This is a genomic window from Streptomyces fradiae (assembly GCF_041270065.1).
In the GTDB taxonomy this organism is placed as follows: Bacteria; Actinomycetota; Actinomycetes; order Streptomycetales; family Streptomycetaceae; genus Streptomyces.
Genome location: NZ_CP065958.1, coordinates 57,136 through 974,745, shown reverse-complemented (window position 1 = coordinate 974,745; position 917,610 = coordinate 57,136). Strand labels below are relative to the sequence as shown.

Annotated in this window: 793 protein-coding genes, 2 tRNA genes, 19 pseudogenes and 2 riboswitches (1 of these 816 only partly in view); of the genes and pseudogenes, 404 read left to right on the top strand and 410 right to left on the bottom strand. The window is 73.4% G+C overall.

What is annotated here, in order from left to right; translation table 11 throughout:
• Positions 1–790, bottom strand: the 5' portion of a protein-coding gene (locus JAO84_RS04315) for an MFS transporter (protein WP_370410556.1). It extends 710 nt beyond the left edge of the window; 790 of the gene's 1,500 nt are visible here — the first part of the coding sequence; it begins with the start codon at positions 788–790; the stop codon falls past the left edge of the window.
• Between the two features lie 180 nt (positions 791–970).
• Positions 971–1,822: a LysR family transcriptional regulator gene (locus tag JAO84_RS04310; protein ID WP_370410554.1), complete on the bottom strand. Its 852-nt coding sequence runs from the start codon at positions 1,820–1,822 to the stop codon at positions 971–973.
• A gap of 81 nt (positions 1,823–1,903) precedes the next feature.
• On the opposite strand from JAO84_RS04310, the gene JAO84_RS04305 reads away from it, so the two are divergent.
• The gene (locus JAO84_RS04305; protein WP_370410552.1) at positions 1,904–2,398 is read left to right on the top strand and encodes a cupin domain-containing protein; all 495 of its coding nucleotides are present in this window, start codon (positions 1,904–1,906) and stop codon (positions 2,396–2,398) included.
• A gap of 95 nt (positions 2,399–2,493) precedes the next feature.
• Positions 2,494–2,853, top strand: a complete 360-nt coding sequence (locus JAO84_RS04300; protein ID WP_370410550.1) for a DoxX family protein — start codon at positions 2,494–2,496, stop codon at positions 2,851–2,853.
• A gap of 49 nt (positions 2,854–2,902) precedes the next feature.
• On the opposite strand, the gene JAO84_RS04295 is transcribed toward JAO84_RS04300, so the two are convergent.
• A complete protein-coding gene (locus JAO84_RS04295; protein ID WP_370410548.1) occupies positions 2,903–4,147 on the bottom strand; it encodes a PucR family transcriptional regulator in 1,245 nt (414 codons plus the stop codon).
• Positions 4,148–4,258: 111 nt separating this feature from the next.
• Between JAO84_RS04295 and lysA the strand changes: the two genes are divergently transcribed.
• Together lysA and JAO84_RS04285 are read left to right on the top strand one after the other, a co-directional pair.
• Entirely contained in the window at positions 4,259–5,584 is a 1,326-nt protein-coding gene (lysA, locus tag JAO84_RS04290) for a diaminopimelate decarboxylase (protein WP_370410546.1), read from the top strand.
• Positions 5,585–5,661: 77 nt separating this feature from the next.
• Positions 5,662–7,107, top strand: a complete 1,446-nt coding sequence (locus JAO84_RS04285; RefSeq protein WP_370410544.1) for an APC family permease — start codon at positions 5,662–5,664, stop codon at positions 7,105–7,107.
• Between the two features lie 123 nt (positions 7,108–7,230).
• On the opposite strand, the gene JAO84_RS04280 is transcribed toward JAO84_RS04285, so the two are convergent.
• Complete coding sequence (locus JAO84_RS04280) at positions 7,231–8,010, bottom strand: SGNH/GDSL hydrolase family protein (RefSeq protein ID WP_370410542.1); 780 nt, start codon at positions 8,008–8,010, stop codon at positions 7,231–7,233.
• 64 nt (positions 8,011–8,074) lie between these two features.
• Between JAO84_RS04280 and JAO84_RS04275 the strand changes: the two genes are divergently transcribed.
• A complete protein-coding gene (locus JAO84_RS04275) occupies positions 8,075–9,097 on the top strand; it encodes a maleylpyruvate isomerase family mycothiol-dependent enzyme (RefSeq protein ID WP_370410541.1) in 1,023 nt (340 codons plus the stop codon).
• A gap of 65 nt (positions 9,098–9,162) precedes the next feature.
• Here the strand turns inward: JAO84_RS04275 and JAO84_RS04270 are convergent, their stop codons facing one another.
• The 8 genes and pseudogenes from JAO84_RS04270 to bioB form a co-directional block, all read right to left on the bottom strand.
• Positions 9,163–10,182, bottom strand: coding sequence for a hemolysin family protein (locus tag JAO84_RS04270; protein ID WP_370410539.1), 1,020 nt, complete (start codon positions 10,180–10,182; stop codon positions 9,163–9,165).
• A complete protein-coding gene (locus JAO84_RS04265; protein ID WP_370410537.1) occupies positions 10,179–11,519 on the bottom strand; it encodes a hemolysin family protein in 1,341 nt (446 codons plus the stop codon). Before JAO84_RS04265 ends, JAO84_RS04270 begins: the two co-directional genes overlap by 4 nt.
• Before the next feature lie 230 nt (positions 11,520–11,749).
• Positions 11,750–12,238 (bottom strand): annotated as a pseudogene (locus JAO84_RS04260) (GNAT family N-acetyltransferase); the annotation flags it as partial.
• A gap of 18 nt (positions 12,239–12,256) precedes the next feature.
• Positions 12,257–13,129 carry a TIGR03621 family F420-dependent LLM class oxidoreductase gene (locus JAO84_RS04255; RefSeq protein ID WP_370410535.1) on the bottom strand — a complete coding sequence of 291 codons (873 nt, stop codon included), beginning with the start codon at positions 13,127–13,129 and terminating at the stop codon, positions 12,257–12,259.
• A 61-nt stretch (positions 13,130–13,190) separates the two neighbouring features.
• Positions 13,191–13,538, bottom strand: a complete 348-nt coding sequence (locus JAO84_RS04250) for a VOC family protein (protein ID WP_370410533.1) — start codon at positions 13,536–13,538, stop codon at positions 13,191–13,193.
• A gap of 19 nt (positions 13,539–13,557) precedes the next feature.
• Positions 13,558–14,274 (bottom strand): dethiobiotin synthase, encoded by a 717-nt coding sequence (bioD, locus tag JAO84_RS04245; RefSeq protein ID WP_370410531.1) that lies wholly within the window; start codon positions 14,272–14,274, stop codon positions 13,558–13,560.
• A gap of 48 nt (positions 14,275–14,322) precedes the next feature.
• Positions 14,323–15,612, bottom strand: coding sequence for an adenosylmethionine--8-amino-7-oxononanoate transaminase (locus JAO84_RS04240; RefSeq protein WP_370410529.1), 1,290 nt, complete (start codon positions 15,610–15,612; stop codon positions 14,323–14,325).
• Positions 15,605–16,852, bottom strand: coding sequence for a biotin synthase BioB (gene bioB / locus JAO84_RS04235; protein WP_370410527.1), 1,248 nt, complete (start codon positions 16,850–16,852; stop codon positions 15,605–15,607). The genes JAO84_RS04240 and bioB overlap by 8 nt, the downstream gene beginning before the upstream one ends.
• 142 nt (positions 16,853–16,994) lie before the next feature.
• On the opposite strand from bioB, the gene JAO84_RS04230 reads away from it, so the two are divergent.
• Both JAO84_RS04230 and JAO84_RS04225 read left to right on the top strand, forming a co-directional pair.
• Positions 16,995–18,194, top strand: a complete 1,200-nt coding sequence (locus tag JAO84_RS04230) for an 8-amino-7-oxononanoate synthase (RefSeq protein WP_370410525.1) — start codon at positions 16,995–16,997, stop codon at positions 18,192–18,194.
• Between the two features lie 158 nt (positions 18,195–18,352).
• Positions 18,353–18,787, top strand: coding sequence for an ATP-binding protein (locus tag JAO84_RS04225; protein WP_370410523.1), 435 nt, complete (start codon positions 18,353–18,355; stop codon positions 18,785–18,787).
• 45 nt (positions 18,788–18,832) lie between these two features.
• On the opposite strand, the gene JAO84_RS04220 is transcribed toward JAO84_RS04225, so the two are convergent.
• The 3 genes from JAO84_RS04220 to JAO84_RS04210 form a co-directional block, all read right to left on the bottom strand.
• Positions 18,833–19,309, bottom strand: coding sequence for a C40 family peptidase (locus JAO84_RS04220; RefSeq protein WP_370410521.1), 477 nt, complete (start codon positions 19,307–19,309; stop codon positions 18,833–18,835).
• 3 nt (positions 19,310–19,312) lie between these two features.
• Positions 19,313–19,510: riboswitch (cyclic di-AMP (ydaO/yuaA leader) on the bottom strand.
• A 315-nt stretch (positions 19,511–19,825) separates the two neighbouring features.
• Positions 19,826–20,131 (bottom strand): hypothetical protein, encoded by a 306-nt coding sequence (locus tag JAO84_RS04215; protein WP_370410519.1) that lies wholly within the window; start codon positions 20,129–20,131, stop codon positions 19,826–19,828.
• Positions 20,132–20,138: 7 nt separating this feature from the next.
• A complete protein-coding gene (locus JAO84_RS04210; RefSeq protein ID WP_370410517.1) occupies positions 20,139–20,786 on the bottom strand; it encodes an ATP-dependent Clp protease proteolytic subunit in 648 nt (215 codons plus the stop codon).
• A gap of 56 nt (positions 20,787–20,842) precedes the next feature.
• Between JAO84_RS04210 and JAO84_RS04205 the strand changes: the two genes are divergently transcribed.
• From JAO84_RS04205 to JAO84_RS04170, 8 genes are all read left to right on the top strand, one after another.
• A complete protein-coding gene (locus tag JAO84_RS04205; protein WP_370410515.1) occupies positions 20,843–21,127 on the top strand; it encodes a type II toxin-antitoxin system Phd/YefM family antitoxin in 285 nt (94 codons plus the stop codon).
• 177 nt (positions 21,128–21,304) lie between these two features.
• A complete protein-coding gene (locus tag JAO84_RS04200; RefSeq protein WP_370410513.1) occupies positions 21,305–21,607 on the top strand; it encodes an urease subunit gamma in 303 nt (100 codons plus the stop codon).
• A gap of 17 nt (positions 21,608–21,624) precedes the next feature.
• On the top strand, positions 21,625–21,984 hold the full coding sequence (locus JAO84_RS04195) for an urease subunit beta (protein WP_370410512.1): 360 nt from the start codon (positions 21,625–21,627) through the stop codon (positions 21,982–21,984).
• A complete protein-coding gene (locus tag JAO84_RS04190) occupies positions 21,977–23,698 on the top strand; it encodes an urease subunit alpha (protein ID WP_370410510.1) in 1,722 nt (573 codons plus the stop codon). The genes JAO84_RS04195 and JAO84_RS04190 overlap by 8 nt, the downstream gene beginning before the upstream one ends.
• Positions 23,698–24,372 carry an urease accessory protein UreF gene (locus JAO84_RS04185; RefSeq protein WP_370410508.1) on the top strand — a complete coding sequence of 225 codons (675 nt, stop codon included), beginning with the start codon at positions 23,698–23,700 and terminating at the stop codon, positions 24,370–24,372. Before JAO84_RS04190 ends, JAO84_RS04185 begins: the two co-directional genes overlap by 1 nt.
• A gap of 20 nt (positions 24,373–24,392) precedes the next feature.
• On the top strand, positions 24,393–25,070 hold the full coding sequence (ureG, locus tag JAO84_RS04180; protein WP_370410506.1) for an urease accessory protein UreG: 678 nt from the start codon (positions 24,393–24,395) through the stop codon (positions 25,068–25,070).
• Positions 25,058–25,840: an urease accessory protein UreD gene (locus tag JAO84_RS04175; RefSeq protein ID WP_370410504.1), complete on the top strand. Its 783-nt coding sequence runs from the start codon at positions 25,058–25,060 to the stop codon at positions 25,838–25,840. Before ureG ends, JAO84_RS04175 begins: the two co-directional genes overlap by 13 nt.
• A 179-nt stretch (positions 25,841–26,019) precedes the next feature.
• Entirely contained in the window at positions 26,020–27,597 is a 1,578-nt protein-coding gene (locus tag JAO84_RS04170) for an alpha/beta hydrolase (protein WP_370410502.1), read from the top strand.
• A gap of 66 nt (positions 27,598–27,663) precedes the next feature.
• Here the strand turns inward: JAO84_RS04170 and JAO84_RS04165 are convergent, their stop codons facing one another.
• The gene (locus tag JAO84_RS04165) at positions 27,664–28,704 is read right to left on the bottom strand and encodes an NAD-dependent epimerase/dehydratase family protein (RefSeq protein WP_370410500.1); all 1,041 of its coding nucleotides are present in this window, start codon (positions 28,702–28,704) and stop codon (positions 27,664–27,666) included.
• Between the two features lie 136 nt (positions 28,705–28,840).
• Positions 28,841–29,521 (bottom strand): lysophospholipid acyltransferase family protein, encoded by a 681-nt coding sequence (locus JAO84_RS04160; RefSeq protein ID WP_370410498.1) that lies wholly within the window; start codon positions 29,519–29,521, stop codon positions 28,841–28,843.
• 72 nt (positions 29,522–29,593) lie between these two features.
• Here JAO84_RS04160 and JAO84_RS04155 point away from each other — a divergent pair, with 72 nt between their 5' ends.
• Entirely contained in the window at positions 29,594–30,589 is a 996-nt protein-coding gene (locus JAO84_RS04155; protein WP_370410496.1) for a DUF3048 domain-containing protein, read from the top strand.
• A 22-nt stretch (positions 30,590–30,611) separates the two neighbouring features.
• Here the strand turns inward: JAO84_RS04155 and JAO84_RS04150 are convergent, their stop codons facing one another.
• The 5 genes from JAO84_RS04150 to JAO84_RS04130 all read right to left on the bottom strand — a co-directional run bounded on the left by JAO84_RS04150 (position 30,612) and on the right by JAO84_RS04130 (position 35,253).
• Positions 30,612–30,821 (bottom strand): hypothetical protein, encoded by a 210-nt coding sequence (locus JAO84_RS04150; RefSeq protein ID WP_265866894.1) that lies wholly within the window; start codon positions 30,819–30,821, stop codon positions 30,612–30,614.
• Between the two features lie 134 nt (positions 30,822–30,955).
• Positions 30,956–31,906, bottom strand: coding sequence for a cytochrome c oxidase assembly protein (locus JAO84_RS04145; protein ID WP_370410494.1), 951 nt, complete (start codon positions 31,904–31,906; stop codon positions 30,956–30,958).
• A gap of 127 nt (positions 31,907–32,033) precedes the next feature.
• On the bottom strand, positions 32,034–33,062 hold the full coding sequence (locus JAO84_RS04140; RefSeq protein ID WP_370410493.1) for a 6-phosphofructokinase: 1,029 nt from the start codon (positions 33,060–33,062) through the stop codon (positions 32,034–32,036).
• 177 nt (positions 33,063–33,239) lie between these two features.
• A complete protein-coding gene (locus JAO84_RS04135; protein WP_265866769.1) occupies positions 33,240–33,968 on the bottom strand; it encodes a type 1 glutamine amidotransferase in 729 nt (242 codons plus the stop codon).
• Between the two features lie 37 nt (positions 33,969–34,005).
• The gene (locus JAO84_RS04130) at positions 34,006–35,253 is read right to left on the bottom strand and encodes a Mur ligase family protein (RefSeq protein ID WP_265866768.1); all 1,248 of its coding nucleotides are present in this window, start codon (positions 35,251–35,253) and stop codon (positions 34,006–34,008) included.
• 114 nt (positions 35,254–35,367) lie between these two features.
• Here JAO84_RS04130 and def point away from each other — a divergent pair, with 114 nt between their 5' ends.
• Positions 35,368–35,940 carry a peptide deformylase gene (gene def, locus JAO84_RS04125; RefSeq protein ID WP_370410490.1) on the top strand — a complete coding sequence of 191 codons (573 nt, stop codon included), beginning with the start codon at positions 35,368–35,370 and terminating at the stop codon, positions 35,938–35,940.
• Here def and JAO84_RS04120 read toward each other — a convergent pair.
• Positions 35,937–36,587, bottom strand: coding sequence for a TetR family transcriptional regulator (locus tag JAO84_RS04120; RefSeq protein WP_370410488.1), 651 nt, complete (start codon positions 36,585–36,587; stop codon positions 35,937–35,939). The genes def and JAO84_RS04120 overlap by 4 nt on opposite strands.
• Before the next feature lie 185 nt (positions 36,588–36,772).
• On the opposite strand from JAO84_RS04120, the gene JAO84_RS04115 reads away from it, so the two are divergent.
• Entirely contained in the window at positions 36,773–38,005 is a 1,233-nt protein-coding gene (locus JAO84_RS04115; protein ID WP_265866764.1) for an acyl-CoA dehydrogenase family protein, read from the top strand.
• Positions 38,006–38,077: 72 nt separating this feature from the next.
• On the opposite strand, the gene JAO84_RS04110 is transcribed toward JAO84_RS04115, so the two are convergent.
• Positions 38,078–38,590, bottom strand: a complete 513-nt coding sequence (locus JAO84_RS04110; RefSeq protein ID WP_370410486.1) for a VOC family protein — start codon at positions 38,588–38,590, stop codon at positions 38,078–38,080.
• 101 nt (positions 38,591–38,691) lie between these two features.
• Here JAO84_RS04110 and JAO84_RS04105 point away from each other — a divergent pair, with 101 nt between their 5' ends.
• Entirely contained in the window at positions 38,692–40,080 is a 1,389-nt protein-coding gene (locus JAO84_RS04105; RefSeq protein ID WP_370410484.1) for a cytochrome P450, read from the top strand.
• 39 nt (positions 40,081–40,119) lie between these two features.
• Here the strand turns inward: JAO84_RS04105 and JAO84_RS04100 are convergent, their stop codons facing one another.
• Together JAO84_RS04100 and JAO84_RS04095 are read right to left on the bottom strand one after the other, a co-directional pair.
• Positions 40,120–40,887, bottom strand: coding sequence for a putative protein N(5)-glutamine methyltransferase (locus tag JAO84_RS04100; RefSeq protein WP_370410482.1), 768 nt, complete (start codon positions 40,885–40,887; stop codon positions 40,120–40,122).
• Positions 40,880–41,362, bottom strand: coding sequence for a glutathione peroxidase (locus JAO84_RS04095; protein WP_370410480.1), 483 nt, complete (start codon positions 41,360–41,362; stop codon positions 40,880–40,882). Before JAO84_RS04095 ends, JAO84_RS04100 begins: the two co-directional genes overlap by 8 nt.
• A gap of 38 nt (positions 41,363–41,400) precedes the next feature.
• Between JAO84_RS04095 and JAO84_RS04090 the strand changes: the two genes are divergently transcribed.
• The 9 genes from JAO84_RS04090 (at position 41,401) to JAO84_RS04050 (ending at position 51,098) form a co-directional block, all read left to right on the top strand.
• Positions 41,401–41,610, top strand: a complete 210-nt coding sequence (locus tag JAO84_RS04090; RefSeq protein ID WP_370410478.1) for a DUF6011 domain-containing protein — start codon at positions 41,401–41,403, stop codon at positions 41,608–41,610.
• Positions 41,611–41,874: 264 nt separating this feature from the next.
• Entirely contained in the window at positions 41,875–43,194 is a 1,320-nt protein-coding gene (locus JAO84_RS04085) for an MFS transporter (RefSeq protein WP_370410476.1), read from the top strand.
• 127 nt (positions 43,195–43,321) lie between these two features.
• The gene (locus JAO84_RS04080) at positions 43,322–44,251 is read left to right on the top strand and encodes a LuxR C-terminal-related transcriptional regulator (protein WP_370410474.1); all 930 of its coding nucleotides are present in this window, start codon (positions 43,322–43,324) and stop codon (positions 44,249–44,251) included.
• Between the two features lie 297 nt (positions 44,252–44,548).
• Positions 44,549–45,349, top strand: a complete 801-nt coding sequence (locus tag JAO84_RS04075; RefSeq protein WP_370410472.1) for a hypothetical protein — start codon at positions 44,549–44,551, stop codon at positions 45,347–45,349.
• On the top strand, positions 45,349–47,190 hold the full coding sequence (asnB, locus tag JAO84_RS04070) for an asparagine synthase (glutamine-hydrolyzing) (protein ID WP_370410470.1): 1,842 nt from the start codon (positions 45,349–45,351) through the stop codon (positions 47,188–47,190). Before JAO84_RS04075 ends, asnB begins: the two co-directional genes overlap by 1 nt.
• Positions 47,187–47,771, top strand: coding sequence for a flavin reductase family protein (locus JAO84_RS04065; RefSeq protein ID WP_370410468.1), 585 nt, complete (start codon positions 47,187–47,189; stop codon positions 47,769–47,771). Before asnB ends, JAO84_RS04065 begins: the two co-directional genes overlap by 4 nt.
• Positions 47,768–49,276 (top strand): 4-hydroxyphenylacetate 3-hydroxylase family protein, encoded by a 1,509-nt coding sequence (locus JAO84_RS04060; protein WP_370410466.1) that lies wholly within the window; start codon positions 47,768–47,770, stop codon positions 49,274–49,276. Before JAO84_RS04065 ends, JAO84_RS04060 begins: the two co-directional genes overlap by 4 nt.
• The gene (locus tag JAO84_RS04055; protein ID WP_370410464.1) at positions 49,273–50,118 is read left to right on the top strand and encodes a class I SAM-dependent methyltransferase; all 846 of its coding nucleotides are present in this window, start codon (positions 49,273–49,275) and stop codon (positions 50,116–50,118) included. Before JAO84_RS04060 ends, JAO84_RS04055 begins: the two co-directional genes overlap by 4 nt.
• A gap of 116 nt (positions 50,119–50,234) precedes the next feature.
• Positions 50,235–51,098 (top strand): helix-turn-helix domain-containing protein, encoded by an 864-nt coding sequence (locus JAO84_RS04050; RefSeq protein ID WP_370410462.1) that lies wholly within the window; start codon positions 50,235–50,237, stop codon positions 51,096–51,098.
• Between the two features lie 93 nt (positions 51,099–51,191).
• On the opposite strand, the gene JAO84_RS04045 is transcribed toward JAO84_RS04050, so the two are convergent.
• Complete coding sequence (locus JAO84_RS04045) at positions 51,192–52,448, bottom strand: MFS transporter (protein ID WP_370410460.1); 1,257 nt, start codon at positions 52,446–52,448, stop codon at positions 51,192–51,194.
• Positions 52,449–52,686: 238 nt separating this feature from the next.
• On the opposite strand from JAO84_RS04045, the gene JAO84_RS04040 reads away from it, so the two are divergent.
• The 4 genes from JAO84_RS04040 (at position 52,687) to JAO84_RS04025 (ending at position 57,403) form a co-directional block, all read left to right on the top strand.
• Positions 52,687–53,700 carry an LLM class F420-dependent oxidoreductase gene (locus tag JAO84_RS04040; protein ID WP_370410458.1) on the top strand — a complete coding sequence of 338 codons (1,014 nt, stop codon included), beginning with the start codon at positions 52,687–52,689 and terminating at the stop codon, positions 53,698–53,700.
• Positions 53,701–53,796: 96 nt separating this feature from the next.
• Entirely contained in the window at positions 53,797–55,176 is a 1,380-nt protein-coding gene (locus JAO84_RS04035) for a class II 3-deoxy-7-phosphoheptulonate synthase (RefSeq protein WP_370416653.1), read from the top strand.
• The gene (gene aroC, locus JAO84_RS04030) at positions 55,173–56,372 is read left to right on the top strand and encodes a chorismate synthase (RefSeq protein WP_370410456.1); all 1,200 of its coding nucleotides are present in this window, start codon (positions 55,173–55,175) and stop codon (positions 56,370–56,372) included. Before JAO84_RS04035 ends, aroC begins: the two co-directional genes overlap by 4 nt.
• Positions 56,363–57,403 carry a carbohydrate kinase family protein gene (locus JAO84_RS04025; RefSeq protein WP_370410454.1) on the top strand — a complete coding sequence of 347 codons (1,041 nt, stop codon included), beginning with the start codon at positions 56,363–56,365 and terminating at the stop codon, positions 57,401–57,403. The genes aroC and JAO84_RS04025 overlap by 10 nt, the downstream gene beginning before the upstream one ends.
• Here JAO84_RS04025 and JAO84_RS04020 read toward each other — a convergent pair.
• Both JAO84_RS04020 and JAO84_RS04015 read right to left on the bottom strand, forming a co-directional pair.
• On the bottom strand, positions 57,340–58,203 hold the full coding sequence (locus JAO84_RS04020; RefSeq protein ID WP_370410452.1) for an acyl-CoA thioesterase: 864 nt from the start codon (positions 58,201–58,203) through the stop codon (positions 57,340–57,342). The two genes, JAO84_RS04025 and JAO84_RS04020, sit on opposite strands and share 64 nt — an antisense overlap.
• Before the next feature lie 31 nt (positions 58,204–58,234).
• Positions 58,235–60,808, bottom strand: a complete 2,574-nt coding sequence (locus JAO84_RS04015; protein WP_370410450.1) for a DEAD/DEAH box helicase — start codon at positions 60,806–60,808, stop codon at positions 58,235–58,237.
• A gap of 116 nt (positions 60,809–60,924) precedes the next feature.
• Here JAO84_RS04015 and JAO84_RS04010 point away from each other — a divergent pair, with 116 nt between their 5' ends.
• Positions 60,925–61,716: a metal-dependent hydrolase gene (locus JAO84_RS04010; RefSeq protein ID WP_370410448.1), complete on the top strand. Its 792-nt coding sequence runs from the start codon at positions 60,925–60,927 to the stop codon at positions 61,714–61,716.
• A gap of 103 nt (positions 61,717–61,819) precedes the next feature.
• Here the strand turns inward: JAO84_RS04010 and JAO84_RS04005 are convergent, their stop codons facing one another.
• Positions 61,820–63,601: an ABC transporter ATP-binding protein gene (locus JAO84_RS04005; protein ID WP_370410446.1), complete on the bottom strand. Its 1,782-nt coding sequence runs from the start codon at positions 63,599–63,601 to the stop codon at positions 61,820–61,822.
• Positions 63,598–65,430, bottom strand: a complete 1,833-nt coding sequence (locus tag JAO84_RS04000; RefSeq protein WP_370410444.1) for an ABC transporter transmembrane domain-containing protein — start codon at positions 65,428–65,430, stop codon at positions 63,598–63,600. The genes JAO84_RS04005 and JAO84_RS04000 overlap by 4 nt, the downstream gene beginning before the upstream one ends.
• Before the next feature lie 167 nt (positions 65,431–65,597).
• Here JAO84_RS04000 and JAO84_RS03995 point away from each other — a divergent pair, with 167 nt between their 5' ends.
• A complete protein-coding gene (locus JAO84_RS03995; protein WP_370410442.1) occupies positions 65,598–67,199 on the top strand; it encodes a peptide-N4-asparagine amidase in 1,602 nt (533 codons plus the stop codon).
• Between the two features lie 107 nt (positions 67,200–67,306).
• Here JAO84_RS03995 and JAO84_RS03990 read toward each other — a convergent pair whose 3' ends face one another.
• From JAO84_RS03990 to JAO84_RS03970, 5 genes are all read right to left on the bottom strand, one after another.
• A complete protein-coding gene (locus tag JAO84_RS03990; RefSeq protein WP_370410440.1) occupies positions 67,307–68,173 on the bottom strand; it encodes a pectate lyase in 867 nt (288 codons plus the stop codon).
• A gap of 107 nt (positions 68,174–68,280) precedes the next feature.
• The gene (locus JAO84_RS03985; RefSeq protein ID WP_370410438.1) at positions 68,281–69,168 is read right to left on the bottom strand and encodes a hypothetical protein; all 888 of its coding nucleotides are present in this window, start codon (positions 69,166–69,168) and stop codon (positions 68,281–68,283) included.
• Positions 69,165–69,731 (bottom strand): SigE family RNA polymerase sigma factor, encoded by a 567-nt coding sequence (locus JAO84_RS03980; protein ID WP_370410436.1) that lies wholly within the window; start codon positions 69,729–69,731, stop codon positions 69,165–69,167. The genes JAO84_RS03985 and JAO84_RS03980 overlap by 4 nt, the downstream gene beginning before the upstream one ends.
• 137 nt (positions 69,732–69,868) lie before the next feature.
• On the bottom strand, positions 69,869–72,793 hold the full coding sequence (locus JAO84_RS03975; protein WP_370410434.1) for an FAD-binding and (Fe-S)-binding domain-containing protein: 2,925 nt from the start codon (positions 72,791–72,793) through the stop codon (positions 69,869–69,871).
• A 40-nt stretch (positions 72,794–72,833) separates the two neighbouring features.
• Positions 72,834–73,295 (bottom strand): MarR family winged helix-turn-helix transcriptional regulator, encoded by a 462-nt coding sequence (locus JAO84_RS03970; protein ID WP_370410432.1) that lies wholly within the window; start codon positions 73,293–73,295, stop codon positions 72,834–72,836.
• 92 nt (positions 73,296–73,387) lie between these two features.
• Here JAO84_RS03970 and JAO84_RS03965 point away from each other — a divergent pair, with 92 nt between their 5' ends.
• Positions 73,388–75,223 (top strand): ABC transporter ATP-binding protein, encoded by a 1,836-nt coding sequence (locus tag JAO84_RS03965; protein WP_370410430.1) that lies wholly within the window; start codon positions 73,388–73,390, stop codon positions 75,221–75,223.
• A 298-nt stretch (positions 75,224–75,521) separates the two neighbouring features.
• Positions 75,522–76,397, top strand: a complete 876-nt coding sequence (gene mltG / locus JAO84_RS03960; protein ID WP_370410428.1) for an endolytic transglycosylase MltG — start codon at positions 75,522–75,524, stop codon at positions 76,395–76,397.
• Here the strand turns inward: mltG and JAO84_RS03955 are convergent.
• From JAO84_RS03955 to JAO84_RS03930, 6 genes are all read right to left on the bottom strand, one after another.
• A complete protein-coding gene (locus JAO84_RS03955) occupies positions 76,363–77,439 on the bottom strand; it encodes an NAD(P)-binding domain-containing protein (protein ID WP_370416652.1) in 1,077 nt (358 codons plus the stop codon). The two genes, mltG and JAO84_RS03955, sit on opposite strands and share 35 nt — an antisense overlap.
• Positions 77,440–77,573: 134 nt before the next feature.
• On the bottom strand, positions 77,574–78,794 hold the full coding sequence (locus tag JAO84_RS03950) for an LLM class flavin-dependent oxidoreductase (protein WP_370410426.1): 1,221 nt from the start codon (positions 78,792–78,794) through the stop codon (positions 77,574–77,576).
• The gene (locus JAO84_RS03945) at positions 78,791–79,699 is read right to left on the bottom strand and encodes an ABC transporter substrate-binding protein (RefSeq protein WP_370410424.1); all 909 of its coding nucleotides are present in this window, start codon (positions 79,697–79,699) and stop codon (positions 78,791–78,793) included. Before JAO84_RS03945 ends, JAO84_RS03950 begins: the two co-directional genes overlap by 4 nt.
• A 152-nt stretch (positions 79,700–79,851) precedes the next feature.
• Positions 79,852–80,628 carry an ABC transporter ATP-binding protein gene (locus JAO84_RS03940; RefSeq protein WP_370410422.1) on the bottom strand — a complete coding sequence of 259 codons (777 nt, stop codon included), beginning with the start codon at positions 80,626–80,628 and terminating at the stop codon, positions 79,852–79,854.
• Entirely contained in the window at positions 80,601–81,461 is an 861-nt protein-coding gene (locus JAO84_RS03935; RefSeq protein ID WP_370410420.1) for an ABC transporter permease, read from the bottom strand. Before JAO84_RS03935 ends, JAO84_RS03940 begins: the two co-directional genes overlap by 28 nt.
• A gap of 143 nt (positions 81,462–81,604) precedes the next feature.
• Entirely contained in the window at positions 81,605–81,691 is an 87-nt protein-coding gene (locus JAO84_RS03930) for a putative leader peptide (protein ID WP_370416651.1), read from the bottom strand.
• Positions 81,692–81,782: 91 nt separating this feature from the next.
• Here JAO84_RS03930 and JAO84_RS03925 point away from each other — a divergent pair, with 91 nt between their 5' ends.
• The 3 genes from JAO84_RS03925 to JAO84_RS03915 all read left to right on the top strand — a co-directional run bounded on the left by JAO84_RS03925 (position 81,783) and on the right by JAO84_RS03915 (position 83,870).
• On the top strand, positions 81,783–82,199 hold the full coding sequence (locus JAO84_RS03925) for a secondary thiamine-phosphate synthase enzyme YjbQ (RefSeq protein ID WP_370410418.1): 417 nt from the start codon (positions 81,783–81,785) through the stop codon (positions 82,197–82,199).
• Positions 82,200–82,283: 84 nt separating this feature from the next.
• A complete protein-coding gene (locus JAO84_RS03920) occupies positions 82,284–83,429 on the top strand; it encodes a Chromate resistance protein ChrB (protein WP_370410416.1) in 1,146 nt (381 codons plus the stop codon).
• Between the two features lie 15 nt (positions 83,430–83,444).
• Entirely contained in the window at positions 83,445–83,870 is a 426-nt protein-coding gene (locus tag JAO84_RS03915; protein WP_370410414.1) for a YkvA family protein, read from the top strand.
• Positions 83,871–84,011: 141 nt separating this feature from the next.
• Here the strand turns inward: JAO84_RS03915 and JAO84_RS03910 are convergent.
• Positions 84,012–84,122: pseudogene (locus JAO84_RS03910) on the bottom strand (SGNH/GDSL hydrolase family protein); the annotation flags it as partial.
• A gap of 942 nt (positions 84,123–85,064) precedes the next feature.
• On the bottom strand, positions 85,065–85,751 hold the full coding sequence (locus tag JAO84_RS03905; RefSeq protein WP_370410413.1) for a TetR/AcrR family transcriptional regulator: 687 nt from the start codon (positions 85,749–85,751) through the stop codon (positions 85,065–85,067).
• A 53-nt stretch (positions 85,752–85,804) separates the two neighbouring features.
• Between JAO84_RS03905 and JAO84_RS03900 the strand changes: the two genes are divergently transcribed.
• A complete protein-coding gene (locus tag JAO84_RS03900; protein ID WP_370410412.1) occupies positions 85,805–86,923 on the top strand; it encodes an FAD-dependent oxidoreductase in 1,119 nt (372 codons plus the stop codon).
• Positions 86,924–87,109: 186 nt separating this feature from the next.
• Here JAO84_RS03900 and JAO84_RS03895 read toward each other — a convergent pair.
• Positions 87,110–87,268: pseudogene (locus tag JAO84_RS03895) on the bottom strand (Tn3 family transposase); the annotation flags it as partial.
• A gap of 110 nt (positions 87,269–87,378) precedes the next feature.
• Here JAO84_RS03895 and JAO84_RS03890 point away from each other — a divergent pair.
• A complete protein-coding gene (locus JAO84_RS03890; RefSeq protein ID WP_370410410.1) occupies positions 87,379–88,548 on the top strand; it encodes an MFS transporter in 1,170 nt (389 codons plus the stop codon).
• 14 nt (positions 88,549–88,562) lie between these two features.
• Here JAO84_RS03890 and JAO84_RS03885 read toward each other — a convergent pair whose 3' ends face one another.
• The 3 genes from JAO84_RS03885 to JAO84_RS03875 are packed head-to-tail and all read right to left on the bottom strand — an operon-like array spanning position 88,563 to position 91,562.
• A complete protein-coding gene (locus tag JAO84_RS03885; RefSeq protein WP_370410409.1) occupies positions 88,563–89,399 on the bottom strand; it encodes an ABC transporter ATP-binding protein in 837 nt (278 codons plus the stop codon).
• Position 89,400: 1 nt separating this feature from the next.
• The gene (locus JAO84_RS03880; protein WP_370410407.1) at positions 89,401–90,489 is read right to left on the bottom strand and encodes a FecCD family ABC transporter permease; all 1,089 of its coding nucleotides are present in this window, start codon (positions 90,487–90,489) and stop codon (positions 89,401–89,403) included.
• A complete protein-coding gene (locus JAO84_RS03875; protein WP_370410405.1) occupies positions 90,486–91,562 on the bottom strand; it encodes a FecCD family ABC transporter permease in 1,077 nt (358 codons plus the stop codon). The genes JAO84_RS03880 and JAO84_RS03875 overlap by 4 nt, the downstream gene beginning before the upstream one ends.
• 131 nt (positions 91,563–91,693) lie before the next feature.
• On the opposite strand from JAO84_RS03875, the gene JAO84_RS03870 reads away from it, so the two are divergent.
• Positions 91,694–92,692, top strand: a complete 999-nt coding sequence (locus JAO84_RS03870) for an ABC transporter substrate-binding protein (RefSeq protein WP_370410403.1) — start codon at positions 91,694–91,696, stop codon at positions 92,690–92,692.
• Positions 92,693–92,791: 99 nt separating this feature from the next.
• On the opposite strand, the gene JAO84_RS03865 is transcribed toward JAO84_RS03870, so the two are convergent.
• Positions 92,792–93,676: a (2Fe-2S)-binding protein gene (locus JAO84_RS03865; RefSeq protein ID WP_370410401.1), complete on the bottom strand. Its 885-nt coding sequence runs from the start codon at positions 93,674–93,676 to the stop codon at positions 92,792–92,794.
• 225 nt (positions 93,677–93,901) lie between these two features.
• Here JAO84_RS03865 and JAO84_RS03860 point away from each other — a divergent pair, with 225 nt between their 5' ends.
• From JAO84_RS03860 to JAO84_RS03840, 5 genes are read left to right on the top strand one after another with little or no spacing between them, the layout of a single operon-like run.
• Entirely contained in the window at positions 93,902–95,092 is a 1,191-nt protein-coding gene (locus JAO84_RS03860) for an acetyl-CoA carboxylase biotin carboxylase subunit family protein (RefSeq protein WP_370410400.1), read from the top strand.
• Between the two features lie 32 nt (positions 95,093–95,124).
• On the top strand, positions 95,125–96,906 hold the full coding sequence (locus JAO84_RS03855) for an IucA/IucC family protein (RefSeq protein ID WP_370416650.1): 1,782 nt from the start codon (positions 95,125–95,127) through the stop codon (positions 96,904–96,906).
• A complete protein-coding gene (locus JAO84_RS03850; RefSeq protein WP_370410398.1) occupies positions 96,903–98,168 on the top strand; it encodes an MFS transporter in 1,266 nt (421 codons plus the stop codon). Before JAO84_RS03855 ends, JAO84_RS03850 begins: the two co-directional genes overlap by 4 nt.
• Positions 98,165–99,940 (top strand): IucA/IucC family siderophore biosynthesis protein, encoded by a 1,776-nt coding sequence (locus JAO84_RS03845; protein WP_370410396.1) that lies wholly within the window; start codon positions 98,165–98,167, stop codon positions 99,938–99,940. The genes JAO84_RS03850 and JAO84_RS03845 overlap by 4 nt, the downstream gene beginning before the upstream one ends.
• The gene (locus JAO84_RS03840) at positions 99,937–101,139 is read left to right on the top strand and encodes a type III PLP-dependent enzyme (RefSeq protein WP_370410394.1); all 1,203 of its coding nucleotides are present in this window, start codon (positions 99,937–99,939) and stop codon (positions 101,137–101,139) included. Before JAO84_RS03845 ends, JAO84_RS03840 begins: the two co-directional genes overlap by 4 nt.
• A gap of 4 nt (positions 101,140–101,143) precedes the next feature.
• Here JAO84_RS03840 and merB read toward each other — a convergent pair whose 3' ends face one another.
• From merB to JAO84_RS03800, 8 genes are all read right to left on the bottom strand, one after another.
• Positions 101,144–101,476 (bottom strand): organomercurial lyase, encoded by a 333-nt coding sequence (merB, locus tag JAO84_RS03835; RefSeq protein WP_370416649.1) that lies wholly within the window; start codon positions 101,474–101,476, stop codon positions 101,144–101,146.
• A gap of 6 nt (positions 101,477–101,482) precedes the next feature.
• The gene (locus JAO84_RS03830; protein ID WP_370410392.1) at positions 101,483–102,520 is read right to left on the bottom strand and encodes a PP2C family protein-serine/threonine phosphatase; all 1,038 of its coding nucleotides are present in this window, start codon (positions 102,518–102,520) and stop codon (positions 101,483–101,485) included.
• A 275-nt stretch (positions 102,521–102,795) separates the two neighbouring features.
• Entirely contained in the window at positions 102,796–104,280 is a 1,485-nt protein-coding gene (locus tag JAO84_RS03825; protein ID WP_370410390.1) for a long-chain fatty acid--CoA ligase, read from the bottom strand.
• Between the two features lie 29 nt (positions 104,281–104,309).
• Entirely contained in the window at positions 104,310–106,073 is a 1,764-nt protein-coding gene (locus tag JAO84_RS03820; protein ID WP_370410388.1) for an aldehyde dehydrogenase family protein, read from the bottom strand.
• Positions 106,074–106,114: 41 nt separating this feature from the next.
• Positions 106,115–107,431 carry an MFS transporter gene (locus JAO84_RS03815; protein ID WP_370410387.1) on the bottom strand — a complete coding sequence of 439 codons (1,317 nt, stop codon included), beginning with the start codon at positions 107,429–107,431 and terminating at the stop codon, positions 106,115–106,117.
• A gap of 89 nt (positions 107,432–107,520) precedes the next feature.
• Positions 107,521–108,444: a TauD/TfdA dioxygenase family protein gene (locus tag JAO84_RS03810; RefSeq protein WP_370410385.1), complete on the bottom strand. Its 924-nt coding sequence runs from the start codon at positions 108,442–108,444 to the stop codon at positions 107,521–107,523.
• Positions 108,445–108,562: 118 nt separating this feature from the next.
• A complete protein-coding gene (locus JAO84_RS03805) occupies positions 108,563–109,165 on the bottom strand; it encodes a TetR/AcrR family transcriptional regulator (RefSeq protein ID WP_370410384.1) in 603 nt (200 codons plus the stop codon).
• A 302-nt stretch (positions 109,166–109,467) separates the two neighbouring features.
• A complete protein-coding gene (locus JAO84_RS03800) occupies positions 109,468–112,578 on the bottom strand; it encodes a TIM-barrel domain-containing protein (protein ID WP_370410382.1) in 3,111 nt (1,036 codons plus the stop codon).
• Between the two features lie 342 nt (positions 112,579–112,920).
• Here JAO84_RS03800 and JAO84_RS03795 point away from each other — a divergent pair, with 342 nt between their 5' ends.
• From JAO84_RS03795 to JAO84_RS03785, 3 genes are read left to right on the top strand one after another with little or no spacing between them, the layout of a single operon-like run.
• Positions 112,921–114,177, top strand: coding sequence for an extracellular solute-binding protein (locus JAO84_RS03795; protein ID WP_370410380.1), 1,257 nt, complete (start codon positions 112,921–112,923; stop codon positions 114,175–114,177).
• A gap of 47 nt (positions 114,178–114,224) precedes the next feature.
• Entirely contained in the window at positions 114,225–115,109 is an 885-nt protein-coding gene (locus JAO84_RS03790; protein WP_370410377.1) for a carbohydrate ABC transporter permease, read from the top strand.
• A complete protein-coding gene (locus JAO84_RS03785; protein ID WP_370410376.1) occupies positions 115,106–115,981 on the top strand; it encodes a carbohydrate ABC transporter permease in 876 nt (291 codons plus the stop codon). The genes JAO84_RS03790 and JAO84_RS03785 overlap by 4 nt, the downstream gene beginning before the upstream one ends.
• A gap of 22 nt (positions 115,982–116,003) precedes the next feature.
• Here JAO84_RS03785 and JAO84_RS03780 read toward each other — a convergent pair whose 3' ends face one another.
• Positions 116,004–116,789 (bottom strand): DeoR/GlpR family DNA-binding transcription regulator, encoded by a 786-nt coding sequence (locus JAO84_RS03780; RefSeq protein WP_265866995.1) that lies wholly within the window; start codon positions 116,787–116,789, stop codon positions 116,004–116,006.
• A gap of 188 nt (positions 116,790–116,977) precedes the next feature.
• Between JAO84_RS03780 and JAO84_RS03775 the strand changes: the two genes are divergently transcribed.
• The 4 genes from JAO84_RS03775 to JAO84_RS03760 are packed head-to-tail and all read left to right on the top strand — an operon-like array spanning position 116,978 to position 120,641.
• Entirely contained in the window at positions 116,978–117,850 is an 873-nt protein-coding gene (locus JAO84_RS03775; protein ID WP_370410374.1) for an SIS domain-containing protein, read from the top strand.
• On the top strand, positions 117,847–118,830 hold the full coding sequence (locus tag JAO84_RS03770; protein WP_370410372.1) for an ROK family protein: 984 nt from the start codon (positions 117,847–117,849) through the stop codon (positions 118,828–118,830). Before JAO84_RS03775 ends, JAO84_RS03770 begins: the two co-directional genes overlap by 4 nt.
• Entirely contained in the window at positions 118,827–119,771 is a 945-nt protein-coding gene (locus JAO84_RS03765) for a 1-phosphofructokinase family hexose kinase (protein WP_370410370.1), read from the top strand. The genes JAO84_RS03770 and JAO84_RS03765 overlap by 4 nt, the downstream gene beginning before the upstream one ends.
• A gap of 9 nt (positions 119,772–119,780) precedes the next feature.
• Positions 119,781–120,641, top strand: a complete 861-nt coding sequence (locus JAO84_RS03760; RefSeq protein WP_370410368.1) for a ketose-bisphosphate aldolase — start codon at positions 119,781–119,783, stop codon at positions 120,639–120,641.
• On the opposite strand, the gene JAO84_RS03755 is transcribed toward JAO84_RS03760, so the two are convergent.
• Positions 120,604–121,425 (bottom strand): phosphatase PAP2 family protein, encoded by an 822-nt coding sequence (locus JAO84_RS03755; protein ID WP_370410367.1) that lies wholly within the window; start codon positions 121,423–121,425, stop codon positions 120,604–120,606. The two genes, JAO84_RS03760 and JAO84_RS03755, sit on opposite strands and share 38 nt — an antisense overlap.
• Positions 121,426–121,519: 94 nt before the next feature.
• Complete coding sequence (locus tag JAO84_RS03750; RefSeq protein WP_370410365.1) at positions 121,520–122,476, bottom strand: alpha/beta hydrolase fold domain-containing protein; 957 nt, start codon at positions 122,474–122,476, stop codon at positions 121,520–121,522.
• A 158-nt stretch (positions 122,477–122,634) separates the two neighbouring features.
• On the opposite strand from JAO84_RS03750, the gene JAO84_RS03745 reads away from it, so the two are divergent.
• From JAO84_RS03745 to JAO84_RS03705, 9 genes and pseudogenes are all read left to right on the top strand, one after another.
• Entirely contained in the window at positions 122,635–123,090 is a 456-nt protein-coding gene (locus tag JAO84_RS03745; RefSeq protein WP_370410363.1) for an ATP-binding protein, read from the top strand.
• A gap of 158 nt (positions 123,091–123,248) precedes the next feature.
• A pseudogene (locus tag JAO84_RS03740) lies at positions 123,249–124,847 on the top strand (AMP-binding protein); the annotation flags it as partial.
• A 60-nt stretch (positions 124,848–124,907) separates the two neighbouring features.
• On the top strand, positions 124,908–125,309 hold the full coding sequence (locus tag JAO84_RS03735) for an acyl-CoA thioesterase (protein WP_370416648.1): 402 nt from the start codon (positions 124,908–124,910) through the stop codon (positions 125,307–125,309).
• A gap of 125 nt (positions 125,310–125,434) precedes the next feature.
• On the top strand, positions 125,435–127,813 hold the full coding sequence (locus JAO84_RS03730) for an FAD-dependent monooxygenase (RefSeq protein ID WP_370410361.1): 2,379 nt from the start codon (positions 125,435–125,437) through the stop codon (positions 127,811–127,813).
• Between the two features lie 51 nt (positions 127,814–127,864).
• Complete coding sequence (locus tag JAO84_RS03725) at positions 127,865–128,890, top strand: carbon-nitrogen hydrolase family protein (RefSeq protein ID WP_370410359.1); 1,026 nt, start codon at positions 127,865–127,867, stop codon at positions 128,888–128,890.
• The gene (locus JAO84_RS03720) at positions 128,887–130,008 is read left to right on the top strand and encodes a cupin domain-containing protein (protein ID WP_370410357.1); all 1,122 of its coding nucleotides are present in this window, start codon (positions 128,887–128,889) and stop codon (positions 130,006–130,008) included. The genes JAO84_RS03725 and JAO84_RS03720 overlap by 4 nt, the downstream gene beginning before the upstream one ends.
• 77 nt (positions 130,009–130,085) lie before the next feature.
• A complete protein-coding gene (locus JAO84_RS03715) occupies positions 130,086–131,003 on the top strand; it encodes a fumarylacetoacetate hydrolase family protein (RefSeq protein ID WP_370410355.1) in 918 nt (305 codons plus the stop codon).
• 133 nt (positions 131,004–131,136) lie between these two features.
• Positions 131,137–131,841 (top strand): Asp/Glu racemase, encoded by a 705-nt coding sequence (locus JAO84_RS03710; RefSeq protein ID WP_370416647.1) that lies wholly within the window; start codon positions 131,137–131,139, stop codon positions 131,839–131,841.
• Positions 131,842–131,930: 89 nt separating this feature from the next.
• Positions 131,931–132,764, top strand: coding sequence for a PaaX family transcriptional regulator C-terminal domain-containing protein (locus JAO84_RS03705; RefSeq protein WP_370410353.1), 834 nt, complete (start codon positions 131,931–131,933; stop codon positions 132,762–132,764).
• Between the two features lie 64 nt (positions 132,765–132,828).
• Here JAO84_RS03705 and JAO84_RS03700 read toward each other — a convergent pair whose 3' ends face one another.
• The gene (locus tag JAO84_RS03700; protein ID WP_370410351.1) at positions 132,829–133,836 is read right to left on the bottom strand and encodes a LacI family DNA-binding transcriptional regulator; all 1,008 of its coding nucleotides are present in this window, start codon (positions 133,834–133,836) and stop codon (positions 132,829–132,831) included.
• A gap of 239 nt (positions 133,837–134,075) precedes the next feature.
• Between JAO84_RS03700 and JAO84_RS03695 the strand changes: the two genes are divergently transcribed.
• The 3 genes from JAO84_RS03695 (at position 134,076) to JAO84_RS03685 (ending at position 138,748) form a co-directional block, all read left to right on the top strand.
• Positions 134,076–135,323, top strand: a complete 1,248-nt coding sequence (locus JAO84_RS03695; protein WP_370410349.1) for an MFS transporter — start codon at positions 134,076–134,078, stop codon at positions 135,321–135,323.
• Between the two features lie 100 nt (positions 135,324–135,423).
• Positions 135,424–137,052, top strand: coding sequence for an amidohydrolase (locus JAO84_RS03690; RefSeq protein ID WP_370410347.1), 1,629 nt, complete (start codon positions 135,424–135,426; stop codon positions 137,050–137,052).
• Positions 137,053–137,152: 100 nt separating this feature from the next.
• Positions 137,153–138,748 (top strand): carboxylesterase/lipase family protein, encoded by a 1,596-nt coding sequence (locus JAO84_RS03685; protein ID WP_370410345.1) that lies wholly within the window; start codon positions 137,153–137,155, stop codon positions 138,746–138,748.
• A 23-nt stretch (positions 138,749–138,771) separates the two neighbouring features.
• Here JAO84_RS03685 and JAO84_RS03680 read toward each other — a convergent pair whose 3' ends face one another.
• Together JAO84_RS03680 and surE are read right to left on the bottom strand one after the other, a co-directional pair.
• A complete protein-coding gene (locus JAO84_RS03680) occupies positions 138,772–140,385 on the bottom strand; it encodes a carboxylesterase/lipase family protein (protein WP_370410343.1) in 1,614 nt (537 codons plus the stop codon).
• A 135-nt stretch (positions 140,386–140,520) separates the two neighbouring features.
• Positions 140,521–141,441 carry a 5'/3'-nucleotidase SurE gene (gene surE, locus JAO84_RS03675; protein WP_370410342.1) on the bottom strand — a complete coding sequence of 307 codons (921 nt, stop codon included), beginning with the start codon at positions 141,439–141,441 and terminating at the stop codon, positions 140,521–140,523.
• Positions 141,442–141,768: 327 nt separating this feature from the next.
• Here surE and JAO84_RS03670 point away from each other — a divergent pair, with 327 nt between their 5' ends.
• Positions 141,769–142,461 carry a phosphatase PAP2 family protein gene (locus JAO84_RS03670; protein ID WP_370410340.1) on the top strand — a complete coding sequence of 231 codons (693 nt, stop codon included), beginning with the start codon at positions 141,769–141,771 and terminating at the stop codon, positions 142,459–142,461.
• Positions 142,462–142,628: 167 nt separating this feature from the next.
• Here JAO84_RS03670 and JAO84_RS03665 read toward each other — a convergent pair whose 3' ends face one another.
• A complete protein-coding gene (locus JAO84_RS03665) occupies positions 142,629–144,812 on the bottom strand; it encodes a glycoside hydrolase family 9 protein (protein ID WP_370410338.1) in 2,184 nt (727 codons plus the stop codon).
• Positions 144,813–144,963: 151 nt separating this feature from the next.
• On the opposite strand from JAO84_RS03665, the gene JAO84_RS03660 reads away from it, so the two are divergent.
• Positions 144,964–146,265 (top strand): SLC13 family permease, encoded by a 1,302-nt coding sequence (locus tag JAO84_RS03660; RefSeq protein WP_370410336.1) that lies wholly within the window; start codon positions 144,964–144,966, stop codon positions 146,263–146,265.
• 5 nt (positions 146,266–146,270) lie between these two features.
• A complete protein-coding gene (locus JAO84_RS03655) occupies positions 146,271–146,789 on the top strand; it encodes a universal stress protein (RefSeq protein ID WP_370410334.1) in 519 nt (172 codons plus the stop codon).
• Between the two features lie 14 nt (positions 146,790–146,803).
• Here JAO84_RS03655 and JAO84_RS03650 read toward each other — a convergent pair whose 3' ends face one another.
• Complete coding sequence (locus JAO84_RS03650) at positions 146,804–148,150, bottom strand: aspartate aminotransferase family protein (protein ID WP_370410332.1); 1,347 nt, start codon at positions 148,148–148,150, stop codon at positions 146,804–146,806.
• Positions 148,151–148,421: 271 nt separating this feature from the next.
• Here JAO84_RS03650 and JAO84_RS03645 point away from each other — a divergent pair, with 271 nt between their 5' ends.
• Both JAO84_RS03645 and JAO84_RS03640 read left to right on the top strand, forming a co-directional pair.
• On the top strand, positions 148,422–149,165 hold the full coding sequence (locus tag JAO84_RS03645) for an aspartate/glutamate racemase family protein (protein ID WP_370410330.1): 744 nt from the start codon (positions 148,422–148,424) through the stop codon (positions 149,163–149,165).
• Positions 149,166–149,234: 69 nt separating this feature from the next.
• Positions 149,235–150,857, top strand: coding sequence for a PucR family transcriptional regulator (locus JAO84_RS03640; protein ID WP_370410329.1), 1,623 nt, complete (start codon positions 149,235–149,237; stop codon positions 150,855–150,857).
• A 67-nt stretch (positions 150,858–150,924) separates the two neighbouring features.
• On the opposite strand, the gene JAO84_RS03635 is transcribed toward JAO84_RS03640, so the two are convergent.
• Complete coding sequence (locus JAO84_RS03635; protein WP_370410327.1) at positions 150,925–151,512, bottom strand: isochorismatase family protein; 588 nt, start codon at positions 151,510–151,512, stop codon at positions 150,925–150,927.
• A gap of 198 nt (positions 151,513–151,710) precedes the next feature.
• On the opposite strand from JAO84_RS03635, the gene JAO84_RS03630 reads away from it, so the two are divergent.
• The 12 genes from JAO84_RS03630 to JAO84_RS03575 all read left to right on the top strand — a co-directional run bounded on the left by JAO84_RS03630 (position 151,711) and on the right by JAO84_RS03575 (position 166,527).
• A complete protein-coding gene (locus JAO84_RS03630; RefSeq protein WP_370410325.1) occupies positions 151,711–153,120 on the top strand; it encodes a serine hydrolase domain-containing protein in 1,410 nt (469 codons plus the stop codon).
• A gap of 22 nt (positions 153,121–153,142) precedes the next feature.
• Entirely contained in the window at positions 153,143–154,090 is a 948-nt protein-coding gene (locus JAO84_RS03625) for a serine hydrolase (RefSeq protein ID WP_370410324.1), read from the top strand.
• Positions 154,087–155,007, top strand: coding sequence for a serine hydrolase (locus tag JAO84_RS03620; RefSeq protein ID WP_370410322.1), 921 nt, complete (start codon positions 154,087–154,089; stop codon positions 155,005–155,007). Before JAO84_RS03625 ends, JAO84_RS03620 begins: the two co-directional genes overlap by 4 nt.
• 253 nt (positions 155,008–155,260) lie before the next feature.
• Positions 155,261–156,838, top strand: a complete 1,578-nt coding sequence (locus JAO84_RS03615) for an ABC transporter substrate-binding protein (protein ID WP_370410320.1) — start codon at positions 155,261–155,263, stop codon at positions 156,836–156,838.
• The gene (locus tag JAO84_RS03610) at positions 156,835–157,875 is read left to right on the top strand and encodes an ABC transporter permease (RefSeq protein ID WP_370410317.1); all 1,041 of its coding nucleotides are present in this window, start codon (positions 156,835–156,837) and stop codon (positions 157,873–157,875) included. Before JAO84_RS03615 ends, JAO84_RS03610 begins: the two co-directional genes overlap by 4 nt.
• On the top strand, positions 157,875–159,692 hold the full coding sequence (locus JAO84_RS03605; RefSeq protein ID WP_370410315.1) for a dipeptide/oligopeptide/nickel ABC transporter permease/ATP-binding protein: 1,818 nt from the start codon (positions 157,875–157,877) through the stop codon (positions 159,690–159,692). Before JAO84_RS03610 ends, JAO84_RS03605 begins: the two co-directional genes overlap by 1 nt.
• A gap of 26 nt (positions 159,693–159,718) precedes the next feature.
• Positions 159,719–160,411 (top strand): ABC transporter ATP-binding protein, encoded by a 693-nt coding sequence (locus JAO84_RS03600; RefSeq protein WP_370410313.1) that lies wholly within the window; start codon positions 159,719–159,721, stop codon positions 160,409–160,411.
• A gap of 76 nt (positions 160,412–160,487) precedes the next feature.
• Positions 160,488–161,510 carry a dipeptidase gene (locus tag JAO84_RS03595; RefSeq protein WP_370410311.1) on the top strand — a complete coding sequence of 341 codons (1,023 nt, stop codon included), beginning with the start codon at positions 160,488–160,490 and terminating at the stop codon, positions 161,508–161,510.
• A 227-nt stretch (positions 161,511–161,737) separates the two neighbouring features.
• Positions 161,738–162,820: a M20 family metallopeptidase gene (locus tag JAO84_RS03590; protein WP_370416646.1), complete on the top strand. Its 1,083-nt coding sequence runs from the start codon at positions 161,738–161,740 to the stop codon at positions 162,818–162,820.
• Between the two features lie 41 nt (positions 162,821–162,861).
• The gene (locus JAO84_RS03585) at positions 162,862–163,590 is read left to right on the top strand and encodes a GNAT family N-acetyltransferase (protein WP_370416645.1); all 729 of its coding nucleotides are present in this window, start codon (positions 162,862–162,864) and stop codon (positions 163,588–163,590) included.
• A 23-nt stretch (positions 163,591–163,613) separates the two neighbouring features.
• Positions 163,614–164,726, top strand: coding sequence for an o-succinylbenzoate synthase (menC, locus tag JAO84_RS03580; RefSeq protein WP_370410309.1), 1,113 nt, complete (start codon positions 163,614–163,616; stop codon positions 164,724–164,726).
• Positions 164,727–164,889: 163 nt separating this feature from the next.
• On the top strand, positions 164,890–166,527 hold the full coding sequence (locus JAO84_RS03575) for a polysaccharide lyase family 1 protein (RefSeq protein WP_370410307.1): 1,638 nt from the start codon (positions 164,890–164,892) through the stop codon (positions 166,525–166,527).
• A 51-nt stretch (positions 166,528–166,578) separates the two neighbouring features.
• Here the strand turns inward: JAO84_RS03575 and JAO84_RS03570 are convergent, their stop codons facing one another.
• Positions 166,579–167,001, bottom strand: coding sequence for a MerR family transcriptional regulator (locus tag JAO84_RS03570; RefSeq protein ID WP_370416644.1), 423 nt, complete (start codon positions 166,999–167,001; stop codon positions 166,579–166,581).
• Between the two features lie 281 nt (positions 167,002–167,282).
• On the opposite strand from JAO84_RS03570, the gene JAO84_RS03565 reads away from it, so the two are divergent.
• The 4 genes from JAO84_RS03565 to JAO84_RS03550 all read left to right on the top strand — a co-directional run bounded on the left by JAO84_RS03565 (position 167,283) and on the right by JAO84_RS03550 (position 171,512).
• On the top strand, positions 167,283–168,743 hold the full coding sequence (locus JAO84_RS03565) for a SulP family inorganic anion transporter (RefSeq protein ID WP_370416643.1): 1,461 nt from the start codon (positions 167,283–167,285) through the stop codon (positions 168,741–168,743).
• An 82-nt stretch (positions 168,744–168,825) separates the two neighbouring features.
• On the top strand, positions 168,826–169,695 hold the full coding sequence (locus JAO84_RS03560; protein WP_370410306.1) for a hypothetical protein: 870 nt from the start codon (positions 168,826–168,828) through the stop codon (positions 169,693–169,695).
• A 184-nt stretch (positions 169,696–169,879) separates the two neighbouring features.
• The gene (locus JAO84_RS03555; protein WP_370416642.1) at positions 169,880–170,806 is read left to right on the top strand and encodes a MurR/RpiR family transcriptional regulator; all 927 of its coding nucleotides are present in this window, start codon (positions 169,880–169,882) and stop codon (positions 170,804–170,806) included.
• 274 nt (positions 170,807–171,080) lie between these two features.
• Positions 171,081–171,512 carry a hypothetical protein gene (locus JAO84_RS03550; RefSeq protein ID WP_370410304.1) on the top strand — a complete coding sequence of 144 codons (432 nt, stop codon included), beginning with the start codon at positions 171,081–171,083 and terminating at the stop codon, positions 171,510–171,512.
• On the opposite strand, the gene JAO84_RS03545 is transcribed toward JAO84_RS03550, so the two are convergent.
• From JAO84_RS03545 to JAO84_RS03535, 3 genes are all read right to left on the bottom strand, one after another.
• The gene (locus JAO84_RS03545; RefSeq protein WP_370410302.1) at positions 171,487–173,142 is read right to left on the bottom strand and encodes a DEAD/DEAH box helicase; all 1,656 of its coding nucleotides are present in this window, start codon (positions 173,140–173,142) and stop codon (positions 171,487–171,489) included. The genes JAO84_RS03550 and JAO84_RS03545 overlap by 26 nt on opposite strands.
• 87 nt (positions 173,143–173,229) lie before the next feature.
• Positions 173,230–173,433, bottom strand: coding sequence for a cold-shock protein (locus JAO84_RS03540; RefSeq protein ID WP_007502648.1), 204 nt, complete (start codon positions 173,431–173,433; stop codon positions 173,230–173,232).
• A gap of 202 nt (positions 173,434–173,635) precedes the next feature.
• On the bottom strand, positions 173,636–174,016 hold the full coding sequence (locus JAO84_RS03535) for a hypothetical protein (RefSeq protein ID WP_370410300.1): 381 nt from the start codon (positions 174,014–174,016) through the stop codon (positions 173,636–173,638).
• Here JAO84_RS03535 and JAO84_RS03530 point away from each other — a divergent pair.
• Genes JAO84_RS03530 through JAO84_RS03520 form a run of 3 tightly spaced genes read left to right on the top strand, consistent with a single transcriptional unit; the run spans position 174,003 to position 175,740 of the window.
• Positions 174,003–174,422: a hypothetical protein gene (locus JAO84_RS03530; protein ID WP_370410298.1), complete on the top strand. Its 420-nt coding sequence runs from the start codon at positions 174,003–174,005 to the stop codon at positions 174,420–174,422. The genes JAO84_RS03535 and JAO84_RS03530 overlap by 14 nt on opposite strands.
• 48 nt (positions 174,423–174,470) lie before the next feature.
• Positions 174,471–175,115: a GntR family transcriptional regulator gene (locus JAO84_RS03525; protein WP_370410296.1), complete on the top strand. Its 645-nt coding sequence runs from the start codon at positions 174,471–174,473 to the stop codon at positions 175,113–175,115.
• A 34-nt stretch (positions 175,116–175,149) separates the two neighbouring features.
• Entirely contained in the window at positions 175,150–175,740 is a 591-nt protein-coding gene (locus JAO84_RS03520; RefSeq protein WP_370410294.1) for a HutD family protein, read from the top strand.
• 4 nt (positions 175,741–175,744) lie between these two features.
• On the opposite strand, the gene JAO84_RS03515 is transcribed toward JAO84_RS03520, so the two are convergent.
• The 3 genes from JAO84_RS03515 to JAO84_RS03505 form a co-directional block, all read right to left on the bottom strand.
• Positions 175,745–176,929 (bottom strand): hypothetical protein, encoded by a 1,185-nt coding sequence (locus JAO84_RS03515; RefSeq protein ID WP_370410292.1) that lies wholly within the window; start codon positions 176,927–176,929, stop codon positions 175,745–175,747.
• A 154-nt stretch (positions 176,930–177,083) separates the two neighbouring features.
• Complete coding sequence (locus JAO84_RS03510) at positions 177,084–178,112, bottom strand: TolB-like translocation protein (protein WP_370416641.1); 1,029 nt, start codon at positions 178,110–178,112, stop codon at positions 177,084–177,086.
• Between the two features lie 5 nt (positions 178,113–178,117).
• A complete protein-coding gene (locus JAO84_RS03505; protein ID WP_370410290.1) occupies positions 178,118–179,410 on the bottom strand; it encodes an MFS transporter in 1,293 nt (430 codons plus the stop codon).
• 471 nt (positions 179,411–179,881) lie between these two features.
• Here JAO84_RS03505 and JAO84_RS03500 point away from each other — a divergent pair, with 471 nt between their 5' ends.
• The 9 genes from JAO84_RS03500 to JAO84_RS03460 all read left to right on the top strand — a co-directional run bounded on the left by JAO84_RS03500 (position 179,882) and on the right by JAO84_RS03460 (position 189,414).
• Complete coding sequence (locus JAO84_RS03500; protein ID WP_370410288.1) at positions 179,882–181,090, top strand: hypothetical protein; 1,209 nt, start codon at positions 179,882–179,884, stop codon at positions 181,088–181,090.
• A complete protein-coding gene (locus JAO84_RS03495; RefSeq protein WP_370410287.1) occupies positions 181,087–181,899 on the top strand; it encodes a WecB/TagA/CpsF family glycosyltransferase in 813 nt (270 codons plus the stop codon). Before JAO84_RS03500 ends, JAO84_RS03495 begins: the two co-directional genes overlap by 4 nt.
• Positions 181,899–183,158 (top strand): nucleotide sugar dehydrogenase, encoded by a 1,260-nt coding sequence (locus JAO84_RS03490; protein ID WP_370416640.1) that lies wholly within the window; start codon positions 181,899–181,901, stop codon positions 183,156–183,158. The genes JAO84_RS03495 and JAO84_RS03490 overlap by 1 nt, the downstream gene beginning before the upstream one ends.
• A gap of 5 nt (positions 183,159–183,163) precedes the next feature.
• Positions 183,164–184,279, top strand: coding sequence for a non-hydrolyzing UDP-N-acetylglucosamine 2-epimerase (gene wecB, locus JAO84_RS03485; protein ID WP_370410285.1), 1,116 nt, complete (start codon positions 183,164–183,166; stop codon positions 184,277–184,279).
• Positions 184,280–184,396: 117 nt separating this feature from the next.
• Positions 184,397–185,221, top strand: coding sequence for a chain length determinant protein (locus JAO84_RS03480; RefSeq protein WP_370410283.1), 825 nt, complete (start codon positions 184,397–184,399; stop codon positions 185,219–185,221).
• Positions 185,222–185,238: 17 nt separating this feature from the next.
• Complete coding sequence (locus tag JAO84_RS03475) at positions 185,239–186,786, top strand: oligosaccharide flippase family protein (RefSeq protein ID WP_370410281.1); 1,548 nt, start codon at positions 185,239–185,241, stop codon at positions 186,784–186,786.
• A 1-nt stretch (position 186,787) separates the two neighbouring features.
• Complete coding sequence (locus JAO84_RS03470) at positions 186,788–187,828, top strand: hypothetical protein (protein ID WP_370410279.1); 1,041 nt, start codon at positions 186,788–186,790, stop codon at positions 187,826–187,828.
• A 129-nt stretch (positions 187,829–187,957) separates the two neighbouring features.
• Positions 187,958–188,620 carry a class I SAM-dependent methyltransferase gene (locus JAO84_RS03465; RefSeq protein ID WP_370410277.1) on the top strand — a complete coding sequence of 221 codons (663 nt, stop codon included), beginning with the start codon at positions 187,958–187,960 and terminating at the stop codon, positions 188,618–188,620.
• The gene (locus JAO84_RS03460) at positions 188,620–189,414 is read left to right on the top strand and encodes a glycosyltransferase family 2 protein (RefSeq protein ID WP_370410276.1); all 795 of its coding nucleotides are present in this window, start codon (positions 188,620–188,622) and stop codon (positions 189,412–189,414) included. Before JAO84_RS03465 ends, JAO84_RS03460 begins: the two co-directional genes overlap by 1 nt.
• On the opposite strand, the gene JAO84_RS03455 is transcribed toward JAO84_RS03460, so the two are convergent.
• Positions 189,393–190,337, bottom strand: coding sequence for a glycosyltransferase family 2 protein (locus tag JAO84_RS03455; RefSeq protein WP_370410274.1), 945 nt, complete (start codon positions 190,335–190,337; stop codon positions 189,393–189,395). The two genes, JAO84_RS03460 and JAO84_RS03455, sit on opposite strands and share 22 nt — an antisense overlap.
• The gene (locus JAO84_RS03450) at positions 190,337–192,406 is read right to left on the bottom strand and encodes an O-antigen ligase family protein (RefSeq protein WP_370410272.1); all 2,070 of its coding nucleotides are present in this window, start codon (positions 192,404–192,406) and stop codon (positions 190,337–190,339) included. Before JAO84_RS03450 ends, JAO84_RS03455 begins: the two co-directional genes overlap by 1 nt.
• A 44-nt stretch (positions 192,407–192,450) precedes the next feature.
• On the opposite strand from JAO84_RS03450, the gene JAO84_RS03445 reads away from it, so the two are divergent.
• Positions 192,451–193,113, top strand: coding sequence for a hypothetical protein (locus JAO84_RS03445; RefSeq protein WP_370410270.1), 663 nt, complete (start codon positions 192,451–192,453; stop codon positions 193,111–193,113).
• 37 nt (positions 193,114–193,150) lie between these two features.
• On the opposite strand, the gene JAO84_RS03440 is transcribed toward JAO84_RS03445, so the two are convergent.
• The 8 genes from JAO84_RS03440 to JAO84_RS03405 form a co-directional block, all read right to left on the bottom strand.
• The gene (locus JAO84_RS03440) at positions 193,151–193,759 is read right to left on the bottom strand and encodes an acyltransferase (RefSeq protein WP_370410268.1); all 609 of its coding nucleotides are present in this window, start codon (positions 193,757–193,759) and stop codon (positions 193,151–193,153) included.
• Between the two features lie 51 nt (positions 193,760–193,810).
• Entirely contained in the window at positions 193,811–194,857 is a 1,047-nt protein-coding gene (locus JAO84_RS03435; protein ID WP_370410266.1) for a glycosyltransferase family 2 protein, read from the bottom strand.
• Between the two features lie 34 nt (positions 194,858–194,891).
• Positions 194,892–198,146: a DUF4082 domain-containing protein gene (locus JAO84_RS03430; RefSeq protein WP_370410264.1), complete on the bottom strand. Its 3,255-nt coding sequence runs from the start codon at positions 198,144–198,146 to the stop codon at positions 194,892–194,894.
• Between the two features lie 131 nt (positions 198,147–198,277).
• Positions 198,278–199,393, bottom strand: coding sequence for a DegT/DnrJ/EryC1/StrS family aminotransferase (locus tag JAO84_RS03425; protein ID WP_370410262.1), 1,116 nt, complete (start codon positions 199,391–199,393; stop codon positions 198,278–198,280).
• On the bottom strand, positions 199,393–200,109 hold the full coding sequence (locus JAO84_RS03420) for an acetyltransferase (protein ID WP_370410260.1): 717 nt from the start codon (positions 200,107–200,109) through the stop codon (positions 199,393–199,395). The genes JAO84_RS03425 and JAO84_RS03420 overlap by 1 nt, the downstream gene beginning before the upstream one ends.
• Positions 200,106–202,238, bottom strand: a complete 2,133-nt coding sequence (locus JAO84_RS03415; protein WP_370410258.1) for an aminotransferase class I/II-fold pyridoxal phosphate-dependent enzyme — start codon at positions 202,236–202,238, stop codon at positions 200,106–200,108. Before JAO84_RS03415 ends, JAO84_RS03420 begins: the two co-directional genes overlap by 4 nt.
• Positions 202,235–203,377: a Gfo/Idh/MocA family protein gene (locus JAO84_RS03410; RefSeq protein WP_370410256.1), complete on the bottom strand. Its 1,143-nt coding sequence runs from the start codon at positions 203,375–203,377 to the stop codon at positions 202,235–202,237. The genes JAO84_RS03415 and JAO84_RS03410 overlap by 4 nt, the downstream gene beginning before the upstream one ends.
• Positions 203,378–203,509: 132 nt before the next feature.
• The gene (locus JAO84_RS03405) at positions 203,510–204,985 is read right to left on the bottom strand and encodes a sugar transferase (protein WP_370410254.1); all 1,476 of its coding nucleotides are present in this window, start codon (positions 204,983–204,985) and stop codon (positions 203,510–203,512) included.
• 358 nt (positions 204,986–205,343) lie between these two features.
• Here JAO84_RS03405 and JAO84_RS03400 point away from each other — a divergent pair, with 358 nt between their 5' ends.
• The 3 genes from JAO84_RS03400 to JAO84_RS03390 all read left to right on the top strand — a co-directional run bounded on the left by JAO84_RS03400 (position 205,344) and on the right by JAO84_RS03390 (position 208,834).
• Positions 205,344–206,243 carry a glycosyltransferase gene (locus tag JAO84_RS03400; protein ID WP_370410252.1) on the top strand — a complete coding sequence of 300 codons (900 nt, stop codon included), beginning with the start codon at positions 205,344–205,346 and terminating at the stop codon, positions 206,241–206,243.
• A 109-nt stretch (positions 206,244–206,352) separates the two neighbouring features.
• Positions 206,353–207,660: a glycoside hydrolase family 6 protein gene (locus JAO84_RS03395; protein ID WP_370410250.1), complete on the top strand. Its 1,308-nt coding sequence runs from the start codon at positions 206,353–206,355 to the stop codon at positions 207,658–207,660.
• A 121-nt stretch (positions 207,661–207,781) separates the two neighbouring features.
• Positions 207,782–208,834, top strand: coding sequence for a M4 family metallopeptidase (locus JAO84_RS03390; protein ID WP_370410248.1), 1,053 nt, complete (start codon positions 207,782–207,784; stop codon positions 208,832–208,834).
• 1 nt (position 208,835) lies between these two features.
• Here the strand turns inward: JAO84_RS03390 and JAO84_RS03385 are convergent, their stop codons facing one another.
• The 3 genes from JAO84_RS03385 to JAO84_RS03375 form a co-directional block, all read right to left on the bottom strand.
• A complete protein-coding gene (locus JAO84_RS03385; RefSeq protein ID WP_370410246.1) occupies positions 208,836–210,050 on the bottom strand; it encodes an exo-alpha-sialidase in 1,215 nt (404 codons plus the stop codon).
• Between the two features lie 107 nt (positions 210,051–210,157).
• Entirely contained in the window at positions 210,158–211,555 is a 1,398-nt protein-coding gene (locus JAO84_RS03380) for an NAD(P)/FAD-dependent oxidoreductase (protein ID WP_370410244.1), read from the bottom strand.
• 158 nt (positions 211,556–211,713) lie between these two features.
• Positions 211,714–212,424, bottom strand: a complete 711-nt coding sequence (locus JAO84_RS03375) for a TetR/AcrR family transcriptional regulator (protein ID WP_370410242.1) — start codon at positions 212,422–212,424, stop codon at positions 211,714–211,716.
• Positions 212,425–212,550: 126 nt separating this feature from the next.
• Here JAO84_RS03375 and JAO84_RS03370 point away from each other — a divergent pair, with 126 nt between their 5' ends.
• On the top strand, positions 212,551–214,185 hold the full coding sequence (locus JAO84_RS03370) for an amidohydrolase (protein ID WP_370410240.1): 1,635 nt from the start codon (positions 212,551–212,553) through the stop codon (positions 214,183–214,185).
• Between the two features lie 162 nt (positions 214,186–214,347).
• Here the strand turns inward: JAO84_RS03370 and JAO84_RS03365 are convergent, their stop codons facing one another.
• Positions 214,348–215,397 (bottom strand): LacI family DNA-binding transcriptional regulator, encoded by a 1,050-nt coding sequence (locus tag JAO84_RS03365; RefSeq protein WP_370410238.1) that lies wholly within the window; start codon positions 215,395–215,397, stop codon positions 214,348–214,350.
• 166 nt (positions 215,398–215,563) lie between these two features.
• Between JAO84_RS03365 and JAO84_RS03360 the strand changes: the two genes are divergently transcribed.
• The 5 genes from JAO84_RS03360 to JAO84_RS03340 are packed head-to-tail and all read left to right on the top strand — an operon-like array spanning position 215,564 to position 220,869.
• A complete protein-coding gene (locus tag JAO84_RS03360; RefSeq protein WP_370410236.1) occupies positions 215,564–217,195 on the top strand; it encodes an ABC transporter substrate-binding protein in 1,632 nt (543 codons plus the stop codon).
• Positions 217,195–218,163 carry an ABC transporter permease gene (locus JAO84_RS03355; RefSeq protein ID WP_370410234.1) on the top strand — a complete coding sequence of 323 codons (969 nt, stop codon included), beginning with the start codon at positions 217,195–217,197 and terminating at the stop codon, positions 218,161–218,163. The genes JAO84_RS03360 and JAO84_RS03355 overlap by 1 nt, the downstream gene beginning before the upstream one ends.
• Positions 218,160–219,053 (top strand): ABC transporter permease, encoded by an 894-nt coding sequence (locus JAO84_RS03350; RefSeq protein ID WP_370410232.1) that lies wholly within the window; start codon positions 218,160–218,162, stop codon positions 219,051–219,053. Before JAO84_RS03355 ends, JAO84_RS03350 begins: the two co-directional genes overlap by 4 nt.
• Before the next feature lie 20 nt (positions 219,054–219,073).
• A complete protein-coding gene (locus JAO84_RS03345) occupies positions 219,074–220,060 on the top strand; it encodes an ABC transporter ATP-binding protein (RefSeq protein WP_370410230.1) in 987 nt (328 codons plus the stop codon).
• A complete protein-coding gene (locus JAO84_RS03340) occupies positions 220,057–220,869 on the top strand; it encodes an ABC transporter ATP-binding protein (protein ID WP_370410229.1) in 813 nt (270 codons plus the stop codon). The genes JAO84_RS03345 and JAO84_RS03340 overlap by 4 nt, the downstream gene beginning before the upstream one ends.
• A 25-nt stretch (positions 220,870–220,894) precedes the next feature.
• Here the strand turns inward: JAO84_RS03340 and abc-f are convergent, their stop codons facing one another.
• The 3 genes from abc-f to JAO84_RS03325 all read right to left on the bottom strand — a co-directional run bounded on the left by abc-f (position 220,895) and on the right by JAO84_RS03325 (position 224,621).
• Positions 220,895–222,526, bottom strand: coding sequence for a ribosomal protection-like ABC-F family protein (abc-f, locus tag JAO84_RS03335; protein ID WP_370410228.1), 1,632 nt, complete (start codon positions 222,524–222,526; stop codon positions 220,895–220,897).
• 227 nt (positions 222,527–222,753) lie between these two features.
• Positions 222,754–223,416 (bottom strand): response regulator, encoded by a 663-nt coding sequence (locus JAO84_RS03330; protein WP_370410226.1) that lies wholly within the window; start codon positions 223,414–223,416, stop codon positions 222,754–222,756.
• Entirely contained in the window at positions 223,413–224,621 is a 1,209-nt protein-coding gene (locus tag JAO84_RS03325; protein WP_370410224.1) for a sensor histidine kinase, read from the bottom strand. The genes JAO84_RS03330 and JAO84_RS03325 overlap by 4 nt, the downstream gene beginning before the upstream one ends.
• Positions 224,622–224,812: 191 nt before the next feature.
• On the opposite strand from JAO84_RS03325, the gene JAO84_RS03320 reads away from it, so the two are divergent.
• Entirely contained in the window at positions 224,813–225,427 is a 615-nt protein-coding gene (locus JAO84_RS03320; protein WP_370410222.1) for a DUF308 domain-containing protein, read from the top strand.
• On the opposite strand, the gene JAO84_RS03315 is transcribed toward JAO84_RS03320, so the two are convergent.
• From JAO84_RS03315 to JAO84_RS03285, 7 genes and pseudogenes are all read right to left on the bottom strand, one after another.
• Positions 225,424–226,248, bottom strand: a complete 825-nt coding sequence (locus JAO84_RS03315; RefSeq protein ID WP_370410220.1) for an SGNH/GDSL hydrolase family protein — start codon at positions 226,246–226,248, stop codon at positions 225,424–225,426. The genes JAO84_RS03320 and JAO84_RS03315 overlap by 4 nt on opposite strands.
• A gap of 62 nt (positions 226,249–226,310) precedes the next feature.
• A pseudogene (locus tag JAO84_RS03310) lies at positions 226,311–228,267 on the bottom strand (amino acid transporter).
• 184 nt (positions 228,268–228,451) lie between these two features.
• On the bottom strand, positions 228,452–229,699 hold the full coding sequence (locus tag JAO84_RS03305) for a cytochrome P450 (RefSeq protein WP_370410218.1): 1,248 nt from the start codon (positions 229,697–229,699) through the stop codon (positions 228,452–228,454).
• Positions 229,696–231,396 (bottom strand): FAD-dependent monooxygenase, encoded by a 1,701-nt coding sequence (locus tag JAO84_RS03300; protein ID WP_370410216.1) that lies wholly within the window; start codon positions 231,394–231,396, stop codon positions 229,696–229,698. The genes JAO84_RS03305 and JAO84_RS03300 overlap by 4 nt, the downstream gene beginning before the upstream one ends.
• Positions 231,397–231,400: 4 nt before the next feature.
• Positions 231,401–234,685, bottom strand: a complete 3,285-nt coding sequence (locus JAO84_RS03295) for a ferritin-like domain-containing protein (protein WP_370410214.1) — start codon at positions 234,683–234,685, stop codon at positions 231,401–231,403.
• A complete protein-coding gene (locus JAO84_RS03290; protein WP_370410212.1) occupies positions 234,682–236,190 on the bottom strand; it encodes a flavin monoamine oxidase family protein in 1,509 nt (502 codons plus the stop codon). The genes JAO84_RS03295 and JAO84_RS03290 overlap by 4 nt, the downstream gene beginning before the upstream one ends.
• A gap of 16 nt (positions 236,191–236,206) precedes the next feature.
• A complete protein-coding gene (locus JAO84_RS03285) occupies positions 236,207–238,003 on the bottom strand; it encodes an FAD-dependent monooxygenase (protein WP_370416639.1) in 1,797 nt (598 codons plus the stop codon).
• A gap of 271 nt (positions 238,004–238,274) precedes the next feature.
• On the opposite strand from JAO84_RS03285, the gene JAO84_RS03280 reads away from it, so the two are divergent.
• Positions 238,275–238,976, top strand: coding sequence for a VC0807 family protein (locus JAO84_RS03280; RefSeq protein WP_370410210.1), 702 nt, complete (start codon positions 238,275–238,277; stop codon positions 238,974–238,976).
• A gap of 200 nt (positions 238,977–239,176) precedes the next feature.
• Positions 239,177–241,234 carry a SpoIIE family protein phosphatase gene (locus tag JAO84_RS03275; protein ID WP_370410208.1) on the top strand — a complete coding sequence of 686 codons (2,058 nt, stop codon included), beginning with the start codon at positions 239,177–239,179 and terminating at the stop codon, positions 241,232–241,234.
• 46 nt (positions 241,235–241,280) lie between these two features.
• Here the strand turns inward: JAO84_RS03275 and JAO84_RS03270 are convergent, their stop codons facing one another.
• The 5 genes from JAO84_RS03270 to JAO84_RS03250 form a co-directional block, all read right to left on the bottom strand.
• Positions 241,281–241,733, bottom strand: coding sequence for an SRPBCC family protein (locus tag JAO84_RS03270; RefSeq protein ID WP_370410206.1), 453 nt, complete (start codon positions 241,731–241,733; stop codon positions 241,281–241,283).
• A gap of 79 nt (positions 241,734–241,812) precedes the next feature.
• Positions 241,813–242,430: a DinB family protein gene (locus JAO84_RS03265; RefSeq protein ID WP_370410205.1), complete on the bottom strand. Its 618-nt coding sequence runs from the start codon at positions 242,428–242,430 to the stop codon at positions 241,813–241,815.
• A gap of 97 nt (positions 242,431–242,527) precedes the next feature.
• On the bottom strand, positions 242,528–244,504 hold the full coding sequence (locus JAO84_RS03260; RefSeq protein WP_370416638.1) for an ABC transporter permease: 1,977 nt from the start codon (positions 244,502–244,504) through the stop codon (positions 242,528–242,530).
• A 21-nt stretch (positions 244,505–244,525) separates the two neighbouring features.
• Positions 244,526–244,921: a molybdopterin-binding protein gene (locus JAO84_RS03255; RefSeq protein ID WP_370410203.1), complete on the bottom strand. Its 396-nt coding sequence runs from the start codon at positions 244,919–244,921 to the stop codon at positions 244,526–244,528.
• A gap of 96 nt (positions 244,922–245,017) precedes the next feature.
• A complete protein-coding gene (locus tag JAO84_RS03250) occupies positions 245,018–245,491 on the bottom strand; it encodes an Lrp/AsnC family transcriptional regulator (RefSeq protein WP_370410201.1) in 474 nt (157 codons plus the stop codon).
• Positions 245,492–245,768: 277 nt separating this feature from the next.
• Here JAO84_RS03250 and JAO84_RS03245 point away from each other — a divergent pair, with 277 nt between their 5' ends.
• Positions 245,769–247,313: an FUSC family protein gene (locus JAO84_RS03245; RefSeq protein ID WP_370410199.1), complete on the top strand. Its 1,545-nt coding sequence runs from the start codon at positions 245,769–245,771 to the stop codon at positions 247,311–247,313.
• A gap of 104 nt (positions 247,314–247,417) precedes the next feature.
• Positions 247,418–248,479, top strand: coding sequence for a lactonase family protein (locus JAO84_RS03240; RefSeq protein WP_370410197.1), 1,062 nt, complete (start codon positions 247,418–247,420; stop codon positions 248,477–248,479).
• A 144-nt stretch (positions 248,480–248,623) separates the two neighbouring features.
• On the opposite strand, the gene JAO84_RS03235 is transcribed toward JAO84_RS03240, so the two are convergent.
• From JAO84_RS03235 to JAO84_RS03215, 5 genes are all read right to left on the bottom strand, one after another.
• On the bottom strand, positions 248,624–249,541 hold the full coding sequence (locus tag JAO84_RS03235; RefSeq protein ID WP_370410196.1) for a sirohydrochlorin chelatase: 918 nt from the start codon (positions 249,539–249,541) through the stop codon (positions 248,624–248,626).
• A 97-nt stretch (positions 249,542–249,638) separates the two neighbouring features.
• Entirely contained in the window at positions 249,639–250,637 is a 999-nt protein-coding gene (locus JAO84_RS03230) for an N-acetylglucosamine kinase (protein WP_370410194.1), read from the bottom strand.
• Entirely contained in the window at positions 250,634–251,311 is a 678-nt protein-coding gene (locus JAO84_RS03225; protein WP_370410192.1) for a uracil-DNA glycosylase, read from the bottom strand. Before JAO84_RS03225 ends, JAO84_RS03230 begins: the two co-directional genes overlap by 4 nt.
• 66 nt (positions 251,312–251,377) lie before the next feature.
• Positions 251,378–252,463, bottom strand: coding sequence for a WD40/YVTN/BNR-like repeat-containing protein (locus JAO84_RS03220; protein WP_370410190.1), 1,086 nt, complete (start codon positions 252,461–252,463; stop codon positions 251,378–251,380).
• A 110-nt stretch (positions 252,464–252,573) separates the two neighbouring features.
• Complete coding sequence (locus tag JAO84_RS03215; RefSeq protein ID WP_370410188.1) at positions 252,574–253,659, bottom strand: NADH:flavin oxidoreductase/NADH oxidase; 1,086 nt, start codon at positions 253,657–253,659, stop codon at positions 252,574–252,576.
• A 100-nt stretch (positions 253,660–253,759) separates the two neighbouring features.
• Here JAO84_RS03215 and JAO84_RS03210 point away from each other — a divergent pair, with 100 nt between their 5' ends.
• Positions 253,760–254,152 carry a helix-turn-helix transcriptional regulator gene (locus tag JAO84_RS03210; RefSeq protein ID WP_265866915.1) on the top strand — a complete coding sequence of 131 codons (393 nt, stop codon included), beginning with the start codon at positions 253,760–253,762 and terminating at the stop codon, positions 254,150–254,152.
• 4 nt (positions 254,153–254,156) lie between these two features.
• Here JAO84_RS03210 and JAO84_RS03205 read toward each other — a convergent pair whose 3' ends face one another.
• Both JAO84_RS03205 and JAO84_RS03200 read right to left on the bottom strand, forming a co-directional pair.
• On the bottom strand, positions 254,157–254,756 hold the full coding sequence (locus tag JAO84_RS03205) for an ankyrin repeat domain-containing protein (protein ID WP_370410186.1): 600 nt from the start codon (positions 254,754–254,756) through the stop codon (positions 254,157–254,159).
• A 188-nt stretch (positions 254,757–254,944) separates the two neighbouring features.
• Positions 254,945–255,622 carry a DUF305 domain-containing protein gene (locus JAO84_RS03200; protein WP_370416637.1) on the bottom strand — a complete coding sequence of 226 codons (678 nt, stop codon included), beginning with the start codon at positions 255,620–255,622 and terminating at the stop codon, positions 254,945–254,947.
• 175 nt (positions 255,623–255,797) lie between these two features.
• Between JAO84_RS03200 and JAO84_RS03195 the strand changes: the two genes are divergently transcribed.
• Positions 255,798–257,309, top strand: a complete 1,512-nt coding sequence (locus JAO84_RS03195; RefSeq protein WP_370410184.1) for an LVIVD repeat-containing protein — start codon at positions 255,798–255,800, stop codon at positions 257,307–257,309.
• On the opposite strand, the gene JAO84_RS03190 is transcribed toward JAO84_RS03195, so the two are convergent.
• The 4 genes from JAO84_RS03190 to JAO84_RS03175 form a co-directional block, all read right to left on the bottom strand.
• A complete protein-coding gene (locus JAO84_RS03190) occupies positions 257,285–257,956 on the bottom strand; it encodes a TetR/AcrR family transcriptional regulator (RefSeq protein WP_370410182.1) in 672 nt (223 codons plus the stop codon). The two genes, JAO84_RS03195 and JAO84_RS03190, sit on opposite strands and share 25 nt — an antisense overlap.
• A 129-nt stretch (positions 257,957–258,085) precedes the next feature.
• The gene (locus JAO84_RS03185) at positions 258,086–258,760 is read right to left on the bottom strand and encodes a phosphatase PAP2 family protein (protein WP_370410180.1); all 675 of its coding nucleotides are present in this window, start codon (positions 258,758–258,760) and stop codon (positions 258,086–258,088) included.
• A 105-nt stretch (positions 258,761–258,865) separates the two neighbouring features.
• Complete coding sequence (locus tag JAO84_RS03180; RefSeq protein WP_370410178.1) at positions 258,866–259,804, bottom strand: M56 family metallopeptidase; 939 nt, start codon at positions 259,802–259,804, stop codon at positions 258,866–258,868.
• A gap of 87 nt (positions 259,805–259,891) precedes the next feature.
• Positions 259,892–260,476 carry a DUF5134 domain-containing protein gene (locus tag JAO84_RS03175; protein ID WP_370410176.1) on the bottom strand — a complete coding sequence of 195 codons (585 nt, stop codon included), beginning with the start codon at positions 260,474–260,476 and terminating at the stop codon, positions 259,892–259,894.
• A 214-nt stretch (positions 260,477–260,690) separates the two neighbouring features.
• On the opposite strand from JAO84_RS03175, the gene JAO84_RS03170 reads away from it, so the two are divergent.
• Complete coding sequence (locus JAO84_RS03170; protein ID WP_265866907.1) at positions 260,691–261,245, top strand: GNAT family N-acetyltransferase; 555 nt, start codon at positions 260,691–260,693, stop codon at positions 261,243–261,245.
• 47 nt (positions 261,246–261,292) lie between these two features.
• Here JAO84_RS03170 and JAO84_RS03165 read toward each other — a convergent pair whose 3' ends face one another.
• On the bottom strand, positions 261,293–261,976 hold the full coding sequence (locus JAO84_RS03165) for a glycerophosphodiester phosphodiesterase (RefSeq protein ID WP_370410174.1): 684 nt from the start codon (positions 261,974–261,976) through the stop codon (positions 261,293–261,295).
• Between the two features lie 260 nt (positions 261,977–262,236).
• Between JAO84_RS03165 and JAO84_RS03160 the strand changes: the two genes are divergently transcribed.
• The 5 genes from JAO84_RS03160 (at position 262,237) to JAO84_RS03140 (ending at position 266,894) form a co-directional block, all read left to right on the top strand.
• Complete coding sequence (locus tag JAO84_RS03160; protein WP_370410172.1) at positions 262,237–263,637, top strand: DUF6421 family protein; 1,401 nt, start codon at positions 262,237–262,239, stop codon at positions 263,635–263,637.
• A gap of 32 nt (positions 263,638–263,669) precedes the next feature.
• On the top strand, positions 263,670–264,431 hold the full coding sequence (locus tag JAO84_RS03155) for an SDR family oxidoreductase (RefSeq protein WP_265866902.1): 762 nt from the start codon (positions 263,670–263,672) through the stop codon (positions 264,429–264,431).
• The gene (locus JAO84_RS03150; RefSeq protein WP_370416636.1) at positions 264,428–265,501 is read left to right on the top strand and encodes a low specificity L-threonine aldolase; all 1,074 of its coding nucleotides are present in this window, start codon (positions 264,428–264,430) and stop codon (positions 265,499–265,501) included. The genes JAO84_RS03155 and JAO84_RS03150 overlap by 4 nt, the downstream gene beginning before the upstream one ends.
• An 86-nt stretch (positions 265,502–265,587) precedes the next feature.
• Positions 265,588–266,205: a transglutaminase family protein gene (locus JAO84_RS03145; protein WP_370410171.1), complete on the top strand. Its 618-nt coding sequence runs from the start codon at positions 265,588–265,590 to the stop codon at positions 266,203–266,205.
• A complete protein-coding gene (locus JAO84_RS03140) occupies positions 266,202–266,894 on the top strand; it encodes a B3/4 domain-containing protein (protein ID WP_370410169.1) in 693 nt (230 codons plus the stop codon). The genes JAO84_RS03145 and JAO84_RS03140 overlap by 4 nt, the downstream gene beginning before the upstream one ends.
• A 36-nt stretch (positions 266,895–266,930) precedes the next feature.
• On the opposite strand, the gene JAO84_RS03135 is transcribed toward JAO84_RS03140, so the two are convergent.
• The gene (locus tag JAO84_RS03135) at positions 266,931–267,668 is read right to left on the bottom strand and encodes a lysophospholipid acyltransferase family protein (protein ID WP_370410167.1); all 738 of its coding nucleotides are present in this window, start codon (positions 267,666–267,668) and stop codon (positions 266,931–266,933) included.
• A gap of 234 nt (positions 267,669–267,902) precedes the next feature.
• Between JAO84_RS03135 and JAO84_RS03130 the strand changes: the two genes are divergently transcribed.
• The 7 genes and pseudogenes from JAO84_RS03130 to JAO84_RS03100 all read left to right on the top strand — a co-directional run bounded on the left by JAO84_RS03130 (position 267,903) and on the right by JAO84_RS03100 (position 274,812).
• Positions 267,903–268,226, top strand: coding sequence for a TlpA family protein disulfide reductase (locus JAO84_RS03130; RefSeq protein WP_370410165.1), 324 nt, complete (start codon positions 267,903–267,905; stop codon positions 268,224–268,226).
• Positions 268,227–268,445: 219 nt separating this feature from the next.
• Positions 268,446–269,015, top strand: coding sequence for a flavin reductase family protein (locus JAO84_RS03125; protein ID WP_370410163.1), 570 nt, complete (start codon positions 268,446–268,448; stop codon positions 269,013–269,015).
• Positions 269,016–269,214: 199 nt separating this feature from the next.
• Positions 269,215–270,000 carry an electron transfer flavoprotein subunit beta gene (locus JAO84_RS03120; RefSeq protein WP_370410161.1) on the top strand — a complete coding sequence of 262 codons (786 nt, stop codon included), beginning with the start codon at positions 269,215–269,217 and terminating at the stop codon, positions 269,998–270,000.
• A gap of 71 nt (positions 270,001–270,071) precedes the next feature.
• Entirely contained in the window at positions 270,072–271,034 is a 963-nt protein-coding gene (locus JAO84_RS03115; protein ID WP_370410159.1) for an electron transfer flavoprotein subunit alpha/FixB family protein, read from the top strand.
• A gap of 153 nt (positions 271,035–271,187) precedes the next feature.
• Entirely contained in the window at positions 271,188–272,477 is a 1,290-nt protein-coding gene (locus tag JAO84_RS03110) for an aldolase/citrate lyase family protein (RefSeq protein ID WP_370410157.1), read from the top strand.
• Positions 272,478–272,564: 87 nt separating this feature from the next.
• Positions 272,565–273,732, top strand: a pseudogene (locus tag JAO84_RS03105) (protein kinase); the annotation flags it as partial.
• A 453-nt stretch (positions 273,733–274,185) separates the two neighbouring features.
• The gene (locus JAO84_RS03100; protein WP_370416958.1) at positions 274,186–274,812 is read left to right on the top strand and encodes a hypothetical protein; all 627 of its coding nucleotides are present in this window, start codon (positions 274,186–274,188) and stop codon (positions 274,810–274,812) included.
• Positions 274,813–274,875: 63 nt separating this feature from the next.
• On the opposite strand, the gene JAO84_RS03095 is transcribed toward JAO84_RS03100, so the two are convergent.
• Positions 274,876–275,907: a LacI family DNA-binding transcriptional regulator gene (locus JAO84_RS03095; protein ID WP_370410155.1), complete on the bottom strand. Its 1,032-nt coding sequence runs from the start codon at positions 275,905–275,907 to the stop codon at positions 274,876–274,878.
• Positions 275,908–276,052: 145 nt separating this feature from the next.
• Here JAO84_RS03095 and JAO84_RS03090 point away from each other — a divergent pair, with 145 nt between their 5' ends.
• On the top strand, positions 276,053–277,009 hold the full coding sequence (locus JAO84_RS03090) for an ROK family protein (protein ID WP_370410154.1): 957 nt from the start codon (positions 276,053–276,055) through the stop codon (positions 277,007–277,009).
• A 325-nt stretch (positions 277,010–277,334) separates the two neighbouring features.
• A complete protein-coding gene (locus JAO84_RS03085) occupies positions 277,335–278,426 on the top strand; it encodes an NUDIX domain-containing protein (RefSeq protein WP_370410152.1) in 1,092 nt (363 codons plus the stop codon).
• A 107-nt stretch (positions 278,427–278,533) separates the two neighbouring features.
• Here JAO84_RS03085 and JAO84_RS03080 read toward each other — a convergent pair whose 3' ends face one another.
• The 3 genes from JAO84_RS03080 to JAO84_RS03070 form a co-directional block, all read right to left on the bottom strand.
• Positions 278,534–279,088 carry a hypothetical protein gene (locus JAO84_RS03080; protein WP_370410150.1) on the bottom strand — a complete coding sequence of 185 codons (555 nt, stop codon included), beginning with the start codon at positions 279,086–279,088 and terminating at the stop codon, positions 278,534–278,536.
• A gap of 34 nt (positions 279,089–279,122) precedes the next feature.
• Positions 279,123–279,875 carry an MBL fold metallo-hydrolase gene (locus JAO84_RS03075; protein WP_370410148.1) on the bottom strand — a complete coding sequence of 251 codons (753 nt, stop codon included), beginning with the start codon at positions 279,873–279,875 and terminating at the stop codon, positions 279,123–279,125.
• 87 nt (positions 279,876–279,962) lie between these two features.
• The gene (locus JAO84_RS03070; protein WP_370410146.1) at positions 279,963–281,327 is read right to left on the bottom strand and encodes a dipeptidase; all 1,365 of its coding nucleotides are present in this window, start codon (positions 281,325–281,327) and stop codon (positions 279,963–279,965) included.
• Between the two features lie 124 nt (positions 281,328–281,451).
• On the opposite strand from JAO84_RS03070, the gene JAO84_RS03065 reads away from it, so the two are divergent.
• Positions 281,452–282,858: a geranylgeranyl reductase family protein gene (locus JAO84_RS03065; protein WP_370410144.1), complete on the top strand. Its 1,407-nt coding sequence runs from the start codon at positions 281,452–281,454 to the stop codon at positions 282,856–282,858.
• A gap of 76 nt (positions 282,859–282,934) precedes the next feature.
• On the opposite strand, the gene JAO84_RS03060 is transcribed toward JAO84_RS03065, so the two are convergent.
• Positions 282,935–283,411, bottom strand: a complete 477-nt coding sequence (locus JAO84_RS03060; protein ID WP_370410142.1) for a nitroreductase family deazaflavin-dependent oxidoreductase — start codon at positions 283,409–283,411, stop codon at positions 282,935–282,937.
• A 159-nt stretch (positions 283,412–283,570) separates the two neighbouring features.
• Here JAO84_RS03060 and JAO84_RS03055 point away from each other — a divergent pair, with 159 nt between their 5' ends.
• The 3 genes from JAO84_RS03055 (at position 283,571) to JAO84_RS03045 (ending at position 286,495) form a co-directional block, all read left to right on the top strand.
• Positions 283,571–284,275, top strand: a complete 705-nt coding sequence (locus JAO84_RS03055; RefSeq protein ID WP_370410140.1) for a TetR/AcrR family transcriptional regulator — start codon at positions 283,571–283,573, stop codon at positions 284,273–284,275.
• 274 nt (positions 284,276–284,549) lie between these two features.
• Positions 284,550–285,755: a sensor histidine kinase gene (locus JAO84_RS03050; RefSeq protein WP_370410138.1), complete on the top strand. Its 1,206-nt coding sequence runs from the start codon at positions 284,550–284,552 to the stop codon at positions 285,753–285,755.
• Between the two features lie 77 nt (positions 285,756–285,832).
• Positions 285,833–286,495, top strand: coding sequence for a response regulator transcription factor (locus tag JAO84_RS03045; protein WP_265868903.1), 663 nt, complete (start codon positions 285,833–285,835; stop codon positions 286,493–286,495).
• A 15-nt stretch (positions 286,496–286,510) separates the two neighbouring features.
• Here the strand turns inward: JAO84_RS03045 and JAO84_RS03040 are convergent, their stop codons facing one another.
• Entirely contained in the window at positions 286,511–287,260 is a 750-nt protein-coding gene (locus JAO84_RS03040; RefSeq protein WP_370416635.1) for a maleylpyruvate isomerase family mycothiol-dependent enzyme, read from the bottom strand.
• Between the two features lie 104 nt (positions 287,261–287,364).
• Positions 287,365–288,597, bottom strand: coding sequence for an MFS transporter (locus JAO84_RS03035; RefSeq protein WP_370410136.1), 1,233 nt, complete (start codon positions 288,595–288,597; stop codon positions 287,365–287,367).
• Positions 288,598–288,790: 193 nt separating this feature from the next.
• Between JAO84_RS03035 and JAO84_RS03030 the strand changes: the two genes are divergently transcribed.
• From JAO84_RS03030 to cpt, 3 genes are all read left to right on the top strand, one after another.
• Positions 288,791–290,023, top strand: a complete 1,233-nt coding sequence (locus JAO84_RS03030) for an ROK family protein (protein WP_370410134.1) — start codon at positions 288,791–288,793, stop codon at positions 290,021–290,023.
• 38 nt (positions 290,024–290,061) lie between these two features.
• Positions 290,062–290,844 carry a cyclopropane-fatty-acyl-phospholipid synthase family protein gene (locus JAO84_RS03025; RefSeq protein WP_370416634.1) on the top strand — a complete coding sequence of 261 codons (783 nt, stop codon included), beginning with the start codon at positions 290,062–290,064 and terminating at the stop codon, positions 290,842–290,844.
• Between the two features lie 64 nt (positions 290,845–290,908).
• Complete coding sequence (gene cpt, locus JAO84_RS03020; RefSeq protein ID WP_370416633.1) at positions 290,909–291,433, top strand: chloramphenicol phosphotransferase CPT; 525 nt, start codon at positions 290,909–290,911, stop codon at positions 291,431–291,433.
• A gap of 27 nt (positions 291,434–291,460) precedes the next feature.
• On the opposite strand, the gene JAO84_RS03015 is transcribed toward cpt, so the two are convergent.
• Entirely contained in the window at positions 291,461–292,045 is a 585-nt protein-coding gene (locus JAO84_RS03015; protein ID WP_370410132.1) for a DUF4865 family protein, read from the bottom strand.
• A gap of 38 nt (positions 292,046–292,083) precedes the next feature.
• Entirely contained in the window at positions 292,084–292,668 is a 585-nt protein-coding gene (locus JAO84_RS03010; protein ID WP_370410130.1) for a TetR/AcrR family transcriptional regulator, read from the bottom strand.
• Between the two features lie 161 nt (positions 292,669–292,829).
• Here JAO84_RS03010 and JAO84_RS03005 point away from each other — a divergent pair, with 161 nt between their 5' ends.
• From JAO84_RS03005 to JAO84_RS02995, 3 genes are read left to right on the top strand one after another with little or no spacing between them, the layout of a single operon-like run.
• Complete coding sequence (locus tag JAO84_RS03005; protein WP_370410128.1) at positions 292,830–293,129, top strand: SHOCT domain-containing protein; 300 nt, start codon at positions 292,830–292,832, stop codon at positions 293,127–293,129.
• Complete coding sequence (locus JAO84_RS03000; RefSeq protein ID WP_370410126.1) at positions 293,126–293,908, top strand: ABC transporter ATP-binding protein; 783 nt, start codon at positions 293,126–293,128, stop codon at positions 293,906–293,908. Before JAO84_RS03005 ends, JAO84_RS03000 begins: the two co-directional genes overlap by 4 nt.
• Positions 293,905–296,502, top strand: a complete 2,598-nt coding sequence (locus JAO84_RS02995; RefSeq protein ID WP_370410124.1) for an FtsX-like permease family protein — start codon at positions 293,905–293,907, stop codon at positions 296,500–296,502. The genes JAO84_RS03000 and JAO84_RS02995 overlap by 4 nt, the downstream gene beginning before the upstream one ends.
• A gap of 103 nt (positions 296,503–296,605) precedes the next feature.
• Here the strand turns inward: JAO84_RS02995 and JAO84_RS02990 are convergent, their stop codons facing one another.
• Positions 296,606–297,130: an ATP-binding protein gene (locus JAO84_RS02990; RefSeq protein WP_265868865.1), complete on the bottom strand. Its 525-nt coding sequence runs from the start codon at positions 297,128–297,130 to the stop codon at positions 296,606–296,608.
• Positions 297,131–297,336: 206 nt separating this feature from the next.
• Entirely contained in the window at positions 297,337–297,660 is a 324-nt protein-coding gene (locus JAO84_RS02985; protein ID WP_370410122.1) for a hypothetical protein, read from the bottom strand.
• A 240-nt stretch (positions 297,661–297,900) separates the two neighbouring features.
• Here JAO84_RS02985 and JAO84_RS02980 point away from each other — a divergent pair, with 240 nt between their 5' ends.
• Positions 297,901–299,019: a PLP-dependent cysteine synthase family protein gene (locus JAO84_RS02980; RefSeq protein ID WP_274711180.1), complete on the top strand. Its 1,119-nt coding sequence runs from the start codon at positions 297,901–297,903 to the stop codon at positions 299,017–299,019.
• Here JAO84_RS02980 and JAO84_RS02975 read toward each other — a convergent pair.
• The 3 genes from JAO84_RS02975 to JAO84_RS02965 are packed head-to-tail and all read right to left on the bottom strand — an operon-like array spanning position 298,979 to position 300,899.
• Positions 298,979–299,479: an SRPBCC family protein gene (locus JAO84_RS02975; protein ID WP_370410120.1), complete on the bottom strand. Its 501-nt coding sequence runs from the start codon at positions 299,477–299,479 to the stop codon at positions 298,979–298,981. The two genes, JAO84_RS02980 and JAO84_RS02975, sit on opposite strands and share 41 nt — an antisense overlap.
• 53 nt (positions 299,480–299,532) lie before the next feature.
• Positions 299,533–299,982 carry an SRPBCC family protein gene (locus JAO84_RS02970; protein WP_370410119.1) on the bottom strand — a complete coding sequence of 150 codons (450 nt, stop codon included), beginning with the start codon at positions 299,980–299,982 and terminating at the stop codon, positions 299,533–299,535.
• Positions 299,979–300,899: a DeoR/GlpR family DNA-binding transcription regulator gene (locus JAO84_RS02965; RefSeq protein ID WP_370410118.1), complete on the bottom strand. Its 921-nt coding sequence runs from the start codon at positions 300,897–300,899 to the stop codon at positions 299,979–299,981. The genes JAO84_RS02970 and JAO84_RS02965 overlap by 4 nt, the downstream gene beginning before the upstream one ends.
• A gap of 168 nt (positions 300,900–301,067) precedes the next feature.
• Here JAO84_RS02965 and JAO84_RS02960 point away from each other — a divergent pair, with 168 nt between their 5' ends.
• Positions 301,068–303,488: a hypothetical protein gene (locus JAO84_RS02960; protein ID WP_370410116.1), complete on the top strand. Its 2,421-nt coding sequence runs from the start codon at positions 301,068–301,070 to the stop codon at positions 303,486–303,488.
• Here JAO84_RS02960 and JAO84_RS02955 read toward each other — a convergent pair.
• The 5 genes from JAO84_RS02955 to JAO84_RS02935 form a co-directional block, all read right to left on the bottom strand.
• Complete coding sequence (locus JAO84_RS02955) at positions 303,458–305,878, bottom strand: right-handed parallel beta-helix repeat-containing protein (protein WP_370410114.1); 2,421 nt, start codon at positions 305,876–305,878, stop codon at positions 303,458–303,460. The two genes, JAO84_RS02960 and JAO84_RS02955, sit on opposite strands and share 31 nt — an antisense overlap.
• A gap of 208 nt (positions 305,879–306,086) precedes the next feature.
• Complete coding sequence (locus JAO84_RS02950; RefSeq protein ID WP_370410112.1) at positions 306,087–306,707, bottom strand: hypothetical protein; 621 nt, start codon at positions 306,705–306,707, stop codon at positions 306,087–306,089.
• Positions 306,708–306,878: 171 nt separating this feature from the next.
• Entirely contained in the window at positions 306,879–307,724 is an 846-nt protein-coding gene (locus JAO84_RS02945) for an MOSC domain-containing protein (RefSeq protein WP_370410110.1), read from the bottom strand.
• A 37-nt stretch (positions 307,725–307,761) separates the two neighbouring features.
• Positions 307,762–308,304 carry a DUF6643 family protein gene (locus tag JAO84_RS02940; protein WP_370410108.1) on the bottom strand — a complete coding sequence of 181 codons (543 nt, stop codon included), beginning with the start codon at positions 308,302–308,304 and terminating at the stop codon, positions 307,762–307,764.
• Between the two features lie 444 nt (positions 308,305–308,748).
• Positions 308,749–309,924: a glycosyltransferase gene (locus JAO84_RS02935; RefSeq protein WP_370410106.1), complete on the bottom strand. Its 1,176-nt coding sequence runs from the start codon at positions 309,922–309,924 to the stop codon at positions 308,749–308,751.
• Positions 309,925–309,982: 58 nt separating this feature from the next.
• Between JAO84_RS02935 and JAO84_RS02930 the strand changes: the two genes are divergently transcribed.
• The 7 genes from JAO84_RS02930 to JAO84_RS02900 all read left to right on the top strand — a co-directional run bounded on the left by JAO84_RS02930 (position 309,983) and on the right by JAO84_RS02900 (position 318,003).
• Positions 309,983–310,771 carry a glutamate racemase gene (locus JAO84_RS02930; protein ID WP_370410104.1) on the top strand — a complete coding sequence of 263 codons (789 nt, stop codon included), beginning with the start codon at positions 309,983–309,985 and terminating at the stop codon, positions 310,769–310,771.
• A gap of 59 nt (positions 310,772–310,830) precedes the next feature.
• Positions 310,831–311,406 (top strand): hypothetical protein, encoded by a 576-nt coding sequence (locus tag JAO84_RS02925; protein ID WP_370410102.1) that lies wholly within the window; start codon positions 310,831–310,833, stop codon positions 311,404–311,406.
• A gap of 235 nt (positions 311,407–311,641) precedes the next feature.
• Positions 311,642–313,282 carry an apolipoprotein N-acyltransferase gene (lnt, locus tag JAO84_RS02920; RefSeq protein ID WP_370410100.1) on the top strand — a complete coding sequence of 547 codons (1,641 nt, stop codon included), beginning with the start codon at positions 311,642–311,644 and terminating at the stop codon, positions 313,280–313,282.
• A gap of 96 nt (positions 313,283–313,378) precedes the next feature.
• Positions 313,379–313,861 carry an NUDIX domain-containing protein gene (locus JAO84_RS02915; protein WP_370410098.1) on the top strand — a complete coding sequence of 161 codons (483 nt, stop codon included), beginning with the start codon at positions 313,379–313,381 and terminating at the stop codon, positions 313,859–313,861.
• A 55-nt stretch (positions 313,862–313,916) separates the two neighbouring features.
• On the top strand, positions 313,917–314,750 hold the full coding sequence (locus JAO84_RS02910; RefSeq protein WP_370410097.1) for a 3-hydroxybutyrate dehydrogenase: 834 nt from the start codon (positions 313,917–313,919) through the stop codon (positions 314,748–314,750).
• A gap of 106 nt (positions 314,751–314,856) precedes the next feature.
• On the top strand, positions 314,857–316,746 hold the full coding sequence (locus tag JAO84_RS02905) for a helix-turn-helix domain-containing protein (protein ID WP_370410095.1): 1,890 nt from the start codon (positions 314,857–314,859) through the stop codon (positions 316,744–316,746).
• A 57-nt stretch (positions 316,747–316,803) separates the two neighbouring features.
• Positions 316,804–318,003, top strand: coding sequence for a CaiB/BaiF CoA transferase family protein (locus JAO84_RS02900; RefSeq protein WP_370410093.1), 1,200 nt, complete (start codon positions 316,804–316,806; stop codon positions 318,001–318,003).
• A 65-nt stretch (positions 318,004–318,068) separates the two neighbouring features.
• Here the strand turns inward: JAO84_RS02900 and JAO84_RS02895 are convergent, their stop codons facing one another.
• Together JAO84_RS02895 and JAO84_RS02890 are read right to left on the bottom strand one after the other, a co-directional pair.
• Complete coding sequence (locus JAO84_RS02895) at positions 318,069–319,142, bottom strand: AI-2E family transporter (protein ID WP_370410091.1); 1,074 nt, start codon at positions 319,140–319,142, stop codon at positions 318,069–318,071.
• 104 nt (positions 319,143–319,246) lie between these two features.
• Positions 319,247–320,191 carry a serine/threonine dehydratase gene (locus JAO84_RS02890; RefSeq protein WP_370410089.1) on the bottom strand — a complete coding sequence of 315 codons (945 nt, stop codon included), beginning with the start codon at positions 320,189–320,191 and terminating at the stop codon, positions 319,247–319,249.
• A gap of 159 nt (positions 320,192–320,350) precedes the next feature.
• Here JAO84_RS02890 and JAO84_RS02885 point away from each other — a divergent pair, with 159 nt between their 5' ends.
• Both JAO84_RS02885 and JAO84_RS02880 read left to right on the top strand, forming a co-directional pair.
• Positions 320,351–322,786 carry an MFS transporter gene (locus JAO84_RS02885; RefSeq protein ID WP_370410087.1) on the top strand — a complete coding sequence of 812 codons (2,436 nt, stop codon included), beginning with the start codon at positions 320,351–320,353 and terminating at the stop codon, positions 322,784–322,786.
• Between the two features lie 56 nt (positions 322,787–322,842).
• Positions 322,843–323,625 (top strand): class I SAM-dependent methyltransferase, encoded by a 783-nt coding sequence (locus JAO84_RS02880; protein ID WP_370410085.1) that lies wholly within the window; start codon positions 322,843–322,845, stop codon positions 323,623–323,625.
• A 43-nt stretch (positions 323,626–323,668) separates the two neighbouring features.
• Here the strand turns inward: JAO84_RS02880 and JAO84_RS02875 are convergent, their stop codons facing one another.
• From JAO84_RS02875 to JAO84_RS02865, 3 genes are all read right to left on the bottom strand, one after another.
• On the bottom strand, positions 323,669–324,037 hold the full coding sequence (locus JAO84_RS02875; protein WP_370410083.1) for a BlaI/MecI/CopY family transcriptional regulator: 369 nt from the start codon (positions 324,035–324,037) through the stop codon (positions 323,669–323,671).
• 305 nt (positions 324,038–324,342) lie between these two features.
• Positions 324,343–325,158: an NUDIX domain-containing protein gene (locus JAO84_RS02870; RefSeq protein ID WP_370410081.1), complete on the bottom strand. Its 816-nt coding sequence runs from the start codon at positions 325,156–325,158 to the stop codon at positions 324,343–324,345.
• On the bottom strand, positions 325,155–325,919 hold the full coding sequence (locus JAO84_RS02865) for a hypothetical protein (protein WP_370410080.1): 765 nt from the start codon (positions 325,917–325,919) through the stop codon (positions 325,155–325,157). The genes JAO84_RS02870 and JAO84_RS02865 overlap by 4 nt, the downstream gene beginning before the upstream one ends.
• A gap of 196 nt (positions 325,920–326,115) precedes the next feature.
• On the opposite strand from JAO84_RS02865, the gene JAO84_RS02860 reads away from it, so the two are divergent.
• Positions 326,116–326,517 (top strand): nuclear transport factor 2 family protein, encoded by a 402-nt coding sequence (locus JAO84_RS02860; RefSeq protein WP_370410078.1) that lies wholly within the window; start codon positions 326,116–326,118, stop codon positions 326,515–326,517.
• On the opposite strand, the gene JAO84_RS02855 is transcribed toward JAO84_RS02860, so the two are convergent.
• Together JAO84_RS02855 and JAO84_RS02850 are read right to left on the bottom strand one after the other, a co-directional pair.
• Positions 326,514–326,939 carry a hypothetical protein gene (locus tag JAO84_RS02855; RefSeq protein ID WP_370410077.1) on the bottom strand — a complete coding sequence of 142 codons (426 nt, stop codon included), beginning with the start codon at positions 326,937–326,939 and terminating at the stop codon, positions 326,514–326,516. The two genes, JAO84_RS02860 and JAO84_RS02855, sit on opposite strands and share 4 nt — an antisense overlap.
• Entirely contained in the window at positions 326,936–327,781 is an 846-nt protein-coding gene (locus JAO84_RS02850) for a YqjF family protein (protein ID WP_370410075.1), read from the bottom strand. Before JAO84_RS02850 ends, JAO84_RS02855 begins: the two co-directional genes overlap by 4 nt.
• 164 nt (positions 327,782–327,945) lie before the next feature.
• Between JAO84_RS02850 and JAO84_RS02845 the strand changes: the two genes are divergently transcribed.
• The 7 genes and pseudogenes from JAO84_RS02845 to JAO84_RS02815 all read left to right on the top strand — a co-directional run bounded on the left by JAO84_RS02845 (position 327,946) and on the right by JAO84_RS02815 (position 333,978).
• Positions 327,946–328,033: transfer RNA gene (locus JAO84_RS02845), tRNA-Leu, on the top strand.
• Positions 328,034–328,200: 167 nt separating this feature from the next.
• Positions 328,201–329,019: pseudogene (locus JAO84_RS02840) on the top strand (hypothetical protein); the annotation flags it as partial.
• Entirely contained in the window at positions 329,002–329,493 is a 492-nt protein-coding gene (locus JAO84_RS02835) for a discoidin domain-containing protein (protein WP_370416632.1), read from the top strand. The pseudogene JAO84_RS02840 and the gene JAO84_RS02835, both read left to right, overlap by 18 nt.
• 48 nt (positions 329,494–329,541) lie before the next feature.
• Positions 329,542–330,360 (top strand): arylamine N-acetyltransferase, encoded by an 819-nt coding sequence (locus JAO84_RS02830; protein ID WP_370410073.1) that lies wholly within the window; start codon positions 329,542–329,544, stop codon positions 330,358–330,360.
• Between the two features lie 170 nt (positions 330,361–330,530).
• The gene (locus tag JAO84_RS02825; protein ID WP_370410071.1) at positions 330,531–330,908 is read left to right on the top strand and encodes a hypothetical protein; all 378 of its coding nucleotides are present in this window, start codon (positions 330,531–330,533) and stop codon (positions 330,906–330,908) included.
• Positions 330,909–330,949: 41 nt separating this feature from the next.
• Positions 330,950–332,707, top strand: coding sequence for a cation acetate symporter (locus JAO84_RS02820; protein WP_370410069.1), 1,758 nt, complete (start codon positions 330,950–330,952; stop codon positions 332,705–332,707).
• Positions 332,704–333,978, top strand: coding sequence for a sensor histidine kinase (locus JAO84_RS02815; RefSeq protein ID WP_370410067.1), 1,275 nt, complete (start codon positions 332,704–332,706; stop codon positions 333,976–333,978). The genes JAO84_RS02820 and JAO84_RS02815 overlap by 4 nt, the downstream gene beginning before the upstream one ends.
• 40 nt (positions 333,979–334,018) lie before the next feature.
• Here the strand turns inward: JAO84_RS02815 and JAO84_RS02810 are convergent, their stop codons facing one another.
• The 3 genes from JAO84_RS02810 to JAO84_RS02800 form a co-directional block, all read right to left on the bottom strand.
• The gene (locus JAO84_RS02810) at positions 334,019–337,048 is read right to left on the bottom strand and encodes a tetratricopeptide repeat protein (protein ID WP_370410065.1); all 3,030 of its coding nucleotides are present in this window, start codon (positions 337,046–337,048) and stop codon (positions 334,019–334,021) included.
• Positions 337,048–338,934 carry an HSP90 family protein gene (locus JAO84_RS02805; RefSeq protein ID WP_370410063.1) on the bottom strand — a complete coding sequence of 629 codons (1,887 nt, stop codon included), beginning with the start codon at positions 338,932–338,934 and terminating at the stop codon, positions 337,048–337,050. Before JAO84_RS02805 ends, JAO84_RS02810 begins: the two co-directional genes overlap by 1 nt.
• Positions 338,935–339,031: 97 nt before the next feature.
• Entirely contained in the window at positions 339,032–340,006 is a 975-nt protein-coding gene (locus JAO84_RS02800) for a hypothetical protein (protein WP_370410061.1), read from the bottom strand.
• A gap of 273 nt (positions 340,007–340,279) precedes the next feature.
• Here JAO84_RS02800 and JAO84_RS02795 point away from each other — a divergent pair, with 273 nt between their 5' ends.
• The 3 genes from JAO84_RS02795 to JAO84_RS02785 all read left to right on the top strand — a co-directional run bounded on the left by JAO84_RS02795 (position 340,280) and on the right by JAO84_RS02785 (position 343,135).
• Positions 340,280–341,977, top strand: coding sequence for a sigma-70 family RNA polymerase sigma factor (locus tag JAO84_RS02795; protein WP_370410059.1), 1,698 nt, complete (start codon positions 340,280–340,282; stop codon positions 341,975–341,977).
• A 109-nt stretch (positions 341,978–342,086) separates the two neighbouring features.
• Positions 342,087–342,743, top strand: a complete 657-nt coding sequence (locus tag JAO84_RS02790; protein WP_370410058.1) for a DUF998 domain-containing protein — start codon at positions 342,087–342,089, stop codon at positions 342,741–342,743.
• Between the two features lie 38 nt (positions 342,744–342,781).
• A complete protein-coding gene (locus JAO84_RS02785) occupies positions 342,782–343,135 on the top strand; it encodes an MmcQ/YjbR family DNA-binding protein (RefSeq protein WP_370410057.1) in 354 nt (117 codons plus the stop codon).
• 18 nt (positions 343,136–343,153) lie between these two features.
• Here JAO84_RS02785 and JAO84_RS02780 read toward each other — a convergent pair whose 3' ends face one another.
• Together JAO84_RS02780 and JAO84_RS02775 are read right to left on the bottom strand one after the other, a co-directional pair.
• On the bottom strand, positions 343,154–344,254 hold the full coding sequence (locus JAO84_RS02780) for a magnesium and cobalt transport protein CorA (RefSeq protein WP_370410055.1): 1,101 nt from the start codon (positions 344,252–344,254) through the stop codon (positions 343,154–343,156).
• A gap of 26 nt (positions 344,255–344,280) precedes the next feature.
• Positions 344,281–345,114 (bottom strand): aminotransferase class IV, encoded by an 834-nt coding sequence (locus tag JAO84_RS02775; RefSeq protein ID WP_370410053.1) that lies wholly within the window; start codon positions 345,112–345,114, stop codon positions 344,281–344,283.
• Between the two features lie 119 nt (positions 345,115–345,233).
• Between JAO84_RS02775 and JAO84_RS02770 the strand changes: the two genes are divergently transcribed.
• Both JAO84_RS02770 and JAO84_RS02765 read left to right on the top strand, forming a co-directional pair.
• Positions 345,234–346,664, top strand: a complete 1,431-nt coding sequence (locus JAO84_RS02770) for an amidase (RefSeq protein ID WP_370410051.1) — start codon at positions 345,234–345,236, stop codon at positions 346,662–346,664.
• Positions 346,661–347,437 carry a crotonase/enoyl-CoA hydratase family protein gene (locus JAO84_RS02765; protein ID WP_370410049.1) on the top strand — a complete coding sequence of 259 codons (777 nt, stop codon included), beginning with the start codon at positions 346,661–346,663 and terminating at the stop codon, positions 347,435–347,437. The genes JAO84_RS02770 and JAO84_RS02765 overlap by 4 nt, the downstream gene beginning before the upstream one ends.
• Positions 347,438–347,454: 17 nt before the next feature.
• On the opposite strand, the gene JAO84_RS02760 is transcribed toward JAO84_RS02765, so the two are convergent.
• The 8 genes from JAO84_RS02760 to JAO84_RS02725 are packed head-to-tail and all read right to left on the bottom strand — an operon-like array spanning position 347,455 to position 355,164.
• Positions 347,455–348,630 carry a hypothetical protein gene (locus JAO84_RS02760; RefSeq protein WP_370410047.1) on the bottom strand — a complete coding sequence of 392 codons (1,176 nt, stop codon included), beginning with the start codon at positions 348,628–348,630 and terminating at the stop codon, positions 347,455–347,457.
• Between the two features lie 5 nt (positions 348,631–348,635).
• Entirely contained in the window at positions 348,636–349,205 is a 570-nt protein-coding gene (locus JAO84_RS02755) for a phage tail protein (RefSeq protein ID WP_370410045.1), read from the bottom strand.
• Positions 349,202–351,208: a putative baseplate assembly protein gene (locus tag JAO84_RS02750; RefSeq protein ID WP_370410043.1), complete on the bottom strand. Its 2,007-nt coding sequence runs from the start codon at positions 351,206–351,208 to the stop codon at positions 349,202–349,204. Before JAO84_RS02750 ends, JAO84_RS02755 begins: the two co-directional genes overlap by 4 nt.
• 10 nt (positions 351,209–351,218) lie before the next feature.
• Positions 351,219–351,617, bottom strand: a complete 399-nt coding sequence (locus JAO84_RS02745; protein ID WP_370410041.1) for a GPW/gp25 family protein — start codon at positions 351,615–351,617, stop codon at positions 351,219–351,221.
• Positions 351,618–351,637: 20 nt separating this feature from the next.
• Positions 351,638–353,452, bottom strand: a complete 1,815-nt coding sequence (locus tag JAO84_RS02740; RefSeq protein WP_370410039.1) for a VgrG-related protein — start codon at positions 353,450–353,452, stop codon at positions 351,638–351,640.
• Positions 353,449–354,273: a LysM peptidoglycan-binding domain-containing protein gene (locus tag JAO84_RS02735; protein ID WP_370410037.1), complete on the bottom strand. Its 825-nt coding sequence runs from the start codon at positions 354,271–354,273 to the stop codon at positions 353,449–353,451. Before JAO84_RS02735 ends, JAO84_RS02740 begins: the two co-directional genes overlap by 4 nt.
• A gap of 2 nt (positions 354,274–354,275) precedes the next feature.
• The gene (locus JAO84_RS02730) at positions 354,276–354,713 is read right to left on the bottom strand and encodes a phage tail protein (protein ID WP_265864425.1); all 438 of its coding nucleotides are present in this window, start codon (positions 354,711–354,713) and stop codon (positions 354,276–354,278) included.
• A gap of 43 nt (positions 354,714–354,756) precedes the next feature.
• Positions 354,757–355,164 (bottom strand): hypothetical protein, encoded by a 408-nt coding sequence (locus tag JAO84_RS02725; RefSeq protein ID WP_370410035.1) that lies wholly within the window; start codon positions 355,162–355,164, stop codon positions 354,757–354,759.
• Positions 355,165–355,174: 10 nt separating this feature from the next.
• Between JAO84_RS02725 and JAO84_RS02720 the strand changes: the two genes are divergently transcribed.
• A complete protein-coding gene (locus JAO84_RS02720; RefSeq protein WP_370410033.1) occupies positions 355,175–355,366 on the top strand; it encodes a hypothetical protein in 192 nt (63 codons plus the stop codon).
• Positions 355,367–358,242: 2,876 nt separating this feature from the next.
• On the opposite strand, the gene JAO84_RS02715 is transcribed toward JAO84_RS02720, so the two are convergent.
• From JAO84_RS02715 to JAO84_RS02700, 4 genes are all read right to left on the bottom strand, one after another.
• Positions 358,243–358,389 (bottom strand): hypothetical protein, encoded by a 147-nt coding sequence (locus tag JAO84_RS02715; RefSeq protein WP_265864421.1) that lies wholly within the window; start codon positions 358,387–358,389, stop codon positions 358,243–358,245.
• Positions 358,386–358,814 carry a hypothetical protein gene (locus tag JAO84_RS02710; protein ID WP_370410031.1) on the bottom strand — a complete coding sequence of 143 codons (429 nt, stop codon included), beginning with the start codon at positions 358,812–358,814 and terminating at the stop codon, positions 358,386–358,388. The genes JAO84_RS02715 and JAO84_RS02710 overlap by 4 nt, the downstream gene beginning before the upstream one ends.
• 4 nt (positions 358,815–358,818) lie before the next feature.
• Positions 358,819–359,262, bottom strand: a complete 444-nt coding sequence (locus tag JAO84_RS02705; RefSeq protein ID WP_265864418.1) for a phage tail protein — start codon at positions 359,260–359,262, stop codon at positions 358,819–358,821.
• Between the two features lie 92 nt (positions 359,263–359,354).
• Entirely contained in the window at positions 359,355–361,004 is a 1,650-nt protein-coding gene (locus JAO84_RS02700) for a phage tail sheath subtilisin-like domain-containing protein (RefSeq protein ID WP_370410029.1), read from the bottom strand.
• A gap of 251 nt (positions 361,005–361,255) precedes the next feature.
• Between JAO84_RS02700 and JAO84_RS02695 the strand changes: the two genes are divergently transcribed.
• Entirely contained in the window at positions 361,256–362,848 is a 1,593-nt protein-coding gene (locus tag JAO84_RS02695; RefSeq protein WP_370410027.1) for a peptidoglycan-binding protein, read from the top strand.
• A 78-nt stretch (positions 362,849–362,926) separates the two neighbouring features.
• Here JAO84_RS02695 and JAO84_RS02690 read toward each other — a convergent pair whose 3' ends face one another.
• From JAO84_RS02690 to JAO84_RS02680, 3 genes are read right to left on the bottom strand one after another with little or no spacing between them, the layout of a single operon-like run.
• Positions 362,927–364,996, bottom strand: coding sequence for an AAA family ATPase (locus JAO84_RS02690; RefSeq protein WP_370410025.1), 2,070 nt, complete (start codon positions 364,994–364,996; stop codon positions 362,927–362,929).
• Entirely contained in the window at positions 364,993–365,631 is a 639-nt protein-coding gene (locus tag JAO84_RS02685; RefSeq protein WP_370410023.1) for a DUF4255 domain-containing protein, read from the bottom strand. The genes JAO84_RS02690 and JAO84_RS02685 overlap by 4 nt, the downstream gene beginning before the upstream one ends.
• Positions 365,631–366,308: a response regulator transcription factor gene (locus JAO84_RS02680; RefSeq protein ID WP_370410021.1), complete on the bottom strand. Its 678-nt coding sequence runs from the start codon at positions 366,306–366,308 to the stop codon at positions 365,631–365,633. The genes JAO84_RS02685 and JAO84_RS02680 overlap by 1 nt, the downstream gene beginning before the upstream one ends.
• Before the next feature lie 293 nt (positions 366,309–366,601).
• On the opposite strand from JAO84_RS02680, the gene JAO84_RS02675 reads away from it, so the two are divergent.
• The gene (locus JAO84_RS02675) at positions 366,602–366,907 is read left to right on the top strand and encodes a hypothetical protein (RefSeq protein ID WP_370410019.1); all 306 of its coding nucleotides are present in this window, start codon (positions 366,602–366,604) and stop codon (positions 366,905–366,907) included.
• A 75-nt stretch (positions 366,908–366,982) separates the two neighbouring features.
• Positions 366,983–367,606, top strand: a complete 624-nt coding sequence (locus JAO84_RS02670; RefSeq protein ID WP_370410017.1) for a TOPRIM nucleotidyl transferase/hydrolase domain-containing protein — start codon at positions 366,983–366,985, stop codon at positions 367,604–367,606.
• A gap of 75 nt (positions 367,607–367,681) precedes the next feature.
• Here the strand turns inward: JAO84_RS02670 and pucL are convergent, their stop codons facing one another.
• Entirely contained in the window at positions 367,682–368,602 is a 921-nt protein-coding gene (pucL, locus tag JAO84_RS02665; protein WP_370410015.1) for a factor-independent urate hydroxylase, read from the bottom strand.
• A gap of 329 nt (positions 368,603–368,931) precedes the next feature.
• On the opposite strand from pucL, the gene JAO84_RS02660 reads away from it, so the two are divergent.
• From JAO84_RS02660 to JAO84_RS02645, 4 genes are all read left to right on the top strand, one after another.
• A complete protein-coding gene (locus tag JAO84_RS02660; RefSeq protein WP_370410013.1) occupies positions 368,932–369,534 on the top strand; it encodes a PadR family transcriptional regulator in 603 nt (200 codons plus the stop codon).
• A gap of 36 nt (positions 369,535–369,570) precedes the next feature.
• Entirely contained in the window at positions 369,571–371,295 is a 1,725-nt protein-coding gene (locus JAO84_RS02655) for an acyl-CoA dehydrogenase family protein (RefSeq protein WP_370410011.1), read from the top strand.
• Positions 371,296–371,404: 109 nt separating this feature from the next.
• Positions 371,405–373,507, top strand: coding sequence for a hypothetical protein (locus tag JAO84_RS02650; RefSeq protein WP_370410009.1), 2,103 nt, complete (start codon positions 371,405–371,407; stop codon positions 373,505–373,507).
• 323 nt (positions 373,508–373,830) lie between these two features.
• Positions 373,831–375,231, top strand: a complete 1,401-nt coding sequence (locus tag JAO84_RS02645) for an APC family permease (RefSeq protein ID WP_370410008.1) — start codon at positions 373,831–373,833, stop codon at positions 375,229–375,231.
• 68 nt (positions 375,232–375,299) lie between these two features.
• Here the strand turns inward: JAO84_RS02645 and JAO84_RS02640 are convergent, their stop codons facing one another.
• Both JAO84_RS02640 and JAO84_RS02635 read right to left on the bottom strand, forming a co-directional pair.
• Entirely contained in the window at positions 375,300–377,744 is a 2,445-nt protein-coding gene (locus JAO84_RS02640; RefSeq protein WP_370410006.1) for a SpoIIE family protein phosphatase, read from the bottom strand.
• Entirely contained in the window at positions 377,741–379,954 is a 2,214-nt protein-coding gene (locus JAO84_RS02635) for a SpoIIE family protein phosphatase (protein WP_370410005.1), read from the bottom strand. Before JAO84_RS02635 ends, JAO84_RS02640 begins: the two co-directional genes overlap by 4 nt.
• Positions 379,955–380,102: 148 nt before the next feature.
• Between JAO84_RS02635 and JAO84_RS02630 the strand changes: the two genes are divergently transcribed.
• The 3 genes from JAO84_RS02630 to JAO84_RS02620 all read left to right on the top strand — a co-directional run bounded on the left by JAO84_RS02630 (position 380,103) and on the right by JAO84_RS02620 (position 382,835).
• Positions 380,103–380,849 (top strand): hypothetical protein, encoded by a 747-nt coding sequence (locus tag JAO84_RS02630; RefSeq protein WP_370410003.1) that lies wholly within the window; start codon positions 380,103–380,105, stop codon positions 380,847–380,849.
• Positions 380,850–380,990: 141 nt separating this feature from the next.
• Positions 380,991–381,070: transfer RNA gene (locus tag JAO84_RS02625), tRNA-OTHER, on the top strand.
• 109 nt (positions 381,071–381,179) lie between these two features.
• Complete coding sequence (locus JAO84_RS02620; RefSeq protein ID WP_370410001.1) at positions 381,180–382,835, top strand: TROVE domain-containing protein; 1,656 nt, start codon at positions 381,180–381,182, stop codon at positions 382,833–382,835.
• Between the two features lie 31 nt (positions 382,836–382,866).
• Here JAO84_RS02620 and JAO84_RS02615 read toward each other — a convergent pair whose 3' ends face one another.
• Positions 382,867–383,961, bottom strand: a complete 1,095-nt coding sequence (locus JAO84_RS02615; RefSeq protein WP_370409999.1) for a chemotaxis protein — start codon at positions 383,959–383,961, stop codon at positions 382,867–382,869.
• Positions 383,962–384,202: 241 nt separating this feature from the next.
• Positions 384,203–384,820, bottom strand: coding sequence for an RNA 2',3'-cyclic phosphodiesterase (gene thpR, locus JAO84_RS02610; protein ID WP_370409997.1), 618 nt, complete (start codon positions 384,818–384,820; stop codon positions 384,203–384,205).
• A 92-nt stretch (positions 384,821–384,912) separates the two neighbouring features.
• On the opposite strand from thpR, the gene JAO84_RS02605 reads away from it, so the two are divergent.
• From JAO84_RS02605 to JAO84_RS02595, 3 genes are all read left to right on the top strand, one after another.
• A complete protein-coding gene (locus JAO84_RS02605) occupies positions 384,913–385,827 on the top strand; it encodes a Rieske 2Fe-2S domain-containing protein (RefSeq protein ID WP_370409995.1) in 915 nt (304 codons plus the stop codon).
• A gap of 88 nt (positions 385,828–385,915) precedes the next feature.
• Positions 385,916–386,350, top strand: coding sequence for an ester cyclase (locus JAO84_RS02600; protein WP_370409993.1), 435 nt, complete (start codon positions 385,916–385,918; stop codon positions 386,348–386,350).
• Between the two features lie 23 nt (positions 386,351–386,373).
• A complete protein-coding gene (locus JAO84_RS02595; protein WP_370409991.1) occupies positions 386,374–386,703 on the top strand; it encodes a hypothetical protein in 330 nt (109 codons plus the stop codon).
• Between the two features lie 106 nt (positions 386,704–386,809).
• On the opposite strand, the pseudogene JAO84_RS02590 reads toward JAO84_RS02595, so the two are convergent.
• Positions 386,810–386,947: pseudogene (locus JAO84_RS02590) on the bottom strand (M56 family peptidase); the annotation flags it as partial.
• A gap of 371 nt (positions 386,948–387,318) precedes the next feature.
• On the bottom strand, positions 387,319–387,738 hold the full coding sequence (locus JAO84_RS02585) for a BlaI/MecI/CopY family transcriptional regulator (RefSeq protein ID WP_370409989.1): 420 nt from the start codon (positions 387,736–387,738) through the stop codon (positions 387,319–387,321).
• A gap of 164 nt (positions 387,739–387,902) precedes the next feature.
• Between JAO84_RS02585 and JAO84_RS02580 the strand changes: the two genes are divergently transcribed.
• The 4 genes from JAO84_RS02580 (at position 387,903) to JAO84_RS02565 (ending at position 390,703) form a co-directional block, all read left to right on the top strand.
• Entirely contained in the window at positions 387,903–388,739 is an 837-nt protein-coding gene (locus JAO84_RS02580; RefSeq protein ID WP_370409987.1) for an undecaprenyl-diphosphate phosphatase, read from the top strand.
• Positions 388,740–388,795: 56 nt separating this feature from the next.
• The gene (locus JAO84_RS02575; protein ID WP_370409985.1) at positions 388,796–389,161 is read left to right on the top strand and encodes an iron chaperone; all 366 of its coding nucleotides are present in this window, start codon (positions 388,796–388,798) and stop codon (positions 389,159–389,161) included.
• Positions 389,162–389,344: 183 nt separating this feature from the next.
• Complete coding sequence (locus tag JAO84_RS02570; RefSeq protein ID WP_370409983.1) at positions 389,345–390,097, top strand: D-Ala-D-Ala carboxypeptidase family metallohydrolase; 753 nt, start codon at positions 389,345–389,347, stop codon at positions 390,095–390,097.
• 108 nt (positions 390,098–390,205) lie between these two features.
• Positions 390,206–390,703, top strand: coding sequence for a GyrI-like domain-containing protein (locus JAO84_RS02565; RefSeq protein WP_370409981.1), 498 nt, complete (start codon positions 390,206–390,208; stop codon positions 390,701–390,703).
• Here JAO84_RS02565 and JAO84_RS02560 read toward each other — a convergent pair.
• From JAO84_RS02560 to JAO84_RS02525, 8 genes are all read right to left on the bottom strand, one after another.
• On the bottom strand, positions 390,681–391,511 hold the full coding sequence (locus tag JAO84_RS02560; protein WP_370409979.1) for an ABC transporter ATP-binding protein: 831 nt from the start codon (positions 391,509–391,511) through the stop codon (positions 390,681–390,683). The two genes, JAO84_RS02565 and JAO84_RS02560, sit on opposite strands and share 23 nt — an antisense overlap.
• Entirely contained in the window at positions 391,508–392,527 is a 1,020-nt protein-coding gene (locus JAO84_RS02555; RefSeq protein WP_370409977.1) for a FecCD family ABC transporter permease, read from the bottom strand. The genes JAO84_RS02560 and JAO84_RS02555 overlap by 4 nt, the downstream gene beginning before the upstream one ends.
• Positions 392,524–393,597: an ABC transporter substrate-binding protein gene (locus JAO84_RS02550; protein WP_370409975.1), complete on the bottom strand. Its 1,074-nt coding sequence runs from the start codon at positions 393,595–393,597 to the stop codon at positions 392,524–392,526. Before JAO84_RS02550 ends, JAO84_RS02555 begins: the two co-directional genes overlap by 4 nt.
• Before the next feature lie 89 nt (positions 393,598–393,686).
• Positions 393,687–393,820, bottom strand: a riboswitch (cobalamin riboswitch).
• Positions 393,821–393,938: 118 nt separating this feature from the next.
• Positions 393,939–394,553 carry a hypothetical protein gene (locus tag JAO84_RS02545; RefSeq protein WP_370409973.1) on the bottom strand — a complete coding sequence of 205 codons (615 nt, stop codon included), beginning with the start codon at positions 394,551–394,553 and terminating at the stop codon, positions 393,939–393,941.
• Positions 394,554–394,579: 26 nt separating this feature from the next.
• Complete coding sequence (htpX, locus tag JAO84_RS02540) at positions 394,580–395,497, bottom strand: zinc metalloprotease HtpX (protein ID WP_370409972.1); 918 nt, start codon at positions 395,495–395,497, stop codon at positions 394,580–394,582.
• 212 nt (positions 395,498–395,709) lie between these two features.
• Positions 395,710–396,735 carry a TolB family protein gene (locus JAO84_RS02535; RefSeq protein WP_370409971.1) on the bottom strand — a complete coding sequence of 342 codons (1,026 nt, stop codon included), beginning with the start codon at positions 396,733–396,735 and terminating at the stop codon, positions 395,710–395,712.
• On the bottom strand, positions 396,732–398,012 hold the full coding sequence (locus JAO84_RS02530) for an MFS transporter (protein WP_370409969.1): 1,281 nt from the start codon (positions 398,010–398,012) through the stop codon (positions 396,732–396,734). The genes JAO84_RS02535 and JAO84_RS02530 overlap by 4 nt, the downstream gene beginning before the upstream one ends.
• Positions 398,013–398,110: 98 nt before the next feature.
• Positions 398,111–399,529, bottom strand: coding sequence for a DNRLRE domain-containing protein (locus JAO84_RS02525; protein WP_370409967.1), 1,419 nt, complete (start codon positions 399,527–399,529; stop codon positions 398,111–398,113).
• 200 nt (positions 399,530–399,729) lie between these two features.
• On the opposite strand from JAO84_RS02525, the gene JAO84_RS02520 reads away from it, so the two are divergent.
• Entirely contained in the window at positions 399,730–400,401 is a 672-nt protein-coding gene (locus JAO84_RS02520; protein WP_370409965.1) for a class I SAM-dependent methyltransferase, read from the top strand.
• On the opposite strand, the gene JAO84_RS02515 is transcribed toward JAO84_RS02520, so the two are convergent.
• Positions 400,398–400,805 carry a hypothetical protein gene (locus JAO84_RS02515; RefSeq protein WP_370409963.1) on the bottom strand — a complete coding sequence of 136 codons (408 nt, stop codon included), beginning with the start codon at positions 400,803–400,805 and terminating at the stop codon, positions 400,398–400,400. The genes JAO84_RS02520 and JAO84_RS02515 overlap by 4 nt on opposite strands.
• Before the next feature lie 310 nt (positions 400,806–401,115).
• Between JAO84_RS02515 and JAO84_RS02510 the strand changes: the two genes are divergently transcribed.
• The 3 genes from JAO84_RS02510 (at position 401,116) to JAO84_RS02500 (ending at position 406,715) form a co-directional block, all read left to right on the top strand.
• Complete coding sequence (locus tag JAO84_RS02510; RefSeq protein WP_370409961.1) at positions 401,116–402,309, top strand: cytochrome P450; 1,194 nt, start codon at positions 401,116–401,118, stop codon at positions 402,307–402,309.
• 70 nt (positions 402,310–402,379) lie between these two features.
• Complete coding sequence (locus JAO84_RS02505) at positions 402,380–403,120, top strand: SOS response-associated peptidase (protein ID WP_370409959.1); 741 nt, start codon at positions 402,380–402,382, stop codon at positions 403,118–403,120.
• Between the two features lie 205 nt (positions 403,121–403,325).
• Positions 403,326–406,715, top strand: a complete 3,390-nt coding sequence (locus JAO84_RS02500) for a pyruvate carboxylase (protein ID WP_370409957.1) — start codon at positions 403,326–403,328, stop codon at positions 406,713–406,715.
• A gap of 335 nt (positions 406,716–407,050) precedes the next feature.
• Here JAO84_RS02500 and JAO84_RS02495 read toward each other — a convergent pair whose 3' ends face one another.
• The 3 genes from JAO84_RS02495 to JAO84_RS02485 form a co-directional block, all read right to left on the bottom strand.
• A complete protein-coding gene (locus tag JAO84_RS02495; protein WP_370409955.1) occupies positions 407,051–407,173 on the bottom strand; it encodes a hypothetical protein in 123 nt (40 codons plus the stop codon).
• A gap of 79 nt (positions 407,174–407,252) precedes the next feature.
• Positions 407,253–408,260 (bottom strand): HEAT repeat domain-containing protein, encoded by a 1,008-nt coding sequence (locus JAO84_RS02490; RefSeq protein ID WP_370409953.1) that lies wholly within the window; start codon positions 408,258–408,260, stop codon positions 407,253–407,255.
• 2 nt (positions 408,261–408,262) lie between these two features.
• Positions 408,263–408,925, bottom strand: coding sequence for a HEAT repeat domain-containing protein (locus JAO84_RS02485; protein ID WP_370409951.1), 663 nt, complete (start codon positions 408,923–408,925; stop codon positions 408,263–408,265).
• A gap of 138 nt (positions 408,926–409,063) precedes the next feature.
• Here JAO84_RS02485 and JAO84_RS02480 point away from each other — a divergent pair, with 138 nt between their 5' ends.
• Entirely contained in the window at positions 409,064–409,648 is a 585-nt protein-coding gene (locus JAO84_RS02480) for a TerD family protein (RefSeq protein ID WP_265864372.1), read from the top strand.
• A gap of 8 nt (positions 409,649–409,656) precedes the next feature.
• A complete protein-coding gene (locus JAO84_RS02475; protein ID WP_370409949.1) occupies positions 409,657–410,757 on the top strand; it encodes a hypothetical protein in 1,101 nt (366 codons plus the stop codon).
• Positions 410,758–410,800: 43 nt separating this feature from the next.
• Here JAO84_RS02475 and ligA read toward each other — a convergent pair whose 3' ends face one another.
• The 6 genes from ligA to JAO84_RS02445 all read right to left on the bottom strand — a co-directional run bounded on the left by ligA (position 410,801) and on the right by JAO84_RS02445 (position 417,148).
• Positions 410,801–412,858: an NAD-dependent DNA ligase LigA gene (ligA, locus tag JAO84_RS02470; RefSeq protein WP_370409947.1), complete on the bottom strand. Its 2,058-nt coding sequence runs from the start codon at positions 412,856–412,858 to the stop codon at positions 410,801–410,803.
• Between the two features lie 70 nt (positions 412,859–412,928).
• On the bottom strand, positions 412,929–414,461 hold the full coding sequence (locus JAO84_RS02465; protein ID WP_370409945.1) for a hypothetical protein: 1,533 nt from the start codon (positions 414,459–414,461) through the stop codon (positions 412,929–412,931).
• Positions 414,462–414,699: 238 nt separating this feature from the next.
• Positions 414,700–414,894 (bottom strand): hypothetical protein, encoded by a 195-nt coding sequence (locus JAO84_RS02460; RefSeq protein ID WP_370409943.1) that lies wholly within the window; start codon positions 414,892–414,894, stop codon positions 414,700–414,702.
• A gap of 96 nt (positions 414,895–414,990) precedes the next feature.
• Entirely contained in the window at positions 414,991–415,413 is a 423-nt protein-coding gene (locus JAO84_RS02455) for a four-helix bundle copper-binding protein (RefSeq protein ID WP_370409941.1), read from the bottom strand.
• Positions 415,414–415,506: 93 nt separating this feature from the next.
• Entirely contained in the window at positions 415,507–416,241 is a 735-nt protein-coding gene (locus tag JAO84_RS02450; RefSeq protein WP_370409939.1) for a UdgX family uracil-DNA binding protein, read from the bottom strand.
• Positions 416,242–416,341: 100 nt separating this feature from the next.
• Positions 416,342–417,148 (bottom strand): universal stress protein, encoded by an 807-nt coding sequence (locus JAO84_RS02445; protein WP_370409937.1) that lies wholly within the window; start codon positions 417,146–417,148, stop codon positions 416,342–416,344.
• A 147-nt stretch (positions 417,149–417,295) separates the two neighbouring features.
• Between JAO84_RS02445 and JAO84_RS02440 the strand changes: the two genes are divergently transcribed.
• A complete protein-coding gene (locus tag JAO84_RS02440) occupies positions 417,296–418,210 on the top strand; it encodes a universal stress protein (protein WP_370409936.1) in 915 nt (304 codons plus the stop codon).
• Between the two features lie 16 nt (positions 418,211–418,226).
• Positions 418,227–419,213 carry a universal stress protein gene (locus tag JAO84_RS02435; RefSeq protein WP_370409935.1) on the top strand — a complete coding sequence of 329 codons (987 nt, stop codon included), beginning with the start codon at positions 418,227–418,229 and terminating at the stop codon, positions 419,211–419,213.
• 3 nt (positions 419,214–419,216) lie between these two features.
• Here JAO84_RS02435 and JAO84_RS02430 read toward each other — a convergent pair whose 3' ends face one another.
• From JAO84_RS02430 to JAO84_RS02415, 4 genes are read right to left on the bottom strand one after another with little or no spacing between them, the layout of a single operon-like run.
• Entirely contained in the window at positions 419,217–420,569 is a 1,353-nt protein-coding gene (locus tag JAO84_RS02430) for a nicotinate phosphoribosyltransferase (protein ID WP_370409934.1), read from the bottom strand.
• Between the two features lie 56 nt (positions 420,570–420,625).
• Complete coding sequence (locus JAO84_RS02425) at positions 420,626–421,279, bottom strand: CBS domain-containing protein (RefSeq protein ID WP_370409933.1); 654 nt, start codon at positions 421,277–421,279, stop codon at positions 420,626–420,628.
• Between the two features lie 33 nt (positions 421,280–421,312).
• Complete coding sequence (locus JAO84_RS02420; RefSeq protein WP_370409931.1) at positions 421,313–422,788, bottom strand: MBL fold metallo-hydrolase RNA specificity domain-containing protein; 1,476 nt, start codon at positions 422,786–422,788, stop codon at positions 421,313–421,315.
• Between the two features lie 30 nt (positions 422,789–422,818).
• Complete coding sequence (locus JAO84_RS02415) at positions 422,819–423,826, bottom strand: nitroreductase family protein (protein WP_370409929.1); 1,008 nt, start codon at positions 423,824–423,826, stop codon at positions 422,819–422,821.
• Positions 423,827–424,163: 337 nt separating this feature from the next.
• Here JAO84_RS02415 and JAO84_RS02410 point away from each other — a divergent pair, with 337 nt between their 5' ends.
• Positions 424,164–425,213 (top strand): universal stress protein, encoded by a 1,050-nt coding sequence (locus JAO84_RS02410; protein WP_370409927.1) that lies wholly within the window; start codon positions 424,164–424,166, stop codon positions 425,211–425,213.
• A 111-nt stretch (positions 425,214–425,324) separates the two neighbouring features.
• Complete coding sequence (locus JAO84_RS02405) at positions 425,325–427,073, top strand: GAF domain-containing protein (RefSeq protein ID WP_370409925.1); 1,749 nt, start codon at positions 425,325–425,327, stop codon at positions 427,071–427,073.
• Here the strand turns inward: JAO84_RS02405 and JAO84_RS02400 are convergent.
• A complete protein-coding gene (locus tag JAO84_RS02400) occupies positions 427,070–427,804 on the bottom strand; it encodes a response regulator (protein ID WP_370409923.1) in 735 nt (244 codons plus the stop codon). The genes JAO84_RS02405 and JAO84_RS02400 overlap by 4 nt on opposite strands.
• Before the next feature lie 65 nt (positions 427,805–427,869).
• Positions 427,870–429,132, bottom strand: a complete 1,263-nt coding sequence (locus tag JAO84_RS02395; RefSeq protein WP_370409922.1) for an MFS transporter — start codon at positions 429,130–429,132, stop codon at positions 427,870–427,872.
• A 134-nt stretch (positions 429,133–429,266) separates the two neighbouring features.
• Here JAO84_RS02395 and JAO84_RS02390 point away from each other — a divergent pair, with 134 nt between their 5' ends.
• The gene (locus tag JAO84_RS02390) at positions 429,267–430,214 is read left to right on the top strand and encodes a LysR family transcriptional regulator (RefSeq protein ID WP_370409920.1); all 948 of its coding nucleotides are present in this window, start codon (positions 429,267–429,269) and stop codon (positions 430,212–430,214) included.
• A gap of 284 nt (positions 430,215–430,498) precedes the next feature.
• On the opposite strand, the gene JAO84_RS02385 is transcribed toward JAO84_RS02390, so the two are convergent.
• Positions 430,499–430,969: a DIP1984 family protein gene (locus tag JAO84_RS02385; protein ID WP_265864353.1), complete on the bottom strand. Its 471-nt coding sequence runs from the start codon at positions 430,967–430,969 to the stop codon at positions 430,499–430,501.
• Positions 430,970–431,083: 114 nt separating this feature from the next.
• On the opposite strand from JAO84_RS02385, the pseudogene JAO84_RS02380 reads away from it, so the two are divergent.
• The 5 genes and pseudogenes from JAO84_RS02380 to JAO84_RS02360 all read left to right on the top strand — a co-directional run bounded on the left by JAO84_RS02380 (position 431,084) and on the right by JAO84_RS02360 (position 436,753).
• Positions 431,084–431,156, top strand: a pseudogene (locus JAO84_RS02380).
• A 92-nt stretch (positions 431,157–431,248) separates the two neighbouring features.
• Positions 431,249–432,409 (top strand): gala protein, encoded by a 1,161-nt coding sequence (locus tag JAO84_RS02375; protein ID WP_370409918.1) that lies wholly within the window; start codon positions 431,249–431,251, stop codon positions 432,407–432,409.
• Positions 432,406–434,289 carry an ankyrin repeat domain-containing protein gene (locus JAO84_RS02370; protein ID WP_370409917.1) on the top strand — a complete coding sequence of 628 codons (1,884 nt, stop codon included), beginning with the start codon at positions 432,406–432,408 and terminating at the stop codon, positions 434,287–434,289. The genes JAO84_RS02375 and JAO84_RS02370 overlap by 4 nt, the downstream gene beginning before the upstream one ends.
• On the top strand, positions 434,286–435,506 hold the full coding sequence (locus JAO84_RS02365; protein ID WP_370409915.1) for an AAA family ATPase: 1,221 nt from the start codon (positions 434,286–434,288) through the stop codon (positions 435,504–435,506). Before JAO84_RS02370 ends, JAO84_RS02365 begins: the two co-directional genes overlap by 4 nt.
• 14 nt (positions 435,507–435,520) lie before the next feature.
• Positions 435,521–436,753, top strand: a complete 1,233-nt coding sequence (locus JAO84_RS02360; protein WP_370409913.1) for a VWA-like domain-containing protein — start codon at positions 435,521–435,523, stop codon at positions 436,751–436,753.
• Between the two features lie 6 nt (positions 436,754–436,759).
• Here JAO84_RS02360 and JAO84_RS02355 read toward each other — a convergent pair whose 3' ends face one another.
• Positions 436,760–437,194 (bottom strand): VOC family protein, encoded by a 435-nt coding sequence (locus JAO84_RS02355; RefSeq protein ID WP_370409911.1) that lies wholly within the window; start codon positions 437,192–437,194, stop codon positions 436,760–436,762.
• Positions 437,195–437,269: 75 nt separating this feature from the next.
• On the opposite strand from JAO84_RS02355, the gene JAO84_RS02350 reads away from it, so the two are divergent.
• Together JAO84_RS02350 and JAO84_RS02345 are read left to right on the top strand one after the other, a co-directional pair.
• Positions 437,270–437,950 carry a 2-phosphosulfolactate phosphatase gene (locus JAO84_RS02350; RefSeq protein ID WP_370409909.1) on the top strand — a complete coding sequence of 227 codons (681 nt, stop codon included), beginning with the start codon at positions 437,270–437,272 and terminating at the stop codon, positions 437,948–437,950.
• Positions 437,951–438,023: 73 nt separating this feature from the next.
• A complete protein-coding gene (locus JAO84_RS02345; protein WP_370409907.1) occupies positions 438,024–438,812 on the top strand; it encodes an SAM-dependent methyltransferase in 789 nt (262 codons plus the stop codon).
• Here JAO84_RS02345 and JAO84_RS02340 read toward each other — a convergent pair.
• The 8 genes from JAO84_RS02340 to JAO84_RS02305 all read right to left on the bottom strand — a co-directional run bounded on the left by JAO84_RS02340 (position 438,695) and on the right by JAO84_RS02305 (position 450,893).
• Positions 438,695–440,245, bottom strand: a complete 1,551-nt coding sequence (locus tag JAO84_RS02340) for a GH1 family beta-glucosidase (RefSeq protein ID WP_370409905.1) — start codon at positions 440,243–440,245, stop codon at positions 438,695–438,697. The two genes, JAO84_RS02345 and JAO84_RS02340, sit on opposite strands and share 118 nt — an antisense overlap.
• Before the next feature lie 100 nt (positions 440,246–440,345).
• The gene (locus JAO84_RS02335) at positions 440,346–441,413 is read right to left on the bottom strand and encodes a DUF1996 domain-containing protein (protein ID WP_370409903.1); all 1,068 of its coding nucleotides are present in this window, start codon (positions 441,411–441,413) and stop codon (positions 440,346–440,348) included.
• An 80-nt stretch (positions 441,414–441,493) separates the two neighbouring features.
• Positions 441,494–443,701 carry a discoidin domain-containing protein gene (locus JAO84_RS02330; protein WP_370409901.1) on the bottom strand — a complete coding sequence of 736 codons (2,208 nt, stop codon included), beginning with the start codon at positions 443,699–443,701 and terminating at the stop codon, positions 441,494–441,496.
• Between the two features lie 131 nt (positions 443,702–443,832).
• Positions 443,833–446,016 carry a discoidin domain-containing protein gene (locus tag JAO84_RS02325; protein WP_370409899.1) on the bottom strand — a complete coding sequence of 728 codons (2,184 nt, stop codon included), beginning with the start codon at positions 446,014–446,016 and terminating at the stop codon, positions 443,833–443,835.
• A 233-nt stretch (positions 446,017–446,249) separates the two neighbouring features.
• Positions 446,250–447,620 carry a GH1 family beta-glucosidase gene (locus JAO84_RS02320; protein ID WP_370409897.1) on the bottom strand — a complete coding sequence of 457 codons (1,371 nt, stop codon included), beginning with the start codon at positions 447,618–447,620 and terminating at the stop codon, positions 446,250–446,252.
• Between the two features lie 89 nt (positions 447,621–447,709).
• The gene (locus JAO84_RS02315; protein WP_370416631.1) at positions 447,710–448,549 is read right to left on the bottom strand and encodes a carbohydrate ABC transporter permease; all 840 of its coding nucleotides are present in this window, start codon (positions 448,547–448,549) and stop codon (positions 447,710–447,712) included.
• Positions 448,550–448,568: 19 nt separating this feature from the next.
• Positions 448,569–449,561 (bottom strand): carbohydrate ABC transporter permease, encoded by a 993-nt coding sequence (locus tag JAO84_RS02310; protein ID WP_370409895.1) that lies wholly within the window; start codon positions 449,559–449,561, stop codon positions 448,569–448,571.
• Positions 449,562–449,573: 12 nt separating this feature from the next.
• On the bottom strand, positions 449,574–450,893 hold the full coding sequence (locus JAO84_RS02305) for an extracellular solute-binding protein (protein ID WP_370409894.1): 1,320 nt from the start codon (positions 450,891–450,893) through the stop codon (positions 449,574–449,576).
• A 170-nt stretch (positions 450,894–451,063) separates the two neighbouring features.
• Between JAO84_RS02305 and JAO84_RS02300 the strand changes: the two genes are divergently transcribed.
• On the top strand, positions 451,064–452,371 hold the full coding sequence (locus JAO84_RS02300) for an ROK family protein (protein ID WP_370409892.1): 1,308 nt from the start codon (positions 451,064–451,066) through the stop codon (positions 452,369–452,371).
• 44 nt (positions 452,372–452,415) lie between these two features.
• Here JAO84_RS02300 and JAO84_RS02295 read toward each other — a convergent pair whose 3' ends face one another.
• Complete coding sequence (locus JAO84_RS02295; RefSeq protein ID WP_370409890.1) at positions 452,416–453,594, bottom strand: alginate lyase family protein; 1,179 nt, start codon at positions 453,592–453,594, stop codon at positions 452,416–452,418.
• 150 nt (positions 453,595–453,744) lie between these two features.
• Here JAO84_RS02295 and JAO84_RS02290 point away from each other — a divergent pair, with 150 nt between their 5' ends.
• The 3 genes from JAO84_RS02290 to JAO84_RS02280 all read left to right on the top strand — a co-directional run bounded on the left by JAO84_RS02290 (position 453,745) and on the right by JAO84_RS02280 (position 459,233).
• Positions 453,745–455,979, top strand: a complete 2,235-nt coding sequence (locus JAO84_RS02290) for a SpoIIE family protein phosphatase (protein ID WP_370409888.1) — start codon at positions 453,745–453,747, stop codon at positions 455,977–455,979.
• A gap of 90 nt (positions 455,980–456,069) precedes the next feature.
• Positions 456,070–456,846 carry an HAD family hydrolase gene (locus tag JAO84_RS02285; protein WP_370416630.1) on the top strand — a complete coding sequence of 259 codons (777 nt, stop codon included), beginning with the start codon at positions 456,070–456,072 and terminating at the stop codon, positions 456,844–456,846.
• A complete protein-coding gene (locus tag JAO84_RS02280) occupies positions 456,843–459,233 on the top strand; it encodes a glycoside hydrolase family 65 protein (RefSeq protein ID WP_370409886.1) in 2,391 nt (796 codons plus the stop codon). The genes JAO84_RS02285 and JAO84_RS02280 overlap by 4 nt, the downstream gene beginning before the upstream one ends.
• A gap of 9 nt (positions 459,234–459,242) precedes the next feature.
• Here JAO84_RS02280 and JAO84_RS02275 read toward each other — a convergent pair whose 3' ends face one another.
• Positions 459,243–459,755: a GNAT family N-acetyltransferase gene (locus JAO84_RS02275; RefSeq protein WP_370409884.1), complete on the bottom strand. Its 513-nt coding sequence runs from the start codon at positions 459,753–459,755 to the stop codon at positions 459,243–459,245.
• Between the two features lie 144 nt (positions 459,756–459,899).
• Here JAO84_RS02275 and JAO84_RS02270 point away from each other — a divergent pair, with 144 nt between their 5' ends.
• On the top strand, positions 459,900–461,261 hold the full coding sequence (locus JAO84_RS02270) for an MFS transporter (RefSeq protein ID WP_370409883.1): 1,362 nt from the start codon (positions 459,900–459,902) through the stop codon (positions 461,259–461,261).
• Positions 461,262–461,318: 57 nt separating this feature from the next.
• Here JAO84_RS02270 and JAO84_RS02265 read toward each other — a convergent pair whose 3' ends face one another.
• Complete coding sequence (locus JAO84_RS02265; protein ID WP_370409881.1) at positions 461,319–463,067, bottom strand: VanW family protein; 1,749 nt, start codon at positions 463,065–463,067, stop codon at positions 461,319–461,321.
• A 213-nt stretch (positions 463,068–463,280) separates the two neighbouring features.
• On the opposite strand from JAO84_RS02265, the gene JAO84_RS02260 reads away from it, so the two are divergent.
• The 4 genes from JAO84_RS02260 (at position 463,281) to JAO84_RS02245 (ending at position 469,792) form a co-directional block, all read left to right on the top strand.
• Positions 463,281–464,063 carry an IclR family transcriptional regulator gene (locus tag JAO84_RS02260; RefSeq protein WP_370409880.1) on the top strand — a complete coding sequence of 261 codons (783 nt, stop codon included), beginning with the start codon at positions 463,281–463,283 and terminating at the stop codon, positions 464,061–464,063.
• Positions 464,064–464,108: 45 nt separating this feature from the next.
• The gene (locus JAO84_RS02255; protein WP_370409879.1) at positions 464,109–464,429 is read left to right on the top strand and encodes a putative quinol monooxygenase; all 321 of its coding nucleotides are present in this window, start codon (positions 464,109–464,111) and stop codon (positions 464,427–464,429) included.
• A gap of 87 nt (positions 464,430–464,516) precedes the next feature.
• Complete coding sequence (locus JAO84_RS02250) at positions 464,517–469,040, top strand: aminotransferase class I/II-fold pyridoxal phosphate-dependent enzyme (protein WP_370409878.1); 4,524 nt, start codon at positions 464,517–464,519, stop codon at positions 469,038–469,040.
• Positions 469,037–469,792 (top strand): class I SAM-dependent methyltransferase, encoded by a 756-nt coding sequence (locus JAO84_RS02245; RefSeq protein ID WP_370409876.1) that lies wholly within the window; start codon positions 469,037–469,039, stop codon positions 469,790–469,792. The genes JAO84_RS02250 and JAO84_RS02245 overlap by 4 nt, the downstream gene beginning before the upstream one ends.
• On the opposite strand, the gene JAO84_RS02240 is transcribed toward JAO84_RS02245, so the two are convergent.
• The 9 genes from JAO84_RS02240 to JAO84_RS02200 all read right to left on the bottom strand — a co-directional run bounded on the left by JAO84_RS02240 (position 469,767) and on the right by JAO84_RS02200 (position 482,566).
• Positions 469,767–471,053 (bottom strand): beta-galactosidase, encoded by a 1,287-nt coding sequence (locus JAO84_RS02240; RefSeq protein WP_370409874.1) that lies wholly within the window; start codon positions 471,051–471,053, stop codon positions 469,767–469,769. The genes JAO84_RS02245 and JAO84_RS02240 overlap by 26 nt on opposite strands.
• A complete protein-coding gene (locus JAO84_RS02235; RefSeq protein ID WP_370409872.1) occupies positions 471,050–472,153 on the bottom strand; it encodes a glycosyltransferase family 4 protein in 1,104 nt (367 codons plus the stop codon). Before JAO84_RS02235 ends, JAO84_RS02240 begins: the two co-directional genes overlap by 4 nt.
• A complete protein-coding gene (locus JAO84_RS02230) occupies positions 472,150–473,724 on the bottom strand; it encodes a phospholipid carrier-dependent glycosyltransferase (RefSeq protein ID WP_370409870.1) in 1,575 nt (524 codons plus the stop codon). The genes JAO84_RS02235 and JAO84_RS02230 overlap by 4 nt, the downstream gene beginning before the upstream one ends.
• Positions 473,721–474,626, bottom strand: a complete 906-nt coding sequence (locus JAO84_RS02225) for a PIG-L deacetylase family protein (RefSeq protein ID WP_370409868.1) — start codon at positions 474,624–474,626, stop codon at positions 473,721–473,723. The genes JAO84_RS02230 and JAO84_RS02225 overlap by 4 nt, the downstream gene beginning before the upstream one ends.
• Positions 474,608–476,476 carry a glycosyltransferase gene (locus JAO84_RS02220; RefSeq protein WP_370409866.1) on the bottom strand — a complete coding sequence of 623 codons (1,869 nt, stop codon included), beginning with the start codon at positions 476,474–476,476 and terminating at the stop codon, positions 474,608–474,610. The genes JAO84_RS02225 and JAO84_RS02220 overlap by 19 nt, the downstream gene beginning before the upstream one ends.
• On the bottom strand, positions 476,473–478,875 hold the full coding sequence (locus JAO84_RS02215) for a lipopolysaccharide biosynthesis protein (RefSeq protein WP_370409864.1): 2,403 nt from the start codon (positions 478,873–478,875) through the stop codon (positions 476,473–476,475). The genes JAO84_RS02220 and JAO84_RS02215 overlap by 4 nt, the downstream gene beginning before the upstream one ends.
• A complete protein-coding gene (locus tag JAO84_RS02210) occupies positions 478,872–480,374 on the bottom strand; it encodes a glycosyltransferase family 4 protein (RefSeq protein WP_370409862.1) in 1,503 nt (500 codons plus the stop codon). Before JAO84_RS02210 ends, JAO84_RS02215 begins: the two co-directional genes overlap by 4 nt.
• Before the next feature lie 5 nt (positions 480,375–480,379).
• Positions 480,380–481,141 carry a glycosyltransferase gene (locus JAO84_RS02205; protein WP_370409860.1) on the bottom strand — a complete coding sequence of 254 codons (762 nt, stop codon included), beginning with the start codon at positions 481,139–481,141 and terminating at the stop codon, positions 480,380–480,382.
• A 681-nt stretch (positions 481,142–481,822) separates the two neighbouring features.
• A complete protein-coding gene (locus tag JAO84_RS02200; RefSeq protein ID WP_370409858.1) occupies positions 481,823–482,566 on the bottom strand; it encodes a glycosyltransferase in 744 nt (247 codons plus the stop codon).
• 244 nt (positions 482,567–482,810) lie between these two features.
• On the opposite strand from JAO84_RS02200, the gene JAO84_RS02195 reads away from it, so the two are divergent.
• From JAO84_RS02195 to JAO84_RS02175, 5 genes are all read left to right on the top strand, one after another.
• Positions 482,811–484,673: a glycoside hydrolase family 15 protein gene (locus JAO84_RS02195; protein ID WP_370409857.1), complete on the top strand. Its 1,863-nt coding sequence runs from the start codon at positions 482,811–482,813 to the stop codon at positions 484,671–484,673.
• 75 nt (positions 484,674–484,748) lie between these two features.
• Positions 484,749–485,786: a phosphoesterase gene (locus JAO84_RS02190; protein WP_370409856.1), complete on the top strand. Its 1,038-nt coding sequence runs from the start codon at positions 484,749–484,751 to the stop codon at positions 485,784–485,786.
• A gap of 51 nt (positions 485,787–485,837) precedes the next feature.
• On the top strand, positions 485,838–488,063 hold the full coding sequence (locus tag JAO84_RS02185) for an NADP-dependent isocitrate dehydrogenase (RefSeq protein ID WP_370409854.1): 2,226 nt from the start codon (positions 485,838–485,840) through the stop codon (positions 488,061–488,063).
• A 117-nt stretch (positions 488,064–488,180) separates the two neighbouring features.
• Positions 488,181–488,471 (top strand): hypothetical protein, encoded by a 291-nt coding sequence (locus JAO84_RS02180; RefSeq protein ID WP_265864313.1) that lies wholly within the window; start codon positions 488,181–488,183, stop codon positions 488,469–488,471.
• Between the two features lie 126 nt (positions 488,472–488,597).
• Positions 488,598–490,118 (top strand): sigma-70 family RNA polymerase sigma factor, encoded by a 1,521-nt coding sequence (locus JAO84_RS02175; RefSeq protein WP_370409852.1) that lies wholly within the window; start codon positions 488,598–488,600, stop codon positions 490,116–490,118.
• Between the two features lie 25 nt (positions 490,119–490,143).
• On the opposite strand, the gene JAO84_RS02170 is transcribed toward JAO84_RS02175, so the two are convergent.
• The 4 genes from JAO84_RS02170 to JAO84_RS02155 form a co-directional block, all read right to left on the bottom strand.
• The gene (locus tag JAO84_RS02170; protein ID WP_370409850.1) at positions 490,144–490,707 is read right to left on the bottom strand and encodes a CAP domain-containing protein; all 564 of its coding nucleotides are present in this window, start codon (positions 490,705–490,707) and stop codon (positions 490,144–490,146) included.
• 73 nt (positions 490,708–490,780) lie between these two features.
• Positions 490,781–491,668: a universal stress protein gene (locus JAO84_RS02165; protein WP_370409848.1), complete on the bottom strand. Its 888-nt coding sequence runs from the start codon at positions 491,666–491,668 to the stop codon at positions 490,781–490,783.
• A 179-nt stretch (positions 491,669–491,847) separates the two neighbouring features.
• A complete protein-coding gene (locus JAO84_RS02160) occupies positions 491,848–493,107 on the bottom strand; it encodes an acyl-CoA dehydrogenase (RefSeq protein ID WP_370409846.1) in 1,260 nt (419 codons plus the stop codon).
• Between the two features lie 188 nt (positions 493,108–493,295).
• The gene (locus JAO84_RS02155; RefSeq protein ID WP_265864308.1) at positions 493,296–493,754 is read right to left on the bottom strand and encodes an Rrf2 family transcriptional regulator; all 459 of its coding nucleotides are present in this window, start codon (positions 493,752–493,754) and stop codon (positions 493,296–493,298) included.
• A gap of 365 nt (positions 493,755–494,119) precedes the next feature.
• Here JAO84_RS02155 and JAO84_RS02150 point away from each other — a divergent pair, with 365 nt between their 5' ends.
• Positions 494,120–495,022 carry a glutathione S-transferase C-terminal domain-containing protein gene (locus JAO84_RS02150; protein ID WP_370409844.1) on the top strand — a complete coding sequence of 301 codons (903 nt, stop codon included), beginning with the start codon at positions 494,120–494,122 and terminating at the stop codon, positions 495,020–495,022.
• A gap of 19 nt (positions 495,023–495,041) precedes the next feature.
• Here JAO84_RS02150 and JAO84_RS02145 read toward each other — a convergent pair whose 3' ends face one another.
• A complete protein-coding gene (locus tag JAO84_RS02145) occupies positions 495,042–496,079 on the bottom strand; it encodes an NAD-dependent epimerase/dehydratase family protein (RefSeq protein ID WP_370409842.1) in 1,038 nt (345 codons plus the stop codon).
• 147 nt (positions 496,080–496,226) lie between these two features.
• On the opposite strand from JAO84_RS02145, the gene JAO84_RS02140 reads away from it, so the two are divergent.
• Together JAO84_RS02140 and JAO84_RS02135 are read left to right on the top strand one after the other, a co-directional pair.
• Positions 496,227–496,499 carry a DUF5133 domain-containing protein gene (locus JAO84_RS02140; protein ID WP_370409840.1) on the top strand — a complete coding sequence of 91 codons (273 nt, stop codon included), beginning with the start codon at positions 496,227–496,229 and terminating at the stop codon, positions 496,497–496,499.
• A gap of 35 nt (positions 496,500–496,534) precedes the next feature.
• Positions 496,535–496,879: a DUF3040 domain-containing protein gene (locus JAO84_RS02135; protein WP_370409838.1), complete on the top strand. Its 345-nt coding sequence runs from the start codon at positions 496,535–496,537 to the stop codon at positions 496,877–496,879.
• Positions 496,880–496,897: 18 nt separating this feature from the next.
• Here JAO84_RS02135 and JAO84_RS02130 read toward each other — a convergent pair whose 3' ends face one another.
• A complete protein-coding gene (locus JAO84_RS02130; protein WP_370409836.1) occupies positions 496,898–497,515 on the bottom strand; it encodes a DUF6058 family natural product biosynthesis protein in 618 nt (205 codons plus the stop codon).
• Between the two features lie 154 nt (positions 497,516–497,669).
• Positions 497,670–498,980, bottom strand: coding sequence for a D-alanyl-D-alanine carboxypeptidase family protein (locus tag JAO84_RS02125; RefSeq protein WP_370409834.1), 1,311 nt, complete (start codon positions 498,978–498,980; stop codon positions 497,670–497,672).
• 224 nt (positions 498,981–499,204) lie between these two features.
• On the opposite strand from JAO84_RS02125, the gene JAO84_RS02120 reads away from it, so the two are divergent.
• Entirely contained in the window at positions 499,205–501,103 is a 1,899-nt protein-coding gene (locus JAO84_RS02120) for an NAD-binding protein (RefSeq protein ID WP_370416629.1), read from the top strand.
• Between the two features lie 208 nt (positions 501,104–501,311).
• Entirely contained in the window at positions 501,312–502,559 is a 1,248-nt protein-coding gene (locus JAO84_RS02115) for a cytochrome P450 (RefSeq protein WP_370409832.1), read from the top strand.
• 13 nt (positions 502,560–502,572) lie between these two features.
• On the opposite strand, the gene JAO84_RS02110 is transcribed toward JAO84_RS02115, so the two are convergent.
• Complete coding sequence (locus JAO84_RS02110) at positions 502,573–502,818, bottom strand: hypothetical protein (RefSeq protein WP_370409830.1); 246 nt, start codon at positions 502,816–502,818, stop codon at positions 502,573–502,575.
• Positions 502,819–502,912: 94 nt separating this feature from the next.
• Positions 502,913–503,389 (bottom strand): NUDIX domain-containing protein, encoded by a 477-nt coding sequence (locus JAO84_RS02105; RefSeq protein WP_370409828.1) that lies wholly within the window; start codon positions 503,387–503,389, stop codon positions 502,913–502,915.
• Between the two features lie 104 nt (positions 503,390–503,493).
• On the opposite strand from JAO84_RS02105, the gene JAO84_RS02100 reads away from it, so the two are divergent.
• A complete protein-coding gene (locus tag JAO84_RS02100; RefSeq protein WP_370409827.1) occupies positions 503,494–503,808 on the top strand; it encodes an ArsR/SmtB family transcription factor in 315 nt (104 codons plus the stop codon).
• Positions 503,805–504,224: an SRPBCC domain-containing protein gene (locus JAO84_RS02095; RefSeq protein ID WP_370409825.1), complete on the top strand. Its 420-nt coding sequence runs from the start codon at positions 503,805–503,807 to the stop codon at positions 504,222–504,224. The genes JAO84_RS02100 and JAO84_RS02095 overlap by 4 nt, the downstream gene beginning before the upstream one ends.
• Here the strand turns inward: JAO84_RS02095 and JAO84_RS02090 are convergent, their stop codons facing one another.
• The 5 genes from JAO84_RS02090 to JAO84_RS02070 are packed head-to-tail and all read right to left on the bottom strand — an operon-like array spanning position 504,225 to position 509,814.
• Positions 504,225–505,052: an alpha/beta fold hydrolase gene (locus tag JAO84_RS02090; RefSeq protein ID WP_370409824.1), complete on the bottom strand. Its 828-nt coding sequence runs from the start codon at positions 505,050–505,052 to the stop codon at positions 504,225–504,227. It abuts the gene before it with no gap.
• Positions 505,053–505,061: 9 nt separating this feature from the next.
• Positions 505,062–505,727: a class I SAM-dependent methyltransferase gene (locus tag JAO84_RS02085; RefSeq protein WP_370409822.1), complete on the bottom strand. Its 666-nt coding sequence runs from the start codon at positions 505,725–505,727 to the stop codon at positions 505,062–505,064.
• Between the two features lie 9 nt (positions 505,728–505,736).
• Positions 505,737–506,942 (bottom strand): FAD-dependent oxidoreductase, encoded by a 1,206-nt coding sequence (locus tag JAO84_RS02080; protein WP_370409821.1) that lies wholly within the window; start codon positions 506,940–506,942, stop codon positions 505,737–505,739.
• On the bottom strand, positions 506,939–508,360 hold the full coding sequence (locus JAO84_RS02075) for an FAD-dependent oxidoreductase (protein ID WP_370409820.1): 1,422 nt from the start codon (positions 508,358–508,360) through the stop codon (positions 506,939–506,941). The genes JAO84_RS02080 and JAO84_RS02075 overlap by 4 nt, the downstream gene beginning before the upstream one ends.
• Entirely contained in the window at positions 508,357–509,814 is a 1,458-nt protein-coding gene (locus JAO84_RS02070) for an FGGY family carbohydrate kinase (RefSeq protein ID WP_370409819.1), read from the bottom strand. Before JAO84_RS02070 ends, JAO84_RS02075 begins: the two co-directional genes overlap by 4 nt.
• Before the next feature lie 329 nt (positions 509,815–510,143).
• Here JAO84_RS02070 and JAO84_RS02065 point away from each other — a divergent pair, with 329 nt between their 5' ends.
• Together JAO84_RS02065 and JAO84_RS02060 are read left to right on the top strand one after the other, a co-directional pair.
• A complete protein-coding gene (locus tag JAO84_RS02065; RefSeq protein WP_370409818.1) occupies positions 510,144–511,139 on the top strand; it encodes a hypothetical protein in 996 nt (331 codons plus the stop codon).
• Between the two features lie 105 nt (positions 511,140–511,244).
• Positions 511,245–512,777, top strand: a complete 1,533-nt coding sequence (locus JAO84_RS02060) for an amino acid permease (RefSeq protein ID WP_370409816.1) — start codon at positions 511,245–511,247, stop codon at positions 512,775–512,777.
• A 165-nt stretch (positions 512,778–512,942) separates the two neighbouring features.
• Here JAO84_RS02060 and JAO84_RS02055 read toward each other — a convergent pair whose 3' ends face one another.
• Positions 512,943–513,776 carry a GntR family transcriptional regulator gene (locus tag JAO84_RS02055; protein WP_370409814.1) on the bottom strand — a complete coding sequence of 278 codons (834 nt, stop codon included), beginning with the start codon at positions 513,774–513,776 and terminating at the stop codon, positions 512,943–512,945.
• Between the two features lie 214 nt (positions 513,777–513,990).
• On the opposite strand from JAO84_RS02055, the gene JAO84_RS02050 reads away from it, so the two are divergent.
• Positions 513,991–515,331, top strand: coding sequence for a DUF2252 domain-containing protein (locus JAO84_RS02050; RefSeq protein WP_370409813.1), 1,341 nt, complete (start codon positions 513,991–513,993; stop codon positions 515,329–515,331).
• Positions 515,332–515,373: 42 nt separating this feature from the next.
• On the opposite strand, the gene JAO84_RS02045 is transcribed toward JAO84_RS02050, so the two are convergent.
• From JAO84_RS02045 to dhaK, 6 genes are all read right to left on the bottom strand, one after another.
• Entirely contained in the window at positions 515,374–516,768 is a 1,395-nt protein-coding gene (locus tag JAO84_RS02045) for an FAD-dependent oxidoreductase (RefSeq protein ID WP_370409811.1), read from the bottom strand.
• A 141-nt stretch (positions 516,769–516,909) separates the two neighbouring features.
• Complete coding sequence (locus JAO84_RS02040) at positions 516,910–517,446, bottom strand: PadR family transcriptional regulator (protein WP_265864283.1); 537 nt, start codon at positions 517,444–517,446, stop codon at positions 516,910–516,912.
• 82 nt (positions 517,447–517,528) lie between these two features.
• Entirely contained in the window at positions 517,529–519,553 is a 2,025-nt protein-coding gene (locus JAO84_RS02035; RefSeq protein ID WP_370409809.1) for an FAD-dependent oxidoreductase, read from the bottom strand.
• Positions 519,554–519,760: 207 nt separating this feature from the next.
• On the bottom strand, positions 519,761–520,165 hold the full coding sequence (locus tag JAO84_RS02030) for a PTS-dependent dihydroxyacetone kinase phosphotransferase subunit DhaM (RefSeq protein WP_370409807.1): 405 nt from the start codon (positions 520,163–520,165) through the stop codon (positions 519,761–519,763).
• Positions 520,162–520,824 carry a dihydroxyacetone kinase subunit DhaL gene (dhaL, locus tag JAO84_RS02025; RefSeq protein WP_370409806.1) on the bottom strand — a complete coding sequence of 221 codons (663 nt, stop codon included), beginning with the start codon at positions 520,822–520,824 and terminating at the stop codon, positions 520,162–520,164. The genes JAO84_RS02030 and dhaL overlap by 4 nt, the downstream gene beginning before the upstream one ends.
• 10 nt (positions 520,825–520,834) lie before the next feature.
• Positions 520,835–521,827, bottom strand: a complete 993-nt coding sequence (gene dhaK / locus JAO84_RS02020) for a dihydroxyacetone kinase subunit DhaK (protein ID WP_370409804.1) — start codon at positions 521,825–521,827, stop codon at positions 520,835–520,837.
• A 247-nt stretch (positions 521,828–522,074) separates the two neighbouring features.
• On the opposite strand from dhaK, the pseudogene JAO84_RS02015 reads away from it, so the two are divergent.
• Positions 522,075–522,577 (top strand): annotated as a pseudogene (locus tag JAO84_RS02015) (HAD family phosphatase); the annotation flags it as partial.
• A gap of 148 nt (positions 522,578–522,725) precedes the next feature.
• Here the strand turns inward: JAO84_RS02015 and JAO84_RS02010 are convergent.
• The 6 genes and pseudogenes from JAO84_RS02010 to JAO84_RS01985 all read right to left on the bottom strand — a co-directional run bounded on the left by JAO84_RS02010 (position 522,726) and on the right by JAO84_RS01985 (position 526,148).
• A complete protein-coding gene (locus JAO84_RS02010) occupies positions 522,726–523,118 on the bottom strand; it encodes a nuclear transport factor 2 family protein (protein ID WP_370409802.1) in 393 nt (130 codons plus the stop codon).
• Positions 523,119–523,329: 211 nt separating this feature from the next.
• Positions 523,330–523,422: pseudogene (locus JAO84_RS02005) on the bottom strand (BBE domain-containing protein); the annotation flags it as partial.
• An 18-nt stretch (positions 523,423–523,440) separates the two neighbouring features.
• Positions 523,441–523,698 (bottom strand): hypothetical protein, encoded by a 258-nt coding sequence (locus JAO84_RS02000; protein ID WP_370409800.1) that lies wholly within the window; start codon positions 523,696–523,698, stop codon positions 523,441–523,443.
• A 218-nt stretch (positions 523,699–523,916) separates the two neighbouring features.
• Positions 523,917–524,396, bottom strand: a complete 480-nt coding sequence (locus JAO84_RS01995) for a nitroreductase family deazaflavin-dependent oxidoreductase (protein WP_370409798.1) — start codon at positions 524,394–524,396, stop codon at positions 523,917–523,919.
• A 167-nt stretch (positions 524,397–524,563) separates the two neighbouring features.
• A complete protein-coding gene (locus JAO84_RS01990; RefSeq protein ID WP_370409797.1) occupies positions 524,564–525,091 on the bottom strand; it encodes a MarR family winged helix-turn-helix transcriptional regulator in 528 nt (175 codons plus the stop codon).
• A 43-nt stretch (positions 525,092–525,134) separates the two neighbouring features.
• A complete protein-coding gene (locus tag JAO84_RS01985) occupies positions 525,135–526,148 on the bottom strand; it encodes a PP2C family protein-serine/threonine phosphatase (RefSeq protein ID WP_370416628.1) in 1,014 nt (337 codons plus the stop codon).
• A gap of 341 nt (positions 526,149–526,489) precedes the next feature.
• Between JAO84_RS01985 and JAO84_RS01980 the strand changes: the two genes are divergently transcribed.
• Entirely contained in the window at positions 526,490–526,753 is a 264-nt protein-coding gene (locus tag JAO84_RS01980; protein ID WP_370409795.1) for a hypothetical protein, read from the top strand.
• A gap of 805 nt (positions 526,754–527,558) precedes the next feature.
• On the opposite strand, the gene JAO84_RS01975 is transcribed toward JAO84_RS01980, so the two are convergent.
• The 5 genes from JAO84_RS01975 to JAO84_RS01955 are packed head-to-tail and all read right to left on the bottom strand — an operon-like array spanning position 527,559 to position 532,516.
• On the bottom strand, positions 527,559–529,460 hold the full coding sequence (locus JAO84_RS01975; protein ID WP_370409794.1) for a TrkA family potassium uptake protein: 1,902 nt from the start codon (positions 529,458–529,460) through the stop codon (positions 527,559–527,561).
• Positions 529,461–529,496: 36 nt separating this feature from the next.
• Positions 529,497–530,264 carry a hypothetical protein gene (locus tag JAO84_RS01970; protein WP_370409792.1) on the bottom strand — a complete coding sequence of 256 codons (768 nt, stop codon included), beginning with the start codon at positions 530,262–530,264 and terminating at the stop codon, positions 529,497–529,499.
• Positions 530,261–530,506, bottom strand: a complete 246-nt coding sequence (locus JAO84_RS01965; RefSeq protein ID WP_370409790.1) for a hypothetical protein — start codon at positions 530,504–530,506, stop codon at positions 530,261–530,263. Before JAO84_RS01965 ends, JAO84_RS01970 begins: the two co-directional genes overlap by 4 nt.
• 18 nt (positions 530,507–530,524) lie before the next feature.
• The gene (locus JAO84_RS01960; RefSeq protein WP_370409788.1) at positions 530,525–531,955 is read right to left on the bottom strand and encodes a flotillin family protein; all 1,431 of its coding nucleotides are present in this window, start codon (positions 531,953–531,955) and stop codon (positions 530,525–530,527) included.
• A 54-nt stretch (positions 531,956–532,009) separates the two neighbouring features.
• Positions 532,010–532,516 carry a hypothetical protein gene (locus JAO84_RS01955; protein WP_370409786.1) on the bottom strand — a complete coding sequence of 169 codons (507 nt, stop codon included), beginning with the start codon at positions 532,514–532,516 and terminating at the stop codon, positions 532,010–532,012.
• 398 nt (positions 532,517–532,914) lie between these two features.
• Here JAO84_RS01955 and JAO84_RS01950 point away from each other — a divergent pair, with 398 nt between their 5' ends.
• The 8 genes from JAO84_RS01950 to JAO84_RS01915 all read left to right on the top strand — a co-directional run bounded on the left by JAO84_RS01950 (position 532,915) and on the right by JAO84_RS01915 (position 539,873).
• Positions 532,915–534,288: a TrkH family potassium uptake protein gene (locus JAO84_RS01950; protein WP_370409784.1), complete on the top strand. Its 1,374-nt coding sequence runs from the start codon at positions 532,915–532,917 to the stop codon at positions 534,286–534,288.
• Complete coding sequence (locus tag JAO84_RS01945) at positions 534,281–535,000, top strand: TrkA family potassium uptake protein (RefSeq protein ID WP_370409782.1); 720 nt, start codon at positions 534,281–534,283, stop codon at positions 534,998–535,000. Before JAO84_RS01950 ends, JAO84_RS01945 begins: the two co-directional genes overlap by 8 nt.
• A 182-nt stretch (positions 535,001–535,182) precedes the next feature.
• Positions 535,183–535,482, top strand: coding sequence for a hypothetical protein (locus JAO84_RS01940; protein ID WP_370409780.1), 300 nt, complete (start codon positions 535,183–535,185; stop codon positions 535,480–535,482).
• A 325-nt stretch (positions 535,483–535,807) separates the two neighbouring features.
• Complete coding sequence (locus tag JAO84_RS01935; RefSeq protein ID WP_370416627.1) at positions 535,808–536,887, top strand: PucR family transcriptional regulator; 1,080 nt, start codon at positions 535,808–535,810, stop codon at positions 536,885–536,887.
• 664 nt (positions 536,888–537,551) lie between these two features.
• Complete coding sequence (locus JAO84_RS01930; protein WP_370409779.1) at positions 537,552–537,785, top strand: hypothetical protein; 234 nt, start codon at positions 537,552–537,554, stop codon at positions 537,783–537,785.
• 159 nt (positions 537,786–537,944) lie between these two features.
• The gene (locus JAO84_RS01925; protein WP_370409777.1) at positions 537,945–538,211 is read left to right on the top strand and encodes a Na+/H+ antiporter NhaA; all 267 of its coding nucleotides are present in this window, start codon (positions 537,945–537,947) and stop codon (positions 538,209–538,211) included.
• 460 nt (positions 538,212–538,671) lie between these two features.
• Complete coding sequence (locus JAO84_RS01920) at positions 538,672–539,058, top strand: transposase (protein ID WP_370409775.1); 387 nt, start codon at positions 538,672–538,674, stop codon at positions 539,056–539,058.
• A complete protein-coding gene (locus JAO84_RS01915) occupies positions 539,055–539,873 on the top strand; it encodes a transposase (protein ID WP_370409773.1) in 819 nt (272 codons plus the stop codon). Before JAO84_RS01920 ends, JAO84_RS01915 begins: the two co-directional genes overlap by 4 nt.
• An 84-nt stretch (positions 539,874–539,957) precedes the next feature.
• Here the strand turns inward: JAO84_RS01915 and JAO84_RS01910 are convergent, their stop codons facing one another.
• From JAO84_RS01910 to JAO84_RS01890, 5 genes are all read right to left on the bottom strand, one after another.
• Positions 539,958–540,476 carry a hypothetical protein gene (locus JAO84_RS01910; protein ID WP_370409771.1) on the bottom strand — a complete coding sequence of 173 codons (519 nt, stop codon included), beginning with the start codon at positions 540,474–540,476 and terminating at the stop codon, positions 539,958–539,960.
• Positions 540,477–540,580: 104 nt separating this feature from the next.
• Positions 540,581–540,883, bottom strand: a complete 303-nt coding sequence (locus tag JAO84_RS01905; RefSeq protein ID WP_370416626.1) for an STAS domain-containing protein — start codon at positions 540,881–540,883, stop codon at positions 540,581–540,583.
• A gap of 299 nt (positions 540,884–541,182) precedes the next feature.
• Positions 541,183–542,292: an SPFH domain-containing protein gene (locus tag JAO84_RS01900; protein ID WP_370409769.1), complete on the bottom strand. Its 1,110-nt coding sequence runs from the start codon at positions 542,290–542,292 to the stop codon at positions 541,183–541,185.
• Positions 542,293–542,321: 29 nt separating this feature from the next.
• Positions 542,322–542,759: an NfeD family protein gene (locus JAO84_RS01895; RefSeq protein ID WP_370409768.1), complete on the bottom strand. Its 438-nt coding sequence runs from the start codon at positions 542,757–542,759 to the stop codon at positions 542,322–542,324.
• Positions 542,760–542,933: 174 nt separating this feature from the next.
• Entirely contained in the window at positions 542,934–543,749 is an 816-nt protein-coding gene (locus JAO84_RS01890; protein WP_370409766.1) for a hypothetical protein, read from the bottom strand.
• A 681-nt stretch (positions 543,750–544,430) separates the two neighbouring features.
• Here JAO84_RS01890 and JAO84_RS01885 point away from each other — a divergent pair.
• From JAO84_RS01885 to JAO84_RS01860, 6 genes and pseudogenes are all read left to right on the top strand, one after another.
• The gene (locus tag JAO84_RS01885; RefSeq protein ID WP_370409765.1) at positions 544,431–546,443 is read left to right on the top strand and encodes a flotillin family protein; all 2,013 of its coding nucleotides are present in this window, start codon (positions 544,431–544,433) and stop codon (positions 546,441–546,443) included.
• Between the two features lie 102 nt (positions 546,444–546,545).
• The gene (locus tag JAO84_RS01880) at positions 546,546–551,465 is read left to right on the top strand and encodes a DNA repair ATPase (protein ID WP_370409764.1); all 4,920 of its coding nucleotides are present in this window, start codon (positions 546,546–546,548) and stop codon (positions 551,463–551,465) included.
• Between the two features lie 156 nt (positions 551,466–551,621).
• Positions 551,622–552,089: a CBS domain-containing protein gene (locus JAO84_RS01875; protein ID WP_370409762.1), complete on the top strand. Its 468-nt coding sequence runs from the start codon at positions 551,622–551,624 to the stop codon at positions 552,087–552,089.
• Positions 552,086–553,384 (top strand): SLC13 family permease, encoded by a 1,299-nt coding sequence (locus JAO84_RS01870; protein ID WP_370409761.1) that lies wholly within the window; start codon positions 552,086–552,088, stop codon positions 553,382–553,384. The genes JAO84_RS01875 and JAO84_RS01870 overlap by 4 nt, the downstream gene beginning before the upstream one ends.
• A 258-nt stretch (positions 553,385–553,642) precedes the next feature.
• Positions 553,643–554,893, top strand: coding sequence for a cation:proton antiporter (locus JAO84_RS01865; protein WP_370409760.1), 1,251 nt, complete (start codon positions 553,643–553,645; stop codon positions 554,891–554,893).
• 296 nt (positions 554,894–555,189) lie between these two features.
• Positions 555,190–555,480, top strand: a pseudogene (locus tag JAO84_RS01860) (cytochrome P450); the annotation flags it as partial.
• A 71-nt stretch (positions 555,481–555,551) separates the two neighbouring features.
• On the opposite strand, the gene JAO84_RS01855 reads toward JAO84_RS01860, so the two are convergent.
• The 6 genes from JAO84_RS01855 to JAO84_RS01830 all read right to left on the bottom strand — a co-directional run bounded on the left by JAO84_RS01855 (position 555,552) and on the right by JAO84_RS01830 (position 562,002).
• Positions 555,552–556,241: an HAD family hydrolase gene (locus tag JAO84_RS01855; RefSeq protein ID WP_370409759.1), complete on the bottom strand. Its 690-nt coding sequence runs from the start codon at positions 556,239–556,241 to the stop codon at positions 555,552–555,554.
• 196 nt (positions 556,242–556,437) lie between these two features.
• Positions 556,438–558,147, bottom strand: coding sequence for a GMC family oxidoreductase (locus tag JAO84_RS01850; RefSeq protein WP_370409758.1), 1,710 nt, complete (start codon positions 558,145–558,147; stop codon positions 556,438–556,440).
• A complete protein-coding gene (locus tag JAO84_RS01845; protein WP_370409756.1) occupies positions 558,144–558,737 on the bottom strand; it encodes a gluconate 2-dehydrogenase subunit 3 family protein in 594 nt (197 codons plus the stop codon). The genes JAO84_RS01850 and JAO84_RS01845 overlap by 4 nt, the downstream gene beginning before the upstream one ends.
• A 26-nt stretch (positions 558,738–558,763) precedes the next feature.
• Entirely contained in the window at positions 558,764–559,183 is a 420-nt protein-coding gene (locus JAO84_RS01840; RefSeq protein WP_370409755.1) for a hypothetical protein, read from the bottom strand.
• A 6-nt stretch (positions 559,184–559,189) separates the two neighbouring features.
• Positions 559,190–560,989, bottom strand: a complete 1,800-nt coding sequence (locus JAO84_RS01835) for a thiamine pyrophosphate-requiring protein (protein WP_370409753.1) — start codon at positions 560,987–560,989, stop codon at positions 559,190–559,192.
• A complete protein-coding gene (locus JAO84_RS01830; RefSeq protein WP_370409752.1) occupies positions 560,986–562,002 on the bottom strand; it encodes a TIGR03557 family F420-dependent LLM class oxidoreductase in 1,017 nt (338 codons plus the stop codon). Before JAO84_RS01830 ends, JAO84_RS01835 begins: the two co-directional genes overlap by 4 nt.
• A 224-nt stretch (positions 562,003–562,226) precedes the next feature.
• Here JAO84_RS01830 and JAO84_RS01825 point away from each other — a divergent pair, with 224 nt between their 5' ends.
• The gene (locus JAO84_RS01825) at positions 562,227–562,382 is read left to right on the top strand and encodes a hydrophobic protein (protein ID WP_370409751.1); all 156 of its coding nucleotides are present in this window, start codon (positions 562,227–562,229) and stop codon (positions 562,380–562,382) included.
• Positions 562,383–562,490: 108 nt separating this feature from the next.
• Here JAO84_RS01825 and JAO84_RS01820 read toward each other — a convergent pair whose 3' ends face one another.
• The 4 genes from JAO84_RS01820 to JAO84_RS01805 all read right to left on the bottom strand — a co-directional run bounded on the left by JAO84_RS01820 (position 562,491) and on the right by JAO84_RS01805 (position 564,949).
• Positions 562,491–562,844, bottom strand: coding sequence for a helix-turn-helix transcriptional regulator (locus JAO84_RS01820; protein WP_370409749.1), 354 nt, complete (start codon positions 562,842–562,844; stop codon positions 562,491–562,493).
• A gap of 262 nt (positions 562,845–563,106) precedes the next feature.
• A complete protein-coding gene (locus JAO84_RS01815; protein ID WP_370409747.1) occupies positions 563,107–563,814 on the bottom strand; it encodes a DUF6766 family protein in 708 nt (235 codons plus the stop codon).
• An 84-nt stretch (positions 563,815–563,898) separates the two neighbouring features.
• Positions 563,899–564,309 carry a hypothetical protein gene (locus JAO84_RS01810; RefSeq protein WP_370409746.1) on the bottom strand — a complete coding sequence of 137 codons (411 nt, stop codon included), beginning with the start codon at positions 564,307–564,309 and terminating at the stop codon, positions 563,899–563,901.
• Between the two features lie 115 nt (positions 564,310–564,424).
• Positions 564,425–564,949, bottom strand: a complete 525-nt coding sequence (locus JAO84_RS01805) for a MepB family protein (RefSeq protein ID WP_370409744.1) — start codon at positions 564,947–564,949, stop codon at positions 564,425–564,427.
• Between the two features lie 140 nt (positions 564,950–565,089).
• Between JAO84_RS01805 and JAO84_RS01800 the strand changes: the two genes are divergently transcribed.
• Positions 565,090–566,358, top strand: a complete 1,269-nt coding sequence (locus tag JAO84_RS01800; protein ID WP_370409742.1) for a pyroglutamyl peptidase — start codon at positions 565,090–565,092, stop codon at positions 566,356–566,358.
• 22 nt (positions 566,359–566,380) lie between these two features.
• On the opposite strand, the gene JAO84_RS01795 is transcribed toward JAO84_RS01800, so the two are convergent.
• On the bottom strand, positions 566,381–566,518 hold the full coding sequence (locus JAO84_RS01795; RefSeq protein ID WP_370409740.1) for a hypothetical protein: 138 nt from the start codon (positions 566,516–566,518) through the stop codon (positions 566,381–566,383).
• A gap of 86 nt (positions 566,519–566,604) precedes the next feature.
• Here JAO84_RS01795 and JAO84_RS01790 point away from each other — a divergent pair, with 86 nt between their 5' ends.
• The 3 genes from JAO84_RS01790 (at position 566,605) to JAO84_RS01780 (ending at position 569,471) form a co-directional block, all read left to right on the top strand.
• Positions 566,605–567,141 carry a 2'-5' RNA ligase family protein gene (locus JAO84_RS01790; RefSeq protein WP_370409738.1) on the top strand — a complete coding sequence of 179 codons (537 nt, stop codon included), beginning with the start codon at positions 566,605–566,607 and terminating at the stop codon, positions 567,139–567,141.
• A 170-nt stretch (positions 567,142–567,311) separates the two neighbouring features.
• Positions 567,312–568,730 (top strand): protoporphyrinogen oxidase, encoded by a 1,419-nt coding sequence (gene hemG, locus JAO84_RS01785; protein ID WP_370409736.1) that lies wholly within the window; start codon positions 567,312–567,314, stop codon positions 568,728–568,730.
• Positions 568,731–569,171: 441 nt separating this feature from the next.
• Positions 569,172–569,471 carry a DUF1876 domain-containing protein gene (locus JAO84_RS01780; RefSeq protein WP_265864212.1) on the top strand — a complete coding sequence of 100 codons (300 nt, stop codon included), beginning with the start codon at positions 569,172–569,174 and terminating at the stop codon, positions 569,469–569,471.
• Between the two features lie 291 nt (positions 569,472–569,762).
• Here JAO84_RS01780 and JAO84_RS01775 read toward each other — a convergent pair whose 3' ends face one another.
• The 4 genes from JAO84_RS01775 to JAO84_RS01760 form a co-directional block, all read right to left on the bottom strand.
• Entirely contained in the window at positions 569,763–570,371 is a 609-nt protein-coding gene (locus tag JAO84_RS01775) for a CBS domain-containing protein (RefSeq protein WP_370409734.1), read from the bottom strand.
• A 75-nt stretch (positions 570,372–570,446) separates the two neighbouring features.
• Entirely contained in the window at positions 570,447–572,306 is a 1,860-nt protein-coding gene (locus tag JAO84_RS01770) for an FAD-dependent monooxygenase (RefSeq protein WP_370409732.1), read from the bottom strand.
• Between the two features lie 105 nt (positions 572,307–572,411).
• The gene (locus JAO84_RS01765; RefSeq protein ID WP_370409730.1) at positions 572,412–573,080 is read right to left on the bottom strand and encodes a GntR family transcriptional regulator; all 669 of its coding nucleotides are present in this window, start codon (positions 573,078–573,080) and stop codon (positions 572,412–572,414) included.
• Positions 573,077–574,306 carry a CaiB/BaiF CoA transferase family protein gene (locus JAO84_RS01760; protein ID WP_370409728.1) on the bottom strand — a complete coding sequence of 410 codons (1,230 nt, stop codon included), beginning with the start codon at positions 574,304–574,306 and terminating at the stop codon, positions 573,077–573,079. Before JAO84_RS01760 ends, JAO84_RS01765 begins: the two co-directional genes overlap by 4 nt.
• 138 nt (positions 574,307–574,444) lie before the next feature.
• Here JAO84_RS01760 and JAO84_RS01755 point away from each other — a divergent pair, with 138 nt between their 5' ends.
• Entirely contained in the window at positions 574,445–575,647 is a 1,203-nt protein-coding gene (locus JAO84_RS01755) for an acyl-CoA dehydrogenase family protein (protein WP_370409726.1), read from the top strand.
• Between the two features lie 59 nt (positions 575,648–575,706).
• On the opposite strand, the gene JAO84_RS01750 is transcribed toward JAO84_RS01755, so the two are convergent.
• Both JAO84_RS01750 and JAO84_RS01745 read right to left on the bottom strand, forming a co-directional pair.
• Complete coding sequence (locus JAO84_RS01750; protein ID WP_370409725.1) at positions 575,707–576,210, bottom strand: FBP domain-containing protein; 504 nt, start codon at positions 576,208–576,210, stop codon at positions 575,707–575,709.
• Positions 576,211–576,320: 110 nt separating this feature from the next.
• Positions 576,321–577,802: a PLP-dependent aminotransferase family protein gene (locus JAO84_RS01745; RefSeq protein ID WP_370409724.1), complete on the bottom strand. Its 1,482-nt coding sequence runs from the start codon at positions 577,800–577,802 to the stop codon at positions 576,321–576,323.
• Between the two features lie 92 nt (positions 577,803–577,894).
• Between JAO84_RS01745 and JAO84_RS01740 the strand changes: the two genes are divergently transcribed.
• Positions 577,895–578,119 (top strand): hypothetical protein, encoded by a 225-nt coding sequence (locus JAO84_RS01740; RefSeq protein WP_370409723.1) that lies wholly within the window; start codon positions 577,895–577,897, stop codon positions 578,117–578,119.
• Here JAO84_RS01740 and JAO84_RS01735 read toward each other — a convergent pair.
• The gene (locus tag JAO84_RS01735; RefSeq protein ID WP_370409722.1) at positions 578,104–579,510 is read right to left on the bottom strand and encodes a DUF6777 domain-containing protein; all 1,407 of its coding nucleotides are present in this window, start codon (positions 579,508–579,510) and stop codon (positions 578,104–578,106) included. The two genes, JAO84_RS01740 and JAO84_RS01735, sit on opposite strands and share 16 nt — an antisense overlap.
• A gap of 93 nt (positions 579,511–579,603) precedes the next feature.
• Between JAO84_RS01735 and JAO84_RS01730 the strand changes: the two genes are divergently transcribed.
• The gene (locus tag JAO84_RS01730; RefSeq protein ID WP_370409721.1) at positions 579,604–580,974 is read left to right on the top strand and encodes a streptophobe family protein; all 1,371 of its coding nucleotides are present in this window, start codon (positions 579,604–579,606) and stop codon (positions 580,972–580,974) included.
• A 21-nt stretch (positions 580,975–580,995) separates the two neighbouring features.
• Here JAO84_RS01730 and JAO84_RS01725 read toward each other — a convergent pair whose 3' ends face one another.
• The 3 genes from JAO84_RS01725 to JAO84_RS01715 are packed head-to-tail and all read right to left on the bottom strand — an operon-like array spanning position 580,996 to position 585,273.
• Positions 580,996–582,030 (bottom strand): serine/threonine-protein kinase, encoded by a 1,035-nt coding sequence (locus tag JAO84_RS01725; RefSeq protein ID WP_370409719.1) that lies wholly within the window; start codon positions 582,028–582,030, stop codon positions 580,996–580,998.
• Positions 582,030–582,737, bottom strand: coding sequence for a hypothetical protein (locus JAO84_RS01720; protein WP_370416625.1), 708 nt, complete (start codon positions 582,735–582,737; stop codon positions 582,030–582,032). Before JAO84_RS01720 ends, JAO84_RS01725 begins: the two co-directional genes overlap by 1 nt.
• A gap of 37 nt (positions 582,738–582,774) precedes the next feature.
• Positions 582,775–585,273, bottom strand: coding sequence for an FHA domain-containing protein (locus JAO84_RS01715; RefSeq protein ID WP_370409718.1), 2,499 nt, complete (start codon positions 585,271–585,273; stop codon positions 582,775–582,777).
• Positions 585,274–585,455: 182 nt separating this feature from the next.
• Here JAO84_RS01715 and JAO84_RS01710 point away from each other — a divergent pair, with 182 nt between their 5' ends.
• The 3 genes from JAO84_RS01710 (at position 585,456) to JAO84_RS01700 (ending at position 587,276) form a co-directional block, all read left to right on the top strand.
• Positions 585,456–586,088, top strand: coding sequence for a TetR/AcrR family transcriptional regulator (locus JAO84_RS01710; RefSeq protein ID WP_370409717.1), 633 nt, complete (start codon positions 585,456–585,458; stop codon positions 586,086–586,088).
• A 223-nt stretch (positions 586,089–586,311) separates the two neighbouring features.
• On the top strand, positions 586,312–586,917 hold the full coding sequence (locus tag JAO84_RS01705) for an RNA polymerase sigma factor (protein WP_370409716.1): 606 nt from the start codon (positions 586,312–586,314) through the stop codon (positions 586,915–586,917).
• Positions 586,914–587,276: a hypothetical protein gene (locus tag JAO84_RS01700; RefSeq protein WP_370409715.1), complete on the top strand. Its 363-nt coding sequence runs from the start codon at positions 586,914–586,916 to the stop codon at positions 587,274–587,276. The genes JAO84_RS01705 and JAO84_RS01700 overlap by 4 nt, the downstream gene beginning before the upstream one ends.
• On the opposite strand, the gene JAO84_RS01695 is transcribed toward JAO84_RS01700, so the two are convergent.
• Positions 587,273–588,103, bottom strand: coding sequence for a DUF3626 domain-containing protein (locus tag JAO84_RS01695; RefSeq protein WP_370409713.1), 831 nt, complete (start codon positions 588,101–588,103; stop codon positions 587,273–587,275). The genes JAO84_RS01700 and JAO84_RS01695 overlap by 4 nt on opposite strands.
• 167 nt (positions 588,104–588,270) lie before the next feature.
• Here JAO84_RS01695 and JAO84_RS01690 point away from each other — a divergent pair, with 167 nt between their 5' ends.
• Complete coding sequence (locus JAO84_RS01690) at positions 588,271–588,948, top strand: ThuA domain-containing protein (RefSeq protein WP_370409711.1); 678 nt, start codon at positions 588,271–588,273, stop codon at positions 588,946–588,948.
• A 180-nt stretch (positions 588,949–589,128) separates the two neighbouring features.
• On the top strand, positions 589,129–590,520 hold the full coding sequence (locus JAO84_RS01685) for an NADP-dependent succinic semialdehyde dehydrogenase (RefSeq protein ID WP_370409709.1): 1,392 nt from the start codon (positions 589,129–589,131) through the stop codon (positions 590,518–590,520).
• Positions 590,521–590,563: 43 nt separating this feature from the next.
• Here JAO84_RS01685 and JAO84_RS01680 read toward each other — a convergent pair whose 3' ends face one another.
• Together JAO84_RS01680 and JAO84_RS01675 are read right to left on the bottom strand one after the other, a co-directional pair.
• Positions 590,564–591,574, bottom strand: coding sequence for a PHP domain-containing protein (locus JAO84_RS01680; RefSeq protein ID WP_370409707.1), 1,011 nt, complete (start codon positions 591,572–591,574; stop codon positions 590,564–590,566).
• 32 nt (positions 591,575–591,606) lie between these two features.
• The gene (locus JAO84_RS01675; RefSeq protein ID WP_370409705.1) at positions 591,607–593,745 is read right to left on the bottom strand and encodes a SpoIIE family protein phosphatase; all 2,139 of its coding nucleotides are present in this window, start codon (positions 593,743–593,745) and stop codon (positions 591,607–591,609) included.
• Positions 593,746–593,780: 35 nt separating this feature from the next.
• Between JAO84_RS01675 and JAO84_RS01670 the strand changes: the two genes are divergently transcribed.
• On the top strand, positions 593,781–597,245 hold the full coding sequence (locus JAO84_RS01670; protein WP_370416624.1) for a BTAD domain-containing putative transcriptional regulator: 3,465 nt from the start codon (positions 593,781–593,783) through the stop codon (positions 597,243–597,245).
• Here the strand turns inward: JAO84_RS01670 and JAO84_RS01665 are convergent.
• Positions 597,136–598,047, bottom strand: coding sequence for a siderophore-interacting protein (locus JAO84_RS01665; RefSeq protein ID WP_370409703.1), 912 nt, complete (start codon positions 598,045–598,047; stop codon positions 597,136–597,138). The genes JAO84_RS01670 and JAO84_RS01665 overlap by 110 nt on opposite strands.
• Positions 598,048–598,266: 219 nt before the next feature.
• Here JAO84_RS01665 and JAO84_RS01660 point away from each other — a divergent pair, with 219 nt between their 5' ends.
• Positions 598,267–598,476 (top strand): hypothetical protein, encoded by a 210-nt coding sequence (locus JAO84_RS01660; protein WP_265864188.1) that lies wholly within the window; start codon positions 598,267–598,269, stop codon positions 598,474–598,476.
• Between the two features lie 195 nt (positions 598,477–598,671).
• The gene (locus JAO84_RS01655; RefSeq protein WP_370409701.1) at positions 598,672–599,862 is read left to right on the top strand and encodes an acyl-CoA dehydrogenase family protein; all 1,191 of its coding nucleotides are present in this window, start codon (positions 598,672–598,674) and stop codon (positions 599,860–599,862) included.
• Positions 599,863–599,921: 59 nt separating this feature from the next.
• Here JAO84_RS01655 and JAO84_RS01650 read toward each other — a convergent pair.
• From JAO84_RS01650 to JAO84_RS01630, 5 genes and pseudogenes are all read right to left on the bottom strand, one after another.
• Positions 599,922–600,729: pseudogene (locus JAO84_RS01650) on the bottom strand (helix-turn-helix domain-containing protein).
• A 107-nt stretch (positions 600,730–600,836) separates the two neighbouring features.
• Positions 600,837–601,646 (bottom strand): alpha/beta fold hydrolase, encoded by an 810-nt coding sequence (locus JAO84_RS01645; protein ID WP_370409699.1) that lies wholly within the window; start codon positions 601,644–601,646, stop codon positions 600,837–600,839.
• 129 nt (positions 601,647–601,775) lie between these two features.
• Positions 601,776–602,687: an ADP-ribosylglycohydrolase family protein gene (locus JAO84_RS01640; RefSeq protein WP_370409697.1), complete on the bottom strand. Its 912-nt coding sequence runs from the start codon at positions 602,685–602,687 to the stop codon at positions 601,776–601,778.
• A gap of 50 nt (positions 602,688–602,737) precedes the next feature.
• Positions 602,738–603,844 (bottom strand): ABC transporter substrate-binding protein, encoded by a 1,107-nt coding sequence (locus JAO84_RS01635; RefSeq protein ID WP_370409696.1) that lies wholly within the window; start codon positions 603,842–603,844, stop codon positions 602,738–602,740.
• Positions 603,845–603,894: 50 nt separating this feature from the next.
• Positions 603,895–604,497 (bottom strand): TetR/AcrR family transcriptional regulator, encoded by a 603-nt coding sequence (locus JAO84_RS01630; protein ID WP_370409694.1) that lies wholly within the window; start codon positions 604,495–604,497, stop codon positions 603,895–603,897.
• Between the two features lie 202 nt (positions 604,498–604,699).
• Here JAO84_RS01630 and JAO84_RS01625 point away from each other — a divergent pair, with 202 nt between their 5' ends.
• From JAO84_RS01625 to JAO84_RS01585, 9 genes are all read left to right on the top strand, one after another.
• Entirely contained in the window at positions 604,700–605,350 is a 651-nt protein-coding gene (locus JAO84_RS01625) for a peroxiredoxin-like family protein (RefSeq protein WP_370409693.1), read from the top strand.
• A gap of 137 nt (positions 605,351–605,487) precedes the next feature.
• The gene (locus tag JAO84_RS01620) at positions 605,488–606,762 is read left to right on the top strand and encodes a hypothetical protein (RefSeq protein WP_370409691.1); all 1,275 of its coding nucleotides are present in this window, start codon (positions 605,488–605,490) and stop codon (positions 606,760–606,762) included.
• Positions 606,763–606,790: 28 nt separating this feature from the next.
• On the top strand, positions 606,791–607,246 hold the full coding sequence (locus JAO84_RS01615; RefSeq protein WP_370409689.1) for a hypothetical protein: 456 nt from the start codon (positions 606,791–606,793) through the stop codon (positions 607,244–607,246).
• Between the two features lie 39 nt (positions 607,247–607,285).
• A complete protein-coding gene (locus JAO84_RS01610; RefSeq protein ID WP_370409687.1) occupies positions 607,286–608,281 on the top strand; it encodes an oxygenase MpaB family protein in 996 nt (331 codons plus the stop codon).
• Positions 608,257–610,392 (top strand): tetratricopeptide repeat protein, encoded by a 2,136-nt coding sequence (locus tag JAO84_RS01605; protein ID WP_370409685.1) that lies wholly within the window; start codon positions 608,257–608,259, stop codon positions 610,390–610,392. Before JAO84_RS01610 ends, JAO84_RS01605 begins: the two co-directional genes overlap by 25 nt.
• A gap of 40 nt (positions 610,393–610,432) precedes the next feature.
• Entirely contained in the window at positions 610,433–612,004 is a 1,572-nt protein-coding gene (locus JAO84_RS01600; protein WP_370409683.1) for a phytoene desaturase family protein, read from the top strand.
• Positions 612,005–612,174: 170 nt separating this feature from the next.
• A complete protein-coding gene (gene tdh, locus JAO84_RS01595) occupies positions 612,175–613,203 on the top strand; it encodes an L-threonine 3-dehydrogenase (protein WP_265864449.1) in 1,029 nt (342 codons plus the stop codon).
• Between the two features lie 19 nt (positions 613,204–613,222).
• Entirely contained in the window at positions 613,223–614,422 is a 1,200-nt protein-coding gene (locus JAO84_RS01590) for a glycine C-acetyltransferase (RefSeq protein ID WP_370409682.1), read from the top strand.
• 4 nt (positions 614,423–614,426) lie between these two features.
• Positions 614,427–615,335 (top strand): LysR family transcriptional regulator, encoded by a 909-nt coding sequence (locus JAO84_RS01585; RefSeq protein ID WP_370409680.1) that lies wholly within the window; start codon positions 614,427–614,429, stop codon positions 615,333–615,335.
• 29 nt (positions 615,336–615,364) lie between these two features.
• Here JAO84_RS01585 and JAO84_RS01580 read toward each other — a convergent pair whose 3' ends face one another.
• Complete coding sequence (locus tag JAO84_RS01580; RefSeq protein ID WP_370409678.1) at positions 615,365–617,227, bottom strand: serine hydrolase; 1,863 nt, start codon at positions 617,225–617,227, stop codon at positions 615,365–615,367.
• A gap of 98 nt (positions 617,228–617,325) precedes the next feature.
• Between JAO84_RS01580 and JAO84_RS01575 the strand changes: the two genes are divergently transcribed.
• The 5 genes from JAO84_RS01575 (at position 617,326) to JAO84_RS01555 (ending at position 623,816) form a co-directional block, all read left to right on the top strand.
• A complete protein-coding gene (locus tag JAO84_RS01575) occupies positions 617,326–618,435 on the top strand; it encodes an NAD(P)H-dependent flavin oxidoreductase (protein WP_370409676.1) in 1,110 nt (369 codons plus the stop codon).
• Complete coding sequence (locus tag JAO84_RS01570; protein WP_370409674.1) at positions 618,435–619,985, top strand: acyl-CoA synthetase; 1,551 nt, start codon at positions 618,435–618,437, stop codon at positions 619,983–619,985. The genes JAO84_RS01575 and JAO84_RS01570 overlap by 1 nt, the downstream gene beginning before the upstream one ends.
• A gap of 120 nt (positions 619,986–620,105) precedes the next feature.
• Positions 620,106–620,984 (top strand): serine protease, encoded by an 879-nt coding sequence (locus JAO84_RS01565; protein WP_370409672.1) that lies wholly within the window; start codon positions 620,106–620,108, stop codon positions 620,982–620,984.
• Positions 620,985–621,072: 88 nt separating this feature from the next.
• Positions 621,073–622,182: a calcium:proton antiporter gene (locus tag JAO84_RS01560; RefSeq protein ID WP_370409670.1), complete on the top strand. Its 1,110-nt coding sequence runs from the start codon at positions 621,073–621,075 to the stop codon at positions 622,180–622,182.
• A 71-nt stretch (positions 622,183–622,253) separates the two neighbouring features.
• Positions 622,254–623,816, top strand: a complete 1,563-nt coding sequence (locus JAO84_RS01555; RefSeq protein WP_370409669.1) for a fatty acyl-CoA synthetase — start codon at positions 622,254–622,256, stop codon at positions 623,814–623,816.
• Here JAO84_RS01555 and JAO84_RS01550 read toward each other — a convergent pair.
• On the bottom strand, positions 623,795–625,360 hold the full coding sequence (locus tag JAO84_RS01550) for a protein kinase (protein WP_370409667.1): 1,566 nt from the start codon (positions 625,358–625,360) through the stop codon (positions 623,795–623,797). The two genes, JAO84_RS01555 and JAO84_RS01550, sit on opposite strands and share 22 nt — an antisense overlap.
• Before the next feature lie 114 nt (positions 625,361–625,474).
• Positions 625,475–626,764: a phenylacetate--CoA ligase PaaK gene (paaK, locus tag JAO84_RS01545; protein ID WP_370409665.1), complete on the bottom strand. Its 1,290-nt coding sequence runs from the start codon at positions 626,762–626,764 to the stop codon at positions 625,475–625,477.
• 377 nt (positions 626,765–627,141) lie between these two features.
• On the opposite strand from paaK, the pseudogene JAO84_RS01540 reads away from it, so the two are divergent.
• The 5 genes and pseudogenes from JAO84_RS01540 to JAO84_RS01520 form a co-directional block, all read left to right on the top strand.
• A pseudogene (locus JAO84_RS01540) lies at positions 627,142–628,197 on the top strand (type III polyketide synthase); the annotation flags it as partial.
• Between the two features lie 431 nt (positions 628,198–628,628).
• On the top strand, positions 628,629–629,852 hold the full coding sequence (locus JAO84_RS01535; protein WP_370409663.1) for a cytochrome P450: 1,224 nt from the start codon (positions 628,629–628,631) through the stop codon (positions 629,850–629,852).
• A gap of 16 nt (positions 629,853–629,868) precedes the next feature.
• Complete coding sequence (locus JAO84_RS01530) at positions 629,869–630,435, top strand: cupin domain-containing protein (RefSeq protein ID WP_370409661.1); 567 nt, start codon at positions 629,869–629,871, stop codon at positions 630,433–630,435.
• Positions 630,432–631,655, top strand: coding sequence for a cytochrome P450 (locus JAO84_RS01525; RefSeq protein ID WP_370409659.1), 1,224 nt, complete (start codon positions 630,432–630,434; stop codon positions 631,653–631,655). Before JAO84_RS01530 ends, JAO84_RS01525 begins: the two co-directional genes overlap by 4 nt.
• A 41-nt stretch (positions 631,656–631,696) precedes the next feature.
• Positions 631,697–632,473 (top strand): GNAT family N-acetyltransferase, encoded by a 777-nt coding sequence (locus tag JAO84_RS01520; protein ID WP_370409657.1) that lies wholly within the window; start codon positions 631,697–631,699, stop codon positions 632,471–632,473.
• Positions 632,474–632,476: 3 nt separating this feature from the next.
• On the opposite strand, the gene JAO84_RS01515 is transcribed toward JAO84_RS01520, so the two are convergent.
• Entirely contained in the window at positions 632,477–633,343 is an 867-nt protein-coding gene (locus JAO84_RS01515; RefSeq protein ID WP_370409655.1) for a pentapeptide repeat-containing protein, read from the bottom strand.
• 68 nt (positions 633,344–633,411) lie between these two features.
• Here JAO84_RS01515 and JAO84_RS01510 point away from each other — a divergent pair, with 68 nt between their 5' ends.
• Positions 633,412–634,932, top strand: a complete 1,521-nt coding sequence (locus JAO84_RS01510; RefSeq protein WP_370409654.1) for an alpha/beta fold hydrolase — start codon at positions 633,412–633,414, stop codon at positions 634,930–634,932.
• 24 nt (positions 634,933–634,956) lie between these two features.
• Here the strand turns inward: JAO84_RS01510 and JAO84_RS01505 are convergent, their stop codons facing one another.
• A complete protein-coding gene (locus JAO84_RS01505) occupies positions 634,957–636,579 on the bottom strand; it encodes an acyl-CoA synthetase (protein WP_370409653.1) in 1,623 nt (540 codons plus the stop codon).
• Between the two features lie 182 nt (positions 636,580–636,761).
• Between JAO84_RS01505 and JAO84_RS01500 the strand changes: the two genes are divergently transcribed.
• From JAO84_RS01500 to JAO84_RS01460, 9 genes and pseudogenes are all read left to right on the top strand, one after another.
• On the top strand, positions 636,762–637,583 hold the full coding sequence (locus tag JAO84_RS01500; protein ID WP_370409652.1) for a crotonase/enoyl-CoA hydratase family protein: 822 nt from the start codon (positions 636,762–636,764) through the stop codon (positions 637,581–637,583).
• 245 nt (positions 637,584–637,828) lie between these two features.
• Positions 637,829–638,791: a Zn-ribbon domain-containing OB-fold protein gene (locus tag JAO84_RS01495; RefSeq protein ID WP_370409651.1), complete on the top strand. Its 963-nt coding sequence runs from the start codon at positions 637,829–637,831 to the stop codon at positions 638,789–638,791.
• Positions 638,788–639,867 (top strand): thiolase domain-containing protein, encoded by a 1,080-nt coding sequence (locus tag JAO84_RS01490; protein ID WP_370409649.1) that lies wholly within the window; start codon positions 638,788–638,790, stop codon positions 639,865–639,867. Before JAO84_RS01495 ends, JAO84_RS01490 begins: the two co-directional genes overlap by 4 nt.
• Positions 639,860–641,026 carry a thiolase domain-containing protein gene (locus JAO84_RS01485; RefSeq protein WP_370409648.1) on the top strand — a complete coding sequence of 389 codons (1,167 nt, stop codon included), beginning with the start codon at positions 639,860–639,862 and terminating at the stop codon, positions 641,024–641,026. Before JAO84_RS01490 ends, JAO84_RS01485 begins: the two co-directional genes overlap by 8 nt.
• 87 nt (positions 641,027–641,113) lie before the next feature.
• Positions 641,114–641,368 carry a DUF397 domain-containing protein gene (locus JAO84_RS01480; protein WP_370409647.1) on the top strand — a complete coding sequence of 85 codons (255 nt, stop codon included), beginning with the start codon at positions 641,114–641,116 and terminating at the stop codon, positions 641,366–641,368.
• Between the two features lie 188 nt (positions 641,369–641,556).
• A pseudogene (locus tag JAO84_RS01475) lies at positions 641,557–642,357 on the top strand (AAA family ATPase); the annotation flags it as partial.
• Between the two features lie 514 nt (positions 642,358–642,871).
• Entirely contained in the window at positions 642,872–644,743 is a 1,872-nt protein-coding gene (locus tag JAO84_RS01470) for a hypothetical protein (protein ID WP_370409645.1), read from the top strand.
• Positions 644,744–644,793: 50 nt separating this feature from the next.
• Positions 644,794–645,294: a hypothetical protein gene (locus tag JAO84_RS01465; protein ID WP_265864155.1), complete on the top strand. Its 501-nt coding sequence runs from the start codon at positions 644,794–644,796 to the stop codon at positions 645,292–645,294.
• 18 nt (positions 645,295–645,312) lie between these two features.
• Complete coding sequence (locus JAO84_RS01460) at positions 645,313–645,681, top strand: RNA-binding S4 domain-containing protein (RefSeq protein ID WP_265864154.1); 369 nt, start codon at positions 645,313–645,315, stop codon at positions 645,679–645,681.
• 81 nt (positions 645,682–645,762) lie between these two features.
• Here the strand turns inward: JAO84_RS01460 and JAO84_RS01455 are convergent, their stop codons facing one another.
• The 3 genes from JAO84_RS01455 to JAO84_RS01445 form a co-directional block, all read right to left on the bottom strand.
• Positions 645,763–647,955 (bottom strand): germacradienol/geosmin synthase, encoded by a 2,193-nt coding sequence (locus tag JAO84_RS01455; RefSeq protein ID WP_370409644.1) that lies wholly within the window; start codon positions 647,953–647,955, stop codon positions 645,763–645,765.
• 171 nt (positions 647,956–648,126) lie between these two features.
• Complete coding sequence (locus JAO84_RS01450) at positions 648,127–650,073, bottom strand: N-acetylmuramoyl-L-alanine amidase (RefSeq protein WP_370409643.1); 1,947 nt, start codon at positions 650,071–650,073, stop codon at positions 648,127–648,129.
• Between the two features lie 308 nt (positions 650,074–650,381).
• On the bottom strand, positions 650,382–651,512 hold the full coding sequence (locus JAO84_RS01445) for an aminoglycoside phosphotransferase family protein (RefSeq protein WP_370409642.1): 1,131 nt from the start codon (positions 651,510–651,512) through the stop codon (positions 650,382–650,384).
• 237 nt (positions 651,513–651,749) lie between these two features.
• Here JAO84_RS01445 and JAO84_RS01440 point away from each other — a divergent pair, with 237 nt between their 5' ends.
• Positions 651,750–653,240 (top strand): hypothetical protein, encoded by a 1,491-nt coding sequence (locus tag JAO84_RS01440; RefSeq protein ID WP_370409641.1) that lies wholly within the window; start codon positions 651,750–651,752, stop codon positions 653,238–653,240.
• A 101-nt stretch (positions 653,241–653,341) separates the two neighbouring features.
• Here JAO84_RS01440 and JAO84_RS01435 read toward each other — a convergent pair whose 3' ends face one another.
• Positions 653,342–654,799 carry a PP2C family protein-serine/threonine phosphatase gene (locus JAO84_RS01435; RefSeq protein ID WP_370409639.1) on the bottom strand — a complete coding sequence of 486 codons (1,458 nt, stop codon included), beginning with the start codon at positions 654,797–654,799 and terminating at the stop codon, positions 653,342–653,344.
• A 193-nt stretch (positions 654,800–654,992) separates the two neighbouring features.
• Between JAO84_RS01435 and JAO84_RS01430 the strand changes: the two genes are divergently transcribed.
• Complete coding sequence (locus JAO84_RS01430) at positions 654,993–656,303, top strand: hypothetical protein (protein ID WP_370409638.1); 1,311 nt, start codon at positions 654,993–654,995, stop codon at positions 656,301–656,303.
• Positions 656,304–656,357: 54 nt separating this feature from the next.
• The gene (locus tag JAO84_RS01425) at positions 656,358–656,888 is read left to right on the top strand and encodes a GNAT family N-acetyltransferase (protein ID WP_370409636.1); all 531 of its coding nucleotides are present in this window, start codon (positions 656,358–656,360) and stop codon (positions 656,886–656,888) included.
• A gap of 34 nt (positions 656,889–656,922) precedes the next feature.
• On the opposite strand, the gene JAO84_RS01420 is transcribed toward JAO84_RS01425, so the two are convergent.
• The 5 genes from JAO84_RS01420 to JAO84_RS01400 all read right to left on the bottom strand — a co-directional run bounded on the left by JAO84_RS01420 (position 656,923) and on the right by JAO84_RS01400 (position 660,653).
• Positions 656,923–657,510, bottom strand: a complete 588-nt coding sequence (locus JAO84_RS01420) for a YdeI family protein (protein ID WP_370409635.1) — start codon at positions 657,508–657,510, stop codon at positions 656,923–656,925.
• Between the two features lie 81 nt (positions 657,511–657,591).
• Entirely contained in the window at positions 657,592–658,869 is a 1,278-nt protein-coding gene (locus JAO84_RS01415) for an ATP-binding protein (RefSeq protein WP_370409634.1), read from the bottom strand.
• Positions 658,870–659,058: 189 nt separating this feature from the next.
• Complete coding sequence (locus JAO84_RS01410) at positions 659,059–659,412, bottom strand: DUF805 domain-containing protein (RefSeq protein WP_370409633.1); 354 nt, start codon at positions 659,410–659,412, stop codon at positions 659,059–659,061.
• A gap of 205 nt (positions 659,413–659,617) precedes the next feature.
• Positions 659,618–659,977 (bottom strand): SPW repeat protein, encoded by a 360-nt coding sequence (locus tag JAO84_RS01405; RefSeq protein WP_370409632.1) that lies wholly within the window; start codon positions 659,975–659,977, stop codon positions 659,618–659,620.
• Positions 659,978–660,269: 292 nt separating this feature from the next.
• Positions 660,270–660,653, bottom strand: a complete 384-nt coding sequence (locus tag JAO84_RS01400) for a VOC family protein (protein WP_370409631.1) — start codon at positions 660,651–660,653, stop codon at positions 660,270–660,272.
• Positions 660,654–661,009: 356 nt separating this feature from the next.
• Between JAO84_RS01400 and JAO84_RS01395 the strand changes: the two genes are divergently transcribed.
• A complete protein-coding gene (locus tag JAO84_RS01395; RefSeq protein WP_370409630.1) occupies positions 661,010–661,381 on the top strand; it encodes a cupin domain-containing protein in 372 nt (123 codons plus the stop codon).
• 34 nt (positions 661,382–661,415) lie between these two features.
• Here JAO84_RS01395 and JAO84_RS01390 read toward each other — a convergent pair whose 3' ends face one another.
• From JAO84_RS01390 to JAO84_RS01380, 3 genes are all read right to left on the bottom strand, one after another.
• Positions 661,416–662,837, bottom strand: a complete 1,422-nt coding sequence (locus tag JAO84_RS01390) for a sulfatase-like hydrolase/transferase (RefSeq protein ID WP_370409629.1) — start codon at positions 662,835–662,837, stop codon at positions 661,416–661,418.
• 120 nt (positions 662,838–662,957) lie between these two features.
• Positions 662,958–663,440, bottom strand: a complete 483-nt coding sequence (locus JAO84_RS01385) for a hypothetical protein (protein ID WP_370409628.1) — start codon at positions 663,438–663,440, stop codon at positions 662,958–662,960.
• Between the two features lie 52 nt (positions 663,441–663,492).
• The gene (locus JAO84_RS01380) at positions 663,493–664,047 is read right to left on the bottom strand and encodes a VOC family protein (protein WP_370409626.1); all 555 of its coding nucleotides are present in this window, start codon (positions 664,045–664,047) and stop codon (positions 663,493–663,495) included.
• Positions 664,048–664,359: 312 nt separating this feature from the next.
• Between JAO84_RS01380 and JAO84_RS01375 the strand changes: the two genes are divergently transcribed.
• The 3 genes from JAO84_RS01375 (at position 664,360) to JAO84_RS01365 (ending at position 666,911) form a co-directional block, all read left to right on the top strand.
• The gene (locus JAO84_RS01375) at positions 664,360–665,622 is read left to right on the top strand and encodes an ROK family protein (protein ID WP_370409625.1); all 1,263 of its coding nucleotides are present in this window, start codon (positions 664,360–664,362) and stop codon (positions 665,620–665,622) included.
• Positions 665,623–665,708: 86 nt separating this feature from the next.
• Entirely contained in the window at positions 665,709–666,215 is a 507-nt protein-coding gene (locus JAO84_RS01370; RefSeq protein WP_370409624.1) for a DinB family protein, read from the top strand.
• A gap of 165 nt (positions 666,216–666,380) precedes the next feature.
• Entirely contained in the window at positions 666,381–666,911 is a 531-nt protein-coding gene (locus JAO84_RS01365; protein ID WP_370409623.1) for a GNAT family N-acetyltransferase, read from the top strand.
• Here JAO84_RS01365 and JAO84_RS01360 read toward each other — a convergent pair.
• Positions 666,893–667,261 carry a hypothetical protein gene (locus JAO84_RS01360; protein WP_370409622.1) on the bottom strand — a complete coding sequence of 123 codons (369 nt, stop codon included), beginning with the start codon at positions 667,259–667,261 and terminating at the stop codon, positions 666,893–666,895. The two genes, JAO84_RS01365 and JAO84_RS01360, sit on opposite strands and share 19 nt — an antisense overlap.
• A 155-nt stretch (positions 667,262–667,416) precedes the next feature.
• Here JAO84_RS01360 and JAO84_RS01355 point away from each other — a divergent pair, with 155 nt between their 5' ends.
• Both JAO84_RS01355 and JAO84_RS01350 read left to right on the top strand, forming a co-directional pair.
• A complete protein-coding gene (locus JAO84_RS01355; protein ID WP_370409621.1) occupies positions 667,417–668,964 on the top strand; it encodes a carboxylesterase/lipase family protein in 1,548 nt (515 codons plus the stop codon).
• Between the two features lie 178 nt (positions 668,965–669,142).
• The gene (locus JAO84_RS01350) at positions 669,143–670,357 is read left to right on the top strand and encodes a GNAT family N-acetyltransferase (protein WP_370409620.1); all 1,215 of its coding nucleotides are present in this window, start codon (positions 669,143–669,145) and stop codon (positions 670,355–670,357) included.
• Positions 670,358–670,359: 2 nt separating this feature from the next.
• On the opposite strand, the gene JAO84_RS01345 is transcribed toward JAO84_RS01350, so the two are convergent.
• Positions 670,360–670,896, bottom strand: coding sequence for an N-acetyltransferase family protein (locus JAO84_RS01345; protein ID WP_370409619.1), 537 nt, complete (start codon positions 670,894–670,896; stop codon positions 670,360–670,362).
• 118 nt (positions 670,897–671,014) lie between these two features.
• Here JAO84_RS01345 and JAO84_RS01340 point away from each other — a divergent pair, with 118 nt between their 5' ends.
• Positions 671,015–671,710, top strand: a complete 696-nt coding sequence (locus tag JAO84_RS01340; RefSeq protein WP_370409618.1) for an RraA family protein — start codon at positions 671,015–671,017, stop codon at positions 671,708–671,710.
• A gap of 40 nt (positions 671,711–671,750) precedes the next feature.
• Here the strand turns inward: JAO84_RS01340 and JAO84_RS01335 are convergent, their stop codons facing one another.
• A complete protein-coding gene (locus JAO84_RS01335; RefSeq protein WP_370409617.1) occupies positions 671,751–672,197 on the bottom strand; it encodes an OsmC family protein in 447 nt (148 codons plus the stop codon).
• Positions 672,198–672,282: 85 nt separating this feature from the next.
• A complete protein-coding gene (locus JAO84_RS01330; protein ID WP_370409616.1) occupies positions 672,283–673,056 on the bottom strand; it encodes a type 1 glutamine amidotransferase in 774 nt (257 codons plus the stop codon).
• A 146-nt stretch (positions 673,057–673,202) separates the two neighbouring features.
• On the opposite strand from JAO84_RS01330, the gene JAO84_RS01325 reads away from it, so the two are divergent.
• The 8 genes from JAO84_RS01325 to JAO84_RS01290 all read left to right on the top strand — a co-directional run bounded on the left by JAO84_RS01325 (position 673,203) and on the right by JAO84_RS01290 (position 680,109).
• Positions 673,203–674,006 carry a methyltransferase domain-containing protein gene (locus JAO84_RS01325; protein WP_370409615.1) on the top strand — a complete coding sequence of 268 codons (804 nt, stop codon included), beginning with the start codon at positions 673,203–673,205 and terminating at the stop codon, positions 674,004–674,006.
• A gap of 175 nt (positions 674,007–674,181) precedes the next feature.
• Positions 674,182–674,499, top strand: coding sequence for a hypothetical protein (locus tag JAO84_RS01320; RefSeq protein WP_370409614.1), 318 nt, complete (start codon positions 674,182–674,184; stop codon positions 674,497–674,499).
• 41 nt (positions 674,500–674,540) lie between these two features.
• Entirely contained in the window at positions 674,541–674,990 is a 450-nt protein-coding gene (locus JAO84_RS01315; RefSeq protein WP_370409613.1) for a hypothetical protein, read from the top strand.
• A 229-nt stretch (positions 674,991–675,219) separates the two neighbouring features.
• Positions 675,220–677,592 carry a molybdopterin cofactor-binding domain-containing protein gene (locus tag JAO84_RS01310; protein ID WP_370409612.1) on the top strand — a complete coding sequence of 791 codons (2,373 nt, stop codon included), beginning with the start codon at positions 675,220–675,222 and terminating at the stop codon, positions 677,590–677,592.
• A gap of 40 nt (positions 677,593–677,632) precedes the next feature.
• Positions 677,633–678,112, top strand: coding sequence for a (2Fe-2S)-binding protein (locus tag JAO84_RS01305; RefSeq protein ID WP_370409611.1), 480 nt, complete (start codon positions 677,633–677,635; stop codon positions 678,110–678,112).
• Between the two features lie 88 nt (positions 678,113–678,200).
• Positions 678,201–678,773 carry a dihydrofolate reductase family protein gene (locus JAO84_RS01300; RefSeq protein ID WP_370409610.1) on the top strand — a complete coding sequence of 191 codons (573 nt, stop codon included), beginning with the start codon at positions 678,201–678,203 and terminating at the stop codon, positions 678,771–678,773.
• Positions 678,774–678,828: 55 nt separating this feature from the next.
• Positions 678,829–679,368: a hypothetical protein gene (locus tag JAO84_RS01295; RefSeq protein ID WP_370409609.1), complete on the top strand. Its 540-nt coding sequence runs from the start codon at positions 678,829–678,831 to the stop codon at positions 679,366–679,368.
• Between the two features lie 75 nt (positions 679,369–679,443).
• A complete protein-coding gene (locus JAO84_RS01290; protein WP_370409608.1) occupies positions 679,444–680,109 on the top strand; it encodes a maleylpyruvate isomerase N-terminal domain-containing protein in 666 nt (221 codons plus the stop codon).
• A gap of 24 nt (positions 680,110–680,133) precedes the next feature.
• Here JAO84_RS01290 and JAO84_RS01285 read toward each other — a convergent pair whose 3' ends face one another.
• Positions 680,134–680,661, bottom strand: coding sequence for a DinB family protein (locus JAO84_RS01285; protein ID WP_370409607.1), 528 nt, complete (start codon positions 680,659–680,661; stop codon positions 680,134–680,136).
• Positions 680,662–680,826: 165 nt separating this feature from the next.
• On the opposite strand from JAO84_RS01285, the gene JAO84_RS01280 reads away from it, so the two are divergent.
• Genes JAO84_RS01280 through JAO84_RS01265 form a run of 4 tightly spaced genes read left to right on the top strand, consistent with a single transcriptional unit; the run spans position 680,827 to position 685,039 of the window.
• Complete coding sequence (locus tag JAO84_RS01280) at positions 680,827–681,834, top strand: alpha/beta hydrolase (RefSeq protein WP_370409606.1); 1,008 nt, start codon at positions 680,827–680,829, stop codon at positions 681,832–681,834.
• The gene (locus tag JAO84_RS01275; RefSeq protein WP_370409605.1) at positions 681,827–682,993 is read left to right on the top strand and encodes an acyltransferase; all 1,167 of its coding nucleotides are present in this window, start codon (positions 681,827–681,829) and stop codon (positions 682,991–682,993) included. Before JAO84_RS01280 ends, JAO84_RS01275 begins: the two co-directional genes overlap by 8 nt.
• Before the next feature lie 43 nt (positions 682,994–683,036).
• Positions 683,037–684,350, top strand: coding sequence for a sensor histidine kinase (locus JAO84_RS01270; protein ID WP_370409603.1), 1,314 nt, complete (start codon positions 683,037–683,039; stop codon positions 684,348–684,350).
• On the top strand, positions 684,347–685,039 hold the full coding sequence (locus JAO84_RS01265) for a response regulator (RefSeq protein WP_370409601.1): 693 nt from the start codon (positions 684,347–684,349) through the stop codon (positions 685,037–685,039). Before JAO84_RS01270 ends, JAO84_RS01265 begins: the two co-directional genes overlap by 4 nt.
• An 85-nt stretch (positions 685,040–685,124) precedes the next feature.
• Here JAO84_RS01265 and JAO84_RS01260 read toward each other — a convergent pair whose 3' ends face one another.
• The 3 genes from JAO84_RS01260 to JAO84_RS01250 form a co-directional block, all read right to left on the bottom strand.
• The gene (locus JAO84_RS01260; protein ID WP_370409600.1) at positions 685,125–685,958 is read right to left on the bottom strand and encodes a hypothetical protein; all 834 of its coding nucleotides are present in this window, start codon (positions 685,956–685,958) and stop codon (positions 685,125–685,127) included.
• On the bottom strand, positions 685,958–687,259 hold the full coding sequence (locus JAO84_RS01255; protein ID WP_370409599.1) for a VWA domain-containing protein: 1,302 nt from the start codon (positions 687,257–687,259) through the stop codon (positions 685,958–685,960). Before JAO84_RS01255 ends, JAO84_RS01260 begins: the two co-directional genes overlap by 1 nt.
• 77 nt (positions 687,260–687,336) lie before the next feature.
• Positions 687,337–687,891 carry a hypothetical protein gene (locus JAO84_RS01250; RefSeq protein ID WP_370409597.1) on the bottom strand — a complete coding sequence of 185 codons (555 nt, stop codon included), beginning with the start codon at positions 687,889–687,891 and terminating at the stop codon, positions 687,337–687,339.
• A gap of 261 nt (positions 687,892–688,152) precedes the next feature.
• Here JAO84_RS01250 and JAO84_RS01245 point away from each other — a divergent pair, with 261 nt between their 5' ends.
• The 3 genes and pseudogenes from JAO84_RS01245 to JAO84_RS01235 all read left to right on the top strand — a co-directional run bounded on the left by JAO84_RS01245 (position 688,153) and on the right by JAO84_RS01235 (position 689,571).
• Positions 688,153–688,836 carry a GntR family transcriptional regulator gene (locus tag JAO84_RS01245; protein WP_370409595.1) on the top strand — a complete coding sequence of 228 codons (684 nt, stop codon included), beginning with the start codon at positions 688,153–688,155 and terminating at the stop codon, positions 688,834–688,836.
• A gap of 197 nt (positions 688,837–689,033) precedes the next feature.
• Positions 689,034–689,249: pseudogene (locus JAO84_RS01240) on the top strand (hypothetical protein); the annotation flags it as partial.
• A 91-nt stretch (positions 689,250–689,340) separates the two neighbouring features.
• A complete protein-coding gene (locus JAO84_RS01235; RefSeq protein WP_370409594.1) occupies positions 689,341–689,571 on the top strand; it encodes a hypothetical protein in 231 nt (76 codons plus the stop codon).
• A gap of 52 nt (positions 689,572–689,623) precedes the next feature.
• On the opposite strand, the gene JAO84_RS01230 is transcribed toward JAO84_RS01235, so the two are convergent.
• Complete coding sequence (locus tag JAO84_RS01230) at positions 689,624–690,301, bottom strand: ArsR/SmtB family transcription factor (protein WP_370409593.1); 678 nt, start codon at positions 690,299–690,301, stop codon at positions 689,624–689,626.
• A 90-nt stretch (positions 690,302–690,391) separates the two neighbouring features.
• On the opposite strand from JAO84_RS01230, the gene JAO84_RS01225 reads away from it, so the two are divergent.
• The 4 genes from JAO84_RS01225 (at position 690,392) to JAO84_RS01210 (ending at position 695,306) form a co-directional block, all read left to right on the top strand.
• Positions 690,392–691,771 (top strand): rhodanese-like domain-containing protein, encoded by a 1,380-nt coding sequence (locus JAO84_RS01225; RefSeq protein WP_370409592.1) that lies wholly within the window; start codon positions 690,392–690,394, stop codon positions 691,769–691,771.
• Positions 691,768–693,045 carry an MFS transporter gene (locus JAO84_RS01220; RefSeq protein ID WP_370409591.1) on the top strand — a complete coding sequence of 426 codons (1,278 nt, stop codon included), beginning with the start codon at positions 691,768–691,770 and terminating at the stop codon, positions 693,043–693,045. The genes JAO84_RS01225 and JAO84_RS01220 overlap by 4 nt, the downstream gene beginning before the upstream one ends.
• 130 nt (positions 693,046–693,175) lie before the next feature.
• Positions 693,176–694,579: an FAD-binding oxidoreductase gene (locus tag JAO84_RS01215; protein WP_370409590.1), complete on the top strand. Its 1,404-nt coding sequence runs from the start codon at positions 693,176–693,178 to the stop codon at positions 694,577–694,579.
• A gap of 142 nt (positions 694,580–694,721) precedes the next feature.
• Complete coding sequence (locus JAO84_RS01210; protein WP_370409589.1) at positions 694,722–695,306, top strand: DM13 domain-containing protein; 585 nt, start codon at positions 694,722–694,724, stop codon at positions 695,304–695,306.
• Positions 695,307–695,799: 493 nt separating this feature from the next.
• Here the strand turns inward: JAO84_RS01210 and JAO84_RS01205 are convergent, their stop codons facing one another.
• Together JAO84_RS01205 and JAO84_RS01200 are read right to left on the bottom strand one after the other, a co-directional pair.
• Positions 695,800–696,510 (bottom strand): Crp/Fnr family transcriptional regulator, encoded by a 711-nt coding sequence (locus tag JAO84_RS01205; protein WP_370409588.1) that lies wholly within the window; start codon positions 696,508–696,510, stop codon positions 695,800–695,802.
• A 143-nt stretch (positions 696,511–696,653) separates the two neighbouring features.
• Positions 696,654–697,148, bottom strand: a complete 495-nt coding sequence (locus JAO84_RS01200) for a hypothetical protein (protein WP_370409587.1) — start codon at positions 697,146–697,148, stop codon at positions 696,654–696,656.
• A 171-nt stretch (positions 697,149–697,319) separates the two neighbouring features.
• Here JAO84_RS01200 and JAO84_RS01195 point away from each other — a divergent pair, with 171 nt between their 5' ends.
• The gene (locus JAO84_RS01195; protein WP_370409586.1) at positions 697,320–697,775 is read left to right on the top strand and encodes an SRPBCC family protein; all 456 of its coding nucleotides are present in this window, start codon (positions 697,320–697,322) and stop codon (positions 697,773–697,775) included.
• A 14-nt stretch (positions 697,776–697,789) separates the two neighbouring features.
• Complete coding sequence (locus JAO84_RS01190) at positions 697,790–698,119, top strand: TfoX/Sxy family protein (protein WP_370409585.1); 330 nt, start codon at positions 697,790–697,792, stop codon at positions 698,117–698,119.
• A 71-nt stretch (positions 698,120–698,190) separates the two neighbouring features.
• Here the strand turns inward: JAO84_RS01190 and JAO84_RS01185 are convergent, their stop codons facing one another.
• Together JAO84_RS01185 and JAO84_RS01180 are read right to left on the bottom strand one after the other, a co-directional pair.
• Positions 698,191–698,988: a class I SAM-dependent methyltransferase gene (locus tag JAO84_RS01185; RefSeq protein ID WP_370409584.1), complete on the bottom strand. Its 798-nt coding sequence runs from the start codon at positions 698,986–698,988 to the stop codon at positions 698,191–698,193.
• The gene (locus JAO84_RS01180) at positions 698,978–700,540 is read right to left on the bottom strand and encodes a radical SAM protein (RefSeq protein ID WP_370409583.1); all 1,563 of its coding nucleotides are present in this window, start codon (positions 700,538–700,540) and stop codon (positions 698,978–698,980) included. The genes JAO84_RS01185 and JAO84_RS01180 overlap by 11 nt, the downstream gene beginning before the upstream one ends.
• A 301-nt stretch (positions 700,541–700,841) precedes the next feature.
• Here JAO84_RS01180 and JAO84_RS01175 point away from each other — a divergent pair, with 301 nt between their 5' ends.
• Positions 700,842–700,994: a hypothetical protein gene (locus JAO84_RS01175; protein ID WP_370409582.1), complete on the top strand. Its 153-nt coding sequence runs from the start codon at positions 700,842–700,844 to the stop codon at positions 700,992–700,994.
• Between the two features lie 105 nt (positions 700,995–701,099).
• Here JAO84_RS01175 and JAO84_RS01170 read toward each other — a convergent pair whose 3' ends face one another.
• Both JAO84_RS01170 and JAO84_RS01165 read right to left on the bottom strand, forming a co-directional pair.
• Positions 701,100–702,062 carry a sigma-70 family RNA polymerase sigma factor gene (locus tag JAO84_RS01170; protein WP_370409581.1) on the bottom strand — a complete coding sequence of 321 codons (963 nt, stop codon included), beginning with the start codon at positions 702,060–702,062 and terminating at the stop codon, positions 701,100–701,102.
• A gap of 130 nt (positions 702,063–702,192) precedes the next feature.
• Positions 702,193–702,762 (bottom strand): SRPBCC family protein, encoded by a 570-nt coding sequence (locus JAO84_RS01165; protein WP_370409580.1) that lies wholly within the window; start codon positions 702,760–702,762, stop codon positions 702,193–702,195.
• Between the two features lie 143 nt (positions 702,763–702,905).
• Between JAO84_RS01165 and JAO84_RS01160 the strand changes: the two genes are divergently transcribed.
• Positions 702,906–703,580: a CDP-alcohol phosphatidyltransferase family protein gene (locus tag JAO84_RS01160; RefSeq protein ID WP_370409579.1), complete on the top strand. Its 675-nt coding sequence runs from the start codon at positions 702,906–702,908 to the stop codon at positions 703,578–703,580.
• A gap of 684 nt (positions 703,581–704,264) precedes the next feature.
• Positions 704,265–704,528 (top strand): hypothetical protein, encoded by a 264-nt coding sequence (locus JAO84_RS01155; protein ID WP_370409578.1) that lies wholly within the window; start codon positions 704,265–704,267, stop codon positions 704,526–704,528.
• A gap of 182 nt (positions 704,529–704,710) precedes the next feature.
• Here the strand turns inward: JAO84_RS01155 and JAO84_RS01150 are convergent, their stop codons facing one another.
• The 3 genes from JAO84_RS01150 to JAO84_RS01140 form a co-directional block, all read right to left on the bottom strand.
• On the bottom strand, positions 704,711–706,138 hold the full coding sequence (locus JAO84_RS01150; protein WP_370409577.1) for an FAD-binding oxidoreductase: 1,428 nt from the start codon (positions 706,136–706,138) through the stop codon (positions 704,711–704,713).
• Positions 706,135–707,049 carry an alpha/beta fold hydrolase gene (locus tag JAO84_RS01145; protein WP_370409575.1) on the bottom strand — a complete coding sequence of 305 codons (915 nt, stop codon included), beginning with the start codon at positions 707,047–707,049 and terminating at the stop codon, positions 706,135–706,137. The genes JAO84_RS01150 and JAO84_RS01145 overlap by 4 nt, the downstream gene beginning before the upstream one ends.
• A gap of 146 nt (positions 707,050–707,195) precedes the next feature.
• A complete protein-coding gene (locus JAO84_RS01140; protein ID WP_370409574.1) occupies positions 707,196–708,848 on the bottom strand; it encodes a LuxR C-terminal-related transcriptional regulator in 1,653 nt (550 codons plus the stop codon).
• Positions 708,849–709,080: 232 nt separating this feature from the next.
• Here JAO84_RS01140 and JAO84_RS01135 point away from each other — a divergent pair, with 232 nt between their 5' ends.
• From JAO84_RS01135 to JAO84_RS01115, 5 genes are all read left to right on the top strand, one after another.
• Entirely contained in the window at positions 709,081–709,611 is a 531-nt protein-coding gene (locus tag JAO84_RS01135) for a hypothetical protein (RefSeq protein WP_370409573.1), read from the top strand.
• Positions 709,612–709,828: 217 nt separating this feature from the next.
• On the top strand, positions 709,829–710,767 hold the full coding sequence (locus JAO84_RS01130) for an ATP-binding cassette domain-containing protein (protein ID WP_370409572.1): 939 nt from the start codon (positions 709,829–709,831) through the stop codon (positions 710,765–710,767).
• Positions 710,764–711,615 (top strand): ABC transporter permease, encoded by an 852-nt coding sequence (locus JAO84_RS01125; protein WP_370409571.1) that lies wholly within the window; start codon positions 710,764–710,766, stop codon positions 711,613–711,615. The genes JAO84_RS01130 and JAO84_RS01125 overlap by 4 nt, the downstream gene beginning before the upstream one ends.
• Before the next feature lie 88 nt (positions 711,616–711,703).
• Positions 711,704–713,041 carry a sensor histidine kinase gene (locus JAO84_RS01120; protein WP_370409570.1) on the top strand — a complete coding sequence of 446 codons (1,338 nt, stop codon included), beginning with the start codon at positions 711,704–711,706 and terminating at the stop codon, positions 713,039–713,041.
• Positions 713,038–713,712, top strand: coding sequence for a response regulator (locus tag JAO84_RS01115; protein ID WP_370409569.1), 675 nt, complete (start codon positions 713,038–713,040; stop codon positions 713,710–713,712). The genes JAO84_RS01120 and JAO84_RS01115 overlap by 4 nt, the downstream gene beginning before the upstream one ends.
• Before the next feature lie 72 nt (positions 713,713–713,784).
• On the opposite strand, the gene JAO84_RS01110 is transcribed toward JAO84_RS01115, so the two are convergent.
• On the bottom strand, positions 713,785–714,501 hold the full coding sequence (locus JAO84_RS01110; protein WP_370409568.1) for a flavodoxin family protein: 717 nt from the start codon (positions 714,499–714,501) through the stop codon (positions 713,785–713,787).
• Positions 714,502–714,894: 393 nt separating this feature from the next.
• On the opposite strand from JAO84_RS01110, the gene JAO84_RS01105 reads away from it, so the two are divergent.
• The 7 genes from JAO84_RS01105 (at position 714,895) to JAO84_RS01075 (ending at position 723,407) form a co-directional block, all read left to right on the top strand.
• A complete protein-coding gene (locus JAO84_RS01105; protein WP_370409566.1) occupies positions 714,895–715,863 on the top strand; it encodes an acetylxylan esterase in 969 nt (322 codons plus the stop codon).
• 403 nt (positions 715,864–716,266) lie between these two features.
• Positions 716,267–717,268, top strand: a complete 1,002-nt coding sequence (locus tag JAO84_RS01100; RefSeq protein WP_370409564.1) for an ABC transporter substrate-binding protein — start codon at positions 716,267–716,269, stop codon at positions 717,266–717,268.
• Between the two features lie 66 nt (positions 717,269–717,334).
• The gene (locus JAO84_RS01095; protein WP_370409562.1) at positions 717,335–718,894 is read left to right on the top strand and encodes a sugar ABC transporter ATP-binding protein; all 1,560 of its coding nucleotides are present in this window, start codon (positions 717,335–717,337) and stop codon (positions 718,892–718,894) included.
• Positions 718,891–720,006: an ABC transporter permease gene (locus JAO84_RS01090; RefSeq protein ID WP_370409560.1), complete on the top strand. Its 1,116-nt coding sequence runs from the start codon at positions 718,891–718,893 to the stop codon at positions 720,004–720,006. The genes JAO84_RS01095 and JAO84_RS01090 overlap by 4 nt, the downstream gene beginning before the upstream one ends.
• Complete coding sequence (yjfF, locus tag JAO84_RS01085) at positions 720,003–721,010, top strand: galactofuranose ABC transporter, permease protein YjfF (protein WP_370409558.1); 1,008 nt, start codon at positions 720,003–720,005, stop codon at positions 721,008–721,010. The genes JAO84_RS01090 and yjfF overlap by 4 nt, the downstream gene beginning before the upstream one ends.
• A 148-nt stretch (positions 721,011–721,158) precedes the next feature.
• Positions 721,159–722,229 (top strand): aldose epimerase family protein, encoded by a 1,071-nt coding sequence (locus JAO84_RS01080; protein WP_370409556.1) that lies wholly within the window; start codon positions 721,159–721,161, stop codon positions 722,227–722,229.
• Between the two features lie 167 nt (positions 722,230–722,396).
• Positions 722,397–723,407, top strand: coding sequence for a LacI family DNA-binding transcriptional regulator (locus tag JAO84_RS01075; protein WP_370416623.1), 1,011 nt, complete (start codon positions 722,397–722,399; stop codon positions 723,405–723,407).
• An 84-nt stretch (positions 723,408–723,491) separates the two neighbouring features.
• Here JAO84_RS01075 and JAO84_RS01070 read toward each other — a convergent pair whose 3' ends face one another.
• From JAO84_RS01070 to JAO84_RS01055, 4 genes are all read right to left on the bottom strand, one after another.
• Positions 723,492–724,922: an endo-1,4-beta-xylanase gene (locus JAO84_RS01070; RefSeq protein ID WP_370409554.1), complete on the bottom strand. Its 1,431-nt coding sequence runs from the start codon at positions 724,920–724,922 to the stop codon at positions 723,492–723,494.
• Positions 724,923–725,264: 342 nt separating this feature from the next.
• On the bottom strand, positions 725,265–726,761 hold the full coding sequence (locus JAO84_RS01065) for a glycoside hydrolase family 43 protein (RefSeq protein WP_370409552.1): 1,497 nt from the start codon (positions 726,759–726,761) through the stop codon (positions 725,265–725,267).
• Positions 726,758–728,977: a glycoside hydrolase family 3 N-terminal domain-containing protein gene (locus JAO84_RS01060; protein ID WP_370409550.1), complete on the bottom strand. Its 2,220-nt coding sequence runs from the start codon at positions 728,975–728,977 to the stop codon at positions 726,758–726,760. Before JAO84_RS01060 ends, JAO84_RS01065 begins: the two co-directional genes overlap by 4 nt.
• 9 nt (positions 728,978–728,986) lie before the next feature.
• Positions 728,987–730,000, bottom strand: a complete 1,014-nt coding sequence (locus JAO84_RS01055) for a LacI family DNA-binding transcriptional regulator (RefSeq protein ID WP_370409548.1) — start codon at positions 729,998–730,000, stop codon at positions 728,987–728,989.
• Positions 730,001–730,234: 234 nt separating this feature from the next.
• Here JAO84_RS01055 and JAO84_RS01050 point away from each other — a divergent pair, with 234 nt between their 5' ends.
• The 9 genes from JAO84_RS01050 (at position 730,235) to JAO84_RS01010 (ending at position 739,978) form a co-directional block, all read left to right on the top strand.
• Complete coding sequence (locus JAO84_RS01050; protein WP_370409546.1) at positions 730,235–731,527, top strand: extracellular solute-binding protein; 1,293 nt, start codon at positions 730,235–730,237, stop codon at positions 731,525–731,527.
• On the top strand, positions 731,520–732,509 hold the full coding sequence (locus tag JAO84_RS01045) for a carbohydrate ABC transporter permease (RefSeq protein ID WP_370409544.1): 990 nt from the start codon (positions 731,520–731,522) through the stop codon (positions 732,507–732,509). The genes JAO84_RS01050 and JAO84_RS01045 overlap by 8 nt, the downstream gene beginning before the upstream one ends.
• Positions 732,506–733,336, top strand: a complete 831-nt coding sequence (locus JAO84_RS01040) for a carbohydrate ABC transporter permease (RefSeq protein WP_370409542.1) — start codon at positions 732,506–732,508, stop codon at positions 733,334–733,336. Before JAO84_RS01045 ends, JAO84_RS01040 begins: the two co-directional genes overlap by 4 nt.
• A gap of 92 nt (positions 733,337–733,428) precedes the next feature.
• The gene (locus tag JAO84_RS01035) at positions 733,429–734,793 is read left to right on the top strand and encodes a glycoside hydrolase (RefSeq protein WP_370409540.1); all 1,365 of its coding nucleotides are present in this window, start codon (positions 733,429–733,431) and stop codon (positions 734,791–734,793) included.
• A 32-nt stretch (positions 734,794–734,825) separates the two neighbouring features.
• Positions 734,826–735,860, top strand: coding sequence for an endo-1,4-beta-xylanase (locus JAO84_RS01030; protein WP_265865970.1), 1,035 nt, complete (start codon positions 734,826–734,828; stop codon positions 735,858–735,860).
• Entirely contained in the window at positions 735,857–736,903 is a 1,047-nt protein-coding gene (locus JAO84_RS01025) for a Gfo/Idh/MocA family protein (RefSeq protein WP_370409539.1), read from the top strand. The genes JAO84_RS01030 and JAO84_RS01025 overlap by 4 nt, the downstream gene beginning before the upstream one ends.
• Positions 736,900–737,760 (top strand): PmoA family protein, encoded by an 861-nt coding sequence (locus tag JAO84_RS01020; RefSeq protein WP_370409538.1) that lies wholly within the window; start codon positions 736,900–736,902, stop codon positions 737,758–737,760. The genes JAO84_RS01025 and JAO84_RS01020 overlap by 4 nt, the downstream gene beginning before the upstream one ends.
• Positions 737,757–738,500, top strand: coding sequence for a cupin domain-containing protein (locus JAO84_RS01015; protein ID WP_370416622.1), 744 nt, complete (start codon positions 737,757–737,759; stop codon positions 738,498–738,500). Before JAO84_RS01020 ends, JAO84_RS01015 begins: the two co-directional genes overlap by 4 nt.
• A complete protein-coding gene (locus JAO84_RS01010; protein WP_370409536.1) occupies positions 738,500–739,978 on the top strand; it encodes a non-reducing end alpha-L-arabinofuranosidase family hydrolase in 1,479 nt (492 codons plus the stop codon). Before JAO84_RS01015 ends, JAO84_RS01010 begins: the two co-directional genes overlap by 1 nt.
• 265 nt (positions 739,979–740,243) lie before the next feature.
• Here the strand turns inward: JAO84_RS01010 and JAO84_RS01005 are convergent.
• Positions 740,244–740,426, bottom strand: a pseudogene (locus tag JAO84_RS01005) (TIM-barrel domain-containing protein); the annotation flags it as partial.
• Positions 740,427–740,468: 42 nt separating this feature from the next.
• Entirely contained in the window at positions 740,469–741,350 is an 882-nt protein-coding gene (locus tag JAO84_RS01000) for a winged helix-turn-helix transcriptional regulator (protein WP_370409534.1), read from the bottom strand.
• Positions 741,351–741,489: 139 nt separating this feature from the next.
• Here JAO84_RS01000 and JAO84_RS00995 point away from each other — a divergent pair, with 139 nt between their 5' ends.
• The 15 genes and pseudogenes from JAO84_RS00995 to JAO84_RS00925 all read left to right on the top strand — a co-directional run bounded on the left by JAO84_RS00995 (position 741,490) and on the right by JAO84_RS00925 (position 761,046).
• A complete protein-coding gene (locus JAO84_RS00995) occupies positions 741,490–742,746 on the top strand; it encodes an MFS transporter (RefSeq protein ID WP_370409532.1) in 1,257 nt (418 codons plus the stop codon).
• A gap of 216 nt (positions 742,747–742,962) precedes the next feature.
• Entirely contained in the window at positions 742,963–744,195 is a 1,233-nt protein-coding gene (locus JAO84_RS00990; RefSeq protein WP_370409530.1) for an aminotransferase class V-fold PLP-dependent enzyme, read from the top strand.
• Positions 744,180–745,514, top strand: coding sequence for a sugar ABC transporter substrate-binding protein (locus JAO84_RS00985; RefSeq protein ID WP_370409528.1), 1,335 nt, complete (start codon positions 744,180–744,182; stop codon positions 745,512–745,514). The genes JAO84_RS00990 and JAO84_RS00985 overlap by 16 nt, the downstream gene beginning before the upstream one ends.
• Before the next feature lie 2 nt (positions 745,515–745,516).
• Positions 745,517–746,521 carry a carbohydrate ABC transporter permease gene (locus JAO84_RS00980; RefSeq protein ID WP_370409526.1) on the top strand — a complete coding sequence of 335 codons (1,005 nt, stop codon included), beginning with the start codon at positions 745,517–745,519 and terminating at the stop codon, positions 746,519–746,521.
• Entirely contained in the window at positions 746,518–747,333 is an 816-nt protein-coding gene (locus JAO84_RS00975) for a carbohydrate ABC transporter permease (protein ID WP_370409524.1), read from the top strand. The genes JAO84_RS00980 and JAO84_RS00975 overlap by 4 nt, the downstream gene beginning before the upstream one ends.
• A 5-nt stretch (positions 747,334–747,338) precedes the next feature.
• The gene (locus JAO84_RS00970; RefSeq protein ID WP_370409522.1) at positions 747,339–749,237 is read left to right on the top strand and encodes a glycoside hydrolase family 36 protein; all 1,899 of its coding nucleotides are present in this window, start codon (positions 747,339–747,341) and stop codon (positions 749,235–749,237) included.
• Between the two features lie 66 nt (positions 749,238–749,303).
• Positions 749,304–750,332, top strand: coding sequence for a LacI family DNA-binding transcriptional regulator (locus JAO84_RS00965; protein WP_370409520.1), 1,029 nt, complete (start codon positions 749,304–749,306; stop codon positions 750,330–750,332).
• Between the two features lie 210 nt (positions 750,333–750,542).
• A complete protein-coding gene (locus JAO84_RS00960) occupies positions 750,543–751,523 on the top strand; it encodes an alpha/beta hydrolase-fold protein (protein WP_370409518.1) in 981 nt (326 codons plus the stop codon).
• 13 nt (positions 751,524–751,536) lie between these two features.
• A complete protein-coding gene (locus JAO84_RS00955) occupies positions 751,537–753,093 on the top strand; it encodes a peptidoglycan DD-metalloendopeptidase family protein (protein ID WP_370409516.1) in 1,557 nt (518 codons plus the stop codon).
• A gap of 14 nt (positions 753,094–753,107) precedes the next feature.
• Positions 753,108–754,577, top strand: a complete 1,470-nt coding sequence (locus JAO84_RS00950; protein WP_370409514.1) for a hypothetical protein — start codon at positions 753,108–753,110, stop codon at positions 754,575–754,577.
• A 33-nt stretch (positions 754,578–754,610) separates the two neighbouring features.
• Entirely contained in the window at positions 754,611–756,662 is a 2,052-nt protein-coding gene (locus tag JAO84_RS00945; RefSeq protein WP_370409512.1) for a family 43 glycosylhydrolase, read from the top strand.
• A 150-nt stretch (positions 756,663–756,812) separates the two neighbouring features.
• A complete protein-coding gene (locus tag JAO84_RS00940) occupies positions 756,813–757,598 on the top strand; it encodes a serine/threonine protein kinase (protein WP_370409510.1) in 786 nt (261 codons plus the stop codon).
• A 6-nt stretch (positions 757,599–757,604) separates the two neighbouring features.
• Positions 757,605–758,999, top strand: coding sequence for a serine/threonine-protein kinase (locus JAO84_RS00935; protein WP_370409508.1), 1,395 nt, complete (start codon positions 757,605–757,607; stop codon positions 758,997–758,999).
• 219 nt (positions 759,000–759,218) lie between these two features.
• Positions 759,219–759,851, top strand: coding sequence for an MBL fold metallo-hydrolase (locus JAO84_RS00930; RefSeq protein WP_370409506.1), 633 nt, complete (start codon positions 759,219–759,221; stop codon positions 759,849–759,851).
• A gap of 83 nt (positions 759,852–759,934) precedes the next feature.
• A pseudogene (locus tag JAO84_RS00925) lies at positions 759,935–761,046 on the top strand (transposase).
• A gap of 148 nt (positions 761,047–761,194) precedes the next feature.
• Here JAO84_RS00925 and JAO84_RS00920 read toward each other — a convergent pair.
• The 6 genes from JAO84_RS00920 to JAO84_RS00895 all read right to left on the bottom strand — a co-directional run bounded on the left by JAO84_RS00920 (position 761,195) and on the right by JAO84_RS00895 (position 767,696).
• Positions 761,195–762,112, bottom strand: a complete 918-nt coding sequence (locus JAO84_RS00920) for a hypothetical protein (RefSeq protein ID WP_370409504.1) — start codon at positions 762,110–762,112, stop codon at positions 761,195–761,197.
• A 40-nt stretch (positions 762,113–762,152) separates the two neighbouring features.
• On the bottom strand, positions 762,153–763,550 hold the full coding sequence (locus tag JAO84_RS00915) for an alpha/beta fold hydrolase (RefSeq protein ID WP_370409502.1): 1,398 nt from the start codon (positions 763,548–763,550) through the stop codon (positions 762,153–762,155).
• Positions 763,551–763,672: 122 nt separating this feature from the next.
• Positions 763,673–764,554 (bottom strand): helix-turn-helix domain-containing protein, encoded by an 882-nt coding sequence (locus JAO84_RS00910; RefSeq protein ID WP_370409500.1) that lies wholly within the window; start codon positions 764,552–764,554, stop codon positions 763,673–763,675.
• A 55-nt stretch (positions 764,555–764,609) separates the two neighbouring features.
• Complete coding sequence (locus JAO84_RS00905) at positions 764,610–765,413, bottom strand: endonuclease I family protein (RefSeq protein ID WP_370409498.1); 804 nt, start codon at positions 765,411–765,413, stop codon at positions 764,610–764,612.
• Between the two features lie 135 nt (positions 765,414–765,548).
• Positions 765,549–767,063 (bottom strand): hydrolase, encoded by a 1,515-nt coding sequence (locus tag JAO84_RS00900; protein WP_370409496.1) that lies wholly within the window; start codon positions 767,061–767,063, stop codon positions 765,549–765,551.
• A gap of 177 nt (positions 767,064–767,240) precedes the next feature.
• On the bottom strand, positions 767,241–767,696 hold the full coding sequence (locus JAO84_RS00895) for an Lrp/AsnC family transcriptional regulator (protein WP_365760805.1): 456 nt from the start codon (positions 767,694–767,696) through the stop codon (positions 767,241–767,243).
• 108 nt (positions 767,697–767,804) lie between these two features.
• On the opposite strand from JAO84_RS00895, the gene JAO84_RS00890 reads away from it, so the two are divergent.
• The gene (locus JAO84_RS00890; RefSeq protein WP_370409495.1) at positions 767,805–768,845 is read left to right on the top strand and encodes an asparaginase; all 1,041 of its coding nucleotides are present in this window, start codon (positions 767,805–767,807) and stop codon (positions 768,843–768,845) included.
• 105 nt (positions 768,846–768,950) lie between these two features.
• Positions 768,951–770,480: an aspartate ammonia-lyase gene (locus JAO84_RS00885; RefSeq protein WP_370409494.1), complete on the top strand. Its 1,530-nt coding sequence runs from the start codon at positions 768,951–768,953 to the stop codon at positions 770,478–770,480.
• 9 nt (positions 770,481–770,489) lie between these two features.
• Here the strand turns inward: JAO84_RS00885 and JAO84_RS00880 are convergent, their stop codons facing one another.
• Positions 770,490–771,137 carry an NADPH-dependent F420 reductase gene (locus JAO84_RS00880; RefSeq protein ID WP_370409493.1) on the bottom strand — a complete coding sequence of 216 codons (648 nt, stop codon included), beginning with the start codon at positions 771,135–771,137 and terminating at the stop codon, positions 770,490–770,492.
• A gap of 112 nt (positions 771,138–771,249) precedes the next feature.
• Here JAO84_RS00880 and JAO84_RS00875 point away from each other — a divergent pair, with 112 nt between their 5' ends.
• A complete protein-coding gene (locus JAO84_RS00875) occupies positions 771,250–771,882 on the top strand; it encodes a hypothetical protein (RefSeq protein ID WP_370409492.1) in 633 nt (210 codons plus the stop codon).
• Between the two features lie 6 nt (positions 771,883–771,888).
• Here the strand turns inward: JAO84_RS00875 and JAO84_RS00870 are convergent, their stop codons facing one another.
• The gene (locus tag JAO84_RS00870; RefSeq protein WP_370409491.1) at positions 771,889–772,479 is read right to left on the bottom strand and encodes a TetR/AcrR family transcriptional regulator; all 591 of its coding nucleotides are present in this window, start codon (positions 772,477–772,479) and stop codon (positions 771,889–771,891) included.
• A gap of 91 nt (positions 772,480–772,570) precedes the next feature.
• Between JAO84_RS00870 and JAO84_RS00865 the strand changes: the two genes are divergently transcribed.
• The 3 genes from JAO84_RS00865 (at position 772,571) to JAO84_RS00855 (ending at position 775,526) form a co-directional block, all read left to right on the top strand.
• Positions 772,571–773,017, top strand: coding sequence for an anthrone oxygenase family protein (locus tag JAO84_RS00865; RefSeq protein ID WP_370409490.1), 447 nt, complete (start codon positions 772,571–772,573; stop codon positions 773,015–773,017).
• A gap of 66 nt (positions 773,018–773,083) precedes the next feature.
• Positions 773,084–774,211, top strand: a complete 1,128-nt coding sequence (locus JAO84_RS00860) for a CapA family protein (RefSeq protein ID WP_265865903.1) — start codon at positions 773,084–773,086, stop codon at positions 774,209–774,211.
• A 46-nt stretch (positions 774,212–774,257) separates the two neighbouring features.
• Positions 774,258–775,526: an alpha/beta family hydrolase gene (locus tag JAO84_RS00855; RefSeq protein WP_370409489.1), complete on the top strand. Its 1,269-nt coding sequence runs from the start codon at positions 774,258–774,260 to the stop codon at positions 775,524–775,526.
• Between the two features lie 150 nt (positions 775,527–775,676).
• Here JAO84_RS00855 and JAO84_RS00850 read toward each other — a convergent pair whose 3' ends face one another.
• A complete protein-coding gene (locus JAO84_RS00850) occupies positions 775,677–775,880 on the bottom strand; it encodes a hypothetical protein (protein WP_370409487.1) in 204 nt (67 codons plus the stop codon).
• 72 nt (positions 775,881–775,952) lie between these two features.
• Here JAO84_RS00850 and JAO84_RS00845 point away from each other — a divergent pair, with 72 nt between their 5' ends.
• On the top strand, positions 775,953–776,585 hold the full coding sequence (locus JAO84_RS00845; RefSeq protein ID WP_370409485.1) for a TetR/AcrR family transcriptional regulator: 633 nt from the start codon (positions 775,953–775,955) through the stop codon (positions 776,583–776,585).
• On the opposite strand, the gene JAO84_RS00840 is transcribed toward JAO84_RS00845, so the two are convergent.
• Positions 776,586–777,167: a TetR/AcrR family transcriptional regulator gene (locus tag JAO84_RS00840; protein WP_370409483.1), complete on the bottom strand. Its 582-nt coding sequence runs from the start codon at positions 777,165–777,167 to the stop codon at positions 776,586–776,588.
• Between the two features lie 420 nt (positions 777,168–777,587).
• Between JAO84_RS00840 and JAO84_RS00835 the strand changes: the two genes are divergently transcribed.
• Positions 777,588–779,912 (top strand): glycosyl hydrolase family 18 protein, encoded by a 2,325-nt coding sequence (locus JAO84_RS00835; protein ID WP_370409481.1) that lies wholly within the window; start codon positions 777,588–777,590, stop codon positions 779,910–779,912.
• Positions 779,913–779,977: 65 nt separating this feature from the next.
• Here JAO84_RS00835 and JAO84_RS00830 read toward each other — a convergent pair whose 3' ends face one another.
• Both JAO84_RS00830 and JAO84_RS00825 read right to left on the bottom strand, forming a co-directional pair.
• Positions 779,978–782,818 carry a SpoIIE family protein phosphatase gene (locus tag JAO84_RS00830; RefSeq protein WP_370409479.1) on the bottom strand — a complete coding sequence of 947 codons (2,841 nt, stop codon included), beginning with the start codon at positions 782,816–782,818 and terminating at the stop codon, positions 779,978–779,980.
• Between the two features lie 140 nt (positions 782,819–782,958).
• On the bottom strand, positions 782,959–783,492 hold the full coding sequence (locus JAO84_RS00825) for an SRPBCC family protein (protein WP_370409477.1): 534 nt from the start codon (positions 783,490–783,492) through the stop codon (positions 782,959–782,961).
• A gap of 124 nt (positions 783,493–783,616) precedes the next feature.
• Between JAO84_RS00825 and JAO84_RS00820 the strand changes: the two genes are divergently transcribed.
• The gene (locus JAO84_RS00820; protein ID WP_370409475.1) at positions 783,617–784,687 is read left to right on the top strand and encodes an enoyl-CoA hydratase/isomerase family protein; all 1,071 of its coding nucleotides are present in this window, start codon (positions 783,617–783,619) and stop codon (positions 784,685–784,687) included.
• Between the two features lie 11 nt (positions 784,688–784,698).
• Here the strand turns inward: JAO84_RS00820 and JAO84_RS00815 are convergent, their stop codons facing one another.
• Positions 784,699–785,502, bottom strand: coding sequence for a VOC family protein (locus tag JAO84_RS00815; RefSeq protein ID WP_370409473.1), 804 nt, complete (start codon positions 785,500–785,502; stop codon positions 784,699–784,701).
• 83 nt (positions 785,503–785,585) lie between these two features.
• Positions 785,586–786,542 carry an endonuclease/exonuclease/phosphatase family protein gene (locus JAO84_RS00810; protein WP_370409471.1) on the bottom strand — a complete coding sequence of 319 codons (957 nt, stop codon included), beginning with the start codon at positions 786,540–786,542 and terminating at the stop codon, positions 785,586–785,588.
• A gap of 121 nt (positions 786,543–786,663) precedes the next feature.
• On the opposite strand from JAO84_RS00810, the gene JAO84_RS00805 reads away from it, so the two are divergent.
• Positions 786,664–787,581 (top strand): glutaminase, encoded by a 918-nt coding sequence (locus tag JAO84_RS00805; protein WP_265865892.1) that lies wholly within the window; start codon positions 786,664–786,666, stop codon positions 787,579–787,581.
• A 25-nt stretch (positions 787,582–787,606) separates the two neighbouring features.
• Here JAO84_RS00805 and JAO84_RS00800 read toward each other — a convergent pair whose 3' ends face one another.
• From JAO84_RS00800 to JAO84_RS00780, 5 genes are all read right to left on the bottom strand, one after another.
• Complete coding sequence (locus JAO84_RS00800; protein WP_370409468.1) at positions 787,607–788,254, bottom strand: 1,4-alpha-glucan branching protein; 648 nt, start codon at positions 788,252–788,254, stop codon at positions 787,607–787,609.
• 102 nt (positions 788,255–788,356) lie between these two features.
• A complete protein-coding gene (locus JAO84_RS00795) occupies positions 788,357–789,802 on the bottom strand; it encodes a GH1 family beta-glucosidase (protein ID WP_370409466.1) in 1,446 nt (481 codons plus the stop codon).
• 120 nt (positions 789,803–789,922) lie between these two features.
• Positions 789,923–790,801 carry a carbohydrate ABC transporter permease gene (locus JAO84_RS00790; protein ID WP_370409464.1) on the bottom strand — a complete coding sequence of 293 codons (879 nt, stop codon included), beginning with the start codon at positions 790,799–790,801 and terminating at the stop codon, positions 789,923–789,925.
• 3 nt (positions 790,802–790,804) lie between these two features.
• A complete protein-coding gene (locus JAO84_RS00785) occupies positions 790,805–791,821 on the bottom strand; it encodes a carbohydrate ABC transporter permease (RefSeq protein WP_370409462.1) in 1,017 nt (338 codons plus the stop codon).
• Between the two features lie 91 nt (positions 791,822–791,912).
• Positions 791,913–793,262, bottom strand: coding sequence for an ABC transporter substrate-binding protein (locus JAO84_RS00780; protein WP_370409460.1), 1,350 nt, complete (start codon positions 793,260–793,262; stop codon positions 791,913–791,915).
• A gap of 358 nt (positions 793,263–793,620) precedes the next feature.
• Between JAO84_RS00780 and JAO84_RS00775 the strand changes: the two genes are divergently transcribed.
• Positions 793,621–794,673, top strand: coding sequence for a LacI family DNA-binding transcriptional regulator (locus tag JAO84_RS00775; RefSeq protein ID WP_370409458.1), 1,053 nt, complete (start codon positions 793,621–793,623; stop codon positions 794,671–794,673).
• A 32-nt stretch (positions 794,674–794,705) separates the two neighbouring features.
• On the opposite strand, the gene JAO84_RS00770 is transcribed toward JAO84_RS00775, so the two are convergent.
• The 3 genes from JAO84_RS00770 to JAO84_RS00760 all read right to left on the bottom strand — a co-directional run bounded on the left by JAO84_RS00770 (position 794,706) and on the right by JAO84_RS00760 (position 798,976).
• On the bottom strand, positions 794,706–795,455 hold the full coding sequence (locus tag JAO84_RS00770; RefSeq protein ID WP_370409456.1) for a dienelactone hydrolase family protein: 750 nt from the start codon (positions 795,453–795,455) through the stop codon (positions 794,706–794,708).
• 189 nt (positions 795,456–795,644) lie between these two features.
• Positions 795,645–797,396, bottom strand: a complete 1,752-nt coding sequence (locus tag JAO84_RS00765) for a glycoside hydrolase family 6 protein (RefSeq protein WP_370409454.1) — start codon at positions 797,394–797,396, stop codon at positions 795,645–795,647.
• Between the two features lie 17 nt (positions 797,397–797,413).
• On the bottom strand, positions 797,414–798,976 hold the full coding sequence (locus tag JAO84_RS00760; RefSeq protein ID WP_370409452.1) for a cellulase family glycosylhydrolase: 1,563 nt from the start codon (positions 798,974–798,976) through the stop codon (positions 797,414–797,416).
• Between the two features lie 271 nt (positions 798,977–799,247).
• Between JAO84_RS00760 and JAO84_RS00755 the strand changes: the two genes are divergently transcribed.
• Together JAO84_RS00755 and JAO84_RS00750 are read left to right on the top strand one after the other, a co-directional pair.
• The gene (locus tag JAO84_RS00755) at positions 799,248–802,172 is read left to right on the top strand and encodes a glycoside hydrolase family 48 protein (protein ID WP_370409450.1); all 2,925 of its coding nucleotides are present in this window, start codon (positions 799,248–799,250) and stop codon (positions 802,170–802,172) included.
• A gap of 153 nt (positions 802,173–802,325) precedes the next feature.
• Positions 802,326–802,760, top strand: coding sequence for an archease (locus tag JAO84_RS00750; protein ID WP_370409448.1), 435 nt, complete (start codon positions 802,326–802,328; stop codon positions 802,758–802,760).
• An 8-nt stretch (positions 802,761–802,768) separates the two neighbouring features.
• Here JAO84_RS00750 and polX read toward each other — a convergent pair whose 3' ends face one another.
• Entirely contained in the window at positions 802,769–804,505 is a 1,737-nt protein-coding gene (polX, locus tag JAO84_RS00745; protein WP_370409446.1) for a DNA polymerase/3'-5' exonuclease PolX, read from the bottom strand.
• A 128-nt stretch (positions 804,506–804,633) separates the two neighbouring features.
• Here polX and JAO84_RS00740 point away from each other — a divergent pair, with 128 nt between their 5' ends.
• On the top strand, positions 804,634–806,058 hold the full coding sequence (locus tag JAO84_RS00740) for an RtcB family protein (protein ID WP_370409444.1): 1,425 nt from the start codon (positions 804,634–804,636) through the stop codon (positions 806,056–806,058).
• Between the two features lie 85 nt (positions 806,059–806,143).
• Complete coding sequence (locus JAO84_RS00735; protein WP_370409442.1) at positions 806,144–806,788, top strand: exonuclease domain-containing protein; 645 nt, start codon at positions 806,144–806,146, stop codon at positions 806,786–806,788.
• Here JAO84_RS00735 and JAO84_RS00730 read toward each other — a convergent pair.
• The 16 genes from JAO84_RS00730 to xylA form a co-directional block, all read right to left on the bottom strand.
• A complete protein-coding gene (locus tag JAO84_RS00730) occupies positions 806,748–807,878 on the bottom strand; it encodes a right-handed parallel beta-helix repeat-containing protein (RefSeq protein WP_370409440.1) in 1,131 nt (376 codons plus the stop codon). The genes JAO84_RS00735 and JAO84_RS00730 overlap by 41 nt on opposite strands.
• 57 nt (positions 807,879–807,935) lie before the next feature.
• A complete protein-coding gene (locus JAO84_RS00725; RefSeq protein ID WP_370409438.1) occupies positions 807,936–809,069 on the bottom strand; it encodes a pectinesterase family protein in 1,134 nt (377 codons plus the stop codon).
• An 80-nt stretch (positions 809,070–809,149) separates the two neighbouring features.
• On the bottom strand, positions 809,150–810,415 hold the full coding sequence (locus JAO84_RS00720; protein ID WP_370409436.1) for a polysaccharide lyase family 1 protein: 1,266 nt from the start codon (positions 810,413–810,415) through the stop codon (positions 809,150–809,152).
• A 14-nt stretch (positions 810,416–810,429) separates the two neighbouring features.
• On the bottom strand, positions 810,430–811,275 hold the full coding sequence (locus JAO84_RS00715; RefSeq protein ID WP_370409434.1) for a rhamnogalacturonan acetylesterase: 846 nt from the start codon (positions 811,273–811,275) through the stop codon (positions 810,430–810,432).
• 5 nt (positions 811,276–811,280) lie between these two features.
• Positions 811,281–812,621 carry a sugar ABC transporter substrate-binding protein gene (locus tag JAO84_RS00710; RefSeq protein WP_370409432.1) on the bottom strand — a complete coding sequence of 447 codons (1,341 nt, stop codon included), beginning with the start codon at positions 812,619–812,621 and terminating at the stop codon, positions 811,281–811,283.
• A 106-nt stretch (positions 812,622–812,727) separates the two neighbouring features.
• Positions 812,728–814,299 carry a family 43 glycosylhydrolase gene (locus JAO84_RS00705; RefSeq protein ID WP_370409430.1) on the bottom strand — a complete coding sequence of 524 codons (1,572 nt, stop codon included), beginning with the start codon at positions 814,297–814,299 and terminating at the stop codon, positions 812,728–812,730.
• The gene (locus JAO84_RS00700) at positions 814,296–815,147 is read right to left on the bottom strand and encodes a PmoA family protein (protein WP_370409428.1); all 852 of its coding nucleotides are present in this window, start codon (positions 815,145–815,147) and stop codon (positions 814,296–814,298) included. The genes JAO84_RS00705 and JAO84_RS00700 overlap by 4 nt, the downstream gene beginning before the upstream one ends.
• Positions 815,144–816,319, bottom strand: coding sequence for a Gfo/Idh/MocA family protein (locus JAO84_RS00695; protein WP_370409426.1), 1,176 nt, complete (start codon positions 816,317–816,319; stop codon positions 815,144–815,146). The genes JAO84_RS00700 and JAO84_RS00695 overlap by 4 nt, the downstream gene beginning before the upstream one ends.
• On the bottom strand, positions 816,316–817,209 hold the full coding sequence (locus JAO84_RS00690; protein ID WP_370409424.1) for a carbohydrate ABC transporter permease: 894 nt from the start codon (positions 817,207–817,209) through the stop codon (positions 816,316–816,318). The genes JAO84_RS00695 and JAO84_RS00690 overlap by 4 nt, the downstream gene beginning before the upstream one ends.
• Complete coding sequence (locus JAO84_RS00685) at positions 817,206–818,144, bottom strand: carbohydrate ABC transporter permease (protein WP_370409422.1); 939 nt, start codon at positions 818,142–818,144, stop codon at positions 817,206–817,208. The genes JAO84_RS00690 and JAO84_RS00685 overlap by 4 nt, the downstream gene beginning before the upstream one ends.
• A gap of 129 nt (positions 818,145–818,273) precedes the next feature.
• Complete coding sequence (gene araD, locus JAO84_RS00680) at positions 818,274–820,007, bottom strand: L-arabinonate dehydratase (RefSeq protein WP_370416621.1); 1,734 nt, start codon at positions 820,005–820,007, stop codon at positions 818,274–818,276.
• Positions 820,008–820,015: 8 nt separating this feature from the next.
• The gene (locus tag JAO84_RS00675) at positions 820,016–820,924 is read right to left on the bottom strand and encodes a dihydrodipicolinate synthase family protein (protein WP_370409420.1); all 909 of its coding nucleotides are present in this window, start codon (positions 820,922–820,924) and stop codon (positions 820,016–820,018) included.
• Entirely contained in the window at positions 820,921–821,637 is a 717-nt protein-coding gene (locus tag JAO84_RS00670; protein ID WP_370409418.1) for a GntR family transcriptional regulator, read from the bottom strand. Before JAO84_RS00670 ends, JAO84_RS00675 begins: the two co-directional genes overlap by 4 nt.
• A gap of 134 nt (positions 821,638–821,771) precedes the next feature.
• Positions 821,772–822,890 carry a hypothetical protein gene (locus JAO84_RS00665; RefSeq protein WP_370409416.1) on the bottom strand — a complete coding sequence of 373 codons (1,119 nt, stop codon included), beginning with the start codon at positions 822,888–822,890 and terminating at the stop codon, positions 821,772–821,774.
• Positions 822,887–823,558 carry a hypothetical protein gene (locus tag JAO84_RS00660; RefSeq protein ID WP_370409414.1) on the bottom strand — a complete coding sequence of 224 codons (672 nt, stop codon included), beginning with the start codon at positions 823,556–823,558 and terminating at the stop codon, positions 822,887–822,889. The genes JAO84_RS00665 and JAO84_RS00660 overlap by 4 nt, the downstream gene beginning before the upstream one ends.
• 113 nt (positions 823,559–823,671) lie before the next feature.
• The gene (gene xylA / locus JAO84_RS00655; protein ID WP_370409412.1) at positions 823,672–824,841 is read right to left on the bottom strand and encodes a xylose isomerase; all 1,170 of its coding nucleotides are present in this window, start codon (positions 824,839–824,841) and stop codon (positions 823,672–823,674) included.
• A 155-nt stretch (positions 824,842–824,996) separates the two neighbouring features.
• On the opposite strand from xylA, the gene xylB reads away from it, so the two are divergent.
• Positions 824,997–826,472 (top strand): xylulokinase, encoded by a 1,476-nt coding sequence (gene xylB / locus JAO84_RS00650; protein ID WP_370409410.1) that lies wholly within the window; start codon positions 824,997–824,999, stop codon positions 826,470–826,472.
• Between the two features lie 62 nt (positions 826,473–826,534).
• On the opposite strand, the gene JAO84_RS00645 is transcribed toward xylB, so the two are convergent.
• Positions 826,535–826,996 (bottom strand): MarR family winged helix-turn-helix transcriptional regulator, encoded by a 462-nt coding sequence (locus tag JAO84_RS00645; RefSeq protein WP_265865859.1) that lies wholly within the window; start codon positions 826,994–826,996, stop codon positions 826,535–826,537.
• A gap of 228 nt (positions 826,997–827,224) precedes the next feature.
• Here JAO84_RS00645 and JAO84_RS00640 point away from each other — a divergent pair, with 228 nt between their 5' ends.
• From JAO84_RS00640 to pcaD, 6 genes are read left to right on the top strand one after another with little or no spacing between them, the layout of a single operon-like run.
• Complete coding sequence (locus tag JAO84_RS00640) at positions 827,225–828,004, top strand: CoA transferase subunit A (protein ID WP_370409407.1); 780 nt, start codon at positions 827,225–827,227, stop codon at positions 828,002–828,004.
• Positions 828,001–828,696 (top strand): CoA transferase subunit B, encoded by a 696-nt coding sequence (locus JAO84_RS00635; RefSeq protein WP_370409405.1) that lies wholly within the window; start codon positions 828,001–828,003, stop codon positions 828,694–828,696. Before JAO84_RS00640 ends, JAO84_RS00635 begins: the two co-directional genes overlap by 4 nt.
• Positions 828,697–828,754: 58 nt before the next feature.
• Entirely contained in the window at positions 828,755–829,534 is a 780-nt protein-coding gene (gene pcaH, locus JAO84_RS00630) for a protocatechuate 3,4-dioxygenase subunit beta (protein WP_370409403.1), read from the top strand.
• Positions 829,531–830,109: a protocatechuate 3,4-dioxygenase subunit alpha gene (gene pcaG, locus JAO84_RS00625; protein WP_370409401.1), complete on the top strand. Its 579-nt coding sequence runs from the start codon at positions 829,531–829,533 to the stop codon at positions 830,107–830,109. Before pcaH ends, pcaG begins: the two co-directional genes overlap by 4 nt.
• Positions 830,106–831,470, top strand: a complete 1,365-nt coding sequence (gene pcaB, locus JAO84_RS00620; protein ID WP_370409399.1) for a 3-carboxy-cis,cis-muconate cycloisomerase — start codon at positions 830,106–830,108, stop codon at positions 831,468–831,470. The genes pcaG and pcaB overlap by 4 nt, the downstream gene beginning before the upstream one ends.
• Complete coding sequence (gene pcaD / locus JAO84_RS00615; RefSeq protein WP_370409397.1) at positions 831,467–832,606, top strand: 3-oxoadipate enol-lactonase; 1,140 nt, start codon at positions 831,467–831,469, stop codon at positions 832,604–832,606. Before pcaB ends, pcaD begins: the two co-directional genes overlap by 4 nt.
• A gap of 40 nt (positions 832,607–832,646) precedes the next feature.
• On the opposite strand, the gene JAO84_RS00610 is transcribed toward pcaD, so the two are convergent.
• Entirely contained in the window at positions 832,647–834,326 is a 1,680-nt protein-coding gene (locus JAO84_RS00610; RefSeq protein WP_370409395.1) for an IclR family transcriptional regulator C-terminal domain-containing protein, read from the bottom strand.
• Between the two features lie 165 nt (positions 834,327–834,491).
• Between JAO84_RS00610 and JAO84_RS00605 the strand changes: the two genes are divergently transcribed.
• Positions 834,492–835,676, top strand: coding sequence for a 4-hydroxybenzoate 3-monooxygenase (locus tag JAO84_RS00605; protein WP_370409393.1), 1,185 nt, complete (start codon positions 834,492–834,494; stop codon positions 835,674–835,676).
• A gap of 57 nt (positions 835,677–835,733) precedes the next feature.
• Here JAO84_RS00605 and JAO84_RS00600 read toward each other — a convergent pair whose 3' ends face one another.
• A complete protein-coding gene (locus JAO84_RS00600) occupies positions 835,734–836,336 on the bottom strand; it encodes a TetR/AcrR family transcriptional regulator (protein WP_370409391.1) in 603 nt (200 codons plus the stop codon).
• Positions 836,337–836,425: 89 nt separating this feature from the next.
• Between JAO84_RS00600 and JAO84_RS00595 the strand changes: the two genes are divergently transcribed.
• On the top strand, positions 836,426–837,280 hold the full coding sequence (locus JAO84_RS00595; protein WP_370409389.1) for an SDR family oxidoreductase: 855 nt from the start codon (positions 836,426–836,428) through the stop codon (positions 837,278–837,280).
• A gap of 27 nt (positions 837,281–837,307) precedes the next feature.
• Here JAO84_RS00595 and JAO84_RS00590 read toward each other — a convergent pair whose 3' ends face one another.
• From JAO84_RS00590 to JAO84_RS00575, 4 genes are all read right to left on the bottom strand, one after another.
• A complete protein-coding gene (locus JAO84_RS00590) occupies positions 837,308–837,979 on the bottom strand; it encodes a lactate utilization protein C (protein ID WP_370409387.1) in 672 nt (223 codons plus the stop codon).
• On the bottom strand, positions 837,976–839,394 hold the full coding sequence (locus JAO84_RS00585; RefSeq protein WP_370409385.1) for a lactate utilization protein B: 1,419 nt from the start codon (positions 839,392–839,394) through the stop codon (positions 837,976–837,978). The genes JAO84_RS00590 and JAO84_RS00585 overlap by 4 nt, the downstream gene beginning before the upstream one ends.
• A complete protein-coding gene (locus JAO84_RS00580; RefSeq protein WP_370409384.1) occupies positions 839,391–840,137 on the bottom strand; it encodes a (Fe-S)-binding protein in 747 nt (248 codons plus the stop codon). The genes JAO84_RS00585 and JAO84_RS00580 overlap by 4 nt, the downstream gene beginning before the upstream one ends.
• Before the next feature lie 64 nt (positions 840,138–840,201).
• A complete protein-coding gene (locus JAO84_RS00575) occupies positions 840,202–840,657 on the bottom strand; it encodes a MarR family winged helix-turn-helix transcriptional regulator (protein ID WP_370409382.1) in 456 nt (151 codons plus the stop codon).
• A 93-nt stretch (positions 840,658–840,750) separates the two neighbouring features.
• Here JAO84_RS00575 and JAO84_RS00570 point away from each other — a divergent pair, with 93 nt between their 5' ends.
• The gene (locus JAO84_RS00570) at positions 840,751–842,208 is read left to right on the top strand and encodes an MFS transporter (RefSeq protein WP_370409380.1); all 1,458 of its coding nucleotides are present in this window, start codon (positions 840,751–840,753) and stop codon (positions 842,206–842,208) included.
• Between the two features lie 31 nt (positions 842,209–842,239).
• On the opposite strand, the gene JAO84_RS00565 is transcribed toward JAO84_RS00570, so the two are convergent.
• Entirely contained in the window at positions 842,240–842,998 is a 759-nt protein-coding gene (locus JAO84_RS00565) for a LysR family transcriptional regulator substrate-binding protein (RefSeq protein WP_370416620.1), read from the bottom strand.
• A gap of 187 nt (positions 842,999–843,185) precedes the next feature.
• Here JAO84_RS00565 and JAO84_RS00560 point away from each other — a divergent pair, with 187 nt between their 5' ends.
• A complete protein-coding gene (locus JAO84_RS00560; protein ID WP_265865842.1) occupies positions 843,186–843,596 on the top strand; it encodes a DUF5997 family protein in 411 nt (136 codons plus the stop codon).
• 80 nt (positions 843,597–843,676) lie between these two features.
• Complete coding sequence (locus JAO84_RS00555; RefSeq protein WP_370409379.1) at positions 843,677–844,735, top strand: aminoglycoside phosphotransferase family protein; 1,059 nt, start codon at positions 843,677–843,679, stop codon at positions 844,733–844,735.
• Here JAO84_RS00555 and JAO84_RS00550 read toward each other — a convergent pair.
• Positions 844,693–845,589: a methyltransferase domain-containing protein gene (locus tag JAO84_RS00550; RefSeq protein ID WP_370409378.1), complete on the bottom strand. Its 897-nt coding sequence runs from the start codon at positions 845,587–845,589 to the stop codon at positions 844,693–844,695. The genes JAO84_RS00555 and JAO84_RS00550 overlap by 43 nt on opposite strands.
• 151 nt (positions 845,590–845,740) lie before the next feature.
• Positions 845,741–846,673: a LysR family transcriptional regulator gene (locus JAO84_RS00545; RefSeq protein WP_370409377.1), complete on the bottom strand. Its 933-nt coding sequence runs from the start codon at positions 846,671–846,673 to the stop codon at positions 845,741–845,743.
• Between the two features lie 72 nt (positions 846,674–846,745).
• Here JAO84_RS00545 and dapA point away from each other — a divergent pair, with 72 nt between their 5' ends.
• From dapA to JAO84_RS00530, 3 genes are all read left to right on the top strand, one after another.
• A complete protein-coding gene (gene dapA / locus JAO84_RS00540; protein ID WP_370409376.1) occupies positions 846,746–847,657 on the top strand; it encodes a 4-hydroxy-tetrahydrodipicolinate synthase in 912 nt (303 codons plus the stop codon).
• A 173-nt stretch (positions 847,658–847,830) separates the two neighbouring features.
• A complete protein-coding gene (locus tag JAO84_RS00535) occupies positions 847,831–848,487 on the top strand; it encodes a hypothetical protein (RefSeq protein WP_370409375.1) in 657 nt (218 codons plus the stop codon).
• A gap of 242 nt (positions 848,488–848,729) precedes the next feature.
• A complete protein-coding gene (locus JAO84_RS00530) occupies positions 848,730–849,887 on the top strand; it encodes a Cmx/CmrA family chloramphenicol efflux MFS transporter (RefSeq protein ID WP_370409374.1) in 1,158 nt (385 codons plus the stop codon).
• 23 nt (positions 849,888–849,910) lie between these two features.
• On the opposite strand, the gene JAO84_RS00525 is transcribed toward JAO84_RS00530, so the two are convergent.
• Positions 849,911–850,282 carry a YrdB family protein gene (locus JAO84_RS00525; protein WP_370409373.1) on the bottom strand — a complete coding sequence of 124 codons (372 nt, stop codon included), beginning with the start codon at positions 850,280–850,282 and terminating at the stop codon, positions 849,911–849,913.
• Positions 850,283–850,547: 265 nt separating this feature from the next.
• On the opposite strand from JAO84_RS00525, the gene JAO84_RS00520 reads away from it, so the two are divergent.
• Complete coding sequence (locus JAO84_RS00520; RefSeq protein ID WP_370409372.1) at positions 850,548–852,368, top strand: S8 family serine peptidase; 1,821 nt, start codon at positions 850,548–850,550, stop codon at positions 852,366–852,368.
• A gap of 85 nt (positions 852,369–852,453) precedes the next feature.
• Here the strand turns inward: JAO84_RS00520 and JAO84_RS00515 are convergent, their stop codons facing one another.
• A complete protein-coding gene (locus JAO84_RS00515; RefSeq protein ID WP_370409371.1) occupies positions 852,454–852,822 on the bottom strand; it encodes a hypothetical protein in 369 nt (122 codons plus the stop codon).
• Positions 852,823–852,923: 101 nt separating this feature from the next.
• On the opposite strand from JAO84_RS00515, the gene JAO84_RS00510 reads away from it, so the two are divergent.
• Positions 852,924–854,342, top strand: coding sequence for a M48 family metalloprotease (locus tag JAO84_RS00510; protein WP_370409370.1), 1,419 nt, complete (start codon positions 852,924–852,926; stop codon positions 854,340–854,342).
• 33 nt (positions 854,343–854,375) lie between these two features.
• On the opposite strand, the gene JAO84_RS00505 is transcribed toward JAO84_RS00510, so the two are convergent.
• Both JAO84_RS00505 and JAO84_RS00500 read right to left on the bottom strand, forming a co-directional pair.
• On the bottom strand, positions 854,376–854,582 hold the full coding sequence (locus JAO84_RS00505; protein ID WP_370409369.1) for a ferredoxin: 207 nt from the start codon (positions 854,580–854,582) through the stop codon (positions 854,376–854,378).
• Between the two features lie 14 nt (positions 854,583–854,596).
• Positions 854,597–855,841 (bottom strand): cytochrome P450, encoded by a 1,245-nt coding sequence (locus JAO84_RS00500; RefSeq protein WP_370409368.1) that lies wholly within the window; start codon positions 855,839–855,841, stop codon positions 854,597–854,599.
• Positions 855,842–856,021: 180 nt separating this feature from the next.
• Here JAO84_RS00500 and JAO84_RS00495 point away from each other — a divergent pair, with 180 nt between their 5' ends.
• Positions 856,022–856,360 (top strand): putative quinol monooxygenase, encoded by a 339-nt coding sequence (locus JAO84_RS00495; RefSeq protein WP_370409367.1) that lies wholly within the window; start codon positions 856,022–856,024, stop codon positions 856,358–856,360.
• A 45-nt stretch (positions 856,361–856,405) separates the two neighbouring features.
• Here JAO84_RS00495 and JAO84_RS00490 read toward each other — a convergent pair whose 3' ends face one another.
• Complete coding sequence (locus JAO84_RS00490; protein WP_370409366.1) at positions 856,406–856,915, bottom strand: iron chaperone; 510 nt, start codon at positions 856,913–856,915, stop codon at positions 856,406–856,408.
• A gap of 82 nt (positions 856,916–856,997) precedes the next feature.
• Complete coding sequence (locus tag JAO84_RS00485; RefSeq protein WP_370409365.1) at positions 856,998–857,663, bottom strand: class I SAM-dependent methyltransferase; 666 nt, start codon at positions 857,661–857,663, stop codon at positions 856,998–857,000.
• 125 nt (positions 857,664–857,788) lie between these two features.
• Here JAO84_RS00485 and JAO84_RS00480 point away from each other — a divergent pair.
• The 3 genes and pseudogenes from JAO84_RS00480 to JAO84_RS00470 all read left to right on the top strand — a co-directional run.
• Positions 857,789–858,037 (top strand): annotated as a pseudogene (locus tag JAO84_RS00480) (diadenosine tetraphosphate hydrolase); the annotation flags it as partial.
• 163 nt (positions 858,038–858,200) lie between these two features.
• The gene (locus JAO84_RS00475; RefSeq protein WP_370409363.1) at positions 858,201–859,292 is read left to right on the top strand and encodes a chitinase; all 1,092 of its coding nucleotides are present in this window, start codon (positions 858,201–858,203) and stop codon (positions 859,290–859,292) included.
• Positions 859,293–859,327: 35 nt separating this feature from the next.
• Positions 859,328–859,765, top strand: coding sequence for a glutaredoxin domain-containing protein (locus JAO84_RS00470; RefSeq protein WP_370409362.1), 438 nt, complete (start codon positions 859,328–859,330; stop codon positions 859,763–859,765).
• Between the two features lie 26 nt (positions 859,766–859,791).
• On the opposite strand, the gene JAO84_RS00465 is transcribed toward JAO84_RS00470, so the two are convergent.
• The 3 genes from JAO84_RS00465 to JAO84_RS00455 form a co-directional block, all read right to left on the bottom strand.
• The gene (locus JAO84_RS00465) at positions 859,792–861,423 is read right to left on the bottom strand and encodes a DUF4139 domain-containing protein (protein ID WP_370409361.1); all 1,632 of its coding nucleotides are present in this window, start codon (positions 861,421–861,423) and stop codon (positions 859,792–859,794) included.
• A 5-nt stretch (positions 861,424–861,428) separates the two neighbouring features.
• Positions 861,429–863,528, bottom strand: coding sequence for a DUF4139 domain-containing protein (locus JAO84_RS00460; protein ID WP_370409359.1), 2,100 nt, complete (start codon positions 863,526–863,528; stop codon positions 861,429–861,431).
• A 194-nt stretch (positions 863,529–863,722) separates the two neighbouring features.
• Positions 863,723–864,250 carry an NUDIX hydrolase family protein gene (locus JAO84_RS00455; protein ID WP_265865962.1) on the bottom strand — a complete coding sequence of 176 codons (528 nt, stop codon included), beginning with the start codon at positions 864,248–864,250 and terminating at the stop codon, positions 863,723–863,725.
• A gap of 193 nt (positions 864,251–864,443) precedes the next feature.
• Here JAO84_RS00455 and JAO84_RS00450 point away from each other — a divergent pair, with 193 nt between their 5' ends.
• Complete coding sequence (locus JAO84_RS00450; protein ID WP_370409357.1) at positions 864,444–865,157, top strand: DUF2993 domain-containing protein; 714 nt, start codon at positions 864,444–864,446, stop codon at positions 865,155–865,157.
• Positions 865,154–866,098 (top strand): endonuclease/exonuclease/phosphatase family protein, encoded by a 945-nt coding sequence (locus JAO84_RS00445; protein ID WP_370409356.1) that lies wholly within the window; start codon positions 865,154–865,156, stop codon positions 866,096–866,098. Before JAO84_RS00450 ends, JAO84_RS00445 begins: the two co-directional genes overlap by 4 nt.
• Here the strand turns inward: JAO84_RS00445 and JAO84_RS00440 are convergent.
• From JAO84_RS00440 to JAO84_RS00425, 4 genes are all read right to left on the bottom strand, one after another.
• Positions 866,085–867,488, bottom strand: coding sequence for a GH1 family beta-glucosidase (locus JAO84_RS00440; RefSeq protein WP_370409355.1), 1,404 nt, complete (start codon positions 867,486–867,488; stop codon positions 866,085–866,087). The two genes, JAO84_RS00445 and JAO84_RS00440, sit on opposite strands and share 14 nt — an antisense overlap.
• Before the next feature lie 82 nt (positions 867,489–867,570).
• Positions 867,571–868,479, bottom strand: a complete 909-nt coding sequence (locus JAO84_RS00435) for a carbohydrate ABC transporter permease (protein ID WP_370409354.1) — start codon at positions 868,477–868,479, stop codon at positions 867,571–867,573.
• Entirely contained in the window at positions 868,476–869,429 is a 954-nt protein-coding gene (locus JAO84_RS00430; protein WP_370409353.1) for a carbohydrate ABC transporter permease, read from the bottom strand. Before JAO84_RS00430 ends, JAO84_RS00435 begins: the two co-directional genes overlap by 4 nt.
• 134 nt (positions 869,430–869,563) lie before the next feature.
• Complete coding sequence (locus JAO84_RS00425) at positions 869,564–870,886, bottom strand: extracellular solute-binding protein (RefSeq protein WP_370409352.1); 1,323 nt, start codon at positions 870,884–870,886, stop codon at positions 869,564–869,566.
• A gap of 302 nt (positions 870,887–871,188) precedes the next feature.
• Between JAO84_RS00425 and JAO84_RS00420 the strand changes: the two genes are divergently transcribed.
• Complete coding sequence (locus tag JAO84_RS00420) at positions 871,189–873,990, top strand: glycosyl hydrolase (RefSeq protein WP_370409351.1); 2,802 nt, start codon at positions 871,189–871,191, stop codon at positions 873,988–873,990.
• A 97-nt stretch (positions 873,991–874,087) separates the two neighbouring features.
• Here the strand turns inward: JAO84_RS00420 and JAO84_RS00415 are convergent, their stop codons facing one another.
• The gene (locus tag JAO84_RS00415) at positions 874,088–875,113 is read right to left on the bottom strand and encodes a LacI family DNA-binding transcriptional regulator (protein ID WP_370416619.1); all 1,026 of its coding nucleotides are present in this window, start codon (positions 875,111–875,113) and stop codon (positions 874,088–874,090) included.
• Positions 875,114–875,393: 280 nt separating this feature from the next.
• Between JAO84_RS00415 and JAO84_RS00410 the strand changes: the two genes are divergently transcribed.
• Entirely contained in the window at positions 875,394–876,026 is a 633-nt protein-coding gene (locus JAO84_RS00410; RefSeq protein WP_370409350.1) for a ClpP family protease, read from the top strand.
• Between the two features lie 18 nt (positions 876,027–876,044).
• On the opposite strand, the gene JAO84_RS00405 is transcribed toward JAO84_RS00410, so the two are convergent.
• Positions 876,045–877,226, bottom strand: a complete 1,182-nt coding sequence (locus tag JAO84_RS00405; RefSeq protein WP_370409349.1) for a M20 family metallopeptidase — start codon at positions 877,224–877,226, stop codon at positions 876,045–876,047.
• Positions 877,227–877,319: 93 nt separating this feature from the next.
• Here JAO84_RS00405 and JAO84_RS00400 point away from each other — a divergent pair, with 93 nt between their 5' ends.
• Entirely contained in the window at positions 877,320–877,856 is a 537-nt protein-coding gene (locus JAO84_RS00400; RefSeq protein WP_370409348.1) for a hypothetical protein, read from the top strand.
• A 24-nt stretch (positions 877,857–877,880) separates the two neighbouring features.
• Here the strand turns inward: JAO84_RS00400 and JAO84_RS00395 are convergent, their stop codons facing one another.
• From JAO84_RS00395 to JAO84_RS00335, 13 genes are all read right to left on the bottom strand, one after another.
• On the bottom strand, positions 877,881–879,026 hold the full coding sequence (locus tag JAO84_RS00395) for an RNA polymerase sigma factor (RefSeq protein ID WP_370409347.1): 1,146 nt from the start codon (positions 879,024–879,026) through the stop codon (positions 877,881–877,883).
• 2 nt (positions 879,027–879,028) lie between these two features.
• Positions 879,029–879,436, bottom strand: a complete 408-nt coding sequence (locus JAO84_RS00390; protein ID WP_370409346.1) for a YciI family protein — start codon at positions 879,434–879,436, stop codon at positions 879,029–879,031.
• Between the two features lie 678 nt (positions 879,437–880,114).
• Positions 880,115–880,669, bottom strand: coding sequence for a Clp protease N-terminal domain-containing protein (locus JAO84_RS00385; RefSeq protein WP_370409345.1), 555 nt, complete (start codon positions 880,667–880,669; stop codon positions 880,115–880,117).
• On the bottom strand, positions 880,670–880,879 hold the full coding sequence (locus JAO84_RS00380; RefSeq protein ID WP_265865807.1) for a helix-turn-helix domain-containing protein: 210 nt from the start codon (positions 880,877–880,879) through the stop codon (positions 880,670–880,672). It abuts the gene before it with no gap.
• A 32-nt stretch (positions 880,880–880,911) separates the two neighbouring features.
• The gene (locus tag JAO84_RS00375; RefSeq protein ID WP_370409344.1) at positions 880,912–881,994 is read right to left on the bottom strand and encodes an NUDIX domain-containing protein; all 1,083 of its coding nucleotides are present in this window, start codon (positions 881,992–881,994) and stop codon (positions 880,912–880,914) included.
• 119 nt (positions 881,995–882,113) lie between these two features.
• Complete coding sequence (locus JAO84_RS00370; RefSeq protein WP_370409343.1) at positions 882,114–882,893, bottom strand: methyltransferase domain-containing protein; 780 nt, start codon at positions 882,891–882,893, stop codon at positions 882,114–882,116.
• The gene (locus tag JAO84_RS00365; RefSeq protein ID WP_370409342.1) at positions 882,890–883,498 is read right to left on the bottom strand and encodes an NUDIX domain-containing protein; all 609 of its coding nucleotides are present in this window, start codon (positions 883,496–883,498) and stop codon (positions 882,890–882,892) included. The genes JAO84_RS00370 and JAO84_RS00365 overlap by 4 nt, the downstream gene beginning before the upstream one ends.
• A 98-nt stretch (positions 883,499–883,596) precedes the next feature.
• Positions 883,597–885,606 carry an ATP-binding cassette domain-containing protein gene (locus JAO84_RS00360; protein WP_370409341.1) on the bottom strand — a complete coding sequence of 670 codons (2,010 nt, stop codon included), beginning with the start codon at positions 885,604–885,606 and terminating at the stop codon, positions 883,597–883,599.
• 228 nt (positions 885,607–885,834) lie between these two features.
• Entirely contained in the window at positions 885,835–886,701 is an 867-nt protein-coding gene (locus tag JAO84_RS00355; protein WP_370409340.1) for a GNAT family N-acetyltransferase, read from the bottom strand.
• 195 nt (positions 886,702–886,896) lie between these two features.
• A complete protein-coding gene (locus tag JAO84_RS00350; RefSeq protein ID WP_370409339.1) occupies positions 886,897–888,420 on the bottom strand; it encodes a glycosyl hydrolase family 18 protein in 1,524 nt (507 codons plus the stop codon).
• A gap of 225 nt (positions 888,421–888,645) precedes the next feature.
• A complete protein-coding gene (locus JAO84_RS00345) occupies positions 888,646–889,299 on the bottom strand; it encodes a hypothetical protein (RefSeq protein ID WP_370409338.1) in 654 nt (217 codons plus the stop codon).
• Between the two features lie 71 nt (positions 889,300–889,370).
• Entirely contained in the window at positions 889,371–889,820 is a 450-nt protein-coding gene (locus JAO84_RS00340) for a cytidine deaminase (protein WP_370409337.1), read from the bottom strand.
• Between the two features lie 83 nt (positions 889,821–889,903).
• Positions 889,904–890,365, bottom strand: a complete 462-nt coding sequence (locus tag JAO84_RS00335; RefSeq protein ID WP_370409335.1) for an Lrp/AsnC family transcriptional regulator — start codon at positions 890,363–890,365, stop codon at positions 889,904–889,906.
• A 99-nt stretch (positions 890,366–890,464) separates the two neighbouring features.
• Here JAO84_RS00335 and JAO84_RS00330 point away from each other — a divergent pair, with 99 nt between their 5' ends.
• Both JAO84_RS00330 and JAO84_RS00325 read left to right on the top strand, forming a co-directional pair.
• Entirely contained in the window at positions 890,465–891,418 is a 954-nt protein-coding gene (locus JAO84_RS00330) for an SMP-30/gluconolactonase/LRE family protein (protein ID WP_370409333.1), read from the top strand.
• An 81-nt stretch (positions 891,419–891,499) separates the two neighbouring features.
• A complete protein-coding gene (locus tag JAO84_RS00325) occupies positions 891,500–892,354 on the top strand; it encodes a TauD/TfdA family dioxygenase (RefSeq protein ID WP_370409332.1) in 855 nt (284 codons plus the stop codon).
• Positions 892,355–892,390: 36 nt separating this feature from the next.
• On the opposite strand, the gene JAO84_RS00320 is transcribed toward JAO84_RS00325, so the two are convergent.
• Entirely contained in the window at positions 892,391–893,299 is a 909-nt protein-coding gene (locus JAO84_RS00320; protein WP_370409330.1) for an NAD-dependent protein deacetylase, read from the bottom strand.
• Positions 893,300–893,425: 126 nt separating this feature from the next.
• Complete coding sequence (locus tag JAO84_RS00315; protein WP_370409329.1) at positions 893,426–894,466, bottom strand: vWA domain-containing protein; 1,041 nt, start codon at positions 894,464–894,466, stop codon at positions 893,426–893,428.
• 180 nt (positions 894,467–894,646) lie between these two features.
• On the opposite strand from JAO84_RS00315, the gene JAO84_RS00310 reads away from it, so the two are divergent.
• From JAO84_RS00310 to JAO84_RS00300, 3 genes are read left to right on the top strand one after another with little or no spacing between them, the layout of a single operon-like run.
• Positions 894,647–895,027 carry a hypothetical protein gene (locus JAO84_RS00310; protein ID WP_265865792.1) on the top strand — a complete coding sequence of 127 codons (381 nt, stop codon included), beginning with the start codon at positions 894,647–894,649 and terminating at the stop codon, positions 895,025–895,027.
• A 24-nt stretch (positions 895,028–895,051) separates the two neighbouring features.
• On the top strand, positions 895,052–897,196 hold the full coding sequence (locus tag JAO84_RS00305) for a helix-turn-helix domain-containing protein (protein ID WP_370409328.1): 2,145 nt from the start codon (positions 895,052–895,054) through the stop codon (positions 897,194–897,196).
• A gap of 5 nt (positions 897,197–897,201) precedes the next feature.
• The gene (locus tag JAO84_RS00300; protein ID WP_370409327.1) at positions 897,202–897,756 is read left to right on the top strand and encodes an XRE family transcriptional regulator; all 555 of its coding nucleotides are present in this window, start codon (positions 897,202–897,204) and stop codon (positions 897,754–897,756) included.
• Between the two features lie 16 nt (positions 897,757–897,772).
• On the opposite strand, the gene JAO84_RS00295 is transcribed toward JAO84_RS00300, so the two are convergent.
• The 7 genes from JAO84_RS00295 to JAO84_RS00265 all read right to left on the bottom strand — a co-directional run bounded on the left by JAO84_RS00295 (position 897,773) and on the right by JAO84_RS00265 (position 913,234).
• Entirely contained in the window at positions 897,773–898,405 is a 633-nt protein-coding gene (locus tag JAO84_RS00295) for a dihydrofolate reductase family protein (protein WP_370409326.1), read from the bottom strand.
• A 208-nt stretch (positions 898,406–898,613) separates the two neighbouring features.
• Positions 898,614–900,440: a hypothetical protein gene (locus JAO84_RS00290; RefSeq protein WP_370409325.1), complete on the bottom strand. Its 1,827-nt coding sequence runs from the start codon at positions 900,438–900,440 to the stop codon at positions 898,614–898,616.
• Complete coding sequence (locus JAO84_RS00285; protein WP_370409324.1) at positions 900,437–904,501, bottom strand: DUF5682 family protein; 4,065 nt, start codon at positions 904,499–904,501, stop codon at positions 900,437–900,439. Before JAO84_RS00285 ends, JAO84_RS00290 begins: the two co-directional genes overlap by 4 nt.
• Positions 904,498–905,652: an AAA family ATPase gene (locus JAO84_RS00280; protein WP_370409323.1), complete on the bottom strand. Its 1,155-nt coding sequence runs from the start codon at positions 905,650–905,652 to the stop codon at positions 904,498–904,500. The genes JAO84_RS00285 and JAO84_RS00280 overlap by 4 nt, the downstream gene beginning before the upstream one ends.
• A gap of 165 nt (positions 905,653–905,817) precedes the next feature.
• The gene (locus JAO84_RS00275; protein ID WP_370409322.1) at positions 905,818–910,737 is read right to left on the bottom strand and encodes a DNA-binding protein; all 4,920 of its coding nucleotides are present in this window, start codon (positions 910,735–910,737) and stop codon (positions 905,818–905,820) included.
• Positions 910,734–911,609 (bottom strand): DUF4132 domain-containing protein, encoded by an 876-nt coding sequence (locus tag JAO84_RS00270; RefSeq protein WP_370409321.1) that lies wholly within the window; start codon positions 911,607–911,609, stop codon positions 910,734–910,736. Before JAO84_RS00270 ends, JAO84_RS00275 begins: the two co-directional genes overlap by 4 nt.
• Positions 911,610–911,767: 158 nt before the next feature.
• Positions 911,768–913,234, bottom strand: a complete 1,467-nt coding sequence (locus JAO84_RS00265; RefSeq protein ID WP_370409320.1) for a DEAD/DEAH box helicase — start codon at positions 913,232–913,234, stop codon at positions 911,768–911,770.
• 242 nt (positions 913,235–913,476) lie between these two features.
• On the opposite strand from JAO84_RS00265, the gene JAO84_RS00260 reads away from it, so the two are divergent.
• The gene (locus tag JAO84_RS00260; RefSeq protein ID WP_370409319.1) at positions 913,477–915,339 is read left to right on the top strand and encodes a protein kinase; all 1,863 of its coding nucleotides are present in this window, start codon (positions 913,477–913,479) and stop codon (positions 915,337–915,339) included.
• Between the two features lie 221 nt (positions 915,340–915,560).
• The gene (locus JAO84_RS00255; protein ID WP_370409318.1) at positions 915,561–916,271 is read left to right on the top strand and encodes a hypothetical protein; all 711 of its coding nucleotides are present in this window, start codon (positions 915,561–915,563) and stop codon (positions 916,269–916,271) included.
• A 120-nt stretch (positions 916,272–916,391) separates the two neighbouring features.
• On the opposite strand, the gene JAO84_RS00250 is transcribed toward JAO84_RS00255, so the two are convergent.
• Positions 916,392–917,513, bottom strand: a complete 1,122-nt coding sequence (locus JAO84_RS00250; RefSeq protein WP_370409317.1) for a DUF5954 family protein — start codon at positions 917,511–917,513, stop codon at positions 916,392–916,394.
• Positions 917,514–917,610 lie beyond the last annotated feature (97 nt).

The following is a 917,610-nucleotide window of genomic DNA, read 5'->3' as shown; positions in this document are numbered from 1 at the left end:
TGTCGACGAGGGGCTCGCGGACCTTGAGCTCGGTGAGGACCCAGACGGCGGTCATGACGGCCGCGCCGGCGAAGCTGCCGAGGACGCGGCCGGAGGTCCAGCCCCACTCGTGGCCCTGCGAGATCGGCAACAGGAGCAGCAGCAGGGTGGAGCCGAGGGTGAGGGCGCCGAGGAAGTCGGTGCGTCCGCCGGTCTTGTGGCGGGTCGCGGGGACCAGGAACACGACCGCGAGCAGGGCGATCGCGGCGAAGCCGGTGGCCATCCAGAAGGCGCTGCGGTAGTCGGCGTCGGTGCCGGAGGTGAGCAGTCCGGTGGCGACGAGCGCGAGGCCGCTGCCGAAGGCCAGGGTGCCGCTGACCAGGGACATCGCACCGGGCAGTTTCTGCGGGCGGACCTCCTCGCGCAGCACGGACAGGGCCAGCGGGAAGATCGCTGTGGCGGCGCCCTGGAGGACGCGGCCGAGGACCAGCAGGGGGAGCGAGGTCGCCAGGGCGGCGACGACGGAGCCGGCGACCATGACGCCGAGGACGGCGACCAGGGTGGGCTTCTTGCCGTGCTGGTCGCCGAAGCGGCCGAGCAGCGGGGTGAAGACGGCGGCGGAGAGCAGGGTGGCGGTGGTCACCCAGCTCACGTTCGCGGCCGAGGTGCCAAGGTCGGCACGGATGAGGCCGAGGATCGGGACCGGCAGGGTCTGCATCATCGACACGACCATGGCGGCGAGGCTCAGCGCGAAGACGACGAGCGTCTCGCGCCGGGGATCGGTGGCGGGTGGGGTGATCTCGTGACTCATGGGTGGGGACCTTCTCGGTGCTTCAGCTCATAGATGTTTGATGTCCTCAAGTAATATGACGAAGGTAGGCCCCGATGCTTGAGATGGTCAAGTGAATGCTTGAGGTGCTTAAGTAAACAATTGACAATGTGAAGCATCGTGGGGGGCGTGGCCGTAGCGCCCTCTGCGCGCCGGGCGTGCTCAGTGGCGGTACGCGGCTGTGGCGATCTCGATGAAGGATCGGATCAACGGGTTGGTGTCGCCTTCGTTCCACACCGCCACCACTCGGCTCGGCGCCATGTCGATCAGCGGTACCACGGTCAGTTCCTCGGGCAGGTCGTGCCCGAGGGGGGCCAGGCCGACCGTTCCGTTCCACAGCACGGCCTGCAGGCATTCCTGGACGGCGCGCACCACCGGTCCCTCACGTGGCCTGCCGCCGTTCCAGTACGACTGCCAGCTGGGGTCGGTGCCCTGGGGGAACTGGAACCAGCGGCGGTCGCTCAGGTCGGCCAGCCGCAGCCGGTCGCGGCGGGCCAGCGGATCGTCGGCGCGCAGCACCACGCCGACCGGATCGGACCGCAGCGCACGCACCGTCAGGGCGGTCCCGTCGAACGGCGCCCGGGTCAGGGCGACGTCGACCAGTCCGGCGCGCAGCCCGCACGTCGGGTCGGTCAGATCCGTGTCGCGGATGCGGATGTCGATGCCGGGGTGGGTTCGGCGGTAGGCGGCCGCGAGCCTGGACACTCCCGGGTCGGTGCCGTCGCCCAGGATGCCGACGGTGAGGGTCGCGAGGCCGGTTGCCGCGCTCACGCGCACGCGGACGCGGTCGGCGTGGTCGAGGAGCGCTCGCGCCTCGTCGAGCAGCACGGCGCCCACGGGGGTGAGCGTGGCCCCGGTGGGTGAGCGGGTGAACAGCAGGGCGCCGATGTCGGCCTCCAGCCGCTTGATCGCCCGGCTCAGGGGCGGCTGGCTCATGTGCAGGCGGGTGGCGGCCCGGCCGAAGTGGCGTTCCTCGGCGACCGCCACGAAGTAGCGCAAGGTCCGTAGCTCCACGCTGCAACGATACCGATGAGGTATCGGCGCTGCAGGATGGGTCTTGGACACCGTCAGGTCCCTGGCGGTGCACTCGTGAGCATGACCGAAGAAGCGAAGACCAGCGCGCAGCCGACCGCCCCTGCCGTATCGGTGGTGGGCCCCGGCGGCGGCGAGACGATCGTCCTGGGCACCACGCACATGCGCGTTCTGGAGGACGGCAGCCACACCGGGCACCGCCTCGCGATCGCCGAGTCCGTCCTCGCCCCGCACACCCAGGGGCCGCCGCAGCACCGCCATGCCCGACACGACGAGGGCTTCTACATCCTGTCCGGCACCGTGCGGTTCACCGTCGGGGACGAGGACTACGACGCCGCCAGGGGCACGCTCGTGATGGTTCCGCCCGGTATCCCGCACACCTTCGCCAACCTGGGCGACCAACCCGCCGTCATGCTCAGCACCTTCACCCCCGACCTGTACGTGCAGTACTTCCGCGACCTCCAGGAAGTCCTCGCTGCCGGCCGGCCGCTGACGCCACAGGCCAACATCGACGCGATGAGCCGCTACGCGACCCGGCCCGCCACCGACCTCGCCTGAAGCCCACGGCGGACCGGGCCTCGTCCAGGGGCTTCCCTGGCCACCGACACAATCGACGGGGCACCGCGAACCGGTGGCCCCGAGAACGGGAACCAATGACTCTCGCCTATTGGATCGCCGCGAGCCTGCTCGCGCTCTTCTACTTCTACGCGGGCACGCTGAAGGTGATCCGGAGCCGCGATCAGCTCCGGCCGATGATGGCCTGGGTCGACCGCGTTCCCCTGCCCGCCCTCAGGGCGCTGGGGACGGTCGAAATACTCGGCGCGACCGGGCTGATCCTGCCCCCGTCGACCGGCATCGCTCCTTCGCCGGCGCCGGCCGCGGCCATCGGCTTCGTCCTCCTGCAGACCGGTGCGATCGCCGTCCACCTGACCGGCGAAGACCGCCAGATCACACTCAACGTCGGGCTCATCGCCACCGCGGCCGTGACCGTCTGGCTGGCCACCGGACTGTGACCGAACACAGTCCGGCTTGGCGCGGTTTCTTCAGGGGGTGGCTCGGCGGTCAGGGGGCGTACGGGCGTGCGCGCTTCGAAGCGTGGATGCGTAGCTGCAGCCAGCAGGAGAGGCGGTCGTCCGGCTGGTCCAGGTCGAGGCCGAACAGTTCGCGGGCGCGGCGCAGCCGGTATTTGAGGGTGTTCTGGTGGATCGTCAGGCGGCGTGCCGCCTCTCCCGCGTTTCCGGCTGCGTCCAGCCAGGCCGCGACCGAGGCGGCATAGTGCGTGTCCTTGGTGCGGTCGTGTTCGAGCATCGCCTCGACACCGGGGTGACGAAGCCGGGGCCGCCCAGCGAGTTCATCGGCCAGGTGGGCGAGGAGCACCCGGGCGTGGACGTCGGTGAGTGCGGCCACCGCTGGTGCGTCGAGGTCGTCCGTGGTCACCCGCAGGATGTCGTCGATCTCCCCGCGCAGCTCGGGCAGCTCGCCCAGGAACGTGGTGGGCCGGCTGACGGCGGCGCGGAGCGGCTCCCCGCGAGGGCGCGAAACCGAGGCGAGGGCCTGGGCCGCGAGGCGCCGCGCCGCGTCCAGGTCGGCCTCGGGCAGCAGGGCGTAGACGGCGCGTGGACCGGAGGCGACGGCGGCCGAGGGCCGTACCGCTGCCCAGTGCCGGCCGAGGTCGGCACCCAGCCGGGTCAGCAGCGCGGCCGTGTCCGAGGAGGCGCCCGCCGGGGCGAAGCCGAGCAGGATCAGTGACGTGTTCACCGGGACCCCGAGCCGGTAGGCCGTCTCCGTCGCCGGGACGGTGCCGTCGAGGCCCGCGCGGAGTGCCTGCTCTCGTGCCTGCAACTCCAGGGCGGCGGCGCCGCGGCGGCGCAGCAGGTGCAGGGCAGCGGTCCGTGCGCCGTCGAGGAGGGCCCGCTCACCCGCATCGTCGAGTGCGGTCCCGTCCTCGATCGCCCAGATGGTGCCGAGCGGGAGGTCCCCGGCGCGCACGGCGACGGCGGCGCGCGGCAGCTCGCCCTCGGCCAGCCCCGGCAGCCGCAGGACGCCGGGCGCCGCCAGCACCTGCCGGTACTGGCGCAGCTGTCGCTCGGCCTGCAGGCCGGCTTGTTCGGGGACCCGCCGACCAAGGATTCCCTGGCGGCGCAGCTCGTCGATGGCTTGTCCCGGCCGCGTCGAGTAGGCGACGACCCGGGTGTCGATGTCCTCGATGGCCACCGATCCGCCGATGACCGCGGCGATGGCGTCGGCAAGGGCGAAGAGTTCCTCGCCCGCTCCGTTGCCGGTGCTTGTCATTTCCGACGGAATCATCTCCTGATCCTAGGCGATCGCGACAAGGCGCGTCCGGGTGGGCGGACCGGAACATGATGCGACCGGCCCGAGTGCGGGAGCCGGCCGTACCGCAAGCACGGAGGAAGAACCATGTCCATTCCGGTCGCGCCGACCGACGTCTCGACGCCCCAGGAGGCGCTGCTCGCGCTGTTCCCGCCGGGCACGGTGCTCGGTCGGGACGGGGAGCTGGTGATCGGCGGCTGCCCGGTGACCGACCTCGCGGAGCGCTTCGGCACGCCCGCGCTGATCATCGACGAGAAGGCGCTGCGGGCCCGCGCCCGCCGCTACGCCGACGGGCTCGCCGCTCGCTGGGAGAACTCGCGGGTGGCGTTCGCCTCCAAGGCGTTCCCCTGTACGGCGGTGTACCGGCTGCTCGCCGAGGAGGGGCTGAGCATCGACGTCGCGGGCGGCGGCGAAATGGCCCTGGCCCTGGCCGGGGGAGTCGACCCGGCCTCGCTGGTCGTGCACGGCAACGCCAAGACGGACGCCGAGCTGCGGATGGCGGTGGAGGCCGGAGCCGGGTTGATCGTCATCGACAACTTCGACGACATCGACCGGCTGGAGCGGATCGTCACCGGCGAGCAGCCCGTTCTCGTACGGGTGACGCCCGGGATCCGCCCGGACACCCATGCCGCGGTCTCCACCGGGCAGGAGGGTTCGAAGTTCGGTCTCACCCTGCCGCAGGCCCGGGAGGCGATCGCCCGGCTGCGCGGCAGCGACCGGCTGCGGCTCGACGGAGTCCACGTCCACGTCGGATCCCAGATCCTCGACACCGAGCCGTTCGCCCGCGCCGTGGAGGCGGTGGCGGACCTCGGCACCTTCGCCGTCTACGACCTCGGCGGCGGCCTCGGCGTCCGCTACACGTACGACGACCACCCGCCCAGCGTCGAGGAGTACCTGGACACGCTGGTGGACACGGCCCGCAAGACGCTGCCCGCCGAGGCGCACATCATCATCGAGCCCGGACGGTCCATGGTGGCCGAGGCCGGAGCGACCCTCTACCGCGTGGCCACGGTCAAGCGAGGCCGGCCCACCTTCGTCGGCGTCGACGGCGGCATGGGCGACAACCTCGAAGTCGCGCTGTACGGGCAGCGCTTCGAGGCCACGGTCGCCACCCGGGTGGGCGGCGGAGAGCCCTACGACCTGGTGGGCCGGCACTGCGAATCCGGCGACGTACTCAGCGCGGGCGTACGGCTTCGGGACCCCCGTCCCGGGGACCTGATCGCCGTGCCGGTCACCGGCGCGTACTCGTTCTCGCTCAGCAACAACTACAACGGCGCCCTCCGGCCCCCCGTCGTCTTCTGCCGCGACGGCGAGGCGCGGGCCGTGGTGCGCCGGGAGACCTACGCCGACCTGCTGCGACGCGACGAACCGAGCGATCGCACGCGACAGCCGCCGCTGTACGACGTTCCCTGAGCAGCCTCGCAGCTCCCCTCCCTCCTCCCCAACGCCCGTACCCGTCCCCGTATCCGCCAGCCCGGAGAGGTCCCCTCATGCCCACTCGGCCGACGCTGCGTCAGCAGTTCCTCAGACGCAAGCCGTTGCACTCCTTCACGACGGATTCCAGCGAAGCGGGCGGGTTGCGCCGTACCGTCGGACTCTTCCAGCTCACGATGATCGGCATCGGCGCCACCATCGGAACCGGCATCTTCTTCGCGCTGGACTCCGCGGTGCCGGAGGCCGGTCCCGCCGTGATCGTGTCCTTCGCTCTCGCGGCCGTCGTCGCGGCCCTCACCGCGCTGTGCTACGCGGAGTTGGCGTCGGCGGTGCCCGTCTCCGGCTCCTCGTACTCGTACGCGTACGCCACGCTGGGGGAGTTCGCCGCCTGGGCCGTGGGCTGGTGCCTGCTGCTGGAGTACGCGGTCTCCGGCGCGGCGATCGCGGTGAGCTGGGGGCAGTATCTCAACGACCTCACCGAGCGGCTCTTCGGCTTCCAGATGCCCGCGGCGATCTCGGCACCCCCGGGCGCGGGCGGCATCGTCAACCTGCCCGGCGTCGTGCTGGTGGGCCTGTGCTGCCTGCTGCTGGTGCGCGGCGCCAAGGAGTCCGCCGTGGTCAACACGGTCATGGTGGTGGTGAAGCTGGGCGTGCTGGCCCTGTTCGTCGTGGTCGGCGCCACCGCCTTCGACGCGGGCAACCTCCTGCCGTTCGCACCCATGGGCATGGCCGGCGTCAGCGCCGCCGCGGCCACCGTCTTCTTCTCCTTCATCGGTCTGGACGCCGTCTCCACCGCCGGCGAAGAGGTCCGCAACCCCCGGCGCACCCTGCCGCTGGCCATCATCCTGGCACTGGTCGGAGTCACCACCGTCTACGTCCTGGTGGCCCTGGTCGGCGTGGGCGCGCAGCCCTGGACCCGGTTCGAGGGCCAGGAGGCCGGACTGTCGGTCATCCTCGGCAGTCTCACCGGTGCCGGCTGGCCCGCCGTCCTGCTCTCCGCCGGTGCCGTGCTGTCCATCGTCAGCGTCACACTCGTCGTCCTCTACGGACAGAGCCGCATCCTCTACACCATGGGGCGGGACGGCATGCTGCCCTCCGCCTTCCACCGCGTCAGCCCGCGCACCGGCACCCCCGTCTTCACCACCCTGCTGACCGGCGGCTTCGTCGCCCTCCTCGCCGCGGTCTTCCCGCTCGACCTGCTCACCGACCTCACCAGCATGGGCACCCTGGTCGCCTTCGCCGTCGTCTCGCTCGGCGTGCTGATCCTCCGCCGAACCGCCCCGAACCTGGAGCGCGGATTCCGCGTCCCCGGATACCCGGTCGTACCGATTCTCTCCATCCTGGCCTGCGGCTACCTGGTGTACGAACTCCCGCTCGCCACCTACCTGCTGTTCGGCGGGTGGCTCGCCCTGGCCCTGACCGTCTACCTGCTCTACAGCCGCAGGAACTCATGCCTGGAGACCACCGACACCGCCAGAACCCTGGAAGAGACCCCGGCCTGAGACCGGGCACCCACGAGGCCCCGGCCGGTTGTACGGCCGGGGCCCTTCACCCGCACGCGTACATGTCGTAGCAGCAGGAGCTGAGCTTCGGCTCGCGCGTGACATGCCGGCGGCGGGCGGCCCTCAGAGCGCGGGCTCCTCGTACGGCAGCAGCTCCGGGCGCTTCGGCGGGCGGCCGTCGCCCGAGGAGCGGCCGGTGAGGCGGCGGCCGATCCACGGGGCCAGGTGCTGCCTGGCGAAGCGGGCGTCGGCGGCCCGGCGGCTGGCCCAGCCCGGGCGCGGGGCCGGGGCCAGCGGGGCGCGCCAGTCGAAGGCGGGCGGCAGGCCCAGGGTCTCCGCGACCGCCTCGGCCACCCGGCGGTGCCCCTCGCCGGTGAGGTGCAGCCGGTCCACGTCCCACATCCGCGGGTCGGCGAGCGCCGGGGCGCCGTACAGGTCGACCACCAGGGCGCCGTGCCGGGCGGCGAGCTCGTCCACGTACCCGAAGAGCTCCTCCATCCGGGGCCGGAAACGCTCCAGGACGGGGCCGTTGCGGCCGGGGCTGCGCATCAGGACCAGCTGTCCGCAGGACGGCGCCAGCCGCTCGACGGCCTCGCCGAGCAGGGCGCGCACCCGGCCCATGTCGCATTTCGGGCGCAGGGTGTCGTTGAGCCCGCCGACCAGTGTGACGATGTCCGCATTCATGGCCGCGGCGGCGTCGACCTGCTCGTCGACGATCTGCCCGATGAGCTTGCCGCGCACGGCCAGATTGGCGTAGCGGAAGCCGGGCGTGCGGGTGGCGAGCCGGCCCGCGAGGACGTCGGCCCACCCCTGGTAGGACCCGTCCGGCCGCAGATCCGACATACCCTCGGTGAAGCTGTCGCCCACGGCGACGAGACTGGTGTAGGTGGCATTGATCTCCATGGCCCGGCGATCATACCGTGCGGTATGGTCCCGGCGCCGAGTGGAGAACCGGGAGGGGAAACCCATGAGCGAGGCGCTGCTCAGTGCGCTGACCGAGGCCCTGGCCGAGCTGGTCACGGCGGTCGAGACCGCCGGTGACGAGGTGCTCGACCCCGACACGGCCGTGAAGTGGCTGGAGGGCACGGCGTACGTCCTCGGCGGGCTTCCGGCGGCCGACCGGCGCAGACTCGACGGGCTCTTCCGCGACGTCGCGCTGCGGCAGCCGCCCGGGGCGTGGCGGGAGGAGCTGCTGAAGGTGTCGCAGGGCTTCGGGCTCACCGAGGACGTGCATCCGGCCCGGCTCGACGCCGTCGCCGCCCGTGTGGAGAGCTTCGTCACGCTCGTCCGCGGCGCCGACCCCGCCACCCCGGTGCCCAGCTGCCCCGGCTGGACCCTCGCCGACCTGATCAAGCACCACGGCACCACCCACCGCTGGATCGAGCACCTGGTCCGCACCCGCGCCACCGAGCGCGTCTGGTCGAAGGACGTGCCGCTCGACCTGCCGGACGACCCCGCCGCGTACCCCGACTGGCTCGCCGGGAGCGCCGCCGCGAGCCTGCGGACGCTGCGCGCCGCCGACCCCGACACCCGCATGTGGTCCCACGGCGCCGACCCGCACGTGCGGTTCTTCCCGCGCCGGCTGCTCTTCGAGGCGGTCGTCCACCACGCCGACGCCGAGCTCGCCCTCGGCCGCGCGCCCGGCCCGGTCGACCCGGAGACGGCCGCCGACGGCATCGAGGAGTTCCTGGAGAACCTGCCGTACTTCTCCTGGGTCGCCGAGCCCGTCGCGCAGCTCGACCGGGACGGCGCGAGCATCCGGCTCGCCGCCACCGACTCCGGGGCCGCCTGGACGCTCACCCTCGGCGGGGGCGGCTTCAGCTGGCAGCGCCGGGCCGAGGGCGCGGTGACCGCGACCGCGACCGTCGAGGGCACCGCCGGGGACCTGCTGCTGCTCGTCTACGGGCGGTACGGGGCCGACGACCCGCGCTTCACCCACCACGGCGACCGGACCGTGCTCGACGCCTGGCGGGCCGCGACGGCCCTGTGAAGCACAGCGAAGGGCCCCCGGGACGGTCGCGTCCCGGGGGCCCTTCGTGTGTCCGCCGTACGGCGTCACGAGCCGGCGGGCCGGCCCACCAGCTCGCGCAGCACGTCCTCCATCGTCACCAGGCCGGCCAGCTTGCCGTCCTCGTCGATGACCGCCGCCAGATGGGTCCGGCTGCGCCGCATCGCGGTCAGCACGTCGTCCATCGGCGTCGCCGCCCGCACCCGGGCGATCGGCCGCAGCGCCGTCACCGGGAACCGCAGATCGCGCGGGGTGACGTCCAGGGCGTCCTTCACATGGAGGTAGCCGAGGATCCGGCGGCCCTCGTCGACCACCGGGAAGCGCGAGAAACCGGTCCGCGCGGAGAGCGCCTCCAGCTGCTCGGGGGTGGTGTCCGTCTCCGCGTACACGACCTTCTCCAGCGGCATCACGACGTCCCGCACCGGGCGCCGGCCCAGCTCCAGGGCGTCGTGCAGCCGCTCGGCCGCCCGGTCGTCGAGCAGCCCCGCGTCCCCGGCGTCGGTGACCATCCGGGCCAGCTCGTCGTCCGAGAAGGTCGCCGCGACCTCGCCCTTGGCGTCCACCCGCAGCAGCTTCAGGATCCCGTTGGCGAAGGCGTTGATCGCGAAGATCACCGGCTTCAGGGCCCGCGCCAGGGTCACGAGCGGCGGACCCAGCAGAAGCGCCGAGCGGGTCGGCTCGGCGAGCGCGATGTTCTTCGGGACCATCTCGCCGAGCAGCATGTGCAGATACGTGGCGAGGGACAGCGCGATCACGAACGAGATCGGGTGCACCAGGCCGTGCGGCACGCCGACCGCGTCGAACAGCGGCTCCAGCATGCTCGCGATGGCCGGCTCGGCCACGATGCCGAGCACCAGGGTGCACAGGGTGATGCCGAGCTGGGCCGCCGCGAGCAGCGCGGAGACGTGCTCCAGGCCCCAGACGACGCTGCGCGCCCGGCGGTCGCCGGACTCCGCGAGCGGCTCGATCTGACTGCGGCGGACCGAGATCAGGGCGAACTCGGCGCCGACGAAGAAGGCGTTGACGACCAGGGTCGCCAGGCCGATCAGCAACTGGACCACGATCATCGGCCGGCCTCCCCGTCCGTCTCGCCGGAGTGCGGGAGCGGGGCGTGCAGCAGCACGCGGGCCGCCCGGCGCCCGGAGGCGTCCACCACGTCGAGCCGCCAGCCGGCCAGCTCCACGCTGTCGCCGTTGGCCGGGATCCGGCCGAGCACGGTGGCGAGCACGCCCGCCAGGGTCTCGTACGGGCCCTCCGGCACCCTCAGGCCGATCGTCGCCAGCTGGTCGGTGCGGGCGGCGCCGTCCGCCGACCACAGCGCGCGGCCGTCGGTGTCCTCGCCCGCCGGCGCCAGGTCCGGCGTCTCGTGCGGGTCGTGCTCGTCGCGGACCTCGCCGACGACCTCCTCGACGATGTCCTCCAGGGTCGCGACGCCGGCCGTGCCGCCGTACTCGTCGATGACGACGGCCATCGTCTGCTTCCCGGACAGGCGGTCGAGCAGCCGGTCCACGGTCAGGCTCTCCGGCACGAGCAGCGGCTCGCGCACGATGTCGCCGACCGAGCGGCGCGGCCGTGCGTCGGCCGGTATCGCGAGCACGTCCTTGACGTGCGCGATGCCGACGACCGAGTCGAGACTGCCGCGGTAGACGGGGAAGCGGCTCAGACCGGTCGCGCGGGTCGCGTTCAGCACGTCCTCGGCGGTGGCCTGCACGTCCAGGGCGGTGACCTGGACGCGCGGGGTCATCACGTTCTCCGCGGTCAGCTCCGCCAGGTTCAGGGTGCGCACGAACAGCTCGGCCGTGTCCGCCTCCAGAGCGCCCTCCTTCGCCGAGTGCCGGGCCAGGGCCACCAGCTCCTTCGGGGAGCGGGCGGAGGCCAGCTCCTCGGTGGGCTCCAGGCCGAGGCGGCGCAGGATGCGGTTGGCCGAGTTGTTCAGATGGCTGATCAGCGGCTTGAAGGCGGCGGTGAAGTACCGCTGCGGGGTCCCGACGACCTTGGCGACGGCCAGCGGCGAGGAGATCGCCCAGTTCTTGGGGACCAGCTCGCCGATCACCATCAGGACCACCGTCGACAGGCCGGTGCCGATGACCAGGGCCACCGAGGAGGCGACCTCGGGGGACAGGCCGAGTGCCTCGACCGGGCCCTCGATCAGCTTCGAGATCGACGGCTCGGAGAGCATGCCGACGACCAGATTGGTCACGGTGATGCCGAGCTGGGCGCCGGAGAGCTGGAAGGTGAGCGACCGGACCGCCTTCAGGGCGCCGGCCGCGCCGCGCTCGCCGCGCTCCGCGGCGGCTTCGAGCTCGCCCCGCTCGACGGTCGTCAGCGAGAACTCCGCCGCCACGAACGCGCCACAGGCGACGGCGAGCAGCAGCGCCACCAGGAGCAGCAGTACCTCGGTCATCGGTTCACCTCCGTCCCCGGGTGAGTCCCATGATCAGTCAGGGAGGGGAGGACCGCGCGGTGTCGGCCGCGGGGGCGGATCGGGGAACGGCTACTGGGAGGCTCGCCCATGGGCGGACGCTCACACCTTTCAGTCTGACGATTCCTACGGTCGGACGACCGGATGATCGGGTACGAAGAATCGGATACGGACACCCATGGTAAAGGACCGGCAAAGGGGGTTGCGGCCGCTCAGGCCGGCAGCGGCTTCACCCAGCGCGTCCACTGCTCCTCCGGGCCGTACTCCGCCGCCCGCCACGCGGCCCGGCCCAGCTCGTTCCGGTCGAGCACCATCGCGTCCGCGCGCCGCCCGCCCAGCCGTACGAAGCGCTCCTCGGCCGCGCGCAGCAGCGCGCCCCCGATCCCGCGTCGCCGGTGCTCCGGGTGGACGGCGAGCCGGTAGAGGTGACAGCGCCAGCCGTCGAAGCCGGCGATCACCGTGCCGACCAGCTCGCCGTCCGCGCGCTCGGCGAGCAGCAGGGCCTCCGGGTCGCGCTCGACGAGCCGGGTCACGCCGGCCGGGTCGTCGCTGATGCTGGTGCCCTCGGCCGCGGCCCGCCAGAAGGCGAGCACGGCGTCGATGTCGGCCGCTACCGCGGCCCGTATCCGAAGATCGTCCATGGCCGCCATCCCACCACCGGCCGTCGCCCGCCGTCGACCGCGTTTCGGTCCGTGGTCCGCTCAGTCCTCCGGTCCGGCTCAGTCCGCCCTCCCGCGCAGCTCCGCGAGCACCGGGCCGAAGGCCTCCATCGCCTCGTCGAGCACCGTGAAGTACGAGAAGCCGTAGCGCTCGCGCAGCGCGTGCAGCCGGTCCACGATCTCCCGCACCGTGCCGATCAGCACGATCGGCAGCTCCAGGACCTGCTCCTCGCTGAGGTACGGCACGACCGCCGCGAACCCGGCCGCCGCCGCGGCCCGGTCCTCCGTCACGAGCACCCGCTGGATCAGCAGATTGCGCTCGGCCGGCACCGGGCGGCCCGTCTCCTTCTCGAAGCCCGCGAAGGCCTCGACCCGCTGCGCCAGCTCCTCGGCGGTCAGCACCGTCGGCGCGTCGCCGTCGAAGCGGCCGCCGGAGAACGCCATCACATCGGCGTGCCGGGCCGCCAGCCGCAGCACCCGGTTGCCGTTGCCGCCGATCGTCAGACCGACCCGCGGCGTCCCCTCGGCGCCCGCGAGCGCCCCCGCCAGCTCCTCGACCACCCGGGTCAGATGGTCCACCCGCTCGCGCGGCGGCAGGAACGGGATGCCCGCGCGCTCGTGCTCGGCCGGTACGTAGCCGGTGCCGAGCCCGAGTTCGAGCCGGCCGCCGGTGAGCGCGGCCGTGGTCGTCACCTCGCGGGCGAGCAGCACCGGGTTCCAGAAGGCCGCGTTCAGGACGAAGGTGCCGAGCCGCGGCCGGGCGGTCGCCGCGGCGGCCGCCACCAGGGACGGGAACGGCGCGGGCATGCCCAGATGGTCGGCCACCAGGATCAGGTCGTAGCCGAGCTCCTCCGCCCGGCGGCAGCGGGTCCGCCACTCGTCGGCGGAGCCGGGGGTGAGCATGTTGACGGCGAAGCGGAACGGCAACTGCACGGCGGAATCCCCTCGTTGACGACCTCGGGCCGTCACCGACAGCCCTGCCCCGCCCCCGAACCTACCCCGTCACGAAGCAGAACTCGTTGCCCTCCGGGTCGTGCATCACCTGGAACGAGCCCTGCTCGTCGGTCACGATCCCGCCGGAGCGGCGCGCCCCGAGCGCCAGCGCCTCGTCCGCCGCCGCGACCGGATCGTCCACCTCGACGTCCAGATGGAGGCGGTTCTTCACCGCCTTGCCCTCCGGCACCCGCTGGAAGGCGATCCGTACGAACCCCGGCGGGTCGACGTACGACCAGTCGGGGCTCCGGTCGACCGGAGCCCCGCCGAGGAGCGCCGCCCAGAACCGCACGAGGGCGGCCGGATCGGCGCAGTCGAAGACGATTTCCTGAACACGGGCGCGTCGCATGCCGCCCAGGGTAAGGAGGTCAGGGCCGTGACGTCGCCGCGAACTCCGCCGCGTCCCAGGTGCCGCCCAGCGCGGGCGCCAGCCAGCCGGCCGCCGCGGCCCGGAAGGCCTCAGGGGGCAGCGCGCCCGCGCCCGCCGGGACGGCGCCGAGCAGCGGCGCGCCCGCCACCTCCGGCAGGTCCGCGAGGTTGCACCGGGCCGCGAGGTCCGGGTCGGCCGGCCAGCTGCCGACCACCACGCCCAGCTGCGCGATGCCGCGGGCCCGCAGCGCCTCCGCCGTCAGGGCCGTCGAGTTGAGCGTGCCGAGCCCGGCCGGCGCCACCACGAGCACCGGCGCGCCGAGCAGCCCCGCCGCGTCCGCGAGCGTGCCGCCCTCCTCGTCGAAGCGCACGAGCAGCCCGCCCGCGCCCTCGACCAGAACCAGGTCGTGCTCCTCCGCCAGCTTCCGGGCCGCCGCGGCGACCTCGTCCGGGCGCACCGGCGCCATCCCGGCCCGCCGGGCCGCGGTCCCCGGCGCCAACGGCTCCGGGAACCGGGCCAGTTCCACCCCCGTCACCGCGCCCGAGAGCCGTACGACCTCGTCCGCGTCCCCCGCCTCGCCCGGCGCGACGCCGGTCTGAGCGGGCTTGAGCACGGCGACGGAACGCCCGTCGGCGGTGGCCACCGCGGCGAGCGCGGCGGTGACGATCGTCTTGCCGATCTCGGTGCCGGTGCCGGTGACGACGATGACGGTCATGGGGTGGAGCCTTTCCTTCTTGTACGTACCCGAGGTGAGGGACAGGCCCTAGCCCGCCGCGGCCGCCGCCCGGACCGCCGCGCAGATCCGGGCCACGTCTTCGTCGCCCGTCACGAACGGCGGCATCGTGTAGATCAGGTCGCGGAACGGGCGCAGCCACACGCCCTCGCGGACCGCCGCGCGGGTGGCGGCGGGCATGTCGACGTCGTGGTCGAGCTGGACCACGCCGATGGCGCCGAGCACCCGCACGTCCCGGACGCCGGGAAGGGCGGCGGCCTCGGCGAGGCCCTCGCGGAGGCCCGACTCGATCCGTTTGACCTCGACCTGCCAGTCCTGGCCGAGGAGCAGCTCCACCGAGGCCAGGGCCACGGCGGAGGCCAGTGGGTTGCCCATGAAGGTCGGGCCGTGCGCGAGTACCGGGACCTCGCCGCGCGAGATGCCGTCGGCGACCCGGCTCGTGCAGAGCGTCGCCGCCATCGAGAGATAGCCGCCGGTCAGCGCCTTGCCGAGGCACATCACATCGGGGGCGACCCCGGCGTGGTCGGCGGCGAACAGCGCGCCGGTGCGCCCGAAGCCGGTGGCGATCTCGTCGAAGACGAGCAGCACGTCGTGCGCGTCGCAGGCCTCCCGCAGCACCCGCAGGTACTCCGGGCTGTGGAAGCGCATGCCGCCGGCGCCCTGCACGACCGGCTCCACGATCACCGCGGCCAGCTCGTCGGCGTGCCGCCCGATCGCCTCGCGCAGCTGCTCGGCGTACGACTCCTCGTACTCCGCCGGCGGGGCGTCCACGAAGACCTGCTTCTGGAGCACCCCCGACCACAGCTCGTGCATGCCGCCCTCGGGGTCGCAGACGGACATCGGCTGCCAGGTGTCGCCGTGGTAGCCGCCCCGCCATGTCAGCAGCCGCCGCTTGGCGGGCCGGCCGAGCGAGCGCCAGTACTGCAGGCACATCTTCGCGGCGACCTCGACCGCCACCGAACCGGAGTCGCTGAGGAAGACGTGCCGCAGCGGCTCCGGGGTGATCTCCACCAGGCGCGCGGCGAGCCGCACGGCCGGCTCGTGGGTGAGCCCGCCGAACATGACGTGGCTCATCCGGTCCAGCTGGCCGCGCGCGGCCTCGTTGAGCACCGGGTGGTTGTAGCCGTGCACGGCCGACCACCAGGAGGACATGCCGTCCACCAACTCGGCGTGCCCCTCGGCGGGTTCGGCGAGCCGGAGCCTCACCCCGGACGCGGACGCGACGACCAGCGGTTCCGTACGGCCGGGCATCGGGCCGTACGGGTGCCAGACGTGCGCCCGGTCCAGGGCGAGGAGTTCGGCGGTACCGGTGTTACGCATTCGGCGCGAGGTCCGTACCGGCGCCGCGGCGGCGCACCGCCACCAGGTCCGTGCGCGCGCCCGACGCGTCGGCCGGAGCCGCTTCCTCGGCCCGGGCGTCCGTCCCGGCGTGCCCGCCGCACGGACCGCAACCGCCCCCGGCCTCCGCGTGCGAACCGCAGCCCGCACCCGCACCCGCACCCGCCTCGGCGTGCGAACCGCAGCCCGCGCCGGCCGCAGCGGCCGCCGCGACGTCCGCCCGGTGCGCGGGCAGCGTGGTCGTACCCGCGCCCTCCACCTCGAAGCCGGCGTCCGCGATCATGTCCAGGTCGGCCTGGCCGGCCTGGCCCTCGCTGGTCAGATAGTCGCCCAGGAAGATCGAGTTGGCGATGTTCAGGGCCAGCGGCTGCATGGAGCGCAGATGCACCTCGCGGCCGCCCGCGATCCGGACCTCCACGTCGGGGCAGACGAAGCGCACCATCGCGAGGATCCGCAGACAGCGCTGCGGGGTGAGGTTCCACTCCTTGGCGAGCGGGGTGCCCTCGAAGGGGATGAGGAAGTTGACCGGCACCGAGTCCGAGTCCAGCTCGCGCAGCGCGAACACCACGTCGACCAGGTCCTCGTCGGTCTCGCCCATGCCCGCGATCAGACCCGAACAGGCCGACAGGCCCGCGCCGTGCGCCTTCTGCACGGTGTCCACGCGGTCCGCGTAGGTGTGGGTGCTGGTGATCTCGCCGTACGTGCCCTCGGAGGTGTTGAGGTTGTGGTTGTACGCGTCGGCGCCGGCTTCCTTCAGGCGCTCGGCCTGGCCGTCGGAGAGCAGCCCGAGGCAGGCGCAGACCTCGATGCCCTCGTTCTGCTCCTTGATCGCCTCGATGGTCCTGCCGACCCGCTCCACGTCCCGGTCGGTCGGGCCGCGGCCGCTCGCCACCAGGCAGACCCGCTTGGCGCCGCCGGCGACACCGGCGGCCGCCGCGGCCGAGGCCTCGTCGGGCTTGAGCCAGGAGTACTTGAGGATCCCGGCCGTCGAGCCGAGCCGCTGCGAACAGTAGGAGCAGTCCTCGGGGCACAGGCCGGACTTCAGATTGACGAGATAGTTGAGCTTCACCCGTCGCCCGAACCACTGCCGGCGCACCTTGCCGGCCGCGCTCACCACATCGAGCAGCTCGTCGTCGGAGGTCGCCAGCACGGCGAGCGCTTCTTCACGGGTCGGCGACTCGCGTCGCAGCCCCTTCTCCACCAGCGTGTTCAGCAGGTCCATAAGCGTTGATCCTGGCCTACGGCCCGCCCCCTGGCCAAGGAGGATCCGAACAAACGACGCCGATTGAGGTGTGTGCATGGCCACATCCTGACCTCGGCCCGTTCCGGTTAGGGTCTGTGCGCTGCCTACAAAAGGACCCGCCATGCCGCCGTACGCCGAGGACCCCCTGGACCCCGCCGCGGGGGCGGGCCCGCGCCCGGCCGCCTTCGACTGGACCGAGACGGCGGCCCGGCAGCGCGCGGCGGCCGGCCTGGTGCGCACCCTGCGGCCCCGGACCGCCGAGTCCGAACTCCTCGACCTGGCCAGCAACGACTACCTCGGTCTGACCCGCCGCCCCGAGATCACCGAGGCCGCCGCCGAGGCCGCCCGCCGCTGGGGCGCCGGCGCCACCGGCTCCCGCCTGGTCACCGGCACGACCCGGCTGCACGCCCGGCTCGAACAGGAACTCGCCGCGTTCTGCGGCTTCGAGGCCGCGCTCGTCTTCTCCTCCGGCTACGCGGCCAACCTGGCGGCGCTCACCGCGCTGTCCCTCCGCGACGGCCTGATCCTCTCCGACGCCGACAACCACGCCTCCATCGTCGACGGCTGCCGGCTCGCCCGGGCCGAGACCACGGTCGTGCCGCACGCCGATCCGGCGGCGGTCGCCAAGACCCTGGCCGCGCACCCCGGCCGCCCGGCCCTCGTGGTCAGCGACGCGGTGTTCTCGGTGGACGGGGACAAGGCGCCGCTCCCCGGGCTCGCCGCGGCCTGCCGCGAGCACGGCGCGGGTCTGGTCGTCGACGACGCCCACGGCTTCGGCGTGCTCGGCGACGGCGGCCGCGGCACCCTCCACGAGGCCGGCCTGGCGGGCGACCCGGATGTGGTCGCGACCCTCACCCTGTCCAAGTCCCTGGGCAGCCAGGGCGGGGCGGTGCTCGGCCCGGCCCGGGTGATCGAGCACCTGGTCAACGCCGCCCGTACCTTCATCTTCGACACCGGCCTCGCCCCGGCCGCGGTCGGCGGGGCCCTCGCGAGCCTCCGCCTGATCGCCGCCGAGTCCGCCCTGCCGGCCCGCGCCGGCACCGTCGCCCGCACCCTGCACCGGCTGCTCACCGCCGCCGGCCTCACCGCCGCGCACCCCGACGCGGCCGTCGTCTCGGTACGCGCCCCGGGCCCCGAGGAGGCGCTGCGCTGGGCCGCCGACTGCCGTGAACTCGGCCTCGGCGTGGGCTGCTTCCGGCCCCCGTCGGTGCCCGACGGCATCTCCCGGCTGCGGCTGACCGCACGGGCGGACCTCACGGACGCGGAGATCGAGCGTGCGGTGGCGACGATCGTACGGACGGCGCCGCCCGGGGCGCTCTGAGCCCGGACGGCCACACGTACAAGCGTCTGTGCGGTTCACCGCTTCGGGCGACAGATATCCGTATATCTGGTGGATCGACGCACGGCGCGGTGACTTCGATGGCAGGCTGACGCGCAGAGCATTCCGGGCGTGGCCCGGCGGGAGAAGGACGGCGTCGCATGGCAGACCAGCAGGAAGCAACCGTCACGCTGCCGAGCGACCCCGCCTCGGTCTCCACCGCGCGGCGGTACGTCGCGGAGGTGCTCACCTCCTGGGGGCTCGACAGCGCGACCGAGACGGCGGACGCGGTCCGGCTGATCGTCTCGGAGCTGGCGACCAACGCGGTCCTGCACACCTTCGGCCAGTCGCCCACCTTCACCGTCGACGTGCGTCTGGAGCGGGACGAGCAGCTGCACATCGGGGTCACCGACAGCCATCCCCGCTGGCCGCAGCGCCTTCCGGCGGCCGTGCAGCAGGACAACGGGCGGGGAATGGTGATCATCCGCTCCCTGACGAAGGAGGCGGGCGGCCGGCTCTCGGTGACCCCGACGGCGGAGGGCGGCAAGACGGTGTGGATCAATCTGCCGTGGACGGCGGCGCTGACCCAGGCCTGACCGCCCGGCGGTCCGCCCGGCGGTCCGCCCTCGGCTCCGGGCGGGTCACCTCACCCGGCCGTAGTAGACCTTCGAGCTCCAGATCTTGTCGAGCTTCACCCAGGACCCGGTCTTGGGCGAGTGCCAGATCTTGTTGTTACCCGCGTAGATCCCGACGTGGTACACGCTTCCGCCGGAGTGGAAGAACACCAGGTCGCCCACCTGCCGGCTGCCCGAGGAGATGTGCCGGGTCTTGTTGTACTGCTGCTGCGCGGTGCGCGGCAGCGTCCTGCCCGCCTTCTTGTACGAGTAGAGCGTGAGGCCCGAGCAGTCGAAGCGGCTCGGGCCGCTGGCGCCGTACTTGTAGGGGGACCCCTTCTTGGAGGCGGCGACGTTCAGCGCCTTGCTCGCGTAGGAGGTCGCCGCCTGGGCCTCGGGCGCCGCTCCCGGTGCGAGCAGCGTGCCGCCGACGGCGGCGAGGGTGAGAGCCGAGACGGCTCCGGCCCGGGACAGCAGGGACGGGACATGCATCTGCGCAGTCATGCGCAACCCTTCGTCAGCCGCCTGCGAAGGATGACCTGTCGGGTTCGGGCTGGCGAAGATGCCCGGCCGCGGCTGCGGCTTCACCCCGAGGGACGCCCGTACTGCTCGGGCGGCCCGTGTTGCTCGGGTCCTCCACTCCTGCCGGTCCACTCCTGTCGACCAGACGTCCGGGACGGCGGCAGGACTCGGCGTCCGCCCGGACCGCCCCGCCGTGGGTGGCGGGGGCTTGTCGTCGACAGGGATCTTGACCCACACCCAGGGCGAAATCCGAGCTGAAACGGCGATATGTGAGGCTCCTCACGACTGATCCATTCGGGTGGACAGTCAGGTTTCGCGATCGTCAGAGGTTTGGCCCATGAGTCGTTCACCAGCATCGGAACGACTGATTCCGCCAGATGCGTACACCTGTTGCGCAACTCACCTGAGCTCCATGTCGATTCGTCGACTACGCCGAACGGGGGAGCGATTCTGCGGTCCACGTGCCCCGTGTGGACCTCGACACGACACGCGCCGGTGTCAACTCGCCCTCTCCCCGGGCAGGGTGACCCGACCGGAGCGCCGCTCGCCGTCCAACACCCTTAGCGCACGCGCCAATGTGTCCGCGTGCACCTCGCTCTCGCCCCGCAGATGCATGAGCGTCAGTGCGTCCCGGAGCGCCGTCGCCCGTCCGACCAGGGCCTGGGCCGCGCGCAGCGCCCCATAGGTATGCGAGGTCCTGGATGGGTTGATTCTCCCCAGGAGATCGATGACTTCGAGGTACGCGTCCACGAACTCGCCCTCGGCGCGCGTCAGGGCGGGCAGCGGCGGAAGCTCCGGCACCACGACGGCCTCACTCCTCCCCGGCGCCGGCGGACGCCCGGCGGCTGCGAACGACGTGGTCCACCAGGCCGTACGCGCGGGCCGCCGGCGCGTCGAGCACGGTGACGCGGTCCAGGTCGGCGTCGATCCGCTCCCGGTCCTGTCCGGTGTGGTCCGCGAGCAGGCGGGCGATCAGCTCGCGCTGGCGCAGCAATTCCCGTGCCTGGACGTCGAGATCGCTGGGCTGTCCCTGCAACGGCTCGTCGAGCGAGGGCTGCTGCAGCACGATCCGGGCGCCCGGCAGGGCGAGCCGGCGACCGGGCGAACCCGCCGCGAGCAGCACCGCGGCCGGCCCGACGGCCTGGCCGAGGCAGATGGTCTCCACCTCGCAGGAGACCGTGCGGATCGTGTCGTAGACCGAGGTCATGGCGCTGACCGAGCCGCCCGGGGAGTTGATGTACAGGCTGATCACCTGCCCGGGCGAGGCGTAGTCCAGGTGCAGGAACTGCGCGATGACGTCGTTGGCCGAGGTCTCGTCGACGGGTGCGCCCAGGAGGACGATCCGCTCCTGGAGCAGCTTGGAGTAGGGGTCGAGGGTGCGGGTCCCGGAGCTCGTGCGCTCGGTGAACTCCGGAAGGACGTACCGCATGGTGCTCCGCGTGCTGCCGATGCCGTTCATGGCACTCCTCCTTCTGTAAAAAATGTACAGGACGTACAGGCCGTAAGATGAGGAGCATGACTTACGAGATTCCGGTGACGCAAGCGCGCGCCGAGCTCGCGGACCTGATCAACCGCGTCGTGTACGGCGACGAGCGGGTGGTCGTCACCCGCCACGGCAAGCCGCTCGTCGCCCTGGTCTCCGCCGCCGACCTGGAGAAACTCGAGGCGCTGCGGGAGCCGGCCGAGGAGCCGGTGATCAGCTCGGTGTCGCGGATCGGCGGCTCGGCGTCCGCCGCGGGCGAACAGCGCAGGTTCGGCATCGCCGCCCACCATCAGGACCCGGGCGCGTCCCGGTCCTGAACAAGCGCTCGTTTAATGACCGCGCAAAGCGTCAGTTAACGAGCCGGAAAAACTTCCGCCCTAACGTGCAATCTCTGGCGCGGCGAACCGTCTCCGCAGGTCAACAGAGTGTTGAAGCTCGGTAGGGTCCGCTGCTGTCCGGGGCATCGAGCCCGGTGACGACAGTGAGGTGGAAGCGTGCAACTCAGCCCCCATGAGCAGGAACGTCTGCTCATCCATGTCGCGGCCGACGTGGCCGAGAAGCGCCGGGCGCGCGGCGTGCGGCTCAACCACCCCGAGGCCGTCGCCCTCATCACCTCGCACGTCCTCGAAGGCGCCCGCGACGGCCGGACCGTCGCCGAGCTCATGGCCTCCGGCCGCAAGGTGCTCACCCGCGACGAGGTCATGGACGGCATCCCCGAGATGATCCACGATGTCCAGATCGAGGCCACCTTCCCGGACGGGACCAAGCTCGTCACCGTCCACGACCCCATCGTCTGAAGGGGCGGACGCACACCGTGATCCCCGGCGAGATCCTCTACGGGGACGGGCCGGTGACCCTCAACGAGGGCCGCCCCGTCACCCGCCTCACCGTCCTCAACGCCGCCGACCGGCCCGTCCAGGTCGGCTCCCACTACCACTTCGCCGAGGCCAACCCCGGCCTCGACTTCGACCGCGCCGCCGCCCGCGGACTGCGCCTGAACATCGCCGCGGGCACCGCCGTCCGCTTCGAGCCGGGCATCCCCGTAGAGGTCGAGCTGGTGCCGGTGGCCGGCCGCCGGATCGTGCCCGGACTGCGCGGCGAGACCGCCGGACAGCTGGACGAGACCGTCGGACCCCTTGACGACGCCGAGACCGAGGGAGGCGACCGTGCCTGAGCTGCACCGCGCCGCGTACGCCGACCTGTTCGGACCCACCACCGGCGACCGGATCCGGCTCGCCGACACCGACCTGCTCGTCGAGATCGAGGAGGACCGCTCCGGCGGTCCCGGCCGGGCCGGCGAGGAAGCCGTCTTCGGCGGCGGCAAGGTCATCCGCGAGTCCATGGGCCAGTCCCGGACCACCCGGGCCGAGGGCGCCCCCGACACCGTGATCACCGGCGCCGTCGTCATCGACCACTGGGGCGTCGTCAAGGCCGACATCGGCATCCGCGACGGCCGCATCACCGCCCTCGGCAAGGCCGGCAACCCCGACACCATGGACGGGGTGCACCCGGAGCTCGTCATCGGCCCCGAGACCGAGGTGATCGTCGGCAACGGCCGGATCGTCACCGCCGGAGCCGTCGACACCCATGTCCACTTCATCTCGCCGACCGTCGTCGACCAGGCCCTCGCCACCGGCGTGACCACCCTCGTCGGCGGCGGCACCGGACCCGCCGAGGGCACCAAGGCCACCACCGTCACCCCCGGACCCTGGCACACGGCCCGGATGTTCGAGGCCCTGGACACCTTCCCGGTCAACATCGGCCTGCTCGGCAAGGGCAACACCATGTCCCGGGAGGCCATGCACTCCCAACTGCGCGGCGGCGCCCTCGGGTTCAAGATCCACGAGGACTGGGGCGCCACCCCGGCCGTCATCGACGCCTGTCTGAGCGTCTGCGACGAGACCGGCGCCCAACTCGCCATCCACACCGACACCTTGAACGAGGCCGGCTTCGTCGGCGACACCCTCGCCGCCATCGCCGGCCGCACCATCCACGCGTACCACACCGAGGGCGCGGGCGGCGGACACGCGCCCGACATCATCACCGTGGTCTCCGAGCCGCACGTGCTGCCCAGCTCGACCAACCCCACCCGGCCGCACACCGTCAACACCATCGAGGAACACCTCGACATGCTGATGGTCTGTCACCACCTCAACCCGGCCGTCCCCGAGGACCTGGCCTTCGCCGAGTCCCGGATCCGGCCCTCGACCATCGCCGCCGAGGACATCCTGCACGACCTGGGCGCGATCTCGATCATCTCCTCCGACTCCCAGGCCATGGGCCGGATCGGCGAGGTGATCATGCGGACCTGGCAGACCGCCCACGTCATGAAGAAGCGGCGCGGCGCGTTGCCCGGCGACGGCGCCGCCGACAACCACCGGGCCCGCCGCTATGTCGCCAAGTACACGATCAACCCGGCCGTCGCCCAGGGCATGGGCCACCTCATCGGCTCTGTCGAACCCGGCAAGCTCGCCGACCTGGTGCTGTGGGAGCCCGCCTTCTTCGGCGTCAAGCCGCTCGTCGTCCTCAAGGGCGGCCAGATCGCGTACGCGCAGATGGGCGACGCCAACGCCTCCATCCCCACCCCCCAACCCGTGCTGCCCCGGCCCATGTTCGGCGCCCTCGGCAGGGCGGCCGCCGCGGGCTCCGTCAACTTCGTCGCCGAGGCGGCGATCGAGGACGACCTGCCGCAGAAGCTCGCTCTGCACAAGGAGTTCACCCCGATCCGCTCCACCCGCCGGACCACCAAGGCCGACATGCGCGAGAACGACGCCCTGCCCCGGGTCGAGGTCGACGCCGACACCTTCACGGTGACCATCGACGGCGAACCGGTCGAACCGGCACCCGCCGCCGAACTCCCCATGGCCCAGCGTTACTTCCTCTTCTGATGACGCGCTCGGCTCTCCTCGTGCTCGCCGACGGGCGGTTCCCCGCCGGCGGGCACGCGCACTCCGGCGGCGCCGAGGCCGCCGTCAAGGCCGGCCGCATCCGCGATGCCGCCGGGTTCGAAGCCTTCTGCCGCGGCCGGCTGCACACCACCGGCCTCACCACGGCCGCCCTCGCCGCCGCCGCGGCCCTCGGCGCCGAACCGTACGCCCTCGACGAGGCCGCCGACGCCCGCACCCCGTCGCCCGCCCTGCGCGCCGCGAGCCGGCGGCTCGGGCGGCAGCTGATGCGGGCCGCCCTCGCCGCCTGGCCCGGACCCGAACTCGACGGCCTGGCCGCCGCGTTCCCGCGCGGCGCCCACCAGCCGATCGTCCTCGGCACCACCGCGCGGGCCGCCGGGCTCGGCCCCGAGGACGCCGCGCACTGCGTCGCGTACGAGACGGTCGGCGGCCCCGCGACCGCGGTGGTGCGGCTGCTCGGCCTCGACCCCTTCCAGGCCACCGCCGTGCTCGCCCGGCTCGCCCCGGAGCTCGACCGGGTGGCGGCCCGCGCCGCCCAGGCCGCCCACCTCGCACTCACCGAAGGCCCGGACGCGCTGCCCGCCGCGTCCGCACCGCTGCTCGACCTCACCGCCGAACAGCACGCGGCCTGGCCCGTCCGCCTCTTCGCCTCCTGAGAACCCCGGAGTCCACCACCATGCACCTCGACCACTCCCACGACCACGGCACCGCCGTCTCCGCCGACGCCCACCGGCCCGACGGCACCCGCCGCGCCCTGCGCATCGGCCTCGGCGGCCCCGTCGGCTCCGGCAAGACCGCCACCGTCGCCGCCCTCTGCCGGGCCCTGCGCGACACCCTCTCCCTCGCCGTCGTCACCAACGACATCTACACCCGCGAGGACGCCGAGTTCCTGCTCCGCGAGGCCGTCCTGCCGCCCGAGCGGATCACCGCCGTCGAGACCGGCGCCTGCCCGCACACCGCCATCCGCGACGACATCTCCGCCAACCTCGAAGCCGTCGAGGACCTGGAGGACAGCGTCGGCCCGCTCGACCTCGTCCTCGTCGAGTCCGGCGGCGACAACCTCACCGCCACCTTCTCCAAGGGCCTCGTCGACGCCCAGATCTTCGTCATCGACGTGGCCGGCGGCGACGACATCCCGCGCAAGGGCGGCCCCGGCGTCACCACCGCCGACCTGCTCGTGATCAACAAGACCGACCTCGCCCCGTACGTCGGCTCCGACCTGGAGCGGATGGCCCGCGACGCCAAGGAACAGCGCGGCGAACTGCCCGTCGCCTTCACCTCGCTCCGCTCCGAGCAGGGCGTCGCGCCCGTCGCCGACTGGGTCCGCGAGCGGCTCGCCGCGTGGACCGCGTGAACGACCGTACGGCCCTGACCGCGAGCGCGCGGATCGCCGCCGCCGCCGACGGCTCCCTGCCCGTCCTGGAGAGCGACGGACCGCTCGCCCTCCGCCGCACCCGCGCCACCGGCCCGCACGGCCCGTCCGGCCCGTACACCCGGGTCACCGTCGTCGGCGCGATGAGCGCCCCGCTGGGCGGCGACCGGCTCCGCCTGGACGCGGAGGTACGGGACGGGGCGCGGCTGCTCGTCGACTCCGCCGCCGCGACCGTCGCCCTGCCCGGCCGGACCGGCGCCCCCGCCTCGTACGAGATCGGGCTCACCGTCGGCGCCGGTGCCGAACTGCGCTGGCTGCCCGAACAGTTGGTGTGCGCCACCGGCTCCGTGCTGCGGATGCGCACCACGGTCGACCTCGACCCCACCGCCCGGCTCATCCTCCGCGAGGAACAGATCCTCGGCCGGCACCAGGAGGAACCCGGCACCCTCGCGACCCGGCTCTCCGTCCGGCGCGCCGGACGCCCGCTGTTCGACCAGGAACTCGGCTGCGGGCCCGGCGCCCCGGCCGGCTGGGACGGCCCCGCCGTCCTCGCCGGACACCGCGCCACCGGACAACTCCTCGTCGTCGACCCGGAGTTCGCCGACAAGCCGGTCGGCACCCGGCTGCTCGGCGAGCACGCGGTGCTCGCCCCGCTGGCCGGCCCCGCCGCGCTCGTCACCGCCGTCGCCCCGGACGCCCTGGCCCTGCGCCGGGTCCTCGACGAGGCTCTGCGCGTACTCGTCCCGTTCTGAGCCAGATTGCGAACCCAGTTCGGGGGTTCACCTCTGAGCGGGACACCGGTCACCGCTTATCGGTTCGGCAAAGAACACGTGTACGCCCTTTAACCCGAGGCCCCGTTGACGCGAGGATCCCCCGGACGACCCACACGGCGCTGTCAAGGGGGCGGCGCCTATTGAGGGGGAGGAACCACTTGCGACGTAGTGCAGTGCTCGGCTCGGCCGGCACTCTCATAGCGGGCACGCTGATGGCGACCGCGCTCGCCGCTCCGGCGGCCAGCGCGCAGAGCCGCCACGGCGGCGACGACGAGGCCCGCGGCGCTGCCGTGGCCGCCGCCCGCGCGGCGAAGGCCGGCATCGACTGGCAGGACTGCCCCGCCGACTGGGGCCTGGAGAAGCCCATCCAGTGCGGCTGGGTCACCGTCCCGGTCGACTACACCAAGCCCAACGGCAAGCAGATCAAGCTCGCCGTCGACCGCACCCGCGCCACCGGCACGCCCCAGGAGAAGCAGGGCGCCCTGCTCTACAACCCGGGCGGCCCCGGCGGCTCCGGACTGCGCTTCCCGCGCCGGGTCACGACCAAGGCCCCGCTCTGGGTGAACACCGCCAAGGCCTACGACTTCGTCGGCTTCGACCCGCGCGGCGTCGGCCACTCGGCGCCCATCTCCTGCGTCGACCCGGCCGAGTTCGTCAAGGGCCCCAAGGCCGACCCGGTCCCGGACAGCGAGGCCGACAAGCTCGCCCAGCGCAAGCTGGCCGCCGAGTACGCCAAGGGCTGCGCCGAGAAGAGCGGCGACATGCTGCCCTACATGACGACCCGGAACACCGCCCGTGACCTGGACGTCATCCGCGCCGCGCTCGGCGAGAAGAAGCTCAACTTCATCGGCGTCTCCTACGGCACCTACCTCGGCGCCGTCTACGGCACCCTGTACCCGGACCACGTGCGCCGCATGATCGTGGACAGCGTGGTGGACCCGTCGAAGAAGGAGATCTGGTACGGGGCCAACCTGAACCAGGACATCGCCTTCGAGGGCCGCCTCAAGGACTGGATGACCTGGGTCGCCCAGCACGACGACGCCTTCCACCTCGGCAAGACCTACGCCGAGGTGCAGCAGCAGTGGGTGACCCTGCGCGCCGCCGCCAAGAAGGAGCCGCTCGGCGGCAAGGTCGGCCCGGCCGAGCTCATCGGCTTCTTCCAGAACGCCCCGTACTACGACTCCATGTGGGTCCCGGTCGCGGAGGCCTGGAGCGCCTACGCCGCGGGCGACCCGCAGCCGCTGATCGACTCGGCCGCCTCGGACCCCACCGACACCGCGGGCAACATCTCCTCGGAGAACGGCAACGCGGTCTACACGGCCGTCGAGTGCGCCGACGCGCCCTGGCCGACCAGCTGGAAGAAGTGGGACCGGGACAACTCCCGCCTGCACGAGCAGTACCCGTTCATGACCTGGGCCAACGCCTGGATGAACCTGCCCTGCGCCACCTGGTCCGCGCCGCGCCAGCGGCCGACCGAGGTGAAGACGGGCAAGGGCCTGCCGCCGGTGCTCATCGTCCAGTCCGAGCGTGACGCCGCCACCCCGTACGCCGGCGCCGTCGAGCTGCACAAGCGCTTCAAGGGCTCGCGCCTCATCACCGAGAAGAACGCCGGCTCGCACGGCGTCACCAACCTGGTGAACGCCTGCATCAACCCGCGGGTCGAGACGTACCTGCTGACCGGCAAGGTCGACAGCCGCGACGTGACGTGCGAGCCGCACGCCACGCCGAAGCCGTAACACCCTGACGAAGCGAAGGGGTCGGTCGCCGTCCGGCGACCGACCCCTTCGCCGTCGAATCCGCCGTCAGCGCCGGGCGGCCAGCCAGGCGTCCTCGGCCGCGTAGTCGAAGAAGTCGATCCCGTACTTCACCAGGCCGGGGAAGGCCTCCCGCCAGTCCTGCTCCGCGACCGTCGCGGCCAGGAACTCGATCGTGCCGGGCAGCGACTCCGCGTACGTCGCCACCACCGGCCGGTAGCCCAACTCCCGCTCCGCCGCCGCCATGTCGAGGACCACCGAGTGCGGAGCGGTCCACGGCGTGCAGCCGACCCAGTCCTTCCCGGGCGGCCCGTCGAACGGGATCGTCTCGCTGGTCACCCCCATCGCCGCGTCGATCGCCGCACCGATCTCGGCGACCGTCGGCGCCTCCGGGTCCGCCCCGTTGAGCACCCGTGTGCCCGGCTTCGACGCGGCGAGCCGGATCAGCTCGGCCAGGTTGTCGACGTGCGCCGGATGGAACACGGACCGGCCGCCCTCGGCCAGGATCCGCACCGGTCGCCCGTCCAACGCCCGCTTCACGAACCACAGTTCGCGCGGACCCGGGCTGTACGGGCCGTGCACGGCCGCCGCCCTGAGCACCGTCGTCGGCAGTTTCCCGCCCGCCCCGAGCAGCTCCCGCTCCAGGGCCACCTTCCGGGTGCCGTACGAGGAGTCGCCCGGCGCGACCGTCCGCCAGGTCTCCGGGATCGGCACCGGGTACCGCGGGAAGCCGTCCGGCTCGTCCTGCGTGTCGAAGTTCCGCCCCTGCTCGTCCTCGTAGACCGCGCCGCTGGAGATCACCACCGCGGAACCGATCCGGTCCGCCAGGCCCGTCAGCTGCCGCCCGTGCGCGGCGTCGAAGGCCACGACGTCCACCAGGACGTCCGTTCCGGCGCCGAGCGCCGCCGCGAGCGCTCCCTCCTCACCGCGGTCCACCCGCACCGTCCGGACCTCGTCCGGCCACTTCTCGTCCCGCACGCCCCGGCGCGAGCCGGCGGTCACCTCCCATCCGTCCGCGACGAGCGCACGCACGGCCGCCCGTCCGATCTGTCCCGTCGCTCCCAGCACGAACGCGTTTCCCTTGGTCATGCGGGGGACGCTACGGCCCGCCGGCGGACCCGCCCAGCCGCTTTCGCCGTGCGCGGATCCGCCGACAGCGTGCGCCGATCGGGAACTTCCCGCCCGGGAACCTCCCGGGCGGCAACCGCCCGTGAGGCCGGGGCCGTCAGGAGCTCCCGGCCGCCTTGACCTTCGCCGCGTACTCGTCCACGTACTCCTGCCCGGACAGCCGCATGATCGCGTACATGATCTCGTCGGTGACCGCGCGGACCGCGGCCTTCTCGCCGGCGAGGCCCGCGTAGCGGGAGAAGTCCAGCGGCTCGCCGAAGCGGATGGTGACCCGGCGGATCCGCGGCAGCACCCGGCCCGGCGGCTGGATCTCGAAGGTGCCGACCATCGCGCACGGCACCACCTTCACCCCGGCCGTCAGGGCCATCACCGCGACCCCCACCTTGCCCTTGTACAGGCGCCCGTCGTGCGAGCGGGTGCCCTCCGGGTAGATGCCGAGCAGCTCGTCCTTCGCGAGCACGCCGAGGCCCTCGCGGATCGCCGCCCGGCCGGCCTCCCGGCCCGAGCGGTCCACCGGGATCTGGCCCGCGCTGCGGAAGAACGCGGCCGTCAGCCGGCCCTTCAGACCCGGCCCCGTGAAGTACTCCTGTTTCGCCAGGAAGGTGATCCGGCGGCTCAGCACCACCGGCATCAGGAAGTGGTCCGAGAAGGACAGATGGTTCCCGGCGACGATCGCCGCACCCTCCTCCGGGACGTGCTCCAGACCCTCCACCCGCGGCCGGAAGAGCAGCTTGAGCAGCGGCCCGAGCAGCGCGTGCTTCAGCACGTAGTAGAACATCCAAGACCCCCTTTTCCTGCCTTTGTAACCAAGGCCGCCCGCGTGGTCCACTGGTGGGGAGGAGCGGGATCCATGACAGGCGCGCGCGGGCACAGGCGTCCCGGCGCCGCCGCCACCGCCGCCGTGCTGTGCGCCGTGACGGCCGCCGGTCTGTACGGCTGCTCCGGCTCGGGCCCGTCGGAGCCCCGCCCGACCCCGACGCCCACCCCCGCGCCCACCACCCCGCCCGCCGGCACCTCACCGCTCACCGGGCTGCCCGCCCGGTCCGGGCCCGTGCTCGCGGTGAAGATCGACAACGTGCCCGCGGCCCGCCCGCACACCGGGCTCACCGGCGCCGACCTCGTCTACGTCGAGCAGGTCGAGTCCGGCCAGACCCGCCTCATGGCCGTCTATTCGTCGCGGACCCCGGAGCTCGTCGGCCCGGTCCGCAGCGCCCGCGAGTCCGACCTCGCCCTGCTGCGCCAGTTCGGCAGCCCGGTCCTCGCCTACTCGGGCGCCCAGAGCGCCCTCACCCCGCTGCTGAAGGCCGCGCCGCTGCACCTGGTCTCCGAGGGCACCACCCCCGGCGCCTTCCTGCGCGATCCCGCCCGCAGCGCCCCGCACAACCTGTACCTGCGGCCCGCCCGCGCGCTGGCCGCCGCACCGAACGCCACCCACGCCAAGGACATCGGCTTCCGCTTCGGTGCCGCCCCGCAGGGCGGCGAACCGGTCAACAGCCGCACCGTGCGCTTCCCCGCCGTCCGCTACACCTTCACCTGGGCGCCCGCCGCGAAGGCCTGGCACGTCGCCATGGACGGGCGTCCGGACGGGCCGCTCGCCCCGGCCACCGTCGTGGTGCAGCACATCACCGTGCGGTCCTCGCGCTTCCACGACTTCCTGGGCGCAGTCTCCCCGTACAGCGTGACCACCGGTTCCGGTACGGCGGAGGTGCTGCGCGACGGGCGGGCGTACCCGGCCCGCTGGAGCCGGCCGGACGCGGACCGGGGCACGGCCTTCACCACCCCGGCGGGCGCGCCGCTGAACTTCGCGCCGGGCCAGGTGTGGGTGCTGCTCACAGGGACGCGGTGAGCCTCAGGAGTGTTCCGGGGCCTCAGGCGTGCGGTTTCGGACGGCCGGGCGGTACGGGCCGGGCGTGCGGCTCGCCGGCGTCCGCGGCGGCCATCCCGATGGTGGCCACGCCGAGCACCACCCAGCCGAACCAGAGCCAGCCGCTGCTGCCGAGCGCCACCGTGTAGGTGGTGATCAGCACCAGGGCGGCGAAGGTGATCACACCCATCGTCTTCGTGGGACCGGACATCATCGCTCCGCCCTCCTCCACCTCCCGCCCATCGTGACCCCGGAGGAGGGGCGTGCGCCAGACCTCGGACGCGCTGTCGTGCGCCCGTCGCACGCTGTGTCCGGAACTACCGCGTGTACGGAACTGCCGCCGGGCGGTCACTGCCCGCGCGCCTGGAGCGAGGCCAGATACGCGTTGTACGCCTCCAGCTCCTTGTCGCCGTCCCGGTCCGCGGCCCGGTCCTTGCGGACCGCCTGCCGCTGCTCGGAGTGGTACCACTGGTAGACGAGCGCGATCAGCACCAGGACCGAGGGGATCTCGCTGAACGCCCAGGCGATGCCGCCGGCCGCGTGCTGGTCGTCGAGGGCGTCGATGCCGAGCGAGACCGGCGGGTTCGTGTACACCTTCACCAGCGGCTCCGAGGCCATCATCATCGCGATGCCGAAGAAGGCGTGGAACGGCATGCCGGCGAACAGCTCCAGCATCCGCATCACATAGCCCGGCCGGTGCGGGCCCGGGTCCACGCCCATGATCGGCCAGAAGAAGACCAGGCCCACGGCGAGGAAGTGGACCATCATCCCGACGTGACCCGCCTTCGAGCCCATCAGGAAGTCGAAGAGCGGCGAGAAGTACAGCGCGTAGAGGCTCGCGATGAACATCGAGATGGTGAACGCCGGGTGCGTGACGATCCGCATGTAGCGGCTGTGCAGCAGCTTGAGCAGCAGTTCGCGCGGGCCGGTGGACCCGCGGCCGGCCACCGGCAGCGCCCGCAGCGCCAGCGTCACCGGCGCGCCGAGCAGCAGCAGGATCGGCGACAGCATGGAGATCACCATGTGCTGCACCATGTGCACGCTGAACATGACCATGCCGTAGTCGTTCAGCTTGGTGCACATCACCAGCGCGATGGTCAGCACGCCCACCGTGAAGAACACCGTCCGGCTCACCGGCCAGGCGTCCCCGCGCCTCCGCAGCCGCGCCACGCCCCAGCCGTAGAGGCCGAGACCGGCGACACAGCTGATCAGGAAGAACAGGTCGGGAGAGAACTCCAGGCCCCGCCCCAGCGTGAACGGCGGCAGATCCATGGGCATGCCGTGCCCGCTGTGATCCATCTATCTACTCCTGGCGCCCGATTCGCGCTGTTGTCGCGCTTGATGTCCGGACCAGACTAGAACCGCCCCCGGCCGCGATCGCGACCGGGGGCGGTTCGTGGCGCGCGGACCCCGCGCCGGGAGGGAGTCAGAGCACGTTCTCGGCCTCGGCGTAGCGGTCGGCCGGGACCGTCTTCAGGGTCTCCACGGCCTGCGCCAGCGGGACCAGCTCGATGTCCGTGCCGCGCAGCGCCGTCAGCTTGCCGAAGTCGCCGCGGTGCGCCGCCTCGACCGCGTGCCAGCCGAAGCGGGTCGCCAGGACCCGGTCGTACGCGGTGGGGGTGCCGCCGCGCTGCACGTGGCCGAGGATCACCGGGCGGGCCTCCTTGCCGAGCCGCCGCTCCAGCTCCACGGAGAGCTGGTTGGCCACACCGGTGAAGCGCTCGTGGCCGTAGATGTCGGTGCCGGCGGTCTTGAAGTCCATCGAGCCGCCCTCGCGCGGCTTCGCGCCCTCGGCGACCACGACGATCGCGAAGCGCTTGCCGTCCTCGAAGCGGGCGCCGACCCGGGCGGTCAGCTCGTCGATGTCGAAGGGCCGCTCGGGCACCACGATGGCGTGCGCGCCGGCCGCCATGCCGGACTGCAGCGCGATCCAGCCGGTGTGCCGGCCCATCACCTCGACGACCAGACAGCGCTGGTGGGACTCGGCGGTGGTCTTCAGCCGGTCCAGGGCCTCGGTGGCGACGGTCACGGCGGTGTCGAAGCCGAAGGTGACGTCGGTGGAGGCGATGTCGTTGTCGATGGTCTTCGGGACGCCCACGATCGGCAGCCCGGCCTCGGAGAGCAGGTTCGCCGCCTTCAGGGTGCCCTCGCCGCCGATCGGGATGATCGCGTCGATGCCCAGGTCGGCGACATGGCCCTTGGCCCGCTCGACCCCGTCGACGAGATGGGCCGGCTGGACCCGGGACGAGCCGAGGATGGTGCCGCCGCGGGCGAGGATGCCGCCCACCGCGTCCAGGTCCAGCTTGCGGTAGTCCGCCTCCAGGAGGCCCTTCCAGCCGTCGTGGAAGCCGATGACCTCGTCACCGTGGTCGACGACGGCGCGGTGCACGACGGACCGGATGACGGCGTTCAGACCGGGACAGTCTCCGCCGGAGGTGAGCACACCAATGCGCATAGCCCAAAAACCTTTGCAACGTGGGCCGACTCCCGGACCACGTCGTCCGGCTGGATCCCCGCCACCCTATCGGTGGAAAGTGGCGGGGCCGAACCGGATGTCCGCAGATTGGACACCGTCTTTACTTACGAATCCAATGTGCGCTAGCCCGCTCAGACGTGCGGGCCTGGCGGGGCGTCAGGCGGGCTGAGAGGCCGCCGCGATGCGCTCGGCGCGCAGCGCCTCGTACCACCGGTCGTCGGTCGGCGGCAGCGCGTTGACATCGAGCGCCAGCTTCAGCATCAGGTCCGCGATCTGCGGGTTCCGCGCCATGACCGGGCCGTGCATGTACGTGCCGAAGACCGTGTCGTTGTACGCGCCCTCGGTGCCGTCGCCGGTGCCGTTGCCGTTGCCGAACACGGTCCGGGCGAACGGGCGGGCGGTCGGGCCGAGGTGGGTGACGCCCTGGTGGTTCTCGAACCCGGTGAGCTGGGGCAGGCCGAGCCGCGGGTCGATGTCGGCGAGCACGTCGCCGACGCAGCGGGCGCCCTCGCCGCGGACCGTGGTGACGTCGAGCAGGCCGAGGCCCGGCTCGCGCTCGCCCAGGTCGTTGATGAACTCGTGGCCCAGGATCTGGTAGCCGGCGCACACCGAGAAGATGATCGCGCCGTTGGCCGCCGCCCGGTTCAGCCCGCCGTCGCGGCGCAGCCGCTCGGCCGCGAGCCGCTGCGGACGGTCCTCGCCGCCGCCGACCAGGTAGATGTCGCCGGAGGTCGGGATGGGCTGGTCGCTGCGCACGTCGAGGCGCTCGACGCTGAGCCCGCGCTGCCGGGCGCGGCGCTCGACGACGAGGACGTTGCCCTGGTCGCCGTAGGTGCTGAGGAGGTCCGGGTAGACCCAGACCACCCGCAGGCTGCTGTCACTCATGCTGCAAGTCCTTCTGCGAGTCGTGTCGGGGCCGGGGTCAGTTGCCGACGCGGCGGCGGACGTCCTGGAAGGCCGTGTAGTTGGCGATCAGCTCGATCTGCCCGGGCGGGGCCACCGTGACGGCCTCGTCGAGGGTCTCGCAGACGCGGAAGTCCACGCCCGCGACCTCGAGGCGCACGGCCAGGTCGAGCTTGCGGTCGCCGATCACCATGATCGGGTGGCCGGCCAGGCGTCCGTAGTCCACGTCCCACAGCCAGGAGGTGTCGGTGCCGTCGGCGCCGCGGGCGTTGACGGAGAGGATCACCGGGGCCGGCGGCTGGTCGATCAGGGAAAACGTTTCGAGCCAGCCGGCCGGGTTCTTGGCCAGGAGCAGCCGCAGCTCGCGGCCCTGGAAGGTGACCACGTCATAGCGGCCGGCGACGGCCTGCACCTGGTACATGCGCTCAAGGGCGACCTGCGGCGGCACCCCGAAGACCGCGGCGACCGCGGCGGAGGTGGCGGCGTTGGCCTTGTTGGCGCGGCCGGGCAGCTGGAGCCGGATCGGCCAGGCGGAGCCGTGCGGGTCGAGGACGTGGTCGCCGTTGAGCGCCCAGCTGGGGGCGGGGCGGCGGAAGCCGCACTCGCCGCAGAACCAGTCGTCGCCGGGGCGCTGCAGCACACCGCCGCAGGCGGGGCAGGACCAGGCGTCGTCCTTCCACTCCTGCCCGACGGCCACCCACACCACGTTGGGGGAGGAGGACGCGGCCCAGACGATCAGCGGGTCGTCGGCGTTGGCGATGATCACGGCCTTGCTGCCGTTGAGACCCTCGCGCCACTTCTCGGCGAGCATCCGGGTCTCGGCGGCGCGGTCGAGCTGGTCGCGCGAGAGGTTGAGCAGCGCGATCGCCTTGGGCGAGGTGTCCCGGGCCACACCGGCCAGGTACTTCTCGTCGACCTCGATCACGGCGTACTTCGACTCCGAGCCGCCGGCCAGGGCGGAGGTGATGCCGGCGGGCATGTTGGCGCCGAGCGCGTTCGACACGACCGGGCCCGCGGCCCGCAGGGCCTCGGCGATCAGGCGCGTCGTGGTCGTCTTGCCGTTGGTCGCCGAGACGAGCACGACATCGAGGTGCTGCGCGAGCTGTCCCAGCAGATCGGGGTCGAGCTTCAGCGCCACCCGGCCGCCGATCACCGATCCGCTGCCGCGGCCGGCCGCCCGCGACACCGCGGCGGCGGCCTTGCCCGCGGTCACGGCGAGCTTGGCGCGCGCCGACAGCGGCTCTGGATTAGCGGCGTTCCCTGACATCGTCCTTGTTCCTCCTTGCGTCGGTCCGGGCTCAGCCTATCGAGATCCGGCCAGCAGCCCGAACCGCGGCACCGCCGACCAGCCATGTCGACCCCTGAACGTACCCTTGCGCCCATGCGAAACCGCCCGATCCCCGGCAGTTCCGGCCGCGTCCGGGGGATGACCCTGCTCGGCGCCCCCGTGCTGCACGCCCCCTGCGCGCCCGTGACCGACTTCGGCCCGGAACTCGCCCGGCTCGTCGAGGACATGTTCGCGACGATGTACGCGGCGAACGGCGTCGGCCTCGCCGCCAACCAGGTGGGCGAGGGGCTGCGGGTCTTCGTCTACGACTGCCCGGACGACGAGGACGTCCGGCATCTGGGCCATGTGGTGAACCCGCGCCTGGTCGAGGCCGACGGCGACGTGTTCCGCGGCCCCGAGGGCTGTCTGTCCCTCCCGGGCCTGGAGGCCCCGACCCCGCGCTACGACCACGCGGTCGTCGAGGGCGTCACGGTGGACGGCTCCCCGGTCCGCGTCGAGGGCACCGGCTTCTTCGCCCGCTGCCTCCAGCACGAGTGCGACCACCTGGCGGGCGGGGTCTACGCGGACCTGGTGACGGGCTGGTCGCGGCGCAAGCTGCTGCGGAAGATCCGCAAGGAGCCCTGGGGCACGAAGGGCGTGGAGGCGCTGGGCGAACCGAGCCCTTAGAAACCGGGCCCGTCCGCTCGGTCGTCCGCCATCGCCAGACGGCCCCAGAGGATGTCCGCGAGGCTGCGGACGAGTTCGGCGCGGGAGCAGGGGCGTTCGCCGAGCCACCAGTCGCCGGCCGCGTGCATCATGCCGACGATGCCGTGGCCCCAGATGCGGGCCTGGGCCTCGCCGCCGGGGCCGAGGTCGATGCGCTCGGCGATGACCTGGCCCAGCTCCTCGCCCATGCGGCGCAGCAGCGGCGCGGAGTGCCGGCCGACGTCGAAGCCCTGCTCGGCCTGGTGCGGCTCCTCGGCCGGGTGCATGAGGAAGCGGTAGACCTGCGGCATCGCCTCGATGGAGGCGAGGTACGTGTCGAGGGTCGACTCGACCCGCTGCCGCCGGTCCGCCGGCGCGTCGAGCGCGGCCCGCAGGGCCGAGAGCAGGGCGTCGGTGTGGCGGGTGGCGAGGGCGCGGTAGAGGCCGCCCTTGTCGCCGAAGTGGCGGTAGAGGATCGGCTTGGTGATCCCCGCCTCGGCGGCGATCGCGTTCATCGAGGCCTGCGGGCCGTCGCGGAGCACCACGCGGTCCGCCGCCTCCAGCAGTTCCCGTCGCCGTTGGTCGGCCGGCTTCTGCTGGTCGGTGGTGCTCCGGTGTGTGGTGGTCATCAGCGTGTCTCCCCGCCCGTACGAAATTCCTGAGGCTGTCGCAACGTAACACCCGAGCGGCACCCGGTGCCGTCCGGCCGGTGTCGGAGAGGGCCCGTCAGGAACTGCTCCGTTGCTGGTTGACAGCCTGTACCCGTCGGTAACAAAATGCTGTTACCGCAAGTAACACACCGCCGGGAGGGATCATGGCCGAGTTCACGCTCGAACTCAACGACGACCAGAAGCAGGTGCGCGACTGGCTCCACGGCTTCGCCGCCGACGTGATGCGCCCCGCGGCGGCCGAGTGGGACGAGCGTGAGGAGACCCCCTGGCCGATCATCCAGGAGGCCGCCAAGCTCGGAATCTACTCCCTCGACTTCTACGCGCAGCAGTTCTTCGACCCGACCGGTCTCGGCATCCCGATGGCCATGGAGGAGCTCTTCTGGGGCGACGCCGGCATCGCGCTGTCGATCGTCGGCACCGGCCTCGCCGCCGTCGGCGTCCTCGCCAACGGCACCGAGGAGCAGATCGGCACCTGGGTCCCGCAGATGTACGGCGACGCCGACGACGTCAAGGTCGCCGCCTTCTGCTCCTCCGAGCCCGACGCCGGTTCGGACGTCGCCTCCATGCGCACCCGTGCCGTCTACGACGAGGCCAAGGACGAGTGGGTGCTCAACGGCACCAAGACCTGGGCGACCAACGGCGGCATCGCCAACGTGCATGTCGTCGTCGCCGTCGTCGACCCCGAGCTCGGCTCCAAGGGCCATGCCTCCTTCATCGTGCCGCCGAACACCCCCGGCCTCTCCCAGGGCCAGAAGTTCCAGAAGCACGGCATCCGCGCCTCGCACACCGCCGAGGTCGTCCTGGAGAACGTCCGGGTCCCCGGCCACTGTCTGCTCGGCGGCAAGGAGAAGCTCGACGAGCGCCTCGCCCGGGCCCGCGAGCGCGCCAAGCAGGCCGGCAACGGGGAGCGCGTGAAGAACGCGGCGATGGCCACCTTCGAGGCCTCCCGCCCCGCCGTCGGCGCCATGGCCGTCGGCACCGCCCGCGCCGCGTACGAGGTCGCCCTCGACTACGCCAAGACGCGCGAGCAGTTCGGCCGCCCGATCATCGACAACCAGGGTGTCGCCTTCCAGCTCGCCGACATGCGCACCCAGATCGACGCCGCCCGCCTCCTGGTCTGGCGCGCCTCCTGGATGGCCACCGCCGGCAAGCCCTTCACCTCCGCCGAGGGCTCGATGTCCAAGCTGTACGCGAGCGAGGTCGCCAAGAAGGTCACCGCCCAGGCCATCCAGATCCTCGGCGGCAACGGCTACACCCGCGAGTACCCGGTCGAGCGGATGCACCGCGACGCCGCCATCTACACCATCTTCGAGGGCACGAGCGAGATCCAGCGCCTGGTCATCGCCCGCACCCTCTCCGGCATGCCGATCCGCTGACCCGCTGACCGCGGCACGCCGCGCACCGGCCCCCGGGGAGTCCAGGCCCCGGGCCGCCCGGGCCCGGAGGGCTCATACGACGCAGAACTCGTTGCCCTCCGGGTCCCGGAGCACCACCGCGTAGTGGTCCATCCCCTCCGGCTCGTCCATCGTGCGCAGCACCGACGCGCCGAGCGCGGTCAGCCGGGCCACCTCCCCGTCCACCCTGGCCCGCCGGACGGCAACCGGCACCGTGCGGCCGCCGCCGACCTTCAGATCGAGATGCAGCCGGTTCTTCACCGTCTTCGGCTCGGGGACCTGCTGGAACCAGACCCGCGGGCCGACGCCCTTCGGGTCCACGATCGACTCCGGCAACTCGCCCGCGCCGCCCTCCAGTTCCTCCTCGGGCACACCCATCGCCCGCCAGTACGCCATCCACGTCGCATGCCCCTCCGGCGGCGGCTCCGGCACATACCGCAGCGCCGCCGCCCAGAAGGGGACGAGCCGGCGCGGGTCCGCGCAGTCGATGGTCAGCTGCAGGACCGGGCCCGGCGCGTCCGTCCCCGGCGCGCCCGCTCCCGCCTCGTGGGTCTCTTCTGCGTTCATGGGGGAAGCGTCGCAGACACCACTGACAACAGGGCGGACAGCGCCGCCCGCCTGGGGCAGAATCGACGCGCCACCGAAGCTCACGAGGGGGAGACAGCACGATGGCGACCAACACGACGACCGGCACGGGCACCACTCCGCCGATTCCCGAACTCACCGGACTTCCGCTGCTCGGCTCGCTGCTCGACCTCAAGAACGACTCGCTCGGCACCTTCCTCAAGGCCCGCCGCGACCACGGGGACGTCGTCCGGATCACCGCCGGACCGCCCGGGATGCGGGCCACCGTCCACTGCGTCTTCTCCGCCGAGGGTGCCCAGCAGGTGCTGGCCGGCGAGGCCGCCAACTTCCGCAAGGACAACGCCTTCTACCAGGAGATCCGGGAGTCCTTCGGCAACGGCCTGCTGACCAGCCAGGACGCCGACTATCTGCGCCAACGGCGGCTCGTCCAGCCGCTGTTCACCCGCCGCAGCGTCGACACCTACGCCTCCGCCGTGGCCGACGAGGTCACCCGGCTCACCGACGGCTGGCACGCCCGCGGCGCCGAGACCGTCGACGTGGTCCACGAGATGACCGGACTCGCGCTGCGCGCCGTCGCCCGCATCCTCTTCGGCACCGACGTCGACGAGGCCGTCGGCATCGTCGAGCGCTGCTTCCCGGTGCTCGGCGCCTACGTGGCGCGCCGCGGCTACTCGCCCCGCAAGCCGCCCCGGTCCTGGCCGACGCCGTCGAACCGGCGGGCCGCCGTCGCCCACGAGGAGCTGTACGCGGTCTGCGACCGGATCATCGCCGAGCGGCGCGCGGCCGGCACGGCCGGCGAGGGCCGCGACCTGCTCACCCTGCTTGTCGCCGCCGGCGAGGAGGACGGCAGCGCCTTCGACCCGGCCGAACTGCGCGAACAGGTCCTGGTGTTCCTGCTCGCGGGCCATGAGACCACCGCGACCTCGCTCGGCTTCGCGCTCCATCTGCTGGCCCGCCACCCCGAGCACCAGGCGCGCGCCCACGAGGAGCTCGACCGGGTCCTGGCCGGCCGGACCCCGGGCGCGGCCGACCTCGACGCCCTGCCGTACCTCACCCAGGTCCTCAAGGAGGCCATGCGGCTCTTCCCGGCGGCTCCGGCGATCGGCCGCCGGGCGGTGGCGGCCACCGAGATCGGCGGCCACACCATCCCCGCCGGGGCCGATGTGATCGTCTCGTCGTGGGTCACCCACCGGCACCCGCGCTACTGGGAGGACCCGGAGCGCTTCGACCCCGACCGGTTCACCCCGGAGGCCGAGGCCGCCCGCCCGCGCTACGCGTACTTCCCCTTCGGCGGCGGCCCCCGCGCCTGCATCGGCCAGCACTTCTCCATGCTGGAGTCGGTGATCGCGCTCGCGATGATCCTCCAGGACCACGAGCTGGAGGCGATCGACACCCAGGTGCCGCTCGACTCCGCGATCACCCTCCAGGCGCTGGGCCCGGCCCGCTGCCGGCTGAAGCGCCGTACCGCCTGAGCGGCGCCGTCACGGGCGGCGCTGTTACGGCTGGCGCTGTTACGGCCGGGTCGCCACCAGGACCGTCGCGTACAGCTCCTCGTCCGTGACGATCCGGGCCGTCAGGCCGTACGCGGTGACCGCGGCCACGGCCCGGGCGGCCTGCCGCTCGCTCGTCTCGCACAGCAGCCGGCCGCCCGGGGCCAGCCACTCCACGGCCCCGGCCGCGACCCGGCGCAGCACGTCCAGGCCGTCCGCGCCGCCGTCGAGGGCGACCAGCGGCTCGTGCTCGCGGGCCTCGGCCGGGAGCAGCGGCACGTCGCCGCTGGGCACGTAGGGGACGTTCGCGACCAGGATCTCGATCCGGCCGCGCAGGGCGTCCGGCAGCGGGTCGAAGAGGTCGCCCTCGTACACCCGGCCGCCGCGCGGCTCCACATTGCGGCGGGCGCAGCGCACCGCCGCCGGCTCGATGTCGGAGGCGTGCACCTCGGCGTCCTCGACGGACGCGAGCAGCACCGCGCCCGCCGCGCCGGAGCCGCAGCACAGGTCGACGCAGACGGCGCCCGGCCGGGCGAGCCGCACGGCCTGCTCGACCAGGAACTCCGTGCGCCGGCGCGGTACGAACACCCCGGCGTCGACCTCGATCCGCAGCCCCCGGAACGCGGCCCAGCCCACCACGTGCTCCAGCGGCAGGCCGGCCGCCCGCCGCTCGACCATCGCGTCGAGCTCGGCCGGACCGGCCGCCGCCGCGCTCAGCAGCTCCGCCTCCTCCTCGGCGAAGACGCAGCCCGCGGCCCGCAGCCGCTCCACCACCCCCAGGTCAGGCAAGCTGGGCCTCGATGGCGCTGACGATCTCCGCGGCCCCGGGCTCGGTGCGCGGCCGGAAGCGGGTGACCGCGCCGTCCCGCCCGATCAGGAACTTCTCGAAGTTCCACTGCACGTCGCCGGCCTCGCCGTCGGCGTCCGCGACCTTGGTCAGCTCCGCGTACAGCGGGTGCCGCCCGTCCCCGTTGACCTCGGTCTTCGCGAGCAGCGGGAAGCTCACCCCGTACGTCGTCGAGCAGAACGTCTCGATCTCCTCGGCGCTGCCCGGCTCCTGCCCCGCGAACTGGTTGCACGGCACGCCGAGCACGGTGAAGCCGCGCTCCCCGTACTCCTTCTGCAGCCGCTCCAGGCCCTCGTACTGCGGGGTCAGACCGCACTTGGAGGCCACGTTGACCACCAGGACGGCCTTGTCGCGGAAGTCGCCGAGCGAGACCGGATCACCGGACAGGGTCGTCAGGGGGATGTCGTACAGGCTCATGGGAGCTCCTTGTCACACCAATGGGGTTTGATCTCAGCATGGGAGACGAACCACTGGCAATCGACATCGATTCCGCGCCCGCCGAGACCCGCCGGGTCCGCTGCCGCCTGTGCGGCCGCCCCCTGACCGGCCCGGATTCCCGCCGTACGGGTCTGGGCCCGGCCTGCGACGCCAAACTCCACCCCGCCGGCCCGGACATCCGCACCCGCCGCCACGAGGTGGAACAGGACACCCTGCCGGGGGTCTAGGGCGGCGTTCCGAGGCGAATTCTCGATGTTCCGGCTGATTTTATCGACCGCCGGTGAGGGTGACTTTCCGCCATTCCTGACGCGTTCGGAGAGGTGGACTCCAGCACAGGTGACATAGCAGCGGGGAGCGGTTTCCCCATTCGGTCCACGGCATGCGAGGGTGGGCGGCCGGATTTCGTACGGGTGCCCGCGTCCGGGAATTCACTCTCCGGTCGGCGGCGCTCGGCGACCCGCCACCGAATACCGCCCCGGAGGGACGTACCGATGAGAGCCGAATCCCCGCCGGAGCCGATGGCGCCCGCCCAGCCCGCGCCGGCGACGCCGCCCGCGCCGGTGGCGGACGGGCGCCGCCAGCTGCTCGCGGCCTCCGCCGGGAACCTGGCCGAGTGGTACGACTGGCTCGCGTACGCGTATCTGTCGGTCTACTTCGCCGACCGGATCTTCCCGCCGGGCGGCGGTCAGGCCGTCCTCGCGCTCAACGCCTTCGCGGTCTTCGCGGTGGGCTTCGCGGCCCGCCCCGCCGGCGGACTCCTGATCGGCCTGCTCGCCGACCGGCGCGGCCGCCGGACCGCCATGGCGACGACGATCACGCTGATGGGGGCCGGCCAGCTGGCGATGGCCGCGCTCCCCACGTACCAGCAGATCGGGGTCGCCTCCCCGGTGCTGCTCGTCGTCATCCGGCTCGCCCAGGGGCTCTCCGTGGGCGGCGAATCGACGGTGTCCGCCGTCTTCGCGGCCGAGTCCGCCCCGTCGGGGCGCCGCGGTCTCTACTCCAGCGTCGCCTATGTGAGCGGGAACCTCGGACAGCTCCTCGCCTCCGGTGTCGCCGCCCTGCTCGCCTGGCAGCTCACCACGGCCCAGATGCACGCCTGGGGCTGGCGTATCGCCTTCGCCGTCGGGGCGCTGGCCTGCGTGACCGGGCTCTGGATCCGCCGCGGAACCGAGGAGACCCACCCGCCCGCGGTCCGGGCGACCGCCCCCCGGCCGCGCCCGTTCGACTTCCTGCGGGGCAACCCCCGCGAGGCGGCGCTCGTCGTCGGCATGACCCTCGGGGCCACCGTCGTCTTCTACACCTGGACGACCTTCCTGCCCACCTACGCGCGCCTCGTCGTGGGCCTCGCCCCGGGCCCGGCGCTCACCGCGAGCACCGTCTCGCTCGCTTTCTTCATCGTCCTCCAGCCGCTCGCGGGACTGCTCTCGGACCGGGTGGGCCGCAAGCCCCTGCTGATCGCGTTCGGCGTGGGGTTCACGGTGCTGACCGTCCCGCTGCTCGGGCTGCTGCGGAACTCCTTCTGGAGCCTGCTGCTGATCTCGTGCGCGGGCATGGTGCTGCTCACCGGGTACACCGCCGTCAGCGGCGCGGTCATGGCCGAGCTGTTCCCCGCCGCGGTCCGTACGACGGGCGTCGGCGTGCCGTACGCGCTCACCGTCGCCGCCTTCGGCGGCACCGCCCCGTACCTGGCGACGACCCTGATCGACCGGGGCCACGCCGCCTGGTTCGGGTGGTACGTCTCCGGCCTCGCCCTGCTTTCGACTCTCGTCTACGCCGGAATGCGCGAGACGAAGGGCGTCGCCCTGAGATGAGCGCGGTTTCGGAGGTGTGAATGTTCTCGGCCGATTCTTCCGTCGCTCTGCTCCGATGTGCTTGAAATGGATGTTTAGGATCCATGCGATGCCCATGACTCACGGGGGAGGAAATGCAGTGAACAGAATGACCGTGGTTATCGGAGCCACGACGGGGACCACGCAGCGGAGAGCACAGCAGGGCACCGGGCGTGCGCCGCTGCTGAAGGTGGCGAGGCTCTCGGAACAGGAACTGATCGAGGCCGAGGCCTGCAATCCCTTCGACAGCGCCGCCGGGCACCAGCGGCTCTTCCGCGAGGACGCCGCCGTGCTGGACTCACGGAGGTACGAGTTACGCCTGACGCCCTTGTCCAATCCGGCGGGGAACGACAGCCCCGCCAACTCCCCGTGGATCGCCGCCCGGGTGCTGCTCGCCGGCGGGCACCCGATCGCCCTCGCCGGACTGCGCACCGTGCTCGACTCGGCGCAGGGGGAGGGCCTCCGCGTGGTCGGCGCGGTGCGGGACCAGTGGCAGGCGCTGCGCGAGATGCCCAGCTACCGCCCCGACGTGGTGCTGCTCGGGGCCTCCGGGGCGCTGCCCAAGGACCTGGCCACGGTCCGCTCCCTGCGCCGCTCCAAGGGGGTCGCCCAGGCGCGGATCATTCTGCTGCGAAAGCCCGAGAGCGCCTCCCAGGTCACGCGGATGCTCCGGGCCGGGGTGAGCGGTGCCTTCCCGCTCGACCAGGACCCGAGCTGTGTGGTCCGGGCCATCTCGGTCGTCGCCGCCGGCGGTTCGATCTTCCTGCCGGCGCCGCTGGAGGACGACCTGCTCGCGGAGGGCGGCCCGCACCCGGCCGACGACCCGGGCGAACTCCCCGTCGACGAAGCCGGACTGACGGACCGTGAGCGGGCCGTCCTCGCCCTGCTGGCCCGCGGACTGTCGAACGCGGAGATCGGGCGGGAGCTCTCGCTGTCGGTCGCGACCGTCAAGAAGTACCTGTCCGGGGCCCTGCGCAAGATCGGCCAGCCGGACCGTCTGAAGGCCGCGCTCTACGCCCTGCGCCAGGGACTGGCGTAGGGAGGCGCGCACACCGCACGTGGAGGGCGGGGTCCGCAAAGGGCCCCGCCCTCGTGCGTCGCCACGACCCGCGCCCGGCGCGTGCCCGACCCGGGCCTGCCCGCTCCCGGGGATCCTCGGGGCGCACAGGCATTCGACCAATGGACCAGCGGTCCGGGGGGCCCGGGCTCCTCCCGGCGCTCCGAACGTTCCCCCGATCCGGGCCGAAGGGAGCTTCTGGCCCGATGGCCTTCTTCCTAGCGTGGTCGGTGGCCGGGCGCCCGATGTCCGGTCACCGTTTCGCAGAGGGAGAAGTTGATGAGTGCAGCGGCCAACGGGGGCATAGCCGTGGGGCCGGCCCCCGGCCTCGCGGCACCCCGGTCCGACGACACCGACAGCGAGACCCGGGCGAGCGTGTTCGCCGCCATGCCCGACTCGGAGCGCGCGGCCCTGTGGCGGCAGCGACTGCACGAGGCCGAGGCCGGACTGACCCGGTTCCTGGTGGGGCTCGGCCTCGCCGCCGACCTGGAGGGCTGGTTCGGACTCCAGTCGGAGATGTTCGCCGACCTGCCCACCGGATCCGGCGGATCCACCGGCTCCGCGGCGGACTGGCAGCGGATCTTCTTCCGCGGCCAGGCCCTGATGGAGCGTTTCCTCGTCGCCCGGTACGGCGAGGACGTGCTCGCCGAGTGGGCGGCGGCCAACGCGGAGGTCCACCGCTGGGTCGAACCCGACCGCGGCGGCGGCGCCGCCGACCCCATCCGGCGGATCGCCCGCCAGGCCGAACTGTACGGCTCGGCCTACGAGGTGAGCACGGACCGGCCGAACGGGCCCGCCACCACCGCCTCCGTGCACATCACGCACTGCGCGATCTGGGACTACCGGGAGAAGGCCCGCAGCGGCGACGGGGTACGCCTCACGCTCGCCTCGCCCTGCACGTACTGCACCCGGGCCATGTCGGCGAACGTCCGCGCCAAGGGCTACCGGGTCTCCTACCGGCTCAGTGAGGACCGCGGCGGACACGGCTGCCGCTGGGAGGCCACCACCCCGCCCGCCACACCCGCCGGCCCCTCGGCCGCCGCCCCCGCCGCGGCCCCGACCACCGCCCGGGAGTCGTGATGTGCGGCATCACCGGCTGGCTCGACTGGCAGCGCGACCTGCGCGCCGAGGAGCCGACCGTGCGGGCCATGACCGACACCCTGGTCTGCCGGGGACCGGACGCCGGCGGCACCTGGCTCTCCCCGCACGCGGCACTCGGGCACCGCCGGCTCTCCGTCCTCGACCTCGCCGGCGGCGTCCAGCCGCTGACCGAGACCGCGGACCAGCGGGCGCCGCGCGCCGTCCTCTCGTACAACGGCGAGCTGTACAACTACCGGGAGCTGCGCGCCGAACTCCAGTCCCTCGGCCACCGCTTCCGCACCGAGTCCGACACCGAGGTCGTCCTGCACGCCCACACCCAGTGGGGAGCCGAGGCACCCCGGCGGCTCAACGGCATCTACGCGTACGCCGTCTGGGACACCCGGACCGAGGAGCTCACCCTCGTCCGCGACCACCTGGGCATCAAGCCGCTCTACTACCACGCCTACGCCACGGGGCTGCTCTTCGGCTCCGAACCCAAGGCCGTCCTCGCCAACCCGGGCTTCCGGGCCGAACTCGACAGCGAGGGCATCGCGGAGCTCTTCGCCCTGCCCGCGGCGCCCACCGCCGGGCACGGCCTGTTCCGCGGCCTGCGGGAGGTCCGTCCCGGACACCTCCTCCGGGTCACCCGCGGCGCCACCCGCGAGGTGCGCTACTGGCAGCTGACCTCCGCCCCGCACGAGGACGACACCGCCACCACCACCGCGCGCGTCCGCGAGCTGCTCACCGACACCGTCGAACGCCAGCTGATCAGCGACGTACCCCTGTGCACCCTGCTCTCCGGCGGCATCGACTCCAGCGCCATCACCGCGCTCGCCGCCCTCGCCCGCGGGCGGGCCGGCCACGACAAGGTCGACACCTTCTCCGTCGACTTCCCCGGCAGCGCCGGCGCGCTGCGCCCCGACCGGTGGCGCACCACGCACGACGCCCCGTACGTCCAGGCGGTCGTCGACCACCTCGGCACCCGGCACTCCCGCGTCGTCCTCCCCGACGACGATCTGCTCGACGCGCGGGACGCGGTGCTCCGCGCCAGGGACCGGCCGGGCTGGGGCGAGATGGACGCCTCGCTCTACCTGCTCTTCCGCGAGGTCCGGCGGCAGTCCACGGTGGCCCTGTCCGGCGAGGCGGCCGACGAGGTCTTCGGCGGCTATCCGTACTTCCACAGCCCCGAGGCCCTCGCCGCCGACACCTTCCCCTGGCTGCACGGCCGCGAGACCCCCGCCGCGCTGCTGCGCCCGGACGTCAGGGCCGCGGTGCGGCCCGAGGAGTACACCGCCCAGCAGTACCGCGACTCGCTCGCCGGGACTCCCGAACTCCCGGGCGAGCAGGGCACCGAACGGCGACTGCGGCAGGTCGGCCACCTCGCGCTGACCCGCTGGCTGCCCGCGCTGCTCGACCGCGTCGACCGGGTCAGCATGGCCGTCGGCCTGGAGGTCCGCGTGCCCTTCTGCGACCACCGCCTGGTGGAGTACGCGTGGAACATCCCCTGGCACCTGAAGTCGCTCGGCGGCTCGCCCAAGGGAGTGCTCCGCGAGTCCGTACGGGACCTGCTGCCCCCGCAGGTGGTGGAGCGGCCCAAGAGCGGCTACCCGTCCACCCCGGCGGTGCGCTACACCGAGGTGCTCACCGCGCGCATGCGGGACCTGCTCGACGACCCCGCCGCCCCCGTGTTCGACCTGGTCGACCGCTCCGTCGTCCGGGCGGCCCTGCGGGACGGACGGCCGCTGCCGAGCCCGCGCACCGCCCCCAACCCGGTCGGCGGCCTGGACCACCTGCTCCAGGTCGACGAATGGCTCCGCGCCTACAAGGTGGCCCTCCGATGAGCGCACCCGCCCGCCCCGACGCCACCCACCCCGATGCCGTCCACCCGGATGCCGTACGGCTGGCCGCGCGCACCTGCGCGACCGGTGTCGCCGTCCTCACCACCCGCTCCGGCGACGAGGTCTTCGCCAAGACCGTGTCGTCCTTCGTCACCCTGTCCATGAACCCGCCGCTGATCAGCGTGGCGGTCACCCGGCACAGCCCGCTGGTGCGGGCGGCCCGCGACTCCGGCCGGCTCGCGCTCAGCGTGCTCCGGGTCGGGCAGGAACGCCTCTCCCAGCGGTTCGCCACCCCCGGCGCGGGCCGCGCCACCGGCTCCTTCGCCGACGTGCCCACCCGCACCGAGGTCACCGGGGCCCCGGTCGTCGAGGACTGCCTCACCTGGTTCGACTGCCGGTTGCACAGCGTCCTCCCCGGAGGCGACCACACCATCCTCATCGGTCTTCCCCTCGCCGCCGCCGCCGGCCCGACGGGCCTGCCGCTCCTCTACCACGAGGGCGGCTACCACGCCCCGACCCCCCTCACCCCGCCCTCGCCCGCGCGCCCGGACCGGGCGCCCACCGCACCTGGAGTCCGTACATGAGCGAACCCACCACGACGACCGGCCCGACCGGCCCCCTGGGCATCCGGACCGGCGACGCCTACCGGGCGAGCCTCGACGACGGCAGGGAGCTCTACCTGGACGGAAAGCGCGTCACCGACCCCGCCTCCCACCCCGCGTTCAAGGCCTCGGTCGACGAACTCGCCCGGCTCTTCGACCTCCAGCACGACCCCGCGCACGCCCCCGTCATGACCTGGAAGGACCCGCAGAGCGGCCTCACCCTCGGCCGCGCCTACCAGCCCACCCGCACCCTGGAGGACCTGCGCGCCCAACGCGCCAGCGCCGAGCTCTGGCTGAGCGAGAGCCTCGGCCAGCACGGCCGCTCCCCGGCCTTCATGTCGTCCATCGCGCTCGGCCTGTACGACTTCCGGCACCGGCTGGAAGCCAACAGGACCGGGTTCGGTGCCAACGCCGAGGCCTGGTACCGCCACTGCGCCACCCACGACCTCGTCCTCACCCACGCCCTGGGCGACCCGCAGATCGACCGGTCGGCGGATCCCGTGGACGACCCCGACCTCGCCCTGCGGGTGATCGAGGAGAACGACAAGGGCATCGTGGTGCGCGGCGCCAAGCAGCTCACCACCCTCGCGCCGACCGCGCACGAGGTGCTCGTCTACCTCTCCGCCTCCTTCACCCAGCGCAGCGCCGAACAGTTCGTCGTCTGGTGCGCGCTGCCGCTCAACACCCCCGGCCTCGTCACGCTGTGCCGCGAGCCCTTCGGGGCCGAGCCGTTCGGCCACGAGCACCCGCTCGCCCGGCGCTTCGACGAGCAGGACGCCATGCTGTTCTTCGACGACGTGCTGGTCCCCTGGGACCGGGTGTTCCTGCTGCGCGACGGAGCCCTGGCCCGTACCGGACTCGGCCGGATCAACGCGTGGAGCGCGTACATCGGCCACATCCGCTACCGCGAACGGCTGCGCACCCTGCTCGCCACGGCCACCATGGTCGCCGAGAGCATCGGTGTCGACGGCTTCCGCAACGTACAGGAGGAACTCGGCAAGCTCGCGAGCTACGTCGAGCTGACCGAGTACTTCATCGACGCCGCCGAGGCACGGGCCACCACCACCGACAGCGGACTGCTCGCCCCGGGCGACACCGCCGCCGCCCGCGTGTGGTCCGCCGAGGTCGCCGCGAGCGCCGTGGCGGCCGTACGCAACATCGGCTCGGCCGGCGTCCTCATGCAGCCCACCCCCAACGACCTGGCGCACCCCCGGCTGCGCCCGCACCTCGACCGCTACATGCGCGGCAAGAACATCCCCGCGGACCAGAAGTCCCGGCTGTTCCGGCTCGCCTGGGACCTGACCGGCGACAGCTTCGGACAGCGCCAGGACCTCTACGAGTACGTGCACCGCGGCGACCTCGCCCGCAACCGCATCAACCTCTACCTGCGGCACGACCAGAGCGAGACCCGCGGCCGCCTCGAACGGCTGATCGCCGGCCCCGGCGCCCCCGCCGACACCCAGCTCCAGGAAGGCGCACACCCGTGACCCACTCCGCCGTCGAAATCCAGGCCAGCACCCTCGCCGGCTACTCCGACGCGAGCCGGCTCCGCCAGGCCAACGACCAGGACTGGGTGCTCGCGCAGGCACCCGCCGCCCCCCGCGTCCACGCCGATCTCGGCAGCGGCATCGGCCAGCTGCTGCAGGCCTGCCTGGAACGCTTCCCGTCCCTGGAGACCGCCATCGGCCTGGAGCAGTCCGCGTTCCGGCTGTCCGAGGCCGCCAGCCGGCTCCAGCCCTACGGCGACCGGGTCCTCCTGCGCCACGCCGACCTCATGGCCCCCGAGCCGCTGGAACTCAGCCCCGACCTGATCACCATGACGTCGGTGCTCCACTGGCTCTACCCGGTCGAGTTCCGGCTCTTCGACTGGGTCGCCCGGACCATGGCCCCCGGCGGCACCTTCCTGCTCACCACCTACCACCCGGAGCGCGACGAGTACGGCCTCGGCGGCGAGGACGACATCGTCCGCGACGCCCTGGCCGCCCTGGGCCGGGACCGGGCGCTCGTGCCCGGCTTCCTCGCCGCCGGTGACGTCCTGCCCATCGCCACCCGCACCCGCGACACCGAGGGCCTGCGCGACCTCCTCGAACGCGGCCTGCGGATCGTGTCGACGGCGGAGCGGGACGCCGTCGTCCGGGTCGGCAGCGCGGCCGAGTACGAGCACTTCCACGCCGCCACCTTCGGCGACTACTACAGCCGCCTTGTCGAACCCCCGCTGCGGCAGGCCTTCTTCCGGGCCGTGGGCGAGGCCGCGTGGCGCCGCCAGCAGGAGCGCGGCCACGTCAGCCACATGCCGGTACGGCTCTGGAAGCTGACCACACGCGACTGAACCGGCGCCCACCGCACGGCCCGCCGGGGCGCCCCACCACGGGCGACCCGGCGGGCCGCGCCCGTGCGAACTATCATGTCCGGGTCCAGCCCGGGCACGTGTGAAGGAGTCACTCCATGTCAACTCCCGCAGCCGGCCGAGAGCTCGGTGCGTTCTTACGGGCCCACCGCGCCCTGCTGAAGCCCGAGGACGTGGGCCTGCCCGCGACGTCCCGCCGCCGCACCCCCGGGCTGCGCCGCGAGGAGGTCGCCTCCCTCTCCGGCGTGAGCATCGCCTGGTACACCTGGCTCGAACAGGGCCGGGTCACCGCCTCACGGCAGGTCCTGGAGTCCGTCGCACGGGTGCTGCGGCTCGACGAGGCGGAACTGCGCCACGTCCTGCGCCTCGGCGGCTACTACGAGCCCGAGACCGCCCGCGCCCAGGAGCACTGGGGCGACTCCCTCAAGGCCGTACTCGACTCCTGGCCCACCAGCCCGGCCGTCCTGGTCGACCGCAACTTCGACGTCGTCGCCTGGAACGAGGCCTGGGCGGCGGTCTGGGGCGAACCCACGGCCGTACCGGCCGGCCGGCGCAACCTGATGTGGCTCGTCGCGGCCGACGAACGGCTGCGCGCCGTGCTGCGGGACAGCGACTGGGAGCCCCTCGCCATGAGCGTCTTCCAGCACTTCCGGGCCCAGGCCGGAGCCGGTCCCGCCGACGAGCGGGTCGACGAGCTGTACCGCCAGCTCGCCGCCGACGTGCCCGAGCTGAGCCACTGGTGGGGCTGCCACTCGGTGGGCGGGCTCACCACCCGGGTCGTCACCGCCACACCCGCCGGCGGCGACCCGATCCGGATGTCGCTCTCCTCGCTGCGCCCGCTGGACGCCCCCGCCTCCCTGATCCTGCTCTGCACGCCGAAGAGCCGGCAGGACGGCGCGGCGGTCGCCGATCTCGTCGACCGTCCGCTGCGTCCTGTCGGCTCCGCACGGAAAGCGGGCTGAAGGCGCGACGGCGGGGGAGGGCAGCCGCGCCTTCAGCCGGTCACAGGGGGTGCGGGGCGCCGGCGGTCACCCACCGCGCGGACCCGCTCCGGCTCAGGCGCTCTCCGGCGCGCCCACCGCACCGGCACTCGGCGTGCCACGGCGCAGCTGCGCGCTCACCAGCAGGCCACCGAGCGCCGCGACCACCGCGAACGCCACACCGATCAGCGCCGTGCCCAGCGACAGGTCGCCGAAGAGACCCACCGCCCAGGCGCCGATGCCCGTCCCGGCGTACATGGTGGACGTCAGCCACGCGCTGGACGTCGCCCGCAGTTCGGGCGCGGCCGTGCCGGCGAGCGTCTGCTGGTCGGTGACGAAGCCGCCGCTGGCGACGAACCAGACGACCACGCCGGCCAGAGCCACGACCAGGCCGGGACCCCACACCGTCAGCGCGATGCCCACGGCGAGCAGCAGACCCCACACGGCCAGCATCGGCTGGTCCGTACGGCCCTGGGCCCGGGCCTTGTCGCCGAGCCGGCCGCCCAGGGTCGAGCCGACGATGCTGCCGGCACCGACGAGGACCCCGATCAGACCGAGCACCGTCACCGACAGGTCGAAACGCTCCGCGAGCACCACGCCCATGAAGGTGTAGGCCCCCAGGTTCGCCGCGTTGAAGGCGGTGTTGACCAGCAGCGAGCGGCGCAGCGCGCCGTGGCCCCAGGCCGCGAACACCGCACCGGCCCCGATGCCGTCCGCGGGCGGAGCCGCCGCCGCGGCGGCCGGGATCTGCGCCAGCAGCAGCGGGACCACGATCAGCGTGCCGACGGCCATCGCCCAGAACGCCGCCGGCCAGCCGGCCGCGCCCGCCAGGAAGCTGCCGAGCGGCACGCCGAGCACCTGGCCGCAGGAGAAGAACGCCATGCCGAGACCCAGGGCCCGGCCGCGCACCGTGTCCGCGGTGGTCTCCGCGATGTGCGCCCAGATCGCCGGACCGGCCGCCGCGGCCGCGAGGCCGGCCAGCGCACGCGACACCACGAGCAGGGTGAGGCCATCGGAGAGCGCGGCGGCCACGTTCGACAGCAGGAAGAGGACCGAACCGGCGAGGAGGGTGCGACGGCGCCCGACCCGGTCGCTCACCAGACCGAGGAACGGCGCGCAGATCGCGTACACGAGCACGTACGCCGTGACGCTGTACGCCGCCGCCGACTCCGCGATCCGCAGATCCGAGGCGATCGTCGGGAGCAGCGGCGACACCAGGAAGGTCTCGGTGCCGAAGAGGAACAGCAGGACGAACACGGAGGCGTAGGGCCCCCACCGGAACCGCGCCGGGGCTGCGGTCGGGGCTGCGGGCGAGGTGGGCGGACTGTCCATGACGACGGGTTGCCTTTCGAGCGAGGTTCACGAATTCCGGGGACGTCGGTGCCGGCCCACTCACCCTGGACCGCCCACCGGAGGCCAGCCAGCCAGGCGTTGGTCCTGTTAGTACGAGTCACCGCATGAACGCCTGGCTGGTTGTCGGCCGGGCCGCCCCGGACGCTGGGAGCCGACCCGCCGCTCCCGTAGTCCAGTCCCCGGGAGACGCACGACCTCCTGAAAGGACCCGTCAGACGTGCCCACCAGCGACCGCCCTCCGCACGCGCAGCCCAAGTGGGGCGTCACCCTGCCGCTCCCCGGCATCACGATCGGCCACCACCAGCACATCGTCGAGCGGCTGCCCGACATCGGATACTCCGACGTGTGGACGGCGGAGGGCGGCGGCACCGACGCCTTCACCCCGCTCGCGGCGACCGCGGCCTGGTCCCCGACGCTGCGCCTCGGCACCGGCATCATCCCCGTCTTCACCCGGGGCCCGGCCCTGATCGCCCAGACCGCGGCCACCCTGGCCCAACTCGCCCCCGGCCGCCTGCTGCTCGGGCTCGGCTCCTCGGTGCCCGCGCACGTCAGCGACATCAACGGCATCCCGTTCGAGGAGCCGTTCAAGCGCACCCGCGACGTGCTGCGGTTCGTCACCCGGGCCCTGCGCGGCGAGTACGTCGGCGACGACTTCGACACCTTCTCCATCACCGGTTACCGGCTGCCGCACCCGCCGACCGAACCGGTCAAGGTCATCCTGGGCGCGCTGCGCCCCAACATGCTCAGGCTCGGTTTCGGCGAGGGCGACGGAGCCATCACCAACCTGCTCCTCCCCGAGGACGTCCCCACGATCCTGGAGGCCGTGGGGCCCCAGCCGCTCGGCAAGGAGCTGGTGGTCAAGCTCTTCGTCTGTCCGACCGAGGACAAGGCGTACGCACGCGCCAACGCCCGCCCCTTCCTCGCCTGGATCCTCAACCGCGAGCCCTACCGCAAGTTCCACGAGTGGCTCGGCCACGGCGAACTGCTCCGCGAGTGCAACGAGTTCTGGGCGTCGGGAGACCCGGCGGGCGCCCAGAAGGCGCTCCCGGACGACCTGGTCGACGCGCTGTTCATCAGCGGCTCGCCCGAGGAGTGCCGGGAGCAGATCATGCGCTACCACCTGCCCGGGGTGACGAGCATCCAGCTGTTCGTCTCGCTGCCCCCCGACGCGTTCTACAGCCAGGAGACCGTCCTCGACGTCCTCAGGCGCCTGGGGCCGGCCGCCGGCTGACCACAACCGGGCCCACCCGGGCCCCCGAGCCATCGACGGAAGGCAGACATGGACGGTGTCATGGACGGTGTCATGGACGGCGTCAAGGACGGCGTCATGGACGGAGACACAGCACGCGACTGGCGGGCGCTGTCCGCGGCGCAGCAGCCGGCCTGGCCGGACCCCGGCGCCCTGGGGGAGACCCGGGCCTTCCTGCGCTCCTGTCCGCCACTGGTCTACGCGGCGGAGTGCGACCGGCTCACCGAGCGGCTCGCCGCGGTGGCCAGGGGCGAGGCCTTCCTCCTCCAGGCGGGCGACTGCGCCGAGACCTTCGACGGCGTGGGCGTCGACCAGATCGACAACAAGCTCAGGACGATCCTCCAGATGGCGGCGGTGCTCACCTACGCCGCCTCCGTACCCGTGGTCAAACTCGGCCGGATGGCCGGCCAGTACGCCAAGCCGCGCTCCAGCGCCGTCGAGACGCGCGACGGCGTCGCCCTCCCGTCGTACCGCGGCGACGCCGTCAACGGCCTCGCGTTCACCGAGGCGTCCCGGCGGCCCGACCCGCGGCGGCTGCGGCAGATGTACCACGCGTCGGCCGCCACGCTGAACCTGGTCAGGGCCTTCACCACCGGTGGATACGCCGACCTGCGCCGGGTGCACGCATGGAACCGGGACTTCGTGGCGCTCTCCCCGGCCGGTGAGCGCTACGAGCGGCTGGCCCGCGAGATCGACTCGGCCCTGGCCTTCATGCGCTCCTGCGGCACGCTGCCGACGGAGCTGGAGACGGTCGAGTTCTACGCCAGCCACGAGGCGCTGCTCCTCGACTACGAGGACGCGCTGACCCGCGAGGACTCCCGGACGGGCCACCTCTACGACGTGTCCGCGCACATGGTGTGGATCGGCGAGCGCACCCGCCGACTCGACGGCGCCCACGTCGCGTTCGCGGCCGGCATCAGGAATCCGATCGGGGTCAAGCTGGGGCCGTCCACGACCACCGACGACGTGCTCGCGCTGATCGACCGGCTCGACCCCGAGCGCCGCCCGGGCCGGCTCACCTTCATCACCCGCATGGGCGCGGAACGGATCACGGACGTCCTGCCGGGACTCGTGGAGAAGGTCACGGCGTCCGGGGCCCAGCCGGTGTGGACGTGCGACCCGATGCACGGGAACACCTACGAGTCGGCGAGCGGATTCAAGACCCGTCAGTTCAGCCGGATCATGGAGGAGATCAAGGGCTTCTTCGAGGTGCACCACCAGCTGGGCACCCACCCCGGAGGCATCCACGTCGAGCTGACCGGCGACGACGTCACCGAATGCGTCGGCGGGGCGAACGCGATCGGGGACGAGGACCTCCGCACCCGCTACGAGACCGCCTGCGACCCGCGGCTCAACCGCAGTCAGTCGCTCGAACTCGCCTTCCTCATCGCCGAGATGTACCGGGCCCGGCGACGGGACGCGCGCGGCTCCGCCCGCCCGGCCGAGGAGCGCCGGTGAGCAGGTTGCGTTGGCTGACGGCGGGGGAGTCGCACGGTCCCGCGCTGGTTGCAACCCTTGAGGGACTTCCGGCCGGTGTTCCGGTGACCACGGAGCTGGTGGCGGATCATCTCGCGCGGCGGCGGCTCGGCTATGGGCGCGGTGCGCGGATGAAGTTCGAGCGGGACGAGGTCACCTTCCTCGGTGGTGTCCGGCACGGTCTTTCGCTGGGCTCGCCGGTCGCGGTCATGGTCGGCAACACGGAGTGGCCGAAGTGGGAGAAGGTGATGTCGGCCGATCCGGTCGACCCCGCCGAGCTGAAGGAGACCGGTCGTAACGCGCCGCTGACCCGGCCGCGTCCCGGTCACGCCGATCTGGCCGGTATGCAGAAGTACGGTTTCGACGAGGCCCGGCCGATCCTGGAGCGCGCGAGTGCCCGGGAGACGGCGGCTCGTGTGGCGCTGGGCGCGGTGGCGCGGTCGTTCCTGAAGGAGGCGGCCGGGATCGAGATCGTCTCGCATGTGGTGGAGCTGGCGGCGGCGAAGGCCCCGTACGGCGTCTACCCGACCCCGGCCGATGTCGAGAGGCTCGACGCGGATCCGGTGCGCTGCCTGGACGCGGATGCGTCGAAGGCGATGGTCGCGGAGATCGACCAGGCCCACAAGGACGGCGACACCCTCGGCGGCGTGGTCGAGGTCCTCGCCTACGGCGTGCCGGTGGGTCTGGGCTCGCATGTGCACTGGGACCGGCGGCTGGATGCGCGGCTCGCCGCTGCGCTGATGGGCATCCAGGCGATCAAGGGTGTCGAGGTCGGCGACGGCTTCGACCTCGCCCGCGTGCCCGGCTCGCAGGCTCACGACGAGATCGTGCGGACCGGGGACGGCATCAAGCGCACCTCCGGCCGCTCCGGCGGTACGGAGGGTGGTCTGACCACCGGTGAGTTGCTGCGGGTGCGGGCGGCGATGAAGCCGATCGCGACCGTCCCGCGGGCGCTTGCCACCATCGACGTCGCCACCGGCGAGGTCGCGGCCGCCCACCACCAGCGCTCCGACGTCTGCGCGGTTCCGGCGGCGGGGATCGTCGCGGAGGCGATGGTCGCGCTGGTGCTCGCGGACGCCGTGGTGGAGAAGTTCGGCGGCGACTCGGTCACCGAGACCCGCCGCAACGTCCAGTCGTACCTCGACAACCTCGCGCATCAGGAGTTGCCGTGCGGATAGCGGTCTCGGGCTCCATCGCCACCGACCACCTCATGGCCTTCCCCGGCACCTTCACGGACCAGCTGATCGCGGAGAGCCTGGACCGGGTCTCGCTCTCCTTCCTGGTCGACGAGCTGGAGATCCGGCACGGCGGAGTCGCCGCCAACATCTCGTACGGGCTGGGGAGTCTGGGCCTCGCCCCGGTGCTCGTCGGAGCGGCCGGCCGCGACTTCGCCGCCTACGAGACCCGCCTGCGGAAGGCCGGCGTCGACACGGACTCCGTCCTTCGCTCGGCCGACCGGCAGACCGCCCGCTTCGTCTGTCTGACCGACCGCGCGCAGAACCAGATCGCCTCGTTCTACGCGGGCGCCATGGCGGAGGCGCCCGCCATCGACCTCCGCCGGATCGTCGAGCGGGTCGCGGACATCGGCATCGTGGTGGTCTCGCCGAACGACCCCGCCGCCATGCTGCGCCACACGGCACAGGCCAGGACGCTCGGCATCCCCTTCGCCGCCGACCCCTCCCAGCAGCTCGCCCGGATCGGCCGGGACGCGGCCAGGGAGCTGGTGACCGGCGCGCGGTGGCTCTTCTCCAACGAGTACGAGGCGTCCCTGCTGCGCGAGCGCACCGGCTGGCGGCAGGCCGAGATCCTGTCCCGGGTGGGCGTGTGGCTCACCACCCTGGGTGCGCGGGGTGTGCGCATCGAGCGCGCGGGCGAGCCGGACCGTACCATCCCCGCCGTACCGCCGACGGGGGCCATGGAGCTGGAGCCGACCGGAGCGGGCGACGCCTTCCGGGCCGGCTTCCTGGCCGCGACGAGCCGGGGCGCGGAAGCCGAGTCCGCGGCCCGGCTGGGGTGCGCCGTCGCGTCGTTCGCCCTGGAGGGGCGGGGCGCCCAGGGCTACACCCTTTCGCCGGACGCCCTGGCCGAACGCCTCACCGCCACGTACGGCACGGCGGGAACCGAGGCTCTGACCAGCTCCAGCTTTCAGAGCTTCCGGAACAGCCCCTCCTGCACGACCGACACCAGCAGCCGCCCCTCGCGGTCGTAGATCCGGCCGCGCGCAAGGCCGCGCCCGCCGGTCGCGATCGGGGACTCCTGGTCGTACAGGAACCACTCGTCGGCTCGGAAGGGGCGGTGGAACCACATCGCGTGGTCCAGGGACGCCATGTCGAAGCCGCGCGGACCCCACAGCGGCTCCACCGGGATCCGGACCGCGTCGAGCAGGGTCATGTCCGAGGCGTACGTGAGCGCGCAGGTGTGCACCAGCGGGTCGTCGCCCAGCGGGCCCACCGCCCGCATCCACACCGCGCTGCGCGGGTCCGCGCCGGTGACCTCGTCCTTCGTCCAGCGCAGCCGGTCCACGTAGCGGATGTCGAAGGGCTGGCGGCGGGCCATCCGCTCCAGGGCCTCCGGGAGGGTGCCCAGATGGTCGCGGATCTCGTCCGGGAGCTTCGGCAGGCTCTCCGGGTCGGTGAGGTGGCGTGGCGGGAGCTGGTGCTCGAAGGCGCCCTCCTCCGGGAGGTGGAAGGAGGCCGTCAGATTGAAGATCGTCCGGCCCTCCTGGACCGCCGTCACCCGGCGGGTGGTGAAGGACCGCCCGTCGCGCACCCGCTCGACCTGGTAGACGATCGGCACGCCCGGGCGCCCCGGCCGCAGGAAGTAGGCGTGCAGCGAGTGCACCGGGCGCTCGTCGTCCACGGTGCGCCCGGCCGCCACCAGGGCCTGGCCGGCGACCTGCCCGCCGAAGACCCGCTGGAGCGACTCCTGCGGGCTGCGGCCACGGAAGATGTTCACCTCGATCCGCTCCAGGTCGAGCAGATCCACGAGCCTCTCGGCGGGGTTGGTCACCTCTGGTCCTCCTTCAGGCGCCGCTACGGGACTACAGCTGGCCGACCGACGTCACCCGCACGACCGCCCGGCCCTCCTCGTCCGAGGCCGCCAGGTCCACCTCCGCGCTGATGCCCCAGTCGTGGTCGCCGTTCGGGTCGGCGAAGGTCTGCCGGACGCGCCAGACGCCGTGCGCCGGGTCCTCCTCGATGGCGAGCAGCTTCGGACCGCGCGCGTCCGGACCCGTACCGAGGTCGTCGTACTCGTCCCAGTACCCGTCCATCGCCTCGCCCCACGCGTCCGCGTCCCAGCCGGCCTCGCCGTCCAGCTCGCCCAGCTCGGCCACGTTGTCGAGCGCCGCCAGCTCCACCCGCCGGAACATCGCGTTGCGCACGAGCACCCGGAAGGCGCGCGCGTTCGCGGTGACCGGCTTGACCTGGTCGGCCTTCTCCTGCGCCTCCTCCGCGGACTCCAGCTCCGGGTTGGCCAGCTGCTCCCACTCGTCGAGCAGCGAGGAGTCCACCTGGCGCACCATCTCGCCCAGCCAGGCGATCAGGTCCTGGAGGTCCTCGGTCTTCAGGTCGTCCGGGATCGTGTGGTCGAGCGCCTTGAACGCGCTCGCCAGATAGCGCAGGACGATGCCCTCGGTGCGCGCCAGCTCGTAGAAGGAGGTGAACTCCGTGAAGGAGAGCGCCCGTTCGTACATGTCCCGGATGACCGACTTCGGCGACACCGGGTGGTCGCCGACCCACGGGTGCGACTTCCGGTAGACGTTGTACGCGTGCCAGAGCAGCTCTTCGAGCGGCTTCGGGTACGTGACCTCCTGGAGCCGCTCCATCCGCTCCTCGTACTCGACGCCGTCGGCCTTCATCGCGCCGACCGCCTCGCCGCGCGCCTTGTTCTGCTGGGCGTGCAGGATCTGCCGCGGGTCGTCGAGGGTCGACTCGACCACCGACACCATGTCGAGGGCGTACGAGGGGGATTCCGGGTCGAGCAGGTCGAACGCGGCGAGCGCGAAGGTCGACAGCGGCTGGTTGAGCGCGAAGTCCTGCTGGAGGTCGACGGTCAGCCGGATCGTGCGGCCCTCGGCGTCCGGGGTGTCGAGCTGCTCCACGACGCCGCCGTCAAGCAGCGAGCGGTAGATCGCGATGGCCCGGCGGATGTGCTTGAGCTGGTTGCGGCGCGGCTCGTGGTTGTCCTCCAGGAGCTTGCGCATCGCCTCGAAGGCGTTCCCGGGGCGCGCGATCACCGAGAGCAGCATGGTGTGGGTGACCCGGAAGCGGGAGGTCAGCGGCTCCGGCTCGGCGGCGATCAGCTTCTCGAAGCTGTTCTCGGTCCAGCCGACGAAGCCCTCCGGGGCCTTCTTGCGGACCACCTTGCGGCGCTTCTTCGGGTCGTCGCCGGCCTTCGCCAGCGCCTTCTCGTTCTCGATGACGTGCTCGGGCGCCTGCGCCACCACGAAACCGGCGGTGTCGAAACCGGCCCGGCCGGCCCGGCCCGCGATCTGGTGGAACTCCCGGGCCCGCAGCGTGCGCACCCGGTTGCCGTCGTACTTGGTCAGGGCGGTGAAAAGCACCGTGCGGATCGGCACGTTGACGCCGACGCCCAGGGTGTCCGTACCGCAGATGACCTTCAACAGGCCCGCCTGCGCCAGCTTCTCCACCAGACGCCGGTACTTCGGCAGCATGCCCGCGTGGTGCACGCCGATGCCGTGCCGGACGTAACGGGACAGGTTCTTGCCGAACTTGGTGGTGAAGCGGAAGTTGCCGATCATCTCGGCGATGGCGTCCTTCTCCTCGCGCGAGCACATGTTGATGCTCATCAGCGACTGGGCGCGCTCCACCGCCTGCGCCTGCGTGAAGTGGACGATGTACACCGGCGCCTGCTTGGTCTGCAGGAGCTCGGTGAGGGTGTCGGTGATCGGCGTGAGCCGGTACTCGTACGAGAGCGGCACCGGCCGGGTCGCCGAGCGGACCACCGAGGTGGGCCGGCCGGTGCGCCGGGTCAGGTCCTTCTCGAACATCGACACGTCGCCGAGCGTCGCCGACATGAGGACGAACTGCGCCTGCGGGAGCTCCAGGATCGGGATCTGCCAGGCCCAGCCGCGGTCCTGCTCCGCGTAGAAGTGGAACTCGTCCATGACGACCTGGCCGATGTCGGCGTCCTTGCCGTCACGCAGCGCGATCGAGGCGAGCACCTCGGCGGTGCAGCAGATGACCGGCGCGTCCGCGTTCACGGACGCGTCGCCGGTCAGCATGCCGACGTTCTCGGTGCCGAAGATCTTGCACAGCTCGAAGAACTTCTCCGACACCAGCGCCTTGATCGGCGCGGTGTAGAAGGTGACCTGGTCATTGGCCAGGGCCGTGAAGTGCGCACCCGCCGCGACCAGCGACTTTCCGGAGCCGGTGGGGGTGGAAAGGATCACGTTGGCCCCGGAGACCACCTCGATCAGCGCCTCCTCCTGGGCCGGGTAGAGCGTGATGCCCCGGCCCTCCGCCCATGAGGAGAAGGCCTCGAAGAGGGCATCGGGGTCGGCGGTCGGCGGCAGCTGATCGATAAGGGTCACGACCCCATCTTGCCTGGATTCCGCTCGGATGAGGGAACCGGCCATCGGATCGAAGATCACGGACGATAGGCTGACCCGCCGGCCGGCCGTGCGGCCGGACTGCCGACCGGACGTCAACTGGGCGCCGGGGCACGAGAAACGGCGCGACACGGCGAGAGACGGGGCGGGAAACAATCATGATGGGACCGGCGCACTCGCTGTCCGGAGCGGCGGCCTGGCTGGGGATCGGAGCGGCCGCCGCGGCCTTCGACCACCCGATGCCCTGGCCGGTTCTCGTCGTCGGCGCGCTCATCTGCGCGGGCGCGGCCCTCGCACCCGACCTCGACCACAAGGCGGCCACCATCTCGCGGGCCTTCGGACCGGTCTCCCGGTGGCTGTGCGAGATCGTCGACAAGCTGTCGTACGCCGTCTACAAGGCCACCCGCTCCACCGCCGACCCGCGCCGCTCCGGCGGGCACCGCACCCTCACCCACACCTGGGTGTGGGCGGTCCTGATCGGCGGCGGCTGCTCGGTCGCGGCCGTCACCGGCGGCCGCTGGGCGGTCCTCGCGATCCTCTTCGTACACCTGGTCCTCGCCGTGGAAGGCCTGCTGTGGCGGGCCGCGCGGATGTCCAGCGACGTCCTGGTGTGGCTGCTCGGCGCCACCAGCGCCTGGATCCTCGCCGGCGTCCTGGACCAGCCGGGCAACGGCTCGGACTGGCTGTTCACCCAGCCCGGCCAGGAGTACCTGTGGCTGGGCCTGCCGATCGTCCTCGGCGCCCTCGTCCACGACATCGGCGACGCCCTGACCGTCTCCGGCTGCCCGATCCTGTGGCCGATCCCCGTCGGCCGCAAGCGCTGGTACCCGATCGGCCCGCCGAAGGGCATGCGCTTCCGCGCCGGCAGCTGGGTCGAGCTGAAGGTCCTCATGCCGGTCTTCATGCTCCTCGGCGGGGTCGGCGGAGCCTCGGCGCTCGGGGTCTTCTAGCCGCACGGGGCCTTATGGCCGTACGGAAAGGGGCCGCACCGGATCGACCGGTGCGGCCCCTTTCCGTACGCCTGCCCGCGGAAGCGGCGGCGTCTGCGTGGCCTCAGCCGTGCCAGGAGCGCCACAGCGCCGCGTACGCGCCGTCCGCCGCCACCAGCTCGTCGTGGCTGCCCAGTTCGCTGATCCGGCCGTCCTCGACCACCGCGATCAGATCGGCGTCGTGCGCCGTGTGCAGCCGGTGCGCGATCGCCACGACCGTGCGGCCGTCCAGGACCCGGGCCAGCGAGCGCTCCAGATGCCGGGCCGCACGCGGGTCGAGGAGCGAGGTCGCCTCGTCCAGGACCAGGGTGTGCGGGTCGGCCAGGACGAGCCGGGCGAGCGCCACCTGCTGGGCCTGGGCCGGGGTGAGCGCCTGCCCGCCCGAGCCGACCTCGGTGTCCAGGCCCGCGTCGAGCGCCCGCGCCCACTCCTCGGCGTCGACCGCCGTGAGCGCCGCCCACAGCTCGGCGTCCCCGGCGCCCGCCCGCGCGAGCAGCAGATTGTCCCGGAGCGAGCCCACGAAGACATGGTGCTCCTGGTTGACCAGGGCGACGTGTTCGCGGACCCGCTCGGCCGGCATCCGGGCCAGCTCGGCCGCGCCCAGGGTGACCGTGCCCGCGCGCGGGGCGTACACCCCGGCGAGCAGCCGGCCGAGGGTCGACTTCCCGGCGCCGGACGGGCCGACCAGGGCGAGCCGGGTGCCCGGGGCGACGTCCATCGACACCCGGTGCAGCACGTCCACGCCCTCCCGATAGCCGAAGCGCACCTCATCCGCGCGCACCGCGCGTCCCTCGGGCCGTACGGACTCCTCGCCCGCCGCGGGCTCGATCTCCCGCACGCCCACGAGCCGGGCCAGCGACACCTGGGCGACCTGGAGCTCGTCGTACCAGCGCAGCACGATGCCGATCGGGTCGACCAGCATCTGCGCGAGCAGCGCGCCCGTGGTCAGCTGCCCCACGTCCATCCGGCCCCAGAAGACGAGGGTGCCGCCGATCGAGAGGACGCCGATGAGCACCACGGTGTGGGTGAGGTTGACCACCGGGAACAGCACCGCGCGCAGATACAGGGTGTAGCGCTCCCACCGGGTCCACTCCCGGACCCGCTGGTCCGACAGCTCGACCCGGCGCCGGCCGAGCCGGTGCGCCTCGACCGTACGGCCCGCGTCCACGGTCTCCGCGAGGGCGGCGGCCACGGCCGCGTAACCGGCGGCCTCCGAGCGATACGCGGCGGGCGCGCGCCGGAAGTACCAGCGGCAGCCGGTGATCAGCAGCGGCGCGGCGAGCAGCAGCGCGAGCGCGAGCGGCGGCGCCGTGACCGCGATGCCGGCGACGAGCAGCCCCGCCCACACCACGCCGATGACGAGCTGCGGCACCGCCTCGCGCATCGCGTTGGCGAGCCGGTCGATGTCGGTGGTGATCCGGGACAGCAGATCGCCGGTGCCCGCCCGCTCCAGGACGCCCGGCGGCAGCGCCACCGACCGCACCAGGAAGTCCTCGCGCAGATCGGCGAGCATCTCCTCGCCGAGCATCGCGCCGCGCAGCCGGACCAGGCGCGTGAACACCGTCTGGGCGAGCAGCGCCACCGCGAACAGGGCGGCGGTGCGCTCCAGATGGAGCTCCCGGGCCCCGGCGGTGAGCGCGTCCACCACCGAGCCGAGCAGATACGGGCCGGCCATCGACGCCGTCACGGCGATCGCGTTGACCGCGACGAGGACGGCGAACGCGCGCCGGTGGCGGCGCAGCAGCTCCCGTACGTAGCCGCGGACGGTGACCGCGCCGGCGACCGGCAGGGTGGTGGCCGACCGGGGCGCGGCCGGGTCGTGGGCGGGCGGTGCCACGCGGATCACGCGCTCTCTCCTTCCAGTGCGTCGAGGGGGACGAGGCCGCCGTCGCGGTCCCCGTCGAGGGCGGCTTCCGGTTCGGTCTCGCGGGTCACCACCGCCCGGTAGCGGGGCTCGCGGGCCAGCAGCTCACGGTGGGTGCCGACGGCGACGGCCGTGCCGTCGTCGACCAGGACCACCCGGTCCGCGAGGTCGAGCAGCAGCGGCGAGGAGGCCAGGACCACGGTGGTCCGGCCGGCCCGCAGCCGCTTGATCCCGGCCGCCACCCGCGCCTCGGTGTGCGCGTCGACCGCCGAGGTCGGCTCGTCGAGCACCAGCACGTCCGGGTCGGTGACCAGCGAACGGGCCAGGGCGAGGCGCTGCCGCTGCCCGCCGGACAGCGACCGGCCGCGCTCGGTGATCCGGGTCCGCATCGGGTCGCCGCCGGTGTCCACGGAGGCCTGCGCGAGCGCGTCGAGGACGTCGGCGCAGCGGGCCGCGTCCAGCGCGTCGGCCGCCGGCACCTTGCCGGAGGACGGCACGTCGAGCAGCTCCGCGAGGCTGCCCGAGAGCAGCACCGGATCCTTGTCCTGCACCAGGACGGCGGTCCGCGCGGTGTCCAGGGGCAGCTCGTCGAGCGCGACCCCGCCGAGCAGCGCCGAGGCGTGCCCCTCCGCCGGCTCCGCCGGATGCCCGCCGAGCCGGTCCGCGAGCCGGCCGGCCGCGTCCGGGTCGCCGCACACCACCGCGGTGAAAGCCCCCGCGGGCGCCCGTACCCCCGTCACCGGGTCGTACAGATCCCCGTCCGGCACCGCGACCACCGCCACATCCGTCCCGCTCGTCCCGGCCCGCACGGTCGTCGTACGGGACAGGGCGAGCACCCGGGCGGCGCGCCGGGCCGACGGGCGCGAGAAGGAGTACGCCATGGCGATCTCCTCGAACACGCGCAGCGGATGATGGATCAGGGCCACCGCGCCGTAGACGGTGACCAGGGCGCCCACCGAGATCTGCCCGTCGAGCGCGAGCCGCGCCCCGTACACCACCACTCCGACGAGCAGCAGGCCCGGCAGCAGCACCTGGAGCGCCGCGATCAGCGCCCACATCCGGGCGCTGCGCACCGCGGCCCGGCGCACCTCCTGGGAGGCGGTCCGGTAGCGGCGCAGGAACAGCTCCTCGCCGCCGATGCCGCGCAGCACCCGGAGCCCGGCGACCGTGTCCGAGGCCAGCTCGGTGGCCCGCCCGGCCTTCTCGCGCTGCTCGTCGGCCCGCCGGGTGGCCCGGGGGAGCAGCGGCAGCGCGGCGAGGGCGAGCACGGGCACGGCGAGCGCGACCAGCGGGCCGAGCTCCGGCTGGTACAGCACGAGGCCGACGCAGACCGCGACCAGGGCGACGGCGGCGGACGCGAAGCGGGACACCGCCTCGACGAACCAGCCGATCTTCTCCACGTCGGCCGTGGAGACCGCCACGACCTCGCCCGCCGCGACCCGGCGGGTCAGGACGGAGCCGAGCTCCGCGGTCTTGCGGGCGAGCAGCTGCTGGACCCGGGCGGCGGCGGTGATCCAGTTGGTCACGGCCACCCGGTGGACCATCGTGTCGCCGACCGCGATGGCCAGGCCGCAGCCGGCCAGCAGCCCGAGGCCGAGGGCGAACCGGCCGCCGTCGCGGTCCACCACCGCCTGCACGGACAGACCGACGCCGAGCGGAAGCCCGGCGATGCCCAGCTGCAGCAGCAGGCCCCAGAACAGGCACGCCAGCTGTGCGCCCAGCTGGCGCCGGCCGAGCCAGAGGAGGAAGCGGAAGCCCGAGCGGACGTCCGGAACCCCTGGGTCGGCGTACGGTAGGTCTTTGATCTGCATGACGCCCCAACGGTCGTGACGGGGCCTTCACAACCCCCGGACCTTCAAGGTTTGCGCCGCGCGCCGCACCCCGGCAAACGATTTTCCGGCAACTCCGAACAGATCCCGCCAAGCCGGGCCCACGCCCTCTGGCGCGCCCCACCGGGCCCGCGCTTCACTGCCGACCCATGAGACAACGGAAGATCATGAGCATGATCGGCGGCCTCACCCTGGCCGCCGGACTGCTGCTCGCCGCCCCGGCGGCGCACGCGGACCAGGCGCCCACCCCGCCCGCCGAGTTCACCACCGACTGGCACGACCCGGTCACCGCCGCCCCGCCGGTCGCCGTCCCCGGCACCCGCAGCTGCGAAGTCACCCTCGCCGAGGCCCAGTTCCGCGACTTCACGCCGTACAAGGGGAGTTACGCCCCGCCCAAGGAGTGCGGCACCCGCTGGAACAAGGTCGTGCTGCGCCTGGAGGGCAAGGTGAAGGGGCGTCAGTACGACCGCCTCGGCCACCTCAGCGTCGGCGGCGTCGAGATCCTCCGCACCTCCACCCCCGAACCCTCGCCCGACGGCATCGCCTGGACGGTCGAGAAGGACGTCACCCGCTACCGCGACGTCCTCAGCCGCCCCCAGCCCGTCGAGATGCTCATCGGCAACGTCGTCAACGAGACCTACACCGGCGTCATCGACGTCCGCGTCACCCTCGCCTTCCACACCGCCCAGGGCCCGGTGAAGCCCGCCGCCGGCACCCCCGACCGCGTGCTGCCGCTCACCGACGGCACCCTCACCACCCCGCGGAACACCGAACGCGTGCTCGCCGAGGTGTACGCGACCGGCTCGGGCGGCGGCTGCGAGGAGTTCTGGTACCTCACCGTCCCCGACGCGGCGCCCTACTCCTGCAAGGCCACCGACGGCCCGTACCGCGAAGTGCAGATCTCCGTCGACGGGCAGCTCGCCGGCATCGCCGCGCCCTTCCCGCACGTGTGGACCGGCGGCTGGTCCAACCCCTTCCTCTGGTACGTGACGCCCGCCCCGCGCGCCTTCGACGTGCAGCCGGTCGTCTACGACCTCACCCCCTTCGCCGCCGTGCTCAACGACGGGCGCGCCCACCGCGTCGAGGTGTCCGTGGCCGGCGTGCCCGCCGGGCAGAGCGGCTGGAGCGTGCCCGCGAACGTGCTGCTCTGGCAGGACGAGGGCAGCAAGGTCGTCAACGGCGCCCTCGACCGGCACGAGGCCGGAGTCCCGCACAACTCCGCGGTGTACAAGGCCGGTTCGCCGGACGTCCTGGAAGCCGCCGGCGGGCACACGCTCACCGTCGCCGGCCATCTGAACACCTCGCACGGCCGGGTCTCCACCACGGTCACCCGCACCGTGGAGAACACCTCGACGCACCGCTGGGGCGCCGACGAGAACCCCGACGCGCTCACCGCCGCCTGGCGCGACGACGAGACGGTGACGGTCGGCCGGACGGCGACCCGCACCCACCGCGCGTACACGATGGACGGCGAGATCACCATCGACGCCGGCAACCGGCTGCGGACCGTCCTCACCATCGGCGACCGCGCCTCCGTCGACGTCGTCCGCGACGGCCGGCGGCTGTCCTGGTCGCGGCTCGACGACACCTACACCGGCGACGCCGCCTTCACCCTCGGCGTCCCGCGCGAGCAGCGGCACGCGGTCGGCACCAGCGCCGAGCGCTACCGCACTTACGGGTCCGGCGGCTGCTACGACCGGTCCCTGAAGACCGTCCAGGGGACCCTGGTCGAGGACCTGCGGCGCTGCTGAGCGCCGCGGGACCGGTGTGGTGTCCGGGCCGTCCGCCGAGGGCCCGGACACCGCTCATGCGGGGCGGATAACCTGTAGGGCTTACTGGTAGGGCTTACTGGTAGGGCCTACTTGTAGGTGAGGTCCGCCGCCGTGTACCGGCAGTGCGTGCCGTCGGGGCCGGTGCCCAGGACCTTGGGCTCGGCGCCCGTGTTGTTGCCCTGGAAGCGCGTGCACGGCTTGATCTTCTTGCCGGCGTCGCCGCTGATGCGCACATTGCGCAGGGCCGCGGTGTCGCCGTAGTTGGCGTTGATGCCGACGATCGAGTTGCCCGGCGCGGTCACGTCCACGTCGTTGACGATCACCTGGCGGTTCTTGTACTGCGTCTTGCAGTTGCCGCAGGTGCGCACCAGCTTGCCGAAGTCCGACACCTGGAACTTGGTCACCACGAGCTTGCCGGCGCCGTTGAACTGGAACACCTTGTCGCTCGCGTGCCGCGCGCCGCCGCCGTAGACCGTGTAGACGGACGACGCCGACTTCCCCTTGAAGGTGGCGGCGTCCTCGCCGACATCCTCCCACCAGACGTTCTGCAGCGTGCAGCTGCCCAGGCAGTGGATGCCGTCGGCGGCGGGAGTGCCGAGGATGACGTTCTTCAGGACCGCGCCGTCCGCGAGCTGGAACACCGGGTCCTGGCCCTCGTCCTGGCCGCTGCCGCCGAGCGGGCCGCTGCCCTGGAAGCGCTGGTACTTGCCGTCGTACGTGCCCGTCACCTTGAGGGTGCTGCTGACGGGCTTCGTGCCGGTGGCCTTCGGCCAGGCGGAGGCGGCGGCGGAGGCGGCAGCGGAGGTGGAGGCGGCACCTGCCGAGGACAGCATCGTCGTGGTGACGATCGCCGTCCCGAGGAGGCCGAACGCGGCGGCGCCGCCGATGACCGCGCGCCGCCTGGTGAGGCTGCGACGGTGCCGGCGTATGGGCCGTTCGGGCTGGACTGTCATACCCATTCCTTGAGTGGTGGGGGATGCTTGCGCCCCGTAGTCGCCACCGGTGCGGAAAGGGTTGCCGTGCCGAGGAAGATTTTTTACGAAGACCCGCCGGGGTTCTTTCAGTTGTCGCCGTGCGGCGCGAAGTCCCCCGAAACGGAACGGCTTTCGGCACCCGCGGAGGTCGTCGCCGTGGCCGTGTACCGGTCGTCCTTGGCGTCCCGGCCGCCGCTCCGGTGGTCGTACTGCCCGGCGAACACCCACTCGCCCGCCGGGACCGTACGGCCCTGCTTCAGCACCCAGGTGTAGACGACGAAGCCGTCCCGCTCCTCGACGGTGAGGGCGAAGTCCTGCTCCGGCAGCGAGCGCCAGGCGCCCGTCGAGGCCACCCCGCCGGTCTGCGCGACCCGGAGCCGGACCGTGAGCGCGGACAGCTCCGCGGTCGTCTTCAGGGTGACGTTGCTCTGCGCCCAGTACGCGTTGCTGTGCGGGTCCACCGAGCCGTCCGACCACAGCGGCCCGTCCGCGACGCCGGCGGTCCCGCCCGGGGGCGGGGCGGAGGCGGAGGAGTCGCCGCCCGCGACCGGGGTGGTGGTCGGGGGTGCGGCGGCGGTCCGGTCGGGCTGCTTCGGGTCGGTGGTACGCCCGTCCGTCGCCCCCGGCGTCGGACCCGTCGGGACGACGGGCGGGTGGCCCGTCTCCTTCGGTGACGCCGACGGCGCGGGCGTGGGCGGCATGGAGACCGTGCCCTGCGGCGGCGTGGGGACGTCCTCCTTCACCGCGGCGGCGACGGCGAAGCCGCCGACCGCGAGCACACCCGCGACCGCGGCCGTGACGCCCGCGAGCCGCAGTCGGCCGGCCGCCGGCCGCAGGCGCGCGCCGCGCTCCGCGCCGGCCGGCCCGGCCATGCCGCGCTCGACCCTGGCCAGGATCCGGGCGCGGTCCGGCCGATGCGCCGCGGCCGCCTCGCGCAGCCGGGCCCGCAGCTCGTCGTCCACGTCCCGCGTCATCGGTCCCTTCCTCCGGCCTCGCCGCCGCGCGCCATCGCCGCCTGCAACCGCTGCGGCGCTCCGCCTGTCCCGAGCAGCCGCTGCAGCTCGGCCATCCCCTTCGAGGTCTGGCTCTTCACCGTACCCACCGACACGCCCAGGGCCAGCGCGGTGTCCTTCTCCGAGAGGTCGAAGGCGTGCCGAAGGACCACGCAGGCCCGCTTGCGGAACGGCAGCCGGCGCAGCGCGGCCTGGACGTCGACGACCCCGGCGACATCCGGGTTCTCAGCCCGCTCCTCGCGCTGCGACCAGAACAGGGCGATCCGGCGCCGCTCCCGCACCGCGCCGCGGATCCGGGTGCGGGCGAGATTCGCGACGACCCCGCGCGCGTACGCCACCGGATGCTCCGCGGCGCGCACCCGGTCCCAGCGGTGCCACAGCGCGAGCAGCGCGTCCGCCGCCAGGTCGTCGGCGGCGTCCGCCTCACCGGTCAACAGATGGGCGAGGCGGGCCAGTTCGGCGTAGTGGCGCTCGAAGAAGGCATGGAACTCCACGGAGGCGGCGTCGTCGACGTCAGTCCCCACGGTCGGTCTCTCCTCTTGGTGGTCCCCTGGGCGTCGAACAGCCGTGCGCCGGGGAGAGATCCGGAACTGTATCAACGAATCGTCGGGTGACGGGCCGGGGGGCGACCGGGCGGGGGAGGGCCGTCGGGGGCGGATCGTCAGGGGCGGGTCGCGTGCTCCAGGGCGATGAGCGCCGAGTAGTACGTGCGGCCCGTCGCGCGGTCCATGCCGACCTCGCACATCCGGTTGGCCGAGAGATGCAGGTCGAAGCTCCGGGCGGTCACCTCGGCGGCCTCCCGCGCGGTGGCCGAGGCGGTCAGCTCCGGATGGAGCATGCCCCGGTCGCCGGCGAAGGCGCAGCAGCCCGCGTCGACCGGGACGACGACCTCCTCCGCGCAGGCCCCGGCGAGCTCCGTCAGCTTCTCCTCGTCGCCCAGGTGCCGCATGGAACAGGTCGGGTGGACCACGGCCGAGCCGGCCCGGTGGCGCACGTCGAGGCGGGGCAGCAGCTCGTCGGCCGCCCACACCAGCGAGTCCACGACGGTGAGCTCCGCGTGCAACTCCCGGTTCTCGTCGGTGAGGTACGGCACGACCTCGCGCGCGATGCCCAGCGTGCAGGACGAGGCGTCGACCACCAGCGGCAGCCGGCCCCCGGCGGTCCAGCCCCAGGCTGCCTCCACGATCCGGTTGGCCATCACCTCGTCGCCACGCTCGTAGCCCTTGGAGTGCCAGATGGTGGCGCAGCAGGTGCCCGCCACGTCGTCCGGGATCCACACCGGCCGCCCGGCGCGGGCCGAGAGCGCCACCACCGCCTCCGGCAGTGACGGACCGTCAAGTCCGACCGGATTGCCGAAGATCCGGTTCACGCAGGCCGGGTAGTAGACGGCGACGGCGGCCGGCCGGTGGGTGCGCGGCAGCCGGCGGCCGGCCGCGCCGGGGATCTCGGGCAGCCACTCGGGCACCAGGTCCGGCCGCGCCGCCCTGCGCGCCAGGCCCGTCACCGACGCCAGGAATCCGTCGCCCATCCGGGCGGCCGCCGCCACCGCGAGCCGCGCCGAGGCCTCCACGGCCTTGAACCGGCGCGCCGCGAGCGCCGCCACCCGCTCCTCGGCCGGCGAGTGCCGCTCGTGCCGGAACGCCTTCATCATCGCACCGGTGTCGATGCCGACCGGGCAGGCGAGAGCGCAGGTGGAGTCGCCGGCGCAGGTGTCGACGGCGTCATAGCCGTACGACTCCAACAGGGCCGTCTCGACCGGCGATCCGTCCGCCTGCCGCATCATCTCCCGGCGCAGCACGATCCGTTGGCGCGGTGTGGTCGTCAGATCGTGGCTGGGGCAGGTGGGTTCGCAGAAGCCGCACTCGATGCACGGGTCGGCGACCGCCTCCACGGTGGGGATGGTCTTCAGGCCGCGCAGATGGGCCTGCGGGTCGCGGTCCAGGACGACCCGCGGCGCGAGCACCCCGTCCGGGTCGATGACCTCCTTGGTCCGCCACATCAGCTCGGTCGCCCTCGGCCCCCACTCCAGCTCCAGGAACGGCGCGATGTTGCGGCCGGTGGCGTGCTCGGCCTTCAGCGAGCCGTCGAAACGCTCCACGGTGAGCTTGCAGAACTCGTCCATGAAGGACGCGTAGCGCTCGACGTCGGCCGGGTCGCCCGCGTCGAAGGCGAGCAGGAAGTGCAGATTGCCGTGCGCGGCGTGCCCGGCGACGGCGGCGTCGAAGCCGTGCCGGGCCTGCAGGTCGAGCAGCTCCGCGCAAGCCTCGGCGAGCCGCTCCGGCGGCACCGCGAAGTCCTCGGTGATCAGCGTCGTCCCCGACGGGCGGGAGCCGCCGACCGCCGTCACGAAGGCCTTGCGCGCCTTCCAGTACCCGCCGATCGTCCCCGGGTCGCGGGTGAAGGCATTGTCCACGGAGGCCACCGGCGCGACCGGCTCAAGCTCCGCCAGGACGGCGGCCGCCGCCTCCTCGTACGCCCGAAGCCCGGCCTCGTCCGGCGCCCGGAACTCCACAAGCAGCGCGGCGGTCTCCTTCGGCAGCTCCGCCCAGTCGCCCGGCACTCCGGGCACGCTCACCGAGGCGCGCAGGGTGTTGCCGTCCATCAGCTCCACGGCGAGCGCGCCCGCCTCGTTGAAGCGGGGCACGGCGGCCGCGGCGGCCGGCAGCGAGGGGAAGAAGAGCAGGGCCGTGGACACCATCCGGTCCAGGGGGACGGTGTCGAAGACGGTCTCGGCGATGAAGCCGAAGGTGCCCTCGGAGCCCACCATCAGACCGCGCAGGATCTCCACCGGGGTGGCGCCGTCGAGGAAGGCGTCGAGCCGGTACCCGTTGGTGTTCTTGATCGCGTACTTGGCGCGGATCCGGGCCGTCAGCTCCGGGTCCGCCTCGATCTCCGCCTTCAGGGCCATGAGACCGGCGCAGAGCCGCGGCTCGGCCCGGGCCAGCTCCTCGTCGGCCGCCGGGTCGCCGGTGTCGACCACGGTGCCGCTCGGCAGCACGAAGGTGAGCGAGGCGAGCGTCCGGTAGGAGTTCCGGGTGGTGCCGGCCGTCATGCCGGAGGCGTTGTTGGCGACCACCCCGCCGATCGTGCAGGCGAGGGCGCTCGCCGGATCGGGACCGAGCACCCGGCCGTACGGCGCGAGCGCCGCGTTCGCCCGGACCACGGTCGTGCCGGGCCGGATCCGGGCCCGGGCGCCGCCGTCCAGGACCTCCACGCCCGCCCAGTGCCGGCGCACGTCGACCAGGATGTCCTCGCCCTGCGCCTGCCCGTTGAGGCTGGTCCCTGCGGCCCGGAACACCACCTCGCGGCCCTTGCCGTGCGCGTACGACAGGACGGCCGAGATGTCGTCGAGGTCCTCGGCCACCACCACGGCCTGCGGCAGGAAGCGGTAGGGGCTCGCGTCGGAGGCGTAACGCACCAGGTCGGAGACCTTCGAGAGCACCTTCCCGGGGCCGAGGACGGCCACCAGCTCCTCGCGCAGATGCTTCGGGGTGCCGCGGGCCTGGAGGTCCGGCACACGGTCGGGCGCCGCCCGTCGCTTCGTACCGGCTCGCAGCGACTGCGGGTTCGGCTCCCGTACGGGCATGGCCAGCGCTCCCCTCCGGCGCGCGGCGTGCCCGGCGATCTCAGCAGGCCCGCTCAGCACCGCCGTCGACCAGGGCGGACAGCAGACCTCCGAGCACTTCGCGCTGTTCGACGGTCAGTGGGGCAAGGATGTCCTCTGCGGCGGCACGGCGCGCGCTGCGCAGCTCCCTCAGCGTGTCGCGGCCGGCGTCGGTGAGCTCGATCCGGACCACCCGGCGATTGGTCGGATCGGGCACCCGGCGCACCCGGCCGGCGGCCTCCAGGCCGTCCACCAGACTCGTCACCGCGCGCGGGACCACCTCGAGCCGGGCCGCGAGATCGGCCATCCGCGGCGGCTCCTCGTAGTGCGCGACCGTCCGGAGCAGCCGGAACTGCGCCGGGGTGATCCCGACCGGCTCCAGATACCGCTTGTGATGGCGGTGCAGCCGGCGGGTGAGCCGCAGCAGCTGCTCGGCGAGGACACCGTCGGGGTCGGGGGAGTCGGGGAGGACCGGGGTACTCATGACGGAACAATATCAGGACCACGTGCATTGTGAGTATAGGTAACAATGAGCTATGCTCTCATCGCCCCACTCTCGAACCCTCGTAGGAGCCCATGCATCCGCACGACGAGTCCACCTGGACGCCCCCCGCCCGTGATCCCAAGGAGCCCAAGGAACCCGCCCAGCTGCGGCGCATCCTCCGGCTCTTCCGCCCCTATCGCGGCCGCCTCGCCGTGGTCGGACTGCTCGTGGCCGCCTCGTCGCTGGTGTCCGTCGCCTCGCCCTTCCTGCTCCGCGAGATCCTGGACACCGCCATCCCGCAGGGCCGCACCGGGCTGCTCAGCCTGCTCGCCCTCGGCATGATCCTCACCGCCGTGACCTCCGGCGTCTTCGGCGTGCTCCAGACCCTCATCTCCACCACCGTCGGCCAGCGCGTCATGCACGACCTGCGCACCGCGGTCTACGCCCAGCTGCAGCGCATGCCGCTGGCCTTCTTCACCCGCACCCGCACCGGCGAGGTCCAGTCCCGGATCGCCAACGACATCGGCGGCATGCAGGCCACGGTCACCTCGACCGCCACCTCGCTCGTCTCCAACCTCACCGCCGTCGTCGCCAGCGTCGTCGCCATGCTCGCGCTCGACTGGCGGCTCACCCTGGTCTCGCTGCTGCTGCTCCCCCTCTTCGTCTGGATCAGCCGACGGGTCGGCCGCGAGCGCAAGCGGATCACCACCCGGCGCCAGAAGCAGATGGCCGCCATGGCCGCCACCGTCACCGAGTCGCTCTCCGTCAGCGGCATCCTGCTCGGCCGCACCATGGGCCGCGCCGACTCCCTGACGAAGTCCTTCGCCGACGAGTCCGAGCGCCTGGTCGACCTCGAAGTGCGCTCCTCCATGGCCGGCCGCTGGCGGATGTCGACGATAGGCATCGTCATGGCCGCCATGCCCGCCCTGCTCTACTGGGCGGCCGGCCTCGCCCTCCAGGTCGGCGGCCCCGCGATCTCGCTCGGCACCCTGGTCGCCTTCGTCTCGCTCCAGCAGGGCCTCTTCCGGCCCACCGTGAGCCTGCTGTCCACCGGCGTGCAGATGCAGACCTCGCTCGCCCTCTTCCAGCGCATCTTCGAGTACCTCGACCTGCCCGTCGAGATCAGCGAACCCGACGAGCCCGTGCGCCTCTCCAAGGTCGCCGGCGAGGTCTCCTTCGACAAGGCCACCTTCCGTTACGAGCCCGAGGGCGAGGGCCGCCCCACCCTCGACGCGATCGACCTCACCGTCCCGGCCGGCGGCAGCCTCGCCGTGGTCGGCCCCACCGGCTCCGGCAAGTCCACCCTCAGCTACCTCGTCCCCCGGCTCTACGACGTGACCGACGGCCGGGTCACCCTCGACGGCGTCGACGTGCGCGACCTCGACTTCGACACCCTCGCCCGCGCCGTCGGCGTGGTCTCCCAGGAGACCTACCTCTTCCACGCCTCCGTCGCGGACAACCTGCGCTTCGCCAAGCCCGACGCCACCGACGAGGAGATACAAGCCGCCGCCCGCGCCGCCCAGATCCACGACCACATCGCCTCGCTGCCCGACGGCTACGACACGCTGGTCGGCGAGCGCGGCTACCGCTTCTCGGGCGGCGAGAAGCAGCGCCTGGCCATCGCCCGCACCATCCTGCGCGACCCGCCGGTGCTGATCCTCGACGAGGCGACCAGCGCCCTCGACACCCGTACCGAACACGCCGTCCAGCAGGCCATCGACGCGCTCTCGGCCGGCCGCACCACCATCACCATCGCCCACCGCCTCTCCACCGTCCGCGACGCCGACCAGATCGTCGTCCTGGACGCCGGCCGCATCGTCGAGCGCGGCACCCACGAGGAGCTGCTCGCCCTCGACGGGCGGTACGCGGCCCTGGTGCGCCGCGACGAACACACGAACGTGGGAGCGGTTGTTCCCCGGAACGTGTGATCGTTCCGGATTTCGTTGCCCAACTCCCGTACGGCGTCGGATGATTACGGTGCGCGAGCGACGGGCTGCAGACCGCGACCGCGCAGTCCCACAGAAAGCTCTGTACGAGGAGAAGCACCACCATGAACGTCATCACCAACCTGCTCGCCGGCGTCCTCCACTTCCTGGGCTGGCTCGTCTGACCCTTGGCAGGTCTGCTGAAGAGCACAGCGCCGTCGGCCCCCGTCCCAGGGACCGGCGGCGCTGCCGCGTGCGCGGGTTCCGCGGAATCGGGTACGGGGCGGGTTAGCGTGCGCGCATGACGTACCGGACCTGGCAGCCCGACCCCCGTCGCCGCCGCACCCGGCTCACCCGGCGCGGGAAGCTCGCGTTGCTGCTCGGCGGCCTGCTCGCCGCCGCCACGGCCATCACCGTGCCGCTGCTGCTGTTCACCGGCGGCGACGCCCCCGCGCCCCGCCCCGTCCCCGAGAAGCAGCGCACCCTCCTCATCCCGGAGGGCTGGCGCGACGGCGAGGTGTACGCGGCCGTCGACCGCTCCCTCAAGCTCCCCCAGGGCACCGCACGCAAGACCGCCCAGGCCCCGGCCACCAAGCTCGCCCTGCCGGCCGCCGCCGCGGGCAACCCCGAGGGCTATCTCTTCCCCGCCACCTACCCGGTCGACAAGGCCACCACCGTCGACGGCCTGCTCCGCTACATGGTCGCCACCGCCGCCAAGCGCTTCGGTGACCCGCGCATCGCCGACGGCGCCCGCCGCCACGGGCTGAGTGTGCACCAGATGGTCATCGTCGCCAGCATCGTCCAGGCCGAGGCCGACACCCCCGAGGACATGGGCAAGGTGGCCCGGGTCGTCTACAACCGGCTCGCCCAGGGCATGCCGCTGCAGATGGACTCCACCATCAACTACGCCCTGGGCCGGGACACCGTCGACACCACCCACCAGGACACCCGCGTCGACAGCCCCTACAACACCTACGAGCGGCGCGGCCTGCCCCCGTCACCCATCGGCAACCCCGGCGACCAGGCCATGGGCGCGGCCGTCGCCCCGGCGGACGGCGACTGGCTGTACTTCGTGACCGTGCGCCACGGCGACACCCGCTTCACCGGCAGCTACGCCGAACACCAGGCGAACGTCGCCGACTTCAACGAGCAGCGACGGGCCGCGGGGCGTTCCTGAGCAGCCGCCGGATGTCGGCGACCGCCGCCCGGCCGGCCCGGTTGGCGCCGATGGTGGACGCGGAGGGACCGTAACCGACGAGATGGATCCGCGGGTCGCGGACCGCCCGTGTCCCCTCGACCCGGATGCCGCCGCCCGGCTCGCGCAGCCGCAGCGGTGCGAGATGGTCGATCACGGCGCGGAAACCGGTGGCCCAGAGGATCACGTCCGCGTCCACGGTCCGCCCGTCGTCCCAGGCCACCCCGGTCGGGGTGATCCGGTCGAACATCGGCAGCCGGTCGAGGATGCCGCGGGCGCGGGCGTCGCGAATGGCGTCGTTGAGCGGAAGGCCGGTGACCGACACGACGCTGCGCGGCGGCAGCCCCTGCCGTACCCGCTCCTCCACGAGGGCGACCGCGGCCCGCCCCTCGACCTCGCCGAACGGGCCCTCGCGGAAGACCGGCTCGCGCCGGGTGACCCAGGTCGTCGCGGCGGCGACGTCGGCGATCTCCATCAGATGCTGGGTGCCGGAGGCGCCGCCGCCGACCACGATCACCCGCTGCCCGGCGAAGGCCTGCGGCCCCGGGTACTGGGCGGTGTGCAGCTGGCGCCCCCGGAAGGTCTCCTGCCCGGGATAGCGCGGCCAGAACGGCCGGTCCCAGGTGCCGGTGGCGTTGATCAGCGCCCGGGTGGCGTACGTGCCCTCCGAGGTCTCCACGAGCAGCCGCCCGTGCTCCCCTTCCCGGACCGCGGTGACGTCCACCGGGCGGTGCACCCGCAGGTCGAAGGTCTCCTCGTACGTGGTGAAGTACCCGCCGATCACCTCGGAGGACGGCCGCGCCGGGTCCGCGCCGGTCAGCTCCATGCCGGGCAGCGCGTGCATCCCGTGCACCTTGCCGTACGTGAGCGAGGGCCAGCGGAACTGCCAGGCGCCGCCCGGCCGCGGGGCGTGGTCGAGGACCACGAAGTCCCGGTCGGGCTCGAAGCCGGTGCGCCGCAGGTGGTAGGCGGCGGACAGGCCGGCCTGCCCGGCCCCGATGACCACCACGTCGACGGAGCGCACCGCGCCGCCCGGCGTCGTCCGGTCAGCCCCGCCCACGTCGTGTACCTCGAAATCGTTCACGATTCCACCAACCGTGGGCGGGGCAGGGATCTTCCCGCGCCCCGCCCACGGTCATGAGGGCGTTGCGATACGGGCTACCGCCCGCCGCCCGCGACAAGCAGCGGCGCCCCGCCCGGGGCCGAGGCCGGGCGCCCGTTCGCGGCCGGGCCGCCGCCGAGCAGCGGCGAGGCGGGCAGGGTCGGCAGCAGGCCGCGCGCCGCGAGCTCCGGCGTCACGCCCTCACCGAACCAGTACGCCTCCTCCAGATGCGGATAGCCCGAGAGCACGAAGTGCTCCACGCCCAGGTCGTGGTACTCCTCGACCCGGTCGGCCACGTCCGAGTGGCTGCCCACCAGCGCGGTGCCCGCCCCGCCCCGTACGAGACCGATGCCCGCCCACAGGTTCGGCGCGATCTCCAGCCGGTCCCGGTCGAGGGAGCCGCCGCCGTGCAGCGCCAGCATCCGCTGCTGGCCCACCGACTCGCTGCGCCCGAGCGCCGACTGCGCCGTCGCCACCGTCTCCGGGTCGAGATCCGCGAGCAGCCGGTCCGCCGTCGCCCACGCCTCGCGCGCCGAGTCCCGCGAGATGGTGTGCAGCCGGATGCCGAAGCGCACCGTACGGCCCCGCTCCTCGGCAAGCCGGCGGATCCAGTCGATCTTCTCCTTGACCTGCCAGGGCGGCTCGCCCCACGTGAGATACACATCCGCGTGCGCCGCGGCGACCGGCCCGGCCGCCGCCGACGAGCCGCCGAAGAAGATCTCCGGCAGCGGATCCGGCGGCAGCGCCGTCAGTCCGCCCTCGACCTCGTAGTGCTCGCCCTGGAAGTCGTACGGCCGGCCGCTCCACACCCCGCGCACGATCTCCAGGAACTCGGAGGTCCGCGCATAGCGCCGGTCGTGGTCCAGGAAGTCGCCGAAGCGCCGCTGCTCGGCCGAGTCGCCGCCGGTCACCACGTTCAGGAGGAGCCGGCCCCGGGTGATCCGCTGGTACGTGGCCGCCATCTGCGCGGCGAGCACCGGCGAAAGCACCCCAGGCCGGAACGCCACCAGGAACTTCAGGCGTTCGGTGTGCTGGGCCAGCGCCGCCGTGGTCAGCCAGGCGTCCTCGCACCACGTGCCGGTCGGCGTCAGGACGGCCTCGAAGCCCAACTGCTCGGCCGCCTTGGCGATCTGCGCCAGATACTCGATGTCCGGCGGGCGCACCCCGCTCGCGGTGCGCGACGCGCGGCCGATGCCGCCGTCGGTGTAGGCGTGCCGGTCGACCAGGGTGCGGCCGTCGCCGCCGGTCGGCAGGAACCAGTGGAGATGCACGGTCATCGGGAGGAGTCCATTCCGTAGGAGCGCGCCGGGGTGGTGGACGGCGGCAGGTTCTTGTCGAAGCGGGTGTCGACGAAGTCCGCGAAGCGGAACTTCCGTGGAATCATCCGGAGTTCGGCGAAGGTGTCGGCGATCTTCTGCTCGGAGGCGACGGCCGCCGGGTCGAGCGCGACCGCGATCCGGGTGCCGTTGCTGCGCTTCACCGAGGCGAGCGCCACCTCGTACGGCAGGCCGGTCTCCTTCGACCAGACCTTCGCCCACGCCTCCGGATGCCGGTACACCCAGTCCTGCGCGCGCCGCAGCCGCTCGACGAAGTCGCCGATCGCCGCCGCCTTCTTCGCGTCGGCGAGCGCGGCGGGCGCTGCCACCTGGAAGCCGAGCCCGTTGACCACCCCGCGCCCGTCGGTGAGCACCCGGCCCCTGCCGCTCTCCAGGACCTGTGAGGTGTACGGGTCCCAGACCGCCCACGCGTCGACCTTGCCGCTGGTGAACGCGGCGAGCGCGTCGGCCGGTTGGAGCAGCTTCACCTGGACGTCGGAGAGCCGGAGCCCGGCCTTCGCAAGCGAGGCGATCAGCTGGAAGTGCGCGGAGCTGCCCTGCGCGACGGCGATCGAACGGCCCTTGAGGTCGGCCGCGGAGCGCAGCGGCGAGTCACGCGGGACGAGGATGGCCTCGCCGGCCGGATCGCCGTGGGTGGCCGCCACCACGGTGATCTTCGAGCCGGCGCCGGCCGCGAAGACGGGCGGGGTGTTGCCGACGCCGCCGAAGTCGACGGCTTTCGCGTTGATCGCTTCGAGGAGTGGCGGTCCCGAGGTGAAGGTCGACCAGGTGACGCGGTACGGCAGGTGGTCGAGCTCCCCGGCCGCGCGCAGCACGGCCTCGGCGCCGCCCTTCTGGTCGCCCACGCGCAGCAGGACCGAGGACGAGTCGCCCGCGGCGGCGGAGGGCGTGGGGGAGCAGGCGGAGGAGAGGAGGGCGAGGGGGGAGCAGGAGGGCGGCGGCGGGGCGGAGGAAGCGGAGGCGTGTCATCGCGGTGACCTTCGGGAAGTGGGGCGGATCAGACGGTCTGGGGTACGGGCGGGGCGGGGGTCTCCGCGGTCGCGGGGGCGTCCCGGAGGGTGTCCGGGGCGTCGTGGACGCCGAGTTCGGAGAGCAGCCGGGCGCGGAGGGCGGCGAAGCCGGGGTCGGCGGGGTCGCGGGGCCGGTCGAGGGCGACCGGGGTGTCGTAGGCGATGACACCGTCCCGCATCACCAGCGCCCGGTCGGCGAGCAGCAGCGCCTCGTCGACGTCGTGGGTCACGAGCAGCACCGTGCAGCCGCGTCGCCGCCACAACTCGCCCACCAGACGCTGGGCCTTGATCCGGGTCAGCGCGTCGAGCGCGCCGAACGGCTCGTCGAGCAGCAGCAGATCGGGTTCCCGTACCAACGCACGGGCGAGCGAGGCGCGTTGGGCCTCGCCGCCGGACAGCGTCTTCGGCCAGGCGCCGGACCGGTGTCCGAGGCCGACCTCGGCGAGGGCCCGTTCGGCGCGCTCGCGGTCCGGGCGGCCGGGCAGCCCGAGGAGCACATTGCGCCAGACCCGCTTCCACGGCATCAGCCGCGGCGCCTGGAAGGCGACGGCCCGCCGCTTCGGCACGAGCACGGTGCCGCTGATCTCCCGGTCGAGGCCGGCGAGGACGCGCAGCAGGGTCGACTTGCCGCAGCCGCTGTGGCCGAGGAGAGCGGTGAACTGGCCCGCGCGCAGGGTGAGATCGAGTCCGTCGACGACGGCCCGCCCGTCGAAGGAGCGGGTCAGGCCGCGGACGGTCACTGTCCGGTGAAGGTCGGTCGCCATTGCAGCAGCAGCCTTTCGAGCGAGCGGACGAGGGCGTCGGCGAGGAGGCCGAGGAGGGCGTAGACGACGAGGCAGACGACGATGACGTCGGTGCGGAAGAACTCGCGGGCCTGGTTCATCAGGAAGCCGATGCCGGCGTCGGCGTTCACGGACTCGCCGAAGACCAGGGCCAGCCAGGCCGTGGCGAGCGAGTAGCGCAGCCCGGTCATGGCCCCCGGCAGCGCTCCGGGCAGCACCACGTGCCGGATCAGCCCCCAGCGCCCGAGCCCCAAGGACCCGCCCGCCTCGACGAGTTGGGCGTCGACGCCCCGGATCCCCGCGTACACGTTGAGGTAGAGATGGAAGGCGACGCCGAGCGCGATCAGCGCGACCTTGGGGGCCTCGCCGATCCCGAGCCAGATGATGAACAGCGGGATCAGCCCCACCCACGGCACGGTGCGCAGCATCTGCACGCTCGCGTCCACCAGGTCCTCGCCGAGCCGCGAGAGCCCGGACATCAGCGCGAGGGACACCCCGGCCGCCCCGCCGATCAGCAGCCCCACGGCGACCCGCTGCAGGGAGACCAGCATCGCGTGCGGCAGCGTCCCGTCCCGCACCAGCTCGCCGCCGGCCCGCGCTACCGTCCCGGGCGACGCGAGCACGTCACCGCTCAGCACGCCGGTGGCGCTCAACACCTGCCAGAGGACGAGGAGAAGCACGGGCCCGACGGCGCGCCGCAGCCAGCGCGGCGGGCGCGGCAGCCGGCGGGCGCGCCGGTCGGAGACGAGCGATTCAAGCTCTGAAATAGCGGAAATATCCGGCGGAGAATGCGCCGGTGCATGCCCGAGGGTCATGAAGGAGGCTCCGGGGAAGGTGGAGGGGGCGCACGAAGGCGCGAGGGCGCGGCGGCCGGTCCGTCAGGACGCCGCGGAGGAAAGACAGAAGAAGGCGCTGAAGAGAACGCCGAAGAAGACGCCGAGGAAAGCGGAGAAGGGCGTCAGCGGCCGCGGCGGGAACACGCGGCGGAGGCCACCCGCAGCAGGTCGATGTGACCGCGCGTGGTGAGCAGTGCTGTACGCAACATGGCGCGAACCTAGCGACCCGTTCGGCGGCCGGTCAACGCCGTCTCGGAGCGTGGACGCGCAATCCCGCCCGGTGAACGGCAAGATGCCCCCATGTCCTTCACCAGCACCCTCCTCACCGTCACCACCGGCTCGTCCGAGACGGTCACCGACCTCACCCGCGACTGCGAACAGTTCCTCGCCGACACCGCCTCCGGCCGCGACGGCCTCCTCCACCTCTTCGTCCCCCACGCCACCGCCGGCCTGGCCCTCCTCGAAACCGGCTCCGGCAGCGACACCGACCTCCTGACCGCCCTTCACCACCTCCTCCCCGCCGACAACCGCTGGCAACACCGCCACGGCTCCCCGGGCCACGGCCGCGACCACGTCCTCCCGGCCCTGGTGCCGCCCCACGCGACGGTCCCGGTCCTGGCGGGCCGCATGGAACTGGGCACCTGGCAGTCGATCTGCCTGGTGGACACCAATGTCGACAATCCCAGCCGTCAGGTGCGGTTGAGCTTCCTGGGCTGATCAGGTCGATCAAGATCGTCCTGGGTGTGGCCGCCGAATCTCCTTACGCTCCGGCGAAACGGGAGAAGGGCGCGCGGCACCACCATGGAAGAGATCGAGCGGCCGTACGACGGCTGCGAAATTGCCTGCTCGGAGTACGTCGGTTGTCGCGGGTCAAGCCGCCACGACCTCGCCGGAGCGTCAGCGCGAGGACGTGCTGGCTGCGGCGGCTGCGGTCGGCGGTCACATCATCGACTGGCGGACGACTGGGAGGTGTCCGGCGCCACCGACCCGATGACCCGTCCGAAGCTCGGCCCGTGGCTCCGCGACGAGCGGGGCGCATACGACGGGCTGGTCGCCGCAGCGGTCGACCGGCTCGGCCGCAACGTGGTCGACTGTCTCAACACCGGCTACAAGATGCGCGACGAGGGCAAGCTCCTCGTCACCTACGGGCACGAGGACACTGGAACCTCGACGACCCGAACGACGAGAACCGCTTCACGATGGAAGCCTGGGGCGCGCAGATGGAGCTGCGTGCCATCCAGCGGCGCAACCGCGACGCGACGAAGAAGATACGCGCTGCCGGCCGTCCGAAGGGCAAGCCGTCGTACGGCTTCCAGTACGTCCGCACCGTGCCGAACGGCCGGGTCGAGCGCGTCGAGCTGCACCCGCACGCGGCTGAGGTCCTGCGACGCGCCGGCGGCGACCCGTGTACGGGTGTGGCGGAAGCTGCGCTCGCTAGGCGCGCTGTACCTGCAGCAGTCGGTGTGCCTGCTCCCCGACCGTGCGCCGGTGGTCCGCCAGGTAGCGCGACTGCTGACCTCCGTCCGGGCCGACGGGGGCACCGCCCGGCACCTCGCCGTGGCCATCGTGGACGAGGCCGAGTACGCGCAGCTGGTCGCGGAGTTCAACGCCGAGCGTGACACCGAGTACGGCGAAGTCGTTGAACGCGCCCCCGAACTCCTCGCCGAGTTGGAGAAGGAGACCGCCCGGGGCAACGCCACCTACGCGGAGGTCGAGGAGTCCGAGGCGGACCTGGAACGGTTCGACAAGTGGCTAGCGAAGATCGCCGCCCGCGACTACTTCGGCGCCCCCGGTGGCATCGCGGCGCGCGAAGCGGTCGAGCGGTGCCGTAGGGCGCTGGCCGCGTTCGAGGACGCCGCCATCGCCGCGCAGGCCGGCATTCACCCCACCCACCAGGCCGACACCGGCGCGCTGCCCGCATCGGCGACGCTGCGCGCCGTCGAATAGAAAGCAGGTCAGCCCATGTGGTGGGACATACTCCTCGCGATCGCCGCCGGCCTGCTGGCCACCTGGCTCGCCCTGATGATCACCCTGCTCCTCATCCGGCCCAACGGCGCCCTTCTCACCGAGGCGATTCGGCTCCTTCCGGACCTGATCCGCCTGCTGCGCCGCCTGGCCGCCGACAAGACCCTGCCCCGCGGCGTACGGATCCGCCTCGGCGCGCTGATGGTCTATCTGGCCCTGCCCATCGACCTCATCCCCGACTTCCTCCCCGTCATCGGCTACGCCGACGACGCCATCATTGTCGCCTTCACTCTGCGCTCCGTCGTACGCCGAGCCGGCATCGACGCAGTACGCGCCCACTGGCCCGGCACCGACGACGGCTTCACCGCCCTGGCGCGCCTGACCGGACTCCTCCGCGCGGGTGACACCTCCACGACCGGCTGACACAGCTCGCCGTCGGCTCATCCTCGTTGACCATGGCCGCCGAGAGCCCGAAATCGGCCCCCGGTCTCGTTGAGCCGGCGGGTGGTGGTTTTGTCGTGGTAGCCGAGAGGTCCGGTCGAAAGGGGCCGCCGCCGGAACCGGCTACGCGTTCTGGGCCAGGAGACCGGCGTCGATGACCTCAGCGATCAGGGTGGCGCCCCGGCTGTTCTGGTGGATGTGGTCGGTCGTGAGCACGAGGTTTCGCCGTCGAGAGGCTGGGGGAGGTCGTGAAGGCGGCGGTGGACCGCGGGCACGGCGGTGACACGCAGGGTATAGCCCTGACCTCGCCGTACGGCGGCCCCTGGTCGAGCGCGGCCCGCTCGGCGGGCTCCAGGTCGACCGCGTGGAGGAAGTCGGCGACCTTGCCCGGCACGTCGAGGGTGGCTGGCAGCTCCGAGGCGGGGACATCCTCCTCCGGCGGTGTGGTCGGGCATGAGGTCCGCGACGGCCATGCGGATCGCGCCGCCGCCACGGCGGGGTGGTGCCCGCCCCTGCTGCCCTTGGTCTCGGCGGCCTGCAGCACGTCGTACGTCAGCTCCCGTTGGAGGTCGCGCTGGAGTTCGCCGGCGGGGGTGAGGGTCTGCACCGTGAACTTCACGGTGGACAGCAACTCCCCAGTGCGCGGGTGACGGGCGGTGAGGCCCATGGCGGAGAACGCGCCGTCGTGGATACGCAGCGCGAGACGGTCGGGGTGGAGGATGCCGAGCACGTGGAGGATGTGTCCGGTGCCGTGTACGAGGCGAACATCTCGGAGATGTACACAGTGTCGCCCAGCCGCGCGCAGCTGAGCAGTTCGCGGAACTTCGGGCGCTGGAGGGGTGGAGGCGGCTGGATGTGCCCGGGTCCTCCCCGAAGACGACCGGGTCCTCGATGCCGGCCTCGTCCAGGACGAGGTTCTGCCGGGCGGTCGACTGCTGGCCGGTCGAAACCCGCTTGTCGACCAGGTCCGCCACCGAAGGCCCCTTCCGTACGGAGGATCGGACCCCATCTGGCGTCAAACGATCGTCTTCTGACACTGAGTACCGTCATCCCGTGTCAGGCGCAGTGACTACGCCTTGAGGGGCGCAACCCAGAGCATGGGTGGCGGCCAGCCTGAGCGGCCTGTGGACTCCGACCCCGGCCTCGCTCACATTCGGCAGGAGTAGAGCGTCACGCCTACGGCCGGGTGAGTTTGGCGGCCACGGCGTCGAGTACCCAGTCCAGGCCGGTCGCGAAGGATGTTTCGGGGTCCATGTCCGTGCCGTCATGGACGGCCTTGGCCAGTGCCGGGAAGCGGCCCGTGGCCAGCATTCTTGTCAGATGCGGGCCGTGGGTGCGCTGCCAGTCGTGCTTGGACAGGCCTGTGGCGCGCTCGGCCCGCAGGTTCGTGATCTCGCGCCTGATGGCGCCGGTGAAGTAGGCGCTGACCGTCTCCACGGCTCGCATGACGGTGTCGATGTCGGTGAGGCCGTCGAGGGCAGCCAGCGTGGCCTCGGTCACGGCGAGGCCGTTCGGGCCCAGGGCCGGGCGGCGGCCGAGCAGGTCGGCCAGCCACTCGTGGCGGAGAGCGGCCTGCCTGGTGCGGTGGGCGAGGATGCGCAGCGCCTCCCGCCAGTCACCGGGCTGCTCCTCGGGAAGAATCTCGGCGTAGACCTCGTCCACCATGAGGTCGAACAACTCCTCCTTGGTGGAGATGTATCCGTACAGCCGCATCGGGCCGGCATTCAGCCGACCGGCGACCTTGCGCAGCGACACCGCCTCCAGCCCGCCTTCGTCGGCCAGCGCGATGGCGGCGGCCACGATCCGCTCCCGGTCGAGCGGCACGGGGCGAGTCGGCGGCTCCGGTCGGTCCCACACAGTCATGGGCACATCGTACTGTTGCGATGCATCGCATCGATTCAATACGGTGTATTGATATGAGGCAACGTATCGCAGTCATCGGAGGCGGCCCTGGCGGCCTTACCTTCGCCCGTGTCCTGCACCGCCATGGCCACCCCGTCGCCGTCTTCGAACGTGATCCGGCTCCCGATGCCCGCCCCCCGGGCGGCACGCTGGACCTGCACGAAGGGCTGGGACAGCTTGCGCTGGACAAGGCAGGGCTGCTGGCGGAGTTCCAGGCGCTGTCTCGCCCCGAGGGGCAGGCCATGCGCATCCTGGACACGGACGGAACCGTTCTGCGTGACTGGCGACCCCGCCCGGACGACCGGGCCAATCCCGAGATCGACCGCGGGCAACTGCGTGACATGCTGCTCGGCCCTCTCGACATCCAGTGGGGGCGGGGTGTGACTCAGGTGGTGCCCGGGGGCCGGGACGGCGTCGCGGTCCATTTCGCTGACGGGCGGCAGGAGACGTTCGACCTCGTGGTCGGTGCGGACGGCGCCTGGTCCCGGACCCGCTCGGCAGTCTCGTCGGTGAAGCCGCACTACACCGGTGTCACCACGGTCGAGACCTCCCTGAACGACGTCGGCACCCGCCACCCTGACCTCGCGCGGTTGATCGGGGACGGTTCCCTCGCGGTGTACGGCGTGAACCGGGCTCTCGTCGCCCAGCGCAACAGCGGCGGCCACGTCAAGGTGTACGCCCAGTTCCGTGCGCCGCTGGACTGGCACACGGACCTGGACCTGGCCGACGTCGAGGCCGTGCGGTCGAGCCTGCTGGCTCTGCTCGACGGCTGGGCCGCTCCCGTCCTCGACCTCCTCCGCCACGGCACCGCTTTCGTCCACCGCCCCCTCTACGTCCTGCCGGTGTCCCACACCTGGACCCACGTCCCCGGGGTGACGCTCCTGGGCGACGCCGCCCATCTGATGCCCCCGCTGGGGGCAGGCGCGAACCTCGCGATGCTGGAGGGCGCTGAACTCGGCGAGTCCATCGCCACCGGCCTTGGAGATCTGGACGAGGTCGTCCGCGCCTTCGAGGAACGGATGTGGGCGCGGGCCGGCAGGTGGGCGAGGATGACGACGGTCGGTCTGGAACGCTTGGTGAGCCCGGACCCCGCCGAAGCCCTCGCCCTTTTCGACCAAGTCCAGCCGTCCTGACTGCCGAGCGCGAGAGCACCAGCACCAACAGCTCGCCACGGCTTCACAGGACAGTGCGGCACCGCGCAGTCCCTTCCGGCAAAGCCGCCGTAGGCGAACGCAAGGACGCCCTGCACCGAACTGAGCCCTCTTTCCGCTACCGCCGAGATCCGGTCCGATCCTCCTCGCGGGCCGGACATCGTCGCTCTGCCGCTGGATGGTGCCGCGCTTGCCGTGGCACATGTCCCGGGCAAGCTTGTGGCGGGACTCCTGCACGGTGAGCTGTTGGTTCGTCTGCCGCCGGTAGGTGTCGTCGACCGGGTCGACCACGCGCAGCAAGTGCACGGTCTTGGCGATCTGCACGTACCGATGTTCCCCGAGGCCGGTAACCGCCCTCTGAGGGCCTGTTGTGGCACGCTGCCGGCTACGGACGTCGCAGGTGCGGGGACGAGGTGGACGTGAGGAGACCGGCAGGCATGCGGCCGTGGCGGTTCGTTCTGTGGTTCGGCACTGTGAGCCTGCTCGCGGACTTCGTGTACGAGGGCGCCCGGTCGGTCACGGGGCCGCTGCTGGCCTCGTTGGGGGCGACCGCACTGGTCGTCGGGGTGGTCACGGGTGCCGGTGAGGCGGCGGCGCTGGGGCTGCGGCTGGTGTCCGGCCCGCTGGCCGACCGTACCCGCCGGTTCTGGGGGCTGGCGATCGCCGGGTACGCGCTGACGGTCGTCTCGGTTCCGCTCCTTGGCGCGACCGGGACCCTGTGGGTCGCGTGCGCGCTGGTGATCGCCGAACGGGTCGGCAAGGCGGTCCGTTCCCCGGCGAAGGACACCATGCTGTCCCACGCCACGGCCGCGACCGGGCGGGGCCGGGGCTTCGCCGTGCACGAGGCGATGGACCAGATCGGCGCCCTGGTCGGCCCGCTGATCGTGGCCGGCATGCTCGCGCTGACCGGTGGCGACTACGGGCCGGCGCTCGGTGTGCTCGCCGTACCCGGCCTCGCGGTCCTGGGACTCCTGTTCTGGCTGCGGGCCCGGGTGCCGGATCCGGAAGCCTACGAGCGTGAGGCGACGGCAGCCGACCCACCGGAGATGCGGGGTGGGCGGCTGCCGAGGGCGTTCTGGACGTACGCCGCCTTCACCGCCGCCACCACGACCGGTCTCGCCACCTTCGGTGTCCTCTCCTTCCATCTGGTCGAGCGTCAGCTGCTGTCCGCAGCGTGGGTGCCGGTGCTGTACGCGGCGGCGATGGCGGTGGACGCCGTCGCGGCGCTGGCCACCGGCTGGCTGTACGACCGCCACGGTGCCCGCGTCCTGATCGCCCTGCCGGTGCTGACCGCGGGCGTCGTGACGCTGGGGTTCACCGACACGGTCGCCGTCGCGGTGGCAGGGTCGCTCGTGTGGGGTGCGGCCATGGGGATCCAGGAGTCCACGCTGCGCGCCGTCGTCGCGGACCTGGTGCCGAGCGGTCGGCGGGCGACCGCGTACGGGCTGTTCGCCGGTGTGGTCGGTGTCGCGAGCCTGGCCGGCGGCGCGCTGGTCGGTGGGCTGTACGGCTACTCGATCCCCGTGCTGATCACCGTGGTCGTCACCGTCCAGGCCCTCGCCGTGGTGCTGCTCGCCGCCCTGCGGACCGCCGCCCCGCGGAGGTGACGACCGCACGGCGGTCACCGCGCCGCTCGGTGACCTCCCTCCGGGATGACGAGCGGGGTGCCCGCCACGGGGCAGTCGATGACGGCCGCGCGCAGCCCGAAGACGTCCTGGACGAGGTCCGGGGTGACGACGTCCGAGGGGGTGCCCGCAGCGATGACCTGGCCGTCGCGCATGGCGATGAGATGGTCCGCGTAGCGGCAGGCGAGGTTCAGTTCGTGCAGGACCATCACGACCGTGCGTCCGTCCACGCGGTTGAGTTCCGCGACGAGTTCGAGGACGTCGACCTGGTGGGCCAGGTCGAGGTAGGTCGTCGGCTCGTCGAGGAGCAGGACGGGGGTGTCCTGGGCGAGGGCCATGGCGATCCAGACGCGCTGGCGCTGCCCTCCGGAGAGCTCGTCGATGGAGCGGGTGGCCAGGTCGGCCGCCCCGGTGGCCGTCAGGGCGGCGTCGACGGCGGCCTCGTCGGTGGAGGACCACTGGCGCCACCAGCGCTGGTGCGGGGTGCGGCCGCGGGCCACCAGGTCGCGGACGGTGATGCCGTCGGGCGCGCTGGGGGTCTGGGGGAGCAGGGCGAGGCGCAGCGCGAAGTCGCGGGCGGACAGGCCGGCGATGTCCTCGCCCTCCAGGTGGACGGTGCCGCCGGCCGGCTTCAGGAGCCGGGCGAGGGCGCGCAGGGCGGTGGACTTGCCGCAGGCGTTGGGGCCGACGAGCGCGGTGACCTTCCCCGCCGGGATGCTCAGGTCGAGGTCCTCGGCGACGAGGCGGTCGCCGTAGCCGAGGCGCAGGCCGGTCCCGGTCAGGGCGGCGGACGTGGCTTCGGTGAGCTGTGAGGTCATGCCCTGTGAGGTCATGTCAGCCTCCCTTTCCGGCCCGGTTGGTGCGGGCGAGGAGCAGCAGCAGGTACGGGGCGCCGACGGCGCCGGTGAGCACGCCGACGGGCAGTTCCGTCGGGGCGAGGACGGTCCGGGCGGCGAGGTCGGCCAGGATGAGCAGGACGGCCCCGGTGAGCGCGCTGCACACCATCGGGATGCCGGGGGTGCCCGCGAGCCGGCGGGCGATCTGCGGTGCGCCGAGGGCGACGAAGGCGATCGGGCCGGCCGCCGAGGTGGCCAGGGCGGTCAGGCAGGTGGCGAGGACGAGCAGCGCGATGCGGGCGTACCGCAGCGGGATGCCGAGGCTGCGGGCGGTGTCGTCGTCGTACTGGAGCAGTTGGTACGGGCGGGCCAGCGCCACGGTCAGCGGCAGCAGCAGCGCGAGGGCGAGCCCGGCCCACTGGACGTGCTCGTAGCCGCGTCCGTTGAGGCTGCCGGTGAGCCACACCATGGCCCGGGACGCCTGGTCGATGTCGGCGCGGGCGAGCATCCAGCGGGTGAGGGCGACCAGTGCGCCGTTGGCGGCGATGCCGACGAGGACGAAGCGGTAGCCGGTGATGGTGCCGTCCCGGAAGGCCAGCAGGTAGATGGCGGCGGAGGTGAGCAGCGCGCCGGCCAGGGCGCCGAAGGGCACGGCCACGAACGTTCCCGCACCGGCGGCGGTGACGCCGCCGACGAGTATGGCACCGACCGCGCCGACGCCGGATCCCGCCGCGATGCCGATGAGGTCGGGGCTGGCGAGCGGGTTGCGGGTGACGGCCTGGTAGACGGCGCCGGCCAGGCCGAACGCGGCGCCGACCATGAGGGCCGTCAGCGCGCGCGGGAGGCGCAGCTCGTGGATGATCAGGTCCGCGGCGCCTTCGCCGGTGCCGAGGACGGCGTTCAGGGCGTCGCCGACGGGGATGGCGTACGTACCGAGCGACACCGAGGCGACAAGGCCCGCGAAGCCGATCAGGACGAGGGCGACGGCGGTGAGGGCGACCCTGAGGCGCAGGGCCGCGCCGAAGGGGCCGAACTCCAGGCGCAGAGTGGTGGCCATGCGCGGGGTGGTCGTACGGGGCAGGCTCATCGGGTGTGCTCCTTGAGCTTGCCGCGCTTGACCAGCAGGGCGAGGAACGGGGCGCCGAGCATCGCGGTGACCACGCCGGCCTCCAGCTCGCCCGGGCGGGCGACCATGCGCCCGACGACATCGGCGCTGAGCATCAGCGTGGCGCCGCCGAGCGCCGAACAGGGCACCAGCCAGCGGGCGTCGGGCCCGGTGAACGCCCGGACGACATGGGGGACGACCAGGCCGACGAAGGTGACGGGCCCGGCCGCGGCGACGGCGGCGCCGGTCAGCAGGATCACGGCGACGGCGCCGAGGAGCCGGGTGGTGCGGACCTTGGTGCCGAGGGTGGTGGCGAGGTCGTCGCCGAGGGCGAGGGCGTTGAGCCGGCCGCTCAGTCCGATCGCCAGCAGGAGACCGACGACGACGAACGGGAGGAGTTCCAGGCCGAGGTGGGCGTCGCGTCCGGCCAGCGAGCCGACGGCCCAGAAGCGGTACTGGTCCAGGGTCCGGACGTCGAGGAGGACCAGGGTGTTGGTGCCGGCGTCGAGGAGAACGGTCACCGCCGCGCCGGCCAGGGCGAGTTTGGCGGGGGTGGCGCCGCCGTACCCGGTGCCGCCGACCGCGTAGGCGAGCAGCCCGGCCAGCGCCCCGCCGAGGAAGGCGAACCAGATGTACTGGTATGAACTGGTCAGCCCGAACGCTCCGATACCGGCCGCGACGGCGAACGAGCCGCCCGCGCTGATCCCGATGAGACCGGGGTCGCCCAGCGGGTTGCGGGTGATGTCCTGGGCGACGGCTCCGGCCGCGCCGAGCGCGAGACCGACGAGCAGGCCCAGGAAGGTGCGGGGCATGCGCAGTTCGCGGACGATGACCGCGTCGCCGTCCGTCCCGCCGCCGATCGCGTGCAGGACGTCGGAGAGCGGCACGGACTTGGTGCCGATGGCGAGCGAGGCGCAGACCGCCGCGATCAGCGCGGCGACGAGCAGGGCCGCTATGACGGCGCGCGCCGCAACTCGTGGGGGTCGGGGGCGTGGTGGGGCAGGTGGGGGCGCGGTGGCCGCCCCTTCGGCGACGGGCTTCACAGACACCTGCATAAGGTAAGGCATGCCTAACGGTTGAGTGTACGACTATCCCACCGTATGGATCCGGTCACGGAGAGGCGCTATCCTCACAGCGCCCGCTCAGGTAAGCCTTACCTAAGCGACAGTCCGTGTATGGGAGACCCATGAACACCCTCACCCAGCGCCGCCGGCCCGGCCGGCTCGCCGCTGCCCTGCTCACCGCGGCCCTGGCCTTCTCCGTCGCCGCCTGCGGCGGTACGAGCGACGACGGCAAGTCCGCCGCCGACAAGCCGGCCGCCGCCTCCGAGGCGGGCTTCCCCCGGACCGTCACTCACGACAAGGGCAAGACCGAGATCAAGACGAAGCCCAAGCGCGTCGTGGCGCTCGACAACAGCCTCGTCGAGGCCGTCGTCGCCCTCGACGCCCCGCTCGTGGGCGGCATCGGCTCGTACCGCGACCAGAAGGGCTTCCCCCCGTACCTCGGTGACGCGGTGAAGGACACCAAGGACGTCGGCCCGCTCGACAGCCCGAACCTGGAGGCGATCGCCGCCCTCAAGCCGGACCTCATCGTTTCGGCGACGGTCCGTCACGAGGACCTCTACGACCAGCTGAGCAAGATCGCGCCGACGGTCTTCGTGAAGACCACCGGCCCGATCTGGAAGGAGAACATCACCTTCCTGGGCACGGCTCTCGGCGAGGAGAAGAAGGCCGCCGACAAGCTCGCGGCGTACCAGACGCGCGCGAAGAAGATCGGCGACGCGATCAACGCCAAGAACCCCGGGCAGACCTACTCGCTGACGCGCTTTCTCGACGGGCCGACGCGCATCTACCTGCCCAAGACCTTCAGCGGCATCATCCTGACCGACATGGGGCTCGCCCGGCCCGCCAACCAGCAGGACCAGGAGAAGTTCAACATCGAGATCAGCGAGGAGCAGATCGCGCAGGCGGACGCCGACCACATCTTCATGACGACCTTCTCGGGCGGTGAGGAGCGCAAGAAGAAGTTCCTCGCCAACCCGCTGTGGAAGCGCCTGAACGCGGTGCAGAAGGGCAACGTCCACGAGGTCGAGGACGCCGTCTGGATGACCTCCGTCTCGCTCCAGGGTGCCGACCTGGTGCTCGACGACATGGCGAAGATCTTCAAGGTCGACCCGGCGAAGTAGTCGCGGGGCCGTTCCTGACGGGCCGGTTGCCGGCGGGCGTACGAGACCGTACGGCCGCGGGCGCCGGCCCGTCGCCGTACCCCGGGTGCGGTACGGCGCTCAGTCCTCGCCCTCGATCCGGCGCAGCCGCTCGGCGTCGCAGGTCCTCGGGCAGGTCAGGCAGGCCCGGTCCGGTTCGATCGTGTAGTACAGGCAGCAGCCGGCGCGTGTGCGGGTCGGGTGGCGGTGCCCGTCGCGGCCGCTGAGGCGCCGGAAGTCGGCCCCTCCCGGAAAGGGCGGGATCGCCGTCGGAAGCAGCTCGGTCGCCTCGCGCACCGCGCGTTCCTCCTGGCCCAGCATCCGGCCGAGGTGCCAGATGCCGGAGAGCAGATCGTCGGCCACCATCCCCCACAGGGCGCGCGGTCCGCGCCGGATCGTCGGGCCGATCGCGGCGAGCAGCGGACGCACGTGATCGACGACCGCGGCCCGCAACTCGGCCCGCAGTTCGTTCTCGTGGCCCACGAGCCGGGCAGCGGCCGTGCCCGCCGCCGGGTCGTCCGGCAGGCATGCGAAGTCCTGCCCGGGGACGATGCCGATCGCGCCCGTCGTCAGGTCCACACGGATGTCACGTGGCGCGATGCGCGGCACGCGGCGATCCAGGTACCAGGCCCCGCTCATCAGGAGGCTGACGGACCACAGGTAGTCGTGCAGCGCCCGGGAGGCGGCGACGTCTCTGCGCGGAGTGCGGCCGTGGCGTGCGCGGATACGGGCCGCCGAGGCGTCGAGGAACGCGTCGAGGACGCCGGGGGCGCAGGCCAGGTCCGCCCCGTCGGGCAGGAAGGCGGCGGAGTCGCCCATCGCCCCGGGGTCGACGATCCGGACATCGAGCGCGTCGCAGGCCGCGATGGTCCGCCGATAGGTGCACGTGAGGGGAGACGCCTCGACGAGGGCATGGCGCCCGACCGTGCCCGCGGTGGTGGTCCACGGCCCCGGATCCTTGCTCATCGAAGCTCCTTCTCGCGAGTAAGTGAGGTCAGGCTTACCTTAGTGGACATCGGGGTAAGCGTAGATCGGCGCGCCCCATCGGCCGTACGCACATGGGCCGTTGGAGTGAGGGACTGTTGATAACTTAGGGTTGCCTAACCTAAACTCGTCGTCGCGGTGCCGTGCGGGGCGTGCCTCCCCGCCACCGCACCACACGTCCCCTCCCCGGAAGGCCCCGGCATTCCCATGCGGCTGTATCTGCTCGCCCTGAATCCCACAGACTCGGTCACGGAGGGGTTCCTCCCCGCAGCGGCCCGCCTCGGCCTGGACGTCACCGTCCTGACGGACCAGCCGGATTCCCATCGCCGGACCTACCCGGACATCGAGATCCTGGAGTGCGACGTACGCGACTTCCGGGCCGTCATCACCCGGATCTCCACCCACCACCGGCCCGACGCGGTCTTCACCAACAGCGACCACCTCCAGACCCAGGCCGCGCTGGCCGCCGATTACTTCGGCCTGCCCGCCAAGGACTGGCGGGCCGCGCTGCGCGCCAAGGACAAGGCGCACCTGCGCCGCCATCTCGCCCTGACCGGCGCCGACACCGTCTGGTCCACCGAACTCCCCGCCGGGCAGGACCCGTCCTCGCTCGCCGCACTCGACGTGCCCTACCCGTGCGTGGTCAAGCCGCGCGAGGGGGTCGCCAGCGAGGACGTCGTCCTGGTCGGGAGCGGCGAGGAACTCCCGTTGCGCTGCAAGGAGATACAGACCCGGCGGCCCGAGGCCGCGCTGGTCGTGGAGGAGTTCCTGGCCGGTGAGCTGTACACCCTGGAGACGCTGGGCGACGGACGGATCCGGCACGTCCTCGGCGGATTCCACACCGAGCTGTCGCCGCCGCCGTACTTCATCGAGGAGCGGCTGACCTTCGTCCCGGCCCACCCCGAGCCGGTCGTCGAGCAGATCCTCGCCCAGCTCGACGCCCTCGGCGTCGGCTTCGGCGCCTGCCACACCGAGTTCGTCGTCCACGACGGCCGGGCCCGCATCATCGAGGTGAACTACCGGGCCATCGGCGACCAGTGCGACCTGCTGCTCGCCCAGCTCCTCGACATCCCGCTCTTCGAACACATCCTGCGCAGCCACCTCGGCGAACCGCTGCCCGCGGACCTCGGGGCCCGCACCGACGGCGCGGCCCGCCTGGACTACCCCTGCGCCGGGACCGCCGGAACGCTCGTGTCCGCCCCCGGCCCCGTCGACCTCGACACCGACGGAGTGCGACTGACGTACCGCCCGCTGCGCGAGACCGGTGAGCGGCACGAGCTCTACCGCACCAACCGTGACTACCTCGGCGTGCTGCGGGCCACCGGCACCGACCAGGCGACCGTCGACCGGGTCGTCGCGGACTTCCTGGCCGCGCAGCGCTGGGAGATCGCGCCGTGACGACCACCGCCGCAAAGGCTTCTGTCGTGGGCATGGGCACGGGCACGGGCACGGGCACGGGCACGGGCAGAGCTGAACGGGACCTGCTCCTACGGGTGTTGTCCGCGCTGCTGCGAGAGGACGTCGTCGGGCTGCGCAGCCGCAGCGCCCTCGTCCGGCGGACCGACGGCCCATGGCTGCGCCGGGCCACCGAAGACGGCGGCGCACTGCTGCTGCCGGTCACAGAGGACGGCTTCCAGAGCACGCACGCGGCCCGGCTGCCGCTGCTCGTACGAGAGCCGGACGGCGGCACGCTCACCACGTACGACGAGATCCTCGCCGCCCTCAAGGCCCTGGCCGAGCCGGTCGACCACCCCGGCTTCGACGCGTACACCGAGGAATGCCGGCAGACCCTCGCCACCATGCGGCTGCACGAGCGGACCCGCGAGGAGACCGCAGCGCGGCTCACCGACCTCCACGGGGACGACCCCGCCCGCTGGACCGGGTACGCCGGAGGTCTCGCGCACGACACGCTCGCCGCCCGCCTCGACCACCCGGTGTACCCCACCGCCCGGGGCCGCTCGGGACTGGACGACGATCAGGTGCGCGCGTACGCCCCCGAGTTCCACCCGCGCTTCGCCCTGCGCTGGGTCGCCCTGCCCCGTGAGGCCGTCACCGTGCCGGGCGGCGCCGACCGCCTGCCCGCCTGCTGGCCGTCGCCGTCCGAGCTGGGGCTGCCGGAGCTGTCCCGTACCCACCTCGCGCTGCCCGTCCATCCGCTGACCGCGGGCGCGCCGCTGGAGGAGGCCCTGCGGGCGACCGGCCTGCATGAGCGGGCGGTGCCTGCTCCGCGCCCCCACCTCGAGGTCGTACCGACACTGTCCATGCGGACGGTCGCCCTGGCCGATGACCCCTCCCTGCACCTCAAGCTGCCGCTGGCCACCGCGACCCTGGGACTGCGCAATCGGCGCACCATCAAGCCGGGAACGCTCGTCGACGGCGCTGCGGGTCAGCGGCTCCTGGAAACCGTGATCGCCCGGGAGCCACGGTTCCGCGAAACGATCCTGCACGCCGACGAGACGGTGTACGCCCACGCCGGGCACGAACTCCTGGCCGTCCTGTGCCGCCACTACCCGGCCGGCCTCGACGACTGCGTCGTCGTCCCCATGGCGGCGCTGCTCGCCGAAGCCGCCGGAGGCCGGCTGGTGATCGACCACCTCGCGGACCGCTTCCACGGCGGGGACCCCGTGGCCCTGCTCGACGCCGTGCTCACCCTGCTGTTCGACTGGCAGACCACCCTGTTCGGCTACGGCATCGCCCTGGAGTCCCACCAGCAGAACATCTCGCTCGTCCTCGACCGGGCGGCGGACGGCGCCACCCGGCTCCGGCTGCTGCTGAAGGACAACGACGGCCCACGCATCCACACCGGGCGGCTGCGGGACACCCTGGGCGCCGACGCCTTCGACGCGGCCGTCTTCGACGACGCCCGGATCTTCGGCGACGACGACCGGGCCGTCACCGACCTGTTCACCACCATCACCGTGCACCTGTGCGCGGGCGCCTACGCCTTCGGCCTCGCCCACCACGGCCGCGCCCCGCTCATGACGCTGCTGACCCTGATACGGGACCGGCTCGCCGAGACCGTCGGGCGGCTCGGCACCGGTCCGGGCGAGCCCGGCGCCGTGCTGCGCGCGCACGTCCTGGACGCGGCGGAACTCCCCGTCAAGGCCATGGTCACCGCCGGCACGCTGCTGTCCAAGGAGCGATCGGGCGCGGCGGACATCAACAAGCACTACACCACCGGCCCCAACTACCTGAGGACGGCCGAACGATGAGTGCAACCACCGCCCCGCCGAACGGCGCCACCGCGGCAGCGGCCGTCGCGCCCGCGGCGGGCCCCGTCCTCGCCCGCCGGCAGGTGCACGCCGTGGCCGGGTGCTACTTCGTGGCGTCCTTCGCCGCGCTCGGCCTGCCGCCCTTCCTGACCCAGATCCTGCCCGAACTCGGCGATCCCACCGCCCGCTGGGCCGGCGTCCTCTACATCGTCCCGACCGTCTTCGGCGCCGTCGGCGCGCCCTTCTGGGGCCGTCTCGCGGACCGCTACGGCCGCAAGCGGCTGCTGCTGCGCGCCCAACTCGGGCTGGCCGTGGCGTTCCTGCTCGCCGGCTGGGCCGACTCGATCGCGACCTTCACCGCCGCCCTCGTCCTCCAGGGCATCCTCGGAGGCACGTTCGCCGCGTCCAACGGCTACCTCGGCGCAGCACTGGAGGGACCGGCCCTGTCGAAGGCCCTCACCCTCATGCAGGGTGCGGCGCGCGCCGCCCTCGTCCTCGCGCCGATCGTCGTCGGCTCCCTGTCGCCCTGGCTCTCGCCGCACCGCCAGTACGCCCTGCTGGCCGTGCTGCCGCTCACCGCCGCCCTGCTGATCGGGGCGCTGCCGGAGTCGCGGGGCGGGCACGCCGAGACGCCGACGGCAAAGGACGCTCCCGAGGAGGCACCGGAGGCCGCGAAACCGGAGGCAGGGGCGCCGGCGACCTCCCTGCGGGCGCTGTACGCCCTGGAGTTCGCCTTCGTCTTCTCCACCGTCATCTCCTTCCCGTACCTCATCTCGCTCATCGAGCACCGTATCCCCGGCACCTCCCCGGCCGCCTCCGGTGTGCTGTTCGCCCTGCCCCACCTGTGCTATCTGGCCACGGCGATGGCGGTGCACAGGTCCTTCCACCACCGCCCCCGGCTCGGCCTCGCCCTCGGCTTCCTCTGCATAGCGCTCGGTCTCGCCGGTCACGGTGCGGCCGACTCGCTGCCCGCCCTCACCGCGGTACGTCTCGTGCTCGGGGCCGGCCTCACCCTCGGGCTCGTCTGCCTGTCCGCGCTGGCCGCCGACTGCGCCAAGGGCCGGGCCCCCGGCGGCATGTTCGGCTCGCTCGAGTTCTTCTCGAAGGGCGGCGCCGTCGTGGCAGGTGTCGCCGCCGCCGTCGGCAACAGCTTCTTCGGACCGGCCGCCCCGGTCCTCACGGGCACCGCCGTGGCCCTGGCCACCGTCGTGCCCACCGTTCTGCCCCTCCTGAACCCCCTCCGCACCCGCTGGAGCCGATGATGTCGCCGACCCGAACGCAGGGCACCGCCCACCACACCCCAGCCGCCGCCGAACTGCCGGACGCGGACACGGTCGTGGCGCACACCCTCCTCAACTGCCTGCTGCGCGAGGTCTCCGGACCGGAGCACCAGACAGCCGCCAGCGACGGCCACCTCCTGTTGCGCCTGCCCCGCCGTGGCGTGGTGCTGCGCGTGGCGCTGCGGCGTACGTCGCTGCTCGGCGCGCACCGCTTCACCGGACCGGTCCACGAGCAGCGCGACGGGACCTGGGAGCGCATCGAATGGCGGCGCCTCGCGGGACACGTCCAGGACGAGCTGTCGGCGCGTACCGGGGTGCGCAACGACGAGTTCCTCGACCAGATCGCCTCCAGCCACCAGGCCGTCACGGCGGCGCTCGCCGCCCGCACGACCGGCACGGGCGACGACCAGGACACGGCCGGCCAGGACACCTACCTCGCCTCCGAGCAGTCCCTGCTCTTCGGCCACCGTTTCCACCCCACCCCCAAGGCCCGTACCGGCGACGCCGCCTCCTGGCTCGCGTACGCCCCGGAGATCGGCGCCGCCTTCCCGCTGCGCCATCTCGCGGTCCGGGAGGACCTGATCATCGAGGAGACCGCCGCACCGGCGGCGACCACACCTCTCGACCGGCTCGCCGACGCCCGGCCGGGAGGCCTGCCGGAGGGATACCGGCTGCTGCCCGCGCACCCCTGGCAGTACGAGATGCTCGCCGGCCACCCCGCACTGCGTGCCGCCCTCGATCGCGGCGACATCCTGGACCTCGGGACCGGCGGCACCCCCTTCGCCGCCACGGCCTCCGTTCGCACCCTCTACGACGGCGAGACCTTCCTCAAGTTCAGCCTGAACGTCCGGATCACCAACTGCCTCCGGAAGAACGCCAGTTACGAGCTGACCGGTGCCGTCGCCCTGACCCGGCTCCTCGCGCCCGTACTCGACGAGCTCACCGTCCGATTCCCCGGCAGCGCCATGCTCCGCGAGCCGGCCTACCGCAGCCTCGCCCTCCCCGGCCCCGACGGAAACCCCGACCGCGGTCTGCTCGAAGGCTTCGGCGTGATCGTCCGCGAAGGGCTCGCCACCCGGATCCTCCCCGGCACCTCGCCACTGCTCGCCGCCGCCGTCGCCGACGAGTACCCCAGCGGCCCCGGTCACCTCTCGCGCCTGCTCGGGGGTGCGGGCCCCGGCACCGCGCTCGCCTGGTGGAGCGCGTACCTCAGGCTCCTCGTGCCGCCCGTCCTGGCCGCCTACTTCGACCACGGCCTGGTCTTGGAACCCCACCTGCAGAACGTGGTCGTCTGCGTCGACGACGACTCCATGCCCGCCCAGGTGCTCTTCCGGGACCTGGAGGGCACCAAGCTGCTGCCCGAGCACCACGCCGACACCCTCGCCGCGCTGCCCGCCGAAGTGGCCGGGCCCATGACGTACGACGCGGAGCGCGGCTGGGACCGCGTCGTGTACTGCCTGTTCGTCAACCACATCGCCGAGATGCTGGCCGCCGTCGCCGACCTGCACCCCGAGACCGAGCCCGCCCTGTGGGCCCAGGTCCGAGTGACCCTCCAGACGTACGCCGACCGCCACGGCTGCCCGCCCCGGCTCGCCGCGCTCCTCGCCGGCGTCCCGCTGCCCGCCAAGGCCAACCTGCTCACCCGCTGGGAGCGCAAGGCCGACCGCGAAGCGGGGTACGTCCGGCTTCCCTCCCCTTTCGCCGAGGACGTGCTGTCCGGAGCATCCGACGACTCGTGGAGCCACGCCCGATGACCGCCCCCACCCGCGCCGTGCGCGACCTCGTCCTCGACCTGCCCTCCGACGGCCTGCCCGCCTACGTCTACGACCTGACGGCGCTGCGCGAGCACGCCGCCGGGGTCCGGGCCGCGCTGCCCGAGCGCGTCGAGCTGTACTACGCCGCCAAGGCCAACCCCGAACCGGAACTGCTCTCCGCGCTCTCGCCGTACGTCGACGGGTACGAGGTCTCGTCGGGCGGCGAACTGGCCCACGTGGGCCGCGCCGTGCCCGGCCGCCCCCTCGCGTTCGGCGGGCCCGGCAAGACCCCGGCGGAGATCGCCGCAGCCCTGGACCTCGGGGTGGAACGCTTCCACGTGGAGAGCCTCCACGAGCTGCGCGTCCTCGCCGACCTGGCCGCCGACCGGGCCCCGGACACTCCGGTGGGAGTCCTCCTCCGCTTCAACCTTCCCCTGTCCGCCGCGTCCCTGGAGGGCAGCTCCCTCGCCATGGGCGGCCGGCCGACCCCCTTCGGCCTCGACCCCGCCGATGCCGACACCGCCGTCGCCCTGCTGACCGACGGCACCCTCCCGCAGCTGCGGCTTCTGGGCGTCCACGCCCACCTCGCCAGCGGTCTGGAGGCCGAGGAACAGATCGGCGTCGCCGAATCCGTGGTCACCTGGGCCACCCGACTCGCCGCCCGGCACCGCGTCCGCCTCGCCGAGGTCAACGTCGGCGGCGGCATGCACGTCGACTACACGACCCCCGAGCGCCGCTACGACTGGTCCACCTACGGCAAGGGCCTCGCCCGGCTCCTGGACGACCACCCGGACCTCACCTTGCGCATCGAGCCGGGCCGCGCCCTCACCGCGTACTGCGGCTGGTACGCCACCGAGGTCCTGGACGTGAAGCGCAGCCACGGCGAGGACTTCGCCGTCGTCCGCGGCGGCACCCACCACCTGCGCACCCCCGCGGCCAAGGGCCACGACCAGCCCTGCTCGGTACTGCCCGTGCACTCCTGGCCCCACCCCTGGCCCCGCCCCGTCGCGGGATCCGACACGGTCACCCTGACCGGCCAGCTCTGCACCCCCAAGGACCTCCTCGCCCGGCACGTCCCGGCGCGGGGCCTACGGGCGGGCGACCGGGTGGCCTTCGGCCTCGCGGGCGCGTACGCGTGGAACATCTCGCACCACGACTTCCTCATGCACCCCCGGCCGGGATTCCACTTCCTCGGGTGACGGGCTATCGGTCCGTGGTGTTCAGCAAGGGGCCGAAGATGTGCGCGCCGAGGTGCTCGGCTTCCGCCTGGCCCATGACGGCGCCACGGAGCCCGGTCTGCTGCCGGGCCCACTGCCCGGCGGTGGTGCGATCGGTGAAGAACCGCAGGTATCCGCAGCACACGTCCTCTGCTGAGCCCCTTGCCGAGCCGCTTCCGCCGTCGACAGGGGCGCCGGAGAAGACCACGGCAGAGTCGGGCTTCCAGGACGTCGTCCCGCCGGCGAACTCGACCTGGACGAGGGCGCCGCTGACGGGTCGGCCGAGGTGATGCTCTCGGACCGACGCTTCGAGGCCGATGGGCGTTCAGCGCTCGCGCAGGCGTACGGCGAGGGCGGCGATGTCGTCGTCGAGGCGTCCTCTGCTGTAGCGGAGGAGGTCGCGGTGAAGGGCCGTGAGCAGTTCGCGGGGAGGTGTCGGGGGCTGGTCGCGCATCCAGGCTGCCAGCGGGAAGAACTCGCCGTCGCGCGCGCGGGTCTCGGCGATCCCGTCCGTGTAGAGGAGCAGCAGGTCGCCGGGGGTGAAGTCGTAGGTGTCGACGTTGTAGTGATGGCCGATCAGCTCCGCGAGGCTGAGCAGCGGCGAGGGGGTGGCGGGTTCCAGGACGCGGAGTTTCCCGCGGTTGAGGAACAGCGGCGGGGGGTGTCCGCAGTTGAGGATGTCGATACGTCTGCCCTCGTGCGGGATCTCGACGAGAAGGGCGGTCGCGAAGCGCTCCATCGGGCCCTCGGGGGGAAACGCGGCGTTGTAGCGGGTGCTGCTGGCGTCCAGCCGGCGCGCGACGTCTACCATGTCCTTCTCGCCGTAGGCCGCCTCGCGGAAGGCGTTGACGATGGCCGCGGCCGCCCCCACGGCCGGCAGGCCCTTGCCCCGTACGTCTCCGATGAGCAGCCTGAGGCCGTACGGCGTGTCGACGACCTCGTAGAAGTCCCCGCCGATGCGGGCCTCCGCCGCGGCCGCGAGGTACAGCGACTCGATCTCGACGTTCCGAAAGCGGCGCGGTACAGGACTCAGCACGACTTGCTGCGCCGCGTCGGCGACGAGCCGTACCTGGAAGAGGGTGCGCTCCCGCTGGAGCCGGACATGGCTTCCGTACGCGGCGGCCACGGTGACCGCGATGATCCCCGCGGCTGTCCACCACGTCCCCAGATCGGGGAAGACGAGGCTGAGGCCGATCATCAGGAGGAGGCAGACCGTCCCGAGCAGCACGGTCGGAAGGACCGGCCACATGGAGGCGGCCAGGGCCGGCGCCGCGGGCAGGAGGCGGCTGAAGGCCATGTCTGGCGGGGTGGCGTAGGCCAGGCCGGCAATGGCGATGGTCAGGATGACCGGCGACAACCGCACAAGCCCTCCGGGCCCGGGGAGCCGACGGAGCCGCGGCCGTCCAGACTCGATCACATTTCACACCATATCCGCGTGACGATGGCACGGCGCTCTGACGGATCGGCGCCGGCTGCCTGCTGCCGGGTGAGCAGTCGTCGCCCTCACCGTGTTGACCAGCGAGGATCTCGGTGTGTGGCGGGTGGGAAGCGGCGCCCTTCAGGTGCTGCCGTCCGGGGAGCGTCCGACGCCTTCGCGCCGGAGACGGCGTGCACGCCGGCGGCGGCGTCGCCCCGCCCTCAAGGACGGGTGGCCGCGATCTCCCGCTTGAGGATCTTGCCCGTGGCGCCCTTGGGGAGCGCGTCGACCAGCCAGACGATCCGCGGGTACTTGTACGGGGCGACCTGGGCGCGGACGAAGTCCCGCAGCTCCTCCGGGGTGGCCGAGGTGCCGGGGCGCAGGGCGATCGCGGCGGCGACCTCCTCGCCGAGCACGTCGTCGGGCAGTCCGATCACGGCGGCCTCGGCGACGGCGGGGTGCTCGTAGAGCACCTCCTCGATCTCGCGGGGGTAGACGTTGTAGCCGCCGCGGATGACGAGGTCCTTCTTGCGGTCGACGATGGAGTAGTAGCCCTCCTCGTCGACGCGGGCGAGGTCGCCGGTGTGCAGCCAGCCGTCCCTCACCGTCTCGGCGGTGGCTTCCGGGCGGTTCCAGTAGCCCTTCATGACGTTGTGGCCGCGGACGCACAGCTCGCCGACGCCGTCGACCACATCGACGAGGCACATCTCGACACCCTCGATCGGAGTGCCGATCGAACCGGCCTTGCGCGGGCGGTCCGGATGGTTGAAGGAGGCGACGGGCGAGGTCTCGGACATGCCGAAGCCTTCCAGGACGGGGCAGCCGAAGGCCTTCTCGAAGCCGTGCAGGACCTCGACGGGCAGCGAGGCGCCGCCGGAGACGCACAGGCGCAGGGCGGAGGTGTCGTGGGTGCCGGGCTCCTGGGCGTGCACGCCGAGCATCGCCGCGTACATCGTCGGCACGCCGGCGAACAGGGTGACCCGCCGCTGCTCGACGGTCCGCAGCGCGAGCGCCGGCTCGAAGCGGGGGAGCAGGGTGAAGCGGGCGCCGACGCTGATGGTGGTGTTCATGGCGACGGCCTGGCCGAAGGCGTGGAACAGCGGCAGGCAGCCGAGCACCACGTCCTCGGCGGTGAGGTGGAACAGCGACCGTGCGGCGATCTCGGAATTTCGGGCCAGGTTGGTGTGGGTGAGCTCGGCGCCCTTGGGCAGGCCCGTGGTGCCGGAGGTGTAGAGGATGACGGCGGTGTCCTCGTCGCCACCGACCGCGGCGCGGGCGGACTCGGGGTGGTCGGCGAGCAGTTCGGTGAGCGACCCGTCCGCGATCGGGACGATCGCGACCTCCGTGCCGGCGGCGCTCTTCCCCTCGACCGCCGCGCCCAGGACCCCGTCGTGCGCGAGCAGCAGCACCGCGCCGGAGTCCTTGAGGTAGTGGGCGATCTCGCGGGCCTTCAGCAGCGGGTTCATCGGGACGACGACGGCGCCGGCGCGCAGCGCACCGTAATAGAGGACGGGGAATTCCAGTGTGTTGGGCAGCATGATGCCGACCCGGTCACCGGGCAGGATGCCCTGTGCTCTGAGGAACGCGGCCGTCCGGCCGGCGAGGGCGTCGAGCTCGGAGTAGGTCAGTGCGTCCTCTCCCAGCTCGACAGCGATGCGAGGGCCGTGGTCCGCCGCGCTGCGGCTGAGGAAGTCGGCGATGTTCACGAGGAGGGTCTCCTTCTGGGGCGTTGCGTTCAGCCGCGGAGTGCGGAGGCGAAGATGGCAGGCAGTCTGGCGATGCTGGGCGCCGCCGTGAAGCGGGTGACCCGTGCCAGGGTGGCGGCGCCGGTGCGGTTGGTGACGAAGTAGGGCGGTCGCGGGGACAGGGAGGGGGAGCCGGAGAGCAGACCGCGGGGAGCGGGTGCGAACGGCGCCCGCAGGACGGTCTTCTCGATGTCGTCGTCGGCGAGCATGAACGCGTTGTGGACGAACCCGACACCGCTGCCGATGTCCTGCCGGGTGTGGCCGGGGTAGGCGCCCCACGGGGTGTAGCCGAGCAGGAAGCCGATCGCTGACCAGCAGTTGACGCCGACGGTGCCGTACCGCAGGCCGGCCACGGCGTCCTCGACCGCGGTTCGGTGGGTCCTCTCGGTCTTCGGGTGCACGATGAGGGTCGCGCCCAGGGTTCCGGGAAGACGGTCGTTGGCGAAGGCGACGGCCGCGCCCAGGAAGGCGTCCGGGGTGTCGCCGGGCAGGCGCACGACGCCCAGCGCGCTGCCGAAGACCTCGTCGGTGAGCAACATGTCGTTGCCGTTGCCGTTGCCGTTGCCGTTGCCGTCGCCGTCGCCGTCGCCGTCGGTGGTGGCGATGTCGGGGACCAGGATCCGGCAGTCGCCGTCCCCGTACGACTCCGCCTCCGGGTGCGCCGTACGCACGGCGCCCAGCCGCTGATCGGCGCCCGGGTAGTAATCGGTGCGGGCCGGGAGTTCACGCAGTACGCGGCGGATCTCGTCGAGCAGTCGCTCCGTGCCGTCCCAGTCACGGGGCATTACGAGGATCTGGCTGGCGACGCAGTTGTGGCCGGAGTTGTTCATCTTGCTGGTGACGATGTGCTCGGCCTGGAAGCGGAAGTCCGCCGCGCTCCACGGGCCGGGCACGACGACGCAGGGGCTGACGCCGCCCAGTTCACTGCTGAACGGCTTGGTGTTCAGCGGTGTGTCCGCGCGGCGGCGCGCCTCGGCCTCGTCGTCCGTCCCCCACACGATGGCGTCGTGGGTCCGGTCGCTGCCCGTCACATGGATGCTGTCGACGCCCTCGTGCGTGGCGAGCCTGGCGCCCTCCGCCGCGCCGCCGTCGACGAACCGCACCCAGCCGCGCTCGGTGAACTCGCCGAAGACGCGCTCGAAGTGGGGGCGGAGATAGGCGTTGACCGGGTTCATCTTCGCGATGACGACCTGGCCGTCGACGTACAGCTTGTGCAGGATGTCGAGGGCGGTGATCGCCGCGACGTTTCCCGCGCCCAGGACCAGGGCGACACCGGCGTCGACGGGCCTGCCGCGGTACGGGCCCGCCGCCCGGCTTCGTACCCCGTCCGCGGTCGTGCCGGGCCGGGTCCACACCTGCGCGGTGAAACCGTTCAGCAGCAGGCTGTCCCACCCCGACGCCGGGAAGACGTCGACGACGGTCCGCCCGTCCCGCTCGTGCACGGCACGGGCGGGGATCGGCTCCTCACCGGCCGCGACCCGGCGCAGGACGCGCAGATAGGCGCTTGTGGTCTGGGCCAGAGCCCATGGCGCACCCGCCCAGTCCTCCGCCGCCCAGGCGGAGCCGGCGTCGTAGCCCTTGGCCCGGGCGCAGGCCGCCACCATGTTCTCGGCGCCGTCGGCGATGCGCGGCAGCAGCCGTTCGAGGAGCGCGATGCGTTCGGCGAGCGGTGTGCGGGCCCAGGACGAGGCGCCCTCCCGCAGTTCGGCGACGGCGTGGTCCAACGCCGCGGCGGTGTCGACGAGTTCGGTCATGGTCGGGCTCCTTCAGGGGATCGGGGGGGCGGGCGGAGGAGTCAGGCGTCCGCAGGTGTGGCATCTCGCGCCGGGTCGATGAGGGCGAAGGCCGCGACGGCGCCCAGCAGGAGCAGGACGGCCGAGAGCACGACGGCGTTCTGGTAGCCGCTGCCGCCCTGGCTGTCGATCATGCGGCCGACCACGGTCGGGGCGATCAGGCCCGCGGTGGTCACGACCGCGTTCATCGTGCCGAGCGCGCCGCCGCGCCGCTCGGCCGGGGCGAGTTCGGCGACCGTGGTGATCGCGACGGTCGCGAAGGAGCCGCCGATGCCGAAGCCGGCCACGAGCAGCGCCGTCTTCGCCCCGGTGCCGGCGACGAACGGAACGGCGAGGAAGCACAGTGCGGCGACGAGGAGAAGTCCGGCGCCGACCCGGCCGCGTGCCCAGCGGCTGCTCACCCCACGGCGCATCAGCCACCCGGTGAGCGCGGCCTGAGCGAGCAGTGCCACGGCGCCGAGCGCCCAGGGGACGGCCACCAGCTTGCCGGCCGTCTCCGACGAGTGGCCGAGGCCGTTCCTCAGGTAGGACGGCATCCACACGAGCATCAGGGCGACGACCCAGTAGCTGGTGAAGTACGCGACGGTGGTGCCGATCCAGGTACGGCTGCCGAAGATGCGCCGGTACGCGGCCCATGCCACGGACCTGCCCGAGGGGGCGCTCCGGACGCCGGCCCGGTCGGCGGCGGCATCGCGGTGGTGGCCGTCGGCACCGCAGCCCAGCCACGCGGCCGCCCACAGCAGACCTGCCGCGGCGAGCACCCAGAGCGCGGCACGCCAGCCGTGACGGGCGATGACCCAGGTCAGGCCCGGCGCCGCCGTGATCACGCCCAGGGTCACACCCAGAGTGACCAGGGCCCCCGGCAGATTGCGCCGGTGGTTGGGGAACCACGACAGCGCGGCCTGCTGGGCGACCGGGAACGCGGGCCCCTCGGCTGCGCCGAGCACGATCCGGGTGCCGATGAGCACGGCGAGGCCGCCGCCCAGGGCGGCCGGCACCTGGGCCACCGACCAGAGCAGCGCCATGGCAAGCAGCAGCCACTTGGGGGAGACCCGGTCGGCGAGGAGTCCCACGGCGACGGCGGCCACCGAGAACAGCAGGAAGAACGCGCTGTTCGCCAGCCCGAACTCGGTCGCGGACAGCCCCAGATCGGCCCGGATCTCGTCGGCCGCGAGACCGAACACGGCCTTGTCGGCGAAGTTGACCATCATGAAGACCACGAGGAGTCCGGTGACGATCCAGGCGCGGGTGCCGGAGTCGCGAACTGCCTTGGTGTACCGGGTGCGTGGCGGTCTGGCCGAGGTCTCGGCAGTGGTCACGGGAACCTCCGGGGGTGCGGGACGGCGAGGGAGGGATGCTGCGGGGTAGAGGCGCTACGGGGAGAGAGAAGTGATACGGCGGCGGGCGGTCAGGACAGCGGCACGCCCGCGACGGCGATCCGCTCCATGACCCGGCGCTGCGGGTAGTAGTCGTTGATCGCGTAGTGCTGGACCGCGATGTTGTCCCAGATCGCGATCGAGTCCGGCTGCCAGCGGAAGCGCACCTGGTACTCGGGGATCCGGGCCTGGAGCACGAGCGTGTCGAGCAGCTCGCGGCTCTCGTCCTCCGACAGGCCGACGATGCGCGTGGTGAAGGGCTCGTTGACGTAGAGCAGCTTGCGCCCGGTCCGCGGGTGACGGACGACCACCGGGTGCTCCACCGGAGGCAGGGAGCGCCGGAAGTGCGCGATCTGCTCCTCGGTCATCGTCGCGCCCCAGCTCGGCACCCAGTCGTGCACCGCGGTGAGCCCCTCGATCCGGGCCTTCATACGCTCCGAGAGGTTGTCGTAGGCGGCGTACATGTCCGCCCACATCGTGTCGCCGCCCGTGGGCGGTATCTCGACCGCGCGCAGGACCGAGCCCTGAGCGGGTGCGGCCATGAAGGAGTGGTCGCTGTGCCAGATGTTCTCCTGGCCGACGGCCATGGCGTCCTTGGCGAGCCGCGAGACGCCGGCCGTCTCGCTCTTGGGGAAGAACGGGTTCACCTCCGGCTCGCCCCAGACTCCGGCGAGGGCGAGGTGGTGCTCGGGGGTGAAGCCGTGCTGGTCCCGGAAGAAGATCACCTTCCACTCCAACAGCGCCAGACGGAGCTCGGTGACCAGTTCCTTGCTGATGGGGCGCGTCAGGTCGACGCCACCGATCTCGGCGCCGATGTGCGGGGTGAGCGGTGAGATGTCCAGGATCCGGTACTCGGACCGGGGTGCGCCGGGGGCCGTGCGCTCCAGAACCCGGCTGCCGTAGTGCAGCAGGGGCTTGTCGAGGACCGGCTGGGGGGTGGCGGCAGACGTGGCCATGGAGTTCCTCCGCGAGGGCGATCAGGAATTCGGTACCGGAAGTATCGATATCGAGATGGCCGGGAGCAAGGGGTCTGGCCCTACCAATTCCGAGGTTTCGCGGGGAGGTGTTCTCTGGTCAGTCGCTCGCGGCCACGGCCCGCGACACGAGTTCCACCACCGTGTCCACGAGTGCGCCGTCGGGCGCCTCCATCTCGCCGACCAGCCGGAACACCAGCGGTGCGGCCACCATCGTGGCCACCGCGCGGACGTCGATGTCCGGCCGCACGTCCCCGCGGGCGATCCCGCGCTCCAGGATGCGCCGCGTCTCGCCCATGCCCCGGGCGGAGTAGGCGCCGTAGGCGGTGCGTACGGCGTCGGCCTCGGCCGCCGCGCCGATCACGCCGGCAAGCAGTCGATCGATCCCCGGCTCCCGGTACACCTTCAGGCGCGTTTCGAGTACGACCCTCAGCTCGGCGCGGAAGTCCCCCAGGTCCGGCACGGACAGCGGACCGACCCGGGACTCGGCGGCGGCGATCAGCAGGTCCTGCTTGGTGGGCCAGCGGCGGTAGATGGTCATCTTGCCGACCCCGGCCCGCAGGGCCACCGCGTCCATGGTGACGGCGGCCAGGCCGCCCTCGGCCACCAGGGCGACCACCGCGTCGAGGACCGCGATGTCGACCCGCTCGTCACGCGGGCGACCCGGTCCCCGCCCCTCGCTCCGTACCCGCTTCTCGACCATTCCCCGAGCCTACGGGCCTACGGGCTTGCTCGCCGCCCTGATCTGGACGTACCTCTACACCCCCGGTCAGCCCGGTGATCAACGCGCTCGACTCGGCCGGCGCCCAGCTCGACCTGCTCGGCCACCCCTTGCCCCGGGAGTGGACCGGCTGCAACATGGTCATCTTCTACGCGGCGCTCCAGTCGCCGCGGCAGCCCTGTCGTTCCTCATCACCCGGGCCACCTCCGGAGGCCTCAGGAACCTCATGGCTGCGCCCCCGACCGATGCCGGTCGGGGGCGCAGCTCCCCTCAGGTGTCGGTCGTCAGGCGGTCGGCGTCCAGCGCTGGGCCGCCGCGCCCGAGCAGGTGGCGAGCGTCAGCTTCGTGCCGTTGGCCGTGCCCGATCCGACCGGGGCCAGGCAGCGTCCGCCGCTGGTGATCGTCGCCTGCGCGCCGAGCTGCCACTTCTGACCGGCCGAGCCGTTGCAGGCCTGGACGGTCACGGTGGTGCCGGAGCCGTCGAGGCAGACGCCGTCCTTGCCGGTCAGGGCGCCGGCCGCGGTGAACGTCCAGCGCTGGTTGGCGCCGCCGTGGCAGGCGTACAGCGTCGGCTGCGTGCCGGGGGCCGTGGCGCTGTACGGCAGGTCCACGCAGGTGCCCGAAGCCCCGTTGACCAGCGTCGCGTTCGACGGGAGCGGGGTGGCCAGGCCGGTCGCGGAGATCTCGGCGGCGCTGGTCCACGGGCCGCTGTCGCCGGCCTCGCTGAGGGCCTTCAGGCGCAGGTAGCGTCCCGTCTTCGGCGCGAAGGAGGCCTTCTTCTCCGTGGCGCTGTCGGCCCAGGTGCCGGTCGCGACCGGGCTGCCCCAGCTCGCGGTGGTGTCGGAGACGTACACCTCGTACGACCCGATGCGCCCGTTGCTCCCGCCGTCCTGCCGCGGCAGGTACGACAGGCTGTCGACGTCGTAGCGCGCCCCGAGGTCGATCTGGACCTCGTGGGGGAGCTGTGCGGCCGTGCCGCCGGAGTAGGCGGTGTGCCACTTGGTGGCCGGGTCGCCGTCGATGGCGTTCGCGGCGGCCCCGTCCTCGTACGCCGTCTCCTGGCTGTCGGCGTACGCGATCGTCCAGGCGGACTTGGAGATCGGCGTGCCCGTGGCGGGGACCTCGGTGGCCGGGAGCAGCGTCACGCCGGACGCGGTGACCGTGAACGCGCCCGACTTCGAGCCCGTCTTGACCCACAGGGTGCCGGAACGGTCGGCCGGGTCGAAGTACCAGCCGGTCGTGGCGGAGTCGTACGCGGCCTTCGACGTCAGCGCCGGCAGGGCCGCGCCGTCGACGGTGACGCCGGTGGGGGCGGCGGCCGCGTGGACGGTGAACGCGTAGCCGCGCGAGGCGGGCTTGCCCGCGTACGAGCCGGTGCTCGCGCCGACGCTGATCTTCACGTCACCGGTGCCGGAGGCGGGTGCCGTGACGTCGACCTTCTGCTTGGCGTACGCGCCGGTCTGGTACTGGCGCGTGATGCCGTCGTCCTCGTACAGCGTGAACGTCGACGAGCCGCGCGGGTACACGTCGTACGTGAGGGTGTCGACCGGCTTCTCGCCGGTGTGGTTCATCTGCGGCCACATCGGCACGATCCCGCCGCCCTTGACGAACATGGGGAGCCGGTCGAGCGGGGCGTCGTAGCCGTTCAGCCAGCCCGGACCGCTGTACGTCCGGCCGCTCCAGTAGTCCGTCCACGTGCCGGCGGGCAGGTAGATGCCGTCCCGCTTCGTCGTGTCCGTCACCACGGGAGCCACCAGGAGCGAGTCGCCGGACATGAACTGACCGCTCGTCTGGTTGCCCCGCGCGACCGGGTCGTCCGGGTACTCCAGGACCATGGCCCGCAGCGTCGGCGTGCCGGTCTCGTTCGCCACCCGGCTCATGGAGTAGAAGTACGGCATCATCCGCATCTTCAGCTTGAGGTACGTGCGGTTGATGGACAGGTACGGCTCGGCGAAGCGCCAGGGCTGCTTGTCCTGGTAGCCGGCCTCCGGGCTGGTGGGCCCCCAGCCGGACATCGTCATGAAGACGGGCGTCATCGCCTTCCACTGCAGGTCGCGGACGTACGTCTTCGGGCTGCCCTGGAAGATGCCGTCCACGTCGCCGGAGGCGTAGTTGAGGCCGGACAGGCCCGCGCCGGTGATCGCCGGGACGTGCCAGCGCATGGCGTCCCAGGTGCCCGGCGTGTCGCCGGTCCAGACGATGGCGTTGCGCTGCGTGCCGGCCCAGCCGTCGACCGTCCAGACGTAGCGGCGGGCGTCGGAGTTCTTCTCGATGCCGTCGACCGCCTGCTGGACGCCGTCGAAGGCGTACTTGTAGCCGCCGCCGATCCAGGCGACGTCGGTCTTCACCCCGCGCGAACCGGCGGTGCCGACCTCGTCGGCGATGCCGGACAGGCCGGTCGAGGTCCACAGGCCGGTCTGGAAGCCCTTGGCCTTCAGGGCGTCGACCGTGCTCTTCAGGGGCGCGGTGTAGCCGCAGCCGTAACCGTCGTTGGGCAGGAACCAGCCCGACGGCATGTCGGCGGCGCGCGCGTCGTTCGCGTAGCCGACCACGTCGGGAGTGGTCTGGTGACGGAGCCGGTCGTGGTCGCCGGTGTAGTCGGGGTTCGAGGCGTTCCAGCAGTCGGCGTTGCCGAGCTCGAAGCCCCACATCGGCGCCAGGAACGGCTTGCCGCTCACGTCCGTGTACGCGTCCAGGACGCCCTTGAGGGAGTCGGCGACGAAGTACCAGGCGTCGAACCGGTTCTCGTTGTGCGTGAACGTGCCCGGCGCCCCGAAGCTGTACGTGCCCGGTGCCCAGGTGTTCCGCATGACGCCGTAGTTGTTGGTCGACATGTAGAAGGGCGCGGGGCTCGCGTTGTGGTTCTCCAGCCACTTGTTGCTGCCGGAGACGGGCACGGTCTTGCCGCGCAGCGCCCACTCGCCGAGCCGCAGGCCCGTGCCGTAGAACTGCTCGTCGGCGCCCTGGGTGAGGTACTGGCTGGCCTGCGTGCCGGTCCAGGAGAGCGGCTGGGACTCGGACCACACGAGCGTGGCGTTGTCGGCGCGGTAGACCGAGAAGCGCAGCGGGGACTTGTTGACCCGGATGTTCAGGGCGGGAGTGGCGATCCTGTAGTACGTGCCGGCGTCCGTGACGCTCGTGGTCACCGCGCCGAAGTCGGTGTCGATCGCGAGGGCGTTGCCCGCCGGGTCGTCCGTGAAACCGCCGTTCGGCGACAGCCAGATCCGGAAGATGTCCTGGCGGGCCACCTGGATCCGGGCCTTCGCCGCCGTCGAGGTGCTGATGGTGAAGGTGTTGCCGGTCTGACTGACCCCCGTGGCGTCCCCGGCGGTCGCCGCCGCGGCCGACGACACCGGTCCCGCGACGGAGAAGACCGCCGCCATCAGGGCCACCACCAGGCCGAGGACGGCTGGTCGCCGCCCTCGGCCCCTGATCCGTACTGAAGAGCGTGCTCGCATCGCTGTCGCCTTTCGCTCGCCGACACTGCCGAGAGTGGTCGCGACATGACAGCAGCCGCCGTCGAATGACGTCAAGTGCGCGCTTAGTGCGCTCGGCAATCAAAAGCAATCAGATCTGCGCACGAAGTCTCGGCCTCGACTTCGTGGTCACAAGTCCATAACCGAGCGGGGCTCTCGGGTGACACGGTGCAGGTTGAGTGCTCTAAGTTGAGCAATACGCGCCGACCTGATCAGTTTCGCGCGTCAACCTCTCATCTCGTGAACCAGGCGGTAGTTGCCATGAAGCGACGTCTTCTCACCCTGTCCACCGCCGCGGTCGTCGGCGCGCTCCTGCTCACGGCGTGCGGGGGCGGATCCGGTGCCTCGGCCGGCGCGGACGGGGTCACCACGCTCACGTTCGTCGCGGCCGACTACGGCTCCAACGGCGACAACCCCAGCCAGGCCTACTGGCAGGACGTGATCAAGGCGTTCGAGCAGAAGAACCCCAAGATCAAGGTCGACCTCCGGGTGATCAACTGGAACGACATCGACGCCCAGGTCAAGACCATGGTCCAGAACGGGAACCAGCCGGACGTCCTCCAGACCGGCGGCTACGCCGACTTCGCCAAGAGCGGCCTGCTGTACTCCGTCCCGGAGGTGCTCTCGGTCTCCACCGAAGGCGACCTCATCCCGGCCATGGCCGACGCCGGCGCCCAGGACGACACCCGGTACGGCATCCCGTTCGTCTCGAGCGCCCGGATGTTCCTCATCAACAACGCGCTCTTCCGCAAGGCCGGCCTCGATCCCAGGAAGCCGCCGCAGACCTGGGCGGAGGTCACCGCCGCCGCGACCGCGCTCAAGAAGGCCGGTGTCGAGGTGCCCCTCGGCGTCCCGCTCGGCAAGGAGGAGGCCCAGGCCGAGGCGTTCATCTGGATGATGGGCAACGGCGGCGGCTACCAGAACTCCAGCGGCACGTACGCGATCGACTCCTCCGCCAACGTGGAGACGTTCACCCAGCTCAAGAAGTGGGTCGACGCGGGCCTCACGGAGAAGAGCCCGGCCGCCGTCAACCGCACCGACCTCACCAAGAACTTCGCCTCCGGCAAGGTCGGCATGCTCAACGGCTTCCCCGGCCAGCTCGCCGAGCTCAAGGGCATGGACGTCACCTGGACCGCGATGCCGGGCGCGCAGCAGAAGAGCCCCAGCACCCTCGGTGTCGCCGACTGGGTCATGGCCTTCAAGAAGGGCGGCCACAAGAAGGAGATCAAGGCCTTCCTCGACTTCGCGTACGGCAAGGAGAACACGGTCAGGTTCGCCAAGACCTACAACCTGCTGCCCGTGACCCAGTCGGCCCGCGCCGCGCTCGTCGAGGACCCCGCGAGGAAGGAGCTCAAGCCCTTCCTCGAGATCCTGCCGACCGCGACCTTCTACCCGCTCAGCGACCCGACCTGGCCCGGCGTCTCCGCCCAGATCAAGACCCAGATCGGCAGCGCCCTCGACGACCCGCAGAAGGGCCTCGACGCCCTCCAGCAGGCGGCCGAGCAGGCGGGGCGGTGACGGTCCGAGGCCGTACCTCCGCACGTACCTCCGAAACGAGAACGCCCGTGTCCACCAGCACCCCACCCCGTACGCGCCTCGGCGCCCTGCCCTGGATCGCGCCCTCCGTCCTGCTCATCCTGGCCGTCGTCGTCTGGCCGGTCGTCGAGATGATCCGCACCTCGCTGCGGAGGATCGACACCTCCGGCGTGGACCAGGGGCCGGCCGGGCTCGACAAGTACCGCAAACTGTTCGCCGACCCCCGGCTCCCCGACGTCCTGACCTGGACCGCCGTATGGACGGTCGCCGTCGTCGCGCTGACCATGCTGATCTCGCTGGCCCTGGCCCAGCTGTTCAACCAGCGCTTCCCGGGCCGCCGGATCACCCGCTGGGCGCTCATCGCGCCCTGGGCGGCCTCCGTCCTGATGACCGCCATCGGCTTCCGCTGGATGCTCGACCAGGTCGCCGGCGTCCTCAACCGGCTCCTCCTCGACCTCGGTCTGATCGACTCGGCCGAGGCGTGGACCGGCGACGCGGCGCACGCGAAGCCGTGGCTGGTGGCCGTCGCCGTCTTCGTCTCCCTGCCCTTCACCACGTACACGCTGCTCGCCGGGCTCCAGACGGTCCCCGGCGAGGTGTACGAGGCGGCCCGCGTCGACGGCGCCTCGCGCCCGCAGACGTACCTCCGGATCACGCTGCCGCTGCTGCGGCCGGCGTTCCTGGTGGCGTTGGTGATCAACCTGATCAACGTCTTCAACTCGTTCCCCATCATCTGGGGCATGACCCAGGGCGGCCCCAACGCCGACACCGCCACCACCACGGTCTTCATGTACATGCTGCGCAGTTACGACGTGGCCGAGTCGGCCGCCCTGTCGGTGGTCAACTTCGCCGCCGTCATCGTCATGGTCCTGGTCTTCCTCAAGGTCAGCGGCTGGAAGGAGACGGACCGATGAGCACGGTGACCCTTCGCCCCGACCCCCGTCCTCGTCCCAGCCCCCGCGCCCGTCCCCGCCCCCGTACGAAGACCGTGCTGCTCACCGTCATCGCCTGGGCGCTGGCCGCGCTCTTCCTGCTGCCGTACGTCCAGATGGTGATCACGGCCGCGCGGCCGGCCGACGAGCTGCGCGACAACGCCTATCTGCCCGCGCACTTCGACTGGTCGGCCTTCACCCGGGTGTGGAGCGACACCACGCTGGGCCAGAACCTGGGCAACACCCTGCTGATCGCGGCCGGTTCGACACTGCTCGTCCTCCTTGTGGCGCTGCCCGCCGCGTACTACACGGCGAGGGTCCGGTTCCGGGGCCGCACCGCCTTCCTGCTGCTCGTGCTCGTCACCCAGATGTTCCAGCCGACGGCGCTCCAGGTGGGTCTCTACCGGGAGTTCCACGCCCTCGGGATGCTGGACACGACGACGGTCCTGATGGTGGCCAACGCGGCCTTTAACCTCGCCTTCGCGGTCTGGATCATCAGCGCCTACATCGGCTCGATCCCCGTCGAGCTGGAGGAGGCCGCGATGATGGACGGCTGCGGCCGGGCCCGCGCGCTGTTCCGGGTGACCCTGCCGCTCGCCATGCCCGGCATCGTCACCGCCGTGATCTTCACCTTCATCGCGGCGTGGAACGAGTTCATCATGGGTCTGACGCTCACCACCTCACCCGAGCGGCAGCCCCTCACCGTCGGCATCAACAACATGATCGGCGCCTACAGCGTGCAGTGGAACCAGGTGTTCGCCGCGTCGCTGGTGGCCATCGTGCCGGTGATCGTGCTGTTCGCGGTCATCGAGCGCCATGTGGTGTCCGGGCTGACGGCCGGCTCGGTCAAGTAGGTCCGGTCCCCTGTGTGTTGCCCTACACGCAGTGGACGTCGACGCCCTGCGCCGTGAGCTGCTCGACCAGCTCGTCCGGGGCGTCGTGGTCGGTGACCAGGGTGTCGATCTCGGGGATCGTGCAGACCCGGGCGAACGCGCGCTGGCCGAGCTTGGTGGAGTCGGCGACCACGATCACCTTCTCCGCCCGTTCGGCCATGGCGCGGTTGGCGCTGGCCTCGCCCTCGTCGTGAGTGGCGGCGCCGAAGCGCGGGTCGACGGCGTTGACGCCGAGGATCGCGTAGTCCAGCGAGAGGCCCTGGAGCACCGCCGTCGCCAGCGGGCCGGTCAGCTCGTACGACTGGGGGCGGGCGACCCCGCCGGTCACCACGGTCTTCACGTACGGGCGGACCGCCAGCTCGTTCGCGATGTTCACGGCGTTGGTCACGATCGTCAGCGCCGTGGCCCCACCGTGCTCGGCCAGGTCGGCCCGGGTCGCCAGCTCGCGCGCCACCTCGGACGTCGTGGTGCCGCCGTTGAGCCCGACGACCGCGCCGGGCGGGATGAGCGCGGCGGCAGCCCGGGCGATGCGGTGCTTCTCGTCGGCCTTGCGCGCCGTCTTGTACCGCAGCGGCAGGTCGTACGTGACGCCGGACAGCACCGCCCCGCCGCGGGTGCGGGTGAGCAGCTGCTGACGGGCCAGCTCCTCCAGGTCGCGGCGCACGGTGGCGGGGGAGACGTCCAGCAGTTCGGCCGCCTCGCCGACCTCGATGCTGCCGCGCTCGCTCAGAGCGTCGAGCAGCCGCGTCCACCGCTCGTGCGTGGCCATCGCCGTTCTCCTCGTCTCGTGATGTCGCCTCGCGACATGACTTGCAGGAGCCGAGGGTATCCCGGTTCGCAGTTGCGTGATCAACCCCTGCGCATGGTTGCTCAAAGCTGATCGAAGAAGCTATAAACGAGTCATGTTCAATCATTCGGCTGGGCGTAGACCGGCCGACGCACCTTCTGGGAGGCCCTGTGAGTCACGTCGAGGTGGAAATAGCCGAGCAGCCCTCGTGCTGGCGCCGGGCCCTGGAGACCCGGCCGGCCGGGCTGCCGCAGGCCGGTGAGCGGGTCGCGGTCGTGGGCTGCGGCACCTCGCTGTACATGGCGCAGGCGTACGCGGCGCTGCGCGAGGGCGCCGGGCTCGGGGAGACGGACGCGTTCGCCGCCTCCGACTTCCCTGCCGCGCGCCGCTACGACCGGGTCGTCGCCATCACCCGCTCCGGCACCACGACCGAGGTCCTCGACGCCCTCGAACGGGCCGGCGACAGCGCGACGGTGGCACTGACCGGCGATCTCGGCACGCCCGTCAAGGACGCCGCCGGCACCGTCGTGGACCTGTCCTTCGCCGACGAACGCTCCGTCGTGCAGACCCGCTTCGCCACGACCGCGCTCCTCCTGCTGCGCGCGAGCCTCGGCCCCGTACCGCAGGACCTGCTGCGGCAGGCCGACGACGCCCTGGCGTCCCGGCTGCCCGAGGAGCTCCTGACCGCCGGTCAGTTCACGTTCCTCGGCACGGGCTGGACCACCGGCCTGGCCCACGAGGCGGCGCTGAAGCTGCGCGAGGCCTCCGGATCGTGGACGGAGTCGTACCCGGCCATGGAGTACCGACACGGCCCCATCAGCGTCAGCGGCCCCGGCACGGTCGTGTGGTTCTTCGGCGAGCCGCCGGCCGGCCTGGCCGACCAGGTCCGCGCGACCGGCGCGTACCTCACGGCGTCCCCCGGCGACCCGCTCGCCGACCTGATCCGCGCCCAGCGCCTGGCCGTCGCCCTCGCCGAACGCCGGGGCCTCGACCCCGACAAGCCGCGCAACCTCACCCGCTCCATCGTCCTCACCGGCTCATGACCACCGCCGCGGGCACCGGAAGCAGCGTGGGCGCCAGAGGCACCTCCGCGAGGACCGCCGCACGGACGGTCATCGCCCTGGACGTCGGCGGCACCTCCATCAAGGGCGGCACCCTCACCGAAGGCGCCACCACCCTCGAACACACCGACCGCTGGTACACGCGCGCCGACCGCGGCCCCGAGGCGGTCCTGGAGACCGTCCTCGCCTGCGCCGAAGAACTCGCCGGGCGGTGCCCGGACGCGGACGCGGCCGGGATCGTCGTCCCCGGCCTCGTCGACGAGGAATCGGGCCTCGCCGTCCTCGCGGGCAACCTCGGCTGGGCCGACGTACCCGTCCAGGACTGGCTGGCCGAACACCTCTGTCTCCCCGTCGCCTTCGGCCACGACGTACGCGCCGGGGGACTGGCCGAGGCGCGCGTCGGCGCCGGCCGCGGCTGCGCCGACTTCCTGTTCGTGCCGGTCGGTACGGGCATCGCCGCCGCCGCGTTCCGGCGCGGCCGCGCGCTCACCGGCGGGCACGGCCGGGCCGGCGAACTCGGCCATGTCGTCGTCCGGCCCGGCGGCGAACGCTGCCGCTGCGGAGGACGCGGCTGTCTGGAGACGGTGGCGTCGGCCGCGGCCATCGCCCGCCGCTACGTTCGTGCCACCGGCTGGCACGGCATCACCGCCCGGGAGGTGCAGCGCCGCGCCGACGCCGGCGACGACGTGGCCGCCGGGATCTGGACCGAGGCGATCGAGGCGCTCGCCGACGCCCTGGCGACGGCGGTCACGCTGTACGACCCCGAGCGCGTCGTCGTCGGCGGAGGCCTGGCCCGCGCGGGGGAGGCCTACCTGGCGCCCCTGCGCGAGGCCCTCGCGCACCGGCTGACCTTCCAGGCGGTACCGGAGGTCACCGAGGCCCGGCTCGGCGACCGGGCCGGCTGCATGGGCGCGGCGCTGCTCGCCCATGACCTCCTGGAACGGGAGGTGACAGGACCGTGATCGTCACCGTCACCCTCAATCCGGCCCTCGACATCACCCACCGCGTCGACCGCCTCCGCCCCCACTCCGCACACCGGGTCCGCGAGGTCGGTGCCCGGGCGGGCGGCAAGGGCGTCAACGTGTCGCGCGTCCTGCACACCCTGGGCCTCCCCACGCTCGTCACCGGCCTGGCCGGCGGACCGACCGGCGAGGCGGTACGGCGCGAACTGTGCCGGGCGGAACTCCCGGAGCTCCTCACGCCCGTCGACGGCGAGACCCGCCGCACGGTGGCCGTGGTGGACGAGCACACCGGCGACACGACGACGCTCCTCGAACCGGGCCCCGTCGTCCGGCCCGAGGAATGGCGGAGCTTCCTCGCCGATTTCGCGGCGTGCGTCGAACGGGCCACGGTCGTCGTGCTCTCCGGCAGCCTTCCGCCCGGCCTGCCCGAGGACGCGTACGCGACCCTCGTCCACGCCGCCCGGGCCCGGGCCGTCCCGGCGGTCCTCGACACCAGCGGCCCGGCGCTCCGCGCCGCCCTTCCGGCGGGCCCGGCCCTCGTCAAGCCGAACGCCGACGAACTGGCCGAGGCCACCGGCGAGTCGGACCCCCACCGGGCGGCCGAGGCCCTGCGCGCCGCCGGCGCCGAAGCCGTGGTCGCCTCCCTCGGCCCGGACGGCCTCCTCGCCGTCACCCCGGAGGGCGCCTGGCGCGCCGTGCCGCCCGAGCGGCTGCGCGGCAACCCGACCGGCGCCGGCGACGCGGCGGTCGCCGCCCTGGCCCGGGGCCTGGCGGCCGGCGTCTCCTGGCCGCGGCGGCTCGCCGAGGCGGTGGCGCTCTCGGCCGCCACCGTCGCCGCCCCGCTGGCGGGCTCGTTCGACCCCACCGTCCACCGGCGCCTTCGCGATGCGGTGGACGTGCACCCCCTTCCGCCCCTCCCGCCCCTCCCGGCCCTCTCGTAAGGAACCGTCATGCCTCTCGTCAGTACGGGGGACATCGTCACCCCCGCCGCGCGCGCCGGCCACGGCGTGGGCGCCTTCAACGTCATCCAGCTCGAACACGCCCAGGCGATCACGGCCGGCGCGGAAGCCGCCGGCGCGCCGGTCATCCTCCAGATCAGCGAGAACGCGGCCCGCTACCACGGCGGCCTCCAGGCCATCGGCCCGGCGACCCTGGCCGTCGCCCGCGTCGCCCGGGTCCCGGTCGCGGTCCACCTCGACCACGCGACCTCCGACGCCCTGGTCCACGAGGCCGTGGAACTCGGTTTCACCTCCGTCATGTACGACGCCTCGGTGCTCCCGTACGAGGAGAACCTCCGGGCCACCGAGGCGATCACCGCCCACTGCCACGCGGCCGGGGTCTGGGTGGAGGCCGAGCTCGGCGAGGTCGGCGGCAAGGACGGCGTCCACGCCCCCGGTGCCCGCACCGACCCGGCCGAGGCCGCGGCGTTCGTCGCGGCCACCGGAGTGGACGCGCTCGCCGTGGCCGTGGGCACCTCCCACGCCATGCGCACCCGCGACGCGGTCCTGGACTTCCACCTGATCCGCGCGCTGCGCGAAGCCGTCCCCGTACCGCTGGTCCTGCACGGCTCCTCCGGCGCCGCGGACGACGCGCTGACCGCCGCCGTCGACCACGGCATGACCAAGGTCAATCTCGCCACCCACCTGAACCGGATCTTCACCACGGCCGCGCGCGAGGTGCTCGACAGCGACCCGTCGCTGGTCGACACCCGCCGCTACCTCGGCGCGGGACGCACGGCGATGGCCGGTGAGGTGACGCGGCTGCTCGGCGTGCTCAGAGCTCAGACCGCGTCCGCGACGCCGGCCCGGTGACGGGCCGAGGCGGGCCGCTGTCGTCCGGCGTGCCGGGTGCGGGGGCGGTCCGTCTGACAGCCGGCCGAAGTCGGCAGCGGCGCGGCCGGCCGGGGCGGCTCGCCTCGCGCCGTAGGAGGGGAGCGAACGCGCACCACAGCAGCAGGCCGGTGGCGGAGCCGGCCAGGGCTCCGGCGACGGTGTCGCTGAGCCAGTGGGCGTGGAGCCAGGTGCGGGACCACATCATCGCCGTCGTGAACAGGGCGCCGAGCGCCCACCACAGGGGTCTGCGGGCGCGAGACACGAACAGCGCGCCGACGAGGACGACGAGCAGGGCCGCACCGAAGGCATGTCCGGAGGGAAAGGAGCCGTGGTCCACCCGGACCAGGGGTCCGGCGGGGCGGGGGCGGTCCACCGCGTGCTTGAGGAGCTGGACGACGAGCGCACTGCCGCCGAGGTAGGCGGTGAGGAAGTACAGCGACGACCACCAGCGTCGCCGCACGCACAGGACGGCCACCAGGGCGAGCGGCACGATCGCCCCGGCGGGGCCTCCGAACCGGTCGAGTACGGTCGCGGCCGCCAGCGGGACGCCGGCGTGCGGGCCGCCCATCCAGGTGAGCCACCGCTCGTCCAGACTTTGCAGGCGTGGACGGGCGGTGCCGGTCGTGACGATCACGCAGACCAGGGCCGCCGCGGCGGCGAGCGCCGCACCGAGCAGCGCGGTGCCGGTGGTCGGAAGACCGGGGGTGAGACGGCGCCGGACCGGGCCGGCGGTCTCCGGCGCTGTGAGGGAGGCGTGGGGCATGTGATTCCTCTGCCTGGCTGGGAAATTACACGTGTAATCGCCGCGATGGTCGACATGTCACGCGCCGCAGACCCGCGGTCTGCGGCCGCGCGCGTCAGCGTGCGGCGTGTGCCTTGAGGCGGTCCGCGAGGAAGGACACGCTGCGGGTGACGAGCGCGGGGATGTCCGGTACGCCGAGGAAGATGTGGTCGGCACCGTCCACGGGGACGAGTTCGACCACGCCGCCCTGCGCCCGCAGCTGTTCGGTGAGCAGCTCGCTCTGCCCGTACGGCACCAGGCTGTCCGCCGTGCCGTGCACGAGCAGGAACGGCGGGGCGGGCCGTGTCGCGTACGTGACGGGGCTGGCCGCGGCCGCCAGGTCGGGCCGGTCGGCCGGGGCCGCGCCGAGCAGGGCGGTGTACGGGTCGCCGAGCGGGGCGAGCTGTGGCGGGATAGCGGCGGCCGCCGAGACGATGTCGGACACCCCGTACCAGTCGACCGCCGCCTGGACGGAGGTGTCGCCCTCGGCCACGCCCTCGGCGCCTTCCAGCAGCCCGTCGGCGGTGCCGGGACCGGTGAGGGCGGCCAGGGCGGCGAGGTGGCCGCCCGCCGATTCGCCCCAGACGCCGATGCGGTCGGCGTCGATTCCGAGGGTGTCGGCGAAGGCGCGGACGTAGCGGATGGCGGCCTTCACGTCGTGCAGCTGGGCGGGGAACGGCGCTTCGAGGCTGTGCCGGTAGTCCAGGGTGACCACCGCGAGGCCCGCGCCGAGGAGGGTGCCGAACAGCAGCTCCGCCGGCACGGTGGGCGGCGGGTAGCGCCGGTCGCCGTCCATCCAGCCGCCTCCGTGGATCCATACGACGGCGGGGCAGGGTCCGTTCGTACGGTCATCGGCGTCGTGGCCGGCCGGGACGTACACGTCGAGCAGGCGCGGCCGGTAGCCGGGGGTCGTGGCGTAGGTGGCGCCCTCGAAGCGGCGGCATCCGTCGGCCGTGACCACGGGCGCCGGGGGCGGCAGGAAGGCCGGCGGCGGCCAGGTCATGTCGGCCTGGGGCGGGGTCTGCTGGGTCATGGTCTACCTCCTGGCAAATCGCCCAAAAGCGAAGTTTCCGCCCGGTAGTCCTTGAGTGGATCTACGGGTGGGCGTTATGAAGGTAACACGTGTTACCGAAGGGGTCCATGCCTCGACCGCGAGGCGCCCCAAGGTCCCGGCGCATCGGGAGCTCGATCATGTACACCATCTCCGAATCCGCCCTGTCGGCCGTCGCACCGGAGCGGGCGGACGTCAAGCGCGCCCGGTGGGGCTTCCGGCCCTCCCTTGCGGTGGTCCCCGAGGTGAGGGGGCGGTTGCGTGCGGTCCTGCGCGACTGGCCGGTCGCCTGCGACGTCGTCGACGCGCTGCTCCTCGCCGTCAGTGAACTCGTCGCCAATGCCGTCACGCATGCCGCCCCGGTCACCGAGCTCGTCCGGGTCGAGCTTGGGCTCGACGGTTCGCGGGTGTGGCTGGAGGTGAGCGACGACCACCCTGTCCGGCCCGAGATCTCCGGTCCGGCCGACCTGGACGCCGAGGGCGGGCGCGGGCTCTTCCTCGTCGGCTGCGCCGTGGCCGGACTGGCCGGTGAGCTGGACGTCCTGCCGAGGCTCCCGGGCAAGGCCGTCCGGGTGCGGCTGCCGGCCGCCGTCTGACGGTGGTGACCCCCGCAGCCCTGAGGCCCGGTGGTCCTGAGGTCGGGTGGTCCTGAGGCCCGGTGGCCCTCGCCCGGCAAAATATGCAGTCTTCTTGACTGTCGTCATCAGAACGGCATACTTGCCTCACTCCCCGCTGACCCGAATGAGGTACCGCCATGGAGCTCTCCCCCTCCGCGCATGTGGACACCTTCTGTCGAGACCGGCTCCCGCCGTTCGACCAATGGCCCGAACTTCTCTTCGAACTCCCCGAGTTGACCTATCCGGACCGGCTGAACTGCGCCGTGTCGCTGCTCGACGAGACCATCGAGCGGTTCGGGGCGGACCGGCGCTGTCTGCTGACGCCGACCGAGGAGTGGACGTACGGGGAACTGCGCTCCCGCGTCGACCGCGTCGCGCAGGTCCTGACCGAGGACCTCGGGCTCGTACCGGGCAACCGCGTGCTGCTCCGGGGACCCAACAACCCATGGCTGGTGGCCTGTTGGCTCGGCGTGCTGAAGGCCGGCGGCGTCGTCGTCACCACGATGCCGCTGCTCCGGGCACCCGAGCTGTCCGCTCTCTGCGAGATCAGCGCGCCGGTCGTCGCGCTCTGCGACCACCGCTTCCGCGATGAACTGGATGCCGCCGGGACGACCGGCATGACCACGCTGACCTACGGCGGCTCCGGTCCGCAGGATCTGTCGGAGCGCTGCGCGGCCAAGCGGGGCGTGTTCACCGCCGTGGAGACGGCGGCGGACGACGTGGCCCTGATCGCGTTCACGTCCGGTACCACCGGCCGCCCCAAGGCGACCCTGCACTTCCACCGCGATGTCCTGGCGAACGCCGACACCTTCTCCCGGCACGTCCTGCGGCCGGAGGCGGACGACCTGTTCGCGGGAACTCCGCCGCTGGCGTTCACCTTCGGCCTCGGCGGTCTGGTCGTCTTCCCCCTGCGGGTCGGGGCGGCGTCACTGCTCCTGGAGCAGGCCACGCCCCAGCAGCTCGCCGAGCACGTGGCGGAGCGCCGGGTCACCGTCCTTTTCACCGCTCCGACCGCCTACCGGGCGATCCTCGCCGCCGGGCTTGCCGATCGCCTGGCGGCCGTGCGCCGCTGCGTCTCGGCCGGCGAGTCCCTGCCCGCCTCGGTGTGGCAGGCGTTCCACGAGGCCACCGGACTGCGCCTGATCGACGGCATCGGCGCGACCGAGATGCTGCACGTGTTCATCTCGGCCGCCGACGGCGAGGTGCGCCCCGGCGCCACCGGCAAGCCCGTTCCGGGCTACCGGGCCGCCGTCCTCGACGCCGAGGGGAACCCCGTGCCCGACGGCCGGCCCGGCCTGCTGGCGGTGAAGGGCCCGACGGGCTGCCGCTACCTGGACGACGAACGCCAGACCGTCTACGTACGCGACGGCTGGAACATCACCGGCGACACCTATGTCCGGGACCAGGACGGCTACTTCTGGTACCAGGCGCGCAGCGACGACATGATCGTCTCCTCGGGGTACAACATCGCGGGCCCCGAGGTCGAGCAGGCCCTGGTCGGGCATCCGGACGTCGCGGACTGCGCCGTCGCGGGAGCGCCCGACGAGCGGCGCGGCACGATCGTCAAGGCGTTCGTCGTGCTCCGCGACGGAGTACCGGCCGGACCCGGGACGACCAAGGAGCTCCAGGACTTCGTCAAGCGGACCATCGCCCCCTACAAGTACCCGCGCGCGGTGGAGTTCGTCGCCTCGCTGCCCCGCAACTCCAGCGGAAAGCTCCAGCGGGCGGAGCTGAGGCGGTGGGCCCGGGTCGGGCGCGGGGCGACGGGCGAGGGTGCCGGGCCGGCCCTGCCGAGCGTGGTGGTCGAGCGGCGGGTCGAGTGGCCCGACACCGACGCGGCGGGGCACTACCACTTCTCCTCCGTCCAGCGCTGGGCCGAGGCGGCGGAGGCCGTCCTGCTGCGGCGGCTCGGGCTCGACCGGCTGTTCGGCAGCATTCCGCGGGTCCACTTCGAGGCCGACTACCGCGACCGGCTGTGGTTCGGGGACCCGGTCCGGATCGAGTTCCGGGTCGCGAAGGTGGGCGGTTCGTCGCTGCACTACGCCTTCGACGTGCAGGGGCCGCGCGGCCCGGCCGCCACCGGGCGCATGTCGGTGGTCCACTCGGCCGCCCGCGCCGAGGGCGCCGCGCCCTGGCCGGACGAGGTGCGCTCCGTGCTGTCCGAAGCCGGGCCGCAGCCGGGGGAGTCCTACTGCTGAACCCGGCGCAACCCGGCGCAGGCCCGCACACCGGCCGGGTGTGATCTCGTCGTGTATGCCGATCGGTTGACGACCGTGAACGAAGCGCAATCACTGTGAATGCCATAGAACCACTGGAGGACGCCATGCGCGTAGCAGTCATCGGAGGAGGGCCCGGCGGCCTCTACTTCGCGGCTCTGGCCAAGAAGCTCGCACCGGAGTGGGAGGTGACGGTCTGGGAGCGCAATGCCCGTGACGACGCGTTCGGGTTCGGCGTCGTCTTCTCCGACGAGACGCTGGGCGGCATCGCCCAGGCCGATCCCGAGGTGTACGCCGCGATGTCGGCCGAGTTCGCCCGCTGGAGCGACATCGACATCCACCACCGCGGCGAGGTCCGCACCTCCGGCGGCCACGGCTTCGCGGCCCTCGACCGCAACCGGCTGCGGGAGATCCTGCAGAAGCGCTGTGCCGAACTGGGGGTCGAGGTCCGCTACGGCACCCCGGCGCCGCCCGCCGCGGAACTGTCCGCACGCTACGACCTGGTCGTCGCCGCGGACGGCATCCGGTCGGCGACCCGCGACGCGTACGCCGAGACCTTCGGCGCGCACCTGGACGAGCGGAAGTGCCGCTACATGTGGCTGTCCACCGACCGCGTCTTCGAGGCGTTCACCTTCATCGTGGAGGAGCGGGACTTCGGAGTCGTCCAGGTCCACGCCTACCCCTACGGCGAGCGCCGCTCCACCTTCATCGTCGAGATCGCCGAGGACGCCTGGCGGCGGGCCGGCTTCGAGGCCCTCGCCGACCGGGAGTTCGCCCGCGGGGAGAGTGACGAGGCCGGTGTGCGGCTGTGCCAGGAGATCCTGGCCGGCCACCTCGACGGCCACCGGCTGATCCCCAACGCCTCCAAGTGGATCACCTTCTCGACCGTACGCACGACCTCCTGGAGCCACGGCAACATCGTCCTGCTGGGCGACGCCGCCCACACCGCGCACTTCTCGATCGGCTCGGGCACCAAGCTCGCCATGGAGGACGCCCTCGCACTCGTCGCGAGCCTGCACGAACACCCCGACGTGGCCGGTGCGTTGGCCGCGTACGAGGCGGAGCGCCGGCCGGCCGTCGAGTCCGTCCAGCGGGCCGCCCAGGCCAGCCTGGAGTGGTTCGAGACCATCGGCCGCCACGCGGGCCAGGACCCCGACCGGTTCGCCTTCAACCTGCTCACCCGCAGCCGCCGGGTCACGTACGACAGCCTGCGGGCGCGCGACGCCGGCTTCGTGGACGCCGTGGACGCCGTGAATGCCGTGGAGAACGAGGGTGCCGGTGTGCCGCCGATGTTCCGGCCCCTGCGGCTGGGAGACCTGACGCTGCGCAACCGGATCGTGGTGCCGCCGCTGGCGACGTACACGGCGGAGGACGGCATGCCGGGCGCCTTCCCCCATGCCCAGCTGACCGCACAGGCGCTGGGCGGGGCCGGGCTGGTGTTCGCCGGCATGACCGCGATCGGCCCCGACGCCCGGGCCACCGCCGGCTGCCCGGGCCTGTGGACCGACGAGCAGGAGGCCGCCTGGCGGACGACCGTCGAGGCGACCCGCCGGATCTCCGACACGCCGCTCGGCATCCAGCTCACCCACGCCGGGCGGCGCGGCTCGACCGCGGTGCCCGGCCCGGACGGCATCGGCCGGCCGCTCGACGGGGACGGCTGGCCCACCCTCGCGGCCTCCGCACTCGCCTGGGACGCGGGACACCCCGTCCCGCGTGAGGCCACCCCCGCCGAACTGGCAGCCGTCACCGCGGACTTCGCGGCGGCGGCGGTACGCGCCGGCCGGGCCGGATTCGACGTCCTCGAGCTGCAGTTCGGCCACGGCCACCTGGTCTCCGGCTTCCTCTCCCCGCTCACCAACCACCGCACCGACGCCTACGGCGGCAGCCTGGAGAACCGGCTGCGGTTCCCCCTGGAGGTGCTGACCGCGGTGCGCGCGGCCTGGCCCGCCGGCCGGCCCCTCGTGGTACGGATCTCCGCCACCGAATGGGCGGAAGGCGGGACCACCGAGACCGAGGTGACCGAGATCTGCCGGGCGCTGGCCGCGGCCGGCGCGGACGCGATCGACGTGTCCACCGGCGAGGTCGTGGCACACCAGAAGCCGGCGTACGGGCGCGGCTACCAGACCCCGTACGCCGATCTGGTCCGCAACGCCACCGGCATCCCGACCATCGCGGTCGGCGCCATCTCCACCTACGACGACGCCAACTCGATCCTGCTCGCGGGGAGGGCGGACCTGGTCGCCGTCGGCCGCGGTCACCTGTACGACCCGCTGTGGACCCTCCACGCCGCCGTCGACCAGGGCTACACAGGCCCTGCCACCACCTGGCCCGAGCCCTGGCGGCCGGGCAGCCGCAAGCCCCCGGGCCCGCGCGCCGACCGCGTACCGCCCCGACTGCACCTGCTGCGCGAGGCCGCCGCACCGGTCCACCGGCGCTGGCTGCCCCGGCCCCCCGCCCGACCGCTCCCGGTCACGGCTTCCTGCTGATCGGCGCTGATCGGCAACAAGTGCTTCGCACCGGCAAGGAGGACACGCACGATGGACATCCCACCCCCCTTCACCGCCGCCGCCGTCCAGGCGTCCCCGGTCTATCTGGACGCCGCCGCGACCGTGGACAAGGCCGTCTCGCTGATCCACGAGGCGGCCGGCCACGGCGCCCGACTGGTCGTCTTCCCCGAGGTGTTCGTCCCCGGATACCCGTACTGGAACTGGACGATGAACCCCGTCCAGGGATCGCCCTGGTACGAACGCCTCTACCGCTCCTCGATCGACGTGCCCGGTCCGCACGTCGACACCCTGCGCGCCGCCGCCCGGCAGGCCGGCGTGGTACTCGTCATCGGTGTCAACGAGCGCGGCGCGCACAGCCTCGGAGTGCTGTACAACACCCTGCTGATCATCGGTTCCGACGGAGAACTCCTCGGAGTGCACCGCAAGTTGGTCCCCACCTGGGCCGAGAAGCTCACCTGGACCGGCGGCGAAGGCAGTTCGCTGCGCGTCCACCGGACCGAGGTCGGCCCGCTCGGCGCCCTCGCCTGCGGCGAGAACACCAACACCCTCGCCCGCTTCACCCTCCTCGCCCAGGGCGAACTCGTCCACACCGCAAGCTACATCGCCCTCCCCGTGGCCCCCGAGGACTACGACATGGCGGACGCCATCGCCGTACGGACCGCCGCCCACAGCTTCGAGGGCAAGGTCTTCTCCGTCGTCGCCTGCTCCACCATCTCCCCGGAGATCGCGGACCTGATCGCCGGCGACGACGAGAACGTCCGCACGATGCTCGGCCGCCCGCGCAGCGCCCTCTCCGGCGTCTTCGGCCCGGACGGCCGGCCGGTGACGGAACCACTCGTCGACGACGAGGGAATCGTCTACGCCGAGATCGACCTCGCCCGGTGCATCCAGCCCAAGCAGATGCACGACATCGTCGGCCACTACAACCGATTCGACATCTTCCGGCTCCACGTCGACAACCGCCCCCGCCGGCCCCTGAGTCTCACGGCCGACCCCGCGACGGCACGGGCGGACGGCGACCAGGAGGACGGCACCCTCGAGAAGGAGGAAGCGTGACCACCCACGACGACAACCGGATCGGCCGGGCGCGGGTCTCCGACAGCCCGGAACTGCGCGCCTACTACGCCGAGTTGGCAGAGCTCGACGCCGGTGCCCTGTGGACCGTCGCCAACGACATCGAACCCTGGTACCCGCAGCCCCGGTCCGTCCCCGTGCTGTGGCGGTACGACGAGCTGCGCCCGCTGGTCCACAAGGCGCTGCCGCTGGTCAAGGCCGACGACGCCGGCCGGCGGGTCGTCATGCTGGTCAACCCCGGCCGCAAGGACGTCAGCGCCGCCGTCGGCCTGCTCTACACCGGACTCCAGATCATGGGTCCCGGCGAATTCATGACCGCCCACCGCCACCAGGCCGCCGCCCTGCGCTTCGTCCACGAGGGCACCGGAGCCTGGACCGTCGTCGACGGACAGAAGCTCCGGGTCGGCCCCCGCGACTTCGCGATCACGCCGAACGGCACCTGGCACGAGCACGGCAACGAGGCCGACGACGCACCCGTCATCTGGCAGGACGGACTCGACATCCCCCTGGTCAACGCCCTCGACGCCGGCTTCTACGAGGTCCACCCGGAGCTGTACCAGACCCCCGGCAAGGTGATCAACTCCTCCGTCCTCAGCTACGGCGCCAACCTGCTGCCGTACGGGATGGAGAAGTGGACCCGCCCCTACTCTCCGGTCTTCGGCTACCCCTGGGAGCCCACGTACCAGGCCCTGCGCGACCTCGCCAAGGCTGTCGAGGGATCGCCGTACGACGGCGTCATCATGGAGTACACCAACCCCCTCACCGGCGGGTCGGTCATGCCCACCATGGGCGCCCACATGCAGCTCCTGCGCCCGGGCCAGGCCACCCGGGCCCACCGCCACACCGGGTCGGTCGTCTACACGGCGGCCAAGGGCCGGGGCGCGTCGGTGATCGCCGGCCGGCGCTTCGAGTGGAAGCAGGGCGACATCTTCTGCGTACCGTCCTGGGCCTGGCACGAGCACGAGAACCTCGACCCGTCCGAGGACGCCTGCCTCTTCTCGTTCAACGACTTCCCGGTGATGCGCTCGCTCACCTTCCACCGCGAAGAGGCCTACCCCGACCACGACGGCCACCAGCCCGTCCTCCAGGACGGCCGGTAGACGTTCCCCGTCGCCCCTCCCGTACGCCTTCCTCCCCGCGCACCCCTCTTCTTCACCGCCCCACGCAAGGAGCCCCCATGCGACTGGTCACCTACTCCCTCGACGGCACCGGCGACACCACCCCTCGGCTGGGCGTCCAGCTCGACGCCCAGGTCGTCGACCTCGCGGCCACGGCCGCCGCCACGGGTACCGAACTGCCCGGCGACCTCCTCTCGTTCATCCGGGCCGGACAGCCGGCCGTCGACGCCGCGCGGTCACTCCTGCGCGCGTCCGGAACCGGGGACCGGCCGGCCGGCGCCGTACACCCCCTCGCCGAGGTCACGCTGCACGCGCCGCTGCGCCCCGGAAAGATCATCGGAGTCGGTCTCAACTACGTGGAACACGTGGAGGAGTCCAGCCGAAGCCTGGACACCGACCGCGAACTGCCCGACCGCCCCGTCCTTTTCTCCAAGCCCGCGACCGCCGTCACCGGCCCCGGCCGGCCGATCCTGCACAACGCGGACCTGACCAAGCAGCTCGACTGGGAGTGCGAACTCGCCGTCGTCATCGGGAAGACGGCGTCCAAGGTGTCCGAGGGCGACGCCTGGGGCCACATCTTCGGCTACAGCATCATCAACGACATCAGCGCCCGCGACCAGCGCCGTTCCGGGCAGTGGTTCTTCTCCAAGGGCCAGGACTCCTACGCCCCGTTCGGGCCCGCCGTGCTGACCGCCGACGAGATCGAGAACCCCCTCGACCTCGACCTCGGTCTGAAGGTCAACGGCGAGACCAAGCAGAACTCCAACACCCGCCACATGCTGTTCACCATCCCGCGCCTGATCGCCGACATCTCCTCCGGCGTCACCCTGGAACCCGGCGACGTCATCGCCACCGGCTCCCCGTCCGGCGTCGGCGCCGGCATGGTCCCGCCGCAGTTCCTCCAGCCGGGCGACCTGGTCGAAGCCACCATCCAGCACATCGGCACCCTCGCCAACCCGGTCGTCGACGCCCGCTGAACCCCGTGGGGCCGGATCCGGCCCTGACCCGGCCCCACGGCCCGCCGCTTCCCCCCGTCTCTCACAAGGAGTCCCGCCCGTGACCCCGCGCACCTACCGGGTCGGCCAGATCGTGCCGAGCTCGAACATCACCATGGAGACCGAGGTCCCCGCCATCCTCCGGGCCCGCGAGACCATCGCCCCGGAACGCTTCACCTTCCACTCCAGCCGCATGCGGATGACCCACGTCACCGCCGAACAGCTCAAGGCCATGGACGCCGACTCCGACCGCTGCGCCGTCGAACTGTCCGACGCCGCCGTCGACGTCCTCGGCTATGCGTGCCTGGTCGCCATCATGAGCATGGGCCTCGGCTACCACCGCGTCGCGCAGGACCGCCTGCACACCCGTACCGCCGAGAACGGCGCCCCCGCGCCGGTCGTCACCAGCGCGGGCGCCCTGGTCAACGGCCTGCACACGATGGGCGCCAGGAAGATCGCCCTGGTCGCCCCGTACATGCGCCCGCTCACCCGTACCGTGGTCGACTACCTCACCCACGAGGGCATCGAGGTCCTCGACCACGCCGCCCTGGAGATCCCCGGCAACCTCGACGTGGCCGCGCACGATCCGGCGAAGCTGCCGGCGATCGCCAAGAACCTCGCGTACGGCGACGCCGACGCCGTGGTGCTCTCCGCCTGCGTCCAGATGCCGTCCCTGTCCGCGATCGAGGAGGCCGAGCAACTCCTCGGAAAGCCGGTGGTCTCGGCGTCGGTCTGCACGGTCCACCAGATGCTGCGCGCCCTGGGCCTGCCCGCCGTCGCCCCCCGCGCCGGACACCTGCTCTCCGGCGCCTACGCGTAGGGGGGTGTCGCGCTCGCCGCCGGACGACCCCTCCGGCCCTCCGCTGCTCGGTAAGATCGCCGCCTGGTACCCGAGGAGGCAATGCGACCATGGCGGAGAGCGCGACCCGGCCGAGCTCCCTGATCAACACGATCTACGGCGAATTCGTCCGGCGGCTCGGCGGCTGGATCTCCATCGCCGACCTGATCGCGCTGATGGCGGAACTCGATGTGGACGGCCCGGCCGTCCGCTCCGCGATCTCCCGCCTGAAGAAGGCCGGGACCCTCCTCCAGGAACGCCGCGACGGCATCGGATACCGGCTCGGCGCGGAGATGGGCCCGGTCTTCGACGAGGGCGACCGCCGCATCTTCGGCAGCCTCGAACCCGCCCGCCTCCAGGACGGCTGGGTCGTCGCCGTGTTCTCCGTACCCGAGTCCGAGCGGGCCCACCGGCACCAGCTGCGCTCCCGGCTGACCTGGCTCGGCTTCGGCAACGCCGCCCCCGGTGTCTGGCTCGCCCCCGCCCGGCTGCTCCCGGACGCCCGGCGGATGCTGGAGCGGCTCGGCCTGAGCGCCTACGTCCACCTGTTCACCTCCGAGTACGCGGGCTTCGCCGAGCTGCGCGACGCGGTGAGCTCCTGGTGGGACTTCCCGGCCATCGAGGCCCAGTACGCCGCGTTCACCGCCGCATGGGGACCGGTCGCCGAGGAGCTACGGGCGGAGCCGCAGATCGACCCGGTCCTCGCGTTCCGCGACCACGTCCCCATGCTCACCCAGTGGCGCCGCCTGCCCTACCTCGACCCGGGCCTGCCCGCCGAGCTGCTGCCCGCGGACTGGAACGCCGTCGAGGCCAGGCGCGTCTTCACGGAGCTCCGCGACCTGCTCGCCGTACCGAGCCTGCGGCACGTCGAGAAGCTCACCGGCCTCGACCGGACCCGGGACTGAGCGGGCTGCCCCGGCGCGGCACCGCCGCCCGCGTGCGTGCCTCGGCTCCGGCCGGGGACGGACGTCAGGACGACTGGCGGGGGACCGTCTCGAACCAGATGTCCGGCAGCGGCGCGGCGGCACCGTCCCGGACGAGCCGGTCGACGGCGTCGGCCAGTTCACCGGCGCCGGGCAGGTGGTAGCGCACCGAGGTCAGCCGCGGCCGTACGACGCGGGCGAGCAGCAGATCGTCCGCGCCGACGACCGCGATCTCCTCCGGGACCGCCGTCCCCCGGTCCGCGAGGGCGGCCGACAGGAGTGCCGCGTACTCGTCGTTGTAGCCGAACACCGCGTCGAGCCCCAGTTCCCGGCAGAGGGTCGCGAGGGCCGCGGCCGCCTCGTCGCTGTAGCGCATCGGCAGCGGGGTGATCTCGGCGCCGCGCTCGGCGGCCACCCGCTTCGCGCCGGCCAGGCGGGGTTCGGAGAACGCGGACAGACCCCGCTCCACCGGCATCACCACGCCGATCCGGGTACGGCCCCGCTCGACCAGATGCTCGGTGGCCGCGATGCCGACGCCGGTCTGGTCGCCGATCAGGGTGTACGCCCCCGTGACGGGGGCCGGGGCGACGGTGACGACGGCCTTCGTGCCGGCCTGGAGGAGTATCCGCACCGCCTCGGGGGTCATGCGCTCGTCGCCCATCGACACCACCGCGGCGGGGCGCAGCCGCGCCCAGGCACGGGCCGCCGTCAACGGGTCGGCGGACCGGTCGCCGTGCAGGACAACCGTGTAACCGCGGCCGCCCAGGGCGCTCTCCAGCTCGTCCACCCAGTCGCTGAACAGGCGCCCCATCGCGGACACGGACGCGGGCAGCACCACCAGGTCGGTGCGGCCGGCCCGCAGCGACGCCGCCGCCGCGTGCGGGACATAGCCGAGTTCCTCCGCGGCGGCCCGCACCTTCGCCTTGGTCGCCTCGCTGATCCGGGCTGACGGCGTCGCGTTGAGGACGAAGGAGACGGTCGCGCGGGAGACGCCGGCGAGGCGTGCGACGTCGGCGCTGGTGATCTGGGGCGCGGAGTTCGGCTCGGGTGACATAACGATTGCATCATTCCAGGTCGCTGAAGGCTGGCGCAGCCTCTGAGGCGAGTGCTACACAGGTAAGAGCAGATTACACGTGTTATCTCGCTGGGGACTCATCCCGCGCCCGCCCCTTCCCGCGCGACGGCCCGGCATCCCCACACCACCGCTCGTCTCACACCTCCACCGAGCGCACCCCCACACCGAGCGCTCCCCTCTCCCGCATCCCGGCGTTCACTCCTGAACCGGAGCCCATCATGAACAACAAGACGACGGACGCATCGGCGAGACCTCTCGCCACCGAAGCGGCCCCGCCCCGCCAAGGCGGCCTCATGGCGCTGCTCGCGCTCGCCAACGCCTCGATGTTCGCCCTCTACCTGGGCGTCGGCGCCGTCCTGGTCCCCACCCAGATCGCCCAGCTCGACCCCGTGAACAAGGTCGCGACCCTGGGGCTCGTGGGCGGCATCGGCGCGGTCTTCGCCACGGTGTTCAACCCGATCGCCGGCGCGCTGTCCGACCGCTCCGGCCGTCGCGGCCCGTGGATCCTGGGCGGCGCCCTCGCCTCCCTGGCGCTGATGGCCTTCCTCGGAAGCGTCGACACCGTGCTCCTCGTGGCCATCGGCTGGTGCCTCGGCCAGGCGACCATGAACGTCTACCAGGCCGCGACCACGGCGGTCGTGCCGGACCGGATACCGCCGGCCCGGCGCGGGACGGCCTCGGCCCTCGTCGGCCTCGGCCTGCCGATCGGCGGCACGCTCGGCGTGCTCATCGCCTCGGCGACCGCCGGCACCCCGCGCACCGGCTACCTCGCGCTCGGCGCGATCGTCGCCCTGGCGGCCGTCCTGCTGACCGCCCTCGGCCGCGAACCGCGCCGGGAGCCTGTGCCGCCCGTCCCGTTCCGCCGGCAGGTCGCCCGATTCCTCTCGGCGCTCTCGACCCACGACTTCCGCTGGGCCTTCATCGGCCGGGCGCTGCTCGTCCTCGGCTACTTCTCCGTCACCGGCTACCAGCTCTACATCCTGTCCGACCACATCGAGCTGCCGGTCGGTCTGACGCCGCCCGCCGCGATCGCGATCCTCACCCCGGTCTCCATGGCGGCCATGGCGGTCTCCACGGTCATCGGCGGCGTGCTGTCGGACCGCTGGAACCGCCGGAAGGTCTTCATCGGCGTCTCGGCCGCGCTCTCCGGCCTGGTGATGGCCGTCCCGGTGATCAGCCCCACCTGGACCGGGATGCTCGCGTTCAGCGCGCTCAACGGCCTGGCCTTCGGCTGCTTCATGGCCGTCGACACCGCACTCGTCACCCTCGTCCTGCCGCGATCCGAGGACGCCGCCCGCGACATGGGCGTACTCAACATCGCCAGCGCCGGCCCGCAGATCCTCGCCCCGTTCGTCGCCTCGCTGGTGATCGCGAACCTCGGCGGCTACACGGGCCTGTTCCTGGCCGGCGGCGCCCTCTCGCTGCTCGGCGCACTCGCCATCCTGCCGGTCCGTACGGTCCGCTGACCCCGCGTTCCGGCTGACCCCGTGTTCCCCGCCGGCCACCGGCGCCAGCGGGGAAGGGCGGACCCGGCCCCCACCCGTACGAAACGAGCGAGGAGCACCCATGCCGCAGCAACCCGCCGACCTGCTGATCCGTGCCGCCGTCGTGCACACGCTGGAGCCCGGGCAGGGCCCCCGGCGGGCCGTCGCCGTCCGGGGCGAGCGCATCATCGCCCTCGCGCCCGCCCCGGACGGCCTGGACCGGCTGATCGGCCCCGCCACCGAGGTGGTCGACGAGCCCGGTGCCGCCGTCCTGCCCGCGTTCGACGACACCCACACCCATCTGATCTTCGCCGCCCACAGCGTGCACGACGTGCCCGTCCACCGCGCCCGGACCATTCCCGAGCTCATCGGCCTCATCCGGGCACGCGCCGCCACCACGCCGCCCGGCGCATGGATCCGCACCACCACCAACTGGCAGGAACTCAACCTTGCCGAACAACGCCTGCCCACCGCCGAGGAGTTGGACCGGGCGACCACCGACCACCCGGTGCTCGTCAAGCGCGGCGGACACAACGACGTGCTCAACTCCCACGCCTTGCGCCTGGCCGGCATCACCGCCGACACACCGCAGCCCGAGGGCGGCATCATCGAACGCGACGAGCGCGGCCGCCCGACCGGCCGGCTGATCGACACGGCGATGGCCCTGGCCGAGCGCCTGCTCCCGCGCCCGGACCTGGCCGGCCGGATCGACGGCCTGCGGATCGCCTCGCGCGACTACGCCGCCACCGGCATCGGCACCGTCCGCGACTGCATGGTCCCCTTCGAGGACCTGGACGTGCTGCGCGCCGCCCGTGCCGCAGGGGCGCTCGCGGTACGAGTCCGCGCCCTCGTCTCCGGATTCGGCACCCGGACCCCCGACGAGGTGGACGACCTGCTCGACCGCATGGAGCCCTGGCGACACGCCGACGACGCGTGGCTGAGCGTCTGGGGCGTGAAGTTCGGCATCGACGGCGGCATCGAGGCGGGCGCGCTCGACGAACCGTACGCGGACCGCCCCTGCTACCACGGCCACCTGCTGTGGGAGCCGGAAGCCCTGGCCGAGGCCGTGGACCGGGTCGTACGACGCGGCTGGCGGGTCGGCGTCCACGCCTGGGGCGACCGCGGCCTGCGCACCCTGCTCGACGTCTACGAGACCGTCCTGCGCCGCCGTCCCGGCCTCCCGCAGGGCACCCTGGTGATCGAGCACGGCGGACTGGCCCGGCCGGAGCAGCGTACGAGAGCCGTCCGCCTCGGCATCCCGGTGACCGTGCAGCACCCCCTGCTCCACGACGCGGCCGCCGCGCAGATCCGCGCCTGGGGAGCCGACCGCGTCAACGACATCTTCCCGCTCCGGGCGTGGCTCGACGACGGCGCCCTCCTCGCCGCCGGCTCGGACTTCCCCGTCGGGCCGTACGGCGCCATGACCTCGGTCTGGGGCATGACGACCCGTCAGACCGTCGCGGGCGCCCGAGGCCCCGAGCACGCGATCAGCCGAGGCGAGGCCGTCGCCCTGCACACCTCCCACGCGGTCCGGCTGCTCGGGGAGAGCCACGAACGGGGCGGTCTCGCGCCCGGAAGGCTCGCCGACCTGACCCTGTGGCCCACCGACCCCATGAGCTGCCCCACCGAGGAACTGCCGGCGCTGCGCCCGCTGCTCACCGTGGTCGGCGGCCGGACCGTGCACGACGCGCGGGGCGACGCGGACCGCTGAGCCGATGGGCTTCGAGGCGCGTCGCACGGCCCGGGCAGGCCGTGCCCCGGATATACCGATCAGGGCTGCCGCGGCAGCCGCGAGGAAGGGAACAACAGCCATGAGTCTCGTCGTCAGGACGACCGCGGGCGCCGTCGAGGGAGTCGCAGATGAGGGCGCAGGCGTCGACGGCCTGAGGGTCTTCAAGGGGATCCCCTTCGCCGCGCCCCCGGACGGCCCGCTCCGCTTCCGGGCACCGGAGCCCGCGCCCGCCTGGGAGGGCGTACGCCCCGCCCGCACGTTCGGCACGGCGCCGCCGCAGCTGCCCCTGGTCCCCGGGATGCCCCGGTACTGGCACCCCGAGGACGGTCTCGACTGCCTGACTGTCAACGTCTGGACACCGGGCGGCGGAGGCGACCGGCTGCCCGTGATGGTGTGGATCTACGGCGGCGGCTGGAAGAGCGGAACCTCCAGTGACCCGGCGTACGACGGCGCCGTGCTCGCCCGTGGCGGCGTGGTGATGGTGACCTTCAACTACCGGGTGGGCTTCGAGGGCTTCGGCACCGTCCCCGGCGCCCCCGCCAACCGCGGCTTCCTCGACCAGATCGCGGCGCTCCGCTGGGTGCGGGAGAACATCGCGGCCTTCGGCGGCGACCCCGACAATGTCACCGTCTTCGGCGAGTCGGGCGGGGGAGCGTCGGTCGCCGCCCTGCTGTCCGCGCCCGCCGCGCGCGGGCTCTTCCGGCGGGCGATCGTCCAGAGCATCGCCGGCCGCTACCTTCCCCCGGAGGAGTCCGAGCGGATCGCCGCCCTGACCGCCGAAGCCCTGAACATCAAGCCGGAGGAACTCGCCGGGGTCCCGCCGGAGGACCTGCTGTCCGTCCAGGACGCGCCGCTCGCGGCGATGGCCGCGGATCCCGGGGCGTGGACCACGCCGGAGACGATCACCTCCTTCTCGCCGGTCATCGACGGCATCACCGTCGTCGACAAGCCCTGGCTCGCGCTGCGCACCGGGGTGGCCCGCGACATCGACCTGATCTCCGGCTTCACCCATGACGAGTTCACGATGTTCGCGATCGAACGCGGGCTGATCCGGCCGAGCGTGTCCGCCATGGTGAAGTCCCTGCCCGCGCTCGCCGGCCTGGCCGTCGGCCGCCTGCGCGACCGGACGTCCCCACGAGCACCCCGGGTCAAGCGGCGCGTCGGCACGGTCGACCTGGCGGCCACCGCCGGGCACCTCGGCCTCGACGCGTCCGCGCCGGCCGCCTACCGGGCCGCGTACCCCGGCCTGAGCGATGCCCACCTGTACACCGTCATGTACTCCGACGCGCTCTTCCGGATGCCCGCGCTCTGGCTCGCCGAGGCGCACACCGCCGCCGGCGGCACCAGCCACGTCTACGACTTCACCTGTCCGAGTCCCGCCCTCGGCGGAGTCCTGGGCGCCTGCCACACCGTCGACATCCCCGCGACCCTGGGCAACACCGACAGCCCGCTCGCCTCCTTCGTCCTCGCGGGCCGACCGCCGTCCGCCGCCTACTCCCGGATGTCCGAGCAACTCCGGGCCGCCTGGGTCTCGTTCGCGGCCACGGGAGACCCCGGCTGGCCGGCGTTCACCGCCGAGGACTCCCTCACCCGCGTCTGGGACGCCGAACCCACGGTCATCGCCGATCCTCTGAGGGACTCCCGCAGGATCTGGAAGCCGCTGTCAGGTCGGTGAACCGCCCCGTCCGAGGGCGTTGTTCACGGCCCGGTCCGCGCCAGTCGGTCCCAGAAGGCGCACTGGTGGTCCGAGGCGAACGCGTCGGACATACGGGTGCCGCCGGGCTTCAAGGTGAGGACCTCGTACGTGGGGCCGGCGGGGGACCAGCGGGGCAGTCCGGGCGCATCGGGCCGGCCGGACCGGGCGAAGGCGCCCCAGTAGCGCTTCACCGTCTCGGCGAACCGGCCCTGCTCGGGAGTCAGCGGTGTGTGCGTGAGGGTGAAGTCGTGCACATAGGCGAGTTCGGCGCTGTGCCCGTTGGCCATGTCCAGGCCGGGCACCTGTGCCCCGAGCAGCGTGGGCGAGTCCGGGTCGTCGAACTCGTAGGCATACGTGGGCACTTGACGCGCGAAGGCGCGTGCCGTCTCGACCGTGGGGCAGGAGAAGAGCGAGTCGGTCATCAGGGCGGACATCGCGAGGTAGGGGCTCGCGTAGCCGGACAGCGGGTAGTGGGCCAGGACCTCGGCCGCCGCCGGCCCGTACTGAGCCCGGATCTGTGCCGTGTACTGGTCGGACGTCAGGCGGGGCTGGGTCAGGGCCACGAAGAACCTGCCCTCCGCGCGGGTGGAGCCGATGAGGATCGGCACCCGGTTCCAGCTGCCCGAGGCGATGGCCGCGGAGGGCTCGCGGGGCAGCAGCTCGTCGCCGTACGCCGGACCGGCGACCGGGATGTCACGAGCGGCGGCCTCCAGGGCCTGGACGGGCGCTTCCCGCAGGCAGCCCGTGCGGGTGCGTGGGTCCGGGCAGCCGGCCGCGACAGCGAAGGACTCGGCCTGCGCCCGCGCCTGTTCTCGGCCGGGAGCCCGGAGCAGCGAGCACGGTCCGCTCTGCAGGATCGCCCGACTGAAGAGCCCGGCGGCGCGGGGCGAGGCGAGGAGGGCGCAGACGGAGCCGCTGCCCGCGGACTGGCCGGAGACGGTGATGTTCCCCGGGTCGCCGCCGAAGGCCGCGACGTTGTCACGCGTCCAGGTCAGCGCGGCGATCTGGTCCATCAGGCCCCAGGACCCGGACCCGGTCCCGTCCTCGTCGGCGAGTCCGTCCAGCTCCAGGTAACCGAGCTGGCCCAGCCGGTAGTTGATGCTGACGACGACGCTTCCGGTGAGCCGCGCCAGGGTCTGGCCGCCGAACTGGGTGCCCGTACCCTGCGTATACGCTCCGCCGTGGATCCAGAGGAGCACCGGAAGACGCGCTCCGGGACGTGCCTGCGGTGGACGGTAGAGATCGAGGTACAGGCAGTCCTCGCTGACGGCGGTCGGGTCGGCCAGACCGAAGGGCGAGAACTGCCGGCACGCCGGGGCCTGTTGGGTCGCCTGCCGCACCCCGGCCCAGTGCCGGGCCGGGCGCGGAGCGCGGAAGCGCCCGGCACCCACGGGCGGCGCCGCGTAGGGAACACCGAGGAACGCCTGGGCGCCGCCGAGTGCGCGGCCCTGGAGCACGCCCTGCTCCACGACCGCGACGGGACGGGGCGAGCGAGCCGGCGGCGCTGCCGCGGCGGGCGGCGGACACAGGGCGAGGCCGAGGGCGAGCAGGGCGGTGACGGCCAGGAGGAGGCGGAGGCGGAGGCGTAAGGCGTTGCCGGGGACCGGTGAACTCACGGGTTCTCCTTGGGGAGGGAGGGGGAGGCGGTGCGAGGTGTGCACCGGGTGGCCTCGGGTCTCTTTCCTGCGGCCACCCGGCGTCGGGTACGGGGGAGGCGCGGCCGATTCGGTCGCCCCGGGTGCCGCTACGGGCTACGGGCGGAACCCGCGCAGCAGGGCGGCGGTCTTCGCGGCGTCGAGGGGCCCGGTGTTCCAGTCGGCGGCCATGGGCGTCAGCGACACCTTGTCCGCGCGGAGCGCCTCCACGTCGCTGCCCTTGGCCGGTGTCCGCAGATCGACGCTCACGGAGACCTTCCAGGTCCCGTTCCCGGAGTCCGTGTAGTTCGGCTTCAGGATCTGCTGCCCGTCCTGCGTCGTGACCGCGGCGCCCTTGGCGAGGCCCTTGCCGTCCTCGCCGACGATGGGGTGGTTGATGTTGAGTCCGACGCCGTCGGGGAGAAGACGGGCGGAGGGCGAGCGCTTCCGCAGGTGCTCGATGAGCTCGGCGACGAAGTCGCTGGTGGGGTGCATGGCGTTGACGGTCGACTCCAGTACGGGCGCGGCGAGACCGCCGGTGCTGACCGCGAAGGCGGGGACGCCCGCCTCCAGGGCGGCGACGGCGCCTCCCACCGTGCCGGAGTGGTTGGCGATGCCGGCGATGTTGGTTCCGAAGTTGGTGCCGGAGACGACCAGGTCGGGGGCCTTGCCGGCGAAGACGACGGAGAGCCCGAACGCCACGGCGTCGCCCGGGGTTCCGTCGACCGCCCACACCTTGGGTCCGGGATGCCGCACGGTCACGGAGCTGCCCGTCGACATCTTCGTTCCCATGCCGCTCTGGTTGGTCAGAGGCGCGACGATGGTCACATCGTGGCCCGCGGCGGTGAGCCGGTCGGCCAGGATGCGGATGCCCGGGGCGTCGAATCCGTCGTCGTTGGTGATCATGATCCTGAGGGGCTTCGCCTCGCCCGTCCCGGGGTGCGCCGCGACCTGCGCGGTCGCGGGGGCGGCCGTGGCCAGAACGGGTGCGCAGAGCAGTACGGCGGCCAGTGACAGCGTTCGGGTGCGTCGTCTCATGCGTAACTCCTGGAAGGGGAAGGGGAGATGGCCGAAATGGCGGCATGGGTGACACGTGTCATCCGAGACTTGTGTAGCACCGACGGGACGTCCGCGCCAGCCTTCGTTCCGGGATTGGTTGCTCGTGTAACCATTTGGACTCGGTAAGGCGTCGGCTTTGCGTGCGGCGCACGTACCTCTTGCACCGGTGGCCGAAAACGCCCCATTCTCCTGCGCTGAGCGACGTCTGTGGCGCGATGTCTCCTCTGTCGGTGCGCGCCCGTCTCCCGCCAGGGATCCCCGCGTTCGGCTCAGCCCTCGATCGCCCGTGCCTCCGAAAGGTATGCCGTGCCTGATCCGTCCGCCTCTGAAGCCTCACCCCTCCCCGCCCTTCCGGCGCGCGGGACTTCGACCCTCGGGCTCGTACTCCTCTGCGCCGTCCTGGCGGCGGGCGTCCACCTGCGCGTCGCGTCCGGCGCATCCGGCCTTCAGCCGCTCGACGACCGCTGGCTGCGGCTCATGGGCGAGCCACGGGCCGGCGCTCTGCAGGGGCTTGCCAACGCTCTGGACGTGCTCGGAGGTCCGCTCGGCGTCATGGTGCCGCTCGCGTTCGCGGGCTGCCTCTGCGTCTACGGGCGTTGGAGGTCGGGGCTGTTCGTCCTCACCGTCGCCGTGCTTGCGAGCGGAGTCGTCGTACCGCTGCTCAAGGCGGTCGCCGACCGTGATCGGCCGCCGCACCCGTCCGTGCTGGTCAACGACGGCTCCTTCCCGTCGGGGCAGGTGTTCGCGGCGGTCGCGCTCGTGATCGCCGCGGCCGTCGTCGTGTTCCCTCCCCGGGCCAGGCGCTGGTGGTGGGCGTTCGGCGCCCTCTATGTCGGCGCGATGGCCTGGAGCCGGACCTGGCTGCACACCCAGTGGCTGACGGACTCGCTGGGCGGCGTCCTGGCGGGGGCGGGTACCACGCTGATGGTGTGGTGGGCCTTCGCGCCGCTGCTGCGGCGCGAGGCGATCCGGATGGCGGCGGACAGGCTGTGGGACTGAGGGGGCCGGGGGCGTGGGCGGGCGGCTTGGGTGCCGACCGTGGCGTCCGGAACCGGCCGGTTCCGGACGGGTCCAGGCCGGCGCCGAGGCGACACCGGCCCGGCTGAACCTGCCCGGCCCGACCCTCCGGATCGAGTCACCCAGAAGGGTCGGGCACGTCAGGTGGGTCAGGCGCAGGTGCCGCCGTTGAGCGCGAAGGCGGTGGGGGCGGGGTTCGCACCCGTGTGGCTCCCCTGGACTCCGAAGCTCGCGGTCGCGCCGGGGGCGATCGAGCGGTTCCAGCCGGCGTCGCGGGCGGTGACCGTGGTGCCGTTCTGGGCGACGGTCGCGTTCCAGGCGCCGGTGACGCGCTGCCCGGCCGGGTAGGACCAGGTCAGCTGCCAGCCGTCCACGGCGGTCGGACCGGTGTTCCTGACCGTGACGGTCGCGGTGAAGCCGGTGTTCCAGACGCTGTCCACCGTGTACGTCACCGCGCAGGCCGCGGTGGGCGGTTCACCGCCGCCGGCGGGCCGCTCGGCGGCGTAGGCGGCGAGCCAGGCCAGCGGGGCGTTCCAGTTGATCGCCACTTCGTTGGTGGAGTACGAGCCGATGTCGTCGATGTAGCAGGCGGCCGGCGCGCACCCCGCCAGCTTCTCCAGCGCCACCGGGTCCTGGAGCCCGCTGTTGGCGCCGCCCGCGAGCGAGCCGGCCGGCGGGTGGGGCAGCGAGGCGTCCAACTGGTGGGCCCAGACGCGGTGGTGCTGGTTCTGGGCGGAGGTCTCGCCGTAGCCGGTCACGTACGACCGGCCGAGGGCGTTGCGGCCGAGCAGGTAGTCCATCGCCTCCAGGGCCCCGGTGCGGTAGCGGGCGTCGCCCGTCAGCTCACCGGCGACGGCCATGACGATCGCGTTGTCGGCGATGTTGCCGTTCGAGCCCCAGAAGTAGCCGTCCGCCGGCGTCGGCACCGCGTAGCCCTGGGCGGCCATCCGGGACAGGTGGACGTCGGCGGCCGAGGTCACCGAGGCGCGGACCCGGGCCACGTCGGTGGCGGGCAGCCCGTTGGGGACCGTGGCCAGGGTGAGCCGCCCCAGCGCGGCCGTGTCCGCCCAGCCGAAGCCGTACGCGCTGAAGGCGTCGGACGAGGTGTGCCAGGGCGAGGAGGTGACCGCGTCCCGATAGGCGCTCTCGCCGGTCGTCGCGTACAGCTCGGCGGCCGCCCAGTAGAACTCGTCGGTGACCCGTGTGTCGTCGTAGGCTCCGCCGCCCGTGCTGTCCGAAGCCGGCGCGTACAGGGCGGGGTTGGCCTGAGCCGCGGTCCAGGCGCGCCGGGCGGCCGACAGGCAGCGGTCCGCGTAGGCGGAGTCGTACGGCCGGAAGACCCGGGCGCACTGCGCGGCGGCCGCCGCGAGGTTGAGCGTCGCCGCCGTGGACGGGCGGTGCAGCTCGCGGGCCTGGGGGTCCTGGTCGGGGCGCATCGGCATGCCGGTCCAGGCCGCGTCGTGGACCTTGTGGAAGGCCATGCCCGCGTACGGACGGCCCTCGGGCACCTGCATCCGCATCAGGAAGTCCAGCTCCCAGCGCGCCTCGTCCAGGACGTCCGGCGTGCCGTTGCCGCGCTCGGGGACCCGCAGGGTCGAGTCGCCGAGCGCCTGCTCCTGCCCCGCCCGCTTCGCCCGCTCGAAGGAACCGACGACCAGCCAGGCGGAGATGCCGCCGTTCACCACGTACTTGCCGTGGTCGCCCGCGTCGTACCAGCCGCCCCTGACGTCCTGGGTGTAGTCGCACACGGTGGCCTGGCAGGGGACGGAGACATCGCCCTTGTTGGGGGCGACGCCGAGGTGCCCGGCCGGACGGGCGTAGGCCGAACCCACCAGGGAGGCGTCGATGGCGATGCCGCTGCGCTGGTGGTGGAAGAAGGCCATGGAGTCGGAGCGCAGCGCGTCGTAGAGGTCCGCGCGGATGTCGAACGGCACGCTGCTGCTGCCGTCCACCGCCAGGACGTAGCCCGCGCCCGGCTCCCGGTACGAGGAGAAGTCGGCCACCTGGAGCGACTGGCCGGAGGGGGTGTCGGTGCCGTGCGGGACGGTCGAGCCGGAGGCCACCACGGTCCCGGACGCGTTGCGCAGCTGCCAGGTGAGCGACTGTGCCGCCGTGGTGACGACCGTGGCGCGCTTCGGGCCGTCCGGCAGATAGCCGACCTGGTTGACACGTACGGCGGCGGTCGCCGCGGCGGCGGCTCGGACGTCCGCGACGGCGGGCGCGGTCATGAGGCCGCCGAGCAGGAGGACGCCCGTCAGCAGGGCGGCGGAGCGGCGTAACGAGCGAGAGGGTGGCACGAGGGGCTCCTTCGGACGGCTGTATGGGGTGAGCATGACAAGGAGTGCGTGGGAGCGCTCCCATTGGATCCGGAGCGCACAGTAGTAACGGCTGACGGCACCGTCAACGGGGCCCGGCGCGGCCTCGCGAGGCCGGCCTCTCCCGCGTGCGCGGGGCGCGATCTTCGAGGGGGTAGCGTTCCGTGCGATGGTGCGGGCGGTCGGTCCGCCGCCGAGGAAGGACCGGATCCTGAACCCCCAGCTCGCGGAGACGCTGTCCGCGGCCCTGCTCGTCCTCGTGCTCGCCTGCGCGGTCATCCGCCCCTTCGGCTGGCCGGAGGCGGTCGTCGCCGTCCCGGCCGCGGCCCTGGTGGTCGCCACCGGGGCCGTCTCCCTCGACGACGCGCTGGCCGAGGCGGCACGGCTCGGGCCGGTGATCGGCTTCCTGGCGGCCGTACTGGTGCTGGCTCAGCTCTGCGACGACGAGGGGCTGTTCCAGGCGTGCGGGGCGTGGATGGCGCGGACGGCGGCGGGCCGGCCACGCCGGCTCCTCGCCCAGGTGTTCCTGGCCGCGTCGGCGATCACGGCCGTGCTCAGCCTGGACGCCACGGTGGTGCTGCTCACCCCGGTGGTGTTCGCCACCGCGGCCCGTATCGGCGCCCGTCCCAAACCGCACGTGTACGCCTGCACCCACCTGTCGAACACCGCCTCCCTGCTGCTGCCCGTCTCCAACCTCACCAACCTGCTCGCGTTCGCGGCCAGCGGGCTGACCTTCACCCGGTTCGCCGCGCTGATGGCCCTGCCGTGGGCGGCGGCGATCGGCGTCGAGTACCTGGTCTTCCGGCGCTTCTTCGCCACCGACCTGGACGCCGGGGCGCAGGCCCCCGCCGCCGTGGAACCGCCGCCGCTGCCGCTGTTCGCCCTCGTGACCGTGGGGTGCACGCTGGCCGGCTTCGTACTGACCTCGGCGGTCGGCGTCGACCCGGCGTGGGCCGCCCTGGCGGGTGCCCTGGCCCTCGCCGTACGGGCCCTGATCCGGCGCCGGACCACGCCCCGGGCGCTGGTCCGCGCCGCCTCCGTGCCCTTCCTCGCCTTCGTCCTGGCCCTCGGGATCGTGGTCCTGGCGGTGGTGGACAACGGCCTCGACGACGCCCTGGGACAGCTGATCCCCGAGGGCACGGGGCTGCCGGCGCTGCTCGCCCTCGCCGCGCTGGCCGCCGTCCTCGCGAACGTCATCAACAACCTGCCCGCGGTGCTCGTGCTGCTGCCGCTGACCGCCCCGCTGGGCCCCGGGGCCGTCCTGGCCGTCCTGCTCGGGGTGAACATCGGGCCCAACCTCACCTACGCCGGCTCCCTGGCCACCCTGCTGTGGCGGCGTATCGTCCACGCACACGACGGCGAGGTGGAGCTCAAGGAGTTCACCCGGCTCGGCGTGTACGCGGTACCCGCGAGCCTGGTCGCCGCCGTGCTCGCCCTGTGGCTCTCGCTGACCGTCATCGGAGGAGGCTGACACCCATGGCCGTGGTCGTCTGGATCGTCGAGGGCACCTGGCCCGCCTGCGTGGACGCCGCCCGGGCGCACACCCCGGCGGACGCCAACGTCGTCCTCCTGCACGTCACCCCCGCCGACGTCCCGGGCGCGGCACACGGCGCCTTCGCCGGACTCCTCGGCCGCGGCCACCCCGAGGAGCACCGCCCGGGCGAGGGCTGGGGCAGGGACCCCGGCACGCGCCTGGAGCAGCTCGCCGCCGCCTCCGCGCGGCAGCTCCTCCAGGACGCCGCCGAACGGCTCGGCCGCCCCTGCACCCGTACCGAGCGGACCGGGCGGGTCGAGCACGAGGTCGTCGCCGCGGCCGAGGGAAGCGAGCTGCTGATCCTGGCGCGGGACGGCGACCGCACCCACCTGGGACCGCACAGCCTCGGCCCCGCCGCCCGCTTCGTCGTCGACCACGCCCCCTGCCCGGTCCTGCTCGTGTGGCCCGAGCCCCCGCCGGGGCTCCCGGCCATGCCGCCTCCTCCGCCTCACACCGCCTGAGCGCACCGGCGTACTCAGGCCATCGTGGCCACGACCTCCTCGACCGTCTCCAGGCTGGTCTCGGGGTGCAGGAAGGCGAACCGGGCGACGGTCTCGCCCTCCCAGCCCGTCGGCGCGACGAAGGCGGTCTGACCGGCGAGGAGGCGGGCGGACCATTCCGTGTACTCCCCGACGGTCCAGCCGACGCGGCGGAAGAGGACGGCGGAGAGCTCGGGTTCGCGGACGAGTTCGAGGTACGGGGTGTTCCGGACGAGGGCGGCGGTGGCGCGGGCCAGGGTGAGCGCCCGCTCTATGGCCTCGCCGTAGGCGCGGGTCCCGTGGACGGCGAGGGAGAACCACAGGGGGAGGCCCCGGGCACGGCGGCTCAGGTGGTGCGCGTAGTCGCTCGGGTTCCACTGGGCGGCGTCGTCCGTGTGCAGGGCGTCGAGGTAGGAGGCGTCCTGGGTGTGGGCGGCCCTGGCCAGGCGCGGGTCGCGATAGAGCAGGGCGGCGCAGTCCAAGGGGGCGAACAGCCACTTGTGGGGGTCGACGACGAGGGAGTCGGCGTGCTCGACGCCCCGGTAGCGGTCCCGGACGCTCGGGGCGAGGAGCCCGGCGCCGCCGTACGCTCCGTCGACGTGGAACCAGAGGCCGAAGTCCCGTGCGGCGGCGGCGATTCCGGCGAGGTCGTCGATGATCCCGGCGTTCGTCGTCCCGGCGGTCGCCGCCACCCCGATGACATCGGACGGATCGGGGTCGGCGAGGAGCGCGGCGCGCAGCGCGTCGCCGGTGAGCCGGTGGTCCTCGGCCGGCACCGGGAAGGTCTCGACGCCGATGATGCGCAGGGCGTTGCCGATGGAGGAGTGGGCCTGGTCGGACACGGCGAACCGGACCCGGTCGTACGGGCCGAGGCCGCGGCGGCGCCGGGCGGTGTCGCGTGCGGTGACGAGGGCCGAGAGGTTCGCGGCGGAGCCGCCGGAGACGAAGCACCCGCCGGCCTCGTCCGGCATTCCGGCGAGATCCGCGAGCAGCCGCAGCACCTGGTTCTCGGCGGCGATCGGGCCGGAGGCCAGGAGCCATGAGACGCCCTGGGCCGACGCGGCGGAGACGAGCGTGTCGAACAGGACGGCGGCCTGGGTGGGGGCGGCGGGCACGAAGGACAGGAAGCGGGGGCTGTCGACCGCGATCACGGTGGGCGCCAGCTGCTCCTCCCACAGCCGCAGCACCGCCGCCGGATCGTTGCCCTCGGGCCCGATCAGCCCTGCCAGGATCCTGTCGAGCTTGTCCGCCTCGCCCGGGTGGTTGAGCCGGGGCCGGTTCAGGAGGCGGTCGCGCAGGGAGGCGACGACGAGGTCGGTGAGAGCAGGGTCGTACGTGTGCATGGTGGACCTTCGCGTTGACGATCAGCAGGCCCGTCGGGGGCCGAGCGTCAGTGAATCCGGCGCCCGGGCGGCGGAGTTCGGTCTCCAGTACGGCTCTGGGGTGTCCGGTTCGTCCGCGCGGCCCAACCGGTCCGCGCGCGAGGGGCGTTCTGGCATCCCGTACGAATCCGGGAGACGGTTTTCGGAATCGGCGACGATGCCCGGCGCAGCCCGGCGGACCACGATCGCCGCAGGTCCCGCGGACGACGGCGGGAAGAACGAAAGGTCCCCCATGCGCCACGCCGCCCGCCCCACCCTCGGCATCCTCGGCGGGATGGGTCCGCTCGCCACGGCCGACTTCTACCGGCGGCTCGTCCAGCGCACCCCGGCCGGCTCCGATCAGGCCCATCTGCCCGTCCTCATGTGGGCCGACCCCGCCGTCCCCGACCGCACCGCGGCGCTGCTCGGCGAGGGACCGTCGCCCGTGCCCGCCCTGGTCGAGGGCGCCCGCTGGCTCCAGCGCGCGGGCGTCAGCTGCATCGCCGTCCCCTGCAACACCGCGCACGCCTACGTCGAGCAGCTGTCCAGGGCCACCGGCGTCGAAGTCCTCGACATGATCAGGGCCGCCCTCGAAGCGGCGGCCCGCCGCGCCCCCGGGCTCGAACGGGTGGGCGTCCTGGCGACCCGCGGCACCCGCCTGACCGGTCTGTACGAGCGGGCCGGCGCCGGGCTCGGGCTCGCTGTGGTCCAGGTGCCCGACCCCGTGCAGAAGGAGTACGTGGACGCCGCCATCCGCGCGGTGAAGCGGGGCGGCGACCCCGCAGGGCCCGAGCAGTGGATCGCCGAGGCGGCCGGGACCCTCAAGGAGCAGGGCGCCCAGGCGGTCGTCGCCGCCTGCACCGAGATCCCGCTGATCAGCGGCGCGGCCTCCCGGGTGCTGCCGCTGGTCGACTCGACCGACGCCCTCGCCGAGGCCGCCGTCGCCCGTCTGTGGAAGCCCACAGCCCCGGTTCGTACCGGGGTACGAAGCGGCTGACGTATCCTCGTCGTCACGCACCACATCGCAGGGGCGCGCACGTCCTAACCTGCGGAGATGATCAGGCACATGTCGACGCACCCCGCACGGAGCCTGAACCGGGTGCTCGAGGACTTCGGCCACACCCTCCTGGACCTGCTGCACGGGGATCCCGACACGGCCGGGGAGATCGGCGGCGTCGGCATCCACGACCCGTACGACGAGCAGCACTACCCCGAGCACGCCATCGTCCTCGGCGTCGGCGTCCACGGCACGGAGCAGATCGGCCGGCTGCTGCGGTACCTCGCCGCGCTCGACGCCACCGCGCTCGTCGTCCGCGGGCCCGTCGACGACGCCGACGAACTGGAGACGGTCGTGCGCGAGACCGGCGTCGCGCTGCTCGCGCTGACCCGCGGCGCCTCCTGGGCCCAGCTGGCAGCGATGCTGCGTACCCAGCTCGCCGAGGGCGATGTGGGGGAGGGGGAGGAGCAGACCCTGGGCGGGGTGCCGTCCGGGGACCTCTTCGCCCTGGCCAACGCCATCGCCACGCTGCTCGACGCCCCCGTGACCATCGAGGACCGCCGGTCCCGCATCCTCGCTTTCTCCGGACGCCAGGACGAGGCGGACGCGCCCCGGGTGGAGAGCATCCTGGCCCGCCAGGTGCCCGAGCGTTATCTGCGCCTCCACGAGGAGGACGGCGTCTTCAAGGAGCTGTACCGCAGCGAGGGCCTGGTGCACGTCCCCGCGCCGACCCTCGGCGACGAGGTGGCGCTGCCGCGCGTTGCGGTCGCGGTCCGGGCCGGCGACGAGTTCCTCGGATCCGTGTGGGCGGCGCTGCGCAAGCCCCTCACCCCGGAGCGAGAGCAGGCCTTCCTGGAGGCGGCCAAGCTCGTCGCCCTCCACATGCTGCGCTTCCGGGCGGGTACGGACGCCGAGAACCGGCTGCGCGCCGACCTCGTCACGACCGCCCTGGAAGGCGGGGCCGGGGCCGTCGAGGCGCTGGGCCGGCTCGGGCTCGTCGACGAACCCACCCTGGTCATGGCCATGGGTCTCGCACCCGAGGAGGGCGAGGACCACGCCCACGTCACGGCCGAGCGCCAGCGGCTGGCCTCCGCGCTGGCGGTCCACCTCACCGCCGTACAGCCGCGCTCCGCCGTGGCGCTGCTCGGCGACGTGGCGTACGCGCTGTTCCCGGTGCCCGACACCACCTCCCACGCCCGGGACCGGGCCCTGCAGGTGGCCTCGAACTTCCTGGCCCGCACCGGCGACCGGGCCGGTGCCGTCATCGGGATCGGCTCGGTCGCCGAGGAGCCCGCCGCGCTTCCGCGCGCCCGGGCCAACGCCGACCGGGCGCTGCGCGTCCTCTTCACGGGCGCGACCGGCAGGCGCGCCGCCTCGATCGCCGACGTGTACGTCGACGCCCTGCTGATCGAGATGCGGGACCTCGCCGTCGCGAACCGGGACGAGCTGTCGGGCCCGCTCGCCCGGCTCGTGGCGTATGACGCCAAGCACAACGCCCACCTGGTCGAGACCCTGCGGGCGTGGCTGGACGCGTTCGGGGACGTGATCGCGGCTTCGGCGAGCGTGTTCGTCCACCCCAACACCTTCCGCTACCGGATCCGCCGGGTGGCGGAGGTGGGGGAGCTGGACCTCCAGGACCCGGCGGCGCGGTTCGCCGCGATGCTGCAGCTGCGGCTCCTCGGACCGAGCTGAGACTCCTCGGACCGAGCTGAGATCGGAGCCCGAGCTGAGGAGCCGCGTTCACCTGCGAGGACGTCACTCAGAGGCGGACGCCCGGCGGGACCGTCAGGTCCGCGTGGGTGTCGTGGAAGGTGTCCGCCGCCTGGATGGTGCGCACCCAGTCGTAGAACAGCTCCTTCGTGGACAGCGTCTCGATGCCGTGACCGGCCAGGCGCCGCAGCCCCCGCTCGTGGGCCTGACCGGGGGAGTACGCGGCGTCGTCCACGACCACGACGCGCTTGCCCGCGTGGTGCAGCTGGATCGCCGAGTGGGCCACGCAGATGTCCGTCTCGATGCCCACGAGGATCATGGTGGTTCGGCCGGTGGCCTCGATCGCGGCGGCGATGTCGGGGTTGTCCCACACGGCGAAGGCGTTCTTCGGCAGGGTGACCGCCTTGGCCGGCAGCACCTCGCGGATCTCCGGGACGGTGTGCCCGCTGGCCTGGGGGTCCTCCTCGGTCACCACGACCGGGATCTCCAGGCGATCGGCTACGGAGGTGATCCAGGCGATGCGCCGCACCATGTCGTGGAACCGCTGCCGGTCCACGTCGAGCCGCTTCGGCGGGTAGAAGTCGCTCTGTACATCGATGATCACCAGGGCGCAGTCGTCGCGCTCGATCAGCGGCATCGTCGTCTCGTCTCCGTGGGTCGGGAAGTCGGGGTCGGGTGCTGGCCACCCTAGGAACGCCGCCGCCGCCCGGAGTCGTCCGCCGGGACAAGCCCGGACCTGCGTCTTCGTACCGTCGCACCAACCCTTCGAGTGCCCCGCGGACGTACGCTTCCAGCCACGTTCATGGAGTCGCATCGAGCCACATGGAGGACGCCTGTGAAGGGCGACGAAGTCGGCGAAGCCGACAAGGCCCGTAGGGCCGGTGGTGCCGGCAGGGCCGACGTCGAGCACTGGGCCGGCCGTCTCGCGGCGCTCGCCGCCGATTGCGGGGTGCCGGGGGTGAGCCTGGCGTTCTGGTACGACGGCGAGCTGTACGAGTGCGCCACCGGCGTCCTGAACACCGCCACCGCCGCCCCCGTACGTACCGACTCGCTGTTCCAGATCGGCTCGGTCACCAAGGTGTGGACCGCGACCCAGCTGATGCTCCTCGTCGAGGACGGGCGCATCACCCTGGACACCCCCGTCGCGGAGCTCCTCCCGGAGTTCACGGTGCGGGACCCGCACGCCACCGGGGCGATCACCCTGCGCCATCTGCTCACCCACACCTCGGGCATCGACGGCGACCTGTTCCTCGACACCGGCCGCGGCGACGACTGCCTGCGGCGGTACGTCGAGGCGTGCGCCGACCTGGAGCAGACCTTCCCGGTCGGCGACTCCCACTCGTACTGCAACTCCGGCTTCGTCATCGCCGGCCGGGTCGTCGAACGGCTCACCGGCACCGTCTGGGACCGTGCCCTGCGCGAGCAGATCTGCGAGCCGCTCGGACTGACCCACACCTGGACGCTGCCGGAGGACGTCCTCCGCTTCGGTGCCGCCGTCGGCCACGACGAGCACGGCGCCGTGGTGCCGCAGTGGGGGCTGCCCCGGTCCGTCGGACCCGCGGGCCTGATCTGCGCACGTGCCGCCGACGTGGTCGCCTTCGGCCGTGCCCATCTCACCCCGGGCGCGCTCCTGGCCGACCCCGGCGCCCTGCGGCAGGCACAGGTCGACGTGCCCAACCCGTACGCCGGCGGCCGGCAGTGGGGCATCGGCTGGAGCCTGGACGAGTGGGACGGGCACCAGCTCGCCTCGCACACCGGCGACACCATCGGCCAGCACGCCGCCCTCTGGCTCCTGCCCGGTACGGGGACCGTCGTTGCCGCGCTGATCAACGGCGGCCGGAGCGTCGACTTCCAGCAGCGGCTCGTCACCGAGCTGCTCCGGGACCTGCACGGCATCGCGGTGCCCGCCCCGCTCGCGCCGCCCGAGCAGCCCGTCACCGTGGACGTCGAGCCCATCACCGGCGTGTACGAGCGGGCCGGCAGCCGCATCCACGTGACCGCCCACGAGGGCGGGCTCCGTCTGCGCACCGAACCCACCGGAATCCTCGTGGGCCTCGCCCGCTCCCGGACCCTCGACCTCGTCGCCGTCGACGCGACGACCTTCGTCGGCCGCGAGGAAGGCGAATCCGACTCCGATACCGGCTCCGGCTCCGACTCCGTATGGGACGCGGTGGTGTTCGAGCAGCGCCCCGACGGGCCCTCCTACCTCCACTACAGCGGCCGCGCGACCCCGAAGGTCGGCTGAACTCCGCACGATTGGACCACCCATGGCACCACTCTCCACCACCGACGAGGTGACCACTGCCGTCCAGGCGGTCTTCGGCGAGGCCGGAGTCGAGGGCTTCGTCCATGCCCAAGACGTCGACGGAGACCGCGAGTTCGCCTTCCGCGCCGACGCGCCCGTCATCGTCGCCTCGATCCGCAAGATCGCCGTCGCGCTCGCGTACGCCCGCCAGGCCGCCGCCGGCGCCCTCGACCGGGCCGCCCGCCACACCGTCACCGGCGCCAACCGCGAGGGCGGCGGCATCGGCACCGACAGCTGTCGGCACGACGTCACCCTGTCCACCCGCGACCTCGCCTTCTTCATGCTCTCCATGAGCGACAACGCGGCCACCGACAAGCTCATGGAGCTGCTCGGCACCGACGCGGTGCGCGCCGTGGCCGCCGAACTCGGCTGTCCGCGGCTGCCAGTCGGGCGCTACCGCGAGCTGTGGGACCCGGTCTGGGCCGAACTCGGCCTGGACCCCGAGGGCGACCTGGACGCCCAGCTCGACCAGGTGAGCGAGGACCGGATCAGGGGTTTGGCCATGCTCGACCCCACGCGGTCCGCCGCCAGCACGCCGCGCGAGATCACCTCGCTGCTCGCCGCGATCTGGCGGGACCGGGCCGGACCGGCCGAAGCCTGTGCCGAGGTACGGGAGTTGATGAGTCATCAGCTCTCCGTGCACCGCCTCGCGGCCGGCTTCGACGCCGACGTGCGCGTCGCGGCGAAGAACGGCTCCCTGTGGGGAGTCCTCAACGAGGCCGCCGTCGTCGAGTACCCCGACGGGGGCCGCTACGCCGTCGCCGCCTTTCTGCGCACCCCCGCCCTCGGCGGACGCAATCCCGCCGCCGACGCGGCGATCGGCCGCGCCGCCCGGCTCGCCGTCGACCACCTGCGCCGCCCGCCGGCCGCCACCACCGCATCCGTATCCGCTTCCCAGGAGACGACATGACCACCGCCGCCGCCCTGCGGTCCGCCCGTGCCGACCGGACCCGCGCCGCGCTCGCGGACACCTTCGCCCAGGCGGGAGTCGAGGGCTTCGTGCACGCCCGGGACATCGACACGGGCGAGGAGTTCGGCCACGGCGCCGACGCCCAGGTCGTGCTCGCCTCCGTCTTCAAGATCCCCATCGCCCTGGAGTACGCCCGCCAGGCGGCGGCCGGGCGGCTCGACCCGGCCCTGCGCCACACGGTCACGGCCGCCTACCGGGCCGGCGGCAGCGGCACCGACGGCTGCGCGTACGACGTGGAGATGAGCGCCCGCGACCTCGCCTTCATGATGATGACGATCAGCGACAACGCGGCCACCGACCTCCTCCTGGACGTCGTCGGCGCCGACCGGGTCCGCGCGACGCTCGACGAGCTCGGCTTCCCGGACTTCGGCTTCTCCTCCTGCGCCGCCCTGGACGACGACATCCGCCACGAGCTCGGGCTCGACCCGGACCGCTCCCTCGACGACCAGCTCTCCGGCGTCCCCGACGCACGGCTGCTCGCCCTCCGGGCCTGCGCCCCCGGCACCGGCCCGTCCAGCACACCGCGCGACGTGACCGCGCTGCTCGCCGCGATCTGGCGCGACGAGGCCGGTCCGGCGGCCGCCTGCGCCGAGGTCCGGGACATCATGGGCCAACAGGTGTGGCAGCACCGGCTCGTCTCCGGCTTCCCCGAGGCGGGCGTGCGGCTCGCCGGGAAGACCGGCACCGACTTCGCCGTACGCAACGAGGCCGGCGTGGTCGCGTATCCCGACGGCAAGCGGTACGCGGTCGGCGTCTTCCTCCGTACCTCGACGGCGGTCACGCGCCAGCCGCTCGCCGACCGTGCCATCGGCCGCGCCGCCCGGCTCGCCGTCGACCACCTCCGCCCCCGGACGTAACGAGCACCCCGCCGTGCCACCGGCTCGTCGCCGCCCGCCCCGGACCGCCCCGCCCGCGGTCCGGGGCCGACGTGTCTTCGTGCCGGACGCCGGGTTTGGGACCTCGTACCGAATCGGCCAGGCCGCTTTCGTCGCCCCGGCTGAATCAATTCCGGCCACGAGCCGCGACTGTGGGGCAACTCTTCCCCACGGAGCCCCCCTCGATGGAGCCCTCCCGACGGAGCCCCCTATGGAGCCCCCTATGAAGCCCCCGATGAACAGAGCCAAGGCGATCTCCGCCTGTCTCGCCGTGTCATTGCTCGCGGCCGGCTGCGGCACCGGCCAGGCCGGGTCGACCGGTGGTGACACCTTCAGTTTCGCGATCAAGAGCGATCCCGGACTGCTCGATCCGGCCCAGTTCCAGAACACCGCCACGTACACCGCGCTGTCGCTGGCGTACGACACTCTGGTGAACATCGCCCCCGACGGCCGTGTCGTCTCGGGCCTGGCCCAGAAGTGGGACGTCAAGCCGTCGTCGGTCACCTTCACCCTGCGCCGCGGCGTCACCTGCGCGGACGGCAGCCCGGTGACGGCGAGCACGATCGCTGCGAACGTCGACTACATCACCGACCCGGCCACCAAGTCGCCCGCCATCGGTGTCGTGGTTCCCGAGGGCCTGACCGCGAAGGCCGACGACACGGCCGGCACGGTGACCCTCACCACGCCCAAGCCGTTCTCGCTCATCCTGCAGAGCACTCGATACCTGTTCCTGGTCTGCGGCAAGGGGCTGAAGGACCGCTCCCTGCTCAGGAGCGGCACCTCCGGATCGGGCCCCTTCCAGCTCACGGAGGCCCGGCCGAACCAGAGCTACACCTACACCCGGCGCAAGGACTACACATGGGGACCCGGCGGAGCCACGGCGACCGACCCCGCCATGCCGGACTCGGTCGTCCTCAAGATCGTCGGCAGCGAGTCGACCGCCGCCAACCTGCTGCTCTCCCACCAGCTGAACGGCGCGCAGTTCGCGGGCCCCGACCGTGCCCGGGTGACCAGCGTCCCCGGAATCACCGCCACGACCCAGCCCAACGGCACTCAGGAGTTCTTCTTCCACCAGGGCAAGGGGCACCCCGGAGACGACCCGGAGGTCCGCAAGGCCCTGATCCAGGCGGTCGACCTGCACTCCCTCGGCGCGCTCGGCACCGGCGGCACCGGACAACCGCCCACCGGCCTGGTGCTGCGGCCGAACCCCTGCCCCGGTGACACGGTCACCGGCCATCTGCCCGCCTACGACCCCACCGCGGCCGCCTCGGCACTCCACGCCGCCGGCTGGCACCGAGGCCCCGACGGCTTCCGTGTGAAGGGCGGGAAGCGGCTCACCATCCGCATGATCTACGGCACCTCCGGGGGCGAGACCATGGCCGCCGCGGCCGAGTACCTGGCCGAAGCGTGGAAGAAGGCCGGCGTCGACGTGCGACTGAGGGCCCTCTCGGACGCCGCCTACGACGAGGTGGAAGCGGTCACCCAGGACTGGGACGTGGACTGGGTGTCGCTCGGCGTCACCCTGCCCACGCAGCTGGTCGGTTCGCTCTCCGGCCCCTTCACCCCAGACGGCGGCAACTTCGCCCACCTCACCAACACCGAGTACGAGAAGCTCGCCGCCGCCGCGAGCAAGCTCCCGGGCACGTCGGGCTGCGCTCTGTGGGCTCGGTCGGAGAACGCGCTGTTCGACAGCGGCGATCTCGTCCCCGTCGTCGACAAGACCCTCACCACCGCCTCCCACAACGCCACGTTCCGCATCACGACCGGACTCTTCGAGCCGACGTCGATCCGCATGACGGGAGGAGAGAAGTGACCACCCGACCCGATGTGCTCACTCCCCAGGAAGCGGCCACCGCTTCCGTCCCGGGCCGCCGTACCCGCCGGCTCACCCCAGGCTTCCTCGTACGGCAGCTGCTGCGGCTCGCGGGCTCGCTCGCCGTGCTCGTCGTGGCCTCGTTCGCGATGATCCATCTGATCCCCGGCGACCCGCTGCGCCAGATGCTCGGCCCGACCGCCCCGAAGGAGCTCGTGGCGCAGCGCCGTAGCGAACTCGGGCTCGACGAGCCGTTGTTCACCCAGTTCACGCACTACGTCCGCGACCTCTTCTCGGGCGATCTCGGCACCTCGTTCTTCACCTCCCAGCCGGTGACCGACATCATCGGCCAGGGCCTCCCCAACACCCTGGCCCTGGCCGTCCTCGCCACCCTCTCCGCGCTCGCCGTGGCCGTACCCCTGGGCCTGTGGGCCGCTGTCCGCACCCACAACGGGCGCCGGCGCGGCACCGAGACCGCCTTCACCACCCTCACCGGCGCCGCGGTCGCCATCCCGGAGTACCTCTACGGTCTGGCGCTGCTGCTCGTCCTCGCCCTGGGCCTCGGCCTGTTCCCGCCGGCCGGTCTCACCGGACCCGCCTCCTTCGTGCTCCCCGTCACGGCGCTCGCCATCGCCCCGGCGGCGATGATCGCCCGGCTCGCCCGGGTCGAGACCCTGCGCGAACTCGACACCGACTACATGCGCCTGGCCCACGCCAAGCGCCTGCCCGCCTGGCGCCTCTACGCGGTCCACCTGCTGCCCAACACCCTTACCGCCACCCTGACCATGGGCGGTCTGCTGCTCAGCGGACTGATCACCGGCAGCGTCCTGGTCGAGAACGTCTTCGCCTGGCCCGGACTCGGTCTGCGCACCGTCGAGGCCATCACCCAGAAGGACTACCCCGTGGCCCAGGCCATGATCCTCGTCTACGGCGCGCTCGTCCTCCTCATCAACTTCCTCGTCGACGTCCTGCTCGGGATCCTCGACCCCAAGTCGACGCTGTCCACCCCGTCCGCCGCCACCCGCAGGGAGGGCTGATGCGCCGCCTCCTGAAGAACCCCGTCGGCCTCCTCGGCGCCGTCATCGTCGCCCTCATGCTCCTGCTCGCCGTCGTCGGCCCGCCGTTCTGGGAGGACGCCGCCAACCGGATCAACCCCACGGAGATCAGCCAGGGAGCCACCGCCGCGCACTGGCTCGGCACCGACGCCCTCGGCCGCGACCTGCTCGCCCGGACCCTGGTCGCCACCCGGCTCACCCTCGGCCTCGCCTTCCTCGCCACCCTGATCGGCACCGTCTCCGGCGTGCTGCTCGGCACCCTGCCGCAGATCCTGCCGCGGCGCGCCGGCCGCGCGGTCGTCGCGGCGGTCGACCTTCTGGTCGCCTTCCCTGCCCTGCTGCTCGCCATGTTCACCGCCGTCGTGGCCGGACTCGGCGCCCAGGGCGCCGTCCTCGGCATCGGCGTCGCCCTCGCCCCGACCTTCGCGCGGCTCACCCACACCATGACCGCGTCCGTGGCCGGATCCGACTACATCGCCGCCGCCCGCATGCTGCGCGTGCCCCGGCGCCGCATCCTCACCCGGCACATCCTGCCCAACATCGCCGAGCCGCTCATCCTCAACACCGCCCAGTCGATGGGCGCCGCCCTGCTCGGCCTGTCCGCGATGTCCTTCCTCGGCATGGGCGTCCAGGCACCCTCGTACGACTGGGGCCGGCTGCTCAACGAGGCCTTCGGGCACGTCTACGTCACCCCGGCCGTCGTCGTCGCCCCCGCCCTCGCCGTCAGCCTCGCCGGACTCGGCTTCATGCTCCTTGGCGACACCTTCGCCAAGGCCGCCGCCCACACCCGCGAACCCGTCGGCAAGCCCGTGGCCCCCGAGGTCGCCCCCGCCCGCGACGAGCCCGCACCGGACGCCGTCCTGGAGGTACGGGACCTCACCGTCGCCTTCCCGGGCGACATCACCCCCGTACGCCAGGTGTCGCTCACCGTACGCGCCGGGGAGATCGTCGGCCTCGTCGGCGAATCCGGCAGCGGCAAGAGCATGACCGCCGCGGCCATCGGCCAGATCGTGCCCTACCCCGGCCTCGCCGGCAGCGCCCGCATGCGTCTCGACGGGGTCGACCTGGACGCCCTGCCGGACTCCGAGCGCCGCAAGCTGCTCGGCTCCTCGCTCGCGATGGTCTTCCAGGACCCCACGTCCTCCCTCAACCCCGCCCTGCGCGTCGGCGGTCAGCTCGCCGAGGTCGCCACCCTGCACGACGGTGCCACCCGCACCGAGGCACGCGCCCGCGCCGTCGAACGCCTCGGCACCGTCCGCATCAAGCAGCCCGCCGACGTCGCCCGGCGCTACCCCCACGAACTGTCCGGCGGCATGCGCCAGCGCGCCGTCATCGCCATGGGCCTGATGAACACGCCCCGCCTGATCATCGCGGACGAGCCCACCACCGCCCTCGACGTCACCGTCCAGCGCGAAGTCCTCCGGGTCCTGCGCGAAGCCGTCGACGAGACCCAGGCCGGTGCCCTGTTCATCTCCCACGACATCGCCGTCGTCAGCGAACTGTGCGACCGGATCGCCGTCATGTACGCGGGCCGCATCGTCGAGGAACTCCCCGCCGACGCCCTCCACTACGCCCGCCACCCCTACACCCGCGCCCTGGTCGGCTCGCTCCCCGACATGGACACCGACCGCTCGGGCCCGCTCACCACCATCCCCGGCCGCCAGCCCGCGCCGGGCGACGTCGGCGACGGCTGCGCCTTCGCCGACCGGTGCGCCTTCGTGACGGGCCGCTGCGCCATCCGCCCCAAGCTGCACGCCCGTACCGAAGAACACTCCGTGGCCTGCTGGGAGGTCCAGTGAACACCGACGGCCCGCCGGGAGGTCCCGTGAACATCGACCGACTCACCGTCCGCTTCGGCTCGTTCACCGCCGTCGACGGCGTCAGTCTGGAGGTCCCCGAGGGCTCCGTCACCGGGCTCGTCGGCGAGTCCGGCTCCGGAAAGTCCACCCTCGCCCGCGCCGTGGCCGGCCTCACCCCGTACCGTGGGTCCGTCACCGGGGTCGCCCGCGGCCGGGTGCAGATGGTGTTCCAGGACCCCTACTCCTCGCTCAACCCGCGCATGAGCATCGGCGACGCCGTCGCCGAAGGCACCCGCGTCCCACGCGCGCAGCGGGCGGCAGAGGTCGGGCGGCTCCTCGAACTGGTCGCCCTGCCCGCCGCGTACGCCGGAAAGTACCCCCGCGAACTCTCCGGCGGACAGCGTCAGCGCGTCGCCATCGCCCGCGCCCTCGCGGCCCGGCCCGAGCTGCTCATCGCCGACGAGATCACCTCCGCCCTCGACGTCTCCGTCCAGGGCGCCGTGCTCAACCTGCTGCGCGAACTGCGCGGTGAACTCGGCCTGACCATGCTGTTCATCTCGCACAACCTCGCCGTCGTCCGGTACGTCTGCGACGCCGTCGCCGTCATGCACCACGGCCGGCTCGTCGAGTCCGGCCCCGTCGAGGACGTGATCGGCGCGCCGCGGGACGCGTACACCCGCACCCTGCTCGACGCGGTCCCGCGGCTCGCCCGCGCCTGAGTCCCCCTGACGTGGCGTCCGGCGGCCCTGGTACGGGCCGCCGGACGCCGCCTTCCCCTGCCCGAAAGGCCCCGCCATGCCCCTCGCACTCCACCACCGCGCCGTCGTCGCCGACGCCCACAACGACCTGCTGATGGCCGTCGCCGCCCGCCCGCCGATGCGCTGGGGTTCCTTCTTCCGCGAACGCTGGCTGCCGCAGCTGCGCGAGGGCGGCATCGACATCCAGGTGCTTCCGGTGTTCATCGACGACCAGTACCGCCCCGAAGGCGCGCTGCGGCAGACCCTCCGCATGATCGAGTGCGCCCATGTCCTCGCCGAGGCCAACGCCGACCAGGTCGTCCTCTGCCGCGACGGCGCCGACATCGACGCGGCCCTCGCCGAAGGGAGGATCGCGCTGGTCCTCGCCCTGGAGAGCGCCCCCGGCATCGACGCCTCCGTCGAGCTCTTCGCCACCCTCTTCCGGCTCGGCGTACGGATCGCCTCCATCGCCCACTGGGGGCGCACCCCGCTCGCCGACGGCAGCCGCGAGGACGCCACCGGCAGCCGGCTGACCGTGCCCGGCGTCGAGGCGCTGGGCGAGATGGAACGCCTCGGCATTCTCTTCGACATCTCCCACCTGGGAGCGAGCGGCGTCGAGCACGTTCTGGAGCTGGCGACCCGGCCGCTGATCGCCACCCACTCGTGCGCCCGGGCCCTGCGCGACCACCACCGCAACCTCACCGACGAGCAGATCCGGGGCGTGGCCGCCACCGGCGGTGTGGTGTGCGTGAACTTCGTGCCCGACTTCCTCACCGACGAGCAGGCGAAGGTGAGCACCGACCGGATCGTCGACCACATCGAGCACATCGTCTCCGTCGCCGGGACCGACCACGTCGGCCTCGGCGCGGACTTCGTCCGCGAGGTCATGCACGACGTCACCCCGCCCTGCTGCGAGAGCCTCGACGACGAGGACCCGATGTTCGACTTTCCCGGGCTCGAAGGTCCGGCGGGAATGCCGCTGGTGACCGAGGCACTGGTGCGCCGGGGGCTGCCGGAGGCGGACATCCTCAAGATCCTCGGCGGGAACGTACGGCGGCTCATGGCCACGCACATGGGCTGACCTCGGAGCCTCGGAGCCTCGGAGCCTCGGATGCCGCCTCGGGTGCCGCCCGGGGCGTCACCTTGGGCCCTCGTACGAACCGGACGCCCACGTTCCTCACCGTGACACCAACCGCCGTGATCGCGGCCTGCCTAGCGTGGCGTCCATCCCCACCAGGAGGAACCACCGTGCCGGTTGACCAAGAACCCCTGCCCGCCCGGGCGCGTCCAGCGCCCGGCCTCGGCGCCATGCTCGCCGACCTCGAAGAACTTGTGACCTGCGAGTCGTACTCCGCCGACCACGCCGCCGTCGCCCGCAGCGCGCGCGTCGTCGCCGACCAGGGGAGCCGGCTGCTCGGCGCCCGCCCCGAGACACTGGTCGTCGACGGCGTCACCCACGTCCGGTGGAGCTTCGGTGCCCCGCGCATCCTGCTCCTGGGGCACCACGACACCGTGTGGCCGATCGGCTCGATCAAGACCCACCCCTGGTCGGTGGAGCGGGACATCGCCCGCGGCCCCGGCGTCTTCGACATGAAGGCCGGCCTGGTGCAGATGTTCCACGCCCTGGCCTCGCTGCCGTCCCTGGACGGGGTGTGCGTGCTGGTCACGGGCGACGAGGAGGTCGGCTCGGACACCTCCCGTCCGCTGATCGAGGAGCTGGCGCGGCAGTGCGAGGCCGCCCTCGTCCTGGAGGCGTCCGCGCCCGGGGGAGCCCTCAAGACCGCCCGCAAGGGCGTCTCCCTCTACGACCTCACGGTCCACGGCCGCGCCGCCCACTCCGGGCTCGAACCCGAGAAGGGCGTCAACGCGGCGACCGAACTCGCCCACCAGCTCCTGGCCCTGGGCCGGATCGCCGACACCGTCACCGCGCGGACCGGGCCCGGGACGACCGTCGTTCCCACCGTCATGACGGCCGGCACCGCGAGCAACACCGTGCCCGCCCGGGCCGACCTCAGCGTCGACGTACGGGTGCCCAGCGCGGCGGCCCAGGACGCGGTCGACCAGCTGATCAGGACCCTGCGACCGCACGACCCGCGGGCGCGCCTCCTGGTCTCCGGAGGCCCCAACCGCCCGCCCCTGGACCCCGAGGCCTCCGCCAAGCTGTTCGCCCTCGCCGGCGACGTCGCCGCGCGACTCGGCCTCGGCCCGCTGTGGCAGGCGGCCGTCGGCGGCGCCTCCGACGGCAACTACACCGCCGGAGCCGGCTGCCCCACCCTCGACGGGCTCGGCGCCGTCGGCGACGGCGCCCACGCCGCCCACGAACACGTCGTCACCACCACGATGCCGGACCGCGCCCGGCTCCTGGCCCATCTCGTCGGAGCGCTGCAGTGAACGCACCAGGCCTCGAACTCGAGCTCAGAGAACTCCACGCGATGGAGGACCTCGACACCGTCAGCCGTCTCTACGCCGGCATATGGGGGACCGACGCGGACAGCCCGCCCGTCTCCGCCGAGGTGATGCGCGCCCTGTCCCACGCGGGCAACTACGTCGCCGGGGCGTACGAGGGCGGGCGCCTGGTCGGTGCGTCCGTCGCCTTCTACGGCGACCCCATCGGCACCACCCTGCACTCCCACATCACCGGCACGGCCATGGGGCGCGGCATCGGCCTCGCCCTCAAAATGCACCAGCGCGACTGGGCCCTCGCCCGCGGGATCAAGCGGATCACCTGGACCTACGACCCGCTGATCCGCCGCAACGCCCACTTCAACCTGGTCAAGCTCGGCGCCCGCCCGGTGGAGTACCTGCAGTCGTTCTACGGCGAGATGGACGACGCCATCAACGGCGGCGACGAGTCCGACCGGGTCCTGGCCGCCTGGGACCTGACCGCGCCCGTGGCGCCGCACCCCCTGGACCCGCCGGCCGGTGCCTCGTACGGCGTCCGGAACGACGACGGCCGCCCCGTGATCGGCCCGGCCGACACCGGCACCGTCCTCGTCGACCTCCCCGACGACATCGAGTCCCTGCGCCGCACCGACCCGGGCGCCGCCCGGGACTGGCGCCTCGCCGTACGGCACGTGCTCGGCGGCCTGCTCGCCGAAGGCGCCCGTGTCGCCGGCTTCCACGACCGCCGCAGCTACGTCGTCCACCGCACCGCAGCCTGAACCAGCCCAGGAGCCACCCGCACATGAAGACCAAGATCTCCGGCGTCGAACTGCGCCGCATCGCGATGCCGCTCGTCGCCCCGTTCCGCACCTCCTTCGGCGTCGAGACCAGCCGCGACGTCCTCCTCGTCCGCGTCGTCACCTCCGACGGCACCGAGGGCTGGGCGGAGTGCGCGGCCATGTCCGAGCCGCGCTACTGCTCCGAGTACGTCGACGGGGCCCAGGACGTCCTGCGCCGCCACCTCGTCCCGGCCCTGCCGAAGGACGGCGTGGACGCGGCGGGCGTCGGCCGCGCCCTCGAACCCTTCACCGGCCACCACATGGCCAAGTCGGTCCTGGAGACCGCCGTCCTCGACGCCCAACTCCGCCTGACTGGCGAGTCCTTCGCCGCCCACCTGGGCGCATCCCGCGACCGCGTGCCGTGCGGCGTCTCCGTCGGCATCATGAACTCGATACCCGAGCTCCTGGACGCGGTGGAGGGCTATGTCGCCGAGGGCTACGTCCGGATCAAGCTGAAGATCGAACCCGGTTGGGACATCGCGCCCGTCCGCGCGGTCCGCGAGCGCTTCGGCGACGACCTCCTCCTCCAGGTCGACGCCAACGCCGCGTACACCCTCGTCGACGCCCAACACCTCGCCAAGCTCGACGACTTCGGGCTGCTTCTCATCGAACAGCCCCTCGCCAACGACGACATGGTCCAGCACGCCCAGCTCGCCAGACTGCTGCGCACGCCCGTCTGCCTGGACGAGTCCATCGAGTCCGCCGCCGACGCCGCCGCGGCCATCACCCTCGGCGCCTGCTCGATCATCAACATCAAGCCGGCCCGGGTCGGCGGCTACCTCGAAGCCCGCCGCATCCACGACATCGCCCGCGCCCACGGCGTCCCCGTCTGGTGCGGCGGCATGCTGGAAACCGGCATCGGCCGCGCCGCCAACGTCGCCCTCGCCGCCCTGCCGGGCTTCACCCTCCCCGGCGACACCTCCGGCTCGCACCGCTACTTCGCCACGGACATCACCGAGCCGTTCGTCCTCGCCGACGGGCATCTCGACGTCCCGACGGGCCCCGGTCTGGGCATCGAGCCGCTCCCGGAGGTCCTGAACGAGGTCACGACGTCCACGGAGTGGATCGCGCTCTAGAACGTGTCGCGGGGCCGGCCCGAGCGGGCGCGGCCCCGGGAACGCGTTCGTTCCGCGAGCCTTGTCAGCCCTCTGCGGGACCCCTATCGTGCGTCGGGCAGAAAGCGCTTTCTGTCTTGCGGGGTACGGCAATCGACAACGAATCAGAGATTCGGAGACGGCGATGAGGCGATCGACAGCAAGGCGATTGGCAGCACGGCGAACGACAGCAGAGCGATCGGCGGCACGACGATCGACGGCGGTGCGACTCTCGGCGGGTCTCGCCGTGACGGCCCTGGCCGCCGCGGTCGGTGTGGTGGCGGCGATGCCCCAGGCCTCGGCCGCGACCGGGAGCGCCACCGGCTACGCGACGCAGAACGGCGGCACCACCGGCGGCGCCGGCGGGCAGACCGTGCGGGCCACGACCGGCACCGCGATCCACGCCGCCCTCTGCGGGCGGGCGAGCAGCAGCACACCGATCACCATCGAGGTCGAAGGCATCATCAACCACGCCAACACCTCGAAGGTGTCGGGCGCGAGCTGCAACACCGCGGACGGCGTCATCGAGCTCAAGCAGATCAGCAACGTCACCATCGTCGGCGTCGGCAGCGGCGCCGTCTTCGACCAACTCGGCATCCACATCCGCGAGTCGAGCAACATCATCATCCAGAACGTGACCGTCCGGAACGTCAAGAAGTCCGGCTCGCCCACGTCCAACGGCGGCGACGCCATCGGCATGGAGAACGACGTCCGCAACGTCTGGGTCGACCACACCACCCTGGAGGCGTCCGGCGGGGAGTCGGAAGGGTACGACGGCCTCTTCGACCTGAAGGACAACACCCAGTACGTGACCCTGTCCTACAGCATCCTGCGCAACTCCGGCCGGGGCGGCCTCGTCGGCTCCAGCGAGACCGAGCTGTCCAACGGCTTCCTCACGTACCACCACAACCTGTACGAGAACATCGACTCCCGCGCGCCCCTGCTCCGCGGCGGGACCGCGCACATGTACAACAACCACTACCTGCACCTCAACGAATCGGGCATCAACTCCCGTGCGGGCGCCCACGCCAAGGTCGACAACAACTACTTCGAGGACTCCAAGGACGTCCTGGGCACCTTCTACACCGACGCGGCCGGCTACTGGCAGGTGAGCGGCAACGTCTTCGACGGCGTGACCTGGTCGGCGCCGGAGTCGGACTACCACCCGGCCGGCCCCGACGTACGGTCGAACACCACGGTGAGCATCCCGTACGCGTACACCCTGGACGCGGCCGCCTGCGTGCCGGACGTCGTGAGCCGGACGGCGGGCGCGGGCAAGGGGCTGCTCGTGTCGGACGGTTCCTGCTCGCCGCAGACCCCGGCGCCGACGCCCACCACGACCACCCCCGCACCCACGCCGACCCAGACCACCCCGACCCCCACCCCCACCCCGACGGCGACCCAGCCCTCCGGGACCAACCTCAGCATCGGCGCCGGCTCCGACGGCTCCAGCAAGGCCGACGGCACGAGTTACGGCAACGTCCGCGACGGTGACATGAGCACCTACTGGTCGCCGGCCGGCTCGACCGGCTCGATCTCCATCAAGTGGGGCTCCGCCGTCTCCGTCTCCTCGATCGTCATCCGGGAGGCGTCCGGCTCCGCGGGCACCATCGGCACCTGGCGGGTGACCGACGCCGACACCGGCGCCGTCCTGGCCACCGGCACCGGCACCGGTGCGGGCCCCATCGCCTTCCCCCGGACCTCACTGCGCAAGGTCACCTTCGAGATCACCGGGGCGACCGGCACGCCGAAGGTCGCCGAGTTCGAGACGTACGCCGGCTAGCGGGCGGCGACTGTGGGAGAAGGGCCCGGCCGCGTACGGCCGGGCCCTTCTCTACACGGTCTCGGTGGAGGCCCCGGCGCTCCGGTTGCGTTCGACGCGCTCGTGCAGCGTCCGCGCGAACTCCTCGGCCCGAGCCAGCTGGACGCGCAGCTTGGTCACCTGCTCGGCGGCGCCCCGCTCGTACTCCCGGACGCGGTCGAGCAGGAGCTCCCGCTCGTCCGCCGACAGGTGCTCGCCGTCCAGCCGGTCGGTGGCGTCGAGCAGGTCGCGCATCTGCTCCAGGGTGAAGCCGAGCGGCTTCATGCGGCGGATGACCATGAGCCGTTCGACGTCCCGCTCGGTGTAGAGGCGGAAGCCTCCCTGGGAGCGGGCGGACGGCACGACCAGGCCGGCCTCCTCGTAATGCCGGATCGTGCGCAGGGACAGCTCGGTCCGCGTGGCCACCTCGCCGATCTGCATGTGCTTGCCGTCCACGCCCGTGCTCCCCATGGCCCTTCCCGTGATCGCGGGGCCGGGCCCGAGCGGGCGCCCGCCCATCCCTACCCTAACGTTAGGGTAGAGTTGCATGTCGCGCCGGGATCGAAGCCGCCCCCGGCGAAGTCCCGATTGTCGCAGGCGAGAAGCGTGCGCGAGTCCATGACGCCCCGCGCCGCCGCCTGCCCGCCGCCGTAGCGGTGTGCCCGAGTACGACAGGTTCCGTCTCCGTGTCTTCTGCCGCCACCGCCCCCACTCCGGCCGCGCGCCCGCGCCGTCCGATGCCCGACTGGATCTCCGATCCGAAGGTCTGGCGCACCGAGGTGCTCGCCGGCCTCGTGGTCGCGCTGGCGCTGATCCCCGAGGCGATCTCGTTCTCGATCATCGCGGGGGTCGACCCCGCCATCGGCCTGTTCGCCTCGTTCACCATGGCCGTGACCATCTCCATCGTCGGCGGCCGGCGGGCGATGATCTCCGCCGCCACCGGTGCCGTGGCCCTGGTGATCGCACCGCTCAACCGTGAGCACGGCTTCGGTTACCTCGTCGCGGCCGTTATCCTCGCCGGTGTCTTCCAGGTGGTCCTGGGCGCGCTCGGGGTGGCCAGGCTGATGCGGTTCGTACCCCGCTCGGTGATGGTCGGCTTCGTCAACTCCCTCGCGATCCTGATCTTCCTGGCCCAGCTCCCGGAGCTGAGGAACGTCCCCTGGCCGGTCTACCCGCTGGTCATCGGCGGCCTGGCCCTGATGGTCCTCTTCCCGAGGATCACCACCGTCGTGCCGGCCCCGCTCGTCACGATCGTGGTCCTCACCGTGATCACGGTGGCGGCCGGGATCGCCGTGCCGACCGTCGGCGACAAGGGCGAACTGCCGTCCTCCCTGCCCGTACCGGGCCTGCCGGACGTGCCGTTCACGCTCGACACGCTGACTGTCGTCGCCCCGTACGCCTTCGCGATGGCGCTGGTCGGTCTGATGGAGTCGCTGATGACGGCGAAGCTCGTCGACGACATCACCGACACCCACTCCAACAAGACCCGCGAGTCCATCGGTCAGGGCATCGCCAACATCGTCACCGGCTTCTTCGGCGGCATGGGCGGCTGCGCGATGATCGGCCAGACGATGATCAACGTGAAGGTGTCCGGGGCGCGCACCCGGCTCTCCACCTTCCTCGCCGGCGCGTTCCTGATGGTGCTGTGCGTGGCCTTCGGACCGCTCGTCTCCGACATCCCCATGGCGGCCCTCGTCGCCGTCATGGTCATGGTGTCGTTCGCGACCTTCGACTGGCACTCCATCGCGCCGAAGACCCTCAAGCGGATGCCCGCCGGTGAGATCGCGGTCATGCTCGTGACCGTCGCCTGCGTGGTCGCCACCGGGAACCTCGCCATCGGCGTCGTCGTCGGCTCGATCACGGCCATGGTCATCTTCGCCAAGCGCGTCGCGCACCTCGCCCAGGTCACCGCCGTCACCGACCCCGACGGAGCCACCGTCGTCTACCGGGTCACCGGCGAGCTGTTCTTCGCCTCGTCCAACGACCTCGTCGGACAGTTCGACTACGCGGGCGATCCGCGGAACGTCGTCATCGACCTGTCCGCCGCCCACATCTGGGACGCCTCCTCCGTCGCCGCCCTCGACGCCGTCGAGACCAAGTACGCCCAGCGCGGCAAGACCGTCGAGATCACCGGTCTGAACACATCCAGCGCCGATCTTCACGGCAGGCTCTCCGGGGAACTCGCCGCCGGCCACTGAGCAGACGGACCGGCCGCCTCCCGGGCAGGGCTGGGCCGGACGGCGCAGCCGCGATGGGCCCTCGTGCGGCGAGCGTGGTGGGGTGGGCGAGGAGACACGGTACGACGACTACGACCGCCTACCCGGGGCCTCGCTCATGCTCACCACGATCACCATCCTCATCATGGCCGCCGCGCTCGCCGCCGGCCTGCTCGCCAACTGGCTCCGGCGCCGCCGCGCGGCGGCCGGACCCGAGGACGAGGAGGAGGCGTCGATCAGCGACCTGATCAGCCCGCTGGAGACGCTGGCCGTGCTGCTCGTGGCGTTCGTGATCGTCGTGGCGGCCGAGTCGTACGGGGCGGCCGGCGCGGCCGTGGAGGCCGAGGCGCACCGGGTGGACCAGCTGTACGAGGTCGCCGACTACGCCCCCGAGCCCGAGCGCGAGCGGATGCAGGGCGCGGCGGTCTGCTACGCGCAGGCGATCATGACGTACGAGTGGCCCGCGATGAACACCGGCGAGAAGGCGCCCGAGGCGTCGGTCTGGTCCTCGGAGTTCCGCAGCCAGTTCAAGGCCCTCGCACAGAAGGACGCCAGCGCGTTCGAACTGCTCGTCGAGGCGGACGACGAACGCTCCGTCGCCCGCCAGACCAGGCTCTCCGAGGCCACGCCGACGATCCCGACGGTCGTGTACTGGTTCATGGTGATCTCGCTGGCCGCGACGATCGGCGGCTTCGCCTTCGGGCTGCCGCGCCGGCGCGGGCCCTCGCACTTCGTCCTGCTCTTCGTCCTGGCGGGCCTCTTCACCGGATCGCTGCTGCTGATCGAGGACATCGACAAGCCGTTCTCCGGGCAGATCCGCATCACCAGCGAGGCCATGGAGGAGACCGCCGACGACATCGGTGAGGACTTCGTTGCCGACCACCCGGGCCATCCCCTTCCCTGCGACGCGAACGGCCTGCCGAGCCGGACCTGACCCCGGGCTCTCGGCGGAGACCGGCTCGCCCGCCAGGTCGCCGGGTGGATCGGGTGGCCCAGGCGTGAAGTCCTTTGCCCTGGGCGGAGAGAGACCGTCGGCTCGCGCCGTGGGCAGCCCGGCCCCTTGAACTATCTTGGGCAGCAGCGAGACGAGAAGGAGCCACCCCGTGTCATCTGGGCCCGTGCCATCCGAGCAGCAAGCGCGCGCACAGGCGGCCGCGATCACGCCGGGCAGGCGCGCGCCGGAGGAGGAGGGGGAGACCGCGTCCCCCGCCGAGCGGCTGCAGGTGCTGTTCGGCGGGCACCGGCTGTCGCCCGCGCAGCGGCGCATCGCCCAGTTCCTGACGGACCACCTCACCGAGGCCGCGTTCCTGTCGATCACCGAGCTCGCGGAGCGGGTGGGCGTCAGCCAGCCGTCGGTGACCCGCTTCGCCTCGTCGCTGGGGTTCAGCGGGTACCCCGCGCTCCGGGAGGCCCTCCAGCCCATCGCGCTCAGCGCGGTCGCCGGCGCGCCGGACGAGCGGCGGCTCCGTAACGAGCTCCAGTCGGCGGTCGACGCCGAGATCGAGAACCTGACGTCGCTGCGGCGGGTGTTCGCCGACCCCGACCGGATCCTCGACATCGGCCGTGAGCTGGCCCGGTCCGTTCCCCTCACCGTCCTCGGCGTGCGGATCTCGGTCTCCCTCGCCGAGTACTTCGCGTACGCCGCGCGGCGCATCCACCCGGACGTACGGGTGGTGACGCGGGGCGGCAGCGTCGCGTACGACGGGCTGCTGCAGGCGCGCGAGGCGGGCGGGGAGTGGGTGCTGGCCTTCGCGATGCCCCGGCACGCCAAGGAGACGCTGGCCGTCGTGCGGGCCGCGCGCCGCGTCGGGCTGCGCGTCGCGCTGATCACCGACCTGACGCTCGGGCCGCTGGTCGACGAGGCCGATGTGGTGTTCAGCGCCGGCACCGGCGCCCGCCTCGTCTTCGACTCCTACGCGGCGCCCGGGGTGCTGTCCGCGGCCATCCTCCAGGCCATGGCGGACGCGGATCCGGAGCGGACGCAGACCCGTCTGGAGAAGTACGAGCAGGCGGCGGAGCAGCACGACTTCTTCCTGGACGACTGAGGGCGCTCCGGGCACGTCGGAGCGCACGGTCAGTGCATGAAAATTTTCATTCTCTTGCTTTCTCGACCGTAAGAATATTTACTGAGTGCGCCCCCACGGGCCCGAACAGAACACCGCAGGGTCGCCCCCTCCTCCTCAGACGGCCCTCGTGTTTGAACGGCGTGCACCGCCTCTCCACGCGCGTGCACTGTGGCGGCTCCGGTCAACCCCTGGACCGGAGCCGCCACCTTTTTTGCGTACGACTCTGCGAACGACCGACCGATGGGAAGGGACGATGAGCCGCATCACCGATCTGTGGCGGGCCGGCCTGGCCCCCGCCCGCAGCGGGCTCTACCGGGCCGACGGCTCGGCGCGCGAGGCGGCGACCGACGGCGCCGCGCTGTCGTGGTTCGAGCTCGGAGCGCCCCTCGACCTGGACGCCCTGCTGGCGGAGGATCCGGACGGTGTGACGCAGATCGACATCCACCGACGGTGCTTCGCGAAGCTACCGGACGCCTCCGGCTACGTCTGCGGCGGCGACGGCGCACACGGCTCGGAAGGGTTCGCGGCCCGCCTCGACACGGACCGGAAACTGGTGTGGGTGGTGTTCATGGCCGACTCCAACCCCTTCGAGCGGGTGGCCACGCGCGGCACGACCGCGGTGTTCTTCAACAACCTCGGCAACTCGCTCGCGATCGACCTCACGCACCACGACTTCCGCGCCTGACGCCGACGGTCCTGGCCGAGGCGCCGCGCGACTCCTTGCCCTCCCCGCCCCGGCGGTCCGGGCGGCCGGCCGAACGAGCGGTGCCCGACGCGCCGGCGGCGGTCCGGCGGCTCGAGGTCCGGTCCTTCGCCACCCGCTCCTTCGCCACCCGCTCCTTCGTGCCGCGCTCCTTCGTACCGGTGGCGGCGTCCGCCGCCGCCCTGGTGCCGGTGCCGGTGCCGGTGCCGGCGCCCGCACTGGCCCTGCGGCGCCGCCGCGCGGGCCGCGCCCCCGTACCGCGCTCGGCGTCGGTCCTGCGCTCGCGGCGCGGCGCCGGCGGGGTCGCGGGCTGGGGGACCTCGACGACGACGGGGACGCCGGAGGGCTCGCGGGCGCCGGTGAGGGCGGTCAGCTCCGCGTCGGTGGACTTGATGCGGGCCGTGCTCGGCCGGATGCCCGCGTCGGACATCAGCCGGGAGACGTCCCGCTTCTGCTCGGGCAGGACCAGCGTGACCACACTGCCGGTTCCGCCGGCGCGGGCCGTGCGGCCGCCGCGGTGCACGTAGTCCTTGTGGTCCGTGGGGGGATCGACGTTCACGACGAGGTCGAGGTTGTCGATGTGGATGCCACGCGCCGCGACGTTCGTCGCCACCAGCGCGGTGACCTGGCCGTTCTTGAACTGGTCCAGGGTCCGGTTCCGCTGCGGCTGCGAGCGGCCGCCGTGCAGCGCGGCGGCGCGGACGCCCACGGACAGGAGGCGCTTGGCGAGCCGGTCGGCCGACCGCTTCGTGTCGAGGAAGAGGATGACCCGGCCGTCCCGGGCCGCGATGCGCGTGGTGACGGCCTTCTTGTCGGTCTCGTCCATGAGGTGGAGCACATGGTGCTCCATGGTGGTCACCGCGCCCGCGGACGGGTCCACGGAGTGCACGACGGGGTCGGTGAGGAACCGCTTCACCAGCCGGTCGATGTTGGCGTCCAGGGTGGCCGAGAAGAGCATGCGCTGCCCGTCCGGCCGCACCTGCTGGATCAGCTTGGTGACCTGCGGCAGGAAGCCCATGTCGGTCATCTGGTCGGCCTCGTCCAGGACCGTGATGCGGACGTCGTCGAGCACACAGTCCCCGCGCTCCACGAGGTCGTTGAGCCGGCCGGGGCTCGCCACGAGCACCTCGGCGCCGCGCCGCAGCGCGGAGGCCTGCTTGTTGATCGAAAGCCCGCCGACCACGGTGGTCATCCGGAGGTTCACGGCCGTGGCGTACGGGGTCAGCGCGTCCGTCACCTGCTGGGCCAGCTCCCGCGTCGGTACGAGCACGAGGGCGAGGGGTGCCTTGGGCTCGGCCCGCAGACCGGCGGTACGGGCGAGCAGCGCGAGACCGAACGCGAGGGTCTTGCCGGAGCCGGTGCGTCCGCGGCCCAGCAGGTCGCGGCCGGCCAGCGAGTTCGGCAGCGTGGCGGCCTGGATGGGGAAGGGGGTGGTGACCCCCTGGGCGGCCAGGGTCTTCAGAAGCCCCCCGGGCATGTCCATGTCGGCGAATTCCTCGACGGCGGGAAGCGCGGGAGTCGTGCTCTCCGGCAGCTGGAACTCCCTCGGCGTCGAGGGGGCCGGTGACGGCTTCGAGGCGCGTCGGTTCGACTTCTGGGGCCTACGGGACATGCGGAGGTCTGCCTTCCTGGAAACAGCGCAAACCGGGGCCCGCACCATGACGGTGCCGACCCCGGTGTACCGATACGCGTACGGCGATCAGGCGGGAACGATGTTCTCCGCCTGCGGGCCCTTCTGGCCCTGCGTCACGTCGAAGGACACACGCTGGCCCTCCTGGAGCTCACGGAAGCCCTGGGTGGCGATGTTCGAGTAGTGGGCGAAGACGTCCGGGCCGCCGCCGTCCTGCTCGATGAAGCCGAAGCCCTTCTCGGAGTTGAACCACTTCACGGTTCCCTGCGCCATGACTTTCTCCTTCTGTAGGCAGAGGCCCCATCCGGAGATGCCGGAAAACAAAATATGCGCCAGAGGAGAAGCATTCCCGTCAGGCGCACATAGGTTCATGGGTACCGCAACTGCAACCTCATAAGGCTAACACAGCCCGGCCGCGGCTCGACGGGGCATCGGGACCAGGGCACCGGGAGCGGGCCGCCGCGCGTCCGAAGCGTTACGTCTCCTCGGCTGCCCCGTGTCCTGCCGCCGGTAGGTTGACCCGGCCCACCGCACCGAGCAACACCAGGGAGAACCACATGCGCCGTACCCACGCCGTCGTCGTCGGCACGGTGAGCGCCGTGCTCCTGGCGGCGGCCGCCACCGGCTGCGGCCCGGAGGCGACCGGGAAGGCGACGAGCTCCCCCTCCCCGGCCTCGGCGAGCCCCTCGCCCACGGCCACGGCCGCACCGACAACGCCGCCGACGCCCACGCCCGAGGCGAGCGTCACCACCCGCCCCGCCACGCCCACCGCGCCGCCGTCCCCCGCCTCGTCGTCGAAGACCGCGACCAGGCCGCCGGCGCCGGCGCCGACGTACCTCGCGATGCGGGTGGCCACGCCGGGCGGCGGGCTGACGCTGAGGGCCGGCGGCGCCGCGCAGGAGTTCACCGTCACCCTCCGCAACGGCAACACCCGCGCCTACCGGCACCTCACTCTCGCCCTCCAGATGGAGATCATGCCGGGGGCCACCGCCGACCCCGCCTACCGCCTGGAGCGCTGGGACGCCTCGGCCGGCACCTGGCGCGCGGCCACCCTGCGGATCGCCAACGACGTCTACCCGTACGAGCTCGCCACCGGCGGCACCGCCCTGGCCAAGGACGCGGTGGTCACCCATCGCTACCGCATCCGCGCCGCCACCGGTGCCGCGTCCGGCCCCAACCCGCTCATGATCGGCCTGATCGACACGGACGCGGACACCCGCGTGCAGCGGGCCTCACTGCCCCAGACCACGCTCGCCCCGTAGCCGTAGCCGTAGCCGTAGCCGTAGATCCCCACGTGGGAGACTGTGCGCATGGCAGCGTCAGGGGAGTTCGAACCGGAGTCGGAACGGGTGACGCGGCACCTCCGGGACGAGATTCTCGACGGGGTCCGCCCGCCCGGGAGCAAGCTCGTGGAGCGCGAGCTGGCGGCCCAGCTGGGCGTCAGCAGGGTCCCCGTACGGGACGCGCTGCGGGCGCTGGTCGCCGAGGGCCTGGTCACACCGCGGCCCCGCACCTGGGCGATCGTGCGCGAGTTCACCGCCTCCGACGTCGCGGACCTGACCGAGGTACGGGCCGCCCTGGAGGTGCTGACCTTCCGGCTCGCCGCCGAGCGGCGGACCCGGGACGGACTCGCGCGGCTGCGCGCCCGCCTGGACGAGGAGCTGGCCGCCGTCCGCGCCGGGGACGCCGTGGCCGCCCGGCGCGCCGCGGCGGACTTCCACGAGACCGTCACGGAGCTGGCCGACAACGAGGTCCTGACCGAACTGGCCACCATCTGGCGCAGCCGGATGCGCTGGCTGCTCGGCCAGCACGACCACCACCTCGACATGGCCGAGGACCACGAGCTGCTGTACGGCGCCATCGCCGAACGCGACACCACGCTCGTCGAGGAACTGGTCGTCCGGCACCTGGAGCACAGCCGCCGCGCGATCGCCGACCACCGCCGCGAGGCGTGACCGTGAAGATCCACCGGCACCGGGAGCTGACGAGATGACCGCAGGACGCCACCCAGGACACCTGCTCAGGGCACAAGACCGGCCGGCGACGCCCTGGCGCAACGGCGGTGGTGTGACCCGCGAGGTGGCCGCCGGGCCCGCCGACGCGGGTCTTGACGAGTTCAGCTGGCGGGTCAGCCTCGCCGATGTCGCGGCCGGCGGCCCGTTCTCCGCCTTCCCGGGCGTGGACCGGATCATCACGGTCGTCGACGGCCCCGGCATGGAGCTGACGATCGACGGGACCCCGCACCTCGTCGACACCGCCTACCAGCCGTTCGCCTTCTCCGGCGACGCGGCCACGGACTGCCGTCTCCTGGGCGGCCCGCTCGTCGACTTCAATGTGATGACCCGGCGTACGGCCGCCACGGCGGAGGTACGGCCGACCCGGGAGCCGTTCGAGATCGCCGCCCCGGCGGCCGGTGGCGTGACCCTGGTCGTCGTGCTGTCGGGCACGGCCACCGAGACCGGCTCCGGCCGCACCCTGGAGCGCTTCGACGCGGTCCTGTTCGACCGCGAAGGCCAGACCGGCGCCTTCCGCGTGGACGGTGTGACGGCCGTGGTCACGGTGACGCCCGCAGCGAACTGAGGCCTCAGTTGCCGCCGGGCTCGTAGTTGGTCAGGACGCACCCGTCGGCACTGGCCTTCTCCAGGCGGTAGCCCGCAGGGGCGGTGAAGCCCGGCTCGCAGTTCAGGTAGAGGAACTGGAGCTGGTACAGGCCGTTGCGGACGGCCGGGTCGTTCGTCTCCACCGCGATGTTCTGGCCGACGAGCAGCAGGCTCGCCGTGAAACTGAGCCGGTTGTCGTCCTTCAGGTCCTCGCGCTGGGCGTCCCTGGCCCGGTTCTGAAGGAGCGTCATGTCGTAGACGGTGTCGATCCAGTTGAGGTCGTGGGCGCGCTGCGCCCCCGCCGGGTAGCCGCACAACGCGCGGTCCTCGACGCCCCAGGCGCGGTGGTCACCGGTGATGACGGGCCGGTAGTCGATCGACTCGACCGCGAGGGTGTCGGGGTCGGTCGAATAGTTCGCGCAGTCGATGTGGTTCGGGTGGAGCATCTTCTTCAGCTCGTCCAGGCTCTCGGCGCGCGGCAGCCCCAGGCTTCCCTCGGCCGGCTGCCCCGGCTTGCCGGACGGCTCGTCGCCCGCGGCCGGATCGCGCGGCGCCTCGAAGTTCGGGCTGCCGGAGCCGTCCGCGCTGCCGACGAAGTCGCTCAGGACGCAGCCGTCGACCAAGGCCTTCTCGCGCTTGTACCCCTCCGGCACGGTGGCCGTCGGATTGCAGGTGAGAATGCGCAGATCCGAACGGGACAGCTTGAGCGCGGTCTTGGTCTCCGTCGGCGTGACGGCGAAGTTCTTGCCGACGAACACCCGGCTGAAGAGACCGTACGTGGCCTCGCCCGCCGCGATCTTGTCCAACACCCGCTTCTTGTAGCCCTCCTGGAACGCCTTCATGTCGGAGGTCAGGTAGAAGATCAACTCGCCGTGCTCGACCCGGTCGCTGCACACACCCCGCTCGGTCACCGCCCACTTCCCGACCGTCGTGAGGTCGGTGAGCGGCAGTCGCGAGTCGTTCGGATCCGTCCCCATCTTCTCGCAGGACGCGTAACCCTGCACGTACGCCTGCGCCTGCTCCAGTGAGGAGACGTCAGTTCCCTTGCCCGGCATGGCGGTCGGACTGGTCACCTCGACGGTGCGGTCGTGGCCGGTGTCCTCGCAGGCCGTGAGCGCGGTCAGTGCGGCGATGGTGGTGAGGGCGGTGGTGATCCGCTTGAAGTGCATGGTCCCGTTCCGTCGTGACTGTTTCGATGCAGTGCGGTGCCGTTGGCGTGTGCGATGGCGTGCACATGCTAATCCTGTGATCGAAAACCGCGTCGCCTCGCGCGCCCGTCAGCCGGACGTGAACAGCGGAACCACCGGGCGCAGGACCGTCCGGTCAGTTGACCGGCGTCGGCGGGGCCTGGCCGTCCTCGAAGAGGAGCTTCGGGGTGCCGGTGCCGTCGGCGGGGACGGTCCAGGTGTCGTTGCTGTTGGGGCGGGTGTCGGCGGGGAGGGCGTAGGCGAGGGTGTGGTCGTCGAGCCAGACGGCCTGGTCGTCGACGCTGCGGCGCTCGGCGAGCGTGTTGGACTTCAACGTGCGCAGATCCAGTACGTGTTCGCGCCACAGCGCGGCTGTTCCGAGGACCCGCTTCTTGTACGCGACGCGGGTGCCGTCCGGGGACAGCGACGGGCACTCCACGTTCCGCGTCAGGGTGGTCACCGCGCGGGCCCGCACCGAGCCGCGCACCAGATAGGTGTCGTCGCCCGTGGACAGGGTCGCGTAGAAGGTGTCGTCGTCGGTCGCGAACGTGACGCCCCAGAAGTTGACGTCCTGGTTGCGGTACGGGCGCCCCTCCAGGGTGATCGCGAACTCCTCCAGGTTCGGGGTGAGTTGCCAGTCACGGGTGTCCAGGATCGAGGTGCGGGTGGAGAAGAAGGCAGTGCCGTACGACTCGCCCTTCACGAACACCGTCCAGGCGGCCAGCTTCCCGCTGGGGGAGACCCGGGCGCGGCTCGGGATGCCGGCGAGCGGATAGCTCTTCACGGTGCGCAGGCCCGCGTCGAGGATCTGCGCGCGGTACGCGGGGCGGCCGAGGGCCGTCGTGGACTGCAGGCACACACCGGTGCCCGCGGCCGAGTGGAAGCGCAGACAGCTCAGGTCGGAGGCGGTACGGACGGAGCCCGCCGCCCGGTCGGCCTGCACCGACACCAGGTGGTCGCGCTGCGGCCCGGCGGCCGTGTTGCGGAAGACGAGGCGGCCCGGCTCGTCGAGGGTGACCCGGCCCGCGGTGAACGCCGGGCCGCCCGGGCGCGGCTTGTTCTCCTCCTCGGCTCGGTCGGCGGCGGACAGCACCGACCAGGCGCCGACACCCCCGAGCAGCAGCACCCCGACGGCCAGGACCAGCAGTCGGCGCAGCGGGGTCAGGGCCATCACTTCTCTCCCGGGGACGAGGACAAGGCAGGGGCGGTCGGGCGCAGGGCCACGCCCGCCGCCGTCGCACAGCACGCGAGCCCGGCCGCCGCCGCGGCGAGCGCGGGCCCGTCGCCCCACGCCGCCCACGCCGCGCCGAACGCCAGCGAGCAGCAGAACCGGGCGAGCGCCTGGCCGGTGCCGACCAGGGCGAGCCCGCTCGCCCGCAGCCGCTCCGGCACCACCGCGCCCACCGCCGCCGGCAGCACCCCGTCGGTCGCGGCGTAGAACGCGCCGTGCAGCACGAGCACCAGGTACGGCAGGGCCGGCGTCGCCGGGGCCCACAGCAGCAGCGCGTACGCGAGGAGCAGCCCCGCGTGGCCGGCCAGGAAGACGGTGCGCCGGCCCACCCGGTCCGCGAGCCGCCCGAGCGGCAGCGCGAGCAGCAGGAAGACCGTCGCCGTGCCCAGCGGCAGCAGCGGGAACAGCTGCTCGGCGACTCCGGTACGGCGCTGCACCAGGAGGTAGAGGAAGGCGTCGCTGACCGTCGTCAGACCGAGCAGCACCGCGCAGCCGAACAGCACCCGAAGCCGCCGGGTGCGCAACAGCCCGAAGGCCGCCCGCAGATCGGCCTTCCCGACCGGCGCCGCCGCCGCGGCCTCCGACGCCTCCGGTGCCTGCTTCTTCCCGCCCGGTACGAAAAGCAGCAGGACCAGGACACCCAGCGCGGCCACGCACCCGCTGACCGCGAACACCGCGTCGTAACCCCCCGCCGCCACACCGAGGATGAGGAAGGCGAGCATCGGGCCGAGCAGCGCTCCGGTGGTGTCCATCGCCCGGTGCACGCCGAACGCCCGGCCCTGCCGCTCCGGCGGCGCCGACAGCGAGATCAGCGCGTCGCGCGGGGCGGTGCGCAGGCCCTTGCCCGTACGGTCCAGGGCGAGGGCCGCGCCCAGGGCGCCCATGTGGTGCACGAGGAGCAGCGGCTTGCACAGCGCCGACAGGCCGTAGCCGATCCCCGCCACCAGCTTGTGGTTGCGCACCCGGTCGGCGAGATGGCCGCCGGTCAGCTGGACCAGGGCGCTCACCCCGTTCTGCACGCCGTCGAGCACACCGAAGCCGAGCGGGCTGAGCCCGAGCCCGAGGACCAGGTACAGCGGCAGGACGGCGGTGACCATCTCGGTCGAGACATCGGTGATCAGGCTGACCGCGCCGAGCGCGAAGACGGTCGGCGAGACCGCCCGTACCGTGCCGCGAACACGTTCCTGCGCGGTGGCGGTCCCGCGCGGGGCGGAGCGATCGGCCAGGTACACGGGCAAGGACTCCAGCCTCGTCGAACGGGTGGACGCGCGCCCACTGTAACGGCTGACGCCCGGCGGAACGGCAGGATCGGTGCGGCTTCGCGGCTGCTTGCCACCAATTCCGCGAAAGGCCTCATCGTCACCGTGTTGTGCGCCTATCTTCCCGTTGTACGCTGCGAGTTGAGCGCAGTCATCGTGCTGTGCCCAGGGGGTGTTCGAGGGGGACCTGATCGGCACGTCCGGAGGATGGGGATCCACCGGGGTGACCGAGCGGACGCGTGGGCGCGGTGCCGCCCGGGGGGTTGGAGGAGACCTTCCCGGCCTGCCGTGACGCGCTCCCGCACGTGAAAGGCCGTCCCCCTCACCACACCCCCGCCGCTCTCATCGCTCAGCACCGCACCACAACGGCCCGCCCACACCGGGCCGTTCACACGCCGACCCGGACCAGCCGCTCTGGACCGGACCGACCCGAGGGGGGTGGGTGTGTCAGATCGTCCTGCCAACACACCCGACATTCCACACAGTTCACGGCTGACGAAGCTCTCCCGAGCCGACGGAACGCTCCACGAACTCGCCACCCGACTGCTCACCGTGGCGGAGCGCGGACTTCCGCGGATGCTCCTGCCGAACGGCGCCGGATTCGTCTTCACCCGCGCCGGGCGCCCCACGGGCGCCGGCTCCTTCGAGCTGGATCAGCGGGGCACCAGCATCCGCTACGCGGCGATCACCGCCCTCGGCGCGCGCTTCCTGCCCGCCGACCGGCAGCGCGCGGTGCTCGGCGGCCACACCGCCGAGGAGTTCACCGGGGAGCTGATCGAGCGGCTGCCCGGGGTGCGGAACCTCGGCGACGCCGCGCTCATCGCCTGGGCCGCCGCCGAGACCGGACACCCCAAGCTGTCCGACGCCCTCGACCGGGTCGCCCTCCTCGACCCGCCCGGCCGGCCCCAGTACACCGTCGAGGCCGCCTGGGTGCTCTCGGCGCTCGCCGCCGCGCGTCCCCTCCTCGACGTCGAGCAGCGGCTCGCCGCCGCCCGCGACCGGCTGCTGCGCGCCCGGATCGGCCGCAGCCCGCTCTTCCCGCACGCCACCGGGCCGGGCCTCAACCCCTGGTACCGCGCCCACATCGGCTGCTTCGCCGACCAGACGTACCCCCTGCAGGCGCTCGCCCGCGCCCACGCGAGCGGCGACGACCCGCAGGCGCTGGCCGCCGCCGACGCCTGCGCCACCCGGATCTGCGCCCTCCAGGGCGAGGGCGGCCAGTGGTGGTGGCATTACGACGCCCGCCGCGGCACCCTCGTCGAGGGCTACCCCGTCTACAGCGTGCACCAGCACGCCATGGCCCCCACCGCGCTGCTCGACCTCGCCGAGGCCGGCGGCACCGACTTCGGCGAGCCGATCCGCCGCGGACTGCGCTGGATGACCGAGGTGCCCGAGCTCGCCCGCGCCGGCGCCGCCGAGCCGATGATCCTCGACGAGCTCGGGGTGACCTGGCGCAAGGTCTACCGCGGCGACCCGAAGAAGGCCGTCCGCGCCGCTCGCGGCCTGAGCACCCGCCTGCTGCCGGGCCTGCGGCTCGGGGCGCTCGACGCCGTGTTCAAGCCCGCGTCCGTGGACCGCGAGTGCCGCCCGTACGAGTTCGGCTGGATGCTCTTCGCCTGGCTCGGCGCGCTCCCCGGGAGTGGCGAGAGATGACCCCGCGTCAGAACACCCCGCACCCGAGCACCCCGCGTCAGAACCTCTTCGGTGTCACCCTCGACGCCCTCACCATGGACCAGACCGTCGCCCGGTGCCTCGCCGCGATCCGGGTCGGCGAGCGCCTGGAGATCGGCGTCGTCAACGCCGCCAAGCTGGTCAACATGCGCCGCGACCCCGCCCTCGCCCGGGCCGTCTCCGGCTGCGACCTGGTCCTCGCCGACGGCCAGGCCGTGGTCTGGGCGAGCCGGCTGCTCCGCCGCCCGCTGCCCGAACGGGTCGCCGGTATCGACCTGTTCACCCGGCTGCTCGCCGAGGCCGAACGCGAGGGCCTGTCCGTCTACTTCCTCGGCGCCAAGCAGCACGTCCTGGACGAGATGCTGCGCCGGATCGCCGTCCGCCACCCCCGTCTGAGGGTCGCGGGCAGCCGCAACGGCTACTTCGCCGACGCCGAACAGCCCGCCGTCGCCGACGCCATCGCCGCCGGCGGCGCGGACCTGCTCTTCCTCGGCATGACCTCGCCCAAGAAGGAGATCTTCACCGCCGGTTACGGCGAGCGCAGCAAGGTGGCGCTCGTGCACGGCGTCGGCGGCTCCTTCGACGTGCTCGCCGGCGTCACCCGCCGGGCCCCCGAACGCTGGCAGCGGCTCGGCCTCGAATGGCTCTACCGCACCCTGCAGGAACCCCGCCGGCTCGGCCGCCGCTACCTCACCACCAATGTCTCCTTCGCCCTGATGACCGGCCGTGAGCTGCTGCTCGGCCGTACCGCCTCACCGTCGATCAGCACCGCCAGCAGGGGGGAATCGTGATGCGCCGCGTCGTCGTCGTGGGCCAGGGATACGTCGGACTGCCGCTCGCCATCCGCGCCGCCGAGACCGGTCACGAGGTGATCGGCTACGACGTGGACACCGAGCGGGTGAAGAGCCTCGCCGCCGGGGAGTCGTACGTCGAGGACGTCTCCGCCGAGCGGATCCGCGCCGCGCTCGACGCCGGGACCTACCGGGCCAGCGACTCCGTACGGGACTGCGGCGGCTTCGACGTCGCCGTCGTCACCGTGCCCACCCCGCTGCACGAGGGCACCCCCGACCTGCGCTACATCGAGGAGTCGGCCCGCGCCCTCGCCCGCTATCTGCGCCCAGGAGCCACCGTCATCCTGGAGTCGACCACCTACCCCGGCACCACCCAGGAGCTCTTCGGACCGCTCCTCGAAGAGGGCTCCGGACTCGTCGCGGGCGCCGACTTCCACCTCGGCTACAGCCCCGAGCGGATCGACCCCGGCAACCCGGTCTGGGGCTTCGAGCAGACCCCGAAGATCGTCTCCGGAGTGGACGCCGGCTCCCTCAAGGCAGTCCAGGAGTTCTACGACGCCCTGGTGGAGACCACCGTGCCCGTCGGCTCGCCCAAGGAGGCCGAGCTCGCCAAACTCCTGGAGAACACCTTCCGGCACGTCAACATCGCCCTCGTCAACGAGATAGCGATGTTCGCCCGCCACCTCGACATCGACGTCTGGCAGGCCATCGACGCCGCCTCCAGCAAGCCCTTCGGCTTCATGCGCTTCACCCCCGGACCCGGCGTCGGCGGCCACTGCCTGCCGATCGACCCCTCCTACCTGTCCTGGCGGGTGCAGCGCGAACTCGGGCAGAGCTTCCGCTTCGTCGAACTCGCCAACGACATCAACAACCACATGCCCGACTACGTCACCCGGCGCCTGGTCAACGCCTTCAACACCCGCAAGCGGTCCGTCAACGGCTCCCGCATCCTGCTCCTCGGCCTCGCCTACAAGAAGAACACCGGCGACGCCCGCGAGTCGCCCGCGCTCCGCATCTCCCAACTCCTCCTGGACATGGGCGCCGAGGTCCGCGCCGCCGACCCGCACGTCGTCGAGGGCCAGCTGGTCGACAACCGGCTCGTCCGGGTCGAACTCACCGAGGCCGAGCTCGCCGCCGCCGACGCGGTGGTGCTCCTCACCGACCACGACGCCTTCGACTACGCCCTCGTCGAGGCCCACGCCGACTACGTACTCGACTGCCGCCGCCGGCTGAGCGGTCCCCGGATCGAGGTGCTCTGACCCCCATGCGGACCCCCATGAGGATCATCTGTGTCGCCGGCGCGCGACCGAACTACATGAAGATCAAACCGGTGTTGGACGCCCTGGAGGCGCACGGCGCCGAGACCTTCCTCGTCCACACCGGCCAGCACTACGACCCGGCCATGAACGACGTGTTCTTCCAGGACCTGGGCCTGCGCCCGCCCGACCGCTTCCTCGGCGTCGGCTCCGGCAGCCACGCCGCCCAGACCGGCCGGGTCATGACCGCCTTCGAGCCCCTCGTCGACGAACTCGCCCCGGACCTCGTGGTCGTGGTCGGCGACGTCAACTCCACCCTCGCCTGCGCCCTCGTCACCGCCAAGGCCGGCCCGCTGCTCGCCCATGTCGAGGCCGGCCTGCGCAGCCGCGACTGGTCGATGCCCGAGGAGGTCAACCGGCTCGCCACCGACCGGGTCAGCGACTATCTGCTCGCCCCGTCCGAGGACGCCGCCGACAACCTGCGCGCCGAGGGCTATCACGAGTACCAGATCCACGTGGTGGGCAACGTCATGATCGACACCCTCTTCGCCAACCTCGACCGGGCCAAGGCCTCGGACACCTTGTCCGGCCTCGGCCTCACCCCCGGCTCGTACGGACTGGTCACCCTGCACCGGCCCGCCAATGTCGACGACCCGGAGATCCTCGCCGGCCTGCTCAAGGGCCTCGGCGAGGTCGCCGCGCACTGTCCGCTGGTGCTGCCCGTGCACCCCCGGGCCGCCGAGAAGATCGACGCGATCGGGGCACCGGGCGGAATCCGGCTCGTCCCGCCCGCCGGCTACCTCGACTTCATCGCCCTCCAGGCCGGCGCCCGGATCGTGCTCACCGACTCCGGCGGCGTCCAGGAGGAGACCACCGCGCTCGGCGTGCCCTGCGTCACCCTGCGGGACAACACCGAACGCCCGATCACCGTCGAGCAGGGCACCAATGTGCTCGCCGGCCGCGACCCGGACCGGATCCTCGCCACCGCCCTGAAGCTCCTCGACGACCCGCCGCCGCCCCGCCGCCCCGCCCTGTGGGACGGCCGGGCCGGGGAGCGGATCGCCCGGGTGCTCCTCGACGGCGGCACCGCCGCCACCCGCCCCAGGCCCACCGACGGCCGCTGAACCGCCGCACGTGGTGATCGCGAAGAGCCCACGTTCGATCGCGATCCCACCTATTCTCATCTGCGGTACGGCAGTTGAGCAGCCGCCGCCGAACGGGGGCGCGCAAGGGGGAATGCCATGGACCTCGCAGAGATCTTCCGGGTCATGTGCCGGCGGTGGTACGTCCTGCTGCCCGGCCTTCTGCTCACCGCCGGGCTCACGGTGGGCGCGTGGCTGCTCGTACCCGTTTCGTACGAGTCGCAGAGCACCGTCGCGATGCTCAACTCCCGCAAGGGCGCGGAGGCCGACGGCAACCCCTTCCTCAGCATGGAGCCCTCGCTCACCGGCATGGCCGACAGCCTCGCCCGCAACGTCAACTCCGACGCCTCCGTCGCCGAGTTGAAGACCCAGGGGATGCGCGAGAAGTACGAGGCGAAGATCGCGGACAACGCGCAGGGACCGCTGCTCTGGCTCACCGTGACCGGCCGGGACCGGGACGCGGTCCTGGCCGGGAACAAGACCCTCATGGCGTTCACCGCGCAGCGGCTCAAGGACCTCCAGGCGGACCAGAAGGTCTCGCCGGACGCCATGATCCGGATCACCACGATCGTCCCGCCGCAGGACCCCGAACCCCAGCTGAAGTCCAAGGTCCAGTACCTGATCATGGCCGCAGGGCTCGGCATCGTGCTCAGCCTCGTGGCGACCTTCTTCGCCGAGGCGCGGCGCCGTGCCAAGGACCGCGCCAAGGCGCGGGCCCTCGCCGCCGAGCCGTCCGCCGAAGCGGCGGAAGCCGGACCGGAGGCGGACGCCGACGCGGACGCGGACCCGGATGCGGCCGAAGGCGACGAAGGCGAGGACCGGGCTCCCGTACCCCAGCAGCTCGACCAGCCCACCGTGCAGCTGCCCGTCCTGCCCGTCTCCGAGCGCCGCCCCGCCAAACGACCCCCCTCCTGGGCCAAGTGACGGGACACCCACCACCCATGGCGAACGACTCCGCCACCCCTGCCGCAGCACCAGAAGGCCTCGGCACCAAGGTCCGCTCCGCGACCCGCTGGAGCCTGATCAACACCGTGGTGATGCGGCTCGGCAACTTCGCCACCGGCATCGTCCTGGTCCGCTACGTCCTCGACCCCGCCGCCTGGGGCGTGTACGGCGTCGCCCAGACCGTCCTCATGGTGCTGCTCGCCGCCAACGAGCTCGGCGTCACCCTCGCCGTCGTGCGCTGGGAGGGCGACGTGCGGCGCTTCGCGCCCACCGTCCTCACCCTCGGCGCCCTGTCCAGCTCCCTGCTCTACGTCGCGCTGTTCGCCGCCGCCCCCGGCGTCGCCGCGCTCCTCGGCGCCCCCGAGGCCACCGCCGTCCTGCGGGTGATGTGCCTCTGTCTGATCCTCGACGGCCTGGCCCAGGTGCCCGCCGGAGTCCTCACCCGTGAGTTCCGGCAGGGCCGCCGGATGATCGTCGACGCCCTGAACTTCGTCGTCAGCACCACCGTGACCCTGGTCCTCGCCCTCCAGGGCTGGGGCGCCATGAGCTTCGCCTGCGGCGCCGTCGCCGGCAACGTGGTCGCCCTGGCCGGCTGCGCGCTCGCCGCGCCGGGCATGCTCCGCTTCGGCTGGGACCGCGAGCAGGCCCGGGCGCTGCTCCGCTTCGGCCTGCCGCTGGCCGGCGCCAGCCTCCTCTCGCTCGCCGTGGTCAACGCCGACGCGATGATCGTCGGCGCCGTCCTCGGCCATGTCGCCCTCGGCTTCTACATGCTCGCCTTCAACATGGCGGGCTGGCCGGTGCGGGTCATCTCCGAGACGGCGCGCCGGGTGTCCTTCGCCGGCTTCTCCCGGCTCGCCGACACCCCGAAGGCCCTCTCCGACGGCTTCGCCCGCGCCCTCGGCGCGCTGATGACCGCCACCGTGCCCGCCTGCGTCCTGCTCGGCGCGCTCGCCGGACCCCTGGTCGAGCTCGTGTACGGGGCGAAGTGGCGGCCCGCCGCCGAGGCGCTGCCGTGGCTGATGGCCCTCGGCCTGGCCAGGATCGCCGCCGAGCTCACGTACGACTGTCTCGTCGCGATCGGCCGGCGCCGCGCCCTGCTGCTCATCCAGGGCCTGTGGCTGGTCACCCTGGTGCCCGTGCTCGTCCTCGCGGCCCGGGCCGGCGGCATCGAGACGGTCGCCGCCGGCCATGTGGTCGTCGCGGGAGCCGTCGTCCTGCCCGTCTTCGTGCTCGCCCTGCGGCGCGGCGGCGTCGCCGTCCGGGCCCTGGTCCGGGTGTGCGTACGGCCGGTGCTCGGCGGCCTCGTCATGGCCCTGGTCCTGGCGGTACTGCGGCAGCGACTGGGGGAGGGGGCGCTCGCCGTGTGCGCCACCAGTGTCATCGGACTGGTGTGTTACGCGGTGTGCGCGCTGCCCGCCCGCACACTGGTGCGCGGCGCACACGCCCGGCTCGGCCGCGACCGGACCGGGCGGCCGGAGGACACGGGCGCCGCCCCTTCCGTACCGGCACCGAAGCGGCCGGCCGAGCCGGCCCGTGAACGATGAGGTGAGTTCCCTGGCCCGACCCCGTCGCCGCAAGGCCCTCGGCGCGGCGCTGCTCGCCGCCGTCCTGCTGTTCGCCCTGTTCACCTTCACCGGGCTCGGCCAGCAGGCGCTCTGCCTGGGCGGTGCGGCGCTGTGCGACTCGCGCGCCATCACCGCCCCCGGCGCCGACGGCGGCCCCTCCGGGAAGGCCGACGACGGCAAGCCGGCCGCTCCGAAGGGCTGCGCGCGGCCCCGCGACTGCGGCTACCCGGACGAGACCACCACCGGCCCCCGTACCGCCACGCTCACCCCGCAGAGCACCGGCAACGCGGCCATCCGCACCGACGGCACCGTCATCCGCGGCTGGGACATCACCGGCTCCCTCGATATCTACGCCAACAACGTCACCGTCGTCGACAGCCGGATCACCTCCACCAACTGGTGGGGCATCAACCTGCGCCCCGGCTTCTCCGGCCTGAAGATCCTCCACACCACCATCACCGCCGTGCCCGGCAAGGGCCTGAACAACGGCGGCTCGGACTACGCGGTCTCCAACATGTCCACCAGCTCGATCGAGATCGGCTACTGCGACATCTCGGTCTTCGGCGACGCCCTCTCCATGGGCCAGGGCGAGATCCACGACAACTACGTGCACGACATCGTCCCGTTCAAGAACCTGGACGGCGAATGGCAGCACACCAACGCCGTCATCAGCAATGGCGGAGGCAAGGGCAAGCTGACCATCCGTCACAACACGCTGCTCAACCCGACACCCGTCGAGAAGGGCGCCTCCGCCGCCGTCGGACTGTTCGCCGACAGCGCGCCGGTCACCGGCACCGTCGTCCACGACAACTGGCTGGCGGGCGGCGCCTATACGCTCTACGCGGGCGGCAAGGACTCCTCGGGCATCGAGGTCACCGACAACGTCTTCTCGCCGCAGTACTACCCGGCGGGCGGCAAGTACGGCCCCGTCTCCTACTGGAACCCCACCGGAAAGGGCAACGTCTGGCGGGGCAACCGGATGGCCGACGGCACCCCCGTGAACCCGCCACCGCCGAACTGACCGATGCCGCCCGGCCGTTCGGAAAGTGCGAGGTCACGTTCCGGGCATCGACCTGATAAATCCCCTCATCGGGCACTACGGTGGGCCACGACCCCACCCCGCCTTCCCGAACACCAGGTGGTTGATGCGATGTCCGGCATCCGTGCCCTCCGCAACCGATTCGTCGACGCGCCCGACTCGCTCGGCGAACGCTTCCGCGCGGCCCGCTGGGAGCGGTTCCGGTCCTGCTTCCCGGGCATCGCGGAGCTGCGGGTGGTCGACCTCGGCGGCACGGCCGACAACTGGCTGCGCTCGCCGCTGCGTCCGAAGCACGTGCACCTGGTGAACCTGGAGGCGCACCCGGCCGAACTGCCGGACTGGATCAGCGCGGAGATCGCCGACGTGACCGAGCCGGAGATCCCGGACCGGCTCGGCACCTTCGACCTCGTGGTGTCCAACTCGACCATCGAGCACGTCGGCGGCCCGAGCCAGCGCCGCCGCTTCGTCACCGCCATCGAGAAGCTCGCCCCGCTGCACTGGGTGCAGACCCCCTACCGCTACTTCCCGGTCGAACCCCACTTCCTCGCCCCCGGCTTCCAGTTCCTGCCGCTCGCCGCCCAGACCCGGCTGATCCGGCACTGGCCGCTCACCCACAGCCGCCCCGGCAACGCCGAGGAGGCCATGGACGCCGTCGTCAACATCGAGCTGCTCACCCGCACCGAGATGCGCCATCTCTTCCCCCGCTCCGTGATCCTCAGCGAGCGGGTCGCGGGCCTCACCAAGTCCCTCACGGCCGTCCGCGTCCGAGCCTGATGCGCCGGCTCCTGCGCGCCCCCTGGGAGCTGCTCAAGCGGCGCTTCGGCTGGCTCGTCCTGTACGAGCTGCGCAACAAGGTGCTGCTCGCGCCCACCGCCCGCCGGCTCCGGCGGGTGGAGGACGCCGAGACCACGCGCCTCGCCCGGCGGCTCGGGCACCGGCCCGAGGCCCGGGTCGCCACGGTCATCGCCACCCACCGGCGCCCCGAGGCGCTGCTGCGGGCGGTGGCCTCGGCGCTCGGCCAGACCGTGCGCGACCAGGTCGTCATCGTCGTCGACGACGGCGCCGGTCTGCCGCCCGAACTCCCCGACGACCCCCGCCTCTTCGCGGTCTCGCTCGCCCGGAACACGGGCGTGGCGGGGGTGGTGCGCAACGTCGGGATCCGGCTGACCTCCTCCGCGTACGTCGCCTTCCTCGACGACGACAACCTGTGGGAGACCGACCACCTGGAGTCGGCCCTCGCCGCCCTGGAGGAGCCGGGCGGCCCCGACGGCGTCTACACGGCGCTGCGCCGGGTCCGCCCGGACGGCACCGACATGGACGTCCTGTCCGTGCCCTTCGACCGGCGTGACGCGGCCCACCGGGCCTTCCTCGACACCAACGCCTTCGTCGCCCGCCGGACCCCGGCCCTCCGCTTCAGCCGGCTCCGCCGCACCCCCGAGGTGCTGCCCCGCGAGGACTGGGAGCTGATCCGGCGGTACGCGCGCGGGCACCGGGTGGTCCATCTGCCCCGGCCCACCGTGCGCTATCTGGTGAACCCGGGCAGCTTCTACACCTCCTGGAAGGACTGAGGAGCCCCGAGCAGGGCTCCCACGGCGGCCCGCGCCGGCGCCCGCCCGAGCGCCGCCCGGGACAGCTCGCGCAGCAGCACCGCGCCCCGGAAGGCGGCCGTCGCCGCCGCGCCGTGGCGCCGCCGGTAGAGCCGCACCCGGTTGACGCAGAGCAGCGACCACAGGCGCGGCGACACCCGCGAGTCCCCGCCCAGATGGGTGGCGAGTGCAGCCGGTTCGAGCCGGGTCGCGAGACCACGGTCGCGGGCCCGCAGGCAGTACTCGGTCTCCTCGGAGTAGAGGAAGAACGACTCGTCCCAGGGCCCGCAGGCCGTGACGCACTCCCGGGAGAGCGCCATCAGGGCGCCGGTGGCCCAATCCGCCGTCGTCCGGGCCCGGTAGGCGGCCGGCGCCGTGACCAGCTCGCTCAGCCGCGGGAAGCGCCCGGCCCGCCGGTTGCCGAGCACCGCCTCGCCCAGGGCGCGGCTCAGGCTGGACTCACGGCGCAGCGAGTGGATCAGGGCGCCGTCCTCCTCGTACAGGAGCGGCACCGAGATGCCGATCCGGGAGCCGTCCGGCAGTGGGGTGCCCAGGGCCTCGACGAGGGTGGCGGCGCAACCCTCGGCCATCCGGATGTCCGGGTTGCAGATCAGCACCGCCCGGTAGCCGTCCGCCCAGCGGTCCGCGGCGCGCAGGGCCGCGTTGACGCCGAAGGCGTAGCCGCCGTTCCGACCGGTCTCCACGACGGTGGCGTCCGGGGCCAGGGCGCGGACCACGCCGACCGTGTCGTCGGAGGAGGCGTTGTCGGCGACCACCAGTCGCCAGTCGAGCCCCTTCATCCCGGCCGCCAGGGAGTCGAGGAAGCCGGGCAGGACGGCGGCGCTGTTCCAGGTGACGACCAGGACGGCGAGGGGCCCGGTGGCGGCGCGGGTGTGATGATGCATCAGATCTCCACGAGACGAGAGGAGTCAGGGGTAAGGGCGGAGGGCGCGGGCGACGCGGGCGGTTCGGGCGCCGACGGTGACCCAGGATCCGCCGGTGACGCGGGCGTCGCGTCCGCCTCGCGCCGTACGAAGCCCAGAGCGCTGCCGCCCAGGCCGATCAGCAGGAAGAACACGCCCGCGAACATCGGGAAGCTCAGCGTGTCGAAGGTCGCGCTGATCACCAGGGCGACCATCGACGAGGCGAAGAACGCCTGCCCCAGCTCCCGGTCCGACTCGGTGCGCGCGAGCCGCCGCAGCGCCCCGCCGTTGTGCACCCCGGCCAGGCCCAGGAGCAGCAGACAGGCGACGCCCAGGGCGCCCAGCTCCGCCACCGTCAGCAGATACTGGTTGTCGGTGAAGAAGTAGCGCTCCGGTGTGAACGTGCCGAAGCCCCGCCCGAACACCGGGTCCTGCACGAAGTACTCGTAGATCTTCGGGTACTTGATGGTGCGGGCCTGGGTGCTGCTGTCCGCGTTGTTGAGGCTCCCCGAGAACAGTCCGGTGATGGTGCCGATCAGGCCCGGCACCAGCACCTTGAACACCGCGACCGCCCCGAACAGGATCCCGATCGCCGTCCAGCGCCGCTGCGGCTTCCAGCGCGGCACCATGATCAGCACCACCACCGCGACCCCGATGATCGAGGTCCGGGACACCGTCAGCGGCAGCCCGCCGCCGAGCAGCACCACCGGCGCCCAGCGCTTGAACCGGCCCAGGTGCTCGCGCGCCGGGTCGAAGGCGTGCCAGATCGCGAACGGAAGCAGGATCGCCAGCATTCCGCTGAACTCCAGCGGATGCGCGGTCAGCGAGCGCGGCCGGGTGAACGAGCCGCGGTCCATCACGCTGACGCTCGCCGTGCTGGAGTTGAGGCCCGGGACGCGCAGCGAGTCGGCGATGTTGGTGCCGGTGAAGAAGTCGTACAGGCCGAGCGCCGCGACCACGGATCCCATCACCACGAGCCGGCGGAGCAGCACGTCCAGGCGCTCCCGGTCCTGGATCCCGGCCGTCGTCAGGACCACGAGCGACACCCACACCAGGAGCACGATCAGGCCCCGGTCGGCCGCCAGGATCTCCTTCTGGGTGCTGATCCGGTCCTGGTTCGTGATGTACGAGAGCAGCACGGTGACGGTGAGCACCAGCATCACCACCCGCATCGGGCGGGTGCCCGGCGCGGGCGCGATCCGGCCCAGGCACCAGGTCGCCAGGTACCAGAAGAGGCCGAGCAGCGCGAACACGTTCGCCGGAGTGCCGGCGCCGCCGAGCGCCGGAAGGGCCAGATTGGACGGCAGGAAGAGCGCGAGGGCCAGATAGCCGGTGAGCACCGCCGCCGCGTCCAGCGGCCGGTCGAGCAGCCGCCGCAGCCGCCCCGCCCCGGGCCGCGGCACCGGCGGCGCGTCATGGAACCCGGCGAGCCCCCGCGCCCGCCGCCGGGCCGCCGAGCAGATCTCCACCACGAAGGCGAGCACGAAGCCGCCCGCGACGCCGAACACGACGACCGCGGCGACCTTCTGATAGCGGGACTTGGGCTGCGACACCGGCTTCTGCGCCGGCACGATCCGCGCCGACTCCACGTAGTAGCCGTCCGGCACCCGGGCCTGCTCCTGCAACTGCTGCAGCTGCTCCGCCGCGTAGTCGGTGAGCCGGCGGGTCTCGGCGAGCACCCGGTCCCGGTCGTCGCCCTTGACCGTCAGGGTCAGCAGCGGCCCCTCCGCCTGGGCGGCGAAGTCCACCGCGTACTCGTCGGTGATCCCGTGCCCGCGCAACTCCTGTACGGTCTCCGCCGATTGCAGCGCCCGGATCAGGACGTCGGCCGTCCCGATCAGCGAACCGCTCGCGTACGCCAGGGTGTTGCCGTAGCTCGGCGCCGGCCGGGCCACCCGGCTGGAGTTGAGCAGCGCGAGCTGGCTCTGCGACTCGTACGTCACGGGGACCGTCGTGTAGAGGTAGCCTCCCGCGAGCAGACTGAGCAGCACCATCGGCACCGTCACGTACCAACGCCGGCCCAGCACGCGGAAGATCTCGGCGATGCTCACGAACCCTCCCCCGGTTCCCCTCGGTGCTGCCAGTATCGGTGCTGATGGACAGAGACGTGCTGACACCCGAGGGGCTGGCCCGCGCGCTGCTGCGCCGCTGGTACGTCCTGCTGCTCGCCGCGCTCGTCACGGCCGCCGCCTGCTACCCGGCGCTGCGGCCCGCGCCGCGCTACCAGAGCTCCGCGGTGCTCGTGGTGAAACCGCCGCGCACCGACAACCAGCCCAACCAGCTCACCAACCTCCAGCCCTCGCTGGCGATGGTGTCCTACGTGGTCGTGCAGCGGCTCCAGTCGCCCGCCGGGCGCGCCGAGCTGAAGGCGGCCGGGGCGCACGGCAGTTACCGCCTCACCCCGCGCAACAGCGGCACCAGCGCCACCCCGTACTACTCGATCCCCACCCTGCAGGTCGAGGCGGAGCAGACCGCGCCCGAAGAGGCCGACCGTGTGGTGCAGGTGGTCATCGACGTCTACGAGCGGCATCTGCAGGCCCTCCAGGCCGAGCAGAAGGTGCCGGCCGGCACCCTGCTCACCGTCGACCTGGTCAACCGCCCCGGCACCGTCGCCCTGCCGCCCAACCGCACCCGGGCCTACGCCGGGGTGGGCGCGCTCGGCACCCTCGCCGGGGTGGTCTGCGCGCTGTGGACCGAGCGGTACGCGGCAGGCCGGCGCCGCCGCCAGGAGGCCGGGCAGACCGGGCAGACCGGGTAGACCGGGCAGGGTGGCCAGGGCGGGGGCGGGCAGGGTGCTAGCGCCCGGCACCGTGCTCCGTGAGCCGGCCGTCCCGCTCCTCGTACAGCGCGCCGGTCTCCGGGCACTCCCACAGGCCGGGCGCGTCCGGGCGCGCGGTAAGCCGTACGCCCGCCTTCCCGACCCAGCCCGCCTGACGCGCCGGGACGCCCATGACCAGGGCGAAGTCGGGGACGTCGGCGGTCACCACCGAACCGGCGGCGACGAGCGCCCAGCGGCCGATGGTCACCGGCGCCACGCACACCGAGCGGGCCCCGATGGCCGCGCCGTCGCCGATCACCACGGCGACCGGCTCCCAGTCGCCGCCCCGCTTGAGTCGCCCCTCGGGGTCCACGGCACGCGGGTTGTGGTCGTTGGTGAGCACCGCCGACGGGCCGACGAAGACGCCGTCGCCGAGCACCGCGGGCTCGTACACCAGGGCGTAGTTCTGCAGCTTGCAGTTGTCGCCCAGGGTCACGCCGGGACCGACGTAGGCGCCCCGGCCGATCACACAGTTCTCGCCCAGACGGGCGTCCTCACGGATCTGGGCGAGTTCCCACACGCTGCTGCCGGCGCCGACGACGGCCTTCTCGTCGACCTGCGCGGTCGGCTGGACCCGGTGGTTCACGGTGCTGCCTTTCCTCGGTGTACGGGGTGGTGTACGGGATGGTGCTGGGGCTCAGATGCCGCGGCGCTTCCAGGACCGCCACCACAGCCACTCGCGGCCCCGCTCGGCCACGGCGGACAGGATCAGCGGCTGGAGGTACGGCATGACGCGGGCGCCGATCCGGCGGCGCAGCCGCAGCGCCCGGAACTCCGGGAGCGTCTCGGCGTCCGGCCGGCACTCGCGGGCGAAGGCCACCAGCTCCTCGACGGGCACGACGTCGGTGCGGCCCCGGTCGTAGGCCCGGTAGGCCCGCCGCAGTGCCTGGCGGGCCAGGCGGGTGTCGACGAGCCCGGCGAGCCGGCGGGCCTGCGGCAGCTGGTCGGCGCACTTGTCGAGGACCGCGGTGAAGGCGGCCCGGCGCTGCCGGATGTCGTCGAGCTGCCCGCCGAAGTCGGTGGTGGACATGTTGTTGCCGTGCACCCGGTAGAAGGCCTGGTCGGCCCCCCGGACATAGCCCACGTCGGCGTGCGAGGCGAGCCGCATCCACATCTCGATGTCGCCGGCGTGCGGCAGCTCGGGGTCGTAGCCGCCGACCTTCCGCTGCAGGCTGGTGCGGACCACCACCTCCGGGGAGGTGATGCAGCCGGTGCCCTCGCGGAAGCGCCGCTCCAGCCACCAGTGGCCCGGGTAGACCACGGAGCCGGTGGACTCCGTACGGGCCGCGGGGAGCGGCCCGCCGTGCTGGAACCGCAGCGGCCGGCCGTAGCAGAAGCCGGCCTCCGGGTGGGCGTCGAGCAGGGCGACGGCCCGCACCAGCGCCCCGGGGACCAGCCGGTCGTCGGCGGACAGGAGCACGACGTAGTCGCCGTCCGCCCACTCGAGCAGGCCCTCGTTGTAGGTGGCGATATGGCCCTTGTTGCGCTCGTGGACCCGCACCTCGATCCTCGGGTCGGAGGCGGCCAGCTTCCTGGCCGCCTCCGCCGAGTCGTCGGGGGACGCGTCGTCGATGATCAGCACCCGCACGTCGAGGCCGGGCTGCTCGTCGAGCACGCTGCGTACGCAGTCGGCCAGGAAGTGGCCGTACTTGTAGCAGGGGATCACGACGCTGACAGAGCTCATGTGGTGCGTTCCCCGATTTCGTTCGGCCGGTGGGTCAGTTGGTCGTGAAGACCGGAGCGACCCAGTAGTTGGTGGAGTTGTAGGAGCTGTTCGGGAAGGCACTCGAAGCGCCGTACCGGTACAGGCCGTTGGCGCTGCCGCTGCCGTCCGCGAGGCCGGACAGCGGGTAGTTGAGCCGCGCCCCGGTGAAGTACTGAGGATCGGCGGCGTAGTTGCCGTTCGGCGCGTGGTACGACACCACATAGGTGGTGTCCGCCGTGATGTCCACCGGGGTGGTGAAGGTCAGCTTCTGCCAGCCGGAGGCGGTCTCGCCGGTGAAGGTGCCGGTGGCGAGCAGGGTGCCGTCGTCCGTCCACAGGCTGCCGGTGTGGGTGCCGGTGTTGGTCGCGCCCTTGTAGAAGGTGACGCCGGTGACCTTGCCGTTCAGCGCGGACCGGAAGCGGGTGCCGAGCTCCAGGGAGTTCCCGTCACCGGTCTCCGCGGTCTTCGCGGGCACGGTCTCCGGGCTCCACAGGGTGCACGGGCAGTTCGCCGCCGGCGGGGTGGCGCTGGTGGTGAAGGTCCAGGTCACCGGATCGGGCATGGCGTTGCCCCACAGGTCGGCGGCCTGCACCGACACCGTGTACGTGGTGCCGAGGGCGAGCTGGCTGCCGAGCGCGAAGGCGGCGGTCTTCCCGTCGCCGTCGAGGGCGGCGCTGCCCGGGACGGCGGTGCCGCCGGGTCCCTTCACGGTGAACACCAGGGTGCTCGCGTCGATGCTCTGGTTGAAGGTCGCCGACAGCGGGCTGGTGATCGCCACCCCGGTCGCGCCGGCCGCGGGGGTGCGGGCGGTGACCACCGGCGGCGCGGTGGAGGCCGAGCCGGTCTCCAGGATCGCGTCCACCCAGTAGTTGCTGCCCGCCGACTCCTGCGACGGGAACAGGCTCGCGCCGCCGTACTTGTAGACGCCGTTCCCGCCGTCCGTGCCGGACTGCAGCGCCGTCAGCGGGGCCAGGCCCGCGCCCTTGTCGGTGAAGTAGTGCGCGTCGTAGGAGTAGCCGCCGTTCGGCGCGAAGTACGAGGCGACATAGGTGGTGTTGGCCTTCACCGGCACCGGGCTGGCGAACTTCAGCTCCTGCCAGCCCGACGCCGTCTCACCCGTGAAAAACCCGGTGGCGAGGAGCTGCCCGCCGGCCGACCACAGGCTGCCCTTGTGGGTGCCGGTGTTGGCGGCCGACTTGTAGAAGCGGACGCCGGTGATGGTGCCCGGGACCGAGCTGCGCACCTTCACGCCCAGCTCGACGGAGCTGCCGTCGCCGCCGTTGACCATGTCCGGGGCGGCCGAGGCGGGCCACACCGTGCACGGGCACTCCTGCTCGGACACGGTCAGCGGCACGGTCGTGACGGCGCCGATGTTGACGCTGTCGTCGACGGCACGGACCTTCAGCTGCACCGGGCCCTGGGCGATCGGGGTCCACTTGTAGCTCCAGGAGCCGGTGCCCTGGGCCGCCTTCCAGGTGGTGCCGCCGTCGGTGGAGACCTCGACGCGGGCCACGACGCCGCCGCCCGTGTCGGCCGCGGTGCCGGTCACGGTGATCTGCCGCAGGGCCGGGACGGAGGCGTTCGGCGCGGGGCTGGTGACGGTGACCGCCGGGCCTGTGGTGTCGGTGGAGGCGGTGGCCGCGACGAGGCCGGACTGCAGGGTCTTCGGCTGGATGCCCATGTCGGCGAGGATGTTCACGGTCGCCTGCTGCATCCGCTTGTCCTCGGTGACCACGCCGCCGTCCGGGTCGGCCGTCGGCACGTTGGTCAGGCCCCAGGACCACTGCACGGTGCCGGTGCCGAAGACCAGGGCGTGGGACGTCTGGTCGCGGAAGGCGACCAGGCTGTGGGTGGCGGTGCCGTTGCCGTAGGTGTTGCCCCAGTCCATCAGGTACTTGCCGTCGGCGATGTCGACGGTGGTCGAGGACATCCGGATCTCACCGGACGGGCGGCTGGCGTTCTCCACGTCGCTGTCCCACTCGTAGCCGAGGGTGCCGGCCGGGAAGGTCGCGACCTGGCTGCCGGTGAGCCCGGCGACCGAGGTGTTGCGCCACAGGCGCATCTTGCCGTACGCGGCCGGGACGGTGATGGCGTCGTTGCGGGAGCCGTTCACCTGGAACATCGAGCCGGTGAGGATGTTCTGCGGCCGGTACGGCTCGCCCTCCTTGGTGCTGTCCGGGTCCATCCAGGTGCCGGTCCACACATTGCTCGGGTCCGGAACGCCGTTCGGCACCGGGAACTTGAGCTTGGTCTCCTTGTAGCAGACCAGCGTCCGGTTGGGGGTGTTGCTGCCGTCGATGCTCGGTTCGAGACGGGTCTTCCAGAAGATCTCGTTGCCCGCGAAGAAGGTCTGGTGCTGGCCGGCCTTGCGCGCGTTGAGGACGTTGGTGAACTGCTCCTGCGTCCAGTACTCGTCATGCCCGTGGGACATGAACATCTTGTGCCCGGCGAGGAGTTGGGCGCCCCGCGTGGCGGTGTCCAGGCCCGTGACGTAACTCAGGTCGTAGCCGTTGCGCTCCAGCCACGCGATCATCTCGTACTCGGAGCCGTAGATGCCGTTCTCGCCGCCGATGTCCATCGGCCGGTTGTAACTCACCTTGTACGCACGCCCGTCGGGCGCCGGGCCCTGCCCGTCGTACAGGTTGGTGCCGCCCCAGTCGTTGTACGCCTGCCAGGTCTGGTCGGAGGTCTGCACGAGGACCTCGGAGTGGCTGGCGTCGTTGCGCACCACGAAGGGGTACGGCATGAGGCCGTTGCCGTCCGCCTGGTCGAAGTTGGCGACATAGAGACCGGAGACCGCGTCGGCCGGCACCGTCCAGCTCGCGTTGGCCGCCCAGTTGCCGCAGTCCATCAGACCCGTCGGCGCGTCCTTCGCGCAGCTCGGCCGGGTGTTCGTGTACGTCGCCGGGTAGGTCTGCGCGGCCTGCGCCGGCGTGGAGACCAGCCGGGCGCCGTCGCCGCCGTACCAGCCGAGCCGGTAGATCTTCACATGGAACGAGGACGGCGACTGCACCTTGAACTGCAGCGTCTCACCGGCCTGCAGGCTCGCCTTGGTGGGGAAACCGGCGATGTCCCCCCACGAGCTGCCGGCGAACCAGTCGGACATCGGCGTGCCCGGCTTGGAGTTCTCGCAGACGATCGGGTTGCTGCCCGTGCCGCACGGGTCGGCGACGGCACTCGCCTGCCCGCTCGCCGGCAGGAATATCGCGGTCAGCGCCGCGGCCAGGGCGAACACGGCGCCTCTGGCCCGGCGGATGGGGTTCTGCATCGCTGTACGTACCTTTCACGGGCAGTGCAGGTCCCGGCCCGAGCGGCCGGGGGTGGGGGAGCGGGCCGCTGGGGGCCGGTCCTCGGGGATGCGGAGCGGACCGGCCCGACAGAGGCACACACGCCCTGACGTCAGTCCAGGGCGTTCACCAGTGCGTCCACGACCCTGCGCTGCTGGTCGTGGGTGATCTGCGGGAAGAGGGGCAGCGACAGGATCTCGTCGGCGGCCCGTTCCGCGTGCGGGAAGTCCCCGCGTTTATGGCCGAGATGGGCGTACGCGGGCGTCAGGTGCACCGGCTGCGGATAGTGCACGCCCGCCCCGATGCCGCTCGCGTTGAGCTTGCCCACCACCGCGTCCCGGTCGGCGCCCGGCACCCGCAGCACATACAGGTGCCAGACATGTGCGTTGCCCCCGTCGGTGACCGGCAGGACCACCCGGCCGGCCTCCGCGAGCGGGGCGAGCAGCTCGTCGTAACGGGCCGCCGCCGTCCGCCGGGCCTCGTTGCCGGCCGCGAGCCGGCGCAGCTTGGCCCGCAGCACGACGGCCTGCAGACCGTCGAGCCGGCTGTTGAACCCGGGCACGTCGTGCCGGTACTTCGCCACCCCGCCGTGATTGGCGACGGCCCGCACCAGGGCCGCGGCCTCCGGGTCGTCGGTGAGCACCGCGCCCGCGTCGCCGTACGCGCCGAGGTTCTTGCCCGGGTAGAAGCTGGTCGCGGCGATGCCGCCGCTGCCCGGGGTGCGCCCGGCGCGGCTCGCGCCCTGGCTCTGCGCCGCGTCCTCCACGATCCGCACCCGCTCCGGCAGGCCGGCGGCGAGCGCGGCGACGTCCGCGCACTGCCCGTACAGATGCACCGGCACCACCGCCCGGGTGGCCTCGCCGACCGCGGCGAGCGCGGCGGCGGTGTCGATGAGCAGGGTGTCGGGGGCGCAGTCGACCAGGACCGGCCGGGCGCCGGTGCGGGCCACCGCCCCGGCGGTGGCGATGAAGGTGTTGGCGGGCAGCACGACCTCGTCGCCCGCGCCGACCCCGCTCGCCCGCAGCGCCAGCTCCAGGGCGTCGGTGCCGTTGGCGACGCCGACCACATGGGCGACCCCGCCGAACGCGGCGTACTCGCGCTCGAACTCCGCGACCTCCTCGCCGCCGATGAAGGCGGTGTTCGCGAGGACCCGGTCGAAGCCGGCGCGTATCTCGGCCTCGACCTCCGCGTGCGCCGCCTTCAGGTCGACCAGGGGAATGTGGTTCATCAGCGGTTCGCTCCTCGAGCCGGTACGGGTGGGGCGGCGGCGACGGTGTCGTGCGCCGCGAGCTGTTCGAGCGCGGGCGGCGGCGCGGTGCGCAGGCGGTGGGCGGGCGAGCCCGCCCACACCTCGCCCGGCGGCAGGTCGGCGAGGACCACGGAGCCCATGCCGACCAGCGACCAGGCGCCGACCGCGGTGCCCTCGCGGACCATCGCGCCCGCCCCGAGATAGGCGCCGGTGCCGACCCGGACGGTGCCCCCGAGCCGTACGCCCGAGGCGAGGGTGGCGAAGTCGCCGAGCACGTCGTCGTGGGTGAGCACGGTGTGCGGCATCACCGCCACATGCCGGCCCACCGTCACCGCGGCCGTCAGGACGGTGTGCGCGAGCAGCACCGTGCCGGGGCCGAGCACCGAGCTCGCCGAGACGGCGGCGGTCGGATGCACCACCGTGGTGTAGCGCTCCTCGGGCAGGCCGAGGCGGGCGACGATCCGGGCCCGGGAGGCGTAGTCGCGGGGGCTGCCCACGCACACCACGAACGAGGCGTCCGGGAGCTCGGGCACGAGCCCGGTGCCGCCGAGCACCGGCACCCCGTCCACCTCGGCGCCGTGCAGCGCCGGATCGTCGTCCAGATGACCCGCGAGCGGCAGGCCGGCGGCGCGGGCGGCCTGCGCGGTCTCCCGCGCGAACCCGCCCGCACCGATGATCACGAGCCGTGCGGTCACCGACCCGCCGCCGCTTCCCGCAGCGCCGCGACCACCCGGTCCTGCTGCTCCTCGGTCATCGTGTGGAACAGCGGCAGGATCAGCGAGTCGCGGCTGATCCGCTCGGTGACCGGCAGCGGCCCGGCCGGGTGCCCGGCGTAGGCCGGTTCGAGATGGCTCGCCATGATGCCGCGCCGCGCCGAGATCCCCGACTCGGCGAGCCGGGCGAGGAGTTCGTCGCGGCCGACCGGGAAGCGGGTGTCGAGCAGCACCCAGTACGACTGGAAGTTCCCCGTCCCGTGCTCCGGGTCCCGCACCGGCCGCAGGCCCGGCAGGTCCGTCAGCAACTCCGTGTATCGGGCCGCCAGTTCGCGGCGCCGGGCCACCAGCGCGTCCAGTTTCTCCAGCTGGGCCAGGCCGACCGCCGCCTGGATGTCGGTCATCCGGTAGTTGAACCCGGTCTCCAGATAGCTCTCCAGGACGGGCTTGCCGCTCGCGTGCCGGTCGGCCGCCGACACGTTCATGCCGTGCTCGCGCAGCCGCCGCAGCCGCGCCGCCCACTCGGCGTCGTCGGTGGTGACCATGCCGCCCTCGCCGGTGGTGAGCAGCTTGCGCGGGTGGAACGACCAGGCGGCGAGCAGCGCGCCCCGGCCGACGGACCCGCCGTCGACGGTCGAGCCGATCGCACAGGCCGCGTCCTCGACCAGCGGCAGCCCCCAGCCCTCGCAGGCCGCCCGGAGCGCCGCGACATCGGCCGGCACCCCGGCCTGGTGGACGACGAGCACCGCCCTGGTGCGCGCGGTGCGGACCGCGTCCACGGTCGCCGCCGTGAGGTTGCCGGTGGCCAGGTCGACATCGGCGAAGACCGGTGCGGCGCCCACGTACCGTACGGCGTTGGCGGTGGCGATGAAGGACAGCGAGGGGACGATCACCTCGTCCCCGGGGCCCAGGCCGAGCGCGACCAGCGCCAGGTGCAGGGCGGTGGTGCAGGAGCTGACGGCCACGCCGTGCGCGGCGCCGACCCGCTCGGCGAAGGCCTGCTCGAAGGCGGCGACCCGCGGCCCCTGCGCGACCCAGCCGGAGCGCACGGCGTCGGCGGCGGCCGTCGCCTCCTCCTCGCCCAGCCACGGCACCATCACCGGGATCTTCACCGGCCGCGCGGCCGCCCGGTCGGCGTCCGTCGCGGTCGCGCCCTTCTCGGCCCGCCACCAGTCGACCAGGTCCTTCAGACCCGTCCGCAGATCGATCTCGGCCTTGAAGCCGAGCCGCTCCTCGGCGAGCGTGGTGTCCGCGAGCCGCCGCGTCACGCCGTTGACCGCGCGCGCCGGGCCGTGCACCGGCTCCAGGTCCGAGCCCATCACGTCGAGCAGCGCGTCCGCGAGCTCCCGAAGCGAGGTCTCGGTCGCCGAGGCCACGTTGAACACCTCGTCGGTCAACTCGGGCCGCGCGGCCAGGATGTTGGCGCGCGCGATGTCGCGGACGTCCACGAAGTCCATCGTCTGCGTGCCGTCGCCCAGGATCAGCGGCGGCTCGCCCGCCTCGATCCGCTCCATCCAGCGGATCAGCACCTCGGTGTACAGGCCGTGGATGTCCATCCGCGGCCCGTACACGTTGAAGTAGCGAAGGGCCACGTAGTCCAGGCCGTACATCGCGTGGAAACTGCGCAGCATGCCCTCGTTGAAGGCCTTCGCCGCCCCGTAGAAGGTGTCGTTGTTGTACGGGTGATGGCGCTCGGTCGTCGGGAACGACTCGGCCAGACCGTAGACCGAGGCCGAGGACGAGGCGATCACCTTGCCCACCCCGGCCGCCGCCGCGGCCTCCAGGACGTTGAACGTGCCGTCGACCATCACCTCGTTGGCGAGCCGCGGCTCCTCCGCGCACTGGGTGATCCGGATCGCCGCCAGGTGGTACACGAGATCGGCGCCCTCGGTCACCCGGCGCACCGTCGCCGCGTCCCGGATGTCGCCCTCGACCAGCTCCACCCGGCCGCTCGCCATCGCCCGGGCCAGATTGGCCCGCCGGCCGCGCACGAAGTTGTCGAGCACGACCACCTCGCGCGCACCCCCCTCGACCAGCAGGTCCGTCACATGCGAGCCGATCGTCCCGGCACCGCCGGTGACCAGGATCCGCTTGCCCTCGAAGTCGCTCAACGCCGTTCTCCCGCCGCTTCGTTCACGTTCTTCGCAGACCCGTCCCGCGGTGTCGGCAGTGCGGGCAGTGCCCGGTCACCACCGGTCCGCAGACCGACGACCGCACCGCGGAACTCCAGGCTCCGCGAGGCCGCCTCCAGAATGTCCAGGACCCTGAGGCCCGCCCGCCCGTCGGTCAGCGGCGCCCGGCCCTCGGTGATCGCCGCCGCGAACTCGTCGACCATGCCGCGCAGCGCCTCCTTCTCGCCGAGCGCCGGTGCGACCATGTCGCCGCTGCGGTACGAGATCAGCGCCTCCCGGCGCTCGTCCGCGCCCAGGTCCTGCGGCGTGGTCAGGTCCACGCCCCGGTCGAAGACCGCGAGGCGCTGCGCCGGGTTCAGGTCGTCCCAGACCAGGGTGCGCTTGGCGCCGCCGACCATGGTGGTGCGCACCTTGGTCGGGGACAGCCAGTTCACGTGCACATGCGCGATGGCCCCGGTGTTCAGCTGCAGCGTGAGGTACGTGATGCAGTCCCGGCCCGCGCCGATCGGGTCCGCGCCGTGCGCGGCGACCGCCACCGGCTCCACGTGCTCGGGCAGGATGAAGTCCAGGATCGACAGATCGTGCGGGGCCAGGTCCCACAGCACGTCGATGTCCTTCTGCACCAGGCCGAGGTTGATCCGCACCGAGTCCACGTAGTGGATCTCGCCGAGCGCGCCCTGGTGCACCAGCTCGCGGATCTTCGCCACGGCCGGGGTGTAGCAGTACGTGTGGTCGCACATCAGGGTCAGCCCGCGCTCCTCGGCCTCCGCGACCAGCCGCGCCCCGTCGGCGTAGGTGGTGGCCAGCGGCTTCTCGACCAGGACGTGCTTCCCGGCGCGCAGCGCGGCGAGCGCCACGTCCAGATGGGTGCCGGCCGGGGTGGCGACGGCGACCGCGGCGACCTCCGGGTCGGCGAGCACCGCCGCGTAGTCGGCGGTGGCCCGCACGGTGGAGTACCCGCCGAGGACCCGCTCGGCGCGCGCGACATCGAGGTCGCACAGCCAGCGCAGCCGGAACCGGTCGCTGGCCTGGAAGTTGCGCACCAGGTTGGGTCCCCAGTAGCCGGCGCCTATGACGGCGACTCCCAGCCGCTCGTCGGGTCGGTCGGCTTCGTTCAACGTGTTCCCCTCCATACAGGGTGGGCGGATCGGGACGGGCGGGTCTTCTGGACTCTCGTCGGGACGGTCTTCCGTGACGGCGGGAGTACGGGGCGGGCCGGGGTGATACGGGGCGGGCGGGGCGCCCGGGGGTCAGTAGGCGCCGGTGCCGCGGACCACGGCGGGGCCGGTGCGCAGCAGGATCTCGGCGTCCAGGCGGAGCGACCAGTTGTCCACGTACGCGAGGTCGAGGCGGACCGCCTCCTCCCACGGCAGGTCGGAGCGCCCGCTGACCTGCCACAGACCGGTGAGCCCGGGCTTCACGAGCAGCCGGCGGCGCACCTCGTGGGTGTAGCCCGCGACCTCCTCGGGCAGTGGCGGCCGCGGACCGATCAGCGACATGCGCCCGCTCAGCACGTTGAACAGCTGCGGCAGTTCGTCGAGCGAGTAGCGGCGCAGCGTGGCCCCGATCCGGGTCACCCGCGGATCGTCGCGCACCTTGAACAGCAGACCGTCGCTGTTGTGATTGGCGTGCGCCAGCTCCGCCCGGCGGGCCTCCGCGTCCGGCCGCATCGTCCGGAACTTCAGCATCGTGAACTGCTTGCCGTGCAGCCCCACCCGGACCTGCCGGAACAGCGCCGGACCCTTGCTGCCGAGCCTTACGGCGAGCGCCACCCCGCACATCAGCGGGGAAAGGAGCAGGAGCAGCACCGCCGCCACCAGCCGGTCGGCCAGCTCCTTCGGGAGCCGGGAAAGGCGTGACATGCGCGGCGCCCGTACGTGGATCAGCGGCACCCCGCCGACCGGCCGCACCTCAAGGCGCGACGCGGCCACGTCGCCGAAGGCCGGGGCGATCAGGAAGTCGCCCCCGGCGGCCGCCGTGCTCCACGCGAGCCGGCGGAGCAGCGGCGCGTCGATCTCCGCCGACGGCAGCACCACGACGGCCGTCGCTTCTCCGAACATCCGTATCGCACCGGGCACTTCGTCGACCCCGCCGAGCACCTGCACGTCGTAGCGGTCCACCTCGGCGGCGTTCACCGGGTCCGTCAGGCACACCCCGGCGATGTCCATGCCCTGGAGCACGGAGCCCGGGGGCGCGCCCGGCAGCCGGTCCCGGAGCAGGGCGGCGAGCAGCTCGGCCACCCCGGCCGACGGGCCGACCAGGACGGCGGTGGTACGGCCCCGGCCGCGCGCCCAGTGCCCGCGCAGCCGCCGCCGCAGGGCGTACCGGACGCCCAGCGAGAGCCCCGCGGCCACCGGTGCGGCCAGGATCATCTCGTACATCAGGTCCGGATCGCGGCCCAGGCCCCAGCCCAGGACGGCCGCGAGCGCCGGAAGGACGAGCGCGCCGCGCAGCACCCGCCGGTACACCTCGGTGCCGGAGCCCAACGGGCCCCGCGCGTAACCGCCGTGGGCGTGCAGCACGGCCGCCCAGGCCGGCGGCAGCGCCGCCACGGCCGGCCAGTGACCGCCCGCGCGCAGCACGAAGAGTGCGGCGAGGCCCGCCGCCGCGGAGTCCGCGGCGAGCAGCGCGAGCTGGTGTCTTCTCCGCCACCACGGGCGGAGAGGAAGGTCGACATGTGTGGATTCGACACGGTGCCGCTCATGCGTGACCGGCAGGACGGTCATCCATTCCCCCCAAGGGCGCTTCGCGCGCACCCCGTTGAACCCCCGCGCCACTTCCCCCCGATTCGCCCGGCGAGCGCACGACTCACGGGCAGGGGAAGGGCGGCGACGGTCGACGAGGGTGCGCGGCTCTTCCGCCTGACTGAACGGTGCGGACCGAGGTCGCAAGTCTCCCCAGCCACGGCCGGGTCCGCACAGGACGCAGAATCCGCCCGGGACGATTGTTTCGACCGAGCGGATCCGGCAGCGCTCAATCTAGACCAACTGGGGCAGGCCATCCAGGAGTTGTGTGAAACTCCTACCGATAGTTGAAGGAACTGTAAGAGTGGGAAGAGTGGGACTCCTTGGTCATACTGTCCCCGTGCCCAGCATCGTGATCCCCGCGCACAACGAGGAACGCACCCTCGGCCGGCTGCTCGACCGCCTTCTGGACGGCGCCGGCGAGGGGGAGTTCGACATCCTCGTCGTGGCCAACGGCTGTACGGACGGCACCGCCGCCGTCGCCACCGCCCGCGGCCCCGGGGTCCGCGTCGTCGAGACCCCCGTCCCGTCCAAGCACGAGGCCCTGCGCCTCGGCGACCGGCACGCCGAGGGCTTCCCCCGGGTGTACGTGGACGCCGACGTGGAACTCGGCGCCGCCGACGTGCGTGCGCTGACCGCCGCACTCTCCGGCCCCGGCGCTGTGCTCGCCGCCGCGCCCGAGCGCGAGTTGCCGATGACCGGCTGCTCCTGGCGGGTGCGGGCCTATTACCGGGTCTGGCAGCGGCTGCCCGCCGTGCGCGAGGGGCTGTTCGGGCGCGGGGTGATCGCCATGACCGGCGAGGGCCATGCCCGTATCGCCGCGCTCCCGCCGCTGATGGCCGACGACCTCGCCGCGTCCCTCGCCTTCGCGCCCGCCGAACGCGCCGTCGTCCCGGCCGCCAGGGTCGTCGTGCGCCCGCCGCGCACCTGGCCCGACCTGATCCGCCGCCGGGTCCGCGCGGCCACCTCGACGGCCCAACTGGAGGAGCGGCAGCGGGAGTCGGTGGAATCTCCCACTCCGGCCGCCATCGCCGCCGCCCCCACCACCCCGGCCCCGCCGCCCACCGCCCGCACCGGCCTCGGCGACCTCCGCGCCCTGCTGCGCGCCGAACCCACCCTGCTCCCCGCGATGCTCGTCTTCCTGTCGGCGGCGCTCACGGCGCGCAGGGGCGCGCGCAAGGCGATCAGGGCGCGCGACTTCGACACCTGGCTGAGGGACGAGAGCAGCCGGCAGGAGTGAGCGCCCCGCGCGCCGCCCGCGCCGGAGGAGGCCCGCATTCCGCCCCCGTCGAAGATCGAAAACCCCTAGGCTGCTCGCGACCGTGTCGGGGGAGGCCGAGGGAGGCCACATGCAGACGGATCGGAAGACGGACCGGAAGACGGACCGGAGACCGGGACAGCATCGGCGCACCGCCGGACTCGTGACGGCACTCGCCGTCTGCGCCGCCTGGGCGGCCGGCGGACCGGCGGCGCGCGCCGAGGAGCCGGTCACGCCCACCCTCACGCCGACGACCCGGTTCTATGTGGAGCCCGACAACGGCGCCGCCCGGCAGGCCGTCGCCGACGCGGCGGCCGGGGACACGGACGACGCCGCCCGGATGACCCGCCTCGCCGCCCTGCCGCAGGCGGCCTGGTTCACCGGCGGGACGCCCGAACAGGCGCGCACGGACGCCGCCGCGCTCGGCGCACGCGCCGGCGCAGCCGGACAGGTGCCCGTCCTCGTCGCGTACAACGTGCCCGGCCGGGACTGCGGCCTGTACTCCGGCGGCGGCGCCGCGTCCTCCACCGCCTACCGGGAGTGGGTCACCGCGCTCGCCGACGGCATCGGCGACGGCCCCGCCGTCGTCCTCCTCGAACCCGACGGACTCGGCGCGCTCCCCAAGGACTGCGCCGGCACCGGCGACCCCACCGGCGAGCTGACCAGGGCCCGCCTCGCCGACCTCGGCTTCGCCGTCACCGCGCTCAAGCAACACCCCCGCACCCTCGTCTACCTCGACGCCGGCAACAGCCAGTGGCGCGCCGTCGGCGACATGGCCCAGCGGCTGATCGACGCCGGCGTCGACCGCGCCGACGGCTTCGCGCTCAACGTCTCCAACTTCCAGCCCACCGACCACCAGACCCGCTACGGCGGCTGGCTGGCCAAGTGCGTCTGGTTCGCCACCCAGGGCCCCGACTGGGGCCGCGGCCACACCGACTGGTGCGCGAGCCAGTACTACTCCGCCGCCGCGCCCAACGACGGCAGCCCCGGCAACGCCGTCTCCGCCGACGACCCCACCACCTGGCACTGGACCGACGCCTGGTACGACCAGACCGTCGGTCAGCCCGCCACCACGGAACTCGCCCACTTCGTCGTCGACACCAGCCGCAACGGCAAGGGCCCCTGGAAGCCCGCCGCCGGCACGTACCCCGACCCCGAGACCTGGTGCAACCCGCCCGGCCGCGGCATGGGCCCGCGCCCCACCGCCGACACCGGACAGCCGCTCGTCGACGCCTATCTGTACGTGAAGACCATCGGCGACTCCGACGGCAGCTGCACCCGCGGCACCACCGGCCCCGCCGACCCGGTGTACGGAGTGGTCGACCCGCCCGCCGGCGCCTGGTGGCCGGAGTTCGCCCACGCGCTCGCCCGCGACGCCGAACCCGCACTGCTGCCCTGAACCGAAGCGGATCCGTACCTCCAAGCCCTCGACGCGGGGTGGTGCCGTGCGCGATGATCACGCCCGCACGTCGGCACCACCCCTTCACCCTCACCTCGCATCCCACACCGGGAGGACGTTGATGGCTCGCCGCACATCCCGCGGCCTGATCGCCGCGGCCACCGCCACCGTGGCGCTGATCGCCCCCGCGGGACTGGCCGGACCGGCCGCCGCCGCGGACACCGCCCCGCACTCCGCCGGGCCCCAGGCCCGCATCTTCATGGTCAACCCTGTGCAGTCCACGGGCGACCAGTCGCTCACCGACGCCAAGGACTCCGCCACCGCGGTCCCCGCCTCCGCCTACACGCTCGCGGAGCTGCGCAACCTCGACGGCAGCGGCGGCCTCTCCGGCCGCTGGGCCTCCGTCCGGTCCGACACCGGCGCCTCGGCGAAGGTCGCCGACATCGGCTCGTACGACCGGCACGACGACCAGTTCGAGCAGGTCATGGCGTACTTCTGGGTCAACGAGGCGCAGGACTACCTCCAGGGCCTCGGCTTCGGCAGCGAACTCCCCGGCGCCAACGACCGGGTGCAGCCCGTGCGGATCAACCAGTGGGGCGCCGACAACTCCTTCTTCACCGACAAGAAGGACGAGATCCGCTTCGGCAAGGGCGGCGTCGACGACGCCGAGGACGCCGAGGTGATCGTCCACGAGTACGGGCACGCCGTGCACGAGGCCCAGGTGCCCGGCTTCGGCGCCTCCGCCGAGGCCGGCGCGATCGGCGAGGCCTTCGGCGACTACCTCGCCGTCGCCGTCGGCACGAACGCCGCCACCCGCCACGGCTGGCCGGTGCGCACCGACCTCGCCTGCGTCGGCGACTGGGACTCCGTCATGTACAGCGGCGCCCCGCACTGCCTGCGGCGCCTGGACGGCACCAAGGTCTACGCCGACCGGGTCGGCGAGGTCCACGCGGACGGCGAGATCTGGTCCCGCGCGCTCTGGGACATCCGCACGGCGCTCGGCGCCCGTACCGCCGACCGGATCATCGTCAACGCCCAGTTCGGCTTCGCCCCCGACACCTCCTTCTCGGCCGCGGCGGCCCAGACCGTCGCGACCGCCCGGAGCATGTACGGACAGGCCGCCGCCGACGCGGTCCGCGACGCCTTCCGGGCCCGGGAGATACCCGGCGTCTGAGTCATCGGCCGAGCCGGGCCAGCGGGACGCGCCGGAAGGCGATCGACTCGTACGGGCCGCGCACCCCCGTCTCGTACAGCACGCCGACCGTCCCCGCGTCCACCCGCACCAGGTCCGAGTACGCGGCGGGGGCCGGTGACAGGGTGAGCGCCCGGGTGAAGGCGCGGCCGCCGTCGGCGCTGGTCCACAGCGCCTCGGCGGCGCGCCGGTCCGGCACCGACGGCGCGGAGAACAGCAGCAGCCCGGGCCGCCCCGGCCCCGGCCCGGACACGTACAGCAGACTGCCCTGCACCACGGGGACGGCGGCGAGCGCGGGCTGCGGCGCGTACGGGCGCTCCAGGCTCGCGCCGCCGTCGGCCGAACGGCTGTCGGCGCGGTGGCCGGGGGCGTCGCCGAGCTGGTCGCGGGTGCTGAAGTAGAGGCTGCCGTCGGGGAGTTCGGCCGCCGTGGACTCGTTGCTGTTGACGCCTCCGTCGTACGACTCGTCCGCGGCGCCGATCCGCCAGCTGTGGCCGCCGTCGTCGCTGAGCAGGGCGTGCGCGCCGTAGTGGCGCGGCTCGCGGCCGGTGTCCGTGGAGCCGGGCGGCGGCGCGGCCGAGTGGTCGGCGGGGACGACGAGCCGGCCCGCGTACCGGCCGTGGGTGAGGGCGAGCGCGTGCCCGGGGCCGGTGGCGTACCAGCGCCAGTCGGGCCGCTTGACCGAGGCGGTGATGTCCTCGGGCGCGGAGAAACCGCGCCCGTCGTCCGTGCTGCGCTGGACGTACGCCCGCCGCCCGTGCGCCGGGTCCACCCGCCCCTGGAGCACGGAGCGTTCGGTCGCCGTACCGGCGTTGCCCGAGGAGAGCAGCACGACGTCGCCGCTCGCCGGGTCGACCACCGGGGCCGGATTGCCGCGGGTGTCCCCGTGCCCGGCCGCGACCACGATCAGCGGCCCCCAGGTGCAGCCGCCGTCCGCCGAGCGCCGCAGCACCAGATCCACGGCGCCCGCGTCCCCCGCCCCGTGCACCCGGCCCTCGGCGAAGGCGAGCAGGGTGCCGGCGGGGGTGCGGACGACGGCCGGTATCCGGTAGACCGCGTAGCCGCCGGTCCCGGCGGTGTACGGCACCGAGCCCGCGCACCGCGCAGGCCCGGGCGGCTCGTCCGCCGCCAGGACCGCCACCGTCAGCGCGACCGCCGCCGCCACGTGTCCCCATCGCCGCCATCGCCCCCGTCGCATGCCGCCCACCGCACCTCGTCCCGGCGACACGGCCCCCAACAGCGGGCCATGGGACGGGAGTCGGAGGGCGAAGACGAGGTGAACGCGGCAGCGGTACGGGCGGGGGCTCAGCTGTCGAAACCGAGGCCCACGCGGTCCAGGGCGCGCAGCCACAGATTGCGGCGCCCCTCGCGGGCGTCGGCGCGGGCGAGCGCCCACTGCGTGATCCCGATGCCGACCGACCGCACCGGCTCGGGCGGGAACGGCAGCGGCTTGCGGCGCACCAGCTCGAGCGAGGTGCGCTCGGTGCGCGCCCCGGTGAGCAGGTCGAGCATCACCTCGGCGCCGAAGCGCGTGGCGCCCACGCCGAGACCCGTGTAGCCGGCCGCGTACGCCACCCGGCCGCGGTGGCTGGTGTCGAAGAAGACGCAGAAGCGGGTGCTGGTGTCGATCGCGCCGCCCCAGGCGTGACTGAAGCGGACCCCGGCGAGCTGCGGGAAGGTCTCGAAGAAGTGCCGGGCGAGGGTCGCGAAGGTCTCCGGGCGCTGGTCCCGCTCGGCCCGCACACCGCCCCGGAAGCGGTGGACGGCGTCGAAGCCGCCCCACAGGATCCGGTTGTCGGCGGACAGGCGCACATAGTGGAAGCGGTTGGCGCAGTCGGCGAAGCCCTGCCGGTTCCGCCAGGCCACGGAGGCGAGTTGATGATCCGTCAGGGGCTCGGTCATCAGCGCGTAGTCGTAGACGGGGACGGTGTACGGGCGGTGCCGGCGAAGGAGCGAGGGGTACGCGTTGGTGGCGAGCGCGACCTTGCGGGCGCGCACCCGGCCGTAGGGCGTGGTGACCGCGATCCGGGCGCCGTCCTCGGTGAGCCGGCTGCCCGGCGTGTGCTCGTACACCCGGACGTCGAGCTCCTGGCAGGCGCGCTTGAGGCCGTGGGCGAGCCGCGCCGGGTCGATCATGGCGACCCCGTCCTTGTTCCACAGCCCGCCGAGGAAGGTGGGGGAGTCGATCTCGGCCCGCACCGCCGCCTCGTCGAGCAGCGCCACGTCCGCGCCGTACCGCGCGGCGGCCTCGGCCTCCTCCTTCAGACCCGCGAGCTGGTACGGCTCGGTGGCCACCACCAGGGAGCCGCTGCGCCGCCAGTCGCAGTCGATGCCGTGCCGGGCGAGCGTGTCCTCGATGGCCTGCAGATTCTCCCGGCCGAGCCGTTCGAGCCGCCCGATCTCCCCGGGCCAGCGGGCAATTCCGTTGCCCAGTCCGTGCGTCAGGCTCGACTCGCAGAAGCCGCCGTTGCGCCCGGACGCGGCGCCGCCGACCCGGCCCGCCTCGATCAGCACGACATCGGCCGACGGATCGCGCTCCTTGGCGATCAGCGCGGTCCAGAGCCCGCTGTAGCCCCCGCCGACCACGAGCAGATCGCAGTCGGTGGGCCCGACGAGAGCCGGCGCGGCGGGCGGCCGGCGGTCGGCGTCGTCCAGCCAGAAGGGGGTGGGCGAGGCGTCCCGGAGCGCGTGCAGCGGGTCCATGGGCGGTGCTCCTTCGGATCGCGGAGGCGGGGCCTCGGGGCCGCACGCCTTCGAAGTGCCGCCATGAGACCGGGCGCGGCGGATTTCCGTCAATGGTGTTGACGTAAGCGCCGCCGACCGGTCCCGGGCCGCCGGTCCCGCGCCCGGAACCGGGTCCCCTATCTCTCCCCGAGCGCTGCGAGCCGCGCCCCCACCGCGTCCAGCATCAGTTCGAGCGCGAAGGGGTGGCCGCTGTCCCGCATGTCCGCCGCGAGCAGCGGGTAGGTCGCCGCCACGTTCGGGTGGGTGTCGGGCGAGAGCTTGCCGTAGGCCGCGTGCCAGACCTGCTCGTCGGCCTCGCGGGCCGGTTCCGGCAGGGCGAGGGCGGCGGCGTCGAGGGCGGCGAAGGCCAGGGCCTGGTCGACGAAGGCGTGGTAGATCCGGACCGCCTCCGCGTCCGGGAGGCCGGCGCGGCGCAGCACGCCGAGGATCGCCTCGACCGCGCGGGTCTCGTGCGCGCGGCCCGTCGTGCGGTGTGCGGCGAGCGCCGCGACCTGCGGGTTCGCCAGGTAGGCGGCGTGGATGCGCAGGGCGATCTCGCGCAGGTCGGCCCGCCACTCGCCGGTGGCCCGCCAGCCCGCCTGTGCCCGGCCGACCATCTCGTCGGCGAGGGCGAGCAGCAGGTCGTCGGTGTTGCGGAAGTAGCGGTACAGCGCGCTGGGGTCGGAGCCCAGGGCGGCGCCCAGACGCCGTACGGACAACGCCTCCGCGCCGTGCTGGGCCACGAGCCGCAGCGCCGTCTCGACGATCACCCGCTCGGAGAGCACGGTGCCCTGCTTGGTGGGGCGGCGGCGCTGCCGCCGGCCCTCCGGAACCACTCGTTCGGCCATGGCCGGACCCTACCGGGGGAGCGCTTACGACAACACCCTTGACGTTCGAACGGGGGCGGCGGTTGCATGGCGCACCTCCCTCCCCACCCCTCTTCCGGGGCTCCCTCACCCTCCAGGAGTACGCAGATGACCACGGCCGACCTGGTCTTCACCGGTGGTCCCGTCTTCACCGGCGACCCGGCCCGCACCCGGGCCACCTCGCTCGCCGTCATCGGCGAGCGGATCATCGCCGTCGGCCACGACGAGGTGCGCGAACTCGTCGGCCCGGCGACCGAAGTCGTCGACCTCACCGGCAAGTTGCTGATCCCCGGCTTCCAGGACGCCCACATCCACGCCGTGTACGGAGGCGTCGAGCTGGCCGAGTGCGACCTCAGCGGCACCACCGGCGTCGACGACTACCGGCGGATCATCGCCGGCTTCGCCGCCGACCACCCCGACCACGCGTGGATCACCGGCGGCGGCTGGTCCATGGAGAGCTTCGAAGGCGGCCTGCCCACCCGGCAGTTGCTCGACGCGCTCGTCTCCGACCGCCCGGTCCTCCTGGTCAACCGTGATCACCACGGCGCCTGGGCCAACTCCCGCGCCCTGGAACTCGCCGGGATAACCGCCGACACCCCCGACCCGGCCGACGGCCGCATCGAGCGGGACGCCGACGGCCACCCCACCGGCGTCCTCCAGGAAGGCGCGGCGGCCCTGGTCTCCCGGCTGGTCCCGCCCGGCACCACCGCCGACCGCGTCGCCGGACTGCTGCGCGCCCAGGCCCTGCTCCACTCGCTCGGCATCACCGGCTGGCAGGACGCCATCCTCGGCGAGTTCGCCGGCCGCCCCGACCCCTCCGACGCGTATCTCGCCGCCGCCCAGGACGGCACCCTCACCGCCAGGGTCACCGGCGCGCTGTGGTGGGACCGCGCGCGCGGCGCCGAGCAGATCCCCGAACTCGTGGACCGGCGCGCGAAGTTGAGCCACGGCCGGTTCCGCGCCGGCTCGGTGAAGATCATGCAGGACGGCATCGCCGAGAACTTCACCGCCGCCCTGACCAGCCCCTACCTCGACGGCTGCGGCTGCGCCACCGCCAACACCGGGATGAGCTTCGTCGACCCCGAGGCGCTGCGCGGCCATGTCACCGCGCTCGACGCCCTCGACTTCCAGGTGCACTTCCACGCGCTCGGCGACCGCGCCGTCCGGGAGGCCCTGGACGCGATCGAGGCCGCCGTCACCGCCAACGGCCGGCGCGGCAACCGGCACCACCTGGCCCACCTCCAGGTGGTCCACCCCGAGGACATCGCCCGCTTCGCCCGGCTCGGCGCGCTCGCCAACATCCAGCCGCTGTGGGCCGCGCACGAACCGCAGATGGACGAGCTGACCATCCCCTTCCTCGGGCCCGAACGCGCCGCCTGGCAGTACCCGTTCGGCGCCCTTCTCCGCGCCGGCGCCACCCTGGTGGCGGGCAGCGACTGGCCGGTCAGCAGCCCGGACCCGCTCGCCGGCCTCCATGTCGCCGTCAACCGCGCCGAACCCGGCGCCACCGACGGCCGGGTCTTCCTCCCCGAGCAGCGCATCGACCTCACCACCGCGCTCGCCGCCTACACCGCGGGCTCCGCCCACGCCAACGGCCACGACGACACCGGCAGCCTCCGCCCCGGCCACCTCGCCGACCTCGTCGTCCTCGACCGCGACATCCTCACCGCCCCGCCCGAGGAGATCGCCGACGCCCGCGTCGAGCAGACCTTCGTCGGCGGCACCCGCGTCCACGGGGCCTAGACGATGTCCACCACGTCTCCCACCGGCGGAGCCGGGGCTGCCGGGGGAGCGTTCCGGTCGGCCCGCCCCCGCCCGGCCCGCGCGCTCGGTGTTCCACTCGGCCCTGGCGGGCCGGGGGACGGCCTCGCGGGCCCCGGGACGCCCCACCGCGTCATACGGGAGTCACGACGAGGCCCGCACCTCCAGCCGGGCGGTGAGCAGCACGCCGGGGGGCGTGCTGCTCCCGCCCTCCAGTGCGGCCACGAGCAGGGCCATGCCCTTCTCGGCGACCTCGACCGGGCGCAGGCTCAGCGTGCTGACCGGTGGATCCGCGTGGGCGGCCGACTCGTCCTCGCTGACGCAGACCACACGTACGTCCCGGGGCGCGGCCAGGCCGAGCCGCCGGGCCGCGTCCATGACCAGCGGCGGACTGGCCTCCGCGACCACGAACAGGCCGTCCGGCCGCGGCTCGGCGGTCAGGGCCCGCTCGACCGCCCGTACCACCGGACCGTTGCCCGGCTCGGGGACGAGGGTCACCAGCTCCTCGGCCCCGTGCGCGGCGCACCAGGCGCGGTACGCCGCGAGCATCTGCCGGTGGAACCGGGTGGTGCTGTCGGGCAGCACCAGCGCGGTCCGCCGGGCGCCGCCCGCCCGCAGGTGCTCCAGGCACTCCCGTACCGCCGCGTCGGTGTCCAGGTCGACCCAGTGCGCGCCCTCCCGGCCCGCGACCGAGGCGTCGCTGAAGACCGGGATCCGGGCCGCCAGGAAGTCCTCGACCAGCGGATCGTCCTCGACGGGATCGGCCACGATCACCGCCTCCAGGGGCAGATCGGCCCACTCCCGCTGGAGCGTCCCGGCGGGCAGCATCACCAGGGCGTAGCCGTGCCGCAGCGCGGCCGCGGACGTCGCACCGGTGAGCTGCGCGAAGTACGGCGAGTCGAGATACGTCCAGGGCTCGCCGGCGAACTCGCCGACCACGTAGCCGATCAGCCGGGCCCGCCCGGCGCGCAGCTGGCGCGCCGTCGCGTTGGGCCGGTAGCCCATCCGCCGCGCGGTCTCGACCGCCTTCTCCCGCACGGCGGGGGAGAGCCGCCCGGTGCCGTTGAGCGCGGCGGACACGGTGGTCTTGGACAGGCCCGCCTCGCGGGCGACGTCGACGAGCCGCACCCGGGGCGCGGCCGCCCCGCCGCGGCTCGCCCCGGCATGCCCGGCATCGGGTTCGCGTGTGGTCACGTCCCGATGCTGCCACCTCGCTGACCTCAGCAGAACCGTTCCCGCAAAGTCTCCGGAAAGGTCTCGGAAACCCTTGTGCGGGAACGTTCCCGCATCAATACTCGCTCCATTCCTCCCCCACAGCCCCAAGCCCCCCGTCACTACACCCGTAAAGGGGTGGGTCTCCTTGCGCACGCCCAGACTCGGTCTGCTCCTCGCCGCCACCGCCGCCCTCGCCCTCACCGCGACCGCCTGCTCCGGCGCCACCAAGCCCACCGGCACCGGCCCCGGCGACTACACCGTCACCCCGCTCGCGCCGCCGGCGAAGGGCCCGCTGCCCTCCCTCACATGGTCGCTGTACGCCGAGCCGTACACCCTCGACTACGCCCAGGCCTTCGACTACCCGCCCAACACGGTCCTCGCCAACGTCTGCGAGCAGCTGCTCCGGGTCACCCCCGACCTGAAGATCGAGCCCGGCCTCGCCGTGAAGTGGGAGAACCCCGACCCGCTGGTCTGGGTCTACACCCTGCGCCCCGGCGTCACCTTCCACGACGGCACCCCTCTGACCGCCGACGACGTCGTCGCCTCCCTCAAGCGCCAGATGGACCCGGCCACCGGCTCCCCCTGGGGCTCCGCCTTCAAGAACGTGAAGGCCGTCGAGAAGACCGGCCCGCTCCAGGTCACCCTGCGCCTGACCAAGCCCGACATGCTGCTCAACGAACTCATGGCCGCCTCGCCCGGCACCATCGAGAGCGCCGCCTTCCTCGCCAAGGCCGGCAAGGAGTACGGCGTCCCCGGCGGCAAGGTCAACTGCACCGGTCCGTACGCCCTGGAGAAGTGGCAGCAGGGCGAGTCGATCACCCTCAAGAAGCACCCCGGCTACTGGGACAAGAAGCTCACGCCCAAGACCGACACGGTCCGCTTCACCTTCACCGAGGACTCAGCCGCCCGCACCAACGCCTTCCTCACCGGCACCGCCGACGGCGGCTACATGGTCCCGTCCTCCTCGCTCGCCCAGCTCCGGGCGAGCGACAAGGGCAAGGTGCACTTCGGCCCCAACACCGCCGCCGCCAACCTCGCCGTCCTGAACTTCCAGGGCACCCTCGGCGACCTCAAGGTGCGCAAGGCCCTCTCCCTGGCCCTCGACCGCGAGAACATCATCAAGGCCGCCGCCGGCGGCGTCGGCATCCCCGCCAAGGCCCCCGCGGCCCGCGGCGCCTGGGCCCTGCGTCCCGAGCGCACCGAGGGCTACTACAAGGAACTGCCCGACCCGGTCCGCGACGTCGCCGCCGCCAAGGCCCTCGTCGAGGAGGCCGGCGCCACCGGCAAGCCCGTCACCCTCGTCACCAGCAGCCTCGCCCCCGAGATCAGCGTCGTCGCCAACGCCGTCCAGGCCGCCGGCCGCGAGATCGGCCTCGACGTGCGCCTCAAGGCCGTCGCCCCCGAGGCGTACAGCAGCATCTTCGTCGACCCGAACGCCCGCAAGGGACTCGACCTCGTCATCACCAACGGCTACGACAACACCCCCGACCCGCTGGAGTTCTACCAGTACCTGCGCACCGGCGACTTCGGGAACTACGGCAACTGGTCCGATCCCGGCTACGACGCCGCCTTCGACCGGGCCATCGCCGCCGCCGACCCCGGCCCGCGCAGCGACCTCACCAACGAGCTCCAGAAGATCGCCGTACGCGAACTGCCGATCATCCCGGTCTACGAGGCGCCCTACTCGGTCTTCCTCGGCAACCGCGTCACCGGCGCCCCCACCGGCATCGCCCAGCTCTACTACCCCTGGGCCGCGACGATCGGCGCCGCACGCTGATGAACGGACTCACCCGCTATCTCCTCGGACGGCTCGCCGGCCTCCTCGGCGTCCTGCTCGTCACCTCGTTCGTGGTCTTCGCGAGCATCCACCTCGCCCCCGGCGACCCCGTCTCCTTCCTGCTCCACGGCCGCCCCGCCACCCCCGAGACGGTGGCCGCGCTGCGCGCCGAGCACCACCTCGACGACCCGCTCGCCGCGCAGTACGCCGGCTGGCTCGGCGACGTCCTGCGCGGCGACTTCGGGCGCTCCGCCCAGTACCACCAGGACGTCTCGGCCCTGCTCGGCTCCCGCTTCACCGGCACCGTGCTGCTCGTGGCGTACGCGGCCCTGCTCGTCGCCGTCGGCGGCGTCACCGCGGGCGTGCTCGCCGCCCTGCGCCCCGGCCTCGTCGACCGGCTCGTCCTCATCGGCACCGGCATCGCCACCGCCACACCGTCGTTCGTCAGCGCCATCGCCCTGGTGTCGCTGTTCTCGGTCCAGCTCGGCTGGTTCCCCGGACCCGGCGGTACCCCAGCAGGCCTCGGCGACCGCCTCTACCACCTCACCCTGCCCGCCTTCGCCCTCGCCACCACCTTCGCCGGACTGCTCGCCCGCGTCACCCGCTCCGCGATGCTCGACGAACTCGGCCGCGACCACGTCGAGGTGGCCCGCGCCCGCGGAGTCGCCGGCCGCACCGTCGTCCGCCGGCACGTACTGCGCAACAGCCTCGGCCCCGTCGTCACCGTCGGCGGCACCATGCTCGCCGGACTCCTCGTCACCACCTCCGTCGTCGAGACCGCCTTCGACGTCCCCGGCCTCGGCTCCCTCCTCGTCCAGTCCGTCACCGCCAAGGACTTCGCCGTCGTCCAGGCCATCACCCTGCTCAGCGTCGCCGCCTTCGTCCTCGCCAACCTCGCCGTCGACCTCCTCGCCCCGCTCATCGACCCCCGGCTCAGCCTGCTCACCCACGGAGAAGGCCCCTCATGACCCTCACCGCACCCACCGGGGCCGCCGACCCCGCGGCCGCGCTGCGCAGACGCCCCGGCCTGCGCCGGCTGCGCGCCCTCGGCGGACAGGGCCCGCTGTTCACCACCGCCCTCGTCGTCCTCGCCGCACTGGTCCTCGTCGCCGCCCTGGCCCCGCTGCTCGCCCCGTACGACCCCGAGGCCATCGACCTGTCCGCCAGCCTCGTCGGCACGAGCGGCGACCACCTCCTCGGCACCGACCAGTCCGGCCGCGACATCCTGTCCCGGCTGCTGCACGGCGCCCGCACCGGACTCCTCGGACCGCTGCTCGTCGTCGCCGTGTCCACCGTCCTCGGCCTGGTCCTCGGCGTCGTCGCCGGCTGGCGCGGCGGCTGGGCCGACACCCTGCTCTCCCGCTCCATGGACCTGGTCTTCGCCGTCCCCGGACTGCTCCTCGCGATCATGCTGGTCGCCGTCGTCGGCTCCGGCATGACCGCACCCGTCGCCGCCATGGCCGTCGCCTACACCCCGTACGTCGGACGCCTCGTCCGCGGCATCGCCCGCCAGGAGAAGGCACGGCCCTACATCGAGTCGTACGTCGTCCAGGGCTGGTCCGGCTGGACCATCTGCCTGCGCCACCTGCTGCCCAACATCGCGCCCACCGTGCTCGCCCAGTCCGCGATGAACTTCGGCTACGCGCTGATGGACCTGGCCGCCCTCTCCTTCCTCGGCTTCGGCGTGCAGCCGCCCACCGCCGACTGGGGCGCCATGATCAACGACGGGCAGTCGGCGATCCAGCAGGGCGCGATGCTGCCCGCGCTCGCCCCGTCGTTCTGCATCGTCCTCGCCGTCGTGGCGTTCGGCATCGTCGGCGAGGGCCTCGCCGACCGGATCGCGAAGCGGGAGCGCTGACCCCACCCATGACCCCACCCATGAGCCAGCACAGCACCGGCGGCGACGTCCTGGAGATCGACGGCCTCACCCTCGAACTGCCCGACGGCCGTGCCGCCCGCCCCCTTCTCGACGGCGTCCGGCTCACCGTCGCCCCCGGCGAGACCGTCGGCCTCGTCGGCGAGTCCGGCTCCGGCAAGTCCGTCGCCTGCCGCAGCGTCCTCGGCCTGCTGCCCGCCCGCGCCCGCGTCACCGGCGAGGTCCGGGTCGCCGGCCGCGACGTCCTCGGCCTGGACCGCGCCGCCCTCGCCGACCTGCGCGCCCGCGAGGTCGCCATGGTCTTCCAGGACCCGCGCGCCTCCGTCAACCCGCTGCGCCGCGTCGGCGACTTCGTCACCGAGGGCCTGCGCGCCACCGGCGTCCCCGCCGCCAAGGCCACCGCGCGCGCCGAGGAACTCCTCGCCGCCGTCGGCATCCGCGACCCGCGCGGCGCCCTGCGCCGCCACCCGCACGAGTTCTCCGGCGGCATGCTCCAGCGGGTCGTCATCGCCGCCGCGCTCGCCGCCGACCCCGCCCTCCTCGTCGCCGACGAACCCACCACAGCGCTCGACGTCACCACCCAGGCCGAGATCATCGCGATCCTCACCCGCCTCCAGGCCGAACGCGGCACCGGACTCCTCTTCGTCACCCACGACCTCGAACTCGCCGCCGCCATCTGCGACCGGGTGTACGTGATGTACGCCGGCCGCATCGTCGAGACCGGCCGCACCGGCGAGCTCTTCGACCGGCCCCGCCACCCCTACACCGCGGGCCTGCTCTCCTGCACCCCGCGCCTCGACCCCGGCGCGCCCCCGCCCGCCCCCATCGCGGGCCGCCCCGTCTCGGTCGCCGAGGCCCCGCCCGGCTGCGCCTTCGCGGCCCGCTGCCCGCACGCGGTGGAGCGCTGCACGGCCGAGGTGCCCGCCCTCGCGGCGCACGGCACCGGGCACGCCGCCTGCCACCGCGCCGACGAAGGGATCCTGCTGTGACCTCCGCCCCTGGACTCGTGGTGCGCGGACTGCGCAAGACGTACGGCGCCCACACCGCCGTCGACGACGTCTCCTTCACCCTCGCCCCCGGCTCCTCCCTCGGCATCGTCGGCGAGTCGGGCAGCGGCAAGACCACCACCGTCCGCATGCTCGTCGGCCTCGAACGCGCCGACGCCGGCACCGTCACCCTCGACGGCCGCGACCGCTCCGCCCGCCCCCGCGGCCGGTCCGAACGCCTCGCCCGCGCCCGCGAGATCCAGATGGTCTTCCAGGACCCCTATCTCTCGCTCGACCCGCGCGTCACCGTCGGCGGCTGCGTCGACGAGGTGCTGCGCCTGCACTTCCGCCTCGCCCCGGCCGCCCGCCGGGCCCGGGTCGCCGAACTCCTCGACCAGGTCGGCCTCGGCCCCCGCGAGGCCGCCGCCCTGCCCCGCGCCCTCTCCGGCGGCCAGCGCCAACGCGTCGCCATCGCCCGCGCGCTGGCCGCCGAACCCCGGGTCCTGGTCCTCGACGAGGCCGTCGCCGCGCTCGACGTCTCCATCCAGGCCCAGATCCTCGAACTCCTCACCCGCATCCGCCGCGAGGCCGGCGTCGGCTATCTCTTCGTCACCCACGACCTCGGCGTCGTCCGCCACGTCACCGACGACCTCGTGGTCCTCCACCACGGCCGCATCGCCGAGTCCGGCCCGACGTCCAGGGTCCTCACCACCCCCGAACACCCCTACACCCGCCTCCTGCTGGACTCCGTCCCCCGCCGAGGCTGGGACCCGGCACGGATCGCCCAACAGCGGGCGGCGGCGAGCGGCTGACCCCGGTCCGGAAGAACCGGCCCGGTCAGCCGGCGGGCACCACCGCCCGGCCCGAGCGCAGCTCGAGGAGCGTGCCGCCGAAGGACTCGCGGAAGCGTTCGTCGTGGGAGACCGCCACGACCGGGCCCGCGAAGGCGGCCAGCGCGGACTCCAGTTCCTCGATCAGGGACAGCGCCAGGTGGTTGGTCGGTTCGTCGAGGATCAGCAGGTCCACCGGGCGCGACACCAGGCGGGCGAGCTCAAGGCGGCGGCGCTGGCCCACCGAGAGGGCGCGCACCGGGACGTGGAGGTCGTCCGCGCGGAAGAGGCCGAGGGCGAGGAGTTCGTCGGCGTGGTCGTCGGGCAGGCCGGGGCGGCCCTGGGCGTAGGCGGCGAGCAGCGGCAGGGGCGGGGCGGCGGCGGGCAGTTCCTGGGCGAGGTGCCCGATGCGGGCGGGCAGCCGTACCGTGCCGGAATCCGGGACGAGTTCGCCCGCCAGGACCCGCAACAGGGTGGACTTTCCCGCACCGTTGGGGCCCGAGACGAGCAACCGGTCACCGGGCTTCAGGCACAGCTCGTCCAGGGCGAGCCGGTCGCCGACCGCGATCCCGCTCAGCTCGGCGCCGGCGTCCGCGTCCGCTGGAGAGCCGCCGAAGTGGGCCCGGAACGACAGGGGTTCGGGCGGCGGGGCGACCGGGTGCGCGAGGAGTTCGGCGAGCCGCCCGCGGGCGGCCCGTACCTGGCCCGAGAGCTTGTTCTCGCTGGACCGCCGGTGCTTGCCGAAGCCCTGCTTCGGGTCCCGCCCGGACGCGGTGAGCCGCTGCCCCGCCGCGGCCACCAACTCCTCGGTGCGGGCAACCTCGTCCCGCCACTCCTGGTGCTCCTGCGCCTGGCGCCGCCGGGCCGCCGCCCGCGCCGCGCGATACCCGGCCCAGCCGTCGCCGTACCGCGTCACGCTCCGGCTGTCCCGGTCGACCTCCAGGATGCTCGTGGCGGTCGCCTCCAGGAACGCCCGGTCGTGGGTGACGGCGACCACCGTCCCGCGATGGGCGCGCAGCCGGTCGCGCAGCCAGCCGACCGCCGCGCGGTCGAGGTGGTTGGTGGGCTCGTCGAGCAGCAGCAGTTCGGCCCCGGAGGACAGCACGCAGGCGAGCGCGAGCCGGGACTGCTCACCGCCCGACAGGGTGCCGATCCGGCGCTCGTACGGGACGTGCCCGAGGCCGAGCCCGTCGAGCGCCGCGGCCATCCGGGCATCGGCCTCGTAGCCGCCGCGCTCCTCGAAGCGTTCGAGCAACTCCCCGTACGCGGTGAGCCGTTCGGCGTCCGCGTCGGCGAGGCTCTGCTCCGCCTCCCGCAACGCGGCTTCGAGCGTACGCAGTTCCGCGAGCGCCGCGTCGACGGCGTCGCGGACGGTGTGTTCGGGACCGACGGCGAAGGTCTCGCCGAGCGTCTGGGCGAGCCGTGCGCCGCCGCCGGGGAAGCGCACGGTCACCTCCCCGGCCTCCGGGGCCTCGGCCCCGGCGATCAGCCGCAGCAGGGTGGACTTGCCGGAGCCGTTCTCGCCGACGACGGCGACCCGTTCGCCGGGCCGGACGGTGAAGGAGACGTCCTGGAGGACCTGGCGGTCGCCGTAGGACTGGGAGACATGGAGCAGCGTGAGCTGGGCGCGGTCGCGCATGGGGGGATTCCCTGGGGGATGGGTTCGACTGATCGGGGCGTGGCGCGCCGTGCGGGCGCGCGGACACCGGCGGCCTCCCGTCCGACGCGGCTGCGCGTCAGCGGTTCATGCCGTGTCCGTGTGCGTGATCAGCGGAAGAAGTAGTACGAACCCATGCGCCCCACCGTAACAAAGCGCCCCGGCCGGCCGCCCCCGATTTTCCGCGGGCGGCAGGGGAGCCGGGGCGGTCAGGGGTAGAGGCCGGCCCGGAAGGTGAACGAGACGAGCTGTGCCCGGTCTCGTGCGCCGACCTTCGTCATGGCCCGCACCGCGTGCGTCTTCACGGTGAACGGCGACACCGACATCTGGGCCGCGATCTCGTCGTTGCCGAGCCCGCTCGCGACGAGCACGACCACGTCCCGCTCCCTCGGGGTCAGCGCGTCGAAACGGCGCAGCAGCTCCCGGTCGACCACCGGGGGCGGACTGTCGGTCATGTGCCCGATGAGCGCGGCCGTCGCGGCGGCCGACAGCGCACCCCCGCCGCCGACGACCTCGGTGATGCCGGCGACCAGTTCGGCGGGGCTGACGGTCTTGCTCAGGAACCCGTTGGCGCCCGCGCGGAGGGCGGCAAGGACGATGTCGTCCTGGTCGAACGTGGTCAGCACGATCACCCGGGTCTGCTCGGGCGGGTGCTCCCCGCGGATCCGGCGGGTGGCCTCGACCCCGTCGATGCCGGGCATCCGGATGTCCATCAGGACCAGGTCGACGGGGTGCTCCCGGAGGAAGGGGACGACCTGGAGCCCGTCGGAGAGGTCGCCCACGACGACCAGACCCGGGTCGAGCCGGAGCATCGCCTTGATGCCGGCCCGGATCTCGTCCTGGTCGTCGACGATCAGAATCCGTGTCGTCATACGGCGGCTCCCAGCGGGCTGAACTCGGCATGGACCCGGAAACGGTCGTCGTCGCTCTCGATCGTCAGCCGCCCGTGGGAGGACTCGACGCGCTCGCGCATCCCCACGAGTCCGAGTCCGCCGCCGGGTCCGCCTCCGGGTCCGCCGCCCGGCCCGGCACCGCGCGTCGCCGAGCGGCCGACGCGGTTCTCCACGGTGAGCCAGATCCTGCCGTCGTGCTCGCACAGCTCCACCGTCGCCGCCCCCTCTCCGTGCCGATAGGCGTTCGTGAGCGCTTCCTGAAGCACCCGGTAGACGGCCACACCCACACTGGGCTCCACGAAACCGGCGGGGAGGGCGAGGGAGGGCCGGACGTCGAGGCCGATGCTCTCGAAGGAGGCGATCAGACCCTCCAGGCCGCTGAGCGCCGGGGTCGGCCGGAGCGCCTCGCCGTCGGAGCTGTCGTCGCCGAGCCGGAGGAGCGCGAGGATCCGCTGCGTCTCGACGACGACGGTGCGGGCGCTGGACCTGGCCGAGACGAGGGCCTGCCGGGAGGACTCGGCGTCCTCGGGCAGCCCGATCTCCGCGGCACCCAGATGCATGCTCAGCATCGCCACCTGGTGGCCGATGACGTCATGGAGGTCCCGGGCGATGCGGAGGCGTTCCTCGGTCACCCGCCGGGTGGCCTCGATCTCACGGGTGGCGAGGGCGCTCTCGGCCCGTTCCTCCAGGGTGAGCCACTGCTCCCGGTGGATGCGAAGGGCGGCCCCGGTCGCGCCGCCCGCGATGGCCGAGAACAATGCGGCGGATCCCACGATCGCCCCGCCGCGGAAGCCTCCCACGGTCATGAACGCCCCCAGGAAGAACGCCGCCACGATGCCGATGCCGGCCAGCGGCTGTCTCCCCCTGAGGGTGACCGAGAAGAGGACGAGCACCGCCATCATCCACACCGACAGAGGATCGTGGCCCACCGCAGTGACGGCGAAGGACGCCCCGCTCACCACGACAAGGCCCGCCCACGGCCGCCACCAGGAGAGGGCGACACCGCCGCCGGCGAGGAGCACGGACAGGACCGTCGGCCCGTCCGACCCGCGCAGGACCACGGCCACGATCTGGCCGGTGAACACCAGTGCGGCCACCGCGTAGGCGGCGAGGTGCAGCGCCTCGGGGCGGCGGACCCACAGGGGCGCCACGGGCCCGTCCTGACTGTTCTGCGCCTTGACCATGGTCCGATTCTCGGCCACCTGTGCCGCCGCCGTGTACTTCGAACGAAGTAGACGGCGGGCCCGGAGCCCCTTCGGCGCGAAGGAGACGGCAGAACTACTTCGTTCGAAGTACGCGCACCGTCCCGAGGCCGCCAAGACTCCTCGTCGAGGCGACCGTCTCACACCAAAACGCTCACACCACGGGACACCCGATGACGCAGACCACCGCGACTTCGCACACGACCACGACCACGACCCCGGCCGCGGCGACGCCCTCCGGGCTCCGCTCGCTCCATCTGATCCGAGTCGTCTTCTCCCTGATCTGGGTGGCACTCGTCCTCACGACCTCCGCCTCACTCGTCTCGACGGACCGGCCCACGGCGATCGCTGCCGTGCTGCTCGTGATCTACCCCCTGTGGGACGCCGTCGCCACGCTCCTGGAGCGGCGCCTGGCCGGCACCGGCCCGATGGACCGGGTCGGCGCCGTCAACGTGGCCCTCGGCCTCGCCACCGCCGCCGGGATGCTCGCCGCGACCTTCGCCACCGTCGGGACGGCCCTGCTCGTGTTCGGCGTCTGGGCCCTGCTCTCCGGAGCGATCCAGCTCGTCGTGGCGATCCGGCGCCGGCGCTCCGTCGGCGCCCAGTGGCCCATGATCATCAGCGGCGGACTGTCCGTCCTGGCCGGCGGCTCCTTCGCCGCCATGTCCGCCTCGCCGACGAGCGGCCTGTCCTCCGTCGCCGGCTACTCGGCCTTCGGCGCCTTCTGGTTCCTGGTCTCCGTCATCGCCCTGACCGTCCGCGGCCGCCGCGACCAGCGCGGTTCCTAGGCGGTACGGGCCGCCGCCACCGCGGTCAGCTCCGGGCGCTTCGCGGTACGCCCGTCGCCGGAGGAGCGTCCGCGCAGCCGGCGCCCGAGCCAGGGGCCGAGGAAGGTCGCGGCCCAGGCCAGCTCCGTACCGACGGCGCGCAGGCCGGTCGCGGGGCGGCCGGCGGGCGGGGGCAGCGGGCGGCTCCAGCTGTCGTCGCTGCCCGGGAGGCCGAGGGTGTCGGCGAAGGCGGCGGCGATGCGGGCGTGCCCGAGCGGCGAGGCGTGGAGCCGGTCGCGGCTCCAGAGCCGCGGGTCGGTGACCACCGGGTGGGCGCCGCTCTCCAGGACGGTGACGCCGTGCGTACGGGCGGCCTCCCGGATCCGCGCGTTGAGCGCGGCGATCCGCGGCGCGACCGGGCGGGCCGCCGGGATCAGCAGGGTGAGGTCGGGGAAGGTCAGGGTGGCGACCCGGGCGCCGCCCGCGCCGAGCGCCGCGAACATCGCCGCCAGGTGCCCCGCGACCTCGTCGGCGTCGAAGCGCGGCCGCAGCAGGTCGTTGACCCCGGCGACCACGGTGGCGAGATCGGGCGCCAGGGCGAGCGCAGGACCGAGCTGCTCGGCCCGCACCTGGCCGGCGAGCCGTCCGCGTACGGCGAGATTGGCGTACCGCAGCCCCGGGTTCGACCCGGCCGCCAGCTCGGCGAGCCGGTCGGCCCAGCCCCGCAGCCCGGTGGTGTCGTCGCCGTCCCCGACGCCCTCGGTCTGGCTGTCGCCGAGGGCGACGTACCGCAGGTAACGGGTCCCGGAGGGCCCTACCTCATCGCGCCGTTCATTATTCATATTGTTGAGTATAGGAGCGCGGGCGGAGAGTGTGGGCGGAGAGTGCGGGCGGAGGGGGCGGGTCAGCCCACGTGGACGCGCGGCCGGAGCTCCCGGTCCGGCTCCGCCTCGCGCAGCACCTCACGGGTGGTCGGCGCGACCTCGCCCCGGCCGAAGAGGAAGAAGCGGAAGAAGTTGGCGAAGGGGTTGCCCTCGGTCCACTCGAAGTAGATGTGCGGGCGGACCCCGGTGAGGTCCCGGGCGTGGAGCAGCAGGGCCGCAAGGGCGTTGGGCACGGAGGAGCTCTCCACCGTCAGCACCCGGTAGCGCTCGTGCAGGACCTCGCCGCGGACCGTCAGACCGGCCTCGAACTCCGACGGGTCGGTGACCGTCACCTCGACGAACACGAAGTCCTCGGTGTCGGGGAGGTCGTTGTCGGCGCGGATCTGGTCCTTCTTCGACCGGTACTCCTCGGCGTCCCGGTTGTCCGGCTCGTTCGCGATGAAGCGCGGGGTGCGACGGGAGATGTCCTGGATGAACCGCTCGGCCATCCCGTCCAGCTCGACGTGCGTGACGCGCAGCTCGAAGGCGCGGCCGAGCCGGGAGAGCAGCGAGATGAGGATGATGCCGGCGATGAAACAGGCACCGATCTTCACACCGTCGGGGCGCTCGATGACGTTCACGACGGTGACGTACAGCAGGACCGCCGAGATGGTGGCGAAGCCGATCGTCCAGCCGCGCTGCCCGGCGCGGCGGGCAGCGATGGTCACCGCGATGGCCGCCGAACTCATCAGGACCAGGACACCGGTGGCGTAGGCGCCGCCCTGGGCGTCGACGTCGGCGTCGAAGATCCAGGTGACCAGGAAGGCGACCAGGGTGAAGGTGATCACCATGGGGCGCACGGCGCGGGCCCAGTGCGGGGCCATGCCGTACTTGGGCAGATAGCGGGGCATCAGGTTGAGCAGGCCGGCCATCGCGGACGCGCCCGCGAACCACAGGATCGCGATCGTCGAGACGTCGTAGAGGGTGCCGAAGGCGCCGCCGAGGTACTCGTGTGCGAGGTAGGCCAGCGCGCGGCCGTTGGCCTTGCCGCCGGGCTCGAACTCCTGGTGCGGGATGAGGACGGTGGTGATGAAGCTGGTGGAGATACAGGAAGACGCTCATGATGAGCGCGGCGGTGGTGAGCAGCTTCTTCGTGCCCCGGATCCGGCCGGCGGGCTTGGCCTCGGTGTCGTCGGCGGCACCCTGGACGTGCGGCATCACCGCCACACCCGTCTCGAAGCCGGACATGCCGAGCGCCAGCTTCGGGAAGACGATCAGCGCGACGCCGACCATGACGAAGATGTTGCCGTGCTCCTGCGTGAGGGCAGAGGTCCAGTCGGTGACGACATGGCCGTCGGTGAGGACGTGGTACAGGCCGGTGACCACGACGACGGCGTTGAGCCCGAGATAGACGGCGACCAGGGCGACGGCGACCCCGATGGCCTCCAGGAAGCCCTTCAGGAACACCGCGCCCAGCAGCGCGATCAGGATCATCGTGATCAGCACCTGCTTGTCGTGCAGGGCCGATTCCAGATGCGGGTTCTCCACCAGGTGGGTGGAGGCGTCGGCGGCCGACAGGGTGATGGTGATGAGGAAGTCGGTGGCCGCGAAGCCCAGCAGGGTGAGGACGAACAGCTTGCCCTTCCAGAAGGACAGCAGCCGCGACAGCATCGCGATCGAACCCTCGCCGTGCGGGCTCTCCTCCGCCACCCGCCGGTAGACCGGCAGCGCGCCCGCCAGCGTCACGATCACGAGCACGATCGTCGCGATGGGGGAGAGGAGCCCGGCGGCAAGGGCCGCGATGCCTGGCTGGTAGCCGAGGGTCGAGAAATAGTCGACACCGGTCAGACACATCACCCGGTACCAGGGCTGCCCCTTGTGCCCGGCGTCCGGAGCCGGCTCGGCCGGCCGCGAGGGCCTGCCCTTGCCCATGTCGGACAGGCCTTCCAGCATCCACGCCCGCAGGCGACTGGAACGGGTGGCGGGGGGCGTGGCCATCGGGGGACTCCTGCTGTCCGGTACGGCGGAGAGGTCGGTTTTCGGCCATCGGCGGACGGCGGCCGAGTCAGCGTACGCACGGGGTGCGTACGGAACCGTCCGGAGGGCGTATGGATACCGTCAAGATCCCCTCGGTGGGCGTTGCCCTCGTCACAGTGGGCACCACGGCCCCGGCCGCCGCCGGTCACCCGACCGTCAGCCGCTCCGGGCCGTGGAACACCCAGTCCGGGGCGTAGCGCACCTCCACCGCCGGCCGGGCCCCGGGCCGCAGCGCCGGCAGCCCGGTCAGGAGCACGGCCAGGGCGGTCTCCGCCTCCGCCCGGGCGAGAGCGGCGCCCGCGCAGTAGTGGATGCCGAGCCCGAACGCGCAGTGCCGGAGCTGGTCCCGGTGGACGTCGAGCCGCTCCGGATCCGGGAACCGGGCCGGGTCGCGGTTGGCGGCGCCGAGGACGAGGACGAGCCGGTCGCCCCGGCGTATCGGGTGGCCCGCGAGCGCGCAGTCGCGCTGCGCCCAGCGGGTGACCATCTGCACCGGCGGGTCGTGCCGCAGGAACTCGTCCACCGCGTCCGGCAGCAGCGCCGGATCCGCCCGCAGCTCGGCCGCGAGCTCCGGACGGGCCAGGAGCGCGAGCACCGCCTTGCCGAGCAGCCCCGTCGTGGTCTCGTGGCCCGCGGTCAGGAGGTGGATGCAGGTGGCCGACTGCTCCCGGGGCGTGAGCGCCGTCCGCTCGTCGGCGGCCCGCGCCAGCGCCGAGAGCAGGTCCCCCCGGTCGCCGCCCGGCCCGCGCCGGGCGTCCAGCTCCCGCCGGAAGTACGCGGTCAGGTCGCCCGCCGCCCGCTCCGCCACCGTCAGCCCCGCCGCGCTGCGGTCCGCCCGCGTGCCGCCCGCCCGCTGCAGCGCCAGCGCCCGGTCCCGGAACCAGCCGTGCCGCTCCGCCGGCACGCCGAGCACCCCGGCGATCACCAGGAGCGGGAACGGCGCCGCGAACTCGGCGACCAGGTCCACCGAATCCCGCGCGGCCAGCGGCGCGACGAGCCCACGCGCGATCCGGCGGATCTCCGGGCGCAGCGCCGTCACGGGGCCGGCGCCCAGGGCGGGGGTGACCAGGGCCCGCACCCCGGTGTGCCGGGGCGGATCGAGGAACACCAGCCAGTTCTCCACCACCTGCCGCAGCACCTCGTACCCCGGCGGCAGCGGGGCCGCGCAGCCCGTCGCCGGGTCCGTCCGGCCGAACTCCCGGCGCGCGAGCACCCGCGCCACCTCCGCGTACCCGAAGACGTACCAGGTCGTCGGCGCCCGCCCGGGGCCGCGCACGCCATGCACCGGGCCGGCCTCCCGGTAGCGCCGGTAGGCGGGGTACGGATCGGCCAGGTCGAGCAGCGCCGGGTCGAAGGGCGGCAGAGTGCCGTACGCGGCGGGCTCGGCGCTCATCCCACCGCTCCCCGCACCCGGTCGGCCAGAGCCCCCGGATCCCGGGGCGGCGCCGCGCCCCGCCAGGCCACATGCCCGTCCGGGCGGACCAGGACGTACGGCCGCTCGTAGCGCTCCGCCGCCTGCGGATCGGCGCACCGCTCCACCCGCAGCGGCACCTTTCGGTCGGCGAACGCCCGTACCGTTCCGTCCGTTCCGCCGGTTCCGTCCGTTCCGCCGGTTCCGTCCATACCGTCCGTCCGCCCGCGCCCGCCGGAACCGGCCTCGAAGCACAGGAGAACGAACTCCCGGCCGTACAGGTCGAGCGTCGAGCGCCCCGGCGCGAGCCAGGCGTGCGGCGCCCGCGCCCCCGGCAGGGTGGAGGCGTTGAGCACTGGCACGGCGTCCGGTTCCTCGGTGGCCAGAAGCGGGGAGGAGTAGCGGTACGCGAAATGCATCTCCGGCCGGTCGAACTCCCGCCGTGCGTCCGAGGCCGCCAGCTCCTCGGCAAGCGCGGCCCGGGCGCGGACGCCCACCGGGGTGTCGTCCAGAAGGGCCGGTGAGATCCGCCGCTCCTGGGTGCGCCGCAGATTGCGGTGGGCCTCCGCCACCCCGGCGAGGGCCACCGGGCGGCGCTCCGTGCCGTACGTGTCGAGCAGCCCCGGTCCCGCCCAGCCGGCCAGCGTCGCGGCCAGCTTCCAGCCGAGGTCGGCGGCGTCGCAGACCCCCGTGCTCATCCCGAAGCCGCCGGACGGCGACAGTGTGTGCGCCGCGTCCCCGGCGAGGAAGACCGGCCCGGACCGGTACCGCTCGGCGACCCGGTGGGCCAGCCGCCACACCACGTCCGAGACCACCTCGAGTGGCGTGGCCAGGGCCACCGCCCGGCGCACCACCGCCAGCGGGGCCGCCGGGCCGACCGGCGCGGTCAGCCGGTAGAGCCCGCGCCCGTCGATCGAGCGCAGCGGATAGCGCAGACCCGTCGGCGAGGTGAGGAAGTGGACGAGCGGCGCGCGCGGTCCGAGCAGCTTCGGCAGCTCCGGCGCCCGGAACACGATGTTCCGCAGCGTCCGGGCCGCATGCAGCTCCGGGGAGGCGATCCCGCAGGCCTTGCGCACCGGCGACGAGGCCCCGTCGCAGCCGACCAGGAACCGTGCCCGGACGGTGACGGCGGCACCGTCCGGGCGACCGGCGCCGGCGACGGTCGCGACCACCCCGTCCGGCCCGGCGGTGAAGCCGAGCAGCCGGTGGCGCAGCCGGACCGGCCCGGCGGGATGGCGGCCCACCCGGTCGAGCAGCAGCGGCACCATCCAGTGCTGGGGGCAGATCGCCTCCGGCTCCGGGGTGTGCGCGGGCAGCGGCCGGGTCGCCACCGTGCCGAACTCGAGCCGGTGGATCTCGTGCCCGCCGACCGCCGTCACCCACGCCACGTCGAGCGCGTGGTCGTCCGGCCAGCCCGCGCGGCGCAGCGCCTCGGCCGCGCCCCAGCGGCGGAACATCTCCATCGCGCGCGGCCCCACGGTGGTGATCCGGGGCTCGACCGAACCGCCGTCCCCCGCCTCCACCAGCACGAAGTCCACCCCGCGCGCGGCGAGATCGAGGGCCAGGGCAAGGCCCACCGGCCCGGCGCCCACCACCAGGACATCCGTCTCCCACACCCCGGCTCCGCCCCGACCGGCCGGGCCCGGGCTCGCGTACCCGCTCATCGGCTCAGCGCTCATCGGTTCACCGCCCTCCCTCGGCACGGAACTGCTCGGCGTAGAAGGTCATCAGCTCCGGCACCCGCCCGGGCACCCCCGCGCACTCCCGGGCCATCCGCGCCAGATGCGTGAAGCGCATCGCGAACGCCCGGCGCGCCACGTCAGGCCGGGCCAGCGCCACCGGCGGCTCCTCCAGCTCGAAGGACGGGCCCGCCGTCCGCCCCCGCCAGCCCGAGTCCAGCGTCACCAGGAGCTCGGCCAGCGGACGCATCATCCCGGTCATCACGTCGATCGCCGCGTTCATCAGGCGCGAGCGCCGCAGACTGGCGTCCGGGCTCTCCGCGAAGTGCTGCACCATCAGCTGGAGCATCAGGAAATAGGCCCGGTTGAACAGCCGCATCACCTCCCGGGCGTGCGGATCGCGGACCGCCGCCCGGCCCGGGTGCGCCGGGTCGAGGGTCGGATTGCGCAGCGCCGGATAGGCCGGGCTCCACGGCGCGCCCTGCCCGCCCGGGCCGTCCGCCCGCTCCGTCATGAGCAGTTCCCCGATCCGTACGAAGGTGTCGTGATGGGACTCCGGCACCGGCCCCGGCGTGTCGAGGACCCCGCCCTCGCCCTGCTCGGTGACGAAGTCGATCGCGAACAGCGCGCTTGACAGGTCGTCCACCTCCAGCTGGTAGTCGGGATGGCGGGCGTCGACCGTCCGGCCGAGGAAGAGATGGTGCTCGCCGCCGCCCCGGCCCCGCTCCACCAGGAACAGGTCCGGCACCCGGGTCAGCCCGTCGCGGATCGCCGCGTACAGCTCGCTCGGCGACCCGAACGGCGCCGCCTCCGCTGACTCCGCCGCCCCGCCCGCGCCCGCCGCCTCCTCCGGGCCGGCTGCCGGCCCGGCGTCGGTGCCGCCGGCCAGCCGCTCCGGCCGCTCGATGGCCACGAACCGCTGCACGCTGCCCAGATGCAGCGGCTCCAGAGCGAAGTCCAGCGGCAGCGGCAGCAGCCCCGGCGTCCCGAAGTCGATGGCGGGGACGTGGAACGGCTCGCCCATCGCCATCAGGACGTTGTTGACCACCAGGAAGTGCACCATCTCCTCGCGGGCCACCGCGAAGAGGCTGTCCCGGATGCCCCGGCTCAGCGTCTCCCCGCCGTCGCCGCAGGCCAGCCGCAGCTGCCGGGGCGTCCACACCCCGCGCTGCACATACGTGAACCCGGCGCCGTGCGTCGGCAGCGCGTACCCCGCGTAGAGGTACTGCAGACAGGTCGCCAGCTCCACCGTCACCGCCTGCCACAGCGCCGCCCGTAACTGGGCGCGGCTGGTGATCCGGGGCCGCGCGGCGGCCGGCGACGGCGAGGGGGAGACCACCGGCAGGACCGCGTCGGCGGAGCTCCGCGCCCGCAGATAGCTGAGCAGCAACCGCGCCTTGGGCAGCGTCAGTTCACGGGTCGGCGGCATGTAGTAGGTGCGGTCCTTGTTGGCCGGGTCGCACATCTGCCAGATCAGCTTCACGTACGTCTCGACCTTGCAGCGGTCGGCCAGGCTGAACACCTCGTCCCGCATGAACGGGAACAGCTGCTCGTAGTAGGCGAACACCTCCCGGTGCAGCAGCCCGAAGCCCACGTCCTCCTTCAGCACGGCGTCCAGCGCCCAGTCGTCGGGCAGCACCCGCACCTGCGCCCCGCCCGCCCCCGCCCACCAGCCGAGCGCGTCCCCGTCGTCGTACGCCGCCACCGCCGAACCGGGCGCGTCCAGCGGGCACGGCGGCAGCTCGTCGGCCTCGGCGGTCAGCAGCAGCCGCGCCGTCCCGGGCCGGGCGCCCCGCACCGTGAACCAGCCCCGTCCCCGCTCGTCCGTCAGCAGCCGGCAGACCGCGTCGTAGGACCCCGGAGAGGGCTCGGGCGCCTCCTTGTCCTCGGCGAGCCGCCCGGGCCGCAGATCCACGATCCGCAGCTCCCCGGCGCGCGCCTCGGGGGAGGCGGCGACCGGGTCGCGGGGCAGCGCCCGCGGATGGGCGAACTGCCGGACGACGACCGGCTCCAGGGCCGCCGGCCGCCCCCGCACACTCGCCCGTACGGCGACCTCCACGGCATGGTCCTCGCCGCGCTCCCGGTCCGGGTGCTCGACGAACAGCGCCGCGTCGTCGGTGACCACCACCCGCTCCCGCTCCCGCAGCAGCACCCGCCGGCCCGTGCCGTGCGGGCCGACCAGACACAGGCCCTCGTCGGCGGCCCAGGCGGCGCCCGGCGCACTCGCCGGGACCCGGACCACCCTCCCGCCGTCCGGAGCGCTTCCGCCCTCCGGGAGCACCGCGACGAGTTCGTCCGAGACCACCGTGCGAAGCTCCAGGGCGCCGGAACCCGGCCGGCCGAACGGCAGGTTGAACACCGTCTCGTCGGGCGTCACCCACACCGAGCAGATCCGGGGCCGCGGCCCGCCGCCGGCCGGGTCCGCGCCGTACGGGACGAGGAGCCGGCCCGCCGGATGGGTGCGCGGCTCGTCCGGGCACCAGGGCGCGATCACCCCGCGCAGCCGCCACTGCTGCGGGGCGTCGCCCGGCCCGTCGTACCCGTGCCCCGGGTCACCGGGCGCGCCCGCCGCCTCCAGGGTGAACTGGACGAGCAGCCCGCCCGACGCCTCGGCCGCCGACCGCAGCGCGGCCGCGAGCGGCGAGGCCCCGCCGGGCCCGTCCGGCCAGTCCAGGGCGGATCCGGCGGGCACGGCGAACTGGTGGAGCACCGAGGGCGCCGGCGCGAAGGACTGCCAGCGCGGCGGCTGGAAGCCGGTCACGTCCCCGAGGCACACATGCCCGGAGTCGTGGGAGCGGCCCTCCCGGCCCAGCGCGAACCGGCCGATCATCAGGGTCGTCGACCAGGCGGAGGCGGGATCGACGTCGAACACCCGGGCCCGGTTCGCGGTCGTCCCCAGATACGGGTTGTAGTGGCCCCACAGATCCACGGCCCGGCCGAGCAGCGGATCCCCGGCCGCGGCCGGCACCGGCGCGCCGTCCGTTCCTTCGGCGGCGGTCACCCGGGCGTCCACCGAGAAGTGCCCGTTGCCGGAGAAGTGCCCGCCGAGCGCGCCTCGTTCGCGCAGCAGCGCATGCAGCTCGGCGGCCGGCTGCCCGTCCGGGAACGGCGCGGCGGAACCGGCACCCGCACCGGCACCGGCTCCGGCTCCCGGTTGGTCCGGCGGCGCGAGAACGGTGTTCGTCGCCAGGTCCAGGAGACCGGCCGCGGCGGCGGCGCGCGGTCCGGTGGGCAGCTTGGTCACCGCGGTGCCCGCGAAGTGCAGCCGGGGCAGGTCGAAGACGCTCACGCCGCCTCCAGGAGGGCCGGGGCCGGACGGCCGAGCCGGTGGGCGGCGGCGAAGCGGTCGATGTCGGCGACCGCCGACAGGGCCGACTCCACCGCGCCCTCGATCCAGGCGGGTTCGGAGGAGCAGTGCTCGCCGGCGAAGAACAGCCGCCCTACCGGGCGGGCCGCCCGGCGCCGCTCCTCGGCGCAGGCCGCCGCGTCCTTGCCCCAGCGGATGGCGCAGCCGCCGGCCGTCCACGGATGCTCGCCCCAGGCGATGCCCGCGACCCCGCGCACCATGCCGCGGCGCAGCAACTGCGGGTGCATCCGGCCCAGTTCGTCGATCACCACCGCGTTCCGCTGCCGGGCCGGCATCCGACCGAGCAGATCGGCGTCCTCGCCGATCGTGTAGCTGGCGAGCAGCGCCGCGCCCCGCCGCCCGCTCGCGCCGCTCGCGTGGTCCGGGCCGCCGCCGTCCTCCACCGGGGCCGGATAGTAGGTCTGCCGGATCAGCCCGCCGCTGAAGGAGGCGCCGCCGCGAATGCCCTCGCGCTCCCAGAAGGGCTCGCGGACGTGCACCGCGACCTTGGTGGCCGGGCAGTAGTCGACCTCGCGGAGCACGGCCCTCTTGTCCTCGTCGAGGCCGGTCAGCCGCATCCGGCGCAGCACCGGGAACGGCACGGTGCACAGGACCAGGTCGGCACGGCGCAGCACGGCGAGCGGCCCGCGCCCGATGCGCAGCCGGACGTGGTCGGGCGCCACGTCGAGTCCGGTGACCTCCTGGCCCAGCCAGATCGGGCCGCGGATCCGGGCGGCCAGCCGCTGCACCAGCTGGTCCATGCCGCAGGCCAGCCGGATCAGCCGGGGGCTGGTCTCGGTGAGGATGTCGTCGAGGAAGCTGTTGAGGCGGGTGCCGCAGCCGGCCCGGACGCCGGGGTGGGCGGCGAAGAGCCCATGCACGTCGACCCGGTCCTTTCCGTCGCCGAGGAGATGGGGCGTCAGGTCGATCCGCTCGACCCGGTCGAGCAGATCGCGGGCGAGATCGGCGCGCAGCCCGGTGCGCAGCGCGGGCGGGGCGACCGCGTCGACGACGGCGGCGAGCCAGGCGCCGAAGACCACGGTCTCCTCGCGGTAGTCGTCGCGGGCGAGCGCGGACCGCACGTCCGCGATCAGCCGGCGCGGCGCCTCGCGCAGCCGGACGTGGCCGGTGCTCGTGGCGAGGAAGGCGTTCTCCTCGGAAAGGAGGGTGGTGAAGGGACGCACCTGGTCGGCGAGACCGAGGTGGTCGATGTAGTGCATGGTGCGGTGGTGCGCGGTGGGCACGCGCATCGCGCCGAGCTCGACGAAGGGGGCGCCCTCGTGGGCGCCGAAGCGGTGGGTGCGGACACGGCCGCCGAGCCGGCGGCTGCCCTCCAGGATCTCCACGCGGTGGCCGAGGCGTTCGAGCTCGTAGGCGGCGACCAGGCCGGCCATGCCCGCGCCGATGACGGTGACCGTGCCTCGGGTGCGCGTCAGGTGCTTGGACAAGGGACTCCGACTCCCGTCACTCTGCGCTGACTGAAGGGGACATGGGTGCGGGCGCCGGTCCGAGTGCGGTGAGGTAGGCGTCGAGGTCGGCGGTCCGGCCGGCCGGGGCGACCAGGCCGACATGGCCGTCGGGCCGTACGAGCCGGAGCTCGCCGGGCCGGCCGAGCAGCCGCGCCTCGGCGGCGTCCGCCGGGGTGACGGACAGCACCCGGACCGGCACGGGCCCCCGCGCGCACCGCTCCAGAACCGCTTCCCGTACGGACTGGTGCACGGACTCCGGTACGGCTCCGCCCCCCGGCCCGCCGGGCCCGCCGGCGAGCAGGAGCAGCGTCCAGGTGTCGTAACGGAGCAGGGTGTGCAGCCGCACCGGCCCGGTGCCGGGGTGGCCGGTCGACACCAGGGCGTCCGGCATCCGGTCGCCGGCCCGCGGACCGCGGCCGCGCCCGAGGCCGGCCGGGGCACGCTGCCAGGACAGGGCGCTCGGGCGGTGGTGGCGGCCGAGGTCGCTCAACTGCCAGTCCAGGCGCCGCTGGAAGCCGCGCAGCGCGAGCGCGAGCGGCACGGTGGCGGAGAAGACGTGGTGGCCGAGCGGCGGCAGCGGCAGCTCCATGAAGTTGCACCGCATCTCGCGGATGTAGCGCACGGCGAGGGCGCGCTGCTCGGTGTCGTACGTGTCGAGGAGCCGGACGTCGGCCTCGCCGCGGTGCACGGCGGCCAGCTTCCAGGCGAGGTTGTGCGCGCCGAGCATCCCGACGTTCATGCCGTGGCCGCCGACCGGCGCCCAGGCGTGCGCGGCGTCGCCCGCGAGCAGCCCGCGCCCGAGCCGCAGCCGGGCGGCGACCCGGTCGCCGAACCGGGCCCGGTTCAGCCAGGGCGGATCCGTCGGGGTGAGCCGCAGCCGGGGGAGCCGGGCGGTGTCGGCGACCAGGTCGCGCAGTTCGCCGAGGGTGGGCGGGCCGGTGAGGGTGGGGTCGGGGTCGTCGCGGAAGCAGAAGAAGCGGAAGCCGCCGCCGGGCAGCGGGAAGACGAGCAGCGAGCGGCGCGGGGCGAGGAAGATGTGCCCGTGCCCCGGGTGCCGGCCGTACGGCCAGTCGGCGTGCGCGTTGCCCTGGACGACCTGGAGGCCGGTGCGGCGGCGGCCCCGGAACGGGATGCCGAGCCGGTCGCGGACCACGCTGCCGGTGCCGTCGCAGCCGACGATCCAGGCGGCGGTGGCCGATTCGGCCGAGCCGCCGGGGCGGCCGACGGTGAACTCGGCCCGGTCGTCGTGAACCTTGACGTCGGTGACCTCGCTGTCCCACTCGACCTCGGTGCCGAGCCGGGCCAGCTCCGCGCACAACAGGCGCTCGATGTCGTGCTGTTCGATGTTGAGCGGGCGGCTGTGCGCGGAGCGGTGCCAGCCGGTGGAGAGCGCGCCGAGCCGGCGTCCGCCGGCGTGGATCGTCACCTCGCCCAGCTCCACGCCGTGCCGGGCGAGGGTGCCGGCGACCCCGAGCGCCTCCAGGGCCTCCGCCGCCCTCGGCCAGACGACGAGCGCCCGGGCCTCGTGCTTGGCGGCCGGCGCGCGGTCCACCACCCGCACGTCGAGCCCGAGTCTGCGCAGGGCGATCGCCAGCGTCAGCCCGACCGGCCCCGCACCGACCACGCACACGTCCACACCCGGCATCCGGCCCCAACTCCCCACCCGTGTCCTGCCCTTGCGCACCGTCCGCCGGAACCAGCGACTCCGGCATGTTCTCCAAGGGTGCGCGCCGATGATCACGTCCCGCCAGGGCGTACGGCCCGGCGCGAGAAGCATTCGACCTGCCGATATGACTCCCTGTGCATCACATCGTCGGTTTGAGTGACGGCATGCGCAGAAGAGCCGGAAACGATCCGGAGCGCGACCCTCCGGACGACTTGAAGATCATTTTGAGTCGGCGGACCTTGTGACGGCCCGCGTGCCCGACCTACCGTGCCGGGTGCCGCACCGACCGCGGCTCAATCGGAGCAGGTCGCTCAGGCACTCATTCAGGCAATCGACTCATGCAGTTCATGCAGCTCATTCGGGCCGTCCGTCCGGGCGGCCCATTTAGGGGGAAACCATGTCCGCGACCACCGCGCAGCCGGGCCCGCCGGCCCGCTCCGGCGCCGCCACCGCCATCGGCTGGGTGCTCACCATCGGCCTCAACGTCGTGGCGCCGATCCTCACCTACAACGCGCTCGTCGACCACGGCTGGAGCGAGTTCGGCGCCCTGCTCCTCAGTGGTGCCTGGCCGGTGCTCGACACCCTCGTGCACCTGGTCTGGCACCGCAAGCTCGACGAGTTCGCGATCGTCACGATCTTCTTCCTCGTCCTCACCGCCGTCGTCTCGCTCGTCGGCGCCCACTCCACCCGCGCCCTGCTGGTCAAGGACTCGGCCGTCACCGGCCTCTTCGGCGTGCTCTGCCTCGTGACCCTCCTCGCGCCCCGGCCGCTGATGTTCTACTTCGGACGCCGCTTCTCCACCGACGGCACCCCGGAGAGTCACGCCTGGTGGAACGGCCTGTGGCAGTTCGAGGGCTTCCGTGGCGTGATGCGGACGATGACGATCGTCTGGGGCACCGCCTATCTGATCGAGGCCGCCGCCCGCGTCGTCCTGTCGTACGTGCTGACCGTCGACGCCATGGTGGTCGTCAACCCGATCCTCATCTACGGCACCCTCGGCCTCCTCGTCCTGTGGACCGTCCGCACCGCCAAGCGCTCCCGCGCCGAGGGTGCGGCCCGAGCGGCGGCGGCAGCGGCGGAGGCCGCCGCCGGCGCCTGATCCGGCGCCCGCCACCCGACCGGGGGAATGCTCGGGGGTGCCCGGGGGAACGCCGGGGGGCGGGCGCGGGCCCGGTGCGCGGCGGCGTCGCCGTTGCCGGCCGCACTGTGGAGCGCCCGCCCCTTATGTCTCATATAGGGTGATTCGATAGGAATCGCGGATGCGCCCCTCGGGGCCCGGCCGATGCGTAGGTCGATGCGTTGGACACTCACCAGTCGCCGAGCAGGGTCCCGCAGCCGCCCCGGGCGGCCGTCGGGTACGCGGGCGTGCTCAACGACCTGCTGCCCATCGCGCTGTGGCGCGAGGACGCGCGCGGCCGCATCGTCGAATGGTCGCTGGCCGCCCAGGACCTCCTCGGCTACCGCCCCGAGGACGTGATCGGCCGCCTCGCCACGCCTCTCCTCGTCCCCGACGCCAACCGCGAGCTCGCCGACCGGCTGACCCAGAAGGTGCAGTCCGGCGAGACCGTGGTCGGCACCCTCCCCGTACGCCACCGGGACGGCCACTCGGTCGCCATGGAGATGTGGATCGTGCCCGCCGCCGACCCGGACGGCCTGCCCGGCGCCATGCTCATCGCCTTCGAGACCTCCCAGGTCCTGCGCATGCGCGACAGCCTCGCCGCCCTCGAATCGCTCTTCACCCAGTCGCCCATCGGCCTCGCCACCCTCGGCCCCGACCTGCGCTTCCTGCGCGTCAACGACGCCCTCGCCCGGATGAACGGCGTCCCCGCCGCCGACCACATCGGCCGCCGCCTCACCGAGGTCGTCCCCGGCATCAACGCCGGCGCCCTGGAGGCCCTGATGCGCCAGGTCCTGGAGACCGGCACCGCCGTCGTCGACGCCCGCCGGGCCGGCCGCACCCCCGCCGACCCCAGCCACGACCACATCTGGTCCAACTCCTACGCGCCGCTCCTCGACCACGGCGGCAACCCGCTCGGCGTCATCGCCTCCCTCATCGACATCACCGAGAGCCAGCAGGCGCACATCGAGGTCGAACGCGCCCGCCACCGCTTCGCCCTGCTCGCCGAGGCCGGCGCCCGCATCGGCACCACCCTCGACCTGCGGCAGACCGCCGAGGAGGTGGTCGACTTCCTCGTCCCCCAGCTGGCCGACTCCGCCGACGTCCAGCTCCTCGAATCCGTCCTCGACCCCGACGAGTCCACCGCCGCCACCCGCGGCATCCTGCGCCGGCTCGCCGCCCGCTTCCCCGACCCCGGCGCCCCCACCGCCCTGCTCGCCCCCGGCCAGACCTTCCAGATCCCCCTGGACTCCGTCTACGAGGAGGTGATCACCGAGGCCCGCCCGATGGACCTGCACGTCACCGACGTCCCCGCCCTCATCCGCGACCCGCGCCTCGAAGCCCTGCGCCGCTACCTCGCCACCCGCATCGGCGCCGCCCGGCTGATCCCCCTGGTCGCCCGCGGCAAGGTCCTCGGCACGGTCTCGGTGACCCGGCTGGGCCGCCGCGAACCCTTCGACGAGGAGGACCGGATCCTGATGGACGAGGTGGTCGCCCGCGCCGCCACCAACATCGACAACGCCCGCCTCTACACGACCCAGCGGCAGGCCGCCCTCACCCTCCAGCGCAGCCTCACCAACAACGCCCTCCCCGACGTCCCCGGCCTCGAACTCACCGGCCGCTATCAGCCCGCCAGCGACCACGACGTCGGCGGCGACTGGTTCGACGTGGTCCCGCTGCCCGGCGGCCGCACCGCGCTCGTCATCGGCGACGTCATGGGCCACGGCATCCACGCGGCGGCCGTCATGGGCCAGCTCCGCACCGCCGTGCGCACCCTGGCCCGCCACGACATCCCGCCGGCCCGGATGCTCAGCTCCCTGGACGCCGTCGTCGACGACCTCGGCGAGGACGAGATGGCCACCTGTGTGTACGCGGTGTACGACCCCGCCGACGCGCGCTGGACCGTCGCCCGGGCCGGCCACCCGCCGCCGGCCGCCGTGACCCCCGACGGCACCGTCACCTTCCTCGACGGACCGCCCGGGACCCCGCTCGGCACCGGCGCCCACGAGTTCGGCACCCAGGAGGTGACCCTGCCCGCGGGCGGCCTCCTGGTGCTCTACACCGACGGCCTCATCGAGGCCCGGGACCGCGACCTCGACCAGGGCATGGCCCGGGTCGCCGCCGCGCTGCGGGCCATGGACCGCCCGCTGGACGCCGTGTGCGACGAGCTCCTGGCCGGGCTGCCCGAGGGCCCGGCGCAGGACGACGTGGCCGTCCTGCTCGCCCGTACGACGAGGTGAGCCCGTACGACGGCGTGCGCTCGTACGACGGTGTGGCGGGCGCCGGTCAGCCGGTGGCGCCGGCCTCCAGGATGCCCTTCAGGTGCTCCTCGTCGCGCGGTATCTCCTTGCGCGCGCGGGGCTTCACGACCAGGGGCACCAGGGCCTTCCCGATGCCGTGCCCCTCGAAGTCGAGGGAGAGCGTCAGCCGTGAGCGGGTGCCCTGGTCCAGTGGCTCGATGCTGCCCTGGACGTCACCGCGGACCGGTCCGTCCACGCCGTGGATGTGCCAGCTGCGTGGCGGGTCGAGCTCCATGACCTGCATGGTCATGTCGAAGTCCCGCTTGCCCATGTGCCGGGTGATGGCGACCTGCGAGCCGACCGTGCCGGGGGTGCCGCGGCGAGGCGTCACCTTCACCGCGCTCTCCTGCCAGTCGGGCAGATGGCTGGGGTCGGTGATGTAGGCGAAGACCTCTTCGGGCGGACGTGCGATGTCGATCGAGGCGTTGATCCTGGACATGTCGCCTCCTTCGCTTGCGAAGGATGGATCTCCTCCATCGTCCCACGCGGGGCGCCGCCCGTCGCCCCTCGCCGGAGGGTCAGCCGCGGGCCCGGTACAGGTCCCTGAGCAGGGCGATCTCCGCGCCGTGTGCAAGGAGTTCCTGGTTCATCCACCACACGACGTCGACGAGCGCGTCCTCGGGATCGCTGCCGTGTGGATAGCTGCAGTATCCCATCGTGTCGAGATCCGCGTCGGTCAGCCCGAGCAGCATCGCGTGCCAGCCCGCCATCGCCCGCTCCAGATCGGCGACGGCCGTGGCCGCGTCCCCGTGGCTGCGGAAATCGTCCCGGGTGAGCGTCCGCCCACCGGCGGTGTGGTCGGTGCGCAGCGTGAACATCTCCGCGAGATGGCTGGTGCGCCAGGCGATCGTGGTGAACGGCGCCGGCACCGGATGCGGCGCCGGCGTCGCGTCCCGCCCCCAGTCCCCGGCCCCGGTCAGCACCGTGGCCCGTGCCCCGGGCCCGTCCGCCCGCCGGCGCACCGACCAGCAGTCCGCCACCGGCTCCCACCGGTACTCGTCGTCCGTCAGCGGCGGCACCGGCACCTCGGTGCCGTTCCCGCTGTCCATCACCGGCCCACGGAGCCGGTTCACCAGCCGGTCGCGGGTGAACTCGAACTGTTCGATGAGGGGTACGAGGCGGGCGGGGACGGTCATGGGACGCTCCGGATCAGGGGACGGGGACGGGCGGCTGGCACGCTGCCACAGAACCCCCGGGCGGGCCACGGGATTTCGGCCCCGCCGGGAACCCCGGTCACAGGGTGACGACGGTGACCTCGGTCGCCTTCACGCCCGTCCACACCGGTGCGCCGTCCGCCAGGGCGAGCTCGGCGGCGGCCTGCGGGGTGATCTCGGCGACCAGCGGCGGCACCTGGTCCGAGGTGATGAGGACCCGCAGGCGGCTGCCGCTCGCCGTGATCTCGCGGACCGTGCCGGGCCAGACGTTCCGGGGGCTGCCGCCGGGGCGCTCGCGGTGCACGGCCACCGCCTCGGGCGGGATGATCGCGAGGACCTCCGCGCCCGCCGGCACCGGATCGGCGGCGACCAGCGAGCCGCCGCCGGCCAGGGCGAGCCGCCCGCCCGCCCCGCTCGCCGTCGCCGGCCAGGCGTTGCGGCCGAGGAGCCGCGCGACCCACGGCGAGCGCGGGTGGCGCGAGACCTCGGCGGGGGAGGCGTCCTGCAGGGCGCGCCCGTCCTCCAGGACGAGCACCCGGTCGGCGAGCGACACCGCCTCCACCGGGTCGTGGGTGACGATCAGGCAGACCCCGCCGAAGTCCGCGAGATGCCCGCGCAGGGTGTGCCGTACCTGGGCGCGGGTGGTCTGGTCGAGCGCGGCCAGCGGCTCGTCGAGCAGCAGCAGCCGGGGCCGGGCGGCGAGCGCCCGGGCGAGCGCGACCCGCTGCGCCTGGCCGCCGGACAGCTGCGCGGGCCTGCGCCGGGCGAGGTGGCCGACGCCCAGCCGGTCGAGCCAGGCCTGCGCGGCCGCGCGCGCCTCGGCCCGCGGCACACCCCGGGCCCGCAGCCCGTAGGCGGTGTTCGCGAGCGCCGACAGATGCGGAAACAGCGCCCCGTCCTGCGGCACCCAGGCGACCTGCCGCCGGTGCGGGGCGAGGTCGGTGACGTCGGCGTCCCCGAGGGTCAACCGCGCGTGCGCCCGGGGCGTAAGCCCGAGCAGGGCCCGCAGCAGGGTGGTCTTCCCGGCCCCGTTCGGCCCGACGACGGCGATCGTCGTGCCGGGCTCGGCGTCCAGGGTGAGCCGGTCGAAGCCGCTGACCTCGGCGTGCAGCGCCCAGCGCTCCCCGTCGCCGGCCGCGTCCCCCGGTGCGCCGGCCCCCTTCTCGTACGGGACGGGGGTGGCCGGACCGGGGGCGTACGAGGCGGGGTCCGCGCCCGTCACGCGCTCCGGCTCCGCCGGGGCGGCGGCCGCGCGCACCGGGCGCCCGCCCGGGGGCGAACCCGTCCAGCGCCCGCGCAGCGCGATCAGCACCGCCATCGCGATCACCAGGAGCAGCAGCGAGACCGAGGTCGCGGCCTCGGGCTCGTCCTGGAGCAGGAGGTAGACCTGGAGCGGCAGGGTCTGCGTGGTGCCCGGCAGATTTCCCGCGAACGTGATCGTCGCGCCGAACTCGCCGAGCGCCCGCGCCCAGGTGAGCGCCGCGCCCGCGACCAGGCCCGGGGCGACCATGGGCAGCGTGACGGTGAGGAACACCCGCAGCGGCGAGGCGCCGAGCGAGGCCGCCGTCTCCTCGTACCGCGGCCGGAGCCCGCCGAGCGCGCCCTCCAGGCTGATGACCAGGAACGGCATGGCGACGAAGGTCGCCGCGAGCACCGCGCCGGAGGTGTGGAAGGGCAGGGTGACGCCGAAGGTGTCCTCCAGCCACGGCCCGAGCAGCCCGCGCCGCCCGAAGGCGAGCAGCAGCGCCACACCGCCCACGGTCGGCGGCAGCACCATCGGCAGCAGCACCAGGGACCGTACGAAGGCCTTGCCGGGGAACGGCACCCGGGCGAGCAGCCACGCCAGCGGCACGCCGAACAGCAGCGAGAGCCCCAGGGCGCAGAACGAGACGATCAGCGACAGCCGCAGCGCCTCGACGGTCCCGGCGGCGGTCAGATGCGCGCCCAGCTCGCTCCACTCGGTGCGCACCAGGATGCCGAGCAGCGGCAGCAGCAGGAACGCGACCCCGAGCAGGGCGGGGACGGCGAGGGCGATCGGGGTGCGGGACCGGTTCATCGACACGCGGGGACCAGGTACTCAGGTGCGGTCGATGTGCACGCTGGTGGACTTCACCCGGGCGGTGGCCTGCATGCCGACCTCCAGGCCCAGTTCTTCCACCGCCTCGCGGGTGAGCAGTGAGACGAGCCGGTGCGGCCCGGCCTGGATCTCGACCTGGGCGGCGACGTCGCCGAGCTTGACGGCGGTGACGATGCCGGGGAAGGCGTTGCGGGCCGAGGTGTACGGCTCCTCCTCGTCCGCGGTCCCGGCCTGCGCGAGCTCGACGGAGAACGCGGCCAGGTCGCGCCCGTCGATGAGCCGCCGGCCGCCCTCGTCGCGATGGGTGGCGACCCGCCCGGCGTCGGCCCAGCGGCGCGCGGTGTCCGGGCTGACGCCGAGGAGACGCGCGGCCTGGCCGATGGTGTAGGACTGCATGTGCGCCAGCCTAGGTGGGGCAGGATCTCATCTGCAATCAGCTGTGGGACATCCTCCTGGTACCTGCCCTCCCTCCTGGAGGAAACGCCAAGCCCGTCACGTGCTCCCGCGGCCCACCGCCTCCACCAGCGGCAGCAGCCGGTGCGCCACGCGCTCGCGCAGCGCGATCTCGGTGCGGGTGCGGACCACGCCGGGCAGCTGGATCAGCCGCTGGATCACGTCCTCCAGATGTCCCGCGTCGCGGGCCACCACCCGGGTCAGCAGATCGCCGCCGCCGGTGATGGAGAAGGCCTCGACGATCTCCGGAACGCCCGCCAGCGCGTCCCCGACCTCGTCCAGATGCCCCTGGGTGACCTCGATGTGCACGAAGGCGAGGACCGGGTGCCCAAGCGCCGCCGGGGACAGCACCGGGCCGGTGGCCGTGATCACGCCGTCCCGCTCAAGCCGGTCGATCCGGGCCTGCACGGTGCCCCGGGCCACGCCCAGGATCCGCGCGTACTCGCGCACGCTGGTGCGCGGCTGCTCGATGAGCAGCCGCAGGATGCGGGTGTCGAGTTCGTCCACCGCCATGGTCCGTTGGCCTCCTTCTGGCCGTGCCGCCGACCCTTCGACTGTACCAATGGCCCAGCAGTTAGGGACTCGGTTGAGCCAGTGGGCCGATGGATGTTTTCCTTCGAAGAAGAAATGCACAGATGGCGCCGCGCACGCGCCGGACCGGCGAGGTGGCCGGACCCCGGACCCGCGGCGCCTTCGTCATGTGTACGTCCATGAGTACGTCCGGGACGCGGGAAGCGTCCGTGATGCGTGAAGAGGGTGTGTGTACCACAGCGGGGGCGGAACGACCGTCATGAAGAAGGCCCTGGCGGCCACCGGCAGACTGCTGCGCCATGTGTGCGTGGCGCCGGACCCCGGCAAGGTCCGGCTGCGGGTCGCGAGCCGCGCCGTCCTCGGCGTCGGCCTCGCCGTGGCCGTCGCCGAACTGGCCGGGCTCTCCCTGACCGCGTCCATCACCGCGGGCCTCGCCGCGCTGCTCGCGCTCTTCACGGTCGCCGATCCCACCGTCCGTCAGCAGGCCGTCACCACCGCCCTGCTCCCGCTGGCCGGCTTCCCCGTGCTCGCGCTCGCCACCGTCCTGCACGGCGCGCCGCTGCTCCGCGACCTCGCGTGGCTCCTGGTGGTCTTCGCCGGCGTGTACGCGCGGCGCTGGGGCCCGCGCGGCCACGCGCTCGGCATCTTCGCCTTCATGCAGTTCTTCGTGACCCAGTTCCTGCACGCGGTGCCCGCCCAGCTGCCCGAGCTCTTCGGCGCCGTGCTGCTGGCGCTCGGCACGGCCGGCGCGGTCCGCTTCGGCCTCTGGTGCATCGAGCGGCGCGTGCCGCCGCCCGCCGCGCCCGTGCCGCTGCCGGGCACCGGCCTCGCCCGGCCCACCACCCGGCAGGCCTTCCAGGCCACCGCCGCCTGCGCCGTCGCCCTCGCCATCGGTCAGATCCTCTCCGAGGAGCGCTGGTACTGGGCCGTCGGCACCGCTTGGTGGATCTTCGTCAACACCGCCTCGCGCGGCGAGACCCTGGTCCGCGGCTTCCGCCGCGTCGTGGGGACGGTGACCGGCATCGCCGCCGGACTGCTCGTGGCGATCCCGCTCGGCGGCGCCCCCGCCCCGACGGCCGCGCTCGTCGCCCTGTGCGTCTTCGGCATCTTCTACACCGCGCCGCTCTCGTACAGCTGGATGATGTTCTTCGTGACCGTCATGGCCGGACTGCTCTACGGGCTCCTCGGCGTCCTGCACCCCGGGCTGCTGCTGCTCCGCTTCGAGGAGACCGCGGTCGGCGCCCTCGGCGCGGCCGTCGGCGTCGCGCTGCTGCCGGTCACCACCCACGCGGCCACCAACGCCTGGATCCAGCGCGCCGTCGGCTGCGTGCACGCCTGCACCAGCGCCGCGGCCCGCCGCCTCGCCGGCGACCCGCACGCCGACCCGGCCGCCCACGCCGCCGAACTCGACCTGCTGCTCTCCCGCGCCCGGCTCACCCTGGCCCCGCTGGTCCACCCGCTGAGCCCGCTCCGCGCCCGCAAGGCCCGCGCCCGGCACGTCCTGGACCTGCTCGACGCCTGCGCCCGTGAGAGCCGCGGCCTCGCCGCCGTCGCCGCCGACCCCGACGCCTCCCACGACGCCCGCCTCGCGGCCGCCGCCTGGCGCGTCGAAGCCGCCGTCCACGCCCTCGTACCGCCGGTCGCCCCGAAGCGTCCGCAGACCCCCACCGAGGCCGCACTCCCCGCCCACCACCCCGGCGCGGAAGCCGCCCTGACCCACCTCCACGCCCTGGAGCACGCCCTCACCGCCCTGGCGACCCCGCTGCGCACCGCGCCCGGCTCGCCCCTGGTCCCGGCGGCCTGATCCCCGCTTTCCCCGGCCGCCCGCCTTTGGTCTAGACCGCCTGCTAACGTCACTCGGACGGCGGCCGGTCGGTCGTGGCCGGCCCCAGGGACAGGGGAGGCGCCGTGAGCGACACGCGGACAGGGCAGACGGGCGCGCGGCGCCCGGGGCGGGCGTACATCGGTTCGTTCACATCGGCCGGCGGGCAGGGGGTGCTCGCCGCCGACGTGGATCCGGAGACGGGTGCGCTCGCCGTCACCGGTTCGAGCGACGCGGTCGCCGACCCGTCGTTCCTCGCGCTCGACGGAGACGTGCTCTACGCCGTCTCCGAGACCAAGGACGGCGCCGCCGCGGCCTTCGACATCACCGGGCCCGCACCCCGCCCGCTCGGGCCGCCCGCGCCGGTGGACGCCGCGGGCCCCACGCACCTCGCCGTCACCGGCGGGCACGTGCTCACCGCGAACTACACCTCCGGCAGCGTCTCCGTGCTGCCCGTCGCCGCCGACGGCTCCCTCGGGCCCGTCGCCGGGCAGGTGCGCCACGAGGGCGGCGGACCCGTCGCCGGCCGGCAGGAGGGCCCGCACGCGCACCAGGTGCTGCCCGACCCCGGCGGCCGCTGGGTGCTCGCCGTGGACCTCGGGACCGACTCCGTGACCGTCAGTGCCCTCGACGCCGCCACGGGCACCCTCCGGCCGCACGGCAGCACCGCAATGCGCCCCGGCACCGGACCGCGCCACCTCGCCTTCCACCCGGCCGGCGAGTACGCGTACGTCCTGAACGAGCTGGAGCCCACCGTCACCGTGTGCCGCTGGGACGCCGCGGCGGGCGTGCTCACGCCGCTCGGAGAGACGCCCGTCGTGCCCGAGGGCGCCCAGGGGGCCTGCTACCCCTCCGAGGCCGTCGTCGCCCCCGACGGACGCTTCCTGTGGGCCGCCGTGCGCGGCGCCGACACGCTCGCCGTGCTCGCGCTCGCCGAGGACGGCGCGAGCGCCCGGCTGACCGCCTCGGTGCCCTGCGGCGGCCACTGGCCCCGCGATCTGACCCTCGCGCCCTCAGGACGGCACCTGTACGCGGCGAACGAGCGCTCCGGCGACGTCACCTGGTTCACCGTGGACCCGCAGACCGGGCTGCCCGAGCGCGCCGGGTCGATCCCGGCGCCCGCCGCGTCCTGCGTGGTCTTCGCCTGACGGCCGCCCGCGCGCACGGGACCGCGCACGGGAAGGGCCCGCACCGGATCTCTCCGGTGCGGGCCCTTCCCGTCACGGTCGTACGTTGCGCGGTACCGCTTCCGGTTCCGCTTTCGGGTTCCGGTTACGGGTTACGAGGTGCGGCTAGCGCACCGAGGCGCCCGGCTGCGGGGCGATGCCGAGGGTCGACATGAACTGCGAGAGCACCAGCCGGCCGATCGCCGGGTACGCGCCCAGCGGCTCGGCCGCCGCGCAGCCCGCCTCCTTGGCCGCCGCGTCCAGCAGCCCCTCGGACAGCTCCGGGCCGATCAGATACGGGGCGAGCGCGAGCTGCTCCGCACCGGCGCCGCGCAGCTGCTCGGCGATCGAGGAGATCGAACCGTCCTGGTCGAGCGCGGCCGCCATCACCGGCACCGCGAGCCGGGCAGCGAGCAGCATGCCCGTGATGCCGGCGGCCTGCACGGCCTCCTCGCCGCCCACGGTGGCCAGGATGATGCCGTCGGCCGCCGTGGCGACCGTGAACAGGCGCGCGCGGTCGGCGCGGGCCAGACCGGCCTCCGACAGGCGCACGTGCAGCGCCTCGGCGAGCAGCGGGTGCGGACCGAGCACATCGGTCAGCTCGGCGTTGTTGCCGGCGTCCATGACGGCCTGGCGGATCTGACGGGTCAGCGCGCTGTCCGGGCCCGCGAGCAGCGGCACCACGACCGCGGCCGGGCCCTCGGGGGCGGCGACCTCGCGGCCGGCGGCCACGGCGATCTCGTAACGCTCGGTGCGCAGGGCGGAGACCGCGGTGAGGACCGACGCCAGGGTCGGGTACTCGGTGTCGTCGCCGTCCAGGTAGCCGATCACGGCCTCAAGGCCGGGCAGCTCCGAGCGGGCGATGCTCACGACCTCCTCGGCCAGCGAGCGTATAGCGGCCGACGGCACGCCGGGAACGGCGAGCACCAGGGTCGGAGCGCCCTCGGGCGCCGCCACGGGTTCAGGGCGACGGTGCCGCCCGGACTGGCGGGGTCGCGGCATTCGTACAGGCAGCCCGGGAGTGGGCCCAGTGGGGGAGCTCATGGCGCCGCATGCTACTGGTTTCGTGCGCCGCCCGGCTCGCTGAGGTGCAGTCGGGCGACTTCTGCCCCGCTATGTCCGAACTGGCCGGGAACTGCTGTTACCTGGTGACTTGGAGCATGCGCGGGTCCTCCGGCAGACGCAGTGTTCCGCCCGCGAGCGCGGCCGCGATCGTCACCGCCCCGGCCAGCGGATCGCCCGCGGCGGGCACTTCGCGAACCCCCGGAGCCATCCTGCCCAGTTCGGCCCGCAGCGGCCCGAGCAGGGCCTTGCCGATCCTGAACAGCCCCCCGGTGAACGCCACTTCACCGTCCGAGCCGTCGGGACTCGCCGGGAGGACCGCCGCCGCGGCCTCCGCGATCTGCCGGCCGGCTTCGGCGAGGATTCCGCTTGCGACCGGATCGCCGGCGGCCGCGGCCACGTCCGGCGCGAACGAGGCGAGGACGGCCGGCCGGTCGGTACGGGGGTACAGCGCGGCCGGCAACCCGGCGGCCGGCCCGAACCGTTCCTCGGCCCGCGCGAGCAACGCCGCCGAACCACCGCGCCGTCCGTCGTACGCCCGCATCGCCGCCTCCAGACCGGCCCGGCCGATCCAGGCCCCGCTGCCGCAGTCGCCGAGCAGATGACCCCAGCCGTCCGCCCGGCGCCAGCCGGACAGATCGGTGCCGAGCGCGATCAGCCCGGTGCCGCCCGCGACCACCGCGCCGGGCCGCTGTCCGAGCGCGCCGGCGTACGCGGTGACGGCGTCCGCCGCGAGCGCGAGCCGCCGCACGCCCCAGGCCTCGGCGAGCGCGCCAGGCAGTTCGGCCCGGAGCCGGTCGCCGAGCGTCGCCATCCCGGCCGCTCCGACGGCGACCGCGCGGACCGCCCCGCCGCCGGCCCGGGCCGCCATCGCGTCCACGGCCGGCAGCAGCCGCCCGAGCAGCTGCCCGGCGTCGATCCCGCCCGGCCCGGTGCGCACCGGCTCCCCGGACGTGACCGTCTCCAGGATCCGCCCGTCCCGTTCGCCGTCCCCGGCGCGCGCGAGCGCGACCCGGAGGCCCGAGCCGCCGGAGTCCACCCCGACGACGAAGGCCCGCTCCGCGGCGGCCGCCGTCACGGCAGCTGCCAGTCCACCGGCTGGGCGCCCTGCCGGAGCAGCAGCTCGTTGGTGCGGCTGAACGGACGGGAGCCGAAGAAGCCGCGGTCGGCGGACATCGGCGAGGGGTGCGAGGACTCGATGGCCGGGAGATTGCCGAGGAGCGGGCGCAGATTGCGCGCGTCCCGCCCCCACAGCACCGACACCAGCGGCTTCCCGCGCGCGGCGAGCGCCCGGATGGCCTGCTCGGTGACGGCCTCCCAGCCCTTGTCCCGGTGCGCCGCCGGACGGCGCGGGGCCGTGGTGAGCGCCCTGTTCAGGAGCAGGACGCCCTGCCGGGTCCACGGGGTCAGATCACCGTTCGAGGGCCGGGGGAGGCCCAGATCGGTGTTCATCTCCCGGAAGATGTTCTCCAGGCTCGGCGGCAGCGGGTACACCTCCGGAGCCACCGAGAAACTGAGCCCGACGGCATGGCCGGGGGTGGGATAGGGGTCCTGGCCGACGATGAGGACCCGCACCTCGTCGAAGGGCTGCTGGAACGCCCTCAGGACGTTCGCCCCCGACGGGAGGTAGGTCCGCCCCGCGGCGATCTCCTGGCGCAGGAAGTCGCCCATCGCGGCGATGCGTTCGGCCACCGGCGCAAGGGCGTTCGCCCAGCCGGCCTCGACGATTTCGTTCAACGGTCTTGCTGCCACGCCGTCACTCTACTGGCGCACACCGACAACGCCGCCCGACCGCCGCCGGACCCCGATCCCCCCTGCTCAGCCGATCACCGCCGCCCGTACGCACAGCACGTCCGGCAGGTGCTCGGCGAGCAGTTGCCAGCTGTCCCCGTCGTCCGCGCTCGCGTACACCTCGCCGTTGCGATTGCCGAAGTAGATCCCGGCCGGGTCGGCGTCGTCCGTGCACAGCGCGTCGCGCAGCACCGTCCCGTAGTGATCGCCCTCCGGCAGGCCCTTGGACAGCGGCTCCCAGCTCGCCCCCGCGTCCGTGGTCCGGTAGACCCGGCAGCGGCGGCCGGCCGGCACCCGGTCGGCGTCCGCGTTGATCGGGAACACATAGGCGGTGTCCGGGCGGTGGGGGTGGGCGGCGACCGCGAAGCCGAAGTCGGACGGCAGCCCCTCGCCGATGTCCGTCCACCGGCCGCCTGCGTCGTCGCTGCGGAAGACGCCCCAGTGGTTCTGCAGATACAGCCGGTCCAGGTCCCCGGCGTCCTGGGCGATCTTGTGCACGCACTGCCCGAACTCGGGGTTCGGATCGGGTAGGAAGACCGCCGACACCCCCTGGTTGGCCGGGTCCCAGCTCGCGCCGCCGTCCCGGGACCGGAAGACGCCGGCGGTCGACACCGCCACCGTCACCGCGTCCGGGTCCCGGGCGTCGGTGACCACCGTGTGCACCGCCTCGCCGCCCCCGCCCGGCACCCAGCGGTCCCGGGTCGGGTGCTCCCACAGCGGGCGCACCAGCTCGAAGGACTCGCCGCCGTCGGCCGACCTGAAGAGCGCGGCCGGCTCCGTCCCCGCGTACACGACGCCGGGAGAGTGCGCGGGTGCCGGATGGAGCTGCCACACCCGCTCCAGTGAAGCCCCGGTGCCCTGCGGGAACTTGACCGCCGGCCGGGGCGGCTCGGTCCAGCTCGCGCCGAGGTCGTCGGAGTGGAAGACGGAGGGGCCCCAGTGGGAGCTGTCCCCGCCGACCAGGATTCTCGGGCGATCACCCCGGGTGTCGATCCCGATCGAATAGATCGCCTGCGCGTTGAAGTGGGGGGCGTCGAACTCCCATCGGCCGTCTCGCCCGCGGCCGATGAAGAGCCCCTTGCGGGTGCCCACGGTCAGTACTACGTCGGTCATGCCGACACCTCCAGGACGCCGTTGTCGCGGATACGGGCCAGTCTGCACCCCACCACGGACAACGGCGTCCGGAGCCTGCTCCGCCCCTGGTCAGAGGCGTGTTGGCGGGCTCAGATCGCCCAGCCGTACGGCGCGGGCGCGGAGATCTCGGCGCCCAGTTCACGGGCCGCGCGGCGCGGCCAGGAGGCGTCCCGCAGCAGCTCGCGGCCGAGGAGCACGGCGTCCGCCTCGCCGTTGGCGACGATCTTCTCGGCCTGCTCGCTCTCCGTGATCAGGCCGACGGCCGCGACCGGCAGCCCGGTCTCCGCCTTGACGCGGGCGGCGAAGGGCACCTGGTAGCCGGGGCCGACCGGGATCCGGGCCGGGCCGCCGTTGCCGCCGGTGGACACGTCGAGCAGGTCGACGCCGTGCTCGCGCAGCAGGGCGGCGAAGCGCACGGTCTCCTCCGCCGTCCAGCCCTGCTCATCCAGCCAGTCGGTGGCCGAGATCCGGAAGAACAGCGGCAGTTCCTCGGGCCAGACGGCGCGCACGGCGTCGACGACCTCCAGGGCGAGCCGGGTGCGGTTCTCGAAGGAGCCGCCGTAGGCGTCGGTGCGGCGGTTGCTGTGCGGGGAGAGGAACTCGCCGATCAGATAGCCGTGGGCGCCGTGCACCTCCAGGACCTGGAAGCCGGCGGCGAGCGCGCGCCGGGCGGAGTCGGCGAACCGCTCGGTGACGGCACGGATCTGGTCGACCGTCAGCTCGGTCGGCACCTGGTGGTCGTCGGCGTAGGCGACCGGGCTCGGGCCGACCGGCTGCCAGCCGAGGCCGGTGGCGGGGTCGACCGGCCCTCGGCCCTCCCAGGGCTGCTTGGTGGCGGCCTTGCGCCCGGCGTGACCGATCTGGATGCCCGGCACGGTGCCGTGCTCCGTCAGGAACGCGGCGATCCGGCGCAGGCCCTCGATCTGCGCGTCGTCCCAGAGCCCGAGGTCGAAGGGGCTGATCCGGCCCTCGGGGGCGACCGCCGTCGCCTCGACCAGGATCAGCCCGGCGCCGCCGGTGGCCCGGGAGGCGTAGTGCGCGAAGTGCCAGTCGCCCGCGACGCCGGCGCCCGGACCCGTCGGCTCCGCCGAGTACTGGCACATCGGGGCCATCCAGACCCGATGGGGCATGGTGACGGACCGCAGGGTGAAGGGCTCGAACAGGGCGGCGCTCATGACGGACTCCTCGTCGGCGTGACGGATGCTGCCTCGGACTGACGCTCGTACGATACGCATCGTAGTACGGCACCTGTCAAACTACGAGAACTCTCGTACAATGAAGTCCCCCGACCCCGACAGCCGTGGAGCCGCCGCCGTGACCACCGCGACCAACCCCCGGGTCCTGGAGCACCCCGAGCGCGCCGAGATCCGCCTCGAAGCCGTGCTCCACGCCCTCTCCGACGCGGTCCGGCTCCGGATCGTCCGGGACATGGTCCGCGGCGAGGGCGAGGAGTTCGCCTGCTCGTCCTTCGTCCTGCCGGTCACCAAGTCGACCACCACCCACCACTTCCGCGTCCTGCGCGAGAGCGGCGTGGTCCGCCAGCTCTACCGCGGCACGACCAAGCTCAACACCCTCCGCCGCGACGACCTCGAAGCCCTCTTCCCGGGCCTCCTGGACAGCATCCTCACCGCCACCGAGGCCCAGTCCGCCCGCCTGGGCGAGGAGTAGAACCTCAGCCCCGCAACAGATCGGCGATCTCCGTGAAGCCGCGGCGCCCGGCGTGGGCGAGCGCGGTGACGCCTTCGGCGTCCGCGAGGCTCCGGTCGGCGCCGGCGGCGAGCAGCAGCGCCACCACCTTCTGGTGGGCGCGGCCGCCGTCGCCGAGGATGACCGCCTCCAGGAGGGCCGTCCAGCCCAGGTCGTTGACGTGGTCGACGTCGATGTCGGTCTCCCGCAGCAACGCCTGGACATAGGCGACGTGGCCGCGCTCGGCGGCCGGGACGAGGCTGATGCCGCCGAAGCGGTTGCGCAGCTTCAGGTCCGGGCCCGGATCGGCGGCCAGCAGCGCGCGCATCATCGCCACGCTGCCGGTCACACCGGTGACCAGCCACGCACTGTCGTGCCGGGCGTCCTGCGCGTTCACGTCCGCGCCGGCCGCCACCAGCTCGCGGGCCGCCGCCACATGGTCGCCAAGCGCGGCGAGCAGCAGCGGGGTGCGCAGCTCCTCGTCCCGGGCCTCGACGCGGGCGCCCGCGTCGAGCGCGGCGCGCACCGCGGCCGGATCGCCCCGGCGGGCGGCGGCGAGCAGGCTCAGGTCGGCGGGACCGGGCATGTGGGGGCTCCTCGGGGATCAGGGTTCGGGGCCGTCGGGACGGTGCGGCGAGGGCCGGTGCGCGGCCCCTGCTCCATCCTCGGCCCCGTACCCCTGGAGGCGACTCCGCCCGCCGGCCCGTTCCCGGCGGCCGCCCGGCCGACCACGGGGTCAACCGATCGGCTGACCCCGAGCCCCCGAGCCGGCCCCTACAGCGACCGCATCCGGTCGATCTCGGCCGACTGCTGCGCGATCACATCGCTCGCCATCTCCTCCACGAGCACGTTGTTGCCCTGGCTCAGCACGTCCGCCGCCATCGTGATCGCCCCGTCGTGGTGGGTGATCATCAGCTTCAGGAACAGGCTGTCGAAGGCCGCCCCCTTGGCGCCCCGCAGCTGCGCGAGCTGCGCCTCGGTCGCCATGCCCGGCATGGTGTGGTGGTCATGGCCGGTCGTCGGACGCGGACCGCCGTTGTTCTTCAGCCAGCCCTCCATCGCCCCGATCTCCGGCCCCTGCGCCGCCGAGATCCGCTCGGCGACCTTGCGGACCTGCGGGTCCTTCGCGCGCTGCGGGGCGAGCGCGGTCATGGTGAGGGCCTGACGGTGGTGCTCGATCATCATCTGCACATAGCTGTAGTCGGCGCCGTTGGGGCGCTCGTCCGGCATCATCCGGGCCGCCTCCTCCGGCGAGACCCGCCGGGCGGGCTCACCGGGCTTGCCGGGTGCCACGATCGCCGGGTTCTTCCCCGAACTCCCGGATCCGGAAACCGGCTTGTTCTCGTCGGACCCCGACTCGCAGGCTCCCAGGGCGAATACGGCACAGGCGGCGAGCAGCACGGCGAGGGCACCACGGACACGGTGGTTCGACAACGCGACCTCCCAAGGCACTTCGGCGACTTCGGTCACTCGGACAACTTCGGTCACTCGGTCAACGGCGGCGGTTCGAGGAAAACGCATTACTTCTCTGTTGCCATCTGTTGAGATGTGCACGCTAAGGAAGATACTGCCGGGGTCCATCCGTCGTTCAACTGCGAACGAGATCCAGAGAGGACGGAGTGACTTCGTGCGTACCACGAGTACCCCGCGTGCACGGATCAGAGGCCTGGGCGCGGCGACCGCCGTGGCGGGGCTGCTGATCGGACTGCTCGCCGCAGGACCCGCGGCCGCCACACCCGACCCGGGCGACGCGCCCGTGCGGAACGACGTCACCGCGGAGCAGGCGGCCGACGCCCGTGCCGCCATCGCCAACGGTGAGATACCCGGCGTGGACGAGATCGTCCACAGCGCCAACATCGAACATCTCGTCAACATCCCCAAGGACGCCCTCAAGGGCACCAACTCGGACCTGGCGTTCCAAGGCAAGTACGCCTTCGCCGGGAACTACGACGGCTTCCGGATCTTCGACATCAGCAACCCGAAGGCCCCGAAGACCGTCACCCAGGTGCTCTGCCCCGGATCACAGAACGACGTGTCGGTCTCCGGCAACCTGCTCTTCCTCTCCACTGACTCCTCCCGAAGCGACAACTCCTGCGCCAGCACGTCGCAGCCCGCCTCGGTGAAGGAATCCTGGGAGGGCATGAAGATCTTCGACATCAGCGACATCGCCAACCCGAAGTACGTCGCCGCCGTCGAGACCTCCTGCGGCTCGCACACCCACACCCTGGTGCCCGACCGCGGGAACGTGTACATCTACGTCTCCTCCTACTCGCCCAACGCCGCGTTCCCGGACTGCCAGCCCCCGCACGACGGCATCTCCGTGATCAAGGTCCCGCGCAACGCTCCCGAGCAGGCCAAGGTCGTCGGCTTCCCCGTGCTGTTCCCCGGCGAGGGCCCCGACGGCGGCGGCAACCCCGGCGCGCCCACCAACCCGGGCGTCTCCAAGACCACCGGCTGCCACGACATCACCGTGCTCCCCGGCAAGGACCTGGCCGCCGGCGCCTGCATGGGCGACGGCATCCTGTTCGACATCAAGAACCCCGAGCAGCCCCGGGTGATCGACCGGGTCCAGGACAACGTCAACTTCGCGTTCTGGCACTCCGCGACCTTCAACCAGAAGGCCGACAAGGTCGTCTTCACCGACGAGCTCGGCGGCGGCGGCGCGGCCACCTGCAACGCGGCCGTCGGCCCGAACCGCGGCGCGGACGGCATCTACGACATCGTCAGCAAGGGCGACAAGCGCAAGCTGGTCTTCCGCAGCTACTTCAAGATCCCGCGCCACCAGGCCGACACCGAGAACTGTGTCGCCCACAACGGCTCGCTGATCCCGGTCAGGGGCAAGGACATCATGGTCCAGGCCTGGTACCAGGGCGGCATCTCCGTCTGGGACTTCACCGACTCCCGCCGGCCGAAGGAGATCGCGTACTTCGAGCGCGGCCCGATCTCCGACACCACCCTGGTCGGCGGCGGTTCCTGGTCCGCCTACTACTACAACGGCTTCATCTACTCGAACGACCTGGTCAAGGGCTTCGACGTGCTGAAGCTCAGCGACAAGCGCACCGACAAGGCGCAGCGGATCCGGATGGACGAACTCAACGTCCAGACCCAGCCGGACTACTTCGAGGACTTCGAGGACTGACGTCCGACCCTCGCCGGCAACGGACCGATCGCACGCGTGCCGCCGGGCGGACCCCCGCCCGGCGGCACGCCGAGCTCCCAGTCCAGGCCGTACCGCTGGAACAGCTCCGCGCGCAGCCGGGCCGCCGGCATCGGCGCCCCCGGCAGCAGCAGCGCGAACACCGCGCCCATGAGCAGCGCCCGCAGCAGCGGGTAGTCGGTCTCCACGTCCTCGGAGCCGTACCGCTCGACGGTGTCCCGCAGCAGCGTCGCGAGCCGCTGCTGCTCCGGACAGCGCACGAAACCCTCCGCCTGCAGGATCCCCGCCATGTGCGTCCGCATGAGCACCGGCCGCTCCTCGGCGAGCCCCAGGATCGCGTCGATCGCCCGGGCGAGCCGCTCCCGGCCGTCCTCCGGGCGCGGCTCGCGCTCCAGGGCCGCCTCCAGGGTCCGGTGCATCAGCCGGTGCACGGCGGACTGCAGCAGCTGGCGCTTGCCCGGGAAGTAGTACGAGACCAGGCCACGGGCCGATCCGGCCCGCTCGGCGATGTCCCCGAGGGTCGTCGCCTCGTAACCGCGCTCCGAGACGAGGTCCACGGTGGCCGCAAGGATCCGGTCACGGGAGCGCCGCCGAAGCTCTTCATTGACCGATGCGCTACGCGGGGACATGCTGGACTCCTGCGTTGACTGGCTCCGAGCCAATATACTCAGCGCGTCCTGTCGTCGCGCCCTCGTGGCCGGCGGCGGGACCTGCCGTCTGTTCTGGGCGACGCGGGGGATCGTCCAGGACAGGCGGCTTCATCGTGTGCCTTCCATTCTGCTCCCGGCACCCGGCTCCGCGGCCGGCGGTCCATCCGCCGCCACCAGGCGGTACGTGATGATCGTCACGGCCGCGCAGCACCAGCCGAACAGCCAGCCGGCCAGGACGTCCGAGGTCCAGTGGACGCCCAGATAGACCCGGGTCCAGCCCACGCCGAGCACGGACACCACCGCCGCCCCGGCGAGCGTGCCCCAGCCCCGCCACCCCTCCTTCCAGCGCAGCGCCAGCACCCAGAGCAGCAGCCCGCAGGCGACCGCCGCCGTCATGGCGTGGCCGGAGGGGAACGCCGCGTACGGCGCCGAGTCGACGGGATCCGGCCACTGCGGGCGCCCCCGCCCCACCGCCGTCTTCAGGCCCTGCTGGAGCAGCCAGGCGAGCAGGGTGGCGCCGGTGATCCACAGCGCGAGCAGCCGCTCGCCCCGGCGCAGCAGCCAGACCACCGCCAGCAGGGTCAGCGCGCGCATCGTCCACGGGTCCCAGACCCAGTCCGTCAGGATCCGGTTGACCTGGGTGAAGCCGGGATGGGCCGCCGCGTGGCGGTGCAGGGCGTCGGACACCTCCCGGTCGAAGGAGAGCAACGGGGACCACCCCACCGTCACGAGGACGAGGAGCAGCACGCCCAGGGCGCCGGACACGACGGCGGAGATGCGCATGGCCCGCATCCTGCCCGACGGCGGGCCGGCGGCGTGCGCGCGGGGTCGGCCGCGTCGTACACGGCGGTCGGTCGCGGACCGGGGACAGGGGACTGTGGACAGCGGTCAGCCGAGGGCGCGCAGCGCCGGCACGAAGGCCACCAGCACTGGGACCACCGGGACGAGCGACGCCGCGGCCGTGAGCCGCAGCCGGCGGCCCGCGGTCAGCCGCGGAGTGGCGCTGAGCAGCCGGTTCACCCGCTCCGGAAGCCCGGCGTCCGGCGCTGTGCCGGGGCCGAACACGCCGCGGTCCTCGTTGAGTTCCACCAGGGCCAGGGCCACCGTGAGCCGCCCGAAACGGCGCGAGGCGACATCGTCGGCCGCCAGCTCCACCAGACGGTGCATCTCGCCGCGGAAGGCCGCGAAGACCGGCACGCCCGGGAAACCGTCCGCGAGCGCCGCCGCGCAGTGCAGCAGCCAGTCGTGCCGCGCCCGGGCGTGTCCCTGCTCGTGCGCGAGCACCGCGTCCAGCTGCCGGCCCTTGAGCCGGCGCAGCGCGGCCGTGGTGATGACCAGCCGCGGCGTCCCGCCGGGCAGCCACCAGGCGTCCGACCGCTCGCCCTCCAGGACCACGAGCCGGGCGCCGCCCGAGGGCTCCTCGCCGGGCAACAGCGGCGCCCGGACGAGCAGTTCGGCACGGCGCTGCCTGCGGCGGGCCCGCGCCCGGCCGATCTCGCGGCCCAGCATCGCCCCGGTCCACAGCCCGCCGGCCGCGAGGACCACGGCGAGCGCCGCCGACCACGGGCCGTCCGTCCCCAGCTCGTACGCCTCGATGACGGCACGCGGCGCGGGCGCGAAGACCTGGCCGCGCACCTCCTGCCAGGCCGCCGACGCGCTGAACGTCATGGACAGCGCGAAGCTCAGCAGCACGCCGGCCACCACGCACTGCCACACCCACAGCGCCACCACGGGTTCCCGTTCCACCCAGTCGGCCCGCGCGAGAAGTCGCGGGGCGACGACGGCGGTCAGGACGCCGAGCACGAGCAGCGCGAGGGAGACCAACATGACGTCAGCCTATGAGTGCGGTACCAGGCCGGGGTATGGCCTCGCGCAGCAAGTGACGCACGCCACGGTTTGATTCGCCCCCCGAGGTCAGAGCGCGAGCAGCATCGCCAGCATCGCGAGCCCCATCGACAACCGGCACACCAGCGTCAGTTCCCCGGCGGCGGTGCCCGCGATGCCGGTCCGCATGCGCACCGCCCCCGTGGCGGCGGCCGCCGGCACCAGCCGGGCGCCCGAACGCAGCACGTACACCCCGTAATAGGCGAGCAGCACCCCCGTGAGCACGGGTATGCCGCCGGTCGCGCCGGCCGCCGCGCCGTGCCCCGCGTGCCCGCCCGCCCCGACGGGGGCCGCGGCCATCGCGAGCGCCATGTAGACCATCGCGAGCGAGCCCACCAGATGGTGCAGATGGTGCCCGCCGTGGCGCACCGCCGCGACGAGCCCGTGCAGCGCGGCGAGGCCGAACACCCCCGCGTACAGCACCCAGCTCCACTCCGGCGGGGTGAGCACCGCGGCCGGCAGGGCCATCGCGGCCATGCCGAAGCCCATCACGGCCTCGCTCCCGGCCGCACCCCGCTCAGCCGCCCCGCCCGCCCGCATCCGCAGCAGGCAGTACGCCCCGCTGGCCGCGCACAGCGCCACGAGCAGCCACCCGGACAACGCCGGTCCGTGCACGCCGCACACCCCCCTCCTCGCGGTCCCGACGCTCCGTGCATGCCCGCCGGTCCGCACGGTCACGCGGGCGTACGGGCGCGCACGGGTGTACGAGGGGGAGTGCGGGGGCGCGCGCCAGGCGTCGCGGACCGGCCGAGATCCACAAGCCAATGGCCTAGGCTCGGGAGCGATCGCGTCCGTCGATCGTCCGCGCCCGAGGGGAGACCCGCACACCATGGACACCGCCGCGCCCCGGCTGACCGCCGCCCCCGTGACCTACCGCGACGCCGTCCTGGACGACGTGCCAGCCCTCGTCCCGCTCGTCGAGTCGGCCTACCGGGGCGACTCCAGCCGGGCCGGCTGGACCACCGAGGCGGACATCCTGCAGGGGCAGCGCACGGACGCCGAGGGTGTCGCGGCGGTCATCACCACGGCCGGCAGCCGGCTGATGGTGGTGGAACGGGACGGCGTGATCGTCGCCTGCTGCCAGCTGGAACACCGCGGCGAGGCCGCCTACTTCGGCATGTTCGCGGTCAGCCCCGAGCTCCAGGGTGCCGGTCTCGGCCGGCAGATCATCACCGAGGCCGAGCGCCGGGTGCGCGAGCTGTGGGACGTGCGCGAGATGCACATGACGGTGATCTCGGTGCGCGAGGAGCTGATCGCCTGGTACGAGCGGCGCGGCTACCGCCGTACGGGCCGGATGACCCCCTTCCCGTACGGCGACGAGCGCTTCGGCGTGCCGCAGCGCGACGACCTGGAGTTCGAGCTCCTGGTGAAGCCTCTCGGCTGAGCCGCGCCCCGGCGCCCCGGCCCAGCGTCACGGCCCGGCGGCCGCGCTCAGGCCGTGAAGCGGCCCGTGCTGCGGATCTCCGGGCGGTCGGTGGTGGCGCCGTCGAGGCCCAGGGCCCGGGCGAGCCGCAGATCGTCCTGGCTGTTCACCACCCAGCCGATCACCCGGAGCCCCGCCCGGTGCGCCTTGTCGACGGTGTGCAGGGTGACGTGCCGGATGTTGAGGACGAGCGCCGCCGCGCCGACCGCGAGCGCGCGCTCCGTCACCTCGTCCTGTTCCCGGTCGGCGACCAGCGCGGTGCGTACCCCGGGGACCAGGCCGCGGATCTCCGCGAGGGCCTCGTCGTGGAAGGACAGCACCTCCACCCGCCCGGTCAGCCCGCGCCCGTCGATCACCTCGGCCAGCGCCCGGGCCGCCGCGACGTCCTTGATCTCGGCCTGGAGCGGGGCCCGGACCGCCGCCAGGACCTCCTCGAAGACCGGGATCCGCTCCCCGGCGCCCGCGTCGAGCTCCTTCAGCTCCGCGAGCGTCTTGCCGGCGATCGGTCCGGTGCCGTCCGTGGTCCGGTCGACGTCGGCGTCGTGCATGACGACGAGCGCGCCGTCCTTGCTGAGGTGGAGGTCGAGTTCGATGGCGTCCATGCCGGCCCGCTCGGCCCGGACGAAGGAGAGCAGGGTGTTCTCGGGCGCGACGCCCATGACTCCGCGGTGACCGATGGTGAGGAAACTCAAGATCTTCTCGCTTCCGTCGAGGTCCGCAGCCCCGGCCGTGCCGGGCGCCGATCGGCTCCTTGGCGCAGCCTAGTAGCTGGGGACGAAACGGGAAGCGGGCGCGCGGAACCCCGCATTTCTCGGCTTCACACCCCACCAGACAGGAAAATTAGCGGTGACACCGGGGGTGTGGCAGGAGAATTTTTCCTGCTCCCCTTGTGAGGCGGGCCCGTCCCTGGTTACGGTGGGTTGACGCAAGGTTCTCCTGTGGAGGAAGAGAAATGACGGAAATTCTTGTGCAGGACGTGACCGGTGAGGGGATAGCCGCCGACACCGTGGTGGTCGACCACCCTGCCTGGACCGAGCTCAAGAATGCCGTGGAGGAGCTCCGCCCCTGGCAGAGCGCGGACGGCTCCATCGACTTCGCCGCCGAGGGCGCCCCGGCCCGTGCCCTCGCCGAGCAGACCGTCGAGCGCATGGTCGCCGCGGTCGAGCAGCTCTCCCCGCTGCTCCCGCACGACGCCGCGTACCACCGCGCCCTCGTCGCCGACCTGCGCAAGTGGGCCGCCGCGGGCTTCGAGGTGCCGGACTTCCTCGACGCGCTGCTGGCCTTCCACCCGGCCGCCGACCGGCGGGACGGGCTGCAGCACCTCGTCGTCTTCCCGATGTACACGCAGAACGGCAACCCGGACCGCAACTTCGAGGCCGTCGTCCTCCGCATGGTGTGGCCGGAGTGGCTCTCCGAGCTGGAGGCCGCCCGCTTCGACAACCCGGGCTACATCGGCATCACCTTCGAGGACTTCACCGCCGGGTACGACACCAACTCGGCCGTCCTCTTCCCGGAGACCGTCGCCGTCCGCGAGGTCCCGGAGCGCTTCACCTGGGGTGGCATCTTCTGCGACCGCGAGGCCGCGCGCTTCCGCAAGGTGACCGAGGCCGCCGTCGACACCCTCGGCCTGGAGCTCCCCGAGGACATCGCCGCCATGCTCGGCGACCAGAAGCGCTGCGAGCAGGCCTTCGCCCTGTGGGACCTGGTCCACGACCGCGCCCACAGCCGCGGTGACCTGCCCTTCGACCCGTTCATGATCAAGCAGCGCCAGCCGTTCTGGATGTACGGCCTGGAGGAGCTGCGCTGCGACCTGACCGCGTTCAAGGCGTCGGTGCAGCTGGAGGCCGAGGGCAACGAGCACGGCCGTGACGTGCAGTACGCGGTGCTCTTCGACCGGATGTTCCGCTTCCCGCTCACCGGCGACCGCACCCGCAACTACGACGGCCTCGGCGGTCAGCTGCTCTTCGCCTACCTCCACAAGCACGACGTGGTGCGTTGGACCGACAACACGCTGACCATCGACTGGCAGCGCGCTCCCGAGGTCACCAACCAGCTCTGCGGCGAGATCGAGACCCTCTACCGCGACGGCATCGACCGCCCCAAGCTGGTGCACTGGTTCAAGGCGTACGAGCTGGTCTCCACCTACCTCGCCCCGCACCCGGGCTCCAAGTGGGCCAAGGGCCCCGACGCCCTCGACGTCTCCCTCCCGCCGCGCAAGCTCGTCGACGACGTGCTTCCGGACGAGTTTCCGCTCAGCATGTTCTTTGAGGCACTCTCCAAGAAGATGAAGGGCGTGATCGCCGACACCAAGGGCATCACCGCCGCGGACATGCCCGAGCGGGCCGCCGCGTGACCGACGGTACGGAGCTCACGGAGGAGTCGTCCATGAACGCCAACGGAAACGGTGGGCCGCTCGACGGCGCCGTCATCGCGGTCGCCGGCGCGGCCGGCCCGGCCGGCCGCGCGACCCTGCTGCGGCTCGCCGAGGCGGGCGCGACCGTGGTCGCCTCCGACGCCGACCCGGCGCGGCTCGCCGAGGCCGTCGACGCCGCCCGCTACGCCCACGGCGGCGCCACGGTCACCGGCGACACGGTCGACCTGCTCGATCTGGAGGCCACCCGAGAGTGGGCCGCCAAGACCGAGAAGGAGTTCGGCCGGGTCGACGGCCTGGTCCACCTCGTCGGCGGCTGGCGCGGCGCGCCCTCCTTCGCCGAGACCGACCTCAAGGACTGGGACTTCCTGGAGAAGCTCCTGATCCGCACGGTCCAGCACACCTCGCTCGCCTTCCACGACGGACTGCTGCGCAGCGGCGGCCGCGGCCGCTACGCGCTGATCAGCCAGGTCGGCGCGCACAAGCCGCAGGCCAACAACGCCGCGTACAACGCCGGCAAGGCCGCGGCCGAGGCCTGGACGCTCGCCATGGCGGACTCCTTCCGCAAACTGGGGGGCGACGAGGGGCCGCAGGCGGCCGCTGCGATCCTGGTGATCAAGGCACTGGTGCACGACGCGATGCGCGCGGAGCGCCCCAATGCGAAGTTCGCGGGCTTCACCGACGTCAAGGAACTGGCCGACGCCGTCGCCGGACTCTGGGACCGGCCCGCACAGGAAGTGAATGGACAGCGCCTGTGGCTGACCCCCAAGCCCTGACCGCGGCCTCGCGGACCGATGCCCGTCGTCACCACGACCCCTCGGTCCGCGGCTTCGCCAGCGACAACTACGCCGGAGTCCATCCGGAGGTCCTCGCGGCCATCGCCCTCGCCAACGGCGGCCACCAGGTCGCCTACGGCGAGGACCAGTACACCGATCATCTGCAGCGGATCATGCACAGCCACTTCGGCCCCACGGCCGAGGCGTTCCCCGTCTTCAACGGGACCGGGGCCAACGTGACCGCGCTGCAGGCGCTCACCGACCGCTGGGGCGCGGTGATCTGCGCCGAGTCCGCGCACATCAACGTGGACGAGGGCGGCGCACCCGAGCGGATGGGCGGCCTCAAGCTGCTCACCGTGCCCACCCCGGACGGCAAGCTCACCCCCGAGCTGATCGACCGGCAGGCCTGGGGCTGGGAGGACGAGCACCGGGCGATGCCGCAGGTCGTCTCGATCACCCAGAACACCGAGCTCGGCACCGTCTACACGGTCGAGGAGATCCGCGCGATCGTGGAGCACGCCCACGCCAAGGGCATGAAGGTCCACCTCGACGGCGCCCGGATAGCCAACGCGGCCGCGTCCCTGAACGTGCCGATGCGCGCGTTCACCAACGCGGTCGGCGTCGACGTCCTCTCGTACGGCGGCACCAAGAACGGCATGATGTTCGGCGAGGCCGTGGTCGTCCTCAACCCGGACGCGGTCAGCCACATGAAGCACCTGCGCAAGCTGTCCATGCAGCTCGCCTCCAAGATGCGCTTCGTGTCGGTCCAGTTGGAGGCGCTGCTCGCCAAGGACCTGTGGCTGCGCAACGCCAGTCACGCCAACGCGATGGCCCAGCGCCTCGCGGCCGGCGTGCGGGGCGTGGACGGCGTGGAGATCCTCTACCCGGTGCAGGCCAACGCGGTCTTCGCCCGGCTCCCGCACGAGGTCAGCCGACGCCTGCAGGAGCGTTTCCGCTTCTACTTCTGGGACGAGGCGGCCGGCGACGTCCGCTGGATGTGCTCCTTCGACACCACGGAGGACGACGTCGACGCCTTCCTCCAGGCGCTGAAGGAAGAGATGTCGCGCTAGCCGTCCCTGGCGCGACGCTGCATGGATATGCGGTCGGATGGAAAGTCATTGACTTCCGTCCGGCCGCATTCCTATGCTCGCGACGCATGGAGCTCATCCAGCAGAACCCTGACATCTCTGCTTACCTGGCCGCCGACGAGGCGGTCGACCACGCCCACCCGCTGGTACGGGAGACCGCCGACCGGCTCTGGGTGGAGCGCCCCGACGCATACTCATACGCCGAAGCCGCCTACGAGTTCATCCGCGACACCATCCCGCACTCCGCCGACTCCGGAGACCCGAGGGTCCCCTGGCGCGCCTCCGAGGTCCTCGCCACCCGCAACGGCATCTGTGTCTCCAAGTCGCACGCCCTCGCCGCGCTCCTGCGCGCCCGGGGCGTCCCCACGGCCTTCTGCTACCAGCGGCTGACCGAGGACGGCGTCGACCCGATGGTGCACGGCCTCGTCGCCGTCCTGCTGCCCGGGCGGTCCCGGTGGTCCCGGCTGGATCCGCGGGGCAACAAGCCCGGGGTGGACGCGCGGTTCTCCCTCGATGAGGAGCGGCTGGCCTGGCCCGTGCGGGCGGAGTTCAGTGAAGTGGACTACCCAGTGCTTTATGCTGGACCTCATCCGGTCGTGCTGGACGCCCTGCAGGCGGCCGCCGACCGGCCCCACCTCTGGACGATCTTCCCCACCGCACTCCCGACCCCGAACGGCGGATCATGACCCTGACGCTCACCGTCTCCGACGAGGTCCGCACCCTCGTGCCCGGCTTCACCCACCTCGCCGTCGAGGCCCACGGACTGGTCAACGGGCCCAGCGACGCGACCAGTTCGGCCCTGCTCGACGACGCCGCCCGGCGGCTCGCGGCGCGGCTCGACGGGCGCACCCCGGACCAGGACCCGCACGTGGCCGCCTGGCGCGCCGCGTACACGGCCTTCGGCGCCAAGCCCTCCCGTACCCGCAACTCCGCCGAGGCGCTCGCCAAGCGCGCCCTCGCGGACGGCGGACTGCCGCGGATCAACCGGCTCGTCGACGCCTACAACGCGATCAGCGTCGCCCATCTGATCCCGGTCGGCGGCGAGGACCTGAACCGGATCCAGGGCGGCATGCGGCTGATCCGGGCCACCGGCGAGGAGGAGTTCGTCACCGTCTCCGGCGGCGAGCAGACCGTCGAGCACCCCGAGACGGGCGAGGTCGTCTGGTGCGACGAGGCGGGCGTCACCTGCCGTCGCTGGAACTGGCGCCAGGGCCCGCGCACCCGCATCGACGACGACACCACCGACGCGCTCTTCCTGCTGGAATCGCTCGCGCCGATGACCGTCGACGAGCTCCGCGCGGCCGGCGACGAACTCGCCGAGCTGCTCGTGAAGGTCAGCCCCGGGGCCCGGATCACCGTCCGCGACCCCGAGTGAGCCTGCTGGTGAGCCGCTGAGGGCGCGCCCCGGGGGCTACTGCTGCTCGCGGCGCTCCGCGGCCTTCAGCTCCTCCGGCGTCGGCGCCGTGCCCCCGAGGTGCGCGGGCACCCACCAGGTGTCGCCCGCGTCCTTGGGGCGCACCGGGTAGGCCCGCTGCGCCGCCTCAAGGAGCTCCTGCACCCGCTCCCGCAGCCGCCGGGTGATCGCGCCCGCGTACTGGTCGGCCGGCGCCTCCACCGGCTCGCCGACCCGGATGGTGATCGGGATGTGGCTGCGCTTGAAGTTCCGCGGCCGGCCCTTGGTCCACACCCGCTGGGTGCCCCACAGCGCCATCGGGATCAGCGGCACACCGGCCTCCTGCGCGAGGCGCGCCGCACCCGACTTGAAGCTCTTCAGCGTGAACGACTGCGAGATGGTCGCCTCGGGGAAGACACCCACGAGCTCGCCCGAGCGCAGCGCGCTCAGCGCGTGCTGGTAGGCGTGCTCGCCCTGCGAGCGGTCCACCGGGATGTGCTTCATCGAGCGCATCAGCGGCCCCGACACCTTGTGCCGGAACACCGACTCCTTCGCCATGAAGCGCACCAGACGCTTCTGCGGCAGCGCGGCCAGACCGGTGAAGATGAAGTCCAGATAGCTGATGTGATTGCTCACGAGCACCGCGCCGCCCTGGCGGGGGATGTGCTGCGACCCCTGGGTGTCGATCTTCAGGTCCAGCGCCTTGAACATGGTCTTGGCGACGCCGATGACCGGCCGATAGACGAGCTCTGCCATCTGGGAGGAACCCCTTACGTCTGTGCCCGGGGAGGGTTCTCCCGGCGAAGTTACGCGGCCGTAGGTTTTCGGCTTTGGGCAGATCGTGCCCCATGTGGGAGCCCGTGACCAGTCCTGACGGCTTCGTACGGGGAGATTCTCGTCACTCCGGGTGGTCATGGCGGGAATTGAACGGTCCCGCCGGGCGCTGGACCAGGCAGAACGACCGAGCGGATACGAGGAGGAGCGAAGCGGATGACCGAAGTCCCGGGCGAGGCCCTCGGCGTGGCGGAACTGGGCGCCGAACTGGGGGAGAAGGCCACCCTGGTCCAGTTCTCCACCGCCTTCTGCCAGCCCTGCCGGGCCACCCGCCGCACCCTCGCCGAGGTCGCCGCCATGGTCGAGGGCGTCGGCCACGTGGAGATCGACGCCGAGGAGCGGCTCGACCTCGTACGAGCCCTCGGCATCGTCCGTACGCCCACCGTCCTGGTCCTCGACCGGGACGGCCGGATCGTCCGCCGCGCCACCGGGCAGCCCCGTAAGGCCGATGTCATCGCCGCGCTCGGTCGCGCCGTCTGACGCCGTGACGGCGTTCGCGGAGGGCCGTGACGCTGCTCCCAGATACCGGTACGCACTTGACTGCACACGTCAACGATCGTCAGTCTGGCGTAATGGCTCAAGAACTCCTTCTCTACGGCCGGGCCCACGTGGACCTGGCCCGCAACGCGAGCGCGCGCTGTCCGGGTGTCTGACGAACCCCCGACCTCTCGCACCCCGCCCCCGCAGAAGGACAACTCCATGACGGTCTCGCCCGAGCTCCGCACGCTCCCGACGATTCCCTCCGCCACCTCCGCCATCTCGGCCCCCTCCGTCCTCGCCGGCGCCCCGCGCCCCGGCTCGCCCGAACTGCTGCGCTCCGTCTTCCGCCGGCACGCCGCCGGGGTCGCGGTCGTCACCGCGTACGGCGAGGGGCGCCCGGTCGGCTTCACCGCCACCTCGCTCAACTCCGTCGCCGCCGAACCCCCGCTGATCTCCTTCGGCGTGGGCACCGGCTCCTCCAGCTGGCCCGTCCTCGCCGGCGCCGAGCACATCGGCGTGCACATACTCGGCGAGCACCAGGGGGACCTGGCGGCCACGTTCGCCCGCAGCGGTGCCGACCGCTTCGCCGCGCCCACCCGCTGGAGCCACGGCCCCGAGGGCGTGCCGGTCCTCGGCGGGGTGCTCGCCTGGCTGGTGTGCCGGGTGGTGGCCAGGGTCCCGGCCGGCGACCACCGGATCGTCATCGCCGAGGCCGTGGCCGGCGACCCGGACGGCGCGGGCCGTCCGCTGCTCTACCACCAGGGGCGCTTCAACGCCCTGCGCGACTGAGAGTTCCCGTACGAGCCCGGTCGGGGGCGTTGGCAAGGTCACACGGCTGAGCGCTTGCTCACTGGTAACGAACTGGGTGTACTGGCGAGTAATATTTCGCTCGGGGCGTCGGACGCCCCGACCGGAAACCCGCCCTTCAGGCGCCTATGCTGCGAGCAACAAGGCAGCCCAGTTATGACGATGCAGTAGGAGAGCCGGCGTGAGCTTGAGGATCGTTGTCTGTGTGAAGTACGTGCCGGACGCCACGGGCGACCGGAAGTTCGCGGACGACCTGACGGTCGACCGCGACGACGTCGACGGCCTCCTTTCGGAGCTCGACGAGTACGCGGTCGAGCAGGCGCTGCAGATCGCCGAAGAGGCGGACGACGCCGAGGTCACCGTCCTCACGGTCGGCCCGGAGGACGCCAAGGACGCCCTGCGCAAGGCGCTGTCCATGGGCGCCGACAAGGCCGTCCACGTCGAGGACGACGACCTGCACGGCACCGACGTCATGGGCACCTCGCTGGTGCTCGCCAAGGCGATCGAGAAGACCGGCTACGACGTCGTCATCGCCGGCATGGCCTCCACCGACGGCACCATGGGCGTCCTCCCGGCGATCCTGGCCGAGCGCCTGGGCGTCCCGCAGGTCACCCTGCTCTCCGAGGTCAAGGTCGAGGACGGCAAGGTCACCGGCCGCCGTGACGGCGACACCGCCTCCGAGCAGCTGGAGGCCGCCCTCCCGGCCGTCGTCTCCGTGACGGACCAGTCGGGCGAGGCCCGCTACCCGTCCTTCAAGGGCATCATGGCCGCCAAGAAGAAGCCGGTGGAGTCCCTGGACCTGTCCGACCTCGACATCGAGGCGGACGAGGTCGGCCTGGAGGGCTCCTGGACCAAGGTCGACGAGGCGAACGAGCGCCCGGCCCGCAGCAAGGGCACGATCGTCACGGACGAGGGCGAGGGCGGCAAGCAGCTGGCCGAGTTCCTCGCGGGCCAGAAGTTCATTTAAGGCCCGCGCGAACCGCGCCGTTCGCTGTTTCCCCGACCTCCCCCGTTTCTTCCGCAGGAGATTGAAGTCCCATGGCTGAGATTCTCGTCTACGTCGACCACGTCGACGGAGCCGTCCGCAAGCCCACCCTGGAGCTGCTGACGCTGGCCCGCCGCCTCGGCGAGCCGGTCGCCGTCGCGCTCGGCAACGGCGCCGCCGACACCGCCGCCGCGCTCGCCGAGCACGGTGCCGTGAAGGTCCTCACCGCCGACGCCCCCGAGTTCGCCGAGTACCTCGTCGTCCCGAAGGTCGAGGCCCTCCAGGCCGCGTACGAGGCCGTCTCCCCGGCCGCCGTGCTCGTCCCGTCCTCCGCCGAGGGCAAGGAGATCGCCGCCCGCCTCGCCGTCCGCATCGGCTCCGGCATCATCACCGACGCCGTGGACCTCGAGGCCGGCGCCGAGGGCCCGGTCGCGACGCAGTCCGCGTTCGCCGCCTCGTACACCACCAAGTCCCGTGTCTCCAAGGGCACCCCGGTCATCACGGTCAAGCCGAACTCGGCCCCCGTGGAGGCCGCCCCGGCCGCCGGCACGGTCGAGGCCCTCGCCGTCTCCTTCTCGGAGAAGGCGCACGGCACCAAGGTCGTCTCCCGCACCCCGCGCGAGTCGACCGGCCGCCCGGAGCTGACCGAGGCCGCGATCGTGGTCTCCGGCGGCCGCGGCGTCAACGGCGCCGAGAACTTCGGCATCATCGAGGCGCTCGCCGACTCGCTCGGTGCCGCCGTCGGCGCCTCCCGCGCCGCCGTCGACGCCGGCTGGTACCCGCACTCCAACCAGGTCGGCCAGACCGGCAAGTCGGTCTCGCCGCAGCTGTACATCGCCTCCGGCATCTCCGGTGCGATCCAGCACCGCGCGGGTATGCAGACCTCGAAGACCATCGTCGCGATCAACAAGGACGCCGAGGCGCCGATCTTCGACCTGGTCGACTACGGCGTGGTCGGCGACCTGTTCGACGTCGTGCCGCAGCTGACCCAGGAGATCCAGTCCCGCAAGGGCTGACCTGCGCACTCGTACCGGTCCGGGGGCCGCGTGGTGATCGTCACCGCGCGGCCCCCGGCCGTTTCGGACACCCATTGACGCGGCTCCGGACCGGCGGCTAACTTCGCTATACGGATTGTTGATTCCGTGCAGCGGAAAACAGGAGGATGTGGGATGGGTCAGCAGGAGAAGGTGTCGACGAGCCTCGCGGGCGCGGTCAGCGAGGGCATCAGCGCCTCCCTCGCCACCGTGGACGCAGAGCTGGACCGTCGCTACCCGGGAGACCCCGGCACCCGCCAGCCCGTCCACACCGTCTACGTCCCGGGCAACGTCTTCGACGCCGGCACCATCCGCTCCTGGGGCGACCAGGCCCTCGCCGCCCTCGACGAGCACGCCCCGGACGCCGCCACCTTCGCCCGCGTCCTCGGCCTCGCCGACGAGCTCGCCGAGGACGTCTACGGCCGGGTCCGCGCCAAGCTGGAGCGCGAGCCCATCGAGGACCTCCGCGTCGACTTCGAGGACGGCTACGCGGGTACGGACGAGGACCACGACGCCGCCCGCGCCGCCCGGATCGTCACCGAGGCCTACGCGGACCTCAGCGCCGCCCCGTACATGGGCATCCGGATGAAGTGCATGGAGTCCGCCGTACGCGACCGCGGCATCCGCACCACCGACGTCTTCCTCACCGGCCTCATGGAGCACGGCGGGCTGCCCGACGGCCTCGTCCTCACCCTCCCCAAGGTCACCTACCCCGAGCAGGTCACCGCCTTCGTCCGCCTCCTGGAGGCCTTCGAGAAGGCCCACGGCCTCGACGAGGGCCGACTGGGCTTCGAGATCCAGATCGAGACCAGCCAGGCCATCCTCGCCGCCGACGGCACCGCCACCGTCGCCCGCATGATCGACGCCGCCGAGGGCCGCGCCACCGGCCTGCACTACGGCACCTTCGACTACAGCGCCTGCCTCGGCGTCTCCGCCGCCTACCAGGCCAGCGACCACCCGGCCGCCGACCACGCCAAGGCGATCATGCAGGTCGCGGCGGCCGGCACCGGCGTCCGCGTCTCCGACGGCTCCACCAACGTCCTCCCGGTCGGCTCCACCGCCCACGTCCACGAGGCCTGGAAGCTCCACTACGGCCTCACCCGCCGCGCCCTGGCCCGCGCCTACTACCAGGGCTGGGACATGCACCCGGGCCACATCCCCACCCGCTACGCCGCCGTCTTCGCCTTCTACCGCGAGGGCTACGAGACCGCCGCCAAGCGCCTCTCCGCCTACGCCAACCACGCCGGCGGCGACGTCATGGACGAGCCCGCCACCGCCAAGGCGCTCTCCTCCTACCTGCTCCGCGGCCTGCAGTGCGGCGCCCTCGACACCGCCGAGGTCGACGCCCTCACCGGGCTGACCCGCGCCGACCTGGAGCGGTTCGCGGCCCCGCGCCGCGGCGACCTGACGGCGACCGCCCAGTAACCCTCGGCCCGCGCAGGGCCACGGTCCGTGCCCCGTGCCCCGTACTCTGTACGCGTTCATCGCAGCCGACAGAGGAACGGGGCACGGGTGTCTTCGGGGGAGTACGAGCGGCTGGCCGGCCGCTACCGTCTGGTGGGCCAACTCGGCCGCGGCGGCATGGGGGTCGTCTGGCGCGCGGTCGACGAGGTCCTCGGCCGCGAGGTGGCCGTCAAGGAACTGCGCACCTACAACGACGCGTCGGGGCCGGAGCTGGAAGAGCTGCGGCTGCGCATGCAGCGCGAGGCGCGGGCGGCGGCCCGGGTCCGCCACCCCGGAGTGGTCGCCGTCCACGACGTGACCGAGCATCAGGGCCGGCCCGTCATCGTCATGGAGCTCGTCGAAGGACCGTCCCTCGACGGCGTGCTCGGCGAACGCGGTGTCCTCGACCCGCGGGAGGCGGCCGGCATCGGCGCCGCCGTCCTGGAGGCGCTCGCCGCCGCGCACGAGGCGGGCGTGCTGCACCGCGACGTCAAGCCGGGCAACGTGCTCCTCGACCGCGGTGGGCGGGTCGTCCTGACGGACTTCGGCATCGCCGCGATGGACGACCCTGGCGACGGCTCCGCCACCCACCTCACCCGCAGCGGCGAGATCGTCGGCTCCCTCGACTACCTGGCCCCCGAACGCGCCCAGGGACAGCAGCCGGGCCCGCCCTCCGACGTCTGGGCCCTCGGCGCCACCCTCTACGCGGCGGTCGAGGGCGCCTCCCCCTTCCGCCGCACCTCCACCTGGTCCACGCTCAACGCCATCGTCGTCGACCCCCTCCCCACCCCCCCACCACGCCGGCCCCCTGACCCCGGTCCTGCTCCGCCTCCTGGAGAAGGACCCCACCCGCCGCCCGGACGCGAGAACGGCGGCGGGGCTGCTGCGGGCGGTGGCGGCGGGGACCGAGGAGCCGGCCTCGGCGGTCCCGGTGCAGCCGTGGACGCCTACCGCACAGGAGCACGTACCGCCCCGGCCGGAGGCCAGGCGTGCGGCGGCGGGGCCGGGCGTGGCGCCGCCGCCGGCGGCCGGGGCTCCCGCTCTGGCGGGCGCGGCGGGCCCGGTCCCGGGCGCGCCCGGTGCCGTACCGGCAGAGGCGACGCAGCCGTGGGTGCCGGCCGGGCAGGAGCCGGTGCCGCCCCGGCCGGAGGCCGGGCATCCGGTGGCATCGTCTGCCGCGCCCGCGCAGGCGTGGCCGCAGGCCGGGCAGGGAGCCGTACCGCTCCGGCCGGAGGCCGGCGGCCCGGTGGGGCCGCTCGGGGAGGAACCCGGATCGCCTTGGGTCGCGGGCGGCGGCTCGGCGGTGCCGCCCACCGCGGCCGGGCGGGAGTGGATGCCGACCGGCCCGGGCGTCGTGTCGCTGCGGCCCGAGGGCGGCAGTTCTGCGTCCCCGTTCGGGCAGGAGCCCGTACCGACCGGGCCGGTGGCCGGGCGTCGGACGGCATCGCCTGCTGCGCCCGCGCAGGAAGCCGTGCCGCCCGGCAGCCTTGCGGCAACGCACGCCGCACCGTCGCGGCCCGAGGCCGGCGGCCCGGCCGCGTCGGGGTGGGCGCCCACCGAGCCCGGCGCCGTACCGCGCCCGCCCCAGGGCTTCGGTCCGGCGGTCGCGCCGGCGACGAGCCCCGTGGCGTACGGAGGGCGGGGCGGCCCCGCAGGGCCGCCCGCGCGCAAGCGGTCTGGGGCGGCGCTGGTGGCCGCAGCCGTCGCGGGCGTGCTGCTTGTCGGCGGCGGGGTGACGTACGCGCTGCTCGACCGCGACAGCGGCCAGGGCAATGGCCGTGAGCCGGTCGCCGGCGGGGCGGAGTCGGCGCGGCCCACCGGCGATGCCGGACGGGTTCTCGACCCGGGCGCGCCCGGCGGGCGGCCGTCCGCGTCCGCGACGCCCTCGCGGGAGGGCGGCAAGCCGTCGGCCTCCCCGTCCGCGCCCTCGTCGGCCCGGCCCGGAACCCGGCCGACCACCGCACCCACGCCCGCCCGCACCGGCGGCACCCAGACCGCGCCCGCGCCGGTACCCGTACCCACGCCGTCGAGCGGCGGCGGCTGCACCGCGAAGGGCGGCGGGAAGTACGACTGCCAGGTGTGGCGCACGGAGAAGACGTACCGCCACGACGGCGGCGAGATGGGCGTCCTGAACGCCGGTACGAACTACTTCTACTGCCAGGTCGACCTGGGCCGCCGCGAGACCTACGGCCGGTGGACCAACACCTGGTGGGCCAGGACCGACGACGACAGCGGCAACACCAACGTGTACTTCAGCGTCGTCTACATCAAGGGCGGCAACAACGACCAGCCGGTGCCGGGCCTCCCGATCTGCTGAACCCGGCCTCCGCGCGCGTCAGGCCGCCACGCGTCAGGCCGCCACGCGTCAGGCCGCCACGCGTCAGGCCGGCGGCGCGATCTCGCCCGAGCCCCGGGCGATCAGCCGCGTCGCGAGGACCGTCGTCTCCGGCGCCCCGGCCACCCCGTCGAGGCGCCGGAACAGCCGCTGCGCCGCCGTGCGGCCGAGCGCCGCCGCGTCCTGCGCGATGACCGTGATGCCCAGCAGATCGGCCAGCTCGATGTCGTCGAACCCGACCAGCGCGACCGGCCGTTCGCGCCCCGCGAGCACCCGGACCGCCGTGACCGTCACCCGGTTGTTGCCCGCGAACAGCGCCGTCACCGGCTCAGGACCGGACAGCATCGCCTCGACCGCCGCCGCGACCCGCTCCGGATCCGTCGGCCCGAGCGACACCCACCCCTCGGCGACATCGAGCCCCGCGTCCTCCATCGCCGCCCGGTAGCCGCGCAGCCGCTCCGTCGCGGTGTGGATGCGCGGGCTGTCGCCGATGAAGCCGATCCGCCGGTGCCCGTGCGCGATCAGGTGCGCCACGCCCGCCCGGGCGCCGCCGAAGCTGTCCGAGAGCACCGTGTCCGCCTCGATCCGGCCCGCCGGCCGGTCCACGAAGACCGTGGCCACGCCCGCCCGCATCTCCGGCTCCAGATAACGGTGGTCGCCGCCCGCCGGGATGACGATGAGCCCGTCCACCCGGCGCGCGCACAGCGCGAGCGCCAACTCCTGCTCGCGCTCGGGGTCCTCGGCGCTCGAACCGTTGATGAGCAGCGCCCCGTGCGCCCGCGCCACCTCCTCGACGGCGCGGCTCAGCGGTCCGTAGAACGGGTCGGCGAGGTCCTCCAGGACCAGTCCGACCGACGCCGTGCGCCCCTTGCGCAGCACCCGCGCGCTGTCGTTGCGGCGGAAGCCGAGCGACTCGATGGCCTCCTGCACCCGGCGCTCGGTGTCGGGCGTGACGCCCGGCTCGCCGTTGACCACCCGTGAGACGGTCTTCAGGCCCACGCCCGCCCGGGCGGCGACGTCCTTCATGGTGGGCCGATTGCCGTAACGGTGCTCGGGGCGGCGGGCGATGTCGGCCACGGTGCGAGGTTCCTCCGTCGGGTGTGCGATCGGGCGCTCAGATGCGTATCGATCTCGTTGCTGTCGAGCATAGGCCCTGGACAACGTTGTCAGAGGCGGGAAGACTGTAGGTCGCACCCACCGTCCCCACGGAGATCCGGAGCCCATGAGCACAGACCTCGTCGTCGCCCTCGACATCGGCGGCACCAAGATCGCCGGAGCGCTGGTCGACGCCGGGGGCCGCATCCAGGTGCGCGCCCAGCGGCCGACGCCCGCGCGCGAGGACGGCGAGACGGTGATGAAGGCCGTGACGGCGGTGCTCGACGAACTCGCCGGCTCCCCGCTGTGGGCCTCCGCCGGGGCCGTCGGCATCGGCAGCGCGGGCCCGGTGGACGCTTCGGCCGGCACCGTCAGCCCGGTCAACGTGCCCGGCTGGCGCGACTTCCCGATCGTCGAACGGGTGCAACGGGCCACCGGCGGACGGCCCGTCACCCTGGTCGGCGACGGCGTCGCGATGACCGCCGCCGAGCACTGGCAGGGCGCGGCGCGCGGCCACGACAACGCGCTCTGTCTCGTCGTCTCCACCGGCGTCGGCGGCGGCCTCGTCCTCGACGGGCGGCTCCACCCCGGCCCCACCGGCAATGCGGGTCACATCGGCCACATCAGCGTCGACCTGGACGGCGACCCCTGCGCCTGCGGCGGACGCGGCTGCGTCGAGCGCATCGCCAGCGGCCCGCACATCGCCCGCCGCGCTCTGGAGGCCGGCTGGCGGCCCGGCCCGGACGGCGACGCCTCCGCCGCCGCGGTGGCGGCCGCCGCCCGGGCCGGCGACCCGGTGGCCGCCGCCTCCTTCGAGCGCGCCGCCCAGGCCCTGGCCGCCGGGATCGCCGCCACCGCCTCCCTGGTCGAGATCGACATCGCGGTCGTCGGCGGGGGAGTGGCCGGCGCCGGCGAGGTCCTCTTCGCCCCGCTGCGCCGCAGCCTCCGCTCGTACGCCACGCTCTCCTTCGTCCGCGGCCTCACGGTCGTGCCCGCCCTCACCGGCACCGACGCCGGCCTGCTCGGCGCCGCCGCGGCCGCCGCCCCGCGTACGGACGCGAGTACGGCTCCGATACGAGGCTGAGCGCACCCGGCGGCGCGGGCCGGGCCGTAGGGCGTACGCGGGGCGCACGCAGGGCGCGCGGAGGCGCCGTGCGGCCGGCGGGGCGGGGCCCTCCGCGCCGTACCGCCACCGCGCCCGACGTGTCCGGCGGCTTCCGGTCGGGTCCGGTACGGCCCGGCGCGCACCGCTCCGCACCGCCCCGGCACGTACCGGGCGGGCGCCGGACCCCTGCCGCAGACCGGCGAACGGCCGCGCGCGGGGGCGTGCGCCGGACCGCCGCCGCCCGGTGGTTTCCGTGGCAGGGTGGTGCGGGCAAGCCACCTGGGGCCGACGATGAGGGGGAATCGTGATCATCTGGATCAACGGGGCGTTCGGCGCGGGGAAGTCCAGCACCGCGCGCGAACTGGTCGAGCTGATCCCGGACAGCACGCTGTACGACCCCGAGGCCACCGGTGGCGCGCTGAGCCGGCTGCTCCCGCGGAAGCGTCTAGCGGAGGTCACCGACTTCCAGGACCTGCCGATCTGGCGCCGCCTCGTCGTGGACACCGCCGCCGCGCTCCTCGCCGAGCTGGGCGGGGTGCTCGTGGTCCCGATGACCCTGTTGCGGCAGGAGTACCGGGACGAGATCTTCGGCGGCCTCGCCGCCCGCCGGATCGAGGTCCGGCATGTGGTGCTCGCTCCCGACGAAACGATCCTGCGGGAGCGGATAGAGGGCCGTGCCGCGCTCGTGGGCGCCGTCGACGCCGCCGAGGCGGCCGTCACCGCCCGGTCCACCGGCGAGGCCCCGGCCGATGCCGCGGCCCGCTCGGGCCGCTGGTGCCTCGGCCAGCTCGACCGCTACCGGAGCGCCCTCGACGGCTGGCTCGCCTCCGACGCGTACACCGTCGACAACTCCGTGCTGACCGCGGCCGAGACCGCCCGGGCCGTCGCCGACGCCGTCACCACCGGCCGCGCCGCCCCCTGCGGGATCGTCCAGACCCCCGAACCGACCGGCGAGACCCTGGCCGCCGGGGTGCTGCTCTTCGACGAGGACGATCGCTTCCTGCTCGTCGACCCCACCTACAAGCCCGGCTGGGAGTTCCCCGGCGGCGTCGTCGAACCGGGCGAGGCACCCGCCCGGGCCGGCATGCGCGAGGTCGCCGAGGAGATCGGGCTCCGCCTCGACACCGTGCCCCGGCTGCTCCTCGTCGACTGGGAACGCCCCCAGCCCCCCGGCTACGGCGGCCTCCGCCTGCTCTTCGACGGCGGCCGCCTCTGCTCCGCCGACGCCGAACGCCTCCTCCTGCCCGGCGCCGAACTCCGCGCCTGGCGCTTCGTCACCGAAGCCGAAGCCGCCGACCTCCTCCCCCCGGTCCGCTACACCCGCCTCCACTGGGCCCTGCGCGCCCGCGAACGCGGCACGGTCCTGAACCTGGAGGCGGGCGTCCCGGTGGGCTGAGGCCCTCGGGTCCGGCTGGGTCGTGTCCTCCGGATCTTGCCGGCGCCCCCGACGCCAGCCTGATCCGGCCCGAGCCGAAAGACGGCCTGGCGCCGCCCCTTCACCCGTCAGCGCCGCCCGTAGCCGCGGGCGGCGATCCGGGAGGCGACGAGTCGGACCGTCTCCGGCATCTCCGGGTGGCCCGAGGTCTCCAGAAGGGCGATCGCCACGCCCCCGTGCAGCACGCGCAGCCGCGGCCCGTCCGCTTCCAGGACCACGCCGTGATAGGGGTGCTCCCACAGCAGGGTCGAGCCTTCCCAGAGCTGCATCCGGCGGGTGGTCGTGCGCAGCTGGTACGGGGCGTGTTCGGCCTGGGTGGTGCGGCTCGGCGGCGGGGCGGGGGCGTGCCACACCCCGTATTCGTTGAGCACGGTCTCGCCCGGCTCCAGCGAATCGGCGCGCACCCGGTGCTCGCGCCCGAGCCGCGCACCGCCCCACGCGCCGGCGGCGGTGGCCGCGACCGCGAACGGGGCCACGACCCACCAGGGGAAGCCCCCGGCCACGGCGTTGAGCGACTCGGCGCCCATGACCACGCCGCCGACCCCGGCACCGATCACCCCGCCCAGGATCCCGGCCCGGCGGATCCGCCGGGACCGCTCCTCGTCCGTCGGCTCCTCTGACATGCTTCCCCCTGTTCGACAAGGAGGAGACGATCAGTCAGACCTCGCCGGTTCCCGGCGCGAAGTCAGGGACGGACGGGGCCGGTTCCGCCGCCTTCGTGAACGCCTTCGCCAAGCGCTCCGCCGTGTCCTCGGTCACCGGCTCGCCGTGCCCGCAGCACAGCACCGACGGACGAAGGTCCGCGAGGCGGCCCATCGAGGCGAGCGCCTCCGCCCGGTCCACGTGGAGGACGCCGAACATCACGTCCGGCACCGAGGCCACCGTGTCACCGGTGAACAGCACGCCGTGGCGCGGGAGATGAACCGCGATCGAGCCGGGCGTGTGGCCCGGTCCGTGCACGACGACCGCGCCGTCGCCGAAGTCGAGCAGCTCGCCGCCCCAGAGCTCGCGGTCCACCCGGGTCGGCGGTGCCTCCGGGCTGGTGAGCCCGTGCTCGTGGATCGGGCGCTCCCAGTCCAGCAGATCGGGCTCGGGGACGGGGAGTTCGCCCCGGACGTACGGGGCGTCGAGAGCGTGCGCCAGGATCTCGGCGCCGAAGCGGTCCGCCAACTCCCCGGCCGCGCCCACGTGATCGCGGTGGCCGTGGGTGAGCACGATCCGGCGGATGCCGGACGGGTCAAGACCGGCGCCGCGCAGCGCCGCCTCGATCTGGTCCGCCGCACCGGCCCAGCCGGCGTCGATCAGGGTCGACTCCGCGCCGTCGCACCAGAGATAGGCCTGGCCGATGGGGAAGCGGAGCATGTGCAGCCGGGGAGTGATCTCCACGAGTTCCAGGTCTGTGAGGTCCATGCCGCGAACGTACGCGCGGCACCCCGCCCGGCGGGCCGGTCTACGCTCTGGGCGAGTTCCGCCCAGAGCGTGAGCCCGGCGAACCGCTTACGCCTTCGAGCGGGCGTAGTTGACCAGGAAGTGCGCCTCCGCCACCGACAGGCGCTCCAGCTCCTCCGGCGACACCGACTCGTTCACCGCGTGGATCTGCGCGTCCGGCTCGCTCAGGCCGATCAGCAGGATCTCCGACTCCGGGTAGAGCGTGGCCAGCGTGTTGCACAGCGGGATCGAGCCGCCCATGCCGGCCGTCTGCATCTCCAGACCCGGGTACGCGACCTTCATCGCCTCCGCCATCGACGCGTACGCCGGGCTGGAGGTGTCCGCCTGGAACGCCTGGCCCTGGCCGACCTGCTCGACGGCGACCCGCGCGTTCCACGGCGTGTGCTTCTCGATGTGCGCGATCAGCAGCTCCGTCGCCTTCGCCGCGTCCTGGCCGGGCGGCACCCGCAGGCTGATCTGCGCACGGGCGCTCGCCGGGATGGACGGGGTGGCGCCGGCCACCGGGTGGGCGTCGATGCCGATGACGGTCACGGCCGGACGGGCCCAGATGCGGTCGGCCACCGTGCCGTTGCCCGGCAGGTCCACCCCGTCGAGCACCTTCGCGTCCTTGCGGAAGTCCGCCTCCGGGTACTGCAGGCCCTCCCACGCCGCGTCCGCCGGCAGACCGTCGATCACGGTCGAACCGTCCTCGGCGCGCAGCGAGTCGAGGATCCGGATGAGCGCCGCGAGCGCGTCCGGCGCGGCACCGCCGAACTGGCCCGAGTGCAGATTGCCCTGCAGCGTGTCGACGCTGACCCGGATCATCGTCATTCCGCGCAGCGTCGCCGTCACCGTCGGCAGCCCGACGCGGAAGTTGCCCGCGTCGCCGATCACGATCGCGTCGGCCGTCAGCAGCTCGGGGTGCGCCTCCGCGTACCGCTCCAGACCGCCGGTGCCCTGCTCCTCCGAGCCCTCCACGATCACCTTGACCGTGACCGGCACGCCGCCGTTGGCCTTCAGCGCGCGCAGCGCGAGCAGGTGCATGACGAAGCCGCCCTTGCAGTCGGCCGCGCCGCGCCCGTACCAGCGCCCGTCCGCGCGCTCGGTCAGCTCGAACGGCGGGGTCAGCCACGCCGCCTCCACCAGCATCGGCTGCACGTCGTAGTGCGCGTAGAGCAGCACGGTCGGCGCGCCCGCCGGGCCGGGCAGCACGCCGTACACCGACTGCGAACCGTCCGGGGTGTCGAGCAGCGCCACGTCCTGGAAGTCCTCGGCGCGCAGCGCGTCGGCCACCCAGTTCGCGGCGGCCTCGCACTCGCTGCGCGGGGCGACGGCCTCGTCCGCGACCGACTGGAAGGCCACCAGCTCCGTCAGCTCCGCCTTGGCGCGGGGCATCAGGGATGCGACGGTCTCGGCGATCGGATTCGCGGTCATGGGCACGCTCCTGGTGGGTGCGACGTTGTGAGGACGACGCCGTGTTCGGTTGTACGGCGAACGCACGGTCGATCCTACGCGCGGGGCGGCCCGGCCCGGCCGGGCCCCGCTACCGGGCCGTAGGATGCGGCAGAGCAGGAACCACCGGTCGGATCAGGAGCAGAAGCACATCGTGAGCAGCGAGAACGCAGACGCCGGAGCGGACGAGGGCGCGGCGGAAGGCTTGGCGGAGACCGGCTCCGGGCCGGTTGATCCGGACGCCGGACAGCACGACGGACAGCAGGTCTGGGACGTGGTCGTCGTCGGCGCCGGCCCCGCCGGGGCCTCGGCGGCCTATGCGGCGGCGGTGTCCGGCCGCCGGGTGCTGCTCCTGGAGAAGGCCGAGCTGCCCCGCTACAAGACCTGCGGCGGCGGCATCATCGGCCCGTCGCGCGACGCGCTGCCGCCCGGTTTCGAACTGCCCCTGCAGGACCGTGTGCACGCCGTCACCTTCCAGCTCGGCGGGCGCTTCGCCCGTACCCGCCGCTCCCGGAAGATGCTCTTCGGCCTGATCAACCGGCCCGAGTTCGACGCCCAGCTGGTGGAGCACGCCCAGAAGGCGGGCGCCGAGCTGCGCACCGGAGTGACCGTCAGCCGGGTGGAGCAGCACGGCCCGTCCGTGCCGGACCGCCGCACGGTCGCCGTGGTCCTCGCCGACGGCGAGACCGTGCTGGCCCGCGCGGTCGTCGGCGCCGACGGCAGCGCCAGCCGCATAGGAGCACACGTCGGGGTCAAGCTCGGCCAGGTCGACCTCGGCCTGGAGGCCGAGATCCCGGTGCCCGCGTCGGTCGCGGAGGACTGGAAGGGCCGGGTCCTCATCGACTGGGGTCCGCTGCCGGGCAGTTACGGATGGGTGTTCCCCAAGGGCGACACGCTCACCGTCGGCGTCATCTCGGCGCGCGGCGAGGGCGCGGCCACCAAGCGCTATCTGGAGGACTTCGTCGCGGGCCTCGGGCTCGCGGGCTTCGAACCGGCCGTCTCCTCCGGCCACCTGACCCGCTGCCGCACCGACGACTCGCCGCTCTCCCGCGGCCGGGTCCTGGTGTGCGGCGACGCGGCGGGCCTGCTCGAGCCGTGGACCCGCGAGGGGATCTCCTTCGCGCTGCGCTCCGGGCGACTCGCGGGGGAGTGGGCGGTCCGGATCGCGGAGGCCGGCGACGCCGTGGACGCGCGGCGGCAGGCGCTCAACTACGCGTTCGCCATCAAGGCCGGTCTGGGCGTCGAGATGGCGGTGGGCCGGCGGATGCTCGCGGTCTTCGAGCGCCGGCCGGGGCTGCTGCACGCGGCGATCACCGGTGTGCGGCCGGCCTGGAAGGCCTTCGCGGACATCACCCGTGGCGTGACGACGCTGGCGGGCATGGTGCGGGGCAACGGCCTGGCGCGCCGTGCGCTCGACCTGCTCGACCGGTCGATGGACACCTCGGTGGGCGTGGGCCCGGCGGGCCGCGGTGTGACGCCGGCGAAGGACGAGCCCGCAGCCGACGCGCGGTAGGCCCGGCGGGAACGGAAGCGTGAGGGCGGGGCCCGGCCACTGGCCGACCCCGCCCTTTGCCATTCCGCCAGGCCGCTCAGGCGCCTGCGATGTCGGCGATGGCGTCGATCCGGAAGACCGGGTGCCTGGGCGCGATGGCGCGCAGCTCCTCGTCCGTCGAGTCCGGGCCGACGCCCTCGAAGAACACACCGACCTCGGCCTTCCAGCGCTTCAGGTAGGCGCGGAGCAGCACTGGCTTGTCGTCGTCGCCGACCTCGACGGCGGTGAACGTCTGCACGTGCTTGCCGAGGTGCAGCTCGCCGCCGCCCGCCGCGCGCATGTTGTGGGTCCACTGGACGTGGCCGCGCGGGGCGACGAGGTACTGGGCGCCGTCCACCGTCAGCAGATTGACCGGGGTACGGCGCCACTCGCCGCTCTTGCGGCCGCGCACCGCGAGTACCCGGGAGCCCCAGACGCTGATGCCGCGCCGGGTGATCCAGGCGACGAAGCGGTTCATCACGTGGACGGTGAACCAGCCGGGCTTCATGACGTGGGCGGGGGTGTGGGCGGACATCGGAGCCTCCAGGCGGCGGGCACGAGGTATGGGGTGAGCGCCGCTCCAAAGTGTGAGCAGTGCTCTCGCTTGAGACCAGTGTGCACGGATCGGCGCTCTCAAGCAAGAGCAGTGCTCTCATTTCAGTGCGGTGCTCCGAAACATGGCAGACTGCTCTCCATGACCACCGTTCAAGGAGCCCGCGCCCGCGCCCGGATCGAGATCACCGCCGCCATCAAGGACGAGGCCCGCCGACAGCTCGCCGCCGAAGGCGCGGCCAAGCTCTCGCTGCGCGCCGTCGCGCGCGAGCTCGGCATGGTCTCCTCCGCGCTCTACCGCTACTTCCCGAGCCGCGACGACCTGCTGACCGCGCTGATCATCGACGCGTACGACTCCGTCGGCGCCGCCGCCGAACAGGCCCGCGCCGCCGCCGAGACCGCCGCCCCCGGCGACCACCTCGCCCACTGGACCGCCGTCTGCCGCGCCGTCCGCGCCTGGGCGGTGGCGCACCCCCACGAGTACGCCCTGATCTACGGCTCCCCGGTCCCCGGCTACTCCGCCCCGCAGGACACCGTCGTGCCCGCCTCCCGCGTCGGCCTGCTCCTCGTGTCCACCGCCCGGGCCGCGTACGACGACAAGGCCGTCGCCCCGCCGCCGCTCCCGGCCACCCTCCACCCCGAGGCCGAGCGGCTGGCCGACGACCTCGCCCCCGACCTGCCACCGCCGCTCGCGGTCGCCCTCGTCTTCGCCTGGGCCCAGCTCTTCGGCCTGATCTCCTTCGAGGTGTTCGGCCAGTTCAACAACGTCGTGGAGGACCGCGACGCCTTCTTCGCGGCGGCGGCGGAACGGCTCGGCCGCGACGTGGGGCTCCTGCCGAAGCCGTGACCGGGGCGGCCGGCCGGGCGGGCGGGCCGAGACCGAGGGCGCGGGGGACGTGCAGGGGGCCGCGTTCGGGACGTGAAGCGTGATTTGTGGCGCGGAATGGAGGCCCTTGATCCTCCGCGGGACCCGGCCGCGCCGTAAATCATGCAGTCCCGAATGCGGTCACCGGAACGGCACCCGCGCCACCCGCGCCCCCACTCGTACTCCCCCGGGAGTACGGGTGACCACCCCGCCCGGCGGACGCCCCCGCGGGCCAGGCGCGTCTAGCGTGGGGCGCATGGACGAAGAGCCGAGCAGCAGGCGGGGGCCCCGGCCCGGCGGGCCGTGGGGCGGCTGGGAGCGCCATGGGCTGCCCTGGCGGTCGACGCTGGCCGTCGGGGTGTTCGTGCTGGTCGGCTCCGGCTTCGCCGCCCGCAACCAGCCCGAGCGCGTCGCGATCGACGGACTCGCCCGCACCCTCCTCGTCCTCGCCGTCCTGCCGCTGCTCCTCCGCCACCGCCGCCCCGTGCCCGTCGTGTCCGCCGTGGCGGCGGTGACCCTCGCGTACCTGGCCGCGGGATTCGCGTACGGTCCGGTCTTCGTCCCCGTCGCGCTCGCCTGCTTCGCCGCCGTCGTGCACGGCCACCGCCGCGCCGCGTGGTGGGCGCTCGGATCGCTCTGGGCCGGACACCTGCTGATCGCGCACTGGCTGTACCGGTATCTCCCGCCCGCCGGCGACGGCCCGGCGCCCTGGGGGCAGGAACTCCCGACCGCCGCGTTCGTCGTGGCCATCCTCGCCGCATCCGAACTCGTCCGGGTGCGCCGCGAGCAGTGGGCCAAGGAGCGCGCCGAACGGGCCGCCGCCGAGCGGCGCCGGGCCGACGAGGAGCGCCTGCGGATCGCCCGCGAGCTGCACGACGTCCTCGCCCACTCCCTCTCCGTGATCAACGTCCAGGCCGGCGTCGGCCTCGCGCTCCTCGACTCGGACCCGACCCAGGCCCGCACCGCGCTCACCACCATCAAGGCCGCCAGCAAGGAGGCCCTCGGCGAGGTGCGGCAGGTGCTCGACACCCTGCGGGCTCCCGGCGACGCACCCCGAGCGCCCGCCCCCGGCCTGGACCGGCTCCCGGAGCTGGTCGAGCAGGCCGCCGCGGCCGGCCTCACCGTACGCACCGAGACCGAGGGGCGGCCCAGACGGCTGCCGCCGGGGACGGAACTCGCCGCGTTCCGGATCGTGCAGGAGGCGCTCACCAACGTGGTCCGCCACTCCGGCTCCCGCACCGCCACCGTCGTCCTCGGCTACCGCGCCGGCACCCTGGAGGTCAGCGTCGACGACGCGGGACCGGCCACCGGCGGCGACGCGGGCGGCAGCGGCAACGGACTTGCCGGAATGCGGGAGCGGGCCGCCGCGCTCGGTGGCACCATCGAGGCGGGCACCCGGCCGGACGGCGGCTTCCGGGTGCGCGCCAGCCTCCCCGTCCGCCCCGAGGAGCCGATCCGTTGAGCCCCGCGAGCCCCGAGACACCCGACACGCCCGAGTCGCCCGGCACACTGGAGCCGCCCGGCACACCGGCACCACCCATCCGCGTCCTGCTCGCCGACGACCAGTCCCTGGTCCGGGCCGGCTTCCACGCCCTCCTGTCGGCCCAGCCGGACATCGAGGTCGCCGGCGAGGCCGCGGACGGCGCGGAGGCCGTCGAGCGGGTCCGCGCCCTGCGCCCCGATGTGGTCCTGATGGACATCCGGATGCCCCGCCTCGACGGCCTCGCCGCCACCCGCGAGATCACCGCCGACCCGGAACTCGCCGCGGTGAAGGTGGTCATGCTGACCACCTTCGAGCTCGACGAGTACGTCTTCGAGGCGATCCGCTCCGGCGCCTCGGGCTTCCTGGTGAAGGACACCGAGCCCGAGGAACTGCTGCGGGCCGTGCGCGCGGTCATGGACGGCGACGCGCTGCTCTCGCCCGGCGTGACCCGCCGCCTCATCGAGGAGTTCGCGGCCCGCTCCAAGGCGCCCGCCCGGACCGTCGGCCTCGGCGAACTCACCGAGCGGGAGCGGGAGGTGATGGCCCTGGTCGGCCTCGGCCTGTCCAACGAGGAGATCGCCCGCCGCCTCGTCGTCAGCCCGCTGACCGCCAAGACCCACGTCAGCCGCACGATGGTGAAACTCGGCGCCCGCGACCGGGCCCAACTCGTCGTTCTCGCCTACGAGTCGGGCCTGGTGCGCCCCGGCTGGCTCGGCTGAACCGCCGCTCTGCGCCTACGACCAGGTGATGGCCGAGTTCTCCCGCCACAACCGGGCGAGCCCCGCGTCCCCGGACATCCGCACCGCATCGAGCGGCAGCCGGTTCCACAGCGTCAGATACAACCGGTCGGCGGGCCCGCTCAGTTCACAGTCGGCGGGGCGGGTGCCGTCCGCGTCGCGCTCGGTCCGGGGAGCCTCCGGGGACAGGTGTACGTCCCAGAGGTCGCCGGTGTCCGTGGCCCGGACCCGCAGCAGGGCGGGCCGCTCCGTACGCACCCGGCTCTTGTCCCGGCCGTGCATCGCGCGCAGCAGCTCGTCCACGCCGTCGGCGGCGAGCGCCGGGTCCACCGGGCCCGGGCCGGCCGGGAGCGCCGACTCGGCGTCCGCCCGGTGAACAGTGGTCTCGTGCGCCTGGCGGCGCGCCCAGAAGGCGAGCGGCGACGGCGCCGGCAGGAAGGTCCAGCACTCCAGGTCGGCCGGGGCGGTGCGGAGGGCGGCCACGAGCCGCTCGTGCCCTCCGCGTACGTACGCGAGAAGCGCGTCGCCGTCCAGATCGGGTTCGCCGCCGTCCGGGTGGTAGGAGGTGTGGCCCTCGGCGACGAAGGCGGTGGCCCAGCGGTGCACCATCGTGGTGTGCCGCAGCAGGTCGCGCACCCGCCAGCCGGGGCAGGTGACGACCTCGGCGTCGGTCCCGGCCGCCGCCGCGGCGGTCAGGAGGGCCTTGCCCGCGGTGTCGAGCGCGTCGATGTGCGTGTCGATGCTCAGGGTGTCCATGACACGGATTATGACGAGGTGACGGAGGCCGACGGCGCGGGGGAGACGGGCGGGCCCCCAAGGTGCGCCCGCCCCGCGCTCCCGGCCCCCACCGCTCAACTCCTTCCGGACGCCCGCCTGTCCCGCGCCGCCCACCCCATCGCCGCCGCCCCCGCCGCGAGCACCGCGACCGTCGTCAGGGCGACCGGCAGCGAGAACCAGTCGGCGAGGAAGCCGATGGACGGCGGGCCGAGGAGCATGCCGCCGTAGCCGAGGGTGGACGCGGTGGCGACGCCGCTCGGTCCGGCGAGGGCGCCGGCACGGGCCACGGCGACCGGGAAGATGTTGGCCAGGCCGAGGCCGGTCACGGCGAAGCCGAGCAGGGCGGCCCACACGGTCGGCGCGAGCGCGCCGAGGAGCATGCCCGCGGCGGCGGTGAGCCCGCCCGCGACCAGGGTGCGGGTCTGGCCGAGGCGTTCGAGCAGGGCGGTGCCGGAGAGCCGGCCGGCGGTCATGGTGAGGGCGAACAGCGAGTAGCCGGCCGCCGCCACGCCGGGGTGCGCGGCCAGGTCCTGCGCCAGGTGCAGGGCGCCCCAGTCGGCGAGCGCGCCTTCTCCGTACGCCGTGCAGAGCGCGATCACACCGAAGACGACCACGGCCCGGCGGGCTCCGGCGGTACGGGCCGGTCCGCCGCCGGCCTTCGGACGCGCCGGCAGCGCCTCGGGCGGGGCGGGGGAGGGGTGCCGCAGGAGTACGGGACCGGCGGCGGCTGTCAGGAGCAGGCCGGCCGCCGTGAGGCCCAGCAGATGGGCGGTGGGGGAGAGGGCGCCCGCCACGAGTCCGCCGAGCCCGGCGCCGAGCATGCCGCCGAGGCTGAAGGCGGCGTGGAAGCTCGGCATCACCGGGCGGCGCAGCGCGGCGACCAGGTCGACGGCGGCGCTGTTCATGGCGACGTTGATGCCGCCGTACGCGGCGCCGAAGACCAGAAGCACCAGGCCGAGCGCGAGCGGGGAGCGGGTCAGCGGCGGCAGGGCCAGGGAGAGCGAGAGGAGCACGGCCGTGACGACGGTGACGGGGTGGCTGCCGTAACGGCGGCACAGGCGCCCGGTGAGCGTCATGGTCACGACCGCGCCCGCGGACACGCCGAGCAGCGCGAGGCCGAGGTCGCCGGCCGAGGCGCCGGTCTGCTGCTTGATGGCCGGGATGCGGACCACCCAGCCGGCGAAGAGGAATCCGTCGAGGGCGAAGAACAGGGTGAGGGCGGTGCGGAGGCGGGTCAGGGAGAGGATGGCGGTGTCTCCGCGGGTTCCCCCCGATACGGCCGTCCGTACTTTGTTTAGTAGCGGCACAAACTCAGGATAGGGGTGACCGCCGCCCGGATTCAAGCCGCCGGGCACGCCCGCCCCGGCCCCCGGACGCCCTTGCCCCTTCCCCCGGACCCGCGCGCCCCGGAGCCTCCCGCCGCATCCCCCCAGGGTTCGGACCCGGCCAAAGCGGGACGGCAGGGGATTCCGGGCGGGCGATCATGGGACACTCGGGGCCATGAACGGCAAGGCGACGACGACCCGCACACGGCTGGACAGGGGGCGCAGCGCGCTCGGACCCGCGCTCGAACTCGTGCACACGGGCCGGGCCCCGACCCGCGCCGTGCTCACCGCCGAGCTCGGGGTCACCCGCGCCACCGCCGGCGCCGTCGCCGCCGAGCTGGAGGCCCTGGGCCTCATCCGCGTCGACTCCAACCCGGGCGCCGCCGCCGGCTCCCAGGGCCGGCCCTCGCACCGGCTCACCGTCGACGAGAAGGGCCCCGTCGCCCTCGCCGCCCAGGTGCACGCCGACGGCTTCCGGGCCGCCCTGGTCGGTCTCGGCGGCACCATCGAGGCCACCGCCCCCGGCTGTGTGACCGTCTCCGCCGACCCCGCCCAGGTGCTCGGCGCCGTCGTCGAGGCCGGGGCCGCGCTGCTCCGCGCCACCGGCCGGCGGTGTGTCGGCGCCGGACTCGCCGCGCCCTCCGCGGTCGCCGAGCCGGAGGGCACCGCGCTCAACCCGCTGCACCTCGCCTGGCCGGCCGGTGCGCCGGTGCGCGAGATCTTCGCCGAGCAGATCCGCGCCGCCGGCATCGAGGGCCCCGCCTTCACCGGCAACGACGTCAACCTCGCCGCCCTCGCCGAGCACCGGCACGGCGCCGGCCGCGGCGCCAAGGACCTGCTGTGCGTGGCCACCGGCCACCGCGGCGTCGGCGGCGCGCTCGTCCTCGACGGGCGCCTGCACACCGGGAGTTCGGGCCTCGCCCTGGAGGTCGGCCATCTCACCGTCAACCCCGAGGGCCGCCCCTGCCACTGCGGTTCGCGCGGCTGCCTCGACGTCGAGACCGACCCGCTGGCCTTCCTCACCGCCGCGGGCCGTGACCCCGGCCCCGAGGTCTCGCTGCTCCAGCAGGCCCGCGACCTGCTGCGCGACCACGCCGACGACCCCGGAGTCCGGGTCGCCACCGGGGAGTTGATCGACCGGCTCGGCCTCGGCCTCGCCGGACTCGTCAACATCCTCAACCCCGACCGGATCATCCTCGGCGGCCTGCACCGCGAGCTCCTGGACGCCGACCCGGGGCGGCTTCGCGCCGTGGTCGCCGACCGCAGCCTGTGGGGCCGCAGCGGCGGCGTACCGATCCTGCCCTGCACCCTCGACCACAACAGCCTGGTCGGCGCCGCCGAACTCGCCTGGCAGCCGGTCCTCGACGACCCGCTAAATGCCTTGGGCGGTACGGCCGACGCCAGCTAGGGTCGCGCCCCATGACCGAAACCCCCGCCACAGACGCCATGGCCGCAGACACCGCAGACGACTCCGCCGGCGGACCGCCGCCCTTCGGCGCCGGACTCACCTTCCACGGCCCGCTGTCCGAGGCCCGGGCCGACGCCATGATCGCGCGGCTCGCCGCCGCCTCGCCCGCCACGGTGCTCGACATCGGCTGCGGCTGGGGCGAGTTGCTGCTCCGGGTGCTCGCCGCCGTCCCCGGCGCCAAGGGGCTCGGGATCGACATCAACGGCGCCGACCTCGCCCTGGGGCGACAGCTCGCCGTCGAGCGGCGCCTCTCGGAACGTGTCGAGTACGTCGAGGAGTCCGGCCACGGTACGACCCGCGGCCCCGCCGACACCGTGCTGTGCCTCGGCTCGGGCCAGGCGCTGTGCGACCCCGACGGCCCGTACGACCTCGTCACCATCCTGCGCGAACTGCGCCGTCTGGTACGGCCCGGCGGCCGGGTCCTGCTCGGCGAGGGCTTCTGGCAGCGCATCCCCACGGACGCCGAGCTGGCCCGGTTGTGGCCCGGCGCCCGCGTCGAGGACCACACCACCCTCGACGTCCTCGTGGACCTCGCGATCGAGGCGGGCTTCCGGCCCGCCTGGATCGAGACGGCGAGCCCGGAGGAGTGGGAGGCCTTCGAGTCCGGCTACCGCCAGGCCACCGAACTCTGGCTCGCCGCCCACCCCGAGCACCCGCTGGCCGCCGAGACCCGCGCCCGGGTCGACCGGCAGCGCGGCCACTGGCTCGGCTACCGCGACCTGCTCGGCATCGCGTACCTCACGCTGGTGCCGGTGGGCTGAGGCGGGCGAAATCCGCTGGGACCCCGCCCGGGGAAGCCCCTAGGGTGACCGGGTGACGACCCGGATGATCATCCTCAACGGCGGTTCCAGCTCCGGCAAGACCGGCATGGTCCGCTGCCTCCAGGCCGTGCTGCCCGAGCCCTGGCTGGCCTTCGGCGTCGACGACTTCGTCGACGCCCTGCCCGCGAAGCTCGAAGGCACCCCGGGCGGCATCGAGTTCGACGCGGACGGCGCGGTGCGCGTCGGACCGGAGTTCCGCGCCCTGGAGGCGGCCTGGACGGAGGGCATCGTGGCGATGGCCCGGGCGGGCGCCCGGATCGTCGTCGACGACGTCTTCCTCGGCGGCGCCGCCTCCCAGGACCGCTGGCGCGCGGCCACCGCCGGACTCGACGTGCTGTGGGTCGGCGTCCGCTGCGCCCCCGAGGTGGCCGCCGCGCGCGAGATCGCCCGCGGCGACCGCACCGGCGGCATGGCGGCCCAGCAGGCCGAACTCGTCCATCAGGGCGTCACGTACGACCTGGAGGTCGACACCACCCGTACCGAGTCGCTCGACTGCGCCCGGACGATCGCGGCGCACGTGCGCCGCTGACCCCGGTCCGTCGTCCCCACCGGACGGCTACCAGGTGCGTCCCGGGCCGAGACCCGCGCGCTCCGGGGCGGACAGGTGCGGCACCTGGAACCGGTCGGCGTCCGGCTCCTCGACACCCGGGTCGGCCCACAGCGTGAAGGTGAGCAGCTCCCAGTGACGCGGATCCACGGCGACGGCCCGCGCCACCACGCCGTCGGCCTTGACCTCGGCGGCCTGCCGCTCCAGGGCGCTCTCGACCGCCTCGGCCGGGGTGAGACGGTCCGGAATCGGCCGGCGGCGGCGCGTCGCGGTGCGCGGCGGCTCGGCGGACGCCGGGCCCTCGTCGTACGCGAGGCCGGTCCAGTGCTGGACCACCGGCCGTCCGAAGTCGTTGACGATGCCCTGGAATCCGGGCCCCCACAGGAAGGCGTTCATCCCGGCCGGGTCCGCCCACAGATAGAACGGCGCGTACTGGTTCACCGGCGAGCCGTCCGCCCGCTCACGTATCAGATACGCCTTGAGACCGAGGCCCGGGAAGGCGTCGAGCAGATGCCCGCGGGTCGCCACCCGCTCGCGGATGATCCCCATGTCGTAGTCGGCGGGCAGGGTGATCTCGTACTGCAGGGCGTGCATGAACCGTGCTCCTTCACATCGTCGTCCGAGCATCGTGGTCAGCGGGCGGCACGGGGCGCGAGCAGCGCGAGCAGGCCGCGTACGGCCGTGTCGAAGGCGGCGGGGGAGCCGGAGGCGCGGGCGAGCACATAGCCGCCCTGCACGGTCGCGACGATCGTCGCCGCGAGCTCCGCTGCCTCCAGCGGGCCGCCGAACTCCCCGGCGTCCAGGCCCTCCTGGACGATTCCGGTGAGCCGGCCGCGCAGCCAGTCCAGCGTCTCGTCGACCGGCGCGCGCAGCTCCGCGCTCGCGACGACCTCGGGGTCCATCGTCAGCCGCCCCACCGGACAGCCGCGCAGCACGTCGCGCTCGCGCAGCAGATACGCCTCGATCCGCGCGTACGCCGTGCCCTCGCCGCCGAGCACCCGCTCGGCGGCGGCCCGCAGCTCGGCCGCGCTCCGCCGGATCGCGGCAAGCGCGAGGTCCTGCTTGCCGTCGAAGTGGTGGTACATGCTGCCCTGACCCGCCCCGGCGGCCTGCTGGATCGCCTTCGGGCTGGTGCCGACGTAACCGCGCTCCCACAGCAGTTCGCGGGTGGCCTCGATCAGTCGTTCCGGCGCGTCGGCACTCCTGGCAGCACTCATGATCCTCACTGTACATACCAGTAGGTACAGAGTCGAGGAGCAGCCGCCCGCGCTGCCCGTACTCCCTGGGTGGTACGCGAGAAGCCGCTGGCCGTACGACGACTCGGGGGCCTGTCCGGAGCGAGTCTCGAGGTATCGACCACCGGAGGAGCTGACCGACGATGAACACTCTCGCTTACGCGGGCCCCGGCCCGTGGATCCTCTTCTTCCCGCTCGTCTGGGCGGCCGTGATCTTCACCGCGATCACCCTGGTACGCCGCTTCGGCCGGTTCCGCCGTGACGGCTGGGGCGGCCCCGGCGGCCCCGGCACCCCGCGCGTCGACGAGCAGTCGCCGATCGCGCTGCTCGGCCACCGCTTCGCCGCCGGCGAGATCGACGAGGACGAGTACTGGCGCCGGCTGACCGTCCTGGAGGAGCAGTTCGGGCGGCGTACGACCGATGACAAGGGGCGCCGCCGATGACCACCACCACCGCGCTTCCCGCGGCCGCCGCGCGGGTCGTCGACGCCGTGAAGGTCTACGGCGCCGGTGACACCGAGGTCCGGGCCCTGGACGGGGTGAGCGTCGCCTTCCCGGCCGGCCGCTTCACCGCGATCATGGGTCCCTCGGGCTCCGGCAAGTCCACCCTGATGCACTGCGCCGCCGGGCTCGACACCCTCACCTCGGGCTCCGCGCTGATCGGCGACACCGACCTGTCCGCCCTCGACGACCGCGGGCTCACCCTGCTGCGCCGCGAGCGGATCGGCTTCGTCTTCCAGGCCTTCAACCTGCTGCCGACGCTGACCGTCGCCGAGAACATCACGCTGCCCCTGGACCTCGCCGGGATCGCCCCCGAGCAGGCACGGCTCGACGCCCTGATCGACGCCGTCGGCCTGCGCGACCGGCTGCACCACCGCCCGAGCGAGCTGTCCGGCGGCCAGCAGCAGCGGGTCGCCGTCGCCCGGGCCTTCGCCGGCGCCCCCGACGTGGTCTTCGCCGACGAACCCACCGGCAATCTCGACTCCCGCTCCGGCGAGGAGGTGCTGCGGCTGCTCGGCGACACCGTGCGCGGCACCGGCCGCACGGTCGTCATGGTCACCCACGACCCGGTGGCCGCCGCCCACGCCGACGAGGTGGTCTTCCTCGCCGACGGACGCCTCGTCGACCGGATGCAGGCACCGACCGCCGAGCGGGTCCTCGACCGGATGAAGTCCCTCGACGGGCCGCACGACTCCCTGGCGGGGAGGAGGGCGCTGACATGACCGCCACCGGCCGTACCACCCGGCCCACCCCACGCCGCACCACCCGCACCGCCCTCCGCCTCGGCCTCGCCGCCCTCCGCACCCACCGGCGCCGCTTCCTCGGCACCTTCGCCGCCGTCCTGCTCGGCGTCGCCTTCCTCACCGGCACCCTCGTCATGGGCGACACCCTCCGGGCCGGCTTCGACACCCTGTTCGCCGACGCCAACCGCGGCACCGACGCCGTCGTCCGCAGTACGGACGTGGTGACCGCGGCCGGCGAGACCCAGGGCACCCGCGGCCCGGTCGACGCCGCACTCGCCGCCCGGATCGCCCAGGTCCCGGGCGTCGCGGCGGCCGTCCCGCGCGTCGAGGGCGCGGGCCAGCTCGTCGGCGGCAACGGCAAGCCCGTCGGCGGCCAGGGCCCGCCCACCCTGGCCGGCACCTGGATCCAGGACCCCGAGCTCAACCCGTACGCCCTCGCCGAGGGCCGCGCCCCGCAGAAGTCCGGCGAGGTCGTCGTCAACCGCGGTGCCGCCGAGGCCGGCGGGCTCGCGCTCGGCTCCACCACCGTGCTCCGCACCCCGGACCCGGTGCGCGTGACCGTCGTCGGCCTGGCCACCTTCGGCGGCGCGGACGGCATGGGCCAGGTCACCTACACCGGCCTGACCGCCGCCGACGCCGAGAAGTACCTGGCACCGAAGGCCGGCGAGGCCACCGACATCCTCGTCCGGGCCGGCCCCGGCACCTCCCAGGAGGAACTGGTCGACGCCCTGGCACCCGTACTCCCGCGGGACGTCGAGGCGATCACCGGACAGCAGGCCACCGACGAGAGCAACGAGATGATCTCCGGCCGCTTCCTCGGCCTGTTCACCACCCTGCTCCTGGTCTTCAGCGGCATCGCCCTGCTGGTCTCGGTGTTCTCCATCCACAACACCTTCGCCATCGTCGTCGCCCAGCGCACCCGCGAGAACGCGCTGCTGCGCGCGCTCGGCGCCGAGCGCCGCCAGGTCGTCGGCATGACCCTGGCCGAGGCGGTCGCCGTCGCGGTGCTCGCCTCCGCGGCCGGACTCCTCGGCGGCATCGGCATCGCCGCCGGTCTGCAGGCCCTCTTCCCGGCGATCGGCTTCCCCTTCCCGGACGGGTCCCTGGTGATCGGCGCGGTGTCCCTCGTGCTGCCGTTCGCCGTCGGCCTCGCCGTCTGCGTCGGCTCGGCCCTGCTGCCCGCCGTACGGGCCGGGCGCACCGCCCCGCTCGCCGCGCTGCGCGAGACCGCCGTCGACGACTCCGCCGCCTCGCACCGCCGCACCGCGCTCGGCGCCGGACTGCTGCTGCTCGCCGTCGGCCTGGTGCTCACCGGGGTGCTCGCGGTGCCCTCGCTGTGGCTGGCCGGCTCCGGCGCGGTGCTCGCCCTCGCCGTGTTCGTCGTCCTGGGCCCGGTGGCCTCCTCGTACGCGGTACGGATCCTGGGCGGCCCGCTGCGCGGCACCAACCGGGGGCTCGCCCGCCGCAACGCGCTGCGCAGCCCGCGCCGTACCGCCGCGACCGCCACCGCGCTGATGATCGGCGTGGCCGTCGTCTCCCTCTTCACCGTCTTCGGCGCCTCCCTCAAGGCGACCATGGACGACACGGTGTCCCGTTCCTTCGCGGGCGACGTGGCCGTCAGCACGCCCTCGTTCGGCGCGGGCGGCAGCGGCCTGAGCCCGGGTCTCGCGCCCGCCGTCGCCGCGCTGCCCGAGGTGGACACGGCCGTCGGCCTGGGGCAGGGGATCGCCGAGGTGGACGGGCGGGGCCGGGCCCTGACCGTCACGGACCCGGCGGCGCTCTCCCGGGTGCTCGACCTCGGGGCCGTACGCGGCTCGCTGGCCGGGCTCGGCACGGACGGGATCGCGGTGGCGGACGACGAGGCCGAGCGGTACGGGCTCGTGCCCGGCCGCACCGCGGAGCTGGCGTTCACCGACGGTACCCGGCAGACCTTCACCGTACGGGCCGTGTACGCGCGATCCGATCTGGCCGGCGACTATCTGGTCACCCGTCAGGCCTGGGCCCCGCACCGGATCCAGGACGCCGACCGGCTGGTCGCGGTGACCTTCGAGGACGGCGTCTCGACGGGTACGGGCGAGGCGGCGGTGCAGAACGTCGCGGAGCGCTTCGGCAACCCCGAGGTGCAGACCCGCGAGGAGTACGCGGAGTCCTCGGCGGCTGGCATCGACATGATGCTGACCCTGGTCTACGCGCTGCTCGCGCTCGCCGTCCTGATCGCCCTGCTCGGCATCGCCAACACACTGACCCTGGCCGTCCACGAACGCACCCGCGAGCTGGGCCTGCTGCGGGCGGTCGGCCAGACCCGGGCGCAGCTGCGGGCCATGGTCCGCTGGGAGTCCGTCCTGGTCGCGGCCTTCGGTACGGTCGGCGGGCTGCTGCTCGGCGGCTTCCTCGGCTGGGTCCTGGTGGCGGCCTCCGACGGCGCCTCGGACAGCGCGTTCAGCTTCGCGCTGCCGCCGCTGCGGCTCGCGGTGGTCGCCCTGATCGGACTCGCCGCGGGCGTCGTCGCGGCCTGGCGGCCGGCCCGCCGGGCGGCCCGCCTGGACGTGCTGCGGGCCATCGCGACGGAGTGAACCGGCGTCAGAGGAGGGCGAGACACCGCATAGGGGCGAGGGATCCGGGAGACCGGGCCCCCGCTCGGCGCGTCGCCCGATCCGCCGAGCGCTTCGCTTTGGGTCAGCGTGCCGCCGACTCCACCAGGCCCGGCGCGCCGAGCGGTACGGCGTCGACCAGCGGGCCGTCGGTGGTGGCGCCGTGCACGGCGCGCAGCTCCGGGAGGACGGCGACCGGGGAGGACGGTGCCTGGAGGGTGAACCAGACGCACTTGCCGGACTCCCCGTGCGGGCGCACGCCCCAGCTCTCGCTCATCGCCTCGATGATGGCGAGGCCGCGGCCCGAGGTCGCGAACTCGTCCTCGTCGGCGGCTGGTTCGGCGACGCCCGGTATCCGGGGGTCGTTGTCGCGGACGGAGACGGTGAGGCGGTCGAGCAGCAGCGCGATCTCGACGGTGCACGTCTTGTCGGGCTGCGCGTGCCGGTGGACATTGGTCAGAAGCTCGGTGACACCGAGTGCGGCAAGGTCGATCAAGGAATCGAGATGCCAGTGGCGCAGCTGCGCCGTAACGATTCTGCGGACCTGACCGATCCGCGCCGGCAGAGCCTGGAGCTCCACCGTGCAGTACCTGCTGGGCTCGCTGATCACGGCTGCGACTCCCCGAAGTAGGTCCGGAAGAAGACGAAGATTCGGATCTGTCATGCGGTGTAGCAGGGCGGTGGGCTGGATCGCAGCGTCACCGCTCGGAAACCCTCAGTGAGGTGGTTCCAGCCTGAACCAGTGGTGACCGGGTCGCAACTCGCGGCGATCCGCCGCAGGTCAGAGAGGGTGGAGCGGGCTCTTGGGAGTCCGCGTCAGTGGTGTTGGCCGTGGCCGGTGGCCTTCTTCAGGGCCTCCAGGAGCCGCCCCGAGCCCGAGAGCCGGTAGCGCGTGCCGTTGACCGTCGCCACCGCCTCGTCGTCCTTGGCGAACCACGGGCGGCCCGCCCGCACCGTACCGAGCGGCGCGCTGTCGATCTCGCTGCCGTAACTCGTGAGCAGCGACAGGCGCCCGTCCTCGATCCGCACCTCGCCCGCGCGGGTCAGCGAGCGGGGCCAGCGGTCGATGCGTACCCCCGTGGCCGTGAACTCCGGCTCCGGTCCGGGCCCGGACCCGTGCTTCGACTCGCGCTCCGACATGGTGCTCCGCCCCCTTCGCGCAGGCTGTCCGCCTCCAGTGTGCCGGGCCGCGCCCGGGTGCACCAGCAGGCCGTCCACAAGGGACTCCTATGGACCCTCAAAGGGAACGTTTGCCCAGGTGAGAGCGGTATTGTCGGTGGGTGGGGAACACCCGTGGACACCCGCCACGACCCGGCACGACCCGCCACGAGCCTTCCCGCCGGACACCCCCGCGGGCACCGTGAGAAGAGGCAGACGCGCATGACCAGCACCATTGGCCCCATGGCCACCGTCGATGTCGACCGCAGCGACCCCGGCTACCGGTCCTGGCTCAAGGAGGCCGTGCGCAAGGTGCACGCCGACGCGAACCGCTCGGCCGACACCCATCTGCTGCGCTTCCCGCTGCCGGAGAGCTGGGGCATCGACCTGTACCTCAAGGACGAGTCGACCCACCCCACCGGCAGCCTCAAGCACCGGCTCGCCCGCTCGCTCTTCCTCTACGGCCTGTGCAACGGCTGGATCCGCCCCGGCGCGCCCGTCATCGAGGCGTCCAGCGGCTCGACCGCCGTCTCCGAGGCCTACTTCGCCAAGCTGATCGGCGTCCCCTTCATCGCCGTCATGCCGCGCACCACCAGCCCGGAGAAGTGCCGGCTCATCGAGTTCCACGGCGGCCGCTGCCACTTCGTCGACGACTCGCGCACCATGTACGAGGAGGCCGCCGCCCTCGCCGAGCGCACCGGCGGCCACTACATGGACCAGTTCACCTATGCCGAGCGGGCCACCGACTGGCGCGGCAACAACAACATCGCCGAGTCCATGTACCAGCAGCTGAAGCTGGAGCGCTATCCGGAACCCGCGTGGATCGTCGCCACCGCCGGCACCGGCGGCACCTCGGCCACCATCGCCCGCTATGTGCACTACATGCAGTACGACACCCGGATCTGTGTGGCCGACCCGGAGAACTCCTGTTTCTTCGACGGCTGGGTGCACGAGGACCCCGACGCCACCGCCGACTGCGGCTCGCGCATCGAGGGCATCGGCCGGCCCCGTATGGAGCCGAGCTTCGTGCCGGGCGCCGTCGACCGCATGATGAAGGTGCCGGACGCGGCCAGCGTGGCGGCGGTCCGCGCCCTGGAGGACGCCATCGGCCGCAAGGCGGGCGGCTCCACCGGCACCGGCCTGTGGAGCGCGCTGAAGATCGTCGCCGAGATGGTTGCCGAGCAGCGCACCGGCAGCGTCGTCACCCTGATCTGCGACCCGGGCGAGCGCTACCTCGACAAGTACTACTCGGACGACTGGCTGGCCGCCCAGGGCCTCGACATCGCGCCGTACAGCGCCGCTATCGACCGGTTCCTGGCGACGGGTGCCTGGCCGGAGTGAGCCGCCGGTCCAGGTTGCGCATCGCGTCCCGGAAGGACTTCCCGACGCCGGGCCGGGCGAGCCGCAGGGCCAGCCGGCAGGGGCCGTTGCCGTCCACGGCCATCGTCCAGCGCACCCGGGTGCCGTCCGCGGCGGGGGAGAGCAGCCACTCCTCCAGGAGTGCGGTCAGCCCCGGGGCGTTGGTGCGGTCGATCCGGTACGCGTAGCGCGCGGCCGGGTCGCTCGCCAGGATCGTCTCGCGGAACTCGATCCCGCCGCGCAGCCGGATCGTCCGCCCGGCGCCGCCGTCGGTCGGCGTCGCGGCGGTCACCGCGGTGAACCACGCGGGGGTGCTGCCGAGTTCCACCGCGAGCGAGCGGTACACCGCCGCGGGCGGGGCGGCAAGGTCGGCGGAGAAGACCAGGCGCAGGGGCGCGGACTCGGCGAAGTCGAGCTCCACCGGCCGGAGTCGGCGCTGCATGGCCGAACCTCCCGTCTCGGGGTCGTGGGCCCACCACCGTAACTGACAACCCGTCAGTGACGCAGCAGTCCGTCGAGCGCCCGTCCGAACACCCACCGGCCGGCCGCCGCGAGCACCGGGTCGAACACCGGGTCGCACACAGACGGCACGCCCCGCAGACGCAGCTCCTCGGTCCACACCACCCGGCTGCCGCCCGCCGCCGTCCCGGTCACCTCGAAGGCGGCCCGGCCGAGCACCACGCGGCCCCGCTTCTCCAGCCGGCACACGCCCGTACGGCCCGGCGCGGGCGGGGCGAACACCACGACCTCCATCGGGTCGTCGAAGCCGAACCGGCCGATTCCGGTCCGCGCCGTGAAGCGGGTGCCCACCCGGTTCGGGCCGGGCGTCAGGACGATCGTCCGGGTGAGCGGCACCCGCGCGCCGTGCGCCGGCCAGTCCGTGAGCCGCCGCCACACCTGGTCCGGCGCCGCCGCCACGGTCCGCTCGATCCGGAACCGGCTCACTCCGGCGCGCCCCCGTACGCCCCGCCGTCGCCCTCGTGGTGCCCGGAGCGCTCCTCCGCGTCCGGGTCCTCCGCGTCCGGGTCCTCCGCCTCGGGGTCGTCCTCGCCCGCCACCACGAGCCCCGGCAGATGCTCCGCCATCTCGGCCCGCACCCGCGGCGACACCCCCGGATCCGTCACCAGCGCGTCCACCTCGTCCAGCGTGGCGAAGGAACTCAGGCCCACCGTCCCCCACTTGGTGTGGTCCGCGACCACCACCACCCGCCGCGCCGCCTGCACGAGACGCCGATTGGTCTCCGCCTCCGCCAGATTGGGCGTGGACAGACCGGCCTCCACCGAGATGCCGTGCACCCCGAGGAACAGCGCGTCGAAGTGCAGCGAGCGGATCGCCTGGTCGGCCACCGGACCCACCAGCGCGTCCGACGGCGTCCGCACCCCGCCGGTCAGCACCACCGTCGCCGCGCCCGGCCGCGCCTCGCCGCCCGCGCCCGCCTGCTGCGCCTCGTGGAACACGTCCGCGACCCGCACCGAGTTGGTCACCACGGTCAGCTCCGGCACGTCGAGCAGCTGCCGGGCCAGCGCGTAGGTCGTCGTACCACCCGAAAGGGCGATGGCCGTGCCGGGCCGCACCATCCGCGCCGCCGCCCGAGCGATCTCCTCCTTCGCGCTCAGTTCGAGCACCGACTTCGCCTCGAAGCCCGGCTCGTGGACGCTCGCCTCGACCACCGGGACCGCGCCGCCGTGCACCTTGGCGACCATGCCCTGCCGGGCCAGTGCGTCCAGGTCCCGGCGGACGGTCATGTCGGAGACGTTCAGCCGGCGGGTCAGCTCGTTCACCCGTACACCGCCGCGCCGGCGCACCTCGTCGAGGATCAGCGCGCGTCGCTGTTCCGCCAACAGGTTCTGATGGTCACTCACCGCCGGGGCCGGTCCTTTCCGAAGGAATGGGGGAACAAAGGAGGAAGGGCGTCGGATTCCGTGAGGACGGCCCCGTCGTGGGCGGCCGTCCGCGATCCTGGGAACCGCCGGACCCTCCGGCCCGGTCCTCCACGGGAGATCCTCCCACCAAGAGAGCGAGTCACCGAAGTGTCCCCTGCCACACCCGACCCGAAGAACGGGGGTGCGGCGCTCGAACTGCTCGTCCACGGCGTGGGCGGAGCCACCCCGGCCGACATGCTGGACGACCCGCGCACGGTGCGGGTCACCGGTGACAGGACGGCCGCCGTGTTCCGCCGCAGGGACGACGTCGACGCCGAGGAACACCCCGAACGCCACGCCGAAGGGCCCGTGCCCGAGGCCTACTGCTGGTCCAACCTGACCTCCGGCAACGGCACCCGCGCCCTGTGGCTGCTGCTCCTGCCGTTCATGGTCGCCAACCTCGCCCACTGGATGCGCCCGCCCACCGAGGGCCGCCCCCGGCTCCTTCGCCTCTACGGCGTCCTCGTCCGGCTCGTCGCCCTCACCCTCACCGTGCTGCTCACCGCCGCCGCCTGCGAGGTCGCCCTCGACCTGACGGCCTGGCAGTGCGCGGGCTCCGCCGGCTGCGCCGGACACCGCTCCTGGCTCGGCTTCCTGTCCGCCGAGCGGGCCGGCTGGTGGTCCCAGCCCGGCCGCCGGCTCGCGCTCGCCGCCCTCGTGCCCGCCGCCCTCGTGGGCCTGCTCTGGTACCTGTCCAACCGCACCTGGAGCGCGTACGAGGCCCAGCGCCCGCCCACCGGATACGACGCCGACCCGGACGCCGAGCCGGCCCCCGCCCCCTCCGCCGGCGGCGACACCGAGGCCGCCGACACCACGACCCCCGCCCCCGCCACCCCGGTCGAACTCCGGCCCGCCCTCGGACGCCCCGGCTTCTGGTACGGCCGCCGGCTCGTCGCCCGACTGCGCGCCGCGCACACCGCCGCCGGGTTCCTCACCGTCGCCGCCGTCCTCGCCGCCGCCGCGGCGGGCCACGACCACCGGTCCGGTGCCGGCGGCACTCAGGAACTCCTCGGGCGGCTGCTCCAACTCGCCCTCGGCGTCCTCGCGTTCGTCGTCCTGTGGGTGGTCTGCCGCCGCGGCCGCAGCGAGCACCGGCTCGACCTGCGCATCGAACGCGCCCTGGTCTCCTGGCTGCCCGCCACCGCACTGCTGCTGCTCGCCCTCACCGCCGTCCACACCGGCTGGTCCCGCCCCGACTGGACCTCCGCCGGCACCCTGCCCGGCACCAGCCTCTTCGGCGTCCTCACCCTCGCCCAGGGCGGCCTGGTCGTCGCCCTCGCCGCGGTCGCCCTGCTGCTCCACAGCCCCCGCCGCGACCCGCGCACCGCTCTGTACGGGCTCGGCGGCCCCGCCACCGCCATGCTGGCCTGCGCCCTCGGCGGTGTCATGTCCGGCGGCGTCGCCCAGCGCGTCGCCGACTGGCTCGACGGCGCGGGCACCCCCGGCACCGGCGACGGCCCGATCACCGGACCGCCCGTGCTCCTCAGCTGGCAGGCCTCCGTCATCCCGGTGCTGCTCCTGCTGCTCCTCGCGCCCAGCGCGCTGCTCGTGGCCCGCACCGTGCTCGCCGGCCGCAGGCTCCGCCCGGTCGTCGACGCCGCCTACCGGCAGACCAACCCCGACCGGCTGCGCACCGACCAGATCGCGACGAGCAGAGCGCGCGCCGCGCTCACCGACTCCGCACCCGTGCTGATCGGCGTCGTCTCCGGTGCCACCCTGCTGCTCGGCGCGGCCTCCGTGGCCGGCGCCTGGGCCAGCGGGAACGTCCCCGGACGGGCCTTCGACGGCGCCCACCCCGCCGTCGCCTCGGTCGCCACCGCCGCCCAGTCCCTCGGCTCCTGGATGATCGGCTTCGGCTTCCTGCTCTTCGTCACCCTGGGCCGCCGCGCCTACAAGGACCGCTCCGCGCGCCGCACCATCGGCATCCTCTGGGACGTCGGCACCTTCTGGCCGCGCGCCGCCCACCCCTTCGCCCCGCCCTGCTACGCAGAGCGGGCCGTCCCCGACCTCAGCTGGCGGATGAGCTCCTGGACCCGGCAGACCGGCGGCCGCCTGGTCATCTCCGGCCACTCCCAGGGCAGCGTCCTCGCCGCCGCCGCGGTCTGGCAGCTGCCGCCCGCCACCCGCGGCCGGGTCGCCCTGCTCACCTACGGCTCGCCGCTCGAACGCCTCTACGGGCGCTGGTTCCCCGCCTACTTCGGCCCCGAGGCGCTGCGCGGCCTGCACCGCACCGTGCACTGCTGGAGCAACCTCTACCGGGCCACCGATCCCATCGGCGGCCCCGTCAGGGTCCCGGCCGAGGGCGACCGGCCGGACGTCGACCGGCCCGAACTCCTCGACCCCGTCGCGTACGGCCGCACCCGCGAACACCCGCTGCCGGAACCGATCCTGGGCCACTCCGACTACCAGGCCGACCCGGCCTTCGCCGCCGCCCGCGCCGCCCTGCTCGACCGGCTGCCGCCCGCGCTGCCCCGGCAGCGCCACAACACCGCGACCGCTCAGGGGAGTTCGGGAAGATCCTCGGGATAGAGCAGGGTCAGGTCGTCCGTGCTCGGCTCCGCGAGCGCGGCGACCCGGCCCGCGTGCCGCTCCACCATCGCCTCGAAGGTCTGGCGCGCGGTGCGCCCGTTGCCGAAGGTGGGGCCCTTGGGCAGCTCGGCGAAATACTTCTCCAGGGCCTCGCCGCTCCCCTCCGCGAGCCGGTACTCGTGGTCCTCGGCCTGCTGCTCCACGATCCGCAGCAGCTCCTGCGGAACGTAGTCGGAGAAGCTGATGGTCCGTGAGAAACGCGAGGCCACACCGGGGTTGACGGTGAGGAAGCGCTCCATCTCCGCCGTGTAGCCGGCGACGATCACCACCACCGCGTCCCGGTGGTCCTCCATCAGCTTCACCAGCGTGTCGATCGCCTCGCGCCCGAAGTCCCGCCCCGAGTCCTCCGGCGCGAGCGCGTACGCCTCGTCCACGAACAGCACGCCGCCGCGGGCCCGGTCGAAGGCCTCCTGGGTGCGGATCGCCGTCGAGCCGATGTGCTCGCCCACCAGGTCGACCCGGGACACCTCGACCAGGTGGCCCCGCTCCAGCACCCCGAGCGCGGCGAGCACCTCGCCGTAGAGCCGCGCCACCGTCGTCTTGCCGGTGCCCGGGTTGCCGGTGAAGACCAGATGGCGGCGCGCGGACACGGCCTTGAGCCCCGCCTCCTGCCGCCGCCGCCCCACCTCGATCATGTTGGTCAGCGTCCGCACCTCGTGCTTGACGCTCTCCAGACCCACCAGCGCGTCCAGCTGGCCGAGCACCTCCTGCGAGGACCGCGAGGCCGCCGCCTCCGGGACGGCCGGTGCCTGGGCCGGCGCCACGGCGGGGGAGCGCGGCGCGGGCACCGTGCCGAGCAGCCCGCCCGTCGACCGGATGGCGGTGAGCACCCCGCCGGGCTCCGGCGCCGCCGGGGTGCGCACCTGGCTCTCGTCGCTGGTGCAGTCCTCCGCGACCGGGCCCTCCTCGGGGAACTCGTAACCCCCGCGCGAGCAGCGCTCCGTACGGCACTTGCGCAGCGTCGTACGGCAGCCGTCCATCACATGGAAGCCGTAACCGCCGCTGCCGGTCACCCGGCAGCCCAGGAAGGAGCCGCGGCCCTCCGCCGACACGTAGAAACCGGCCTCGGCGGGCGAGGTGACCGTGCACCGCTCGATCGTCGGGTCCGCGCCCTTGGTGACGATGACCCCGGTCTGCACCGCGTCGATGGTGCAGCCGCCGAGCGTGCCGCCGCTGCCGTGGTCCCGGAACCAGGCGCCCGTGGACGCCTCCCGGATCCGGCAGTCGTCCAGCTGCGCCGTGGCCCCGTCGCTCACCGACACGGCGGTGTTCCGCACCTGCGACAGATCGCTGTCGACGACGTCCGCGCGCGAGCCCCGGTCGAGGACGAACAGCGCGTCCGGCACGTCGTGCACCCGGCAGGAGTCCAGCACGGCCGTGGCGCCGTCGCTCACCCACACCGCCGGATAGTCGCCCGTACTGTCGTGGATCTCGCACTGGTTGGCGTCCACCCGGGTCCCCGGGTCCCACACCGAGAGCCCGTTGCGCCCGAACCGCCGCACCGTGGACCGGGTCAGCGTCAGGACCGAACGGGACCGCAGGTCCACCGCGTTCTCCGGCACGTCGTGGATGTCGCAGTCGGACAGCGTCAGTACGGCGTCGGTGTCCAGGGTGATGCCGTCGGCCGAGGTCCGGTGCACCGTCGAGTCCGTGAGGTGCGCGGTCGCCCGGGACGCGATCTGCAGCCCGGCGCCCTTGATCTCGTACACCTCGCAGCCGATGCCCTCCAGACCGCTGCCCTCCCCGGTCACCGCGATCCCGGCGCCCGAGGCGTGGTGCACCCGGCAGCGCTCGAGCCGCGGATGCCCGCCGCCGCGCACCGAGACCCCCGACTGCCCGGCGGAGACGATCTCGCACTCCTCGAACACCCCGCCCGCGCCGTCGAGTACGGCGAGCCCGACCCCGGCCGGATTGTCGACGGTGCAGCGCCGCACCGTCGGCCGGGCCGCGCCCCGCACCTCCAGACCGGCCGCCGACCTGGTCACGATCCGCAGGTCGAGCAGCTCGGGCGTGCCGTCCTCGACGAGCAGCGCCGGCGCCGCCGCGTCCTGCCCCTCGATGTGCAGCTCCTGGAGCGTGGCCGAGGCCCGTACGGTCAGCGGCACGCCGTCGGCGGGCGCGATCCGCACCGAGCCGACCGACCCGTCGCCGCCGCGGAGGGTGACGGCCCGCCGGATGACGAGGTTCTCCCGGTAGGTGCCCGGGGCCACGGTGAGGACGTCCCCGTCGCCCGCGGCCTCCAGGGCGGCGGCGAGGGAGGGATACTCGCCCGTGCGGCGCCGCCACCGCGACGTACCGGTGTGCGTCACCTGGACCGTGCCCTGTGCCATGGGTGTGCTCTGCCCCCACCTCGTGTGCGTCGACGCTGTGCCTGCTGCTCTGCTGCTCTGCTGCGCTGCTGTTCTGCTCTGCTGCTCGGACTGCCGGAGCGGGCCGGTGCGAAGACCGGGGCCGGGATCCGATGCCCCACCGTAGCGCGCGCGGAGCCGCCGGGTTGACGGGTCGCCCGGCTCCCCGTCACCGGGTTCCGTCGCCGGGTCAGCTGCCCGTCCCGGTACGCCCCCAGTCCGGACCGACCTGGGCCCAGGCGCGGTCGAGACGCGCGTACCGCCGCCGCATCAGCCGGTGTACGACGAGGCGCCGGGCGGACTCGACCAGGAAGGCGGAGAGCAGCGCCACCGTCAGTCCGGCGATCAGCGCGTGCGCGCGGGCGGTGTCCGGGTGCATCGGCGGGGTGACCGCCCGGCCCGTGCGGTCCGTCCACAGCGGGAAGACGGCGCCCGCGTGCGCGTGGTCCCGTGACGTGGTCACCGTCCCGGTGCGCGCGCTGCCGTCGGGCGCCGTCCAGCGCGCCACCACGGCGGGCCGCAGCGGCTCCTCGGCACCCGGATCCGCGTTCCGGTCGGCCGCGGATTCGGCCTCGGCGGGGGTGTCGGCGGTGCGCACCACCTGGGCCACGGTCGGCACCCGTTCCTGCTGCTGGAGGCGTACGGAGTGCTGCAGCGAGGTGTTGGCGGAGACCCCGGCGGCCCAGCCGGCCGCCGGCACGGCGAGGAAGAGCAGGAACGCGGCCATGACCGCGACCCAGGCCTCGACCAGGTCGGTGGTCCGGCGCAGCGGATTGTGCCGCCAGCGCCAGAGCCCCGTGGCTGCACGCACGCTCCGCACCCCCTCGTCTCGTCGGCCGCCCGCGAAGGGCCACTCGGCGGTTGCCGCTCTTCCAACGAGTGTCCCCCCGGGGTGGGTTCCGCGCCTCTCGGGAGGAATTTCGGCCGATGCGGGAGTGGACGCCGGCCGCGGGGGTGGCGGAGGTGCCGCAGGTGGCGGGGGTCAGTCGAGGATCTTGACCGGGTCGCCGACCCGGACCACGCCCCGGTGCTCGGGCACCAGGTTCTGTCCGAAGAGCAGCCGGTTGCCCTGCGCGCGGTGCCGGGCCAGGGTGCGCAGCGGCTCCTTGCCGCGCTCGCCGGTGCCCTGGTCGGTGGTGGTCACGACGCAGCGGGCGCAGTCGCGGGCGACCCGGAAGACGACGTCGCCGACGGCGATGCGCCGCCAGCCGTCCTCGGCCCAGGGCGCGGTGCCGTCGACGACCAGGTTCGGCCGGAACCGGTTCATCGGCAGCGGGCCCTCGTCGGCGTGATCGCCCTGTGCGATCAGGGAGTTGAGTGCGTCGAGGGAGGAGGTGGTGGTGACCAGGAGCGGATAGCCGTCGGCGAAGCTGACGGTCTCGCCGGGCAGCGCGAAGTCGGGGTCGACGGGCCGGCGGCGGGCCGGGTCGTCCATGTGGACGAGCCGCACCGGGCTGTCCAGATAGGCGGTGAACCAGGCGTCGGCGGCCGGATCGGCCGGCACGCCCCGGACCGTGGTGCCGAAGACGTCCACCGGGATCGTCCCGGTCTCGTCGTCGGCCGTCTCCACCGGCGCCGGTACGCGTACGGTCAGCGGCTCGAGGCCGGGTCCGGAGAGGGTGACGGAGCCGTCGGGCAGCAGTTCGGCGGAGGCCAACGCCAGCCGTGCGTGCTGGCGTTGGGTCACGACCTTCCCCGCGGTGTCCACCGTGGCCCAGCGGCGGTCACCGGCCAGTCCCCATGGCTGGACCTCCGCTTCCGCGGGGGCGAACCCGCGCAGTGCCTTGACCGGGTGGACATGGACGGAGCGCAAGACAGGATTCGGCATGCCCTCATCCTGCCAGTCGCTCCGCCGGGTCCGGAGGTCAGTACCCGCGGCCCTGGTAGGGGCGGTTGTACGGGTCGTCGTACGGCGCGGGGGCGGGTGCCGGCGCGGGGCGCGGCGCCGCCGGGCGCATCGCCTCGTACCCGCCGGCCATCGGGCGCGGCTGCTGCGGCGCCTGGGGGCCCGGGTAGCCGCGCGGGGCGGCGGGCTGCTGCGGGATGTAGGGGGTGGGCGCGGCCTGCAGCGGCACCGGGGCCATCAGCTGGGTGGCCGGGGCGGGCGCCATGTGCTGCGCGGGCTGCGGGTAGCCGTAGCCGCCGGCGTGGCCGTGACCATGGCCGTAGGCCGGGGCGGGGGGCTGCGGGGAGGGCGCCGCCGGGAGGGCGGGCAGGGCCGCGGGCAGCGCCGGCAGATAGCTGCCGCCGCCGGCGTAGCCGTGGCCGGTGTCGTACGCGGAGGGCACTCGGATCGGGGCGATCTGAGGCGTGCCCCGTTCTGCGACGAGGGAGTCGTAGATCGGGGTGTCGGGGAACGACGGCGCGGTGTAGTAACCGCCTCCGTAGGTGGAGCGCGGGGAGGTCATGGCCATAAGTTAAGCCCACGATGTGCTGGATGGGGAGCCCGATAAGCGGGTTGTTTGACGGGTTCGTTGAGACCACCGATCGGCAATGTGAGCGAACCTGGCAAAAACGGTCGCCCGGCGCGTCCAAGATCCTGAAAAACCCGAGATGGGGAGGGGTTACCCGCGGGTCGGGAAGGGTAGTGGGGGCTCTCGTTCCGGTGTGCGCGTCAAGGAATCCTGACGTGTGCGGCGCCGGAAGTTCACGGAAGCTACATGTCCGGCGCGCGGAATTGGCGGGGTGTTCGGTAACTCCGGAGGTAACTCCGGGGAGGGGAATGTCGTGAACCCGTCACCGTGTCGTCGCTGCGCGTGTCGGAAAAGGCGGGCGGCGGTGCGGAGTTCACCCGCTCGTTTATGTGCATGGGGCAGTGATTCCCCCTGGGGGCCGGGTGTGCCCGGGAAGGGTCAGCGGTCCGGGGCCGCCTCGGGGCGCGCGTAGGTGCGTCCCTTCCACGCGGCGCCCCGGCCCCGGTAGTGCTGGACGGCCGAGTCCACCGTCATCAGCAGATAGAGCAGCGCGGTGAAGGGGAGCAGCGGCGCGAGCCACGGCGGCTGCCGGTAGTAGCGGAGCATCGGCAGATACGTGCCCGCCATCACCGCCCACGCGAGCCCGCCCGCCCAGGCCGCCGCGGCGTCCCCGGAGAGCAGCCCGGCGACCAGCGTGCCCGGCGGCGCCAGATAGACCAGGGCCAGACCCGCGACCGTCCCCGCGAGCAGCAGCGGGTTGTGCCGCAGCTGGGCATAGGCGCTGCGCGACACCATCCGCCACAGATCGGCGAGCCGCGGATACGGACGGATGCTGTCCACCCGCTCGGCGAGCCCCAGCCACACCCGGCCGCCCGCCCGGCGCACCGCCCGGGCCAGCGACACGTCGTCGATCACCGCCTGCCGGATCGCCGTCGGCACCCCGGCCCGCTCCGCCGTCTCCGCCCGCAGCAGCACACAGCCGCCGGCCGCCGCCGTCGCCAGCGGCCGGCGCCGGTTGATCCAGCGGAAGGGATAGAGCTGGCAGAAGAAGTAGACGAAGGCCGGCACGACCAGCCGCTCCCAGCCGCTCGCCACCCGCAGCCGCGCCATCTGCGACACCAGGTCGAGCCGGTGCCCGGTCGCCGCCTCCACCAGAAGCCGGAGGCTGTCCGGCTCGTGCGCGATGTCCGCGTCCGTAAGGAGCAGGAATTCGGGTCCACGCGTGCGTGCCAGCGCCATGCCGTGCCGCAGCGCCCACAGCTTGCCCGTCCAGCCCGGCTCCGGTTCGCCCGGCGAGACCACCGTCAGCGGCAGCCCGCCGTGGCAGGCGGCCAGCTCGGCGGCGAGCCGCCCGGTGCCGTCCGAGCTGCCGTCGTCCACCAGGATCACCTCGGCCCGCCCCGGATAGTCCTGGGCGAGCAGCGACGGCAGGCTCAGCGGCAGCACCTCGGCCTCGTCCCGGGCCGGCACCACCACCACGACCCCCGGCCACCGCGCCGGGGCCCCTACGGGCGCGGGCAGCCGCTGGTCGGTGCGCCAGAAGAAGCCCTGGCCCAGGAGCAGCCACGCCCAGACGGCCAGAGCGGCGATCGCGATCCACGCAAGCGGGCTCATTCGCCGCAGTCTGCCCCAGATCGCCGGGGAATCAAGGGTGGTCGGCTAGGGTGACCGGGTGAAGATCGCACTGATGGACTCCGGAATCGGCCTGCTCCCGGCAGCGGCGGCGGTCCGCCGCATGCGGCCCGACGCGGACCTGGTGCTGTCCTCCGACCCCGACGGCATGCCCTGGGGCCCGCACACCCCCGAGGAGATCACCGAGCTCGCCCTCGCCGTCGCCCGGGCCGCCGCCGCGCACGAGCCCGACGCCCTGATCGTCGGCTGCAACACCGCCACCGTGCACGCCCTGCCCGCCCTGCGGGCCGCGCTCGAGCCCCGTATCCCGGTGATCGGCACCGTGCCCGCGATCAAGCCCGCAGCGGTCGACGGCGGCAAGGTGGCCATCTGGGCCACCCCCGCCACCACCGGCAGCCCGTACCAGCGCGGACTGATCCAGGAGTTCGCCGGCGGCGCGCACGTCACCGAGGTGCCCTGCCCCGGTCTCGCCGACGCCGTCGAGCACGACGACGCCGATGCGGTACGCCGGGCCGTCGCCGCGGCGGCCGCGCTGACGCCCCCGGACGTGCGGGCCCTCGTCCTCGGCTGCACCCACTACGAGCTCGTCGAGGAGCAGATCCGGGCGGCCCTGCCGCGGGCCGAGGGGCAGCCGGAGCTCGTTTTCCACGGCTCCGCCGGGGCAGTCGCCGCACAGGCGCTGCGGCGGATCGGCGCCGAGGCCGACCCCGCGGCGGCCCCCACGGGCGGCCTGACCGTGCTGCACAGCGGCCGGCCGGGCGCGCTCACCCCGGCCGCGCTCGCCTACGCGCAGGGTCGCGTCCTCGCGGCGGCGGCCGTCGCGCACTGAACGTGTCCGGACGGCTCCGCCGAGGCGCCGCGACTGCGGAACGTGCGTAGGCTGTCACCATGAGGGACCACTCCCAGAACCCGGGTCCCGAGGGACCCGCACCCCCGGTCTGGACCGGTCGCGCGACCAACCGGCTGCAATGGCTGCCGGCCGTCGGCGGGGGCGCCTGCCTCGCGCTCGGCGTGCTGCTCGCGGTCCAGTCGCCCTGGGCATCGGGCGACGCCCCGCTCCTGATGGCCGTCATCGGCTGCATCGCCGCCGGCCTTCTCGTCCTCTTCGGCACCCTCGCCTTCGTCCACGTCGCCGTCCGGGTCGACCACCGGGCGATGGAGGTGCGCTGCGGCCACATCGGCGTCCCGCGCCGCCGCATCCCCCTCTCCCACGTGGTCGGCGCCGACTTCGCCCCCTCCGTCACCCCGCGCCAGTGGGGCGGCTGGGGCTACCGCTGGCGCCCCGAGAAGGGCACCGCCGTCGTCGTCCGCCGCGGCGAGGGCCTGGTCCTGCGCCTCGGCGACGGCCGCACCTTCACCGTCACGGTCGACGACGCCGAATCCGCCGTCCGCGCCATCCGCACCCTCCTCCACCGCACCTCCCCGCCGACCCCGACGGCACCGACGGGCCCGGCGGGGGCCTGAGCGGGCGGGTGCGGGGCGGGCAGGGCCGGCCGGGCGACCCGTTGCCGGGTGCCGACCGGGCCGTACGGGGTACCGGCCCCGTACCGCCGCCGTACCCGCCGTGCGACGGGCGCTGGCCCGAGCCCGGGGCCCGTACGCCGTCTCCGTCCCGTACCGCCGCCGGTCGCGGCCCGGCGGGGCGCGTGGGGTGGGCCGCGCTCCTGGTGAGGGCGCTTCGCGCCGTAGACTCCGGCACGTGAGCACCGCCATCGCACCCGCCGACGCGCCCGAGTCCACCCCCGCCCCGGAGGGGGCCCGCGGTCTGCGGCGGCTGCTGCGGCCCGGCGCGGCCGTCGTGGCCGGGCTGATGCTCTTCCTGAGCTTCCCGCCCCGGCCCCTGTGGTGGCTCGCGCTGCCCGCGTTCGCGCTGCTCGGCTGGACGCTGCGGGGCCGCCGGCCGCGGGCCGGGTTCGGTCTCGGCTATCTGGCCGGGCTCGGCTTCCTGCTGCCGCTGCTCGTGTGGACCGGCGAGGAGGTCGGGCCCCTGCCGTGGGTCGCCCTCGCCGCGGTGTCGGCCCTGTTCGTCGGAGCCGTCGGCCTCGGCATCGCCGTGGTCTCCCGGCTGCCCGCCTGGCCCGTGTTCGCCGCCGCCGTGTGGGTGCTCGGGGAGGCGGCACGCGCGCGCGTGCCGTTCGGCGGCTTCCCCTGGGGCAAGATCGCCTTCGGCCAGGCGGACGGTGTCTTCCTGCCGCTCGCCGCCGTCGGCGGCACCCCGGTGCTCGGCTTCGCCGTCGCCCTGTGCGGCTTCGGCCTGTACGAGGTGCTGCGCCTGGTCCTCGCCCGGCGCGCCGCGACCCGTACCCGAACCGACGAGCAGGACGCCGCTCCCGCCCCGGCGCCCGCGCGCGGGCCGCTGCTCGCCGCCGCGCTCGCCGTCCTGGTGCCGGTCACCGGCGCGCTCGCGGCGCTCCCGCTGGTGTCCGACGCCCCGGAGGACGGCACCGCCACCGTCGCCGCCGTGCAGGGCAACGTGCCCCGCCTCGGCCTGGACTTCAACTCCCAGCGGCGCGCCGTCCTCGACAATCACGCCAACCGCACCCGCGAGCTCGCCGCCGCCGTGAAGGCCGGCAAGGAGCCGCAGCCCGACTTCGTGCTGTGGCCGGAGAACTCCTCCGACATCGACCCGTACGCCAACGCCGACGCCTACCAGGTGATCGACGAGGCGGTCCTGGAGGTGAACGCGCCGACCGTGATCGGCGCCGTCATCGCCCCCGAGACCGGCAAGCTGCGCAACACCCTCATCCAGTGGAACCCCGGCAAGGGCCCGGTCGCCGAGTACGACAAGCGACACGTGCAGCCCTTCGGCGAGTACATCCCGATGCGTTCCTTCGTCCGCCTCTTCAGCAGCGACGTCGACCGGGTGCGCCGCGACTTCGGGCCGGGCGGCAAGGTGGGCGTCTTCGACCTGGCCGGTACGAAGGTGGGCCTCGCCACCTGTTACGAGGCGGCCTTCGACTGGGCGGTCCGGGACACCGTGACCCATGGCGCCCAGCTGATCACCGTGCCCAGCAACAACGCCACCTTCGGGCGCAGCGAGATGACCTACCAGCAGCTCGCCATGTCCCGGGTGCGCGCCGTCGAGCACAGCCGCAGCGTGGTCGTCCCGGTCACCAGCGGCGTCAGCGCGATCATCCGGCCCGACGGCACCATCGTCGCGAAGACGGCGATGTTCACCCCGGACGTCCTCGTCGAGAAGGTGCCGCTGCGCTCCTCGCTGACCCCGGCGACCCGGATGGGCACCCTGCCCGAGGCGTTGCTCGTCGCGGTCGCCGTGGCCGGTCTCGGCTGGTCGGTGACCCGCTCGGTGCGCGCCCGGCGCGCCGCCCGTACCGCCTGAGCACTGCGGACCGGAGCAGCCCGGAGCGAGCCGCGGCGGACCGGTCCGGGACCGGACCGCGACCGGTCCCGGCCGTAGATGATCTAGGGTCGAGTCATGGGCACCCCTGACTTCATCCGCGACATCCGGGCCTCGGCCGGCCACCAGCTGCTGTTCCTGCCGGGCGTCTCCGCCGTCGTCTTCGACGACCGGGGCCGTGTGCTGCTCGGGCGCCGGGCGGACACCGGGATGTGGGCGATCGTCGGCGGCATCGTCGAGCCCGGCGAGCAGCCCGCCGCCTGCGCCGTGCGCGAGGTGTACGAGGAGACCGGCGTGCACTGCGAGGTCGAGCGGGTCGTACTCGTACAGACCCTGCGCAAGCCGGTGGTCTACCCCAACGGCGACCAGTGCCAGTTCCTGGACGTGTCCTTCCGCTGCCGGGCCGTCGGCGGCGAGGCCCGGGTCAACGACGAGGAGTCGACCGAGGTCGGCTGGTTCGAGCTGGACGCCCTGCCCGAGATGAAGCGTTTCTCCCACTTCCGTATCGAGCAGGCCCTGAAGGACGAACCCACATGGTTCGACCCCAGCCACCAGAGCTGAACTATGTGTGCGGCGCACATCGGTCGGGGGTGGGGCGCTTCATAAGGTGCGGAGCATGAACGCCCCCATCGCCACGGGACCCGTTCCCGACCGGGCCGTCGCGCCCCGGCCCGCCCCCGGGTCCGTCACCCTCGACCTCTCCGGGCGCACCGCGCTCGTCACCGGCGCCGCCGGCGGCATCGGGCGCGCCTGCGCGCTGCGGCTCGCCGCCGCCGGAGCCCGGGTCAGAGCCGTCGACCGGGCCGCCGAAGGCCTCGACGCCCTCACCGAGGCGGCCCGGGGCCTGCCCGGCGCCGTCGAGGCGCGGCTGCTCGACCTCACCGACCTCGACGCCGCCGAGGGCGCCGCCGCGGGCGCCGACATCCTGGTGAACAACGCCGGGCTCCAGCTCGTCCGGCCCCTCCACGAGTTCCCGCCGGAGGTCTTCCACACCGTCCTCACCGTGATGCTGGAGGCCCCGTTCCGGCTGATCAGGGGCGCCCTTCCGGAGATGTACGCACGGGGCTGGGGCCGGATCGTGAACATCTCCTCCGTCCACGGCCTGCGCGCCTCCGCCTACAAGTCCGCCTACGTGGCTGCCAAGCACGGCCTGGAGGGCCTGTCCAAGACCGCCGCCCTCGAAGGCGCCCCGCACGGCGTGACCTCCAACTGCGTCAGCCCCGGCTATGTGCGCACGCCGCTCGTCGAGCGGCAGATCGCCGACCAGGCCGCCGTCCACGGGATTCCCGCCGAGCGGGTGCTGACCGAGGTGCTCCTGAAGGACTCGGCACTCAAGCGGCTGATCGAGCCCGAGGAGGTCGCTGAGGCTGTGCTGTACCTGTGCACCCCGCAGGCCTCCTTCGTCACGGGCGCCTCGCTCGCCCTCGACGGGGGTTGGACCGCCCACTAGGGACCGCCACCTGGAGACCTCGCCCCGCCGGGCACCCCTGCGTTGTCCACAGGCGGTTGTCCACAGGGCTGGTGCGACCCCCGGTACGGCAGGTATCCCTGTGACCATGACCCACGAACAGGCCGTCTACCTGGAGCTCCTCGCCCGCGGCGCCGCCACCGAGGCGTACGACCGCCCCGTGCTGCTCGCCCGCGCGAGCGGTACGGGACCGGACGAGCTGGCCGAGCTCGAGCGGACCAAACAGCTCGCCCTGCGGGTCCGCGCCGAGCTGGAGGGCCGGCGCCGCCGCGAGGCCGAGCTGTCCGCGCTCTTCGAGACCGCCCACGACCTGGCCGGCCTGCGCGACCTCGACGACGTGCTGCGCGCCATCGTGCAGCGCGCCCGCTCCCTGCTCGGCACCGAGGTCGCCTACCTCAGCCTCAACGACCCGGTGCGCGGCGACACCTACATGCGGGTCACCGAGGGCTCCGTCTCCGCCAGGTTCCAGCAGGTCAGACTCGGCATGGGGGAGGGGCTCGGCGGCCTCGTGGCGCAGACCGCCCGGCCCTACGTCACCGACGACTACTTCCGGGACGAGCGCTTCCAGCACACCGAGGCCATCGACAGCGCCGTCGGCGACGAGGGGCTGGTCGCCATCCTCGGCGTGCCGCTCACCCTCGGCAGCCAGGTCATCGGCGTGCTCTTCGCCGCCGACCGGCGCGCCCGGGTCTTCGAGCGCGAGCAGGTCGCCCTGCTCGGCTCCTTCGCCGCGCACGCCGCCGTCGCCATCGACACCGCCAACCTGCTCGCCGAGACCCGCTCCGCGCTCGCCGAGCTGGAGCGGGCCAACGACATCATCCGCGAGCACAGCGGCGTCATCGAGCGGGCCTCCGAGGTCCACGACCGGCTCACCGAACTCGTCGTGCGCGGCGGCGGCGTCCACGACGTGACCGCCGCCGTCTCCGAAGTCCTCGGCGGCACCGTCGAGTTCGTCGAGGAGCGGCCCGGCCCGGCCGCGCGCGCCGAGGGGCACGCCACCCGGGACGGCGACGACTGGATCGCCGCCGTCTCCGCCGGCGGCGAGAGTTTCGGTGCCCTCGTCCTGTACGACCGGCCCGGCCTCGACCCGGTCGACCTGCGCACGCTGGAGCGGGCCGCCCTCGTCACCTCCCTGCTGCTGCTCGCCCGCCGCTCCGCCGGCGAGGCCGAGCAGCGGGTCCGCGGCGAGCTCCTGGACGACCTGCTCGACGCCCCCGACCGCGACCGGCGCCTGCTGCGCGAGCGCGCCGCCCGGCTGTACACCGACACCGACGCCCCGCACGTCGTCCTCGCCGCCCGCGTCGACGGGGCGGGGGCCGGCGGGGAGACCGACAGCGCCGGACGGGAGAGCGCGGACCGGCAGCGGCTGCGCTCCGCCGCCTCGCATCTGGCCGCGACCCGGCACGGCCTGGCCTCCGCACGCGACGGCGGCACCGTCCTGCTGCTGCCGCTGGGCCCCGGCGAGACCGCCGCCGAACTCGCCCGGCAGACCGCGCGCCACCTCGGCGGCGCGCTCCACGAACCCGTCACCGTCGGCGCCTCCGCCCCCGTCACGGCACCCCTCGCCCACCCCGACCGGGTCGCCCCCGCCTACGAGGAGGCCCGCCGCTGCCTCGACGCCCTGCGCCTGCTGCGCCGGCCGGGCGAGGGCGCCGCCGCCGAGGACCTCGGCTTCCTCGGGTTGCTGCTCGCCGACACCCGGGATATCGAGGGCTTCGTCGAGCGGACCATCGGGCAGGTCGTCGCCTACGACCGGCGCCGCGGCACCGACCTGGTGCGCACCCTGGACGCCTACTTCGCCAGCGGCATGAGCCCCGCCCGCACCAAGGACGACCTCCACGTGCACGTCAACACCGTGGCCCAGCGCCTGGAGCGGATCGGCCGGCTCCTCGGACCCGACTGGCAGGCACCTGCCCGCGCCCTGGAGATACAGCTGGCCCTCCGGCTGCACGCCCTCTCCTCGGCCGTCATACGCTGACGGCGCCCCGCCCGACCCCCGACCCGCCCCCGCTCAGCGCCCCCAGGAGGCCGCCCGATGCCCGGACGTCCCGCAGACCTGCCGCTCACCGGCATCACCGTCGTCAGCCTCGAACAGGCGGTGGCCGCCCCCTTCGCCACCCGCCAGCTGGCCGACCTCGGCGCCCGTGTGATCAAGGTCGAGCGGCCCGGCGACGGCGACTTCGCCCGGCGCTACGACACCACCGTGCACGGCGAGTCCAGCTATTTCGTCTGGCTCAACCGCTCCAAGGAGTCGCTCACCCTCGACCTGAAGACGGACGCGGGCCGCGAGGTCCTGGAGCGGCTGCTCGCCCGCGCCGACGTCTTCGTGCAGAACCTCGCCCCCGGCGCCGCCGACCGCCTCGGGCTCGCCCCCGAGGCCCTCGCCGAGCGCTTCCCCTCCCTCATCCCGGCCGGCCTCTCCGGCTGGGGCACCAGCGGCCCGTGGTCCGAGCGCAAGGCCTACGACCTGCTCGTGCAGTGCCAGACCGGCCTGGTCTCGCTCACCGGCAACGAGCACGGCACCGCCCGCGCCGGGATCTCCGTCGCCGACATCGCCGGCGGCATGTATCTGTACAGCGGCATCCTCACCGCCCTCTTCACCCGCGCCACCACCGGCCGGGCCCGGGCCGTCGAGGTCTCCCTGTTCGAGGCGCTCGCCGAGTGGATGCACCAGCCCGCCTACTACACCCGCTTCGGCGGCACCCAGCCGCCGCGCATCGGCACCCGGCACGCTACCATCGCCCCCTACGGCGCCTTCACCGCCGCCGACGGCAAGGACGTGCTGTTCTCCATCCAGAACGAGCGCGAATGGGCCGCCCTGTGCGAGCGGTTCCTCCAGCGGCCGGAGCTCACCGGCGATCCGCGCTTCGCCACCGGCTCCGACCGGGTCGCCCACCGCGAGGAGCTGGACGCCCTGGTCGCCCGGCGGTTCACGGAGCTGGACAGCGCCGCCGCGGGCCGGATCCTCGACGAGGCCGGCATCGCCAACGCCGGTGTCAACGACATGGCCGCGTTCCTCGACCACCCGGTGCTCGAGGCGCGCGAGCGCTGGCACGACGTACGGATACCCGGCGGCACGCCCGTACCCGCGCTCCTGCCGCCCGTCGACCTGGCCGGCACCGCACCGCGCATGGACCCCGTCCCCGGCATCGGCGAACACACCGACGACCTGCTCGCCGAACTCGGCTACGGGGCCGCCGACATCGCGGCGATGCGCGCCGCCCACGCCGTCTGACACCCCCGCCTCAGGGCGTCCGGTACGGCATCCTCAGCACCCGCCACCGAGAGGGCCCGTACGGGCTACTCCCGGAGGGCCCGTTCGGCCGCGCGGGCCTCGCGCAGGGAGGTGTGCACCGACCAGACCACCGAGACCAGGGGGACGGCGACGACCGCGCCCACCATTCCGGCCGCGATCGAGCCGGCGATGACGGAGACGGCGACGACCAGAGGGTGGAGGCGCACCGCCCAGCTCATCACCAGGGGGTGCAGCAGATGGCCCTCGATCTGGCCGATCACCACGATCAGGGCGATGACGATCCCCGCCACCAGCGGGCCCTTCGACGCGAGGGCCACGACGGCGGCGACCGCGAGGGCGATGGGCGAGCCGATCAGCGGGATGAAGGCCGCCGCGAACTCGAGGAGGGCGAGCGGCACCGCGAGCGGCACGCCGAGCAGCCAGAGGGCGAGGCCGACGAGGACGGCGTTGATCGCCGCGACGAGGACGATCCCGTGGGTGTAGCCGGTGAAGGTGCGCCAGGCCGCGCGCCCGCCGATCTCCGTGTGGGACCGCACCGACGCCGGCAGCTGCTCGCGGAACCAGGACCACTGGCGGTCGCCCGAGTGGATGAAGAAGACCGAGCTGAACAGCGCGAGCGCGAGGGTGGTCAGCACTTCGACCAGCCGGCCGGCCCCGCTCAGCGCCTGGCTGAGCAGGGTGGAGCGGTGGCTCGACAGATACTGCCCGACGCGTTCCTGCACATCGGTGAGCGCCTGGGGGTTCAGCCGGAACGGCGGCTGCTCCAGCCAGTGCTCGATCCGCCCGACGCCGTCCCGGAACTCCCGTACCAGGGTCGTCCGCTCGCCCGCGACCGCCTCGCCGACCAGCGCCAGGATGCCCAGGACCAGCGCGATGCTGCCGAGCAGCGTCAGGGTCACCGCCAGCGGGCGCGGCAGCCCGCGGGCCACGAGGTCCGCCACCGGCCGCAGCAGCGCGGTGATCACCAGGCCGAGGAAGACCGCCACCCCGATCTCGTGGAATCGGCCGAGCACCGCGAAGAGCCCGTAGACGAGCGTGCCGACGACCAGCAGCCGCCACGCGTAGGCGGCGGCCGTACGGAGAAAGGGGGCGACCGCGGGTGGCGAGCCTGGCTGCATGGGCTCGACGTACCACCCCCGCGCCGGCCGGCAACCCGCCGGCCCGCACATTCCCCCGACCGGACCCGGAGCCAACCCGGCCCCCCGGCGAGCCGGACCCTCCGTCACACCACCAGGTCCGAGGGGTCCGTGTTGGCCCCGCACAGGACCACGCAGACCTTCTCGCCGCGCTCCGGCCGGTAGCCGCCGCCCGACAGTGCGGCGAGGGCCGTGGCGGCGGCGTGCTCGACGACGAGGCGCCGTTCGTCCCACAGCGCCCGCCGCGCCCGGACGATCTCCGCGTCCGGGACGAGCAGGGTGCGCACCCCGTCGTGCCGGGCCGCCGCCAGGGCCGCCGCCGAGACCCGCCGGGCCCCGAGCGAGTCCGCCGCCACCGAGTCCACCGGTACGTCGACCGGTGTCCCCGCGGCGAGCGCCGCGTCCAGGGCCCGGCAGTTCTCCGGCTCCACCGCCACCGTCCGGATGCCGTGCTCGCGCGCCGCCGTCGCCACGCCCGCGAACAGCCCGCCCCCGCCGACCGACACCACCACCGTGTCCAGGCCGGGGATCCGGTCCCGGATCTCCTCCAGCAGGGTGCCCGCGCCCGCCGCGATCAGCGGATGATCGTACGCGTGCGAGGCCAGCGCCCCGCTCTCCGCCGCGTACGCCTCGCAGGCCGCCAGCGCCTCCGCGTACTCCGTACCGACGAGCCGCACCTCCGCCCCGTACCCGCGCAGCCGCTCGACCTTCACCCGCGGCGCCGTCTCCGGCAGGAACACCGTCGCCCGCACGCCCGCCTGCCGGGCCGCCCAGGCGCAGGCGAGCCCGGCGTTCCCGCCGGACGCGATCGTCACGCCCGCCGCGGGCAGGGTGCCGGACTCGCGGTGCGCCTGGAGGAAGTTGCGGGCGCCGCGCGCCTTGAACGAGCCGGTGTGCTGGAGGAATTCGAGGGCGAGGAAGAGCTCGTGGCCCGCCTCCTCGTCTCCGGCGGGGGCGATCGCGACGGGGCGGACCCGGTCCGCGACCCGCTCGACGGCCGCCTTCACGTCTCCGTAACTGAGGGTCTGCACGGTGCTGCTCCTGGGACGGTGGGTCGGGAACGTTTCGGTACGGTACGGACGATCATCGCACCCGCCGGCGTCCCGGACCCGGCCATTCCGTGCGGACCCGCAGGTCCCGATGGTCCATCTGCCCGCCACGGCAGGGCAGTTGCACTATCTTTCTCCCTCGTGGACCAGTTGACAGCCGAAGACCCCCGTCACATCGGCCCCTACCGGCTCATCGCCCGCCTCGGCGCGGGCGGCATGGGCCTCGTCTATCTGGGGCGTTCCGAGGGCGGGCGGACCGTGGCCGTGAAGGTCGTGCAGGCCGAGTACGCGGGGAACGCCGAATTCCGGCGCCGGTTCGCGCGCGAGGTGGCCGCCGCCCGGCGGGTCGGCGGGAACTGGACGGCGGCGGTGCTCGACGCCGACCACGAGGCCGCCGTGCCCTGGGTGGCGACCCAGTACATCCCCGGCCCCGATCTGCACTCCGTCGTCGCCGAGGACTTCGGCCCGCTGCCCGAGCACTCCGTGCGCGCCCTCGCCAACCGGCTCGCGCTCGCGCTCGGCGCGGTCCACCAGGCCGGGCTGATCCACCGCGACCTCAAGCCGTCCAACGTCCTCGTGACCGTGGACGGCCCGCGCGTCATCGACTTCGGCATCGCCCGGGCCATGGACAGCCTCGCCGGCGACAGCCTGCACACCCGCACCGGCATGCTCATCGGCTCGCCCGGCTTCATGTCCCCCGAGCAGGTCCGCGGCCTCGAACTCACCCCGGCCAGCGACGTGTTCTGCCTCGGCGCGGTGCTCGTGTACGCGGCGACCGGACGGATGCTGTTCGGCGCCACGGACACCGGACTCAACGCCCACCTCTTCCGCATCGCCGAGGAGGAGGCCGACCTCACCGGCGTGCCCGACTCGCTCGTCGACCTCGTCCGCGCCTGCCTGGAGAAGGACCCGGCCCTCCGGCCCACCCCGCGGGAGATCGCCGAGCGCACGGCCACCGACGACACCGAGGAATGGCTGCCGGGTTCCGTGCTCGCCCAACTCGGCCGCCACGCCGCCCAGTTGCTCGACTTCGCCCCGCCCACCACACCGGCCCCGCCCACCCCCGTCGTGCCCGCCCAGCCGGACCCCCGGGTCGCCCTCGCGCACCAGGCCGCCGCGCCCGGCGCGTACACCCCGACGGCACCCGCGCACGCCGCGCCGTACGTGTACGGCGGCGCGGGCGCGGTGCCCATGGGCATGGGCCCCACCGCGCCCCGGGCCGCGACACCCGACGGCGGCCGGCACCGGTGGGTGCTCGCCCTGGCCGCCCTCCTGCAGCTGCTCGTCGTGATCGACGCGACCGTGTCCACCCTCTCCGCCTGGATCTTCCAGCGGGATCTGGGCCTGCCCGACTCGCTCATGGGAGGGCTTCCCATGGCGTACGCGGTCGGGCTCGGCGCCGTCCTGCCCCTCGGCGGACACCTCGCCGACCGGGCCGGCCGCAAGGCCGTCGTGTTCGGCGGGCTCGTGGCCTTCGTGGTGGCCGCCCTCCTGGAGGGGCTCGCGCCCGGCGCCCCCATGCTGCTCGCCGCCCGCGCGCTGCACGGCATCGCCGCGGCGCTCCTCATGCCCGCCGCGCTCTCGATGGTGGCCCGAAGCCGTACGGAGCCCTCGGAGCGCCGCGCCGCCTTCGCCGTGTACGCGGTCGTGGCCGTCGGCGGCGGCGCCGCGGGCGCGAGCGTCGCCGGGGTCTTCACCGAGTTCCTCAGCTGGCGCCTGGTCGGCTACGTCGGGATTCTCCTCGCCGTCCTCGCGATGATCGGCGCGGCGCGACTCCTCGACGGGCGCACCGCCGAGCCCCGTGGCCCCTTCGACCTGCCCGGCGTGCTGCTCGGCGGCCTCGGTCTCGGCGCCCTCGGCTACGGACTCGCCGGCGTCCGCGGCCTCTACGACGGGGTGGCGAACCCCACCGCCGGGGCGGTGGGCCTGGTCGGACTGGCACTGGTCGGCGGCTTCCTGTGGCAGCAGCGCACCGCGCCCGCCGCGCTGCTCGGCCCGGACGCTCTGAAGGACCGGGCCCGCGTCGGCGCGTACGGCGGCCTCGCCCTGCTCGGGGTCGCGCTCTTCGGCCTGTACGACGGGGCGAGCTTGCGACTCGTCCACTTCCTGGGTTTGGGCCCGTTCCTGGGCGGCCTGATGCTCCTTCCCGCACTCCTGGCCGCCCTGCTGGGCGTCCGCCTCGCCTCCGCACGGCTCGCGCGCGACGGCCGGGCCCGCTCCTCGATCGTGCTCGGCACGCTCCTCACGGCCGCGGGCCTCGGCCTGCTCGGGAGCCTCCCCGTCTCGGCCACCTACCTCGCCGCCGGTCTGCCCGCCCTCCTCCTCGCCGGCTTCGGCGCCGGCCTCGCCGCCCTCCCGCTCTACTCCCTCGCCACCCCGGACGACCCCGGCGTCCGCACCGGCGGCGCGGCCGCCCTCGCCACCTACGGCGCCCCGCTGGGCACCCTCCTCGGCACCCTGGCGGCCGGCGCCTCCCTGCTCTTCGGCGCCCTCGTGGGCGCGGTCGCCGCTCTCCTCGCCGCCCTGGTCGGCGGAGTGACGGCGGGCCGGACCGGACGGACCCCCGTGCAGCGGTGAGCCGGCAGGGTGGCGGCAGGGTGGCCGAACGCACGTCGTTCCCCTAGCGTGACCGGATGGAACGAGACGAACACAAGCTTCACGCCTCGTCGTTCGGCGCCGCTGCCGTCGCCTATGCCGCGCACCGTCCCGACTACGCGCAGACCGCCGTGCGGTGGGCCCTGGAGGCCGCCCCAGGTCCGCGGGTGCTCGACCTGGGTGCCGGCACCGGCAAGCTGACCGCCACGCTCCTCGCCGCAGGCGTGGGCGCGGATGCCGTGGCGGTGGAACCCGATGGCGCGATGCTCGCCGAGCTGCGCCGCGCGCTGCCGGAGGTGCGGGCCCTGCAGGGAAGCGCCGAGTCGATTCCGCTGCCCGACGGCTCGGTCGACGCGGTGGTGGCCGGCAACGCCATGCACTGGTTCGACATGGCGGTCGCCGGGCCCGAGATCGCGCGGGTCCTCGCGCCCGGCGGTGTCCTGGCCGGCCTGTGGAACGTCATGGACGACTCCGTCGCCTGGGTCGACGGGCTCGCCCGGGTCAGCGGTCCCGCGGCCGTCGGCCCCCGTGACACCCCTGCGAGCTGGCGCGCCGCGACGGAGAGCATGCACCTGCCGGCCACCGGCTCGCCCCGCTTCGGCTCGCCGCAACAGGCCGGCTTCGACCACGGTCAGCTCCGCACCGCCGACTCCCTCCTCGCGACCCTCGCGACCCGCGCGGGCATGATCGTCATGCCGGAGGAGGACCGCGCGGCCCTCCTCGCCCGCATCCGCGCGTACCTGGCGAGCCGCCCGGAGACCTCCGCGGGCGAGTTCACCCTGCCGATGCAGACCAGTGTGCTCCGCGTCCGCCGCCTCTGACCGGACCCGGAAGGCCCGACCGCGTCGGACGCCCGCTCGGCGTTCAGCCCTCGGCCCGCCGCTCGGCCGCGCGCAACGCCGAGCGCAGGGCGGCGAGTTCGTGTGGGTCGAGGTTTCCGACGAAGGCGGCGAGCGCGGCGGGCCGGTCCTCGCCGGCGTCGAGGCCGTCCGCCATCAGCGCCGCCGCGTAGTCCTCGCGGGTGGCGGCGGCCCGGTAGACCCAGATCCGGCCCTCGCGGGCGCGGGTCAGATAGGCCTTGTGGAAGAGGATCGTGGTCACCGTGGTGACGGTGGTGTAGGCGATGTCCCGGTGCCGGTTGATGTCGTCGACGATCTCGCGCACGGTGGCCGGGCGGTTCCACTTCCAGAAGCGGTCCATGATCTCCGCCTCCAGGTCCCCCAGCCGACGCATCGATTCCGTGTCCTCTCCGCTCCGCCCACTCCGGCGGGGTTCATAGTAGACGTGCAGCTCACGGCCCCGGCCGGGCCGGAGGGAGTGGCGCGATCGCGCCAGAGCGTGTTCACGCAGCCCGGCAACCCTGGCCGGGACGGCGGGTGTTGGTCAGGATGGGGAGCACGACGCGAGCCCCCGCGGCACGGGGAGACCCTCGCGTCCCACGGCACGGACCGGGTGGCGCCCTGGAGGAGTCGCCCCGACGGGAAACCTCCCCCGTCCCCGTCGAGGTCGCGGCACGGCCCGGTCCTGCCGTCGGCACCTCAGCCCGCTCGGTCACGGTTCGCCCGGTAGCGGGCGAGGAGTTGGGGCAGATAGTCGGCGTACGGCTCCGGCGCGGCGTCCGGTGGTACGGCGTCGGGCGCGGCGAAGGCCAGGGCGTCGAGCTCGGGGACCAGGCCGCGCGCCCGCTCCTCCGCGACGACCGCGGCGTGGCACCGGCGCACCCGCGCGGCCGCGACGCCCGGGGCCAGGAAGTAGAAACCGAGGCTGCCGTACCGCGCCCCGCGGCTCACTCCCCACAGCCGCAGCTCCGACTCCGGTACGGCGAGGCCGACTTCCTCGGCCAGCTCGACGGCCGCGTGCCGCCGGAGCACGGCGAGGTCCAACGAACCTCCCGGCGGCGGCGGTTCGGCGCCGCCGCCCGGCAGGCTCCAGCGGCCGGGCGCCGCCGTCGTGCGCGAGCCGCGCCCGAGCACCAGGCCCTCGTCGGTGGGCTGCAGCACCGTCACGAAGACGGAACCCGGGACCGCCCCGGCCGGCCGTAACGCCCGCAGCGCGCGGTGCCGGTACGTCATCCGGGCCCACCGCACCGCCGTGCGGCCGGGCGCGGGGCGGCCGAGGGCCAGCACGGCGACGATCGGGCCGTCGAAGGCCGCCGGATTGGCGGCCGTGGTCGCCGCCCAGCGACGGTCGACCTCGCGGTGCTCGTCGGCGGAGAGCGGGGGCGGCGGGCACTCGACGAAGTCGATCCGGTGGGCGTCACCGGCCGATGTGCCGGCGTCGGTGCCGGCATCGGCGCCGGCGCCGGTGTCGAGGAAGTCGACCGGCGGTGTGGCGTGCGGCGGCCCGGGGGTCATGAGGGGAGGCTGCCGGCGGTGGCCGCCGCCGCTTCCCAGGCCCGGGTCAGCCCGTCCAACCAGGCGGGAGGCAGCTCGGCCGCGTCCCACTCGACGCGCAGCTCCTCCGGCGTCGTCAGCAGGCGTTCCAGGACGGCGATGCTGGTGGGGGAGTGCAGCAGGGAGTAACGGCCGTGGATGGCGATGGTACTGCCCGGGCCGTACTCCGCGTACATCCGGGCCACGCGCTCGCGCCCGTCCTCCGCGAAGCGCGTCAACCTGCCCGCGTACGCGGCCCGCTGACGTGCCGTCATCGTCCCGAGCACGGCCGTGAGGACCTGCTCCGAGACCTCCGGGTCGAGGTCGGACACATCGGTGAAGGAGAGATAGAGCGGCAGCACGACCACCTTGGCCCGCTCCAGCTCCATCCGGCCCACCGGCGTGCGCGGCTCCGCGCCGGCGCCTCCCTCGCCTTCCGCGCCGCCGCGGCCCACGGCCTGTCGCAGGGTCAGCTCCGCGCGGGCGCCGAGCTCCTCGGCGGCGGCCCGGGCGCCGTCCAGCCACCCCTCGGCGTAAGGAGCCTCTCCGCCCGGTGCCTCGGCGGCGAGCGCGTCCAGCTCCCGTTGCGCCAGCGCGAGGGCACCCGCCTCGACGAGCCCGATCAGCTCCTCCGCGTCCCCGGAGTAGACCCCGGCCCGCGCGAGGAGCTGGACCAGCGTCGTCTTCGCGTTGCGGACGTCGGCCTCGTCCAGCCGGAGCCGGTCATCCTCGGTGGCGTTCAATGGGTCTCCTCCTCGTCGCAAGCGCCGCGCCGCCGTGAGCCTACGTGGCCGGGGCGCCGCGCCGCTGAGGGGCACACGGACGAGTGGTCTGGACAGCCCGCACCGCCCACCGTACTCTCCGAGGTGCATATTCAATTTGTTTAGTATCGAGTCGAGTGTCGATGGATGAGTCGGTCGACCGAGGAGAGGCTGGACCATGCACCCGTTCCGCAAGGCCGTGGAGGACCGCGACACGGCCGCCGTCGAGGCGCTGCTCGCCGAGGACGTCGTCTTCACCAGCCCGGTCGCCTTCAAGCCGTACCCGGGCAAGGCGATCACCGCGGCCATCCTCCGCGGAGTGCTGCGGGTCTTCGAGGACTTCACGTACGTGCGGGAGATCGCCGACCCCGGCGGCCGCGACCACGCCCTGGTCTTCACCGCCACCGTCGGCGGGAAGCGGATCCAGGGCTGCGACTTCCTCCACTTCGACGAGGACGGCAAGATCGACGACTTCACCGTCATGGTCCGGCCGCTCTCCGCCGCGCAGGCCCTGGCCGAGGCGATGGGCGCCCAGTTCGAGCGCATCGCGCAGGAGGCCGGCGAGGCGGCCGGAGCCTAAGGGGTGTCGAGCCCCGGACGGCTCCACGGCACCGCGACGACCTGCACCTCGTCCTCGTACACGATCCGGCCCGGATCCGCCGACTCGATCCGCTCGCACGCCACCCCGTGCGCGGCGAGCAGCGCCAGGTAGCCCGGTACGCGGTCGAGGAGGTGGCCGGCGGTGCTCTTGAACCAGGCCACCGCGCCGGGGTTCACCGCGGGGTCGTAGACCTCCGGATCGGTCTGCGACGGGTCGGGGTACGCGGCGTCGTACCAGTCGTTGGCCGCCCGCCAGAAGCGATGCTCCGCCTCGCTCGGCAGGCCCTTGCGGGCCAGGCCGTTGGCCAGCGCGAAGACGCCCGGGAAGTGTCCGCGCGGGCTGCGCTCCGTGCCCTGGAAGCGGATGTAGCGGGCGGCGCCGGTGGCGCGTCCGCCGGTCACGAGGCCGGGCCCGGCCGACGCGGGGCCGGGATGCGGGCCGGGACACGGGCCGGCGGGCCGAAGCGGACCGGCACGCCGGGGGAGTAGAGCACGCTCACCGGGTCGCCCGGCGGCCGGGTGAGTCCGGCCGCGGCGATGAGATCCTCGTCGTACGAGAGGAGTTCGGCCCGGTGCAGCGGCCAGCGCGGGTGCACGTTCGGCAGCAGGCGCGGGCGGCCGAGGGCCGTGGTGTGCAGGCCCCAGCGGGCGGTGAGGAAGTGCTCGAGGGCGGTCGGCTCGGCCACCCGCTCCCCGATCCGTACGGCGAGGTCGCCGCGCGCGCCGCGCGGCCCCGGCCAGCGCCGGCGGCTCGTGTACGTGAGGGTGTCGCCGTCCCGCCGGACCGCCATCCGCGACCAGACGTACGGGATCCGGAACGCCCAGCGCCCGATCGCCACCGGCAGCAGCCGTGAGGCGTCCAACGAGCGGAACACCACGCCCCGGCGGCCGTGCTCGTCGACCGAGTACAGGCGCACGTTCGTCTCCGGGAAGCTGCCGAGATACGGCACGCCCGGGAGCCGGAACCAGCCCACCCGGTGCATCCGGAACGCCACGAGCCCGACGTGCGCGGCCCCTTCGAAGGTGTCGGGCACCGTTCCCGGCGGCAGCAGAGGCGCGACCTCGGCGGGGTCCACGGCCCAGTGCAGAAAGGCGAGATCCAGCCAGGACTGGGTGAGGAGGGTGGGCCCGGCCAGCGGCGGCGGGTCGGCGGATATCGCCTCGGGGGAGAGGCCCGCGGGCGGAGACGGGTGCGGGACGAAGGGCTCCGGTGCGGGGGCGGCGGCGTGCTGCGTCGGCGGCATCGCAGCAGTATGCCAAGCCCCGATCGCCGGCCGTCCACGGCGGGGGTACCGGGCCGGGGGTCCGCGCACGGCGCTGACCACCGAAAACGTGGTGATCGACGGCTCGAACACCTGATAGATTGATCCATGTCGCCGCGGGCCGCAGGGCCCGGGACGGCTCACCTGTCCGGGTGGCGGAATGGCAGACGCGCTAGCTTGAGGTGCTAGTGCCCTTTATCGGGCGTGGGGGTTCAAGTCCCCCCTCGGACACCACGGTTCCTCGGGATCTTCGAGCGACGGGGTGGCAGGACTTCGGTCCGGCCACCCCGTCGCCGTTTTCTGCACCCGAAGACTGTCAGGAACCTTTACTAACTCCTGCCGCGAGGGCAGCATGTCGTGCACCCATCACGCCCGTCCCGTCCCCCACCCGGAGGTGGCGCATGGCACGACCGGCACACTCGGCCCGACGGCGCACGATCCCGGCCGTTCTCGCGGCGGCCCTCAGCGCCCTGGCCCTCGCCCTGTTCGGCACCCTCACCGCGCCGCCCCACGCCGACGCCGCACCCGCGGCCGCCTGGACGCTCCGCTGGTCACCTGATCCCGCCGTCCAGGGTCTCGGCGCCTTCGAGACCGTCGAGGACGACCGGGCCGACTCGCACCCCGGCGGGCAGCCGCACATCAAGGTCGCCGGCGACGCCTACCGCTTCGACATGCACATGGTGGACCGCGACTCCGCCACCGACCGCCAGCGCCAGGAGGTGACCGGCAACCGCACCTCCTCGACGAGCTACCTCTCCTGGAAGCAGGGCCAGACCTGGCGGGTCACGTACTCGATGTACATCCCGAGCTCGCTGATGGCGACCACCACCTTCACCCACATCATGCAGACCAAGCAGCCCGGCGACGGCTCCTCGCCCATCACCGTCACGTCGCTGCGCCGCGTCAACGGCAGGCAGACCATCGAGCACAAGATCTTCGCCGGCGGCATCCTGGTCGGCCGCACCGACCTCGAACCGCTGCAGAACAAGTGGATCGACATCGAGTACGAGATGAAGATCGGCGACGGCACGGCGGGCTCCGTCCGCTGGGTCGTCAAGAGCGGCGGCACCACCGTCGTCGACGCCACCAAGACCGGGGTCGACACCTTCCTCGCCGACCGGGTGCGGCCCAAGTGGGGCATCTACCGCTCCCTCGGCGACAGCTCCGGCTCGCTGCGCGACACCTATCTGCTGCTCCGCAACCTGCGCGCCTACCAGCTGACCGACTCCGGCACGCCCACGCCCACGCCCACACCAACGCCCACCCCCACCCCCGACACCCTGCTCTCCCAGGGCCGTCCCGCCACCGCCTCCTCCGTCGAGGCCTCCGGGCTCGAAGCCGGCAAGGCCGTCGACGGACAGTCCGGCAGCCGCTGGGCCTCCGCCGAGGGCGTCGACCCGCAGTGGCTGCGCGTCGACCTCGGCGCCCCCGCCGCGCTCTCCCGGGTCCGGCTCGACTGGGAGGCGGCGTACGCCCGCGCGTACCGACTGCAGGGCTCCCTCGACGGCACCACCTGGACCGATCTCCACAGCACCACGACCGGCGACGGCGGCACCGACGAGGTCCCGGTGACCGGCACCGCCCGCTACCTGCGGATGTACGGCACCCAGCGCGCCACCCCGTACGGCTACTCCCTCTACGAGCTCAAGGTCTACGGCACCCCGAGCACGGCAGCCGTCCTCCCCGGGACCTAGATCGGAAAGCCGAGGCGCCGCCCCCGGACCGCCGCCTACGGTGAGGGCATGACTATCGATCTCGACGCCTACCTCGCCCGCATCGGCTGGTCCGGGGAGCGCCGGCCCACGCTCGACGTGCTGCGCTCCGTGCACCGCGCGCACCTGATGGGCATCCCGTTCGAGAACCTCGACCCCGTGCTCGGCACGGCGCCCTCCCTCGCCCTGCCCGACCTGGAGGCCAAGCTCGTGCGCGGCGGGCGCGGCGGCTACTGCTACGAGCACAACACGCTGTTCGCCGCCGCGCTCACCGCCCTCGGCTTCGAGGTCACCCTGCTCGCCGCGCGCGTCCTGGTCGGCGCCCGGCCCGGCGACGTACGCCCCCGCACCCACATGCTGATGCTCACCGACGTGCCCGGCGAGCCCGTGCCGTACGTCACCGACGTCGGCTTCGGCAGCGTCGGCTGCCTCATCGAGCCCGTGCCGCTCGCCACCGGCACCGAGACGCTCGACGCCCCGCGCCGCCACCGTCTCGTGCACGCCCCGCACGACGGGCCGCTGACGCTGTGGAAGCTCCAGGCGCACGGCGCGGAGAGCGACGGCTGGGACGACCAGTACTCCTTCACCGTCGAGCCCTTCGAGGCACCCGACTACGAGGTCATCAACTGGCACATCGCCACCAACCCGCGCTCGCCGTTCTCCCGCGGCGTCTACGCCCAGCGCACCGCCCCCACGGCCCACTTCTCCCTGGCCGGCCGCCGCTTCACCGAGACGCACGCCGACGGCACCCGCAAGGAACGGGAACTCGCCGACCCGGCGGAGGTGCTGACCTTCCTGCGCGAGGACTTCGGCATCCGCCTCCCGGACGGCACCGTCCTGCCGGAGTAGCGCCGCGGGCTCCCGTCCGTACGGCACGCACGGCCCGGGCGCGCGATCGGTGTCCCGTACAGGCGAATTGCCCCGGACCTCTGGTCGTGCCCCGGCCCGCTGCGTACACTCCACCCTCGGTGCGGACACGGCGCGGTGCTCCCATCGAGGAGTGGGAGGACGTGCGGACAATGGCAGCGGAACCGGTTCCCCGGCGCGAGGTGGTCACCCGCGCCCCCGGGACCACGGCCGCGCCCCGGGCCTACCGGCCCGCCCCCGAACGGCCCGACCCGCTCCCGCCCGCCGTGCGCACCGAGGTACGGCGGCTGATCCGCGCCCAGCTGCGCGCCGGGCTCGCCGTCGGCGGCACCCTGGCCGTCCTCGTCGCCACCCTGCCACTGCTGCTGCGCACGGTGCCCGGCAGCGGCCTCGGCCCGGTGCCCCCGCTCCTCGTCTGGGCCGTGCTCGGCATCGCCGTGTACCCGCTCTTCCTCGTCCTCGCCGGCTGGTACGTACGGCGCGCCGAACGCAACGAGCGGGAGTACACCCGGGCCGTCGAAGGGAGCTGACCGGTGGCCCGCACCAGGACGGCGGCGGCCGGGGCCGCCGAGTGAACCAGCCCTACGGCGTGATCGCCGTGTCCGCCGTGATCGTCGCCACGGTCGCGGTCGGCGCCCTCGGACTGCGCATCTCCCGCACCACCTCCGACTTCTACGTGGCCTCGCGCAGCGTGCCCGCCCGCCTCAACGCCGCCGCCATCAGCGGCGAGTACCTCTCCGCCGCGTCCTTCCTCGGCATCGCCGGACTCGTCCTCGCCCAGGGCGTCGACATGCTGTGGTTCCCCGTCGGCTACACCGCCGGCTATCTGGTGCTGCTCGCCTTCGTCGCCGCCCCGCTGCGCCGCTCCGGCGCCTACACCCTGCCCGACTTCGCCGAGGCGCGCCTGGAGTCCCGGGCCGTCCGGCGCGCCGCCGGCATCCTCGTCGTGGTCGTCGGCTGGCTCTATCTGGTGCCCCAGCTCCAGGGCGCCGGGCTCACCCTCGGCACCCTCACTGGACTGCCGCACTGGTCGGGCGGGATCGTCGTCGCCGTCGTCGTCGCCCTGTCCGTCGCGGCCGGCGGCATGCGCTCGATCACCTTCGTCCAGGCCTTCCAGTACTGGCTGAAACTCACCGCCCTGCTCGTGCCGCTGCTGTTCCTGCTGTTCGCCTGGTACGCCGACGGGCGGCCCGACCCCGCCCTCGACGAGCCGCCCGGCTTCCGCCGGCACAGCCAGGTGCGCATCGACGACACCCTCACCCTCGGCCTCGACGCGCCGCTGCGAGTCACCGTCACCGGCACCGTCGACGGGCTCCGCCACGACACCGAGGAGGTCGACCTGACGGCCGGCCGCCACCGCGTCGAGGCCGGCACCGTCCTCGGCTTCCCCGCCGGCAGCCCGCTGCCCGAGCGCGCCACCGCCGGCGCCGACGGCGGCACCAACACCGGCTGGGCCGAACCGCGCGGCCAGGCGGGCGAGGAGCACCCGCTCTACGCCACGTACGGACTGATCTTCGCCACCTTCATGGGCGCCATGGGCCTGCCGCACGTCGTCGTCCGCTTCTACACCAACCCCGACGGCCGGGCCGCCCGCCGCACCACCGTCGTGGTCCTCGGCCTCGTCGGCGTCTTCTACGTCCTCGCGCCGGTGTACGGGGCGCTCGGCCGGGTGTACGCGCCGGACCTGCTGCTCACCGGCAGCACCGACACCGCCGTCCTGATGCTGCCGGACCGGCTCGTCGGCGGCACCGCGGGCGATCTGCTCGGCGCGCTCCTCGCGGCCGGCGCCTGCGCCGCGTTCCTGTCCACCGCCTCCGGCCTCACCATGGCCGTCGCGGGCGTCCTCACCCAGGACTTCCTGCCCTCGCCGCGCGGTGTACGGCACTTCCGGCTCGCCGCCGCCGTGGCCGTCGCGGTGCCCGCCGCCGCGCACGTCGTCGTGCAGGGCCTGTCCGTCGCCAACGCCGTCGGCCTCGCCTTCGCCGTGGCCGCCTCGTCCTTCTGCCCGCTGCTGCTGCTCGGCATCTGGTGGCGCCGGCTCACCGCCGCGGGCGCCGTCGCGGGCATGGTCGCCGGCGGCGGGGCCGCGCTCACCGCCGTCCTCGCCACGGTCGCCGGCCGGCCGGACTCCGGCTGGCCGCGCGCCCTCCTCGCCTGGCCGGCCGTCTGGACCGTACCGCTCGGCTTCCTCACCATGATCCTGGTCTCCCTTGCCACCCCGAAGGGCGTCCCGGCCGGCACCGACGCGATCATGGCGCGGCTGCACCTGCCCGAGCCGCCGCCCGTGCCCCACCCCACGCCCGCCGGAACCTGGAAGACGCGCCGATGACCGTGCTCGTGCTGCTGCTCTGCTGCGCCGTCGTCGGGGCGCTCTGCTTCGCCGCCGGCGCCGCCTACGTCAGGGGCGCGGGATACGTCCTCGGCGCCGGGTACGTACGGGGCGCCCGCCGCCGCGTACGTGGCGGGCCCGGCGGGCGCGGCGACCGGCCCGGCCCGCACTCCGACACCGTCGAACGCGCCACCTTCCAGACCCTGCACACCGCGTCCCTCGCCGCGCCGCCGCTGCGCGCCGGGCTCGCCCCCGACACGGCCCGCAAGGCGGTGCGCCGGCTCCGCCCGCTGCTCGGCACCCAGTCCCTCGCGCTGACCGGACTCGACGGCGTGCTCGCCTGGGAGGGCACCGGCGAGCACCACGGGGAGCAGCTCGCCGCGCATGTCGCCAAGGCGGTGCAGGCCGGCCGCACCCGTACCTTCTCGGTGGACTGCGACCGCGCCGACTGCGCCGTACGCTTCGGGGTCGTCGCCCCGCTCACCGCGGGCGGACGCCCCAAGGGCGCCCTCGCCGCCTTCGGCTCGCACGACTCCGCCGCCGTCGCCCGCGCCACCGAGGAAGTGGCCCGCTGGGTCTCGGTCCAGCTGGAACTGGCCGAGCTCGACCGCGCGCGCAGCAGCCTCATCGAGGCGGAGATCCGCGCCCTGCGCGCACAGATCTCGCCCCACTTCATTTACAACTCGCTCGCCGCGATCGCCTCGTTCGTCCGCACCGACCCCGAGCGGGCCCGTGAACTCCTCCTGGAGTTCGCCGACTTCACCCGCTACTCGTTCCGCAGGCACGGCGAGTTCACCACCCTGGCCGAGGAACTGGGCTCCATCGAGCAGTATCTGGAACTGGTCCGCGCCCGGTTCGGCGACCGCCTCCAGGTCACCCTGCAGATCGCCCCCGAGGTGCTGCCGGTCGCCCTGCCCTTCCTCTGCCTCCAGCCCCTGGTGGAGAACGCCGTCAAGCACGGCCTGGAGGACTCCGTCGACCGCAGCCTCATCACCATCGCCGCCGTCGACGAGGGCTCGGCCGCCCGCGTCAGCATCGAGGACAACGGCGTCGGCATGGACCCGGAGCGGCTGCGCCGCATCCTGCACGGCGAGGGCGGACCCACCACCGGGATCGGCCTGCGCAACGTCGACGAACGGCTCCGCCAGGTCTACGGCCCGCACGAGGGCCTGGTCATCGAGACCGGCGTCGGCGCCGGCATGAAGATCACGCTGCGCATCCCCAAGTACCACGCCGGGGTGCACGCGGGGGCGCCGGCCACCCATCGGTGACCGGCGCCCCAGGTGGTGCTTCCGGTGCCCAGGACACGGCCTAGCGCTCCTGGAACTCCTTCCGGAGCGCGTCCAGGATGTCCGCCGCCTCCGGCAGGCCCCCGGCCCGGCAGCGGGCCGCCGCGGCCGCGAGGCGGGTGACCGCCGCCGCGCGCCGCTCCAGGCCGTTGCCCTCGATCAGGGCGGCGATACGGACGGCCTCGGCACGCGGCACCTCGCCCTCCTCGCCGCCCCGCTCGTGCGCGGCGATCGCGGCCTCCACCGCCTCCAGGGCCTCGGGGAAGCGCTGGGCCTCGGCGAGCACCCGGCCCCGCCGGTAGTGCACGGAACCCTGCTCGTACCAGAGGGCGAAGTCCTCGGTGTCCTGGGGCTCGGCCGCGAGCAGCGCGTCGGCCCGGGCCAGATGCTCCAGGGCCGCGTCCACGCCCTCCTCCTCCCGGGCGAGCATGGTCAGCCGGGCGAACTCGCGCATCATGTGGGCGAGCATCGGCGGGTTCCCGGCCTCGGCGTGCGCGGCGACGGCCCGGTCGTACGCCGAGGCCGCCGCGTCCCAGCGGTCGGCCAGCGCCAGCGTGACCGCCGCCTCCGCCGCCACCAGGGTGTGGACCGCCCGGTCGTCCTCCCAGCCGGCGACGGTGTCCGCGAGCCGCAGGAACTCCTCGGCCGCGGGCAACGGCTCGCCGAGCTCCCGCAGGCCGCGCGCGAGGGTCAGCCGCGCCTGGGCGAGCATCCGCTCGTCGAGGCCGTCGGCCGCCTCGTCGGAGAGCACCGACTCCAGGACGGCGACGGCGTCGGCCTGCTGTCCCGCGCGGGCGAGCACGTCGGCGAGCTGGAGCCGGACGTCCATGGCCTCCTCCCGATCCCCGTCCTGGTCGTACCGCGCGGCCGCCTCCGACAGATGCCGGACCGCGCCGCCGACGTCCCCCTGGTGCGAGGCGGCGTGGCCGAGCAGCGCGTACGACGGGGCCAGCGGGAAGCCGGCGTCGTCGTGGCGCACCGCGTCGCCGATCGCCTGGTGCAGCAGCTCGACGGCCTCGTCCGGTTCCTGCCGGGCGAGCAGGAACTGGGCGAGCAGACACCGCGGCCGGGAGCCGCGCCAGGGCCGGCCGGCCGCCGCCACATCGGCCAGGGCCGCGCGCAGCTCGGCCTCGGCGAGGGCGAGGTCCCCGCGCCGCGCGGCCAGATCGGCCACGTACTGACGCGCGTTGGCCGTCTGATGGGGCGCGGACAGCCGCTCGGACTCCGTCCGCAGCCTTCCGCTGAACGCGTCGAACCGCGCCACGGCGGCCTCCGAGGGCTCGGGCAGCTGCTCCAGGACCTCGCGGTAGGCGCTGTACGCGGCGGCGTTCAGGACCATCAGACGGTGCAGGACCCGGGTCCGGCCGACGTCGTTGCCGGAGTGTGCGGAAACCGCCGTCTCGCCGGCACCGGGCGCCTCGCCGGTGAACGGCGCCTCGGCCGCGAGCCGTTCCGCCTCGGCGAGGAGGGCGTCGATCCCGGCCGCCGTCTCCTCCCGGCCGGCCGTCTCGCCGTCCTGCCACTCGGCGCCCCACGCGAGGGCGTTGGCCCGGGCGGCGAGCGCGTGCCACGGCATGCCCGCACGGGCGAACAGCCCGGCCGCCCGGTCCTGTTCGGCGGCGAATTCGGTCCTGCGCTCCGCGTTGCCGTGCCCGTCCGCCCGGTGGTCGGCCAGCTCGGCCTCCAGCAGCTCGCGCGGGCCCAGGCGGTGGTCGTGCGGGTCGGGCGCGCTGCCGTCCGCCATCCGCTCGGCGATCCGCTCCCACAGGCGGTGCTCGGAGGGCTGCCCCGCACCGGAGAGCCGGCGCGCCTCCTGCACCAGCTCGACGAAGTCCTCGGGGATCGCGACGCCGGACGGGGACACGGACGGGGACGCGGACGGGGACGCCGGGCCGGTGCCGGAGGCCGGAGTGCCCGTGGCGCCGGGGGCCGTGGCCGGGCGGACCACGGCGGTGCGCAGTCCGAGCGGCAGCGGCTCGGCGAGCAGCGGCTCCTGGGCGAGCCGGGCCTTGCGGCGGTCCCCGACGGCCGAGGTGCCGTTGCGCGCGTCGAACGCGGCGGCCAGCGGCTCCGCCTCGGCCCGCACCTGGCCGAGGAGCCCGGCCGCCGTCCAGTTCCGGCCGGGCGGGCCGGCCACCGTGACGTCCCCGTGCCCCTGGGCGACGATCCGGGCGAGCAGCACCTCGACGCCGGTGAGGAAGCCGAGCCGGGCCAGCGGCGCGCCCGTGGCCTCGAACAGACCGCGGTTCTCGGCGAGGATCTCCAGGCCCCGGCCCTCGTTGCGCGATAGGGCGCAGAACTCCAGGTGCAGGCCCACCTCCTGCTGCATGCCGGTGTTCCCCCGCACCCGCCGGTAGCCGGTGAGGTGATGGGACCGGGCCTCGTCCGTCCGGCCGGTGCGCAGCAGGGGCAGCAGGGCCCGCGCCTGGCTCGACTGCGGCTCCTCGGAGCAGCTCTGGGAGCCGTCGAGCACCGGACCCCAGGCGTCGAGCGCCGCCGAGTCGTCGCCGTCGGCCATCAGGTGCCGGGCCATGTTCCGGGTCTCGCAGGCCTCGCAGTCGCTGAGGTCCGTACGGGGCCGGGTGATCCACAGGTCGTACGCGTCGGCGGCGCCCACGCCGGTGTGCGCGGCGACGTGATGGCTCATCGCGGCCACCGGCTGCATGCCGTGCCCGCCCGCCTCGTACCGCTCGCGCATCCGGTCGACCCAGCCCCGGATCGTGGCCAGCGGCACGTCGGGCACCTGGATCAGGGAGGTCGTCACCCACTTGAAGCGCCAGAAGACCTGGTGGGCCTCCCACTCGCTGAAGGACTCCGGAGCGGTGTCCCACAGCTTCAGCAGCCGGGCGAAGACGACCGGGGCCTTACGGTGCTCACCGGTGAACTCGTACGAGGTCATCAGCTCGAGCAGGGCGGTGACCAGGACGTCGGGCTTTTCGAAGACCTCGGCCGCCTCCGCCAGCTCCTCGGCGACGACCGTGCGCTGCAGTCCGTGCGGGCGCTCGTGGTTCTCCCGCAGCGCCTCGAACACGGCCTCGGGGGTGTCCAGCATCAGAAGTCCTTCCGGGGCTCGGTGCCGGGGGTGCCCGCGTCGGGGGTGTCCGTACCGGGGTGGTGCATGGCGTGGCTGAGCAGGCCCATGAAGGCCCGGTTGAGCAGGGCGCTCTCGCTCGCCCTCAGCGGGCGGCGGCTCAGCAGCAGTGCCTGCCCGTACAGCGCCTCGGCCGTGGTGACGGCGAGACCCCGCTCGGCGATGGTCACGGCCTGCCGGACCAGCGGATTGAGGTGGTTGAGGACCAGCTGGGCGCGCGGCGTCTCGTTCCGCAGGGAGCCCAGGATGTCGGCCCACAGGCCGTCGCTGTCGGCGGCGAGCCCGGCCCGGGTGCGCTCGTGGCGGGCCTCGCGGTTGTCGAGCAGCAGCGCGGGCGCGGTGACCGGCTGGAAGTCGCGCAGCACGACGTCGCAGTCGTGCACGCCGATGGTCTCCCGGGCCACCGCGAGGAAGCCCGCGGCGCGCAGTTCGGCGGTCGGGTCGACGGCGTCGAGATGGGCGGTGACGGTGGCCGGGTCGAGGTCGTCGACGGCCGTGCCCGGCCGGATCTCCGGCAGCCGGTGCACCAGGTCCCGGTCGTAGGTGTAGCCGCCGTTGACCACGCCGAGGCCGGCGGCCGCGGCGATCGGCGCGACCTGCCGGAACTCCTCGACGCTGCGGGTGACCAGCAGCGTCGGATGGGTCCGGGCGAACTCCTCCAGGGTGACGTTGCCGTCGGTGGTCTCGAACGGCAGCCAGGGCAGCACGATCCGCAGCAGCTCGTCGTCGTAGCGGGCGAGCGCCTTGACCGCGAGGTGGTGGGTGTCGATGAAGCGGTGCAGCAGCGCCGGGTCGCTGGCGGCGAGCCCGGTGAGCCAGTCCCGGATCCGGTCGCCGAGCGCGTCCCGTACCGCCGACAGGGTGCCGTCCTCGTACAGCGACTCGCGCGAGGCGGTCGGCCGCAGACTGGTGGTGTCGACCACGCAGCGCACGAAGAAGGCCCAGTCCGGCAGCAGTTCGGGCGCCTGGTCGGTGAGCAGCATGCCCTTGAGGTGCACCCGGTGGCCGGCCCGCTGGGCCGGGCTCACCGCGGTCGGCAGCACATAGGCCACGCCGCGCAGTCCGGCGGCCGGCAGATCGAGCTCGATGGTGTCGAGGGGAGTGAAGTCGAACAGCTCGCGGCAGTGCGCGGTCAGCGCCTCCTTGCGGGCCAGCGGCGAGCGGTGGCTCCGCTCCCACGGCGGCGCCTCGTTGACCCGGTGGGACGTGCCGCCCGGGTCGACGACGGTGACCTCGTGCCGCAGCAGCCCGCCGTAGTGCCGGGCCAGCTGGACCACCCGCTCCGGGGTCGTCCACTCGGCGTTGTCGGCGCGCGGGGTCAGCCGCACGGTGGTGCCCGGCTCGGGCATCTCCGAGGCCGGCAGCGTACGGATGGTGTAGCGGCCGTCCGAGTGCCCGCGCCACTCGACGGCGGGCGCCGCCGGGTCGGCCGCCGAGCGGCTGAGCACCGTGATCTCGTCGGCCACGACGAAGCAGGCGAGCAGTCCGATGCCGAACTGGCCGATGAACTCCCCGCGCGCCGCGTCGAGTCCGGCGCCGTCGAAGGCGCCGTCGGCGGTCCGCTTGGAGCTGCGCCCGATGGTGGCGAGGAAGCGGTGCACATCGGCCTCGGTCAGACCGACGCCGGTGTCCGTGACGGTGAGGGTGTCACCGGTGCGCACGGTGATGCGGCCGGGCGCGTCCGGGTGCAGCGCCTGCCGTGCGGTGATCGCGTCGACGGCGTTCTGCAGCAGCTCGCGCAGATAGACGCGGGGGCTGGAGTAGAGGTGGTGGGAGAGCAGGTCGACCAGGCCGCGCAGGTCGACCTGGAAGGTGTGGGCGGTCTCGGTCCGATGCGAGTGGGACACCTGGATGACGTCTTTCTGACGGTACGACGGTACGGAGGACGGTTCGGCGAGCCCGGAGGGCCCGGGTGCGCGGAGCGCGGGGCCCCGGGCGCGAGGCTCAGCGGCCGGCGGCCGAGCGCTGCTTGCGGTAGGCCGCGACCGGGTCGTTGTCGAGGTACTGCCACGGGACCTCGGTGACCCGGCCTTCGGTCGCCTCGAAGCACTCGCGGGCGGCCCGGCGCTCCCCGGCGAGCGAGAAGGCCATGGCGAAGCTGTTGAGTATCTGCAGCCGCCCGGTGCGCGGGGCGAAGTCCGGGTGCCGGTAGGAGTGGTCGGCGGCCCGGTGCAGCTCCTCGGCCACCTCGGGGCGGCGGACGTAGGCGGCGTCCGCGCCGGAGTCGAGTGCGAGCCAGTGCTCCAGGTGCGCGACGGCGACGAGCTGGCCGAGCGCCGTGCCCGCGGGCGCGCCGAACGCGGACTCCCGCGCGAAGGCGTGCATCTCCTCGTGCGAACCGCTCCACTTCGCGCAGACCTGCTGCAACTGCTGCTGGTGCGCGCCCAGGTGGTACGGGTCGCGGCGCACCGCCGCCTCGAACCGGCGCCGCGCGGTGACCTGGCCGACCTGCAGGCCGCGCCCGGTCATCAGCAGGCCGTACCACGGCGAGGTCCACGCCGGTTCGCGCTCGGCCGCCTCGTACAGCCAGGTCTCGGCGGTGCGCAGCCGCTCGTGGAAGACCTCGAACTGGTCGCGCGAGACGTGTTTCGCCAGTGCCCCGGAGCGGGCGTCCCAGCCCCAGCGCACGTGGCGCAGCCCGGCGACCAGCCTCGGCAGCGCCGCGTCCGGCTCGGCGTCGACCACCCCGCCGATCCAGCGCTCCACACCGGCGGTGTCCGCGACGGCCATCAGCAGCTCCGTCCGGTCCCCGCTCTCCGGCCGCCCCTCCAGGACCGCCCGCAGCGCCGTCCAGTCCCCGGCCTCGGCGGCCTGCCGGGCGCGTGTCACCTCGGGATCACCGGAGTCCCGCTCCAGCGTCGCCGCCGGCCGGCCGCCCCGTCTCCCGAGCGTGAGCCCCCACTCACGAAGCAATGCCATGTCCCCACCCCTTGCGATGTCGAACGGGCAGGTCAGACAGCACTCCGCCCGTGGACAAGTGAGTATCACGAGCGACGGACATTCGCACAGGAGTATCCACAGGTACGAACGGTCCGGAACGCCGTCGCACGGCACTCTTCCGGAACCCGGGCTTCCCGCTCGTACAGAAGTCCGAGAAGATTCCCCGGCGTTTTCCGTTATCCGGTGCGGCGCTCCCGGTCTCCCAAGGTGTCGGGCATCGGCAACAGGCAGGACGACAGGATGAGGCAAGGCATGCAAGCACCGCACGGGACCGAGCTGGTGAGGGCCGCGCAGGCCGGCGACCCCCGGGCGCAGGACCGGCTCGTCGCCGACCACCTGCCGCTGGTCTACAACATCGTGGGCCGCGCGATGAACGGGCACCACGACGTCGACGACGTGGTGCAGGAGACCATGCTGCGCGCGCTCGACGGCCTCGGCACCCTGCGGGCCCCGGACAGCTTCCGGTCCTGGCTGGTCGCCATCGCCATGAACACCCTGCGCTCCCACTGGCAGCGGCAGCAGGCCCGGTACGCCGCCGGCGCCCTCGACGACGCCCGCGACCTGGCCCACCCCGGCGGCGACTTCGTCGACCTTGCCGTGGTCCGGCTGCAGCTGTCCGGACAGCGCCGCGAGACCGCCGAGGCCACCCGCTGGCTCGAACCCGAGGACAGCGCCCTGCTCTCCCTGTGGTGGCTGGAGTGCGCCGGCGAACTCACCCGCCACGAGGTCGCCGCCGCCCTCGACCTCACGCCGGAGCACACCGCCGTACGCGTCCAGCGCATGAAGACGCAGCTGGAGACCGCCCGGGTCGTCGTCCGTGCCCTGTCCGCCCAGCCGCTCTGCCCCACCCTGCGCGACGGCCTCGCCTCCTGGGACGGGCACCCCTCCGCGCTCTGGCGCAAGCGCATAGCCCGGCACGCGCGCGCGTGCCCGCACTGCGCCGGGCTCTGGCACGGTCTCGTCCCGGCCGAGGGCCTGCTCGCCGGACTCCTCCTGGTGCCCCCGGCCGCCCTGCTCCTCGCCGCCGTCCGCGACGGCGCCCGGCTCGGCCCGGCCGCCGCCACCGCACCCCTCGACGCCGTCCCCGCCGCCGTCGCCACCCCCGCCGCCGCGTCCGGTGCCGGACGCGGCAGGCACGCCGCCCACTCCGCGCCTGCCGCGCCCGCCGCGCCCGCCGGCCGCGGCGCCCTGCGCCGCGAGCGCGAACGCAAGCGCGGCCGGCGCCGGGCGGCCGCCGCCGCGGGCCTCGCCGTGGTCGCCGTCACCGGCGGCACCTTCTACCTCACCACCGGCCCCGACGGCGACCCCGATCCGGCCGAGGTCACCACGGCCGCCGCGCCCGACACCGCCACCGGCACCTCGATCAGCCCGGACGGCGCCGACCCCGCCACCACCTCCACCAGCCCCACCGCGAGCCCCTCCGCCCGGCCCTCCAGCCACCCGCCCAAGCCCTCGCCCAGCCGCACCACCACCAAGCCGGCCCCGCCGCGCACCACCGCGCCCGCGCCCCGCCCGCAGCCCACGCGTCCGACCAGCACCTCGGGCAGCGGCGGCGGCACCAGCGACCCGAACGCCACCGAGGCCCAGCAGGTCATCGACCTCACCAACGCCGAACGCGCCAAGGCGGGATGCGGCCCGGTCACCGCCAACTCCCTGCTCACCCGCGCCGCCCAGGGCCACTCCGACGACATGGCCGCCCGGAACTTCTTCGACCACACCAACCCCGACGGCGCCGACCCCGGCGACCGCGCCACCGCCACCGGCTACCGCTGGTCCACGTACGGCGAGAACATCGCCAAGGGCCAGCGGACGCCCGCCGAGGTCATGGACGCCTGGATGAACAGCCCCGGCCACCGCGCCAACATCCTCAACTGCTCCTTCAAGGAGATCGGCATCGGCATCCACGACGCCGGCGGCCCCTACTGGACGCAGGTCTTCGGCGCGCAGTAGGGATCCCCGGTATCTATCGGTCCCGCCGGGGCCTCCGGTCGGCGGATCGTGCCGCGCCGCGCGGCGTGCTCCGCGGGCCCGGCGCGGCCGGGCCGCCTACCGTGATCCGATGCGACGCGTTCCGAGATGGGCCCTGCTGCCGTCGGGCACCGCCCCCGTGGTCCTGGTCGCCGGCTGGACGACCGCGGCGGCGCTCGAAGGCCCTTCCTACGACGCCGTGCGGCAGACCATCAGCGTCCTCGCCGCCTACGGCGCCGCGGGCTTCTGGGTCATGACCAGCGCCCTCTTCGCCGTCGGCGTCTGCCACCTGGGCACCGCCTGGGCGCTGCGCCCCGCCGCTCCCGCCGGGCGGGTCGCGCTGGCCGCCGGCGGCCTGGCCGCCGTGGTCGTGTCCCTGGTCCCGGCGCCCACCAGCGGCGGCTCGCTGCGGCACGGCTCGGTCGCCGCCACCGGCTTCGCGTTCCTCGCTCTGTGGCCGCTGCTCGCCGCCGTACGGGGCGGGGCCCGGGCCCCCTGGGCGCTGCGGCCGCTGCCCGCGCTCCTGGCCACGGCGTCGATGGGCGCCGGCGCCCTCTGGTACCTGGTGGCGACCGACGGCGACGGCCCCGCGGGCGTCGCCGAACGCCTCGTCACCTGCCTGCAGTCGCTGTGGCCGCTGGTCGTGGTCCTCTCCTGCCTGTGGCACCAGCGGCGCGCGGACCCGGGGCCGCCACCGCCCCCACTGGCCCCGCCGCCCCCGCCGCCGCCCCCGCGGGCGGCCGGCTGATCCGGCCGCTGTCAGTGCCCCGTCGTAGGGTCGGCCGCATGAGCACTTCCGACGACGTCCGCGCGCTCGCGCTCGCCCTCCCGGAGACCACCGAGAAGGAGGCCTGGTCGATGCCCACCTTCCGGGTCGCCGGGAAGATGTTCCTGACCCTGCCCGAGCAGGAGACCTCGATGGCCGTGCGCTGCCCCAAGGAGGAGCGCGACGAGCTGGCCCTGGCAGAGCCGGAGAAGTTCTGGGTGGCGGACCATGAGGCGGCCTTCGCCTGGGTACGGGTGCGGCTCGCCGCCGTCGACGACCCGGACGAGCTCCGTGCGATCGTCGTCGACTCGTGGCGGCAGGCGGCCCCGCCCCGGCTCCTCAAGGAGCACCCGGAGCTCGCCGCCCAGGCCTGAGCCGGGACCGCCCGGGGCTCAGAGCCAGCCGTTGCGCTTGAAGCCCCGGTGCAGCAGGAGACAGGCCGTCGCCATCACCGAGAGGACGAGGGGGTAGCCGTAGGTCCAGCCCAGTTCGGGCATGTGCGCGAAGTTCATGCCGTAGATGCCGCACACCATGGTCGGCACGGCGACGATCGCCGCCCACGCCGTGATCTTGCGCATGTCCTCGTTCTGCGCGACCGTCACCTGCGCCAGATGCGCCTGCAGGATCGAGTCGATCAGCCCGTCGAAGGCGTTGATCTGCTCGGTGGCGCGCGCGAGATGGTCGGCGACGTCCCGGAAGTACGGGCGTATCGCCGGGTCCAGGACCGCCGGCGGCCGGGCGATCAGCGCCTCAAGGGGGCGGGCCAGCGGCACCGTGGCCCGCTTCAGTTCGAGCAGCTCCCGCTTGAGCTGGTAGATCCGCCCCGGGTCCGGCGGGGTGCCGGTCCGCGGCGCGAACACCTCGGTCTCCACCAGCTCGATGTCGTCCTGGACGGCGTCCACGACCGCGAGGTACTCGTCCACGACATGGTCGGCCAGCGCGTGGAGCACCGCCGAGGGCCCCTGGGCCAGCTGCTCGGGCCTCGCCTCCAGGGCCTCGCGCAGCGGGCCGAGCGAACCGTGCCGGCCGTGGCGGACGGTCACGACGAAGTCGGGCCCGGTGAAGACCATGAGCTCGCCGGTGTCGACGACCTCGCTGGTGGCCGTGAGCCGCTCGTGCTCGACGTACGTCACCGTCTTGAACACCGCGAACAGCACGTCCCCGTACTGCTCCAGCTTCGGCCGCTGGTGCGCGTGCACGGCGTCCTCCACGGCCAGAGGGTGCAGCCCGAACAGCTCGGCGACCCCTTCGAACTCCGCCTCGCTCGGCTCGTGCAGCCCCAGCCACACGAAGCCGCCGCGCCCGGTGTGCTTGCGCAGGTGCCGGACGGTCTCGGCGACCCCGCCCGCGTCCGCGAGCCGCTCGCCGTCCCGGTACCCCACACAGTTGACCACGGTGCTGCCGAGCGGCGAACGGGCCGGGTGACTGAGGTCCACCCGGCGCATCCGGCGCGCGAGCCGGGCCATCCTGCGCAGGCCGCCGACCATCGACATACGGTCTCCTTCGCTGAGGTGGCCGCTCAGTCTGCCAGGCGGTCCTCCGGGAGCGCCGCGTAGGCCGCCCGGAGCTCCGCGAGCACCGGATCGTCGGCGGGGAAGCGGTGCCCGTCCACGGCGTGGACGGCGCGCACGCCGATCGCCGCGTTGGTGGCGAACGCCGCCCGCAGGGCGGGCAGCTCGCCCATGCGGACGGGCCGGACGAGCGCGCCCGGGCGGGCCTGCCGGAGCAGCCGCATGGTCACCCCGGGCAGCACGTCCGCCGCCGGCCACACCACCCGGCCCGCCGCGTCCACGAACCCCACGTTCCAGGTGCAGCCCTCCGTGACCAGCGCCTCCCCGCCGGGCGCGAGACCGGGCCCCGGCTCGGTGAACAGCACGTCGTCGAACCCGGCCCGCCGCGCCTCGCGCCGCAGCGCCAGCGGCCCGAAGAGCCCCACGTGCTTCACGGCGGGCACATCGCGCCGGTACGGCCTGGCCGTCACCCGCAGCGGCGGCGGAAACAGGCCACCGGCCGGCCGTACGGTCACAAGCACCCGCGGGTCCCCGGCCGGCTCCGCCGGGCGCACGATGTCAAGCGCCGGATCGAAGACGGTCACCCGCACGTTCAGGGCCCCGGACCGCCCGTCCGCCGCCTCCCGTACGCACGCCTCCCGTACGTAGCCGCGGACCCGCTCCGGATCGAGCGCCGCCCCGAACACGGCGGCACAGTCCCGCACCAGGCGCTCCAGGTGCAGCCCGAGGCCGCGCACCCCGCCGCCCTCCTCGACCCGCAGAGTGGTGAAATGCCCGTAGTTGGTCAGGGCGAGCGCCGCCAGCTGGGCGGTGGACGCGGGGACTCCGTCGACAGTTGCCATGCGCCCAGTCTGGCGAAGGGCGAGAAACAATCCCATGATCCGCTCGCGTGTTACCTACGGGTACGGAATGATGGGGCGACCAGGCACAGGCATGCGGACGGGCGGGGGCTGAGGCAGCGGTGACGACTTCCGAGGAACGGACCAGGGTGCACGCCTTCCGGGACGACGCCCTGGGAGAGCACGACGCGGTGGGGCTCGCCGCCGCCATCCGCAGCGGCGAGGTCGGCGCCGCCGAGGCCGCCCGGGACGCGGCGGCGCGGGTCCGCGAGGTCGAGGCCCGGCTGCACGCCGTACAGGTGCACGCCGAGGACGCCGAGACCACCGCGTCCGGCTCCGGTGGGGGCGCCTTCGCGGGCGTGCCCAGCTTCGTCAAGGACAACACCGACCGGCGCGGACTGCCCACCGGCCACGGCAGCGCGGCCTTCACCCCGCGCCCGGCCCGCCACGACGCGCCCTTCGCCCGCCAGTTCCTCAGCACCGGCGTCACGGTCCTCGGCAAGACCCGGCTGCCCGAGTTCGGCTTCAGCCCGACCACGGAGTACGACGACGCCGAACCCGTCCGCAATCCGTGGCACACCGACCACTCGGCGGGCGGTTCGTCCGGCGGCAGCGCCGCCCTCGTCGCCGCCGGCGCCGTGCCGATCGCCCACGCCAACGACGGCGGCGGCTCCATCCGCATCCCGTCCGCCTGCTGCGGACTCGTCGGCCTCAAGCCCACCCGCGGCCGGGTCGTCGCCAACGCGCAGAGCCGTCAACTGCCCCTCGACCTCGTCACGGACGGCGTCGTCAGCCGCTCCGTGCGCGACACCGCCGCGTTCCTGGCCGCCGCCGAACGTCACTGGCGCAACCCCGCGCTGCCGCCCGTCGGCCTCGTCGAGGGCCCCTCCGGACGCCGGCTGCGGATCGGCCTGCTCCTCGACTCGCCCAACGGCGTGCGCCCCGACGCCGCCACCCGGGCCGCCGTCACCGAGACCGCCACCGCCCTCGAACGGCTCGGCCACACCGTGGAACCGGTCTCGCCCGCCATCGACCCCCGCTTCACCGAGGACTTCCTTACCTACTGGGGCCTGCTGTCCTTCCTCATCGGCACCACCGGCCGCACCCTCGGCGCCGGCTTCGACCGCCACCGCATGGACCCGCTCAGCCGCGGCCTGCGCGAGACCTACGTCGAGAACTGGCACCGCACCCCCGGCGTGCTGCGCCGGCTGCGCCGTACGAAGTCGGCGTACGCGGCGGCCTTCCGCGGCCACGACCTGCTGATGTCGCCGGTGCTCGCCCACACCACGCCGCCGATCGGCCACCTGAGCCCCTCGGTGCCGTACCGGACCCTGGTCAAGCGGATCCTCGCCTACGTCGCGTACACCCCGATCGACAACGTGGTCGGCACCCCCTCCCTGTCCCTTCCGTCCGCCGCGACGACCGACGCCGGACTGCCGATCGGCGTGATGTTCTCGGCCCGCCCGGGCGCCGAACGCAATCTCCTCGACGTCGCGTTCACCCTGGAGGCCGAGCGGCCCTTCCGCCGCATCCAGGACGGTGCCGGCCGATGAGCACCTCCGCCGTACGGGTCGAGCGGGACGGGCCGGTGACGACCGTCGTGCTCTCGCGGCCGCAGGCGCGCAACGCCGTCGACGGGCCGACGGCGGCGCTCCTTGCCGATGCCTTCCGGGAGTTCGAGGCCGACGACGCGGCCTCGGTCGCCGTCCTGTGGGGCGAGGGCGGCACCTTCTGCGCGGGGGCCGACCTCAAGGCGGTGGGGACGGCGCGCGGGAACCGGGTGGAGGCCGGCGGGGACGGGCCGATGGGGCCGACCCGGCTGCGGCTGAGCAAGCCGGTGATCGCTGCGGTCGCCGGACACGCCGTCGCCGGCGGCCTCGAACTCGCGCTGTGGTGCGATCTGCGGGTCGTGGAGGAGGACGCCGTGTTCGGCGTGTTCTGCCGCCGCTGGGGCGTGCCGCTGATCGACGGCGGCACGGTGCGGCTGCCCCGGCTGATCGGGGAGAGCCGGGCCATGGACCTGGTCCTCACCGGGCGGCCGGTGCCCGCCGCCGAGGCGCACGCCATCGGGCTCGCCAACCGCCTGGTGCCGCCGGGGGAGTCCCGGGCCGCCGCCGAGGAACTCGCCCGGCAGATCGCCGCGTTCCCGCAGCTGTGCCTGCGGCACGACCGGATGTCCGTCCTCGAACAGCACGGGCTGCCCGAGGACGAGGCCATGGCCGGTGAACTCGCGCACGGCATGGTGCCGTTGACCGCCGGGGAGACCTCGGCGGGCGCCGCCCGCTTCGCCTCGGGCGCGGGCCGCCACGGCACCTTCGCCGACTGACTCCCCCTGTCCGAGGGTCAGTTGACCGAGCGGCCGAAGAACTCCAGCTCCGCGACGGCGACCTGCTTGCGCGGGTCCGCCCGCCAGGCCGTGCCCAGGACGAGACGCACCGACAGGGCGTCGCGGACCCGCAGGTCAAGCCGCTGTGTGCCGCCGTCGTTGAGGCGGTGGTGCGTGACGCGCGTGGTGCCCGATGAGTCCGTGACCGCGAGGTCGAAGGTGCGCGGGCCGGCCTGCCCGTCGGCCTGTGTGGTGTTCTTCGAACTGCCGGGCGTGATCAGGACGTTCAGTAGATCGGTGGGCTCTCCGAAGCGCGCCTCCAGGAACTGCCCGGCCGAGTCGCCCCCGTACCCCGTGCCCCACCAGGTGTCGGAGTAGCCGTCGCCGGCGAGCTTCGCGTCCCGCTTCGGCGCCGTGTGCGAGGCCGTCCAGGCGACCGGATGCACCGGGACGCGGGTGGCGAAGTGGTCCTGCACGGCCCGCGCGGCCGGCGGGCCGCCGACGATGCCGCCCACCACCACGGCCACCACGCCCGCGCCGATCAGCGCCCGCACGATCCAGCGGCTCCGGTCGCGCACCAGACCGGGGCGCCGTCCCGCGTACGGGCCGTCGGCCGTGTCCAGGGTCTCCGGCACCATCGGCGTCGCGCACGACCGGCAGAAGTGCCGGCCCCGCTCGTTGACGCTCGCGCACGCCGGGCACGGCACACCGTCCCGAACCGGCGCGGGCGCCGCGGCGGCCCGGACCACCGGCGCCGCCGCCCCGGGCCGGGCGGGCAGCACGGGCGCGGCGACCGGCGGCGCCTCGTCCTCGGCGTGCTCCGGCACCGGTACGAGCAGCGAACGGGCGACGGTGTTCCCGGCGCCCGACTCGGGCGCCACCGGGTCGGCCGCGGGCGTGGCCGGCAGCGGCGCCGTGTCGTCCTCCGCGCCGGCGGGCGGCCCGGGCTCCGAACGTACCGGATCCGAACGTACCGGCTCCGACTCCGGCTCCGGATCCGGATCAGCCGCTTCCGCCGGACCAGCCGCCTCGGGGGCCGGGCCCGTCGAGCCCGACGCGGGCGTGTCCCAGCGCAGGAACGCCCCGCAGCCGTCGCAGAAGGACTGGTCGTGCTTGCGGACGGGGTTCCCGCACTCCGGGCACGCCCGGGCGGGGGAGGGGGACGGAGGGGCGGACGAGGTCGCGTCGCTCATGGGGTTCAGGCTCCTTCGGAGGTACGGGACGTGGTCACGGCGACCGTGAACGGCAGGTGGGCCGGGCGCGCCGCGGCCACCACCCCGCGCAGCCGGTGCGGGTCCACCGCGGCCGGGTCGGCGACCCGGAGGACGACGTGCACCCCGGCCGCGGGCGCACCGGGGAACGGGCCGAGCGGCCGGGCCGACCAGCTCGCGCCGCCGCTCTCGGTGATCTCGGGATCGACGCCGAACGCGAGGCGCACCGCCGCCGCGAGCCCCTGCCGGGTGCCGCGGACCCGGTGCAGCGCCACCGCCGAGGCCACCGCCTGCCGGCGCAGTGCCAGCGGCTCGGTGCCGGTCAGCTCGGTGCCCACCCAGCCCGCCAGGTAGTCGACGAAGTCGGCGGGCGCCAGCCACGGCGAGAAATAGGCCTCCAGGGAGTCGAGCACATGGAACAGCGGCGCCAGGACCACGTCGAGACCGGCGACGAAACGCTGCCCGAAGTCGTCCTCCGCGTACACGGCGGGCAGCGCCGCCCCCAGCGGATGCGGCGTCGCGAGCCCCGGCACCGTGCCCCGCGCGGACCCGCTCACCGGGCCTCGACCACCCGGACGCGGTGGTCGAACGGGAAGAGCAGCGCCGACGGCGCCAGCTCGATCCGGTCGGTCGCGTCGCCGCGCCGCCCGGTCAGCGGGTCCGCCGGATGCAGCAGCACCTCGTCCACCAGCTCCACGCCCGGCACCCGCTGCAGCGCGGCGAACACCTCGCCCGCCCGCAGCGGCCGCCCGAACGGCCAGCCCTCGCCGTGCGCGCCGCCGGTCAGCGGATCCAGGTACGCGTAGAGGGTGTCGAGCGCGTCGGCCCGCACCCGCTCCGCCTCCGCCGCCCGGAAGGCGTGCAGCGTCGCCACCACGGTCACGCCCTGGTAGTACGGGGGACCCACGGCCAGCCGGGTGCCCAGCGGGCGCCGCTCGTCGAGGAAACCCGTCACCCGGGCGAGCAGTTCGTCGCCCGGCACGAGCTGCTCGAAGCGCAGCCGCCCGCCCCGGTCCGGCACCGCCTGCGGCACCACCAGGACCCGCACCGCGTTCTCCCCGACGCCGGACTCGGCCCCGGACGCGGCCGTGTCCGCCGCCAGGCAGGCGATCCGCGCGGTCTCCGGCGCCGCGCGCCGCGCCAGCTGCTCGTAGTCGCGGGCGGTCACCGCCCGCTCCTGGGCGCGCAGTGTGATGGGCGCCCGGGCCTTCGCCTCCTCGACGGTCTCCCCGTCGACGCCGCCGCGCGCCGCCTCGCGGTTCTCCACCCGTGCGATGTACGGGATGGAGCTGCGCAGCACGGTGATCGTGCCCCGGGCCACGTTGCCCGCCCGGCCGCCCCCGGTGCCGTACCGCACCGCCCGGATCGCCGCGCCCTTCGGCGGGACGGCGCCGAACTGCCGTACCGTACCGTCGGGTTGGCGCACCGCCGGGCCGAAGGCCAGCTCGCCGGTGGCCGCGTCCAGGGTGAAGTGCCGGTCGCCGGGGCGCGAGCCGGCGAAGTCGGCGACCGCCGTCCACTCCTGCCAGCCCGACTCCAGGGCGTCCCCGTCTACGCTCCCGCCGGCCCGCTCGGCGACCTGGAGCAGCAGCGGCGGCCGGTCCACGACCGGCGCGTGCGCGAGCCGCAGCCGCTGCCCCGGCACGCCCTCCGACGCGCCGAGCCCCTCGTCCCGCACGGTCTCCGCGTGCGCGGCGCGCACCGTGCCGCCGATGGTGAACGCCCGGGCCGAGCGCACCGTCGGCGACTCGGAGTACGCGGGCAGCCCGGCCGCCGCCTCCACCACCCGGCAGCGCACCCAGCCCGCGTCATGACCGCCGAGCCGCGACACCGCGTGCCCGGACGGCATGTGGAGCACCACCTCGCCCGGCCGGTTCAGACCGCCGGTCGAGTCCTCGTCGACCTCGACCGCCGTCCAGCCGGCGCCGGTCGTCCACGCCTCCCACACCAGCGGCGGACGGCGCGGATCCACGCCGACGCCGTCCACCCGGCTGTCCAGGTCGAGCACGAGCACACAGTCCGGCACCGCCGCCGACAGACCGAACAGCAGCGCGTCGCCGACCTGCGGGAGGGCCGTGAACGCGGGCACGTCCTCCCCGCCGAGCACGTCCTGCGAGCGGTCCTCGGGCGTCCCGCCCGCCTCGTGCCGCAGCATCCGGTCGAGGGTGCAGGGCACGACGGTCAGATCGGCGGTGGTCGCGAAGACGACCGCCTCCTCCGTCTCCGTACGCCCCGTCGCCACCTCCGTGCCGGTCGGAAGCAGCACCGGCTCGGGCTGCGGCGCCGACAGCCGGAACGTGATGTCGGCCCGCGCCGCGGCGGGCGGGAACAGCGTCACGCCGAGCAGGTCGAGGAAGGCCAGATGGTTCTTCTCCGGCACCCGGTTGAGCCGGTAGACCAGCTGGTCCGCCATGTGCGCGACGGCCTCGATGAGGGTGACGCCCGGGTCGGAGACATTGTGGTCCGTCCACTCGGGACACGCCTGCTGGACATAGCGCTTGGCGTCGTCGACGAACTGCTGGAACCGCCGGTCGTCGAGATGGGGTGAGGGCAGGGCCATGGCGGTTCTTTCAGTCCTCGGAGGGGATGACGTAGAAGGGGAAGACGAGATTGCGCGGGTTGTTGGCGCCGCGCACCCGGTAGCGCACGTCGATGTGCAGGGTCGTCGGCTCGCCCGGCGCGGGCGCGACCGAGACCTCCTCGACCTCGATCCGGGGCTCCCAGCGGTCGAGCGAGGACATCACCTCGTACCGGATCCGGCCCATCGTCGCGTCGTTGACCGGCGCGAACACCAACTCGTGGACCGCGCAGCCGAATTCTGGACGCATCGGCCGCTCGCCCGGCGCCGTCGCCAGGACGAGCCGCATCGACTCCTCGATCTCGCGGTCGCGCCGCACCAGGGCGATCGCCCCGCTCGGACCGGTGCGCAGCGGGAACCCCCAGCCGGCGCCGACGAAGTGCTCACTCACCAGGGGCCTCCTCAGACTCCTCAGAACGGCAGGTTGGCCGCGACCGGGTTCGGCATCGGCACGGTCGAGGTGATCAGGGCGGGCGCGTTCAGGACCGCCTGGGTCAGCGCCGTCACCTTGAACTTCGCCCCGGCCTTGATGTCCACGCCGAGCTTCGCGTCCAGGCTGATCCGGCCGCGCGCCGAGAGCGTCAGGTCCCCGCCCGAGTCGACCGTGACGCCGCGGGCGCCGGTGATGGTGACCGTGCCGTCGCTGTCGACGGTCAGGGTCGTACGGGCCTCGTTCAGCTCGATGCTGAGCTTCCCCTGCCCGGTGCGCAGCCGCACACCGTGCGAGGCCCGGGTCCGCCCGGCGTTCTCGCGCAGTTCGACCGTGTGCCCGGAGCGCGAGGTCAGCGCCCGCCACTGCACCCGGCCGCTCGTCGGATCCACCGCCGCCGCCTGGTCGGTGGCCGGCGTGTGCCGGTCCACCCCGTTGTAGAGCCCCGCCAGGACGTACGGATGTTCAAGGGACCCCCGGTCGAAGGCGCACAGCACCTCGTCGTCCACCTCCGGCAGCATCAGCCCGCCGCCGCCCCGGCCGCCGAGCTGCGCCACCCGGCACCAGCCGCTCTCGTACGTGTCCGAGAGCCACGGGAACCGCAGCCGCACCCGGCCCAGGTTCAGCGGGTCCTTGGTGTTGGTGACCAGGGCCACCGCCACCCCCGGCATCGGCGGCGCCGGCTCGCCGCCGCCCGAGGCCGTCCCGTACAGCGAACGGAACTGCCGCCCCGACACCGTCAGCCAGGTCGCGAACTGCCGCCCCGACGTGAAGACATGACGAACCCCGGTCGCCGTGTAGCGCCCCTCGAACGGGAACCCGGCGCCCTTCACCGCCACCGGCTGCCCCGGCTTCAGCGCCGGATTGCCGGTGACCGCCACCTCCACCTCCGCGAACGAGCCCGTCACGTCGTCCGCGAGCGCCGAGGCCGCCTGTGCCACCTCCGACTGCGTCGTGAACGGCGTGCCCGTGGCGGTGAGGTCGGCCGGACCGAACGGCGCCGACAGCTGCGCCGGAGCGATGTCCGAGACGATCTCCCGGCTCGCGAGCGCGGGTGTGGGGGAGGACAGCGCCTGCTTCGTCCGCGGATCCCAGCCCCGTACGTCGACCTGGCGGACCTGCCCAGCGGCCGTCACCGACACCCTGCTGTGCAGCGTGTTCGCGCCGAAGTCCAGGACGTACGGGCTCTGCGCCGCCGGCGTCGTGTCGGCGGGCGCGCCCGAAGCCGGCGCCAGGGCGGCGAAGACGAGCCGGCCCGCCGGGTCGAGCGACAGCCGGACGTCGTTCTCGCGGGCGAGCCGCGACAGGAAGTCCCAGTCGGTGATGTTGGGTTGGGTCGCCAGCTCGTACACCGAAGGCGTCGCGTCGATCCGGCCGACCGGAACGCCGTTCAGCGCCGCCAGCTTGCGCGCGATGTCCGAGGCCGTCATGTTCGGATAGCCCGCGACCCGCCGGTTGCGCAGCAGCCGGTGCCCCGGATCGTATCCGCGCAGGATCAGATAGCGCCCGTGCCCCGGCGCCGCGTCCACCTCGACCGCCGTCACCTCGCCCGTCAGCATCGGCTCGCCCCGCTTGCCGTCGGCGAACGGCGAGAGCACCGCCATCGCACCGACCTTCAGGAACCGGTACTTCTCGGTGAGCGCGCCGTCCTTGTCCGCGAACGTCAACTGGAACGCCGACGGCACGTTCACGCTGGAGTCCACCCAGCCCTCGGTCAGCCGCGCCGCCAGCGGCTCCGGCAGCGGAGTGCCGTCGAGCTGGACGTGGAGGACGGTGGTGAAGGTCTTCTCGCTCATCTGGTGCCCTCGGTTTCCGGCGTGTCATGGGGCGTGCGGTCGGCCCCATAGCGGGGCCTGTGGTCGGGCGCGTGGTGGGGCCCGTAGCGGGGAGGGTGGTCGGGCGTGTCCTGGGTGGACGGCAGCAGCAGTTCCGTGCCCGGGCGCAGCCGCATCGGGTCGTCGATCCCGTTCGCCTCGGCGATCAGCCGCCAGCGCGTCGCGTCCCCGTACTCCCGCCAGGCCAGCGAAGCCAGCGAGTCCCCGGCCACCGCCCGGTGCACCCGCCGCGCCGACAGCGCGCCCGAGGTCGGGTTCTGACGCTTCGTCGCCGACGAGATCTCCGTCAGCGACAGCGCGCACGTCGCCCGCAGCGGCACCCCGCTCGGGCTGAACAGGGTGTACGTCGCCGACACCGAGGTCACGTAGGCGACCAACCGCACCGTCGAGAACGACCCCCACGAGAACGACACCCAGGGAGGGGACGGGGCCTTCGCATCGATGCTCTGCTGCGTCACCTCGCAGCAGGAGAGCAGCAGTTCGACCTGCTGCTGCACCGCCGTCGACGACGGCGTCCCCGACGCGTCGAGGAACACCTCGACCTCCATCGACGCCGGCTCGGCCCCGGTGAACTTCGGCGGCGCGCCCCGGTCGTACGCCACGTTCGGCTCCGTGAACCAGTGCGCCGACCTGCTCAGCCTCAACTGGTCCGGATTGAACTGGAACTTGACCTCCCCCAGCATCCCGCCGAGCCCGCCGTCCAGATCCGTCGGCGGCTGATGGATCGCCAACGACGCCCGCGAGAGCCCGCGCGCCGCCTTCCCGCCCGAGACCGCCGCCATCGCTACAGACCCCCCGCGTCCGTGAACCCGTGATGAGCGATCTCCAGCGACTCCGTCGCCACCCCCGGACTCGCCGGATCCAGCGACGGCCCCGTCCACCGCACCGGCAGCACCTCCACAAGCCCCCACTGCGCCACGACCGACCCGTCGGCGCGCAGCGCCGCGATCTGCGCGGTCGGCCGGGTGATGCCGGTGGCGAGCGACGAGATCCACGCGGCCACGCGGGCGGTGTCCGAGGTCAGCGGCCGCGTCAGCCGGATCGTCGAGAACGTCACCCGCGTCGGCAACTGCCACACGAACCCGTTGTTCCCGCCCTCGTGCCGCTGCTCCACCTCGACCTCCGAGGACAGCCCGTCACAGCCGTTGAACAGACCGAGGTCCTGGCCGTCGATCGTCAGCTTGAAGAAGACGGTGGAAGCGGGGTCCTGGAGCAGGGGCATGGCGACGGTCTCTCGGTAGGAGGTGGCTTGGTCGGAGGGAGGGTCAGTGTTGGTGATCGCGGAGCCGGCCCACCCGCTCACGGTCCGCCCGCAGCTCGGCCCGGAGCAGCCGGGACAGCGGGGTGACGAGGCGACGGGCCAACTCGTCGAGGTGGGCGGGGGATTCGGCGGGGGCGGGGGTGGGGGCGGGAGCTGGTGGGGTGCTGGTCCGCCGGACGGGGGCGGGCGGAGCGGTTCCCGCGATGGGTACGGAGGTACGGGCGAGGGGCGCGGGAGCGGGCGCCGGCGCAGGCGCGGCCTGGCGTTGCACGGTCGGCACCGCAGGCGTACGCGGCGCCGGCGCCGGTACCGCCATCGGTGCGGCCTCCGGCACGCTCGGCGCGAGCGGCCGTGCCGTGGCCAGTGGCCGTACGGAGCTCCGCTGCACGGCGGGCGCGGTGGCTCGCGGCACGTCCGTGACGGTGACGACGGGGAGCGGCGCGGCCGGCGCCGGTTCCGGCACCTTCTGGACGGGAGCGGGCGCCGGGGCCGGCGTGACCGGCGCCCCGATGGGCGACCGTCGCGCCACCGGCGCCTGGGAGTTCCAGTCCGCCCCGGGCGCCCGCCGCGACCTCCGCACAGCGGGCCCCCGACGCGCGGCACCACTGTCGTGAACCCCGGGCCCGGCGGGGGAGTCCGGGCCCGGGGAGTTCTGGATGTTTTCGACAGGGGTGGTCCTGGGCGCCGGCTCCGCCCCGACCGGGTCAAACCGGCGGACCGGGGGTACGGCCCGCGCGGACAGGAGCGGCGAGCGCGGCGTGCTCAGGGGGCGGACGACCGTCTGTGCCGCCCTCTCGGCCGCGCGCCGCTGGACGGGAGCCGCCGGCGCCGGCGCGGGTCCGCTGCCCTGCGGGCCTACGGCCTCACGCTGGCTTGGGGCCTGCGGCCCCGGGCCTGCGATGGGCGTCCGAGGAGTGGGGCTGTCGGGACGGGGGTCCTCCATGGGGCCGGCCCCTTCGGCCCCCTCGGCCCGTGCGGGCCTGCCTGCGGCTGTCCGCTTGTCTGCGACGGCTCGCCGGGCGCGGGCCTGCGGTCCCGCGCCGGTGGCGGGCGTCCGAGGCGCTGCCTGCGGCTGGACCGGGGTGGCGCGCTGGACGGCGGGTGCCGGCCGCGAGGCGCCTCCCTGCGGGACCTGAGCCCCAGGGTGTGCCATGGTCTCCGGCTGCCGCGTCGGAGACGGGACACCAGGTACAGGCGTGGCCTTGGCCGTGGCAGCTCGCGCGCCCTCCACCTCATGCTGGATTGGGGCCTGCGCCCCCGGGCCTGCGGTGGGCGTTCGGGGTGTGCGGTTGTCGGGGCGGTGGTCCTGCGTCGGGCCGGCCTGCGGCCGGGAGGGGGTTGCGCGTTGGACGGCGGGTGCCGGTGCCGGGACGCTGCCCTGTGGCCCCTCGTTCCCTCGGCGTGGCATGGCGGCCGCGGTCGGGTGACCGGTTGCGGGTTCGGGCTCGGCCCCGACCGGCCGTGCTGCGCCGGCCCGCGTGCCCTCGGGCGCGCGCTGGGTCGGGGTCTGAGGCCCTGTGCCTGTGGCGGGCGTCCAGGGTGTGGGGTTGTTGGGGCCGTGGTCCTGCGCGGCTCCGGCCTCCGGTCGGACGGGGTTGGCGCGCTGGACGGTGGGTGCCGATGCAGGCTGACCGCCGTGGGAGCCCTCGGCCCCACGGCGTGCCGTGGCGTCCGGCAGTTGCGCCGGAGACGGAGGAGCAGACATGGGAGTGGCCTTGGCCTCGGCCGGTCGCTGGACCGGCGCCTGCGGTCCCGCGCCTGGGGTGGGTGTCCGGGGCGTGAGGTTGTTGGGGCCGTGGTCCTGCGCGGGCCCGGCCTGCGGTCGGGCGGGGGTGGCTCGCTGGACGGCGGGTGCCGATGCCGGGACGCTGCCCTGCGGGGCTTCCGCCCCACGGCTTGCCGACGGCGCGGCAGCGCTGCTCGGCCCGTCAGTCGCAGGTCCAGCTTCGGCCCGGGCGGACCGTGCCGCGTCGGCCCGTGCGGCCTCGGTCGCTCGCTGGACTGTGCCTGTGGTGGGTGTCCGGGGTGCGGTGCTGTTGGGGCGGTGGTCTTGCGTGGGTCCGGCCTCCGGCCGGGCGGGGGTGGCGCGCTGGATGGTGGGTGCCGATGCCGGGACGCTGCCCAGCGGGCCTTCGGGCCCGCGGCGTACCGTGGCCTCCGGCGGCGGTGCCGAAGATGCCGCACCAGACTCGGGCGCGGCCTTGGGCTCGACCCGTGCGGGCTGAGCCGCGTTAGTCCGGGTGCCCTCCACCTCCCGCTGGAGCGGAGTCTGCGGCCCTGTGGGGCCGTGCGCCCCACGGCCTGCCGACGGCCTGGCAGCGCTGCTCGGCCCACCAGTTGCAGGTTCGGTTTCGGCTCGGGCGGGCCGTGCCGCGCTGGCCCGTGGGCCTTCGGTCGCTCGCTGGACTGTGCCTGTGGTGGGTGTCCGGGGTGCGGTGCTGTCGGGGCTGTGGTCTTGCGTGGGTCCGGCCTCCGGCCGGGCGGGGGTGGCGCGCTGGATGGTGGGTGCCGATGCCGGGACGCTGCCCAGCGGGCCTTCGGGCCCGCGGCGTGCCGTGGCCTCCGGCGGCCGTGCCGAAGACGGAGCGCTGGACACGGGCGTGGGCTTGGCCTTGGCCCGCGTGCCCTCCACCTCCCGCTGGAGCGGGGTCTGCGGCCCTGTGGGGACGTGCGTCCCACGGCCTGCCGACGGCGCGGCAGCGCTGCTCGGCCCACCAGTTGCTGGTTCGGCTTCGGCCCGGGCGGGCCGTGCCGTGCCGGCCGGCGTGCTCTTGACCGCTCGCCGGACCGGCGCCTGCGGTCCCGCGCCCGTGGCGGGGGCCGAAGGCGCGGTGCTGTCAGGGCGGTGGTCCTGCGCGGGCGCGGCCTGCGCCCGGGCCGGGGTGGCGGGCTGCGCGGGGGGTGCCGGTGTCGGGACGTCGCCCAGCGGGGCCTCGGCGACACGCGGTGGCGAGGACGGCGCCGCAGCTGCCCGTGTGCCCTCCACCTCGCGCTGGACCGGTGCCTGCGGTGCCCCGGGGGCCCCACCCCGCTGGACGTCGCGCGAGCGCGTGCCCTCCACCTCACGCTGAGCCGGCGCCTGAGGCGCCCCCGCCCCGCCCCGTACCGCCCGCTGCACCGCCGGGCCCTCCGCACCTGCCACCGGCAGCCGGAGCCCCGGCAGTTCGGAGGTGGTCGGCGGCACCGGGCGTACCGCGTCGAGGAGGAGGCCGGCGGGGGCGGCGGGGAGGGAGGCGTGGGTGAGGTGGGTGTGGAAGGAGGGGTTCCAGTGGGTGGCGAGGGACGAGGAGAAGGCGGGTTCCGCGACGGGGGTCGGGGGGGTGAGGACGCGCTGGACGGGGGGCAAGGCCTGCCACGCGGTACCGGAGGCCGTCGCCGGCGCCGCCACCGGCTCCTCCCGCGAAGCCCGGTTCCGGCGCCCGCGCCATCGGTCGAACACGTTCATCCTCATCCTCTCCAACCCCCTTTCTCCGTACCGCCGTTGTTTCGGTCAGCCCTGCTCCACCAGCGCCCGCGCCCGCGCCACGTACCCGCGCCGGTCCGCGTGCTCCAGGTCGAGGACGGCGTCCATGCCCCAGTGGAAGTGGAAGGCGAGGTACGCGGTCTCCTCCTCGATGAGATCGGCCGCGTACGTCACGATTCCCCCAGGCGGCTCCCGGCCAGCTCGACCTCGAAGGACTCCTCGCAGTGCGGGCAGGCCACGGCGGCCCGGGTGTGGCCCTCCGCGTTGATCTGCCGGTAGAAGTCCTGGAGGAACGCCAGGTCGGAGGCGAACATGTTCTCCACCGTCCCGTCGTGCACCGACGGGAGCGAGCCGAGCCGGGTGATCACCCGGCCGAGCAGGACCACCGACAGATACGCGGGGTTCTCGCGGACCCGCACGTCCCGCAGCGGCACCAGCTCGTCCCGGGCCGTGGCCAGCCGCATGGCGCCCCGGCGGTGCACGGTGCCCGACTCGTCGACGTAACCGCGCGGCAGCTCGAACTCGAACTCGGTGCGCAGCGGCTCCTGTCGGGCTTCCGGCCCTGACGAGGCACCCGGCCCCGTTCCTTCGCGTCGCACCGGATCAGCCGAGGGTCAGCTCTTCGAAGGTGATCGTCACCTGCTCGGTGAGCGCCGCGGCGTCACCGGCCTTGGTGCCGCTCAACTCCACCTTCGTGCACCAGGCGTTGCGCAGGTTGTAGCGCTTCACCTCGTTCAGCTCGTAGTCCATGAAGATGATGGACGCGTCCTTGCGGGCCTGGCCCATGTTGCCCGCGATGGAGGCCGCGATCCACTCGGTGAAGGCCTGGGACTGCGTGGCGCCGCGCGTCACCGTGCACTCGCCGGCCTTCTTCACGCCGGGGAGCTTCTTGATGATCGGCTTGCCGTCGGCCGAGACCTGCTGGTACTCGATGACGTCCTGCTCCATGGAGAGGCTGCTGATCTCCTGCAGGGTCTCGACCATGACGCCGTCGATCTGCAGGCCGAAATTGTGTGTGGTGAGCGCGTCACCGGTGTCCAGAGCCATGCGGGATCACTCCTGTTCGTGCGGGATTGCGTACGGATGGGGAAGAGGAAGGGTCGGGCGCCCGAGGTCGGGCGGAACGGCGAGGAGAGCGGCTACTCCTCCAGCTCCCCGCCCCCGCCCTGGAACTGCGCGAGCCGGAACACCACGAACTCGGCCGGCTTCACCGGCGCGATGCCGATCTCGCAGACCACGCGGCCCAGGTCCACGGACTCCGGCGGGTTCGTCTCGGCGTCGCACTTCACATAGAACGCGTCCTCCGCGCGCTGCCCGAACAGCGCGCCCTGGCGCCACTCGTTGACCAGGAACGCCGAGATGTTGCGGCGGATCCGCGCCCACAGCGACTGGTCGTTGGGCTCGAAGACCACCCACTGGGTGCCGACGAGGATGGACTCCTCGAGGTAGTTGAAGTAGCGGCGGACGTTCAGATAGCGCCAGGCCGGGTCGGACGCCATGGTCCGCGCGCCCCACACCCGGATGCCGCGGCCCGGGAAGGCGCGGATGCAGTTCACGCCCACCGGGTTGAGCAGATCCTGCTCGCCGCGGGTGATCTGGAGCTCCAGGTCGACCGCGCCGCGCACGATCTCGTTGGCCGGGGCCTTGTGCACGCCGCGCTCGGCGTCGTTGCGGGCCCACACACCGGCCATGTGGCCGGACGGCGGCACCGTACGCGTCTGGCCGGTGGCCGGGTCGAAGGACTTGATCCACGGGTAGTAGAGGGCCGCGTAGCGGGAGTCGTAACCAGCCGTCTCCTGGCGCCACTTGCGTACGTCGCGCGCGTTGAGGCCCGGCGGCGGGTCGAGGATCGCCATCCGGTCGCCCATCAGCTCGCAGTGGGAGATCAGGCCGAGCTGCACGGCCTTGACCTGCTCCGCGTCGATGAGTCCCCGCTGGTACGCGGCCATCAGGTCCGGCACGGCGACCATGCTGATCTCGTCGAAGGCCTCCAGGCCGCCGAAACCGGTGCGGTCGGCCGAATCGCCGATGAAGCGGGCGGAGTCGAGCGTGGCCACCGCCCCGGTCGCCGCGCCGGCCGCTCGGTCCCCGACCCGGTCCGGGAGCACGGCCCGCGCCACGGGCGGCGCGAGCGTCACGGACTGGGCGTCCGGGCGGGCGAGTTGGCCGCCGGCCGCCGCCTCCTCGACCACGATCGTCTTGGAACGCTGCTTGATCTGCGTGACGACATAGGTCCGCGAGCCCTTCTTCGCGGACGCGTCGAAGCTCTCGACGACCTTCTCGCCGTCCTTCACGACCAGCTTGAAGCGCTCGCCGTCCCCGCCCTCGACGTCCTGCACCTCGACGGTCAGGGCCCCGCCGGCCTCCGAACCGGCCGCGATCGCCGCCACCTTGAAGGTACCGAGCGCGACCGCCTCACCGGCCACCAGCTCACGCGGCGCCCCAGCCCCAGCCCCAGCCCCGGCCCCGGCACCCGTCGCCCTGCCCGCTCCAGCCCCGTCGGCCTGCCCGTCGCCCTGCGCGTCCCCGCCGCCGACCCGTACGACGTACGCCGCTGTGCCCCCGTTGTCGAAGAAGCCGTACACGGAGTGGGCCAGGTAGTGGCCCTCCGTGAACTCGCCGAACGACGCCACGTACTGCGTCCAGTTGGTGACGAGCACCGGCTCGTTCAGCGGGCCGGTCGGCGCGAGGCCCACGAACGCGGCGACGGAGGTGCCCACGCCCTCGATGGGGCGGGAGCCGCTGGCGATTTCCTCGACGTAGACGCCGGGGGACAGATAGGTGGGCATGGGCGATCGCTCCTAGGGGAAGAACGTGCGGGTGCGGGCCGGCGGCCGGCCGGCCCCGTGGCCGTCGTCGGCGTCCGTGACGCGTACGCCATCGACTCTTCCCGCCGCGCGGGGCCGCGACCAGGGAGGCAAGGGCCGTCACAAGGGCAGGGCCGCACCGCCCCCGGCGGCGCGTCAGGGCATCCGGGCGTGCCCGCGACCGGGGACTTTCGGGCAACCATCGGGCCCCTTCGGGCACTTAGCCTGCGCCCATGACCATGTGGACCTCTCTGGACCCGGCCGACGTGACCGTCGAGCCAGGGACCCGGACCTCCGCTCGGCTGCGTGTGCGCAACACCGGGGACACCGTCGAGGAATACCGGCTCTCCCTCGTCGGCAAACCCTCGGGGTGGTCCCGGGTGGAGCCGGACGTCCTCCGCCTCTACCCGGGCAGTGAGGGGACCGCCGAGATCTCGTTCGCCCCGCCGCGCTCGCCGGACGTGCCGGCCGGACCCCTCCCGTACGGCATCCGCGTCGAGCCCCGCGAGAACGCCGCCGCCCGCGACGTCGTGGAGGGCCGGCTGACCGTCACGCCCTTCACCGAGGTGCGCGCCGAGCTGCTGCCGCCCGCGCTCACCGGCCGCTTCCGCGGGCGGGCCCGCGTCGCCGTCGACAACCTGGGCAACACCCCGCTGACCGCCTCGCTGCTCGTACGCGACGAGGGGAACCGGCTCACCTTCGACATGCGGCCCAACGCCGTGCAGATCGCCCCCGGCCGGGCCGCGTTCGGCGACCTCGTGGTGCGCCCGCAGGCCGTACGGTGGACCGGCGGCGAGGAGTCGCACCGCTTCACCGTGGCGGTGCGCCGCTCCGGCGACGACACCTCGCTCGACATCGACGCGACCTTCGACCAGCGGCCGGTCCTCGGCGCCTGGCTGATGGTCGCGGCCGGCCTGCTCGTCACCGGCGTCATCGCCTTCGTCGCGCTCTGGATGAGCTTCTCCCCGAAGATCACCAGCGCGGCGAAGGAGACCCGGGCGACCGGCGCCCCCGCGCCGCTGCCGCAGGGCGACGGCGACAAGCTCCCCGACGCCCCGCCCCCGCCGAGCACGGCCGGCACGCCGCCGCCCGGCGCGAACCAGACCGGCGGTGGCGGGGAGCTGCCGCCCGGTGACGGTGGCTCCGGGTCCGGCGACGGCGGGGGAGGGAGCGGCGGCGGCTCGGCCTCCGGCGGCTCCGGCGGTGGCGGCACCGGCGGCGGTGGGGAGGCGCCCCCGCCGCCGAGCGCTCCCCGCGAGGTCCCGCCGTGGGGCCCCGGCTACCCGAAGGACGTCGTCGTGGAATTCGCCCAGCTCCGCCTGGCGGCCCTCGGCAGCAAGAACGCCTGTACTCTGAAGGGGAGTTGGAGCCCTGGCGTCATCGACGGGCCGACCCGCACCTCCCTGGTCTGCTACCAGAACGCCGTGGTCAAGGTCGGCCAGCGGGACGGCACCAACTCGGCCGCGATCTTCGAAACGGACGCCGAGGGCATGCTCGGCCGCGCCACCCTGACCTCGCTCTGGGCGCAGGGCATCTCCCCCGACGAGGTGAAGTCGGGCAGCCGCACCTGGGAGAACACCGCCCTGATGGGCGCCTTCTGGTGGGCGATCAACCGCGACTTCACCGACCCCGGCGACATGGACCGGGTCCGCAACTACGCCCGGCTCGGCATCGACCACTTCCGCTCCGGCAAGGACACGACGACGCCCTACGGCAGCAACGTCAGCGACCACATCCGCACCTACCAGCAGGCCGTCGGCCTCCCGGCCACCGGCACCGCCGACTGGAAGACGCTCAACGCGATGGTCGGCGGCAGCGTGAAGTAGCAACAGCAGAAGCGGAAAGCAGGTCGGGGGCGGTCCATGCGCGGACCGCCCCCGACTCTCCTGTGTCGTGCCGTTACGTTACGGGGACCAGGGCGCCGCCGTGTCCGCGACGAGCCGCCCCGCCTTCCGGTACTCGCGACGCGCCCCGGCCCGCAGGTCCTCGCCCGTCACCACCGCCCCGGCCCCCCGAGCCGCCGCCAGATACCCCGCGGTCACCGCGGCCGAGCGGATCGCGCCGCCCGCGAGCTCGAACTCCTTGGCGCAGCCCAGGATTTCCTCCGCCAGGCCCTTCGCACGCGGCACGCCCGCGAGGCAGGAGTGCCAGAGCGCGACCCGCTGCTCGGCGTCCGGGAACGGGAAGTCGACCACCAGGTCGAGCCGGCGGGTGAAGGCCTCGTCGATGTTGGCGCGGAGGTTGGTGGTGAGCACCGCGATCCCGTCGAAGGCCTCCAGGCGCTGCAGCAGATAGGCACTCTCCAGGTTCGCGTACCGGTCGTGCGAACTGCGCACCTCCGACCGCTTGCCGAAGACCGCGTCAGCCTCGTCGAAGAGCAGCACGCAGTCCGTGCGGTCGACCTCGGCGAAGATCCGCTCCAGGTTCTTCTCGGTCTCGCCCACATACTTGTCGACCACCGACGACAGATCCACCACATAGAGATCCAGGCCGAGTTCGCCCGCGACGACCTCCGCACCCAGCGTCTTCCCCGTGCCCGACTCGCCCGCGAACAGCGCGACGACACCGCGCCCCCGCCCGCCTCCGGTGCGCAGCCGCCACTCGCCGAGCACCCGGTCCCGGTGCCGGGCCCGCCCGGTCAGCTCGCGCAGCAGGCCCAGCGGCTCCTCGGGCAGCACGATGTCCGCGAACCCCACCGCGGGCCGCACCCGCCGGGCCCGGCTGTCGAGCAGCGGCGCCGACACGAGCCGCGCGCCCCGCTGGACGTGGGCCCGGGTGAGCGAGCCGCCCTCGAACGCCGCCAGGGCGCGGGCCGCGCTCGCCGCGCGCCGGATCTGGTCCCCGCCGAGGCGGTACGGCGCGACGGCCTCGGCCAGGTCGAAGTCGCCCCGGCCGGAGCCGGGTTCGCCGCCCAGCGCGTGGCGCCACAGCTCGACGGAGGAGGCCTCGGCCGCCCCCGGCGCCTCCAGGGCCACCAGCGCCGCCGCCGGCACCCACGTCGGATCGGGCGCCTCGGCCCCGGCCAGGACCACCGTCGCCCCGCCCGCCGCCAGCGCCCGCACCAGCGGGCCGGGCTCCGGCGGCAGCGGCTCGACGACCACCGCGGCGCCGCGCAGCCGGGCCTCGCGGAGCAGCACCCGGGCCGCCTCCGCGTCCACGGCCTCCGGCCGGTACCGCAGCACCGGCCGCCCGGCCGCCCGCAGCGCGGTCACCACCGCGTCCGTCGCGGCCCCGGGCACCCGCTCCCGCAGATGGACGGTCACGGGTCCGGCCGCCGCGATCCGCGCGGCGACCTCCCCGACGGCCGGCCCGGCGCCTGTTCCGGTGGGCGGCAACAACTCCACCCCCGCGTCCGCCAGTCGGGCGTCCAGCCGGCTGTCATCGCCGAGCAGATGCGCGACCACCCGCTCCGGCACCCGCAACGCCCGCCCGGGCAGCGGCCGGCCCTCGTCCTCGTCGTCGACCTGAAGCAGCCCGCCCGCGCGCAGCGGCGCCGCCGGGTGAAAGCGGTCCCGAGCGCCCGCGTCGGCCGGCCCGGTCCCGGCCAGGTCGAGCGCAAGCCCCACCGTGGCGCGACGCCGCCCGACATCGTCGTTGAGGTACCCGTACAGCGCCTCGAACCCCCGATCCACCTCGGGCGCGACCGCCGCGAGGAGCACCTCCACATCGAGCCCGGACAGCCCGAACGCGCACCTGAGCGCGGCCAGCCGCCCCGTGCTGCTCTGCCGGCCCGGCGAAGGCCCGCCGAGCTCAGGCGCCGCCGGGCCGGCGGGCGCTTGCCCGGACATGCCGGCCGCGCCGGATGCACCCGCCGCGCCCGGCCCCGCCGTCGCGATCCGCAGCGCCGTCTCCCCGGTCACGTACAGGCCGCGCAGCGGATCGCCCGCGGTCGGGTCGTCGGCGCTGCGGGTCGCCACCAGTGCGGCGACCCGGGTGCGGAGCGCGCCGATCAGCTGCAGCAGGTCGGCGCTCATGCCCGGCCCCCGCGTGCCGCGATGCCGCTGCCCGGGCGGCGCAGCATCCGTGGGGACGAGTCGTTCGGGACGCCGTCGAGGCCGCGGACCACGACCTCGGCGCCCTCGGTGACGGGCGGGGCCGCTCCGTACACCGGGGTGACCGGGAAGGGGGTGGTGATCACGACGTCGAGGGAGGGTTTCAGCTCGCCGCCGAGCGCGGACCAGATCTCGGCGAGCGAGCGGGAATCGCCGGGCGGCACCGCGACCGTGAGGGGCAGGGTCGGGGTGATGGCCCGGACCGACTCGGGGACGGCGTCGCCGGACAGGACCTCGTGCGGGAGCAGGAGCGCCAACGCGCCGGAGAGCAGACGGTGTTCGTCCTCCGGGCGGGCGGTCCAGGCCGTCACCAGGTACGACAGGCGGAACCAGCGCGGCGGCTGGCGGCGGCGGGTGACGACGCCCTGGGCGTCGCGCTCGGCGACGGGGCCGCGTTCGCGGCGGGCGACGTCCTCGCGGATGTCGTAGAGGTACGCGTTGAGGGTGGGCGCGTTGCGCCGGGCCGCCCAGTCGCGGGTCGGCGCCTCGAAGGCGATGTCGCCCGTGACCGCCGGCGCGAGCAGCAGACGCAGGGACGCGTCGATTTCGTGGATCATCAGATGTAGCCCTCGCGGAGCGCGTACGCGACGGCATGCGCCCTGTTGGTGAGTTGGAGCCGGGTCATCAGCGCGTGCAGGATGTTCTTGACGGTGCGTTCCGAGTAGGCGAGCTTCTCGCTGATCTGCCGGGTCTCGAAGCCCTCCGCGAGCAGCCGCAGCACGTCGACCTCGCGCGGTGCCATGCCGAAGAGCGGCACGGTGCCGCCCGGGCCGGTGCCGGCGGCCGTCGCCCGCTGCAGCCGCCCGACCTGGTCGAGGAGCCGGCTCACCAGGTCCGGCGGCAGTTCCCCCTCGCCGCGGGCCGCGCTGTGGACGGCGCTCAACAGGCGTTCCTCGGTGGCCTGATGGCGCCAGATGATGGCCCGCACCCCGTATTCGACGACCGTGAGCAGATCCGGCTCGCGCAGCTCCCGGGCGACCAGCACGACCCGCTGGTCGCTGCCGGCGCGAAGCAGCCGGCGCAGCTCGGCGGTGGTCGGTTCGTCGATCCGGTCGGCGAGCATGACGGCGACCGCCGGCGCGTCCGCCGTCCCCCGCGGCGCCCCGCCGCCGTCGTGCCCTTCGCGGCCGGCCATCACGTCGATGGTCGGCTGGTGCCGTAAATGACTGATCAGCCCGGCCCTGCTGAGCGGATCGGATGCGTGGACGGTGACCGTCACGCGTTTGGTGAGCATTTCCCCTACCTGCTCTCTCGCTCGGCTCGACCCGTCCGTGCGCGGGCCGTCGGGGCACGGGGCCGAGGCGCTGGTCGAGCGGCCGTACGTACCGTGTCCCCGCGGCTGGTGGCATGTGACGTGAGCCGCCCGTGGTGCGTGGTCTGCCGGTCCGTGGCGACGCGTCGGCCACAGTGGCCGCGCCAGCCTCGCAGCTCGTACTCACGTTCCACTGCCGTCGCGCTAACGTCCTCCTGCCGCCGGGTACGCAGGGTGCGCCGGCGGCACGGACGGAAGGCGGTGGCGGAGCGGTGGTGCGGGAGCTCTACAACGTACGGGTGCTTCCCGGCGAGGGCGCGGGCGCGGGCGAGGACGATTCGCCCGCGACGCCGCTGACGGCGGACGAGGAACGGCGCTACCGCGGGCTGCTCTTCACCGAGCTGGGCAACGAGATCGCCGACCGCGGCTGGGCGCGCTACCCCGCCTACACGCCGCAGGACCGGCGTCGTCTGGTCGACGTGGCCGAACGCCTCACCGCGCACTGGGGGCAGCGGGTCTTCGTCGAGGCCGAGGACCTCACCCGGCTCAGGCTCTGTCTGGCCTCGCACCGCATGCCCTGAGCCGGGCCGGCCCCGGCCCCCCGGCTAGCGCGAAAATGCGTGGCGCACAAGGCCGCGGGGCCGGACACTCGACCCATGGCTGACATGGGGGCGTTCCGGGAAGCGGTCACCGCGTGGGCGGCGGGCGGCCCCGGCGACCCCGCACGGGAGCTCGCCGAGCTGCTGCCCGTACGGACCGTGGTCCTGCTCGAAGGACTGAGCGACGTCGCCGCCGTCGAGGCCCTGGCCGCCGCCCGGGGACGTGACCTGGCGGCCGAGGGCGTCTGCGTCCTCTCCATGGGCGGCGCGATGAACATCGCCCGCTACGCACAGCTCCTCGGCCCGCCGGGCCTGGGCCTGCGCCTCACCGGCCTGTGCGACGAGCGCGAGCGTGACTACTACGCCCGCGGCTGGACCCGCGCCGGGCTCGCCGAGGAGCAGCACGCCTTCTTCGTCTGCGCCGCCGACCTGGAGGACGAACTCATTCGCGCCCTTGGCCCGGACCGGGTCGCCGAACTCGTCCGCGCCGAGGGCGACCACCGTCCGCTGAGCACCTTCCTCCGCCAGCCCGAGCAGCGCACCCGCACCCCGCGACAGCAACTGCGCCGCTTCCTCGGCACGAAGAAGGGCCGCAAGATCCATTACGGTCGCGTCCTCACCGAGGCGCTGCCCCCGGACGCCGTCCCGGAGCCCCTGGCCGCACTGCTGTCCACGGTCTGACCGCACCGGACCACCCCGGGCGAGCGCGCGCGGGGTGGTCCGGTGCCGTCGGGTCCGTGGCCGGCCCGGGGCGGGTCAGGCGGTGATCCAGTCGCTGGTGGCGATCACCGGCTGCACGCCGTCACGGTGGATGGTGCCCTCGATCAGGCCGTACATCCGGTCGGCGGCGTAGTACACCTCGTTGTCGTTCTTCAGGCCGAACGGCTCCAGGTCCACGAGGAAGTGGTGCTTGTTCGGCAGGTTGAGCCGCACCTCGTTGACGCTCTGGCAGTTGTCGAGGACCCGCTCGGCCATCGCGTTGAGGGTCTGCTGCAGGGAGTAGCTGTAGGTCTCCGCGAAGGCCTCCAGCATGTGACGGCGCGCGGACTTGTACGAGCGGTCCCAGTCGAAGTCCTCGGCGTCGGCGGTGAGCGCGGAGTGCGCCCAGCGGGCCGTGACCTTGGTGGCCAGGATGCGGTCGTAGGCCTCCTGGAGGGTCGTGTACTTGTCCTTGATGAAGCCGTGGAACTCGGAGTTGGTCGAGTTCATGACGGTGAGGTCCTTCAGACCGGAGATGACCTGCAGCTGACCGGTCTGGCCGCTGTGGGTGACCTGGGCGGTGCGGACCTCCTGGCCCTTGCGGACGAAGGAGTGCTGCTCGGCGCGGGTGGGCACGGAGATCCGGTCCCAGGCGTACTCCTCGACGCGGATCTGCGCCTCGTGGATCACCGGCTGCGAGTGCACGAAGTGCTTGGCGAGCAGGATCGCGAACGCCTCGGGGGAGGCGATGCCGTGTTCCTTGGCGAAGGCGTAGACCGTGTTCTTGGTGGTGTCCGTCGGCAGACAGTTGCCGTTGTCGCCGGTCAGGTGCACCTGGCGGAACTCGCCGCGCAGGGCGACGGAGACGTTCAGGTCGCGGATCTCGTGCCAGGCGCCCTCGTTGCCCTGACGGGTGATCTTGACGATGCGGTTCTCGGCCTTGCCGTACTGGTTCTGGGCCAGGACGTGCTTGCTCATGGCGATCGCTCCTGCGGGTACGTGGATGGGTTGTCCCCGTACGCCCGGCGTCCAGCGCCGGGCCGAAACCGCCCGCGCTCCCCGCCGTCCGGCCCTCGCGCCTCTGGACCGCCCCGGGACTGACGAGCATCCCGGTCCGTAGGTGTTCGTCACGGATTGGAGCACAGGCGCCCGTCGATCGACAAGGGGTCGGGGCGGGGGCGCCCGGATCCGGGACCGACAGGAGATGAATTGCCGGGGATGCCCGGACCGCCCCGCGCGGGGTGAGCCGTGTCTCACCGGCGGCGCCCGCCTTGCTATGCAACTCGTTGCATAGCAAGATCGGCGGCATGGCGCTCGAACACGCGATCCTCGTCTCGCTCCTTGAGCAACCGGGCTCCGGATACGAGCTGGCCCGGCGCTTCGAGCGGTCCATCGGCTACTTCTGGACCGCCACCCACCAGCAGATCTACCGCGTGCTCAAGCGCATGGAGCACGACGGCTGGGTCGCCGCCCGGGACGTCCCGCAGCAGGGCCGGCCGGACAAACGCGAGTACTCGGTGGCCGACCTCGGCCGGGCCGCGCTCTCCTCCTGGCTGCACGACCCCATCGAGCCCGAGTCCGTCCGCCACGACCTGGCCGTGAAGATCCGGGGCGCCGCCTTCGACGACCCGGCCGGCCTGATCCACGAGGTGGAACGGCACCGGGAGACCCACCGGGACCGGCTCGCCCACTATCTCGCCGGTGAGACCCGGGACTTCGGCACCGGCCCCGGCACCGGCCCCAGCGGCGGCCCCGACGGCGGCCCGGGCCACGGCTCCTACGGGCCCGCCGACGCCGAGCGCGAGCTGCAGCACGTCGTGCTGCGGGGCGGCATCGCGTACGAACGCATGATGATCGCCTGGCTCGACGACGTGCTCGCCACCCTCCACCGGTTCCGCGCCGAGCGCTGAACCCCCGACCATCCTCACCGAAAGGCGGCACCCTCCATGGCCGACTCGCTCCTCTTCAACCCGCGCACCTACGACCCCGCGCACTTCGACCCGGAGACGCGCCGGCTGCTGCGCGCCACCGTCGACTGGTTCGAGGAGCGCGGCAAGCGACAGCTGATCGAGGACTACCGCACCCGCGCCTGGCTCGGCGACTTCCTCGCCTTCGCCGCCAAGGAGAACCTCTTCGCCACCTTCCTCACCCCGGCCTCCGCCGCCGGCGAGGGCGAGAGCGACAAGCGCTGGGACACCGCCCGGATCGCCGCCCTCAACGAGATCCTCGGCTTCTACGGCCTCGACTACTGGTACGCCTGGCAGGTCACCATCCTCGGCCTCGGCCCGGTCTGGCAGAGCGACAACGCCGCCGCGCGCGAGCGGGCCGCCGAACTCCTGCGCCAGGGCGAGGTGTTCGCCTTCGGCCTGTCGGAGAAGACGCACGGCGCGGACATCTACTCCACCGACATGCTGCTCACCCCCGACGGCGAGGGCGGCTTCCGCGCCACCGGTTCCAAGTACTACATCGGCAACGGCAACGCCGCCGGCCTCGTCTCCGTCTTCGGCCGCCGCACCGACGTCGAGGGCCCCGACGGCTATGTCTTCTTCGCCGCCGACAGCCGCCACCCCGCCTACCACCTGGTCAAGAACGTCGTCGACTCATCCAAGTTCGTCAGCGAGTTCCGCCTGGAGGACTACCCGGTGGCCGCCGAGGACGTCCTGCACACCGGCCGCGCCGCCTTCGACGCCGCGCTCAACACCGTCAACGTCGGCAAGTTCAACCTGTGCACCGCCTCCATCGGCATCTGCGAGCACGCGATGTACGAGGCCGTCACCCACGCGCAGAACCGGATCCTGTACGGCCGGCCGGTCACCGCCTTCCCGCACGTGCGGCGCGAACTGACCGACGCCTACGTGCGGTTGGTCGGCATGAAGCAGTTCAGCGACCGCGCCGTGGACTACTTCCGCACCGCCGGGCCCGACGACCGCCGCTACCTCCTCTTCAACCCGATGACGAAGATGAAGGTGACCACGGAGGGCGAGAAGGTCATCGACCTGATGTGGGACGTCGTCGCCGCGAAGGGCTTCGAGAAGGACAACTACTTCGCCCAGGCAGCCGTCGAGATCCGCGGCCTGCCGAAGCTGGAGGGCACGGTCCACGTCAACCTCGCGCTGATCCTCAAGTTCATGCGCAACCACCTCCTCGCCCCCGCCGCCTACGAGCCGGTGCCGACCCGCCTCGACGCCGCGGACGACGACTTCCTCTTCCGTCAGGGCCCGGCCCGCGGTCTCGGCGCGGTCCGCTTCCACGACTGGCGCCCGGCCTTCGACACGTACGCGCACCTCCCGAACGTCGCCCGCTTCCGCGAACAGGCGGACGCGCTCTGCGAGTTCGTCACCACGGCCGCCCCCGACGAGGAGCAGAGCCGCGACCTCGACCTGCTGCTCGCCGTCGGCCAGCTCTTCGCCCTCGTCGTGCACGCCCAGCTGGTCCTGGAGCAGGGCGCGCTCACCGCGCTCGACGAGGACGTCCTCGACGAGCTCTTCGCGGTCCTCGTCCGCGACTTCTCGGCCCACGCCGTCGAGCTCCACGGCAAGGACTCCGCGACCGCCGCCCAGCAGAGCTGGGCCCTCACCGCCGTCCGCCGCCCGGTCGTCGACCAGGCCCGCACGGACCGCGTCTGGCAGCGCGTGGAGTCGCTGTCCGGCGCGTACGAGATGGCGCAGTAGGCGCGGCCCCGCCACCCCCTGTCTCCGGCCCGCCCGGACCACCCCCCTGGGCGGGCCGGTGAACGCCCCCGTTCACCGCTCCACGCGACCGGACTGGCAGGATGCCGTGATGAACTCCTCCCTGGTCGAAGCGTGGATGCGCGGCATCGCGAGCAACTCCGGTGCCCCCGCGGACGTCCTGGTCAGGCTGCTCGACCCCGGCGCGAGCACCGCCTGGAAGACGCTCTGCCAGGAGCGGGCCCTGCCCGACGCCGTGACCGAGGCGGTGCTCACGCATCCGCGCCGGGAGGTGCGCCGGGCGTTCGCCCGGAACGGGCACGTGGCGCCGGAGCTGCGGGGCCGCCTTGTGCGCGATCCCGACGCGCTGGTGCGGGCCGCGCTCGCCGGAGGGCCCAAACCACAGCGCGGGAGAACGGTTCCGCTGCCCGCTGACGTCGTGGACGCCCTGCTGACCGCACGCGACGAGGACCACCCCGGCGGCCAGGTCACCGTCGGCGAGATCATCGGCGAACTGTTCTCCTCCCGGCAGATCTCGCTCGCCCACCGCCGGGCCATGGCCACCCACCCCGACCCCGTCGTGCGGGCCTACGCCGCCAACGACTGGTCGTCACTCACCGCCGAACGGCGCGCCGCGCTCCTCGCCGACCCGGACCCCGAGGTCCGCGAGGCCGCCCGGCGCAACGACGGCCACCGGGACCCGGCCGCCACGGTGACCGAGCTGCCGGAGCGGGAGAGCCACCACCGCACCGGCCTCCTCCTCGACGGCGCACTCGCCCGCACGGTCGTCGACGCCTGCCTCGGCGCCGGCCGCGACCTGGGGGAACTGGCCCGCAACCCGCACACCCACGCCGACGCCGTCGCCCGCCTCGCCCGCGATCCCGACCCCAAGGTCCGCGAACGCGTCGCGAGCCGCGCCGACCTCGACCCCGCACTGCTCCCCGCCCTGATGGAGGACCCGGACGAATCGGTACGGACCCGGGCGCGCGTCCAGCCGTACCAGCGCACCTGGGAAAAGCGCGCGGCCGTCGACCTCGTCGCGCGCGGCACCGTCTACATGGTCGGTCCGCTCCCCGAGACGCCGATCGTCCCCGACCCCGACTGGTACGCCGAGTGCGCCCGGTCGGAGCACGCCCTGCTGCGCCGCGTCGCGGCGACCTGGGCCGGGCTCCCCGGCGAGCTGGCGGCCCCGCTCGCCGCCGACCCCGACCCGGAGGTACGACTTCTGCTCGCGTACCACCACCCGCTCGCACCCGCCGCCACCCTCCTCGAAGCCTTCATCGCCACCCCCCGCCACCTGCGGCATCTGCTCCCTCCGAGCCGCGTGCCGCGCACCGGTCTCGGACACCTCCTCGACCACGAGGACCCGGAGGTACGCGCCCTGGCCGCCGCCGACCCCACGCTCGACCGGCCGCCCGTGCCGCAGCTCGGCGACCCCGACGCCCGGGTCCGCCGGGCCGCCGCCGCCAACCCCGTACTCCCGGTCTCCCTCCTCTCGACCCTTCTGGAGGGCCCCGCCGCGCCCGAGCTCGCCGAAGGCGCCGCCGCGAATCCGCGGCTGACCGCCGCGGAACTCCATGCCCTCCTCGACCGGTGCGGCCTGCCCGGCTCCCCGGCCGCCCACGGCACCGCCGGCCACCACCCCCTGGCCGCGGACGCGATCGCCGCCCGCGAGATCACCGAGGCCTGGCGGCGCGTCACCGCCTGGCTCGGCCGACACGCCCCCGACTCCCTGGCCGCGCTCCGCGCCGGCGCGCGCCCCGCCGAGATCGACGCCGTCGAGCGCGAGCTCGACGGCGTCCGCCTGCCGGCCGCCCTGCGCACGCTCTGGACCCTGACCGCGGGCGACGACGGCGCCGCGGCCGGCACCGGCGCTCGCGTCGGCTGTCTGCCGGGCGGCATGGCGCTGATCCCGCTCGACGCCGTCGCCGCCGCGTACCGGTCGCTGTCAGGCACGCCCGGCTGGCGGCCTGCCTGGATCCCGGTGATCTCGCTCGACCCCGCCGACCTCACCTCCGGTCTCTTCCTGGACACCGGGACCGGTCACCTGGGCCGCTGGACCCGGCACGGCGGGCAAGCCGACTGGGACACCCCCGACAGCCTCGGCAGCTGTCTGGAGGAGACCGCCGACACCCTGGAGCACCCGGCCCTCGCCACCGGCGCCCGCCCCGGGCTGCTCGGCGGCACCGTCGTATGGGAGAGCGGCACCGCCTGACCCGCCGAGGCGTCCACGATGCGCGACGGCCGGTAAAGCGCGGTAAAAGTCCTCCCGGGAGCGCTGCGGTTCCCGTACGGAGCATTCACGCCGTCTTGGCGCGTTGTTAACGTCCGATCGCCCCGCCGAACCGACCCCTGACGACGGATTCCGCAGCCATCAGGCCATTGACCTGCGGATCCGTGCGGGCTTCCATTCAGCCCGGGAGCACACGAACACCCGTCACACCCCACCCCTCACATCACCGGCACCCCACCGGCCGCCCCGGAGGCGATACCGCTCCCGCTCGCACACGCACCGCACGCATCGATCGGAACCGCCTGATGACCGACACCCTCAGCGCACCACACGCCCTGGCCCCCCAGACGGCCCCCGTGCCACAGAAACTCAAGCGCTCCATCGGTGTCGTCGGCGGCACCCTGCTCACGCTCTCCTGCGTCACCCCCGCCTCGACCCTCTTCGTGGTCGTCCCCGACCTCTTCGGCAGCGTCGGCACCTTCACCGCGCTCACCATCGCGATCGGCTCGCTGCTCTGCATCGGCGTGGCCTTCGTCTACTCCGAGCTCGGCACCCTCATCCCCAGCGCCGGCGGCGAGTACGCCATCGTCTCCACCCTCGCCGGCCGCCTCGCCGGCTGGCTGGTCTTCGTACTCTCCCTGCTCGTGGTGATGATCGTGCCCCCGGTGATCGCCATGGGCACGGCCGACTACCTCGCGCCGCTCGTCCACATCCCCGCCCCGATCGCCGGCGCCGGCGTCATGCTCCTCGCCACCCTCGCCGGACTGCTCGACCTGCGCGCCAACGCCTGGATCACCGGTATCTTCCTCGTCCTCGAAGTCGTCGCGGCCGGCCTCGTCGCCGTCCTCGGCTTCAGCCACTCCCAGCGCGGCCTCGGCGCCCTGACGCACGGACAGGTCGCGGGCGACGGCAGCACCCACTCGCTCGTCACCGGCGCCCTCGTCGTCTCCGGCCTCGCCATCGCCCTCTTCGTCACCCAGGGCTTCTCGACCGCCGTCTACCTCTCCGAGGAGCTGGAGAACCCGCGCCGCAGCGTCGCCCGCACCGTGCTCGCCACGCTCGCCATCTCCACCGCCGTCATCCTCGTCCCCGTCGTCGCCATCACCCTCGGCGCCGACGACCTCCAGGCTCTCACCGGCGGCGACATCAGCAGCATGATCACCGCCTGGTCCAACTCGGCCGTCGGCACCTTCATCAGCCTCTGCGTGGCGCTCGCCATCATCAACGCCGGCATCGTGATGGTCATCCAGAACTCCCGCGTGCTGTTCGCCTCCGCCCGCGACAAGGCCTGGCCCGAGCCGGTCAACAACGCCCTGTCCCGCCTCGGCCGCTTCGGCTCGCCGTGGGTGGCCACCCTGGTCGTCGGCGTGCCCGGCGCGGCCCTCTGCTTCGTCAACCTCGACACCCTCTACGGCGTCACCGGCGTCTCCGTCACCGGCATGTACCTGCTCGTCGCCGTCGCCGCCCTGTTCAGCCGCCGCGGCGCGCACCGTGAGGTCGCGGCCTGGCGCATGCCGCTGTGGCCGGCCGTCCCGGTCGTGCTCATCGGCGTCCTCGCGTACGTCCTGTACATGCAGGACACCGAGTACCTGCTGTGGACCGGCGGCATCACCGCCGTCGCCACCCTCTACTGGGCGCTCTACCTGCGCCCCCGCCAGGACACCCGCTGGCTGGTCAGCATCCCCGAGGACGCCGACCACGCCTGACCCGGCGCGAGCCTCGGAGCGACGGAGTCACGCGGTGACGGTCGGGACGGCGGATGCCGCCCCGACCGTCACCGCGTGATCGGCGGCGGCAGCTCCTGCTCGCCCCAGATCGTCTTGCCCGTACGGCTGTAGCGGCTGCCCCAGCGCGTGGTCAGCTGTGCCACCAGGAAGAGCCCGCGTCCGCCCTCGTCCGTCAGCTGCGCCCGCCGCATCCGGGGATGGGTGGCGCTCGGGTCGGAGACCTCGCAGATCAGCCGGCCCGCCCGGACGAGCCGCGCCTTGACCGGCCCGCCCGCGTACCGGATCGCGTTGGTGACCAGCTCGCTCAGCACCAGCTCGGTGGTGAAGACCAGCTCCTCCAGGCCCCAGGCGCGCAGCTGTGCCGCCGCGGCCTCCCGCACCGCGCCGACCGCCGCCGGATCCGCCTCGACCTGCCAGGTCGCCGTGGACTCGGCGGGCACCTCGCGGGTACGGGCGAGCAGCAGGGTCACGTCGTCCGCGAGCCCGCCGGCGGGGCGTCCCGCCACGATCTCCCGCCCCAGCTCCCGCAGCGGCAGCCGCACGGCACCCGGCCGGGCGAGACAGGCCGCGAGCTCGGCCATCCCGGCGTCCAGATCACCGCCGCGCCCCTCGATCAGCCCGTCCGTGTAGAGCGCGAGGACACTGCCCGGCGCCAGCTCCACCTCCGTCGTCTCGAACGGCAGCCCGCCGACGCCCAGCGGCGGACCGGGATCCACCTGCAGATACGCCACCGAGCCGTCCGGGGCCGCCACGGCGGGCGGCGGATGCCCGGCCGAGGCCACCGTGCAGCGCCGCGTGACCGGGTCGTAGACGGCGTACGCGCAGGTCGCGCCGGTCGGCGACGAGGGGTGGCGGACCTGCCAGGCCTCGCCGGCCTCGCTCTCCGCGTCCTCGTCCCCGGCGTCCTCGTCCTCCTCGCCGGTCTCCTCCGGCTCCGCGAGCAGCTGGGTGACCAGGTCGTCGAGATGGGCGAGGAGTTCGTCGGGTTCGAGGTCGAGGTCCGCGAGGGTCCGTACGGCGGTGCGCAGCCGGCCCATGGTGGCGGTGGCCGCGAGGCCGTGCCCGACGACGTCCCCGACGACCAGCGCGACCCGCGCCGAGGACAGCGGGATCACGTCGAACCAGTCGCCGCCGACACCGGTCCTGGTCTCCGCCGGCAGATACACCCCGGAGGTCGTCACCGCCGGCGTCTGGGTCTGCGTCGGCGGCAGCATGCTCCGCTGGAGCCCCACCGCCGCCCGGTGCTCCCGGGTGAAGCGGCGGGCGTTGTCCAGGGCGAGGGCCGCCCGGTCGGCGATCTCCCGCAGCAGATCGCGGTCCGCGTCCGCGTACCGGCCGAGCGCCGTCCGCCGCCCCACCGTCAGCCGCCCGAGCAGCGTGCCGCGGGCCCGCAGCGGCGCGGTCATCCGTATGGGATGCCCCTCGGCCGGAGCGGCCTCGCCTTCGCGCACGGCGACGAGCACGACGTCCGGCGCGGGTGTCCGGGGGCCGTTGCTCTCGCAGGCACCGGGCTGGCCAGCGACGGCCGTACGGCGCAGGAGCAGGCGTCCCTCGGCGTCGGGCGCCGGTTCCTCGCCGAGCGGGACCGCGTCGGCGAGTTCGACCACCGCCAGGTCGCCGAGGCCCGGCACGAGGGCGTTGGCCAGTTCGCGGGCGGCGTCCGTGACGGAGAGGGAACTGCCGACACGCGCCGTGGCGAGGTGGAGCAGGGCGAGCCGTTCGGCGGCCCGGCGCGTCTCGGTGACGTCCGTGAAGAGCGCGGTCACGCCGAGCACCCGGCCGCTGGGATCCTGCAGCCGGAACGCGGAGATCGCGAGGTTCACCCCGCCGCGGGGGTCCTCGATGGTCCGCAGCAGCTCTTCCGCCTGCACCAGCGGCAGCCCGGTCGCGAGCACCATGCGCAGCTTGTTCTCGATGCCCGCCGCGTCCTCGGGCCGCAGGAAGTCGGAGAGCCGGCGCGCGCGCAGGTCGGCGGGCACGCCGGTGTACGGCAGGAGGTGGGTGTTGGTGCGCAGCAGCCGCAGCTCCGGATCGAACACGGCGAGCCCCACCCGGTCCTGGAGGAACAGCTCGCGGATGAACGCGTGGTCCTGGAACCAGCCCGAGGCCAGCGCCGCCGGTGCGACGAGCACGAAGCAGCCCGTGGCACCGGCCTCGCCCGTCCCCGCGCCGCCCGTGGCGAGGGCCGCTCCGTCGTCGCTGAGGCCGAAGGTCTGGAACACCACCGGCACGTCCTCGCCCCGCCCGGAGCGCAGCACCACTTCGCCCTCCCGCGCCCCCCGCGCATAGCGCCGTACGAGCTCGCGCCAGGCCGCTGGATCCGCGAGCAGTGCCCGTACCGGACGGCCCACCACCTCGGCGGCGGACCGCCCGAGCAGCTCGCGGGCCTCCGGGGTCCAGGCGGCGACCCGCCCGTGGCCGTCGACCAGCGCGCCGGCGATGCCCTCGGTGAAGGGCAGGATGCGGGCCGCCGGTTCCGGGACGCCGTTCACGCCGCTCCCTCCTTCCCGGCCCCGTCCTCGGTGCTGTCTTCGTCCCCGTCCCCGCTCGCGGGGAGGGGGCGCGCCCGTGCGATCAGGAGGGCGACGTCGTCGGGAGCGTCCGGCGCGCGCAGGGCGTCGAGCAGCAGGTCGCAGGTCTCCTCCAGGGAGCGGGGCGGCCCGTCGAGGAGCGCGGTGAGGGCGGCGAGCCGTACGTCGATGTCCTGGTCACGGGTCTCGACCAGACCGTCGGTGTACAGGACCAGCGAATCGCCCGGCCGGAAGGGAACCTCCTCGGTCTCGAACGGCACACCGCCCACGCCCAGCGGGGCCCCGGTCGACAGGTCGAGGAGGCGGGGCAGTCCGTCGGCCGGGACGTGGACGGGCGGCGGATGCCCGGCGTTGGCGATGCGGCAGCTGGCGCTGCCCGGGTCGTACACCGCGTACAGACAGGTGGCCATCTCGTCCAGACCGGCCACCGTGCGGTCCAGCTCGGTGAGCACCACCGACGGCGCGAGGCCGAGCCCGGCGAGCGTGCGGGCCGCGGTCCGCACCTGCCCCATGGTCGCGGCGGCGTTGATGCCGCTGCCCATCACGTCGCCGACGACCAGGGCGGTCTTCCCGTCGGCCAGCGGGATCGCGTCGAACCAGTCCCCGCCGACCTCGACCGCCGCCGAGGCGGGCTGGTAGCGGTAGGCGGCGTCGAGGCCGTTGAGCCGGGCCGGGCCGTGCGGCAGCAGATGCCGCTGCAGGGCGAGGGCGGTCCGCTGCTGGTGCCGGTACCAGCGCGCGTTGTCGATGGCGACCGCCGCGCGGGCCGCCAGCTCCACGGCGAGCAGCACGTCGTCGCGGTCGAAGGGCACGGCGTTGCGCGCCCGCTTCAGGTCGAGCACCCCGAGCACCACCCCACGGGCGCGCAGCGGCACCGCGAGATACGAGTGGACGCCCGCCTCACGCAGCAGCCCCGCGGCGGTCGCGTCGCGGGCGATGTGCGCCAGATCGGCGTCGGTGACCTGCGCGACGAGCACCGGCCGGCCGGTCCGCGCGCACCGGGTGACCAGCCGCTCCGCGCCGTAGCGGGCCGGATCGCCGACGGGGTCGGCGGCGTCGCGGGCCACCGTCGGGTACGCCGTCTCCACGGCAAGCGCCCGGAACACCGCGGGCCCCGAGGCGTCGGTGCCGCCCGGCCGGGGCCCGGTGAGGACGTCCTCCAGGACGTCGACGGCCGCGATGTCGGCGAACTCCGGCACCACCAGCTCCGCCAGCTCGTGCGCGGTCAGATCCAGGTCGAGGGTGGTGCCGACGCGCTCGGAGGCGCTCGCGATCACCGCGAGCCGGTTACGGGCGCGGGCCGCCGCCCGTTCCGCCCGGTGCTGCTCGGTGACGTCGACGACGGCGGCGGCGACCCCGACGACCCGGCGTCCGGTGGTCTCCAGGCGGTACAGGGACACCGACCAGACGGACTCCGACTCCGACTCCGCCGTCGCCTCGTCGGTGTCCGGGCGGTCCGTGCCCTGTGGTGCGTCCCGGCCGGCCTCCCGCACCGGGCCCCGCACCCGGCGGGACAGCACCGGCACCCCGGTCTCCAGGACCTCGCGCAGCGCTCGCTCCACCGCCGGTGCGTCGGGCGACGGCACCGCCTGCCCGAAGCCGCGCCCCAGGTGCCCGGTGGCGGGCAGTCCGGTGATCCGCTCCAGGGCCGGGTTGACCAGGACGAACCGGAGGTCGAGGTCGAGCACGGCCAGGCCGATGGGGGAGTGGGCGACGAGCCGCGAGGACAGAGCCAGGTCCTGCTCCACCCGGCGCACGGTCGCCCGGTCGGTCGCGAGCCCCAGCGCGTACGCCTGCCCCTGGTCGTCCTCAAGGCGCGTGTTGCGGAACTCGACGGGCACCGTACGCCCGTCCCGGCGCCGGATCGGAAAGACCCCGGCCCACGGGCCGCCGCCCGCCATCACCCGGGCGAACAGCGCGAGCACCTCGTCCCGGTGCGCCTCCGCGACCAGCAGGGTCACGGCCGGCCGGCCGAGCGCCTCGGCCGCGGAATAGCCGAACACGGTCTCCGCCTGCGGGCTCCACAGCACGATCCGGCCGCGGGCGTCGAGCACCACGGCGGCCACCCCGAGCACGTCGAGGAGTCCACCGGCCTCCATGGCGAACGCGCCGCTCACCGGAGCCGGGCCGCTCACCGGGGCCGGGCCGGCCGGCAGGTCCGCCGTGCTCATCCGGACCGCATCCCTCCTCCGCGTCGCCGCCGCTCGGGGCCCGTACGGGCCCGAAGCCCTCCGGGGTCTCCTCCATCATCCCGGCGGGGCATCCATCGCGCGACGCGTACGGCGCGCCGGGACCGGCCCGGCGGCGCAGAGTGGGTGCGTGGACGTCGAGCTGATCACCCAGGAGCTGTACGGGCTGCGGCCCGCCGAGTTCGCTGAGGCGCGGGACGCGTATGTCGCCGAGGCGCGCCGCCGCAAGGACCCGGAGACGGCGAAGGCCCTCGCGGCGCTGCGCCGGCCGGTGCTCGCGGCGTGGGCCGCGAACCTGCTCGCCCAGGAGCGGCCGGAGGAGGCGGAACGGTTCCTCGCCCTGGGGGAGACCCTCCGGGTGGCCCACCGGATGCTGGACGGCGAGCGTCTCCGCGAGGCCGCCCGCAAGCAGCACCAGCTCGTCGCCACCCTCGCCCGTACGGCCGCCGACCTCGCCGCCGAGGCCGGCCAGCCGGTCAGCGACACCGTCCTCCGCGAACTCGAACAGACCCTCCACGGCGTCCTCGCCCGCCCCGACGTCGCCCAGGAATGGGCCCGCGGCCGCCTGGTCAAGGTCCCCGAAGCCGCCGTCGACTTCACCGCCGTCGCCCCCGACGAGGGCGCCCTGCCTGTCCCGGAACGGAAGCGGGAGGCGGAGCGCGCGGCGAAGCGACAGGCGGAGCAGGAAGCGGAGCGGGAGGCCGCGCGTGAAGCGGCTCGGGAAGCGGCCCGGGAGGCCCGAGTCGCCGCCGCGGCGCGGGTCGAGCGGACGGAGGCGGAGGTCCGCCGCCTGGAGCAGGCCCTGAAGTCGGCCCGCCAGGCGGCCGAATCGGCAGCCGAGGAACTGGCCCGGCTCTCGGCCGCCGACGAAGGCTAGGGTGCCGCCGCGAATATTAGGTGGCGTCAATTTCCGTACGGACTACGGTGGGAACCACAGCACCTCCCGGTGCGCAGGTCAGCGGCTACTTCTTTCCGAGAAATCTCGCCGTGGACCGCTTTCGATCTCGGGAGGCGCACAGCGCCGGGGTGCCCGGTGCGCAGGCGGGGGATACTTCCACTGTTAATGGAGAGACGCGGGTTCGAATCCCGTCCGGCGCTTCGGGCGCCGGTAGCTCAGCGGCCCAGAGCACTACGTTCCCCCACCGATCCGATCTCGGGCACCCCGGCGCTGCCGTCGCCTTCCCTCCCATCCGCGAGGGGATTCCCCATGGCCCGCTTCAACGCGCGCGGCACCCGTCCGTCCGCCGTCTCGCCCGTGACCACCACGGCAGAGCGCACCCGGACGCACGAGGGTGCGGGCGCGCACCTCCGCGACGCGAAGAGCGAGTTGTTCCTGCTGGCCGTCGCCAACACCGTCGGCACCGACACCTTCTACGAGAAGGCCGGCGCCCGCGACGACCGGTACACCGCGCTGATCCGCCGGCTCGCCGTCGAGGACCCGGCCTGGACCGCCGGCCTGCTGCGCTGGCTGCGCGGCGAGGGCAACATGCGGACCGCCTCGCTCGTCGGCGCCGCCGAGTTCGTCAAGGCACGCCTCGACGCGGGCTGCCCGACCCCGACCGACCCCAACGGCACTGACAACACCGGCAGTTGGTCGAACCGCAGCGTCGTCGCCTCCGTCCTGCGCCGCGCCGACGAGCCCGGCGAGCTGCTCGGCTACTGGACCGCCCGGTACGGCCGGGCGCTGCCCAAGCCGGTGAAGCGCGGCGTCGCGGACGCCGTCCGCCGTCTCTACGACGAGCGCTCGCTGCTCAAGTACGATACGGAGTCGCGGAGTTACCGCTTCGGCGACGTCCTGGAGCTGGTGCACGCCGCGCCCGACCCGGCCAAGCCGTGGCAGGGCGAGCTGTTCCGGCACGCCATCGACCGCCGTCACGGCCGCGGCGACACCGTCCCCGAGCCCCTGGAGACCCTGGCCCTGCGCGCCCGCCTGATGGCGCTCCCGGTCACCGACCGGCGCGCCGTCCTCGGCGACCCCGCGCGCCGCGTCGAGCTCGCCCGTGCGGGCATGACCTGGGAGGCGCTGGCCGGCTGGCTGCAGGGCCCGATGGACGCCGCCGCCTGGGAGGCGGTCATCCCGTCCATGGGCCTGATGGCCCTGGTCCGCAACCTCCGGAACTTCGACAAGGCGGGCGTCTCCGACGCCGTCGCCGAGCGGATCGCGGCCCGCCTCGCCGACCCCGACGAGGTCCGCGCCTCCCGCATGTTCCCGTTCCGGTTCTGGGCGGCGTACAAGGCGGCGCCCTCGCTGCGCTGGGGCCACGCCCTGGAGAAGGCCCTCGGGCACTCCCTCTCCCACGTGCCCGTGCTCGCCGGCCGGACGCTGATCCTCGTCGACCGGAGCCCCAGCATGTTCCCGGGCTACGGCTACTCGACGCCCAACAGCTCGGACATCAGCCTCGCCGAGCAGGCCGCCGTGTTCGGCGCCGCGCTCGCGGTGCGCGCCGAGCGGCCCACGCTCGTGGAGTTCGGGCAGCAGGCGCGGAAGGTCGACGTCCGGCGCGGGGACAGCGTGCTGCGGCTCGTCGAGCGGTTCGGGCAGATCGGCGGCACCGACATCCCGTCGGCCGTCCGGCGGTTCTACGCCCGCCACGACCGGGTCGTCATCGTCACCGACGAGCAGACCCGGCCCGGCTGGCTGCCGTCCAACTGCCACGGCTACGGCGGCATGCCCGAGACCCCGGTCGACGACCTGATCCCGAAGGACGTCCCCGTCTACATGTGGAACATGGCCGGCTACCGCGAGGCCGCCATGCCCTCCGGCGGCGCCAACCGGCACGCCATGGGCGGCCTCACCGACGCCGCCTTCCGCATGATCCCGCTCCTCGACGCCGGCCGCGACGCCCGCTGGCCCTGGGAGTAGCGGACCGAGCGCGCGCCGCGCAGGAACGGTCTCAGTAGCGCAGGGCGCCGGCGATGTGGCCGGCGCCCGCCAGCAGTTCGTCCGGTACGAAGCGCACCTCGGCGCCCGTTTCGAGGGCCTGCTCGACGATCTCGTCGACCATGTCGTCGCGGGTGTCCGCCGTCGCGGCCTCGGCCGGTTCGAGGTGCCCGCCCTCGTCCCGTACCACTGTCTGGTAGTGCTCCTCGACGGCCAGCAGCCGGATGCGGCCGTCCTTCACGGCCTGCCACACCTCGTCGATGCCGCCGGCGAACTCGCGCCGGCCGCGCGCGGTGTCCAGCTCGGCGACGATCGTCGCCGTCGCGGCCGCCTCGCGGGCGGTGCGCAGAGGTTCGACGGCCTCGTGGACGGCGGCGGCCGGGCCCGCCGCGAGCCCGCCGCGCTCGATCGTGAAGGTGTCGCGCGACAGCGGTCCGAGCTCGGACAGCGCGGCGAGCGCGGCCGACGAGCCGATCACGTACAGCGGACGCGGTTCGGACGCGAGGACCGTCCGCAGCTGCTCGTACGCCTCCCGCAGGAACCGCAGGGTCGTCTCGTCCCGGAAGGTGCTGGGGACGTCCCCGATCTGCTCCTCGCGCTCCACGTCCGGGTTCTCCATGCTGAGCGTCAGCGGGAAGCCGTCGGCCGTGTGCTCCTCGGTGTGCTCGGGGTTGCCGTTCCACAGCGACACCCGGTCGGCGGCGACGGCGAGCGCCCAGTAGGGCTGCTCGGCGGCGTGCGCGGCCACCAGGTTGCGGGTGAGGAAGGTGTCGGCCAGGACCACCCGCTCGGGCACGGTGCGCGCCACCGACCACACATGGTGCTCGCCCTCGGCCACGAAGATCACCAGACCGTCCTCCGCATGGCGCAGGTCGACCTCGGACACCGCCCGGCGCAGCCGGTCGACCAGCTCCATCCGCCGCTCGCGCGAGATCCTGGGGTCGTCCTGCACCGCCTGCTCCGCCTCGGCCAGGAGATTGCGCAGCCGCACCGGGTCCTGGGCGTTGTCCGGCTCCCGGCGATGCGTCGGCATCAGGAGCGAGACGGCGGGGTACGGGCGCGGCTGCCGCAGCTTCGCGAGCACGTCCGGGGTGAGCACGGGGTCCATGGCATGGCCTTCCTGACGCTGTGCGGCGGCGGGGCGGGCGGGTCCTGGTCACGCGGCCGGTTCCGCGCACGGAACGCGGCCACCTCCGTCGCCCCGGTCGGGCGCCCGGCCGGTCCGGCGGGCCACCCAGCACGTGGGCGCGACAAGGGCCCACGGAAGACCATCCTGGCTCGAAGCGTGCTGTTCCGCGACTCGTCGCTCACCCCGCGCACACCACGGCCGGGCCCCGCTCCGGCCCCGGTCAGCGGCCCTCGAACGCCCAGGACTCGATGTCGCGGTAGCGGATCGGCCCCGGCCCGCGGCCGAAGTTGCTGCCGACCAGATGCAGCCGCGCGGTCGGCCAGCGGCGGCCGGTGAACCCGGCCAGCGCGGCCGCCGTCCCGGTCACCGGCCCGGTGTCGCCGCGCCGGGCGCGCGCCAGGGTCAGATGCGGGTTGAGCGGCCGGTCCTCGAACGGGATCCCGCACTCCTTGACCACCGCCCGCACCTCGGCGGCCAGCAGCCGCAGCCCCTCGACGTCGCCGTCGACACCGCTCCACAGCACCCGCTCGTCGAAGTGCCCGCCGCCGCTCAGCCCCAGTTCGAGCGGAGGGCGGACCGCGGCGAGCCCGGCCAGCGGCGCCCGCAGCGGCGGCACGGCGCCGACCGGCAGCTCGCCGAGGAAGGCCAGGGTGATGTGCCAGTCCTCGATCCTGTTCCAGCGCAGGGACGGGTACGTGTCCAGGGCGGGGCGCAGCTCCCGCGCCAGCTCGTCCTTCGCGTCGTCGGGCGGGGCGAGGGCGATGAACACGCGGGTGGTCGCGTTGCTGGTCACGGAGCTGGTCACGTCCGTGGTCACGTCGAGGGGCAGATCACTCACGCCGCCCTTCGTACCCCATTCGGGGGTGTTCGGTCACCTTCGAACGCCCCGGCCGCGCGTTTCGGCGGGCGCGGGCGGGTTACCCGCCGGGCATGACGATCTTCCAGGGTCTCCCGTGGTCCGGTCCGCCCCCGGTCCCCGGGCCCGGCCCCGCGCTGAGGGCGATGGACCGGCTGGCGGCCTCCCCACGGGCCGACGGCGTGATCGACGCGATACGGGGCACGGTGCGCCGGCTGCCGCTCGGCGCGGCCCGCGACGTACTCCACGGACGCCCGCTCGGGCACCCGGCGCACCCGCTGCTCGTCCAGCTGCCGATCGGCGCGTGGCTGTCCGCCGCGCTGCTCGACCTGTCGCCGCACGGGCGGCGGGCGGCCCGGCTCCTCGTCGGCGCCGGGCTCGCGACCGCGGGACCGGCGGCCGTGGCGGGCTGGGTCGACTGGGCGGAACTGCGGCGCCCGCAGCAGCGCGTCGGACTCGCGCACGCCGCCGCCAACATCACCGGAGTGCTCTGTTACGCGGTCTCCCTGCGCCAGCGCTGCCTCGGCCGGTACGGGCGGGGCCGGCTCTGGGGCTTCTGCGGCCTGGCCGCGATCGGGACGGGCGGTGCGATCGGCGGGCATCTGGCCTACCGCATGGCCGCCGGCGCCGACCACGCCGAACCCGTCACCGCCCTCGTACCGCCCGGCTGGCACCCGGTCGAGGAGCTGCCCGACCTCCCGGAGGACAGGCCGCTGAGCGGACGCGTGGGCGAGGTGCCGGTGGTCGTCGTACCGACGGCGGCCGGTGACGGGGCGGGGTTCGCGGTGCTCGCGGGGCGGTGCTGTCATCAGGACGGGCCGCTGGCGGAGGGCGAGGTCGTGGACGGTTGCCTGGTGTGCCCCTGGCACGGCAGCACCTTCCGGCTCGCCGACGGCTGGAACGTGACCGGTCCGGCCACGGCGCCGCAGCCCGTCTTCGACACGCGGCTCGTCGACGGACGGCTCGAAGCCCGGCTCCGCACCCCGTGATGTCACAGTGCCGGCGGCTGTGTCGTCGTATCGCTGGAACCGCAACACCGTCCAGCAGGACGACGTGCACGCACAGAGGAGACCTCGCATGCCGGCAGCCGAGAACACCCGCCACACCGAGACGCTCGCCCGCTTCCACGCCGCCGTGAACAGCGGCGACCTCGACGTCATCGGCAAGGCGATCGACGAATTCGTCGCGCCCGACGTCGACTTCGTCGCCCCGGTGCCGATGGGGGCGTCGGGGCCCGAGGCCCTGAAGCGGGTGTGGGCGGCGCTGATCACCACGTTTCCCGACATCCACGTCGCCCTGGAGGAGACGGTGACGGAGGGAGACAAGGTGGCCGCCCGCAACACGGTGACCGGCACGCACCTGGGCACGTACCAGGGCCTCGCGCCCACCGGGAAGAGCGTCCGCTACGGCGAGATGTTCATCCTCCGCTTCGAGGAGGGCCGGATCGCCGAGCTGCGGGGAGTCGTGGACGTCCTCACGATGCTGCGCCAGCTCGGCGCCGGCCCGGCCTGAGAGGGCAGCCGGGGCCGGGGCTAGTGGATGCCGAGGCTCTCCAGGAGGCGGTGCAGATCGAGGGTGGCCTCGGTCGCCGCGAGGAGGGCGGCGGCCGGTACGGCGAGGGCGGCCGCGGTCAGTGCCGGGCGCAGCCGCGGCGGCGGCGCCAGGAGCGCGGCGACGCGGCGGGGGACCGGGCCTGGGGTGTGGCGCAGGCCCAGGAAGGCGAGCGCGCCGGCCGGGCCGCGGCGGCCGGGGTGGTGCTTGGCGGCGAGCGCGGCCTTGCCGACCGCGCGGGCGACCTTGCGCCGGTCGAGCGCCGGTGGCGAGCGCGGCGTGCTCGTCGGCCCAGCGTTCGACGGTGTACGTGACGGCGCGGGCGAGCGGCCTGAGCAGCGGGTTGGCTGCCGCGCCGAGCTGGGCGGCGGCCACGAAGGCGTAGTGGTGGGCCGTCAGGTGGGCGCGCTCATGGGCCAGCAGGATGCGGTGCTCGTCCACGTCGAGGGTGTGCAGCATGCCGGTGGACACCACGACCCGGCCGGGCAGCCCGGGCAGGGCGAAGGCGTCGGGAGCCTCGTCCTCGACGACGACGAGCCCGTCCTGCCGGGCCGGCATGCAGGCCGCGTCCAGCGCGGCGGCGGCGAGCGACCGGGCGCGCCGCAGGAGGAACCGTACGGCCGCCAGCGTGGCGCCGCCGAGCAGCAGGCCCGCCGCCAGCGAGACGGACAGCGCGGTGGGGTCGTCGTGCGCGCCCGGCGGGGCCCAGTGGCCGAGGGCCGCGAGCAGCGGGAGCCGGACCAGGCCGGCGACGGCGAGCAGCCCCAGGCTGAGCGTGCTCGCCGCGCCGAGGACGAGCGCGGAGCCGGTGAGCAGCCAGGTGCCGAGCCGCGGTTCGCAGCGCTCGGCGACGAGCCGGGCGGCCAGCGGGGCGAGCAGGGGCAGGAGCAGCGGCAGGTAGACGGCGAGACGCATGACGGCGGGCCCCTTCAGCGACGGCCGTCGGGGGCAGGGTCGGCGCCGTCCACGCCGTCCACGCCGTCGCCGAGCATCTGGCGCAGCAGCTCGGCGTCCGCGTCGGACAGCTCGTCGGCGAAGCGGGCGAGGACCGCCTCGCGGTCCGGCCGGGCGTCGAGGACCGAGCGCATTCGGCGGGCGGCGAACCCGGCGTCGTCCGTGACGGGCGCGTAGGCGTAGGCCCGGCCGCGCGGGGAGCGGCGGAGCATCTCCTTGGCGTGCATCCGGGTCAGGATGGTGACGACGGTGCTGTACGTCAGCTCGCCGTCGAGCCGCTCGACCACCTCGCCGGGCGTCAGCGCGTCGCCCGCCTGCTGGAGCAGGGCGAGGATCTGGCTCTCGCGGGCGCCGTTGGGCCGTCTGGATGTCTGGTCGCGCGTGTTGCCGTCCATGGGGTTTGTCGTTCTCCCGCCGATCTTCTACAGTCGCGTAGAAGTTCTACGCACGCGTAAATGCCGTTCCCCGAGTGTGCCACGCACCCCTGCCCCGGAACAGCCGCCACCCCCGGGCGCAGCACCCGTACCCCTCCCGCCCCTCCCTCTCAGACAGGAGCCCGATGAGCGCCATCAGCCTCGGTCAGGCCACCATTCTCGGCATCGTCGAGGGCATCACCGAATTCCTGCCCATCTCCTCCACCGGGCATCTGAAGATCACCGAGGGGCTGATGGGCATCCCGGTCGACGACCCGGCGGTGGTGGGCTTCTCCGCGGTGATCCAGGTCGGCGCGATCGCCGCCGTCCTCGTCTACTTCTTCAAGGACATCGTCCGCATCGTCACCGCCTGGGTGCGCGGCCTCAGGGACAAGGAGGAGCGCTACCACCACGACTACAAGTTCGCCTGGTGGATCATCTTCGCGACCATCCCGATCGTGGTCGTGGGCCTGGCGGCCAAGCCGCTGATCGACGGCCCGCTCGCCTCTCTGTGGGTGGTCGCCGCCTCGCTCATCGTCGGCAGCGGCGTGATGTGGGCGGCGGACCGGATGGGCCGGCACAAGCGCGGCGAGGACGACACCGACCTCAAGGACGCGATGCTGGTGGGCGGTTCGCAGATCCTCGCCCTGCTCTTCCCCGGCTTCTCGCGCTCGGGCGCGACGATGTCCACCGCCCTGATGCTGGACCTCGACCGGGTCGCCGCGACCCGCCTCTCCTTCTTCCTCGGCATCCCCGCCCTCACCGGCGCCGGCGTCTACGAGCTCAAGGACGCCGTCGGCACCGGCGCGGCCACCGGCCCGCTGATCGTCGGCACGGCCGTCTCCTTCGTGGTGGCGTACGCGTCGATCGCCTGGCTGCTGAAGTACGTCGCCCAGCACTCCTTCAACGCCTTCGTGATCTACCGCCTGGTCGTCGGCGTCCTCCTCCTCGGCCTCCTGACGACGGGCGTCCTCTCTGCCTGAGCCGGCGGCTGCCGGCCCTGCCCGGGTCCGGGTTCGGTTCTCCTAGACTGGCTGCCATGGTGCGCACCCCGGCTCAGGACGTCGACGGCTACCTCGCCGGGATCACCGGCGACCGGGCGGCCGCTCTCGGCCGGCTGCGGGAGCTGTGCCGGGGGGAGCTGGGCGGGTTCGTCGAGACGATCGCGTACGGGATGCCCGCGTACACCCGGGACGGGGCGGCGGAGATCGCCTTCGCCAGTCAGAAGCAGTACATCTCCTTCTACCTGATGCGCGCGGACGTGGCCGAGGCCTTCGCCGAGCGGCTCGCAGGCCAGGACATGGGCAAGGGCTGCATCCGGTTCCGCAAGCCGGACGCGATCGACTACGACCTCGTCCGCGACCTCCTCGCCGCCGTCGCGCGCACGCCCGGCACGGTCTGCTGACCCCGGCAGGGCGGCGACGTAGAGAGGCGGAGTCCGCCCCGGCCCCCAAGGTTTCACCGGTCCGACCATTGGCGGCGACGACGCGAGGTTGACGCGCGTATACCCCGTCCGCCAGCCTCGGGGGCGGCCCGCTTCCGCGGGTCGGTTCAGGCCCGTCCAGGCTCACTCGGTGATGGAGGTTCGATGCCCAGATCCACCGCTCAGTCCCGCCCCGTACGCCTGTTGCTCTCCTTTGTCATGCTCCTGTCGTCCGTCGTGCTCGGGGTCCTCGCGACCGCCGGCCCCGCCCAGGCCGACGCCTGCTACACCTGGTCCCGCACGCTCTCCCAGGGCGCGAGCGGCGCCGATGTGACCGCCCTGCAGATCCGGGTCGCCGGGTATCCCGGCTACGGCGGGGTGCTGGCGATCGACGGTTCCTACGGCCCCGCCACCGCCGCGGCCGTCAAGCGCTTCCAGTCCGCGTACGGCCTCGCCGCCGACGGGGTCGCCGGGCCCGCGACGTTCAGCAAGATCTACGCCCTGCAGGACGACGACTGCACCCCCGCGCACTTCTCGTACGCCGAGCTCAACACCTGCAACACCACCTGGGCCGGCGGCGCGGTGAGTGCGGCGACGGCCAAGTCGAACGCCCTGCGCACCATGTGGAAGCTGGAGGCCCTCCGGCACGCCCTGGGCGACGCGCCGATCCGCGTGACGAGCGGATTCCGCAGCACGGCCTGCAACGCGGCCGTCGGCGGCGCCAGCACCAGCCGTCACCTCTACGGCGACGCCGCCGACCTCGGCGCGGGCTCGCACTCCCTCTGCACCATGGCCCAGCAGGCCCGCAACCACGGCTTCAACGGCATCCTGGGTCCGGGCTACCCCGACCACAACGACCACACCCACGTCGACCACCGCCCCAGCCGCTACTGGTCGGCCCCGAACTGCGGCATCTGACGCCTCACCACACAGCCGGCCCCGGCCCTGCCCGCGCGGCGGGCCGGGGCCCCGGTGTTCCGGTCGGTACCTTCCCCATGGCCTTTCCCGTACGCCGAACGGAGCGAGATGAGCAGCGACGCCACCACCCCCGAGCCCGACCCCGACACCCGGCCGCGCCTCGTCGACCTCGAACCCGTCACGACCGCCGTCGTCCGCGGGGCCGTGGCGCCCGCCGAGCTGCGCGGGTTCTTCGACGGGGCGTTCGGTGCGCTCGGACGGGTGCTGCACGAGCAGGAGATCGCCCCGGAGAGCGCCGCGTTCGGGCTCTACCGGGGAGCGTCGGGGGAGAAGCTGGACCTGGAGGTGGGCTTCGCCGTCGGCCGGGAGGTACGCAGCGAGGACGGGGTGGTCGCCGGCCGGCTGCCCGGCGGGCGGGTCGCCCGGGTGACGCACCGGGGCGGCTTCGACGGGCTCGGCGCGGCCTGGGAGTCGCTCGCGGGCTGGATCCGCGAGCAGGGACTGCGGCCCGGCGAGCTGCGCTGGGAGGTGTACGTGACGCGCCCGACGCCCGACATGGACCCGCGGGACCTGCGTACCGAGCTCAACTGGACGCTCGCGGACTGACGACGGGCACGACAGGCAGGACCGGTGCGACGGGCCCCAGGAAGCGGATGTGCGGGCGCCCGTCCGGGTCCGGGCGGGACACGGCGGCGCGGACGCCGTACACGTCGGCGATCAGCTCCGCCGTCAGGACCTCCGCCGGCGGGCCGCTCGCCACCACCCGCCCCGCCCGCAGCACCACCAGATGGTCGCAGTACATCGCCGCCAGATTGAGGTCGTGCAGCGCGATCACGCTCGTGAGGCCGAGCCCGGTGAGCAGCGCGAGCAGCTCCAACTGGTGCTGGATGTCCAGGTGGTTGGTGGGTTCGTCGAGGAGCAGCTCGCGCGGCTCCTGGGCGAGCGCCCGGGCGATCTGGACGCGCTGCCGCTCACCGCCCGACAGCGTGCGCCACGCCCGGTCCGCCCGGTCGCCGAGCCCGGTGCGGGCCAGCGCCGCCCGTACCGCCGCCTCGTCGCCCGCCGCGGCCGGCGCCCACGCCCGGCGGTGCGGGACGCGCCCGAGCCGTACGACGTCCGACACCGTCAGATCGACCTGGGTGTCGGCGTGCTGCTCGACGGTGGCGAGCCGGCGGGCGACCGTCCGGCGCGGCAGCCCGGACAGCGGATCGCCGTCAAGGGTCACCACCCCGGCGTCCGGCGCCAGCACCCCCGCGAGGACCCGCAGCAGCGTCGACTTCCCCGAACCGTTCGGCCCGAGCAGCCCGGTGACCTGGCCGGGGCGCGGCGCCAGGCTCACCCCGTCGAGCAGCAGCGCACCGCCGGCCGTCCGCGTCACCCGCTCGGCCCGCAGCCCCCACTCCCGTCCGGTCATCGGGCCGTACCCCTCGCCCGATAGAGGACGAGGACGAACGCCGGCACACCCACCAGCGAGGTCACCACACCCACCGGCACCTCCTGCGGATCGAGCACGGTACGGGCCAGGGTGTCCGCCCACACCAGGAACACCGCGCCGGCCAGCGCCGTCAGCGGCAGCAGCCGCGTGTGCCCGGGACCGGCGAGCATCCGCACCGCGTGCGGCAGGACCAGGCCGACGAAGCCGATCGCCCCCGCCGACGCGACCAGCGCGGCCGTCAGGAGCGCCGTCACGCACAGCAGCACCACCCGGGTCCGGGCCACGGACACCCCGAGCGAGGCCGCCGCGTCCTCGCCGAACGCGAAGGCGTCCAGGGTCCGCGCATACCCGCCGCAGATCAGCAGCGCCGCCGCGAGCACGGCCCCGCACACCGCGACATCCGTCCACCCCGCCCCGGCCAGCGAGCCGAGCAGCCAGAACAGCACGCCCCGCGTCGTCTCGGCGTCCGCCGCCGTCATCACGACGAACGACGTCAGCGCCGAGAACAGCTGCATCGCGGCCACCCCGGCGAGCACCACCCGGTCCGTCGACCCGCCCAGGACATGGCTGAGGAACAGGACGAGCGCGAAGGAGCACACCGCGCCCACGAACGCGCCGCCGGTCACCGACACCGCGCCCCCGCCCACCCCGAGGACGACGACCGCGACCGCGCCGGTCGAGGCGCCCGACGACACCCCGAGCACGAACGGATCGGCGAGCGGATTGCGCAGCAGCGACTGCATCACCGCACCGCAGACCGCGAGCCCCGCGCCGCACACGGCGGCGAGGAGCGTACGCGGCAGCCGCAGGTTCCACACGATCCCGTCCCGGATCGGGCTCAGCACCGCCGTGTCCCCCGGGCCCAGGTGTGCGAGGACGACCGACCACACATCGGCCACGGAGATGTCCGCCGGGCCGATCGTGATCGCGACGGCCACCGACCCGCACAGCAGCCCCAGTCCGCCCGCCCCCGAGAGGGCGGCGACCCGGCTCACTTGGCGAGCCCGTACGACCGCAGCGCGGCCGCGACCTTCTCGACGCCCTCGACGGTCCGGACGGTCGGGTTCATCGCCTGGCCGCTGAGGATGACGTACCGCTTCGCCTTCACCGCCGTCATGTTCCTCGTGACCGGATGCGACTCCAGGAACTCGATCTTCTTCGCGGCGCTCTCCGCCGACTGCGCCTTGCGCGTCAGGTCGGCGATCACAAGGACGTCGGGGTCGCGGTCGGCGACCGTCTCCCAATTGATCTGCGGCCACTCCTCCTTGGTGTCGTCGAAGACGTTCCGCACCCCGAGGGTGGTGCTGACGATCCCGGGCGCACCGCAGCACCCCGCCATGTACGGACCCTGCGAGTCCGAGAACCAGTAGAGGACGGACGCGCCCTTGAAGTCCGCGCCCGCGCGGGCCTTCTCGACCCGCGCCTTAAGGTCGCCGATCAGCTTCTCGCCGCGCTCCGGCACGCCGAACACCCGTGCCAGATCACGTACTTCGCCGTACACCGTCTCCATCGTCAGCGGGCGCGTCCGCACGCCGTCGCCGTCCCCGCTGTTGTCCTTGTCGACGCAGTCGGTGGGGGAGAGGTACGTGGGGACGCCGAGTTGGGTGAAGCGCTCGCGCGGCGCCACGCCGCCCTTGCCGAGGGTGTAGAGGAAGGAGGCGCTGACGAAGTCCGGATCGGTGTCGAGCACCTTCTCGAAGGAGGGGTAGCGGTCGGCGAGCCGGGGCACGGACGCGTTCGCCTTCTCCAGGCCCTTCAGTACCGGGTCCGTCCAGGTCGCCGTGCCCACCATCCGGTCGGCGAGGCCGAGGGAGAGCAGGATCTCGGCCGACCCCTGGTCGAGTGCCACGGCCCGGCGCGGCGGCGCGGTGACCGTGACCCGCTGCCCGCAGTTCTCCAGGGTGATCGGATAGCCGCCCTTCGCACCCCCCTGTACGGAGGACTTGGCGGACCCGGACGGATCGGAGCCGTCCGGGCCGCCGGTGCCGCAGCCGGCGACGAGCAAAGCCCCGGTCACCAGCAGCGCGGCGGAACGAAGGGCACGGGCGGGGTGTGCGAAGGGCACGCGGGAATCCTCTGCGTCCACGGCTCATACGCGGAGCCTGTCGTACGGTCCTTCCCGGACGACGTCGGTACCGTGCCGGGGCCGCCAGCAGGTCTTCGGACTCGGGGTCACCCGGACGGGACGCCTTCCCGGGTGCGTACGTCGTACGACATGCCCAGTGGCCGATGCCCCGCCCGTCACCCTCACCGCTGCGCGTCAGCTCCGGATTCCCACCGGATTCCCTGACCCGTGCACGTGACGGCCGCTCACGCGGCGTACGCGCAGAGGTACGACTGGCCACGGCAAACTACCACAGGGCGATCATGGTCCCGGGGGCCGGGTCCCGTTCCGCCTCGCCGGAGCTACCCCGCCCCGCCGAGCCCCGGGGCGCCCCAGACGGGGAACCAGCGCTCCATGTCCGGCTCCAGGGCCAGGTCACCCGCGAGCAACGCCTTCACCTGCAGCTCCAGCGCGTTGTCGCGGGTCTCGGCGCGATCGGCGCGCGGCGCGAAGGGATAGAACGTGCCGCGCTTGTAGAGATAGACGAGGGCGAGCTCCCGCACCCCCCGTCCGTCGCCCCCCGGTGCGTGGAACCCGGTCAGCGAGCAGAGCAGGTTCGGCCCGAAGCCGGCCTCCTCCAGGAGCGAGTTGACCGCGTGCAGATCGTTGACCAGCGTGATCAGATCCTCGGCGGGACGGCGAACGGTGAGCCAGGTGTAGCCGTACGCGTCCGAGGCGTACGTGACGGGGCCGGTGGCGGTGTCGGCCGCGTCGGCGTCGAGCAGCTCCCGTACCTCCTCCTTCAGGCGTCCGAAGGCTCCGCCCTCCACCGCCGCGAAACACACCGACCCGGCACCCGTGGGCACGAGACCGGTGCCTGCCTGGAGGGTGAGGGCCGCCGCAGGAAGCCCGAAGAGCCGGTCGAGATCCGGCCGCACCGGCCGGCTGCGCCCGAGGATGCTGTCGAGGAGTCCCACCGCCGACCCGCCTTCCGATTCCCGCCTCACGCCTCGCCGAGCTGCGCCGAGATCCGCGCCAGCTGCTCGAGCCGCTGCTCCAGGGTGGGGTGGCTGGAGAGCAGCCGGCTCAGGCTCTCCTTCGAGGAGAACGCGGGCGCGAACCAGAAGGCGTTGTACGGCTCCGCCTTGCGCAGGTCCTTTGTCGGGATCCGCGCCATATCGCCGCTCACCTTGGTGAGCGCGGAGGCCAGCGCCGAGGGCCGGCCGGTGAGCAGTGCGGCGGCCCGGTCGGCGGCCAGCTCGCGGTAGCGGGACAGCACCCGGGTGAGCAGGAAGCTGACCACATACACGACGGCGCTGACCACGGGCACCAGGATCACGGCGGCGCCCAGGGTGCTGTCCCGGCTGCGGCCCAGGCCGCTGTAGAGCGCGACCCGGGTCATCATCCCGGCGAGCACCCCGAGGAAGGACGCGATCGTCATGACCGCGACGTCCCGGTGCGCCACGTGCGACATCTCGTGCGCGAGCACCCCCTCCAGTTCCTCCGGCTCGAGCCGCCGCAGCAGGCCCGTGGTCACGCAGACCAGGGCGGTCTTCTCGCCGCGCCCGGTCGCGAACGCGTTCGGCACGTCGCTCTCGGCGATCGCCACCTTCGGCTTCGGCATGTCGGCGAGGGCGCAGATCCGGTCCACCGTGCCGTGCAGCTCCGGCGCCTGCTCACGGGTCACCTCGCGCGCGCCCATCCCGAGCGCGGCGATCTTGTCGCTGAACCAGAACTGCCCGACGAACAGCACGCCCGTGATCAGCAGGATGACCGGCCAGGATCCGCGCAGCAGGACGAGCAGGACGCCGACGAAGACCACGTAGAGGAGTCCGATCAGGAACATCGTCGTCGCCATGCGCGTCGCGAGCCCCCGGTCCGGGGCGTAGCGCGAGCGGGACGAGGACCGTGTGCCAGCCATCCGCGCACCCTCTTCCCAGAGCGGGCGGCACCGGCCGTGCCCCGGCCGGGGCCTGCCTACCGCCCCCTCCTGCCAGTGTGCCTCGGCGGTTCCGCGATTTCGGCATTTCGCTTTCGCCATACCGGAGACGGGGCGGTCGGGTCCGCGCTACCGTGGTGGTGGGCCCGGCCTCGCACCTCCCCCGTGTGCGACGGCCGGGCCCACCTGCGTCCTCAGCGCCCTCGGCCCGGCGCCGGAAGGACCGCGGGCGAGGCGGCGCCCGGGACCAGGACGCGCGGGCGGCCGGTGCCGTCGGCGGGGACGGTCCAGACGTCGTCGGTGCCGTCGGCGCGCTGGAGGGCGTACGCGACGGTGGCGTCGTCGATCCAGGCCGCCTGGTCGTCCACGCTCCGGGTCTCGGCCAGTGCGGTGCGGCGCAGCGTGGCGAGGTCGAGGACGGACAGGCGCCAGCCCTTGGCCGGATCGGCGCCGACGGCCTGCTTGAAGGCGATCCGCCGGCCGTCGGGCGACAGCGACGGGCACTCGACGTTGTCCGCGAGGGTGCGCAGGGTACGGGCCGCGATGTCGCCCTCCACCAGGGAGCGCCGGCCGGCGCTGGAGACGGTCGCGTAGAAGCGGTTGTCGTCGGCGGCGAAGGTGACGCCCCAGACGTTGATGTCCGCCGCCCGGTGGCGGCGTCCGTCACGGAAGACCGCGAACTCCTCCAGGGACGGGATGACGTGGCCGGTGCGCGTGTCGAGGATGCCGGTCCTGGTGGAGAAGCCGCCGCCCGCGTACGAGTCGCCGCCCACGAACAGCGTCCAGGCGACCATGCGGCCGTCGGCCGAGACCCTGGTCCGGTTGGGCAGACCGGTGAGCGGGACGGTGCGCCGGGTCCGCTGCCGCTCGTCGAGGACGAGCAGCCGGGGGCCGCTGAGCGCGCCGGCGGGCGTCAGACAGGCGGTGGTGCCGCCCGCCGTGTAGACCCGGTCGCAGCGGGTCGTGGTGACCGTGCGCGGCCCGGACGGGTCGGCGAGGGAGACGGTGGAGAGCAGGCCGTTGCTGAGGACGCGGAGCCGGTCGCCGGGCCGTCCGGCGGCACCGGCGGCCTGTGGCCGGGCGCCGTCGGGGGCTCCGGCAGGGGCGTCGGCGACCGCGTTCTGCCGGCCGACCATCACGGCGATCGCGGCCAGGGACGCGAGGAGCACGGCGGCGAGCGCGGTGACGAGGAGCTTCGTCCGCTGCGTGGGGGCGGTCATGAGGGGGAACCCTTCTGTTCGTCCGTGGAGCGCGGGGACGAGGAGCGGAGCAGGAACGCGGTGGCCACCCCGACGCCCACCACGGCGACCGCCGCCCAGCGGCTCGCCGTCGCGCCGCCCCACTCCTGCCACGCGAGGCCGAACAGGACGGACGAGCCGAGGTACGCCAGGGCCTGGCCGCTCTGTACGAGCGCGATGCCGGTGGTCCGCAGCCGTTCCGGCAGGACCGGGCCGGCGAGCGCCATCAGGACGCCCTCCGTGGCCGCGTAGAACAGCCCGTAGAGGAACAGGACGGTGCCGAGGAGCACCGGGCCGTCCAGCGGGCCGTGCAGCAGCAGATAGACCGCGGCGAGCACCCCGTAACCGCCGAGCATCACCGGCAGCCGCCCGATCCGGTCGGCCAGCGCGCCGATCGGGGCGGAGAGCAGGAGGTACGACAGGCTGGTGCCGACGGCGAGCAGCGGGAACCAGCCGATGGACAGCGACTCGCGCCGCTGGAGCAGCAGATACACGAAGCCGTCGCCGACGGTGGCGAGCCCGAGGAGACAGGCGGCGCACACCAGACGGCGGACCGGAGCGGTCCGCAGCAGCCGGCCGACGGCGCGCGGTGAGACGGTGCCCGAGGGCGGGCGGGCCTCGCGGTGGTCGCGTACGAAGAGGAAGAGGATCAGCAGGCCGAGCGCCGCCACGCAGAAGCTGGTGACGAAGACCGCGTCGAAGGACTGGCCGGCCGCGGTGAGCACGGCGAGGGCGACGAGCGGGCCGGCGAAGGCGCCGACGCTGTCCATGGCGCGGTGCACCCCGAACGCCCGGCCGAGCGAGGCCTCCGGCGCGGAGAGGGTGATGAGGGCGTCGCGGGGCGCGGTGCGCAGCCCCTTGCCCGCCCGGTCGGCGGCCACGACGAGGCCGATCGACGCCAGGGAGCCGCCCGCGGCGACCAGGCCGAGCTTGGCGAACGCCGACAGGCCGTAACCCACTCCGGCGACCGCCTTGCGCCGGCGGACCCGGTCGGCGACATAGCCGCCGACCAGCCTGAGCAGGGCGGTGGCCCCGGTGTGGAGCCCGTCGAGGGCGCCGTACGCGGCGGGGCTGAGGTGCAGGCCGAGGACGAGGTACAGCGGCAGGACGGCCGTGACCATCTCGGCGGAGACATCGGTGACCAGGCTGACGGTGCCGAGCGCGAGGACATTGCCCCCGACCGCCTTCCAGCGGCCCCGCCGGGCGGGGTCCTGGGGGTCGGCCGGCAGCTCCTTCCTGCCGATCGTGGAGAGATACACGGGGGTGACGACCTCCGGGGCGTGACGTGGCGGCGTCGGGCGGGCGGGGGTGGCACCGGACGCCGCGCACGGCGGCGTCCGGGCCCGGGTGGGCGGCGTCAGTGGCAGGTGCCGGAGCCGCTGTCGTTGTACGTCTTGCCCGCCTGCGGCACGAACTGCCAGTCGTAGCCGTTGCTGTGCAGGGTGAGCTTCAGGACGCCGAAGGTGTCGTTGTTGCGGGCCTCGCTGTTCGGCTGGATGGTGCCGAAGCCGTAGAGGGAGGCGCCGCCCATGCCGGCGACGAACTGCCGCAGACCGCGCGCGGTGTCGAGCTGGCCGCTCGGGTTCTGCGGCGCGAAGCGCTCGTACTGGTGGTTGTGGCCGGTCAGGACGACCTCGGCGTTGTAGTCGTACAGCGCCTGGACCAGCGGGCCGGTCGCGGGCTCGGGCGCGTGGCTGGAGCTGGAGGTCCAGCGCGGCTTGTGCCAGTAGGCCACGGTGCAGGGCTTGTTGGCGGCGGCGAGGTCGGCGCGCAGCCACTTCTCCTGGGCCGAGCCGACGGACATCGAGACCTCGGAGTTCAGCGACACCACGTGCCAGTTGCCGAGGTCGTAGGAGTAGTAACCCTGGCCCGACGGGCCCGCGTTGGCGCCGAAGTAGCCGTAGTACGCCGACGCGCCCGAGGTGTTGTAGTCGTGGTTGCCCGGCGCCGGCCGGGTGCGCGCCTTGTGGCGGCCCCAGGTCGGCTCGTAGTAGGTGGAGAAGTCGGAGGCCGTGCCATTGGGGTAGGCGTTGTCGCCGGTGGTGAAGACGGTGCCGGAGATGCCGTCGAGGAGGTTCGCGGTCGCGGTGTCGCCGGACCCCGAGGTGGCGATGTCGCCGGCGCCGACGAGGACCGGGTCGCCGGACGGCGGCGGGGTGGTGGTGGCGGTGCTGGTCGGCGTCGGGGTGGGCGTGGGCGTGGTGCCCGTCTCGATCACCAACTGCGGGGCGGTGGCGCCGGTTTCGCGCGCGTCGTAGTCCGCGCCGTTGGTGCTCGACGAGGTGACGCCGATGCCGTAGGTGCCGTTGCCCGTCACGTACGAGGTCACGTCGACCTCGTACCAGGTGTTGCGGGCCACCGAGCCGAGCGTGCCGAGCGTGGCGCCGTCGATCGGCGGACGGTTGTTGTAGGTCACGGAGGTCTCGGACCACGAGGTGGTGGACATCGCGCGGAACGTGCCGCCGTTGCCGCTCTCCGCGCCCGCCACGTCGTCGACATGGATCCGCAGCTTCGCGCGGGTGACCGGCTGGGTCAGGCCGGAGACGTCGAAGCGCAGCACCATCTGCTTCACGGGGCTGTTGTCCACCCCGAGTTGTGTCGAGGTGCCGTAGTTCACGGAGGGGTACTGGCTGTCGACGTAGGTGTCCGCGGTCGCGGTGAACGTGATGCCCGCCGCGGCGGCGGTGGGCGCGAGCGAGGTCAGGGCGGTGGCGGCCAGGGTGCCGGTGGCCAGTACGCCGACGAGGGCCACCGTGGTGACCTTGCGACTGGGCATGCCGAACCTTTCGGTCGTGGGACGAGGGCGACACGGAAGGTAGGGCTTGCGGCGAGCGGCCCGGTGTTGCGGTGGGGTGGGGCGGGTGACCGTTGGGTGAACCGCCGACTTCGGGGAGTGACGGGATCCGGCCACGGCCCTCGGGGCGGGCGGCGACGTGCCGTGCGGCGTTGTCAGTGCCGGGGGCTACGGTCGCGGGCATGGTCGACAACGATGCCCTGAGTGCCACCCGCGAGGCCTATGACGCCGCCGCCCACGAATACGCGGCGCTGTTCCGCGACTCGCTGCGGGACAGTCCGCTGGACCGCGCGATGCTGAGCGCCTTCACCGAGGCGGTCGGGGCCACCGGCGCCGACGGCGACCCCGGCGGCGGGCGGGTCGCGGACCTCGGCTGCGGGCCCGGTCATGTCACCGCGCATCTGGCTGAGTCGGGGCTGACGGTGTTCGGCGTGGACGCCTCGCCCGCGATGATCGCGCTGGCCCGGCAGGCCTGGCCCGGGCTGCGGTTCGAGGTGGGCTCGATGGGCGCGCTCGACCTCGCCGACGGCACGCTCGCCGGCATCCTGGCGCGGTGGTCCCTCATCCACACACCCCCGGCGGAAGTCCCCGCCGTCCTGCGGGAGTTCCACCGCGTCCTGGCCCCCGGCGGCCACCTCCTCCTCGGCTTCTCGGCCACCGAGGGCCCCTCCCGCCCGACCCAGGTCTTCGACCACGCGGTCGCACCCGCCTACCGCTGGTCGCCCGACCACCTCGCCGCGCTGCTCGACGAGACCGGCATGGCCGAGGTCGCCCGCCTTGTACGGGCGCCCCAGCCCACCGACCGGCGCCAGTTCCAGGAGGTCCACCTGCTGGCCCGGAAGGACAGGACCTAGCCGTCCGTGCCGCCGCCCGCGAGGACCCAGGCCTCACCGGGGCGCCGGGGCCGGCTGCGGACGAGCCGCAGGCGGGGCACCGCCCGCTCGTCGTCCGCCTCGACGAGGACATGGCCGCGGGCGTGCAGCCGGTGGGCGCGGGCGCGGACGCCGTCGCGGCCGGCGCCCAACTCGGCGTCCAGGCGCAGGTCGAGGCGGACCGCGGCCTCGGGGACCGCGCCGCCGTAGATCGGGCCGAGGCGCCGGACGCGCTCCACGAAGGCGGCGGCCTCGCCCGTGAGGCCGGCGGGGAACGCGTTCGGGTCCTGCGGCGGGATGAACCAGGTGTCGTACGCGACGCCCGGCGGATCCAGTTCCTTCAGGCGGTACTCCAGCCCGTCCCGGCCCGGCTCCTGTCGTCCCATCGGGTCCCTCGCTCTCCGTGTCGTGATGCCCACCACGACAATGGCGCGCAAAGGCCCGCGCGCGAGCCCCGGCCGGGGGCGCACAGGCGCACAACGCGGCGCTTGGCGCGCGCCGCGCTGCTCGCCGGCATTGCCTTCGGCATCATCCATTGCAACGCAGCGTTGCGTTCGGCGGCAGCGTCATTGCATCAATTTCCCTGTGCCTGCCTGCGATTACCTGGTTCTGGCGATTGACCGATCTATGAACGCAACGTAGCTTTCTGGATGTTCAAACACGACATGTCGCGAGCCGACCAGCCGAGGAGTGGCCATGAGTGAATCCCCGCAGACCGTCACGACGCCGACGACGCGACAGCCCGGCTGCCCCTTCGACCCGCCGGCCGAGCTGACCGAGGCCCGCGAGCGGGGCCCCATCAGCCCCTTCACGCACATCGGCGGCAAGGCCGGCTGGCTGGTCACCGGCCACGACCTCGTCCGGTCCGTCCTCGCCGACCCGCGGTTCAGCGCCCGCAAGGAACTCCTGAACGTGGTCGACTTCGAGATCCCGCCGGCCCCGCCCGGCGAGTTCCTGCTCATGGACGACCCGCAGCACAGCCGCTACCGCAAGCCCCTGGTCAGCCGGTTCACCGCGCGCCGGATGCGGCTGCTCACCGAGCGCATCGAGCAGATCACCGCCGACTGCCTGGACGCGATGGAGGCGGCCGGGCCGACGGCGGACCTCGTCACCGCGTTCGGCAAGCCCATCCCCACCATCGTCATCTGCGAGATCCTCGGCGTCCCGTACCAGGACCGGGCCTCCTTCCAGGAGCAGATCGACACCTTCATGGGCGGTGAGACCAGCGACGAGGACCTGATCGCCGCGTACACGGCGACGCAGGAGTACCTGGCGGAGCTCGTCACCGCCAAGCGCGCCCACCCCACCGACGACGTGCTCAGCGAACTCACCGAGACCGACCTGACCGACGAGGAGCTGAAGGGGATCTCGCTGATCCTCCTCGCCGCCGGGTTCGACACCACCGCGAACATGCTCTCCCTCGGCACCTTCGCCCTGCTCCAGCACCCGGATCAGCTCGCCGCGCTGCGCGAGGACCCGACGCTGATCGACCAGGCCGTCGAGGAGCTGCTGCGCTACCTCAGCGTCGCCAAGTCCTTCATGCGGACGGCGCTCGAGGACGTCGAGCTCGGCGGAGAGACCGTCAAGGCCGGCACCACCGTGTTCCTCGCGTACAACACCGCCAACCGCGACCCCGAGCGCTTCGACGACCCCCACGTCCTCGACATCCGCCGCAAGCCCGTCCCCGGCGGCCACCTCGCCTTCGGTCACGGCATCCACCTCTGTCTCGGCCAGCAGCTCGCCCGCATCGAGATGCGCGCCGCGTTCACCGCGCTGCTCGACCGCTTCCCGACGCTGCGCCTCGCCGTCCCGGCCGAGGAGGTCGTGCTGCGCCCGGAGACCGCCGACATCTACGGAGTGAAGAGCCTGCCGGTCACCTGGGACGTCTGACCGGGCGCCCCACCCATCGGCCGCACCCATCGGCCCCACCCGCCGGCCCTGTCCGTGGCACAGTGGCCGTATGTGCGGCCGATACGCCTCCACCCGGAGTCCCCAGGACCTGACCCAGCTGTTCGACGTGACCGAGTGGCGCCCCGAGGAGACGCTGGCGCCCAGCTGGAACGTCGCGCCCACCGACCCCGTGTACGCCGTGCTCGAACGGCCCGCCCGCGACGGCGGTGAGAAGGGGGAGGTGCGGCGCGAGCTGCGGGCGCTGCGCTGGGGACTCGTACCGTCGTGGGCGAAGGACCCGAAGGGCGGTGCGCGGATGATCAACGCACGCGTCGAGACCGTGCACGAGAAGCCCGCGTACCGCAAGGCCTTCGCCAAGCGGCGCTGTCTGCTGCCCGCCGACGGCTTCTACGAGTGGGACCCGGTCAAGGACGAGGCGACCGGCAAGGTCCGCAAGCAGCCGTACTTCATCCACCCCGCCGACGACTCCGTGATGGCGCTCGCGGGCCTGTACGAGTACTGGCGCGACCCCGACGTCGCGGACCCCGACGACCCCGGCGCCTGGCTGATGACCTGCACCATCATCACCACCGAGGCCACCGACGAGGCCGGCCGGGTGCACCCCCGCATGCCGCTCGCCCTCACCCCCGACCACTACGACACCTGGCTCGACCCGCACCACCAGGACACCCACGACCTGCGCGCGCTGCTCGGCAGCCCGGCCGACGGGCGCCTCGACGCCCTTGCCGTCTCCCCGGCCGTCAACAGCGTCCGGAACAACGGCCCGCACCTCCTCGACCCCGCCACCTGACCGATCACCTGACCAGTGGTCAGACCAGGGTGCTCGCCCACCTTCTGACCAGCCGTCACCCGTGCGGCGGACGGCTCGATGATCCATCTCACTGCCCCGAGACCTTCAGGCCGGGGCCCGGCACCCCGTAGCGTGACGGAGACGAACCGGCCGCTCGCCGAGTGCGACGCGGGTGCGCCCAAGCCGCAGGGTGAAGGGATCAGAGATGTTCCGCAAGGTGCTGGTGGCCAACCGCGGGGAGATCGCGATTCGCGCGTTCCGCGCCGGCTACGAACTGGGGGCGCGCACCGTCGCCGTCTTCCCGCACGAGGACCGCAATTCGCTGCACCGGCTCAAGGCCGACGAGGCGTACGAGATCGGGGAGCCCGGGCACCCCGTACGGGCCTACCTCTCCGTCGAGGAGATCATCCGGGCCGCCCGGCTCGCCGGCGCCGACGCGGTCTACCCCGGCTACGGCTTCCTGTCCGAGAACCCCGAACTCGCCCGCGCCTGCGAGGAGGCGGGCATCACCTTCGTCGGCCCGGACGTGCGGACCCTGGAACTGACCGGCAACAAGGCCCGCGCCGTCGCCGCCGCCCGTGCGGCCGGCGTCCCCGTGCTCGGCTCCTCCGCCCCCTCCACCGACGTCGACGAACTCGTCGCCGCCGCCGAGGAGATCGGCTTCCCGATCTTCGTCAAGGCCGTCGCCGGCGGCGGCGGGCGCGGCATGCGCCGCGTCGAGGACCGCGCCGCGCTGCGCGAGTCCATCGAGGCGGCGGCCCGCGAGGCCGAGTCCGCGTTCGGCGACGCCACCGTCTTCCTGGAGAGGGCCGTCGTCGACCCCCGCCACATCGAGGTGCAGATCCTCGCCGACGGCGAGGGCAACGTCATCCACCTCTACGAGCGCGACTGTTCCGTACAGCGCCGCCACCAGAAGGTCATCGAGCTCGCACCCGCCCCGAACCTCGACCCGGCCGTCCGGCAGCGCATCTGCGAGGACGCCGTCCGCTTCGCCCGCGAGATCGGCTACCGCAACGCGGGCACCGTCGAGTTCCTCCTCGACCCCGACGGCAACCACGTCTTCATCGAGATGAACCCGCGCATCCAGGTCGAGCACACGGTGACCGAGGAGGTCACCGACATCGACCTCGTCCAGTCCCAGCTGCGCATCGCCGCCGGCGAGACCCTCACCGACCTCGGCCTCTCCCAGGAGTCCGTGGTGCTGCGCGGCGCCGCCCTGCAGTGCCGCATCACCACCGAGGACCCCGCCAACGGCTTCCGCCCGGACACCGGCATGATCAGCGCCTACCGCTCGCCCGGCGGCTCCGGCATCCGCCTCGACGGCGGCACCACCCACGCCGGCAGCGAGGTCAGCGCCCACTTCGACTCCATGCTGGTCAAACTGACCTGCCGGGGACGGGACTTCCGCGCCGCCGTCGGCCGCGCCCGGCGCGCCGTGGCCGAGTTCCGCATCCGCGGCGTCTCCACCAACATCCCCTTCCTGCAGGCCGTCCTCGACGACCCGGACTTCCGGGCCGGGCAGGTCACCACCGCCTTCATCGAACAGCGCCCGCACCTGCTCACCGCCCGCCACTCGGCCGACCGCGGCACGAAACTCCTCACCTACCTCGCCGACGTCACCGTCAACAAGCCCCACGGCCCCCGGCCCGAGCTGATCGCCCCCGCCGCCAAGCTGCCCCGCCTGCCCGACGGCCCGGGCGCCGCGGGCGCGCCACCCGCCGGCTCCAAGCAGCGGCTCACCGCCCTCGGCCCCGAGGGCTTCGCCCGCGGCCTCCGCGACGCGCCGACCATCGGCGTCACCGACACCACCTTCCGCGACGCCCACCAGTCGCTCCTCGCCACCCGGGTCCGCACCAAGGACCTGCTCGCCGTCGCCCCCACGGTGGCGCACACCCTGCCGCAGCTGCTCTCCCTCGAATGCTGGGGCGGCGCCACCTACGACGTCGCGCTCCGCTTCCTCGCCGAGGACCCCTGGGAACGGCTCGCCGCCCTGCGCGAAGCCGTACCGAACATCTGCCTGCAGATGCTGCTCCGCGGCCGCAACACCGTCGGCTACACCCCGTACCCCACCGAGGTCACCGACGCCTTCGTGCAGGAGGCCGCCGCCACCGGCATCGACATCTTCCGCATCTTCGACGCGCTCAACGACGTACGCCAGATGCGGCCCGCCATCGACGCCGTGCGCGCGACCGGCACCGCCGTCGCCGAGGTCGCCCTCTGCTACACCGCCGACCTCTCCGACCCGGCGGAGCGCCTCTACACCCTCGACTACTATCTGCGGCTCGCCGAGCAGATCGTCGAGGCCGGCGCCCACGTCCTCGCCGTCAAGGACATGGCCGGCCTGCTCCGCGCCCCCGCCGCGGCGACGCTGGTCTCGGCGCTGCGCCGGGAGTTCGACCTGCCGGTGCACCTGCACACCCACGACACGGCGGGCGGCCAGCTCGCCACCTACCTCGCGGCGATCCAGGCCGGCGCCGACGCCGTCGACGGCGCCGTCGCCTCCATGGCCGGCACCACCTCCCAGCCCTCGCTGTCCGCGATCGTCGCCGCGACCGACCACTCCGACCGGCCCACCGGCCTCGACCTGCAGGCCGTCGGCGACCTGGAGCCGTACTGGGAGAGCGTCCGCCGGATCTACGCCCCCTTCGAGGCCGGACTCGACGCGCCGACCGGGCGCGTCTACCACCACGAGATCCCCGGCGGCCAGCTCTCCAACCTGCGCACCCAGGCCGTCGCCCTCGGCCTCGGCGACCGCTTCGAGGACGTCGAGACCACCTACGCCGCCGCCGACCGGATGCTCGGCCGGCTCGTGAAGGTCACGCCGTCGTCGAAGGTCGTCGGCGACCTCGCCCTGCACCTCGTCGGCGCCGGCGTCGCCCCCGAGGACTTCGAGGCGGCACCCGGGCGCTACGACATCCCCGACTCGGTCGTCGGCTTCCTCCACGGCGAACTGGGCACCCCGCCCGGCGGCTGGCCCGAACCCTTCCGCACCAAGGCCCTCCAGGGCCGCGCCGGACCCAAGCCGATGCGGGACCTCACCCCGGACGACCACGACGGCCTCGCCAAGGACCGGCGCGGCACGCTGAACCGGCTGCTCTTTCCCGGCCCGACGCAGGCGTACGAGACGCACCGCCAGGCGTACGGCGACACCAGCGTCCTCGACAGCAAGGACTTCTTCTACGGGCTGCGCCCCGGCAAGGAGTACGCCGTCGACTTCGGCCCCGGCGTGCGCCTGCTCATCGAGCTGGAGGCGATCGGCGAGGCCGACGAACGCGGAATGCGCACCGTCCTGTCCACCCTCAACGGACAGCTCCGCCCCATCCAGGTCCGCGACCGGGCCGCCGCGGCCGACCTCCCGCTCACCGAGAAGGCCGACCGCGCCGACCCCGGCCATGTGGCGGCCCCGTTCGCGGGCGTCGTCACCCTGGCCGTGGCCGAGGGCGACGAGGTCGAGGCCGGCGCGACCGTCGCCACCATCGAGGCCATGAAGATGGAGGCCTCCATCACCGCCCCGAAGTCCGGCCGCGTCTCCCGCCTCGCCATCACCCGTATCCAGCAGGTGGAGGGCGGCGACCTGCTCGTCGAGCTGGCCTGAACCGGTAGCGCCGGGGCCGCGGTTCCCGGTGCTCGGTTCCCGGCGGCGCGCGGTGCCCGGGTCGGCAGGCACGGGGCGGCGGGCGCGTCCGAACGGGACCCGGTCGGCGGGCCCGGGCCTGCGGGGGCCGAGTCGGCGGGTGCGTGCCCCGTGGCACGGGGCAGCGGACGCGTGCAGGCCGGTCCCGGCTAGCGCCGGGCCGGCGGCCGAGGTGCCGGTCAGGCCGTGGCCCGGCGGGCAGCGGTGGGCGGAGGCGTGGGAGACCATGCGGCGGCGCGCCGCACGAGCGGGCCTTGCCGGCGACGGGCCGCGCCAGGCCGTGTCCGGAAGGCCCCTCAGGGCTGCGCCCTGGGGGCCGCCGCCAGTTCGGCGCCGCCCAGGGCGCGTTCGCCGACGAGCTGGTGGACGCGGCCGGCGTGCGGCACCGGGTGGTGCCCCCGGCTCGCGACACCTGGCACGCGCGCTCGCCGCGAGCACTGCCCCCCCACGGGCCCCCAGGGGCAGGCGGCGCTACTTTCCGGGCTTTCCGGACACGCCCTAGCCGGCCGCGCGCAGCGACAACACGTATGTCGCCGTCAGGGCGACGCCCGGGTCCGGGTCCCGGGCCAGCTCCGCCAGGGCGCGGGAGGTCGTGGCGCCGGGGACGCCCGCGAGGGCCTGGGTCAGGCGGCGGCGCGCGGCCGGTTCGCGGCCGCCGTGGGCCAGGCGGTCGACGAGCCCGGTCGCGATCCGGTCCGCCAGGGCCGGGTCGGCGGCCAGCGCGCTCAGGGCGTCGGCGGCGTCGCTGTCGTTCCGTCCCACGACCACCATCTCGACGAGCGTCGGGATCGCGTCGGCCACCCCGCGCGCGCCGAGCGCAAGCGCCGCGTACCGGCGCACCACGACATCGGCGTGGGCGAGGGCGTCCGTCAGGTGCGCGGTCGCCGCGTCACCCGGGAGCTCCGCGAGCGACCGGACGGCCCGCTTCCGTACGGGGGCGGAGGGCGAACCCAGGCCCTGCGCGAGGAGTTCGGCACCCCGCTCCCCGCCCGACTGCGCCAGGGCCCAGCGCAGCGCCCCGGCCACGTTCGGATCGGCCTCGCCGAACACGGCCTCGACCAGCGCCTCCACCGGTACGGGCACCTCCTCGGCCGCCGAGAGCGCCGCGCGCTGCCGCGCCCCCGGGCTGGCCGACCGGAGCGCCTGCAGCAGCGCGACGGTCTGCAGGACGTCCTCCCAGCCGGCGGGCTCGGCGGCACCGATCCGGCGCAGCCGGGTGAGCAACTCCGTCTCGGCCGCGATCCGCTCCTCGGTCCGGCGGACCAGGTCCTCGACGAGCTCCGCCGGCGCGAAGCCGGGGTCGTCGAGCGCGCGCCCGACATCGCGCAGCGAAAGCCCCAGGGACCGCAGGCTCTCGATGTGGAAGATCCGCCGGATGTTCTCGTCGGAGTACTCCCGGTAGCCCGTGCCGCTGCGGCCCGTCGGCCGCACCAGGCCCAGCGCCTCGTAATGCCGCAGCATCCGGGCGCTGACCCCCGAGTGCCGCGCGACCTCACCGATCCGCACGCCTACCGTCCCTCCTCGCCTGCCCCGCCGAGGGCCACGACGCGCTTCGCCTCCTCGATCGCGAACTCGAAGCCGGCGTCCGGGTCCCGCCACAGCCGCTCCGTGGCGAGCGCGTGCGCCCGCACCCGCGGGTCGGGGTGCGCCGTCGCGGCGGCCACGGGCGGCAGCATCACCGTCCCGAGTGCGATGAGCGCCCGGCTCAGGCTCAGCCGGGTCTCGCGCCCGCCGCGCCCGAGTTGCCCCGCCAACACTACGGCCAGCGCACCCTCCTCACCCTCCGGCACGAGCACCACCGCCGCCCGCCAGGCGCTGCGCGCCACCTCGTCGTCGGCGTCGGCGAGCAGCGCCGGCGTGATCACCGGCCACGCCCGCCCGTCCCCGATCTTGGACAGCGTGTGCAGCGCCTGACTCCGCGCCCGCACCCGTCCCGAACGGACCTCGGCCACGAGCAGCGGGACCGTCACAGCCGCCGCGTGCCGGGTCAGTGCCCACGTCAGCATCTCCCGTACCTGGAACTCCGGCTCCACCGCGCACCGTTCGACGAGCGCGCCGACATACGCCGGGTCCGGGCGCGAACCGATCGTCAGTGCCGCCTTCAGGCGCACGGACGCGCCGGCGTGCTCAAGTCCGCGCAGCACCGCCGGGTCCGTGTTGTTCGTGGTCATCAGGGCCACCTCCTGGACCGCAGTGAAGACCTTGTCACCGTGTCAAGGTCAAGCGGAGCCGGGACCGGTCGCGGGAACCGCCGAGGGGGCGGGCAGACTCTGGATGTTGTAGACCCTTCGACAAAGGAAGACCCGCGCATGATCACGCTGACCAAGGAAGACGGCCCGGCAGACCTCGACGGGGTGACCCACCTGTCCATCGGCGTCTCCTGGGACCCCACCGCCGGCAGCACCGGCGGAGTGCTGGGCAAGCTGCGCCGCAAGACCGGTACCGACCTCGACCTGATCGCCGTCGCCATGCAGGGCGCCGACCCGGTGCGCCTGGCCGGCCTCGACTCGCTCGACCCGATGGGCAACGGCTCGCTGATCCACAGCGGCGACAACCAGACCGGCCACGGCGCCGGCGACGACGAGACCGTCACCGTCGAGTTCGCGCGGATCCCGGCCAACATCACGTCGATCGTGTTCGTCGCCGCCGCGTACAAGAAGGGCAGCTCCTTCCAGAAGGCCCGCAACATCAGCTTCAAGGTGTACGACGCGACCGGCGGCAGCTCGCAGCAGGTCGCCGACATCTGGCCCAGCCTGCTCACCCAGGACAACGGCTGCGCCGTGGCCAAGGCGATGCGCGTCGGCACCTCCTGGAAGCTCGAGGTCATCAACGTCACCGGCAAGATCAAGCAGGGGGACGAGCACGCCCTGATGCGCTTCGCGGTCAGCAAGTAGGCGTGGGCGTGTCGGTCCGGCGAGAGACGGGGGGCGTGGTGAGCCGGGTGCTCTATGGCGAGCAGTCGTGGAATCCGCTGGCGCGGACGGTGGAGCTGACCGAGGACGGACTGCGCAGGGGCGGCCGGACCACGCCCCTGGGCGAGCTGAACCTCGCCGCCATGGCCGAGGCGTACCAGCGCGGCCACTGGCTCGGCGGCGGAGGTGCCGAACGCCCGCTGGACCGGCTGCCCCGGGACGCCGGCGCGGTGCCGGTCACCCGGGTGACCGGCACCAGCAAACCGGTCAAGGTCCGCCGGGCCGCCGAGTTCGCCCGCGCGCTGGGCGAACTGGCCCTGCGGCACAGCGGCGGACCGGAGGGCGTGGGCGCCCTGGCGAGCCGGGCCTGGGCCGAAGGCGTACCGCTGTGGATCGCCCGGCGGCACACGCAGGGTCCCGCCGGGCCGGTCACCGTCGCCGTGGACCGGCGCCTGGTGCGCGTCGACGTGTGGGCGCCGCACGCCCCGGTCGTCCGGATCCGCGCACCGCACGGCTTCCACCGCGACGACGCCGATCCGGCCAAGGGCCTGCGCCTGACCGTCGGCGAGGCCACGGCCCGCCTCGCCCTCCGCAAGAAGCTCCGCAAGTCGAAGAGTTCGGTGGACGTCGAACTGCCCGGCGGCCCGCGCTGGGCACTGCGCCGCGCCGACGCGTCGAGCTCCTGGCTGCTCCGCGACGACCGCCGCGTCGCCCTGCTGACCCGCCCGCCGCGCCGCCCCGCCGTCGAACCGGGCGCGGTACTGCTGCCGCTCGCCCCCGTCCGGTACGAGAGCGCCGACCCCCTGGACGCCGTCATGGCCCAGGCCTTCGCCGTCTCCTTCGGCCTCGGCGACACCACCGGCCTGGCCCGCTTCCGCTCGGAACGGCGGCTCGTGGACGCCGGCGAGCCGGTCGCCACCGACGCCGACTGGGACCGCTCCTGGTTCAGCAACCTGGGCAGCGGCAGCGACGACAACGAGCCCGGCGGCGGCGACGGCTGGGGCTCCGACGGCGGCGACGGGGGCGACGGCGGGGGCGGCGGTGGCGGGGACGGCGGAGGAGACGGCGGTGGTGGCGGAGGCGGCGACTAGCCGGCGGCCCAGTCGGCCGCGCCGGCCCGGCCCCGCCGGCCCCTCAGGCCAGGTGGTCGGCGATCAGGGTCGCGAACTCCTCCTCGCCGAGCACCCGGGTGCCGAGCTGCTCGGCCTTGGCGAGCTTCGAGCCGGCGCCCTCGCCCGCGACGAGGATGGTCGTCTTCTTCGACACGCTGCCGGAGGCCGTGCCGCCCGCGCGCTCGATGAGCTCGTTCATCGCGTTGCGGTTGAGCCCCGCCAGCGGGCCGTGCATACCGCCGGTGACGACGACCGTCTCGCCCGCCAGCGGCCGGCTGCCCGGGGCGTCCGCCCGGTCGGCCGCGGGCTCGGTCATGTTCACCCCGGCGGCGACCAGCTTGTCGATGACCGGGCCGAGCGCGGCTATGTGGGCCGCGATCTTCGGCGCGTTGGCGGCGGGGAGCTTCTTCACCTCCGCCAACTCCTCCGGCGTCGCCGCCCGGACGGCGTCCATGGTGCCGAAGTGCCGGGCGATCTCCCGCGACAGCGTCCGCCCGGTGCGCACCACGCCGAGCGCGCAGAACACCCGGTTCAGCGGCTGCTCCTTCGCCGCGGCCAGCCGGCCGATCAGCGCATCGGCACGCTTGTCACTGCCGGTGGCCTCGGCGAGCTGCTCGCGGGTGAGGAAGAACAGATCGGCGACGTCGTCCACGAGACCGGCCTCGACCAGCGCCTCCAGATAGGTCACGCCGAGCCCGTCGATGTCGAGCTGGTCGCGGCCCACCGCGTACCGCAGCGCGGGCAGCTTGCCGCAGCCGCCGCTCGCCCCGCCCGCGCACTCCCACCGCTCGCCGGACGTGTCGATCTCGCCGCCGCACCCCGGGCACGCCTCGGGCAGCGGAATCTCGGTCTCCGCGCCCGTGCGCAGCGCCACCACCGGCGCCTCCACCCGCGGAATGATGTCGCCCGCCTTGTACAGCACGACGGTGTCGCCCACCATCAGGCCGGTGTTCCGGATGAACGCCGGGTTGTGCAGCGTCGCGTACGTGACGGTGCTGCCGTCCACCTCCACCGGCTCCAGGACGGCGCGCGGCGCGATGTGCCCGGTGCGGCCGATGTTCCACTCCACGGCGAGCAGCTTCGTCCGCGCCTCCACCGGCGGCAGCTTGTACGCGATGGCCCAGTGCGGGTGCCGCGTACCGGAACCGGCGGCGTCCTGCTCGGCGTGGTCGTTCGCCTTGACCACCACCCCGTCGATCCCGAACGGCAGCTCCGCCCGCAGCCGCTGGATCTCCTCGACCCGCGCCTGCGCCTCGGCGAGCGTGCCGTACACGCGCAGCCCGATCTCGGTCGCGGTCGTGGTCTGCACCCCCAGCGCCGCGACCCGTGCCATCACGGCCTCGTGGCTCCCGCCCGCCCCCGCGAGGAAGCCCGCACCGTCCAGCTCCACCGCCCCGTACGCGAAGAAGGTCGTCTCGATCGTGTAGGGCCGGTCCTTGGCCCGCAGGGTGCCGGCCGTGCCGTTGCGCGGATTGGAGAAGGGCTTGGCGTTGTGCGCGGCCCGTATCTCGTTCGCCCGCTCGAACTGCGCGCGGGTCAGCAGCACTTCACCCCGTATCTCCACCGTGGCCCCGCCCGGCACCTCCGTGGGCAGACCCACGATCGAGCCGATCGCATGGCTCAGGTCCTCGCCCTGCGCACCGTTCCCCCGCCCCACCAGCTGCACCAGCCGCCCGTCCCGGTACCGCGCGGCCATCGCCGCCCCGTCCAGCTTCGGCTCCACCGCGTAACCGCCCGCCACCGGGTGGTCGATCCGCCGGGCCAGCGACGCGTCCCACTTCACCAGGCCCTCGGCGTCGAAGACGTTGTCCAGCGACAGCATGGCCACGGTGTGCGCCACCTCGCCCACCGGCGCCACGCCCCCGCCGACCTTCCCGGTCGGCGAGTCCGCCCGCACATGCTCCGGATGCGCCAGCTCATAGCCGGCGATGCCCCGGGCGAGCGCGTCGTAGGAGGCGTCGTCGAGCGTCGTCTCGCCGTCCCCGTAGTACGCGGCGCTCGCGGCGAGGGCCTGTTCGACCGCGCTCTCGTAGGCGGCACGGTCGGTCAGCGAAAGGGCAGGTGCAGCAGTCGTCGTCATGTGTTCGATACTGACGCAGGGGTCTGACAATGGACTCCGGGACGGGGACGGGGCGCTGTCGCCGACCCGCCTACTGCCGGTCCATCGGCTCCGCGCGTTCCGCCAGCTCCGCCATCAGGGCGGGCGGCAGGGCCGGATTCGCCGCCGCGGCCTCGACCACCTGCCCGTCCGCGTCCCCGAGCAACTCCACGATCACCGCCGCCGGCAGCGCCGGATGCCCGGCCGCGACGGGCCGCGCCTGCCGGTCCTCCAGACACCTGAGCAGCGCCGACGCCGTCGCCCGAGGATGCCGGGCCACCACCCGGAACACCTTCTGCACCGGCGGCTCGTGCCGGACCAGGTCCTCCAGGAGCCCCGCGGAAACGTCCGGCCGGGCTGCCACCCTGGCCAGGATCCGCAGGCCGTGCCCTTCGACCATCGCCCTCAACTGCCCCTCCGTCAGACCGGGATGCCCGGCCACGGCCTTGAGCACCTTCGCATCGGTGTCACCGGCCAGCCGATCACGCACCTCCGCCGGCAGATCCCGCCGATGGGCCACCAGCATGCGGGCCGCCGGCTCCGCCGACCCGGCCAACTCCTCGACCTCGGCGGGCGTCGCCGCCGCGACCCGGGGCAGCAGTACTGTCGCGAGCCTGGTGGTCCGGGCGAGCCGGACGAGCACGTCGAGCGGTATGCGGGGATGGTGGGCGACCGCACGCCGCACGTCTGCGTGCGGGTCGTCGGCCAGCCGCCGGATCAGCGCCTCGTCGAGCGCCGGATGCGTCGCGACATCCGCGCGCACCCCGGGTACGGGGTCCGAGACGAGCCGTACGCAGGCCTCCCGCGGCAGATCCGGACGGGCCGCGAGCGTCCAGCGCAGCCCCGCCGACGGATGCTCCGCGAACCCGACGAGCGCCTCGACGGGCGTCGACGGATTGCGCAGCGCCGATTCCCGCAGGGCGTGCACCGTCCACTGGTGCGAGCCGTCGCAGGCGGCTCCGGGCGGCAGTGCGCAGTCGAGCCGCGGGCACTCGCGGTCGTGCGCGAACGGGATCTCCTCCTGATCGCACACCAGACACCGCAGTGCGGCCGGACCCTCTCCGGCGACCAACGCGGCCAACACCTCCGGAGGCGTCGCCTCGTTCCCCGCGACCGCCCACCGCACCTCGGCGTGCGGATGCCCCGCGAGCCGCGCCGCCACCTCCGCCGTCGCCGACAGCGCGAGCTCGGCCACCACCCGCGGCTCCGGGTCGGCCGCCAGCACCTCCACGACCTCTTCCGTCAGGCCGGGACAGGCCGCAAGGCGCTCCCGTACGCCGGGATCCGGATGCCCCGCGAGCAGCCGGGCCCACCCGGGGCGCCCGATCCCCTGGTCGAGCAGCGCGCACGCGACATCCGGCCGCGCGGCCGGATCCACGTCCTCCGCCGCCAACCGCCCCTCGTACGCGAGCTCCACGGCGCTTCCGGGCACCCGCCCGGCCAACGCGAGCGCCTGCGCCCGACCGAGGTCCGCCCGGCGCGCGAGACGCGTGGCGATGTCCTCGTCGGCGACGGCGACGAGCCGGTCGACCAGCGTGGCGGGGAGGGCGGGATTGTCGGCGAGTCCGCAGCAGATGTGATGCACCAGGACATCCTGCCGGGAGGCCCTGGGATGCGCCCCGGATTTTCCGCGCCCGCGGCCTGGCGCCTGCCGCCCGCGCCCGTCGCCGGCTGTCCCGGTGCGTGGTTCGTTCGGCGGTCACGGGCATGATGCGGCCGTGTACGGGCATGCGCCCTGGCGGGTGCGCACCCGAAAAGCCGCCGTCCGGTCTTCCCCCCTCCGGGCGGCGGTGTCGGGTCAGGCGTTCGTGTCGGGTGTCGTGTCAGTGTGCGGCGGCGCCGAATTCGGCGTGCTGGGTGCGGAGGGCGAAGTCGGACTCGCCGGTGGGGGGACGGCCGACGCCGTGGCGGCGGGCCTCGGCGCGGGCCTCGCGCATGAGCGTGCTGAACTCCGCGTCGGTCAGGCCGGCGCGGTGGCCGGTGCCGCTCTCGGCGGCCCGCTCCTCGGAGTCGTCCATCGTCCTCTCCGCCCTTCCCGTCTTTCCGTACTCGGACTCGAAGTCTCTGTACGGCGACTACCCGTTGGGCGCGAGGACAGACGTCCGTGCGGTGCGTCAGCCGACGGGATCCGGCAGCTCAAGGAGGTCCGCGCAGGCCTGTTCGCAGGCCCGGCAGGCCTCCGCGCAGATCCGGCAGTGCTCGTGCCGGTCCCCGTGCCGCTCGCACTCGGCGGCGCACGCGGCGCACGCGGTACGGCAGGCGAGGAGGACGGACCGGGTGACGTCGCCGTTCCGGGCGGTGCGCCGGGTCACGACGGCCGCCGTGGCCGTACACAGGTCCGCGCAGTCCAGATCCCTGACCACGCAGCCCGCCAGATCGCGGAGCTCGGTCTCGGCGAGGCAGGCGTCCGCGCAGGCCGCACACGCCTGGGCGCAGGCCATGCAGTGCTCGATGCACCGGCCCAGCGCGTCGGCGTCGTCCGGGGCGATGGGGCCGACGGGATGGATGTTCAGCATGCCGCGAACGGCGGTCTCCATGACACACACCTCCACTGAACGCACGGGGCAGGTCCCCGGGCAGTCGTCCCCACCCCGTGCGCGTACCCGCCGCGGCCTCCCTCACGCCCGGACTCAGCGCGCCTCCAGCGCGTCCGCCGCGGTCCGCAGATCGGCGACGAGGCCCTCGTACATGCTCTCCCGGTCCCCGTCCCGCGCCCGCAGCACGGCCGACGGATGCACGGTCGCGAGCACCCGCACATCCGTCCCGTCATCCGTCCCGTCATCCGCGCCGTCCTCAATCTCGGTCAGCGGCCTCGGCACTCCACGGTCGGTGCCGACCCGGAAGGACGGCCCCAGCAGGGAGCGGCCCGCGGTGGCGCCGAGGGTGACCACCAACTCGGGGGAGACCAGCCGGAGTTCCGCCTCCAACCACGGACGGCAGGCCTTCATCTCGCGCAGGCTGGGCGGCTTGTGGATGCGCCGCTTCCGTGGTTCGTCCCGCCGGAACTTGAAGTGCTTGACCGCGTTGGTCAGGTAGATCCCCTCCTCGTCGATCCCCGCATCCCGCAGCGCCCGGCTGAGCAGCCGCCCCGCCGGCCCCACGAAGGCGACACCCTCACGGTCCTCCTGGTCACCGGGCTGCTCCCCGACCAGCATCAGCCGTGCGTCCGGGGCGCCGCGTCCAAAGACGGTGCCGGTCGCCTCCCGGTGCAGCGGGCAGCCGCGGCAATCGGCCGCGGCCCGCCGGTGCGCGGGGAGACGGCCGCGTTTCGGCAGGAAGGGAGTGGCGTCGTACGGTTCGGCGCCTTCTCCGTCGTCCGTGCCGCCGCCGCCACGGGCGGTGTTCGTCGCCGGATCCGGGTCCATCGGGAACCTCCCGCATCCCCCCTGCACCCCCCGCACCTCCTGCCCACGCATGCGGCTACCCCTCATCCCCGCGCCCAAGCCCAAGCCCACGCGCACACGGTCACTCGTGCGGCACGAGGACCACCGGTGCCCGGCTGTGGTGCAGGACCGCATGGGCCACGCTGCCGATGTGGGTGCTCAGCGGGGAGCGGCGGATGCGGCGGCCGATGACCGCGAGGGAGGCGTCGGCGGCGGCACGGACGAGTTCGGGGCCGGCCGAGGCGGGCACCACGCGGGCGGTGACGGGGACCTCCGGGTACTTCGCGCGCCAGGGGAGCAGCAGGTCGTCGAGGGTGCGCTGCAGCTCGGGGGGTGCGGACCGGCGGGCGTACGTCACGTGCAGCGGACCCCGGCGGCGGGCGGCCTCGTCGAAGGCGAACCCCAGGAGACCGTCGGCCGGTTCACGCAGGTCCACGCCGACCGAGACGGGGCCGTCGAGAGGGCCCGGCGGGTCCCCTTCGCGGACCAGGACGACGGGCCGTTCGACCAGGCCCGCGACCGTCATGCCGACCGAGCCGAGGAAGTAGCCGGCCACGGCGCCCAGCGCGCGCGAGCCCAGGACCAGCAGGTCGGCGTCGTCGGCGGCCGTGACCAGGCCGGGCACGGCGTCGCCGGGCAGCAGCGCGGTCGTCACCGGCAGCCCCGGCCGGCGCTCCCGCAGGGCCGTCGCCGTACGGGTGAGCAGCTCCTCGCCCCAGGACTCGACGGGCTCCCGCGACACGAAGGGGACCAGGGCGTCCGGCGACGCCACCAGCACATGCACCAGGCGCACCGCCGCACCGCGCAGCTCCGCCTCGTCCGCCGCCCATACGGCGGCGGCGCCCGCCTGCTCCGTACCGTCCAGGCCGACCACGATGCTCCGCGTCACGACCGGTCACCTCCCGTGGACCCGTTCCCTCCATCATTCGTGCCGCCCCCGCCACGGGCCACCGGGGCCGACCGGCCCTACCCCTCGGGCCCGCCCGGTGCGAGGGTGGCAGGAGAGCACCTCACGCGGCGGAAGGCGGTGGGCGCGATGGGATCCCCCCTGGTGACAGCACCCGTGGTGGTGGGAGTCGACGGTTCCCGGGTCAGTCTCGCGGCCCTCGACTGGGCCGCCGACGAGGCCGCGCGCCACGGGCGGCCGCTGCGGGTCGTCCACGCCTCGCTCTGGGAGCGGTACGAGGGCGTCGAGCCGGCCGGGTCCGCGCACCGCCCCTCCGGGCAGGTGCTGGCCGAGACCGTCGTCGCCTCCGCCGCCGACCGCGCCCGCCTCCGCTCGCCCGCCGTCACCGTCACCGCCGACGTGCTCGCCGAGGACCCGGCGAGCGCCCTGCTCCGGGAGGGCCGGGAGGCGGCGCTCCTCGTCGTCGGCGCCCAGGGACGCGGCGCGTTCGCGGACCTGCTCCTCGGCTCGGTCGGCCTCGTCGTGGCGGCCCGCTCGACCGGGCCGGTCGTCGTCGTCCGCGGCGACCCGTACGCCCTGGAGGGCCGGCACGGACGCGTGCTGCTCGGCATCGGCGAACACGACGTGGACTCGCCGGCCGTGCGGTTCGCCTTCCGGGAGGCTGCCGTACGCGGCGCCGAGCTGGATGTCGTACGCGTCTGGCGGCGCCGGGGCCACGAAGCGGCCGGTCACCCGCTGCTGACCGGCGAGGGCGGGGCGCAGGCCGAGCACGAGGCCTCCGACCTGCTCGACAAGACCCTCGACGCCGCGGCCGGGGAACACCCGGACGTCCGGCTGCGCCGCACCACGGCCGAAGGCCACGCCCACCGCGTCCTCACCGAACGGTCCGCCGCCGTCGACCTGCTGGTCGTCGGCGCGCGCCGCCGGGACGGACTCGTCGGTCTGGAACTCGGCAGGGTCGCCCACCGCGCCCTGCACCACGCGGCGTGCCCCGTCGCCGTCGTGCCGCAGCGGCGCCCGAGCCCTCCGGAGGAGGAGCCATGAGCAGCGAGGAGGAGCCATGAGCAGCGCCAGGGAGACGGACGGCGGGCACCCCGGCCGGCCCGAGCGCCCCGGCCGCCCCGAGCTCGGCAACGTCGTCGTGGGCGTCGACGGCTCTCCCGCCGCCCGCACCGCCGCGCTCTGGGCCGCCGCCGAAGCCGCCCGCCGCGGCCGCGCCCTGCACCTGGTCCACGCCGCCGACACCGACCGGCGCGCCCTGTTCGCCGACGCCGAGACCATCCAGTCGGTCCGCGAGGTCGGCCGCGACCTGCTGATCCGCACCGCGGAGGCGGTGTGGGAACGCTACCCCGGCCTCTCCCTGACCAGCGAGCTCGGCCGCCAGGAGCCGGTCGCCGGGCTGCTCGCCGCCGCCGGGCGGCACGGCACGATCGTCGTCGGCCACCGCGGGCTCGGCGGATTCGCCACCCTGATGCTCGGCTCGGTCGGCCTGGGCGTGGCGGCCCGCGCCGACGTGCCCGTGATCGTCGTACGCGGGGAGGACGAGCGCCCCGAGACCGGCACGGTCCTCGCGGCCGTGAACGGCTCCTCGGACCTCGGCTGGCTGCTGCTCGCCGCCGCCGAGGCGGAGGCCCGCAAGGCGTCCCTGCGGCTGCTGAGCGGCTGGAACGTGTTCGCCCACGTCGGCAGCGTGGCGACGATGCTGGACGACCTCGACGGCACCGCCCGGCGCAGGGTGCGGGACGCCAAGGAACTGGCCGACCGCGTCCGGCGGGCCCACCCGGGCCTGAACGTCGAACAGCACGTGGAGACGGGCACGAGCACCCCGGGCATCCTGATCGAGGCGAGCCGCGGCGCCGACCTCCTGGTGATGGGCCGCGGCCGCCGGCCGCTCGGCCTCGGGCCGGCCCTGGGACGGGTCGCCCACTCACTGATCCACCACGCCCACTGCCCGGTCGAGGTCGTCCCGCACACCTTCACGGCCCCAGGCACTGATGCCGACGCCGACGACGCTGCCGACGACGCCGCGGACCCGGACGCTCCGTAGCGCTCACTCCGTCACCGGCCGGCGCCCCGCCGTGCCCGTCCCCGCCTCGACGCGGTGCCGGACGACCTTTGTCAGGACCGTGAGCCGGGTCGACGCCGTGGGCGGCGGAGGCACCGGGTCCGTGATGCGGCGGGCCTCCTCCGGGAGCGCGGCGAGATCGGCCTCGAAGCGGGCCCGGGCGGCGGCCGGGGTGTCCGGCGGGTCGGTGCGCAGGCCGCCGCGCATCACCGTGCGCAGCAGCGGCTCCGTGCCCTCGGGCGGCTCCTCGTTCGCCAGGCCGATGACATCGCGCAGGCCCGGACCGCGGAAGACCTGCTTGGGGCCGGGCGCCGTCGCCTTCGCCGAGGACAGCTTCATCACGGGCCGCCCGTCGTACTCGACGAGCTTGTACGCCATGTCCAGGTACGGGGCGTCGGCGGACGTGCCCAGCTTGGTGCCCACCGCGTACGCGTCGATCGGCGCCCCCTCCCGTACGAGCCGGTCGACGGCGTACTCGTCCAGGCCGCCGCTCGCGATGATCCGCACCTCGGCCAGCCCCGCCGCGTCGAGCGCGGCCCGTGCCCGGCCGGCCTGCGCCGCCAGGTCGCCGCTGTCGAGCCGGATCCCGCAGCCGGTGCCGAGCCCCAGGTCGGCGAAGACCCGGGCGGCCGTCGCCACCCCGCGATCGGTGTCGTACGTGTCGACGAGGAAGGTCACCGGCCCCGGGTGGGTGCGGGCGAAGGCCCGGAACGCCGCCTCCTCGGACGGGAAGGCCTGGACGTACGAGTGGGCCATCGTGCCCGCCGCCGGGATGCCCCAGCGGCGGGCGGCGGCGACGTTGCTGGTGCCGGCGAACCCGACGAGCGCGCACAGCCGCGCCACCCGCAGGCCGGCCTCCGGCCCGTACGCCCGGCGCAGCGAGAAGTCCACCAGCGGCCGCCCGGCACCGGCGAGCACGCACCGCGCCGCCTTGGACGCGACCGCCGTCTGGTGCGCCACCAGGGACAGCAGCTGCGTCTCGACGAGCTGCGCCTGGGGCAGCGGCGCGGTGACCTCCAGGAGCGGTTCGCCCGCGAACACGAGCCGCCCCTCGGGCACGGCACGGACCTCCCCGTCGAAGGAGAGACCCCGCAAGGGCTCCAGATCGGCGACGGGACGGCGCAGCACCTCGGCGAACTCCTCGATGTCGGCGCGGCCCACCCGGTAGCGGGAGAGGTGGTCCAGGACCGCTTCGAGGCCCGCCGCGACCAGGAAGCCCCGGCCGGGCGGCAGGTCGCGCACGAACAGGCTGAACGTGGCCGGCGCCCGCATGTCCTCCCGCAGGTAGGAGAGCGCCATGGTGACCTCGTACAGGTCGGTGGACGTCACCTCGGACATGTATCGAGGATGCGCGGCCGGCCGGCGCCGCGCACGGCGGGCCTACGAGACACGGCCTACGCTCCGGGGCGCGCGGTGAGCTCGCACCGGACGTCCACCACACCCTCCACCGCCCGGGCGAGCCGCGCCGCCATGGGGATGAGCGCGCCGTCGCGGACCTCCCCGGAGAGGGTGACGACGCCCGCGTCGACCCGCACCGCGACCCGGTCGCGGGAGAGCGGGAAGAGGTGGTCGACGACGTCCCGGCGCACCTCCGCGACGAGGTCCTGGTCCGGCCGCAGGAACACCTTGAGCAGGTCGGAGCGGCTCACGATGCCCAGGAGCGCGCCGTGCTCGTCGACGACCGGCAGCCGCTTCACATGGTGGGCGGCCATCAGCCGGGCGGCCCGGGGGAGCGAGGCCCCGGGGTCCACGGTGACCGCGGGGGAGGTCATCAGGTCCTCCGCCCGGCGCGATCCGGCCTTGGCGGTCGCCTCAAGGCGGTGCAACTGCTCGACGAGGCCGAGGCGGTGGTCGCGGAACTCCTCCTTCAGGAGCAGATCCGCCTCCGAGACGATGCCGACGACCCGGCCCTCGCCCGCGAGGACGGGCACGGCGGTGATCTTCCACCGCTCCATGGCGGTCACGATCTCCTTGAAGTCCGCGTCCGACTGCACGGCGACGACCTTCCGGGTCATCACGTCGGCCACGGTGAACGGCTGCGTGGTCATGACACTCTCCTCACCGGCCGAAGGGACGACAGATCAGCGGATCAGGACCGCCTCCCCGGAGCGCGGCACGACGGCCGTCCAGCCCAGCTCGCGGTCGACGCGCTCGCGCAGCGCCTCGGAGGCGGCCGGCTCGCCGTGCACGAGATAGGTGGTGTGCGGGGCGGGCGCGCCGCGCAGCCAGCCGAGGATCTGTTCGGCGTCGGCGTGCGCGGAGAAGTGCGGCACGTCGGCGACCTCGGCGCGCACCGGCACGTACTGGCCGAACATCTTCAGCGCCCGCGCCCCGTCCACCAGGTCCCGCGCCCGGCTGCCGGCCGCGGCGAAGCCCACCACGACGACGGAGTTGCGGGGGTCGGGGAGGAGCCTGCGCAGATGGTGCAGGACGCGTCCGCCGGTGGCCATGCCGGCCGAGGAGACGATGACCGCGGGGCCGGGCACGCTGTTGATCTCGATGGACTCCTGGACCGTCCGCGCGGCGAGGAACGGGGCCGGACTCAGCGCCGCCTCGCCCGCGGCCAGGATCTCCGGCCGCAGTTCCGGGGACCGCTCGCGCACCGCGTCCCGGTAGACGTCGAGCGCGGCCAGGGCCATCGGACTGTCGACGTACACCGGTATGGAGCGGGGCAGCACGCCCGTCTCGCGCAGTCGGGTCAGCTCGTGCAGGACCACCTCGGTCCGGTCGATCGCGAAGGCCGGTACGACGACGGTGCCGCCCCGCGCCACCGTACGGGCGACGACGTCCGCGAAGGCCGAGCGCCCCGACTCCTGGTCGTGGCGCCGGTCGCCGTACGTCGACTCCATCAGCAGCACGTCCGCGCCCGAGAACGGCTCCGGCGGCAGCAGCAGCGGATGCCCCGGACGCCCGAGGTCCCCGGACACGGCGAGGCTGTGCCCGTCCTCCAGGGTGAACCGGGCCCAGGCCGAGCCGAGGATGTGGCCGGCGTGGTGCAGCGTCAGCCGGTTGCCGCCCGTGATCTCCACGTCCGCGCCGACCGGGACCGGGTCGAAGAAGGCCAGCGTCTTGTCGACGTCGCCGTCGTCGTACAGCGGCTTCGCCGGGCGGTGCTTGGACCAGCCGTGCTCGTTGGCGTGCCGGGCCGCCTCCATCTGCAGCCGGGCGCTGTCGCGCAGCACGATCCCGGCGAGGCGTGCGGTGTGCGGGCTGGTGAGGATCGGCCCGCGGAAGCCCTGCCGGACGAGTCGGGGCAGATAGCCGCAGTGGTCCAGGTGCGCATGGGTGACGACCACGGCGTCGATGTCGGCGGCGTCGCGCGCGAACCGCTCCCAGTTGCGCCGGCGCAGCTTCGCGAAGCCCTGGAAGAGTCCGCAGTCGACGAGGATCCGCGCCCGGTCGCTCTCCACCAGGAACTTGCTGCCGGTGACCGTGCCCACCCCGCCCAGGAAGCTGAGCAGGGCGGGGCGCGGCGCGCTGCCGGAGTCGGCGCCGGAGTCGGCTCCGGCGCCGGCAGCGACTCCGGTGGGGGCGGGGTTCGGGGCTTCGGTGGGCATGGTCGGCACTCCTCGGGATCGGACGGCGCGTCAGGTGAACGACAGGACCTCGGCGACCGGGCGGCGCGGTGTGGCCTGCCCGCGGGGGCCGTAGCCCAGCCGGATCACCATGTGCACGAATCCCGTCGTGGAGCCCGGGTCGCGGGCCACGGAGCGCAGTTCCGGCCATTCGAGCGGCTGGGACATGAGCGAGGACGACAGTCCGTCGAGGGTGGCCCGGAGCAGCACCCGCTGCATCGCCTGGCCGGCCTTCAGCCAGTCCGCCGGGGTGTCCTCGACGGTGCCGAGGAGCACGATCTGCGGGCTCCGCTCGAAACGCACCGCCTCACGGCCCGGAGCGGGCCGGTGGGAACCGAAGTCGCGCACCGGGGAGGTGACGTCGTACTGCCGGGGGCCGAGCGCGTACGACGGGATGCCCTCCTTGCGGGCCTCCTCGCCGCGCGCCTCCGCGTCCTCCTCGCCGGTGTGCACCCAGGCCTCGATCTCGCCGCGCACGGACGGGTCGGCGGCCTCGAACCGGGCCGAGTCCTGGACCAGGTCGAGCACCGTGTCGGCGTGCCAGGCACCCGGCACGACCAGCCGGCAGCCCTCCAGGAACGCGGCCGAGCGGAGCCCGTCGAGGATCTCCGGCGGCACCCGTTCCTCGGTGAACGGGAACCGGCTGGTGTGCCGCTGCCGGAGCGCCGGGCGCAGCGCGGCGAGTTCCTCGTCGTGCTCGATGACGGCGCCGGCGATCCGGACGTCGGCCAGGTGCCAGGGATCGCCGGGGTCGGGCAGCGGCCGGACCACCGCGTGCCGGCCCCGATGGGCGGCGGCCACCCGCAGGCTGAAGAGGGCGGCGCCGCAGCCGAGGTGCAGGGCGCGGTGGTCGGGGTCCTCGCGCGGCATGGCGCGGGCGGGATCGCCGTACAGCTCGATGGTCCCGGTGTCCGTCCGGTGGACGAATCTCCATGGCTGCGCGTTGTGCATCGAGGGAGCGGTGACGGCGTCCTCGACCAGTGACGTCACGAGCGCGCGGGTGGGAGCGGTGGTGGGCACGGTTCCTCCTGACGGTGAGGTCACCGAAGAACATCGGCGGGTGGCGACGTCCACGTCGGCACCGGGAGCGGCCTGGTGGCCGGGCGGGCGACCGGTCGGGCATGCGCCCGCGCCCGCGGGCTGCCGGCCGTCGCCCGTGTCATCACGGTGCCTCCTTTACGAGCATCCGCCCGATGGACGGTCCCGTGCCACCACGGTCCGCTGCCGGGGGCCCCGTGCGGGAGGGCCGAACGGTCCCCGGGACACGGACCGACAGGTCCCCGGCCTGCCCCCGACGGCCCTCCGCCCGCCCGTCCGGCGCGTGCCACGGTGGGAGCGGATCGCACGAGGAGGAGCCATGGACGGAACCACCGACCGCCCGGCCCCGGCCACCGGCCGCCGGCCCGGACGGATCGTCGTCGGCGTGGACGGCTCGCCGTCCGCCGACGCGGCGGTCGCCTGGGCCGCGCGCGAGGCCGCGCTCTGGCGGACCGGCCTGTGCATCGTGCACGCCACGGACACCAGCGCCCTGTACCTGCGCCCGGAGGAGACGGAACGGATCGTCGGAGCGGGCCGGGAGCTCCTCGACCGGGCGGCCAGGGCGGTCGCGGCGCGCCACCCCCAGGTGCCCGTCGTGACGGAGCTCGACGACGGAACCGCCCCCGCCGCGCTGCGCGCCGCCGCGGCGCTGACCGGCACGATCGTCGTCGGTCACCGCGGGCTCGGCGGATTCTCCTCGCTCGTGCTCGGCTCGGTCGGCCTCGAACTCGCGGCCGCCGCCACGGCCCCGGTGGTCGTGATCCGCGGTACGGACGAGCCGCCGGACGACACCGACGCGCCGCATGCGCCGCATGCGCCGCATGCGCCGTACGGGCGGTACGGGCAGCGTGAGCCGCACGAGCCGTACGAGGAGCCCGCCGAGCCCGCCGAGGCCGGCGTCGTCCTCGCGGCCGTCCGGGACGCGCACGACGAGGGCTGCGCGCGGGCGGCGGCCCGGGAGGCCCTGCTGCGCAAGGTGCCGCTGCGCCTTGTCCACGTCTGGAGCACGCTGCCGTACCTCGGCGGTCTCAGGGCTCCCGCCGGCGTCGAGCAGGTGCGCCCGCTCACCGGCATCGCCGCCGCCCTCCGGGCGGAGTTCCCGGACCTCACGGTGGACACCGTCGGCGAGAAGGACCGCAGCGTTCCCGGCGCGCTCGTCGAGGCGTCCCGCCACGCCGACCTGCTGGTCGCCGGCGGCCGGCGGGCCCCCGGCTATCTCGGCCCGACCCTCGGCAGGACCACCCTCGGCCTGCTGCAGCACGCGCACTGCCCGGTGGAGCTGATCCCCCGGCACTCCACCGCGAGCGCCCCCGAATCGGTCCTCGAATCCGTCCTCGGAGCCGCACGCGGCCATGGCAGCACGACATGACCGGCCGGACCCCCGGCAGGAACGCCCCCGGCATACGGACTACGGTGAAGGCGGGCGTGACGGGCACGACGGGCGGTCCGCGCGACCGACCGGACCGGACCGGAGGTGCCGATGGGCCGCGAGGACAGCGCCGCGCCGGACGGCCGCGCCCGGCTGCCCCGGTTGCGGCTCGACGAACTCCTCGACGAGCTCCAGTCCCGGATCGACGAGGTCCGGGGCACCCGCGACCGGCTCAACGGACTCCTCGAAGCCGTCATGTCCGTCGGGCGTGAGCTCGACCTGCCGCATGTGCTGCACGGCATCGTGGAGGCGGCGGTCACCCTGGTCGACGCCGAGTACGGCGCCCTGGGAGTGATCGGGGACGACCAGAGACTGTCCGCGTTCCTGCCCGTCGGCATCGACGACGAGCTCAGGGAGCGGATCGGCCGGCTGCCGTCCGGGCACGGCATCCTCGGCGAGCTGATCCGGCACCCCGAGCCGCTGCGGCTCGCGGAACTGTCGGAGCACCCCGCCGCGTACGGCTTCCCGCCCCACCATCCGCCGATGCGCTCGTTTTTGGGCGTGCCGATCCGGGTCCGCGACGAGGTGTTCGGCAATCTCTACCTCACCGAGAAGCGGGGCGGGGCGGACTTCGACGCCGAGGACGAGGCCGTCGTCACCACCCTCGCCGTCGCCGCCGGCATCGCCATCGAGAACGCGCGGCTGTACGAGGAGGGCCGGCTGCGGCAGCGCTGGCTGGCCGCCGGCTCCGACGTCACCAGCGCCCTGCTGTCCGGCGCGGCGGAGGCCGAGGTCCTCGGCGGTCTCCTCGAACGGGCGGTGGACATCTCGGGCGCCGACCTCGGGGTGTTCCAACTCGTGGGCGAGGGAGGGGAGTTGCGGGAAACCCTGGCCGTCGGTCACGAAGCCGGCGCCCATCGCGGCTTCGTACGGTCCGAGGCCGACGGGACCCTCGCGGGCGCCGCGCTCCATGGGGCGGGCGGCGGCCTCGTCACCGTGCCCGACCTCGCGAGCGACACCCGCGTCACCGTACGGCCCGAGCGCTGGCACGGCTTCGGACCGGGGGTGGCCGTCACCGTCGGCACCGAGCAGCGGCTCAGCGGCGTGCTGATCCTCGCCCGGCGCACCGGCCGGCCGCCGTTCACCCGGGCCGAGGTCGGCGCGCTGCCCGGCTTCGCCGGGCAGGTGGGGCTCGCCCTGGAACTCGCCGACCGGCGCCGCGCCGCCGAGCAGGTGAGCCTCCTGGAGGACCGCGACCGGATCGCCCGTGACCTGCACGACCTGGCCATCCAGCGGCTGTTCGCCACCGGGATGACGCTGCAGAGCGCCCGCCGCTTCGTCGACCATCCGGAGGCGGTGGACCGGCTGTCCCGGGCGGTCGACGACCTGGACGCCACCATCAAGATCATCCGCTCGACCATCTTCGGACTCCGCGAGCGCGACCGGACCGGCCGGGCCCCGAAACTCCGCGACCGCCTCGTCCAGGCCGCCGACACCGCCGCCGGCACCCTCGGCTTCGCCCCCGCGCTGCGCATGGAGGGCCTGCTCGACACCGAGGTCCCGGACACGACGGCGGACGAGGTCCTCGCGGTCGTCGGAGAGGCCCTCACCAACGTCGCCCGCCACGCCCGCGCCCGGCACGCCGAGGTCGCGGTCGTCGCCGAACGCGGCACCCTCGCCGTGACGGTGACCGACGACGGCATCGGCATCCCGCCCGGCGCCTCCCGCAGCGGCCTCCGCAACCTCACCGAACGCGCCGCCCACCTGGGCGGCACCCTCACCCTCCGCCCCCGCCCGGACCCGGCCCGCGGCACCGTCCTCGACTGGCGCGTCCCGCTGCGACGGCCCGAGCAGGGCTAGCCGGCGCCGCCCCCGTGACCGTGCGGGCCGTGCCCGTGCCCGTACTCATGCTGGTGTTCGTGTTCGTGCGCCTCGGCGGCGATCACGGCCGCCTGAACCCGCCGTTCCACGCCCAGCTTTCCGAGCAGTCGGGAGATGTGGTTCTTCACGGTCTTCTCCGAGAGGTAGAGCCGACCGGCGATCTGCCGGTTGGTGAGCCCCTCGCCGATCAGGTCCAGTACGGAGCGCTCCCGCTCGGACAGGGCGGCGAGCCGTTCGTCCTCCGCCGGTTTCGCCGGCTCCGGGGTGCGCAGCGAGTGCATCAGGCGCGCGGTGGTGGCCGGGTCGAGCATCGACTGGCCGGTGGCCACGGTCCGGATCGCCGCCACCAGGTCCGAGCCCCGGATCTGCTTCAGCACGTAGCCGGCGGCGCCCGCCATGATCGCGTCGATCAGCGCGTCCTCGTCGTCGAACGACGTGAGCATCAGACACGCGAGCCCCGGCATCCGCGAGCGCAGCTCCCGGCACACGGTGATCCCGTCGCCGTCCGGCAGCCGTACGTCGAGCACGGCCACGTCCGGCCGCAGCGCCGGGCCCCTGGCCACGGCCTGGTCGGCGGTCGAGGCCTCCCCGACCACCTGGAGGTCGGGCTCGTCGTCGATCAGGTCCCGCAGCCCCCGACGGACGACCTCGTGGTCGTCCACCAGGAACACCCGGGTCGCGGTCGTGGCGGCGGCCGGCTGATCGCTCATGGTGCCCCCTGGGCTCGCTGGGTTCCCTGCCCGTTCCTTCAGGCTTCCACCTTCCCCAAGGATGGTCACTCCGGCGAGAGGGGCGGCGCCGATAGCGGTGTCACCCGGTCAGCCCCGCCGCCCCGGGGGAGCAGCAGCGGGGTGGCCAGGACGAGCAGGCCGGCGAGGGCGATGGCCGGGCGCGGGCCGAGCAGGCTGCCGAGGAGACCCCACACGGCCGTGAGGAGCGCGGTCGAGGCCTTGGACGTCACCGACCAGGCGGACAGGGTGCGGGCGACCCGGTCGGACGGGGTGCGGGTGAGGCGGTAGGTGGCGGAGACGGGGTTGAAGATCCCGCAGCAGAGGATGAGGCCGAGCTCGACGCCGATCACCAGGACCAGCCCGCCGGTGCCCGGCCCGGTGAAGGCGAGGCCGACCGGCCAGATCGCGCGCAGCGCCCCGGCCGCGACGAGGACCCGGCGCTGCCCGTACCGGGTGGCGAGCGGTCGGGCGAGCCGTGAGCCGAGCAGCCCGGCGACCGAGGGCGCGGCGAAGGCGAGGCCGTACTGCCACGGCGCGAACCCGAGCGGGCCGAGCATCAGGACGGCGAGGAGCGGCTGGGCGGCCATGACCAGGCCGTTGAACAGGACCGTGTTGAGGAACAGCGGGCGCAGGGCCGGGTCGGCGAGGAGGTACCGCCAGCCGTCGAGCAGGTCCCCGGCCCGCGGGCGCGTGCCCTCCCGGCCCTCGGGGCGGGGCGGCTGCGGCTCCCGACCGCCCGTCGCGCGGATGCCCAGGGCCGAGAGCAGATAGCTGACCGCGTCGGCGAGCACCGTCGCCACCGGGCCGAGCAGCCCGATCAGCACCCCGCCCAGCGGCGGCCCGACGATCGTCGTGGTCCAGGCCGCCGACTCGAACCGGGCGTTGGCGACGAGCAGGTCCTCGGCCGGCAGCAGCCCCTTCAGATACGCGCCGGACGCGGCCCGGAAGGTGATGTCGGCGGCCGAGACGACCACCGAGACCAGCAGCAGCTGGGCGAAGGAGAGCACGCCGAGCGCGTACGCGACGGGGACGGTGAGCAGCGCCGCGCACCGCACCAGATCCGCCCCGATCAGCACCGGCCGCTTGCGGCGGAACTCCACCCACGGGCCGAGCGGCACCGCCACGGCCGCGCCCACCGCGGCCCCCACGGAGGCGAGCGCGGCGACCTCGGCAGGCCCGGAGTGCAGCACCTGGACGGCGATCAGCGGGAACGCGCCGAAGGCGAGCCAGGTGCCGAGCGCGCTGGCCCCGTACGCTCCCCAGAGCCATCCGAACCGCCGGCCGAGCCGGTGCCGCTTGCTGCCCATGCCGACGCCCCTCGCCCCTCATCCGTACAACCGATCAGCGTTCGGGAGCATCAAAGCGGGCCGCACGACCAGCGATCAAACAACCAAGAGGCCACACATCCACAACCTGTGGTTGTACCCGTAGGGTGTCCGGCATGGACCTCGACACCGTGCGGACCTTCGTCGCGGCCGCCGACGCGGGGCGGTTCCAGGAGGCCGCCGCCGAGCTGTCGGTCACCCCGCAGGCCGTCTCCAAGCGCATCGCCGCCCTTGAGTGCAGGCTCGGCGTGCGGCTCTTCACCCGGACCCCGCGCGGTGCCGAGCTCACCATCGACGGACAGGCCTTCCTGCCGCACGCCCGGGAGCTGCTGAAGGTCGCCGACCGGGCCGTGGCCTCCGTGCGCACCGACCGGCGTCCGCTGCGTGTCGACGTGATCAACTCGCGCGGCGCGGCCTCGGGGCTGTTGCGTGGCTTCCATCGCACGCACCCCGACGTCGACCTCGACGTCGTGATGCTGTTCGATGTCGACACGGCCGTCGCCGCCATCCGGTCCGGCACCATCGACGCGTCCTTCCGCGCCGTCGCCGCGCCCGGCCGTGCCCTGCCGGAGGACATCGCGTCCGTACGGGTGCTCGACGAGCCGCTGCAGCTCCTCACCGGCCCCGCCCACGCCCTGGCCGCCGCCCGCTCGGTGCGCCTCGCCGAGCTCGCCGGCCACCGGATCTGGATGCCCGGCATCGTCCCCGGCACCGAATGGGCCGCCTACTACGCCGACCTCGTCGCCGAGTTCGGCCTCACCATCGAGGCCACAGGCCCCAACTTCGGCTCCGACGCGCTCCTCGACACCATCGCGGACACGCCTGCCCTGGCCACCTTCATGAGCGAACAGACCCGCCTGGTCTGGCCGGCCGGCCACGGCCTGCGCCGCATCCCGGTGACCGACCCGACCCCGGTCTATCCCCACTCGCTCCTCTGGCACCGGGACAACCCCCACCCCGGCCTGACCGCCCTGCGCGCCCACCTCGCCACGACCGCGACCGCGACTGCGACCGGCCACGCCGTCCCCGGCACCTGGGTGCCCGATTGGGTGCTCCCGAACTGATCGGGTGCTCCCGGGTTGATGTGGAAAACCCCGAACCCGCCCTCGCCGCCTCGGATCTGCACATGGTGATGTGCTGTGCGCTGTGCACCTTTACCTGTGCGCGGTGCTGAGCTGCGCTGTTCATAGGGGAGTTGAACCCCTGCGTTGCTCATCACGCACCAGAAAGGGGCCGGAAAACCGCCGGCCCTCGGTCTGTGCACGCCTCCGAAGCAGCTACCTGCTCCACATCGTTCCCGTATCGTCCCGTCCCCGCCCGCCGGACCGGGTCAGTCCGCCGGACCGGGTCAGTCCAGCAGGTCCGCCTCCCAGTTCGTGCGCTGGATCCGCACGTCGACCTCGCGGATCTCCCGGGCGATCACGTCCGCCTGGGCGCGCAGTTCGGCCACCGGAAGCGCGGAGAGCATGAGCAGCTCGGACCGGAGCTGCCGGCCGTAGCCGCGCTCGCCCTTGCCGGCCGCCGCGTCCGCCGCCGCGGTGACCACGGAGTGGCGCAGCCGCAGCACGTCCCGGCGCGCGAGCGCGTCGGTGAGCGTGCCGTCCGGACCCATCTCGACGGCGGCGTTGGTCCGGTTGATCCGCCGGATCAAGGATTCCAGGGCGTCCAGCGCCTCACCGGCCTCGGCCAGCAGCTGGGCCGCGTCCTCGGCGGGCGTCTCGCCCTCCTGGTACCTCGCGCTGTCGACGACGCGCGCCCGCAGCTGTTCCACGCGGCGCGTCGCTTCCGCACGTTCCGCCAGCGCCTCGGCAAGCTTCATCGTCTCCACCTCCCCGTCCTCCCCGTCCATGAGCCCGCCCGAGTATACGAGGTCAGGACCTGTTCCCCGACGCCTATCGAACTCGCATGCGAATCCGGCTATGATCACCCCAGCAAGGCCGTAGCGCAGAGGTCGTCGCGCCCACGCATCGAGCTGGAGGACGTCGGTTCGAATCCGACCGGTCTTGCGCCTACTTGAACGGCGGTGTCACCGAAGGCGCCGCCGACGTGAAGGTCGAAGCGGAACGCCGGTCCCCGGCGCCAGACCGGTGGAGTGGTGATGGCCCAGCCGACAACGCCCGTACGCTGCCCGGCGATCGAGCACCCCGACCTGCCCCCGGCCGACCCCGCGCTGCTCGCGGCCCTGCTCGACCGCCTCGCGGACGGGCGCCCGGTCACCGGCGACGAGACCTTCCCGCTCGGCACCCTGCGCGCCGACGGCCGCGTCGACCTGTGCAAGCAGGGCCTCGGCCCGGCCGGCGCCGCCCGGCTCGTGCCCGCCGCCCTCGCCTCGCCGCACGCCGCGCATCTGCTGCTCGGCACCAACTCCCTCGGCGACGAGGGCGTACGCACCCTCGCCGAGGCGCTGACCGACACGCGCCGCACCGGCACCGGCGACGGCCATGGCGTCCGCACCCTCTACCTGGGCTGCAACCGCATCGGCCCGGCCGGAGTGACCACCCTCGCCGAGGCGCTCGCCGACGACACCGCCGTCCGCGCCCTGTGGCTCAAGCGCAACCCCGTCGGCCCGGCCGGCGCCCGCACCCTGGCCGGCCTGCTGCGGCGCAACACCACGCTGCGCACCCTCGACCTGGTCAACTCGGGCATCGGAGCGGAGGGCGTACGGGCCCTCCTCGACGCGCTCCTGGACCGCGCCGCCCCGCTCGAACGCCTCTTCCTCGGTGGCAACGGCCTGACCGCGGCCGACGCCCCGCTGCTCGCCGCGCTCGTCTGCGAAGCCGGGGTCCGCGAGCTGTACGTCCCCGCCAACCACCTCGGCGACGCGGGCATCGCGGTCCTCGCCGCCGCGACCGACGCCGCCCGCCCCGTCCGGCTCGGCCTCGGCGGCAACGGCATCGGACCGGCCGGCGCCCGCGCCCTCGCGGACGCCCTCGACGGCATCGACACCCTCGACCTCGGCCGCACCATGTCCGAGCGCAGCCTCGGCGCCCCCGGCAACACCACCGGCGACGACGGCGCCCACGCGCTCGCCGCAGCCCTGCCCGGCAGCCCGCTGCGCCGCCTCGAACTGCGCCACACCGGCCTCACCGGCCGCGGCGCGAAGACGCTGCTCGCCGCTCTCGACGACGCCCACCGCCTCGAATACGTGGGCCTCGGGCCCGGGCTGCCCCGCCGGGTCAAGCGCTCGTTCACCGAACGGCTCCGCCCGGCCCGCCCCACCCACCCCGACCTGCGCGCGATCGGCAGCCTCTACCGATGACCCCGCCCACGCCCCTGACGCCCGGGGCCCTCTCGCCCGCCGACGCCAACGCCTGGGCCCGGATCCGCCGCTTCGCCGTGCCCGGCCGGATGATCGAGCGCGCCACCGAGGCCCGGCTCGCGGGGGACTGGCGCGCGGCCTGCGCCGCGGCCGCCGTCGACGTACCCGACGCCCTCGACCCCGAGCTCGATCTCGACCCCGAGCGCGTCGCCGAACGGTACGGCCCCGAGGTGGCCGCCCGACTGGCCGACGACCTGCGGCACTTCGCACCCGACCTGCTGCGCTGGCACTTTCCGCGCACCCTGGGCGGACACACCACGCTCGCCGTCAGCCGCCGGATCGTCCTCGCCGACTACGGCGCCCCCGGCGGCACCGGACCCGTCCTGTCCGTGACCAGCCTGCCCATGGTGGAAGGACCGCAGCGGCTGCGCCTGCACCTCGGCCCGGCCCGCCGGTCCGACACGCTCCACGGCGTGACCTACGCCCAGGAGGACTGGACCGCCGCCCGCCGCTTCTGGGACGCCCGCCGCACCGCCGAACTCCGCCTCAGCGCGAGTCCCGTCGCCACCGGCCGGCTGCCCTTCCTGCACCCGGACGGCACCCCGCTCACCCCGGACGAACTGCCCGACACGGACCCCGGCAGCGGCGCCGACCCGGCCACCCGCGCCGAGTGGATCGCCGTGCTGCGGGCCCGCGGGGAGCACGTCGAGGCCTACGCCGCCGCCGGGCTCGACCTCGACCTCACGCCCCCGGAACCGCAGGACCAGGGCGGCCGTTACGGCTACCGGCGGGCCGTCGACGTCGGCGACCTCGTCACGCACGACGCCATGGAGCTCACCCGGCTCGCACCCGAACTCCTCCTGCTGTGGAGCGCCGGACGGGGTACGCGCTTCCGCGTGCCGGTGCACTGGCGCGGCCTGCTCCGGGCCACCCTCGACGTCACCGACACCCGGGCGCCGGTGGTACGGGTCGTGGGCATCGAGCGCCGGCAGGACGACGACGTCCCGGTGCTGCCCTCGTACGCCCGGCAGCTCCTCCCGGACGTCGCGCTGCTGCGCGCGGGGCGGATCCGGCCCGAGCACCTGCATCCACTGGTCTCCGCCGCCCTGTTCCCCGAGGCCCCGCCCGCCACCGGCCCGGCCGGACCGCACGTATCGGCCGAACCGGTACGGGTCCGCTGCGGCGGCGTCTGGCACGAGGCCGCCGTGCGGGACGGCGCCCTGGACATCCCGCACACGGAGCAGGAGCGGCAGCGCGAACGGGCCCTGCGCGCCTTCGGCGGCACCATCTCCGGCTGCTTCGCCACCGAGCTGACCTGGACGACGGGCGAGGGGCGGCTGCCCCGGGCCCTGCAGGCGCAGCGGCGCGAGTTCTTCGAGTACGTCCAGCACGGCGACACCCCCGCGGTCACGGCGCTGCTCGACGCGGGCTGGGACCCGCACGCCCGCGACGGCCGGGGGCGCGGTCTGCTGCACTACCTGTACCTCCTGGACCACCGGGAGCTGCTGCCGCGGCTGCTCGCCGCCGGGCTCGACCTGGAGGCGCGCGACAAGACGCGGGCCACGCCCCTGCAGCTCGCCGTCGCCCAGCAGGGCTCGCCCGCGCTGGTGCGGGACCTCCTGGACGCCGGCGCCCGCATCGACGTCGTCGACGAGATGGAGCTCTCCCTTGCCCAGGTGATCCGCCGCTACCAGCGGGCCGACCTGATGTTCCTGCGCCGCCGCGTCCTGAAGGAGCATCCGGGGCTCGGCTCCGACTGGTTCGACGACTACATGGACGAGCGGAACACGGACGACGAGCCGGACTGGGACGACGAGCCGGACTGGGACGACGAGCCGGACCGGGACGACGAGGACAAGGACGAGGACACCCCCGTATGACCACCGCCTCCACCGCGCCCCGCACCCACTCCGGCTCCGTGCCCGCCCCGCTCGCCGCGGCCGACGCCCTCAACGCGCGGCTCCGCGCCACCCGTACCGAGGCTGCTGCCAACCCTCAACTGGAAGCCCTCGCACTCGCCGTGACGGCCAATCAGCCCGTTTTGCTGTGGGGCGAGCCCGGCATCGGCAAGTCCGCCGGCATGCAGCAGCTCGCCGACGCCCTCGGCGTCGAGCTCGAGACCGTCGTCGCCAGCGTCCACGAGCCCTCCGACTTCGCCGGACTGCCGATCGTCGGCGACGACCCGGCCACCACCGGTGTGCCGATGGCCCCGCCGGACTGGGCCGTCCGGCTCGCGAAGACCGGCCACGGCCTGCTGTTCTTCGACGAGCTCTCCTCGGCCCCGCCCGCCGTGCAGGCCGCCCTGCTGAGGGTCGTCCTGGAACGCCGGGTCGGCAGCCTCACCCTCCCCGAGCCGGTACGGATCGTGGCCGCCGCCAACCCGCCCTCCAGCGCCGCCGACGGCTGGCACCTCAGCCCGCCGCTCGCCAACCGCTTCGTCCACCTCGACTGGACCCACGACCCGCGCACCGTCGCCCGCGGCATGGCCGGCACCTGGCCCGAGACCGCGCTGCCGACCGTCGACCCGGCCCGGGTCTCCGGCGCCGTCGCCCGCGCTCGCGGCGTGATCTCCGGCTTCCTCACCGCGCGCCCCGGCCTGGTCCACCACCTGCCGAAGGAGGCCGAGGGCCGCGGCCGCGCCTGGCCGTCCCCGCGTTCCTGGGAGGCCGCGCTGCGGCTGCTCGCCACCGGCTACGCGTCCGGCGCCGGGCAGCAGGCGACGGCGGCCGCCGTCATCGGAGCCGTCGGCGAGGCAGCCGGCATCGAGCTGCTCTCCTACCTGGAGAACCTCGACCTGCCCGACCCCGACAAGGTGCTCGCCGACCCGTCCGCCTTCGCGCTGCCCGAACGCGGCGACCGCCAACTCGCCTTCCTCATCGCCGTCGTGGCCGCCGTGCAGAGCGAACCCACCCGCCCGCGCTGGGAGGCCGGCTGGGAGGTCCTCGCCAAGGCCGTCGACGCGGGAGTCCCCGACGTCGCCGCCCGTGCCGCCCGCGACCTCGCCGTCATGCGCGAGCCCGACTGGCCCATCCCGTCCGGCATCGACGCCTTCCTGGAACTCCTCCAGCTCGCCGGCGCCCTGCCCGGCGCCCGCTGACCGGCGCCGACGAGGTGACCGCCACCCGTGGGGGCGAAGCCGTACCGGGCGAGGCCGTGCCGGTCCTCGACCGCGCCAAGCTGCTCGCCGCGCGCTACAAGGCCGCCGAGGCACGCCCGTACCTCGCCTCCGCCCTCTACGCCCTGACCATCGTCCCCAGCCGCGACGTCCGCACCATGGCCGTCGACCGCCACTGGCGCTGCTATGTCGCACCCGCCTTCGTCGAGGCCACCGCCATCGAGGAACTGGCCGGCGTGTGGATCCACGAGGCCGCCCACCTGCTGCGCGACCACCACGGCCGGGCGGAGCGGCTGCCCGCGGCCGACCAGCGCGACCGGCTGCGGATCAACATCGCGCAGGACTGCGAGATCAACGACGACCTGCTCGCCGACGGGCTGCGGCTGCCCGAGGGGCGGATGGAGCCACGCCTTTTCGGCCTGCCCACCGGCGGACTCTTCGAGGAGTACGTGCCCGGCATCCCCGCCACCCCGCCGCACGCGCTCGACTGCGGCTCCGGCGCGCACGGAGTCCCCGCCCCCTGGGACCTCGGAGCGGGCGGCGCCGACGCCACCGGGGGAGTCAGCCCGGTCGAGGCGGAGGCCCTGCGCCGCCAGACCGCCGAGGCGATCCGCGCCGCCCACCAGCGCTCCCGCGGCTCGGTCCCGGGCGGCTGGCGCCGCTGGGCCGAGCAGACCCTCGAACCCGTCGTCGACTGGCGCAAGGCGCTCACCGGCGCCGTCCGCGAGGCCGCCGCGTGGGCGGGCGGCGCCGTCGACTACACGTACCGGCGCCCCTCGCGCCGTACGCCCGCGCTCGGCGGCCGGGTCGTCCTGCCCAGCCTGCGGCGCCCGTTGCCCCGGGTCGCCGTGGTCGTCGACACGTCCGGCTCGATGGGCGACGACGACCTCGCCGCGGCCCTCGCGGAGGTCACCGGTGTGCTGCGCGAGGTCGGCATCGGCGGCAACCGGGTCGCCGTCCTCGCCTGCGACGCCGACGTCCAGGCCGTCGCCCGGGTCACCGCCGTCGACCAGGTCGAACTCGCCGGCGGTGGCGGCACCGACATGACCGTCGGCATCCGCGCCGCGCTCGCCGCGCCCGAGCCCCCGCAGATCGTGGTCGTCCTGACCGACGGCTGCACGCCCTGGCCCGCGGAGCCCGTCACCTGCCGGCTCATCGTCGCCCTGATCGGGACGGACGCGCCCGAGCCGCCGGCGTGGGCGGAGACCGTACGGATCACCCCGGGCTGAGGGCCCTCAGTCGAGGCAGAACTCGTTGCCCTCGATGTCCTGCATGTTGATGCACGACTCGTTCACCCCGTCGGCATACAGCACCTTCAGGCACGTCGCGCCGAGCGCGACGAGCCGGTCGCACTCCGCCTGGAGGACGGCCAGGCGCTCCTCGCCGACGAGTCCGGTGCCGGCGCGTACGTCGAGATGCACCCGGTTCTTGACGGCCTTGCCCTCGGGCACCCGCTGGAACAGCACCCGCGGGCCCACGCCGTTGGGGTCGACGCACGCGAAGTACCGGGTCTCGTCCTCGGACGGCCCGGAGGCGAGGAAGGCGTCCCAGGAGGCGAAGCCCTCCGGCGGCGGGGGAATGACATACCCCAGCACCTCGCACCAGAAGGCGGCGAGGCGGTGCGGGTCCGCGCAGTCGATGGTGACCTGGAATTCCTTGATCGATGCCATCCGGGCACCGTAGCAGCGGCGGTCCGATTGCTCATTTTCTTTTCGACGGCCGAACTGATGCGTGATCATGGCCGGATGGATGCTCGCTTCCTCGGCATCGCCGAGCTGACCGCAACCCCGTCGACGGCCGTCGTGATCGACGTCATGCGCGCCTATACGGTGGCGGCCTGGGCCTTCGCCCGGGGCGCGGCGAGGATCGTCCTCGCCGAGTCCCTGGACGACGCCCTCGCGCTCAAGGCCCGCCACCCCGACTGGCTGGCCCTCAAGGACGGCGCTCCGGCGCCCGGCTTCGACGCCGTCAACTCCCCGGGCCTGCTGCGCGACGCCGACCTCGCCGGGCGGACCGTCGTCCAGAAGACCACGGCGGGCACGGTCGGCGCCCTCGCCGTCAAGGACGCGTCCCTGGTGCTGTGCGCCGGCTTCGTGGTGGCGGAGGCGACGGCCCGGCTGCTCCGGGCCCGCGAGTGCGCCGACGTCACCTTCGTCGTCACCGGCGAGGACGGCCGCGCAGAGGAGGACCTCGCCTGCGCCCAGTACATCGCCCACCGCGCCACCGGCGCCACCCCGGACGCTGCCGACTTCCTCCGCCGCGCCGCCGAGTCGCGCGCCGCCGCCGAGCTGGCGCAGGGCGTCCGCGAGGGCGCCCACCCCGACGACGTCACGCTCTGCCTCGAACTCGACCGCTTCCCCTTCGCCATGGCGGCGACCCAGGAGGACGGTCTCATGGTCCTGCGCCCGCACACCCCGCCGGAGTGATCGGCATGAGGAGCGCGGGACAAATCGGCATCCGAGCAAGGGAGTTGTCGAAGTCCTGCGATACGTTGACGGGGTGACCGACATCGAATCGCGCATCGACACGTCCCGGCCGCACACCGCCCGGATCTGGAACTACTGGACCGGCGGCAAGGACAACTACCCGGTCGACCGGGAGGCCGGGGACCGGATCCGGGAGCTGCATCCCGGGATCGGGGAGTACGCGAAGGCGGACCGGCTGTTTCTGGGGCGGGCGGTGCGGTATCTGGCCGAGGAGCGGGGGATCCGGCAGTTCCTGGACATCGGGACGGGGCTGCCGAGCGCCGACAACACGCACGAGGTCGCCCAGCGCGTCGCGCCCGAGTCGCGGGTCGTGTACGTGGACAACGACCCGCTCGTGCTCGCGCACGCCCGCGCCCTGCTCGTCGGGACGCCCGAGGGCCGCACCGACTATCTGGACGCCGATCTGCGGGACGTCGACACGATCCTGGCCGCCGCGGCGAAGACGCTCGACCTCGCGCAGCCGGTCGCGCTGATGCTGCTCGGCGTCGTCATCTTCGTGGCGGACGACGAGGAGTCGTACGGAGTCGTCCGCCGCCTCATGGACGCGCTCGCCCCCGGCAGCCACCTGGTCCTTTCGCACACGGTCACCCACCCCGACATGCCCGACGTCGACGCGGCGGTGGCGTTCTGGAACGAGCACGGCACCCCGAAGCTCACCCAGCGCACCCCCGAGGCGATCGCGCGCTACTTCGACGGCCTGGAGCTGCTCGACCCCGGGGTGGTGTCCTGCTCGGCCTGGCGGCCGGAGGCGGGGACGCAGACGCCGGACGTCGCGATGTACGCGGGCGTCGGCCGCAAGTGAGGATCCGCCCCGCGACCGCCCGGCTCTACGCCTCCCGCGGCTCCGTGAACCCCGCCGCGTAGCCGCAGCGCCGTGTCGCGGAGCCAGAGGGCGCTGCGCTTGGGCGTCCGGGTCTGGGTGGCGTAGTCGACGTGGACGATGCCGAAGCGCTCCGCGTAGCCGTACGCCCATTCGAAGTTGTCGAGCAGCGACCAGGCGAAGTAGCCCCGGACGTCGGCTCCGGCGGTACGGGCGCGGGCGACGGCCGCCAGATGGGCGGAGAGGTAGGCGGTGCGCGCCGTGTCGTCGACGAAGCCGTCGGGGCCGGGGCGGTCCTCGTAGGCGGCGCCGTTCTCCGTGACGACCATCGGGGTGCCCGGGTAGTCGCGGGCGATGCGGAGCAGCAGCTCGGTGAGGTCGTGGGGCATGACCTCCCAGCCGAGGCCGGTGACCGGGAGGCCGCCGTGCGGGAGGTTGCGGGTGACGGGGAGGCCTTCGGCGTCGGTGCCGGCACCGTTCTCGTCGACGCCCGAACTCCGCAGGGAGCGGTAGTAGTTGACGCCGAGCGTGTCGATGGGGGCCGCGATGGTGGCCAGGTCGCCGTCGCGTACGGGGATCTCGAGCCGGCGGAGGGCGAGGTCGTCGATCAGGTCCTGCGGATAGCGTCCGCGCAGGATCGGGTCGAGGTAGAAGCGGAAACCGAAGGCGTCGGCCCGGCGGGCCGCCTCGCGGTCGGCGGTGGAGTCCGTGGCCGGGCGGCTGGTGCCCAGGAGGTGGGTGACGGCCAGGTCGAGCGGACGGCGGGCGGCCGCGCGCAGCCGCCGGACGGCGAGGCCGTGCGCGAGGTGCAGATGGTGGACGGCTCGGACGCCGTCGGCCAGGGAGCGGCCGCCGGGCGCGTGGACGCCTTCGACATGGCCCAGGATCGCCGAGCAGAACGGCTCGTTGAGGGTGGTCCAGTGGGTGACCCGGTCACCGAGACGCTCGTGCACGAGCTCGGCGTAGTCCGCGAACCGGAGGGCGGTGTCACGGGCCGGCCAGCCGCCGGCGTCCTGGAGCTCCTGCGGCAGGTCCCAGTGGTAGAGGGTCAGCCAGGGCGTGATGCCGTGGGAGAGCAGCTCGTCGACCAGCCGGTCGTAGAAGGCGAGTCCGGCCGGGTTGGCCGGGCCCCGCCCGCCGGGCTGGACCCGCGGCCAGGAGACGGAGAAGCGGTACGTGTCGAGGCCGAGCGCGGCGAGCAGGGCCACGTCCTCGGGCATGCGGTGGTAGTGGTCGCAGGCCACGTCGCCGGTGTCGCCGCCCGCGACGGCACCCGGCACACGGCAGAAGGTGTCCCAGATGGACGGGGTGAGGCCGTCCTCGGCTGCGGCGCCCTCGATCTGGTAGGCGGAGGTGGCGGCGCCGAGGCGGAAGTCCGGGGGCAGCAGGCCGATCGCGGCCTCGTCGTCGGTCATGGTGGGCGTACTCCTCGGAAGCGCTCTGAAGTGGGCGTGGGCACGGCCCGGGCGCCGTGTGGGCGACGTCCGGGCCGTACCGGGGGAGGGGGACGAGAGGTCAGGGCAGGCGGTGGTCGGCGTCGAGCACCGTGCCGCGCTCGGGGTGGTACAGGTCGAAGCCCCGTGTGTCGCACTGGAGGCCGCCGTTGATGCAGTGGTCGACCAGGGCCTTGAGGGTGCGCTCCTCCCACGCGTTGAAGAAGTCGTAGTGGAAGGAGTAGCCGCGGCCGCTGGACAGGGTGACCTGGCTCATGTCGCCGTTGACCGGCCACGCCATCTTGAACTCGATCATCGGCAGGGCGACCGGGTGGGAGGCCGGGCACATGTTGTCGTTGGTGCCGGGCTTCACGACCGGGTAGGCCAGGTGGCTCTTGTGGTCGGGGGTGTCGAGATACCGTCCGTTCCAGCAACTGGGCGCCTGGAAGCGGATGTTGAGCTGCACGTCGGGCCGTTCCGGGCAGCTCGCCGGGAAGTCGACGTTGAAGAAGCTGTCGCCGCACTCCCAGCCCTCGACGAAGCCCTTGTGGCCGCGGAACTCCTGGGCACTCTGCGTCGGGCTGCCGACGACGAACCGCAGCCCCCTGGGGAAGGGACGGACGCTGCGGTAGTCGGTCACGCCCGCCTTGTAGTAGATGACCTGCGGGCCCACGGGCAGGACCTTCCGGTCGCCCTTGTACAGCGAGGGCATCCAGTAGGCGGAGGCGTCCGCGGGCGCCTTGCAGGTGGTGCTTCCGCCGTAGAGCGAGCCGGTGGTGCTGGAGGCGTCGGTGGAGGTGTTGCCCATGAACGTGTGGTCGTGGGAGGCACCCGGCCGGTCCGGATAGACGATCGGGTCGTCCGGAGCGGTGTGGGTCACGGAGCAGCCGGCCTGGAACTCGTGGTGGTAGGCCGGGGGCGGGACCTCCTGGGACGGGGTGACACCGGTGACCGGCGGGTCGGCGGGGATGTAGCCGTCGCCGTCGGGGTCGTCGCCGGAGGGCAGGGCGGCGGCGGTCATGGCGTGTCCGGCGTGCGGGGCGGCGGCCGTGGCGGCGTCGGCGGCGCCGACGGCGTTGGCGGACAGGGCGGAGACGCCCAGGGCGGTGGCGAGCAGTAAGGCGGACAGGGTCCGGCCGCGGATTCTCATCGGGATTCTCCTCAGGTGGTCTGCTTCCTGGGACGGCGGGGCGGTGGGACGGTGCTCCGACTCAGGCCCTCGGGCAGGCGTCAGGCGTAGACGCCGAACTCGTACAGCGAGTAGCCCCACCCGGTGCCCCGGGCCGTGAGCTGGAGTCGTACGTACCGGGCGGTGGCGGAGGCCTCGATCGTGTCGACGTCGCCGTTGCCGTCCGTCGTGGTGTGGACGGTGCGCCAGTTCGTGCCGTCGTCCGAGACCTGGACCTCGTACGCGCGGGCGTACGCCGGGTCCCAGACCAGCTGGAGCCGGCTGAAGGAGCGCGCCGAGCCGAGGTCGACCCGGATCCACTGCGGGTCGCTCCAGTCGCTGGCCCAGCGGGTGCCGGCGTTGCCGTCGGTGGCCCGCTCGGGCGGGCAGGGGCAGTCGCCGTACGAGGCCTGGGCGGAGGAGGCGGTGGTGGGCCGGCCGAGGGCGAGGTTCGTGCCCGCGACCGGCGGGGCGACGACCCGGACGGACTTCGCCTCGATGCCGGCGTTGCCGTGCCCGTCCTCGGCCTGCACGTACACCTTCCACACGCCGAGCTTCTCGGGCGCGGTCACGGCGAACGAGCCGTCGGCGTTGCGCCGGTAGGCTGCCTCGACGAGGCGCTTGTCGCCGTTGGCGTAGTTGCCGCTGAGGAAGATCCTCGTGGTGACGGGGTCGCCGTCGGGGTCGCGGACGTCGGCGCGGACGGTGAACTCCCCGCCCGCCGGGGCGGCTCCGGACGGCGTGACGCTCATGTTCCCGATCACCGGCGGGGTGTTGTCGCCGGTCGTGCTGCCCTTGTACGCCTTCTTCACCGCGTAGTACGAGAGGCGCCTGAGGCCGTCGGGCAGCAGGTTGAACCAGACGCCGCCGAAGTCGTGCTCGGTCCCGTAGTGGAAGACGGTGGCGCCGAGCGCGACGCCCTGGTGTCCGGTGACGCAGTTCCAGGCCCGGGTGTAGCCCTCGGCCTTCTGGACGTCGGTGGGCTCCTCGGCGACTCCGTTGGCGTCCTTCGGGGTCTCCCACTCACCCGCCGGACCGGTCTCGGTGATGATGTACGGCTTGGTGTAGCCGCCCTCCTCCCAGTCCTGGCGCACGCCGCAGATGTCGCCGTAGGCGTTCATCGCGTACAGGTCCAGGTCGGGCGCGTTGCGCTGGTAGTACGGCCAGGCGCCGGTCCAGGCGTCCGTGGAGGTCACCGGATGGTCCGGGTCGATCGTGTGGATCTTCTTCGCGACGTCGTTGACGAAGCCGGTGTACGCGTTGCGCTGGGCTTCGAGTTCGGTGCCGCCGTAGCAGTTCTGGAGGCCGAGCACGGACTCGTTGCCGACGTTCCACATCAGCGTGGCGGGGTGGGACTTGTATGTCTCGGCCCACTGGGCGAACGCGGTGAGCATGCTGTTCTTGTACGCGGTGTCGGTCACGTAGTTCACGCAGCCGCCGGAGCCGGGGCCGCCGCCCGGCTGGAGCCAGAAGCCGTTGATGACGCGGATGCCGTTGGCGGCGGCCGCGTCGAGGAGGGGTTTCGTGCCGCCGTCGGTGCCCCAGGTGCGGATGGTGTTGACACCCATCGTCTTCACGTCCGGCATGTACCGGCCGGCGTCGGCGATGGCCGGGCCCCAGGTGACGCCCTTGACGGTGTACGGCTGGCCGCCGACCGTGAGCTGCCAGTCGCCCTGGCCGCCGGTGACACGGACGGCTCCGCCGGGCGCGGGCGGCTGCCCGGCCGGGGTGCCGTACACCTGGAACTCCCAGAGGGAGTAGCCGTATCCGGTGCCCCGGGTGACGCCCTGGAGCCGGACGTAGCGGCCGGTGCCGGAGAGGGTGAGGTCGTCGGTGCCGCCGTCGCCGGAGGTCACCGACTTCACCGTGCGCCAGTCCGTGCCGTTGTCGGAGAGCTGGATGTCGTACGCCTTGCCGTAGGCGGCCTCCCAGGTCAGGACGGCCCGGCTGAGGTCGGCGCGCTCGCCGAGGTCGACCTGGAACCACTGGGCGTCGCTCCACTGGCTGGCCCAGCGGCTGCCGGTGAGGTCGCCGTCGACGGCGGCGTTCGGGGTGAAGGGGCCCTCCGTGGAGGAGGCGGTGGCCGCCTTTCCCTGGGAGAGCAGGGCCGGGGCGGCGGTGGCGGGCGTGGTCGCGAGGGCGGTGAGCGACGCGGCGAGCAGGGCGCCGAGCGTCACCAGCGAGCCGGCGGCTCTGGCTCGGCCTCGCCCTCCGCCGGCCGTGGCCGTGGCCGTGGCCGTGGCCGTGGCCGTGGTGGTGGGGGTGGTCATGGCTGCTCCTGACAGCAGAGGTGTGGGGGTGGTTTCCCCTCCGGGCGGCGTCGCGGGGACTGTCCGCCGCCCGGAGGGGAGTTCAGGAGGTCACCTCACCCGGGTGGGGTGACCCGCGGGCCCGTCGACCGTCAGGGGAAGTTGACGACGGTCGAGGGGACGGTCGCGGTGCCCTCGGTGGGGGCGCCGGTGTCGTTGATGACGTGGTTGAACTGGCCGTTGCCGCCGAGCGAGACGGTCAGCAGGCCGTGGAACCTGACGCCCGGCTTCACCGGGGCCTTGAAGCCGTGGTCCTGACGGATCGTCGGGTCGACGTTGTAGTAGCAGTAGCTGCCGAGCCCCCAGCCTTCGTGGGTGGTGACGGAGTCGTCGACCCGGTAGGCGGCGTAGCCCTTGGTGCTGCCGTTCTGGATGGCGGCCTGGTTGGGGGCGTCGTACGCCTTCTCGTTCTGGAAGAAGATCGTCCGGCCGCGGTCGCCGTACCACTCGACGTCGTACTTGTTGAAGTGTTCGACGAACAGGCCGGTGGCGAGGACGTCGTCGCCGTTGACGCGGACGCCGTAGTCGGCGCGGTTGGTCTCCCAGCCGACGCCGTCGCCGTGGTCGGCGCGCCAGACCCAGGTGTGGTCGACGATGGTGTCGTCGTTGTTGACGACGATGCTCGTGGTGGCCTTGCCGGCGCCCGCGCCGCCGACCCGGACGTACACGTCCTGGACGGTGGTGGGGTTGGCGGCGTGGTCGGCGGAGGCGTTCTGCGGGCCGACCTCAAGGAGTGTCGGCGAGTTGACCTGGCCGGCGTCGACGAGGAAGCCGGCAAGGCGGACGCCGTCGACGTCGGCGACGCGCATCGCGGTGACACCGTTGTCCGGGATGATCGTGGCCAGGCCGAGGCCGAGGACGATCGCGCCCGGGCGGTTCACGCTGATGGTCTGGTCGACGTGGTAGACGCCGGGCGTGAACAGCAGGTGCAGGCCCTGGGCCAGCGCCTGGTTGATGGTGGCGGCCGTGGTGCCGGGCTTGACCACGTAGAACTGGCTCAGCGGGATCTTCTCGCCCTGCGGGGTGCCGTTGGCCCAGGTGGTGCCGCGGGCGTTGGTCCGCTTGGCGGGGGAGAAGACCTTGTACTGGTTGTCCTCCCAGATGAGATACGGCTTCTCGCGGGAGACCGGGGTGGTGTCGAGGGTGGTGTACTTCGGCTCGGGGAAGGCCTGCGCGGGCGCGCCCTCGGTGCCGGAGAAGACCTGGTTCCAGACGCTGTTGGACCAGCCGCCGATCGAGCTGTCGCGGGTGTACCACTGCTGCTGCGAGTAGTTGCCGACCTGGCCGTCGATCTTCGAGTCGGCGATGTAGCCTCCGCTGGCCCAGCCGTAGCCGCTGGGCGCCAGGTTGAGCCCGCCCTTGACGTGCATGCGGCGGAAGGAGGAGGCCTGGGAGACGGCCCAGCGGTCGGTGCCGTTGACCGGGTTGAGGGCCAGGCCCTCGGCGCCGCGCCAGAAGTTCTGGGTGGCGTTGCCGTTGAACCAGCCGGCGTCGACCGTCACGTCGCCGTTGATGGTGGTGTCGTCGGGGCGGAGGCCGAGGCCGGCGATCTGGGTGTAGAAGCCGATCTGGGCGTTGAGGCCGTTGTACGTGCCCGGCTTGAAGAGGAAGGCGTGCCGGCCGGTGCCGAACTGGGCCGACTCCTGCTGCTTGAAGACGCTGTCCAGCTGGGCCTGGATGTTCGGCGTGGACGGGTCGATGACATGGACGTTCGGTCCGAGGTCGCCGCCGCCGGGCAGGGTGCTGCCGCCGCCGGTGGTGCCGTAGACCTGGAACTCCCAGAGGGAGTAGCCCCAGGCCGTGCCCCGGGTGAGGCCCTTCATCCGGACGTAGCGGCCGGTGCCGGACAGGGCGACGTCGTCGGTGCCGCCGTCGCCGCCGGTCACGGTGGTGACGGTGCGCCAGTCGGTGCCGTTGTCGGAGGCCTGGATCTCGTAACTCTTGCCGTAGGCGGTCTCCCAGGTCAGTACGGCGCTGCTGAGCGTGGCGCTCTGGCCGAGGTCGACCTGGAACCACTGGTTGTCGGTCCAGTCGCTGGCCCAGCGGGTGCCGGTGAGGTCGCCGTCGACGGCGGCGTTCGCCGTGAACGGGCCTTCCACGGAGGAGGCGGTGGCCGTCTTGCCCTGGGAGAGCAGGGCGGGGGCGGCGGAGGCCGTCGTGGCGGGGACGACGGCGAGGAGGCCGCCGGCGAGCGCGGCGACGAGGGTGCCGACGGTGGCCCGTCGGACTGCGGAGGCGGGGCGCCGGAGGGCCGGCGGGGACCCGACGGAAGACATGGGGGCTCCTGGGGATACGTGGGGGAAACGTGAGCGAGCGCTCTCCGAAACCTTGCCCGGCACGGGAGTTGACGGTCAAGGCGTGTGACACGGCTTTTCTTTTGGCTTTCATTAAGTGCCGATGCTGCGCCGATGCCGCTGTTTCCGACCGCGCCCCGACGGTGTCCCGCCCATGCCGAAGACCCGCTGCCGGTGGTGCCGGTGGCAGCGGGTCGTACCGATCGATCAGCAGGTCAGGCCTGCTGCGTCCGGTGGGCGCGGATGATGTCGGCGTACCGCCGGCCGCTCGTCTTCACCGTCCGGCGCTGCGTGGCGTAGTCGACGTGGACGAGCCCGAAGCGCTTGTCGTAGCCGTAGGCCCACTCGAAGTTGTCGAGCAGGGACCAGGCGTAGTACCCGGCCAGCGGGGCGCCCTTGCGCAGCGCGCGGGCGCAGGCCGCGAGGTGCTGCTCCAGGTAGCGGGCGCGGTCCGGGTCGTGCACCTCGCCGTCCGGGCCGACGGCGTCGGGGAAGGCCGAGCCGTTCTCGGTGACGTACAGCCTGCGCACCCCGTAGTCCTCGGTGAGGCGGAGCAGGAAGGCCTCCAGGCCGCCGGCGTCGATCTGCCAGTCCATCCCGGTGCGCGGCACGTCGGGCAGGCGTACGGCACGGGCGTACGGGACGGGTCCGGCCGGGTCGTCGGCGACGGTCTCCGGGAAGTAGTAGTTGAGGCCGTGCCAGTCGAGCGGGGCCGCGATCAGCTCCAGGTCGCCCGGCTGCTCGGGGAGTTCGACCCCGTACAGCTCGCGCATGTCGGCGGGGAAGCCGCGCCCGTACACCGGGTCGAGCCACCAGCGGTTGGTGTGTCCGTCGGCGCGGCGGGCGGCGGCGATGTCCTCGGGGCGGGTGGAGGCCGGGGTGATGGTGGAGTGGTTGGTGACCAGGCCGACCTGGGCGCCGGGGGCGGCGGCGCGGACGGCGGCGGTGGCGAGGCCGTGGCCGAGGAGCAGATGGTACGAGGCGCGGACGGCGGCCGTCAGGTCGGTGAGGCCCGGCGCCATCCGGCCCTCCAGGTGCCCGATCCAGGCAGAGCAGAGCGGTTCGTTGAGGGTGGCCCAGCGGGTGACCCGGTCGCCGAGCCGCTCCGCGACGACACCGGCGTAATCGGCGAGCCGCTCGGCGGTCGCGCGGACGGTCCAGCCGCCGCGGTCCTGCAGGGCCTGCGGCAGGTCCCAGTGGTAGAGGGTGACGTTGGGGGTGATGCCGGCGTCGAGGAGTCCGTCGACCAGCCGGTCGTAGAAGTCGAGTCCGGCCCCGTTGACCGGTCCTTCGCCGTCCGGGACGACCCGCGGCCAGGCGACGGACATCCGGTAGGCGTCGGTGCCGAGCTCCTTCATCAGGGCGATGTCCTCGGGCCAGCGGTGGTAGTGGTCGCAGGCCGTGTCGCCGTGGTCGGCGTTGTCGATCGCGCCGGGGACGCGGGAGAAGGTGTCCCAGATGGAGGGGGCGCGGCCGTCCTCGGCGACGGCGCCCTCGATCTGGTAGGCGGAGGTGGCGGTGCCCCAGGTGAAGTCGGCAGGGAAGGCCCCCAGGTCGAGCGCGCGGTGTTCGGTGGAGTGGGACAAGGAGAACCTCTTCGGTACGGGCCGGAGGCCGGCGGAGGGAGCGTCGGACGCGGCGGGTGCTGTGGGTGTGGCGGCTGCGGCGGGGCGGGTCACTTGACCGCGCCCGCCGTGAGGCCGGCGACGAGATAGCGCTGCAGGAGGAGGAACCCGGCGACGACGGGCACGCTCACCACGAGGGAGGCGGCCATCACCTGGTTCCAGTAGACGTCGTTCTGGGAGGCGTAGCCCTGCAGGCCGACGGCCAGGGTGCGGGTGGTGTCGTTGGTCATGACGGAGGCGAAGAGGACCTCGCCCCAGGCGGTCATGAAGGCGTAGACGGCGACCGCGACGATGCCGGGCAGGGCGGCGGGCACGATGACCCGGAAGAGCGCGCCGACCGGGCCGCAGCCGTCGACCTTGGCGGCCTCGTCGAGCTCGCGCGGGATCGAGTCGAAGTACCCGGTGAGCATCCAGATGGAGAAGGGCAGCGAGAAGGTCAGATAGGTGAGGATCAGACCTTCGCGCGAGCCGAACAGGGCGAGGCCGGTGGCGTTGCCGATGTTGACGTAGATGAGGAAGAGCGGCAGCAGGAACAGGATGCCGGGGAACATCTGCGTCGACAGGACGGTGACCGTGAAGACCCGCTTGCCCCGGAAGTCGTAGCGGCTGACCGCGTACGCGGCGAAGATCGCCACGACGACCGAGAAGACGGTGGCCGCGCCCGCCACGGCCAGCGAGTTCAGGAAGTAGTCGGCGAGCGGGACGGTTTCCCAGATGTCGACGTACGGGCGGAGCGTGAGCCCGGACGGGATCCACTCGAACTTCCCCGACACGTCCTCCAGCGCCTTGAGGGAGCTGGAGACCATCACGTACAGCGGCAGCAGCACGAAGCCGGTGAGCAGGGTGAGGAAGATCCGCCGGGTCCAGAGGAAGGACCGGGGGGCGGCCATGGGGGAGCGGGGGGCGCGCTCAGGCATCGGAGGCCTTCCTTCCCCTGGTGGTGAGCAGGAGGTAGACGCCCGTGACGAGCAGCAGGAACACCAGGAGCAGCACGGACATCGCGGAGCCGGTGCCGAAGTTCCACGTCAGGAAGGACGACTGGTAGATGTGCAGGGAGATCAGGTCGGCCGCTTCGGGCGCCGCCTTGCCGAAGAGCACGAACGGCGTGTTGAAGTCGTTGAAGGTCCACAGGAAGAGGACCAGGACGAGGACCTGGTTGACCTGGCGCAGCGACGGCAGCGTGATGTGGCGGATCTGCTTCCACACGCCGGCGCCGTCGAGGGCGGCCGCCTCGTACATGTCCCGGGGGATGTTCTGCAGTCCGGCCATGACGGTCAGGAAGGCGAACGGCCAGCCCTTCCACACGGAGACGGTGAGCAGGGCCCAGAAGCTGTTGTCGCCGATGAGCCAGAAGGCGGGGCTGTCGCCGATGCCGAGCTGGTCGTGCAGCACGTGGTTGATCAGGCCGTTGTCCCGCTGGAACATGAACGCCCAGGTGATGACGGCGGCGTAGACCGGCAGGGCGTACGGGACGAGGAAGAGGGTCCGCAGGAAGCCGCGGCCGCGGAAGTTCTCCTGCAGGAAGACGGCGGCGGCCGTGCCGAGCAGCCAGCACAGGGCGACGGACGCCAGGGTGAACAGGCACGTGGTGAAGAAGGACTTCAACAGGGCCTGGCCGACCGGCGCGTCGAAGTCGATCGCGACGCGGTAGTTGTCGAGGCCGGCCCAGGGCGCGGACGACCAGTCCCGGATGAAGAACTGGGTGAGCTCCTTGAAGCTCATGCCGATGCCCATGACCATCGGGACGAGGTGGACGAGGAGTTCGAGGAGGAGGGCGGGGAGCAGCAGCAGGTACGGGAGGGCGATGCGGCGGCGCCCGGAGCGGCGCTGTGCGGGCGCCGCTCCGGGTCCGGCCTTGCGCACCGCGCGCTCACTCCGCTGAGTGACGGCGGTCTGGGTCATGTCGGGCGCTGCCTACTTCTTCGGCATCTGCTGCTGGGCCTTGTCGAGCTTGGCCTTGACGGACTCGGTGGTGACGGGCCGGCCGGCCGCGGCGTCGGCGAAGAGCTCCTTCACCGCGGTGCCGACGACGGTCTCGAACTGCGACTCCTCGGGGACCTGCGGCAGGGCGGAGGCGCTCTTGGCGAGGGTGTCGCGGATGACCGCGAGCGAGGCCGAGTTGAAGGCGGGGTCGGCCTGCGCGGACTTGACCGGCGGGACGGAGCCGTAGGTCTTGTTGAGGAGGATCTGCTCCTCGTCGCCGGTCATGAACTTCACGAACTTCAGGGCGCCGTCGAGGTTCTTGGTGTTCTTGAAGACGGAGATGTTGATGCCGGCGACCATCGAGTTGGTCTGGGCGCCCTGGCCGGGGGCGCCGGAGGCGACGGGGGCCGGGACGACGCCCCACTGGTCCTCGGACATGCCCTGGGCGGCGAAGGTCTGCTGGGGGGTCTGCCACAGGACCATGCCGGTGCGGTTCTTGGCGAAGTCGGAGAGCGACTGGTTCTGCGCGTACTCGGCGTTGCCCGGCGCGACGATCTTGCCGGCGGCCATCAGGTCGACGTACTGCTTGACGGCGGCGACGGCACCCTCGGAGGTGAAGTCGGCCTTGCCGTCGGGGGTGAAGAAGTCGGCGCCGTGCTGCTTGCCGAGCACGAAGACCTGGTGGATGTTGTTGGACAGGTTGGAGCCCTCGACCCCGATGCCCCACTTGCCGTCCTTGCTGAGCTTCTTGCCGGCGGCGTCGACCTCGGCCCAGGTGGTCGGCGGCTTCGTTATGCCCGCGTCGGCGAACATCTTCTTGTTGTAGTAGAGCGCGTAGGCCATGGAGTAGAGCGGCACGGCCGCCGGGTCCTTGCCGGGGGCGCCGGTGGAGCCGAGCGCGGAGTCGACGAAGCGGTCCTTGCCGCCGATGGTGCCGAAGTTCTTCTCGTCCCAGGGCAGCAGGGCGCCGGTGGACTGGAGCGAGGCGCTCCAGGTGTTGCCGATGTTGAGGACGTCGGGGCCCTGGCCGGAGGTGGTGGCGGTGAGGATCCGGTTGAGCAGGTCGGACCAGGGGATGACCTCCAGCTTGACCTTGATGCCGGTCTGCTTCTCGAACTTGTCGAGCTCGGGCTGGAGGATCTTCTTGTCGGCCTCCAGGCTGGTGCCCTGGTTCGTGGCCCAGTAGGTGAGGGTCTTCGGCTGCGAGTTGGAGCCGCCCGATCCGCCGGCGGTGCCGCCGCCGCAGGCGGTGGCGGCGAAGACGAGGGAGAGAGTGACGGCACCGGTGACGGCGGCTCTGATTGTGCGCATGGCTCCAGGGCCCTTTCAGGGACGACGGGAGGACCGACACCGTGGGCGGGCCCGGCCGCCTTCATGACATCGGCTTAATTTAGGATGTGAGTTAAACCTCGTGAGAAGGTCGCGTCAAGGCCTGGAATGCGGGTATGTTGCACCGAAAGACTTCAGAGACGGGAACCCACGTGCACGCGACAAGTGGCCGTACGGTGCGTGACCTGCGGCGCGAGAACCGCACCGCGGTACTGCGGAAGCTGTACTTCGACGGGCCGATGAGCCGTCTGATGCTCGGGCCCGCGATCGGGCTCAGCTCCGGATCCGTCAGCAACGTGGTCGCCGAACTCGCCGCCGAGGGTCTCGTCGAGGAGGCCGGCAGTGTCGACTCGGCCGGTGGACGCCCGCAGACCCTGCTCCGGATCAGCCCCGGCAGCGGCTGCATGATCGGCGTCGACGTCGGCGAGACCCGGGTCAGGGTCGAGCTCTTCGACCTCACCCTCGCCGAACTCGCCCGCACGGAACGGGCGTTGCCCAGCTCCGGACCGCGCACCTCCCGCTACGACGTGGACCTGGTCGTCGGCCATGTCCGGGACGGCGTCGCGGAGGTGCTGCGGGCGGCGGACGTCTCGCCCGACCGGCTCCTCGGCGTCGGGGTCGGCGTCCCCGGCATCGTCGCCCACACCCCGGACGACGGCGCCGTCGTGCACGGCCAGACGGTCGGTTGGGAGGCCGTCCCCTTCGAGCGCCTGCTGCGCGCGGCCGTCGACCTGCCCGCCACCGTCCCCTACTGGATCGACAACGGCGCCAAGACCCTCGGCCAGGCCGAGATGTGGTTCGGGGCCGGGCGCGGCGCCCGCAGCGCCGTCACCGTCCTCTTCGGCTCCGGCGTTGGCGCCTGCGTGGTCACGGACCCCCTTGGACCCGCCCGGGCCCTCGAATGGGGCCACCTCACCGTCAACGTCCGGGGCCGCCGGTGCCGCTGCGGCGCCCGGGGCTGCCTGGAGGCGTACGCGGGCGCCGAGGCCCTGCTGGCCCGCTGGCGCGAGGCGGGCGGCACCCCGCCGGCGGACGCCGACGAGGAGACCGCGCTCACCGCGATGCTCACCGCCGCCTACCCCGCCGGGCCGGACACCGCGCCCGACGCCACCGCCCTGAGCGTCCTGGAGGAGACCGCCGAATACCTCGGCGCGGGCTTCGCCGACCTGATCAACCTCTTCCAGCCCGAGCGGATCCTCGTCGGCGGCTGGGCCGGCCTCCAGCTCGGCACCCGCTTCCTCGACACCGTCACCCGGTACGCGACGGAGTACGCCCTGCGCTACCCGGCGAGCCGCACCGCCGTGGGCCTCGGCACCCTGGGCCCCGAGGCGGTCACGGTCGGCGCGGCACTCCTCCCGCTGGACGACTTCTTCGCCCGGGGCGGCCGCCGCCCCGAGACCACCCCGAGCGTCCCGGCCCCCGCCTGGCAGACGGCCCTCGCGGACCGCGTCACCCCCTGACCGGGCCCGACCGGGCTTGACCGGGCTTGGGGCGCACCCGGGGCTCAGGCGGGGTTGTCCCCGTGGGTGAGGGTCTCCCAGGCGACGAAGAGGTTGTTGCTGCCGGCCGGGCGGTTGCGCTCGGTCAGCGCCCCGGTGTTGGTCATGGCGACGCCGCGGCGGTTGTGCAGGGCGTTGTAGCCGACCTCGGTGACGGGGCCGAGCCCCAGGTGCAGGGTGCCGCCGCACAGCCAGCTGGGCGCGGCCGTGCCGAGCTCGTACTTGGACTGGAAGCCGAGCGCCTGGCGCAGCCGCTCGCCGACGTCCGTGCCGTACAGGTCCTGGCCCTGGATCCGGCTGGTCTCGGCGACGTGCGAGATGGCGGAGATGCCGTAGCCGGTGTGCGTGAAGTCGCGGCAGGTCTCCTGGGTGAGGCCGGTGACGAAGGTCGACTGGCCCTGCCAGTACTTGACGATCTTGTCGCGGGTGTCGAGGTTCTGGCTCGGCACGGTCTTCGGCAGCGCGCCGTCGGAGGCGAGGTAGACGTAGGCGGCGGTGCGCGTGCGGAACTTCGCCATGGCCTTGTCGTACGACGCCCGGTCCTCCAGGAAGACGGAGATGCCGACGGCGGCCTCCATCATCGACAGCTCCCAGTTCCCGTTGGAGTTCGAGCCGTTGATGATCTCCGGCAGATAGACGTTGCGGAGCATCGTCGCGAAGCGGCCGGAGTTCGGCCAGCCGCCGGTGTACGTGTACTTGATGATCTCGGCGGCCTTCGGCCAGGACGAGCCGGCCCAGCCCGTCTGGAGCGGGGCGTTGCTGTTGGTGTGGTCCGTGATGACGCCGGACCAGGCGTCCATCAGCTGGATGGACTTCTGCGCGTAGCGCGCGTCCCGGGTGACGTACCAGGCGAGGGCGTTGGTGTACGCGGCGATCGCGTCCTCGCGCTCGTCGGTGCAGCCGTAGTTGGGGTTGGAGTACGAACCGCACTCCACGACCGCGCGGGGCTTCGGGGTGCGGTTCGGGTCGGCGTACCTGCTCGCCATCATCTGGTCGTACGCGCCCTTCCAGGGCTGGGCGCCGGCCAGCACCTTGGTCCGGGCGAAGTCCAACTGGCCCCGGGAGACGGTGACTCCGGGGTGGGTGAAGACGGCGGGGGCCGCCGCGGCCCGGTGGGCGGTCGGCCAGACGAGGGCACCGGCGACGAGGGCGGCGGCAGCCGCGAGGAGTCCGGTTCTGCGCATGGTGGGGGGACCTTCCGTTCTCGTATGTGAACGTCAACTGCCGTGATGAACAAGCGCGTTGAGCGGACCATAGGTCTGGACCAGATGTGCGTCAAGGTGTGAGGGAAGGTCCGTGAGTCGCTCAAGGAAGGTCCGTGCGCCGTTTGAGGAATGTCCGGGGCATGCCACCACGTGCTCGCCGCCCTCGACGGCGGCGCCGCCGCCCCGCCCCGGCCGCGCGGCGAACCCGGCGCCGCGCGGCCATACTGGGAGGAACGGCAGCCGTCCCCGGGCGCCCAGGGCCCCCAGGTACGGGGAATTCGGGTGGCGATGCACGAGGTGCCCTTTGAGGAAGTGACCACCAGCGCGGCCCGGGACGCGGGCGGCTGGCTGGGGGCCCTGCCCGTCGCCGTGGTGGCCACCGGCGCCGACGGGGCCATCGTCCGCTGGGACCACGCGGCGGAGGACCTGCTCGGCTACACCCCCCACGAGGTGCTCGGACGGCACATCGCCGACCTGCTCCACCCCGGCGCGGACCGCAGCCTCGGCCGGTCGCTGTGGGAGGGCGCGGCCACCGGGCGCGGGGTCATGGGCGTGGTGACCGCCTGGCACAAGGAGGGGCACCCGCTGGACCTGGAGATCTGGGCGTGCCCGGTCCCGGCCCGGCACCGGGGCGGGACAACCGTGCTCGTGTTCGCCGCCGAGGCGGAGGCGGCACGGCACATCCGCGGCTCTTCGGCCGTGTGGGACGGGCTGTTCTCCCGGTCCCCGGTCGGCATCGCGGTCCTGGACACCCAGCTGCGCTTCCTCCGCGTCAACCCGGCCCTGGAGGCCATGAACGGCCTCTCGCAGGCCGCGCACATCGGACGCCGGCTGGTCGAGATCCTGCCCGACGTCAACGCCACCGACATGGAGCGTGCCATGCGCCGGGCCCTGGACGAGGGGCGACCCGTCCTGGACTCCCGCCGCACCGGCCGCACCCCGGCCGACCCGGACCACGACCATGTGTGGTCGGGCTCCTACGTCCGCCTCGAGGACGCCGACGGACGCCCGATCGGGGTCGCCGCCACCCTCATCGACATCACCGCGCAGCAGCAGGCCCAGCTCGAGGCAGACGCCGGCCGGCGCCACCTCGCCCTGGTCAACGAGGCCACCCTCAAGATCGGCACCAGCCTGGACCTGGAACGCACCGCGCAGGAACTCGCCGACGTCGCCGTTCCCGATCTCGCGGACGCGGTCACCGTCGACGTCCTGGAGACCGTGGTCAACGGGGGCGAGGTCGGAGCCGGCCTGGTCGGCGGCGCCACGCTGCGCCGGCTGGCCAAGGCGCCGCTGGCCGGATCACCCGTCACCGACGTCCTCGCCCCGCTGGGGCGCACCCTCACCTTTCCCGCCAACGCGCCGTACACCCGGGTCCTCGGCGCGCGCCGCCCCTTCGTGGTCCCCGTGTTCGACGACACGGCCGTCGCCCCGGCGGCCGGCCACTCCGCCAGGCCCGCGGAGCTGCTGCGGCGGGGCGTGCACTCGTTCATGATGACCCCGCTGCTCGCCCGCGGGGTGGTCCTCGGCCTCGCCACCTTCTACCGGACCCGGCCGGTCGGCCCCTTCACCGAGGACGAGGTCGACCTGGCCGGCGAACTGGCGGCCCGCGCCGCCGTCTGCGTCGACAACGCGCGCCTCTACAGCCGGGAACACGACACCGCCGCCGTCCTGCAGCGCAGCATGCTGCCCCAGCACATCACCCCGCCGCCGGGGATCGAGGTCGCCCACCGCTATCTGCCCGCGAGCGACGTGAACGAGGTCGGCGGCGACTGGTACGACGTCATCGCCCTGGAAGGCGGCCGAGCCGCCCTCGTCATCGGCGACGTGATGGGCCACGGCACCGCGGCCGCGGCGGTGATGGGACGGCTCGCCGCGAGCGTACGGGCGCTCGCCCGGCTCGACCTGTCCCCCGAGGAGCTCCTCTACCAGCTGGAGGCCGCCCTGCACGATCTCGCCGAGCCGATGATCGCGACCTTCCTGTGCCTCGTGGTCGACCCGGCCACCGGCCACTGCCGCATCACCCGCGCCGGGCACCCGCCGCCCGCGACCGTCTCGCCCGACGGCGCCGTCCGGCTGCTCGACGTGCCGCCGGGCCTGCCGCTGGGCGTCGGCGGCGTCCCCTTCACGACCACCGACGTCACCCTGCCGCCCGGCAGCCTGCTCGTCCTGTACACCGACGGACTCGTCGAGGCCCGCAACAGCGACATCGAGGCGCGCCTCGGCGAACTGACCGAGCTGCTCGCCGAGCCCGTCCCGTCCCTGACCGCCCTCTGCGACCGGCTGCTCACCCATCTCGTGCCGGCCTCCGCGGACGACGACATCGCCCTCCTCGTCGCCCGCGTCGGCCCGCCGCCCACCGACTGAGCCGGGCGGAACCGGCGGCGCTCCCGGTTGCGGCGCCGCCGGTTCGCGAAACCCTGGAGGAGAGGGCTGTCGACCAGGATCCGGGGTGACATCGTGAGCGGACCCGCGCCCGCCTCGCCGCCGCCGCGCGCCGTCGTGTTCGACACGGACGGGGTGCTGCTCGACTCGGCCCGGGTCCACGCGGCCGCCTGGAAGGCCGCCTTCGACCCCTGTCTGTCCGCCCGCGCCCGCGACGGCGACCGACAGCCGCCCTTCGACTCCGAAGGCGAGTACCGCCGGTTCGTCGACGGACGGTCCCGGTACGACGGGGCGGCGGCCCTCCTGACCGCGCGGGGCCTCGACCTGCCCGCGGGAACACCGGACGACCCGCCCGGCTGCGACACGGTCTGGGCGATCGCCGCGCGGAAGGAACGGGCGTTCCGGGACCTGGTCGGCGCGCAGGGCGTGCCGGTCTTCCCGGACGCGGCGCCCGCCCTCGACGCGCTGCGCGCCGCCCGGGTGCCGTGCGCCGCCGTGTCGGCCTCCCGGCACGCCCGGGAACTGCTCAAGGCCTCCGGCCTCGCCGGGCTGCTCCCCGTCATCGTGGACGGCGCGGCCGCGGCCGCGCTCGGCCTGGCCGGAAAGCCGGACCCCGCCCTGTTCCTGCACGCCGCCGCCCTCCTCGGGAGCCGCCCGGCGGACGCCGCGGTGGTCGAGGACGCGCTCGCCGGAGTACGGGCGGCGCGCCGGGGCAGGTTCGGCCTCGTCGTCGGTCTCGACCGCACACCGGACGGGCGGATGACCGGCCCGCTGCGCGAGCAGGGCGCCGACCTCACGGTCGCCGATCTGACGCTGCTTGTCCGGGGCGTCTGGGGCGAGCGGGCGTGACCGCCCCCTGGACCCTGCGCTACGACCGGTACGAACCGGAGCGCGAGCGGCTCGTCGAGGCGCTCTGCACGCTGGGCAACGGCCGCTTCGCCACCCGGGGTTCGGCACCCGAGTGCCCGGCCGGCGCCACCCACTACCCCGGCACCTATCTGGCCGGCTGCTACGACCGGCGCTCCTCGGCCGTCGCGGGGGAGCGGATCGAGAACGAGGACCTCGTCAACCTGCCCGACTGGACGCGGCTGCGCTACCGCTGCCTGCCGGACGGAGGACCGCCCGGCGACTGGCTGACGCCCGACTCCGAGGAGCTGCGCCACTACGACGTCCTCCTCGACCTGCGGGCGGGAGTGCTCACCCGCAGCCTGTACTTCGAGGACGGCGACGGGCGCGGACTGCGGGTCGGCCACCGGCGGATCGTGCACATGGGAGAACCCTGGCTCGCGGCCCAGCGCACGGTGTTCCGCGCCTACGGCTGGACCGGCGCCGTCGAGGCCGAGTCCGTCCTCGACGGCGCGGTCACGAACGCCGGCGTGGCGCGCTACCGGCACCTGGAGGGGCGCCACCTCCTCGATCACCGGACCGGCTTCGAGCCCGGCGGGGTCGCCTGGCTCACCTGCCGCACCACCGACCCGGGCCGCGGGATCGCGCTGGCCGTCCGCACCGTCACCCGCCCCGACCGCCCGGTCCGCGAGACGGCCACCCGGACCGGAACCGTCCAGACGGTCCTCCTGCCCGTCGGCCACCGCCGTGCGGCGAGCCTCGTGAAGACCCTGGCCCTGCGCACGTCGCGGGACCGGCCCGCCGTCGAGCCCCGCGCGGCCGCCTGCGCCGACGCGGCCCGCGCCCCGTCCTTCCCCCGACTGGTCTCGGCCCACCGGGCGGCCTGGCAAGGGCTGTGGCAGCGGGGAGAGTTGGACGTCCCCGGGGAGGCGGGCCGCATCCTCCGGCTGCACCTCTTCCACCTCCTGCAGACGCTCTCCCCGCACACCGCGGACCTCGACGTGGGCGTGCCGGCACGTGGTCTGCACGGCGAGGCCTACCGTGGGCACGTCTTCTGGGACGAGCTGTTCGTGCAGCCCTATCTGGACCTGCATTTCCCCGAGGTCGCCCGGTCCCTGCTGATGTACCGGCACCGCCGGCTCCCGGCCGCCCGCGAGGCGGCCCGCCAGGCCGGCGCGACCGGGGCCATGTACCCGTGGCAGAGCGCGAGTTCGGGCCGCGAGGAGACCCAGGAACTGCACCTCAACCCCCGCTCGGGCCGCTGGCTGCCCGACCACACCCGGCTCCAGCGGCATGTGGGCTCGGCCGTCGCGTACAACGTGTGGCGCTACGCCCGCACCACCGGCGACCTCGGCTTCCTGCACGCGGCGGGGGCCGAGATGCTGCTCGAGGTCGCCCGGTACTGGTCGGGCGCGGCCGCCCTCGACCCGGCCCTCGGCCGCTACCGGATCCGCGGGGTGATCGGCCCGGACGAGTACCACGACGCCTACCCGGGCGCCCCGGCCCCGGGCATCGACGACAACGCCTACACCAACGCGACCGCCGCCTGGGTGCTCGCCCGGGGACTCGACCTCCTCGACCGACTGCCCGCCGCCCGGCGCTCGGAACTGCGCGAGCGACTGGCCCTCGACGACGCCGAGCTCGACCGCTGGCAGGACGTCTCGCGCCGGCTGTACCTGCCGTTCCACCGCGGGGTGGTGAGCCAGTTCGAGGGATACGGGCAGCTGGCGGAGCTCGACTGGGACGCCTACCGCGCCCGGTACGGCGACATCCGCCGGCTCGACCGGATCCTGGAGGCGGAGGACGACACGGTCAACCGCTACCAGGCCTCGAAGCAGGCCGACACCCTGATGCTCGGCCACCTCTTCCGGCCCGAGGAGCTGAGCGGCCTCTTCGCCCGGCTCGGCTACCGCATGGACGACGAGGTGTGGCGCGCGACCGTCGACTACTACCTCGCCCGCACCAGCCACGGATCGACGCTCAGCAGCCTGGTCCACGGCTGGGTGCTCGCCCGCCTCCAGGGCGCCGACGCCTGGCGGTACTGCGAGGAGGCGCTCCTCGGCGACGTGGCCGACGTCCAGGGCGGCACCACCGGCGAGGGCATCCACCTCGGGGCGATGGCGGGCACCATCGACCTCGTCGAGCGCGGGATCACCGGCCTCGAAGCGGGCCCGGAAGGCCTCCGGGTCGCGCCGGTGGCCCTGCGGGAGCTCCCGCGGTTCGCCTTCACCCTGTGCGCCGGCGGTCATCACGGCGTACGGGTACGGGTGCTGCCCGGGCGGCTCGCCGTACGGGTCCCGGCCGGGCCGGCGGCGCCGCTCACCGTCGTCCTGCCGGGAGAACGGCGGTTCACCGTCCCGCCGGGGGAGGAGCGCTGGTTCCGCCTCTGAGGTCCCGGATCAGCGGATCAGCTCCTCGGCCAGGAGGTCCATCAGCAGGCCGTCGTGCCAGGTCTCGTCGGGGCCGCGCTCGTACCGTCGCATGACACCGACCGGCCGGAAGCCGACCTTCTCGTAGCAGCGGATCGCCGCGGCGTTGTCGGCCGCCGGGTCGATGACCAGCCGGTGGTGGCCGTGGTCGTCGACGAGATGGCGGGCCAGGGTCCGTACGGCGTCGGTGCCCAGGCCGCCGCCGTGCACCGCGGGATCGAGGAAGACGTCGATGCCGGCGTGCCGGTAGTCCGGATCGTCCTCGGCGTACCACTGGATCATGCCGACGATCCGCTGCCCGTGGCGGACGGTGAAGGCGTGGCTGTCCGGGTCCTCGAGATCGGCGGCGATCTCCGCCTCGAGATCCTCCCCGCCCCGCCACCGCGCCCGCACCTCGGGCGTGGCACGGATGGCGGCCAGGGCCGGGACGTCCTCGGTGGTGGTGGGGCGGAGGACGACGAGAGCGCCCTGAAGTTCGGTCATGCCGGGGACCCTACGCGAGGCAGGAGGCCCTGACACAGACCGTGTCGGAACTATGGTGTCCCACCACATACGCGGGTGACCTGGCCGTTTCTACGGTGTGGCGACACGAACACGTCCCCGTCACCCCGCTCGGAAGTGGTGCACATGGCCGCCGCAACACACGCTCCCACGCCCCCCGGCTCCCTCAAGCGCATCGTCGCCGCCAGCCTGATCGGCACGACCATCGAGTGGTACGACTTCTTCCTCTACGGGTCGGCCGCCGCCCTGGTCTTCAACAAGCTCTTCTTCCCCGAGTCCGATCCGCTGGTCGGGACGCTGCTCTCGTTCCTGACGTACGCGGTCGGGTTCGCCGCGCGGCCGCTCGGGGCGCTGGTGTTCGGGCACTACGGGGACCGGCTCGGGCGGAAGAAGCTGCTGGTGCTCAGCCTGCTGATGATGGGCGGGGCGACGTTCGCGATCGGTCTGCTGCCGACCCACGCGACCGTGGGGTCCGCCGCGCCCGTGCTGCTCACCGTGCTGCGGCTCGTCCAGGGGTTCGCGCTCGGCGGGGAGTGGGGCGGGGCGGTGCTGCTCGTGTCCGAGCACGGGGACGCGAAGCGGCGCGGGTTCTGGGCCTCCTGGCCGCAGACCGGGGCGCCGGCCGGGCAGCTGCTCGCGACCGGGGTGCTGTCCGCGCTCACCGCGCTGCTGTCGGACGCCGCCTTCACCTCGTGGGGCTGGCGGGTGCCGTTCCTGCTGTCCGGTGTGCTCGTGGTCGTCGGCCTGTGGATCCGGCTCTCCGTCGACGAGTCGCCCGTCTTCAAGGCCGCGCTCGCCGCCGCCGAGGAGCGCAAGGCCGCCGCCGCGCAGGCCGAGAAGACGCCGCTGGTCGCCGTCCTCAGGCACCACTGGCGCGACGTGCTGATCGCCATGGGCGCCCGGATGGCCGAGAACATCAGCTACTACGTCATCACCGCCTTCATCCTCGTCTACGCCACCACCCAGGTCGGCCTCTCCAAGCAGACCGCCCTGAACGCCGTCCTCATCGGCTCCGCGATCCACTTCGCCGTGATCCCGCTCTGGGGGGCGCTCTCCGACCGCGTCGGGCGCCGGCCGGTGTACCTCGTCGGGGCCGTCGGCGTCGGCCTGTGGATGTTCCCCTTCTTCGCCCTCATCGACCAGGACTCCTTCGGCACCCTGCTGCTCGCCGTGACCGTCGGTCTGATCCTGCACGGCGCCATGTACGCCCCGCAGGCGGCCTTCTTCGCCGAGATGTTCGCGACCCGGATGCGCTACTCCGGCGCCTCCATCGGCGCCCAGTTCTCCTCGGTCGCCGCCGGCGCCCCGGCCCCGCTCATCGCCGTCGCCCTGCTCGACGACTACGACAGCTCGACCCCGATCGCCCTCTATGTGATCGCCGCCGCGCTCCTCACCGTCGTCGCGGTCGCCTGCGCCCGCGAGACCCGGCACCGCGACCTCGCCGACGTCACCGACGAGGCGCCCGCCGCCGTACGCGTCGACGCCTGACGGGCTGCAGACGCGGAAGGGCCCCACTCCGGAGAGTGGGGCCCTTCCCTCGTCGTCCTACTCGCAGGTCACCTTGTCCCGCGGTGTGTAGTGGGTATGGAAGGTCTCGCGCTTGACCTCCGTGCCGCCGTTCTTGAAGACCCGGTCGACCTTGATGTCGAAGCCCTCCAGCGGCTCCTGCACCTCGCACTTGTCCGCGAGCCTGCCCTTGCGCTCGCCGGGCGGCGTGAGGTTCTCGCGCGGGCCCGCGACCGCCTCGACCGAGTCGTACTTCTTCGTGCCGAGGAAGCTCACCGTCACCGACGAGTCCGTCGAGCTCGCCTGGATGTAGATCGGGTGGCCGGAGTCGTTGCGGAAGCGCAGGTCCAGGGTGCCCCAGGCCACCGTCGCCTCCCGGCCGGCCGGGTAGCGCTCGATGTAGAAGGAGTGCGCGCCGTGCTCGATCGGGTGCACACCGGCGAAGAACAGCGCGTTGTAGACCGTGGTGGCGACCGCCGAGACACCGCCGCCGGGGGCCTTCTGGTACTGGCCGTCCATGATCATCGTGCCGTCGACGAAGCCGTTGGCCTCGGTGCGCTCGCCGACCGTGCGGTTGAAGCTCCACACCTCGCCGGGCTGGACGACGGAGCCGTTGATCAGCTCGACCGCCCGGCCGATGTTGGTCGTGCGGTACGGCGCGGTCGGGAAGTTCACGGTGAACGTCGACATCTGCTCGGTGATCCCGAGCCGCGCCAGCGAGTCCGCCGACACCTTGGGCTCGGTCACGGTGGTGGCGACCGCGGCGGTACGGGCCGCGGCGCCCTCCTTGGCGAGCAGCGGTTGTACGGCGCGGCCGAGGGCGTCCGAGGAGATCTGGCGGCCCGGGCGGCCGTCCTGCTCGACCACGACCTTGCCGTCCCGCACACCGAGCCGGCCCTCGACCGGGCCGCCGGTGAAGGCGTGCAGCGGGCGTGCCACGTCCGGGTCCCGCAGCAGGGACTTCGCGTCCAGGGCCGCGGAGAGCCTGCCGCCCCGGGCCGTCACGTCCAGGTGGTCGCCGAGGGTCGTGGCCGCGATCGACAGGCGCTTGTCGTCCGCGGTGAGGGTGACCGGGCCGGACATGGCCGGGTCCGCGAACTCCTTGACGAAGCGGGACACCTCGGCGGCGCCCACCTTCGGCTGCGTGACAGTGACCGGGAGCACCACGGGCGCCGCGGCGGTGCCGCCGGCCCCGGGGTAGGCGGCGCGCAGCGCCTCGACGGCCTTGTCGGTGTCGAGGGCGCGCCCGTCCCGGGCCTGGGTGACGACCGGCTTGCCGGCCTTGAAGGACACGGCGCCCTCGCGGACGGTGCGGTCCTGCTGCTTCGCGGTGGCGGCGAGCGCGGCCCTGGCCTTCGTACCGTCGAAGCGGACCACCGGGTCGACGTCCCGGCTGCCGGAGGAGAAGAGCCGGCCGATCACGGTGACGGGGTCGCGGGCCGGGTCGGCCGCGCGGTCCGCGGTGGCGGCCACGTCGACGGTGAGGCCGGCCTCGGCCGGGTCGACGGTGGTCGTGGTGTCGCCGACGGCGACCTTCACCGGGTCCTTCCAGGCGGCGGGGGCGGCATCGGTGAGACGGGCGGCGGCCTCGGCGCGGCTGAGGCCGCCGATGTCGATCCCGTCGACCCGCGTGCCCTCGGAGATGTCGTCCCCGGTGACGGCGAGCCCCGCCACGTACAGTCCGCCGGCGACGGCCGCGACCACGCCGGTCGCGATCGCCGCCTTGCGTATGTGGCCGCGGCGCCCGTGCGGGGCCGCGGCGGTGTGGTCGGTCGTGGAGCGGCGCACACACCCTCCCGGTGCGGTGAGAACGTCAGGGGAGTCCCCCGGCGGGCGGCCGGAAGGCCGGGAGGAACGGGCCGGCCGGCATGCGCCGGGGCCGTGCGTCCTCCGCTCGGGGGTACCTGTCGACGGTACGCCCAATCGGGGCAAAAGATCCATAGTGTCCCTTTTGTTACTGCGGTGACGCTCCTCTCATTCCTCGGGAACTAAGGTGGATCGGTGCCCACGTCTCCGATCGGTCCCCAGTCCGTCGAGCGCGCCCTCGCCCTCCTCGACGCCGTCGCGGACGCCGACCGGCCCGTCGGCGCCAAGACGCTGTCCCGGACCCTCGGCTGCGCCCTGTCGACCGTCTACCACCTCACCGGCCCGCTGATCGCCCGCGGCCATCTGGCCCGTACCCCCGAGGGGTACGTCCCCGGCCCCCGCGTCCCCGCCCTGCACCGCGCCTACCAGCGGCACCACGGACTCGGCGACCTCGGCGGCCCGGTCGCCGAACTCCTCGGGCAGCTGCGCCGCACCGCCGGCGCCGAGGCCTACTTCACCGCCTACCGGGACGGCCGGATCACCGTCGTCGACACCACCGCACCGGTCACCGACACCACCCACCCCTTCGCCCCAGGACCGGAGCCGCGCGCCCACGCCACCGCGCACGGCAAGGCGCTGCTCGCCGAGCTGCCCCGGGCCGCCCGCCGCCGCTACCTCGACACCCACGGCATGGCCCGGTTCACCGACCGGACGATCACCAGCCCCGAGCGCTTCGAGGCCGAGCTCGCCCGGGTGCGCGACCGGGGCTTCGCCGTCTCGGTCGGCGAGGCGGACCCCGCGTACACCTGCCTCGCCACCGCCCTGCCGCCGCTGCCCGGCGGCGACGGGGTGGTGCGCGCGCTGTCGCTTTCGCTGCCCACCGCCGACTTCCGGCACCGGCACGGCGAGCTGCGCGCCGCCCTCGCCCGCGCCGTACCCCTCTTCACGGCGAGCTTTCCGACCCTGCCGGAATCCTGAGCGGCACGAGTGGCCGGGCCGGCGGCCGCCCCGCACCATGAGCGCATGATCTTCATCGCCGTACGTTTCACCGTCCGCCCCGAGCACGCCGACGGCTGGCTCGACCGCGTCGCCGACTTCACCCGCGCCACCCGCGAGGAGCCCGGCAACCTCTTCTTCGACTGGTCGCGCAGCGTCGACGACCCGAACCGGTTCGTGCTCCTGGAGGCCTTCGCCGACGCCGAGGCCGGCGCCGCGCACGTCGCCTCCGAGCACTTCAAGGCCGGACTCGCCACCATGGGCGAGGCCGTCGCCGCCACCCCCGAGATCATCAACGTCGAGGTGCCGCAGCAGGGCTGGGGCGCGATGGCCGAACTCGCCCGCTGACCCGGCGGCCCGTCCTGCGGGTGCGGCGCCCCGCCGCACCCGCAAGACTGGACTGATACGACCTCCCGCCGGATCGGGGCGTCCGCCATGCCGTTGCGACAGCTGTCCGGGCCACTGCGCCGCTGGACCACGCTGTACGTGCTGTTCGTCGCCGGCGTGACCGTCGCCTATCTGCAGGTCCCGTCCCGGCACACCGTGCTGTGGGCCCTCATCGGACTCAGCGGCGTCGCCGCCATCCTCACCGGCATCCACCTGCACAAGCCGGCCCGCCGCTGGCCCTGGCTGGTGCTCGCCGCCGCCAACTTCACCTTCGTCAGCGGCGACACCGCCTACAACGTCCTGGAAGGCTTCTTCCACCAGAACCGGCCCTTCCCCTCCGTCGCCGACGCCTTCTACCTCGTCACCTATCCGCTGTTCGCGATCGGCCTCTACGGCTTCATCCGGCGCCGCGCCGCCGGCCGCGACCTCGCCGTCGCCCTCGACGCGCTGATCCTGACCTCCGGCCTCGCCCTGCTGTCCTGGGTCAACCTGATCACCCCGCTCGCCACCACCCCCGACATGACGTGGATCGAGCGCGCGATCTCCATCGCCTATCCGCTCGGCGACGTCCTGATGCTCGCCATGCTCGCCCGGCTGCTCGTCCCCGGCGGCCTGCGCTCCCGCAGCGTGCAGCTACTCACCCTCGGGACCTGCGGCATCCTCTTCTCCGACGTCGCCTACGGCATCCAGCAGATGAACGGCACCTGGCAGGTGGGCACCCCGTGGGACCTCGGCTGGGTGGTCTTCTTCACCGCCTGGGGCCTGGCCGCCCTGCACCCGTCGATGACCGGCCTCACCGAACTCGCCCCCGAACCCGCGCCCGGGATCGCCCAGCGGCGCCTGGCGCTGCTCGCCGTCGCCTCCCTCATCGCCCCCGGACTGCTGCTCTTCCAGTCGCTGAGCAGCGACCCCGACCGGGACATCGCCGTCATCGCGATCTTCTCCGCCGTGATGTTCCTGCTCGTCCTCGTCCGGCTGTGGGGCATGATGGCCGAACACCGCAGGGCCGAGGCCCGCGAGCGCAGCCTCCGGGTCGCCGCCGCCTCCCTGGTCGCCGCGCTCAGCCCGCGCGAGGTCGCCGCCGCCGTCGAGACCGCCGCCGCCACCCTCTTCGGGCCCGCCACCCCGCACTCGACCATGCTGCTCGCCCGCGACCGGCGCGGCCGGCTGACCGCCGTGCCCACCGGCCGGCGCCCCTGGAGCGTCCAGACGGCGGAGCTCGCCGGACCCGGCGGCCCGTCCTGGCCGGACCTCCTCGCCGAGGGCAGCCGGCTGCTGCCGGCCGAACGCCTCGCCCCCGCGCTCGTCACCGCCGTCGCCCCCGAGTCCCACGCCCTGCTGTGCCCGCTCGCCCTCCAGGCCCCGGCCGCCGGCGAACAGCTGCTCGGCGCGCTGCTGCTCGCCGGCACCGAACGGAAGCTGATCGAGATCGCCGGACCCGCCCAGTCCCTCGCCTCGCAGGCCGCACTCGCCCTGGAGCGCTTCGGACTGAGCGAGGAGGTCAGCCGGCGCACCAGCGAGGCCTACTTCCGCACCCTGGTGCACAACACCTCGGACGTCATCCTGATCGTCGACGACGACGACACCGTCCGCTACGCCAGCCCGTCCGCGGAGAACATGTTCGGCCACGCCCTGCTCCCCGGCACCCCGCTCACCGAACTCCTCGCCCCCGGCGACGCCGCCAGCGCCCTGCGGATCCTCGCCGACGTGCGTACCCGCGGCCACCTGGACGGCCGCGACGACTGGAAGCTGCTGCACGGCGGCGCCGCCGACCTGGAGGTCGAGGTCCGGTGCAGCAACCTGCGCGCCGAACAGACCGTGCACGGCCTGGTGCTGACCCTCCGTGACGTCACCGAGCAGCGCAAACTGGAACGCGAGCTCACCCACCGGGCCTTCCACGACTCGCTCACCGGACTGCCCAACCGGGTGCTGCTGCTCGAACGGATCGAGCGGGCCCTGCTGCGCGGCCGCCGCGAGTCCACCCTCACCTGCATGCTCTTCGTCGACCTCGACGACTTCAAGGTCGTCAACGACACCATGGGCCACTCCGTCGGCGACGAACTCCTCGTCGCCGTCGCCCGCCGGCTTACCGCCGTGCTGCGGCTCACCGACACCGCCGCACGGCTCGGCGGCGACGAGTTCGCCGTGCTCATCGAGGGCGCCCGCGACCCCGGCGACGCCGACGCGCTCGCCGCCGAGATCGTGCACACCCTCAGCCAGCCCTTCCACCTCACCGACGGCGCCGTGTCCGTCTCCACCAGCGTCGGCGTCGCCACCGTCCTCGACAGCGCGCACGCCGAGGAACTCCTCGGCCACGCCGACCTCGCGCTGTACGCGGCGAAGGCCGCCGGGAAGAAGCGGTGGCGGCGCTTCCGGCCCGAGCTGCACTCGCGGCTCGTCGCCCGCCACGAACTCCAGGCCGGCATGGACACCGCCATCGCCGACCACGCCTTCGCCCTGCGCTACCAGCCCATCGTGCAGGTCGACGACACCGCCCTGGCCGGCTTCGAGGCGCTGATCCGCTGGCCGCACGCCCGCCGCGGCATGGTCCCGCCCGACCAGTTCATCACCCTCGCCGAGGAGAGCGGCCACATCATGCCGCTCGGCGCCTGGGTGCTCGACCACGCCGCCCGCGAGATCTCCCGCTGGCAGCGTGCCCACCCGCGCACCCCGCCGCTGCGCGCCAGCGTCAACGTCTCCGCCCGCCAGTTCCGCGACCCCGGTCTGCTCGACGTCGTCCGGCGCACCCTGCGCTCCTCCGGGCTCGCCCCCGGCTCCCTGGTCCTGGAGCTCACCGAGTCGGTCCTGATGCACGGCGACGTGCAGATCGGCACCACCATGCGGGCCCTGAAGGACCTCGGGGTGTCCATCGCCATCGACGACTTCGGCACCGGATTCTCCTCGCTCAGCTATCTGCGCGAGTTCCCCATCGACCTGCTCAAGGTCGACAAGACCTTCATCGACGACATCACGACCGACCGGCAGCAGGTCGCCCTCGTCGAGGGCATCGTGCGCATCGCCGAGGTCCTCGGCCTGCAGGTGGTCGCCGAGGGCATCGAGAACGAGGACCAGCGCGCGCTGCTCGCCGACATGGGCTGCCGCTACGGCCAGGGCTTCCTCTTCGCCCGCCCCCTGACCGCCCACCAGGCCGAGGACTTCCTGCACCGCGCCGCCCCCGCCCCGCCCGCCCGCACCGCCCGCACGGTACGGGCCGCGCGGGCCGCCCGTACCGCGAAGGGGCTGGACACCGGCGCGGCCGCCTCGCCCCCGGCCGCCTCCGCCCAGTCCGCCTCCGCCCGGGCCGCCCGGCTCGACCTGCGCTGGCGCGACCTGGAACGGCTGAAGCGGATCAGCCCCATGTGCGACGCCGTCATCGACGCCGTCGACGGACGCCGGCTGCGGGTCGGCGACCACTGGCTGGTCGACTTCGCCTCCTGCAACTACCTCGGCTTCGACCTCGACCCCGAGATCATGGCCGCCATCGACCCCCAGGTCCGCGCCTGGGGCACCCACCCCAGCTGGTCCCGGCTGATCGGCAGCCCCCGCCTCTACCCGCGCATCGAGGAACGCCTCACCGCCCTCCTCGGCGCCCCCGACACCCTCCTCCTGCCGACCATCACCCTCATCCACCAGTCGGTCATCCCGCTGCTCGCCGCCGGCGGCGAGGTCTTCGTCGAGGCCACCGCCCACCGCACCATCTACGACGGCTGCGTCGTCGCCCGCGCCCAGGGCGCCCGGCTGCACCGCTTCCGCTCCGACCGGCCCTGGGAACTCGACACCCTGCTGCGCGAGACACCCGCCGGCGGCAACCGGCTGGTCTGCATGGACGGCGTCAACAGCATGACCGGCAACTACCCCGACCTGGGCGGCGTCGCCCGGATCTGCCGACGGCACGGCGCCCTGCTGTACGTGGACGACGCGCACGGCTTCGGCGTCATCGGCGAACGCGGACCGGGCGAGACCAGCCCCTACGGCTCGCGCGGCAACAGCCTGGTCCGGCACCTCGGCGAGAGCTACGACGGCCTCGTCCTGGTCGGCGGCTTCTCCAAGGCGTACTCCTCGCTGCTCGCCTTCCTCGCCGTACCCCGCCGCCTCAAGGACCACCTCAAGGTGGCCGCCGCCCCCTACCTCTACTCCGGGCCGTCCCCGACCGCCTCCCTCGCCACCGCCCTGGCAGGGCTCGACGTCAACGAGCGGCGCGGCGACGCCATCCGGGCCGATCTGCACCGCAAGACCGCCCGGGTCCTCGACCATGTACGCGGCCTCGGCATCGCCACCCCCAACACCGACGGACTGCCCATCGTCGAGATCCCGCTCGGCGACTCCGCCGACCTGGAGGCCGTCGCCCGCTATCTGTGGGACCGGGGCATCTACGTCACCCTCGCCAGCTATCCGCTCGTGCCCCGCGACCGGGTCGGCTTCCGGCTCCAGATCACCGCCGCCAACACCGACGAGGAGATCGAGCAGCTCAACGACACCCTCACCGGCGTGTCCCAGCGCTTCGCCCTCCAGCGGCAGGTCCCCGCCCGCCCCGGCGCCGTCCCGGCCGGCCGGCCCCCGGAGGCCCGGTGACCGCCCGGGACACCGCCGCCGTACGCCGCAACCGGGACGCGGACTGGGACGCCTGGCCGGTCGACGCCTACCTGGCCGAGAACTACCGCCGGGTCCACCCCTGCGACCGGGGCGTCATCCACCACCACTCCGCCTTCTACCGGCGGTTCGCGCCCGGCACCCTGGCCCGCACCCTCGAACTCGGCGCCGGACCCAACCTCTACCCGCTGATGCTCGCCGCCGGCGCCAGCCGCCGCATCGACGCCCTCGAACCCGGCGCCGCGAGCCTCGCCTACCTCCGCCGCCAGCTGACCCAGGGCCCCGAGGACAGCTGGGAGTCCTTCTACGCCCTCGCCCGCGCCCTCGACCCGGCGCTGCCCGCCACCCTCGCCGAGGCCCTGACCCGCGTCCACCCCGTCCACGGCGACGCCGCCGGTCTTCCCGACGGACGGTACGACGCCGCCTCCATGAACTTCGTCGCCGAGAGCGTCACCGAGGACCGCGCCGAGTTCACCGCCCTGTGCGACACCTTCGTCCGCGCCGTCCGCCCCGGCGGCCAGCTGGTCGCCGCCTTCATGGAACGCATGCCGAGCTACCGGATCGGCAGCGGCCCGGTCTGGCCCGCCTGCCCGGTCGACGCGGCCGCGCTGCGCGCCGTGTTCGCCCCGCGCACCACCGCCCTGCGGATCTCCCGGCTCGCCAAGGACCGCACTCTGCCCGAGTACGGCGACACCGGCATCCTGCTGCTCACCGCCGCGCGGCCCGCTGCCTGACAAGGGCCGCGTACTCCGCGAGCGACGAACCCGGCGTCCCGTCGTACAGGTTGTGGTCGAAGGCCCACATCAGATCGCCGAGACCGCACGAGTCGAACTGCCCGGCCGCCCGCGCCATCACATCGGGCCCGTACGCCGCCACCTGCTGCCCCGCGCTCTCCCCGTCGATCCGCTCGAAGCCCTCGGCCCGCGCCACCGCCACCACATAGCGGGTCGACGACCAGGACCGCAGCGTCGCGTCGGAGGCCGCCCCCACCCGGCGCGGATCGCCCGCCCGGCAGCCGTTGTCCACCGGCCGGCCCGTCCCGTCCACCAGGGCCGTGGTCACCACCCGCACCCGCGCGCCGTGGTCGAGCAGCCCGAGGGTACGGAAGAAGCCGACGCCCCGCCCCACCAGCCGGATCGCCCGCGTGCCCTCCAGGTGCGCGGCGACCGCCGCCGCGTAGTCCGACGGATAGAAACCCGCCCCCGGTACGAGCACCTTCACCGGCCCGTGGTGCCCCAGGCCGGCGAGCAGCCCGATCTCCCAGTTCACCGCGTCGGCCAGGGAGTTCAGATACCAGTCGTACCAGCGGGCCACCTGGTCCTCGGTGAAGGACGCACCCCGGTACGTCCGCTCCCCGGGCCGCCAGCCGGGATACGGGCTCGCCGCCTGGGCGTGCCGGTCGTAGGCCCAGAACTCGCCGGTGTCCCGCCCGTCCGACAGCGCCCGCGGATAGGCGAACTCGCCGTTCTCGTCGATCCCGAGCCGGATCGCCCACACCTGGTCGAGCCTGATCCGCTCCCGCACCTGCGCCACGTACGCGGCGACCTCGCCGCGCACCGGGTCGCTGAACACCACATTGGGGACGGCCGTGCTGCGCTCGCCGAACTGGTTCACCCACACCGACTCCGGATAGGCGCTCGCCAGCCACTCCGGCGGATGGTTGAGCCCGAGCCCCGCCTCCACCTTCAGGCCCGCGTCCAGAAAGGCCCGCAGCCGCTCCCGCACCTGCCGCGCGTACCCCTCGTCGTACACCCCCCGCTCCGGCTCGAACCGGCCCCAGTCCACCTGCAGATGCGCGATCCGCAGCCCCTGCGCGTACTCCTCGGCCGCCCGCTCCGGCGCCGTCTGCAGCGTCCCGAACAGATGCGGACCGGTGGCCGGCTCGTCCCGGCGCAGCGTGCCGAAGGCCGCCGCCACCAGCGAGAGCAGCGCCACCACGGAGGCCAGACCGAGCAGCACGGGCCGCCGCACCCAGGGCCCGCGCACCCGGGTCACGACAGCAGCTCCCGGTACAGCGCCGCGTAGTGGGCGGCGAACCGCTCGGGGCCGAACTGCTCCTCCACCGCCGCCCGGCCCCGCTCCGCGAGCACGTCCCAGGACCGCGGCTGGTCGAGCAGCCACACCAGCTGCTGACCGGTGCGCCGGGCGTCGCCCGCCGGGGCGCGGAGCACCGCGTTGCCGAAGTCGGCGAACTGCGGCAGATCGCTGAGGATCACCGGCCGCCCGGTGGCGAGCGCCTGCAGCACGGTCAGCGGGATGTCCGCCTTCCCGCCGATCGACTCCGGCGGGAACAGCAGCACATGCGCCGAGGCGATCAGACCCGGCATGTCGTCCACATAGCCCCGCACCTCGACGTCCCGCAGGCCCGCTGCCCCGGCCCGCTCGCGCAGCGCCTCCTCCAGGGCGTGCCGGTCCTGCCCGGGCCGCCCCCGCATCGCCAGGACCAGGCGGAACGCGGCGCCCGCCCGGGCCGCCTCCGCCGCCGCGTCGACGGCGAGCTCCGCGCCGCCCGCCGGGTCGTGGTGCCCGGCGAACAGCACGACCGGCAGGCCGGCGGGCCGGGGCCGCGACGGCCAGTGCTCCAGCGGGATCATCGGCGGGATCACCCGCACGTCCCCGAAGTCCGCGGCCCGCAGCCGCCGCGCCATCGACTCCGACAGGGCGACCGTGGTGCCGAGCGGCCGGGTACGGGCGAGCAGTCGGGGGTCCATCACGCCCGGCACCGTGTGCACCACCGGCCGGGCCCCGAGCAGCAGCGGCCGCAGCCACGAGAACGCCGGAAACGTCCGGCCGATCGTCAGGAAGGCGTGCACCAGGTCGCAGCGCCGCGCGTGCACCGCCCCGGCGAGCGCCGACTGCGCCCGCTCGGGCACGTGCGGTACACCGTCCCGGGACAGGATCCGCACCGCGTGCCCGCCGTGCGCGGCCGGCGGCGGACGGCCGCGCCGGTGCGGCCACTGGGCGAACCAGGTGAACTCCACGTCCGGCAGCGACCCGAGCACGTCCGAGGCGAGCCGCACGTCGGCCCCGTCCGCCCCGTCCAGCGGGCTGCTGGTCAGGAGGAGGACGCGCGGGCGGCGCGGGCTGGTGCTCATCGCGGCCCGCCCGGCACCGGCCCCGGCGGCGGCAGCTCGTACAGCGCGAGCGTGCCGTAGGTGTGGCCGTCGACGGTGAACAGCAGCCGGGCGTCCCGGGTCAGCCGGTGCACCTCGGCCGGGGTGGACCGGCCGTAGCCCTGGTCGATCACCTTCCACGGGACGATCGCGTACCGGGCCTGGTGCACGGCCCGTTCACCGGGCGACATCCAGTTCCCGAGCCGGTAGGCGTCCTCGAAGGTCCAGTAGGTGACGCCCCGGGTGCGGGCGCCGTCGACCGTGACGATCCCGCTGCCGGCCGGAACGTGCGTGCGCAGATACGCGTCGAGCTTCACGAAGCCGTCGTCGGGCGTGCCGCGGTCCCGCCCGTACACCACGGCCGGCATCGCGAGCACCGCCACGAGCCCGGCGATCACGGCGCCGCGCAGCGCGGGCCGGCGGCGCGGCACCGGCACGGTCACCGCGAGCGCCACCAGGTTCGGCACGAACAGCAGATACAGCGCCTGCTCCTCAAGCGTGCCGATGGCGAGCGCGTACGCCAGGGTGAGGATCGCCGAGGCGTGGAACAGCAGGAGCAGCCGGTACACCGGCTCGCGGCGGCGCAGCAGCAGGAACAGCGCCACCGGCGTCAGGAGCAGCAGCAGATACGTGGTCGCGTAGCCGGGGAGCTCGGCGGCGAGCCGGCCGGTGAGCGAGGGCGTGCCCGGCGCGTTGAAGCCCGTCTCCTGCACGAAGCCGAGCAGCCGCCGCAGCCCGTACGTCTTCGCGTCCCAGAACGCCGCGCCGTGTCCGAAGCCCGCCACCAGGGCCACATAGATCCCGTACGGGACGACCGAGGCGGCCAGCGCCGTCGCCGTCAGCCGGCGCGGCATGCCCCAGCCCAGGGCGAGCGCCGCGAGCAGCGGGAGCACCGTGATCAGCGCCGAGTGGTCCTTCGTGAGGACCGCGAGGCCGAGCAGCAGCCCGCCGAGCAGCGCCCGGGCGCGGGCCCGCGGCGGCGGATCGGCCCGGCACAGCGGCACCAGGACCAGGAAGCCCGCGAGCACCCACACCATCGTCTCCGTCTCCAGCAGCACTCGGTTGTTCTGCCGGATGCAGAACTGGTCCAGGGCGAACAGGAGTCCGGCGACCAGACCGGCCGGGCGCGAACGGACCCGCGCCACCAGGGCCACCAGGAGCGCCGCCGTCACACCGGCGAGCAGCGCGTTCATGACGCGCAGCGAGTGCACCTCGGCGATCACGTCCTGGTGCGTGCCGACCAGCTTCATCCAGCCCGCCTCCAGATAGAAGAAGCCGGGCGGATGGAGGAAGAACAGGCCCTCGGAGGTGCCGGGGAAACCGCCCTGGGCGGCACCGCGCCCCAGCTCCTGGTAGATCACCTCGTCCACGAACAGATCGCCGGCCCGGCCGACGTTCACCAGGCGCAGCACCACCGTCAGGACCGCCACGCCGAGCGCGTACACCGCCGTCGGCACCGGTCGGAGCCGGCGGTGCGGCGCAGGCCCGGGCGGCCCGGACGGCTCGCGCGTCCGGTCGGCCGCCGGCGCGGCGGAGGAACCGGAGAGGGTCATGTCACGCCTCCCGACGGACGGTCCGGGGCGCCTGCCACCCCGGCGGGAACCAGATACACCTCGGGGACGCGCGGCACCGTCCCGTCCGGGAACAGCGCCCCCACCTGCGTCCGATAGCCCCGCACCAGCTCGGCCTTGGCGTCGAGCCCGCGCGCGAAGGAGAGCTCCGTCGCGGCGAGCGGCCCGGTGAACGCCGGGTCCGGCGCGGCCCGCAGGTTGTAGGGGAAGTCGCTGTAGTAGACGGCCGGCAGACCGCTCAGGCCGGCCGCCGTGCGCACCAGGACGTGGTCGGCGTGCCCGCCCACGCCCAGCGGCGCGAGCAGCACGCCCTGCCCGGGCGCCAGCAGCTCGCGCACCGTGTCCGTCACCCGGCGCACCGTCTCCGCGTCCCGCGGCGCCACCCGGCCGCGCGCCAGATGCAGCCGGTACGTCGGATACACGTGCCCGACCTCGGGCAGCAGCCGGGCCGCCCGCCGGCGCCACCGCGCCGGCTCCGCGTCCCGGCGGAACAGACCGTCCACGAACCCCGCGTGGAAGCGGGCCACACCGAGCCGCCCGAGCACCGCCGCGTCCTCGGCGCGCCGCGCCGCGTACAGCTCCTCGGCGTCCACCGCGCCGGTCTGCCGCAGGAACTGGCGGGCCGACAGGGTGTACGGCGGGGGCGCGGCCTCCGTGAACACGGTCATCACCGTCACCGCCGTCCGGTCCGCGAGCCGGCGGAGCAGCGCCCCGCAGGACAGCACGGCGTCGTCGGGATGCGGCGAAAGCACGAGCACCTCACCGGACCCGGCAAGCGCGGTCAGGACGGCGAGCGCGGACGAGCCGGTCCCCGCGGCGGGCGCGGTCGGCGCGGGCGCCGGTGCGGTCGGTGCGGTCGGCGGGGTCAGGGGGCGGTCTGCCATGGCACTCTCCGGTCCTTCCGCGGCCGCCGCGCCCCGGCGGGGCCTTCCACGAGCCGGCGGGTCAGCGCCAGATAGCGGCCCGTCATCTCGTCCCAGGTGTAGTGCTGCGCGGCGAGCCCGGCCTGCCGCCCGAGCCGGCGGCGCAGCGCCGGATCCGTCGCGAGAGCCCGCATCCGCTCGCCGAACGCCGTCGTGTCGAACGGCGCCACCGCCACGTCCCCGCCGCCCCGCATCCAGCGCAGCGCCGGCAGGTCGAAGTGCAGCACCGGCTTCCCGTACGACATCCCCTCCAGGGCCACCAGGCCGAAGGTCTCGTGCCGCGAGGGCAGCACCACGAACGCGCTGTCCCGCAGCAGCCGCCGCTTCAGCTCCTCGTCCGCGTACCCCACGAGCCGCACCCCGAGATCCCGCCCCGCGAGCAGCTGCCCGAGCCTGCGCTCCTCGGCCGCGGTGCCGCCGCCCGCGAGCACCAGCTCCATCGGCGGCCGGGCCGTCTCGTACGCGTCGAGCAGCAGGTCGAGCCCCTTGGTCCAGGTGTCGATCCGCCCCAGGAAGAGGATCGAGTCGCCGCTGCCCAGCCGGGCGTCGTCGAGCTGCCGCGGCTCCACCCCGTTGGCGATCACGTGCACGTCGGCCCGCGGACTGAGCCGCCGCACCGCCGAGGCGTCCGCCTCGTTCATCGCCACGATGTGCCGGTAGCAGCGCAGCCCGACCCGCTCCACCAGGAAGAACGGCAGGTGGTAGCGGCGCCACAGGGCCTCGGCGCTGCGCCCCTGGTCGATGCCGACCACCGGCGCGCGCGACACGAGCGGCAGGAAACTCGTCGAGAACGGCGGCGTGAAGGACTCCAGCCACACGTCGTGCGGGATGCGGCGCGCCACGAACGGCAGGAGCCCGAGGAACAGCAGCTGCCCGGCGCGCGGACCGGCCCGGCACACCGGCAGCCGCACATAGCGGACGCCGTGCCGCCGCACGCTGCCGCCGGACCGGCCGGCCGTCACCACCGTGACCTCGTAGTGCTCGGCGAGCCGCCGGGCCAGCTTCTCCACCACCAGCGCGCCGCCGCCCCGGTAGTCGGAGTTCTCCGCGTCGTCGTAGATCGACACCACGACCCGCTCGCGGCGCCGCGGACCGGACGGCCGCGGCGCCGGCCGCACCGCGCCGAGCACCCGCTCCAGGGCCTCGGCCGCGACCTCCGGCGCCGTCCGCTCGCCGTCGATCCGAACCACCCGGGGCAGCCGCGCCGCCCAGTCGCGGTGCCGCGCCCACCAAGCGGCGGGGGAGCCCGTACGCTGCTCCCAGCCGCGCCCGGCCAGGGTGTCCGGCAGGGTGTCCGGCAGCAGCGTCAGGTCGTAGCGTCCGGCGGTCCGGGCGAACCGCCGGGCGGCGCCCCGGTCCGGCCGCAGACCGAACTTCACCAGGCCGTCCAGCGGGCCCCGGTCGGTCAGCACGACCACCGGGCGGCCCCGCGCCACCGCCGAGACGGCCCGGCGCGCCACCGCGATCCGCAGGTCGAGCTCGCCCGCGTCGAGGTACGCGTGGGCCCGGCGGAACCACGATCCCCGGCGCTCGGGACGCGCGGTCCGCTGGGCCCACCCGCCCGCCCCCGTCCCGCCCGGCTCCTCCTCTTCCCTCACCCGCGGGGGAACCGGGAACCTGCGGCACAGCACACAGCCGTAGGCGTGGACGGCCGCCACCGCGAAGCCCCGCTGCCGCAGCTGTCCGGCGAGCGCCCGCACCAGGGACGACTTGCCCGTGTGGTCGGGGCCGGACACCGCGACGAGCAGCGGGGGCCGCGGCCCGGTCTCCCGGCCGGAGTCGGGGGGAGCGCCGTTCACGAACCTGGTCATGGCTCCCGCCTCCGTACGCGCTTGGCGACCACGAGCGGCACCCGCAGCGAGGCCTCGCGGGCCGCGGTCCGCACCCGCCCCCGGCCGAGCAGATGGCCCGAGTGCTCGGCGCCGACCCGCAGCGAGGTCCCCACCGGCAGCGGGAGCGGCAGCGGCACCGGCTCGCCGCGGTCGAGCCGCGCCATCGCGGCCAGCGCCGTCGCGAGCGCCCGGTCGCCGCCCGTCGCCCAGCCCTCCCGGGCCGCCTCCCGGCGGGCCTCGGCGATCACGGCGGGGCTCAGCAGCTCGCGCAGCGCGAGCAGTTCGGACAGATCGAGCGTCAGATTCTGGAAGAGGGCGTGCGCCAGCCAGATCCGCAGCCGGTCGGCGGGACACGGCACCAGCCAGCCGGCCGGTCCGTCGCCGTCCGGGCCGTCGGCCGGGCGGGCCCGCGCGAACAGCCGGTCGGTCGGCACCACCGGGACCCCGAACCACGAGACGGCGGTGTGCAGATGGGCCGCGGGCCCGCTCACCGGATCGAGCAGCACCTTGGTGGACCGCTCCAGCCAGTACGTCTCGCGCCGCACGTACCAGCCCGCGAGGGCCCGCTGCGCCTGCCGCCACCGTCCGGTGGGCACCACCAGGTCGAAGTTGCCGTACACGTAGTCGCCCGACAGGTCCGCCTTGATGAGCACGGCGGGGATGCCGGCGGCCCGCAGCCGGGCGGTCGACTCGGTCAGATTGCGCCGGAACAGCCCGGTCGCCGCCACCACCTCGGCCCGGGTGGCGGCGAGCCGCTCCGGGTACGCGCGGGCGAGCACGCCCTCGACCTGGTTGCGCCGGGCCACGGCGAGCGCGCCGAGCAGCTCGGCGTCCGTGGCGGGCGCGGGCCGCCCGCGCCACACCGCGTCCACGAGGAGCCGTACGGACCGCCGTTCGTCGGGCGGACCGGGGCTCCGGCGTACGGGGGCGGGCGCGGGTTCACCGGTGGTGGCCGGGAGCGGGCCGTCGCCCGTCGGTTCGCTGCGCCTGCCGAAGAACCACCACAGCGCCGCCCCGGCGACCACGACGGCGGCGCACAACCACGCCACCGGCAGCGGCTTCAGCGCCACCAGGCCGCCCACGACGAACAGGCACCAGACGGGCCGGACTCCGAGCCGGGCGCGCGGGGCGCCGAAGCCGTGGTGCCGGGCCTGGCGCACGGCGAGCAGCAGCAGGGCCGCCAGGGTGCCGCACATGCCGCCGACCGCCATGCCGAGGACGCCGGCCGCCGACCAGCCGGCCGCGAGCCCCGTCACGTACAGCACAAGGCCGGCGAGCAGCGGGCCCAGGCACGCGTAGTCGTTCACCGCCTGGCAGAACGTCACGAGCAGGGCGAGCGCGCCGAGTGCGAGACCGGTGACGGCCGTCAGCGCGAGCAGCGTGCCGACCTGCGCGTACCCGGCGGGGAAGACCCGGTCCAGGACGGCCTGCGGCACGGTCGCCGCCACCGCGGTCAGCGGCACCGCCACCGTCAGATACATGCGCAGCGCGTCGCCCGCGAGCGGGGTGCCGGCCCGGCGCCGGGACAGCGCGGGCAGAAAGGCGATGGAGACGGCGCCCGCCAGGAAGAGCGGGACCCGGCCGAGCATCACGGCGGCCTGGTAACTCGCCGCCGCCGCACGGTCGGTGGGCAGCACCGCCACCAGGATCACGTCGACGGCCGCCATCATCGCCACGACGCCCTGCAGCGAGGCGACGCCGACGGCCCGCCGCCACAGCGCGCGGTCGGCGGTGGCGGACAGCCAGGGCCGGGCGGTCCGGCCGCCGCGGAACCGGCGCGGCCGGAAGAAGGCGTACGGCAGCACGGCGACGCCGAACGCCGCCAGCGCGCCGGCCGGTCCGAGGTCGAGCACGGCGACGAAGAACAGCCCCACGACCAGCTTCAGGACCGCCTCCGCGGTGGTGACCATTCCGAGGGTGCGCAGTCGTTCGGTGCCCTGCAGCCAGCCCGCGCTGATCCGGGTCGCATAGATGAGGAAGGTCGCGCCGGCGACGACCAGGGTGGTGGTCGCCCCGGCGAACTGCGCGGCCACCCCGCCGACCACCAGGGCGGCGACAAGACCGCCCGCGAACCCGGTGACGATCGCGAACCGCACCGCCTCGCCCCGCTCGGCCTCCGACCGCGCCCGGGCCAGCGCCTGCGCCAGCATCCACGGCACGGTCACCACGGCCACCGCCGCCGTGCACACCACGAGCCCCTGCCCGGCCGCGAACACCGCGTACGAGCCGACGTCGAGGAGCCGGGTGAGCGCCAGCGCGTACACGTAGTTGAGCACCCCGACAAGCACCGCGCCCGTCGCGATCCAGCGCGCCCCGTGCACCGCCGTGACCTCGTCCGGCAGGACGGCGGCGCGACGGGCGAGCGGCTCGGCGGTCATGACCGGTCCTCTGGAGTCCCCCGCCCGCCCCGTTCCGCGAGGCGCCGGGACGGCCCGCCCACCAGGACGTCCCGGCCGCCGGCCAGGGAGACGGTGGCGTCGTGGACGCCGAGCCGGGCCAGGGCGGCGAGGGCCTGGACCTCGTCGCAGCCGTGCAGCAGCACCTGGAAGGCGTCGCCCTCACGGGACCAGGTGTCGGTCTGGCGCAGGGCCTCGGCCACCACCCGCTCGGTGGCCTCCGCGTCGAGGGCGGTGAACCGGCCCAGGACGGCGAGGTCGTTGGCGCCGCGCCGGGAGCGGCGGTGCCGGTGGACGCGGCGCAGCTCCTCCAGGACCACCTCGGCGAGCCGTTCCGCGCTGGCGTCCCAGGAGAAGGCGGCGGCCCAGGCCCGGCAGCGGGCCGCGGCCCGCTGCATGGCGGCCGGGTCGGCGAGTTCGGCGAGCGCGGCGGCCACGCCGTCCGCGAGGTCGGCCGACGGGTCGAGCAGCCGCCCGTTGACGCCGGGCTGGATCGCGTCACGCAGACCGGGCACGTCGTAGGCGAGGGCGGGCGTGCCGACCGCGTTCGCCTCGATCACGGTCAGGCCCCAGCCCTCCGCGACCGAGGGCACCACGGTCAGCCACGCCCGGTGGAACAGCTCCGCGCGGCGCGCGTCGCTCACATGCCCGTGGAAGACCACCGCCTGCGCCACCCCGAGCCGCGCCGCCAGCTCGCGCAGCGCGGGCAGTTCGGGCCCGTCGCCGCACAGGTCGAGCCGCAGCGCGGGGAACCGGCGCAGCAGCGCGGGCAGCGCCCGAAGGAGCAGGTCCACCCGCTTCTGCGGCACAAGGCGGCTGACCACGGTGAGCGCGGGCGTGGCGCTGCGCGCCCCCGGCGGCTCCGCGGACGCTCCGGCGGGCCGCCCGTTGGGCACGATGTGCAGGGGGTTGCCGAAGCCGAGTTCGCGGCGCGCGCCCTCCCGGGTGGAGGGGGAGACCACCACGATCGGCCGGCCCCGGTAGACGCGCCGGCTGACCTGCTTCTCCAGGAGCCGCCCCAGCGCGTTCAGCGGCCAGTGGAAGCGCACGTCGAACTGCTCCTGGTGCACGTGGTGGATGACGCACAGGTCGGCGGTCCAGCGCGGGGTGAAGAGCGGCGAGAAGAACGGGATGCCGTTCTGGAAGTCGACGACGGCGTCGTACGCGTGCCGGTTGCGCAGCAGATGCGCCGCGGCCGCCGCGTACACGCCGAAGGTGCCGCCGGCCCGCACGATCCGCAGCCCGTCGCGGTACTCGCGGGCGGGCGCGCCGGGGTAGCGGGCGGACACGAAGGTGAGGTGCGCGCCGGCCGCCGAGAAGCGGCGGGCGATCTCGTGCGCGTACGCCTCCGCTCCGCCGGCCTCCGGGTGCCACGGGTCGCGCCAGTTGAGGAAGGCGATGTCGAGCAGGGCGATCCGGGCCAGCGCGCCGCCCGCGCGGGGGCGTGCGGTGGGCGCGGGGGCCGGGGCGGCGGCGGTCACGGTCCTCACCTGGCCAGCGAGATGCGCAGCAGATCGGCCATGGAGCGCAGCCCGTCACGGCGGGCCGAGAAGGTGGATCCCGCCTGGTCGGTCCAGTCGACCGGCACCTCCACCACGTCCCGGCCGGCCTTGACGACATGCGCGAGGAGCTCGACGTCGAACGCGAAGCCGTCGATGTGGCAGTCGCGCACGATCTCCCGGGCCAGCGGTCCGGGGAAGAACTTGAACCCGCACTGGGTGTCCGCGATCTCCGGCAGCGTCAGATGCGCGAGGCCACGGAACAGGGCGCCGCCGCCGCGCCGCAGGGCGCCCTGCTCGACGGCCAGATGGGCGCCGGGGGCGTGCCGGGAGGCGATCACGGCGCCGTGGCCCCGGCGCAGCAGCTCCATCACCCGGTCCAGGGTCTCGACGGGTGTGGCGTTGTCGGCGTCGGCGAAGCCGAGGTACGTGGCGGCGGAGGTCTCGATGCCGCGCCGCACGGCCGCGCCCTTGCCCCGGTCGCCGCAGCCGATGACGTGCAGGCCCACGGCCCGCCCCAGGGCGGAGGCGGCGAACCGGTCCAGGCAGTCCGGGGTGCCGTCCACGCTGTTGTTGTCGACCACGACCACGGCCGAGGACCACGGGCGGCGGGCGAGGAAGCGCAGCGCCGCGGCGACGGTGCCGGGCAGCCGCTCGCGCTCGTTGAAGGCCGGGATGATCAGCTCGAGTTCGACCGGCGGCCGGGTGAGCGAGCGGGGCAGCGGGGCATGGGCGGGGGCGGTCGTCATCGCGCCTCGCCTCCTCGGGGCAAGGCGCGAACGAGCGGGTCGCGCGGAAGTGCGGGGGAGCGGTGCCGGCGCCGTCACGGGCGCGGGCACCGGCACGGGCGTCGGACGGGTGACCCGCACGGGCACCCGGGGTCGCCCGGACACACGGGTGCTACGGGTGTTGCGGGGCGGGGCGCCGTCGTGCGGGTCGGTACGGGTGCCTCCGTGGCCGGGCCGGTGGGCCGCTGGGCCGGCCGGGCTCGCCGACCGGCGGCCGCCCCCGGTGCGGGTGCGGACCGCGCGGGAGCGCCGGCGGCGGGGGGCCGTGCGGGGCCGGTGGATCCCGGAGCGGCGGCGGCCGGGCCGGGCCGCGACCCGTACGCGGTCGGAGGCACGCCGGGCGGGGTGGGCCGGGTGCCCCGGACGCGCCGTGCCGGCGGCCGGGCCGTGCGGGGCGGTGCGCTCACGGGGGGAGCGGCGGCAGGTCTCGGCGGGCCAGTCGGTCACCCGGCGCAACGGATGCGGGGCGGGTGCCACCGGCGTTCGGCTGATGGGGAGGGAGGTCATGGTGCGCCTCTTCCGACAACCGACCCTGCCGAGGGTCTGCGGTGCGTTGCCGCGTGCAATGCACTGACTTCCCTGCTTAGCATCCGATATGAGGTTCGTCAACCCACGTGCTGGGAAATGTTCGTTCGGTACGTTTCAGCCGGCCCGGATGCGCAGGGCGGGCCGGAACCGCAGCAGCGCGTTGTGCGGGCGCTCGTCGAGCAGCGTGCCGAAGATGCGACTGCCGTCACGGACCGTGCGGGGGTGCGACGGGCCGTGGTGGGAAGGGAGTTCGAGGCTCGGCACCTCGGCCACCCGCAGCCCGTAGTGCAGCGCGTGGGTGACGAGTTCGGCGCCGAGCTCCACCCGGTCCGCCCGCAGGTCGAGCAGGCCGAGGAACTCCCGCCGGAAGGCGCAGAATCCGAACCAGAGATCGGTGAGCCGCTGCCCGTACAGCTGCCGGGCCAGCCGGAGCAGCGCGCGGTGGCCGCACCGGCGCAGCAGCGGATAGTCGGCGCTGTCGCCGCCCGCGATGAACCGCGAACCCTTCACGAAGTCGAATCCGCTGTCCAGATAGTGCAGGTAGTGCGGGATCTCCCGGGGCGACATGCTGCCGTCGGCGCCCATCAGGACCAGCCGGTCGCCGGTGGCGGCGAGCAGACCGGCGTGCGGGACGTCGCCCCCCGCGCAGTCCCAGCGGCCGAGCCGGCGCACCGCCACCCCGGTCGGCGCCGCCCGCCCGGAGACGGCGGGACCCGCGCCGACCAGCACGACCTCCCGCACGGCGGGCGGGAGCCGGTCGAACATCCACTCCGGATCGCGGTCACCGGGCCGCACCGCGACCACCAGGCTCGCCGTGGCTTCCGGGCCGGCCGGGGCGCGGTCCGTGGCCCGGCGCATCGGATGCGGTTCCCCGCTCGTGGCACACATGGGTCGCCCTCCGGATCTCCGCGGACCCTCCCAGGATCGAGCGCGCCCGGCACCCGGGTCAAGGAGGGCCGGAACCGCGCCGACGACCGGCGGCCCGGCGGCCGGCAAGAGTATGCGGGCGGCGGCGAAACCATCTGCCCGGGCCGGACCGCGCCGATCTCCGCCGCCGGCCGCCGCCCCTGCGCCCCGGCCACGGCGGGAATACAATCCCGACATGGCAGGGCGAATAGAGGACTACGCCCTCATCGGCGATCTGGAGACCGCGGCCCTCGTCGGGCGGGACGGCTCGATCGACTGGTGGTGCGCCCCGCGCTTCGACTCGCCCGCCTGCCTCGCCGCCCTCCTCGGCGACCCCGGCCACGGCCGCTTCGCCCTCGCCCCGGCCGGCAACCGGGTCTGCAATCGCAGGAGTTACCGCGGCGACACCCTCGTCCTCGACTCCGTCTGGGAGTCCACCGGCGGCACCGTCCGCATCACCGACTTCATGCCGCCCCGTCAACAGGGCCCGCGGATCGTCCGGATCGTCGAGGGCATCGCCGGACGGGTCGACATCCAGGGCGAGTTGGCGGTCCGCTTCGACCACGGCAGCGTCCGCCCCTGGACGTACGCCCTCGACCGGCGCACCGTCGCCTGCGTCGCCGGGCCCGACGCGACCCGGCTGACCTGCGGTCCCGGCGCCGGCGAACCGGTCGTCACCCCCGACCGTACGAGCTTCGCCTTCCCCGTCACCGCGGGGCAGCGCGTCACCTTCGTGCTCGGCTGGCACCCCTCGCACGCCCCGGCGCCCGCCGCGCCCGACGTGCCCGCCGCCCTCGACGAGACCCTCGCCTTCTGGAACGACTGGGCCACCGGGCTGCGTTACGAGGGCCCCGCCCGTGCGGCCGTCATCCGCTCCCTGGTCACCCTCAAGGCCCTCACCTACGAGCCCACCGGCGGCGTCATCGCCGCCGCCACCGCCTCCCTGCCCGAGTGCATCGGCGGACGCCGCAACTGGGACTACCGCTTCTGCTGGCTGCGCGACTCCACCTTCACCCTGTCCTGCCTGCTGCGCAGCGGCTACCGCCGCGAGGCGCTGGCCTGGACCGACTGGCTGGTGCGCGCCGCCGCCGGCGACCCCGCCGACCTCCAGCCGCTGTACGGCGTCGCCGGACAGCGCCGGCTGCCCGAGACCGACGCCGACTGGCTGCCCGGCTACGAGAACTCACGCCCCGTCAGATTCGGCAACGCGGCCGTCGACCAGTTCCAGCTCGACATCTACGGCGAGGTCCTCAACACCGTCTACTCGGCCGTCCGGGCCGGCGTGCCCTTCGACGCGCACCTGTGGAGCCTGCTGGCCGCACTCCTCGAATACGTCGCCAAACGCTGGCGCGAACCCGACGAGGGCATCTGGGAAGTCCGCGGCCCCCGCCGCCAGTTCGTCCACTCCAAGGTGATGGCCTGGGTCGCCGCCGACCGCGCGCTGCGGCTCGCCCGGGTCGCCGGACTGCGCGGCCAGCTCCGCCGCTGGCAGGCGCTGCGCGCCGAACTGCACGACGAGGTCTGCCGGTCGGGCTGGAGCGAGGAACGCGGCTCCTTCACCCAGTACTACGGCAGCCGCCGGGTCGACGCGACCGCCCTGCTCATCCCGCGCCTCGGCTTCCTGCCCGCCGACGACCCCCGGGTCCTCGGCACCGTCCGCGCCATGGCCGCCCTCGGCGACCGCGGCTTCCTGCGCCGCTACGACGAGGTGAGCAACGGCGAGGTGCACGAGATCGACGGCGTCGACGGCGCCGAAGGAGCCTTCCTCGCCTGCACCTTCTGGTACGCCGACGCGCTCGCCCTCACCGGCCGCCCCGCCGAGGCCCGCACCACCTTCGAACGCGTCCTGGACGTGCGCAACGACGTCGGCCTGCTCGCCGAGGAATGGGACCCCGCCGCAGGACGCCAGCTCGGCAACATGCCCCAGGCCCTCAGCCACGTCGCCCTCGTCAACACCGCCTTCACCCTCGACGGCACCCGCCGCCACGACCGGACCCCGCCCAGGACCGCCGCACACGCCACGGCCCGCACCCCCGCCCGCCGCGCCGCCGCCGTGTGACCCCCCGGGACCCCCGGCGTGTCGTTCGGGTGAGTCCAGCGGGCGGACCCGGCGCCGCCGGGTTCGAATCGAGGCATGGCACCCTTCGACAGGCCCCGTACCGGCGGCTCCCCACCAGCCATCGCCGCCGGCGACACCTGGTGGTACGCCGCCGTCGCCGGTGAGGCCGCCGGATCGTTCAGCGCCCGTATCCGCATACGCATGCGGCGCGCCTGCCTCGCCGCCGTCGTCCTGCTCACCGTCGCCTACGCCGGACTCGTGCTCACCACGACCGGCCGGCGCTGGGGCGACGCGGCCCTCGCCGGCCGGCTGACCGACCCGGCCGTCGCCCGCTTCCTGCGCGAGCACCCCTCGCTCCAGGGCATCGGCACCCTCTCGCTCGCCCTCGCCGTCCTGCTGATCGTCGCCCTCGGCGTCCTCCGCAAGCGGTACGCGTACCTCGGCGCCGCCCTCGGCACCGTCGCCGCCGCGCTGCTCGCCGCCGAGCTCCTCCAGCGCTACGCACCGGGCCCCCGCTACGTCGACGCCGCCGGCCTCACCGCCCCCGGCGGCTTCCCCAGCAGCCCCGCCGTCCTCGCCGCGGGCCTCGCCCTCGGCCTCGCGCTCGTCGTGCCGCACCGGCTGCGCGGCGCCGCCGTAGGACTCGGCACCCTGTGGGCGATCGCCCTCGGCGCGTACTCCATCGCCTCCGGCCGCCACCGCCCCGGCGACGTGATCGCCGCCGACCTGCTCGTGCTCGCCGCCTTCGCCGCGCTCGTCGCCCTGCTCGCCCGCAAGGGCCGGGTCCGGCCCGCGCCCCGGCACGGCCTCCCGCCGCAGCGGCTCCTCGTCACCGTGCCCCTGGCGCTGCTCGCCCTCGGCGGGCTCGCCGCCGGCGCCTATCTGCTCGGCGACTGCCTGCCCGCCGCCACCGGCCCGCTCCCCGTCGACCTGCCCCGCACCGCCCACCGCTGCGGCCAGGCGCTCGCCGCCGGGACCGGTGCCGCCGTCGCCCTCGTCCTGCTCGGGCTGCTCCGCCACGTCGACCTGGACCCGGGCACCGCCCCGTACCGGATCACGCACCCCGTAGCCGAGGACCCCTTTCCCGAGGAGCACGATCACGAGATATCTTGATGTCGAGCAATCTTGCAGACGCAGACGCAGACGTGGAGCGGAGCACACCCGGTGACTGACTCGACCATCATCTACACGCACACTGACGAGGCGCCCGCCCTGGCGACCTACTCGTTCCTGCCCGTGATCCAGGCCTACGCCTCGACCGCCGGCGTGAACGTCGAGACGCGTGACATCTCCCTGGCCGGGCGCATCATCGCCTCCTTCCCGGAGCGTCTGGAGGAGGGCCAGCGCATCGCCGACGCCCTCGCCGAGCTCGGCCGGCTGGCCAAGACGCCCGAGGCCAACATCATCAAGCTGCCGAACGTCTCGGCCTCCATCCCGCAGCTCAAGGCCGCGATCGCCGAGCTCCAGGCCCAGGGCTACGCCCTCCCGGACTACCCGGACGACCCGCGCAGCGACGAGGACAAGGACGTCCGCGCCCGCTACGACAAGATCAAGGGCTCGGCCGTCAACCCGGTCCTGCGCGAGGGCAACTCCGACCGCCGCGCCCCCGGTGCCGTCAAGAACTACGCCAAGACCCACCCGCACCGCATGGGCGCCTGGACCCCCGAGTCCAAGACCAACGTCGCCACCATGGGCCACGACGACTTCGCCACCACCGAGAAGTCCGTCGTCATCGCCGAGGACACCACCCTCCGCTTCGAGCACGTCGCCACCGACGGCACCGTGACCGAGCTGCGCGAGCCGCTCAAGGTCATCGCCGGCGAGATCGTCGACGCCGCCGTGCTGCGCGCCGCCGCGCTCGACACCTTCCTCGCCGAGCAGGTCGCCCGCGCCAAGGCCGAGGGCGTGCTCTTCTCCGTGCACCTCAAGGCCACCATGATGAAGGTCTCCGACCCGATCATCTTCGGCCACGTCGTGCGCGCCTTCTTCCCGCAGACCTTCGCCAAGTACGGCGAGGTGCTCGCCGGCGCCGGCCTGTCCGCCAACGACGGCCTCGGCACCGTCTACAAGGGCCTGGAGTCCCTCCCGCACGGCCTCGGCGAGGAGATCAAGGCCTCCTTCGACGCCGAGATCGCCGCCGGCCCGGCCCTCGCCATGGTCGACTCCGACAAGGGCATCACCAACCTGCACGTGCCGTCCGACGTCATCGTCGACGCCTCGATGCCGGCCATGATCCGCACCTCCGGCCACATGTGGGGCCCGGACGGCCAGGAGGCCGACACCCTCGCCGTCCTCCCGGACAGCTCCTACTCCGGCGTCTACCAGGCCGTCATCGAGGACTGCCGCGCCCACGGCGCCTTCGACCCGGCCACCATGGGCTCCGTCCCGAACGTCGGCCTCATGGCGCAGAAGGCCGAGGAGTACGGCTCCCACGACAAGACCTTCGAGATCGCCGCGGCCGGCACCGTCCGCCTCGTCGACGCCGCCGGCACCGCGGTCCTGGAGCAGGAGGTCGCCGAGGGCGACATCTTCCGCTCCTGCCAGTCCAAGGACCTGCCCATCCAGGACTGGGTCAAGCTGGCCGTCACCCGCGCCCGCGCCACCGGCGCCCCGGCCGTCTTCTGGCTGGACGAGAACCGCGGCCACGACGCCCAGATCATCGCCAAGGTCAAGCAGTACCTGCCGGAGCACGACACCGAGGGCCTGGAGATCAAGATCCTCTCCCCGGTCGAGGCCACCAAGTTCTCCCTGGAGCGCATCCGCCGCGGCGAGGACACCATCTCGGTCACCGGCAACGTCCTGCGCGACTACCTGACCGACCTCTTCCCGATCCTGGAGCTGGGCACCAGCGCCAAGATGCTCTCGGTCGTCCCGCTGATGGCGGGCGGCGGCCTCTTCGAGACCGGCGCCGGCGGCTCCGCCCCGAAGCACGTCCAGCAGCTGGTCAAGGAGAACTACCTGCGCTGGGACTCGCTCGGCGAGTTCTTCGCCCTGGCCGCCTCCTTCGAGCACCTGGCCACCAGCACGGGCAACGCCCGCGCCCAGGTCCTCGCCGACACGCTGGACCGCGCCACCGGCACCTTCCTCAACGAGGACAAGTCGCCGACCCGCCGCCTCGGCGGCATCGACAACCGCGGCAGCCACTTCTACCTGGCCATGTACTGGGCCCAGGAGCTCGCGAAGCAGACCGAGGACGCGGAGCTGGCCAAGGCCTTCGCCCCGGTCGCCGAGACGCTCACCGCGAACGAGCAGAAGATCGTCGACGAGCTGATCGCCGTCCAGGGCTCCCCGGCCGACCTCGGCGGCTACTACCAGCCCGACCCGGCCAAGGCCGCGGCCGTGATGCGCCCGTCCACCACGTTCAACGAGGCCATCGCGTCCCTCGCCTGAACCCCGCGGTGACACCGCGCTGACCCTGCGCTGACAGGTTTCGCCCCGGCCGGAAGCTTTCCGGCCGGGGCGGTCCCGTCGGTGGCGCATCCGCGGCCCCGGTGTGAGTCTGGACAGATGAGCTGGGCATCATGGACGACCGCCGGTGTCTACACCGGGCGTGGCGGGGTGCTGACCGACGAGGGCGGTGTCGTCACGGGCGATCTGACCGTGCACACCACCTATGCCGACGGCGAGGCACGTGTGGCCGTGCAGTACAGCGGCGCATCCGACTGGTTCACCATGTCGGGCAGTCCGGTCCCCTGCGGAACGGAGGAGGAGAGCCGCGACCTGCACGACGCGGTCGTGGCAGCCGTACGGGAAGGGGGCGGGGCCACCGTGCCCTCCCTGCCCTACCTGTCGCCATAGGCCTGGGCCTGGGCGCGGGCGAGAAAAGTGTTATCCGGACCGCTCCCGGCGGTCTCCTGACCGCGGACCGCATCCGGCGGCCGCCGCTGCGGGGGACGCAGCGGGCGACGAGGGAGCACAAGGACATTGCAGAGCGACGAGCACCGCACCGCCGCACTCGTCGAGGCGGCGCGGGCGGGTGACGCACGCGCCGGCGACGAGCTCGTACGGACCTTCCTGCCGCTCGTCTACAACATCGTGGGCCGCGCCCTCGACGGGCACGCCGACGTCGACGACCTGGTCCAGGAGACCATGGTCCGCGCCCTCGACGGGCTGCCCGCGCTGCGCGACCCGGCGCGCTTCCGGTCCTGGCTGGTCGCCATCGCGATGAACCGGATACGGCACCGCTGGCGCGAACGTCAGCAGGCACCGCTTCCCGGCCTGGACCGGGCCGCCGCCCTCGCCGACCCGGCCGGCGACTTCACCGAGCTCGCCATCCTGCGCCTCGGCCTGACCGGCCAGCGCCGCGAGGTCGCCCGGGCCACCCGCTGGCTCGACGAGGACGACCGCGAGGTGCTCTCCCTGTGGTGGCTGGAGGCCGCCGGCGAGCTGACCCGCGCCGAGCTCGCCGCCTCCCTCGGCATCCCGCCCCGGCACGCGGCCGTCCGCGTCCAGCGGATGAAGGAACGCCTGGAGAGCGGGCGCGCCATCGTCCGGGCGCTCGCCGCCGTGCCGCCCTGCCCGGGCCTCGCCGACACCACCGCCCGCTGGGACGGCGCGCCCTCCCCGCTGTGGCGCAAACGCCTGGCCCGGCACCTCGACGGCTGCCCGCACTGCGCCCCCACCCGCTCCGGCCTCGCCCCGGCCGAGGGCCTGCTGGTGGGCCTGGCCCTGGTGCCGCCGCTCCTGGTGTGGGCGGGGCGGGGGAGCGGGGGACCGGCCCTGGAGACGGTCGCGGCGACGACGCCGGGGGCGGGGGCCGGGGCCGGGAGCGGGCCCGAGTCTGGAGCAGGGGCCGGAGGCGGGACGGCGTCCGGGTCCGGTTCTGCCGCCGGGGCCGGTGTCCGGCCCGGGCTGCTCGTCGGCGGTGGCGCGGTCGTCGCCCTCGGTGCCGCGCTGATCCTGCTGGTGCCGAGCGGGCCCGCCGACCGCGCGGTCGCCCGCCCGCCGGCCCCGGCGCCTGCCGCGCCGGCCGCCACCCGCAGCGCCGCACCGCCGCCGGCCACCACCCCGCCCCCGACGCCGTCGCCCACGCCGACCCGCACCCGGGTACCGCGCCCGACCACGGAGGAGCAGGTCACCGCACTGGTCAACCGGCACCGGGCCGAGGCGGGCTGCGGGCCGCTCCGCATCGACCGCCGGCTCTCGGCCGTGGCCCGCACCTTCGGCGCGGACCTGGCCGAGCGCCGCTACCTCGCCCACACCGACCCCGAGGGCACCGATTCCGGCACCCGCCTCACCGGCGAGGGCTACGCCTGGAGCGCCTGGGCGGAGAACCTGGCCCGGGGCCAGAGCGGTCCGGCGGCCGTCGTCGCCGACTGGATGGCCGACCCGCCGCACCGGGCCAATCTCCTGGACTGCCGCTACCGGCACACCGGCGTCGCCGCCGTGCCCGGCCCGGACGGCACCGTGTGGGTACAGGAGCTCGGCACCCCGCTGCGGTCCTGACCGCGGCCGGTCCTGACCCGGCGGCTCAGCGCCCGGAGGCGAAGTCCTGCACCCACCAGGGCCCGTTGCCGGTGAGGTTGACCCCCACCCCGATGTCCTCGAAGGAGCAGTCGAGGATGTTCTCCCGGTGCGCCGCGCTGTTCATCCACTCGTCCACCGCCTGCGCGGCCGAGTGCGGCCCCCGGTGGATGTTCTCGCCCCAGGCCGACCAGGCGTAACCGGCCGCCTTGATCCGGTCACCCGCGTTCCGGCCGTCCCGGCCCGCGTGCGCGTAGTAGTTGCGCGCGGCCATGTCGTCGGCGTGGCCCTGCGCCGCGGTCCGCAGCTTGGGATCGGACCGCAGCGGGGCACAACCGGCCTTTCTCCGCTCGGCGTTGACGAGTTGTACGACCTGCGCGACGTCCTGCGCGGCGGTGGCCGAGGCCGCTGCCGCGGTCACCGGTGCGGCCGCCCGGTCGGAGGCCGCCGGATGGGCCTGGCCCGCCGCGTACATCCCGGTGAGCACGGTGAGCGCGGCGGCCAGTGCGCCGGCCGCCGTGACCCTCGTACGGAATGTGTGCCGGGACCTGTCGTACGTGTCGTGCTGCATGGAGCTCCGCTCTCTCGTGGCCGATGGTGCCGGCGGTCATACTGTCCGGCCGGGGAGAGCGCGACACACCTCGTCAATCCTGCGCGTCAACCTCCTGCGGCACCACCGCGACGGGGCACGGCGCCAGGTGCAGCGCCGCGTGCGCCACGGAGCCGATCCGCGGGCCGATCGCGCCGCGCCGGGCCCGCCGGCCGACCACGAGCAGCTGAGCGGATCCGGCCCCGGACAACAGCACCTGACCTGCGCTGCCCAGCTCCACGTGCTCGGTCACCGCCACCTCGGGGAAGCGCTCTCGCCACGGGGCTAGGGCCTCGCGCAGCGCCTTCCTCTCGTACGGTTCGAGCCCGCCGGCCTCGTCGGCGAGCGCCAGCGAACCCGGGCTGAACGCGAACAGCGGCGGCAGGCTCCAGGCCCGCACCGCCCGCACCGAGGCCCCGCGCGCGGCCGCCGCCGCGAAGGCGAAGCCCAGCGCCGCCGCGCTGTCCTCCGGCGTGCCGTGCTGGCCCACCAGGACCTCCCCGGCCGGCGGCTCGACCGGTTCGCCGTCCCGGCTGCGGACCGCGACCACCGGGACGGTGGCGGAGGCGATGACCTGCTGGCCGTACGAGCCGAGCAGGAAGCCCGCGATGGCGCCCTGCCCGCGCGAGCCGAGGGCGAGGAGTTCGGCCCGCCCGAGGGTGCCGAGCAGCGCGGCGACCGGGGTGTCGCCGATGAGCTCGGTGGCCAGCGCGACGTCCGGGAAGCGCTCCGTGACCCGCGCGCCCGCCGTGCTCAGCACCTCCCGCGCGGCCTTCAGCTGATCGGTCGGATCCTGCACCAGCGGGAGGTCGAGCGGCTCCCACCGCCAGGCGTGCACGAGCCGCAGCGGCAGGTCCCGGTGCACGGCCTCCCGCGCGGCCCAGTCCGCCGCGGCCAGGCTCTCCGGGGAACCGTCCACTCCCGCGACGATCTCACGACTCATCAGGCTGCCTCCGTCATCGGTTCGGCGTGCGGCCCGCCGCCGGTCGGCGACCCGCTGACTCCAGCTTGGGGCCTATCGTCCGCCCCCCGACAGGGCCGGACGGCCCGACCCGCCGTGCCATCGGTCCCGACGCGGCCCGGTGCGGTCCGCCCGATCCGGCCGGATCCGGCGGACCCGGCCTACGCCAGAAGGGTGAGCCTGGCGTGCGTGCCGTTCAGGTAGTGGTCGCCGATGTCGCGCAGGCGGTGGTCGGGTGGGACCGGGGCGGTGAGGGCGCGGGCGTTGCGCCAGAAGCGGTCGAAGCCGGGGGGCGGGCCGGCCGGGGCGACGAGCTGGAGTATCCGGGTGGTGATGTCGAGGGCCGCGGGGTGTGCGACGGTCTCGGCCGCGGCGACGAGGACGGCGATGTCGGAGCGCTCCTCGACGTCGAGGAGGCGTTCGGCGAGCAGCCCGCGCGCCAGGGCGTCGGTCGCGCGCTCGACCACCGCCGCCGCGGTGTGCGCGGAGGTGGCCAACTCCCCGTAGGCACGCAGCAGATAGGGGTCGTCGCCGGCCGCCGGATCGGCCGCGTGCGGCGCGGCCGCCAGGCCGGCCCGGCTCACGTCGCGAGCTTCGGCGAGCGCGCCCTCGGCGATGCCGAGCGCCACATGGACCAGGAGGAGCCGCAGGGCGAGCGGGGCGAGGGTCGCGTAGGGGGCGACGGTGTGCTCGTCGCGGGGGAGGGTGCCGAGGACGTTCCCGGGGCCGACCGGCAGCCGCTCGAAGGCGACGGTGCCGGCGCCGGCGAGGCGCTGGCCCACGCGTTCGGCGCACGGCTCGGCGGTCACGGCGGGGTGGGCCGGGTCGGCCAGGACCAGGAGCAGGTCGCCCGTCTCCGTACAGCGGGCCCCGACGACGAGCCGGTCGGCCACCGTGACGCCGGAGGCGAAGGCACCCCGTCCGTCGAGCAGATACCCGCCGCCGCCCGCCGGGGTGAGGGCGAGTCCGGGCCGGCCGGGCTCCGGGCGCGGCGGCTCGACGGCGCCCGCGAGCAGCCAACGCTCCTTGGCGGTACGGGAGTCGAGCGAGCGCGGTCCGGCCGGGGCGCCGAGGAAACGGGAGGTCCAGGACAACACGCAGTGGTGGGCCAGGAGTTCGCCCACCGAGCCGTCGGCGGCGGAGATCTCCCGGACCACCGCGCAGGCGGTGCGCCAGTCGGCGCCGCGGCCGAGCGGCCCGGGCGCGGTGAGCAGCGCGGGCAGTCCGGCCTCCTGGAGCCGGGCGACCTCGTCGTACGGGGCGAGGCCGGCCCGGTCCCGGGCCACGGCGTCCACGGCCAGGTCGTCGGCGACCTCGTGGGTGACGCGGGGCCAGATCGCGTCGTCGGCGCGGCGGTCGGCGGGCAGGCCCCCGGCCGGCACGGAGGCGGTGCGCAGTGCGGACTTCTTCGGCGTTCTCACGTCACCTCACATGATCCCTAGTATCCCCACTGGATTAGTAGGGATACTGGCAGAGGGTCCGCCCGGGCCCCAACAGGCGTCCGCATCGCGGACGCCGGAATCTCGGAGACCGGGACCGGGACCGGGACCGGGACCGAGATCGGGATCGGGATCGCGGAGAGTGGACGAGCGGTACCGAAGGTCCCTCGTCAGGGGTTGGTCCAGGCCTCCGGGTCCTCCGCGAGCGCCACCACCTCGGGCGGCAGCTGCGCGGAGGCGAGCTCGGCCAGCGAGACGCCGTCAAGCACCTGGCGCACGTTGGCCCGCAGCGCGACCCACAGGGTGAGCAGGGACTCCGCGGGTCCGGTGTACGACAGCTCCGGCGGCCGGACCCCGCGCACCGACACCAGCGGCCCCTCGACGCAGCGGATCACGTCCGCCACGGAGATGTCCTCGGCCGGCTTCGCCAGCCAGTAGCCGCCCTTGCCGCCGCGCTGGCTCTGCACCAGACCGCCCTTGCGCATGTCGCCGAGGATGCCCTCCAGGAACTTGTGGGAGATCCCCTGGACCTCGGCGATCGCCTCGGCCTTCACCGGCCCGGAGTCCCGGGCCGCGGCGAGCTGGAGGGCGGCCCGCACCGCGTAGTCGGCCCTGGCTGAAATGCGCATACGCGCATTATGCATAGGCGCGCCCCCTCGCCCTCGCCGTGCTCCGAGCGCCGCCTTCCCACCCCTTGACGCGCGGGTGCCGCCGCTCCCAGGCTCGGGAGCGGGAAACCCGAGCGAACAGGTAGGGAACCATGGGAGCCGCGACCGCGCAGCACCGGACGCACACCGTCCGCCCGCCCCGCCCCCTGGACCTGACCTCGCGCCGCCACATCGACCTGCTGCGGGTGTGCAGCGCGGTGTAGAGCCCGCCGCCCTCACACGGTCCTTCGGTTCCACACCCCTTCCCGCACCACCTCCTTCCCGTACCTGTGCTGCCTCCGGCGTGCGCCGCGCCGTGACCCAGCACCGAGCACCCAGGGAGAACCATGTCCGCCGTCGTCCCGCCCTCCGCCGTCCCCTCCGCCATCTCCTCCGCCGTGCCGTCGATCGTCCCCGCCACCGCCGACCGGGACTTCCGGGGCCGGATCGGCCGCGACGTGCGCAGCGGCCACTACCCCGTCCCGCACCGCTACCGGTTGCACCTCGCCCCCGCCGACCCCGACTGTCTGGGCGTCGCCGTCACCCACGCCCTCCTCGGCCTCGACGCCACCCTCCCGCTGCGGCTGCTGCCCGCCCTCCCCGACACCCCCGACGGCGGCTACACCGCGCTCCGCCCGCTCTACGAGGCCAGCGCCCACCTCTATCGCGGACCCGCCGCCGCGCCCGTGCTCAGCGACGGCTGGACCGGCCGGATCGTGTCCACCCACACCCCCGACATCCGGCGCGACCTCGCCCTGCGGTTCCGCGGTGACGGCCCCGAACTCCTCCCCGAGGACCGGGCGGACGAGCTCCGCGCCGTCGCCGACCTGTGCGCCCGCGGCGTCGGCGCCGCCGCCCAGCGCGCCGGCGAGCTCGGCCTCGACGACACCGCCGCCCACCACGACCCGCTCACCGTGCTCTTCGCCGCCCTCGGCGCCCTGGAACGGCGCCTCGCCCGGCGCCCGTACGTCCTCGGCGACGCGCTCACCGCCGCCGACATCACCGTCTGGGTCACCCTCGTCCAGCTCGACACCGTCCACCGCTGGCACCTCGACGCCGCCGCCACCGAGCGGATCGCCGGCCACCCCGCGCTCTGGGCCTACGCCGCCCGGCTCGCCGGACACCCCGCCTTCGGCCGGCACCTCGACATCGACGCCCTGCTCGCCCGGCACCACGCCCACTGCCGGGGCCGGGAGGCGGCCGGCGCCGCCATCCGGATCGTCGACTGGGCGGCCGCCCGCGCCGCCTGAACGGACGTCGCGGGCGAGCTCAGCCGAAGCGGCGGCCGGCCAGCGGCTCGGTCGCGTCGCCGCCCCCGGCCCGTACCCCGCGCAGGAACGCCTCCAAGGCCTCCACCGAGGTCCTGGCCGCCACCCAGCCCAGCTCCCGGCGGGCCCGGTCGGTCGCCATCAGCGGCAGCCGCAGCACCGCGTCGAGCAGCCCCGGATCGGCCGGCGCCACCCGCAGCCGCCAGGCCGCCGAGAGCGCCCCGCGCACCGCGGGGACCGGCACCCGCACCCGCCGCGCCCCGAACAGGGCGCCGAGCAGCTTCCCGTCCACCACCGGCTCGGCGGCCAGGTTGAACGCGCCCCGCACATCGCGCAGCAGCGCCCGTACGTACGCGTCCGCCGCGTCCTCCGTGTGCAGCGTCTGGAAGCGCAGCCCCGGCACCTCGGGGAGCAGCGGCAGCAGCTCCGGCCGGAACAGCTGCCCCGGCACCCAGCGGCCCGCGAAGATCCGCCGCTGCTCGCTCGCCGCCTCCTCCTTGAAGAGGAAGGCGGGCCGCATCCGCACCACCCGGGTCTGCGGATGGTCCCGCTCGAAGGTGTCCAGGAGGCGTTCCACGTACGCCTTCTCGCGGGTGTACGCGGCGCCCGGCCAGCCGTGCGTCGGCCACGACTCCGACACCGGAGCCCCGTCGCCCGGCCCCGGGGAGTAGGCGCCCACCGACGACGCGCACACCAGAACCGGCACCCGGGCCGCCGCCACCGCGTCGAGCACCCGCACCGTGCCGAGCACATTGGTGCGCCAGGTCGTCACCGGATCGTGCGTCGGCCCGAACCGCCAGGCCAGGTGCACCACTGCGTCGGCGTCCGCCACGTACTGCGCGAGACGCGGCTCGTCACCCTCCAGGGAGAGGTCGGCCTCGGCCCACTCGGCGCGCTCAAGGTCGAGCCCGGGCCGGCGCCGGGACAGGCCGAGCACCGAACCGACCCGGGACTCGCGCACCAGGGCGCGCACCACACTCGTCCCCACGTTCCCGGTGGCGCCGGTGACCACCACGCGCAGCCGCTCGCTCGGGTTCATGTCTCGACCTTCCGCCAATCCCGGGGCCCGCGCACCCGGGCGAACCACCGCCCGTGACGGACGGTGACGACTTCGCTCGCGCGGGTGACCGAGTGCCCCCACCATGGGGGAATCACGGGGGGGCCAGGCACGCACCAGGAGGACCGGATGCTGCTCCCCGACCGCAACACGATCGCCCGTCTGCTGCGCAGCTACCGCACGCAGGAACGGCTGGTCCTGGCCCGGCCGCACGACCTCGCGGCGCGCCGGCGGTTCGAGGACACGGCGTACACGCTGTGTGTCCTCATGGGGGAGCGCAACGCCGTCGCGGCCGTCCGCGCCGCCGAGCGGTACACGGCGCCGCCGGCGCCTCCCGGGCCGCTGATGAAGGCGATGAAGGCGTGCGGTTCGGCGCGGAGCCGTGGGGTAGCCGCCGAGTAGCGTCATGCGCGGCTACCCTGCGGGAGGTGTCGAGGATGGGCGGCGCACAGCTCTCGCCCCGCGAGCGGCGGATCCTCGCGGAGATCGAGGAGGACCTCGCCGCGGACTCCGGGTTCGCCCGGGCCCTCGGGGCCGGCCGCACCCGGCTGCGGGCCCGGCTCGGATCGGGACGGTTCGCGGCGCCCGCGGCGGCCCTGCTCGGGCCCATGGCGATGGTGCTCCTCGTCGTCGCGGTCGCCAACGGTGCCACGGCCCTCGTCTGGGCCTTCGCCGCCGTATGGATCCTCACCCTGCTCTGTCTGCTCCGGCTCCTCGTGCGCTGGTCGCGCCGTCATCTGCGGGGCGACGAACGGCCGCGCCCGGACGAGCGGGACGCCTGAGGGGGAGCCTTCCCGCGGTCACACCGCGGCGCGCGGGAAGCGGGCACGTACGGCGTCCACGCAGGTGTCGCGTGAGGTCGGGCCGCCGAAGCGGAGCCGGTCGTAGGGCGCGAAGTCCGGTTCGAGCGCGTCCAGCTCGTCCACCAGCGCGTGCAGCGCCGCCGCCCACAGCGGTACGTCCGGCCGCGGCGCCGCGACGGCCGAGGCGATCGCCGCCGTCAGCTCGCCCTTGCGGCGGATCGTGTCCGGTGCGACCCGGTGCAGACACACGTACCGACCGCTCAGATACGCCGCCCACTCCTCCTCGCCCTCGGCGGGGTCCGCCCAGTGCGCCGTGAACCAGGCCCGCAGCCGCTCTGGCCCGCCCGCCTCCGCCGCGAGCGCGAACAGATCGCGCGGCACCATCTGCGTACCGTCCGAACGCAGATAGCCGGGCAGCGGCAGCAGCCCGTCCAGCATCAGCCGCCGTGCCTCGTCCGCGTCCCGGCCGAGCGCGGCGCACAGCCGATCGAGCGGCACGAACTGCCGGTCCACATAGGCGTCGTCCTCGGCCGTCATCGGATGGACCCCGTTCACCGCCCGGAACCGGTCCGCCACCTCCGCCGCGTACGTGTCCGTCCGCATCCCGATTCCCATTCCCATTCCCCTTCCCGCTCCCCACTCCGTCCGGGGCCGCGCGGGTTCGTCCCGGCGGCCTCCGGACATGCTGGGGCCCGGACCGTACGGCGCCCGCCGAACTGTGCCGGACAGTGCCGAACCGTGCCGGACGGGGGCGGGCGCGGTGGGCGGGTCAGTTGCCGCGGGCCCCGAAGCGGCGCCACAGCCAGAGCGAGAGCGCGCCGCCGAGCGCCGCCCCGACCAGGGCGAGGGGCAGGCCGGCCGCCGTGCCGGACGGTGCGGCGTCCTTGGCGGCGGTACGGGCGGCCGCGCCGTGCGCCCCGCCGCTCGCGGCAAGCGTGCGCAGCGGGTCCTTCGCCTGCGGACCGGCCTGCGCGCGCAGGACCGGCCGCTCCCCGGCCTTCGCCGGCCGGGCGGACTCCCGGGCCGCGGGCTGCAGCGAGCCGACCGGCTCCACCTTCCCGGCCGCCGCGAAGCCCCAGTCGAGCAGCTCCCTGGCCTCCTCGTACACCGCGAGCCCGCCGCCGCCCTGCGGGTTCATCACCGACACCACCAGGGTCCGCGAACCGCGCTTGGCCGCCGCGATCAGGGTGTTGCCGGCATTGCTCGTGTAGCCGTTCTTCACCCCGATGAGACCCGGATAGCGGTCCACCCCGCTCTCACCGGTCAGCAGCCGGTTGGTGTTGGCGATGCCGTACGACCACGAGCCGGCCGGGAAGTCGGCGTACCGGGTCGAGCAGTAGCGGGTGAACTGCGGATCCTGCAGCCCGGCCCGGCCGAAGAGCGCCAGGTCGTACGCGGACGAGACCTGCCCCGGCGCGTCGTAGCCGTCCGGGGAGACCACGTGGGTGTCGCGGGCGCCCAGGGCGCGGGCCTTCGCCTGCATCTTCTTCGACATCGCCGACCAGCCGCCGTTCATGGCGGCGAGGACGTGCACGGCGTCGTTCCCTGAGCTGAGGAACACCCCGTTCCACAGGTCCGACACCTTGTAGGTGTAGCCCTCCTTCAGCCCCACCAGGCTGCTGCCCTCGCCGATGCCGGTCAGCTCGGCGTCGCTGACCAGGTGCCGCTCGTCGGGGTCGTGACCGGGCAGCGCCGTGAGCGCGAACAGCGTCTTCAGGGTGCTGGCCGGCGGCAGCGGCTTGTGCGCGTTGCGGGCCGCCAGGACATCACCCGTTGAGGCGTCCGCCACCACCCAGGAGAGCGCGCTCAGGGACGGCACCGCCGGCGCGCCCCGCAGCGTCTGCACCTGGGTGCCGGGGCGCCCGAGCCGCGCCGGATCGACGAAGTGCCGGGCCGGCGGGGTGGGCTCGGCGACCCGGCCCGAGGCGTCGAGCGGCGCGGTGACCGGTGTGGTGACCGGCGTATTGACCGGCGCATTGACCGGTGCGGCGAGGGCCGCCGGGGCGTACGGGACCGGCAGGGCGAGCAGCAGCGCCGCGGCACCGGCGGCGGTATGACGGACAGCTGGCGTGACGATCATTCAGCCACCGTAGGAACACCGCCCCGTGTGCGCAGGACGGAGTGCGCCGACCGGCGTAGCGCGGCGTGTCGGACGGCGGCGCCGGATCGGGGCGGTCCGGTGAGGGTGCGGTGCGCCCGGCCGGCCGGGCTGTCGGTGCGGCAGGGCATCCTGGTGACGTGTCCTCACTCCCGTACCAGAGCAGGCCCGTTGCCCCCGGCGGTGCCCCGGCGCCCGCCGATCACATGATCGTCTGCGGCGACGACGTCCTCGCCCACCGGCTGTCGGCCGAACTCCACGAGATGTACGACGCGCGGGTCACCCTGCTCGTGCCGGGCCCCGGCGACGCGCCCGACCGGCCCGTCGGGCGCACCGGACGGGCGATGGCCCTCTTCGGGCGGGTCACCGCGGCCGTCACCCGCACCGCGGTCCCGCCGGCGGCGAGCGCGGCCGGTGAAACGCCGGACGTTCCGCCGATCCGGGTCGTGGAGACCGCGGAGATCGACGACACCGCCCTGCTCGACGCGGGCGTCGAGCGGGCCGCGGCGCTCGCCCTGGTCTTCGAGGACGACGAGCGCAACATCCGCGCCGCGCTCACCGCCCGCCGGCTCAACCCGCGCCTGCGCCTGGTCATCCGGCTCTACAACCGGCGCCTCGGCCAGCACCTGGCCACCCTGCTCGACCAGGCGGCGGCCGTGGCCGAGCCCGGCCTCGACCCCGAGAAGCCGGACGCCACCACCACCGTGCTCTCGGACGCGGACACCGCCGCGCCCGCGCTCGCGGCGACCGCCGTGGCCGGCAGCAAGAAGATCATCCAGGCGGGCGGACTCCTCCTGCACGCCGTCGACCGCACCCCGTCCGCGCCCGGAGAGGTCGCCGACCCCGGCCTGTGCACCCTCGCGCTGCTCTCCTCGACGGCCAGCGACCCGGCCGGCTGCGAGGGCTCCGAGCGCAGCGGGCCGCAGGGACCGAGGCTGCTGCCCGGGGACGCCGAGGTCGCCGCCGCCACCGGGCGCGGCATCGTCGCGCTCGAGACGGTGCGTTACGAGGGGCCCGCGCAGACCACCGGCTGGCTCGGCGGGTCCGGCCTTCCGGTCGGCTCGCTGTTCTCGCGGCGGCTGCGCTGGTCGCTCGCCGGGGTCGTCGCCGCGGTCCTCGCCCTGACCGTGGCCTCCACCTTCACCACCGGCGACCACCCGCTGCACGCGGCCTATCTGATCCTCCTCGACGTCTTCGCCATCGGCGACCCGGCCGTCGACGAGCCCACCAGCCGCCAACTCCTCCAGATCCTCGCCGGATTCGTCGGACTGCTCCTGCTGCCCGTGGTGATCGCCGCGCTCCTGGAGGCCTTCGGCACGCTGCGCAGTGCCACCACCCTGCGCCGCCCGCCCCGCGGCCTCTCCGGACACGTGGTGCTGCTCGGCCTCGGCAAGGTCGGCACCCGGGTGCTCGCCCGGCTCCGCCGCATGAACATCCCGGTGGTCTGCGTCGAGGCCGACCCCGAGGCCCGCGGCCTCGCGCTCGCCCGCCGGCTGCGGGTGCCGATCGTGCTCGGCGACGTCACCGAGGAAGGCGTCCTGGAGGCCGCCCGGATCCACCGCGCCCGCGCCCTGCTCGCCCTCACCAGCGTCGACATCACCAATCTGGAGGCCGCGCTGCACGCCCGCTCCGTCAGCCCCGGCCTGCGGGTGGCGCTCCGCCTCTACGACGACGACTTCGCCACCGCCGTCTACCGCACCCTGCGCACCGTCCACCCCGGCGCCCTCACCCGCAGCCGCAGCGTCTCCCACCTCTCCGCGCCCGCGTTCGCCGGGGCGATGATGGGCCGCCAGGTGCTCGGCGCCATCCCCGTCGAGCGGCGGGTGCTGCTGTTCGCCGCGCTCGACGTCGCCGACCACCCGCTGCTCCAGGGCCGCACCCCGGCCGAGGCGTTCGAGCCGGGCGCCTGGCGGGTCATCGCGCGCGGCGACGCGGGTGTGCCACTGGACCGCTCGCGCTACGCCGCACTCCCGGAGCTCCCCGGCGACCGGGCCCTCGGCCCCGGCGACCGGGTCGTGGTGGCCGCCACCCGGCGCGGCCTCGCCGCCCTCCACGGCCGCCGCACCCGGCCGCGCGGCGGCCCGGTGGAGGAGCCGGTGCCCTGACGGACGGGCACCGGGGGGGCAGGGGTGGGCGCAGTGCGGGCGCGGTGCGGCCGCGGGGCCGACGCCGGGCGGCGACCGGGTCGGTGTCGGTGCAGGACCGTACAACTCCATACGTATTCCGTCGGGTTGAGCCTAGGATCTGACCGTTCGTGACCGGACCGGGCCACGACCGTCCGGTCCCGCTTCCGCAGTCAGGAGTGCCCCGCCCGTGAACACCCCGCACGCCGCCGCCGGCGGCAGACCGCCGCACCGCCTGGACCCGGCCGGCGGCTGCCCGCACGCGGACAACGCCCGGCTGCTCGCCCAGGGCGCGGTGACCCCCGTGCTGCTCCCCGGCGGCATCGAGGGCATGGCGGTGCTCGGCCACGACGCCCTGCGCGACTTCGTCTCCCACCCCGACGTCGCCAAGGGCGCCCGGCACTTCACCGCGCTCGCCGAGGGCCGCATACCCGAGGGCTGGCCGCTGCGCACCTTCGCCACCGTGCAGGGCATGACCACCGCCGACGACGCCGACCACCGGCGGCTGCGCTCCCTGGTCAGCAAGGCCTTCACCCCGCGCCGGATCGAGGAACTGCGCCCGCGCGTCCAGGCCGTGACCGCCACCCTGCTCGACGGACTCGACGCGGCGGCCCGCGGCGGCGACGGCGTCGCCGACCTGCGCCGCCACTACGCCCTGCCGCTGCCGCTCGGCGTCATCTGCGAACTCCTCGGCGTGGCCGAGGAGCACCAGGACCGGCTGCACCACCTCTCCAGCCAGGTGGTCGCCACCGACATCGGCCCCGAGCAGGCCGTCGCCGCCAACCGCGAACTGGTCGGACTGCTCGCCGCCCTCGCCGCCGACAAGGCCGCCGCCCCCGGCGACGACCTCATCAGCGGTCTGATCGCGGCCCGCGACGAGGGCGGTGACCGGCTCGACCAGGCCGAGCTGATCGGCACCCTGGTGCTGCTGATCATCGCGGGCCACGAGACCACCCTGAACCTCGTCACCAACGCCGTACGCGCCCTGTGCGCGCACCCCGAGCAGCTCGCGCACGTCCGGGAGGGCCGCGCGGAGTGGGCCGACGTGGTCGAGGAGACCCTGCGCTGGGACAGCCCGGTCAGCTACTTCCCGTTCCGCTATCCCGTCCGCGACCTCGTCGTCGACGGCACCCTGATCCCCCGCGGCACCCCGGTGCTCGCCGGCTACTCGGCGGCGGGCCGCGACCCCCAGGCGTACGGCCCCGACGCCGACCGCTTCGACGTCACCCGCGGCCAGTCCGTCAAGCACCTCTCGCTCGGGCACGGGCCGCACTACTGCCTGGGCGCGCCGCTCGCCCGTATGGAGGCCACCCTCGCCCTGGAGGCGCTCTTCACCCGCTTCCCGGACCTCGCCCTCGCGGTCCCCGAGGCCGAACTGACCCGGCACGCGAGCTTCGTCGGCAACAGCGTGCGCGCCCTGCCCGTCCGGCTCGGCTGACCGGCCGGGGCCCTTACGCGGTCCTTCCCCGCTCCGCGGCGGGGGAGGCCCGCAAGGCCGCGACCAGGCGCAGCAGATGCGCCTCGTTCCCCGCGAGGCCCGCGTCCCGCAGCGCCGCGTCGGCCTCCGCCATCGGGTGGGTCAGCATCGCCGCCGCGTACGGCTCGAGCCGCGGGTCGGAGAGCACGGCCTGGGTGGACTCGAGCAGCCGGAGATAGGCCTGCGCTGCCGCGCGCTCGCGGCCGGTGACGGGCGTCATGTCGGGCTCCCTCTCGACGGTCTGAGGCTGTCTCATCCCACCCTCTCGCACGGGTCTGACAATCGGGGTGAAGCGGCCCGCGGCGCCCGCCCGATCAGGTCCCGGCGAGGTGCGCGGCGAGCCGTTCGAGGAACACCCGTTGCCCGGCCACCAGGAGCGGTTCCGCCTCGGTGAGGCCGAACCAGCCGACCCGGTCGATCTCCGGGAACTCCGTCAGCACGCCCGAACCGCGCGGCCACTCCATGGTGAAGGTCCCCGGCACCACCCGCTCCGGATCGAGATCCGCCTCCACCGCCCAGACGGTGACGAGCTTTCCGTTGCGCTGCCGGTTCTCGCCGAGCGCGAGCCACGCGCCGTCCGGCGCGGGCAGCCCCAGCTCCTCGGCGAACTCCCGGCGCGCCGCGTCCTCGGGTGCCTCGTCGGACTCGTACTCGCCCTTGGGGATCGACCAGGCGGCCTCGGAACGCGCGGCCCAGAACGGGCCGCCCATGTGGCCGATGAGCACCTGCGGGCCGCCGCCGTCCGGGGTGCGGCGGAAGAGCAGGAGTCCGGCGCTGCGCTTGTCGGGCATACCGCCCAGTGTGGCGGAGCGTGCCCGCCCGCACACCCCCGCCTCGGCACCCGACGCGTCGGAAATCTTTGACGCGTCGGAGAATCCCGACGTATCGTGGCGGCATGCCCACCGACGTGTTCGGCGTGCTGGCCAGTCCGGTGCGCCGCAGACTGCTGGAAGCCCTCCGCACGGGGCCCCGCTCCACCGGCGAGCTCGCCGGGCTCTTCGAGCTCGGCCGCCCCGCCGTCTCCGAACACCTGGCGGTCCTCAAGGCCGCCGGCCTGGTCCGCGAGGAGCCGCGCGGCCGGCACCGCTACTACCACCTGAGGGCGGCGGGCCTCGAAGAGGTCAGCGACTGGCTGCACCCCTTCGAGCACTACTGGAAACAGCGCCTGGACGCCCTGGCCGACCTGCTGGACGAGGAGAACCACCCATGACCGACAAGCCCGCCACCGACACCATCGAGCTCGCGCGGTTCCTGCCGCACCCGCCCGCCGCGGTCTGGGCCGCCCTCACCGACCCGGCGCTGCACGCCCGCTGGTGGGCGGCCGGCGACGTCAAGCCGGTCGTCGGCCACCGCTTCACCCTCGACATGGGGAACTGGGGCCTCCAGCCCTGCGAGGTCACCGACGTCGACCCCGAACGCCTCCTCGCCTACCGCTTCGCCAAGGGCACCCTCGACACCACCATCACCTGGCGCCTCACCCCCGAGGGCCGCGGCACCCGCCTCTTCCTCACCCACGCGGGCTTCGACCTCGACTCCCCCATGGGCCGCAAGGCGATCGAGGGCATGGGCGAAGGCTGGCCGCACGTTCTGGACGGCCTGGCCGCCCTCCTGGACGAAACCGCCTGATCAGCCGGCAGAGCCGACCGCCCCGGGCGGCGCCGCGCCCGGGGCGTGCGCGCGGCAGAAGGCGCGGACCGCCGTCGTGAAGGCCTCCGGGGCCTCCAGGTTGCTCATGTGTCCGACCTGCGGGATGACCACCAGGTCGGCGTGGGGGATCGCGGCCTGGAAGGCGTGGGCGATGTCCAGGGGGGAGCGGGCGTCGCGTTCGCCCCACAGGAGGAGGGTCGGCACCGTGATCCGGGGGAGCAGGTCGGTCTCGTCGGCCTCGGCCATCAGGGAGAGCTGGGCGCCCATGGTCTCCGGCCGCACGTCCCGGTTCATGGCGTCGAGCACTGCCGCGAACCGTTCCGGCGGGCCGTCGGCGTAGAGGCCCGGCAGGGTCGGGTCGAACTCCTCGCGGGGCGCCGCGAGCATCCGCCGCGCGCCGGCGACCCGCGCCGCGACCTCCTCCGGCGGCAGTGAGCCCTTCCATCCGGCGTACGTGTCCACCATCAGCAGCGACCGCACCAGGTCCGGCCGCAGCCGGTACAGCTCCAGGACCACCGTGCCGCCCCAGGACAGGCCCGCCACCTGGGCCGGCCCGAGCCCGACGTCCTCGATCACGGCGGCGAGGGCGCGCGCGAAGTCCGCGAGGCCGAAACCGGCCGGCAGGTCGCCGGACCGGCCGGACCCCGGTTCGTCCCAGGCCACCACGGTGAACTCGTCCGCCAGCGCCTCGACTTGCGGCTGCCACATCCGCCCGTCGAGCCCGGCCCCGTGCGCAAGGACCAGCAGCGGCCCGCGTCCCGCCCGCGCGTAGACGACGTCGACGCCGCCCGTCCGTACGACAGCCATGCCCTCAGGCTAGGCCGCGGCCCGCCGGGCGACCACCAGGGCGCCGAGTGCGCTCTCCGCCGAGGTCAGCGTCATCCGCGCCTCCACCGCGAAACCGGCCGCGGCGAGCCGCCCGGCCAGCTGCTCCGGCTCGCGCAGATGGACGTGCAGGCGCATGGGGTGGCCGCCGTAGCCCTCCGTCTTCAGCCGGTTCTCGTCGCCCGCGTGGAAGGCGAGGAGCAGCGGGCCGCCGGGGCGCAGGACGCGGTGGAAGTGGGCGAGGGTGCGGTCGAGCTCGGCGTCGGGGACGTGGATGAGGGAGTACCAGGCGACCAGGCCCGCCATCGAGCCGTCGGGCAGGTCGAGCTCGGTCATCGAGCCGACCCGGAAGTCGATGCCGGGGTGCTCGCGGCGGGCCACGCCGATCATCGCGGGGGACAGGTCGATGCCCAGGACGTCCAGACCGAGCCCGCCCAGATGCGCGGTGATCCGCCCGGGCCCGCACCCCAGGTCCGCGACCGGCCCGCCCCCGGAGGCCCGTACCGCGTCGGCGAAGAGCGCGAGCATCGCCCGCTCGTAGGGCGTCCGGTCGAGCAGGCCGCGCACGAGGTCGGCGTAGTCGGCGGCCACGGTGTCGTACGAGGTGCGGGTATCGGCGAGCCAGTCCTGCTCGGCGTTCAGAGCGTTGTCGTCCACCCCGAGAGGCTACGGCGTCAGCGTCACCACCACCGGACCGCCCGCCGCGTCCGCGTCCGGCGCCCATACCGCCGGGTGCCGGAGCGAGCGGTGCGGTTCGAGGAGGACAGGGAGGCGGCGCTCGTACAGCAGTCGCGCGTCCTGGCGGACCATCAGAATAGGCCGTACGAGACGGACTTCCGGGCGTAGCAGCAGCGTGGGCGCCGGGCCGGCGGGGTGGAGGCGGCCGGGGGTCAGCCGGCGCAGCGCGCCCGCGGTCTCCAGCGTGAGGCCGGGCGCAGGCCACGGCGCGCCCGCCAGGTGGGCGAGCACCGCGTCGGCGACCGCCCGGCCCTCCGCCGCCGCGACCGTCCCCGGCTCCACGCCGCGCAGCAGATTGCCCGCCGCGAACACCCCCGGGACGAGCGTCCGCAGCCCGCCGTCGACCGACGGACCCCGGGTCGCCGGATCGAGCGGCACCCCGCCCGAGCGGGCCAGTTCGTGGTCCGGCAGCCAGTCGCCGGTGAAGACGACCGTGTCGCAGCGCAACAGCCCGGTGCGCCCGTCGGCGCCCCGCACCAGGACGCCCGACAGACGTCCCCGGCCCACGAGTTCGAGGACGGTGGCGCCCCGCAGCACCGGGCCGGGCAGCCGCGGCCCGTACGGCCGGTCGGCGACGACCGCGGCCACCGGCACCCCGGCCCGGCGCAGGGTGCGCACCGCGTGCCGGGCGATCGGGTCGGAGCCGACCACGACCGCGCGGCGCCCGATCCGCTCCCGCCGCAGCCCGAACAGCTCGACGGACTGCTGGAGTTCGCCGGTGCTCAGCACCCCGGCGGGGCGCGATCCCGGTACGAGCCGGGCGCTGCGCGGCCGTTCGCGCGCGCCGGTGGCGAGGACCACGGCCCGTGCGGTGATCCGCTCGAGGCCGGTCGGCGCGGTGACCTCCAGGGCGAGCGGCCCGGCCCAGCCGGTCGCGCTCACGCCGGTACGGAGCACGGCCCCGGCCCGTACCGCCGCGCGCACCGCCCGGCGGGCGAACGCGGGTCCGGTCAGCCCGCCGAACCCGCCGCGCGCGCAGTGCCGCGGCACCCCGCCGGCCGCCCGCTCCCGCTCCAGGACCTCCACCCGGCCCGCGCCGGCCGCCGCGAGCCGGGCCGCCGCGGCCAGGCCGGCGGGTCCGCCGCCGACCACCAGGACATCGACCGTACGCTCCACCGGGTGCACGGATTTCATCGCACGCCCTCCTCGAACAGTGCCCGCACCGTCGCCCCGCAGGAGAAGCCCTGGCAGCGCCCGGCCCGCGCCCGGGTCCTGCGCCGCAGCCCGTCCAGGGAGGCCGGCGGCACGGTGGAGGCGAGCGCGTCGCGGATCTCGCCCAGGGTGACCCGCTCGCAGTGGCAGACGAGGGTGCCGTACGCCGGGTCGCGGGCGATCAGTCCGGCGTCGCGGTACGGGCGGGGGAAGGCCTCGCCGAGGTTCGGCATCCGCACCGGGGCGAGCGGCCGCTCCGGGCCGAGCTCCAGGCCGGCGTCGGCGAGCAGCCCGACCGTGTGCCGGCCGAGGGCGAGCGAGGCGGTGAGCCCGGTGGAGCGGATGCCGCCCACGGTGACGTACCGCAGCTCGGGATGGGCGGCGATCCGATAGTCCTCGGCGCCGGTCGCGGCCCGCAGCCCCGCGTACGCGGCGGTGACCTCCTCGTCGAGGAGCGCGGGCAGGATCCGCCCGCCCTGGGCCCGCAGCCCCGCGAGCCCTTCGGCGGTCGAGCTGGTCGCGGTCTTGTCGGTGAGGTCCTCGGCGGTCGGGCCGAGCAGTACGTTGCCGTACACCGTCGGCGCGACCAGCACCCCCTTGCCGAGGGGGCCCGGCACCGGAAGGAGGATGTGTCGGACGAGCGGGCGGGCGAACTTGTCGAAGACCAGGAGCTGGCCCCGCCGCGGGGCGACCGTGAAGTCCTCGCGCCCGAGCAGCGCGTCGAAGGCGTCCGCGTACAGGCCGCAGGCGTTGACCAGGAAGCGGGTGCGCAGCACTCCGCGCCGGGTGACGAGCCGGTGCGGGGCGTCGCCCTCGCCCGGACGGACCTTCTCCACCGGGCAGTTCAGATGCAGGTCGACCCCGGAGCGCACGGCCTGGGTGGCATAGGCGAGCGGGGTGGTCCACGGGCAGACGATCGACTCGCCGGGCACCTCAAGGGCGCCGAGCGCGCCGGGACCCAAGTGCGGTTCGCGGGCGTACAGTTCGGCGGCCGACAGCGGGCGGGTGCCGTGGTGTCCGTTCCGTACGGCCTTGTCGGCGAGCCGGGGGAGCGTCGCGAGCTGCTGCTCGTCCCAGGCGACGAGCAGCGCGCCCACGGGTTCGACCGGGATGCCGGTCTCCTCGGCGTAGGCGGCGAGCAACTGCCCGCCCTCCCGGACCAGTCGGGCTTCGAGCGAGCCTGGCACGGCGTCGAAGCCGGTGTGCAGGATCGCGGTGTTGGCCTTGGAACTGCCCTCGCCGATGTCCCCGTTCGCCTCCATGAGCGCCACCCGCAGGGAGTGGCGGGCCAGTTCACGGGCGATGGCGCAGCCGACCACGCCCGCGCCGACCACGGTGACGTCGTACGCGTCGTCGGGCGCCGAGGTGTCCGGAAGCGCTCCGGTCCGGGTGACGCTCACGCGGCCCCTCCTCCGGAACCCTCCCTGTCCGCGAGCAGCCGTGCCACGGCCGTACGGAACCGGCCGAGGCGCTCGGCGGCCTCGTCGGCCGACACCTGCGGCTCGTAGGCGGCGGACGGCTTCCAGTCGGGCACGGCCTCGTGGACGGCGAGGCCGGGCTCGTGGCCGAGCCGGGCGACCGCCGCGACGCCGAGGGCGGTGGCGTCGGGGAGCGCGGAGACCTCGACGGGGCGCTGGAGCAGATCGGCCTGGGTCTGCATGAGGAGCGTCGAGCGGGTCAGTCCGCCGTCGACCCGGAGCGTGGTGAGCGGTGCGCCGAGGTCGGCCGCGGCTGCCCCGGCGAGCTCGGTGACCTGGGCGGCGATGCCCTCGCACAGGGCGCGCACCAGGTGGCCCGGCCCGGTGTCGAGGCCGAGTCCGGTGACCGCGCCGCGCACGTCGCCGCGCCACCAGGGGGCGGCGAGACCGGCGAGTGCGGGGACGAAGGTGACGCCGCCCGCGTCCGGGACGGCGCCGCCGACCGGGTCGAGCTCCTCGGGGCCGGCGATCACGCCGAGGCCGGTGAGCCAGCGCACGGCGGACGCGGCGGTGTAGACCTGCCCGTCCAGGCAGTACGCGGTGCGGCCGGCCAGCCGCCAGGCGACGCAGGCGACCAGGCCGGTGTCGCTGCGCCGCGGCGCGGACCCGGTCTGGGCGAGCAGGAACGCCCCCGTGCCGTACGTGCACTTGGCGCTGCCGGGCGCGGTGACGTCCTGCGCGAGCAGGGCGGCCTGCTGGTCGACGAGCAGCCCGGTGAGGGGGAGCGGCGGGCCGAAGGCGGTGGTGGTGCCGACCGGGGTGTCGGCGTCCACGACCCGGGGCATCCGCTCGCCGCCCAGGCCGTACGCGTCGAGCGCCGTCTCGGACCAGGCGAGGGTGTCCAGATCGAGCAGTCCGGTGCGGCCCGCGGTGGCCGCGTCGGTGACGAAGGCGCCCGTGAGACGGTGTACGAGCCATGCGTCGCTGGTGGTGACGACACCCGCGCCGGTCAGATGGCGGCGGATCCAAGCCATCTTCGGGGCGGCGAAGTAGGGATCGACCGGCAGACCGGTGATCCGTGTCAACTCCCGTGCCTGCGCGTCGAGTTCGGCGCAGATGCTGGCGGCTCTGCGGTCCTGCCAGACGAGGGCGTCGGTGAGCGGCGCGCCGGTCGCGGGGTCCCAGGCGAGCACGGTCTCGCCCTGGTTCGCGAGGCCGACTGCGACGACCGGTTCGCCGGCCTCCGCGAGGGCGGCCCGGCCGGCGGCGACCACGGAGTCGTACAGCTCACCGGGGTCGACCTCGACCCGACCGCCGGGCAGCGCGCGGGGGTGGACGGGGGCGAAGCCGGTGCCGAGCACCCCCCGCTCGGGATGGACGACGAGGGCCTTGGTGCCCGACGTGCCCTGGTCGACGGCGAGTACCGGGCCCGTCATGTGTGCGACTCCCTGCCGTTCATGGGTGGTTGAAGTTCCTTGATCGCGATCCTGAGCGTGGAACCGGTCAGCCTGTCGGTGCGGGAGCCCCGCGTCAAGGGCTCCCGGGGGAAGGCGTCAGGTCTGGACCTCTTGCTGACCACAAGTCAAATTCAGTCGTTGGCTTGATACTTACGATCACGGAGAAAAATGGATCGGTCACGTCCGGCTACCTCTATAGTGATCGCCGATCAACGGCCGGGTCGGCCGGGACGCCCCCGGGGGACTGACCACCCCCCTCCGCCACCGCACCGAGGAATCATGTCGCCCACCCCCCGCCCTGCCTTCTGATGGCCGCGCAAGGCTTCCGGCCCGTCTATCATCCCGCGGGCCACGACCACGCCCTGCGCGGCGCCGTCCAGGAGCTGCGCACCGGACGCTGGGTGGTGATGGCCCGATTACTCGACGAGACCTCCGGCTGGACCGCCTGGACCCGGCGCACCCAGGTCCTCGCCGCCGTGGCCGCCGGCACCGATGTCGTCGAGGCATGGCGGATCGAACAGCCCGACTCCGCCGCCGCCGGCGTCATGCACGCGCGCGTGTCCGTCGAACGCGCCGTCCGCGCCCACCGCACCGGCCACCCGCGCACCCGCGAACTCTGGCAGGAGGCCTGGACCGCCTGCCTGGAGGCCGCCGACCGCGCCCCCGCCGACCCCGTGCCCTGGGTGTGCCGGCTCGCCCTCTCCGTACTCGACGCCCAGCAGCGCATGGAGGAGCACCGCGCCGCGCCGCCCGCGCCGATGCTGCCCTCAGGCCCCTGGGGCCTGCTTGCCGAGGCCGAGAAGCGCGACCCGTACAACCGCGAGGCGCACCACCGGATGCTCCAGTTCGTCTACGCGCGCCGCCCCGGACCCCTCTCCGAGGCCGTCAACTACGCCCAGTGGGCGGCGTCGATGGCCCCCGTCGGCTCCGCCCTGCACGCCCTCCCGCTGTACGTCAGGGTCGAGCGCTACCGCCGGGAGCGCGGCCACGAGCGCGCCCTCGACCTGCACTGGGTCGCCGAGGACGCGGTGCGCGACGCCGACCGGGCGATGGACGCCTGGTTCCTCTTCTGCGCCACCGACGAGGCCAGCCTGCTCGACCTCAGCCACCTCGCGCACGGGCTGTACGGCGCGCTCAAGTTCCCCGACGCGGCCCGGGTGTTCGAGGCCCTCGGCCCGTACTGGACCCCGCAGCCCTGGGCGTACCGCACCGACCGTCCCGATGAGCGCGGCCCCGCCGAGGAGGTCTTCCTGCGGGCCCGGGCGCGCTGCCTCGGCGGCCCCGGGGCCCGCGGCGGCCCCTGACGCCCGCCCGCCCTCCGGCGCGCGCCCCGAGGCGCCGCGCCCTTCAGCACGCCGTGTCCACCCCCCGTACGGCACGATCCGTCCCCCCTTCCCCCGGAGGAACGCATGTCACGCACCGCTCCCACCGACGCGATACGCAAGCCGCCACCGGCCGCACGGGACGAGGAGGCCCGGCTCAGAGAGCTGGGCTACCAGCCCGTCCTCGCGCGCCGCATGGGCGGCTTCGGCAACTTCGCCATCAGCTTCTCGGTCATCTCCATCCTGTCCGGCTGCATGACCCTGTACGGCTTCGGCCTGGGCACCGGCGGCCCCGCCGTCATGCTCTGGGGCTGGGCCGGCGTCGGCCTGTTCGTGCTCTGCGTCGGCCTCGCGCTCGCCGAGGTCACCAGCGCGTACCCGACCTCCGGAGCGCTCTACTACATGGCCGACCGGCTCGGCGGGCGCCGCTGGGGCTGGTACACCGGCTGGCTGAATCTGCTCGGTCTGCTCGGCGCCATCGCCGGTATCGACTACGGCGCCGCGATGTTCACCGGCGCCTTCCTCAACCTCCAGTGGGGCTTCGAGCCCACCGCCCAGTCGACCTTCCTGATCTTCCTGGCGATCCTGCTGGTGCACGCCCTGCTCAACCTCAACGGCGTCCGCGTGGTCAGCCTGCTCAACTCGATCAGCGTCTGGTGGCACCTCGCCGGTGTCGCCCTGATCGTCGGCGCGCTCGCGATCGTCCCCGACCACCACCAGTCCGCGAAGTTCGTCTTCACCGAGTTCGTCAACGACACCGGCTGGAGCAACCCGCTCTACGTCGCCGCAATCGGCCTGCTGCTCGCCCAGTACACCTTCTCCGGCTACGACGCCTCCGCCCACCTCTCGGAGGAGACCTCCAACGCCTCCGTGGCCGCCGCCAAGGGCATCGTCCGCTCCATCTGGGCGTCCTGGCTCGCCGGCTTCGCGCTGCTCGCCGGACTCACCTTCGCCATCCAGGACTACGCGGGCACCCAGGCCACCGCCACCGGCGTCCCGCCGGCCCAGATCCTGCTCGACGCGCTCGGCGAGGGCGGCGCCAAGGCGCTGCTGCTCGTGGTGATCGTGGCCCAGCTGTTCTGCGGCAACGCCGAGGTCGCCGCCGCCAGCCGGATGGTCTTCGCGTTCAGCCGCGACAACGCCCTGCCGGGCTCCGCGCTCTGGCGCCGCGTCAACAGCCGTACCCACACGCCGGTTCCGGCGGTCTGGCTGTCGGTCGTGGTCGCCGGGGTCCTCGCGCTGCCCTCGCTCTACTCGGCGACCGCCTACGGCGCCGTGACCGCCATCAACGTCATCGGCATCACCCCCGCCTACGCCATCCCGATCCTGCTGCGGCTGCGCGCGGGCGACCGCTTCGTGCCCGGGCCCTGGAACCTGGGCCGCTGGAGCAAGCCGATCGGCTGGATCGCGGTGGTGTGGGTGGCCTTCGTGACCGTGCTCTTCTGCCTGCCGCAGAGCTCGCCGGTCACCTGGGAGAAGATGAACTACTCGGTGATCGCCCTGGCCGTGGTGCTCGTCCTCGCCAGCGTCTGGTGGTACGTGGCCCGCCGCTCGTACGGCACCCCGCAGTCCTACGGCAACGCCCGCGAGGAGGCGGAGATCGCCGAGGGCATCGTCTGACGGCGGCCCGGTTCGCGGCCCGCTTTGCGGCCGGGCGAGCGGCCGGGTTCACGGCCGGGCGAAACGGAGGGCGGGCCCTGGCGGTGGGGGCACCTCCCGTGCCCGAAGGGCCACGGGGGCGCCCGCGCCGTCCGGGGCGCAGCCGGGCTCGGGTTCGGGCCCGGCCTAGCCGCCGAACTCGTAGGTCCAGGCGCCCGTCCGGGCCGCGAACTCGATGTCCGTGATCTCCAGGGCGTGCCCATGCTGGTCGCACACCACCCGGTGGACGGACAGCCGGGCCGCGCCCGTCTCATGCGCCCCGTCCGGCGCCGGGTGCGGCGGTGCGGCCGGTACGCCGACCGACTCCCGGTGGGTGGTGCGAAGGCCGGCCTGCCGCATCCAGTGGTAGAGCAGCCGCAGGTCGGGCTGGCCGCGCCGCTCGTGGCAGCCCCGGTACCGGGCGAGCTGCGGGATCTCCGTCAGGGCGGGCCGGGAGAACCAGGTCACCGACTGCTGCATCGGCTCGCCGGCCGGGGTGAGCACCAGATGGCGGTGGACCAGGGTCGGTTCCCCGGGCGCCAGGCACAGCCGTCCGGCGAGCGCCGCGGGCGGCGCCTCCCAGGAGAGCGCGGCGCGCACCAGCGCGTCGGCGGCCCGCGGCCCGCCGGGGAAGGTGCGCCGGCGCGGCTCGCGGGCCGGGAAGCGCGGCTCGTACGCGGCCTCGTGTCCGGTCTCGTGTCCGCCCTCGTACGCGCCTTCGTGTCCGCCCTCGTGCGCCGGGACGGCGGCGAAGGTGCCGCGCCGGTCGGTCACCACCAGGCGTTCGTCGCGCAGGAGTTGGAGCGCGCTGCGCACCGTCTGCCGGTTGACGTGGTAGCGGTGGGCCAGGAGGCGTTCGGACGGCAGCCGGCTACCGGGGGAGATGCGGCGGTGGGTGAGGTCGTCCCGCAGCGCGCAGGCGACCCGGAGGTAGAGCGGAAGCGTCGCGCTCGACCGGTGCTCGGGAACGGGCTCGGCCATGTCTCGACCCTCTCTGTCATGCATCGTTCAACCATTGCTCGGTGTGATCGCCCGAGCCGTGTGGGTGATCATTCCTATCATTGGTCTAAACCATTCGGGAAGTCCAGCCGCTGAGAGTGGCCGAAACGAGCACCGGGCCGTGTAATGGATCGCACCGGTCAGGTATCGGACCGGCAGCAGCGGAGCAGCGCGGCGGGAAGGCGGGTGAGGCCGGATGGCGACACCGTCCGAGCGGGCCGAGGCGGGCAAGACGGCCCGCAAGCGGGTGCCCCGCTCCTCCCACGGCCGCTGGATCCCCTCGTCCCAGCGCCCCGACGCGCTCACCGTCCTGGAACGCGAGTCCGTGGACCGGATCCCCGAGTTCGTCCCGATCCGCTACGGCCGCATGGCCGTCTCACCCTTCGCCTTCCTGCGCGGCGCCGCGGCCGTCATGGCCGCCGACCTCGCCGCCCAGCGGCACACCGGACTGACCGTCCAGCTGTGCGGCGACGCCCATCTGCTGAACTTCGGCGTCTTCGCCTCACCCGAACGGACGCTTCTCTTCGACGTCAACGACTTCGACGAGACCCTGCCCGGACCCTTCGAATGGGACGTGAAACGGCTCGCCGCCTCCGTCGCCGTCGCGGCCCTCCAGAACGGCACCAGCAAGCCCAAGGCGCACCGCGCCGCCCAGGTCGCCGCCGAGTCCTACCGGCACGCCATGCGCCGCCTCGCCGGACTCGGCGAACTCGACGTCTGGTACGAGCGGATCGCCGCCGACGACCTCGTCCCCCTGGTCCGCGGCGCCGACCGGACCCGCATGGAACGCCGGATCGCCCGCGCCCGCCGCCGCAACAGCCTCCAGGCCCTCGACAAGCTCACCGCCAAGGACGACTCCGGCCGCCGGCACATCATCGAGGACCCGCCGCTCCTGGAACGCGTCACCGACCTCGACCGGGTCACCCTCGGCAAGATCTTCAGCGACTACCGCAGCTCCCTCTCCGAGGAACGCCGGCTGCTGCTCGACCGCTTCCACTTCGTCGACGCCGCCCGCAAGGTCGTCGGCGTCGGCAGCGTCGGCACCCGCTGCTTCATCCTCCTCCTGGAGGGCCGCGACGACGGCGACCCGCTCTTCCTCCAGATCAAGGAGGCCGGCGCCTCCGTCCTGGAGCAGTACCTCGCCCCCAGCGCCTTCACGCACCACGGCCGCCGGGTCGTCTGCGGCCAGCGCCTCACCCAGGCCGCCAGCGACATCTTCCTCGGCTGGATGACCGGCCCCGAACAACGCCACTTCTACTGGCGCCAGCTGCGCGACATGAAGGGCTCCGCCGAGGTCGAGACCATGTCCCCGTCCCTCCTCCGCGAGTACGCCCGCCTCTGCGGCCGCGCCCTCGCCCGCGCCCACGCCCGCTCCGGCGACCGCATAGCCATCGCCGCCTACCTGGGCACCTCCGACGTCTTCGACCGCGCCATCGCCGACTTCGCCCTCCGCTACGCCGGCCAGAACGCCGACGACTACACCACCCTCAGCGCCGCCATCGCCTCGGGCGTGGTGACGGCGGCCCCGGGGGTCTGAACACCCGGAGCCGCCCTCATCCTCCCGTCGAGCCTCCTGCCGTCAGCCCTCCGTCCGCATCATCGGCGGCTCCGCCGGGGTCTCCGGGACCGGGCCGAAGAGTGCCGAGCGGAGGATCGGGGGTGCGAACAGGACCGTCAGGGGGGACGTCAGGGTCAGGGCCTTGCGGAAGGCGGTGCCGACCACCGGGTCGCCGGAGGCGCGTTGCTGGACGCGCTTCAGGTACCAGCCGGTCACGCGGTCCAGCGCGCCGCTGCGGGCCGCGTCACCGGTCGCGCCCGGCATCTTCTTGTCGGCTCCGGCCGAGATGTCCCAGGCCTGGCGGGAGGCGTCGAGGAGGGCCCGCTGGACGCGCCGCGTCGTCGGTGTGCGCCGCGGGTCCGCGAGGGCCTTGCGCAGGGCGACCGCGCTCATCGCGGCGACCGCCATGCCCTGCCCGTAGATCGGATTGAAGGAGCACAGCGCGTCCCCGGTCGCCAGGAAACCGGCCGGGCGGCGGCCCGGACGGTCGTAGCGGCGGCGGATGTTCGCCGTCTTGCGGAAGCCGTAGACCGGGGTCAGCGGCTCCGCCTTCGCGATCCAGTCGCCGATCACCGGGTGCGGCAGCCGGCGCGCGTACTCCTCGAACAGCGCCTCGTCCGTGGGCGGTTCGTCGCCGCGCAGGCCGGACAGGGTGACCACGTGCCGCCCGTCGCCCAGCGGCAGGATCACCCCGCCGTACACCTGGCCCGGGTGCGGCACGATGTAGTAGCCGAGCGCGTCCACGGACGGATCCGGCTCAGGGGAGCGGAAGATCCGCGTGCCGTACGCGAGCCCCGTGTCCAGGGTCTCCTCGTGCGGCGCCTCCGCGCCGATCCCCGCCAGCCAGTCCGCCGCACGGGTCGACCGCCCCGAGGCGTCCACCACCAGATCGGCCTCCAGCGGATACGGCTCCTTCGACGCGCCCGCACCGCGCTCGCGCAGCAGCACACCGCGCACCCGCTCAGCATCGCCGACCAGGCCCACCGCCTCGGTCCCCTCGATCCGCTCGATCCGGGGATCCGCGAACACCCGCTTGCGGACCAGCCATTCGAGCTGGTCGCGCGGCCCGGCGAAGAAGTGCACCGAGGCCTCGGTCCGCGCGTACCACTGCCCGTTCTGCCACTGCACCATGTCCGCGGGCATCCCGACCTTCGGTGCCCCGAGCCCCGCGAGCTCGCTCATGAACCCGGGAAGCAGCTCGTCGAGCGCCTGCTGACCGCCCTCGATCAGCACATGGAGGTGCCGGCCCTGCGGCACCCCGGGCCGCGCCTCCGCCTGCTCGGGGAAACGGTCGCGCTCGACGACGGTGACCCGCTCGGCGTGCTCGCTCAGCACCCGCGCGGCCAGCAGACCCGCGAGACTTCCCCCGACGACCACCGCATGACGTGTCCTGCGAGGTCCCAACTCGTCGGTCATCCTCGCCCTTTCGCGTATGGAGATGTTGACCCACCAGTATCCACCCGGGCCGGGAGCGCGTCGCGGGCGGCACGGGGGCGCACGGGGGCGTATCCGGCCAACTTGGCGCAGGCCCGGACCGGGACGGTCGCCCGGGCCCCCTCACTCCGCGGCGAGCTCGCCGATCGCGTGGGTCAGCCACTCCACCCAGAAGCGCTCCAGGTCGATCCCGCCGCGCAGCACCAGATGGCGCAGCCGGCCGGGCTCGGTCGCGCGCCGCTCCGGCGGGAAGTCGCGGGTCTCGATCTCGAGGTACTCGTCCAGCTGCCGCCGGTGCAGGGCGAGATGGCGTTCCAGCTCGGCCCGGAGCCCCGTGCCGCCGACCACCGCCGCGGCCCGCATCCGCAGCAGCAGCCCGGACCGCATCGGCTTGGGGTCCTCGGCGGTGTCCACCCACGCGGCCAGCTCGGCGCGGCCCGCCGGCAGCACCTCGTACTCCTTCTTCTGCCCGCGCGCGGGCACCGGGGCGGGCAGGGCACGGATGTACCCGGCCTGCTCCAGCTTGCCGAGCTCGCGATAGATCTGCTGGTGCGTGGCCGACCAGAAGTAGCCGATGGACCGGTCGAAGCGGCGGGTCAGTTCGAGGCCGGAGGACGGCTTCTCGAGCAGCGCCGTCAGGATCGCGTGCGGGAGGGACATGGACGCATCCTAGGTTCGACCGGTCGGACGGCTCGGTGGGCGGCTCGGCGGGCGCCCGTAGGCCCCGCCGGACCTCCCGTGCCTACAGCGCCGCCGCGAGCCGCGTCCCCTGGTCGATGGCCCGCTTGGCGTCCAGCTCCGCGGCCACGTCCGCGCCGCCGATCAGATGCGCCGTGCGCCCGGCGGCGACCAGCTCCTCGTACAGGTCGCGGCGCGGCTCCTGCCCCGTGCACAGCACGACGGTGTCGACCGGCAGCAGCTGCCGCTCGCCGTCGATGGTGAGGTGCAGGCCCTCGTCGTCGATCCGGTCGTAGGCCGCGCCCGCGACCATGGTGACGCCCCGGTGCTTCAGCTCGGTGCGGTGGATCCAGCCAGTGGTCTTGCCGAGGCCCGCGCCGACCTTGCTGGTCTTGCGCTGGAGCAGGTGCACCTGGCGCGGCGGCGCGGTGCGCTCGGGCGCGCGCAGGCCGCCCCGGGAGGCGTAGGAGGTGTCGACGCCCCACTGCTTGAAGTACGTCTCCGGGTCCTGGCTCGCGCCCTCGCCGCCGTCGGTGAGGAACTCGGCAACGTCGAAGCCGATGCCGCCCGCACCGAGGATCGCGACCCGCTCGCCGACTTGGGCGCGGTCGCGCAGCACGTCCAGGTAGCCGACGACGCTCGGGTGGTCGACGCCCTCGATCTCGGGCACCCGCGGGGACACGCCGGTGGCGACGACCACCTCGTCGAAGCCCTCCAGGTCGGCCGCCGAGACGAAGGTGTTCAGGCGCACCTCGACTCCGCGCTCTTCGAGCTGGACGCGGTAGTAGCGCAGGGTCTCCTCGAACTCCTCCTTGCCCGGCACCTGCTTGGCGACGTTCAGCTGCCCGCCGATCTCGGCGGCACCGTCGAACAGGGTGACGGCGTGACCGCGTCCGGCGGCCGAGACCGCGCAGGCGAGGCCGGCCGGGCCGGCGCCGACGACGGCGATCCGCTTGGCGAGCCGGGTGGGGGAGAGGACCAGCTCGGTCTCGTGGCAGGCCCGCGGGTTCACCAGGCAGGAGGTGATCTTCAGGCTGAAGGTGTGGTCCAGGCAGGCCTGGTTGCAGCCGATGCAGGTGTTGATGGTCTCGGCGCGGTCCTCGGCGGCCTTGGCGACGAAGTCGGGGTCGGCGAGGAACGGACGGGCCAGGGAGACCATGTCGGCGCGGCCGTCGGCGAGGATCTCCTCGGCGACCTCGGGCGTGTTGATGCGGTTGGAGGTCACCAGCGGCACCGACACCGCGCCCATCAGCCGCTTGGTCACCCAGGTGTAGGCGCCGCGCGGCACAGAGGTGGCGATGGTGGGGATGCGGGCCTCGTGCCAGCCGATGCCGGTGTTGATGATGGTGGCGCCGGCCGCCTCGATCTCCTTGGCGAGGGCGACGACCTCGTCGAGCGTGGAGCCGCCGGGGACCAGGTCGAGCATGGACAGGCGGTAGATCACGATGAAGTCGCTGCCGACGCGCTCGCGGATCCGGCGCACGATCTCCAGCGGGAAGCGCACCCGGTTCTCGTACGAGCCGCCCCAGCGGTCGGTGCGCCGGTTGGTGGCGGAGGCGATGAACTCGTTGATCAGATAGCCCTCGGAGCCCATCACCTCGACGCCGTCGTAGCCGGCCTCCTTGGCGAGCTCGGCGCAGCGGGCGTAGTCCTCGACGGTCTGCTCGACCTCGGCCTCGGACAGCTCGTTCGGTACGAAGGGGCTGATCGGCGCCTGAATGGCGCTCGGGGCCACCAGGCCGGGGTGGTACGCGTACCGCCCGAAGTGCAGGATCTGCATCGCGATCCGGCCGCCCTCGGCGTGCACGGCCTCGGTGATCACCCGGTGCTCGGCGGCCTCCTCGGCGGTGGTCAGCTTGGCGCCGCCGTCCCAGGGCCGTCCGGCCTCGTTGGGCGCGATGCCGCCGGTGACGATCAGCCCCACCCCGCCGCGGGCCCGCTCGGCGTAGAAGGCGGCCATGCGCTCGAAGCCGTGCTCGGCCTCCTCCAGACCGACGTGCATGGAGCCCATGAGCACCCGGTTGGGCAGGGTGGTGAACCCGAGGTCCAGCGGGCTCAGCAGGTGCGGGTACGGGGTGTTCGGGGCCATCGGGGCGCCTCCTCGCGCGGGGTCGTCACGCACTGTTGTAGACGACCGGCGAACCCTTTTGCAACAAGTTGCATAAGGGTGGGGGCGGGATGTGTGGCATGCCACAGGCCGGGCCCCGGGCGCCAGGGGCCGGGCATGCGGAGGGGCCGCACCCCGCGCCCTTCGGCGAGCGGTGCGGCCCCTCGTACGTACGGGGCGGCCTCGGCGTCACTCCTTGCGGTACGCGTACGCCTCCGACGCCGCCGCCACCACCGCGTCCAGGTCGCCCCCGGCGCTCGCCGTGACCACCGCGGCCACCGCGCCCTCCACGAGCGGCGCGTCCACCAGACGCGCGCCCTCCGGGAGCTCGTCGCCCTCCGCGAGGAGCGCCTTCACGGTCAGGACCGCGCTCCCCAGGTCCACCAGGAGCGCCACCCCGGCGCCAGCGTCCGCCGCCTTCGCGGCCGCGGTGATCAGCTCGGCGCTGGTGCCCAGGCCGCCGTCCGGGGTGCCGCCGGCGGGAAGGACCGGCGCCGTCTCGCCGCCGCCCGCCAGGCCGCGGGCGAGTTCGGCGACCGACGCCGCCACGGCCGCGCTGTGCGAGACCAGGACGATCCCCACCCGGGCCGTCATCCCGCCACCTCCCCGGACTCCGTCGTCTCCGCCGTCTCCGCCGTCTCCGCGAGCGCCGCGAACAGCAGCGCCGACGAGGTCGCCCCCGGATCCTGGTGCCCGATCGACCGCTCGCCCAGATAGCTCGCCCGGCCCTTGCGCGCCCGCAGCGGTACGGTCGCCAGCGCGCCGGCCTCCGCCGCCTCCCGGGCCGCCGCGAACGAGGTCCCGAGCGCCTCGGCCCCGGGTGTCAGCGCGTCCAGCATCGTCTTGTCGCCGACCTGGGCGCCGCCGAGCTGGGCCACCGCCGCCACCCCCGTCGCCAGCGCCTCGGCCAGCGCGGTCCGCGAGACCTGCTCGGCGTCACCGAGCGCCTTGCCGGTACGGCGCAGCAGCGTCCCGTACAGCGGCCCGGACGCCCCGCCGACCGTGGAGATCAGCTGCCGTCCGGCGGCGACGAGCACCGCGCCCGGCGTCGCGGGCGGCTCCTTCTCCAGGGCCGCCGTCACCGCCGCGCACCCCCGCTTCAGATTGGCCCCGTGATCGGCGTCCCCGATCGCCGAGTCCAGCTCGGTCAGCCGGTCCGCCTCCCGGTCCACGGCGGCCGCCACGGCGGTCAGCCAGTCGCGGAAGAACTCCGCGCCGTACGTCTTCTCCTGGTCGTTCTCCTGGTCGCTCATGGGCGCCCCCTCACCGTCCCCAGCGCAGCGCCGGCGTGCTCACCGGCGCGTCCCACAGCCGCAGCAGCTCCTCGTCCGCCTCGCACAGCGTCACCGAGCAGCCCGCCATGTCGAGCGAGGTCACATAGTTGCCGATCAGCGTCCGGGCGGTCGGCACCCCGCGCTCGCCGAGCACCCGCTGCACCTCCGCGTTGAACCCGTACAGTTCGAGCAGCGGCGTCGCCCCCATCCCGTTCACCAGCGCGAGCACCGGCCCCTGCGGGCGCAGGTCGTCCAGGACCGCGTCCACCGCGAAGTCCGCGATCTCCCGCGAGGTCATCATCGGCCGCCGTTCACGGCCCGGCTCCCCGTGGATGCCGATGCCCAACTCCAGCTCGCCCTCCGGCAGTTCGAAGGTCGGCGAGCCCTTCGCCGGCGTCGTACAGGCACTCAGCGCCACCCCGAAACTGCGCGAGCGCTCGTTCACCCGGCGGGCGATCGCCTCCACCCGCTCCAGCGGCGCTCCGGCCTCCGCCGCCGCGCCCGCGATCTTCTCCACGAACAGGGTGGCGCCGGTGCCCCGCCGCCCCGCCGTGTAGAGTGAGTCGGTCACCGCCACGTCGTCGTCGACGAGCACCTTGGCGACCTGGACGCCCTCGTCCTCGGCGAGCTCCGCCGCCATCTCGAAGTTCAGCACGTCACCGGTGTAGTTCTTGACGACGAACAGCACCCCGGCCCCGCTGTCCACCGCGGCCGCCGCCCGCACCATCTGATCGGGCACCGGGCTGGTGAACACCTCGCCCGGACACGCCGCCGCGAGCATCCCCGGCCCCACGAACCCGGCATGCAACGGCTCGTGCCCCGAACCCCCGCCGGAGACCAGCGCCACCTGCCCGGCCACCGGCGCGTCCCGCCGCAGCACGACCCGGTTCTCTACGTCCACGGTCAGCTCGGGGTGCGCGGCGGCGAAGCCGCGCAGCGCGTCGGCGACGACGGTCTCCGGAACATTGATCAACATCCTCAACGGTGTCTCCTCGGGAGAGTTGGCAGGCGGTCCCTTCGGCAGTATCGACCTTGGGTTGGTGAAGTTCACGCAGATCTGACAGATGCCCGTTCGGGGGCGGTGACGGCAGGAGAGCAAGACGCATGGCCTGCTGGTTCGTGATGCTCCCGGCCTGGGGGAGACGATCCATGTTCTGCGCACCATGCACAGCTCGGTGCTCTGGCGTTGCGGTTCCCGCCGTGGCCACGGGGTACGGTCCCTGTGAGGGGCCACCCTCAACGATCACCCTGAGGGCCGGAGTCTGTACGCGGCCTTGGAGATCGGGGAGATCGGGCAGGCACAGTGGAACCGAGGAACGGCGGCGCTCCTTGGCCAGCATGTGGATTCGGTGAACCTGATGGGGCGGGCGTGGGCCGAGGTGCCTCCGGCGCGTCGGATGATCGCGCCGGCGCGTGCCGCGCGGACGGCCGTCACCGTCTCGCGCTGCTGTCGAACAGCTTCGGTCTCGATCCGTTCAACCCGTAGGAGCACGTCGGCATCTGGGACTCGTTCGACGTGCACATCGTGTCCGCCCTGGAGCGCATCGGGTTGCCCGCCGAGTGGTGCGTGTTCGTGGACGACCACCACGTGAACTTGCCGCCGGCCGTCGAGCCGGGGATCACCACCATCCATCCCATCGACGAGGACGCAGCCGTGGCCGCGCTGGAGACTCTTGCGGCCCGACGGCCGTCTCGACGCCCTGACGGCAGCCCTCCTGGCCGTCCTGCGTGAGGTGGCCGTACCGGTCCCCGTGACCTGACCGAACGATGTCCGAGCCAGCGAGACACCTCGTGAATGGACACTCCGTTGGTCAGGGCCATGGGTGGTCCATGTTTGCTGTCCACAAGAGGACCAGTCCCCGCGCCTGGGATCGGGGACGCTAGGACCAGAAGGCGTCGTACGCCCTCTGGTCAGCCCACAGCTCCCAGCCCTCGGTGATCATTCCGTCGGTGATGTGGAAGACGATGACGTAGTCCATGTCGAGCTCCCTGCCTTCTCGGGATGCCGTGGCGTGCAGCAGGGCGACGGTATGCGCGTCATTGGCGAGCACATCGCGGAGCTGCGGGCGGTAGGTACCGCCGGACAGTCGGAAGTCGAGCTCGAATGTGGCAAAGACGGCGTCACGCCCCTGGAAATCCCCGGCCAGCGGGGACTGGCCGGCGAGGTGCCACCGCACGTCCGGGTGGAACACCTCCGCCAAAGCATCCATGTCACCCGCCGAGAAGGCGTCCATGGCGCGCCTGAATACCGCGATGTCGGGATGTTCGGTCATGGCATCCTCCTTGAGTCCAAGAGGGTGTCCCGGAAGAGGAGTGGAGCGGCAGCGGCCACGCCGGTTCGCCCTTCCCTGCCACCACTTCGGGCTCAGGCATGACAGCCATGAGGGTGACCGGCTGACCGAGGGCCGGGGGACCGGCGCCCCTCCTGACGCTGCCCCGACACGTCGCGCTCCTCGCGGCCCCTGGCCCCGCGGGCGGGTCGCTTCAGCCGACGAGGGCCGAGTGGCTGGGGCGGATGTTCTGGTTGAGCCGGAAGAGGTTGGCCGGGTCGTAGATGTTCTTGAGCGCGACGAGGCGCGCGTACGTGTCGTCGCCCTAAGCGTCGCGGACCCGGTCGGTCTCCGGGGTGAAGTTGAGGTACGAGGCACCGGTGCTGAAGGGGCGCATGGCGGTCGCGAACGCGCGGCCGACCGTGATCATCTGGCTGTCCTGGGAGGGGTCCGCCCACATGCAGATCGGATGGAACAGATACCGGGCGTCGCGGTGGGAGAACGCGGTCGCCTCGTCGGGCACCGCCGCGACGCCGTGTCCGATGCGGAAGATGACCATCTCGCTCAGGGGTGCGCCGAGCACCGTGAGATCGACGGCGTGCGCGAGGAACGTGTCGACGACGGGATGGAGGTCCTGCGGCCATGGTCGGGCAGGGGCTGCGGTACGGGCGAGCCGCCGACGGGTGTGATCAGGCCGTCGGCGTCACGGCCGACCGGCACCCACGGGGTACGTGTGGGGCTGAGGCGGCGAACGGGCGGTCGTTCCCGGACGGTGCGCCTTCTCGCGGGGGCGAGATCCCGTCAGCGGTCGGTTTGCTCCAACCGGACGAAGGGGATGTGCTCGCCCGCGGTGCGGAAGGCGGAAGCGGAGCCGTCGGCCGGGAAGCCCATGAAGCGGCACAGCGCCCGTGCGGCTCGGGGGTGTCGGTGGGCGTAGTCGGTCATGACCCGGCCGCCCTCCGCCGGTGTGAGGAACTGTGCGGTGACCGCGTGGTACCGGCGGCCGGACTGGACCGTCGCCGCGGGGGTGCTGCGGAGGTTCCGGTACCACTGTGCATCCGGGCCGAAGCCGCTGGCGACGATCCAGCCGTCGTGCTCGCGGGCGACCACTTCCAGCACCACCTCGCGTCGTCGTCCGGAAGTCCGGCCCGTGTGGATGAGCAGGAGCAGCCGCCCTCTGAAGAGGGGTCCCCAGCCTCCGCGGAAGAGGTGGATCGGGAGCCGGGCGAGGCGGCGTCGCCAGCCCGTCGGAGGGTGTGGGCGGCGGGTCGCGGGCTGCATGGGTCCTCCTGGCGCAACGGCTGGCGTACCTGGCGGCCTCGGTTCGGTAACGGATCGTGACGGCGGGTTACGTATCGAGGGTGAACTATTGCATAGTCTAAATGTGAGGGTGAGGCAACGCCTGGCGGACACGCTCCTGTGAGCCGCCTCCTAGCCGTCGTACGGTCCTACCGGGCGTTCTCCACGGGATCGGACCAGCCCAGGGGGTGAGCGTCGAGGCTGCCCTCGTCGAGGGCCGGTTCGCTGCCGGCGGCGGTGAAGGCGTCGAGTGCTTCTACGAGGGCCTGGCGCTGGGAGGGTTCGAGGCGGCGCAAGACAGCGGTCACTTCCTGCCGGCGACGGGCTGTCACGTCCTCGACCACCCGCTCGCCCTCGCTGGTGAGGCTGAGTGAGGTCTCTCGGCGGTTGTCGGGGTTGATGCGCCGGTTCACCAGGCCGGAGGCGATCAGGCGGTCCACCATCCGCATGGCGGTGGAGGGTTGCACGCCGAGCTGGTCCGCAAGGGCCACCAGTTTCGTGGGGCCGCCCGTGGAGAGCACGACCAGCATCCGGAACTGGGGCAGGGTGATGGTGTCCTCGACCGTCGCGAGCGACCGGGCCGAGATCGCGACGAGGAGCCGCGACGCCGTCAGTACGGCGCGCGTGACGGCCTCGATGTCGTCCTGGTCCGGTTCGGGTCCTTCGTGCTCTCGCATACGGACCTTTGTACCGTCTGAGAGATTCATGGTCGGCACCGGCTCAGCCCGGCTCCGTGTGTGCGTGGTAGCGCAGCAGAAGCATGGCGGCGTCGTCGCCGAGCGGTCCGCCGGTGTGGGCGACGATGTCGCCGTGCAGGGCGTCGAGCGCGTCTTCGGGGCTCTTCGCCTTCAGCAGGTGGAGCCGGGAGGCGAGCGGGTAGAACGTGCCCCGGCGGTCCCGGGCTTCGGTGACGCCGTCCGTGTACAGCAGGAGTTGGTCGCCCGGCCGGAATTCCGTGTCAAGGACCTCGGGGCCGGCCGTCCGGTGGAGGCCCAGACCGAGCGGCAGGGCCCGCTTCTCCGGGTCCAGGAACCGAGCGGTTCCATCGGCCTGGAGGAGGAGAGGGGAGGGGTGACCGTAGTTGAGGAGTGCCATCGTCCGGTCCTGCCGTATCTCGGCGATGACCGCGGTGACGAACCTCTCGCCGCCCAGCGTCCGGTTCATGGCCCGCTCCAGTCGCGCACTCACGCCGGTGAGATCGGGCTCGTCATGGGCCGCCTCCCGGAAGGCCCCGAGTACGTCGGCCGCTGTCTCCACCGCGTCGAGGCCCTTGCCCTGGACGTCGCCGACGATGACCCGCACTCCGCCGGGTGAGGTGACGACCTCGTACAGGTCCCCGCCGATACGCGCCTCGGCGACGGCCGCCGTGTAGGAGACGGCGGCGCTGAGTTCCCCGGCGGTCCGCGGTACGGGGCGCAGCAGAACGCGCTGCGCCACCTCGGCGATCGAGCGGACGCTGGCCAGCTCTGCCTCCCTGCGTCGGCGCATCACCGCGGCGACGAGACCGGCCGCGGTGACCCCTGCGACCGAGACCAGCGCCGTCGTCCCCCGCCGCCCGGGAAACAGGCCGTCGTACCAGCCCAGCGCCAGACAGAGGGTGAGGGCCACCGCCCCGATCGCGGCGGTGCGGTGGGGCCCGCCCGTGAGGCCTGCGAACGCCGGCCCGAGCGCCACCAGCGGCAGGAGACCCACGGTGGGGCCGGCCGTGATGTCGGCGACAGCGGTGACCGTCATCACGGCATAGGGGAGGAGCGACAGGGCGCGCGCTTCTGCCGGCTGTTCGTTGGACAAGGTTCTCCCCGGTGGGTCCGGAAGCGGTGATGCGCTGCCCGTCACCGACCGTGCGGCGGGCTGTCGACGCACCCGACGACCTTTAGTCTATGCAACGATCCTGTGGATGGAGGGTTGTATGTCGCGCCCTGGCGTTGATGCCCACGGCAGACCCTCGACAGCGCCGAAGTAGCCCGGACCGCACCCAAGGCCCTGGATCATCCAGGGCCTTGGGGTCCGCCCCTCCGCGCGCGTGCGCGACGCCGGACGCCTATCACCGCTCCACGGTGTCTACGATGTGCCGGGTGAAGCACTCCCGTCCCGCGCGAATACTGCTGGCCTGTTGCGTCGTCGCCCTCGCCTCGTTCACGTGGTACGGCACCCGGACCGTTCGTCCTCCCGACTGCAAGGTCGCCGTCTCCGCATTGACCGACGCCGACGGTCGGCCGCTTCCCGTGAACGGGGAGGAAGTGACCTGGGACGAATTGAGGGAGCGCGCCTATCGGGACATGGTGGCTTCGGGGCGCTGCGAGCCGCCGGCCGCCCGCTGGCGCCACTGGCTCGGTTGACAGACCAAGGGGCGCGGGGCGTGTGTGGTCCTCGGACCGGAGAGCCTCCGTCGCTGCTTCGGACGGCTGGATAGGTCGCGCAACGGGTTCCCTGGCTCCTCGGCCCGTACGGCTATGCGGGTATGCGGGTATGCACATCGTCAGCCAGGTCTTCGCGTTGATTGCCGCGGCTGTCCACATCTCCGTGACGAATAGGGCGCGGGCCATAGCGGCTGCGGCCGGTCCAGGTTCGTCTCTCGCAGTGCCATCTCGAAGGCGGTAGGCGTGGGGGGCCATGTTGAGTGCGCTGGTCAGCTTGTAGAGGACTTCCTTCGTGGCCGCGGAGTCGTGCAGGTCGGCTGGGGTGACACGGGGTCGCCGAGCTCGCGCAGGCCGGTCGACCTTCAGCGTAGGCGCGGCCCGCCATGTCGGACCCGATCGCGCGAGCGCGGGCAAGGGCCGACGCCACCCGGCGCGGGAGTTCCCATCGCAGACGATTGCTCTGTGCAAAGATTGCGGGGACGTCGCGCGGGGTCTGTGCGGGCCGACAGGATCGTGCGCCGATGCGATCCCGCGGCCCCTCGCCTCGGGCACGCGCAAGGACGGGGCGGCCTCGCGCGGCGTCGCCAGAGCGCTGCCTCGGCCTGGCCCACGGCGAAGTCTCACCCAGTCGGCCGGCCGAAACCTCTTCATGACACGTGAACCCCTCACCGGCGTCGGTCGACCCTCGTCGGTCCTGATCAGACTGGTCGACGCGGACACGGACACCCGCGGTCGCCGAGGCCGGGCCGCAAGGCGACCTGGTCACAGGTGCCAAAGCTCCGCGTCAGGGGGTGGCCGGCCGGGGCTGGGGCGAATCGCCCAGGAGTTCGGCGAGGCCGCGGCGGGTGGTGGCCACGACCACGCGGTCCTGGGGGCGCAGGACGTAACCGGGGTGCAGGTCCCACAGGAGCTGCGGTTTCTCTCCCGCTTGGTGCGAGGAGGCCAGATCCGGACGGCGCGTCGTGGGCGCCGCGGTGTCCAGGGCGAGCACCCGCCATGCTCCGGGGCGGAAGGCTTCGGCCACGGTGCGGTCCTCCAACTGGGGGTGGCCTGCGACGGGGAGGGCGGCGAAGAGGAGGACCTTGCGTTCGACGGAGATGGCGCCGAGGATCTGGCGACCCATCATGGCGCCGGCGAAGGCCGGGGCGGCCAGGTGGGAGACGCTGCGGCTGCGGGTGATGGCACCAGGATGGGCGGAGCGCAGGGAGCGGTAGACGGCGGTGGCGAAGTCGTCGTCGTAGAGCCGGAGTGCGACCCGCAGGTCGTTCTTGAGGCTCCGGGCGGCGAGTGTCGCCTCCAGGTTGGTGGTGTCGGAGCTGGTCAGGGCGAGGAGCGCGGCGGCGCGGTGGACCCGGGCGCTGTCCAGGACACCGTCCTCGGTGACGTCGCCGAGGACCACCGGGACGCCCAGGTCGCGGGCGAGGGCGATGCCGCGGGCGTCGGGGTCCTGCTCGACGCAGACGACGGGGATGTCGAGTTCGCGCAGGCGGGCCAGGACGCGGGCGCCGATCTTGCCGAGGCCGAGCAGCACGATGTGGTCCGAGAGCCCGCGGGGCGGTCGGCGGAGGGCTCCGGCGGTACGGAAGGTGCCGAGGGCTTCCAGGGCGCCGGCCACGAGCAGCGGGAGCAGGGCGAGACCGACCAGCCCGGACAGGAGTTGCAGGACCTGACGGGTGGTCGACTCGTCCACGGCGGGGTCGTTGATGGAGAACAGGTCCAGCAGGGTGAGGTACGTGGCGTGCAGCGGGTCCGCGTGAGTGAGGACGGTCGAGGTGACGGAGAGGGCGAGAACGGCGGCGACGATGCCCGCGAGCGCCCACCGCAGCCGGGCCGAGAACACCTCCCCGAGTGGGGCGCCCCGCCGGGCCAGCCGCCGCGCCGGAAGGGCCGGTCCCTCATGCCGGACCGCCTCCAGGACGACGGTGCCACGTGCCGCGGCACCGCGTACGGTGCGGTCGTCGGGAAGGAGCTCGGGGCCGGGCGCGCCACCCGCGTCCGAGCCCTCGAAGCCCGCCGGTTCGGCGGCCGTGGAGGACAGCAGGGCCAGCGTGCACAGGCCCGGGTGCGGCACCTGACCCCTGCTGGGTACCGGCCGTTCGGCGGCCCGCAGCAGCAACCCGTCGGCCTGGACGACCTTGTTGGTGTCGGCTATCGCGGTGGCCACCAGTGCCGGCGCGGCGGTGTCCGCGTCGGAGAGCACGGTCGTGGAGGCGTCCAGAGCGGCCCGGTCCAGTCCGGGAACGGCCGCAAGGGCCCCTTGGTCGAGGAGCTCCTCCAGGTGCTGGCCCAGCTTGCGGTTGTACATGCGGACGACGAGCCGCAGACCGGGGCTGAGGCGGCGCGCCGCGAGTGCCGCCCGCAGGTTGGTCTCGTCGTCCTCGTACACCAGCGCCAGTGCTGCGGCCCGGTCCACTCCCGCACGGAGCAGGGCCGCGGTCGTGGGAGCCGGAGCCGCCACCACCCGCACGGGCACGACCGCGGCACCGCTCAGGGTGTCGTTGCTCGGCGCACCCGTGTCGGCCGCCCGTTCATCGGCATGTTCGACGGGCACGACCAGAACGACCCGCTGACGGTAGACCTCCCGCAGTTCGACGGCGAGCCGGCGCGCCAGCCCGTCGTCGCCGCAGACCACCATGTGCTCACCGGCGTGTGCCGGCACGTCACCCTGGCGGGGCAACCCGCTCATGTCTTCCCCCGTGACATCGAGATGTGTTGCGGTTGATCATCCCCCAGCCCGCCGTCTGCCGACAGCGGGCTTATGCGGTGCCTTGCGGCGGGCTCGTCGGCCGGCCAGCAACACGCCTGCCAGCACGGCGCCGGGTGCCCAGAACGCGAGGAACTGGGTGAGGTTCCCGTCCTGGCTGCCCAGGGCGACCATCACTACGAAGGTATGAACGATCAGGCCGGTCGCCGTCCAGCCGGCGGCGGCGAGGGCGGGCGGATGCCCTCGCCGGGTGCGTTCGGGACAGCGGATCCACCACCACGCGGCGTACGTGCCGAGAGCTCCGCTCACGAGCAGCAGGATGCCGAATCCGATGGCGAGCACCGTGTCGCCCACGGGGTGGTCGACTGTGCGCTGACCGCCTTCGCGATCCGACAGCGCGACGATCTCGCCCCGCCACACCGTGCCCGTGACACGGTCCCCCGGGCGCACCCGCTTCAGGAACTCGCTGATTCCGTTGAACTCCACCGGATCCGCGCCGGCTCCTGTCCCCGAGACCCGGATTCGTCCACCCGCGTTCTTGCCGTCGTGGATGGTGACCGACTCGACGGTGAACGGGGCCGCTCGCAGGCAGTCATGTGCGGACGTCACGCGGCATTCGGTGGCGGACAGGAAGGCCCGTTCCTGCGCCGATGCCTGGGGCAGGACGATGGTCAGCAGTACGGTGCCCGTGAGCAGGGCGAGGACTCCGCCGATGGTGACCAGGATGTTCTGGAGACGTCGCTTGACGGAGCTGTAGGGCTTCCCGTGCCGGGTGCCCGTGCTCATCGTGTGCCGGACCAGGTGTCGAGTTTCGCGAACACGAGCGTCAGGCCGCCACCGCCGGCTGCGATGAGGCCGTATCCCGCGAAGAGCGACGTCTGCTTGTCCTTGCGCAGGGCCTCGTACGTGCTCCTGGTGATCTCGATCCGCTGCCGCCCATGCGGCACGGCGGTGAACGCCGCCGCGAGAAGTCCCGCGAGGGACAGGAGGAACTGCAGCCCCGCGTGGATCTTGAAACTGGTTCTCACCGCGCCTCCGCCCTTCCTCTAGTCGGTGATCTCGACCGACGTGCTCGGGGCCGCCGGAGCCGGAGCGGTCTCGGGTGCCGGCTTCTTCTGGGTGATGCCCTGAAGCAGCGAGGCGAGGTCGACTCCGGTGGTGGAGGAGAGCAGTTCCATGCCCTGGGCGACGTTGTCGGTGACGGTACGGGTCAACTGGCTCGCACCATCGGTGGAGATGACGGTCATCTTGTCGACGGCCGCGAGCGGTTCCGCGGCCTTGGCGACGACCTGGGGAAGGATCTCGACCAGCATCTGCAGGACGGCGGCGTCGCCGTACTGCCCGAAGGCGTCGGCCTTCTTGAGCATCGCCTCGGCCTCCGCCGAGCCCTTGGCGGCGATGGCGGCGGCCTGGGCCTCGCCCTCGATCCGTACGGCCTCGGCGAGGGCCGCGCGCTGGGCCTTCTCGCCCTCACCGGTCAGCCGGGCCCGCTCGGCGGCGGCCTCGGCCTCCTTCACCAGGGCGATGCGGCGAGCCTCGGCCTCCTGCTCGGCCTGATAGCGGGCGGCGTCGGCGGGCTTGCGGACCTCGGTGTCGAGCTGACGGTCGGTCAGCGCGGCCTGCCGGGTGGCGACCTTCTCCTGTTCGGTGAGGATGTCCTGTTGGCGGGCCGCCTCGGCGAGCGGTCCGGCCGCGTTGGCCTGGGCGGCCGCCTCGTCGGTCTGCGCCTTGATCTCGGCCTGCTTCAGGTAGAGGGTCCGCTGCGCGACGGCGATCTCCTCCTCGGCCTTCAGCCGGGCCTGCTCGGCGGCCCGCCGGGCGACGGCTTCGGCGATGTCGGCCTCCTGCTTGGCCCGGGCCGCCTCGGGCCGGCCCAGGTCCTCCAGGTAGGAGCCCTCGGTGGTGATGTCCTGGATCTGGAAGGCGTCGAGGACCAGGCCCTGCCCGGACAGGCTCGCCTCCGCCTCCTCGGCGACCTGGCCGGCGAACGCCGCCCGGTCGCGGATGATGTCCTCCACCGACATCCGGCCCACGATGGAGCGGAGAGCTCCGGACAGCACTTCCTGGGTGAAGCCGACGATGCCGTTCTGCTGCATCAGGAAGCGCTGGGCGGCGGCCCGGATCGAGTCCTCGGTGCCGCCGACCTTGACGATCGCGACGCCTTCGAGGTTGGCCTTCACGCCGCGCAGGGTGACCGCGCCGCGCACGGCGACCGGGATGTGCCGGCTGGACAGGTCGAGGCTGAACTTCTGCTGCACGAACGGCACGACGAAGACTCCGCCGCCGACCACGACCTTCTGCCCGCTGTTGTCCGTGAAGACGCGACCGGTTTCCGGGTCGGTGGTCTTCTTCCCCCGCCGGCCGGTGATGATGAACGCCTCACTGGGGCCCGCCACCTTGTAGCGGGTGACGACCGCGAGGGCCAGCAGCACGACGAGGACGACGATGCCCACGACGGACATCAGGACAGGGCTCATCGGAACCCCTTTCGATCAGAAACGAACCTTGAAGAACAGCTAGGGGGCACCTGGTCAGCGGTCGACCGGGCGGACGACGACGGACGTCGGCGAGAGCACGGATTCGACCCACACGTCGCTGCCACGGGCGACGGCCGACGCCGACTTCGCCGCGTACTTCACCGGCTGGCCCGCGAGATACAGCAGCACCTCGCCGTACCCGTCGGCCGGGATCGCCGTGACCACCGATCCCGAGCTGCCCGTCAGGTCCTCGCCCCGCGGTGCGGGCGCGCCGCCGTCGCGCATGAGCGCCCGGCTGAACCGCCAGGTCACCCACCCCACGCCGGCCCCCGCGACCACGCCCGCACCGGTGGCGGCCCCCACCCCCGTACCCGTGGTCCCGAGCACGATCGCCCCGGTGAAACCCAGAGCCGACACGAACCCGGCGATCACCGGCAACGACAGAAACCCGTCAAGCCCCCCGCCGAGTCCGTCGAGGACCCCTTCCAACACCCCGTCGAAGACCAGGCACAGGACGAGCAGGACCAGACCGACGATGCCGAGACCAAGAAACCAGACCATGTCCCGCTCCCTCGGATGCCGGGCTACCTCCGCCGTCCGAGGCATCGTCGCACCGAACCGCGCTCCGGTTCACTGCCGAACCTCGGCAGTCTTTACACCGTCTTAATGCCGCCCTCCTATGCGTGCGCCTGTCGCGTCACTGCAGGAGGTGAGGTGTCGCGGTCATAGAGGCGGATTTGTTGCGGGATGCAGCATGCGTTCCAGTCCGTGAGGCCGCTCCCCCCCCGTGCGGCCTCACGGACATCCCTCCCTTTCCCGTCCCGCTTGCCTGCGGCCGAGCTCGGGGTCACCACCGGTAAGGTGACGGCCGGCCTTGACGCGTCGCAGTCGCGTTCTTGACGTGATCGTGATGCAGACACCGTGCGTGTGACGCACCGGCAGGAGGGAGTCCAGGCGCCTTGGTCACCGCCGCGCGTCGCCGTGCCCGCTCGTTCTTCTCGGCGCACCCCGCCCGGACGGTGGTGCTCTCCTTCGCGGGCGTCGTCGCGATCGGCACCGTCCTGCTGATGCTTCCGGCCGCCGCCGAGAACGGTTCTGCGACCAGCCCGCTGACCGCTCTGTTCACCTCGACCTCCGCCGTCTGCGTTACGGGGCTCGCCGTTGTGGACACCGGTACGTATTGGAGCGGCTTCGGCGAGGGCGTGATCCTCGCGCTGATTCAGGTCGGCGGCTTCGGCATCATGACCATGGCGTCGATGCTCGCCCTCTTGGTCTCGGGCCGCCTGCGCCTGCGCATGCAACTGACGGCGCAGGCCGAGACGAAGAGCCTGGGCATCGGAGACGTACGCCGGGTCCTGCTGGGAGTCGCCGGCACGACCCTGATGGTGGAACTGGCGGTCGGCGCGTTCTTGGCCCTGCGTTTCCGATTCGGGTACGGGAACGGGATCGGCGACGCGGCCTACCTCGGCTTCTTCCATGCGGTGTCCGCGTTCAACAACGCGGGCTTCGGGCTGCACGCGGACAGCCTGACCCGCTACGCCCAGGACCCCTGGGTGACCCTGCCGATCGCCCTCGCGGTCATCCTCGGCGGGATCGGCTTCCCCGTCCTGCTGGAGATGCTGCGCCACCGCAACCGGGTCCGTACGACCGGCCGCAGGAACTGGACCCTGCACACCCGCCTCACTGTCATCACCACGGTGGGTCTCCTCTTCATCGGCACCGTTCTCACGGGTCTGCTGGAGTGGACCAACCCCGCAACCCTGGGCACCCACGACGTCTGGGGGAAGATTCTCGACAGCTTCTTCCACTCGGCGATGAGCCGCACGGCCGGGTTCAACGCGATCGACGTCGGCTCGATGCACGCCTCGACCCTGCTGATGACCTGCGTGCTGATGTTCATCGGAGGTGGCAGCGCGGGAACCGCGGGCGGCATCAAGGTGACCACCTTCGCCGTTCTGGCCGCCGCGATCCTCGCCGAGGTCCGCGGCGAGACGCACTCCGTGGTCCTCGGCCGTCGTCTCGCCCCGCACGTCCTGCGCCAGGCCTTGACCGTGGCCCTGCTCGGGGTCGGGCTGGTCATGGCCGCCACGCTGACGCTGCTCTCCGTGAGCAAGGCATCGTTCGAAGCGGTGCTCTTCGAGGTCGTCTCGGCCTTCGCGACCGTGGGGCTGTCCACCGGCATCACCGCCGACCTGCCGGGCATCGGCCAGCTCGTCCTCGTCGGCCTGATGTTCATCGGCCGCATCGGCCCGATCACCCTGGTCTCCGCGCTCGCCCTGCGCGAGCGCGCACGACGGTACGAACTGCCCGAGGAGCGACCTGTCATTGGCTGACTACCTGCACAACCTGCGCAAGCGCCGCCGCGGGCGGCTCACCCACCAGTACAAGGCGACCGCTGACCAGAGGGTCGCCGTCATCGGCCTGGGCCGCTTCGGCAGCTCCCTCGCCAACGAGCTGATGCGCCGCGGCTGGGACGTCCTGGGCATCGACACCGATACCCGGCTCGTCCAGAAGTACAGCGACACCCTCACCCACACCGCCGTCGCGGACTCCACCGACCCGGAGGTCCTGCGCCAGCTCGGCGTGAACGAGTTCACCAGCGCTGTCGTCGGCATCGGCAGCTCCATCGAGGCGAGCATCCTGATCAGCTCGAACCTCCTCGACGCCGGCGTCCCGAACATCTGGGCCAAGGCAGTCAGCCGCCAGCACGGCCAGATCCTCGAACGCCTCGGCGTCCACCACGTCGTCCTGCCCGAGCACGAGATGGGCGAGCGCGTCGCGCACCTCGTCACCGGCCGCATGCTCGACTTCATCGAGTTCGACGACGACTACGCCCTCGTCAAGACCGTCGCCCCCGAGATCGCCACCGGACGGCCCCTCGGCCAGTCCCAGGTACGCAGCCGGTACGGCATCACCGTCGTCGGCATCAAACGTCCGGGCGAGGCCTTCACGCATGCCACGGCCGACACGGTCGTCCAGAAGGGCGACATCATCATCGTCACCGGAAAGACCCAGGCCGTGGAAGCGTTTACCGAGCTGCCATAGGGGACGCCGACGCTATCGTCACATGTCCGCTGTCCGCCGGTCTGTGGCGGGCCGCCCAGTCCGTCACCGCTTCAGCCGGCGAGAGGAAACGTGACAACGGGGCCATCGCCGCTAGGATCGTCCGCTGGTGAGCCGGGAAGTCTGGTCGGCACATCCTTCCGCCTGCCTCGAAGGAACCGACCATGCCCCTCACACTGGTTTTGATCGCCCTGTTCGCGCTTGCCCTCCTGATGTTCAGCATCGTCGTCAGCGTGCGCGTGTGGTGGCTCACCGAGCTGCCGCGTTGGCGGCGGGCTCTGCCCACGCTGCTGCTGTGCGCCGGGCTCGCGGCCAGCATGACCCGCGCCACCGGCACCACCGTCGTGGCCGAGACCTTCGCCTTCCCCCTGAACCTGGCCGCCCCCCTGGTCGGCCTGTTCGAACTGAACCGGCACCGCACCCGCCGTTCGGCAGACGGAGCCGCGCCAGGGGCGCCGAGGTGAGCGGCTGGGCCGGCTGGACGCTCCTGACCGGCGGCGCCGTCGCCCTCCTCGCGCCGAGCACCGCCGTACTCGCGGGCTGGTGGCCGGCCGTGCTGCGGCCCGCGCGACGCCCGAGGCGACTGCTCGGCGTGGCCGGACTCACCCTGTACGGGGCGGTGGTGGCGGACGAGGCCCCGCGTCCGTCCGGGGCTTCAGCCCAGGTGCAAGACGAGTGCTCGTATCTCGCTCTGGGGCTTGTGGGTGCGGCGGTGGCGTGCGTCGTTCTCTACGACGTTCTTGCGGTTCGGTCGGGCAGAAGGGGGCGGTGATCGTGGAGGAGGGGGAGATGTCGTACGCGTATCTGGAGGAGTACGGGCCGCTGCTCGCGGATGTCGCGGCGAGCGGGCGCCGGCTGACCCGGGAGGAGGTGCGTGGCCGCCGGCAGGCCGGTGAGCAGGCGGCTGCCCGTGAAGCCCTGGGCCTGCGGGCCCTGATCGGCCGCCATCTGGCCGCCGCCCGGGCCGCCTGGCCCGAGGGCCCACTGGACCGGCGGGACGTCCTCGACCTCCTGGCCGCCGTCGAGCAGTCGGTGGACGCTGTCGCCGGGGGCTTCGAGCGTGCCCAGCGCCTGGCGGTACGGCAGGAGGAGGCCGAGCGGCGGGAGTTCATCGACGACCTGCTGTACGGGCGCAGTGACCTGGGACGCCTCGCCCAGCGGGCCGAACGGTTCGGCCTGCGTCTCTCCCACACCCACGCGGTCGCGGTCGCGCGTGGCCCGCAGGCGTACAGCGAGGCAGACCCGGTCCCGCAGCAGGTGGAGCGGGCCCTGATCGGCCGGTTCGGCGACCGGGACATCCTGCTCACGACGAAGGGCGGCCGGATCGTGGCTGTCGCTCCCGGCGACCAGAGCGATGTCCTCACCTACTTCGCCAAGCAGGCGTTCGCCGCCACCGGCGGCGGCCAGGCAGCCATCGGCCGCCCTCAGCCCGGTCCCGGAGGCGTCGTCCAGTCCTACGAAGAAGCCTTGCGCGCCCTCGAACTCGCCGACCGGCTCGACCTCGACGCCCCTGTCCTCCATGCCGCCGACCTGCTCGTCTACCCGGTCCTCACCCGCGACCGGCAGGCCATGGAAGACCTTGTGAACAGCGTGCTCGGCCCGCTCAGGACGGCGCGTGGAGGTGCCGGACCACTCCTGGACACGCTCACCGCGTTCTTCGACACCGGCTGCGTCACCACCCAGACCGCGCGCCACCTCACCCTGTCCGTGCGCGCCGTCTCCTACCGCCTCGACCGGATCCACCGGCTCACCGGCGTCGATCCCGCCGACCCCGCGAGCCGGTACACCCTGCAGACCGCCATGATCGGCGCCCGCCTCCTCGGCTGGCCCCACGAAACTCCCGGGCCTGGCGGTTCCTCAGCCTCCTGACCAGCGGATCAATCGCCTACGCCGATCACGCCGCCTCGGTGACCCCTCACCCCCCCCACGTGTCACCGGGGCGGTCCCCGGCGCGCCGCAGTCCGGGACCTCTGTGCTCGCGTCGCGTTGCGCGAGGCGGTTCACGTCGCTGGGCGGGCTGACGTGGAGACGGACCGGGCCGCGGGACCTGTGTCGCCGCCTTCCGGTGGCGCGGAGGCTGTCCCCAGGACCGCGGCCAGAAGCAGCCCGAGCACGGCGATGACCACAAGGACAACCACCACCGCTCGCCGGCGGCTCCTGCGTGGACGGCTGCGGCTCTCCTGGGCTTCCTGAGCTTGCGGGAACTGCTGGTTCAGCGTCTTCATCCGCGTGTCGAGGCACGGGATCGTCCTGTACGAGGTGGCGCTCGATGTCCGCGAAGGCACGCTGGTCGTCGGCGAAGCGACCCATGGCAGCCTCCTTGGCCCAGCAGGAGGGCGCGGCAGTCCCGGCGATGCCCGCTAGTTGGAGCCTGCCCACAGACACGGCAGCCCGACACACAGCGATCGGCATCAAGTTCGCGTCCAGGCTGCCGATGTACGGCAATGCGCTGACAAGCGGTGCGGGAGCACTATGAGGCCCCGGGCGGCCGTGGGCGTGCCCGATGCCGGATGCCGGAAACCTTGGGGGAATCATGGCCAAGCCCGTGTACGCACAGCTCGGAGAAGTGCCGGTCCGCTGCCTCATCTGCGGCGGTGACACCTTCTGGGAGCGTGAGGTGAAGCTCAACAGCACGGGGATGGAGTTCTTCAACCTCGCCTGGGCGAACGAATCGGCGACCGGTCTCCTCTGCTGGTCGTGCGGGTACGTCCACCTGTTCGTCAACAACAGCCTCAGGCTCTACCGGACCCGGGACGGACAGAGTTGACCAGCTGGGAGCCGCCCTGGTGAGGCCCACGGGCACGTCAGGATGACGCAGGTGTGCCGGGAAGCCTGGTCGGTGTTTGAGGGGCCGTGTGCCCACCCACCGACACGCCCCGGAGGCCCGCCCATGACGCGGCCACGCGCCCGACGAGCTTTTCTCGGAGTGCCTTCCTGGCCGGAGCGCCGGGCGATCGGCCTCGCGGTCCTGGCCGGCATCGGTTTCACCGTCGCTCTCCTGATCGGCGAACTCGCCTTCCCGGATCCGACCGAGACCGAACACGTCAACGCCGCGGTCCCTATCGGATTCCTGACCGCCGCCACCCTCGCCGCCGTACTGGTGCGCAAGGCGACGAACTCCTCCTGCTGCGCGCCGCTGCCGGCTCGCTCCTCATCCTCGTCGCACTGGCTCTGTCAGCGTGGGCCTCGCTGACGCACCGTCCGCCCGCGCCGCCGCGAGGCAACGACCGCCCGCCGGTCCGCTTCGTATCGGACTCCGCTGTGCTGGCGGCGTCCCGGGGCGGGCGGATCAGGGACGTCGTTCCGTTTCGGCAGACCCGGGACGGGACGCGTGCTGGAGATCACGGTGGAGCGGCCGTCGACCACGCTCGTGACGAGGACGCTCACTGACCCGGGCGACGGCGATTCCGCGGGGGAGACGCGATCCGACGCCTTGCGGACCTCCTTCTGTAGGCGGATGCGGGTACCCGGCTTCTCCGCCCTGATGCTGATCGGCGTGCTCGCCCTGGGACTGTTCGGCGTGCACGCCTTCGTCCTGGGCCGGGAGGTCAACGTCAGCTGGTCGAACATCGACCGCCATCGGGCAGGTACTAGCTGTGACCTGCGGCCACCGCCTGATCCTCGTTTGTCGACACAACTCATGATGATCAACGGTGGCCGCAGCCGTCTCCGCAGCGGCGTTGGTGCTGGGCCTGCTGTCCGACCTGCCGAGGAAGAACTGCTGGACCCTGGCCGAGCACGCGGGCGACGCCACCCCTGACGGCATGCAGCACCTGCTGCACCGCGCGAAGTGGGATGCCGACGCGGTCCGTGACGACGTGCGCGCCTACGTGGTCGAGCACCTGGCCGACGACGCGGCCGTGCTGGTGGTCGACGAGACCGGCGACCTGAAGAAGGGCACCGCCACGGTCAGCATCCAGCGCCAGTACACCGGCACGGCCGGACGGATCGAGAACTCCCAGGTCGCCGTCTACCTTGTCTACTCCGCCGCCTGCGGGCACGCTGCGATCGACCGGCCCTGTACGTGCCGCGCCCGTTGACCGACGATGTCGACCGCTGCTGGGCCGCCGGCATCCCCGACGACCTCGCCTTCGCGACGAAGCCAGTGCAGGCGGCCCGGATGATCGGCCGGGCCCTCGACACGGGCTCTCCCGCCCGCTGGGTCGCGGGCGACGAGGTCTACGGCGACAACCCGCACCTGCGGGCCCCGCTGGAAACGCTGGACCGGCTACGTCCTGGCGGTCTCCAGCACCACCAAGTCACCACGGCGGCGGGGAAGTTCCCGGCCAAGGCCATCGTGGCGAAGATCCCGGGGCGGGCATGGCAGCGGCGCTCGGCCCGAGCGGGGGCCTTAGGCGAGCGGTACTACGACTGGGCCCAGGCCGACATCCATGGCCCTGCCGATCGGCCCGGGCACTGGTGGCTGCTGGTCCGCCCGCAATCGGCGAAGTGGCGAACTCGCCTTCTACCGCTGCTTCTCGCCCGCCCCGTCCCGTTGTCCGACCTGGTGCGGGTGGCCGGACGACGTTGGACGGTCGAGGAGACGTTCCAGGCCGGCAAGGGCCTGGCGGGCCTGCACGAGCACCAGGTCCGCCGCTGGACCTCCTGGCACCGCTGGGTCACCCTCGCGATGCTCGCCCTCGCCTTCCTCGTCGTCACCGCGGCCGCCGAAGGCCGCGACCACCCCGCCCCAGACGACCTGATCCCCTTGACCTGCAACGAGATCCAGCGCCTGTTCACCACCTTCACCAGCCGGGTCCACGACCTCGCGCACCGACTCCGCTGGTCGCATTGGCGACGCCGCCACCAGGCCCGCGCCCGAAACTGCCACTACCAACGGCAAGCGGCCACCTAGCGGTGACTGAACGCTGCAGTTGGCCAGCCTGGTCACGCAGGTACTCAGCCGGAGCTTGCGGTGCAGACCGGCCCGACCCAGAAGCTAGCGGCCGACGCTGCTCCAATCGGCGGGGGCGGGCGGCACCGTACGGCCTGCGGCGTGTTCGCGGAGACGGCGGGTCAGTTCCGGCAGGTCGTAGGCGGGGAAGCTCACCTGGAGGAGGCGCAGGCCGAAGTGCGATGGCTGGTCCTCCTGGAACATCGCCGCGTCCATCGGCTTGATTTTCACATCCCAGGCGTCCGGGGCGGCCCAGTGAGTCATCCGCACGTAGAAGGCGTCTCGCGGGCCGGCGTTCGCCGCGGCCGAGAGGAAGGCGAGGCCGCTGTCGACCGGGAAGTCGATGAGCATCCACCCACGGCGGGACTCGACCCACTCCGCCATGTGCGGCAGCTTCTCCGGCCAGTCCGCGTTGCTCTCTGCCAGGTCCTGGCAGCAGGTGAACGTGTCGAGGCCACACTCCCAGATCGCCTGGATCGTGGGTGCGAGCTGTTCGTCGATCTGGGCATGGCGGCTACCCACCCGGACGAGAACGGTGCGATGCGTTCCTTCGTGAGACGTCATCGCAGGAGCATAGAAGCGGGGCACGACATCGAGGCAGGTGCGTGGTGGCCTGTTGCCCGGAAAGTAGCGAGCCGACTCCCCGGCCGATGCAGTGTCACGGAACTCTAGCTTGAGGCGCCGTTCGACAGATATCGCTCAAGGCCGAGTCGATGCATCATGGCCTGTGCCTGTGGATCCGCGTGGGTGATGGTGAACCGGACTCCTTGGCCGCGAGCCCCACGGGCGGCGAGGAACAGTGGGAGGGCTCCCTCAGGGCTGAGGTGTGTGACGCCGGAGAGGTCCACTTCCAGTGCTCTCGGACCGTTGCGGAGCACACGGCGCAGGACCCGGGTGGTTTCCTTCACCCGCTCGGCGTCGAGGTTGCCCCTCAGGCGGATGACGACGAGATCGCGACGAGGGTGGAGCATTCGCAGCAAGGCGTGGCGGCCCTGCCGGAGCTTCCGTGAGGGTGACATCGTCGGCATCGGGGCTCCGAGGGCAGGCGGCGGCTATTGCCGACCAGACTTCCCGGCGCACCTGAAACGGAGGGTGCGCGCCGGCAGGTATATCCGCGCTCCGGAAAGCGGCCTCCGATCTACTGACCGTCTTCGGTTCTACCGGGTATCGCTGTGCCGAGGGGATACCATCGCCCGCCGGCCATTGCTTTTGAATGGTGGCCCAGAGCCACAGGAACGGCGGGGAAGTCGGAAGGCCTCGTCGTCGGGGCTCAGTCTCCGGACGCCTGCCCCCGGCCGGGTACCTGGGCCGCCCTTGCGGCTTCGGCCTCGGCCTTGGCGTCGCTCACCACGGCGGCGGCCTGCTTCGCGACCTCATCGGCGGCCGCAGCGGCGTCGAGTGGAAGCGGCGCGCCTGCCTGGAGCTCCGGTGCACCGCCTTCGTCCGGCGAGCTGTCGGTATCGGTAGTGGTTGCTTCCTCCGCTTGGGCGGATTCGGGAAGCCCCATCGACGACCGGTCGCCGAACGCGTGGGTGACGGCGCGAACCGCCTCGGTCAGCTCGCCCGGGATCACCCAGAACGTGTTGTTGTCGCTCTTCGCCAGATGCGGGAGCGTCTCGAGGTATTTGTAGGCCAGGACCTTCGGGTCGGCATTGTTGCGATGAACGGCCTGGAAGACGCGCTCCACCGCCTTCGCCTCGCCGTCCGCTCGCAGGATCATGGCCTGCTGCGTCCCCTGCGCTTCCAGGAGGTCCTTCTGCTTCGTGCCCTCCGCGGTAAGGATCTTGGCCTGCCGCTCCCCTTCGGCGTGCAGGATGGCCGCGCGCTTGTCACGCTCGGCCCGCATCTGCTTCTCCATCGCCTCTTTGATGGTGTTCGGCGGATCGATTTCCTTGATCTCCACGCGGTTGACCCGGATGCCCCACTTGCCCGTGGCGTCGTCGAGTACGGCGCGGAGGCGGGCGTTGATCTCCTCGCGTGAGGTGAGCGTCTCCTCCAGGTCCATGCTGCCGATGACGTTCCGCAGCGTGGTCACGGTGAGCTGATCGATCGCCTGCAGGTAGTCGGCGACCTCGTAGGCCGCCGCCCGCGGGTCGGTGATCTGGTAGTAGAGCACGGTGTCGATGTTGACCACGAGGTTGTCCTCGGTGATCACCGGTTTGGGCGCTGACGAATACACCTGCTCGCGTACGTCGAGTTTGGTGTTGACACGGTCCGCCACCGGCACGACGAAGTTGAGGCCGGGTTGCAGCGTCCGCCGGTACCGGCCGAAGCGCTCGATGTTGTAGCGGCGCGCCTGCGGGACGATACGCACCGTGGCCACCACGAGGAAGACCACCACAATCGCCGCCACAAGAATCGGGATGACAACCGGATCCACAATTCCTCCGTTGGGATGTGTTCAGCCGTTCACGGAAGGAGCTCGCGCGGATAGACGACAGCCGTAGCGCCTTTGATCTCCATGACGTCCACCAGCGTTCCCACCGGGATCACCTGGCTTTCGTCGAGGGCACGGGCGGACCATTCTTCGCCGGAGACCTTGATCAGGCCGCGGCTCGCGGTGACCTCTTGCATGACCTCGGCCCGCTTGCCGATCAGCGCATCGCTGCCCTCGCGCGTGAGGGGCGCCTGCGCCATGTGCCGCAATGCGACAGGACGCACCAGGGCAAGACCCGCTGCCGCTGCCACCCCGAGCGCCACGAGCTGGCCGAGAAGGCCGACGCCCATACCAGCGACCACGGCGGCAACCAAGGCGGCGCCCGCCAGCAGCCCGAAGACGAGCGTCAGGGTGAAGAACTCCGCGACACCGAGTGCCGCGGCGGCGAGCAGCCAAATGAGCCACGGCATGGAAGCAGCCTCCCTCTGGACGCCTAATCCATCACCTACCCTGCTGAACCAGGACAGAACCTACGCATCCCGCGCCGATCGGAGCAGGCGGACAACTACCCCACCGCGAGGTATCCCGGTGCCTGAGCGGTCTCCGGAGTCTTTGTCGGTCGGCCCGGTGATCAGAGGCCTTGGTCAGGCCAGGGGACAACCATGTCGGCTCCCGGAGGCGGAGGCGAAGGCCGTCAGCAATCGATGCGCGTCCTCACTTCCTGCGCTGCTCCGCGCTCCCTTCTCGGCTTCCGGCTTCGGGAACTCCTCGAACTTGAAGTAGGCCGTCCCCAAGCTGCCCTTGCAGTCGTGCGACTGCGTGACGGCGCCCTTCACGCTGCCGGGATAGCGGCCGTCCAGGTACATCTCATGCTGCGCGGAGGGCCCGTAGTAGGCGTTCAGCCTGATGTGGTGGCCCTCGGCAGGCATGTTCAAGGCGCACTCCTCCGTGAGTGCGCGTCCGTCCGGCTTCTCCGAGACCGTCACGATCTGTAGCCGGGCCGCGTCCTGCGAGCTGACGACGCCACGACAGGTTCCCCTGGCCTGGGCTGCGGGGCGTGTCTGCCACGGGGTGCGATCGACGGTGGGCGGCCGCTGCCCCAGCGGGCCCTCGCACCCGAAGCGCTGAGCCGCACGGCGGGCCGACTCGGTGGCGAACCGGGCCACTTGAAGCACCTGGGCGTCGGAGAGCTCCTCGATGTCCTGGCGTGCTTCGGCCAGGACATGGGCCGCTGCGGGACGGACGTCCAGGCTGAGCCGTACGCCGCTGGATTCCTGGCCACGGGCCCATGCCGAGCAGTACTCCGTCTGATAGCCCACCCATTCCGCGGTGTTGCCGTCGGATCCCAGGTCGGCGCCGCCGAAGAACGCCCTGGCCTCCTCGACCGCCAGCGCGCCCCGGCAGGTGTCTGCGGAGACCTCGCTCGCGTCGTCATCCCGCAGGCCGAATCCCCGGATCAACCGGCCGGCGGTGAGCGTCAGGACGAGCGCTCCCGCTGCCGCCTCGGCTCGTCGTCCGATTGCGGTTCTCCCTCCATCAGCGTGCGGTGGTTGTCGTGGGCGTGGCAGAGGCGGCGCAGTGGTGGGCCGCACTGCAACGAGGCACTCGCCTCACTGCCGTTGACCCGGTCGTGGCGGCGGTGCTGCCCCTCGCGCCGGGTGGCAGAGGCATCGGGAAGTCGCCGATGGATCGGTCACCCGCGTCAACCGCCGCGACCTGCGCCGCGATCAGCGCCCCCACTCGTACCCGAACCAGTACCTCGGGCTCCCAGCGACCCTTCGCCCCAGGAGAGGGTGCAGTCCAGCAGAGCCCGGCTCTCCTGGCTGGAGCCGAGCATCGTGCCGTACTTTCCATGCCCTTCCCCCGCCGATCCGGTCGAGGGCGCTGTCAGAGATGCCTTCGGCCAGTCGGAAGACCCCGGCATCAAGAAGACATCAAAGCCTGCCGGGAATCGGCAATGCGCCTGAGTAGGGCGGCGCATCAGAATGGCTCCGCGAAGGTGCGCTCAGCGCGGCCGATGCCGGGTTCCGGAAGAGTCGCCGGAGCGCCGTGCCCGGGACGCGTTTGCCGTGCACCACCGCCCGAGCGGATACGTGCCTTGCTGTTCCGCCCTCTCACTTCGATCGACACGGGGTTCTCTCATGGATGCCATCACCGTGGGCATCGGCGTGCTCGTCGCCGTCGTCCTCCTCCTCACCGCCGTTGTGCTGTTCGCGGTCAGCCGGCTGTTCCGCAAGGTGGAGCAGGGCAAGGCGCTGATCGTGTCGAAGATGCGCAAGGTCGACGTCACCTTCACCGGGCAGGTGGTCCTGCCCGTGCTGCACAAGGCCGAGGTCATGGACATCTCGGTGAAGACCATCGAGATCTCCCGGACCGGCCGGGACGGTCTGATCTGCCGCGACAACATCCGCGCGGACATCCGGATCTCGTTCTTCGTCCGGGTGAACAAGACCGTCGAGGACGTCATCAAGGTCGCCCAGGCGATCGGTACGGCGCGGGCCAGCGACCAGGCGACGCTGCAGGAGCTGTTCAACGCGAAGTTCTCCGAGGCGCTGAAGTCGGTCGGCAAGCAGATGGACTTCACCGACCTGTACACCAAGCGCGAGGAGCTGCGCTTCCGGATCATCGAGCTCATCGGTATCGACCTCAACGGCTACAGCCTGGAGGACGCGGCCATCGACCACCTGGAGCAGACGCCGCTGTCGCACCTCGACGCCGCGAACATCCTGGACGCCCAGGGCATCCGCAAGATCACCGAGCTCACGGCCGTCGAGAACGTGCGCACCAACGAGCTGCGGCAGAACGAGCAGAAGGAGATCACCCGGCAGAACGTGGATGCCCGCGAGGCGATCCTGGAGTTGGAGCGGCGGCAGGCGGACGCCGAGATCAAGCAGCGGCGTGAGATCGAGACCGTACGGGCGAGGGAGGAGGCCGAGACCGCCAAGGTCGTGGAGGAGGAGCGGCTGCGGGCGCAGAGCGCCTTCCTGCGCACCGAGGAGCAGCTCGGCGTCCAGCGGGAGAACCAGACCCGCGAGGTGGCGGTCGCGCAGAAGAACCGTGAGCGGGTCATCGCGATCGAGAACGAGCGCATCGAGAAGGACCGGCTCCTTGAGGTCATCGCCCGGGACCGGGAGACGGAGCTGACCAGGATCGCCGCCGACAAGGAGGTCGAGGCCGAGCGCCGCGAGATCGCCGAGGTGATCCGGGAGCGGGTCGCGGTGGACCGGACGGTCGCCGAGCAGGAGGAGTCCATCAAGCGGCTCCGGGCAGTGGAGGAGGCCGAGCGCGACCGGCAGGCCCTCGTCATCGCCGCCGAGGCCGAGGCGCAGGAGAAGCTGGTCAAGGACATCAAGGCCGCCGAGGCCGCCGAGCAGGCGGCCGTGCACCGGGCCGCGGAGGAACTCACCCTCGCCGAGGCCCGCAACAAGGCCGCCGACCTCGACGCCCGCGCCAAGATCCGCCTCGCCGAGGGCCTCCAGGCGGAAGCCGCCGCCGAGGGCCTCGCCGCCGCGCAGGTACGGGAGAAGGAGGCCGCTGCCATCGAGAAGACCGGCCGCGCCGAGGCCGAGGCCACCGAGGCCCGGCTGCGCGCGGAGGCGGAGGGCCTGCGCGCGAAGGCGCTCGCCGAGGCCACCGCGATCGGCGAGAAGCTGAAGGCGGAGGCCGAGGGCCTCAACCAGAAGGCCATCGCCGTCGCCGCCTTCGACGAGGCCTCCCGTACTCACGAGGAGTACCGGCTGCGCCTGGAGGCCGAGAAGGACATCCGGCTGGCCGGCCTCGACGTCCAGCGGCAGGTCGCCGAAGCACAGGCCACCGTCCTGGCCACCGGTCTGGAGCACGCCGACATCAACATCGTCGGAGGGGAGTCCGTCTTCCTCGACCGGCTCGTGCAGTCGGTCTCGCTGGGCAAGTCGGTCGACGGCTTCCTGGACCACTCGCAGACCGCGCAGACCCTCGCCGGCCCGTGGCTGAACGGCGACGGCTCGTTCACCGAGGACCTGACGAAGGTGCTCGGCTCGCTGTCCACCGCCGACGTGCAGAACCTCAGCGTCTCCGCGCTGCTCGCGAAAGTCATGAAGTCCGGCCTGCTGGATGCGCCCGCGCCGGCGGACACCACCGCCGTACTGAACGGCACGGCCGCGAGCGCGAGCTGACGGACGACGGGCGACGGGCGACGGGGGCCGGGAGGGCCGGCGCCGGGTACGGGGGTCCCGGCGCCGGCCCTCCCGCGGAGAAACAGGGAGAGGTACGGCGGGATGAACACCGACAGCGGGAACGGCACCAACACCAGCACGCCAACCGAGGCGCATGGCGTCGACGACGACGCCTACGCGGTGCTGCGCGACCGGCTCGCGGCGCAGGCGGCCGAACTGGCCGCACGCGCCCAGGCGCTGAACGAGGCCAGGACGCGCGAATTCGGCTCGGGCGAGCTGGAGTTGACCGGGACCGGGCAGGTGCGGACCGAGGACGCCTGCGTGCTGACGGACGTGGTGGCCGTCGGCGGCCTGCTGCTCTTCGGCCGCACCCGCCCGCCCGCAACCCTCGACGGGCAGCCGCGCGTCGCCGACGTCTTCGCCCTGTACGACCGGGAGTTCACCGCTCAGTCCGAGGACGCCGTGCCCGGACTGCTCGACGACCCCGGCTTCGTCCGTGAGTTCGCCGCCCTGCACCGCTACTTCCGCGGCGCGCGTCTGGTCCGGTTCCGCCGCACCGAGGGACGGCTGCTCGCCGTCTTCCAGACCGGCGAGAAGGCCGACGACCTGCGGGTTCTGCGCTGGGCACTCACCCCGTCCGGCGCGTGCCGGTTCCTGGACGCCCAGGGCGAACGGGACCTGGTCACGCCGCCCGGCCAAGACGTCGACTGGGTGGCCGCCACCCGCGAGGACCACGTGCCCGGCCGACACCCGCACATCTCGCTCGGCGGGCGGCTGTTCGTCTCCACGGCCGGTGGCGCGCTCACCGTCAAGACGCGGAACGACACCGACACCGGCGACGGCGTGTACGCAGAGCCGGTCGACGAACCGCTGCAGTCCCTCGCCGACGCCGAGGTCGCCCACGCCGTCGTCGGCCCGCTCGTCCTGGTCCGCGTTCTCCCGTACCGGGAGGAGACCGTACGCCATCTGGTCTTCCACTCCCTCACCGGAGCCGTCGTCCGACTCGACGGCCTCGGCCAGGCGTGTCTGCGCCTCCCGGAGGACCGCGGCGTCGTGTTTCCCGGTGGGTACTGCCTCGCCGACGGCACGGTGCGGACCTTCGACACCGCCACGGACCTCGCCGGACTCGCCCACGACGGATCCGTCGTCTCACCGCACGGCGGAGACGTCCTCTACAGCTTCCGGTCGCCCGGCGCCCCGGGCGACGCGCGGACCCTCCTGCTCCCGTACCACCGGGTCCGGGAGCAGGCCGCCCACCCTGTCACCGGACGCGCGTACGCGCTGCTCGACGACGGCACCCTGGTCGTACTGCGCGGGACCGGCACCGAGACGGGCCGCGTCCACCCGGTCCAGCTCTGGAACACCCCCTTCGCGGCCGACACCCACCTCGCACCGGCCGGGAGCGGGCCGCTCGCCCGTATCGGCGACGCCGACCTCGTCCGCGGCATTTCCGACTGCCTCGCCATCGCCCGGCAGGCCGGCGAGACGACCCCGACCGGCGAGGTGTACGCAGCGCTGCTCGCCGCCTGCGACCGCGCCGCCGACACCCACCACTGGCTCGGCGACCCGGAGACCGGTGACCTGGGCGTACCCCTCGCCGCGCTGCGTACCACCGCGGAGCAGGTGCTCACCGAGTTCGAGACGGTGGCCGCCCTCACCGCCCGGGCCGCGGAGGCTCTCACGGAGGCCGAGCGGAGCCTCACCCGTCTCGCCCGGCAGATCCGCGGCGAGTCGCCCGCCACGGCCGAGGAGTGGATCGACCGGCTCACCGCGCTGCGCCGCGCCCAGGGGCACCTCCTGACGGTGAAGGAGCTGCGGTACGCCGACACCGACGCCGTCGACACTCTCGCCCGGCAGGCCGAGGAGGACCTCGTCGCCGCCGCCCAGCGGGCGGTCGCCTTCCTCCAGCGCGACGACGCCTTCGCCGCCCACCAGGCCGAGGCCGAACGGCTCACCGCCGCCGCGGCCGAGGCGGACAGCGTCGCCGCGACCCGTGACCTCGGCGACCGCCTCGACACCCACGCCCACGGGCTTCGGACCCTCAGCGAGGTCGTCGCCGGCCTCGACATCGCCGACGCCACCGTGCGCACCTCCATCCTGGAGCGCGTCGCCGACGTCCTGGGCGGCCTCAACCGGGCCCGGGCCACCCTGGCTTCGCGACGCGCCGATCTCCTCGACCGCGAGGGGCGGGCCGCCTTCACCGCCGAGTTCGCCCTGCTCGCCGAGGCGGTCACCGGCGCACTCGCCGCCGCGGCCACCCCGGAGGACTGCGACGCACAACTCGGCAGACTACTTCTCCAGTTGGAGAACCTCGAAGCCCGGTTCGCCGATCACGACGCCTTCCTCGGCGGACTCGCCGAGAAGCGGACCGAGATCCACGACGCCTTCACCGCACGCCGCCAGACCCTCACCGATGCCCGTGCCCGCCGCGCGCAGCGCCTCACCGAGTCGGCCGGCCGCGTCCTCGAAGCGATCGCCCGCCGCGCCGCCGGCCTGGACAGTGACGACGACGTCCACGCGTACTTCGCCTCCGACCCCATGGTGACCAAGGTCCGGCGCACCGCCACCGAACTGCGGGACCTGGGCGACCAGGTGCGGGCGGAGGAACTGGAGGGCCGGCTCGCCGCCGCCCGTCAGGAGGCGGGCCGCGCCCTGCGCGACCGTACCGAGCTGTACGCCGACGGCGGCGACACCATTCGCCTCGGCCGGTACCGCTTCGCCGTCCAGCGCCAGTCGCCCGAGCTCACCCTCGTCCCGCACGGCGACACGCTCGCCTTCGTCCTCACCGGTACCGACTACCGCCGCCGGGTCACCGACCCCGCGTTCGAGGCCACCCGCCCGCACTGGGGACGGACCCTGCCCTCGGAGTCCCCGGACGTCTACCGCTCCGAATACCTTGCCGCCCGGCTCCTCGCCGAACACGGCGCCGACGCCCTCTCCGACGCCCTGGCCGCCGCCGAACTGCCGGCCCTGGTCCGGCGGGCCGCCGAAGCCGCGTACGACGAGGGGTACGAGCGCGGGGTCCACGACCACGACGCGACGGAGATCCTGGCCGCCGTGCTGCGGCTGCGCGAGGGCGCCGGACTCCTCCGTCACCCGGCGACCGCCAGAGCGAACGCCCAGCTGTTCTGGGCGCACGCGGCGAGCGACCAGGCCCGCGCCGCGTGGACTCGTACCGCCGTCTCCCTGCACCGCGCCCGCGACCTGTTCGGGGCCGCGCCGGGCCTCGACGCGCTCCGCCGCGAACTGGCCGAGCGGATCGGCGACCCGTCGGCCGCTGCGTACCTCGTCGACGAACTGGCCACGGCCCCGGCCGGGTTCGCCGTCTCTGCGGAGGCCCGAACCCTCCTCGACAAGTTCCGCAGGGCCGTGGGGACCCGGGCGTACGACGACGACCTCGGCGCGCTTGACGACCTCGCGGCCCGTCGCCGGCTCGTCGAGGGCTGGCTGCACGCCTACGCGGCCGCCTCCGGCGAGCGGGCCGGGGACGGGGTGCTCACCGAGGCCGTCGCCATCGAGCTGTGCCCCGCGCTCGACCGCTACGACGTCGACGGACCGACCGGCTGCACGCTCACCGGACTGCTCGGCAGCCACCCACGCCTGAGCGGCGGCTCGCTGGAGCTCGGGATCGACGAATTCCTGCACCGGACGGCCGAGTTCGCCGCCCACGACGTGCCGGGGTTCCGGTCCTTCCAGGCAGGCAGGGCCGAACTCGTCGTGGCCGAACGCACCCGGCTGCGGGTGGACGAGTACCGCCCGCGGGTGATGTCCTCGTTCGTCCGCAACCGGCTCGTCGACGAGGTCTACCTGCCGCTGATCGGCGACAACCTGGCCAAGCAGCTCGGTGCTGCGGGCGACGCCAAGCGGGTCGACAGCCACGGACTGCTCCTGCTCCTCTCACCGCCCGGATACGGCAAGACGACCCTCGTCGAGTACGTCGCCGACCGCCTCGGCCTGCTCCTGGTCAAGGTCGACGGCCCCGCCCTCGGCCGGGCCACGACCTCCCTCGACCCGGCCGAGGCCCCCGACGCGGCGGCCCGGCGCGAACTGGAGAAGATCGCCTTCGCCCTGGAGGCGGGCAACAACGTGCTGCTGTACGTGGACGACATCCAGCACTGCTCGCCGGAGTTCCTGCAGAAGTTCATCCCGCTGTGCGACGCCACCCGCAGCCTGGCCGGGCACGATCTGCGCGGCAAGCGCTTCGCCGTCTGCATGGCCGGCAACCCCTACACCGAGTCCGGTACGCGCTTCCGCGTCCCCGACATGCTCGCCAACCGCGCCGACGTGTGGAACCTCGGCGACGTGCTCACCGGCAAGGAGGACGCGTTCGCCCTCAGCTTCGTCGAGAACGCCCTGACCTCCCACCCGGACCTCGCGCCGCTCGCCGGCCGGGACCGCGCCGACCTGGAGCTGCTGACCGGCCTGGCATCCGGAGACCCGCTGGCGAACCGGGAACGGCTCACCCACCCGTACACCCCGGCGGAACTCGACCGGATCCTCGCCGTCCTGCGCCACCTGCTGACCGCCCGTACCACCGTGCTCGCGGTCAACGAGGCCTACATCGCCTCCGCCGCGCAGACCGACGACGCCCGCACCGAGCCGCCGTTCCGGCTCCAGGGCTCGTACCGCAACATGAACAAGATCGTGGCCCGCATCTCGCCCGCCATGAACGAGGCCGAACTCGCCGCTCTCATCGACGACCACTACACGGCGGAGGCGCAGACCCTCACCGGCGACGCCGAGGCCAACCTCCTCAAGCTCGCGGCCCTCCGCGGCACCCTCACCCCCGAGCAGGCCACCCGCTGGACCGAGATCACCACCGCCTTCACCCGCACCCGGACGCTCGGAACCGCCGGTGACGACCCCACCGGCCGCGCGATCGCCGCCCTCGGCCTGCTCGCCGACCGCCTCACGGCCGTGGAGGCGGCCATCACACGGGCATCCGACCCCCGCCACCTGCTGGCACGCCCCGCCGGGCGGCATGCCTCCCGGCCGGCCGGCGGCCGTCCCGACGACGCCTGATCCGATGGCCTGTGGGTACCGCACGACAGGCCGCCGTCAGAAGCTCGCCAGGAAGCCGTAAGAAACCTATAAAGTTGCCGGCGGTGTGCCGGGAAGTCTGGTCGGCGAGTTCTTTTGCGTTCCCGTTTTTTGACGACCCCGGTCAGGAGCCGCCCCATGTCCGCCCGTGATCTCGCCGAGCCGTTTCCCCACATCACGACCGACGACCGTGCCGTGGACGCGGTCCGGCTGCTGGCCGAACACGATCTGCCCGCGCTTCTGGTGCTTGACGCCGACGGGATTCCGTACGCCGTCGTGCCCGGCTCCCAGGTCGTGCGCCAGCTCGTCCCCGAGTACGTGATGGAGGACCCGCTCCTCGCCCCGGTCATCGACGAACGGCACGCCGAAGCGCTCGTCGAGGACCTGACGGGCAAGACGGTGTCCCAGTGGCTGCCCGCCCGTGCCTTCAAGCCGCCGTACGTCGGCCCGGACGCGGGCACGCTGGAGATCGCGGCGGCCATGGCCCGTAGCCACGTACCCCTGGTGGCGGTGGTCGAGCGGGACGGTCCCGCAAGCCGGCTGCTCGGGGTCGTCTCGGCGGCCGGGCTCATGCGGCACCTGCTCGCGGCGGGCGGTCAGGCGTGAATGACTGGCAGAGCTGGGCGGCGGTCGCCGTCTTCGCGGGCGTGTACGTCCTGATCGTCACCGAATGGGTCCACCGGGTGGCCGCGGCCCTGGGCGGCGCCGGGCTGATGCTGGCCATCGGCGCCACCGACGACGTCTCTGCCTTCCACTCGGAGGAGACCGGCATCGACTGGAACGTCATCTTCCTCCTCATGGGCATGATGATGATCGTCGGTGTGCTGAAGCGGACCGGGCTCTTCGAGTACCTGGCCATCTGGTCGGTGAAGAAGGCCAGGGCCCGGCCCTTTCGGGTGATGACCATGCTGGTCGTCATCACCGCCGTGGCGTCCGCGCTGCTCGACAACGTCACGACCGTCCTGCTGGTGGCCCCGGTCACGCTCCTGGTGTGCGACCGGCTGAAACTGCCGGCCATGCCGTTCCTGCTCGCCGAGGTCTTCGCGTCCAACGTGGGCGGCACCGCCACGCTCGTCGGTGACCCGCCCAACATCATCATCGCCAGCCGGGCCGGCCTCACCTTCAACGACTTCCTCGTGCACCTCGCGCCGTTGTGCGTGGTCCTGATATGCGTCCTCGTCCTGCTGTGCCGGGTGATGTTCGCGAAGTACTTCGTCTACGACGAGAAGCGCGCCGCCGAGGTCATGGAGCTGCGCGAGCGCGAGGCCATCACCGACCCCCGCCTGCTGGCCCTCGGCCTGGGCGTCCTCGCCCTCGTCGTCGCCGGATTCGTCCTGCACCCCGTCCTGCACTACGAGCCGAGCGTGGTCGCGCTCCTCGGCGCCGGCCTGCTGGTGGCCGTGTCCAAGGTCGAGACGGGCGAGGTGCTCGGTGAGGTCGAGTGGCCCACGCTGGCCTTCTTCGCAGGCCTGTTCGTCATGGTGGGGGCACTGATCGAGACGGGCGTCATCGGCGAGCTGGCCGGTTGGCTGGCGGACGCCATCGGAGGCGCCGAACTCGGCGGATCCATGCTGCTGCTCGGCGGCTCGGCCGTGCTCTCCGCGATCGTCGACAACATCCCCTACGTCGCCACGATGGCGCCGATCACCAGCGAACTCGTCGCCGACATGGGCGGGGACCCCGACCACGTGATGTGGTGGGCCCTGGCCCTCGGCGCCGACCTCGGCGGCAACGCCACCGCCATCGGCGCCTCCGCCAACGTCGTCGTCCTCGGCATCGCCGAACGCAACCGCCAGCCCATCTCCTTCTGGCAGTTCACCAAGTACGGACTGGTCGTCACCGCCGTCACGGTCGCCGTGTCCGCGCTCTATCTGTGGCTGCGCTACTTCGCCCTGGCCTGAGCGCCCGCCGTGCGGGTACGCGCATGAGTTCCGTCAGCCACCGTTCGCGCGGGACCAGTACCGCTGGATGGCTCCCCAGCACGACCGCGCTGCGCGGCTCCGATTGCCGGAACCCGGCAATCGGAGCCGCGCCCGGGTGCCCGTCAAGGCCCTGTCAATGCCGCGTAAGGAACGTGTAAGGTCCGTTGCGGAGTGCCGGGAAGTCTGGTCGGCGAACAAGGGATACGTGTCTCTTCTACCGATCGGAGTACTTCCGTCATGCTGCTCGTCGCTGTCTTCGGGGCCGCACTGCTTGTCGCGGTGCTGCTGTCCGGGCTTGCCGCCCGTACCGTCCTGTCCACCTCGCTGCTCTTCCTCCTTGGCGGGGCGCTGGTGAGCGACGGCTTCCTGGGCCTGATCCACATCTCGCCGGAGAGCGAGATCGTGTCGGTGACCGCCGATCTCGCGCTGTTCGCCGTGCTGTTCACCGACGGCATGCATGTCTCGTTCGCCAAGCTGCGGGCCAACTGGCGCAACCCGGCGCGCGCGCTCGGTCTGGGCATGCCGCTCGCGTGCGTGGGCATGGCCCTGATCACCCACTACCTGGTCGGCCTGGACTGGACGACCTCTTTCCTCGTCGGCGCGGTCCTGGCGCCGACGGACCCGGTGTTCGCGTCGGCGATCGTGGGCCGCAAGGAGGTGCCGTCCCGGCTGCGCGAGTTGCTGAACGTCGAGAGCGGTATCAACGACGGCCTCGCTCTGCCGGTGGTGCTGATCCTCATCGCCGCCGCGGGACCGACCGCGGGCCATGCGGAGGCGTCCTTCGGGCAGATCGGTCTTGAGCTGGGCCTCGGCCTGGCCTTCGGCGTGCTGCTCCCGCTGCTCGTCAACGGGCTCGTACGGCTTCCGCTGCTCGGCGCCGAGCCGAAGCTCCAGCCGCTGCTGCCGCTGGCCACCGGGATCATCCTGTACGGCGCCTGCCACCTGACCCACGCCAACCCCTACCTGGCCGCCTTCTCCGCGGGCGCGGTCCTCGCCGCCGTCTCATCGGAGTCCCAGAAGGCGTTCGAGCCGCTGGGCGAGTCGCTGGCCGAACTGGCCAAGTTCGCCGCCCTGCTCGTCTTCGGCGCGCTGCTCACTCCGCAGCTGTTCGGAGACCTGTCCATCGGTGGCTATGTCGCGGTGGTCCTGGCGATCGTGCTCATCCGGCCGGCGTCGCTGCTGCTGTCGCTGTGGGGGACGCGGATCGACCGCAGGGAGAAGCTGGTCGCGGCCTGGTTCGGGCCGAAGGGTTTCGCCTCGGTCGTCTACGGCCTGCTGGTCCTCCAGGCCGGCATTCCTCAGGGGCCGGAGGCGTACACGCTGATCGCGGTCTGCATCGCCTTCTCGATCATCGCCCACAGCAGCACCGACGTCCCCATCGCCCGCCTCTTCCACGTCGACGACATCGTCGACACCGGCGCGGCAACCGAACCACGCTCCGTGGACGGAACGACGACCGCGGAGACCCCGGCCCGTGCGCGAGCGTGACCTGGCCTGGCCCTGCACCTGTGCGCACCTGTGCGCACCTGGACGCCACCCTGCGGGAAGCCGCGGAAGTACTGGTCCATGAGCGGGCTCCGGCGCTCGTCGTGGTGAGCGAGGACGGGCACCCTCGCGGCGGTGGTGGACGACTCCCTCGACGGCACGGTCCGGGCCCGGACCGAGGCGCTTCGGCTCGCCGACGTACTGCCGAAGCGCCCTGACGCACTCGCCGTCGTGAGTCCCGACGCCTCGCGCGACCCACGGTGGCGATCACGTGGTTCCTGACCTTCGCCGCCCACGCGATGAGCCTGCGGCCCCGTCTGCGGAGGCGGCTCGCTGAGGAGGAACCGACCGGGCTCGCCCGGTCCTTCGCGCATGAGGTGCGCCGCTTCTGTCCGTTCGTCCCGTTCGTCGGCGCCCTCGCGCCGGACGGGCTCGTGCTGGACGGGGAGCGGGTGTCGCGCGGCACCCTGCTGCTGCTCGATGTGTACGGGAGGAACCACGACCTCGCTCTGTGGGACGATCCGTACCGCTTCGTCCCGGACCGGTTCCTGACCGCCTCGCCGCACACCTACGCACTGATCCCGCAGGGCGGTGGTCCCCGCGAGCGGCACCTTTCTGGGCCGCGGCCCCGTACACGCACGGCTGATGCCGGTGGACGCGGTCACCGCGATGGCCGGCGGAGCGGACTCGTGTCGATCCTCCTCAGCAGGGCCATGGCGTCCTCGCAGACGAGCACCGCACCCGCGTCCTCCAGCTCGGCGCGCGTCGTGCCGCCGGTCAACAGGCCGATGCACGGCAGTCCGGCACGCCCGGCGGCTTCCACGTCCCAGACGGTGTCGCCCACGAAGACGGCGTCCTCGGGCTCGGCGCCCACCGCTTCCAGGGCCGTCTCCACGAGGTCGGGTGCGGGTTTGGTGGCGTCCACGTCTCCGCCCGAGGTGGCCGCCTCGATCACCTCGTCGGCGTCGAGCAGTCCGCGGACGGCGGCGACCTCCTCCTCGGAGGCCGAACTGGCGAGCACGACCCGCCATCCGCGTGCGGCCACCGCGCGCAGCAGCTCCGTCGCGCCCTCGAACGGCCGGAGATTCTCGTACCAGGCGGCGTAGAGAGCCCCGTGCGCGTCGGCGATCGCTCTGTCCTCGGTGCGTCGGCGCCGTTCTCCGAGGACCGCGTCGAGGAGTCGGTCGGCGCCCATGCCGATGGCGCGGTGGATGCGGGCCATCGGTACGTCATGACCGTGTCGGCGCAGCGCCTGCCACCAGGCGAGGGTGTGGAGGTAGTTGGTGTCCACCAGGGTCCCGTCGACGTCGAACAGGGCAGCGCCCCGGGACCGCGCCCCATGCGCAGTCATCGTGTCCTCCTCCCACCGAGCCGGCCGACGGAAGCGGTCGGTGGCGGCCCGGTCGGGTCATGTCACCTCGCGGTCACGAGTGCCCCATATCGGTGCGGGTATGCGGACCGGGCGGCGGACCGGGCCCTCGAACCATGCGGCCCGCGCCGTCATGACCGTGCCCGGCGAGCTACGGCGCCGCTGCCGGGCGTCGCGTTCAGCGCGGGCTCCGGGCGAGCGGGAGGCCGGACCGGGATCCGGCCACCAGGCGGGCGGCGGCCCGGTCGGCGAGGGCCATGATCGTGAGGGCGGGGTTGGCGGCACCCTGGGTGGGCAGGACGCTGCCGTCGGTCACGAGCAGATTGGGTACGGCGAAGGTGCGCAGGTCGGCGTCGACGACCCCGTGTTCGGGCCGGTCGGCCATCCGGCAGCCGCCGACCAGATGGGCGTAGCGCTCGACGGCGACGAGTTCCCGGGCGCCCGCGGCGGTGAGGATGTCGGCCATGGTGCGGGTGGCGGCCTCGGTGACGAGCCGGTCGTTGGCGCAGCGGCCGTGGGTGAAGCGGGCGACGGGCAGTCCGTACGCGTCGGTCTCGGCGTCCAGGGTGACCCGGTTGCCGGCCTGCGGCAGGTACTCGCACAGCGCGCCGAGGGTGGCCCAGTACGGGTAGCCACGCATCCGTTCGCGCAGACCGGCACCCCAGTGGCCGGCTTCGGCGAGGTGCCGGGCGAAGACGACCGGCAGCGGGGAGACGGTCTGCACCGAGAAGCCGCGCCGGTACGGGCGGGCCGGGTCGGTCTCGTAGAACTGCTCGCTCGTCACCTCGGGCGGCGGCGCCTTGTACATCCGGATCTCGTCGTCGAACCGGCCCGCGACCTGGGGCGCGCCCTGCACCATCACATAGCGGCCGACCTGGTCGTGTTCGTTGCACAGGCCGGAGTTGAGGAGCAGGCGCGGGGACTCGATCGCGTAGCAGGCGAGGGCCACGGCCCGGGCGCGCTGGAGGTGTTCGCGGCCGCCGCGCACGTACCGTACCCCGGTGGCCCGGCCGCGGTCGGTGACGACCTCGGTGGCCATGGCGTCGGCGCGGATCTCGGCGCCGTGTGCGAGGGCGTCGGGGACGTGGGTGTTGAGCGGGCTCGCCTTGGCGCCGACGGTGCAGCCCTGGAGGCAGAAGCCGCGATAGACGCAGTGCGGGCGGGCGCCGAAGCGCCCGTTGACGATGGCGACGGGGCCGACTCGCGCCTCGATGCCGAGCGCGGCGCAGCCCTCCAGCATGACCTGGCCGTTGCCGCCGACCGGGTGCGGGGCGTGCGGGTAGGGGTGCGGGGCGCCCCAGGGCCAGTACTGGCCGGCGACGGGCAGTTCCTGTTCGAGGCGGGCGTAGCGCGGGGCCAGGTCGGCGTAGTCGAGGGGCCAGTCGGCGCCGACCCCGTCGGCGGTGCGGGTACGCAGGTCGGAGGGGTGCAGCCGGGGTGCGTAGCCGGCGAAGTGGACCATGGAACCGCCCACGCCCCGACCGGAGTTGTTGGCGCCGAGCGGCACCGGGTCGGGTCCGTCCACGACCCTCGGCCCGGTCCAGTGCAGCCCGCGGGAGCCCTCTTCATCGCTCACCCAGTCCCGCCCCGGGTCCCAGAACGGCCCGGCCTCCAGGCACGCCACCCGCCAGCCGGCCCGCGCCAGGCGCTGGGTGAGCACGGCACCGCCTGCGCCGCAGCCGACGACGACGAGGTCCACCTCGTCGGCGTCGGCGAACCGGCGCATCGCGGGCAGGAGTTCGTGCGCGGGAGGCAGCCATGCGGAGGCGTTGCGGGCGCGCAGTGCGCCCTGGGGGCGCAGGGTCTCCCGGAGGGTGCCCGCGGCTGCGCCCCAGGCGGCGCGGAGACCGGTGGGGCGACCGATGGGGGCGCCGGGCCGCCGGATCACGGCGGGGACTCCGTCGGTGCGGCCGGCGCCGGGTGCGGCACCTCCCAGACCTCGCGTGTGCCGCGGCCGAGGCGGACATAGCCGCGGGGGTAGGCGGGTCCGCCGAACCCGGTCTCGTCCCAGGCGAGCGGATGGGAGTAGTAGGCGGCGCAGGCGTGGCGCATCCACAGCTCCCAGACGTGGCGGAGCGGCAGGCCGTGCCAGGGTCGAGCGGGCAGGGTGCTGCGGGCCCTGGTGCACAGCACGTGCAACAGCCGGTGGCGGTCACCGGTCGTGAGGTCGGCGAACCCCGTGCCGTGGTGGCGGAGTCGCGCCTCGGCATCGAGGGCGCCCAGCGTGAGCCGCCAGGCGAGGGCGTCCTCGGGGAGGTCGGCGTGGCGCCAGCCGTCGGCGGGGCCTTCGGCGAGCCGCCGGTCGACGAGAGCGAGCAGGGGCACTCGGCCGGGGGTGTGCGCCTGCCCGGTGAGCAGGTCGAGGAGCGGCCCGGCGATGGCCTGTTCGGCCGGGGTGAGGAAGCGGCAGGACGGCGGGGCCAGCCGGGCCTGAACAACCGCCCGCGTGTGCGGATCCCAGGCATGCGCCTGCCGCATCGCGCGCGGTTGAGGGCGCCGGGGGTTCATCGCTCCCTCCGGGACACCGCGGCGAGCAGGCCGAGCGCGCCCACTCCGCTGACCATGAGCGGAGCGAAGAGCGGCGGGCCGAGCTCCAGGTTGTAGCGGGCCATGCGCCAGCCGCCGGGTTTGGCGGCGATCCCGCGGATGTGCAGCCAGGTGCCCTGCAGCCCGTTGAGGACGAGCGCGGCGGAGACGGCGGGCAGGATGGTACGGGCGGCCCGCGGGTCGGCCCAGCCGGCGATTCCGGCGGCGAGTCCGAGCGGGCCGAGCCAGACCGGCCACCACATGACACGGTTGCCGAAAGAGGCCCGGTCGTGTTCCAGGAAGATCTCCGCGCCGCTGACCGCGGCGCCGAGGCCCGTGGCGAGGGAGAGGACGCGCTGCACACGCCCTTCGCGCACCGTTTCGAGCAGCTCGCGCACGACGCGTCACCTCCCGCCGGGACGATGCGGCAACAACTCCTGCGCCTTGGCCTTGAGGCCCTGCAGCACCACGTGACCGCGGTGGCCGTTGCCGCGGGCCAGGGAGGCGAGGGTGGCCTCGATCTGTTCCCAGGTCGCGTGCGGCGGGATGGGCGGCACGGCCGGGTCGGTGCGGAAGTCCAGGACGGCGGGCCCGTCCGCCGTCAGGGCCTGCCGCCAGGCGTCCTCGACGTCGCCTGGATCGGTGATGCGGAGGCCCGTCAGGCCGAGGGAGCGGGCGAAGGCGGCGTAGGGCACGTCGGGGATGGACTGGGAGGCTGCGAAGGGAGGCATTCCCTCCATGGCCCGCAGTTCCCAGCTGACCTGATTGAGGTCCTGGTTGTTCCAGACGGCCACCACGAGCCGGGGATCGGCCCACTCAAGGGCGTACTTGGCCGCCGTGATCAGCTCCGCCATCCCGTTCATCTGCATGGCGCCGTCGCCGACGAGAGCGATCGCCGGCCGGTCCGGGTGGGCGAACTTGGCACCGATCGCGTACGGGACGCCGCTGCCCATGGTGGCGAGGGTGCCCGACAGCGAGCCACGCATGCCTGGGCGCATCGTGATGTGGCGCGCGTACCAGTTGGCGACCGAGCCCGCGTCTGCGGTGATCATCGAGTCGTCGGGCAGGAGCGGGGCGAGCGCGTGAGCCACGTACTCGGGGTTGACCGGGTCCGCCGAGAGGGCGGCTCGGCGGTCCATGACCTTCTTCCAGCGGCGCACTCCGGCGGTCACGGTCCGTTGCCAGCCGCGGTCGTCGTTGCGCAGGAGCAGGGGAAGCAGCCGGCGCAGGGTGGCTGCCGCGTCCCCGACCAGGTTGACCTCGTAGGGATAGCGCAGGCCCACCATGTGCGCGTCGATGTCGATCTGGACGGCGCGAGCCTGCCCGTACGGCGGCAGGAACTCCGAGTAGGGGAAGTTGGACCCGATCGTGAGCAGGGTGTCGCAGTCCCGCATCAGCTCGTACGAGGGGCGGGTGCCGAGCAGGCCGATCGCGCCCGTCACATACGGTAGTTCGTCGCTGAGGGCGTCCTTGCCGAGCAGGGCCTTCGCCACGCCCGCGCCGAGGAGCTCGGCGATCCCCTCGACCTCGCGGGCCGCGCCCGCCGCGCCCTGGCCGATCAGCACGGCCACCCGGGTGCCCGCGTTCAGGACGTCGGCGGCGCGGGCGAGGGCCGCGTCGTCGGGAACGGGCGCCCAGCCGCTGGCGTCGAGGCTGGAGGGCACCATCTTGTGGGCGTGCGCCGGGGCGGAGTACGGCAGTTCCTGGACGTCCGCCGGAATGATCACGGCGGTCGGGGCGCGGCGGGCACAGGCGGTCCGGACGGCCCGGTCGAGGACGTTGGGGAGTTGTTCGGAGACGGTGACGGTCTCCAGATAGGCGCTCGCCACGTCCTTGAACAGCGTGTGCAGATCGACCTCCTGCTGGTAGGAGCCGCCCATGGCGCTGCGGTCGGTCTGGCCGACGAGGGCCACGACAGGAACGTGGTCGAGCTTCGCGTCGTACAGACCATTGAGGAGGTGGACGGCACCAGGGCCGGAGGTCGCCGCACACACACCGAGACGTCCGGAGAACTTGGCGTAGCCGACCGCTTCGAAAGCCGCCATCTCCTCGTGCCGGGCCTGGATGAACAAGGGGTCGTCGGCGGCTTTCGCCCAGGCCATGAGCAGGCCGCTGATCCCGTCACCGGGGTAGCCGAAGACATGGCTCACGTCCCAGGCGCGGAGCCTTTCGAGCAGATGGTCTCCGACGGTCTGTTTCGTCACGGTTGTTCCCCTCCCTCGAGGTTGCCCCGCGCGGCGGTTCCAGCGGTCGGGCTCTTGTCGGCGCCGGCCAGCAGCGGGAGCACCTCTGTGCGGTAGAAGTCGAAGAAGCCGCGCTGCTCGGGGCCGATCTGGCCGATGTGGACCCGGTCGAAGCCGGCGTCCACGTATTCCTGCAGGCGGCGGGCGTGTTCCTCCGGGTCGGGGCCGCAGGGTACGGCCGCGCCGACGGCCCGCTCGGTCACCAGCTCGGCGGCCTGCTCGAAGTGGCGCGGAGTGGGAAGGATCTGGCCCAGTTCTCCCGGGAGGTGTTCGATCGCCCAGAGCCGGTGAGCCGAGCGGACCGCTGCCTCACGTGATGCGGCCCAGCACACCTTGGTCGACGCGTACGCGGGGCGCTCGGGGGCGCGGGCCCGGAACCGTGCGACCAGACCGGCGTCCGGGGCGGTGCTGACGAAGCCGTCGGCGATCCGGGACGCGACATCGGCCGCCTTCGGCCCGAAGGCGGAGACATCGATGGGGGGCGGGGTCTCGGGGAGCGTGTAGAGGCGGGCGTTCTCGACCGTGTAGTGCCTGCCACGATGGCTGACCTCCTCGCCGGTGAACAGCAGCCGGATCACCGCGACGGCCTCGTCCAGCATCTCCAGGCGCACGTCTGCGGACGGCCAGGTGTCACCGAGGATGTGCTCGTTGAGCGCCTCGCCGCTGCCGAGCCCGAGCCGGAACCGCCCGTCGAGCATGATCTGGGAGGTCGCGGCCGCCTGAGCCACCAGCGCGGGGTGGATGCGAACGGTCGGGCAGGTCACGGCGGTCTCGACAGGCAGCCCGCTCACCTGGGAGAGCGCCCCGATCACCGACCAGACGAAGGGGCTCTCGCCCTGCTCGTCGTTCCACGGGTGGAAATGGTCAGAGATCCATATCGAGCGGAAGCCCGCGTCCTCCGCCATTCGGGCCTGCTCGACGAGGTCGCCGGGCCCGAACTCCTCGCAGGACAGGAAGTAGCCGAACTCGGTCATGACGCCTCCATGAGTGCGGGTCGCCGCTCCATTCCCTGAGTTCCGTCGATGCGGCTGCCCGGGTGACCGAGAGGGAAACGTGGGCTCGCGGCGTGGTTCAGGTCGTCCAGGACGGTTGCGGCCTCGCCGGAATTTCCTGGGGGCCGAACGGCATCGTTCGGGCGTGGCGCGGGCAGTTGCGCGGTGGGCGACCGGCATCGCGGGGGGCCTGAGGAGGTTTCGCCATGATCCCGCTTCTGCTCGTATTGCTTCTCATTCTTGTACTTTTCGGAGCCGGCTTCGCCGTGGACGTGCTGTGGTACATCGCCCTCGCTGTGCTGGTGCTCTGGGTGCTGGGCTTCTTCGTCCATGGTGCGCGTGGCCGCTGGTATCGCTGGTGATGAGGGACCCAGACCGCTTGCGTCCCGGCACGCTCCTTGTTGCGCGTGCCGGGACGCCTCGGACGGGGACGGCCTTCGGGGCCGCCCGTTCGCGTTTGCCGAGCGCTCTCACTTCTGCGCACGTCGGGGAGCGGAGCGGTCTGCCTCGGCCTGAGGTTCGACGAGGAGCCGCAGGAGGCCGGCGATCTCATGGCCGGCTTCGGCAGGGTGGCGGAAGGGGGAGTCGGAAGCGATCGTGTAGCGGTTTCGGCGCGCGTCCTCCGCCCGGCTGCGTGTGAGGTATCCGGCAGCTTCGAGGTCCGAGACGATCGTCTGGACCGTGCGCTCGGTCAGTCCGCACAGAGCCGCCACGTCGCGGAGCCGGACGCCCGGGTCGCGGGCGATGGCCAGCGGGACGCGGGCGTGATTCGTCAGGAACGTCCAGTCGGATTCGTCGGAAGCGACAAGCGGAACGGCCGGCATCGCCTTGGCGCCGCGCGGCGGAGCGGAGCTGTCGGTGTCGGCCGGTCGGCCGCTGACGCCGGTTCGGCGGATTCAGGCGGGGTCGGGGCCGGAGACCGGCAACTCGTAGAGTGCGAACGCCCGGTCGGTGACCGGCTGGGCGACCTGTCGCACGCACGATGCGGACGGCGCGGGAGGGCTTTCCGCCACCGCACTCCACGCCCGTGAGGCGCGCGGTGGCCGCCGAGGGCAGGACCGGGAGACTTCCCCGTTCCCGTCGGCTTCAGCCCTCCACACCGGTCGCGGAGTGCGGGGAACCGACCGGCTTGGACTCCGGGGAGCCGCGCTGGCGGAGATAGACGGAGAGGATGGCCATCGCGGCGACGGCGAGCAGCTCCGACTGCCAGTTCTGCAGCGAGCGGTTCCAGAAGTCGGAGGACGCGAGGTAGGCGCCCCAGTCGATTGGCGCCTGGAGTTGGCGCAGCCGCTCCCCGTTGTACGCGGCGACGCCGGCGACGGACTGGGCGAACCACGACAGGAAGAAGAACACCGCCATCGCCAGGCCCAGGGAGCGGGAGTAGAGCGCCTGGCGCCAGTCCTTGGTGCCGGCCCAGCGTGGCGAGTCAGAGCCGGCGTGGTCGCCCATCCGTTGTTCGCGATCGCTCTCCGCGCCTGCCCGGTCGAGGGACTTCGACTCCGGCGAGCCGCGCTGCAGGAGGTGGACGGTACCGAACACGTACAGGAAGAACTGCAGGAACTCGGACTGCCAGTTCTCGGTGACGTCGACCGCGAAGTCCGAGGACATCAGATAGGCGCCGAACCCGATCTGCTGGAGCCCCTCGACGGCCATCTGTTCGTTGAACTCCGCCCGCCCGGCGACGGCCTGGGCGGCGAGCACCACGAGGAAGGCCCCGCCGAAGACGAGGGTCAGGCTGTTGGAGCGCCAGAAGGCGGGGTGTTCGGCGCGGTCCGAACCGCGTCCGCGCGTCACCGGTGCATCGCTCCGATCGCCGTGAAGTAGGCGAGGCCGCCCAGGACCGTCAGGACGAGGCCGATGAACAGGGACTTCACTCCGTCACCCGCCCTTCAGCGAGCAGCGGTACGGCTCGTCCGCCGCCTGCGGGACACAGCCCGCCGCGGTGACCAGCCACCCGCTGTCGAACTGCGACAGGAACAGCGTGTCGCCCGTCATCCGCAGCAACGCGTCGCGCCCGTACAGATCGACGCCGCGCGCCGGGCCGGCGGGCGGCAGGTCGAGGTCACGCAGGGCCGGGCCGCAGGGACCCTTCGCGTCCTCCTCGACCTCGTCCCGGGTCTCGGGGGCGAGCAGCTCGCAGCCGGCGCGGTAGTCCCCGGCGGCCAGCGCCGCGGCGAACCGCCGGCCGGCGGCGGAGGCGCCGTCCTCACGAGCGGCGGACGCGCCGCACCCGCACAGGAAGGCCGCGACCAGCAGCGCACCGGCCGCCGCACGCAGAGGTGTCGACATGCCCTCACTCTGCCCGTGCGGGCCACCGGGTGCCGCGACGCGGGGCCGCCCGCGCCGCGGCCTCACCCGATCGCGCGCTCCCGCTCGGCGGCGCCCGTGGCGGGCTGCGCGGCGCCTACGGGTGGTAGAGCGCGTGGGCGCGTGTCAGGTCGGCCGGCCCGTGCCGGCCGAGGTCGAGGAAGTGGTTCACCTGCCATGCCTGGGTGCTGCGGGCCTGCCGGTTGGTCGTGGTCACCCACGGCGGGTAGACGCGGAATCCGCGCTTCCCGCCGGAGCCGTCGCGGGAGACGATGCCGTGCTCGCACAACACCTCGCGCGGGAACACGAACTGTCCGAAGCCGTCGGTGTCGCGGCTGCTGATGACGAAGAGGTCTACTCCGTCCTCGACGTCGAAAGGCCGGATCGGGCCCGCTTCGGAGCGCTGCCACACGGTGACGAACTGGCCCGCCTTCGTGGGGGTGGTCTTGGCCACGCGGAACCGGACCGAGCGGTCATCGAGCGTGAACGCGCACGCCGCGTACTCGGCGCTCTCCGGTTCGGGCGCCGGAAGGGAGCAGACGAAGCCGCTCGGGTCGTACACCCGTGCCTTCGCCGCCGACAGGTCGTCGTGAAGGCCCGTCCACAGCTCACTCGTCACCATGCGGTCATCCTGTCATCGCGTCCGTGCGCGCTGGTTCGGCCCCCCCGAACGCCCCGTCGACGTTTCGAGGCGGGTGCGGAAGACTGCCCACCGTTCCCGGCGGTTCCCGACCACCGTCGCACACGCGTGAAAGGACACCAGTGGCTTCCTTACGTGCCGCGCTCGCCCTTCCTCTCGCCGCCGCCTCCCTGGCCCTGGCCCTGGCGACGACCCCGGTCGCCTCGGCGGCGGCAGACACGGGAGGCGCCGTCACCGTCACCGCCGAGGAGGCTCGGCTCGACCGGGCCGCGCCCCAGGAGATCCTGCGGCGCAGCGGATTCGCCTCCATGGCACCGGAGTTCGCCGATGACCTCGACCGGGCCGGGTCCTTCGCCGCGGCCGAGCGGACGGTGGCCCGGTACGGGGCGGGGCTCTGGCGGCGGGCCGTGGACCGGGCGCAGGGGCGGGGGGACGCGGGCGGGGACCTGTCGCGGGACGACGACCGGCCGCTGTACTGGGCGCGACTCGCGCTCACCCGCGAACTCCGCGCCTGGCAGCCCGAGTTCCGGATCACCGAGGAGGGCCGGGCCAGGCTGCTCGACCGGCTCGAACGTTCCTCGCGCGGACAGGACTCGATCCGCTACCCCGCCGGGAAGGCCGGCAAGGGCGTGAAGCGGATCCTGCTGACCGGCTTCGACCCGTTCACGCTCGACCGGGACACCCGCATCAGCAACCCCTCCGGGGCCACCGCGCTCGCCCTGGACGGCACCTGGCTGCGCACCTCCGACGGCTCCCTCGCCCGGGTCGAGACGGCCGTCTTCCCGGTCCGCTGGCAGGACTTCGCCGACGGCACGGTCGAGCGGACCCTGCGCCCGCACCTGCCGGAGGTGGACCTCTTCACCACGGTGAGCCAGGGCCGGCCCGGCAGGTTCGACATCGAGCGGACCAACGGCGCCTGGCGCGGCGGCTTCCCGGACAACGAGAACCTGTCCCGTACGGAGACGGTGCCCGTCGACGATCCGGCCACGCAGCCCCAGTGGACGTCGACGACCCTGCCGTACGCGGCGATCACGGTGGCGTCCACCGGCCGCTTCCCGGTGTACGACAACACCTCGGTCACCGAGCTCCCGGCCGGCGCGGACCGGCCCGTGGTCCGCCCCGACGGGCCGACGCCCGGCTCCGTCGCCCGGGCGGGCGGCGGCGGGGACTACCTCTCCAACGAGATCGCCTACCGGGCCACCCTGCTGCGCGACCGCCTCGGCCTGACGCGGCTGCCCGGCGGCCATGTACACACGCCGGTCCTTCAGTTCGGCCCCGGGAACACCGACCCGGCGACGGGCACGGTCACCGACCCCGAGTTCGTACGGAACCGGCTCGACATCATCGCGCAGGTGCGGGCGATCGTCGCCGTGGCCGCCGGGGCCGAGTAGGGCTGTCGCGGCCGGGTCTGCGTCAGGCCCGGCCGCGGCGGCGCAGCGCCGGGTCCGTGAGGGTGGGCGGGGGGTAACCGCCGTCCCGGGCGGAGAGCTTCACGCCCGGCGGGATCAACTTGTCGATGCGGTCGAGGACGAAGGCCAGGGCGAACTGCACCAGGGGCGGGCTCGATGGGCCGACGCGATCGTTCCGCGCAAAAACAGGCCGCGGTGCCCGCGGCGGAGCTGACACCATGCGGTGGCATGGCAGAGGACAGCACCAGTGGATTTCAGGCGGGCCAGACGGCCCTCATCGTCCGGATACCGGAGGCGGAGCCGGCCGTCCGCAGGTGGCGTGAACGGTTCGACCCCTCGGCCCGGGCCGGGGTTCCCGCCCACGTCACCGTGCTCTTCCCGTTCCTCGACGAAAGCCGGCTTGACGCGCTCGTCCACTCCGCGCTCGCGGAGGTGCTGGGCGGCCACCCGGCCTTCGACCTGCGGTTCGAGAGATGCGGACGGCTTCCGGGAGTGCTCCTGCTCGTCCCCGAACCCGACACGCCGTTGCGGCAGCTCACCGAGGCGATCGCCGATCGCTGGCCCGAGGCCCCGCCGTACGGGGGCCGATTCACCGAGATCGTTCCGCACCTGACCGTCGCTCAGGGGCAGCAGGAGGCCGTCACGGAGGAGATCGAGGCCGACCTCGCGGGCAGGCTTCCGTTCACCTGCCGCGTCTCGTCGGTCGAACTCATCGTCCATGACGGGGTGAAGTGGCAGGAACGGGCCTCGTTCCCGCTCGCCTGAGACGCGATCGATCCCGTGGTGTGCGTCACCGGTCCGTCGCGGGGACCGACGGGGCCGTTCGGCCCTTCTGCCGGGGTGGACGGTGCGCGTTCACTGCTCGTGGATCTCCGGCCGGCCGACGCTCCGGGACGCGGGCCGGGGATCTGCCGAGCAGTTCTCCCGCGAAAGGCATGCACATGGCTGGTCAGATCACACCGGCACCGGTACCGGGACACGTCGTCGTGGTCGGAGGGGGCGTCTCCGGTCTCGCGGCCGCCCACCGGCTCGTCGAGGCGGGCGCGCGCGTGACGCTCCTGGAGGCGTCCGGGCGGCTGGGCGGCACGTTGTGGGCCGGGGAGATCGCGGGCGTGCCCGTGGACCTGGGAGCGGAGGCCCTGTTCGCGCTCCGGCCCGAGGCGGTCGACCTGGCCCGTGCCGTCGGGCTCGGCGAGTGCCTGGAGCCGGTCGTGACGACCTCCACGACGATATGGAGCCACGGCGCCCACCGCCGCGTGCCCCGCGGTCACCTCATGGGCGTGCCGGGCGACTGGGCGGGGCTTGAGGGCCTGGTCTCCCCGGAGGGCATCGCGCGCATGAGGCAGGACCGTGCCCTGCCGCGTACCGCCGTCGGCGAGGACGTCGCGATCGGCGCGTACGTGGCCGAACGGTACGGCCGGGAGGTCGTCGACCGGCTCCTGGAGCCGCTGCTCGACGGCGTGTACGCGGGAGACGCGTACCGCATCTCCCTGCGCGCGACCCTGCCCGCGCTCTACGAGGAGATCCGGCGGCACGGCTCGCTGCTCGACGCCGTCGCCGCCCTGCACCGCAAGCCTGAACCCTCCGGACCCGCCGCGCCCTCCGGTCCGGTGTTCATGGGCGTCTCGGGCGGCATCGGCCGGCTGCCGGGCGCCGTCGCCGGAGCCGTGCGCGACCGGGGCGGCGAGGTCCTGACCGACAGCCGGGTCCTCGGGCTCACTCGTACCGAGGACGGCTGGCGGATCCGTACGCCCGATCGCGTGCTCACCGCGGACGGCGTGGTCCTCGCCGCCCCCGCCGGCGCGGCGGCGCACCTGCTTGAAGCCGAGAGCCCGGCCGCCGCGGCCGACCTGTCCGGCATCGAGTACGCCTCACCCGCCCTCGTGACGCTGGCCTTCCGCCGCGCCGAGATGACCGTCCTGCCCGGCGGCAGCGGATTCCTCGTACCGCCGGTGGAAGGGCGCACGATCAAGGCCGCCACCCTGCTCTCCCACAAGTGGCGCTGGCTGCGCGAGACGGCCCCCGGTCTTTTCGTGCTGCGCGCGTCCGTCGGCCGCCACGGGGACGAACGCGCGCTGCACCTGGACGACGCCGAGCTCGTCGCGGCCGTCCGCCGCGACCTGGGCGAGATCCTGGGGCTGACCGCCGCCCCGGTGGCCTCGCGGGTCAGCCGCTGGCAGAACGGACTGCCCCAGTACGCGGTCGGGCACACCGCGCGGACCACGCGGATCCGCGAGGCGGTCGCGAAGCTGCCGCGGCTACGGGTCTGCGGAGCCGCGTACGACGGCGTCGGCATCGCCCACTGCGTGGCGAGCGGCCGCCGGGCGGCCGACGAGGTGCTGGGCACCGAGTGACCCCGAGCGCCGTGGCGCGGGGCGGGCGGCGCGGACGGGCGCCCTGGTCCGGTCCTGGGCCGCGGCCGAACGGCGGGTGAGCGCAGTCCGGCCGCGGGCCGGACACCCTCCGCCGCCCGGTCCTGGGCCGTGCTGCCACCCGGAACAACCGGCCGGCGCCGAGGAGCGCGGGCAGCGGCGGGCGCACCGGCCGCGCGCCCCGCGCCACGGACCTCGGCCTGCCGACAGCCGGAGGCGAGGGCGAGGGCCGGATCCGGCTCGGGGCCGACGGCCCGCTCGCCCGTGCCGGCGCCCGGGCGAGCGGTTCCCCGGGGTTCCGCCCCGGCCCGGGCGGCGGCCGCCGCGGGAACGCCCGTGGCGCACGGGCCGTGCGGGCGGGATGCTGGTAGGAGGAGGGCCGCGCGGTGCCTCCGCGTGGCCGCCCGTACGAGGAGGCAGGCCATGACACGGCACCTGGAGTGGAAGGTCGGCCTGGATCTGGTCGAGGAGAGCGGCAGGACCAAGGCGGAGGCCCGCCTGGAAACCGGCACGTCCACCCTCACCGGTCACGGCAGCGCCCGCTGCAACCCGGCGGACGTGGACGTACCGGTGATCGGTGACGACCTCGCCGCGAGCCGGGCCATGAAGGATCTGGCCGGAAAGCTGATGAGGGAGGCCAACCGGGAGATGGAGGCCGTGGGCGCCGACACCGTGCCCCGGCGCACCGGACCCGGATACGGCTGGCCCGAGGCGGTCGAGTGACCGGCCGCCGTCGGTTGACCAAACCCCCCGGCCCGCCGGTGCCACCCGCACCGGCGGGCCGGCGGCGTGCTGGGATCCGCGTGGACGGGCACGGCCGATCCGTGGCGGGCGACCGCTTCCCGACGGGAGCCCGGTCTCCGTGCGCCGGACTCCGTGCGCCGTGCACATCGTCGGTACGAACCGCCCGTGCCCGGCCCAGCGTCTGTCAGGCACGGGCCTGGCCCGGACCCGGCCCAGCCCCTGCCTGGCCCGACGCTCGGGCCAGGCGCCCGTCCCGGCCCCAGCGCGCAGTCACTCCTCCGCCGGCGCCGGTCCGTCCTCGTAGGTCAGGCGGTCCACGACCTCCACGACCCCGTCCACGTCCTCGCAGAGGCGTACGAAGATCGGCGCGAGGCTCCGGCGCGGCAGGGTGCCGGTGAGGGTGACCCGGCCCTCGGCCACGTCGATGTGCAGGGAGGCGGGGGAGAGCCGCAGGATCCGGGTGACCACGTCCTCCACGATCTCCTCCTGGATCGCGCGGTCGCGGCGCAGGAAGAGCTGCAGCAGGTCGGTGCGGCTGAGCACGCCGATGAGGCGTCCGTCCGCGTCCACCACCGGCAGCCGCTTCACCCGGTGCCGTTCCATGTGCCGGGCCGCCTCGACCGCCGTCCATGAGGGGCGGGCGCTGACCACGGGGCTGGTCATCATCGCCTCGGCGGTGCTCGGGCCGTCCTTGGCGGTGTGCCGCCGCAGCAGGTCCGCCTCCGAGACCACGCCCACCGGCCGGTTCTCGGCGTCGACGACCGGCACGGCGGTGATGCCGTACTCGTCGAGCAGCCGGGCGATCTCCTTGAACGGCGTTCCCGGCTGCACGGCGACCGCGGTCGGCGTCATGAGGTCGGCGACACTGCGGTGCCTCATTGTTCGTCCCGTCCCTTCTCGACTCCTTTGTCCATGATCCCTCACGAAGCCCGGACGGCGGGAGCCGACCCCGGTTCAGGACGGGGATGGGGATGGGGACGGGGAAGAGGTCGGGGGCAGCCGCGCCGGTCGGGGGGCGGGGCCGGTGCCCGCTCGCTCGCCGAACACCCCTGCCAGATAGGCGTCGAGCGCACCCGCCCCGTCCGGTGCGAGCCGCGCCCCGAGATACCCGTCGGGCCGTACGAGGAAGGCCGTCGGCGTCGTTACGGAGTACTGCCGGGCGAACTCGCCCCGCGCGTCCAGGTACACGGCGACCCCCGCCGCCGGGGCGTCGCCGTCCGCCGCCGTACCCGGCAGCACCGCGCACACCTCGACCGCGCCGCCCGACAACTCGGCCGCCCGCGCCGCCAGTTCGGCTCCGGGTCGGCCGTCCCCGTACAGGAGCAGGACATGACCCCGGCCGCGCAGCACGTCGTACAGACGCAGCGGGAACGCGGTGAGCGGGCCGGTGAGCCCGCCGCAGTCCGGCGCCCGGTCCCCGGCGAGCGGCCCTTCGCGCCCACTCCTGCCACTCCTGCCACTCCTGCCGCTCGTGCCGCTCGCGCCGTTCCCGGCGACGACCGGGCTGCCGCGATAGCCGACGAGCAGCTGCGCCTCGCGCAGCAGCAGCGTGTGCGGGTCCTCGCGGTCGGCCTGCACGCCCTCGGCGGAGTGCCGCAGGGTGCGCCCCACGACCTCCTCGCCCACCGGGTGCCGCTCGGCGTGATAGCTCGCGAGCAGCCCGGGTCCCGCCGTGCCGCGTACCGCGAGCGACAGCTTCCAGGCCAGGTTGTAGGCGTCCTGGATGCCGGTGTTCATGCCCTGCGCGCCGGTCGGCGGATGGATGTGCGCCGCGTCGCCGGCCACGAACACCCGCCCCACGCCGTACCGGTCGACAAGCCGGTGACTGATCCGGAAGACGGACGACCAGCGCAGCGCCGAGGCCGTCACCGGGCGCGGCGAGAGGCGGTCGAGCACCTCCTGGATGTCCGCGAGGCCGGGTGCGCGCGGGCCGGTCTCCAGACCGTGCGCCACCGCATCGCCCGAGCCGCCGGTCCCGGCCGCGCCGTTACGCGCGACGGACAGGGCGGGCGGGACCTTCATGGACATCCGGTAGCGGCCCCGGCCCGGCAGCGGGATGCACACCAGGACGTCGTCCACGGCGCCGTCCGGCCCGTGGTGCATCGACCGGATCCCGTACTCCGGCGGCAGGTCCCAGTCCACCTCGACGTCGCCGAGCATGAACTCCTCGGGGAACGCCCCGCCCTCGAAACCCAGCCCGAGCGCCTTGCGCACCGTGCTGTGCGCGCCGTCGCAGCCCACCAGATACCGGCAGCGGACCTCCTCCTCGACCGGTGACCCGCCGTCCGTACCGGCCTCACTGACATGCCGCAGCCGCGCCGTCACGCCGTCCGCGTCCTGGTCGAGGCCGACCAGCTCCGTCTCGCGCTCGATGCGCGTGCCGTACCGGCCCAGGAGCTCTTCGAGGATCCGCTCCGTCTCGTACTGCGGCAGCGCCGCGAAGCGGTACGGCACCTCGTCCGGCAGGCGCAGCTCGAACCGCATCTGCTCCTTGCCGTCGGCGTACACGATCTGGCCGCGCATCGGCACCGCCGCCTCCATGGCCTCCCGCGCACAGCCCATCCGGTCCCAGATCTCCAGGGTGCGCGGCTGGACGCCGACCGCCTTCGCGTACGGCAGGCGCTCGGGCAGCCGGTCCACGATCCGCACCGCCGTGCCCTGTCGGCGCAGTTCGGCGGCGGCGGTGAGCCCCACCGGTCCGGCGCCGACGACGAGAACGTCCAGGACGGACGGGTCGGACGGGTCGGACGGGACGGACAGGCCGGACAGCTCGGACGACAGGCCGCCACGGAGCGTGGCGCGGTCGTTGCGCATGGTCGGTGCCTTCCTGGAGGACGCCCCTCCTCCATCCTCGGCCGCCCCTCCCGGCCCCGCACCCCGCACCCGCGCCCGTCCCCGGGGCCGGGCCCGGGCCGGGCCTCAGGCCCGGTCGAGCACCCGGCGCAGGGCCGCCACCGCGTGGTCGCGGTGTTCGTCGAGCCAGCGCAGCGCCGCCGCCTCGTCGCTCTCGGCGACCGCCGAGACGACCGCCCGGTGCTCGTGGACGGCCCGCTCGCGGTGCGGGTCCTCGGCGTAGTACAGCGCCCGGTACGCGTCGGTCGCGTCCCACAGGGTGGCGATCAGGCGCACCAGGCGGGGCATCCCGGAGGCCTCGATCAGGGTGAAGTGGAAGCGTCGGTTGGCCTCGGCCATCACGGTCACGTCACCGGCCTCGGCCGCTCGCTCCACCTCCTCCTGGATCCGTTCGAGGGCGTCGGCGAGTCCGTCGGGGGAGCGGACGAGCGCGGTGCGCACCGCCTCCGTCTCCAGGAGCCGGCGGATCCGGTAGATCTCCTCCAGGTCCGCCAGGGACAACTCGGCGACGTAGTAGCCCCGGTGGACGTGGTGTACGACGAGGCCCTCGGCCTCCAGGGTCTTCAGGGCCTCGCGCAGTGGCACCCGGCTCACGTCGAGCCGGGCCGCCAGGGCGTCCTGCCGGATCGGGTCGCCCGGCCGCAACTCCCCGGTGGTGATGGCCCGTCGCAGCTCGGTGAGCACGAACTGCTGGGCGGTCGGGGGCCGTCGCCGCTCCACGGTGTCGCCGCTCATCGCCCGGCCGTCCTCTCCTCGGAACGTTCCGTCCCTTCCCCGGACGGCCCCGCCGTTTCCGCGAGTTCCGCGAGTTCGGCGAGCACCTCCGCGGTGTGCTCGCCGAGGCGCGGCGGAGCGGAGCGGTACGCGGCGGGCGTGGCGCCGAAGGCGACGGGGTGGGCCACCTGCCCCGGTCCCGCCGCCTCCGCCGGGACCCGCGGCGCGAGTCCCAGGCGTTCGGCCAGCGCGAAGGCGCCGCCCAGGTCGTTGATCGGCCCGCACGGCACCCCGGCCGCCGTGAGCTCCTCGAACCAGGCGTCGGCGGTGCGTTCCGCGAGCCGCCGGGACAGCTCGGCGCCCAGCTCCTCCCGGTGCGCGACCCGGGCCGTGTTGGTGGCGAACCGGGGGTCGTCGGCGAGTGCGGGTGCGCCGATCCGCCCGCACAGGGCGCGGAACTGGCGGTCGTTGCCGACGGCCAGGACCAGCGGCCGGTCGCTCGCCTCGAACACCTCGTACGGGGTGATGCTCGGGTGGCGGTTGCCCAGGGCGCGCGGCACGACCCCGGCGGCGAGGTGCGCGGCGGACTGGTTGGTGAGCGCGGAGAGCAGCGAGGTCAGCAGCGAGACCTCGATCCGCTGGCCCTCGCCGGTGCGTTCGCGGTGCCGCAGCGCGGCGAGCACGCCCATGCCCGCGTGCAGGCCGGTGATGACGTCGACAAGCGCGACGCCCGCCTTGGTGCCGGGTCCGCCGGGCTCGCCGGTGACGCTCATCAGCCCGCCCACCGCCTGCACGAGGAGGTCGTAGCCGGGCAGCGCGGCACCCTCCGCCGAGCCGAACCCGGTCACCGAGCAGTAGACCAGGCCGGGGTTGGTCTTCCGCACCCGTTCGTAGCCGAGGCCGAGGCGTTCCATGGTGCCGGGGCGGAAGTTCTCCACCAGGACGTCGGCCCGGTCCACGAGGGCCCGGGCGGCCTCCAGACCGGCCGGGTCGCCCAAATCCAGGGCCACGGAACGCTTGTTGCGGTTCACCCCGAGGAAGTAGGTGGCCTGCCCGTCGGCGAACGGCGGGCCCCATGCGCGCGTGTCGTCGCCCGCGCCGGGCCGCTCGATCTTCACGACCTCGGCGCCCAGGTCGGCGAGGAGCATCGTCATGTACGGCCCGGCGAGCACCCGGCCGAAGTCCGCCACGACGATCCCGGACAGGGCACCGGCCGGGCCGGCCGGTGCCGGCTGCTGCGCGTGCATTCCGCCTCCCTCGTCGGTGATCGGATCCAAGCGGACCATAGAGGGCCTCGGCCGGATATTCAATACTGGATCCAATATCCGGTCCGCCGCTAGGCTTCCGCTCGCCGAGTCGCCGCCACAGCCGCCAGGAGGCCGTCAGTGAAGCCGTCGCAACCCTCCCGCCCCGCGCAGTCCGCGCCCGTCCGCCCGCTCGATCTGCTCGCGATCGACGGACTCCTCACCGACGAGGAGCGGGAGATCCGCGGCACCGTCCGCACCCTCGCCGACCGCGAGCTGCGCCCGCACATCGCCGAGTGGTTCGAGTCCGGCGCGATCCCCGCCCGCGAACTCGCCCGCACCCTCGGCGGTCTGGGCGTCCTCGGCATGCACCTGGAGGGCTACGGCTGCGCGGGCACCAACTCCGTGGCGTACGGACTGGCCTGCATGGAGCTGGAGGCCGTCGACTCCGGACTGCGCTCCCTGGTCTCCGTGCAGGGCTCGCTCGCCATGTACGCGATCTGGAAGTACGGCTCCGAGGAGCAGAAGCAGCGCTGGCTGCCCGGCATGGCGGCCGGCGAGTACATCGGCTGCTTCGGCCTGACCGAGCCCGACGCCGGCTCCGACCCGGGCGCCATGCGCACCCACGCCAAGCGCGACGGCTCGGACTGGATCCTCAACGGCACCAAGATGTGGATCACCAACGGCTCGGTGGCCGATGTCGCCGTCGTCTGGGCCCGCACCGAGGACGGCGTCCGCGGCTTCGCCGTGCCCACCGACACCCCCGGCTTCAGCGCGCCCGAGATCAAGCGGAAGCTGTCCCTGCGCGCCAGCGTCACCAGCGAACTCGTCATGGAGGACGTGCGGCTGCCCGCCGACGCCATGCTCCCCGAGGCCCGCGGTCTGTCCGGCCCGCTCGGCTGTCTCAACGAGGCCCGCTTCGGCATCGTCTTCGGCGCCCTCGGCGCCGCCCGCGACTGCCTGGAGGCGGCGATCTCGTACGCGGGCGACCGCACTGTCTTCGCCCGCCCGCTCTCCTCGTACCAGCTCACCCAGCAGAAGCTGGCCGACATGGCCGTGGAGCTCGGCAAGGGCATGCTGCTCGCCGTGCACCTCGGGCGCCTCAAGGACGCCGGCACCCTGGCCCCCGAGCAGATCAGTGTCGGCAAGCTCAACAACGTGCGCGAGGCGATCGCCATCGCCCGCGAGTGCCGCACCATCCTCGGCGCCAACGGCATCACCCTCGAATACCCGGTGCTGCGCCACGCCAACAACCTGGAGTCGGTGCTCACCTACGAGGGCACCAGCGAGGTGCACGCGCTCGTCATCGGCAAGGCGCTCACCGGCGAGCAGGCCTTCCGCTGAGCCACGGTACGGAGACGGACGGGGGAACGCCGGGCTCGGCGTTCCCCCCCCCCCGGGGTTCAGCCCGCCGTGACCCGGCCGACGAAGCCGTTCAGGTTGCCCATCATGCGCGCGACCTGCTCGTCGGGCGTCAGGGACTCCTCGTGCCGCTGCCCGCGCAGCTTCGGCTGCCGCTTGCCCCGCACGTACAGCGGGCAGGCCAGGTCGGCGCAGATGTACGTGCCGACCGTGTTGCCCTCCCGGCCCCGGGGGCCGGCCAGCGGCGCGGCCAGCAGCGTCACGCCCGAGGAGGCGTGGGAGGTCAGACAGATCTGGCACATGCTGGACTTCATCGCGCTGGTGCGGCCGACCGCCGGCACCCGCAGCGTCACGCCGACCGGCCCCTCGGGGCCCGGCACCACGACATGGGCGCGCAGCGGCGCGCCCGGGTCGACCCAGCCCAGGAAGTCCAGGTCGGGCCAGGGCAGCTCGGCGAAGTCGAGCGGCAGCTTCATCCGGGCCGCGTCACCCTTCGTGCAGTTCACGAAGGACGCGCGGATCTCTTTCTCGGTCAGTGGTTCCACTCGCTCGACCGTACACACGGCACCTGCCCCGGGCATCCGATTATCGGTGCGGAAAGCCCGTTTCGTACGGCTCAGGCGTGAGGCCGAGGCGTACGTCTCAGGCGTACGGCTCAGGCCACCCAGTCCGGCAGCGCCGGGTCCGCGAACGGGGCCGGCGCCCCGGCGAGCGCCGCCGCGAGCCGCTCCGCCGCCGCCCCGTACACCTCGGCCGGCAGCGCGTACGGGATCCGCAGCCGGTGCTCATGGGTGCCCGGGTCCACCCCGAACCGGGCACCGCCCTCCACCCGTACCCCGTGCCGCAGGGCCTGTGCCGCGAGCTGCGAGGCCATCGGCCGGCCCAGATCGATCCAGAGGCACAGACCGCCCGGCGGCAGCGTCCACCGCCATTCCGGCAGATGCGTGGCGAGCGCCGCCACCAGCGCCTCACGGCGCCGCCGCAGCTCCGCCGCCCGCCCCGGCAGCAGCGGATCGATCCGGTCCATCAGCGCCACGGCCACCAGCTGGTCCAGGACGGAACCCGCCAGGTCGTGGGTGATCCGCACCCGCGCCAGCTCCGTCACCACCCGCGCCGAGGCCCGCACCCAGCCGACCCGGAGCCCGCCCCAGCAGCTCTTGCTCAGCGAGCCCACGCCGATGATCTGCTCCCCGGCCCCCGGCCCCGCCGAGGCGGCGAACGGCCGCGGCGCCGGCACGTCGAGCGCGATGTCGGACAGCGTCTCGTCCACCACCAGCCAGGTTCCGGTGGCCCGCGCCGCCCGTGCCACCTCCCGCCGCTGCTCCTCCGGCATCAGCCGCCCGGTCGGATTGTGGAAGTCAGGGATCAGATACGCGAGCCGGGGCGCCGTCTGCCGCAGTGCCGCGTCGACAAGCCCGCTGTCCCAGCCGGACTCGGTGACCGGCACCGGGGTGATCCGCATCCGCTGCCCGCGCATCGCGTCCAGGGCGTTGGTGTACGAGGGGTTCTCGGCGAGCACGCGGTCCCCGGGCCCGCCGAGCAGCGCGAAGGCGAGGGCAAGCGCCTGCTGCGCGCCGGTGGTGACCAGGATCTGTTCGGGCCGGGTGGGCAGCCCACGCGCGGTGTACCGGTCCGCGATCGCCGCCCGCAGCTCCGGCAGCCCGTACGGGTGGTAGCCCTGGCTCGCCGCGTAGCGCGGCAGCTCGGCGGCGGCCCGCGCCAGCGCGTCGGACAGTACGTCGGCGGGCGCCTCGGGCGCGGCGAGCGCGAGGTCGATCACCGTGCCCGAGTCGCCCTGCAGCGCGGCCGGGCCGACCGGCGGCTGCCCCTCGGGCAGCGCGGTCCAGGTGCCCGCGCCCTGCCGGCTGTGCGCGTATCCGCTCTCCCGCAGCAGGTCGTACGCGCCGGTGACGGTCGTACGGGACACCCCGAGGGCCACCGCGAGCTCCCGCTCGGCGGGCAGCCGGAGCCGCAGCGCGACCCGCCCGTCGAGCAGCGCCTGCCGCACTGCCCGGGCCAGCTCGCGATAGCCGAACCGGCCGTCGGCCGGCGGGGTGAGCAGGGCCGCCAGCTGGCGCCCGCTCAGGGTGCGGTCCGACACGGTGCCCACGGAGCGGACCACTCGACCGTCTGCCATGCCAATCACTCCTCATTGGCTGTGCTCTCCAGGCCAATAAGGCTACAGACTCCCCTCAGTGGCCTGATGGCCCTGGGGAAGGAGCGTGGAACATGTCCGGACACTTCACCGAGCACTTCACCGATCGCGACGAAAGGACCTGGCAGCGGCGGACCGAGGAGCGGATCGCCGAACCGTGGGCCCTCGGAGCCCGGCTCCGGTCACTGCGCATCCGCCGCCGCGCCCGCGCAGGAGCCCGGACCCTGCGGCGGTACGCCCGTAGCGCCGCAAGATCCGGGCCGGAGAGCTGCGCGGCGCCCGCTCAGATCAGCGGCTGACGGCCGGGTGCGCCCGGCGCCGGCGGCGCGGAGGAGGACACACTCGGCGACAGGCTCGCCGAGGCGCTCGCGGAGCCGTCGGTCGTGCCGCCGTCGGTGGTGGCGCCGTCCGAGGTCAGGTCGGTGGCCGGGGTCGACTCCGAGGCCGTCGACTCCGTGGGCGACGAAGGCGTCGCCGGCGACGAGGGGGGCGAGGTCGAGGGGGTCGGCGTCGACGTGGACGGGGTCGGCGAGGTCGGGGTGAGCGTCGACGGGCACGGCGAGGGCGTGACGCCACCGCTCGGCGTCGGCGTCTGCGTACCCGTCACCGTCACGCACGGCACCGGCGACGACGGCGAGGTCGACGTCGAGGGAGACTTCGACGGGGTCGGCGTGGGCTGCGGCGGGGGAGTGGTGTGGTGGTCGTGCTTGCCCGAGTCGCCCGGCTTGCGGGCGATCCAGCGGTCGGTGTTCGGGTCGTAGATCACGAAGACGTTGATCACGGTCACCGAGGGCTGCACGTACACGACATTGTTCGCGCGGTAGCCCGACCAGGCCTGGCCGACCGGCTTCGGCGACTTCTGCGCCACCGGCGGGGTCAGCGGGTTTCCGCACGCGCAGCGCACCCGCGGCACCCCGTGGTCGTCCACCAGGACCGCGGTGCCCGCCTGCAGCACCGACTGGAACGGGGCCGCCTTGCCGCCGCTGAAGCCGTGGTTGGTGACCCGGGTGTCCACCCGGAGCTGAACCGACGTCAGGGAGCGCAGGAAGCCCGGGACTTCGTTGGCGGAGACGCCGACGACAGAGGCGAAGGCCGCGTTCTTGGCGGGCTCCTCGCCGAGGAAGCGGATCTGCTGCTCCACGTCGCAGGCCGCGGTGCGGTGCGTGCCGCCGTACAGGCCCGGGGTCGAACCGGTCACGCTGCGCGTCGCGTTGGGGTCCCCGCCGGTCTCGCTGGGTAGCGCGGGCGGCGAGACGGTGGCGCCGCCCGTGCGGGCGGTGGAGCGGGTGAAGGGATCGGGGCCGCTCGCCGAGGTGTTCTGCAGGAACACCTCGCCGCCGCCCGCACCGCCGCCCTGGTTCGACTTGTCGCCGCCGCTCTGCGTGAGGACGACGACCAGGGCCACGGCCGCCACCACGACGGCCGTCAGCGAGGCGACCTTGGGGATGGAGCGGTACCACGGACCGCCGCCGCCCCCGCCGCTCGGCGCGCCCCCGCCCGTACCGCCGGAATCACCGCCGCCGGAGCCGCCCCCGCCACCTCCGCCGCCACCGCCGCCCGGCGGAGGCGTGGGCGGAGGCGGTGTCGGGGGAGCGGTCTGGCCGGGGCGCGTCGAGGGGCCCGAGAGGGGCCCCGAGGGCGGGCCGGTGGGAGGTACCGAAGGCTGGCCGGACGGCGGGTGGGAAGTCACGTTTTTCCCTTTCTTCCGTTCCGCGCCTATTGTGTGCGCCGATGAGGGGCCGCCCGCAAGCGGACGGCCCCCGTCGGCATTAGCGTGGGCACCGTGAGTAATCGGCTCCCCACCCCACCCCGCCAGGCCGCGCCCTCCGACGCCACCGGTCAGCTGGCCCGTGGCGCCCTGTGGGCCCTCGCGGCCGTCGTCGCGGGCGTCCTCGCGATGGGCGTCACCGCCGGCCTCGGCCTGTGGGCCGCCGGCGCGGCCGATCTGCCCGGCGGCACCGGCGCGTTCGTCGCCGTCCTCGCCGCCGTCGTGGTCATGGCGGCGGGCGGGCAGGTCGCCCTCTCCGGCGACGCCGGCGACCTCGCCGGCACCCAGGCCGAACTCACCGCCATGCCGCTCTCCGTCACCCTGGTGGGCGCACTCGTCACCGGCGCCGTGTTCCTGCGCCCGCTGCGCCACCACGCCGTCGCCCCCGCCCGCGCGCTCCTCGCCCTCGCCGTCCCCACCGTCCTGCTCTGGCTGGCCGCGCTCGGCGGGCTCTCCGCCCTCGCCCGGCACGACTTCCCGATCAGCCTCAGCGGCGGCACCACGGAGGACACCGGGGACCTCGGCGACCTCGGAGACCTCTTCAAGGACCTCCTGGACGCCGCCAACCCCAAGGTGGGCTTCACCACCGACGTCGGCCCCACCCTCTTCTACGGCCTCCTCTGGATCCTCGGCGTCCTCGTCGTCGCCCTCCTGGTCTCCCGCAGCTCCCCGCTGCCCACCCGCTACGTCCGCCGCCACCAGGCCATCCGCCCCGCCGCCTCCGCCGTGCTGCTCCTGCTCCTCGCCTACGTGGGCGTCGCCCTCGTCATCGGCCTGGTCGTCGCCGCCACCAAGGGGCACACCGCCGAGACCTTCGCCGTGCTCCTCCTCGGCCTGCCCAACATCGCCTGGCTGGCCCTCGGCGTCGGCATCGGCGGAGCCTGGGACGGCCGCGCCGAAGGCCCCTTCGGCCTGCCCATGCCGCAGATCCTCGACTCCGTCCTGCGCGGCGGCGACGGCGGCAAGGACCTGTCCACCGTCGACCTCGGCTCCCTCGCCTCCTACGACGCCCGCGCCTGGTGGCTGCTTCCGGTCGCCGCCGTCCTGATCCTCGGCGCCGCCTTCGTCATGGCCGTCCGCTCCCCGGCCGGCGTCAAGCCCTGGCAGCACGGCCTCCACCTCGGCGTCGCCTTCGGCCTCGCCGTCCTGGTGGTCATGCCGCTCACCCTCGTCGAAGCCCGCTTCGGCCTGTCGATCCTCGGCATCGGCGACCTGGGCGCCCTCGGCGCCGAGGTGATCCTGCGCCCCCACATCTGGGCGATGTTCGGCCTCGCCGTGCTGTGGGGCATGGTCGCGGGCATCATCGGCGGCTTCCTGGCCACCCGGGTGCGGCGGCACGGCGAAGTGCCGGTCACCAAGGCCACCGAGGAATCCACCGAGGACTGAGGCCTCGCCTCGCCCCGGGGGCTACGCCCCCAGGGACTTGAACACCGGCCGCGCCCACTCCGGCGGCTCCGGTGGCGGGCTCACCGGGCGTTCCTCGCTGCCGCCCCGGTACGGGCTCCGCGTGCGCTCGCCGCGCTCCAGGGCCGCCCGCAGTTCCGCGACGAACTCCAGACAGGTGCCGTACCGCTCCTCGGGGGCCTTCGCAAGGGCGCGGGCGAAGATCCCGTCCGCCGCCTCCGGCAGGCCCTTCCGCTCCTCCGAGAGCGGCGGCGGCGGGTCGTACTGGTGGGCCCACAGCAGGGCCATGTCGTCGTCCCTGCGGAACGGCGGCACCCCGGTCAGGGTCTCGAAGACCACACAGCCCAGGCTGTAGACGTCGCAGCGGCCGTCCACCGGCTTGCCCGAGATCTGTTCCGGGGCCACGTAGTCGAGCGTGCCCACGAACTGCCCGACGGTGGTGAACCCCGTCAGGGACAGGGACTTCTTCGTCAGGCCGAAGTCGGTCAGATAGACGTGCTCCGGATGGTCGCGGTCGGTGCCCTCGGCCACCAGGATGTTGCCCGGCTTCACGTCCCGGTGCACCAGGTCGTGAGCGTGCGCCGCGTCGAGCGCCGAGGCCACCTGCGCGGCGATCCGGCCCGCCGCCACCGGCTCCAGGGGGCCCTCCCGGTCGAGCAGGGCCCGCAGGTCCTGGCCGGGCACGTAGCGCATCGCGATGTACAGCACCCCCTCCGTCTCGCCCGCCTCGAAGACCGGCACGATATGCGGATGGTCGATCGCCGCGGCGACCCGCGACTCGTGCGCGAAGCGCTTGCGGAAGGTGTCGTTGCGGGCCAGCTCCGGGGCGAGCAGCTTCAGCGCCACCGTGCGCTCAAGGCGTACGTCGAAGGCCCGGTACACCACGGCCATGCCGCCGCGCCCGATCTCCTCCTCCACCAGATAGCCCGCGATCCGCTTGCCGAGCAGCCCCGAGTCCCGGCCGGCGGCCGGCAGGCCGGGATGGGTGGCGGGATGCGCCTCGGTGCCGGGGGCCGTATCGCGGTGCTCCTGCGCCATCAGCCCTCACCCGGCTTCGGCCCGTCCGCCGCCTGGGGCGGCGGCGGTGCGACGACCCGCGTGGGCTCCGGGGCCGGGGCCGGTGCCTCCGGAGGGCCTTCCTCCGGCCCGTCCTGGCGGAGCTGCGGCACCACCTGCGTCGGCTCGTGCCCGAGACCGGGCGCCGCCGCAGCAGCCGCCGCCGACGGGGTGGACGACGCGGCGTAGGTGCTCAGACCGGTGCCGTCGCAGTAGACCCAGCGCTCGTGCTCCGCGTCGTACAGCCACAGCGACTCGCCGTCCACGACCATGCCCACGCGCAGCCCCCGGGTCCGGGTCCGGAAGGTCTCCCCGTCCGCCCCGCCCGCCGCGAGCTCCTCCGCCGCCCGCCGGTAGCGTCCGAGGGCGTCCTCGGCCCGGGCCATCAGCGGCCGGGGATCGGCGGTACGGGCCGGCGGACGGCCCGCGGCCGGCGGATCGACCGGTACGGAGACGAGCAGCCGCGCGTCCACCCACGCCGACCAGCCGTTGGAGCACAGCACCTGGCCCCAGTCGCCGACCCGCGCGGTCAGCCGCACCGGCAGATACGCGTCGAGGGACTGCGTCGGCACCGCCGGATCAGGCGCCTCCCAGGCCGGCAGTCCGTCGCCCGGCACCACATGCGTGGGCCGGAAGTCCGGCACGCCCTCCTCGGCGCCCGGGGCGCCCGCCGCCCCGTACTCCGGCATCCCGTCCACAGCCACCACGGATCCCTACCTCTGCTCCCTACCGGCGCATCACGACCGGCTCGTGCCGGCGCAGCAGCCGCGACACCACGACACCGAGGACGACACACAGCACCACCAGCATGCCCATGTCGAAGAGCCACGCGCCCACCGTGTGGGCCATCAGCGGATCGGCCGTCTTCTCGCCCGGCACCGTCTTGCCGATGTCGATCGTCGCGCCCATCGCCGCGAACGCCCACCGCGACGGCACCAGCCAGGCCAGCTGCTCCAGGACCGGCGTACCGCGCACGTTCAGTAGCGCGCCGCAGAACACCACCTGCACGATGGCGAGGAGGACGAGCAGCGGCATCGTCACCTCCTCCTTGCGCACCAGGGCGGAGACGAACAGGCCGAGCATCATGGCCGTGAACGCCAGCAGTGCCACGGCCAGGGTGATCTCGACGAGCGGGGGCATCAGCACGCCCTTGCCGCCCGGCACGTTCAGCGGCACCCCGATCAGCGCCACCAGGGTCAGCACCACCGCCTGCACGACGGTGATCGTGCCGAGGACAACGACCTTGGACATCAGATACGCGGAGCGCGACAGGCCGACGGCTCTCTCGCGGCGGTAGATCGTCCGCTCCTTGACCAGCTCGCGCACCGCGTTCGCCGCGCCCGTCAGGACGCCGCCGACGCACAGGATGAGCAGCACGTTCAGCGTCGACTCGGGGTTGAGGCTGCCCTCCGAGAGGGCCCGCGCCATCGCGCCCATGACGAACGGCAGCGCCACCATGATGGCCAGGAAGGTGCGGTCGGCGGAGAGCGCCGCCGCGTACCGCCGGACGAGGGTACGGAGCTGGGCGCCCCAGCTCTGCGCCTTCGGCGGCGGCTCCGGCGTCCGCGGCTCCCCGCCTCCGGCACCCGGGCCCGGTGCGGGCGGCCGGACCGAGGGGTCCTCGATGTACTGCCGGTGGAAGCGCGAGGACCGGAAGCGGCCCGCCCAGTCGCGCTCGCGGTCGTTCTCGAAGGCCTCGAAGGCCTCCGGCCACTGCGCGAACCCGAAGAAGTCCAGGGTGTCGCCGGGCGGGCCGTAGTAGGCGACCCGCCCGCCCGGCGCGAGCACGAGCAGCCGGTCGCAGACATCCAGGCTGAGCACGCTGTGGGTGACGACCACGACCGTCCGCCCGTCGTCCGCGAGCCCGCGCAGCATGTGCATCACCGAGCGGTCCATGCCCGGGTCCAGCCCGGAGGTCGGCTCGTCGAGGAAGAGCAAGGAGGGCTTGGTGAGCAGTTCGAGCGCCACGCTCACCCGCTTGCGCTGGCCGCCGGACAGACTGTGGATCGGCTGCTCGGCCCGCTCCTCCAGACCCAGTTCGCGGATCACCTCGTCGACCCGGGCGCGCCGCTCGGCGGGCGCGGTGTCCTCGGGGAAGCGCAGCTCGGCGGCGTACGCGAGGGCGCGCCGGACGGTGAGCTGGAGGTGCAGGATGTCGTCCTGCGGGACCAGGCCGATGCGCTGGCGCAGCTCGGCGTAGTCCCGGTAGAGGTCGCGGCCGTCGTAGAGCACGGTGCCCCGGTCGGCCGGCCGCTGCCCGGTCAGCGCGCCGAGCAGGGTCGACTTGCCCGCCCCGGACGGGCCGACGACGGCGAGCAGGCACTTCTGCCCCACCGGGAACGACACGCCGTCGAGCAGGGTCTTCCGGCCGTGGTCGACGGTCACCGCCAGCTCCTGCACGTCCAGCGAGACCTCGCCGGTGTCGGTGAACTCGACCAGGTTCCCGCCGATCAGACAGAACGCGCAGTGCCCGATCCCGACGATGTCCTCCGCCGTCACCCGGGCCTCCGCCACGCGGCGCCCGTTCAGGAAGGTGCCGTTGTGACTGCCGAGGTCCTGGATCCAGTACGTGCCGTCCGGCGCCGCCCGCAGCTCGGCATGCCGGCGGGAGACCGTCAGATCGTCCACCACCAGGTCGTTGTCGGGCGCCCGGCCGATCCGGATGCTGCGGGTGGGGAGCGGACGTACGGACGTCGGCTGCCGGAAGGTGCCGGTCAGGGCGGGGTACGAGACGGAGGACGGACGCGGGGGAGCCGCGGCCGGCACGTCGGGCCGGTGCTCCTCGGGCGGTACGGGTGGGAGAGCGGGCTCGGATACGGGTACGGGCGCGGGCTCCGGCACGGGTGCGGGCGGCGGGGGCGCCGGGGGCGGCGCGGCCGGGGGCGGCGGCTCGGGCGCCGGGTGAGCGGCGGGGAGCAGCCGCGCGCGGGGGCCGTCGGCCGGGTGCCCGAAGCGGATGACCGTGCCCGGGCCGACGGCGCTCAGCGCCACCCGGCGGTCGTCGGCGAAGGTGCCGTTGGTGCTGCCCTCGTCCTCCAGGGTCCAGTGGTCGCCCACCGCCCGCAGCACCGCGTGGTGCCAGGACGTCCGGGCGTCGGCGAGGACGAAGTCACTGGTGGGGTCGCGCCCGATGCGATAGACGCGGCCCGGGTTCATCACGGTCGCGTCCCCGTCGATCTCGAGGACCAGCTCGGGTGCCGCGGGTGCGACGGGCCGCTGTCCCATGCGTGAATCTTAACGTCGCGGGCCGCCGCGTGCCCGGGCGAGCACCGGGGGCACGAGCCCCGAGCGGCCGTGCGGAGCCGCGCCGGTATCGTGGGCGGCCGACCGGCCCGGGGCGGGGCGCACACGGTCCCGAGAAGGTCCCGAGAAGGTCCCGAGAAGGGCTCGAGAAGGAGGAAGCACCCGTGCCGAAAGGTGTCACCAAGCGCCGGCCGCGCACCCGCGCGGCCCTGTTGCGGGCGGCCCTGGAGACCTTCGCCGAGCACGGCTTCCACGCGACGTCCATCGAGCAGATCTGTGAGCGTGCCGGCTTCACGCGCGGCGCCTACTACTCGAACTTCGCCAGCAAGGAAGAGCTCTTCCTCGCCCTCTTCGACGAGCACGGCGAACGGATCGTGCGCCGCCTCGCCGAAGAGATCGACACGCTCGCGCCCGAGGACTACACCCTGGAACAGCTCGCCGAACTCGCCTCGCGGGTCGAGCCGGACGAACGCGACTGGTACCTGGTGAGCATGGAATTCACCCTGCACGCCATCCGCGACCCGCAGGCCGCCCGGGCGCTCGCCCGGCACGACGCCCGGCTGCGCGCCGAACTCGCCCGTGGCATCGAGCTCGTCGTACGCCGCTCGGGACGCGAACTCACCGTGGACACCGACCGGTTCGCCCGGCTCGTGGTCGCCCTGCGCGAGGGCGGCCTCGCGCAGAGCTATGTCGAACCCGACGCCCTGCCGCCCGGCACCCTCGAACGGGACTTCCTGGCCCCGCTCCTCGCAGCCCTCACCCGGCCGGAGGGCGGCGCCGCGCGGGACGGCGCCTGACCGCCCGTAGAACCCCGGTGAATCCTTTTCGGGTCCGCCCGCCTCTTGTCCACACAGCCGGCCGCTCGGGCCGGCCCGGAGGACGGAGAAAAGCAGATGATGATCGCGGGCATCGTGGTGATCGGCGTTCTGCTCATGGGGGCCTGCACCTGGCACCTGACGCAGCGCAGGAAGCGTGCGAACCGATGACGCCGATCCGGAGCGCGAGGGGGATGGGGAAGACATGAGCAGAGCGGCCTACAGCTGGCCCGACGAGCGCCTGATCAGGGCCGCCCAGGACGGCGACGTCGGTTCGCTCACCACGGTCGTCAGGGAATCGCAGCCGCACGTACGGAAGTTCGCCCGGACGCTCTGCGCCTCGCCGCAGGACGCGGAGGACGCGGCGCAGGAGGCGCTGATCGTCCTCTACCGGAAGATCGGCACCCTGCGGGCCACGGGCGCGCTCGCCTCCTGGATGTTCCGGATCGTGCGGCACGAATGCCTCCGGCAGGTGCGGCAGCTCGCCCGGCGCGGCGAGCTGCCGCCGTCCGAACCGGAGGAGTGCGCCGAGCCGTCGGCCGAGGAGGCGGCGCTGCAGGCCCTTGAGGTGGAGCGGATCGCGGCCGCGATCGGCGCCCTGCCCGAGGACCTGCGGCGGGTCCTGATCCTGCGCGACCTCCAGGGTCTGCCGGGCAAGACCGTCGCCCGCGCCCTCGGCCTGACCACCCCGGCCATGAAGTCCCGGCTGCACCGGGCCCGTACGACCCTGCGCGGCTCCCTCGCCCCGCCCCGTGAAGCACACCCTGCATCACACCGTGAAGCGCTCCGTGAAGGAGGACGACGCCCGTGACCACCACCCCCACCCGCACCCCCACCCCGGCGAAGCCGGCGGAGCGCAGCTACGCGAGCAGCTCCGTCCCGCGCCACCTGGCCCGCGGCGCCCTCGGCCTCGGCCTGATCGCCGTACCGATCGCCCTGGTGCCCACGCTCGGCCCGCTCGTGCTGCTCGCGGCCCCGCTGAGCCTGATCGCCTTCCGCGGCTGCCCGACCTGCTGGGCGGTCGGCCTGGTGCAGACGCTCTCCCGCGACCGTCTGCGGCGCGAATGCGTCGACGGTGTCTGCACCCTGGTCCGGGCCGATCAGGCCCACCGGCAGGAGCACACGGACCACACGGACCACACGGGTGACCAGGGGCGCATCGCCGCCTAGCGGGTCGCCTCCTCGGTCTCCGGCGCCCCGAACCGGGCGAGCAGGTGCCAGACCCGCTTCACCGCCTGCCGGTCGTGCCGGCCCGACTCGGCGGCCGACTGGACGATGCGCGGGTCGAGCCGGCCGTCCTCGGCGATCGCGGCGCCCAGTTCGACGAACTCGGGGCCGCGGTAGCCGGGGTGCCGGCGCAGTTCGTCGACCGTCAGCCGGAAGCCGCCGTGCCACTCCACCGGGCACGGCAGCGCGCGGGCGGCGGCCTCCACCTCCGTACCGCGGAAGGACGGGTCGAGGACAAGGGCCTCCACGTCCCGGCCGAGCTCGACCGGGCCGTGCACCTGGGCCTCGACGTAGTCGTCGAGCGCGTCCTGGTCGTCGGCGAGGGCCAGCGCGATCAGGGCGGCCGTGCGCTCGGCGACGCCGAAGTCCGTCGGTTCGAGGACGCTGTCCGGGTAGCAGAAGGTGGTGCGGGCCAGCGTGCCGGCGGTCAGCCGCAGATGCGCCGAGCCGAAGCGCGGCGCGGCTCCGTAGGGGCGGCCCCGGTGGTCGAGCGCGCCGTACACGGGGCGCTCGTGCGCCGGGGCGGCGTCGTACGCGCCGCCGAAGATCCGGCTCTCCCACCGCCACCGGTCCCCGCCGGGGTGCGCGGTCAGCCCGCCGTTGCTGGTGCCGGTGACGAACTGGGAGCGGTACACGCCGTCCTCGGCCAGCCGGTCGAGGAAGGTGGGGTGGAAGTTGAGCGTCACGCGCGGCGCGGGCGCGGCCACGGCGCCGGTGGCCAGGGCGGAGACATGGGCGAGGGCGCGGCGCGGCCGGGGCAGGAGGTCCATCGCCGCAGTCTGCCGTGGCGGCCGGCCTTGCGTCGCGCGCTTTTCGCTGGCTACGGTCCGGCCGTGCGGCAAGCGCTTTCCGGGCCGGACCGGGCCGCGCCGGGTCGGGCTTTACCGGCCCCGGCCGCACACCACGCGACCACCACGCCACCAGGGGGAGGGCCCACGTGCCCCGCAGCACCGCCACGGACGTCCTCGTCTACGCCCGTACCGCCGGCTACCGCCACGACTCCATCCCCGCCGGCGCCGCCGCGCTCGCCGAACTCGCCACCGCCGCCGGCCTCGCCCCCGAGACCACCGAGGACCCCGCCGCCTTCGCCCCCGGCCGGCTCGCCCGCTGTGCCGCCGTCGTGCTGCTCTCCACCACCGGCACCGTCCTCACCGACGCGGGCCGGGCCGCCTTCGAGGCGTACGTACGGGGCGGGGGCGGGCTCCTCGTCGTGCACGCCGCCGCCAACGCCGAACCCGACTGGCCGTTCTACGGCGAACTCCTCGGCACCCGCTTCACCGGCCACCCGCCGCTCCAGCCCGGCACCGTCCTCGTCGAGGACCCCGCCCACCCGGCGACCGCCCCGCTGCCGGAGCGCTGGGACCGCACCGACGAGTGGTACGAGTACAGCAGCCACCCGCGGGACGCGGGCGTCCACGTCCTTGCCGGCGCCGACGAGACCACTTACGAGGGCGGTACCCTCGGCGCCGACCACCCCCTGGTGTGGTGCCGCGAGGCGGCGCCCGGCCACGGACGGATCCTCTTCACCGCGCTCGGCCACGCCACCGAGGCGTACGCGGACCCCGTCTTCCGTGCCCACCTCGACGGCGCCCTGCGCTGGGTCGCAGGCCGCTGACCGGGCACTGAGCAGCGGCTGAGCAGCCGCGGGAGACGGCGGCGGGCGGGAGCGGCGGCCCCCGGAGCCGGTCCGGCGGTCACCCCGCCGCCCCGCCCCGATTTGCGGCCCGCGCCCGGCCGCGCAAGCGTGACGGGTGGGGAGATTCGCGCGCGGGACTCCAGCTCAGGAGGAGACGACATGGGCATCGCCACCGTGAACCCGGCGACCGGCGAGACGCTGCGGACGTACGAGGCCCACGGGCCCGCCGAGGTCGAGCGCCGGATCGACGCCGCCCACGAGGCGTACCGCCAGTACCGCACCACCCCCTTCGCCGAGCGCGCCCGGCTGATGCGGGCCGCCGCGTCGCTCCTCGACGAGGACGCCGAGGACATCGCCCGCACCATGACGACCGAGATGGGCAAACCGATCGTCGCCGCCCGCGCCGAGGCCGCCAAGTGCGCCAGGACCATGCGCTGGTACGCCGACCACGCCGAGGCGCTGCTCGCCGACGAGCACCCCGCCGACCACGACGTCCAGGACTCCGGCGCCGACCGCGCCCGGGTGCACTACCGGCCGCTCGGCACCGTCCTCGCCGTCATGCCGTGGAACTTCCCGCTCTGGCAGGTCATCCGGTTCGCCGCGCCCGCGCTCATGGCCGGCAACACCGGTCTGCTCAAGCACGCCTCCAACGTGCCGCAGACCGCCCTCTACCTCGGCAACCTCTTCCACCGCGCCGGCTTCCCCGACGGCTGCTTCCAGACCCTCCTGATCGGCGCCGGCGCCGTCGAGGGCGTCCTGCGCGACCCGCGGATCGCCGCCGCGACCCTCACCGGCAGCGAGCCCGCCGGCCGCTCCGTCGCCGCCATCGCCGGCGACGAGGTCAAGAAGACCGTCCTGGAGCTCGGCGGCAGCGACCCGTACATCGTCATGCCCTCCGCCGATCTGCCCCGCGCCGTGAAGACCGCGGTCACCGCGCGCGTACAGAACAACGGGCAGTCCTGCATCGCCGCCAAGCGCTTCATCGTCCACCGGGACGTCTACGACGACTTCGCCGAGCGCTTCACCGCCGCCATGAACTCCCTCACCGTCGGCGACCCCCTCGACGACGACACCGACGTCGGCCCGCTCGCCACCGAGCAGGGCCGCACCGACCTCGAAGCCCTCGTCGACGACGCCGTGAACAAGGGCGCCACCGTCCTGTGCGGCGGCGGCCGCCCGCCCGAGCTGCCCCGCGGCTGGTTCTACCGCCCCACCGTCCTCACCGCCATCACCCCCGAGATGCGCGTCCACCGCGAGGAGACCTTCGGCCCGGTCGCCACCCTCTACCCGGTCGCCGACATCGAGGAGGCAGTCACCGTCGCCAACGACTCTCCCTTCGGGCTGAGTTCCAACGTCTGGACCCGCCGGGACGAGGACATCGCCTTCTTCGTACGGGACCTGGAGGCGGGCGGCGTCTTCGTCAACGGCATGACCGCCTCCCACCCCGCCCTGCCCTTCGGCGGCGTCAAGCGCTCGGGCTACGGGCGGGAGCTCTCCGGCCACGGCATCCGCGAGTTCTGCAACGTCACCACGGTCTGGCAGCGCGCCTGAGCGCCTGACGGACCGTACGTTCCTGCCCGGGCGGGGTCCGCCGTCACTCCCGCGTCCACGCCAACAGCGCCTCCACGTCCCATGTGTTGATGACCCGCTCCGCGGGCACCCCGCACTCCTCCGCCCGCGCGCAGCCGAGGATCTGCCACTCCAGCTGGCCCGGGGCGTGGGCGTCCGTGTCGATCGCGAAGTGGACACCGGCGGCGACCGCCCGGCGCAGCAACCGCCGTGGCGGGTCGAGGCGTTCGGGGCGGCTGTTGATCTCGACGGCCGTGCCGGACTCCGCGCAGGCGGCGAAGATCCGCTCCGCATCGAAATCCGACTCGGGGCGCAGCCGGCCGCCGCTCACCAGACGGCCCGTGCAGTGGCCGAGGACGTCCAACAGGGGGTTGCGGACGGCGCGTTCCATGCGCCGCGTCATGGCGCGGGAGTCCATGCGGAGCTTGGAGTGCACCGAGCCGACGACCAGGTCGAGCCGGCCGAGGAGCTCGGGCTCCTGGTCGAGGGAGCCGTCCTCCAGGATGTCGCACTCGATGCCGGTGAGGAGGCGGAAGGGCGCCCACTCCTCGTTGAGGCGGGCCACCACGTCGAGTTGCTCCCGCAGGCGGTCCGGGGAGAGCCCGCGGGCGACCTTCAGACTGGGGGAGTGGTCCGTGAGGACCGTCCACGCGTGGCCGATGCGGGCCGCGGTGCGGCCCATGTCCTCGATGGTGGAGCCGCCGTCCGACCAGTCCGAATGGACGTGGCAGTCGCCGCGCAGCGCCGCCCGCAGCGTCTCGCCGCCCTGTGCCTCGGGCACCGGGATCTCCCGCTCCAGGCGCTCCAGGTACTCGGGCACCCGCCCGGCGAGCGCCTCGCGCACCACGGCCGCCGTCTTCGGGCCGATGCCCTTGACCGACTCCAGGGTGCCGGCCGCCGCGCGTGCCGCGGTCGCCTCCGCACCGAGGGCGGTGACGGCGGCGGACGCGGTGCGGAAGGCCCGTACCCGATAGGTCGGGGCCTGTGAACGTTCCAGGAGGAACGCGATCCGTTCCAGCGCCGCCACCGGGTCCATCGCCCGCACCGCCCTCCGCTCGCCCGGGCCCGCTACCGGCCGCCCGTGGCACCGTTCGCCGTACGGCTTTCGTTCCCGTTTCCGTTCCCGCTCGCGTGCCTGTTTCCGTTGCCGTTCGCCGCGCCCGGCCCGATCTCGCACCAGACCGCCTTGCCCTCACCACGCGGCTCCACGCCCCACCGCGAGGCGATCGCGTCCATCAGGAGCAGCCCGCGTCCCGAGGTCGCCGCCTCGCCGGGCGTGCGGCGGCGCGGCCAGGCGCTCGACCGGTCCTGCACCGACAGGCGTACCCGGCGCACCGGTTCGGGCAGCACCTCCAGGGTGAGTACCGCGCCGCCCTCCGTGTGCAGCAGCACGTTCACCAGCAGCTCGCCCGTCAACAGCTCGGCGTCGTCGGCGAGTTCGGGCATGCCCCAGTCCACAAGCGCCTGCCCCACCGCCGCCCGCGCGTCCGACAGGCCCTGCGGGTCGGCCTGGTGGATGTACTGGTGGATGCGCGGCGCCTTCGGCGTGCCCGGGTCCGGGCTGCGCCGCAGCACAAGCAGCGCCACGTCGTCGCCCGAACCCCACCGCTCCCACAGCCGCTCCGACAGATGGTCGGCCAGCGCCTCCGCCTGCGGCGGCCCGCTGCCCACCGCCTCCGCGAGCGCCGCCAGCCCCGTCTCGATGTCCGTGCCGGGCTGCTCGACCAGACCGTCCGTGCACAGCACCAGCGTCTCGCCCGGCACCAGGTCGAGCCGGGTCTCCGGGAACTCCTCGTCGCCGAAGACCGTCGCCAGGCCCAGCGGCAGCCCGCCGCGCAGCTTCGGCCGTCCCACCCGCCCGTCGGTGTGCCGGATCAGCGGCCCCAGATGCCCGGCCCGCACCCCGCGCACCGTGCCCCCGGCCAGATCCACCTGTGCGTAGGTGCAGGTCGCGAAGCGGTTGGTGTCCAGCTCCGCGAGGAAGCGGGAGGCCCGGGCCAGGACCGTGGACGGGGCGTGGCCCTCGCCCGCGTACGCCCGCAGCGCGATCCGCAGCTGCCCCATGATCGCGGCGGCGTGCGTGTCGTGGCCCTGCACGTCGCCCACCACGACGCCGACCCGGCCGCGCGGCAGCGGGATCACGTCGTACCAGTCGCCGCCGACCTGCCGACCGCTCCACGCCGCGTGATAGCGCACCGCGATCTCGCCGCCGGTGATCTCCGGGATCCGCCGCGGCAGCATCGTGGCCTGCAGCCCCGTCGCCAGCTCCCGTTCCTCGTCGAAGAGGATCGCCCGCTGCAGCGACTGCGCCACGATCGCCGCGAGACCGAGCAGCAGATTGCGCTCGTCGGCGTTGAAGGTGCTGCGGCGCCGGTAGAACAGCGCCATCCCGCCCAGCGACCGGGCCTGCGCCACCAGCGGCAGATAGCAGGCCGACCGGAACGGCATGCGGTTCACGTACGGGGCCAGCTCCGGGAAGTCCTGCGCGAGGCTGAGGAACGAGGGCACGAACCGCGGCCGGCCGCTCAGCACCGTCTCCGCGAGCGGCAGCCCCCGGTCGAGCCGGCGGCTGCGGAAGTCCTCGAACGCCTCCAGGGATTCCCCGGTCAGCGCGATGAGATTGAGCGAACCGTGCTCCACCAGACCGAGCGCAAGACCCTCCGCGCCGAGCCGCGCGAGCCCGCCGGGCCCGGTCAGCGCGGCCGTCACGTCGTCCACGGTCACCGCCCGCGACAGCGCGTGCGTCGTACGCTCCACGATCGTCGTCTGCGCCTCGCGCCGCTTCTCCAGATCGAGCACGAACGCCGAGTGCGTCACCTCGGCCGTCGCGTCCCGCACGATCCCCACGATCCGGTGCGCCATCCCCGAATCCCGGCGCAGGATCCGCGCCTGCACATGCGTCCATTGGGGTGTACCGTCGGCCCGCTCCAGGCGCACATGGGCCGTGTACGAGGACCGGCCGCCGGTGATCGCGTCCCGGATCACCCGCTCCAGGCGCGTCCGTTCCGCCGGGTCCAGATCCTGTACGAGCGTCGACGGCCGCCCGTCGAACGCGTCCGGCGCCACGCCGAAGACCAGCAGCCCCGCGTCGTCGACATCGATGGTTCCGGTGTCGAGATCCCAGTCGAAACTGCCGGTGCGGTTCATGGCCAGGCGCTCGGTCGGCCCGATCTCGCCGCTGCGCCTGTTCCGCTCCTCATCGGTCATCCCACCCATTGTCGAACCGGCACCCCGCGCACGCCATGGCGCGGACGGCGCCACGCGGACGGATTCGGCAGAATGGGCCGGTGCAGTCGCCCCCGGACCCCGCCCCGCTCCACCACGTCCCCTATCGCGTCCTCGGCCCCGCCCGGGCCGTGCGCGCCGACGGCGACGACGCCCCGCTCAGGGGCGCCCGGCTCCGGGCCCTGTTCACCGCGCTGGCCGCGGCCGGCGGCCGGGCCGTCGCCCCCGACACCCTCATCGCCCAGGTGTGGGCCGACGACACCGACGAGGACCGTATCTCCGCCCTGCACGCCCTGGTCGGGCGGCTGCGCCGGGCCCTCGGCCGGGACGCCGTCGCCTCCGCGCCCGGCGGCTACCGCCTTGCCGCCGCCCCCGACGACATCGACCTCTTCCGCTTCGAACGGCTCGCCGACGAGGCGGTACGGGAGCTGGCCGCCGCCCGCCCCGAGCGTGCCGCGCACCTGCTCGACCTCGCCCTCGGGCTCTGGGACGGCCCCGCCCTCGCCGATCTGCCCGGACGCCCGGCCGACCCGCTCGCCGTACGGGCCGAGGCGCGCCGCGACCGCGCCCGGCGCGACCGGCTCGCCGCGGACGTCGCCCTCGGCCACGCGCAGGACACCCTCGCCCCGCTCGCCGCCCTCACCGCCGAACACCCCCTCGACGAGCCGCTGCAGGCGCTGCGGATCCGCGCCCTGCGCGCCGCGGGCCGCCCGGCGGAGGCCCTAGCGGCGTACGAGACGGTACGCCGCACACTCGCCGACCGCCTCGGCGCCGAACCGGGGTCGGAACTCATCGGGCTGTACGCGGAGTTGCTGGCCGGTGGCGGGGCCGCTGCTCCTGCGACCCCGCCCTCGGAGGTCCGGCGGCCGCTCCCGATGCCGCTGACCTCCTTCCTGGGCCGGGACGAGGAACTACGCGAACTGGCACAGGAGTTGACCCGGTCACGGCTCGTCACCCTCACCGGCCCCGGCGGTGTCGGCAAGACCCGCCTCGCGCTGGCGGCCGCCGGCGCCGTCGCGGAGGTTCGGGTCCATCTCGCCGAACTCGCCGCCGTACGCGAGGAGTCCGACGTTCCGGCGGCCGTCCTCACCGCCCTCGAAGCCCGCGAGACCCAGATCTGGAGCGGCTCCACCCTGCCGGACGCCCCTGACCACAACCCCCTTGCCACCCTCGTCGACCACTGCGCCCGCCGCCGTCTGCTTCTGGTCCTCGACAACTGCGAGCACCTGGTGGGCGCCGCGGCCGAACTGGCCGCGCTCCTCCTTGCCCGCTGCCCGGGTGTCACCGTCCTCGCGACGAGCCGTGAGCCGCTGGGTGTGCCGGGGGAGGTGCTGCGGCCGCTGGGCCCGCTGCCGGAGGAGACCGCGCTGCGGCTCTTCGCCGACCGCGGCGCGGCGGCCCGCCCGGGCTTCACGGTCGACGACGACCGGGACGCCGCGGCGGAGATCGTCCGCCGCCTCGACGGCCTCCCCCTGGCCATCGAACTCGCCGCCGCCCGCCTCCGCATGCTCACCCCCCGCCAGATCGCCGACCGCCTCGACGACCGCTTCCGCCTCCTCACCTCCGGCGCCCGCACCGTCCTGCCCCGCCAGCAGACCCTCCGCGCGGTCGTCGACTGGTCCTGGGACCTCCTCACCGCCCCCGAACGCGCCGTCCTGCGCCGCCTGTCCGTCTTCACGGGCGGCTGCGACCTGGAAGCGGCGGAGGCGGTCTGCGCGGAGGCGCCGAAGGCGCCGGCCGGAGGCTCGGCCGCCACCCCCGCCGACGTCCTCGACCTCCTCGGTTCCCTCGTCGACAAGTCACTCGTCGTCGCCACGCCCACCGACGCCGGGATGCGCTACCGCCTCCTGGAGACCGTCGCCGAGTACGCCGCCGAGCGGCTCGACGAAGCGGGCGACCGGGGCGCGGCCGAGCGGCGGCACCTGGTGCACTATCGGGAGCTCGCCCGGCTCACCGATCCGGAACTGCGCGGGCCTGGGCAGGCGTCGGCGCTCGCGCGATTGGAGGTCGAGCATGACAACGTGCGGGGGGCGTTGCGCACGGCCGTGCGGGTGGGGGCGGAGGAGGAGGCGCTGTGTCTTGTGCAGGCGATGAGCTGGTTCTGGCAGTTGCGGAACCATCATCACGACGCGCGGAGCTGGACGCGGGCGGCTGCCGCGCTCGGGCCCGACCCGTTCGCGGCGCCGGTGCGGCCCGCGGAGGCGTTCGAGGGGCGCTGCTGGGATGTGCCGCCGCCGTGGACGGGGGAGCGGTTGTGGGAGGCGCGGCGCGGTGGGCGGTTGCTCGCGCTCGCCACGGAGGGCGGTTCCGGGGCCACTGCGCTGGAGCGGCCGGAGACCCGGGCGCGCCTTGACGCGGTGATCGCCGCGTACCGGCCCGGGCTGCCGCAGGTGTCCCGGCATCCCGGGACGATGTGGTTCTTCGCGCAGCTGATGACGGGGCGGTTCGCCGGCCTCGACGAGACGCTGGCCGCCCTGGTCGCCGCCGCCCGCGCGCACGGCGAGGGTGACGGCGACGGCGCCGGTTGGGATCTGGCGTACGCGCTTCTCCTGCGCGCCAAGCTGCTGGGCGGCCAGGAGCGCGACGCGGAGGAGGCGCTGGCCCGGTTCGAGGAGGCCGGGGACTCCTGGGGGATCGCCGAGGCGCTGGCCGCGCGCGGCGAGACCTATGAGCGGGCCGGGCGCACCGCCGAGGCCGCCGCGGACTTCGCGCGGGCCGTCGACGCGGTCGCCCGCCTCGGTGCCCGCTCGCAGATCCCCGTGTTCAGGGCGCTCCTCGCCGCCGTACGGCTCCGCACCCCCGAGGTGGCGGAGGACCCGGCGGCGCGGGAGGCCGCCGAGCGGATGCTGGTCGAAGCGGCCGCGGAGTCCGGCGAGTCGGGCGTCGAGGCGGTCAGCACCGCCCGACTGCTGCTCGCCCAGCACTACGGCAACACGGGGCGCACCGGTCCCGCCCGCGACCAACTCCACCACATGCAGCAGGAGTTCAACGACATCACCCCCGGACTCTTCCAGGGCATGCTGAACGGCCTCGGCGGCTGGCTCGACTGCGTCGACGGACGGTACGCGGAGGCCGAGGCACGACTCGCGGGCGCCGTACGGGAGATGGAGGCGCTGGCGTACCTCGTGGCGCCCTGTCTGATCGTCACCCAGTTCGCCACCGCCGCCTGGGCCCTCGCCGGATCCGGGGCCGCCGAGGAGGGCGCACGGCTGCTCGGCGCGTACGACGCCCACCGCGGCACCTCCGGCGGCGCGGGCATCCGCCCGCTCACCGCCACCACCGAGACCTCGGTGCGCGCCCACGCGGAGCGGGACCTGCGCGCCGCCCTCGCGCCGGAGGTGTTCGCCGTGCGGTACGAGGAGGGCGCGGCGCTCACCGTACGGGAGGCGGCCCGGCGGGTCCGGGAGCCCGCTCGGCGTGCAGCGCGAGCCGTTCCCGGGCCTCCGCCAGGTCCTCCGGGGTCGGCGCGTCGTCCTGAGTGAGGCGGCGGCGCCAGTACCCGGCGAAGTCGATGGCCCGCCGGTCGGTCCCGCGCTCCGCGACCAGGTGCCGCCGCAGTGCCCGTACGGCCCCGGCCTCGCCGGCCAGCCACGCGTACGGCGCGCCCGCCGGCAGCCCGCCCGCCGCCCGTACCGCCGACACCGCGGGCCCGGGCCCCTCCCCGTACAGCCAGTGCACGGTCAGGTCCCCGGCCGTCGGCAGCGGCTGCCGCTCCTCCGGCCCGGCGACCTGGACGAAGGCGACGGCCCGGTGCCCGGGCGGCAGGGCCCGGACGACCGTGGCCAGGGCGGGCAGCGCGCAGGCGTCGGCGACGAGCAGCGCCCAGTCGCCGGACCCCGGGTCGACGGGCGCGGCGAACAGGTCCGACGGCCCGAACATCCCCAGTACGTCCCCGACCCGCGCACCCCGCGCCCACCGTGTCGCCGGCCCGTCCGCGCCACCACCCCCATGGAGGTGGAAGTCGATGTCGACGGTCCCGGCCTCCGCGTCGTGCGCCCGGACCGTGTAGCTCCGCATCCACGGCCGCCGCTCCTCCGGGATCGCCGCGAAGGCCCCGTACCAGCGCATCACGTCCCCGCCCGGGTCCGGCGACGGCAGCTCCGGCTCCGGCTGCCCCGGGCGCGGGAAGTACAGCTTCACCTGCGCGTCGGGCCGGTCGAGCGGCGCGCCGGTCAGCGACGGGTCGCCGAGGGTGACCCGTACCATCCGCGGGGTGACCGCGCGGACGCCCGTCACCCGCACCCGGCGCAGGGGGAAGGCGGTGTCGCGGCGTTGTGTCGTCATGGGGGCTCCCTTTCCGGGCTCGCGGACTCCACGGTCTCCACGGTCTCCGCGGGCTCGCGTTCTCGTGCCCCCACACTCCCGGCCGCGACCGACACGCCGCCGACACGCGACCGACACGACCGGGTCCCGGGCCCGGGACCGGGCCCGGATGCGGGGGCGCGACCGGGACACGAGAATGGCGAGTGCCTGCAGAACATTGCAGAAGAGGAGGCTCGCGGCATGAACGGTGACACCGACAAGACGTCCCGGGGGGTCGGGGGGGACCGCCCGACACCCGACCGGCTGCTCCACGCGGGGTCCGAGGGCGAGTACACGGCCGAGGACGTCGTCCTCGCGTCCGGCCGTGACGTGAATCCGAAGAACATCGCCTGGGCCGAGCGGCGCATGGCGGAGAAGGGGCAGGCCTGCATGGACGAGCTGCTCCCCTGAGGAGCGCTCGGCCCCCGCTCCCGGGGGCGGCGGAACGGCCCGTCCGGGATCGGCCCGTCCGGCATCGGCCCGTCCGAGACGGGCCCGTGCCGGATCGGCCCGTCCGGGATCGGCCCCGCACGGGCCTTCCGCATTTATGGAACACGTTCTACCGTGGCGCACCACCGCGCGGAGCCACCTGCCACGGGAGACGCCATGCACCTCGAGTACACGCCCGCCCAGCACCGCCTCCGCGCCGAGCTGCGCGCGTACTTCGCCGAGCTGGTCCCCGAGGACGTGCACGCCCGGTATGCCGACCCCGCCTCCCAGAAGCGCTTCTACCGCGAGACCGTGCGCCGGCTCGGCGCCGACGGCTGGCTGGGGGTCGGCTGGCCCACCGAGTACGGCGGGCGCGGCCTGACCCCGATGGAACAGTTCATCTTCTTCGACGAGGCCGCCCAGGCCGGCGTGCCGCTGCCGCTGATGGCCCTGAACACCGTCGGGCCGACGATCATGCAGTTCGGCACGGACGAGCAGAAGGCCTCCTTCCTGCCGAAGATCCTCTCCGGCGAGATCGACTTCGCGATCGGCTACAGCGAGCCCGACGCCGGCACCGACCTCGCCGCGCTCAAGACCCGGGCCGTCCGCGAGGGCGACGAGATCACCGGGCACTACACGGTCGACGGGCAGAAGATCTGGACCACCAACGGCGACACCGCCGACTGGGTCTGGCTCGCCGTCCGCACCGACCCGGCCGCCCCGCCGCACAAGGGCATCACCATGCTGCTGGTGCCGACCAGCGACCCCGGCTACTCCTGCACCCTCATCAACACCCTCGCCTCCCACGACACCACCGCGAGCTACTACGAGAACGTCCGCGTCCCCTGCTCGCGCCGGGTCGGCGAGGAGAACAAGGGCTGGCGGCTGATCACCAACCAGCTCAACCACGAGCGCGTCACGCTCGCCGCCCACGGCACCATGGCCATTCGCGCCCTCCACGACGTCCAGCGCTGGGCCGCCGACACCAAACTCGCCGACGGCCGTCGCGTCCTCGACCTCGGCTGGGTCCGCCGCACCCTGGCCCGCACCCACGCCCGCCTCGACGCGATGAAACTCCTCAACTGGCAGATGGTGAACGCCGTCCAGCACGGCACCCTCACCCCCCAGGACGCCTCCGCCGTCAAGGTCTACGGCTCCGAGGCCCGCCGCGACGCCTACGCCGCCCTCATGGAGGTCACCGGCGCGGCCGGCGCACTCAAGGAGGGCTCCGCCGGCGCGGTCCTCCACGGCGAACTCGAACGCGGCTACCGCTCCGCCGTCATCTTCACCTTCGGCGGCGGCAACAACGAGATCCAGCGCGAGATCATCTCCTGGATCGGCCTGGGCATGCCCCGCGTCCGCCGCTGACGGTCATCCGGCCGGGCACGGGCTGAGAGACGATGCCTCGTCTCTCGTGGGATCTCAGCTCACTTCGCCGGAACCTGATGGATCGGAGACGTCGACGGTGTCAGGTCCGCGAACGAGGTCGGCCACGCGACGTCATCGATGGCGAGCCACGGCGCAGCGGCTACGGCGGTGGGTGTCACCCCGGTGAACGCTTTGACCTCGCGGTGGAGGTGGGCCTGATCGACGTAGCCGCCTTCGGCCGCCACCTGGGCGGCGGTGTTACCCGCCGCGAGGAGATGGGCGGCGTGATCGAAGCGCACCAGCCGGGCGGCGTGCTTGGGCGTGAGGCCGATCTGGGACCGGAAGCGGGACCACAGGCGCTGACGGCTCCATCCCACCTCGCTCGCAAGGCTGTCGACGCGCACCCGTCCCCGGCCGGTGCGCATCAGCCACCAGGCAGCGGCGACCTCTGGATCGAGCGACGGGCGGGCGCTCATCCGTCGGCCAAGGGCATCCGCTGCGATCGTGAACCGCTCGTCCCACGACGCGGCGGCCCGCAGCCTCTCCTCGGTTCTCCCGGCATCGCGGCCCCAGACATCCTCCAAGGAGACCACCGTCCCGCTGAGGTCGGTCGATGCTCCGAACACCGCAACCGCCAGGACCGGCGACAACCGGATCTGGAGGCACTCGATCCCCCCCGGCCGCCCGGCCCCCGAGCCGAAGGTCGCCCGGTGCCAGTCCAACGACCGTGCTGCCGCATCCGCGCCGGCCGTGGGCGTCGTGGACAAGGCTGTCTCCGTCGCTCAGGTCCACGAACAGAGTGACTGAGGGGTGCACGACCATGGCGATATCCACGCGCGCCGGAGCGCGCTGGCGGAACCCAGCCATGCTGACTCCCGGCAGCCGACCCGGTTGCCGGGGCACGACGACCTCCACCGACGCCCAGTCAGGTGGTGATTCGGCGGACTTCACAGCACCAGGCTAGGCGATGGGTGTCAGCGGCCCGTCGCTGCGAAGTGCAGCAGCAACTCGCTGGTCGTCTGCGGCGCTTCGAGCATGGGGAAGTGCCCGACGTCGGGCAGCTGCTCGACTCGCGCGTTCGGCACCGTGTCGTAGTGGTGCGCCGAAGACGGATCCCAGCGGGGGTCGGCAGCGCCGAAGATCACCAGAACCGGGACGTCGAGTGCGGTCAGGCGCGCGGGTACGCTCCGCTCGGCGATGTACGCGCTGTTGTGGCGCAGCACCGTCCTGAACGTGCGGTAACCGATGCCCCGTACGTCGGCGACCAGGTCGTTCGGGACGTCCACCGGGCGGTTGCACACCGCGGTCACCCCCCGGCGGAGCATCGCGTCGGAACGGACCCTCCATAGAAGCGGGCCGAGCGGCGGCTCGATCAGGGCCCGAAGGAAGACGGGCTGCGGAAGGAGCGCGTCGGGACTCGGGCCAGTGCTGATCAGTGCGAGCGAACCCACCAGGTCCGGGCGCTGTTCGGCGAGGGCGGTGGCGATGTAACCGCCGCTGGAGTGCCCGGCCACGGTGACCGCACGAAGGCCGAGCTCATCGAGCGCCTCGGCCAGCCTGGCTGCCTGCTCAGGCACGTCGTACGACGGCGCGGGGGGGGACTGACCGTGGCCCGGGAGGTCGATCCGGATGACGTGATACCGGCCGGCCAGTGCCGGCATTATCGGGCCCCAGCAGCTGCCCGAGGCCCCCGATCCGTGGATGAGCACGAGCGGCGGCGCCTCCCGCGGGCCGTCGTGGGCCACGTGCATCCCGTGCACATGCTTACCGTCGTAGATAGCCATACCCGGGAGGATGCCGGGGCTGCCGGCCCTCGGTCTTGTACAAATGTCGTCACGGGGCCGAGCATCGCCAGGACTTCCGTCTCCCGGCGAGCGGCACTTCCGCGAAAGCCAGGCCGTTTGAAGAGAAGCTCACAAGGGATTGCCGACCTGCAGCGGCTCGCGGGCCGCGTGCCAGGCGGGCGGGAGGGCGGCGACGCCGGTGCGGGCGGCGATGATCCCGCCCGCGATGGCACAGGTGGTGTCGATGTCGCCGCGGCCCGCGACGGTGCTCCAGAGGCCCTCGTGGAGGTCGTCGAGGTGGGTCGCCGCGCACCAGAGGGCGTACGGGACGGTGTCGGGGCCCGACATGCGGTAACCGGAGCCCAGGACCTCGGCGGCGTGCCGGACGGAGGTGTGCGCGGTCATCCGGGCCGCGATCCGTACGCCGGACCGGACGTCGCCGACGGGGAGCCGTTCGGCGACGGCGTGGAGGAAGTCCGGGCGCGCGGGGGCGGTGGCCCCGCGGCTGCGGGTGGCCAGTGCGGCGGCGACGGCGACCGCCACCGCCCCGGAGACCGCCTCCGGGTGGTGGTGCGAGACGGCACTCTGCCGGGCGGCCTGCTCGGCGACGGCGTCGAGGTCGTCGCCGAGCCAGGCGCCGAGCGGAGCCACCCGCATGGCCGCTCCATTCCCCCAGGACCCCATGCCCTCGAACTGCCCGGCGACCACCTCACGCCACGCCTCGCCCGCGCCGATCCGGCGCAGTACGTCGTGCATCGAGGCCCCGTAGCCGCGGTGGGTGTCGGCGGAATAGGCCTCGGCGAGCCGCTGGGCGAGGCGGTCCTGGTCGACGGTGCCGGCGCCCTCGGCGAGTTCCCGGACGAGGACGAGCGCCTGGGCGGTGTCGTCGCTCCAGCGCCACAGCGGCTCCGGGGGCGGGGTCCGGGTCTCCAGGGCCGCCGGTCCCTCGCGGCGCAGGATGCCGAACCAGCGGTCACCGAAGGCATCGCCGAAGGCGAGCCCGGACAGCGAGTCGAGTGCGGCGGCAGGCAGGGTGGTCATCGGGGGAGTATCACAGGACAACGGCGGCCCAGGCACGGGGATTTCGGCGATCAGAGCGTGTGGCGGACGCGGACCCGGAAGCGGCTGGGGTCCGCCGGGTCGCGGTCGACGACCTGGATCGGCGCACCGGCCCACTGCCAGACGCCGATGCCCGGCACGCGGGAGAAGCGGATCGGGCCCCGGGTGCCCTCGACGGCGACCTTCGCCCAGGCCGCCGGGGCGAGGCGGGTCCGGTCCGGGCCGTGGGCGCGCAGGAGTTCGGCGAGGACGACACCCGTGTCGTACCCCTCGAAGGCCACGAACGAGGGCTCCTCGGCGAGCTGTTCGCGCAGGGCCGCCGCCACGCGAGCGCCGAGCGAGGTGAGGCCTTCGGGAAGGTCGGGCAGATAGCGCAGGAAGGGGATCCCGGCGCCGTCCGCGCCCAGCAGCGAGGCCCAGGAAGGGAGTTCGGGCTGACCGGCCGGGGCGCCGAGGAGGATGCCGGCGAGGCGTTCGTCGCGGCGGACGGCCCGGACGAGGGGGACCGCGGGCTCCGGGTGGCCGACGAGGAGCAGCAGGGCCGAAGCGTCGTGGGCGACGAGCGCGTCGCACACGCCCTCGGGGCCGAGGCCGCGCGCGTCGAGGACGACGACCTCGCCGTCGTACCGGGCGAGGTGCTCGCGCAGGATGCGGATGCCGGACTCCCAGTAGACGCTGGGGTCGGCCGCCACGGCGATCCGGCGCCGGCCCGCGCCGAGCCGGTCGAGGAGGAAGTCCGTGAAGAACCGCCAGCCGCGCGACTGGGGTGGGGCGATGCGCGCCACCCACTCCGTGGGGTGGTCGGTGAGCGCGTCGAGCACCGCCGACGAGCAGAGGAACGGCAGGCCGAGGGCGTCGGCCCGGGCGGCGGCCGCGCGTGCCACCACGCTGTGGTACTCGCCGGCCAGCGCGGCCACGCCCAGGCCGGCCAGTTCGTCCACGGCCGCCGCGGCCCGCGCCGGATCGGCCGCGGTGTCGCGGACCAGCAGTTCCAGCGGGCGCCCGTCGATGCCGCCGGCCGCGTTGGCGTCGCGTACGGCCAGGTCGAGGCCGGCGAGGAGGTGCCGGCCCGCCTCGGCCCAGCCGGGCGGGGTCAGCGGGGCGAGGGCGCCGATCCGGACGGCGGGTGAAGTGTGCATGCGTGCAGTCTCCCGAGGGCGGTCAGAAACGGGTGTTCACCAACGCGCGGTCACGAACGGGCGGCCGGCGCGGCGAGCGGGGCGAGGGCGGCTCGTACGGAGTCGGCGAGGTCGGCGGCGTCGGCACCCGCGCGTGAGCGCAGGTTGACGCCGTACGCGAGGAGGGCGAGCACGCCGGCCGCGGACGCGGGATCGACGCCCGGCGCGAGCTGTCCCCGCTCCGCCGCGCCGAGCAGGGCCGTGTGCAGCGCCTCGCGCAGCCACTCGTGGTGCGCGTCGAGCAGGGCGCGCACCTCGGGGTCGCCGTTCTCCGCACCGGCGTGGGCGTTGACGACCAGGCAGCCCCAGCGGGCGTACGGCCCCGAACAGCGCACCTCGATCAGCGAGTCGAAGAACGCGACGAGCGCCGGCAGGCCGCGTCCGTCCTCCGCGAGGTGCCGGAAGGCGGGCCGGGAGTGCAGGTCTGTGTAGCGGTTCAGGGCAGCACGGTAGAGGGCCTGCTTGTCGCCGAAGGTGGCGTAGAGGCTGGAGCGGTTGACGCCGGTCGCGGTCACGATGTCCTGGACACCGGTCGAGGCCGCACCCCGCTGCCAGAAGAGCCGCAGGACGGTCTCCAGGGTCGCGTCCGGATCGAAGTGCTTGACGTCCGCCATGTGCGCCCCCGCCCACCCTTCCAGCCGAAATCTTGAAACAGCGGTTCCAAGATAGACGGCCCGTCGACGCCCGGGCACCCCCCGAATCCTGTCGGGACCTGGCGCGGGCCGTCCCCCGTCGCTATCTTGAAACGGTCGTTCCAAGTTCTGATTCGGAGCTGGCGCTCCGTCATGTATCGATCGACCCTGAGGAGTTGTGTTCATGTCCCAACTCAACGCCGAGCTGCGCGCCGTCCACGAGGCGCGCGGTGAGCGCATCCCCGCCGAGATCCTGGCCGTCATGGACCGGGCAGGCGCCGAACTCGCCGCCTCCGGACAGACCGGGCGCGCCCTGGCCGTCGGCGACACGGCCCCGGGCTTCACGCTCGCCTCCGCGACCGGCGGGGCCGTCTCCCTCGACGAACTGCTCGCCGACGGCCCCGTCGTGCTCACCTTCTACCGCGGCGCCTGGTGCCCCTACTGCAACCTCGCCCTGCGCGCCCTGCAGCAGCACCACGAGCAGATCACCGCGCGCGGCGCGCGCCTGGTGGCCGTCTCCCCGCAGGTGCCCGACGAGTCGCTCTCCCTCACCGAGAAGCACGCCCTCGCCTTCGACGTCCTCAGCGACCTCGGCTCGGACACGGCCCGGCGGTACGGCCTCGCCTTCGACCTCTCCGACGAACTGGCCGCCGTCTACGAACGCCTCGGCTTCGACCTCCAGCGCGTCAACGGCGGCCACCCGCGCACCCTGCCGCTGCCCGCGACCTATGTCGTCGACCGCGTCGGCACCGTCCGCTGGGCCTTCGTGAACACCGACTACGCGCTGCGCGCCGAACCCTCCGACATCCTCGCCGCGCTCGACACCCTCGCCTGATCCGCAAGAGAGGAGATGCGGCACACTGGCGCGGTTCGATCACGAGCTTGCGGCACGAGCCGGTGAGAAGCCGGTGCGAAGCCGGTGACAAGCCCGTGACGAGCCCCTTCTTCCGATTCCGCAGAGGAGCCGCGCCCTTGAGCATCACCGTCCCAGGACAGATAGACATCGCGGGCCCGGTGGGCAAACTGCTCCACCGGCGCCCGCTCCACAACTCCACGGTCATGCAGTCCTTCGGCATCGACCCCGTCTCCGGCGACGTCTTCGTCCTGCAGATCATGGACGGCGGGCTCCAACTGCCCGACGAGTCCGCGCCGGTCGACTACGCCACCCGCAAGACCCACGGCGACCTGTGCCTCACCCGCCTCCGCCCGACCGGCGCGATCGCCGGCCACATGTATCTGCGCGGATTCGGCCACGGCGTCAACCTCGGCGTGGAGAACCGCGCCGGGGCGATCTGGCTGTGGACCGAGGCCGCCTCCACGCCCAACAGCAAGAACGAGGGGTACGGCACCGCCGTCGTCTCCTTCTCGTACGCCGACGGCGACGTCGTCGACTCCGGCACCGCCCGCCACACCCCGGCCTACACCCCGGACCCCGCCGCTCGGTTCCTCACGCCCACGATCGACCACGGCGCCGGCGAACTCGTGCTCCGCTACAGCCTCGACGGCGCGATGAACTTCGCGCGCTACGACCTCGCCAGGGCGGCGGCCGGGGACTGGCAGGAACTCCAGCGGATCGTGCCCGTCGTCCCCGCCGACGGCACCGACTTCCAGGGGTACGCGTCCCACGCCGGCGTCCTCTACACGCTCAAGGGCCAGAGCCTCGACACCGTGCCGCTGCCCGGCAACACCTACCTCACCGCCTTCGAGTGGGCCACCGGCGCCCAGCTCGACCACCGGCACATCACCGCGGGCCCGGGACTCGCCTGGCGCGAGGCGGAGGGCATGGCCGTCTCCGTCCGTGACGGCGTCCCGCACCTGCACTTCGGCTTCGCCTGCGAGAACCCAGGCCCGCGCACCTGCACCGTCCTGTCGCTCTCCGCCGCGCCCGAGACCGACGGCGTCAAGGTCCTCACCGACTGGCAGCCGCTCGCGCTCGCCGCCGGCGTGAGCGCCGACCAGCACACCCCGCGGGCCCGCCTGATCAGCCTCGCCGGCACCACCACGCTGCAGTTCTCCGGCGGGGTCCGGGGCCCCTTCACCACCGACACCGTGCTCGGCACGCTGCCCGACGCGCTCGTCCCCAGCGTCACCGCCCGCGCCACCGTGCCCACCGGCGACACCCCCGGCGGCCCCGCCGTCGCCCGCGTCGAGGTCGGCTCCGACCGCGCCGTCCGCCTCTACGGCGCCCGCACCACCGCCCCGATCGCCTGGGCCCAGCTCGACGCCTTCAGCGCCGTCTGGCGCTAGCCCTTCCCCCACGCACACAAGGAGCCCCATGTCCCACAACCGCCGCAGCGTCCTCGGCGCCGCCCTCGCCCTGCCCGCCGCCCTCACCATCGGCGGCCTCGCCGCCGCGACCCCGGCCGCCGCCGAGGCCGGCACCGTCGACGCCGGGGCCTGGACCCCGCTCGTCCTGGAGCCCGGGATCACCCCCAACGCCGCCGCCGTGCCCGAGGTACGGCTCGTCACCATCGCCGGCACCACCTTCCTCCAGGCCCGCGGGCTGATCACCTGCAACCTCACCGCCGACACCAAGGTCGGCCGGCTGCCCGACGGCTTCGCCCTCCCCACCGCGTACGTGCGCGCCACCGCGCCCCGCAACAACAGCCAGGGCGTCAACGCCTGCCGCTTCGAGATCAACACGGCCGGCTCGGTCACCCTCTTCGGCGCCAACACCGGCAACCCGATCACCTGGGTGCAGTTCGACTCCGTCCAGACGGTCTGGCACTGACCGTTCCCCGTCCGGGCCCGCCGGTTCTAGCCTGAAGGCATGCGGACCCCAGGCGGCAGCGCGGCGGACCCCGGAACCGGACCCGGACCCGAGGACGGCCGGGCGGGCGACCCCGGACTCTTCGGCCCCGGATCCGTCACCTGGCAGATCCACAGCGACCCCGTCATGTGGATCGGCGGGGTGCGCGCCCTGTACCTGCAGGCGCTGCACCCCGCCGCCGTCCGCGGCGTCATGATCAACAGCGACTTCCGCAAGGACGCCTGGGGCCGCCTCATGCGCACCGCGAGCTTCGTCGGCACGCTGAGCTACGGCACCACCGAGGCCGCCGAGGCGGCCGGCGCCCGGGTCCGCAGGATCCACCGGCTGCTCGGCGTGGACGATCCCGAGCTGCTGCTCTGGGTGCACTGCGCCGAGATCGACTCGTACCTCCACGTCGTCCGCCGCTCCGGCATCCCGCTCACCGACGCCCTGGCCGACCGCTACGTCGACGAACAGCGCACCGCCGCCCGGCTCGTCGGCCTCGACCCCGGGCAGGTGCCGGACAGCACCGCCGCCCTCGACGCGTACTTCGTCGAGATCCGGCCACGGCTCGCCGCCGGGGAGGACGCCCGCACCGTGGACGACTTCCTGCGCCGGCCCCCGGTCCCGCCCGCGCTCGTGCCCGCGCGCGAGGTGTTCTGGCGGCGCGTGTCCGCCCTCGCGTACGACTCCCTGCCCCCGTACGCCCACGAGCTGTACGGCAGGCCCGCGCCGCCCGCCGAGACCGTCACCCGGCGCCTCACCGCCACGGCCAATCTGCTCCGCTGCGTCCCCGGCCGGCTCCGCTGGCGGCTGCCGCCCCGGCACATCCTGCGCGCGATGGACCGGCTGGGACCGGAGACCCGACCCGCGCCGTACAGACTGTCGGAGGGGGCAGCCATACTGGACGCGCCGGGAAAGGGGCGGCACCACATCGGGGCGGACCGGCATCACAACGGGGCAGACGGGGACGACGGGGGCGACAGCACGCGATGGCGGACACGGACACCAGGCTGATCCAGGGCCGGTACCGGCTGCACGAGGTGATCGGCCGCGGCGGCATGGGCGAGGTCTGGCGGGCCACCGACGAATCCCTCGGCCGGCACGTCGCCGTGAAGTGCCTGCGCCCCCTCGGCCAGCAGCGCGACCCGGCCAACCTCACCGTGCTGCGCGAGCGCTTCCGCCGCGAGGCCCGGGTGGCCGCCGCGCTCCAGCACCGCGGCATCACCGTCGTGCACGACTTCGGCGAGCACGAGGGCGTGCTCTTCCTCGTCATGGAGCTCCTGGAAGGGCGCAATCTCAGCCAGCTGCTCAGCGACAACCGCAAGCAGCCGCTGCCCGTGCCCGAGGTCGTCGACATCGCCGAACAGGTCGCCGACGCCCTCGCCTACACCCACCGCCAGGGCGTGGTGCACCGCGACCTCAAGCCCGCCAACATCGTGCGGCTCGGCGACGGCGGCACCGTCAAGATCTGCGACTTCGGGATAGCGCGCCTCGGCGCCGACATCGGCTTCACCTCCCGCCTCACCGGCACCGGCATCGCCATGGGCACCCCGCACTACATGAGCCCCGAGCAGATCGGCGGCGGCGAGGTCGACCACCGCAGCGACCTGTACTCGCTGGGCTGCGTGCTCTACGAGATCGCCACCGGCGTCCCGCCCTTCGACCTGGACGACACCTGGGCCATCCTCATCGGCCACCGCGACACCGTGCCCGCGCCGCTGCGCAGCCACCGCGCCGAACTCCCCGGCTATCTCGACACGCTCGTCCTCGACCTGCTCGCCAAGACCCCCGAAGGGCGCCCCTCCGACGCCGCCGAGCTGCGCGACCGGCTCGCCTCCGGCCGCAGCAGCGGCGCCTGGACCCTGCCGCCCCCGGCGGCGCCCGCCCTGCCGCCGTGGGCCCGCGCCCTCGGCACCGGCCGCCCCGCCACGTCCGCGCTCCCCGCCCGGCCCGCCGTGCCCGGTCAGGAGGCCGCCGCCGCGCTCACCGTCGCCTGGACCCGCACCCCCGGCTCCGACGGGCCGGACCGCACCGCCGCCGGCGCCAGCCCCGAGCTGGTCGCCGTCCTCGCCGGCCGGCACCGGGCCGGCCTCGGCCTGGGCCGGCTCGGCCGCTGGCAGGAGGCCGCCGACCTGCTGCGCACCGTCGAGCACGAACGTGCCCACGTCCTGGGCGCCGACCACCCCGACACCCTCGCCAGCGGCTACGAGCTGGGCTTCGCCCTCGCCCGGCTCGGCCGACCCGCCGAGGCGCTGCGCCGCTTCGAGACCGTCGCCGAGGGCCGCGCCCGTACGCTCGGCCCCGACCACGCCGACACCCTCGCCGCCCGCCAGGAGACCGGCTATGTGCTCGGCGGCCTCGGACGGCACACCGAGGCGTACGCGGTGTACGAGTCGGTGCTCGCCGCCCGCGAGCGCACGGCCGGCCCCGACCACCCGGACACCCTGCGCTGCCGGCACAACCTGGCGTACACCCTCGGCCGGATCGGACGCGTGCCCGAGGCGTACGCGGCGGCCCGCGAGGTCGCCGACGCCCGCGCCCGGCTGCTCGGCGCCGACCACCCCGACACCCTGGCCACCCGGTACGAGGTGGGGCACGCCCTCGGCGGGCTCGGCCGCTGGGCCGACGCGCTCGCCGAGTACCGCAAGGTCGCCGAGGCCCGCGCCGGGGCGCTCGGCCCCCGGCACCCCGACACCCTCAACGCCCGCTACGAGGCGGGGATCTGCCTCGGCCGGCTCGGGCGCGCCGCCGAGGCCGAGGAGCTCTACCGCGCACTCGTCACCGCCCGCGCGAGCACCGAGGGCCCCGAGCACCCGGAGACCCTGCGCGCCCGGCACGGCCTGGGCGTGAACCTGGGGCGCCTCGGGCGCTGGGACGAGGCCCTGGCCGAGGCCCGGGAGGTCGCCGGGATCCGCGCCCGGGTGCTCGGCGCGGACCATGCCGACACCCTCGCCAGCCACCGCGAGACCGCCATCGCGCTGGGCTGGCTGGGCCGCTGGGAGGAGGCGCTCGCCGTGCACCGCCAGGTGACGGAGGCCCGCACCCGGACGCTCGGCCCGGACCACCCGGCCACCCTCACGGCCCGCGCGGACGAGGCGCACTGCGAGCAGAACATCCCGCTGTAGGCCCTCTGGTGGGACCGGCGGGGAGGTGTTAGCAAGAGGCATGACAGCTTCCGCTTCCTCGCCCGCACCCGAGACGTCCTCCTACGACGCCGTCATCGTCGGCGGCGGTCACAACGGCCTGGTCGCCGCCGCCTACCTCGCCCGCGCCGGGCGCAGCGTGCTCGTCCTGGAGCGGCTCGACCACACCGGCGGCGCCGCCGTCTCCACCCGGCCCTTCGCCGGGGTCGACGTACGCCTGTCCCGCTACTCGTACCTCGTCTCGCTGCTGCCCGAGAAGATCGTGCGCGAGCTCGGGCTGCGGTTCGCCGTGCGGAAGCGTTCCGTCTCCTCGTACACCCCCTACGGCGCGTCCGGCCTCCTCGTCGGCGGCGACCGGGAGCGCACCCGTGCCTCCTTCGCCGCGCTCACCGGCTCCGACCGCGAGTTCGAGGCCTGGGAGGCCTTCTACGGGCGCACCGCCCGCGCCGCCCGCCGGATCTTCCCCACCCTCACCGAGCCGCTGCCGACCCGCGAGGGCCTGCGGACGCTGGTCGACGACCCGGAGACCTGGGCGATGCTCTTCGAGCAGCCCCTCGGCGTCGCCGTCGAGAAGCACTTCGCCGACGACCTGGTGCGCGGGGTCGTCCTCACCGACGGACTCATCGGCACCTTCGCCGACGCCCACGACCCCTCGCTGCTGCAGAACCGCTGCTTCCTCTACCACGTGATCGGCGGCGGCACCGGCGACTGGGACGTGCCCGTCGGCGGCATGGGCGCGCTCACCGACGCGCTCGCGGACGCCGCCCGCGCCGCCGGCGCGACCCTCCTCACCGACCACGAGGCCACCCGGATCGAGACCGACGGCACCCGCGCCGAGGTCACCTTCCGCACCGCCGACGGGGAGGGGGTCGTCGGCGCCCGCCACGTCCTGGTGAACGCCTCCCCGCAGGCGCTCGCCGCCCTCCTCGGTGACCCCGCGCCCACCCCCGCCGAGGGTGCCCAGCTCAAGGTCAACATGGTGCTCACCCGGCTGCCCCGGCTCCGCGACCGCTCCGTCGACCCGCGCGAGGCCTTCTCCGGCACCTTCCACATCGCCGAGGGGTACGGGGAGCTGGCCGCCGCCCACGCCGAGGCGGCCGCCGGACGGCTGCCCACCGCGCCGCCCTCGGAGACCTACTGCCACAGCCTCACCGACCCGACCATCCTCGGCCCCGAGGCCGCCGCCCGCGGCTACCAGACCCTCACCCTGTTCGGCCTGCACGCGCCCGCCCGGCTGTTCGCCGCCGACCCGGACGGCGCCCGCGAAGCCCTCCTCAAGGCCACCCTCGACCAGCTCGGCGCGCGCCTCGACGAGCCGATCGCCGACTGCCTGGCGCGCGACGCCGACGGCCGGCCCTGCGTCGAGGCCAAGACCCCGCTCGACCTCGAACGCGAACTCCGGCTGCCCGGCGGCCACATCTTCCACCGCGACCTGTCCTTCCCGTACGGGGCGGAGGGCGGCGGCCGCTGGGGCGTCGAGACCGACCGGGCCAACGTCCTGCTGTGCGGCGCGGGCGCCGTGCGCGGCGGCGGGGTCAGCGGAGTGCCCGGCCACAACGCCGCCATGGCGGTGCTCGAAGCGGCGGCCGGTTGACCCCGGCGACCGCCCCGCCAGCGGCGTGAAGCTGATCTGCGAGTGCGCTTAAGAAATCCTCGATGGACCATGGCTCCCGACGGACGGAAGATTTTCTTCCAGGGATCTTGGGCGCTTCGCCGCGCCCGGACCCGGCACATCACAGGACACGTACGTCGGGAGCCGTGACATTGAAGGCACTGGTCAAGCAGAAGGCGGAGCCGGGACTCTGGCTCACGGACGTGCCCGAGCCGGAGTACGGCCCCGGTGACGTCCTCATCAAGGTCAAGCGGACCGGAATCTGCGGCACCGACCTGCACATCCGCTCCTGGGACGGCTGGGCGCAGAAGACCATCGCGACCCCGCTGACCCTCGGCCACGAATTCGTCGGCGAGGTCGTCGACACCGGCCGCGACGTCGCCGACATCAACGTCGGCGACCTGGTCAGCGGCGAGGGCCACCTGGTCTGCGGCAAGTGCCGCAACTGTCTGGCCGGCCGCCGCCACCTCTGCCGCGCCACCGTCGGCCTCGGTGTCGGCCGCGACGGCGCCTTCGCCGAGTACGTCGTCCTGCCCGCGTCCAACGTCTGGGTGCACCGGGTCCCCGTCGACCTCGACGTCGCCGCGATCTTCGACCCCTTCGGCAACGCCGTGCACACCGCCCTCTCCTTCCCGCTGGTCGGCGAGGACGTCCTGGTCACCGGCGCCGGCCCGATCGGCATCATGGCCGCCGCCGTCGCCAAGCACGCCGGCGCCCGCCACGTCGTCATCACCGACGTCAGCGAGGAGCGCCTGGACCTCGCCCGCAAGACCGGCGTCTCGCTCGCGCTCAACGTCGCCGAGCAGACCATCGCCGACGGCCAGCGCACCCTCGGCCTCAAGGAGGGCTTCGACGTCGGCCTGGAGATGTCCGGCAACCCGCGCGCGATGCGCGACATGGTCGCCAACATGACCCACGGCGGCAAGATCGCCATGCTCGGCCTGCCCAGCGAGGACTTCGCCGTCGACTGGGCGCGGATCGTCACCTCGATGATCACCATCAAGGGCATCTACGGCCGGGAGATGTTCGAGACCTGGTACGCCATGTCGGTGCTCCTGGAGGGCGGGCTCGACCTGTCCCCGGTGATCACCGGCCGCTACGACTACCGCGACTTCGAGGCCGCCTTCGACGATGCCGCCTCCGGCAAGGGCGGCAAGATCATCCTCGACTGGACCGTCTGAGACCCGGGAGCTCCCTGACATGTTCGACTCCGTACGCGACGACATCCGCGCCACCCTCGACGAGATCCGGCAGGCCGGCCTCCACAAGCCCGAGCGCGTCATCGGCACCCCCCAGTCCGCGACCGTCGAGGTCACGGCCGGCGGCCGCCCCGGCGAGGTGCTGAACTTCTGCGCCAACAACTACCTGGGCCTCGCCGACCACCCCGACGTGATCGCCGCCGCCCACGCCGCCCTGGACCGCTGGGGCTACGGCATGGCCTCGGTCCGCTTCATCTGCGGCACCCAGGAGGTCCACAAGGAGCTCGAGGCGCGTCTGTCGCGGTTCCTCGGCCAGGAGGACACGATCCTCTACTCCTCCTGCTTCGACGCCAACGGCGGCGTCTTCGAGACCCTGCTCGGCGCCGAGGACGCGGTCATCTCCGACGCCCTCAACCACGCCTCCATCATCGACGGCATCCGCCTCTCCAAGGCCCGCCGCTTCCGCTACGCCAACCGCGACATGGCCGACCTGGAGCAGCAGCTCAAGGAGGCGAACGAGGCCGGCGCCCGGCGCAAGCTGATCGTCACCGACGGCGTCTTCTCCATGGACGGCTACGTCGCGCCGCTCGGCGAGATCTGCGACCTGGCCGAGCGCTACGACGCCATGGTCATGGTCGACGACTCGCACGCCGTCGGCTTCGTCGGCCCCGGCGGCCGCGGCACCCCCGAGCTGCACGGCGTCATGGACCGCGTCGACATCATCACCGGCACCCTCGGCAAGGCCCTCGGTGGCGCGTCCGGCGGCTATGTCGCGGCCCGCGCCGAGATCGTCGCCCTGCTGCGCCAGCGCTCGCGCCCGTACCTCTTCTCCAACACCCTCGCCCCGGTGATCGCCGCCGCCTCCCTCAAGGTCATCGACCTCCTGGAGTCCGCCGGCGACCTGCGCGAGCAGCTCAACGCCAACACCGAGCTGTTCCGCCGCCGGATGACCGAGGAGGGCTTCGACATCCTCCCCGGCGACCACGCCATCGCGCCCGTCATGATCGGCGACGCCGCCGAGGCCGGCCGCATGGCCGAGCTGCTCCTGGAGCGCGGGGTGTACGTGATCGGCTTCTCGTACCCGGTGGTGCCGCAGGGCGCGGCGCGCATCCGCGTGCAGCTGTCCGCCGCGCACTCCACGGAGGACGTGAACCGGGCGGTCGACGCGTTCGTCGACGCGCGCGCCGCCCTGCGAGACTAGGGGCATGATCGAAGCGCGGCGGCTGCACATCCTCCGGGCGGTGGCCGACCACCGTACCGTCACGGCGGCTGCCGCCGCGCTCTATCTCACCCCCTCCGCGGTCTCCCAGCAGCTCGCCGCCCTGGAGCAGGAGACCGGCCACCGGCTGGTGGAGCGGAGCGCCAAGGGCGCCCGGCTCACCCCCGCCGGGGAGATCCTGCTGAGCCACGCCAACGCCGTCCTGGCCCAGCTGGAACGGGCCGAGGCCGAGCTCGCCGCGTACGGCTCGGGCGAGGCCGGCACCGTCACGGTGGCCGCCTTCGCCACCGGCATCGGCCTGGTCGTCGCCCCCGCCATCGGCTCCCTCGCCCGCACCGCGCCCGGCATCCGGGTGCGGGTCCAGGACGCCGAGGGCGACGAGAGCCTGCTCATGGTCCTGGACCGGCAGGTCGACGTGGCGGTCGCCGTCGAGTACCGGGGCGCGCCCGGCGAGGACGACGCCCGGCTCACCCGCGTCCCGCTCTACGCCGAGCCCTTCGACGTCGTCCTGCCGCCGGACCACGCCCTCGCCGACCGCGAACGGATCGCCCTCGCCGACCTCGCCAAGGACCCCTGGATCGGCCAGTCCGCCGGCAACCCCTGCCACGACGTCACCGTCCTCGCCTGCGAGTACGCGGGCTTCGCGCCCCGCCTGGAACACGTCTCCGACGACTTCCGCGCCGTCGTCGCCCTGACCGCCGCCGGCGCCGGCGTGACCCTCGTCCCGCGCTCCGCCCTCCTCGGCACCGACCTCACCGGCGTCGTCGTCCGGCCGGTCGACGGCGTCGCCCCCACCCGCCGCGTCTTCGCCGCGGTCCGCCGGGGCGCGGAGACCCACCCCCTGATCCGCCCCGTCCTGGACGCGCTGAAGGAAGCGGCGGAACCCAGCCTGTAACCGCCTGGAGGCAGCGGCGCGGACCCGGCTCAGTCCGCCGACGCCGTCCACCCCGTCGCCTCGATCCGGGACCGGTCCGCCGGGCGGGACTCGTCGAACAGCGGGCGGCCCGAGGTGTCCAGGAGGCGGATCGCGTCCACGTACACACCGCGGCCGACGTAGCGGCGGTCGGTGGTGGAGCGCCAGCGGAGGCGGGGCGGGGTGGGGGAGGAGGGGGTGAGATCGGCGGTGAGGTCGGCGGTGAGGCGGTGCCAGCGGCGGCCGGACCAGCCGGTGAGGGAGCCGGTGGGGTGGTCCTCGGCGGGGTCGGCGGGGGCGGCGGTGGTGAAGGGGACGGGGGCCCAGGTCGTGCCGCCGTCCGTCGACGCCTCCAGGACGGCGGCGTCCGCGCCGGGTTCGGTGTCCCACCAGACGGCGCACTCGAAGCGGGTGGCGCCCGGCACTTCGGGGAGCGTGAGGGTCGCGGTGGTGGCGCTGGTCATGCCGGAGAACCAGGCGGTACGGCCCCGGGCCGGGCGGACCGGCACCGCGCGGGCCAGCGCGTCGGCGGTGGCGACCCGGGGCGCGGAGCCGGAGCGCCAGGTGCGCACCGGGTGGACCGAGTTGCCGAGGACGACCAGGAAGGAGTCGGTCGTCGGGTCCAGGACCAGGCTGGTGCCGGTGAATCCGGTGTGGCCGGCCGTGCGCGGGGTGGCCATCGCGCCCATGTACCAGTGCTGGTAGAGCTCGAAGCCGAGCCCGTGCTCGTCGCCGGGGAACGCGGTGTTGAAGTCGGTGAACATCAGCTCGACGGAGGCGGGGGACAGGATCCGGGCGTCCCCGTACGCACCGCCGTTGAGCAGCGTGCGGGCGAGGACCGCCAGGTCCCACGCGGTCGAGAACACCCCGGCGTGCCCGGCCACCCCGCCCATCCCGTACGCGTTCTCGTCGTGCACCTCGCCCCACACCATGCCCCGGTCGAGCCCGGACCACGGCAGCCGCGCGTCCTCGGTGGCGGCGATCCGCGGCCGCCACGAGAGCGGGGGATTGAAACGCGTGCGGTGCATCCCGAGCGGAGCGGTGATCTCGGTTCGGAGCAGCTGATCCAGAGTGCGACCGGTGATCTCCTCAAGGACCAGCTGCAGCGTGATCAGATTCAGGTCGGAGTACAGATAGACCGTGCCCGGCGGGTTCGCCGGCTTCTCGTTCCACAGCAGCCGCAGCTGCCCCTCCCGGCTCGGCTCCTTGTAGAGCGGGATCCAGGCCCGGAACCCCGAGGTGTGGGTGAGCAGCTGACGGACCGTGACATCCTGCTTGCCGCCGGCCCCGAACTCCGGCAGATACGCCGTGACCCGCTCCTCCAGGACCAGCGCCCCGCGCTCGATCTGCTGCACCGCGAGCAGCGAGGTGAACAGCTTGGAGACCGAGGCCAGATCGAAGACGGTGTCCTCGCGCATCGGGATCTGCTCGTCGGCCGGCAGCTCCACCCCGGTGTCGGTCTTCTCGTCGTACGCCGCGTAGCGGACCGCCGAGCCGATCGGGCGGTGCAGCGCCACCGTCCCGCCCCGCCCGGCGAGCAGCACCGCGCCCGCGTACCAGGGGTGGGTGGGGGAGGGGCGCAGGAAGGATTCGGCCTCCGTGACGAGCCGGTCCAGGTGTGCGGGCAGCAGCCCGGCCCGCTCGGCGGACCCGCGCGCCAGCGTCGTCCGCCGCGCCTCACCGGCCGCCCCGCCGGCCGGGCCGCCGCCCCCGCCGGCCCCCGGATCGGGAGCGGCCGCGGCCCCCGGCACCGTACCGATCATCAGCGCACCTCCCAGCGCGAGCAGTCCACCGCCGAACGCCCGGCGGCTCGGTCCCGTGCCGCCGTACGCGTACCCGTGTCCGTACCCCGGTGTTCTCGTCGTCTCCGTCATGCCCAGCCTCTCCCACAGCCCTCCCCGCCGCGAAACAATCTGACACTGCATCAGAAAATCTCTTCCCTCGGTGCGGGAGCTGCGGCATCCTGCCGCCCATGAAGACGGAGCTGAGTCGCACCCTGGGGATCGAGCACGCCATCTTCGGCTTCACGCCCTTCCCCGCAGTGGCCGCCGCCATCACCAGAGCAGGCGGGTTCGGCGTCCTCGGCGCCGTGCGCTACACCGCCCCCGACGACCTCGCCCGCGACCTCGACTGGATGCAGGAGCACACCGACGGCCTGCCGTACGGCCTCGACGTCGTCATGCCCGCGAAGAAGGTGGAGGGCGTGACCGAGGCGGACGTCGAGGCGATGATCCCCGAGGAACACCGCGCGTTCGTCCGCGAGACCCTCGCCAAGCACGGCGTCCCCGAACTCGCCGAGGGCGAGACCTCCGGCTGGCGCATCACCGGCTGGATGGAACAGGTCGCCCGCAGCCAGCTCGACGTCGCCTTCGACTACCCCATCAAGCTCCTCGCCAACGCCCTCGGCTCCCCGCCCGCCGACGTCGTCGCCCGCGCCCACGAGCACGGCGTCCTCGTCGCCGCCCTCGCCGGCAGCGCCCGGCACGCCCGCCACCACGCCGAGGCCGGCATCGACATCGTCGTCGCCCAGGGGTACGAGGCCGGCGGCCACACCGGCGAGATCGCCTCCATGGTCCTCACCCCCGACGTCGTCGACGCCGTCGCCCCGCTGCCCGTGCTCGCCGCCGGCGGCATCGGCAGCGGCGAGCAGATCGCCGCCGGCCTCGCCCTCGGCGCCCAGGGCGTCTGGCTCGGCTCGCTCTGGCTCACCACCACCGAGGCCGAACTCCACTCCCGCGCCCTGACCGAGAAGCTGCTCGCCGCCGGCTCCGGCGACACCGTCCGCTCCCGCGCCCTCACCGGCAAGCCCGCCCGCCAGCTGCGCACCGAGTGGACCGACGCCTGGGACGACCCGGCCGGACCCGGCCCGCTGCCCATGCCGCTGCAGGGCCTGCTCGTCGCCGAGGCGGTCTCCCGGATCCAGAAGTACGAGGTCGCCCCGCTGCTCGGCACTCCGGTCGGCCAGATCGTCGGCCGGATGAACTCCGAGCGCAGCGTGCAGCAGGTCTTCGACGACCTCACCCGCGGCTTCGAGCAGGCCGTCGACCGGATCAACCGCATCGCCGGAAGGAGCGCGCAGTGATGGAGGGGTCTCCCAACGGCTTCTGGGCCCAGGCCGCCGCCGCACCCGACCGGACCGTGATCACCGCTCCGGACGGAGAGCAGTGGTCCGCCGGCCGCCTCCACACCGCCGCCAACCAGCTCGTCCACGGCCTGCGCGCCGCCGGCCTGGAGCGCGGGGACGCCTTCGCCGTCGTCCTGCCCAACGGCATCGAGTTCTTCACCGCCTATCTGGCGGCCAGTCAGGCCGGCTTCTACCTGGTGCCGGTCAACCACCACCTCGTCGGCCCCGAGATCGCCTGGATCGTCGCCGACTCCGGCGCCAAGGTCCTCATCGCCCACGAGCGCTTCGCCGAGGCCGCCGGCGCCGCCGCCGAGGAGGCCGGCCTCCCGGCCGACCACCGCTACGCCGTCGGTACGGTGCCCGGCTTCCGCCCGTACGCCGAACTCCTCGACGGGCGGCCCGGCACCCCGCCCGACGGCCGCACCCTCGGCTGGGTCATGAACTACACCTCCGGCACCACCGGCAGGCCCCGTGGGATCCGCCGCCCGCTGCCCGGCAAGACCCCCGAGGAGACCTATCTCGGCGGCTTCCTCGGCATCTTCGGCATCAAGCCCTTCAACGGCCATGTGCATCTGGTCTGCTCGCCGCTCTACCACACGGCCGTGCTCCAGTTCGCCGGCGCCGCCCTGCACATCGGGCACCCGCTCGTCCTCATGGACAAGTGGACCCCCGAGGAGATGCTGCGGCTCATCGACACCCACCGCTGCACCCACACCCACATGGTGCCCACCCAGTTCCACCGCCTCCTCGCCCTGCCCGAGGAGGTACGGAGCCGGTACGACGTCTCCGCGATGCGCCACGCCATCCACGGCGCCGCGCCCTGCCCCGACCATGTGAAACGCGCCATGATCGACTGGTGGGGGACGTGCGTCGAGGAGTACTACGCGGCCAGCGAGGGCGGCGGCGCCTTCGCGACCGCCGAGGACTGGCTGAAGAAGCCCGGCACCGTCGGCCGCGCCTGGCCCATCAGCGAACTCGCCGTCTTCGACGACGACGGCCGGCGGCTCGGCCCCGGTGAACTCGGCACCGTGTACATGAAGATGAGCACCGGCGGCTTCCGCTATCACAAGGACGAGGCCAAGACGGCGTCGAACCGCATCGGCGACTTCTTCACCGTCGGCGACCTCGGCGTCCTCGACGAGGACGGCTTTCTCTTCCTCCGCGACCGCAAGATCGACATGATCATCTCCGGTGGCGTCAACATCTACCCCGCCGAGATCGAGGCCGCGCTCCTCGCCCATCCCGGCGTCGCCGACGCCGCCGCCTTCGGCATCCCGCACACCGACTGGGGCGAGGAGGTCAAGGCCGTCGTCGAACCCGCCGAGGGCCACGAGGCGGGTCCCGAACTCGCCGCCTCGATCCTCGCCCACTGCGAGGCGCGGCTCGCCGGTTACAAGCGCCCCAAGTCCGTGGACTTCACCGCCCACATGCCGCGCGACCCGAACGGCAAGCTCTACAAGCGCAGGCTGCGCGACCCCTACTGGGAGGGGCGCGAGCGTCCGCTGTGACGGGCGGTCGCTTCCGGCCAACAGGGCACGCGCTCTTGTCAGTCGGGGCAGGGGCTTTCGAGAATGCGCATGACAATCGAAGGATCTTCGGTTGCATCGTCATCAGAGGGGAACCCCCACATGAAGAAGCCTCTCGTCGGTGCCCTGCTCGCCCTGCTCCTCACCGGAGCGGCGGCGGCCCCGGCCATGGCGTCCGCACCCCCGGACACGGTCGCGCAGGCCCCGGCGCCCGCGCCGCGCAGCGCCCCCGCGCAGCCGGCGCTCGCCGCCGTCGACTTCGCCGGCACGGTCGCGCTCAGCAACTGTTCCGGCTCCGTCGTGCGCACGCCCAGCTCCCTGCCGAGCGACCCCGCGCTCGTCCTGTCCAACGGCCACTGCCTGGAGACCGGCTTCCCGGCGCCCGGCCAGGTCGTCATGAACAAGCGCTCCAGCCGCTCGTTCACGCTGCTCAACTCGGCCGGCACCGGCGTCGGCACGCTGCGCGCCAGCAAGATCGCGTACGGCACGATGACCGACACCGACGTCTCGGTCTACCAGCTGACCAAGACGTACGCGCAGATCCAGAGCCAGTACGGGATCGGCGCCCTCACCCTCTCCGACACCCACCCGGTGGCGGGCACGCCGATCACGGTCGTCTCGGGGTACTGGAAGCGGACCTACAGCTGCGACATCGACGGCTTCGTCTACCGCCTCAAGGAGGGCGACTGGACCTGGAAGGACTCGGTCCGCTACACCTCGACCTGCAACACCATCGGCGGCACCTCCGGCTCGCCGGTCATCGACCGCACCACCGGCAAGGTCGTCGCCGTCAACAACACGGGCAACGAGGACGGGCAGCGCTGCACCGTGAACAACCCGTGCGAGGTGGACGAGAACGGCGTCGTGACGGTCCGCCAGGGCATCAACTACGCCCAGGAGACGTACAACATGGTCCCCTGCATCGGCGCGGGCAGCGTGTTCGACCTGAGCCGCCCCGGCTGCGCCCTGCCGAAGCCGTGACGCCGGCCGTGACGCCGCGGGCCTCCGCTCACTGAACTCCACCCCGGACATACGGGGCATTTCAGGCCCTTATGGCAGGATTCGGGCCATGAACGCGAGCATCGCCGGACTGGCCCGGCAGTGGACCACCTGGGGGCCGGTCGTGGCCGCCGTCGGCCTCGCCCTCGGCTGGGGGCGCCACGACCTGCCCGGCTACGCGGTGGTGCTCATCGTCCTCTGCCTCTTCGCCGCCGTCCTCTCGGCCGTGCACCACGCCGAGGTCATCGCACATCGCGTCGGCGAACCCTACGGCTCCCTCGTGCTCGCCGTCGCCGTCACCGTCATCGAGGTCGGACTGATCGTCATGCTGATGATCGGCGGCGGCGACAAGGCCACCAGCTACGCCCGGGACACCGTCTTCGCCGCCGTCATGATCACCTGCAACGGCATCGTCGGCCTGTCCCTGCTCCTCGCCGCGCTGCGCAACCGCACCGCCGTCTTCAACGCCGAGGGCTCCGGCGGCGAGCTCGCCATCGTCTGCACCCTGGCGACCATGACCCTGGTCCTGCCGACCTTCACCACCAGCCACCCCGGCCCCCAGTTCTCGGCCGCCCAGCTGGCCTTCGCGGCCGTCTCCTCGCTGATCCTGTACGGGGTGTTCGTCGCCGTCCAGACCGTCCGGCACCGCGACTACTTCCTCCCCGTGCTCAGGCCCGGCCAGAGCGGCCACCAGCCGGAGTCGGAGCACGCCGCGCCGCCGACCGCCGCCGCCACCTGGTTCAGCCTCGGCCTGCTGATCGTCGCCCTCGTCGCCGTCGTCGGCAACGCCAAGGTCATCTCGCCCACCATCGAGGAGGGAGTGGCCTCGGCCGGCCTCCCCAAGCCCGTCGTCGGCGTCGTCATCGCCCTCATGGTGCTGCTGCCCGAGACCCTCGCCGCGGTCCGCGCCGCCCGCCGCGACCGGATGCAGACCAGCATGAACCTCGCCTACGGCTCCGCCATCGCCAGCATCGGCCTCACCATCCCGTCGATCGCGCTCGCCTCGGTCTGGCTCGACGGCCCGCTCATCCTCGGCCTCGGCCCGCTCCACATGGTGCTGCTCGTGCTGACCGCCGTGGTGAGCGCGCTGACCGTGGTGCCAGGGCGCGCCACCCTCCTCCAGGGCAGCGTCCACCTCTCGATCTTCGCCGCCTTCGTGTTCCTGTCGTTCAGCCCCTGACGGGGGCGCCGCTGCGCGACCGGGTACCGGGTACTTGACCGGCCGCCACCGCCCCCGCAGGATCTGCAGCCATGGAACGAGAGCTGCTCACCCGCACCGTCGACGGCGTGCTGCGCGCGAGCGCCAGCCGCGTCCCCGACCGGACCGCCGTCCGCTACGGCGCCCGCGCCTGGACGTACGCCGAGCTCGACGCCGCCGTCTCGACCGCCGCGGCCCGGCTGCGGGAGGGCGCGCTCGGCGCCCGCCTCGCCGAGGGCGACCGGGTCGCGACGTACGCCCACAACTCCGACGCGTACCTCATCGCCTTCCTCGCCTGCGCCCGGGCCGGCCTGGTGCACGTGCCGGTCAACCACCACCTCACCGGCGACGACCTCGACTATCTGCTGCGCCAGTCCGGCAGTTCGCTCGTCCTCGCCGACCCGGCCCTCGCCGCGCGCGTGCCCGGCGACATCCCCGTACGGGCGCTGCGGGACACCGACGACTCGCTCCTCGCGGCGCTCGCCGACCCCGCGCCGTACGAGACGGAGCGCGACCCCGGCACCCTCGTCCAGCTGCTGTACACCTCCGGCACCACCGCGCTCCCCAAGGGCGCGATGATGACCCACCGGGCCCTGGTGCACGAGTACGCGAGCGCCGTCGCCGCGCTCGACCTGCACGAGGACGACCGGCCCGTACACTCGCTGCCGCTCTACCACTCGGCGCAGATGCACGTCTTCCTGCTGCCCTACCTCGCCGTCGGCGCCGAGAGCACCATCGTCGACGCCCCCGACCCGGCCACCCTCTTCGACCTGACCGAATCCGGCCGCTGCGACAGCCTGTTCGCGCCCCCGACCGTCTGGATCGGCCTCGCCAACCACCCCGAGTTCGCCACCCGCGACCTCACCGCCCTCCGCAAGGCCTACTACGGCGCCTCGATCATGCCCGTCCCCGTCCTGGAGGGCCTGCGCGCCCGGCTGCCCGGACTGCGCTTCTACAACTGCTTCGGCCAGTCCGAGATCGGCCCGCTCGCCACCGTCCTCGGCCCCGACGAGCACGAGGGCCGGATGGACTCCTGCGGCCGCCCGGTCCGCCACGTCGAGGCGCGGATCACCGACGAGGACGGCAAGGACGTCCCCGACGGCACCCCCGGCGAAGTCGTGTACCGCTCCCCGCAGTTGTGCACCGGCTACTGGGACAAGCCCGAGGAGACCGCGGCGGCCTTCCGTGACGGCTGGTTCCGCTCCGGCGACCTCGCGGTGCGCGACGCCGAGGGCTACTTCACGGTCGTCGACCGGGTCAAGGACGTCATCAACTCCGGCGGCGTCCTGGTCGCCTCCCGCCAGGTCGAGGACGCCCTCTACACCCACCCGGCCGTCGCCGAGACCGCCGTCGTCGGCCTCCCCGACCCGCGCTGGATCGAGGCCGTCACCGCCTTCGTCGTCCCCCGCCCCGAGACCGGCGTCACCGAGGCCGAACTCCTCGCCCACGCCCGCGAGAAGCTGGCCCACTTCAAGGCACCGAAGCGGATCGTCCTGGTGGACGCGCTGCCGCGGAACGCGAGCGGGAAGATCCTGAAGCGGGAGCTGCGGGACCGGTTCGGGGCGGGCGACGACGGTGGAGTGGGCGGGGAGGGTCAGGACGGGTCGAAGCAGTAGTCGGCGCGACGGGTCGCGAGGTGCGGCCAGGGCTCCGACATCGTGCCGCAGTCGTCCTCGAACGTGTTGCCGTCCGCGCCGCCGGACGACTCGACCGCGTAGACGACCTTGAGCTGCCGCTTGCCCGGTTCGCAGGACTCCTCCTGCCAGAGAGCGTCCTCGGGGAGGGAGCCGGAGACCCCGGCCGAGATGCTGAGGCAGTCCCTTGCCTTGATGTGCGGTGCGACGCAGACGCCCAGCGTGGCCGACCCTTCGCTCGGCTCGCCGTAGTCGGGGCACTTTCCGTCCGCCCACGGTCCGGTGACGACGGCCAGCGACTCGGACGAGTAACAGGCGACGGCGACCGGCGTCTCGGGCTGGTACGTCCCGGGCGAGGTACGGAGGTTGGACAGACACGTCCCGGTGGCGACCGGCTGGTCGCCGCCACCGCCCGCGTCGTACCACCCCTGCCGGTACGTCACATAGCCGGCCGTCAGCGCGATCACGAGGGCCACCGTGCCCGCCACCGCACCGCGACGCCGCCACCAGGCCCGGCCGGGTGGTGCTGACTCCACGGGCTCCGGCTCCGGGGCCGGCCGCCGCGGTGGCGCCGTCCGCGTCGGGGCCGCCTCCAGCGGCGGCGACGCGGGCGCGTCCACCACCGTCCCCGTATCCACCGGCCGCGGCGGTACGAAGTCCTGGTGGGCCCGGATCGCCGTCGTCCACGCCTCCGGCAGCAGCTCGCCGCCGCCCGGCGGGTCCTCCGCGAAGGCGGCGAGCAGAGCGTGCGGGGTGGGCCGGGCGGCCGGGTCGCGGGCGAGCAACGGCCGGATCAGCGCGGAGAGTTCCGGGGCAAGGCCCGTCAGGTCGGTTTCCGCCTGCTGGACCCGCGCCAGGAGCTGGAAGGCGTCGCTCACCTCCCCGTACGGGGAGCGCCCGGTGGCCAGATGGAGCAGGGTGGCCCCGGTCGCGTACAGATCGGAGGCCGCCGTCGACGACTCGCCGCGGGCCTGCTCGGGCGAGGTGAAGGCGATCGTGCCGAGGGTGAGGGTGGTGCGGGTCAGATCGAGGGCGTGGGAGATGCCGAAGTCGATCAGCCGGGGCCCGGACAGCGGAAGCAGCACGTTCCCGGGCTTCACGTCCCGGTGCACCACGCCCGTGCGGTGCAGATCGGCGAGCGCCTCGGCCAGTCCGGCGGCGATCCAGCGCACCGCCGGCGCGGGCAACGGGCCCGCGTCGCGGACGAGTTCGGCCAGCGAGGGGGCGGGAACGTACTCGGTCGCCATCCACGGCTTCGGGGCCTGCGCGTCGGCGTCCATCACGGAGACCGTGAACACCCCGGTCACCCGGCGGGCAAGCGCCACCTCGCGGGCGAAGCGCCGCCGGTCCGCGTCCTCCGGCACCCCGTCCGCGAGCAGCGTCTTCACCGCCACGAGCCGCCCGCTGACGGTCCGTCCGAGATAGACCCGGCCCATGCCGCCCGAGCCGAGCCGGCCAAGGAGTCGGTACGCGCCCAGCTCCCGCGGATCGTCCCCCCGCAACGGCTCCAGCCGTGGCCCGCCCATGCCGCGCCCCCCGCTCTCCCTGACGGGCGGAGCTCGCAGATGCCCCGCCACCCGCAGACCGTACGCGATCATGCGCACCGGCACGGCCGGTTTCCGGGGGAACGGGTGGCCGGTTCAGTGCTCCCGGCGCAGGTCCACGATCCGCTTGATCTTGCCCACCGAGCGTTCAAGGGTCTCCGGGTCGACCACCTCGACGGCCACCGAGACGCCGATGCCGTCCTTCACGGCCGCGGCGATCGTCCGGGCGGCGTCCGCGCGCTGCTCGGGCGAGGCGTCCGGGCGCGCCTCGGCCCGTACCGTCAGTGCGTCGAGACGGCCCTCCTTGGTCAGCCGGAGCTGGAAGTGCGGCGCCACGGCGGGGGTGCGCAGGACGATCTCCTCGATCTGGGTGGGGAAGAGGTTCACGCCGCGCAGGATGACCATGTCGTCGCTGCGACCGGTGACCTTCTCCATGCGGCGGAAGACCCGGGCGGTGCCGGGCAGCAGCCGGGTCAGGTCGCGGGTGCGGTAGCGCACCACCGGCATGGCCTCCTTGGTGAGCGAGGTGAAGACCAGCTCGCCCTCCGCGCCGTCCGGCAGCACCTCGTCGGTGATCGGGTCGACGATCTCCGGGTAGAAGTGGTCCTCCCAGATGTGCAGTCCGTCCTTGGTCTCCACGCACTCCTGGGCCACGCCCGGGCCCATGACCTCGGACAGGCCGTAGATGTCCACGGCGTCGATGGCGAAGCGCTCCTCGATCTCCCGGCGCATCTCCTCGGTCCACGGCTCGGCGCCGAAGACGCCGACCTTGAGGGAGGTGCCGCGCGGATCGACGCCCTGGCGCTCGAACTCGTCGAGCAGCGTCAGCATGTACGAGGGCGTGATCATGATGACCTCGGGCCGGAGGTCCTGGATCAGCTGGACCTGGCGCGCGGTCATGCCGCCGGACGCCGGGATCACCGTGCAGCCGAGCCGCTCGGCCCCGTAGTGCGCGCCGAGGCCGCCGGTGAACAGCCCGTATCCGTACGCCACGTGCACCTTGTGGCCGGGCCGGGCGCCGGCCGCGCGGAGGGACCGGGCCACCACGTCCGCCCAGGTGTCGAGGTCGCGCTCGGTGTAGCCGACCACGGTGGGCCGTCCGGTGGTGCCGCTGGAGGCGTGGAGGCGGCGGATCTCGGACTGGTCGACGGCGAACATGCCGAAGGGGTACTGCTCGCGCAGATCGGCCTTGACGGTGAACGGGAACCGGGCCAGGTCGGCGAGCGAGCCGCAGTCCTCGGGCCGTACGCCCGCCTTGTCGAAGGACTGCCGGTAGAAGGGCACGTGCTCGTAGACATGGCGCAGGGTCGCGCGCAGCCGCTCCAGCTGGAGGGCCGCCAGCTCGTCGCGTCCGAGCCGCTCGCCGGCGTCCAGCAGATCACTCATGCGCCACTCCCTCGCCTCGGGCCGCGGGCCGCGCGGGCCGTGCCACCGCGCGCCGCCGTGCCACCTGTCGTAAAACGGACTACCGATCATTCGGTTGTTGCGTCCGGGATCAGTTAAACCGGCCGCACCCCGGGCTTGGCAAGGGGGTGGGCCCGGATTTCTCCACTCGTCCGTCCGGCGGGCCGCCCCACCGGGCACGGGAGTTTCTTTCCGCAGGTCACGGCTGTTCGGGGAAGATCACACATTCGGGTGCGATTGCTCCCGGGAGCGCAGGAACGGTGCTGCGCGGGGGAAATCGGACCCGAAGATGATGCCCGTCCGGTCAGGGCGACGCGCCCTACCCACCCACCCCCGGACGAAATGGACCAACGACCGCCATGCCTGTCCTGTGCCGTCCCGCCGTCGCCGTGCCCGAGCACGTGATCACGCAGGAGGAGACCCTCGACCTGGCCCGCACGCTCCACGCGGGCCACCCGTCGCTGCCGCTCGTCCTCCGGCTGATCCGCAACACGGGCGTGGCCCGACGGCATCTGGTGCAGCCCATCGAGCAGACCCTCGCGCACCCCGGGTTCGAGGCCCGCAACGCGCGCTACGAGGCGGAGGCCAAGGCCCGGGTCCCCGGCGTCGTCGCCGAGGCGCTCGGCCACGCCGGACTCGGACCGCGCGACATCGACCTCATCGTCTACGTCTCCTGCACGGGCTTCATGATGCCCTCGCTCACCGCGTGGATGATCAACAACCTGGGCTTCCGCGACGACACCCGCCAACTGCCCATCGCCCAGCTCGGCTGCGCCGCGGGCGGCGCGGCGATCAACCGCGCCCACGACTTCTGCCGCGCCTACCCCGGCGCCAACGCCCTCGTGGTCGCCTGCGAGTTCTGCTCGCTCTGCTACCAGCCCACCGACCTCACCGTCGGAAACCTGCTTTCCAACGGGCTCTTCGGCGACGCCGTCGCCGCGGCCGTCCTGCGCGGCTCCGGGAGTTCCGGCGGCTCTGGAGTCACCGGAATCCGCCTGGAACGCAACGGCTCCCACCTCGTCCCCGGCACCGAGGACTGGATCGCCTACCGGGTCCGCGAGACCGGCTTCCACTTCCTGCTCGACAAGCGGGTCCCCGGCACCATGGAGCAGCTCGCCCCCGCCCTCGTCGAACTCGCCGCCCGGCACGGCCGCGACGCCGGCCGCCAGGACTTCTACCTCGTCCACGCCGGCGGCCCCCGCATCCTCGACGACCTCGGCAAACACCTGGACGTGCCCGCCGACGCCTTCCGCTTCAGCCGGGCCACGCTGACCGAGTACGGCAACATCGCCAGCGCCGTCGTCCTCGACGCCCTCCGCCGCCTCTTCGCCGAGGGCGGCCCGACCCCCGGCGCCACCGGAATCCTCGCCGGCTTCGGCCCCGGCATCACCGCCGAGATCTCCCTCGGCACCTGGACCGGCCCGCGCGCAGGGGACGTGGCGCGGGGGGCGGCGGGGGCGGACGACGGGGTTGGTGCCCCTGGCGGGGCGGGTGGCCCTGGCGGGGCATGCGCCCCGCGAGGAGCGGGTGCCGATCGGGCCCCGGCGCGCCTTGCGGCCGACGGGCACTGCGAGCCGGCGCCGCACGCGGCGCTCGCGCGCGCGGCCTCGGTGCCGGGTGGTGCCGGGGGCGTGGGCGCCCCAGCAAAGCTTGCCGTCGACGCCCCCGGCGACCCGGCGTTGCCCGCCGCCGCAGGGCACCGCACTCCGGCCGCGCGGCACGCCTCCGGCGTTCCCGCCGCCCCGGCGGCCCGCCCCGCCCGTACCGGGGCCCCCGAACCCGTACTGCCCGCTCCCTCCCCTCCCCACCACGACAACCCCGTCCCCACGACCCCGGCGGTGGCCCGATGACGACGACCACGACCCCCGACACCAGCGACGAGCCCCATGTCCACTTCTGGGCCGTCCCCGACCTCACCGGACTCGACTTCGATCCGCTCCTCGCCAAGCTCCTCCATGAGGACCCCGTCACGCGTGTCCGCCTCCCGCACGGGGACGGCCATGCCTGGCTGGTCACCCGGTACGAAGACGTCAAGTTCGTCTCCGTCGACCCGCGGTTCAGCCGGCAGGCCGTGTACGGGCGTTCCATCACCCGGCTCGCCCCGCACTTCATCCCGATGGAGGGCGCCGTCGGGTTCGCCGACCCGCCGGACCACACCCGGATGCGCCGGGTGGTGGCCCGGGCCTTCAGCGCACGGGCGCTGCGCTCGCTGCGCGACCACGCGCAGGAGGTGATGGACCGGCTGCTCGACCGGCTGGAGCGGCACGGTCCGCCGGCCGATCTGATGGAGCTGGTGAACCGGCCCTTCCCGCTCGCCATGGTGAGCGAACTGATGGGCGTCCCCGAGGGCGACCAGCCGCTGATGGCGCACTGGTCCGACACCATCATCTCGGCCGGCGCGGGACGGGAGGCCAGCGAGCAGGCCAAGGCGGAGATGGCCCGCTACTTCACCGAGCTGATCGGCCGCAGCCACGGCACCGGCAAGGAGTTCCTGGCCGCCGTCCTCGCCGACGCGATCGACGAGGACACCCTCGACGAGCAGGAGGCCGTCGGCCTCGCGGTGCTGATCCAGATCGGCGGCGCCCACGCCGTCCGCAACAACAGCGCCAACATGGTCTACGCACTGCTCACCCACCCCGAGCACCTGGCCCGGCTGCGCGCCGAACCCGCCCTGCTGCCGCAGGCCGTCGACGAGCTCCTGCGCTACATCCCGCACCGCAACGCCGTCGGCCTCTCCCGGATCGCCCTGGAGGACGTGGAGGTCGGCGGGACGATCATCCCGGCCGGCGACCCCGTCTACATCTCGTACCTCACCGCCAACCGCGACCCCGAGGTCTTCGCCGACCCGGAGAAACTCGACTTCGACCGCGGCTACAACCCGCACGTCGCCTTCGGCCACGGCCCGCACTACTGCCCCGGCTCCGCGCTCGCCCGCATCGAGTCCGAGATCCTGCTCGACACCCTGTGGACCCGCTTCCCCGACCTCAGGCTCGCCGTCCCCGAGGACCAGATCCGCTGGCAGCGCGGCGCACTCATCCGCGGCCCCGAGACCCTGCCCGTCACCTGGTGAGAGGAACAGAACCGCGATGACCCTCAGCGGCCTCGTCGTGCCCCCGGGAGAGGGCAGAACCCTCGCCACCCCGGCCCAGCACGTCACCTTCAAGGTCACCGGCGAGCACACCCGCACCGCGTCCACCTTCGAAGTGGTCGTCCCACCGGGCTTCGACGTCGGCGCCCACACCCACGGACGCGCCGAGGAGCTGTTCTACCTCCTCGACGGCGAACTCGAAGTCCTCGCCTTCGAACCCGAGGTGCGCACCGCCGACAGCTGGCGCGGCTGGCGGTCCGCCGACGGCAAGCGGGCGGTCCGGGCCACCCCCGGCACGCTCATGCTCGTCCCGCCCGGCTGCCCGCACGCCTTCGCCAACGTGGGCAGCCGCCCCGCCCGGATGCTGTTCCAGGTCGCGCCGCCCACCTACCACGAGACCTACTTCGAGGAACTCATGGAGATCCTGGGCGCGGCCGGCGGCGGCGAGGTCGACCACGCCGCCATCGAACAGCTCCGCATCCGTTACGACATCGAGCAGATCACCCCGCTCCGGCACGACGCGCACGACGCCGGAGCCCGGCCGGAGGCCGCCCCCACCCCATGACCCCAGGCCCTCACGAGCGCACCCACCACGGCCCGGTCGTCCACGACTGGGCCGTGGTCCCGCTGCCCGGCACCGACTTCGACCCCGTGCCGCACCGCCTCCTCCACGAGGAACCCGTCGCCCGCGTCCGCCTCCCGCACGGCGAGGGCCACGCCTGGCTCGTCACCCGCTACGAGGACGTCAAGCTGATCAGCGCCGACCCCCGGATGAGCCGCGCGCTCACCGTCGGCCGGCCGCTGCCCAGCACCACCCCGCACACCCTCGCCCCGGCCGGCGGCGTCGGCCGCGCCGACCCGCCCGAGCACACCCGGCTGCGCAGGCTCATCGCGCCCACCTTCGGCCGCCGCCGCATCGCCGCCCTGCGCGAGCACACCGAACGGCGCGCCCAGGCCTTCCTCCTGGACCTCGTCGAGACAGGCCCGCCCACCGACATCGCCGAGAGCTTCATCGGTCCGCTGTCGGCCGCGGTCGTCGCCGAACTCCTCGGCGTCCCCGCCGCCGACCTCGACCGCGTCCAGACCTGGCGCGCCGGGCTGCTCTCCCACGACACCACCGCCGACGCCGGCGAAGCGGTCAAGCGGGAGATCGCCGGCTACTTCGCCGACCTCGCCCGGCACCGCGCCGACCGCCCCGCCGACGACCTGATCAGCGAACTCGCCGCCGCCCGCGCGGCCGGCGAACTCAGCGGCCCCGAGCTGGTCTCCATGGCGGTGATGCTCACCCTCAACGGCCTCGACGCCGTCCGCAACATCGTCGCCACCATGGTGTACGTGCTCCTCACCCACCCCGACCAGACCGCCAAACTGCGCGCCGAACCCGGCCGGCTGCCCCGCGCCGTCGACGAACTCCTGCGCTACATCCCGCAGCGCAACGGCGTCGGCATGCCCAGGATCGCCACCGCCGACATCGAGGTCGGCGGCGTCACCGTCCGCGCCGGCGAGACCGTCCACGTCTTCTACCCGGCCGCCAACCGCGACCCCGCCGTCTTCACCGACCCCGACCGGCTCGACCTCGCCCGCGACGGCGCCCCGCACCTCGCCTTCGGCCACGGCGCCCACTACTGCGCGGGCGCCCGACTCGCCCGCATGGAGGCCGAGATCATGCTCGGCGCCCTGCTCAGGAGGCTGCCCGGCCTCGCGCTCGCCATTCCGCCCGAACGGATCGCCTGGCGTACCGGCACCGTCAACCGGGGCCCCGACACCCTGCCCGTCACCTGGTAAATCGCTGGCGTCGCAAGCTCCGCCGATGCTGGGGTGGGGCCATGGATCTCGCCGCACTCCGCACCCTCTTCGACCGTCAGCTCCGCCTCGACGCCCGCCCCGACGGGCCCGGCGCCCGGGTGGAGCGGGACGGCCCGGTCGTCCGCCAGACCGGGCCCGCCCACGGCTGGAACGGCATCCTCTGGTCGGACCTCGGCGCGGACGACGCCGACGCGGCCATCGCGGCGCAGATCCGGTACTACGAGGCCGCCGGGCGCTCCTTCGAATGGAAGCTGTACGGACACGACGGCCCCGCCGACCTCGCCGACCGCCTCCGCGCCGCCGGCCTCGTCCCCGAGGACCGGGAGACCGTGATGGTCGCCGAGGCCGCCGCCGTGTCCGCTCCCGTCGACCTCCCCGACGGCGTCGAACTGTGCCCCGTCACCGACGAGGCAGGCGTACGCATGGTGGTGGACGTGCACGACCGGGCCTTCGGCACCGACAGCTCCGACCTCGGCCGCCGCCTGCTCGACCAGCTCGCCGACGCCCCCGGCACCGCCGCCGCGGTCCTCGCCCTCGCCCACGGCGAACCGGTCAGCGCCGCACGCCTCGAACTCCCGCCGGACGCGGACTTCGCCGGACTGTACGGGGGCGGCACCGTCGAGCCCTGGCGCGGCCGCGGCCTCTACCGCGCCCTGGTCGCCCATCGCGCCCGCATCGCCGCCGCCCACGGCTACCGCTACGTCCAGGTCGACGCCCAGGACACCAGCCGCCCGATCCTCGCCCGCCTCGGCTTCGCCGAGCTGACCACGACGACGCCCTACGTGTACGAGGTCTAGCGTCTAGCGCGCCCAGTGCGCGGGGCGCTCGAACCCGTCGGGCAGGCGGGTGGCCGCGTCGCCGCGCGCCGCGTTCAGCTGGGGCTGGGTGAGGAACAGCGCCCCGGTCAGGTCCGCCCCCGACAGGTCGGCGTCCCGCAGGTCCGCGCCGATCAGATCGGCGAGCGACAGATCCGCGCCGGTCAGGTCGGCCGCGATGAGCAACGCGCCGCGCAGGTCCGCGCCCCGCAGCTTCGCCCCGCGCAGCCGCTTCCCGATCAGGTCCGCGCCCCGCCGGTCCTTCGGCCTGCCACCGGCCGCCGCCCGCACCAGCGCGCTGCTCCGCAGCAGCAGCGGATTCACCTCGGCGCGTACGGGGGCCACGTCCAGCTGCTCCAGGGTGGCGGCGTCCGCACCGGTAAGCCCGGTCACCCGGGCGAGCGCCCGGTCGAGGTCGGCGTGCAGCGGGCGGGTGGCGGCCAGGGCGCGGGCCTCGGTGAGGTAGCGCAGCAGCTCGTACAGCTGGCGTACCACCGGGAACACCTCGTACATCTGCCGCGCGGTCTCCGGCGCCTTGCGCCAGGACACGCCGCCGTACACGACCTGGGAGACGTGCTGGCCGGCGCCGAAGCAGTCGTAGACCGTGCAGCCGGGGAAGCCGGAGTCCCGCAGCCGGGTGTGGATGCCGCAGCGGAAGTCGTCCCGGAGGTTGCGGCAGGGCTCGCCCGAGGCCTTGTTCACGGCGAAGTCGTTCGACTTCGCGAAGGGCAGGGCCACACAGCACAGGCCGAAACAGTTCGCGCAGTCGCCGCGCAGCTCGTCGGGGTGCGGCGCGGCCGGGCGGGTCTGGGACACGGGGGAGCGGCTTCCTTCGCAGGTAGGGGCGGACATCCCACCGTATCGCGCCGACGGCGAAACCCGGTTGCCGCGCCCGGCGGGCACCGCCCATGATCACGACCATGCCTCAGTTCACCGCGTACGACGGAACCACCCTCGCCTACCGCACCCTCGGCACCGGGGAACCCCTCGTCGTGCTGCCCGGCGGGCCCATGCGCGACGCGGCCTACCTCGGCGACCTCGGCGGCCTTGCCGCCCACCGCACCCTGATCGTTCCCGACCAGCGCGGCGTCGGCGCGAGCGCGACCCCGGACGACCCGGCGAGCTACCGCTGCGACCGGCAGGTCGCGGACGTGGAGGCACTGCGCGCCCACCTCGGCCTGGAGCGGATCGATCTGCTCGGGCACTCGGCGGGGGCTGCCCTCGCCACCCTGTACGCCGCCGCGCACCCCGGCCGGATCCGCTCCCTCGTCCTGGTCACCGGCGGCACGCGGGCGGTCGGCATCGAGATCTCCGACGAGGAGTGGGACGCCGCCGCCGAGGTCTTCGCGGACCAGGACTGGTACCCGGCGGCCCGGGCCGCCCTGGAGGGGATGGGCCCCGACACCCCGCCGCAGGAGGAGGCGGAGATCGTCATGCCGTTCGGGTACGGGCGCTGGGACGAGGCCGCCCGCGCCCACGCGGCGGGCGCCGCCACCGAGATGAACTGGGCGGCGGCGAGCGCCTTCTACGCGCCCGGCGCCTTCGACCCCGAGGCCACCCGCACCGCGCTGCGCGAGCTGACCGCGCCCGTCCTCGTCCTCGCGGGGGAGTACGACGGGGGCCCGAGCCCGGCGCGCGCCGCCGAGCTCGCCGCCTGCTTCCCGCACGCCGAGCTCGTCGTACAGCCCGGCGCCGGCCACTTCCCGTGGATCGACGACGCCGGCGCCTTCGTCCGCCCGGTCGCCGCCTTCCTCGACCCCGAGGTGCGCACCGTCACCGTCGACGGCGTCCGGCTCGCCTACCGGGTCAGCGGCCCCGAGGGCGCGCCGCCGGTCGTCCTGGTGCACGGCCGCGGCGAGAACAGCACGAACTGGGCAGAGATCGCGGCCGGACTCGCCGCCGACCGGCGGGTGTACGCGCTCGACCTGCGCGGCCACGGACTCAGCGACTGGCCCGGGCACTACGGCTTCGACGTCTTCCGCGACGAGCTCGCCGGCTTCGTGAAGGCCCTCGGCCTGGTCCGTCCCGCCGTCGTCGGCCACTCGATGGGCGGGGCGGCCGTGTACCTCCTCGCCCAGCGCGAGACGGAGCTGCTCGACCGGCTCGTCCTGGAGGACACGCCGGTCTTCTTCCCGCTCGACCCGCCGCGCGGCTTCGTGGAACGCCCGGACGGGCCGCTCGGCTTCGACTGGGCGGTGGTCGCCGCGACCGACGCCCAGCTGAACGAGCCCGACCCGGCCTGGCGCACGGAACTTCCCGAGATCTCCCGCCCCACCCTGATCGTGGCCGGCGGAAAGAGCAGTCATCTGCCGCAGGATCAGCTGGCCTGGATGGCGGAGGAGATCCAGGACGCCTGGCTCGTCACCATCAAGGCCGGGCATCTGATCCACGAGAAGCGGCCGCGGCAGTTCCTGGAAGCACTGCGGGAGTTCGGGGTCTGACCGCCGCCCGGCGGAGCCGGACGGTCAGGCGGTGTCCGCCTCCGCCGCCACCGAACGGGCCCAGCGGTAGTCGGCCTTGCCGCTGGGGGAGCGCTGGATGGTGTCGGTGAGCACCAGCTGGCGCGGCACCTTGTATCCGGCGAGCCGGGTGCGGCAGTGGTCCTGGACGGCTGTCAGGTCGAGCGGCGCGGCCCCGTCGCGGAGCTGGACGACGGCGGCCACGTGGTTGCCCCACTTCGCGTCGGGCACTCCGGCGACCAGCGCGTCGTACACGTCCGGATGGGACTTGAGCGCCTGCTCGACCTCCTCCGGATAGACCTTCTCGCCGCCGGTGTTGATGCACTGCGAGCCGCGGCCGAGGACGGTGACGATGCCCTCCTCGTCGACGGTGGCCATGTCGCCGAGCAGCACCCAGCGTTCGGCCCCCTTCCGGAAGAAGGTCTCGGCGGTCTTCACCGGGTCGTTGTAGTAGCCGAGCGGTACGTGCCCGCGCTGCGCGAGCCGGCCGACCTCGCCGACCGGCACCGGCTCGTGGGTGGCCGGGTCGACCACCTGGGTGCGCTCGTTGACGACCAGCCGGAAGCCCCTGTCGGGGCCGGAGTCGTCGGTGGCCCGCCCGTTCGAACCCGACTCGGACGAACCGAAGTTGTTGAGCAGGAGCACGTTCGGCGCGAGCGCCCGGAACTCGTCGCGCACCGTGTCCGACATGATCGCGCCGGATGACGACAGGCTGAACAGCGAGGACAGATCGGTGCCCTTCAGCGGTCCGTGCAGCGCGTCGACCAACGGACGGAGCATCGCGTCGCCGACCAGGGAGACGCTGGACACCTTCTCCTTCTCGATGGTGCGCAGCACCTCCTCCGGCACGTACTTGCGGTGGATGACCACCCGCTGCCCGTAGTCGAAGGCGATGAACGAGGTGAGCGTGGACGTGCCGTGCATCAGCGGGGGAGTGGGGAAGAAGGTGATCCCCGCCCCGCCGGCCGCGACCCGCTCGGCCAGCTCCTCGGGCCGCTTCACCGGCTCGCCGCTCGGGTCCCCGCCGAACAACCCCGCGAAGAACAGGTCCTCCTGACGCCACATCACCCCCTTGGGCATACCGGTGGTGCCGCCGGTGTAGATGATGAAGAGATCGTCGGGCGAGCGCGGCGCGAAGCCCCGCTCCGGTGATCCGGCCGCCTCGGCCGCCGTGAACTCGACACAGCGCAGCGACGGGGCTTCCTCGGGCGGGGTCCCCACCCGCACGAGGTGCCGCAGCTTCTCCGTCTGCGGCAGGGCGCCCGCGACGCGCGCCGTGAACTCGGCGTCGAAGACCAGCGCGGCCAGATCGGCGTCGCGGTAGAGGTAGACCAACTCCCCTTCCACATACCGGTAGTTGACGTTGACCGGGACCAGCCGTGCCTTGAGGCAGGCGAGCACGGTCTGCAGGTACTCGACTCCGTTGTACAGGTGAAGGCCGAGGTGCTCGCCGGGCCTCAGCCCCGCGCCGATCAGATGGTGGGCCAGCCGGTTGGCGGCGGCGTCCAGCTCGGCATAGGTCAGCCGGCGCTCCGCGCCGGTGCCGGGGTGGTCGACGTACACCAGCGCCTCGCGGTCCGGGACCACGTCGACGACCGATTCGAACAGGTCGGCAAGGTTGTACTCCACCGTTCCTCCTGATCCTGGCCCGCCGGGTGCTCGTGCTAGGCCGGTCATTAGAGCGTCGATGGGCGGAGGTGGGAAGAGCCCGCGCAAAAGAATCTGACTAGGTGTCAGAAAACTATTGAAGTGACTCCGCGAGTCCTGCAACCTGTTCCAGAAATGGCGGCGGGCGACGACGGGAGACATCCATGAGCGGCGGCACCGAACACCGCGGAACCGAACACCTCACCGTGCGACGCGAGGGCGCCACACTCGTCCTCACCCTCAACCGGCCCGAGGCGAAGAACGCGCTCTCGCTGCCGATGCTGGTCGGCCTCCACGACGGCTGGCTCGCCGCCGACGCCGACGACACCGTCCGCTCCGTCGTCCTCACCGGCGCCGGCGGCTCGTTCTGCGCCGGCATGGACCTCAAGGCGCTCGCCGGGGACGGCATGGCGGGCGGCGACCGCTACCGGGACCGCATGAAGGCCGACCCCGACCTGCACTGGAAGGCCATGCTGCGCCACCACCGCCCGCGCAAACCGGTCATCGCCGCCGTCGAGGGCCACTGCGTGGCCGGCGGCACCGAGATCCTCCAGGGCACCGACATCCGCGTGGCCGGCGCCTCCGCCACCTTCGGCCTCTTCGAGGTCCGCCGCGGCCTCTTCCCGATCGGCGGCTCCACCGTCCGCCTGCCCCGCCAGATCCCCCGCACCCACGCCCTCGAAATGCTCCTCACCGGCCGCCCGTACACCGCGGAGGAGGCGGCCAGGATCGGGCTGATCGGGCACGTCGTGCCGGACGGTACGGCGCTGGACGCGGCCCTCGAGATCGCGGAGCGGGTGAATCAGTGCGGGCCGCTGGCGGTGGAGGCGGTGAAGGCGTCGGTCTACGAGACGGCGGAGATGACGGAGGAGGACGGCTTGGCGGCGGAGTTGGCGCGGGGGTGGCCGATCTTCGCGACGGCGGACGCGAAGGAGGGCGCGAGCGCGTTCGCGGAGAAGCGGGCGCCGGTGTACCGCCGGGAGTGACTTTCCCCCACCCCGCCCCTTCCCGAAACCGGGGCTCCGCCCCGGACCCCGCGCCTCAAACGCCGGCGAGGCTGGGTTTCCGCCCGCTGGGCGGAAACCCAGCCCGCCCGGCGCTTGAGGGCACGGCCGCAGGCCGTTCGGGGGTTTGGGGGCTTGCCCCCAATTCGGGAAGGGGCGGGGTGGGGAAAGGCCCCGCGCAGCGGCCCAGCACTACCCCACGCCCCACCCATCCAAGGAGCCCGCCCATGACCGTCACCCCACCGCCCGAAACCCTCCGCGCCCCCCTCGTCGTCGAGTTCCCCTTCACCCGCTCCCTCGGCCCCGTCCAATCCGCCTTCCTCACCGGCCTCCGCGACCGCACCCTCCTCGGCGTGCGCACCGAGGCCGGACGGATCCTCGTGCCGCCCGTCGAGTACGACCCCGAGACCGCCGCCGAACTGCGCGAACTCGTCGCCCTCGGCGACACCGGCACCGTCACCACCTGGGCCTGGAACCCCGAGCCGCGCCCCGGCCAGCCGCTGGCCACCCCCTTCGCCTGGGTGCTCGTCCGCCCCGACGGCGCCGACACCGCGCTCCTGCACGTCCTCGACGTGCCCGGCCCCGAGGCCGTCCGCACCGGGATGCGGGTGCGGATCCGGTGGGCCGCCGAGCGCGAGGGCGCCATCACGGACATCGCGTGCTTCGAGCCGTACGAGGGCACCCCGGCGCAGCCCCGACCCCGCCCGCACGACGGCGTGTTCGACGACCCCGTCACCGGCATCGTCACCCCCGCCCGGCTCGACTACGACTACACCCCCGGCCGCGCCCAGACCGCCTGGCTGCGGTCGCTCGCCGAGCGCCGGACCGTCGGCGAACGCTGCCCCTCCTGCGCCAAGGTGTACGTGCCGCCCCGCGGCGCCTGCCCCACCTGCGGGGTCGCCACCACCGAGCGCGTCGAGGTCGGGCCGCGCGGCACGGTCACCACCTTCTGCATCGTCAACATCAAGGCGCGCCACCTCGACATCGAGGTGCCCTACGTCTACGCCCACATCGCCCTGGACGGCGCCGGCCTCGCCCTGCACGGGCGGATCGGCGGCATCCCGTACGACCAGGTCCGGATGGGCATGCGGGTCGAGCCCGTGTGGACCGAGGGCGGCCGCTACCCCGACCACTACCGGCCCAGCGGCGAGCCGGACGCCGACTACGACACGTACAAGGAGCTGCTGTGAGCGCTGCGCGCCCGAGCCGGGAGGTGGCGATCGTCGCCTTCGCCCAGACCGACCACACCCGGCGCACCGACGACCTCTCCGAGGTCGAGATGCTCATGCCGGTCCTCCACGACGTGCTGCGGCAGACCGGCCTCAAGACCTCCGACATCGGCTTCACCTGCTCCGGCTCCTCCGACTACCTGGCCGGCCGCGCCTTCTCCTTCACCATGGCCCTCGACGGCGTCGGCGCCTGGCCGCCGATCTCCGAGTCCCACGTCGAGGCGGACGGCGCCTGGGCGCTGTACGAGGCCTGGGTCAAGCTGCTCACCGGTGAGACCGACACCGCCCTCGTCTACGCCTACGGCAAGTCCTCGCCGGGCTCCGTGCGCGATGTGCTCAGCCGTCAGCTCGACCCGTACTACGTCGCCCCGCTCTGGCCCGACTCCGTGGCCCTCGCCGCGCTCCAGGCCCAGGCCCTCGTCGACGCCGGCGACACCGACGAGACGGCGCTCGCCGCGATCGCCGCCCGCAGCCGCGAGGACGCCGCCGCCAACCCGCACGCCCAGCTCCGCGGCGCCCGCCCGCAGGGGCCGTACCAGGTCGCGCCGCTGCGCACCGGCGACTGCCCGCCGGTCGGCGACGGCGCCGCGGCCGTCATCCTGGCCGCCGGGGACCGGGCCCGCGAACTGTGCGCCCGGCCCGCCTGGATCACCGGCATGGACCACCGCATCGAGGCGCACGCGCTCGGCGTCCGCGACCTCACCGACTCGCCCTCCACCCGGCTCGCCGCCGAACGGGCCGGCGCCTTCGACCCGGCCGCCGGCCGGCCCGTCGACACCGCCGAACTCCACGCGCCCTTCAGCTCCCAGGAGGTCGTGCTGCGCAAGGCCCTCCGCCTCGGCGACGAGGTCCGCGTCAACCCCTCGGGCGGCGCCCTCGCCGCCAACCCCGTCATGGCCGCGGGCCTGATCCGGCTCGGCGGGGCCGCCGCCCGCATCCACCGCGGCGAGTCCGACCGCGCCCTGGCCCACGCCACCTCGGGACCCTGCCTGCAGCAGAACCTCGTCGCCGTCCTGGAAGGGGAGAACCGTGCCTAAGGAACCCGTCGCCGTCGTCGGCATCGGCCAGACCAAGCACGTCGCCGCCCGCCACGACGTCTCCCTCGCCGGGCTGGTCCGCGAGGCCGCCCAGCGGGCCCTCGCGGACGCCGGACTGAGCTGGGCGGACATCGACGCCGTCGTGATCGGCAAGGCCCCCGACTTCTTCGAGGGCGTCATGATGCCGGAGCTGTATCTCGCCGACGCGCTCGGCGCGGTCGGCAAGCCCATGCTCCGGGTCCACACCGCCGGTTCGGTCGGCGGCTCCACCGCCCTGGTCGCCGCCAACCTGGTCGCCGCCCGGGTGCACCGCACCGTCCTCACCCTCGCCTTCGAGAAGCAGTCCGAGTCCAACGCCATGTGGGGCCTGTCCCTGCCCGTGCCCTTCCAGCAGCCGCTGCTCGCCGGCGCCGGCGGATTCTTCGCCCCGCACGTGCGCGCCTACATGCGGCGCACCGGCGCCCCCGACACGATCGGCTCCCTCGTCGCGTACAAGGACCGGCGCAACGCGCTCAAGAACCCGTACGCCCACCTCCACGAGCACGACCTCACCCTGGAGAAGGTGCAGGCGTCCCCGATGCTGTGGGACCCGATCCGCTACTCGGAGACCTGCCCGTCCTCCGACGGCGCCTGCGCCATGGTCCTCACCGACCGGACCGGCGCGGCCCGTTCGCCCCACCCGCCGGCCTGGCTGCTCGGCGGCGCCATGCGCAGCGAGCCGACCCTCTTCGCGGGCAAGGACTTCGTCTCCCCGCGGGCCGGCCGGGACTGCGCCGCCGACGTCTACCGGCAGGCTGGGATCACCGACCCGCGCCGCCAGATCGACGCTGTCGAGATGTACGTGCCGTTCTCCTGGTACGAGCCGATGTGGCTGGAGAACCTGGGCTTCGCAGAGGAGGGCGAGGGCTGGAAGCTCACGGAGGCCGGGGTCACCGAACTCGACGGCGACCTGCCCGTGAACCCCTCCGGCGGCGTGCTCTCCACCAACCCCATCGGCGCCTCCGGCATGATCCGCTTCGCCGAGGCCGCCCTGCAGGTACGCGGTCGGGCGGGCGAACACCAGGTCGAGGGGGCGCGCACGGCGCTCGGCCACGCGTACGGCGGGGGCGCGCAGTTCTTCGCCATGTGGCTGGTCGGCGACCGGCCGCCCGCCGTCTGAGGGGTGTCGGCGGTCCGGGCCGGTCGCTACGCTGAGCCCCGGACCAGCCGCAGAGCGTGACGCGGGCGTCGCGAGAGGAGCACGGACGTGGCGGACAGCACCATCACCGGCCCCATCGGCCAGCACGGCCTCACCGGGCGGGACGCGCCGGACCTCGACCTGGCGGGGGCGGACTGGCGCTCCGGCAGCCACGGCGTGGGCGACGTCCAGATCGCGTTCGTGGAGGGCTTCATCGCGATGCGCAACGGGCGGATACCCGAGGGCCCGTCGGTCGTGTTCAGCCCGGCCGAGTGGCGCGCCTTCGTGGTGAACGCGCGTGACGGAGAGTTCGACCTGACCTGAGGCGGCCCGGGCGTACGCGGTCGCGCCGGAGCGGTGGCCCGGGGGCGCGCGAGAGCCGTGCGCGCCGCGCCCGTGAGCTGCGCGAACCCGGCCGCGGGCGGAGGCCGTTGGTCCCGTACGGTCCGGAATCGCGCATCCGCCACAATCCGGCCCCCTCGGGGCGCATCCCCGCGTACGCTGGGCCTTTGATGGGGCCACCGCCCCGGACGCATCCCCTGTGCGCCGGGCGTGCGCCCCCGGCGTGGGGGTGGACGATGGCAGCACACACCGGCGGCCGAGCCGGTCGGGGCTTCGGCCTCTTCGAGCGCGAGGCGGAACTCGCGGCGGCGGAAGAGGCGTTGAACCTGCTCGTCGGGCACGGCACCGACGGCATGGCCCCGGGACCGGCGGGACCCGGCGGCTTCCTCGGCGCGCCCGAGGCCGGCGGCGCGGCCCGCCCCGGCGAGCGCCCCGACCGCGTCCCCAGGCCCCGGCACGCCCTCACCCCGCCGACCCTCCGCCTGGTCAAGGGCTCGACCGGCCCCGACACCGGCACGTCCGACGCCGTCGCGACCCCTGACCAGGGTCCCGGCTTCGGCCCCGGACCCGCGGGCCGCACCGTCCGCCGCGGCGGTGTCCTCGCCTACGCCGCGCCCGCCGGCCTCGGCAAGACCACCCTGCTCGCCGAGATCCGCCGCCGCGCCGCGGCCAAGGGCTGCACCGTGCTGTCCGCCCGCGGCGGCGACCAGGAACAGCGGGTCGCCTTCCACGTCGCCCGCCAGCTCCTCCAGCCCCAACTGGCCGCCGCCTCCCGCACCGAACTGAGGGAACGCCTCGGCAGCTGGTACGACATCGTCGGCCCCGCCCTCGGCCTGTGCACCGCCGCCGAGGGCGCCCCGCCCGACCCGCAGGGCCTGCGCGACGGACTCGACTGGGTGCTCACCCATCTGGCCGTGCGCCGCGCCCCGCTCGTCGTCTTCCTCGACGACGCCCACTGGGCCGACCCCGAGTCCCTCGGCTGGCTCTCCGCCTTCTCGCCGCGCGCCGAGGAACTCCCCATGCTCCTCGTCGTCGCCTACCGGCCCGACGAACTCCCGGACACCGGCGCTGAGTTCACCGGCCGCCGGTCCGGGCAGCGCCCGCTCGGCCTGGAACCCCTCACCTCCGGCGCCATCGCCCGCCTGGTCCGCGACCGGGTCGGCACCCACGCCGACGACGCCTTCTGCCAGGAATGCTGGGAGGTCACCTCCGGCAACCCCTTCGAGGCCGTCGAACTCGCCGCCCGCATCCGCGACCGCGGCCTGGAGCCCGTCGCCGACCGGGCCCACGCCCTGCGCGACCTCGCCGCCGCCGTCAAGCAGCGGACTGATCGCCCAGATCGAACGCCTCGGCACCGCCACCGTCCGCCTCGCCTGGGCCTGCGGCGTCCTCGGCACCGAGATCTCCCCGCAGCTGGCCGGGGCCGTCGCCGGGCTCGGCGGCGAGGACGTCGCCCGCAGCGCCACCCTGCTGCGCCAGGCCCGCGTGCTCGCCGAACCCGTCGACCCGGAGTCCGAGACCCTCGAATTCGTCCACCCGCTCATCGCCTCCGCCGTCTACGACGCCATCCCGGCGGCCACCCGCGTCGCCCTCCACGGCCAGGCCGCGTGGTGTGTCGTCGACGCCGGACTCGGCCCCACCGCCGCGGCCCGCCACCTCGTCGAGACCCACCCCGAGGGCGACCCGTGGGTGGTCCAGCACCTGCGCGCCGCAGCCCAGGAGACCCTGCGGGCCGGCGCGCCCGACACCGCCCGCCGCTATCTCGTCCGCGCCCTGCGCGAACCCCCGGACTACGACGAGCGCGCGGCCGTGCTCTTCGAGCTCGGCTGCGCCTCGCTGCTCACCGAACCCGCCACCACGGTCAACCATCTGCGCGCCGCCCTGGAGGAGCCGGTCTCCGACCCCGCCCTGCGGCACGGCATCGTCTACCGCCTCGCCCAGGTCCTCGCCCACAGCGACCGCCTCGTCGAGGCCTCCGAACTGCTCGAACGCGAGTCCCGCCAGCCGACCACCGACGCCCGCAGCAAGCTGCGCATGCAGGCCGAGAAGTTCCTGTGGGACGCCCTGCGCGCCGACGAACCCGAGTCGCCCGCCCGCTCCCGGCGCCTCGCCACCCTCGCCGACCGGCTCAGCGGCCGCGACCTCACCGAGCGGTACATCATCGGCCTGCGCGCCTGGGACGCCACCCTGCGCGCCGAACCCGCCACCGTCGCCCTCCGCCACGCCGAACGCGCCCTCGAAGGCGGCCTCACCTGGGCCGACGAGAGCCGCAACTTCGAGGTCCCCGTCCTCGTCGCCCTGCTCCACCTCTACGCCGACCGGCCCGGCCGCGCCGAGGAGCTCTTCGCCGCCGGCACCGCCGAGTTCGAGAAGCAGGGCTGGCGCGGCGCCCACCTCGCCTTCGCGTACACCCTCATCGGCTACATCCGCTTCCGGCGCGGCCGGCTCATGGAGGCCGAGGACTTCGCCCGCGCCGGACTCCGCCTCGCCGAGCGCGTCGGCCCGCGCACCCCCGCCCTCTGGTACGCCACCGGCGTCATGATCGAGATCCTGCTGGCCCGCGGCCGTACGGACGAGGCCGAGCGGGTCGCCCGCGAGCACGACTTCGGCGACCCCTTCCCCAACGCCGTCACCATCCCCGACTGCGAGACCGTCCACGCCGAGCTGCTGCTCGCCATCGGCCGCACCGAGGAGGCCCTCGGCGCCCTGTCCGCCGTCGGCCAGCGGCTCGACCCGCGCGGCAAGCGCAACCCCTCGTGCTGCCCCTGGCAGCTCCACCTCGCCCTCGCCCAGGCCCCGACCTCCCCGGCCAGGGCCCTCGCGACGGCCCAGGAGGCCGTCGCCCGGGCCCGCCAGTACGGCGCGCCCTCCGCGATCGGCCAGGCGCTCCGGGTGACCGCCGAGGTCTCCGAGGGCGAGGAGCGGATCAAGCTCCTGGAGGAGTCCGTCGACTGGCTCGACCAGTCCCCGGCCGCGTACGAGCTGGCCCGCTCCCTGGTCGCCCTCGGGGCCGCGCTGCGCCGCACCGAGCGCCACGCCGAAGCCGCCGAGCACCTCTACCGGGGCCTGGAGACCGCCCAGACCTGCGGCGCCGACGGACTCGTCGAGGAGGCCCGCACCGAGCTGGCGGCCGCCGGACTGCGGCCCCGGGCGCTGCGCACCACCGCCACCGACGCGCTCACCGCCCGTGAGCGGGCCGCGGCCGAGGCCACCCTCGCCGGGAAGGACCCGGCCGCCGCCGTCGGCGTCGACCGCACCACCGCCACCCGTCTCCTGTCCGCCGTCTACCGCAAGCTCGGCACCGACCGGGCCGGTCTGGACAGCGCGCTGCGCGCCAAGCAGGTCACCGGTCCGTGACCCCGGCCCCGGCGCGCCGCGACGCGCGCCGGGGCACGTACCATGGCGGTATGTCCTTCCTCCGCCGCCGCAGCGCCGCCACACCCGCGGGCCCGGACTTCGACGTCCTGGCCATGGACCCCGGGGACTGGCCCGGCAATCTCGGCGCCGGTCTGCTCCCGGCCCCCGACGGCAGCTGCCAGGGCGTGTTCCTGCGCTACGACCTGTTCGGCGGCCGCGGCCCCGCGATGATCATCGGCAATCTGCCGGAGGGCTCCCCGGCCCGCGAGCTCGCCGACGGTCAGGTCCCCTTCGAGGTGGCCCAGCTCCTCGCAGCCCTGGAGAACGACGAGCCGGTCGAGGTCCTCGACCGCGAGGACGTGCCGGTCATGCAGGGCGACAACCTGCTGATCGTGCGCCGGCTCAAGCTCTCCGAGAGCCGCATCTCCTGTGTGCAGTTCGACCGCAGCGACAACGTCCTGGTCACCATCGCCAGTTGGGACCGGCCCATCACCGACGACCTGTACGCGCTGCTCAAGCCGCTGCCCGCCGAACTGTTCCAGCAGGGCTGACCGGGAAGGCGGGGGCCGATGAGCGCGGTGCGCGTCGACAGCTGGATCTGGGCCGTGCGGCTCACCAAGACCCGTTCCCAGGCCGCCGCGGCCTGCCGCGCCGGCCACGTCAAGGTCAACGGCGAGCGCGCCAAGCCCGCCCAGGCCGTCAAGCCCGGCGACGAGGTACGGGTCTTCCACGGCGGCCGGCAGCGGATCGTCGAGGTGAAGCAGCTGCTCACCAAGCGGGTCGGCCCGCCGGCCGCCGCCGAGGCGTTCGTGGACAACAGCCCGCCCCCGCCGCCCCGCGAGCAGGTCGCCGTGGCCGCCGTCCGCGACCGGGGCGCCGGCCGCCCCACCAAGCGCGACCGCCGCGACCTGGACCGGCTGCGCGGACTGCAGCCCTGACCCCTGCCGACCCTTGCGGGCCGAACGTGCGGGCCGCCCCCGGAGCTTCCGGAGGCGGCCCGCCGCGCTTCACCCAACCGGTTACCCGACCGGTGACCCGAACAGCGTCGCGATCCGCGCCGACGCGGTGCCGAGCCCCTGCGGGCGGCGTCGCGCGAGCGTCGTACCGGCGCCGGAGCGCACGTCGTCCGCCCCGTACCGGCGTACGCTGCGATGCCAGTGGAGGATGGCCGCGAGCCAGTCCTCCAGCTCCCGCAGATACGCCTCGAAGGCCGCCCGGCCGGTTGCGTCGAGCCCGAAGTCGGCGTACAGGAGCGGCACTTCGTGCTTCTTCACATGCTCGTACTGGCTCAGCCGCCCGCGCATCAGATCGTCCACCATGCGCATCGCGGTCGGGTAGTCGCAGCCGAAGAAGGTCTGCGCGACGAGCACCAGGTTGTGCAGCTCGCCCTCGACCTCGATCTCCTTCTGGTACGAGAACAGATCGTTGATCAACGCCCCGTAGTCCATGACGGAACCCTCCAGGGCCCGCACGGTGCCGGTGTCGAAGAGCTCCGGCGGCAGCGTCTCGGTCCGCCGCAGCCGGGCCAGCAGCATGGTCAGTTCGGAGCCGAAGGTGTGGCGGCGCATCTCGATGTAGTCGACCGGGTCAGGCACCCGGTGCTGGGCCACGTTGAGCAGCTCCCACATCCAGCTGTCCAGCATCGTCTCCACGGACCCGCGCAGCCGCGTCCGGGCCGCCTCGTCCATCGGCGCGGTGGTCCGCGCCCAGAGGTCGGCGAGCGAACGCTCCAGCGGATGGTCCGAAGAGAACGCCGTCGCCGGACCGGTGTGCGAGAGAACGGACTTGAGGCGGTCGGTCTGCCGCTTCGCACCCGGCAGATTGCGCGGCCGGCCGAAGACGATCGGGTAGTAGTCGTCCGCGTAGGTGCCCCAGAGCAGCCACCCGGTCGCGAGATCCAGCTCCTCCTCGGTGGCGTCCGGGTCGATCCCGGCCGCGCACAGGGCCAGGTCGAAGCCGGCGAGCATCCGCCGGTCCCAGATGTCGTCGAGCAGTCCCATCCGCTCCGCCCACTCCTCCGAGCGGCGCTTGGCCCCCGCGTGGTGCGGGTTGAGGGTCAGCGGGTACGGCAGGTCGAACTCGGGGAGCAGGGAGGGCCCCACCTGCTGGTGCGGCACATGAGCCAGCGTGCGCGCCCGGTTCCGGGCCGGTCGGCCGAGCAGATTCCTGATGTCGAGCGCGGAGGTGCCGAGCCCGGCCGGCTGCGCACTGCCGCTCACCAGCCCCTCGTTCATATAGCGGCTGGATCGCATGTGCCACTCGTGCCCGCCGGACTGCCAGTCCTGCAGGCCCTTGGTGTACGCGGCGATCGCCGCCGCCTCGGCCGGCCCGAGACCCTGCTCGACGCACAGCGCGGGCATCTCGACGAGCGCGGTGTTCTCGAACTGCTGGAGCCGTGAGGTCAGCAGGTCGTTGACGGCGTCGGCCGCCTCCTGCGTCGTACAGCCGAGGAACTTCTCCAGGACCAGGACGCCGTTGCTGTTCTCGCCCTCGTCCTCGACCTCACGCTGGTACGAGAAGAGGTCGTTGCGCAGATGCACCGCGTCCGAGAAGGAGTCCCGCAGCACCCGCAACGGCCGTGCGCCCGCCACCTGTTCGGGCACCTCGGCGCCCGCAGCGTACTCGACGAGCCCTGCCGACCAGGGCGCTCCGCCCACCTTGCGGCGCATCTCGATGTACTCGACCGGATTGGCGATCCGGCCCTCGGTGATGTTGTCGAGCTCCCACAGCGACTCGTACAGGAGCGCCTCGGTGGCCTCGGCGAACCGCACCCGCCAGGCCTCCGACATCGCCGGCACCGTGCGCCGCCACAGGTCGGCGAGCCCCGCCTCCACCGGATTGGCCGGCTCGGGCATGCCGGCCGTCGGATCGGCGGGCATGAACAGCGGCAGCCGGTCCAGATAGGCCTTGCCGGCCGGCCGGTTCGGGGTGCGCTTGAACACCTCGAGGAAGTGGTCGTCGAAGAAGAACACCCACGTGTACCAGTCGGTCACCAGCGACAGCGCCTCCGCGTCGCAGTCCGGGTGCGTGTACGAGCAGAGCAGCGCGTAGTCGTGCGCCTGGAGGTCCGCCTCCTCCCAGATGCCGGAGCCCTCCAGCATCCCCATCTCCCGCGCCCACACGCAGGTGTGCGCACGGGCCGTCTCCAGATGGGGATTGAGCCGGGCCGGATACGGAACATAGAAATCCGGCAGAACGAAGGGCTGAGCCATGCCAGGGAGGCCTTTCGGTGAGCGTCGGGCAGTCGTCCGGCCGAGCATTACCCCTCGGTCACCGGCCCCACGCGAACACCGGAACAAGTCATATGAACGCCATGAGGTGCCGGCCGGACCGCGCCCCACTACGCGGTCCGCCGGCACCCGTCTCTTTTCGGCCCGGTTCCCTCAGTCCTGGGAAACCCGCACGTCAGCGGCCTTCACAAAGGCCACCCGATGGCCGAATTGGATCTGGTAGTACTCCTCCTTGCCGCGCACGACCGTATGACCCGTCGTGTCGAACGTCGGAGCGAACAGGTACTCGCCCGGAGTACGGCCCCCGACCACGTACCGCTGCCCCGCGAGCAGCGCGTACGGCAGCGGCGACACCGCCTGCACCGGAACCCCCGCCGGATAGGCCGAGGCCTCCGGGTACGCCCGCCCGTACACCGGCACCGACGCCACGCCCTCCTTCGGCGTCAGGACGAGCCCCCGCGCGTTCACCGCAGTCGGCTCCTCCTTCGGATTGTGGAACCACGCCTTCTGCCCGAGGTACCAGACCGCCGTCCAGTCGCCCCGCCGCTCCGCCACCGCGAAGCTCTGGCCGGTCGAGGCCCGCGCCCCGGTGTCGTTCACCCCGGTCGTCGAAGCCTGCCCGCCCGGCCGCAGCCCGATGTCCTTCACCAGCGGCGCGTCGGCGCTCGGTGCGGTGTGCAGGCGCACCGCCCCGCTCCCGTGCGATGCGCACGCCTCCCCGGTCGTCACGCACCCCGTGTACACCGGCCGGTTCGCGGTGTAGTCCGGACGGATGGTCACCACCCCGGCGTCCGGCCCCGCGCTCGGTGTGAGGGGCCGGCCGAGCAGCTGGAAGTAGTGCGCCCAGTCCCAGTACGGGCCCGGATCCGTGTGCATCCCCTTGATGGTCGACGTCACCGTCCCCGGGACGTTGTCGTGGCCCAGGATGTGCTGCCGGTCCAGCGGAATGCCGAACCGCTTCGCCAGATAGCGCACGAGCCGCGCCGAGGACCGGTACATCGCCTCCGTGTACCAGGAGTCCGGCGACGTCAGGAAACCCTCGTGCTCCAGACCCACCGACTTGGCGTTCACGAACCAGTTGCCCGCGTGCCAGCCCACGTCCTTCAGCGCCAGATGCTGCGCCACGTGCCCGTCCGAGGACCGCAGCGAGTACTGCCACGACACATACGTCGGGTCCTGCACCAGCTTCAGGGTGGTGTCCCAGTCCGCCTCGGTGTCGTGGACGACGATGTAGTCGACCGACTGCGACAGCGGCCGGTCCGCCTTGTCGTGGTTGCCGTAGTCCCCGTCGCCGAACTCCTCGTACGGCGCCGGCACCCACTCGCAGGCCACCGTCTCCGGGCACTCCACCGGACCCCTCGCGGTGTCCCGGAGCCCCAGCGCGGCCAGCTGCCCGGTGGCCGGGGCCACCGCCGGATCGGCGGCCAGCGTCACCCGCTGCCCCGCGTCCGTGGTCCGCGACTCGCCGCCGCGGATCACGTCGAAGACGTCGTTCGCGTACGCCGCCGCCGTCGCCGAGTCCTCCGCGCCCGAGAAGCGCGCCACCGCCCCGTACCAGTCCGCCGGATCCGCGCTCGCCGGCAGCCCCGCCGCCCGCTGCGCCTCCGCGAGCAGCGCCGCGCCGCCGTCGATGTTCGCCGCCGTGTCCGTCCGCAGCCGCTCCGCCGGACGCCCGGACAGCTCCGCCGCCCGGTCGAGCGTCCGCAACCGGGCCGGCGGCTCACCGGACCAGGCGGGGGAGCCGGACTCGACACCCGCCCCGGTCCGGGGTGCCCGCGCGTCGTCACCGCGCGCGTCCTCCGTACCGTCGGCGTGGTGCGGCGGCGCCGACGCCAGTGCCGTCACTGCGTCCGTCAGATGCATCGGACCGTAGCCGCCGGTCACGCTCGGCGCGCCGCCGTGCGCGTCCCAGCGCGACTGCAGGAACGACACGGCGAGCAGCACGCTCTGCGGTACGTGATGCCGTTCGGCCGCCACCGCGAACTGTCGTTGCAGCGAGCCGGGTTCGTGCTCGTCGGCGGTGGCCGACGGCACCTGCGCGAGCAGCGGCAGCAGCAGGACGACGGGCGCGGCACGTCTGAGGGACGCGGAACGGAGCAAGGCAGCCTCCAGCGACAGGGGGGAGAACGGGGGCGTGCGGAACCGAACCCGTACAGGGGTAGCGGCTTCCGGACGTCCCGTCAATCACCTGCTCACATCGGCGATTTCCCACGTCAGAGCGGCTGCGCGAGCCGAAGGGCGGAGTTTCGCGCGGGCGGCCCGCCCGCCTGCGACGCGTCACTGGTGTGGACCAATGGGGGCGCCACGACCGCCTCCGGTGCTCCGCCGGAAAAGTCGAAGCGCCGCGCCCCGGTGTGTCGGCACCGGGCGCGCGGCGCGCCACCCCCGTACTGTGTCGGACCGCTTCGCTACCGCGTCCCGACCGCCGCGCGCACGGCCCGCCGTGCCATGGCGCAGTCGTCGTGCAGCCGCCGCAGCAGCAGCCGCTGTTCCTCACCGGGCGAGACCGTCCCGGCCGGCACTGGCACCGAACCCGCGGGCGGCGCCTCCTTGATCGTGCGCTGCACCGCCGTCTCGTACGTCCGGATCTCCCGGGTCAGCACGATCATCAGGTTCACCAGGAACGCGTCCCGCGCCGCCGGACCCGCCTGCTGGGCGAGCTGGCTGATCTGCCGCCGCGCCAGGGGAGCGTCCCCGAGCACCGCCCACAGCGTCGCCAGGTCGTACCCCGGCAGGTACCAGCCCGCGTGCTCCCAGTCCACGAGCACCGGACCCGTCGGGGACAGCAGGATGTTCGAGAGCAGCGCGTCACCGTGACAGAACTGCCCCATGCCCTGCCGCCCGCCCGCGTGCGCGAGCCCGTGCAGCAGCTTCTGCAGGTCGTCCCGGTCCCGGTCGGTGAACAGACCGAGCTCGTGGTACCGGGCCACCCGCGCCCCGTAGTCGAGGGGCGCGTCGAACGTCCCGGCCGGCGGCCGCCAGGCGTTCAGCCGGGCGACCGCGCCGAGCACGGCCCGCACGTCCGCCCGCGGCGGCGCTTCCACGGGGTGGCGGGTCAGCGCCGCCGCCCGTCCGGGCATCCGCTCGATCACCAGCGTGCAGTTCTCCGGGTCCGCTGCGATCAGCCGGGGCGCCCGCACAGGCGGACGGTGCCGGACGAACGAACGGTAAGAAGCTATTTCGTGCCGGAACCGCTCGACCCACGCGGGGGAGTGGTCCAGTAAACACTTCGCGACCGCGGTCGTCCGCCCGGTCGTTCCGACGATCAGGACCGAACGGCTGCTGCGCCGCAGCACCTGCACCGGGTTGAACTCCGGGCAGATCCGGTGGACGGACGCGATCGCCATGCGCAGTTGGGCGCCCTGGGGACCGGACAGGTCGATCCTCCCGCTGGGCGGCTGGACGGTGCTGCCCGCCCAGCGCCTCGGCCGCACCGCGCCCTGGACGGGCGCGGGGGCGAGATACGGTCCGGTGCCGGCCTGGAGGGTGCGGTGGAGCGGCCGGGGCGGGGCGGACACGGAGGACGATGCTGTGTACATGGAGGAGACAGATCCCTTCGTGTGCCGACGAGTTGCGTGCGTCGCCCCGCCCGCCCGAACGGTCCGCACCCTGGGGAAAATGTGGGCCGGTCGACGGGGCGGGGTGGCGCGTTCCTACCTGACACCCCCCTGCGGGTGGCGGAACATCGAGCGCACCCTGGCGAACCATGGCGAATTGTCGCCAGGCCTATGCCAGGGGGCTACTGTCAACTCAGCCGAGAACCTGGGGGCTTAGACGTGACAGGGAAGACCAACACCCGCCTGGCAGACCTCTTCGGCCTGGCCGGCTGGTCCAAGGGCGAACTCGCGAGACTCGTCAACAAGCAGGCGGCGGCCATGGGCCACCCCCAGCTGTCGACCGACACCTCGCGGGTCCGGCGCTGGATCGACATGGGGGAGACCCCCCGCGATCCCGTGCCCCGGGTGCTGGCCGCACTGTTCACTGAGCGACTCGGCCGTGTCGTGACCATCGAGGACCTCGGGTTCGTACGACACGGGCGCGCCGGCAGGCGGCGAGACGTCAGGAACACCGACAACCCTGACGGGCTGCCCTGGGCGCCCGAGCGTACGGCAGCGGTCCTCACCGAATTCACGGGAATGGACCTCATGCTCAACCGACGCGGCCTGGTGGGCGCGGGCGCCGCGCTTGTCGCCGGCTCCGCACTCACCAACGCCATGCACGACTGGCTCCACACCGACCCCGCACGAGCCGGCGCAGCCCCCCGCGCCGTCGATCCCCTCCACGCCGACCCCGCTGGGTACGACCGTTACGAGGCCGCCCCCATCGGGTCGGAGGAGATCGAGGCCCTGGAGCGCTCCGTGGAGGTGTTCCGCGCCTGGGACGCCTCCCGCGGCGGCGGCCTCCAGCGCAAGGCGGTCGTGGGCCAGCTGAACGAGGTGGGCGGCATGCTCGCCTACCACCACCCCGACCATCTGCACCGCCGGCTGTGGGGCGTCGCCGCCAACCTGGCGGTGCTCGCCGGCTGGATGTCGCACGACGTCGGCCTCGAGCCCACCGCACAGAAGTACTTCGTGATCGCCGCCCACGCGGCCCGCGAGGGCGGTGACCGGCCCCGCGCCGGCGAGGCGCTCTCCCGCGCCGCCCGCCAGATGGTGCACCTCGGCAGACCCGACGAGGCGCTCGACCTGATGAAGCTCGCCAAGTCCGGCTCCGGTGAACGTCTGTTGCCGCGCACCAGGGCCATGTTCCACACCATCGAGGCCTGGGCACAGGCGTCGATGGGCCGGGGCCAGGCCATGCGCCGCACGCTCGGCGAGGCCGAGGACCTGTTCGTGTCCGACAAGGGCGAGGACAAGCCCAGTTGGATGCAGAACTTCGACGAGGCCGACCTCCACGGCATGCAGGCGCTCGCCTACCGCACCTTCGCCGAGCACGAGCCGGCGGCCGCGGCGACGGCCCAGCGGCACGCCAAACTCGCCCTGGAACTGCGCCGGAACGGGCACGACCGCTCGAAGCTGTTCGACCACATCTCGCTGGCCTCGGCCTGCTTCATCGCCGACGACCCCGAGCAGGCGGACCGTTACGCGCGCCTGGCGCTCGTCTCCATGGGCGACACCTCCTCGCACCGCACCTGGGACCGGCTCCGCGAGATGTACCGGCTCACCGGCCAGTACGCGGGCTACACCAAGATCGACCACCTGCGGGAGGAGATCGAGACGGCCCTCCCGAAGGCGCCGATCAACCGCCCGAGAAGCGGAGAGGCGTGAGGATCGGGAAGGGCGGGCGGGTGGTCCGCGGGGCACATGCGGAAGGAGCGGGCCGGGCCCGCTCCTGATTCCGGAAGGTCAGTCCTGTCGGCGGACCGGGGTCACCGCCCGACCCGCACCACCATCACGCAGGCGTCGTCCTCGCGCGGCCCCTCGCCGAACTCCTCGAGCACGGCTCGGACGCAGTCCTGTGCGTCCCGTGCCGCGGCCAGCCGCTCGGCGAGCCCGAGCAGTCGCTCCGTACCGGCGCCGTCGTCCGGCCTGCCCGCCGTGCGCGTCAGTCCGTCGGTGTGCAGGAGCAGCAGGTCGCCGGGGCACAGCCGGGTCTCGGCCTCCTCGTACACCGCGCTCGTCGTGGCCCCGAGGAGCACCCCCTCGGGCCGGCTCAGGGCCCGCCCCGTCCCGTCGCGGAACAGCAGCGGGGCGGGGTGGCCGGCCTGGGACCAGGTGAGGAGCTGGGCGGCGGGGTCGTAGCGGCAGCACATCGCGCTGCCCAGGGCGGGCTGGACGGAGGTCTCCAGGAGCTGGTTGAGGTGCCCCATGAGGGCGCCCGGCCGGATTCCGGCCACCGCCATGCCGCGCAGCGCGCCGAGCAGCATCGCCATGGAGGAGGTCGCGGCGACGCCGTGGCCGGTCAGGTCGCCGACCGTGAGCAGCGCGTCCCCGCCGGGGAGCGCGAGGGCGTCGTACCAGTCGCCGCCGATGAGGCCCGGTGTGGCGGCCGGCAGGTAGTGCCCGGCGACGTCGAGCGGCGCGGGGCCGTCGTGGGCGAAGCGGAGCGAGCCGCGCCAGGGCGGCAGCACGGCCTCCTGGAGCTCGACCGCGACCCGGCGCTCGGTGTGCTCGATGTGCTGGTGCCGCTGGAAGCTGTCACGGGTCTCGCGGACCGCGCGCTCGCTGCGGCGCAGCTCGCTGACGTCCCGTAAGACGGCCCACATGGAGGCGGTGCAGCCGTCGGCGTCGAGGACGGGCTCGCCGGTCATGTGGACGGTGCGGACCCGGCCGTCGGTGCGGACGATGCGGAACTCGCCGTCGATCGGCTTCCCGTCGATCAGACAGTCCGTCACCATCGCCTGGAGCACCGGCTGGTCCTCGGCGAACACCATCGAGGGCAGTTCGTCCAGGGACATCGGCCCGTTCTCCTGCGGGCGCCCGAAGATCTGGAACAGCTCGTCGGACCAGTGCACGTCGTCGGTGAGCAGATCCCACTCGGCGCTGCCGACCCGGGAGAGCAGCGAGCCGGTGACGCGCTGACCGGGCACCGTTTCGAGGGCGGCCTCGGCGTAGGCGGCGGCCGTGTCGGAGGGGGCGGGGCCGGGGCCGGGCATGCCGGCCTTCAACTGGCCCAAGTGGGCGCCGAGATCGTCGAGTTGATGCACCGCCAGCTCGCACAGAGCGCGCTGCCAGCGATGGTGCGGGTCGTCCTCGTCCGCCGCCACGGAGTCCCGGCGCACCGCGTCCACCTCGCCGCGCAGCCGGCGCGTCTGCGAGATCAGCGCGTCCACCGCGCCCGGCTCGGGCGGTTGGGCGGGACGGTCCGCGAAGAGGGGGGACGGCATGTCGTACTCCGATGCAGGCGACGTGGCGCGGCCAAGTCTGGAAAGTGAAGCCCGGGTACGACTTTGGCACAGCCCGGGACACCTCGTAAGTGATTTGGCAACACTCGATACGGTGGTGCTTATGGCATATGCCTAAGGCCCACAGGAGGGCCAGTCGACATTCGGCCAGGGCAGCACGGGTTACGGTGCTGCTGTGGTGAACGACGAGGTGAACGCGATGGGTACGGCCGTGCTGCTGGCCGCGGCACCGGCCGGACGGGGACGGGCCATCGACGCGGCGTCCGTGCTGCCCGCGCTCGCGGCGGTGCCCGCGGCGGTGCTGGCCGGGGCGCACATGGCGACGGTCGTCGAACTGGCGGACCCCCTCGACCCGCAGACCGTCCTCACCCGCCTCCGCTCCGCCGCGGCCACGCCCGGGCCGCTCGCCCTCTACCTCGCGGGCCAGGTCCAACTCGACCGCCGCCAGCGCCTCCCGCACCTGGCGCTCGCCCGCAGCACCCCGACGACCCTGCGCTACACCGGCCTTCCCTGGCACTGGCTGGCCACCGAACTCGCCCCGCGCCGCCCCGGCACGACCCATGTCGTCGCAGACCTGTCGGTCGACCCCGAGCTCTGGCACCGCCTCACGATGGATCCCACCGCCCTCGGCCTCGGCCCCGCGACCCCCCTCTACGCCCGCCTCACCCCGTTCCCCCCCCGCGGTCCCCTCACCACCCCCGACTACCTCCGCCACTTCGCCACCCGCTGGCGCGCGGGCGCGGCGCTGCCGCTGCCCGCACTGCACGCGGAGGCGGCGGCCGCCGCGGCCACGACCACGCCGCAGCTGGAGTCGATCCTGCTGGCGCCGCCGGCGCCGGTGTCGTCGGCCCCGGCCCCGGCGTCGGTGCCGGTCCCGGTGTCGGTGCCGGTCCAAGCGCCCGTCCCGGCGCCCGTCCAGGCACCGGCCCTCGTGGAGTCGCCGCCGACGCGGCGGTTGGTGCGTCCGGGCGGGGACTCGCCCTCGTCCCCTGCCGCGGTCCCGCAGGCGAGGGACGCGTCGCCCGCCGAGCCCGTCGCCCCGGTTCCGGATCAGCCCGCTCCTCCCTCCGGCGCGCCGGAGGACCCGCATCCGGCGATTCTGGCCGCCGCCATGGCCGGTCGGCACGGCGAGGCGGCCGCCGTGGCCGCGGCCTGGGAGAGCGACGCCCTGCGGCGCTACGGGCCCCGCTCCGGCGAGGCCCTCCACTGGGTGGAGGTGCGGGCGGACCTGGCACGGCTCGCGGGAGAGCCGGCCCGCAGCTGCGAGCTGTGGATCGCGGCGGCCCAGGCCCGGCTCGGGCTCCGGCAGGGCCCCGACGAACCCGACGTCGAGGGCGCCGTGGACCGCGCCCACCACCAATGGGAGCAGATCGCGGACCCGGCCAGGGCCCGCGCCCTCGGCCCCGCCCTGGTCGAACTCCGCAGGACCGTCCCCGGCCGCCGGGCCGGCGCCCTCGCCGCGCTCCAGCGGCGCCTGGGCGGCTGACCGCCCCGCACCGCCCCGGGGGTCGTACGTCCGGAGGCCTGTCATCATCGGGATATGGCCCCCGATCCCAGCGACCCCACCGACCCCACTGACCCCGCGTCCAGGCCCGCCCCCCTCGTCACCGAGCGGCTCGTGCTGCGTCCCGTACGCACCCGGGATCTGTCCGCCGTGACCCGGCTGTGGACCGATCCGGAGGTACGGCGGCACCTGGGCGGACCGGTGGTCGAGTCCGTGATCCGCATCCGGCGGCAGCGGATCGTCGGCGCCCCCGGCTTCCACGCCGTCGAGCGGGCCGCCGACGGCATCGTCCTCGGCCTGGTCACGGTGGAGCGGGCGGGACGGAACGGGGAGACGGAGGTCTCGTACCAGTTCCTGCCCGAGCACTGGGGCCAGGGGTACGCCCGTGAGGCCGTCGCCGCCGCCGTCGAACGCGCGCTCGGCGAGGCGCCCAGCGTCGTCGCCGTCACCCAGGAGGCCAACGGGCGCTCCCGCCGCCTCCTGGAGGCCGTCGGCATGACCCACGCCGAGTCCTTCGTGGAATGGGACGCCCACCAGGTCCTCTACCGGCGCCGACGGCTCCCTTGAGGGCTGAGGCCTGAGGCCTGAGGCCTGGGGCCGGTCAGTCGGCCGCGAGCCGTGCCACCGCCCGCTCGATCCGGGCCGCCCGGGTCTTCGCCGTCCGGGCCTGCCACAGACTGAGGATGATCAGATACCGGTCGGTCTTCCCCAGCGCCTCGAACGCCGCCGCGGCGCGCGGCTCCGCCGCCAGCGCGCCCGCCAGGTCGTCGGGCACGGTCGCGTCCTTCTGGGAGGGGTACGCGGCCTCCCAGCGACCATCCGCCCGCGCCGCCCGCACCTCCGCGAGCCCCGGCTCCCGCATCCGCCCGGCGGCCAGCAGCACCTCGACCTGTCGTACGTTGACCTGCGACCACAGGCTGCGCGGGCGGCGCGGCGTGATCTTCTGCAGATAGGCCTCCGCGTCGCGCGCCTTCCGCTTGCCGGTGATCCAGCCGTACGCGAGCGTGGCGTCCAGGATCTCGGCGGACGTGGGGGAGGCGAAGCCGGAGCCGCTCCGCCCGAGCAGCAGCCACACACCGCCGGGCGTGTCGCCGTGGTGCGCCGCGAGCCAGTCCTCCAGCTCCGCGCCGTCGGCGAGGCGGACGACCGGAAGCCCCTCCACCGACTCCGCTGCCTCGTTCGTTCCCATGGAACGTTTCTCCCCCGTGGTCGTGGTGGTGGTCGTGCTCGTGGTCGCACCCACGATAGGCGCGGACCGCCGAGGTCGGGTTCAGAAGCGGGCGTGCGTCGTGATGTCGGACTCGAACTGCTCGATCAGCTCCGGCGTCACGGTCGGCCGGCACTGCCCGATCGCGTCCAGGTAGTCCGTGGTCGTCGCACCCGGGGCGGCCGGCGCGGCCGGTGCGACGAGGTCCCGCTCGAAGGAGCTCTGCGCGGCGATCCGCGCCGCGTGCTCGATGTCGGCGGGCGTGAACAACTCGCTCGCCGCGACCAGCGCGTCCACGTCGACCTCCGGCCGCGCGTCCGTGTAGCGCGACCAGATCGCCGCGCGGGCCGCCTTGTCCGGCGTACCGATCGGGATGAGGTAGTCGAAGCGCCCCGGGCGCAGGAAGGCCGGGTCGAGGGAGCGGATGGAGTTGGTGGCGCAGACGAGCAGGCGTTCGTCGCGTTCCCGGAACCCCGGGATGAGCTTGAGGAGTTCGTTCGTCACCCCGTGCATGCCGCCGGGCTGCACGGGTTCGGTGCGTACGGGCGCGATCTCCTCGACCTCGTCGATGAAGACGAGCACCCGCTCGAGCTCGCCGATCCGGGCGAACGCGGCGCGCAGCGCGGCGGCCAGGTTGCCCTCGTCGGCGAGCCGGGACGGCAGGATCTCCACGAACGGCCAGCCGAGACGGGAGGCGATGGCCCGGGCGAACGTGGTCTTGCCGGTGCCGGGCGGCCCGAACAGACCGATCGCGCGCGGCGGGCGCACCCCGTGCCGGGCGGCCCGCTCGGGCTCGGCCAGCGGCAGCACGACACGCCGTTCGATCAGGTCCTTCTCCCGTTCCATGCCGGCCACCTTCGCCCACAGGTCGGCGGGCAGCAGCCGGCCGCCGAGGTCGTCCAGGAGATTCGCCGCCGGTCCGTGCAGCGGCTCGACCTTCTCGAAGTACGCGACGGCCGGCTGCCGCGTGTACCCGGCGTTCAGCAGCCCCTCGCCCAGGAGTTCCTCCTCGGGCAGCACGTACGCGATGCGCCCGACCCGCGCGGCCACCAGCCGCCGTTCCAGCTCCACCAGGAGCGCGCTGGCCAGGCCGCGGCCGCGCCAGGCCGAGGAGATCGCCACCCGCATCACCCAGGCGCGTTCGCCTGCCACACAGGCGAGCGCCGCACCGATCGGCGCGCCCTGGTGGACGGCGACGACGGCCGGCTGCCGGGAGGTCAGCGCGCCGATGCACTCGGCGAGCGAGAAGACCGACTCCTGGCCCAGTTCGGCCGTGGTGTCGATGAGATGGACGACGGCGGCGAGATCGCTCTCGCGGTAGTCGTGGATCAGCCAGTTCATGCTGGTACCGCCCCTCGTTGATGCCTGCGTGCCGAGGCTAGGAGGGGTCGCGGCGGCCGGTCCTGCGCCATCCTGCACAAGCGGAGCGGGCCGGATGCGCCGGTCTGGCTCTGTACGGCTCCGCCCATGCGAAAAGCCCCTGGAAGGCGTTCCTTCCAGGGGCTTCGACGTGCCGGGACGTTCCTACTCTCAGTAGGCGGGCGCCAGCTTCGGGTTCGGGCCGTGCGCGTTGTGCTGCTGCTCGCCCTCGGAGGCCCAGAAGACGATGAGGATGATGAAGCCGACCAGCGGGATCAGGCTGATGAGCAGCCACCAGCCGCTGCGGCCCGTGTCGTGCAGGCGGCGCACCGCGACCGCGAGGTACGGGATGAGCACGGCGAGCACGTAGATCGGGCTGATGAGCGTAATGCCCAGCACCGAGTCGAGGATCGAAGCGACCGCGGAGAAGATGAAGTTGAAGAGGAAGAACATCCAGAATGCCTGGCGGCGGGCGCGGCCGCTGAAGGTCGCGTACTTCTTGAACGCGTCGAGGTACCAGTTCACTTTGTCCCCCCAAGGACTGGGTGTGTGAGCGGGAGCCTGTCCCTGTGGAGCAAGCTTTACGCAGAACTTATGTGGCCGAAACCACGTGGGTCAATTCGTTACCTGGCGGTGGCCGTTCACAGACACAGTCGCGACGAACGTGAACGGCGCCGCCACCTCTGTCGAGGGGCGACGCCGTTCTCTCGGATCGGGATCGGGTAGGTCGTCACGTCCTTCTCTTGCTCATCAGCAGACCGCCGGCGACGAGGGCGAAGAGACAGACACAGGCGCCGGTGATGACGTTGCTGATGATCGCGCCGGACCCCGCGTCACGGGAGACCACCCACGGCGAGACGATCAGCCACGCACCGAGCAGCAGAACCACGAAGTTGAGGTCCTGGGACCGCTCCGGAGCCATCGACATGCACAGGCCCAGACCGGCGAGGGCGATGCCGACGATCAGGTTGCTGATGGCGAGCTCCGGCTTCGCGGCGGAGAAGTGGACCGTCCACGCGGAGACCGCGGCGTAGATACCGGCGAGGATCACCAGTTCCTCGACCGCCGCCACACCTCGGGTCTGGAGCACGCGCGTGTAACGTTCGCGCATTTCTCCGGCGTCGGGGTGTCCCCTGATATCACCAGGACGGTGAGAGACGTCGGCCATACGACTCGCCTCCTTCTGGCGTTCTGCACGTCTGACCGCGCTTGGCGGCATGATGCCGCGGTTTCATTGTGCTCTTATCTGGCCTTTATGTGTAGATGTGCCCCATAAGGGAACTGCACAGAAAACCCCCTCCGAAAATGGCCAGAATCTCCAATTCCGACCTCTTGTTCAACAAAAGTTCAAGGAAGGGGCGGAGAAACCGCGGCGGACCTGCTCAGGGGCGGGCGTACGGCCGCGTCATGATCTCCATGTTGTGGCCGTCCGGATCCGCGAAGTAGGCGCCCCGGCCGCCGAAGAGACGGTTGATCTGCCCGGGCTCGGTGTGGTGGGGATCGGCGTAGTAGGTGACGCCCATCCGCTCCAGACGTCCGATCATCGTCTCGAACTCCTCGTCGGGGACGAGGAACGCGTAATGGCTGGGCATGATGGGGGTGTCACCGGCGTCGTAGTAGTCGAGAGTGACGCGGTTGCCGGTGTCCACCGGCACGAACGGCCCGAAGGGCGCTCCGACCTCCAGGCCGAGCACCTCGGCGAGGAAGCCGGCGGAGGCCCGCTTGTCACGGGCGTAGACGACGGTGTGGTTGAGTTCGACGGCCACAGGGGGTCCTTTCGCAGAGTGCGCGCTGATGTCCTCCTTCTGTCCCGTGCTCCCACGCACGACGGTGCGTGGCGGCACAGGACGAACGGACGACCGCGGCGGACCCCGCGCCCACCGGCCCGGGGCGCTCACGCCACGGCCGGGCGCCTCTCTCGATCACGGCCCACGGCCGACCCGGCAGTCATGTGATCAACGTAGCCCCGTCCGTGACCCCGCGGCAACGCCGTTCTCCGGCCATCCGGCGAGTCTGGCGAGTACGTACGCGGGGCGCGCGGGCGAGTGCGCGAGCGGCCTCCGGCGTAGCCTGGAAGTGGCCTCGGGGGTCGCACGTTCCACCGCCGGGAGGCGGAAAGACGATGACCGGAATCGTTTCCAGGAGCTTCGACTCCGCAGACGAGACCCGTCCCTTCGAGGGCGGCAAGGGCAGGATGGACCTGCTGAACACGGACAGCGGAGCGGTGGGCCGGGCCGTGTTCGAGCCGGGCTGGAAGTGGTCCGAACACGTGAAGCCGATCGCCGGCACCGACAGTTGTCAGGCGCACCACGTCGGCTACATCGTCAGCGGCCGTATCACCGTGGTCATGGACGACGGCGAGACCGCCGACCTGACCCCCGGCAACTTCTACGAGGTCCAGCCGGGCCATGACGCCTGGGTGGTCGGCGACGAACCCTGTGTGGCCCTCGACTGGGTCGGCTTCGTCGACTACGCGAAGGCCGCCGGATCCTGACCTCTCGTTGGCAGGCCGGGATCGCCGGGCTCGGCTAGGCGTGGCCGAAACGCACGCCCTCCCAAGGCACCCGGTGCTCCGGGAACGAGAACGGTGAACGCTGGTCCAGGGTGCGGGGCCGGGCCGCCTCGATGACCGGGGCCGCGCCCTCGACCTCCTTCAGCCAGGTGCCCAGCGCGTCGCGCAGCCCGTCCGCCACCCGCCGGTGCGAGGTGAGCCCGACCAGGTTCTCCAACTCGTACGGGTCGGCCGCCAGGTCGTAAAGTTCCGTCTCCCGGTAGCGGTCGGCCGCGCGCTCGTGCCAGGCGTCCGGGCCGTCGGGGCCGTCGGGCGCCGTCACCACGTACTTCCACCGGTCCGTACGCACCGCGCGCCCGATGACGTCCTCGCTGAGCTGCACGAACACCGAGAACGGGCGGTCGAGTTCGCTGCCCCCGCCGACCAGCGGGCGCAGCGAACGCCCGTGCACGCTCGCCGGCACCGGAAGCCCGGCGGCGTCGAGGAGCGTCGGCATCAGGTCCACCGTCGACACGGGCTGCCGGATGCGGCCGCCGCCCCGGAAGCCGGGGCCGGTGAGCACGAACGGCACGCGGACGGAGGCCTCGTGGGCCGAGCGCTTGTACTCGCCGTTGCGGGTGCGGAAGTGCGAGCCGTGGTCGGCCGTCCACGCGAGGACGGTGTCGTCCTCGATGCCGAGGCTGCGCAGACAGTCGCGCAGCCGCCCCACGCCCTCGTCGACCCGCTTGATCTGGCCCAGGTAGCCGCCGATGTGCCGGTGCGCGCCGCCCTGCGCCGCGCCCGGGCTGAGCGCCGCGAGGTCCGGCGGCAGCCACCGCCCCTCGAAGCGCTCGCGGTAGCCGGCCGGTGCCGGGTAGTCGTCCGTCGCGTTCTGGTGGTGCGGCTCCAGGAGCGACAGGAAGAGCAGGAACGGGCGCTCGTGGTGGTCGGCGACGAACCGGATCGCCGCGTCGACAAGCCCGTCCGACCGGTATCCCGGCAGCCGTACCGGCTCGCCCGCCTCGTCGTACAGCACGGTCCGGTAGGCGTCGGACGTGAACTCGAGCCGGTCCGAGGCGAGCCACTTCTCGTACCCGCCGCGCCGCTCCGGCGGCACCGGCCCGTCCGGGTGCCGCTCGCCCGCCAGATGCCACTTCCCGATGTACCCCGTGACGTACCCCGCCGCCCGGAACGCCCCCGCGAGGGTCGGCACGTCCGCACCGAGCGGCAGCCCGTTCCGGTGCACCCCGGTCGCCGTCGGGAACCGCCCGGTCTGCAGCGCGGCCCGCGCCGGGGCGCACACCGGATTCGGGGTGATCGCCTGCTCGACCAGCGTCCCCTCGCGTGCCAGCCGGTCGAACTCGGGCGTGACCCCGGCGGGATTGCCGTGCGCGCCCGTGGTGTCCCACCGCTGCTGATCGGTGAGGACCACGATGACGCGGGGATGACTCGTCGGCATGCGGATCCCTTCGGGCCTTCGGGACGGGGGCGTTCCGCAATTAATTTCGCAGAGGAAGTAATGCCCGCGCCAGGGTTGTGGCCGAGAACGGCCGAAGTCACGCGGCCGCGACGGCCCTCCTCAGCGGACGGGCCCGCACTCGTCGACGAGGAGCGGCGGCTCGCCGAGGAAGACATCGGGGGCGACGGGGCCGTACGCCACGTTGAAGGTGTCCAGCCAGTACGACCAGTCCCGCACGCCTGCCGCACTGCTGAACCGGTAGTTCAGCCGCCACAGCACCCACTGCCCCGGCGCCAGCCGCACCGCGGGCGGCCTGCGCCGCCGGGGCGGCAGCCCGCCCAGCTCCGGGATCCTCGTGTGCACCCGGAGCCGGCCGCCCTCGTCCCGCAGCACGAGCCCGGCGTCCCGCAGGGTCGTCTCGCCGGCGCGCGGCCTGAAGTCGTCGTCCTCCCGGAGCCGGACGACATGGGCGAACCCGGGCGGCGGCGGGGTCGGCGAGGGCAGGGCGAAGCCCGCCGGCAGGCCGTTCCGCAGCGCGGCGGCCGGCCCGCCCCGGGAACGCTTGGTCCAGCTGACCCGTACCCACTGCGCCGTGATCTCCATGACGTCTCCCCTCCGGGACGAGCCTACGAGGGGGAGCCGGGGCGATCTGAAGTCAGGCCCCCTGGTCCGGCCCCTGGCCGGGATCGACCGGGGCGCTGCTGCGGCCCTGCGGGCGGCCGGACAGCTCGGCGTCGAGGGTCTCCTGGGCGATGCGCATCGACTCGGCGTACGCCGGTTCCCGGAGGCGCTTCCACATGACGTCCTCCGGGACGTCCTCGACGTGGGCGACGACCCACCAGATGTTGCCGAAGGGGTCCTTGACGCGGCCGCCGCGCTGCCCGAAGGCGTTGTCCGAGAGCGCCGTGACCACTTCGGCGCCCGCCGCGAGCGAGCGCGCGAAGGCCTCGTCCGCGTCGGCGACGAAGACCCGCAGCAGGCTGGGCATGACCGGCCACTCGGGCCGACGGTCGAAGGCGAGGACCACGGTGTCGCCGACCCGGATCTCGCCGTGGCCGATCGAACCGTCCTCCGTCGCGACCCGGGCGAGCTCCTCCCCGCCGAACGCCTGGGTGACAAAGTCGAGAAAAGCTCCCGTGTCGTCGGTGACCACCCACGGGGCGACGGAGGTGTAGCCGTGCGGGGCGGCGCTGCCGGTCTGAGCGGACATGGTGGGGGTCCTTCCTGCGGAATCCGTACGGACACCACGACCGTAGGACGCAACTAGGCCGGTTCCCGGCCTCTATGGCCCGCGGCGCGCGGTGCCCGTCCCGCCGAACTCTTGCTGTAATTCAGGTGCCACCCCTTCCGAGACGAGGCATGGATGAGCCCCACCCTCCGAGGCCCCCGACCACCCGGCGACGGCACCCGCGAGCCGACCGCGCCCCCCGAACCCGAGCCGGGCCGGGGCCCGGACACCGGTTCAGGTACGGGCCCGGGCTCGGGTCCTGGTGCCGGTCCTGGTTCCGGTCCGGGCTTTGGTATGGGCTCGAGTACGGGGGCGAGTCCAGGCACCGGCCCCGGCCCCGGTTCCGCCGCCGCCGGATCCCGCCCCGCCGGGGACTGCCGGCGCGAGACCAACGCGGCCACCGTCCTCCGTACCGTCCTGGAACACGGCCCGCTCGCCCGCAGCGCCATCGCCCGGCACTCCGGCCTCAGCCCCGCCGCCGTCTCCCGGCAGGCCACCGACCTGCTGCGGCACGGACTCCTCAGGGAACTCCCCGAACGCGCCGAGACCGCCGGACCCGGCCGCCCCCAGATCCCCGTCGACCTACACCTCGGCGGCACCACCGGGCCCGTCGCCGGCGGCGTCCATCTCGGCGTCGACGTCACCTCCTTCGGCCTCGTCGACCTCCGCGGCCGGGTCGTCGCCCGGCGCCGCTTCGCGCACGTCGGCGCCGACCCCAGGGTCCTGCCCGCCTCCGTCGCACGGGAGTTGCGCGCCTTCCTCACCCAACATCTGGGAACCAGACCCCTGTTGGGTGTCGGCGCCGCCCTCGGCGGCTGGGTCGACCCCGACCGCGGCCGGGTCGTCCGGCACGACGCGCTGGCCTGGACCCACCGCCCCCTCGCCGCTGAACTCGCCCGCGGTCTCGGCGGCCCCACCGTCCGCGTCGACAACCACGCCCGCGCCGTCGCCCAGTCCGAGATCCTCTTCGGGCGCCCCGAGGCCCGCCGCAGCCTCGTCCACCTCTTCGTCGGCAATGTCGTCGACGCCGCCCTCGGCATCGCCGGCGTGGTCCACCAGGGCCCCGGGTCCGCCGCGGGGGAGGTCGCGCACCTCCCCGTACCGGACTCCAACACCCCGTGTGCGTGCGGCCGTTCGGGTTGCCTCGCGGCGACCGCCTCCAACCGCGCGCTGGCCGAGACCGCGTACCGCCGGGGCATCGTCCCGGAACCCGACACCTTCCTCGTCGTCGACGCCGCCGCCACCGGCGACCGCCGCGCCGACCGGCTGCTGCGCGAACGCGCCCGCGCCGTGGGCCGCGCGGTCGCCCTGCTCCTCGACGTCCTCAACCCCGACCTGGTGGTCGTCACCGAACTCGCCAGCCTGCTCGACCCCTGCTATCTGGAGGAGATCCAGGGAGCCGCCGTCGACCACTCCCACGTCTGCGACGACCCGGAGCGCATCGTGATTCCCCACGCGGGCCCGGCCACCATGCCCGTCGCCGCCGGCACCGTCCTGCTCAACCCCCTCTTCCGCAACCCCCTGCAGAGCCTCGAAGGCCTCGCGGCACGGGAGTAGGGGGGGCGTCGGCCGAGGCCGTGGTCCCTGTGGGGGCGCAGGAAAAGGGCGGGCCACCCCGCCGTGCCCCCTGGCACCATGCCGCCATGACCCGAGACCACCGGATACCGACGCCCCGTACCGCCGACGAGCGCGCCACGCTCACCGCCATGCTCCAGTTCCAGCGCGACACCCTGGCGATGAAGTGCGAAGGCCTCACCCCCGAGCAGCTCAGGACCCGGGCGATCGCCCCCTCCGGGCTCTCGTTGCTCGGTCTCGTACGGCATGCGGCCGAGGTGGAACGGGGCTGGTTCCGCAATGTCATGGGCGGTGAGCACAGCCGCAGCCCGTGGACCCCGCCCGGCGCCACCGACTGGGCCGACTTCGACGTGGACGACGCCGACGTCGACGAGGCCTTCGCCGTCTGGCGCGCCGAGTGCGCCCGGGCCCGCCACTTCGTCGACGCCGCCCCGAGCCTCGACGTCACCGGCAGCCTCGGCGACGAGACGTACTCGCTGCGCTATGTCCTCGCCCACATGATCGAGGAGTACGCCCGCCACAACGGCCACGCCGACCTGCTGCGCGAGCGCATCGACGGCCGCACGGGCGAGTAGCGGTACGGGGCGGGGCCGCCGACCGGGCCGCGGGCCCGGTCCACCGTCCGTCAACTCCGGCCGCGCGCGGTACGTACAGGGCCCGCACCAGGCTCGCCCCGGGGCCGCGCCGGCCCGCCCCGGGGCCCGAAACCGCCCCGCCCACCCGGCTGTTATCGTCCCTGCATGCCGCAGCTGATCACCCCCACGACCCGACTCCACGCCTCCTGGCTGGCGGCCCGTGCCGAGTGGAACGCCGGTGATCACCAGGCCGGAGGCGGCGTATGGCTCGTCGCCGAGCAGGAGCTAGCCGACCCCGATGTCTTCGCCGCCTGGGTCGGGCGGCTGTGCGCGATGTCCGACCGTTCCCGGACCCTGCCGGCCGGCCAGGTGCACGACACCCACTGGTGGATCGTCGAGGACGACACGTACCTCGGCGCGATCGACCTGCGCCACGAACTCAACGACTTTCTCCTCCAGGCCGGCGGCCACATCGGCTACAGCGTGCGCCCCTCCGCCCGCCGCCGCGGCCTCGCCACCTGGGCGCTCGGCGCGGTCCTGGCGGAGGGCCGCGCCTTCGGGCTCGACCGTGTGCTGCTCACCTGCGACGACACCAACACCGCCTCCGCCCGCACGATCGAGCGGAACGGGGGAGTCCTGGAGGACGTCCGCGAGACCGAGCTCGGCCGCAAGCGGCGCTACTGGATCGAGCTGTAGGCGTCGGTGACGCAGCACCCCGGGCGGCCGGCCCGCTCGTACGCGTGCCGGAGTGCCGCGGCGGCGTCCTCGCGTACGACCTCGTCGTAGCCGAATCGCTCGTCCGCGAGCCGTACGACGTCCCCGACGGTCACGACCGTCGGCTCGCCGCGCCCCGCCGCGTCCCGCGCGGTCATGAGGGCCAGGTCGGCGGAGCGGGTGAGCGCCCGCGCGTACGCCTGCCAGGCGAGGGCCCGCGCACGCCGGGGCGCGAGCGGTCGGGCCGCCCGCCCCTGCCAGCGCGCGCCGATCGCGACGAGGACGGCGCCGGCCGTGACGACCAGGGCGCCGACGGCGGCATCGGGGCTCATGTTCACACCGCCTCTCTTCCCCAGGCGTCCGGGACCGAACCGGCGGGGGTCTTGGTCGCACGCAGGTGACACGTGTAAGTTCTGGAGGGTCACCCTCTCCGCACCACCACCGAGCAAGCGGCGGCCGCACCCGGCCAGGCCAGGAAGGCGCACCCATGTCCCTGGAGACCCCTGAAACCTCCCAGACCTCCCAGACCTCCGAGACCTCCCAGACCTCCGAGACCTCCCAGACCTCCGAGTCCCCCGAGGCCTTCGTGGACGCCGCCGTCGTGACCACGACCCGCGGCCCGGTCCGCGGCGAGCGGCGGGCCGACGGCAGCCGCCGTTTCCTCGGCATCCCCTACGCCAAGCCGCCCGTCGGCCCCCTGCGCTTCGCCGCGCCCGAGCCGCCCGAACCGTGGACCGAGCCGCTGGACGCGACCGCGTACGGGCCGACCGCACAGCGCCGGCCGTTCGCCGACGTCACCACGATCCCCGAGCCGACGATCCCCGGCGAGGGCGTCCTGAACCTCAACGTCTTCACGCCGGACACCGCCGGGGCGGCCGGTCTGCCGGTGCTGGTCTGGATCCACGGCGGCGGTTATGTCGCGGGCTCGGCGGCCAGCCCCTGGTACGACGGCGCCGCCTTCAACCGCGACGGCGTCGTGCTCGTCTCGCTCGGCTACCGCCTCGGCATCGAGGGCTTCCTGCACCTCGACGACGCGCCCGACAACCGGGGCGTACGGGACTGGATCGCGGCCCTGGAGTGGGTGCGCGACAACATCGCGCGCTTCGGCGGCGACCCGGCGAAGGTGACGATCGCCGGCCAGTCGGCGGGCGGCGGCGCGGTGCAGACGCTGCTGGCCGTGCCGACGGCCCGGGGGCTGTTCCGTGGCGCGCTTTCGGTGTCCGGCGCCGTCATGCGGCCCGACGGGCCGGAGGTCGCCCGGGCCGTCTCGCGCCTGTTCACCGCCCGCACGGGGCGGCCGGCCACGGCCGCCGCGCTCCAGGACCTCGGCGACGACGAGCTCCTCGACCTCCAGGACCGCCTCGCCGCGCCCGGCCCGGACCGCGAGGGGCTGCCGCCGATGCTGTCCCTCGTGCCCTTCGCGGACGGTGAACTGATCCCCGAGCCCGTCCTGGACGCGCTCACGTCGGGCGGCGCGGGCGACGGCGTCCCGCTGATGCTGGGCTTCACCGCGCACGAGTTCAACATGATCCCGTCCCCGGGCGCGGACGGCCCGCCGCTGCCGGTGCTGCTCGGTGGTCTTGGCCTCACCGGCGAGCGCGCGGCCGCGTTCGCGGAGACGTACGCGGACACCGACCCGGCCGGCCACTTCGGCCAGGCCCTCACCGACGTGACCTTCCGCGCCCCCGCGCTGGAGGTCGCCGACGCGCGTGCGGGTCGCGAACAGCCCACCTGGCTCTACCAGTTCGAGTGGACCTCACCCGTCAACGGCCAGGCCCACCACTGCCTGGACCTCCCCTTCGCCTTCGACCTCCTCGACGCGGAGGGCGTCCCCGCCGCGGCCGGCCCCACCCCACCCCGCCCCCTCGCCGACGCCCTCCACCGCGCCTGGGTCGCCTTCATCACCGACCAGCACCCGGGCCCGGACTGGCCGGCGTACACCCCGGACACCCGCACGACCAAGATCTGGGACACCGTGCCCCGTACGGAGCGGAACCCGCTGGCGCCGGTCCGGGAGATCTGGCTGGGGGAGTGAGCGACCGCTGAGTCGCGGTCTGGCAGGGTGACACCACGGCGGCCCCGCCCCGCGCGGGCGGACCGCCGCCGTCCCAAGACCCGCCGCGGCAAATTGGTTTGACCGGGCCGCGGTTCGGCGTTGCACTGTGGCGGGGCGCCGCGTGTGCGGTGTCCGTACACGGGAGGCAGCAGCACCGATGCAGATCCGGCCGACGACCGATCAGGACTACGACGTCTTCGTCGACACCCTCCACGCCGCGTTCGCGCGCTTTCCCGAGACCGCAGGGGAGGACGGCCGCGGGGTGTGGTGGGCGGCGCTCGAGATGGACCGGGGGCTGATGGCCGTGGCGCCGGACGGGCGGCCGGTGGGGACGGCCGCCTCGCACGCCTTCGAGCTGACCCTGCCGGGGCAGACCCTCGCCCCGGCGCCGGGAGTCACCGCCGTCGGCGTCCTGCCCTCGCACCGCCGCCGGGGCGTGCTCACCGCGATGATGCGGCACCAGCTCACCGACCTGCGCGAGCGCGGGGAGTTCCTGTCCGTACTGCTCGCCTCCGAGGCGCTGATCTACCGGCGCTTCGGCTACGGCCCGGCGACGTACACCGCCCGGATGACCGTGACCCGCCACCAGAGTGCCTTCGCTCACCCCCGAGCCGGCGGGGTCGCCGACACCGGCACCGTCGAGGTGCTGAAGAGTTCCGAGTGCGCCGACCTCCTCGAAGAGGTCTACGACCGCTACCGCCGCGCCCAGCCCGGCGCGCTTTCCCGGCCGCACCGCTGGTGGGAGCGGGCCGCGGGGCAGCCGCCGATCTCGCCCGCGCCGCGCTACATCGCGCTGCACCGCGCCGCGGACGGCGCGCCGGACGGATACGCCAGCTACGCGCACGGCGAGTCCGGCACGATGAAGGTCGACGAGGTCATCGCCGCCGACGACGCCGTCCACACGGCCCTGGTCCGCTACCTCCTCGACCACGACCTGTTCACCGAGGTCGCGTTCAAGCACGTCCCGGCGGACCACCCGATCCGCTGGCAGTTCGAGGACTTCCGCGCCGCCGAGGTGGCGGGCGACGGCGACTGGCTGTGGGTGCGGCTGCTCGACGTCCCGCGCGCGCTGACGGCGCGCGGCTGGTTCGCGGACGGTGAGCTCGTCCTCGACGTGGACGACCCCTTCCTCGGCGAGCGCAACCGCTACCTCCTGACCGTCCGCGACGGCAAGGCCGAGTGCGTCCCCACCGACCGCGCGCCCGACCTCTCCCTGGACGTCAGCGACCTCGGCTCGGTCTACCTCGGCGGCACCGCCCCCAGCACCCTCGTCCGGGCCGGCCACATCCGCACCCACCACCCGGCCGCCGCCCACCGCGCCGACACCCTCTTCCGCGCCGACCGCTCCCCGCACTGCCTCCACTGGTTCTGACCTCAGGGTGTGGGCGCCGCGTAGCAGTGGATCGTCACCGTCCGCTCGGGGGACCACTGTTGGGTCGTCGTGGTGAGGAGCCGCCAGCCCGCGCGCTCGTAGAGGGCGATCGCCGCCGTGTCCGAGGCCACCACGTCCAGGACCGGATGCCGGCCCAGGCGCCGGGCCTCCGCCGTCACATGGCGGAGGAGGTTCGCGCCGATGCGGTGACCACGCGCCGCCGGGGAGACGAACAGACGGCCCACGACGGCCGGTTCGGAGCCGTTCCGCTCCCGCCAGATCCGCGCCGCGAGGTCGTCGTCCGCCGGTCGGGACAGGGCCACATGCCCGGCGACCCGGCCGTCGAGCTCCGCCACCCACGCGCCGAGGCCCATCGCCGTGCCGTCCCCGGCCGCCAGCCAATCGGCGGGCCGGGCCGGCCAGTCCACCGGGTAGCCGTCCCGTTCGTGGACCTCCGCCAGGATGCGGACGCAGGCCGGGAGATCGGCGGCGCTGCGGGGGCGTACGGAGCAGGTGGGCCTGGTGGATCCGTGAGTCATCCGCGAAGCTCATCACACCCGGGCGCACCCGCCCGCCTGCCCCCCCGGGTCGGTACCATCGCCCACCACTCACCCCCCCGGCCTGCCGACCGACCCCACCCCCACGAAGGGAACAGCCATGCCGAAGCGGTTCGCCGAGCTGTCCACGCCCCTGATCGCCGACGCCTGCGTACGCCTCGGCGTGCCACTGCGGGCCGCGCCCGCCGGGGTCGGGCCCGTCGTCCCCGGACAGCGGCTCGCCGGACGGGTGCTGCCCGCACGGCACTACGGCAGCGTGGACGTGTTCCTGGAGGCCTTCACCCGCCACGCCGCACCCGGCGACGTCCTGGTCATCGACAACGCGGGGCGCAGCGACGAGGCCTGCGTCGGCGACCTCGCCGTCCTGGAGGCCGAGGCGGCCGGAGTGGCCGGGCTCGTCGTGTGGGGGCTGCACCGCGACACGCCCGATCTGGTGGAGATCGGGCTGCCGGTCTTCTCGTACGGGGCCCACGCGCCCGGCCCCGTACGGCTCGACCCGCGCGGGCCGGAGGCTCTGCGCAGCGCCCGGGTAGGCGAGCACACCGTCGACGCCGCCGACCTGGTGTTCGCGGACGACGACGGCGTCCTGTTCGTGCCCGCGGACCGGGCCGACGCGGTGCTCGGCACGGCCGCGGACATCTTCCGCACCGAGCGTAACCAGGCCAGGCGGATCAGGGCGGGGGAGACCCTGCGCGAGCAGACCCGCTTCGCCGAGTACCTGGAGCGGAACGCGCAGGACCCCACGTACAGCTTCCGCAAGCACCTGCGCCGGATCGGCGGCGCCATCGAGGAGTGAGCCGGGGGACCCGAAACCCCGCCGCCTGCCGGGCCCCGCCTCAGCCGGCCGCCCGGAAGCCGATGGAGCCGTCCGGGAGCACCGCCTCCACCTCGGCGCCGTGCTCCACGGTGCGGCTCACCGTGCAGTACTTCTCGTGGGTGAGGCGCACGCCCCGGGCGAACACCTCGGCCGCCCGAGGGTTGTTGTCGGGCAGCTCGAACTCGTAACTCACCCGGATCCGCCCGACCCGGCCGTCGTCCTCCGGACCGATCACGCCTTCGACCACGATCCGCAGGTCGTCGTGGTCGACGGCCCGCGCCGTACGGTCGATGACCAGCCCGCCGCAGCCGCCCATCGCCGCGAGCAGCAACTCCACCGGCGTGAACGACGGCTGCGCGGCCGCGTCGTCGTCGGCGGCGATCCGCACCTCAGCGCCCCGGTCGTTGCGGGCGGTCCAGGTGCGGTAGCCGGTGCGGACGGTCTCGATCCGGTACTCGTCGGCCATGGGGGCGGATCCTCCTAGATACGGGGTACGGGGCACGGGGTGCGGTGCGGGCACGCGGATCGGCCACGTGCCCGCGCCCATCCCATCACTCCCGGCGGGACGGCGCCGGTACGGGCACGCGAGCGCCCCGTACGACGGCCCCCCACGCCTCCGCCACCGCTCCCCACACCTCCCGCAGCGACGGCTCCGCCTCCCGTACGGACCGCACGGCGGCCTCCGGATCAAGGCCCGCGTCCCGTACGTGCGCGTCGTCGGCACCGGCCCACACCGCCACCGTCCGGGCGAGGACCTCCGGATGGAACTGCACGCCCCACGCGTGCGGGCCGACGCGGAAGGCCTGGTACGGGCAGTCGTCACCGGCGAGCAGCGGCACCGCCCCGGGCGGCAGCGTCCCGATCTCGTCCCAGTGCCACTGCGCGGCGAGCGCGCCCTCCGGCACGGCGCCGAACACCGGGTCGCCGTCGGCGTCGGGCAGCCGGCGCAGCGGTACGGTGCCCAGTTCGGGCCCCTGTGGGCGCCGGACCACCCGGCCGCCCAGCGCGTGGGCCATGAGCTGGCCGCCCAGGCAGATCCCGAGGACCGGGTTCGGGGCCGGGCCGGTGACCGCCTCACGTATCAGCTCCCTCACCCGGGGCAGCCAGGGCGCGGCGGTGTCGTCCTCGCAGTTCGCCGAGCCGCCCAGGACGAGCAGCCCGGCCCACCCGTCGAGGGAGCCGGGCAGCGGCTCGCCGCGCCAGGGGTGGACGGTCCGGACGTCGAGCCCGGCCGCCCGCAGCCGTTCGCCGACGAGGCCGGGGCCGGCGCCGTCCTCGTGCTGGACGACCAGGACGGGAGGTGTTGTGGTGGTGTCGTCGGTCAAGTCGTCCCGCCTCCGCGTGATGAGAGTGACGAGTGGTCGTGAAAAGTGATCGGAACAGCCGACCTCCAGGGTCGCTGAGGAATCGTTTCCGCGTGGCCGGTTCCGTGTACTTGGCAGGGGCACCGGGCCGGTGATCGACTGTCCCGATGAGCACACGGCGGCACGGCAGGACGGCGCAGCCGGAACCTCCCGGCGCCGAACGGCCCGAGCAGAGCACGTACATGCTGCGCACGGCGGCGACGGAGGCCGGCCGGGCGTACAAGGAACACCTGCTCAGGCTCCTCGACATCCGGCCCGGCCAGACGGCGCTCGACGGCGGCTGCGGCCCCGGCGCCGACCTGCCCGCGCTCGCCCAACGCGTCGGCGGGACCGGTCGGGTGATCGGCGTCGACCGCGACCCGGCGATGCTCGCCGAGGCACGGCGCCGGACCGCCGGACTCGCGCAGGTCGAGCTGCGCGAGGGCGACCTGAACGCCCCTCCGGTGGCGGACGGTTCGGTCGACCGCGCCAAGATCGACCGGGTCCTGATGCACGTGCCCGACCCCGCCGCCGTCCTCGCCCGGCTGCACACCGCCACCGCACCCGGCGGCCTCGTCGGCCTCGTCGAACCCGACTGGGACACCCTCGCCGTCGACTCCGAGGACCTGGACACCAGCCGCGCCTTCACCCGGTACACCGTCACCGAGGCGGTCCGCAACGCCACCGTCGGCCGTTCCCTCGCCCGGCTCGCCGAGCGGGCGGGCTTCACCGTCGAGACGGTGAGCGCCGCCGCCCCCGTCTTCCGGGACTTCGAGACCGCCGACTACACGCTCGGCCTCGGCCGCAACATCCGCAGGGCCGTCACCGCCGGATACGTGACGGAGGCACGCGCCCACCGCTGGCTCGCCGGCCTCGCGGCGGGACCCTGCCACGCCTCGTTCACGCTCGTCACGGTGCTGGCCCGGCGCTGAGCACCCGGGACGGGCCGGGTGACCGAATTCCGGGCGTGAGTACCTGGCGTGAGTACCGGGGGTGAGTACCTGGCGTGAGTACCGCTCGTGAGTACCGGGGGTGAGTACGTGCAGCGCGGACGACTGAGTACGGCGGCCGATGCCCGGGGCAGCGCCCCGCTGCTGAACTGTTCCCATGACCGACGACGCCCCGCGCACCGCCCGCCCCCTCCGCACCGTCACCGCCACGGCCACCGCCACCGGTTCTGCCCTCGCGGTCGCGCTGCTGCCGGTCGTCGTCGGCGCGCTGTTCGCCCGCTCCATGGGCGGCGACCCGATGGTGTCCGTGAACGCGATGATCGCGGGCGGCGGCCAGCGGGCCCGCATCTCCCGCTCACAGCTGCGCGTCTCCCGGGGCCGCGCCGCCGCCCGGGCGCGCTGCGCGTGGGGCCGGTCACCGCTGCGCCCCCGCCGCCTGCCGGAGGGGCCGACGCGTCCCGACCGCTGCCGGTAGAAAATGGCCCCCGGCCTGGCGGAGCTCAGGGGAGGGCGAGGGTGACGACAGAACCGATCGTGTGCGTGTCCGTGACGTACGGGGAGGTGTGCCCCGACTGTGCGGCGCGGCTGGTCAGCCACGGCGTCCAGGCGCTGGTGGGCGACCGTTTGCGCTGGGACGTCGAGTCCTCCTGTGCCGCCTGCGGATACGCCGTCTTCGCGTGCGGCACCGGCCTGCCGCCGCCCGAGCGCCGGGCGCAGCTCCTCGCCGAGGACGGGCCCGCCGTGCTGCGGGTGGGCGGAGGCGAGACCGGACAGGTCTCCGTCGCCGTCGTCATGCGGGTGCTGCGGGCCGTGCCAGGCGAGAAGCCGGACCTGGCGGAGGCCAGGGAGGCCGCCCGGCGGGTTCTGGCTGGGGAGTGGACGGGCACGCTCCCGGAGACCGAGCGCCTGGCACGCGGGCTGCGGGCTGCCGGTGTCGCCGCCGAGGCCGTACGGGCGAGGGCCTGAGGACCCGGAGGGGGAGCGGGCGGGCCGTGGCGGCCCTCCTGCCCGCCGGTGGCCGCCCCCCACGTGTGGAGTTGACGGTCCAGCCGTGAAAGCTGCGCGGTTCCGGCCCCGGCGCGCGCCCGAACGGGTGATGATCATCCGGGTCACCGCACCACCGGAGCGCCACCACCGCACCACCGCACCACCCCGGACCGTCCCCGCGCCCGCCCCCGTCGAAAGGCCACCCCTCATGGCAGAACAGGACCGCTCCCCGCAGCCCGGACCGGACGACGCGCCGCCGCCACGCGCCGGCCTCGCGCGGCGCAGATTCCTCGGTTACGTCCTGGCCGCGCCGACCCTGACCGTGGCCGCCCGGATCGGCGCCGACGCCCTCGCGCCCACGCCCGCCGCGGCCGCGGTCCCCGGCGCCGCGCCCGCCGTCATACCCTCGCTGCCCGGGCCCGCGGAGATCCTGGACCTCAACGACCTGCTCACCGCCGCCGCGCTGCCCACCGCGAACCTCATCACCATCCGCCTCGACCCGGACGGCACCGCCCACTTCGCGCTGCCCCGCGCCGAGGTCGGGCAGGGCATCACCACCTCCACCGCGATGATCATCGCCGAGGAGCTGGACCTGCCCCTGGACCGGATCAAGGTCACGCTCGCCGACGCCCGCCCCGAACTGCTCTTCAACCAGCTCACCGGCGGCTCCAACACCACCGTCTCCACCTTCACCCCGGTCCGCGTCGCCGCCGCCGTCGCCCGCGGCCGGCTGCTGCGCGCCGCCGCCCTGGAGCTCGGCGAGGCCGTCTCCACCCTCACCGCCAAGGCCGGCGTCATCACCTCCGCCGCCGGAGCGGTCCTCGCCTACGGCGAACTCGCCGTCAAGGCCGCCGCCCTGACGCACACTCAGGTCACCGTCACGCTCAAGGAAGCGGACGACTTCACGGTGATCGGCACCGCACAGCGGCGCGTCGACGCGCTCGAAGCGGTCACCGGGCGGAAGAAGTTCGCCATGGACGTGCAGGTCCCCGGCGCCCTGCCGACGATGGTCTGCCGCCCGCCGACGATCAACGGCACCGTCCGCTCCGTCGAGAACGCGGCCGAGGTCGCCGCCCTGCCCGGCATCACCGACGTCGCCGTCGTGTCCACCGGAGTCGCCGTCCGCGGCCGCACCTTCGGCCAGTGCATCGACGCCGTCCGCGCCCTCAAGGTCACCTGGGGCCCCGGCACCGCCGAGGGCGCCTCCGACGCGACCGTCCTGGAGAAGCTGCGCCGCGCCGAACTCCCCCTCGTCGTCCCGCCGCTCGACCTGCTCACCAAGTCGGTCGACGTCCGCTTCACCTTCGCCTTCGCCAGCAACGGCGCCCTGGAGACCAACTGCGCCGTCGCCGACGTGCGCCCCGGCTCCGCCGAGATCTGGGCCAGCCTCAAGTCGCCGATCGTCGCCCAGGAGAAGATCGCCCTGCAGCTCGGCCTGCCGGTGAGCGCCGTCAAGGTCCATGTCACCGAGGGCGGCGGCTCGTTCGGCCGCAAGCTGTTCCACGACGCCGCCGGCGAGGCCGCCGAGATCTCGAAGGCCATGGGCAAGCCCGTGCGCCTGATGTGGCACCGCACCGACGACTTCCGGCAGGGCCGTACGCACCCGATGGCGACCTCCCGGGTGCGCGCCACGTACGCGCTCGGCGAGGTCCTCACGTACGAGCAGCGACACACCTCCGTCGCCACCGACTTCGGGCACGGCGTCGGCGAGATCATCACCTCGGAGGCGGCCAAACTGCCGGTCGCGAACCTCACCTTCTCCGAGACGATGTTCCAGCTCACCCAGACCAGCCCCTACCACTTCGGAGTGACCACCCAGCTCCTCAACGAGGTCGACCACGGCTTCAACACCGGCTCCATGCGCAACATCTACTCGCCCAACGTGCGCACCGCCCAGGAGCTGGTCGTCGACGAACTCGCCGAGCGCATGGGCCTCGACCCGCTCGCCTTCCGCCGCCGCTTCCTCAAGGACGAGCGGGCCCGCGCCGTGCTCGACAAGGTCGCCGAACTCGGCGACTGGGGACGGAGGATGGCGCCCGGCACCGCGCAGGGCATCGCGATCCACCCCGAATACCACTCCGTCGTCGCCGTCCTCGCCGAGATCGACTGCCGCCCCGCGACCACCGGTCGGCAGATCCCGAACGCGTACACCGGACCGCGCGTCACCAAGGTCGTCTGCGCCGTCGACGTCGGCCTTGCCGTCAACCCGCGCGGCCTGGAGGCCCAGATGATGGGCGGCATCAGCGACGGCATCGCGATCACGCTCAGCTCCGGACTGCACCTCAAGGACGGGCACTTCCAGGAGAGCAGCTGGGACAACTACTTCTACACCCGGCAGTGGAACACCCCGCCCGAGCTGCGGATCGTCGTCATGCCGTCCACCGGCGACCAGCCGGGCGGCGCGGGCGAACTGGCCGTCGCCGCCTCCGCGGCCGCCGTCGCCTGCGCCTACGGGCGGGCCACCGGCACCATGCCGACCAGCTTCCCGCTCAACCACACGGCGCCGCTGCCCTTCACCCCGACGCCGACCGTCCCGCCGATCCCCGCCGCGCCCACCGACGGCCGCGACCACACCCTCTGACGCAGCCCGCCCCCGCCCTACGACTCACCATGGAGCCACCGTGCCCCAGCACACCTTCATCCTCAACGGCAAGGCCGTCACCGCCGAGGTCGAGGACGACGTCCGGCTGCTCTGGGTGCTCCGGGACGTCCTCGGCGTCACCGGACCCAAGTACGGCTGCGGGGTCGGCGTCTGCCGGGCCTGTACGAGCCACCTCAACGGCCGGGCCTTCACCCCCTGTTCCGTCCCTGTGAAGGACCTCGCGGACACCGACGAGGTCACCACCATCGAGGGCCTGCCCGGCACCGTCGGCAAAGACCTGCACCCGATGCAGGAGGCCTGGCTCGATATCGACGTCGCCCAGTGCGGCTACTGCCAGCCCGGTCAGATCATGACCGCCGTCGCCGCCGTCCGGCGCGCCCACGAGGCCGGCCGCGAGATCGACGAGGCCGATCTCGACCAGATCCGCAACATCTGCCGGTGCGGCACCTATAACCGTATCCGTGAGGCCATCAAGGAGGGCGCCCGCCGCATGGCGTGAGCCGTACGCATCCGGCGTACGGCCGATGTATGGGCCGGCGGCCCTCCGCCGCAGCAGGAGCCTCCACGACCGCAGGGGAGAGCCGCCGGTGTCCGGAAAGATCGTCCAGTTCATCTCCATCTCGCTCGACGGGTACATCGAGGCACCCGGCCACGACATCTCCTGGAACCGGGTCGACGAGGAGGTGCACACGTACTTCAACCGGGAGATCGCCGCCATGGGACGCCTGATCAGCGGCCGGCGCACCCACACGCTGATGGCGGACTACTGGCCGACCGCCGACCAGGACCCGGACAGCACGCCCGTGGAGCGGGAGTTCGCCGAGATCTGGCGCACGAAGCCCAAGACCGTCTACTCCACCACGCTGGAGCACGCCGACTGGAACACCACGGTCGTCGACCGGGTCGACGCCGCCGAGGTCCGTGCCCTCGCCGCCGCCACCGACGGCGACCTCTGCCTCGGCGGCGCGGAACTCGGCACCGCCTTCCGCGAACTCGACCTGATCGACGCCTACCACATCAGCGTCCACCCGGTCCTGATCGGCCGCGGCACCCCGCTCTTCCCGCCCACCGACACCACCGCCGATCTGCGGCTCACCGGCACGCGCACCTTCGGCAACGGGGTCGTAGTGCTCCGGTACGACCGCGACCGAGGCGAGTGAGGGGCGGACGGAGCAGGGTAGGCTCCCGTGATTCCACGATCATGGGGGGACCATCATGCTCACGTCTTCGTTCACGGCATCGATACGAGGCGGCGCCGTCGCCCTCGCGGCCCTGGCCGCGCTCTGCGTGTCCTGCAGCGCCGAGCCCAAGCCGCAGCCGCTGCCCGGCGCCTCCGACTCGATCGCCACGGTGCCCACGTCCGCCGCGGAGGCGGCCGAGGCCGCGGCGAGCGCGGAGGCCGCGGCCGGCGCGACCACCACGCCCGCCGAGCCCGATCCCACGCCGGGGCCCGAGAAGGTGCGCGACGCTTTCGCCGGGCTCCAGGCCACGCTGAACGACTCGTGCGCGACGAGTGGCTGCGCGTACTTCCTGGGGCGCGTACATGACGAACTGCTCCGCCTCGACCGCGCCATGAAAGCGGACCCCAAGGGCCCCGGGCACTTCCCCGAGCCGATCGAGCTGATCGCCGAGCTGGAGGCCGAGCTCGGCGGGGACAGCTCCTTCGAGAACCTGAAGAAGCACGAGACCCTGCTGGTCGGCACCCGCGACAAGATCAACACCTGGATGCAGGACCACCCTGACGACTACCGCTGACGGGAGGCGGGCGGGTGGGGGCCGCTCCGCCGCGGACAAGGGGATGAGGGAAGGCCGGACTGGTAGCTTGCGGGCGTGGACCACTTCTCACTCGCGTGGAGCGCGCTGCGCGCGGCGGTCGCCGGACTCGCCGAGGAGGACTTCGCCCGGCCCTCCGGCTGCACCGGCTGGCTCGTCCGTGACCTGGTGTGCCATCTGGTCATCGACGCCCAGGACGTCCTGATCACCCTCGCCACACCCGCCGGGCCGGACGCCGTGCCCACCCGCGACGCGGCGAGCTACTGGGAGGTCTCCGACCGGCCGCCTACCGGCGACGACCCCCTCGACGCCCTCACCGTGCGCCTGGCCGCCGCCTACCAGGACCCGGGACTCCTGACCTTCCACCTGGACGACGTCGGCTCCGCCGCCGGCCGCGCGGCCGTCCTCGCCGACCCGAAGCTGCTTGTGGAGACCAAGGGGGAGGTCCTGACCGTCGCCGACTACCTCGGCGCCTATGTCCTCGAATGGACCCTCCACCACCTCGACCTGATCGCCCATCTGCCGGGTGACCCGCCCGCGCCGCCCGCCGCGACCCTGGCCGAGGCTCGGGCGCTCCTGGCGCGGGTCGCCGGTGCGGAGCTGCCCCGGGAGCTGTCCGACACGGACGCGCTGCTCGTCGGCACCGGCCGGCGCGCGCCCGACGAGGCGGAACGGTCGGCGTTCGCCGCGGCCGGGGTGCGGATCCCGCTGTCCCTCGGCTGAGAGCCGGGGCCCGCACCAAACCGCTCAGTCGCCCGTCACGCCGTCCGTCCGCTCCCGCAGGAAGTCGGCGTGACCGTTGTGGCGGGCGTACTCCTGGATCATCAGGAGATAGACCCAGCGCAGACTGAGCGGCACCCCGCGCGTGGAACGGAAGGTCTCGTCGAGGCCGTGCCCGGCTGCCGCCGCATTGCACGCCGCGACCTCGGCCCGGAAGCCTGCGAAGTCCCGCTCCGCGTGGGCCGGATCGACCCCGGCGAGCCCCTCGTCGCCGTCCGCCGGTCCGGTGAACACCTCGCCGACGTCCTCACCCGCGAAGCTCCGCCGGAACCACCACCGCTCCACCTCCGCCATGTGCCGCACCAGGCCGAGGAGCGTGAGGTTCGAGGGCTCCACCGTCGTCCGGGCCAGCTCGGCCGGTGCGAGCCCGGCGCACTTGGCGAGCAGCGTCTCCCGGTGCCACTGCAGCCAGCCCTCCAGCATCCGCCGCTCGTCCAGCGTGCCCAGCTCGCCAAGGTCCTGATCCCGCTTCACCTGCGGTGCGGTCCATGTCATGGCTCCACCCTGCCAGCCGAAGGGGCCCCGATCACCTGTCATACCTGAGAGCCACCCCCGGAGTTGGCTCCCTGGCGGGACGCGGACCACAGGCCCCGCTTCCTACCTTTCTTCCGCAGCGGAACGAATTCCGCTCCCGCACCCCCGCTACGGAAGGAACCGCCCATGGCGCCGCCCCTCGCCCGGATCCGCCGAGGGCTGCTCGCCGCCCTCGTCACCGCCGCCGTCGCGCTGCCGGTCGCGGGCGCGGCGGGCCCCGCCGAGGTACCGGCCCCCGCCCCGCCGCCCACCGCCCCGCTGACCGCCGGCACCCCGGCCGAGCTCACCGCCTCGCTCGACGCCCGCTATGCCGACCGGCGTGCCGCCCTGCGGGCCGCCGAGCAGACCGCCGACGCCTACGGAGCCCGCCGACGGGCCGCCGCACTGCACGCCATGGCCGAGCCGGGACGCCGGTTCCTCGCCTTCGACGGACGCGACGGCGGCCGCAGCGCCGAGGTCGTCGGCGACCTCGCCCGCGCCGACCAGATCGCCGTGCTCGTCCCCGGCGTCGACACCAACCTCGACCACTACGCCCGCTTCCGGGCCGGCGCCCTCGCCCTCCAGGACACCCTGCGCCACGACACGGGCGGCGACCGCACCGGCGGCGACCGCTCCGCCGTCGTCGCCTGGCTCGGCTACCGCACGCCCGCCACGGCCAGCGCCGCCTCCCTCACCCCGGGCCGCGCCGAGCAGGCGGCGCCCGCGCTCACCGCCACCGTCGCCGAACTGCACCGCATCCGCCCCACCGCCCGGATCACCCTGCTCTGCCACTCCTACGGCTCCGTGGTCTGCGCCCGCGCCGCCGCCGGCACCCCCGCCGCCGCGATCGTCCTCTACGGCAGCCCCGGCACCGGCCACGACGACGTGGCCGCCCTCCACACCCGCGCCACCGTGTGGGCCGGGCGCGCCGCCGGCGACTGGGTCGCCCGGGTGCCCCACGTCCGCATACCCCTCCCGTCGCCCGCCCGCTCCGGCAGCGAACTCGGCTTCGGCGCCGACCCGACCGGCCCGGCCTTCGGCGCCCGGCGCTTCGCCGCCGGGGACGGCGGCCACAGCGACTACCTCGCCCCCGGCTCCGTACCGCTGCGCAACCTGGCCCGGATCGTCGAAGGCCGGGAGCCGGCCGATGCGTGACCTCGCCCGCCGGATCGACGCCGCCACCCCGCCCGGCCGCGACCGCGCCCTGGACGCACTGCGCGCCCTCGCCATCCTCGGGGTCGTCCTCGGCCACTGGCTCGTCACCGCCCTGGTCGCCGACAGCGGCAGCCTGCGGGTCGAGAGCCCGCTCGGCCTGATGCCCGAACTCACCCCGGTCTCCTGGGTGTTCCAGACCCTTGCGGTGTTCTTCCTGGTCGGCGGCCTGGTCGCCGCCCGCGGCCACGCCGCCGCCCGGGTCCGCGGCGAGAGCCATCGCCGGTGGATCGCCGCCCGGCTCGGCCGGCTGTTCCGGCCGGTGCGCCCGCTGCTCGCAGTGTGGCTCCTGGCCTCCACCGTCATGCTCGCCTGCGGAGTGCCCTGGCAGACCCTCTGGACGCTGGGCAAGCTCGTGCTCTCCCCGCTGTGGTTCCTGCTCGTGCTCGCCGCCCTCACCGCCGCCACCCCGCTGGTCGCCCGCGTCCACCCGCTGTGGCCGCTCGCAGTCGTCCTCCACGTCGACATGGTCCGCTTCGGCCTCGACGGCCCCGCCTGGCTCGGCTGGATCAACCTGCCCGCCGGCTGGCTCGTCCCGTACTGCCTCGGCGCGCTCATCGCCCGGCGCGGCACACCCGGGAAGGGCACCGCCTGGACCCTGCTCCTCGGCGGCGCCGCCGCCACCGGCCTCCTGGTCGCCTTCGCCGGCTACCCCGGATCCATGGTCGGCGTGCCCGGCGCCCCGGTCTCCAACCTCAACCCGCCCACCCTCGCCGCCGTCACCTTCGGCCTCGCCCAGTGCGGCGCCGCCGTCCTGCTCCTCGGCCCGCTGCGCCGCGCCCTGCGCCGGCCACGCGCCTGGGCCGCCGTCGCCCTGCTCAACCTCGGCGCCCTGACCGTCTTCCTCTGGCACCAGACCGCGATGATCGCCGCCACCACCGGCGGACTGCTCACCGCCCACCTCCTCGGCCGCCCGCCGCTGCCCGGACTCCACACCGTCCCCGACGGCACCGCCTGGGTCCTCGCCCGCCTCGGCTGGCTGCCCCTGTTCGCCGGCGCACTGCTCGCCTGCTGCGCCGTCTTCCACCCGTACGAACGCAACGACCCGGCCCGCGCCCCGAAGCCGCGGCCCGACCGAAGGACGGAGGCACGACGTGCCTAGGCTGTCGCAGGGGAACGCACAACACGCCAGCGGGGGGAACACGGTGACGGACACCGCACGATGGGAGGCCGCCCTGCGCGCGGCGCCCGGCGTCCTGCGCGCCGACCTGCGGCCGGGACGCCGCGACCCGCTGCCCCGGCACCGCTACCTCAGCTGGCTGCCGCACGCCCACGCCGTGCTCTTCTGCCTCCTCGTCGGCATCTGGAACCTCAACTCCTACGCCAGGTTCCTGGAGCCCGTCCCCGGCGCCGTCTCGCTGCTCGTGCTCCTCCTCGCCGGCGCGCCCGTCCTGGCCCTCAGCCGTCCCGCCGCCGCCTGGTGGCTCTCCACCGCCGCCCTGTGGGTCCTCGGACTCCTCACCGAGTCGGTCTTCGCCGGCCCGTGGCCCTGGAGCGTCCCGTCCATCGCCCTGCACACCCTGGTCCTGCTGCTGCTCGCGCTGCGCGTCCGGCCGGTCGCCGCCGCCGCGGCACTCGGGATCACCCTGCTCACCGGCGCCGGCGCGCTGCTGCCGCACGCCCCCGTGCCGCACCCGCCCGCTCTCGCCGTCGGCGCGACGTTCTTCGCCGCCGCCACCGTCGTCGGCTGCTCCCTGCGCGCCACCCGGGTCTCCCGGACCAGGCTCGTCGCCCAGGAGGAACTCACTGCCGGCGAACGGGCCCGCCGCGCCCTCCTGGAGGAGCGCGGCCGCATCGCCCGCGAGCTCCACGACGTCGTCGCCCACCACATGTCCGTCATCTCCATCCAGGCCCAGGTCGCCCCGCACCTGGTCGCCGACCCGTCCCCGGAGCTCCGCGAGAACCTCGCGGGCATCCGGCAGAACGCCGTCGACGCACTCACCGAACTCCGCCGCGTCCTCGGCGTGCTGCGCGGCGAGGACGCGCCGGGCGATGCCGCCGCCGGCGTACGGCACGCCCCGCAGCCCACCCTCGACCGGCTCGGCGAACTCCTCGCCAACGTACGGGCCGCGGGCCTCGACGCGACCGCGGAGTCGCGCGGCGAGCGCCGCCCGCTCTCGCCGGGCACCGAGCTCTCCGCGTACCGCATCGTGCAGGAGGCCCTGAGCAATGTGATGCGGCACGCGCCGGGCGCCAGCGCCACCGTCGAGACCCACTACCACCGCGAGGGCCTGACCGTACGCGTCACCAACACGGCACCGGACCGGCCGTCGGACACCCGGACGGCCGGCCCCGGGCGCGAACCCGGTCACGGACTGCTCGGCATGCGCGAGCGCACCACCATGCTCGGCGGCGAACTCGCCGCCGGACCCACCCCCGAAGGCGGCTGGGACGTCACCGCGTTCCTGCCCGCACCCGTAGGGTCTCCGCGGCCCCTCGACCCCAAGGACGGTTCATGAGCCACCCCGGCACCGGAGACATCAAGGTGCTCATCGCCGACGACCAGGTCATGGTCCGGCAGGGCTTCACCGTGCTCCTGAACGCCGAGCCCGGGATCACCGTCGTCGGACAGGCCGTCGACGGCGCCGACGCCATCGCCAAGGCCGCCGAACTCGCCCCCGACGTCGTCCTGATGGACATCCGGATGCCCGGCACCGGCGGCATCGAGGCCACCCGCGTCCTCACCGCCGACGCCGACGCCACCGTCAAGGTGCTCGTCCTCACCACCTTCGACCTCGACGAGTACGTGTACGAGGCGCTGCGCGCCGGCGCCGCCGGGTTCCTGCTCAAGGACGCCTCGGCCGAGGAACTCGCCGACGCGGTACGGGTGGTGGCCCGCGGCGACGCGCTGCTCGCACCCAACGTCACCAAGCGGCTGATCGCCGAGTTCTCCCGGCTGAGCGCCGCCGCCCCCCGCGCCCCGCTGATGGACCGGGTGGGCGCCCTGACGGAGCGCGAGACGGAGGTGCTCACACTCATCGCGCACGGGCTTTCCAATGCGGAGATAGCCGCCCGCCTGGTGGTCGCCGAGCAGACCGTGAAGACCTATGTGAGCCGCATTCTCACCAAGCTGTCACTGCGCGACCGCACCCAGGCCGCCGTGCACGCCTACGAGACGGGCCTGGTCCGCCCCGGCGGCGCCCGCTGATCGGCGACCGCAATGCCACCGGCCCCCTGCCTCCCGGGGCGGGAGACAGGGGGCCGGTTTCACGGGGCTCACGGGGCCCGGCGGCTCAGACGGCCGGCGGGACCCGGGACGGGCGGCCGGAGCCGCGGGTCAGGACGTAGCCGCCGATGCCGGCGAGCGCGGCCAGCACACCGCCCGCCGCCGTCCACAGCCAGCGGTCCGACCACCAGCCGGAGGACCAGCCGTCCTCCGGGGCGCGGGCCTCGACCGCCTCCGGCTGCGTCGCACCCGGCACCAGCGGCACGGCGAGCGCGCCGTCCGCCGCGTAGGCGCCGTCGAACTCGCGGGAGGTGGCGCCGACCCGGGCCGAGAACGGCTGGCCGGAGTCCTCCTCGGGCAGCCGGGTGGCGGTCAGCCGCACGTAGTAGCTGCCCGGCAGCGGGTCGTTCGACCAGGTGTCCGCGGCCGCCCGGACCGGACGAAGGACACAGGCCAGTTCCACGGTCGCGGCGTCCTTGGCCGCCACCCGGGACTGCATCCCGTACATGCACGGCTGGCGCCTGCGCAGCCCGTCGTACACGTCGATCCGCCAGTTCGAGGAGCCGTGCCGCTGCGCGGCCTCGGGCAGCGTCACGGTCGCGGTGACCGTCGGCCGCTCGCCGGTGTCGGCGGGGAACACCCAGTACAGGTAGTCACCCGTGGACGCCTGCGCGGTGGCCTGCTGCCCCTGCTTGAAGAACGCGGCGGTACGGAAGGAGGTGCCGGCCTCGGTCGGTCCGGCCTGCTCGGCGGCCTCGCCGCTCGCGCTGCCGCTCGGGGCCGGCCCGGTCGGCGTCGCGGTGTCGGCGAGACCCGGCGCCGCGGCCGGGCCGAGCAGCGCGGCGCCGGCGAGCGCCACGGCCGCGAACATGCTGCGTGCGGTACGCGTCAGCGGGTACATCAGTGGGTCCTCCAGACAGCGAAGCGCCAGCGGGACAGCCAGCCCCAGATCAGACCGCCGAGGAAGCCGGCGAGGGCCAGGGCGCCGAGCAGCCACCAGCCGCGGCCGAGGCCGAAGGCGGCGACGTCGGAGGCGGAGCCGGGACCGTCGACGACGTCGACCGCCAGCTCGACCGGCATGCCCGGGGTGGTCTTCACCGACGGGGGAGCGGAGAAGGAGTTGCTGACCTGGAGGCAGACGGTCTCGGCCGCGGACTTGGTGTCGTCGTCCAACGCCTCCTCGTCCTCCTTCGTCGGGTAGCGCAGACCGGTCGAGATGACGTCGGTGCGGCCGTCGCCGGCCTCGGAGCCGCGCACGATCTCCCGGCCGTGCGGGGTGACGGCCCGCAGCAGTACGCCGTAGTCGTTGTTCACGGCCCGGTCGGCGGAGACGCTGACCGAGGCGCGCAGTTCCTGACCGGGCAGCACGTCGACCCGGTACCAGCGGTGCTGGCCGAAGCCCTGCCGGTCGGTGTAGAGACCGGGCTTGAGGACAGGCGCGTCGGCACAGCGCTCGGCGCCGTTGGTGGCGACCGGCGTCACCACCGGGTCGGCGGCGCGGTCGACGAGCTGGCGCACGCGGCCGGACAGCTCCTCGGTGCGGTGCACGGAGGTGTAGGTGCCGCCGGTGGCCTCGGCGATGCATATCAGCTGACGGCGGGTCTTGACGTCCGGGACGAGGCCGAGGGTGTCGATGACCAGGTGGATGCCCTTGGCGGCGATGTCACGGGCCACCTCGCACGGGTCGAGCGGGGCGCAGGTGTCCTCGCCGTCCGTGATGAGCACGATCCGCTTGGTCGCCTCACCGCCCTTGAGGTCGTCGGCCGCGCCGAGCAGCGCCGGGCCGATCGGCGTCCATCCGGTGGGGGCGAGGGTGGCGACGGCGGTCTTGGCCTCGGTGCGGTCGAGCGGGCCGACCGGGTAGAGCGCCCGGGTGTCCTTGCAGCCGCGCTGGCGGTCATTGCCCGGGTAGTCGGCGCCGAGGGTACGGATGCCCAGCCGTACCTCCTGCGGCACCGCGTCCAGGACCTCGTTGAAGGCCTGCTTGGCGGCGGCCATCCGGGACTGCCCGTCGATGTCGCGGGCGCGCATCGAGCCGCTGACGTCGAGCACCAGCTCGACCTTGGGGGGCTCCTTGACGGTGTCCGCGGCCACCGGGCCCGCGTCTGCGGCGGCGCTGGTCGCGGTGGCCGGAAGGAGTCCGACGGTCAGGGCGGCGAGCAGCGCACAGGCTCCGGTCGCCAGCCGTTTTCTCGTGATCATCGGAGGATCGTAGGGATGATCCTCCGAAGAACCAAAACCGGGTGGTGAACCCCTGGTGAAAGCTTCCTGAGCCGGGGTCAGGACTGGCTGTTGAGGAAGCCGATGAGGGTCGCGCCCCACCAGCCGAGCTGGCTGACGCCGGCCGCGGCGGCCGAGCGCAGCAGCAGCCGGCGGGGCACCGCGCCGCGCTCCCGGAAGCGTTCGAGGAGCTGGCCGAGCCGGTGCGCGTGCAGGCCGTTGAGGGTGACCGCGAGGACCAGGCCGAGCTTGGTGAGGGTGAGCGGCGAGCCGAGGTCGGGGTGGAGGAAGAGGCCACTGACGGTGAGCCCGCCGAGGCCCGCCCAGATCGGGGTCTGCAGCGCGCAGGCCGTGTCGAGGACACCCGCGAGGGGCCGGCGCCCGGTGAGCCACAGCACCGCGAACCAGTCGACCGCGAGCACCGAGCCGAGCCCGGCGACCAGGCTCGCCACGTGCACGAAGCGGGCGGCGGTCTGGAGCGTGGCGTCCGCGTGGACGTGGCCGGCGGTCCAGAGGGAGGCCGCGAGGAACCCCGCCGTGAGCACGCCGGCGGCGGTGAGCAGCCAGCCGGGGGTGAGGTGGGGGAGCGGTTCGTCGGGGGCCGGTCTCGGCATGGCGCGTGGTTCTCTCGGCTGGTCGGTCGGCTGGTCTGCGGCTGGTGGGCGGTTGGCTGGAAAGCTAGGTTAGGTAAGGCGAAGCTAAGTGTCACCTGTGTTCACGTCAAGTGAGACCGTCAAACGGGAACCTCCCGTGGACGTGACCTGCGTCGCGCCACCCGCGACCGGTCCCACCGCCCGGGTGGCATACCGTGAGGCGATCGACACCGGGAGCGGGCCCCCGGGACACCGGGAGCCCGAGGACGGAGGGGAGGACGGATGGAACCACGGGCGACCGGGACACCGGAGACCGACTCCACCGCACCCGTCAACGGCGGCGGCTGGCTCCGCGACCAGGTCTGCGAAGGGCTGCGCGACCGCATCATCACCGGACGGCTCAAGCCCGGCGACCGGCTGGTCGAGCGGGACGTCGCCGAGGACTTCGGCGTCTCCCGGGTCCCCGTCCGCGAGGCCATCCGCATCCTCATCGGCGAGGGCTTCCTCCAGGCCGTCTCCCAGCGCCGCATCGTCGTCCGCGAGATGACCCGCCAGGACGTCGAGAACCTCTTCGACATGCGCGAGGCCCTGGAGGTGCTCGCCGTCCGCCGCGCCTCCGAGCGGCGCACCGCCGCCGAACTCGACACCCTCGCCCGGCTCCTCGTGGAGGCCCGCGCCGCCACCGACACCGGCCGCCCCGAGCAGCTCTCCCGCGCCAACACCGCCTTCCACGCCCACATCGTGCGCATCTCGCGCAACGAACTCCTCACCACCACCCTCGAATCCCTCGAAGGCCGGCTGCGCTGGCTGTTCCAGCAGGTCGACGACCCCGGCCCGCTGTGGGAGGAGCACCGCCTCCTGTACGAGGCGATCGGCGCGGGCGACGCCGACGCGGCGGCCGACCTCGCCCTGCGCCACGTCCGCCACTACCGCGAGGTCGCGCTGCGCCTGCTCTTCACGGAGTAGGCCGCTCCGTGTCCGGGGACGGGCTCAGCGGCGCTCGGGGTTCGCGAAGTCCGGGCGGCAGCCGCGTCCCAGAAGCTGAACATGGTCGCCGCGCTGTACGTGCCGCGCCGCGGACGCGCTCTGTGAGCCACGGTTTGCCGGACCCCGGCAACCATGCACGCCGCTGACTGCGCGTCAAGGACCTGTCAGTGCCGCATATGGAATGCGTAAGGTCCGTTGCGGAGTGCCGGGAAGTCTGGTCGGTGCTTGTCGCGGTGCTGCTGTCCGGGCTTGCCGCCCGTACCGTCCTCTCCACCTCCCTGCTCTTCCTCCTGGGCGGGGCGCTGGTCAGCGACGGGATGCACGTCTCGTTCGCGAAACTGCGCGCCAACTGGCTGGGCCCGGCACGGGCGACGACATCGTCGACACCCGTGACCGTTCCCTACGACACCCTGCGGGAAGCCGCGGAGCTGCCGGTGCGTGAACGTGCCACGACCGTCCCCTCACGACAAGGAGTACGTTCCGATGAACGATGACGAACCCGTCTTCAAGAAGAGCAAGTGGGGTAGCAACCGCTACGTATACAACCCCAACAACCCGATCGGCCTTGCCCTGATCATCGCCAGCAGCGTCTTCGCCATCGTCATGCTCCTCCTCATGGAGAACCGGGCGGGCCCCTTCGCTCCGGCTCCCACCCCCACGTGGAGTCCGCCGCCCTCCGAAGACCTGTGGCCGTACCCGTCCCCCACGCCATGAGCCGGAGCCGGCACAGGCGAGACCCGGGGGCGAAGGCCTTTCGGGGTGTCGATCACCCTGTCGCGCCGGCTTGCACGGGAAGGTCGGCCAGGCGCCATTCGAGCATGCCGTCGTTGAGCCGGACCGCCCGTCGGCCGTGGTCGGTGAGCAGGCGTACGGCGTCGTAGGCGAGCGCGCAGTACTCGCCGCGGCAGTAGACGACGACCTCCCTCTCCTCGGGCAGCTCGCCGAGGCGGTCGGCCAGTTCCGCGACGGGGAGGGAGACCGCGCCGGGGATGTGGCCGGCGAGGTACTCCTCGACCGGCCGTACATCGAGCACCACCACATCGCCGGCCTCGACCCGGGCCAGGAGCTCCTCGTGGGTGACCTCCGCGGCCCCGTCCTCGCCCAGATAGGCGTCCCGGGCGGCGGGGACGGCGGCCTGGTGGGTCTCGGCCACCTTGCGCAGCAAGGTGAAGAGCCGGGCGACGTCGTCACCCGCGAGCCGGTAGTGGATCCGCACCCCCTCGCGGCGGGTGGCGACGAGACCGGCCTGCTTGAGGGTCTGCAGGTGCGCCGACGCGGTGGTCAGGTTCAGCCCGGCGGTCTTCGCCAGGGCGTCCACGGTGCGCTCGCCCTGGGCGAGCAGATCGAGCAGCTCCAGCCGCTTGCCGCTGGCCAGCGCCTTGCCACTGGCGGCGAACGCCTCGTAGAGGGCGGCCTTCGTGCCGCTTGTGGTGGCATCCCGCATTGCATCCTCCAAATATCTATGGATTACTGTAACTGACGGCGGGCGATGACGCTCCTCGCCCGCCCCCTTCTCCTCGCGAAGGACAGTTCGATGGGTCTCCCCGAAGATCATCTGATCCCCCTGGTCGACGAAGGGCTCGGCAACAGCGCCTACCTCGTCGACCTGGGCGACGGCCGCGCCCTCGCCGTCGACGCGTGCCGTGACCTGCGCGCCCTGTACGCCGCCGCCGAGCGGCGCGGTCTGGCCGTGGCGTACGCCGCCGACACGCATCTGCACGCCGACTTCCTCTCCGGCGCCGTCCAGCTCGGCCACGATCAGGGCGCCACGATCCTCGCCTCGGCCGCCGGCAACCGCGCCTTCGACCACCAGGGCCTCGTCGACGGCGACGAAATCGACCTCGGCGGGCTCACCCTGCGGGCACTCGCCACCCCCGGCCACACCGACGAACACCTCTCCTTCCTGCTGCTGGACGGCCGGACCGAACTGGGCGTCTTCACCGGTGGGTCGCTGATCGTGAACTCCGCCGCCCGCACCGACCTCCTCGGCCCCGAGCGGACCGAGGGACTCGCCCGGGCCCAGTACCGGTCCCTGCGCCGGCTCACCGAACTGCCCGACAGCACCGCGGTATGGCCCACGCACGGCGCCGGCTCCTTCTGCTCGGCCCCACCGGGCAGCGAACGCACCTCCACCGTCGGCGCCGAGCAGCGGGCCAACCCGTTGCTCGCCGCACCCGACGAGGACACGTTCGTGCGCCTGCTCACCGCGAGCCTGGGCAGCTACCCCGCATACTTCGACCGGCTCGGCGAGGCCAACCGGCGCGGCCCCGGCATCGTCGCCGGCACCCCGCCGCTGACCGGGCTCTCCGTCGGACAGGTCCGCGCCGTCCTGGCGGACGGCGGCCACGTCGTCGACGTACGCCCGGCCGCCGACTACGCCGCCGGCCACATCCCCGGGTCGCTCTCCATCCCCCTCCGGGGCCAGTTCGCAACCTGGCTCGGCTGGCTCCTGCCCGACACCGCCCCGCTCGTCTTCGTCACCGCCGACGGCCAGGACCTGAGCGAGATCGTCTGGCAGTCGTACAAGATCGGCTACGAGCGCCTCGCCGGCCGGCTCGACGGCGGTCTGCCCGCCTGGGCCGCTGCCGGCCACCCGCTGACCTCCACCGTCTTCGTCACCGCCGCCAGGACGGACCGCCGTCCCTACGTCGACGTGCGGCAGGAGTCGGAGTTCGCCGCCGGCTACGTCCCCGGCGCAGTCAACATCGAACTCGGCGGCCTCGCCCGCGGAGCCGCGGACGCCCCCGAGGGCGCGATCGTGGCATGCGGGCACGGCGAGCGCGCCATGACCGCCGCCAGCCTTCTCGAACGCGCCGGCCACACCGACGTCGCCGTCCTCGACGGCGGACCGGCCGACTACGCCGCCGCCCACGGCGAGCAGCTGGCGCAGGGCACGGAGGACACCCGCCCGTGAAGACCGCCCCCACCTCGACGGCACCGACGGACGCCTCCGGCCGTCCGGTACGCCTCGGCCTGCGCGAGAACCGGCTTCAGTTCACCCTGCTCGTCATCGTCAACCTCTGCGTCGGCGGCCTGGTCGGCCTGGAGCGCACCACCGTTCCGCTCATCGGATCCGAGACGTTCGGCCTGACCAGCGACCTGGCCGTGTTCTCCTTCATCATCGCCTTCGGCGTCACCAAGGCGTTCACCAACCTCGCCGCCGGGGCACTCACCGCCCGCTTCCGCCGCAAGCAGCTGCTGGTGGCCGGCTGGCTGATCGGCGTCCCCGTCCCCTTCGCACTCGCATGGGCGCCCTCCTGGGGCTGGATCGTCGCCGCCAACGTCCTGCTCGGCCTCAACCAGGGCCTGACCTGGTCGATGACCGTCAACATGAAGATCGACCTCGTCGGTCCCGCACGACGGGGGCTCGCCACCGGGCTGAACGAGGCCGCCGGCTACACCGCCGTCGGTGTCACCGCCCTGGTCACCGGCTACCTCGCCACCAGTTACGGCCTGCGCCCCGTCCCCGAGCTCATCGGCGTCGTCTTCGTCGCCGCCGGCCTCGCACTGTCCCTCGTCGTCCGCGACACGGCCGCCCACGTCGCCCTGGAACTCGCCCACCACGCCAAGCCGGTCCCCAGCGGCGAGGACACCGGCCTGAAGGCCACCTTCGCCCGCACCTCCTGGCGCAACCGCTCCCTGCGCGGCGCCAGCCAGGCCGGGCTGATCAACAACCTCAACGACGGTCTCACCTGGGGCGTCTTCCCGCTCCTCTTCACCGATCACGGCCTCGGGCTCGCCGCCGTCGGTCTGATCAAGGGCCTCTACCCCATCCTGTGGGGCATCGGCCAGATACCCACCGGCCATCTCGCCGACCGCATCGGCCGCAAGCCGCTGATCGTCTACGGGATGCTCGTCCAGTCCGGCGGCTTCGTCCTCGCCCTCGCTCTCCTCGACCGCCCGCTGCTCGCCGGAATCCTGTCCGCCGTCGCACTCGGCCTGGGTACCGCCATGGTCTACCCGGCCCTCATCGCGTCCGTCTCCGACCACGCCCACCCGGCCTGGCGCGCCAACGCCCTGGGCACGTACCGGTTCTGGCGGGACATCGGCTACGCCGCCGGCGCTCTCGTCGCCGGCATTCTCGCCGACCTTCTCGGCCTGAACGCCACCGTGCTCGCCGCCGCCGTCCTCACCGCCGCCTCCGGACTCCTCGCCGCCCGCTGGATCACCGAGCACGCGACGTCATGACGCCCTCGAATCTGCAGCGAGAAGGGCACCTGCCGGCGCGGGATTCCTACCCGGATTGCGCGAATTGTCTTCCTATGGGATGGCGGCTAGCGTGGCAGGAGTAAGCCTCGTCTCCTCCGCGGAGGGCGTTATGGCCAGGCTCACCGATCATGCCGTCGGCTCGCTCAGGGAGCGGATCAGGGGAGACGTCCTCGGGCCGGAGCATCCTGAGTACGACACCGCCCGCTCCGTCGCCAACGGCGCCATCGACCACCGCCCCGTCCTGCTGGTCCGCTGCGCCGAACCCGCGGATGTCGCCGCCGCACTCTCCTTCGCCCGTGACGAGCACCTCGAGGTGTCGGTGCGCGGCGGGGGGCACAACCCGGCGGGCGCCGCCGTCTGCCCCGACGGGCTGGTCGTCGACCTGACCGCGATGCACACCGTCACGGTCGACCCCGAGGCCCGCACCGCCCGCTGCGGCGGCGGAGCCACCCTCGCGCAGCTCGACGCCGCCACCCAGGCGCACGGCCTCGCCGTGCCGGCCGGCACCATCAGCCACACCGGCGTCGGCGGCCTGACCCTGGGCGGTGGCATGGGCTGGCTCACCCGGCACCACGGACTGACCATCGACAATCTGCTGGGCGCCGAGGTGGTGCTGGCCAACGGTGCCCTGGTGCACGCGTCGGCGGAGGAGAACCCGGACCTGTTCTGGGCGCTGCGCGGCGGCGGCGGGAACTTCGGGGTGGTCACGGCCTTCGACTTCGGGCTGCACGCGGTGGGACCCGAGGTGCACGTCGGCATCTTCTTCTGGGACATGTCGGTGGGCCGCGAGGCGCTGGAACTGATCCGCGAGGTGGTTCCGGCGCTGCCACCGAGGCACAGCGTGCTGGTCGGCATCGGGCTGAACGCCCCGCCGGAGCCCTTCGTGCCGGTCGAGCACCGCGGCAAGCTCGGCCACGCGCTGATCATCGGCGGCTTCGGCAGCGCGGAGGAGCATGCCGCCGCGGCCGCCCTGCTGGACGTCGGGCCGCCGAGGCTCTTCGAGATGCGGACCCCGCTGCCCTACACCCAGCTGCAGAGCATGCTCGACGACTCCTCGCCGTACGGGATCCTCGACTACGAGAAGGGGATCCTCATCAAGGAGTTGAGCGACGACGTGATCGCCCTGCTGAACGACTACCTGCGGCGCAAGACCTCGCCACACACCTTCTGCCCGACCTTCCGGCTGGACGGCGCCTTCACCGAGGTCGACGAGGACGCCACCGCCTACGGAAGCCCGCGCGAACCCGGCTACATGATGGCCCTCACCGCCCTCACCACCCACCCGGAGGAGCTGGTGGCCGACACCGCCTGGGTCAGGGCGCTGTGGACCGAGCTGCTGCCGCACGCGGTCGGCCCCGGCGGCTACGTCAACTTCATGACCGAGATCGAGGAGGACCGCGTCCGGGCCTCCTACGGGCCGCAGAAGTACCAGCGGCTGGCCCGTATCAAGTCCAAGTACGACCCGGAGAACGTCTTCCACCGGAACGCCAACGTCGCCCCCGTCGCAGCCTGACGCGCTGTGGACGCGGCGCCTCCTACGAGCCCTGGCCCGATGACGTAAGGCTTTCGTCATCGGGCCGGGGCTGTCCCGCGTGCGTTCGATCGCCTTGGATGGCGGACGAAGGCGAACATCGGACACGGAAGAGGGGGGCGTCGTGGGGCGCGTCACGAGGAGACAGCGGTGGGGCGCGGGGGTCGTCGTGGGTCTGGTGGTGGCGGTGGCCGGGCTGCTGTGGTTCAAGCCGTGGGCGCTGTGGGTGGACGAGACGGTGAACGAGGCGCTGCCCTCCGCGAACCCGAGCCCGAACCCGAGCCCGAACGCGACCTCACCGGCGCCGACGAAGGGTGCGCCGCCCTCCGCGTCGGCCTCCCGGGCACCGTCCGGCCCGGTCACGGTCGCACAGGGCAGCTTCATCAGCCACGAGCACGCCACCAAGGGTGTGGTGAAGGTCGTTCGGCTCGCCGACGGCACCCACACGCTCCGCCTCGAGGGCCTGGACACGAGCAACGGCCCCGACCTGCGCGTCTGGCTGAGCGATGCCCCGGTGAAGGAGGGCAAGGCGGGCTGGGACGTCTTCGACGACGGGAAGTACGTCAACCTCGCCAAGCTGAAGGGCAACAAGGGCGACCAGAACTACGCACTGCCCGCCGACGTCGACTGGTCGGCGTACCCGAGCGTCAGCATCTGGTGCGACCGGTTCGACGTCTCCTTCGGCGCCGCGGCGCTCGCCCGCACCTGACACGGGCTGGGCAGGCGCTCGTCGCCGACGGGTACGCAGGGGCAGATCGGCTGCCGTCAGGTCGTGGTGTTCTCCGCGCGGACGGGGAGCCGTCCCCACGGAGCCGAGGCCGCTGAGCGCGGCGATCTCGGGCAGGCCGTGGTCGCTGTCCTGGAGTTGCCGGCGGGCGGCCTCCAGCCGGACGGACTCGACGTACGCGGCCGGAGTGGTGCCGGTCGTCCAGCCGGTCGCCGGGCGCCGCAGGAGGTGCGAGCGGGGCGCAGAACTGACTCTGACCGCCGGCGCGATTGACGTACATGACCATCGTGCGGGCGGTGGCCAGGGCGCGTTCCGGGCCGTGGTCCTCGGTGACCATGGCCAGGGCCATGTCCATTCCCGAGGCGATGCCGGCGCAGCTCCACAGGCGGCCTTCCCGGATGAAGATCGGATCCGGATCGCCGGTGACGAGCGGGCGGTCGGGCCTGCGACGTTGAGCAGCTCGATGCCGGGGAGGCTATCCGGCCTCGTCGCGCAGCTGGTCGGGGGCCAGGACCGTGATGCGGCCGCGGGCCTGTCGGAGCAGACCGCGGTCGGCGAACTCGTGGAGGACCTTGGTGGCGGTCTCGCGCGAGGTGCCGGCCAGTGCCGCGAGCTGCTCGTGGGTCAAGGCGATCTGTGGGTGGCGCGCACCGGGCCGCAGGGGGCCGGCCGGGCGTTGGGCCGCGGTGAGCGTGAGCAGGGAGGTGGCGATGCGCTGAGCGACATTCTTGAACACGGTGTCGGACAGGCGTTGTTCGAGGTCGGCGAGGCGGCGGCCGAGGATCTCGGTGATGCGGGCGGAGATGCGGGCGTCGGCCAGCAGGAAGCGGTGGACGTCGGCGCGGCTCATGACGCAGACGGTGACGTCGTCGAGGGCTTCGGCGTAGTTGTCGTACATACGCTGTCCGAGCAGCACCATCTCGCCGAAGATAGTGCCGGGAGTGATGATCGCGCAGGTCAGAGCGCGGCCCTCGGCGGAGACCCGGAAGACGCGGACCCGGCCCTTCTTGAGGATGAACAGCACCTCGGAGGGTTGAGCGGGGGAGTAGAGCAGTTCGCCCGCGCTGTAGGCCTTCATGGGCGCCGCGGCGGCGATGGCGTCCATCTCCGCCTCGCTCAGGTCCCGGAAGATGTCGATCTCGGAGATGCACCAGGTCTTCCCGGCGTCGTCACCGGTCGGGTTCATGAGGTGGGGCCCCTCGCGTCGTCCCGGTGCCCACGGCGGGGGCGCTGCTCCCCACGGCGGGCCGGCCAGCGTGTCTGCGCTGTCGGCAAGACAGCAGCCGCCCGGGAGGCCGGCCGCGGGCTTCGACGCCGGCGGGCGGGGTGTCATGCCGTGGTCCGTCCGGTGCGCCCGCCCGCCGTATGGGCGATGCCGGCGAAGGTGATTCCGGTCAGGAGACCGAAGACGAGGTGGCCGCCGAAGCTTGAGGCGGTGACGTCGTTCCATTCGAACACGGGCATGCCCATGTTGGCCGGCATGATCCACAGGGCGCCGAGGGTCCACCACACCGCGCCGTAGAACAGGCCGAGGAGGGCCGCGGGCGGGAACCGCTGGGCGAGGTGGCCGAAGACGACGCCGAAGACGATGCCGGCCGTCAGGGAGATCGCGAGGTGGACGAGCCAGCCCACGAAGGCGTTGGTCGAGCCGAGGAGACCGGCGACCATCGTGATCATCGCGGTGTCCATGATCGGTCGGGACACGGACATCCAGATGCCGAACCCGATACCGCCGACGAGTCCGGCCGCCGCACCCCACAGGGCGTGGACCGGAATTGCCGCGATCTTGGGGGATATCTGTGCGGCCGTGGTCATCGTGATCATCCCGTCTCATGGTGGGCTCTGTCGCTCTCACCCACGACGCTACGAGGACACCAACGGCGGGTATGTGAGCGCGCTTACCTACGTGCCGGTAGATCCCGCGCGTCGACTCCGGTTGCCGGTGCCCGGTCGAGGTGGGTCCATGGAGGTGTCGGCGGGAGATCGGGGCAGTTGATGGGCATGGACGTGACCGCGGAGCGGCTGATCCCGCTGCCTCCTGAGCGGGTGGCCGCCTACGCGATGGACTGGCGTCACGACGCGGAGTGGACCCAGGGCATCCGTGTGGCGGAGCTGACGCGAGAGGCCGAAGGTGGCGGCTTCGGGGTCGGTGCCGAGGTGACCCGTACCGCGTACTTCCTGGGCAGGCGGATCGACTATGTGCTGCGCGTCGCCGCCCACGAACCGCCGCGGCTCCTTGACATGGTCTCCGTCGCCGGGCCGATGCCCATGCATGTGACCTACACATTCGACCCGGACCCGGGCGGCGGCACGCTCGCCCGGATCCGCGTACGGGGTGACGCGTCCGGCCTGTACGGTCTTGCCGCGCCGCTCATGGCGCGCAAGGTGCGATCATCACTGGTCAAGGACCTGCGGGACCTGGAGCTGCGGCTGGGCAAGCCGCAGGGCTGAGCGCGAGGACGGACATGGCATTCGACGAGGGACTGGCGGAACGGATCCGGGCCCACCTGGGCGTGGACTCCGCCGTCACGGAGAAGCGGATGTTCGGCGGCCTGGCCTTCCTGCACGCCGGCAACATGACTGTGGGTGTCATCGGCGACGACCTGATGGTCCGCGTCGGCCCCGAGGCCACCGACGCCGCCCTCGCGCGCCCCGGGGCAAGGATCTTCGACTTCACCGGCCGCCCCATGCGTGGCTGGGTCGTTGTCGACGCCTCCGTCCTCACCGAAGACGAGGACCTCGCCGAATGGGTCGACCGAGGCCACGCGTTCGCCGCGGGTCTGCCGCCCAAGTGAGCGACCACGACGCGCAGGCGCGCCGTCTTCATGAGGCACCTCTCACGGACCGAGCCTGACCCGTCGCGCGCTCAGCCGCTGCGAGAGCCTTCCTGGACAGCGACCAGCAAGGCGTATCCGAGAGCGCCGTCCGCCACGGCTGTCCGGGCTGCCCGCAGGACGGCGGGGGCGGCGTCGAGGTCGATGCCCGCCGTGGTGAGCCTGGCGGGTGCGGTCATGCGCAGCAGGTTCAGGCGGGCCTCGATCTGGTCGATCATCCGGAGCATCGCCCGGTCGTGGTGCTCGGTGTGTAGGGTGCGCAGTCCGGCGCCGGCCAGGATCTCCACGTACTGGGAGAGAGGCCGGGCGTCGGCGATGCAGGCGATGCGGGCGCCGAGGCCGGTGAGTTCGGGCGGCAGGCGGTCGGCGTCGGCGGTGACGCCGGTGATGCCGAGCCGGCCACCGGGCCTGAGCACGCGGGCGAACTCGGCTGCGGCGCGGGCCTTGTCGGGGAAGGTGCACAGGGCGCACTCGCACACCACCGCGTCGAAGGAGCCGCCCTCGTACGGGAGGTGCTCGGCGTCCCCGGTGGCGAACCGGGCCCGGCCGGCGAGGCCGGCGGCCTGCGCGGCACCCTGGGCGAGGGCGGTGTTCGCCGGCGCGTAGTCCACGCCGTCGACCTCGCAGCCGTAGACATCGGCGAGGAGCAGGGCGGTGGTGCCCCGTCCGGAGGCGACGTCGAGGACCCTGCTGCTCTCGGGCAGGGCGAGAGCGTCGGCGAGGCGTCGGGTCAGCGCGGTGCCGCCGGGGTGGTAGGCATCGCCGAGCAGCAGGGCGACGACGTCGGAGGAGTACGCGGCGCAGCAGGATTTGACCTGTTCACTGTCCATCGTGGACTTCCTTGGCGGTCTTGGAGCCGTACGGTGTCGGGGCGAGCCGGCCGGCGAGCGGCAGGGCGTTGGGGGCGACCGGGGCTACGGGGACGCCGGACATCTCGGCCCGGACCTGTTCGCGGTAGCCGACGGAGTTGTAGGCGCAGAAGGGGATGAGGCGTCCGTCGGGGGTGATCTCCTCGACGCAGCACTTCATAAGCTGCTTGACGTTGAGGGTGTAGGGGTCCTGGAAGTCCTGTACGACGATCATGAACGCCTTGTCGTTCAGCTGTTTCACGGCTTCGGGCAGGTCGATGCCGCACGTGTCGGCGCAGTCCAGGGCATCGGCCGTCGCCCGTAGCTTCTCCTCGGTGGTCTCCGTCCCCATGAACGCGGAGGCGGACCAGAGCTTCTCCAGAGCCTCTCGGATGCCGGCGTCGGGCATGACGCGGTTGGTGACGTAGTCGAGGTAGTCCTCGACGTTCAGCAGCCGGGGGATGGGCACGACGGTGCGGTCGCCCGGTTCGCCGTCGACCAGCAGGTAGGTGATGGAGCGGCAGGTGGGGAAGCAGCACGGGACGGGGAAGAAGTCGCCCTGCTGGAACCAGCCGGGCCGCTGTTCGTTGATGAGCCGGATGACGTCGGGGTTGGTGAGCCGGTTCAGCGGGTCGAACTCCACGTGCCGGCCGGAGTGGGTGACCGGCTGGAAGGCTACCGAGCGTACGGCCGGGTGATCGATGCCGTACTCGATGATCGCGCCGAGTTCGTGCTCGTTGAGGCCCCGCTCGACGGCGGCGACCAGGGTGACCGTCAGCCCGTGCTCGGCGCAGTTGTCCAGGGCCTGCTGCTTGAACGTACGCAGGTCCCGGCCCCGGATCTCCAGGTGGGTGCGTTCTTCGAAGCCGTCGAACTGGAGGTAGATGTTCACCGACCTGCCGGGGAGCTGATTGCGCTTGCCGAGTTCGGCGACGAAGTCCTTGTCGGTGGCGAGACGGATGCCGTTGGTGTTGAGGGTGACGTTTCTGATCGGCCGGTTCTGGGCGAGGTCGATGAAGTCGAGGATGTGCTTGTGGATCGTCGGCTCGCCGCCCGAGAACATCACCACCTCCGCCTCACCCTCGGAGGCCACGAAGGCATCGAGCATCCGCTCGCACTGCTCGTGGGTGATCGAGTATCCGTCCGGCTGGTGGCCGGAGTCGGCGAAGCAGATCGGACAGTCCAGGTTGCAGGCCGTGTTGACCTCGATGATGCCGAGGCAGGCGTGCTGCTTGTGCTCCGGGCACAGGCCGCAGTCGAGCGGACAGCCGTCCTTCACCTCGGTCTGGAAGGTGAGCGGGATGGTGCCGGGCTTGTTGAAGCGGGCCGAGGACAGGTACTCCTCGGCGTCCCCGTACACCAGCGCCTCGAACTCGCCGTGCTCGCGACAGCGCTTGCGGAGGTAGACCTTGTCCTCGCGGATGTTGACCTGCGCGTCGACAGGCGTCTTGCACAGCGGGCAGATTGACTTGGTGAACTCAACGAACACCTCGTCCCGGTCCACCTTGCGCCGGGGTGCCGGTGCCTGGGTCATGGCAGAACTCCTCTCGGGCGAACGTCTGCACCGCCGGCACGCTCCACACCACCGAAACGGCCGTGTACACCGCACCGAGCGCGATCCGCAGAACCATGCGACGAACGTAGGCCCCGAAGGAGGACGGGAACGGTAAGCGCGCTCACCGAACCCTCCCTCCTTATACGCAATGATCAAGGATGAATGTGGCTTATGCCCTGAATGGGGCGGAACGAGGAGGCGTGCATGGCGCAGGAGCGGGAAGTCGACGCCGTGGTGATCGGGATGGGGGCACGCGGACTTCGCGCCGGTGGACGGGCATATGCGGGTGACGGAGGTCGAGGACATCGACCGCGGCGTCCTCCTCGGAGCCACCTCCGCCGGACCGGCCGGCGGCGAAGTCCTCTACGGACTGGGTGTCGCCGTCCAGAACGAGATCCCCGTCGACCGGCTCCGCCACATGATGTTCGCCTAGCCCACCTTCCACCGCGGGGTCGAGGACGCCCTCGCCGACCTGCGCCAGGACGTCTGAGGGCGGGGCCCCGTGTGCCCTGCGGGTGTGCTCGGCGTGGCCGGGGGACTACACGTGATAGCCGTGGGTCCGGACGGGGACGCCCAGTCGGTCCCCGACGTCCTTCACGACGTCGGGGCAGAAGTAGTACCAGCGCAGGCGTGTGATGCCGCCGACGGCCGTCTCCGCGCGCAGGACGTCCTCGACCGCCTCGGGGCCGCTGCCGTCGGCCGGCGTGGCCCACATCAGGACCAGCGGATCGCCGTCCAGCTCCCGGACTTCGGAACGCCAGACGACGGAGGTCTCCAAGCGCAGGGTGTGGTGCAGTGAGCCGGCGGCGATCTGGTCCCGGCCGACCTCGTGGGCCACGCCGATGACGTCGCTGACCGCGTGCTCGACGAAGAGCTTGGTCAGCCCGTCCAGGTCGTAGGCGGTGAACGCCGCTGCGAGGGCGTCGAGGGTGTCCCGGTCGGGAGCCGTGCGGCGGGCGAGCGCGGTGGTCCGATCCGGGTCGGCCAGGCGCCGCCGGCCACGGTGCAGTGCGGCCTTGACCGCCCCCTCGGTGGTGCTCAGCAGGGCGGCGATCTCCTTCAACGGCAGGTCGAAGACGTCCTTGAGGACGAGGGCGGCGCGCTCCTGGGGCGCGAGGAGGATGGTCATCTCCGTGAGCGCGTCCCGGACCTCGGCGGGGTCGGATGCGGCCGGGGCGGCGCGCTCGGCCGGTTCCACGAGAAGTGGGGCCGGGCGGCGGACCTGGTCGAGGTAGGCGTTCGTCGCGATCCGCACCAGCCACGCCATCGGCCGCTCGATCGGCTGATGAGTCTGCGCGGCCCGGGTGAACGCCCGGACGAGTGCCTCCTGAACCAGGTCCTCGGCGTCCCACACGCTGCCCGTCAGACGACGGCAGTACCGGAACAACTCACCCCGCAGCGGTTCAAGAGCGGCCAGGAATTCACGGTGCGCGGCCTGGGCGGCGTTCAGCGTGGGCTGCGGAAGACCGCCGGGCAGGGGCGACGGACAGGGCTGGGGCATCGCTTCAGGGCTCCTTGCGCGGTGGGTGGTCGTACACCCTCGTACGACGTGACGGCATGGCGGCCGGATACGTAGCCGGGTGAGTGACCCCGATCACTCACCCGGCGCCCCTCCCGTGGCCTTGCCCGGATCAGGCAGCCCTCGCCCGTCGCTCGGCTTCCTGGCCGATCGTGGCCAGCGACGCGGCGACCGTGGCTTCCCACCGTGGCGCGACCAGTCCGCCCCACCACTGGCCGGCCCGCCACAGGTCCGTGGCGAGCTCGCCCTCGTACACCAGCCGCGTACCGGACTCGCGCTCCGTGAGCACGAACGACTCGGTGACGGAGGGCACCGGCCCGCGCACGAGACGGAAGTCGACCCGCGCCGGGCGGGTGAACCGCACCGTCTCCACCGTCGTCGCCGTCAGCCGCCCACCGGCGACCGGTGTGCGATGAGCGGCGAGCACCATGTCGGAGCCACGCTCAAGGACCCGGACCTTCTCGCGCATCGCCCGTGTGGTCCTGTCCAGGTACGGCTGGGCGACGACGTCGAACACCACCTCGCGAGGCGCTGCGACGTCGAGGGTCTGCGGTCCCAGCCTCCGGGTGCGCCGGCCGACCCCCAGGTCCAGGGGCACGGCCCCGGTCACCAGCCCCACATACCCGGCCGCGGCGCCCGCACCCGCCACCGCGGCCGCCGCCAGAGCACCCGTCCACGCCATCGCTCACACCTCTCCACGCGTATGTCGCCTCTCCCTGCCGACGCTACGGCCGGCTGCCCGGGCGATCAGTGAGCGTGCTCACCGTTTCCCCGCGTGGTCGACCCCTAACCTGAGCGGCATCACGATGCGGAGGACGGAGGAACGTGCAGCAGTCCGTAGCCGAGATGACCGACAGCCGCGCCGCCACGATCGCGCTGCTGAGCGAACTGCGCGAGCGGCGCCCCGCCCCGGTAGCCCTCGTACGCTTCCTCGATCACGCCGCCCGCCGGTCGATGCACCAGGCCGCCCGCCGCCCGCGGGCTCTGGCCGAGCTCACCGTCCTGCACGGCGTCCTGTGCGCGGCGGCCGCCGGCAGACGGCCCGGACGGCGCTGGGTGATCACCAGCTGGGCACTGTCCATCCTGCACCTGGGGCTCCTGGAACACCGCACCCGCCTGGCCACCGCAGATGTCCTGACGCTGCTGCGCGCCAACCTCCCCGCCCTGCCCGGCGGAGCCGGCCGGGCCTCCGGGGCGTTGGCGATCGGCCTCGACCTCGCCGACGGACGCCTCGCCCGCCGTCAGGGCACGGTCTCCCCGTTCGGGGACTACGCCGACACCTTCGCCGACGCCGCCTACTGGACGTGGCTCACCCTGCGCCACGAGCCCAGCCGCGGGGTACGGCTGGCGGCGGTCGCGGCCTGGGCGCTTCCCGTCGTCACGGTCACCGGTCTCGCGCTGCGGCGCGGCACGATGCCCGAGCGTCCGCGCCCCGTACTGCTTCGGCCGGCCGCCTCTCTGCAAGCCGTCGTCGCCTTCCGGCATCTCACCCGTCGCTGACCCCCTCGCGCGCGGGCTCCTCCGGCTCCGGCGAGCCCTCCACCCGTACGCCCCGCCAGAACGCCACGTGGTCTTGATCTTCCGGGCCGGTGGGCCGGGGCTGGGGTAGTACCAGGCGGCGTTCGGGTTCGTCAGCCCAGGGCGCCGGGGGTGCTCGCCCGCGGTGCGGAAGGCGGAAGTGGAGCCGTCGGCCGGGAAGCCCATGAAGCGGCACAGCGCCCGTGCGGCTCGGGGGTGTCGGTGGGCGTAGTCGGTCATGAGCCGGCCGCCCTCCGCCGGTGTGAGGAACTGTGCGGTGACCGCGTGGTAGCAGGAGCAGCCGCCCTCTGAAGAGGGGTCCCCAGCCTCCGCGGAAGAGGTGGATCGGGAGCCGGGCGAGGCGGCGTCGCCAGCCCGTCGGAGGGGGTGGGCGGCGGATCGCGGGCTGCATGGGGTCCTCCTGGCGCTCTTCGTCCGGGACCCGGAGGAACGTGCCCGCCGCGCACGGCACAGAATCGACTCCTGGCGGCGGGTCGGCGACCTTCTCCGCACGGCGGACCGGCAGCTGCAGACCTCGACAGCGCCGAAGTAGCCCGGACCGCACCCAAGGCCCTGGATCATCCAGGGCCTTGGGGTCCGCCCCTCCGCGCGCGTGCGCGACGCCGGACGCCGATCACCGCCGTACCGGTGTCTACGATGTGCCGGGTGAAGCACTCCCGTCCCGCGCGAATACTGCTGGCCTGTTGCGTCGTCGCCCTCGCCTCGTTCACGTGGTACGGCACCCGGACCGTTCGTTCTCCCGACTGCAAGGTCGCCGTCTCCGCATTGACCGACGCCGACGGTCGGCCGCTTCCCGTGAACGGGGAGGAAGTGACCTGGGACGAATTGAGGGAGCGCACCTATCGGGACATGGTGGCTTCGGGGCGCTGCGAGCCGCCGGCCGCCCGCTGGCGCCACTGGCTCGGTTGAAAGCCTCGGCCCGTACGACCTCCTGGCGTGCGGCATGATCGCCGGTTTGAGCGCCGAAGCGCGTTACCGGACCTCGCGCAACCTGCTCCCTCGGCGGCCGCGGAGGGTCGCGGTCCATGTACGCCGCCGCGCAGGCGGCGTACATGTCGAGCCCGTTGTCGACGGCGCTCATCGCTGATCCTTCATCTGCCCGGCCGGATGTTGCGGTTGACGCGGAAGACATTGTCCGGGTCGTATGCCGCCTTGATCCGGCGAAGACGCTCGTAGGTGCCCCGGTACGCGTCGGCGGTTCTGGCGTCGTCGTCCTCGGCCAGCTGGAAGTTGACGTAGTTCCCGCCGGTCGAGAACGGACGGATGCTCTCCCATCCCTTGCGGACGGCGGCCACGGTCCCCTCGCCGTCGGTCCCCGGGGGCCAGACTCCGGAGAAGCCGCTGATGAACCGGGCTTCCCGGTTGCCGACCGCTCCACCGTCGTCGGCGGCCTCGTTCAGCGCACCGGCGAGGTGGAAGACGACGGAGAAGGACAGGGGAGAACAGACCTCCAGCGCCGCGTCCCGGAACACGGGAAGGTACTCGCCCGGCAGGCCGGGGAGGAACTCGGCCTTCCAGTACTGGTTCAGGCCCTTCGGCTCCATCGCGTCGAGCATCGACTGCTGGGCCGCGTACGGCTTCTCGCCGATCAGATTGAAGATCGGCTCTCCCAGGCCACGCAGCGGCGCGAGGTCGGCTTCGGCGTTCGCGCCGCTGTGGCACACGAGCAGCCCGACGACGGGCTTGAGGTGCCACGCCTCCGGGACGAACGGCGCGGGCGGTGCGAGCCGGACGATCGCCACCGCCGTCAGCTCGCGGGGAGCGGACTCGGTGAGTTCCCGGTACGCCGCGAGGACCTCGTCCGCCCGGTCGATGCTCCAGGCCGCCAGGCCTCCGGTGATGACGGGGCCGACCTCGTGCAACCGGAAGGTGAAGCGGGTGACGACGCCGAAGTTGCCACCGCCGCCGCGGACCGCCCAGAACAGGTCCGGGTTCTCCACCCGGCTCGCGGTCCTGGTCGCGCCGTCCGCCGTGACGATCTCGACCTCCTCCAGGTTGTCGGCCGCCCAGCCGAACCGGCGGGTCAGGTAGCCGAATCCGCCGCCGAGGGTCAGGCCGGCGACCCCCGTCTCGGACACGAACCCGAGCACCGTCGCCAGACCGTACCGCTGGGTGGCCCCGTCGACGTCCTTCAGCAGGCATCCGGGACCGGCGCGCGCGAGGCGGGCCGCCGGGTCCACGATGACCTCCTTCATCCGGGACATGTCGAGGGTCAGCCCGCCGTCGGCGAGTGCCGTGCCGGCGATGTTGTGGCCTCCGCCCTTGACGCTCAGCAACAGGCCGTGGTCGGCGGCGAACCGGACGGCCGTGGCCACGTCCCGGGCCGAGAGCGGCTGGACGACGAGCGAGGGCCTGGCCGTGACCATGGCGTTCCAGAGCAGGACGGCCTCGTCCCAGCCCTCGTCCCCGGCCATGAGCACCGGCCCGTCGAGCCGGGTGCCGAGCTGCTCGATCCGAGCCGAGGTCAGGCCGACGCGCCCGCCGTCGAGTCCGGTGATCTCGAACGTGCTCGTGCTCATGTCGACTGCTCCTCTCCCGATGTCCCCAGCGCCGCGCGCAGCGCGTCGAGGAAGGCCTCCGGCTGCTCGGCGGCGGGATCGTCCCGGCAGTCCTCGATGACATGCAGCGGCCAGCCGTACCGGGCGCTCGCCGCCTCCGCCGCCCGCAGCCGTACCTGGAGGTCGTACCGGCCGTGGATCAGGTCGGTGGGAACCCTGATTCCGGTGAGATCGCCGGACGGGATCGGCGGCACGCCGACACGCGGGATGATGCCGCGCATCGCCGCCTGCACGCTCGGTGTGCGGGCCCGGTCCAGGGCGTAGTCGAGGAGCGGCTCCCATTGCTCTCCGGCCTGCTCGCCCACCCGGTCCATGTCGAGGAAGCACCGGTGGAACAGACGGTCCCGGCTCTTCGGGGTCGGGCGGGCGACGAAGCCCATCATGGGCACCGCGAAGCTCGGCGCCGGCCGGAACCAGCCCAGACCCATCGTGTCGACCAGCACCAGGTGGGCGAGGCGGTCGCCGTGGCGCACCGCGTACCGGGCGGCGATCGCGCCTCCCAGCAGGTGGCCGACCAGCACGGGCGGCCTTCCTTGGCAGGTCTGGTCGATCAGCTCGTCGAGCCAGGTCAGGACCGTTTCGGCGTCGAGCCGGCCCTCGCGCACCTCCGAGGCGCCGTGGCCGGGCAGGTCGGGAACGATCACCCGGTGCGTCCTGACCAGGTCGGGGATCACGTTGATCCAGACGGCGGCGAACTCGCCCTGGCCGTGCAGCAGCACGACGGGCCGGCCGTCCCCGCCCTCCAGGACGGCGGTGGACACCGTCCCCAGCTCGATCCGCCGCTCCGTCATCGGCATCGCGGCGAGAAGCCGGTCGCGCGCCTGCCGACCGGCAGACGTCTCCGCGCGTGTCGCCTTGGTCCGCGTGCTCATCACGGCCTCCTTCCTCCGTGCCCGCCAGGCCCGCGGGGCCTGCGAGGCTTCCAAGGAGAGAGTCCGTCTCCGGCGGCGGTGTCCGCATCGGGCACATCAACCAACTCGGCCGACACGCGCCGCGTGGGTATTCCTGTGTAGTGGCCTCACCCCTGGACGAGGTCGTGCTCGTAGGCGTACGCGGTGGCGGCGGCCCGCGAGGAGACACCCAGCTTGCTGAACATGTTGCTCACGTGCCGGGCGACCGTCTTGTCGCTGATGACGAGACTGTCCGCGATCTCGCGGTTCGACGCGCCGGTCGCGACCAGGCGGAGCACCTCGACCTCGCGCGGGGTCAGGCCTCGGGGATACGCGTACGAGGCCGGGCCCGCCCGGTCCATGAGCTGCCGCGCCTCCTCCAGCGCCGGTGCCGCGCCGAGCCGCTCGAAGACCCGGTGGGCGGCCTCCAGCTCCATCGCGGCCGTGTCGTGGTCGCCGAGCCGACGGCACGCCCGAGCGAGCTGCACTCGTGCGCGTGCCGTCTCGTACGGAGCGCCGACCTCGTGCCAGGCGACCCACGCACGGCGCAGGGCGGCGCACGCGGCCTCCGGCTCCCCCGCGGCGAGGAGCACCGAGCCGTGCGCGTACGCCACCACCGCCCGCAGGTACGGCGAGTCGAAACCGGCGGCGATCTTGCCGAGCTCGTCCACCGCGAGCTGAGCCTCCTCGACGGCCCCGGCGGCGAGCTCGATCTCCACGTAGCCGGCCAGCAGCCTGGGCCGCTCCTCCGTCACGCCGGTCTCCCCGAACGTCCGGCGGATCGCGGCGGCGGCGTCGTCCAGGCGGCCCTGTGCCAGCCGGAGCAGCGCCAGGCCGGGCTGCGCCGAGTGCCCCCAGGCGACGGCCTCGCGGTAGCAGCCCTCGGCCCGGGAGAACTCTCCGCGCAGCCGGAACAGCTCGGCACGCTGGTACAAGGCCATGCCCGTCACCGGGTCACCGGGCGGATCGGACAGGTGCTCGCACGCCTGCCGCACCTCCTCCATGGCGTCGGCCCACTCGCCGTGCAACTGCATGACCTCCGAACGGTGCACCAGACACTGGCCCCGGTACGGCCTGAGGCCCTGCTGCGCGGCGCACCAGCGGCTCAGGGCCGCCGTCCACTCCCGTACCCGACCCAGGTCGAAGATCCCGCGGCAGGCGAGGATCACGGCGCAGTAGACGATTCCGGCGACGATGGGCGACACCTCGCCCGTGGCCACCGCCACCATCGTCTCGTCCAGCACCGCCACGCCCTGTGCCGTCCGGCCCTGGGCGATCAGGGCCTGACCCTGGCCCAGCCTCCCGAACGCCCGCAGATCGGCGTCGTCGAACCGGTCGGCGATCCCGGCGATCTCCACGAACGCGCGATGTGCCCCCTCGGCATCGCCACCGGCCAGCGCCCGCAACGCCACGGGAACGCGCAGGTACCCCTGCTCCGCGCAGTCCGGCGCCGCGCCCTCGAGGAGGTGCCCCGCCCGAGCCAGCCACCCGCCACCGCGGGCGTGCTCGCCGCGCAGGACGAGCGTGAGTCCGATCCAGAACGCGCACCGCACGGCCGCCGCCGTGTCGCCTCGGTCCAGGAACGCGTGATGGGCCCGCTCCCAGGCCCCGTCCGCCGCGTCGACGGCGCCGATCAGATACGCCGCCCGCGCCATCCGGTCGAGATCGGCCGCCTCCAGCGGGTCCCGCCGGTCGGCGGCCGACAGGTGCTCGTACGCGTCCCGCCACGCCAGCCGCTCGTACGCCTCGCGGCCCTGCGTACGTGGATCAACGGTGGCCATGAGTGCTCCCGTGGGCGGCGAGTCCCCCTGGGCAGCGTATGCGGTGATCTTGCGTCATGCGCGCCGGCCGTCGGCCACGAGTCGATCACCACGACCGGTCCGAGCGGCTGGATGCCTGACATCCGGGACTCTTGCTCCCCGCAAAATACGGGCACTGTACGAACCGCCGTACGGGCGACCCCTGCCCGCGTGTGCAGCGCCGACTCGCTCCGGCGTTCGCCATTCTGACGGGATGACAGACGACACGGGCGACCGACTGCAGACCTCCGCGCGCGGGTGGCTGACCCTTCAGCTCGCCGTGCTGGGCTTCGCCGGGCTGTGCGGGGCGATCAAGAGCGGCGGTACGGGCGGATCGGGCGCCCCGCGCGCCGTGGAGGCGGTGGCCGGGGTGCTGGTGCTGCTCGCTCTCGGTGTCGCGTGCGCGGCCACGTACCTCGTGGCGCGGATCGCCTGGCCGGTGCATACGCCGCCGACCGCGGACGGGGTGCGGACCGGGCGGCGGCTCCACCTCGGCATCGGTCTCACCTTCCTCGCCGTGCTCCTGGTCGCCGTCGCGGCCAGCACGGCGTGGTGGCCCGAGGAAAGGCCCTCGAAGGCGGGGGCACTGGTCGAGGTCTCCACCGCCTCGGGCACCTGGTGCGGCACCTTGCGGGCGAGTGCCGGGGGCGCCCTGGGCCTGGAGGTCGCGGACACTCGGCAGCCCCTGGACATTCCACTGGGAGAGGTGGCGGCGCTCCGGCCGGTCGGCACCTGCGGCGCGTAGGCGCGGGCGGCGCCCGCCGACCACTGGCGCGCGTTCCGGCCGGGGGCACGTGTCGCCACCCGTGTGGTCTTCGACGCGGAGCGGGAGAGGGGTACTGCGGTACCACCGCCCGCTCAGGATGGCACCCGGGTACCACGGGCGGCGCGTCGCGTCCTCCTAGCGTGAGCGGTGACGCGGGCCGGCGAGGGTCGGGCCGGCGGACGCGAGGGAGGACTCGATGATCGAAGCGCATCAGCTGACGAAACGGTACGGGGAGAAGACGGCGGTCGACCGGCTCGACTTCACCGTGAAGCCCGGCACCGTGACCGGCTTCCTGGGCCCCAACGGCGCGGGCAAGTCCACGACCATGCGCATGATCATCGGCCTGGACGCGCCCATCGGCGGCACAGTACGGGTCAACGGCCGCCGCTACGCGGAGCACACCGCGCCGTTGCGGGAGATCGGCGCGCTCCTTGAGGCGAAGTCGGTCCACCCGGGCCGTACCGCCGTCGGTCATCTGATGGCGCTGGCGCACACCCACGGCATCCCGCGCCGCCGGGTGGACAAGGTCATCGAGCTGACCGGTCTCCAAGCCGTGGCCGGGAAGCGCGCGGGCGCCTTCTCCCTCGGCATGGGCCAGCGTCTGGGGATCGCCGCGGCGCTCCTCGGCGACCCGGCGACGGTGATGCTCGACGAGCCCGTCAACGGCCTCGACCCCGAGGGCGTGCTGTGGATCCGCAATCTCCTCACCTCTCTCGCCGCCGAGGGCCGTACCGTCTTCGTCTCCTCGCACCTGATGAGCGAGATGGCGCTGGTCGCGGACCACCTGATCGTCATCGGGCGGGGCCGGCTCCTTGCCGACACCACCGTCGCGGACCTGGTCCGGCGGGCCGGCGGCGACCGGGTGAAGGTGGTCAGCGCGGATCCGGCGCGGCTGCGGGAGGTACTGGCCGGGCCCGGAGTCGAGATCACCGGACGTGCCGGATCCGAGGAACTGCAAGTGACCGGCGTGCCGGCGCGGGCGATCGGGACGAAGGCCGCCGAGGCCGGCATCGCCCTGTTCGAACTCACTCCCCGCGAGGTCTCCCTGGAGGACGCGTTCATGGACCTGACCCGTGACGCCGTCGACTACCACGGCTCCACCACCCACGACGACACCCCCGGGAGGGCGGCATGAGCGTCATCAGCGAGACCCGGACCCCCGGGCGACCGGACGCGATGCGTCCCACCTGCAAGGTGACCGGGCCGCGGGTGCTGCGCGCCGAGTGGGCCAAGCTCTGGTCGCTGCGCTCCACCTGGATCACCTTCGGCGTGGCGCTGCTCTTCCTGCTGGGCTTCGGCCTGATCGCCGCGGCCCGCTACGAGCCCGCCACGGCCGGCACCATGGGGCCGCCCGGCGGCCACATGGACCTCAGCAGGGCGAACGCGGTCGACCTCGCACTGTTCGGAGTCGGCTTCGCCCAGCTGGCCCTGGGAATTCTGGGCGTCCTGGTCACCGCGGGGGAGTACGGCACCGGCACGATCCGCTCGACGCTCGCGGCCGTCCCGCGCCGTCTGCCGGTGCTGTGGTCCAAGGCCGCGGTCCACGGCGTGGTCGCCCTGCTCGTCGGCACGGCCGGTGTGTTCGCGGCCTTCAAGACCGGCGGCCACATGATCGTCGGCACCCCCGCAGAGCTCGCGCTGTCCGACGCCGGCGTGCTGCGCAGCCTGCTCGCCGCCGGGCTCTACCTGGGCATGGTCGGCGTCATCGGTGTGGCGCTCGGCGCGCTGCTGCGCTCGACGGCCGGCGCCGTCGCCGTACTCGTCGCGGCCCTGCTGCTGGTTCCCGGGCTCGTCTCGCTGCTGCCCAGCTCCTGGGAGAGCGACGTCAGCCGGTACCTGCCGAGCAACGCGGGCGAGTCGATGTTCGCCCTGAAGCAGGCCGCGGACACGCTCACCCCCGGAGCCGGCCTCGCCGTCCTCACCGGCTGGACCCTCCTCGCCCTGGCCGGCGCGGCCTGGCGGCTGAAGCGCGGCGACGCCTGACGAACCCCTTGCGCGAGCGGGTGACGCGACCGAGCACACCGGGGACGTCACCCGCCCGACCGTCGTCGACACTGGACAGGTGACACCCGTGACACCCCTGACGCCCGAGGACCCGCTGTGGGGCCACCCGCCGATCGCCCGGCTCCTCCACGCCGGGCGCCGCCTGCGGCGCGCCGACCGGCAGCGCCCATGGCTCCTCGACACCGCGCTGGTGCTCGCCGCCCTGCTGACCTTCGGCCTGCCCGACCTGCTCGTCGGCGGGAGCCACGGGTCGGTGATCCGGACGGCCGCCATCCCCCCGTACGGGATCGTCGCCCTGCAGCTGGGGCTGATGCTGCCGCTGCTGTGGCGCCGCAGAGCCCCCTCCGCGGCCTTCGCCGCCGTCTTCGGCGTCTACCTGGTGGAGACGGCCCTGGACATCTCGCTGCACAGCAACGTCGCCCTGCTCATCGCCCTCTACAGCCTGGCCAGGCACGGCAGGCTGAAGCACCTGGGCTTCGCCTGCGCGGCCGTGCTCGCCGCCATCGTGCTGGCGGCCGTACGCGTGACCATCCCGCTGTCCCCGCTCGTCGCGCTGTTCTTCCTGTGCAGCGCCGCGACCGCCGCCGTCGCCTCCGGCCTGGGCATCCGGCTCTGCTGGGCCTACCTTCTGGGCCTCAAGGACCGCGCGGCCCGCCTGGAGGTCGAACGCGACCAGCGCAGCAGGCTCGCCACCGCCGCGGAGCGCGCCCGCATCGCCCGGGAGATGCACGACATCGTCGGCCACAACCTCTCCGTCATCATCACCCTCGCCGACGGCGGCGCCCACGCGGCCGCCACCGCCCCCGAGTGGAGCAGGCAGGCCCTGCAGCTGATCGCCGGCACCAGCCGCCAGGCCCTCGGCGAGCTGCGCCGCACTCTCGCCGTACTGCGCGAGGACACCGAGTACGCCGACGGCGCCGCCGACGAGGAGGGGGCGGCCGACCTCAGCCCCCAGCCCGGTATCGCCGACCTCGACGCGCTCTGCGAACGCGTCCGCGCGGCCGGCCCCCAGGTCACGTATCGCAGCGCCGGCCGGCCGGACGCCCTCGACGCGGGGGTGCAGCTGACCGTCTACCGGATCGCGCAGGAAGCGCTCACCAACACCCTCAAACACGCCGGCACCGACACCCGGGCCCGGCTCACGATCACGGCCGACGACGCCGAGCTCCACATCCGCCTGGACGACACCGGACCCGCGGGTGGCCTCCAGCGGCCCACGCCCCGGCCGCCGGACGGTCCCAGTGGGGAAGGACACGGCATCGCGGGCATGCGGGAACGGGCCGCCCTGTACGGCGGAACCGTCACAGCCGGCCCCCGCCCGGGTGGCGGCTGGGGCGTTCACGCCGTCCTCCACACCGCCGTAGCCCCCGCCTCCCGCCTGTCGCGAACCGCAGAGGCGTCATGACGACCGTCCTCATCGTCGACGACCAGCCGCTGCAGAGGTTCGGCTTCCGTATGCTCCTGGCCAGCAACCCCGACACCGAAGTCGTCGGCGAGGCCGCCCACGGCGCCGAAGCGGTCCGCCAGGCCGCCGAACTCCGCCCCGACGTGGTGCTCATGGATGTACGCATGCCCGGCATGGACGGCATCGAGGCCACCCGCCGCATCGTCGCCGGCGGCGGCCGCTCCCGCGTCCTGGTCCTCACCACCTTCGACCTGGACGAGTACGCCCACGCCGCCCTGCGTGCGGGCGCCAGCGGATTCCTGCTCAAGGACGCCCTCCCCGAGGAGCTCCTCGCCGGTATCCGCGCGGTCGCCGCCGGGGACGCCGTCATCGCCCCCAGCCTCACCCGCCGCCTCCTCGACACCTACGCCCGACAGCTGCCGGCACGCCCGCACGGCCGGCCGGCCGACGACGACCCCCGGCTCCGTGCCCTCACCGACCGCGAGCGCGAGATCCTCATCGCCATCGGCAAGGGCTGGACCAACACCGAGATCGCCGAACGTCTCGTGCTGTCCGAGTCCACGGTGAAGAAGCACGTCGGACGGGTCCTCGCCAAGGTCGGCGCCAGGGACCGGATCCAGGCCGTGATCCTCGCCTACGACCTCGGCCTGACCCGGCCCAACAGCGCCTGATCGCCCGCTGCGAGCGGGGCACGTCGTGCTCGGCGAGTACGACCAGCGTGGCTACCGTTCAGAACCGGCCGTTCAGCGGTGCTCGGGGTTCTCGAAGTCGAAGCGGCAGCCGGCGTCCCATTCGGAGCGCTGGTTGCCGTGGGCGGGGATGCCGCCGGCGTCCTTGAGCATGCGGGCCAGGTGGAGCTGGTTCCAGGTCATGAAGGTGGTGTTGCGGTTGGTGAAGTCGTTTTCCGGGCCACCCGAGCCCTCGTCCAGGTATGAGGGGCCCGGCCCGGCCGGGCCGACCCAGCCGGCGTCCGCCTGCGGCGGGATCACGTACCCCAGGTGCTGGAGGCTGTAGAGGACGTTCATCGCGCAGTGCTTGGCACCGTCCTCGTTGCCGGTGATCAGGCAACCCCCGACCCGCCCGTAATATGCGTACTGGCCACGATCGTTGAGGATCGACGAGCAGGCGTACAGGCGCTCGATCACCTTCTTCATGACCGAGGAGTTGTCACCCAGCCACACAGGTCCGGCCAAGGTGAGGATGTCCGCGGCCATGACCTTCGAGTAGATGGCGGGCCACTCGTCGGTCTCCCACCCGTGCTCGGTCATGTCCGGCCACACACCGGTCGCGAGGTCGAGATCCACCGCCCGCAGCACCTCGACCTCGACCCCCTGTCGCTCCATGATGCCGGTGCTGATGTCGATCAGGCCCTGAGTGTGGCTGCGCTCCGGCGACCGCTTGAGCGTGCAGTTGATCACCAGCGCGCGGAGATCACGGTAGGACGAGCCGGCGTCGGTCATCGATGCATCCCTTTACGAACGAGTGGGCGGTCGGACGGCCGACCACGCCCGGCTGCCGACGTCGGTAGAGCCCCGGGTTGGTCCGGCCGGAAATCCCGTCCACTGTCTCGCCTCGTCGAGCGGAATGACCGAACGCCGCGCCAACGGCGTCGAAGTCGGCCCCCGATCACCCGCGTGGCCCGCATGGATGACATGTATCCCCGACTCCGATCGGCGGACAGCGACCCCCCCCCGCAGACCGAGCGCGAGCGCGAGCGGGACGGAGCGGACACCGAGTCCGAGTGGACGGGGTACGCCGTGCGTGAACGGGGGCGATCCGGGAGACTCTGGTGGGCTGTGCACGTTCCCACGTACGGTGTGATCGGTCGTACCACCTACTGAAGGCGGTTCAGCATGGCCCTTTTCGACCTCCCCCTCGACGAACTCCGCGAGTATCACAGCGACTCGGCAGCCCCCGGGGACTTCGATGCCTTCTGGGCCAAGACGCTTCAGGAGGCACGCGAGTTCGACCTGGACGCCCGCTTCGAGCCGGTCGACGCGGGACTGTCGACAGTCCGGGTGTACGACGTGACGTTCGCCGGGTTCGGCGGTCACCCGGTGAAGGGCTGGCTGCGGCTGCCGGCCGATACCGAGGAACCGGTGCCGCTGGTCGTGGAGTTCATGGGTTACGGCGGTGGGCGCGGTCTTCCCCACGAGGACCTGATGTGGGCGTCCAGCGGCCGGGCACACTTCGTGATGGACACCCGGGGGCAGGGCAGCGGCTGGGGCGGCGGTGGCGGCACCGCAGACCCGGTGGGCAGCGCTCCGGCGTACCCCGGCTTCATGACCCGGGGCATCGACGCCCCGGAGAACTACTACTACCGGCGTGTGTTCACCGATGCCGTACGTGCGGTGGAGGCGGCCCGCTCGCACTCGCTGACGGACGCCTCGCGGACCGTGGCGCTCGGCGGGAGTCAGGGCGGCGGCATCACCATCGCGGTGGGCGGTCTGGTGCCGGACCTGGTGGCGGTGGCGCCGGACGTGCCGTTCCTCTGCGACTTCCCCCGCGCCACGATGCTGACGGACCGACACCCGTACCGCGAGGTCGGCCTCTACCTCAGGACGCACCGCGGCCGTACCGAGGACGCCCTGCGCACGCTGTCGTACTTCGACGGCGTCCACTTCGCCGCCCGCGGTCGTGCGCCCGCGCTGTTCTCGGCGGCGCTGGAGGACCAGACCTGCCCGCCGTCGACCGTCTTCGCGGCGTTCAACGCCTGGGGCGGCGCCGACAAGGCCATCGAGGTCTACGACTTCAACGACCACGAGGGCGGCGGCCCGTACCACGAGGCCGGCAAGCTGCGCTGGTTGCGGTCGTACGCCTGACGCTAGTGTTAACGCTCACAATTTCCGAGTGTCGACGCTCCGTGTCGCGTTGCCCCTAACGAGACCGTGGGTAGTGGGCCCCTCTGGTCCGGCCCAGGTCGCAGGGCCCTGGAGCGTCAAGATGCGTCGGTAACTGCCTGCTCCTCCGGACTTCTTGGGTCTCCTCACGCCCCATCGCCGGCTCACTCCTGCGCATCAAGAACGGGTAACGGCCGTACGAGCCCTTGAGTAACTGCTCTGTTAGCGCTCACAATGTGTCGCGTTCGCCAGCTCACCGACCGTCGGGGCCGACGCTTCGTCCTGCCTCGCCCGGCTCAACCACCCCTGCGCAGCCACCCTGCACGGTGCCCATCGCCTTCAGGGCTCCGCCTGGTACGACGCACGTCCCGAGAGGAACCACGACATGGCCCACAGAGCCCTCCGCGTCATCGCCGCCGCCGCCCTGGCCGGCAGTGTGTTGACCGCCTGCACCACCGAGCCCGCGACCACCGGCAGCCCCGGCGGCACCGGCAAGGGCTCCTCCGACGGCAAGCTGGTGCTCGGGTTCGCTCAGGTAGGAGCCGAGAGTGGGTGGCGCACCGCCAACACCAAGTCCGTACGCGAGGCGGCCGAGAAGGCCGGCATCACGCTGAAGTTCTCCGACGCCCAGCAGAAGCAGGAGAACCAGATCAAGGCGATCCGCACCTTCATCCAGCAGAAGGTGGACGTCATCGCCTTCTCGCCGGTGGTGGAGTCCGGCTGGGACACCGTCCTGAAGGAGGCCAAGAACGCCGGAATCCCCGTGATCCTCACCGACCGCGCCGTCGACTCGCAGGACACCTCCCTCTACCGGACCTTCCTCGGCTCCGACTTCGTCAAGGAGGGGCAGGAGGCCGGCAAGTGGCTCGTGAAGGAGTACGAGGGGACCTCGGCGCCGGTCAATGTCGTCGAGCTCCAGGGCACCACCGGATCCGCCCCCGCCAACGATCGCAAGGCCGGCTTCGCCGACGTCATCAAGGGCGAGCCCAAATTCAAGGTCGTCGCCTCCCAGACCGGGGACTTCACGCGCGCCAAGGGCAAGGAGGTCATGCAGGCCTTCCTCAAGTCCCACGAGGACATCGACGTCCTGTACGCCCACAACGACGACATGGCCCTGGGCGCCATCCAGGCCATCGAGGAGGCGGGCAAGAAGCCGGGCGTCGACATCAAGGTGATCTCCGTCGACGGCATCAAGGACGCCTTCGTCGCCATGCAGGAGAAGAAGATCAACGTGGTGGTCGAGTGCAACCCGCTCCTCGGCGACCAGCTCATGGAACTCGCCAAGAAGGTCGCGGCGGGGGAGAACGTTCCGCAACGGGTCGAGGTCAAGGAGGGTGTCTTCACCCAGGACCAGGCCGCGGCCGCCCTGCCCGGCCGCCAGTACTGACCACCGCCCGCACCGGATCGGGGGCGGCTCTCGCGCCGCCCCCGACCCTCATGGAGAGGAGGGCGGATGGCAGCCCCACCCACCCCCCGCACACCCACCCGCCCCGACCGGCCGGTCCTGGAGGCCCGCGGCATCCGCAAGGCCTTCCCCGGCGTCCTCGCCCTCGACGGCGTGGACCTGCGCCTCTTCCCGGGCGAGGTACACGCGCTGATGGGTGAGAACGGCGCCGGCAAGTCGACCCTCATCAAGGTGCTCACCGGGGTCCACCCGCCCGACGCGGGAACGGTCTCCGTCGACGGCGTCCCCCAGCGGTTCGCCGAACCACTGGAAGCACAGCACGCCGGAATCAGCACGGTCTACCAGGAGGTGAACCTGTGCCCCAACCTCTCCGTCGCCGAGAACATCCTCATCGGCCGTGAACCCCGGCGCCTGGGACTCGTCCACTGGTCGGCTCTCCACCGGCGCGCGGCACAGCTCATCACCGAGCTGGAACTCGACCTCGACGTCCGCCTGCCGCTGAGCGCGCACTCCCTCGCCGTCCAGCAGCTCGTCGCGATCGTGCGTGCCGTGGACATCCGGGCGAAGGTGCTCGTCCTGGACGAGCCCACCTCCAGCCTCGACCGGGACGAAGTCGCCCAACTGTTCGCCCTGATACGCCGGCTGCGCGACCGGGGCGTCGCGATCCTCTTCGTCACCCACTTCCTCGACCAGGTCTTCGACCTGTGCGACCGGGTGACCGTCCTGCGGAACGGCCACCTCGAAGGCGAGTACCGGATCGACGAGCTGACACCCGTCACCCTCGTACACCGCATGGTCGGCAGCGAACTGCGCACCCTCGACGAACTCGCGGAGACGTCGCACACCGGCACCGCCGCCCCCGTCCCCGCGGACACCCCCTTCCTGAGCGCCCGCGGACTCGGCCGGGCCGGTGCCGTCCAGCCGTACGACCTGGACATCCACCGCGGCGAGGTCATCGGCCTGGCCGGGCTCCTCGGCTCCGGACGCACCGAGGCGGCCCGGCTGCTCTTCGGCGCCGACCACGCCGACGGAGGAGAGCTCCGGATCGACGGCGAACGTGCCGCCCTGCGATCGCCCCGCGCCGCGATCGCCCACAAGATCGCCTTCTGCTCGGAGAACCGCAAGGCGGAGGGGCTGATCGGCGAACTCACGGTCCGCGAGAACATCGTGCTCGCCCTGCAAGCCGCACGCGGCTGGACCAAACCGCTCTCCCGCACCCGACAGGACGAGATCGCCGCCCGGTGGACCGAGGTCCTCGACATCCGCCCGGCCGATCCCGAGGCCCAGGTCCGCAACCTCAGCGGAGGCAACCAGCAGAAGGTGCTGCTCGCGCGGTGGCTGCTCACCGACCCCGAGCTGCTGATCCTGGACGAACCCACCCGGGGCATCGACATCGGAGCCAAGACGGAGATCCAGAAGCTGGTCACCCGGCTGGCCGCGGAAGGCACCGCGGTTCTCTTCATCTCCGCCGAACTCGAGGAAGTGCTGCGGCTGAGCCACCGCGTGGGTGTCCTGCGCGATCACCGGCTTGTCGCCACCCTTCCCAACGACCCGACGCTGACGCCCGACCGGATCCTGGGCACCATCGCCACCGGAGCCACCTCATGACACCACCTGACGACGCCGGCGCCGGAAGGCGTCCGGCCCGGGCGCCCGGCGCCCGGCAGCTCACCGAACACCGCCTCTTCTGGCCCGCCGCCGTCCTGGCAGCCCTGCTGCTCGGCAACGTCGCGCTCACCCATGACTTCTTCGCCGTCCGCGTCCAGAACGGACACCTGTACGGCAGCCTGATCGACATCCTCCAGTTCGGCGCCCCCCTGGTACTGGTGTCGCTCGGCATGACGCTGGTCATCGCGACCCGGGGCATCGACCTCTCGGTCGGCTCGACGGTCGCCATCGCCGGAGCCCTCGCGTGCGAGCACATCGCCACCGCGAAGGACCCCGGAAGTCTGCCCACCGTCATGTCGGCGATCGCGGTGGCGGTCGGCGTGGCCGCCGCGATCGGCCTGCTCAACGGCCTCCTCGTCGCCCGGCTCGGCGTCCAGCCCATCGTCGCCACGCTGGTCCTCATGGTCGCGGGCCGGGGCGTGGCCCAGCTGATCACCGACGGCCAGATCATCAGCGTGTCCAGCAGCGCCTACAAGATGATCGGCGGGGGCTACTGGCTCACCCTCCCCTTCGCCGTCCTCCTCGCTGCGGCCCTCGTCGCCGTCACCTCCCTCGTCACCCGGCGGACCGCGCTCGGCATGCTTATCGAATCGGTGGGCGGCAATCCGGTCGCGAGCCGACTCGTAGGCATCCGGGCAGCCGGTCTCCTGGTCATGGTCTACGTCGTCAGCGCCGTGTGCGCCGCGGTGGCCGGCCTGATGATCAGCTCCAACGTCTCAAGCGCCGACGGCAACAACGCGGGCCTGTGGATCGAGCTGGACGCCATCCTCGCCGTGGTCGTCGGCGGCACCGCCCTCACGGGCGGCCGCTTCTCCCTCGGAGGGACGGTCCTGGGCGCGCTGATCATCCAGACTCTCTCGACCACGATCTACACCCTCGGCGTACCGCCCGAGACCACCCTTGTCTTCAAGGCCCTCGTCGTCATCGTCGTGTGTCTCGTCCAGTCGCCCGCGTTCCGCGCGCGGCTCTCGCGCCGTCGCCGACCGGCCGCCCCGGGCCCGGCCCCCGCGGCCGGCGACGCGGGAGCCCGCCAGCAGGAGGTCCACCCGTGAGCACCACCCTCAGCTCCCTCACCGGGCCGCTCCAGCGGTTCTCGGCACGGCATGCCACCCGTCTGCCGCTCGTGGTGACCGCCACTCTGCTGATCGTGATGTTCTCGATCGGCTCCCTTCAGTACGAAGGCTTCTTCTCCGCGCAGGTCCTGCTCAACGTCCTGATCGACAACGGCTTCCTGCTCGTCGTGGCGATCGGCATGACGTTCGTCATCCTCACCGGTGGAATCGACCTTTCCGTCGGCTCCATGGTGGCCTTGTCGACCATGCTGACGGCCTGGCTCGTCGAACGGAACGGTGTGCCGCTCGCCCTGGCGGTGCCTCTGGTCCTGCTGGTGGGAGCCGGAGGCGGCGCCCTCATGGGCTGGGTGATCCACGCCTTCGAGATCCAGCCCTTCATCGTCACCCTCGCGGGCATGTTCCTCGCCCGTGGCCTCTGCTACATGATCAGCACGGAGTCCATCTCCCTCACCGACCCCACGACCACGCGGATCGCCCAGACGCGAGTGCTCCTGCCCGGGGGGCTGTTCGTCTCACCCGCCGTGGTCATCGCCCTGGTCGTGCTGGTGCTCGCCTTCGTCGTCCTCCACCACACCCGCTTCGGCCGCACCGTCTACGCCCTGGGCGGCAACGAGTCCTCGGCCCGTCTCATGGGTCTGCCCGTGGGACGCACCAAGATCGCGGTGTACGCCGTGAGCGGCCTGTGCTCCGCCCTCGGCGGCCTGCTGCTGACCTTCTACATGCTGTCCGGCTACGCCCTGCACGCCGTCGGCATGGAACTCGACGCCATCGCGGCCGCGGTCATCGGAGGGACGCTGCTCACCGGAGGCTCCGGCTTCGTCCTGGGAACCGCGCTGGGCGTGACGGTCCTCGGCCTGATCCAGACCATCATCAGCTTCCAGGGCACGCTCAGCTCATGGTGGACGCGCATCGTCATCGGGGGCCTGCTGTTCGTCTTCATCCTCCTCCAACGGCTTTTCGGCGGCTCCCGCCCGGTGCGCTAGACCTCCCGGGCAGGCCCGATCCCGGGCAGACCACTCACCACCGACCACCGACCACCGACCACCGACCACCGACCACCACGAACACGGCCGGGAAAGCAGTCTTCGACCTCCTTTCCCGGCCGTGCCGCACTCCGGACAAGGAACCTCCATGACCCCGTCCTCCCGTCCGCCTTTCACCGGCGGCCCACCGGTCTGCCACACCGGCACGGATGCCGGGCAACGATGGACCTTCGGCTTTCCCGGCGGACTCACGGCAGAGGTGCACACCCGCGGCGCCCGCCTCCACGGACTGTGGGTGCCGGACCGGCACGGCACCCCGGCCGACGTCGTCCTCGCTCCCCGCGACCCGGCTCGGACGGCTGCCGCCCGGTACTTCGGAGCCACCGTCGGCCGCTACGCCAACCGCATCGCACGAGGCCGGTTCTCCCTGGACGGGAAGACGTACCAGCTGACCACACAGGAGAACGGCCACTGCCTGCACGGCGGAGACGACGGATTCGACACCCGGCTCTGGGAAGCCGAAAGCGTGCACACCCCGGAGTGGACCGGTGTGCTCCTGCACCTCCGCAGCCCCGACGGCGACCAGGGATTCCCGGGAAACCTGGACGTCACCGTCAGCTGCCTCATCGGCCGTGACGGAGAACTCTCCTTCTCCTACGCAGCGGTCACCGACGCGGCCACCCTGGTCAACCTGACCAACCACGCCTACTTCAACCTCGAAGGCGAGGGCGCCGGCGACATCCTCGACCATCAACTGGCCGTCCACGCCGACCACTACACACCGGTCGACGAGGAACTCATCCCCTACGGGGACCACCGCCCCGTCACCGGCACCGCGTTCGACCTCCGCCGGCCGCTCAGGATCGCCGAGGCCCAGGCCCGGCCGGGGGCGGGCGGCGGGTACGACCACAACTTCGTACTGAGCCCGCACGGCAACGACGACACGCTCCGCCGGGCCGCCGTCCTCCACGCGCCGTCCACGGGCCGCCGCATGGAGGTGCTGACCACGGAGCCCGGACTCCAGGTCTACACCGCGGGGCAGTTCGACGGAACGATCCTCGGCAAGAGCGGTACCCCCTACCGGACGGGCGCCGGCATCGCGCTGGAGACCCAGCACTTCCCCGACTCCCCGAACCGCCCCGGTGACCCGTCCACGGTGCTGCGACCCGGCGAGGAGTACCGGTCGAGGACGGTCCTGCGGTTCAGTACGAGCGGCTGACGCTGCTCCGGACACGGCTGGGCCCGGAGCAGCGTCAGCCGCCCGCCGCGAGCAGCACTAAGGTTTTTCTCGCATCGATGCACAGCCGCAATATCGGCGCACAGCCGTGATCAGGGAGAGGGGAGGCGAACGTGGGGCATCCCGCGGAAGACGTCCGCCCGCCGACGATGGCCGATGTCGCACGGGAGGCGGGGGTCTCCCATCAGACCGTCTCGCGGGTGCTGAGCGGTCACCCGAATGTGCGTGCGGCCACGCGTGAGCAGGTCACGGTGGCGATCGAGCGGCTGGGCTACCGCCGTAATTCCGCGGCCCGGGCTCTGGTGACGCGCCGGACGAGGACGCTGGGTGTGATCGCGGTCAACACCGCCCTGTACGGCCCGGCGAGCACGATGACGGGTCTGCAGGAGGCGGCGCGGGAGGAGGGCTATCTGGTCTCCACGGTCAGTCTGCGTACCGGGGAGGGGCAGGCGCTGAAGGATGCCATCGACCATCTCGCGGCCTGGGGTGTGGAGGGGGTCGTCGCGATCACCCCGCAGCGCTCGCACGTGCAGGCGCTCGCCGAGCTGGACGCGCCCTTTCCGGTGGTGACGGTGGAGGGTGGCCACCGGCTCGATCTGCCCGGGGTCTCCCTGGACCAGGAGCGCGGTGCCCGTATGGTCACGGAGCATCTGCTGGCCGCCGGGCACCGCACGGTCTGGCACGTGGCCGGGCCCGAGGACTGGCTGGAGAGCGAGGCCCGCACCGCGGGCTGGCGCGCGGTCCTGGAGGAGAGCGGTATCGAGCCTCCGCGTGTGCTGGCGGGTGACTGGAGCCCGTTGTCGGGGTACCGGGCGGGCCAGGAGCTCGCCGGGCTCGCCCTGGCCCGCCGCGGGGCGGCACCGGTCACCGCCGTCTTCGTCGCCAACGACCAGATGGCGCTCGGCGTCCTGCGGGCGCTGCGCGAGGCCGGCATCCGCACCCCCGCGCAGGTGGCCGTCGCCGGCTTCGACGACATCCCCGAGGCCGAGTACTTCCCGCCGCCGCTGACCACCGTCCGCCAGGACTTCGCCACCATCGGACGCCGCAGCATCGGACTGCTGGTCGACCACATCGAAGGCCGCGCCCGCAAGGCCGAACACCTCCTGGTGGAACCACAGCTCATCATGCGCGCCAGCACCCGCCCCCCGGGCGACGCCTGACACGGCCGGCGGCTTCCTGTCTCCGAGGAGGGGAGCCAGGATCAGCCTGGCTCCCCTCGATGGCGCGGGTGTCGCTGCAGCAGATCAGGCGCGGGTCCAGCGCTGGTTGCTGCCGCCCGAGCAGGAGTAGAGCTGGATCTGGGTGCCGTTGGCGGTGCCGGCGCCGACGGCGTCGAGACAGAGGCCGGACTGGACGCCGACGATGGATCCGTCGGAGTTGAGGCGCCACTTCTGGTTGTCGCCGCCCCAGCAGCTGTAGATCTGCACCTTGGTGCCGTTGCCGGTGCCGGCGGCGTCCAGGCACTTGTTGCCGTAGACCCTGAGCTCACCGGCGCTGGTGGACGTCCACTGCTGGTTGGCGTTGCTGTTGCAGTCCCACAACTGGACCTGGGTGCCGTCGGTCGTACTGGCGCTCGGCACGTCCAGGCAGCGGCCGGAACCGACGCCCTTGATCGCCGAGCCGTCCGCGGGGGGAGTCGTGGTGCCGCCGTTGAGGGCGTTGAGGACGGAGGTGTAGGCGGGTTTCTTGCTGCCGTCGCCGTTGAACAGCAGTGGCGTCTGGTCGGCTCGCCAGGAGTCGGTGTCGCGCACGCCCCAGACGGTGATGCCCAGGCAGCGCGGGACGGCCAGGCAGTCGTTGGTCACGGCGGCGTAGGTCGTGGGGGAGGCGCCCTGGATGTCGAGCTCGGTGACGGCCACGTCGACGCCGAGGGCGGCGAAGCTCTGCAGCGTGGTGCGGTAGTTGCTGTTGTACGGGCTGTCGTTGTTGAAGTGCGACTGGAACCCGACGCAGTCGATCGGTACGCCGCGCTGCTTGAAGTCCTTGACCATGTTGTACACGGCCTGGGTCTTGGCCCAGGTCCAGTTGTCGGTGTTGTAGTCGTTGTAGCAGAGCTTGGCGGCCGGGTCGGCGGCGCGCGCGGTGCGGAAGGCGACCTCGATCCAGTCGTTGCCGGTGCGCTGCAGGTTCGAGTCGCGCCGGGCGCCCGAACTGCCGTCGGCGAAGGCCTCGTTGACGACGTCCCACTGGGCGATCTTGCCCTTGTAGTGGCCCATCACGCCGTTGATGTGGTTGATCATCGCCTGACGCAGCGCGCTGCCGCTGAGGCTCTGCATCCAGCCGGGCTGCTGGGAGTGCCAGGCGAGGGTGTGTCCGCGCACCTTCTTGCCGTTCTGCACCGCCCAGTTGTGGACGCGGTCACCGGCGGTGAAGTCGAACCGGCCCTGCTGCGGTTCGGTGGCGTCGATCTTCATCTCGTTCTCGGGCGTCACCATGGTGAACTCACGGTTCGCGATGGTCGTGTACGCCGAGTCGCCGAGCCGGCCCGAGGCGATGGCGGTGCCGAAGTAGCGGCCGCTCTGCGCCGCGGCGCTGCCGAGTGTGCTCTCGGCGGCCTGTGAGGTCGACGGCGCGACCAGGATGGTGGCCGAACCGAGGACCCCGACGATCAGCGCCGCACACAGGCCGCCGATTTTCCGGCGGACGGTGGACGGTGGAATGGCTTGTGAACGCATGAATGGACCTCCGGGACAGAAATCACGGATGGATGTGAGTGCGGCGGAAGGAATCCGCGAAGGCGATGTCCGGGTCCATCGAAAAAGGACGCGGACCATCAAGGCGCAATGATTCGAGGCCGGTACGGCGACACGCGGGTAAAGGGGCGCCACCGCCTCGGGATTCAGTGTGGAAACACGGCGTGACCATGTCAAGTATTTCGAAGAGGTTTCGGAAACTCGGCCCCGTATGGCCATTCGAAACGCTCCGTCAGGGATTTCGGGAGCGTCATAGCGAAGCGGTCCCTGTCGAAAGTATTTCGACAGGGACCGCTTCCTTCATAAGAGAGTGCTTGTCTCGGGTCACATTTCCGGGTCGTCGGTGTCCTTCGCCCCGGAGGGCTGGTGCGGATGCGTGATGTCGAACCACGCGAAATGGGCTTGGGTGGTGGACGGGCGGCCGTTGGAGGTGGCGTAGAGGCCGAGCTGCACGCTGGTGAACAGCGGGGTGAGGAAGGTGGCTTCGACGGTGGTCAGGTCCTGCCAGGCCCCGTCGGGTGCCGCGTAGGCGAAGGTGTGGCTGAAGCCGCGGATGCGGACCCCCAGGCGGACGGGGCCCGGCGGGACGACGACGCCGGCCAGGACATCGGGCCCGCGACGGAGGCTGAGCCCTTCCGTGGTGCGAAGGAGGACGAGATGGGTGTCGTCGTCGATGACGACGGCGAGGCCTGCCTGTTCCTCCGGTGCGTCGGGGAGGAAGTGCAGCTCGGTGGAGACGTCGCAGTCGGGCTGTTCCTGGGGGAGGACCAGGAGGGACGGGGTGGTGCGTTCGCCGAGGCGTTCGGGGCGGAGCTGGAGGCGGAGCCCGTCGCCGGTGGTCCAGAACGGTGCGCGTGGGGTGCGCAGGGTGCTCCAGTCGGCGGAGAGGGTGGCGAAGTCGTCGCGGAGACGGTGGCGAGGGCTCGTATGGCGGAGAGGGGAGAAGACCGGCCGGCCGTCGCTCCAGGTGACCCTGCTGAGGAAGGTCTCGCGGCCGATGGCGGAGCCCGGGCGGACACCGAGGAGGACGGCCCGCCACTCGCCGTACGGGGTTCGGACGAGGTCGGCGTGCCCGGTGCAGGTGACCGGGCCCTCGGCGGGAGGCAGCACCGGGTTGCCGGAGACTCCCTCGTACGGGCCGGTCACGCGGGCGGCGCGGGCGGCGACCACGCTGTGGTCCACATCGGTGCCGCCCTCGGCGGTGAGCAGAAGGTAGCTGCCGTCGATCTTGTAGAGGTGCGGGGCTTCCGACCAGCGGGCGCCCAGGTGGGTTCCCGACCACAGGACGTACTCCGGTCCCGTGAGCCGTCGCTCGCGGGGAAGGTACTCGCGCATCCAGATCTCGGTGCGGCCGGCGGCCTCGTCCAGCACACGGGCGGCGGTGAACCAGGCCCGGCCGTCGCCGTCGCCGTCGCCGTCGCAGTCGTCCGGCCCGTCGTCGAAGAACAGTGACGGGTCGAAGCCCTCGCCCTCCAACCACTGCGGTTCCGACCACGGCCCCGCCGGGTCGGTCGCCGTGACGACGAAATGGCCGGGGCCGTCCATCAGCGTGCAGACGAGATGGAACACCCCGTCATGGTGCCTGATCGTGGGCGCGAACAGGCCGCGTGAGGGCTCACACCCGTCGAGATCGAGCTGGGACGGGCGGTCGAGCGCGGAGCCGAGACGTCGCCAGTTCACGAGATCGCGGCTGTGGAACACGGGAAGACCCGGGAACCATTCGAAACTGGACGTCACCAGGTAGTAGTCCGCTCCCACCCGGCACACGGACGGGTCGGGCCGGAAGCCGGGCAGCACGGGATCGCCGAAGGACGTGCTCATGAGACGGGGACGATCTCGACCGGCACGGACAGCACGCGGTCGGCCGCCGGATGCCGTACGGGGCCGTGCAGAGTGAAGGAGCCCCGCAGCGGAAGATCGCCGCTGGACCGTCCGACGGCCACGCCGATCTCTCCGGGCTCCACTCTTCTCCGCAGGTCGATACCGGTGAAGGAGGTCCGGTCGGCATGGACGGAGAAGGTGATCCGGGCGGCCGCGCCCGGTTGCAGCTCGACCCTGCAGAATCCGGCGAGCCACTGCTGTGGCCGGACGACGGACGCCTCGGGGTCCGAGAGGTACAGCTGGACCACCTCGGTCCCGGCCACCTCTCCGACGTTGCGTACGGTGACCGAGACGGAGACGGCTCCGTCCGTCGCGGCGACGGGATCCACCGAGAGCTCCGAGCAGGTGAAGCGGGTCCAGCTCAGCCCGTGTCCGAAGGGGAACAGCGGAGTCGGGTCCACCGAGCTCCAGTCGGTGCGTCCGCCGAGTCTGGAGTGCAGGTACGTGCCGGGCTGGCCGCCGGCCTGGCGGGGGAGGGAGACGGGCAGCCGTCCGGACGGCTCCGCGGCCCCGCTGATGATCCGGGCCAGCGCCGTCCCGCCCTCCTCGCCGGGGAAGAAGGCCTGTAGGACGGCCGATGCGCGTTCGGCCAGCGAGCCGAGGGCGTAGGGCCGTCCGGAGACCAGGACCAGGACGGTCGGCACCCCGGAGTCCAGAACGGCGGAGGCGAGTGCGGCCTGGTCCCCGGGCAGATCGAGGGTCGCGGCGTCGCAGCCCTCTCCCGAAGTGCCCCGGCCGAACATGCCGGCCCGGTCTCCTAGCACCAGCACGTTCACGTCCGGCTCGTCCGCGGTGACCGTGAACCCGGCCGCGGTGAGCGCTTCGCCGAGCGTCGGGATCTCAAGCCCGGGGTCGCCGGGCAGCGCGACGTGGTTGGGGAAGGAGTAGCAGCCGAGGAAGGAGTGGGGGTCGTCGGCGTACGGCCCGTGGATCGCGACCCGGCACGGCCGCAGCGGCAGGATGCCGTCGTTGGCGAGCAGCACGGTGGACCGTTCGGCCAGGAGCCTGGCCAGGGCCCGGTTCTCCGGCGGGTCGAGGTCGACCGGCTCGGGCTTGACGGGTTCCCAGTCGGGGTCGAGCAGGCCGAGTTCGGCCTTCTGCAGCAGGACGCGCTCCGCGGCCCGGTCGATGAGCTCCTCGGACAGGCCTCCTGACCGCACGAGTTCGGTCAGCGGCTCGCCGTAGCAGCGGGCCGTGGGCAGCTCGACGTCGATCCCCGCGGTCAACGCCAGCGCGCCGGCCGCGCCGCGCGACCCGGTGACGCCGTGTCGGGTCTCCAGGAAGGAGACGGCGTAGTAGTCGGCGACGACGACACCGCCGAAACCGAGCTCGCCCCTGAGCAGGTCGGTCAGCAGGCGTCGGTCGGCGGCCACCGGGACCCCGTCCACGTCGGTGTAGCTGTTCATCACCGACCGAGCGCCTCCCTCGCGCAGCGCCCGTACGAAAGGCTCGACCAGGACATCGGCGAACTCGCGGGGCCCCGAGGCGACGGGGGCCATGTTCCGGCCGCCGCGCGAGGCCGAGTACCCGGCGAAGTGCTTGAGCGTCGCCACGATGCCGACGTCTTCCAGGCCCTGTACGTAGGCCGTGCCGACCGCTCCGACGAGATAGGGGTCCTCGCCGATGCACTCCTCGGTCCTGCCCCACCGGTAGTCGCGGACCACGTCGAGCACCGGAGCCAGTCCTTGGTGGACGCCGACCCGCCGCATCCCGGCGCCGATGGCGGCGGCCATCCGGCGCACGAGCCCAGGGTCGAAGGACGCGCCCCAGGCCGGCGGGGCGGGGAAGACCGTCGCTCCGAGCGTCATGAACCCCGTCAGGCACTCCTCGTGAGCGACCGCCGGGATCCCGAAGCGGCTGGATCCGGTCACCTGCTGCTGGAGCGAGGCGAGCCGCTCCATTCCGGCTTCCGCGGTGATCGGTGCGGTTCCGAACACCCGGGTGAGCTGGCCGAGCCCGTGGGCGACGATGTCGTCGAGGCCGGGCGCGGACTCGCCGGAATCGTCCTCCATCGGCGCGACAGGTACTCCCGGATCCGAGGGCAACGCCCAGAAGCCGGCGAGTTGTCCCGCCTTCTCCTCCAGCGTCATCCGTCTCAGGAGATCGGTGACTCGCTCGGACACGGGCAGCAGGGTGTCACGCCAGGGCTCGGTCAAGGGATTCTCCTAGTGACGAGGCGGGGCGGTGGAGAGCCGGACCTTCAGTTCGGTCGAGAGCTCCATCCGCGGGCTGACCAGGGGCTGGCCGTCCAGAAGATGGAACAGTGTGCGGGCGGCGACCCGGCCCATCTCCTCCAGCGGCTGGCGCACCGTCGTCAGCGGCGGTGAAAGCCATTCGCACATCGGCAGGTCGTCGAAGCCGACCACGCTGAGGTCCTGCGGGATGCGCAGTCCGCTCTGCCGGGCGGCTTCGTAGACGCCCATCGCCTGCTGGTCGCTGCCGGCGAAGACGGCCGTCGGCGGCTCGGGGAGGGCGAGGAGCTCCCGGGCGCACCGGAACCCGCCCTCGTGCTGGAAGTCGCCGAACCGGACCAGGTCGCGGTCGGCCTCGATCCCGGCCCGCTCCAGGGCGGTCCGATACCCGTCGATACGGGCCTGGCTGCAGAGCATCTCCTTGCGTCCGCCGATCGTGGCGATCCGGCGGTGCCCCAGTTCCAGCAGGTGCTCGGTGGCGGCCATGCCGCCCGCCCAGTTGGTCGCTCCGATGCTCGGGACGCCGTTGCCGGGCAGGTCGATGGGGTCGATGACGACCAGCGCCACCCCGGCCCGTTCGACCTGGGCGCGCTGGGCGCGGGTGACCGAGGAGGTCACGAGGATGACGCCGTCGCTGTGGTGCAGGACCGGCAGCGCGGTCCAGCTGGACGGCGTGGCCTCACCCGGCGGGACGAGCGACACGACGGTACCGACGCTCCGCTGGGCGCACTCGGCCTCGACGCCGCGCAGTATCTCCACCGCCCACGCGCTGTCGAGGCCGCCGATGATCAGGTCGACGAGGCCCGATCTGCGGGCTCTGCCCTGCCGGCCGGGCGGCAGGTAGTTGTGTGATCGCAGCAGGCCCTCGATCCGTTCGCGGGTCGCGGGCGCGACATCGGAGCGGCCGTTGATCACCTTGGACACGGTGGCCGGGGAAACCCCCGCCTCCGCGGCGATCACGGCCAGGGTCGGGCGCTGCTCGCTCAACTTCTCTCCTCCGCGCGGATGCCTTCGGCCGCCGACATGTATCGCAAACTTTCGACGAGTTTCCGGGCGGTCCGACCTGCTTGTCAACCCTACGAACAACCGGCGTCCGTAGCTAAGTTGACGCGAGGTCTTGACCGACAAGCCTCGCGTTCCTAGTTTGTGGCAGCGCAGAATTCGAGAGTATTTCGAAAAAATTTCGGGCACGAACCGGCATTCCCCCACCCCGGAGGTCCCATGGCCAGCACCCTCCCGAGCCGACGAAGCTTCCTGGCGCTCGCGGGCATGACCACCTTGTCCGTCGCACTCACCACGGCCTGCGGGTCCGGTGGGTCGGGCGGCAATCTGTCGGCCGACGGCAAGGTGACGTTCGACTGGTGGAACATCGCCACCACGGAGCCGGGGAAGTCCCTCTTCCCGGAGATCTCCACGGCGTACACGAAGGCTCACCCGAAGATCGCGATCAACACGACCTCGCTGGAGAACGAGGCGTTCAAGTCCAAGCTGACCGCCACCACGTCCTCGGGCAAGCTCCCCGACGTCTACCAGACCTGGGGCGGCGGCGTGCTCAAGCAGCAGGTCGACGCGGGGCTCGTCGAGGACCTCGCCGACCTCATGGACTGGTCGTCGCAGCTCACCCCGGTCTCGCTCTCGGCCTACCAGATCGACGGCCGCATCTACGGAGTCCCGTACGACATCGGCATGGTCGGCTTCTGGTACAACAAGAAGCTCTTCGCCAAGGCCGGCATCACCACTCCGCCGGCCACCTGGGCCGCGTTCCTCGCCGACGTGCGGAAGCTCAAGGCCGCGGGCATCACCCCGATCGCCCTCGCCGGCAAGGAGAAGTGGCCCGGCCACTACTACTGGGCCTACCTCGCGATGCGCGTCGCCGGCCTCCCCGCCCTGCAGAAGGCCGCGACCACCAAGGACTTCACCGACCCCGGCTTCGTCGAGGCGGGCGTCCATCTCAAGGAGCTCGTCGACCTCCAGCCGTTCCAGCCGGGCTTCCTCGGCGCCGGCTACGCCACCCCGGGCGGCCAGGCCGCGACCGTGGGCAACGGCAAGGCCGCCATGGAGCTGATGGGGCAGTGGGGACCGTCGGTACAGAAGGACGCGGGCGCCGACCTCGGGGCGGACCTGGGCTTCTTCCCCTTCCCGACGGTCGACGGCGGTGTGGGGCAGGCGACCGAGGTCTTCGGCGGCGGCGGTGGCTTCGCGCTGCGCAAGGGCGCCCCGAAGGAGGCCCTGGAGTTCCTGAAGTTCTTCGTCCTGGAGAACGAGTCCAAGCTGCTGGCCTCCAACGGCTACCTGCCGGTGGTCAAGGGCGCGGAAAGTCAGCTCACCGACGCCAACAAGAAGGTGGTGGCCGAGAGCCTCGTCAAGGCCACGGGCTTCCAGCTCTTCCTCGACCAGGCCTACCCGCCGGCGGTCGGCCAGGAGGTCAACGACAGCGTCGCCGACCTCATCGCGGGCAAGAAGACCCCCGAGCAGGTCACGGCGTCGATCACCGAGGCTGCGAAGAGTGCCTAGCTCCGGGTCCACCCTGACCGAGGAACGGACGGAGGAGGCCGTGCCGGTGCGCCCGCCGGCCCCGGCCCGGTCACTCCTGCGCGGCTGGGGAGACTGGGCGTCGATCGCCTGGTTCCTCGTCCCGGCACTGATCCTCTTCCTCGTCTTCGTCCTCGCCCCGATCGTCGTCGCCGTCTGGACCGGCTTCTTCAAATGGGGTGGCATCGGCCCCATGGACGACTTCGTCGGCTTCGGGAACTACACCAAGCTCTTCGGCGACCAGGTCTTCCTCGGCGACCTGGGGCGCGGGCTTTACCTGATCCTCATGTCGGTCCTGGTGCAGCTGCCGTTCGCCCTGTTCACCGCGGTCCTGCTCAACCAGAGGCTCCGCGGCCGGGCGGTCTACCGGATGCTGTTCTTCGCGCCGTACATCCTCTCCGAGGTCGTCACGGCGGTCCTCTTCACGATGATCTTCCTGCCCGGCGCCGGCATGGCCGACCACATCGCCGGCCTCTTCGGCCTCGAGGGCCTCCAGGGCAAGTGGCTCGCCGATCCCTCGACGGTCGTGCCGACCCTGTTCGTCGTCATGATCTGGAAGTACTTCGGCTTCCACATGATGCTGTTCCTCGCCGGGCTGCAGAGCATCCCGTCCGAGATCCTCGAAGCCGCCTCCATCGACGGAGCCGGCGCCTGGCAGCGCTTCCGGCACATCACGCTGCCGCTGCTCGGGCCGACGATCCGGATCAGCGTCTTCCTGTCGATCATCGGGTCCATCCAGCTCTTCGACCTCGTCTGGGTCATGACGGCCGGCGGGCCCAACCACTCCTCCGAGACGATGGCCATCGCGATGTTCCAGTTCGGGTTCAAGCGGTACCAGGTCGGCTACGCCAGCGCGATCAGCGTGGTGCTGTTCATGATCAGCCTCGTCTTCTCCCTCTTCTACCAGCGGTACGTGCTCCGCCGTGACCTGAGCGGCGCCGTCACCTCGGGAGGTGACCGATGAACGCCCGCCGGACGGTACGCGGCCTCTCGCTGCACGCCGTGGTCTGGCTGATCGCCGCGTTCGTCGCCGTACCGCTGCTCTACGCGGTCATCTCCGGTTTCAAGAGCACCGCGGAACTGACGAACAATCCGTTCGGGCTGCCGGAGCAGTGGAAGATCTCCAACTACACGGGAATTCTCGGCGACGGCATGTTCTGGCGGCAGATCGCCAACAGCGCGGGCATCGCGATCGGTACGACGGTCTGCACCGTGGCCGCCTCCGCGATGGCGGCTTTCGTTCTGGCCCGATACGCCTTCCGTGGACGGGAGTTGTTCTATACGCTCTTCACCGTCGGGCTGATGTTCCCGTTCGCTGTGGCCGTTCTGCCGCTCTTCCTCATGCTGCGCACCTTCGGGCTGCTCGACAACCCGCTCGGAGTGATCCTCCCGCAGGCGGCATTCGGGCTCCCCATGACAATCGTGATCCTGCGCGGTTTCTTCCGGACCATCCCGGCGGAGATCGAGGAGGCCGCCACCATGGACGGCTGCGGCAAGGTCCGCTTCTTCTGGCAGATCCTGCTGCCGATGGCGCGTCCGGCACTCGGCACGGTCTCGGTGCTCGCCGTCGTCGCGAGTTGGAACAACTTCTTCCTGCCGCTGCTGGTGTTCAACGACCCGAAGTGGCAGACGATCCCGGTCGGCGTCCAGCAGTTCCAGGGCCAGTACTCGACCGACTACGCGCTCGTCCTCGCGTACATCGTGCTCGCCATGGTCCCCGCTCTCGCCTTCTACGCCGTCGCCGAGCGCCAGCTGATCGGCGGCCTCACGGCGGGCGCCACCAAGGGCTGACCCCCAGGCGCCACCGAGAGCCGACCCGTCCCGCATGACCTCCACCCCGAGGAGACCCTGTGAAACGCCTGACCGCTCTGACAGCCGTCATAATGTTAGCGCTAACATCCCAAGCCGCGGCCGACCCCGCGCCGCCGCCCGCCGAAGGCGCACGCGCCGGCATCGACTTCCGCGCCGAACTCCAGCCCATCGACGGCTTCGGCTTCTCCATGGCCTTCCAGCGGGCCGACCTGCTGCACGGCGCGCGCGGCCTCAGCCCTGCCAAGCGGCGCGAGGTGCTCGACCTGCTGCTCAGCAAGGAGAAGGGCGCCGGCCTGTCGATCCTGCGCCTGGGCATCGGGTCGTCGACCGACCGGGTCTACGACCACATGCCGACGATCCTGCCGACCGATCCCGGCGGGCCGGCCGCCACCCCGACGTACGTCTGGGACGGCTGGGACGGCGGCCAGGTCTGGCTCGCCAAGGAGGCCAAGGCGTACGGCGTCGAACGGTTCTACGCCGACGCCTGGAGCGCGCCGGCGTTCATGAAGACCAACGGCAGCGAGAACGACGGCGGCGAGCTGAAGCCCGCATGGCGTCAGGCCTACGCGAACTACCTCGTCCAGTACGCGAAGTTCTACCAGCGGGAAGGCATCAAGATCACCGACCTGGGGTTCACCAACGAACCCGACTGGACGGCGACCTACGCCTCGATGCGCTTCACCCCGCAGCAGGCCGTCGACTTCCTCAAGGTGCTCGGGCCGACCGTCCGCGCGTCCGGACTGAAGACACAGCTGGTCTGCTGCGACGTCGCGGGCTGGGACCGGCAGGTCGCCTACACCGAGGCCATCGAGGCGGACCCCGCGGCCGACAAGGCCGTACGGACCGTCACCGGTCACCGCTACAGCGGCCCGACCTCGGTCCCGCAGCCCACCGACAAGCACGTGTGGATGTCGGAATGGTCGCCGGACGGCACCACCTGGAACGAGCACTGGGACGACGGCAGCGGCTACGACGGTCTCACCGTCGCGGCCGACATCCAGAACACCCTGACCGTCGGCAACGCCAACGCCTACGTCTACTGGACCGGTGCGTCCCTCGGCGCGACCCGGGGGCTCATCCAGCTCGCCGACCCCGGTGACGACTACCGGGTGTCCAAGCGGTACTGGGCACTGGCCGCCTTCAGCCGGTTCATCCGTCCCGGCGCCGTCCGCGTCCCGGTCACGAACGCCGACCCGGCGCTCCAGGTCACGGCCTTCCGCAACCGCGACGGCAGCCGGGTGATCGAGATCCTCAACACCGCGACCACCGAGACCTCCGCCGCCTTCACCCTCCGCGGCGGGCACGACCGGCACCCCGACGCCTACGTCACCGACGAGACCCGCTCGATCACCCCGGCCGACATCGTCTCCACGCGCGGGACGACCCTCACGGCGAAGCTCGCCCCGCGCGCGCTGACCACGATCGTCCTCGATTGAACCCCGCCAGCACCGAGGAGCCATCCATGTTCATGCCCCGGCATCTCATCGCCCTGTCCGCCGTCGCCTGCCTCGCGGCCGGCCTCGCCGCCGCGCCCGCCAGCGCCGAGCACCGTCCCAGGACGCTCGCCGAACTGGCCAAGAAGCACCACAAGTACTTCGGTTCCGCCACCGACAACCCCGAGTTCACCGACGCCGCCTACCTGAAGCTCCTCGGCAGCGAGTTCGGGCAGACCACCCCCGGCAACGCCATGAAGTGGGAGACCACGGAACCCCGGCGCGGCGTCTTCGACTTCACCGCCGCCGAAGAGGTCATGACCTTCGCCAAGGACCACCACCAGAAGGTCCGTGGCCACACCCTCGTCTGGCACAACCAGCTCCCCGCCTGGCTCACCGAGCGCAGCTGGACCGCCGAAGAGCTGCGCGCCGTCCTCAAGAACCACATCCAGACCGAGGTCCGGCACTTCAAGGGCCGGGTGATCCACTGGGACGTCGTCAACGAGGCCTTCAACGAGGACGGCACCTACCGCGAATCGCTCTTCTACAAGACGCTCGGCCCCGGCTACATCGCCGACGCCCTGCGCTGGGCCCACGAGATCGATCCGCACGCGAAGCTGTACCTCAACGACTACAACGTCGACGGGATCGGCCCCAAGAGCGACGCCTACCACGCCCTGATCAAGCAGTTGAAGGCGGACGGCGTCCCGGTGGACGGCTTCGGCATCCAGGGGCATCTGGCGCTCCAGTACGGCTTCCCCGCCGACGTACGGCAGAACATGCAGCGCTTCGCCGACCTCGGGGTCGAGGTCGCGGTCACCGAGCTCGACATCCGGATGAACCTCCCGGCGACCCCCGAGAAGCTCGCCACCCAGGCCACCTGGTACGCCGACTACGTCAAGGCCTGCCTGGCGGTCAGGAAATGCGTCGGCGTCACCATCTGGGACTACACGGACAAGTACTCCTGGATCCCCGCCGTCTTCCCCGGCGAGGGCGCCGCGCTGCCCTACGACGAGAACCTGGCGCCCAAGCCCGCCTACGACGCGATCCGGAAGGTGCTGGGCGGATGATCAGGACGGCGATCGTCGGAACGGGCGGGATCGCGGGCATCTGCCACGTCCCCGCCCTCCGGGCGCAGGCGCACCGGGCCGAGATCGTGGCGGCCGTCGACGTGGACGCCCTGCGCGCCGAGGCCTTCGCGGCCGAGCACGGCATCCCCGCGGTCCACACCGACCTGCACACGATGCTCCGGCAGGAGCGTCCGGACGTCGTGCACCTGTGCACGCCGCCGTACCTGCATGCCGAACAGGCCGTGGCCTGCCTGGCGTCCGGGGCGTGGGTGTGGTGCGAGAAGCCGGTGGCCCTGTCGCTGGCCGAGCTCGACCGGATCCAGGCCGCCGAGGGCCCCGCCGTCGCCGGCGCGGTGTTCCAGCACAGGTACGGCTCGGGGGCCCGGTACCTCCGCGAGCGGATCGCGACCGGAGCCCTGGGCCGTTCCCTGGTCGCACAGTGCGTCACGGCGTGGTACCGCGACGACGCCTACTACGACGTGCCCTGGCGCGGCACCTGGCGGAGCGAGGGCGGCGGCCCGACGCTGGGCCACGGCATCCACCAGATGGACCTGATGCTCGACGTGCTCGGCCCATGGGCCGAGGTACGCGCGATGGCCGGCCGCCTGGAGCGCGACGTCCAGACCGAGGACGTGTCCGCGGCCCTGGTCCGGTTCGAGAACGGAGCCATCGCGACGGTCGTCAACAGCGTCCTCTCCCCACGCGAGGAGAGCTACCTGCGCTTCGACCTCACCGACGCCACGGTCGAGCTGCGGCACCTGTACGGCTACTCCAACGCGGACTGGACGTTCACCGCCAGGTCGCCGCACGCGAAGTGGGAGCCGCCGGACGACCTGCCCAGCTCGCACACCGCCCAGCTCGCGGACTTCCTGGACCGCTACGAGGCGGGGATCCGGCCCGACCTCGGCAGGTCCACCATGGAACTCGTCACCGCCCTGTACAAGGCCGCGATCACCGGCCTGCCGGTGCGGCGGGGAGAGATCGACGCGACCGACCCGTTCTACGGATCACTCGACGGGGGACGCCCGGAGGTGTTCCGGTGACCTTCGAACTCCACGAGAACGAGGACTCGCTGACGGTCCGGGCTCGCGACGTCGACCTCTTCCGCTATGTGCACCGGCCGGTCATGGACCCCTTCGAGGCACCGAAGCCCTATCTGCATCCGGTGCGCACGCTCGCCGGCGACGTGGTCACGGCGTACCGGCCGCACGACCACCGCTGGCACAAGGGCATTCAGATCACGGCGTCATGGGTGTCGGGGCAGAACTTCTGGGGCGGCGGCACCTACCTGCGCGGGCAGGGCTACGTCGACCTGCCGAACCTCGGCACGATGCGCAGCCTCGCGGTGTCCGCCGCAACGGACCACGGCCGGGTCGTGATCACCGAGGACCTGGCCTGGCACACGATGGCGGGGGAGCACTGGATCGACGAGCGCCGCACGCTGACCGCACGCGACGTCGAGACCGACTCCTGGACCCTGGAGGTCACCACCGCGCTGACCAACGTCCACGACACCGCGCTGACGTTCGGCAGCCCCGGCACACAGGGCAGAGAAATGGCCGGATACTCCGGCCTCTTCTGGCGCGGCCCGCGCGACTTCACCGGCGGCGACGTGATCGGCCCCGGGATGGGCGAGAAGGGCGACTGGCTCGCCTTCATCGGCACGCACGACGAGGTCGACCGCTCCTCCACGCTCCTGTTCCTGGACGATCCGGAAGTCCCCTGCCACTGGTTCGTCCGCCGGGAGCCCTTCCCCGCCGTCAACCCGTCCCTGGCGTTCGAGGAGGAGCTGCCGCTGGCCCCGGGCGACACCCTGTCACGCCGCTTCCGGATCGTCGTGGCCGACGGCGCATGGACGCCCGCGCGCCTGTCCCGCCACGTCGTGGAACACGCGTGGTGACCCCGCTCCCCGGCGGCGTCGGGATCTCCGGGTTGACCGTGTACGACTGGGAGGCCGCCGACGGGCTGTGCGGGGGAACGCCCCACATGCACCTCGTCTGCTCCGAGGCCTACGTCGTCATCAGCGGCGAGGGCAGCGTCCAGACCCTCACCACCACCGGCTTCGCCGACACCCCCCTGCACCCCGGCGACGTCGTCTGGTTCACCCCCGGCACGATCCACCGCCTCGTCAACGCCGGCGGCCTGCGCCTCGTGGTGCTCATGCAGAACAGCGGACTCCCCGAGGCGGGCGACGCCGTCTTCACCTTCCCCGCACCCGTCCTTGCCGATCCTGACGCCTACCAGGCGGCGGCCGTCCTGACCGGCGACCACGCGGCGGCGGCGCGCCGCCGCCGCGACCTGGCGCTCGAGGGCTTCCTGGCCCTGCGCGAAGGCGGGCTGCGGCAGTTCCACAGCGCGGCTTGCCGCCTCAAGAGCAATCTCCTCGACGCCTGGTGGATCCGCTGGCGTGACGGCTCGCTGGCGTCGACCCTCGCGACCGGCTGCCAACTGGAAGCGCTGAAGACCGGAGACCTCTCCCACCTCGATCACGGCGAGGTGTCGCGACTGGAGCGCCCCGCGGACCCGCTCTTCGGCATGTGCGGCCTCCTCCACCCCTATCCCGTCCCCGTGCCTCCGACACCGCCGCCGCGCGGATCGTCGGAGGCACCTCACCCCCATCCCCTGAAGGAGCTCTTCTGATGAGGTTTCGCCATCCACCCCTGGTCCTGGGTCTCGTACTCGCGTTCCTGTCGTCCCTGCTGGTCGGAGCCACTCTCCTCGGTGCCCAGCCCGCCGCCGCGGCGACCGTCGACCCCACCGCCTCGTACGTGCTGATCAACCGCAACAGCGGCAAGGCCCTGGACGTCTACAACCTGGCGACCAACGACGGGGCCCGCATCACCCAGTGGACCAGGAACGACCAGAACCAGCAGCAGTGGCAGTTCGTCGACTCCGGCGGCGGCTACTACCGCGTCAAGTCCCGCCACTCCGGCAAGGTGCTGGACGTCCAGAACAAGTCCACCGCCAACGGCGCACCGATCGTCCAGTGGACCGACCTGAACGGCACCAACCAGCAGTGGCGGCTGGCCGACAGCTCCGACGGCTACGTGAGGCTCATCGCGCGCCACAGCGGCAAGGCCCTCGAAGTGCAGGGCGCCTCCACCGCCGACGGCGCGAACATCGTCCAGTACGACGACTGGGGCGGCGCCAACCAGCAGTGGCAGCTCGTCAAGGCCGGCAGCGGCACCACTCCCGGCACCTGCGCCCTGCCCTCGACGTACCGCTGGTCGTCGACGGGCGCGCTGGCGCAGCCCAAGGCGGGATGGGCCTCGCTCAAGGACTTCACCGTCGCCCCCTACAACGGCAAGCAGCTCGTCTACGCGACGACGCACGGCGCCGCGGGGACGGGGGTGAACTGGGGCTCGATGAACTTCAGCCCGTTCACCAACTGGTCGGACATGGCCTCGGCGAGCCAGAACACGATGGCGAACAACGCCGTCGCGCCCACGCTCTTCTACTTCGCGCCGAAGAACATCTGGGTGCTCGCCTACCAGTGGGGCAGGACCGCCTTCTCCTACCGTACGTCGACCGACCCCACCAACCCGAACGGCTGGTCGGCGGAGCAGGAGCTCTTCTCCGGAACCATCGCCGACACCGGAACCGGGCCCATCGACCAGACGCTCATCGGCGACGGGACGAACATGTACCTGTTCTTCGCCGGTGACAACGGCAAGATCTACCGGGCGAGCATGCCGATCGGGAACTTCCCGGGCAGCTTCGGCTCGTCGTACACGACGGTCATGAGCGACACGGTGAAGAACCTCTTCGAGGCGCCGCAGGTCTACAAGCTCAAGGACCAGAACCAGTACCTCATGATCGTCGAGGCGCGGGGCGCCCAGGAGCAGCGATACTTCCGCTCCTTCACGGCCACCAGCCTGAACGGCTCGTGGACGCCCCAGGCCGCGACCGAGAGCAACCCCTTCGCCGGCAAGGCCAACAGCGGCGCCACCTGGACCAACGACATCAGCCACGGCGAACTGCTCCGCACCAGCCCCGATCAGACCTTCACGGTCGACCCCTGCAACCTGCGCCTCCTCTACCAGGGACACGACCCCAACTCCGGCGGCGACTACGGCCTGTTGCCCTACCGGCCCGGTCTGCTGACCCTGCAGCGCTGACCACGTGACCCCGGCCCGGCTCCGGTGTGCGGAGCCGGCGTGGTGGGCTCGGCGCACGGCCGAGCCCACCACGGCCGCAACCCATGCCCACCCCGACTGTCGGGTTCAGGCCGGGTACGGCAGATCGGCCTCCGAGCTGCCGGCCGGCCGGGTGTGCAACGTTGCGTTCGGGCTGCCGATCCGCAGCTGCCACGGGTGCGGGCTGTCGGTGGTCACGTGCAGGCGGCCCCCACGGCGGCGCAGGTGGAAGCGGGCAGTCTCACCGGGGCCGTCGGTGGCGGGGATCACGGCGGTGCGCTCGGTGCGAGGAGAGCAGCCCGAACTGCACCCACCGCTTGAAGACGGTGGGGGTCGGGGTGCCTTCGAAGCCGCCGATGTCGTGGCTCCAGAAGCCGAAGCCGGACAGGCCGAGGGAGAGTCCGCCGCGCAGTGACTCGGCCATGGCGTCAATGGGCGGGGAAGGGGCGGGCAGAGGTCCGCGCGGGTGTCGTCAGCGCTCTGCCGCCAGGCGCCGCACCTCCGTCAGTGCCTCGTCCACCGCCGCCGGGATGTCCGTCACCGGGAAGCGCGCGTGCCGCACCACGCGGTCGCGGTCCACCACCAGCACGGCCCGTTTCAGCCGCAGCAGCTGCCCGGCGCGGAAGGTGGGCAGTCGCAGGGCGGCGGCGAGGCGCAGGTCGACGTCCGAGAGGAGCGTGAAGGGAAGGCCCTCCTCGACCGCGAACACCCGCTGCTCGTCCGGGCGTTGGGTGCTGACGCCGCGCACCTCCGCACCCACCGCGCGAAAGTCCTCGTACGCGTCCCGGAAGAGCCGGTTCTCCAGCGTGCAGCCGACGGTGCCGGGGATGCCCGACCAGCCGTCCGGCAGGGGGCCCGGGGTCCCGGTCGCCGGATAGCAGAACAGGACGGTGGCCACGCCGCCGGTCACCGGGTCCACCGGCACGCCGTCCCGGTGGCCCGGCAGCTCCAGACGCGGCAGCCGTTCGCCCGCCAGGCCCGCGACGCGCCGCGCCTCCGCGCTCGCCTCGTCGGCGGTGCCGCTGAGCGAGCCGTCGCCGAAGACCCAGCGGTCCGCCCAGTCCTGCATCGACAGCAGCACCGGCAGCAGCCCCCGGCCGCTCTCCGTCAGCCGATACTCGTGCCGCACCGGCCTGTCCTGGTACGGGACCTTCTCCAGGACCCCCGCCGCCACCAGGTGCGCCAGGCGCTCGGTGAGCACCTTCCGGGAGATGCCCAGCTCCTCCTGGAGCGCGTCGAACCGGTGGTGCCCGCGCGCGGTCTCCCGGATCAGGAGCAGGCTCCACCAGTCGCCGACCACCGCCGCGGCATGCGCGATCGCGCATGCCGCGTCCCGCTCGGGCACCGACCTCATCACAGCGTCTCCACTCCTCCGCGCACGGCGGCCGCTCATCGGGACCATCTTGCGCCATGCGGTCCGTTCCCGATAGAAACTCACCCGGAACGAGTGAGTTCCGAAAAGAGACTAATGAGACCCAGGGGGTGGGCGCCGTATGAGCGGGACACGAGCGATCCCGGAGGACGACCAACGCGACGACGAGCGGGAGACCTCGCCGCCGGGCGTCTTCTGGCGCTTCTGGGCCGCCTCCACCGTCAGCGGCGCGGGTACCGCCGTCACCGCCCTCGCCCTGCCCCTCGTCGCCCTCACCGTCCTCGACGCCACCGCCTTCGAGGTCGCCCTGCTGGCCGTCGCCGGACAGGTCTCCTGGCTGCTGCTCAGCCTCCCGGCGGGCGTCGTCGCGCAGCGCGTACCGCTGCGCCGGCTCCAGGTCGTGCTCGACCTCGTACGGTCCGCGGCGCTCGGATCGCTGCCGCTCGCCTGGTGGCTCGGCACCCTCACGTATCCGCACCTGCTGATCGCGGCGCTCGTCACCGGCGCGGCGACGGTGCTGTTCGACATCGGCAACTCGACCTTCCTGCCCGCCGTCGTCCCGGCCCGGCAGTTGGCCGCCCGCAACAGCGTCATGTCCGGCACGCACGCCGTCACCGACACCGGCGGCCCCTCCCTCGGCGGCGTCCTGATCGGCGCGACCGGCCCGGTCGGCGCGCTCGTCGTGGACGCCGCCAGCTATCTGGCCTCCGCCGTGCTCCTGCGCACCCTCCCCGAGAGCCGCCCCGCGCCCCGCACCGGCGAGAGCGTGCTCCGGCTGATGAGCGAGGGCTGGCGGTACGTCATCAGGCACCCGGTCATGCGGCCCTGCATGATCTGGGCGACCGCCGCCAACTTCCTCAACGCGGCCCTCCTGGCCCTCACCCCTCTCTACCTGGTCCGCGAGGCCGGCCTCGATTCGGTACAGCTCGGTCTCGTCCTCGCCATGGACGGGGTCGGAGGGCTCGCCGGCGCCGCCGTCGCGGTCCGGGTGACCACACGCCTCGGCACCGCGTGGGGCATCATCGGGGCCGACCTGGCCGGCGGCGCGCTGCTCCTGCTCGCCCCGCTGACCACGTCGGCGGGGGACGCGTACTGGTTCGCCCTGGGCAACGCCGGCTTCGCCTTCGGCACCGTCATCGGCTCCATCACCACCCGCACCTACCGGCAGACCCAGTCGCCCCCGGAGCTGCTGTCCCGCGTGATGGCCACGGTCCGCTTCGTCTCCTGGGGCGCACTGCCGCTCGGCGCGCTCACCGCCGGCCTCCTCGCCACCTTCGCCGGCGCCCACACCGCCCTCTGGGCCGTCTGCGCCAGCGCCTGTCTGCCCCCGCTCTACCTCTTCTCCAGCAGGGTGGGCCGCTACCGCGACCTCGTCTGACGCCCGGCTCCACGGGACGAGCGGACTCAAGCCGGCGTGTGCCTTTCGGCCGCACGCCGGCCGTCTGCCTGTTCCGGCGTCGTCCGACCTCTTGTCGGGGCGCTGTGGTCTCTCTAATGTGAACCTTCAAATCCCAGGAATCTCGTGGCCTGGCTTCACAAGGGATGTAATTTGAACGATCAAATCCAGGATCCATCCCCTTCCGGTGGTCCGCCGGTGGGCTATCTCGACTACGCCAGGGTCGGCCCGCTCGCCCCCGTGGCCGCCGCCGCGTTCGCCGACGCGACCGCCCTGGCCGGCCGGGCCGGCCCCGGCGACCTGGACCGGCTCTTCGCCCTCAGCGACGCCGCCCGTGGCTCGGCGGCCAGGTTCCTCGAGGCCCGACCCCACGAGATCGCCCTCTCCCCGTCCACCAGCAACGGTCTCTTCACCGTTGCCGCCGCTCTGCGCGGACCCGGCACCGTACTGGTGCCCCGGTACGAGTTCCCCGCCAACGTCTACCCCTGGATCCGCTTCGCCGGCCGGGGCGGCCCGGACGTCCGCCTCGTCGATCCGGACGGGCACCGGCACATCTCTCCCGACCTCCTGCGCCGGCATCTCACTCCCGAGGTCACGGCACTCACCGTCAGTGCCGTCGACTCGCTCACCGGACACGTGGCACCGCTCGCCGCGCTCAAGGAGATCCTCGGGCCGGACCGACTGCTGATCGTCGACGGGATCCAGGGGCTCGGCGCCGTCCCCCTTGAGGCGGACGCCGCCGACATCCTCGTCAGCGGAGGCCAGAAATGGCTGCGATCCGGTTGGGGAGCCGCACTGCTGTTGATCCGCGACCGGTGCGCCGAGCGACTGGCTCCCGGCATCGGCGGCTGGGCCGGCGTCACGGAGCCCTTCGCGACGCGGCATCCGGCGCCGCCGTTGCCCGGGGCCGCCGCGCACCTCGCCACCAACCCGGACTTCCCGGCCGCGGCGGCCCTCGGCGCGGCCATCGACGAACTGCTCGACCGGGGCGGCCCGGCCGCCATGGGCCCCCGCATCCGGGCCACCCTGGCCGAATTGCTCGACCGGGCGCGGCGGGCGGGTGCCGAGGTCCTGCTGGACGGGCTGGGGGAGCGGGAGCGGGCCGGCATCGGCACCTTCCGCCTCCCCGGTCACGACCCCGTCACCGTCCACCACGCCCTCGGAGCGGCCGGTGTGATCACCACCCGCCGCGGCGAGTGGATCCGGCTCTCGCCGCACGCCTCCACCTCGGCCGCCGCGACGGACCTGTTCGCCGAGGCGCTGCACACGCTCACCCACCGGGCGAGCCGCATCCTCACGAGTCACATCCGGACCAGCAGCAACACCAGCACCAGCAGCGACACCAGTACCAGCGCAAGCAACACCAGCGCCAGCCCCAGCCCCAGCACCGACAACCCTCGTACGCAGGAGCCGACATGTCCCACCACCTGAGCCGCCGCCAGATCCTCCACCTCGCCACCGCCTCCGCCGCCGGACTCGGCCTGACCGCCTGTGGCAGCGGCGGATCGGGCGGCGGCACCGGCGGGGCCGACGGCGACAGCGGTCCGATCACCGTCTGGAGCTGGACCACCGCGGCCGAGGCCCTGCGTGGCGTCGTCCCCTCCTTCGAGCGGGACAACCCCGGCATCAAGGTCGACGTCCAGGACCTCGGCAACCCCGCCATCTGGGACAAGATCACCGTCGGGCTCGCCTCGGGCGGCAAGGGACTCGCCGACGTCCTCCACATCGGTGTCGACTACCTGCCCGGTTACCTGGAGAAGTTCCCCCAGGGCCTCGCCGACCTGTCCAGGCTCGGTGCCGACCGGTACAAGGACGCGTTCGTCGAGGGCCTGTGGCCGACCGTCATAGGCAAGGACAGAGCCGTCCATGCCCTCCCCTGGGAGGTCAACCCCCTCGGACTGTTCTACCGGCACGACTACTTCGAGAAGGCCGGCGTCGACCCGGCCTCCCTCACCAGCTGGGACGACCTGATCGCCGCCGGACCGAAGATCCTCGCCGCCACCGGCGCGCAGCTGCTCGGCCTCGACAAGCCCGGCACCACCCAGGACATGGACTTCTTCCAGAACCTGATGCAGCTTCAGGGAGCCTTCTACTTCGACCACGACGGAAGGGTCACCCTCGCCTCCAAGGAGGCGATCCAGGCCCTCACCGTCATCAAGCGGCTCAACGACGCCGGGCTCCTCGCCGACACCGCGGGACAGGGCACCTGGAAGCGGCTCGTCGGCCAGGGCAAGCTCGCCACCGCCCCGTACCCCGCCTGGGCCATCGAGTACCTGGCCACCAAGTTCCCCGCACAGAGCGGAAAGTGGCGCGTCATGCAGCCGCCCGCCGCTGTCCCCGGCGGGGGCCGCAGCGCCATCGTCAACTCCACCTACCTGACCGTCTCCGCCACCAGCAAGCGCCGGAAGGCCGCCTGGCGTTTCGTCGAGTACGCGCTGACCAAGCCGGCCGAGATCAACCGGATGTTCGCCTCCGGCGGCGTCTTCCCCGCCCTCAAGTCGGCCTACGCCGACCCGAAGTTCAGCGCACCGCACCCCTTCTACGGCGGCCAGCGGGTGCTGCGCTCCTTCGTCGACTCGCTCGGGGCCGGGGCGGACGCGACCAACTTCACCGGCGACTACAGCCGCGCCCTGAAGCTCGCGAGCGACGCCCAGAGCCAGGTCCTGGTCAAGGGCGCCGACCCGGCCGAGGCGCTCAGGGCCGCGTCGAAGCAGCTCGTCCAGCAGACCGGTCGGCAGCAGGGGGCCTGATCATGTCCCTCGCCCCGCCCGAACGCGCCCCCGACCCCCGGGCCGCGACCGCCCGGGCAACCGCCCCCGCGACCGGTGTACCCGCCGGAGCCGCCGGTCGCGGCGTCCGTGGACCCGCAGGCCGCCCCGCCCGGCCGGGCCGGCGACGGCTGCTGACCCGTGGCTCCTTCCCGTACCTGCTGATCACGCCCGCCGTCCTGGGCTTCGCCGTCTTCAAGGCGTACCCCATCGCCGCCTCGTTCTGGATCAGCCTCACCATCGGCAATGGCGACAGCGAGCGGTTCGCCGGACTCGCCAACTACCGGCGCCTCCTGGCGGACCCGCTGTTCTGGACCGCGCTCAGGAACACCGCGCTCATCCTGGTCGTCCAGGTGCCGCTGATGCTCGGCCTCGCCCTGCTCGTCGCGCTCGGCCTCAACTCCACCAAGGTCTGGCTGCGTCCGCTCTGGCGACTCGGCGTCTTCATCCCGTCCCTGACCGGCCTGGTCGCCGCCGGCGTGATGTTCTCCGTCATCCTCAACCGTGACGCCGGACTGCTGAACTGGGTGCTCTCGCTCGTCGGCGTCGATCCGGTGAACTGGCTCGGCAGCCCCTTCTGGGCCCGCGTCGCCGTCGTCCTCGTCATCACCTGGCACTACACCGGCTACAACGCCGTCATGTACCTCGCCGGACTCCAGGGAATTCCCCGGGAGTTGTACGAGGCCGCCATGGTCGACGGCGCGGGTCCGGTCCGCCGCTTCTTCGCCATCACCCTGCCCCAGCTGCGGCCGATCCTGCTCCTCACCGTGGTGCTCTCCACCATCGGCACCCTCCAGCTCTTCGACGAGCCGTACGTCCTCACCGGAGGCGGTCCCGACAACTCCACCCTCACGGTCACCATGTACCTCTACAACAACGGCTTCAAGTACTTCGACTTCGGCTACGCCTCGGCCCTCGCCTACGCCCTCGCGCTGATCGTCTCCGTCCTCGGCATCGTCCAGGTCCGCCTGATGGGAGAGCGCCGATGAAGACGCGCGGCCCCCTGCTCACGCTGTTGCTCGCAGGCGCCTTCGGGCTCTGTGTCGGTCCGTTCTACTGGCTCGCCATGGCCGCCACCCAGGACGACAGGGACGTGTTCTCCTGGCCGCCGAAGCTGCTGCCCGGAGGCCACCTGCTGGACAACCTCCAAGGGCTTCAGGAGTCCGTCGGCCTCGCCCGCGTCCTCCTCAACACCGTCGTGGTGGCGGGTGTCCAGACCGTCGGGGCCGTCGTCGTCTCGGTCCTGGCCGGCTACGCCTTCGCCAAGTTCGACTTCCGCGGACGCAGGCTGTTCTTCGCCCTGTTGCTCAGCACCCTGGTCATCCCCGACACGGTGATGCTGATCCCGATCTTCCAGATGATGATGGAACTGGGTCTGATCGACACCTATCAGTCCGTCATCCTGCCCGGTCTGGTCACCCCGTTCGGCATCTTCCTGATGCGGCAGGCGCTGCGGTCCATGCCCGACGAACTCCTGGACGCGGCCCGCGTCGACGGCGCCGGTGAGCTGCGGGTGCTGTGGCGGATCGTCGTCCCGGTCAACCGGCCGATCATCGCCGCCCTCGCCCTGTTCGTCTTCCTGGGCAGCTGGAACCAGTTCGTCTGGCCGCTGATCGCGCTGCGCAGCCCCGAGATGTTCACGCTCCCCGTGGCCACGGCCACCCTCCAGGGCCTTTCGACCACCAATTACGGACAGCTGCTGCTGGCCAGTGCCATCGCCGCCATCCCCGTGATGGCCCTCTTCCTCGTCCTGCAACGCCAATTCATCTCCGGCCTGCTCGCCGGGGCCACCAAGGAGTGACCACAGTGACCACCCCACCGGAGACCACCGCGCCGGACCCCACCGCGCCGGAGACCACCGCGCCGGACCCCACCGCCGGGCAGCCCGTCCCGGTCTGGCGCCCCAACGCTCCCACGGAGACCACCCCCGGCACCGTCGCCCACCGGGAGCTCCGCACCGACCTGCTCCACCCCACCGGAGCCCCGCTCACCGTTCACCTCACCGGGCTCGGCAGCGACCGGTGGGAGGCGGCCGCCACCCGGCTCGCCGACGGCGTCGCGCTCATCGAGGTCAGGGCGACGGACGCGGTCACCCTCCGCGCCGAATGGCGCGTCCCCTGCGTCGGAGCCACCGCCTACTGGACCCCGGACACCGCTGCCTCCCGCTGGCTTCCGCCGTCCTGGAGCGCCCCCCGCACCGTCTCGCTCGCCCTGGGCGCCCCCGTCGCCAGCCTGGTCGGCACCGACGACCGCGCCCTGTGCACCGCCGCGGCGGGCGAGACGGCCGCCCCCGTACGCGTCGGTGCCGGCGTGGTGGAGGAGAGCGGCGAGTTCGCCTTCACGGTCGAGCAGGAACTCGCCCCGGGCGGACCGCCGTTGAGCGTACGGATCGACCTCAGCGGCCGGCACTTCGCCGCCACCCTGCGGGCCGTCACCGACTGGTGGGCCGAGGGTACGGACCACCCCGGCATCGCCCCCGCCGCACGCATGCCCGCCTACTCCACCTGGTACAGCCTCCACCAGAACGTCGACACCGCCACCGTCGAACACCAGGCGGCCCTGGCCGCGGCCGTCGGCTGCGAGAGCGTCATCGTCGACGACGGCTGGCAGACCTCCGACCGTACGCGCGGCTACGGGCACTGCGGCGACTGGGAGCCCAACCCGAAGGCCTTCCCCGCCCCCGCGGCCCACGTCGCGGAGGTCCATCGCCTCGGCCTCGCCTACCTCCTCTGGTACGCGCTGCCGTTCATCGGCCGTCACAACGAGGCCTGGGACCGCTTCAAGGGACGGATCCTCCGCGAGGAACCCCACCTGGACGCGGCCGTGCTCGACCCCCGCCACCCCGAGGTCCGCGCCTACCTGATCGACAAGGTGTCCCGCGCCGTCGAGGACTGGGGCATGGACGGCGTGAAGCTCGACTTCATCGACCGCTTCGCCGTCACCGACCCCCCGCCCGCCCCGGCCGGCGCCGACCACGCCACCGTCCACGACGGCGTACGCCGGCTGGTCGCCGACCTCGACGCCCGGCTGCGCCGTACCCGGCCCGACGTGATCGTCGAGCACCGACAGCCGTACGTCAGCCCCGGCCTCTGGCCGTACGCCACCATGGTCCGGGGGACCGACTGCCCGCTCAGCCCCGCGGAGAACCGCCAGCGCACCGTCGACTGCCGGCTCACCGCGGGCCCGCTCGCCGTCCACGCCGACATGATCATGTGGCACCCCGCCGAGACGCCCGAGTCGGTGGCCGTCCACCTCGTCAACGCCCTGTTCGCGGTCCCGCAGATCTCCGTCGACCTCGGCGCCCAGACCCCTGCCCAACTCGCCACCCTGCGCTTCTGGCTCGGCGTCTTCCGCCGGTACGCCGAGGTCCTTCAGCTGGGTGCCCTGGAACCCGCCCGTCCCGACCTCGGATACCCCCTGGTTCGCGCCCACGACCCCCGCACCACGGTGGTCGCCCGCTACGCACCGCTGCCCGTCGCCCTCCCGGAACGGGACGACACGGACATCCCGCAGGTCCTTCTCGTCGCCAACGCCGACAGCGACCCGGTGGTGCTCCTCACGGCCACCCGGCCGGAACGGGCCCTCGCCCTGGTCCAGGACTGCCGTGGTGAGATCCTGTCCGAGAACGTGCTCGACCTCGTCGCCGGGGTGAACCCGGTGACCGTACCGACCGGCGGACTCCTCACCCTGACCCGCGAGGTCTGAACGACGGCGGGCTGCGGGCGGCCGGTCGCCGCCCGCAGCCCGCCGACCACTGCCCACAGAGGAACGATGACCGCTCGACAGGTGACCATCGAGGACGTGGCACGTCTGGCGGGAGTCTCCCGCCAGACCGTCTCGAACGCCCTCAACGCCCCCCACCGGCTGCGCGCGAGCACACTCGCCCGGGTCACCGCCGCCATCGAGGAGCTCGGCTACCAGCCCGATCAGTCCGCTCGCAGTCTGCGTACCGGCACCCGCAAGGTCATCGGCTATCCCGCACCCGCCGACAATCCCGCCGACCCCAACCCCCTGATGGGCGGCTTCCTCCAGGCGCTCGTCAGCGCCGCCGACGCCGTGGGCCACCGCGTGCTGCTGTTCCGCTGCGACCCCCAACAGGGCGCCCGGGCGGTCGCCAAGTCACTGAACGGGCTCATCGCCGCCCGCCAGGTCGACGGGTTCGTCCTCTCCGACGTCATCCACGACGACACCCGGGTCGACGCGCTCACCGAGGCCGGATTCCCGTTCGTCGCCTTCGGCCGCACGGCTCCCGGCCGCCCGCAGACCTGGGTGGACATCGACTCCGCCGCCGCCACCGCCGAGCTGGTCCGCCTCCTGCTCGGACAGGGCCACCGCCGCATCTGTTACGTCAACTCCGCCGCCTCCCTGCCCTGGCTCGCCGACCGAAGGGCCGGCCTGCTCCAGGCCGCCGCGGCCGCCCCCGACGGCGCCTTCGAGGTCGGCGTCCCCGACGACGACCCGGCCGCGCTCGCCCACGCGCTCCAGCGTCTGCTGGTCGGACCCGACCGCCCGACCGCCCTGGTCTGCGCGAGCGACTGGCTCGCCCTGACCGCCTACCAGGCCGTCCGCGCGGCCGGCCTCACCGTCGGCACCGACGTCGCCGTCACCGGCTTCAACGACATCCCGCTCTGCACGCTGCTCCAGCCCGCCCTCACCAGCGTGCGCCTCCCGCTCGCCGACATCGCCCACGTGCTCGTCGACCGACTGATCACCGTGGTCGAGGGCACCGCCACCGCACCGGCGACCGGACTCCTGCTTCCGGCGACGCCGGTCGTACGCGACAGCACACCGAGCCGGTAGGCCATCGCGGCGCCGTCGAACGCGTGAGCGGGCCACCCCGCGGGCCCTGAGGGCCGTGCCGAGGGCCCTATCCCACACCGCCCGCTCCTGTCAGTCCGTAACCTTCCGGATTCTCCGCGGGGGAGGGACGTCGCTACCTTCCGAACCGCCCGTCACGGGCGGCCGGAACGGCCGGCGCCACGCGCTTCCCCTCTCCCCCTGGAGGTCACGTTGACCGCGCAGCAGCCTTCGCGCAGGAACATCCTCAAGTCCGCCGGCGGGCTCACCGCCGCCCTGGCCCTCGGCGCCGGCGGCGTCCTGGCCGCCGCCCCCACGGCCGCGGCGGCCGGTGACGGCTTCGGGCTGCGGATCGTCGAGCGCAACGAGGGCGACCCCCGCATGTGGTACTACCGCTTCCAGACGGACGCCATCGGCTGGAACCCGGCCGTCAACGTCCTGCTGCCGGACGACTACCACTGGAGCGGCCGCACCTACCCCGTCCTCTATCTGCTGCACGGTGGCCTGGAGGACTTCATCACCTTCGACGCCCACCACAACATCCGGGGCCTGACCGCCGGCAAGGGCCTCATCGTCGTGATGCCCGACGGCGGACGCGCCGGCTGGTACTCCAACCCGGTGAGCTCGGCCGTCGGCTCGCGCAACTGGGAGCACTTCCACATGTCCCAGCTGCTGCCGTGGGTCGAGGCGAACTTCCGCACCTACGCGGAGTACGACGGCCGGGCCGTCTCCGGCTTCTCCATGGGCGGCTTCGGCGCGCTGAAGTACACGGCCAAGTACTACGGGCACTTCGCCTCCGTCAGCGCCCACTCCGGCCCGGCCAGCCTGCGCGGCTTCAACGGCGCGGTCACCCACTGGGCGAACCTGTCCTCGGCCGCCGTGGAGCTCGGCGGCGGCAGTGTCTACGGCATGCCGTTCTGGGACGAGGCGCGGGTCAGCGCCGACAACCCGATCCAGCGCATCGAGAGCTACCGCAACAAGCGGGTCTTCCTGGTCGCCGGCACCAGCCCCGAGGACATCCAGGGCTACGCCAACGAGACCGTGGTGCTCGACACCCAGCGGGAGTTCAAGGCCAACCTCGACCGCGTGGGCATCCGCCACGAGTCGTACGAGGTGCCCGGCGGCCACTTCGTCCGCGGCGACCTGCTGGAACGGGACATCAACGGCGTCATCGACCGCCTCCGCAAGGCCTGACGGGGGGCTTCACGTGTTGTCCGCCCTTCGCCGGCGCGCGCTGCGCGCCCTGCTCGCCGCGAGCACGACCGCGGCCCTGGCCCCGGGACTGCTGGTGGCGGCGTCCCCGGCCGTCGCACAGACGCCGGTACGCGCGCCTGCCGCTCCCGCTCAGGTCCTGGGGTCCGCCACCGCCTGCCCGGCCGCCGGACCCGTCACCCAGCACTTCCACAGCGGCCACAACGGCGTGGACATCGGCGGGGCCTACGGGGCGCCGATCTACGCCGTGGGCGACGGCGTGGTGACCGTCTCCGGTTACGACGACTCCGGCTACGGGCAGTGGATCCGCATCCAGCACCCGGACGGAAAGATCTCCGAGTACGGGCACATGTACCAGCGGGACGTGTTCGAGGGCGACCACGTCGTGGCCGGCCAGCAGATCGCCCTGATCGGCTCCGAGGGCAACTCGACCGGCCCGCACCTCCACCTCCGGATCTGGGGCGACTCGTCCGCCTCGTACGGCATCGATCCCGAGCCGTACCTCGCCGAGGGCGGCGTGGAGCTGCCCTGCGTGCCCGGCAGCGGGCCGCGTCCCACGCCGCTCGTCCATCCCGTGGAGTCGGGGCGGGTGGTGTCGGCGCGTTCGGCGGACGGGCGGCTTGAGGTGTTCGCGGCCGGGGCCGACGGGATCCATCACGCGTGGCAGACGGCGGTGAATGGCGCCTGGTCGGAGTGGGAGCCGCTGGGGGGTCCGGGTGGGGCGGAGTTGGCGATCGGGCCGAACGCGGACGGGCGGCTCGAACTGTTCGCGATCAACGGGAATGTCTTCCAGCACCGTTACCAGCTCCAGCCTTCTGGCGGTTGGTCGGGGTGGGAGGACTTCGGCGGCGGCGGCAAGGACATCGCCGTCGGCGCGAACGGCGACGGGCGGCTTGAGGTCTTCGCCTCGGGGCCGGTCGGGGTCTTCCACCGGTACCAGACGGCGCCGAACGGCGGCTGGGCCGGCTGGGAGTCCGCGGGCGGCGGTCCGGCGAACAGCCGGGTCGAGATGGAGAAGGCCCCGGACGGGCGACTCGAGGTCTTCGCGCTGAACGGAGACACCTTCCAGCACCTCTACCAGACGGCGGTCAACGGCGGCTGGTCGGCGTGGGAGGACTTCGGCGGTGGAGGCCGCGATCTGACGGTCGATCACAACCAGGACGGGCGACTTGAGGTCTTCGCGTCCGGTCCGGTCGGTGTGTTCCACAAGTACCAGACGAGCCCCACGAGCTGGTCCGGTTGGGAAGGCACGGGCGGCCCGGCCGACGCACAGCTGAGCAGCCAGCGGACCGCCGACGAGCGGGTCGAGGTGTTCGCGATCAACGGCAGCGTGGCCCAGCACCTCTGGCAGACCGGCGTCAACGCGCCCTACGGCTCGTGGGAGTCCTTCGGTACGGGCGGCACGGAGGTCACCGCCACGGCGAACGACGACGGCCGCATCGAGGTGTTCGGCACCAGCCACGCGGGCGTCTTCCACAAGTGGCAGACCGGATTCGCCAGCTGGTCCGAATGGGGCTGGCTGAACAACAGCGCCGGCCCCGCGGTCGATTGAGGAGAGGACACCAGATGGCCAGCACGCAAAGCACCGCCCGAAGAGCGCCCCGTAACGTCGTCCTGTCGGCGCTCGTCTCGCTGCTCCTCGCCGCGGGCGTCCTCGCCGGCGCCTCGCCCGCGTACGCCGCCCCGAGCGATCTGTGCGCCCGGGTCGGCTACGAAGCGGGCTTCCGGGGCGACGCCCTGGTGACCGCGGTCGCCGTCGCCCTCGCCGAGTCCAGCTGCGACCCGTCGGCGACCAACACGTACAACAACACGCCCCCGTCCCGCGACCGGGGACTGTGGCAGATCAACGACTACTGGCACCCCGAGGTCGACGACGCCTGCGCCTACGACGCCCAGTGCAACGCGAACGCGGCGTACGAGATCTCCAACGGCGGCACCAACTGGCAGCCCTGGTCCACCTACAACGCGGGCCACCACCTGCGGCACCTGGACGAGGCGCGGGCCGCCGTCGACCGCCTCGGCCACCACGAGCCGGGACCCGCGCCCCTGGTGTATCCGGCGGAGTCGGGGCGGGTGGTGTCGGCGCGTTCGGCGGACGGGCGGCTTGAGGTGTTCGCGGCCGGGGCCGACGGGATCCATCACGCGTGGCAGACGGCGGTGAACGGCGCCTGGTCGGAGTGGGAGCCGCTGGGCGGTCCCGGTGGGGCGGAGTTGGCGATCGGGCCCAACGCGGACGGGCGGCTCGAACTCTTCGCGATCAACGGGAATGTCTTCCAGCACCGTTACCAGCTCCAGCCCTCCGGCGGTTGGTCGGGCTGGGAGGAGTTCGGTGGCGGCGGCAAGGACATCGCCGTCGGCGCCAATGCCGACGGACGGCTCGAAGTCTTCGCGTCCGGACCCGTGGGCGTCTTCCACAAGTACCAGACCGCGCCCAACAGCGGCTGGGCCGGCTGGGAGTCCGCCGGCGGCGGACCCGCGAACAGCCGGGTCGAGATCGAGAAGGCCCCGGACGGACGCCTGGAGGTCTTCGCGCTCAACGGAGACACCTTCCAGCACCTCTACCAGACGGCCGTGAACGGCGGCTGGTCGGCGTGGGAGGACTTCGGCGGCGGCGGTCACGACCTGACCGTCGACCACAACCAGGACGGGCGGCTCGAAGTCTTCGCGTCCGGACCGGTCGGCGTCTTCCACAAGTACCAGACCAGTGCCACCGGTTGGTCCGGCTGGGAGTCCACCGGCGGCCCCGCCGACGCGCAGCTCACCAGCGAGCGCTCTCCCGACGGCCGGGTCGAGGTCTTCGCCATCAACGGCAGCGTCGCCCAGCACCTCTGGCAGACCGGCGTCAACGCGCCCTACGGCTCCTGGGAGTCCTTCGGCACCGGCGGCACGGAGGTCACCGCCGCCACCAACGCCGACGGCCGCATCGAGGTGCTCGGCACCAGCCGGGCGGGCGTCTTCCACAAGTGGCAGACCGGATTCTCCAGTTGGTCCGAATGGGGCTGGCTCAACACGACCTCCGGTCCCGCCGTCGACTGAGCCCCGCCTCCCTCCGGAGAACAGAGAACAGCCATGCGCCCCCTCAGCAGGCGGACCCTGCTGCGGACGGCCGGAGCGGGAGCCCTCGTGCTCCCGCTCCCGGCCCGTACCGCCACCGCGACCGCCGCCACCCCCGCCCCGGCCGACACGCCCCACCAGTGGATCGCCGCCGGCCCCTTCACCCACGTCTACGACCCGTCCACGCCGGACCGCCGCCGCTACCTCAACGACCACACCCTGATCCGCGCGGGCGACCGCTGGCACCTCTTCGGCATCGCCGGCGACACCGCACCGCCCGGCCAGGCACCCGACAGTGCCGCCGAGACCGCCTTCGCCCACGCCTCCGCGCCCACCCCGTACGGGCCGTGGACCAGCCACCCCGACGCGCTCACCGTCGACCCGGCGTACCACGGCGAGGAACACCTCTGGGCGCCGCACGTCATCGAGGCGGACGGCACCTACTGGATGTTCTACGCGGCCGGCGGCCGCACCGGCGCCGCGATCAACCTCGCCACCTCCACCGACCTGTTCACCTGGACCCGGGTCCCCACAGGCCCGCTGTTCCGGGGCACCGCCGCCCGCGACCCCATGGTCCTGCGCGTCGGCACGGAATGGGTCATGTACTACACGGAGCTCTCGGCCCCCGACGGCCGCCACCTCGTGTGCCACCGCCGCTCCACCGACCTGCGGCACTGGAGCGCGCCCGGCACCGCCTTCGCCGACGCGACCACCGCCGCCGACGGCGTCTCCGTCACCGAATCGCCCTTCGTCGTCGCCCGGGACGGCTGGTACTACCTCTTCCTCGGCCCACGCGGCGGCTACGAGGGCACTGACGTCCTCGCCTCCCGCGACCCCCTCCGGTTCACCCTCGACGGCTATGCCGGACACGTCCCCGGGCACGCCGTCGAGGTCGTCACCGACGGCACCGAGACCCATGCGAGCGCCGCCGGCTGGTTCGAACACGGCCTCCACATCGCCCCGCTGCGCTGGCAGGACACCCCGCCGACCTGGCAGAGCCCCGACAACCCGGCCGCCGCCCTCGACGTGCAGGACCGGCTCACCCTGTTCGCCCTCGACGCCGCCGACCGCTCGATGCTGCGCCGCGTGCAGCTCGACCCCGCCACCGACACCTGGTCGGACTGGGAGCCCTTCGGCGGCCCTGCCGGGGCCGTGCCCACCCTCGGCCGCACCACCGACGGACGCCTGGAGGTGTTCTCGCTCGCCCCCGGCGGGGCGAATCTGCACCACCGGGTGCAGCGGCCGGACGGCGGCTGGTACGACTGGGAGGAGTTCGGCGGCCCGGCCGGAGCCGCGCCCGCCGTCGCCCGCGACGCCCTCGGCCGCCTGGAGGCGTTCGCGCTCGCCCCCGGCGGCACCCTGATCGCCCGCCGCCGCCAGAGCTCGCCCGGCTCCCTCGGCTGGGACCCGTGGGACGCGGGCTTCGGCGGCCCGGCGGGCGCCCCGCCCGTGGTCGCCGCCAACGCCGACGGGCGCCTCGAAGCCTTCGTCCTCGCCCCCGGCGGTACGGCGCTGCTCCACCGCTGGCAGGAGTCGCCCGGCGGCACCTGGTCCGCCTGGAACACCTTCGGCACCGCCGCGGGCGCCGCGCCCCGGCTCGCCCGCGACGGCAGCGGCCGGCTGACCGTCACCGCGATCGCCCCCTCCGGGACGGGCGCCTTCCACCGCCGCCAGTCGGTGCCCAGCGGCGGCTGGGACGCCTGGCAGCCGCTGCTCGGCTGGTCCGACGGCGCCCCGCTGCTCGTACCGAGCGCCGACGGGCGCCTCGAAGCCCTCGCCCCCGCCCCCGGCGGCGAACGCCTCGCCCACCGCTGGCAGACCGCCCCCGGCGGCGGCTGGGACCCGGGCGGCACCTTCGGCGAGGACTTCGGCGAACCGGGCGTCGCCCTCGCCGCGACACCGTCGGCCGCCGCCGACACCACCGGCCGGATCCATGTCTTCGCCGTCACCACCGACGGACGGATCCGCACCCGCGTCCAGGAACGGCCCTCCGGCGGCTGGTTGCCCTGGACCGGCTTCGGCGACCGGCGCCTCGCGCCCCTGCGCTCGGGAGCCGCCGCACCCTGACCCGAAACCGGGCACACCACCACCCCGCGCCCCCACCGCCCCGCGTGCGCCGCCGAAGTGGCCGATGCCACGCGGTGAATCTCCGTGCGCAGGCGGTAACGTTCGCCGTGTTCGGGCAACCATCGGCGCGCGGGACGGGGGAGCGGTGCGGTGAGCGGGATCGTCGTCCACTTACCGGAGGGCAACGGCGGCGGAACGGCCGTGACCCTGCGGCTCGGACCGGGGGAACGGGTGCGGTTCGGGCGCGGATCCGCGACCACACCGGTCGAACTCCGGCTCGCCGACGAGGCGGTGTCGCGCCTCGCCGGGGAGATCCGCGCCACCGACGACCACTGGCAGCTCAGCAACCTCAGCGCCACCCACGGCTATCTGGTCGAGAACCCCGAGGGCGCCGGCGAGTACCTGCGCGTCCCGCCGCGCCGCCTCGGCGCGCCCATCCCCTTCGAGTTCTCCCGCGTGGTGCTGCCCTCGCGCCGCGAAACCCCGCTCTCCTTCCAGGTGTTCGCCCCCGACCACGTGTATCTGGACCCGCACGCGGCGGGCGGCTCCTGGGAGAGCCGTACCCTCACCGCGTACTCGCTCGACGAGACCGCCACGTACTTCCTCGTCCTCGTCGCGCTCTGCGAGCCCTGGCTCCGCGACAGCTCACCGGTTGCCGTGCCCACCACCCCGCAGGTCGTCGAACGGCTGCGCGGACACGCCGCCGCCCGCACCCCGCTCACCGCCCGCGCGGTCAGCGCGCACATCGACTACCTCGCCGACGAGAAGCTGCGCATCGGCGCCCCCGGCCCGGACGCGGCCGGCCGTGCCGACCGCCGCAACGGCAAACGGGAGGCGGTCGTCGGGCTCGCGCTGAAGTTCGGGATCGTCACGGAGGAGCACCTGGCGCTCCTGCCGCCCCGACCCGAGCAGCAGCCGCCCGAGGCGCGGGGCTGAGGCACGATGCCGCCGACGACACCGATGCCGTACGAGCCCGCCGCGAGCGGCACCTGGGACAGCGACGGGCCGGAACTCCTGCCCCCGGGCCACCGGGTGGGGGACTGGATCGTCGACGAGCCCCTCGGCACCGGGGCCTGGGCCACCGTCTACGCCGCGCACCCGGCCGAAGCCGGGGCGGAGGAGGGGGCCGACGCGCCGTCGGTCGCCCTCAAGGTGATGCCGACCGCCGGACTCGCCCCGCGCCAGGCCCGCAACGTGGCCGAGGCCGCCCACCGCGAGGTCGAACTCGCCCGCGCCACCGGCCACCCCCGGCTGGTCCGGCTGCTCGGCTCCCTCGTCCTGGCCGCCCCCGACCGCCCCGCCCTGGACGGGGCGATCGTCCTCGTCATGGAACGCGCCCGGTGCAGCCTCCGCGAACGCCTGGCCACCCCGGTCGGCGCCGCCGAGGCCGCCCGTCTGATCACCGGCATCTGCCAGGGCCTCGCCCACCTCCACGCGGCCGGCTGGGTGCACGCCGATCTCAAGCCCGAGAACATCCTCATCGGCACCGACGGAGAGGTCCGGCTCTCCGACTTCGGCTTCGCCGTCGAACTCTCCGGCACCCACGGCTACGCCCCGCCCATGGGCACCCTCGACTACCTGCCGCCCGAACGCTGGCGCGAACCCCTCGGCGAACAGGGCGTCCGCATCCGGCCCACCGCCGACATCTGGGCCCTCGGCATCGTCGTCCACGAGGTGTTCACCGGCGGCGCCCGCCCCTTCCCCGGCGCCACCCCGACCGCCCGCGGCGCCGCCGTGCAGGAGTATGCCGCCGGGCGCACCGCCCTCCGGCTCGACCCGGCCGTCCCGGAGTTCTGGCGCGCCCTCGCCACCGACTGCCTCGCGCCCAGCCATGAAGCCCGCGCCCCGCACACCGCCGAACGCCTCCTCGCCCGCATCACCGCCGGCCGCCCCGCGCGGCCCCGGCGGCGGCGCGTGCTGCGCGCCGCGCTCCTCGCGCTCGCCGTCTGCACGGCCGTCGGCGGCGCCGTCTGGTCGTACACCGGCCGTGACGCCACCGACGACGGCCCCGCCCGGGTCCAGGTGTTCAACGCGGACCGCGGCTGCCGCGAACGCCCCGAGCGCATCCCCGAGTGCAGCCTCGGCCTGGCCATCGACCCGCGGCGCCCGTACACCGCCGAGAACGTCGTCCCCGCCCGGGTGTGGCACGGCGACCTCCTCGCCGCCGACTGCCGACTCCCCGACGGACAGCCGATCATCGACGAGGAGGACCACCGCTCCTCCGTCTGGCTACGGATCCGCCTCCCGCACGCGAGCCCGCCCGCCACGGCCTGGCTCCCCGCCGTCCGCACCCGCGACCACCCGGCCCTGCCGCCCTGCCCCCGCCCCTCGGGGTGACGGTCTCACAGGTTAGATGCTCGACGGTCGGTCCCTAGGAGCGTGTCTCAGTAACCGGCAACCCGCGTGTGTCTTGTGGTCATTCATGCTGGATGATCCCGGTATGCGTGATGGGGACGGGCTGTTCGACCTGGTTGTCACGCTGTGGAACACTCTGATCTCCTACACAGCCTGATCGAACAGGGCCCTGCCTTCGACCGTCCCTGCCATAGTGGGCGCATGCATTTGATCAAGTATGGCCACGCCTGTGTGCGCCTGGAGGCGGACGACCGGGTGCTGGTGATCGACCCGGGGACGTTCTCGGAGGCCGAAGCACTCGACGGGGTCGACGAGGTGCTGGTGACGCACGAGCACCCCGACCACCTCGACATCGCCAAGCTCGTGGCGGCGAGTCAGCGCAACTCCGCGTTCCGGGTGTACCTGCCGTCGGCAGCGATCGAGTCGGCCCCCGAGCTGGGCGGCGCGGCGGTCGCCGTCGACGCGGGGCAGCGGTTCACGGCGGCCGGGTTCGCCGTCGACGTCGTGGGCGGGGCACACGCCGAGATCTACGACGGCCTGCCCGGCTGTGCCAACGTCGGTTTCGTCGTCGACGGCACGGTCTACCACCCGGGCGACTCACTGTTCGTCCCGCCGTCGCCGGTGGAGACTCTGCTCGTGCCGGCTGCCGCACCCTGGCTCAAGCTCTCCGAGGCGCTGGACTTCGTGCAGGCGGTGCAGCCGAAGCGGGCGTTCCCGATCCACGACGCCACGCTCAACGAGCTCGGCCAGGAGTACTTCGACGGCTGGTTGGACTTCAAGGGCGGCACCGAGTACGCGCGCATCCCGGTCGGGGAGTCCGTGACAATCCGCTAAGAGCGTGTCTCAGCAGCCGGCAACCCCCGTGTGTCTCGTGATCATTCATGCGGGATGATCCCGGTATGCGTGACCAGGAGGGGCTGTTCGAGGCCGAGCCGGTCGAGCCAGAGCAGCCGCGGGCGCGTGCGGCAGCGGTGGGCAAGAAGTTCCGGGCGTTCGACCCGGGCCAGGTGCTGCTCCTGCCTCCGCCGCTGAACGACTGGCTGCCCGAAGACCACCTGGCCCGGTTCGGCGCCGACCTGGTCGACGAGGCGCTCGACCTGTCCTCGATCCTGGCCGACTACACCGAAAAGCGCGGCTACCCGCCATACGAACCCAGGCTCATGGTGCGCCTGCCTATGTCGCTCTGGACGGCACGAAGCTGGAGGTCAACGCCTCCAAGCACAAGGCGATGAGCTACGGCCGGCTCATAGACAAGGAGGAACGGAGCGAGGCTGAAATCGCCGCCCTGGAGGCCACGGCCGCCGCCCTGCTGGCCGATGCCGAGGCGAGCGGCGCCGCCCAGGCACGCGCAGGCACCAGCGACGAGCAGGCCGTCATCGACGCCGGCGAGAAGGCTGCCGCCAGGGCCCGCCCGAAGCCGAAGAGCCAGGCCAACTTCACCGATCCCGATTCGCGGATCATGAAGAACAGCGACGGCGCCTACATCCAGGCGTACAACGCCCAGGCCGTCGTCGACGAGCAGCACCAGATCATCACCGCCGCCGACGTGACGACCTGCGCCTCCGACGCACCGAACTACACGAGCATGCTCGACCAGTCCGCCGCCAACACCGGCACTCACCCCAAGCAGGCCCTCGTGGACGCCGGGTACTGCTCCGATGCGAACCTCGAAGCCGCCAGGGACCGCCAACTGTCCTGCGGCACCAACACGTTCATGGCCACCGGCCGACTCGGCCACGACGAGCACGTCCCGCCCGCACCCCGCGGACGCATCCCCAAGGATGCGAGCCTGAAGGAGCGCATGGCCCGCAAACTGCGGACCAGGCCCGGCCGGAAGGCCTACAGCCGCCGCAAGGCCATCGTCGACCCCGTCTTCGGCCAGATCATGACCTGCCAGAACGGCCGCCAGCTCCTCCTGCGCGGCGAGGACGGCGCCCGAGGCGAGTGGCAACTGCTGGCCGCCTGCCACAACCTCCGCAAGATCTTCCGCCACACCGGACCCGACGCTCTCGCCGCCGCGATCGCCTGAATGACCCAGGCCGGGCCGATCGGCCCCAGCCGAGCCGGTCGCCCGGCGGCAAGCCCGATCACCCGCCACCGGCACACAGGACCGGCCAAACACCCGGCAACCGGCGATCACACCCACCCGGCCAGATGCCCGTTGCCGACCCAGGCTCCTAGCCGACCAGGCGGCGGCACCAGTCCAGGGGTGTCACCGTGATGGCCCGGCCGGGGTCGTGGTCCCAGTCGGTGCGGAGACCGACCGCTTCGAGTGCGGCCACGACCTCCTGACCGATGGCCGCGGTGGTCTCGGACGAGCCGTCGAAGCCGCCGTAGAGGAGCGTAAGGCCGTGGCCGGCCGCGGCGGAGTCCGTGCACTGGGTGTGGAAGTAGACGAAGCCGCGCGCGTCGGGACCGCTTTCGCCGCCGATCTCGGACTGGCCGCAGCCACGGCAGCAGGTGAAGTTCTCGCGGGCCGTGATTCCGGCGTCCTCGAGGGCGGCGAACGCGCGGCTCAGGCGCTCGGGGTCCGTCTCGCCCTGCCAGGTCGCCTGCTCCGCCACCCGCTCCAGCCACAGCCGGTCGGCCAGCGCCTGGGCCTGCTCGCGCGAGACGGGCCGACGGTCACCGGTGACCAGGTAGTCCTCGGCGAGCTCGGCAAGTTCGGCACGCGAGGCGTAGCCGCCGACCAGCACCTCACGCACCCGCCGTTCGAGTTCCGCGCGCTCGTCCTCGCCGAGGTCGAGCTGCGGCGCCTCGCGGACGGGGCCCAGATCGAGGAGCGACCAGGCCGGACCGTCGTCCCAGCCGGGCTCCTGGCGGGCCCAGCCGGCCGCGGCCGCGCTCACGGCCCCGGGCTCCTCGACCGTCGCCTGGAAGTGCCGGTCGGCGGCACCGTCGCGGTACTCCAGCGTGTAGTCGCCACCGGCCTCGTGCCACACCTGGGCGAACACGTCGGGCAGGTCGGGTATCCGCTGGACCACCAGGAACCGGTCACCGGCACCACCGATCCGCCGGACCAGCGCTGCCAGCTCCTCGGCGGACACACCGACGTGCCGCTCCCCGTTCTCCGTCTTCACCACGATCTCGAGCATGCCCAGACTCTGACACACGCCTCTGACAGTGCCCCGGCCGCTAACGCAGCAGGAACGCCTCCGCGGCACCGGCGCCATCGCCACGGCTCTGTGTGGAGTGGCCCGAGCCCGGGACGATGGTGAGCTCCGCCGTCGGGTTGGCGGCGGCGACGGCCCTGGCCCAGTCGAGCGGGGTCGACAGGTCGCGGTCGCCGGCGAGCAGCAGGACCGGCATCGTCAGGGTGTGGCCCGGGGCGGGGCGGTTGGGGCGGGTGGAGGGCCAGGGGAGGCAGGTGCGTGGGATGCCCTGGGCGGCGGCGGTGTCGCGCTGGAACGGCCATACGTCGGCCGGGCGGATCCGGGCCAGCGCCCGTCGCAGGGCCTGCTCGCGGCCCTCGGCCGGCGCGGAGGAATCGCCCCACGGCCAGCGCGAGTCGGCGCACAGGGTCGCCGCGTGCAGGCCGGAGCTGAACTCCTCCGGCGGCTCGCCGGAGGACTCGGCGAAGCCGGCCACCAGGCCGTCGAGGCGGGCCCGGTCGCCGCGCGCCGAGGCGTGCAGGGCGGACAGGATGCCGAAACGGGGGTCGTTCAGCTTCGGGTCGATGATGCTCGCCAGGACCAGCAGGTTGAACACCCCGACGCCGTTGCCGTCCCGCCGGACCACCTTTGCCAGGTCCGCCGCCGGGTCGAAGCCGCATCGCTGTTCGCGGCAGGCCGTGCGCAGCACCTCGCCGGAGCGGGCGAACGACGCCTCGTACAGCACGCCCGCGCCGTCGAGCGGCACCACCGAGTCCAGGACAAGGCGGCGCACCCGCCGCGGATGCGTCAGCGCGTACTGCCCGGCGGTGAACGTGCCGTACGAGACCCCGTCGAGGGTCCAGGACGGCACGCCGAGCGCCCGCCGCAGGTCTTCCAGGTCGGCGACCGTGTCGGCGGTGGTGTAGAGGCCGCGGCGCGGGCCGAGGACGTCGGCGCAGGCGGTCACGGCGCCCGGGCTCGGGGCGACGGTGTCGCTGCTGCCGACCTCCTTCTGCAGCGCGGGGCAGTCGACGGCGGTGCCGCCGGTGCCGCGCTGGTCGATCATCACCAGACGGTACGCGGCGAGGGCCTTGGGCAGCCGGGAGCGGATCCGCTCCACGAACGGCACACCGGGCTGGCCCGGACCGCCGGTGAGGAAGAGCAGCGTGCCGCGGGGCGCGTCGGCCGGCCCGTACAGCGCCGTTCGCAGGGTGAGCGTGCCGGGCACGGCGCCGCTGCGGTCGAGCGGCACGGTCAGGTCGGCGCAGGTCAGGTCCGGCTGCCCGGGGCACGGGCGGTGGCCGGTCAGCGCGGGCGGGCCGGCCGCCGCGGGGCCGCCCGCGCCCCCGGTGTCCCGGGCCGCGCCGGGCGCCGAGACGGCGCAGGCCGCCGCCGTCAGGACCGCCACCAGCGCCGTACCGGCTCTGCTCAGGAAGGTCATCGTCGCGTTCCCCCGTTCGGAAGACGGGATGCCGGCGGACGCCTCCCGGGCGGGCCGCGGCACCGGCCGGTGCTCCGGCCGCTGCCATGGTGCACGCCGTCCGCCGCCCGCGCGTTGGACATTCATGCGCGGTCGCGGAGAAGGACCCGCAGGGCGCCGGGCGGCCGACCCGTCTGGCCCCGGCACAGCCGGGTGAGGTGCGCCTGGTCGGCGAAGCCGTACGCGTGGGCGAGGGCGCGCAGGCTGTCCTCGCCCTCCTCCAGGGCGTGCAGCACGGCGCGGACCCGCAGCTCGTTGCGGTAGCGGGTGAGGCTGCTGCCGGTGACGGCTCGGAACACCCGGCTGAGGTGGTGCGGGGAGGCCCCGACGCCACGGGCCAGCTCCTCCAGGGGAAGCCGGAGCGCGGGCGCGCCGCCCGCGAGCAGCGCGCAGGTGTCGCGGACCAGCCGGGCGTGGGCGCGGGCGGTGGCGGGCCGGGCGCCGGTGTCGGCCCGCCAGTGCCCGGCGTCGGCCGCCACCGCGTCGAGCAAGCGATGCAGCCTGTCGGCCAGTTCGAAGGCGTCGGTGCCGCGCCGGGCCGCCGCGAGCAGTTCCCGGTGCCGTACGTCGGTGGCGCCGGTGACGGTCAGCCGACGGGAGCGCGGCGGGCCGTCGAAGCGGTCGGCGAACAGTGCGGCACCGACCCGGATCTCCGAGGACCGGTCGCCCGGCCCGGCGGGATGGGCGACCTGGTGCACGTCCCCGGGCCGGGTCAGATAGCCGCCGGTGGCGTCCGCGAAGAACTCCTCGCCCGCGATCCGCCGCAGATAGCCGCCGGAGCGGGTCAGCACCACGGTGTACGCCTCGGCCCGGCCGGGGGCGGCGAAGCCGGTGCGGTCCTCGGCGCACAGGATGTCGTGCACGGTGATCCCGCCCGCCGTGATCCGGCCGCAAAGCCGGCCGCGCCGCTCCATCACCGCGTCGGGGTGCCGACTCCCGTACGTGCCCCGGCACTCGGCGCCCACGCCGCACCCCCCGTCCGACCGTCCGACCGTCCCGCCCGGTTCGACCCGGCGCGGACTACCAGATTGCCTCGACCCACTCCGGGTGGTCGATGAACGGATTGCGGTTGCCCTGGTAGGAGTTGAAGATGATGTCGTTGCGGCGCTCCTCGAACGCGCTCGGCGGGTCCTGCTCGTTCCACTGCTTGAGCACCGAGATGCGGCCGAGGTAGGGCACGCTGCCGTTGGTGGTGGAGTCGTTGGCCTCCAGGTCGGGGAAGCCGTCGCCGCCCTCGTACCGGACGGCCATGTAGAGGACCATCCGGGCCACGTCGCCCTTGTCGGAGTCGCGCGGCTCGAAGGAGTTGCTGTCCGTGTAGCTGCCGGGGGCGCCGCTGACCGCGCTGCCGCCGTTGTCGAAGTCCTTGTTGCCGCGGATGCTGTTGACCTGGACGTCGGCCGCCCGCAGGTGGTGCAGATCGGTGCCGGGGCCGGCCGAGGTGCCGAAGGAGCCGTGCGACTGCGCCCACACGTGCTCGCGGTTCCAGTCGCCGACGTCGCCGCCGTTGAGGGCCTTGCTGCGCGAGGTGCCGCTGTAGAGGAGCAGCACGTTGGCGCTGTTGGCGGGGTCCTGGTCGGTGGTCTTCAGGGCGTTCCACACCGCGTCGTAGGAGATCTTGCGGGTGTCGCTGCTGATGATGGTGTGCAGCGAGGACTTGAGGCTCGTGCCGGTCTTGCCGACCGCGTTCTTGTAGTACGTGCTGTCGTAGGCGTTCGTCGTGGCGCCGGCCGGGGCGGCGGTGAGGGCGGGGAGGGTGAGGCCGACGAGGGCGGCGGATATCGCGGCCCAGGTCTTCCAGCGGCCTCGCTGCGCGACGGACATGGGGGGTCCCTTCGGGTGGGGGTCTTCTGACCGGCTTCTGACGGGATGTCAGGGCGGAGTGGCCCGCGCCGCACGGACGGACGGGTCCGTGCGGCGCGGGGGATCTGGTGGTGCGGCTGTGGGCTGGGGAGTGGGTCAGCCCACGGTGAGCGAGGTGTCGTCGATCACGAAGGAGGTCTGGAGCTGGGAGCCCTCGGTGCCGGTGAACCGCAGCGTCACCGTCTGCCCGGCGTACGCGGCGAGGCTGAAGCCGCGCTGGACGTAGCCGCTGGACTTGTTGAGGTTGGAGTACGTCGCCAGCGTGGACAGGACCGTGCCCGAGCTGTTCAGGACCTCGACCTTGAGCTTGTCGTAGGCCGTGGTCGTGGTGGTCTCGGCGGTGTCGATCCGGGTGTAGAAGCTCAGCGCGGCGGTGGTGCAGCCGGCCGGGACGGTCACCGTCTGGGAGAGCGTGTCGGTGTGCGCGGAGCCGTAACCGCCCAGCCAGGCCTTGTAGGAGCCGGTGCGGGCCGGTCGGGCGGTGTCATCGGTGATGACGCCGGAGGAGGCGGTCCAGACGGTGTCGCCCGACTCGAAGCCGGGGTTGCCGAGCAGCTGGCCCGCGGTGCAGGTGCCCCCGCCCCCGCCACCGCCGTCGGTGGAGGCCTCGGACAGCCAGTCGGTGGCGTTGAGCGCGAGGGCCGCGTTGGTGCCGGCGGGGTCGTTCCAGCCGTCGTAGAGCGTGTTCCCGGACTGGCCGGTGCCGTCGTCGATCGGCGAGCTGTCGCCCCAGAACGCGACCCGGCCGCTGCCGAAGGTGCTGGTCGCGAAGAAGGCGCCGGTGTTGCCGGAGTAGCCGGTGCGGTAGACGAGGCCCTTGACGGACGGGTTGTCGGCCGGCTTGAGGGTGGCGGTGGTGCCGCTGCGGATGATGCTGCCGGTCACCTTGCCGAAGGCGCCGTTGAGCACCGGGTCGGTGCTGCTGCTGATCGCCCGCGGGTTGTCGGTCTGGATGTTCAGCACGTCGACGCTGAAGCCGAACGGGTCGGTGTTGTCGACGCCGTTGTTCGTCATCAGGTCGTTGATGATGGCGAGGGCGTCCCAGCCGTCGTTGTTGCGGTCGGCCACCGTGTGGTCGGAGACCAGGAAGAGGCCGCCGCCGTTCTGGACGAACTTCATCACGGCGGTCTTCTCGCTCGCGCTGAGCCGGATGTTGGGCTCGGGCAGCACGAAGGTGTCGAAGTTCTGCAGGTCGGTGGCGGCCGTCGTGCCGTAGGTGATGGTGCCGCCGGACGGCAGGGTCTTGAGCGAGTAGCGGCCGGTCTTCTGCAGGGCCACGCCCCAGGCCGAGATCGCGCCGGTCCAGTCGGTCTCGACGGTGGGCGTCGCGTCCTGGGTGAGCGGGTCGGGCTGGCCGGTGCCGATGATCCAGTCGGCGTTTCCGGCCGTCTCCGCCTTGGAGTTGTCGAACAGCACGCGGGTCGGCGTGGCCGCGGCGGCGTCGGCCGACTGAGCGGTGGCGGTGGCGGTGGCGGTGGCGATGTCGGTGTCGGCGCCGGTCGGGGCGGCGACCGCGGGGGAGCCGAGGGCGCCGGCCGCGGCGGCGACCAGGGCGCCGCAGGCGGTCAGCGCGGCGAAGCGGCGGCGGGTGGACCTCATGAGTCCGGGCATCCGTCAGACCTCCGTGGGGGCTGGGGCGGTGGGGCGGAAGGCGATGCGGGTGGCCACTCTGCGCGCGTAGAACGTCGGGGATGGGTCGTTCAGAGCACGCGCGGTTGAACCGTACATGACCAGATCCCGCCCATGGAATGCCCAACTCCGTGCGGAAGTTGGGATTCCGGGCCCGGGTCAGCGCTCCACGGGCAGACCTCGTGGCTCCTTGACCCGCTTCATGATGATCTGCGAGTTCACCTCGGTGACCCCGACGAGCGTGGTCAGCCGCTCGATCCACAGCCGCTCGTACGCCGAGAGGTCGGCGACCGCGATCCGCAGCAGGCAGCCCGGGCTGCCGAAGAGGCGGTACGCCTCGATCACGTCCGGGATGTCCTGGAGGGCCTCCTCGAAGGCCTCGACGGTCTCCCGGTCCCGCTTCACCTCGACCGAGACCAGCACCTCGAAGCCGCGCCCCACGGCCTCCGGGTCGATGATCGCGCGGTACCCCCGGATCACCCCGTCCTGCTCCAGCTGGCGCACCCGCCGCATGCAGGGGGACGGGCTCAGGCCCACCCGCTGGGCCAGCTCCTGGTTGCTCAGCCGGCCGTCCGCCTGGAGCTCGCGCAAGATGTGCAGATCGATTCGGTCCATGGCGCAATTATCCACCACGGAATTCATAATTCCGGGCTGAAGTGGCAATCGCCTTGCGCGTCGTTTGACCTATCGTTGCGGCGCACCCCAGGGAAGGACAGCAGCATCATGAAGTGGACGCGCGACACCCGGCAGCGCCGCATCGTGGTCATCAGCACCGGCGGCACCATCGCCAGCCGCTGGACCGGCAGCGGCTACGCCGCCGACGCCTCCGGCGACGACGTCGTGGCCACCGCCGCCGTACCGGACAACATCGACGTCGAGGTCCTCGACCTCTTCAACGTCAACAGCTCCCGGATGACCACCGACCGCCAGCTCGCCCTGCTGCACGCCGTCCACAAGATCCTCGCCGATCCCGGCGTCGACGGCATCGTCGTCACCCACGGCACCGACACCCTCGAGGAGTCGGCCTTCTTCCTGGACCTGCACCACGCCGACGCCCGCCCGGTCGTCTTCACCGGTGCCCAGCGCCCCTTCGGCACCGGCGACGGCGACGGTCCCGGCAACCTCTACGACGCCCTCCAGGTCGCCGCCACCGTGCGCGGACTCGGCGTCCTCGTCGTCTTCGACGGCCTCGTGCACGCCGCCCGCGGCACCGTCAAGACCAAGACGCTCGACTCCGACCCCTTCGCCGACCCGTCCGGCCGCCGGGTCGGGCGCCTCGGCTTCGGCCAGGTCGACGTCGAGCGCGAGCCCGAGCGCCCGGCGGCCCTGCCGCTGCCCGCGCCCGCCACCGCCGCGCCGCGCGTCGACATCGTCATGCACCACTCCGACGGCGACGCCGTCCTCTTCGACGCCTCCGTCGCCGCCGGCGCCCGCGGCATCGTCCTCGTCGGCACCGGCGCCGGCAACGCCACCCCCGAGATAGCCGAGGCGGTCGCCCGCGCCGTCGACCAGGGTGTCCACGTCGTCCTCTCCACCCGCGTCTCCTCCGGCACCGTCGCCGAGGTCTACACCGGCGGCGGCGCCGTCGACCTGGCCGCCGCGGGCGCGGTCCTCGCCGGCACCCTGCGCCCCGGCCAGGCCCGGATCGCCCTGCTCGCCGCCCTGCTCGCCGACACCGCGGGCCCGGAACGCCGCACTCACCTGCTGCGCGGCCTCCTGGAAGGCCCGGTCCGCGCGGAACCCGTGCTCGCCGCCACGCACTGAGCCGTAAGCCGTACGGGGCGGGGGCGGCCGGGCGCGGGGGCGCCGCACCTCGTCCGCGACCCTCCCCTCCCGAACCCCGCGCACCGCACCCGAGGAACCGGCACCGTGAACTCCGCTCCCGTCCCCGCCCCTGCCCCCGCGTCCGTCCCCGTCCCTGCCCCCGCGTCCGTCCCCGCCCCGGCGTCCGCGCCCGCGTCCGCACCGACCGGGACCACCGCGGGCCGTCCCACCCGCCGCGAGCACGACCTGCTCGGCGACCGGGACGTCCCCGCCGAGGCGTACTGGGGCGTGCACACCCTGCGCGCCACCGAGAACTTCGCCATCACCGGCACGCCGATCTCCGTCTACCCGCAGCTCATCGACGCGCTCGCGGCCGTGAAGGAGGCCGCAGCCCTCGCCAACGAGGAGCTGGGGCTGCTGCCCGCGGCCAAGGCGCGGGCGATCGTCGCGGCCTGCCGGGAGATCCGGGACGGCGCGCTGCACGGCGAGTTCGTCGTCGACGTCGTCCAGGGCGGCGCCGGCACCTCCACCAACATGAACGCCAACGAGGTCGTCGCCAACCGCGCGCTCGAACTCCTCGGGCACCCGAAAGGCGCCTACGAGGCGCTGCACCCCAACGAGGACGTCAACCTCGGGCAGTCGACCAACGACGTCTACCCGACCGCGATCCGGATCGCCGCCATCGGCGCGGCCCGCGAACTGCTCCTCGCCATGGCCGTGCTCCAGGACGCCTTCGCCGCGAAGGCCGTCGAGTTCGGCGGCGTCGTCAAGATGGGCCGCACCCAGCTCCAGGACGCGGTGCCGATGACGCTCGGCCAGGAGTTCTCCACGTACGCCGTGATGCTGGAGGAGGACCGGGGCCGGCTCGCCGAGGCCATCGAGCTGATCCACGAGATCAACCTCGGCGCCACCGCCATCGGCACCGGCCTCAACGCCGCGCCCGGCTACGCCGAGACCGCCCGCCGCCACCTCGCCGACCTCACCGGCCTGCCGCTCGTCACCTCGGCCAACCTGGTCGAGGCCACCCAGGACTGCGGCGCCTTCGTACAGCTCTCCGGCGTCCTCAAGCGGATCGCCGTCAAGCTCTCCAAGACCTGCAACGACCTGCGGCTGCTGTCCTCCGGCCCACGCGCCGGACTCGGCGAGATCAACCTGCCGGCCGTACAGGCCGGATCCAGCATCATGCCCGGCAAGGTCAACCCGGTCATCCCCGAGGTCGTCAACCAGGTCGCCTTCGAGGTCATCGGCAACGACATGACCATCACCATGGCGGCCGAGGGCGGCCAGCTCCAGCTCAACGCCTTCGAGCCGGTCATCTTCCACGCCCTGTCGAAGAGCCTGACCTCGCTGCGGGCCGCCTGCCTCACCCTCGCCGAGCGCTGCGTACGCGGCATCACCGCCAACACCGAGCACCTGCGCGCGAGCGTCGAGAACTCCATCGGCCTGGCCACCGCCCTCAACCCCCAGCTCGGCTACACGGCGGCCACCGCCATCGCCAAGGAGGCGCTCGCCACCGGCCGCTCGGTGGCCGAACTCACCCTGGAGAAGGGGCTGCTGCCGCCCGAGCGGCTCGCCGAACTGCTCACCACCGAGTACCTCACGGGTACCACGGGCCGGGCGCTGCCCGCCGTCTGACGGAGCCGCTCAGGCCTTCAGCACCGCGAAGTTGAAGTCGGCGGTGCCCAGGGTGCCGAGGAGGCGCAGCCACAGCGGCAGCAGCAGCTCGGCACCCCGGGCGCCCGACAGGTCGCCCAGGTCGAGGATCCGCTCCTCCGGCCAGCCGAACGCGCGGAGCAGACCGATGACGACCTCCTTGGCCGCCTGGTCGTCGCCGCAGACGAACACGCAGTGTTCGCCCGGCACCCGCGCGGGATCCACCATGATCGCGTTGTTCATGGTGTTGAGGGTCTTCACCACCCGCGCGCCGGGGAAGGCGCGCTGGATCTGCTCGGCCAGGCTGCCGCCGTCGGGCGTGAGCACCTTCGGCGGCGTGCCCTGGGAGAAGTCCAGCGGGTTCGACACGTCGATCAGGACCTTGCCCGCGAGGTTGTCCGCCCCCGCCGACTCCAGGGCGGCGAGCGACACCAGGCCGCCGGTCGCGTTCACCACCACCTCGGCGCCGTGTGCGGCGGCCGCGAAGGTGCCGTGCGCGGCGCGGTGCTCGGCCGCCCAGGCCGTGGCGCCGGCGTGGTCCGCGCTGCGCGAACCGAGGGTGACCTCGTGGCCGAGCGCGACCAGCTTGCTCCCGAGCCGTCGGCCCACTTCGCCGGTGCCGAGTACGGCGATCTTCATGCGGTGCTCCTTCGCGGGGACTCGGGGGACTCAAGTCGGGGACTCAAGTGCGAGTGCAGTAAAGCCGACATTCTTACCGATACCGGTATGAATCACTCGTGGAGTCGCCCACATGCCGAGCACCGCCGCCCCGAGCACCCCGTCCAGCCCCACCACCCCCGACGCTCTCGACGCTCTCGACCGCGAGGCCGCCGCCCTCCTGGAGACCGCCGCCTGGCGGGAACTCGTGGCCCGCTGGACCGCGCCGCCGGAGCCGGTACGGGAGGAGGACGCCGACTGGCGGCGGCTGCTTTCCGTCCCGGTGGACCGGCTCGTCGCGCAGGCCCTCGACACCCTCCCCGCACCCCCGCCCGCCGAACGGCCGCTGCCCGGACGGCTCGGCGCGATGCTGCCCGACCGGCTGCACGTCTGGCGCCGGATCGGCAGCCCCGACGTCCGCCCCTCCGTCCATCTGGCCCACGCCCGGCGCGTGCTCACCGAATGGGGCTGGCAGAACACCCCGTACAAGCTGCGCGACGCCCGCGGCGCACGCTGTGTCTGCGGCGCCATGCTCGCCGCCCACCGGCTCGGCTTCGGCAGCTCCGCCACCATGAACGAGGCCGGCGCCTGGATGCTCGAAGAGCTCCGGTCCCGGGGCTGGCACCAGCTCATCGGCCCCTGGAACCGCGCCCCGGGCCGCACGGCCGAGGACGCCCTCGCCCTCCTGGACGCCACCATCCGCCGCGCGGCCCGGGCCGGACGCTAGAGCGCGTCAGGCGCCGGGCCGGACGATGGCGAGGCGGTCCACCAGTAGCTCCACCCGTTGCGCGGTGTCCGCCGGCGGGAGGCGTCGTGCCCGGGTGAGGGTGGCGAGTCCGTGGAGGGCGGCCCAGAAGGTCTCGGTGAAAAGCCCGGGGTGGACGTTGTCGCCGGTGACGTCTTCGAGGGTCTCCAGGAGGGCGGCGAAGGCGTCCTTCAGCGGCTCCGGGGTGTCCTCCTGTGCGTACGCGAGACCGCCGTCGAGCTGGAAGACGGCGTCGTAGACGGCCGGGTTGTCCGCGGCGAAGTCGAGGTAGGCGTGCGCGAGGGCGGCGACCCGCTCGCGCGGCCCGGCCGCGGCGGAGGTCGCGGCGCGCACCGCCGCGGCGAGCTCGGCGGCGCCTTCGAGGGCGACGGCGCCGATGATCTCGCGCTTGCCCTTGAAGTGGCTGTAGAGGACCGGCTGGCTGTATTCGATGCGCTCGGCGAGCCGGCGGGTGGTCACCGCGTCCCAGCCCTGCTGCTCGGCGAGTTCGCGGGCCGTGGCCACGATGAGGCGCTCGCGGTCAGCCCGTTCGCGTGCTTTGCGTTCCTGTACCGACATACTGCGATCCTAGCACCGCTAGACAATCGAGCGGCAGTAGTACTAGCGTTGACTCGTCAGCTAGCAGCGCTAGATCCCTGGAGGGGTCGTCATGCTCAACGCACTCGAGGTGTTCACCACCGTGGTCGTCGGCCTGATGGTGGGGGTGGAGCTCTCCGTGGCCTTCGTGATGAACCGGATCTTCGACGCCCTCCCCGAGGACGCCGGCCAGCTCGGCCGCGCCCACGGCGGCCGGATGCTCGGCGCGCTGATGCCGTTCTGGTACATCGGCTCGCTCGTCCTCGCCGCGGTCTGGGCCACAGCCGGATGGGGCGGCCCCGGCGCCGGCCTCGTCGTCATCGCCGCCGGGCTGCTGATCGTGAGCGTGATCATGTCGATCGTGCTGCTCGTCCCGATCAACAACCGGGGCAAGACCTGGACCCCGGAGAACCGCCCCGCCGACTGGAAGGAGCAGATGAACCGCTGGGACCGCTACCACTACGTCCGCGTCGCCGTCATCGTCGCCGCCTTCACCCTGCTCGTCACCGCCCTCGTCTGAGGGCGGCGGCCCAGCCGCCCGCCGGGCCCGCCGAACGCCCGACGCCCGGCGGACTAACCTGGGGGTATGGGCAGCGGCCTGACCGGTCTGTTCCTCTGCGGCGATGTGATGCTCGGCCGGGGAATCGACCAGATCCTCCCTCATCCGCTCGACCCGGCCCTCCCCGAGCGCTACGTCCACGACGCACGGGACTACGTCGCCCTCGCCGAAGGGATCGCCGGCCCGGTGCCGTCCCCGGCGGCCCCCGCGTACCCGTGGGGCGAGGCCCTCGCCCTCCTCGACGCCGCCCGCCCGGCGGCCCGCGTGGTCAACCTGGAGACCTCGGTGACCCGGAACGACGAGCCCTACCCCGGCAAGGCCGTGCACTACCGGATGGATCCGGCCAACCTGCCCGCACTGACCGCCGTACGCCCCGATGTCGTCGTCCTCGCCAACAACCACGTCCTCGACTACGGCCGGCGCGGCCTCCTGGACACCCTCGACGCGCTGGCCGCCGCCGGGCTGCGCACCGCCGGCGCGGGCCGGGACGCGGACGAGGCGCGGCGGCCCGCCGTCGTCCCGCTGCCCGGCGGTCGCCGGCTCCTGGTGTACGCGCTCGGGCTCGCCTCCAGCGGCGTGCCCCGCGACTGGGCCGCGACCGCCCGGCGCGGCGGCGTCCACTTCGCGGCGGGCCCCGACGACCCGGCCGCGACCCGGCTCACCGCCCGGCTGCGCGCCGCCCGCCGCCCCGGCGACCTCGTCCTCGTCTCCGTCCACTGGGGATCCAACTGGGGCTACGCCCCGGCCCGCGCCGAGGTCGCCCTCGGCCACGCCCTCGTCGACGCCGGCGCCGACATCGTGCACGGGCACTCCTCGCACCATCCGCGGCCCCTGGAGGCGTACCGGGGCAGGCTCGTCCTGCACGGCTGCGGCGACCTCGTCAACGACTACGAGGGGATCACCGGACAGCAGCAGTACCGCGACGACCTGCGGCTCCTCCATCTGGTCTCGGTCCGCGACGAGGACGGCGGCCTGGCGGAGGTGCGGCTCGTGCCGCTGCGCAGCCGACGGCTGCGCCTGGAACGGGCCGGCGAGCGGGACCTCGTGTGGCTGCACGACGTGCTCGGCCGGATCAGCCGCCCGTACGGGATGCGGATCGACCCCGCGCCCGCCGGGACCCCCGGCGGACCGGCCCTGACGGCCACCCCCGTGTGACGGCCCGCCGGGCCGCGCGCGGAGACGGGCAGGAAGGCGAGCGGACATGTACTTCACCGACCGCACGGATGCGGGCAGGCAGCTCGCCGAACTCCTGGCGGGGGTGGTGGGGGAGGACCCGGTGGTGCTCGGGCTGCCGCGCGGCGGGGTGCCCGTCGCCGCCGAGGTCGCCGACGCGCTCGGCGCGCCGCTCGACGTCTGCCTGGTGCGCAAGCTGGGGGTGCCCTACCAGCCCGAGCTCGCCATGGGCGCGATCGGCGAGCACGGGGTGCGCGTCGTCAACGACCACGTGGTCCGCCAGACCGGTGTCTCCGAGCGTGATCTCGCCGAGGCCGAGCGGCGCGAACGGGCCGTCCTGGCCGAGCGGTCCCGCCGCTACCGGGGCGCCCGCGAGCCCGTCGACATCCAGGGCCGCACAGCGGTCGTGGTCGACGACGGCTTCGCGACCGGCGCCACCGCGCTCGCCGCCTGCCAGGTGGTACGGGCCCGGGGCGCCGCCCGGATCGTGCTCGCCGTCCCGGTGGCCCCGCGCGGCTGGGCGGAACGGGTCACGGGCGCGGCGGACGCGACGTACTGTGTGCGCGAACCCGAGAACTTCTACGCCATCGGCCAGTTCTACGGCGACTTCGCCCAGACCCCGGACGAGGAGGTCGTGGCGGCGCTGCGGCGGCGGCGCTCCGGACCCGTGGCGGATCCCGAGGTGCGGATCCCGCTGGGCGGCCGGGAGACCGGCGGAATGCTCGCGGTGCCCGACGGCGCCACCGGCGTGGTGCTCTTCGCGCACGGCAGCGGCAGCAGCCGGCACAGCCCGCGCAACCAGGCCGTCGCGGAGACCCTCAACCGGGCCGGGGTCGGCACCCTGCTCTTCGACCTGCTGACCGAGGAGGAGGCCGCCGACCGGTCCAATGTCTTCGACACCCCGCTGCTCGCCGAACGCCTGCGGCAGGCCGCCGACTGGCTGGCCCGCCGCCCCGAGGCCGAGGGTCTGCGCATCGGCTACTTCGGGGCGAGTACGGGCGCGGCGGCCGCGCTGTGGGCCGCCGCCGAGCCGGGGAGCACCGTCGCCGCCGTGGTCTCCCGGGGCGGGCGCCCCGACCTGGCGGAGGAGCGCCTGGACGCCGTCACCGCCCCCACCCTGCTGATCGTCGGCGGCGCGGACCCCCTGGTGCTCGACCTCAACCGGCAGGCCGCGCGGCTGCTCCAGTGCGAGCACCGGCTCGTCACGGTCCCGGACGCGGGCCATCTCTTCGAGGAGCCGGGCGCGCTCGCGGAGGTGGGCCGCCTCGCGGCCGACTGGTTCGCCGAGCGGCTGTGACACCAGGGCGGTCGGTCCGGTCGTCCGGCGCCCGTCCGGCCCGGCGCCAGACCGCCCGCATCCCGAGGGCCAGGACCGCCAGGGCAAGGAGCACGATGCCCACCTTGACCAGGCGGTCCATCAGCAGGTGGTGCAGCAGCTCCGGGCCGGTCATCGCCGGCCGCCGCCGTCCAGGCGCCGGGCGGCGGCCCGCAGTCCGGCCCGCACCACGGGGTCGGCGTGGCGGCGCAGCTCGTCGAGCCGGCCCCGGCGCTTGAACCGGACGGCGACGGCGAAGGCGATCAGGGCCAGGACGACGAGACCGGCCGCCATCAGGCCGAACCTGAGGAGCATGAGGTCGAGGAACGTCTCCACGGGAATCCTCCACGTTTTTTATCACGGCTGTGATACATCCCCGTTGTATCACAGCCGTGATAGAAAGGCTCCATGCCCAAGCAGGTGGATCCGGAGGCCCGGCGCCGGGAGGTCGTGGACGCCCTCTTCCGGGTGGTCGTACGTGAAGGGCTGCAACGCGCCTCGCTGCGGAACGTGGCCGACGAGGCCGGACTCAACATCGGCTCGCTGCGCCACTACTTCGCGAGCCAGCAGGAACTGATGCGCTTCGCCATGCAGTCGATGCTCGACCGGGTCGGCGCCCGGCTGCTCGAACGCGTCGCGGACATGGGGGAGCTGGGCGGCCGCCCGTACCCGGAGCAGCTGCGGCTCGCCACCGGCCTGCTCGCCGAGCTGCTGCCGCTGGACGAGCGACGGCGCGCCGAGGTCACCGTCTTCCTGGACTTCAACACCGCCGCACGGACCGACCCGGCCTTCGCCGATCTCTCGCGCCGCACCGCCGAGGGTGCGCGCGAGCTCGTGCGCCGGGTGCTCGGCCGCCTCGGCGCCACGGGCGCGCTGCGGCCGGGCCTCGACCTGGACGTCGAGACCGAGCGTCTGACCTCCCTGGTCGACGGCCTGGGTCTCAACGCCGTCCTGCACCCCGGGCTGCTCGCCCCGGAGGCCTGCCTCGACGTCCTGACGGCCCATCTGGAGGGCCTGGCCGGAGCCGGGGCCCGGGACTAGCTACTTCCGCGCGCCGACGATCCGGTCGACGGCCGCCGCGATGAGCGCGTCGCGCTCGGCCTCGGAGAAGACCTCGGGCAGCGTCAGCTGCTCCACGATCAGCCAGTTGAGGGCGAGCATCAGCAGCTTCACGGCGGTCGCGTCGCCGGGCAGGTGGGTGCTCTCGTGGTACGCGACATTGGCGTCGACGTCCGCGCGCACCCGCTCGGTCAGGATCGCGCGCAGCTCCGGCCGGCGGGTGGCCTCCAGGCGCAGCTCCAGGAGCGCGAGGTAGCCGGTGCGGAAGGAGCTGACGCGGCCCACGAGTTCGCGCATCAGCCGGGTGTACGTGTCGAGGTCGGGGCTCGCCACCCGCTGCCGTGCGATCGTCTCCTCGTCGGGCTGCAGCCGCTCGTACACCCGGGCGCCCGCCTGGGTCAGCAGGTCGTCGCGGTTGGCGAAGTAGTTGGACGCGGTGCCCGGCGGGACGGCCGCCTCGGTGTCCACCGACCGGAAGGTGAGGCCCCGGGCTCCTTCGCGGGCCAGCACCTCGATCGCGGCGTCCACCAGCGCCGCCCGGCGCTCCGGGTTCCTGCGCGCCATGGTCCTCACTCCCGTCGCTCGCCTGGCCCCCGTCGCGTACTCCGCCGAGAGTACTACGGATGGAGTGGACCTCAGGTTGCCCGAATCCGGTCGCCCCACGTGGTCGGCCCCGACCGGAACCGGCCGCCCCCGAAGCGGGAGCGGCCGGGCGTGCACACACGGTCCTGCGTGGAACGGCGGATCGGCCCGGGGGAGGGGCCGGCCCACACCGGCCCGTCCCGGACGTGCTCCTCACGGTGGAGTAGACCACTGTGACCCGTCAAGGCGGCGTACGGCGCGTTGACGGAAAGGTCTGTACCAACTACCTTGCCGTTGGCTCCCGTTCGGCGGTCCCACAACCGCAGGGCCGGACCCGAGCCGCCCCCACACGGTCCCGCGACGCGCTCCCCGCACCCCTCACACGCGTCCCAGGGAGACCCCATGGACAGAAGAAGCCGGAGAAGACGCCCCCGACGGCACCACCACCGCGGCAGAGGCCTCCTCGCACTGCTCGCCGCCCTGCTCCTCCCGCTCGCCGCGCTCACCGCCCTCACCGGCCCCGCCGCCGCGCCCGCGCACGCCGCCGGCGCCGTCACCGCGACCTTCACCGCCGAGAACAACGGCAGCTGGTGGCGCGGCATCTACGTCATCCGCAACGGCACCACCGCCGCGCTGAGCGGCTGGACCCTGGAATTCGACCTGCCCGCCGGGGTGACGATCTCCTCGCACTACAACGGCGAGGCCACCGTCACCGGCAGCCATGTCACCGTCCGCAATGCCCACTACAACGGCACCGTGGCCGCCGGCGGCTCCACCGAGCCGTACAGCTACTGGTTCGTCGCGAGCGGCCCGATCACCCCGCCCACCCGCTGCACCGTCAACGGCGGCAAGTGCGACGGCAGCCCCGACGTGCCGCCGGGCGCCCCCGGCACCCCGCACGCCACCGCCGTCACCACCCGGACCGTCACCCTCGACTGGACCCCCGCGACCGCCGGCGACCACCCCGTGACCGGCTTCGACGTCCTGTCGAACGGCGCCGTCGTCGCCACCGCCACCTCCACCTCGGCCACCGTCACCGGACTCGCGCCGGCCACCTCGTACAGCCTCACCGTCCGCGCCAAGGACGCCCGCGGCAACCTCGGACCCGAGAGCCCGCCGCTCGCCGTCACCACCGTCGACCCGGCGAGCGACCCCGAACCGCCCACCGCGCCCGGCGGACTGCGCTCCACCGGCGTCACCTCCTCCAGCGTGAGCCTCGCCTGGAACCCGGCCGGCGACAACAAGGGCGTCGTCGCCTACGACGTCTACAAGGACGGCGCTCTCGCCCGGACCGTGCCCGGCACCACGACGAGCGTCACCGTCAGCGGACTCGGCCCCGCCAACCCGTACACCTTCACCGTCCGCGCCCGCGACGCCGCCGACAACGCCTCGCCGCCCTCGAACGCGCTGACCGTCACCACCGCCGACCTGGCCACCGGCCGGCACCTCAAGGTCGGGTACTTCGCCCAGTGGGGCATCTACGGCCGCCAGTACTTCGTCAAGAACCTCGACACCTCCGGCGCCGCCGCCTCCCTCGACGTCGTCAACTACGCCTTCGAGAACATCGACCCCGTCAACCTCACCTGCCTCGCGGGCGTCACCAAGGGCGTCAGCACCGACCCGCAGGACCCCGACCAGGGCACCGGCGCGGGCGACGCCGACGCCGACTACGCCCGGCCCTTCAGCGCCGCCCAGTCCGTCGACGGCGTCGCCGACGACGGCTGGGGCAAGCTCCGCGGCAACCTCAACCAGCTGAAGAAGCTCAAGGCCAAGCACCCGAACCTCAAGGTCGTGGTCTCGCTCGGCGGCTGGACCTACTCCAAGTACTTCTCCGACGTCGCCGCCACCGAGGCCTCCCGGCAGAAGTTCGTCCGCTCCTGCATCGACGTGTGGATCAAGGGCAATCTGCCCGTCTACAACGGCGCGGGCGGCGAGGGCGTGGCCGCCGGCATCTTCGACGGCATCGACCTCGACTGGGAGTGGGCCGGCTCGCCCGACGGACACCCCGGTAACCACTACAGCACCCAGGACAAGGCCAACAACGCCGCCCTCGTCGCGGAGTTCCGCAAGCAGCTCGACGAACTCGGCGGCGAGCACCGGCTCCTGACCGCCTTCACCCCCGCCGACCCCGTCAAGATCGGCCAGGGCTGGGACCTCGCGAAGACCGGCCGCGCGCTCGACTACTTCATGGTCCAGGGGTACGACTTCCACGGCGCCGGCAGCGACAACTCCTGGGAGCCGAACCGGGCCGGCCACCAGGCCAACCTCTACACCGACGCCCAGGACCCGTACGGCTTCCACTTCAGCGTCGACGAGTCCGTGAAGCCCTATCTCGCGGCCGGCATCGATCCGCGCAAGATCACCATCGGCATCCCGTTCTACGGCCGCGGCTGGCAGGGCGTCGCCGACGGCGGCGCGGCCGGCGAATGGCAGTCCGCGACCGGCGCGGCCCCCGGCCAGTTCGCCGAGGAGGCCGGCGTACGGGGCTACTCCAACCTGCTCGCCATGGTGCCCGGGATGACCGTGCACCACGACGAGCAGTCCGGCGCCACCTACGGCTACACCGGGCCGGGCGGCCAGTGGTGGAGTTTCGACGACCCCTGGTCCATCGCCCGCAAGACCGACTATCTGAAGGCCAAGGGTCTGCTGGGCGTCTTCATCTGGGAGATGTCCGGCGACACCACGAACGGCACCCTGATGAACGCCCTGCGCACCGGCCTCGGCTGACCGACCGCACGGCACAGCGCTGTTCCCCGGCCCGCGCACCCACGGCGGCCGGGGAACAACCGCCCTCACCAGGCCAGGTCCTCCAGGGCGTCCAGATCCGGCACCGGGCCCGCGCCGTCGCCGTCCGGCTCGTCCGGGGAGACCGGCAGTTCCGCCCAGATCGTCTTGCCGCGCCGGGCGTACCGGGTGCCCCAGCGCTGCGCGAACTGCGCCACCAGGAACAGCCCGCGGCCGCCCTCGTCGGTGTCCGCCGCGTGCCGCAGATGCGGCGAGGTGCTGCTGCCGTCGGAGACCTCGCAGATCAGCACCCGGTCGTACACGAGCCGCACCCGCACCGGCGGACGCCCGTACCGGATCGCGTTGGTGATCAGCTCGCTGAGCACCAGCTCCGCCGTGAACCCGATGTCCTCCAGGCCCCACTCGGCGATCCGGGCGGCCGCCGCCGTGCGCACCGGCGCCACCGCCGACGGATCCGCCGGCACCTCCCACTCGGCGATCCGGTCCGCCGGGATCCGGTCGGCGCGCGCCACGAGCAGCGCGATGTCGTCGCCCGGCACCGGGAGCAGCAGCGTCGCCAGCACGTCCGCGCAGGTCTGGTCGGGCGTCCGGTCCGGCCGCGCCAGCGTCTCCCGCAGCAGCTTGAGCCCGGAGTCGTAGTCCCGCTGCCGCCCCTCCAGGAGCCCGTCCGTGAACAGCACCAGCTTGCTGCCCGGCTCCAGCTTGAGCCGGGCGGAGGCGAACGGCCGGTCGCCGAGGCCCAGGCCGAGCGGCAGCCCGGCCGGCACCGCCGGGAACTCCACGCTGCCGTCCGGCCGCACCAGGGCCGGGCCCGGATGCCCGGCGCTGGCCATCGTGCAGGCCCCCGAGGTCGGGTCGTAGATCGCGTAGAGGCAGGTCGCGCCCGCCGTGCCCTCGCCGGGACCCCCGTCACCGCCGGTCCCGACTCCGGTCACGGCTCCGGCCCCGAGCTCGCCCGGCGGCCCGGGCTCGGTCTCCTCGCCGAGCCGGTCGATCAGCTCGTCCAGATGGCTGAGCAGCTCGTCCGGCGTCAGATCGAGGGTCGAGAAGTTCGCCACCGCAGTGCGCAGCCGGCCCATCGTCGCCGCCGCGTGCAGGCCGTGCCCGACCACGTCGCCCACCACCAGCGCGATCCGCGCCCCCGGCAGCGGGATCACGTCGAACCAGTCGCCGCCCACGCCCGCCGTCGCCGGCAGATAGCGGAAGGCGACCTGCATCGCGTTCTGCTCGGGCAGCACCCGCGGCAGCAGGCTGCGCTGCAGCGCCACGGCCATCGAGTGCTCGCGGGTGAAGCGGCGCGCGTTGTCGATGGCGAGCGCCGCGCGGGCCGCCAGCTCCTCCGCGAAGGAGAGGTCCTCCTCGCCGAACGGCTCCGGCGTTTCCGCGCCGCGCCAGAAGTTCGCCATGCCGAGCACGACCCCCCGGGCGAGCAGCGGCACTGTGAGCAGCGAGTGCAGCCCGTACGCCAGCGCCCGCGCCGCGCCCTCCGGGTCCTGCGCCCGCCAGCCCTGCGCGGCGGCCAGATCGGCCTGGATGACCGCCCGGCCCTCGGTCAGGGCCGAGGCCATCGGCGTCGTCGGCACCACGAAGCGGATCAGGTCGCCCACCGGCTGCAGTGGGGTGTCCGCGCGCACCCCGCTCAGCGCCGTCCGCCGCATCTCCGTGAACGCCCCCGAGGGCTCCTCGCCCCGCACCACCGGGTCGAGCAGCTCCACCGTCACGAAGTCGGCGAACCGCGGCACCGCCACCTCCGACAGCTCCTCCGCCGTCCGTACGACGTCCAGCGTCGTCCCGATCCGGGTGCCCGCCTCGTACAGCAGCCGCAGCCGCCCCCGGGCCACCTCGGCCCGGCCGGTGAGCGCGGTGAGCTCCGTGGTGTCGCGCATCGTCATCACACAGCCGCCCTCGGCCGCGCCGTCCCGCGTCGGCCGCACGTTCACCGCGAGCAGCCGGTCCCCGGCCAGGTGCACCTCGTCGGTGGCGGCCCGCCCGGACAGCAGCAGCGCGGCGGTACGGGGTTCCAGGCCGAGCTCGCGGACATGGCGCCGCTCCGCGTCCTCCGGCAGCTTCAGGAGCCGGCGCGCCTCGTCGTTGGCGAGCAGCAGCCGACCGTCGCCGGCGACGATGACCACGCCCTCCTTCACCGAGTGAAGGACCGCCTCGTGGTGCTCCTTCAGGCGGGTCATCTCCGCCGGGCCCAGGCCGTGGGTCTGCCGCCGCAGCCGGGCGCTCACCAGCCCCGCGCCGCCCACCGCGAGCGCGAGACCGCCCGCCGCCGCGCCGAGCAGCAGCGGCAGCCGGCCCTCCACGGCCTGCCCGACGGTCTCCACCTCGATGCCGCTGCTCACCATGCCGACGACGGCCCCCCGGTCGTCCCGGACCGGCACCACCGCGCGCACCGCGTCGTTCGGCTCGCCGTGGAAGATCTCCGTGAACGACTCGCCCCCCGCCGCCCGCCCCACGTCCCCGCTGGCCTTCTGGCCGATCAGCTCGGGTTCCGTGTCCGTATAGCGGGTGCCGTCCGGCGCCAGGACGGCGACGAAGTCGACGCCGGAGGCCTTGCGGGCGGCCTCGGCGCGCGGCTGGAGCACCGCTGTCGGATCGGGCGAGGTCAGCGCCACGGCCGTGCCGGGCGCGTGCGCGAAGGCCTCGGCGACGGCCAGTGAGCGGTTGCGGGCGTCGCGCTCGCTGTCGTACCGCCCCTGCAGCACCAGCGCGACCGCCGCGGCGGCCACGATCAGCAGGGCGATGACCGCCTGCAGGGCGAAGACCTGGCCCGCTACGCTCCGCAGCCCGGTCCGTCCCGCGCGCACGCCACCCGCGGACCGGTCCGCCCGTCCCGTCACGGTGCGCTCCTTCCCGCCCTGCTCGCCGGGGCCTCCTTCCATGCTGCCCCCGGCCCCGCCTACAGGGGAAACGGAGACCGCCGGGGAGGGGCCGCACGAGCCGCTCGGACCCGATGGCGGTCACGGAGCGCGGTCGGGGGAGCCGCCACGGAGAGCGACCGGCGGACCGGGCGGGCGGAGGGTCAGCCGGCGGTGCCCGCCGCGGCCGCCGTGGCCGTCCGCGCGAGCCGTTCGAGCGTGGTGCGCATCCCGTGCCGGTTCACCGCGATCCGGCGCTCCGTGTTCGTGCCCGCGAAGACCGTGCCGAGCAGCGTCGCGAGCCCGGCGCCGCGGCCGGTGCGCAGGTCCTCCCAGGTCTCGGTGACCAGGGTGCCGCCGCCGGGGTTCTCCTCACCGGGGTGCTCCTCGGCGTCCTCGAAGCGGTAGCCCCAGCGCGCGATCGGCAGCCCGAACACCCCCACCTCGAAGACGAAGGCCTCGCCCGGGCGGGCGGTGGTGACCCGGCCCGTGGTGAACCACAGGAAGGGGCCGCGTCGGTTGAAGCCGACGAACCGGGTGCCCGGCCGCACCGGCGGCCGCCGCACCCACACCCCGCGGCACTCCGGGCTCCACCGCCCCATGTTCCGCAGGTCCGACACCAGGCCGTACAGGGTGGCGCGGTCCGCGTCCACCCGCAGCGACTCCGCCAGATTCCACCGCCGTGCCGCGTCCGTCATCGGTCCGCTCCCCTCCGCCGTTGTGTTACCCGCGGGTACGGTAGCGGACGGAGGGGCCTGTGCGGACCGGGCCGGGACCGTTACGGTGGACGGAAGATCGTTTCGGCAGCCGGAAGGACACAGCATGTCGGTCACCGCCGACCTCCCCGAGCCCGAGGTCCTCGTCCACACCGAGGGCCGCGCCGGCTTCCTCACCCTCAACCGGCCGCGCGCCATCAACGCCCTCACCCACGGCATGGTGCGCCGGATCGACGAGGCGCTCACCGCCTGGGCCGACGACCCCGCCGTCACCACCGTCGTGCTGCGCGGCGCCGGCGAGCGCGGACTGTGCGCCGGCGGCGACATCCGGGCCATCCACGCCGACGCCGTCGCCGGCGGCAGCGCCTCCGTCGCCTTCTGGCGCGACGAGTACCGGCTCAACGCGCGCATCGCCCGCTACCCCAAGCCCTACGTCGCCCTCATGGACGGCATCGTCATGGGCGGCGGCGTCGGGATCTCCGGCCACGCCTCCGTCCGCGTCGTCACCGAACGCTCCCGGGTCGCCATGCCCGAGACAGGCATCGGCTTCGTCCCCGACGTCGGCGGCACCTGGCTGCTCGGCCGCGCCCCCGGCGAACTCGGCACCCACCTCGCCCTCACCGGCACCCCCGTCGGCCCCGCCGACGCGCTCCTGGCCGGCCTCGCCGACCACCACGTCCCCGCCGCCGAGCTGCCCGCCCTCACCGCCGCCCTCACCCACGAGGACGCCGCCACGGCCGTCGCCCGCTTCGCCCGCCCCGCCCCGGCCGGCGAGCTCGCCGGCCGCCGCGCCTGGATCGACGCCTGCTACGCCGCCGACACCGTCGAGGAGATCGTCCAGCGGCTCACCGACTCCGGCGTCCCGGAGGCCAAGGAGACCGCCACCCTCCTCCTCACCCGATCGCCCACCGCCCTCAAGGCGACCCTCACCGCCCTCCGCCGCGCCCGCACCCTCGACTCCCTCGAAGCGGCCCTCACCACCGAATTCCGCCTCTCCTGCGCCGCCCTCCGCTCCCCGGACCTGACCGAAGGCATCCGCGCCCAGGTCGTCGACAAGGACCGCAACCCCCACTGGACCCCACCGACCCTCGCCGAGGTGCCGGACGCGGCCACGGAACGGTGGTTCGCACCGGGGCCGGAGGGCGAACTGGACCTGGAGGCGCCGACGGCGCACTGAGCGGCGAAGGCTCAGCCCTCCAGCCACTCGTCCAGCGTGAACAGTCCGCCCTGCGGGTCGCGGACCGTCGTCCGGCGGCCCTCCGGGGCGGGCCAGCCGTGGTCGGCCTCCGGGACCAGGTGACCGCCGAGGTCCAGGACGGCCGTCTTCGCGCGTTCCAGGTCGGGGACCCGGAAGTGGACGAGCCAGCGGGGGCGGAGCTGTGGCTGCGGGGAGGCGGCCTCGGCCGGCCCGCTGTTGAGGCGGGCGACCGGGGTGCCCTGGCGGCGGAGGACGACCTGCTCGTCCTCGTAGGACACCTCGAAGCGCTGCGGGGCGCCCTCCGTGCCGTTCACCCAGTTCAGGACGCCGCCGTAGAAGAGGGCCGCGTCGAAGGCGTTGCGGGTGTGGAGCTCCAGCCAGGCCGGGGCCTGGTGCTCGCCGATCCGCCAGCGCGAGGACACCCGGCCCTCCCAGACGCCGAAGGCCGCGCCCTCCACGTCCGTGGCGAGCGCCGCGCGCCCGCGCGGCGGGTAGGCCACCGGGCCGACCCCGACCGTGCCGCCGCGCTCCCGGATCCGGGCCACCGCCGCGTCCGCGTCGGCGACCGCGAAGTACACCGTCCACGCCACCGGCACCGACATCCGGTCCGCCACCTCGCCGATCCCGGCCACCGGCACGCCGTCCCGCTCGCCCACCGAGAAGCCGTGGCCCAGTGGCCCGTGCCGGAAGGTCCAGCCGAGCACCGCCCCGTAGAACTCCTCCGCCGCGCCGAGATCGCGCACCGCCAGGCTCAGCCAGCAGGGCGCGCCCGGCTCGTCCGCGGTCAGCGGCACCCGGCTCACCTCCGTCCCAGTCAGCCCCCTGGCCACCCTCACCCGGCCACCGCGGCCGCGCCACTCAACGGAGGTGGGCGCGGCTACCCGACCGTCACCGTACCGACGAGTATCCGATGGTCGGAGCAGGCCGAGACGCCCGTGCACGCGGTCGAGATCGCGAGCGAGTCCGCGCTGTACGGCCCCGCCAGGGCGCTCTCCCGTACGAAGATGTGATCGATCTTCGCGTACCCGCCGCACGGCGGCGTCGCCCCGGGCGTCCCGTCCGCCGTCCACTCCCCGTAGCCGAGGCAGTGGCCGGCGTCGTTGTCGTCGAGCTCCCGGTACTGGCCCGTGTTGTTCGTGTTGTTGGGCGTGTCCAGGCTGGGCGCGTAGTACGAGTTCAGCCGGCCGTAGTGCGGCTGGGCGTTGAAGTCGCCCGCGATCAGCGCCGTCTCACCGGTGCCCGCGTACTCCTCCAGCTTCTGCCGCACGAACTCCAGCTGCGCCACGTTGAAGTCCTGGCTCGTCGTGATGTGCGTCGTGCAGAACCGGGTCGCCGTGCCGTCGGTCAGCGGCGCGCACAGCAGGTTGCGCTTCTCCGCCGTCCCGTCGTCCGGCAGCGCGAAGCGGGCGGCGGCACCGAGCGGCCGCTTGCTGAACAGCGCGTTCCCGAACGCCTCGCCGCCGCACACCGCCGCGTTGCCCGCCGCGCGGCTCGGCTCGAAGCGGGCGAAGTTCTGCGGGTCCTGCGGCCAGCGCTTGGCCCGCAGCTCGTTCACCAGCGCGCTGTACTGTCCCTGGCACAGCTCGTTGAAGGCCGCGAAGTCGGCGGACCGGTTGACGACGGAGGCGGCCGCCTGCGTGATCAGGCCGTCGGTGGTCGAGCCGTGATGGATCGTGTTCCCCGCCACGTTCCACTGCCAGACCGTGTACGTGCGCGGGCTCGGCGTCTCCGCCTCGGCCGTGGCCGCCGTCGCGGGCAGCAGCACCGCGGCCACCACCCCCGCCAGAGTCAGCCGAAGACTCCGCCGCGCCTGTCGGACCTGTCGTCGTCGCATGAAACATCCCCTCCCCATGACCGACCGCACCGCGGCCGGGTGCCCGCCCCTGCGACACACGACAAGATCATAGGAGGGGGCACTGACAGCGGCCCGGGACCGCGCAGCGCATGATGTGATCATGCTGTTGACGTTCGAACCCGTCCTCGACCGGATCGCCGAGGAGATCGCCGCCCTCACGGAACGCGGGCGCCCCGCCGACTACATCCCCGCACTCGCCTCCGGCGACCCCGGCAGCTTCGGCATGGCGGTCGCCGAACTCGACGGCACGGTGTACGGCGTCGGCGACTGGCAGCGGCCCTTCTCCACCCAGTCCGTGACCAAGGTCTTCACCCTCGCGCTCGCTCTCGCCCGCAAGGGCGAGGCGCTCTGGGACCACGTCGGCCGCGAACCCTCCGGCAACCCGTTCAACTCGCTGGTCCAGCTGGAGTACGAGAACGGCATCCCGCGCAACCCGTTCATCAACGCCGGCGCCCTCGTCGTCACCGACCAGCTGCACCGCATCACCGGCGACGCCTCCGGCGTCCTGCTCGACTTCCTGCGTGCCGAGAGCGGCAACCAGGACCTCGACTTCGACCGCGACGTCGCCGCCTCCGAGACCGCGCACGGCGACCGCAACGCCGCCCTCGCGCATTTCATGGCCTCGTACGACAACATCGCCAACCCCGTGCCCACCCTGCTGCGCGAGTACTTCCGCCAGTGCTCCGTCGAGGCCTCCTGCGCCGACCTCGCCCTCGCCACCGGCTTCCTCGCCCGGCACGGCATCCGCGCCGACGGCTCCCGGCTGCTCACCCGCAGCCAGGCCAAGCAGGTCAACTCGGTGATGCTGACCTGCGGGACGTACGACGCCGCCGGCGACTTCGCCTACCGGGTCGGACTTCCCGGCAAGAGCGGCGTCGGCGGCGGCATCATCGCCGTCGTCCCCGGGCGCTGCACCCTGTGCGTGTGGAGCCCCGGCCTGGACGAGCGGGGGAACTCGGTCGCGGGCGTCACCGCCCTCGACCGGTTCACCACCATCACCGGCCTGTCCGTCTTCTGAGGCGGCCCCTCAGACCCTCAAGCCCTCAGGAAGGGTCGAGCACCAGGAGGTACGCCCCGCGGCGCGCCTCGCCGTCCGGCAGCGACCAGCCGGTGACCACATGGCCGCGCGGGCCGGCCGCCTTCTCGTCGAGCACCCGGGCCAGGCGCAGCGGCGGCGCGCCCGCCCCGAGCCGTACGTCCGTGCCGTACGCGCCCTCCTCCACGACCGGCGCGGCCGTCGCGTCCCACGTGCCCGCCGGCCCGTCGAAGGAGGCCTCGACGGTCGGGTCCGTGGTGTCCGACACGCTCTGCGCCTGCGGGACCGCACGGCCCTCCAGCAGCGCGGCCAACTCGCCGAGCAGGACCGGGTCATGGGCGCCGTCGTAGATCCAGCGGGTGCCGAGCACCCCGTGCTCCGTCGTGCCGATCAGCGCGTGCTCGGCGCCCGCGAGCGGCGCCGCGCGGTAGGTCATCGCCGCCAGATACGCGTGGACCTCGTCCCCGGCGGAGTCCGTGACCACCATGAACTCGATGCCCACCTCGCCCTCCGGGTCGTCGAGCCGGAAGCCGCCGGCCTTCGCGAGCTCGGGCACCGCCTCCGCGCCGCCCCGGTACCAGGGGCGGGTCGGCAGCCAGGCCGTGAGCAGCTTCAGCTTGGTCGGCGCCATGGTCGTCCTGTGGATCACAGACATACGCGTGCACTTCCTCCGTGACGGTACGGTTCCCGGTCGGCGGACCGCCCGGAAACCGTACCTCTTCACGATCTTCGCTCAAGCGTCCGTTCGAACGACCGCTCAGGCCTCCGCCCCCGGGGCGTGCAGCTCGCCCGACCGCGCCACCTCCGCGTACCAGCGGGCGCTCGACTTCGGCGTGCGCACCTGCGTGGCGTAGTCCACGTGCACCGCGCCGAACCGCTTCGCATAGCCGTACGCCCACTCGAAGTTGTCGAGCAGCGACCACAGGAAGTAGCCGTGCACCGGCGCGCCCGCCTCGACCGCCCGGTGCACCGCCTCCAGGTGCGCGTGCACATAGGCGGTCCGCTCCGGGTCGTGCACCGAACCGTCCGCGCCGACCACGTCCTCGTACGCCGCGCCGTTCTCGCTCACCACCAGCGGCAGGTCCGGATAGCGGGCCGCGACCCGGGTCAGCAGGTCCGTCAGACCCGACGGGTCCACCGGCCAGCCCATCGCCGTGCGCGGCCCGTCCGCCTGGTGGAAGGCCACGTCGTCCGCGCCCGGCCACGGCGAGAAGGCGCTGGCGCCGTGCCCGTCGTCCTGTGGCTTCTCCTCGCCCTCGGCGACCTTCGAGACCACTGTCGGCGTGTAGTAGTTGATGCCCAGCCAGTCGAGCCGCTGCCCGGCCGTCGCCTCGTCCCCGGGCCGTACGAAACTCCAGTCCGTCAGGTGCGCGGTGTCCGCGAACAGCTCCTCGGGGTAGCGGCCCTCCAGCATCGGGCCCAGCCACACCTCGTTGCCGACGGTGTCGATCCGGCGGGCCGCCTCGCGGTCCGCGGCGGAGCCGGTCAGCGGGCGCACCTCGTGCAGATTGAGCGAGACCGCCAGCTTCGCCCCCGCCGGCAGCGTCGAGCGCAGCGCCTGCACCGCGAGCCCGTGGCCCAGGTTGAGGTGGTGCGCGGCGCGCAGCGAGGCCACCGGGTCGGTGCGGCCCGGCGCGTGCACCCCGGAGCCGTACCCCAGGAAGGCGCTGCACCACGGCTCGTTCAGGGTGGTCCAGCGGGTCACCCGGTCGCCGAGCGCGTCGGCGACCAGCGTCGCGTACGCCGCGAACCGCTCCGCCGTCGACCGCTCGGGCCAGCCGCCCGCGTCCTCCAGCTCCTGCGGCAGGTCCCAGTGGTAGAGGGTCAGGGCCGGCTCGATGCCGGCGTCGAGCAGCTCGTCGACCAGCCGCCGGTAGAAGTCCAGACCCTTCTGCACCGCCGGGCCGCGCCCGGTCGGCTGCACCCGCGACCACGACACCGAGAAGCGGTACGCGTTCAGACCGAGCTCGGACATCAGCCGGACGTCGTCGCGGAAGCGGTGGTAGTGGTCCACGGCGACATCGCCCGTGTGGCCCTCGAAGACCTTCCCGGGGGTGTGCGAGAAGGTGTCCCAGATGGACGGCGTCCGGCCGTCCTCGGCCGCCGCCCCCTCGATCTGGTACGCGGCGGTGGCCGCGCCCCACAGGAAGTCGGACGGGAATCGGCGGACGGCGGTCAGCGGCCGGGTTTCGGACGCGGTCATATGAGAGCGCTCCCAACGGAAGACAGAAGGGGTGACAAAGGGACGTACCGGAGCGTTGCGAGGCAGGCGGGGGTACGGAGTGGTGCGGAGAGGTACGGGAAAGGAATCGGCGCGCGGGCGTCAGCTCTTGACCGCGCCCGCGGTGATCCCGCCGACGATGTGCTTGCCGAGCACGGCGAACACCAGCAGCAGCGGCACCGTCGAGATCAGCGCGCCGGTCAGCACCACGGCCTGGTCGACCGTGTGGTTGCCCGCGCCCAGGCCGGCCAGGGCCACCTGGAGGGTCGGGTTGCCGTCCGGGGTGAGCGCGATGAACGGCCAGAAGAAGTCGTTCCACGCCTGCACGAAGACCAGCATGCCGAGGACGGCCATCGCGGGGCGCGCCACCGGGAACACCACGTGCCAGATGATCCGCAGCGAGTGCGCGCCGTCCATCCGGGCCGCCTCCACCAGCTCGACGGGCAGCGCCTCGACGAGGAACTGGCGCATGAAGAAGACGCCGAAGGCGGCGACGAGCGAGGGCAGCACCACCGACTGCAGCTGGTCGATCCAGCCCAGGTCGGTGATGATCTGGTACAGCGGGATCACGCTCAGCTGCGGCGGCACGGTCATCGTCGCGACCACCAGGGCGAGCAGCACGTTGCGGCCCTTGAAGGGCAGCTTGGCGAAGGCGAAGCCGGCGAGCGTGGAGAACAGCACCGTGGACGCCGCGACCAGGCCGGCGACGATCGTCGTGTTGACCAGCGCCTCGCCCATGTCGACCTGGTTCCAGGCGAAGGACAGGTTGTCGAAGAGCCGCGGCCCCGGCAGCAGCGGCGCCGGCGGGCTGACCACCCGCTCCCCGGTGTGCGAGGCCGCCACCAGGTTCCAGTACAGCGGGAAGAGCGAGAGCAGCGCGGCGAGGCCGAGCAGGACATAGGTCAGCGGCCCGGCGTGATGCTGCCGGCCGGCCGTCTGACGGAAGGAGGGGCGGAGCGACGGGCGGGTTCGGGTGCGCACGGGTCAGCCCCCCAGCTTCTTGCGGTTCGCGCGGGTGACGAGCGACTGGACGCCGCCGATGAGGAGCAGGAGCAGCAGCATCACCCAGGCGATCGCCGAGGCCTGGCCCAGCGCGCCGGTGACCCAGCCCTTCTCGTACATGAGCAGGCTCAGCGTCTGGAACTGGTTGCCGCTGCCGCCGGAGATGCCGACGCTGCCGCCGTAGAGCATCGGCTCGCCGAACAGCTGGGTGGCGCCGATGGTGGAGACGATGATCGTGAACAGGATGGTCGGCCGGATCGAGGGGATCGTCACGCTGAGGAACTGGCGCCAGCGCGAGGCCCCGTCGAGGGCGGCCGCCTCGTACAGGTCCTGCGGCACGGCCTGCATCGCGGCCAGGTAGATCAGCGCGTTGTAGCCGGTCCACCGCCAGGTCACGATCACCGAGATGGCTATCTGCGCCGGCCACTTGGAGGACTCCCAGTCGACCGGGTCGAAACCGACCGCGCCGAGCGCCGAGTTGATGAGTCCGTAGTCCTTGTTGAAGAGCTGGGTGAAGACCAGCGTCGCCGCCGCGATCGAGGTCGCGTACGGGGCGAGCACCGCGACCCGGAAGAAACCCCGGCCGCGCAGCTTGTAGTTGAGCAGATGCGCCAGGCCGAGCGCCATGAGCAGCTGCGGGACCGTCGAGATCACACCGATGGTGAAGGTGTTGACGAGCGCGTTCCAGAAGAACTCGCTGCCGGCCAGGTCGGTGTAGTTCTCCAGGCCCTTCCACTGCGGATCGCCGCCCAGCTCGACCCGGTTGAGCGACAGCCAGCCGGTGTAGAGCAGCGGGAAGAGCCCGAAGGCGGCGAAGGTGAGGAAGAAGGGGGCGACGAAGGCGTACGGGGTCGCCTTCAGGTCCCAGCGGTAGAGCCGGCGGCGCAGGGCGGACGGGCCGCCGCCGTCCGGGCGGTGGGCGCCGGGGCGCGAGGAGCGGGCGGGCGGTGCGTCGGGCGACGCGGAGCCGCCCTTCCTCGCCCGTACGGAGGTGGCCACGGGGGCGTCCTTCCAGTTCGGTGCGTACGGGTGGGGCGCTGCGGCGGGGACCCGGCGGCCGTGTCGACGGCCGGGCCCCCGCCGCCTCCCGCTACTGGTCGATCTTGTCGTCGACCAGCTTCTTGACGTTCTCCCAGGCCTTCGCCGGATCGGTGCCGCGCTGCTCGATGTCGAGGATGCCGTTGTCGGTGAGGAAGGTCTTCACCTGGCCGTCCCAGCGGCTGATCGGGGCGGGCTTGATCTGGGCGGCCGCGGCCGCGTAGATCTCACCGACCGGGGTGTCGCCGAAGTAGGGGATCTTCGCGCCGACCACGGCGGCGGAGGACAGCGTGTCCTTGGTGGACGGGATGTTGCCGTTCACCGCGAACACCTTGGCGTGCTGGGCCGGGGCGGTCAGCCAGGCGGCCAGCTCGGCGGCCTCCTTGGCGTGCTTCCCGGACTTCGGCACGGCGAGGAAGGAGCCGCCCCAGTTGCCCGCCACCGGCGGCGCGGCGATGTCCCACTTGCCCTGGTTGCCCGGGCCGGCCTGGTCCTTGATGATGCCGGTCATCCAGCTCGGGCAGGCGACCGTGGCGAACTTCGAGTTCTTGAAGGCGGCGTTCCAGGTGCCCTTCTCGTCGAACTGGCGCAGCTTGGCGGTGATCCCGGCCTGCGCCGCCTTGACGGCGGTGTCCCAGGCCGTCTTCACGCCCGGGCTGGTCTCCCAGGCGAGCTCGCCCTTGCTGTTCGCGTACTGCTCGGGGTCGCTGTTGACGACCGCGTTGAACAGACCGCTCGCCGAGTCGTGGAAGAAGGTCCCGGCCGGCGCGCTCTTCTGGTAGTTCTTGCCGGTCTCCAGGAACTTGCCCCAGTCGCCCGCCCACAGTCGGCCGACCTCGGTGCGGTCGGTGGGCAGCTTGGCCTTGGCGAAGAGCTCCTTGTTGTAGCAGATGGCCATCGGGCCGATGTCGGTGCCGAGACCGATCACCTTGCCGTCGGCGGTGGTCGCCTGCTTCACCTTCCAGTCGAGGAAGGCGCCCAGGTTCGCGCCGCCGTTCTTGGACAGGTCCACCCACTTGTCCGCCATCGCGGGGCCGGTCGCCTCGGCGATGTAGCCCACCTCGACGGCCTGGATGTCCGCGAGACCGCTGTTGCGGGAGAGGCGCAGCTTGAGGGTGTCCCAGTACTTCTGTCCGTCGGCCACGTTCGACTCGACGATCTTGATGTTCGGGTGGCTCTTCTCGTACTCGGCGTACAGCTTGGCGCCGGTCTTGTTGTCGTAGCCGAAGGAACCGAAGGTCCCGACCCGCAGCGTGATCGTGCCGCCGCCGGCGGAGTCCCCGTCGTCACCGCCGTCCCCGCAGCCGGTGAGCAGGGCCGTACCGGTGACCAGGGCCGCCGTCGCCGCCAGCGCGGTACGGCGGGCGCGGCCGGGGGCCCGTCTGCTGCTGGATGTGCGCATTCCACTCTCCTCGTCCCAAAGGTGGTGCTCGTCGTGCGCCGAGTTCCGGTGTGCGGGGAGCGCGCGACTCCACCCGCCCGGTCGTCGATCGACCGGATGGGAGCGCTCCCACGTCGTCGTTGCCGGAAGGTTCCTGCCTCTCGGGCGGCAGTGTCAAGACATGAACGCGGATTCGTTACGCGAGCCCGCCGGCGGTGCGCCCTGTCCTGGTTCGGGTAATGTGGGAGCGCTCCCATCGCGCAAGGCCGCCTTCGCTTGTCGAACGGTGCCGGGTGCGACGGGGGCCGGGATCGTGGCCTATCTTGACCTGATCGCCGCAAGGGACGGGGCGAGGCCGCACGAGGGGAGTACGAGAGTCGTGAGCGGACGGCACAGTGGCAGGCCCACGCTGGAACAGGTCGCGGTACGGGCCGGGGTCGGCCGGGGCACCGTGTCCCGGGTCATCAACGGCTCGCCCAGGGTCAGCGACCAGGCCCGCGAGGCCGTCCACCGGGCCATCGAGGAACTGGGCTATGTGCCCAACCAGGCCGCCCGCACTCTCGCCGGCAGCCGAACCGACGCCATCGCGCTGGTCATCCCGGAGACCGAGGCACGGCTCTTCGCCGAGCCCTACTTCCTCGACATCATCCGCGGCATCAGCGCCGAACTCGGCGCGGCCGACCAGCAGCTGCTGCTCACCCTGGTGCGCACCGAGCGGGAGCGGCAGCGCTTCGAGCAGTACCTGGCCGCCCGGCGCGTGGACGGCGTCCTGCTCGCCTCCGTGCACGCCGACGACCCGCTGCCCGACCGCGTCCGCGAACTCGGCCTGCCCGTCGTCCTCAACGGCCGGCGCACCGCCGACGAGGCCGCCGCCTACGTCGACTCCGACAACACCGGAGCCGGCCGCGCCGCCGTCGCCCACCTCGCCGCCCGCGGCCGCCGCCGGATCGCCACCATCACCGGCCCGCTCGACATGTACGTGGCCCGGGCCCGGCTCGACGGCTACCGCGAGGGCATCGCGGCGGCCGGCCTCGCCTCCGACGAACTCCTCGTCGCCACCGGCGACTTCACCGAGGAGGGCGGCCGCCGCGCCATGCGCGACCTGATCGACCGCGCGCCCGACCTGGACGCCGTCTTCGCCGCCTCCGACGTCATGGCGGCCGGCGCCCGCGGCGTGCTGCGCGAGACCGGGCGCCGGGTACCCGAGGACGTCGCCCTCGTCGGCGTCGACGACTCCGCCGTCGCCCGCCTGATGGACCCGCCGCTCACCAGCGTGCGCCAGCCCATCGAGGAGATGGGCCGCACGATGGCGCGGATGCTGCTGCGGGAGCTGTCCGACGAGGGCGAGGGTGGTGGCGAGGGGGAGCCGGCGGCCGGCGAGGGCGCGCGTCAGGTGCTGCCGACGGAGCTGGTGGTGCGGGCGTCCTCGTGAGCCGGACGCCCGCACAGTGATCAGACCGGCGGTCAGCCGAGGTGGCGGGCGAAGAACCGGATCATGCTGTCCAGCTCGTACGCCGGGATCTCGCCGTGCAGGCCGGGGTTGGCGTGCAGGGACTTCTCCGCCGAACCCAGCGCGTCGAACAGTGCCAGGCCCTCGGCCCGCGGCACCCGCTCGTCGTCCCACTGGACCAGGAACTCCACCGGGACGGTGATCCGGGCGGCGGCCTCCGCCGAGGCGAGCGCCCCGCCCAGGCCCAGGACGGCCGCGCGGACCCGGGGCTCGGCGGCCACGAACGGGACGCCGAGGCCGCAGCCGAGCGAGACGCCCCAGTAGCCGACCGGGCCGGCGCCGACGTGGGGGAGCTGCTGTACGGCGTCCAGGACGGCTCGCCATTCCGGCACGGTCTGCCGGGCCACCATCGCCTGGAACTCGGCGATCAGCGGCGCCAGTTCGGCACCGGCCGCGACCCGCGCCTGGTTCTCGGCCGCCAGCCGGTCGTACTCCTCGACCTTCGGCCGGTCGCCGTGGGCGGGCACGTCGACCGCCACGACGGCGAAGCCGCACTCGGCCACGAAGCGGTGCGCCCGGGCCAGGATGCCGGGCGCCTTCTTGTGCTGGCCGCCGCCGTGTCCCATCAGGACGAGCGGGCGCGTGCCGACGGCGCCGTCCGGCGTCCACAGCACGCCGGGGATCTCGCCGAGGGTGAAGAGCTGTTCGCGGACGCCGTCGACCGACGTCTCGGAGAGGAAAGAGAGGGAGGAGCTGAAGCGCATAGCGTCTCAAGCCTTTCGGGATGCCTTCTGCGGGCTCCCTAGGCCATGCGGGGGAGGGAGGCCCGACCTGTCATCGTGTTGATCGGTCTCACCTCCTCGACATCGCAGTAACGCACGGCGACGCGAAACGTACCACGAAGGGGGCGCGGGTGAAGTCCCGCGCCCCCTCCGTGTCCGTCGGTCAGGGCGTCACAGCGCCGGGTACGCGTTCTTCATGAGCTCCTGGAACTGGGCCGAGAACCACTTCCCGGACAGCGGCGCGTTCGGCAGGGCGCCCGACATGTTGTTGTTGTTCCGGGGGTTGCCGGTGTACGTCGGGTCGCACATGCGGTCGAAGCCCTTGCCCTCGTCGTTCGGGATCTCCGAGCTCGCCCCGTCGGACTCGCCCGGGGGCTTGATCCACACGTACGCGTCGATGCCGGCCGCCGGGGCCGCCTTCGGACGTTCACCGAGGCCCGCACCCGCCTGGTTGCACCAGTTGCCGGGGTTGATGCGGCGGTCGTAACGGCCGCCGTCGACATAGGTGTCGACGCTGGTGGTCGCGCCCGGTCCGGTGGGCCGGGCGGTGCCGCCCCAGCCGTTGCGGGAGGTGTCGATCAGCATGCCGATCTTCGGGTCGAAGCCGATCGACACCAGCTTGTCGCGCATCGCCTGGGCGTACGACAGCTCGTCGGTGTAGCGGTTCCAGTCCACCCACTTCGACTGGCGGACCGAGGTCCCGTTCACGGTGTCGTTGATCGTGAAGTGGTCCTCCTTCAGGGCGCTGTAGTTGGCGGTGTTGACGATGAAGCCCGTCACGTTGGCGAGGGTCGAGCCCTCGGCGGTCGCCGCCGTCTTGAACAGCTCGGCGGAGGGCCCGAAGTTGTCGTCCCAGCCGAGCCAGCCGTGGTGGCCGGCGTCCAGGTAGTTGTAGACGTTGGGGATCGAGCCCAGCTTGTTGAGCGCGTAGCCGACCCCCTTGATGTAGTTGCCGTTCGCCTTCATCACGTCGCAGTTCGGGGTCGCCGTCGGGCGACCGCTCACATTGGTGACGAGGTTGGGCAGCGAGTCGAGCTCGACCGTGGTGACGATCCGCAGGCCGGCGTACTTCGGGTCGGCGAAGATGGCCGCGATCGGGTCGATGTACTGGGTCTTGTACTTGTCGATCTCCGTCGGGCCGAGCTCGCCGTTGGAGGCGAGGGCCGCGCAGTCCCGGCCGGGCAGGTTGTAGATGACGAACTGGACGGCCAGCTCGCCGTCGCCCTTCTGCCGCAGCGCCTCGTCGAGGTGCGCGCGCACGCCCATGCCGCCGTTCGCGCCGTTGATGGCGGCGATCCGGTCCACCCACACTCCGGTGGGCTGGTTCGACACCCGGGTGCCGCCCGGCTCGGCCGCCGCGTTGGCGGACCACTCCGGGTTCACGTACACCCGCGCGCCGACGTAGGGGTTGTCGGCCTTGGTGCCGGCCGGCGGCGGCGTGGTGGGCGGGGTGGTGGGAGGCGTCGTCGGAGGAGTGGTCGGCGGGGTGGTCGGTGGCACCGCGTCGGTGCAGGCGACGCCGTTGAGCGTGAAGGTCGCGGGCACGGCGTTGGTGCCGCTGTACGTGGCGTTGAAGCCGAAGGAGGTGGAACCGTTGGTCGCGAGGGTTCCGTTGTAGGAGAGGTTCTTCGCGGTCACGGCGGCGCCGGACTGGCTGATGTCGGCGTTCCAGCCCTGGCTGACCTTCTGGTCGCCTCCGTAACTCCAGCCCAGCGTCCAGGCGTTGACCGGGTCGCCGAGGTTGGTGACGACGACGTTCGCCGTGAAGCCGGTGTTCCACTGGCTGGCGATCTGGTAGTCGACCTTGCAGCCCGCGGCGGCGGCGCCGGCGGTGGCGGTGCTCAGGGCGGTGGCCGTCGCGCCGGTGGCGGCGATCAGGCCGAGCGCCGCGAACAGGGCGGTGCGGCTCTTCGTGCGGCTCATGGGGGTGGGTGACCCTTTCAGTGTCCGTTCAGGGTGCGCAGGTGGTCGCGCAGCCCGATGCCGAATGCGGTGGGAGTGCCGTCGTACGAGGTGATCAGGGCGGGCCCGGAGCCGCAGTTCCAGGTGTTCCAGGTCCAGCCCAAATAGGACAGGCCGCGGTCGTCGAACCACTTCATGACGCGGTCGACGAATCCGTGGGCGCAGGTGTTCTCACCGATCTCGCCCGCGAGCAGAGGTACATGGGCGGCGACGGGGGCGAGGGTGTCGTTCCAGCACGTCTCGGTGGAGCAGGTGTTGAAGTTGTAGACGTGCCAGGCGGCGGCCAGATTGCCCGCCGGGTCCGTGGGGCGGTGCTCGAGCCACTGGCTCAGGTCGTTGGAGTACGCGATGCCGGGCACCAGGACGAGGTTCCCCGCCCCGGTCGCGCGGACCGCGTCCACCAGGTCCTGCATGCCGGCGACCTCGTAACCGATGCCGGGGCAGCTGCCGCCGTCCCGCCAGCAGGCCCAGGCCTGGGCGGCGGTGGAGGTCGCCCGGTCCGGGTAGGGCTCGTTGAACAGGTCGAAGACGACCCGCTTGTCGTTCTTGAAGGTGTTCGCGACCGAGGTCCAGAACGCCGGGGTGTACTGGGCGTCCGGCATCGGCTTCTGGCAGGACGCGTGGACGTCGGAGCAGCCGGCCGAGTTCCCGGTGTACTGGCCGTGGGTCCAGTGGAGTTCCACCACCGGGGTCAGGCCGTGGGCGAGCACCCGGTCGACCAGGCCCTTGACGGCGGAGACGTAGTTCGCCCCGCGGTACTCGGGCTTGATGTTGTCGAGGCCGAGCCAGCACTCCTCGTTGAGCGGGATGCGGACGGTGTTGGCCTTCCAGTCGGCGATCGCCGCGATCGAGGCGTCGTCGACGGGACCGTCCCAGATGCCGTAGCCCTGGACGCACATGAACTCGCCGCCGGAGCGGTTCACCCCGAGGAGCCGGCGGGTCGCGCCGTTCTGGTCGGTGAACTGATTCCCGGAGATGCTGAGTTCGGGCGCTCCGGTGACCGGGGTGGGCGGAGTGGTGGGTGGTGTGGTCGGCGGGGTGGTCGGGGGAGTCGTCGGGTCGGTGGGGGTGGGAGTGGGCGTCGGGGTGGGCGTGGGGGTGGGTGTCGTTCCGCCCGTGTCGCAGGGCGCGCCGTTGAGCGTGAAGGCGGTGGGCGCCGGGTTGCTGCCCGTCCAGGAGGCGATGAAGCCGGCCGTCACCTTCGCACCCGTGCCGAGAGCGCCGTTCCAGCTCTCGTTCACGACGGTCACGGAGGTCCCGGACTGGGACCACTTGCCGCCCCAGCCCTGGCTGACCGCCTGACCTGCGGGGAAGCCGAAGCCGAGGGTCCAGCTGCTGAGCGCCGTGCTGTTGTTGGTGACGCTGACGGAGCCCTGGAAGCCGCCGGTCCACTGGTTCGTGACCGAGTACTCCACGGTGCAGGCGGAGGCGGCGGCCGCGGTGGCGGCTCCCGAGGCCGTACCGGTGACGACGAGAGCGGTGCTCGCCGCCGTGAGCGCCGCTCCCGCCAGGAGCGCTGTCAGACGTGGGGGATGTCGCATGAGCGAGTCCTCACGGCGAGGGCACCCCGGGAAGGGGTGCCGACGGGATGGATTCGCTCCCACTGGTCCGGCAGACCGTAGCGCCAACTGCCGCCAAGGAAAAGAGGAGTTGACCAAATTTCCTGGGCGGGCGCGTTCACAAGCCTTCGACTCTTCGCCCGTCTTGACGGCGTCACGCCGGATCTGCACAGTGGGAGCGCTCCCACTGGTTCAGAGCTTGACCACGCTCCCTCGCACCACCCACCTTCGAGCCGCGAGGAGAACCACCCGCATGCCACCACGCCTCCGCCGGCCCCGCGGCCCACGCCGCCCGGTCCGGCCGCTCACCGCGCTGGCCGCCGTACTGGCCCTGCCCGCCGCCCTGCTCGCGGTCGGACCGCCCACCGCCCAGGCCGCCGACGTGCAGTGCAGCGTCGACTACAAGACCAACGACTGGGGTTCCGGCTTCACCGCCGAGCTCACCCTCACCAACCGCGCCACCACCGCCCTCGACGGCTGGACCCTCGGCTACACGTACGCCGGCGACCAGAAGCTGAGCAACGGCTGGAACGGCACCTGGAGCCAGTCCGGCCAGAACATCACCGTCACCAACGCCGCCTGGAACGGCACCGTCGCCGCCGGGGCCGCCGTCACCACCGGCGCCCAGTTCTCGTACACCGGCAGCAACGCGGCGCCCAGCTCCTTCACCGTCAACGGCACCCCCTGCACCGGCGCCCACCAGCCCCCGGTCGCCGTCCTGACCAGCCCCGCGCCCGGCGCGGTCTACACCCAGGGCGACCCGGTCCCGCTCGCCGCCACCGCGGCCGCGGCCGACGGCGCCACCGTGAGCAAGGTCGAGTTCTACAGCGACACGACCCTGCTCGGCACCGACACCACCGCCCCCTTCACCCTCGGTGCCACCTCCCTGGCCGCCGGCACCCACTCGCTCTACGCCAAGGCCTACGACTCCCTCGGCGCCACCGGCGAATCCGCCCCCGTCGGCATCACCGTCGCCGCCGGAGCGGCCCTCGTCGCCACCCCCGCCCAGCTGTCCGTACGCCAGGGCAGCACCGGCACCTTCGACCTCAAGCTCTCCACCCAGCCGGCCGCGAACGTCACCGTGAGCGTCGCCCGCACCTCCGGCGTCACCGGCCTCACCGCCAGCCCGGCCACCCTCACCTTCACCCCGGCGAACTGGAACACCGCCCAGAAGGTGACCGTCACCGCCGCGCCCACCGGCACCGGCACCGCCGTCTTCACCGCGACCGCCCCCGGCCACACCAAGGCCGAGGTCACCGTCGCCCAGCTGGCCGCGAGCTCCGCGTACGAGGCCCGCTTCCTCGACCTCTACGGGAAGATCACCAACCCGGCCAACGGCTACTTCTCGCCCGAGGGCATCCCGTACCACTCCGTCGAGACCCTGATCGTCGAGGCCCCCGACCACGGCCACGAGACGACCTCGGAGGCGTACAGCTATCTCGTCTGGCTCCAGGCCATGTACGGGAAGATCACCGGCGACTGGTCGAAGTTCAACGGCGCGTGGGACACCCTCGAGAAGTACATGATCCCCACCCACGCCGACCAGCCCACCAACTCCTTCTACAACGCCTCCAAGCCCGCCACCTACGCACCCGAGTGGGACCTGCCGTCCCAGTACCCGGCGAAGCTCGACACCGGGGTGACGTCCGGCGCCGACCCGATCGCGGGCGAGCTGAAGAGCGCGTACGGCACCGACGACATCTACGGCATGCACTGGATCCAGGACGTCGACAACGTCTACGGCTACGGCAACGAGCCCGGGAAGTGCTCCACCGGCCCAACGGCGACCGGCCCCTCGTACATCAACACCTTCCAGCGCGGACCGCAGGAGTCCGTCTGGGAGACCGTGACCCACCCCACCTGCGACAACTTCTCCTACGGCGGCAAGAACGGCTACCTGGACCTGTTCACCGGGGACTCCTCCTACGCCAAGCAGTGGAAGTTCACCAACGCCCCCGACGCCGACGCCCGGGCCGTCCAGGCCGTCTACTGGGCCGACGTCTGGGCCAAGGAGCAGGGCAAGGGCGCCCAGGTCGCCACGACCGTCGGCAAGGCCGCCAAGATGGGCGACTACCTGCGCTACTCGCTCTTCGACAAGTACTTCAAGAAGGCCGGCGACTGCGTCGGACCGACCACCTGCCCCGCGGGCAGCGGCAAGAACAGCTCGCACTACCTGATGTCCTGGTACTACGCCTGGGGCGGCGCCACCGACACCAACGCCGGCTGGGCCTGGCGGATCGGCTCCAGCCACGCCCACGGCGGCTACCAGAACCCGCTCGCCGCCTACGCGCTGAGCAGCTACGCCCCGCTGAAGCCGAAGTCGGCGACCGGCGCCACGGACTGGGGCACCAGCCTGGACCGGCAGCTGGAGTTCTACCGCTGGCTCCAGTCCGACGAGGGTGCCATCGCGGGCGGCGCCACCAACAGCTGGCAGGGCCGCTACGCCACCCCGCCGGCCGGCACCCCCACCTTCCACGGCCTGTACTACGACGAGAAGCCCGTCTACCACGACCCGCCGTCCAACCAGTGGTTCGGCTTCCAGGCCTGGTCGATGGAGCGCGTCGCCGAGTACTACCAGCAGACCGGTGACACCGACGCGAAGACCGTCCTCGACAAGTGGGTCGCCTGGGCGCTGTCCAAGACCACGATCAACCCCGACGGCACCTACCGCGTCCCCTCCACCCTCCAGTGGTCGGGCGCACCCGACACCTGGAACGCGGCGAGCCCCGGCGCCAACGCCGGCCTGCACGTCACCGTCGCCGACTACACCGACGACGTCGGCGTGGCCGCCGCCTACGCCAAGACCCTCACCTACTACGCGGCCAAGTCCGGCCACACCGAGGCCAAGCGGGTCGCCAAGGCCCTCCTCGACGGCATGTGGACCCACTACCAGGACCCGCTCGGCATCGCCGTCCCGGAGACCCGCGCCGACTACAACCGCTTCGACGACCCGGTCTACGTCCCCAGCGGCTGGACCGGCACCATGCCCAACGGCGACGCCGTGAACTCCGCCGCCACCTTCGCCTCCATCCGCTCCTTCTACAAGAACGACCCGGCCTGGCCGAAGATCGAGGCCTACCTGGCGGGCGGCGCCGCCCCCGTCTTCACCTACCACCGGTTCTGGGCCCAGGCGGACATCGCCCTGGCCATGGGCTCGTACGCGGAACTGCTCGAATAACAACCGCCGCCCCGCGAAGAGCACCCGCTCCGCGTACGAACCGGCCGGGCGGGCCCCGAGAAGGGGCCCGCCCGGCCGCACGCGTCCCGCGGCAGAATGGGGGATGCGGGGTGCGCAGGCGCTGTCACGGCGATGGCAGGAGGGAGAGAGTCCGTGGGACCGGACCCTTCGGCGGGCCGCAGCGGGCACCGCGGCGTGCCGCACACGGCGGACCTGCGGGTGGAGGCATGGGCTCCCACCCGGGAGGAATGCCTCGCCCAGGCCGTACGGGGCGTCTGCGCCTCGTTCCTGGATCTGACGGGGGCGGCGGGGGTCCACAGGCGGGACGTGGAGGTACGGGCGGACCGGGACGAGGACGTCCTGGTCGCTCTGCTCGACGAGGTGGTGTACCGGCTGGACACGGAGGGCGAGGTCCCGGTCGAGGTGGAACTCGTCCCCGTGGACGGAGGCGTGCGGGGCGTCCTGTGGACAGCTGACGCCGGGACGCTTCCGGTGACGGGCGCCGCGCCGAAGGCCGTCACACTGCACGAGACCGTGATGACCCGGGGACCGGGCGGCTGGACCTGTTCGGTGACGCTCGACGTGTGAGGGCCCGCTCAGGCCGGCCGGCCCGCCCGTTCCTTGCGGAGGAAGCTGCGCAGCCGCCGCAGCGGCCAGGTGTTGATCACGTCGTCGGTGGTGAGCCATCCACGCTGCGCCGTGCCGACGCCGTAGCGGAGGTGTGCGAGCTGCGGGATCGAGTGGGCGTCGGTGTCGACGGCGAACTTCACCCCGTACTCCTTGGCCCGCAGGATGTCCTCGTCGCCGAGGTCGAGGCGGTCGGGCTGGGCGTTGATCTCCAGGGCGGTGCCGGTGCGGGCGCAGACGGCGAACACCTCGTCGAAGTCCGCGTCGATCCCGGGTCGTCTGCCGATCAGCCGGGTGGTGGGATGGCCGATGACGTTGACGTACGGGTTCTCACAGGCACGGACGATCCGCCGGGTCATCGCGTCCCGCCCGAGCCCGAAGTGGGAGTGCACCGAGGCCACGCAGAGGTCGAAGTCCCGGAGGAAGTCGTCGGGCCAGTCCACGTCACCTTCCGGCCCGATGTTGAGCTCGGTGCCGTGCAGGAGCCTCATCCGGTGGTGCCTGCCGTCCAGTTCGCGCACCCGCTCGCGCTGGGCGAGGATCTTGTCGTCGGTCATGAGCTGCATGGACATGTCGGGGGCGTGGTCGGTGACCGCGTAGTACGCGTAGCCGCGTGCGGCGGCCGCCGTCACCATGTCCTCCAGCGGGGCGAGGCCGTCGGTGAGGTCGGTGTGGGTGTGCAGGTCGCCCCTGATGTCGTCCTCCGTCACCACCGCGGGGAGCTCGCCGCGCAGGCCGGCCTCGATCTCCCCGCGGTCCTCGCGCAGGGTGGGCGGGATCCACGGCAGGCCGAGCCGCTCGTACACCTCCGCCTCGGTCCGCGAGGCGACCCGTTCGCCGCTCTCCGTCTCGAACAGGCCGTACTCGGAGAGTTTCAGGCCCGCGCGGACGGCGAGCGTACGGGTGTGGATGTTGTGCGCCTTCGAACCGGTGAAGTACTGCAGGGCGGCGCCCCACGAGGCCGGCCGCACCACCCGCAGGTCGACCTGGAGGCCCTCGGAGGTGCGGACGGAGGTCTTCTTCGGGCCGTGCACGAGGACCTCCGCGGTGGCCGGCAGTTCGGTGAGCGCGTTCATGAAGGGCGCCGACCGGGCGGCGGCGACAAGGATGTCGAGGTCGCCGACGGTCTCCTTCATGCGGCGCAGCGACCCCGCGTAGGCGCAGTCCTCACAACCGTCGATCCCGGACAAGGTCGTGACGATGTCCTCGGCGGTCTCCATGGCGGCGCTCAGCAGGATGCGCCCACCGGCCTGCCGCATCAGCTCGATGCCGTGCAGGATGTTCGCCTCGGTCTTCTCACCGAAGCCCTTGAGGTCGCGCAGCCGCTCCGCCTTGATCGCGTCGGCCAGCTCGTCCACGGAGGAGATGCGCAGGTCCTCGTAGAGCGCCAGCGCCTTCTTGGGGCCGAGGGTGGGGATCGCCATGAGCCGCCGCACACCGTTCGGGATCCTCGCCCGCCGCTCCTCGATCGTCTCGACCCTGCCGGTGCGGAAGTACTCGACGACCTTCTCGGCGATGGATCTGCCGACGCCGGGGATCTCCCGCAGACCGGCCGCGTCGAGCCGGGACACGTCCGTGGGGTGCCCGCCGATGGCGCGGGCGGCCTTCTCGTAGGCGCGCGCCTTGAACGCCTCGCCTCCGGTGATGGCGATGAGGTCCGCGTACTCCTGAAGGAGTGCCTCGACCTCTTCGTTGGGCCGGGCCACGCCTTCCAGTCTAGGAACCGGGCGCCCGCCGTGCTCGACGTGCTCGACGGTGCGCGAAGCCGGGACGCGGAGCGTCTACTGGAAGGGAGGGGAAGCGAGGGGACCGGGTCGGGGAAGGGACGACGGGCATGGACATCACTCTGGAGGAAGAGACCCCGGTACGGTTCCGCATCGCACAGCAGGGCCCGATGCGGGTCCCCGGCGTCGTCTTCGCGACGCGGGAGCTCCTGCCGGAGGCGGCCGGTGACAAGGCGCTGGAACAGGTCGTGAACGTGGCGACGCTGCCGGGCATCGTGCGGGCCTCGTACGCCATGCCCGATGTGCACTGGGGGTACGGCTTCCCCATCGGCGGCGTGGCCGCCACGGACGTCGACGCCGGCGGAGTGATCTCGCCCGGCGGTGTCGGATTCGACATCTCCTGCGGTGTACGCCTGCTCGCCGCCGACCTCGATCGCGGCGCCCTGACCCCCCACACGCGCCGCCTGATGGACATCCTCGGGGACACCGTGCCGCGCGGACTGGGGCGCGGCGGGCTGTGGAAGCTGTCCGGACGCCCCCAGCTGGAGGAACTCCTGGCCGCTGGGGCCGCGTACGCGGTCGATCACGGCCGGGGCGTACCCCGCGACCTGGAACGCTGCGAGGACCACGGGACGCTGGCGGGGGCCGATCCGTCGCAGGTCGGTCAGCGGGCGGTGGACCGGGGGCTCCAGCAGGTGGGGAGCCTGGGGTCGGCCAATCACTTCCTCGAAGTACAGGCCGTGGACCGGGTGTACGACCAGCCGGCCGCCACCGCCTTCGGTCTGCACTCCGGCCAGGTGTGCGTCATGATCCACTGCGGTTCGCGCGGCCTGGGGCACCAGGTGTGCAGCGACCACGTCCGCGTGATGGACCAGTCCCTGCGCTCGTTCGGCATTCACCTGCCGGACCGGCAGCTGGCCTGCGCCCCCGCCGTCTCCACGCCCGGCCGCGCCTACCTGGGGGCGATGGCGGCCGCCGCCAACTACGGGCGCGCCAACCGGCAGCTGCTCACCGAGGCCGCGCGTCACGCGTTCGACGTCGCCGCCGGGGCGAGTCTGGACCTCGTCTACGACGTCTCCCACAACATGGCCAAGATCGAGACCCACGACGTGGACGGTGTGCGGCGCCGCCTGTGCGTCCACCGCAAGGGCGCCACCCGGGCTCTGCCGCCGGGCCATCCGGAGCTGCCGGAGGACCTGGCGGAGGCCGGGCAGCCCGTCCTTGTGCCCGGCACGATGGGGACCGCCTCGTACGTGATGGCTGGCACCGCCGGCAACGAGGCCTTCTGGTCCTCCGCCCACGGCGCGGGCCGGGTCTGGAGCCGCCACCAGGCGCTCCGCCGCGTCCGGGGCGAGGAACTGCAGGAGGAGCTGGAGTCCCACGGCATCGCCGTCCGGCCGATCTCGTGGCGGGCGCTCGCCGAGGAGACGCCCGACGCCTACAAGGACGTCGACGCCGTGGCCGCCGCGACCGAGCGCGCGGGACTGGCGAGGCTGGTCGCCCGCCTCGTACCGCTGGGGGTCGTCAAAGGATGAACGACAAGGGAACGACAAGGGGGCGCAGAGGTGGGCCGCGGAAAACCGCGTGACCCGCCCCGCCCGCCGTCCCTACCCTGCCGCCATGGAACACGGACCCGCCCTGCTGAACGTCGTCGACGTCGAGGCCACCTGCTGGGACGGACAGCCGCCGCCCGGCGCGGTGAGCGAGATCATCGAGATCGGGCTCACCGTCGTGGATCTGACGGCGCGCCGGCGGGTGGGGAAGCACCGCGTACTCGTGCGGCCCGAGCGGTCCGAGGTCAGCGGATTCTGCACCGAGCTGACCGGGCTCACCGCGGCCGAGGTCGCCGGTGGGGTCGGTTTCGCCGAGGCGTGCCGGATGCTCGCCGACGAGTACGACGCCCGCGTCCGCCCCTGGGCGAGCTGGGGCGACTACGACCGCAAGCAGTTCGAGCGGCAGTGCCGGGCGGCCGGCGCGCCCTATCCGTTCGGGCGGCCGGCCGAGGCGGGGCACACCAACGCCAAGGCCGTGTTCACCGAGGCGTACGGGCTGCGCAAGCGGCCCGGCATGGCGGGCGCCCTGCGGATCGCCGGGCTGCCGCTGGAGGGCCGCCACCACCGGGGCGAGGACGACGCGTGGAACATCGCCGCTCTCGTCCTCGATCTGGTGGAGCGCGGGGCGTGGGACGCGAAGACCGTTGCCCCCGGGGTCAGTGCATCGGCGCTCAGTTCATTGTCGAGCCGATCGTCGTCGACCCGGTCGTGAGGAAGGTCGTCGCCGGCAGCGAACCGTCCGCCTTCCTCGCCCCGTAGGCCGTGGCCGGGTTGGTGGAGACGAAGGCCGGGGTCGCGATCCCGGAGTCCCAGTTGTTGCCCGACGACACCACCGAGGACCCTTTGTTGACCAGGCCCGAGCCGTTGCCGACGGCCAGGTTCCGGCCGAGGCGGGCCGCGCCCGTGGCGAGGTAGTAGCCCCACTTGCCGTTCGCGTACGCCGTCGTGCGGTTGATCACGATTGCGCCCTTGTTGCTGTTCTCGGTGAAGCCGTTGCCCGCGTTGGACCAGGCCGCCGAGTTGTTGACCACATGGGCGACGACCTCGCCGTCGCCGCCCAGCTTGTAGCCGTTCCCGTCGCCCGCGAAGGCGGAGTCCGACCAGCGGTTGCGCCCGTTGCCCCAGGCCCAGGTGTGCTCGATCGTCACCGGCGAGGACCAGGACCACAGGTCCACGCCGTCGTCGGAGTTGTCGAAGAGGCGCGCCCCGGTGATGAGATTGCCCGAGCCGGACCCGAACTTGATCGCGAGGCCGTCCGCGTTCTCGCCGTGGTTGGCGGCGTCGTAGTGCCCGTACGAGTCGAGATTGCGCACGGTGTTGTTGTTCGTGTCGGCGCCGGTGAGCGTGAAGCCGGAGTCGCCGCCGTTCCGCGTCGTGATCCGGTTCCACACCGTGCCGGTGCAGGAGGTGCAGACGACCGCGCTGTCCGGGGAGTTCTGGAACGTCAGGTTCGACACCGTCCAGTAGTCCGCGGTCAGTTTGAAGATCCACGCGCCGGCCGGCAGCCCCGAACCGTCGATGACGACGGACTCCGAGCCGTACGGCTCCAGACGGATCGGCGCCGAGGCGGTCCCGTTGGCCGTGGACTGCAGGGTGGCGGTGGGCCGGTAGGTGCCGCCCCTGACCTGGATGACGGTGCCGGGGGCCGCGTTCTTCACCGCGCTCGCCAGCTCGGTGGCCGTCGAGACCACGACCGTGGCGGCCTGGGCGGGGGAGGCGAGGACGACCGGGCCGGCGACGGAGGCGGCCAGGACGGTCAGGGCGAGGAGCGTGCCCCGGGGGCGTGCTGCGGTACGAGACATGACGTGCGGGTCCTCTCGTGGTGGGGGGTGGTGGGGGGAGGGTGAGCGGAGGGGGCCTTACGGGGCGACCGGCGTCCAGTCGCCCAGATACGCGGCCCGGGTGGCCGACGCGGCCTCGGCCGCGCTGAGCTGCGGCCGGTTCTCCGGCACGGTGACGTCCGCGCCCGGCCCGGTGTTGCGGTACTCGCCGAACCGCTGCGCCTGCCACGGATACGCGTCGCGCATGTTGGCGTACGGCGCCACGGCGTCGATCCCCGGCCCGAGGACGCTGTCCCGGACGACCAGGGACGGCCAGGCCGTCGGGTCCGAGCCCGGCACCCACGGCCGCGCCAGCTTGTAGTAGCCGTCGGGCGCCTCGCTGACGAACCGGCTGCGGCTGACCAGGAAGCCGTACGGGTTGCCGCGCGCCGTCGACGGGGCGAAGACGAAGCCGTACGGCGCCGAGGGCAGATCGGTGCGGAGCAGCGTACGGAAGCGGCAGTGCTCGAACACCGCCTGGGCCCGCCCGAAGACGAAGTCCACGTCGCCCTCGACATGGCAGTGCGCAAAGTACTGCCGGGCGAGCGTGTTCAGCGCCATGGAGTCCGCGTACAGGGTGTCCTGGTGGCCCAGGAACCGGCAGTGCAGAAAGGCCGAGCGGTCGCCCTGCGCCTTCAGCGCGACCGCCTGGGTGCCGGGATTGCCGGGCAGGTCGGTGCGCAGGAAGTCGTTGGCGAAGGTCACCCACCGGGCCGTGAACCCGTCCGCCTGCACGGTCGTGGTGGCGGACCCGCTGGTCCCGTACGGGGTGCCGTCCGGCCGCGGGGTGCCGGCCGCGTTGTCGTACACGACCACGACGTCCTTCGGGTCCTCGCTCGCGCCGAGCCAGGTCATGCCGGTGCGGGCGGCGCTCACGAGGACGGTCTCCCGGTACGTGCCGGGGGCGAGCACCAGCGTCCAGCCGGGTCCGCCGGCCGCGTCCACCGCCCCCTGGACGGTCGGATGGTCGCCGAGGCCGCCCGGGTGGACGTAGAGGGTGCGCGGGGTCAGCCGGTGCGCGGGCGAGCCGAACCGCCCGAACGGACCGGCGGGGCGTGCGGTGCTCGCGGGGGCGGGCACCGGGGGCAGCGCGAACGCCAGGGCGGCGGCCGCGCCGGCGGCGAGGACGGCCCGCCGGCCGGGCGGGGCCGTGCGGTGCTGGTGCGAGGGCATGACGACGTGCTCCTTCGCTCGGAGAGGGGGAGACGGGGGAAGGGAGATCGGGGGAGGGGGCGATACAGCGGGCCAGGGGCTCAGCCCAGGCGTCCGGCGCCCGCGCGGTGGTCGACCAGGGCGGGCACGGCCCGCGGCACGTCGACCCGGGCGCGCAGCTCGGGCGTCCAGCCCGCGTCGGCGGTCAGCGCCTCGCCCGGGTACTGGGCGTTGTGCACGGCGAGCAGGTCGACGGGCGCGCCGTTGACCAGGTTGTCCGCCACCGTCACCGGGGCGGCCTTCCACTTCTTGAGGATCTTCCCGGCGGGCACCCCGTCGGCCAGCGTGAACGCGTTCTTCTCCGCGACCAGCCGGGACTCCTGGCCGATGCCGAACGAGTACGCGTAGGCCGAACCCGGCACCACGAAGTGGTTGTTGTACGCGTCGACCTTCCCGAACCGGACGCGCGGCGCCCGCTCGATCACGTTCCGGAACAGGTTGTGGTGGAGGGTGACCCGCAGCTTGTCCCGGTCGGTGGCGCCGGCGCTGTCGCTGTTGCCGATCATCAGCGTCTTGTCGTGGTCGGCGAACACGTTCCACGACACCGTCACCAGGTCCGCGCCACGCACGACGTCCAGTTCGCCGTCGTGCTGCTGGTACACCTCCCCGTAGTAGGAGGGCAGCGTGGAATCGGGGTGGGCCCCGTCGGTGAACGTGTTGTGGTCGATCCACACATGCGTCGAGCCGTACACCACCATGCTGTCGTACTCGGAGTTCCACGCCCCGGTCGCCCCGTCCGTCGGGTCCCACTGCGGGAAGCAGTCGAGCGGGCTCTCCAGGGTGAGGTTGCGGACGACGACATTGTCGACACCGGTGATCTGCAGGCTGCCGCCGGTGATGCCCGCGGAGCGCCCGACGCCGACGATCGTGGTGTTGGCGGGCACCTTCACCTTGATGGCCTGCCCCTGCGCGGTCGCGGAGGCCGCCCGCAGATCCTCCTGCAGGCCGCTGACCACCTTCTCGTACCCCCACACCGCCGGGTCGTAGGCGGCCAGGTAGGCGGCGAAGTCGTAGCCGGGCGCCTCGAACGCGCCGCAGCCGGCGGCGGTCGCGTTCAGCGTGCCCACCACCCGTACGATCCGCGGCTCCGTCCCCGGCGCCGCGAGCGCGGCCCGGAAGGCATCCCAGGTGCGCACCGTGAACACCCGCGAGACGGTGGCGGCGGCGCCGCCGGTGGTCCCGGTGCCCTCGGCGGCCCAGCCGTCCCGGGCACCGAGCGTCGCCCGCTCCGGCGAGGGGGCGGCCTGGGCCGCGGACAGCGGCGCGGTGACGCCGAGCACGAGGGCGGTCGCGCCCACCACACACATTCTTCTGCGACGGTTCACTGCTTCTCCTCGGTCTGGGGCGGCTGGGGCCAGGTGATCTGGTCGGTGGGGATCTCGTCGTCCAGGCGGCGCGTCTCGTGCGGCGCGAGGACCCGGGTGCGCAGGAGTTCGTCCGCGACGAGGCGGGCGACCTCGATCGCACCCGGCGGGTTGAAGTGGGTGTTGTCCTGTTCCGTCGGCGTCCAGTTGAAGTACGTCTTCGTCGCCTCGGGCCCGAGCCGCTGCCACAGGGCGAGGGACAGCGCCTCGACGTCCAGGAGGGCGACGTCCTCCCGCACCGCCAGGGCCCGCATCGCCGCCGGGTACTGCCCGAGGGTCCGCAGGGCCGTGCCGGCCGCGTCGAAGCGGCGCCGCTCCACCGAGGTGGCGAACACCGGCAGCGCCCCGTGCTCCCGGGCGGCCGCCGCGAAGGCGCGGAGGTTGTCCTGGTACGTCGTCCACGGGTCCGTGCCGCGCGCCGGGTCCTCGGTCTTCTGGTCGTTGTGGCCGAACTGGACGAGCAGCACGTCCCCGGGGCGGATCACCCGCAGGATCGCGTCGAGCCGCCCCTCGGCGAGAAAGCTCTTCGTGCTGCGCCCGTTGACGGCGTGATTGGCGACGGTGACGTCCTTGTGCAGGAAGATCGGCAGCGCCATGCCCCAGCCGGTCTCGGGCGCCGCGTCGGCGTACTTCTGCGCGGCGGTGGAGTCACCGGCGATGTACAGGGTGCGCATACGGGTCCCCTTCGGGGGCGCGGCCGCGGCCGGGTCCTGGGCCTGGGCGGTGGCCGCGGCGGCGGCCTGCGCCCCGGCCGGGGCGAGCGCGAGGCCCGCCCCGGCCGCGAGCAGACGGCGCCGGGTCACGCCCCTCACTGGGTACGGCTCTTCCACTCGGCCTGCGCCTTGTTGAGCTGCTCGGCGAGGTCGTCGAGGAAGTCCTTCGCGGACATCGTGCCGAGCAGCACCTTCTGGAACGCGGGCTCGTTGTCGGCCTTGGAGATGGTGTTCCAGTCCGGCAGGTAGTACGGCAGCTGCACGATGACGGTCTTGCCGCTGAACAGCGCCTCCGCCGCGAGCCGGGTCGGCTCGGACTCCTTGATCCAGGGGTCCTGGGCGGCCTCGGTGTTGGACGGGATGGCGCCGGCGGACTCGTTCCACTTGCTGTTGGCCTCGTGGGAGGCGGCGAACTCGATGAACTTCCAGGCGGCCGTCTTGTTCTTGCTCGACGAGAACAGTCCGAGACCGTCGACCGGGTTGGACACCTGCACCCGGGTGCCGTCGTCCTTCGTCGGAAGCGGGATGCCCCGGAACTTCCCGGTGCCGAGCGCCTTCACATGGTCCTGGTAGGAGCCCAGGTTGTGATTGAGCATGCCGATCTGGCCGCTGTCCCACTGCGCGACCATCTTGGTGAAGTCGTTGTTGACGTCGGCGGCCGGGGTGGTCTTCTTGAAGAGTCCCGCGTACTTCTCCAGGGCGGCCACGTTCGCCGGGTCGTTGACGGTGGTCGTGTCGCCCTTCCAGAAGCTGGTGATCCCGCTCTGGCCGTACATCGCGTCCAGCGCCTGGGCGACGGACCCGGCGCCGCCGCGGATCGTGTACCCGAAGCGGTTGCTCTTCTGGTCGGTGAGCTTCTCGGCGGCCGTGTAGAACGCCGGCCAGGTGGCGGGCTCCTGGAGGCCCGCGGCCTTGAACAGATCGGTGCGGTAGTACAGGACGCCGTTGTTGGCGGAGGTGGGGACGGTGAACAGCTTCTCCCGGCCGCCGGCCGAGCGCACGCTGTCGACCATGCCCGTGTTCAGCTTCCCCTTGAGGGGGCTCGCGTCGATCCGGGCGTCCAGCGGTTCGAGCGCGTTCTGCGCGGCGATCCCGGCGAGCATCGCCGCGCCGACGCCGCCGACGTCCGGCAGTCCACCGCCCTGGATCGCGGTGTCGTACTTGGACTGGACCTCCTTCGCGGCGATCCCGACGTACTTCACCTTGATGTCGGGGTTCGCCTTCTCGAAGTCGGCGATGATCTCCTTCCAGACGTCGGTACGCACACCGCCGTTGTTGTCCCAGAAGGTGATCTCGCCCTTGCCCGAGCCCTCGGCGCCCTTGTCGCCGGCGGCCCCGCTGCCGTCGTCGCCGCAGGCGGCCAGGGTCAGCGCGAGCGCGGTGGTCAGGGCCAGGGCACCGGCGGCTCTGCGCCGCCCGCCACGGAAGACATTCATCGTCGGCTCTCTTCTCTATGGGGTCGTACGGGGGTTGGGGGGTGGGGGGGGAGGAGGTGGTGCGGGGAGGGGTGGGGGAGATGGGGATGAGGTGGGATGGGGGATCTCAGGGCGTGATGCGGAAGTCGGTGAACTGGGCCGTCCCGGCGTGGCCCGTCCCCGGCGGCGCGGCGGCGAACAGACCGAGCAGGGCTCCGACCCACCGCCAGGGCGTCGCCGCGAATTCCTGTCCGAGCGGAACGAATTCCCGGCCGTCGCCCGTGTCGGCCGCGAAGCGGCAGCGGGCGTCCGCGGTCAGCTCGATCCGCAGCCGGGCCCGCCCCTCGGGCGCGGCCCGGGGCGGCGCCGCGTCCCGCTCCCGGTCGGCGTTGGCCGGGGCGAAACGGTGCACGAGCCGGACCCGGCCGTCGGCCTCCCGGGCGAGCCCGATCCAGCTGTACGCGTCGCCGAGGACCACGAGCCCCGCCCTGGCCCCGGGTGCCACCGTGCTGGCGTCCAGGGCCAGTTCGACCTCCACGACACACGCCCGCGCCGGCATCCGCTGGGTGAGGAGCTGCGGCAGCGCCCGCAGGTCGTCGACGCGTTCGTGCCGCCCGCAGGTCAGCCGCAGCCCGTCGGCGGAGTGGCGGACCGTCCAGCCCTCGGCCGGATTGGCCGTCCACTGCCACTGCCGCCCGAACCGGCCGCCGGGGAAACGGTCGTCGTGCCCGGGTGCGGACGACGGCTGCGGCGGCAGGTCGGGCTTGCGGTGGACGAGGACCGGCGCCCCGTCGTCGCCGAGCACCGGCCAGCCGTCCGCGTCCCAGCGCATCGGCTGGAGGTGGACCACCCGCCCGTGCGCGCCCCGCTGCTGGAAGTGCAGGAACCAGTCCTCGCCGCGCGCAGTGCGCACCCAGCCGCCCTGATGGGGCCCGTTGACCGGGGTGTCGCCCTGCGCGAGGACGACCCGTTCCTCGTACGGGCCGGTGAACGCCCGCGCGCGGAAGGCGCCCTGCCAGCCGGTGGCGACACCGCCCGCCGGGGCGAAGATCCAGAACCAGCCGTCGTGCCGGTACAGCTTCGGCCCCTCCAGGGTGAACCAGCCGGGGAGGCGGTCGGCGTCGATGAGCGTCGTGCCCGCGTCGAGCAGCCGGGTGCCGTCCGGGCTCATCCGGTGGCCGGTCAGCCGGTTGTTGAAGCCCGCCCGGGACTTCGCCCAGCCGTGCACCAGATAAGCCTCGCCGGACTCCGCGTCCCACAGCGGGCAGGCGTCGATCAGCCCCAGGCCCGCCTTCACCAGATGCGGTTCGCTCCACGGTCCGCGTACGGAGGGTGAGTTGACCTGGAAGACGCCGTGGTCGGGGTCGCCCCAGAAGATCCAGAACCGGCCGTCGTGATGCCGCAGCGACGGCGCCCACACCCCGGCGTCGTGCCGGGGGACGGCGAACGCCGCCTCCGGCCGCAGCCGGTCGAGCGCGTGCCCGACCAGCGCCCAGTTCACGAGGTCGCGCGAGTGCAGCAGCGGAAGCCCGGGGGCCCGCCCGAAGCTGGACGCGGTCAGATAGAAGTCGTCACCGACCCGCACCACGTCCGGATCGGACCAGTCGGCCGCGAGCACCGGATTGCGGTAGGTGCCGTCGCCCAGGTCCCCGGTCCGGCCGTCGATGTCGGTGCCGGTGTCCGTGTACGGGACGGTCATGAGGCCACCGCCCGGTGCACGAGGGCCTCGGCGGCCGCCCGGTCGAGCCGCCCGTCGGCCACGACGGTGACCACCCGCCGTACCACCGTGCCCCCGGCCGGCAGCACGAGCCGCCGCTCGTGGGCGAGTGAGGAACCGACGCCCGGGTACTCGGCGGCGCGCACGAACCACGGATCGCGCCGGGTCTCCTCGTCCGCCCCGGCGAACACCAGCGTCCAGCCGTCCCCGGCCAGCGCGACCCAGTTGCCGCACACGCCGTGCACGGCGGCCTCGCCGTCCCCGGCCGCGCCGAAGACCTCCGGCGGCGCCGCCTCTTTCGGTGCGCGCCAGAAGAAGCCGCCGTACGCGGCACCCGGCCGCCCATTGGTCGCCGGGCTGCCGATCGACACCCCGGCGCCGGTGGCGTCGGTGAGCGCGAAGGACAGGTCGAGCGCCCAGGCAGCCCCGCCGAGCTCGCGGACCCGCAGGATTCTTTCCTCTCGGAGAAGAACGCGGCCGTCCCCGGCGGCCCAGCTCAGCGCCTCCGTGAAGCCGTCGGGCCCGAGCCGGGCGAACCCCTCGTGCCGCTGGGCGCCGTGGTTGTCGAGCTCCGTCGGCCCCCGGCCGCGGACGAAGGTCCGACCGCCCCAGAAGTTGTGCCCCGCCACGTCCGGCACGGCGACCCCCACCCCCAGATGGTGCGGATGATCGTCCGGCGCGAACGCGCTGACCGGCACCCCGGCCGGCGTGGTCACCGGATGCAGATACGGCCGCGGGGAATGGCGCGCGGAGAGCTCCGGCCGCGTCGTGTACGAGGCCACCGGCCGCCCGGCGCACCGCAGTTCGAGGATGCCGTCGGTGCCGCTCACCGGACCACCGCCCCGGCCCGCCGCGCCCAGGGGGCGCCGAGTTCGGAGTACAGGCTCAGCGTCTCGGCGCTCCGGTCGACCAGCGCGTCGATCCCGGGCACCGTCCGGCGCGGCCCGCCCTCACCCCGTACCGTCCGCCGGAACTCCTCCGGCAGCTCCACCGGGTCGGGAGCGCACCGCACCGCCTCCACCACCCGCATGAACGCGCCCGTCGCGTCCGGGGGCACGAGCAGCGGCGCGCCGTCCGTCACATGCGCGACCAGGTTCTCCAGGAGGTCGGTGCGCCCGTGCACGGTCTCCACCGGACCGTGCCCGGCCCGCTGCAGCAGCACCCGGTCCTGCTTGTACCAGAAGGTGATCCGCCCCCGGCTGCCGTGCACCATCACATACGGCTCGGCCGCACGCTCCGCGCACAGCGTCGCCGCGACCGTCACCTGCCGACCGGCCGTCGTCAGGATCCGTACGGCGGAGGTGTCGTCGGACTCGATGGCGTACGCGCGCAGCAGCTCGGTCTCGATGCGGTCGACGTCCTCGGCGCGCGGGGCGTCCGCGAGCGCGAGGGCGGTGGCGACGGCATGGGCGAGCGGATTGGTCAGCGCCCCGTCGACGACGTCCACGCCGTCGAGCCGCCGCCGGCCCGCCCACGGAACCCGCCGGAAGTACGCCTCGTCCCGCACCCACGCGCCGGCCCCGCCGACCCCGAGCAGCTCCCCGATCGCCCCGTCCGCGACCAGCTCGCGGATGGCCGGCACGGCGTGCGAGCCCAGCGACTGGAAGCCGATCTGGCAGGCCACACCGGCCGCCGCGACACCGTCCGCCAGGCGGCGGAACTCCGCGTACGAAGGGGCGGGCGGCTTCTCCAGGAGCAGCTGCACCCCACGCCGTGCGGCGACCAGGGCGAGCTCGGCATGGGTGGCGATCGGCGTGCACACGATCGCGATCCGCGCGCCCGTCGCGGCGAGCAGCGCGTCCAGATCGGCGCACTGGACGACCGTGCCGAACCCTTCCAGCTCGACGCTGTCGAGCGGGGTGAGCTCGCAGACCCCGGCGAGCCGGACCAGACCGGCGGCCTCCAGGCGGCGGAGGTTGGCCAGGTGCCAGTGACCGTGGCCCCGGGCCCCGGCGAGCACCACGGGAACAGGCTCGTGCTGCGTGTGCTGCGGGCGGCTCATCCCTTCACCGCCCCCGCGCTGAAGCCGGTGACCAGCCACTTCTGGATGAACGCGAACACGATCACCACGGGCACGGCCGCGATCACCCCGCCCGCCGCCAGCGCCCCGAGGTCGACGCTGTCCGCGCCCATCAGGGTGTTGAGGCCGACCGGGATCGTCTGCTTCTCCTGGCTGTTGAGGAACATCAGGGCGAAGAGGAAGTGGTTCCAGGCGTGCACGAAGGCGAAGGAGCCGACGGCGACGAGCCCGGGCCGCAGCAGCGGAAGCACCACGATCCGGAAGGCGGCGAAGCGATTGCAGCCGTCCACCCAGGCCGCCTCTTCGAGGGAGTACGGCACGTTCCTGATGAAGCCGCTGATGAGGATCATCGACAGCGGCAGCTGGAAGACGGTCTCCGCGATGATGACGCTGCCCAGCGAGTTGATCATCCGCAGGCCCGCGAAGATCTGGAACAGCGGGACAAGAAGCAGCGCCCCCGGCACGAACTGCGAGCACAGCAGGGCCAGCATGAAGCCCTTCTTGAAGCGGAACTCGAAGCGCGCCAGGGCGTAGCCGCCGGCCAGGGCCACGACCGTGGTGGTCACCAGGGTGGCCAGACCGATCAGCAGGCTGTTCTGGAAGTAGGTCGCGAAGCCGCGCTCGCTCCACACCTTGGCGAAGTGCTCCCCGGTCATCGGCCACGGCACGAGCGAGGTCGAACCGGCCGGGCGGACCGCGAACAGCAGGATCCAGTAGAACGGGACGAGGGTGAACAGCAGATACACGCCGAGCGGAAGGTAGATCTGCCAGCGCGGCACCTCGTCCCACGCGCGGCGGCGCTTCCGGCGGGCCCCGGGCCCGGCCGCCGCGTCGTCGTCCGCCCGGACCTCGATCCTGTCGAGGACGGTCATCGGTTCTCGCCTCCGAACTTGCTCAGGCGCAGATACACCGTCGAGCAGAAGAGAAGGATCACGAACGCCACCGTCGTCAGCGCGGACGCGTACCCGAAGTCATGGGCGTCGACGCTGGTGCGCGCGATGTACAGCGGCAGCGTGGTGGTCTCGCCGGCGGGCCCGCCGCCGGTCAGGGTGTAGAGCAGGTCGACGTTGTTGAACTCCCACACCGCGCGCAGCAGCGTGGACAGCACGATCGCGTCCCGCAGATGGGGGAGCGTGATGTGCAGGAACTGCCGCACCCGGCCGGCGCCGTCGACCTCCGCCGCCTCGTACAGGTCCTTCGGGATGGACTGCAGATCGGCGAGGATGAGGATCGCGAAGAAGGGGACCCCGCGCCACAGGTCGGCGACGATCGCCGCCGGGAACACGGTCGCGGTGTCGGACAGCCAGGACGTGCCGTACGAGCCGATGCCCGCGTCTGCGAGATAACGGGTGAGGCCCGTCTGCGAGTTGTAGAGCAGCACCCAGATCGCCGAGGTCAGCACCCCGGACACCGCCCACGGCGAGAAGACGAGTGCCCGGCCGACCGCCCGGCCCACGAAGGTCTGGTTGACGATCAGGGCAAGGGCGAGCCCGAAGAGCAGCTGGAGCGTCACCTCGACCGCGACCCACTTGAGACTGAAGCCGAGCGTTCCCCAGAACTGCGGGTCCTCCGTGAACAGCTCCGTGAAGTTCCCGAGCCCCGCGAAGCCGTTCCGCCACGGCTTGGTGGGGTTGTAGTCCTGGAGGCTGTAGTAGAAGACGCTGAGCACGGGATACGCGATGAAGCCGAGCATCAGCAGGCCGGCGGGCGCGATCAGCAGATACGGGAGGCGGCGCGGGGGCCCTCCCGTACGGCGGCGCCCGGGCGGGCGGACGGCCCGGGGCGGTGGGGTCACAGCTGCGGCCATGACGGCTGCTCCGTTCTGGGGAAGACGGGTTCGGGAGACGGGTTCGGGAGACGGGTCGGGGCATGCGGCATCGCCGTGCGGCACGACGCGCCGTGCGGGTGGTGAAGCGGGTGCGGGGTGCGGGGGTGCTCAGCCCGCGTACGGATCGGGGGTGGTCCCCGGACGGGAGAGGAAGGCGAAGTCGCAGCCGGTGTCCGCCTGCGTGATCTGCTCGGTGTACAGGGCGCCGTAGCCCCGCTCGTAACGGGCCGGTGGCGGTGTCCAGTCGGCCCTCCGGCGGGCCAACTCCTCCTCGTCGACGTCGAGATGGAGCGTGCGCGCCTCGACGTCGAGGGTGATCGAGTCACCGGTGCGGACCAGGGCGAGCGGCCCGCCGACGTACGACTCGGGCGCCACGTGCAGCACACACGCGCCGTAACTCGTGCCGCTCATCCGGGCGTCGGAGATGCGCACCATGTCCCGCACCCCCTGTGCGAGGAGATACGCGGGGATCGGCAGCATCCCGTACTCCGGCATCCCGGGACCGCCCTTCGGCCCGGAACCGCGCAGCACCAGGACGTGGTCGGCGGTGATCCCGAGGGCGGGGTCGTCGATCGTCCGCTGCATCGTGCGGTAGTCCTCGAAGACCACCGCCGGACCGGTGTGCTTGAGCAGCCGCGGCTCGGCCGCGATGTGCTTGATCACCGCCCCGTCCGGGCAGAGGTTGCCGCGGAGCACCGCCACCCCGCCCTCGTCCGCCAGCGGCCGTGACCGCGGCCGGATGACCTCCTCGTCGTGGACAAGCGCCCCCGCCAGCTGCTCGCGCAGCGTCGGGTGGGACACCGTGAGCCGGTCCAGATGCAGCACGTCCGTGAGCCGGGACAGAAAGCCCGGCATGCCGCCGGCGAAGTGGAAGTCCTCCATGAGGAACCGCCCGCCCGGACGCAGATTCGCGAGCACCGGCACCGTCCGGGCGATCCGGTCGAAGTCGTCGAGCGTCAGCCGCACCCCGGACCGCCCCGCCATCGCGATCAGATGGATCACCGCGTTGGTCGAACCGCCGAGCGCCAGCACCGCGGCGACCGCGTCCTCGTACGCCTCCCGGGTCAGGATCCGCGAGAGCCGCAGGTCCTCCCGTACCAGCTCCACGATCCGCAGCCCGGAGGCCGCCGCCATCCGGTCGTGCCCCGAGTCCACCGCCGGGATCGACGAGGCCCCCGGCACCGTCACGCCCAGGGTCTCCGCGGCGGCGGTCAGCGTCGAGGCCGTGCCCATCGTCATGCAGTGCCCGGGGGAGCGGGCGAGCCCGCTCTCCAGCTCCGCGAGCTCGCACTCGCCGAGCCGCCCGGCCCGCTTCTCGTCCCAGTACTTCCACATGTCGGTGCCCGAGCCGAGCGTCTCGCCCCGCCAGTGCCCCGGCAGCATCGGCCCGGCCGGCACGAACACCGTCGGCAGGTCCACCGATGCCGCGCCCATAAGCAGCGCAGGCGTCGACTTGTCGCAGCCGCCCATCAGGACCGCGCCGTCCACCGGGTAGGAGCGCAGCAACTCCTCGGTCTCCAGGGCGAGAAGATTGCGGTAGAGCATCGGCGTCGGCTTCTGGAAGGTCTCCGACAGCGTCGACACCGGGAACTCCAGCGGGAATCCGCCCGCCTGCCACACCCCCCGCTTCACCGCCTGCGCCCGGTCGCGCAGATGCACATGGCAGGGGTTGATGTCGGACCAGGTGTTCAGCACGGCGATCACCGGCTTGCCCAGGTGCTCCTCGGGCAGATAGCCGAGCTGCCGGGTGCGGGCCCGGTGGCTGAACGAGCGCAGCCCGTCCGTGCCGTACCACTGGTGGCTGCGCAGCTCCTCGGGGCGGCGGCCCTCGCCGCCGCTCATCCCGGCGCTCACACCGGCCACCCGGCGGCTATCGCGGCGACCTCGGCCCGGGCCGCCTCGGGGAGTTCACGGCTCGGCGGCCGGATGTCGCGCCGGCACAGTCCCAGCGAGGCGAGTGCCTCCTTCACCACGGTGACGTTGTCGGCGCTGTGGTCGGCCGCCCGCAGCTCCTCGAAGCGCCGGATCCGCTCCCACACCTTCATGGCCGCCGGGTAGTCGCCCGCGCGCAGGGTGCGCAGCATCTCCAGGGACAGCGCGGGGGCGATGTTGACCAGCCCCGAGGTGAAGCCGGTGGCGCCGCCCGCGAAGTACGCCGGGGCGTACGGCTCCGCCAGGCCCGCCACCCATACGAAGCGGTCGAGCCCCGCGTCCCGGGCGAAACCGGCGAAGCGTGCCGCGTCCGGAACGGCGTACTTCACGCCGATCACGTTCGGGCAGGTGTCCGCGAGCTCGGCGAGCCGGTCGCCGCCGAGGCTCGGATTGCGCAGATACGGCACGATCCCGAGCTCCGGCACGGCCCGGGCGATGGTCCGGTGGTAGTCCACCCAGCCGGCGGCCGAGACATAGGGATGCACCGGCTGATGCACCATCAGCATCGCGGCCCCGGCGTCCCGCGCGTGCCGGGCGGCCTCGATCGCGGTCGGCAGATCGTGGCCCACCCCGACCAGGACGGTGGCCCGGCCCGCGGCCTCCTCCATCGTCAACTCGGTGATCCGGTACCGCTCTTCACGGGTCAGGGCGTAGAACTCTCCCGTATTGCCGTTGGGCGTGAGGGTCCGCACCCCCGCGTCGAGCATCCGCCGCAGCAGCGTCCGATGGGCGCCGGTGTCCAGCTCCCCCTCGGCGGTGAACGGGGTCACGGGGATCGCCACCACATCGGCGAGCGCCTCGCGCAGTGCGTCGAACTCCACGCTCATGCCTGCTCCTCGGGGACGGCCACGGGGGCGGATACGGGTACGGGCGCGGGTTCGGGTGCGGGGAACGCCCGGGCGACGAAGGACGCGATGTGGGCGTGCACGGCCCGGCCGGCGCCCTCGGCGTCGCCCGCCGCGGCCAGGCGCAGGATCTCCGCGTGCTCCGCGGCCTCCCGCTCCCAGGACGGCACCGCCGCCCACGCCACCGTGGACACCAGCGCGGCCTGATCCCGTACCTCGTCCAGCATCCGGCCGAGCAGCGGATTCCCGCACGGCAGATAGAGCGAGCGGTGGAACTCCCGGTTGGCCAGGGACCGTTCGGCCGGATCGTCGGCGACGGCCGCCCGCTCCAGGGCCGCACGGGCGGCGTCCAGCGGAGCGCCCGCGGCCACGGACCGGCGCACCGCCACCGGTTCGAGGAGCAGCCGTACGTCGTAGACCTCGCGGGCCATGTCCGCGTCGACCATCCGGACCGTGACGCCCTTGTACTGGCTGAGCACCACGAGCCCGCTCCCGGCCAGTGTCTTCAGCGCCTCGCGCACCGGGGTCTTCGACACCCCGAAACGGGCGGCGAGTTCGGTCTCCACCAGCGCCTGGCCCGGACTGAGACCACCGGTGAGGATGTCGTGCTTGATCGCCTCCAGGACGAACTGGGTGCGGGACGGAATGGGGCTGGGGGCGGCGAAGGCCATGGCGGCAGCACTCTCAGATCTCATGTATCGCGTCTCATATATGACGTACGAAGTGCAACGCGATGAAGCTAAGCGGGTCAGGAGGCTGCGTCAATGCTTTGCGCAGGATTCTTAGAAAGCGCTTGCTGCCTTGTGGTGCATGGGCTGTCTCGGCCGTCTCAACAGGAGGGCAGCGGCCTCGGCGCCGGACCCGGCGGCGGGCCGAACTCCAGGCGCACCGAGTCGTTGCGGGGCAGCACCAGGGCGACCCCGTCGGCCGGCGTCCAGCGGGTGGGCACGAGGACGTACTGGTTCCCCGACTGGAGGATCAGCACGAGACCGTCATAGCGATAGGCGTACGCGGCCTTGTCGCCCTTGTCCTGCGCGCACCGCGTCTCGCGCACCCCGGGACCGCCGATGCCGAGACGGTGCTCGCTGAAGACCACCGTCGCGGGGGAGCGTTCAAGCCCGGCCACGAAGCGCTGGGCCCGCACGGTGCCGACGGAGGCGGCGTAGTCGTTGGCGGCCCAGACGATCCCCAGCATGACGAGGGTGAACACCACCGCCCACTCGGCCATCACGGCCCACTCGGGGCGGGGCGGGGACGGAGGCAGGGGATCGGGAACGGGCGCGGGGTCCGGCTCGGGTCGGGGCTCGGGTCGAACTTCGGGCTGGGGCTCCGGCTCGGGTGCGGGTGCGGGTACGCGTACGGCCTCGGGTTCAGGCGCGGGCTCGGGGGCCTCGGGTGCGGGAGCCGGTCCGGGCACTGGCACCGGCACCGGCTCACGCTCCCGTATCGCCTCCGGCTCCACCGCCGGCGCGGCCGCCGCGTTCCGCCGGGCGAGGAGCCGGGCGTACGCCAGCAGGGCGACTCCGGCGGACAGGCTGAGCGGGGCAAGGGTGAGCACACGGCTGAGGAAGGTCACCTGGAACGTCGACCAGAGCCCGCCGACCGTGAGCAGGAACCCGGCCGTGGCGAGGGCCGCGGTGGCGCGGCGCCGCGCCACCGGCCCCAGGAGCGGTCCGAGCCGGCGCCGCGCCAGGTCGTACCCCCAGAAGCCGGCCACGCCGAGCGTCGCCGTCACCGTCAGCGGCACCCAGAGCGCGTCCAGGCTGCGCATGAGGTAGTCGGCCGTACTGAAGCCGAGGAGCGTCGAGTGCACCCGGAAGTAGGCGAAGAACCAGTACGCGTGCCAGTAGCCGAAGTAGTAGAGCAGCGCGGTGACCAGGCTGGTGGGCGCGGCGATCGCGCCGACCAGGGTGGCGAGGCGGCCGGCACCGCCGGCGCCCTCGTTCACCGGGCGGCCGCGCTTCCGCCGCTGCTGCTGCCGGTCCCGGTGCTCGCCGTCGAGGCGGTGCGGGAGGAGCCTCCCGTCGGACCGTCGGTGGACTCCTCGGTCGAGCCGTCCGTGGTCCCGTCGGTCGGCCCGTCCGTGGTCCCCTCCGTCGGGCCGTCGGTCGTCGGCCCGCCGGTGGGGCCCTCGTCCGTCCCGTTCGGGTCCGGCTCGCACACGCCCACCACGTACACGATGCGGTGTCGCTCGACCGTCCTGCCGGACCGGGGCTCCATGTGGTCGTAGCCGCACGGCCCGGCGGTCTCCCGGCCGTCCGCCGTGCGGTTGACGCGCACGAGGTCCACGCACAGTGTCCCGTCCCCGCACACCTCGACGAACCGCCGCTTCAGGGCGGCCCAGTTGAACCTGCCCTCCTCCGACGCGTCGTCGTGCAGCCGGTCGGACCGGCCCCAGTCGGGGATCCGCAGCGGTCCGGGCTTGGCTCCGCCGTTGTTCCCGCCGCTGCTCCCGCCGGAGGCGCCTGCCCCGCCGGGACCCGGCACCGCGCCGCCGTTCACGCCGCCGCCGGGTCCGGCGCCCTGGTCGTCGCCCGGGTCGTCGCAGGACACCGCGGCCGGCAGGCAGAGCAGGAGGGCAACGCCCCAGCGGGCGGCGTGTGTGGAGAACCGCATGGCGCATCCCCGATCCCTCGAAGAATCCGAAGAAGGCTGTCAGCCGGGCGGCGGCATGACAGTCGGAGAATGACACAGGCGGCGACCGTGCGTAAGGGAATTTCTCCCGTGCGTCAGCGCACCGCGAGCAGGTGCTCCAGGGCGAGCTGGTCGAGCCGTTCGAAGGCCATCGAGCGCTCGGCCGCCGCCGTCGCGTCGAACTCCTCGTACGCGGCGGGGTCGCCGAGCAGGCCCGCGAGTCCGTCCGGGGCGGTCGGCGCGGCGAGTTCGTCGAGCCGGGAGGCGGCGAGCGCGGCGACGACCTCCGGGTCGGCGCGGAAGGCGGCGGCGCGCTCCTTGAGGATGAGGTAGTTGCGCATGCAGTTCTTCGCGGACTCCCACACCCCGTCGAAGCCGTCGGTGCGCACCGGCTTGAAGTCGAAGTGGCGCGGACCGCCGTAGTCGGCCGTCTCGAGGAGGTCGACCAGCCAGAAGGCCTGGCGCAGATCGCCGGCGCCGAAGCGGAAGTCCTGGTCGTACTTGATCCCGGACTGCCCGTTGAGGTCGATGTGGAAGAGCTTGCCCGCCCACAGCGCCTGCGCGATGCCGTGCGGGAAGTTGAGGCCCGCCATCTGCTCGTGCCCGGTCTCCGGGTTGACGCCCACGAGCTCGGGCCGCTCCAGGCGCTCGATGAACGCGAGCGCGTGCCCGATCGTCGGCAGCAGGATGTCGCCGCGCGGCTCGTTCGGCTTCGGCTCGATCGCGAAGCGCAGCTCGTAGCCCTGCTCGGTGACGTACTGGCCGAGCAGGTCGAAGGCCTCCTTCATCCGGTCGAGCGCCAGGCGCACGTCCTTCGCCGCACCCGACTCCGCGCCCTCCCGGCCGCCCCAGGCCACGTACACCGAGGCGCCGAGCTCGACGGCGAGGTCGATGTTCCGGAGCGTCTTGCGCAGCGCGAACCGGCGCACGTCACGGTCGTTCGCCGTGAACCCGCCGTCCTTGAAGACCGGGTGCGTGAAGAGGTTGGTGGTGGCCATGGGCACCTTGAGGCCGGTGCGGTCGAGGGCGGCCCGGAAGCGCTTCACCGCCGCCTCGCGCTCGGCCTCCGCCGCCCCGAACGGGATCAGGTCGTCGTCGTGGAAGGTCACTCCGTACGCCCCGAGCTCCGCGAGCCGCTCCACCGACTCGACCGGGTCGAGCGCCGGCCGGGTCGCGTCGCCGAACGGGTCGCGGCCCTGCCAGCCGACGGTCCACAGGCCGAAGGTGAAGCGGTCGTCGGGGGTGGGGAGGAGATGCTGCGACATGTCCGGCTCCTTCGTGGCGCGGCCATGAGCGGGAAGGCTGGCCGCGAGATTTGTTTTCTGAGATAACTAATACCGCCGGGCGCCGCCCGGCGCCAGAGCCGACCCCCGATTCCGGGGAATGAGAGCCCCCGCATCCGGGGAACGAGAGGTGGTCCATGACCCAGCGCCCGGTGGTCATCGGCGTCGACAGCTCCACCCAGTCCACCAAGGCGGCCGTCGTGGACGCCGAGGACGGCACCCTGCTCGCCGTCGGCCGCGCCCCGCACACCGTCACCGGAGAAGCCGGCGCCCGCGAGTCCGACCCCGAGGAGTGGTGGTCCGCCCTCGCCCGGGCCGTCGCCGACGGGCTCCGGCAGGCCGCCGTGCCACCCGCCGCCGTGACCGGCATCGCCGTCGCCGGACAGCAGCACGGCCTCGTCACCCTGGACCCGGCCGGCCGGCCGCTGCGGCCCGCGCTGCTCTGGAACGACACCCGCTCCGCTCCCCAGGCCGCCGCCCTCACCCAGGCGCTCGGCGGCCCGCAGGCCTGGCTCGCCCGCACCGGATCCGTGCCCGTCGCCTCCATGACCGCCGCCAAGTGGCGGTGGCTGACCGAGCACGAACCCGCCGTAGCCGAGCGCACGGCGGCCGTTCGCCTGCCGCACGACTTCCTCACCGAACGGCTCGCCGACGCCGCCGTCACCGACCCCGGCGACGCCTCCGGTACCTGCTGGTACGACACCGGGCGCGCCGCCTATGACCCCGAGCTCCTCGCCCTGATCGGCCTCGACCCCGCCCTGCTCCCGGCCGTCGCCCCGACCGGCGCCACCCGCGTCGGCACCCTCACCCGGGCCGCCGCCGAGGCTCTCGGCCTGCCGGCCGGAGTCGCCGTCGCCGCCGGGACCGGCGACAACATGGCCGCGGCCGTCGGACTCGGCCTCGGTACGGGCGGCCTGCTCGACCACCCGGTGGTCAGCCTGGGCACCTCGGGCACCGTCTTCGCCGCCACCCGCGCCCGGCCCGCGAGCCCCGGCCTGTCCGGCTTCGCCGCCGCCGACGGCGGCTACCTGCCGCTCGGCTGCACGCTCAACTGCACCCTCGCCGTCGACCGGATCGCCGGCCTCCTCGGCCTCGACCGCGAGGACGCCGCACCCGGCGACGGCCTCGTCCTCCTGCCGTACCTCGACGGCGAACGCACCCCCGACCTGCCGCACGCCACCGGTCTCCTCACCGGTCTGCGGCACGCCACCACCCCGCACGCGCTGCTCGGCGCCGCCTACGAGGGCGCCGTCTTCACCGTGCTCCGCGCGCTCGACGAGGTGCTCACCGCCTGCGGCCTCGACCCCGCCGATCCGTCCGTACGGGACCGGCCCCTGCGCCTCGTCGGCGGCGGCGCCCGTGGGCGGGCCTGGACCGAGACCGTCCGCCGGCTCTCCGGCCGCCCCGTCGTCGTCCCCACCGCCACCGAACTCGTCGCCCTCGGCGCCGCCGCCCTCGCCGCGGCCGCCGCCACCGGCGCCGATCCCGTCGCCCTCGCCCGGGAGTGGGGCACGGGCGAGGGCGAGACGCTGCCGCCCGTGCCGCGCGACACCGCCACCTGGGAGCGCATCGACGGAGTCCTGGACCGGGCGCACCCGCTTCTGGCGGGCTGAGGCGGCAAGGCGGTCCGATGCCCTGATCGTCAGTGCACCGAGGGTTCCGGGGTCAGGCGGTCTCAGGGCGCGGCGACCGGCTCCGCCGGCGCCCGCAGCTCCTCCGCCGCGTCGGAGACGCGGCGGAGGAGCGACAGGAACTGGGTCTGCTCCTCGGGGGAGAGGGGCGCCAGGAAGATCTGGTTCATCCGGGCGGTCCGCACGGTCAGGCGGCGGTGGGTGCGGGTGCCCTCGTCGGTGAGGCGGAGCAGGAAGCGGCGCCCGTCCTCGGGATCGCGCACCTTGTCGAGCAGACCGCGCCGGATCAGCCGGCTCACCACCTCGGCGATCGTCGACCGGTCCAGGCCCACCCGCTCGCCCACGGTCCGCTGATCGAGGCCGGGCTCGGCGACCAGGGCGTTGAGGACGCCGAACTGCGGCGAGGTGATCTCCTCCGAGACCACCGTCGTCCACAGCAGGTGGTGGGCCTGCTGGAGTCGCCGGGCCAGGTGTCCGGGATGCGTGGTCAGATCCACCGCGCCCATCGTGCGCTCCTTCAGCCGTGCCTGCCGCTTCGTCGGTGCACGGAACGATACCCGTCGCCCTGACCCCGGCCCGGACCTGTTCGCCCGGAACCCGTTGACGGTCGCGCGTAGGGCTGCCAGCATGGCCCGGTCGGCCAGATGCTCAGTGCACTGACTAATTCGCTGACTCACTCTCGCACTGACTCCTTCAGGGCCGACGCGGACATCGGTGCGGACGAGAGGCTTCCCATGGACAAAGTGGTCACCAGCGCCGCCGAGGCGGTGGCCGACGTTCCCGACGGAGCGACGCTCGCCGTCGGCGGCTTCGGCCTCAGCGGTGTACCCACCACCCTCATCCAGGCGCTCCACGCCCGCGGCGTCGGGGGACTGGGGGTCGTCTCCAACAACTGCGGCGCCCTGGACAGCGGGCTCGCCGTGCTGCTCGCCGCCGGCCGGATCGCCCGCGTCACCGGCTCGTACATCGGCGCGAACAAGGAGTTCGCCCGCCAGTACCTGGCCGGGGAGCTGGAGGTCGAACTCATCCCGCAGGGCACCCTCGCCGAGCGGCTGCGCGCCGGCGGCTGCGGCATCCCTGCCTTCTACACCCCGGCCGGCGTCGGCACCCAGGTCGCCGACGGGGGACTGCCCTGGCGGTACGACGGGAACGGCGGCGTCGCACTCGCCTCGCCGCCCAAGGAGGTACGGGAGTTCGACGGCGTCCCGTACGTCATGGAACGCGCCATCCGCACCGACTACGCCCTGGTCCGCGCCGCCCGCGGCGACCGGCACGGCAACCTCGTCTTCCACGCCGCCGCCCGCAACTTCAACCCGCTCGCCGCCATGGCCGGCCGCATCACCGTCGCCGAGGTCGAGGAACTCGTCGAACCCGGCGTCCTCGGCCCCGACGAGGTGCACCTGCCCGGCGTCTTCGTCCAGCGCGTCGTCGCGCTCACCCCCGAACAGGCCGCGGACAAGGGCATCGAACGGCGCACGATCTCCGCCTCTCCGACACGAAGGACCACCCGATGAGCTGGACCCGCGAAGAGATGGCCGCCCGCGCCGCCCGCGAACTGCGCGACGGGCAGTACGTGAACCTCGGCATCGGCCTGCCCACGCTCGTCCCCGAGCACCTGCCGCCCGGCGTCGAGGTCGTCCTCCACTCGGAGAACGGCATCCTCGGCACCGGCCCCTACCCGACCGAGGACGAGGTCGACCCCGACCTCATCAACGCCGGCAAGGAGACCGTCACCGTCCTGCCCGGCGCCGCGTACTTCGACTCCGCGCTCTCCTTCGGCATGATCCGAGGCGGCCATGTCGACGTCGCCGTCCTCGGCGGCATGCAGGTCTCCGCCCGCGGCGACCTCGCCAACTGGGCCGTGCCAGGGCGCCTCGTCACCGGCATCGGCGGCGCCATGGACCTCGTCCACGGCGCCCGTACGGTCATCGTCGTCCTCACCCACACCGCCAAGGACGGCACCCCCAAGATCGTCGCCGAGTGCGACCTGCCCCTGACCGGCCGCGGCTGCGTCGACCGCGTCATCACCGACCTCGCCGTGCTCGACGTGACACCGGACGGCCTCGTCCTCGTCGAGACCGCACCGGGCGTGACCCCCGAGCAGGTCGCGGCCCAGACGGCCGCCCCGGTCCTCGGCCCCGACAGGCAGCCGATCCCACCGGCGGCGGACCGCGCCCCGGACCCCGAGGTCCGCGTCCAGGTCTGACCCGGGCGCCCCGTCTGCCCCGCCCGCCTTTCCGCTCCGAGAGGAAAGAACCCTCCGCATGGACGACGAGCTCACCCAGCACCGCATCGACCGCGAGATCGCGGCCCTCCAGAGCACCTACGACGCGGCGCTCGCCGCGGGCGCCCCGCCCCGCCACCATCCGCCGCGCGACTACGCCCCGTACCGCAGCTCGCTGCTCCGCCACCCCCGGCAGCCGCTCGTCGCCGTCGACGCGGGCGGCGACCCGGAGGCCGTCGAGCTCGCCGGGCCGGTCTTCGGGCCCACCGACGTCACCGAGCACGACAACGACCTCACCCGGATGCACGCCGGCGAGCCCCTGGGCGAGCGGATCACCGTCACCGGCCGGCTCCTCGACCGGGCTGGCCGGCCCGTGCGCGGACAGCTGATCGAGCTCTGGCAGGCCAACGCCTCCGGCCGCTACGCCCACCACCGCGACCGCCACCCGGCCCCGCTCGACCACCATTTCACCGGTGTGGGCCGCACCCTGACGGACAGTCAGGGACGCTATACCTTCACCACCATCAAGCCCGGCGCCTACCCCTGGCGCAACCACACCAACGCCTGGCGCCCCGCCCACATCCACTTCTCGGTGTTCGGCACGGCGTTCACCCAGCGCCTCGTCACCCAGATGTACTTCCCCGGCGACCCGCTGCTCGACCGCGACCCCATCATCTGCTCGGTCACCGACCCGGCGGCCCGCGACCGGCTCGTCGCCCGCTACGAACACGGCCTGTCCGTCCCCGAGTTCTCCCTCGGCTACGCCTGGGACATCGTCCTCGACGGACCCGCCGCCACCTGGATGGAGGAAGGCCGATGAGCACCGCCGAACCCGCCGCCCGGCCGCTGCCCACGCCGTCCCACACGGTCGGCCCGTTCTACGGCTACGCCCTGCCGTTCCCCGACGGCGAGCGCGTCGCCCCCGCCGGGCACCCGGACCGCATCACCCTCCACGGCCGCGTCCTCGACGGCGCCGGCGCCCCCGTCCCCGACGCGCTCCTGGAGTTCTGGCAGGCCGCCCCCGACGGCTCCCGCACCGGCGCGCCCGGCTCGCTGCGCCGCGACCCCGTCACCGGCGGCCACCTCGGGCGCAACGGCACCGACTTCACCGGCTTCGGACGCGTCGCCACCGACGCCGACGGCCACTACACCCTGCACACCCTGCCGCCCGGCAACCCCGGCCAACCCCACATCGCCGTCTGCGTGTTCGCCCGTGGCCTGCTCCACCACCTCTACACCCGCGCCTATCTCGCCGACGGCCCCGACCCGCTGCTCGACCGGCTCCCCGCCGACCGGCGCGCCACCCTGATCGCCGCCGAGGAGCCGTACCGCACCCACCGCTTCGACATCCGCCTCCAGGGCGAGCGCGAGACGGTCTTCCTGGAGTTCCCGTGACCGGCCACCCGGACGCCGCCCCGCTGTACGCCATCGACGGCGGGCTGCTCGACCCCGTGCGGGCCGGCCTGCCCGCCGAGGCCGCGACCGGCGACGCCGCCTTCCTGCGTGCCCTGCTCGACGCCGAGGCCGCCCTCGCCCGCGCGCAGGCCGCCACCGGGGCCGTCCCCGCCGAGGCGGCGCGCGCCATCACCGAAGCGGCCGCCGACGCGGGCCGCTTCGAGCCGCGCGGGCTCGCCCTTCGGGCGCGCTCCGGCGGCAACCCGGTGATCCCGCTCGTCGGCGAACTGACCGACGCGGCGGGGGAGTGGGGCCCGTACGTGCACCAGGGCGCGACCAGCCAGGACATCCTGGACACCGCCGCCATGCTGGTCGCCGTCCGCACCCTCGGCCTCGTCCTGGACGACCTCGCCCGCACCGAGCAGGCGCTCGCCGCCCTCGCCGCCGCCCACCGCGACACCGCGATGCCCGGCCGCACCCTCACCCAGCACGCCGTCCCCACCACCTTCGGCCTCAAGGCGGCGGGCTGGCGCGCCCTCGTCCTCGACGCCCGCGACCGGATCACCGCGGTACGGGACGGGCTGCCCGCCCAGCTCGGCGGCGCCGCCGGCACCCTGGCCGCCCTCGCCGACCGCCACTTCGACGGGGACGCGACCGGACTGCCCGCCGCGTACGCCGCCGAACTCGGCCTCGCCGCACCCCTGTTGCCCTGGCACACCCTGCGCACCCCGATCGCCGACCTGGCCGGCGCGCTCGCCCTCACCGCGGGCGCGCTCGGGAAGATCGCCGCCGATGTCCTCACCCTGTCGCGGACCGAGATCGGCGAGCTCGCCGAGGGCGCCGGCGGCGGCTCCTCCGCCATGCCCCACAAGGCCAACCCCGTCCGCGCCACCCTGATCGCCTCCGCCGCCCGCCGCGCCCCGCACCTCGCCGCGAGTCTCTACGGCTGCCTGGCCGCCGAGGACGAACGGCCCGCCGGCGCCTGGCACGCCGAATGGGAACCCCTGCGCGAGCTGCTGCGGCTCGTCGGCGGCGCCGCCCACCACACCGCCGCCCTCGTCGAGACCCTCCGCGTCGACCCGGCCGCGATGCGCGCCAACCTCGACCGCTCCGGCGGACTCCTCGTCGCCGAACGCCTCGCCACGGCCCTCGCCCCCCGGCTCGGCCGCACGGCCGCGCGGACGCTCGTCGCCGAACTCGCCACCCGTACCCGCACCGAAGGCCGTCCGCTCGCTGAACTCCTCGCCGAACACCCGGAGTCCACGGGCCTCGACCCCGCCGAACTCGCCGCCCTCGCCGACCCCACCCGGGCCACCGGACACGCCGGCACCCTCACCGACCGCGCCCTGGAGCGACGTTGACCACCACCGCGACCACCCTCCACCACGTCGCCGAGGGGCCCGCCACGGCGCCCGTGCTCATCCTCGGGCCCTCGCTCGGCACCTCCACCGCCCTCTGGGACGCCGTCGCCCCCGAACTGTCCGCCGCCCACCGGGTGATCCGCTGGGACCTGCCCGGCCACGGCGGCTCGCCCGCCGGACTCATCGGACCCGGCGCGACCGTCGCCGACCTGGCCCGGCTCGTCCTCGACCTCGCCGACACGCTGGGCGCCGACCGCTTCTCGTACGCCGGGGTCTCCCTCGGCGGCGCCGTCGGCCTCCACCTCGCCACCCACCACCCCGAACGCCTCGACCGGCTCGCCGTGCTCTGCTCCTCCGCCCACTTCGGCGGCGCCGAGCCCTGGCTCGCCCGGGCCGCCGACGTACGCCGGGACGGCCTGGACCGGCTCGCCGACACCGCCGAGGCCCGCTGGTTCACCTCCGGATTCACCGTGCCGCGCCTCGTCGAGGACCACCGCGCCGCCGACCCCGCCGCCTACGCCGCCTGCTGCGACGCCCTCGCCGCCTTCGACCTCCGCGACCGGCTCGCCGGCATCAGCGCGCCCACCCTGCTGATCGCCGGCCGTGAGGACCCCGCCACGCCGCCCGCGCATCTGCGGGAGATCGCCGACGCCGTGCCCGGCGCCGCGCTCACCGAACTCCCCGGCGCCTCCCACCTGGCCCCCGCCGAACAGCCCGCCGCCGTCACCGCCGCCCTGCGCGCGCACTTCGGGATCGGTCCCGCTCCGAGCGGAACGAACGGCATGGCGACCCGCCGCGAAGTCCTGGGCGACGCCCATGTCGACCGGGCCCAGGCCCGGCAGACCCCGCTCACCGCCCGCTTCCAGGACTTCATCTCCCGCTACGCCTGGGGCGAGATCTGGACCGACCCCACCCTCTCGCGCCGCGAACGCAGCCTCGTCACCCTCACCGCCCTCGTCGCCCACGGCCACCACGAGGAACTCGCCCTCCACCTGCGCGCGGCGCGCCGCAACGGCCTCGGCGATGCCGAGATCGCCGCCGCCCTCCTCCAGGCCGGCGTCTACTGCGGCGTCCCGGCGGCCAACGCCGCCTTCGCCGTGGCCCAGCGCGTGCTGGAGGACCCCGAGGAGGCCTGAGCCCGCCTGGGCTCCAGGAACCCCTCCCGGCGACCGGCCGTCAGTACGCGGGCACGCGGGCGAACCGCTCCGTGACGTGCAGATCGGCCTCGATCCCGGCGATCGCCGCCGCCAGCTCCGGCAGCACCTCGGTCACGCACTCCTCGGGGGAGCGGCGGCTCGCGTGCAGCGCCACGTTCACCGCGGCGACCGCCCGCCCGGCCCGGTCCCGTACCGGCATCGCGATCGACCGCAGCCCCTCCTCCAGCTCCTGGTCGGCCAGCGCGTAGCCCGCCCGCCCCACCCCGTCGAGCAGCGCGCCGAGCTCCGCGCGATCCGTCACCGTGTACGGGGTCAGGGCCCGCGGCTCCGCCCCGGCCAGGCGCTCCGCCCGCTCCTTTGGCGGCAGACCGGCGAGCAGCACCCGGCCCATGGAGGTCGCGTACGCGGGGAAGCGCGTGCCGAGGGTGATGTGGACGTTCATGATGCGGCTGGTCTCGACCCGGCCCGTGTACTGCACCTCGTCGCCCACCAGGACCGCGAGCGACGTCGACTCGCGCACCCGCTCGGCCAGATCGGCCAGGTGCGGCTGTGCGATCCGGGTCAGCGTCGTGCGCGACAGCGGCGGGAAGCCGAGGTCGAGGACGCGCGGCGTCAGCCGGAACTCCCGCCCCTCCACCGCCACACAGCCGACGTGCTCCAGGGTGATCAGCGCCCGCCGCGCGGTCGCCCGCGCGAGCCCCGTGGCCTCCGCGACCGCCGTCAGCGGCAGCGCCTCCCGGCCCGCGCCGAACGCCGTGAGGACGGTGAGCCCGCGCGCCAGCGACTCCACGAACTCCCGCCCCAGCTCCTGCTTGGACTCCGAGGTCCAGGCCGCCAGGCCGCTGGGCGCGGCCGGTTCCTCCGCCGGCGCCTCCCGCAGCGCCTTCTCCATCGCCCCGGCCGTGTCCCGCAGCCGCGGCAGCACGGCGGCGCGGAGCGAGTCCGCGTCGTGCCGGCTGGTGTGGCTGACGGTGCTGAGCGCGCAGACGATCCGCCCGTCCCCGTCCCGTACGGGCACGGCGATCGCCACCAGGCCCGGCTCCACCAGCTGGTCGTCGAGCGCCCAGCCGAGCCGGCCCGCCTCGGCGGCCCGCTCCGCGAAGTCCACGGCGCCGGTGCGCCCGCTCGGCGGCGCGACGGGAAAGCCCCGCCCGGCCGGATCGGCCGCCCGCCGCTGCCGCCACTCGGCCCAGCCGGCCGCGTCCCACGCGGAGGCGAACAGCAGCCCCGGCGCGGTGCGTTCGGCCGGCAGCAGGTCGCCGATGCGGAAGCTCACCGACATCGCGCGGCGCCGGGTCGCCTGGTGCACGAAGCGGATCCCGTCGCCGTCGGCCACGGCGAGCGACACCGACTCGTCCAGCTCGTCCGCGAGCGCGTCGGCGAGACCGCCCAGGAGGCCCGGCAGCCGTACGGAGGCCAGATAGGCGTTGCCGAGTTCGAGCAGCGGCGGCGCGAGCACCACGTCGCGCCCCTCGATCCGTACGTAGCCCATGCGGGCCAGCGTGCCGGTGATCCGGTCGACCGTGGAGCGGGCGAGCCCGGTGGCGCGCTCCAGCTCGCCGACCGGCATCCGCCCGCCCGCCCCGGTCAGCCGCCGCAGCACGCCGATCCCGCGCAGCAGCGGCGTCACCGCCTCGGGCGGGGCCGCGGCGGTTTCCGCGGCGGATTCGCCGGCGGGGGAGTCGTCGATCGATGGCATGGGCTCTCCGTGGTGGATCTTCCGTCCCCGTAGTGAACACGACGCGGACCGGCTGCGGCAGCCCGTTGACAGGCACACCGGGCCGCCACCAGACTCCCAGCATAGTGAAAGTCTCTTCACTATGCGAACAAGTAGCTGCGAACAACACGGCGACGAGGAGATTCCATGCGCACCACCGTCGGCATCATCGGCGGCGGCCCCTCCGGCCTGCTCCTGGCCCGGCTGCTCCACCGCAACGGCATCGACAGCGTCGTCCTGGAGAGCCGCGACCGCGCCTACGTCGAACAGCGCCAGCGCGCCGGCATCCTCGAACAGGCCACCGTCGACGCCCTGCGCACCGCCGGCGCCGCCGACCGCCTCGACGCCGAGGGCATCCCGCACGACGGCATCGAACTCCGCCACGACGGCCGCGCCACCCGCATCGACTTCCCCGGCCTCACCGGCGGCCGGCGCGTCTGGGTCTACGCCCAGACCGAGGTCGTCAAGGACCTCGTCGCCCTCCAGCTCGCCGACGGCGGCCCGCTCCGCTTCGAGGCCGAGGTCACCGCCGTCGAGGGCGCCGACACCGACCGCCCCCGCGTCCACTACACCCACGAGGGCCGCACGCGGATACTCGACTGCGACTACGTCGTCGGCTGCGACGGCTACCACGGCGTCACCCGCCACGCCGTCCCCGAGCATCTGCGCCGCACCCACGAGCGCACCTATCCCTACTCCTGGCTCGGCATCCTCGCCGACGCCCCGCCCGTCTACGACGAGCTGATCTACGCCCACTCCGAGCGCGGCTTCGCCCTCGCCAGCATGCGCTCGCCCGCCGTCAGCCGGCTCTACCTCCAGGTCCCCAACGGCACCGACCCCGCCGACTGGCCCGACGAGCGCATCTGGGACGAGCTCGACGCCCGCCTCTCCCTGCGCGCCGAACCCGGCTGGCGCCTCACCCGCGGCCCCGTCACCCAGAAGGCCGTCCTGCCCATGCGCAGCTCGGTCACCGAACCCATGCGCCACGGCCGGGTCTTCCTCGCCGGCGACGCCGCCCACATCGTCCCGCCCACCGGCGCCAAGGGCCTCAACCTCGCCGCCGCCGACGTCGTCGTCCTCGCCCGCGCCTTCGCCCACCACCACGCGACCGGCTCGACCGAACTCCTCGACGCCTACTCCGACACCTGCCTGCGCCGGGTCTGGCGCGCCGAGCACTTCTCGTACTTCATGACCACCACGCTCCACACCGACCCCGCCCAGGAGTCCTTCGACACCCGGCTCCAGCTCTCCCAGCTCGACCGGATCGCCGGCTCCCGGCACGCCGCCGCCGAACTCGCCGAGAACTACACCGGACTGCCTCTCGACCTCTGACCTCTGACCTCCGGCCGGCGCCGCGCGCGCATCCGGCGCCCGACGCTCAGTACTCGGTCAGAGCTGACCGTCGGGCGCCCGCAGGGCGTCGAGCCGTGCGAGCAGCCGGTCCCCCTCGCGGCTCATCACCTCCGGCTCGCGCAGGGCGTTGGCGAGCAGCGACATTCCCTGGTACGCCGAGACCAGGGTGAGCGCCAGGCCCTCCGGGTCCGCCATGCCGAGGGCCCGGAACTGTGCCCCGGCCCAGTCGAGCAGCTCCCGGATCACCGCCCCGGCCTCCGCGTCGAGCGTCCCGTCGGCCCGCTTGTCGAGCTCGACCGCCAGCGTGCCCGTCGGGCAGCCGCGCCGCGCCGCCACCTCCCGCTGCTCCACCCAGGCCTCGACCAGGCCCTTCAGGCGCTCGCGCGGATCCGCCAGCTCCTCCAGGCGTCCGGTGAGCCCCGCCAGATACGCGCGGTGCTCGGACAGCGCGGCCAGGACCAGGTCGTCCTTGGTCTTGAAGTAGTAGTAGACGTTCCCGACGGGCACCTCCGCCTCGCGCGCGATGTCGGCGAGGGTGGTGCGCTCGACGCCCTGCTCATGGAGCACCCGGGCGGCCGCCGCGACCAGGCGCTGCCGCTTCTGCGAGGCCCGCGTCCGTCGATTCACTGAGTCAGTCACCCGACTGACTATAGACAACCCCCAGCCGTCTGTGTTCTGCTGTCTCTCACCTAAGTCAGTCAACTAACTAACTCACTCCAGGGGGAGACATGATCACCGTCACCGGTGCCACCGGAAACATCGGACGCACGCTCGTGGAACTGCTCGCCGGAGCCGGCGAGGAGGTCGTCGCCGTGTCCCGGCAGGCCGCGCCCGAGGGTGCCGCCCCGGCCGCGCCGGGTGTCCGCTGGGCCCGCGCCGACCTCGGCTCGGCCGACAGCCTGCGCCCCGCCCTCGACGGGTCCCGCGCACTGTTCCTGCTGCTCGGCGGCGAACTCAACAGCCACGGCGAGCACCCGAGCGCGCTCCTGGACGCGGCCAAGGCCGCCGGCGTCGAGCGCGTCGTCCTCGTCTCCTCGCAGGTCAGCGCGACCCGCCCGGACGCCGTCTCGCACGCCCGGCTGCGGGAGTTCGAGACGGCCGTACGGGAATCGGGGCGGGAGTTCACCGTCCTGCGCCCCGGCGGCTTCGCCTCCAACGCCTTCGCCTGGGCCGAGTCCGTCCGCACCCGGCGCACGGTCCTCGCCCCGTTCGGGGACGTGGCCCTGCCCGTCGTCGACCCGGCGGACATCGCCGCCGTCGCCGCCGCCGCGCTCACCGAAGCCGGGCACGCGGGCCGCACCTACGAACTGACCGGCCCCGAGCCGATCAGCCCGCGCCGCCAGGCGGCGGTCCTCGCCGAGGCGCTGGGGGAGGAGGTCCACTTCGTCGAGCTCTCCCGCGCGGACGCCCATGCCCATCTGGCGACGTTCATGCCCGAGGAGGTCGTCACCGGCACCCTGGACGTCCTCGGCGTCCCGCTCCCGGCGGAACGGCGGGTCAGCCCGGACATCGAGACCGTTCTCGGCCGCCCGGCCGCCCCGTTCGCCGACTGGGTCGCCCGCAACCTCCCCGCGTTCCGCTAACGCGGCCCGGTCAGGCCTGTCCGCGGCTCACCCGGAGAGGAGGACGACCTCGAGCCGGCGCGGTCCGTGCACGCCCTCCACCCGGTCCAGCTCGATGTCGCTGGTCGCCGACGGACCCGAGATCCAGGTCAGCGGCCGCCGCGGGTCGAGCCGCGGCAGCGCCAGCGGCACCGACGCCACCACCTGGTCCGGCACCCGTACGACACAGACGTGCAGATCGGGTACGAGGGTGAGTGCGCGGCGCCCCTGGGCCGGGCCGGCGTCGAGGACGAGCGTGCCGGTCTCGGCGACGGCCACCGCGCAGCCCGTCACGACGGCGTCCGTCCCATCGAGCTGGTAGGGCGTCAGATCGCCGCTGTCCGGGAGGAGTTCGATGTCCTCGGGCAGCGCGGACAGCCACTCCTCCGGCAGCCCCGGCGGTACGGCGACACTGCGGGCCCCGTGTCCGGCGAGCAGCCGGGCGACGAGCCCGGCGAGCCCTGCGGCGTCCGCGCGGTGGACGACGGCCCGGTAGTCCGCCAGGTTCGCGTGCAGCAGGTCGACGAGCGCCACCGGATCGTCGGGCGCGTGCTGCCGCAGATAGTCCCGCTCCGGCTCGGGCGCCTCGGGCGCACCGGCGACGGCGGCCCGGATCCGGCCCAGGATCCGCTCCCGCGATCCGGTGACCGGCCCTGCGGAGGAGGTTTTCTCGGGGGTCATGCGCGGTTCTTCCTCCACCAGTCGCGGAACGGCTCCGCCGGCAGTTCCGGCAGGTCGCGGCTCTCCGTCCACGCGCCCGCACCCGGCGGGTTCTTCGGGTGCAGGGCGCGGGTGCGGGAGGCGAGGCGTTCGCCGGCGGCGAGGAGCCTCGGATGGTCGAGGACCATGGCCGCCGCCTTCATCGCCGCGCGTTCCAGGCGGTGTCCGGGTCCGCCCGCCTCGGCGACCCGCTCGCGCAGACGCACCAGGACCTCGGGGATGTCGATGGCGACCGGGCACACCTCGTAGCAGGCCCCGCAGAGGGTGGAGGCGTACGGCAGCGAGGCGTCGATCTCGCTCGCGGTGCCGCGCAGTTGGGGCGTGAGGATCGCGCCGATCGGCCCCGGGTAGACCGAGCCGTAGGCGTGGCCGCCGGCCCGCTCGTACACCGGGCAGACATTGAGACAGGCCGAGCAGCGGATGCAGCGCAGGGCCTGCCGGCCGGTGGCGTCGGCGAGGACGTCGGTGCGGCCCGCGTCGAGCAGCACCAGGTGGAAGACGCGCGGGCCGTCGCCGTCGGTGGTGCCGGTCCACATCGTCGTGTACGGGTTCATGCGCTCGGCCGTCGACGAGCGGGGCAACGTCTGCAGAAAGACCTCCAGGTCCCGCCACGAGGGCACCACCTTCTCGATGCCGACGACCGAGATCAGCGTCTCGGGAAGGGTGAGGCACATCCGGCCGTTCCCCTCGGACTCGACGACGACCAGGGTGCCGGTCTCGGCCACCATGAAGTTGGCGCCGGAGATGCCGACCTTGGCCCGCAGGAACTTCTCCCGGAGGTGTAGGCGCGCGGCCTCGGCCAGTTCGGCGGGCGTGTCGGTGAGGTCGTCCGGGGCGGGCCTGCCCCATCTGCCCATCTCGGAGCGGAAGATGTCGCGGATCTCGCCCCGGTTGCGGTGGATCGCCGGCACGAGGATGTGCGAGGGCCGGTCCTCGCCCAGCTGCACGATCAGCTCGGCGAGATCGGTCTCGTAGGCGCGGATGCCCTCCGCCTCCAGGGCCTCGTTGAGGCCGATCTCCTGGGTGGCCATCGACTTGACCTTGACGACCTCCGTCTCGCCCGTGGCCTTCACCAGGCCGGCGACGATCCGGTTGGCCTCGGCGGCGTCCGCCGCCCAGTGCACGGTGCCGCCCGCCGCCGTCACCGCCTCCTCCAACTGGAGGAGGTAGGTGTCGAGATGACGGAGTGTCCGGTCCTTGATGCGCCGCCCTGCCTCACGCAGCTCGGCCCAGTCGGCCAGCTCGGCCACCGCGCGCGCCCGCTTGTCGCGGATGGTGTGGGTGGCGTGCCGCAGGTTGCCGCGCAGCGTCTCGTCGTGCACGGCCTCCCGCGCCGCCGCCGGGAACGCCGGCATCCCCAGGAACGTACCGCTCATGCCAGGGGCTCCTTCGCTCCCCGTACCAGGGGCTCCGTCTCCGTGCTCGCCAGGATCTCCGCCAGGTGCACCGGCCGCAGCCCCGGCAGCACCCGCATCCGGCTCATCGTGCCACCCAGGTGCATCAGGCAGGAGTTGTCCGCCCCGCACAGCACGTCCGCGCCGCTCGCCACCGCGTTGCGCACCTTGTCGGCGCCCATCGCCGCCGACACGGCCGGGTTCTTCACGGCGAAGGTGCCGCCGAAGCCGCAGCACTCCTCGGCGCCCGGCAGCTCGACGAGCTCCAGGCCCCGCACCTCCCGCAGCAGCCGCAGCGGCCGGTCGCCGAGCCCGAGCATCCGAAGGCCGTGGCAGGACGGGTGGTAGGCGACCCTGTGGGGGAAGTGCGCGCCGACGTCGGTCACCCCGAGCACGTCGACCAGAAACTCCGTCAGTTCGTACGTACGGGGCCCGAGTTCGGCCGCCTCGGGGCCGAACCGTCCGTAGTGCTCGCGGATCATCGCGGCGCACGAACCGGACGGGGTGACGACGTACTCGTACCCCTCGAAGGCCCGGACCGTGCGCCGGACCAGGGGAGCGGTCTCGGCGCGGTAGCCGGTGTTGAACTGCGGCTGGCCGCAGCAGCTCTGCGCCGCCGGGAAGTCGACGGTGACACCGAGGCGTTCGAGCAGCCGGACGGTCGCCACCCCCGTCGCCGGATACAGGGCGTCGTTGACGCAGGTGACGAACAGGGCGACGCGCATGGGCGGGCTTCCTCCGGTCTGGGGTCCTGGTCAGGAGTCCGGGAGTCCTGGTCGGGAGTCCTGGTCAGGGGCGGGGCCAGGGCCGCCCGTCGAGTCGTTCGATGTCCCGGTTGAAGCGTTCCAGGACGGCGGCGAACTCCGCCACCTCCTCGGGCGTCCAGTCGGCGAGCACCCGCTCCAGACCCCCGATGTTGAAGGAGCGGTCGGCGTCGAGGAGCCGTGCGCCCTCCTCCGTGATGCGGAACTTCCGCGCGATGCCGCCGTCCGGGTCGGGAATCCGCTCGACGACCCCGGACCGCAGCATCGCCGCCGTCTGCCGGTTGAGGGTGGACGCGTCCAGACCGAAGGCGTCGCTCAGCTGACTGATCGACATCGGCCCGTCCATCCGGATCCGGGTGAGCAGGACGTACGCGCTGCGGTCGAGGTTGCCGCCGGCCGCCCGCGCCCGCGGCGCGTGGAGCAGGGAGTGCCGGGCCAGGAGCATCGTCTCGAACTCGATCAGGTGCGTGGGCTTGTCCATCGTCCCAGCATATGCAGAGTGCATCGCTTGTGCATGATGCACATCATGTGTACGTTGCACAATGCTCGCGCCACGCCACCCAGGGAGACCCCCATGCCCGCCACCCGCCCCTCAGCGCCACGCCCCGCAGGCGGCATCGTCGGCGTGCTCGCCCTCGCCGGCATCGTCGCCGCCCTCATGCAGACGCTCGTCGTCCCGCTCATCGGCGACCTGCCCGTCCTCCTCGGCACCAGCGCCTCGAACGCCTCCTGGGTGATCACCGCCACCCTCCTCGCCGCCGCCGTCGCCACCCCCGTCGCCGGCCGACTCGGCGACATGTACGGCAAGCGCCGCCTGCTGCTCGCCTCCACAGTCCCGCTCGTCGCCGGCTCCGTCGTCTGCGCCCTGTCGAGCTCCGTCGTCCCGATGGTCGCCGGCCGCGCCCTCCAGGGCCTCGGCATGGGTGTCGTCCCCCTCGGCATCAGCCTGCTCCGCGACGTCCTGCCGCCGGAGAAGCTCGGCTCCTCCATCGCCCTGATGAGCGCCTCCATGGGCGTCGGCGGCGCCCTCGGCCTGCCGTTCTCCGCCGCCGTCGCCGAACACGCCACCTGGCGCGCGCTGTTCTGGGTCGCCGCCGGCCTCAGCGCCCTCGTCGGCGTGCTCGTCGCGCTCGTCGCCCCCACCGGCCGGGTCGCCGCCTCCGCCGGCCGCTTCGACGTCCTCGGCGCCCTCGGCCTCGGCGGCGGACTCGTCGCCCTCCTCCTCGCCGTCTCCAAGGGCGCCGGCTGGGGCTGGGGCAGCGCCACCACCCTCGGCCTCTTCGCCGCCTCCGCCGTCGTCCTGCTCGCCTGGGGCTTCTGGGAGCTGCGCATCCGCGACCCGCTGGTCGACCTGCGCACCACCGCCCGCCCGCAGGTCCTCATGACCAACGCCGCCTCGATCCTCGTCGGCTTCGCGATGTACGCCCAGTCGCTCGTCGTCCCGCAGCTGCTCCAGCTCCCCGAGGCCACCGGCTACGGCCTCGGCCAGTCCATGCTGGCCATGGGCCTCTGGATGGCGCCGGCCGGCCTGATGATGATGGTGCTCGCCCCGCTCGGCGCGAAGCTGTCCGCCGCCCGCGGCCCCAAGGTCACCCTCTCCGTCGGCAGCCTCGTCATCGCGCTCGGCTACCTCTCCTCGCTCGCCCTGATGGGCGGCACCTGGGGCCTGCTCGTCGTCACCCTCATCTGCAACACGGGTGTCGGACTCGCCTACGGCGCCATGCCCGCCCTCATCATGGGCGCCGTGCCCCAGCACGAGACCGCCGCCGCCAACAGCTTCAACACCCTGATGCGCTCCATCGGCAGCTCCGTCTCCGCCGCCGTCATCGGCGTCGTCCTCGCCCAGCTGACCACCGACTTCGCCGGACACGCCCTGCCCTCCGAGAACGGCTTCCGGATCGCCCTGCTCATCGGCGGCGTCGTCGCCCTCGCGGCCGCGGCCGTCGCCGCGCTCATCCCCGTACGCCCCCTGGCCGAGCCCGCCCCGGCCCACGCCGAGCCCGTCCCGGCGGCGGCCGGGCCGGCCGCCTGACCGGTCGTGCGGATGCCGCCGGGAGCGGCGGCTAGGAGCGGCGGCGCGGCTTCCCGGAGCGAGAGCTCTTGGCCGCGCCGCCGCCGGCCTTGCGCCGCCCGCCCCCGCCGGCCTGCGCCTTCTGGCCCTGACCCGACTTCTGCCCCTGGCGGGGCTGCTGCTTCTGCGCCTGCCCCTTCGGCTTCGCCGTCCTGGCCGCCTTCGCGGCCTTCTCGTCGGGCTTGCGCCCGCGCGAACTGTTCACCGTCCGCCCGCGCACGATCCCGATGAAGTCCTCCACCAGGTCGGTGGTGGCCTCCTCCGGCCAGGCCAGCGCCACCTGCGACTGCGGGGTGCCGGTGATCGTCCGGTACGTGAGGTCCTTGCGGTGGTGCAGCCGGGCCAGCGACTGCGGCACGATCAGCAGCCCGATCCCCGCCGCCACCAGCTCGACCGCGTCCGCCGTCGTCGCCGGGCGCTCGAACGCCGGCTCGCCCGGCGGCCGCTCCCAGTCCAGGGTGTCGTCCAGCGGGTGCAGCACGATCTCCTCGGCGATGTCCTCCACCGTGACCTCGTCCGCCGCCGCGACCAGGTGGTCCTTGGGGCACACGACGACGGTCGTCTCGGTGTAGAGGGGGATCGCGCTGAAGACCGTACGGTCCACCGGAAGGCGCAGCAGAGCGGCGTCCGCGCCGCCCTCCCGCAGCACCCCCTCCGCCTCGGCGGCGGTCACCTGGGCCAGGTCGAGCCGCACGTCGGGCTGCCGCTGCGTCCAGATCCGCACCCACTTCCCGGGCGTGACACCCGGCACGTACGCGAGCCGGAACGCCGGCCCGGCGGCGTCGGGCGGCGCGGCGGCCGCCTCGGCCGGCTCCGGGGCGCCCTCGGGCTCCTGGGCCGGTGCGGGAACGGGGGTGAGGGATGCGTCCGAGCCTGTCACCAGGCCAGATTACCGGCCGTGGTCGGCGGCCGCGCACCTGCCCGATATTCTTGTCGGCATGACGCAGCACCAGAACGCCCAGACCATGAAGCCCGCCACCGCGGCGAAGAAGCTGGGCGTCTACCTCGACGCCACCCCCGCCGATTTCCGCGAGGGTTCCGTCACCCGCGCCGAGCTCAACGCCCTCCAGACCGACCCGCCGGAGTGGCTGCGCGACCTGCGCCGCGACGGCCCCCACCCCCGCCCCGTCGTGGCGGCCAAGCTGGGCATCTCCATCTCCGGCCTCGCCCGCGGCGGCGTCACCGAGGCGCTCACCACCGAGCAGATCGAGGCCCTCAAGGCCGAGAACCCGGAGTGGCTCCAGAAGGAGCGCGCCACCCAGGCCGAGGTCCGCAAGGACAACGTCCGCATCAAGGAGATGCGCGCCGAGAAGGCCGAGAAGGCCGCCCGCGCCGCCGACCGCGACTGACCCGCGTCGCTGCTCCGCCGGGCGGGCCGCCGCCGTAAAACCGGGTGCAGCCGCCCCGTACCCGGTGGTGCAATCGCCGGATGCACAGTGAGGCGGAAACCTGTCCCGGCCCCGGAGCGGCTACGGGGGCTGCGCCCGCGCCCCCGCCCACCAGCGTCGACCGGGGCCGGTTCGGCGACGCGGTCACACCCTGGGAGCGGGCCGGCTGGCGTGCCGATGCGCTGGGCTGGGCGACGGGGCACCTCGCCCGGCACGGGCTGACCGAGACGGGCCCGCGCGAGGCGCGCGTCCGTCCCTGGTCGATCCTGGTCCGCTTCCGCACAGGTCCCGGCGAGCGCGACGCCGTCTGGTTCAAGGCGAGCGCCCCGGCCGCGGGGTTCGAGGCCGGCCTCGGCGGCGCGCTCGCCGCCTGGGTGCCCGACCACGTGATGACCCCGCTCGCGGTCGACGCCGCACGCGGCTGGTCCCTCTGGCCCGACGGCGGGCCGCTGCTGCGCGGCGCCCTCGACCGGGGCGAGGCCGGGCGGGCCGACTGGCTCACGGCGGTCGGCCAGTACGCGCGGATGCAGCGCGCGCTCACCCCGTACGCCGACGGTATGACGGAGCTCGGCGTGCCCGGCGCCCGTACCGCCGACCTGCCGCGGATCTTCGACGGCCTCGTCGAGACCAACCCGACCCTCGCCCCCGACACCCGCCGTGCCCTGCGCGCCGGGCGGCCGCGGCTGCTCGACTGGTGCGCCGAGCTCGACACCTTCGGCATCCCCGACTCGCTCGATCACAGCGACCTGCACGACGGCCAGGTGCTCACCCCCGCCGCCGGCCGCTTCACCTTCTTCGACTGGGGCGACGCCGCCGTCGCCCACCCCTTCGCCAGCCTTCTCGTACCGGCCAGGGACGTGCGCGAACGGTACGGCCCCGAGTCCGTCACCGCCGTCCGCGAGGCGTATCTGGAGCCCTGGACCGACATCGGGATCCCGCTGCCGGAGCTGAGCCGCGCCGCGACCCTCGCCGTCCGGCTCGCGGCGCTCTCGCGCGCGGTGAGCTGGTTCCGGCTCTTCCCCGGCACCCCGGCCGCCGACTGCCACGAGGCGAGCGCCTACTGGGTCGGGGCGCTGTTCGCCGAACCCGACCTGCTCTGACCCCGGCCGCCCGTCGCGCCGGCCTCGCCCGTACCCCGCACGGCGACGAGGTGCAGCAGCCGGGCGGTGTGCCGGTACGGCGCGCGGCCGGCCGTCGCGATCTCCAGGCGTTCGAGCCGCGCGTAATAGGCGGGGTCGAACTTGACGGCGTCGTCCGGGATGTAGTCGCAGAACACCCGGATCCCGTACGGGTGCACCTCGGCGCAGCCCAGCGCCCGCAGGGCCGCGTCCAGCTCCTCCTCGGTGTGCAGCCGCAGCTCCGCGTCGAACAGGTCGGTGTGCACGGTCTCGGCGTCGAGCGCCGCGAGCACGCCGTCCGGGTCCATCGTGCGCACCGCCGCGCGCAGCGGCTCGGAGTGCCGGTTCATCGCGATCACCGACACGAGCCCGCCCTCCCGGGCCGCTCCGAGCGCCACCCCGAGCGTGCCGGCGGTGTCGCAGGCGTACGGCAGCACGGCGTGCAGCAGGACGAGGTCGAAGCCGCCGGCCGCCAACTCGGCGGGCAGCGCGGTGACATCCGCCGCCACGCACACGATCCGGTCGGCGAGCCCGGCCCGTACGGCCCGGCGCGCGGCGGTCGCCAGCATGGCGGGCGCGTAGTCGACGAGCGTGACGTGATGGCCGCGCGCGGCGAGCCGAAGCGCGTCACCGCCGTCCCCGCCGCCGAGGTCGAGGACCCGCAACGCCCCGCCTGACGGGGCGGCTTCGGGGGCCGGCCGCGCCGCTGCCAGATGGCGGGCGAGATTGGCCTCGGCCACGGCGTACCGCAGCCGCCCCCACGGCTCCTCCTGCCACTCCCGCCACGCCTCGGCCCCCGTGTCGAACGCCTCCGCGTCCCCGCCCCGTTCCGTCATGCGTCCCGCTCCCCTCCGGCCGTCGGGCCGGTTCGTGTCCGATCCTCCGCCGATCCGTGCGTTCGTGTGTCCGTGTGTCCGTGTCTCGTCCGGACCGGCGGATTCCGGGTCTACGGTACGGGGCCGGGGCCGGCCCGTCCGTGCCGTTCGGCTAGCCCGGGGTGTCGAGCCGCTCCGGCACCGACTCGCGCAGGGCCAGGGCCAGCGCGGCCACCGCCGGATGCGGTCCGGCGCCGCTGCGGAAGGCGATCCGGGTCCTGCGGCGCACCGGCAGCGACGTCAGGCACACCCCGGGCGGCGGGTCCACCGCCCCCAACTGCGGGACCACGGCCACCCCTTGACCGGCCGCGACGAAGGCCAGGACGGTCGCGAACTCGTCCACCTGGTGCCGCACCCGGGGCACGAACCCGGCGGCCCGGCACATCTGTTCGGTCACCGCCCGGCACAGGGTGTCCGGGCCCGGCATGATCCACGGCGCGTCCCGCCAGAGCGCGAGCACCGCGAGCCCGTCGGCCTCCTCGGCCTCCTCGGCCTTCTCAGTCGCTTGCGCGGGGGCGGAGGACGCCAGGTACATCTCCTCCTGGCACAGGGGCGTCGCCGCGAGCCCGGGCTCCAGCGGCGCGGGGACCAGGTCGTAGTCGTGGATCAGCGCCACGTCCAGGTCTCCGGCACGCAGCGCGTGCGCCGCGCCCGCCGGGTCCGTCTCCGAGACCATCGGTTCCAGGGCGGGGTGGCGCACCGCGAGGCGCGTGAGGGCCGCCGGCACGATCGACCGTGTCGCGGTCGGGAACGCGCCGATCCGCAGCGGGCCGGCCGGGCCGTGCCGGGCCTCGGCCAGTTCCGCCGCCGCCCGCTCCAGCCGTTCGAGGACCGCTTCCGCGTGCCGCACCAGGTTCTCGCCGGCGGGCGTGAGCCGTACGCCGCGCCCCGAGCGTTCGAGCAGCGGCACCCCCGCCTCCCGCTCCAGGGTCGCGAGCTGCTGGGACACGGCGGACGGGGTGAAGGACAGGGCCTCGGCCACGGCGGCGATGGTGCCGCGCAGGGCCAGTTCGCGCAGCAGGCGCAGACGTCGTACATCAAGCATCAGCACAGCTTACGGTTCGCATCGGAAAAGCGAACTGGACCTGAGGGTTCGACGCACCGCACCCTCGAAGGCATGGCACAGGACCTCCCCTTCACCCCGCGCGGCATCCACGTCCCCCTCGTCACCCCCTTCGGCGCCGACGGGCGCCCCGACCTCGACGCGCTCGACGCCCTCGCGCACTCCGTCCTCGACGGCGGGGCGGCCGGCATCGTCGCACTCGGCACCACCGGCGAGGTCGGCGCCCTCGACCCGGAGGAGCGCGCCGCGGTCATCGACACCTGCGCGCGGGTCTGCCGCCGGCGCGGCGCCCCGCTGATCGTCGGCGCGGGCAGCGGCGCGACCGCGGCGGCCGCGCGGGAACTCGCCGCACTGGCCGGCCGGCCCGAGATCGCCGCCGCCCTGGTGATCGTCCCCGCCTTCGTACGCCCCTCACCCGAGGGCGTGCTCGCCCACTTCGAACGGCTCGCCGCCGAAAGCCCCGTACCGCTGATCGTCTATCACATCCCGTACCGCACCGGCCGGTCGCTCGACGCCGCCACCCTCCGCGCCCTCGGCGCGCTCCCCGGTGTCATCGGCGTCAAGCACGCCGTCGGCGGCGTCGACCAGGACACCGTCGCCCTCCTCGGCGACCTCCCCGACGACTTCGCCGTCCTCGCCGGCGACGACGCCTTCGTCTCACCCCTGCTCGCCCTCGGCGCCACCGGCGGCATCCTGGCCTCCGCCCACCTGGCCACCGACCGCTTCGCCGCCCTCGCCGAGGCCTGGCACACCGGCGACATCCCCCGCGCCCGCGCCCTCGGCCACCACCTCGCCCGCCTTTCCACCCTCCTCTTCGCCGAGCCCAACCCCGCCGTCGTCAAGGCCGTCCTCCACGCCCAGGGCCGCATTCCCACGCCCGACGTACGCCTGCCGCTGCTCCCCGCCTCGGAGGCGTCGGTGAAGGCCGTGACGGAGGTGCTGGCGGAACTCGCCGAACCGGTGTGACGGGCGCGGGCGTTTGGGGGCTGCGAAGCGGAACCATGGCATGGACACAGCGCGTCCCCGTGGTTGCGCCGGGGGCGACCGGGGGACACGCGACGGATCGACGTGACCGCTCAGCCCCGTGGGCCGGTCCGGCGCACCGTCCCCCGTACCGTCCGGAACCACGAGGAGCCCCCATGGCCATGCCCAGCCAGACCCCGCCGCCACCCGCCCGGAGGAAGGGCGGCTGCCTGCCCGCGCTGCTGATCCTGGTCGTCATGCTCGGCCTCGGCTACGGCGCCTCCAAGGTCTTCGACGACAAGGGCTCCTCCTCGTCCTCGTCCTCCACGGCGGGCGGCTCCGGGGACAAGGAGGCCTCCTGGAACGTCGGCGACTGCGGCGGCCCCGACCCCGACGACCGGCCCGACGGCTACCACGCCGTGGACTGCGGCGACTCCGGCGCCACCTTCAAGGCGCTCGCCGTCATGCCGGCCAGCATCCTCCCGGACGCCATCCAGTGCCCGGCCGGCACCGACCTCATCATCCAGGTCAAGATCACCTTCGGCTCGAGCAGCGACAAGAGCGGCGGCCTGCCCAGCAAGACGGTCTGCGGACGCAACCTCTCCGCGACCCACCCCGGTGACGCGGGCGCCGGCGGCGGCCAGCTCGTCAAGGGCGACTGCATCACGGACACCGCCCAGGAGATCGCCTGCACCTCCGCCGCCGGCAGCGGCTACAAGGTCCTCGACCTCGTCAAGGACGCCAAGTCCTGCCCGTCCGGCACGACCGAGCCCATGCGGCTCACCCTCGCCATCGGACGCCCGTACGACGTGATCTGCGCCGCCAAGGCCTGACGGGCCCGGGCGAAATCCCGTTGAGGACGAAAACCCGTTGAGGAAGAGAGGCACCCCGGCTAACGTCGGCCGGGTGACGAGCCCCGAGTCGGACAGAACCGGGCCGCCGGTCATTCGACTCCGGCGGCGCACCGACGGCTGAGCCGGAACCGCAGAGGTCCCCGGCCCGCCGCGCCGACCCGTGCCCCGAGTGACCGGACAGAGAACTCCCTCGTCCACCACTCGTCACCGGAGCCGTCTCCGTGCCTCTCTTCCTCCATGTCCTGGCGCTCGCCGTGTTCGCCCAGGGCACCTCCGAGTTCATGCTGTCCGGGCTCGTTCCGGACCTCGCCCACGACCTCCACGTCTCCCCGGCGGCCGCGGCCGGGCTCACCGCCGCCTACGCGGTGGGCATGATCATCAGCGCGCCCCTGATGGCCGCCGCCGGCGCCCGGTGGCCCCGCCGCCCCGCCCTCGCCGGCTTCCTCGCCGCGTTCGTCCTCGTCCACGTACTGGGCGCGCTGACCACGGACTTCGCCGTCCTCTTCGCGACCCGCGCGATCGCCGCCGTCGTCAACGCCGGCTTCCTCGCCGTGGCCCTCCCGCACGCCGGCTCCCTCGTCCCCGCCGCCCACCGGGCGCGCGCCACCGCGCTCCTGCTGTCGGGCGTCACCCTGGCCTGCGTCGTCGGCGTCCCGGCCGGCGCGCTGCTCGGCACGGCGTACGGCTGGCGCGCGGCCTTCTGGGCGGTCGCCGCCCTGTGCCTGCCCGCGCTCCTCCTGGTGCTGCGCCCCGCGCCCGCCGACCATCGGCCGCCCGCCCGGCCCGCGAACGTCTCCCTGCGCCGCGAACTCACCGCGCTGCGCTCCCGCCCGCTGCGGGCCACGCTCGCGATCGCCGCCCTCGTCAACGGCGCGACCTTCGCCGGCTTCGCCTTCCTCGCCGTCATCGCGACCGACCACACCGGACTGCCGCCCGCCGCAGTCCCCGGCCTCCTGGCTGCCTTCGGCGCCGGCGCCTTCCTCGGCGTCACCGCCGCCGGCCGCACCACCCTCCGCCTGCCCCTCGCCCTCGCCGCGCTGCCCGCCGGCTGGGCCCTCACCGCCGCCCTCGGCGCGTACCCCGTCCCCCTCTTCCTCCTCGCCGCGGCCCAGGGCGCCCTCTCCTTCGCCCTCGGCACCACCCTCGTCACCCGCACCCTCCACCTCGCCCCCGCCGCCCCCTCCCTCTCCGGCGCCTTCGCCACCGTCGCCCTCAACACCGGCGCCTTCGCAGGCCCCCTCCTGGCCGCTGCCACCACCACCCACACGACCACCCCCCTGACCGCCCTCTGGACGAGCACGGCCCTGGCCGCTGCCGCGCCGGCCTGCTGGGCGGCGACACGTCGAATGGAGGGTGCCCGGCGCGGGGCGCCGCACTGAGGTGAACGCCGGGCCGCCCTCCCTCAGGTCCGGTTCCGGTGCGTCGCGGCCCGGCGGTCCGCCGTCGCCAGGGCCGTGTTCACCACGGCCACCGCGCCGAAGGCGATCGCCCAGGTGGGGTGGTCCACGCCGGCGAGCGCGAGGGTGGCCGCGCCGAAGACGAGGGCCTTGACCGTGAGGACGGCCGGGAGGGGGACAGGGAAACGGGCCCTCGGGGCGGCGAAGAGGCCCCAGAGGACGGCGGCGGCCGCGGGGGCCGCGACGGCGAGGAGGAGTCGCAGAGCGACGGGGTCGGCGCTCGCCCAGCCCCACCACGCGAGGACGGCGAGCGCCGCCAGTTCCAGGAGGAGGGCGAGGCCCTCGTTGAGGACGTGCAGGGGAGTGGGAAGCCGCATGGCGGTCATTCTGCGCCACGATCGGCCGGCGGCCGAGGGGATTTCCGCGACCGGCGGCGCTATGCCCCAACAGCCCCTTTACGTCCCTGACATGGCGTTCCGTCAGATCAACAATGGGTAACGGAAAGGGATATGGCGGGCAGAATCCTTCCCTCCGCTCCCGCGGCCTGCGATCTTGCGTCCACCCCACACATCACAGGGCCCGGCCGGCGCCACCCGCGCCACCGGGTCATCGGAGGACGCATTGTTTTCCCACATATCGAGCATGTCGAGCCGGCTGAGAATCCCGCTCGCGGTCGCCGCCGTCGTCGGCACCACGATCGCCATCGCCGCCCCCGCGCAGGCCGACGTCCAGCCCCTGGACGCGAAGGACCGGGCCGCGACCTCCACGGCCGAGGCCAAGGCCGCCCCCAAGACGGCCGCCGCCCGGACCGCCCAGGCCGCCTGGGCCGCCGGCACCCGCGCGTACCTCGTCATCACGACGCCCGGTGACACCACCGCCGTACGCTCGGCCGTCACGGCCAACGGCGGCACCGTCTTCGCCGCCTACGACGCCATCGGCGTCGTCGTCGCCCACTCGACCTCCGCCTCCTTCGCCGCCACCCTCCGCGGCGTCGCCGGCGTGCAGCAGGTCGGCGCGACCCGTACCTCCGACGTGCCCGCCGACGCCTACAACCCGGCGCTGCCCGCCAACCCGGCCCAGTCCACGACCACGCTCACCGAGTCGAACCGCTGGGACATGACGCAGATCAAGGCCGACCAGGCCTGGGCCGTCACCACCGGTTCCGCCGCCGTCAAGGTCGGCGTCCTCGACACCGGCGTCGACGACCAGCACCAGGACATCGCGCCCAACTTCGACGCCGCCGACTCCGTCTCCTGCGCCTACGGCAAGGCCGACGCCCGCGCCGGTGCCTGGCGCGACGTCGACACCCACGGCACCCACGTCGCCGGCACCATCGCGGCCGCCAAGAACGGCAAGGGGGTCATCGGCGTCGCCCCCGGAGTGAAGATCGCCTCCGTCCGCATCGCCGAGCCCACCAGCACCCTCTTCTTCGCCGAGAACACCGTCTGCGGCTTCATGTGGGCCGGCGACCACGGCTTCAAGGTCACCAACAACAGCTATTACACCGACCCGTGGCAGTTCAACTGCCCGGACAACATCGACCAGGCCGCCATCATCGAGGGCGTCCGCCGCGCCCAGGCCTACGCCGAGTCCAAGGGCTCCCTCCAGGTCGCCGCCGCCGGCAACTCCAACTACGACCTGGCCAACAAGACGACCGACAGCGAGAGCCCCAACGACTCCACCCCGGTCACCCGCACCATCACCAACGCCTGCATCGACATCCCGACCGAGCTCCCGGGTGTCGTGACCGTCTCCGCGCAGGCCAGTGGCGGCGCCAAGGCCTCGTACTCCAACTTCGGCAACGGCGTCATCGACATCGCCGCCCCCGGCGGCGACGGATCCACCGGCGTGTACTCGACGCTGCCCGGCGGCAAGTACGGCTCCAAGAGCGGTACTTCGATGGCGTCCCCGCACGTCACCGGCGTCGCCGCGCTCATCGCGAGCGCCAACCCGGGCTTCACCCCGGCCGACATCCGCAACGCCCTCGCGACCCAGGCCACCGACAAGGCCTGCCCGTCCGACAGCCGCTGCACCGGCACCACCACCAAGAACGGCTTCTTCGGCGAGGGCCAGGTCGACGCGCTGAAGGCGGTCGGCGGAACGACCCCGCCGCCCACCGGCCCGTACTTCGAGAACCTCACCGACGTCACCATCGCCGACAACGCCACCGTCGAGAGCCCGATCACCGTCTCCGGCGTGACCGGCAACGCCCCCGCGACCCTCAAGGTCGGCGTCGACATCAAGCACACCTACCGCGGTGACCTGGTGGTCTCCCTCGTCGCCCCGGACGGCACCGTCTACCTCCTCGAGGACTTCAGCAACAGCGACAGCACGGACAACGTCGCCAAGACCTACACGGTCGACGCCTCCGCCGAGCCGGCGAACGGCACGTGGAAGCTGCGCGTCCAGGACGTCGCGTCCCAGGACACGGGCCGCATTGACGCCTGGAACCTGACCTTCTAGTCGCCGCACCCGTGCCCGCGCGCCGCGCGGGCACCCCAGCACCGAGCCCCCGGGAGGCCACTCCCGGGGGCTCGGCCTTCGCGGCTCACAGGTCGGTGAGCTCCTCCGCGTACACCTGCGACAGCGGCTGGGGCCCCACGTACTGCTGACAGTTGCACTGCCCCGCCTCGTACCGCACCGGCTTCTTGTTCTCGTCCCACGCCACCGGGACCTCCACGCGCTCGTGGCAGCGGCCCTGCTTGTCGTGCTTGGCCAGATGGTGCGTGCAGCCGCAGACGGGCTCCGGCGGCTTGCCGGCCGCCTCGAGTGCCTGCCGCTCCCGCCGTTCCGCCGAGATCAGCTCCATCCTGCGCTCGTGGCGGTGCCGCAGCGCCGTGCGGACGTTGTCCGCCGCCCACGCGAAACCACCGGTCCAGAACAGGATGAGGATCACCCAGACCCAGTTCCAGTTCATCCCCTTGCCCCTTCCCCCGAATTCCCCCGGATTCCCCCGAAGCCGGCGAGTCACGCCGCAGGTAGGGTCCCCTCTCACATGAGTGATCACAAGGGGTGGGGATGACGAAGGACACGCCGGGCAGACCGACCAGCGCCGTTACGGATACGGATACGGGTACGGCCACGGCCACGGGCACAGCCACAGCCACCGCCACGGGCACGGGCACACGGGGCGCCGAGCCGACCGCGCGCGACTGCCCCGACTGCGGCGAACGGATCCCCGTCGACCCGCGCTTCGTCACCTGGTGCACCGCCTGCGGCTGGAACGTGGACCCCGAGGACGCCACGCCCGACGAGCCCGAGCCCGACCGCGTCGAACGGCTGCGCCGCACCCTCGCGCACCGGTACGGTGAGCAGCTCTTCGCCGACCTGGCCGCCGCCCCGGGCGCGGACGGGCCCGCCGCCTCCCGCCCCACCGGCGGCGCCGCCCTGCTGGCGACCGTCCTGGCTCTGGCCGTGCACGGCCTCACCGTGGGTCTGGCCGTCATCGGCCTGTGGCTGCTCGTCGACCGCTGGGGCGAGGGCCTCCAGCCCGCCGTCGGCGGACTGCTCCTCGCCCTCGCCTTCGTCCTTCGCCCCCGCTTCGGCCGACTCCGCAAGGGCTCCGAACTGCCCCATCTGGAACGCGCCGACGCGCCCCGGCTCTTCGCCCTCATCGACGAGATCGGGGCGGGCGTCGGTACCCGGGGCGTCGACCTCGTCGTCCTCGACGCGGACGTGAACGCCTTCGTCAGCGCGTACGGCATCCGCCGGCGCCGCGTCCTCGTACTGGGCATGCCGCTGTGGGCCACCCTGGACCCGCAGGAGCGGATCGCGCTGCTCGGCCACGAACTCGGGCACTACGCCCACGGCGACACCCGCCACGGTTTCCTCGTCGGCAGCGCCCTGGGATCGCTCGACACCTGGCGCTACATGCTCGCGCGGAGCGAGGACGGCGACTCCCTGTCGGACACCTTCATCAATGTGCTCACCGCCCCGCCGCGCTGGGCCGTGCACGGCCTGTCGCTGCTCCTGGACGGGGCGACCCTGCGCGCCACCCAGCGCGCCGAGTACCTCGCCGACGGCGCCGCCGCCCGTACCGCGGGCCGCGACGCCGCCGTCGGCCTCCTGCAGCGCCTGCTTGTCTCGCGGAGCGCCGACTCGGCGCTGCGACGCGAGATCATCGCCGCCCGCACCCGGACCGGCGGCCGGGCCCGGCGCGAGGTACAGGCCGAGGGGCTGTGGCAGCGCGTCGCCGCCGAGGTCCGGACCGTGCCGGAGCGCGAGTACGAGCGACTGCGCCGCGTCGCCGAACTCCACGGCCACCGTGTCGACTCCACCCACCCGCCCACGCACCTGCGCATCCGCAACCTCGCCCGCGGCGACTTGCGCCCGCCCGCACTCGTGCTCGACCCGGACCGCGCCGCGGCCCTGGAGGCCGAACTGGCGGCGCCGGCGCAGAAGGTCGCGGCCCTCCTCCTGCGCGACGGCGGCGCCTGACGTCAGCTTCGTACGGGGAGAACGGGACGGGTGTCAAGCAGGCGTCGTGGCCTCCGTCACCGTGATCGCCTGCACCGGACAGGCGCGCGCGGCCTCGCGCACGAGTGGTCCGGGCTCGGTGTTCTCCCGGCCGGGGACGACGGTCCCGAAGCCGTCGTCGTCCTGGGTGAAGACGTCGGGGGAGACGAGGGCGCACTGGCCGGCGCCGATACAGACGTTCGTGTCGATGGTGATGTGCATCGGTCGGGCTCCTTTCACCAGGTGACGGGGAGTTCGAGCATCCCCTGGATGGTGTCTCCCGGCTTGAACGGGATCTCGTCCACCGGCGCGGCGAGCCGCAGCCCGGGCAGCCGGTGCAGCAGCGTGCCGAGCGCGATCTCCAGCTCCGCGCGGGCCAGGTTCTGGCCGAGGCACTGGTGGATGCCGTAGCCGAAGGCGAGGTGGTGGCGCGCCGAGCGGTCCCAGTCGAGGGTGTCCGGATCGGCGTAGGCGGCGGTATCGCGGTTGATGAGGGAGGTCGAGAAGACCACGCCCTCACCGGCCCGGATCACCACCCTGCCGTCGCCGTCGGTCCTGTCGGCACCCTCGGCGCCGTCCGTCCCATCGGTCCCGTCGACCTCGATGTCCTCGCGGGCGACCCTCAGCATCCCGTCCGCGATCGACAGGAAGCGCAGCAACTCCTCGACGGCTACGGGCAGCAGCGCGGGATCGGCGCGCAGTTCCGCGAGGCGCTCGGGATGCCGGAGCAGGGTGAAGACGCCGAGGGAGATCATGTTCGCCGTGGTCTCGTGCCCGGCGACAAGGAGGATCGTCGCGAGCTGGATCAGCTCGGCCCGGTCGGGCCTGCCGTCCTGGCGCTGCCGGGCGACCAGGTCGTCGAGCACGCCCTCGCCCGGCTTGCGGAGCTTGCCGTCGACGAGCTCGCCGAGGTAGTTCTCCAGAAGGGCGAGGGCGTTTTCGGTGTCGGCGCCCGTCGGGCCGCGCAACAGCCGCCGGGACTGCTCCTCGAAGAAGTCGTGGTCCTCGTACGGCACCCCGAGCAGGTCGCAGATCACGATCGACGGCACCGGCAGCGCGAACGCGCTCACCAGCTCGGCCCGCGGACCTGCCGCCTCCATTGCGTCGATCAGCCGGTCGACGGTGGCCTGGATGCGCGGCCGCATGCCCTCGATCCGGCGCACGGCGAAGCTCGGGATCAGCATCCGCCGCTGGGTGTTGTGCTCGGGGTCGTCCCAGCCGAGCAGCGCGGCGCGCCGCCGCCTGCGCAGCACCGCCGTACGCTCGACCGAGATCGGGAAGTCCGGGCGCGTGGAGTCGGTGGACAGCCGCTGGTCGGCGAGGAGCGCGCGGGCGGCCCGGTGGCCGGAGACGAGCCACACCTCCCGGCCGTCCCAGAACGTGACCCGGGACAACGGGCGTTCCTCGCGCAGCGGATCGTAGGCGGTGGGCGGGTGGTAGGGGCAGGTGCGGCTCTGGGGGAATGCCACGACTTCGGACATGGGGGTCCTCGCAGACGGAGGTCGTCGGGGTCTTCGGTCCTCCCACTACATGCCTCGGGCATCTATTCGGTCTACGCGGAGTTCGGCCAAACCACCGGAACGGGTGGGTCCACCCCAGGCACCCGTCGCCCGACCGGAAATGCGTTTCCCCGTGCCTCTTCCCGCTCTAGGCTCCTGCCCATGTCACAGCCTTCGCAGCAGCCCCAGACCCAGCCCCAGCTTCAGCCTGTACGCCTGCACGTCCACATCGCCACGCAGCCGGGCCGCGGCCGCGACCAGATCGAGGCCTACGAGCGCCTCGCCCCGCTCGTACGGGCGGAGGACGGCTGTCTGCAGTACGACCTCCACCAGGTGGTCGGCGACGCCGACCGCTTCGTGCTGGTCGAGCACTGGGCCTCGCGGGAGGCCCTGGCTGCGCACGACCTCGCCCCGCACATGGTCGCGGCCGCCGCGACCAACTCCGTCTTCCGGGCCGGACCCGCGCAGGTCGTCGAGATCGCCGCCGAACCTCTGGCCTGATCCCGTGCTGCCCGTGCCCAGCTCTGCTCGCCGCCCCGGAGGCGCTCAGCGGGCGGCGGTCTTGAGGAGGGCGGCGATCCGGTCCTCCACCGCCGGCCCGAGCCCGGTCAGCGCGAACGCGGTCGGCCACATCACGCCCTCGTCCAGCGCCGCCACGTCGTTGAAGCCGAGCGTGGCGTAGCGCGCCTTGAACTTCGACGCAGGCTGGAAGAAGCACAGCACCTTGCCGTCCTTGGCGTAGGCGGGCATCCCGTACCAGAGGCGCGGGGCGAGCGCGGGCGCATGGGCCTTGACCAGCGCGTGGACCCGTTCGGCGAGGGAGCGGTCCTCGTCCGGCAGCTCGGCGATCTTCGCCAGGAGCTCGGCCTCGGCCTCCGCCGCCTTCTCCGCCTTGCTCGCGCGGGAGCCGCCGCGCGATGCGGCCCGCAGCTCCTTCGCGCGCTCCTTCATCGCAGAGCGCTCCTCCTCGGTGAAGCCGTCGGCGGCGGCGTCGGTCCGCTCGGTGCGCCGGGCGGGCGTGGTGGCCTTCCGCTGTGCCTTCTTCGCGTCCGTCATGACTGCTCTTCTCCTCGGTGCGGCTGGTTCCCATCCTAGGAACGGGCCGCCCGCACCCGCTTCTCCGAAACTGACCGGCTCGTCAGGCGGGGCGGCGCTCGGCCGTGCCCAGGATGTGGGTCGCGGCGGGGGAGGGGATCCTGGTCTCGGGGAAGGAGAAGGTGTCGACCGAGGTGGGCTCGAACCCCGCCGCCTCGATCGCCGCCAGCGTGTCGCGCCCGGTGTGGCAGCCGCCCGCGAGCAGCGGCCAGACGGTGGCGTCGAGCACCCGCTGCACCCGGCGCATCCCGGGGGTCCCGGCGCGCACATGCTCGAAGAAGCGCAGCTGCCCGCCGGGCCGCAGGACGCGGTGCAGCTCGGCAAGGGCGGCGTGCGGATCGGTCACCGAGCACAGCGTCAGACACGCCACGGCCGCGTCGTACGAGGCGTCCGCCACCCCCGCCAGGTCCTCGGCGACCCCGGCCGCCACGTCCACCGGCACCGGGGCCGTACGGGCGGCCTCCTCGGCGAGGGCGCGCAGCCGCGGCTCCGGTTCGACGGCGAGGACCCGGCGCACGCCGGGCGGGTAGTGGGCGAAGTTGAGACCGTTGCCGGCGCCGATCTCCACGACCTCGCCCGTGAGCCCGGCGAGGAGCCGCCGGCGGTGCTCGGTGACCCCGGCCTTGTCGAGGGCGGGACCAGCGACCCCGGCGTAGAAACGGGCGAACAGCGGGTGCGGACGGTCGGGCGCTCGGGCCGGTCCGGACATGGTCACCCTCCTCTGCCGTCACCCCACGATAGTCCCGCCGGGCGCGTCCGGGCCCGTGCGCCGGGCCGCGTCGGCCCACCACGCGCCCGCCCTCGCGCCCCCCGCGTCCCGGTAGGTTCGCGGGCATGACTTCTGCCGACTGGCGCACGGACCGCATCGGGACGGCCCTGCGTGGCGAGAATCCGACGGTGCTACGGCGCCTGGACGCGGGCTTCGCCGTGATCGGCGACGTCCAGTTCCTGCCCGGCTACTCGGTCCCGCTCACCGACACACCGGACGCGCAGCGCCTCTCCGACCTGCCGAGGCCCAGGCGTCTGGCCTTCCTGTCCGACCTCGACCGGCTGGCCGCCCCGCTGCGGAAGGAGATCGGGCGGGAGCTCGACCGGTCGGCCGCGCCGGACTGACGGGGGAGGGCTCACGCCTGCCCGCCAAGTCCCGTGCGTGACCCGGGTGTTGACGGTTGGTCTGGACCAATCTACGGTCGTGGGGACCGTACCTCATGCCCAGGCCCTTCCCCCCACATCCCAGGGAGCACGCATGTCAGGCCACCGGATCGTCCATGCCGTCGGAGCGGGACTCGCCACCCTGCTCGCCGCCGTCACCGCGCTCGCGGCCCCCGCCGCGGCCGAGAGCGCCGCACCCACCAGGACCACCGCCGGCACCGTCGCCGCGGAGACCTGCGCACTCAAGCCGAAGCCCACCGGCAAGGTGCTCCAGGGCTACTGGGAGAACTGGGACGGCGCCGCCAACGGCGTCCACCCGCCCTTCGGCTGGGCGCCCATCGACGACCCCCGCTTCGCCGCGCACGGCTACAACGTCATCAACGCCGCCTTCCCGGTGATCCGTTCCGACGGCACGGTGCTCTGGGAGAACGGCATGGACAGCACCGTCAAGGTGCCCACCCCCGCCGAGATGTGCCGCGCGAAGGCCGCCGGCGCGACCGTCCTCATGTCGATCGGCGGCGCCGCCGCGGGCATCGACCTCAGCTCGCGCGCCGTCGCCGACCGCTTCATCGAGACCATCGTGCCGATCCTGAAGGCGAACAACTTCGACGGCATCGACATCGACATCGAGACCGGCCTCGTCGGCAGCGGCAGCATCGGCACCCTCTCCGCCTCGCAGGCCAACCTCATCCACATCATCGACGGCGTCCTCGCCCGGATGCCCGCCGGCTTCGGCCTCACCATGGCCCCCGAGACGGCGTACGTCACCGGCGGCAGCATCGTCTACGGCTCGATCTGGGGTGCCTATCTCCCGATCGTGAAGAAGTACGCCGACAACGGGCGCCTGTGGTGGCTCAACATGCAGTACTACAACGGCAGCATGTACGGCTGCTCCGGCGACTCCTACGCGGCCGGCACCGTCGCCGGATTCGTCGCCCAGACCGACTGCCTCGACCGGGGCCTGGTCATCCAGGGCACCACCATCCGCGTCCCGTACGACAAGCAGGTTCCCGGCCTCCCCGCCCAGCCCGGCGCCGGCGGCGGCTACATGACCACCTCCCAGGTCGCCCAGGCCTGGAACCACTACTCCGGCAAACTGAAGGGCCTGATGACCTGGTCCGCCAACTGGGACGGCTCGAAGAACTGGACCTTCGGCGACAACGTCAAGTCCCTCCAGTCCCGCTGACCTTTACCGCCGACCTTCACGTAACCTCCGTGAGCATGACACGCGCCTGGACCCTGCCGACCCTGTTCCTGCTCGCCGGCCTGCTCGTGGCCACGCCCGTGCTGCTCCGGGGAAGTCTCGTCGAGGGCGGTGTCCTCCTCGTGGTGTTCCTGGTGCTCGCCGTGGTGCACTCACCGCTGGTGTTCCCGAGGTCGCTGCGCGCCGAGGAGGCGCGGCGGCGCAGCGCCGAGGACGGGTGGCCGGTCGTGTACTGGCGCCCGGGGTGCAAGTACTGCATCCGGCTGCGGTTCGGCCTCGGGCGGGACGCGCGGCGGGTGCACTGGGTCGACATCTGGCGCGACGCCGAGGCCGCGGCGGACGTGCGGGCGGTCAACGACGGCAACGAGACCGTGCCCACGGTCTTCGTCGACGGCCGCCCTTACGTCAACCCCGGCCCCGCCTGGGTGCGCGAGCGACTGGCCCGCCGCGCCTGACGCGGCGGGCCGGCCGCCCTCAGGGCCTACAGGCCGCTGGTGTTCGACTTCGCCGTGATCTCGTACGCGAGGGTGAGCGTGCGCCGCCCGCCCGGCGGCAGTGCCGCGTCCCAGCGGACGATGCCGTCCGCGTCGACCTCGTCCGGCACCGGCGAACACGCCTCCTTGCGGACCCGCACCTGCACCGCCGACACCTCCGAGACCGGTATCCGCTCGCGCACCGTCACCAGCCGCTCGCCCTCCTCGCCGGGCGCGGACAGCCGGGAGAGATGCACCCGCACCGTGCGCGAGACCACGGTCCGCTGGGAGAGCGCGGTGGTGTCCCGGGTCTCCTCGACCCGCCGCACCACCCGGTAGTCGTCCTGGCTGCCGAAGGCCAGCTCGGCCGGCGCGCCGGGCGCCGTGAAGTCGAGCGTGCCCCGGCCGCTGAAACCGCTCGCCCGGACCAGGTCGACCGGCCCGGTGAGCAGGGCGTGCCCCGACCGGTTGTCGAACCGCACCAGCTGCGTGACCAGCGGCGACAGCTCCGGCGAGCACGCGTACTCCGCCACCGCCGGCGTCGTGAACGAGCTCAGCGGTACGCGATGGGCGCGCCCGTCCGAGGGGACGCCCACCGGCGCCGGCGCGGACAGCACCCGCGTCTCGCCGCCGTCGTCGACGCCCGGGAGCCCGACCACCGGCAGGGGGCCGAGCGCCGAGATCGTCTCCTCGCGCATCTCCAGATCGATCGTGCGCCGCTCGGCCGCCGAGCGGTCGACCAGCGTCAGCCGGTCCTCGACCAGCTTCGGCGGCTCGGTCGCCTGCGCCGACCTCGCCGTGGACAGGGTCAGCCGGACGTCGGCCCAGTCCTCGCCGGTGCGCTGCCACAGCACGGCCTCGCTCTCCAGCGTCAGCGACTCCCCGTCGAGCACCGCCCGGTAGGCGGGCCGCCACAGCGCACAGGGCGTCAGATGCGTGACCCGCAGCAGCGCCGGGCCCGCCGCCGCGGCCCGTACCGTCAGCTCGACATGACCGACGAGCTCGGCCGGCTCCTCCTCCGCCTGGTACATCGCCTCCGTGGCCGCGGCCAGCTCCTCGCCGACCCGGGTCAGCTCCGCGCCGACGGCGTCGAGGCGTTCCGCGTACGTGTCGCGTTCGGCGTCGATCCGGTCCAGCTCGCGGGTCCAGCGCGCGGGGTCGGTCTCCCCGTACCCCGTGCCCTCGCCGATCTCGCGCAGCAGGTCGGCGGCGAGCCCGGCGAGCAGGTCGAGCCGGGTCGCGAGCCGGTCCCGCCGCTGTTCGAGCGCCGTCTGCTCGGTGGTGAGGGCGTGGACGCGCCGGCGCAGGGCGGAGTCGTCGGCGGAGGGGCGCGGCCCGCGCGGGGTCCACTCCCGGACGATCCGTACGTCCAGGACGTCGAGCGCACCCTCTGGCCCTTCGGCCCGTTCGGCCTGTTCGGGTGTCAGCTCGGCGTGCAGGGTGCGGTCGACGGCCAGCGCGCTGACCGGTCCGAGCCGGAGCCGCCGCACCCCCGCTTCGAGCGTGAGCCGGGCGGTGCGCTCGATGTGGGCGCGGTCTTCGAGGCAGGTGACGGCGGTGACGGGGAGGGCGATCGGCGGGGCGTCCGCGGACGCCGGGTCCGGTGTGTTCGGCACGGGCGTGTGCGGGGTCGTGGTCATGTCTGTCAGCTCCTCCGGTCGCCGCCGGCGAGGGTCTTGCCGGCCGGGATGCGGATCTCGTAGCCGCCGTCGAGGGCGGTGGTGGCACCGGCGGGCAGGTCGACCCGCCACAGGCGGGTGCCGGGGGCGAGCGTCTCCGGCTCGGGTCCGGCACCGGACGCTCCGTCCCCGGGGCGCGCGGGCTCGGCCCAGTCGGCCCGCTCCTGGATCTTCACGTCCGCCTCGGAGCTGACCGGCACCCGCTCCTGGACCTCGACGGTGACCGGCCGGGCCAGCGTGTTGGCCAGCTCGACCCGCACCCGGTGGTCGAGCACCATGGTGCCGCCGCGCAGACCGGCGGTCGACTCGTGCAGCTGGGTGCGCCGGGTCACCCGGATCCCGTCGGCCGGGCCGAGGCCCACGCGCCGTTCGCCGCCGGGCGCGAGCGTGGGCAGCGCGGCCGTCACCATCAGGCCGTCGCCGCCCGCCACCTCCATCCCACCGGCGAGCAGGGCCTGCCCGCTGGTGTTGGAAAGGACCAGCGTCGCGTACACGGTCTGCTCGACGGACGGGACGCACAGGTACTCCGTGCGCAGACCGACCGTGATCTCCCCGACGGTGACGGTGTGCCAGGTGCCGTCGGACGGGATGTCCGCGCGGGCCGCCGCGTCGTAGCGGTGGTCGAAGGAACCGGCCGAGGCGCGCGGCCGCGCGGCGTGCCCGGGCAGCGGCAGCGACGCGACCCTCTCGGCCCGCTGCCGGTACTCGGCGGCCACCGGATCGGCCGCCGCCGTCCCCGGGAACAGGCGTCCCCGGCGGGCCGCCGGCGCGTCGGGACCACTCAGCACCAGCGCCGCGTAGTCGAGTTCGGCACCGCTGGGCTGCGGCGGTCCGGCCACGGGCTCGGCCACCGGCGCCGCCGCGACGGGCGCGGGCGCAGGGGCCGCCGCCGAGGCGGGCATCCCGCGTGTCGGCGGGGGCGCACCGTACGCGCCGCCGTACGCCGCGCGCGGTGCGGCACCGGGCGCCTGCGGACCGCCCGGCGCCGGAGGCGGCGGCGGTGGCATCACGGCGGCAGGCGGCGGTACGGGAGGGGTGGCCGCGACCGCACCCGCGACCGCGCCCGCGGGCCGGGCGCCGAACCCGGCCCCGCCCCCGGCAGCGACCGCGCGGCCGAAGAGGCCGCCCGAGGCCGGTCGCGGGCCCGTCGCGTCGTACCCGGAGAACAGATCGCCGAGCCCGGCCGGCGGCTCACGCCACCCCGCCGGCGCCGGCGCGGGCCGGCTGCGCCCGATGCGGATGGAGGCGAGCCGGGGCAGATCGCTGCGACGGCGCAGATCGGCGGTCGCGAACGCGACCCGTACCCCCGTCCAGTCCTCCCCGGTGCGCTGGGCGACCGAGGCCCGCAGCACCAGCCGTCCGACGCCGTCGCCCTGCCGGGCGTCGAGCCGGTACGACGGCACCCACACGGCGCCCGGCACCCCGTACTCCACCGCCAGCTCGACCTCCCGGCCGACCGGGCCGTCGAGCGTGAGGACGGCGCTCACCGTGGTGTCCACGTGCGTGTCCGGACGGGCGTCGGAGGCGCGCGCCAACCGCTCCTCCAGGACCTCCGCCTGATGGTCGAGGTCCAGGGCCTCCTCCTCCAGCTCGGTGAGCCGGGCGTGCAGCCGGGCGAGCCGCCCGTCCACGAACTCCGTGAGGTCCAGCCACGCCTCGACCGGCGCCGGCCGGTGCGGCCGCGGATCGTCCCGCCGGCGCGGCGGCGCGACCGGACGCAGCGCCGCGACCTCCTGGATCAGGGCCGACTGGCGGTCCCGGCGCGCCCGCACGAGCGCCTGCGCCTCGCGCAGCCGCTCCGCCTCGCGGCGCAGCGCGTCCCCGCCGCCGTCCGCGACCGGCTCGGCCGCCACCTCCAGGCGCGCCTCGGTGACCCGTACGCCCGAGCCGCCCACCACACGCACCCGCAGCGAGGCCGGGTCCGCCACCCGGGGCAGCCCCGTCACCCGCACCCGGCCGCCGGCCGGGACCGCGCCCCGCGCCAGCCGGGTGCACAACGCCCCCTGCGCGTACACCACCACACCGTCGAGCACCGACGCCCAGCCGTGCTCCGTCCCCAGTGCCATGCCCTGCCCCCGAACGCCGTTCCAACCCTGCGCCGAAGCGTACGCGCCCCCACTGACAGCCGGCCCGGCCAGCCGGTCCCAGCGGCCTCCACGCCCACCGCCCCCGGCACAATGGGGCCCGTCCCTGCCGTCCGCCGCCGCGTCGACTTCGACGGGCTGCGCGCGGCCGTCCTCGACTCAGCGGGGTGACGAGCTCAGAACGCCAGTCCCACGTGCGCCAACGCCTGCCGCAGCAGCGCCCCGTGCCCGCCCGGCATCTCGCCCTGCACCGCCGCCGACGCCGCCTCCTGCGGGGTGAACCAGACCAGGTCCAGGGCGTCCTGGCGCGGCCGGCAGTCGCCCGTCACCGGGACGACGTAGGCGAGCGAGACCGCGTGCTGGCGCGGGTCGTGGAAGGGGGTGATGCCGGCGGTGGGGAAGTACTCGGCGACCGTGAACGGTTGCAGGGACGACGGGATCCGGGGCAGGGCCACCGGGCCGAGGTCCTTCTCCAGGTGCCGCAGCAGCGCGTCGCGGATCCGCTCGTGGTGCATGACACGGCCGGAGACCAGCGTGCGGCTGATCGTGCCGTCCGCGCCGATCCTCAGGAGCAGGCCGATGCTGGTGACTTCGCCGCTGTCGTCCACGCGCACGGGCACGGCCTCGACGTACAGGATCGGCATGCTGCCCCGGGCGGTGTTCAGCTCGTCCGCAGACAGCCAGCCAGGCGTGGTTTCGGTCATGTCAGACATCGCTTGATCATACTTTCCCGGCCGCGCCGCGTCTCGGGAAACACGCCTGCCGGGCGGGTGGAAGCCGTCGGTTCCCCCACGTCACTCGCGCCACACCCGTGCGACATAGGATCGAGACCCGGCCGTGTGGCCGGTGACCAGCCGGGCCCGTCGGGGGCGCGGTGCGAAACGGGGGAGTACGGGGATGGGACGGCGCTGGGTCAAGGTGCTGCTGATCGTGTTCGTCATACTCGCGGGGCTGTTCGTCGCGGTGGACCGGATCGCCGTGCACTACGCGGAGAAGGAGGCCGTCGCCCTCGCGCAGGAGAAGTACGGCTACAGCAACTCGACGAACAGCTCCGTCGAGCTGTCGATCCACGGCTTCCCCTTCCTCACCCAGGCCGCCTCCCTCGAGTTCGACCACGTCAGCCTGACCGCCGGGAACTTCTCGGTCAACACCACCGCGAACGCCCAGGGCGACCACCTCACCATCCGCCGGCTCGAACTGGAACTGCACGACCTGGCCGCCGGCTCGATCTCCTCCCGCCGCGTCGACGCGAACCTGGTCACCGGCCGCGCGACGATCGGTTACGCGGACCTCTCCGGCGTCCTGTCCCGGCTGACCGACCAGGGCGGCGCCCTCACCGTCAAGCAGGACCCCACCGCCTCCTCCGGCGGGAACACCGCCACCGAGGCGCCGCTGCGCGTGACGGGCACCAAGGACGGGCGGACGATGGAGACCGCGGCGAGCATCTCGGTGGCCGCCGACGAGTTCGAGCTCCGCGTCCCGGAGCTCGCGCCCCAGCCGTACACCTGGCGCATCCCGCTCCCGCAGAACATCAACATCACCGCCGTCCGCTCCACCGCGGACGGGGTCGAGTTCGAGCTGACCGGCCACCAGGTCGTCCTCGGCGGATGACCCGCACAAAGGGCCGGACACCCGCCCAGGGCAGGGGCCTCGCGGTCGCCGCACTGCTGACCGCGGCGCTCCTCGCCTGCCACCGGGCGGTCCCGAACTCCCCGGGACGCCTGGGCAGCCTGCTCGAAGCCTTCCTGCCGTGGCTCGGCCTGGTGATCGTGGTGCTGTTCGCCTGGGCCCTGCTGCGCCGTTCCGTCCTCGCCCTGGTCGCCCTGCTGCTTCCGGTGGCGGCCTGGACGTACCTCTTCGCCGGGCTGTGGCTGCCCGGGCCGGACGCCCGGCCGGGCGACCTGACCGTGGTGCAGCACAACGTCAGCGACGAGAACGCCGACCCGGCCGGCACGGCCCGGGCCCTGGCCGCCGACCGACCCGACCTCATCGCCCTCGAGGAGCTGCTGCCGGCGGCCCTGCCCGCCTACGAGCAGGCCCTGGCCGCCGCGTACCCGTATCACGCCGTCCAGGGCACCGTCGGTCTGTGGTCGAGGCATCCGCTGACCGGCGTGCGGCCGGTGGACATCAAACCCCGGGAGATCACCGAGAGTTGGAGCCGCGGGCTACGGGCCGAGGTGCGCACGCCGCACGGCGTCGTCGCCGCGTACGTGGCGCACCTTCCCTCCGTACGGATCGGGGTACGGGGCTTCGCCTCCGCCTGGCGCGACGAGAGCGCCCGGCTCCTGGGCCGGGCGATCGCGGACGAGGAGCAGTCGGCGGTCGTCCTGCTCGGCGACCTCAACGGCACCGTCGACGACCGCGGCCTCGCCCCGCTCACCTCCCGCCTGAACGTGGCGGAACGGGGCTTCGCCCTCAGCTTCCCCGCCGCCTTCCCGGTGGCACGGATCGACCAGGTCATGGCCCGCGCCGGCACCGTCGGGCACATCCGCACCCTGCCCGCCACCGGCAGCGACCACCTGCCCGTCGCCGCCCGCATCAGCTGGGCGTGAGCAGACCGCCGCGGGCGATGACGTCCGCGTACCAGCGGGCGCTGTCCTTCAACGTGCGCCGCTGCGTGGCGAAGTCGACGTGCACGATCCCGAACCGTTTGCTGTAGCCGTACGCCCACTCGAAGTTGTCGAGCAGCGACCACAGGAAATAGCCGCGCACATCGGCTCCGTCCGCCAACGCGCGGTGCACGGCGCCCAGATGGGCGTGCAGATACGCCACCCGCTCGGGGTCCTTCACCTGGCCGGACGGGTCGGCGTAGTCGTCGTACGCCGCGCCGTTCTCCGTGACGAGCAGCGGCACGCCCGGCAGGTCGTCGCGCAGCCGTACGAGCAGTTCGTACAGTCCGTCCGCGTCGACCGGCCAGTCCATGGCCGTGCGTGGTCCGGCCACCGGCACGAACCGCACATGCCGCTCCGCGCCCGCCCACGGCGACGGCTCCCCGGAGTCGTCGGCGCCCCCGGGATCAGCGGCGGCGACCTCGGTGGGGGAGTAGTAGTTGATGCCGAGCGAGTCGATCGGAGCGGCCGCCGTCGCGAGATCCCCGTCCCGTACGAAGGACCAGTCGGTGACCGCTGCGGTGTCCTCGACCAGGTCCTTCGGCAGACGCCCGTGGAACACCGGGTCGAGGAAGATCCGGTTGGCGACCGCGTCGATCCGGCGGGCCGCGTCACGGTCGCGCGGATCGTCCGAAGACGCCCGCAGCGCCTGCAGGTTGAGGGTGAGCGACACCTCGGCTGCCGTAGCCGACGGCAGTGCGTCGCGCAGCGCGCCGACCGCCAGGCCGTGTGCCAGGTTGAGGTGGTGGGCGGCCCGCAGTGCGGCGACATCGCTGGTGCGGCCCGGGGCGTGCACCCCGCTGCCGTACCCCAGGAACGCGGCGCACCAGGGTTCGTTGAGCGTCGTCCAGGTCGCCACCCGGTCGCCGAGCGCCTCGGCCGCGAGGCCCGCGTACTCGGCGAAGCGGTACGCGGTCTCCCGCTGCGGCCAGCCGCCCGCGTCCTCCAACTCCTGTGGCAGATCCCAGTGGTAGAGGGTGGCCACCGGCCGGATCCCCGCCTCGCGCAGCCCGTCCGCGAGCCGCCGGTAGAAGTCCAGGCCCTTCTGGACGGCCGGGCCCCGGCCCGTCGGCTGCACGCGCGGCCACGCGATCGAGAAGCGGTAGTCCGTCACGCCGAGCCGGCGAAGGAGCGCGATGTCCTCGGCCGTCCGGTGGTAGTGGTCGGCGGCGATGTCGCCGGTGTCGCCGTTGCGGACCCGGCCCGGCGTGCGGCTGAAGGTGTCCCAGATGGACGGCGTACGGCCGTCCTCGCGGGCGGCTCCCTCGATCTGGTAGGCGGCGGTGGCGGTGCCCCAGCGGAACCCGGGCGGGAAGCGGAGCGGCATGGTCATGAGGACACGACTCCCGGAGAGAGAAGAGAAGGCCGATGCGATACGGAAGGGAAGGGGGCGCGGGCGGGGCGTCGCCCGCGGGTCAGCCCTTGACAGCGCCCTGCATGATCCCGCCGACGATCTGCCGGCCGAGCAGGCCGAAGACGAGCAGCACGGGCAGGGTGCCGAGCAGGGTGCCCGCCATGATCACGGACTGGTCGTTGACGTAACCGCCCCCGAGCTGCCGCAGCGCGACCTGCACGGTCGGCTCCGAGGAGGAGAGGGCGACGACGGGCCAGAAGAAGTCGTTCCAGGCCGTCATGAAGGTGAGCAGACCGAGCACGGCCATGCCGGGCCGGGCGATCGGGATCACGATCGACCAGAAGATCCGGCCGGTGGAGGCGCCGTCGACCCGGGCCGCCTCGATCAGTTCGTCCGGCAGCGACTGCACCAGATACTGCCGCATGAAGAACACGCCGAACGCGGAGACGAGGCCGGGCAGGATGACGGCCTGGAGCTGGTTCACCCACTGCAGCTTCGCGATCAGCATGAAGAGCGGGATCACGCCGAGCTGCGGCGGGATCATCATGGTGCCGACGGTGACCGCGAGCAGCGCGCCCCGGCCGCGGAAGCGCAGCTTGGCGAAGGCGAACCCGGCGAGGGTGCAGCACAGCACCGTGCCCAGGGTGATCGACCCGGACACGATCAGGGAGTTGAGGAGCGCCTTGCCGATGTCGGCCTCCTCCGTCACCGCCTGGATGTTGCGGGCCAGGTTCGGGCCGGGCAGGAGCGCCGGCGGCACCTTCGCCAGGTCGGCGTTGGAGCGGCTGGCCGCCACCAGCGTCCAGTAGAACGGGAACGCCGAGACCAGGACCGCGAGGCCGAGGAACGTGTACGCCAGCTTCCCGCCGCGCAGGGTCCGGCCGGCGCCCGAGCGGCGCCGGCCCCGCCGGGCAGTGCGGTCCGGTGCGGGCTCCCGGACGGGCGGGGGCGGTGCGGCGAGCGCGGTCATCGGCCGGCCTCCTTGCGCGAACGGCGCCGTACGATCAGGGCGTTGGCCCCGACCACCAGCAGGATCAGCAGGAACATCACCCAGGCGATCGCCGCCGCCCGCCCCAGGTGGAAGAAACCCCAGCCCTGCTCGTACAGATAGAGCCCGAGCGTCTGGTACTGGTGCGAGATGCCGCCCGACACCGAACCCTCGAAGAGCAGCGGCTCGCCGAAGAGCTGGGTCGCGCCGATCGTCGACACGACGACCGTGAACACGATCGTGGGCCGGAGCCCGGGCAGGGTCACATGCCAGAACTGGCGCCACCGCGAGGCCCCGTCCATCTCCGCCGCCTCGTACAGCTCCCGGGGAATGGACTGCATGCCCGCCAGATAGATCAGCGCGTTGTAGCCGGTCCAGCGCCAGATCACGATCGTGGAGACCGCGACCTGGGAGGCCACCGTGCCGGTCTGCCAGTCCACCGGGTCGATGCCGACGAGCCCGAGCACGACGTTGACCAGGCCGAAGTCACGGCCGAAGAGCTGCGCGAAGACGAGGGTCGCGGCGGCGACGGAGGTCGCGTACGGCAGCAGCATCGCCGTGCGGAAGAACGTCCGCCCGCGCAACCGGTAGTTGAGCAGATGGGCGAGACCCAGCGCCATCACCAGCTGGGGCACGGTGGACAGCACCCCGATGGTGAAGGTGTTGCGCAGCGCCGTCCAGAAGTAGGAGTCGCCGAGCAGCGCGGTGTAGTTGCCGAGTCCGCGCCACTCCATCTCGCCAGGCGTCTGCAGCTCCACCCGGTACAGCGACACGAACGCCGTGTAGAGCAGCGGGAAGAGCCCGAAGGCGGCGAAGAGGGTGAAGAAGGGCGCGAGGTACGCGTACGGGGAGGCCTTCCGCCAGGCGCGCCGCAGCGCGGGCGGAGGGCTCACCGCCCTCGGTCCGGTGGTCGTCGGTGCGGTCAGGGTCACGCTGCGGCCCTTCGGGGGAGGGGTGACGGGCGGGAGAGGCGGGGCCCCCGCCCGGGGGAGGGCGGGCGGGGGCCGTAGCCGGAGCCGGGGCGCCGGACGGGGGAGGGGGGAGCGGACGGGGGAGCCGACGTGGCTCAGCCGATGGTGTTCTCGACACCCTTCCGGGCGTTCGCCCAGGCGGCCTCGGGGTCCGTGCCCTTGCGCTCGACCTCGCCGAGGGCGTTGGTGATCTGCTGGGCCACGCTCTGGTCGTGCACGCCGAGCACCTGCACGGGGGCGGCCTTCGCCGCGTCGCCGAAGATGCTGCCGATGGGCGCGCCGGAGAAGTACGGGTCGGTCGCGCCGGCGATCTGGCCGATGGCGGCGGTGGCGGAGGGGAAGCTGCCCTGCTTCTGGAACAGCCGGGCCTGCTGGGCGGGCGCCGTGAGCCAGGCGATCAGCTCGTAGGCCTCCTTCTTGTGCTTCGCGGCGCGCGGCACGGTGAGGTAGGAGCCGCCCCAGTTGCCGGCGCCGCCGGGCAGCTTCGCGATGTCCCACTTGCCCTTGCCCGCGTCACCGGCCTGGCCCTTGATGTAGCCGAGCATCCAGGCGGGGCAGGGGAGGGTGGCGAAGGAGCCGGCGGTGAAGGCCTGGTTCCACTGCGGCGACCACTGGTCGAGCTTGGCGCTGAGCCCGTCGTGGGCCGCCGTCACGGAGGTGTCCCAGGCGGTCTTCAGGGCCGGGTTGGTGTCCCAGATCAGCTTGCCGGAGGCGTCGTAGTAGCGCTCCTTCTGCTGGCCGATCATCACCGAGTAGAGGCTGCCGACGCTGTCCAGCCAGGCGCTCTTGGCCGGAGCCTTCGCCTTGTACTGCCGGCCGAGGTCGAGGTAGCCGTCCCAGGTGGACCACTTGCGCGCCAGTTCCTCGCGGTCGGTGGGCAGGCCGGCCGCGGCGAGGAGGTCGCTGCGGTAGCACATCGCCTCCGGGCCGACGTCCGTGCCGAGGCCGAGCACCTCGCCGTTCTTCCCGGTGGCGGCCGTCCACTTGGCCTCCGGGAACTGGCTCTTGAGCTTGTCCGCGCCGTGCTTGCGCAGATCCTCGAAGCGGTCGGCCTGCTGCTGGGCGACGGAGGCGATCCGGCCCACCTCGACGGCCTGGACGTCGGCGAGACCGCCGCCGCCGGCAAGCCGGGTCTGCAGCGACTTCCAGTAGTCGGCCTCGTCCTCGGTGTCGGTCTGCTTGATGGTCACACCGGGGTGCAGCTTCTCGTACTCGGCGTAGAGCCCGGACTCCTGATAGCCGAAGGAACCGAACAGGTCCACGGTGAGCGTGACCTCGCCGCCCGCGCTGTCGGAGGCGCCGTCCGGCGAACCTCCGCAGGCGGCGAGCAGGACCCCGGCGAGCGCGACCGCCCCCAGGCGGACGGCGGCCTTGCCGGCGGCTCCCGCGGTTCTTCCGGCGGCTCGGGCAGTGGGCATGGGAAGTCTCCCTTGGCTTCGGGACCGAACGAGAAAGCGTGATGACGAACGTGTGCCTGAGAGCGCTCTCAAGCTGCGAGGGGAGCGTGCCCGTGGTGGGCGCTTTCCGTCAAGAGTCGAACGCGTAACGGCCCTGAAACCGCACGGACTTCAGATGTTGCGTCATGTATTGACACCAGTGTTCGAGGCGTCCTACGTTTCCAGCCGTCTGAGAGCGCTCTCACCTGCCCTCACTCACCTGACTCACCGCACGTCGCCACCCGCACGTCGTCACCCCACCTGCCGACCCGAGGTGTTTCCCCATGCGAGTCCCCCACCCGCGCTCCGGCGCCTCGCTCCTCCTGGCCGCCACCCTGGCCGCCGCCCTCGCCGCATACGGCCTGGGTCCCGGTGCGGCCCCCGCGGCCGCAGCCACCGTCCCCGTGGGCGCCGGAAGCTACTCCGACACCCGCCCGGCCGGCACCTCCGGCCCCACCACCAACACCGGCACCCCGGTCACCCCCAAGGTCACCGCGGCCGCCCATGGCAAACCCGTCCCCACCAACGACTGGTGGTCCTCACTCGCCTTCCAGCGCTACGGGGACAACCCCTGGTCGACCCCCATGTACGGGCACCCGCTCACCTATCAGGCCACCGCCGGCGGCCTCGACATCGGCTACCCCACCAGCCCCGCGATCGTGGGCGACGGGCGCCAGTACGAGTTCGCCCACAAGCGCGACCTCACCGTCGGCCTCGCCGGGCTCAACGCCCCCGACACCAGGGCCGACGCCTGGTCCGACTGGACCGTCACCCCCTACTGGTCCGACGGCACCCGCACCCTGCGCACCACCATCGGCCACGGCAGCCCCTTCGTGTACGCCCAGGGCACCGGCGGCAACGCCCAGGTCACCACCGCCGGCACCCCCGCCGTCTTCGCCGACCAGGGCAACGTCCTCGGCGTCACCGTCGCCGGCCACCACTACGCCCTGTTCGCACCCACCGGCAGCGACTGGACCGTCAGCGGCACCACCATCAGCGCCGGGCTCGGCGGCAGGAACTACTTCTCCGTCGCCGTGCTGCCCTCCACCGACGCGCTCGCCACCTACCGGAAGTACGCCTTCAGCTTCGTCACCGGCTCCCGCGTCGACTGGAGCGCCACCGGCGGCACCGTCCGCGCCACCTACACCCTCACCACCGAGGCCAAGGAGGGCACCGAACGCGGCACCCTCCAGGCCCTCTACCGCCACCAGTGGCTGCACACCACCGACGCCCTCACCCCGTACACGTACGTCTCCCCGCGCGGCACCATGAAGGTCCGCGAGGCCACCGCCTTCACCACCGTCCAGAAGGCCGCCCCCGTCCTGCCCGCGCTGCCCCGCACCGACGCCGTCGACACCGCCCGGCTGCGCGGCCATCTGAACGAGGTCGTCAACTCCGCCGACCCGCTCAACGGGGCCGTCGACACCTACTGGACCGGCAAAGCCCTCGGCCGGCTCGCCCAACTCGTGCCCGTCGCCGACCAGATCGGCGAGACCGCGACGCGCGACCGGCTCCTCGCCCTGCTCAAGGGCCGCCTGCAGGACTGGTTCACCGCCGGCGGCGCCAACGAGTTCGCGTACGACCAGAACTGGCGCACCCTGATCGGCTACCCCGCCTCGTACGGCAGCGACACCGAACTCAACGACCACCACTTCCACTACGGCTACTACGTCCTTGCCGCCGCGATCGTCGCCCAGTACGACCCGGGCTGGGCCGCCGACTCCGCCTGGGGCGGCATGGTCAAGACGCTGATCCGCGACACCGCCAACCCCAGCCGTACCGACGGTGCCTTCCCCTTCCTGCGCGGCTTCGACGTCTACGCCGGCCACAGCTGGGCCTCCGGACACCAGGGCTTCGCCGCCGGCAACAACCAGGAATCGTCCTCGGAGTCCACCAACCTCAGCGCCGCGCTCGTGCTGTGGGGCTCCGCCACCGGCGACACCACCCTGCGCGACCTCGGCAGCTATCTCCTCGCCACCGAGGGCGAGGCCGTCGCCCAGTACTGGTTCGACGCCGACCAGCAGGTCTTCCCCGGCTCCTTCGCCCACGACACCGTCGGCATGGTGTGGGGGAGCGGCGCCGCCTACGCCACCTGGTGGACCGCCAACCCCGAGGAGATCCACGGCATCAACGTCCTTCCGATGACCGGAGGTTCGCTTCAGCTCGCCGCCCGCAAGGACGCCGTCCGCCGCAACATCGCCGAGATGGAACGCGAGAACGGCGGCCCCGCCGTCGAATGGCGCGACATCCTCTGGGAGTTCCAGTCGCTCGCCGACCCCGCGACCGCCCGCGCCAAGTGGGACGCCGGCAACGCCGCGTACACCCCGGAGGCGGGCGAGTCCAAGGCCCACACCTACCACTGGATCACCACCCTCGACGCCCTCGGCGCCCCCGACCCGTCGGTCACTGGCGATCTGCCGACCTCCGCCGTGTTCACCAAGAACGGCGTCCGCACCTACGCCGCCCACAACCACGGCGCCACCGCCCGCACCGTCACCTTCTCCGACGGCAAGACCCTCACCGTCCCCGCTTGGTCCACCGCCACCGGAACCGGCACCGGCGGCACCGACCCCGACCCCGACCCCGATCCCGACCCGCAGCCGTCCACCGGCAACACCTTCCGCCCGCGCTCCGGCGGCACCCTCAGCACCGCCACCGACGGCACGGCCGGCAGCGACACCATCCCTTCGGCCGGCGGCACCAACCACGACGGCACCCCGTACCGCCCGCTCGTCTACGAGGCCCGTGGCGTCAACGGCACGCTGAGGGCGGGCGGTTCGACCGCCTTCCGGCTCCCGGTGGACGCCGGCACCGCCGTCGGCCTCGGCCAGCAGGTCCGCGTCAGCTACGACCTCACCGGCGACGGCACCTTCGAACGCATCGAGACCTACCACTACTTCGCCACCGACCCGGTGACCGGCTGGGAGGAGTACAACCAGAACCGCGGCCTGCAGGCCGCCACCGGCACCCTCGGCAACCTGACCGGCGGCACCGTACGCCTGGAGGTCTGGAGCGCCATCGGCAACGCCGACTCCCGGCTGCGGACCGGCGCGGCGGACTCCGTCCTGGTCATTCCGTACGACTGAGACGGGGTCCCACTGGGAGGGGGCGGCGGCGTGGCCACGGCGGCCACGCCGCCGCCCTGCTGTCCTGCCCGCCGTACCGCCCTTCCGTCCCTCCGCGTCAGGCCGAGGCCCGCCGCACCAGACGTGTCTCCGTGATCACCGACGCCGTCGCCGCGTCCGCCGCCCCGTCGAGCAGCCGCATGAGCAGCCGGACCATCAACCGCCCCATGCCCTCGATGTCCTGACGGACCGTCGTCAGCGCGGGATCGGTCTCCCGCACCACCGACTCCATGTCGTCGAAACCGACCACCGCGATGTCCTCCGGCACCCGGACCCCGCGCTCGCGCAGCGTCCGCAGCGCGCCCGCCGCCATCAGGTCGTTCGACGCGAAGACGGCATCGACGTCCGGCCGCCGGTCGAGCAGCTCGGCCATCGCGCGAGCCCCGCTCTCCCGCGTGAAGTCGCCCTGGCACAGCAGCTCGGGATCGGCGTCCACCAGCACGTCGTGATACCCGGCGATCCGGTCGAGCGCCGAGGTCTGGTCGCGCGGACCCGCGAGATGCGCGATCCGCTCCCGCCCAAGCGACACCAGGTGCCGCACCGCGTCCCGCGCCCCGCCCCGGTTGTCGCAGTCGACATACGGCACGGCCGGCCCCGAGGCCGCCGGCCGGCCCCCGAACACCGCGGGGACGCGGCTCCGCGCGATCAGCGCCGGCAGCCGGTCGTCGCTGTGCAGCGAGAACGCGAGCGCCCCGTCCACATGCCCGCCGTCCAGATAGCGCGCGATCCGCCCGTGGTCCCCGGGACCCTCCACCCACAGCAGCACGAGCTGGGTGTCACGGGCGGTCAGCTCCCGGCTGATGCCGCGCACCTGCTGCTCGAAGAACGGATCGGAGAAGATCCGGAACTCCGGCTCCGCGATGATGACCGCGACCGCGCCCTGCCGCCGTGTCACCAGGGAACGCGCGGCCTGGTTCGGTACGTAGCCGAGCTCCTCGACCGCCTCGCGCACCCGGTCCACCAGCGGCTGCCGCACGCCCGCGCCGCCGTTGACGACCCGCGAGACCGTCGCACGGGACACCCCGGCCCGCGCCGCGACGGCCTCCAGGGTGGGGCGGGACGACTCCGTGGTCTCCTCGGGCAAGGCAGGCACTCCCCGTTCCTCCGTTCCGGACGGCCGGTCCGACGCCGATCAGGATAGACGCTGCACGGCAGGCTCTGAGAGCGCTCCCAGCATGCGGGGCGCGCACCCCGCGCGGCTACTCCGATCGGCTGGCGGCTGTGATGCCGGGCGGAGCGCAGGGAACGCCTGCAGAGGTACGCCGTACGAGGGCGGTACGGGCCTTCGCCCCGCTGTCCGGTCCGTCGCCCGCCCCCGCTCCGCCCCGCTCCACCCGCCCCGCGCCGCAGGAGGGAACCCCGGTATGACCCCTGCCCCCGACGAGCCGACCGGCGGTCCCGGTACGGGCGCTTCCGGCGGCGCCGGCGGTTCCGGCAGTTCCGGCAGTCCCGAGCCGGACCCCGTCGTCGAGCGGCTGCTGCGGCACGGCATCGTCCACATCAGCGAGCCGATCACCGGCGCGACCGCCGACCGCGTCACCGCCGAGCTGCTCCTCCTCGCCGCCGAGAACGACCGCCCGATCACCCTCTACATCAACTCGCCCGGCGGATCCGTCCCCGCCGGCATGGCGATCTACGACGTCATACGGCACATCGGCAACGACGTCGTCACCATCGGCCTCGGCTACTGCGCCTCGATGGCCCAGTTCCTGGTCTCCGCCGGCACCCCCGGCAAGCGCTACGCCCTCCCCAACGCCCGCATGATGCTCCACCTGCCGGACTTCGCCCAGCCCCCCACCGGCACCGCCGAGGGCACCAGCCACGAGGAACTGCGCTACAGCCGCGACCGTATCGCCGACCTGCTCGCGGACTTCACCCACCGCGAAGTCGCCCAGGTGGTACGGGACTTCGCCGACGACCGCTGGCTCACCCCGGCGGAGGCCATGGAGTACGGCCTCATCGACCGCGTTCTCGACACCGCCTCGCCCGCGCCCTGACGGACCGGGGGACCGGGGTCAGTCCGCCGCGCCGAGCAGGCCGAGCACGGCCCGGCGGTACACGGCGTACACCGCCGGCAGCTCGGCCAGCGAGGCCCGCTCGTCGATCCCGTGCAGCCCCTCGTACGGGACACCGAACCCGGCCGTCGCCGGGATCCCCGCACCGGCGAGCAGATTCCCGATGTTCGACGGCCCCGCGGTCTTCGCCCGCACCACCAGCCCGGCGTCCCGCGCGGCACCGAGCAGCGCCGCCGCGGGCTGCCGCCCGGCGTCGAGCCGGTACGCCGGCCAGTCCGTCACCTCGGCGATCCCGGTCGGCCGCGGCCCGGGCCGTACGGCATCGAGCGCGGCGACCTCCCGCCGTACGAGACCGGCGGCCGCCCCCGCACCGAACTCCGGCGTCGTCCGCACGTCGACGTTGACGTCCACCCGGTCCGGGGTGACGGAGAAGCCCTCGCCGCCGTGGAACGAGGTCACCGTCAGCTTCGGGCCGAGCGGAAAGCCGGAGTCCCGGTCCGGGCCGGGGAGTTCGGCGGCGTCGAGCAGACCGACGAGATGCGCGGCCCGCCCGATCGCCCCGACGGCCGTCCGCCGCGCACCGGAATGCCCGGCCTCGCCGTACACCGTGAGCGTCGCCCGCCACAGCCCTCGCCCGCCCACGACGACCTCGTCCAGGCCCGGATAGCCGATCAGCACCCCGGCCGGCTTCGGGGTCCGCGGATCGGCGAGGTACGCGCGGGCGCCCCCGAAACCACCCGTGTGCTCGTCCACGTCGAGCAGGACGGCCAGCCCGCCGGCGAACTCCTCCGCGCGCGGCGCGAGATCGGCGGCGAGGTGACAGAACAGCGCCGCGGCCAGCTTCGAGTCGGCCGCCCCGCGCCCGAGCAGCCACCCGTCACGCACCTCCCCGGACGTGGGGGAGAACGACCAGCGGCCGGTGTCCCCGAACGGCGCGGTGTCCACACACGCGTCCAGCACCCACCAAGGCCCCGGCCGCCCGCCCCGGACCTCGACGAGCACCCCGACGGCCTGCTCGTCGGTCGAGGTCAGCCGCCGATGGGGCAACCCCCGCTCGCCGAGCCAGCCCTCAAGGACCTCGAGCACCGGCCCGTACGGGTCGACCCCACCCCGGCTCGGCCGCCGCACGAGCTCCTGCGCGAGCTCGACCACGGCTCCGACGTCGGCCGGTGTCCGCCGCATGCTTCCTCCTCGTGGACGGCTGCGCGGGAGCAAGCCTCGCATGTGCGAGGGTCGGACGTCCCAGTCCACCGCCACCCGGAGAAGACCGACGTGATGAACCAGGCCGCGGCCCTCACCCGATTCGGATACCTGGCGCGGCTGAGAGCCTTCGGGCGGCACGTCGGCTCCGACCAGCTCATCCAGGCGGGCCTCGACGCGCTGCTCGTCGGCGTCGACAGCCCGTCGCTGCCGGAGCTCGCCGGCCTTCTGCGGAGCGAGGAGCCCGAGGCACCGGAGCTCTTCGAACGGGTCCTCGACGAACTCGGGCTCGCCTTCCGCGCGCCCGCGGAGCCCCGGGCCGCCGCCTGGGCCTTCGCCCTCTGGACGGCCGAGCAGATGGTCGACGGCTCGCTCGACCCCGCCTCCGGCGCGTACCTGATCCGGGCCGAGGTCGCCGACGAGCTGGGCCGCCCCGAGGAGCTGGACGCGCTGATCGACTGCTCGGTGACACTCGACTCCTGGGAGGAGTCCTGGGGCGTCGCCGTCGAAGTCCTGGAGACGGAGGCCATCGAGGCGGCCAGGGCGCTGCTGCGCGGCAGGGGTACGGACGGGGAGCGGGCCCTTGCCCCGGAGCCGGACCCGGGGAACTGATCCGGCATGTACTCCGCCCGCCCGTCACCCCCGCAGCCGGGTGTTGAGCCGCGCCGCCTGCCGGGTCAGATAGTCCCGCTCGGCGAGGTTCGGCGCCTGGTGGGCCGCGTCCGCGTACAGCCGCGCCGCCGTCGTCAGGTCACCGGCGCGCTCGTGGAGGTAGGCGGCGGCCGCGGCGTACCGGGGCAGCGCGGAGTCGAGGTCCGCGAGGGCGGCGAGGCCCGCGCGCGGACCGTCGGCCTCGCCGACGGCGACGGCGCGGTTGAGCCGGACGACCGGGCTGTCGTTGAACCGCGCCAGCTCGTCGTACCACTCCACGATCTGCACCCAGTCCGTCTCCCCGGCCGTCGGCGCGTCCGCGTGCAGCGCCGCGATCGCCGCCTGCGCCTGGAACTCGCCCAGCCGGTCCCGGGCCAGCGCCGCCTGCAGGATCTCCACCCCCTCGGCGATCAGCGTCGTGTCCCACCGGCGCCGGTCCTGCTCGGCGAGCGGTACGAGACCGCCGTCGGGTCCCGTCCGGCTCGCCCGCCGCGCGTGATGGAGCAGCATCAGGGCGAGCAGCCCCGCCACCTCGGGGTGGTCGATCGCCGCCGCCAGCTGCCGGGTGAGCCGGATCGCCTCCGCGGCGAGGTCGACGTCACCCGAATAGCCCTCGTTGAACACCAGGTAGAGGACCCGCAGCACCGTCCCGACATCCCCCGGCCGGTCGAACCGCACGTCCGAGACCGTCCGCTTGGCGCGGCTGATGCGCTGCGCCATCGTCGCCTCGGGCACCAGATACGCCGCGGCGATCTGGCGTGTCGTCAGCCCGCCCACGGCGCGCAGCGTCAGCGCGACCGCGGACGACGGCGACAGCGACGGGTGCGCGCACAGGAAGTAGAGCCGCAGCGTGTCGTCCGCCTGCGCGGCGGGCCCGGGCTCCGGCTCCACCTCCACACGTTCCTCGCGCCGCCGCCGGGCGGCGTCCGCCCGCGTCGCGTCGAGGAACTTGCGCCAGGCCACCGTCACCAGCCAGCCCTTCGGATCGCGCGGCGGCTCGGCCGGCCACACCCGCACCGCCTCCACCAGCGCGTCCTGCACGGCGTCCTCGGCCGCCGCGAAATCGGCTCCGCGGCGGACGAGGACCGTGAGCACGCCCGGCGTCAGACGGCGCAGCAGCGCCTCGTCCATGATCACTCCGTGACGGTGGGCGGCTCGGTGAGGAAGGGGCGCAGCTCCAGCCACTCGTGGATCGGCTCCCCGCCCGCCCCCGGCGCCGCCGACAGCTCGCCCGCGAGCTCGACCGCCCGCTCGTACGAGTCGACGTCGATCACCATCCACCCCGCGATGAGGTCCTTCGTCTCGGCGAACGGCCCGTCGGTGACCGGCGGCCGCCCCTCCCCGTCGTACCTCACCCACGCCCCCTCGGGCGCCAGCGCCTGCCCGTCGACGAACTCGCCGGTCTTCTCCAGGCGCGCCGCGAAGTCGTGCATGTACTGCATGTGAGCCGTGATCTCGTCCGGCGTCCACTGGTCCATGGGGACGCAGTTGACCGCGTCCGGAGCGCCGCGGTAGTGCTTCAGAAGCAGGTACTTGGCCATGATCTCTCTCCTCGGTGCGGTGCGACCATTCTGGTCGCGTTCACACCGGGGACGGAGCCGGCCACGCGTTCTCGACACCACCGGCCAAGATTTTTTTCCGGGCGTCGCTGCGCGCCGCCTCCGGCCGTACGCGGTGTCCTACGGGAGAGGTACCCGGTGACGCACGGTGACGGCTCCATGCCGACCTGGAACCGTGCCCGGTGGGGCAGTGCGAGGAGGGCCTGCGCCGCCTCGATCTTCCCGGCCCGGCCGGGCCGGGAGTGGTGCCGCGCTGCGGGCGGTGGAACGGACGCGGCCCGCGTGCTCCGTCGCCGCCGAAATCGCCGCCGCAGGTGGCGTCGACGGCGAGACGGGCACCCGTCTCCGGGAGTTGACGGAGCGTCGCTGCCCGGCACGCCGCCCTGCTGCCCGAGCCCGGCCCCGACGGCCTGCCCGGCCGCGCGCGGCTCACCCGGGAGCGGCCCCGGCACGGTCTCGGCGGCCTGTTCCGCCCGAGCCCCGGCCGCCCGGCGGGACGGGCTGCTCGCGGCGGGGCTCCTCGGCGGCTCGCCGCCGCCCGCCGCACCGGCGCCCCGCCCGCGCCGTCCTCGGGACCTCGTACACGCCCGACTCGGCTTGGGGTCCCGACTCGACGGTGGACGCACTGCTCACCGGGCGGGACACGGCCGGCGTGGCCCGCTAGCCCGTGAGCTCGCGCTCTGCCCGTTCGTAGGTGACGCCGTGGTCCGCCAGGACCTCGGACACGGGCCCCGGGCGGGCGATGAGCGCGAGAACGAGATGCCGGGAGCCGATCTCCTTGTCCTTGCGCCCGAGGGCGATCCGCAAGGACTTCTCGAGGACCTGCTTGCTCTCCGTCGTGAACGGACGATGGGTCCGCGGCCCGGGCTCCCGCCGCCCGAACAGCCCCGCGCCGCGCCCCCGGCCGCGCGGCGCGGACGCGCTCAGCGCGCCCTCGCCGTGGGTCTCCTCGACCCGCGCCACCACCTCGGTGAGATCGATCCCCAGTCCGGCGAGCGCCTCCTCGTCCGCCTTCGACAACCCGCCGCGGCGCCGCGCCTCGACCAGCCCGGCCCGTACGGCCGCCCGATCCACCCCGAGCGGATCGAGCGCCCCCTGCTCCAGCAGAGCCAGCAACAGATGCTCCTCCGCCACCATCGCGGCCTCGGCGTGCGCGGCCTCCACCTGGGCGCCGACCACCGCCGACCGCGCCGCCGCCGTGAACCTCTCGAACATCTACGACCTCCCGTACTTCTTGTGCACGGCCTGCCTGCTGACTCCCAACTCGGCCGCGATCTCCTGCCACGACCACCCCTGCGCCCGCGCGCTGCGCACCTGCACGGACTCCAACTGCTCCAACAACCGCCGCAACGCGGCCACGGCCCGCAACCCCACACGGGGGTCCCGGTCGCCGGCGCGGCTGGCCAGATCGGTCGCCTCACTCATGCATGTCAACTTAGGTTGACGCGAGAGTCTTGTCAACTCAAGTTGACGTCCGGTCGCGCCGGAGCCGTCGCCGCGCAGACCTCGGTGACGGCCTGGCGGGCCGCCCGGGGAATCCCGAGGCGTTCCCGGGCGCGATGGACGGCGGTCAGCTGCTCGGTGCCCGACGCTCCCCAGTCGAAGAGCTCGAGCGCCTGCTCCGGCGTGGCGAGGACGCGCACGGACGCGGCGCCGGTGACCGGATGCGGCTGCGCGGGGCCGAGTTCGGTGAGCGCGGCGGCGTAGCGGACCCGGGCGACGCGCTCACCGGGGGCGGTCAGATGGCCCAGCATCACGAGGTCCCCGAACTCCGCGCCGGCCTCCTCGGCGACCGCGCGCACCAGGACGCCCACCGGATCCCCGTCGTCCGCCGCCCCGGCCGTCCCGCCCGGCAGGCGCGCGGCGCCCGTCGCCGAGTCGAGCAACACCAGTACGCGCCCGTCGGGGGCGAACAACCACCCCCACGACTCCCGCACCGCGAGCCCGTCCGGCACGGGACCGGCGCGGAAGGGGAAGCGGTGCCGGGCCCGCGGGGTCCGCAGGACGCCCACACGGTCGAGGACGGTCGGCACGATCGGCAGCCCGTCCTCAAGCAACACCGCGCCCGCGCCGTTCACCCGCGCCCGGAGCGCGGACAGCGCGCGGCGTGCGTCGCGCGGCGCCATCAGCTCCGGCAGCCGGGACGGCTCGACGAACTCGATGCCCCTGATCTCCTGCTCCGGCAGCCGGATCGCGCCGATCCGCTCCTCGTCCCAGGTCCCGCCGTCGAAGAAATGCAGCAGTTCTCCGGGAAACCGCATGGCCGCCGGCGCCCCGACGCTCCCCGCCGACACCCAGTCCACGGCCAGCCCGCGCTCGACCACCACCGCCACTCCGAGCTCCTCCATCACCTCGCGGGCGGCGCCCTGGGCGGGTGACTCGCCCGGGTCGACGCCGCCGCCCGGCAGCAGACAGGTCTCCAGATAGTCGACGTGCTGGACCAGCACCTCGCCGTACCCGTTGGTGATCAGCACGGACGTCCCGGCCCACAGGGCGGCCGAAGCGCGCAACGCGCCGTACTCCTCGTCGGTCATGGTCATGCTGCTCCGATCATCGAGCCGTTGAAGGGGGAGGAGAGGAGGAGGTGAGAGTTGCGGCGGATACGTTCGCAGCGCGGGGCGGCCGGAGTGCGGCGCCCCGTGCCGGCTGCTCGTCACGATCACGACGGCCGCCGGGAGCCAGGGCGGCGGGCCAGGGTGTGCACGAGCCGTCCCAGTTGCCGGTACGGATCCCTTGCCGACGCGGCCCATTCCGTCTCCAGCGCGAGCGCGTACTCCTCCGGGCCCGGCGCCCAGTCGTCCCGGTGGTCGTGGAAGACCCGCACGCCCTGCCACGGCAGCGGCACCAGCCCGTGCGCGGCCGCGAGCCGGTCGAGCTCCTCGGCGGTGTCCCCGCGCGTCGCAAGGTCGAGGTTCCCGAGGCTCGTTGCAGCGCCCCGTTCGATGAGCCCGCGCGCGGCCGCGTACTCGCCGCGCAGGGCCTCCCGTACACCGATCGCGGCACGGTTCTTGGTCAGGACGCTCAGCACGCCGCCGGGCGCGACCAGCCCGGCCAGCCGGGCGATCGCCGCCCCCGGCTCGTCCAGATAGATCAGCACACCGTGGCAGCACACCGCGTCGAACTGCTCCGCCCCGAAGGGCAGCTCGTGCAGGCCCGCCTCCAGGAAGCCGACGCGCGGGGCGAGTTCGGGCCGGGCGCGCAGACGTTGCGCCGCGGCGGCGAGCATGCCGGCGGACGGATCGGCGGCCGTCACCCGGTGTCCCGCCGCGGCCAGCCGCAGGGACATCTCACCGTCGCCGCAGCCCACGTCGAGCACCCGCGAGGGCCCGTCCGGCAGTTCGGCCAGCACCCTGCGGGCCACGAGGTCGTGGCGCAGACGCCCCCGCGCACTGCCGGAATGCTCGGCATAGTCCCGCCCCACCCGCGCGAAGTCCGTCACCGCCCGGCCCAGCCCATCTCGGTGTAGGGCCGGCCGGCGCGCATGCCGTCGAGCGCCGCCCGGGTGTACGGCACGAGCGCGTCCGGCAGCCCCTGGGCATCCCACCACCGCCAGGCCTCGCACTTGTCCGGCTCGCGCAGCTCGGGGGTCCCCTCCCACCGTCGGGCCCGGAAGAAGAGCTGGATGCGCGGCCGCTCCCCGGGCCCGTCGACCAGGTGCACGGTGTGGACGAGCTCGAGGTCGCCCGGCTCGATCACCAGCCCGGCCTCCTCCTGCGCCTCGCGCACCAGGCACGCCGTCGCCGCCTCGTCCTCGCAGTGCCCCGCCAAGGCGTGCCAGAGACCGCCCGCGAACGCCGAGTCCGGATGACGCAGCCCCAGCAGGACCTTGCCCTCGCGCTCCAGGACGAGATGCACGCCGACCACATGCAGCACGGTCCCGGCCGGCGCGCCCGGCTTCACCCGCCGCCCGTCTCCGCCACCCGATACCCGGTGCTCCACCTCGTACGGCTCGATGCCTGGGATGTCCGGGCCGGTCTTCGCCTCGGTCTCCGGAGCCTCGGCGGCGGAGGCCAGGGCGCGGACGTGCGGGAGGGAAGGCGACATGGCGGAACCTCGCAGCAGAGTCATGAACGGGAAGGGGTGCCGGGCCGGGCCGACGGGGGCGCGCACCGAGGGCGTGCGCGGTGAGCGCGGGCCGGTTCTCAGGGGACCGCCCCTTCCTCGGTCGGCGCCTCGGTGGACCGGTAGCCCGCGGCCTGGAGGGCGAACATCCGGGCGTACACGCCGCCGAGCCGCATGAGCTCCTCGTGGGACCCCGACTCGATGACGCGGCCCTCGGTGAAGACGTAGATCCGGTCGCACTCGACCACGCTGGCGAGCCGGTGCGAGATGAGGACCGTGATCTGGTCCTCCCGGAGCCGGCCGCGCAGCACCGCCTCGTAGACGGCGTGCTCGGAGGGCGGGTCCATGCTCGCGGTCGGCTCGTCCAGCAGGAGCAGCGGTGCGTTCTTGTACAGGCCACGCGCGACGGCGATCTTGGCCCACTGCCCGCCCGAGAGCTCGTGCCCGCCGCGGAACCGCTTGCTCAGCACCGCCTCCCACCGCTCCGGAAGCCCGGCGATCACCTCGTCCGCACCCGCGGCACGGGCGGCGGCCAGGGCCCGTTCGGGATCGGCCTCGGTGAGACTGCCCGTCGACACCGTGATGTTGGACAGCGCGCTGAAGGGATAGTGCACGGGATCCTGCAGCACGCACGCGACCTGCCGCTGCAGCGACTGCGCGTCCATGTCGCGCACGTCCACCCCGTCCCAGCACATCCGGCCCTCCTGCAGCTCGTGCAGTCCGGCCAGGACCTTGGCGCAGGTGCTCTTCCCCGAGCCGTTGGGGCCGACGAACGCGATCCGTTCGCCCGCCGTGAGCGTCATCGACACTCCGCGCAGCGCCGGGGTGTCCTTCCCGGCGTACGTGAACCGGGCGTCCTCCAGCGCCACCGTGCCCAGCCGCGCGGGGGCCCGCACCTCGGCGGTGCGCTGCTGCAGGCCCCGGCAGCGCGCCTGCACGGCCAGCAGGTCGTCGACCCACATCGCGTGCTCGTACACGAGGTGTGCGACCTCCACGAGGCGGGTGAGCGCGCTCTGTCCGGCCTGGACGGCCAGCACCGCGCCGGCGCCGGCGGCGAGCGGCAGCCACCCGGCGATCAGCATGGCGCCGAGCGCGCAGTACGTGATCCCGGTGCCGAGTCCGCCGACCGTGCGGCCGGCCAGGTTCAGCCAGGCCGCGCGGACCCCCAGACGGGTGTCCTCCTCGGCGATCCGGACGACCAGCCGCCCGTGCTCGTTTAGGAGCGCCTGCTGCGCGGTGTCCGAGCGCAGCTCGGCGGCCGCGTCCTGGTCGAGCAGCAGCCAGGAGAAGACGCGGACGCGCCGCTGCAGCGCGTTCCACCGCCGGAACGAGTGGAACCTGGCCCGGGCGCTGCGCACCGCCGCCGCGCCGACCGGCAGGACGGACAGCAGGAGCAGCGGCAGCAGCGCGGGATGCAGAACGCCGAGCACACCGGCGGTGCCCGCCAGGCCGAGGAGCGCGGAGGCGAGGGCGACGACCTGGCCGACGATCTGCCGGGCGTAGAACAGGCCGCGGTCGTTGGCCCGGTAGACCTCGTCGTGCCAGTCGGGGTCCTCGACCGCCTCCAGGCGCACGTTCGCGGTCAGCTGGAAGAACTCCCGCTCCAGCGCGGTCCTGATCTTGGGCGTCACACGCGCCTGGGCGACCGCGACCACAGCCTCAAGCAAGGCCCTCGCGGCGAGGAACCCCACCACCAGCAGGAGTTGCGGCACGGCCGCGTACACCCGGTCGGGTGTCGGCCCCTCGGCGAACAGCTTCTGCAGGACCCCCACGGACGCCACGAGCCCGAGCGCGCTCATCGCGGCGGAGACGAGCTGGCAGACCACGACGGTCGCGGTCGCGCGGGCGTCGGCCCGCCAGGCGAGCCGCCCGATCAGCCGGGTGATCCGCGGCAGTCCGACGAGAACCTGGCGCACCGTCGCCCGGGCCGCGGCCTCGTCGTGGACCGACCAGTACGTGTCCTTCATCTCGTCGGCCAGATCGCCGTCCCGAGACCCCACGTGCACGGTCCTGGGCGGCGGCGGAAGCGGCTCCGCCCGGGGAGCGGGCACGGTGCCTTCGACGGCGGTCCCGCCGTTCTGCTGGTTCATGCTGGCCACCTCGCAGGTGAACGGTGTGTCGTGAGGATCAACGACGGCACCCACCCGCTCGAACACATGTGTTTCGGTCGGGCCGCGAACCCCGTGAACAAGCGAAAGTACGTTCGTGCCCGCTACACCGACCGCGTGGTTACGGGCACGAGGCGCGGAGGTGGAGTGGCCGAAACGCGCACGGCGCCTCGACCACTCCGGCAGAAGGCCGAGAAGCCGAGAGTCGGCTCAGACGTCCCGGTACCGGTCCCTGACCTCCCGCTGCCTGCGGAATCCGGCCGCCTCATAAGTGGCGACCGCACCCGCATTCGCGCTCGGCGTGCAGACGATCGCGCTCGACGCGCCCAGCTCACGGAGCGCGGCGGCCGCGGCCACGCTGATCGCCGCCCCGTAACCCCGGCGCCGGTGCTCCTGGTGCACTCCCATCGGTTCGAGCAGCCCCGGTCTGCCCCGCCCGGCCGACCAGACCGTCACCGCCGCGACCGCCGCGCCCCGGTCGTCGTACGCGACGAGGCAGCGCCCGTCCGCGTACGGCAGACCGGCGGCCATCCTGCGCCAGCGCTCGTCCGTGAACCGCGACCCGCCGAACGCGGACCGGTGCACGGCCGCGAAGTCCGGCGCCCGGTCCGGCCCGGCGGCCTCGACCCGGACACCCGGATCCCGCACCGGTTGCGACAGGTCACGGCGCAACGGTGTCCACGGCTCGTCGACGGGCCAGCCGGCCTCGGCCAGCAGATTCTGCAGCAGGGCGCCCAGCGGCGCCTCGATGTTCACCTTCCCCGCGGGCAGCACACCCCGCTCCGGCGCCGTCACGTCGGCGACCAGCCGCCGCGCCAGCTCACCGTCCTGCAGCGCGTCCGGCGCCATGGTCAGCCGCAGCAGTCCGGGCCCGTCGAGCAGCCCGACGGCGAGGATCCGGCCGCCCCGGCGCCAGGTCCGGACCGCCGCGGCGGTCGCCTCGGTCCCCGACTGCCAGAACCAGCCCAGGTCGCCCGGATGCAGCTGCATCGGCGCCCGGTCGTGCTGCCACTCCCGCAGCGCTTCCACGGCGCTGCCCAGTTCGTCAACTCCCGGCGTGCTCAAGGAAATCGCCATGCCCAGGAGCACACAGGACGGTGACGGCGCCTCGCAACCGGTTTCCGGCTGCGCACGCGGGTCGGCGGCCCCTGCCCGAGGCAGAGGCCGCCGTGTGCCGGAGGCGGGGAATCGGCTCCGGCGGTGGGCCGGCGCGCGGGCCGGTTGGGGGCCGGCCGGCGCGCGTCGGCGGGTGCGCGGACCGGGAGGGGCGGGTCAGCAGGCGCCGAGGTCCTGCCAGACCCCCCACTCGCCGGTCGTGCCGGGCTCCTCGCCCAGCGTCCACCACTTGGCCTTCCAGGTGTGCCCCTTGTGGGAGACCTGCTGCCCGCCGGTGTACACGGTGCCGGAGCTCCAGGGCGCCGCCGTGCACTGGTGCCCGGTGCCGCCGGTGATCGTGAGGGCGTAGGTCGCGGTGTGTGCGGCCGAGGGACCGGCCGCCGTGACCGTGATCTGGTACGTCCCCGAGACCGCCGCCTGGGTGGTGGACAGGGTGAGGGCCGACGAGCCGCCGGCCGTCACCGAGGCCGGGCTGAAGGAGGCCGTGACCCCGGCCGGGAGGCCGGCGGCGCTCAGGCTCACGGACTGGGCCGCGCCGGAGGTGACGGCCGTGCTGACGGTGGTCGTGGCGGAGGCGCCCGCCGTCACGGTGCCGGCGGTGGGGGCGGCCGTGACGGAGAAGTCGTCGGCCGGGGTGGTCGTCCCGCCCGTGAAGGGCGCGAAGACATGGCTGAAGTCCCAGGTGTTCTGGGCGATGCCGGAACAGTTGTCGGCCGCGGCACCGCCGGCGCAGCTGCCGTTGTCGCGCTGCAGCGCCCAGAAGGAGAGGGTGTTGATGCCCTTGCCGACGGCCCAGTCGTACACGGTGCGGGCGTTGGCCAGAGTGAAGGTCTCGGCCGGACCGAAGTCGTCCACGCCGATCATCTCGGTGATGCCGACCATGCCCCACAGCTGCGCGGCGGTCTTGGCCGGGTAGAGCTTGGCGAGCTGGTTGTAGAGGCCCTGGGCCGCGGTCTGGGTGTCCTTGGCCATGTCGTGGGCGGCGTTGTCGTAGTAGTCGAACGTCATGAGGTTGACGACGTCGACCCGTGCGCCGTTGCTGACGGCGTTCTTGAGGACGGCCAGGCCGCTGGACGCCAGGCCGGAGGTGGTGGTCGGCAGGGTGTACGAGATCTCCAGCTTGCGGCCGGACGCGGCGGCCCGGTCCTGGAGGACCTTGATGGCCTTGTTGCGCCGGTCGATGCCGGCACTGTTGTCGAGGGAGTCGACCTCGATGTCCATGTCGAGACGGGTCACGTCGTAGGTCGTGAGGACCTTCTCGTACGCGTCGGCGATCTGGTTGACGTCGGTGCAGCTGTCGGCGATCTCGGTGCCGGTGGTGTCGGCGGTGTAGCCGCCGAAGGAGGGGATCACGTCCCCGCCGCGGCCCTGCATGGTCGTGATGTCGGCGCCGAAGACGGCGGCGGAGATCGGCATGCTCGTGTCGCCGTTCCAGTACGGCGTGCACGAGCCCTTCGTCGCGGTCTGCAGGAAGGCCATGGTGAGGTGCTTGGCGCCCGACTGCGCGGACAGCGCGGCGGGGCTCTCGCCGGTCCACGCCTCGAAGTAGGGCGCGAAGACCCGGTTCGGCAGCGGCGTCGCCGCCTGGGCGGTGCCACCGCCGAGCGCGGTCAGGCCGGCCGCGGCGACGGTGGTGGTGACGGCGGCGACGATCGCGCGCCAGGAGCGCATGCGTCTCATGTCAGTCAGTCCCGGGGTGTGTGAGGGGCGGGAAGCACCCCCGTCCCGCCGGCGGCGGAGTGGGGGTGCGCCTACCGGGATAGCGGCCGCCGAGGAACCGGGTCAATGGTCTGGACCAAGAGTGGACTAGACCGGTCGAGGGTGCCGCCGGTCGTTTCCCCTGTCCATCCCGAGGGCTCCTGGACTAGACCAATTTCGGGGATTTTTACCGCCCTTGACTCACTGTCACGCGTTCCATTCGTCGCAGTACTCGATGTGGAGCTCGCGTGCGTTGCCGAGGGTGCCGTCGTTGGAGTGGAGCTCCGCGCAGTAGTGCGGACGGCTCGGGTGGGAGCGGGCGTGGGCGGGCCCGTGGCGAGCGACGTCGAGGAAGTGCCGGGTGGTCTCCCGGAACACCTTGGTGCTGCCGGTCATGAAGACGGTCTCGGCGTGGAGATGCTGGTGAAAGAGGTCCCGGTTCTCCTTGTGATGCCGGGCCGCGTCATCGATCCCGGATGCGTCCTCGAGCCCTGCGTCGGGCAGCGTCACCGTCCGCGGCCGGCCCGGACCGAGGCGGCCGCGGAGCTCCTTCCAGCGCGCCGGCGCGAACTGCAGCGAGTGGTGCAGCAGTACGAGATCGAGCCGGCGTGGCGGGTCCATCGACAGCGCGGCGGAGGGCGGCTGGTTGCCGCGCATCGGCAGATGGATCAAGGTGCGCGGAGACGTGGCCGCGAGCGCCCACAGGCCGCCGATCCGGCGGGCGGCGTGCTCGTCGACGTAGGCGTTCAGGTACCGGTCGCGATCGATGAGCACCGCACGGCGCAGCGGCTGAGCGGGGCGGATGACCGTGAACTCGGTCGCGCCGAGGCGGGTGCGGTGGATGCTGACGGATAGTCTCATCGGCTCTCCCGGACCTGCCACCCGACGGCCGGAGCGGGCGGCCCGGGCCGCCCCGCCGAGTCGGTGCTCACCTACTCGGCGCCGTCGAGCTGGTGGTCGGCCCAGACGTAACTCTCGGGCAGCAGCTCGGTGATGCGGACCGCACGGAGGCGCTCGCCCGCGCCGACGATGACCTTCAGGTCCGGGAAGTAGTCGAGGAGGACCTGGCGGCACCGGCCGCACGGGGGCACGACGCCCCGGTCGCGGTCGCCCACGGCGACGACGGTCGAGAGTTCGTACGCGCCCTGGGCGGCCGCCGTACCGATGAGCACCAGCTCGGCGCAGGGCCCGCCGGTGAAGTGGTAGGCGTTCATGGCGGTGACGATCCGGCCGTCCGCGGTGCGTGCCGCGGCCGCCATCGTGTGGTTGTCGCCGTGGCTGCGGGTCCGGGCGACACGGGCCGCGGCCTCCACGAGTTCGTGGTCGACGAGTCCCTGATCGTCGAGTGCCTGGTCGTCGGCGGGGCGCGGCTCCGCGGTCATCTTCTCGGCCTTCCTCTTCCGGCTTCGGTGCCAGGAGACCGTGCCCCACGCGGGTGAAGATCCGCAAGCGGAATTCGGCGCCGCTACGCCGGCTGCTCGCCGCCGTCCCGCCGCACCGCCACCGGCCGCTCGAAGAACGTCTCGAGCACCACCGTCGCCTGCGTGCCGCTCACCCCGTCGATCGCGTACAGGCGGCGCAGCACGTCCTGCAACTGCTCCGTTGTCGTCGTCCGCACCTTGACCAGCACCGTGGCGCTGCCGGCGATGACGTGGGCCTCCAGGATCTCCGGGAGCGCGGCGAAGGCGTCCGCCGAATCGCCCATCCAGGCGCTGGAGTCGACCATCACATACGCGAGGACGCCGCCGCCCACCACGGCCGGGTCGACCTCCACCGTCGTGCGCCGGATGACTCCGCGCTCGCGCAGCTTGCGCACGCGCTCGTGCGCGGCCCCGGCGGACAGACCCGCAGCCCGGCCGAGCGCGGCGTAGGACTGGGTGGCGTCCCGCTGGAGTTCGGCCAGCAGGGTCCGGTCTATGTGATCCACAACTCTCCGTTCGGTACAGACTTGTGGAGACCATAGCTCATCCTGCATTCTCCCGAACGAGCCGAAGAAGGTTCGGCTGACATGGCATGGAGGGGAACCATGACCGGCGAAGGCCCCGCACTCTACGAGCTGTTCGACGAGCGCTTCCGCACCGGACGGTGCATGAACGGAGACGCCGACCTGGAGGTTCTGTACACCGGCTGCCGCTGGGCCGAGGGGCCCCTCTACGTGCCGGCCTGGCGCCAGCTGGTGTGGAGCGACATCCCCAACGACCGGATGCTGCGCTGGGACGAGGAGACCGGAGCGGTCAGCGTCTTCCGCCGGTCGGCCGGCCACACCAACGGCAACACGCTCGACCGGCAGGGCCGCCTCGTCACCTGCGAACAGGGCAACCGCCGGGTGACCCGTACCGAACACGACGGCACCATCACCGTCCTCGCCGACCGCTGGCAGGGCAAGCGCCTCAACAGCCCCAACGACGCCGCCGTGAAGTCCGACGGCTCGATCTGGTTCTCCGACCCCGACTTCGGCATCACCAGCGACTATGAGGGCTACCGCGCCGACAGCGAGATCGGCGCCAACAACGTCTACCGCATCGACCCCGACACCGGCGAAGTGCGCCTCGTCGCCGACTGCTTCGGCGCACCGAACGGCCTGGTCTTCTCCGCCGACGAGCAGCAGCTGTACGTCTCCGACACCCGCGCCGGACACGTCCGTGTCTTCGATGTGCGCGACGACGGCACCCTCTCCGAGGGCAAGGTCTTCGCCGACGCCACCGCACGCCCCGGCGCCCGCTTCGACAACCTGCGCTTCGACGACGGCGGCCGCCTGTGGGCGGCGGCCATGGGCGACGGCGTGCACTGCTACGACCCCGACGGCACCCTGATCGGCCGGCTCGTCGTGCCCGAGGCCGTCGCCAACATCTCCTGGGGCGGCGCCAAACGGAACCGCCTCTTCATCGCCGCCGAGACCAGCCTCTACTCCGTGGTCATGGCCGTCACCGGCACCCACCCGACCGGCCCGGGCAGGTCGCCCTGGACCCGCTCGGTTTGAAACGGCCCCGCCGCCGCCAGCCTGAGAAGGAGATCACAGAGGCGGCGGCGGGACGGCGGGACGGCGGGGAGGGTGAGTGGCATGACGGACGGACTCCGCGAGGCCGAGGGGCCTCTGGGCTGGCATCCGGCCGGGCTGAGGACCGAGGACTGGCTGATCCCGGCGACGGAAGCCGATGCCGGAGGCGCACTCCCGGCACGGATCAACACCGCCCTCTGGTACGGGACGGGCTTCGCCGTCCTCCGCGGCCTGGCGCTCGCGGGGCTGACCGACCGCCAGTCCGTCGAGCTCTGCGCACACCTCGTCGCCCGGGTGTGCGCCCCCGCGGGTCTACGGCTCCAGAGCTCGGCCAACGAACTCCTGACCGCCACCACGGCCCCCGCCCTTCCGACGCTCGCCGGACCGGAAACGCCCGCCACCCCCAGTGGCGACGCACACCTCCTCCTCCCGCACATGGACCGCGGCGAGGGACCCGAGCCCCCGAGGCTCCTGGCCCTCCTCTGCATCCGCCCGGCCGCCGAAGGCGGCGCGTCCCTCCTCGCCAGCGGCCCGGCCCTGCACGACCACCTCGCCACCGCCCATCCGGACGCCCTGCGCGAGCTGCACCAGGACTTCCACTTCGGCCGCGGTCCCGGCTTCGACCGCGTCCGCCCGGTCTTCCGCCACGAGGACCGGACCCTGCGCGTGCACTACAACCGCTACTGGATCAACCGCGGCCAGGACGAGACCGGCACCCCCTTCACCCCTGCGCGGCGCGCCGCCCTGCAGCGGATGGAGACCCTGCTCCAGGACCCCGCCCTGGTGCTGAAGCTGCCCCTGCGGCGAGGGGACCTCCTCCTGGTGAACAACTCCGCCGTCCTGCACGGCAGAACACCCTTCACGGACAGCGGAGTGCCGGGTAGCGGGCGCTGTTACGCGCGCGTCTGGGCGGACTGACCAAGCGCGCACCCGCTGCGGGTTTCGGGGGCGCCCTCAGGGTGCGGGGGCGTCCGCCCGGCCCTCCAGCGGCACGGCGAGGCCTTCGGCGAGGGCGGTCAGAGCCGCGCCCAGAGGGAGCGCGACACGGGTACGGGCGTGCCGGTCGCCCCGGGTGGGATCTTGGTTGATGATCAGCACGGCCTTTCCGGCGTCGGCGGCCTGCCGTACGAACCGGAGCCCGGACATCACCGTCAGCGACGAACCCAGGACCAGCAGCGAGGACGCTTCACGGACGAGGGCGCGGCAGTGCTCGACCCGCTGCGGCGGCACGTTCTCGCCGAAGAACACCACATCCGGCTTGAGCACCCCGCCGCACACGGTGCAGGGCACGACCCGGAAGTCCGCGACCTGCTCGTCGGTGAGATCGGCGTCCCCGTCCGGGTTCAGCGCGGCCGGTACCGGCGCGAACCCCGGATTGGCCCCCTCCAGCCGCTCGGCGAGCTCCCGGCGCCCGCTGAAGGTCCCGCACGACAGGCACACGACCCGGCGCAGGCTTCCGTGCAGCTCCACGACATCGGTGCTGCCGGCGGCCTGGTGCAGATGGTCGACGTTCTGGGTGATCACCCCGGACAGCAGCCCGTGCCGCTCGAAGGCCGCGACGGCCCGATGACCGGCGTTGGGCAGTGCGCGGCCGAAGGTCCGCCACCCCAGATGGCTGCGGGCCCAGTACCGCCGCCGCGCCCGGACGCTCCCGGTGAAGTCCTGGTACGTCATCGGGGTGTGCCGGCTCAGGCTTCCGCCCTCACCGCGGTAGTCGGGAATGCCCGACTCCGTCGAGATCCCCGCCCCGCTGAGCACCACCACCTTGCCCGCCCGTAGCACCTCGGCCACCGGAGTGAGATCCGTGGTCGCGGGCGGCAGGTCCTCGGTGGGCGTCCAGCTGAGGGTCGGGCGCGTACGCATGCGCCCAGGGTACGTGACCGCCCGCCCCCGCCACCCGGCCGCGTGCCCCGCCCTGCCGCCCCCGCCCGCGCCGTACGCCCCGGCCGGGCCGGGAGCCGGCCGACCGGGGCTTGACGCCTCCGCGGATCAGTTCATGATCAGCAGCCGCGTGTTCGGCACGAGCCTGCGGTTCACGCTGGTGCTCTGCACGAAGATCGTGTAGTCGTCGTTGTGGTCGGGCTTGATCCGGACCTCGACGTCGGGAAGGCCGAGCAGCGCCCGCGCCTCCGGCCCGGAGTACACCCGGTCGGTGCTCTTCTCCAGGACCGCGATCTGCTTGCGCGCCTGGACCTTCTCCGGCTTGCTCAGCTGGTAGTACGCCCCGCCGGTGCGGTAGGTGAGACCGCTCTCGACGACCCACTCCTTGATCCCCGCGTCACGGGCCACCGCGACCAGCTGGTACTCCGACGGATTCACCGGCGTGAGGCCGGCCGCCTTGATGGTGTCCTTGTTGACCGCCTCCGCGCCGGTCGAGAACACCGCCCGCGTGCCGCGGATGCCCTTCGTACGGCCCACCATGAACTTCTCGGTGGCCTCCTGGATGACCTGTCCGGCCTCCTCCAGACCCTGCGTGCTGGTGGCGTCCCAGATCGCGATGTTGTCCTTGGGGAACCCGCACTGCGTGGCCTCCCGCTTGCCCATCTGGTCGGGCACGAGGACGGCCAGCGTCCAGTTGTCGTCCTGCTTCTCGATCATCTCGGCCACCGCCGCCACCAGCGCGCGCGGGTTCTTCGTCGGCGCGTCCGGGCTGCGGTGGCTCGCGTTCTCCTGGCCGTCGGTGAGGATGAACGTCAGGAAGCTGTGGTCACCGTAGAGCTGAGCCGTCTGCGCCAGCTCGCGCTGCGACTTCAGCGCCGCCGCGAGCAGCGCCGTCATCCCGCCCGCCCGGTACAACTGCTTCAGGGACGGCATCCGCAGGACGTCCTTGTCGTAGATGACGCACTCCACCTTGTCGGCGAAGACGTACACCGTGACCCGCGTCTCCTGGTCGAGCTCCCGCGACCGGCGCGCGAGGTACGCGATCTGCTGGTCGGCGACCTCGACGACCTTGCGGCTCAGGTGCGACATCGACGAGCTGGCGTCCAGGACGAGAGCGACATGGTTGATGTAATTCTGGTTCTTGGACACGACGAATTCCCCCAAATCCCGGTGTTCCGGTGTTCCGGCTTGATGGAACTACCGTCTCACCCACCACTGACAATCGATCAGATGTTCATCGGGCGCCTCGCACCCGGGTGCGCGACACGCCCACCGGGGGAAGCGAACAACGTTTCGTTGTTTCGTTGCCGCGCCCGCTAGGGTGGCGCCATGGCGGATGACACTCGGCTCGAACCGCGGAACCGGCTCGCCGGCCTCGCCGACTTCCCGCTGCCCGACAGTGCCCCGGCACAGGCCCTCCAGCAGGACTCCGCCCTGCTGGGCAGGCTGCTGGCAGGCGCCGCGCACGGCGACGGCGCGGGGGAGCGGGCGGTCTCCGACGAGGACGTGGCCGCGGCCCTCGGGCTGTTCGAGGAGATGCGGACGGCCCTGGACCGGATGGAGGCGCAGGTGGTCATCGAGGCCCGGCGCCGCGGCCTCGAGTGGCGGGAGATCGCCCGCCATCAGGGAATGAAGTCCTCGCAGGCCGCGTCCCAGCGCTACCAGCGTCTGGTGACCCGCCTCGAGGAGATCCGTCAGGGCATTCGGTAACACCGGGCAGGAGACACCCCTTTCATGAGCAACCAGCCCTCGGATCCGCTCGCGGCCGTCGACGCGCTCCTCGCCGCCGTGGAATCCGGCCAGATCCTGCCCGCGCCGGCCGAACGCGTCCGTCTGCGCGAGGCCGCCGGACTGACCCAGGCCGCCGTCGCCCAGGCCCTCGGCGTCCGGCTGCCCAGCATCCAGGCGTGGGAGGAGGGCCGCGCGGAGCCCAGGGCCGAACGCCTCCAGGCCTACCGGCGCCTGCTCGAAGGCCTCGCCCAGCGCTACCCCGCGCCGCCGCGGCACGAGCCCGCGCCCGCGCCCGTGTCCGTAACCCCGGCCGTGCCCGTAACCCCGCGCGTACCGGAGTCCGGGCAGGTTCCGGTGCCGGGTGCCCCGGAGTCCCCGGCGGCTCCGGGCGCCCAAGCCGCGCGACCGTCCGCACGCCGTGCTCCGGCCGCTGCCGCCCCCCGCTCCCACCCCCGCCGGCCGGCCGTGAAGACCACAGCGCCTCCCGCGTCGGACCCGCGGTTCCCGCACGGCCCGCTCGCCGTCCTGGACGGCGACGGATCCGCGTACGGCGTTGACGGCATCGTCCTCGACTGCCCCGCCACCACGCTCGTGGACCTGGTGGAGTGGACCCTCGCCGAGTCCGGCCTCGGCGCACCGCGCCTGCACCGCTACGGCAAGGACTCCGACCCGCTGATCGTGCTCACCGCCTCCGCCGCGGCGCGGCTCGGGCTGCCCGAGCGACTCGAGGACCGCCGGGGCCTGCGCCTTCCCGAGGACCATCCCGTGGTCAAGCAGGTCACGAAGGCGAAGTGGAAGCTCACCCGGCGCGGCTTCGGCCCCTGGGCCCGTGTCTACCGGCCGTCCGAGGGCAACCGCCGGATGTGCGTGCAGCTCGCCGTCCTGCCCTGGGACGCCCTCGACGAGCGGTCCTGGCCCGGCGTCGCCGACCTGGACCCGGCCGACATCGCCCGCGTCCTCGGCGTCTACGCCCAGCGGGTCATCACCCCGCGCGGCTCCACGGCCGTCTCGGGCCTCGAACTGATGACGGCGCTGCGCCCGCCGACCAGGGCCGTGCAGGACCGGACCACCGGACAGTGGGTGTCCGGCCATCACCCCGGGTCCCTCGGCACGGAGCCCATGGACCCGGCGCCGCCGGAGGCCACCGCCGAGCATCCCGTGGTCGTGCACACCGGGTGGAAGAGCGGCTTCCTCGACGAGGAGGCCTACCAGTGGGTCCGCGACCTCGATCTGCTCTCCGGCGACGAGGCGGCGCTGCCGTATGCCGTCGGCCTGGACCTCAACACCGCCTTCCTCGCCGCCGCGTCGCGCCTGACCGTCGGCCTGTCCGAGCCCGAGCACTTCACGAGCCCCCGCTTCTACCCCAAGGTCCCCGGCTCCTGGCTGGTCGACCTCTCCCACGTCGAACTGGACCCGCGCCTGCCCTCACCGTTCACCCCGGACGGCACCCGCCCGCAAGGGCCGGCCTGGTACCAGACCCACACCGTCGCGTACGCCCAGGAGCTCGGCTACGACGTCGAGATCCTCGAGGCCTATCTGCGCCGCGAGACCGGCGCGTACCTCGATCCCTGGCACGACCGCCTCAAGGACGCCTACGTCGCCACGCTCGCCGAACTCGGCGTCACCAAGGATCTCAGCGATACCGAGTTCCTCGCCGCGATGGAACACCACAAGGAGCAGGACCCCGCGCTCGCCGCCGTACTCGCCGCGATCAAGGCCACCGTCAAGGGCGGCGTCGGCAAGCTCCGCGAACGCCCGCAGGGCAAGGGCTACCGGGACGGCGACCGCTGGCCCGCCCTGGAACGCCCCACCTGGCGCCCCGACATCCGCGCCGCCGTCATCTCCAAGGCCCGGGTCAACATGCACCGGAAGCTGCGCAACATGGCGGAGATGACCGGCCGTTACCCGCTCGCCGTGCTCTCCGACTGCGTCGTCTACCCGAGCCCCGGCGCCTCGCCGCTCGACTTCCTGCCGTACGACGCCTCCGGCAAGGCGAAGCCGGGCGGCTTCCGCCTCGGCCCCTCCCCGGGCCTCGCCAAGCTGGAGGGCGTCCAACCGATGGCGTGGGCGGTCGACCTGATGGAGCAAGGCCTCAACCCGGCCCGGCACATCAAGGGCGGCGACGCCGTCCTCGACGAAGGTGAGTGACCACCGTGGGAGACATCGACGACGCCCTGGAGCGCGCCGACCGTGAACACTTCACGAAGGCGCCACCCCGAACGCTCCAGGCCCGGATCAGATTCCTGCTCAAATACCAGAGCGCCAAGGAGATCGGCCAGGAGATCGGCGTCACCGCGGACTCCGTCAACCGCTACCGCCGAGGCACCCGCAAGCACCCGCCCAAGGACGTCGCCGCCCACATCGAGGCGGCCGTGCTCGCCCGCTGGCAGCCCCAGGTCCGCCGCCGCCGGCAGAAACACGCCGCCACCACCGGCGGCATCACCGTCGAGACGCGCGCCCGCTTCGGCTACACCGCCCCGGTCGGCACCACCGACGACGGCCGCTTCCGCCGCCTCACCGTCCACCTCCCCGCCGCCTTCGCCCGCCGCCTCTTCGACGCCCGCGAGGCCGGCGCCGACGACCGGCGGATGCGGCAGATCATCGCCGACGGACTGCGGGAGACCTACTTCCAGGACGGCGGCCGCCGCGCGACGGGCCTGTCGGAGGTGGAGATCAACGACATCGACTACCTCGATCTGGAATTCTGACCGGGCCCGGCAGCCTTCAGGCGTCGCTTCCCACGCCTCGATCGGGCAGGGACATGTCGCCCGTGGCGGGCGTGCCCTCGGCGAGGGCGTAGCGCAGGTACACGGTGCCCTTCGGGCTGGCCGCCGGGGGGTCGAGGAGGGTGATGTTGGTGGGCACCGCGCCGTCGTCGAACACCTTCTTGCCGACGCCGAGCACGAGGGGGTGCAGCCAGAGGTCGAGACGGTCGAAGAGCTTCTCGTGGAGGAGCGTCTGTACGAGGTTCAGGCTGCCGACGACCTTCACGTGTTCGTGGCGGTCACGGATCTCACGGACCGCGTCGGCCAGGTCCGGGCCGAGCTGAGTGGACCCGGCCCACGAGAGGTCGGGCTTGCCGCGGGAGGCCACGTACTTCGGGATGCTGTTGAAGAGCGTGCCGAACGCGTCCTTCTGGTGCGGCCAGTAGGAGGCGAAGATGTCGTACGTCCGCCGGCCGAGCAGCAGGGCGTCCGTACCCTCGTACGCGGCCTCGATCTGGGCGCCGGCGACGTCGTCGAGCAGCGGCGCCTGCCAGCCGCCGAAGGGGAACCCGATGGGGTCCTCGTCGGGGCCGCCGGGCGCCTGCCCGACGAGGTCGAGGGTGGCGAACATGGCGATGTGGATGCGTCCCATGGCGTGCTCCCGGTGCGTTGATTGGTCTCGTCAAGAGGTAGACCTGTGGGTGCCCGCAGACTCATCGCCCCGAACCCGGCTTCACCCGATCGGCCGGGCCCGGCGCCCTCCGTGGGCGTGGCGACACGTACGGTTGCGACTCGGCAGGCCCGCACCCGCCACGCTCCCGCGCCGCGGAACGCCGGACCGGCAGCTCACGGAGCTCGGCTTACGCCCAGGACGCCGCCACCAATGACCGCTCCGCGGCCGCCAGGTGCACGGCCGAGGCGAGCCAGGCCCTCGCGTAGGCGTCGGCCGAGGGGTCGGTCAGGCGGCCGAACGCGTCGCGGGGGCGGCGGCCCGCCTCCACCGTCACGTTCCGGGCGAGGCGGGCCGCGCCGCCGAGGCCCGCCCCGGTCAGCCGGGCGGCGAGCGAGGCCGCGTCCGTGCCGCGGCCCGCTTCCGCCACGGCACGGCGACCGCCCGCGACGCCCGTCTCAAGGAGGCGCCGGACGCGCCACAGGGGAGCGTCCGCCAGCGGGTCGGGTCCCGCGCTCACCGGCTCGGGGGCCGCGGCTGCCGCAGTCTCACGGGGGAAGTGCTCACCCTGGAGCCGGTCGTAGCCCAGGTCGGCGTGACCCTTCCAACCGTCCGGCAGCCGCAGCGTGGCGGACGCCCCCGGCACCGGCCCGACCGCGAGCGGCCGGAGCGTCGCCGCCCGGTCCAGGTCGGGACGGCCGAGCACGCGCAGGGCGAGCCCCGGGTGCTCGGCGATCCGGCGCAGGTTGGCGGAGTGCGGCAGCTCGGGATGGGGGTGCGCGGGGCGGAGCCGCAGCAGCGGACCCTCACCGGCGACGCGGACGACGACACAGTCGCCGGCCGCCCCGATCACCTCGACGTCACAGCCCAGCAGACCCGGCGCCGTATCCTCGGTGAGCACGTCGGCCATCGCCTCCCGCACCGGCCGGGCGAAGAGGGCGGCAGCGGGCTTCTCGGACCAGTCCACCCCGCGCAACGGCGTCGCGCTGACACCCCGCCCCGCCCCGAGCCGCCCGTCCGCCGAGACGGTCGCGCCGACGATCCGCAGACCCCCGCGCGCCAGCCCCGCGTGATCGAGGACGGCGCCACCGAGCGCCACGGACGCGGACCCCGCGCCCTTCACCCGGGCGAGACCGCCGGGGCGCACGTCGGAGACCGTGTAACCGGTGCCGTCCGCGCCGACCAGGTGCGTGGTCACTCCGCCGTAACCCGTCGCGGACAGCACCGGCTCCCGGCACAGCCCGTACACCCGCAGGCTGCCGCCCTGCTCGTAGACCCGGCGCGCGGAGCCCGCCGCTTCCACGTCGGCCGATCCGGAGGCGAGCAGGGCGGCGCCGGCCAGCAGCTCACGGAAGGCCTCGGCGAGGTCGCCGAGCCGCTGGCCCCCGCGCCGCTCCCGGGCGGCCCGCAGGCCCCGTACGACGCGCAGCGCGGCGGCCTCCGCCCGCGGCAGCCCGGCCAGCCGTGCCGTGTGGGCCGCTCGGAGCAGCTCGGCCTGCACCACCGCGCCGCCCGCCGTGACACCGGCGGACAGGGCCTCGGCGGCGGCGTCCCACAGCGCCGAGGCGGCGCGTACCTGCGGCGCGGAGAGAGCGACCGGGGCCACGGACTCGGTCACAACCTCGGCGGCGGGGACGGCGGATGCGCCCTCCTCGCGCCCCGGGCCCGAGCCGTCGGTCTCGTCCGTACCCGACTCCTCGGCCCCGCCCGCGTCGCCCTCCCCGTCGGCGATCGGGGCCGCGCCCAGGACCGCGGCCCGGTGCAGACAGCGCGGGGCCAACAGACAGGAGCACACGGCCTGTTCCGCCGCCGTGATCGCGCCGGACGGACCGGGGCGGAGCGTGACCGCGGCGTCCTCGCCGAAGCGGACCTCGACCGCCCCGTCGGCTGTGGCGGCGGCCTGGTCGGCGCAGCCCGCGATCGCCGCGTCGAGTTTCTTGCGCAGCCGGGCGCTGAGCTGTTCCACGGCGTCGGCGAGGACGTCGGGGGCGACGGGAGGCAGGAGTTCGGTGCTCAACGGGGTTCTCCACGGAGGCGGTCGCCCACCCAGCGGGCGAGTTCGAGCGGACTGAGGGCGGCCACCGGCATACCGGCCGCGACGAGCTGCCGCGCCACGGACACCGAGTAGCGCGGTGTGCCGGTGTCGTCGAGCGCCGCGCAGCCCAGCAGGTGGGCGCCGGAGGACGCCAGGGCCCGTACCTCGCCCAGCAGCCCGCCGAGCGGCGCGCCCTCCTCGAAGTCGCTGACCACGACCACGAGCGTGCGGCTCGGTACGGTGATCAGCGACCGCGCGTGCGCGAGCCCGGCCGCGATGTGCGTACCGCCGCCGACCCGGACCTCGAGCAGCAGCGACAGCGGATCGTCCACCCGGTCGGTCAGGTCGATCACCTGGGTGGAGAAGGCCAGGAAGTGCGTGGACAGGGTCGGCACCCCGCCCAGGACCGCGGCCGTCAGCGCCGACCAGATCACCGAGGCCTCCATCGAGCCGGAGACGTCGACGACGAGGACCAGACGCCAGTCCGCCTCCTTGCTCGCCCGCGTGCTGAACAGCGGCCGCTCCGGTACGACGACCAGCCGGCCGTCCTCCGTCCGCCGGGTGTGGGCGAGGTTGGCCCGCAGGGTCCGGGCGAGGTCGAGGCGGCCGCCGGGGCGCCGGGTCGGGCGCGGAGTGGCCAGACCGGTGAGCGCCGGGCGCAGGCGGGTGGCCAGCGCCCGGGACAGTTCGTCGACGAGCCGCTTCACCAGCGGCCGCAGCCGGGCGAGTTGGGCCTCGGGCATGCCACCGGCGAGGGACAGCACCGCACCGAGCAGCTCCACCGACGGCCGTACCGCCGCCGGATCGAGCTGCGCGAGCACGTCCGTGCGACCCGCGTCGGCGGCCTCCGCGAGGACCTCCTCCCGTACGTCGGTCCCGAAGAGGGCCTCCAGCTCCTGCGCCCACTCCCGCGCGGTGGGGAAGGACGGGTCCTGACCGCCGCCCTGGCCGGGCGCGCCGCCGTCCAGGTCCTGCGCGCCCTCGCCGCGTCCGCGGCCGTAGAGCTCGTCCAGGGCATGGGCGTAGCGGCGCGCGTCGCCGGCGAGCCGTTCCTTGTGGCGGCCGAGCAGCAGCCGCCAGCGGTCGGCGCGGCCGAGCCTGCGGTCCGTGTCGTCCGTGTCCGCGATTCCTGGAGTGCGGCCGTCGACTTCGGTCTCCGGCGCGATCCGGTCACTGGCGTCGGCGTCGGCGTCGACTGCGGCGTCGGTGTCCGCGTCCGTGTCCGGCAGCCCCAGGGTCTTCAGCGCGGCCGAGCCCGCCGCGTCGGCCGCCGCCCACAGGGCGAGCAGCTCGGGCGGGGCGTCGAGCGACAGGTCGAGCCGGTCGCCGAGCCGCTCCGTCACGGTGGTGAGCAGCCGGTCGCGCGCCGCCGGGGCCAGTGCGTCGAAGCCGCCGCGCAGGGCCGGCAGCCGGTCGAGGAACTCCTGGTCGGCCAGTGTATCGACCCGGTCCATGAGCGGGTCGAGCGCGTCCGGCGACGCCTGGAGCAGCGGACCGGCGGCCGTGAGCAGCCCGGTGAGACGCTTCGTCAGCGCCCGGCGCGTGTCGGGCGCCGTGGCGCCGTCGATCCAGCCGGCCGTACGCCCGCCGAGCCCGGCCGCGTCGTCCAGGTCGAGCAGTACGCGTACGGCGACGGCGGCGCCCTGGATGAGCGGGGCGCCCTCGGCGGCCAGCTCGGCGAGCGCCCGGTCGAGCCGGAGGCCCAGATGCCGGGCGGCCGCCCGGTCCGCGAGGGCCACCAGCGCACCGGCGTCGGTGGCGCTGTCGCTGCCGGCGAGGCCGGGCAGGGAACGCACCGCGGCCTCGAGCAGCTCCTCCGCGAGCGCGCCGGCCGCCGTGCGGGCGTCCTGCGTCGTACCGGGGTAGTGGCCGCGCCGCAGCCCCTCCAACAGGTCCAGGGCCTGGAGGAGTTCGGGCAGGTCGGTGCTGTCGGGCAGCACGGCGGAAGCCTCGTGCAGGCGCGCGTCGACCAGTTCGGGCAGGTCGCAGCGCGCGGCGGCGGTCAGCCCGGTCAGGATCTGCTCCGGGGTGGGGCCGCCCTCGGCGGCCGCCTGGCGCGCGGTCGCGGCGAGCGTTCCGGCGGCCGCCTGGGCCGCGGTCACCCCGCGCACGCCCGCGAGGTCGAGGCGCGCGGGCACGGACGGCGTCCACGTCAGACGCCACTTGGTGCCGAGCGCCGTGCCGTCGCCCGTGCTCGCCACGTCCAGGGGTTCGCCGTACGAGGCACCGATCACGAGGAGCCGCCGGAGCAGCACCTCGCGACGGCCGTCCAGCGGCGAACGGAGCGGATCGAGGCGCAGGTCGCGGCGGTCCGGGTCGTCCGGCCGGGGCAGCCGCAGGTCCGCGAGCTCGGCCTCGACCGAGGGGCCGAGACCGGACCGCGGCGCGTGCGGGCTGATCCGGCCGCGCGCCGTACCGACGAACACGGCCTCCAGCGCCCGGGCCAGGGCCCGTCCCCGGCCGAGCGGTTCGCCCTGACCGAGCACGGTGGTGACGGCCTCCAGGAGCTCGCCGCGCCCGGGCGCGGGCAGCCCGCGCAGCGCGGCCAGATCGCAGGCCAGACGCAGGGTCTCGGCGGCCTCACCGGTCCCCGCGGTGTGACCGGCCCGCCGCAGCTCCCGGCACAGACCGGTCACCGCGTCGGCAGCCGCCACCCGGATCCGCTCCGGATCGCCCGCCGCGGTCAGCACCGCCTGCTGCCACAACGGGTCGCGGATCCCGGCCGGATACCCGGACCGGGAGTCGAGCAGGTCGAAGGAGTACGGGACGAGCGACGTCACCGCCGCACCCTCGCCGCCCGCCCCGCTCCCAGCGGGCGTCCGTGCGGTTCCCGCACTCGTCCCGGACCCGTCCGGCGGGCCCGTACGCGCGCTGCCCGGTCTGCCCGTAGCGGAGCCGTCCGAGTGGGTGCCCACTCGGTGCGGTCCTGCCGGACCTGCCTCCGCCGTACCGGCCGCGGTAGCTTCGCCACCCGCTCCGGAGGCTGCTCCCGGGCCGGACCCGACGCCGTCGGACTCGTCTGGCGGGCCCGTGAGCACCCCGCCGGGTGTGTCCGTACCGGAGCTGTCCGAGCTGGCGTCCGCTCGGCGCGGTCCGGTCGGATCCGCCTCCGCCGTACTGGCCGCAGTGGCTTCGCGGCCCGCGTCGGACTCGTCCCGCGCTTGGCGAGGTCCGGTGGGGCCCGTCTCCGTACCGGCCGCGGTGGCTTCGCCACCCGCCCTGGTAGGCGCTCCCGAGGCTGCTCCCGCGCCCGCCGCGGCGGCGTCGGACTCGTCTGGTGTGCCCGTACCGGACCCCGAACCGGCCTCCACCTGGCCCCCCGCCTCCGCGGACGCGAGGAGCGCCGGCGCGTGGAAGGCGCCGATCACGGCCGCCACCCGGCGACCGTCCGCCGAGGCGGTGGCGAGCACCTGCCGCATCCGCTCCTCCCGGGCCAGGTCGGTGGCGGGGACGGCGGCGTCGGTGCGCAGGGCCCAGCCCACGCCCAGGGCGGCGCGGCGGACCGCGTCCGGGGGGCAGCCGGGGGCCAGGACCTCCACCGCACGGTCCCAGAGGTCGTCGCCGTCCCGGCCGGTGCCGGCCGCGGCGAGGGCCGAGGCGTACGAGCGCCGACGCCCGGGTGCGGTGTCAGGCGCACCTGCACCATCGGCCTCGCCCGCGTCCGGCTCGGGCACGGCCCCTGCCGACCAGCCGGGATCACCGAGGGGAAGGTCGCAGCAGACGACCTCCACCCCGCGGCTTCTGGCCCAGCGGACCGCGGCGAGCTCCGGTGAGAAGTCGGCGAACGGGTAGAAGGAGAGCCGGCCGCCCTCGCCCGCTCCGGCCAGGGCGACCGGGGCGAGGGTCTCGGGGTCCGCCAGGTGTTCCAGCCAGGGCTGGAAGTCGGCGGGGAGTTCGACGCAGACCACCTCGGCCCGCGCCTCGTCCAGGAGGGCGGGCACCACCGCGGCGAGTGCGGGGCTGTGGTGGCGTACACCCAGGAGGTACGGCGCGCGGGACGCGGCCAGCGCGTCCACGGCCGTCCGGGGATCGAGGGTCCTCAACGCAGGCTCCCGCGCAGGTCCCAGAGCCGGCGCCACATCGCCGAGCCGTTCTCGGCGCGGCGGCGCACCGGGCCGTCCCAGTAGCCGAGCAGCCGGGCGTGGTCGGCCGGGTCGTCCTTGCGGACCACGCCGAGCAGATGGCCAGGCAGCAGGTCCAGGGCGTCCCCGCCGGGCAGGTAGGCGGCGGCGACGCCCAGCGAGGCCGCCACCTGCACGGCCTCGGCGGTGGACATGACCGTGCCCGGGCGCTCCACGTCCCAGCCCTCGGTGGAGCGGCCGGAACGCAGATCGCGGAAGACGGTGACGAGGGCGTCCAGGACGGCGTCGTCGACGGCGAAGGCCGCGCCCGCGCGCTGCACGGCGGCGACCGCCTGGCGGCGGATCAGGACCGCCTCGGCGTCGGCGTCGGCGATCGGGTCGACCGTCTCGAAGTTGAAACGGCGCTTGAGCGCGGCCGACATCTCGGAGACGCCCCGGTCGCGCAGGTTGGCCGTGGCGATGACGGTGAAGCCGGGCGCGGCACGGACGACCGCGTCCTCGGTGGCGGTGAGCTCGGGCACGCTGATCCGCCGGTCCGACAGGATGGAGACCAGGGCGTCCTGCACCTCGGGCAGACAGCGGGTGATCTCCTCGACCCGCACCACCATTCCGGCCCGCATCGCGGCGAGGACGGGGGAGTCCACCAGGGCCTGCGGGGTGGGACCCTGGGCGAGCAGCAGGGCGTAGTTCCAGCCGTAGCGGAACGCGTCCTCGGTGGTGCCCGCCGTGCCCTGCACGGTCAGGGCGCTGGTCCCGCTGACGGCGGCCGCGAGCAGCTCCGACAGCATCGACTTGGCCGTGCCGGGCTCACCGGTGAGCAGCAGACCGCGCTCTCCGGCGAGGGTGACCACACAGCGCTCGACCAGTGCGCGCTCGCCGACGAACTTCGGGGCGATCACCAGCTTCGACGGCAGACCGGCGCGCCGCCCGGGGAGGGCCAGCTCGACTCCGTCGCTGCCGCAGACGAACGTGACGACCGCGCGCGGGGTCAGCGCCCAGCCGGGCGGCCGCGGACCGGTGTCCTGGGCGGCGAGGAAGGCGAGTTCGGCGGCGTGGCGCTCCTCGGCCGGCTGGCCCTGCCGGACGGGCGTGCTCTGTTCGGTGACGGTCATGCGGTTTCCTTCGGGTTCCTTCGTCGTGGTGCGACAGACGTGTGTACGGGGACGGGGGCCGGCGCGGCGCACCCGGGGCGAGCGGGTGCGCCGCGCCGCGCCGGCGACGGGCGGCCGGTCAGCGGCGGCTCAGGCACCGTTCGACGGCACCGCGGTGACGGCGCCTCAGCGGCGGCGCCTCGTACGCCGCACCTTCAGCTCCTCGAAGCGCGGGAGATCGCCGTCGAGGATCCGTTGCCAGGCCCGCGCGAACAGCTCCGCCGCCGGTTCGGTCGGCACCAGGGCGCCCAGTGCCGGCCGGCCGCCCGCGCCCACCCCGTACATCGACAGCTTCCACTGCTCGACGGGCAGGACGGGCGCCGACTGCTCCGCCCAGGCTCCGGGCAGGAACAGCGAGCGTCCGGCCCGGGCCCGTACCGCCGAGACCACCAGGTCGGTCTCCGCCAGTTCGGCCCGCGCCGCCTTGAGACGGGCCGGCTTCCAGCCCGTCCACCGGGCGGTGTTGCGGTCCGTCGGGTCGGGCATGGCGAGCAGCATCAGGTACAGCGTTGCCGCGTCGGCGCCCAGGCCGCGCGCCTCGGCGACCTCGGCCACAAGCCCGGGCACCGAACGCGACGGATCCTGCGGCCACCACATGCCTTCGTCGTCCGCCGCGCCGGCCGCGGGCGCGCCCGGGTCGGCGAGGAGCCGCGCGAACGCCGGGTCGTGCGCCCGGCGGAGCGCCGTCTCGACCCCGCTCGGCTGCTGGTCCGCGCCGCGCAGCGCCACCAGGTACGGATCGGAGCCGGTGGAGTCGAGCAGGGCGGGCCGCACCGCCGGCCGGGGCTGGCCGTCCTGCGTGGCCATGAGCACCGCGCCGTACCGCTCGTGGTCCGGAGCCGTCTCCGTCGGTGCGCCCGCCACCTTCCGGAAGTCCGCGAGGCTGACGTAGTGCCCCGCGGAGAGCAGCAGTTCGGGTGCCGCGAGACGCTGACGCACGGCGGTCAGCGCACTCGGCAGCGCCGCCCGCACCGGATCGCCGGCGGGCAGCCGGTGCGCCAGCCAGGCCGTCAGGCTCATCGAGCCGGTCAGCACCTCGGAGGTGAACGGCGCGTCGGCGGGGGCCGCCGGCGCCGGGTGGTCGCCCTCGATGCGCCACGGCACATCGGCGGCGAGCTCCGGCGACGCCGCCGGGTCGAGCAGCGCCGGGAGCGCCCGGTGCACGGGCCAGCCGCTGCGCGCGGCGCGGGCGGCCTCCGCAGCCAGCCAGTCGGGCACCTGCCGGCGCCGCCCCACCTTCTCGTTCCACACGGCGGCCGCCGCGGCCACGTCCGGGCCCTCGCTCCACAACCGCGCCGGGTCGTCGGGCAGCAGCGCCGCGAGCACCGCCCGGCGCACCTCGACCGTGAGTGCGCGCAGTTCGTCGCGGGCGTGCCCCGCCTCGGCCACCTTCAGACCGAGCATGTTGCGGAGCTCGGCGGGCAGGAAGTTGTTCTCCCAGCTGTCCACGTCGGGCATGCCCACGAGGACGATCCGGGCCAGCGCCCCGGACACACCGGTGAGCCGGCTGAACTCGTCCGCGGCCTCCGGCAGGAACGGCGCAGCCTCCGCACGGGACCCCGCCTCCTTGAGGAAGCCGGTCAGCCAGTCGGCGCCGCGCACCCGGTCGCCCACCGGCGCGTCACTGCGCACGGTGTAGGGGCCAGGCACCTCGAAACGGCCGCTCGGGTCGTGCAGCAGCGCACCGAACTCCCACCCGTCGGCGACGCCCGAGGTGTGCTCGGTGATGCCGAGCGCCGCGCCGCCGCCCAGGGGCAGCACACTGCGATGCGACTGGTTGCGCCCCTGCCCGTCCGGCGTGTGCAGATGAGCCGGCGCCAGATGGAGCAGGACCCGGCGCCAGTGACCGGCCGAGGCCGCCGTCGACGCCAGCCCCAGCGCGTCGACCCGGCCGAGGACGTCGAGCAGGGCGGCCCGGTGCGCCGGGTCGGCGCCGGGCGCCACGGCCCGGTACGCGATCGCGGCCGGCTCGTCCAGGAGCGAGGCGAACGGCAGGCCCGAGTACGGCAGCGACGGCAGATCGAAGTGCAGCCGGCCCGGCCGCGCCGTGGCGGCGGTGTCCGCGCGCACGGCCGCCAGCATCTCCAGGTAGCGGCAGGTCACATCGCTGTCCGCGCCGTAGCGGTAGTAGCCGGTGCTGACGATGCCGTGCAGCGCCTTGGCGAGCACATGGTCACTCGGGCCCTGGATCCGGGAGTCCGCGGGCGCCGCGGCCGGGTCGAGCCGCGCGGCCACGGCGTCCAGCGCCTTCTGCTGCCGCACCGCGAAGCGCAGCACCTTCACCACTCCGGCGATCAACTCGGGCGCCGAGACCTGCGGCAGCGCGGCGCGCACCAGCTCGGGCAGGTCCGCCGCGCGCTCCGCCAGCACGGCCGCCTTCAGCAGCACGCCGGCCGACTCCGCGTCGGCACCGCGCAGCGCCGCCGACCCCTGCGGATCACGTGCGCGCAGCATGTACAGGTACGGCAGCGGCGGCAGGGCCAGCGCCGCCGTCCCGTACAGCTCGTTGCGGTGGTCGCACTGGGCCGTCGTGGTGACCACGCCCTCCGGGTCGCGCAGCGCCACCTCACGCCACTGCCGGGTCAGGGCCCGCGGCCGGTCGTCGCCGGGGAACGTCAGCGCGCCGTCCGGCCGGCCGGCGCCCTTGGGCAGGGTGACGACCCGTCCGGCGGTGTCCTCGCCCTGGTGCCCGCCGTCGGGCAGCCGCACCACACGCCAGCCGAGCAGCCCGTCCGCGGGCGTCCCCTGGGCCGAGCCCGCCACCGCCGGGGCGGGCAGCAGCCGGCACGAGGAGGCGTACAGCTCGGCCCCGGGCGCGTGCCGGAGCAGCGCGTCGGCGAGGAAGCCGGGCTGCGAGCGCCTGCCGTACGCGCCGCTCACGGGGTCGTACTCGAGCCAGCCGCCCTGGTCCTCGCCGTCCCTGTTCTGCCACACCCAGTACGAGGTGCCGTCGGACAGCAGCTCGCGCTCCGCGGGCAGCTTCGTGTCACCGCTGTGCAGGACGCCGCCGCCGGTGGTGCGGCCGCCGCCCGGCAGCTGCAGGCTGAGGTGCTCCGCACGCATCGCCCAGGAGCCGCCGCCGACCAGGTCGAACACCGTGTCGGGCGCGGTGTGCCAGTAGCCCTGCGGCTCCCCGCGGCCGTACGTGCTCCAGAACACGAGGAGCGCGCCGTCCACGTAGTGGAAGCCCGTCCGCCACACCGACGTGGTGGGCACCCGCAGATCGTGCACGAGGACGGTGGAGTCGGCGTCGATGACGCGCACCTGTGTCGCGTTGGCCACGATCAGATACGGCCAGGCCTCGGCGACCGTCAGACCCTCGGTGGTGTGACGCCCGGGCGCCAGCTGCGTCAGCGCCTCCTCCCAGGCCGGCCAGCGCAGCTCCTCCCACAGACCGCCCCGCAAGGTGCGCGCCACGGTCTCGCCGAGATCGGCACCGGCGGCGGCCGCGACCTCCTCGGGCGCGAGCGCGAGGGCCTCGGCCGGCAGCCACGAAAGGCGGTGGATCGCCTGCGGCAGTCCGGGCAGGCCGGCCGCCACCGACGAGGCGGCCACCTCGCGCACCCACTCGGTGAGCATCGGACGGCCACCGGGCGAGGCGGCGAGCCGCCGCATCACGTCCGTACCGGAGGAGCCGTCGTTGTAGCTGTTCGCCCCGCGCCGGAAGGCGGGCCGGAAGCGCGGGTCGGCCGCCAGCGCGACCAGGTCCCGCGGCTCCTCGCCCCGCGCCCAGTCCGACAGGTTCAGGGCATCACGGCGCCCGTGGTGGCGGTCGGTCCTCCCCTCGGGGTCGGCGACCGCGACCCGCAGCGAGAGCAGCAGGTCGAGCAGGTTCACGTCCTCCACGCCGATCCGCAGGAACCGCTCGCCCTCCGGCCGCGCCGCCAGATCGGCACGCAGCCGCCCGGCCGCCCGCTCCACAAGCGCCAGCAGGGCGGGCGGCGTCGGGCGCGGCCCCCAACCGCGGTGCCGGGCGCCGTGGAAGCGCTCCAGCCAGCCCGCCGCCCCGTCGGCGCACTGCTCCTCCGGCGGCAGGTCCGCGTCCACAAGACCGGCGTCGGCACCCGACTCGGCCAGGATCCCCAGCCACAGCTCGGTCATCTCCCCGTTGTCCCCGGGCGGGGTCATCGAAAGGAGCGTGCCCCGCACCGACGGAACGCGCCGGGCCAGCGCGATGAGCGCGCCGCGGTGCGACTTCCACCAGCCGGCGGCCGCCCGCAACGTGGCCGGCAGCGGCAGGAGTTCGGCGAGATAGTCCTGCTCCGCCTCGCTGCCCGACAGCGCGGCCGCGCGGGCGAGCCGCTTCAGCTCCGTCGCCGCCTGGGCGGACGGCGCCAGACCGCCGGCGGTCCGGCGCACGCACAGCCGCCTGAACCGCTCGTACGCCTCGACGGGCGCGAGCCGGCCCGACAGATCCTTGCCGTAACCGGTCAGGACCTTCACCGGCAGCGCGCCGGCCAGCGCGAACTCCAGGAACACGGCGTCGAGCCGGTCCTCGTCGACCGTCAGACCGTGCTGCGCCTCGCTCGTACGGGCACGCCCGAACAACTGGCCCGCGTATGTGGCGTTCTCGACGCCCAGGAAGACCCGCGCGGCCTGCTCGTAGAAGACGGGCAGGAAGTGCGGGACGGCCGAGGCGAGCCGCCCGGCCAGCTCGTGGCAGGCGTCCAGGGCGGCCTTGGGCTTGGTCCTGGCCTGCCGGGCCAGCCGGTCCAGCTCCGGCACGACCGCGAGCGCGTGGTGCCCGTCCTCCGGATGGTGCACCAGGACCCATTCGGGGAAGCCGAGTTCGCGGCGCCGGCCGAGACCGACGACGGCCGGCTCGCCCTGCGGCTCGAGGCCGAGGAAGCCGGCGGCGAGATCCTCGGCGGGGCCGAGTTCGGCCGCGGCGAGCCGCACGACCACCCGGTCCTCGCCGAGCACCGCGTGGCGATAGGCCCGCGCGGTCAGCTCGACCGCCGAAGGCCCCGCCCCCTGCGCGTCGGCCGGGAGCACCGCGCCCGCCGCGAGCAGCTCCTTGTTGTCGTTCTCCACCGTCCCGCTCACGCGTCCCCACCCTCTTCGATCGTGCGGCCGGCGTACAGCGCAGCGGCCATGCGCATCCCCTCGGACCAGGCCACCGGTCCGACCTCCGTCAGCCGCACCGCGCGGCCGTCCTCGTCGTGCCAGCTCAGGCCGCCGGTCTCCGACTCCCCGTCCCAGTACGGCTCGCCGATCCACACCGACGCCTCCGTGCTGCGACCCCCGTCCCGCACCTTGCAGGTGGCGTAGCCACCGGACACCCGATAGCCCAGGCTCGTCGCGCGCGCCGCGAGACCGAACCGCGAGGCGAACTTCCCGCCCGCGTAGTCCCGTACCTCCGTCGCCGACTCCGGACGACCGGCCCCCGTCCCGTTCGTCCCCTCCTGCCTGGCCCAGGTCGCCCGGTGGATCTGCTCCACCTTCTGGGTGATGCCGAGGTCGGCCGCGAAGTCCCGTACGTCGTCCAGGTCCGGCAGGAGCACGGGGTGGGGAAGCGTCACCGCACGGGGCGAGAGGCGGACCGTCTCGCCGTCGAGGTCGACGACCTTCAGCTCCCCGTCGGCCGTGACGTCCCGCAGGAAGCCGACCTCGTCCGGGTCGTCGCCCACCACCGCCATGTCACGCAGCGCCGCCTGCCACGCCTCGTCCGGCCACACCCGCGCGATCAGCTCGGTCGGCACCGGGAGCGACGACACCATCCAGGCGTCCACCTGGGCCACGCACGAGGCCGCGTGCCGGTCCAGCCACTCGGCCAGCTGCTTCAGCCGGTCGACCTCGGGACTGTCGCGCAATGCCTTCGGCACCGTCTTCAACTGCCGTCCCCCGGCGCGCCGTGCCACCACACGCCCGTCCTCGAGGGTGATCTCGTACCCCTCACCCGCTGCCAGCCACGCCATCAGCCGTGCCCCTCCGCCTGTCCCATCAGATGCCGGCGCAGCCCGAACAAGGGGCGATCACGCCCCTGAACTGCGACATGTGGGGAGACTAACCAGAGCCACTGACAACGCGGCACGGCCTGTGGACAGCTGACACGGAGACAGGCGCGGGGCGCCGCCTACTTGCCGCGCCGCACCCGGGCCGCCTTGCGGGCCTCGGCCGTACGCCGCGCCTCGGCGGACTTGCGGGACTCGTTCCTGGTGCGGCCCGCCTTGCCCGGGACGGTGCCGATGCCCCGGAAGGCCGCGCCGCGCCGCCCGTCGCGGTCCGCGGAGGCGGCCGTGCCGCCGTCGGGTGCGCCCGCGGGCGCCTTGGCCCCGGTGATGCGGCGCAGCTCGGCGTCGCCCGGACGGACCTTGGTGATCCGGGGCCGGATGCCCGCCTCCGCGAGGAGAAGAGCCAGGTCACGGCGCTGATCGGGCAGGGCCAGGGTGACGACGCTTCCGGACGCCCCGGCCCGCGCCGTACGGCCGCTGCGGTGGAGGTAGTCCTTGGGATCGGTCGGCGGGTCGACGTTCACCACGAGTTCGAGGTCGTCGACGTGGATGCCGCGGGCGGCGACGTTCGTCGCCACCAGGACGTTGATCGCCCCGGTCCTGAACCGCTCCAGGGTGTCGGTGCGCTGCGGCTGGGACTTACCGCCGTGCAGCGCGGCCGCCCGCACCCCGCTGCCGACGAGGTGCCGGGTGAACCGGTCGACGGCGGCCTTGGTGTCCAGGAACATGATCACGCGGCCTTCGCGGGCGGCGATCTCCGTGGCGGTGGCGAACTTCTCGGCACCCTGGACCTGGAGCACATGGTGCTCGGCCGCGGAGCCGGTCTCCTCGGCGAGATCGGCCGCGTGGGTCACCGGATCCCGCAGGTACCGCCGGACAAGCTGCTCGACGTCCTGGTCCAGCGTGGCCGAGAACAGCATCCGCTGCCCGCCGGGCTTCACCAGGTCGAGCAGCTCGGTCACCTGGGGCAGGAAGCCCATGTCGGCCATCTGATCGGCCTCGTCGAGGACCGTGATCTCCACCTGGTCGAGACGGCAGTCCCGGCGCTGGACGAGGTCCCGGAGACGTCCCGGCGTGGCGACGAGGACCTCGGCCCCGGCCCGCAGCTCGCTCGCCTGCCGGCCCGACTGCAGACCGCCGACGACGGTGGCGACGCGCAGCCGCAGGGCCCCGGCGTACGGCGCGAGCGCCTCGCTCACCTGCTGAGCCAGCTCACGCGTCGGTACGAGGACCAGCGCGAGCGGCTTCTTGGCATCGGCGCGCCGGCCGGCCGTGCGGGCGAGCAGCGCGAGCCCGAAGGCGAGCGTCTTGCCCGACCCCGTACGCCCCCGGCCGAGGACGTCGCGGCCCGCGAGGGCACTGGGCAGGGTGGCCGACTGGATGGGGAAGGGGGTGGTGAGCCCCTGATCGGCGAGCGTCGCCAGGACCGCCTCGGGCAGCCCCATCGCGTCGAAGCGCTGCTCGGCCGGGAGCGGCGGGGCGCCGGCGCGGCCGCCGATACCGATGTCGCCGCCGGTACCGGTGTCGCCGGCGATGCCGATGTCGTCGGCGGTGCCGGTGAGGTCTCCCGTACGGGCCGAGCGGTTCATGGATGCGATGCCTTCGTCGATGGGGTGTCCACCAAGGAAAACACGGAGGGCACGGGCCCGCCGAATCCCCGGTGACGAACCATCCTTCCGGGCAACTGCCGTGAGCGGACCGCTGCGATCGGCCCTGGTGTGTGGATTTCGCGTCGAGAGATGGACCGTGCGCACTCGCACACACGCGAACCCCTACCCTGGTGCCCGCCACTTGGCGGATTTCGAACTGTGCGAAGAACAGGATGTGACAGGTGACGGGGGCGAACGGCGCGGACCTGGTCGGCGAGGTTCTGGGCGGGCGGTACCGGGTGACCGCGATGATCGGCCGCGGCGGCATGGGCGTGGTCGCCCGGGCGACGGACCAGTTGCTGAACCGCGAGGTCGCCGTCAAGGTGCTGCGGGCCTACAACGACGCCTCTCCGGCCGACCTGGCCGATCTGCGGGTCCGGATGCAGCGGGAGGCCCAGGCGGCCGCCCGTATCCGGCACACGGGCGTGGTCACCGTGCACGACGTGGTCGAGGAGCGCGGGCTGCCGGTCATCGTCATGGAGCTGGTCGACGGGCCCTCCCTCGACGACGTGCTGGCGGAGCGCGGCGCGCTGGACCCGCGCGAAGCGGCCGCGATCGGCGCCAGCCTGATGGACGCGCTCGACGCGGCACACCGGGCCGGGGTCCTCCACCGGGACGTCAAGCCCGGCAACGTCCTCCTCGAGCAGGGCGGCCGAGTCGTGCTCACGGACTTCGGCATCGCCAGCATGGACCCCTCCGGCGACGAGGCCCTGGCCAAGCTGACCCAGAGCGGCCAGATCGTCGGCTCGCTCGACTATCTGCCGCCGGAGCGCGCGCAGGGGCAGGTACCGGGTGCCCCGTCGGACATCTGGGCGCTCGGCATGACGCTGTACGCGGCCGTGGAGGGCGCTTCGGCCTTCCGCCGTACGTCGGTGTGGGAGACGCTGGCGGCCATCGTCGGGGAACCGCTGCCGGAGCCCCGGCGTGCCGGGCCGCTCACCCCGGTGCTGCGGGCGCTGATGGCCAAGGACCCGCAGCAGCGGCCCGATGCCGCGCAGGCGCGCGAGATGCTGGCGGCGGTCGCCGCGGGCGGCGTGCCGAACCTCGCGGCGGCGCCCGTACAGGCGCCTGCTCCTTCACCTGCGCCTGCGCCTTCACCCGCGCCCGTACAGGCACCGACCCTGGCGCAGGGGCAGGCTCCCGCCCCCGGACCGGGCCCGACGCCCGGCGCGGCGCCGCAGCCGTTCACGCCGCCGGGCTTCGGTCCCGCCGTCGCCGCGCCCTTCGCCTCGCCCGCCCCCGGCGCGTACGCTCCGCCCCCGCCGCCGGGCATGGCGCAGCCGGGCATGGGACAGCCCGGCATGGCGCAGCCGGGCATGGGACAGCCGGGAATGCCGGCGCCCGGCACGCCCGCCGTTTCCCGCAGCCGTTCCGAGACCCGCGCCACGGCGGACCGCGCACGCCACCGCCGCACCCGTACCGTCGTCGCGGTGGCGGCCGCCACCGTTCTCACCTGCGGCGGAGTCGCCTACGCACTCATGGACATGCGGGGCGACGAGGACGCCGCAGGGCCGAACACGGCGCTCCCCACGGCGAGCACCTCCGCCGGCGCGGGCGTGTCCGATCCGGGTGGCGCGACCGACGGGCCGACCGCCCCGGGCGACCTGACCTCCATCAGCCCCGGCGGGACGCCGGCCGGCACCCCCTCGGAGAAGCCCGAGGACCGGGAGACGGAACCCACCCGGCCGCCGAGCGGGGGAGGCGACAAGCCGTCCGGGAGCCCGTCCGCCACTCCGAAGGCCACGTCCAGTGCCACGGTGAAGGAGCCCACCCCGGTGTCGACGGCGTGCACCGGCTGGGCCCACACGAACCGCAGCAGCGGCGTGGGCCACGCGTCCCAGAACACCCACCTCTACACCGGCCCGTACGCGGAATGCTCCTATGTGACCGTGCTGAAGTCCGGCACCAAGGTCTCCTACGAGTGCTACGTCTCCAACGCCCATGCCAACAAGTGGATCTACGCCCGCATCACGGGCACGGACACGGAGGGCTGGGTCTTCGGCGACAAGTCGACCCTGGACAGCGGCTCGCTCGCCCGGTGCTAGGACCGCTGGGACGCGGTCGGCGTTCGGGCATCTTCCCCTGGCGCCTTCCCCCGGTCGGCACGGGAGTTCCCCCAGTCGGATCGCCCTCGGTGGTAGGGACGCCCCCGGTCCCGAACACTCACTGTTCGTGACCATCGGTCACCGACCGTAGGGGCGCGGGGGCGCTCCATCGGCCGTCCTCGGCGCGCCGCCCGGCGGCGCGCCCCCGAAAGGAGACAGTCATGACCGGAGTGCTCCGACGCCGTCACCGTGTCGCGTCCGCGACGGCGGCCCTGGCCATCGCGGGAACCCTGCTCACCGGCTACACCACCGCCGGCTCCGCCGAGACCGCGCCGGCACCGGCCGCGGCCGGCACCGCCTTCGGTGACGGCCCGCACGCGAAGGACCCGAAGAAGGAGATCGCGCTCTACACCACGCTGCGTGAACTGTGGGGCGACCACATGCAGTGGACGTACGTGACGGTCGACGCGTTCTTCCACAACCCGCAGGCCCTGCAGCCGTCCCTGGACCGGCTCCTGCGGAACCAGCAGGACCTGGGCGCCGCGATCGTTCCGTACTACGGCCAGGCCGCCGGAGACCAGCTGGCCGCGCTGCTGACCACGCACATCCAGCAGGCGGTGCCGGTCCTCGAGGCCGCGCAGGCGGGCGACCAGCAGGCCCTGCAGAAGGCGCTGGACGACTGGTACGCCAACGCCGAGGACATCGCCGACTTCCTCACCGCGGCCAATCCCAAGCAGTGGCCGAAGTCCGTCACGCGCCCCGCCCTGAGGCAGCACATCGACCAGACCACCGTCTACGCCACCGACCTGCTCAACGGCGACTACCCGAAGGCCATCAAGGACTACGACGCGGCCTTCGACCACATGATGATGCTGTCCGACATCCTCTCCAGGGGGATCATCGCGCAGTTCCCCGACAAGTTCTGCCGGTAGCCGGGTCTCCGCTCGCGCGGGGCGAACGCCTACTCGTGCGGGCGGTTCTCGGTCGAGCGGTTTTCCGCTCGGACCGTTCTGGAGGCGGCGGGGGAGGGGAAGCGCTGGCGCTTCGAGGTCCTACGGGGCCGCGTCCTCGTCCTCCTCCTCGGAGTCCTCGTAATGGATCACGCCGTCCTCGTCGAGCAGCGGGTGGAGCCGGCACGGATCCTGGCTGTCGAGGTCGGACGGGCGCGGGCCTTCCGGTCCGTCGGGGCCCCAGCGCAGCAGGCGGCGGATGCGGCCGATCCGGGAGACGGTGCCGTTCACCTCGATCTCGTTGAGTCGTTCCGCACGGACGCGGTCCGCCGCCTCGGCGAGCACCGCGAGTTCCTCGACCGCCGGGTCGGTGCCCTCGGCGACGAGGGTACGGGCGTCGACCGGCTTGTGAAGGTCGCCCAGGACGTCCCGCGGGATCAGGCCGCGTGCGCGTGGCTCCCACCAGACCAGGGAGAAGTCCAGGGTCCGGCGCGCGTCGTGGGCGGTGGCGTGCAGGCCGCTGCCGGTGGACCACGGCTCGTCGCCGGACCGCTCCATGATCCTGAACAGAGCGGGCATGAGCAGGACGTCGGGGTGGCTCTCCACGGCCCGCTCGGAGTCGCGCCGCACACGGGCGGGGAACCTGGTCCCGGTGTAGACGAAGGAGCGCAGTGACAGCCGCTCGGCCGCCTGGACAGGGGAGACGGGCGTGTCCGGGCCCAGCACCAGGCCTTCGTCGATGCGCGGGCTGTGCCTGCGGCGGTCCCAGTCGGGGGTGAGGGGTTCGGGGTCGGTGGGCCGTGGCGGTTCGACGTCGCCGTGCGCGTCCATGCCCGTGTACTCGTCGGCCCTCACCACGCGGTAGCGGGTGCCGAGCACGGTGAGTTCGTCGACGCGCTCCGTCTCCAGCCGGGCGACCGCCGCGAGCAGCGCGCGCCGCTCCGTTCTGTCCTCGGTGTCGTCCTTCGCCCGGAACCACAGCAGGGAGTTCAGCCCGTCACGGGCCTCCTGCGGGCCGCCATGGGTGACCTCGACGACCACCCGCCAGCACCGCCCGTCGGCCTCGCCCTGCGCCATCACCCCGAACAGCGGGCCCCGCACCGCCAGAACGTTGCTGTTCATCGCCGCGTCACGGGCATCGGCCTCGACCGCGGCCTCCACCGGCTCCACAGGAACCCTCACCACCACCGGCCATCCGGCCGGCCCCGCACCCTTATGGCTCATGCCGACATCCTGGCGGCAAACCACGCGGACGCATCACGGATTCGCCGGATTGTGTGGTGAAAGCACCACTCCGGGGTGAACGCGCCGCCGGTGCCTC

Bases quoted from the DNA above. Each gene is read 5' to 3' on its own strand.
- JAO84_RS04305 (WP_370410552.1), top strand. From the start codon at position 1,904: ATGACCGAAGAAGCGAAGACCAGCGCGCAGCCGACCGCCCCTGCCGTA.
- JAO84_RS04300 (WP_370410550.1), top strand. From the start codon at position 2,494: ATGACTCTCGCCTATTGGATCGCCGCGAGCCTGCTCGCGCTCTTCTAC.
- JAO84_RS04295 (WP_370410548.1), bottom strand. From the start codon at position 4,147: ATGATTCCGTCGGAAATGACAAGCACCGGCAACGGAGCGGGCGAGGAA.
- lysA (WP_370410546.1), top strand. From the start codon at position 4,259: ATGTCCATTCCGGTCGCGCCGACCGACGTCTCGACGCCCCAGGAGGCG.
- JAO84_RS04285 (WP_370410544.1), top strand. From the start codon at position 5,662: ATGCCCACTCGGCCGACGCTGCGTCAGCAGTTCCTCAGACGCAAGCCG.
- JAO84_RS04280 (WP_370410542.1), bottom strand. From the start codon at position 8,010: ATGGAGATCAATGCCACCTACACCAGTCTCGTCGCCGTGGGCGACAGC.
- JAO84_RS04275 (WP_370410541.1), top strand. From the start codon at position 8,075: ATGAGCGAGGCGCTGCTCAGTGCGCTGACCGAGGCCCTGGCCGAGCTG.
- JAO84_RS04270 (WP_370410539.1), bottom strand. From the start codon at position 10,182: ATGATCGTGGTCCAGTTGCTGATCGGCCTGGCGACCCTGGTCGTCAAC.
- JAO84_RS04265 (WP_370410537.1), bottom strand. From the start codon at position 11,519: ATGACCGAGGTACTGCTGCTCCTGGTGGCGCTGCTGCTCGCCGTCGCC.
- JAO84_RS04250 (WP_370410533.1), bottom strand. From the start codon at position 13,538: ATGCGACGCGCCCGTGTTCAGGAAATCGTCTTCGACTGCGCCGATCCG.
- bioD (WP_370410531.1), bottom strand. From the start codon at position 14,274: ATGACCGTCATCGTCGTCACCGGCACCGGCACCGAGATCGGCAAGACG.
- JAO84_RS04240 (WP_370410529.1), bottom strand. From the start codon at position 15,612: ATGCGTAACACCGGTACCGCCGAACTCCTCGCCCTGGACCGGGCGCAC.
- bioB (WP_370410527.1), bottom strand. From the start codon at position 16,852: ATGGACCTGCTGAACACGCTGGTGGAGAAGGGGCTGCGACGCGAGTCG.
- JAO84_RS04230 (WP_370410525.1), top strand. From the start codon at position 16,995: ATGCCGCCGTACGCCGAGGACCCCCTGGACCCCGCCGCGGGGGCGGGC.
- JAO84_RS04225 (WP_370410523.1), top strand. From the start codon at position 18,353: ATGGCAGACCAGCAGGAAGCAACCGTCACGCTGCCGAGCGACCCCGCC.
- JAO84_RS04220 (WP_370410521.1), bottom strand. From the start codon at position 19,309: ATGACTGCGCAGATGCATGTCCCGTCCCTGCTGTCCCGGGCCGGAGCC.
- JAO84_RS04210 (WP_370410517.1), bottom strand. From the start codon at position 20,786: ATGAACGGCATCGGCAGCACGCGGAGCACCATGCGGTACGTCCTTCCG.
- JAO84_RS04205 (WP_370410515.1), top strand. From the start codon at position 20,843: ATGACTTACGAGATTCCGGTGACGCAAGCGCGCGCCGAGCTCGCGGAC.
- JAO84_RS04185 (WP_370410508.1), top strand. From the start codon at position 23,698: ATGACGCGCTCGGCTCTCCTCGTGCTCGCCGACGGGCGGTTCCCCGCC.
- ureG (WP_370410506.1), top strand. From the start codon at position 24,393: ATGCACCTCGACCACTCCCACGACCACGGCACCGCCGTCTCCGCCGAC.
- JAO84_RS04165 (WP_370410500.1), bottom strand. From the start codon at position 28,704: ATGACCAAGGGAAACGCGTTCGTGCTGGGAGCGACGGGACAGATCGGA.
- JAO84_RS04160 (WP_370410498.1), bottom strand. From the start codon at position 29,521: ATGTTCTACTACGTGCTGAAGCACGCGCTGCTCGGGCCGCTGCTCAAG.
- JAO84_RS04155 (WP_370410496.1), top strand. From the start codon at position 29,594: ATGACAGGCGCGCGCGGGCACAGGCGTCCCGGCGCCGCCGCCACCGCC.
- JAO84_RS04150 (WP_265866894.1), bottom strand. From the start codon at position 30,821: ATGATGTCCGGTCCCACGAAGACGATGGGTGTGATCACCTTCGCCGCC.
- JAO84_RS04145 (WP_370410494.1), bottom strand. From the start codon at position 31,906: ATGGATCACAGCGGGCACGGCATGCCCATGGATCTGCCGCCGTTCACG.
- JAO84_RS04140 (WP_370410493.1), bottom strand. From the start codon at position 33,062: ATGCGCATTGGTGTGCTCACCTCCGGCGGAGACTGTCCCGGTCTGAAC.
- JAO84_RS04135 (WP_265866769.1), bottom strand. From the start codon at position 33,968: ATGAGTGACAGCAGCCTGCGGGTGGTCTGGGTCTACCCGGACCTCCTC.
- JAO84_RS04130 (WP_265866768.1), bottom strand. From the start codon at position 35,253: ATGTCAGGGAACGCCGCTAATCCAGAGCCGCTGTCGGCGCGCGCCAAG.
- def (WP_370410490.1), top strand. From the start codon at position 35,368: ATGCGAAACCGCCCGATCCCCGGCAGTTCCGGCCGCGTCCGGGGGATG.
- JAO84_RS04120 (WP_370410488.1), bottom strand. From the start codon at position 36,587: ATGACCACCACACACCGGAGCACCACCGACCAGCAGAAGCCGGCCGAC.
- JAO84_RS04115 (WP_265866764.1), top strand. From the start codon at position 36,773: ATGGCCGAGTTCACGCTCGAACTCAACGACGACCAGAAGCAGGTGCGC.
- JAO84_RS04110 (WP_370410486.1), bottom strand. From the start codon at position 38,590: ATGAACGCAGAAGAGACCCACGAGGCGGGAGCGGGCGCGCCGGGGACG.
- JAO84_RS04105 (WP_370410484.1), top strand. From the start codon at position 38,692: ATGGCGACCAACACGACGACCGGCACGGGCACCACTCCGCCGATTCCC.
- JAO84_RS04095 (WP_370410480.1), bottom strand. From the start codon at position 41,362: ATGAGCCTGTACGACATCCCCCTGACGACCCTGTCCGGTGATCCGGTC.
- JAO84_RS04090 (WP_370410478.1), top strand. From the start codon at position 41,401: ATGGGAGACGAACCACTGGCAATCGACATCGATTCCGCGCCCGCCGAG.
- JAO84_RS04085 (WP_370410476.1), top strand. From the start codon at position 41,875: ATGAGAGCCGAATCCCCGCCGGAGCCGATGGCGCCCGCCCAGCCCGCG.
- JAO84_RS04080 (WP_370410474.1), top strand. From the start codon at position 43,322: ATGACCGTGGTTATCGGAGCCACGACGGGGACCACGCAGCGGAGAGCA.
- JAO84_RS04075 (WP_370410472.1), top strand. From the start codon at position 44,549: ATGAGTGCAGCGGCCAACGGGGGCATAGCCGTGGGGCCGGCCCCCGGC.
- asnB (WP_370410470.1), top strand. From the start codon at position 45,349: ATGTGCGGCATCACCGGCTGGCTCGACTGGCAGCGCGACCTGCGCGCC.
- JAO84_RS04065 (WP_370410468.1), top strand. From the start codon at position 47,187: ATGAGCGCACCCGCCCGCCCCGACGCCACCCACCCCGATGCCGTCCAC.
- JAO84_RS04060 (WP_370410466.1), top strand. From the start codon at position 47,768: ATGAGCGAACCCACCACGACGACCGGCCCGACCGGCCCCCTGGGCATC.
- JAO84_RS04050 (WP_370410462.1), top strand. From the start codon at position 50,235: ATGTCAACTCCCGCAGCCGGCCGAGAGCTCGGTGCGTTCTTACGGGCC.
- JAO84_RS04045 (WP_370410460.1), bottom strand. From the start codon at position 52,448: ATGGACAGTCCGCCCACCTCGCCCGCAGCCCCGACCGCAGCCCCGGCG.
- JAO84_RS04035 (WP_370416653.1), top strand. From the start codon at position 53,797: ATGGACGGAGACACAGCACGCGACTGGCGGGCGCTGTCCGCGGCGCAG.
- JAO84_RS04010 (WP_370410448.1), top strand. From the start codon at position 60,925: ATGATGGGACCGGCGCACTCGCTGTCCGGAGCGGCGGCCTGGCTGGGG.
- JAO84_RS04000 (WP_370410444.1), bottom strand. From the start codon at position 65,430: ATGCAGATCAAAGACCTACCGTACGCCGACCCAGGGGTTCCGGACGTC.
- JAO84_RS03995 (WP_370410442.1), top strand. From the start codon at position 65,598: ATGAGACAACGGAAGATCATGAGCATGATCGGCGGCCTCACCCTGGCC.
- JAO84_RS03990 (WP_370410440.1), bottom strand. From the start codon at position 68,173: ATGACAGTCCAGCCCGAACGGCCCATACGCCGGCACCGTCGCAGCCTC.
- JAO84_RS03985 (WP_370410438.1), bottom strand. From the start codon at position 69,168: ATGACGCGGGACGTGGACGACGAGCTGCGGGCCCGGCTGCGCGAGGCG.
- JAO84_RS03975 (WP_370410434.1), bottom strand. From the start codon at position 72,793: ATGCCCGTACGGGAGCCGAACCCGCAGTCGCTGCGAGCCGGTACGAAG.
- JAO84_RS03970 (WP_370410432.1), bottom strand. From the start codon at position 73,295: ATGAGTACCCCGGTCCTCCCCGACTCCCCCGACCCCGACGGTGTCCTC.
- JAO84_RS03965 (WP_370410430.1), top strand. From the start codon at position 73,388: ATGCATCCGCACGACGAGTCCACCTGGACGCCCCCCGCCCGTGATCCC.
- mltG (WP_370410428.1), top strand. From the start codon at position 75,522: ATGACGTACCGGACCTGGCAGCCCGACCCCCGTCGCCGCCGCACCCGG.
- JAO84_RS03950 (WP_370410426.1), bottom strand. From the start codon at position 78,794: ATGACCGTGCATCTCCACTGGTTCCTGCCGACCGGCGGCGACGGCCGC.
- JAO84_RS03940 (WP_370410422.1), bottom strand. From the start codon at position 80,628: ATGGCGACCGACCTTCACCGGACAGTGACCGTCCGCGGCCTGACCCGC.
- JAO84_RS03935 (WP_370410420.1), bottom strand. From the start codon at position 81,461: ATGACCCTCGGGCATGCACCGGCGCATTCTCCGCCGGATATTTCCGCT.
- JAO84_RS03930 (WP_370416651.1), bottom strand. From the start codon at position 81,691: ATGTTGCGTACAGCACTGCTCACCACGCGCGGTCACATCGACCTGCTG.
- JAO84_RS03925 (WP_370410418.1), top strand. From the start codon at position 81,783: ATGTCCTTCACCAGCACCCTCCTCACCGTCACCACCGGCTCGTCCGAG.
- JAO84_RS03920 (WP_370410416.1), top strand. From the start codon at position 82,284: ATGGAAGAGATCGAGCGGCCGTACGACGGCTGCGAAATTGCCTGCTCG.
- JAO84_RS03915 (WP_370410414.1), top strand. From the start codon at position 83,445: ATGTGGTGGGACATACTCCTCGCGATCGCCGCCGGCCTGCTGGCCACC.
- JAO84_RS03905 (WP_370410413.1), bottom strand. From the start codon at position 85,751: ATGACTGTGTGGGACCGACCGGAGCCGCCGACTCGCCCCGTGCCGCTC.
- JAO84_RS03900 (WP_370410412.1), top strand. From the start codon at position 85,805: ATGAGGCAACGTATCGCAGTCATCGGAGGCGGCCCTGGCGGCCTTACC.
- JAO84_RS03890 (WP_370410410.1), top strand. From the start codon at position 87,379: ATGCGGCCGTGGCGGTTCGTTCTGTGGTTCGGCACTGTGAGCCTGCTC.
- JAO84_RS03885 (WP_370410409.1), bottom strand. From the start codon at position 89,399: ATGACCTCACAGGGCATGACCTCACAGCTCACCGAAGCCACGTCCGCC.
- JAO84_RS03880 (WP_370410407.1), bottom strand. From the start codon at position 90,489: ATGAGCCTGCCCCGTACGACCACCCCGCGCATGGCCACCACTCTGCGC.
- JAO84_RS03875 (WP_370410405.1), bottom strand. From the start codon at position 91,562: ATGCAGGTGTCTGTGAAGCCCGTCGCCGAAGGGGCGGCCACCGCGCCC.
- JAO84_RS03870 (WP_370410403.1), top strand. From the start codon at position 91,694: ATGAACACCCTCACCCAGCGCCGCCGGCCCGGCCGGCTCGCCGCTGCC.
- JAO84_RS03865 (WP_370410401.1), bottom strand. From the start codon at position 93,676: ATGAGCAAGGATCCGGGGCCGTGGACCACCACCGCGGGCACGGTCGGG.
- JAO84_RS03860 (WP_370410400.1), top strand. From the start codon at position 93,902: ATGCGGCTGTATCTGCTCGCCCTGAATCCCACAGACTCGGTCACGGAG.
- JAO84_RS03855 (WP_370416650.1), top strand. From the start codon at position 95,125: ATGGGCACGGGCACGGGCACGGGCACGGGCACGGGCAGAGCTGAACGG.
- JAO84_RS03850 (WP_370410398.1), top strand. From the start codon at position 96,903: ATGAGTGCAACCACCGCCCCGCCGAACGGCGCCACCGCGGCAGCGGCC.
- JAO84_RS03845 (WP_370410396.1), top strand. From the start codon at position 98,165: ATGATGTCGCCGACCCGAACGCAGGGCACCGCCCACCACACCCCAGCC.
- JAO84_RS03840 (WP_370410394.1), top strand. From the start codon at position 99,937: ATGACCGCCCCCACCCGCGCCGTGCGCGACCTCGTCCTCGACCTGCCC.
- JAO84_RS03820 (WP_370410388.1), bottom strand. From the start codon at position 106,073: ATGACCGAACTCGTCGACACCGCCGCGGCGTTGGACCACGCCGTCGCC.
- JAO84_RS03810 (WP_370410385.1), bottom strand. From the start codon at position 108,444: ATGGCCACGTCTGCCGCCACCCCCCAGCCGGTCCTCGACAAGCCCCTG.
- JAO84_RS03805 (WP_370410384.1), bottom strand. From the start codon at position 109,165: ATGGTCGAGAAGCGGGTACGGAGCGAGGGGCGGGGACCGGGTCGCCCG.
- JAO84_RS03795 (WP_370410380.1), top strand. From the start codon at position 112,921: ATGAAGCGACGTCTTCTCACCCTGTCCACCGCCGCGGTCGTCGGCGCG.
- JAO84_RS03785 (WP_370410376.1), top strand. From the start codon at position 115,106: ATGAGCACGGTGACCCTTCGCCCCGACCCCCGTCCTCGTCCCAGCCCC.
- JAO84_RS03780 (WP_265866995.1), bottom strand. From the start codon at position 116,789: ATGGCCACGCACGAGCGGTGGACGCGGCTGCTCGACGCTCTGAGCGAG.
- JAO84_RS03770 (WP_370410372.1), top strand. From the start codon at position 117,847: ATGACCACCGCCGCGGGCACCGGAAGCAGCGTGGGCGCCAGAGGCACC.
- JAO84_RS03760 (WP_370410368.1), top strand. From the start codon at position 119,781: ATGCCTCTCGTCAGTACGGGGGACATCGTCACCCCCGCCGCGCGCGCC.
- JAO84_RS03755 (WP_370410367.1), bottom strand. From the start codon at position 121,425: ATGCCCCACGCCTCCCTCACAGCGCCGGAGACCGCCGGCCCGGTCCGG.
- JAO84_RS03750 (WP_370410365.1), bottom strand. From the start codon at position 122,476: ATGACCCAGCAGACCCCGCCCCAGGCCGACATGACCTGGCCGCCGCCG.
- JAO84_RS03745 (WP_370410363.1), top strand. From the start codon at position 122,635: ATGTACACCATCTCCGAATCCGCCCTGTCGGCCGTCGCACCGGAGCGG.
- JAO84_RS03730 (WP_370410361.1), top strand. From the start codon at position 125,435: ATGCGCGTAGCAGTCATCGGAGGAGGGCCCGGCGGCCTCTACTTCGCG.
- JAO84_RS03725 (WP_370410359.1), top strand. From the start codon at position 127,865: ATGGACATCCCACCCCCCTTCACCGCCGCCGCCGTCCAGGCGTCCCCG.
- JAO84_RS03715 (WP_370410355.1), top strand. From the start codon at position 130,086: ATGCGACTGGTCACCTACTCCCTCGACGGCACCGGCGACACCACCCCT.
- JAO84_RS03710 (WP_370416647.1), top strand. From the start codon at position 131,137: ATGGAGACCGAGGTCCCCGCCATCCTCCGGGCCCGCGAGACCATCGCC.
- JAO84_RS03705 (WP_370410353.1), top strand. From the start codon at position 131,931: ATGGCGGAGAGCGCGACCCGGCCGAGCTCCCTGATCAACACGATCTAC.
- JAO84_RS03700 (WP_370410351.1), bottom strand. From the start codon at position 133,836: ATGTCACCCGAGCCGAACTCCGCGCCCCAGATCACCAGCGCCGACGTC.
- JAO84_RS03695 (WP_370410349.1), top strand. From the start codon at position 134,076: ATGAACAACAAGACGACGGACGCATCGGCGAGACCTCTCGCCACCGAA.
- JAO84_RS03690 (WP_370410347.1), top strand. From the start codon at position 135,424: ATGCCGCAGCAACCCGCCGACCTGCTGATCCGTGCCGCCGTCGTGCAC.
- JAO84_RS03685 (WP_370410345.1), top strand. From the start codon at position 137,153: ATGAGTCTCGTCGTCAGGACGACCGCGGGCGCCGTCGAGGGAGTCGCA.
- surE (WP_370410342.1), bottom strand. From the start codon at position 141,441: ATGAGACGACGCACCCGAACGCTGTCACTGGCCGCCGTACTGCTCTGC.
- JAO84_RS03665 (WP_370410338.1), bottom strand. From the start codon at position 144,812: ATGCTCACCCCATACAGCCGTCCGAAGGAGCCCCTCGTGCCACCCTCT.
- JAO84_RS03660 (WP_370410336.1), top strand. From the start codon at position 144,964: ATGGTGCGGGCGGTCGGTCCGCCGCCGAGGAAGGACCGGATCCTGAAC.
- JAO84_RS03655 (WP_370410334.1), top strand. From the start codon at position 146,271: ATGGCCGTGGTCGTCTGGATCGTCGAGGGCACCTGGCCCGCCTGCGTG.
- JAO84_RS03650 (WP_370410332.1), bottom strand. From the start codon at position 148,150: ATGCACACGTACGACCCTGCTCTCACCGACCTCGTCGTCGCCTCCCTG.
- JAO84_RS03645 (WP_370410330.1), top strand. From the start codon at position 148,422: ATGCGCCACGCCGCCCGCCCCACCCTCGGCATCCTCGGCGGGATGGGT.
- JAO84_RS03640 (WP_370410329.1), top strand. From the start codon at position 149,235: ATGTCGACGCACCCCGCACGGAGCCTGAACCGGGTGCTCGAGGACTTC.
- JAO84_RS03635 (WP_370410327.1), bottom strand. From the start codon at position 151,512: ATGCCGCTGATCGAGCGCGACGACTGCGCCCTGGTGATCATCGATGTA.
- JAO84_RS03625 (WP_370410324.1), top strand. From the start codon at position 153,143: ATGGCACCACTCTCCACCACCGACGAGGTGACCACTGCCGTCCAGGCG.
- JAO84_RS03620 (WP_370410322.1), top strand. From the start codon at position 154,087: ATGACCACCGCCGCCGCCCTGCGGTCCGCCCGTGCCGACCGGACCCGC.
- JAO84_RS03615 (WP_370410320.1), top strand. From the start codon at position 155,261: ATGAACAGAGCCAAGGCGATCTCCGCCTGTCTCGCCGTGTCATTGCTC.
- JAO84_RS03605 (WP_370410315.1), top strand. From the start codon at position 157,875: ATGCGCCGCCTCCTGAAGAACCCCGTCGGCCTCCTCGGCGCCGTCATC.
- JAO84_RS03595 (WP_370410311.1), top strand. From the start codon at position 160,488: ATGCCCCTCGCACTCCACCACCGCGCCGTCGTCGCCGACGCCCACAAC.
- JAO84_RS03590 (WP_370416646.1), top strand. From the start codon at position 161,738: ATGCTCGCCGACCTCGAAGAACTTGTGACCTGCGAGTCGTACTCCGCC.
- JAO84_RS03585 (WP_370416645.1), top strand. From the start codon at position 162,862: ATGGAGGACCTCGACACCGTCAGCCGTCTCTACGCCGGCATATGGGGG.
- menC (WP_370410309.1), top strand. From the start codon at position 163,614: ATGAAGACCAAGATCTCCGGCGTCGAACTGCGCCGCATCGCGATGCCG.
- JAO84_RS03575 (WP_370410307.1), top strand. From the start codon at position 164,890: ATGAGGCGATCGACAGCAAGGCGATTGGCAGCACGGCGAACGACAGCA.
- JAO84_RS03565 (WP_370416643.1), top strand. From the start codon at position 167,283: ATGCCCGACTGGATCTCCGATCCGAAGGTCTGGCGCACCGAGGTGCTC.
- JAO84_RS03550 (WP_370410304.1), top strand. From the start codon at position 171,081: ATGAGCCGCATCACCGATCTGTGGCGGGCCGGCCTGGCCCCCGCCCGC.
- JAO84_RS03545 (WP_370410302.1), bottom strand. From the start codon at position 173,142: ATGTCCCGTAGGCCCCAGAAGTCGAACCGACGCGCCTCGAAGCCGTCA.
- JAO84_RS03540 (WP_007502648.1), bottom strand. From the start codon at position 173,433: ATGGCGCAGGGAACCGTGAAGTGGTTCAACTCCGAGAAGGGCTTCGGC.
- JAO84_RS03530 (WP_370410298.1), top strand. From the start codon at position 174,003: ATGCGGGTGGCCACGCCGGGCGGCGGGCTGACGCTGAGGGCCGGCGGC.
- JAO84_RS03525 (WP_370410296.1), top strand. From the start codon at position 174,471: ATGGCAGCGTCAGGGGAGTTCGAACCGGAGTCGGAACGGGTGACGCGG.
- JAO84_RS03520 (WP_370410294.1), top strand. From the start codon at position 175,150: ATGACCGCAGGACGCCACCCAGGACACCTGCTCAGGGCACAAGACCGG.
- JAO84_RS03515 (WP_370410292.1), bottom strand. From the start codon at position 176,929: ATGCACTTCAAGCGGATCACCACCGCCCTCACCACCATCGCCGCACTG.
- JAO84_RS03495 (WP_370410287.1), top strand. From the start codon at position 181,087: ATGACCCCGCGTCAGAACACCCCGCACCCGAGCACCCCGCGTCAGAAC.
- JAO84_RS03490 (WP_370416640.1), top strand. From the start codon at position 181,899: ATGCGCCGCGTCGTCGTCGTGGGCCAGGGATACGTCGGACTGCCGCTC.
- wecB (WP_370410285.1), top strand. From the start codon at position 183,164: ATGCGGACCCCCATGAGGATCATCTGTGTCGCCGGCGCGCGACCGAAC.
- JAO84_RS03480 (WP_370410283.1), top strand. From the start codon at position 184,397: ATGGACCTCGCAGAGATCTTCCGGGTCATGTGCCGGCGGTGGTACGTC.
- JAO84_RS03475 (WP_370410281.1), top strand. From the start codon at position 185,239: ATGGCGAACGACTCCGCCACCCCTGCCGCAGCACCAGAAGGCCTCGGC.
- JAO84_RS03465 (WP_370410277.1), top strand. From the start codon at position 187,958: ATGTCCGGCATCCGTGCCCTCCGCAACCGATTCGTCGACGCGCCCGAC.
- JAO84_RS03460 (WP_370410276.1), top strand. From the start codon at position 188,620: ATGCGCCGGCTCCTGCGCGCCCCCTGGGAGCTGCTCAAGCGGCGCTTC.
- JAO84_RS03455 (WP_370410274.1), bottom strand. From the start codon at position 190,337: ATGCATCATCACACCCGCGCCGCCACCGGGCCCCTCGCCGTCCTGGTC.
- JAO84_RS03445 (WP_370410270.1), top strand. From the start codon at position 192,451: ATGGACAGAGACGTGCTGACACCCGAGGGGCTGGCCCGCGCGCTGCTG.
- JAO84_RS03435 (WP_370410266.1), bottom strand. From the start codon at position 194,857: ATGAGCTCTGTCAGCGTCGTGATCCCCTGCTACAAGTACGGCCACTTC.
- JAO84_RS03430 (WP_370410264.1), bottom strand. From the start codon at position 198,146: ATGCAGAACCCCATCCGCCGGGCCAGAGGCGCCGTGTTCGCCCTGGCC.
- JAO84_RS03425 (WP_370410262.1), bottom strand. From the start codon at position 199,393: ATGAACCACATTCCCCTGGTCGACCTGAAGGCGGCGCACGCGGAGGTC.
- JAO84_RS03405 (WP_370410254.1), bottom strand. From the start codon at position 204,985: ATGACCGTCCTGCCGGTCACGCATGAGCGGCACCGTGTCGAATCCACA.
- JAO84_RS03395 (WP_370410250.1), top strand. From the start codon at position 206,353: ATGCAGACGGATCGGAAGACGGACCGGAAGACGGACCGGAGACCGGGA.
- JAO84_RS03390 (WP_370410248.1), top strand. From the start codon at position 207,782: ATGGCTCGCCGCACATCCCGCGGCCTGATCGCCGCGGCCACCGCCACC.
- JAO84_RS03385 (WP_370410246.1), bottom strand. From the start codon at position 210,050: ATGCGACGGGGGCGATGGCGGCGATGGGGACACGTGGCGGCGGCGGTC.
- JAO84_RS03380 (WP_370410244.1), bottom strand. From the start codon at position 211,555: ATGGACCCGCTGCACGCGCTCCGGGACGCCTCGCCCACCCCCTTCTGG.
- JAO84_RS03375 (WP_370410242.1), bottom strand. From the start codon at position 212,424: ATGGCCGAACGAGTGGTTCCGGAGGGCCGGCGGCAGCGCCGCCGCCCC.
- JAO84_RS03370 (WP_370410240.1), top strand. From the start codon at position 212,551: ATGACCACGGCCGACCTGGTCTTCACCGGTGGTCCCGTCTTCACCGGC.
- JAO84_RS03355 (WP_370410234.1), top strand. From the start codon at position 217,195: ATGAACGGACTCACCCGCTATCTCCTCGGACGGCTCGCCGGCCTCCTC.
- JAO84_RS03350 (WP_370410232.1), top strand. From the start codon at position 218,160: ATGACCCTCACCGCACCCACCGGGGCCGCCGACCCCGCGGCCGCGCTG.
- JAO84_RS03345 (WP_370410230.1), top strand. From the start codon at position 219,074: ATGAGCCAGCACAGCACCGGCGGCGACGTCCTGGAGATCGACGGCCTC.
- abc-f (WP_370410228.1), bottom strand. From the start codon at position 222,526: ATGCGCGACCGCGCCCAGCTCACGCTGCTCCATGTCTCCCAGTCCTAC.
- JAO84_RS03330 (WP_370410226.1), bottom strand. From the start codon at position 223,416: ATGACGACACGGATTCTGATCGTCGACGACCAGGACGAGATCCGGGCC.
- JAO84_RS03325 (WP_370410224.1), bottom strand. From the start codon at position 224,621: ATGGTCAAGGCGCAGAACAGTCAGGACGGGCCCGTGGCGCCCCTGTGG.
- JAO84_RS03320 (WP_370410222.1), top strand. From the start codon at position 224,813: ATGACGCAGACCACCGCGACTTCGCACACGACCACGACCACGACCCCG.
- JAO84_RS03315 (WP_370410220.1), bottom strand. From the start codon at position 226,248: ATGAATAATGAACGGCGCGATGAGGTAGGGCCCTCCGGGACCCGTTAC.
- JAO84_RS03305 (WP_370410218.1), bottom strand. From the start codon at position 229,699: ATGAGCGCCGAGCCCGCCGCGTACGGCACTCTGCCGCCCTTCGACCCG.
- JAO84_RS03300 (WP_370410216.1), bottom strand. From the start codon at position 231,396: ATGAGCGCTGAGCCGATGAGCGGGTACGCGAGCCCGGGCCCGGCCGGT.
- JAO84_RS03280 (WP_370410210.1), top strand. From the start codon at position 238,275: ATGTCCGCGACCACCGCGCAGCCGGGCCCGCCGGCCCGCTCCGGCGCC.
- JAO84_RS03270 (WP_370410206.1), bottom strand. From the start codon at position 241,733: ATGTCCAGGATCAACGCCTCGATCGACATCGCACGTCCGCCCGAAGAG.
- JAO84_RS03265 (WP_370410205.1), bottom strand. From the start codon at position 242,430: ATGACCGTCCCCGCCCGCCTCGTACCCCTCATCGAACAGTTCGAGTTC.
- JAO84_RS03260 (WP_370416638.1), bottom strand. From the start codon at position 244,504: ATGAACCGGTCCCGCACCCCGATCGCCCTCGCCGTCCCCGCCCTGCTC.
- JAO84_RS03255 (WP_370410203.1), bottom strand. From the start codon at position 244,921: ATGCAGTCCTACACCATCGGCCAGGCCGCGCGTCTCCTCGGCGTCAGC.
- JAO84_RS03250 (WP_370410201.1), bottom strand. From the start codon at position 245,491: ATGGCGGTGGACGAACTCGACACCCGCATCCTGCGGCTGCTCATCGAG.
- JAO84_RS03245 (WP_370410199.1), top strand. From the start codon at position 245,769: ATGAAGAAGGCCCTGGCGGCCACCGGCAGACTGCTGCGCCATGTGTGC.
- JAO84_RS03235 (WP_370410196.1), bottom strand. From the start codon at position 249,541: ATGAGCTCCCCCACTGGGCCCACTCCCGGGCTGCCTGTACGAATGCCG.
- JAO84_RS03220 (WP_370410190.1), bottom strand. From the start codon at position 252,463: ATGACCGACGTAGTACTGACCGTGGGCACCCGCAAGGGGCTCTTCATC.
- JAO84_RS03215 (WP_370410188.1), bottom strand. From the start codon at position 253,659: ATGAGCGCCGCCCTGTTCGAGCCCTTCACCCTGCGGTCCGTCACCATG.
- JAO84_RS03210 (WP_265866915.1), top strand. From the start codon at position 253,760: ATGAAGTCCCCCGACCCCGACAGCCGTGGAGCCGCCGCCGTGACCACC.
- JAO84_RS03205 (WP_370410186.1), bottom strand. From the start codon at position 254,756: ATGCCCGGTCCCGCCGACCTGAGCCTGCTCGCCGCCGCCCGCCGGGGC.
- JAO84_RS03190 (WP_370410182.1), bottom strand. From the start codon at position 257,956: ATGTCCCCGCGTAGCGCATCGGTCAATGAAGAGCTTCGGCGGCGCTCC.
- JAO84_RS03185 (WP_370410180.1), bottom strand. From the start codon at position 258,760: ATGCGCATCTCCGCCGTCGTGTCCGGCGCCCTGGGCGTGCTGCTCCTC.
- JAO84_RS03180 (WP_370410178.1), bottom strand. From the start codon at position 259,804: ATGTTGGTCTCCCTCGCGCTGCTCGTGCTCGGCGTCCTGACCGCCGTC.
- JAO84_RS03170 (WP_265866907.1), top strand. From the start codon at position 260,691: ATGGACACCGCCGCGCCCCGGCTGACCGCCGCCCCCGTGACCTACCGC.
- JAO84_RS03160 (WP_370410172.1), top strand. From the start codon at position 262,237: ATGACGGAAATTCTTGTGCAGGACGTGACCGGTGAGGGGATAGCCGCC.
- JAO84_RS03155 (WP_265866902.1), top strand. From the start codon at position 263,670: ATGAACGCCAACGGAAACGGTGGGCCGCTCGACGGCGCCGTCATCGCG.
- JAO84_RS03145 (WP_370410171.1), top strand. From the start codon at position 265,588: ATGGAGCTCATCCAGCAGAACCCTGACATCTCTGCTTACCTGGCCGCC.
- JAO84_RS03140 (WP_370410169.1), top strand. From the start codon at position 266,202: ATGACCCTGACGCTCACCGTCTCCGACGAGGTCCGCACCCTCGTGCCC.
- JAO84_RS03135 (WP_370410167.1), bottom strand. From the start codon at position 267,668: ATGGCAGAGCTCGTCTATCGGCCGGTCATCGGCGTCGCCAAGACCATG.
- JAO84_RS03130 (WP_370410165.1), top strand. From the start codon at position 267,903: ATGACCGAAGTCCCGGGCGAGGCCCTCGGCGTGGCGGAACTGGGCGCC.
- JAO84_RS03125 (WP_370410163.1), top strand. From the start codon at position 268,446: ATGACGGTCTCGCCCGAGCTCCGCACGCTCCCGACGATTCCCTCCGCC.
- JAO84_RS03115 (WP_370410159.1), top strand. From the start codon at position 270,072: ATGGCTGAGATTCTCGTCTACGTCGACCACGTCGACGGAGCCGTCCGC.
- JAO84_RS03110 (WP_370410157.1), top strand. From the start codon at position 271,188: ATGGGTCAGCAGGAGAAGGTGTCGACGAGCCTCGCGGGCGCGGTCAGC.
- JAO84_RS03090 (WP_370410154.1), top strand. From the start codon at position 276,053: ATGAGCACAGACCTCGTCGTCGCCCTCGACATCGGCGGCACCAAGATC.
- JAO84_RS03080 (WP_370410150.1), bottom strand. From the start codon at position 279,088: ATGTCAGAGGAGCCGACGGACGAGGAGCGGTCCCGGCGGATCCGCCGG.
- JAO84_RS03075 (WP_370410148.1), bottom strand. From the start codon at position 279,875: ATGGACCTCACAGACCTGGAACTCGTGGAGATCACTCCCCGGCTGCAC.
- JAO84_RS03070 (WP_370410146.1), bottom strand. From the start codon at position 281,327: ATGACCGCGAATCCGATCGCCGAGACCGTCGCATCCCTGATGCCCCGC.
- JAO84_RS03065 (WP_370410144.1), top strand. From the start codon at position 281,452: ATGCGGCAGAGCAGGAACCACCGGTCGGATCAGGAGCAGAAGCACATC.
- JAO84_RS03060 (WP_370410142.1), bottom strand. From the start codon at position 283,411: ATGTCCGCCCACACCCCCGCCCACGTCATGAAGCCCGGCTGGTTCACC.
- JAO84_RS03055 (WP_370410140.1), top strand. From the start codon at position 283,571: ATGACCACCGTTCAAGGAGCCCGCGCCCGCGCCCGGATCGAGATCACC.
- JAO84_RS03050 (WP_370410138.1), top strand. From the start codon at position 284,550: ATGGACGAAGAGCCGAGCAGCAGGCGGGGGCCCCGGCCCGGCGGGCCG.
- JAO84_RS03030 (WP_370410134.1), top strand. From the start codon at position 288,791: ATGAACGGCAAGGCGACGACGACCCGCACACGGCTGGACAGGGGGCGC.
- JAO84_RS03025 (WP_370416634.1), top strand. From the start codon at position 290,062: ATGGCCGCAGACACCGCAGACGACTCCGCCGGCGGACCGCCGCCCTTC.
- cpt (WP_370416633.1), top strand. From the start codon at position 290,909: ATGATCATCCTCAACGGCGGTTCCAGCTCCGGCAAGACCGGCATGGTC.
- JAO84_RS03015 (WP_370410132.1), bottom strand. From the start codon at position 292,045: ATGCACGCCCTGCAGTACGAGATCACCCTGCCCGCCGACTACGACATG.
- JAO84_RS03010 (WP_370410130.1), bottom strand. From the start codon at position 292,668: ATGAGTGCTGCCAGGAGTGCCGACGCGCCGGAACGACTGATCGAGGCC.
- JAO84_RS03005 (WP_370410128.1), top strand. From the start codon at position 292,830: ATGAACACTCTCGCTTACGCGGGCCCCGGCCCGTGGATCCTCTTCTTC.
- JAO84_RS03000 (WP_370410126.1), top strand. From the start codon at position 293,126: ATGACCACCACCACCGCGCTTCCCGCGGCCGCCGCGCGGGTCGTCGAC.
- JAO84_RS02995 (WP_370410124.1), top strand. From the start codon at position 293,905: ATGACCGCCACCGGCCGTACCACCCGGCCCACCCCACGCCGCACCACC.
- JAO84_RS02985 (WP_370410122.1), bottom strand. From the start codon at position 297,660: ATGTCGGAGCGCGAGTCGAAGCACGGGTCCGGGCCCGGACCGGAGCCG.
- JAO84_RS02980 (WP_274711180.1), top strand. From the start codon at position 297,901: ATGACCAGCACCATTGGCCCCATGGCCACCGTCGATGTCGACCGCAGC.
- JAO84_RS02975 (WP_370410120.1), bottom strand. From the start codon at position 299,479: ATGCAGCGCCGACTCCGGCCGGTGGAGCTCGACTTCGCCGAGTCCGCG.
- JAO84_RS02955 (WP_370410114.1), bottom strand. From the start codon at position 305,878: ATGGCACAGGGCACGGTCCAGGTGACGCACACCGGTACGTCGCGGTGG.
- JAO84_RS02945 (WP_370410110.1), bottom strand. From the start codon at position 307,724: ATGCCGAATCCTGTCTTGCGCTCCGTCCATGTCCACCCGGTCAAGGCA.
- JAO84_RS02940 (WP_370410108.1), bottom strand. From the start codon at position 308,304: ATGACCTCCCCGCGCTCCACCTACGGAGGCGGTTACTACACCGCGCCG.
- JAO84_RS02935 (WP_370410106.1), bottom strand. From the start codon at position 309,924: ATGAGCCCGCTTGCGTGGATCGCGATCGCCGCTCTGGCCGTCTGGGCG.
- JAO84_RS02925 (WP_370410102.1), top strand. From the start codon at position 310,831: ATGAGGGACCACTCCCAGAACCCGGGTCCCGAGGGACCCGCACCCCCG.
- JAO84_RS02915 (WP_370410098.1), top strand. From the start codon at position 313,379: ATGGGCACCCCTGACTTCATCCGCGACATCCGGGCCTCGGCCGGCCAC.
- JAO84_RS02910 (WP_370410097.1), top strand. From the start codon at position 313,917: ATGAACGCCCCCATCGCCACGGGACCCGTTCCCGACCGGGCCGTCGCG.
- JAO84_RS02905 (WP_370410095.1), top strand. From the start codon at position 314,857: ATGACCCACGAACAGGCCGTCTACCTGGAGCTCCTCGCCCGCGGCGCC.
- JAO84_RS02900 (WP_370410093.1), top strand. From the start codon at position 316,804: ATGCCCGGACGTCCCGCAGACCTGCCGCTCACCGGCATCACCGTCGTC.
- JAO84_RS02895 (WP_370410091.1), bottom strand. From the start codon at position 319,142: ATGCAGCCAGGCTCGCCACCCGCGGTCGCCCCCTTTCTCCGTACGGCC.
- JAO84_RS02880 (WP_370410085.1), top strand. From the start codon at position 322,843: ATGGAACGAGACGAACACAAGCTTCACGCCTCGTCGTTCGGCGCCGCT.
- JAO84_RS02875 (WP_370410083.1), bottom strand. From the start codon at position 324,037: ATGCGTCGGCTGGGGGACCTGGAGGCGGAGATCATGGACCGCTTCTGG.
- JAO84_RS02870 (WP_370410081.1), bottom strand. From the start codon at position 325,158: ATGACCCCCGGGCCGCCGCACGCCACACCGCCGGTCGACTTCCTCGAC.
- JAO84_RS02860 (WP_370410078.1), top strand. From the start codon at position 326,116: ATGCACCCGTTCCGCAAGGCCGTGGAGGACCGCGACACGGCCGCCGTC.
- JAO84_RS02850 (WP_370410075.1), bottom strand. From the start codon at position 327,781: ATGCCGCCGACGCAGCACGCCGCCGCCCCCGCACCGGAGCCCTTCGTC.
- JAO84_RS02830 (WP_370410073.1), top strand. From the start codon at position 329,542: ATGACTATCGATCTCGACGCCTACCTCGCCCGCATCGGCTGGTCCGGG.
- JAO84_RS02825 (WP_370410071.1), top strand. From the start codon at position 330,531: ATGGCAGCGGAACCGGTTCCCCGGCGCGAGGTGGTCACCCGCGCCCCC.
- JAO84_RS02815 (WP_370410067.1), top strand. From the start codon at position 332,704: ATGACCGTGCTCGTGCTGCTGCTCTGCTGCGCCGTCGTCGGGGCGCTC.
- JAO84_RS02810 (WP_370410065.1), bottom strand. From the start codon at position 337,048: ATGCTGGACACCCCCGAGGCCGTGTTCGAGGCGCTGCGGGAGAACCAC.
- JAO84_RS02800 (WP_370410061.1), bottom strand. From the start codon at position 340,006: ATGGCATTGCTTCGTGAGTGGGGGCTCACGCTCGGGAGACGGGGCGGC.
- JAO84_RS02795 (WP_370410059.1), top strand. From the start codon at position 340,280: ATGCAAGCACCGCACGGGACCGAGCTGGTGAGGGCCGCGCAGGCCGGC.
- JAO84_RS02790 (WP_370410058.1), top strand. From the start codon at position 342,087: ATGCGACGCGTTCCGAGATGGGCCCTGCTGCCGTCGGGCACCGCCCCC.
- JAO84_RS02785 (WP_370410057.1), top strand. From the start codon at position 342,782: ATGAGCACTTCCGACGACGTCCGCGCGCTCGCGCTCGCCCTCCCGGAG.
- JAO84_RS02780 (WP_370410055.1), bottom strand. From the start codon at position 344,254: ATGTCGATGGTCGGCGGCCTGCGCAGGATGGCCCGGCTCGCGCGCCGG.
- JAO84_RS02775 (WP_370410053.1), bottom strand. From the start codon at position 345,114: ATGGCAACTGTCGACGGAGTCCCCGCGTCCACCGCCCAGCTGGCGGCG.
- JAO84_RS02765 (WP_370410049.1), top strand. From the start codon at position 346,661: ATGAGCACCTCCGCCGTACGGGTCGAGCGGGACGGGCCGGTGACGACC.
- JAO84_RS02760 (WP_370410047.1), bottom strand. From the start codon at position 348,630: ATGAGCGACGCGACCTCGTCCGCCCCTCCGTCCCCCTCCCCCGCCCGG.
- JAO84_RS02750 (WP_370410043.1), bottom strand. From the start codon at position 351,208: ATGGCCCTGCCCTCACCCCATCTCGACGACCGGCGGTTCCAGCAGTTC.
- JAO84_RS02740 (WP_370410039.1), bottom strand. From the start codon at position 353,452: ATGAGCGAGAAGACCTTCACCACCGTCCTCCACGTCCAGCTCGACGGC.
- JAO84_RS02735 (WP_370410037.1), bottom strand. From the start codon at position 354,273: ATGGCGGCGGTCTCGGGCGGGAAGGCGGCGCGCGGGCTCTCGCGGGCG.
- JAO84_RS02730 (WP_265864425.1), bottom strand. From the start codon at position 354,713: ATGCCCCTGCTCCAGGACCCCGCTTCCACCGTCTTCTTCAAGCTGACG.
- JAO84_RS02705 (WP_265864418.1), bottom strand. From the start codon at position 359,262: ATGGCTCTGGACACCGGTGACGCGCTCACCACACACAATTTCGGCCTG.
- JAO84_RS02700 (WP_370410029.1), bottom strand. From the start codon at position 361,004: ATGCCCACCTATCTGTCCCCCGGCGTCTACGTCGAGGAAATCGCCAGC.
- JAO84_RS02695 (WP_370410027.1), top strand. From the start codon at position 361,256: ATGACCATGTGGACCTCTCTGGACCCGGCCGACGTGACCGTCGAGCCA.
- JAO84_RS02690 (WP_370410025.1), bottom strand. From the start codon at position 364,996: ATGAGCGCCGACCTGCTGCAGCTGATCGGCGCGCTCCGCACCCGGGTC.
- JAO84_RS02685 (WP_370410023.1), bottom strand. From the start codon at position 365,631: ATGATCCACGAAATCGACGCGTCCCTGCGTCTGCTGCTCGCGCCGGCG.
- JAO84_RS02680 (WP_370410021.1), bottom strand. From the start codon at position 366,308: ATGCTCACCAAACGCGTGACGGTCACCGTCCACGCATCCGATCCGCTC.
- JAO84_RS02670 (WP_370410017.1), top strand. From the start codon at position 366,983: ATGGCTGACATGGGGGCGTTCCGGGAAGCGGTCACCGCGTGGGCGGCG.
- pucL (WP_370410015.1), bottom strand. From the start codon at position 368,602: ATGAGCAAGCACGTCCTGGCCCAGAACCAGTACGGCAAGGCCGAGAAC.
- JAO84_RS02660 (WP_370410013.1), top strand. From the start codon at position 368,932: ATGGCGCTCGAACACGCGATCCTCGTCTCGCTCCTTGAGCAACCGGGC.
- JAO84_RS02655 (WP_370410011.1), top strand. From the start codon at position 369,571: ATGGCCGACTCGCTCCTCTTCAACCCGCGCACCTACGACCCCGCGCAC.
- JAO84_RS02650 (WP_370410009.1), top strand. From the start codon at position 371,405: ATGAACTCCTCCCTGGTCGAAGCGTGGATGCGCGGCATCGCGAGCAAC.
- JAO84_RS02645 (WP_370410008.1), top strand. From the start codon at position 373,831: ATGACCGACACCCTCAGCGCACCACACGCCCTGGCCCCCCAGACGGCC.
- JAO84_RS02635 (WP_370410005.1), bottom strand. From the start codon at position 379,954: ATGAGCACGGCGGACCTGCCGGCCGGCCCGGCCCCGGTGAGCGGCCCG.
- JAO84_RS02620 (WP_370410001.1), top strand. From the start codon at position 381,180: ATGGCCCGCTTCAACGCGCGCGGCACCCGTCCGTCCGCCGTCTCGCCC.
- JAO84_RS02615 (WP_370409999.1), bottom strand. From the start codon at position 383,961: ATGGACCCCGTGCTCACCCCGGACGTGCTCGCGAAGCTGCGGCAGCCG.
- JAO84_RS02605 (WP_370409995.1), top strand. From the start codon at position 384,913: ATGACGATCTTCCAGGGTCTCCCGTGGTCCGGTCCGCCCCCGGTCCCC.
- JAO84_RS02600 (WP_370409993.1), top strand. From the start codon at position 385,916: ATGCCGGCAGCCGAGAACACCCGCCACACCGAGACGCTCGCCCGCTTC.
- JAO84_RS02585 (WP_370409989.1), bottom strand. From the start codon at position 387,738: ATGGACGGCAACACGCGCGACCAGACATCCAGACGGCCCAACGGCGCC.
- JAO84_RS02580 (WP_370409987.1), top strand. From the start codon at position 387,903: ATGAGCGCCATCAGCCTCGGTCAGGCCACCATTCTCGGCATCGTCGAG.
- JAO84_RS02575 (WP_370409985.1), top strand. From the start codon at position 388,796: ATGGTGCGCACCCCGGCTCAGGACGTCGACGGCTACCTCGCCGGGATC.
- JAO84_RS02570 (WP_370409983.1), top strand. From the start codon at position 389,345: ATGCCCAGATCCACCGCTCAGTCCCGCCCCGTACGCCTGTTGCTCTCC.
- JAO84_RS02565 (WP_370409981.1), top strand. From the start codon at position 390,206: ATGAGCAGCGACGCCACCACCCCCGAGCCCGACCCCGACACCCGGCCG.
- JAO84_RS02560 (WP_370409979.1), bottom strand. From the start codon at position 391,511: ATGACCGGACGGGAGTGGGGGCTGCGGGCCGAGCGGGTGACGCGGACG.
- htpX (WP_370409972.1), bottom strand. From the start codon at position 395,497: ATGGCTGGCACACGGTCCTCGTCCCGCTCGCGCTACGCCCCGGACCGG.
- JAO84_RS02535 (WP_370409971.1), bottom strand. From the start codon at position 396,735: ATGACCGCCCCCACGCAGCGGACGAAGCTCCTCGTCACCGCGCTCGCC.
- JAO84_RS02525 (WP_370409967.1), bottom strand. From the start codon at position 399,529: ATGCCCAGTCGCAAGGTCACCACGGTGGCCCTCGTCGGCGTACTGGCC.
- JAO84_RS02520 (WP_370409965.1), top strand. From the start codon at position 399,730: ATGGTCGACAACGATGCCCTGAGTGCCACCCGCGAGGCCTATGACGCC.
- JAO84_RS02515 (WP_370409963.1), bottom strand. From the start codon at position 400,805: ATGGGACGACAGGAGCCGGGCCGGGACGGGCTGGAGTACCGCCTGAAG.
- JAO84_RS02510 (WP_370409961.1), top strand. From the start codon at position 401,116: ATGAGTGAATCCCCGCAGACCGTCACGACGCCGACGACGCGACAGCCC.
- JAO84_RS02505 (WP_370409959.1), top strand. From the start codon at position 402,380: ATGTGCGGCCGATACGCCTCCACCCGGAGTCCCCAGGACCTGACCCAG.
- JAO84_RS02500 (WP_370409957.1), top strand. From the start codon at position 403,326: ATGTTCCGCAAGGTGCTGGTGGCCAACCGCGGGGAGATCGCGATTCGC.
- JAO84_RS02485 (WP_370409951.1), bottom strand. From the start codon at position 408,925: ATGACCACGAACAACACGGACCCGGCGGTGCTGCGCGGACTTGAGCAC.
- JAO84_RS02480 (WP_265864372.1), top strand. From the start codon at position 409,064: ATGATCACGCTGACCAAGGAAGACGGCCCGGCAGACCTCGACGGGGTG.
- ligA (WP_370409947.1), bottom strand. From the start codon at position 412,858: ATGACGACGACTGCTGCACCTGCCCTTTCGCTGACCGACCGTGCCGCC.
- JAO84_RS02460 (WP_370409943.1), bottom strand. From the start codon at position 414,894: ATGGACGACTCCGAGGAGCGGGCCGCCGAGAGCGGCACCGGCCACCGC.
- JAO84_RS02455 (WP_370409941.1), bottom strand. From the start codon at position 415,413: ATGGAGACCGCCGTTCGCGGCATGCTGAACATCCATCCCGTCGGCCCC.
- JAO84_RS02450 (WP_370409939.1), bottom strand. From the start codon at position 416,241: ATGGACCCGGATCCGGCGACGAACACCGCCCGTGGCGGCGGCGGCACG.
- JAO84_RS02440 (WP_370409936.1), top strand. From the start codon at position 417,296: ATGGGATCCCCCCTGGTGACAGCACCCGTGGTGGTGGGAGTCGACGGT.
- JAO84_RS02435 (WP_370409935.1), top strand. From the start codon at position 418,227: ATGAGCAGCGCCAGGGAGACGGACGGCGGGCACCCCGGCCGGCCCGAG.
- JAO84_RS02430 (WP_370409934.1), bottom strand. From the start codon at position 420,569: ATGTCCGAGGTGACGTCCACCGACCTGTACGAGGTCACCATGGCGCTC.
- JAO84_RS02425 (WP_370409933.1), bottom strand. From the start codon at position 421,279: ATGACCACGCAGCCGTTCACCGTGGCCGACGTGATGACCCGGAAGGTC.
- JAO84_RS02420 (WP_370409931.1), bottom strand. From the start codon at position 422,788: ATGCCCACCGAAGCCCCGAACCCCGCCCCCACCGGAGTCGCTGCCGGC.
- JAO84_RS02410 (WP_370409927.1), top strand. From the start codon at position 424,164: ATGGACGGAACCACCGACCGCCCGGCCCCGGCCACCGGCCGCCGGCCC.
- JAO84_RS02405 (WP_370409925.1), top strand. From the start codon at position 425,325: ATGGGCCGCGAGGACAGCGCCGCGCCGGACGGCCGCGCCCGGCTGCCC.
- JAO84_RS02400 (WP_370409923.1), bottom strand. From the start codon at position 427,804: ATGAGCGATCAGCCGGCCGCCGCCACGACCGCGACCCGGGTGTTCCTG.
- JAO84_RS02395 (WP_370409922.1), bottom strand. From the start codon at position 429,132: ATGGGCAGCAAGCGGCACCGGCTCGGCCGGCGGTTCGGATGGCTCTGG.
- JAO84_RS02390 (WP_370409920.1), top strand. From the start codon at position 429,267: ATGGACCTCGACACCGTGCGGACCTTCGTCGCGGCCGCCGACGCGGGG.
- JAO84_RS02385 (WP_265864353.1), bottom strand. From the start codon at position 430,969: ATGAAGCTTGCCGAGGCGCTGGCGGAACGTGCGGAAGCGACGCGCCGC.
- JAO84_RS02375 (WP_370409918.1), top strand. From the start codon at position 431,249: ATGGCCCAGCCGACAACGCCCGTACGCTGCCCGGCGATCGAGCACCCC.
- JAO84_RS02370 (WP_370409917.1), top strand. From the start codon at position 432,406: ATGACCCCGCCCACGCCCCTGACGCCCGGGGCCCTCTCGCCCGCCGAC.
- JAO84_RS02365 (WP_370409915.1), top strand. From the start codon at position 434,286: ATGACCACCGCCTCCACCGCGCCCCGCACCCACTCCGGCTCCGTGCCC.
- JAO84_RS02355 (WP_370409911.1), bottom strand. From the start codon at position 437,194: ATGGCATCGATCAAGGAATTCCAGGTCACCATCGACTGCGCGGACCCG.
- JAO84_RS02350 (WP_370409909.1), top strand. From the start codon at position 437,270: ATGGATGCTCGCTTCCTCGGCATCGCCGAGCTGACCGCAACCCCGTCG.
- JAO84_RS02340 (WP_370409905.1), bottom strand. From the start codon at position 440,245: ATGACCGACGACGAGGCCGCGATCGGCCTGCTGCCCCCGGACTTCCGC.
- JAO84_RS02335 (WP_370409903.1), bottom strand. From the start codon at position 441,413: ATGAGAATCCGCGGCCGGACCCTGTCCGCCTTACTGCTCGCCACCGCC.
- JAO84_RS02330 (WP_370409901.1), bottom strand. From the start codon at position 443,701: ATGACCACCCCCACCACCACGGCCACGGCCACGGCCACGGCCACGGCC.
- JAO84_RS02325 (WP_370409899.1), bottom strand. From the start codon at position 446,016: ATGTCTTCCGTCGGGTCCCCGCCGGCCCTCCGGCGCCCCGCCTCCGCA.
- JAO84_RS02315 (WP_370416631.1), bottom strand. From the start codon at position 448,549: ATGGCCGCCCCCCGGTCCTTCCTCTGGACCCGGCGGATCTTCCTCACC.
- JAO84_RS02310 (WP_370409895.1), bottom strand. From the start codon at position 449,561: ATGACCCAGACCGCCGTCACTCAGCGGAGTGAGCGCGCGGTGCGCAAG.
- JAO84_RS02305 (WP_370409894.1), bottom strand. From the start codon at position 450,893: ATGCGCACAATCAGAGCCGCCGTCACCGGTGCCGTCACTCTCTCCCTC.
- JAO84_RS02295 (WP_370409890.1), bottom strand. From the start codon at position 453,594: ATGCGCAGAACCGGACTCCTCGCGGCTGCCGCCGCCCTCGTCGCCGGT.
- JAO84_RS02290 (WP_370409888.1), top strand. From the start codon at position 453,745: ATGTCCGGGGCATGCCACCACGTGCTCGCCGCCCTCGACGGCGGCGCC.
- JAO84_RS02275 (WP_370409884.1), bottom strand. From the start codon at position 459,755: ATGACCGAACTTCAGGGCGCTCTCGTCGTCCTCCGCCCCACCACCACC.
- JAO84_RS02270 (WP_370409883.1), top strand. From the start codon at position 459,900: ATGGCCGCCGCAACACACGCTCCCACGCCCCCCGGCTCCCTCAAGCGC.
- JAO84_RS02255 (WP_370409879.1), top strand. From the start codon at position 464,109: ATGATCTTCATCGCCGTACGTTTCACCGTCCGCCCCGAGCACGCCGAC.
- JAO84_RS02250 (WP_370409878.1), top strand. From the start codon at position 464,517: ATGCCGTTGCGACAGCTGTCCGGGCCACTGCGCCGCTGGACCACGCTG.
- JAO84_RS02235 (WP_370409872.1), bottom strand. From the start codon at position 472,153: ATGAGCACCAGCCCGCGCCGCCCGCGCGTCCTCCTCCTGACCAGCAGC.
- JAO84_RS02230 (WP_370409870.1), bottom strand. From the start codon at position 473,724: ATGACCCTCTCCGGTTCCTCCGCCGCGCCGGCGGCCGACCGGACGCGC.
- JAO84_RS02225 (WP_370409868.1), bottom strand. From the start codon at position 474,626: ATGGCAGACCGCCCCCTGACCCCGCCGACCGCACCGACCGCACCGGCG.
- JAO84_RS02220 (WP_370409866.1), bottom strand. From the start codon at position 476,476: ATGACCAGGTTCGTGAACGGCGCTCCCCCCGACTCCGGCCGGGAGACC.
- JAO84_RS02215 (WP_370409864.1), bottom strand. From the start codon at position 478,875: ATGACCGCCGAGCCGCTCGCCCGTCGCGCCGCCGTCCTGCCGGACGAG.
- JAO84_RS02205 (WP_370409860.1), bottom strand. From the start codon at position 481,141: ATGACGACCGCCCCCGCCCATGCCCCGCTGCCCCGCTCGCTCACCCGG.
- JAO84_RS02200 (WP_370409858.1), bottom strand. From the start codon at position 482,566: ATGCGCCGGGCCACGGACCGCGCCCCGGCCGGCCCGGAAGCCACGGCG.
- JAO84_RS02195 (WP_370409857.1), top strand. From the start codon at position 482,811: ATGGCAGGGCGAATAGAGGACTACGCCCTCATCGGCGATCTGGAGACC.
- JAO84_RS02190 (WP_370409856.1), top strand. From the start codon at position 484,749: ATGGCACCCTTCGACAGGCCCCGTACCGGCGGCTCCCCACCAGCCATC.
- JAO84_RS02180 (WP_265864313.1), top strand. From the start codon at position 488,181: ATGAGCTGGGCATCATGGACGACCGCCGGTGTCTACACCGGGCGTGGC.
- JAO84_RS02170 (WP_370409850.1), bottom strand. From the start codon at position 490,707: ATGCAGCACGACACGTACGACAGGTCCCGGCACACATTCCGTACGAGG.
- JAO84_RS02165 (WP_370409848.1), bottom strand. From the start codon at position 491,668: ATGAGTCGTGAGATCGTCGCGGGAGTGGACGGTTCCCCGGAGAGCCTG.
- JAO84_RS02155 (WP_265864308.1), bottom strand. From the start codon at position 493,754: ATGCGCATTTCAGCCAGGGCCGACTACGCGGTGCGGGCCGCCCTCCAG.
- JAO84_RS02150 (WP_370409844.1), top strand. From the start codon at position 494,120: ATGTCCGCCGTCGTCCCGCCCTCCGCCGTCCCCTCCGCCATCTCCTCC.
- JAO84_RS02145 (WP_370409842.1), bottom strand. From the start codon at position 496,079: ATGAACCCGAGCGAGCGGCTGCGCGTGGTGGTCACCGGCGCCACCGGG.
- JAO84_RS02140 (WP_370409840.1), top strand. From the start codon at position 496,227: ATGCTGCTCCCCGACCGCAACACGATCGCCCGTCTGCTGCGCAGCTAC.
- JAO84_RS02135 (WP_370409838.1), top strand. From the start codon at position 496,535: ATGGGCGGCGCACAGCTCTCGCCCCGCGAGCGGCGGATCCTCGCGGAG.
- JAO84_RS02130 (WP_370409836.1), bottom strand. From the start codon at position 497,515: ATGGGAATCGGGATGCGGACGGACACGTACGCGGCGGAGGTGGCGGAC.
- JAO84_RS02125 (WP_370409834.1), bottom strand. From the start codon at position 498,980: ATGATCGTCACGCCAGCTGTCCGTCATACCGCCGCCGGTGCCGCGGCG.
- JAO84_RS02120 (WP_370416629.1), top strand. From the start codon at position 499,205: ATGATCGTCTGCGGCGACGACGTCCTCGCCCACCGGCTGTCGGCCGAA.
- JAO84_RS02110 (WP_370409830.1), bottom strand. From the start codon at position 502,818: ATGACGCCCGTCACCGGCCGCGAGCGCGCGGCAGCGCAGGCCTATCTC.
- JAO84_RS02105 (WP_370409828.1), bottom strand. From the start codon at position 503,389: ATGCCCGACAAGCGCAGCGCCGGACTCCTGCTCTTCCGCCGCACCCCG.
- JAO84_RS02100 (WP_370409827.1), top strand. From the start codon at position 503,494: ATGCCCACCGACGTGTTCGGCGTGCTGGCCAGTCCGGTGCGCCGCAGA.
- JAO84_RS02095 (WP_370409825.1), top strand. From the start codon at position 503,805: ATGACCGACAAGCCCGCCACCGACACCATCGAGCTCGCGCGGTTCCTG.
- JAO84_RS02090 (WP_370409824.1), bottom strand. From the start codon at position 505,052: ATGGCTGTCGTACGGACGGGCGGCGTCGACGTCGTCTACGCGCGGGCG.
- JAO84_RS02080 (WP_370409821.1), bottom strand. From the start codon at position 506,942: ATGAAATCCGTGCACCCGGTGGAGCGTACGGTCGATGTCCTGGTGGTC.
- JAO84_RS02070 (WP_370409819.1), bottom strand. From the start codon at position 509,814: ATGACGGGCCCGGTACTCGCCGTCGACCAGGGCACGTCGGGCACCAAG.
- JAO84_RS02065 (WP_370409818.1), top strand. From the start codon at position 510,144: ATGGCCGCGCAAGGCTTCCGGCCCGTCTATCATCCCGCGGGCCACGAC.
- JAO84_RS02060 (WP_370409816.1), top strand. From the start codon at position 511,245: ATGTCACGCACCGCTCCCACCGACGCGATACGCAAGCCGCCACCGGCC.
- JAO84_RS02055 (WP_370409814.1), bottom strand. From the start codon at position 513,776: ATGGCCGAGCCCGTTCCCGAGCACCGGTCGAGCGCGACGCTTCCGCTC.
- JAO84_RS02050 (WP_370409813.1), top strand. From the start codon at position 513,991: ATGGCGACACCGTCCGAGCGGGCCGAGGCGGGCAAGACGGCCCGCAAG.
- JAO84_RS02045 (WP_370409811.1), bottom strand. From the start codon at position 516,768: ATGACCGACGAGTTGGGACCTCGCAGGACACGTCATGCGGTGGTCGTC.
- JAO84_RS02040 (WP_265864283.1), bottom strand. From the start codon at position 517,446: ATGTCCCTCCCGCACGCGATCCTGACGGCGCTGCTCGAGAAGCCGTCC.
- JAO84_RS02035 (WP_370409809.1), bottom strand. From the start codon at position 519,553: ATGGCCCCGAACACCCCGTACCCGCACCTGCTGAGCCCGCTGGACCTC.
- JAO84_RS02030 (WP_370409807.1), bottom strand. From the start codon at position 520,165: ATGACGGCCCGGGTGGGGATCGTCCTGGTCTCGCACAGCGCGGCCGTG.
- dhaL (WP_370409806.1), bottom strand. From the start codon at position 520,824: ATGAGCGACCAGGAGAACGACCAGGAGAAGACGTACGGCGCGGAGTTC.
- JAO84_RS02010 (WP_370409802.1), bottom strand. From the start codon at position 523,118: ATGACCGAACATCCCGACATCGCGGTATTCAGGCGCGCCATGGACGCC.
- JAO84_RS01995 (WP_370409798.1), bottom strand. From the start codon at position 524,396: ATGCAGCCCGCGACCCGCCGCCCACACCCTCCGACGGGCTGGCGACGC.
- JAO84_RS01990 (WP_370409797.1), bottom strand. From the start codon at position 525,091: ATGCGAGAGCACGAAGGACCCGAACCGGACCAGGACGACATCGAGGCC.
- JAO84_RS01985 (WP_370416628.1), bottom strand. From the start codon at position 526,148: ATGACGGTCACCGCTGTCGCCGACATCACGGCCGGCCCCACCGTGGGT.
- JAO84_RS01975 (WP_370409794.1), bottom strand. From the start codon at position 529,460: ATGAGCGGGTTGCCCCGCCAGGGTGACGTGCCGGCACACGCCGGTGAG.
- JAO84_RS01970 (WP_370409792.1), bottom strand. From the start codon at position 530,264: ATGAGCACGGGCACCCGGCACGGGAAGCCCTACAGCTCCGTCAAGCGA.
- JAO84_RS01960 (WP_370409788.1), bottom strand. From the start codon at position 531,955: ATGAGCCCTGTCCTGATGTCCGTCGTGGGCATCGTCGTCCTCGTCGTG.
- JAO84_RS01955 (WP_370409786.1), bottom strand. From the start codon at position 532,516: ATGGTCTGGTTTCTTGGTCTCGGCATCGTCGGTCTGGTCCTGCTCGTC.
- JAO84_RS01940 (WP_370409780.1), top strand. From the start codon at position 535,183: ATGCCCCTCACACTGGTTTTGATCGCCCTGTTCGCGCTTGCCCTCCTG.
- JAO84_RS01935 (WP_370416627.1), top strand. From the start codon at position 535,808: ATGTCGTACGCGTATCTGGAGGAGTACGGGCCGCTGCTCGCGGATGTC.
- JAO84_RS01930 (WP_370409779.1), top strand. From the start codon at position 537,552: ATGGCCAAGCCCGTGTACGCACAGCTCGGAGAAGTGCCGGTCCGCTGC.
- JAO84_RS01910 (WP_370409771.1), bottom strand. From the start codon at position 540,476: ATGACGTCTCACGAAGGAACGCATCGCACCGTTCTCGTCCGGGTGGGT.
- JAO84_RS01905 (WP_370416626.1), bottom strand. From the start codon at position 540,883: ATGCTCCACCCTCGTCGCGATCTCGTCGTCATCCGCCTGAGGGGCAAC.
- JAO84_RS01895 (WP_370409768.1), bottom strand. From the start codon at position 542,759: ATGCCGTGGCTCATTTGGCTGCTCGCCGCCGCGGCACTCGGTGTCGCG.
- JAO84_RS01885 (WP_370409765.1), top strand. From the start codon at position 544,431: ATGGATGCCATCACCGTGGGCATCGGCGTGCTCGTCGCCGTCGTCCTC.
- JAO84_RS01880 (WP_370409764.1), top strand. From the start codon at position 546,546: ATGAACACCGACAGCGGGAACGGCACCAACACCAGCACGCCAACCGAG.
- JAO84_RS01875 (WP_370409762.1), top strand. From the start codon at position 551,622: ATGTCCGCCCGTGATCTCGCCGAGCCGTTTCCCCACATCACGACCGAC.
- JAO84_RS01865 (WP_370409760.1), top strand. From the start codon at position 553,643: ATGCTGCTCGTCGCTGTCTTCGGGGCCGCACTGCTTGTCGCGGTGCTG.
- JAO84_RS01855 (WP_370409759.1), bottom strand. From the start codon at position 556,241: ATGACTGCGCATGGGGCGCGGTCCCGGGGCGCTGCCCTGTTCGACGTC.
- JAO84_RS01845 (WP_370409756.1), bottom strand. From the start codon at position 558,737: ATGCGGCAGGCGCATGCCTGGGATCCGCACACGCGGGCGGTTGTTCAG.
- JAO84_RS01830 (WP_370409752.1), bottom strand. From the start codon at position 562,002: ATGACCGAGTTCGGCTACTTCCTGTCCTGCGAGGAGTTCGGGCCCGGC.
- JAO84_RS01825 (WP_370409751.1), top strand. From the start codon at position 562,227: ATGATCCCGCTTCTGCTCGTATTGCTTCTCATTCTTGTACTTTTCGGA.
- JAO84_RS01820 (WP_370409749.1), bottom strand. From the start codon at position 562,844: ATGCCGGCCGTTCCGCTTGTCGCTTCCGACGAATCCGACTGGACGTTC.
- JAO84_RS01810 (WP_370409746.1), bottom strand. From the start codon at position 564,309: ATGTCGACACCTCTGCGTGCGGCGGCCGGTGCGCTGCTGGTCGCGGCC.
- JAO84_RS01805 (WP_370409744.1), bottom strand. From the start codon at position 564,949: ATGGTGACGAGTGAGCTGTGGACGGGCCTTCACGACGACCTGTCGGCG.
- JAO84_RS01790 (WP_370409738.1), top strand. From the start codon at position 566,605: ATGGCAGAGGACAGCACCAGTGGATTTCAGGCGGGCCAGACGGCCCTC.
- hemG (WP_370409736.1), top strand. From the start codon at position 567,312: ATGCACATGGCTGGTCAGATCACACCGGCACCGGTACCGGGACACGTC.
- JAO84_RS01780 (WP_265864212.1), top strand. From the start codon at position 569,172: ATGACACGGCACCTGGAGTGGAAGGTCGGCCTGGATCTGGTCGAGGAG.
- JAO84_RS01775 (WP_370409734.1), bottom strand. From the start codon at position 570,371: ATGAGGCACCGCAGTGTCGCCGACCTCATGACGCCGACCGCGGTCGCC.
- JAO84_RS01770 (WP_370409732.1), bottom strand. From the start codon at position 572,306: ATGCGCAACGACCGCGCCACGCTCCGTGGCGGCCTGTCGTCCGAGCTG.
- JAO84_RS01765 (WP_370409730.1), bottom strand. From the start codon at position 573,080: ATGAGCGGCGACACCGTGGAGCGGCGACGGCCCCCGACCGCCCAGCAG.
- JAO84_RS01760 (WP_370409728.1), bottom strand. From the start codon at position 574,306: ATGCACGCGCAGCAGCCGGCACCGGCCGGCCCGGCCGGTGCCCTGTCC.
- JAO84_RS01745 (WP_370409724.1), bottom strand. From the start codon at position 577,802: ATGGCAGACGGTCGAGTGGTCCGCTCCGTGGGCACCGTGTCGGACCGC.
- JAO84_RS01740 (WP_370409723.1), top strand. From the start codon at position 577,895: ATGTCCGGACACTTCACCGAGCACTTCACCGATCGCGACGAAAGGACC.
- JAO84_RS01725 (WP_370409719.1), bottom strand. From the start codon at position 582,030: ATGGCGCAGGAGCACCGCGATACGGCCCCCGGCACCGAGGCGCATCCC.
- JAO84_RS01720 (WP_370416625.1), bottom strand. From the start codon at position 582,737: ATGCCGGAGTACGGGGCGGCGGGCGCCCCGGGCGCCGAGGAGGGCGTG.
- JAO84_RS01715 (WP_370409718.1), bottom strand. From the start codon at position 585,273: ATGGGACAGCGGCCCGTCGCACCCGCGGCACCCGAGCTGGTCCTCGAG.
- JAO84_RS01705 (WP_370409716.1), top strand. From the start codon at position 586,312: ATGAGCAGAGCGGCCTACAGCTGGCCCGACGAGCGCCTGATCAGGGCC.
- JAO84_RS01695 (WP_370409713.1), bottom strand. From the start codon at position 588,103: ATGGACCTCCTGCCCCGGCCGCGCCGCGCCCTCGCCCATGTCTCCGCC.
- JAO84_RS01685 (WP_370409709.1), top strand. From the start codon at position 589,129: ATGGGCATCGCCACCGTGAACCCGGCGACCGGCGAGACGCTGCGGACG.
- JAO84_RS01680 (WP_370409707.1), bottom strand. From the start codon at position 591,574: ATGGACCCGGTGGCGGCGCTGGAACGGATCGCGTTCCTCCTGGAACGT.
- JAO84_RS01675 (WP_370409705.1), bottom strand. From the start codon at position 593,745: ATGACCGATGAGGAGCGGAACAGGCGCAGCGGCGAGATCGGGCCGACC.
- JAO84_RS01670 (WP_370416624.1), top strand. From the start codon at position 593,781: ATGGCGCGGACGGCGCCACGCGGACGGATTCGGCAGAATGGGCCGGTG.
- JAO84_RS01665 (WP_370409703.1), bottom strand. From the start codon at position 598,047: ATGACGACACAACGCCGCGACACCGCCTTCCCCCTGCGCCGGGTGCGG.
- JAO84_RS01660 (WP_265864188.1), top strand. From the start codon at position 598,267: ATGAACGGTGACACCGACAAGACGTCCCGGGGGGTCGGGGGGGACCGC.
- JAO84_RS01655 (WP_370409701.1), top strand. From the start codon at position 598,672: ATGCACCTCGAGTACACGCCCGCCCAGCACCGCCTCCGCGCCGAGCTG.
- JAO84_RS01645 (WP_370409699.1), bottom strand. From the start codon at position 601,646: ATGGCTATCTACGACGGTAAGCATGTGCACGGGATGCACGTGGCCCAC.
- JAO84_RS01640 (WP_370409697.1), bottom strand. From the start codon at position 602,687: ATGACCACCCTGCCTGCCGCCGCACTCGACTCGCTGTCCGGGCTCGCC.
- JAO84_RS01635 (WP_370409696.1), bottom strand. From the start codon at position 603,844: ATGCACACTTCACCCGCCGTCCGGATCGGCGCCCTCGCCCCGCTGACC.
- JAO84_RS01630 (WP_370409694.1), bottom strand. From the start codon at position 604,497: ATGGCGGACGTCAAGCACTTCGATCCGGACGCGACCCTGGAGACCGTC.
- JAO84_RS01625 (WP_370409693.1), top strand. From the start codon at position 604,700: ATGTCCCAACTCAACGCCGAGCTGCGCGCCGTCCACGAGGCGCGCGGT.
- JAO84_RS01615 (WP_370409689.1), top strand. From the start codon at position 606,791: ATGTCCCACAACCGCCGCAGCGTCCTCGGCGCCGCCCTCGCCCTGCCC.
- JAO84_RS01610 (WP_370409687.1), top strand. From the start codon at position 607,286: ATGCGGACCCCAGGCGGCAGCGCGGCGGACCCCGGAACCGGACCCGGA.
- JAO84_RS01605 (WP_370409685.1), top strand. From the start codon at position 608,257: ATGGCGGACACGGACACCAGGCTGATCCAGGGCCGGTACCGGCTGCAC.
- JAO84_RS01600 (WP_370409683.1), top strand. From the start codon at position 610,433: ATGACAGCTTCCGCTTCCTCGCCCGCACCCGAGACGTCCTCCTACGAC.
- JAO84_RS01590 (WP_370409682.1), top strand. From the start codon at position 613,223: ATGTTCGACTCCGTACGCGACGACATCCGCGCCACCCTCGACGAGATC.
- JAO84_RS01585 (WP_370409680.1), top strand. From the start codon at position 614,427: ATGATCGAAGCGCGGCGGCTGCACATCCTCCGGGCGGTGGCCGACCAC.
- JAO84_RS01580 (WP_370409678.1), bottom strand. From the start codon at position 617,227: ATGACGGAGACGACGAGAACACCGGGGTACGGACACGGGTACGCGTAC.
- JAO84_RS01575 (WP_370409676.1), top strand. From the start codon at position 617,326: ATGAAGACGGAGCTGAGTCGCACCCTGGGGATCGAGCACGCCATCTTC.
- JAO84_RS01570 (WP_370409674.1), top strand. From the start codon at position 618,435: ATGGAGGGGTCTCCCAACGGCTTCTGGGCCCAGGCCGCCGCCGCACCC.
- JAO84_RS01565 (WP_370409672.1), top strand. From the start codon at position 620,106: ATGAAGAAGCCTCTCGTCGGTGCCCTGCTCGCCCTGCTCCTCACCGGA.
- JAO84_RS01560 (WP_370409670.1), top strand. From the start codon at position 621,073: ATGAACGCGAGCATCGCCGGACTGGCCCGGCAGTGGACCACCTGGGGG.
- JAO84_RS01555 (WP_370409669.1), top strand. From the start codon at position 622,254: ATGGAACGAGAGCTGCTCACCCGCACCGTCGACGGCGTGCTGCGCGCG.
- JAO84_RS01550 (WP_370409667.1), bottom strand. From the start codon at position 625,360: ATGGGCGGGCCACGGCTGGAGCCGTTGCGGGGGGACGATCCGCGGGAG.
- paaK (WP_370409665.1), bottom strand. From the start codon at position 626,764: ATGAGTGATCTGCTGGACGCCGGCGAGCGGCTCGGACGCGACGAGCTG.
- JAO84_RS01535 (WP_370409663.1), top strand. From the start codon at position 628,629: ATGACGACGACCACGACCCCCGACACCAGCGACGAGCCCCATGTCCAC.
- JAO84_RS01530 (WP_370409661.1), top strand. From the start codon at position 629,869: ATGACCCTCAGCGGCCTCGTCGTGCCCCCGGGAGAGGGCAGAACCCTC.
- JAO84_RS01525 (WP_370409659.1), top strand. From the start codon at position 630,432: ATGACCCCAGGCCCTCACGAGCGCACCCACCACGGCCCGGTCGTCCAC.
- JAO84_RS01520 (WP_370409657.1), top strand. From the start codon at position 631,697: ATGGATCTCGCCGCACTCCGCACCCTCTTCGACCGTCAGCTCCGCCTC.
- JAO84_RS01515 (WP_370409655.1), bottom strand. From the start codon at position 633,343: ATGTCCGCCCCTACCTGCGAAGGAAGCCGCTCCCCCGTGTCCCAGACC.
- JAO84_RS01510 (WP_370409654.1), top strand. From the start codon at position 633,412: ATGCCTCAGTTCACCGCGTACGACGGAACCACCCTCGCCTACCGCACC.
- JAO84_RS01500 (WP_370409652.1), top strand. From the start codon at position 636,762: ATGAGCGGCGGCACCGAACACCGCGGAACCGAACACCTCACCGTGCGA.
- JAO84_RS01495 (WP_370409651.1), top strand. From the start codon at position 637,829: ATGACCGTCACCCCACCGCCCGAAACCCTCCGCGCCCCCCTCGTCGTC.
- JAO84_RS01465 (WP_265864155.1), top strand. From the start codon at position 644,794: ATGTCCTTCCTCCGCCGCCGCAGCGCCGCCACACCCGCGGGCCCGGAC.
- JAO84_RS01460 (WP_265864154.1), top strand. From the start codon at position 645,313: ATGAGCGCGGTGCGCGTCGACAGCTGGATCTGGGCCGTGCGGCTCACC.
- JAO84_RS01455 (WP_370409644.1), bottom strand. From the start codon at position 647,955: ATGGCTCAGCCCTTCGTTCTGCCGGATTTCTATGTTCCGTATCCGGCC.
- JAO84_RS01445 (WP_370409642.1), bottom strand. From the start codon at position 651,512: ATGTACACAGCATCGTCCTCCGTGTCCGCCCCGCCCCGGCCGCTCCAC.
- JAO84_RS01435 (WP_370409639.1), bottom strand. From the start codon at position 654,799: ATGCCGTCCCCCCTCTTCGCGGACCGTCCCGCCCAACCGCCCGAGCCG.
- JAO84_RS01425 (WP_370409636.1), top strand. From the start codon at position 656,358: ATGGCCCCCGATCCCAGCGACCCCACCGACCCCACTGACCCCGCGTCC.
- JAO84_RS01420 (WP_370409635.1), bottom strand. From the start codon at position 657,510: ATGGGAACGAACGAGGCAGCGGAGTCGGTGGAGGGGCTTCCGGTCGTC.
- JAO84_RS01415 (WP_370409634.1), bottom strand. From the start codon at position 658,869: ATGAACTGGCTGATCCACGACTACCGCGAGAGCGATCTCGCCGCCGTC.
- JAO84_RS01395 (WP_370409630.1), top strand. From the start codon at position 661,010: ATGACCGGAATCGTTTCCAGGAGCTTCGACTCCGCAGACGAGACCCGT.
- JAO84_RS01390 (WP_370409629.1), bottom strand. From the start codon at position 662,837: ATGCCGACGAGTCATCCCCGCGTCATCGTGGTCCTCACCGATCAGCAG.
- JAO84_RS01385 (WP_370409628.1), bottom strand. From the start codon at position 663,440: ATGGAGATCACGGCGCAGTGGGTACGGGTCAGCTGGACCAAGCGTTCC.
- JAO84_RS01380 (WP_370409626.1), bottom strand. From the start codon at position 664,047: ATGTCCGCTCAGACCGGCAGCGCCGCCCCGCACGGCTACACCTCCGTC.
- JAO84_RS01375 (WP_370409625.1), top strand. From the start codon at position 664,360: ATGGGCTCGAGTACGGGGGCGAGTCCAGGCACCGGCCCCGGCCCCGGT.
- JAO84_RS01370 (WP_370409624.1), top strand. From the start codon at position 665,709: ATGACCCGAGACCACCGGATACCGACGCCCCGTACCGCCGACGAGCGC.
- JAO84_RS01365 (WP_370409623.1), top strand. From the start codon at position 666,381: ATGCCGCAGCTGATCACCCCCACGACCCGACTCCACGCCTCCTGGCTG.
- JAO84_RS01360 (WP_370409622.1), bottom strand. From the start codon at position 667,261: ATGAGCCCCGATGCCGCCGTCGGCGCCCTGGTCGTCACGGCCGGCGCC.
- JAO84_RS01355 (WP_370409621.1), top strand. From the start codon at position 667,417: ATGTCCCTGGAGACCCCTGAAACCTCCCAGACCTCCCAGACCTCCGAG.
- JAO84_RS01350 (WP_370409620.1), top strand. From the start codon at position 669,143: ATGCAGATCCGGCCGACGACCGATCAGGACTACGACGTCTTCGTCGAC.
- JAO84_RS01345 (WP_370409619.1), bottom strand. From the start codon at position 670,896: ATGACTCACGGATCCACCAGGCCCACCTGCTCCGTACGCCCCCGCAGC.
- JAO84_RS01340 (WP_370409618.1), top strand. From the start codon at position 671,015: ATGCCGAAGCGGTTCGCCGAGCTGTCCACGCCCCTGATCGCCGACGCC.
- JAO84_RS01335 (WP_370409617.1), bottom strand. From the start codon at position 672,197: ATGGCCGACGAGTACCGGATCGAGACCGTCCGCACCGGCTACCGCACC.
- JAO84_RS01325 (WP_370409615.1), top strand. From the start codon at position 673,203: ATGAGCACACGGCGGCACGGCAGGACGGCGCAGCCGGAACCTCCCGGC.
- JAO84_RS01320 (WP_370409614.1), top strand. From the start codon at position 674,182: ATGACCGACGACGCCCCGCGCACCGCCCGCCCCCTCCGCACCGTCACC.
- JAO84_RS01310 (WP_370409612.1), top strand. From the start codon at position 675,220: ATGGCAGAACAGGACCGCTCCCCGCAGCCCGGACCGGACGACGCGCCG.
- JAO84_RS01295 (WP_370409609.1), top strand. From the start codon at position 678,829: ATGCTCACGTCTTCGTTCACGGCATCGATACGAGGCGGCGCCGTCGCC.
- JAO84_RS01285 (WP_370409607.1), bottom strand. From the start codon at position 680,661: ATGACATGGACCGCACCGCAGGTGAAGCGGGATCAGGACCTTGGCGAG.
- JAO84_RS01280 (WP_370409606.1), top strand. From the start codon at position 680,827: ATGGCGCCGCCCCTCGCCCGGATCCGCCGAGGGCTGCTCGCCGCCCTC.
- JAO84_RS01275 (WP_370409605.1), top strand. From the start codon at position 681,827: ATGCGTGACCTCGCCCGCCGGATCGACGCCGCCACCCCGCCCGGCCGC.
- JAO84_RS01265 (WP_370409601.1), top strand. From the start codon at position 684,347: ATGAGCCACCCCGGCACCGGAGACATCAAGGTGCTCATCGCCGACGAC.
- JAO84_RS01260 (WP_370409600.1), bottom strand. From the start codon at position 685,958: ATGTACCCGCTGACGCGTACCGCACGCAGCATGTTCGCGGCCGTGGCG.
- JAO84_RS01255 (WP_370409599.1), bottom strand. From the start codon at position 687,259: ATGATCACGAGAAAACGGCTGGCGACCGGAGCCTGTGCGCTGCTCGCC.
- JAO84_RS01250 (WP_370409597.1), bottom strand. From the start codon at position 687,891: ATGCCGAGACCGGCCCCCGACGAACCGCTCCCCCACCTCACCCCCGGC.
- JAO84_RS01245 (WP_370409595.1), top strand. From the start codon at position 688,153: ATGGAACCACGGGCGACCGGGACACCGGAGACCGACTCCACCGCACCC.
- JAO84_RS01235 (WP_370409594.1), top strand. From the start codon at position 689,341: ATGAACGATGACGAACCCGTCTTCAAGAAGAGCAAGTGGGGTAGCAAC.
- JAO84_RS01230 (WP_370409593.1), bottom strand. From the start codon at position 690,301: ATGCGGGATGCCACCACAAGCGGCACGAAGGCCGCCCTCTACGAGGCG.
- JAO84_RS01225 (WP_370409592.1), top strand. From the start codon at position 690,392: ATGGGTCTCCCCGAAGATCATCTGATCCCCCTGGTCGACGAAGGGCTC.
- JAO84_RS01215 (WP_370409590.1), top strand. From the start codon at position 693,176: ATGGCCAGGCTCACCGATCATGCCGTCGGCTCGCTCAGGGAGCGGATC.
- JAO84_RS01205 (WP_370409588.1), bottom strand. From the start codon at position 696,510: ATGAACCCGACCGGTGACGACGCCGGGAAGACCTGGTGCATCTCCGAG.
- JAO84_RS01200 (WP_370409587.1), bottom strand. From the start codon at position 697,148: ATGATCACGATGACCACGGCCGCACAGATATCCCCCAAGATCGCGGCA.
- JAO84_RS01195 (WP_370409586.1), top strand. From the start codon at position 697,320: ATGGGCATGGACGTGACCGCGGAGCGGCTGATCCCGCTGCCTCCTGAG.
- JAO84_RS01190 (WP_370409585.1), top strand. From the start codon at position 697,790: ATGGCATTCGACGAGGGACTGGCGGAACGGATCCGGGCCCACCTGGGC.
- JAO84_RS01185 (WP_370409584.1), bottom strand. From the start codon at position 698,988: ATGGACAGTGAACAGGTCAAATCCTGCTGCGCCGCGTACTCCTCCGAC.
- JAO84_RS01180 (WP_370409583.1), bottom strand. From the start codon at position 700,540: ATGACCCAGGCACCGGCACCCCGGCGCAAGGTGGACCGGGACGAGGTG.
- JAO84_RS01175 (WP_370409582.1), top strand. From the start codon at position 700,842: ATGCGGGTGACGGAGGTCGAGGACATCGACCGCGGCGTCCTCCTCGGA.
- JAO84_RS01170 (WP_370409581.1), bottom strand. From the start codon at position 702,062: ATGCCCCAGCCCTGTCCGTCGCCCCTGCCCGGCGGTCTTCCGCAGCCC.
- JAO84_RS01165 (WP_370409580.1), bottom strand. From the start codon at position 702,762: ATGGCGTGGACGGGTGCTCTGGCGGCGGCCGCGGTGGCGGGTGCGGGC.
- JAO84_RS01150 (WP_370409577.1), bottom strand. From the start codon at position 706,138: ATGAGCACGAGCACGTTCGAGATCACCGGACTCGACGGCGGGCGCGTC.
- JAO84_RS01145 (WP_370409575.1), bottom strand. From the start codon at position 707,049: ATGAGCACGCGGACCAAGGCGACACGCGCGGAGACGTCTGCCGGTCGG.
- JAO84_RS01140 (WP_370409574.1), bottom strand. From the start codon at position 708,848: ATGGCCACCGTTGATCCACGTACGCAGGGCCGCGAGGCGTACGAGCGG.
- JAO84_RS01135 (WP_370409573.1), top strand. From the start codon at position 709,081: ATGACAGACGACACGGGCGACCGACTGCAGACCTCCGCGCGCGGGTGG.
- JAO84_RS01130 (WP_370409572.1), top strand. From the start codon at position 709,829: ATGATCGAAGCGCATCAGCTGACGAAACGGTACGGGGAGAAGACGGCG.
- JAO84_RS01125 (WP_370409571.1), top strand. From the start codon at position 710,764: ATGAGCGTCATCAGCGAGACCCGGACCCCCGGGCGACCGGACGCGATG.
- JAO84_RS01115 (WP_370409569.1), top strand. From the start codon at position 713,038: ATGACGACCGTCCTCATCGTCGACGACCAGCCGCTGCAGAGGTTCGGC.
- JAO84_RS01110 (WP_370409568.1), bottom strand. From the start codon at position 714,501: ATGACCGACGCCGGCTCGTCCTACCGTGATCTCCGCGCGCTGGTGATC.
- JAO84_RS01105 (WP_370409566.1), top strand. From the start codon at position 714,895: ATGGCCCTTTTCGACCTCCCCCTCGACGAACTCCGCGAGTATCACAGC.
- JAO84_RS01100 (WP_370409564.1), top strand. From the start codon at position 716,267: ATGGCCCACAGAGCCCTCCGCGTCATCGCCGCCGCCGCCCTGGCCGGC.
- JAO84_RS01095 (WP_370409562.1), top strand. From the start codon at position 717,335: ATGGCAGCCCCACCCACCCCCCGCACACCCACCCGCCCCGACCGGCCG.
- JAO84_RS01090 (WP_370409560.1), top strand. From the start codon at position 718,891: ATGACACCACCTGACGACGCCGGCGCCGGAAGGCGTCCGGCCCGGGCG.
- JAO84_RS01080 (WP_370409556.1), top strand. From the start codon at position 721,159: ATGACCCCGTCCTCCCGTCCGCCTTTCACCGGCGGCCCACCGGTCTGC.
- JAO84_RS01075 (WP_370416623.1), top strand. From the start codon at position 722,397: ATGGCCGATGTCGCACGGGAGGCGGGGGTCTCCCATCAGACCGTCTCG.
- JAO84_RS01070 (WP_370409554.1), bottom strand. From the start codon at position 724,922: ATGCGTTCACAAGCCATTCCACCGTCCACCGTCCGCCGGAAAATCGGC.
- JAO84_RS01065 (WP_370409552.1), bottom strand. From the start codon at position 726,761: ATGAGCACGTCCTTCGGCGATCCCGTGCTGCCCGGCTTCCGGCCCGAC.
- JAO84_RS01050 (WP_370409546.1), top strand. From the start codon at position 730,235: ATGGCCAGCACCCTCCCGAGCCGACGAAGCTTCCTGGCGCTCGCGGGC.
- JAO84_RS01040 (WP_370409542.1), top strand. From the start codon at position 732,506: ATGAACGCCCGCCGGACGGTACGCGGCCTCTCGCTGCACGCCGTGGTC.
- JAO84_RS01035 (WP_370409540.1), top strand. From the start codon at position 733,429: ATGTTAGCGCTAACATCCCAAGCCGCGGCCGACCCCGCGCCGCCGCCC.
- JAO84_RS01030 (WP_265865970.1), top strand. From the start codon at position 734,826: ATGCCCCGGCATCTCATCGCCCTGTCCGCCGTCGCCTGCCTCGCGGCC.
- JAO84_RS01025 (WP_370409539.1), top strand. From the start codon at position 735,857: ATGATCAGGACGGCGATCGTCGGAACGGGCGGGATCGCGGGCATCTGC.
- JAO84_RS01010 (WP_370409536.1), top strand. From the start codon at position 738,500: ATGAGGTTTCGCCATCCACCCCTGGTCCTGGGTCTCGTACTCGCGTTC.
- JAO84_RS01000 (WP_370409534.1), bottom strand. From the start codon at position 741,350: ATGAGGTCGGTGCCCGAGCGGGACGCGGCATGCGCGATCGCGCATGCC.
- JAO84_RS00995 (WP_370409532.1), top strand. From the start codon at position 741,490: ATGAGCGGGACACGAGCGATCCCGGAGGACGACCAACGCGACGACGAG.
- JAO84_RS00985 (WP_370409528.1), top strand. From the start codon at position 744,180: ATGTCCCACCACCTGAGCCGCCGCCAGATCCTCCACCTCGCCACCGCC.
- JAO84_RS00980 (WP_370409526.1), top strand. From the start codon at position 745,517: ATGTCCCTCGCCCCGCCCGAACGCGCCCCCGACCCCCGGGCCGCGACC.
- JAO84_RS00975 (WP_370409524.1), top strand. From the start codon at position 746,518: ATGAAGACGCGCGGCCCCCTGCTCACGCTGTTGCTCGCAGGCGCCTTC.
- JAO84_RS00965 (WP_370409520.1), top strand. From the start codon at position 749,304: ATGACCGCTCGACAGGTGACCATCGAGGACGTGGCACGTCTGGCGGGA.
- JAO84_RS00950 (WP_370409514.1), top strand. From the start codon at position 753,108: ATGGCCAGCACGCAAAGCACCGCCCGAAGAGCGCCCCGTAACGTCGTC.
- JAO84_RS00945 (WP_370409512.1), top strand. From the start codon at position 754,611: ATGCGCCCCCTCAGCAGGCGGACCCTGCTGCGGACGGCCGGAGCGGGA.
- JAO84_RS00935 (WP_370409508.1), top strand. From the start codon at position 757,605: ATGCCGCCGACGACACCGATGCCGTACGAGCCCGCCGCGAGCGGCACC.
- JAO84_RS00930 (WP_370409506.1), top strand. From the start codon at position 759,219: ATGCATTTGATCAAGTATGGCCACGCCTGTGTGCGCCTGGAGGCGGAC.
- JAO84_RS00920 (WP_370409504.1), bottom strand. From the start codon at position 762,112: ATGCTCGAGATCGTGGTGAAGACGGAGAACGGGGAGCGGCACGTCGGT.
- JAO84_RS00915 (WP_370409502.1), bottom strand. From the start codon at position 763,550: ATGACCTTCCTGAGCAGAGCCGGTACGGCGCTGGTGGCGGTCCTGACG.
- JAO84_RS00905 (WP_370409498.1), bottom strand. From the start codon at position 765,413: ATGTCCGTCGCGCAGCGAGGCCGCTGGAAGACCTGGGCCGCGATATCC.
- JAO84_RS00900 (WP_370409496.1), bottom strand. From the start codon at position 767,063: ATGCCCGGACTCATGAGGTCCACCCGCCGCCGCTTCGCCGCGCTGACC.
- JAO84_RS00895 (WP_365760805.1), bottom strand. From the start codon at position 767,696: ATGGACCGAATCGATCTGCACATCTTGCGCGAGCTCCAGGCGGACGGC.
- JAO84_RS00890 (WP_370409495.1), top strand. From the start codon at position 767,805: ATGAAGTGGACGCGCGACACCCGGCAGCGCCGCATCGTGGTCATCAGC.
- JAO84_RS00880 (WP_370409493.1), bottom strand. From the start codon at position 771,137: ATGAAGATCGCCGTACTCGGCACCGGCGAAGTGGGCCGACGGCTCGGG.
- JAO84_RS00875 (WP_370409492.1), top strand. From the start codon at position 771,250: ATGCCGAGCACCGCCGCCCCGAGCACCCCGTCCAGCCCCACCACCCCC.
- JAO84_RS00870 (WP_370409491.1), bottom strand. From the start codon at position 772,479: ATGTCGGTACAGGAACGCAAAGCACGCGAACGGGCTGACCGCGAGCGC.
- JAO84_RS00865 (WP_370409490.1), top strand. From the start codon at position 772,571: ATGCTCAACGCACTCGAGGTGTTCACCACCGTGGTCGTCGGCCTGATG.
- JAO84_RS00860 (WP_265865903.1), top strand. From the start codon at position 773,084: ATGGGCAGCGGCCTGACCGGTCTGTTCCTCTGCGGCGATGTGATGCTC.
- JAO84_RS00855 (WP_370409489.1), top strand. From the start codon at position 774,258: ATGTACTTCACCGACCGCACGGATGCGGGCAGGCAGCTCGCCGAACTC.
- JAO84_RS00845 (WP_370409485.1), top strand. From the start codon at position 775,953: ATGCCCAAGCAGGTGGATCCGGAGGCCCGGCGCCGGGAGGTCGTGGAC.
- JAO84_RS00840 (WP_370409483.1), bottom strand. From the start codon at position 777,167: ATGGCGCGCAGGAACCCGGAGCGCCGGGCGGCGCTGGTGGACGCCGCG.
- JAO84_RS00835 (WP_370409481.1), top strand. From the start codon at position 777,588: ATGGACAGAAGAAGCCGGAGAAGACGCCCCCGACGGCACCACCACCGC.
- JAO84_RS00830 (WP_370409479.1), bottom strand. From the start codon at position 782,818: ATGGAAGGAGGCCCCGGCGAGCAGGGCGGGAAGGAGCGCACCGTGACG.
- JAO84_RS00825 (WP_370409477.1), bottom strand. From the start codon at position 783,492: ATGACGGACGCGGCACGGCGGTGGAATCTGGCGGAGTCGCTGCGGGTG.
- JAO84_RS00820 (WP_370409475.1), top strand. From the start codon at position 783,617: ATGTCGGTCACCGCCGACCTCCCCGAGCCCGAGGTCCTCGTCCACACC.
- JAO84_RS00810 (WP_370409471.1), bottom strand. From the start codon at position 786,542: ATGCGACGACGACAGGTCCGACAGGCGCGGCGGAGTCTTCGGCTGACT.
- JAO84_RS00805 (WP_265865892.1), top strand. From the start codon at position 786,664: ATGCTGTTGACGTTCGAACCCGTCCTCGACCGGATCGCCGAGGAGATC.
- JAO84_RS00800 (WP_370409468.1), bottom strand. From the start codon at position 788,254: ATGTCTGTGATCCACAGGACGACCATGGCGCCGACCAAGCTGAAGCTG.
- JAO84_RS00795 (WP_370409466.1), bottom strand. From the start codon at position 789,802: ATGACCGCGTCCGAAACCCGGCCGCTGACCGCCGTCCGCCGATTCCCG.
- JAO84_RS00780 (WP_370409460.1), bottom strand. From the start codon at position 793,262: ATGCGCACATCCAGCAGCAGACGGGCCCCCGGCCGCGCCCGCCGTACC.
- JAO84_RS00770 (WP_370409456.1), bottom strand. From the start codon at position 795,455: ATGCGCTTCAGCTCCTCCCTCTCTTTCCTCTCCGAGACGTCGGTCGAC.
- JAO84_RS00765 (WP_370409454.1), bottom strand. From the start codon at position 797,396: ATGAGCCGCACGAAGAGCCGCACCGCCCTGTTCGCGGCGCTCGGCCTG.
- JAO84_RS00760 (WP_370409452.1), bottom strand. From the start codon at position 798,976: ATGCGACATCCCCCACGTCTGACAGCGCTCCTGGCGGGAGCGGCGCTC.
- JAO84_RS00755 (WP_370409450.1), top strand. From the start codon at position 799,248: ATGCCACCACGCCTCCGCCGGCCCCGCGGCCCACGCCGCCCGGTCCGG.
- JAO84_RS00740 (WP_370409444.1), top strand. From the start codon at position 804,634: ATGGACATCACTCTGGAGGAAGAGACCCCGGTACGGTTCCGCATCGCA.
- JAO84_RS00735 (WP_370409442.1), top strand. From the start codon at position 806,144: ATGGAACACGGACCCGCCCTGCTGAACGTCGTCGACGTCGAGGCCACC.
- JAO84_RS00730 (WP_370409440.1), bottom strand. From the start codon at position 807,878: ATGTCTCGTACCGCAGCACGCCCCCGGGGCACGCTCCTCGCCCTGACC.
- JAO84_RS00725 (WP_370409438.1), bottom strand. From the start codon at position 809,069: ATGCCCTCGCACCAGCACCGCACGGCCCCGCCCGGCCGGCGGGCCGTC.
- JAO84_RS00720 (WP_370409436.1), bottom strand. From the start codon at position 810,415: ATGTGTGTGGTGGGCGCGACCGCCCTCGTGCTCGGCGTCACCGCGCCG.
- JAO84_RS00710 (WP_370409432.1), bottom strand. From the start codon at position 812,621: ATGAATGTCTTCCGTGGCGGGCGGCGCAGAGCCGCCGGTGCCCTGGCC.
- JAO84_RS00705 (WP_370409430.1), bottom strand. From the start codon at position 814,299: ATGACCGTCCCGTACACGGACACCGGCACCGACATCGACGGCCGGACC.
- JAO84_RS00695 (WP_370409426.1), bottom strand. From the start codon at position 816,319: ATGAGCCGCCCGCAGCACACGCAGCACGAGCCTGTTCCCGTGGTGCTC.
- JAO84_RS00690 (WP_370409424.1), bottom strand. From the start codon at position 817,209: ATGACCGTCCTCGACAGGATCGAGGTCCGGGCGGACGACGACGCGGCG.
- JAO84_RS00685 (WP_370409422.1), bottom strand. From the start codon at position 818,144: ATGGCCGCAGCTGTGACCCCACCGCCCCGGGCCGTCCGCCCGCCCGGG.
- araD (WP_370416621.1), bottom strand. From the start codon at position 820,007: ATGAGCGGCGGCGAGGGCCGCCGCCCCGAGGAGCTGCGCAGCCACCAG.
- JAO84_RS00675 (WP_370409420.1), bottom strand. From the start codon at position 820,924: ATGAGCGTGGAGTTCGACGCACTGCGCGAGGCGCTCGCCGATGTGGTG.
- JAO84_RS00670 (WP_370409418.1), bottom strand. From the start codon at position 821,637: ATGAGATCTGAGAGTGCTGCCGCCATGGCCTTCGCCGCCCCCAGCCCC.
- JAO84_RS00660 (WP_370409414.1), bottom strand. From the start codon at position 823,558: ATGCGGTTCTCCACACACGCCGCCCGCTGGGGCGTTGCCCTCCTGCTC.
- xylA (WP_370409412.1), bottom strand. From the start codon at position 824,841: ATGTCGCAGCATCTCCTCCCCACCCCCGACGACCGCTTCACCTTCGGC.
- xylB (WP_370409410.1), top strand. From the start codon at position 824,997: ATGACCCAGCGCCCGGTGGTCATCGGCGTCGACAGCTCCACCCAGTCC.
- JAO84_RS00645 (WP_265865859.1), bottom strand. From the start codon at position 826,996: ATGGGCGCGGTGGATCTGACCACGCATCCCGGACACCTGGCCCGGCGA.
- JAO84_RS00640 (WP_370409407.1), top strand. From the start codon at position 827,225: ATGGACAAAGTGGTCACCAGCGCCGCCGAGGCGGTGGCCGACGTTCCC.
- JAO84_RS00635 (WP_370409405.1), top strand. From the start codon at position 828,001: ATGAGCTGGACCCGCGAAGAGATGGCCGCCCGCGCCGCCCGCGAACTG.
- pcaH (WP_370409403.1), top strand. From the start codon at position 828,755: ATGGACGACGAGCTCACCCAGCACCGCATCGACCGCGAGATCGCGGCC.
- pcaG (WP_370409401.1), top strand. From the start codon at position 829,531: ATGAGCACCGCCGAACCCGCCGCCCGGCCGCTGCCCACGCCGTCCCAC.
- JAO84_RS00610 (WP_370409395.1), bottom strand. From the start codon at position 834,326: ATGCCATCGATCGACGACTCCCCCGCCGGCGAATCCGCCGCGGAAACC.
- JAO84_RS00605 (WP_370409393.1), top strand. From the start codon at position 834,492: ATGCGCACCACCGTCGGCATCATCGGCGGCGGCCCCTCCGGCCTGCTC.
- JAO84_RS00595 (WP_370409389.1), top strand. From the start codon at position 836,426: ATGATCACCGTCACCGGTGCCACCGGAAACATCGGACGCACGCTCGTG.
- JAO84_RS00590 (WP_370409387.1), bottom strand. From the start codon at position 837,979: ATGACCCCCGAGAAAACCTCCTCCGCAGGGCCGGTCACCGGATCGCGG.
- JAO84_RS00585 (WP_370409385.1), bottom strand. From the start codon at position 839,394: ATGAGCGGTACGTTCCTGGGGATGCCGGCGTTCCCGGCGGCGGCGCGG.
- JAO84_RS00580 (WP_370409384.1), bottom strand. From the start codon at position 840,137: ATGCGCGTCGCCCTGTTCGTCACCTGCGTCAACGACGCCCTGTATCCG.
- JAO84_RS00575 (WP_370409382.1), bottom strand. From the start codon at position 840,657: ATGGACAAGCCCACGCACCTGATCGAGTTCGAGACGATGCTCCTGGCC.
- JAO84_RS00570 (WP_370409380.1), top strand. From the start codon at position 840,751: ATGCCCGCCACCCGCCCCTCAGCGCCACGCCCCGCAGGCGGCATCGTC.
- JAO84_RS00560 (WP_265865842.1), top strand. From the start codon at position 843,186: ATGACGCAGCACCAGAACGCCCAGACCATGAAGCCCGCCACCGCGGCG.
- JAO84_RS00555 (WP_370409379.1), top strand. From the start codon at position 843,677: ATGCACAGTGAGGCGGAAACCTGTCCCGGCCCCGGAGCGGCTACGGGG.
- JAO84_RS00550 (WP_370409378.1), bottom strand. From the start codon at position 845,589: ATGACGGAACGGGGCGGGGACGCGGAGGCGTTCGACACGGGGGCCGAG.
- JAO84_RS00545 (WP_370409377.1), bottom strand. From the start codon at position 846,673: ATGCTTGATGTACGACGTCTGCGCCTGCTGCGCGAACTGGCCCTGCGC.
- dapA (WP_370409376.1), top strand. From the start codon at position 846,746: ATGGCACAGGACCTCCCCTTCACCCCGCGCGGCATCCACGTCCCCCTC.
- JAO84_RS00535 (WP_370409375.1), top strand. From the start codon at position 847,831: ATGGCCATGCCCAGCCAGACCCCGCCGCCACCCGCCCGGAGGAAGGGC.
- JAO84_RS00525 (WP_370409373.1), bottom strand. From the start codon at position 850,282: ATGCGGCTTCCCACTCCCCTGCACGTCCTCAACGAGGGCCTCGCCCTC.
- JAO84_RS00520 (WP_370409372.1), top strand. From the start codon at position 850,548: ATGTCGAGCCGGCTGAGAATCCCGCTCGCGGTCGCCGCCGTCGTCGGC.
- JAO84_RS00515 (WP_370409371.1), bottom strand. From the start codon at position 852,822: ATGAACTGGAACTGGGTCTGGGTGATCCTCATCCTGTTCTGGACCGGT.
- JAO84_RS00510 (WP_370409370.1), top strand. From the start codon at position 852,924: ATGACGAAGGACACGCCGGGCAGACCGACCAGCGCCGTTACGGATACG.
- JAO84_RS00505 (WP_370409369.1), bottom strand. From the start codon at position 854,582: ATGCACATCACCATCGACACGAACGTCTGTATCGGCGCCGGCCAGTGC.
- JAO84_RS00500 (WP_370409368.1), bottom strand. From the start codon at position 855,841: ATGTCCGAAGTCGTGGCATTCCCCCAGAGCCGCACCTGCCCCTACCAC.
- JAO84_RS00495 (WP_370409367.1), top strand. From the start codon at position 856,022: ATGTCACAGCCTTCGCAGCAGCCCCAGACCCAGCCCCAGCTTCAGCCT.
- JAO84_RS00490 (WP_370409366.1), bottom strand. From the start codon at position 856,915: ATGACGGACGCGAAGAAGGCACAGCGGAAGGCCACCACGCCCGCCCGG.
- JAO84_RS00485 (WP_370409365.1), bottom strand. From the start codon at position 857,663: ATGTCCGGACCGGCCCGAGCGCCCGACCGTCCGCACCCGCTGTTCGCC.
- JAO84_RS00475 (WP_370409363.1), top strand. From the start codon at position 858,201: ATGTCAGGCCACCGGATCGTCCATGCCGTCGGAGCGGGACTCGCCACC.
- JAO84_RS00470 (WP_370409362.1), top strand. From the start codon at position 859,328: ATGACACGCGCCTGGACCCTGCCGACCCTGTTCCTGCTCGCCGGCCTG.
- JAO84_RS00465 (WP_370409361.1), bottom strand. From the start codon at position 861,423: ATGACCACGACCCCGCACACGCCCGTGCCGAACACACCGGACCCGGCG.
- JAO84_RS00460 (WP_370409359.1), bottom strand. From the start codon at position 863,528: ATGGCACTGGGGACGGAGCACGGCTGGGCGTCGGTGCTCGACGGTGTG.
- JAO84_RS00455 (WP_265865962.1), bottom strand. From the start codon at position 864,250: ATGACCGAAACCACGCCTGGCTGGCTGTCTGCGGACGAGCTGAACACC.
- JAO84_RS00450 (WP_370409357.1), top strand. From the start codon at position 864,444: ATGGGACGGCGCTGGGTCAAGGTGCTGCTGATCGTGTTCGTCATACTC.
- JAO84_RS00445 (WP_370409356.1), top strand. From the start codon at position 865,154: ATGACCCGCACAAAGGGCCGGACACCCGCCCAGGGCAGGGGCCTCGCG.
- JAO84_RS00440 (WP_370409355.1), bottom strand. From the start codon at position 867,488: ATGACCATGCCGCTCCGCTTCCCGCCCGGGTTCCGCTGGGGCACCGCC.
- JAO84_RS00435 (WP_370409354.1), bottom strand. From the start codon at position 868,479: ATGACCGCGCTCGCCGCACCGCCCCCGCCCGTCCGGGAGCCCGCACCG.
- JAO84_RS00425 (WP_370409352.1), bottom strand. From the start codon at position 870,886: ATGCCCACTGCCCGAGCCGCCGGAAGAACCGCGGGAGCCGCCGGCAAG.
- JAO84_RS00420 (WP_370409351.1), top strand. From the start codon at position 871,189: ATGCGAGTCCCCCACCCGCGCTCCGGCGCCTCGCTCCTCCTGGCCGCC.
- JAO84_RS00410 (WP_370409350.1), top strand. From the start codon at position 875,394: ATGACCCCTGCCCCCGACGAGCCGACCGGCGGTCCCGGTACGGGCGCT.
- JAO84_RS00405 (WP_370409349.1), bottom strand. From the start codon at position 877,226: ATGCGGCGGACACCGGCCGACGTCGGAGCCGTGGTCGAGCTCGCGCAG.
- JAO84_RS00400 (WP_370409348.1), top strand. From the start codon at position 877,320: ATGAACCAGGCCGCGGCCCTCACCCGATTCGGATACCTGGCGCGGCTG.
- JAO84_RS00395 (WP_370409347.1), bottom strand. From the start codon at position 879,026: ATGGACGAGGCGCTGCTGCGCCGTCTGACGCCGGGCGTGCTCACGGTC.
- JAO84_RS00390 (WP_370409346.1), bottom strand. From the start codon at position 879,436: ATGGCCAAGTACCTGCTTCTGAAGCACTACCGCGGCGCTCCGGACGCG.
- JAO84_RS00385 (WP_370409345.1), bottom strand. From the start codon at position 880,669: ATGTTCGAGAGGTTCACGGCGGCGGCGCGGTCGGCGGTGGTCGGCGCC.
- JAO84_RS00380 (WP_265865807.1), bottom strand. From the start codon at position 880,879: ATGAGTGAGGCGACCGATCTGGCCAGCCGCGCCGGCGACCGGGACCCC.
- JAO84_RS00375 (WP_370409344.1), bottom strand. From the start codon at position 881,994: ATGACCATGACCGACGAGGAGTACGGCGCGTTGCGCGCTTCGGCCGCC.
- JAO84_RS00365 (WP_370409342.1), bottom strand. From the start codon at position 883,498: ATGTCGCCTTCCCTCCCGCACGTCCGCGCCCTGGCCTCCGCCGCCGAG.
- JAO84_RS00360 (WP_370409341.1), bottom strand. From the start codon at position 885,606: ATGAACCAGCAGAACGGCGGGACCGCCGTCGAAGGCACCGTGCCCGCT.
- JAO84_RS00355 (WP_370409340.1), bottom strand. From the start codon at position 886,701: ATGGCGATTTCCTTGAGCACGCCGGGAGTTGACGAACTGGGCAGCGCC.
- JAO84_RS00350 (WP_370409339.1), bottom strand. From the start codon at position 888,420: ATGAGACGCATGCGCTCCTGGCGCGCGATCGTCGCCGCCGTCACCACC.
- JAO84_RS00345 (WP_370409338.1), bottom strand. From the start codon at position 889,299: ATGAGACTATCCGTCAGCATCCACCGCACCCGCCTCGGCGCGACCGAG.
- JAO84_RS00340 (WP_370409337.1), bottom strand. From the start codon at position 889,820: ATGACCGCGGAGCCGCGCCCCGCCGACGACCAGGCACTCGACGATCAG.
- JAO84_RS00330 (WP_370409333.1), top strand. From the start codon at position 890,465: ATGACCGGCGAAGGCCCCGCACTCTACGAGCTGTTCGACGAGCGCTTC.
- JAO84_RS00325 (WP_370409332.1), top strand. From the start codon at position 891,500: ATGACGGACGGACTCCGCGAGGCCGAGGGGCCTCTGGGCTGGCATCCG.
- JAO84_RS00320 (WP_370409330.1), bottom strand. From the start codon at position 893,299: ATGCGTACGCGCCCGACCCTCAGCTGGACGCCCACCGAGGACCTGCCG.
- JAO84_RS00310 (WP_265865792.1), top strand. From the start codon at position 894,647: ATGGCGGATGACACTCGGCTCGAACCGCGGAACCGGCTCGCCGGCCTC.
- JAO84_RS00305 (WP_370409328.1), top strand. From the start codon at position 895,052: ATGAGCAACCAGCCCTCGGATCCGCTCGCGGCCGTCGACGCGCTCCTC.
- JAO84_RS00295 (WP_370409326.1), bottom strand. From the start codon at position 898,405: ATGGGACGCATCCACATCGCCATGTTCGCCACCCTCGACCTCGTCGGG.
- JAO84_RS00280 (WP_370409323.1), bottom strand. From the start codon at position 905,652: ATGACCGTCACCGAACAGAGCACGCCCGTCCGGCAGGGCCAGCCGGCC.
- JAO84_RS00270 (WP_370409321.1), bottom strand. From the start codon at position 911,609: ATGGCGTGGCTGGCAGCGGGTGAGGGGTACGAGATCACCCTCGAGGAC.
- JAO84_RS00265 (WP_370409320.1), bottom strand. From the start codon at position 913,234: ATGAACCGCTCGGCCCGTACGGGAGACCTCACCGGCACCGCCGACGAC.
- JAO84_RS00255 (WP_370409318.1), top strand. From the start codon at position 915,561: ATGACCGGAGTGCTCCGACGCCGTCACCGTGTCGCGTCCGCGACGGCG.
- JAO84_RS00250 (WP_370409317.1), bottom strand. From the start codon at position 917,513: ATGAGCCATAAGGGTGCGGGGCCGGCCGGATGGCCGGTGGTGGTGAGG.